The organism is Pseudomonas sp. NEEL19 (assembly GCF_028751975.1).
In the GTDB taxonomy this organism is placed as follows: Bacteria; Pseudomonadota; Gammaproteobacteria; order Pseudomonadales; family Pseudomonadaceae; genus Aquipseudomonas; species Aquipseudomonas juntendi.
Genome location: NZ_CP081491.1, coordinates 1,497,467 through 2,415,754 on the forward strand (window position 1 = coordinate 1,497,467; position 918,288 = coordinate 2,415,754).

General features: G+C 63.2%; 799 protein-coding genes, 12 tRNA genes, 1 other RNA gene, 10 pseudogenes and 2 riboswitches (2 of these 824 only partly in view). Of the genes and pseudogenes, 453 read left to right on the forward strand and 369 right to left on the reverse strand.

Going from position 1 to position 918,288, the window contains the following annotated elements; all coding sequences use genetic code 11:
- From K4A76_RS06770 to K4A76_RS06780, 3 genes are all read left to right on the forward strand, one after another.
- A protein-coding gene (locus tag K4A76_RS06770) for an LTA synthase family protein (RefSeq protein WP_110677948.1) crosses the window boundary here: on the forward strand, window positions 1-1,988 show its 3' portion. Its footprint begins 70 nt before the window's first position; 1,988 of the gene's 2,058 nt are visible here — the last part of the coding sequence; its start codon lies off the left edge, out of view; its stop codon occupies window positions 1,986-1,988.
- A gap of 202 nt (window positions 1,989-2,190) precedes the next feature.
- Window positions 2,191-2,427: a hypothetical protein gene (locus tag K4A76_RS06775; RefSeq protein WP_009682021.1), complete on the forward strand. Its 237-nt coding sequence runs from the start codon at window positions 2,191-2,193 to the stop codon at window positions 2,425-2,427.
- A 177-nt stretch (window positions 2,428-2,604) separates the two neighbouring features.
- Window positions 2,605-2,934: a ribonuclease E inhibitor RraB gene (locus K4A76_RS06780; RefSeq protein WP_054881731.1), complete on the forward strand. Its 330-nt coding sequence runs from the start codon at window positions 2,605-2,607 to the stop codon at window positions 2,932-2,934.
- Window positions 2,935-3,002: 68 nt separating this feature from the next.
- Here K4A76_RS06780 and K4A76_RS06785 read toward each other — a convergent pair whose 3' ends face one another.
- Both K4A76_RS06785 and K4A76_RS06790 read right to left on the reverse strand, forming a co-directional pair.
- Window positions 3,003-3,803 (reverse strand): cytochrome c, encoded by an 801-nt coding sequence (locus K4A76_RS06785; protein WP_274411781.1) that lies wholly within the window; start codon window positions 3,801-3,803, stop codon window positions 3,003-3,005.
- 66 nt (window positions 3,804-3,869) lie between these two features.
- On the reverse strand, window positions 3,870-4,112 hold the full coding sequence (locus K4A76_RS06790; RefSeq protein WP_125920340.1) for a hypothetical protein: 243 nt from the start codon (window positions 4,110-4,112) through the stop codon (window positions 3,870-3,872).
- 218 nt (window positions 4,113-4,330) lie between these two features.
- Between K4A76_RS06790 and K4A76_RS06795 the strand changes: the two genes are divergently transcribed.
- Complete coding sequence (locus K4A76_RS06795; RefSeq protein WP_029887109.1) at window positions 4,331-5,062, forward strand: amidotransferase; 732 nt, start codon at window positions 4,331-4,333, stop codon at window positions 5,060-5,062.
- A 54-nt stretch (window positions 5,063-5,116) separates the two neighbouring features.
- On the opposite strand, the gene K4A76_RS06800 is transcribed toward K4A76_RS06795, so the two are convergent.
- On the reverse strand, window positions 5,117-6,553 hold the full coding sequence (locus K4A76_RS06800; protein WP_029887110.1) for a M48 family metalloprotease: 1,437 nt from the start codon (window positions 6,551-6,553) through the stop codon (window positions 5,117-5,119).
- A gap of 123 nt (window positions 6,554-6,676) precedes the next feature.
- On the opposite strand from K4A76_RS06800, the gene K4A76_RS06805 reads away from it, so the two are divergent.
- Together K4A76_RS06805 and K4A76_RS06810 are read left to right on the forward strand one after the other, a co-directional pair.
- Window positions 6,677-6,916, forward strand: a complete 240-nt coding sequence (locus K4A76_RS06805) for a sulfurtransferase TusA family protein (RefSeq protein WP_009682015.1) — start codon at window positions 6,677-6,679, stop codon at window positions 6,914-6,916.
- Between the two features lie 20 nt (window positions 6,917-6,936).
- Window positions 6,937-8,007 (forward strand): AI-2E family transporter, encoded by a 1,071-nt coding sequence (locus K4A76_RS06810; RefSeq protein ID WP_274411782.1) that lies wholly within the window; start codon window positions 6,937-6,939, stop codon window positions 8,005-8,007.
- A 160-nt stretch (window positions 8,008-8,167) separates the two neighbouring features.
- Here K4A76_RS06810 and K4A76_RS06815 read toward each other — a convergent pair whose 3' ends face one another.
- Together K4A76_RS06815 and K4A76_RS06820 are read right to left on the reverse strand one after the other, a co-directional pair.
- Window positions 8,168-8,641 (reverse strand): peroxiredoxin, encoded by a 474-nt coding sequence (locus K4A76_RS06815; protein ID WP_274411783.1) that lies wholly within the window; start codon window positions 8,639-8,641, stop codon window positions 8,168-8,170.
- A 10-nt stretch (window positions 8,642-8,651) separates the two neighbouring features.
- Window positions 8,652-9,212, reverse strand: a complete 561-nt coding sequence (locus K4A76_RS06820) for a glycine cleavage system protein R (RefSeq protein ID WP_009682012.1) — start codon at window positions 9,210-9,212, stop codon at window positions 8,652-8,654.
- 259 nt (window positions 9,213-9,471) lie between these two features.
- Here K4A76_RS06820 and dapA (K4A76_RS06825) point away from each other — a divergent pair, with 259 nt between their 5' ends.
- The 6 genes from dapA (K4A76_RS06825) (at window position 9,472) to K4A76_RS06850 (ending at window position 14,264) form a co-directional block, all read left to right on the forward strand.
- Window positions 9,472-10,359, forward strand: coding sequence for a 4-hydroxy-tetrahydrodipicolinate synthase (gene dapA / locus K4A76_RS06825; RefSeq protein ID WP_009682011.1), 888 nt, complete (start codon window positions 9,472-9,474; stop codon window positions 10,357-10,359).
- 15 nt (window positions 10,360-10,374) lie between these two features.
- Window positions 10,375-11,496, forward strand: a complete 1,122-nt coding sequence (gene bamC / locus K4A76_RS06830) for an outer membrane protein assembly factor BamC (RefSeq protein ID WP_274411784.1) — start codon at window positions 10,375-10,377, stop codon at window positions 11,494-11,496.
- The gene (locus K4A76_RS06835) at window positions 11,497-12,255 is read left to right on the forward strand and encodes an MBL fold metallo-hydrolase (protein WP_274411785.1); all 759 of its coding nucleotides are present in this window, start codon (window positions 11,497-11,499) and stop codon (window positions 12,253-12,255) included.
- Between the two features lie 30 nt (window positions 12,256-12,285).
- Window positions 12,286-12,996: a phosphoribosylaminoimidazolesuccinocarboxamide synthase gene (purC, locus tag K4A76_RS06840; protein WP_004375217.1), complete on the forward strand. Its 711-nt coding sequence runs from the start codon at window positions 12,286-12,288 to the stop codon at window positions 12,994-12,996.
- A 91-nt stretch (window positions 12,997-13,087) separates the two neighbouring features.
- A tRNA-Ser gene (locus K4A76_RS06845) sits at window positions 13,088-13,177 on the forward strand.
- A gap of 109 nt (window positions 13,178-13,286) precedes the next feature.
- Window positions 13,287-14,264: an integrase gene (locus K4A76_RS06850; RefSeq protein ID WP_274411786.1), complete on the forward strand. Its 978-nt coding sequence runs from the start codon at window positions 13,287-13,289 to the stop codon at window positions 14,262-14,264.
- Here K4A76_RS06850 and K4A76_RS06855 read toward each other — a convergent pair whose 3' ends face one another.
- The 4 genes from K4A76_RS06855 to K4A76_RS06870 form a co-directional block, all read right to left on the reverse strand.
- Entirely contained in the window at window positions 14,265-14,642 is a 378-nt protein-coding gene (locus K4A76_RS06855) for a hypothetical protein (protein WP_274411787.1), read from the reverse strand.
- A 120-nt stretch (window positions 14,643-14,762) separates the two neighbouring features.
- Window positions 14,763-15,011, reverse strand: a complete 249-nt coding sequence (locus tag K4A76_RS06860) for a hypothetical protein (protein WP_274411788.1) — start codon at window positions 15,009-15,011, stop codon at window positions 14,763-14,765.
- Between the two features lie 54 nt (window positions 15,012-15,065).
- Complete coding sequence (locus tag K4A76_RS06865; protein ID WP_274411789.1) at window positions 15,066-15,308, reverse strand: hypothetical protein; 243 nt, start codon at window positions 15,306-15,308, stop codon at window positions 15,066-15,068.
- On the reverse strand, window positions 15,298-15,489 hold the full coding sequence (locus K4A76_RS06870) for an HNH endonuclease (protein ID WP_274411790.1): 192 nt from the start codon (window positions 15,487-15,489) through the stop codon (window positions 15,298-15,300). Before K4A76_RS06870 ends, K4A76_RS06865 begins: the two co-directional genes overlap by 11 nt.
- 651 nt (window positions 15,490-16,140) lie before the next feature.
- On the opposite strand from K4A76_RS06870, the gene K4A76_RS06875 reads away from it, so the two are divergent.
- Both K4A76_RS06875 and K4A76_RS06880 read left to right on the forward strand, forming a co-directional pair.
- Window positions 16,141-16,356, forward strand: coding sequence for a hypothetical protein (locus tag K4A76_RS06875; protein WP_274412327.1), 216 nt, complete (start codon window positions 16,141-16,143; stop codon window positions 16,354-16,356).
- Window positions 16,353-16,728: pseudogene (locus K4A76_RS06880) on the forward strand (antiterminator Q family protein). The gene K4A76_RS06875 and the pseudogene K4A76_RS06880 overlap by 4 nt, the downstream one beginning before the upstream one ends.
- A 59-nt stretch (window positions 16,729-16,787) precedes the next feature.
- Here K4A76_RS06880 and K4A76_RS06885 read toward each other — a convergent pair.
- Window positions 16,788-17,675 carry a hypothetical protein gene (locus K4A76_RS06885; protein ID WP_274411791.1) on the reverse strand — a complete coding sequence of 296 codons (888 nt, stop codon included), beginning with the start codon at window positions 17,673-17,675 and terminating at the stop codon, window positions 16,788-16,790.
- Between the two features lie 202 nt (window positions 17,676-17,877).
- Between K4A76_RS06885 and K4A76_RS06890 the strand changes: the two genes are divergently transcribed.
- Window positions 17,878-18,177 carry a DUF2513 domain-containing protein gene (locus K4A76_RS06890; protein WP_274411792.1) on the forward strand — a complete coding sequence of 100 codons (300 nt, stop codon included), beginning with the start codon at window positions 17,878-17,880 and terminating at the stop codon, window positions 18,175-18,177.
- Between the two features lie 213 nt (window positions 18,178-18,390).
- Here K4A76_RS06890 and K4A76_RS06895 read toward each other — a convergent pair whose 3' ends face one another.
- Window positions 18,391-18,846, reverse strand: a complete 456-nt coding sequence (locus tag K4A76_RS06895; RefSeq protein ID WP_274411793.1) for a hypothetical protein — start codon at window positions 18,844-18,846, stop codon at window positions 18,391-18,393.
- A 115-nt stretch (window positions 18,847-18,961) separates the two neighbouring features.
- On the opposite strand from K4A76_RS06895, the gene K4A76_RS06900 reads away from it, so the two are divergent.
- Complete coding sequence (locus K4A76_RS06900; RefSeq protein WP_274411794.1) at window positions 18,962-19,276, forward strand: phage holin, lambda family; 315 nt, start codon at window positions 18,962-18,964, stop codon at window positions 19,274-19,276.
- A gap of 268 nt (window positions 19,277-19,544) precedes the next feature.
- Window positions 19,545-21,710, forward strand: coding sequence for a phage tail tape measure protein (locus tag K4A76_RS06905; RefSeq protein ID WP_274411795.1), 2,166 nt, complete (start codon window positions 19,545-19,547; stop codon window positions 21,708-21,710).
- A 57-nt stretch (window positions 21,711-21,767) separates the two neighbouring features.
- Here the strand turns inward: K4A76_RS06905 and K4A76_RS06910 are convergent, their stop codons facing one another.
- Complete coding sequence (locus K4A76_RS06910; RefSeq protein WP_274411796.1) at window positions 21,768-24,056, reverse strand: restriction endonuclease; 2,289 nt, start codon at window positions 24,054-24,056, stop codon at window positions 21,768-21,770.
- Between the two features lie 208 nt (window positions 24,057-24,264).
- On the opposite strand from K4A76_RS06910, the pseudogene K4A76_RS06915 reads away from it, so the two are divergent.
- Window positions 24,265-24,918 (forward strand): annotated as a pseudogene (locus K4A76_RS06915) (terminase large subunit domain-containing protein); the annotation flags it as partial.
- Window positions 24,906-25,274 (forward strand): annotated as a pseudogene (locus K4A76_RS06920) (DUF2514 domain-containing protein); the annotation flags it as partial. The pseudogenes K4A76_RS06915 and K4A76_RS06920, both read left to right, overlap by 13 nt.
- Here the strand turns inward: K4A76_RS06920 and K4A76_RS06925 are convergent.
- Window positions 25,275-25,961, reverse strand: coding sequence for a hypothetical protein (locus K4A76_RS06925; RefSeq protein WP_274411797.1), 687 nt, complete (start codon window positions 25,959-25,961; stop codon window positions 25,275-25,277).
- Window positions 25,962-26,060: 99 nt separating this feature from the next.
- Between K4A76_RS06925 and K4A76_RS06930 the strand changes: the two are divergent.
- Window positions 26,061-26,302: pseudogene (locus K4A76_RS06930) on the forward strand (hypothetical protein).
- 233 nt (window positions 26,303-26,535) lie between these two features.
- Here K4A76_RS06930 and K4A76_RS06935 read toward each other — a convergent pair.
- The 3 genes from K4A76_RS06935 to K4A76_RS06945 all read right to left on the reverse strand — a co-directional run bounded on the left by K4A76_RS06935 (window position 26,536) and on the right by K4A76_RS06945 (window position 28,261).
- Entirely contained in the window at window positions 26,536-27,267 is a 732-nt protein-coding gene (locus K4A76_RS06935; RefSeq protein ID WP_274411799.1) for a hypothetical protein, read from the reverse strand.
- Window positions 27,268-27,588: 321 nt separating this feature from the next.
- Window positions 27,589-27,861, reverse strand: a complete 273-nt coding sequence (locus K4A76_RS06940; RefSeq protein ID WP_274411800.1) for a DUF3077 domain-containing protein — start codon at window positions 27,859-27,861, stop codon at window positions 27,589-27,591.
- Between the two features lie 136 nt (window positions 27,862-27,997).
- Window positions 27,998-28,261, reverse strand: coding sequence for a hypothetical protein (locus tag K4A76_RS06945; protein WP_274411801.1), 264 nt, complete (start codon window positions 28,259-28,261; stop codon window positions 27,998-28,000).
- Between the two features lie 639 nt (window positions 28,262-28,900).
- Between K4A76_RS06945 and K4A76_RS06950 the strand changes: the two genes are divergently transcribed.
- The 4 genes from K4A76_RS06950 (at window position 28,901) to K4A76_RS06965 (ending at window position 33,125) form a co-directional block, all read left to right on the forward strand.
- Window positions 28,901-29,761: an SH3 domain-containing protein gene (locus tag K4A76_RS06950; RefSeq protein WP_009681801.1), complete on the forward strand. Its 861-nt coding sequence runs from the start codon at window positions 28,901-28,903 to the stop codon at window positions 29,759-29,761.
- 7 nt (window positions 29,762-29,768) lie between these two features.
- Window positions 29,769-31,601 (forward strand): hypothetical protein, encoded by a 1,833-nt coding sequence (locus K4A76_RS06955; protein ID WP_274411802.1) that lies wholly within the window; start codon window positions 29,769-29,771, stop codon window positions 31,599-31,601.
- A gap of 10 nt (window positions 31,602-31,611) precedes the next feature.
- Window positions 31,612-32,820 (forward strand): hypothetical protein, encoded by a 1,209-nt coding sequence (locus K4A76_RS06960; protein ID WP_274411803.1) that lies wholly within the window; start codon window positions 31,612-31,614, stop codon window positions 32,818-32,820.
- A 113-nt stretch (window positions 32,821-32,933) separates the two neighbouring features.
- Complete coding sequence (locus tag K4A76_RS06965) at window positions 32,934-33,125, forward strand: YhfL family protein (RefSeq protein WP_003254720.1); 192 nt, start codon at window positions 32,934-32,936, stop codon at window positions 33,123-33,125.
- Window positions 33,126-33,216: 91 nt separating this feature from the next.
- Here the strand turns inward: K4A76_RS06965 and K4A76_RS06970 are convergent, their stop codons facing one another.
- From K4A76_RS06970 to K4A76_RS06980, 3 genes are all read right to left on the reverse strand, one after another.
- On the reverse strand, window positions 33,217-35,652 hold the full coding sequence (locus K4A76_RS06970; protein WP_274411804.1) for a TonB-dependent siderophore receptor: 2,436 nt from the start codon (window positions 35,650-35,652) through the stop codon (window positions 33,217-33,219).
- A gap of 247 nt (window positions 35,653-35,899) precedes the next feature.
- Entirely contained in the window at window positions 35,900-36,865 is a 966-nt protein-coding gene (locus K4A76_RS06975) for a FecR domain-containing protein (protein ID WP_274411805.1), read from the reverse strand.
- A gap of 4 nt (window positions 36,866-36,869) precedes the next feature.
- The gene (locus K4A76_RS06980; protein ID WP_110677863.1) at window positions 36,870-37,400 is read right to left on the reverse strand and encodes a sigma-70 family RNA polymerase sigma factor; all 531 of its coding nucleotides are present in this window, start codon (window positions 37,398-37,400) and stop codon (window positions 36,870-36,872) included.
- A 333-nt stretch (window positions 37,401-37,733) separates the two neighbouring features.
- Here K4A76_RS06980 and mqo point away from each other — a divergent pair, with 333 nt between their 5' ends.
- Complete coding sequence (gene mqo, locus K4A76_RS06985; protein WP_110677862.1) at window positions 37,734-39,371, forward strand: malate dehydrogenase (quinone); 1,638 nt, start codon at window positions 37,734-37,736, stop codon at window positions 39,369-39,371.
- Window positions 39,372-39,461: 90 nt separating this feature from the next.
- Here mqo and K4A76_RS06990 read toward each other — a convergent pair whose 3' ends face one another.
- Complete coding sequence (locus K4A76_RS06990) at window positions 39,462-39,797, reverse strand: ArsR/SmtB family transcription factor (RefSeq protein WP_029886571.1); 336 nt, start codon at window positions 39,795-39,797, stop codon at window positions 39,462-39,464.
- A 50-nt stretch (window positions 39,798-39,847) separates the two neighbouring features.
- On the opposite strand from K4A76_RS06990, the gene xenA reads away from it, so the two are divergent.
- Window positions 39,848-40,939, forward strand: coding sequence for a xenobiotic reductase XenA (xenA, locus tag K4A76_RS06995; RefSeq protein ID WP_029886570.1), 1,092 nt, complete (start codon window positions 39,848-39,850; stop codon window positions 40,937-40,939).
- A gap of 54 nt (window positions 40,940-40,993) precedes the next feature.
- On the opposite strand, the gene K4A76_RS07000 is transcribed toward xenA, so the two are convergent.
- The 5 genes from K4A76_RS07000 to K4A76_RS07020 all read right to left on the reverse strand — a co-directional run bounded on the left by K4A76_RS07000 (window position 40,994) and on the right by K4A76_RS07020 (window position 47,676).
- A complete protein-coding gene (locus K4A76_RS07000) occupies window positions 40,994-42,241 on the reverse strand; it encodes an NAD(P)/FAD-dependent oxidoreductase (protein WP_054913212.1) in 1,248 nt (415 codons plus the stop codon).
- 2 nt (window positions 42,242-42,243) lie between these two features.
- Complete coding sequence (locus K4A76_RS07005) at window positions 42,244-43,821, reverse strand: aldehyde dehydrogenase (NADP(+)) (RefSeq protein WP_274411807.1); 1,578 nt, start codon at window positions 43,819-43,821, stop codon at window positions 42,244-42,246.
- Between the two features lie 145 nt (window positions 43,822-43,966).
- Window positions 43,967-44,914, reverse strand: a complete 948-nt coding sequence (locus tag K4A76_RS07010; protein WP_009683314.1) for a dihydrodipicolinate synthase family protein — start codon at window positions 44,912-44,914, stop codon at window positions 43,967-43,969.
- Window positions 44,915-44,958: 44 nt separating this feature from the next.
- Window positions 44,959-45,885, reverse strand: coding sequence for a 4-hydroxyproline epimerase (locus tag K4A76_RS07015; protein WP_235767965.1), 927 nt, complete (start codon window positions 45,883-45,885; stop codon window positions 44,959-44,961).
- A 174-nt stretch (window positions 45,886-46,059) separates the two neighbouring features.
- Entirely contained in the window at window positions 46,060-47,676 is a 1,617-nt protein-coding gene (locus tag K4A76_RS07020; RefSeq protein WP_274411808.1) for an APC family permease, read from the reverse strand.
- Between the two features lie 376 nt (window positions 47,677-48,052).
- On the opposite strand from K4A76_RS07020, the gene K4A76_RS07025 reads away from it, so the two are divergent.
- Window positions 48,053-48,835: an AraC family transcriptional regulator gene (locus tag K4A76_RS07025; RefSeq protein WP_274411809.1), complete on the forward strand. Its 783-nt coding sequence runs from the start codon at window positions 48,053-48,055 to the stop codon at window positions 48,833-48,835.
- On the opposite strand, the gene K4A76_RS07030 is transcribed toward K4A76_RS07025, so the two are convergent.
- The gene (locus K4A76_RS07030; protein WP_054881742.1) at window positions 48,823-49,710 is read right to left on the reverse strand and encodes a LysR family transcriptional regulator; all 888 of its coding nucleotides are present in this window, start codon (window positions 49,708-49,710) and stop codon (window positions 48,823-48,825) included. The two genes, K4A76_RS07025 and K4A76_RS07030, sit on opposite strands and share 13 nt — an antisense overlap.
- Before the next feature lie 517 nt (window positions 49,711-50,227).
- Between K4A76_RS07030 and moaB the strand changes: the two genes are divergently transcribed.
- Window positions 50,228-50,767 (forward strand): molybdenum cofactor biosynthesis protein B, encoded by a 540-nt coding sequence (gene moaB, locus K4A76_RS07035; protein WP_274411810.1) that lies wholly within the window; start codon window positions 50,228-50,230, stop codon window positions 50,765-50,767.
- 108 nt (window positions 50,768-50,875) lie between these two features.
- Here the strand turns inward: moaB and K4A76_RS07040 are convergent, their stop codons facing one another.
- Together K4A76_RS07040 and moaA are read right to left on the reverse strand one after the other, a co-directional pair.
- Complete coding sequence (locus K4A76_RS07040) at window positions 50,876-51,775, reverse strand: bestrophin family protein (RefSeq protein WP_274411811.1); 900 nt, start codon at window positions 51,773-51,775, stop codon at window positions 50,876-50,878.
- Window positions 51,776-51,795: 20 nt separating this feature from the next.
- The gene (gene moaA, locus K4A76_RS07045; RefSeq protein WP_009686815.1) at window positions 51,796-52,800 is read right to left on the reverse strand and encodes a GTP 3',8-cyclase MoaA; all 1,005 of its coding nucleotides are present in this window, start codon (window positions 52,798-52,800) and stop codon (window positions 51,796-51,798) included.
- A gap of 236 nt (window positions 52,801-53,036) precedes the next feature.
- On the opposite strand from moaA, the gene K4A76_RS07050 reads away from it, so the two are divergent.
- The gene (locus tag K4A76_RS07050) at window positions 53,037-55,367 is read left to right on the forward strand and encodes an FdhF/YdeP family oxidoreductase (protein ID WP_274411813.1); all 2,331 of its coding nucleotides are present in this window, start codon (window positions 53,037-53,039) and stop codon (window positions 55,365-55,367) included.
- A gap of 368 nt (window positions 55,368-55,735) precedes the next feature.
- Here K4A76_RS07050 and K4A76_RS07055 read toward each other — a convergent pair whose 3' ends face one another.
- On the reverse strand, window positions 55,736-56,197 hold the full coding sequence (locus K4A76_RS07055; RefSeq protein WP_173891660.1) for an Lrp/AsnC family transcriptional regulator: 462 nt from the start codon (window positions 56,195-56,197) through the stop codon (window positions 55,736-55,738).
- Window positions 56,198-56,289: 92 nt separating this feature from the next.
- On the opposite strand from K4A76_RS07055, the gene K4A76_RS07060 reads away from it, so the two are divergent.
- Window positions 56,290-57,471 (forward strand): trans-sulfuration enzyme family protein, encoded by a 1,182-nt coding sequence (locus K4A76_RS07060; RefSeq protein ID WP_274412273.1) that lies wholly within the window; start codon window positions 56,290-56,292, stop codon window positions 57,469-57,471.
- Window positions 57,472-57,575: 104 nt separating this feature from the next.
- Here K4A76_RS07060 and K4A76_RS07065 read toward each other — a convergent pair whose 3' ends face one another.
- Entirely contained in the window at window positions 57,576-57,812 is a 237-nt protein-coding gene (locus K4A76_RS07065; RefSeq protein ID WP_029886178.1) for a YdcH family protein, read from the reverse strand.
- A 252-nt stretch (window positions 57,813-58,064) separates the two neighbouring features.
- On the opposite strand from K4A76_RS07065, the gene K4A76_RS07070 reads away from it, so the two are divergent.
- The 4 genes from K4A76_RS07070 (at window position 58,065) to K4A76_RS07085 (ending at window position 62,173) form a co-directional block, all read left to right on the forward strand.
- Entirely contained in the window at window positions 58,065-59,702 is a 1,638-nt protein-coding gene (locus tag K4A76_RS07070) for a phosphoethanolamine transferase (RefSeq protein WP_274411814.1), read from the forward strand.
- Between the two features lie 112 nt (window positions 59,703-59,814).
- Complete coding sequence (gene rnd, locus K4A76_RS07075) at window positions 59,815-60,948, forward strand: ribonuclease D (protein ID WP_054913777.1); 1,134 nt, start codon at window positions 59,815-59,817, stop codon at window positions 60,946-60,948.
- The gene (locus K4A76_RS07080; protein ID WP_009686808.1) at window positions 60,945-61,238 is read left to right on the forward strand and encodes a YcgL domain-containing protein; all 294 of its coding nucleotides are present in this window, start codon (window positions 60,945-60,947) and stop codon (window positions 61,236-61,238) included. The genes rnd and K4A76_RS07080 overlap by 4 nt, the downstream gene beginning before the upstream one ends.
- A gap of 2 nt (window positions 61,239-61,240) precedes the next feature.
- A complete protein-coding gene (locus tag K4A76_RS07085; RefSeq protein ID WP_029886175.1) occupies window positions 61,241-62,173 on the forward strand; it encodes a D-2-hydroxyacid dehydrogenase in 933 nt (310 codons plus the stop codon).
- Window positions 62,174-62,277: 104 nt separating this feature from the next.
- Here the strand turns inward: K4A76_RS07085 and K4A76_RS07090 are convergent, their stop codons facing one another.
- Window positions 62,278-62,871 carry a nitroreductase family protein gene (locus K4A76_RS07090; RefSeq protein ID WP_009686805.1) on the reverse strand — a complete coding sequence of 198 codons (594 nt, stop codon included), beginning with the start codon at window positions 62,869-62,871 and terminating at the stop codon, window positions 62,278-62,280.
- A gap of 143 nt (window positions 62,872-63,014) precedes the next feature.
- Between K4A76_RS07090 and K4A76_RS07095 the strand changes: the two genes are divergently transcribed.
- Both K4A76_RS07095 and K4A76_RS07100 read left to right on the forward strand, forming a co-directional pair.
- Window positions 63,015-63,464, forward strand: a complete 450-nt coding sequence (locus K4A76_RS07095; RefSeq protein WP_274411816.1) for a YcgN family cysteine cluster protein — start codon at window positions 63,015-63,017, stop codon at window positions 63,462-63,464.
- Between the two features lie 40 nt (window positions 63,465-63,504).
- Window positions 63,505-64,713: a hypothetical protein gene (locus K4A76_RS07100; protein ID WP_274411817.1), complete on the forward strand. Its 1,209-nt coding sequence runs from the start codon at window positions 63,505-63,507 to the stop codon at window positions 64,711-64,713.
- A 120-nt stretch (window positions 64,714-64,833) separates the two neighbouring features.
- Here the strand turns inward: K4A76_RS07100 and K4A76_RS07105 are convergent, their stop codons facing one another.
- Window positions 64,834-65,172 carry a YgaP-like transmembrane domain gene (locus K4A76_RS07105; RefSeq protein ID WP_274411818.1) on the reverse strand — a complete coding sequence of 113 codons (339 nt, stop codon included), beginning with the start codon at window positions 65,170-65,172 and terminating at the stop codon, window positions 64,834-64,836.
- A 325-nt stretch (window positions 65,173-65,497) separates the two neighbouring features.
- On the opposite strand from K4A76_RS07105, the gene K4A76_RS07110 reads away from it, so the two are divergent.
- The 5 genes from K4A76_RS07110 to K4A76_RS07130 all read left to right on the forward strand — a co-directional run bounded on the left by K4A76_RS07110 (window position 65,498) and on the right by K4A76_RS07130 (window position 71,577).
- Window positions 65,498-66,214, forward strand: coding sequence for a GntR family transcriptional regulator (locus tag K4A76_RS07110; protein ID WP_054913774.1), 717 nt, complete (start codon window positions 65,498-65,500; stop codon window positions 66,212-66,214).
- Between the two features lie 61 nt (window positions 66,215-66,275).
- Window positions 66,276-67,595, forward strand: a complete 1,320-nt coding sequence (locus K4A76_RS07115) for an NAD(P)/FAD-dependent oxidoreductase (protein ID WP_274411819.1) — start codon at window positions 66,276-66,278, stop codon at window positions 67,593-67,595.
- Window positions 67,596-67,777: 182 nt separating this feature from the next.
- Window positions 67,778-69,106, forward strand: a complete 1,329-nt coding sequence (locus K4A76_RS07120; protein ID WP_274411820.1) for an MFS transporter — start codon at window positions 67,778-67,780, stop codon at window positions 69,104-69,106.
- A gap of 72 nt (window positions 69,107-69,178) precedes the next feature.
- Complete coding sequence (locus tag K4A76_RS07125) at window positions 69,179-70,072, forward strand: dihydrodipicolinate synthase family protein (protein WP_274411821.1); 894 nt, start codon at window positions 69,179-69,181, stop codon at window positions 70,070-70,072.
- Window positions 70,073-70,086: 14 nt separating this feature from the next.
- Window positions 70,087-71,577: an aldehyde dehydrogenase gene (locus tag K4A76_RS07130; RefSeq protein WP_110677831.1), complete on the forward strand. Its 1,491-nt coding sequence runs from the start codon at window positions 70,087-70,089 to the stop codon at window positions 71,575-71,577.
- A 102-nt stretch (window positions 71,578-71,679) separates the two neighbouring features.
- On the opposite strand, the gene K4A76_RS07135 is transcribed toward K4A76_RS07130, so the two are convergent.
- Both K4A76_RS07135 and K4A76_RS07140 read right to left on the reverse strand, forming a co-directional pair.
- Window positions 71,680-72,150 carry an RNA methyltransferase gene (locus K4A76_RS07135; protein ID WP_009686799.1) on the reverse strand — a complete coding sequence of 157 codons (471 nt, stop codon included), beginning with the start codon at window positions 72,148-72,150 and terminating at the stop codon, window positions 71,680-71,682.
- Window positions 72,151-72,222: 72 nt separating this feature from the next.
- On the reverse strand, window positions 72,223-72,594 hold the full coding sequence (locus K4A76_RS07140; RefSeq protein WP_009686798.1) for a YajD family HNH nuclease: 372 nt from the start codon (window positions 72,592-72,594) through the stop codon (window positions 72,223-72,225).
- A 132-nt stretch (window positions 72,595-72,726) separates the two neighbouring features.
- Here K4A76_RS07140 and K4A76_RS07145 point away from each other — a divergent pair, with 132 nt between their 5' ends.
- Window positions 72,727-73,005 carry a hypothetical protein gene (locus K4A76_RS07145; protein ID WP_274411822.1) on the forward strand — a complete coding sequence of 93 codons (279 nt, stop codon included), beginning with the start codon at window positions 72,727-72,729 and terminating at the stop codon, window positions 73,003-73,005.
- Window positions 73,006-73,215: 210 nt separating this feature from the next.
- Here the strand turns inward: K4A76_RS07145 and K4A76_RS07150 are convergent, their stop codons facing one another.
- Window positions 73,216-75,258, reverse strand: coding sequence for a S9 family peptidase (locus K4A76_RS07150; protein ID WP_182366218.1), 2,043 nt, complete (start codon window positions 75,256-75,258; stop codon window positions 73,216-73,218).
- Between the two features lie 122 nt (window positions 75,259-75,380).
- On the opposite strand from K4A76_RS07150, the gene K4A76_RS07155 reads away from it, so the two are divergent.
- Genes K4A76_RS07155 through K4A76_RS07165 form a run of 3 tightly spaced genes read left to right on the forward strand, consistent with a single transcriptional unit; the run spans window position 75,381 to window position 77,197 of the window.
- Window positions 75,381-75,878 (forward strand): MFS transporter, encoded by a 498-nt coding sequence (locus K4A76_RS07155; protein WP_274411823.1) that lies wholly within the window; start codon window positions 75,381-75,383, stop codon window positions 75,876-75,878.
- A 14-nt stretch (window positions 75,879-75,892) separates the two neighbouring features.
- Window positions 75,893-76,666, forward strand: a complete 774-nt coding sequence (locus K4A76_RS07160) for a class II glutamine amidotransferase (protein WP_054881632.1) — start codon at window positions 75,893-75,895, stop codon at window positions 76,664-76,666.
- A 9-nt stretch (window positions 76,667-76,675) separates the two neighbouring features.
- The gene (locus K4A76_RS07165) at window positions 76,676-77,197 is read left to right on the forward strand and encodes a DUF2937 family protein (RefSeq protein ID WP_110677827.1); all 522 of its coding nucleotides are present in this window, start codon (window positions 76,676-76,678) and stop codon (window positions 77,195-77,197) included.
- A 345-nt stretch (window positions 77,198-77,542) separates the two neighbouring features.
- Here K4A76_RS07165 and K4A76_RS07170 read toward each other — a convergent pair whose 3' ends face one another.
- Window positions 77,543-78,151, reverse strand: coding sequence for a DUF4225 domain-containing protein (locus K4A76_RS07170; RefSeq protein WP_158622672.1), 609 nt, complete (start codon window positions 78,149-78,151; stop codon window positions 77,543-77,545).
- A 104-nt stretch (window positions 78,152-78,255) separates the two neighbouring features.
- Entirely contained in the window at window positions 78,256-78,741 is a 486-nt protein-coding gene (locus tag K4A76_RS07175; protein ID WP_274411824.1) for an Hcp family type VI secretion system effector, read from the reverse strand.
- Window positions 78,742-79,001: 260 nt separating this feature from the next.
- Here K4A76_RS07175 and K4A76_RS07180 point away from each other — a divergent pair, with 260 nt between their 5' ends.
- Genes K4A76_RS07180 through K4A76_RS07190 form a run of 3 tightly spaced genes read left to right on the forward strand, consistent with a single transcriptional unit; the run spans window position 79,002 to window position 81,378 of the window.
- A complete protein-coding gene (locus tag K4A76_RS07180; RefSeq protein ID WP_110677825.1) occupies window positions 79,002-79,778 on the forward strand; it encodes a 5-oxoprolinase subunit PxpA in 777 nt (258 codons plus the stop codon).
- Window positions 79,778-80,464 carry a 5-oxoprolinase subunit PxpB gene (gene pxpB, locus K4A76_RS07185; RefSeq protein ID WP_274411825.1) on the forward strand — a complete coding sequence of 229 codons (687 nt, stop codon included), beginning with the start codon at window positions 79,778-79,780 and terminating at the stop codon, window positions 80,462-80,464. Before K4A76_RS07180 ends, pxpB begins: the two co-directional genes overlap by 1 nt.
- Window positions 80,461-81,378: a biotin-dependent carboxyltransferase family protein gene (locus K4A76_RS07190; protein ID WP_274411826.1), complete on the forward strand. Its 918-nt coding sequence runs from the start codon at window positions 80,461-80,463 to the stop codon at window positions 81,376-81,378. The genes pxpB and K4A76_RS07190 overlap by 4 nt, the downstream gene beginning before the upstream one ends.
- A gap of 115 nt (window positions 81,379-81,493) precedes the next feature.
- Here the strand turns inward: K4A76_RS07190 and K4A76_RS07195 are convergent, their stop codons facing one another.
- The 3 genes from K4A76_RS07195 to K4A76_RS07205 all read right to left on the reverse strand — a co-directional run bounded on the left by K4A76_RS07195 (window position 81,494) and on the right by K4A76_RS07205 (window position 84,888).
- A complete protein-coding gene (locus tag K4A76_RS07195) occupies window positions 81,494-82,672 on the reverse strand; it encodes a vWA domain-containing protein (RefSeq protein WP_274411827.1) in 1,179 nt (392 codons plus the stop codon).
- A gap of 13 nt (window positions 82,673-82,685) precedes the next feature.
- Complete coding sequence (locus tag K4A76_RS07200) at window positions 82,686-83,531, reverse strand: AAA family ATPase (protein WP_009686786.1); 846 nt, start codon at window positions 83,529-83,531, stop codon at window positions 82,686-82,688.
- A 283-nt stretch (window positions 83,532-83,814) separates the two neighbouring features.
- Window positions 83,815-84,888, reverse strand: coding sequence for a DUF748 domain-containing protein (locus tag K4A76_RS07205; RefSeq protein WP_274411828.1), 1,074 nt, complete (start codon window positions 84,886-84,888; stop codon window positions 83,815-83,817).
- Window positions 84,889-85,021: 133 nt separating this feature from the next.
- Between K4A76_RS07205 and cysK the strand changes: the two genes are divergently transcribed.
- The 4 genes from cysK (at window position 85,022) to K4A76_RS07225 (ending at window position 88,390) form a co-directional block, all read left to right on the forward strand.
- A complete protein-coding gene (gene cysK / locus K4A76_RS07210; RefSeq protein ID WP_009686784.1) occupies window positions 85,022-85,996 on the forward strand; it encodes a cysteine synthase A in 975 nt (324 codons plus the stop codon).
- 172 nt (window positions 85,997-86,168) lie between these two features.
- Window positions 86,169-87,104: an aspartyl/asparaginyl beta-hydroxylase domain-containing protein gene (locus K4A76_RS07215; RefSeq protein WP_274411829.1), complete on the forward strand. Its 936-nt coding sequence runs from the start codon at window positions 86,169-86,171 to the stop codon at window positions 87,102-87,104.
- A 127-nt stretch (window positions 87,105-87,231) separates the two neighbouring features.
- The gene (locus K4A76_RS07220) at window positions 87,232-87,393 is read left to right on the forward strand and encodes a hypothetical protein (RefSeq protein ID WP_009686782.1); all 162 of its coding nucleotides are present in this window, start codon (window positions 87,232-87,234) and stop codon (window positions 87,391-87,393) included.
- A 115-nt stretch (window positions 87,394-87,508) separates the two neighbouring features.
- The gene (locus K4A76_RS07225; protein WP_054913884.1) at window positions 87,509-88,390 is read left to right on the forward strand and encodes a DMT family transporter; all 882 of its coding nucleotides are present in this window, start codon (window positions 87,509-87,511) and stop codon (window positions 88,388-88,390) included.
- 3 nt (window positions 88,391-88,393) lie between these two features.
- Here K4A76_RS07225 and K4A76_RS07230 read toward each other — a convergent pair whose 3' ends face one another.
- Window positions 88,394-88,852, reverse strand: a complete 459-nt coding sequence (locus K4A76_RS07230) for a DUF4265 domain-containing protein (RefSeq protein WP_054913883.1) — start codon at window positions 88,850-88,852, stop codon at window positions 88,394-88,396.
- Between the two features lie 13 nt (window positions 88,853-88,865).
- On the reverse strand, window positions 88,866-89,741 hold the full coding sequence (locus tag K4A76_RS07235; protein ID WP_274411830.1) for a DMT family transporter: 876 nt from the start codon (window positions 89,739-89,741) through the stop codon (window positions 88,866-88,868).
- A gap of 144 nt (window positions 89,742-89,885) precedes the next feature.
- On the opposite strand from K4A76_RS07235, the gene aceK reads away from it, so the two are divergent.
- Window positions 89,886-91,601: a bifunctional isocitrate dehydrogenase kinase/phosphatase gene (gene aceK, locus K4A76_RS07240; protein ID WP_274411832.1), complete on the forward strand. Its 1,716-nt coding sequence runs from the start codon at window positions 89,886-89,888 to the stop codon at window positions 91,599-91,601.
- A gap of 32 nt (window positions 91,602-91,633) precedes the next feature.
- Here aceK and K4A76_RS07245 read toward each other — a convergent pair whose 3' ends face one another.
- Window positions 91,634-92,497 (reverse strand): DUF6279 family lipoprotein, encoded by an 864-nt coding sequence (locus tag K4A76_RS07245; protein ID WP_274411834.1) that lies wholly within the window; start codon window positions 92,495-92,497, stop codon window positions 91,634-91,636.
- A 130-nt stretch (window positions 92,498-92,627) separates the two neighbouring features.
- Between K4A76_RS07245 and K4A76_RS07250 the strand changes: the two genes are divergently transcribed.
- Complete coding sequence (locus K4A76_RS07250) at window positions 92,628-93,464, forward strand: CvfB family protein (RefSeq protein ID WP_009686776.1); 837 nt, start codon at window positions 92,628-92,630, stop codon at window positions 93,462-93,464.
- Here K4A76_RS07250 and K4A76_RS07255 read toward each other — a convergent pair whose 3' ends face one another.
- Complete coding sequence (locus K4A76_RS07255) at window positions 93,465-93,845, reverse strand: hypothetical protein (RefSeq protein ID WP_009686775.1); 381 nt, start codon at window positions 93,843-93,845, stop codon at window positions 93,465-93,467.
- 164 nt (window positions 93,846-94,009) lie between these two features.
- Window positions 94,010-95,482, reverse strand: coding sequence for a right-handed parallel beta-helix repeat-containing protein (locus tag K4A76_RS07260; protein WP_274411836.1), 1,473 nt, complete (start codon window positions 95,480-95,482; stop codon window positions 94,010-94,012).
- Window positions 95,483-95,725: 243 nt separating this feature from the next.
- On the opposite strand from K4A76_RS07260, the gene K4A76_RS07265 reads away from it, so the two are divergent.
- From K4A76_RS07265 to def, 3 genes are all read left to right on the forward strand, one after another.
- The gene (locus K4A76_RS07265; protein ID WP_173887966.1) at window positions 95,726-95,905 is read left to right on the forward strand and encodes a CsbD family protein; all 180 of its coding nucleotides are present in this window, start codon (window positions 95,726-95,728) and stop codon (window positions 95,903-95,905) included.
- Window positions 95,906-96,057: 152 nt separating this feature from the next.
- Entirely contained in the window at window positions 96,058-97,017 is a 960-nt protein-coding gene (locus K4A76_RS07270; protein ID WP_009686772.1) for a YihY/virulence factor BrkB family protein, read from the forward strand.
- Window positions 97,014-97,550 (forward strand): peptide deformylase, encoded by a 537-nt coding sequence (def, locus tag K4A76_RS07275; protein WP_054881623.1) that lies wholly within the window; start codon window positions 97,014-97,016, stop codon window positions 97,548-97,550. The genes K4A76_RS07270 and def overlap by 4 nt, the downstream gene beginning before the upstream one ends.
- Here def and K4A76_RS07280 read toward each other — a convergent pair.
- Window positions 97,505-97,873, reverse strand: coding sequence for a GNAT family N-acetyltransferase (locus K4A76_RS07280; RefSeq protein WP_274411837.1), 369 nt, complete (start codon window positions 97,871-97,873; stop codon window positions 97,505-97,507). The two genes, def and K4A76_RS07280, sit on opposite strands and share 46 nt — an antisense overlap.
- Before the next feature lie 352 nt (window positions 97,874-98,225).
- Here K4A76_RS07280 and K4A76_RS07285 point away from each other — a divergent pair, with 352 nt between their 5' ends.
- Window positions 98,226-98,483: a DUF2790 domain-containing protein gene (locus tag K4A76_RS07285; RefSeq protein WP_274411838.1), complete on the forward strand. Its 258-nt coding sequence runs from the start codon at window positions 98,226-98,228 to the stop codon at window positions 98,481-98,483.
- Between the two features lie 187 nt (window positions 98,484-98,670).
- On the forward strand, window positions 98,671-99,156 hold the full coding sequence (locus K4A76_RS07290) for an SRPBCC family protein (RefSeq protein WP_009686768.1): 486 nt from the start codon (window positions 98,671-98,673) through the stop codon (window positions 99,154-99,156).
- A 57-nt stretch (window positions 99,157-99,213) separates the two neighbouring features.
- Here the strand turns inward: K4A76_RS07290 and K4A76_RS07295 are convergent, their stop codons facing one another.
- Both K4A76_RS07295 and K4A76_RS07300 read right to left on the reverse strand, forming a co-directional pair.
- On the reverse strand, window positions 99,214-99,684 hold the full coding sequence (locus tag K4A76_RS07295) for a MaoC family dehydratase (protein WP_009686767.1): 471 nt from the start codon (window positions 99,682-99,684) through the stop codon (window positions 99,214-99,216).
- A gap of 34 nt (window positions 99,685-99,718) precedes the next feature.
- Window positions 99,719-100,663: an alpha/beta hydrolase gene (locus tag K4A76_RS07300; RefSeq protein WP_274411841.1), complete on the reverse strand. Its 945-nt coding sequence runs from the start codon at window positions 100,661-100,663 to the stop codon at window positions 99,719-99,721.
- A gap of 219 nt (window positions 100,664-100,882) precedes the next feature.
- Here K4A76_RS07300 and fadD2 point away from each other — a divergent pair, with 219 nt between their 5' ends.
- Together fadD2 and fadD1 are read left to right on the forward strand one after the other, a co-directional pair.
- A complete protein-coding gene (gene fadD2, locus K4A76_RS07305) occupies window positions 100,883-102,571 on the forward strand; it encodes a long-chain-fatty-acid--CoA ligase FadD2 (RefSeq protein WP_274411842.1) in 1,689 nt (562 codons plus the stop codon).
- A gap of 299 nt (window positions 102,572-102,870) precedes the next feature.
- Window positions 102,871-104,568, forward strand: a complete 1,698-nt coding sequence (gene fadD1, locus K4A76_RS07310; RefSeq protein WP_274411843.1) for a long-chain-fatty-acid--CoA ligase FadD1 — start codon at window positions 102,871-102,873, stop codon at window positions 104,566-104,568.
- Between the two features lie 150 nt (window positions 104,569-104,718).
- On the opposite strand, the gene K4A76_RS07315 is transcribed toward fadD1, so the two are convergent.
- The 3 genes from K4A76_RS07315 to K4A76_RS07325 form a co-directional block, all read right to left on the reverse strand.
- Window positions 104,719-106,026 (reverse strand): NAD(P)/FAD-dependent oxidoreductase, encoded by a 1,308-nt coding sequence (locus K4A76_RS07315; RefSeq protein WP_029885384.1) that lies wholly within the window; start codon window positions 106,024-106,026, stop codon window positions 104,719-104,721.
- Window positions 106,027-106,051: 25 nt separating this feature from the next.
- Window positions 106,052-107,416, reverse strand: a complete 1,365-nt coding sequence (locus K4A76_RS07320) for a glutamine synthetase family protein (protein WP_115293581.1) — start codon at window positions 107,414-107,416, stop codon at window positions 106,052-106,054.
- A gap of 85 nt (window positions 107,417-107,501) precedes the next feature.
- Window positions 107,502-107,666 carry a hypothetical protein gene (locus tag K4A76_RS07325; RefSeq protein WP_009686760.1) on the reverse strand — a complete coding sequence of 55 codons (165 nt, stop codon included), beginning with the start codon at window positions 107,664-107,666 and terminating at the stop codon, window positions 107,502-107,504.
- A gap of 320 nt (window positions 107,667-107,986) precedes the next feature.
- Here K4A76_RS07325 and hrpA point away from each other — a divergent pair, with 320 nt between their 5' ends.
- Together hrpA and K4A76_RS07335 are read left to right on the forward strand one after the other, a co-directional pair.
- Window positions 107,987-111,892 (forward strand): ATP-dependent RNA helicase HrpA, encoded by a 3,906-nt coding sequence (gene hrpA / locus K4A76_RS07330; RefSeq protein WP_274411844.1) that lies wholly within the window; start codon window positions 107,987-107,989, stop codon window positions 111,890-111,892.
- Between the two features lie 156 nt (window positions 111,893-112,048).
- Window positions 112,049-113,170, forward strand: coding sequence for a beta-ketoacyl-ACP synthase III (locus tag K4A76_RS07335; protein ID WP_274411845.1), 1,122 nt, complete (start codon window positions 112,049-112,051; stop codon window positions 113,168-113,170).
- Window positions 113,171-113,385: 215 nt separating this feature from the next.
- On the opposite strand, the gene K4A76_RS07340 is transcribed toward K4A76_RS07335, so the two are convergent.
- On the reverse strand, window positions 113,386-114,630 hold the full coding sequence (locus tag K4A76_RS07340; protein WP_274411846.1) for a putative porin: 1,245 nt from the start codon (window positions 114,628-114,630) through the stop codon (window positions 113,386-113,388).
- Window positions 114,631-114,891: 261 nt separating this feature from the next.
- Here K4A76_RS07340 and K4A76_RS07345 point away from each other — a divergent pair, with 261 nt between their 5' ends.
- Window positions 114,892-116,019 (forward strand): GNAT family N-acetyltransferase, encoded by a 1,128-nt coding sequence (locus K4A76_RS07345; RefSeq protein WP_110677789.1) that lies wholly within the window; start codon window positions 114,892-114,894, stop codon window positions 116,017-116,019.
- A 63-nt stretch (window positions 116,020-116,082) separates the two neighbouring features.
- Here the strand turns inward: K4A76_RS07345 and K4A76_RS07350 are convergent, their stop codons facing one another.
- The 4 genes from K4A76_RS07350 to K4A76_RS07365 all read right to left on the reverse strand — a co-directional run bounded on the left by K4A76_RS07350 (window position 116,083) and on the right by K4A76_RS07365 (window position 120,279).
- Entirely contained in the window at window positions 116,083-117,915 is a 1,833-nt protein-coding gene (locus K4A76_RS07350; RefSeq protein ID WP_274411847.1) for an ABC transporter ATP-binding protein, read from the reverse strand.
- A gap of 63 nt (window positions 117,916-117,978) precedes the next feature.
- The gene (locus K4A76_RS07355) at window positions 117,979-118,536 is read right to left on the reverse strand and encodes a peptidylprolyl isomerase A (protein ID WP_009683102.1); all 558 of its coding nucleotides are present in this window, start codon (window positions 118,534-118,536) and stop codon (window positions 117,979-117,981) included.
- Window positions 118,530-119,342, reverse strand: a complete 813-nt coding sequence (locus tag K4A76_RS07360) for an alpha/beta fold hydrolase (RefSeq protein WP_274411848.1) — start codon at window positions 119,340-119,342, stop codon at window positions 118,530-118,532. The genes K4A76_RS07355 and K4A76_RS07360 overlap by 7 nt, the downstream gene beginning before the upstream one ends.
- Before the next feature lie 13 nt (window positions 119,343-119,355).
- On the reverse strand, window positions 119,356-120,279 hold the full coding sequence (locus K4A76_RS07365) for a LysR family transcriptional regulator (RefSeq protein WP_009683100.1): 924 nt from the start codon (window positions 120,277-120,279) through the stop codon (window positions 119,356-119,358).
- Window positions 120,280-120,327: 48 nt separating this feature from the next.
- Here K4A76_RS07365 and K4A76_RS07370 point away from each other — a divergent pair, with 48 nt between their 5' ends.
- The 4 genes from K4A76_RS07370 (at window position 120,328) to arfB (ending at window position 122,928) form a co-directional block, all read left to right on the forward strand.
- Complete coding sequence (locus tag K4A76_RS07370) at window positions 120,328-120,642, forward strand: hypothetical protein (protein WP_054890628.1); 315 nt, start codon at window positions 120,328-120,330, stop codon at window positions 120,640-120,642.
- A gap of 110 nt (window positions 120,643-120,752) precedes the next feature.
- Window positions 120,753-121,352 carry an FMN-dependent NADH-azoreductase gene (locus K4A76_RS07375; protein WP_054882185.1) on the forward strand — a complete coding sequence of 200 codons (600 nt, stop codon included), beginning with the start codon at window positions 120,753-120,755 and terminating at the stop codon, window positions 121,350-121,352.
- 285 nt (window positions 121,353-121,637) lie between these two features.
- On the forward strand, window positions 121,638-122,513 hold the full coding sequence (locus tag K4A76_RS07380; protein ID WP_274411849.1) for a carboxylate/amino acid/amine transporter: 876 nt from the start codon (window positions 121,638-121,640) through the stop codon (window positions 122,511-122,513).
- A gap of 1 nt (window position 122,514) precedes the next feature.
- A complete protein-coding gene (gene arfB, locus K4A76_RS07385; RefSeq protein WP_009683095.1) occupies window positions 122,515-122,928 on the forward strand; it encodes an alternative ribosome rescue aminoacyl-tRNA hydrolase ArfB in 414 nt (137 codons plus the stop codon).
- Window positions 122,929-124,070: 1,142 nt separating this feature from the next.
- Here arfB and K4A76_RS07390 read toward each other — a convergent pair.
- Window positions 124,071-125,372: a mechanosensitive ion channel family protein gene (locus tag K4A76_RS07390; protein ID WP_274411850.1), complete on the reverse strand. Its 1,302-nt coding sequence runs from the start codon at window positions 125,370-125,372 to the stop codon at window positions 124,071-124,073.
- Between the two features lie 103 nt (window positions 125,373-125,475).
- On the opposite strand from K4A76_RS07390, the gene K4A76_RS07395 reads away from it, so the two are divergent.
- Window positions 125,476-126,837, forward strand: a complete 1,362-nt coding sequence (locus K4A76_RS07395; protein ID WP_054905580.1) for a DEAD/DEAH box helicase — start codon at window positions 125,476-125,478, stop codon at window positions 126,835-126,837.
- A gap of 119 nt (window positions 126,838-126,956) precedes the next feature.
- Here the strand turns inward: K4A76_RS07395 and K4A76_RS07400 are convergent, their stop codons facing one another.
- On the reverse strand, window positions 126,957-127,229 hold the full coding sequence (locus K4A76_RS07400; protein WP_274411851.1) for a hypothetical protein: 273 nt from the start codon (window positions 127,227-127,229) through the stop codon (window positions 126,957-126,959).
- 215 nt (window positions 127,230-127,444) lie between these two features.
- Between K4A76_RS07400 and K4A76_RS07405 the strand changes: the two genes are divergently transcribed.
- The 5 genes from K4A76_RS07405 (at window position 127,445) to K4A76_RS07425 (ending at window position 129,775) form a co-directional block, all read left to right on the forward strand.
- Window positions 127,445-127,723: a BrnT family toxin gene (locus K4A76_RS07405; RefSeq protein WP_274411852.1), complete on the forward strand. Its 279-nt coding sequence runs from the start codon at window positions 127,445-127,447 to the stop codon at window positions 127,721-127,723.
- On the forward strand, window positions 127,701-127,955 hold the full coding sequence (locus K4A76_RS07410) for a BrnA antitoxin family protein (protein ID WP_274411853.1): 255 nt from the start codon (window positions 127,701-127,703) through the stop codon (window positions 127,953-127,955). Before K4A76_RS07405 ends, K4A76_RS07410 begins: the two co-directional genes overlap by 23 nt.
- A 75-nt stretch (window positions 127,956-128,030) precedes the next feature.
- On the forward strand, window positions 128,031-128,426 hold the full coding sequence (locus K4A76_RS07415) for a transcriptional regulator (protein ID WP_274411854.1): 396 nt from the start codon (window positions 128,031-128,033) through the stop codon (window positions 128,424-128,426).
- A 106-nt stretch (window positions 128,427-128,532) separates the two neighbouring features.
- Entirely contained in the window at window positions 128,533-129,459 is a 927-nt protein-coding gene (locus K4A76_RS07420) for a DMT family transporter (protein WP_274411855.1), read from the forward strand.
- Window positions 129,460-129,646: 187 nt separating this feature from the next.
- On the forward strand, window positions 129,647-129,775 hold the full coding sequence (locus tag K4A76_RS07425; RefSeq protein WP_009683677.1) for a PA1414 family protein: 129 nt from the start codon (window positions 129,647-129,649) through the stop codon (window positions 129,773-129,775).
- 129 nt (window positions 129,776-129,904) lie between these two features.
- Here the strand turns inward: K4A76_RS07425 and K4A76_RS07430 are convergent, their stop codons facing one another.
- Both K4A76_RS07430 and speB read right to left on the reverse strand, forming a co-directional pair.
- Window positions 129,905-131,284: a sodium:solute symporter gene (locus K4A76_RS07430; protein ID WP_054914019.1), complete on the reverse strand. Its 1,380-nt coding sequence runs from the start codon at window positions 131,282-131,284 to the stop codon at window positions 129,905-129,907.
- A gap of 105 nt (window positions 131,285-131,389) precedes the next feature.
- Window positions 131,390-132,340, reverse strand: a complete 951-nt coding sequence (speB, locus tag K4A76_RS07435) for an agmatinase (RefSeq protein WP_009683675.1) — start codon at window positions 132,338-132,340, stop codon at window positions 131,390-131,392.
- 223 nt (window positions 132,341-132,563) lie between these two features.
- Here speB and K4A76_RS07440 point away from each other — a divergent pair, with 223 nt between their 5' ends.
- The 3 genes from K4A76_RS07440 to K4A76_RS07450 all read left to right on the forward strand — a co-directional run bounded on the left by K4A76_RS07440 (window position 132,564) and on the right by K4A76_RS07450 (window position 135,856).
- Complete coding sequence (locus K4A76_RS07440; RefSeq protein ID WP_009683674.1) at window positions 132,564-133,457, forward strand: LysR family transcriptional regulator; 894 nt, start codon at window positions 132,564-132,566, stop codon at window positions 133,455-133,457.
- Between the two features lie 138 nt (window positions 133,458-133,595).
- Complete coding sequence (locus K4A76_RS07445; protein ID WP_274411856.1) at window positions 133,596-135,161, forward strand: methyl-accepting chemotaxis protein; 1,566 nt, start codon at window positions 133,596-133,598, stop codon at window positions 135,159-135,161.
- Window positions 135,162-135,256: 95 nt separating this feature from the next.
- Complete coding sequence (locus K4A76_RS07450; protein ID WP_274411857.1) at window positions 135,257-135,856, forward strand: tRNA-uridine aminocarboxypropyltransferase; 600 nt, start codon at window positions 135,257-135,259, stop codon at window positions 135,854-135,856.
- Window positions 135,857-135,999: 143 nt separating this feature from the next.
- Here the strand turns inward: K4A76_RS07450 and K4A76_RS07455 are convergent, their stop codons facing one another.
- The 3 genes from K4A76_RS07455 to K4A76_RS07465 form a co-directional block, all read right to left on the reverse strand.
- The gene (locus K4A76_RS07455; protein WP_009683671.1) at window positions 136,000-137,358 is read right to left on the reverse strand and encodes a TolC family outer membrane protein; all 1,359 of its coding nucleotides are present in this window, start codon (window positions 137,356-137,358) and stop codon (window positions 136,000-136,002) included.
- Window positions 137,359-137,668: 310 nt separating this feature from the next.
- Complete coding sequence (locus K4A76_RS07460; protein WP_009683670.1) at window positions 137,669-138,034, reverse strand: YbaN family protein; 366 nt, start codon at window positions 138,032-138,034, stop codon at window positions 137,669-137,671.
- Window positions 138,035-138,041: 7 nt separating this feature from the next.
- The gene (locus K4A76_RS07465) at window positions 138,042-138,629 is read right to left on the reverse strand and encodes a YecA/YgfB family protein (protein WP_009683669.1); all 588 of its coding nucleotides are present in this window, start codon (window positions 138,627-138,629) and stop codon (window positions 138,042-138,044) included.
- A gap of 241 nt (window positions 138,630-138,870) precedes the next feature.
- Here K4A76_RS07465 and recQ point away from each other — a divergent pair, with 241 nt between their 5' ends.
- Both recQ and K4A76_RS07475 read left to right on the forward strand, forming a co-directional pair.
- The gene (gene recQ, locus K4A76_RS07470) at window positions 138,871-141,018 is read left to right on the forward strand and encodes a DNA helicase RecQ (protein WP_029887626.1); all 2,148 of its coding nucleotides are present in this window, start codon (window positions 138,871-138,873) and stop codon (window positions 141,016-141,018) included.
- A 150-nt stretch (window positions 141,019-141,168) separates the two neighbouring features.
- Window positions 141,169-141,606, forward strand: a complete 438-nt coding sequence (locus tag K4A76_RS07475) for a MarR family transcriptional regulator (RefSeq protein WP_009683666.1) — start codon at window positions 141,169-141,171, stop codon at window positions 141,604-141,606.
- A gap of 86 nt (window positions 141,607-141,692) precedes the next feature.
- On the opposite strand, the gene K4A76_RS07480 is transcribed toward K4A76_RS07475, so the two are convergent.
- Window positions 141,693-143,879, reverse strand: coding sequence for a patatin-like phospholipase family protein (locus K4A76_RS07480; protein WP_274411858.1), 2,187 nt, complete (start codon window positions 143,877-143,879; stop codon window positions 141,693-141,695).
- Between the two features lie 67 nt (window positions 143,880-143,946).
- Here K4A76_RS07480 and K4A76_RS07485 point away from each other — a divergent pair, with 67 nt between their 5' ends.
- The gene (locus tag K4A76_RS07485; RefSeq protein WP_009683663.1) at window positions 143,947-144,228 is read left to right on the forward strand and encodes a SelT/SelW/SelH family protein; all 282 of its coding nucleotides are present in this window, start codon (window positions 143,947-143,949) and stop codon (window positions 144,226-144,228) included.
- 1 nt (window position 144,229) lies between these two features.
- On the opposite strand, the gene K4A76_RS07490 is transcribed toward K4A76_RS07485, so the two are convergent.
- Both K4A76_RS07490 and K4A76_RS07495 read right to left on the reverse strand, forming a co-directional pair.
- A complete protein-coding gene (locus K4A76_RS07490) occupies window positions 144,230-145,114 on the reverse strand; it encodes a DMT family transporter (protein WP_274411859.1) in 885 nt (294 codons plus the stop codon).
- A gap of 91 nt (window positions 145,115-145,205) precedes the next feature.
- On the reverse strand, window positions 145,206-145,517 hold the full coding sequence (locus K4A76_RS07495; protein ID WP_009683661.1) for a DUF962 domain-containing protein: 312 nt from the start codon (window positions 145,515-145,517) through the stop codon (window positions 145,206-145,208).
- Window positions 145,518-145,669: 152 nt separating this feature from the next.
- Between K4A76_RS07495 and K4A76_RS07500 the strand changes: the two genes are divergently transcribed.
- On the forward strand, window positions 145,670-146,731 hold the full coding sequence (locus K4A76_RS07500) for an AraC family transcriptional regulator (RefSeq protein WP_173888003.1): 1,062 nt from the start codon (window positions 145,670-145,672) through the stop codon (window positions 146,729-146,731).
- Here the strand turns inward: K4A76_RS07500 and K4A76_RS07505 are convergent.
- Complete coding sequence (locus K4A76_RS07505; RefSeq protein WP_274411860.1) at window positions 146,688-148,142, reverse strand: TrkH family potassium uptake protein; 1,455 nt, start codon at window positions 148,140-148,142, stop codon at window positions 146,688-146,690. The genes K4A76_RS07500 and K4A76_RS07505 overlap by 44 nt on opposite strands.
- Before the next feature lie 171 nt (window positions 148,143-148,313).
- Here K4A76_RS07505 and K4A76_RS07510 point away from each other — a divergent pair, with 171 nt between their 5' ends.
- The gene (locus K4A76_RS07510) at window positions 148,314-148,871 is read left to right on the forward strand and encodes an NAD(P)H nitroreductase (RefSeq protein ID WP_274411861.1); all 558 of its coding nucleotides are present in this window, start codon (window positions 148,314-148,316) and stop codon (window positions 148,869-148,871) included.
- 56 nt (window positions 148,872-148,927) lie between these two features.
- Here the strand turns inward: K4A76_RS07510 and K4A76_RS07515 are convergent, their stop codons facing one another.
- The 5 genes from K4A76_RS07515 to K4A76_RS07535 all read right to left on the reverse strand — a co-directional run bounded on the left by K4A76_RS07515 (window position 148,928) and on the right by K4A76_RS07535 (window position 152,681).
- The gene (locus K4A76_RS07515) at window positions 148,928-150,265 is read right to left on the reverse strand and encodes a sensor histidine kinase (protein WP_110678668.1); all 1,338 of its coding nucleotides are present in this window, start codon (window positions 150,263-150,265) and stop codon (window positions 148,928-148,930) included.
- Between the two features lie 59 nt (window positions 150,266-150,324).
- Window positions 150,325-150,741, reverse strand: coding sequence for a Spy/CpxP family protein refolding chaperone (locus K4A76_RS07520; RefSeq protein ID WP_274411862.1), 417 nt, complete (start codon window positions 150,739-150,741; stop codon window positions 150,325-150,327).
- Between the two features lie 160 nt (window positions 150,742-150,901).
- Window positions 150,902-151,579: a response regulator transcription factor gene (locus tag K4A76_RS07525; RefSeq protein ID WP_029887817.1), complete on the reverse strand. Its 678-nt coding sequence runs from the start codon at window positions 151,577-151,579 to the stop codon at window positions 150,902-150,904.
- A gap of 207 nt (window positions 151,580-151,786) precedes the next feature.
- A complete protein-coding gene (locus K4A76_RS07530) occupies window positions 151,787-152,086 on the reverse strand; it encodes a YciI family protein (RefSeq protein WP_274411863.1) in 300 nt (99 codons plus the stop codon).
- Window position 152,087: 1 nt separating this feature from the next.
- Window positions 152,088-152,681 carry a septation protein A gene (locus tag K4A76_RS07535; protein WP_029887818.1) on the reverse strand — a complete coding sequence of 198 codons (594 nt, stop codon included), beginning with the start codon at window positions 152,679-152,681 and terminating at the stop codon, window positions 152,088-152,090.
- Window positions 152,682-152,748: 67 nt separating this feature from the next.
- Here K4A76_RS07535 and K4A76_RS07540 point away from each other — a divergent pair, with 67 nt between their 5' ends.
- The 6 genes from K4A76_RS07540 to K4A76_RS07565 all read left to right on the forward strand — a co-directional run bounded on the left by K4A76_RS07540 (window position 152,749) and on the right by K4A76_RS07565 (window position 159,205).
- Window positions 152,749-153,609: a PHP domain-containing protein gene (locus K4A76_RS07540; protein WP_274411864.1), complete on the forward strand. Its 861-nt coding sequence runs from the start codon at window positions 152,749-152,751 to the stop codon at window positions 153,607-153,609.
- Window positions 153,610-153,622: 13 nt separating this feature from the next.
- Window positions 153,623-154,252 carry an L-threonylcarbamoyladenylate synthase gene (locus tag K4A76_RS07545; protein WP_054881895.1) on the forward strand — a complete coding sequence of 210 codons (630 nt, stop codon included), beginning with the start codon at window positions 153,623-153,625 and terminating at the stop codon, window positions 154,250-154,252.
- Window positions 154,253-154,377: 125 nt separating this feature from the next.
- Window positions 154,378-155,103, forward strand: a complete 726-nt coding sequence (locus K4A76_RS07550) for a segregation and condensation protein A (RefSeq protein ID WP_161893131.1) — start codon at window positions 154,378-154,380, stop codon at window positions 155,101-155,103.
- Window positions 155,090-155,860, forward strand: a complete 771-nt coding sequence (gene scpB, locus K4A76_RS07555; protein WP_274411865.1) for an SMC-Scp complex subunit ScpB — start codon at window positions 155,090-155,092, stop codon at window positions 155,858-155,860. Before K4A76_RS07550 ends, scpB begins: the two co-directional genes overlap by 14 nt.
- Before the next feature lie 185 nt (window positions 155,861-156,045).
- Window positions 156,046-157,113, forward strand: coding sequence for a 23S rRNA pseudouridine(2605) synthase RluB (gene rluB, locus K4A76_RS07560; RefSeq protein ID WP_009683647.1), 1,068 nt, complete (start codon window positions 156,046-156,048; stop codon window positions 157,111-157,113).
- A 673-nt stretch (window positions 157,114-157,786) separates the two neighbouring features.
- Window positions 157,787-159,205, forward strand: coding sequence for an amino acid permease (locus K4A76_RS07565; protein ID WP_197886268.1), 1,419 nt, complete (start codon window positions 157,787-157,789; stop codon window positions 159,203-159,205).
- Window positions 159,206-159,658: 453 nt separating this feature from the next.
- Here the strand turns inward: K4A76_RS07565 and K4A76_RS07570 are convergent, their stop codons facing one another.
- Window positions 159,659-160,543 carry a LysR substrate-binding domain-containing protein gene (locus K4A76_RS07570; protein ID WP_054912719.1) on the reverse strand — a complete coding sequence of 295 codons (885 nt, stop codon included), beginning with the start codon at window positions 160,541-160,543 and terminating at the stop codon, window positions 159,659-159,661.
- 151 nt (window positions 160,544-160,694) lie between these two features.
- Here K4A76_RS07570 and ydiJ point away from each other — a divergent pair, with 151 nt between their 5' ends.
- Entirely contained in the window at window positions 160,695-163,715 is a 3,021-nt protein-coding gene (gene ydiJ / locus K4A76_RS07575) for a D-2-hydroxyglutarate dehydrogenase YdiJ (RefSeq protein ID WP_274411866.1), read from the forward strand.
- 44 nt (window positions 163,716-163,759) lie between these two features.
- Here the strand turns inward: ydiJ and K4A76_RS07580 are convergent, their stop codons facing one another.
- The 4 genes from K4A76_RS07580 to phhA all read right to left on the reverse strand — a co-directional run bounded on the left by K4A76_RS07580 (window position 163,760) and on the right by phhA (window position 166,596).
- Window positions 163,760-164,947 (reverse strand): MFS transporter, encoded by a 1,188-nt coding sequence (locus K4A76_RS07580; RefSeq protein WP_274411867.1) that lies wholly within the window; start codon window positions 164,945-164,947, stop codon window positions 163,760-163,762.
- Between the two features lie 90 nt (window positions 164,948-165,037).
- Entirely contained in the window at window positions 165,038-165,166 is a 129-nt protein-coding gene (locus tag K4A76_RS07585; protein WP_256222019.1) for a hypothetical protein, read from the reverse strand.
- Window positions 165,167-165,411: 245 nt separating this feature from the next.
- On the reverse strand, window positions 165,412-165,768 hold the full coding sequence (locus tag K4A76_RS07590) for a 4a-hydroxytetrahydrobiopterin dehydratase (RefSeq protein ID WP_009681493.1): 357 nt from the start codon (window positions 165,766-165,768) through the stop codon (window positions 165,412-165,414).
- Between the two features lie 39 nt (window positions 165,769-165,807).
- Window positions 165,808-166,596 (reverse strand): phenylalanine 4-monooxygenase, encoded by a 789-nt coding sequence (gene phhA / locus K4A76_RS07595; protein ID WP_009681492.1) that lies wholly within the window; start codon window positions 166,594-166,596, stop codon window positions 165,808-165,810.
- Between the two features lie 254 nt (window positions 166,597-166,850).
- Here phhA and K4A76_RS07600 point away from each other — a divergent pair, with 254 nt between their 5' ends.
- Window positions 166,851-168,410, forward strand: a complete 1,560-nt coding sequence (locus tag K4A76_RS07600; RefSeq protein WP_274411868.1) for a sigma-54-dependent transcriptional regulator — start codon at window positions 166,851-166,853, stop codon at window positions 168,408-168,410.
- An 85-nt stretch (window positions 168,411-168,495) separates the two neighbouring features.
- Here K4A76_RS07600 and K4A76_RS07605 read toward each other — a convergent pair whose 3' ends face one another.
- Window positions 168,496-168,750: a DUF2790 domain-containing protein gene (locus tag K4A76_RS07605; protein ID WP_009681490.1), complete on the reverse strand. Its 255-nt coding sequence runs from the start codon at window positions 168,748-168,750 to the stop codon at window positions 168,496-168,498.
- A 397-nt stretch (window positions 168,751-169,147) separates the two neighbouring features.
- Between K4A76_RS07605 and acs the strand changes: the two genes are divergently transcribed.
- The 13 genes from acs (at window position 169,148) to astE (ending at window position 183,782) form a co-directional block, all read left to right on the forward strand.
- A complete protein-coding gene (acs, locus tag K4A76_RS07610; RefSeq protein WP_009681489.1) occupies window positions 169,148-171,109 on the forward strand; it encodes an acetate--CoA ligase in 1,962 nt (653 codons plus the stop codon).
- Window positions 171,110-171,645: 536 nt separating this feature from the next.
- Complete coding sequence (locus K4A76_RS07615; RefSeq protein ID WP_009681488.1) at window positions 171,646-172,431, forward strand: ABC transporter substrate-binding protein; 786 nt, start codon at window positions 171,646-171,648, stop codon at window positions 172,429-172,431.
- Window positions 172,432-172,518: 87 nt separating this feature from the next.
- On the forward strand, window positions 172,519-173,208 hold the full coding sequence (locus K4A76_RS07620; RefSeq protein WP_173888015.1) for an ABC transporter permease: 690 nt from the start codon (window positions 172,519-172,521) through the stop codon (window positions 173,206-173,208).
- On the forward strand, window positions 173,205-173,903 hold the full coding sequence (locus K4A76_RS07625) for an ABC transporter permease (protein WP_029887202.1): 699 nt from the start codon (window positions 173,205-173,207) through the stop codon (window positions 173,901-173,903). Before K4A76_RS07620 ends, K4A76_RS07625 begins: the two co-directional genes overlap by 4 nt.
- A gap of 22 nt (window positions 173,904-173,925) precedes the next feature.
- A complete protein-coding gene (locus K4A76_RS07630; RefSeq protein WP_009681485.1) occupies window positions 173,926-174,690 on the forward strand; it encodes an ABC transporter ATP-binding protein in 765 nt (254 codons plus the stop codon).
- 98 nt (window positions 174,691-174,788) lie between these two features.
- Complete coding sequence (gene argR, locus K4A76_RS07635) at window positions 174,789-175,769, forward strand: transcriptional regulator ArgR (protein ID WP_009681484.1); 981 nt, start codon at window positions 174,789-174,791, stop codon at window positions 175,767-175,769.
- A 371-nt stretch (window positions 175,770-176,140) separates the two neighbouring features.
- Window positions 176,141-177,361 carry an aspartate aminotransferase family protein gene (locus tag K4A76_RS07640; RefSeq protein WP_161892610.1) on the forward strand — a complete coding sequence of 407 codons (1,221 nt, stop codon included), beginning with the start codon at window positions 176,141-176,143 and terminating at the stop codon, window positions 177,359-177,361.
- Window positions 177,362-177,496: 135 nt separating this feature from the next.
- Window positions 177,497-178,516 (forward strand): arginine/ornithine succinyltransferase subunit alpha, encoded by a 1,020-nt coding sequence (gene aruF / locus K4A76_RS07645; RefSeq protein ID WP_054912723.1) that lies wholly within the window; start codon window positions 177,497-177,499, stop codon window positions 178,514-178,516.
- A 78-nt stretch (window positions 178,517-178,594) separates the two neighbouring features.
- Entirely contained in the window at window positions 178,595-179,623 is a 1,029-nt protein-coding gene (astA, locus tag K4A76_RS07650; protein ID WP_054912724.1) for an arginine N-succinyltransferase, read from the forward strand.
- Complete coding sequence (gene astD / locus K4A76_RS07655; RefSeq protein WP_274411869.1) at window positions 179,624-181,087, forward strand: succinylglutamate-semialdehyde dehydrogenase; 1,464 nt, start codon at window positions 179,624-179,626, stop codon at window positions 181,085-181,087.
- A 23-nt stretch (window positions 181,088-181,110) separates the two neighbouring features.
- The gene (astB, locus tag K4A76_RS07660) at window positions 181,111-182,460 is read left to right on the forward strand and encodes an N-succinylarginine dihydrolase (RefSeq protein ID WP_009681478.1); all 1,350 of its coding nucleotides are present in this window, start codon (window positions 181,111-181,113) and stop codon (window positions 182,458-182,460) included.
- A gap of 13 nt (window positions 182,461-182,473) precedes the next feature.
- Window positions 182,474-182,764, forward strand: a complete 291-nt coding sequence (locus K4A76_RS07665) for a hypothetical protein (protein WP_009681477.1) — start codon at window positions 182,474-182,476, stop codon at window positions 182,762-182,764.
- Between the two features lie 10 nt (window positions 182,765-182,774).
- Complete coding sequence (gene astE, locus K4A76_RS07670) at window positions 182,775-183,782, forward strand: succinylglutamate desuccinylase (protein ID WP_274411870.1); 1,008 nt, start codon at window positions 182,775-182,777, stop codon at window positions 183,780-183,782.
- A gap of 8 nt (window positions 183,783-183,790) precedes the next feature.
- On the opposite strand, the gene K4A76_RS07675 is transcribed toward astE, so the two are convergent.
- Complete coding sequence (locus tag K4A76_RS07675) at window positions 183,791-185,068, reverse strand: M91 family zinc metallopeptidase (protein ID WP_054912729.1); 1,278 nt, start codon at window positions 185,066-185,068, stop codon at window positions 183,791-183,793.
- A 265-nt stretch (window positions 185,069-185,333) separates the two neighbouring features.
- Here K4A76_RS07675 and alaS point away from each other — a divergent pair, with 265 nt between their 5' ends.
- The 9 genes from alaS (at window position 185,334) to mgtE (ending at window position 192,348) form a co-directional block, all read left to right on the forward strand.
- Window positions 185,334-187,958, forward strand: coding sequence for an alanine--tRNA ligase (gene alaS, locus K4A76_RS07680; protein WP_274411871.1), 2,625 nt, complete (start codon window positions 185,334-185,336; stop codon window positions 187,956-187,958).
- Window positions 187,959-188,103: 145 nt separating this feature from the next.
- Window positions 188,104-189,339, forward strand: coding sequence for an aspartate kinase (locus tag K4A76_RS07685; protein ID WP_274411872.1), 1,236 nt, complete (start codon window positions 188,104-188,106; stop codon window positions 189,337-189,339).
- A 165-nt stretch (window positions 189,340-189,504) separates the two neighbouring features.
- On the forward strand, window positions 189,505-189,693 hold the full coding sequence (gene csrA / locus K4A76_RS07690; RefSeq protein WP_003254503.1) for a carbon storage regulator CsrA: 189 nt from the start codon (window positions 189,505-189,507) through the stop codon (window positions 189,691-189,693).
- Window positions 189,694-189,765: 72 nt separating this feature from the next.
- Window positions 189,766-189,856: transfer RNA gene (locus K4A76_RS07695), tRNA-Ser, on the forward strand.
- 106 nt (window positions 189,857-189,962) lie between these two features.
- A tRNA-Arg gene (locus tag K4A76_RS07700) sits at window positions 189,963-190,039 on the forward strand.
- 71 nt (window positions 190,040-190,110) lie between these two features.
- Window positions 190,111-190,187, forward strand: a tRNA-Arg gene (locus tag K4A76_RS07705).
- Window positions 190,188-190,259: 72 nt separating this feature from the next.
- Window positions 190,260-190,336, forward strand: a tRNA-Arg gene (locus K4A76_RS07710).
- Between the two features lie 72 nt (window positions 190,337-190,408).
- Window positions 190,409-190,485 (forward strand) — tRNA-Arg (locus K4A76_RS07715).
- Between the two features lie 420 nt (window positions 190,486-190,905).
- Window positions 190,906-192,348, forward strand: a complete 1,443-nt coding sequence (gene mgtE, locus K4A76_RS07720) for a magnesium transporter (RefSeq protein WP_009681472.1) — start codon at window positions 190,906-190,908, stop codon at window positions 192,346-192,348.
- A gap of 212 nt (window positions 192,349-192,560) precedes the next feature.
- On the opposite strand, the gene K4A76_RS07725 is transcribed toward mgtE, so the two are convergent.
- Window positions 192,561-192,887 (reverse strand): Arc family DNA-binding protein, encoded by a 327-nt coding sequence (locus K4A76_RS07725; RefSeq protein ID WP_009681471.1) that lies wholly within the window; start codon window positions 192,885-192,887, stop codon window positions 192,561-192,563.
- 347 nt (window positions 192,888-193,234) lie between these two features.
- Between K4A76_RS07725 and phnN the strand changes: the two genes are divergently transcribed.
- The 3 genes from phnN (at window position 193,235) to K4A76_RS07740 (ending at window position 195,231) form a co-directional block, all read left to right on the forward strand.
- Window positions 193,235-193,831: a phosphonate metabolism protein/1,5-bisphosphokinase (PRPP-forming) PhnN gene (gene phnN / locus K4A76_RS07730; protein ID WP_274411873.1), complete on the forward strand. Its 597-nt coding sequence runs from the start codon at window positions 193,235-193,237 to the stop codon at window positions 193,829-193,831.
- 108 nt (window positions 193,832-193,939) lie between these two features.
- Window positions 193,940-194,016: transfer RNA gene (locus tag K4A76_RS07735), tRNA-Arg, on the forward strand.
- A gap of 216 nt (window positions 194,017-194,232) precedes the next feature.
- Window positions 194,233-195,231, forward strand: coding sequence for a sensor domain-containing diguanylate cyclase (locus K4A76_RS07740; RefSeq protein ID WP_274411874.1), 999 nt, complete (start codon window positions 194,233-194,235; stop codon window positions 195,229-195,231).
- Window positions 195,232-195,312: 81 nt separating this feature from the next.
- On the opposite strand, the gene lpdA (K4A76_RS07745) is transcribed toward K4A76_RS07740, so the two are convergent.
- From lpdA (K4A76_RS07745) to K4A76_RS07760, 4 genes are read right to left on the reverse strand one after another with little or no spacing between them, the layout of a single operon-like run.
- The gene (lpdA, locus tag K4A76_RS07745) at window positions 195,313-196,692 is read right to left on the reverse strand and encodes a dihydrolipoyl dehydrogenase (protein WP_274411875.1); all 1,380 of its coding nucleotides are present in this window, start codon (window positions 196,690-196,692) and stop codon (window positions 195,313-195,315) included.
- A 2-nt stretch (window positions 196,693-196,694) separates the two neighbouring features.
- Complete coding sequence (locus K4A76_RS07750; RefSeq protein WP_161891726.1) at window positions 196,695-197,954, reverse strand: dihydrolipoamide acetyltransferase family protein; 1,260 nt, start codon at window positions 197,952-197,954, stop codon at window positions 196,695-196,697.
- On the reverse strand, window positions 197,955-199,013 hold the full coding sequence (locus tag K4A76_RS07755) for an alpha-ketoacid dehydrogenase subunit beta (protein WP_274411876.1): 1,059 nt from the start codon (window positions 199,011-199,013) through the stop codon (window positions 197,955-197,957).
- Window position 199,014: 1 nt separating this feature from the next.
- Window positions 199,015-200,247 (reverse strand): 3-methyl-2-oxobutanoate dehydrogenase (2-methylpropanoyl-transferring) subunit alpha, encoded by a 1,233-nt coding sequence (locus K4A76_RS07760; RefSeq protein WP_029887003.1) that lies wholly within the window; start codon window positions 200,245-200,247, stop codon window positions 199,015-199,017.
- 198 nt (window positions 200,248-200,445) lie between these two features.
- On the opposite strand from K4A76_RS07760, the gene bkdR reads away from it, so the two are divergent.
- Together bkdR and K4A76_RS07770 are read left to right on the forward strand one after the other, a co-directional pair.
- Window positions 200,446-200,931 carry a Bkd operon transcriptional regulator BkdR gene (gene bkdR, locus K4A76_RS07765; protein ID WP_003254485.1) on the forward strand — a complete coding sequence of 162 codons (486 nt, stop codon included), beginning with the start codon at window positions 200,446-200,448 and terminating at the stop codon, window positions 200,929-200,931.
- A 231-nt stretch (window positions 200,932-201,162) separates the two neighbouring features.
- The gene (locus K4A76_RS07770; protein WP_054913962.1) at window positions 201,163-202,503 is read left to right on the forward strand and encodes an MFS transporter; all 1,341 of its coding nucleotides are present in this window, start codon (window positions 201,163-201,165) and stop codon (window positions 202,501-202,503) included.
- Between the two features lie 392 nt (window positions 202,504-202,895).
- On the opposite strand, the gene K4A76_RS07775 is transcribed toward K4A76_RS07770, so the two are convergent.
- From K4A76_RS07775 to flgA, 4 genes are all read right to left on the reverse strand, one after another.
- The gene (locus K4A76_RS07775) at window positions 202,896-203,639 is read right to left on the reverse strand and encodes a flagellar brake protein (RefSeq protein WP_173888038.1); all 744 of its coding nucleotides are present in this window, start codon (window positions 203,637-203,639) and stop codon (window positions 202,896-202,898) included.
- A gap of 79 nt (window positions 203,640-203,718) precedes the next feature.
- On the reverse strand, window positions 203,719-204,186 hold the full coding sequence (locus K4A76_RS07780; protein ID WP_274411877.1) for a flagella synthesis protein FlgN: 468 nt from the start codon (window positions 204,184-204,186) through the stop codon (window positions 203,719-203,721).
- Between the two features lie 49 nt (window positions 204,187-204,235).
- The gene (gene flgM / locus K4A76_RS07785; protein ID WP_009684251.1) at window positions 204,236-204,550 is read right to left on the reverse strand and encodes a flagellar biosynthesis anti-sigma factor FlgM; all 315 of its coding nucleotides are present in this window, start codon (window positions 204,548-204,550) and stop codon (window positions 204,236-204,238) included.
- Between the two features lie 163 nt (window positions 204,551-204,713).
- Window positions 204,714-205,466 carry a flagellar basal body P-ring formation chaperone FlgA gene (gene flgA / locus K4A76_RS07790; protein WP_125855125.1) on the reverse strand — a complete coding sequence of 251 codons (753 nt, stop codon included), beginning with the start codon at window positions 205,464-205,466 and terminating at the stop codon, window positions 204,714-204,716.
- 77 nt (window positions 205,467-205,543) lie between these two features.
- Here flgA and K4A76_RS07795 point away from each other — a divergent pair, with 77 nt between their 5' ends.
- The 61 genes and pseudogenes from K4A76_RS07795 (at window position 205,544) to K4A76_RS08100 (ending at window position 271,374) form a co-directional block, all read left to right on the forward strand.
- Complete coding sequence (locus K4A76_RS07795) at window positions 205,544-206,473, forward strand: chemotaxis protein CheV (protein WP_009684249.1); 930 nt, start codon at window positions 205,544-205,546, stop codon at window positions 206,471-206,473.
- Between the two features lie 49 nt (window positions 206,474-206,522).
- Window positions 206,523-207,350: a protein-glutamate O-methyltransferase CheR gene (gene cheR, locus K4A76_RS07800; RefSeq protein ID WP_009684248.1), complete on the forward strand. Its 828-nt coding sequence runs from the start codon at window positions 206,523-206,525 to the stop codon at window positions 207,348-207,350.
- Window positions 207,351-207,674: 324 nt separating this feature from the next.
- A complete protein-coding gene (flgB, locus tag K4A76_RS07805) occupies window positions 207,675-208,085 on the forward strand; it encodes a flagellar basal body rod protein FlgB (protein WP_009684247.1) in 411 nt (136 codons plus the stop codon).
- A 2-nt stretch (window positions 208,086-208,087) separates the two neighbouring features.
- Complete coding sequence (flgC, locus tag K4A76_RS07810) at window positions 208,088-208,531, forward strand: flagellar basal body rod protein FlgC (protein WP_025340101.1); 444 nt, start codon at window positions 208,088-208,090, stop codon at window positions 208,529-208,531.
- A gap of 15 nt (window positions 208,532-208,546) precedes the next feature.
- On the forward strand, window positions 208,547-209,251 hold the full coding sequence (flgD, locus tag K4A76_RS07815; RefSeq protein WP_054913399.1) for a flagellar hook assembly protein FlgD: 705 nt from the start codon (window positions 208,547-208,549) through the stop codon (window positions 209,249-209,251).
- 31 nt (window positions 209,252-209,282) lie between these two features.
- Entirely contained in the window at window positions 209,283-210,638 is a 1,356-nt protein-coding gene (flgE, locus tag K4A76_RS07820; protein ID WP_274411878.1) for a flagellar hook protein FlgE, read from the forward strand.
- Between the two features lie 346 nt (window positions 210,639-210,984).
- Window positions 210,985-211,173 (forward strand): hypothetical protein, encoded by a 189-nt coding sequence (locus K4A76_RS07830; protein ID WP_274411880.1) that lies wholly within the window; start codon window positions 210,985-210,987, stop codon window positions 211,171-211,173.
- A 406-nt stretch (window positions 211,174-211,579) separates the two neighbouring features.
- Window positions 211,580-212,320, forward strand: a complete 741-nt coding sequence (locus tag K4A76_RS07835) for a flagellar basal body rod protein FlgF (RefSeq protein WP_054913402.1) — start codon at window positions 211,580-211,582, stop codon at window positions 212,318-212,320.
- Window positions 212,321-212,367: 47 nt separating this feature from the next.
- Window positions 212,368-213,153, forward strand: a complete 786-nt coding sequence (gene flgG, locus K4A76_RS07840; protein WP_015271239.1) for a flagellar basal-body rod protein FlgG — start codon at window positions 212,368-212,370, stop codon at window positions 213,151-213,153.
- 50 nt (window positions 213,154-213,203) lie between these two features.
- The gene (gene flgH, locus K4A76_RS07845; RefSeq protein WP_054913397.1) at window positions 213,204-213,899 is read left to right on the forward strand and encodes a flagellar basal body L-ring protein FlgH; all 696 of its coding nucleotides are present in this window, start codon (window positions 213,204-213,206) and stop codon (window positions 213,897-213,899) included.
- A 12-nt stretch (window positions 213,900-213,911) separates the two neighbouring features.
- A complete protein-coding gene (locus K4A76_RS07850; RefSeq protein WP_009684238.1) occupies window positions 213,912-215,021 on the forward strand; it encodes a flagellar basal body P-ring protein FlgI in 1,110 nt (369 codons plus the stop codon).
- Window positions 215,022-215,031: 10 nt separating this feature from the next.
- Window positions 215,032-216,186, forward strand: coding sequence for a flagellar assembly peptidoglycan hydrolase FlgJ (gene flgJ / locus K4A76_RS07855; protein WP_054913396.1), 1,155 nt, complete (start codon window positions 215,032-215,034; stop codon window positions 216,184-216,186).
- A gap of 12 nt (window positions 216,187-216,198) precedes the next feature.
- Complete coding sequence (gene flgK / locus K4A76_RS07860) at window positions 216,199-218,229, forward strand: flagellar hook-associated protein FlgK (RefSeq protein WP_274411881.1); 2,031 nt, start codon at window positions 216,199-216,201, stop codon at window positions 218,227-218,229.
- A gap of 13 nt (window positions 218,230-218,242) precedes the next feature.
- On the forward strand, window positions 218,243-219,826 hold the full coding sequence (locus tag K4A76_RS07865) for a flagellar hook-associated protein 3 (RefSeq protein ID WP_110680020.1): 1,584 nt from the start codon (window positions 218,243-218,245) through the stop codon (window positions 219,824-219,826).
- 72 nt (window positions 219,827-219,898) lie between these two features.
- Window positions 219,899-223,477 carry a glycosyltransferase gene (locus K4A76_RS07870; RefSeq protein ID WP_274411882.1) on the forward strand — a complete coding sequence of 1,193 codons (3,579 nt, stop codon included), beginning with the start codon at window positions 219,899-219,901 and terminating at the stop codon, window positions 223,475-223,477.
- 206 nt (window positions 223,478-223,683) lie between these two features.
- On the forward strand, window positions 223,684-224,475 hold the full coding sequence (locus tag K4A76_RS07875) for a class I SAM-dependent methyltransferase (protein ID WP_274411883.1): 792 nt from the start codon (window positions 223,684-223,686) through the stop codon (window positions 224,473-224,475).
- The gene (locus tag K4A76_RS07880) at window positions 224,472-225,077 is read left to right on the forward strand and encodes an HAD-IB family phosphatase (RefSeq protein WP_054911395.1); all 606 of its coding nucleotides are present in this window, start codon (window positions 224,472-224,474) and stop codon (window positions 225,075-225,077) included. Before K4A76_RS07875 ends, K4A76_RS07880 begins: the two co-directional genes overlap by 4 nt.
- Complete coding sequence (locus K4A76_RS07885) at window positions 225,053-225,715, forward strand: NTP transferase domain-containing protein (protein WP_161891732.1); 663 nt, start codon at window positions 225,053-225,055, stop codon at window positions 225,713-225,715. Before K4A76_RS07880 ends, K4A76_RS07885 begins: the two co-directional genes overlap by 25 nt.
- A pseudogene (locus K4A76_RS23865) lies at window positions 225,708-226,079 on the forward strand (class I SAM-dependent methyltransferase); the annotation flags it as partial. The gene K4A76_RS07885 and the pseudogene K4A76_RS23865, both read left to right, overlap by 8 nt.
- 342 nt (window positions 226,080-226,421) lie before the next feature.
- Complete coding sequence (locus tag K4A76_RS07895) at window positions 226,422-231,707, forward strand: glycosyltransferase (RefSeq protein ID WP_274411885.1); 5,286 nt, start codon at window positions 226,422-226,424, stop codon at window positions 231,705-231,707.
- Between the two features lie 232 nt (window positions 231,708-231,939).
- Entirely contained in the window at window positions 231,940-232,875 is a 936-nt protein-coding gene (locus K4A76_RS07900) for a ketoacyl-ACP synthase III (protein WP_054911393.1), read from the forward strand.
- A 308-nt stretch (window positions 232,876-233,183) separates the two neighbouring features.
- Window positions 233,184-234,032 (forward strand): flagellin domain-containing protein, encoded by an 849-nt coding sequence (locus tag K4A76_RS07905; RefSeq protein WP_054911392.1) that lies wholly within the window; start codon window positions 233,184-233,186, stop codon window positions 234,030-234,032.
- Window positions 234,033-234,104: 72 nt separating this feature from the next.
- Window positions 234,105-234,470, forward strand: a complete 366-nt coding sequence (locus K4A76_RS07910) for a flagellar protein FlaG (protein ID WP_274411886.1) — start codon at window positions 234,105-234,107, stop codon at window positions 234,468-234,470.
- Between the two features lie 74 nt (window positions 234,471-234,544).
- On the forward strand, window positions 234,545-235,942 hold the full coding sequence (fliD, locus tag K4A76_RS07915; protein WP_274411887.1) for a flagellar filament capping protein FliD: 1,398 nt from the start codon (window positions 234,545-234,547) through the stop codon (window positions 235,940-235,942).
- Window positions 235,943-236,074: 132 nt separating this feature from the next.
- Entirely contained in the window at window positions 236,075-236,470 is a 396-nt protein-coding gene (fliS, locus tag K4A76_RS07920; RefSeq protein ID WP_054911389.1) for a flagellar export chaperone FliS, read from the forward strand.
- 14 nt (window positions 236,471-236,484) lie between these two features.
- Window positions 236,485-236,781, forward strand: a complete 297-nt coding sequence (gene fliT / locus K4A76_RS07925) for a flagellar protein FliT (RefSeq protein WP_054911388.1) — start codon at window positions 236,485-236,487, stop codon at window positions 236,779-236,781.
- A gap of 169 nt (window positions 236,782-236,950) precedes the next feature.
- The gene (gene fleQ / locus K4A76_RS07930) at window positions 236,951-238,426 is read left to right on the forward strand and encodes a transcriptional regulator FleQ (protein ID WP_054911387.1); all 1,476 of its coding nucleotides are present in this window, start codon (window positions 236,951-236,953) and stop codon (window positions 238,424-238,426) included.
- A 212-nt stretch (window positions 238,427-238,638) separates the two neighbouring features.
- On the forward strand, window positions 238,639-239,856 hold the full coding sequence (locus K4A76_RS07935; protein ID WP_274411888.1) for a sensor histidine kinase: 1,218 nt from the start codon (window positions 238,639-238,641) through the stop codon (window positions 239,854-239,856).
- Window positions 239,856-241,211, forward strand: coding sequence for a sigma-54-dependent transcriptional regulator (locus tag K4A76_RS07940; protein WP_274411889.1), 1,356 nt, complete (start codon window positions 239,856-239,858; stop codon window positions 241,209-241,211). Before K4A76_RS07935 ends, K4A76_RS07940 begins: the two co-directional genes overlap by 1 nt.
- Window positions 241,212-241,434: 223 nt before the next feature.
- Window positions 241,435-241,767 carry a flagellar hook-basal body complex protein FliE gene (gene fliE, locus K4A76_RS07945; protein ID WP_003254438.1) on the forward strand — a complete coding sequence of 111 codons (333 nt, stop codon included), beginning with the start codon at window positions 241,435-241,437 and terminating at the stop codon, window positions 241,765-241,767.
- 15 nt (window positions 241,768-241,782) lie between these two features.
- Entirely contained in the window at window positions 241,783-243,561 is a 1,779-nt protein-coding gene (gene fliF / locus K4A76_RS07950; protein WP_274411890.1) for a flagellar basal-body MS-ring/collar protein FliF, read from the forward strand.
- Entirely contained in the window at window positions 243,554-244,573 is a 1,020-nt protein-coding gene (gene fliG, locus K4A76_RS07955) for a flagellar motor switch protein FliG (protein ID WP_003254434.1), read from the forward strand. The genes fliF and fliG overlap by 8 nt, the downstream gene beginning before the upstream one ends.
- Before the next feature lie 161 nt (window positions 244,574-244,734).
- A complete protein-coding gene (gene fliH / locus K4A76_RS07960; protein WP_274411891.1) occupies window positions 244,735-245,523 on the forward strand; it encodes a flagellar assembly protein FliH in 789 nt (262 codons plus the stop codon).
- On the forward strand, window positions 245,513-246,868 hold the full coding sequence (gene fliI, locus K4A76_RS07965; protein ID WP_182336548.1) for a flagellar protein export ATPase FliI: 1,356 nt from the start codon (window positions 245,513-245,515) through the stop codon (window positions 246,866-246,868). Before fliH ends, fliI begins: the two co-directional genes overlap by 11 nt.
- Before the next feature lie 6 nt (window positions 246,869-246,874).
- Window positions 246,875-247,327 carry a flagellar export protein FliJ gene (gene fliJ, locus K4A76_RS07970; RefSeq protein WP_274411892.1) on the forward strand — a complete coding sequence of 151 codons (453 nt, stop codon included), beginning with the start codon at window positions 246,875-246,877 and terminating at the stop codon, window positions 247,325-247,327.
- Window positions 247,328-247,440: 113 nt separating this feature from the next.
- Entirely contained in the window at window positions 247,441-247,743 is a 303-nt protein-coding gene (locus K4A76_RS07975; protein WP_054911382.1) for an STAS domain-containing protein, read from the forward strand.
- Window positions 247,744-247,751: 8 nt separating this feature from the next.
- Window positions 247,752-249,443 carry an ATP-binding SpoIIE family protein phosphatase gene (locus K4A76_RS07980; protein WP_274411893.1) on the forward strand — a complete coding sequence of 564 codons (1,692 nt, stop codon included), beginning with the start codon at window positions 247,752-247,754 and terminating at the stop codon, window positions 249,441-249,443.
- A gap of 47 nt (window positions 249,444-249,490) precedes the next feature.
- Window positions 249,491-249,838: an Hpt domain-containing protein gene (locus tag K4A76_RS07985; protein WP_274411894.1), complete on the forward strand. Its 348-nt coding sequence runs from the start codon at window positions 249,491-249,493 to the stop codon at window positions 249,836-249,838.
- Between the two features lie 70 nt (window positions 249,839-249,908).
- A complete protein-coding gene (locus K4A76_RS07990; RefSeq protein ID WP_274411895.1) occupies window positions 249,909-251,168 on the forward strand; it encodes a flagellar hook-length control protein FliK in 1,260 nt (419 codons plus the stop codon).
- Between the two features lie 208 nt (window positions 251,169-251,376).
- Entirely contained in the window at window positions 251,377-251,874 is a 498-nt protein-coding gene (fliL, locus tag K4A76_RS07995; protein ID WP_054911378.1) for a flagellar basal body-associated protein FliL, read from the forward strand.
- A 9-nt stretch (window positions 251,875-251,883) separates the two neighbouring features.
- A complete protein-coding gene (gene fliM, locus K4A76_RS08000; protein ID WP_009683214.1) occupies window positions 251,884-252,852 on the forward strand; it encodes a flagellar motor switch protein FliM in 969 nt (322 codons plus the stop codon).
- Window positions 252,853-252,899: 47 nt separating this feature from the next.
- Window positions 252,900-253,367 (forward strand): flagellar motor switch protein FliN, encoded by a 468-nt coding sequence (gene fliN / locus K4A76_RS08005; RefSeq protein WP_029885654.1) that lies wholly within the window; start codon window positions 252,900-252,902, stop codon window positions 253,365-253,367.
- Entirely contained in the window at window positions 253,368-253,814 is a 447-nt protein-coding gene (gene fliO / locus K4A76_RS08010; RefSeq protein ID WP_212623514.1) for a flagellar biosynthetic protein FliO, read from the forward strand.
- Window positions 253,814-254,581, forward strand: a complete 768-nt coding sequence (fliP, locus tag K4A76_RS08015; protein WP_054881279.1) for a flagellar type III secretion system pore protein FliP — start codon at window positions 253,814-253,816, stop codon at window positions 254,579-254,581. The genes fliO and fliP overlap by 1 nt, the downstream gene beginning before the upstream one ends.
- 21 nt (window positions 254,582-254,602) lie before the next feature.
- Window positions 254,603-254,872 (forward strand): flagellar biosynthesis protein FliQ, encoded by a 270-nt coding sequence (fliQ, locus tag K4A76_RS08020; protein WP_274411896.1) that lies wholly within the window; start codon window positions 254,603-254,605, stop codon window positions 254,870-254,872.
- Window positions 254,873-254,879: 7 nt separating this feature from the next.
- A complete protein-coding gene (fliR, locus tag K4A76_RS08025; RefSeq protein ID WP_274411897.1) occupies window positions 254,880-255,656 on the forward strand; it encodes a flagellar biosynthetic protein FliR in 777 nt (258 codons plus the stop codon).
- Between the two features lie 2 nt (window positions 255,657-255,658).
- On the forward strand, window positions 255,659-256,801 hold the full coding sequence (gene flhB, locus K4A76_RS08030) for a flagellar biosynthesis protein FlhB (RefSeq protein ID WP_274411898.1): 1,143 nt from the start codon (window positions 255,659-255,661) through the stop codon (window positions 256,799-256,801).
- A 328-nt stretch (window positions 256,802-257,129) separates the two neighbouring features.
- Window positions 257,130-259,259, forward strand: coding sequence for a flagellar biosynthesis protein FlhA (flhA, locus tag K4A76_RS08035; RefSeq protein ID WP_054881281.1), 2,130 nt, complete (start codon window positions 257,130-257,132; stop codon window positions 259,257-259,259).
- An 11-nt stretch (window positions 259,260-259,270) separates the two neighbouring features.
- Complete coding sequence (gene flhF / locus K4A76_RS08040) at window positions 259,271-260,578, forward strand: flagellar biosynthesis protein FlhF (RefSeq protein ID WP_054911375.1); 1,308 nt, start codon at window positions 259,271-259,273, stop codon at window positions 260,576-260,578.
- A gap of 84 nt (window positions 260,579-260,662) precedes the next feature.
- The gene (fleN, locus tag K4A76_RS08045) at window positions 260,663-261,505 is read left to right on the forward strand and encodes a flagellar synthesis regulator FleN (protein WP_172828404.1); all 843 of its coding nucleotides are present in this window, start codon (window positions 260,663-260,665) and stop codon (window positions 261,503-261,505) included.
- Entirely contained in the window at window positions 261,502-262,242 is a 741-nt protein-coding gene (fliA, locus tag K4A76_RS08050) for an RNA polymerase sigma factor FliA (RefSeq protein WP_009683227.1), read from the forward strand. The genes fleN and fliA overlap by 4 nt, the downstream gene beginning before the upstream one ends.
- A gap of 116 nt (window positions 262,243-262,358) precedes the next feature.
- The gene (locus tag K4A76_RS08055) at window positions 262,359-262,733 is read left to right on the forward strand and encodes a chemotaxis response regulator CheY (RefSeq protein WP_166524971.1); all 375 of its coding nucleotides are present in this window, start codon (window positions 262,359-262,361) and stop codon (window positions 262,731-262,733) included.
- A gap of 20 nt (window positions 262,734-262,753) precedes the next feature.
- Window positions 262,754-263,542: a protein phosphatase CheZ gene (locus K4A76_RS08060; RefSeq protein ID WP_009683229.1), complete on the forward strand. Its 789-nt coding sequence runs from the start codon at window positions 262,754-262,756 to the stop codon at window positions 263,540-263,542.
- Window positions 263,543-263,554: 12 nt separating this feature from the next.
- A complete protein-coding gene (locus K4A76_RS08065; RefSeq protein ID WP_125855050.1) occupies window positions 263,555-265,816 on the forward strand; it encodes a chemotaxis protein CheA in 2,262 nt (753 codons plus the stop codon).
- A 46-nt stretch (window positions 265,817-265,862) separates the two neighbouring features.
- The gene (locus K4A76_RS08070; RefSeq protein WP_110677391.1) at window positions 265,863-266,987 is read left to right on the forward strand and encodes a protein-glutamate methylesterase/protein-glutamine glutaminase; all 1,125 of its coding nucleotides are present in this window, start codon (window positions 265,863-265,865) and stop codon (window positions 266,985-266,987) included.
- Complete coding sequence (locus K4A76_RS08075; protein WP_009681920.1) at window positions 266,987-267,727, forward strand: flagellar motor protein; 741 nt, start codon at window positions 266,987-266,989, stop codon at window positions 267,725-267,727. Before K4A76_RS08070 ends, K4A76_RS08075 begins: the two co-directional genes overlap by 1 nt.
- Window positions 267,728-267,730: 3 nt before the next feature.
- Window positions 267,731-268,588 (forward strand): flagellar motor protein MotD, encoded by an 858-nt coding sequence (gene motD, locus K4A76_RS08080; RefSeq protein ID WP_009681921.1) that lies wholly within the window; start codon window positions 267,731-267,733, stop codon window positions 268,586-268,588.
- Between the two features lie 182 nt (window positions 268,589-268,770).
- On the forward strand, window positions 268,771-269,559 hold the full coding sequence (locus K4A76_RS08085) for a ParA family protein (RefSeq protein ID WP_009681922.1): 789 nt from the start codon (window positions 268,771-268,773) through the stop codon (window positions 269,557-269,559).
- On the forward strand, window positions 269,559-270,485 hold the full coding sequence (locus tag K4A76_RS08090; protein ID WP_274411899.1) for a CheW domain-containing protein: 927 nt from the start codon (window positions 269,559-269,561) through the stop codon (window positions 270,483-270,485). Before K4A76_RS08085 ends, K4A76_RS08090 begins: the two co-directional genes overlap by 1 nt.
- Before the next feature lie 12 nt (window positions 270,486-270,497).
- Window positions 270,498-270,977 (forward strand): chemotaxis protein CheW, encoded by a 480-nt coding sequence (locus K4A76_RS08095; RefSeq protein WP_003254393.1) that lies wholly within the window; start codon window positions 270,498-270,500, stop codon window positions 270,975-270,977.
- A 1-nt stretch (window position 270,978) separates the two neighbouring features.
- On the forward strand, window positions 270,979-271,374 hold the full coding sequence (locus tag K4A76_RS08100; RefSeq protein WP_009681924.1) for a DUF2802 domain-containing protein: 396 nt from the start codon (window positions 270,979-270,981) through the stop codon (window positions 271,372-271,374).
- Between the two features lie 44 nt (window positions 271,375-271,418).
- Here K4A76_RS08100 and K4A76_RS08105 read toward each other — a convergent pair whose 3' ends face one another.
- The 4 genes from K4A76_RS08105 to fliK all read right to left on the reverse strand — a co-directional run bounded on the left by K4A76_RS08105 (window position 271,419) and on the right by fliK (window position 278,970).
- On the reverse strand, window positions 271,419-274,178 hold the full coding sequence (locus K4A76_RS08105; RefSeq protein ID WP_274411900.1) for a dermonecrotic toxin domain-containing protein: 2,760 nt from the start codon (window positions 274,176-274,178) through the stop codon (window positions 271,419-271,421).
- 90 nt (window positions 274,179-274,268) lie between these two features.
- Window positions 274,269-277,004 (reverse strand): dermonecrotic toxin domain-containing protein, encoded by a 2,736-nt coding sequence (locus tag K4A76_RS08110; protein ID WP_274411901.1) that lies wholly within the window; start codon window positions 277,002-277,004, stop codon window positions 274,269-274,271.
- A 59-nt stretch (window positions 277,005-277,063) separates the two neighbouring features.
- Window positions 277,064-277,417 (reverse strand): EscU/YscU/HrcU family type III secretion system export apparatus switch protein, encoded by a 354-nt coding sequence (locus tag K4A76_RS08115; RefSeq protein ID WP_182368870.1) that lies wholly within the window; start codon window positions 277,415-277,417, stop codon window positions 277,064-277,066.
- A complete protein-coding gene (gene fliK, locus K4A76_RS08120; protein ID WP_274411902.1) occupies window positions 277,414-278,970 on the reverse strand; it encodes a flagellar hook-length control protein FliK in 1,557 nt (518 codons plus the stop codon). The genes K4A76_RS08115 and fliK overlap by 4 nt, the downstream gene beginning before the upstream one ends.
- A gap of 183 nt (window positions 278,971-279,153) precedes the next feature.
- Between fliK and ccmA the strand changes: the two genes are divergently transcribed.
- From ccmA to K4A76_RS08195, 15 genes and pseudogenes are all read left to right on the forward strand, one after another.
- The gene (gene ccmA, locus K4A76_RS08125; protein ID WP_054904662.1) at window positions 279,154-279,786 is read left to right on the forward strand and encodes a cytochrome c biogenesis heme-transporting ATPase CcmA; all 633 of its coding nucleotides are present in this window, start codon (window positions 279,154-279,156) and stop codon (window positions 279,784-279,786) included.
- Window positions 279,774-280,451 (forward strand): heme exporter protein CcmB, encoded by a 678-nt coding sequence (ccmB, locus tag K4A76_RS08130; protein ID WP_371928192.1) that lies wholly within the window; start codon window positions 279,774-279,776, stop codon window positions 280,449-280,451. The genes ccmA and ccmB overlap by 13 nt, the downstream gene beginning before the upstream one ends.
- A gap of 46 nt (window positions 280,452-280,497) precedes the next feature.
- On the forward strand, window positions 280,498-281,265 hold the full coding sequence (locus K4A76_RS08135) for a heme ABC transporter permease (protein WP_054890110.1): 768 nt from the start codon (window positions 280,498-280,500) through the stop codon (window positions 281,263-281,265).
- Window positions 281,262-281,438: a heme exporter protein CcmD gene (gene ccmD / locus K4A76_RS08140; RefSeq protein WP_009681933.1), complete on the forward strand. Its 177-nt coding sequence runs from the start codon at window positions 281,262-281,264 to the stop codon at window positions 281,436-281,438. The genes K4A76_RS08135 and ccmD overlap by 4 nt, the downstream gene beginning before the upstream one ends.
- Window positions 281,435-281,890 (forward strand): cytochrome c maturation protein CcmE, encoded by a 456-nt coding sequence (gene ccmE / locus K4A76_RS08145; RefSeq protein ID WP_009681934.1) that lies wholly within the window; start codon window positions 281,435-281,437, stop codon window positions 281,888-281,890. Before ccmD ends, ccmE begins: the two co-directional genes overlap by 4 nt.
- A gap of 11 nt (window positions 281,891-281,901) precedes the next feature.
- Complete coding sequence (locus K4A76_RS08150; RefSeq protein ID WP_274412274.1) at window positions 281,902-283,875, forward strand: heme lyase CcmF/NrfE family subunit; 1,974 nt, start codon at window positions 281,902-281,904, stop codon at window positions 283,873-283,875.
- On the forward strand, window positions 283,872-284,408 hold the full coding sequence (locus K4A76_RS08155) for a DsbE family thiol:disulfide interchange protein (protein ID WP_009681936.1): 537 nt from the start codon (window positions 283,872-283,874) through the stop codon (window positions 284,406-284,408). Before K4A76_RS08150 ends, K4A76_RS08155 begins: the two co-directional genes overlap by 4 nt.
- Window positions 284,405-284,881, forward strand: coding sequence for a cytochrome c-type biogenesis protein (locus K4A76_RS08160; protein WP_274411903.1), 477 nt, complete (start codon window positions 284,405-284,407; stop codon window positions 284,879-284,881). Before K4A76_RS08155 ends, K4A76_RS08160 begins: the two co-directional genes overlap by 4 nt.
- Entirely contained in the window at window positions 284,874-286,070 is a 1,197-nt protein-coding gene (gene ccmI, locus K4A76_RS08165; protein WP_274411904.1) for a c-type cytochrome biogenesis protein CcmI, read from the forward strand. Before K4A76_RS08160 ends, ccmI begins: the two co-directional genes overlap by 8 nt.
- A 12-nt stretch (window positions 286,071-286,082) precedes the next feature.
- Window positions 286,083-286,499 (forward strand): hypothetical protein, encoded by a 417-nt coding sequence (locus K4A76_RS08170; RefSeq protein ID WP_274411905.1) that lies wholly within the window; start codon window positions 286,083-286,085, stop codon window positions 286,497-286,499.
- 121 nt (window positions 286,500-286,620) lie between these two features.
- Window positions 286,621-286,776 (forward strand): annotated as a pseudogene (locus tag K4A76_RS08175) (2-hydroxyacid dehydrogenase); the annotation flags it as partial.
- A 104-nt stretch (window positions 286,777-286,880) separates the two neighbouring features.
- On the forward strand, window positions 286,881-287,669 hold the full coding sequence (locus tag K4A76_RS08180) for a PhzF family phenazine biosynthesis protein (RefSeq protein ID WP_274411906.1): 789 nt from the start codon (window positions 286,881-286,883) through the stop codon (window positions 287,667-287,669).
- 164 nt (window positions 287,670-287,833) lie between these two features.
- Complete coding sequence (locus tag K4A76_RS08185; RefSeq protein ID WP_274412275.1) at window positions 287,834-288,241, forward strand: GFA family protein; 408 nt, start codon at window positions 287,834-287,836, stop codon at window positions 288,239-288,241.
- A 145-nt stretch (window positions 288,242-288,386) separates the two neighbouring features.
- On the forward strand, window positions 288,387-288,725 hold the full coding sequence (locus tag K4A76_RS08190) for an FKBP-type peptidyl-prolyl cis-trans isomerase (protein WP_274411907.1): 339 nt from the start codon (window positions 288,387-288,389) through the stop codon (window positions 288,723-288,725).
- Window positions 288,726-288,958: 233 nt separating this feature from the next.
- Window positions 288,959-289,621: a histidine phosphatase family protein gene (locus K4A76_RS08195; protein ID WP_274411908.1), complete on the forward strand. Its 663-nt coding sequence runs from the start codon at window positions 288,959-288,961 to the stop codon at window positions 289,619-289,621.
- Window positions 289,622-289,794: 173 nt separating this feature from the next.
- Here the strand turns inward: K4A76_RS08195 and K4A76_RS08200 are convergent, their stop codons facing one another.
- The 3 genes from K4A76_RS08200 to K4A76_RS08210 all read right to left on the reverse strand — a co-directional run bounded on the left by K4A76_RS08200 (window position 289,795) and on the right by K4A76_RS08210 (window position 292,991).
- Window positions 289,795-290,523, reverse strand: coding sequence for an aspartate/glutamate racemase family protein (locus K4A76_RS08200; protein ID WP_161891739.1), 729 nt, complete (start codon window positions 290,521-290,523; stop codon window positions 289,795-289,797).
- A gap of 16 nt (window positions 290,524-290,539) precedes the next feature.
- Window positions 290,540-292,072 carry an NCS1 family nucleobase:cation symporter-1 gene (locus K4A76_RS08205; protein WP_009681948.1) on the reverse strand — a complete coding sequence of 511 codons (1,533 nt, stop codon included), beginning with the start codon at window positions 292,070-292,072 and terminating at the stop codon, window positions 290,540-290,542.
- Window positions 292,073-292,541: 469 nt separating this feature from the next.
- Window positions 292,542-292,991 carry an Lrp/AsnC family transcriptional regulator gene (locus tag K4A76_RS08210; protein WP_274411909.1) on the reverse strand — a complete coding sequence of 150 codons (450 nt, stop codon included), beginning with the start codon at window positions 292,989-292,991 and terminating at the stop codon, window positions 292,542-292,544.
- 133 nt (window positions 292,992-293,124) lie between these two features.
- Between K4A76_RS08210 and K4A76_RS08215 the strand changes: the two genes are divergently transcribed.
- Window positions 293,125-294,024, forward strand: coding sequence for a DMT family transporter (locus tag K4A76_RS08215; protein WP_274411910.1), 900 nt, complete (start codon window positions 293,125-293,127; stop codon window positions 294,022-294,024).
- 136 nt (window positions 294,025-294,160) lie between these two features.
- Window positions 294,161-295,087 carry a class I SAM-dependent methyltransferase gene (locus K4A76_RS08220; protein WP_274411911.1) on the forward strand — a complete coding sequence of 309 codons (927 nt, stop codon included), beginning with the start codon at window positions 294,161-294,163 and terminating at the stop codon, window positions 295,085-295,087.
- A 119-nt stretch (window positions 295,088-295,206) separates the two neighbouring features.
- Here K4A76_RS08220 and K4A76_RS08225 read toward each other — a convergent pair whose 3' ends face one another.
- The 3 genes from K4A76_RS08225 to K4A76_RS08235 form a co-directional block, all read right to left on the reverse strand.
- A complete protein-coding gene (locus K4A76_RS08225) occupies window positions 295,207-297,231 on the reverse strand; it encodes a mechanosensitive ion channel family protein (protein ID WP_274411912.1) in 2,025 nt (674 codons plus the stop codon).
- Between the two features lie 145 nt (window positions 297,232-297,376).
- On the reverse strand, window positions 297,377-298,378 hold the full coding sequence (locus K4A76_RS08230; RefSeq protein ID WP_274411913.1) for a sulfate ABC transporter substrate-binding protein: 1,002 nt from the start codon (window positions 298,376-298,378) through the stop codon (window positions 297,377-297,379).
- 208 nt (window positions 298,379-298,586) lie between these two features.
- On the reverse strand, window positions 298,587-299,408 hold the full coding sequence (locus K4A76_RS08235; RefSeq protein WP_274411914.1) for an ion transporter: 822 nt from the start codon (window positions 299,406-299,408) through the stop codon (window positions 298,587-298,589).
- Between the two features lie 154 nt (window positions 299,409-299,562).
- Between K4A76_RS08235 and K4A76_RS08240 the strand changes: the two genes are divergently transcribed.
- Complete coding sequence (locus tag K4A76_RS08240; RefSeq protein ID WP_110677364.1) at window positions 299,563-300,261, forward strand: RHS repeat-associated core domain-containing protein; 699 nt, start codon at window positions 299,563-299,565, stop codon at window positions 300,259-300,261.
- Here the strand turns inward: K4A76_RS08240 and K4A76_RS08245 are convergent.
- The 6 genes from K4A76_RS08245 to gcl all read right to left on the reverse strand — a co-directional run bounded on the left by K4A76_RS08245 (window position 300,237) and on the right by gcl (window position 307,871).
- A complete protein-coding gene (locus tag K4A76_RS08245) occupies window positions 300,237-301,103 on the reverse strand; it encodes an urea transporter (RefSeq protein ID WP_110677362.1) in 867 nt (288 codons plus the stop codon). The two genes, K4A76_RS08240 and K4A76_RS08245, sit on opposite strands and share 25 nt — an antisense overlap.
- A gap of 185 nt (window positions 301,104-301,288) precedes the next feature.
- Window positions 301,289-302,704, reverse strand: a complete 1,416-nt coding sequence (gene pyk / locus K4A76_RS08250) for a pyruvate kinase (protein ID WP_054881312.1) — start codon at window positions 302,702-302,704, stop codon at window positions 301,289-301,291.
- Complete coding sequence (locus tag K4A76_RS08255; protein ID WP_274411915.1) at window positions 302,701-303,975, reverse strand: glycerate kinase type-2 family protein; 1,275 nt, start codon at window positions 303,973-303,975, stop codon at window positions 302,701-302,703. The genes pyk and K4A76_RS08255 overlap by 4 nt, the downstream gene beginning before the upstream one ends.
- Window positions 303,976-304,207: 232 nt before the next feature.
- A complete protein-coding gene (locus tag K4A76_RS08260) occupies window positions 304,208-305,101 on the reverse strand; it encodes a 2-hydroxy-3-oxopropionate reductase (protein WP_274411916.1) in 894 nt (297 codons plus the stop codon).
- A 158-nt stretch (window positions 305,102-305,259) separates the two neighbouring features.
- Entirely contained in the window at window positions 305,260-306,042 is a 783-nt protein-coding gene (hyi, locus tag K4A76_RS08265) for a hydroxypyruvate isomerase (RefSeq protein ID WP_054911350.1), read from the reverse strand.
- A gap of 53 nt (window positions 306,043-306,095) precedes the next feature.
- Window positions 306,096-307,871 carry a glyoxylate carboligase gene (gene gcl / locus K4A76_RS08270; protein ID WP_054881315.1) on the reverse strand — a complete coding sequence of 592 codons (1,776 nt, stop codon included), beginning with the start codon at window positions 307,869-307,871 and terminating at the stop codon, window positions 306,096-306,098.
- A gap of 256 nt (window positions 307,872-308,127) precedes the next feature.
- On the opposite strand from gcl, the gene K4A76_RS08275 reads away from it, so the two are divergent.
- Window positions 308,128-308,568: a GlcG/HbpS family heme-binding protein gene (locus K4A76_RS08275; RefSeq protein ID WP_274411917.1), complete on the forward strand. Its 441-nt coding sequence runs from the start codon at window positions 308,128-308,130 to the stop codon at window positions 308,566-308,568.
- 128 nt (window positions 308,569-308,696) lie between these two features.
- On the opposite strand, the gene K4A76_RS08280 is transcribed toward K4A76_RS08275, so the two are convergent.
- The gene (locus K4A76_RS08280; RefSeq protein WP_054911348.1) at window positions 308,697-309,308 is read right to left on the reverse strand and encodes a TetR/AcrR family transcriptional regulator; all 612 of its coding nucleotides are present in this window, start codon (window positions 309,306-309,308) and stop codon (window positions 308,697-308,699) included.
- A 132-nt stretch (window positions 309,309-309,440) separates the two neighbouring features.
- On the opposite strand from K4A76_RS08280, the gene K4A76_RS08285 reads away from it, so the two are divergent.
- Window positions 309,441-310,355 carry a DUF808 domain-containing protein gene (locus K4A76_RS08285; protein ID WP_274411918.1) on the forward strand — a complete coding sequence of 305 codons (915 nt, stop codon included), beginning with the start codon at window positions 309,441-309,443 and terminating at the stop codon, window positions 310,353-310,355.
- Window positions 310,356-310,493: 138 nt separating this feature from the next.
- Here the strand turns inward: K4A76_RS08285 and K4A76_RS08290 are convergent, their stop codons facing one another.
- The 7 genes from K4A76_RS08290 to puuE form a co-directional block, all read right to left on the reverse strand.
- Window positions 310,494-311,276: an outer membrane protein OmpK gene (locus K4A76_RS08290; RefSeq protein ID WP_009683938.1), complete on the reverse strand. Its 783-nt coding sequence runs from the start codon at window positions 311,274-311,276 to the stop codon at window positions 310,494-310,496.
- A gap of 351 nt (window positions 311,277-311,627) precedes the next feature.
- Window positions 311,628-312,413, reverse strand: a complete 786-nt coding sequence (locus K4A76_RS08295; RefSeq protein WP_009683937.1) for an outer membrane protein OmpK — start codon at window positions 312,411-312,413, stop codon at window positions 311,628-311,630.
- Between the two features lie 153 nt (window positions 312,414-312,566).
- Window positions 312,567-313,922, reverse strand: a complete 1,356-nt coding sequence (locus K4A76_RS08300) for a nucleobase:cation symporter-2 family protein (RefSeq protein WP_274411919.1) — start codon at window positions 313,920-313,922, stop codon at window positions 312,567-312,569.
- A 159-nt stretch (window positions 313,923-314,081) separates the two neighbouring features.
- Window positions 314,082-315,413, reverse strand: coding sequence for a urate hydroxylase PuuD (locus K4A76_RS08305; RefSeq protein WP_274411920.1), 1,332 nt, complete (start codon window positions 315,411-315,413; stop codon window positions 314,082-314,084).
- A 45-nt stretch (window positions 315,414-315,458) separates the two neighbouring features.
- On the reverse strand, window positions 315,459-315,962 hold the full coding sequence (locus tag K4A76_RS08310; protein ID WP_274411921.1) for an ureidoglycolate lyase: 504 nt from the start codon (window positions 315,960-315,962) through the stop codon (window positions 315,459-315,461).
- 49 nt (window positions 315,963-316,011) lie between these two features.
- A complete protein-coding gene (gene uraD / locus K4A76_RS08315) occupies window positions 316,012-316,527 on the reverse strand; it encodes a 2-oxo-4-hydroxy-4-carboxy-5-ureidoimidazoline decarboxylase (RefSeq protein ID WP_274411922.1) in 516 nt (171 codons plus the stop codon).
- Window positions 316,527-317,453 (reverse strand): allantoinase PuuE, encoded by a 927-nt coding sequence (puuE, locus tag K4A76_RS08320; protein WP_009683931.1) that lies wholly within the window; start codon window positions 317,451-317,453, stop codon window positions 316,527-316,529. The genes uraD and puuE overlap by 1 nt, the downstream gene beginning before the upstream one ends.
- 400 nt (window positions 317,454-317,853) lie before the next feature.
- Between puuE and uraH the strand changes: the two genes are divergently transcribed.
- On the forward strand, window positions 317,854-318,207 hold the full coding sequence (uraH, locus tag K4A76_RS08325) for a hydroxyisourate hydrolase (RefSeq protein WP_003259496.1): 354 nt from the start codon (window positions 317,854-317,856) through the stop codon (window positions 318,205-318,207).
- A 172-nt stretch (window positions 318,208-318,379) separates the two neighbouring features.
- Here uraH and K4A76_RS08330 read toward each other — a convergent pair whose 3' ends face one another.
- Window positions 318,380-319,729: an NCS2 family permease gene (locus K4A76_RS08330; RefSeq protein ID WP_009683929.1), complete on the reverse strand. Its 1,350-nt coding sequence runs from the start codon at window positions 319,727-319,729 to the stop codon at window positions 318,380-318,382.
- 283 nt (window positions 319,730-320,012) lie between these two features.
- Between K4A76_RS08330 and K4A76_RS08335 the strand changes: the two genes are divergently transcribed.
- Window positions 320,013-320,768, forward strand: a complete 756-nt coding sequence (locus tag K4A76_RS08335; RefSeq protein ID WP_054890194.1) for a GntR family transcriptional regulator — start codon at window positions 320,013-320,015, stop codon at window positions 320,766-320,768.
- A 102-nt stretch (window positions 320,769-320,870) separates the two neighbouring features.
- Here K4A76_RS08335 and guaD read toward each other — a convergent pair whose 3' ends face one another.
- The 4 genes from guaD to xdhA form a co-directional block, all read right to left on the reverse strand.
- Window positions 320,871-322,175 carry a guanine deaminase gene (guaD, locus tag K4A76_RS08340; protein WP_009683927.1) on the reverse strand — a complete coding sequence of 435 codons (1,305 nt, stop codon included), beginning with the start codon at window positions 322,173-322,175 and terminating at the stop codon, window positions 320,871-320,873.
- 10 nt (window positions 322,176-322,185) lie between these two features.
- Window positions 322,186-323,031: a xanthine dehydrogenase accessory protein XdhC gene (xdhC, locus tag K4A76_RS08345; protein ID WP_009683926.1), complete on the reverse strand. Its 846-nt coding sequence runs from the start codon at window positions 323,029-323,031 to the stop codon at window positions 322,186-322,188.
- Window positions 323,032-323,193: 162 nt separating this feature from the next.
- Window positions 323,194-325,593 carry a xanthine dehydrogenase molybdopterin binding subunit gene (gene xdhB, locus K4A76_RS08350; RefSeq protein ID WP_212623527.1) on the reverse strand — a complete coding sequence of 800 codons (2,400 nt, stop codon included), beginning with the start codon at window positions 325,591-325,593 and terminating at the stop codon, window positions 323,194-323,196.
- Window positions 325,586-327,040, reverse strand: a complete 1,455-nt coding sequence (gene xdhA, locus K4A76_RS08355; RefSeq protein WP_009683924.1) for a xanthine dehydrogenase small subunit — start codon at window positions 327,038-327,040, stop codon at window positions 325,586-325,588. The genes xdhB and xdhA overlap by 8 nt, the downstream gene beginning before the upstream one ends.
- Window positions 327,041-327,308: 268 nt before the next feature.
- Between xdhA and K4A76_RS08360 the strand changes: the two genes are divergently transcribed.
- The 5 genes from K4A76_RS08360 to ffs all read left to right on the forward strand — a co-directional run bounded on the left by K4A76_RS08360 (window position 327,309) and on the right by ffs (window position 335,475).
- A complete protein-coding gene (locus tag K4A76_RS08360) occupies window positions 327,309-327,968 on the forward strand; it encodes a GntR family transcriptional regulator (protein WP_009683923.1) in 660 nt (219 codons plus the stop codon).
- Between the two features lie 3 nt (window positions 327,969-327,971).
- The gene (gene smc / locus K4A76_RS08365; protein WP_274411923.1) at window positions 327,972-331,460 is read left to right on the forward strand and encodes a chromosome segregation protein SMC; all 3,489 of its coding nucleotides are present in this window, start codon (window positions 327,972-327,974) and stop codon (window positions 331,458-331,460) included.
- A gap of 205 nt (window positions 331,461-331,665) precedes the next feature.
- Window positions 331,666-332,559, forward strand: coding sequence for a cell division protein ZipA (zipA, locus tag K4A76_RS08370; RefSeq protein ID WP_054911338.1), 894 nt, complete (start codon window positions 331,666-331,668; stop codon window positions 332,557-332,559).
- A gap of 235 nt (window positions 332,560-332,794) precedes the next feature.
- Complete coding sequence (gene ligA / locus K4A76_RS08375; protein WP_274411924.1) at window positions 332,795-335,125, forward strand: NAD-dependent DNA ligase LigA; 2,331 nt, start codon at window positions 332,795-332,797, stop codon at window positions 335,123-335,125.
- Between the two features lie 253 nt (window positions 335,126-335,378).
- Window positions 335,379-335,475, forward strand: an RNA gene (gene ffs, locus K4A76_RS08380) — signal recognition particle sRNA small type.
- Between the two features lie 28 nt (window positions 335,476-335,503).
- On the opposite strand, the pseudogene K4A76_RS23780 reads toward ffs, so the two are convergent.
- Window positions 335,504-335,661: pseudogene (locus K4A76_RS23780) on the reverse strand (MerR family transcriptional regulator); the annotation flags it as partial.
- Window positions 335,662-335,838: 177 nt separating this feature from the next.
- Complete coding sequence (locus K4A76_RS08385) at window positions 335,839-336,612, reverse strand: substrate-binding periplasmic protein (RefSeq protein ID WP_274411925.1); 774 nt, start codon at window positions 336,610-336,612, stop codon at window positions 335,839-335,841.
- A gap of 120 nt (window positions 336,613-336,732) precedes the next feature.
- Here K4A76_RS08385 and dnaX point away from each other — a divergent pair, with 120 nt between their 5' ends.
- From dnaX to recR, 3 genes are all read left to right on the forward strand, one after another.
- Complete coding sequence (gene dnaX, locus K4A76_RS08390; RefSeq protein WP_274411926.1) at window positions 336,733-338,793, forward strand: DNA polymerase III subunit gamma/tau; 2,061 nt, start codon at window positions 336,733-336,735, stop codon at window positions 338,791-338,793.
- Window positions 338,794-338,857: 64 nt separating this feature from the next.
- Window positions 338,858-339,193 (forward strand): YbaB/EbfC family nucleoid-associated protein, encoded by a 336-nt coding sequence (locus K4A76_RS08395; RefSeq protein ID WP_003254305.1) that lies wholly within the window; start codon window positions 338,858-338,860, stop codon window positions 339,191-339,193.
- 171 nt (window positions 339,194-339,364) lie between these two features.
- On the forward strand, window positions 339,365-339,967 hold the full coding sequence (gene recR, locus K4A76_RS08400; protein ID WP_009683911.1) for a recombination mediator RecR: 603 nt from the start codon (window positions 339,365-339,367) through the stop codon (window positions 339,965-339,967).
- 74 nt (window positions 339,968-340,041) lie between these two features.
- Here the strand turns inward: recR and K4A76_RS08405 are convergent, their stop codons facing one another.
- From K4A76_RS08405 to ccoN (K4A76_RS08480), 16 genes are all read right to left on the reverse strand, one after another.
- Entirely contained in the window at window positions 340,042-340,590 is a 549-nt protein-coding gene (locus K4A76_RS08405; RefSeq protein WP_009683910.1) for an adenine phosphoribosyltransferase, read from the reverse strand.
- 55 nt (window positions 340,591-340,645) lie between these two features.
- The gene (fnrA, locus tag K4A76_RS08410; RefSeq protein ID WP_009683909.1) at window positions 340,646-341,380 is read right to left on the reverse strand and encodes a Crp/Fnr family transcriptional regulator FnrA; all 735 of its coding nucleotides are present in this window, start codon (window positions 341,378-341,380) and stop codon (window positions 340,646-340,648) included.
- Window positions 341,381-341,566: 186 nt separating this feature from the next.
- Window positions 341,567-342,949: an oxygen-independent coproporphyrinogen III oxidase gene (gene hemN, locus K4A76_RS08415; protein ID WP_054905804.1), complete on the reverse strand. Its 1,383-nt coding sequence runs from the start codon at window positions 342,947-342,949 to the stop codon at window positions 341,567-341,569.
- Between the two features lie 168 nt (window positions 342,950-343,117).
- A complete protein-coding gene (locus K4A76_RS08420; RefSeq protein ID WP_054881972.1) occupies window positions 343,118-343,801 on the reverse strand; it encodes a sulfite exporter TauE/SafE family protein in 684 nt (227 codons plus the stop codon).
- Window positions 343,794-344,009, reverse strand: a complete 216-nt coding sequence (ccoS, locus tag K4A76_RS08425; RefSeq protein ID WP_054881973.1) for a cbb3-type cytochrome oxidase assembly protein CcoS — start codon at window positions 344,007-344,009, stop codon at window positions 343,794-343,796. The genes K4A76_RS08420 and ccoS overlap by 8 nt, the downstream gene beginning before the upstream one ends.
- On the reverse strand, window positions 343,988-346,462 hold the full coding sequence (locus tag K4A76_RS08430) for a heavy metal translocating P-type ATPase (RefSeq protein WP_274411927.1): 2,475 nt from the start codon (window positions 346,460-346,462) through the stop codon (window positions 343,988-343,990). Before K4A76_RS08430 ends, ccoS begins: the two co-directional genes overlap by 22 nt.
- Before the next feature lie 155 nt (window positions 346,463-346,617).
- Window positions 346,618-347,142, reverse strand: a complete 525-nt coding sequence (locus K4A76_RS08435) for a FixH family protein (RefSeq protein ID WP_009683903.1) — start codon at window positions 347,140-347,142, stop codon at window positions 346,618-346,620.
- A gap of 15 nt (window positions 347,143-347,157) precedes the next feature.
- Window positions 347,158-348,573 (reverse strand): cytochrome c oxidase accessory protein CcoG, encoded by a 1,416-nt coding sequence (ccoG, locus tag K4A76_RS08440; protein WP_274411928.1) that lies wholly within the window; start codon window positions 348,571-348,573, stop codon window positions 347,158-347,160.
- Window positions 348,574-348,856: 283 nt separating this feature from the next.
- Window positions 348,857-349,834, reverse strand: a complete 978-nt coding sequence (gene ccoP / locus K4A76_RS08445) for a cytochrome-c oxidase, cbb3-type subunit III (protein ID WP_029885690.1) — start codon at window positions 349,832-349,834, stop codon at window positions 348,857-348,859.
- Entirely contained in the window at window positions 349,831-350,022 is a 192-nt protein-coding gene (locus K4A76_RS08450) for a CcoQ/FixQ family Cbb3-type cytochrome c oxidase assembly chaperone (RefSeq protein WP_009683899.1), read from the reverse strand. The genes ccoP (K4A76_RS08445) and K4A76_RS08450 overlap by 4 nt, the downstream gene beginning before the upstream one ends.
- A gap of 5 nt (window positions 350,023-350,027) precedes the next feature.
- Window positions 350,028-350,636, reverse strand: coding sequence for a cytochrome-c oxidase, cbb3-type subunit II (gene ccoO, locus K4A76_RS08455; protein ID WP_274411929.1), 609 nt, complete (start codon window positions 350,634-350,636; stop codon window positions 350,028-350,030).
- On the reverse strand, window positions 350,636-352,078 hold the full coding sequence (ccoN, locus tag K4A76_RS08460; protein WP_182390415.1) for a cytochrome-c oxidase, cbb3-type subunit I: 1,443 nt from the start codon (window positions 352,076-352,078) through the stop codon (window positions 350,636-350,638). The genes ccoO (K4A76_RS08455) and ccoN (K4A76_RS08460) overlap by 1 nt, the downstream gene beginning before the upstream one ends.
- Before the next feature lie 451 nt (window positions 352,079-352,529).
- Window positions 352,530-353,471, reverse strand: a complete 942-nt coding sequence (gene ccoP, locus K4A76_RS08465; RefSeq protein ID WP_274411930.1) for a cytochrome-c oxidase, cbb3-type subunit III — start codon at window positions 353,469-353,471, stop codon at window positions 352,530-352,532.
- A complete protein-coding gene (locus K4A76_RS08470; protein ID WP_009683895.1) occupies window positions 353,468-353,662 on the reverse strand; it encodes a cbb3-type cytochrome oxidase subunit 3 in 195 nt (64 codons plus the stop codon). Before K4A76_RS08470 ends, ccoP (K4A76_RS08465) begins: the two co-directional genes overlap by 4 nt.
- Before the next feature lie 5 nt (window positions 353,663-353,667).
- Window positions 353,668-354,276: a cytochrome-c oxidase, cbb3-type subunit II gene (gene ccoO / locus K4A76_RS08475; RefSeq protein WP_009683894.1), complete on the reverse strand. Its 609-nt coding sequence runs from the start codon at window positions 354,274-354,276 to the stop codon at window positions 353,668-353,670.
- Window positions 354,277-354,289: 13 nt separating this feature from the next.
- Entirely contained in the window at window positions 354,290-355,714 is a 1,425-nt protein-coding gene (ccoN, locus tag K4A76_RS08480) for a cytochrome-c oxidase, cbb3-type subunit I (protein WP_029885688.1), read from the reverse strand.
- A gap of 50 nt (window positions 355,715-355,764) precedes the next feature.
- Here ccoN (K4A76_RS08480) and K4A76_RS08485 point away from each other — a divergent pair, with 50 nt between their 5' ends.
- On the forward strand, window positions 355,765-356,466 hold the full coding sequence (locus tag K4A76_RS08485; RefSeq protein ID WP_054890392.1) for an alpha/beta family hydrolase: 702 nt from the start codon (window positions 355,765-355,767) through the stop codon (window positions 356,464-356,466).
- 134 nt (window positions 356,467-356,600) lie between these two features.
- Here K4A76_RS08485 and ppnP read toward each other — a convergent pair whose 3' ends face one another.
- Together ppnP and K4A76_RS08495 are read right to left on the reverse strand one after the other, a co-directional pair.
- Complete coding sequence (gene ppnP, locus K4A76_RS08490) at window positions 356,601-356,885, reverse strand: pyrimidine/purine nucleoside phosphorylase (RefSeq protein WP_009684816.1); 285 nt, start codon at window positions 356,883-356,885, stop codon at window positions 356,601-356,603.
- A 73-nt stretch (window positions 356,886-356,958) separates the two neighbouring features.
- Window positions 356,959-357,510: an exonuclease domain-containing protein gene (locus K4A76_RS08495; RefSeq protein ID WP_054882195.1), complete on the reverse strand. Its 552-nt coding sequence runs from the start codon at window positions 357,508-357,510 to the stop codon at window positions 356,959-356,961.
- A 185-nt stretch (window positions 357,511-357,695) separates the two neighbouring features.
- Between K4A76_RS08495 and K4A76_RS08500 the strand changes: the two genes are divergently transcribed.
- Both K4A76_RS08500 and K4A76_RS08505 read left to right on the forward strand, forming a co-directional pair.
- A complete protein-coding gene (locus tag K4A76_RS08500) occupies window positions 357,696-358,505 on the forward strand; it encodes a substrate-binding periplasmic protein (protein WP_274411931.1) in 810 nt (269 codons plus the stop codon).
- Between the two features lie 62 nt (window positions 358,506-358,567).
- Window positions 358,568-359,581 carry a GNAT family N-acetyltransferase gene (locus K4A76_RS08505; RefSeq protein WP_274411932.1) on the forward strand — a complete coding sequence of 338 codons (1,014 nt, stop codon included), beginning with the start codon at window positions 358,568-358,570 and terminating at the stop codon, window positions 359,579-359,581.
- 110 nt (window positions 359,582-359,691) lie between these two features.
- Here K4A76_RS08505 and K4A76_RS08510 read toward each other — a convergent pair whose 3' ends face one another.
- On the reverse strand, window positions 359,692-360,222 hold the full coding sequence (locus K4A76_RS08510; protein WP_009684812.1) for an RNA polymerase factor sigma-70: 531 nt from the start codon (window positions 360,220-360,222) through the stop codon (window positions 359,692-359,694).
- A 313-nt stretch (window positions 360,223-360,535) separates the two neighbouring features.
- Here K4A76_RS08510 and K4A76_RS08515 point away from each other — a divergent pair, with 313 nt between their 5' ends.
- Entirely contained in the window at window positions 360,536-373,489 is a 12,954-nt protein-coding gene (locus K4A76_RS08515) for a non-ribosomal peptide synthetase (protein ID WP_274411933.1), read from the forward strand.
- A 292-nt stretch (window positions 373,490-373,781) separates the two neighbouring features.
- On the opposite strand, the gene K4A76_RS08520 is transcribed toward K4A76_RS08515, so the two are convergent.
- The 6 genes from K4A76_RS08520 to K4A76_RS08545 all read right to left on the reverse strand — a co-directional run bounded on the left by K4A76_RS08520 (window position 373,782) and on the right by K4A76_RS08545 (window position 378,375).
- Window positions 373,782-374,483, reverse strand: a complete 702-nt coding sequence (locus K4A76_RS08520) for an ATP-binding cassette domain-containing protein (protein WP_029886910.1) — start codon at window positions 374,481-374,483, stop codon at window positions 373,782-373,784.
- The gene (locus K4A76_RS08525) at window positions 374,484-375,242 is read right to left on the reverse strand and encodes an ABC transporter permease (RefSeq protein ID WP_274411934.1); all 759 of its coding nucleotides are present in this window, start codon (window positions 375,240-375,242) and stop codon (window positions 374,484-374,486) included.
- Window positions 375,239-376,444, reverse strand: coding sequence for a YcaO-like family protein (locus K4A76_RS08530; protein WP_274411935.1), 1,206 nt, complete (start codon window positions 376,442-376,444; stop codon window positions 375,239-375,241). Before K4A76_RS08530 ends, K4A76_RS08525 begins: the two co-directional genes overlap by 4 nt.
- Window positions 376,445-376,447: 3 nt before the next feature.
- Complete coding sequence (locus tag K4A76_RS08535) at window positions 376,448-377,239, reverse strand: SagB/ThcOx family dehydrogenase (RefSeq protein WP_274411936.1); 792 nt, start codon at window positions 377,237-377,239, stop codon at window positions 376,448-376,450.
- Complete coding sequence (locus K4A76_RS08540) at window positions 377,236-378,102, reverse strand: McbB family protein (protein ID WP_080709243.1); 867 nt, start codon at window positions 378,100-378,102, stop codon at window positions 377,236-377,238. The genes K4A76_RS08535 and K4A76_RS08540 overlap by 4 nt, the downstream gene beginning before the upstream one ends.
- A 66-nt stretch (window positions 378,103-378,168) precedes the next feature.
- Window positions 378,169-378,375 (reverse strand): hypothetical protein, encoded by a 207-nt coding sequence (locus K4A76_RS08545; RefSeq protein ID WP_029886908.1) that lies wholly within the window; start codon window positions 378,373-378,375, stop codon window positions 378,169-378,171.
- A gap of 361 nt (window positions 378,376-378,736) precedes the next feature.
- Here K4A76_RS08545 and K4A76_RS08550 point away from each other — a divergent pair.
- Window positions 378,737-379,069 (forward strand): annotated as a pseudogene (locus K4A76_RS08550) (phosphopantetheine-binding protein); the annotation flags it as partial.
- Between the two features lie 421 nt (window positions 379,070-379,490).
- On the opposite strand, the gene dsbG reads toward K4A76_RS08550, so the two are convergent.
- Genes dsbG through dsbD form a run of 3 tightly spaced genes read right to left on the reverse strand, consistent with a single transcriptional unit; the run spans window position 379,491 to window position 382,802 of the window.
- Window positions 379,491-380,249: a thiol:disulfide interchange protein DsbG gene (gene dsbG / locus K4A76_RS08555; RefSeq protein ID WP_009684803.1), complete on the reverse strand. Its 759-nt coding sequence runs from the start codon at window positions 380,247-380,249 to the stop codon at window positions 379,491-379,493.
- A gap of 1 nt (window position 380,250) precedes the next feature.
- Window positions 380,251-381,087 carry a TlpA disulfide reductase family protein gene (locus K4A76_RS08560; protein ID WP_009684802.1) on the reverse strand — a complete coding sequence of 279 codons (837 nt, stop codon included), beginning with the start codon at window positions 381,085-381,087 and terminating at the stop codon, window positions 380,251-380,253.
- Window positions 381,087-382,802 (reverse strand): protein-disulfide reductase DsbD, encoded by a 1,716-nt coding sequence (dsbD, locus tag K4A76_RS08565; RefSeq protein ID WP_274411938.1) that lies wholly within the window; start codon window positions 382,800-382,802, stop codon window positions 381,087-381,089. Before dsbD ends, K4A76_RS08560 begins: the two co-directional genes overlap by 1 nt.
- Before the next feature lie 557 nt (window positions 382,803-383,359).
- Between dsbD and K4A76_RS08570 the strand changes: the two genes are divergently transcribed.
- The 8 genes from K4A76_RS08570 to K4A76_RS08605 all read left to right on the forward strand — a co-directional run bounded on the left by K4A76_RS08570 (window position 383,360) and on the right by K4A76_RS08605 (window position 393,154).
- Window positions 383,360-386,191: a xanthine dehydrogenase family protein molybdopterin-binding subunit gene (locus K4A76_RS08570; RefSeq protein ID WP_274411939.1), complete on the forward strand. Its 2,832-nt coding sequence runs from the start codon at window positions 383,360-383,362 to the stop codon at window positions 386,189-386,191.
- Window positions 386,184-386,720, forward strand: coding sequence for a (2Fe-2S)-binding protein (locus K4A76_RS08575; RefSeq protein WP_274411940.1), 537 nt, complete (start codon window positions 386,184-386,186; stop codon window positions 386,718-386,720). Before K4A76_RS08570 ends, K4A76_RS08575 begins: the two co-directional genes overlap by 8 nt.
- Before the next feature lie 2 nt (window positions 386,721-386,722).
- Window positions 386,723-387,934, forward strand: a complete 1,212-nt coding sequence (locus K4A76_RS08580) for a cytochrome c (protein ID WP_197885776.1) — start codon at window positions 386,723-386,725, stop codon at window positions 387,932-387,934.
- Window positions 387,935-387,937: 3 nt separating this feature from the next.
- Window positions 387,938-388,909 (forward strand): XdhC family protein, encoded by a 972-nt coding sequence (locus K4A76_RS08585; protein WP_274411941.1) that lies wholly within the window; start codon window positions 387,938-387,940, stop codon window positions 388,907-388,909.
- Window positions 388,906-389,496, forward strand: a complete 591-nt coding sequence (locus K4A76_RS08590; RefSeq protein ID WP_274411942.1) for a nucleotidyltransferase family protein — start codon at window positions 388,906-388,908, stop codon at window positions 389,494-389,496. Before K4A76_RS08585 ends, K4A76_RS08590 begins: the two co-directional genes overlap by 4 nt.
- A 58-nt stretch (window positions 389,497-389,554) precedes the next feature.
- Window positions 389,555-390,238 carry a response regulator gene (locus tag K4A76_RS08595; RefSeq protein WP_009684795.1) on the forward strand — a complete coding sequence of 228 codons (684 nt, stop codon included), beginning with the start codon at window positions 389,555-389,557 and terminating at the stop codon, window positions 390,236-390,238.
- Window positions 390,235-391,557 (forward strand): ATP-binding protein, encoded by a 1,323-nt coding sequence (locus K4A76_RS08600; protein WP_009684794.1) that lies wholly within the window; start codon window positions 390,235-390,237, stop codon window positions 391,555-391,557. Before K4A76_RS08595 ends, K4A76_RS08600 begins: the two co-directional genes overlap by 4 nt.
- A 205-nt stretch (window positions 391,558-391,762) precedes the next feature.
- Entirely contained in the window at window positions 391,763-393,154 is a 1,392-nt protein-coding gene (locus tag K4A76_RS08605) for an aspartate aminotransferase family protein (RefSeq protein WP_274411943.1), read from the forward strand.
- A 39-nt stretch (window positions 393,155-393,193) separates the two neighbouring features.
- Here the strand turns inward: K4A76_RS08605 and K4A76_RS08610 are convergent, their stop codons facing one another.
- A complete protein-coding gene (locus K4A76_RS08610; protein ID WP_274411944.1) occupies window positions 393,194-394,162 on the reverse strand; it encodes a siderophore-interacting protein in 969 nt (322 codons plus the stop codon).
- Between the two features lie 218 nt (window positions 394,163-394,380).
- Here K4A76_RS08610 and K4A76_RS08615 point away from each other — a divergent pair, with 218 nt between their 5' ends.
- The 4 genes from K4A76_RS08615 to K4A76_RS08630 are packed head-to-tail and all read left to right on the forward strand — an operon-like array spanning window position 394,381 to window position 434,085.
- Entirely contained in the window at window positions 394,381-412,992 is an 18,612-nt protein-coding gene (locus K4A76_RS08615) for a non-ribosomal peptide synthase/polyketide synthase (protein ID WP_274411945.1), read from the forward strand.
- Window positions 412,993-413,004: 12 nt separating this feature from the next.
- Window positions 413,005-423,996, forward strand: a complete 10,992-nt coding sequence (locus tag K4A76_RS08620; RefSeq protein WP_274411946.1) for a non-ribosomal peptide synthetase — start codon at window positions 413,005-413,007, stop codon at window positions 423,994-423,996.
- Window positions 423,993-433,076 (forward strand): amino acid adenylation domain-containing protein, encoded by a 9,084-nt coding sequence (locus K4A76_RS08625; protein ID WP_443218415.1) that lies wholly within the window; start codon window positions 423,993-423,995, stop codon window positions 433,074-433,076. The genes K4A76_RS08620 and K4A76_RS08625 overlap by 4 nt, the downstream gene beginning before the upstream one ends.
- A 55-nt stretch (window positions 433,077-433,131) precedes the next feature.
- Window positions 433,132-434,085, forward strand: coding sequence for an alpha/beta hydrolase (locus K4A76_RS08630; RefSeq protein ID WP_274411948.1), 954 nt, complete (start codon window positions 433,132-433,134; stop codon window positions 434,083-434,085).
- Between the two features lie 87 nt (window positions 434,086-434,172).
- Here K4A76_RS08630 and K4A76_RS08635 read toward each other — a convergent pair whose 3' ends face one another.
- The 6 genes from K4A76_RS08635 to pvdM all read right to left on the reverse strand — a co-directional run bounded on the left by K4A76_RS08635 (window position 434,173) and on the right by pvdM (window position 443,467).
- Window positions 434,173-436,599 (reverse strand): TonB-dependent siderophore receptor, encoded by a 2,427-nt coding sequence (locus K4A76_RS08635; RefSeq protein WP_274411949.1) that lies wholly within the window; start codon window positions 436,597-436,599, stop codon window positions 434,173-434,175.
- A gap of 242 nt (window positions 436,600-436,841) precedes the next feature.
- The gene (locus tag K4A76_RS08640) at window positions 436,842-438,491 is read right to left on the reverse strand and encodes a cyclic peptide export ABC transporter (protein WP_274411950.1); all 1,650 of its coding nucleotides are present in this window, start codon (window positions 438,489-438,491) and stop codon (window positions 436,842-436,844) included.
- Window positions 438,492-438,507: 16 nt separating this feature from the next.
- On the reverse strand, window positions 438,508-439,842 hold the full coding sequence (locus tag K4A76_RS08645) for a lysine N(6)-hydroxylase/L-ornithine N(5)-oxygenase family protein (RefSeq protein ID WP_054913100.1): 1,335 nt from the start codon (window positions 439,840-439,842) through the stop codon (window positions 438,508-438,510).
- 116 nt (window positions 439,843-439,958) lie between these two features.
- Entirely contained in the window at window positions 439,959-440,819 is an 861-nt protein-coding gene (pvdO, locus tag K4A76_RS08650; protein WP_274411951.1) for a dihydropyoverdine dehydrogenase, read from the reverse strand.
- Between the two features lie 14 nt (window positions 440,820-440,833).
- Window positions 440,834-442,105, reverse strand: a complete 1,272-nt coding sequence (gene pvdN, locus K4A76_RS08655) for a pyoverdine-tailoring periplasmic protein PvdN (RefSeq protein ID WP_274411952.1) — start codon at window positions 442,103-442,105, stop codon at window positions 440,834-440,836.
- 15 nt (window positions 442,106-442,120) lie between these two features.
- The gene (gene pvdM, locus K4A76_RS08660; RefSeq protein ID WP_274411953.1) at window positions 442,121-443,467 is read right to left on the reverse strand and encodes a pyoverdine-tailoring dipeptidase-like protein PvdM; all 1,347 of its coding nucleotides are present in this window, start codon (window positions 443,465-443,467) and stop codon (window positions 442,121-442,123) included.
- 220 nt (window positions 443,468-443,687) lie between these two features.
- On the opposite strand from pvdM, the gene pvdP reads away from it, so the two are divergent.
- Window positions 443,688-445,316 carry a pyoverdine maturation tyrosinase PvdP gene (pvdP, locus tag K4A76_RS08665; protein WP_274411954.1) on the forward strand — a complete coding sequence of 543 codons (1,629 nt, stop codon included), beginning with the start codon at window positions 443,688-443,690 and terminating at the stop codon, window positions 445,314-445,316.
- Between the two features lie 23 nt (window positions 445,317-445,339).
- Here the strand turns inward: pvdP and K4A76_RS08670 are convergent, their stop codons facing one another.
- Genes K4A76_RS08670 through K4A76_RS08680 form a run of 3 tightly spaced genes read right to left on the reverse strand, consistent with a single transcriptional unit; the run spans window position 445,340 to window position 449,893 of the window.
- Window positions 445,340-446,746 (reverse strand): efflux transporter outer membrane subunit, encoded by a 1,407-nt coding sequence (locus K4A76_RS08670; RefSeq protein WP_274411955.1) that lies wholly within the window; start codon window positions 446,744-446,746, stop codon window positions 445,340-445,342.
- A 3-nt stretch (window positions 446,747-446,749) separates the two neighbouring features.
- Complete coding sequence (locus K4A76_RS08675) at window positions 446,750-448,714, reverse strand: MacB family efflux pump subunit (RefSeq protein WP_274411956.1); 1,965 nt, start codon at window positions 448,712-448,714, stop codon at window positions 446,750-446,752.
- Window positions 448,715-449,893 carry an efflux RND transporter periplasmic adaptor subunit gene (locus K4A76_RS08680; protein ID WP_274411957.1) on the reverse strand — a complete coding sequence of 393 codons (1,179 nt, stop codon included), beginning with the start codon at window positions 449,891-449,893 and terminating at the stop codon, window positions 448,715-448,717.
- A 228-nt stretch (window positions 449,894-450,121) separates the two neighbouring features.
- On the opposite strand from K4A76_RS08680, the gene K4A76_RS08685 reads away from it, so the two are divergent.
- The 3 genes from K4A76_RS08685 to K4A76_RS08695 all read left to right on the forward strand — a co-directional run bounded on the left by K4A76_RS08685 (window position 450,122) and on the right by K4A76_RS08695 (window position 452,643).
- Window positions 450,122-450,598, forward strand: a complete 477-nt coding sequence (locus K4A76_RS08685) for a sigma-70 family RNA polymerase sigma factor (protein WP_274411958.1) — start codon at window positions 450,122-450,124, stop codon at window positions 450,596-450,598.
- 167 nt (window positions 450,599-450,765) lie between these two features.
- Window positions 450,766-451,245 (forward strand): response regulator, encoded by a 480-nt coding sequence (locus K4A76_RS08690; RefSeq protein ID WP_054904870.1) that lies wholly within the window; start codon window positions 450,766-450,768, stop codon window positions 451,243-451,245.
- A 72-nt stretch (window positions 451,246-451,317) separates the two neighbouring features.
- Window positions 451,318-452,643 carry an MFS transporter gene (locus K4A76_RS08695; RefSeq protein ID WP_274411959.1) on the forward strand — a complete coding sequence of 442 codons (1,326 nt, stop codon included), beginning with the start codon at window positions 451,318-451,320 and terminating at the stop codon, window positions 452,641-452,643.
- Window positions 452,644-452,700: 57 nt separating this feature from the next.
- On the opposite strand, the gene K4A76_RS08700 is transcribed toward K4A76_RS08695, so the two are convergent.
- On the reverse strand, window positions 452,701-454,365 hold the full coding sequence (locus K4A76_RS08700; RefSeq protein ID WP_274411960.1) for an electron transfer flavoprotein-ubiquinone oxidoreductase: 1,665 nt from the start codon (window positions 454,363-454,365) through the stop codon (window positions 452,701-452,703).
- Between the two features lie 550 nt (window positions 454,366-454,915).
- Between K4A76_RS08700 and K4A76_RS08705 the strand changes: the two genes are divergently transcribed.
- The 13 genes from K4A76_RS08705 (at window position 454,916) to K4A76_RS08765 (ending at window position 468,236) form a co-directional block, all read left to right on the forward strand.
- Window positions 454,916-455,665, forward strand: coding sequence for an electron transfer flavoprotein subunit beta/FixA family protein (locus tag K4A76_RS08705; RefSeq protein WP_029886526.1), 750 nt, complete (start codon window positions 454,916-454,918; stop codon window positions 455,663-455,665).
- Window positions 455,666-456,595, forward strand: a complete 930-nt coding sequence (locus K4A76_RS08710) for an electron transfer flavoprotein subunit alpha/FixB family protein (protein ID WP_274411961.1) — start codon at window positions 455,666-455,668, stop codon at window positions 456,593-456,595.
- 95 nt (window positions 456,596-456,690) lie between these two features.
- On the forward strand, window positions 456,691-457,512 hold the full coding sequence (locus K4A76_RS08715; protein WP_054913109.1) for a substrate-binding periplasmic protein: 822 nt from the start codon (window positions 456,691-456,693) through the stop codon (window positions 457,510-457,512).
- 9 nt (window positions 457,513-457,521) lie between these two features.
- Window positions 457,522-457,875 (forward strand): DUF4398 domain-containing protein, encoded by a 354-nt coding sequence (locus K4A76_RS08720; protein WP_274411962.1) that lies wholly within the window; start codon window positions 457,522-457,524, stop codon window positions 457,873-457,875.
- A complete protein-coding gene (locus tag K4A76_RS08725) occupies window positions 457,872-458,684 on the forward strand; it encodes an OmpA family protein (protein ID WP_009684721.1) in 813 nt (270 codons plus the stop codon). Before K4A76_RS08720 ends, K4A76_RS08725 begins: the two co-directional genes overlap by 4 nt.
- Before the next feature lie 196 nt (window positions 458,685-458,880).
- Window positions 458,881-460,323, forward strand: a complete 1,443-nt coding sequence (locus K4A76_RS08730; protein ID WP_173888256.1) for an aminotransferase-like domain-containing protein — start codon at window positions 458,881-458,883, stop codon at window positions 460,321-460,323.
- Between the two features lie 64 nt (window positions 460,324-460,387).
- Window positions 460,388-460,843, forward strand: a complete 456-nt coding sequence (locus tag K4A76_RS08735; protein WP_274411963.1) for a hypothetical protein — start codon at window positions 460,388-460,390, stop codon at window positions 460,841-460,843.
- Between the two features lie 132 nt (window positions 460,844-460,975).
- On the forward strand, window positions 460,976-461,230 hold the full coding sequence (locus tag K4A76_RS08740; RefSeq protein WP_009684718.1) for a YkgJ family cysteine cluster protein: 255 nt from the start codon (window positions 460,976-460,978) through the stop codon (window positions 461,228-461,230).
- Window positions 461,231-461,263: 33 nt separating this feature from the next.
- Complete coding sequence (locus K4A76_RS08745; RefSeq protein ID WP_274412276.1) at window positions 461,264-461,869, forward strand: START domain-containing protein; 606 nt, start codon at window positions 461,264-461,266, stop codon at window positions 461,867-461,869.
- A gap of 389 nt (window positions 461,870-462,258) precedes the next feature.
- A complete protein-coding gene (locus tag K4A76_RS08750) occupies window positions 462,259-463,392 on the forward strand; it encodes an HlyD family efflux transporter periplasmic adaptor subunit (protein ID WP_009684716.1) in 1,134 nt (377 codons plus the stop codon).
- Window positions 463,389-464,630, forward strand: a complete 1,242-nt coding sequence (locus K4A76_RS08755; protein ID WP_274411964.1) for a hypothetical protein — start codon at window positions 463,389-463,391, stop codon at window positions 464,628-464,630. Before K4A76_RS08750 ends, K4A76_RS08755 begins: the two co-directional genes overlap by 4 nt.
- A 1-nt stretch (window position 464,631) precedes the next feature.
- Window positions 464,632-466,764, forward strand: coding sequence for a glycosyltransferase family 2 protein (locus K4A76_RS08760; RefSeq protein ID WP_274411965.1), 2,133 nt, complete (start codon window positions 464,632-464,634; stop codon window positions 466,762-466,764).
- An 11-nt stretch (window positions 466,765-466,775) separates the two neighbouring features.
- On the forward strand, window positions 466,776-468,236 hold the full coding sequence (locus K4A76_RS08765) for an efflux transporter outer membrane subunit (RefSeq protein ID WP_274411966.1): 1,461 nt from the start codon (window positions 466,776-466,778) through the stop codon (window positions 468,234-468,236).
- 125 nt (window positions 468,237-468,361) lie between these two features.
- Here K4A76_RS08765 and gltA read toward each other — a convergent pair whose 3' ends face one another.
- Window positions 468,362-469,651: a citrate synthase gene (gltA, locus tag K4A76_RS08770; RefSeq protein ID WP_029886714.1), complete on the reverse strand. Its 1,290-nt coding sequence runs from the start codon at window positions 469,649-469,651 to the stop codon at window positions 468,362-468,364.
- Window positions 469,652-470,003: 352 nt separating this feature from the next.
- Here gltA and sdhC point away from each other — a divergent pair, with 352 nt between their 5' ends.
- From sdhC to K4A76_RS08825, 11 genes are all read left to right on the forward strand, one after another.
- Window positions 470,004-470,390 (forward strand): succinate dehydrogenase, cytochrome b556 subunit, encoded by a 387-nt coding sequence (gene sdhC / locus K4A76_RS08775; protein ID WP_008091902.1) that lies wholly within the window; start codon window positions 470,004-470,006, stop codon window positions 470,388-470,390.
- The gene (sdhD, locus tag K4A76_RS08780) at window positions 470,384-470,752 is read left to right on the forward strand and encodes a succinate dehydrogenase, hydrophobic membrane anchor protein (RefSeq protein ID WP_008091903.1); all 369 of its coding nucleotides are present in this window, start codon (window positions 470,384-470,386) and stop codon (window positions 470,750-470,752) included. Before sdhC ends, sdhD begins: the two co-directional genes overlap by 7 nt.
- Before the next feature lie 3 nt (window positions 470,753-470,755).
- Window positions 470,756-472,528, forward strand: a complete 1,773-nt coding sequence (gene sdhA, locus K4A76_RS08785) for a succinate dehydrogenase flavoprotein subunit (RefSeq protein WP_009684709.1) — start codon at window positions 470,756-470,758, stop codon at window positions 472,526-472,528.
- 11 nt (window positions 472,529-472,539) lie between these two features.
- Complete coding sequence (locus tag K4A76_RS08790; protein WP_009684708.1) at window positions 472,540-473,244, forward strand: succinate dehydrogenase iron-sulfur subunit; 705 nt, start codon at window positions 472,540-472,542, stop codon at window positions 473,242-473,244.
- A 246-nt stretch (window positions 473,245-473,490) separates the two neighbouring features.
- Window positions 473,491-476,322, forward strand: coding sequence for a 2-oxoglutarate dehydrogenase E1 component (locus tag K4A76_RS08795; protein WP_029886713.1), 2,832 nt, complete (start codon window positions 473,491-473,493; stop codon window positions 476,320-476,322).
- A gap of 42 nt (window positions 476,323-476,364) precedes the next feature.
- Window positions 476,365-477,588 carry a 2-oxoglutarate dehydrogenase complex dihydrolipoyllysine-residue succinyltransferase gene (gene odhB, locus K4A76_RS08800; protein ID WP_054881175.1) on the forward strand — a complete coding sequence of 408 codons (1,224 nt, stop codon included), beginning with the start codon at window positions 476,365-476,367 and terminating at the stop codon, window positions 477,586-477,588.
- A gap of 96 nt (window positions 477,589-477,684) precedes the next feature.
- Entirely contained in the window at window positions 477,685-479,121 is a 1,437-nt protein-coding gene (gene lpdA / locus K4A76_RS08805) for a dihydrolipoyl dehydrogenase (RefSeq protein ID WP_009684703.1), read from the forward strand.
- A 172-nt stretch (window positions 479,122-479,293) separates the two neighbouring features.
- Complete coding sequence (sucC, locus tag K4A76_RS08810; protein ID WP_003254205.1) at window positions 479,294-480,460, forward strand: ADP-forming succinate--CoA ligase subunit beta; 1,167 nt, start codon at window positions 479,294-479,296, stop codon at window positions 480,458-480,460.
- The gene (gene sucD, locus K4A76_RS08815; protein ID WP_274411967.1) at window positions 480,460-481,344 is read left to right on the forward strand and encodes a succinate--CoA ligase subunit alpha; all 885 of its coding nucleotides are present in this window, start codon (window positions 480,460-480,462) and stop codon (window positions 481,342-481,344) included. The genes sucC and sucD overlap by 1 nt, the downstream gene beginning before the upstream one ends.
- A 482-nt stretch (window positions 481,345-481,826) precedes the next feature.
- Window positions 481,827-483,140: a branched-chain amino acid transport system II carrier protein gene (gene brnQ / locus K4A76_RS08820; RefSeq protein WP_054911494.1), complete on the forward strand. Its 1,314-nt coding sequence runs from the start codon at window positions 481,827-481,829 to the stop codon at window positions 483,138-483,140.
- A 217-nt stretch (window positions 483,141-483,357) separates the two neighbouring features.
- On the forward strand, window positions 483,358-484,107 hold the full coding sequence (locus K4A76_RS08825; RefSeq protein ID WP_274411968.1) for a DUF599 domain-containing protein: 750 nt from the start codon (window positions 483,358-483,360) through the stop codon (window positions 484,105-484,107).
- Window positions 484,108-484,173: 66 nt separating this feature from the next.
- Here K4A76_RS08825 and K4A76_RS08830 read toward each other — a convergent pair whose 3' ends face one another.
- Window positions 484,174-484,437, reverse strand: coding sequence for a hypothetical protein (locus K4A76_RS08830; protein ID WP_009684700.1), 264 nt, complete (start codon window positions 484,435-484,437; stop codon window positions 484,174-484,176).
- Between the two features lie 152 nt (window positions 484,438-484,589).
- Here K4A76_RS08830 and K4A76_RS08835 point away from each other — a divergent pair, with 152 nt between their 5' ends.
- The 4 genes from K4A76_RS08835 (at window position 484,590) to K4A76_RS08850 (ending at window position 488,308) form a co-directional block, all read left to right on the forward strand.
- Window positions 484,590-485,066 (forward strand): PaaI family thioesterase, encoded by a 477-nt coding sequence (locus K4A76_RS08835; protein WP_029887684.1) that lies wholly within the window; start codon window positions 484,590-484,592, stop codon window positions 485,064-485,066.
- Window positions 485,063-485,545 carry a PaaI family thioesterase gene (locus K4A76_RS08840; protein WP_274411969.1) on the forward strand — a complete coding sequence of 161 codons (483 nt, stop codon included), beginning with the start codon at window positions 485,063-485,065 and terminating at the stop codon, window positions 485,543-485,545. Before K4A76_RS08835 ends, K4A76_RS08840 begins: the two co-directional genes overlap by 4 nt.
- A 69-nt stretch (window positions 485,546-485,614) precedes the next feature.
- Window positions 485,615-487,519, forward strand: coding sequence for a molecular chaperone HtpG (gene htpG, locus K4A76_RS08845; protein ID WP_029887686.1), 1,905 nt, complete (start codon window positions 485,615-485,617; stop codon window positions 487,517-487,519).
- A 63-nt stretch (window positions 487,520-487,582) separates the two neighbouring features.
- Window positions 487,583-488,308, forward strand: a complete 726-nt coding sequence (locus tag K4A76_RS08850; protein WP_009684696.1) for a dienelactone hydrolase family protein — start codon at window positions 487,583-487,585, stop codon at window positions 488,306-488,308.
- A 103-nt stretch (window positions 488,309-488,411) separates the two neighbouring features.
- Here the strand turns inward: K4A76_RS08850 and K4A76_RS08855 are convergent, their stop codons facing one another.
- On the reverse strand, window positions 488,412-489,275 hold the full coding sequence (locus tag K4A76_RS08855) for a pirin family protein (protein WP_274411970.1): 864 nt from the start codon (window positions 489,273-489,275) through the stop codon (window positions 488,412-488,414).
- A gap of 117 nt (window positions 489,276-489,392) precedes the next feature.
- Here K4A76_RS08855 and K4A76_RS08860 point away from each other — a divergent pair, with 117 nt between their 5' ends.
- Window positions 489,393-490,397: an amidohydrolase family protein gene (locus K4A76_RS08860; protein WP_274411971.1), complete on the forward strand. Its 1,005-nt coding sequence runs from the start codon at window positions 489,393-489,395 to the stop codon at window positions 490,395-490,397.
- A gap of 174 nt (window positions 490,398-490,571) precedes the next feature.
- Here the strand turns inward: K4A76_RS08860 and fabB are convergent, their stop codons facing one another.
- The 5 genes from fabB to K4A76_RS08885 all read right to left on the reverse strand — a co-directional run bounded on the left by fabB (window position 490,572) and on the right by K4A76_RS08885 (window position 497,496).
- Window positions 490,572-491,792: a beta-ketoacyl-ACP synthase I gene (gene fabB, locus K4A76_RS08865; protein WP_029887743.1), complete on the reverse strand. Its 1,221-nt coding sequence runs from the start codon at window positions 491,790-491,792 to the stop codon at window positions 490,572-490,574.
- Between the two features lie 11 nt (window positions 491,793-491,803).
- The gene (fabA, locus tag K4A76_RS08870) at window positions 491,804-492,319 is read right to left on the reverse strand and encodes a 3-hydroxyacyl-[acyl-carrier-protein] dehydratase FabA (protein ID WP_008089108.1); all 516 of its coding nucleotides are present in this window, start codon (window positions 492,317-492,319) and stop codon (window positions 491,804-491,806) included.
- A gap of 208 nt (window positions 492,320-492,527) precedes the next feature.
- Window positions 492,528-494,462 carry an ATP-binding protein gene (locus K4A76_RS08875; protein WP_029887742.1) on the reverse strand — a complete coding sequence of 645 codons (1,935 nt, stop codon included), beginning with the start codon at window positions 494,460-494,462 and terminating at the stop codon, window positions 492,528-492,530.
- On the reverse strand, window positions 494,459-495,349 hold the full coding sequence (locus K4A76_RS08880; RefSeq protein ID WP_274411972.1) for an ABC transporter substrate-binding protein: 891 nt from the start codon (window positions 495,347-495,349) through the stop codon (window positions 494,459-494,461). The genes K4A76_RS08875 and K4A76_RS08880 overlap by 4 nt, the downstream gene beginning before the upstream one ends.
- Window positions 495,349-497,496, reverse strand: coding sequence for a TonB-dependent receptor plug domain-containing protein (locus tag K4A76_RS08885; protein ID WP_274411973.1), 2,148 nt, complete (start codon window positions 497,494-497,496; stop codon window positions 495,349-495,351). Before K4A76_RS08885 ends, K4A76_RS08880 begins: the two co-directional genes overlap by 1 nt.
- A 157-nt stretch (window positions 497,497-497,653) precedes the next feature.
- On the opposite strand from K4A76_RS08885, the gene K4A76_RS08890 reads away from it, so the two are divergent.
- From K4A76_RS08890 to K4A76_RS08955, 14 genes are all read left to right on the forward strand, one after another.
- On the forward strand, window positions 497,654-498,679 hold the full coding sequence (locus K4A76_RS08890; RefSeq protein WP_274411974.1) for an NAD(P)H-dependent glycerol-3-phosphate dehydrogenase: 1,026 nt from the start codon (window positions 497,654-497,656) through the stop codon (window positions 498,677-498,679).
- 24 nt (window positions 498,680-498,703) lie between these two features.
- The gene (locus K4A76_RS08895) at window positions 498,704-499,051 is read left to right on the forward strand and encodes a DUF4389 domain-containing protein (RefSeq protein ID WP_274411975.1); all 348 of its coding nucleotides are present in this window, start codon (window positions 498,704-498,706) and stop codon (window positions 499,049-499,051) included.
- A complete protein-coding gene (gene sixA / locus K4A76_RS08900; protein ID WP_274411976.1) occupies window positions 499,048-499,506 on the forward strand; it encodes a phosphohistidine phosphatase SixA in 459 nt (152 codons plus the stop codon). Before K4A76_RS08895 ends, sixA begins: the two co-directional genes overlap by 4 nt.
- Window positions 499,507-499,625: 119 nt before the next feature.
- Window positions 499,626-500,033, forward strand: a complete 408-nt coding sequence (locus tag K4A76_RS08905; RefSeq protein ID WP_374982007.1) for a hypothetical protein — start codon at window positions 499,626-499,628, stop codon at window positions 500,031-500,033.
- A gap of 71 nt (window positions 500,034-500,104) precedes the next feature.
- Window positions 500,105-500,893, forward strand: coding sequence for an alpha/beta fold hydrolase (locus K4A76_RS08910; RefSeq protein ID WP_274411977.1), 789 nt, complete (start codon window positions 500,105-500,107; stop codon window positions 500,891-500,893).
- Window positions 500,890-501,744 carry an alpha/beta hydrolase gene (locus K4A76_RS08915; protein WP_274411978.1) on the forward strand — a complete coding sequence of 285 codons (855 nt, stop codon included), beginning with the start codon at window positions 500,890-500,892 and terminating at the stop codon, window positions 501,742-501,744. Before K4A76_RS08910 ends, K4A76_RS08915 begins: the two co-directional genes overlap by 4 nt.
- Window positions 501,745-501,852: 108 nt before the next feature.
- Window positions 501,853-502,647 (forward strand): DUF4892 domain-containing protein, encoded by a 795-nt coding sequence (locus tag K4A76_RS08920; protein ID WP_047149932.1) that lies wholly within the window; start codon window positions 501,853-501,855, stop codon window positions 502,645-502,647.
- Between the two features lie 12 nt (window positions 502,648-502,659).
- Window positions 502,660-503,712, forward strand: a complete 1,053-nt coding sequence (locus tag K4A76_RS08925; protein ID WP_054904242.1) for an AI-2E family transporter — start codon at window positions 502,660-502,662, stop codon at window positions 503,710-503,712.
- Between the two features lie 175 nt (window positions 503,713-503,887).
- The gene (gene kdpF / locus K4A76_RS08930; protein WP_033690477.1) at window positions 503,888-503,977 is read left to right on the forward strand and encodes a K(+)-transporting ATPase subunit F; all 90 of its coding nucleotides are present in this window, start codon (window positions 503,888-503,890) and stop codon (window positions 503,975-503,977) included.
- Window positions 503,978-503,986: 9 nt separating this feature from the next.
- Window positions 503,987-505,681, forward strand: a complete 1,695-nt coding sequence (kdpA, locus tag K4A76_RS08935) for a potassium-transporting ATPase subunit KdpA (RefSeq protein WP_274411979.1) — start codon at window positions 503,987-503,989, stop codon at window positions 505,679-505,681.
- Window positions 505,682-505,690: 9 nt separating this feature from the next.
- Window positions 505,691-507,745: a potassium-transporting ATPase subunit KdpB gene (gene kdpB, locus K4A76_RS08940; RefSeq protein WP_274411980.1), complete on the forward strand. Its 2,055-nt coding sequence runs from the start codon at window positions 505,691-505,693 to the stop codon at window positions 507,743-507,745.
- Window positions 507,746-507,755: 10 nt separating this feature from the next.
- Window positions 507,756-508,319: a potassium-transporting ATPase subunit KdpC gene (gene kdpC, locus K4A76_RS08945; protein ID WP_274411981.1), complete on the forward strand. Its 564-nt coding sequence runs from the start codon at window positions 507,756-507,758 to the stop codon at window positions 508,317-508,319.
- Between the two features lie 3 nt (window positions 508,320-508,322).
- Entirely contained in the window at window positions 508,323-510,977 is a 2,655-nt protein-coding gene (locus K4A76_RS08950; RefSeq protein WP_274411982.1) for a sensor histidine kinase, read from the forward strand.
- Window positions 510,974-511,669, forward strand: coding sequence for a response regulator (locus K4A76_RS08955; protein ID WP_009683157.1), 696 nt, complete (start codon window positions 510,974-510,976; stop codon window positions 511,667-511,669). Before K4A76_RS08950 ends, K4A76_RS08955 begins: the two co-directional genes overlap by 4 nt.
- A gap of 101 nt (window positions 511,670-511,770) precedes the next feature.
- On the opposite strand, the gene K4A76_RS23785 is transcribed toward K4A76_RS08955, so the two are convergent.
- The 9 genes from K4A76_RS23785 to K4A76_RS08995 all read right to left on the reverse strand — a co-directional run bounded on the left by K4A76_RS23785 (window position 511,771) and on the right by K4A76_RS08995 (window position 522,864).
- Window positions 511,771-512,541 carry a DUF6708 domain-containing protein gene (locus K4A76_RS23785; protein ID WP_338000123.1) on the reverse strand — a complete coding sequence of 257 codons (771 nt, stop codon included), beginning with the start codon at window positions 512,539-512,541 and terminating at the stop codon, window positions 511,771-511,773.
- On the reverse strand, window positions 512,541-515,720 hold the full coding sequence (locus K4A76_RS08960; RefSeq protein ID WP_274411983.1) for a T6SS effector BTH_I2691 family protein: 3,180 nt from the start codon (window positions 515,718-515,720) through the stop codon (window positions 512,541-512,543). Before K4A76_RS08960 ends, K4A76_RS23785 begins: the two co-directional genes overlap by 1 nt.
- On the reverse strand, window positions 515,717-516,676 hold the full coding sequence (locus K4A76_RS08965) for a hypothetical protein (RefSeq protein WP_274411984.1): 960 nt from the start codon (window positions 516,674-516,676) through the stop codon (window positions 515,717-515,719). Before K4A76_RS08965 ends, K4A76_RS08960 begins: the two co-directional genes overlap by 4 nt.
- A 165-nt stretch (window positions 516,677-516,841) precedes the next feature.
- A complete protein-coding gene (locus K4A76_RS08970) occupies window positions 516,842-517,747 on the reverse strand; it encodes a LysR family transcriptional regulator (protein ID WP_029887476.1) in 906 nt (301 codons plus the stop codon).
- Between the two features lie 144 nt (window positions 517,748-517,891).
- The gene (locus K4A76_RS08975; protein ID WP_274411985.1) at window positions 517,892-518,725 is read right to left on the reverse strand and encodes an alpha/beta hydrolase; all 834 of its coding nucleotides are present in this window, start codon (window positions 518,723-518,725) and stop codon (window positions 517,892-517,894) included.
- Window positions 518,726-518,736: 11 nt separating this feature from the next.
- Complete coding sequence (locus tag K4A76_RS08980) at window positions 518,737-521,064, reverse strand: TonB-dependent siderophore receptor (RefSeq protein WP_274411986.1); 2,328 nt, start codon at window positions 521,062-521,064, stop codon at window positions 518,737-518,739.
- 65 nt (window positions 521,065-521,129) lie between these two features.
- Window positions 521,130-522,059, reverse strand: coding sequence for a DUF4880 domain-containing protein (locus K4A76_RS08985; RefSeq protein WP_274411987.1), 930 nt, complete (start codon window positions 522,057-522,059; stop codon window positions 521,130-521,132).
- Window positions 522,056-522,565, reverse strand: a complete 510-nt coding sequence (locus K4A76_RS08990) for a sigma-70 family RNA polymerase sigma factor (RefSeq protein WP_082416093.1) — start codon at window positions 522,563-522,565, stop codon at window positions 522,056-522,058. The genes K4A76_RS08985 and K4A76_RS08990 overlap by 4 nt, the downstream gene beginning before the upstream one ends.
- Before the next feature lie 131 nt (window positions 522,566-522,696).
- Entirely contained in the window at window positions 522,697-522,864 is a 168-nt protein-coding gene (locus K4A76_RS08995; RefSeq protein WP_009683150.1) for a DUF6026 family protein, read from the reverse strand.
- Between the two features lie 201 nt (window positions 522,865-523,065).
- Between K4A76_RS08995 and gnd the strand changes: the two genes are divergently transcribed.
- From gnd to K4A76_RS09020, 5 genes are all read left to right on the forward strand, one after another.
- Window positions 523,066-524,049: a phosphogluconate dehydrogenase (NAD(+)-dependent, decarboxylating) gene (gene gnd / locus K4A76_RS09000; RefSeq protein WP_029887475.1), complete on the forward strand. Its 984-nt coding sequence runs from the start codon at window positions 523,066-523,068 to the stop codon at window positions 524,047-524,049.
- A complete protein-coding gene (gene zwf / locus K4A76_RS09005) occupies window positions 524,046-525,551 on the forward strand; it encodes a glucose-6-phosphate dehydrogenase (protein ID WP_009683147.1) in 1,506 nt (501 codons plus the stop codon). Before gnd ends, zwf begins: the two co-directional genes overlap by 4 nt.
- 140 nt (window positions 525,552-525,691) lie before the next feature.
- Complete coding sequence (locus K4A76_RS09010) at window positions 525,692-527,488, forward strand: glycoside hydrolase family 15 protein (RefSeq protein ID WP_274411988.1); 1,797 nt, start codon at window positions 525,692-525,694, stop codon at window positions 527,486-527,488.
- 80 nt (window positions 527,489-527,568) lie between these two features.
- Window positions 527,569-527,925, forward strand: coding sequence for a VOC family protein (locus tag K4A76_RS09015; RefSeq protein ID WP_029887473.1), 357 nt, complete (start codon window positions 527,569-527,571; stop codon window positions 527,923-527,925).
- Window positions 527,925-528,545: a TetR/AcrR family transcriptional regulator gene (locus tag K4A76_RS09020; RefSeq protein ID WP_274411989.1), complete on the forward strand. Its 621-nt coding sequence runs from the start codon at window positions 527,925-527,927 to the stop codon at window positions 528,543-528,545. The genes K4A76_RS09015 and K4A76_RS09020 overlap by 1 nt, the downstream gene beginning before the upstream one ends.
- Window positions 528,546-528,621: 76 nt before the next feature.
- On the opposite strand, the gene preA is transcribed toward K4A76_RS09020, so the two are convergent.
- From preA to hydA, 3 genes are all read right to left on the reverse strand, one after another.
- Complete coding sequence (gene preA / locus K4A76_RS09025; RefSeq protein ID WP_054911519.1) at window positions 528,622-529,896, reverse strand: NAD-dependent dihydropyrimidine dehydrogenase subunit PreA; 1,275 nt, start codon at window positions 529,894-529,896, stop codon at window positions 528,622-528,624.
- A complete protein-coding gene (locus K4A76_RS09030; protein WP_274411990.1) occupies window positions 529,896-531,263 on the reverse strand; it encodes an NAD(P)-dependent oxidoreductase in 1,368 nt (455 codons plus the stop codon). The genes preA and K4A76_RS09030 overlap by 1 nt, the downstream gene beginning before the upstream one ends.
- A gap of 163 nt (window positions 531,264-531,426) precedes the next feature.
- A complete protein-coding gene (gene hydA, locus K4A76_RS09035) occupies window positions 531,427-532,866 on the reverse strand; it encodes a dihydropyrimidinase (protein WP_009683141.1) in 1,440 nt (479 codons plus the stop codon).
- Window positions 532,867-533,204: 338 nt separating this feature from the next.
- Here hydA and K4A76_RS09040 point away from each other — a divergent pair, with 338 nt between their 5' ends.
- Window positions 533,205-534,695 carry an NCS1 family nucleobase:cation symporter-1 gene (locus tag K4A76_RS09040; RefSeq protein ID WP_009683140.1) on the forward strand — a complete coding sequence of 497 codons (1,491 nt, stop codon included), beginning with the start codon at window positions 533,205-533,207 and terminating at the stop codon, window positions 534,693-534,695.
- Between the two features lie 139 nt (window positions 534,696-534,834).
- Complete coding sequence (locus tag K4A76_RS09045; protein WP_274411991.1) at window positions 534,835-536,118, forward strand: Zn-dependent hydrolase; 1,284 nt, start codon at window positions 534,835-534,837, stop codon at window positions 536,116-536,118.
- A 221-nt stretch (window positions 536,119-536,339) separates the two neighbouring features.
- Here K4A76_RS09045 and K4A76_RS09050 read toward each other — a convergent pair whose 3' ends face one another.
- A complete protein-coding gene (locus K4A76_RS09050) occupies window positions 536,340-537,299 on the reverse strand; it encodes a ribonuclease Z (RefSeq protein ID WP_054904229.1) in 960 nt (319 codons plus the stop codon).
- Window positions 537,300-537,418: 119 nt separating this feature from the next.
- Window positions 537,419-537,964, reverse strand: coding sequence for a lipocalin family protein (locus K4A76_RS09055; protein ID WP_274411992.1), 546 nt, complete (start codon window positions 537,962-537,964; stop codon window positions 537,419-537,421).
- A 141-nt stretch (window positions 537,965-538,105) separates the two neighbouring features.
- Between K4A76_RS09055 and K4A76_RS09060 the strand changes: the two genes are divergently transcribed.
- Together K4A76_RS09060 and nudC are read left to right on the forward strand one after the other, a co-directional pair.
- Window positions 538,106-538,918 carry a crotonase/enoyl-CoA hydratase family protein gene (locus K4A76_RS09060; protein WP_047149924.1) on the forward strand — a complete coding sequence of 271 codons (813 nt, stop codon included), beginning with the start codon at window positions 538,106-538,108 and terminating at the stop codon, window positions 538,916-538,918.
- 35 nt (window positions 538,919-538,953) lie between these two features.
- Window positions 538,954-539,784: an NAD(+) diphosphatase gene (gene nudC / locus K4A76_RS09065; protein WP_029887467.1), complete on the forward strand. Its 831-nt coding sequence runs from the start codon at window positions 538,954-538,956 to the stop codon at window positions 539,782-539,784.
- Here the strand turns inward: nudC and K4A76_RS09070 are convergent.
- The 3 genes from K4A76_RS09070 to K4A76_RS09080 form a co-directional block, all read right to left on the reverse strand.
- Complete coding sequence (locus tag K4A76_RS09070) at window positions 539,752-540,531, reverse strand: TSUP family transporter (RefSeq protein ID WP_110676070.1); 780 nt, start codon at window positions 540,529-540,531, stop codon at window positions 539,752-539,754. The two genes, nudC and K4A76_RS09070, sit on opposite strands and share 33 nt — an antisense overlap.
- A 112-nt stretch (window positions 540,532-540,643) precedes the next feature.
- Window positions 540,644-541,483, reverse strand: coding sequence for an RHS repeat-associated core domain-containing protein (locus K4A76_RS09075; protein WP_274411993.1), 840 nt, complete (start codon window positions 541,481-541,483; stop codon window positions 540,644-540,646).
- 240 nt (window positions 541,484-541,723) lie between these two features.
- Window positions 541,724-543,013: an NAD(P)/FAD-dependent oxidoreductase gene (locus K4A76_RS09080; RefSeq protein ID WP_274411994.1), complete on the reverse strand. Its 1,290-nt coding sequence runs from the start codon at window positions 543,011-543,013 to the stop codon at window positions 541,724-541,726.
- Window positions 543,014-543,170: 157 nt separating this feature from the next.
- Here K4A76_RS09080 and K4A76_RS09085 point away from each other — a divergent pair, with 157 nt between their 5' ends.
- The 3 genes from K4A76_RS09085 to K4A76_RS09095 all read left to right on the forward strand — a co-directional run bounded on the left by K4A76_RS09085 (window position 543,171) and on the right by K4A76_RS09095 (window position 546,358).
- Window positions 543,171-544,058, forward strand: a complete 888-nt coding sequence (locus tag K4A76_RS09085; protein WP_009683131.1) for a LysR substrate-binding domain-containing protein — start codon at window positions 543,171-543,173, stop codon at window positions 544,056-544,058.
- 93 nt (window positions 544,059-544,151) lie between these two features.
- A complete protein-coding gene (gene aguA, locus K4A76_RS09090; RefSeq protein WP_274411995.1) occupies window positions 544,152-545,261 on the forward strand; it encodes an agmatine deiminase in 1,110 nt (369 codons plus the stop codon).
- Window positions 545,261-546,358: an extracellular solute-binding protein gene (locus tag K4A76_RS09095; RefSeq protein ID WP_274411996.1), complete on the forward strand. Its 1,098-nt coding sequence runs from the start codon at window positions 545,261-545,263 to the stop codon at window positions 546,356-546,358. The genes aguA and K4A76_RS09095 overlap by 1 nt, the downstream gene beginning before the upstream one ends.
- 105 nt (window positions 546,359-546,463) lie before the next feature.
- Here the strand turns inward: K4A76_RS09095 and K4A76_RS09100 are convergent, their stop codons facing one another.
- The 8 genes from K4A76_RS09100 to K4A76_RS09135 all read right to left on the reverse strand — a co-directional run bounded on the left by K4A76_RS09100 (window position 546,464) and on the right by K4A76_RS09135 (window position 556,604).
- Window positions 546,464-548,425, reverse strand: coding sequence for a DNA topoisomerase III (locus K4A76_RS09100; protein ID WP_274411997.1), 1,962 nt, complete (start codon window positions 548,423-548,425; stop codon window positions 546,464-546,466).
- Between the two features lie 281 nt (window positions 548,426-548,706).
- Window positions 548,707-549,135 carry a GNAT family N-acetyltransferase gene (locus tag K4A76_RS09105; protein WP_009683126.1) on the reverse strand — a complete coding sequence of 143 codons (429 nt, stop codon included), beginning with the start codon at window positions 549,133-549,135 and terminating at the stop codon, window positions 548,707-548,709.
- The gene (locus K4A76_RS09110; RefSeq protein WP_029887823.1) at window positions 549,128-550,294 is read right to left on the reverse strand and encodes a ribosomal protein uL16 3-hydroxylase; all 1,167 of its coding nucleotides are present in this window, start codon (window positions 550,292-550,294) and stop codon (window positions 549,128-549,130) included. The genes K4A76_RS09105 and K4A76_RS09110 overlap by 8 nt, the downstream gene beginning before the upstream one ends.
- Window positions 550,295-550,375: 81 nt before the next feature.
- Window positions 550,376-551,746: an adenylosuccinate lyase gene (gene purB, locus K4A76_RS09115; protein WP_009683124.1), complete on the reverse strand. Its 1,371-nt coding sequence runs from the start codon at window positions 551,744-551,746 to the stop codon at window positions 550,376-550,378.
- A 214-nt stretch (window positions 551,747-551,960) separates the two neighbouring features.
- Window positions 551,961-552,587, reverse strand: a complete 627-nt coding sequence (hflD, locus tag K4A76_RS09120; protein ID WP_144188000.1) for a high frequency lysogenization protein HflD — start codon at window positions 552,585-552,587, stop codon at window positions 551,961-551,963.
- The gene (gene mnmA, locus K4A76_RS09125) at window positions 552,584-553,708 is read right to left on the reverse strand and encodes a tRNA 2-thiouridine(34) synthase MnmA (RefSeq protein WP_274411998.1); all 1,125 of its coding nucleotides are present in this window, start codon (window positions 553,706-553,708) and stop codon (window positions 552,584-552,586) included. Before mnmA ends, hflD begins: the two co-directional genes overlap by 4 nt.
- Before the next feature lie 59 nt (window positions 553,709-553,767).
- Window positions 553,768-554,208 carry an NUDIX hydrolase gene (locus K4A76_RS09130; RefSeq protein ID WP_182365079.1) on the reverse strand — a complete coding sequence of 147 codons (441 nt, stop codon included), beginning with the start codon at window positions 554,206-554,208 and terminating at the stop codon, window positions 553,768-553,770.
- 170 nt (window positions 554,209-554,378) lie between these two features.
- Window positions 554,379-556,604 (reverse strand): NADP-dependent isocitrate dehydrogenase, encoded by a 2,226-nt coding sequence (locus tag K4A76_RS09135; protein ID WP_274411999.1) that lies wholly within the window; start codon window positions 556,602-556,604, stop codon window positions 554,379-554,381.
- Window positions 556,605-557,090: 486 nt separating this feature from the next.
- Here K4A76_RS09135 and icd point away from each other — a divergent pair, with 486 nt between their 5' ends.
- The gene (icd, locus tag K4A76_RS09140; protein WP_054912648.1) at window positions 557,091-558,347 is read left to right on the forward strand and encodes an NADP-dependent isocitrate dehydrogenase; all 1,257 of its coding nucleotides are present in this window, start codon (window positions 557,091-557,093) and stop codon (window positions 558,345-558,347) included.
- A 72-nt stretch (window positions 558,348-558,419) separates the two neighbouring features.
- Here icd and cspD read toward each other — a convergent pair whose 3' ends face one another.
- A complete protein-coding gene (gene cspD, locus K4A76_RS09145; RefSeq protein ID WP_054912649.1) occupies window positions 558,420-558,680 on the reverse strand; it encodes a cold shock domain-containing protein CspD in 261 nt (86 codons plus the stop codon).
- A 230-nt stretch (window positions 558,681-558,910) separates the two neighbouring features.
- Between cspD and clpS the strand changes: the two genes are divergently transcribed.
- Together clpS and clpA are read left to right on the forward strand one after the other, a co-directional pair.
- Window positions 558,911-559,273 (forward strand): ATP-dependent Clp protease adapter ClpS, encoded by a 363-nt coding sequence (gene clpS / locus K4A76_RS09150; protein WP_009683116.1) that lies wholly within the window; start codon window positions 558,911-558,913, stop codon window positions 559,271-559,273.
- A gap of 30 nt (window positions 559,274-559,303) precedes the next feature.
- Complete coding sequence (gene clpA, locus K4A76_RS09155; protein WP_054912650.1) at window positions 559,304-561,574, forward strand: ATP-dependent Clp protease ATP-binding subunit ClpA; 2,271 nt, start codon at window positions 559,304-559,306, stop codon at window positions 561,572-561,574.
- An 84-nt stretch (window positions 561,575-561,658) separates the two neighbouring features.
- Here clpA and infA read toward each other — a convergent pair whose 3' ends face one another.
- The 3 genes from infA to aat form a co-directional block, all read right to left on the reverse strand.
- Entirely contained in the window at window positions 561,659-561,877 is a 219-nt protein-coding gene (gene infA / locus K4A76_RS09160; RefSeq protein ID WP_002553999.1) for a translation initiation factor IF-1, read from the reverse strand.
- Window positions 561,878-561,979: 102 nt separating this feature from the next.
- The gene (locus tag K4A76_RS09165; RefSeq protein ID WP_274412000.1) at window positions 561,980-562,687 is read right to left on the reverse strand and encodes an arginyltransferase; all 708 of its coding nucleotides are present in this window, start codon (window positions 562,685-562,687) and stop codon (window positions 561,980-561,982) included.
- A gap of 55 nt (window positions 562,688-562,742) precedes the next feature.
- Complete coding sequence (aat, locus tag K4A76_RS09170) at window positions 562,743-563,426, reverse strand: leucyl/phenylalanyl-tRNA--protein transferase (RefSeq protein WP_054881605.1); 684 nt, start codon at window positions 563,424-563,426, stop codon at window positions 562,743-562,745.
- A gap of 323 nt (window positions 563,427-563,749) precedes the next feature.
- On the opposite strand from aat, the gene K4A76_RS09175 reads away from it, so the two are divergent.
- The 6 genes from K4A76_RS09175 to cysG all read left to right on the forward strand — a co-directional run bounded on the left by K4A76_RS09175 (window position 563,750) and on the right by cysG (window position 571,409).
- The gene (locus K4A76_RS09175) at window positions 563,750-566,311 is read left to right on the forward strand and encodes a DNA translocase FtsK (RefSeq protein ID WP_370593809.1); all 2,562 of its coding nucleotides are present in this window, start codon (window positions 563,750-563,752) and stop codon (window positions 566,309-566,311) included.
- 62 nt (window positions 566,312-566,373) lie between these two features.
- Window positions 566,374-566,997, forward strand: a complete 624-nt coding sequence (gene lolA, locus K4A76_RS09180) for an outer membrane lipoprotein chaperone LolA (protein ID WP_009683108.1) — start codon at window positions 566,374-566,376, stop codon at window positions 566,995-566,997.
- Between the two features lie 12 nt (window positions 566,998-567,009).
- Window positions 567,010-568,335: a replication-associated recombination protein A gene (locus K4A76_RS09185; protein WP_274412001.1), complete on the forward strand. Its 1,326-nt coding sequence runs from the start codon at window positions 567,010-567,012 to the stop codon at window positions 568,333-568,335.
- The gene (gene crcB, locus K4A76_RS09190; RefSeq protein WP_009683106.1) at window positions 568,332-568,706 is read left to right on the forward strand and encodes a fluoride efflux transporter CrcB; all 375 of its coding nucleotides are present in this window, start codon (window positions 568,332-568,334) and stop codon (window positions 568,704-568,706) included. The genes K4A76_RS09185 and crcB overlap by 4 nt, the downstream gene beginning before the upstream one ends.
- Window positions 568,707-568,736: 30 nt before the next feature.
- Window positions 568,737-570,017, forward strand: coding sequence for a serine--tRNA ligase (serS, locus tag K4A76_RS09195; RefSeq protein WP_274412002.1), 1,281 nt, complete (start codon window positions 568,737-568,739; stop codon window positions 570,015-570,017).
- A complete protein-coding gene (cysG, locus tag K4A76_RS09200) occupies window positions 570,018-571,409 on the forward strand; it encodes a siroheme synthase CysG (protein WP_054912653.1) in 1,392 nt (463 codons plus the stop codon).
- A 105-nt stretch (window positions 571,410-571,514) separates the two neighbouring features.
- Here cysG and K4A76_RS09205 read toward each other — a convergent pair whose 3' ends face one another.
- The 8 genes from K4A76_RS09205 to K4A76_RS09240 all read right to left on the reverse strand — a co-directional run bounded on the left by K4A76_RS09205 (window position 571,515) and on the right by K4A76_RS09240 (window position 577,494).
- Complete coding sequence (locus tag K4A76_RS09205) at window positions 571,515-572,474, reverse strand: glutathione S-transferase family protein (protein ID WP_274412003.1); 960 nt, start codon at window positions 572,472-572,474, stop codon at window positions 571,515-571,517.
- 93 nt (window positions 572,475-572,567) lie between these two features.
- Window positions 572,568-573,584, reverse strand: coding sequence for a glycosyl transferase family protein (locus K4A76_RS09210; protein ID WP_054881909.1), 1,017 nt, complete (start codon window positions 573,582-573,584; stop codon window positions 572,568-572,570).
- Window positions 573,581-573,916 (reverse strand): TusE/DsrC/DsvC family sulfur relay protein, encoded by a 336-nt coding sequence (locus K4A76_RS09215; protein ID WP_009682093.1) that lies wholly within the window; start codon window positions 573,914-573,916, stop codon window positions 573,581-573,583. Before K4A76_RS09215 ends, K4A76_RS09210 begins: the two co-directional genes overlap by 4 nt.
- On the reverse strand, window positions 573,913-574,209 hold the full coding sequence (gene tusB / locus K4A76_RS09220; protein WP_009682094.1) for a sulfurtransferase complex subunit TusB: 297 nt from the start codon (window positions 574,207-574,209) through the stop codon (window positions 573,913-573,915). The genes K4A76_RS09215 and tusB overlap by 4 nt, the downstream gene beginning before the upstream one ends.
- Window positions 574,209-574,568, reverse strand: a complete 360-nt coding sequence (gene tusC / locus K4A76_RS09225; protein WP_009682095.1) for a sulfurtransferase complex subunit TusC — start codon at window positions 574,566-574,568, stop codon at window positions 574,209-574,211. Before tusC ends, tusB begins: the two co-directional genes overlap by 1 nt.
- Before the next feature lies 1 nt (window position 574,569).
- Complete coding sequence (tusD, locus tag K4A76_RS09230; protein ID WP_274412004.1) at window positions 574,570-574,962, reverse strand: sulfurtransferase complex subunit TusD; 393 nt, start codon at window positions 574,960-574,962, stop codon at window positions 574,570-574,572.
- A 230-nt stretch (window positions 574,963-575,192) separates the two neighbouring features.
- Window positions 575,193-576,572, reverse strand: a complete 1,380-nt coding sequence (locus tag K4A76_RS09235) for a nucleobase:cation symporter-2 family protein (RefSeq protein WP_274412005.1) — start codon at window positions 576,570-576,572, stop codon at window positions 575,193-575,195.
- A gap of 250 nt (window positions 576,573-576,822) precedes the next feature.
- Window positions 576,823-577,494 carry a Bax inhibitor-1/YccA family protein gene (locus K4A76_RS09240; protein ID WP_003251184.1) on the reverse strand — a complete coding sequence of 224 codons (672 nt, stop codon included), beginning with the start codon at window positions 577,492-577,494 and terminating at the stop codon, window positions 576,823-576,825.
- 132 nt (window positions 577,495-577,626) lie between these two features.
- Here K4A76_RS09240 and K4A76_RS09245 point away from each other — a divergent pair.
- Window positions 577,627-577,714 (forward strand) — tRNA-Ser (locus tag K4A76_RS09245).
- A gap of 177 nt (window positions 577,715-577,891) precedes the next feature.
- Here the strand turns inward: K4A76_RS09245 and nhaA are convergent.
- The 4 genes from nhaA to K4A76_RS09265 all read right to left on the reverse strand — a co-directional run bounded on the left by nhaA (window position 577,892) and on the right by K4A76_RS09265 (window position 581,186).
- On the reverse strand, window positions 577,892-579,253 hold the full coding sequence (gene nhaA, locus K4A76_RS09250; RefSeq protein ID WP_274412006.1) for a Na+/H+ antiporter NhaA: 1,362 nt from the start codon (window positions 579,251-579,253) through the stop codon (window positions 577,892-577,894).
- A 176-nt stretch (window positions 579,254-579,429) separates the two neighbouring features.
- Complete coding sequence (locus K4A76_RS09255) at window positions 579,430-580,071, reverse strand: 3-oxoacid CoA-transferase subunit B (protein WP_054913010.1); 642 nt, start codon at window positions 580,069-580,071, stop codon at window positions 579,430-579,432.
- Window positions 580,072-580,079: 8 nt separating this feature from the next.
- Window positions 580,080-580,775 carry a 3-oxoacid CoA-transferase subunit A gene (locus K4A76_RS09260; RefSeq protein WP_009682100.1) on the reverse strand — a complete coding sequence of 232 codons (696 nt, stop codon included), beginning with the start codon at window positions 580,773-580,775 and terminating at the stop codon, window positions 580,080-580,082.
- Window positions 580,776-580,988: 213 nt separating this feature from the next.
- A complete protein-coding gene (locus K4A76_RS09265) occupies window positions 580,989-581,186 on the reverse strand; it encodes a hypothetical protein (RefSeq protein ID WP_274412328.1) in 198 nt (65 codons plus the stop codon).
- A 1,492-nt stretch (window positions 581,187-582,678) separates the two neighbouring features.
- On the opposite strand from K4A76_RS09265, the gene K4A76_RS23870 reads away from it, so the two are divergent.
- A complete protein-coding gene (locus K4A76_RS23870) occupies window positions 582,679-583,329 on the forward strand; it encodes a methyl-accepting chemotaxis protein (protein ID WP_370593820.1) in 651 nt (216 codons plus the stop codon).
- Between the two features lie 25 nt (window positions 583,330-583,354).
- Here the strand turns inward: K4A76_RS23870 and K4A76_RS09275 are convergent, their stop codons facing one another.
- Both K4A76_RS09275 and K4A76_RS09280 read right to left on the reverse strand, forming a co-directional pair.
- Entirely contained in the window at window positions 583,355-584,572 is a 1,218-nt protein-coding gene (locus tag K4A76_RS09275; protein WP_274412008.1) for an amidohydrolase family protein, read from the reverse strand.
- A gap of 206 nt (window positions 584,573-584,778) precedes the next feature.
- Window positions 584,779-584,964 (reverse strand): hypothetical protein, encoded by a 186-nt coding sequence (locus tag K4A76_RS09280; RefSeq protein ID WP_029885004.1) that lies wholly within the window; start codon window positions 584,962-584,964, stop codon window positions 584,779-584,781.
- A gap of 495 nt (window positions 584,965-585,459) precedes the next feature.
- On the opposite strand from K4A76_RS09280, the gene K4A76_RS09285 reads away from it, so the two are divergent.
- Together K4A76_RS09285 and K4A76_RS09290 are read left to right on the forward strand one after the other, a co-directional pair.
- Window positions 585,460-585,813 carry an SH3 domain-containing protein gene (locus K4A76_RS09285; protein WP_274412009.1) on the forward strand — a complete coding sequence of 118 codons (354 nt, stop codon included), beginning with the start codon at window positions 585,460-585,462 and terminating at the stop codon, window positions 585,811-585,813.
- Between the two features lie 410 nt (window positions 585,814-586,223).
- Window positions 586,224-586,418, forward strand: coding sequence for a hypothetical protein (locus K4A76_RS09290; protein WP_029885002.1), 195 nt, complete (start codon window positions 586,224-586,226; stop codon window positions 586,416-586,418).
- A 130-nt stretch (window positions 586,419-586,548) separates the two neighbouring features.
- On the opposite strand, the gene K4A76_RS09295 is transcribed toward K4A76_RS09290, so the two are convergent.
- The gene (locus K4A76_RS09295; RefSeq protein ID WP_274412010.1) at window positions 586,549-587,454 is read right to left on the reverse strand and encodes a LysR family transcriptional regulator; all 906 of its coding nucleotides are present in this window, start codon (window positions 587,452-587,454) and stop codon (window positions 586,549-586,551) included.
- 98 nt (window positions 587,455-587,552) lie between these two features.
- Between K4A76_RS09295 and K4A76_RS09300 the strand changes: the two genes are divergently transcribed.
- A complete protein-coding gene (locus K4A76_RS09300; protein ID WP_009682109.1) occupies window positions 587,553-588,314 on the forward strand; it encodes a sulfite exporter TauE/SafE family protein in 762 nt (253 codons plus the stop codon).
- Window position 588,315: 1 nt separating this feature from the next.
- On the opposite strand, the gene K4A76_RS09305 is transcribed toward K4A76_RS09300, so the two are convergent.
- The 4 genes from K4A76_RS09305 to K4A76_RS09320 all read right to left on the reverse strand — a co-directional run bounded on the left by K4A76_RS09305 (window position 588,316) and on the right by K4A76_RS09320 (window position 592,492).
- On the reverse strand, window positions 588,316-589,737 hold the full coding sequence (locus tag K4A76_RS09305) for a GGDEF domain-containing protein (RefSeq protein ID WP_274412011.1): 1,422 nt from the start codon (window positions 589,735-589,737) through the stop codon (window positions 588,316-588,318).
- 134 nt (window positions 589,738-589,871) lie between these two features.
- Window positions 589,872-591,704, reverse strand: a complete 1,833-nt coding sequence (locus K4A76_RS09310; RefSeq protein WP_274412012.1) for an SLC13 family permease — start codon at window positions 591,702-591,704, stop codon at window positions 589,872-589,874.
- Between the two features lie 144 nt (window positions 591,705-591,848).
- Window positions 591,849-592,241, reverse strand: a complete 393-nt coding sequence (locus K4A76_RS09315) for a glycine zipper domain-containing protein (protein WP_009682112.1) — start codon at window positions 592,239-592,241, stop codon at window positions 591,849-591,851.
- A gap of 77 nt (window positions 592,242-592,318) precedes the next feature.
- Window positions 592,319-592,492 carry a hypothetical protein gene (locus K4A76_RS09320; RefSeq protein ID WP_165944143.1) on the reverse strand — a complete coding sequence of 58 codons (174 nt, stop codon included), beginning with the start codon at window positions 592,490-592,492 and terminating at the stop codon, window positions 592,319-592,321.
- Between the two features lie 221 nt (window positions 592,493-592,713).
- On the opposite strand from K4A76_RS09320, the gene K4A76_RS09325 reads away from it, so the two are divergent.
- On the forward strand, window positions 592,714-593,874 hold the full coding sequence (locus K4A76_RS09325) for a GGDEF domain-containing protein (protein WP_033690198.1): 1,161 nt from the start codon (window positions 592,714-592,716) through the stop codon (window positions 593,872-593,874).
- Window position 593,875: 1 nt separating this feature from the next.
- Here the strand turns inward: K4A76_RS09325 and K4A76_RS09330 are convergent, their stop codons facing one another.
- Complete coding sequence (locus tag K4A76_RS09330) at window positions 593,876-594,166, reverse strand: RcnB family protein (protein ID WP_009682115.1); 291 nt, start codon at window positions 594,164-594,166, stop codon at window positions 593,876-593,878.
- A 115-nt stretch (window positions 594,167-594,281) separates the two neighbouring features.
- Between K4A76_RS09330 and K4A76_RS09335 the strand changes: the two genes are divergently transcribed.
- Both K4A76_RS09335 and K4A76_RS09340 read left to right on the forward strand, forming a co-directional pair.
- A complete protein-coding gene (locus tag K4A76_RS09335) occupies window positions 594,282-594,632 on the forward strand; it encodes a hypothetical protein (RefSeq protein ID WP_182389093.1) in 351 nt (116 codons plus the stop codon).
- Window positions 594,633-594,752: 120 nt separating this feature from the next.
- Complete coding sequence (locus K4A76_RS09340) at window positions 594,753-595,574, forward strand: class I SAM-dependent methyltransferase (RefSeq protein WP_274412013.1); 822 nt, start codon at window positions 594,753-594,755, stop codon at window positions 595,572-595,574.
- On the opposite strand, the gene K4A76_RS09345 is transcribed toward K4A76_RS09340, so the two are convergent.
- The 4 genes from K4A76_RS09345 to K4A76_RS09360 form a co-directional block, all read right to left on the reverse strand.
- The gene (locus K4A76_RS09345; RefSeq protein ID WP_054913018.1) at window positions 595,575-596,342 is read right to left on the reverse strand and encodes an SDR family oxidoreductase; all 768 of its coding nucleotides are present in this window, start codon (window positions 596,340-596,342) and stop codon (window positions 595,575-595,577) included.
- Between the two features lie 33 nt (window positions 596,343-596,375).
- A complete protein-coding gene (locus K4A76_RS09350; protein WP_274412014.1) occupies window positions 596,376-597,443 on the reverse strand; it encodes a phosphotransferase family protein in 1,068 nt (355 codons plus the stop codon).
- 202 nt (window positions 597,444-597,645) lie between these two features.
- Entirely contained in the window at window positions 597,646-597,963 is a 318-nt protein-coding gene (locus K4A76_RS09355; protein WP_009682121.1) for an SCP2 sterol-binding domain-containing protein, read from the reverse strand.
- Between the two features lie 56 nt (window positions 597,964-598,019).
- A complete protein-coding gene (locus tag K4A76_RS09360) occupies window positions 598,020-598,730 on the reverse strand; it encodes a histidine phosphatase family protein (RefSeq protein ID WP_161892264.1) in 711 nt (236 codons plus the stop codon).
- 196 nt (window positions 598,731-598,926) lie between these two features.
- Between K4A76_RS09360 and sohB the strand changes: the two genes are divergently transcribed.
- From sohB to K4A76_RS09375, 3 genes are all read left to right on the forward strand, one after another.
- Window positions 598,927-599,952, forward strand: coding sequence for a protease SohB (gene sohB, locus K4A76_RS09365; RefSeq protein ID WP_009682123.1), 1,026 nt, complete (start codon window positions 598,927-598,929; stop codon window positions 599,950-599,952).
- Between the two features lie 153 nt (window positions 599,953-600,105).
- Window positions 600,106-600,179: transfer RNA gene (locus K4A76_RS09370), tRNA-Cys, on the forward strand.
- A gap of 405 nt (window positions 600,180-600,584) precedes the next feature.
- Window positions 600,585-601,085 (forward strand): GNAT family N-acetyltransferase, encoded by a 501-nt coding sequence (locus K4A76_RS09375; protein WP_161893080.1) that lies wholly within the window; start codon window positions 600,585-600,587, stop codon window positions 601,083-601,085.
- Window positions 601,086-601,121: 36 nt separating this feature from the next.
- Here the strand turns inward: K4A76_RS09375 and K4A76_RS09380 are convergent, their stop codons facing one another.
- Complete coding sequence (locus tag K4A76_RS09380; RefSeq protein ID WP_274412015.1) at window positions 601,122-601,841, reverse strand: SOS response-associated peptidase family protein; 720 nt, start codon at window positions 601,839-601,841, stop codon at window positions 601,122-601,124.
- Window positions 601,842-601,943: 102 nt separating this feature from the next.
- Between K4A76_RS09380 and K4A76_RS09385 the strand changes: the two genes are divergently transcribed.
- Window positions 601,944-602,372 carry a LexA family protein gene (locus K4A76_RS09385; protein ID WP_274412016.1) on the forward strand — a complete coding sequence of 143 codons (429 nt, stop codon included), beginning with the start codon at window positions 601,944-601,946 and terminating at the stop codon, window positions 602,370-602,372.
- Window positions 602,362-603,636 carry a Y-family DNA polymerase gene (locus K4A76_RS09390; protein ID WP_274412017.1) on the forward strand — a complete coding sequence of 425 codons (1,275 nt, stop codon included), beginning with the start codon at window positions 602,362-602,364 and terminating at the stop codon, window positions 603,634-603,636. Before K4A76_RS09385 ends, K4A76_RS09390 begins: the two co-directional genes overlap by 11 nt.
- 60 nt (window positions 603,637-603,696) lie before the next feature.
- Here the strand turns inward: K4A76_RS09390 and K4A76_RS09395 are convergent, their stop codons facing one another.
- On the reverse strand, window positions 603,697-604,038 hold the full coding sequence (locus K4A76_RS09395) for a hypothetical protein (protein ID WP_110676984.1): 342 nt from the start codon (window positions 604,036-604,038) through the stop codon (window positions 603,697-603,699).
- Between the two features lie 107 nt (window positions 604,039-604,145).
- A complete protein-coding gene (locus tag K4A76_RS09400; protein ID WP_082416178.1) occupies window positions 604,146-604,382 on the reverse strand; it encodes a hypothetical protein in 237 nt (78 codons plus the stop codon).
- Window positions 604,383-604,589: 207 nt separating this feature from the next.
- Between K4A76_RS09400 and K4A76_RS09405 the strand changes: the two genes are divergently transcribed.
- Window positions 604,590-604,820, forward strand: a complete 231-nt coding sequence (locus tag K4A76_RS09405; RefSeq protein WP_146226818.1) for a hypothetical protein — start codon at window positions 604,590-604,592, stop codon at window positions 604,818-604,820.
- A 73-nt stretch (window positions 604,821-604,893) separates the two neighbouring features.
- On the opposite strand, the gene adhP is transcribed toward K4A76_RS09405, so the two are convergent.
- Entirely contained in the window at window positions 604,894-605,904 is a 1,011-nt protein-coding gene (adhP, locus tag K4A76_RS09410) for an alcohol dehydrogenase AdhP (RefSeq protein WP_110676982.1), read from the reverse strand.
- Window positions 605,905-606,304: 400 nt separating this feature from the next.
- On the opposite strand from adhP, the gene K4A76_RS09415 reads away from it, so the two are divergent.
- The gene (locus K4A76_RS09415) at window positions 606,305-606,508 is read left to right on the forward strand and encodes a hypothetical protein (RefSeq protein WP_029886325.1); all 204 of its coding nucleotides are present in this window, start codon (window positions 606,305-606,307) and stop codon (window positions 606,506-606,508) included.
- 1 nt (window position 606,509) lies between these two features.
- Here the strand turns inward: K4A76_RS09415 and K4A76_RS09420 are convergent, their stop codons facing one another.
- Window positions 606,510-606,923 (reverse strand): DoxX family protein, encoded by a 414-nt coding sequence (locus tag K4A76_RS09420; protein ID WP_009681230.1) that lies wholly within the window; start codon window positions 606,921-606,923, stop codon window positions 606,510-606,512.
- Between the two features lie 104 nt (window positions 606,924-607,027).
- Window positions 607,028-607,112 (reverse strand) — tRNA-Leu (locus K4A76_RS09425).
- 269 nt (window positions 607,113-607,381) lie between these two features.
- Between K4A76_RS09425 and K4A76_RS09430 the strand changes: the two genes are divergently transcribed.
- From K4A76_RS09430 to K4A76_RS09440, 3 genes are read left to right on the forward strand one after another with little or no spacing between them, the layout of a single operon-like run.
- Window positions 607,382-608,542 (forward strand): two-component system sensor histidine kinase NtrB, encoded by a 1,161-nt coding sequence (locus K4A76_RS09430; RefSeq protein ID WP_054913455.1) that lies wholly within the window; start codon window positions 607,382-607,384, stop codon window positions 608,540-608,542.
- Window positions 608,543-608,547: 5 nt separating this feature from the next.
- Window positions 608,548-609,993, forward strand: coding sequence for an ATPase domain-containing protein (locus K4A76_RS09435; RefSeq protein WP_274412018.1), 1,446 nt, complete (start codon window positions 608,548-608,550; stop codon window positions 609,991-609,993).
- 11 nt (window positions 609,994-610,004) lie between these two features.
- A complete protein-coding gene (locus tag K4A76_RS09440; RefSeq protein ID WP_274412019.1) occupies window positions 610,005-610,358 on the forward strand; it encodes a response regulator in 354 nt (117 codons plus the stop codon).
- Window positions 610,359-610,400: 42 nt separating this feature from the next.
- Here the strand turns inward: K4A76_RS09440 and csrA (K4A76_RS09445) are convergent, their stop codons facing one another.
- From csrA (K4A76_RS09445) to K4A76_RS09480, 8 genes are all read right to left on the reverse strand, one after another.
- Window positions 610,401-610,598, reverse strand: coding sequence for a carbon storage regulator CsrA (csrA, locus tag K4A76_RS09445; protein WP_009683195.1), 198 nt, complete (start codon window positions 610,596-610,598; stop codon window positions 610,401-610,403).
- A gap of 253 nt (window positions 610,599-610,851) precedes the next feature.
- On the reverse strand, window positions 610,852-611,874 hold the full coding sequence (locus K4A76_RS09450) for a DNA topoisomerase IB (protein WP_054913452.1): 1,023 nt from the start codon (window positions 611,872-611,874) through the stop codon (window positions 610,852-610,854).
- 56 nt (window positions 611,875-611,930) lie between these two features.
- On the reverse strand, window positions 611,931-613,022 hold the full coding sequence (gene modC / locus K4A76_RS09455; protein WP_274412020.1) for a molybdenum ABC transporter ATP-binding protein: 1,092 nt from the start codon (window positions 613,020-613,022) through the stop codon (window positions 611,931-611,933).
- A gap of 1 nt (window position 613,023) precedes the next feature.
- Window positions 613,024-613,704, reverse strand: coding sequence for a molybdate ABC transporter permease subunit (modB, locus tag K4A76_RS09460; RefSeq protein ID WP_054905758.1), 681 nt, complete (start codon window positions 613,702-613,704; stop codon window positions 613,024-613,026).
- Window positions 613,704-614,426 carry a molybdate ABC transporter substrate-binding protein gene (modA, locus tag K4A76_RS09465; RefSeq protein WP_238706637.1) on the reverse strand — a complete coding sequence of 241 codons (723 nt, stop codon included), beginning with the start codon at window positions 614,424-614,426 and terminating at the stop codon, window positions 613,704-613,706. Before modA ends, modB begins: the two co-directional genes overlap by 1 nt.
- Window positions 614,427-614,602: 176 nt before the next feature.
- Window positions 614,603-615,679, reverse strand: a complete 1,077-nt coding sequence (locus tag K4A76_RS09470) for an NAD(P)H-dependent flavin oxidoreductase (RefSeq protein ID WP_274412021.1) — start codon at window positions 615,677-615,679, stop codon at window positions 614,603-614,605.
- A gap of 42 nt (window positions 615,680-615,721) precedes the next feature.
- Window positions 615,722-615,892: a hypothetical protein gene (locus K4A76_RS09475; RefSeq protein WP_165944137.1), complete on the reverse strand. Its 171-nt coding sequence runs from the start codon at window positions 615,890-615,892 to the stop codon at window positions 615,722-615,724.
- 7 nt (window positions 615,893-615,899) lie between these two features.
- Window positions 615,900-616,202 (reverse strand): DUF1883 domain-containing protein, encoded by a 303-nt coding sequence (locus tag K4A76_RS09480; protein ID WP_003250918.1) that lies wholly within the window; start codon window positions 616,200-616,202, stop codon window positions 615,900-615,902.
- 159 nt (window positions 616,203-616,361) lie between these two features.
- On the opposite strand from K4A76_RS09480, the gene K4A76_RS09485 reads away from it, so the two are divergent.
- The 8 genes from K4A76_RS09485 to K4A76_RS09520 all read left to right on the forward strand — a co-directional run bounded on the left by K4A76_RS09485 (window position 616,362) and on the right by K4A76_RS09520 (window position 624,668).
- A complete protein-coding gene (locus K4A76_RS09485; protein WP_161893070.1) occupies window positions 616,362-616,721 on the forward strand; it encodes a hypothetical protein in 360 nt (119 codons plus the stop codon).
- A gap of 145 nt (window positions 616,722-616,866) precedes the next feature.
- Entirely contained in the window at window positions 616,867-617,517 is a 651-nt protein-coding gene (locus K4A76_RS09490) for a c-type cytochrome (RefSeq protein WP_274412022.1), read from the forward strand.
- Window positions 617,514-618,428, forward strand: coding sequence for a c-type cytochrome (locus K4A76_RS09495; protein ID WP_274412023.1), 915 nt, complete (start codon window positions 617,514-617,516; stop codon window positions 618,426-618,428). The genes K4A76_RS09490 and K4A76_RS09495 overlap by 4 nt, the downstream gene beginning before the upstream one ends.
- A gap of 272 nt (window positions 618,429-618,700) precedes the next feature.
- Window positions 618,701-619,540 (forward strand): UTP--glucose-1-phosphate uridylyltransferase GalU, encoded by an 840-nt coding sequence (gene galU / locus K4A76_RS09500; protein WP_173888454.1) that lies wholly within the window; start codon window positions 618,701-618,703, stop codon window positions 619,538-619,540.
- Window positions 619,541-619,727: 187 nt separating this feature from the next.
- Window positions 619,728-621,083 (forward strand): glutathione-disulfide reductase, encoded by a 1,356-nt coding sequence (gorA, locus tag K4A76_RS09505; protein WP_274412024.1) that lies wholly within the window; start codon window positions 619,728-619,730, stop codon window positions 621,081-621,083.
- Window positions 621,084-621,263: 180 nt separating this feature from the next.
- Window positions 621,264-621,827 carry an alkyl hydroperoxide reductase subunit C gene (ahpC, locus tag K4A76_RS09510; RefSeq protein WP_004375926.1) on the forward strand — a complete coding sequence of 188 codons (564 nt, stop codon included), beginning with the start codon at window positions 621,264-621,266 and terminating at the stop codon, window positions 621,825-621,827.
- A gap of 127 nt (window positions 621,828-621,954) precedes the next feature.
- On the forward strand, window positions 621,955-623,532 hold the full coding sequence (gene ahpF / locus K4A76_RS09515; RefSeq protein WP_274412025.1) for an alkyl hydroperoxide reductase subunit F: 1,578 nt from the start codon (window positions 621,955-621,957) through the stop codon (window positions 623,530-623,532).
- 947 nt (window positions 623,533-624,479) lie between these two features.
- On the forward strand, window positions 624,480-624,668 hold the full coding sequence (locus tag K4A76_RS09520) for a hypothetical protein (protein WP_029886312.1): 189 nt from the start codon (window positions 624,480-624,482) through the stop codon (window positions 624,666-624,668).
- A gap of 4 nt (window positions 624,669-624,672) precedes the next feature.
- Here K4A76_RS09520 and K4A76_RS09525 read toward each other — a convergent pair whose 3' ends face one another.
- The 3 genes from K4A76_RS09525 to nhaR all read right to left on the reverse strand — a co-directional run bounded on the left by K4A76_RS09525 (window position 624,673) and on the right by nhaR (window position 627,670).
- Window positions 624,673-625,320 carry a YceH family protein gene (locus tag K4A76_RS09525; RefSeq protein WP_274412026.1) on the reverse strand — a complete coding sequence of 216 codons (648 nt, stop codon included), beginning with the start codon at window positions 625,318-625,320 and terminating at the stop codon, window positions 624,673-624,675.
- Between the two features lie 115 nt (window positions 625,321-625,435).
- Window positions 625,436-626,647, reverse strand: coding sequence for a serine/threonine transporter SstT (gene sstT / locus K4A76_RS09530; protein WP_009682770.1), 1,212 nt, complete (start codon window positions 626,645-626,647; stop codon window positions 625,436-625,438).
- Window positions 626,648-626,776: 129 nt separating this feature from the next.
- The gene (gene nhaR / locus K4A76_RS09535) at window positions 626,777-627,670 is read right to left on the reverse strand and encodes a transcriptional activator NhaR (RefSeq protein WP_009682771.1); all 894 of its coding nucleotides are present in this window, start codon (window positions 627,668-627,670) and stop codon (window positions 626,777-626,779) included.
- A 133-nt stretch (window positions 627,671-627,803) separates the two neighbouring features.
- Here nhaR and K4A76_RS09540 point away from each other — a divergent pair, with 133 nt between their 5' ends.
- Window positions 627,804-628,043, forward strand: a complete 240-nt coding sequence (locus K4A76_RS09540) for a hypothetical protein (protein WP_274412027.1) — start codon at window positions 627,804-627,806, stop codon at window positions 628,041-628,043.
- Window positions 628,044-628,071: 28 nt separating this feature from the next.
- Entirely contained in the window at window positions 628,072-628,824 is a 753-nt protein-coding gene (locus K4A76_RS09545; protein WP_009682773.1) for a TerC family protein, read from the forward strand.
- A gap of 52 nt (window positions 628,825-628,876) precedes the next feature.
- Here the strand turns inward: K4A76_RS09545 and K4A76_RS09550 are convergent, their stop codons facing one another.
- A complete protein-coding gene (locus tag K4A76_RS09550; protein WP_009682774.1) occupies window positions 628,877-629,056 on the reverse strand; it encodes a hypothetical protein in 180 nt (59 codons plus the stop codon).
- Window positions 629,057-629,222: 166 nt separating this feature from the next.
- On the opposite strand from K4A76_RS09550, the gene K4A76_RS09555 reads away from it, so the two are divergent.
- On the forward strand, window positions 629,223-629,954 hold the full coding sequence (locus K4A76_RS09555; protein ID WP_274412028.1) for a peptidase C39 family protein: 732 nt from the start codon (window positions 629,223-629,225) through the stop codon (window positions 629,952-629,954).
- A 108-nt stretch (window positions 629,955-630,062) separates the two neighbouring features.
- Here the strand turns inward: K4A76_RS09555 and K4A76_RS09560 are convergent, their stop codons facing one another.
- Window positions 630,063-631,346: an NAD(P)/FAD-dependent oxidoreductase gene (locus K4A76_RS09560; protein ID WP_003250557.1), complete on the reverse strand. Its 1,284-nt coding sequence runs from the start codon at window positions 631,344-631,346 to the stop codon at window positions 630,063-630,065.
- 201 nt (window positions 631,347-631,547) lie between these two features.
- On the opposite strand from K4A76_RS09560, the gene K4A76_RS09565 reads away from it, so the two are divergent.
- The 4 genes from K4A76_RS09565 (at window position 631,548) to K4A76_RS09580 (ending at window position 633,083) form a co-directional block, all read left to right on the forward strand.
- Window positions 631,548-631,624, forward strand: a tRNA-Val gene (locus tag K4A76_RS09565).
- Window positions 631,625-631,779: 155 nt separating this feature from the next.
- A tRNA-Val gene (locus K4A76_RS09570) sits at window positions 631,780-631,856 on the forward strand.
- A 132-nt stretch (window positions 631,857-631,988) separates the two neighbouring features.
- Window positions 631,989-632,558: an SPOR domain-containing protein gene (locus K4A76_RS09575; protein ID WP_029884966.1), complete on the forward strand. Its 570-nt coding sequence runs from the start codon at window positions 631,989-631,991 to the stop codon at window positions 632,556-632,558.
- A 99-nt stretch (window positions 632,559-632,657) separates the two neighbouring features.
- On the forward strand, window positions 632,658-633,083 hold the full coding sequence (locus K4A76_RS09580) for a hypothetical protein (RefSeq protein ID WP_009682779.1): 426 nt from the start codon (window positions 632,658-632,660) through the stop codon (window positions 633,081-633,083).
- 1 nt (window position 633,084) lies between these two features.
- On the opposite strand, the gene K4A76_RS09585 is transcribed toward K4A76_RS09580, so the two are convergent.
- Window positions 633,085-633,783 (reverse strand): endonuclease I family protein, encoded by a 699-nt coding sequence (locus K4A76_RS09585; protein ID WP_274412029.1) that lies wholly within the window; start codon window positions 633,781-633,783, stop codon window positions 633,085-633,087.
- Window positions 633,784-633,789: 6 nt separating this feature from the next.
- Window positions 633,790-634,032, reverse strand: coding sequence for a DUF1654 domain-containing protein (locus K4A76_RS09590; protein WP_054905228.1), 243 nt, complete (start codon window positions 634,030-634,032; stop codon window positions 633,790-633,792).
- Between the two features lie 152 nt (window positions 634,033-634,184).
- Here K4A76_RS09590 and K4A76_RS09595 point away from each other — a divergent pair, with 152 nt between their 5' ends.
- The 4 genes from K4A76_RS09595 to K4A76_RS09610 all read left to right on the forward strand — a co-directional run bounded on the left by K4A76_RS09595 (window position 634,185) and on the right by K4A76_RS09610 (window position 644,024).
- Window positions 634,185-636,293 carry a TonB-dependent receptor family protein gene (locus K4A76_RS09595; protein WP_274412030.1) on the forward strand — a complete coding sequence of 703 codons (2,109 nt, stop codon included), beginning with the start codon at window positions 634,185-634,187 and terminating at the stop codon, window positions 636,291-636,293.
- 106 nt (window positions 636,294-636,399) lie between these two features.
- A complete protein-coding gene (locus K4A76_RS09600) occupies window positions 636,400-638,760 on the forward strand; it encodes a DNA polymerase II (protein ID WP_274412031.1) in 2,361 nt (786 codons plus the stop codon).
- 78 nt (window positions 638,761-638,838) lie between these two features.
- Window positions 638,839-643,266, forward strand: a complete 4,428-nt coding sequence (locus K4A76_RS09605; protein ID WP_274412032.1) for an NEL-type E3 ubiquitin ligase domain-containing protein — start codon at window positions 638,839-638,841, stop codon at window positions 643,264-643,266.
- Window positions 643,267-643,472: 206 nt separating this feature from the next.
- On the forward strand, window positions 643,473-644,024 hold the full coding sequence (locus K4A76_RS09610) for a DUF4174 domain-containing protein (RefSeq protein ID WP_009682785.1): 552 nt from the start codon (window positions 643,473-643,475) through the stop codon (window positions 644,022-644,024).
- 54 nt (window positions 644,025-644,078) lie between these two features.
- Here the strand turns inward: K4A76_RS09610 and K4A76_RS09615 are convergent, their stop codons facing one another.
- Both K4A76_RS09615 and aroQ read right to left on the reverse strand, forming a co-directional pair.
- The gene (locus K4A76_RS09615; RefSeq protein ID WP_274412033.1) at window positions 644,079-644,927 is read right to left on the reverse strand and encodes a shikimate dehydrogenase; all 849 of its coding nucleotides are present in this window, start codon (window positions 644,925-644,927) and stop codon (window positions 644,079-644,081) included.
- The gene (gene aroQ / locus K4A76_RS09620) at window positions 644,924-645,373 is read right to left on the reverse strand and encodes a type II 3-dehydroquinate dehydratase (protein WP_029884970.1); all 450 of its coding nucleotides are present in this window, start codon (window positions 645,371-645,373) and stop codon (window positions 644,924-644,926) included. The genes K4A76_RS09615 and aroQ overlap by 4 nt, the downstream gene beginning before the upstream one ends.
- A gap of 237 nt (window positions 645,374-645,610) precedes the next feature.
- On the opposite strand from aroQ, the gene K4A76_RS09625 reads away from it, so the two are divergent.
- The 3 genes from K4A76_RS09625 to K4A76_RS09635 are packed head-to-tail and all read left to right on the forward strand — an operon-like array spanning window position 645,611 to window position 651,219.
- The gene (locus K4A76_RS09625) at window positions 645,611-646,864 is read left to right on the forward strand and encodes a TolC family protein (RefSeq protein WP_212623627.1); all 1,254 of its coding nucleotides are present in this window, start codon (window positions 645,611-645,613) and stop codon (window positions 646,862-646,864) included.
- The gene (locus K4A76_RS09630) at window positions 646,857-648,056 is read left to right on the forward strand and encodes an efflux RND transporter periplasmic adaptor subunit (RefSeq protein ID WP_054911915.1); all 1,200 of its coding nucleotides are present in this window, start codon (window positions 646,857-646,859) and stop codon (window positions 648,054-648,056) included. Before K4A76_RS09625 ends, K4A76_RS09630 begins: the two co-directional genes overlap by 8 nt.
- A gap of 16 nt (window positions 648,057-648,072) precedes the next feature.
- Window positions 648,073-651,219: an efflux RND transporter permease subunit gene (locus K4A76_RS09635; protein ID WP_054911914.1), complete on the forward strand. Its 3,147-nt coding sequence runs from the start codon at window positions 648,073-648,075 to the stop codon at window positions 651,217-651,219.
- Between the two features lie 870 nt (window positions 651,220-652,089).
- Here K4A76_RS09635 and K4A76_RS09640 read toward each other — a convergent pair.
- From K4A76_RS09640 to K4A76_RS09650, 3 genes are all read right to left on the reverse strand, one after another.
- Window positions 652,090-653,427 carry an MFS transporter gene (locus K4A76_RS09640; RefSeq protein ID WP_274412034.1) on the reverse strand — a complete coding sequence of 446 codons (1,338 nt, stop codon included), beginning with the start codon at window positions 653,425-653,427 and terminating at the stop codon, window positions 652,090-652,092.
- Window positions 653,428-653,613: 186 nt separating this feature from the next.
- The gene (locus K4A76_RS09645; protein ID WP_274412035.1) at window positions 653,614-655,185 is read right to left on the reverse strand and encodes a sensor domain-containing diguanylate cyclase; all 1,572 of its coding nucleotides are present in this window, start codon (window positions 655,183-655,185) and stop codon (window positions 653,614-653,616) included.
- Window positions 655,186-655,243: 58 nt separating this feature from the next.
- Window positions 655,244-655,723 carry a hypothetical protein gene (locus tag K4A76_RS09650; RefSeq protein ID WP_274412036.1) on the reverse strand — a complete coding sequence of 160 codons (480 nt, stop codon included), beginning with the start codon at window positions 655,721-655,723 and terminating at the stop codon, window positions 655,244-655,246.
- A 130-nt stretch (window positions 655,724-655,853) separates the two neighbouring features.
- Here K4A76_RS09650 and K4A76_RS09655 point away from each other — a divergent pair, with 130 nt between their 5' ends.
- Window positions 655,854-656,351 carry a GNAT family N-acetyltransferase gene (locus K4A76_RS09655; RefSeq protein ID WP_009683983.1) on the forward strand — a complete coding sequence of 166 codons (498 nt, stop codon included), beginning with the start codon at window positions 655,854-655,856 and terminating at the stop codon, window positions 656,349-656,351.
- A gap of 41 nt (window positions 656,352-656,392) precedes the next feature.
- On the opposite strand, the gene K4A76_RS09660 is transcribed toward K4A76_RS09655, so the two are convergent.
- The 8 genes from K4A76_RS09660 to lpxO form a co-directional block, all read right to left on the reverse strand.
- Window positions 656,393-657,181, reverse strand: a complete 789-nt coding sequence (locus K4A76_RS09660; RefSeq protein WP_274412037.1) for an ABC transporter ATP-binding protein — start codon at window positions 657,179-657,181, stop codon at window positions 656,393-656,395.
- Window positions 657,178-658,194 (reverse strand): FecCD family ABC transporter permease, encoded by a 1,017-nt coding sequence (locus K4A76_RS09665; RefSeq protein WP_029884977.1) that lies wholly within the window; start codon window positions 658,192-658,194, stop codon window positions 657,178-657,180. Before K4A76_RS09665 ends, K4A76_RS09660 begins: the two co-directional genes overlap by 4 nt.
- Window positions 658,194-659,204: an ABC transporter substrate-binding protein gene (locus tag K4A76_RS09670; protein WP_274412038.1), complete on the reverse strand. Its 1,011-nt coding sequence runs from the start codon at window positions 659,202-659,204 to the stop codon at window positions 658,194-658,196. The genes K4A76_RS09665 and K4A76_RS09670 overlap by 1 nt, the downstream gene beginning before the upstream one ends.
- 110 nt (window positions 659,205-659,314) lie before the next feature.
- Window positions 659,315-659,512, reverse strand: a riboswitch (cobalamin riboswitch).
- A 28-nt stretch (window positions 659,513-659,540) separates the two neighbouring features.
- On the reverse strand, window positions 659,541-660,737 hold the full coding sequence (locus tag K4A76_RS09675; RefSeq protein ID WP_443218419.1) for a DUF1624 domain-containing protein: 1,197 nt from the start codon (window positions 660,735-660,737) through the stop codon (window positions 659,541-659,543).
- Between the two features lie 107 nt (window positions 660,738-660,844).
- A complete protein-coding gene (locus K4A76_RS09680; protein ID WP_274412039.1) occupies window positions 660,845-662,971 on the reverse strand; it encodes a TonB-dependent receptor in 2,127 nt (708 codons plus the stop codon).
- Window positions 662,972-663,081: 110 nt separating this feature from the next.
- Window positions 663,082-663,289: riboswitch (cobalamin riboswitch) on the reverse strand.
- Between the two features lie 44 nt (window positions 663,290-663,333).
- A complete protein-coding gene (locus tag K4A76_RS09685) occupies window positions 663,334-663,903 on the reverse strand; it encodes a GNAT family N-acetyltransferase (protein ID WP_054911908.1) in 570 nt (189 codons plus the stop codon).
- A 75-nt stretch (window positions 663,904-663,978) separates the two neighbouring features.
- Window positions 663,979-664,323: a carboxymuconolactone decarboxylase family protein gene (locus tag K4A76_RS09690; RefSeq protein WP_029884982.1), complete on the reverse strand. Its 345-nt coding sequence runs from the start codon at window positions 664,321-664,323 to the stop codon at window positions 663,979-663,981.
- 145 nt (window positions 664,324-664,468) lie between these two features.
- Window positions 664,469-665,368 carry a lipid A hydroxylase LpxO gene (gene lpxO / locus K4A76_RS09695; RefSeq protein ID WP_274412040.1) on the reverse strand — a complete coding sequence of 300 codons (900 nt, stop codon included), beginning with the start codon at window positions 665,366-665,368 and terminating at the stop codon, window positions 664,469-664,471.
- A 159-nt stretch (window positions 665,369-665,527) separates the two neighbouring features.
- Here lpxO and thpR point away from each other — a divergent pair, with 159 nt between their 5' ends.
- Window positions 665,528-666,094, forward strand: coding sequence for an RNA 2',3'-cyclic phosphodiesterase (gene thpR / locus K4A76_RS09700; RefSeq protein WP_274412041.1), 567 nt, complete (start codon window positions 665,528-665,530; stop codon window positions 666,092-666,094).
- A gap of 25 nt (window positions 666,095-666,119) precedes the next feature.
- Here the strand turns inward: thpR and K4A76_RS09705 are convergent, their stop codons facing one another.
- Window positions 666,120-667,025, reverse strand: a complete 906-nt coding sequence (locus K4A76_RS09705; protein WP_029884985.1) for an AraC family transcriptional regulator — start codon at window positions 667,023-667,025, stop codon at window positions 666,120-666,122.
- A 180-nt stretch (window positions 667,026-667,205) separates the two neighbouring features.
- Here K4A76_RS09705 and calA point away from each other — a divergent pair, with 180 nt between their 5' ends.
- Window positions 667,206-668,258: a vanillin reductase gene (gene calA / locus K4A76_RS09710; RefSeq protein WP_009683969.1), complete on the forward strand. Its 1,053-nt coding sequence runs from the start codon at window positions 667,206-667,208 to the stop codon at window positions 668,256-668,258.
- 70 nt (window positions 668,259-668,328) lie between these two features.
- Here calA and K4A76_RS09715 read toward each other — a convergent pair whose 3' ends face one another.
- Window positions 668,329-669,645: a hypothetical protein gene (locus K4A76_RS09715; RefSeq protein ID WP_274412042.1), complete on the reverse strand. Its 1,317-nt coding sequence runs from the start codon at window positions 669,643-669,645 to the stop codon at window positions 668,329-668,331.
- 202 nt (window positions 669,646-669,847) lie between these two features.
- Between K4A76_RS09715 and K4A76_RS09720 the strand changes: the two genes are divergently transcribed.
- A complete protein-coding gene (locus K4A76_RS09720; RefSeq protein WP_236184991.1) occupies window positions 669,848-671,047 on the forward strand; it encodes a sugar transporter in 1,200 nt (399 codons plus the stop codon).
- A 54-nt stretch (window positions 671,048-671,101) separates the two neighbouring features.
- On the opposite strand, the gene K4A76_RS09725 is transcribed toward K4A76_RS09720, so the two are convergent.
- From K4A76_RS09725 to K4A76_RS09735, 3 genes are read right to left on the reverse strand one after another with little or no spacing between them, the layout of a single operon-like run.
- Entirely contained in the window at window positions 671,102-671,686 is a 585-nt protein-coding gene (locus K4A76_RS09725) for a LysE family translocator (RefSeq protein ID WP_009683966.1), read from the reverse strand.
- A 49-nt stretch (window positions 671,687-671,735) separates the two neighbouring features.
- Window positions 671,736-672,566, reverse strand: a complete 831-nt coding sequence (locus K4A76_RS09730) for an AraC family transcriptional regulator (protein WP_197885999.1) — start codon at window positions 672,564-672,566, stop codon at window positions 671,736-671,738.
- A gap of 48 nt (window positions 672,567-672,614) precedes the next feature.
- Entirely contained in the window at window positions 672,615-673,538 is a 924-nt protein-coding gene (locus K4A76_RS09735; protein ID WP_009683964.1) for a LysR family transcriptional regulator, read from the reverse strand.
- A 104-nt stretch (window positions 673,539-673,642) separates the two neighbouring features.
- Between K4A76_RS09735 and nfsB the strand changes: the two genes are divergently transcribed.
- Window positions 673,643-674,296 (forward strand): oxygen-insensitive NAD(P)H nitroreductase, encoded by a 654-nt coding sequence (nfsB, locus tag K4A76_RS09740; protein ID WP_110679505.1) that lies wholly within the window; start codon window positions 673,643-673,645, stop codon window positions 674,294-674,296.
- 441 nt (window positions 674,297-674,737) lie between these two features.
- Here the strand turns inward: nfsB and K4A76_RS09745 are convergent, their stop codons facing one another.
- Both K4A76_RS09745 and K4A76_RS09750 read right to left on the reverse strand, forming a co-directional pair.
- Window positions 674,738-675,892: a cysteine desulfurase family protein gene (locus tag K4A76_RS09745; RefSeq protein WP_274412043.1), complete on the reverse strand. Its 1,155-nt coding sequence runs from the start codon at window positions 675,890-675,892 to the stop codon at window positions 674,738-674,740.
- A gap of 210 nt (window positions 675,893-676,102) precedes the next feature.
- Window positions 676,103-677,029, reverse strand: coding sequence for a LysR family transcriptional regulator (locus K4A76_RS09750; protein ID WP_054914004.1), 927 nt, complete (start codon window positions 677,027-677,029; stop codon window positions 676,103-676,105).
- A gap of 139 nt (window positions 677,030-677,168) precedes the next feature.
- On the opposite strand from K4A76_RS09750, the gene K4A76_RS09755 reads away from it, so the two are divergent.
- Window positions 677,169-678,398, forward strand: coding sequence for an acyl-CoA dehydrogenase (locus K4A76_RS09755; protein WP_054914005.1), 1,230 nt, complete (start codon window positions 677,169-677,171; stop codon window positions 678,396-678,398).
- A 22-nt stretch (window positions 678,399-678,420) separates the two neighbouring features.
- Here K4A76_RS09755 and K4A76_RS09760 read toward each other — a convergent pair whose 3' ends face one another.
- The 7 genes from K4A76_RS09760 to ribBA all read right to left on the reverse strand — a co-directional run bounded on the left by K4A76_RS09760 (window position 678,421) and on the right by ribBA (window position 686,945).
- Entirely contained in the window at window positions 678,421-679,461 is a 1,041-nt protein-coding gene (locus K4A76_RS09760) for a TerC family protein (protein ID WP_274412044.1), read from the reverse strand.
- Between the two features lie 178 nt (window positions 679,462-679,639).
- A complete protein-coding gene (locus K4A76_RS09765; protein WP_274412045.1) occupies window positions 679,640-680,947 on the reverse strand; it encodes a substrate-binding domain-containing protein in 1,308 nt (435 codons plus the stop codon).
- Window positions 680,948-681,551: 604 nt separating this feature from the next.
- Window positions 681,552-682,700, reverse strand: a complete 1,149-nt coding sequence (locus K4A76_RS09770) for an ABC transporter ATP-binding protein (protein WP_274412046.1) — start codon at window positions 682,698-682,700, stop codon at window positions 681,552-681,554.
- Between the two features lie 17 nt (window positions 682,701-682,717).
- The gene (locus K4A76_RS09775) at window positions 682,718-683,524 is read right to left on the reverse strand and encodes an ABC transporter permease (protein ID WP_009686434.1); all 807 of its coding nucleotides are present in this window, start codon (window positions 683,522-683,524) and stop codon (window positions 682,718-682,720) included.
- Window positions 683,525-683,530: 6 nt separating this feature from the next.
- Window positions 683,531-684,448 carry an ABC transporter permease gene (locus K4A76_RS09780; protein WP_009686435.1) on the reverse strand — a complete coding sequence of 306 codons (918 nt, stop codon included), beginning with the start codon at window positions 684,446-684,448 and terminating at the stop codon, window positions 683,531-683,533.
- On the reverse strand, window positions 684,445-685,470 hold the full coding sequence (locus tag K4A76_RS09785; protein ID WP_009686436.1) for an ABC transporter substrate-binding protein: 1,026 nt from the start codon (window positions 685,468-685,470) through the stop codon (window positions 684,445-684,447). Before K4A76_RS09785 ends, K4A76_RS09780 begins: the two co-directional genes overlap by 4 nt.
- A gap of 353 nt (window positions 685,471-685,823) precedes the next feature.
- Window positions 685,824-686,945, reverse strand: a complete 1,122-nt coding sequence (gene ribBA / locus K4A76_RS09790; RefSeq protein ID WP_029887298.1) for a bifunctional 3,4-dihydroxy-2-butanone-4-phosphate synthase/GTP cyclohydrolase II — start codon at window positions 686,943-686,945, stop codon at window positions 685,824-685,826.
- Window positions 686,946-687,022: 77 nt separating this feature from the next.
- On the opposite strand from ribBA, the gene K4A76_RS09795 reads away from it, so the two are divergent.
- A complete protein-coding gene (locus K4A76_RS09795) occupies window positions 687,023-687,316 on the forward strand; it encodes a DUF1330 domain-containing protein (RefSeq protein ID WP_110678535.1) in 294 nt (97 codons plus the stop codon).
- Between the two features lie 64 nt (window positions 687,317-687,380).
- On the opposite strand, the gene K4A76_RS09800 is transcribed toward K4A76_RS09795, so the two are convergent.
- Together K4A76_RS09800 and K4A76_RS09805 are read right to left on the reverse strand one after the other, a co-directional pair.
- Window positions 687,381-688,616, reverse strand: a complete 1,236-nt coding sequence (locus K4A76_RS09800; RefSeq protein WP_274412047.1) for a hypothetical protein — start codon at window positions 688,614-688,616, stop codon at window positions 687,381-687,383.
- 321 nt (window positions 688,617-688,937) lie between these two features.
- Window positions 688,938-689,957, reverse strand: coding sequence for an alpha/beta hydrolase (locus K4A76_RS09805; RefSeq protein ID WP_274412048.1), 1,020 nt, complete (start codon window positions 689,955-689,957; stop codon window positions 688,938-688,940).
- A gap of 146 nt (window positions 689,958-690,103) precedes the next feature.
- On the opposite strand from K4A76_RS09805, the gene K4A76_RS09810 reads away from it, so the two are divergent.
- The 6 genes from K4A76_RS09810 (at window position 690,104) to K4A76_RS09835 (ending at window position 694,174) form a co-directional block, all read left to right on the forward strand.
- Complete coding sequence (locus K4A76_RS09810) at window positions 690,104-690,988, forward strand: LysR family transcriptional regulator (protein WP_047149663.1); 885 nt, start codon at window positions 690,104-690,106, stop codon at window positions 690,986-690,988.
- 66 nt (window positions 690,989-691,054) lie between these two features.
- On the forward strand, window positions 691,055-691,456 hold the full coding sequence (locus tag K4A76_RS09815) for a hypothetical protein (protein ID WP_236184974.1): 402 nt from the start codon (window positions 691,055-691,057) through the stop codon (window positions 691,454-691,456).
- Window positions 691,457-691,548: 92 nt separating this feature from the next.
- The gene (locus K4A76_RS09820) at window positions 691,549-691,770 is read left to right on the forward strand and encodes an MbtH family protein (RefSeq protein ID WP_009686443.1); all 222 of its coding nucleotides are present in this window, start codon (window positions 691,549-691,551) and stop codon (window positions 691,768-691,770) included.
- Window positions 691,767-692,486, forward strand: coding sequence for a thioesterase II family protein (locus K4A76_RS09825; protein ID WP_274412049.1), 720 nt, complete (start codon window positions 691,767-691,769; stop codon window positions 692,484-692,486). Before K4A76_RS09820 ends, K4A76_RS09825 begins: the two co-directional genes overlap by 4 nt.
- A gap of 57 nt (window positions 692,487-692,543) precedes the next feature.
- On the forward strand, window positions 692,544-693,095 hold the full coding sequence (locus K4A76_RS09830) for a hydrolase (RefSeq protein ID WP_054911720.1): 552 nt from the start codon (window positions 692,544-692,546) through the stop codon (window positions 693,093-693,095).
- A gap of 23 nt (window positions 693,096-693,118) precedes the next feature.
- On the forward strand, window positions 693,119-694,174 hold the full coding sequence (locus K4A76_RS09835; RefSeq protein WP_338000124.1) for a DUF1615 domain-containing protein: 1,056 nt from the start codon (window positions 693,119-693,121) through the stop codon (window positions 694,172-694,174).
- A 100-nt stretch (window positions 694,175-694,274) separates the two neighbouring features.
- On the opposite strand, the gene K4A76_RS09840 is transcribed toward K4A76_RS09835, so the two are convergent.
- From K4A76_RS09840 to K4A76_RS09875, 8 genes are read right to left on the reverse strand one after another with little or no spacing between them, the layout of a single operon-like run.
- Entirely contained in the window at window positions 694,275-695,138 is an 864-nt protein-coding gene (locus K4A76_RS09840) for a metal ABC transporter solute-binding protein, Zn/Mn family (RefSeq protein ID WP_274412050.1), read from the reverse strand.
- A complete protein-coding gene (locus tag K4A76_RS09845; RefSeq protein ID WP_054905049.1) occupies window positions 695,135-696,034 on the reverse strand; it encodes a metal ABC transporter permease in 900 nt (299 codons plus the stop codon). The genes K4A76_RS09840 and K4A76_RS09845 overlap by 4 nt, the downstream gene beginning before the upstream one ends.
- On the reverse strand, window positions 696,034-696,780 hold the full coding sequence (locus K4A76_RS09850) for a metal ABC transporter ATP-binding protein (protein WP_274412051.1): 747 nt from the start codon (window positions 696,778-696,780) through the stop codon (window positions 696,034-696,036). The genes K4A76_RS09845 and K4A76_RS09850 overlap by 1 nt, the downstream gene beginning before the upstream one ends.
- The gene (locus tag K4A76_RS09855; RefSeq protein WP_274412052.1) at window positions 696,777-697,685 is read right to left on the reverse strand and encodes a metal ABC transporter substrate-binding protein; all 909 of its coding nucleotides are present in this window, start codon (window positions 697,683-697,685) and stop codon (window positions 696,777-696,779) included. Before K4A76_RS09855 ends, K4A76_RS09850 begins: the two co-directional genes overlap by 4 nt.
- Before the next feature lie 16 nt (window positions 697,686-697,701).
- Window positions 697,702-698,271: a DUF6162 family protein gene (locus tag K4A76_RS09860; RefSeq protein WP_274412053.1), complete on the reverse strand. Its 570-nt coding sequence runs from the start codon at window positions 698,269-698,271 to the stop codon at window positions 697,702-697,704.
- Entirely contained in the window at window positions 698,268-698,588 is a 321-nt protein-coding gene (locus tag K4A76_RS09865) for a hypothetical protein (RefSeq protein ID WP_009686454.1), read from the reverse strand. The genes K4A76_RS09860 and K4A76_RS09865 overlap by 4 nt, the downstream gene beginning before the upstream one ends.
- Window positions 698,585-699,124 (reverse strand): hypothetical protein, encoded by a 540-nt coding sequence (locus K4A76_RS09870; RefSeq protein ID WP_054911726.1) that lies wholly within the window; start codon window positions 699,122-699,124, stop codon window positions 698,585-698,587. Before K4A76_RS09870 ends, K4A76_RS09865 begins: the two co-directional genes overlap by 4 nt.
- The gene (locus K4A76_RS09875) at window positions 699,121-700,314 is read right to left on the reverse strand and encodes a PepSY-associated TM helix domain-containing protein (protein ID WP_274412054.1); all 1,194 of its coding nucleotides are present in this window, start codon (window positions 700,312-700,314) and stop codon (window positions 699,121-699,123) included. The genes K4A76_RS09870 and K4A76_RS09875 overlap by 4 nt, the downstream gene beginning before the upstream one ends.
- A gap of 279 nt (window positions 700,315-700,593) precedes the next feature.
- On the opposite strand from K4A76_RS09875, the gene K4A76_RS09880 reads away from it, so the two are divergent.
- Window positions 700,594-701,040 carry a hypothetical protein gene (locus K4A76_RS09880; protein ID WP_274412055.1) on the forward strand — a complete coding sequence of 149 codons (447 nt, stop codon included), beginning with the start codon at window positions 700,594-700,596 and terminating at the stop codon, window positions 701,038-701,040.
- 30 nt (window positions 701,041-701,070) lie between these two features.
- Here K4A76_RS09880 and pbpG read toward each other — a convergent pair whose 3' ends face one another.
- Window positions 701,071-701,997: a D-alanyl-D-alanine endopeptidase gene (gene pbpG, locus K4A76_RS09885; RefSeq protein WP_029887028.1), complete on the reverse strand. Its 927-nt coding sequence runs from the start codon at window positions 701,995-701,997 to the stop codon at window positions 701,071-701,073.
- A 281-nt stretch (window positions 701,998-702,278) separates the two neighbouring features.
- Window positions 702,279-702,953, reverse strand: coding sequence for a polysaccharide lyase family 7 protein (locus K4A76_RS09890; protein ID WP_274412056.1), 675 nt, complete (start codon window positions 702,951-702,953; stop codon window positions 702,279-702,281).
- Between the two features lie 226 nt (window positions 702,954-703,179).
- Between K4A76_RS09890 and K4A76_RS09895 the strand changes: the two genes are divergently transcribed.
- Window positions 703,180-703,500, forward strand: a complete 321-nt coding sequence (locus K4A76_RS09895; RefSeq protein WP_029887030.1) for a DUF1654 domain-containing protein — start codon at window positions 703,180-703,182, stop codon at window positions 703,498-703,500.
- A gap of 38 nt (window positions 703,501-703,538) precedes the next feature.
- Here the strand turns inward: K4A76_RS09895 and K4A76_RS09900 are convergent, their stop codons facing one another.
- Window positions 703,539-704,363, reverse strand: coding sequence for a S24 family peptidase (locus K4A76_RS09900; RefSeq protein ID WP_054905059.1), 825 nt, complete (start codon window positions 704,361-704,363; stop codon window positions 703,539-703,541).
- Window positions 704,364-704,522: 159 nt separating this feature from the next.
- On the opposite strand from K4A76_RS09900, the gene K4A76_RS09905 reads away from it, so the two are divergent.
- Window positions 704,523-704,834 (forward strand): chemotaxis protein, encoded by a 312-nt coding sequence (locus tag K4A76_RS09905; RefSeq protein ID WP_274412057.1) that lies wholly within the window; start codon window positions 704,523-704,525, stop codon window positions 704,832-704,834.
- Window positions 704,835-704,930: 96 nt separating this feature from the next.
- Here K4A76_RS09905 and K4A76_RS09910 read toward each other — a convergent pair whose 3' ends face one another.
- Together K4A76_RS09910 and K4A76_RS09915 are read right to left on the reverse strand one after the other, a co-directional pair.
- The gene (locus tag K4A76_RS09910) at window positions 704,931-705,113 is read right to left on the reverse strand and encodes a hypothetical protein (RefSeq protein ID WP_054905061.1); all 183 of its coding nucleotides are present in this window, start codon (window positions 705,111-705,113) and stop codon (window positions 704,931-704,933) included.
- A 94-nt stretch (window positions 705,114-705,207) separates the two neighbouring features.
- Window positions 705,208-705,555, reverse strand: a complete 348-nt coding sequence (locus tag K4A76_RS09915; protein ID WP_009686467.1) for a hypothetical protein — start codon at window positions 705,553-705,555, stop codon at window positions 705,208-705,210.
- A gap of 159 nt (window positions 705,556-705,714) precedes the next feature.
- Here K4A76_RS09915 and K4A76_RS09920 point away from each other — a divergent pair, with 159 nt between their 5' ends.
- Entirely contained in the window at window positions 705,715-706,536 is an 822-nt protein-coding gene (locus tag K4A76_RS09920; RefSeq protein WP_274412058.1) for a shikimate 5-dehydrogenase, read from the forward strand.
- Between the two features lie 73 nt (window positions 706,537-706,609).
- On the opposite strand, the gene K4A76_RS09925 is transcribed toward K4A76_RS09920, so the two are convergent.
- The 3 genes from K4A76_RS09925 to K4A76_RS09935 all read right to left on the reverse strand — a co-directional run bounded on the left by K4A76_RS09925 (window position 706,610) and on the right by K4A76_RS09935 (window position 708,050).
- Window positions 706,610-706,852 carry a hypothetical protein gene (locus K4A76_RS09925; protein WP_009686469.1) on the reverse strand — a complete coding sequence of 81 codons (243 nt, stop codon included), beginning with the start codon at window positions 706,850-706,852 and terminating at the stop codon, window positions 706,610-706,612.
- Between the two features lie 84 nt (window positions 706,853-706,936).
- A complete protein-coding gene (gene gloA, locus K4A76_RS09930) occupies window positions 706,937-707,464 on the reverse strand; it encodes a lactoylglutathione lyase (protein ID WP_009686470.1) in 528 nt (175 codons plus the stop codon).
- 226 nt (window positions 707,465-707,690) lie between these two features.
- Entirely contained in the window at window positions 707,691-708,050 is a 360-nt protein-coding gene (locus K4A76_RS09935; RefSeq protein WP_054905064.1) for a histone-like nucleoid-structuring protein, MvaT/MvaU family, read from the reverse strand.
- Between the two features lie 360 nt (window positions 708,051-708,410).
- Between K4A76_RS09935 and K4A76_RS09940 the strand changes: the two genes are divergently transcribed.
- Both K4A76_RS09940 and cobF read left to right on the forward strand, forming a co-directional pair.
- A complete protein-coding gene (locus tag K4A76_RS09940; RefSeq protein WP_274412059.1) occupies window positions 708,411-709,700 on the forward strand; it encodes an OprD family porin in 1,290 nt (429 codons plus the stop codon).
- Between the two features lie 68 nt (window positions 709,701-709,768).
- A complete protein-coding gene (cobF, locus tag K4A76_RS09945) occupies window positions 709,769-710,518 on the forward strand; it encodes a precorrin-6A synthase (deacetylating) (RefSeq protein WP_054911734.1) in 750 nt (249 codons plus the stop codon).
- A gap of 61 nt (window positions 710,519-710,579) precedes the next feature.
- Here the strand turns inward: cobF and K4A76_RS09950 are convergent, their stop codons facing one another.
- Complete coding sequence (locus K4A76_RS09950; protein WP_054911735.1) at window positions 710,580-710,930, reverse strand: response regulator; 351 nt, start codon at window positions 710,928-710,930, stop codon at window positions 710,580-710,582.
- Between the two features lie 248 nt (window positions 710,931-711,178).
- On the opposite strand from K4A76_RS09950, the gene K4A76_RS09955 reads away from it, so the two are divergent.
- From K4A76_RS09955 to K4A76_RS09975, 5 genes are read left to right on the forward strand one after another with little or no spacing between them, the layout of a single operon-like run.
- Window positions 711,179-714,646, forward strand: coding sequence for a response regulator (locus K4A76_RS09955; protein ID WP_047149658.1), 3,468 nt, complete (start codon window positions 711,179-711,181; stop codon window positions 714,644-714,646).
- Window positions 714,643-715,464, forward strand: coding sequence for a CheR family methyltransferase (locus K4A76_RS09960; RefSeq protein ID WP_009686478.1), 822 nt, complete (start codon window positions 714,643-714,645; stop codon window positions 715,462-715,464). Before K4A76_RS09955 ends, K4A76_RS09960 begins: the two co-directional genes overlap by 4 nt.
- Window positions 715,461-716,036 carry a chemotaxis protein CheB gene (locus K4A76_RS09965; protein ID WP_029887038.1) on the forward strand — a complete coding sequence of 192 codons (576 nt, stop codon included), beginning with the start codon at window positions 715,461-715,463 and terminating at the stop codon, window positions 716,034-716,036. Before K4A76_RS09960 ends, K4A76_RS09965 begins: the two co-directional genes overlap by 4 nt.
- Window positions 716,030-717,256 carry a hybrid sensor histidine kinase/response regulator gene (locus K4A76_RS09970; RefSeq protein WP_274412060.1) on the forward strand — a complete coding sequence of 409 codons (1,227 nt, stop codon included), beginning with the start codon at window positions 716,030-716,032 and terminating at the stop codon, window positions 717,254-717,256. Before K4A76_RS09965 ends, K4A76_RS09970 begins: the two co-directional genes overlap by 7 nt.
- A gap of 45 nt (window positions 717,257-717,301) precedes the next feature.
- Complete coding sequence (locus tag K4A76_RS09975; RefSeq protein ID WP_009686481.1) at window positions 717,302-717,679, forward strand: response regulator; 378 nt, start codon at window positions 717,302-717,304, stop codon at window positions 717,677-717,679.
- A 48-nt stretch (window positions 717,680-717,727) separates the two neighbouring features.
- Here the strand turns inward: K4A76_RS09975 and K4A76_RS09980 are convergent, their stop codons facing one another.
- The 3 genes from K4A76_RS09980 to K4A76_RS09990 are packed head-to-tail and all read right to left on the reverse strand — an operon-like array spanning window position 717,728 to window position 720,367.
- On the reverse strand, window positions 717,728-718,309 hold the full coding sequence (locus K4A76_RS09980) for a TetR/AcrR family transcriptional regulator (RefSeq protein WP_110678489.1): 582 nt from the start codon (window positions 718,307-718,309) through the stop codon (window positions 717,728-717,730).
- Window positions 718,310-718,321: 12 nt separating this feature from the next.
- Window positions 718,322-719,170, reverse strand: a complete 849-nt coding sequence (locus K4A76_RS09985; protein WP_274412061.1) for a 3-hydroxybutyryl-CoA dehydrogenase — start codon at window positions 719,168-719,170, stop codon at window positions 718,322-718,324.
- A 12-nt stretch (window positions 719,171-719,182) separates the two neighbouring features.
- Complete coding sequence (locus tag K4A76_RS09990; protein WP_274412062.1) at window positions 719,183-720,367, reverse strand: acetyl-CoA C-acyltransferase family protein; 1,185 nt, start codon at window positions 720,365-720,367, stop codon at window positions 719,183-719,185.
- 170 nt (window positions 720,368-720,537) lie between these two features.
- Between K4A76_RS09990 and K4A76_RS09995 the strand changes: the two genes are divergently transcribed.
- Window positions 720,538-721,548, forward strand: coding sequence for an AraC family transcriptional regulator (locus K4A76_RS09995; protein ID WP_274412063.1), 1,011 nt, complete (start codon window positions 720,538-720,540; stop codon window positions 721,546-721,548).
- Between the two features lie 45 nt (window positions 721,549-721,593).
- Here the strand turns inward: K4A76_RS09995 and K4A76_RS10000 are convergent, their stop codons facing one another.
- Complete coding sequence (locus K4A76_RS10000) at window positions 721,594-722,034, reverse strand: carboxymuconolactone decarboxylase family protein (RefSeq protein WP_029887041.1); 441 nt, start codon at window positions 722,032-722,034, stop codon at window positions 721,594-721,596.
- Window positions 722,035-722,234: 200 nt separating this feature from the next.
- On the opposite strand from K4A76_RS10000, the gene K4A76_RS10005 reads away from it, so the two are divergent.
- Complete coding sequence (locus tag K4A76_RS10005) at window positions 722,235-723,428, forward strand: CynX/NimT family MFS transporter (protein ID WP_274412064.1); 1,194 nt, start codon at window positions 722,235-722,237, stop codon at window positions 723,426-723,428.
- Here the strand turns inward: K4A76_RS10005 and pdxR (K4A76_RS10010) are convergent.
- The 6 genes from pdxR (K4A76_RS10010) to glcD form a co-directional block, all read right to left on the reverse strand.
- Entirely contained in the window at window positions 723,421-724,854 is a 1,434-nt protein-coding gene (gene pdxR, locus K4A76_RS10010; RefSeq protein WP_274412065.1) for a MocR-like pyridoxine biosynthesis transcription factor PdxR, read from the reverse strand. The two genes, K4A76_RS10005 and pdxR (K4A76_RS10010), sit on opposite strands and share 8 nt — an antisense overlap.
- Window positions 724,855-724,938: 84 nt before the next feature.
- Entirely contained in the window at window positions 724,939-725,277 is a 339-nt protein-coding gene (locus K4A76_RS10015) for a hypothetical protein (RefSeq protein ID WP_274412066.1), read from the reverse strand.
- Between the two features lie 131 nt (window positions 725,278-725,408).
- Entirely contained in the window at window positions 725,409-725,807 is a 399-nt protein-coding gene (locus K4A76_RS10020; RefSeq protein WP_029887045.1) for a GlcG/HbpS family heme-binding protein, read from the reverse strand.
- On the reverse strand, window positions 725,800-727,035 hold the full coding sequence (gene glcF, locus K4A76_RS10025; RefSeq protein WP_173888616.1) for a glycolate oxidase subunit GlcF: 1,236 nt from the start codon (window positions 727,033-727,035) through the stop codon (window positions 725,800-725,802). The genes K4A76_RS10020 and glcF overlap by 8 nt, the downstream gene beginning before the upstream one ends.
- Window positions 727,036-727,044: 9 nt before the next feature.
- The gene (glcE, locus tag K4A76_RS10030; protein WP_274412067.1) at window positions 727,045-728,097 is read right to left on the reverse strand and encodes a glycolate oxidase subunit GlcE; all 1,053 of its coding nucleotides are present in this window, start codon (window positions 728,095-728,097) and stop codon (window positions 727,045-727,047) included.
- On the reverse strand, window positions 728,097-729,596 hold the full coding sequence (glcD, locus tag K4A76_RS10035; protein WP_274412068.1) for a glycolate oxidase subunit GlcD: 1,500 nt from the start codon (window positions 729,594-729,596) through the stop codon (window positions 728,097-728,099). The genes glcE and glcD overlap by 1 nt, the downstream gene beginning before the upstream one ends.
- Window positions 729,597-729,791: 195 nt before the next feature.
- Between glcD and glcC the strand changes: the two genes are divergently transcribed.
- Complete coding sequence (glcC, locus tag K4A76_RS10040; protein WP_054911744.1) at window positions 729,792-730,556, forward strand: transcriptional regulator GlcC; 765 nt, start codon at window positions 729,792-729,794, stop codon at window positions 730,554-730,556.
- A gap of 60 nt (window positions 730,557-730,616) precedes the next feature.
- Here glcC and K4A76_RS10045 read toward each other — a convergent pair whose 3' ends face one another.
- Window positions 730,617-730,934: a DUF2388 domain-containing protein gene (locus K4A76_RS10045; RefSeq protein WP_274412069.1), complete on the reverse strand. Its 318-nt coding sequence runs from the start codon at window positions 730,932-730,934 to the stop codon at window positions 730,617-730,619.
- 189 nt (window positions 730,935-731,123) lie between these two features.
- On the opposite strand from K4A76_RS10045, the gene K4A76_RS10050 reads away from it, so the two are divergent.
- Complete coding sequence (locus tag K4A76_RS10050) at window positions 731,124-731,756, forward strand: glutathione S-transferase family protein (protein WP_009686498.1); 633 nt, start codon at window positions 731,124-731,126, stop codon at window positions 731,754-731,756.
- Between the two features lie 61 nt (window positions 731,757-731,817).
- On the opposite strand, the gene mrdA is transcribed toward K4A76_RS10050, so the two are convergent.
- Complete coding sequence (gene mrdA / locus K4A76_RS10055; RefSeq protein WP_274412070.1) at window positions 731,818-733,713, reverse strand: penicillin-binding protein 2; 1,896 nt, start codon at window positions 733,711-733,713, stop codon at window positions 731,818-731,820.
- Window positions 733,714-734,274: 561 nt separating this feature from the next.
- On the opposite strand from mrdA, the gene K4A76_RS10060 reads away from it, so the two are divergent.
- Entirely contained in the window at window positions 734,275-735,612 is a 1,338-nt protein-coding gene (locus K4A76_RS10060) for an MFS transporter (protein WP_173888623.1), read from the forward strand.
- Between the two features lie 56 nt (window positions 735,613-735,668).
- On the forward strand, window positions 735,669-736,409 hold the full coding sequence (locus K4A76_RS10065; RefSeq protein WP_009686503.1) for a GntR family transcriptional regulator: 741 nt from the start codon (window positions 735,669-735,671) through the stop codon (window positions 736,407-736,409).
- Here the strand turns inward: K4A76_RS10065 and K4A76_RS10070 are convergent.
- Window positions 736,389-737,339, reverse strand: coding sequence for a PDR/VanB family oxidoreductase (locus tag K4A76_RS10070; RefSeq protein ID WP_274412071.1), 951 nt, complete (start codon window positions 737,337-737,339; stop codon window positions 736,389-736,391). The two genes, K4A76_RS10065 and K4A76_RS10070, sit on opposite strands and share 21 nt — an antisense overlap.
- A 12-nt stretch (window positions 737,340-737,351) precedes the next feature.
- Entirely contained in the window at window positions 737,352-738,419 is a 1,068-nt protein-coding gene (locus K4A76_RS10075) for an aromatic ring-hydroxylating dioxygenase subunit alpha (RefSeq protein ID WP_054905548.1), read from the reverse strand.
- A 200-nt stretch (window positions 738,420-738,619) separates the two neighbouring features.
- Here K4A76_RS10075 and K4A76_RS10080 point away from each other — a divergent pair, with 200 nt between their 5' ends.
- The 5 genes from K4A76_RS10080 (at window position 738,620) to K4A76_RS10100 (ending at window position 745,121) form a co-directional block, all read left to right on the forward strand.
- A complete protein-coding gene (locus K4A76_RS10080) occupies window positions 738,620-739,288 on the forward strand; it encodes an ABC transporter ATP-binding protein (RefSeq protein WP_274412072.1) in 669 nt (222 codons plus the stop codon).
- Window positions 739,285-741,747 carry an FtsX-like permease family protein gene (locus K4A76_RS10085; RefSeq protein WP_274412073.1) on the forward strand — a complete coding sequence of 821 codons (2,463 nt, stop codon included), beginning with the start codon at window positions 739,285-739,287 and terminating at the stop codon, window positions 741,745-741,747. Before K4A76_RS10080 ends, K4A76_RS10085 begins: the two co-directional genes overlap by 4 nt.
- Entirely contained in the window at window positions 741,737-742,792 is a 1,056-nt protein-coding gene (locus K4A76_RS10090; protein ID WP_274412074.1) for a lipocalin-like domain-containing protein, read from the forward strand. The genes K4A76_RS10085 and K4A76_RS10090 overlap by 11 nt, the downstream gene beginning before the upstream one ends.
- 184 nt (window positions 742,793-742,976) lie before the next feature.
- The gene (gene eutH / locus K4A76_RS10095) at window positions 742,977-744,209 is read left to right on the forward strand and encodes an ethanolamine utilization protein EutH (RefSeq protein ID WP_029887056.1); all 1,233 of its coding nucleotides are present in this window, start codon (window positions 742,977-742,979) and stop codon (window positions 744,207-744,209) included.
- A 114-nt stretch (window positions 744,210-744,323) separates the two neighbouring features.
- Entirely contained in the window at window positions 744,324-745,121 is a 798-nt protein-coding gene (locus K4A76_RS10100; RefSeq protein ID WP_274412075.1) for a helix-turn-helix domain-containing protein, read from the forward strand.
- A gap of 90 nt (window positions 745,122-745,211) precedes the next feature.
- Here K4A76_RS10100 and K4A76_RS10105 read toward each other — a convergent pair whose 3' ends face one another.
- From K4A76_RS10105 to K4A76_RS10115, 3 genes are all read right to left on the reverse strand, one after another.
- Complete coding sequence (locus K4A76_RS10105) at window positions 745,212-746,483, reverse strand: D-arabinono-1,4-lactone oxidase (RefSeq protein WP_274412076.1); 1,272 nt, start codon at window positions 746,481-746,483, stop codon at window positions 745,212-745,214.
- A 28-nt stretch (window positions 746,484-746,511) separates the two neighbouring features.
- Window positions 746,512-747,279, reverse strand: a complete 768-nt coding sequence (locus K4A76_RS10110) for an SDR family NAD(P)-dependent oxidoreductase (RefSeq protein ID WP_054912732.1) — start codon at window positions 747,277-747,279, stop codon at window positions 746,512-746,514.
- A 135-nt stretch (window positions 747,280-747,414) separates the two neighbouring features.
- Window positions 747,415-748,287 carry a LysR family transcriptional regulator gene (locus K4A76_RS10115; protein ID WP_009686514.1) on the reverse strand — a complete coding sequence of 291 codons (873 nt, stop codon included), beginning with the start codon at window positions 748,285-748,287 and terminating at the stop codon, window positions 747,415-747,417.
- Between the two features lie 135 nt (window positions 748,288-748,422).
- Between K4A76_RS10115 and K4A76_RS10120 the strand changes: the two genes are divergently transcribed.
- From K4A76_RS10120 to K4A76_RS10135, 4 genes are all read left to right on the forward strand, one after another.
- Entirely contained in the window at window positions 748,423-749,544 is a 1,122-nt protein-coding gene (locus K4A76_RS10120) for a muconate cycloisomerase family protein (protein ID WP_274412077.1), read from the forward strand.
- Between the two features lie 98 nt (window positions 749,545-749,642).
- Window positions 749,643-749,933 carry a muconolactone Delta-isomerase gene (gene catC / locus K4A76_RS10125; protein ID WP_182389033.1) on the forward strand — a complete coding sequence of 97 codons (291 nt, stop codon included), beginning with the start codon at window positions 749,643-749,645 and terminating at the stop codon, window positions 749,931-749,933.
- A gap of 35 nt (window positions 749,934-749,968) precedes the next feature.
- Window positions 749,969-750,901 carry a catechol 1,2-dioxygenase gene (gene catA / locus K4A76_RS10130; RefSeq protein WP_274412078.1) on the forward strand — a complete coding sequence of 311 codons (933 nt, stop codon included), beginning with the start codon at window positions 749,969-749,971 and terminating at the stop codon, window positions 750,899-750,901.
- A gap of 173 nt (window positions 750,902-751,074) precedes the next feature.
- Window positions 751,075-753,165 carry a putative bifunctional diguanylate cyclase/phosphodiesterase gene (locus K4A76_RS10135; RefSeq protein ID WP_274412079.1) on the forward strand — a complete coding sequence of 697 codons (2,091 nt, stop codon included), beginning with the start codon at window positions 751,075-751,077 and terminating at the stop codon, window positions 753,163-753,165.
- On the opposite strand, the gene K4A76_RS10140 is transcribed toward K4A76_RS10135, so the two are convergent.
- Window positions 753,162-753,422, reverse strand: coding sequence for a DUF1652 domain-containing protein (locus K4A76_RS10140; RefSeq protein ID WP_009686520.1), 261 nt, complete (start codon window positions 753,420-753,422; stop codon window positions 753,162-753,164). The two genes, K4A76_RS10135 and K4A76_RS10140, sit on opposite strands and share 4 nt — an antisense overlap.
- A 274-nt stretch (window positions 753,423-753,696) precedes the next feature.
- Complete coding sequence (locus tag K4A76_RS10145; protein ID WP_009686521.1) at window positions 753,697-754,344, reverse strand: DUF1345 domain-containing protein; 648 nt, start codon at window positions 754,342-754,344, stop codon at window positions 753,697-753,699.
- A gap of 204 nt (window positions 754,345-754,548) precedes the next feature.
- Between K4A76_RS10145 and pgm the strand changes: the two genes are divergently transcribed.
- The 4 genes from pgm (at window position 754,549) to K4A76_RS10165 (ending at window position 760,189) form a co-directional block, all read left to right on the forward strand.
- A complete protein-coding gene (gene pgm, locus K4A76_RS10150) occupies window positions 754,549-756,186 on the forward strand; it encodes a phosphoglucomutase (alpha-D-glucose-1,6-bisphosphate-dependent) (protein ID WP_054912736.1) in 1,638 nt (545 codons plus the stop codon).
- Between the two features lie 77 nt (window positions 756,187-756,263).
- Window positions 756,264-756,776 (forward strand): sigma-70 family RNA polymerase sigma factor, encoded by a 513-nt coding sequence (locus K4A76_RS10155; protein ID WP_274412080.1) that lies wholly within the window; start codon window positions 756,264-756,266, stop codon window positions 756,774-756,776.
- Window positions 756,773-757,717 (forward strand): FecR domain-containing protein, encoded by a 945-nt coding sequence (locus tag K4A76_RS10160; RefSeq protein ID WP_212623399.1) that lies wholly within the window; start codon window positions 756,773-756,775, stop codon window positions 757,715-757,717. Before K4A76_RS10155 ends, K4A76_RS10160 begins: the two co-directional genes overlap by 4 nt.
- 66 nt (window positions 757,718-757,783) lie before the next feature.
- The gene (locus K4A76_RS10165) at window positions 757,784-760,189 is read left to right on the forward strand and encodes a TonB-dependent receptor (protein ID WP_274412081.1); all 2,406 of its coding nucleotides are present in this window, start codon (window positions 757,784-757,786) and stop codon (window positions 760,187-760,189) included.
- A 171-nt stretch (window positions 760,190-760,360) separates the two neighbouring features.
- Here K4A76_RS10165 and K4A76_RS10170 read toward each other — a convergent pair whose 3' ends face one another.
- Both K4A76_RS10170 and K4A76_RS10175 read right to left on the reverse strand, forming a co-directional pair.
- The gene (locus tag K4A76_RS10170; RefSeq protein ID WP_029887064.1) at window positions 760,361-760,777 is read right to left on the reverse strand and encodes a RidA family protein; all 417 of its coding nucleotides are present in this window, start codon (window positions 760,775-760,777) and stop codon (window positions 760,361-760,363) included.
- A complete protein-coding gene (locus K4A76_RS10175) occupies window positions 760,777-762,096 on the reverse strand; it encodes a flavin-containing monooxygenase (RefSeq protein WP_274412082.1) in 1,320 nt (439 codons plus the stop codon). Before K4A76_RS10175 ends, K4A76_RS10170 begins: the two co-directional genes overlap by 1 nt.
- Before the next feature lie 385 nt (window positions 762,097-762,481).
- Here K4A76_RS10175 and K4A76_RS10180 point away from each other — a divergent pair, with 385 nt between their 5' ends.
- Both K4A76_RS10180 and argE read left to right on the forward strand, forming a co-directional pair.
- Window positions 762,482-763,159, forward strand: coding sequence for a DUF1028 domain-containing protein (locus K4A76_RS10180; protein ID WP_029887066.1), 678 nt, complete (start codon window positions 762,482-762,484; stop codon window positions 763,157-763,159).
- A complete protein-coding gene (argE, locus tag K4A76_RS10185; RefSeq protein WP_274412083.1) occupies window positions 763,152-764,312 on the forward strand; it encodes an acetylornithine deacetylase in 1,161 nt (386 codons plus the stop codon). The genes K4A76_RS10180 and argE overlap by 8 nt, the downstream gene beginning before the upstream one ends.
- Before the next feature lie 70 nt (window positions 764,313-764,382).
- Here argE and K4A76_RS10190 read toward each other — a convergent pair whose 3' ends face one another.
- Together K4A76_RS10190 and K4A76_RS10195 are read right to left on the reverse strand one after the other, a co-directional pair.
- A complete protein-coding gene (locus tag K4A76_RS10190) occupies window positions 764,383-765,651 on the reverse strand; it encodes a carbohydrate porin (RefSeq protein ID WP_009686532.1) in 1,269 nt (422 codons plus the stop codon).
- 128 nt (window positions 765,652-765,779) lie between these two features.
- Window positions 765,780-768,197, reverse strand: coding sequence for a glucose/quinate/shikimate family membrane-bound PQQ-dependent dehydrogenase (locus tag K4A76_RS10195; protein WP_161893143.1), 2,418 nt, complete (start codon window positions 768,195-768,197; stop codon window positions 765,780-765,782).
- A 317-nt stretch (window positions 768,198-768,514) separates the two neighbouring features.
- Here K4A76_RS10195 and K4A76_RS10200 point away from each other — a divergent pair, with 317 nt between their 5' ends.
- Both K4A76_RS10200 and K4A76_RS10205 read left to right on the forward strand, forming a co-directional pair.
- A complete protein-coding gene (locus K4A76_RS10200) occupies window positions 768,515-769,420 on the forward strand; it encodes a LysR family transcriptional regulator (RefSeq protein WP_274412084.1) in 906 nt (301 codons plus the stop codon).
- A gap of 104 nt (window positions 769,421-769,524) precedes the next feature.
- Window positions 769,525-770,727 carry an MFS transporter gene (locus K4A76_RS10205; protein ID WP_274412085.1) on the forward strand — a complete coding sequence of 401 codons (1,203 nt, stop codon included), beginning with the start codon at window positions 769,525-769,527 and terminating at the stop codon, window positions 770,725-770,727.
- A gap of 41 nt (window positions 770,728-770,768) precedes the next feature.
- Here the strand turns inward: K4A76_RS10205 and K4A76_RS10210 are convergent, their stop codons facing one another.
- The gene (locus tag K4A76_RS10210) at window positions 770,769-771,380 is read right to left on the reverse strand and encodes a LysE family translocator (RefSeq protein WP_054912745.1); all 612 of its coding nucleotides are present in this window, start codon (window positions 771,378-771,380) and stop codon (window positions 770,769-770,771) included.
- Between the two features lie 105 nt (window positions 771,381-771,485).
- Between K4A76_RS10210 and K4A76_RS10215 the strand changes: the two genes are divergently transcribed.
- The gene (locus tag K4A76_RS10215) at window positions 771,486-772,460 is read left to right on the forward strand and encodes a GlxA family transcriptional regulator (protein WP_274412279.1); all 975 of its coding nucleotides are present in this window, start codon (window positions 771,486-771,488) and stop codon (window positions 772,458-772,460) included.
- 34 nt (window positions 772,461-772,494) lie between these two features.
- Here K4A76_RS10215 and K4A76_RS10220 read toward each other — a convergent pair whose 3' ends face one another.
- The 4 genes from K4A76_RS10220 to K4A76_RS10235 form a co-directional block, all read right to left on the reverse strand.
- Window positions 772,495-773,346 (reverse strand): CAP domain-containing protein, encoded by an 852-nt coding sequence (locus K4A76_RS10220; protein WP_047149650.1) that lies wholly within the window; start codon window positions 773,344-773,346, stop codon window positions 772,495-772,497.
- Window positions 773,347-773,577: 231 nt separating this feature from the next.
- Window positions 773,578-774,189, reverse strand: a complete 612-nt coding sequence (locus K4A76_RS10225) for a cell wall hydrolase (RefSeq protein WP_274412086.1) — start codon at window positions 774,187-774,189, stop codon at window positions 773,578-773,580.
- 32 nt (window positions 774,190-774,221) lie between these two features.
- Window positions 774,222-775,139: an AEC family transporter gene (locus K4A76_RS10230; protein ID WP_054882236.1), complete on the reverse strand. Its 918-nt coding sequence runs from the start codon at window positions 775,137-775,139 to the stop codon at window positions 774,222-774,224.
- Between the two features lie 124 nt (window positions 775,140-775,263).
- Window positions 775,264-775,962: a pirin family protein gene (locus K4A76_RS10235; protein ID WP_054903943.1), complete on the reverse strand. Its 699-nt coding sequence runs from the start codon at window positions 775,960-775,962 to the stop codon at window positions 775,264-775,266.
- 184 nt (window positions 775,963-776,146) lie between these two features.
- Here K4A76_RS10235 and K4A76_RS10240 point away from each other — a divergent pair, with 184 nt between their 5' ends.
- The 3 genes from K4A76_RS10240 to K4A76_RS10250 all read left to right on the forward strand — a co-directional run bounded on the left by K4A76_RS10240 (window position 776,147) and on the right by K4A76_RS10250 (window position 780,238).
- On the forward strand, window positions 776,147-778,651 hold the full coding sequence (locus K4A76_RS10240) for a UvrD-helicase domain-containing protein (protein WP_274412087.1): 2,505 nt from the start codon (window positions 776,147-776,149) through the stop codon (window positions 778,649-778,651).
- A 152-nt stretch (window positions 778,652-778,803) separates the two neighbouring features.
- Window positions 778,804-779,730: an alpha/beta fold hydrolase gene (locus K4A76_RS10245; RefSeq protein ID WP_274412088.1), complete on the forward strand. Its 927-nt coding sequence runs from the start codon at window positions 778,804-778,806 to the stop codon at window positions 779,728-779,730.
- Between the two features lie 67 nt (window positions 779,731-779,797).
- Window positions 779,798-780,238, forward strand: a complete 441-nt coding sequence (locus K4A76_RS10250) for a VOC family protein (RefSeq protein ID WP_182389017.1) — start codon at window positions 779,798-779,800, stop codon at window positions 780,236-780,238.
- Window positions 780,239-780,272: 34 nt separating this feature from the next.
- Here K4A76_RS10250 and K4A76_RS10255 read toward each other — a convergent pair whose 3' ends face one another.
- Together K4A76_RS10255 and K4A76_RS10260 are read right to left on the reverse strand one after the other, a co-directional pair.
- On the reverse strand, window positions 780,273-780,842 hold the full coding sequence (locus K4A76_RS10255) for a hypothetical protein (protein WP_212623389.1): 570 nt from the start codon (window positions 780,840-780,842) through the stop codon (window positions 780,273-780,275).
- A gap of 41 nt (window positions 780,843-780,883) precedes the next feature.
- Entirely contained in the window at window positions 780,884-781,270 is a 387-nt protein-coding gene (locus K4A76_RS10260) for a VOC family protein (RefSeq protein WP_110679633.1), read from the reverse strand.
- 208 nt (window positions 781,271-781,478) lie between these two features.
- Between K4A76_RS10260 and K4A76_RS10265 the strand changes: the two genes are divergently transcribed.
- Window positions 781,479-782,411: a LysR family transcriptional regulator gene (locus K4A76_RS10265; protein WP_029887319.1), complete on the forward strand. Its 933-nt coding sequence runs from the start codon at window positions 781,479-781,481 to the stop codon at window positions 782,409-782,411.
- A 6-nt stretch (window positions 782,412-782,417) separates the two neighbouring features.
- Here K4A76_RS10265 and K4A76_RS10270 read toward each other — a convergent pair whose 3' ends face one another.
- Entirely contained in the window at window positions 782,418-783,068 is a 651-nt protein-coding gene (locus K4A76_RS10270; protein ID WP_110679632.1) for a TIGR04211 family SH3 domain-containing protein, read from the reverse strand.
- Between the two features lie 268 nt (window positions 783,069-783,336).
- Between K4A76_RS10270 and K4A76_RS10275 the strand changes: the two genes are divergently transcribed.
- Window positions 783,337-784,680: an OprD family porin gene (locus tag K4A76_RS10275; RefSeq protein WP_274412089.1), complete on the forward strand. Its 1,344-nt coding sequence runs from the start codon at window positions 783,337-783,339 to the stop codon at window positions 784,678-784,680.
- A gap of 261 nt (window positions 784,681-784,941) precedes the next feature.
- Here K4A76_RS10275 and K4A76_RS10280 read toward each other — a convergent pair whose 3' ends face one another.
- Window positions 784,942-786,690: a BCCT family transporter gene (locus K4A76_RS10280; RefSeq protein WP_029887316.1), complete on the reverse strand. Its 1,749-nt coding sequence runs from the start codon at window positions 786,688-786,690 to the stop codon at window positions 784,942-784,944.
- A gap of 314 nt (window positions 786,691-787,004) precedes the next feature.
- On the opposite strand from K4A76_RS10280, the gene K4A76_RS10285 reads away from it, so the two are divergent.
- The 3 genes from K4A76_RS10285 (at window position 787,005) to K4A76_RS10295 (ending at window position 788,557) form a co-directional block, all read left to right on the forward strand.
- Complete coding sequence (locus tag K4A76_RS10285; protein ID WP_009686556.1) at window positions 787,005-787,322, forward strand: hypothetical protein; 318 nt, start codon at window positions 787,005-787,007, stop codon at window positions 787,320-787,322.
- A gap of 7 nt (window positions 787,323-787,329) precedes the next feature.
- A complete protein-coding gene (locus tag K4A76_RS10290) occupies window positions 787,330-787,527 on the forward strand; it encodes a DUF1289 domain-containing protein (RefSeq protein ID WP_274412090.1) in 198 nt (65 codons plus the stop codon).
- 241 nt (window positions 787,528-787,768) lie between these two features.
- Window positions 787,769-788,557, forward strand: coding sequence for a substrate-binding periplasmic protein (locus K4A76_RS10295; RefSeq protein ID WP_274412091.1), 789 nt, complete (start codon window positions 787,769-787,771; stop codon window positions 788,555-788,557).
- Between the two features lie 21 nt (window positions 788,558-788,578).
- Here K4A76_RS10295 and K4A76_RS10300 read toward each other — a convergent pair whose 3' ends face one another.
- From K4A76_RS10300 to K4A76_RS10315, 4 genes are read right to left on the reverse strand one after another with little or no spacing between them, the layout of a single operon-like run.
- Window positions 788,579-789,598 carry an XdhC family protein gene (locus tag K4A76_RS10300; protein ID WP_047149645.1) on the reverse strand — a complete coding sequence of 340 codons (1,020 nt, stop codon included), beginning with the start codon at window positions 789,596-789,598 and terminating at the stop codon, window positions 788,579-788,581.
- Between the two features lie 50 nt (window positions 789,599-789,648).
- Entirely contained in the window at window positions 789,649-790,992 is a 1,344-nt protein-coding gene (locus tag K4A76_RS10305) for a c-type cytochrome (RefSeq protein ID WP_274412092.1), read from the reverse strand.
- Window positions 790,993-791,009: 17 nt separating this feature from the next.
- Window positions 791,010-793,259 carry a xanthine dehydrogenase family protein molybdopterin-binding subunit gene (locus K4A76_RS10310; protein WP_274412093.1) on the reverse strand — a complete coding sequence of 750 codons (2,250 nt, stop codon included), beginning with the start codon at window positions 793,257-793,259 and terminating at the stop codon, window positions 791,010-791,012.
- Window positions 793,259-793,714 (reverse strand): (2Fe-2S)-binding protein, encoded by a 456-nt coding sequence (locus tag K4A76_RS10315; protein WP_009686563.1) that lies wholly within the window; start codon window positions 793,712-793,714, stop codon window positions 793,259-793,261. The genes K4A76_RS10310 and K4A76_RS10315 overlap by 1 nt, the downstream gene beginning before the upstream one ends.
- Before the next feature lie 244 nt (window positions 793,715-793,958).
- On the opposite strand from K4A76_RS10315, the gene K4A76_RS10320 reads away from it, so the two are divergent.
- The 21 genes from K4A76_RS10320 (at window position 793,959) to K4A76_RS10420 (ending at window position 823,292) form a co-directional block, all read left to right on the forward strand.
- A complete protein-coding gene (locus K4A76_RS10320; protein ID WP_274412094.1) occupies window positions 793,959-796,145 on the forward strand; it encodes an OsmC domain/YcaO domain-containing protein in 2,187 nt (728 codons plus the stop codon).
- 494 nt (window positions 796,146-796,639) lie between these two features.
- Window positions 796,640-797,143, forward strand: coding sequence for a type VI secretion system contractile sheath small subunit (gene tssB, locus K4A76_RS10325; RefSeq protein ID WP_182389010.1), 504 nt, complete (start codon window positions 796,640-796,642; stop codon window positions 797,141-797,143).
- Between the two features lie 34 nt (window positions 797,144-797,177).
- Window positions 797,178-798,716, forward strand: coding sequence for a type VI secretion system contractile sheath large subunit (gene tssC, locus K4A76_RS10330; RefSeq protein ID WP_182389009.1), 1,539 nt, complete (start codon window positions 797,178-797,180; stop codon window positions 798,714-798,716).
- A 24-nt stretch (window positions 798,717-798,740) separates the two neighbouring features.
- On the forward strand, window positions 798,741-800,096 hold the full coding sequence (gene tssK, locus K4A76_RS10335; RefSeq protein ID WP_274412095.1) for a type VI secretion system baseplate subunit TssK: 1,356 nt from the start codon (window positions 798,741-798,743) through the stop codon (window positions 800,094-800,096).
- Complete coding sequence (gene tssL, locus K4A76_RS10340; RefSeq protein WP_182389008.1) at window positions 800,093-800,773, forward strand: type VI secretion system protein TssL, short form; 681 nt, start codon at window positions 800,093-800,095, stop codon at window positions 800,771-800,773. The genes tssK and tssL overlap by 4 nt, the downstream gene beginning before the upstream one ends.
- Window positions 800,774-800,778: 5 nt before the next feature.
- Complete coding sequence (locus K4A76_RS10345; protein WP_274412096.1) at window positions 800,779-802,509, forward strand: OmpA family protein; 1,731 nt, start codon at window positions 800,779-800,781, stop codon at window positions 802,507-802,509.
- Window positions 802,510-802,524: 15 nt separating this feature from the next.
- A complete protein-coding gene (locus tag K4A76_RS10350; RefSeq protein ID WP_110679618.1) occupies window positions 802,525-803,016 on the forward strand; it encodes an Hcp family type VI secretion system effector in 492 nt (163 codons plus the stop codon).
- Window positions 803,017-803,163: 147 nt separating this feature from the next.
- Window positions 803,164-805,818: a type VI secretion system ATPase TssH gene (gene tssH / locus K4A76_RS10355; protein WP_274412280.1), complete on the forward strand. Its 2,655-nt coding sequence runs from the start codon at window positions 803,164-803,166 to the stop codon at window positions 805,816-805,818.
- A gap of 2 nt (window positions 805,819-805,820) precedes the next feature.
- On the forward strand, window positions 805,821-808,205 hold the full coding sequence (locus K4A76_RS10360) for a type VI secretion system Vgr family protein (RefSeq protein WP_274412097.1): 2,385 nt from the start codon (window positions 805,821-805,823) through the stop codon (window positions 808,203-808,205).
- Entirely contained in the window at window positions 808,202-809,005 is an 804-nt protein-coding gene (locus K4A76_RS10365; RefSeq protein WP_274412098.1) for a DUF4123 domain-containing protein, read from the forward strand. Before K4A76_RS10360 ends, K4A76_RS10365 begins: the two co-directional genes overlap by 4 nt.
- A gap of 119 nt (window positions 809,006-809,124) precedes the next feature.
- Entirely contained in the window at window positions 809,125-811,473 is a 2,349-nt protein-coding gene (locus K4A76_RS10370) for a T6SS phospholipase effector Tle1-like catalytic domain-containing protein (protein ID WP_274412099.1), read from the forward strand.
- An 85-nt stretch (window positions 811,474-811,558) separates the two neighbouring features.
- Window positions 811,559-812,053, forward strand: coding sequence for a DUF3304 domain-containing protein (locus K4A76_RS10375; RefSeq protein ID WP_443218420.1), 495 nt, complete (start codon window positions 811,559-811,561; stop codon window positions 812,051-812,053).
- Entirely contained in the window at window positions 812,053-812,310 is a 258-nt protein-coding gene (locus K4A76_RS10380; protein WP_274412100.1) for a PAAR domain-containing protein, read from the forward strand. The genes K4A76_RS10375 and K4A76_RS10380 overlap by 1 nt, the downstream gene beginning before the upstream one ends.
- An 11-nt stretch (window positions 812,311-812,321) precedes the next feature.
- Window positions 812,322-813,440, forward strand: coding sequence for a hypothetical protein (locus K4A76_RS10385; protein ID WP_274412101.1), 1,119 nt, complete (start codon window positions 812,322-812,324; stop codon window positions 813,438-813,440).
- 49 nt (window positions 813,441-813,489) lie between these two features.
- A complete protein-coding gene (locus K4A76_RS10390) occupies window positions 813,490-816,741 on the forward strand; it encodes an ImcF-related family protein (RefSeq protein WP_443218421.1) in 3,252 nt (1,083 codons plus the stop codon).
- Window positions 816,738-818,324 (forward strand): type VI secretion system protein TssA, encoded by a 1,587-nt coding sequence (gene tssA / locus K4A76_RS10395; RefSeq protein ID WP_274412103.1) that lies wholly within the window; start codon window positions 816,738-816,740, stop codon window positions 818,322-818,324. Before K4A76_RS10390 ends, tssA begins: the two co-directional genes overlap by 4 nt.
- Before the next feature lie 23 nt (window positions 818,325-818,347).
- Window positions 818,348-820,117 (forward strand): type VI secretion system baseplate subunit TssF, encoded by a 1,770-nt coding sequence (gene tssF, locus K4A76_RS10400; protein WP_274412104.1) that lies wholly within the window; start codon window positions 818,348-818,350, stop codon window positions 820,115-820,117.
- Complete coding sequence (tssG, locus tag K4A76_RS10405; protein ID WP_274412105.1) at window positions 820,081-821,172, forward strand: type VI secretion system baseplate subunit TssG; 1,092 nt, start codon at window positions 820,081-820,083, stop codon at window positions 821,170-821,172. The genes tssF and tssG overlap by 37 nt, the downstream gene beginning before the upstream one ends.
- Window positions 821,153-821,689: a type VI secretion system lipoprotein TssJ gene (gene tssJ / locus K4A76_RS10410; protein WP_274412106.1), complete on the forward strand. Its 537-nt coding sequence runs from the start codon at window positions 821,153-821,155 to the stop codon at window positions 821,687-821,689. Before tssG ends, tssJ begins: the two co-directional genes overlap by 20 nt.
- Window positions 821,690-821,693: 4 nt before the next feature.
- Window positions 821,694-822,134, forward strand: coding sequence for a type VI secretion system baseplate subunit TssE (gene tssE / locus K4A76_RS10415; protein WP_274412107.1), 441 nt, complete (start codon window positions 821,694-821,696; stop codon window positions 822,132-822,134).
- 21 nt (window positions 822,135-822,155) lie between these two features.
- Entirely contained in the window at window positions 822,156-823,292 is a 1,137-nt protein-coding gene (locus tag K4A76_RS10420; protein WP_274412108.1) for an OmpA family protein, read from the forward strand.
- Window positions 823,293-823,362: 70 nt separating this feature from the next.
- Here K4A76_RS10420 and K4A76_RS10425 read toward each other — a convergent pair whose 3' ends face one another.
- Genes K4A76_RS10425 through K4A76_RS10440 form a run of 4 tightly spaced genes read right to left on the reverse strand, consistent with a single transcriptional unit; the run spans window position 823,363 to window position 827,930 of the window.
- Window positions 823,363-825,036, reverse strand: coding sequence for an FAD-dependent oxidoreductase (locus K4A76_RS10425; protein WP_274412109.1), 1,674 nt, complete (start codon window positions 825,034-825,036; stop codon window positions 823,363-823,365).
- 41 nt (window positions 825,037-825,077) lie between these two features.
- Complete coding sequence (locus tag K4A76_RS10430; RefSeq protein ID WP_274412110.1) at window positions 825,078-825,398, reverse strand: NIPSNAP family protein; 321 nt, start codon at window positions 825,396-825,398, stop codon at window positions 825,078-825,080.
- The gene (locus K4A76_RS10435; protein WP_274412111.1) at window positions 825,383-827,116 is read right to left on the reverse strand and encodes an FAD-dependent oxidoreductase; all 1,734 of its coding nucleotides are present in this window, start codon (window positions 827,114-827,116) and stop codon (window positions 825,383-825,385) included. The genes K4A76_RS10430 and K4A76_RS10435 overlap by 16 nt, the downstream gene beginning before the upstream one ends.
- 4 nt (window positions 827,117-827,120) lie before the next feature.
- The gene (locus K4A76_RS10440; RefSeq protein WP_274412112.1) at window positions 827,121-827,930 is read right to left on the reverse strand and encodes a shikimate dehydrogenase family protein; all 810 of its coding nucleotides are present in this window, start codon (window positions 827,928-827,930) and stop codon (window positions 827,121-827,123) included.
- Window positions 827,931-828,083: 153 nt separating this feature from the next.
- On the opposite strand from K4A76_RS10440, the gene K4A76_RS10445 reads away from it, so the two are divergent.
- On the forward strand, window positions 828,084-828,854 hold the full coding sequence (locus tag K4A76_RS10445) for an IclR family transcriptional regulator domain-containing protein (RefSeq protein ID WP_064314589.1): 771 nt from the start codon (window positions 828,084-828,086) through the stop codon (window positions 828,852-828,854).
- Between the two features lie 24 nt (window positions 828,855-828,878).
- Here K4A76_RS10445 and K4A76_RS10450 read toward each other — a convergent pair whose 3' ends face one another.
- Window positions 828,879-830,729 carry an ABC transporter ATP-binding protein gene (locus K4A76_RS10450; RefSeq protein ID WP_274412113.1) on the reverse strand — a complete coding sequence of 617 codons (1,851 nt, stop codon included), beginning with the start codon at window positions 830,727-830,729 and terminating at the stop codon, window positions 828,879-828,881.
- 391 nt (window positions 830,730-831,120) lie between these two features.
- Between K4A76_RS10450 and dapA (K4A76_RS10455) the strand changes: the two genes are divergently transcribed.
- Window positions 831,121-831,987 carry a 4-hydroxy-tetrahydrodipicolinate synthase gene (gene dapA / locus K4A76_RS10455; protein WP_009686573.1) on the forward strand — a complete coding sequence of 289 codons (867 nt, stop codon included), beginning with the start codon at window positions 831,121-831,123 and terminating at the stop codon, window positions 831,985-831,987.
- A 130-nt stretch (window positions 831,988-832,117) separates the two neighbouring features.
- Entirely contained in the window at window positions 832,118-833,011 is an 894-nt protein-coding gene (locus K4A76_RS10460) for a LysR substrate-binding domain-containing protein (protein ID WP_274412282.1), read from the forward strand.
- 10 nt (window positions 833,012-833,021) lie between these two features.
- Here the strand turns inward: K4A76_RS10460 and K4A76_RS10465 are convergent.
- Window positions 833,022-833,889, reverse strand: a pseudogene (locus tag K4A76_RS10465) (DMT family transporter).
- A 122-nt stretch (window positions 833,890-834,011) separates the two neighbouring features.
- Here K4A76_RS10465 and K4A76_RS10470 point away from each other — a divergent pair.
- The 4 genes from K4A76_RS10470 (at window position 834,012) to K4A76_RS10485 (ending at window position 837,996) form a co-directional block, all read left to right on the forward strand.
- A complete protein-coding gene (locus K4A76_RS10470) occupies window positions 834,012-835,394 on the forward strand; it encodes an aminotransferase-like domain-containing protein (RefSeq protein WP_274412114.1) in 1,383 nt (460 codons plus the stop codon).
- A 159-nt stretch (window positions 835,395-835,553) separates the two neighbouring features.
- A complete protein-coding gene (chrA, locus tag K4A76_RS10475; RefSeq protein WP_161892606.1) occupies window positions 835,554-836,765 on the forward strand; it encodes a chromate efflux transporter in 1,212 nt (403 codons plus the stop codon).
- 124 nt (window positions 836,766-836,889) lie between these two features.
- Window positions 836,890-837,459 (forward strand): TetR/AcrR family transcriptional regulator, encoded by a 570-nt coding sequence (locus tag K4A76_RS10480; RefSeq protein WP_274412115.1) that lies wholly within the window; start codon window positions 836,890-836,892, stop codon window positions 837,457-837,459.
- A 60-nt stretch (window positions 837,460-837,519) separates the two neighbouring features.
- On the forward strand, window positions 837,520-837,996 hold the full coding sequence (locus tag K4A76_RS10485) for a nuclear transport factor 2 family protein (RefSeq protein ID WP_110678303.1): 477 nt from the start codon (window positions 837,520-837,522) through the stop codon (window positions 837,994-837,996).
- 99 nt (window positions 837,997-838,095) lie between these two features.
- Here the strand turns inward: K4A76_RS10485 and cynR are convergent, their stop codons facing one another.
- The gene (gene cynR / locus K4A76_RS10490; RefSeq protein WP_274412116.1) at window positions 838,096-838,983 is read right to left on the reverse strand and encodes a transcriptional regulator CynR; all 888 of its coding nucleotides are present in this window, start codon (window positions 838,981-838,983) and stop codon (window positions 838,096-838,098) included.
- Between the two features lie 108 nt (window positions 838,984-839,091).
- Here cynR and K4A76_RS10495 point away from each other — a divergent pair, with 108 nt between their 5' ends.
- From K4A76_RS10495 to K4A76_RS10505, 3 genes are all read left to right on the forward strand, one after another.
- Window positions 839,092-839,751, forward strand: coding sequence for a carbonic anhydrase (locus tag K4A76_RS10495; protein ID WP_173888719.1), 660 nt, complete (start codon window positions 839,092-839,094; stop codon window positions 839,749-839,751).
- A 35-nt stretch (window positions 839,752-839,786) separates the two neighbouring features.
- On the forward strand, window positions 839,787-840,257 hold the full coding sequence (gene cynS / locus K4A76_RS10500) for a cyanase (RefSeq protein ID WP_274412117.1): 471 nt from the start codon (window positions 839,787-839,789) through the stop codon (window positions 840,255-840,257).
- Window positions 840,258-840,391: 134 nt separating this feature from the next.
- Window positions 840,392-840,649 carry a DUF2790 domain-containing protein gene (locus K4A76_RS10505; RefSeq protein ID WP_274412118.1) on the forward strand — a complete coding sequence of 86 codons (258 nt, stop codon included), beginning with the start codon at window positions 840,392-840,394 and terminating at the stop codon, window positions 840,647-840,649.
- A 10-nt stretch (window positions 840,650-840,659) separates the two neighbouring features.
- On the opposite strand, the gene pdxR (K4A76_RS10510) is transcribed toward K4A76_RS10505, so the two are convergent.
- Window positions 840,660-842,090, reverse strand: a complete 1,431-nt coding sequence (gene pdxR, locus K4A76_RS10510; RefSeq protein WP_443218422.1) for a MocR-like pyridoxine biosynthesis transcription factor PdxR — start codon at window positions 842,088-842,090, stop codon at window positions 840,660-840,662.
- Between the two features lie 94 nt (window positions 842,091-842,184).
- Between pdxR (K4A76_RS10510) and K4A76_RS10515 the strand changes: the two genes are divergently transcribed.
- Genes K4A76_RS10515 through K4A76_RS10525 form a run of 3 tightly spaced genes read left to right on the forward strand, consistent with a single transcriptional unit; the run spans window position 842,185 to window position 843,819 of the window.
- A complete protein-coding gene (locus K4A76_RS10515) occupies window positions 842,185-842,667 on the forward strand; it encodes a GNAT family N-acetyltransferase (RefSeq protein WP_161892595.1) in 483 nt (160 codons plus the stop codon).
- A 31-nt stretch (window positions 842,668-842,698) separates the two neighbouring features.
- Window positions 842,699-843,373 carry an FMN-dependent NADH-azoreductase gene (locus K4A76_RS10520; protein ID WP_274412120.1) on the forward strand — a complete coding sequence of 225 codons (675 nt, stop codon included), beginning with the start codon at window positions 842,699-842,701 and terminating at the stop codon, window positions 843,371-843,373.
- Window positions 843,370-843,819, forward strand: a complete 450-nt coding sequence (locus tag K4A76_RS10525) for a carboxymuconolactone decarboxylase family protein (RefSeq protein ID WP_110678311.1) — start codon at window positions 843,370-843,372, stop codon at window positions 843,817-843,819. Before K4A76_RS10520 ends, K4A76_RS10525 begins: the two co-directional genes overlap by 4 nt.
- Before the next feature lie 36 nt (window positions 843,820-843,855).
- On the opposite strand, the gene arsH is transcribed toward K4A76_RS10525, so the two are convergent.
- The 4 genes from arsH to K4A76_RS10545 are packed head-to-tail and all read right to left on the reverse strand — an operon-like array spanning window position 843,856 to window position 846,721.
- Window positions 843,856-844,557 (reverse strand): arsenical resistance protein ArsH, encoded by a 702-nt coding sequence (gene arsH, locus K4A76_RS10530; RefSeq protein WP_125854409.1) that lies wholly within the window; start codon window positions 844,555-844,557, stop codon window positions 843,856-843,858.
- Between the two features lie 12 nt (window positions 844,558-844,569).
- The gene (locus tag K4A76_RS10535; protein ID WP_274412121.1) at window positions 844,570-845,040 is read right to left on the reverse strand and encodes an arsenate reductase ArsC; all 471 of its coding nucleotides are present in this window, start codon (window positions 845,038-845,040) and stop codon (window positions 844,570-844,572) included.
- Between the two features lie 28 nt (window positions 845,041-845,068).
- Entirely contained in the window at window positions 845,069-846,352 is a 1,284-nt protein-coding gene (locus K4A76_RS10540) for an arsenic transporter (protein ID WP_274412122.1), read from the reverse strand.
- Between the two features lie 21 nt (window positions 846,353-846,373).
- Window positions 846,374-846,721 carry a metalloregulator ArsR/SmtB family transcription factor gene (locus K4A76_RS10545; RefSeq protein WP_009686587.1) on the reverse strand — a complete coding sequence of 116 codons (348 nt, stop codon included), beginning with the start codon at window positions 846,719-846,721 and terminating at the stop codon, window positions 846,374-846,376.
- 154 nt (window positions 846,722-846,875) lie between these two features.
- Here K4A76_RS10545 and K4A76_RS10550 point away from each other — a divergent pair, with 154 nt between their 5' ends.
- Window positions 846,876-848,009 (forward strand): alanine--glyoxylate aminotransferase family protein, encoded by a 1,134-nt coding sequence (locus K4A76_RS10550; protein WP_274412123.1) that lies wholly within the window; start codon window positions 846,876-846,878, stop codon window positions 848,007-848,009.
- Between the two features lie 35 nt (window positions 848,010-848,044).
- Here the strand turns inward: K4A76_RS10550 and K4A76_RS10555 are convergent, their stop codons facing one another.
- Window positions 848,045-849,289: a DUF1835 domain-containing protein gene (locus K4A76_RS10555; RefSeq protein ID WP_274412124.1), complete on the reverse strand. Its 1,245-nt coding sequence runs from the start codon at window positions 849,287-849,289 to the stop codon at window positions 848,045-848,047.
- 359 nt (window positions 849,290-849,648) lie between these two features.
- Between K4A76_RS10555 and K4A76_RS10560 the strand changes: the two genes are divergently transcribed.
- From K4A76_RS10560 to K4A76_RS10585, 6 genes are all read left to right on the forward strand, one after another.
- Window positions 849,649-851,274, forward strand: coding sequence for a methyl-accepting chemotaxis protein (locus K4A76_RS10560; RefSeq protein ID WP_274412125.1), 1,626 nt, complete (start codon window positions 849,649-849,651; stop codon window positions 851,272-851,274).
- Window positions 851,275-851,597: 323 nt separating this feature from the next.
- Window positions 851,598-853,670: a type VI secretion system Vgr family protein gene (locus K4A76_RS10565; RefSeq protein WP_274412126.1), complete on the forward strand. Its 2,073-nt coding sequence runs from the start codon at window positions 851,598-851,600 to the stop codon at window positions 853,668-853,670.
- Complete coding sequence (locus K4A76_RS10570) at window positions 853,670-854,593, forward strand: hypothetical protein (protein ID WP_274412127.1); 924 nt, start codon at window positions 853,670-853,672, stop codon at window positions 854,591-854,593. The genes K4A76_RS10565 and K4A76_RS10570 overlap by 1 nt, the downstream gene beginning before the upstream one ends.
- Entirely contained in the window at window positions 854,590-857,808 is a 3,219-nt protein-coding gene (locus K4A76_RS10575) for a T6SS effector BTH_I2691 family protein (protein WP_274412128.1), read from the forward strand. The genes K4A76_RS10570 and K4A76_RS10575 overlap by 4 nt, the downstream gene beginning before the upstream one ends.
- A complete protein-coding gene (locus tag K4A76_RS10580) occupies window positions 857,805-858,617 on the forward strand; it encodes a DUF6708 domain-containing protein (RefSeq protein WP_338000125.1) in 813 nt (270 codons plus the stop codon). The genes K4A76_RS10575 and K4A76_RS10580 overlap by 4 nt, the downstream gene beginning before the upstream one ends.
- The gene (locus K4A76_RS10585; RefSeq protein ID WP_009686597.1) at window positions 858,614-858,871 is read left to right on the forward strand and encodes a PAAR domain-containing protein; all 258 of its coding nucleotides are present in this window, start codon (window positions 858,614-858,616) and stop codon (window positions 858,869-858,871) included. Before K4A76_RS10580 ends, K4A76_RS10585 begins: the two co-directional genes overlap by 4 nt.
- Window positions 858,872-858,904: 33 nt before the next feature.
- Here K4A76_RS10585 and K4A76_RS10590 read toward each other — a convergent pair whose 3' ends face one another.
- From K4A76_RS10590 to K4A76_RS10600, 3 genes are all read right to left on the reverse strand, one after another.
- Entirely contained in the window at window positions 858,905-859,747 is an 843-nt protein-coding gene (locus tag K4A76_RS10590; RefSeq protein ID WP_274412129.1) for a TIGR03915 family putative DNA repair protein, read from the reverse strand.
- The gene (locus tag K4A76_RS10595; protein WP_009686599.1) at window positions 859,738-860,958 is read right to left on the reverse strand and encodes a putative DNA modification/repair radical SAM protein; all 1,221 of its coding nucleotides are present in this window, start codon (window positions 860,956-860,958) and stop codon (window positions 859,738-859,740) included. Before K4A76_RS10595 ends, K4A76_RS10590 begins: the two co-directional genes overlap by 10 nt.
- 100 nt (window positions 860,959-861,058) lie before the next feature.
- Window positions 861,059-861,967, reverse strand: a complete 909-nt coding sequence (locus tag K4A76_RS10600; RefSeq protein ID WP_274412130.1) for a LysR family transcriptional regulator — start codon at window positions 861,965-861,967, stop codon at window positions 861,059-861,061.
- Between the two features lie 152 nt (window positions 861,968-862,119).
- On the opposite strand from K4A76_RS10600, the gene K4A76_RS10605 reads away from it, so the two are divergent.
- A complete protein-coding gene (locus tag K4A76_RS10605; RefSeq protein WP_274412131.1) occupies window positions 862,120-862,983 on the forward strand; it encodes a type 1 glutamine amidotransferase domain-containing protein in 864 nt (287 codons plus the stop codon).
- A 61-nt stretch (window positions 862,984-863,044) separates the two neighbouring features.
- Here K4A76_RS10605 and K4A76_RS10610 read toward each other — a convergent pair whose 3' ends face one another.
- The 6 genes from K4A76_RS10610 to yghU all read right to left on the reverse strand — a co-directional run bounded on the left by K4A76_RS10610 (window position 863,045) and on the right by yghU (window position 870,005).
- Entirely contained in the window at window positions 863,045-864,289 is a 1,245-nt protein-coding gene (locus K4A76_RS10610) for a saccharopine dehydrogenase family protein (protein WP_054903974.1), read from the reverse strand.
- Window positions 864,290-864,322: 33 nt separating this feature from the next.
- Window positions 864,323-865,420 carry a carboxynorspermidine decarboxylase gene (locus tag K4A76_RS10615; RefSeq protein WP_009686603.1) on the reverse strand — a complete coding sequence of 366 codons (1,098 nt, stop codon included), beginning with the start codon at window positions 865,418-865,420 and terminating at the stop codon, window positions 864,323-864,325.
- A 177-nt stretch (window positions 865,421-865,597) separates the two neighbouring features.
- A complete protein-coding gene (locus K4A76_RS10620; RefSeq protein WP_125854399.1) occupies window positions 865,598-866,515 on the reverse strand; it encodes a pyridoxal-phosphate dependent enzyme in 918 nt (305 codons plus the stop codon).
- On the reverse strand, window positions 866,512-867,180 hold the full coding sequence (locus K4A76_RS10625) for a PAS domain-containing protein (RefSeq protein ID WP_167524224.1): 669 nt from the start codon (window positions 867,178-867,180) through the stop codon (window positions 866,512-866,514). The genes K4A76_RS10620 and K4A76_RS10625 overlap by 4 nt, the downstream gene beginning before the upstream one ends.
- Window positions 867,181-867,273: 93 nt before the next feature.
- Window positions 867,274-868,977, reverse strand: a complete 1,704-nt coding sequence (locus K4A76_RS10630; RefSeq protein WP_274412132.1) for an amidase — start codon at window positions 868,975-868,977, stop codon at window positions 867,274-867,276.
- Between the two features lie 185 nt (window positions 868,978-869,162).
- Entirely contained in the window at window positions 869,163-870,005 is an 843-nt protein-coding gene (gene yghU, locus K4A76_RS10635; protein ID WP_274412133.1) for a glutathione-dependent disulfide-bond oxidoreductase, read from the reverse strand.
- A 201-nt stretch (window positions 870,006-870,206) separates the two neighbouring features.
- On the opposite strand from yghU, the gene K4A76_RS10640 reads away from it, so the two are divergent.
- Window positions 870,207-871,244 carry an alpha/beta hydrolase family protein gene (locus K4A76_RS10640; protein ID WP_274412134.1) on the forward strand — a complete coding sequence of 346 codons (1,038 nt, stop codon included), beginning with the start codon at window positions 870,207-870,209 and terminating at the stop codon, window positions 871,242-871,244.
- Here the strand turns inward: K4A76_RS10640 and K4A76_RS10645 are convergent.
- The 3 genes and pseudogenes from K4A76_RS10645 to K4A76_RS10655 all read right to left on the reverse strand — a co-directional run.
- Window positions 871,215-872,408 (reverse strand): MFS transporter, encoded by a 1,194-nt coding sequence (locus K4A76_RS10645; protein WP_110678340.1) that lies wholly within the window; start codon window positions 872,406-872,408, stop codon window positions 871,215-871,217. The genes K4A76_RS10640 and K4A76_RS10645 overlap by 30 nt on opposite strands.
- Before the next feature lie 148 nt (window positions 872,409-872,556).
- Window positions 872,557-874,143, reverse strand: a complete 1,587-nt coding sequence (locus K4A76_RS10650; protein ID WP_009686613.1) for an ABC-F family ATPase — start codon at window positions 874,141-874,143, stop codon at window positions 872,557-872,559.
- A 20-nt stretch (window positions 874,144-874,163) separates the two neighbouring features.
- A pseudogene (locus tag K4A76_RS10655) lies at window positions 874,164-874,430 on the reverse strand (site-specific integrase); the annotation flags it as partial.
- 30 nt (window positions 874,431-874,460) lie between these two features.
- On the opposite strand from K4A76_RS10655, the gene K4A76_RS10660 reads away from it, so the two are divergent.
- The 8 genes from K4A76_RS10660 to K4A76_RS10695 all read left to right on the forward strand — a co-directional run bounded on the left by K4A76_RS10660 (window position 874,461) and on the right by K4A76_RS10695 (window position 882,541).
- The gene (locus K4A76_RS10660) at window positions 874,461-874,919 is read left to right on the forward strand and encodes a VOC family protein (protein ID WP_274412135.1); all 459 of its coding nucleotides are present in this window, start codon (window positions 874,461-874,463) and stop codon (window positions 874,917-874,919) included.
- A 161-nt stretch (window positions 874,920-875,080) separates the two neighbouring features.
- Window positions 875,081-875,830 carry an alpha/beta fold hydrolase gene (locus tag K4A76_RS10665; RefSeq protein ID WP_274412136.1) on the forward strand — a complete coding sequence of 250 codons (750 nt, stop codon included), beginning with the start codon at window positions 875,081-875,083 and terminating at the stop codon, window positions 875,828-875,830.
- 257 nt (window positions 875,831-876,087) lie between these two features.
- Entirely contained in the window at window positions 876,088-876,600 is a 513-nt protein-coding gene (locus tag K4A76_RS10670) for a GrpB family protein (protein ID WP_110678344.1), read from the forward strand.
- Between the two features lie 568 nt (window positions 876,601-877,168).
- Window positions 877,169-877,525: a hypothetical protein gene (locus K4A76_RS10675; RefSeq protein WP_110678346.1), complete on the forward strand. Its 357-nt coding sequence runs from the start codon at window positions 877,169-877,171 to the stop codon at window positions 877,523-877,525.
- Window positions 877,526-877,859: 334 nt separating this feature from the next.
- Window positions 877,860-878,066, forward strand: a complete 207-nt coding sequence (gene trbK, locus K4A76_RS10680; RefSeq protein ID WP_232108409.1) for an entry exclusion lipoprotein TrbK — start codon at window positions 877,860-877,862, stop codon at window positions 878,064-878,066.
- 374 nt (window positions 878,067-878,440) lie between these two features.
- On the forward strand, window positions 878,441-879,988 hold the full coding sequence (locus K4A76_RS10685) for an AMP-binding protein (RefSeq protein WP_274412137.1): 1,548 nt from the start codon (window positions 878,441-878,443) through the stop codon (window positions 879,986-879,988).
- A gap of 14 nt (window positions 879,989-880,002) precedes the next feature.
- A complete protein-coding gene (locus K4A76_RS10690) occupies window positions 880,003-881,166 on the forward strand; it encodes an acyl-CoA dehydrogenase family protein (RefSeq protein WP_274412138.1) in 1,164 nt (387 codons plus the stop codon).
- 64 nt (window positions 881,167-881,230) lie between these two features.
- Entirely contained in the window at window positions 881,231-882,541 is a 1,311-nt protein-coding gene (locus tag K4A76_RS10695; protein ID WP_161892558.1) for an MFS transporter, read from the forward strand.
- Here K4A76_RS10695 and K4A76_RS10700 read toward each other — a convergent pair.
- Window positions 882,526-883,488: a LysR family transcriptional regulator gene (locus K4A76_RS10700; RefSeq protein ID WP_110678356.1), complete on the reverse strand. Its 963-nt coding sequence runs from the start codon at window positions 883,486-883,488 to the stop codon at window positions 882,526-882,528. The genes K4A76_RS10695 and K4A76_RS10700 overlap by 16 nt on opposite strands.
- Window positions 883,489-883,637: 149 nt before the next feature.
- On the opposite strand from K4A76_RS10700, the gene K4A76_RS10705 reads away from it, so the two are divergent.
- Window positions 883,638-884,975: a DUF1329 domain-containing protein gene (locus tag K4A76_RS10705; protein WP_274412139.1), complete on the forward strand. Its 1,338-nt coding sequence runs from the start codon at window positions 883,638-883,640 to the stop codon at window positions 884,973-884,975.
- A 90-nt stretch (window positions 884,976-885,065) separates the two neighbouring features.
- On the opposite strand, the gene K4A76_RS10710 is transcribed toward K4A76_RS10705, so the two are convergent.
- The gene (locus K4A76_RS10710; RefSeq protein ID WP_212624061.1) at window positions 885,066-887,024 is read right to left on the reverse strand and encodes an alkyl/aryl-sulfatase; all 1,959 of its coding nucleotides are present in this window, start codon (window positions 887,022-887,024) and stop codon (window positions 885,066-885,068) included.
- Window positions 887,025-887,130: 106 nt separating this feature from the next.
- On the reverse strand, window positions 887,131-888,030 hold the full coding sequence (locus K4A76_RS10715; RefSeq protein ID WP_110678362.1) for a LysR family transcriptional regulator: 900 nt from the start codon (window positions 888,028-888,030) through the stop codon (window positions 887,131-887,133).
- Between the two features lie 67 nt (window positions 888,031-888,097).
- Here K4A76_RS10715 and K4A76_RS10720 point away from each other — a divergent pair, with 67 nt between their 5' ends.
- From K4A76_RS10720 to K4A76_RS10740, 5 genes are all read left to right on the forward strand, one after another.
- Window positions 888,098-889,369 (forward strand): 3-hydroxyacyl-CoA dehydrogenase NAD-binding domain-containing protein, encoded by a 1,272-nt coding sequence (locus K4A76_RS10720; protein WP_443218416.1) that lies wholly within the window; start codon window positions 888,098-888,100, stop codon window positions 889,367-889,369.
- A complete protein-coding gene (locus tag K4A76_RS10725) occupies window positions 889,366-891,153 on the forward strand; it encodes an acyl-CoA dehydrogenase C-terminal domain-containing protein (RefSeq protein WP_274412141.1) in 1,788 nt (595 codons plus the stop codon). Before K4A76_RS10720 ends, K4A76_RS10725 begins: the two co-directional genes overlap by 4 nt.
- A gap of 41 nt (window positions 891,154-891,194) precedes the next feature.
- Window positions 891,195-892,358 (forward strand): iron-containing alcohol dehydrogenase, encoded by a 1,164-nt coding sequence (locus K4A76_RS10730; RefSeq protein ID WP_274412142.1) that lies wholly within the window; start codon window positions 891,195-891,197, stop codon window positions 892,356-892,358.
- Window positions 892,359-892,360: 2 nt separating this feature from the next.
- A complete protein-coding gene (locus K4A76_RS10735) occupies window positions 892,361-892,795 on the forward strand; it encodes an acyl-CoA thioesterase (RefSeq protein WP_161892553.1) in 435 nt (144 codons plus the stop codon).
- A gap of 180 nt (window positions 892,796-892,975) precedes the next feature.
- Window positions 892,976-894,829 (forward strand): DUF1302 domain-containing protein, encoded by a 1,854-nt coding sequence (locus tag K4A76_RS10740; RefSeq protein ID WP_110678372.1) that lies wholly within the window; start codon window positions 892,976-892,978, stop codon window positions 894,827-894,829.
- Between the two features lie 34 nt (window positions 894,830-894,863).
- Here the strand turns inward: K4A76_RS10740 and K4A76_RS10745 are convergent, their stop codons facing one another.
- Window positions 894,864-895,541 (reverse strand): DsbA family protein, encoded by a 678-nt coding sequence (locus tag K4A76_RS10745; protein WP_274412143.1) that lies wholly within the window; start codon window positions 895,539-895,541, stop codon window positions 894,864-894,866.
- Between the two features lie 582 nt (window positions 895,542-896,123).
- On the opposite strand from K4A76_RS10745, the gene K4A76_RS10750 reads away from it, so the two are divergent.
- The 3 genes from K4A76_RS10750 to K4A76_RS10760 all read left to right on the forward strand — a co-directional run bounded on the left by K4A76_RS10750 (window position 896,124) and on the right by K4A76_RS10760 (window position 898,978).
- Window positions 896,124-896,936, forward strand: a complete 813-nt coding sequence (locus tag K4A76_RS10750; RefSeq protein ID WP_110678376.1) for an alpha/beta fold hydrolase — start codon at window positions 896,124-896,126, stop codon at window positions 896,934-896,936.
- Window positions 896,937-896,946: 10 nt separating this feature from the next.
- Complete coding sequence (locus K4A76_RS10755; RefSeq protein ID WP_274412284.1) at window positions 896,947-898,110, forward strand: PAS domain-containing sensor histidine kinase; 1,164 nt, start codon at window positions 896,947-896,949, stop codon at window positions 898,108-898,110.
- 559 nt (window positions 898,111-898,669) lie between these two features.
- Complete coding sequence (locus K4A76_RS10760; protein ID WP_009686623.1) at window positions 898,670-898,978, forward strand: hypothetical protein; 309 nt, start codon at window positions 898,670-898,672, stop codon at window positions 898,976-898,978.
- Here K4A76_RS10760 and K4A76_RS10765 read toward each other — a convergent pair.
- Together K4A76_RS10765 and K4A76_RS10770 are read right to left on the reverse strand one after the other, a co-directional pair.
- On the reverse strand, window positions 898,965-899,216 hold the full coding sequence (locus K4A76_RS10765) for a hypothetical protein (RefSeq protein WP_110678380.1): 252 nt from the start codon (window positions 899,214-899,216) through the stop codon (window positions 898,965-898,967). The two genes, K4A76_RS10760 and K4A76_RS10765, sit on opposite strands and share 14 nt — an antisense overlap.
- A gap of 62 nt (window positions 899,217-899,278) precedes the next feature.
- Complete coding sequence (locus tag K4A76_RS10770; protein ID WP_110678382.1) at window positions 899,279-899,593, reverse strand: hypothetical protein; 315 nt, start codon at window positions 899,591-899,593, stop codon at window positions 899,279-899,281.
- Window positions 899,594-899,803: 210 nt separating this feature from the next.
- Between K4A76_RS10770 and K4A76_RS10775 the strand changes: the two genes are divergently transcribed.
- Window positions 899,804-900,163 (forward strand): hypothetical protein, encoded by a 360-nt coding sequence (locus tag K4A76_RS10775; RefSeq protein ID WP_033691203.1) that lies wholly within the window; start codon window positions 899,804-899,806, stop codon window positions 900,161-900,163.
- Window positions 900,164-900,217: 54 nt separating this feature from the next.
- Here the strand turns inward: K4A76_RS10775 and K4A76_RS10780 are convergent, their stop codons facing one another.
- Window positions 900,218-900,388, reverse strand: a complete 171-nt coding sequence (locus K4A76_RS10780; RefSeq protein ID WP_177333718.1) for a hypothetical protein — start codon at window positions 900,386-900,388, stop codon at window positions 900,218-900,220.
- 222 nt (window positions 900,389-900,610) lie between these two features.
- Between K4A76_RS10780 and K4A76_RS10785 the strand changes: the two genes are divergently transcribed.
- Entirely contained in the window at window positions 900,611-901,111 is a 501-nt protein-coding gene (locus K4A76_RS10785) for a methylated-DNA--[protein]-cysteine S-methyltransferase (protein WP_110678384.1), read from the forward strand.
- A gap of 4 nt (window positions 901,112-901,115) precedes the next feature.
- Here K4A76_RS10785 and K4A76_RS10790 read toward each other — a convergent pair whose 3' ends face one another.
- Together K4A76_RS10790 and K4A76_RS10795 are read right to left on the reverse strand one after the other, a co-directional pair.
- Window positions 901,116-901,358: a hypothetical protein gene (locus K4A76_RS10790; protein WP_009686629.1), complete on the reverse strand. Its 243-nt coding sequence runs from the start codon at window positions 901,356-901,358 to the stop codon at window positions 901,116-901,118.
- A complete protein-coding gene (locus K4A76_RS10795) occupies window positions 901,355-902,092 on the reverse strand; it encodes a carbon-nitrogen hydrolase family protein (protein ID WP_110678388.1) in 738 nt (245 codons plus the stop codon). Before K4A76_RS10795 ends, K4A76_RS10790 begins: the two co-directional genes overlap by 4 nt.
- Before the next feature lie 229 nt (window positions 902,093-902,321).
- Between K4A76_RS10795 and K4A76_RS10800 the strand changes: the two genes are divergently transcribed.
- Window positions 902,322-903,047 carry a metallophosphoesterase gene (locus tag K4A76_RS10800; protein WP_274412144.1) on the forward strand — a complete coding sequence of 242 codons (726 nt, stop codon included), beginning with the start codon at window positions 902,322-902,324 and terminating at the stop codon, window positions 903,045-903,047.
- On the opposite strand, the gene K4A76_RS10805 is transcribed toward K4A76_RS10800, so the two are convergent.
- Window positions 902,995-903,609 carry a LysE family translocator gene (locus K4A76_RS10805; protein ID WP_110678390.1) on the reverse strand — a complete coding sequence of 205 codons (615 nt, stop codon included), beginning with the start codon at window positions 903,607-903,609 and terminating at the stop codon, window positions 902,995-902,997. The two genes, K4A76_RS10800 and K4A76_RS10805, sit on opposite strands and share 53 nt — an antisense overlap.
- 106 nt (window positions 903,610-903,715) lie before the next feature.
- Complete coding sequence (locus K4A76_RS10810) at window positions 903,716-904,525, reverse strand: AraC family transcriptional regulator (protein WP_054912364.1); 810 nt, start codon at window positions 904,523-904,525, stop codon at window positions 903,716-903,718.
- 131 nt (window positions 904,526-904,656) lie between these two features.
- Between K4A76_RS10810 and K4A76_RS10815 the strand changes: the two genes are divergently transcribed.
- Window positions 904,657-905,280: a LysE family translocator gene (locus K4A76_RS10815; RefSeq protein WP_009686636.1), complete on the forward strand. Its 624-nt coding sequence runs from the start codon at window positions 904,657-904,659 to the stop codon at window positions 905,278-905,280.
- Window positions 905,281-905,326: 46 nt separating this feature from the next.
- On the opposite strand, the gene K4A76_RS10820 is transcribed toward K4A76_RS10815, so the two are convergent.
- The 11 genes from K4A76_RS10820 to K4A76_RS10870 form a co-directional block, all read right to left on the reverse strand.
- Window positions 905,327-907,804, reverse strand: coding sequence for an autotransporter family protein (locus K4A76_RS10820; protein WP_274412145.1), 2,478 nt, complete (start codon window positions 907,802-907,804; stop codon window positions 905,327-905,329).
- A 112-nt stretch (window positions 907,805-907,916) separates the two neighbouring features.
- The gene (locus K4A76_RS10825; protein ID WP_009686637.1) at window positions 907,917-908,192 is read right to left on the reverse strand and encodes a peptidylprolyl isomerase; all 276 of its coding nucleotides are present in this window, start codon (window positions 908,190-908,192) and stop codon (window positions 907,917-907,919) included.
- 182 nt (window positions 908,193-908,374) lie between these two features.
- Window positions 908,375-909,145: a 3-hydroxybutyrate dehydrogenase gene (gene hbdH, locus K4A76_RS10830; RefSeq protein WP_009686638.1), complete on the reverse strand. Its 771-nt coding sequence runs from the start codon at window positions 909,143-909,145 to the stop codon at window positions 908,375-908,377.
- 10 nt (window positions 909,146-909,155) lie between these two features.
- The gene (locus K4A76_RS10835) at window positions 909,156-910,547 is read right to left on the reverse strand and encodes a GntP family permease (protein ID WP_009686639.1); all 1,392 of its coding nucleotides are present in this window, start codon (window positions 910,545-910,547) and stop codon (window positions 909,156-909,158) included.
- 232 nt (window positions 910,548-910,779) lie between these two features.
- Window positions 910,780-912,162 (reverse strand): sigma-54 interaction domain-containing protein, encoded by a 1,383-nt coding sequence (locus K4A76_RS10840; protein WP_274412146.1) that lies wholly within the window; start codon window positions 912,160-912,162, stop codon window positions 910,780-910,782.
- A 52-nt stretch (window positions 912,163-912,214) separates the two neighbouring features.
- Entirely contained in the window at window positions 912,215-913,231 is a 1,017-nt protein-coding gene (locus K4A76_RS10845; protein ID WP_009686642.1) for an ABC transporter permease, read from the reverse strand.
- Window positions 913,231-914,289 carry a microcin C ABC transporter permease YejB gene (locus K4A76_RS10850; RefSeq protein WP_054912368.1) on the reverse strand — a complete coding sequence of 353 codons (1,059 nt, stop codon included), beginning with the start codon at window positions 914,287-914,289 and terminating at the stop codon, window positions 913,231-913,233. Before K4A76_RS10850 ends, K4A76_RS10845 begins: the two co-directional genes overlap by 1 nt.
- Entirely contained in the window at window positions 914,286-916,214 is a 1,929-nt protein-coding gene (locus K4A76_RS10855; protein ID WP_443218423.1) for an extracellular solute-binding protein, read from the reverse strand. The genes K4A76_RS10850 and K4A76_RS10855 overlap by 4 nt, the downstream gene beginning before the upstream one ends.
- Before the next feature lie 11 nt (window positions 916,215-916,225).
- Window positions 916,226-916,507 carry a peptidylprolyl isomerase gene (locus tag K4A76_RS10860; protein ID WP_009686645.1) on the reverse strand — a complete coding sequence of 94 codons (282 nt, stop codon included), beginning with the start codon at window positions 916,505-916,507 and terminating at the stop codon, window positions 916,226-916,228.
- 80 nt (window positions 916,508-916,587) lie between these two features.
- The gene (locus tag K4A76_RS10865; protein ID WP_274412148.1) at window positions 916,588-917,649 is read right to left on the reverse strand and encodes a 3-deoxy-7-phosphoheptulonate synthase; all 1,062 of its coding nucleotides are present in this window, start codon (window positions 917,647-917,649) and stop codon (window positions 916,588-916,590) included.
- 568 nt (window positions 917,650-918,217) lie between these two features.
- Window positions 918,218-918,288: the end of a hypothetical protein gene (locus K4A76_RS10870; protein ID WP_029884859.1), read on the reverse strand. 238 nt of this gene lie beyond the right edge of the window; 71 of the gene's 309 nt are visible here — the last part of the coding sequence; its start codon lies off the right edge, out of view — the gene reads right to left on this strand; the stop codon is at window positions 918,218-918,220.

Consider the following 918,288-nt stretch of genomic DNA (forward strand, 5'->3'; position numbering starts at 1 on the left):
TGGCCTACACGCTGCTCAGCGGCCTGGTGATCATGCTGATGCTCAGCCTCGTGCGCCTGGCGCTGTTGGTCTACAACAGCGATATGATCGGCGATACCCCTTACTCGACCGTCGCCGAAGGCTTCATCAATGGCTTGCGCTTTGACCTGCGGGTGGTGGTGTACCTCAGCATTCCGCTGTTGCTGGCCATGCTCAGCCCGTGGGCCATGGCCCGGCGAGGTGTGTTCCGTTTCTGGCTGACACTCACCTCCAGCGTGGTGATGTTCCTTGGCCTGATGGAAATGGACTTCTACCGCGAGTTCCACCAGCGCCTCAACGGCCTGGTCTTCCAGTACATCAAGGAAGACCCGAAAACCGTACTGAGCATGCTCTGGTACGGCTTCCCGGTGGTGCGCTACCTGTTGGCCTGGGCTTTCGGCACCTGGCTGCTGAGCCTGCTGTTCAAGGGCATCGACCGCATCACCCGGGGCCAGGGCGCACAACGCGTGGCGCCGTGGTACAACCGTCTGGCCGTGTTCATGGTGGTCTTGCTGGTGGCCGTGGTCGCCGCCCGTGGCACGCTGCGCCAAGGCCCGCCGATGCGCTGGGGCGATGCGTTCACCACCGACTCTAACTTCGTCAACCAGCTGGGCCTGAACGGCACCCTGACCCTGATCGACGCCGCCAAGAGCCGCTTCGGCGAAGACCGCGCCAACATCTGGAAGCCGGTACTGGAGCAGGGCCTGGCCACCGAAACCGTGCGCAAGCAATTGCTGACCCCGAACGACACCCTGGTCGATGCCGACGAAGCTGCCGTGCGCCGCGACTTCCTGCCGCCGGCCGAGCGCACCCTGGCGGTCAAGAACGTGGTGGTGATCCTGATGGAAAGCTTTGCCGGCCACTCGGTCGGTGCGCTGGGTAGCCCGAACAACATCACCCCGTACTTCGACAAGCTGGCCAAAGAGGGCCTGCTGTTCGACCGCTTCTTCTCCAACGGCACGCACACCCACCAGGGCATGTTCGCCACCATGGCGTGCTTCCCCAACCTGCCGGGCTTCGAGTACCTGATGCAAACCCCGGAAGGCGGCCACAAGCTGTCGGGCCTGCCAGCCCTGCTCAGCGCCCGTGACTACGACGACGTCTACGTCTACAACGGCGACTTCGCCTGGGACAACCAGTCCGGGTTCTTCGGCAACCAGGGCATGACCACCTTCATTGGCCGCAACGACTTCGTCAACCCGGTGTTCTCCGACCCCACCTGGGGCGTGTCCGACCAGGACATGTTCGACCGCGGCAACGAGGAGCTGGCCAAGCACGATGGCAAGAAGCCGATCTATGCGTTGCTGCAGACCCTGTCCAACCACACCCCGTATGCGCTGCCCAAAGACCTGCCCGTCGAGAAAGTGACCGGCCAGGGCCGCCTGGACGAGCACCTGACCGCCATGCGTTATTCGGACTGGGCGCTGGGCCAGTTCTTCGAGAAGGCGCGCAAAGAGCCGTACTTCAAGGACACCCTGTTCGTGATCGTTGGCGACCACGGTTTCGGCAACCACCAGCAGGTCACCGAGCTGGACCTGGGCCGCTTCAACGTGCCGCTGCTGCTGATTGCCCCGGGCATTCAGGAGAAGTTCGGTGCGGTCAACCACACCGTGGGCACCCAGGTCGACATCGTGCCGACCATCATGGGCCGCCTGGGTGGCAAGGCCCGCCACCAGTGCTGGGGGCGCGACCTGCTCAACCTGCCTGAGGGCGACCAGGGCGTGGGCATGATCAAGCCGTCGGGCAGCGAACAGATCGTCGGCCTGGTACAGGGCGACCGGATTCTGATCGAGTCCAAGGACATGACCCCGCGCATGTACCGCTACCAGTTGGGCAGCGAGTTCAAGGCCGAGCTGATCGAAAGCCCCGACCAGCCGCAATTGCTCAAGCAGCTTGAAGCGTACATCCAGACCGCCACCAAGAGCCTGCTGGACAACACCGCCGGTGTGGTGCACGGCACGCCGAAGTAAAAGCTGGCGGGGTCAACCCGCTGCCACAGTGGCTGCGCCAGCCTCGAGTTGGCGCTACCCCTGTGGGCGGCTCTGGGTCGCGATGGGGGCCCCACGTTTCGGCGCCTGCCGCTTTCATCCTACTGAACATTCTCCCTGCTCCAAGGTCAGTTATTCAGGCGCAACACACACCCTGTGTTCCTTGACTCAGAGGGTCCGTTAGATGAAAGAGTGGGAAGTCATTTTTGCCGACCAGAAGGGCGAACCGTCCACTCTGGTGTTGAAAGCCGAGCATCGTCCTAGCGAGGAAGAGGCGGCGAGGGCCATTCGTTCTCACCTGTTTCCGGTAATGGCCGAGCTGGACCTCAACGACTTCCAGGACCGCAGCATTTCCCCCACTGCACGCTGGCTGCGTGAGCACAGCGGCGTAATGATCAAAAGCATTGAGGAACAGCCCTAACCCACACGTTTGCGTGGTGCCTTGGCAGGCGCTACGCTGTCAGCAGGTGCTCGCCTATTATGCGGGCTGGCACCGCATACATTCGCGTCTTGCATCAGCTCGTACTGCCCGGCCGCTGCCGGCAGGTGCGCAGTAGCACGGAAAGTCTATCCATTGCATTATTCAGGAGGACGTTTCATGAGCAGCCAGAACGACGATATCAGCAGCAACGTCCTGCGCCAGATGAAAGCAGGCGGTTTCGACTTCACCCAGATCCACCCCATCGAGTTCTATGCCGTATTCCCCGACGAAGCCGGGGCGCGCCGTGCTGCCAGGCAGTTTCGCGGCGAATCGCTCAATGCCCAGGTGAAGGAGGGCGACGGTGGCTGGCATCTGGAACTGAGCAAGGTCATGTATGCCACCTATTGTGGGATTGGCGACTTTGAAGAGGCCTTCGAGCAGTTGGTGACGCCCTATGGCGGCGAGGTGGAGGGTTGGGGGGTCAAGCACGAGCGGCTCACGGCCTAGCAGCCCTGCGTGGCCATCATCTCAGGCACACCCGCGCCAGGCAGGGGCGGGTTTACCCTAAGCAGCCACTAACGCTTGCGCTTGGCCATATGCTGCAAATAGCCCAGCAGCGCATCCAGCTCCTTGTTGCTCAGCACGCTTTCGGCAAAGCCCGGCATCTTCGCCTGTGGCCACTGCCGCAGGCTTTGCGGGTCGCGGATCAACATGCGCAAATAACCCGGCTGAAAGTACTCGGTGGGGTTGTGCGGCACATTCAAGTCCGGCCCAACCTGCGCATCCCCCGCACCGTTCAGGCGGTGGCAGGCCATGCAGCTTTGCTGGAACAGGGCAAAGCCCTGGCGTACCGGGCTGTCGGCGGGTAGCGCCGGGTCGGGCAGCAGTGCAGGGTACCGCTGGGCTACCGGGGCGAGCTGGCGCAAGGTTACGATCTGGAACGGCCATTGCTCCGGGCGTATACCGCCGGCCTGCGCTGCTGTCCACACCAGGTAGAATGGCCCAGCGCCAGGTTTGCCTGCACCCAGCGGTGGCCAAGGCTGGTTGGGGTCTTCCACGGCCAGCCAGGCCTGCGCCGGGCCTTTCTGCAACAGCGGCGCAGCGGGCATTTCTGCGGCAAAACCGTCCAGCGCCACCGCCTGCAGGTGGTCGCTGGCGGTAACGCCAGGCAACAGCGCAGCCAACGGCACCGCCCGGTACTGCATGGGGCGTTTGTAGGCTACGTCGTGCTCGATGCGGATGGTCTGCGCTTGCGGGTGGCTGAGCAGTTCTTCGCTGCTCCACCGGCGCTGGGTAGCGCCGAGTTCAAGGTGCAGTTGTGCCGCCGACAGTGGCAGGCTCAGCAGCAGCGCAAACAGGGCAAGGCAATGGCGCATGGGTACACTCCGACCAGAGAGGCCAGCAGGTTACCTGCGCACTGCCCGTAGACGCCACTGCTGCAGTCAGCCGAACAACCGTGTCAGGTTCGGCACGATCAGCAGCAATGTGGTGGCGAATAAAATAAGCCCGGCTTGGCGTATTTTCGAATGTCTGAACATGGCGGACCGCCTTCTTGTTGTTATTCCTGAGTACCCGTTGGCTTCCTTGTCGCGCTTCGGGTCGATCGCAGTAGCGTGGTGTGGCGCCTTTACTGCCTGCCTTTTGTTAGTGGATATACAACCAACAGTAGGGTGTGCGTTATCCATGTTCGAGAACTCTTTGTTCTAATTGTCGAGATTTTGAGGCCTCATGGCTATGAGGCCATGTGCCATCTCGCTAGCATGCTCTCGCTAGACGGTGGCGCAGCCATCCACGGCGCGCCGACAAAATGTGACCGTTCGTCAGTGCCGCCTACTTGCTTGTACGTGCCTTTCGCGTCAGGCTCTACAGCAGATTCCCACCCATGTCGTTCAGGACTAATCCTATGTCGTTACGCATCTGCATCCTTGAGACCGATGTTCTGCGGCCGGAATTGACGGCGCAATACCAGGGCTACGGCAGGATGTTCGAGCAGCTGTTCTCGCGGCAGCCGATTGCCGCAGAGTTTCGTGTGTACAACGTGATGAACGGCGATTACCCCGCCGACAGCGAAGTGTTCGATGCCTACCTGGTCACGGGCAGCAAGGCAGACTCGTTTGGTACCGATGCCTGGATCCAGACGCTCAAGGCCTACCTGTTGAAGCTTTACGCCCGTGGCGAGAAATTGCTGGGTGTGTGTTTTGGCCACCAGCTGCTGGCGTTGACCCTGGGTGGCAAGGCCGAGCGTGCCGACAAGGGCTGGGGCGTGGGCATTCACCGCTACTCGCTGGCGGCGCACGCACCGTGGATGGACCCTGAGGTGTCGGAGCTGACCTTGCTGATCAGCCACCAGGACCAGGTGACCGAACTGCCGGAAGGCGCCACGGTTATTGCCTCCAGCGATTTCTGCCCGAATGCGGCGTATCACATCCGTGACCAGGTGCTGTGCTTCCAGGGCCACCCGGAGTTTGTCCACGACTACTCCCGCGCGCTGCTCGATGCGCGCCAGGAATACCTGGGCGACGAGGTGTACCAGAAGGCGGTGGCCAGCCTGGCCAGCGAGCACCAGGGCGACCTGGTGGGCGAGTGGATGTTGCGGTTCATCCAGCAACCGGTCAGCAAACACGACGCGGCGTAATGGCCGGGGGCTGCTGCACAGCAGCCCGATCGTGCCCCACGGCCGCCCCGCGGCTCAGCGCCCCATCATGTCCCGGACCATGCGCTGCTGCTCCATGATCTCGCGTTGGCGCTGGTCAATCTGCGAAGCCAGCGGGAAATTCCCGCCGGCCCGGCGCTTGGCGTAATCCAGCTGCTGGATCGCCTGGTCAAAGTCCCCCACCAAGGTGAAGTACTCTGCCCGCGCTCGGTGCAAGCCGATGGTATTGCCCGACAAACCGCGCACCTCGGCCATGTCGTACCACACGTCCGGATCATCCGGCCGGCTTTTCACCAGCTCGTCCAGCACTTTCTCGGCTTCGGCAGGCTTGTTCAGCTTCACCAGCAAATCGGCGCGCACCTGTTTCAGCGGGTAGTTGCCGGGGTATAGCTGCTGCATGCGCTCGGCGCGCTGCTGGGCATCGGCCAGGCGGTTGTTGGTGATGTCCAGGTCAATCTGCGCCAGGTTGTAGGTGATGTCGTTGGGCGCCTTGGCCAGTAGCGGCTTGAGCATTTCCCGCGCTTCGTTCAGCTGGCCGCCCTTGATCTGCGCCAGGGCCAGGCCATAGCGTGCAGCATCGAGTTTGGGGTCTTCGTCGAGCTGGGCACGGAAGCGCTTGGCCGCCAGCCCCGGGGTGCCTTCGTAGATAAGCGCCACGCGGGCGCGAATCAGCTGGTAGCGTGCGCTGTCTTCGATGCCGCCCGGTGGCGCCTGGTCGGCGCGGTTGCGGGTGTCGGCGATCCGCGACTCGGTCACCGGGTGCGTCAGCAGAAATTCCGGTGGCTTGGCGTCATAGCGATACTGGCGGGCCAGGCGCTCGAACATGGTTGGCATGTTGCGTGGGTCGTAGCCGGCCTTTTCCAGGTTCAGGATGCCGATGCGGTCCGCTTCCTGCTCATTTTGCCGCGAGAACCGGCGCTGCTCCTGAATGGCCGCCGCCTGGGTGCCGGCGATCATGCCGATGCCGGCGTCGCCAGCGCCCCCCGCCGCCAGTACGATCCCGGCCAGCAGCGCTGCCATCATCGGCAGTTGCATGCGTTGCTGGGCCTCTACGCCGCGGGCGAAGTGGCGTTGCGACAAGTGCGCCAGTTCGTGCGCCAGCACCGAGGCATATTCGCCTTCCGTCTGTGCGTTGAGGAACAGTCCGCCGTTGACCCCCACAATGCCCCCGGGCGCAGCGAAGGCGTTGAGCTCGCGGCTGTCGATGAGGATGAACTCCAGGCGCCGGTCCTGCAGCTGGCTGGTCTCGGCCAGCTTGTACACGCTGGTTTCGACATAGTCCTTGAGTTGCGGGTCGTTGAGCTGGTTGACCTGGCCGCGCAACAGGCTCAGCCAGGCGCGGCCGAGCTGGTGTTCCTGCTGCGGCGAAACGATCGCGGAGCTGGCGTCACCCAGTGATGGCAGGTCGTCAGCATGGCCGGGGAGGGCCAACAGGCAGGCCAGCGTCAGCAGGGTAGGGCGCAGTAGTTTCATGCACGAAGCTCGCGTCGGTGTCAAAGATAGCTACTGTAGCGGGCTCACACGTTGGCGACCAGTGGCGCTATCCTAGGCAGCCCTGCCAAGAAGCAGTCTGGCAATGCCTTTGGAGACCCTGCAATGAGTGACACCCTGACCTGCGACGCCGTACTCGACGCCAGCGGGCTGAATTGCCCTTTGCCGCTGCTCAAGGCCAAGATGGAGCTCAACCGCCTGGCCAGCGGCGCGGTGCTCAAGGTGATCGCCACCGACACCGGCTCGCAGCGCGACTTCCGCACTTTCGCCACGTTGGCCGGTCATACCCTGCTGCAGGAAACGGCCGAGGCCGGCACCTACACCTACTGGCTGCGCAAGGCCTGAGTCTTTACCAAGGATCGTCAATGTTCAAAGTGCTTCGCGACTGGGTGCAGCGCTACTTCTCCGATGAAGAGGCGGTGGTGCTGGCGGTCTTGCTGTTCCTGGCGTTCACGGCCGTGCTAACCCTGGGTGGCATGCTCGCGCCGGTGCTGGCGGGCATGGTGCTGGCGTTCCTCATGCAAGGCCTGGTCAATGCCCTGGAGCGCTTGCGGGTGCCTACGCGGTTGGCAGTGATGCTGGTATTTGCCCTGTTCATGGGGGCGCTGGCGCTGTTCATGCTGGTGTTGGTGCCGCTGTTGTGGCACCAGCTGATCACCCTGTTCAACGAGCTACCGGGCATGCTCGGCAAGTGGCAGTCGTTGTTGCTGTTGTTGCCCGAGCGTTACCCACACCTGGTGTCGGACGAGCAGGTGCTGCATGCCATCGAATCGGTGCGCGGTGAAATCGGCAAGTTTGGCCAATGGGCGCTGACTTTTTCGCTGTCCAGCTTGCCGTTGCTGGTCAATGCCATGATCTACCTGGTGCTGGTGCCGATCCTGGTGTTCTTCTTCCTCAAGGACCGCGAACTCATCGGCCGCTGGGTCAGTGGCTACCTGCCACGCCAGCGCACCCTGTTGAACCGGGTGGGTAGCGAGATGAACCGGCAGATCGCCAACTACATCCGTGGCAAGGGCATCGAGATTCTGATCTGCGGCATTGCCACCTACATCGCGTTCATCAGCCTCGGGCTCAACTATGCTGCGCTGCTGGCGTTGCTGGTGGGGCTGTCGGTGGTGGTGCCCTATGTGGGCGCGGTAGTGGTAACGGTGCCGGTCACGCTGATTGCACTGTTCCAGTGGGGCTGGGGCGATCAGTTCATCTACCTGATGACGGTGTACGCGATCATCCAGGCGCTGGATGGCAACGTGCTGGTGCCGCTGCTGTTTTCCGATGCCGTGAGCCTGCACCCGGTGGCGATCATTTGCGCGGTGTTGTTGTTTGGCGGGCTGTGGGGGTTCTGGGGGATCTTTTTCGCCATCCCGCTGGCGACCCTGATCAAGGCTGTGCTGGATGCCTGGCCGCGGCAGGAGCCTATTGTGTCACCGATGCTGTAAATTTGGGGCTGCTTTGCAGCCCATCGCGACACAAGGCCGCTCCTACAGGCATCGCGATTTCCGATGATGCCGGCCCGGCCCCGCAGTACTGCCGGCCGCCCCCGCCCGGCGTAGGAGCGGCCTCGTGTCGCGAAAGGGGCGCAAAGCGCCCCCAACCATCTCAAGCCTTGTTCAGTGCCTGAGCTGCTGCCAACACGGCATCCACATGCCCGGGCACCTTCACCCCACGCCATTCCTGGCGCAGCACACCGTCCTTGTCGACCAGGAAGGTGCTGCGATCCACGCCCATGTACTCCTTGCCATACAGCTTCTTCAGCTTGATCACGTCGAACAGCTGGCACAGGGCCTCGTCCTTGTCGCTGATCAGCTCGAACGGGAAGCCTTGCTTGGCCTTGAAGTTCTCGTGCGACTTGATGCCGTCACGCGACACGCCGAACACCACGGTGTTGGCCGCGGCAAAGGCTTCATGCTGGTCGCGGAAGCCCTGGCCTTCGGTGGTGCAGCCCGGGGTGCTGTCCTTCGGGTAGAAGTACAGCACCACCTGCCGGCCCTTGAGGTCGGCCAGGCTCACGGTTTGCCCGCCGGTGGCCTGGGCCTGGAAGTGCGCTACAGGTTGGTCGAGTGCTACAGCCATGATCGCTTCCTTACATTGGGTTCTGTGGGCGCCATGGCTCGATCAGCGCATCGAGGTTCAGGGCGTCGGCAAAGTCCAGGAACTGGTCACGCAGCCAGCTGATTTGCGTGCCGGCCGGCAAAATGACGGTGAACTGGGCATTGAGCATGCTGCTGCCGGTCTGCGGCGCCAGGTAGGTATCGCACGTCATGGCTTCCAGCTCGACTCGGTGGTCGAGGAAGAACTGGCACAGCTCGTTGATGATGTCCGGGCGGTAGGCGGCGCTGACGTAGGCTACATAAGGCAGGGCCTGCGGGCGTACCTCCTGGTCGGCGCTGCGCACCACGTCCAGGGTCAGGCCGTGCTTCTTGCCCAGGCTTGGCAACATGGCTTCAAGGCGGGCCAGGGCGTCCCAGCTGCCGCCTACCTGCAGCACCAGGGCGCTGGTTTCGCCGTGGCGGCTCAGGCGCGAGGTAACCACCGCGCAACGGTTTTCGAAAGCAGCGCGGCTGAGGACGTTGGCCAGTTCCATGGGGTTGGGCCCCAAGGCACTGATGACGAGGAATTGTTCGCGGACGGTGGGGGTGGACATGCAGCATTCCTAAAGCGATGAGCGGTCGGTACAGGACGGGAGAAAGCCTCCAGTCGGCAGGGCCCGGGGCTCGCATGCGAGGTCTTGGACGCTGGCCGGGAGCAAGGTCGACGGCCCGGCGGGCCGCGCTGCACCGATCAAAGCATCAAGGGTAGCGAAATAAGGCGCCGAGGGGAATGCTCCGCCCGCCTGCTTCGCTTGTGCAAGGCCGATGCCCCCAGTACCATTACCGCTCTCTTTTTCCGGCAGGAGCAGTTACATGATTGCGGGCAGTATGGTGGCATTGGTCACACCCATGGATGCACAAGGGCGTGTTGACTGGGGCAGCCTCGACAAACTTGTAGACTTCCACCTGGAAAACGGCACCCATGCGATCGTCGCTGTCGGCACCACCGGTGAGTCGGCCACGCTCGATGTCGAAGAGCACATCCTGGTCATCAAGCATGTTGTCGAGCGCGTCAAGCGCAGCAACAAGCCCATCCCGGTCATCGCCGGTACCGGTGCCAACTCCACTGCCGAAGCCGTGCACCTGACCCAGAACGCCAAGAATGCCGGCGCCGATGCCTGCCTGCTGGTGGTGCCGTACTACAACAAGCCAACGCAAGAAGGCCTGTACCAGCACTTCAAGCACATTGCCGAAGCCGTCGACATCCCGCAGATCCTCTACAACGTGCCGGGCCGTACCTCCTGCGACATGCAGGCCGAGACCGTGATCCGCCTGTCGACTGTGCCGAACATCATCGGTATCAAGGAAGCCACCGGCGACCTGGCCCGTGCCAAGGCCATCTTGGAAGGCGTTGCCAGCGACTTCATCGTCATGTCTGGCGATGACCCGACCGCTGTCGAGTTGATCCTGATGGGCGGCAAGGGCAACATCTCCGTCACCGCCAACGTCGCCCCGCGCGAAATGGCCGATATGTGCGAGGCCGCCCTTGCGGGCGATGCCGAGAAGGCCCGCGCTATCAACGAAAAACTCATGCCACTGCACAAAGAGCTGTTCTGCGAAGCCAACCCCATCCCGGTGAAGTGGGCGCTCGTTGAAATGGGCCTGATGAAAAAGGGTATTCGCCTGCCGCTGACCTGGCTCAGCGAAGGTTGCCACGACAAAGTCCGTACTGCCTTGCGCCAGTCCGGCGTACTGGTTTAAGAGGAAGTACACCGCATGAAGCGACTGGCTGGTCTTTCTGCCCTTGCCCTGATTATCTCCAGCACCAGTGGGTGTGGCTGGCTGTGGGGCGAGGATGGCTATTTCCGCGACCGCGGCAGCGACTACCTGCAGGCGCACCCTACCGCGCCCATGCAGCTGCCGCCGGACGCCAGCAACGTCAAGCGGCTCGACCCGCTGTTGCCAATTCCGCGTAACGTCGCCGATGACAACGTCACGGGCGAGTACGAAGTGCCGCGGCCGCAACCGTTGACCGGTGGCGCTGGCCAGGTCACCGACTACAGCCTGCAGCGCAGCGGCAGCAGCCGTTGGGTGCTGGCCCAGCACTCGCCGGCCGAGGTGTGGCCGGTGGCCCACCAGTTCTTCGAGGACAACGGCTTCCGTATCGACGAAGAGCGCCCGCAGACCGGTGAATTCAACACCAGTTGGCAGCGCTTCGACGAGCTGTCGGCATCGCTCGGCCAGCGCCTCGCCAGCACTGCCAGCAGCGCTGACAGCGAAGTGCGCGTACGTGTGCGCATGGAGCCTGGCGTGCAACGCAACACCTCCGAGGTGTATGTGGTCAGCGTCGAGCGCCCGGCCGGCAGCACCGCCGAGCCTGCGTTCCCGTCCACCTCCGCCAATGCCGGCGCCGATGCCCTGCTGGTCGACGAAATGCTGGCCAGCATGAACCGCAGCGCCGAGAAGGGCGGTTCGGTATCGCTGCTGGCTGAGCGTGATTTCGACGCGCCAAGCCGCGTCAGCCTGAGCGAGGACGGCAGCGGTAACCCGGTACTCTACCTGGGCTCCGACCTGGACCGCGCCTGGTCGGGTGTAGGCCGCGCCCTGGAGCAGGGTGGCCAGTGGCGTGTCGAGGACATCAACCGCAGCCTGGGCTTGTACTACATCAACCTGTCGGAAAAGCCTGAAGACAAGCAGAACCAGCCGGGCTTCTTCGGCCGCCTGTTCGGCAGCGAGCCCACCAAGGAAGAGCGTGAAGCCCGTGCCGAGCGCTACCAGGTCCGCCTGAGCAAGGTGGGTGAAAGCGTGCAGGTCACCGTCGAGAAAAACATCAACACCGTGGCGCCGCCCGATGTCGCTCGCCGTGTGCTGAGCGCCATTCAGGACCACTTGGGCTAAGTGCGCTTCGCGGTACTCGGAAGCGGCAGCCAAGGGAACGGCACGCTGATCGCCAGTGGTGACACGTTCATCCTGGTCGATTGCGGGTTTTCCCTGCGCGAAACCGAGCGGCGCCTGGCGCTGCTCGGGGTTTCGCCGGCGCAACTCAGTGCTGTGCTGGTCACCCACGAACATGCCGACCACGTGCATGGGGTCGGCTTGCTGTCACGGCGCTACAATGTACCGGTCTACCTCAGCCAAGGCACCTTGCGCGGCATGCGCAAGCCGGTGGAGGTGGCCGGTTTTCTCGCCTGTGGCCAACGCCTGCATATCGGCAGCCTGCAAGTGAACGCCGCGCGGGTAGAGCACGACGCCTACGAGCCCTTGCAATATGTGGTCAGTGACGGCAAGCGCCGTTTTGGCATGCTCACCGACCTGGGGTCGTACGACGCGCTGTTGCTGGAACGCTACCAAGGCCTGGATGCACTGCTGATCGAGGCCAACCACTGCCGCGACCTGCTGGCGCGCGGTCACTACCCGGCGTTCTTGAAGCGGCGGGTAGGGGGCATGCAAGGGCATTTGAACAATCACCAGGCCGCGCGCCTGGTGCACGAGTTGGGCTGGAACAACCTGCAGCACTTGGTGCTGGCCCACCTCAGCAGCAAGAACAACCTGCCACATCTGGCGCGCCAGTGCTTTGTCGACACCCTCGGGTGCGACCCGGACTGGCTCCAGGTGGCGAATCAGGAACACGGGCTCGACTGGCGCGAAATCGCCTAGCCCAACACCTCAAGCAAGCGGAGCCCAATCATGGAAAAACGCGACGAACTCTACCGCGGCAAGGCCAAATCGGTTTACAAGACCGATGACGCCGACCGCTTGATCCTGCTGTTCCGTAACGACACGTCGGCGTTCGACGGCAAGCGCATCGAACAGCTCGACCGTAAAGGCATGGTGAACAACAAGTTCAACGCCTTCATCATGCAAAAGCTGGAAGAAGCCGGCGTGCCGACCCAGTTCGACAAGCTGCTGGGCGACAACGAATGCCTGGTCAAGAAGCTGGACATGATCCCGGTCGAATGCGTAGTGCGTAACTACGCGGCCGGCAGCCTGGTCAAGCGCCTGGGCGTTGAAGAAGGCATCAAGCTGGAGCCGTCCACCTTCGAGCTGTTCCTGAAAAACGACGAGAAAGGCGACCCGTTCATCAACGAGTCCCACGTTGTCGCGTTCGGCTGGGGCACCGCCGAGCAGTTGGCGGAAATGAAAAAGCTGTCGTTGAAGGTCAACGAGGTGCTGAGCAAGCTGTTCGATGACGCCGGCCTGCTGCTGGTCGACTTCAAGCTGGAGTTCGGCGTATTCCACGGCCAGATCGTGCTGGGTGACGAGTTCAGCCCAGACGGTTGCCGCCTGTGGGACAAAGAAACCCGCAAGAAGATGGACAAGGACCGCTTCCGCCAGGGCCTGGGCGACGTGATCGAAGCCTACGAAGAAGTTGCCAAGCGCCTGGGCGTGCCGCTGTAAGCGGTGCGTTCACGCAAGCGCCTGATACCACGCGATTTTTTTTAAAAAAAGGTTTGCGTTTTAAAAGAACGCTGGTATGATGCGCGGCATTGGAGAGATGCCGGAGTGGTCGAACGGGACGGATTCGAAATCCGTTGTACTGGCAACAGTACCTAGGGTTCAAATCCCTATCTCTCCGCCATATTAAAGGCCCCGAGCGCTTACAGCCCTCGGGGCCTTTTTCATTTGGGGGAATTTTGGGGGAATGGGGGAGCGTGTATTTCCCCCAAGCGTTCGCTACCATTTCCCCCATGGCCTACTACGAGAAGCGCGGGGACGCCTGGCGCGCCCAGATCCGCCGCAAAGGATATCCAACCCTTTCCGCCACCTTTGACACTAAGGCAGAAGCCCAGCGATGGGCCGCCGAGATCGAGGGTGGCATGTCGCGTGCGCGTTTTGTCGACATGCGCGAGGCCGAGAGCACCGCGCTTGCCGAGGCCCTGGACCGATACCTGTCGGAGGTCACTTCCACCAAGAAGGGCGCCAAGCAGGAGCAGGTCCGCATCAAGAAGTGGAAAGAGCACAAGCTGGCCAGCAAAGGCCTAGCAGCCATTCGCTCGAGCGACATGGCCGCATATCGCGATGCTGAGCTCAAGGAAGGCAAGTCGACGGCAACTGTCCGCCTCAACCTGGCGGTGATCAGCCATCTCTACACGGTGGCCACCAAGGAATGGGGTATCGAAGGACTGACCAACCCGTGCCGAGCTATCCGGATGCCCAAAGGCAGCAAGAAAAGGGATCGGCGCCCCACGCCGGCGGAGCTCACCGCGCTGTACAAGGCAGCCGGCCAGATGAATGCCCAGCTTCCGGTGTTCATTGAGCTGGCGGTGGAGACGGCGATGCGCCGGTCTGAGCTGTTGATGCTGCGTCGCGACCAGGTGCGCGGCAAAGTGGCCTACCTGGAAGACACCAAGAACGGCGAGCGGCGCGCCGTGCCATTGTCCTCCCGGGCGATCGCACTGCTGGAGGGGCTGCCCACGCCGATCGGTGGTGGCCGGTACTTCAACCTGGCGCTCAACACGATCAGCAACTACTTCCCCCGCGCCTGTGCAGCTGTAGGAGTCGAAGGCCTACGCCTTCACGACCTACGCCATGAGGCAACCAGTCGTTTCTTCGAGCGCGGTTTCAGCATGATGGAAGTCGCGAGCATCACCGGCCACAAAACGCTGGCGATGCTCAAGCGATATACTCACCCTAGTCCTCAGGACTTAGCTGAGAAGTTGGGTTGACTATGTTGATTTGCAGCGTTTGCGCATTTTGAGATAAAGCGCGTTTAAGGCGATCATCGCTACGGCTCCACCGAACGGCGTCAATCCTGCGCAGAATACTTTGGCAGCTGCTGCGAAAACATCCCAAGATACTTCGCAGACATTCGTGCTTTTGTTGGATTGGATGAAGTCGCGGATTGCGTTTAGCACATCATTCTTTGTGCTCATTATTGAAGCGTTGCCTGCTCCTGGCGAGCCTGCAGTTACTGGCGTCGGCGAGACGAATGCTGGATCTTTAAAAAGCTCTTCTAGCGTCCCAATTAACTCGCCTATGGACTGTAGATCTTCGCCAGTTATTTCTTCTGGTTTTACTTCTTCAAGCAGAACTTGGTCCGTCATTTTGCCACCTCTATGAAATTGAAATATTGGTGGAGGGGCACTACTTGAGCCCGCCATCGCTGGCTTATTTGGTATAGCTGATGCGCTAAACTCTTGCGCGCATGCCGACGAGCGGATAGCTCAAGCCGCCCGGAGCCTTGGTGGATCTTTCCGTTTCCGTCCTGGTTTCGCCTTCTGGTGCTCGCCGTCCCGAAACTCGCGGAGGAACTTGCGCACGTCCTCTTTCAGCCAGCAGTGCCGGTTGCCCATCTTGAAACTCTTGGGCAGCCACGGCACGCCTCGGTGAATCCCCTCCCTGATTGACGCCTCGGTGCGGCCAAGCAGCTTGGCCAAGCCATCGACCGTCAGCACCTCAGTCTCTTCGCTCATATCTTCCTCCCGGCCTGGCGCGTCAGGTTTTGATTGTCACGCTGAACTGTCACGTCAGGTTCGTTTCGCTGGCGGTAGGGATGGCTTCGACTCAATGAAGGAGCTGGCCGGGTTGTCGCCGCCGATGTGGCGGAAGTAGTCGATCTCAACCTTTGCGCTTTCAATCAGCACACGACTGATATCCGATACTGACTGGGCCCGCTGGACCTCCTTGGCCAATTTGTCGTCATCGGCCTCACGCACCGCTTGGAGCTGGGCGAACAGGTGGTCTCGAAGGTCGCTGAGCTTAATTTTCATTCCTAGTCTTCCTCTTGATCTCTTTTTTCAGTTCGTTCTGCAGGTGGAGGATGTCAACGATCTCCTCCGGCAGTCCTCGGTAGCGGTGGTTGTTGCGCAATTGGTGCTCGGCTCGCGTTCGCAGGCAAAGGTTATCGAGGTTGACGTTCTGGGCGTTCCCATCCTTTGCCGCGACGATCATTCCTTCGGGGACTGGGCCGTTTACCTACTCCCAGGTATGGACATGCAGCGGCTTCCACACATCTGGCTGAGCGATCTTGATTAGGGTGTAGCGGCCTTTACGATGGGTAGCGCCTATCGGTCTAGGATCTTGGCCCGGCGATTCTCCCCGGGCTTCACATGCAGCCAGAAAGATCCGTCGATGTGTTTCTGATCGATGTGCCTCGGTCTTACTCGGGCCGAACAGGTTGGCCCGCAGTGTGATCGCGGTCTTCGTGCGTTCTGGCAACAACACGAGCATTTCCTTGTTCGTTCGGGTCGGATAGAACTGGCGAAGTACAGCGTCTTCCGCCTCACTCCAGCGCTTGACTGGCCCGCGCCTAGTCATGGCTTGCTCCGGCCTGTAGTTCTCCGATAACCGATTGGATGCCGGCCTGAGGCAGTGCCGGGCCAGAAAATTTCCGGGCCGGCTCTGCAACCTGCATAGACGGGATCTTTGCGGCCGATCTCGATACTACCGAGTTGACCCGGCCGCGACCCCGCTTGAGCCCCATCGATTCGATGATCTCCATCGCTGCCTGGCTGACATCGCGATTGCTCATGAGCACCCCCGGAAGTGGTCGGCCAGCACTCGGCGCCCATCCAGGCCACAAGCGGCAGACAGGTCGAGCACTTGGCCAAAGGTGGTTTGGCGCTGCTGCAGAGCATCCCGCAGCAGGAGCAGCAGGCCATCGTGGCGGACTGGCACGGCTCGCGGGCCATTCAAGGGTTCGAGCAATACGCCAAGGCCTGGATCATCCAGGGCGGCGCCAAGAACAAGCACGCCCATAAGCTCCTGTGCGAGCTGTTTGGCCTGGATACCGACCCAACGCCCCGGAGGGCTGCATGAAAAAACGGACCTACGTGGATAAGCCGCTGGGCGACACCGAGTACATGCTTGAGCAGTGGGGGAGGTGGCGGATGGATGGGATGGGGGGCGCGTTACACCTCGCAGATCTATGCCCTCATGCGTGACAACACGCCGTCGCAGGGCGGGGTCAAGGAGTACGTGATCACGGACGAGCTGGCCCTGGCGGTTGATGGTGCCGTAGCCAGGCTGACAAAGCGCGATGCTCAGATGGGCGGTTTTATCTGGCTGTACTTCGGCGCGAAGTGGCCTGCCCTGCGAGTAGGCCGGGGGAACGGCCTTAGCGAGGCTAAGGCTCGGGAGTTGATCAAGGCAGGTGTTGCATGGATCGATTGCGCGCCAGGTAGCCTTTAATAGCGCCACACGTAAGATAATCGGGAATCGCTTTTGCGGCAGATCCGGCCGCAAAAGCATTAACCAAGAGGTGGCAACACTTTATAGTGAATGACCAATAAGTCGTCACATCCGTTGCTCATCCTGTGCCAGCTGCGTTTCGTTGTGATTCTGCACTGAATGTCAAATTTCACTCCGACATGGACGTTCTCTATAGTGAGCGCGAGACGAGGGGTGTCCTTCCTGGTATTAAGTGGCTTTGTGGATGTCCACAGTATTTCGTAAGAGGCTGGATCGTAAGTTGGGTCGATTTCAAGTTCTACTGTTAAAGTGTCGCCTGGGCGCAGGTAAGTAGAGGGCGAGGATGTGAAGTTTTTGTATATGCCTCCGCTTTGGCTGTTACCTAATTCTGATCGAGTGAAAGTTTTTCCAAAGGAGTCTGTGATTCGGAGGATTAAAGGGACATCATATTCCTGTTGCATGCCGATCAGCCTATAGTGGTCTTTCAGTGAGTCCATTACATCATTGCTGTAGCAAATAACCTGTTCTGCTGCTCTCAAGCTAATTGGGTTAGCATGGGCCAGATTGTTGCGAGGTGTGAGAATTCTCGACAGAAATGTCTTTGCTTCTTCACGTCCATCAGGAAAGGCTTTAGCGAGGGGAGTTTTGAAATGAGTCTTGAAGAGCTCTGGTTTACATATAATTTCAATCGCTTCCTCTAAAAGCACGGCATCAATTTTTCTAGGATATCTTGAAGGCTCTTTACGTTGGCGGGTTTCAGCGATTCTTGCAGTCTCTTTTTTTATCAGACGGTTGCCATTGGTATCCTCATAACTGAAGTAGTCACCATAAATGCCATTAAGAGAATCATCAATCAGTCGGCGTAACCAGTGTTCCAATGACTCGATTTTATTCTTGCAGATCGCACGCAGTTCCGATTCCGACAGGTGGGAAAATAGGCTAGTCATAAGGCTTGCTTCTTGTTTGACGACAGACGAAAAAATCCTTTCCGCGCGGATAAATACCTGTTTTCATAGCAGCGTGTCCAGCTTGCAAGAGACGCGACACAGAGAAACCCCGGCCATTGAGTCGGGGTTTTTGTTGTGCTGCCGTCCGGCTAGAATCCTCTCCTCATCTACGGAATGACTCGAGGCTGGCATGAAGCGCGACATGAAACTGGTGTTCGATTTGTTGGTTTTCATTGAGACCACGGTCACCCTGGAAGGGCCGACTCATTTTGAGCTCATGCAAGAGCTCTGCACTGCCCGAGGCGTCTGGGAGAGCGATGAGGCTGAGGAAGCGCTGGTTGAGGAAATCTTGTACCAACTGCAAATCCTTGAAACAGGCGGCCTTGTAGTGAAGACGGAAGTAGATCCAATTGGAGACAGTCCGGATGTGATCTACTACCAGCTGACTTGGCGTGGTCATGATCAGCTCGACTCCATGCGCAAGGTGTTTAAATTCGGCTGACGCAACACTTCTCTGATTTCTGAGGCCCCGCCACCGTGCGGGGCTTTTTCTTTTGTGCGGATGACATGCCCAGGTAGCTGGGCTAAGTCGGTAGTGGCGTCGATCAAAGCCGTGCGCTCCCTGATCGTCTACGCGATGAGAGTCTGGGTACGTGACCCAGCGATCCAGATCAATAAGTCGGGAAGCGCCGGACCTCCGCAACTAATTACCTGGCTAGGGAATCCCGGCAGTTCTGGCCAGAAGTCGTATCCCGATGGAGATGGCTTGGTTCATGGCCTCTTTCGCTGCTCCGGTAGCACCATTTTTCGCGGCGGTTGAAAGCCGATCTCCCAATGTTTCGCTTCCCAGGGAAGGCGTCGGTACGTGCTTAAGTGCCTGCAGGCCGTATGAAGTGAGCACATACGTGGACTGGAAGTGCCCACCATCCTTTTTTAGGATGAAACCAGAGTGAGCCAGCCAGGCCAAACTCGCCTCGAAAAATTCGGTCTCCGGGTCTCGTTCCCCCTGCGTAACTGAGTCCTCGCTCACTGGATCGTAACTCAGGACTTCAAGCTCTGTGAGCCTAGCGACCTTAGGGGTCACAGCCGTGGGTATCGGGAACGCCTGGTATAGGTGCGCCAGTATGTCCGCGCTGATTTCATCGAAACGCTCAATGTTTGTTTTCGCCATGTTTTCGTCCTGATGGTGTCGCTGAAGCCTTGACGATAGCACCCAGCCACTGCCGCCATGTGCGAGCTTTTTTTGTTCATAGCTCCCCGCAACGGGAGGAATCGAGACGGTCCATATGCCAGAGAAAGTTCCCGGCCTGTGGGCCGGCCTGATTGCCTGGGTGCTTGCCCACCAGCCCCAACTTGGCGCCGCCAGCCTGTCCGTTGCCATCGCCGTTCTGCGGGGAGTGTATGGCGTTGGCACCCGCCGGCAGATGTTCTTGGAGGGCGCCTTGTGCGGCCTCATCACCCTGGCCCTGGTGCCGTTGCTCGAATGGATGGGCCTGCCACAGGGCATGGCCACCTTTGCCGGCGGCATGGTCGGATTCATGGGTGTGGAGAAGCTTCGCGGCTACTCCGACCTGTTTCTGTCTCGCAAGGCTCAAGGCTGATGGCCTGCGACGGATGTTACGAAGCCTTCAGGCCAGGCGAAGCAATGCGGGTGCTGGTGGACGATGGCGTGCAGTTGGTTATCTGCAAGAGGCCTGGCCCTTGGCGATTTGAGTACAGGTACTACTTCTATGCCGAGGGCGGTGGCGTCACCCAGATCCCAACTGAAGGTACGTGGCTTCTGGATCCTGGCAAAAGGGTAGTGACTGATGGCCTGTAGTGGATGCGCCGCCCGGCGCGAATGGATCAACAAGTGGACGAAGGTGGCGTATGAGCGAGCCAGATCACTCTTCGATGGTAACCCTGGCCGAAGTCAAGGTGACACCGGAACAGATGGCGATGATCCAGCAGAACCAGGAGGCGTTCCTGTCGATCTTCAAGCAGATGCTGGCCGAGCATGCCAAGACCAATGAACTGCTGGCCTGCTTCCTCCAAGCGCTGGCCGAAGATCAGGGCGCTGAGCCTGATCCCGACCAGGCGCCTCAAACCTACTTGAGCGGCGATTGGCTGGATGGGCTGAACAAGCGTTTCAAGATCCCGCAAGAGGCCATGCCGAGCATGCGGGAGGCGGCGGGCGGTTACTCCTCTCTTGCAGATAATGCGAAGAAAGCCGGTGAGCGCGTCTCGGCATACACCAAGGAGCTGAACAGCGCGAGGGAGACAACCAACGCGGCCGGGGATGCTGACGCCAAGGCCACCTCGGCCGGTCAGACGTACCTGGACACGCTGGACAAGCAGTTGGCCACCCTCAAGGACAAGACCGCCGTCGAAGCCGCCGAGCGCTTTATCACAGACAACAAGATCAAGACCGAGAGCGACCTGGCCAAGCAGATCCGGGAGCGGGCAAAGGCCGTCGACGCGCAAAAAGAGGCCGACAAGGCGGCGACTCAGGAAACCAAGGACGGTACGAAGGCGGCTTCGCAACTTGCTCAGATGCTGGACAAGGCCGCGAAGTCGCACCTGCAGTTGAAAAAGACCTACGATCCGGTGGGCGCTGCGGCAGATGAGTTCAAGTTGCAGGTGCAAGACCTGGATCTGTTGCTCTCCAAAAACAAGATCACCACAGAGGAATACGGCCTCGGTATCGCTGCACTGGCCGACCAGTTCAATTCTGCCGTCCAGGCTTCCACAGGACTGTCACAGGCCATGAAGTACCAGGCCGATCTTGAGCGCCAGTTGGCGATCGCTCGGCAGCAAGGTGACGCGGCCGCCGCTGCGATTGGGATGGGTGACAAGCAGTCCAGTCGTGCCCAGTCTCGCCTAGCGCTCGAGCAGGAGAACAACAACAAGATTCTGGCTCTCCGGGACGAGCTGGCCGCCGCCTCGACCGAAAAGCAGCGGCAGGAGCTGGAGAAGCAAATCGCCTTGAGGCAGGAGTACGGCGCGAAGCTGGTGCAGGCGCAGGAAGACAGCTTCGCGAAGATCGATGCCGCCCAGGCCGACTGGAGCAATGGCGCGTCAGCTGCGCTTGAAAACTACCTCGACAGCGCCGCCGACGTAGCCGGCCAGACGCAGGAGTTATTCTCCAATGCTTTCAGCAACCTTGAGGACGGGGTCACCCAGTTCGTGAAAACGGGCAAATTCGAGTTCAAGGACTTCGCAGATTCGATCATCGAGGACCTGATTCGCATCCAGATACGCCAGGCGGCAGCGGGCTTTTTGGGGACCGCATTCAGCTTCCTTGGAGGCGGCGGCTCAGCTCTCGGCCAGGGCATCATGACCGGGTTCAGCGAGGTCATTCCCAACGCCAAAGGTGGCGTTTACGACTCACCCAGCTTGTCCTCATTCTCCAACCATGTGCATGACAGCCCACAGATGTTCGCCTTCGCCAAGGGCGCGGGAATCTTTGCCGAGGCCGGGCCCGAGGCGATCTTGCCGCTTCATCGCGGCCCTGATGGCTCGCTAGGCGTAATGGCCGCTGGTGCAGGAGGTGGTGGTAATGAATCCCCGTTCTCCTTTGGCGGCATCACGCAGAATTTCCACTTCCATGGTGGGGCCGGCGCATCCAAGGAAGACCTAGAGAAGGCGGCGTTCAAAGGGGCCAATGGCGGATACGAATTGATCCTCCGCGACTTCAAAACCAATGGCGCCGCCGCCAAATGCTGTCCAGGCGATAGGAGAGACGATGAAAATTACCGATCTGGATCTAGAAGAAATGATCGTGCAGATAGCCGGGGCAGTGTCGCCTTTTGTGTTTGGTGGTCTAGGCCCAGGAACCTCGGCAAAGACCTACATCGAGCGCGCCAGCCTGCAGGGAGAGGTGATGGGAAGGATTCTGGCCGTGCTGATGGTGGAGGAGGTTTGCGGCGATGCGGTGGCCAACAAGCTCGAGTCGTGCATCGGCCACATGCAGGAGCAAATCTTGAAGCAGCTTCGCTCGAAAATGGTCGGAGCGGTCAAGTCTGCCTGAGACTGGCGACATGCCACAAGCGTTGATCCTGGTCAGAAAAATATGGGGGGCATCATTTGTGAGGATACCCCGATTAACTTTATTTAGTTTATTGAACCACCCAAGGTGTTAAACAGCTCGTCAATAGAGGGGGTTGAGTCAATGTGCGGCTGTCTATTGTCTTTCCATCTTTCATATTCGTGTGAAGCTTGCTCGTCTTGATAGGCTTCTAGCTCGCCTATTTTTTCTGAAATCCACATTCGCTCTAGCGATACGTCCACTTCAATGGCTTCTCCCAAAGTAGTTAAGTTTTCCTCAAAAGACTCACAGTCCGATACGGATTCTATCTCGGACAGCTCATCTTTGAAGTTTTCGTCAAGGTATCGCTCTATTATTTCGCCTAATTGCTTAGTCCGAGAATGGCACGAACGTTGGGGGAGGATTTCGAGGAGTGTGCATAGCTCGCTTGACTGCGGGTTGATCTGTGCGTGTTCTAATAATAGGTCGATAATTTTGTCGAGGAAATGGTCTCTATCGTTTGCGAGTAGAGACTTGTTCGTGTGGAGCTTTTTAAATACTTCCGCTCCACGAATGATATTCGGTTCTGATCCTGTGGACCAATCATTTACCAAGGTTTGGAGCGCTTCGAGCGCAATTTCCTGCATGCGGTCGGTGCATATTGTAGCGGCTATTTGCAATATTAGATCGGCTCGCCCTTCACGAGAATTGGAAAAGTAGTAGTAGATGTCGGGCTGATGTTCAATCACGCTCTTGGATTTTGTGAGTCTTTCAAGGGTCGCTTCTAAAATGTTCGACTCACGCAATAGGAATTCAGAAATGGTGGTGTTTCCGGAAGCTTGGGACAATGCCCATATGCGGTGGAGTTGAGGGAATCGGTCAATAGCCTGCATCAAGTCCCTCAGGTTAGATGTGTCCTGTCGAATCACTTCGTTCAACATATCTAAAACTGACGGGTTAATGAATTCTAATTTTGTGTCCAGGCGAACAAAGGAACCGCTGACTTCAACTAGCGATTTTCTCCAATCGCTGGGCTGGCTACGGAATCCATAATGTTTTGAACGGATGCGGTGAAGGGTGCTGTAACACCTCTCCAAATTCTTCAGATCTGTTTTTCCGCCACATAGATAGAGAGATAACAGTGTGGTTCTGGCGGCGTCGCTAATCTGATTTTCGTAAGCGTAAGACCAAATCTCTGCTGGGTTGTCCAGTAAGTTTTCTATAAAGTTCTGATATTGGTCTGCAGGAGTTGATCTAATTCGATGGTACGAGGATAGCCACTCTATGAGTCGAGGATTGAATTTTGCGTGTTTTACTATGGTTGAATAATAGCGGTCTTTTATAAGGGCTGCGATATATTCGCGGGGGAGGTCGCTGAAATATATATGGTTGTAGAGGATCAAGGCTCGTTGGATCTGGCTGTAATCTGATATTTCAAGAATGCAATGCTTGTCTATTATTGTTGAGTGTTTGAGCTTCTCTGAAATCGCTATTGCTTGCCTAAGGATATGCTCGCGGGTGGTCATGATCAGAGCCGCATTTGTTGAGCGTTGCACTAACTCAATGAAATCGAGAATTTCTCTATCTTCGTTGCGAGTGAATGATGATCCGCTCTCCCCGAGGAACGTAGCCCCTATGAAATCATCATAATAGAATATCTGTTTTTTCCCTTTCTGAAAGCGCTCTCGACCACTCCGAAAGCCGTCCACAATAGAAATTACTTCATAACCCTTTTCTAGGTAGTAGAATAGCAACATCTTGGCCAGGCTGGTTTTACCTACCCCGGGCGCACCAGAGATGATGGCGACGTGCTCTGTTTCCAACATGCGTAGCGCTCTGGGAAAAGCCTCGCTACTGACATAACGTTGTATATCTCTGTGTACACGCTGGACGTCGAATTCACTTTGAGTTACTGATGCATTATGAATTACGCGATCGAGAACTACTTTGCTAGCGAGCCATAGTTTGTAGTGCGTCATCTCTACGCTCGGGAATAGAGTGAGGAGATTATTTATATCGTTTTGGCTGATTATGTCTTCGGTGGTGAGGTATGGGTCAAATATTTCGACTATGTCATCTTTATTGCCGGGTGTAAGTCCGACAGAGGTTACCAGGATATATCTGGTGGGACTAAGCGCCTGGACTTTTTTGGCTTCTTTGCTAAGGCTGCTGAGTAGGCCGGGAAATCCTGTTCCGTTGTAATGCTTGCATTGGACAATCGTATTTTGAGAGCCGCGTGAAATACGGAAATCAATCCCCCCGTCTTTTCCAGACTTGAAAGATTCTAAAATTATCTTGTCACGCGCTTGGATGAGGTCTCGGGCAAGCTCCTCGAAATCGTATGGGGAAAGCTGCTTGAAATCGTAGGTAGGCATGTTTTGGCGTCCGTCCAGCTGGGCTCTTCCTCGTTGCGCAGGTAGACATTCGATCTTTAGCGCAACCGTTATAGACTAGAAAAATCTGCGTTGGTCCTTCGTGCTTGGAGCTTATCACCATCAGTACATTGGGGGTATCTCAGGGGGTAAGCACCTTTAACTTCTCCCTAAGTCCCTTGTCATACCAGGGCTAGCCAAATGATTTGACATCCCGAAGAAGAACACGAAATCGACAATTGCCGCCGGCATCATGCTGACGGCATTGATCTTGAACTGGCGGCACGACGAGGAGTTGCTGATCATCGCGCCGACGATCGAGGTCGCGGCCAACAGCTACAAGCCAGCCGCCGGCATGGTGCGAGCCGATCTAGAGCTCAGCGAGTTGCTTCATGTCCAGCACCTCATTCGCACCATTACCCACCGCGTGAACAACGCGGCGCTCAAGGTGGTGGGGGCCGACACCGACACGGTCTCGGGCAAGAAGTCCGGCAAGATTTTGATTGATGAGGTTTGGGTGTTCGGCAAGCGGCCGAATGCCGATGCCATGCTGATGGAAGCCACGGGTGGTCAGATATCCCGGGACGAAAGTTTCGTCATCCTACTGTCGACCCAAAGCGACGAGCCGCCGGCCGGTGTCTTCGAGGAAAAGCTGAGCTATTACCGGGATGTTCGCGATGGCGTGGTCGATGACCGCAAGTCGCTGGGGATCTTGTACGAGTTCCCCGAGGCGATGCTCAAGAGCAAAGCCTGCCTTCAGCCTGAAAACTTCTATGTCACCAATCCCAACATGGGACGCTCCGTCAGCCGTGAGTGGCTTGAAGACAGCATGGCGAAAGAGCTCCGCAAGGACGAAGGGCAGAAGTGATCGGCGAGCGCGCTGCGCGCCGGGAAGAACATTGGAGCGCAGATGCGCAGCAAGAGCCGAGGGTAAGAGCGCATGAAGAGAGACCGATTGCTGATGCTGGTGCTGCTGACGCCGATGCTGCTGGCCAGCGGCTGCGCAGTGAGTCCGCCCAGTTCGCTGCCGCCGTCAGTTGCTCCGGCAAGGATACCGCCGCTGTCGCCAGAGGCGAGGCAGCCACCCGCACCGCCATGGTGCTCTACGACCTGCTCAGCCGGTCTGTCGAAACGAATCGATAACTGGCGCAGGCTTATGACGAAGCCAGGATTGCCGGCCAGCAGTGCGAGCGTGAATACGACGCCCTAAAAGCGGGATAGCTATTTTATTATTCTCATGAATCGAGGAAGTCTTTTTTTGTCCGGTCCATATGTTTGTGCCGCTTGTCCGATGAAAATATTTGGGCAGTCATCGATAAGCACTTTTAGCTTATGGAGATATTCCTCTCCCAAATCTACTACATCCCTAGAATCAATCGCTTCTCTATAATTTTCAGGTACAGACAGGAAATAGCTTTTTACGTCAGCTAGATCTTTTGGCAAGTCTACATAAAACTTCTCTATGCTTCCGTCAGACATCGGGATGTACCAGCCGCTCCCACCGTAGACGTCACCGACGAACATTCCCTTTGCACCGGGAGGCTTCGTGGCCGACTTGAGAAGGTCTTCTGTACTCCCGTTTAATGTTGCTTCGACCATGGTTCTTAGTTCGCCGACCTTAAGTATAGTATTACGTAACTCAAGGAAATATCTCATGACTTTGTCCTGAGACATTGCTTCTTGATGTGGAGCGTACCACTCATCGAAGCCTTCAACCTTCCCACGAAGATTCTGAAGTACAAATGTCACAGATCGTCCGAAAACTACCAAATTGCGAATTCCCGATAGCTTTCTTGGTCCGTCCTTGGCTTTCACATCGTCCAAGCCGTATGAGGCGGCCTGAAGCGTGTCTTCGGCATTTTTAAGAATAGAAATAACGATTGCATTATCCCATTGCTGATCTCTCATTCGGATGTAGATAGATCGTCTGTTTTCGTTTGGGAGCTATTGTGGGTTGCGGTAGAAACTGGGGGGGGGGGCTGTGTTTTTGTACAGTGTTGGTGTCCCATGTACTTCCTCCTCGTTCGCCGCCGCGTGAATGGCGTGGCCATACCAACAAGCCAGTTCGGGAAGGTTCAGCCCCTGCGGGCGGACATCCACATGGGCAATCACCACAGCGAGCCGCTGGGCCGGGTTTCGACCCAGGCCTGGGTTTTAAACCCGCCGCCGGGTCCGGTCATCATCCCGCGGCTGCATGATGCCAAGGTCAACGGCATGGCCAGCTCGGCATCAACATCAACGGGGTGTAGGGGGGCGACGGCGTGCTCTACGCGCAGTCCTAGTGGTGCAGGGCAGAATGATGGCCAGGATACCGGAGGAGTAGTTTTGTGATGCTATCGGAATGCCAGGCTGCAACGCGGCATCCGTGTTCCCAGGAAGCCGACCATTGACTAATGCGGCCGCTTGTATTTGATAAGAATGGACGAACTAGCCAATCAGCAACTGCTTCCACTTTCGTCTTCCGTAGGTAAGTAATTGGTGATTAGCTGCTTTGTCCAATAAGTCCGTTAAGAGTACTTCCAAGTTCTTTCCACATGGTAGCTGGCGCTCCGGTGGCTATGGCTATGGAGTCCGCTATGGCTCCGATAACTGAAAAGATTTTATTTCCGAAGTCGGTGCTCATAGAGTTCTTAAAATGAGAGTCAGTGAACATATGGCCGGCAACTAATTCAATGGATTCAATCACTGGGACTACTCCTGTGATTTGGTAGTCTTCGAGCGCCGCAAGTATTCTTCTCAACGCTTTTACTAGGTAGTTCTTAGCCTTTGGCTCCAGCTGGCTTGCAAGCGTCTCATCAATTAAGTTGGATATGCTATTCCTGAATTCGCCAATCAGACTAGTGTCTATTTCTGCTGGCGCAGAAATACCGATCATTTGTTCCATGACCCTTAAGAAATCGCTATGCTTTCGGCTGTATCCATTTATAAATGTTTGAATATTACTATTTAGCTGTTGGCTCGTAAGTGCAGTGACAAAATTTATGTGCCATTGAGACGTTTGGTCCTTTAATGCTGGGAATCTTTCATTCATTAGAAGGACTGCATCAAGGGAAATGCCCATCAACTGGCTCAGCTTCATCACCAATTTCGCATCATCCCCAGCCTCAATACCTAATGCAGAACACCATGCGTTTTTGCAAGGAGTGTTGGCTTGGGTGCCATGAATGGATCCCAGGATGGCGAGAATCCTAGACGCTGGGTTGTCATATGTCATTGGTGTTCCTTGCTCGTTGATTCCGTTCTGGCCGAGGCGAGGAATCCTGCCTGGCGGTGATGTTGCAATGCTATCAAGGATCTTGGGGGAATTTTGGGGGAATGTGTCCCCCTAATGATGTGGTGCGCTGCTGCGTTTATTTTTGTTTAAGTATCTGATTTTATTTGGTTTACAGATTTTTTTTCCAGAAAAAATGAAACAAAAAACGGATTCAAAATCCGTTGTACTGGCAACAGTACCTAGGGTTCAAATCCCTATCTTTCCGCCATTCAAGATCAAGCCCCTGGAAGCGAAAGCTTTCGGGGGCTTTTTCGTTGAGGCTTACTTTTTCATCATCCCCAACTCAGCATCATCCAACAGCGCCTTGGCCATTGCGCTCAGGTAATGCGAGGCCCAGATCAGTTGCTGGTCGCCGTCCATCAGGCCGGTGATGATCAGGTCGCGCACGTAACCCATCAGTTCGGAGGCCTGTTCGCGGGCGTCCTGGCAGGGGATGCCGGGTTCGATACGGAACAGCGGGTGGGTGTTGTTTTCGCCTTGGTAGAAGCAGGTTTTGCCGACTGTGGTGGGCTCTTTTGTGTTGTCGGTGGGCATTGTTTTGTTTCCCTGGATTCTGGGTTGCCTGGGCTGGCCTCTTCGCGGGCACGCCCGCTCCCACAGGTACTGTGCAGTGCGTGACGGCTGTGGTGACCCTGTGGAAGCGGGCGTGCCCGCGAAGAGGCCTGACCTGCTAATGCAAGGTGTGAGGCTCTGGGGGTAAATGCGGCCGCATCTGCAACTGCATCAACGCCGACTCGACCAGCCCCTGTACCGCTTCCATTTCATGGATCACGGCCTGCATCACGATCGAGCTGTGGGCGGTGGGTTTGAGTTGCACGGATTGGCGGGCCACGGACAGGGCGCAGAGTACGTACTCTGAGGACTGGACCAGGGTGTCTTGCAGGATCTGGGTGGAATGGGGGGAGTAGGGTGGATCGGGGACTGTCTTGCGCATGTAAGCTCCTTGGGTAGTGGAGCCGCCTGGCAACGCTGTCAAACGAATGGAGGCAGCTATACATGGGTTGACAGACCGGTACCCAAGGACCCGGCGCACACGAATGTGCCCCATGCACAGCTGCCATCAAGCGCTGCAACGGAAACTTGAGTAGTCGGCCTGTCAAAGCCGGTCGCTGATTTCACAACGACGAGCCGAGACTAGAGCGCGACCGAATCCGTCGCAACCGTTTGAGCGGGTTGGCAGTATGTTTGGGAAACGCCCTACAAGGAAGGGGATAATTCTGAGTAGAAGTTGTAGGACGGATTTCTACTAAGCAATCAGACAGGCTTCCTGCAACATTTTGTCTTGAACTGCCGATAGCACCTTGGGCTACAATGCGGCCCTCTACTACACCACTCACGCCCAGGCCAAACGCCGTAATGATTACGCGCGCTGGGCGATGACTTTATCTGACATGGATTCGTTGGATGCTTCGCGCCGTACTGGTCTTCTTTTTTGCCCCGCGCCGGGCGGCTGAATTGCCGCTCGCGACCAGTGCCGCGCCCCCTCTCAAATTCCCGCACACCTTCGCCTGCCGCCGCCTGCCATTGGCTGCGGTACGCGGCTGTGCGCCCCATCGACAATGGAGTGCTCCACTTGCGTAAGAAATTCGTCGCGTCCCTTCTGGCGGTCGCCATCGCTTCTACCACGGCCTGTGCACAGCTCGGGATCAGCAAAGAGCAAGCGGGCACGGTGATCGGTGGCCTGGCTGGCGTTGCCATCGGTTCGACCTTGGGCAGTGGCAACGGCAAGATTGCCGCCGCGCTGATCGCGGGCGGGATTGGCGCCTACGTCGGCAACCGCATCGGCAACATGCTCGATGAGAAGGACCAGCAGGCCCTGGCGCTGCGCACCCAGGAAGTACTGAGCCAGCAGCAGGCTACGGCCAGCGCCCAGCCCGTGACCTGGAAGTCCGACCACTCTGGCGCCAGCGCGCAGATCGTGCCGGGCAAGGAATACACCAAGACCAAGCAGGTCGAGGTCAAGCGCGCGCCCAAGATCCAGGCCGTGCCGTCGATGAAGCTGATCAACGAACCGTACGTGACCACCAGCGACAACCTGAACGTACGCGCCGCGCCGAACGCCTCTGGCGAGAAGGTCGGCAGCCTGAAGAACCACACCGAGTTCACCGCAGTGGGCGCCACCGGCGACTGGATCCTGGTCGGGCGCAAGGGGGTGACCGTGGGCTACGTGCACAAGGACTACGTGGAGCCCAAGGCGCAGGCCGTGGCCAAGCGCGTGACCCCGGCGGTAAACCTGGACGAGCTGGACGTCGCCGCCAGCAAGGAAACCCAAGCCTTCGACCTGGACTCGCTGCAGTCGCTGCCCACCCAGACCGTTGCCGCCGAAGCGGCCTGCCGCCCGGTCACCGTCAGCCTGAAGGCGCAAAACGGCAAGACCGAACAAGAGCAGAACACCTTCTGCAAACAAGCCAACGGCACCTGGGAACTGATCTGAGGACTCCATGAAAAAGCACGCGCTCGCGCTGGCTGTGATCGGCGCTTGTGGTCTGGTACCGCAAGCGTTCGCCCATGAGCTGGCCTATTCCAAGAAAGACAACATCAAGGTCGAAGTGCCTGGCGATGCCAGCACCTGGTGCAAACCCCAGGTCGACCTGACCATCAGCCGCCCAGCCTGGGATAACCAGGAACTGCTGACGGGCCTGCTGAGCAAGCTGCCGTTCGTGTTTGCCAAGGACTGCTCGACCGCCAAGGTGAGTTGGAAGGCAGTCGATGGCAACGGCAAGCTTTACGCCAGCGGCTCGGGCAATGCCAGCAACCTGGGGCTGGTGACACTGGCTGCTGCACCTGCCGTTGCCGCCCCGGCGCCTGCTGCACCGGAACCGGTACCGGAACCGGCAGCGGAGCAGGCACCTGCACCTGCCACGGCAGAGGCCCCGGCAGTTGCCGAACCCGCCCCCGCGCCGGCACAACCGGCACCGGCGCCCGCCGTAGCGGCAGAACCAGCGCCTGCTGCGCCCGCCCAAGCCCCTGCTGCACCACCCGCGGCGGCCCCAGCCCCAGCAGTGGCCGCAGCCCCCAGCTCGGACTTTGGCCGCCCGGTGGTCCTGGCAAACCCCAACCTGATGCAGGTAACCGACGGCGCCGGCTGCAAATGGGTGCTGAGCAAATCGATCATCGGCGCAGGCGACACCCTGTCGTTCGGCACCACCCCGGCCATGCCGTGCCCGGCCTCCGGCTTTGGCCAAGGCAGCTTCGACAGAATCAGCTGGAAAGCGGTGGGTACCTATCGCGGCGATAACTGGGACAAGGTCTATGCCCACCCCAGTGGCCTGATCTTCACCAAGCGCCTGGAGGCCGCAGTGAAGGACAAGGCGGTTTCCTACCTGACTGCCGACGCAGACCAGGCCGCATTCCTGGTGGGTGAGATCCCCGGCCGGCAGATGAAGGTGTACCTGACCTTCAGCCGTTCCAGCTACGGCGTATTGCGCCCGTTCGGCAGCGACCCGTACTACGTGGCGGTCACCCCGGACGAATCATTTGCCCTGGACCCGGCCAAGTACAAGGAGGCCGCGCTGGAGATCTTCGACCTGGTCAAGACCGCCTCGCCGTCCACCACCGATGTGGCCACCCTGTTGATCGTCAAGAACATCTCGGCCATCACCAACAGCCTTTGGGGCAATGACGCGCAGAAGATCACCCGCAACCGCATCGGCCTCAACCGCCAAGGCCTGTTCTTCGATGTGCGCGACGGTGCCAACTGGGCGGTACAGCGTGAGCAGCAACGCCAGCGCGAGCTACGCCAGCGCCAGCAGGAACTGGCGCGCGTGCACACCCGAGTGCTGGAGCGCTACCAACAGTTGCAGGACGGCATGAGCGAGTTCAAGGGGCGTGAAACCGAGGCACTGGCGCAGATGGCCGGCATCAAGGTGCGCTTCGCGTCGCCACTGGAGCAGCAGAACCCGGCGACCTCGGCCACTGTGGCGACGATGATGGTGCATGTGACCGGCAAGCAGGGCGACTTCTACAGCATCGACTTCCCGAGCAAAGGCCGCCTGGTCGCGGACGAGGAATACGGCGAGGGCTGGTACGTAACCCAAGTGGCCAACGCCACGCCGTACTACCCGCTGGACGACGGCCGCGCGGTGCCCACCTACCGCGCCTACAGCGCCGGCGAGCCTGCGGCCTGCAAGCAGGAACACTGTGCCGACCGCGTATCGTTCGGTGCCGTGCTGGCCAAGGAATTCCCCAACGCCGGCATCGATTTCAGCTGGACCCCCGAGGTCTCTCAACAGTACGTGAACGACTGGAACAACGCTTCCGCCATGGTCCAGTGAGGCAAACACCATGATCAAACAGATGAACAAGAAGCAGCTGCTGATGGGCGGTGTGGCCGCAGCGGTGTTGGTGCTTGGCGGTGGCTATGCCCTGCTTTCCAGCTCGGGCAAGAAGGCTGCGATGGCCTACTACGACGACTTCAAGGAGCGCTACTTCCTGGAAGACGTCTTGTCCGAGGGCGACATTTCCTACTCGGCGTTTTCCGGCAACCTGACCGTGGCCGACCCGGAGATCCGCGTGGCCGCTGCACAGACCAACGGGGCTCAGCAGTTCATGCGCGGCCTGTCAGGCCTGATGGAGTCGGTACAGGGCAGTGCCGCCGAGGAAGGCCTGGCCGGTTGGGCCAAGTACCAGCTCAGTGCCAGCCGTGATGTGGCCGGCGTGTACCTGAAGGCCGATGCGCTGAAGCTGGCGCACGACGGGGACAGCAAGGACGGCAGCATCCATGTGCAGTTGCTGGGCATGCAGATGGGCAACCCGTTCGTGGCCACCAAGGGCGCCGAGGTGGTATTGGTGGCCGATGTCAGCGACGAGATCCAGCCACGGGCCGAGCTGCTCGCCAACGGGCGCGCCGCCCCGTCGAGTTTCAACTGGGGCGGCAACATGGCCGTGCGCCAGCCGGTGACCGGTGCCTTCCTGGTCAGCAGTACCGGCGACTTTGGTACCACGGTCGACCTGGACTTCACCATCAAGCGCTCCAGCGACGGTGAAGGCTCGATGACGTTCGTAGTCACCCACCGCAACGACGGCTCCAAGGTCGGTGAGATCGTGCGCAAGGCCGAGTTCCAGTCGCTGCCGGAGCTGGACGATGTTGAAACCCAGCTCAAGAGCGCCCTGAGTGCCATGGTGATCGGCGCCTACAGCGCGTATTCCGGCCAGGCGGTGCTGGCGGAGGCGGTGAGCGGCTTTGCCCGCAAGGCCAAGGTCGAGAACTACACCTTGAGCTACAGCGGCTTCAAGCCGCTCAAGCAGGCGTTCAACGATTACCAGCAGCGGGTTCCCAAGGCCAAGTTCGCGGCATTCTGCCAGGATGTGGGGCTGTCATCGTGGAGCAGTGATTTCGGCGCGAAGGCGAAGAACCACAGCGACTCCGAATGTGCCATCGGGCAGAAGCTGGTCGAAGACGGCAAGTTCGAGGAAACCTATACCTTCAAGGAAGGCAAGAGCCTGTTCGCGGCAGTGTTCGTGAGCAAGGCGTACCAGCTGGAAACCGATTGATGGGGATGGGCTGAGCATTTAAGACCCTGCGACTTGGATCCAATGCTCAGTTTCTGTATCATCCCGCCGCCATCAGATGATGGCCGCAAATGTTTCATTTAAAGGACTTAGTAATGAAAAAGCTGTTCAAGGCCACTGTAGCCGTTGCTGTCGTTTCGGGTGTTGCCCTGCTGTCGGGTTGCACTGGCCAGGTTTACAACCAACCGAAAAACTGCACCTACGACTACCTGTTCCACCCTTCGGTTTCCATCTCCAAGATCATCGGTGGCTGCGGCCCGATCGATAAACTGCCTCAGCAGCAGTAATCTTGGCGGTACCCTGATCGCGCCCCTTGCGGCGTGATCCAATGCCCCCGGTCATGCAAATGACCGGGGGTTTTTGTTTTCCCGGCAAGGGTTACCAGCGCAGCGAGACGGTGCCGAGCAAGGTGCGCTCTTCACCCCAGTAGCAGCGCCCGGCGTTATTGCAGCCTGCCACGTATTCTTTGTCGAACAGGTTGCGCGCGTTCACCTCTACCGACCAGTTGTAGTCTATCTCGTAGCCTACCTTGGCGTCCACCAAGGTTACGTCACCCGTATCCAGCGTGCCGTACAGGCTGGCGGGGGTGTAGGCGAAGGTGCTGTCGAAGTGGCGCACACCGCCGCCAAGCTGCAGGCCCTTGAGCAGCCCGTCACGCCAGCGGTAGGTGCCCCATACCGATGCCTGGTTGCGCGGCACGCCGGTCATCTGGTGGTCTTCGTACAACGACCCAGCCACGTCCTTGGTAATGCGCGAATCGGTGTAGGTATAGGCGGCCGTCAGGTTGACGTGCTCGCTGAGGTCGCTGTTCAGTTCAAGCTCCACACCCTTGGCGCGGCTGGCGCCGATCTGACGGTAGTCACCCACGGCCGCGTCGTAGAGCACATCGTCCTTTTTGCGCAGGTCGAACACCGATGCGGTAACGGCGGTGTTCCAGCCCTTGGGTTCGTACTTGATGCCGAGTTCGTACTGCTCGCTGGTGGTGGGGTCGAGTGGGCCGCTTCTGCTTTCGGTCTGCTGGGTCGGGGCGAAGGCGGTGGCATAGCTGGCGTACGGTGACAGGCCATTGTCGAACTGGTACATCACGCCGGTTTGCCAGGTGAACTTGCTGTCCCAGCTGTTCATGTCGGCCGCGGCGTTGAGGGTGCCTGCCTTGTTGCGGTACTGGCTGTTGACCCGGTCCAGGCGCCCGCCCAGCAGCAGCACCCACCGGTCGACCTTGGTTTGCAGCTGGCTGTAGAGGCCGTACATGGTCTGTTCCAGCAGGGCGTTCTGCACAGGCGTCGGCGTACTCGGCTTGCCGTTCCAGACCGGCGCGAATACGTTGATAGTGCCGCCGTTGCCGGCATCCCAGTCCTGGTTGAATGAGGTGCGGTCCAGGCTCAGCCCTGCCAGCACGGTGTGGTCGAAGGCGCCGGGGGTGAAGTGGCCTTCGAACTGGTTGTCCAGCGAGTAGGCGATGGACTTGTTATAGCGGTCGTAGGCCGTGTTGCCGAGGGTACTGCCGAAGCCGTTGTCGTTCAGGTTGCCTGGCCACATTTCCTGGCGGTCGATGCGCGACTGCAGGTAGCGCGAGTTCTGGCGGAACTGCCAGGTGTCGTTGAAGCGGTGGCTGAACGCGTAACCCAGGCTCCAGGTTTCCCGCTCGAAGTTGTCCCAGTCCGGGTTGCCGGACAACTGGTCCTTGTCGATCTTGCCGTTGGGGTTGTGCAGCAGGGTACCGGCGGCGGGGAAGCCCAGCTCCATCAGGGTGCGGTCGCGCTGATAGGTGGCCAGCACGGTCAGGCTGTTGTCATCATCGAAATTCAGCGTCAGCGAGGGGGCAAGGTACAGGCGGTCGTCGGGCTGGTGGTCGACCTGGGTGTCGGCGTTGCGGCCCAGCATCACCAGGCGGCCCAGTACATTGCCCGCATCGGTCAATGGCCCGGAAATGTCCACGCCCAGCTGGCGGCGGTTGTGCGAGCCGTAGCTCAGTTGCACTTCCCCGCGGGGCTCGGCGGTGGGCTGCTTGCTGACCAGGTTGACCACGCCGCCGGGGGCGTTTTCACCGTACAGGATCGAAGTCGGCCCGCGGAACACTTCCACCCGCTCCAGGCCATAGGGTTCGCTGCTGGTGTCGTAGCGGTTGCCCTGTACCCGCAGGCCGTCGCGCAGCAGGCCATAACCGTAATCGGTAGCGTTGAAGCCGCGGATGAAGAACAGGTCGCCGGCCTGGCCATCGCCGCCGGCGAAGGGCGGCGAGAAAATGCCCGGCACATAGCCCAGCACTTCGGTGAGGGTTTGTGACTGCTGGTCGTCCAGGCGCTGGCGGGTCACCACCGAGACAGAGCGTGGGGTATCGGCCAGGGCGCTGCTGGTCTTACTGGCCGTGCTGCTGGCGACCGCACGGTAACCCGTGTCGCTCTGGCCGTTGCTGACCAGCAGGGTGGCTGCATTGATCGCGGTAGCGTCCAGTTGCAGGGCGTTGCCCTCGGCCAGCGGTTGCAGCACATAGCCGGCGTTGCCTTGTGCAACCGCTTGCAAGCCACTGCCCTGTAGCAGGCGGGCCAGGCCTTGGGCCACGCTGTAGCGGCCTTGCAGGCCCTGGCTGAGCTTGCCGGCGGCCAGCTCGTTGCTGCCGGCCAGGTAGATGCCGGCCTGGCTGCTGAACTGGTTGAGGGCGCTGGCCAGCGAGCCGGGGGCGATATCGAAGCGGGTTTCGGCGGGCTGTTCGGCATGGGCCAGGTTGGCCGGCAACATCAGCGGTGCGGCGGCACACAGCGAAAGGGGCGCGGCAAGCGCCAGGCGAAGCATGGGTTGGAAGGGCGTCGGCATGCGGGTCTCTGGAGTCGGTAAGGTGAGTTGGACGGGCTATGCCGGGTTAACCGAACGCGATTGGAAAAAGGGAACTGGCTTGGCATTATTTTTCATGACTGATGAACACCGCGTCGCCTGCTTCGCGGGCTCGCCCGCTCCCACAGGTACTGCGCCGGCTTCGAGTTCACGCTGTCTCTGTGCGAGCGGGCATGCCCGCGAAGAATCCAGCGCGATGCAAGGCGCTGGGTTCAAAGGTGTTCAGGTATCAAGCCGGCTCGACTGTGACCCACCACGGCGTCAGCCGCTGCACCCGCACCGGCAGTGCCGCTTGCAGCAATTCCAGCGCCCGGTCGGTATCGTTGAGCGGAAACGCCCCCATCACCGACAACGTCGCCACCTCCGGGTGCCAGCCCAGGTGCCCATGGCGGTAGCGCCCAAGGGTTTGCAGCAAATGCGCCAAGGGCATGCCTTCGGCGTTCAGCCTGTGCTGAACCCACGACTCGCCTGCGCTTTGCGCCGCGCGGGTAGCGCCCACGGCCCGCGCATTGAACGCCACCTGCTGCCCGGCCTGCACAGTGCGGCGTTCGCCGCCAAGCGCGGTGCACACCTCCACAGCGCCGGCGTACACGGCCAACCGGGTGTTTTCGCCCTGCTGGCACACGGCAAAGCGCGTACCCAGGGCTTGCATGCGCCCTTGCGCGGTGTCGACGAAGAACGGCCGGCGCGGGTCGTGGGCCGTTTCCACCAGCAGTTCGCCGAAGCGCAGCGCCAACACCCGGCTGCGCGGGGTGAACTGCAGGTCCACGGCACTTTGTGCGGCCAGCCACAGTTGGCTGCCATCGGCCAGGCGGGTTTCGCGGATTTCACCGATGCCAGTGGCCAGGTCTGCCCCCCAACCCGCCAGTGGTGCGCCTTGCCAGGCCCGCCAGCCCAGCAGCGAGCCCGCGCCCAGCACCAGCAGCGACTTGAGCCCGCTGCGCCGGCTGAAGCGGCGCGCGTCCTGCTGGCGCAATGCCTGGCTGGCCGCCACCCCTTCGCCCTGTAGTGGGGCAAAGCGCTGGCCCACCCGCTGCACATAGTGCCAGGCCGCCTGATGGTCGCTGTGCTGCTGCAGCCAGTGCAGCCATTGCTGGTGCAACTGAGGGGTGGCATGTTCGTCCTGCAATTGCACGTACCAGTGGGCGGCCTGCTGCAGGCTGGTGTGGCTGAGCGTGTGCGCGGGTGCGGTCATGGCGTTACTCCACCAGCAAGCCGTCAAGTTCGGCTTCCAGAATGGCGCAGTGCAGAAACGCCTGGGCCAGGTACTTCTTGATCATGCGTTCGCTCACGCCCAGGTGGGCGGCAATGTCGCGGTAGGCCAGGCCGTCTATCTGCGCCAGCAGGAACGCCTGGCGCACCTTGCCCGGCAAGCGCAGCAGCATGGCATCTACCTCGTGCAGGGTTTCGACGATGATCGCGCGTTGTTCGGGGGAGGGCTGCACGGCCTCGGGCTGCAGGGCCAGGTACTGTAACCAGGCGTGCTCCAGCTTCTGCCGGCGCCAGTGGTCCACGCACAGGCCGCGGGCGATGGTCGCCAGGTACGAGCGCTGGCCACGCTCGCCACCCTGCGGCAGCGGGCGTTTGAGCATCCGCACGAAGGTGTCCTGAACCAGGTCGGCGGCATCGCAGCGGCAACCCAGCCGGCGGTACAAAAAGCCGAGCAGCCAGCGCGAATGGCTGTGGTACAGGCGATGAAGCGGGTGATTCAACTCGGGTATCGAAACCACGGCGGCATCCGGCGCGAGCGCGAAAGGGTGCGAATGAGAAATGATCGCAATAGTAGGGCTGTCGGCGCAATACTGCAATCGGCAAGATGTTTTGCCTGCGCGCCATGGGACAACCTGCCGCCTTGACGTAAAGGGCTGCAATTTGTTTGTGCAGGCATTTCAAGTACAATCGGCAAAACGATTCAGCCAAGTCAGTCAATTCGACAAAAGGCAGGGTCGTTTTCTCGTTCTCTAGCTGCTGAACAATGATCAATAACAAGCCTGCGCTGAAGAACACGCTTTACTTGGGCCAGCCACAGGCCCTCCCTCTGTTCTTATGACTGGAATTGATCAATGTTCAAGAAAGCTGGCAAGACCTTGCTGGGTCTGGCTGTCGCTGCAAGCTGCATGCAAGCGCACGCCGCAGAAACCAAGAAAGTCGACGTACTGCTGGTCGGCGGCGGCATCATGAGCTCCACCCTGGCCGTGTGGCTGCACGAGCTGGAGCCAAGCTGGTCGATGGAAATGGTCGAGCGCCTGGACGGCGTGGCCGAAGAAAGCTCCAACGGCTGGAACAACGCCGGTACCGGCCACTCGGCGCTGGCCGAGCTGAACTACACCCCGGAAGACAAAGACGGCAACATCAATATCTCCAAGGCCATCGAAATCAACGAGGCCTTCCAGATTTCCCGTCAGTTCTGGTCGTGGCAGGTCCGCCAGGGCGTGCTGAAGAACCCGCATTCGTTCATCAACACCACCCCGCACATGAGCTTCGTCTGGGGCGATGACAACATCAAGTTCCTGAAGAAGCGTTACGACGCGCTGCAGGCCAGCCCGCTGTTCCGCCCGATGCAGTACTCCGAGGACCACGCGCAGATCGCCAAGTGGGTCCCGCTGATGATGGAAGGCCGCGACCCTAGCCAGAAGCTGGCCGTGACCTGGACGCCAATCGGCACCGACGTGAACTTCGGCGAGATCACCCGCCAGTTCGTTGGCCACCTGCAAACCCAGAAAGGCTTCGACCTGAAGCTGTCCAGCGAAGTGCAGGACATCACCCGCAACAAGGATGGCTCCTGGCACGTCGAGTACAAGAACCTGAAGGACGGTACCGAGTCGGCCACCGACGCCAAGTTCCTGTTCATCGGTGCCGGCGGTGGTGCCCTGAAGCTGCTGCAGAAGTCGGGCATTCCAGAAGCCAAGGAATACGCAGGCTTCCCGGTGGGTGGCTCGTTCCTGGTCACCGAGAACCCGACCGTGGCCATGCAGCACATGGCCAAGGCCTACGGTATTGCTTCGACCGGCGCGCCACCCATGTCGGTACCGCACCTGGACACCCGCGTGCTGGACGGCAAGCGCGTGGTCCTGTTTGGCCCGTTCGCCACCTTCTCGACCAAGTTCCTGAAGAACGGTTCGTACCTGGACCTGCTGAGCACCACCACCCCCCACAACGTGTGGCCGATGACCAAGGTCGGTATCGAGCAGTACCCGCTGGTGGAGTACCTCGCTGGCCAGCTGATGCTGTCTGACGACGACCGCTTCGAAGCCCTGCGCACCTACTTCCCGAACGCCAAGAAGGAAGACTGGAAACTGTGGCAGGCCGGCCAGCGCGTGCAGATCATCAAGCGTGATGCCGAGAAGGGTGGCGTGCTGAAGCTGGGTACCGAAGTGGTGGCCTCCGAAGACCGCACCATCGCGGGCCTGCTGGGCGCCTCGCCAGGTGCTTCGACCGCAGCGCCGATCATGCTCAACGTGCTGGAAACCGTGTTCAAGGAGAAGGTCGCTACCCCAGAGTGGCAGGCCAAGATCAAGCAGATCGTTCCGAGCTATGGCACCAAGCTCAATGATTCGGCAGCGGCCACCCAGAAAGAGTGGAACTACACCGCTGAAGTACTGCAACTGGAGAAGCCACCGGTGATCGACGCCAGCGTCGGTACCACCGTTGCGCCAAGCCAACCGGTTGAAAGCAAGCCAGAGAACGACATGGCGCTGTAATTGGCCGCCAGGTTGTGACCGAAAGCCACGGGGGTGACCTCGTGGCTTTTTTGTTGCCTGTTCGGGGCTGTTTGCGGCGCAGGGCAGGTATTACTGCTGGCGCAGAATGCACGCCAGCAACCCCGGGAAGCGGGCCTCCAGCATTTCGCTGCGCAGCGAATTCATATGGGTTGTGCCCACATTGCGGGTATGCACCAACCCTGCATCACGCAAGACGCGAAAGTGGTGGGACATGCTCGACTTGGGCCGGCCGCCGTCCAGTTCGCCGCACGTGGCTTCGGCCACACCGGCCAGCTGGCGCACGATGCCCATGCGCACGGGGTCGCTCAGGGCGTACAGCAGGCGCTCCAGCACCAGGTCTTCAGGGTTGGGATGTTTATAGGCTCGCATGCTGCACATGATACCGGGGGTTTCCATTATTGCCATAGTTCGATTATGATCGAACAATCGTATCCATATAGCCCGGGAGTTTTCTCATGTCCGCATTGTTCCAACCTTACACCCTCAAGGACGTCACCCTGCGCAACCGCATCGCCATTCCGCCGATGTGCCAGTACATGGCCGAGGACGGCATGATCAACGACTGGCACCATGTGCACCTGGCCGGCATGGCCCGTGGCGGTGCCGGCTTGCTGGTGGTCGAAGCCACGGCGGTGGCACCGGAGGGGCGCATTACCCCCGGCTGCGCCGGCATCTGGAGCGACGCCCATGCCCAGGCGTTCGTACCGGTGGTACAGGCGATCAAGGCAGCAGGTTCGGTACCGGGCATCCAGATCGCCCACGCCGGGCGCAAGGCCAGCGCCAACCGGCCCTGGGAAGGTGACGACCATATTGCCGCCGACGATGCCCGCGGCTGGGAAACCATTGCCCCGTCGGCCATTGCCTTTGGTGCACACCTGCCAAAAGTGCCGCGTGCCATGACTCTGGACGACATCGCCCGGGTCAAGCAGGACTTCGTCGATGCCGCCCGCCGTGCACGCGATGCCGGCTTCGAGTGGATCGAGCTGCACTTTGCCCACGGCTACCTGGGGCAGAGCTTCTTCTCCGAGCATTCCAACAAGCGTACCGATGCCTACGGTGGCAGTTTCGACAACCGCAGCCGCTTCCTGCTGGAAACCCTGGCGGCAGTACGTGAAGTGTGGCCAGAAAACCTGCCGCTGACGGCGCGTTTTGGCGTGCTGGAATACGACGGCCGTGATGAGCAGACCCTGGAAGAGTCGATCGAGTTGGCGCGCCGATTCAAGGCTGGCGGCCTGGACCTGCTGAGCGTGAGTGTCGGCTTTACCATCCCTGATACCAACATCCCATGGGGCCCGGCGTTCATGGGGCCGATTGCCGAGCGTGTGCGCCGTGAAGCCAAGCTGCCGGTGACGTCGGCGTGGGGTTTCGGTACCCCGCAGCTGGCCGAAGCGGCATTGCAGGCCAACCAGCTGGACCTGGTGTCGGTAGGCCGCGCGCACCTGGCCGACCCGCACTGGGCCTACTTTGCGGCCAAGGAGCTGGGGGTGGAAAAAGCCTCCTGGACCTTGCCAGCGCCTTATGCGCACTGGCTTGAGCGTTATCGCTGAGACACGCTCTGTGCGGGCTGCGTGGCGGCTGGGCCGCCCAGCGGCCCCCCGGGCCTAAAAACGGCCCAGCCGGTAAGCCGCCAGCTCGGCCCCGCCAGCCCGCTCAGCCAAACGCCCCACCCATTGCGCCGTGACCGCCGCCTGGGTCAACCCCAGGTGTTGGTGCCCGAACGCCAACAGCACCCGCCCGTCACACACACGGTCGATCACCGGCAGTGAATCGGGCAGCGAAGGCCGAAAGCCCATCCACGGCGTGGCGCCTTCAACACTCAGGTCCTGCTGAAACAAACCTTTGCTCAAGCGGTGCAACTGCCACGCCCGCTGCATGCTCGGCGGCGCCTCCAGCCCGGCGAACTCCACGGTGCCGGCCAGGCGCAGGCCTTCGGCCATGGGGGTCATGATGAACTTGCGCTCCAGCGAAGTGACCGCAAAGGGCAGGCGCTGGTGTTCGCCAGGCAGCATCAGGTGGTAGCCACGCTCGGTGTCCAGCGGCACCCGTTTGCCGGTCAGGGCCGCGGTGAGCCGTGCCGAATGCGCACCGCAACTGAGCAGCACCTGGCGGGCGTTGAACGTGCCCTGGGCGCTGGCCAGGCTGACCCCGCCGCTGTGCAGGTGGCCACCCTCTACCTGCGCTTGCACGAAGCGCACGCCGCTGGCCTTGGCCGCCTCGAACAACGCGCAGACCACCCGGTAGGGGTCGATGAAATGCCCGGTGTTGGGGAAAAACAACCCGCCAAGCAACGACTCGCTCAACTGGGGCGCGGCTGCGCGTACGGCGTGTGCCGACCAGTAATCCACGGGCACGGCCTGCTGTTGCAGGCGCGCCTGCAACGCCGCCAGCGCCTGCCGTGATTCGGGGCGCTCGAACACCAGCAGCGAGCCCGCTGCGTGAAACAGCTCGCTGCGCCCGATCGAGCCCAGCAGCTGTTGCCAGGCACCCAGGCTGGCTTCGTTCAATCGGCGAATGCCGGCCACGCTGCGCTGGAACGGCGCCGGGCGCAGGTTAAGCAGCAGCCGGGTGAACCACGGCATGGCCTTGGGCAGGTACTTCCAGTCCAGCCGCAGCGGGCCCATGGGGTCGAGCAGCATGCGTGGCAGGCGCTTGAGGATCGACAGGTCGGCAATCGGGAACACTTGCTCGGTCGCCAGGTGCCCGGCATTGCCGAACGAGGCGCCATGGCCGGGCGCCTGGCGGTCGAGTAGGGTGACCCGGCGGCCCTGACGGGCCAGTTGCAGGGCGCAGGCGACGCCGACGATGCCGGCGCCCACCACGGCGATATCGGTTTCAGCGGTTTGGTGCATGCTCAGCCTTCCCGTTTACCGTCCAGCAGGCGCCGCAGTTGCAGCGGGTTGGCCTGTTGCAGGGCCTGTGGCAGCAGCGCATCGGGGAAGTCCTGGTAGCACACCGGGCGCAGGAAACGCAGGATCGCCGCTGTACCCACCGAAGTGGTGCGCGCATCGGTGGTGGCCGGGAACGGGCCGCCATGCACCATTGCGTCACACACCTCGACCCCGGTCGGCCAGCCGTTGACCAACAGCCGCCCGGCCTTGCGTTCCAAGGTGGGCAGCAGGGCGCGGGCGCTGTCGATGTCGGCTTCGTCCAGGTGCAGGGTGGCGGTCAATTGGCCCTCCAGGTGTTCGGCAACCTGGCGCATTTGCTCATCGCTGCTGCAGGCGACCAGCAACGAGGCCGCGCCGAACACCTCGCCTTGCAACGCCGGGTCGGCAAGGAAGGCCTCGGCCTGGGTGACGAACAGCTGCGCCTGGCACTGGTTAGGGCCGGTGCCGCCCTGGCCGCTGGCGACGGGCTGGGCATTGGCGTTTTCCGCCAGGGCCGCGACGCCGGCCTGGTACGCACTGAAAATGCCCGGGGTGAGCATGGTTTGCGCGGCCGCCTGTTGCAGGTGGTGGCTGGCCGCACTGATGAAACGCTGCAAGGCCGGGCCTTGGCGGGCGATCACCAGGCCCGGGTTGGTGCAGAACTGGCCGGCGCCCTGGGTCAGCGACGCGACAAAGCTTTGCGCCAGTGCTTCGCCGCGGGCTTGCAGGGCCGCGTTGCACAGGAACACCGGGTTGATCGAACTCATTTCGGCATACACCGGGATCGGCTGCGGGCGTGCCTGGGCAGCCTGGCGCAGCGCCATGCCACCGCTGCGCGAGCCGGTGAAGCCAACCGCCTGGATGCGCGGGTCGCTGACCAGCGCGATGCCGACTTCATGGCCGGCGCCGTACAGCAGCGAGAACACGCCTTCTGGCAAGCCGCACTGTTGCGCCGCCTGCGCCAGGGCCCGGCCGACCAGTTCGCTGGTGCCGGGGTGCGCGCTGTGGGCCTTGACCACGACCGGGCAGCCTGCAGCCAATGCCGAGGCGGTGTCACCGCCGGCCACCGAGAAGGCCAAGGGGAAGTTGCTGGCGCCGAACACGGCCACCGGTCCCAAGGCCACCTGGCGCTGGCGCAGGTCGCTGCGCGGCAGCGGCTGGCGTTCGGGCAGGGCTTCGTCGATGCGCACATCCAGCCATTCACCGGCGCGCACCACACGGGCGAAGGTGCGCAGCTGGGTGCAGGTACGGCCGCGTTCGCCCTGGATGCGCGCCTTGGGCAGGCCGGTTTCGGCCACGGCCCGGTCGATCAGGGCATCGCCCAGCGCTTCGATCTGCGCGGCGATGGTTTCGAGAAAGTGGGCCCGTTGTTCGAGCGAGGTTTCGCGGTAGGCATCGAACGCCGCCCAGGCCAGGGCGCACGCTTGGGCCACCTGTTCGCCGCTACCGCCGAAGTAGGGTGGTTCCAGCGCCTGGCCGTTTGCCGGGTTGACGGCGTGGATCGCCGCGCGGCTGCCGGTTACCGGGGTGTGGCCGATCAGCAGGTTGCCTGTAAGGGTCATGGAGCCTCCTTGGGGATTTGAAAAGCCTGCGCGATTCATTGTGGGAGCGGGCTTGCCCGCGAAGCAGGCGACGCGGTGTCTGGCACCGGCTGCGCCGGTGTTCGCGGGCACGCCCGCTCCTACAAGAGACCGCGCAGGCTACACGTCAGGCCAGGTTCTGCTCGGCAGACCAGCTGGCGTACCAGGTGCGGAACAGGGCGTACTGCTGCTCGGCATAGTTGCGCTGGGCGTCGGTCAGGGCGTCGGTCTCGTTGAAATGCAGGCTGTACTCGCGATCGCCGTTGAGCACCATCAAATGCTTGTAGTACAGCACCAGGTCGCAGCCTTCATCGAACGACGACAGCACCGCCAACGCCGCTTCCAGCTCACGCGCCAGGCGGCGGGCGCGGGCGTCGCCCTTGGCCGCCTGCTTGCTCAGGCTTACCAGTTGCAGCACTTCACGCGGCAGGGCGTTGCCGATGCCGGTGATGGCACCGGTGGCGTTGCAGTTGACGAAGCCATGCACCACCTGGGTATCGACGCCGACCATCAGGGTCACGTCGTCGTCCTTGGAGGTGATGTGTTCGGCGGCGTAGCGCAGGTCGGCGCCACCGCCGAACTCCTTGAAACCGATCAGGTTGGGGTATGCGCTGCGCAGTTCGAAGAACAGGTCGGCGCGGGTGGCAAAGCCGTAGTAGGGGCTGTTGTAGATCACGGCCGGCAGCTTCGGTGCCGCGGCGAGAATGGCCGAGAAGTGGTGTTTTTGCGCGATCAGCGAGGCGCCGCGGCTAAGCACGCGGGGGATGACCATCAGCCCGGCGGCGCCAACCTTGGCGGCGTGGGCGGCATGCGCCACCGCCTCGCGGGTGTTCACCGCGCCAGTGCCGACGATGGTCGGGATGCCGGCGCCCACCAGGCGTGCCACGCCTTCCTGGCGCTGGGCCTCGGTCAGCAGCGGCCAGTCGCCCATCGAGCCGCAGTACACCACGGCGCTCATGCCGGCATCGATCAGTTCACGGCCTTTGCGCACCAGCGCGTCGAAGTCCGGCTTGCGCTCGGCGGTGCACGGGGTCATCAGGGCGGGCATGGTGCCGGTGAAGATGTTGTTGTTCATGCAAGTTACTCCTGGCGAAATTCGGATGGGTCAAAAGGCGGGGCTCAGATGCCCCAGGCGAATGGGTCCTGTTCGTCGATCAGCAGGGTGCTGTCGGCGGTCATGTAGGCGCGGCCGGTGATGAACGGGCGAATCCGCTCGCCGTCGCGCTGGTAGTGGCCCTGGAACTGGCTGCCGGTGATGCTGGCCTGCACCCAGGTCTGGCCCTCGGCCAGCTTGCCGTCGGCCGCCAGGCAGGCCAGCTTGGCGCTGGTGCCGGTGCCGCAGGGCGAGCGGTCGTAGGCCTTGCCGGGGCACATCACGAAGTTGCGGCTGTCGGCGTTGGCGTCGTCGGCAAACAGCTCGACGTGGTCGATGGGCGCGCCGTGCTCGCCGGTAATGCCTTGCGCTTGCAGGGCGTTGAGCATGGCCCAGGTGTACGCGGTCAGGGCCTCGCGGTTATCCAGTTCAATGCGCTGGCCGTGTTCGGCAACCAGGAAGAACCAGTTGCCACCCCAGGCGATGTCGCCATGCACCACGCCATGCCCGGGCACGTCCACCGCCACGTGGTGGCGGTAGCGGTAGGCGGGCACGTTGGCGACAGTGACGGCGCCGTCTTCATGCAAGGTGGCGCTGACCTGGCCGACCGGGGTGTCGATCTTGTGCACGCCAGGTGCGATCAGGCCCAGGTGCTGCAGCGAAGCGACCAGGCCGATGGTGCCGTGGCCGCACATGTTCAGGTAACCGGCGTTGTTGAAGAAGATCACCCCGCAGGTGGCGTCGGCAGACACTGGCGGGCAGTACAGCGCGCCCACCAGCACATCGTTGCCGCGTGGCTCCAGCAGGCAGGCGCGGCGCCACGGGTCGTGCAGCTCGCGCAGTTCGTCGCGCTGCTCGGCCATGCTGCGGCCATGCAGTTGCGGGAAGCCCTGCATCACCAGGCGGGTAGGCTCGCCGCCAGTGTGGGAGTCGATGACGTGAATCTGTTTCATGGGCCTGTCCCTTGTTTGATCTGTATGGTCATGTGCTGCTGGTGCGGGCCTCATCGCTGGCAAGCCAGCTCCCACAGGTATTGCATTGGCCTCTGGGGTATTGCTATTGCATGCGCCTCAGGGGCAGCGCAGCCCCTGTGGGAGCTGGCTTGCCGGCGATAGGGCCAGTAGCCTTCACCGAGCCAGTGCGGCCGAGCGCTGGTCTGCCAGGGGCTCATGGCTGGCTTCACTTTCGTCCTCGCCTTCCAGGCGTACCAGGTGGGCAGGCACACCGGTAGCGGCACCCCAGTAGTAGATGCCCAGCGCACTGACAGCCACCGCCACCGTGTCGAATGGGTGGCCAAGCACGCCCAGGCCGCCGAAGCTGCCCAGCCAGGACAGCAGGATGGTCACCGCGTAGAAGCCGATCAGCCACGCCGAGCTGCGCACTTGCTGGGCCAGCGACAGGTGCTGGGTCGGTACGAAGCGTTTGCACACCAGGTACAGCACGAACATCACGATTTGCAGGGCCAGCAGCCAGGACACGGTATTCCAGCCCGACCAGTACACGATCAGTGCGGCGATGATGAACGACAGGGGGCCCAGCACCGCCATGCCCTTGACCCGGAACGGGCGCGGCATCTCGGGGGCGTTGCGGCGCAGCGCGGCGACACTGACCGGGGCCACGGCATAGCTCAGCACCAGGGCTGCGGACACCACGTTGATCAGCGCCTCCCACGACGGGAAGGGCAGGGTCCAGAACACCGACAGCGCGAAGGTCAGCCACAGCGCCGGGCGCGGGATGCCGGACTCGGCGTCGATACGGGTGAAGTAGCGGAAGAAGGTGCCGGTTTGCGCCCAGCCATAGATCACCCGTGGGGTGGCGTTCATGTAGATGTTGCCGCAGCCACTGGGCGAGATCACGGCGTCGGCCACCACCAGGTAGGCCAGCCAACCCACCCCCAATGCCAGGGCGATATCACGGTAGGGCAGGGCCAGTTCCTTGGTTACGCTGGCCCAGCCGTTGGCCAGCATTTCGGTGGGTACGCTGCCGAGGAAGGCCAGTTGCAGCAGGGCGTAGATGGCGGTGGACAGCAGCACCGACAGGATCAGCGCAATCGGGATGGTGCGCTGTGGGTTCTTCACTTCGCTGGCCACCGAAATGATCGGTGTCAGGCCCAGGTAGGCGAAGATGATGCCACCGGCCGATACGGCCATCTCCACGCCAGACAAACCGAAGGGGGCAAAGCCTTGCACGGTGAAGTTCTGCGGCTTGAAGAAGGTGAACAGCACGCCGATCACCAGCAGCGGCACGATGAACTTGAACACGCTGATCAGGTTGTTGGCCTTGGCAAAGGTTTTCACGCTGCGGTAGTTGAGGAAGAAGAACAGCCCCAGCAAGGCGAACTGCACCAGCCAGCCAAGCACGGTGGGGTCACTGGAGCCGGCCTTGGTCAGTTCGGGAAACCAGGCGGCAGCATATTGGCGTGAAGCGACCACCTCGATGGCGATCAGGCTGGAGAAGGCGATCAGGGTGATGAAGCCCATCAGGTAGCCCAGCAGCGGGCCGTGCGAGTACACCGGGTAGCGCACCACGCCACCGGCGCGGGGCAGGGCGGCGCCCAGTTCGCAGTACACGATGCCCAGCAGCAGCACGGCGAAGCCGCCGAGGAACCAGGAGAGGATGCCGGCCGGGCCGGCGATGGCCGAAACGTGGCTGGCGGCGAACAGCCAACCGGAGCCGAAAATGGCGCCGAGGCCGATGAAGGTGAGGTCCAGCAGCGATAACTGTTTCTTGAATTTGCCTGACATGGGTTCGCCTTTTTGTTGGTTATTGGATAGGCAGGTCTGATGTCACCAGGTGCGGCTTTCGGGCCGCGTTCTTGTAGGGCTTGGGCGGCTTGCGTGGGGCATAGAGTGGACCGATCGGGGCGACGGTTCTTGATGGTTTTCTGCAAGGGGCATGACGAAATCGGCACAGTTGGGAAAAAGCAGTGGTCAGCCACAAGGGTGGGGAATAGGCTGTAGGCCATACCGTATAAGGGCTGTAGGTATGTGTGAGTAGTGCCGGCCTCTTCGCGGGCTCGCCCGCTCCCACAGGTACAGCACAGGATTCGGGAATTGTGAGGTACCTGTGGGAGCGGGCATGCCCGCGAAAGGGCCAACAAAGCCAACAGAGATCGAGCAGATGACCGACACCCCCCTGGCACCCCTCTACCATTCCCTGGACCAGCACCGTCCCGCCTCCCTCGAGGCCCTGCTGGCCGGTGTCTCGCTGTTGCTGCCGATCCTCGACGCCATCCCCAACGCTGCGATCTTCATCAAGGACCCGGCCGCCCGCTACGTGCTGGCCAACAACACCTTGGTCCAGCGCTGTGGCCTGAAGCGCCTGCAACCGTTGCTGGGCAAGACCAGCGCCGAAGTGTTTCCGGCGCAGTTCGGCCCCGGCTACACCGAACAGGACCGCCGTGTGCTCAAGCAGGGCCTGGTGCTGGAAGACCAGCTGGAGCTGCACCTGTACGGCAGCCGTGAGCCAGGCTGGTGCTTGACCCACAAGCGCCCGTTGTACAGCCAGGCGGGCGAGATCATTGGCCTGGTCGGCATCTCGGTCGACCTGCAGTCAGCGGCCGACAGCCACCCTGCGTACCAGCGCCTGGCCGCGGTGGACGAACATATCCGCCAGCATTTTCACCAGCCGATAAGCATGCGCGAGCTGACCCGCATCGCGGGCATTTCGGTGGCCCAGCTGGAGCGCTATTGCAAACGGGTATTCCACCTCACGCCACGGCAGATGATCCACAAGGCGCGCCTGGAGCACGCGCATCGCCTACTGCATTCAGAATTGCCGATCACTGAGGTTGCCATGTGCTGCGGCTACACCGACCACAGCGCCTTCAGCCGCCAGTTCAAGCAACTGACCGGCTTTACGCCGCGCCAATACCGCCAGGCGACCAGCGATCAGCCCGCCTGAAACAGTGCCTGCGCCTCGGCAAAGCACTGCTCGGCAATCGCCGAACGTGGCTCGCTGCGGCGCAGCAGCAGGCCGACCGGGCTGTGGATGGCGGCGTCGGCCACCGGCAGGATGCGCAAGTGCTCGCTGAGGTCTTCCAGGCCGCAGTCCAGGGGCATGATCGCGCAGCACATGCCGGTGTTGATGGCCTGGATCAGTTGGAAGCTCGAGTCGCTTTCCAACACTGCGTTGGGCTCCAGGCCACGGCTGCGAAAACTCAGGTCCAGTGACTGGCGGTAGTGCATGCCTTTGCTCAGCAGCCCCAGGGGGATGTCGCCCAGTTCGGCCCAGCGCAAGGTGTCGCTGGCGAAGCGGAAGTGCCGGGTGTCGTGCAAAAGGCCCATGGTGGTGGTGCCCAGTTCGATCACTTCGAAGAAGCTGGTGTTGACCTGGTCTAGGTAACAGATACCCAGGTCGAGCTGGTTCCGGCTAAGGCCGTCGATGACCTGTTCCGAGCTCAGCGAACTGAGCTGGAAGTGCAGCTCCGGGTATTTTTCCCGCAGCGGCAGCAGCAGGTGCATGGGGTTGAAGCTGGCCAGCGGCACCGTGCCCAGGCGCAGGCTGCCGACCACCTGGCCCCGGCAACTGGCGGCTTCGGCCTGCAGGCCGTCGTGCGCGGCGAGCAGGGTGCGGGCCCAGGCCAGAATGCGCTCGCCGGCCTCGGTGAAGCCCTCGAAGCGCTGGCCACGCTTGACCAGTACCAGGTCCAGTTCGTCTTCCAGGTTGCGCAGGCGCATGGACAGCGTCGGCTGGGTGATGTGGCACAGCGCCGCCGCCTGGCCGAAGTGGCGGGTCTGGTCGAGGGCGATGAGGAACTTGAGCTGCTTGATGTCCATGGAAGTGCCTGGCATGCGGGGTGTGTTGACCTTAACCAACTCTGCGGTGGCTGGCCATTGTTTGATGGTGCCTGTGCGGGCCCTGTCGCTGGCAAGCCAGCTTCCGCTGGGATCGCGTCAGGGCTGACAGGTGTTTGTCACAAGAAATGCAGGGCCTGTGAGATCGAGCGCCGCCCGCGCGGCGCTTCGCGGGTAAACCCGCTCCTACATTTGTTTCGGGCCAATTATGCCTGTGGGATTTGCGCGCGAACCCTTTGGCGCATGCCTCAATGTCGCGTCGTATGAACCAGGCGGTCGCGCGCGCCTGTTACAGGCGTAACTGGCCCGAAACAAATGTAGGAGCGGGTTTACCCGCGAAGCGCCGCGCGGGCGGCGCTCGATCTCGCAGGCGCTGAAGATGCTGCGGCTACCTCCAGGCAGCGATAGAACCTGTCGATGGAACGGTTCGCCATATCGATTGGACGCCCTCGGAGCATCCCCTTAGCGTGGCGAAAAGGCCATTCAAGGAGTTCCTGTTGTGCGCGTCCAACCCGATGCGGTCTTCGTACCGCTGAACATCGCAGTGCTGACTGTCAGCGATACCCGCACCTTCGACAACGACACCTCCGGCGAACTGCTGGCCAGCCGTTCGGTGGAGATCGGCCACCGCCTGGTGGCGCGGGCGCTGCTCAAGGACGACCTGTACAAGATCCGCGCCCAGGTGGCCACCTGGATTGCCGATGACCAGGTGCAGGTGGTGCTGATCACCGGCGGTACCGGTTTTACCGGCCGCGACAGCACGCCAGAGGCGGTCGGGTGCCTGCTGGACAAACGCATCGATGGCTTTGGCGAACTGTTCCGCGCGTTGTCGATTCTGGATATCGGCAGCTCGACCGTGCAGAGCCGGGCGCTGGCCGGGCTGGCCAACCGCACGCTGGTGTGCTGCCTGCCGGGGTCTACCGGGGCTTGCCGTACAGCGTGGGAGGGGATCCTGGCCGAGCAGCTGGATGCCCGGCACCGGCCGTGCAACTTCGTCAAGCACCTGCTGCCCATCAAGGCCTGTGCAAGCCGGGGCTGATCGTTCGCCTGTACCGGCCCTATCGCCGGCAAGCCGGCTCCCAGGTATTGCACAGGTTCTGAAATCTGTGTGGTCCCTGTGGGAGCTGGCTTGCCGGCGATAGGGCCCTTAGCTCAACACATGCCCCACCGGCAACAACGCCGGCGGCAACTGCTGGTCCCCCAACCCCGCCAGTACATCCCGCTCCACGGTCCGCACCATGGCATCGGTAGGCAGGTCATTCTCATCCCGCCCGAACGGGTCTTCCAGTTCGTTGCCAATCGCATCCAGGCCAAAGAACGTGTACCCCACGATGGTGGTGAACAGCGGCGCCAGCCAGCCCAGCGGCTCGGCCAGGGCAAACGGCAACAACAGGCAGAAGATGTAGATGGTGCGGTGCAACAACAGCGTGTAGGGAAACGGCAGTGGCGTGCCCTTGATGCGCTCGCAGGTGGCCTGCACCTCGGTCAGCCCCACCAGCCGCTGCTCCAGCAGGCTGTAACGCCAGTCACTGATCTGTTGTCGCTCGGCCAGCCGCGAGCATTGGCTGCCCACCTCACGCAGTATGCTGTCGCACACATTGTGCGGGCTGAGCGCCTCGGGCCGGGGCAACCATGGGCGGGCGGCAGCCAGGTCGTCTTCATTGCGCAACCGCGCATTCAGCGCATGGGCAAACCCGCACAGGCTGCGCAGCAGCTCTTGGCGTAGTGCTTCATCGCCGATCACCACGCTCTCACGCACGAACGAGCGGGTCTCGATGATCAGCTTGCCCCAGGCCTTGCGCCCTTCCCACCAACGGTCATAGCAGGCGTTGTTGCGAAAGCTCATGAAGATCGACAGCGACAGGCCCAGCAAGGTGAAAGGCGTGGCGCTGACCGGGTAGAAAAACGCCGGGTAATGGCGCTCGACCAGCACGATCAGTGCGGCCAGCAGGGTGACCATCAGGCAGCGCAGGGCAATGCGCTTGATGATCGAACCCTTGAGGGTGAACAACACGCGCAACACATCGGGTGCGGGGTGGACGATCATGGCAATCCAGAGGCAGCTGCTCAGCCGCCGGTCATGTTCATGAAGCGCAGGATCTGCACGTCGCCACCGACTTCGAAGTGATGGCGGTAGGGCTTCAGGTGCAGCGAGTCGCGGATGGCCTTTTCCAGGCGGTCGGGGTCGCCCGGGTGGGCCCGCAGCACGTGCTTGAGGTCTACCGAATGCTCGTTGCCCAGGCACAGCAGCAAGCGGCCCTCGACGGTCAGGCGCACGCGGTTGCAGGTGGCGCAGAAGTTGTGGCTGTGCGGCGAAATGAAGCCGACCCGGGTGTTGGCCGCTTCGGCCAGGCGCCAGTAACGGGCCGGCCCCTGCGACGTTTCGGTGGACTCCACCAGGGTGAACTGTTCAGCCAGCAGCGCCCGTACTTCATCGCTGGAGCAGAACGACTCGCCACGTTCATGCTCGCTGATCACCCCCAGGGGCATTTCTTCGATGAAGGTGATGTCCAGCTCGCGGTCGATGGCAAAGCGCACCAGGTCGACCAGTTCATGGTCGTTGCGGCCCTTGAGCACCACGCAGTTGAGCTTGGTGCGCTTGAAACCGGCCTGCCGGGCTGCGTCGATGCCGGCAATGACCTGGTGCAGGTCGCCGGTACGGGTCAGTTGCTTGAAGCGGTCGGCGTCCAGGCTGTCGAGGCTGATGTTCAGGCGTGTAACGCCCGCGTCGAACAGCGGCTGGGCCAGGCGGCCAAGCTGCGAGCCGTTGCTGGTCAGGCACAGTTCGCGCAGGCCGGGCAGGGCGGCGATGCGCCCGCACAAGTCGACGATGCCCTGGCGCACCAGGGGTTCGCCGCCGGTCAGGCGGATTTTGCGGGTGCCGAGGGCGACGAAGCGCTCGGCCACCTGGAACAGTTCCTCCAGGCTGAGAATCTGCTGGCGCGGCAGGAACTGCATGTCTTCGGCCATGCAGTACACGCAACGGAAGTCGCAGCGGTCGGTGACCGACATCCGCAGGTAGTCGATTTTCCGGTTGAAGCCGTCGATCAGGGCCCGGCTGTTCTGTTCCACGTTCGCGCTCGCGTCTGGGAAGGGGGGCATTTCTGTCCAAGCTATAACCTGGGCGCAGGGCCGTCAAATTGCTTTGTCCGACTGCATGATCGACGGTCTCTATCATGCGGCCTGGCAGCTCGTCGCCTGCCTGCCGTCATCGAAAGCGCTTATCACGCCGTAAGATCTTTCGATTGGACGCCCCGCCCCACGCTCCATAGGCTGAAACAAAGCACCGAAGCGTGAGGATTCACCGCATGAGCCAGGACGAACACATCAGGGACTACAAAGGCGCCGCCGCCGGCTGGGGGGCGCTGAAAAGCGTGACCAAGAGCTGGCTGGGCAGTGACAACGCCTTCAAGAACCTGCGGGCCATGCTCAAGACCAACCAGAACGGCGGCTTCGACTGCCCTGGCTGTGCCTGGGGCGAGTCGCCGGAAAGCGACATGGTCAAGTTCTGTGAAAACGGCGCCAAGGCGGTCAACTGGGAAGCCACCGGGCGCTCGGTGGACCCGGCCTTCTTTGCCAAGTACAGCGTCAGCGCGTTGAAGCAACAGACCGACTACTGGCTTGAGTACCAAGGCCGCCTGACGCACCCGATGCGCTATGACGCAGCCACCGACCATTACGTGGAAACCACCTGGGCAGAAGCGTTCGAGCTGGTTGCCCGGCACCTGCGCGCACTGCAATCGCCGGACGAAGCCGAGTTCTACACCTCGGGCCGGGCCAGCAATGAAGCGGCGTTTCTCTACCAGCTGTTCGTGCGTGCCTATGGCACCAACAATTTCCCGGACTGCTCCAACATGTGCCACGAAGCCAGCGGCTCGGGCATGTCGGAAACCCTGGGGGTGGGCAAAGGCACCGTGGTGTTTCACGACCTGGAACTGGCCGATGCCATTTTCGTGATTGGCCAGAACCCCGGCACCAACCACCCGCGCATGCTCGAACCGCTGCGTGAAGCGGTCAAGCGCGGTGCCCAGGTGGTGTGCTTCAACCCGCTCAAAGAGCGTGGCCTGGAGCGCTTCCAGCACCCGCAGCACCCGTTCGAAATGCTCAGCAATGGCTCCGAGCCGACTTCCAGCGCGTACTTCCGTCCAGCCCTGGGTGGCGACATGGCGGCCATGCGCGGTATTGCCAAGTTCCTGTTGCAGTGGGAACGCGAGGCCCAGGCCAAGGGCGAACCGCCGGTGTTCGACCACGCCTTCATCGCCGAGCACACCAGCGGTATCGATGGCTACCTGGCGGCGGTCGACGCCACGGCGTGGGAACACATCGTTCAGCAGTCTGGCCTGACCCTGGCCGAGATCGAACTGGCCGCGCGTATGTACCGCAAGGCCGAGCGGGTCATCATGTGCTGGGCCATGGGCGTGACGCAGCACCGCCATTCGGTGGCAACCGTGCAGGAAATCGTCAACCTGCAGCTTCTGCGCGGCAACGTCGGCAAGCCCGGCGCTGGCCTGTCGCCGGTGCGCGGCCACAGCAACGTGCAGGGCGACCGCACCATGGGCATCGACGAGAAGCCCCGGGCAGCACTGCTCGACGCCCTGGAAAAACGCTTCCGCTTCCGTGTGCCGCGTGCCCATGGGCACAACGCGGTGCTGGCGATCAAGGCCATGGAGGAGGGGCGGGCCAAGGTGTTCGTCGCCCTGGGCGGCAACTTTGCCCAAGCCACCCCGGATACACCGCGTACCCATGCCGCGCTGCAGAAGTGTGCGCTGACCGTGCAGATTTCCACCAAGCTCAACCGCTCGCACCTGGTCACCGGCCGCGACGCGCTGATCCTGCCATGCCTGGGCCGTACCGAAATCGACCTGCAGGCCGCAGGGCCCCAGGGCGTGACCGTGGAAGACACCTTCAGCATGGTGCACCTCTCCCATGGCCAGTTGCGCCCGCGCTCGCCGCACATGCGTTCGGAGCCATGGATCATCGCCGGCATGGCCAAGGCCACGCTGGGCAACCAGCCGATCGACTGGGCCTATGCGGTGGCCGACTACAACCGCATCCGCGACATGATTGCCGACGTCATCCCCGGCTTCGCGCGTTTCAATGAACGCCTGAACAGCCCTGGCGGGTTCCACCTGGGTAACCACGCTGCCGAGCGCAACTTCCGCACGGCCACCGGCAAGGCGCGCTTCATGCCCCACACGCTGCCCGAGGGATTGGTCAACGCCAAGGTGCTGGCCCGCGGGGACAAGCCCGACCTGATCTTGCAGACCCTGCGTTCGCACGACCAGTACAACACCACCCTGTATGGCCTGGACGACCGCTACCGTGGGGTGTTCGGCCTGCGCGAAGTGGTGTTCGTCAACGAGGCCGATATCCGCCGCCTGGGCTTTGAACCGGGTGAGCACGTGGACCTGGTGTCGCTGTGGGAGGATGGTGTGGAGCGGCGGGTGTCGGGGTTCCGCCTGGTGGCGTATGACGTGCCGCAAGGGCAGGCGGCGGCTTACTACCCCGAGACCAACCCGCTGGTGCCGCTGGAGAGTTATGGCGAGGGGACGTACACCCCGACCTCGAAGTTTGTGGCGATCAAGCTGGAGAAGGCCGAGGCCGGGAACCGGATTGCGGCGGTGCTGGCTTCGGATTGACGGGCGCCTGCAAGGGCCCTGTCGCGGGCGGGGGTAGGCGCAGGATCTTCAGCGCCTGTGAGATCGAGCGCCGCCCGCGCGGCGCTTCGCGGGTAAACCCGCTCCTACGCTTGTTTCGGGCCAATTATTCCCGTGGGATTTGCGCGCGAACGCCTTGGCGCCCACCTCAATATCGCGCCGTACAAACAAGGCGGTCGCGCGCGCCTGGCACAGGATGGACTGGCCCGAAACAAACGTAGGAGCGGGTTTACCCGCGAAGCGCCGCGCGGGCGGCGCTCGATCTCACAGGCGCTGCATATCTTCTGGCAACCACCTGTCAGCCCTGATGCAATCCCTGTGCGCCTTGCCGGCAATATGCCCCACAGCCATCAGCCACGGTTCACCGGTAAAGCCGTGGTGTACTTCATCTGTTCCATGGCAAAACTGGAGGTAATGTTCGACAACCCCTCGGTGCTGGTAATCAGCTTTTTGTAAAACCGGTCATACGCCGCAATATCCCCCACCACCACCCGCAACATGTAGTCCCAGTCGCCAGACATGCGGTAGCACTCCATCACCTCCTCGAACCCGGTCACGGTCGCGGCAAACTGCGCCAGCCAGGCGCTGTCGTGGCGCTGGGTCTTGAGCTGGACGAACACCGTCAGCCCCAGCCCTAGCCGTTCAGGGGCCAGCAGGGCGACACGGCCGAGTATGTACCCTTCTTCTTCCAGGCGCTTGACCCGCTTCCAGCACGGGGTGGTGGACAGGTTGACGGCTTCGGCCAGGTCCTTGAGCGACATCGAGGCGTCGCGCTGAAGCAGGGTAAGAATGTGCTGGTCGAAGCTGTCCATATCGCGCGCTGGCCGTGCCGGAAAATATTTCACAGGTTACCCCAAGGCCAGGCGATTTGGCTTGTGCCATAGTGGCAGCTTTCATTCTGCCAATGGGCCTGACCATGTCCGACAAGCCGCGCAATTTCGCCACCCGTGCCATTCACGCTGGCGAGCAGTTCAGTGTTGCCGACAATGCCATTTTCCCGGCCATCGTCACCGCCAGCTCGTTCACCAAACGCAGCCTCGACGACAAGCCGGAGTACTCCTACAGCCGCGTGGGCAACCCCACCCGGCATGCTTACGAAACCTGCGTAGCGGCGCTGGAAGAAGGCGTGGGTGCCGTGGCCTGCGCCTCGGGGGTTAATGCCACCGCCACGGTACTGGAGCTGCTGCCCAAGGATGCCCACGTGGTCGTGATGAACGGCGTGTACGGGGGCACTTTCCGCATCCTGGAAGACTACCGCAGCCGTACTTCAGGCCTGACCACCACCTATGTCGACCTCAACGACCTGGGCGCGGTGGCCGCGGCGATCAAGCCCGAAACCCAGTTGATCTGGATCGAGTCGCCGACCAACCCGTTGTTGCACCTGGTCGACATCAAGGCGGTGTGCGACCTGGCGCGGGCCAAGGGCATCCTCACCTGCATCGACAACACCTTCTGCTCGCCGTGGAACCAGCGCCCGATCAACCTGGGGGTGGACCTGGTGATGCACTCGGCCAGCAAATACATTGGCGGCCACTCTGACCTGACTGGCGGTGTGGTGGTCGCGGCCAATGACGCGCTGTTGGCGCGCCTGCGCCGCATCAGCATGGCCATCGGCGCGGTGCAGGGGCCGTTCGACTGCTACCTGGCCCTGCGCGGCCTGAAGACCCTGGATGTGCGCATGGAGCGCCAGTGCGCCAATGCCCTGCAGGTGGCACGCTTTCTGGAACACCACGCGCAGGTGGAGCAGGTGTATTACCCTGGGCTGGAAAGCCACCCGCAGCATGAACTGTGCAAGCGCCAGATGCGCAGTGGCGGGGCGGTGGTGGCGATGAAGGTCAAGGGCGACCGCGCCGCGCTCAACCGCCTGGTCGAGGCGCTGCAGATCTTTGTATTGGCCGACTCGCTGGGCGGGGTGGAGAGCATGATCAACCACTCGTGGAGCATGTCGCACTGCTCGCTAAGCCCGGAGCAGAAGGGTGTGATGGGCATCAGCGAGAACCTGCTGCGGCTGTCGGTGGGGATCGAGGATTACCGCGACCTGATCGAAGACCTGGATGGGGCGTTGAAAGCGCTGGTTGCTGCGTAGGGGTTGCTGGCCTCTTCGCGGGTGAACCCGCTCCTACAAGGTACGAGGTCCAATGTAGGAGCGGGTTCACCCGCGAAGAGGCCAGCAACCTCAATGAATGCCTGTCAGGATTTGGGCGGATGAATGATCCGTTCGATCTTGTCCTTGATCAGCAACCGCTCCTTGCGCAGGCGGTTGACGGCGTCGTCGTTGGTGCCGTTGCCTTCGGCGGCCACCACCTCCTTGTCCTTGGCGTTGTATTCCTTGTGCAGTGCATGCAGCGCCTGGTCGTTGTCCATCAGTGCCTGGAACTTCTCAGCGGTAATGTGCAGGTCAGCGAGCAGATCATGCGGAACTGGCATTTCTTCACCTCTGTCAGGTTTGTCGATTAGGTCCTGACCACTGAGGATAGCCGTCTTTGCGCAAGCCGTTCACGGGCTGCAGGCTGAACGGCAGCTGAAGAAAACGGCATTAACGGGCAAAAGCCTCGCCATCACTAAATTGTTACCGACTTTTTCACAAAAAATTGATGGTGCGCTTTCTAGAGTTCGCCCAACTTTCCCACGGTGCCGTCGGGCCGCGGGGTTGATAACCACTCTTGATTGCGAACACTGATGCTCAATTTCAAATCCCTGCGGACTGAATGGGTCACGCTGCTGGCCAGCCTGTACCTGCTGATCGGCTTCAACATGTTCCTTTGGGAGCATCTGCAAGCGGTCGTGCCCCCCGGCCTGTCGGGGTTGTGGCTGATTCTGGCGTTCGCCGTGCTGATGCTGTTCGCGTTCAACCTGGTACTCACTTTATTTGCCTTCCGTTATGTGTTGAAGCCGTTACTTGTGGTCTTGTTCATCAGTGGCGCCGGCGTGGCTTACTTCATGAACCAGTACGGCGTACTTATCGATGCGGGCATGTTCCGCAACATGGCCGAAACCAATGTGGCGGAAGTGCGCGACCTGATGTCGTTCAAGTTTGCCGCTTACATCCTGCTGCTGGGGGTGTTGCCTTCGGTGCTGGTGTGCAAGGCGCAGATCGCCTACCGCCGCTGGCACCGCGAACTGCTTGGCAAGCTGCTGGTGAGTGGTGCCTGCGTGGTGGCGCTGGGTTCGGTGGCGCTGGTCAACTACCAAGGGCTGTCGTCGCTGTTTCGCAACCACCACGAACTGCGCCTGATGCTGACCCCAAGCAATATCGTGGGCGCCTCCATTGGTTATGTCGGCGAACGGGTTGGTACCGCAGCGCGGCCGTTCCAGCCTTACGGCGAAGATGCCAAGCGTGATGTGGCCTGGCAGAAACATGAGCGCAAATCGCTGACCGTGCTGGTGGTCGGGGAAAGTGCCCGGGCAGACCACTTCGGTGTCTTGGGCTATGGCCGCGATACCACGCCGAACCTGGCCAAGGAACAGGGCCTGCTGGCGTTCTCCGACGTGCATTCGTGCGGCACGGAAACGGCGGTTTCGGTACCGTGCATGTTCTCTGGCATGCAGCGCAAGGACTACGACGCCAGTGTCGCCAAGAACCGCGAAGGGTTGCTGGACATCCTCCAGCGTGCCGGCCTTGCCGTGCAGTGGCGGGACAACCAGTCGGGTTGCAAGGGCACTTGCGATCGCGTGCAGTTCATCGATGTCAGCAACCTCAAGGACCCGCAACTGTGCGCAGGCGGTGAATGCCATGATCAGGTCCTGCTGCAAGGCCTGGACGCGCTGATCGACAACCTCGACAAGGACACCGTGCTGGTGCTGCACCAGATGGGCAGCCATGGCCCCGAGTACTTCAAGCGCTACCCCGAAGGCGGCGAGCGTTTCAGCCCGGTGTGCCAGAGCAACGCCCTGAACCAGTGCAGCGAACAGCAAATCATCAACGGCTACGACAACACCCTGGCCTACACCGACAAGGTCCTGGCCTCGTTGATCGACACCCTGCGCAGCAAGCAGGACAAGGTGGACACGGCGATGATCTACCTGTCCGACCATGGCGAGTCGCTGGGTGAGTACAACCTGTTCCTGCACGGCACACCGTACGCCATCGCCCCCGAGCAGCAGAAGCACGTTCCGCTGCTGACGTGGTTCTCCGACAGTTACAAGGAGGACTTCGGCCTCGATACCGACTGCCTGGCCAAGCTCAGCGACGCCCCGCTGTCGCAAGACAACCTGTTCCACTCGATGCTTGGCCTGCTGCAGGTACACACCGAGGTCTACCAACGGTCGCTGGACATGTTCGCCAGTTGCCGCCCGTGGCTGACGGCCAAGCGCTGACGCCTACACCCTGCGTGCAAACGCACCATTGATCGATATCAAGGATGGCCCGGGTTTCACCAGCAGTGCCCGCGCCGTATATACTGCGCGCCAATGTTAGTGGGAGAGCCTTGTGGCCATCGAAATTCACTGGATATGTGACGACCAGAGCCTGGCTGAACACTGCCGCGACTGGCAGCAACTGCCGTTTGTCGCCGTCGATACCGAGTTCATGCGGGTCGACACCTTTTACCCGAAGGCCGGGCTGATCCAGATTGGCGACGGCCAACGGGCCTTCCTGATCGACCCGCTGCTGATCGGCAACTGGCAACCCCTGGCCGACCTGCTGGAAAACAGCGGTGTGGTCAAGGTGCTGCATGCCTGCAGCGAAGACCTCGAAGTGCTGTTGCGCCTGACCGGCAAGTTGCCACAACCGTTGTTCGACACCCAGCTGGCCGCCGGTTACCTGAACCTTGGCTTTTCCATGGGTTACTCGCGCCTGGTGCAGGAAGTGCTGGGCATCGACCTGCCCAAGGGCGAAACCCGCTCCGACTGGCTGCAGCGCCCATTGTCGGACACCCAGGTCAGCTACGCGGCCGAAGATGCCGTGCACCTGGCCGAGCTGTTCGCCGTGCTGCGCCCGCGCCTGAGCGACGACAAGTATGCCTGGGTGCTGGAGGATGGCGCCGAGCTGGTCGCCGCCTTGCGTCGCGAAGTCGAGCCAGCCACCTTGTACCGCGACGTCAAGCTGGCCTGGAAGCTGGCGCCCCAGCAGTTGGCCGTGCTGCGTGAGCTGTGCGCCTGGCGCGAGCGTACTGCCCGCAGCCGCGATGTACCCCGCAACCGCGTGCTCAAGGAACACTCGCTGTGGCCCATTGCCAAGAACCAGCCGAGCAACCTGTCGGCACTGGCCAAGGTTGAAGAGATGCACCCGCGCACCATTCGTCAAGACGGTGAGTTTCTCATCCAGCTGATCAAGCGCGCCGCCAGCCTGCCTGCCGAGCAGTGGCCAGCGCCCTTGCCCGAGCCGCTGCCGATCGAAGCCAGCGGCATCCTCAAGCAGCTGCGCGCCATCGGCCAGGCCGAAGGCGAGCGCCTGGGCATTGCCCCTGAGCTGATGCTGCGTAAAAAAGCCCTGGAGGCACTGCTCAAGAGCGGTTACCCCAATGGCCCTTATCAATTGCCCGATTCGCTGCGCGGCTGGCGCCGTGAGCGTATGGGCCAGGCCCTGCTGGACAGCCTTGCAGGCGCCGGAGAGACCCGATGAAACGCATTTGCTCCATCTACAAGAGCCCCCGCAAGAACGAAATGTACCTGTACGTGCTCAAGGCTGACGGCCTTGAGCGGGTGCCAGAAGGCCTGCTGCCGTTCTTCGGCACCCCCGTGCATGCCTTCGACCTGGTGCTCAGCCCGGAACGCAAGCTGGCCCGCGAAGACATCACCAAGGTGTTGGAGAACCTCGACAACCAAGGCTACCACCTGCAGATGCCACCGCCGGATGACGAGTACATCGAGCACCTGCCCGAAGAGCTGCTGCGCCGCAACGACCCGGCCTGAACATGCGCGTACTGATTGCCGAGCATGACCATGCCCGCTACGCCGAGCTTTTGCGCGCAGCCGCGCCTGAACTGGAAATCCTGACCAGTGGCGACTCGGCCGAACTGGCCCGCCAGGCGCCGCGTTGCCCGGTGTGGCTGGGCCAGCCCGACCTGCTGGCGAGCTTGCTGCGCCAGGGCCACCAACCGCGCTGGCTGCAGTCGACCTGGGCCGGCATCACACCGTTGCTGGCCGATGGTTTGCCGCGTGACTATCGCCTGACCCGAGCGGTGGGCATTTTCGGCCAGGTAATGGCCGAGTACATGCTCACCTACATGCTTGGCCATGAGCGCGAGGTGCTGTCGCGCCTGGTCAGCCAGGTCGAGCGGCGCTGGGACGACCGCCCGGGGCGCACGCTGGAAGGGCGCAGGGTGCTGATCGTGGGCACCGGCGACATCGGCCAGCGCGTGGCCGAGTTCCTGCAGCCGTTTGGCGTGGTGCTGTACGGCGTTGCCAGCAGCGCCCGCGAGCAGGCACCGTTCGTCGAAGTGGCGGCGCTGGCCGACCTGCCGCGCATGGTTGGCCAGGTCGACTACGTGCTCAACCTGCTGCCGGATACCCCGGCTACCCACGACTTGTACAACGCTGCACTGTTCAAGTGCTTCCAGCCCACGGCGCTGTTCATCAATGCCGGGCGGGGTGCGGCGGTGGTCGATGCCGACCTGGTAGCTGCGTTGAAGGAGGGGCATCTGGCCGGGGCGGTGATCGATGTGTGCCGCCAGGAGCCGTTGCCCAGGCAGCACCCGTTCTGGACGGCCTGGGGCTTGTTGTTGACCGGGCACAGCTCGGCGCCCACCTCGCCGGCGGCGATGGTGCGGTTGTTTGTCGAGAATATGCGGGCGTATGAAGCCGGGCAGGGGTTGCGCGGTGAAGTGGACTTCGCCAGGGGCTATTGACTGCTTTGGCCTGTGCCGGCCTGTTCGCGGGTGAACCCGCTCCTACAATGGGTGGCGTAGGAGCGGGTTTACCCGCGAATAGGCCAGTACTGCCAACCCAAAACTTACAGGCTGAAATCCCCCTCAGCCGCCAGCTCGCTCAGCGGCTTGCGCGGGCTGGGCACTTCACGCGCCTGCAGCGCTTCGTCCAGGCTGGCCTTGTCGCCGAGCTTGCCGATCGCCACCATGGCATGCAGCTCGTAGCCTTCAGGGATCTTCAGCTCCTGACGCGCCAGCGCCTGGTCGAAACCGGCCATGCCGTGGGTATGCCAACCACTGATGCTGGCCTGCAGGGCCAGGTGGCCCCAGGCGGAGCCGGTGTCGAAGGTGTGCCACAGTGCCGGTTTTTCTTCGGTGGCACCCGGGGCGGCGAAAGTGGTTTTGGACATCACCAGCACCAGCGCCGACGCCTGTTGCGCCCAGCTACGGTTGAACGGTACCAGCAGGCTCAGGTAGCGCTCCCAGTTCGGGGTGTCACGGCGGGCATACAAGAAGCGCCAAGGCTGCGAGTTGTACGCCGACGGTGCCCAGCGGGCAGCTTCGAGGAAACTCAGCAGGGTCTCTTCGCTGATCGGTTCGGCGGTGAAGGCGCGGGGCGACCAGCGGTTGATGAACTGCTCGTTGATGGCGTAATCGGCAACGCGGGGGTTGGCGCTCATGGCGGCTCCTGCAAACGGACGGAAAACGCGCACGCTACTGCTTCGCGTAGCGACTGACAAGCGGCCTGGCTTTGCTCAAGGCCAGGCTCTAGACTGGCGCCGCTGCGCGCCGCGACCACAAGATGAATGCAGGTAACCGTGTAATGATCGCTGACAACGCGCCGTTCTGGCGGCGCAAGACCCTCGAACAACTCAATGCCCAGGAGTGGGAGTCGCTGTGCGACGGGTGCGGCCTGTGCTGCCTGCAGAAGCTCGAGGACGAGGACGACAACAGCGTCTATTACACGCGTATCGCGTGCAAGCTGCTGGACCTGCAAACCTGCCAGTGCAGCGACTACCCCAACCGCTTCGCCCAGGTGCCGGATTGCATCCAGCTCACCCCAGGCAAGGCCGACCAGTTCACCTGGCTGCCCGGTACCTGTGGTTACCGCTTGGTCAGCGAGGGCAAGGACTTGCCCGCCTGGCACCACCTGGTCTGTGGCGACCGCCAACAGGTCCATGAACAGCGCATTTCCCAGGCGGGGCGTATGCTCAGGGAGCAGGATGTGCACGAAGACGACTGGGAAGACCACCTGATTTTCCGCGCCAGCTGAGCAGCGCGGCCCGCTGCCACGGGGAACAAGGAGTTTCTGTATGCGTTGCCAGCTGTTGTTGCTGTTGGGCCTGATGGCCAGTGCGCCCGCCTGGGCGAAAAAGGTCAATCTCGATTACGAAGTGCGCCTGTTGCCCGCCAGCGGCCAGGCAGAAGTTCGCCTGACCCTGGCGGACGGCAGCGCGGTGCGCAGCCTTGACTTCGACCTGGGCAAGGCCGCGGCCTACAGCGGCTTCCAGGCCGATGGCCAATGGCAACTGAACGGGCAGCGGGGGGTATGGCAGCCTGCGGCCGGCAAGACTAGCCTCAGCTACCGCGTGCTGCTGGACCAGAAGCTTGCCAGCGGCGCGTTTTCGTCACGTATAACCCCGCACTGGGCGCTGTTCCTGGGCGACCAGTTGGTGCCGCCAGCGCGCCTCGACCAGCAGGATGGAACAGAGCTGGTGGCGCGCCTGGCCTTCGACCTGCCAGCGGGCTGGAAGAGCATCGAAACGCCCTGGCCGCGCGTCGGCCAGGACAAGTTCCGCATCGACAATGTATCGCGCCTGTTCGACCGCCCTACTGGCTGGATGCTCGCCGGTGACCTGGGCAGCCGCCGCGCCCGTCTGGGCGATACCGACGTGACCGTGGCCGCGCCGGTGGGGCAGGGCATGCGGCGTATGGACAGCCTGACCTTGCTCACCTTCGTCTGGCCGCAACTGCAGGCAGTGTTCCCGCGCAACCCGCCGAAGCTGTTGCTGGTGGGCGCGCGTGACGGGATGTGGCGTGGGGCGATGGCGGCGCAGGGGTCGGTGTACCTGCACAGTGGCAGGCCGATGGTCAGCGAGAACGGCAGCAGCCCGTTATTGCGTGAGGTGGTGCAGTTGTTTGCCCAGATCCGCGCCCGTGATGGCAATGACTGGTTGGTGGAAAGCCTGACCGATTACTACGCCAGCGAGTTGCTGCGCCGCTCTGGCGGGGTGAGCGACGACCGCTACCAGGCCTGGCAGGCGCGCCTGAGCAAGCAGGGCGCGAAGGTGACCCGGCTGCGTGGCGAACAGGCCACCCCGGCGCAGGTCGCCCGTGGGGTAATGCTGCTGCAGGCGCTGGACAAGGAAATCCGCATCCATACCCAGGCCAAGCGTTCGCTGGATGATGTGGTGCGCGGGTTGATGCGCTTGCCGAGCGTGAGTACCGAAGAGTTCGTGCAGATCAGCGAGAATGTGCTGGGGCGGCGGTCTGAGGTGTTGCAGAGCAAGGCTTTGCGCTAGAAATTCCTATTGCCTGTGCCGGCCTCTTCGCGGGCTTGCCCGCTCCCACAAGATTAGGCATGCGCAACACCTGTGTGAGCGGGCAAGCCCGCGAAGAGGCCGACACAGGCAATGCAGGAATCAACCGCCAGCCAACGGATCCTTCCCGGTCACCGTCACCCCGCGCGTCGCCGCCTCGGCGCTGGCCTTCAACGCCTCCAGGTCCGCCGCGCTACGCTCGATATCCGACCGCAAGCGCTGATACTCCTGCCGGTGCCGCTGCCACCAGGCCTTGGTGGCGCAGTGCCCGCTGACCCCACGCGCCACGGCCAGGCCACCCACTGCCATCTGCAGCAAGCCAACCAGGCCGCCACGGCGCAGCCCTTTGCTGAACATCAGCGCACCACCGGCCAGCGAGCTGGCACGTTCCAGGCCATGAACATTGTGCTGCGACGACGCAGCGAAATGGCTATCGAGCATGGCAAACCCTCCTTGTGGAATGTAAGCAGCTGACCTGCACGGCAACGCCAGCGTTCAGTTGCATCGCTCGGCGGCGAGCCCTGGGTGGGGTTGAAACGGTGAAAAGCAGCTGGCTGTGTCGTATATGGCGAATACCCTGTCCGGTTTGGCAATGCAGCTTCAAGGGTGTTTAATTACCGCTGTCGAAACCGCTGGAGGCCTTGAAAACAAAGGCTCAGACAGATTCAGCCGTTTATCTGAAATGCTGTAGACACATTGTCTAACAGTGCCCTATAGTCGTTATACAAATAGTAGACACAGCGCCATGACCACAAAGAAGGCCGCCATGAAAGCCACCGTTCAACCCCTCGAAGCGCAAGTGCCACCCGACCGCAAGGCGGTGTTGGCCGAGGCGCTGCGCCGCCGGATCCTGAGCATGGAACTGGCCCCGGGGGCGGTAGTGGACGAACTGGCCCTGTGCGACGAATTCGGCCTGTCGCGCCCACCCGTGCGTGAACTGCTGCGCCAGATCGCCGCCGAGGGCTACATCGAACTGGAAGCCAACCGCGCACCGCGGGTGGCGGCCATGAACCACGAGTCGCTGCACAGTTTTTTCGTTGCCGCACCGCTGATCTACATCGCCACCACGCAGTTGGCCGCCACCTATGCCAGTGCCGATGAAATCGACGCGCTCAAGGCCATCCAGGCCCAGTTCCGCCAGGCGATCGAAGACCGTGATGTGGAAAACCGCGTGCTCTACAACGACGCCTTCCACCTGGAAATCGGCAAGATGGCGCACAACGACTACCTGCTGCCGAGCCTGCGTCGCTTGCTGATCGACCACACCCGGCTGGGCAAGATCTTCTATCGCCACCCGACCACCGATGACATGCAACGTGACCTGGAAACCGCTTGCGCGCAGCACGACCAGATGATCGATGCGATCGAGCGCCGTGACCCGCAAACGGCTGGGCAACTGGTGCGTGAGCACTTCGAGCTGTCGCGCCGGCGCATGGCTGAATACGCCGCACCACAAGGGCTGGATGTACCCATACAGATATGAATGACCCGGTCAGGCCGGCACTGGCTGACCGCTCGACGACAACAAGCACCAGGTTAGTCCAATGACAAGAATAAGTTCGTTACCTGCCGATGATGCCACCTGTGGCTGGTATCACCTGAGCCAGCCCCGCACGCCAAGGCCGGCCCACAGCGGCAACACCCAGGCCCGCTGGGTGATCGTCGGCGCCGGTTTCACCGGCCTGGCTGCTGCGCGTCAACTGGCAACGAACTTTCCGCATGACGAAGTGGTGTTGGTCGAAGCCCAGGAGGTCGGCTTCGGCACCTCCGGGCGTAACGCCGGTTTTGCCATCGACCTGCCGCACGACATCGGGGCCGAGGACTACATTGGCGACATCGATATCGCCAAAACCGTGCTCAAGCTCAACCTGGGCGGGCAGTCGTACCTCAAGGAGCTGATCGAGCGCTATGCCATCGAGTGCCAGTTCCGCCACTGCGGCAAGTACCAGGCGGCCGTCGAGGACCGCGGTATTGCCGTGCTGGACGCCTACCGCCGCGGCCTGGACAAGCTGGGCCAGCCTTACGAGGTGATCGAGGGCCGTGACCTGCCCGGGCACATTGGCACGCATTTCTACCGCAAGGGCCTGTTCACCCCGGGCACTGCCTTGCTGCAACCCTCGGCCCTGGTCAAGGGCTTGGCCGACAGCTTGCCGAGCAATGTTTCGCTGTACGAGCACACGCCCATCACCGATGTGGAGTATGGCGACAAGGTGGTGCTGCGCCACGCCAAGGGCTCGATCACAGCCGACAAGCTGGTGCTGACCACCAATGCCTTCGGCATGAGTTTCGGCTTCCTCAAGGGCCGGATGCTGCCGGTGTTCACCTACGGCAGCATCACCCGCCCACTGACCGCTGAAGAGCAGGCGCGGCTGGGGGGCAACCCCTACTGGGGCGTGATCCCTGCCGACCCGTTCGGCACCACCATGCGCCGTACCGTCGACAACCGCCTGCTGATCCGCAACAGCTTCAGTTACAACCCCGACGGGCGCAGCAACCGCAAGTATCTGCAGCGCTTTGCCGAGCGCCACCGTGAATCGTTCTCCCGGCGCTTTCCAATGTTGCCCGGGGTGGACTTCGAGTACACCTGGGGCGGTGCCCTGGCGCTGTCGCGCAACCACATGGGGTTCTTCGGCAAGTTGGCGCCCAATGTGGTCGGCGCACTGTGCTGCAACGGCCTCGGTGTTACCCGTGGCACGGTCACCGGCAAGTTGCTGGCTGACTGGCTGGCGGGCGACAAGAACGAACTTATCGAGTTTTTGCTAAATGCCCCCGGGCCTTCCGCGAACCCGCCGCAGCCCCTGGTTTCGCTGGGTTTGAACGCCAACTTGATGTGGGGGCAGTTCCGCGCTGGCAAAGAAAGCTGATCGCTGACAGGCATCAGGCATAGCACAGACAGGTCGGCACCCAGTTAGCCGGCACGGGCTCACTCGGCCCGAAATTGACCACCGGTGGTTATTACCGGGTCCCCGGGGCTGAACAGTCTTTTCAGTTTCGCGGGCGCGTTCGCCTTGAAAACACGTAGTAAGCAGAAATGGTAGGAACAATAATGACAAGTCCGAATGTTTCGATTGAAGAAGTACCGATCAACAACTTTCACCAGTTGCTGACTTTGCGTTCCGGCGGCGGCTCGTTCGTTGACGGCTATGTACTGAGCATCATTGGCGTGGCCATGGTGCAGATGTCCGCAGGCTTGAGCCTGAGCAGTTTCTGGCAAGGCATGATTGCCGCATCGGCGCTGATCGGCATTTTCTTCGGTGGCTTCTTCGGCGGCTGGCTCACCGACCACTTTGGCCGCAAAAGGGTGTTCTTCGTCGGCCCGACCTTGTTCATCGTGGCCTCGCTGGCGCAGTTCTGGGTGGAGTCGGCCTTGGCGTTGTTCCTGCTACGGTTTGCCATCGGCATTGCCGTGGGCATCGAATACCCGGTGGCCACCTCGTTGCTGGTGGAGTTCCTGCCAAAGAAAAACCGCGGTCCGCGCCTGGCCACCCTGACCGTGCTGTGGTTCGCCGGTGCGGCCACCGCCTACATGGTCGGTGAGGCCATTCTGCGCCACGGCGGTGAAGACGCCTGGCGGCTGGTGCTGGCCAGTGCCGCGGTGATCGGTGCACTGCTGTTTGCCCTGCGCCTGGGTACCCCGGAATCGCCACGCTGGCTGATCAGCAAGGACCGCTCGGCCGAAGCCGAGCAGGTGATCAAGCGTGTGTACGGCCCTGGCTTCTCGCTGAACAACCTGCCGGAAGAGCCCAAGACCCGCAAGCTGTCGTTCCTCAGCCTGCTGCACTCCGGTTACGGCAAGCGCATGTTGTTCGTCAGCCTGTTCTGGACGTGCTCGGTGATCCCGGTGTTCGCCGTGTATGCCTTCGCGCCCAAGGTGCTGGGCGCACTGAACCTGAAAGGGGACTGGGCCGCCATTGGTTCGGTGGCGATCACCTGCCTGTTCGTGGTCGGCTGCATTATCGGTACCCGCCTGCTGAATACCATTGGCCGGCGCACCACGCTGCTGCACAGCTTCTTCTGGTCGGGGCTGGCGCTGCTCGGGCTCGGCGCCTTCAGCAACGCCAGCGAGATGCTCATCCTGGCGCTGTTCGGTGCCTATGCGCTGTTCATCGGCGGCGCCCAGGTGCTGCAACTGGTCTACCCCAACGAACTGTTCCCCACCGAGATCCGCGCAGGCGCGGTGGGCGTGGGCACCTCGCTGTCGCGCGTTGGCGCCGCGATCGGCACCTGGCTGGTGCCCATCGCCCTGGACAGCTATGGCATCGGCGCGACCATGTACGCCGCTGCAGCGGTGACATTCATCGGCCTGGCGATTTCCGTCGCGCTGGCCCCGGAAACCCGCTCGCTGAACCTGCAACAAGCGGCTTCGCTGAGCTGAATGCGCATGACCCGCCGCAGCCACGTGTGCTGCGGCCTTCAAAACACTGAGCAACGCACTGGAGAATCTACCGTGAAATTCGAAGGCATCTACACCCCGGCAATCACCCCGCTGGCTGCGGACGGCTCGATCGACAAGGCGGCGTTCGCCGAGGTCCTCGAATACCTGGTCGAAGCGAAGATCCACGGCGTCATCATTGGTGGCTCCACCGGTGAGTACTACGCCCACACCGCCCAGGAGCGTGTCGAGTTGGCCGCCCAGGCCAAGGACGTGCTCAACGGCCGCCTGCCGCTGATCGTTGGCACCGGTGGCATCCGCACCGAAGACGCCGTGGCCTTCGCCCAGCATGCCAGGGAAATCAAGGCCGATGCGCTGCTGGTCGGTACCCCGCCGTACGCGCTGCCGACCCAGCAGGAAATCGCCCTGCACGTCAAAGCCGTGGACGCTGCCGCCGGCCTGCCGATCATGCTCTACAACTACCCAGGCCGCATGAGCGTGAGCATGGGCGAGGCGTTTTTCGACGCCGTGGCCGACGTGAAGAACATCGTCGCCATCAAGGAAAGCTCCGGCGACATGGCCCAGCTGCACCGCCTGGCCATCCAGCGCCCGAACATCCAGTTGTCCTGCGGCTGGGACGATCAGGCCCTGGAGTTCTTCGCCTGGGGCGCTCAGAGCTGGGTCTGCGCCGGCTCCAACTTCATCCCGCGCGAGCACGTTGCCCTGTACGAGGCCTGCGTGATCGAAAAGAACTTCGACAAAGGCCGCAAGATCATGGCCGCCATGATGCCGCTGATGGACTTCCTCGAAGGTGGCAAGTTCGTTCAGGCGATCAAGCACGGCGTTGCCCTCAACGGCCTGAAGACCGGTGGTGTGCGCAAGCCGCTGTATGACCTGGATGACGCCGAGAAGGCCGAACTTCAGCGTGTGGTCACCGAACTCAAGGCCACCATCGCCCAGATCAAATAAGGAGGCTGGAAAAAATGGCTGAATTGCTGAGCAAGGAACAATACGCGGCCATCGCCGCCGACCTGCAACTGCGCACCCAGGCGTTCATCGACGGTGAGTTCCGCGATGCAATCTCTGGCCGCACCTTCGTCACCACCAACCCGGCCACCGGCAAGCAGCTGGCCGAAGTCGCCGCCTGCGACGTCAACGACGTGAACGTCGCCGTGGCGGCGGCCAAGCGGGTGTTCGAGGCAGGCACCTGGTCGAAGATGCAGCCGAACGACCGCAAGCACGTGCTGCAGAAATTCGCCCAGTTGCTGGAAGACAACGCCCACGAACTGGCAGTGCTGGAAGCGCTGGACAGCGGCAAGCCGGTCAGTGAATGCCAGACCGTCGACGTGCCGGAGACCATCCACACTATCCGCTGGCACGCCGAGCTGATCGACAAGATCTACGACGCCACCGCCCCGACCGGCAACGCTGCCGTGACCATGGTGGTGCGTGAAGCCATTGGCGTGGTCGGCCTGGTGCTGCCGTGGAACTTCCCGCTGCTGATGCTGGCCTGGAAGATCGCCCCGTCGCTGGCCGCCGGTTGCTCGATCGTGGTCAAGCCGGCCAAGGAAACCACCCTCAGCGCCCTGCGTGTGGCCGAGCTGGCCCATGAAGCCGGTATCCCGGCCGGTGTGTTCAACCTGGTGCCCGGTGGTGGCCGTGAAGTGGGCGAGGCCATTGGCCGCCACATGGACATCCCGATGGTCAGCTTCACTGGCTCCACCGACACCGGCCGCCTGTTCCTGAAATATGCTGCCGAGTCCAACCTCAAGCGCATCGTTCTGGAGCTGGGTGGCAAGAACCCGGCTGTGGTCATGAACGACTGCGAAGACCTCGACGAAGTGGCGCAGTTCGTCACCGCCGGTGCGTTCTGGAATATGGGTGAGAACTGTTCGGCCTCCTCGCGCCTGATCGTGCACAAGGACGTGAAAGACGAACTGCTGGGCCTGATCGCCAAGCACTTGAAGGACTGGAAGCTGGGCGACCCGCTGGACCCGGACAACCGCCTGGGCGCGATGGTCAGCAAGTCGCATTTCGAGAAGGTCAAGTCGTACCTGGAATACGCTGCCGGGCAAAAACTCAGCATCGTTCAGGGCGGCGAAACCGAGAACGGCGTGTATGTGCAGCCCACCATCGTTGACAACGTTGGCCGTGACAGCAAGCTGTTCGTCGAGGAAATCTTCGGCCCGGTGCTGAGCGTGACCAGCTTCGCAACGATTGATGAAGCCATCGAGCTGGCCAACGACACCGTCTACGGCCTGGCCGCCTCGGCCTACACCGGCAGCCTGCGCAATGCGCTGCGCCTGTCGCGTGAAATCCGCGCCGGGGTGGTCACGGTCAACTGCTTCGGCGAAGGTGACGTGACCACGCCGTTCGGTGGCTACAAGGAGTCTGGCTTTGGTGGGCGCGACAAGTCCATCTGGGCCCATGACCAATACACGGAGCTGAAGACCATCTGGATCAACGCTTCGTGAGCTGAGCAAGACCGGTGCTGCTCTGACGGAGTTCGGCACCTGGCCGCTTTTGTGGTGGCTGTACCGGCGGTGAGCCGGTACAGCCACTGCAAGGGCGGCTTTTTACTTGAATTTGGGCCCCGAACGGGTATTCAGCCCCTTGGCCATACGGTCGTACAGCACCACATTCACCGTCGCCGCCAGGTTCATGCAGCCCTCGGTCGGGATGTAGATGGTCTCTTCACACCAACCGCGCACTTCTTCGCTCAGCGACCCGTCTTCTGGGCCGAAGATGTAGATGGCGCGGTCCGGGTGGGTGTATTCCGGCAGGGGCCGGGCGCCGTCCACCAGCTCTACCGCCACCGGGGTGCAGCCCAGCGGAATGATGCGTTGCAGGTCATCGATGCCGATCAGCGGGATGTCGTAGTGCACGCGCTTGGTGTCGGTGACGAAGTCACGGGCGCGCTCATACCGTTTGCCGGTGTAGAACACCGAGTTGACGCCATAGCAGCCCGCGGCGCGCATCACCGAGCCGACGTTTTCCGGCGACTTGGGGTTGAACAGGCCGATGCAGCTGTATCGTTTGTTTGCCACGTACCGGGGCCCTTCGCGAAAAAAAGCGCGATTATACGGGCTGCCCGGTAGCAGCGGGGGGCGAATCGATGGTCAGTCTTTCTTCAGCAAGCCAGCCAGGCCGGCAAACGGGTTGTGCGTGGCCTTGGCGATGCTCGGGGTGCTGGTGGAGCCTTCGCTGAAGTACTGCTGGTCGGTGTAGCGCGAATGCTCGTTGTCGTGGCAGTACAGGCACAGCAGCTCCCAGTTCGAGCCGTCCTGGGGGTTGTTGTCGTGGTTGTGGTCGCGGTGGTGCACGGTCAGCTCGCTCAGGCGCTTGCCGGCGAACTCGCGGGCGCAGCGGCCGCACACGTGCGGGTACATTCTCAGGGCCTTGTCGCGGTAGCCCATTTCCTTGTCACGCTTGGCGTCGGCGAGAATGCGGTCCAGGCGCGCGGTGGCGGCAGCGGAAGAGGAGGCGCTCATGGTGTTTCCTTTGTTCTGATCAGGCAGGTGACGGTTATGCCATTGAGTCTAGCGCGCTTGCAGGGCGGGCGGACAGGCGAAAGCGTTGATTTAGGCGTAGCCTGTAGGAAGGTTCCCGACAGGAGGTTACTGATGTTGCGCGCGATCCTAGCCGTGCTGTGGCTGGCGGGCCTGCCCATGGCCGATGCCGCCAGTACGCCGCCCCGGCTGGCGACCCCGGTGCCCGGTGCGCCGGGTACGCCCACGCCCACGCCTTACCCGCAGATCACCCCGAGCACGCCGCCCAAGGCTTATGACAGCCAGCCGGGTGCGCCTTTGCTGCCACCGATGCCGGTGCCCGGGCCGCCGAAGGATGAGCCCTTGCCGGGGTTGCGGCCGGAGCCGGCGAAGCCGGCGCAAGATGATGATTGACTGCGGCGGTGCGTTGGCGGTGGGATTTTAGGGGGGCAGTGCCCTGTGGGAGATAACACAGCCCTACGGGCTGCGCTGTCGCGCAGAGAACTCAATTCATAACCGCGACGCGGCCCGCTCCCACAAAGACCCCGCTAAATCAATAAGTTATGTACTGTTCTATGAGAGCGGCCTTGTGTCGTGAAAGGGGCGCAAAGCGCCCCGGCCATCTCAAGCAATACCCAATTCGCCAAACACGAACGCATACTCCAGCGCCACATCCTTGAGCCCCTGATACCGCCCGCTCATCCCGCCGTGCCCGGCGCCCATCTCGGTCTTGAGCAACAGCAGGTTGTCATCGGTCTTGCGCGTGCGCAGCCGCGCCACCCACTTGGCCGCCTCCCAGTACTGTACGCGGCTGTCGTTGTAGCCCGCCACCACCAGCATCGCCGGGTAGGCCTGGGCCTTCACGTTCTCGTAGGGCGCATAAGCCTTGATCCGCGCATACACTTCCGGCTCCTCAGGGTTGCCCCACTCGTCGTACTCGGTCACGGTCAACGGCAGGTCGGGGTCGAGCATGGTGTTGAGCACGTCGACGAACGGCACCTCGGCGACCGCACAGCGGAACAGTTCGGGGCGCAGGTTGAGCACCGCGCCGATCAACAGGCCACCGGCACTGCCACCACTGATGGCCAGCCGGTCGGGCGCCGTCACGCCCTGGGCGACCAGGTGTTCGGCACAGGCGATGAAGTCGCTGAAGGTGTTGTGCTTGTGCGCCTGCTTGCCGGCACGGTACCAGGCTTCGCCCAGCTCGCCACCACCGCGTACATGGGCGATGGCGAAGGCCACGCCGCGCTGCAGCAGGCTCAGGCGTGCATGCGAGAACCATGGGTCGAGGCTTTCGCCATAGGCGCCGTAGCCGTACAGGTACAGCGGCACGGTCTGGCCCAGGTCCTGGCGGCGCCGCACCAGGCTGATCGGCACCTGGGTGCCGTCGGCGGCAGTCGCCCACAAGCGTTCGCTGACATAGTCGTCGGCATCGAAGGCGCCCAGTACCGGTGTTTGCTTGAGCACCACCTGGGCGCCGCTGGCCAGCTCCAGCTGGCGCACCTGGGCCGGGCGGTTGAGTGCTTCGTAGCGCAGGCGCAGGCGGGGGCTGGCGAACTCCAGGCTGTCTTGCACGTACAGGCTGTAGGCGGCATCCGGCAGCTCGACACGGTAGGCCGCCAGACCTTGCGGGCGCACTTCGATGATCGGCAGGCCGCCTTCGCGCAGGCTCAGGGTCAGGGCGCCGGCATTCAGGCTCAGCCCTTCAAGCATGACTGCCTCGCGGTGCGGCACCAGTGCCTGCCATTGCTCGCGGCCCGGTACCTCGGTAGCCGGGGCGTAATACAGGGCGAAGTTGATACCGTCCTGGTTAGTGCGGATAAACCAGCACCACGCGCCGTCGAGCTGGCCGTGGTCGGGGAAGTATTCATGGCCCTCGACACGTGGCGCCAGGCAAATGAATGGCGCCTGTGGGGTTTCGGCGTTCAGCACCCAGGCTTCGCTGGTGGTCTTGCTGTTCAGCAGCAGCACCAGCTGGCGCTCGGAGCTGGTGCGGTAGCAATGCAGGAAGAAGCGCCCGTCGGGCTCCTCGAACACGCGCTCGGCACCGCGGCTGCCCAGCGTGTGGCGGCACAGGCGCCATGGCCGGTGGGTGTCGTCCAGCTCGGCGAAGAACAGTGTCTGGCTGTCGTTGGCCCAGGTCATGCTGCCGTCGCAGTCTTCGAAGGGCAGGGCGGTGATCGCGCCGCTGGCGAGGTCTTTCACGTACAGGCTGTAGACCTCGTCGCCACTGGTATCCAGGCTGTAGGCCAGCAGGCGGTGGTCGGGGCTGACACTGAACGCGCCCAGCGAGAGGAAGCCGCCGTTGGCCAGTGCGTTGGGGTCGAGCAACAGCTGTTCCTGGCTTTCATCGACGGTGTTGCTGTCGTCGGCCGGGCGTGGGCAGCGGTAGTGGCGCGGGTACTCGTCGCCAGCGGTGGTGCGGGTGTAGTACAGGTACGGCCCCCAGGGTGAAGGCAGCGACAGGTCGGTCTCCTGGATGCGGCCCTTGATCTCTTCGAACAATTGCTCGCGCAGGGGCTCTTGGTCGGCCAGGCAGGCTTGCTGGTAGGCGTTTTCGGCCTGCAGGTAGGCGAGCACCTCGGGGGTGTCGCGCTGTTGCAGCCAGGCATACGGGTCGGCGGCCTGGTCGGCATGGGCAATCGGCGGTTGGGGCTTGGTCGGCATCGAGGATCTCTTGGTTGGGGTGGCCTGGGCCCGGCTGCGAAGCGGCCGGCGCAGGCAAACACTGTGTGCGCCCGGAAAAGTGTTTATCATAGGCACCTCTTTGCCTGGCTTGCACGAACACCATGATCGAGAACGACTACACCTTGGCCTGGGGCCTGTACGCGGTTGCCGCTTTGGGCTGCCTGCTGGTGGGCTTCAAACTGACCGGCTGGATGTGGCGCTGGTTGCGCGAGCCCCTGCGCGTGGTGCTGGCGGTGCTGTTGCTGACGCCGACCGTGGTTGACCCGGTCAAGGACAGCTTCGCCCCGGCCATCGCCATCACCACCCTGGATGTGGCGTTCAAGGTTGGCAACAATGCCTGGCGCGCAGTTTCCGATTTTGCCATGTACGGCATGATCGCCTTTGCCTTGTATGCCCTCTTCGTATTGCTGCGCTGGCCGCTGGAAAAGCGCGCCTGCGAGCGGCGGGCCCAGGCTGAGGCCGCGGCCCAGCGCGAGCAGGCCGAAGATGACCGGCTCGGCGCCCAGGCCCCTTTGGCCGCCGAGCGCAGCGACCGTTACCGTGACCTTCCGCCACCTGCGGCACCCGGGGGAAATGGCCGGGTCGAGCCCCGTCTGTAAGCGGAGACACAGCCATGTGCGAACTGTTGGGCATGAGTGCCAACGTCCCTACCGACATTGTCTTCAGCTTTACCGGCCTGATGCAGCGCGGTGGCCGCACCGGCCCGCACCGCGATGGCTGGGGCATCGGCTTCTATGAAGGGCGCGGCCTGCGCCTGTTCCAGGACCCGGCTGCCAGCAGCGAGTCGGAGGTAGCCAGCCTGGTGCAGCGCTACCCGATCAAGAGCGAAGTGGTCATTGGCCATATCCGCCAGGCCAACGTCGGCAAGGTCTGCCTGGCCAACACCCATCCGTTCATGCGCGAAATGTGGGGCCGTAACTGGTGCTTTGCGCACAACGGCCAGTTGGGCGCCTTCAAGGGCCTGGGCAGTTTCTATCGGCCGGTAGGCGATACCGACAGCGAGGCGGCCTTTTGCGACCTGCTCAACCGCATTCGCAGCGCCTTCCCCGAGCCGGTGCCGGTGGAACAGCTGTTGCCGGTGCTGGTCGAAGCCTGTGCCGGTTACCGCGGGCAGGGCGTGTTCAACTGCATGCTCAGCGACGGTGACTGGCTGTTCTGCTTCTGTTCGACCAAGCTGGTGCACATTACCCGGCGTGCGCCGTTTGGTGCGGCACGCTTGAAGGATGTCGACCTGATCGTCGACTTCCATACGCAAACCACCCCCAACGACGTGGTCACGGTGATTGCCACCGAGGCCCTGACCGAGAACGAGACCTGGCAGCGCTACGCGCCGGGTCAATGGGCCCTGTGGCGGCACGGTGAATGTGTGGCGCACGGCCAGAGCTAAGGACGCTGCATGTTCAGAAGTTACCTGCGGTTGCTGCTGTTCACCTTCGGCCTGTTGGCCGGTATTCAGGTGCCGGGGCTGGTGAAAGACTACAGCCAGCGGGTGGAGGCGCACCTGTACGAGTCGCGCGAGGCGCTGGACGGCTTCAAGCAGACGGCCGAGCGCTTTTTCAATGGCGACCTGCAGGCCTTGCTACGGCACTACCGCAGCAGTGATGACCCAGTGTTCAACAGTGACGCCAACAGCATCGAAAGCCTGATCATCCGCAACCAGTTGCTGGAGAACGAGTGGCAGGCCCTGCAAGGGCCTTGGGCCGCACGCACCTGGCATGTGCTGGTGCAGGCCGACCCGCAGCTGCGTGAAGAAACCCTCAACGGCTACAGCTACCAGATTCTGCTGGTGCCCGAGGCCATCGGCTGGGGTGTTGGCGCAGGGTTTGTGCTGGCGTTCTTGGTCGAAAGCCTATTGCTGGGGCTTGGCTGGGTGATCCTCGGGGGGCGGCGTCGGGTGGTGAAAGAGAGCTGGCGCTGAGTGCTGGCGCGCAGGTGCCGCTGTTCACGCCAGTTTTGCGCTTATAGGATTAACGGCATTTTCTTCCAGGCACTCGCTTGCTAGGCATCGCACCGCAATGCAGGAAAATTCCAAACAGAGTCATCCACCCTAACGCTGGATTTGACGTCAGTAAGAGTGGTTGGTAGCCGACAAACAAGAAGTAGGATTGTTCGATTGCTCTCATATAATACGTTATGAAGAACACGTTGTAGGCAAAGCAGATAAAGAGCAGCGAATAACCTAGATGTCGTCCGGAGCACAGGTGCCGTAATGTGAATGCAATGACTACGCTGCCTATGATCATTATTGAAAAAGACAGGGTATTCATTGTTTTTCCCACTCAACCAGAATTTGCTCTCCCGTCATCATGTCTATTCCAACTTCAAACATGATCGAACCTTTTCCCATCTCCCTGTAAGCCCGAATTTTGTCGGCTTCAATGTAACGGAAAAGTCGCCATGTGCCGGTTTTTAGGATCATGTGACTCATGCCGAATGCTGACAGACCTATATCCACAGCGCCGTACCCAATGTTGCCTTGCGATGCGCGTCCACCTGCTATTTCAGCTATTCTCTGGTAGCCTTTACGTACTGGGCCAATGGTGTCATTTCGGCCGGTAGCAATATTACGCCCGTTTTCGTAAATGTTGTTGGCACCATGGAGTATCAGCGGTAACCCCCCAAGCGTGCAGCCCAACCCAAGCGACAATTTACACACCGCAACCCCGGTACCTATCTGAAGTACTCCGGCTGCAACCCCCGCAACCAGCTTGCTATATTCTAGTGCTTGTTCGAAAAGGAGTGAATATTCCTTGGTTAGTGCCTTTTGCGCTTCTTCAGGCGATAGCCGGCCATCTTGAGTCGCAGTAACGATTGCCTGCCCCGCACGTGATATTTCCTGGGTAAACTTGGCCCGAAGCCGTTCGTCACTCAAGCATTGCACCCCAACGTGGCGTGCATATAGCGTCAAGCGATTTGCCATGTCATTGACTTCGGATGTTTCGGGGGAGTTGGCGAGTGTGCTGCTGTCAAGCGGCTTCACACCCCCTCGCCCCAATTTGCGTAGCCACTGGTATTCGCTCCCAGATGATGCCAGCCGACGAATCCATAGCGAATGGCAAGGTACTCCTGTGGGTCCTGGTCGTTGAGCAAGATGGAGTGCGGCATCTCGATGCGGTGGTCCACAAGTAACCCATCGGACAGAGTTATTTGAAAGTAGTGCTCATACTCGCTATTGTTGTTTCTGCGAAAAAAATTGATCTTGCATTCTACTATCTCGCGATTTGTCAATGCTTGGGCGAGTAGAGGCGTCGATTTGTCAACATGCTTTGTAATCAGAACAGGTCGATGAGTTGCAGCCTTGGTATTGTCCAAGCTGGCAAGGCTATGACTGAACGAAAGCACCATGATTTCATCACGGTGGGCACTCTGGCATCGGTTACCGATGGATTCAGTTGTGGAGCAGCCCGCTGAGATCAGCCCTTGTTGCCTGCCCGTCATAGTCATATATCCATGGAAAGCCATATCTACAACTCCCTGTCAGTGAGGGTTCAAAAGCTAGAGTGCGCAGAGGGCAAATGTATGTAGGACGCTTCTGATCTTTATGGTGACAATTGATAACAAATATTTCCGCTCGTTGTGGAGCGCGTCAGTTCGCTGCGTATCAACGCGTGCTTGTAGGATTGCTATGCCCAATCACTCGACCGAGTTTGACTACAGGATCTGCGTTAGAGATCTTGGCGCAAGCTTGCAGCAAGCATCTGCAAACGCGGTAAGGTATGCACATGCACGACAACAACGGAGGCCGCGTGGTGGAACGCCTGCTACTCAATTGCGACATGGGTGAAAGTTTTGGCAGCTGGCGCATGGGCCTGGATGCCGAGGTCATGCCCTACATCGACTGCGCCAACATCGCCTGCGGTTACCATGCCGGTGACCCTGGCATCATGCGCCGCACCGTGGCCCTGGCACTGGAGCACGGGGTGGCGATCGGTGCCCACCCGGCCTACCCGGACCTGGTCGGCTTCGGGCGCCGGTCCATGGCCTGCAGCCCCGAGGAAATTCGCGATTTGCTGCACTACCAGATCGGCGCACTGGAGGGCATCTGCAAGGTGCTCGGCGGCCGTGTGGCCTATGTCAAGCCGCATGGCGCGCTGTACAACGACATGATGGCCGACCCGCTCAAGCTGCGCACCGTGCTGGAAGCTGTGGCGGCTTACGGCAGCGACCTGCCGCTGATGCTGATGGCCACCGCCGACAACCGTACTGCCCAGGCGCTGGGCGATGAAATCGGCGTGCCGCTGTGGTTCGAGGCATTCGCCGACCGGGCCTATACCGCCAGCGGCCACCTGGTCTCGCGGCGCCTGCCCGGCGCCGTGCATCACGACCCGGCGCGTGTGGTGGAGCAGGCCGAGCGCCTGGCCCGTGGCGATACGCTGGTGGCGAACGATGGCAGTGCCTTGAAGCTGGCGGCCAGCACACTGTGTGTGCATGGCGACAACGACAGTTCGGTAGCAGCGGTGCGGCAGATTCGCCAAGCCCTCGATGCCATGGAGCGATGATGAAGCTGCGTATCGAAGTGGTCGCAGTCGACAGCCTGATGGTGCGCCTGTTCGAGCGTATCGACGAGGCCAACATGCCGTGGATGCTTGCTGCCAGCCAGTGCTTGCGCGCAGCGTTCGGCCAGCACCTGCTGGACTTGGTGCCGTCGTACACCACGCTGATGGTGCACTTCGACCTGCCGCCGGCCGAAGCGAGGGCGCTGATCGCCCAGGCACTGGACGGTTTGCAGCCAGACGCCGGCAGTGGTGGCCGGCGCCACGAGATCCCGGTGTGGTACCACGCCAGCGTCGGCCCGGAGCTGCCTGTACTGGCTGCCCGCACCGGCTTGACCGAGGGTGAAGTGGCCCGCTTGCACAGCGAGCGCGAGTACCCGGTTTTTGCCTTGGGCTTCGCCCCCGGGTTCGGCTTCATGGGCCTGGTCGATGAACGCCTGGCCAGCCCCCGCCTGAGCACCCCGCGCAAGCGCGTGGCGGCGGGCAGCGTGGGTATTGCCGAGCGCCAGACAGCAGCGTACCCGGCGGTGTCGCCGGGGGGCTGGAACCTGATCGGGCGTACCCCGGTGCGCCTGTTCGACCGTGAACGTGAAGGCTATAGCCTGTTGCAACCCGGGGACTGGGTGCGCTTCGTGGCGGTTACGCGTGATGAATTTCTGGCCCTGGGCGGCGATGTGGAGGCGCAAGGATGAAGCAGTTGTCGATCGAGGCCAGCAACGCCTTGTGCCAGTTGCAGGACGCCGGGCGCTTCGGCGTACGGCACCTGGGCGTGACCCAGGGCGGGGCGCTGGACTGGGTGGCGATGTACTGGGCCAACTGGCTGTTGGGCAATTCGCTGGCCGCACCTGTGGTGGAGGTCGCGCTGGGTGGCTTCTGTGTGGTGGCGCAGCAGGATTGTGTGCTGGCGCTGGCCGGTGCCGACCTGGATGCGCGAGTTGATGATCAGCCGGTAGCGCCCTGGCGCAGCTTTGCTTTGGGCAAAGGGCAGCGCTTGGCCCTGAAGCAGCCCAAGCAGGGCGTTCGGGCGTACCTGGCGGCGCCTGGCGGGTTTCGCGGCGAGGCGGTGCTGGGCAGCTGTGCCACCGTGGTGCGCGAAGCGCTGGGCGGTACAGGCGGCCAGGGCGCTGCGCTTGGTAAAGGCCAGCTGCTGGCTTTTGCGGGTACGCCGGCAACCCTTCGTGAAGTGCCGGATGCCTTGCGCCCGCGCTATCACCACAAGCCTGTGCTCGACCTAGTGATGGGCGCGCAGATCGGTGATTTCAGTGGTACCAGCCTGTTTGAGGCGTTCAACAGTGACTGGACGCTGGACAGCCGGGCTGACCGCATGGGCATCCGTCTACTGGGGCCGAAGTTGGTCTACCAGGGCGCGCCGATGATTTCCGAGGGCATTCCCCTGGGAGCGGTGCAGGTGCCGCCGGACGGGCAACCGATCGTGTTGCTCAATGACCGGCAGACCATTGGCGGTTACCCGCGGCTGGGGGCGTTGACGCCGCTGGCGCTGGCGCAACTGGCGCAGTGCATGCCGGGGGCGCAGGTGAAGTTCAGGGCGGTGGTGCAGGATGAGGCGTGGCGGGAGCAGCAGCAATACTTGGGCCGGTGGTTGTAAGGCTGCGGGCCCTTTCGCGGGCACGCCCGCTCCCACACAGGCCTGCGCCATACCTGTAGGAGCGGGCGCGCCCGCGAAGAGGCCAGACCGCTGGCAAGTGGCAGCCCGTTCTATCTCACTTTGAGAGATACCGCATCCCTTCCTCCAACCCCTGCAAGGTCAGCGGATACATCTTGTCCTCGATCAACTCCCGCACCAGGTGGGTCGAGGCGGTGTAGTCCCAAGCCTGCCGGGGATAGGGGTTGATCCAGATGATCTTCCTGAATTTCTCCATGAAACGCTGCAGCCACACATACCCGGCTTCTTCGTTCCAGTGCTCCACGCTGCCACCGGGCTGGGTGATTTCGTAAGGCGCCATGGCCGCATCGCCAACGAAGATCACTTTGTAGTCGTCGCCATACTTGTGCAGAAGATCGAACGTGGAAAACCGCTCCGAGGTGCGGCGCAGGTTGTTCTTCCAAACCGACTCGTACACGCAGTTGTGGAAGTAGTAATACTCCAGGTGCTTGAACTCGGTCTTGCAGGCCGAGAACAGTTCTTCGCACACCTTGACGTGGGCGTCCATGGAACCACCGATGTCGAACAGCAACAGCAGCTTCACGGTGTTGCGCCGCTCCGGGCGCATCTGGATGTTCAACAACCCGGCATCGCGCGCGGTGTGGTCGATGGTGCCGTCGATGTCGAGCTCTTCGGCGGCGCCTTCACGGGCGAACTTGCGCAGCCGGCGCAGGGCCAGCTTGATGTTGCGCGTGCCCAGTTCCACCTGGTCGTCGAGGTTCTTGTACTCGCGCTGGTCCCAGACCTTCACCGCCTTGCCCTGGCGTTTGCCAGCCTCGCCCACGCGGATGCCCTCGGGGTTGTAGCCGCCCGAGCCGAACGGGCTGGTGCCGCCGGTGCCAATCCACTTGTTGCCGCCGGCGTGGCGCTCCTTCTGCTCTTCCAGGCGCTGCTTGAAGGCCTCGATGAGCTTGTCCAGGCCACCCAGCGACTGGATTTGCGCGCGTTCTTCGTCGCTGAGCGAGCGCTCGAACTCCTTGCGCAGCCAGTCTTCCGGGATCAGCGCCTCGATGTGCTGGTCGAGGTTTTCCAGGCCTTTGAAGTAAGCGGCGAAGGCGCGGTCGAACTTGTCGAAGTGGCGTTCGTCTTTCACCAGAATGGCACGGGCGAGGTAATAGAATTCGTCCATGTCGGCGAACACCACGTGCTTTTGCAAGGCCTGGTGCAGGTCGAGCAGTTCACGCACCGACACCGGCACCTTGGTCGCACGCATTTCATTGAACAGGTTGAGCAGCATGGCCCGGCTCCTGTCAGCGGTTGCCGCGCCGGCTCATGAAGGCCAGGCGCTCGAGCAGTTGCACGTCCTGCTCGTTCTTCACCAGCGCACCGGCCAGCGGCGGGATCGCCTTGGTCGGGTCGCGTTCGCGCAGCACCGCTTCACCGATGTTGTCGGCCATCAGCAGCTTGAGCCAGTCTACCAGCTCGGAGGTGGAGGGCTTTTTCTTCAGCCCAGGCACCTTGCGTACGTCGAAGAACACGTCCAGCGCCTCGCTGACCAGCGCCTGGCTGATGTTCGGGTAGTGCACGTCGACGATCTGCTGCAGGGTGCTGCGGTCGGGGAAGGCGATGTAGTGGAAGAAGCAGCGGCGCAGGAAGGCGTCGGGCAGTTCCTTTTCGTTGTTCGAGGTAATGATGATGATCGGGCGCTGCCGGGCCTTGATGGTCTCGTCGATTTCGTAAACGTAGAACTCCATCTTGTCCAGTTCCTGCAACAGGTCGTTGGGGAACTCGATGTCGGCCTTGTCGATTTCGTCGATCAGCAGGATGACCCGCTCCTCGGCCTCGAAGGCCTCCCACAGCTTGCCCTTCTTCAGGTAGTTGCGCACGTCATGGACCTTGTCCACGCCCAGCTGCGAGTCGCGCAGGCGGCTGACCGCGTCGTACTCGTAGAGGCCCTGGTGGGCCTTGGTGGTGGACTTGATGTGCCAGGTGATCAGGCGCGCGCCGAACGAAGCTGCCAATTGCTCGGCGAGCATGGTCTTGCCGGTGCCGGGTTCGCCCTTGACCAACAGCGGGCGTTCGAGGGTGATGGCCGCGTTTACTGCCAGTTTCAGGTCGTCTGTGGCGACGTAGTCGCGGGTGCCTTCGAACTTCATGGGGCTGTCCTCTGTTGTAAGCCTGTGCCGGCCTCTTCGCGGGCACGCCCGCTCCCACAGGAATTGCACAAACTTCTGAATCTGCGGGGTACCCGTGGGAGCGGGCACGCCCGCTCCTACAGGAATTGCACAAACTTCTGAATCTGCGTAAGTACCTGTGGGAGCGGGCGCGCCCGCGAATGACCCAACACCTGTTTTCGATTTGTTACCGACTATAACGCGGGCCCGGGCAGCTGCAAACGCAGACCGGGTATTCAGTCCCTGAATGCCCCGTCACGCTGTTTCAGTCGGACTTCGGCGCCGGTTGCTCATAGCGTGCATTGAACGCCTGGATGAAGCCGTTGCGCAGGATCTGCAGGAAGGCCTCGAAGGCGCTGATGTTCTGCTTGTGCACGCTGCCGCTGAGCTCCACCCGGGTGGCGAACTGGTTTTTCGGCTGGTTCTTCAGCACCGTCTCGGAGGCGCCCACCAAGGCCTCCCACACCGAGCGGAAGAAGCCTTTGTCCTTGTCCTCGACATCCTGCTGCCAGTCGAACACGTCCACGTCACGCAGCAGCGGTTTGATGTAGCCATTGAGGCGGCCGTTTTCTGCCTGCGCCTCGATGACCACGTCACCATGCCCTGCGCTGAAGTCGAACTTGCCGTAGGCACTGGCGAAATCATTCAGGTTGCGCAGTTCTATGCCGGTGGCACGCAGGCGGAACTCGAAGTCATCGAAGTCACTGAACGGGTCGAAGGTGGCGCGGCTTTCGACCTTGGCATTGCCGGCGATCAGCGCCGTGCCCTCGAAGCTGGCGTCGCGCCGGCCTTGCTTGTCGCGCACGTTGGTCAGGTTGCTGATGGTGGCGTCCAGCCGGGTTGCCTTGAGATTGACCGGGGGGTTGGAATTGAAATTGCGAAAGGTCAGGGTGCCATTGTCGATATGCACTTCATCGAGGGTGATCGGCAGCAGCTTTTCCAGTTGTTGCCGCCAATCGGTGCCCTGGCCGGTCTGCGAGGCCTGCTTGTTGCCGCCGTCGACGAAGTTCAGTTCGGGCTGCTCGAAGATTACTTTCGCCACCACGGCCTTGTCGTAGATCAGCGAGTGCCAGCTGACCGACAGGTCGATAACCGGTGCATCCAACAGCGGCACTGGCACCTTGCCGCTGGTCTTGACGATCCGCAGGCCGTTGATCCGGTAGGCCCCGCGCCACCAGGCCAGGTCCACGTCGGCCACGTGCCCACGGTAGTCGCCCATGTCGGCCAGCTTGTCGTTGAGGTAGTCGCGTACCAGGTAGGGCAGCGCCAGGTGCAACGCCACCAGCAGCGCCACCAGGCTGGCCAGGCCGATCAGCGGCCAGCGATAACGGGCTTTCATCGGGGTGTCTCCCAGGAGGATGTGCGGTGGACCGCAATGCGCCCGGTTGAGTTCGAACAGGCTTTACGGGCCTACGGCCGGGGCTTACCCTTGAGGTCTTTTCCTGCTCGCTTTCATGCCAAGGACCCCTGCCATGAGCCGTATCTTTGCAGACAACGCCCATTCCATCGGCAACACGCCGCTGGTGCAGATCAACCGGATCGCCCCGCGTGGCGTGACCATCCTGGCCAAGATCGAGGGGCGCAACCCGGGCTACTCGGTCAAGTGCCGCATTGGCGCGAACATGGTCTGGGATGCCGAAAGCAGCGGCCGGCTCAAGCCGGGCATGACCATAGTCGAGCCCACCTCGGGCAACACCGGTATCGGCCTGGCCTTCGTTGCCGCCGCGCGTGGCTACAAGCTGATGCTGACCATGCCCGCGTCGATGAGCCTCGAACGGCGCAAGGTGCTGAAGGCGCTAGGCGCCGAACTGGTGCTGACCGAGCCGGCCAAAGGCATGAAGGGCGCCATCGACAAGGCCAACGAAATCGTGGCCTCAGACCCGGCGCAGTACTTCCTGCCAGGCCAGTTCGAGAACCCGGCCAACCCCGCCATTCACGAAAAAACCACGGGCCCGGAAATCTGGAACGACACCGACGGCGCGGTGGACGTGCTGGTGGCGGGGGTGGGCACGGGCGGCACCATCACCGGTGTGTCGCGCTACATCAAGCATACCCAGGGCAAGGCGATCCTGTCGGTGGCCGTGGAGCCAGAGGCTTCGCCACTGATCACCCAGACCCTGGCCGGCGAAGAGCTCAAGCCCAGCCCACACAAGATCCAGGGCATCGGGGCTGGCTTCGTACCGAAAAACCTCGACCTGTCGATCGTCGACCAGGTGCTGACGGTGGCCGACGAAGAGGCCAAGGCCATGGCCATTCGCCTGATGCAGGAAGAGGGCATTCTCTGCGGCATTTCTTGCGGCGCAGCCATGGCGGCGGCCGTGCGCCTGGCGGAAAAACCGGAAATGCAAGGCAAGACCATCGTCGTGGTGCTGCCCGATTCTGGCGAGCGTTATTTGTCGAGCATGCTGTTCAGCGACATGTTCAGCGACCAGGAAAACCAGCAGTAACCGGCCATGCCGCTGACCGGGCTCAATGTTCGGCGGCCTGGTTGACTGCACAATCTTCATCGACACGATCCCGCCCGGGTGGTTTGTACCGCGGCGGGATCGGTTTATGATGGCAGGATGATTTTCAGGAGAGCAGGCCGCGCAGCCCTGTTTCTTCCCCTAGGAGTGATGCATGACCTTATCCTTTGCAGCCAAGGCGGGTGTCTTGCTGGTGTTCTTCGGCAGCGTGCTGTTCGTGCACCTGCGCGGCAAGGCCCGCCTGCCGGTGTTGCGCCAGTTCGTCAACCATTCGGCGCTGTTCGCCCCCTACAACGCCTTGATGTACCTGTTTTCCGGGGTGCCGTCCAAACCCTACCTGGACCGCCAGCGCTTCCCGGAACTGGATGTGCTCAAAGACAACTGGCAGGAAATCCGCGAAGAGGCCATGCGCCTGTTCGACGAGGGCTATATCCGCGCCGCCGAGAAGGACAACGACGCCGGCTTCGGTTCGTTCTTCAAGAAGGGCTGGAAGCGGTTTTACCTGAAGTGGTATGACAAGCCGCTGCCATCGGCCGAGGCGCTGTGCCCGAAAACCGTAGAACTGGTCAGCAGCATTCCCAACGTCAAGGGCGCAATGTTCGCCCTGCTGCCTGGCGGTAGCCACCTGAACCCGCACCGCGACCCATTCGCCGGTTCGTTGCGTTACCACCTGGGCCTGTCCACGCCGAACTCCGACGCCTGCCGCATCTACGTCGATGGGCAGGAATACGCCTGGCGGGACGGCGAAGACGTGATGTTCGATGAAACCTACGTGCACTGGGTGAAAAACGAGACCGACGTGACCCGGGTGATCCTGTTCTGCGACATCGAGCGGCCGTTGAGCAGCCCGCTGATGACCCGCATCAACCGCAAGGTCAGTGCCTTCCTGGGCCGCGCCACCGCGCCACAGAACACCGACGACGAGCGGGTGGGCGGTATCAACCAGGCGTATGCCTGGAGCAAGCGTTTCTCCAATAAGCTCAGCACTCGCGTGAAGCAGTTCAAGCGGGCCAACCCCAAGGCCTACCGGGTCCTGCGCCCGGTGCTGGCGGTGGTCGTGGCTTATCTGCTTTACCGCTGGTTGTTCTGAGCGCAGGCTGGCCTGTGCGCGGGTTCACCCGCGCACAGGCCAGCTCACCTCGCACTGGCGCCCGCTATTGCCCAATCGTGGGTTCACCGCTATTCTCCACAACACTTCCTTCCCTGAAGCCTGAATCATGCCCGCCAAGCCCTCCACCACCAGCTTTGCCATCGCGCCAGTCGCGGGCATGGTCGTGCGTGGCAGCCAGCAGCCGGCCATGGTCAGTCATTACCCACCACCTGTCAGTGGCGCCGTAGGCGGCGTAGCTCCGCCATGCTGCGTGGTCGTGTTGGGCTGATCGGCTTCGGCCGAGTCCCTTCGCACACGCAACCCACTGAACCCGGCCGGCTACTTAGTGCGCTTTAGCGCAGGCCGTCCGCTTGGCTTATCTGCCTATCATCAGGTGGCAATACATGTCCTTTTTCAACAAAGCATCCGTGGCCTCGGCGGCCACTACCAGCCTGTTCGTCCTGCTGTGGAGCAGCGGGGCGATCGTTTCCAAACTTGGCCTGGCGCATGCCAGCCCGTTCGCCTTCCTGCTGCTGCGCTCTGCCTTGGCCCTGGCGGGCCTGTTGCTGATCGGGCCGTTGCTGGGGCTGCGCTGGCCACGCCGGAAGGGCGCCATGCTGCGTGCCCTGGGCACTGGCTGCGTGTTGCTCGGGGCTTACCAGATCTTCTATCTGCTGGCCCTCGACACCCACGTCACGCCAGGCATCATGGCCACGGTCATGGGCGTGCAACCGATCCTCACCGTCGTGCTGATGGAGCGCCAGCGTTCGATCAGCCGCCTGTTCGGCCTGGGGCTGGGCTTGAGCGGCTTGATCATGGTGGTGTACCAGGGGCTCAACCTGGGTGGGGTGTCGCTGGCGGGCATGCTGTTCGCCCTGCTGGCGCTGGCCAGCATGACCTGCGGTTCGATCCTGCAAAAACGCATCACCGACAACCCCATGGGCACGCTGCCGCTGCAGTACCTGGCCGGCTTTGCCCTGTGCGCGCTGTTCGCACCCTTGCAACCCTTACAGGTGCAGTGGACCGGGGGTTTCGTGGCTGCCTTGCTGTGGATGGGCCTGGTGGTTTCGCTGCTGGCCACCTTGCTGCTGTATCGGCTGATCGCCAAGGGTAACCTGGTCAACGTCACCAGCCTGTTCTACCTGGTGCCGGCGGTGACCGCGGTGATGGACTTGCTGATCTTCGGCAACCGCCTGGCGCCGCTCAGCCTGCTGGGCATGGGGTTGATCGTGGTCGGCCTGCTGTTCGTGTTCCGCAAGCCTGCCAAGCGCCTGGCCGAGGCCTGAGCCCTAGCGGAACTCGGCGGGGATGGCGTGCCGGAGTACGCCTTCCTCGAAGTCCAGCAGCCCGGCTTCGCGCTGGGTGAGCAGGTAGTAGAGCAGGGTGTCGATTGAGCGCTGTTGCGGTACTGCCACGGCCAGCAGTCTTACCGACTGCTCGGTTTCACAGGCGCAGCCGAAATCCTGCAAGGCAGCGCGAACCTGATCGAGGGTTTCCGGGGGCTTGACCAGCACCCGGAACACCGAGGTGCCGCTGCTTTGGCGCAGTTCGGCGAACCAGGTCTGGCCGTCTTCTTCATAGGTGCCGATAAGGTCACCCGGCGCGATGCCGTACACATGAAAGGGGATGTTGTCCACGGCATGGCCGCCTTCCACAGCCTTGGCCCAAAGGCCTTCGACCGAGGCCGGTGGGTAGCCGTTGGCGTCCTGTTCCAGGCGGAACAGCACCTTCTTGCAGGTCGGGTTCATGCCGTTCTCCCGGTCAATTGCGCGCCGGGCGCAGTACCAGCCACAAGGCCACAGCAATCAGCAGGCCGCCATACAGGTGCGCCAGCGACAGCGGCTCGTCCAGCAGCCATGCGCCCCACAGCACGCCGAACACCGGGATCAGGAAGGTCACGGTGCTGGCCTTTACCGGGCCTATTTCTGCCAGCAGACGGAAGTACAGGATATAGGCGTATGCCGTGCACAGCAGGCCCAGGCCGAGCAGCGACAGCCAGACCTGCCAGCCGCCCCAGCTGGCGGGCGGCTGGCTGAGGGCGCTCCAGGCGAACAGCGGGCTGAGCATCAGCGTAGCGCCGAGCATGCTGCCCAGCGCCGACAGGCGGCTGTCCAGGCCGCTGACCCAGCGCCGCGCGAGGAACCCGGCAAAGCCGTAGCAGGTGGTAGCTGCCAGGCACGCCAGGGCGCCTTGCAGCAGGGCCATGTCCAGGGCCACCGGCCCGGCCCCGCTGAGGATGCCGACACCGAGCAGGCCGAGGAAAATGCCGCAGAGCTTGGCCAACGTCATGGGTTCACGGAAGCACAGCACGCCGATCAGCACGCCCATCAGTGGCGTGGTGGCGTTGAAGATCGCCGAGTAACCGGCTGGCAGCACCTGGGCAGCTACTGAATAGAAGGTTGCCGGGATGCCGGAGTTGATCATGCCCAGTACCAGGCAGGCCCCGAGCTTGCCCTGAAAGTCCCAGCGCACGCGGCTGGCGGCGACGATGGCGACCAGGCCCAGGCAGGCGATCGAGACGCGAAAGAACGCGGTCGGCACCGTGCCCAGCTCGGGGGCGATAATGCGCATGAACAGGAAACTCGCCCCCCAGACGGCAGCAAGGGTCAGCAGGCGGGTTAGGGCAATCGGGCTCACAACGGTCTCCGGAGGGCAGGGCAGGGGCGCGAGTGTACGCGAGGGGGCGGGGCGATACTTGTGCTTTCTTGCGCAGTGAACCTGGCCCGCATTTGCATCAGGCCGACTAAGCTGTGTAACTCATTCACCCATGAGGTGCCCGGCATGCCCCAACCCTGGCCCGCTGTCGAAATCGCCCGCACCATCCTGGCGGGCTTCGACGATTACCGTGACCACTTCCAGCGCATCACCCTCGGCGCCCGCCAGCGCTTCGAACAGGCGCGCTGGCAGGAAATCCAGCAGGCCGCGGCTGCGCGCATCAGCCTGTATGAAGAAAAAGTCGCCGAGGTCAACGGCTGGCTGCGCCAGGCCTTCCCCGCGTCGGTGTTGCTGGACGTGGCGCAGTGGCCGCTGGCCAAACACGCCTACATCCAGCAGATCGACCCCCGGCTGGACGATGAGTTGGCCGAGACCTGGTACAACTCGCTGTTCTGCAGCCTGTTCAGCCACGACCAGATCAGTGATGGCTGCATGTTCATCCACACCACCCGGCCGTCGCTGCGCGGGCGCGAGCGCGCCGCGCAAACCCGTACCTATGCGCTGGGCGGTAGCCTGAAGGGAATGCTGCAGGCGATCTTCGCCGACTACCCGTTCGATGTCGCCTACGGTGACCTGGAGGGTGACCTGGCACGGCTGGAAGCGCAGGTGCGCGAATGCCTGCCCGACTGGGTTTGCAAGGACCCGGAGCTTGCGGTGGAGCTGTTCGTGCCCGTGCTGTACCGCAACAAAGGTGCCTACCTGGTGGGCCGCCTGTACAACCGCGATGAGCAATGGCCCTTGGTGATTCCCTTGCTGCACCGCGAGGGCCATGGCATCGAGGTGGACGGGTTGATCACCGACGAAGCCGAGGTGTCGATCATCTTCTCGTTCACCCGCTCCTACTTCATGGCCGATGTGCCGGTGCCGGCCGAGTTCGTGCATTTTCTCAAGCGCATTCTGCCGGGCAAGCATATTGCCGAGCTGTACACGTCGATCGGTTTCTACAAGCAAGGCAAGTCGGAGTTCTACCGGGCCTTGATCAACCACCTGGCCAACAGCGATGACCGCTTCGTCATGGCGCCGGGGGTGCGCGGCATGGTCATGAGCGTGTTCACCCTGCCGGGTTTCAACACCGTGTTCAAGGTCATCAAAGACCGCTTTTCACCGTCGAAAACCGTTGACCGCGCCACGGTGATCGACAAGTACCGGCTGGTGAAAAGCGTGGATCGGGTAGGGCGCATGGCCGATACCCAGGAGTTCGCCGATTTTCGTTTCCCACGCAGCAAGTTCGAGCCTGATTGCCTGGCCGAGTTGCTCGAAGTGGCGCCCTCGACCGTGGCCCTGGAGGGCGACACGGTGCTGGTGCGCCACTGCTGGACCGAGCGGCGCATGACCCCGCTGAACCTGTACCTGGAGCGCGCGGGCGAAGGCCAGGTGCTGGCGGCGCTGGAAGACTACGGCCTGGCCATCAAGCAACTGGCGGCAGCGAACATTTTTCCTGGTGACATGCTGTTGAAGAACTTTGGCGTCACCCGGCATGGGCGGGTCGTGTTCTATGACTATGACGAAATCTGCTTTCTGACCGAGGTGAATTTCCGCCACATACCGCCACCGCGGTATCCGGAAGACGAGCTGTCGGGCGAGCCGTGGTATTCGATCGGGCCGCACGATGTGTTCCCCGAAGAGTTCCCGCCGTTTCTGTTTGCCGACATGGGCCAGCGACGCTTGTTCAGCCGCTTGCACGGCGAGCTGTATGACGCGGATTACTGGAAGGGCCTGCAGGCGGCCATTGGCGAGGGGAAGGTGATCGACGTGTTCCCGTATCGGCGCAAGGGGCGCTGATGGCGGTGTTGCAGGCCAGGCCCATCACGCCTTCAGGCACTCTTCAGGCACTTCAGCTCACTGAAGTGGTCGCGCACCTTGGCCAACCGCGCTTGCAGCAACTGCCGCTGCTGCACGCTACTTTGCTGCACCAGGTCTACCAACAGGCTGCGCGCCTGTTGTTCGGTGTTCTGGAAGGCCGCGCGGTATTCCGGCGTCCACAGGCTTTCCTTGTGTTGCAACAAGGTCGCCAGGCGCGGCTCGAAGCTGGCGTCGTTGCGTTGGTTCATCGCCAGCAGCAGCTGTTGCTGCCAGTGGGCGCGGTTGGCGATCCACTCGCGGTTCTGGTCGCCCAGCGCTGCTGACCAGGCTTGTACGCGTTGCTTCTGCACCGCGGACAGTGGGCCAAACCAGGCGGTCAGGCGTTTTTCCATACGCGCGCTGCGCTCGCTGACCTGCTCGGCCAGCGGGGTATCGACGTACTCTTTTTGCCGCTCGGCGATGTCGTCGCGGAACGCTTCACGCATTTCGGCCACCTGGCTGTCGCTCATGCCGCGCAACAACTCGGTCGCCGAAGGGGTGATTTCCTCGGCCACACGGCCAATCGCCTGGCGCGCTTCGCGGGTGCGTTGCTGCAGCGCCTGGTCGGTCACCTGGTTGTCGGCGACCATAGCGCGGACCCGCTCCAGCCAGTCGAGGTAGCCCGGTAGCTGGGTCTTGCAGTGCCAGGCCAGGTGTTGCTTGAGGCGGTCGTCGAGCAAGGCCTTTTGCGTGCCGTTCATGTCCAGGTAGTCGCCCAGCGACCACGGCACCAGGCGATCGAGGTTGCGGTAGGCCAGGTCCATGCGGCTGCAGGCGCCTAGGGCCAGGGCGAATCCAAGGGCGATGAGCAGGGCTTTGGACAGGCGTGAAGGCATGTGCTGTTCCTTGCAGTGGCTGGCCAGACGGTAGACGCGAGGGGGGCACGGCGGTTCCACTGCATCAGCGGTCGGGCGGCGCGCTGGCTTCAGGTGTAGAATAGCCGCCTTGTTATGAGGATCATCGGAAATGGCTCTGCTTGGGCGTTACAACAGTTTGCAAATCGTGAAACACGTGGACTTCGGTCTGTACCTGGACGGCGGCGCCGATGGCGAGATCCTGCTGCCCGGGCGCTATATCCCGAAAAACGCCGAAACCGAAGTCGATGACTGGTTGAACGTGTTCATCTACCTGGACAGCGAAGACCAGCTGATTGCGACCACCGAGAAGCCCAAGGTGCAGGTCGGTGAGTTTGCCAGCCTCAAGGTCAAGGACATCAACGGTGCCGGCATCTTCCTCGACTGGGGCTTGTCCAAGGACCTGTTGATGCCGTACTCGGAAGAGGCGCGGCCGTTGAAGATCGGCGACTACTGCGTGGTGCACGTGTACCTCGACAAGCGCACCCGCCGCATCACCGCCACTTCCCGCCTGGACCGCTACCTCGACGTGGCCCCGGCCGATTACAAGGTCGGGCAGCCGGTCGAGCTGTTGGTGGCTGGCGAAACGCCGATGGGCTTCAAGGCCATCATCAACAACCGCCACTGGGGCCTGATCCACAAGAACGAAGTGTTCAAGTTCCTGCGCTCGGGCATGCACGAGAAGGGTTTCATCAAGGAACTGCGCCACGACGGCAAGATCGCCCTAAGTCTGCAGCCGGTGGGCGCCGCCCTGGCCGACAGCCTGCAGGAGCAGATCATGGCGCGCCTGGAGGCCGAAGGCGGGGTGCTGGGGGTGTGTGACAAGAGCGACCCGGCGTTGATCAGCAAGCTGTTCAATGTCAGCAAGGGCAACTTCAAGAAAGCCATTGGCGGCTTGTTCAAGCAGGGCTTGATCGTCATCCATGACGACCGGATCGAAAAGGCCTGATCAGGCCTGAACGAAGTTGCGGAAGTCCAGCTGCTCGCCACCTGGGCGGGTGTCGCGCAGCAGCGAGTCGCGGTCGGCGCTCAGCGCCAGGCTGATGGTCGAGCGGCGCTTGCCAGGCTTGCGCACTTCCATCTGCTCCAGGTGGGCCTTGAGGAAGTTGGTCGGCACTTTCAGGTGCTGCAGCTCGTCGGTTTGCGGGGTGTGCAGCAGCAGGTTGACCCAGTCGGCCTGGCCCTTGCCCAGCAGCGCCACCGGCACTTCGAACCACCACAGGTTGCGTTTGTTGTCCAGAATGGCGAACAGGGTGTTGCTGCTGTTCAGCACCGGGCGGGCCAGTGCTTGGTTGCGCCGGGCGATGGCGGCGGGTTTGTCGAGTTTCATGCAGGTTCCTGCGGGTTGACGCTATGAAGGCCTGCATTGTGAGGGGTGCCACGGGGCGGGGCAAGGTTTGATGCTTGTGCCTGCTGCGGGCGCGCCAGGTGGGCGGCGCGGGCGCTGCCTTGGGTTGCGCCCCACCCCCGCCATCAGCCGGCCCTGGCGGTGCGTCAGCGACGAAGCGGCAGGCTCAGCTCGGAGGTTGCCCCGTCAGCGGTAGTCACGGTCGCGGTGAAGCTGCGCAACCCAGCGATGTCGTCCAGCGCCTGGGCAAACCGTGCCTGCCCTTGTGCGTCACTGTTCACCTGCACCTCGCCAAGGTAGTGCTCGGCCTCGGTGGCGTCGGCCTGGGCATTGCCGAAGAACTCAACGCGCAGCAGGCTCGATGCCGGCCCCTGTACTTCACCGCGCAGCACATTGCCTTCCAGCGCCAGCAGCCGTGGTGCCGGCTGATTGTGGTTGGGCAGCGGCTGGCACGGCTTGGGCTCGCCCTTGGCGTTGCAGATAAGTGCCTGGTCCTGCTTCGGCAGGTCGGCGCCAACCCCGCGTGAGCCCACGTACAAGGCGTGTGCCTGGGCTGGCACGCCAAACACGATGGCCCCGGTGCGCTGCCCGGGTACGCATGAGCCGCCCGCCTGGCAGCGGCGGATATCCTGGCTGTTGGCCCAGATGCGGTTCCCGCTGAGGCGTGTGGTAGTCACCTCAGGCTCCGGGCGCAGGGCCACGCCGATGCGGTTGCCGTGGATCAGGTTGCCGTCGAGGATGTTGCCCTCACCGGTGACGCTGACCCCGATCGAGTTGCCGCTGAAGGTGTTGGCCGCCAGGTAGTTGCGTTTGCCCCAGTTGATCTGCAGGCCGTCGGAGTAGTTCTCGAAGCGGTTGCGCACCACGCTGTTGTCGTTGCCCAGCAGAATCTCGATACCCTGTGAGGGCTCGGGGTTGGCTGCTGTGGAGCGGAACAGGTTGTCGGCTATCAGGTTGAATGCTGCGCCACGGGTCAGCTCCAGCCCATCCCCGTTGTCGATCAGCTGGTTGCGCAGCACCTTGTTGTTGTTGGTGGTGGTAGCAGTAGGGTTACCTGCACCGTCGTCGCCAGTCAGCATGATGCCGGCGCCGCCTTTGTTGGCGACGATGCGGTTGTCTTCGATGACGTTGTGGCTGGCGCGGTTGACCAGGATGCCGATGCAGAAATTGCGCACTTCCAGGCCGCGCAGTTGCACGCCCTGAGTGTCACGCAGCACCAGCCCAGGGTTGGTGGTGGTGCGCACGTTGGTGCCGAACTGGCCGGGCAGGGCGCCGGGGCAGGTGCGAACACCCTGGTCCTTGATGTAGGCGGAGCCGTCGATGGCAATGTACTGACCCTCGCGTGCCCAGGCCAGCCCGGTGATGCTGACCGGGCCTTTGATTTCCGGCAGCGCGTGGCTGGGGCGGATCACATAAGGTGGCTTGCCCACGGCGGCGATGTCGATACGGTAATGGCCGGGGTTCCGGTTACTGGTTTCAATGGCCCAGCGCAGGGTGCCGGGGTTGCCGTCGTCGGTGTAACGCTCGACATGCAGGGTTTCAGGGCTGGCGGCAGCGGTGGCCAGGGTGGACAGGGGCAGCAGTGGCAGCAAGGCCAGCAGTGCAGGCATCAGACGCATGGGGCGGGTATCCGAAAACATTGTTCTTGTCGTGTGCTCGCCTGGCTTGAGGCGCACATGTGCACCGCATTCTAGGGGAGCCGTGGCGTCAACGCAGGGCTGCCTGTGTGATTTGGTGCGGTATTCGCCCTTAGATTGACCGCTTGGCTTGCGGGGTGAAAACTCGTTGAAACTCTTGCGCTGGGTGCTGGGTCCACCTTTTGTCGACACTGTACACGTGTCTCCATTTGCAGGAGTTTTGCCATGAGCGGTACTAAAGACAAAGTCAAAGGCCTGGCCAATGAGGCGGTGGGCAACGTGAAACAAGGTGTCGGCAAGATGACCGACAACGAAAAGCTGCGTGCCGAGGGCAAGGCGCAAGAGCTCAAAGGCGAGGCGCAGCAAGTGAAGGGCGATGTGAAGGACGCGGTAAAAAAACCGTGATCTGAGCAAGCCTGTGCCGGCCTCTTCGCATACGTGCGAAGAGGCCGTTACTTTTGCCGCCAATTTCTTCAATCGCGACTGGGAGCAGCACAGCTTCGGCACGGTCTATTAGACTTGTGTGTTGATTCGATCAAGCGGCGAAAGGAGACGCTATGATTTTTTCCGCCCTGCAGGGCCTGCCTTTGCACCGCGTGCTGGCGCGCACCGTCAAGGAATTTCTCGATGACGAGATGTCCACCTATGCGTCGGCGCTGGCCTACCAGGCGCTGTTCTCGCTATTCCCATTTTTGCTGTTCCTGATTGCCCTGATCGGCTTTTTGCACCTGCCCGACTTTTTCTCCTGGTTGCGCCTGCAATCGGAGCTGGTATTGCCACCCCAGGCCCTGGAGCAGGTGAACCCGGTAATCGACCAGCTACAGCAATCCAAGGGCGGGCTGTTGTCGGTGGGTATCGTGATTGCCTTGTGGACCGCATCGGCCGGTGTGCGCCTGATGATGAGCGCCATGAACGCCGCCTATGATGTGCCCGAGGGCCGGCCGGTTTGGAAGCGCATCCCGTTATCCATTTTCTACACCGTGGGCCTGGCCGGCATGCTGTTGGCAGCCGCCGCGCTGATGGTGCTTGGCCCGCAGGTCATGGAGTGGATCGCCGCCCAGATCGGCATGCAGGAGTTCATCGTCACCTTGTGGACGGTGTTGCGCTGGCCGGTGATCGTCTTTCTGCTGATGGTGGCGGTCGCGTTGATCTACTACGTAATGCCTGATGTGAAACAGAAGTTCCGCTTCATCACGCCGGGCTCGGTGCTGGCGGTGGTGGTGTGGATCATCGCGTCGCTGGGCTTTGCCTACTACGTGAAAACCTTCGCGGACTACAACGCCATGTACGGCAGCATTGGTGCAATCATCGTGCTGTTGCTGTATTTCTACATCTCGGCTGCCGTGCTGTTGCTGGGCGCCGAAATGAATGCGGTGATCGAGCACATGTCGGCCGAGGGCAAAAACCCCGGTGAAAAGGATTTCGACGAGCACGCGCCCGCGCAGACCATCAGTGTTCTGGGCCATGAGCACCCCACTTCGGGCCAGGCGCAGACTTCCGAGCCTAACCCCCGATGATCCGTGACATTCTCAAGATGGGCGACGAGCGCCTGCTGCGCGTCGCCGCGCCAGTGCCCGCGCAGCTGCTGGGCAGCGGCGAGCTGCAGCAACTGATCGACGACATGTTTGAAACCATGCGCCATGTCGGCGGCGTGGGCCTGGCCGCGCCGCAGGTAGGCATCGACCTGCAGCTGGTGATTTTCGGTTTTGAACGCAGCGAGCGGTACCCGGACGCCGAAGCGGTGCCGCAGACCATCCTGCTGAACCCGGTCATCACCCCGACTTCCACTGAACTGGAAGACGGTTGGGAAGGCTGCCTGTCTGTGCCCGGCTTGCGCGGCGTGGTACCACGCTTCAAGCACATTTGCTATGAGGGCATCGACCCACAGGGCAACGCGATCCGCCGCTTTGCCGAAGGCTTCCACGCGCGGGTGGTGCAGCATGAGTGCGACCACCTGATCGGGCGTTTGTACCCATCGCGGATCCAGGACTTTACCAAGTTCGGCTACACCGACGTGCTGTTCCCAGGGCTGGAAGCAGGCGACGACTGACCATGCTGCAGAGCCACCAGGCGTTTGCTGCGCTGGTAACGTTGCAAGCGGCCATGCAGGGTGTCGGGCAGGCACTGCGCCAGTTCGAAACCCAGGCGTTGATAGAACGCCAGCAGGTCGGGGTGGCAAAACAGCCAGGTTGGCCCGTCAGCCTGGGCCAGCGCCGCCTTCACCAGTTTGCCGGCTATCCCTTGCTGGCGCCGTTGCGGGTCGACGAACAGGCCGGTCAGCCAGAAACCCCCGGTTACCCTGGCCAGGCTCAGCCCGGCAATGATCCCCGGCCCCCTGGCTACCCACAACTGCGCATCGCTTGCCGCGCGCATGCGCGAGCCTTGTTGCCGGTAAAAGTGGTCCAGCAGCCGGCGTTCTGTATCCGCAAGTGTCGAGCAGGTTAATTGTTCAGAAATGGCGAATTTCCCCTGAGTACAGAGCAGAGGCTCTGGCGTAATGCTTTGCGGCTATCTTGTCGCAGATTGTTGCAAATTCGGCAAGAGTGAATATCCGAGTTCGGGGTTCAACTATTAACGGCCAGGCGTAGAATTTCAGGCATCCCCCCTGCAGTACGAAGCGGGATCGGTACTTCGTGCCATCTTCACCGTAGATGGCAACTTCTCCGCGCCGGAAACGGCATTAGAAGTCAATCGATCAGCTTGAATGCTCAAAAGGCAAAACACCATGAAACCATTACTGATTCTTGCATTGGTCGGTATGTCCTCGTTCGCCCTCGCCGATGAGGTCAAGCCCGTCTCCACCCAGCCAGTGGCCCAGCAGTACGACTACTCGATGAACCTGGATATCAAGCGGGTAATCGACCTGTCGACCATTCCCAATGTCTGCGAAGTGGTGCCTGCCACCATGACCTATGAAGACCACCACGGCCAGGTGCATACCATCCAGTACCGTGCCATGGGCGGGGGCTGCCAGCAGGGTTGACCGGCTACAGGAGGTTCGAGCGCCCCCGCGCGGCGCTCGAACGCCGTGGGCCGTTATCGCCAAACGCACTGAGCCGCTGCTCGGCGGGCCACCCTCGTGGGGCGGGCCTGGTCTATCGTGGACGTGGGGAATTCGCACAGCCTTGCTGTGTGAACTGCCAGCCTGACTGCCACGGAGACAACACCCGATGAGCCTTGCCCCTGCTGCGCAAGCGCAACATGAGTTGTTGATCAGTCGCCTGATCGACGCCCCACCGGCCAAAGTGTTCCGCGCCTGGACCGAGCCCGAGTGGCTAAGGCAATGGTGGGGGCCGCATGGCATGAGCACCCCGGAATGCGAGATGCAATTGTGGCCCGGCGGCCTGTTCCGCACCTTGATGCGGGCGCCGGATGGCAGCGAGTACCCCACCCAGGGCGTGTTCCTGGAGATCGCGGCGCCGCGGCGCCTGGTGTTCACCGATGCTTTTGGCCCCGGCTGGGTACCGTCGAACAAGGCGTTCATGACCGCCGTGATCAGCCTGGACGAGGAACGGGGCAAAACCCGTTATACCGCCCGGGCCTGGCACTGGAATGCTGCCGATTGCAAGGCCCACGAGGACATGGGGTTCTACCAGGGCTGGGGTGAAAGCCTGGACCGCCTGGTGGAGTTGGTCACCCAGCGGATGCCAGACTGATGGTTGCCTGGGGGCGGGCATTCGCCCGCCGCAGGGCCGGTAGTGCCAGCGCTATGCTCAGCTGGCAACGAAATTCGGTGGCGACACCAGTTCCACGGTCTGCTGCTTGCGTGGCGCCAGGATTTCCGCTTCGCCCTGCACCACCAGCTCATCGTTCTGGTTGTACACATTGGTCGCGATGCGCACTTTGAACTTGGGCAGTTTTTCCAGAATTTCCAGGCGTACGGTGAGCGTGTCGCCAATCTTCACCGGCTTCTGGAAGCTCATCTGCTGGCCCAGGTAGATGGTGCCAGGGCCTGGCAGGGTGCAGGCCACTGCCGCACTGATCAACGCGCCGCTGAACATGCCGTGGGCAATGCGTTCGCGGAACATGCTCTTGGCCGCAAACTCGGCGTCCAGGTGCACCGGGTTGTGGTCACCGGACATCGCCGCGAACAGCTGGATGTCGCGCTCTTCGACGGACTTCTGGTATTGCGCCTTCTGGCCTACTTCGAGGGCTTCGTAAGGCGTGTTGGTGACCTGGGACATCGGGGTTTCCTTGAGCGGTAGGCGAGGGTGGCTGTCATTCACTGCGCACGGGCCGATCAATGGCCAGTGCCTGTTCAAGCCAGCCGACAATGTCGGCAGTGACCTCGTTACGGTTGGTTTCGTTGAGTACTTCATGCCGCGCTTCAGGATAGACGCGTAGCTGTACATGTCGATTGCCGGTGGCGCGCAGGGCGTCGGCCAGATGGGTAAGACGCTTGCCGGCACTGACCGGATCACAATCCCCACCCATTATCAGTATCGGCAGGTTCGGATCGATCTGTGCGAGGTTACCCGGCTGGCTGATCTGCGCCAAGCCTTGCAGCAGGTCCAGCCACAGCTGGTTGCTGCACCGAAAGCCGCACAGCGGGTCGTTGACGTAGCGGTCGACCTCGGCCGGGTCGCGGCTGAGCCAGTCGAATGCCGTGCGGTTGGGCTTGAAGGCCTTGTTGAACGCGCCGAAGGACAGCCATTCGATCACCGCACTTTTTCCCAGCGGCCCCTGGCGCCAGGCCTCCAGCCGCGCCACCAGCCGGGCCATGCGGTACAGCGCGGCAGGCTGGTAGTTGGAACCGCTCAGGATCGCCCCGTGCAGGCTGGCACTGTGGTGCAGCAGGTAAGCCTGGGCGATATAGCTGCCCATGCTGTGGCCGAACAGGAACAGCGGTGTGCCCGGGTAGTGTTGGCCAATGTACTGGGCCAGCCGGCCGAGGTCGTCGACCACGGCATTCCAGCCATGATGGCGGCTGAACAGACCCAGGCTGCCGTGCTCGGCGCTACGCCCGTGGCCACGCTGGTCAGCGGCGAACACGGCGAAGCCAGCCGCGGCCAGGGCCAGGCCCAGGCGCTGGTAGCGCCCGGCATGCTCGGCCATGCCATGGGCCAGCAAGACTACGGCTTTCACTGGCGTGGCTGGCAGCCATTGGTGCACGTACAGGCGGCAGTGCCCGCTGACGGGCAGCCAGAAAGCGTCGTGGGGCATGGCGGCTCCTTGTGCGCATGGGGTACCGGATCAGTGTATGCACAACCGGCCCGATTGCAGGAAGGGCACAAATAAGATTCACAATGTTAATGGCGGCACTTGGCGTATAGGCCACCCCGGGCTTACCTGCTAACGTCGAAGCAACGCCTGTTTGCCGGTTGGCGACCAGGTCAAGGATCCAAGGACGCAGTGCAGGTCCAGGCAGAGGAACAATAATAAATGCAAGCCGACTTCTGGAATGACAAGCGCCCGGCGGGCGTGCCTTCCACCATCGACATCAATGCCTATGCCTCGGTGGTCGAGGTGTTCGAGCGCTCTTGCAAGCGCTTTGCCGACCGCCCGGCATTCAGCAACCTGGGCGTGACCCTGACCTATGCGCAACTGGAGCGACATTCAGCCGCCTTTGCCGCCTGGTTGCAGCAGCACACCGACCTGCAGCCGGGCGACCGTATCGCGGTGCAGATGCCCAACGTGCTGCAGTACCCGATCGCCGTGTTCGGTGCCATGCGTGCCGGGCTGATCGTGGTCAATACCAACCCGCTGTACACCGAGCGCGAGATGCGCCACCAGTTCAATGACAGCGGCGCGCGGGCGTTGGTCTACCTGAACATGTTCGGCAAGCGGGTGCAGGCCGTGTTGCCCGACACCGGCATCGAGTACCTGATCGAAGCGAAAATGGGCGACCTGCTGCCCACTGCCAAGGGCTGGTTGATCAACACGGTGGTCGACAAGCTGAAAAAGATGGTGCCGGCCTACCACTTGCCCCAGGCACTCCCGTTCAAGCAGGTGCTGCGCCAGGGGCGCGGCCTGTCGCCGCAACCGGTGCCGCAGAGCCTGGACGACATCGCCGTGCTGCAGTACACCGGCGGCACCACCGGGCTGGCCAAAGGCGCCATGCTTACTCACGGCAACCTGGTGGCCAACATGCTGCAGGTGCTGGCGTGCTTTTCGCAGCACGGCCCGGACGGGCAGAAGCTGCTCAAGGATGGCCAGGAGGTGATGATCGCGCCGCTGCCGCTGTACCACATCTACGCGTTCACCGCGAACTGCATGTGCATGATGGTCACCGGCAACCACAACGTGCTGATCACCAACCCGCGGGATATTCCCGGCTTCATCAAGGAGCTGGGCAAGTGGCGTTTCTCTGCATTGCTCGGGCTCAACACCCTGTTCGTGGCGCTGATGGATCACCCGGGCTTTCGCCGGCTGGACTTCTCGGCACTGAAAGTCACCAACTCCGGTGGCACGGCGCTGGTCAAGGCCACTGCCGAACGCTGGGAGGCGCTTACCGGCTGCCGCATTGTCGAAGGCTATGGCCTGACCGAAACCTCGCCGGTGGCCAGTACCAACCCCTACGGTCAGTTGGCCCGGCTGGGTACGGTGGGCATCCCGGTGGCCGGTACCGCCTTCAAGGTCATCGATGATGACGGCAACGAGCTGCCGTTGGGCGAGCGTGGCGAGTTGTGCATCAAGGGGCCGCAGGTGATGAAGGGCTACTGGCAGCAGCCTGAGGCCACCGCCCAGGCCCTGGATGCGGACGGTTGGTTCAAAACCGGTGATATCGCCGTGATCGACGCGGACGGCTTCACGCGGATCGTCGACCGCAAGAAGGACATGATCATCGTCTCGGGTTTCAACGTGTACCCCAATGAGATCGAAGACGTGGTGATGGGCCACCCGCAGGTCGCCAACTGCGCGGCCATCGGCGTGCCCGACGAGCGTTCCGGCGAGGCGGTGAAGCTGTTCGTGGTGCCGCGCGAGGGGGGGCTGAGCGTGGATGAGCTCAAGGCCTACTGCAAGGCCAACTTCACCGGCTACAAGGTGCCCAAGCACATCGTGCTGCGCGAGTCACTGCCGATGACCCCGGTGGGCAAGATTCTGCGCAGGGAGCTGCGGGATATCGCTTGAGTCAGCTGCAAGCTACAAGCTACAAGCGGTGAATCAGAGCCTTTGGCGCGCTCTATCTTGCCGCTTGAAGCTTGTAGCTTGCCACTTTAAGCTAAATACTCTAAAAATGACCTAAATTGTTCATTGAGTCATTTTTGTGACCGTAAGGCCCGTTTTGGCCTCTAGGCGACCCCAGGCAAAGCTGTTACTCTCGGCCCGCTTTCAGATGATCCGGTTTGCAACGAACCGTCATCTCATATCAATAATAAGCGCATCGACGCGTGAATCGAACTTCGCTGTTGCTGAAGGAGTGGGCTTCCATGATCGAACATTTTTGGAAGGATAAGTACCCAGCCGGGATTACGGCGGAAATCAATCCTGACGAATTCCCCAATATCCAGGCAGTACTCAAGCAATCCTGCCAACGCTTTGCCGACAAACCGGCCTTTAGCAACCTGGGCAAGACTATCACTTATGGCGAGTTGTATGCGCTGTCGGGGGCATTTGCCGCCTGGTTGCAGCAGCATACCGACCTCAAACCGGGTGATCGCATTGCCGTGCAACTGCCCAATGTCCTGCAGTACCCGGTCGCGGTGTTCGGTGCCATACGCGCCGGGCTGATTGTGGTCAACACCAACCCGCTGTACACCGCGCGGGAAATGGAACACCAGTTCAACGACTCTGGCGCCAAGGCCTTGGTGTGCCTGGCCAACATGGCCCACCTGGCTGAGAAAGTGGTGCCCAAGACCCAGGTCCGGCACGTCATCGTCACCGAGGTGGCCGACCTGTTGCCGCCGGTCAAGCGCTTGCTGATCAACAGCGTGATCAAGTACGTGAAGAAGATGGTGCCGGCCTACCACCTGCCGCAGGCCGTGCGTTTCAACGCTGCGCTGGCACTGGGCAAGGGCCAGCCGGTAACCGAGGCCAACCCGCAGGCCAACGATGTGGCGGTGCTGCAGTACACCGGCGGCACCACTGGCGTGGCCAAGGGTGCCATGCTGACCCACCGCAACCTGGTGGCCAACATGCTGCAGTGCCGGGCGCTGATGGGCTCGAACCTGCACGAAGGCTGTGAAATTCTCATCACCCCGCTGCCGCTGTACCACATCTACGCGTTCACCTTCCATTGCATGGCTATGATGCTGATCGGCAACCACAACGTGTTGATCAGCAACCCGCGTGACCTGCCGGCGATGGTCAAGGAACTGGGTAAGTGGAAGTTCACCGGCTTTGTCGGCCTGAACACCCTGTTCGTTGCCCTGTGCAACAACGATGGGTTCCGTGCCCTGGACTTCTCGGCGCTGAAAATCACCTTGTCGGGCGGCATGGCCCTGCAGTTGAGCGTGGCCGAGCGCTGGAAGGCGGTGACCGGTTGCGCCATCTGCGAAGGCTACGGCATGACGGAAACCAGCCCGGTGGCCACGGTCAACCCTTCCGAAGCGAACCAGGTCGGCACCATTGGTATTCCGGTGCCGTCGACCCTGTGCAAGGTAATCGACGAGGCTGGTAACGAGTTGCCGTTGGGCGAAGTCGGCGAACTGTGCATCAAGGGCCCGCAGGTCATGAAGGGCTATTGGCAGCGCGAAGAGGCCACTGCCGAGATCCTCGACAACCAGGGTTGGCTGAAGACCGGCGACATCGCCTTGATCCAGCCTGACGGCTACATGCGTATCGTCGACCGCAAGAAGGACATGATCCTGGTCTCCGGCTTCAATGTGTACCCCAACGAGCTGGAAGATGTGCTCGCCGGTTTGCCTGGCGTGTTGCAGTGCGCGGCCATCGGGGTGCCGGACGAGAAGTCGGGCGAAGTGATCAAGGTGTTCATCGTGGTCAAGCCGGGCATGACCGTGACCAAGGAGCAGGTGATGGAGCACATGCGTGCCAACGTGACCGGCTACAAGGTGCCGCGCCATGTCGAGTTCCGCGATGCGTTGCCGACCACCAACGTGGGCAAGATCCTGCGCCGCGAGCTGCGTGATGAAGAGCTGAAGAAGCAGGGCTTGAAGAAGATCGCCTGACCCTGCGCTGCCCCTGTAGGAGCGGCCTTGTGTCGCGATGGGCCGCAAAGCGGCCCCGTCCATTTCAGCGCCCATGCCAAGATCCAGGGGCCGCTTTGCGGCCCATCGCGACACAAAGCCGCTCCTACAGCAAGGGCATGGGTTTTGGGCTCAGCGCAGTTTTTCCAGCATTTGGTAATACCACATGCCGGCCGCCAGCAGCGGGTTGCCCAGCAAGTCCCCCATCGGCACCCGCACATGCTTGCACTGGGCGAAGGTGTCGAACTGCTCGAGCGTACCGGTCAACGCCTCGGCCATGATCTCGCCCATGATGTGGCTGGTGGCAATGCCGTGCCCGGAATACCCCTGGCAATACCACACGTTGTCCGACAGCTTGCCCAGCTGTGGAATGCGGTTGACCACGATGCCCATGGCGCAGCTCCACTGGAACTCGATCGGCACGCCCTTCAATGCCGGGAACGTGCGCTCGATGCATGGCCGCAGTTCGCCTTCGATGTCCCGCGAGTCACGGCCGGAGTAGTTGGCGCCGCCACCGAACAGCAGGCGCTTGTCGGCTGTCAGGCGGTAATAGTCGAGCACGAAGCGGCAGTCGTACACCGCCAGGTCGTGGGGGTTGATCTGCTCGGCCAGTTCGCCCAGTGGCGCGGTGGTGACGATCCCGCCCATGGCCGGGAATATCTTGCCCTTGAGTTGGCGCTTTTCCAGCTTGTGGTACACATCCCCGGCCAGCATCACCTGGCGTGCCTCGACCCGGCCGTGGGCGGTAACCACCGCCGGGCGCGGGCCATGCACGATGTCCAGCACTTCGGAATTCTCGAACACCAGTGCGCCCAGGCCATGTGCGGCGCGGGCCTCACCCAGGCACAGGTTGAGCGGGTGCAGGTGCAGGTTGCGCAGGTTCTTCAAGGCGCCCATGTACAGTGGGCTCTGCAGGTGCTCAGCCACTGCCGCGCGGTCGAGCATTTGAACCTGCTCGCCCATGCCCCGGCGTTGCGCTTCGGCCTCGAACGCGCGCAGCTCGTTCATGTGCGAGGGTTTCATGGCGGCATGCAGGTGGCCACGCTTTAAATCGCAGTCGATGCCGTAGCGCGCTACGCGCTGCTCGATTACCTGGTGGCCACGCCAGCGCAGGTGCCAGATGAAGTCATCGACCTCGGCGCCCAGGTGGTTACGCATCTGTGAGCGCATGGCTTCGTCGCCCGACAGGCTGCCAGTGACTTGGCCACCGTTACGGCCGCTGGCACCCCAGCCTATACGGTTGGTTTCGACGATGGCCACCTTGAGGCCGCGCTCGGCCAGCTCGACTGCCGTGGCCACGCCGGTAAAACCGCCGCCGATGATTGCCACATCCACCTGCACCGTGCCCTTGAGTTGCGGGTACTCGGTAGGGTCGTTGAGGGTGGCGCTGTAGTAGGACGGCGCGCGCTGCGCCGGGCCTTTGTGCAATGCTGCGTTCATGGGTGTTCCTTGAGTGTTGAGGGGCTCAGGCCTGGTGCAGGTACCAGCGCCAGTCCTGTTCGCTGACTTCGGCCATGAACTGGCGGTACTCGGCGCGCTTGACCTTCAGGTACACGCCGAGGAAGTCCTCGCCCAATGCTTCGCGGGCCCAAGCCGATTGCTGCAAGGCGTCGAGCGCCGTCAGCCAGTCGGTGGGCAGGTGTTCGGTGGCCTGGGCATAACCGTTGCCTTGCACCGGTGCCCCTGGGTCTAGCTGTTCGCGAATGCCACGGTGGCTGGCTGCCAGGATCGCCGCCGCCGCCAGGTAGGGGTTGGCATCGGCGCCGCAGATGCGGTGCTCCACATGCCGGCTGTTGGCCGGGCCACCGGGTACGCGCAGGCTCACGGTGCGGTTGTCCACGCCCCAGGTGGGTGCCAGTGGTGCATAACTGTTGGCCTGGAAGCGGCGGAACGAATTGGCGTTGGGGCAGAACAGCAGCAGTGATTCGCGCAGGTGGCGCAGCATGCCGGCGACTGCCTGGCGCAGCAGCGGCGTGCCAGCCTTGTCGTCGCTGGCGAACAGATTGGTGCCGGCGTGGTCAGCCAGGCTCAGGTGCATGTGCATGCCAGTACCCGCCAGGTGCGCGAATGGCTTGGCCATGAAGCAGGCCTGCATGCCGTGGGCATGGGCCACGCCCTTGACCAGGCGCTTGTAGCGTACCGCCTGGTCCATGGCCTGCAGTGCGTCACCGTGCTCCAGGGTGATTTCCACCTGGCCGGGGGCGTATTCGGAAATGGCCGTACGGGCCGGGATGCCCTGGGCTTTGCAGGCGGCATACAGATCGGCGAGAAACGGCTCGATCTGTTCCAGTTCGCGCAGGCCGTATACCTGGGTGCTGCGCGGGCGCCCGCCGTCGTTGTCCAGTGCGGGCTGTGGGCGGCCCTGGGCGTCGCGCTGCTGGTCGAGCAGGTAGAACTCCAGTTCGCAGGCCATCACCGGGTGGTAGCCGTCGGCTTGCAGCGCCTCGATGGTGCGCAGCAGCACGTGGCGCGGGTCGGCGATGCTGGCAGGCAAACCCTCGCTCGGGTGCATGCTCACCTGCACCGCGGCGGTCGGCACCCGGCGCCAGGGCAACCTTGCCAGGCTGCCCTCGAGCGGGTAGGCGCGGCAGTCGATATCACCCACATCCCAGACCAGCCCAGAGTTTTCCACATCGTCGCCGTTCAGGGTCAGGCCGAGAATGGTACTGGGTAGTGGCCGGCCGCTCTGGTACACGGCCAGCAACTCGTCGCGGTGCAGCAGCTTGCCGCGGGGTACGCCGTTGGCGTCGAGAATGAACAGCTCGAACAACTCGATATCAGGGTTGTCGGCCAGAAAACGGGCGGCGTGCTCTACGGGGGCAAAATGCATGTTGGGTTCGCTCACGGCTGCGCAGGGCCACCGCACTGGCGGGCGGCCCGGCTGGGGCAAACGGCCAGAGGCTGGCCGGGTTTGGTCACAACGGCGTGAGGGCGGTATCCGGTGGGCGGGCGTGGCGGCAGTGCCACAAGGCCCAGAAGGCGAGGATGATGTGCACCAGCGGGTTTTCCCCGGCACGGCTGCGGGCCTTCGGTAGCGAAGGGCGGGGCAACGGTGGGGCGATGGGCTGGGCGGGCGTCATGGTTTTGATACTCACATGCGGCGTAAGGGTGATTAAAGCAGTGAATGGCAACCTTCACATAAGGACTTGCTAAACTTTCAGCCACTGTGCGATCCCTTGTAGGAGCGGCCTTGCGTCGCGATGGGCTGCGGTAGCAGCCCCCAAATCTGCGCCCCGGCACAAAACCACGAGGCTGCTGCGCAGCCCATCGCGACGCAAGGCCGCTCCTACACGGTGCGCGCCAGCCTGGACAGCAAAACAGGCGCAAATCTGCGACAATCGCGCATCCTCAGAATGCCGATCATGAAAAAGCAGGCTCACCTGCATCATTAAAAAGCCCCATGACTGACCACGCCATCGACAAATTGCTGCACAACCTCGACCACGCCATGATTGCCGACCGCCACCGCTTGCGGCGGCAATTGCATGAGCTGCGCAAGCGCCCAGACGAGGCCAAGCTGGCGCAGTGGGTGGACAAGGTCCAGGCCTCTTGTGCCCAGGTTACCGCGCGCCAGCAGAGCGTGCCGGTCGTGCGTTACGACGATAACCTGCCGATCGCTGCCAAACGCGACGAAATCAAGAAGGCCCTCGCCGAACACCAGGTGCTGGTGATCGCCGGTGAAACCGGTTCGGGCAAGACCACGCAGTTGCCGAAGATCTGCCTGGAACTGGGCCGTGGCAGCCATGGCCTGATTGCCCACACCCAGCCACGGCGCATTGCCGCGCGCAGCGTGGCGGCGCGGGTGGCCGAAGAGCTGGGTACGCCGCTGGGTGGGTTGGTCGGCTACCAGGTCCGTTTCGAAGACCAGAGCGACGCCAACACCCTGGTCAAGCTGATGACCGACGGCATCCTGCTGGCCGAAACCCAGCATGACCGCTTTCTCGAACGCTACGACACGATCATCGTCGACGAAGCCCACGAGCGCAGCCTGAACATCGACTTCCTGCTCGGCTACCTGAAGACCTTGCTGCACCGCCGGCCCGAACTGAAGCTGATCATCACCTCGGCGACCATCGACCTGGAGCGCTTCTCCAAACACTTCGACAATGCGCCGATCATCGAGGTGTCAGGCCGCACCTTCTCGGTGGAAACCTGGTACCGCCCGCTGACCAGCGAGCAGGACGAAGAGGGCAACCAGATCGAGGACGACCTGACGGTCGACCAGGCGATTCTCGCCACCCTCGACGAGCTGGCCCAGCATGAGCGCAGCCAAGGCAAAGGCCCTGGCGACGTGTTGATCTTCCTGCCGGGCGAGCGGGAAATCCGCGATGCCGCCGAGATCCTGCGCAAGGCGCAACTGCGCCATACCGAGATTCTGCCGCTTTACGCGCGCCTGTCGCCGGCCGAGCAGCAGCGCATCTTCCAGCCGCACACCGGGCGCCGGGTGGTGCTGGCCACCAACGTCGCCGAAACCTCGCTGACCGTGCCGGGCATTCGCTATGTGATCGACACCGGTACTGCGCGCATCAGCCGCTACAGCTACCGCGCCAAGGTTCAGCGCCTGCCCATCGAGGCGGTGTCGCAGGCCAGTGCCAACCAGCGTAAAGGCCGTTGCGGCCGGGTTGAGCCGGGCATTTGCGTGCGCTTGTACAGCGAAGAGGATTTCAACAGCCGGCCGGCGTTCACCGACCCGGAAATCCTGCGTACCAACCTGGCGGCGGTGATTCTGCAAATGCTGCACCTGCGCCTGGGTGCCATTGATGCGTTCCCGTTCATCGAGCCGCCAGATGGCAAGGCCATCAGCGACGGCTTCAACCTGTTGCAGGAACTGTCGGCGGTCAACCGCGAGAACCAGCTGACGCCTATCGGCCGCCAGTTGGCGCGCCTGCCCATCGACCCGCGGCTGGGCCGCATGCTGCTGGAGGGCGCACGCCAGGGTAGCTTGCAGGAAGTGTTGATCGTCACCAGTGCGTTGTCGGTGCAGGACCCGCGCGAACGCCCGCCCGAGCGCCAGCAGGCGGCGGACCAGGCGCACGCGCAATGGAAGGATGTGGACTCCGACTTCGCTGCGTTGGTGAATTTGTGGCGCGGCTTTGAAGAACAGCGCCAGGCGCTGACCGCCAACCCGTTGCGCAACTGGTGCCGCAAGCACTTTCTCAATTACCTGCGCCTGCGCGAATGGCGCGATGCCCATCGCCAGCTGGCATTGATTTGCCGTGACCTGCAACTGACGGTGAACAAGGAACCGTCCGACTACCAGAAGTTTCACAAGGCCATCCTCAGCGGCCTGCTCAGCCAGATCGGCCATAAAACCGAAGAGGGCGACTACCAGGGGGCTCGCCAACGGCGCTTCTGGGTACACCCGTCGTCGGGCCTGGGGCGTAAGCGCCCGCAGTGGGTGATGGCCGCCGAGTTGGTCGAAACCACCAAGTTGTATGCGCGGGTGGTGGCCCGGATCGAACCGGACTGGATCGAGCCGCTGGCCGGCCACCTGGTCAAGAAGAACCACTTCGAGCCGCACTGGGAGAAAAAGCGCGGGCAGGTCGTGGCCTATGAGCAGATCACCTTGTACGGCCTGATTCTGGTCGGGCGGCGCCCGGTGCATTTTGGCCCGATCGACCCGGCCACCTCGCGTGAGCTGTTCATCCGCGAGGGCCTGGTAGGCGGCGAGATCCAGTCCCGGGCCAAATGCCTGGCGGCCAACAAGCGCCTGCTGGAGCAGCTTGATGAACTGGAGGCCAAAGCGCGTCGGCGCGATATTCTCGCCGATGAAGAAACGCTGTATGCGTTCTACGAGGCGCGCCTGCCCGAAGAAATTCACCAGACCGCCACCTTCGATGCCTGGTACCGCATGGGCAGCCAGAAGGACGCCAACCTGCTGATCATGCGCGAAGAGGACGTGCTGGCGCGTGAGGCCAGCGAGGTCACGGCGGCCCAGTACCCCGACAGCCTGCAGGTGGGCGAACTGCGCCTGCCGCTGACCTATCACTTTGAACCGGGGCACCCGCGCGATGGCGTGACCGTGCGCGTGCCTGCGCCGTTGTTGCCGAACCTGCCGGGTGAACGCCTCGAGTGGCTGGTGCCGGGCCTGCTCGAAGCCAAGTGCGTGGCGCTGGTACGCAACCTGCCCAAGGCCCTGCGCAAGAACTTCGTGCCGGTGCCCGACTTCGTCAAGGCGTCGCTGGCACGCATGCCGTTCGCCCAGGGGGCCTTGCCCCAGGCCCTGGGCCAGGAATTGCTGCGCATGACCGGTGTGCGTGTAGCCGACGAGGCCTGGGCCGAGTCGGTGAGCCTGGTCGAGGGCCACCTGCGCATGAATATCGAGGTGGTCGACGGCCAGGGCAAGTTCCTGGGCGAGGGCCGCGACCTGGCCGAGCTGACTGCCCGTTTTGCCGCCGCCAGCCAGGCCGCGTTGGCCGTACCGCGCACGGCTGACGCCGAAAAGCCGGTGCAGGCCAAGGCCTTCAGCCCCGTGGCGCAGACCACCCAGCAAAAGATCGCCGGCTTGTCGATGACGGTCTACCCGGCATTGGTGGACGAAAACGGCACGGTGCGCGAAGGCCGCTTCTCGACCCAGGCCGAAGCCGAGTTCCAGCACCGCCGTGCCTTGCAGCGGCTGCTGCTGCAGCAACTGGCCGAGCCGGCCAAGTTCCTGCGGGGCAAGCTGCCGGGGCTGACCGAACTGGGCCTGCTGTACCGCGAGCTGGGGCGTGTCGAAGCGCTGGTCGAGGACATTTTGCTGGCCAGCCTGGACAGCTGCATCCTCGAGGGTGAACAGCCCTTGCCACGCGAGGGTGCGGCCTTGGCGGGGCTGGCCGAACGCAAGCGCGGCAGTTGGGCCGAGCACGCCGAGCGCCTGGCCCGGCAGACGCTGGAAGTGTTGAAGCTGTGGCACGGCCTGCAGAAGCGCTTCAAGGGCAAGATCGACCTCAGCCAGGCCGTGGCGCTGAATGACATCAAGCAGCAGTTGGGCAACCTGGTGTACCCAGGGTTCGTGCGCGAAACCCCGGCCACCTGGTTCAAGGAACTGCCGCGTTACCTCAAGGCAGTGGAACTGCGCCTGGAGAAACTCGGTGCGCAGGTGCAGAAGGACCGGGTATGGAGCGGCGAGCTGGCCAACCTGTGGGCGCAGTACAAGGCCCGCGCCGACAAGCATGCCCAGGAGGGCAAGCGCGATGAGCAACTGACCCTGTACCGTTGGTGGCTGGAGGAATATCGGGTGTCACTGTTCGCTCAGCAACTGGGCACCAAAGTGCCGATTTCTGACAAAAGATTGAGCAAGCAGTGGGGCCAGGTGGAAGGCTAAACTTCCACAGTTGTGGCAGTATTGATGCAATTTGGGGCCGCCTGGCGGCCCTTCGCGGGTGAGCCCCTCGCCCCTAACTTGGCACTAAAGTGCCACTAGGCTGTCCTATTCCCGCCAGCGCCCCCGTGGCGATGGCCTTCGAACAGAGGAACGACCGTGCATAACGTCGTGATCAGCGGCACCGGCCTGTACACCCCGGCCCAGAGTATTTCCAACGAAGAACTGGTGGCCTCCTTCAACGCCTGGTCCCAGCAGTTCAACCAGGACAACGCCGCCGCCATCGAGCGTTGCGAAGTCGAAGCGGCGCCCTTGTCGGATGCTGCGTTCATCGAAAAGGCTTCGGGCATCAAGAGCCGCTTCGTCATGGACAAGGCCGGCATCCTCGACCCGCAGCGCATGAAGCCGCGCCTGCCGGAGCGTTCCAACGACGAACCCTCGGTGCTTTGCGAAATGGCCGTGGCCGCTGCCCACCAGGCCTTGCAGCGTGCGGGCCGCACGGCTGCTGACATCGACGGCGTGATCGTCGCCTGCTCCAACCTGCAGCGCCCGTACCCGGCCATCGCCATCGAAGTGCAGCAGGCCCTGGGCATTCAGGGCTTTGCCTTCGACATGAACGTAGCCTGTTCCTCGGCCACCTTCGGCATCCAGACCGCAGCCAACAGCGTGGCCCTGGGCCAGGCGCGTGCAGTACTGATGGTCAACCCCGAGGTGTGCACCGGGCACTTGAACTTCCGTGACCGCGACAGCCACTTCATCTTCGGTGATGCGGCCACCGCAGTGGTGCTCGAGCGCGCCGACAAGGCCAGCTCGGCGCACCAGTTCGATATCGTCAGCAGCAAGCTGTGGACCGAATTCTCCAACAATATCCGCAACAATTTCGGCTTCCTCAACCGTGCCGCGGAAGAGGGGCAGGGCGCTGCGGACAAGCTGTTCATTCAGGAAGGCCGCAAGGTGTTCCGCGAGGTGTGCCCGAAAGTGGCCGAACTGATCGGTGAGCACCTGCAGGAAAACGGCCTGAACCCAAGCGATGTGAAGCGCTTCTGGTTGCACCAGGCCAACCTCAGCATGAACCACCTGATCGTCAAGAAGCTGCTGGGGCGAGAAGTGGCCGAGGAAGACGCCCCGGTGATTCTGGACCGTTACGCCAATACCAGCTCGGCAGGCTCGGTCATTGCCTTCCACCTGTACCAGGATGACTTGGCCAAGGGCGCTTTGGGGGTGTTGAGCTCGTTCGGTGCGGGGTATTCGATTGGCAGTGTGATCCTGCGCAAGCGCTGATTACCTGGTCTGATCCGAGATAGCCGGGGCCGCTTTGCGGCCCATCGCGACACAAGGCCGCTCCTACAGCAAATCGCGTACCTGCAAAGGGCGCATTCCCCTGTAGGAGCGGCCTTGTGTCGCGATGGGCTGCAAAGCAGCCCCAGCTATTTCTTTCACAGGCAAAAAAGAGCGGGAAACGCCGGATGGGGTCGGCATTCCCCGCTGTTGCGTGTTTAGAACTTGGCTTCCAGGTCTAGCTGCAGGGTATCCACGTCCGCATTGCTGTTGGGCAGGTTGGAGTAGTCGGTCTTGGCCATCAGGTAGGTTGCACCTACGCCGAAGTTCTTGTCGATTTCATAACCGACCTTGAACTTGTGGCCACGCGAACCTGTGAAGCCGGCACCGAAGTCAGAGTCGGTGAACAGGCTGACCACACCGTTACGCTGCACGTCGCGGTAGTTGTAGTCCAGGCTCCAGGCGCCGATCTTGCTCTTCAGACCGGCCAGCCAGGCTTTGTCCTTGCCGTCGGTGCTTTCGGTATTCTTGACGAACTGGCCGTAGGCAGACAGCGGTATGGCAAAGCCGGTGAAGTCGACCTGACCGAAGCCTTCCACCAGGTTGAACTCGTTGGTGGTGTTGCCCAGCGAGGCCAGGGCGGCCGAAGCCTTGTCGTTGTCGTAGCCGTAGATGCTGCCGCCCAAGGTCACCTTGACGGTGTCGGCTGCGTTGAACCTGGTGCCCAGCTGGCCTGCGTACAGCTGCGCGTCATGCTTGAACTGCACGCCGTCGCCATCGACGTTGTCTTTCAGGTTGTAGTGACCAAGGCTGCCGAAGACTTCAGCCGGGCCAACGTTCATCTTGTAGGTAGCTGCCACACCTTCCGGGTTGATGTCGCTGTCCCAGATGATGTCGCCCATGCTGACCCACGGCTGGTTCATCTTGCCGCCGATCAGGTGCAGGTTGGGCACGGCAGTCGGGTGCCAGTCGAGGTAGGCCAGGTCGACCCACAGCGATTTCTTCTCGAAGTAGTTGTCCAGGCTCTGGTTGGTCGAGCGGGCATCGGCGCTGCTGCCGGTGGCCACACGCACGCCGGCGTCGACTTGCGGGTTGATCTCGCTGTAGAAGCCGACACGGGCACGTACGCGCTCACGGTCCTGGTTGCCACTGCGGGAGATCGGGTTGTCGACGTTGACGTCTTCGTAACGCAGGCGCACATCGCCCTTGATCTGGGTCTTGGCGGCCCATGCCACTTTTTGTTCAAAGGCGCTCATACGTTCGGACTGAGCTTTCTGGTCGGCCTTTTCCTTGGTTTCTTTTGCCAGATCGCCTTGCAGTTCATTGTACTGCGCCTGGTTGATCGAGCCGTTGGCGCGCAGCATTTCGAGCAGCTTGGCGTCGACAGCAGCACTGGCCGGGGCACTCAGGGCCAGCATCATGCCGGTGAGGCTCATTCCGGTAAGTGTAGAAACAAGACGCATAAGGTTCTCCCTACTGAAAAAATGGGGGAGGCTCAAGCGCCTGCCCCTGTGTTGGCATGTCTTCGGAAAGGGCCTGAATAGACAGGTTCTGGTGTTCCGGAAAACAGGCGCAAGTATTGCGAGGGGCGGTGACAGATTAATGTCTGATTAGTGGCACTGTTGTTAAGTAAGTGAGAAGAAAAGGGGCAGCCTGGCGTTCATCATTTGAGTGACGCGCCTGGGTTGGGGATACTGAACGCCTCCCGACTGCGAGCCAAAACCGTGACCAGCCTGTACAGCCTTGCCCATTTGCGTGATCTTCCGGCGGCCACCTGGGATGCCTTGGTGCCTGCCGGCCAACCCTTCCTGCGCCACGGCTTTCTCAGCGCCATGGAGGACAGCGCCAGCGTTGCTCCCCAGACGGGGTGGGCTGCCGAGCACCTGGTGCTGGAGCGTGACGGGCAGGTGCGGGCGCTGTTGCCGGCCTACCGCAAGTGGCATTCGTTTGGCGAGTACGTGTTCGACCACGGTTGGGCCGATGCCTGTGAGCGGGCCGGCATTGCCTATTACCCCAAGTTGCTGGGGGCGGTTCCGTTCAGCCCGGTCAGCGGCCCGCGTTTGCTGGCCGACGACCCGGCCGATGGGCTGCTGTTGCTGCAGGCGTTACCTGAGTACCTGGGCAAGGGCGGGCTGTCGGGTGCCCACATCAATTTCACCGATGCGGCGCTGGACCAGCAGTTGGCCGGCCTGCCGGGCTGGCTGGAGCGCCTGGGCTGCCAGTTTCACTGGCAAAACCGCGGCTACCGCGACTTTCAGGACTTTCTCGACAGCCTCAGCTCGCGCAAGCGTAAGCAGATGCGCAAGGAGCGCGAGCAGGTGGCGGGGCAGGGCATCGATTTTCGGTGGTACCGGGGCAATGAACTGGACGAGGCGCAATGGGACTTCGTGTTCCGCTGCTACGCCAACACCTATGCCGTACGGCGCCGTGCGCCCTACCTGACCCGTGCGTTCTTTAGCCTGCTTGCCGAGCGCATGCCCGAGGCGCTTCGGGTAGTGATGGCCCGCCAGGGCGGGCGGGATGTGGCCATGGCCTTGAGTCTGGTGGGGGGGGACAGCTTGTTTGGCCGCTATTGGGGTTGCCTGGACGAATTCGACCGGCTGCATTTCGAAACCTGTTTCTACCAGGGCATGGACTTCGCCATTGCCGAAGGTTTGCAGCGCTTCGATGCCGGTGCGCAAGGTGAACACAAGCTGATTCGCGGGTTTGAGCCGGTGCTGACGCGGTCGTGGCATTACCTGTTGCACCCTGGGTTGCGGCGGGCGGTGGAGGATTTTCTGGTGCAGGAGCGGGAAGGGGTGAAGGGTTATGCCGAGGAGGCGCGGGGGATGTTGCCTTACCGCCGGGACTGAGAGACTTGAATTGCTTGTAATGGCCCTTTCGCTGGCAAGCCAGCGATAGGGCCATTACAGGCGTCAGTCAACCCCGACAAAGCCCCCGGTCTGGTGGTGCCACAACCGGGCATACAGCCCCTGCTGTTGCAGCAGTTCACTGTGGCTGCCAAGCTCGACAATGCGGCCTTTGTCCAGCACCACCAGCCGGTCCATCCGGGCAATGGTGGAAAGCCGGTGGGCAATGGCGATCACCGTCTTGCCCTGCATCAGCGTCTCCAGGCTTTCCTGGATTGCTGCCTCGACCTCTGAGTCCAGCGCCGACGTGGCTTCGTCCATGATCAGGATCGGCGCATTCTTCAGCAGTACCCGGGCAATCGCGATACGCTGGCGCTGGCCGCCCGACAACTTGACCCCGCGTTCGCCCACATGGGCATCGAAACCGCTGCGGCCTTGGGCATCCGAGAGCTGTGGGATGAACTCGTCGGCGCGGGCACGGTGCACGGCTTCCTGAAGTTCGGCATCGCTGGCGCCGGGGCGGCCGTACAGCAGGTTGTCGCGGATGGAACGGTGCAGCAACGAGGTGTCCTGGGTGATCATGCCGATCTGCGCGCGCAGGCTGGCCTGGCTGACTTCGGCAATGTCCTGGCCGTCGATCAGGATGCGCCCGCCCTGCACGTCGTACAGCCGTAGCAGCAGGTTGACCAGGGTCGACTTGCCAGCCCCGGAAGGGCCGATCAAGCCGATTTTCTCGCCGGGGCGGATGTCCAGGTTCAGGCCTTCGATCACGTTGCTGGCCTTGCCGTAATGAAAGTCGACATTGTCGAAACGTACAGCGCCACGGCTGACTTTCAGGGCCGGGGCGTTGGGCCGGTCGGTGACGGTGACAGGCTGGGCGATGGTCTGCAGGCCATCCTGGACCATGCCGATGTTTTCGAAGATGCCGTTGACCACCCACATGATCCAGCCGGACATGTTGACGATGCGGATCACCAGGCCCGTGGCCAGGGCAATGGCGCCGACGGTTATCAGCGATTGGCTCCACAGCCACAGCGCCAGGCCGGTGGTGCTGACCACCAGCAGGCCGTTGAGGGTGGTGATGACCACGTCCATGCTGGTAACCACCCGCGAGGCCAGTTGGGTTTTCTCGGTCTGTTCGCGGATCGCTTCGCGCGCGTACTGCTGCTCGTGATCGGTGTGGGCGAACAGCTTCAACGTAGCGATGTTGGTATAGCCGTCCACGATACGCCCCATCAGTTTGGAGCGGGCGTCGGATGAGATCACAGAGCGCTCTTTCACCCGGGGTACGAAGTAGCACAGCGCGCCGATGTAGCCGACGATCCACAGCAGCAGTGGCAGCATCAGGCGCCAGTCGGCCTCGGCGAACAGCACCAGCGAGGTAACGGCGTAGATCAGCACATGCCACAGCGCGTCCACCGCCTGCACGGCGGAGTCACGCAGCGAGTTGCCGGTTTGCATGATGCGTTGGGCAATGCGCCCGGCAAAGTCGCTCTGGAAGAAGTTCAGGCTCTGCTTGAGCACGTAGCTGTGGTTTTGCCAGCGGATCAGGCTGGTCATGCCGGGGTTGATGGTCTGGTGCACCAGCAGGTCGTGCAGGCCGAAGAACAGCGGCCGCAACAGCAGGATCACAACCAGCATCCAGGCCAGCTCGCCTTTGTGCTCACTGAAGAAGTTGACGTTGGGTGTGCCCTGGGCCAGGTCGATGATGCGGCTGAGGTAGCTGAACATCGCTACCTCGATCAGCGAGGCGAACAGGCCGACTACCAACAGCGCCAGGAAGCTGGGCCAGACCTGGCGCAGGTAATACAGGTAGAACGCCCACACGGTGCTCGGCGGCGATTCGCTGGGTGCTTCGCGGAAGATGTCGATCAGTTGCTCGAAACGACGGTACAGCATGGGTAGCGACACTCCTGTTCCAGCCTGCCTTCAGGCGGTTGCACGTCCCTGTGCAGCCTGCGGTCAGTCGATACGTTTGGCCGACTTGATGAACACCGGGTCAGCCGGCACATCGCGCATGCCTTTCTTCACGGTAGTGGGCGAGTTGACGATCTGGTCGACCACCTCCATGCCTTTGGTTACCTTGCCGAACACGGCGTAACCGGCATCGCGGCCCGGGTTGAGGAAATCGTTGTCGGCGACATTGATGAAGAACTGGCTGGTAGCCGAGTTGGGGTTGGAGGTGCGTGCCATCGACAGGGTGCCGCGGGTGTTCTGCAAGCCATTGCTGGCTTCGTTCTTGATCGGGTCCTTGGTGTCTTTCTGCACCATCTGCTCGGTAAAGCCGCCACCCTGGACCATGAAGCCGGGGATTACCCGGTGGAAAATGGTGTTGTTGTAGAAGCCGCTGTCGACGTACTGCAGGAAGTTCTTCGTGCTGACCGGTGCCTTCTCGGCGTTCAGCTCGATTTCGACCTGGCCGAAGCTGGTGTCCAGCAGCACGTGCGGGGTCTTGTCGGAGGCCATGACGCTGGTGGCGAAGGCGAGTGAGCAGGCGGTGAGCAGGAGTTTTTTCAGCATGGGCTCAAAGATCCTTGAGGGGTGGAAGCGGCTGCGAGGAACTGCAGCAGGGTCTGGTTGAAGACCTCGGGTTGATCGAGGGGGGTAGCGTGCCGGGAATCGTCGACGACGACCAGCCTGGCGCTGGGGATCAGGGCGACATAGCGTTGTTTCAGTTGTATCGGCGTGTAATCGTGGTCGGCGGCAATCACCAGGGTAGGACACTGGATCTGGCCGATGCGTTCCTGCACGCCCCAGTCGACGATGGCATCGAAGCTTTTGAGGTAGGCGCGCTTGTCGTTGCGCGCCCAGCGCTGGGCCATTTTCTGCCGCAGCGCGGCCTGCTCGGGTTTGGGGAACAGCCGTTCGGCCAGGCCTTTGCCCACGGTTTCGACACTCAGGACGCGTGCCAGGCCCCAGCGCTTGAGCCACCACAACCAGTCGCTGCGGCTGCGGCGCTTGACCTCGGGGGCACTGTTGACGATGCACAGGCTGCGCAGCCACTGAGGGTGGTCGACGGCAAACTGGAAGCCGACCATGCCGCCCATCGACAGGCCAACGAAGTGCACCGGGCCGGTGTGCAGGTGTTCGAGCAGGGCCAGCAGGTCGGCACTGAAGGTTGCAATGTGGTAGCCGTCCTGTGGCTTGTCGGAGCGGCCGTGGCCACGGATGTCCATGAGGATCACCCGGTAGTGCTGGCTGAGCACGGGCACCTGAAGCTCCCAGTCCTGGCTGCTGGAGCCCAGCCCATGCAACAACACCAGGGGTTGGCCTTGGCCATATTCCTGGTAATGCAGCGTGCATCCTTCGTGTTCGAAGTAGGCCATGGGCGCGGTCCTTTCAAGCTTGCGGGGGGGCTGCGAAGGGCACGTCCAGCGGCGCAGTGTCGAAGTTGCGCAGCAAATCGATGAGAATCTGCGTGGCCGGGCCCAGGGTCTTTTCCTTGCTCGAATAAAGGTAGAACAGTGGGTGGCGGCTGCCACCCTGGTCCAGCGGCAATGGCTTGAGTACGCCTTCGCGCAGCTCGCGCTCGATCATGTGCCGGGGCAGCCAGGCAAAGCCCAGGCCGCTGCTGACGAAGGTGGCGGCGGTGCCCAGGCTACCGACGGTCCAGCGCTGTTCGGCACCCAGCCAGCCAACGTCGCGTGGCTGGGCCCGGCCAGAGTCGCGGATCACCACTTGCAGCTGGCTTTCCAGGTCCTGGAAGGTCAGTTCACGGCCCAGGCGGTGCAAGCTGTGTTCGGGGTGGGCAACGGCAACGAACTCCACGGCACTCAGCTCGGCGCCCAGGTAGCCGCCGATGCTGTAGCTGCTGATGGCCAGGTCGGCGATGCCTTCGTGCATCACTTCTTCCACGCCCGACAGCACTTCTTCACGCAGGCGCACGCGGCAGCCACGGCTTTGCGGCATGAAGGCGGCTAGCGCGCGCACCAGCCGGGCGCTGGGGTAGGCGGCGTCGACCACCAGGCGTACTTCGGCTTCCCAGCCCTGCTCCATGTGGTGGGCCAGATCCTCGAGCTGGCTGGCCTGCTTGACCAGGTGGCGCGAGCGGCGCAGCAGCACACTGCCGGCTTCGGTCAGCACCGCCTTGCGGCCGTCGATGCGCAACAAGGGCACGCCCAGTTGTTCCTGCATGCGGGCCACGGTGTAGCTGACCGAAGATTGCGAGCGGTGCAGGGCCTCCGCAGCCTGGGCAAACCCGCCATGGTCGACCACTGCTTGCAGGGTCCGCCACTGGTCAAGGGTTACGCGCGGCGCTTTCATCTTTCGCTCCTGTTGTCCTAAGCTGCGCTCTTTGCAAGGAGAGCGGCCATGAAGAAATGTTGTGCGGCAATATTGATGTGCCTGCCCCTCGGGGCCATGGCTTATCCCATCGATGTGGACAAGGACCTGGACGGGGTCAAGCTCGACTACACCGCCTACGACACCGCCTACGACATTGGCGCCATTACCCTGAACAACTATGGGCAGGTCGCCGCAGCCTGCAAGGTGACCTTCCGTAATGGCCCGGAGGCGCCACGGGTGCGCCGGGTGAACGTAGCGGCCGGGAAGAGCGCCGACGTTACGGCCAAATTCAACCGGCAGATCATCAAGCTGCGCATCACCTTGCAATGCCGTGCGGAATAAACTGATTAATCGATAGGTTGAACCCACTTTTTACGCTTTTTTATCGATAGGTCAAGCCTTAATCTCACCTCCATCGAATCGCAACCCTTTTGCCGATGGAGGCACCGCCCATGGCCCACGTACTGATCATCGAAAGCAGCGCCCGCCAGCAGGATTCCGTTTCCCGCCAGCTGACCCAGGACTTCATTGCGCAATGGCAAGCTGCCCACCCGGCCGATCAGATCACGCTGCGCGACCTGGCGCTGAACCCGGTGCCGCACCTGGATGCCAACCTGCTGGGCGGCTGGATGAAACCCGAAGCGCAGCGCAGCGCTGCCGAGCTGGAGGCCCTGGCCCGCTCCAACGAACTGACCGACGAATTGCTGGCGGCCGATGTGCTGGTAATGGCTGCCCCCATGTACAACTTCACCATCCCCAGCACCCTGAAGGCCTGGCTGGACCATGTGCTGCGTGCCGGCATCACCTTCAAGTACACCCCGACTGGCCCGCAAGGCCTGCTGACCGGCAAGCGCGCCATCGTCCTGACCGCCCGTGGCGGCATCCATGCCGGTGCCAGCAGCGACCACCAGGAACCGTATCTGCGGCAGGTGATGGCCTTCATCGGTATTCACGATGTCGACTTCATCCATGCCGAGGGCCTGAACATGAGCGGCGAGTTCCACGAAAAGGGCCTCAACCAGGCCAAGGCCAAACTGGCGGCGGTGGCCTGAACGTTATCGAATTCCCAACCCTGACACCTGTTTTTGCTCCTTTGGGTGTACCTGCCCGGCCTTGGTGGCCGGGCTTTTTTATGCCTGGTGTTTTGTGGATGGCTGTGCCGGCCTGTTCGCGGGCTTGCCCGCTCCCACAGGTAAATCACAGGGCTCAGGTGCGTTGATATACCTGTGGGAGCGGGCAAGCCCGCGAACAGGCCGGCACAGCCCCCACATTCCTCATGGTTGATCACAAAGCCTGCAACCCGCTAAGGTCGCCGCCTTGATTCACGAGAGACAACCATGGGCTACCTGATAATCGTCGCGCTGATCCAGGCGTTTTCCTTCAGCCTGATCGGCGAGTACCTGGCCGGGCACGTCGACAGCTACTTCGCCGTGCTCGCGCGGGTGCTGCTGGCCGGCCTGGTCTTCCTGCCGCTGACCCGCTGGCGCCAGGTCGAGCCGCGCTTCATGCGCTCGATGCTGCTGATCGGTGCGTTGCAGTACGGCATCACCTACGTCTGCCTGTACCTGAGCTTTCGCGTGCTTACGGTGCCGGAAGTGCTGCTGTTCACCATCCTCACGCCATTGCATGTAACCCTGATCGAAGACGCCATGAACCGGCGTTTCAATCCGTGGGCACTGTTGGCCGCACTGGTGGCCGTGGCTGGCGCGGCGGTGATCCGCTTCGACAGCATCAGCGGTGAGTTCTTCACCGGTTTCCTGTTGCTGCAGTTGGCCAACTTCACCTATGCCGCCGGCCAGGTGCTATACCGCCACCTGGTCGCACGCAACCCCAGCGACCTGCCGCACTACACCCGTTTTGGCTATTTCTACCTCGGCGCCCTGCTGGTGGTGCTGCCGGCCTTCCTGCTGTTCGGTAATGCCCAGCACTTGCCGAGTACCGACGTGCAATGGCTGGTGTTGTTGTTTCTCGGGTTGTGCCCGACGGCGCTGGGCCTGTACTGGTGGAACAAGGGTGCGTGCCTGGTATCCGGCGGTACCCTGGCGGTGATGAACAACCTGCATGTGCCTGTGGGGCTGCTGCTCAACCTGCTGATCTGGAACCAGCACGAGCCACTGGGGCGGCTGTTCATTGGCGGTGCGATCATCATCGCGTCGGTATGGCTGAGCCGCCTGGGTGGCCGTGGGCGAGCGCCGCTGTCTGGCAAGGCCTGACATGCTGACCCTCTCCAACGGTGTGCAACTGCCGGATACGGACATCGAGCTGAGCTACATCCGTGCCCAAGGCGCGGGTGGGCAGAACGTCAACAAAGTGTCCAGCGCGGTGCACCTGCGCTTCGACATACGCGCCTCATCGCTGCCCGCGTTTTACAAGGAGCGGCTGCTGGCGCTACGGGACAGCCGCATTACCGGCGATGGCGTATTGATCATCAAGGCCCAGCAGTTCCGTACCCAGGAGCAGAACCGCGCGGATGCCTTGGCACGCCTTGCCGAGTTGATCATCGCTGCCGGCAAGACCGAAAAGAAACGCCGCCCCACCAAGCCCACCCTCGGCTCGAAGACCCGCCGGCTTGAAGGGAAGGCCAGGCGCAGTACGGTCAAGGCGGGGCGGGGCAAGGTGGACTTCTAAGGCCGTAGGCGGAACGGGCTATTGCGCAGGCTTGCATGGCTGCGCGCCCAGTGTAGGAGCGGGTTTACCCGCGAATGCGGTGGTGGCTGTAATGGGGAATGCCGGAAGATACTGGCCAGCAGGCCCTACCTCTTCGCGGGTGAACCCGCTCCTGCAACGGGCAGCGTAGAGCCACCAATTTGTGACCATCACCGCCAGTGTAGGAGCGGGTTTACCCGCGAATGCGGTGGTGGCTGTAACGGGGAATGCCGGAAGATACTGGTCAGCAGGCTCGGCCTCTTCGCGGGTGAACCCGCTCCTACAACGGGCAGGGTAGAGCCACCGATATGTGACCATCACCGCCAGTGTAGGAGCGGGTTTACCCGCGAATGCGGTGGTGGCTGTAACGGGGAATGCCGGAAGATACTGGCCAGCAGACCCGGCCTCTTCGCGGGTGAACCCGCTCCTACAACGGGCAGCGTAGAGCCACCAATTTGTGACCATCACCGCCAGTGTAGGAGCGGGTTTACCCGCGAATGCGGTGGTGGCTGTAACGGGGAATGCCGGAAGATACTGGTCAGCAGGCCCGGCCTCTTCGCGGGTGAACCCGCTCCTACAACGGGCAGGGTAGAGCCACCGATATGTGACCATCACCGCCAGTGTCGGAGCGGGTTTACCCGCGAATGCGGTGGTGGCTGTAATGGGGAATGCCGGAAGATACTGGCCAGCAGGCCCGGCCTCTTCGCGGGTGAACCCGCTCCTACAACGTGCGGCGTAGAGCCACCGATATGTGACCATCACCGCCAGTGTAGGAGCGGGTTTACCCGCGAATGCGGTGGTGGCTGTAACGCGGAATGCCGGAAGATACTGGTCAGCAGGCCCGGCCTCTTCGCGGGTGAACCCGCTCCTACAACGAGCAGGGTAGAGCCACCGATATGTGACCATCACCGCCAGTGTAGGAGCGGGTTTACTCGCGAATGCGGTGGTGGCTGTAATGGGGAATGCCGGAAGATACTGGCCAGCAGGCCCGGCCTCTTCGCGGGCATGCCCGCTCCCACAGGGACCGCGAATGCTTGAGGTCTTCACTGTTCCTGGGGAAGTCCGGCTTGCAGGGGATTGGCTTTATTCTCCAGCCGCTCTCTTGAACAGCAGCCCTCGCAATCTCAAGCCTCGCTCATCTCTTCCAGCCGACGCGGCACAGGCTCTTGCATCACACGCCCGCTCAGCCCCACGCGCATGTCGTTACCACTCGGCTGCTGGTACAGGCTCAAGCCGAACTCCGGCAACACCGCCAGCAGGTAATCGAAGATATCCCCCTGGATGCGCTCGTAGTCCGCCCACACCGTGGTGGTGGTAAAGCAGTAGATTTCCAGCGGCACGCCTTCGGCGGTGGTCTGCATCTGCCGCACCATGCAGGTCATGTTCGGGTGCACATTGGGGTGGTTTTTCAGGTAGGCCAGGGCAAACGCGCGGAAGGTGCCGATATTGGTCAGCTTGCGCCGGTTGGCCGCCAGTTCGGCCACCGGGCCCAGCGCTTCGTTCCAGCTTTGCAGCTCCTGGCGTTTGCCGGCCAGGTAGTCGCCCAGCAGGCTGACCTGGGACAGGCGCTGTTCCTCCTCGCGGGTGAGGAAGCGTACACCTGCGGCGTCGATGAACAGGCTGCGCTTGATCCGCCGGCCGCCGGATTGCTGCATGCCGCGGTAGTTGCGGAACGACTCGCTCATCAGGCGCCAGGTGGGCACGGAGACAATGGTCTTGTCGAAGTTCTGCACCTTCACCGTATGCAGGGTAATGTCCACCACGTCGCCATCGGCGCCAACCTGGGGCATTTCGATCCAGTCACCGACATGCAGCATGTCGTTGCTGGTCAACTGCACGCTGGCGACGAACGACAGCAGGGTGTCCTTGTAGACCAACAGCAGCACCGCCGACATGGCGCCCAGGCCCGACAGCAGCAGCAGGGGCGAGCGGTCGATCAGGGTGGCGACGATGACGATCGAGGCGAAGATCCACAGCATCATCTTGGCCAGCTGCACATAACCCTTGATCGAGCGGGTGCGGGCGTGTTCGGTGCGCGCATAGATATCGAGCAGGGCATCCAGCAGGCACGACAGCGCCATGGTCATGAACAGCAGGGTGAACGCCAGGGCGACGTTGCCCAGGAAGTGCTGGGCGGTATCGGACAGCTCCGGTACCAGTTTCAGGCCAAACTGCACCACCAGTGACGGGGTAGTCTGCGCCAGGCGGTGGAAAACTTTGTTGTGACGCAGGTCGTCCAGCCACTTGAGTGCCGGCTGGCGTGCCAGCAGACGCGCGCCGTGCAGCATCAGAAAGCGTGCCAGGCGGCCGATGACCAGGGAGATGAGCAGTAGCACCGCCAGGCCGATGGCCGCGTGCAGCATGGGGTGTTGGTCGAGGGTGCCCCACAGGTCGAGGGAGTCACGCCAGATTTGTTGGATATCCATGGGCTTGCATACAGTCTTGTTGCGAAACGAGGTGCCATTAGAGCGCGGATGGCGACAAAGTTGCCAAAAGAAATTCGGCTAAGGCGGCAGAAAACGTTACCCTATGCAACTGAATTTCCCGCACTTGCCTGAGGTTACCTCCGTGTTCTCCCAATTCGCCCTGCATGAACGCCTGCTTAAAGCCGTGGCCGAGCTTAAATTTGTCGAGCCAACCCCGGTGCAGGCCGCGGCCATACCCTTGGCCCTGCAAGGGCGTGACCTGCGCGTGACCGCGCAGACCGGCAGCGGCAAGACGGCAGCTTTCGTGCTGCCGCTGCTCAACCGCCTGGTCGACCTGAAAGGCGGGCGCGTCGAAATCCGTTCGCTGATCCTGCTGCCTACCCGCGAACTGGCTCAGCAAACCCTGAAGCAGGTGCAGCTGTTCTCGCAGTTCACCTACATCAAGGCGGGCCTGGTCACCGGCGGTGAAGACTTCAAGGAACAGGCCGCCATGCTGCGCAAGGTGCCGGACGTGCTGATCGGCACCCCGGGCCGTTTGCTCGAGCAACTCAACGCCGGCAACCTCGACCTGTCCCACGTGCAGGTGCTGATCCTCGATGAAGCCGACCGAATGCTCGACATGGGCTTCGCCGAAGACATGGAGCGCCTGTGCAAGGAGTGCGAGAACCGTGAGCAGACCCTGCTGTTCTCGGCCACCACCGGCGGTGCGGCCCTGCGCGACATCATCGGCAAGGTGCTGAAAGACCCGGAGCACCTGATGCTCAACAGTGTCTCGCAGTTGGCCGAAGGCACTCGCCAGCAGATCATCACGGCCGACCACGATCAGCACAAAGAGCAGATCGTTCAGTGGCTGCTGGCCAATGAAACCTTCGACAAGGCAATCATCTTCACCAATACCCGCGCCCTGGCCGACCGTATCTACGGCCACCTGGTGGCCAAGGATGTGAAGGCCTTCGTACTGCACGGCGAGAAGGATCAGAAGGACCGCAAGCTGGCCATCGAACGTTTCAAGCAGGGCAGCTCCAAGGTGCTGGTGGCCACCGACGTGGCGGCCCGTGGCCTGGACATCGACGGTCTCGATCTGGTGATCAACTTCGACATGCCGCGCAGCGGCGACGAGTACGTGCACCGCGTGGGCCGTACCGGGCGTGCCGGTGGTGAAGGGTTGGCAATCTCGCTTATCACCCACAATGACTGGAACCTGATGTCCAGCATCGAGCGCTACCTCAAGCAGCAGTTCGAGCGCCGCGTCATCAAGGAAGTGAAGGGCACCTACACCGGGCCGAAGAAGGTCAAGGCCTCGGGCAAGGCGGCCGGGAGCAAGAAGAAAAAGATCGAGAAAAAAACCGGCGACAAGAAGGCGGCCGCCAAGCGCAAGCCTACCGCCAAGCCGAAGGCCAACGCGCCACTGGCCAGCGCCGATGGCCTGGCGCCGCTGAAGAAGCGTAAGCCTGCTGCCGAATAACTAGCGCTCAATGGCCTAACCCCGGCAAGCCAGCGCCCACAGGGCTCACACAGTATTCAGCATGTGTGAAAACCTGTGGGCGCCGGCTTGCCAGCGATAGGGCCATTGGAAACACCCCATTACTCAGCCTTCTGCTCCGCTACCTTCAACTCCTTGATCCGCTGGTCAATCAGCTGACACTTGTCGGGCAAGTCCTTGCTCGCCGTCCCCAGGTCCATCCCCTGCAGCTCTTCATTGATTTCCTTGGCTTTTTGCGGGTTTTGCTCGGTCAGTTGGGTAACCAGCCCAGCCAGCTCTTCACGTTTCTGCGTCGCTTCTTCCGGTGTGCAGGCCCAGGTGGGCAGGGCGCAGGTCAGGGCGGTGGCGCAAACAATGGGTAGCAGCGGTTTCATCCTTTCTACCTCCAGCGGTGGCTATGCGCGGTGGAGACCTTGGCGTCCTTGGAAGTTCATGGCTTGCGACCGGTGGATCGTTTCCATGATGGCGTAGTCCGCTTCTGAAATGCCCTTAAACCGCCCGTGCGGCGTTGAACAGCGTGCTACACCGCTCTAGTCTCAGAGGAAAAGAGGGGGGTATTGTATGTACAGCTGTAAATACAGGTCGGCCTATGTTCTTTGAATGGGACGAAGCCAAGAACCAGATCAATATCCGCAAGCACCGCATCGACTTCGTCGACGATCCTGAAATGTTCAACCACCCCATGCTGATCCGGCGCGATAAGCATGGGGTGTGCGATGAAGAGCGTTGGGTAAGCATCGGATGGCTGAAAGCACTGATAGGCGTGGTCGTGTACACAGAGAGGCGGGGTGAGGTGATACGCATCATTTCCGCGAGAAAAGCCACCAAATGGGAGGCCAGACATTATGACCGAATCATCGAAAACTGACTGGGGCCGGCTGGCCCGACAGGACGATAAGGACATCGACACAACCGATATCCCGGAACTGGACCAGGCGTTTTTCCGCCAGGCCGAGTTGCACGTACCCGCCAAACAGGCGGTGACCATTCGGCTGGACGCTGATGTTCTTGCCTGGTTCAAAGAGCAGGGTAGCGGCTACCAGACTCGCATAAACCAGTTACTGCGCCAGTACATGCAAGCGCAACGACGACAGCGCTGAGCTTTCTCGGAACGCACGGCAACCTGTTGAGTCCCACTGTTGTACCCCTTTCGTCCACAGCAGGAGCCCGTAGCCATGAGCACCACCTACGACTGGGACCTGATCGAACGCTTGCTGCACGAGGTGCAGAACGGCGCCGGTCACAGCTTCACGCCACGCCCCTACGCCGAGCAGCACGCTGCCGCGCTGGCCGCCAAAGGTGAGCCGGTGGGTGACCTGGATCGCTTGAAAACTCGTGCTTGTGAATATGAAAAGCTGTTGTTCGAGCGTGGCTTTATCGAAAGCCGGCCTGAGGAAGACGGCGGCAACGGCGAGAACTTCGTGCTGACCGAGCGCGGCTCGCGGCTGATGAGCCTGATCGACAGCAGCATCCCTGGCTTCGAGCACCCGCGCCAGGTGTTGGACGAGCAGGTAGATGCGCTGGACCAGACCACCTTCGAACAGGTGTCGGCAAAAGCGCAAATCGCTTGAGGTCGTTTTGAGGCTGGCATGGGTGGCCATGAAAACCCGATAATCGGTAGCTTCTGAACGCTGCCGAGTTGCTGCCCATGCCTACGTTCACCTCAAAGGCCCGCCCATGAATGCGGCCCGCAAGAACCCAGACGCCTTTGCCTTCCAGGTCATGCTGGGCCTGTGCCTGATCTGGGGCTGCCAGCAGGTGCTGATCAAGACCGCCGCCGTGGACATCGCCCCGGTGATGCAGGCGGCATTGCGTAACGGTATCGCCGCGGTGTTGGTGGGCCTGATGCTGTGCTGGCGGGGCACCTGGGAGCAGGTCGGTAGCACCTGGCGCCCTGGGTTGGTCGCGGGTGCTTTGTTCGGTATCGAGTTCCTGTTCATTGCCGAGGGCCTGAAACTGACCTCGGCGGCGCACATGTCGGTGTTCCTATATACGGCGCCAGTCTTCACCGCGTTGGGGTTGCACCTGCGCCTGGCCAGTGAACGCCTGCGCCTGTTGCAATGGCTTGGCATCCTGCTGGCCTTCGGCGGCATTGCCATGGCCTTTGCCGGAGGCATGTCGTTCGAGCACATGGATGCCCGAACCTTGCTGGGCGATGCGTTTGGCGTGATCGCCGGGCTGGCCTGGGGCGCCACCACGGTGGTGGTGCGCTGCTCACGCCTGTCGGAAGCCCCGGCGACCCTGACCTTGTTCTATCAACTGGCGGTGGGGTTTGCCGGATTGTTGCTGATTGCCCTGCTCAGCGGGCAGATCGGCGAGGTGTCGCTCACGCCTTTGGCCATGGGTAGCGTGCTGTTCCAGGGGGTTGTAGTGTCGTTCGTCAGCTACCTGACCTGGTTCTGGCTACTGCGCAAATACCTGGCATCGAACCTGGCGGTGTTTTCCTTCATCACCCCTTTGTTCGGCGTAACCTTTGGGGTCTTGCTGCTGAACGAGCCACTGACCGCGCATTTTGTGGGCGGTGCGGTGATGGTGCTGCTGGGGGTGATTCTGGTGAGTGCCGAACCTTGGGTTAAGCAGCAACTGCGCAAGTGGGTGGGGTAGTGGACCGACTTGCAACAAAGCGAAACGATTAACCAGTCGTCGGAATGCGCCGCTATGGCTTGATCCGGGTCAGAATGGCCCCTATCTGTAAGAGCAGAGGCATGCGTAATACAGGACATCGGGCTATGATCTGTATGAAACATTGCAGGATTGATTCGCCGTGAGGCTGACCCGTCAAGGGGGCATTATGAATAAACCACTGTCCAACTGGCTCCACGACCTGGCGGTCGCCTTGGGGCTGATTCCACCACCCTTGCAGCCGGTGCCGATCCCGACTGATGAAGAGCAGCGCAAGCGCCAACCGCGTCGTCGCTGATACAAGCAAAGGCCGCAGCACCTGGGTGGGGGCTGCGGCCTTTTTGTGTCTGGGCAACTGGCTTGCCTGCTCTGGGCCCACCGCTGGCCCTGGAGGCTCGCCAGCGATAGGGCCAGTACAGGCCGAAGGTCAGGCCAGCTTGACCGCTGCCACGGGTTTACGCGACAGCAGGCTCACCACCACAAAGCTCACCAGGCCAATCGCGAGGCTGTAGTAGATCGGCGTATTCGCCTCCAGCCCGTCCTTGAACATGAACAACAGGGCAGTCGCAAAGCCCAGCGACATGCTGGCGATGGCGCCGGCAGTGGTGGCGCGTTTCCAGAAAATGGCGCCAATCAGCGGAATCAGCATGCCGCCCACCAACAGGTTGTAAGCCAGGGTCAGGGCGCTGATCACGTCGTTCACCATCAACGCGATACCCAGTACCACCAAACCGGTCAGCAAAGTGAACAGGCGGCTGATACCCAGGCTGGACTGCTTGCCGCCACGCAGCTTGGGCAGCAGGTCTTCGGTGATGGTGGTCGAGGCCGCCAGCAGGCCTGCGCTGGCAGTCGACATCATGGCCGCCAGCGCCGCTGCCATCAGCAGGCCGCGGATGCCATCAGGCAGCGTGGTCTTGATCATTTCGGCGAAGGCATTGTTCGGGTTGGCCAGGTCGGGCATCAATACATGAGCGGCCATGCCGATCACGGCACAGGCCAGGCCATACAGCACGCAATACACCCCGGCGGTGGTGCCGGCACGCTGGCAGACCTTTTCGTCACGGGCGGTGAACACCCGCTGCCAGATATCCTGGCCAATCAGGATGCCGAAGAAGTAGATCAGGAAGTAGGTGATGATGGTATCCCAGCCGATGGTGGTCAGCTGGAAGCTGGCCGCCGGCAACTTGGCCACCAGGGTGTCCCAGCCGCCGGCCTTGTACAGGCACACCGGCAACAGGATGAACATCAGGCCCACGGTCTTGATCACGAACTGCACGATATCGGTCAGGGTCAGCGACCACATGCCGCCAATGGTCGAGTACACCACCACCACACCCCCGCCCAGCAACAGCGCGGCCCAGAAGGGCAGGTCCAGCAGCACTTGCAGCACGGTGGCCATGGCCAGGGTGGATGTCACGCCGATCATCAGCGCGTACGCCAGCATGATCACCGCGCTGGCCTGGCGTGCGGTCGGGTTGTAACGCTGTTCCAGCACCTGGGTCACGGTGAAGATGCGCAGGCGTAGCAGCGGCTTGGCCAGAAACAAGTTGATGGCGATGATGCCCAGGCCCAGCGCGGCGCACAGCCAGAAGCCGGAAATGCCGTGAACGTAGCCCAGGCGCACGGTACCCACGGTGGAGGCGCCACCCAGCACGGTGGTGGCCATGGTGCCCATGTACAACATCGGGCCCAGGTTGCGCCCGGCGACCAGGTAGTCTTCATGGGTTTTCGCGCGTCGCATGCCATACCAGCCAAGCCCGAGCATGCCTGCGGTGTAAAGCATTACAACTATGATGTCCAAGGCCATTGGGGGTCTCCCGATTATCTTTATTATGGCGAGATCGGCCACGCGGGCGTTCGCACGGCGCCCGGTGGTCTTCTGGTGTTGGCGGGCCTCGGTGGCCCGACCACATTAGCGGCGGACTACACCCGGCAGTACGCAGAGCATTTCGAACAGCAGGTTGGCGCCGAGCAACGAGGTATTGCCGGTGGTGTCATAAGGCGGGGAGACTTCGACAAGGTCACAACCGATCAGGTCCAGGCCATGGCAGCCGCGAATGATCTCCATTGCCTGGATGGTGGTCAAGCCGCCGATTTCCGGGGTGCCGGTACCAGGTGCCCAGGCCGGATCGATGCCGTCGATGTCGAACGATAGGTAAACCGGGCCGCCGCCGACTTTTTCCCGCACCTCGGCCATCAAGGGCTCCAGCGACTTGTGCCAGCACTCTTCGGCCTGAACCACGCGGAAGCCCTGGCGGCGGCTCCAGTTGAAGTCGTCGGCGGTATAGCCTTGGGCGCGCAGGCCGATCTGCACCACGCGCTCGCAGTCGAGCAGGCCTTCTTCCACCGCCCGGCGGAAGGTGGTGCCGTGGGCGATCTTCTCGCCGAACATGTGGTCGTTGACGTCGGCGTGGGCGTCGATGTGCACCAGGCCGATCTTGCCGTGCTTCTTGTGCAGCGCCCGCAGGATCGGCAAGGTGATGGTGTGGTCACCGCCCAGGGTCAGGGGAATGACATTGTGCTCGACGACCTGGTCGTAGGCCTCTTCGATGATGCGCACGGCGTCCAGCAGGTTGAAGGTGTTGATGGCCACATCGCCTATGTCGGCGACCGACAGCGAGTCGAACGGGGCGGCGCCGGTGGCCATGTTGTACGGGCGGATCATCACCGATTCGGCGCGGATTTGCCGGGGGCCGAAGCGTGTACCGGAGCGCAGCGAGGTGCCGATGTCCAGCGGCACACCAATGAAGGCTGCGTCCAGGCCTTCGGCGCTTTGCAGGTGGGGGAGGCGGAGCATGGTGGCGATGCCGCCGAAACGCGGCATTTCGTTGCCGCCCAGTGGTTGGTGGAGAGTCTTGTCCACGGTGGGCCTCATCAGTCGGTCGATTGTTCTGTTTGTTCGAACCTGTGCCGCTGCTCGCTTTCCAGTTCGGTTTTTGCCAGCGGGCAGGGACATTTCGGCCAGTCTGCGCAAGGTAGTGCCATGGAAGAATCGCTACCGACAAATACTTAGTTCAGGAATTTCTGAACTAAAGCCCGGCGCAGCGGTTAGACTGCGCGCAAACACCCTGTGGAACCGTTGCCCCATGGCCTCGACTTTGCCCGACCTGAAACTGCTGCGTATCTTCATCAGCGTGGTGCGCCACCAGGGTTTCGCCAACGCCCAGCGTGAGCTGAACCTTTCGACTTCGGCCATCAGTACCTACATGAGCCAGCTGGAGGGTGCCCTGGGTATCGTGCTGTGCCACCGTGGCCGGGGCGGTTTCAGCCTGACCAGCAAGGGTGAGCTGTTCCACCAGGAAACCCTGCGCCTGTTGGCCGAACTGGACGGGTTCGAGCAATACGCGGCGGCCCTTAAGGGCGAGCTGCGCGGCACCCTCAACCTGGGGGTGATCGACTCCACGGTGGGCGATCGCGCCCTGCCGCTGGCTGAAGCCATTGGTGCCTACAGCCAGGAGCACCCGGCCGTGCACCTGCACCTGTCGGTGTCCAGCCCTTACGAGCTGCAGCTGGGGGTGCAGGACAACCGCCTGGACCTGGCAATTGGCGCGTTTTCTTCACGCATGAGTGGCCTGCTGTACCAGCCGCTGTACCGCGAGCAGCACTGGCTGTACTGCAGCAGCCGCCACCCGTTGTACGGCGAGCGGCGCATTCCCGAGCAGGTGGTGACCCAGCAGCGTATGGTCGGGCGCGGCTACTGGAGCCAGGCCGAGCTGGCCCGGCATGGTTTCAAGCACAGCGCGGCGACGGTTGAGAGCATGGAGGCGCAGCTGATCCTGATTCTGTCGGGCGCCTACATCGGCTACCTGCCCGAGCACTACGCCCAGGCCTGGGTCGACAAAGGCGACTTGCGCGTGTTGTCTCCGGCGACGTTCGGTTACCAGGCACCGTTCTCGTTGATCATCCGGCGTGGGCGCAGCCGCGAACCGCTGATCCAGACCTTCCGCGACCTGCTGAAAAGCCAGCTCAACGTAGGCTGATAAACAGAATGTTCATACATTCTGTCGGCAGGCCGCTAAATTCCTGCACACGTGTGCCGCTAACCTCATAGCGCTCTGCTACATATCAACTTGCGCTGATGATTTCCCTTCTTTTCATCCTGCAAGGATCGCCCGACGATGCGCATGAATTTGCCAGTCACTGAACACGAAAGAACATTCCCCAGTGAACAACGGCTGATTTCCACCACCGACTTGAACAGCCGCATCACGTATTGCAACGACGCCTTCGTGGCGATCAGCGGGTTCACCTACGACGAGCTGGTGGGCCAGCCGCACAACCTGGTGCGTCACCCAGACATGCCGCCGGCGGTGTTCGGCCATATGTGGGACACGATCAAGCAAGGCAAGCCGTGGATGGGCGTGGTCAAGAACCGGGCAAAAAACGGCGATTACTACTGGGTCAGTGCCTACGTGACGGCAGTCTACGAACAGGGCCGCATCAGCGGCTACGAGTCGGTGCGTTCGGTACCGACCCGTGAGCAGATCCGCCGTGCCGAGGCGTTGTACGCACGCCTGCGTGCCGGCCGCCGGCCGGTATCGTGGGCGGCGCGCCTGGGCCATGGCCTGCGCCAGGGCTGGCCATTGCTCGGCGCCGGCCTGGTGTCGGCGGCGGGCTACCTGTGGTTGCCACCCTATGCCGCGCTCGGGGTGTTGATGGTTGTACTGCTGGTAGCCTGGTGCCTGGTCGAGCACCGTCAGAACCAGGCCATCCGCCGCACGCTGGTCGAGCACCCCAAGGCGTTCACCAGCCCGCTGGTGGCGCTCACCTACAGCGACAACCCGGGGCTGCGGGGCCAGCTGGACCTTGCCATCATCAGTGAAGAAGCCCGCCTGCAGACCGCGCTGACGCGCCTGGTAGACGCCGGGGTCGGGGTAAAATCACGCGCTGCGCAATCTTCCGACCTGTCGGGCGCGCAGGCGCAGATGCTCGACCGCCAGCGCAGCGAGACCGACCAATCGGCCACCGCCATCGCGCAGATGGCGGCGACCATCCAGGAGGTTACGCATAACGTGCAGAGCACAGCGCATGCCGCAGGCGATGCCGACCAGCTGGCGCAGCAGGGCAGCGAGCTGGCGCTGCAGAGCCTGAAGGCCATGGGCAGCATGAGCGATGCAGTCAATGACATTGGCCAGGCGGTGAACGCCCTGGCGGAACAGACCCAGTCGATCGGCAGCGTGGTGGATGTGATCACCTCGATCGCCGAACAAACCAACCTGCTGGCGCTCAACGCCGCCATTGAAGCGGCGCGGGCCGGCGAGCAGGGCCGCGGGTTTGCCGTGGTGGCCGATGAAGTACGCTCATTGGCCCAGCGTACCCGCACCTCCACCCAGGAAATTCACCAGATCATCGCCTCGTTGCGGGCCGGGGCAGAGCGCGCAGTGAGTACTGCCAGCCGTGGCGAGCAGATCTCGCGTGACAGCGTGCACAGTGTCGAGGCAGTGCAGGCGGCGTTGAGCGGCATAGCCCAGGCGGTGAGCCGCATCACCGGCATGAGCCAGCAGATGGCTACGGCATCGGAGCAGCAAAGCCACGTGGCTGAAGACATCAACCAGCAGATCGTGCGCATTGCCCAGCTGTGCGATCAAAGTGCCGGGCAGGCGCGCCAGGGGGCAGAAATCAGCCAGGACCTCGAGCGCATGGCGGAGTACCTGCACAGCCTGGCGGAGCGCTTCAACCGTTGAGGTTGCCGTGGTCGCCTTGCGGCCAGGGCATAGGGCAAGGCCCGCCAGCCGGGCCAGGGTTCTGTGGCAAAATACCCCCGGCCAAGGAGACCCTCATGCCCAGACCCCGTTGCGAGCGCTGCCAGCGCCCGCTTGATCATTGCCTTTGCTCGCTGATCCCTGCGCTAGGCAGCCGAACCCGTGTGATCGTGCTGCAGCACCCCAGTGAAAGCGCCCACGCGCTGAATACCGCACGGTTGGCTGCCCTAGGCCTGAGCAATGCCGAGCTGCGGGTTGGGGAGGTATTCGACGATCTGCCAGCGCTGCTGGCAACCCCCGGGTACCGCCCGGCGCTGTTGTTCCCGGGCGCTGAAGCGCAGCCCCTGGCTGCCTATGGCCCAATGGACGAGCAACCCTTGCTGCTGATCGTGCCCGACGGCACCTGGCGCAAGGCGCGCAAGCTGCTGTACCTGAATCCGCTGCTGGAGGCGTTGCCGAGGGTGACCTTGGGGCAGGTGGCCGCTTCGCGCTATCGCTTGCGCAAGGCGCCGGAGGCGGGAGCGTTGTCGACCATCGAGGCCGTGGTGGGGGCGCTGAATGCACTGGAGCAACCGGCCTGCTTCGATGCGCTGCTGGCACCGTTCGAGGCCTTGATAGAGGGGCAGATCAGGGCCATGGGCGTGGAGACGTTCCAGCGTAACCATGGCACCGAGTGAGGGCAGGGGGCCGCTGCGCAGCCCATCGCGACACCAGGCCGCTCCTACAGGCCATCGCACCCGCCATTGGCATACACGATCTGTGTAGGAGCGGCCTTGTGTCGCGATGGGCCGCACAGCGGCCCCAGCAATCTCAAGCCTGATCAACGCATCTCGGGCAAGCGTGCCTCGGTACGAACTTCGGTCGCGGCCAGCGCCTCTGGCGGCAGCGAAATACGCTGCTTGCTGAGCAATTCACCCATGGTCGCCAGCACCCGGTAGCGCGAGTACTCTTCGGTGTAGCGCACTTCGGTGTAGCGACGGTCGGCGTTGTACAGTTCGTTTTCACTGTCGAGCACGTCCAGCAGGGTGCGTTGGCCCAGGCCGAACTGGTCCTGGTAGGCGGCGCGCACGCGCTTGGTGGTTTCGGCGTATTCACGCGCGGTCGGCAGCTGCTTGCTGGCGTTGTTCATGGCGTTCCACGCCAGGCTCAGGTTTTCGGTCAACTCGCGCAGGGCGTTGTTGCGGATGTCCAGGGCCTGGTTGATCTTGTGCGCGTCGGATTGCAGGCGAGCCTTGTCACTGCCGCCGCGGAACAGGTTGTAGTTCATCTCCACGCCGGCTTGCCAGTCGTTGTTGTTGTGGCCTTTCTCGCCGCCGGTGTTGTTGTTGGCACCGGTGGCCAGAATGGCGTCGAAGCGTGGGTAGAAGGTCGACTTGCCAACCTCGTACTGCTGCTCGGCCGCATTTACATCAGCCTGGGCCGACTTGATGTAGGGGTTGTTCTGGCGCATGCCATCACGGGCCTCTTCAAGCGTGGCAGGCACCTCGGCCTTGATGGTGGGCGGGCTTTCCAGCTCGTCTGGCATGCGCCCGATCACGCTGAAGAAGTTGGCCTCGGCGTCGGCCAGGTCCACTTCGGCGGTGTCCAGGTTGTTTTCTGCCAGGGCGCGGCGGGCGCGGGACTGGTCAAGGTCGGCCGTGCTGCCAACGCCACGCTCGTTACGCAGGCCGATCTGGTCGTTGACCCGCAGGTGGGCTTGCAGGTTGTTCCTGGCCAGGGCCACCAGTTCACGGCGCTTGAGTACCTCCAGGTACACCTCGATCGCACGCAGGGCGACATCCTGCGCAACCGCCTGGGTGTAGTAGGCACGCGAGGTGGAAACCGCTTCGGTCCGGCCCACTTCGTTCGCGGTGTTGAAGCCGTCGAAGATCATCTGCCGCAGGCGCAGCTCGGACTGGGTGTAGTTCAGGGTTTCTTTGTTGTGGTTACCCGCGGCACGGGTTGTGGTGTTGTCCGAACGCTGGCGGCCGTAGCCCGCGACCAGGTCAACGGTAGGGAAGTAGCCACCACGCGCGAATTTCACGTCCTCATCGGCCGACAGCTTGCTGTTACGGTTGGAGCTGACCTGTGGGTGATAGTCCACGGCGCTTTGGACGGCTTCGGTGATCGACATCGCCTGCACGTTGGCACTCGCCAGGGCCAACAGTAATGCGGTGGTGATGGGGTTCAAAACGCGCATGGTACATCTCCCTGATCTTGAATTTGGTCCTGCTGCTCGCCAAAAAAATGACGATTATTTATCGCGTATAGTGTTGCAGGTTTTTAACGTGACAGCTAAGTACATTCATCGCGATAGATAAGAAGATTTATTCATATCAAAATGAAATTAAATACCTGAAATGTCTAAAAGGGACTTTTTATGCAGCCCCCAGGTTGTGTGTCAAATATCGGTAAAGCCAATATTCTCAAGGCCTTCAGGCGGTTCCAGAACGAATTTGGCTAAATACTGGGCGGGTTAGGCGAAAGTGATATTTGGCGACAAATTATTGTCACTTTGGCCTGTGCAGGGTTTTTTGCTTGAGGATGTACAGGCTTACCAGCACGGCGCTGGTCAACATGAAGGCGCGGGCCCAGAACAACGGCACCAGGTAGCAGGACAGCCCGATGCTGGCCCACATCAGGCCAATGGCATAGACCTTGCCTTTGAGGGGGATGCCTTCACCACTGAGGTAGTCGCGAATCCACGGCCCCAGTTTGGGGTGGTGGACCAGCCAGTGGTGAAAGCGTGGCGAGCTGCGAGCGAAGCAGGCGGCCGCCAACAGAAGAAACGGGGTGGTAGGCAATACCGGCAGGAAGATCCCCAACACCCCCAGTGCGACGCTGAGCCAGCCGATGGCCAGCAGCAGGTAGCGCACAGCTGGCTTAGTGGTGGCGTGGCTTGAGCAGCGCCGGCTTTTCGTCAGGTGCGTGCAGCAGCAGGAACAGTGCCGTCAGCGCTTCGGGAATTTGCACGATCATGTCGTCCTGCAGGTTGGCGTTGCTGGCGATGTCGGCGAACTCCGGCTGCTCGTCGAACAGGCCCGAACCCACCATGATTGGCAGCAACATTTCGCTGACTTCCTCTTCTGCGTTCTCGAACCAGGCCTCTTCGCGCAGGAAAACGCCTTCCATGAAGCCGATGCACCAGCCGCGCAGGTCGGAATCGTCCGGCTCGTCAGTCAGGTCGAGGTCGCAGGGCAGTTCGAATTCATCGTCGCTGGCCAGCTGACGGGCAATGTGAGCCTTGAGTGCCACCAGGGTCGCCTCGATTTCGGTGCGCTGGGCTTCGCTGCTGTAGTGCGGCTCTTCGGCGAACAGGGCGTCGATCCACTCGCGCTCGGGCACGTCTTCGGCGTTGATCGACAGCGCGGTGAGGTAGCCGTGGGCGGCGACATAGTCCAGCGCTTCTTCGTGCAGCTCGTCGGCGTCGAGGAAGGCTTGCAGGCGGGTCAGTTGCTCGGCGAAGGACATTACAGGGCTACCTTGGGGAATAAACGATAACGAATTCTAGCATCTTGCGGCGGCAGCGGGGCAAAGGAACGTCTATCGCGGTGGTGCCCTGCGCGGGGCGGTGCTGCGGTATACTCCGCGATTTTCATCCAGGCGCGGTTTTACTGGCGGCCTGGCAAAAACCGCTTACGCATTTGGCGTGTGCGGGGCGGGTTTTTCGTCCAGCCTGTGTGCAGGGTGGTACGGCGATTTGGAGTTGCACATGCTCGAACAGGCTCAGCGCGTTCTCAAGGACATCTTTGGCTACGACAGTTTCCGAGGGCGCCAGGCAGCGATCATCGAATGCGTGGCCAATGGTGGCGACGCCCTGGTGCTGATGCCGACCGGCGGCGGCAAGTCGTTGTGTTTCCAGGTGCCGGGCCTGCTGCGCCCAGGCCTGACTGTGGTGGTCTCGCCGCTGATCGCGCTGATGGACGACCAGGTCGCCACGCTTGACGAGCTGGGCGTAGCCGCAGCCGCCCTGAACTCCACGCTCACGGCCGAGCAGCAGCGCGACCTGGCCGGGCGCCTGCGCCGTGGCGAAGTGAAAATGCTGTACCTGGCACCCGAACGCCTGGTGCAACCGCGCATGCTCGATTTCCTGCGCGACCTGGATATCTCGCTGTTCGCCATCGACGAAGCCCACTGCGTTTCGCAATGGGGCCATGACTTCCGCCCCGAATACCTGCAACTGGGCCAGTTGGCCGAACTGTTCCCGCATGTTCCGCGCATTGCCCTTACCGCCACCGCCGACATGCGTACCCGCGAAGAAATCGTTCAGCGCCTGCACTTGCAGGGCGCAGAGCGCTTCCTGTCGAGCTTCGACCGGCCGAACATCTTCTACCGCATCGTGCCCAAGGAAGCGCCGCGCAAGCAATTGATGGCGTTCCTTGCCGAGCGCCGTGGCAACGCCGGCATCGTTTATTGCCTGTCGCGCAAGAAGGTCGACGAAACCGCCGCCTTCCTTTGCCAGCAGGGCTTCCCGGCGCTGCCATACCATGCCGGCCTGGCGGCCGAAACCCGCGCCGCCAACCAGCACCGTTTCCTCAACGAAGAGGGGCTGATCATGGTCGCCACCATCGCGTTCGGCATGGGTATCGACAAACCCAACGTACGCTTCGTGGCCCACCTCGACCTGCCCAAGTCCCTTGAGGCCTACTACCAGGAAACCGGCCGTGCCGGCCGAGACGGCCTGCCGTCCGATGCCTGGATGGCTTATGGCCTGCAGGACATGGTCATGCTCAAGCAGATGCTGCAGAACTCCGAAGGGGACGAACGCCACAAACGCATCGAGCAGCACAAGCTCGATGCCATGCTGGCGCTGTGCGAAGAAACCCGCTGCCGCCGCCAGTCGCTGCTGGCCTACTTCGATGAAATTCTCGAGCAGCCGTGCGGGCACTGTGACAACTGCGTCGACAACGTCCAGACCTGGGATGCTACCGAGCCGGCGCGCCAGGCCCTGTCGGCAGTGTTTCGCACCGGCCAGCGCTATGGTGTGGGCCACCTGGTCGACGTGTTGCTGGGCAAGGACACCGAAAAGGTGCGCAATTTCGGCCATGAAAAGCTGTCGGTTTTCGGCGTGGGCAAAGGCCTGGCCGAAGCCGAATGGCGTTCGCTGTTCCGCCAGTTGGTGGCGCGCGGGCTGGTCGACATCGACCTGGAGGGCTACGGCGGCCTGCGCTTGTCCGACAGCTGCCGGCCACTGTTGCGTGGCGAGGTCACCTTGCAACTGCGCCGTGACCTCAAACCGCAGATCACTGCCAAAAGCGCGTCGTCCAGTGGCGGCAGCCCGGCCAGCCAACTGGTGCGGGCCGAAGAGCGGGAATTGTGGGAGGCATTGCGCACCTTGCGGCGCAAGCTGGCCGAAGAACACAGCGTACCGCCGTACGTCATCTTCCCCGACTCCACGTTGCTGGAAATGTTGCGCAGCCAGCCGGTCAGCCTCAGCGACATGGCTCAGGTCAGCGGCGTGGGCGCGCGCAAGCTGGAACGCTATGGCCAGGCGTTCCTTGAGGTACTGAACGACAACGGCGGCACCCGCGAGGCGCCGAAGGTGGTGCTCGACCTGCGCCATGAGCTGGTCAGCCTGGCCCGCGCCGGCATGACCCCAGCGCAAATCGCCGGGCAGCTCAACTGCAGCGAAAAGAATGTGTACAGCTTGCTGGCCGAGGCCTTGGGGCGCCAGGAGCTGAGCCTGGACCAGGCGCTGGACTTGCCAGAAGACCTGCTGATGGAGGTGCAGGACGCCTTCCTCGATGGCGAGGGCGAGCTGCCGCCGGTTGCGACCATCGCCCCGCTGTTTACCGGGCGAGTGCCGGAAGGGGTGCTGTATTGCGTACGCGCGGCACTGGCAGCCGAGTTCGAGCTGTAGGCCTGCGCATGTTCGCAGGCACAAGCGCCATCTGCTGACCTTTGTCATGCTTTTTGACGATTTTCGCCCAAGCCACCTTGGCCGAGCCTTGCCTCATGGGGCAGGGCATGGTTAGCTGCCTAATAATTAGATCTACTCGATGAGTTACCTATGCCTCTAACCGACAACCAACACCGCTTCGGCATGCAGCTGGCCCAGATGTCCCGGGGTTGGCGTGCCGAACTGGATCGCCGCCTGGCCGGGCTCAATCTGTCGCAGGCGCGCTGGCTGGTGTTGCTGCACCTGGCCCGTTTCCAAGACGCCCCGACCCAGCGTGAGCTAGCCCAGAGTGTGGGTGTCGAAGGCCCGACCCTGGCGCGTCTGCTCGATAGTCTGGAGGCCCAGGGGCTTGTACGGCGCCAGGCGGTGCTGGAAGACCGGCGGGCGAAGAAGATCGTGTTGTGCCCGCCGGCCAAGCCGTTGATCGAACAGATCGAGACCATCGCCAACCAGTTGCGCATCGAACTGTTCAGCGGGGTGGATGAAGCCGACCTGCAGGTGTGCATGCGGGTGCATGCCAAGATTCTGGGCAACCTGGAAAAATCCTGAGGCAGGGGCTGCCCTGCAGCCTTTCGCCGGCCCGCCCGCTCGGCGTGGCGGGCCCGACGCCCGGGCCCGGGCCCTGTATGCGCTGCCTAGAAGGTATGCCCCAGGTTCAGGTACACCGCCTGCTCATGCGCACTGTTGGTGCCATAGGTGAAATTCAATGGGCCCAGCGGCGTTTCCAGCCCGAGGAAAATACTCGCCGCATTGATGTAGCCACTGTCGAACGCATTGTCGTTGTTCCACGCCCGCCCGCGCTCCAGCGAACCGCCGATGTACAACGGGAAGTCCAGCGGCACATACGCCCGTGGCGTCAGCCGGCGGTAGTAGACCACCCGCATCAGGCTCATGTTCTGGCCCGACACCGAGTCCTGGCGGAAGCCCGACAGCTCCCGCGCCCCGCCCAGCACGAAGCTGGAGGTCACCACTTCGGTGGCATCCAGCGTGCGCCCGTAGCGGCCGCCCAGCACGAAGGTATTCGGGCCGCTGCTGATGGCCTTGTCGAGGTTGAACAGCCATTGCCGGTAATCCTGGTCGGAATCCAGCGACTTGTCGTACTTGCGCAAGGTCAGGCCGATGTCTTCGCCATGGTGTGGGAAATACACGTTGTCGAGGGTGTCGAACGAGTACTTCAGCTCGTAGAAACCTTCGTTGAAACTGACCTTGGGCAAGTCCTGGTCGCCAATGCGCACCTCGGCCTCGCCCCAGGCCTTGCCAACCCCCAGGCGCACTTCGCCGCTGTTGCCGATCTGCCGGCCCACGTTCAGGCCAAAGCCATAGCGCTCCAGGCGGTACTCGGCGACCGGGTCGTTGTCGAGGGTGGCCTCGATGTTCTGTGAGCCGAAGTCCAGGTAGGGCGCGACGAAGTAGCGTGAGCCGACATCCAGCGGTTGGTAGAACTCGCTGTACAGCGCTTGCTGGTCGCCGATCTGGCCGCGGGTCAGCCACTCGGCACCCAGGCTGTTGATGCCGTTGACCCGGTAGCTGGCGCCCAGGTTGAAGGCGCTGTCGCCGCGCAGGTCGTCCGACAGGTTCAGCCCCAGGCGCAAGTAGTCGGTGCCGCCGCGGCGGCCGCGGGCGTTGATCACCAGGGTGTTTTCATCGCCCTTGTGTACCACGCGGTACTGCACCCGGTCGAAGTAGTCCAGGCCGTACAGCGTGCCCATGTCGGTCTCCAGGCGGCCAAGCTCCAGCGGGGCATTGATGGGCTGGCGAATGTACGAACGGATCACATCGTCACTGACCTTGGCGTCGTTCTCGATTTTGATGGCGGTGATGATGGGCGTGCGTTGGCGCGGTGAACGGGCCACGGCCAGGCTGGTGCTGGCGTCTGGTTGGCGCAGCGCGGCCAGGCGCGCGTCGAGCAGGCGGGTAGCGCGGTAGCCGGCGTCGATCATGTCCCGCGCGCGGCCGAAGTCGGTCACGCCGTAGGCTGCCAGCGGCGGTTGGATGAGGATATCGTCGCGGCGCAGGCTGGCCAGTTGCTCTTCCGAGTTGCGCCGGGTTGTCAGCGTGATGGACTGGTTCAGCACATCGACCACGGTCAGCAACTGCTTGCGGTCGCGCAGCGGCGTACCGATATCCACCACGATGGCCAGGTCCACCCCCATATCGCGTGCCACGTCGAGCGGAATATTGTCGACCATGCCGCCGTCCGCCAGCAGGCGGCCGTCCAGTTCGACCGGGGCGAACACTGCCGGGATCGACATGCTGGCGCGGATCACCTGCGGCAGGTGGCCGCGGCGAAACACCACTTTTTCGCCACTGGCGATGTCGGTGGCCACGGCGCGGAAGGGGATGGGCAGCTTGTCGAAATCGCGCGTGTGGGCGGTGTGCGCCAACTTGCTTTCCAGCAGCAACGACAGGTTCTGGCCTTGAATCACCCCCAGCGGCAGGCCCAGGCTGCCGTCGTCACGAAAACTGAGCTTTTGCTTGACCAGAAAATCGCGGTCATCCTGCTTGCGCCGGAATGGCACGTCCTCGCGGGGTGGGCTGTCGGACAGCGCCTGCTGCCAGTCGAGGGTGGTGGCGAGGTGTTCCAGCTCTTCGACACTGTAGCCCGAGGCGTACAGCCCGCCGACTACAGCCCCCATGCTGGTGCCGGCAATGGCGTCGATGCGTACGCCCTGTTCCTCCAGCGCCTTGAGCACGCCGATGTGCGCCAGGCCCCGGGCCGCGCCGCCCGACAGCACCAGGCCGACCTTGGGCCGTGCCGGTTCGGCGGCGGTTGCTGTAAGCGAGGTGAGGGTGAACAGCAAGCAGAACAGCAAACGGCGCATCGTGGGTCTCAAACCGAGGGTCAAAGACCGCTAGTATAAGCCGCCCCTCAGCTGGAGTTATCTCAACATGGCCGACCACAAGCCGGAAATCGTCATCAATTATTGCACCCAGTGCCAGTGGCTGCTGCGGGCCGCGTGGCTGGCCCAGGAGTTGCTCAGCACGTTTGCCGACGACCTCGGCCGGGTGGCGCTGGAACCAGGTACCGGCGGTATTTTCCGCATTACCTGCAACGGCGTGCAGATTTGGGAGCGCAAGGCCGACGGCGGCTTCCCCGAGGCCAAGGTGCTGAAGCAGCGGGTGCGTGACCAGATCGACCCCCAGCGCGACCTGGGCCACAACGACCGCTGAGTCACCCGCCCTCGGCCAGCGGCCGCTGCGCGGGCTCGGCGGCCAGGCGGCTGGACAGCACGATGGCGAGGATGATCAGTGCGCCGCCCAGCAGCATGCGCACCGTGGGGGTCTCGGCAAACACCAGCCAGGCTACGGCAATGCCGTAGACCGGCTCCATGCCGAACACCACGGCGGCACTCCGGGCCTTGATGACCGCCAGGCTGGCGACGAACAGGCTGTGCGCCACGCCGGTGCAGAAAATGCCGAGCAGGCCGATCCACAGCCAGTCCACCGGCGCGACCTCGCCCAGCCCAGGGGCAGCGAACGCCAGCAGGCTCAGGCTTACCACCAGGTTTTGCCACAGTGCTGCCTGCACCGCAGGCAAGCGACCAGAGCCTGCGCGGTTGGTCAGGGACAGCAGTGAAAACAGCAGGCCCGAGAACAGGGCCCACAGCAGGCCGCCGGTCGCTTCGCTGGCCAGATCGAAGGCTGGCGTGACCAGTATCAGGCCGAGGCTGACCAGCAGCACCAGCAGCGCTTCGTTGCGGCGGATGCGCTCGCGGAACAGCAGCCCTTCGAGCAGCACGGTAAAGGCCGGGAAACTGGCGAAGCCGAGGGTGGCGATGGCCACGCCGCCGACCTTGACGGCGATGAAGAAGCTGACCCAGTGGCCGGCCAGCAGCACCCCGCCGAGCAACAGGCGGCGCGCATCCTGACCGTTCAGGCGTTGCCAGCCAGGGCCGGTGACACTGGCGAACAGCGCCAGGGCGAGCACGGCGAAAGCGGCGCGGCCGAACACGATGATCACCGGGCTGGCGCTGGCTGCCAGCTTGCCGAATACGCCGGTCAGGCCAAAGAACAGCGCGCCGATATGCAGGGCGCCGAGGGCGGTGCGGTGGTTCATGACAGGGGGGCATTCCTCGCAAGGCAATCGGCCATTGTGCCTGAAGCCGTGCATGGCGAGGACCGGGTGGCCGCGGGCGCAGGCGCGCTGCTTACAGCCTGAGCTTGCCGAGCAGAATGTCGCGGAACATCACGAAGTCGCCGGCAAGGCTGTAGAACGGGTAGGTGAATGTCGCCGGCCGGTTCTTTTCAAAAAAGAAATGCCCCACCCAGGCAAAGCCGTAGCCGAACAGCGGCACGGCCAGCAGCAACAGCCATTTGCCGCTGCCGATGGTATAGGCCAGCAGGGCGATCACCAGGCTGGTGCCGACAAAATGCAGGCGGCGGCAGGTGGGGTTGCTGTGCTCACCCAAGTAATACGGGTAGAACTCGGCAAAACTGCGAAACTGCGCTGTGCGGTTCATGGCAGTGCTCCGGGATTAATACTTCTGGACAAGATGCACGGCGTGGAGCCTTATTCGAGTCTAGAGTGATTGGCAGTGCCTACCAGTGACAATAGGCGCCAATTGAGTATCCTTGGGGTTCACCGCAGGAGCGGTCAGGAAAGTAACCTGTCATGAGCGAAAGAACCACGTCAGCCAGTTGGGCATCAGGGATTGTCAAAGCACTCGAGCTGGAAGGACTGGACTGTCGGGCCATGTTCAAGCAACTGGGGCTGGATTTCGCCGCCCTCGACGATCCCGATGCGCGCTTTCCCCAGGACTCCATGACCCGACTGTGGCAATTGGCAGTGGAACTGTCCGGCAACGAGGCCATTGGCCTGAACATGGCGCGTGTGGTGCGCCCGGCATCGTTTCACGTGGTGGGCTATGCGCTGATGTCCAGCCGCACGTTGGCCGAGGGTTTCGAGCGGCTGGTGCGGTACCAGCGCATTATCGCCGAAAGCTCAGATCTCAGTTTCGTGCTCGGCGCCGAGGGCTATTCGTTGATCCTCACCGTGCATGGCGACCATCTGCCGCCTACCCGGCACAGTGCCGAAGCGTCGTTGGCCTGTGCGCTGGCGCTGTGCAAATGGTTGAGCGGCCGCCCGGTGCAGCCACGCCGGGTTTTGGTGCAGGGGCCGCAACCCAGGAATATCGAGCCGTACAAGGTGGCGTTCCATTCGCCGCTGATCTTCGACGCGCCGTATGACGCGCTGGTGTTCGAGCGGGCCGACATGGAGGCACCCTTGCCCACGGCCAATGAAGCCATGGCAGTGCTGCACGACCGGTTTGCCGGGGAGTACCTGGCGCGGTTTTCCGAAAGCCGCGTGACCCACCGGGTGCGCCAGGTGCTGTGCCGCATCTTGCCGCAGGGGGAGCCCAAGCGTGAGACCCTGGCGCAGGCCTTGCACTTGTCGCAGCGCACCCTGCAGCGGCGGCTGCAGGAAGAGGGCACCAGCTTCCAGGCGTTGCTCGACGACACCCGGCGTGAACTGGCCGAACAGTACTTGGCCCAGCCGGGCATGACCCTGCTGGAAACCGCCTACCTGCTGGGCTTCGCCGACCCCAGCAACTTCTACCGCGCGTTCCGCCGGTGGTTCGATACCACGCCCAGCGAGTACCGTGCCCGGCTCGGCGCCGTGGGCGAAGGGCTCAGTGACGCCAGAACGCCGGCATGCACAACACTAGCACGGTGATGATTTCCAGCCGGCCAAGCAGCATGCCGGCAGCCAGGATCCACTTGGCGGCGTCTGGCAGCGTGGCGTAGTTGCCTGACGGCCCGATCACTTCACCCAGGCCAGGCCCCACCCCGGAGACCGTACCGGCAGCCCCGGTCAGGGCGGTCATCCAGTCCACCCCCAGCAGCGACAGCAGCAGCGCCATGACGCAGATGGTGATGGCGAAGAAGAACGAGAACGTGAGAATCGAACGCACGATATCTTCATCGAGGCGGTGGCCGTTGTACTTCTGCTTGATCACCGCGCGAGGGTGGATCAGCTGGTTGAGGCTGGCCTTGAGCAGGATGTAGGCGACCTGGAAGCGGAAGATCTTGATCCCGCCCGCGGTCGAGCCGGAACAGCCACCGACGAAACCCAGGTAGAAGAACAGCATCAGCGAAAAATTGCCCCACAGGCTGTAGTCACCCAGGGCGAAACCGGTGGTGGTGACGACCGAGGTTACGTTCAGCGCCACGTGACGCAGCGCGTCCAGCCAGTGCAGGTTGGTGCTGTACCAGTACCAGGTGCCCAGAACCAGCCAGGTGACCAGCAGCATGCCCAGCAAGCCCTGCACCTGCTGGTCGCGGAGCAGCGCCCTGCGGTTGCCGCGCAGGGTGGCCACGTACAGGGTGAACGGCAGGCTGCCCATGATCATTACTATCACTGCCACCCAGTGCACGGCGGGAATGTCCCATTTCGCCAGGGACTGGTCGGAGGTGGAAAAACCACCGGTGGAAATCGCCGACATGGCGTGGTTGATGGCATCGAACGGGCTCATGCCGGCCCACCAGAAAGCCAGCGCGCCAAGAATCGAGAAGCCGACGTACACCCCCACGATCGACTTGGCGACCATGTGCGAGCGCGGCATGACCTTTTCGGAGCGGTCGGAAGACTCGGTCTGGAACAGGCGCATGCCACCAATGCGCAGCAGCGGCAGGATGGCCACCGCCATGGCGATGAAGCCGATACCGCCCAGCCAGTGCAGCATCGAGCGCCACATCAGGATGCCTGGCGACATGCTGTCGAGCCCGCTGAGCACGGTGGCGCCGGTGGCGGTGATGCCCGACATGCTTTCGAAGAAGGCGTCGGTGTAGCTGATGTGCTGGGTCAGCAGGAAGGGCAGGGCGGCGAACACGCAGACCACCAGCCAGCTGCAGACCGTCAGCAGGTACATGTCGCGTGGCCGCAGGTGCACATGCTCCGGCCGCCCTTGCAGCACCATGGCCAGCCCGGCAATGAAGGTGATCAGGCTGGACCACAGGAACGACGGCATGTCGCCGGTGCGTTCGAATATCACCAAGGTCGCCATGGGCACGGCCATGCCCACAGCCAGGGTGATCAGGAAGATGCCGATGATGAAACCAATGATCCTTAAGGTCGGCAACGCCATGTGATCTGCTCTGACTCGAAACGGAAGGGCGCCATTCTACCTATGGGCCGGGCCGCTGCAAGCCAGGCGCGGCACGCTGCACGAAAAGCCCGCGTGCTGCCGCTTGCAGCTTGCAGCTTAGGGCGTGCAGCTTGAGAATGGCCGCACATTCCACTGCCAGGAGGGTAGCCGATGGAGGCTCTCGACGCATTGCTCAACCGTGTTTCCGTGCCACGCCTGACCGACCCTGCCCCCAATGCCGCCCAGCGCGAGGCGCTGTTCCAGGCTGCCCTGCGGGCGCCGGACCACGGCCAACTGCGGCCTTGGCGGTTCCTGACCATCGAAGGGCAGGGCCGCGAGAAGCTGGGCGAGCTGTTCGCCGAAGCGGTGCAGCACAAAGGTGAAGCCACCCAGGCTGCGCTGGACAAAGCCCGCGCCATGCCGCTGCGCGCACCGTTGCTGATCGTGGTGGTGGCCAGCTTGCAGGACCACTTCAAGGTGCCCAAGTCCGAGCAGCGCCTGGCGGCGGGCTGTGCGGCACATGGCATCCTGATCGCTGCCCATGCGCAGGGCATCGGCGCCGTGTGGCGCACCGGGGACATGGCCTTCGACGCGCATGTGCACAAGGGGCTGGGGCTGGCGGAGAACGAGGAACTGATCGGCTACCTGTACGTCGGCACGCCAATGACCGAGCCACGGACCGCGCCGGTGCTGGCCACCGCTGATTTCGTCACGGCCTGGGGCGAGTGACGCGGGCGCGAGCAAGGGCTGCGCTGCAGCCCTGAACGTACACGGCCCTGGCAGCCTTACGCTGAAGCGGCTTGCAAGGGTAGTTCAAGCCGGGCGACAAAGCCGCCCTGCGGGTGGTTGTCCAGTACCAGGCTGCCGCCATGCCGCTCCGCCGCCTTGCGCGCAATCGCCAACCCCAGGCCGTGCCCTGGGGCTTCCTGCCCCGGTGCGCGGAAGAACGGCTCACCCAGCTGGGCGAGGTGCTCCGGGGCTGCACCCGGGCCATGGTCGCGCACACAGATCACCACCCGCGCCTGATCGCGCACGGCACTGACTTCGATGGGCTGGCCTGCCGGGTTGAAGCGCAGGGCGTTGCGCAGCAGGTTGTCCACGGCCCGCTCGATCAGTGTCGGCCAACCTTGCAAGACCAGCCCCGGTTGCGCCTCCAGGCGCACGTCCTGGTCGGGCGCGCCGAGCAGGGCGTCCTTGCGCACACTGCCCAGCAAGGCATTGAGGTCCACCGCTTCGGCGTGGGCCTGTTCGGCATCCACGCGGGCCAGGGTGAGTATTTCGCTGATCAGGTCTTCCAGCCTGTCGCACTCGCGGGTCAGGCGCGGCCACAGGGCCTGGCGCTGTTCGGGCTCGGCGCGTTCGGCCAGGGCCAGGGCAATGCGCAGCCTGGCCAGCGGTGATCGCAGCTCGTGGGACACGTCGCGCAGCAATTGGCGCTGGCTGGCGAGGGTGCTTTGCAGGCGCGCACCCATTTTGTTGAAGTCGTTGGCCAGCACGCCGAATTCGTCACGCCGGGCTGCCAGGCGCGCCAGGCTGTTCTGCTGATAGGTGCTCTGGCCCAGGTCGTGCACAGCGCTGCGCAGGCGGCTCAACGGGCGCGTGATGGACAGCGTGACCAGCAGGCTGAACAGGGTCAACACCACCAGGGCGATGCCCAGTGCGCTGAGTGGCCACATCAGGCTGTCCCGGTGCCACTCATCCAGCGCCGGGTGGGGGATGCGGTAGATCAGCAGGTAGGTCTGGCCGGTGTCGGGGCTGGTGTATTCCTCGGTCAGCCGGCGCCATGGCAAGCGGCGCTGGTCGTTGTGCTGGCGTGCCTCGAAGGCTGCCGCCCGGCGCGGGAACGTGCCGGGCACCACCGCGTCACCACTGTCATCGAGCACCTGCACGTCGATCTTGTAGCGGTCCTTGCGTTGTTCCAGGAACTGCTGCGCGGCATTCACGCCCTCCTGCTCGTAGTGCCTGGCCCACTGGCTGGCCAGCGTGTTCAGGCCGGGGTGGCGGCTGAGGATCCAGGCGTCCTGGTTGAGCATGTGCCCAAGCAAGATCGACAGGCCTGCAACCAGGGTGATGGCCAACCAGAAGCTGGCCAGGATGCGCCAGAACAGTGAACGCAAGAGCACCTCCTAAAACAGAAAAAGCCCGGCTCGCGCTGGGGCGAGCCGGGCATCGGGCTGACAGCTTACTGGGCCTTTTTGGCTTTTTCAGCTTTCCAGGCCTGGAACTCCTGCCACTCGGCTTTCTTGGCAGCGCGTTCCTTTTGCAGTTCGTCGAACTTCTTCTGCTGGTCTGGCTTGAGCAGGTTGCGCACGGCGGTGTCGGTCTTGGCGCGGCTGGCTTGCAGTTCGTCCTTCATGGCTTTCTGGTCGGCAGCCGGCAGTTTGGCCAGGTAACGCTCGGTAATGTCGCGGCGCTGCTGCATTTGCTCGCCCATCAGCTTGCCGATCTGCTGGCGCTGGTCACGGCTCAGGTCCAGTTGCTGGAAGGCCGCGTCACCGCGGTGATGCGGGCCGTCGTGACGTGGGCCGCCGTCAGGCATGGCCATGGCTACGGTCGGCAGGGCGGCGGCGAACATCAGGGCGATAAGGGTCTTGCGCATGGTGTCTCTCCTTTCATAGGCCGGTGGTTACCGGATGAGCACAGTTTAGGGAGATCACCGTCAAGCGCAGTCAGTGGATGGTAAAGGCTGGGTAAAGAACAGCTGGAAGCTGCAAGTGAAGCCGATCGCGATTCTGCTCTTTCTTGCAGCTTGCAGCTGCTCACAGGCAGTAGTAATAGCCGCGGCTGCGCAGGGCGACGATGCGTGGCCGGCCATCGGCATGCGGGCCGATCTTCTTGCGCAGGTTGCTGACGTGCATGTCCAGGCTGCGGTCGTAGAGGGTGAGCTTGCGGCCCAGGCCGATCTGCGCCAGTTCCTGTTTGTCCAGCGGCTCGCCAGGCTGGCGCAGCAGCGCTTCAAGTATGCGGCTTTCGGACAAGGTCAGGGTCATTTCCCGGCCATCGATGCTGGCCACGCCGCGGGCCGGGCTGTAGACCAGGTCGCCCAGCTCCAACTGGCTGGTGGCGGCAACGGGGTGGCTGCGGCGCAGTACGGCACGCAGGCGCGCGGTAAGCTCGCGTGGGTCGCACGGTTTGGCCAGGTAATCGTCGGCACCCAGTTCCAGGCCAAGAATACGGTCAAGCGGCTCGCCACGGGCCGACAGCATCAGCACCGGCAGTTCGGCGTGCTCGCTGCGCAGTTGTTTGAGCAACTCCAGGCCGCTGCCGTCGGGCAACATGACATCCAGCACCACGGCCGCAGGTGCATGCTCGGCCAAGGCCTGGCGTGCACTCTGGCCATCGTGGCAGGCACGTACGGAAAACCCTTCCTGGGTCAGCCAGCTGCACAGCAGCTCGCACAGTTCCTGGTCATCATCAATCAGTAACAGCTCGCTCATGACTCACTCAATTCCACCATTGACGGCGGTCAAGTCGGCCCGCCAATGGCAAAGATACCGCAGACTGATGGCAACCGTATAACTGCTGATCCCGCATCGCCTGCTTCGCGGGTAAACCCGCTCCTACAACGACCGTGCAGTTCCGAAGGTCTGTGCGGGCCACTGTGGGAGCGGGCAAGCCCGCGAAGAAAGCGATGCGGTCTCGGATCACGGCAATACTTGCTTGAATGGCTTGACCACGACCTTGTCGTACACGCCTGCGGCAATGTACGGGTCGGCATCGGCCCAGGCCTGGGCTTCGGCCAGCGAGGCAAACTCGGCGACGATCAGGCTGCCGCTGAAGCCGGCTTCGCCCGGGTCATTGCTGTCGATGGCCGGGTGTGGGCCGGCCAGCACCACGCGGCCTTCGACCTTGAGCTGCTGCAGGCGTTCGATGTGCGCCGGGCGGGCAGCCAGGCGCTTTTCCAGGGAGTTCGCGACGTCGCTGGCAATGATGGCGTAGAGCATGTCAATCCTTGGGTTTGGAGGTAGAAGGGTCGTCGTGCAGGTGGCGCGACAGGTACACGCCTTGCGCCACCAGGAAGATCACGGTCATGCCCAGGCTGCCGAACACCTTGAAGTCTACCCAGAAGTCCTGGAAGGTGAAGGCGACGAACAGGTTGGCCGCACCACAGAACAGGAAGAACGCGATCCAGGCCAGGTTCAAGCGCGTCCAGATGGCATCCGGGAGGGTGAGGGCGTGGCCCATGATGCGTTTGATCAGCACCCGGTCACCGATGAAGTGGCTGCCGGCAAAGCCCAGGGCGAACAGCCAGTTGACCACCGGCGCCTTCCACTTGAGGAAGGTTTCGCTGTGGAAGGTCAGGGTCAGGCCGCCGAACACCAGGCAGGCCACCAGGGTCAGCCACTGGCCCTTTTCCAGCTTGCGCTGGCGCAGGAATAGCGCGCCGTACACCACCAGCGAGCTGACGATCAGCATGGCCGTGGCGCTGTAGATACCGCCGAATTCGAAGCTGTGGCCAGCGACTTCAAGCGGGCGTGGGTCCAGCTTGTACACGATGAAGAACAGCAACAGCGGGATGAAATCGATGAATTGTTTCACAATGGCAGCCAGAATCGGGATGTGACGGCATAATAACAAACATCGATTCCAGCGAAAGCGCTCCTCCATGAATGTTGATCTGCACTGTCACAGCACGGCCTCCGACGGCGCCCTGTCGCCCACGGCGCTGGTCGCCCGGGCCCATGAGCACGGGGTGCAAACGCTGGCCCTGACCGACCATGACACCCTCGAAGGCCTGCCCGAAGCGCGCCTGGCCTGCGTTGAGCGGGGCATGCGCTGGGTCAGCGGGGTCGAGCTTTCGTGCACCTGGGGGGGCGCCACCATTCACGTGCTGGGCTACGACTTCCCGCTCGATGCGCCGCCATTGCTGGCGGCGATCGAAGCATTGCACCGCGGCCGCTGGCTGCGCGCCGAAGAAATCGACAAGCGGTTGGCCGCCAAGGGCATGCCAGGCACCCTCGACGGCGCCCGCGCCGTGCAGCACGAGCTGGGCGACAGCGGCAACGCACCGGCGCGCCCGCACTTTGCCGAGTACCTGGTGCGTGCCGGGTACGTCAAGGACCGCGGCGAGGCGTTTCGCAAGTGGCTGGGGGCGGGCAAGCTGGGCGACGTCAAGCAGCATTGGCCCACCCTTGATGAAACCGTTGCCACGCTGCGCCAGTCCAAAGCCTGGGTGAGCCTGGCCCATCCCATGCACTACGACCTGACCCGCAGCAAGCGCAGGCGGCTGATTGCCGACTATATTCAGGCAGGTGGGCAGGCGCTTGAAGTGGTCAACGGGATGATGCCTGCCGAGCAGGTGGGCACCCTGTCCATCCTTACCCGTGAGTTCGGCCTGCTGGCAAGCGCTGGCAGTGACTTCCACGGCCCCGGCACCTGGGGCGAGATCGGTGCCTACCGGCCTTTGCCCGAGGACCTGCCGCCTTTGTGGCGCCGATTCAGCCATGAACAGCCTATTACGGTATGAACAGGACGACTACGTGAGCCAATTTTTCCAGATTCATCCGGAGAACCCCCAGCCGCGGCTGATCCGCCAGGCGGTAGAGATCATCCGCAAGGGGGGCGTGGTGGTGTACCCCACCGATTCGGCCTATGCGTTGGGTTGCCAGATCGGCGACAAAGCGGCGATCGAGCGTGTTCGGCGCCTGCGTGGCCTGGACAAGACCCACAACTTCACCCTGATGTGCTGCGACATGTCGCAGCTGGGGTTGTATGCCAAGGTCGATACCGGCACCTTCCGCCTGCTCAAGGCGCACGTGCCTGGGCCGTACACCTTCATCCTCAACGGCACCCGCGAAGTGCCCCGCCTGCTGCTGCACGAAAAACGCCGCACCATCGGCCTGCGGGTACCAGACCACGCCATTACCCTGGCGTTGCTGGCTGAGCTGGGCGAGCCGCTGATGAGCGTGAGCCTGATCCTGCCTGGCGATAACGAGCCGATGACCGACCCTTACGAAATTCGTGAGCGCCTGGAGCACCATGTCGACCTAGTGATCGATGGCGGCTACGGTGACCTCAAGGCGTCGACCATCATCGACCTTTCCGGCGACGAACCTGAGCTGATTCGAGAAGGCTGCGGCGACCCTGCGCCGTTCATGGCCAGCGCGTGAGCCAGCTGCAAGCGCCCGAGGCGCCGGCCACGCAGGTCGACGAGCCGCGGCAGTTGCAACTGGCCTTGGTCTACGGCGAAGCCCTGACCGAGATGCCGCTGGACCTGTACATCCCGCCAGACGCCCTGGAAGTCATCCTGGAAGCCTTCGAAGGGCCGCTGGACCTGTTGCTGTACCTGATCCGCAAGCAGAACATCGACATCCTCGACATCCCCGTGGCTGAAATCACCCGCCAGTACATGGGCTATGTGGAGCTAATGAAAAGCGTGCGCCTGGAACTGGCCGCCGAATACCTGGTAATGGCGGCCATGCTTGCCGAGATCAAGTCGCGCATGCTGCTGCCGCGCTCGGCTGAGGCCGAGGAAGAGGAGGGTGACCCGCGCGCCGAGTTGATCCGCCGGCTGCAAGAGTACGAGCGTTTCAAGGCCGCAGCCGAAGGCATCGACGCGTTGCCACGGGTTGGCCGTGAGGTGCGGGTGCCGCGCCTGGAGGCACCGCAGGCCAAGGTGCGCAAGCTGTTGCCGCAGGTCAGCCTGGAAGAGCTGCTGGTGTCCATGGCCGAGGTGATGCGGCGCAACGACCTGTTCGAGAGCCACCAGATCAGCCGTGAAACGCTGTCCACCCGCGAGCGCATGAGCCAGGTGCTGGAGCGCCTCAAGGGCGGTGCTTTCGTGCCGTTCGTCGAGCTGTTCGGGCACGACGAGGGCAAGCTGGGGGTAGTGGTCACCTTCATGGCGATTCTCGAACTGGTGAAGGAAGCGCTGATCGAACTGGTGCAGAATGAACCCTTCGCCGCCATCCACGTGCGGCTTCGCCCGGCGCTTGTTGAAGAACCCGATGAACCTGAATGAACCCCGCGACCTGGCGTCGCTGATCGAAGCCTTCCTGCTGGCGTCGGGCAAACCGCAATCACTGGAGCGTCTGTTCGAGTTGTTCGAGGAAGCCGAGCGCCCCGAGCCCAAGGTTTTCAGGCAGGCGCTGGAGGTGCTGGGCAAATCGTGCAACGGCCGCGCTTTCGAGCTCAAGGAGGTGGCCAGCGGCTACCGCCTGCAAATTCGCGAAGCCTACGCCCCCTGGGTCGGCCGCTTGTGGGAAGAGCGCCCGCAGCGCTATTCGCGTGCCTTGCTGGAAACCCTGGCGTTGATCGCCTATCGCCAGCCGATCACCCGTGGCGAGATCGAGGATGTGCGCGGGGTGGCGGTGAACAGCAATATCATCAAGACCCTGATGGAGCGCGAGTGGATACGCGTGGTGGGCTACCGCGAGGTGCCCGGCCGGCCGGCGATGTTCGCCACCACCAAGGCGTTTCTGGACCACTTCAACCTCAAGAGCCTGGAGCAGTTGCCAGCGTTGGCCGAGCTGCGCGAGCTGCAGCCTGAGCCGCTGCTCGACCCGGATGATGCACCGGTACCGGCCCACCTGCAGGCCCTGGCCGATGCCAGCCTGGGCGAGCAGGAAGCGGTTGAGGAGCCGAAGGAGGAAACCAGCTTCCGCAGCTTGCTGGTGGAGCTGGATGCCATGGAAGAAGGGCTGAAGACCGACTTTGACGATTTGCGTGGGCAAGCACCTGAGGCCGCGGTGGAAGAAGAGGGCAAGCTGCAGTCCTGATCGTGCGGTCGCCTGCAGCGGCCCCGCCCGGCAAGCACCTCACCGTTAGGCAGAAACCTCTCGCTGCCCCCGCAAAACCTTCTAACCTGCAGTGCGTTCCCCCGCCGAACCGCGTATGATGCGCGGCCTTTTGGCGCATTCGTCGCCAGAAACCCTTTGTCATTCCTACACCGGGAGGTGCCCAGATGAGTGAGCAAGACCTGCAAGACACCGCAATTACCCCGCCGTCCGGCGAAAAACTGCAGAAAGTGCTGGCCCGCATCGGCGTGGGCTCGCGCCGTGACGTCGAGGCCTGGATCAGCCAGGGCCGGATCAAGGTCAACGGCGTCGCGGCTACCCTCGGCCAACGCGTCGACCTGCACGATGCCATTGCCGTTGACGGCAAGCTGATCAAGCGCGAGGAGGCCGCCGAGGCCACCCGCCGGGTGATCATGTACAACAAACCCGATGGCGAGATCTGCACCCGTGACGACCCGGAAGGCCGCCCGACCGTGTTCGATCGCCTGCCGCGGCCAAAAGAAGGCCGTTGGATCAACATTGGCCGACTCGACATCAACACCACCGGCCTGCTGCTGTTCACCACCGACGGTGAACTGGCCAACCGCCTGATGCACCCGTCCTACGAGATGGACCGCGAATACGCGGTGCGTGTGCGTGGTGAAGTCGATGACGAGATGATCGAGCGCCTGAAGGCCGGTGTAATGCTCGAAGACGGCCCGGCCAAGTTCACCGACATCCAGAAGGCACCCGGTGGCGAAGGTTTCAACCACTGGTACCACTGCGTGGTGATGGAAGGCCGTAACCGCGAGGTGCGTCGCCTGTGGGAATCCCAGGGCATGGTGGTCAGCCGCCTGAAGCGCGTGCGCTTTGGCCCGGTGTTCCTCAACTCCGACCTGCCGATGGGCCGCTGGCGGGAAATGTCCCAGGGCGAAATCGACATCCTGGCCGCTGAAGTCGGCTTGCAGCCGGTTGCGCTGCCTGCCTTGAACCTCAAGGCCAAGGACAAGATGGAGCGCCTGCAGCGCAAATCGTCCCGCCCGCTGGGCCGTGGCGAGCGCGTGCGCAACCTGCGTCCGGCCCACGAAGGTGCTGCCGCTGGCGAGCGCCCGGCACGCCAGCCGCGTGAAGAAGCCCCACGCAAAGGCAACCGCGGCAGCGCCGTGGCCGAGCGCCCAAGCGAAATGCGCAAGCGCCCCGCCAAGCCTGAGGGCGACAAGCCTGCCGGCCGTGGCCGCGGCAAACCGCGTGGCTGATTGGCCCAGTTAAGTCATTTGGGGCCGCTTTGCGGCCCTTCGCGGGCACGCCCGCTCCCACATCTTGAGTGGGAGCGGGCGTGCCCGCGAAGGGCTGCAAAGCAGCCCCAAGACACTGAAGCAAAAGAATTTTTCGGACGACTGGCAAGTCCTCGCACCACCCTGTAAAGAAATGTGTACAAAATCAGCCGATTCCCGTTCGCCTTTCGGAATACGCCCCAGCCTGTCAAAAAAACTTGCCGCTGCCAACGCTGCAAGCCCCCCGCGCCAATCCCCACCACCCTTGCCCAAACCCCCTTGCCCACGGTGTTATAGCCGCTATTGCCGTGTGCAACAGCCGGTCCACAGCGACTGGCTGACAAAACAACAAATGGAGGCGCCATGTACGCCGATCACTCCGCCTTTGAAGGCCCATACCACAGGATCGCTGCGTTTTTTCCCGGGGAAAGGATGCAACGCGTTGACGCCTGCGCATTTGCAGGGGTATACAGTGCGCCGCGTTTTACCTGTGACCCCCTTGCGTACCGCGCACTCTTGATCACGCCTGGTTGACCCGCCCCGGCGGCACCTGAGGTCGAGAAACCCAAGGTAACCACCTTGCCCATTCCGCTGCGCCACGAGCGCGGTGGGTCCGATTCCGTCACAGATAAAAACAATGCAGGTGACTTCGTTCATGAGTGGACAAAACATGCATTCAGGCGAGCTCAAGCGGGGCCTGAAGAACCGTCACATCCAGTTGATCGCCCTTGGCGGCGCAATTGGTACCGGCCTGTTCCTCGGCTCGGCAGGCGTGATGAAATCCGCCGGCCCGTCGATGATCCTCGGTTACGCCATCTGCGGCTTCATCGCCTTCATGATCATGCGCCAGCTTGGCGAGATGATCGTCGAGGAGCCGGTGGCCGGCTCATTCAGCCATTTTGCCCACACCTACTGGGGCGGCTTCGCCGGTTTCCTGTCTGGCTGGAACTGCTGGGTGCTGTACATCCTGGTGGGCATGTCGGAGCTGTCGGCGGTTGGCAAGTATGTCCACTACTGGTGGCCGGAAATCCCGACCTGGGTTACCGCAGCCGCCTTCTTCGTGCTGATCAACGCCATCAACTTGATGAACGTGAAGTTCTTCGGTGAAGCCGAATTCTGGTTCGCCATCATCAAGGTGGTCGCCATCGTCAGCATGATCGGCCTGGGCGCCTACCTGCTGACCAGCGGCAGCGGCGGCCCGGAGGCCACCGTCGCCAACCTGTGGTCGCACGGCGGGTTCTTCCCCAATGGCGTCAGCGGCCTGGTCATGGCCCTGGCCTTCATCATGTTCTCGTTCGGTGGCCTGGAAATGCTCGGGTTCACCGCTGCCGAGGCCGACAAGCCCAAGACCGTGATCCCCAAGGCGATCAACCAGGTCATCTACCGTATCCTGATCTTCTACGTGGGTGCGTTGGTGGTGCTGCTGTCGCTGACCCCGTGGGACAACCTGGTGGCCAGCATCGACGCCTCGGGCGGCAGTTATGGCAGCAGCCCATTCGTGCAGGTGTTCTCGCTGCTGGGCAGTGACGTGGCCGCCAACCTGCTGAATTTCGTGGTGCTGACGGCCGCGCTGTCGGTGTACAACAGCGGCACCTACTGCAATGCCCGCATGCTGCTGGGCATGGCCGAGCAGGGCGATGCCCCGGCAGCGCTGGCCAAGGTCGACAAACGCGGCGTGCCGGTGCGCTCGATTCTGGTGTCGGCAGCGGTGACCTTCGTGGCCGTGCTGCTCAACTACCTGATGCCGCAAAATGCCCTGGAACTGCTGATGTCGCTGGTGGTGGCTACCCTGGTGATCAACTGGGCGATGATCAGTTATTCGCACCTGAAATTCCGTCAGCACCTCGACCGTAGCGGCCAGAAGCCGCTGTTCAAGGCGCTGTGGTACCCCTATGGCAACTATGTGGTGCTGGCCTTCGTAGTGCTGATTCTCGGCATCATGCTGATGATTCCAGGCATTCAGGTGTCGGTGTACGCGATCCCGATCTGGCTGTTTGCGATGTTCGTGGTGTACATGGTCAAGCCACGTCGGCGGCAGAATACCGGTGGGGTTGCTGGAACCGTAGCCAAGTAAGGCTCTGCAGGATATTGAGAAACCCGAAGCCGGGGACTGGCTTCGGGTTTTTTATTGCCTGTTTGGGCCCTATCGCCGGCAAGCCACACACAGGGATCGCATCAGGGCTGATAGGTGTTTGTCAGAAGATATGCAGCGCCTGTGAGATCGAGCGCCGCCCGCGCGGCGCTTCGCGGGTAAACCCGCTCCTACGTTTGTTTCGGGCCAGTATTGCCTGTGCCGGACGCGCGCGACCGCCTTGTTTTTACGACGCGATATCGTGGTGGGCGCCAAGGCGTTCGCGCGCAAATCCCACAGGCATAATTGGCCCAAACAAACGTAGGAGCGGGTTTACCCGCGAAGCGCCGCGCGGGCGGCGCTCGATCTCACAGGCGCTGAAGATGCTGCGGCTATCCTTGCCAGAAACCATAGAATCTCCCACAGGGCTTGGAGCCTATACGGTCGAGGCAGGACTCAGATCTGCTCCAGCAACCACCCCCTGAACGCCCGCAACGACGGTAATGCCTCATTCCTCGGCGGGTAGATCAGGTAGTAACTGCGCTGGCTGGCAAAAGCTGCCCCGGGGCTGTGCAGTTCACCCTTGGCCAGTTCTTCTTCCACGAGAATGCGCGGCACCAGCCCGATGCCGATCCCGGCGCGCACGGCCTGGATCAGGTGGGAGGTGAGCTCGAAACTAGGCCCCAGGCGCATCGCCCGGTGCGGCAGGCCATGGTGGGAAAACCACTCGCCCCAGGCGTGCGGGTTGTTGGCCACGTTCAGCAGCACCTCTTCGCTGATGCTGGCGGGGCTCCAGCCCTGGCGGTCAGCGCTGGCCTGCGGCGGTACGATCACCACCAGTTCCTCGGCATGCAGGCGATGGCACACCAGCCCGGGCAGGTCGTGGCTGGCCACGCCAATGGCGGCATCGATCTCGCTGGTTTCGAAATTGATGGCTTCGATGCGTGAATGAATGTGCACCAGCATGCCAGGGTGCGCGCTGTAGAACGCATGCAAGCGCGGCAACAGCCACTTGGAGCCGAAGGTGGGCAGGGTGGCCAGGCGCAAGGTGCCGACCCCTGACTGGTAAGCCAGCGCTTGCAGGGTGGCGCTGCGGATGCGCCCCAGCGCCTCGCTGAGCTCGCCCTGGTACAGCCGGCCGACATCGGTCAGCTGCACCTGGCGCCCTTCACGGCGGAACAGGGTCAGGCCCAATTGTTGTTCCAGTGCCTGCACCTGCCGGCTGACCGCGCTCTGGGTCAGTGACAGTTCGGCAGCGGCGCGGGTGTAGCTTTCATGCCGGGCGGCGGCCTCGAATGCCAGCAGCAGCGACATGGACGGAGTCAGGTGGCGGTAATTCATTCATAAAAGTCATTGATAGCGGCAGGATTATCCGTTTGCCCCTGAGCGCAAACTACAGGAACATTGGCTTATACGTCACCCCCGCCTGGTTTGACCCATGCCGGGGCGACAGGAATCCCGTGAATAGCCAATATCAAGAGGCCATCCTTCGATGATCGCCCAGCTGCCAACCGTTGCACCCAGCGCCAACTACCCCGAATTCCTCGAAGCCCTGCGCAACAGCGGCTTCCGTGGCCAGATCAGCGCCGACTACGCGACCCGCACGGTGTTGGCCACCGACAACTCGATCTATCAGCGCCTGCCGCAGGCTGCGGTGTTCCCGCTGGATGCCGACGATGTGGCGCGCGTGGCCACGCTGATGGCCGAAGCACGCTTTCGGCACGTCAAGCTCACCCCGCGCGGCGGGGGCACCGGCACCAACGGCCAGTCGCTGACCGATGGCATTGTCGTCGACCTGTCGCGGCACATGAACAACATCCTCGAAATCAACGTCGAGGAGCGCTGGGTGCGGGTGCAGGCTGGCACCGTCAAGGACCAGCTCAATGCTGCGCTGAAGCCGTACGGGCTGTTCTTCGCACCTGAGCTGTCCACGTCCAACCGCGCCACCGTCGGCGGCATGATCAACACCGACGCCAGCGGCCAGGGCAGCTGCACCTATGGCAAAACCCGCGACCACGTACTGGAGTTGCACAGCGTGCTGCTCGGTGGCGAGCGCCTGCACAGCCTGCCGATCGATGAGGCCGCGCTGGAGCAGGCCTGTGCCGCGCCTGGCCGGGTGGGCGAGGTGTACCGCATGGCGCGGGACATCCAGCAAACCCAGGGCGACCTGATCGAGCGCACCTTCCCCAAGCTCAACCGCTGCCTGACCGGCTACGACCTGGCGCACCTGCGCGACGAACAGGGCCGTTTCAACCTCAATAGCGTGCTGTGCGGTGCCGAGGGCTCGCTTGGGTATGTGGTCGAAGCCAAGCTCAATGTGCTGCCGATCCCCAAGTACGCGGTACTGGTCAATGTGCGCTACACCAGCTTCATGGATGCCCTGCGGGACGCTAATGCGCTGATGGCGCACAAGCCGCTGTCCATCGAAACCGTGGACTCCAAGGTGCTCATGCTGGCGATGAAGGATATCGTCTGGCACAGCGTTGCCGAATACTTCCCGGCCGACCCCGAGCGGCCGACCCTGGGCATCAACCTGGTGGAGTTCTGCGGGGACGAGCCGGCGCAGGTCAATGCCAAGGTGCAGGCGTTCATCCAGCACCTGCAGAACGACACCAGTGTTGAGCGCCTGGGCCACACGCTGGCCGAGGGTTCCGAGGCCGTCACCCGTGTCTACACCATGCGCAAGCGCTCGGTGGGCCTGCTGGGTAACGTCGAGGGCGAGGTGCGCCCGCAACCTTTCGTCGAGGACACCGCGGTGCCGCCGGAGCAACTGGCCGACTACATCGCCGACTTCCGGGCCTTGCTCGATGGTTATGGCCTGGCCTACGGCATGTTCGGCCACGTGGATGCCGGCGTGCTGCACGTGCGCCCCGCGCTGGACATGAAAGACCCGGCCCAGGCCGCGCTGGTCAAGCCGATTTCCGATGCGGTGGCGGCACTGACCAAACGTTATGGCGGCCTGTTGTGGGGCGAGCATGGCAAGGGCCTGCGTTCGGAGTACGTGCCGGAGTATTTCGGCGAACTGTACCCAGCACTGCAGCGCCTGAAGGGTGCCTTCGACCCGCATAACCAGCTGAACCCGGGCAAGATCTGCACGCCGCCCGACAGCGCCGAAGGCCTGACCAAGGTCGATGGCGTGACCCTGCGCGGCGACCTGGACCGCAGCATCGACGAACGGGTCTGGCAAGACTTCGGCAGCGCCGTGCACTGCAACGGCAACGGTGCCTGCTACAACTACGACCCCAACGACGCCATGTGCCCCTCATGGAAAGCCACCCGTGAGCGCCAGCACTCGCCCAAGGGCCGTGCCTCGCTGATGCGCGAATGGTTGCGCCTGCAGGGCGAAGCGAACATCGACGTGCTGGCTGCGGCGCGTAACAAGGTCTCGTGGCTCAAGGGCCTGCCGGCGCGCCTGCGCAACAGCCGCGCACGCAATCAGGGCCAGGCCGACTTCTCCCATGAGGTGTATGACGCCATGGCCGGCTGCCTGGCGTGCAAGTCCTGCGCTGGGCAGTGCCCGATCAAGGTCAACGTGCCGGACTTCCGCTCGCGCTTTCTCGAGCTGTACCACGGCCGTTATCAGCGCCCGCTGCGCGACTACCTGATCGGCTCGCTGGAGTTCACCATCCCCTACCTGGCACACGCACCGGGGCTGTACAACGCGGTGATGGGGTCGAAATGGGTGAGCAGGCTGCTGGCCGAAAAGGTCGGCATGGTCGACAGCCCATTGATCAGCCGCTTCAACTTCCAGGCCACCCTGACCCGCTGCCGGGTTGGCATGGCCACGGTGCCGGCGCTGCGCGAACTGACCCCGGCCCAGCGCGAGCGCAGCATCGTGCTGGTGCAGGATGCCTTCACCCGTTACTTCGAAACGCCGTTGCTTTCGGCGTTCATCGACCTGGCCAGTCGCCTCGGCCACCGGGTATTCCTGGCGCCGTATAGCGCCAACGGCAAGCCGCTGCATGTGCAGGGGTTCCTCGGTGCATTCGCCAAGGCGGCGATCCGCAATGCCAGCCAGCTCAAGGCCCTGGCCGATTGCGGCGTGCCGCTTGTGGGCCTGGACCCGGCCATGACCCTGGTGTATCGCCAGGAGTACCAGAAGGTTCCGGGCATGGACGGTTGCCCGCAGGTGCTGCTGCCGCAGGAATGGCTGATGAATGTGCTGCCCGAACAGGCACCGACCGCGCCGGGCAACTTCCGCCTGATGGCGCACTGCACCGAGAAGACCAATGTGCCGGCCAGTACCCGCCAATGGGAGCAGGTGTTTGCCCGTTTGGGGCTGAAGCTGGTGACCGAGGCCACTGGCTGCTGCGGTATGTCCGGTACCTATGGGCATGAGGCGCGCAACCAGGAAACCTCGCGGACCATCTTCGAGCAAAGCTGGGCCACCAAGCTGGACAAGGAGGGCGAACCTTTGGCTACCGGGTATTCGTGCCGCAGCCAAGTCAAGCGCATGACCGAACGCCAGATGCGCCACCCGCTGGAAGTGGTGTTGCAGTACGCTCAGCGCTGACCTTCAGCGGCGCGGGCTGCCTTGCAGCCCAGCGCGGCGTCGTTTTACCGCGCCCGGGCCTGTTGAGCCTGCCGATACAGATACAGGCTCAGCAGCAACCCACAGGCCGCAGCGGCGGCGGCAAACAGAAACATCGAGGCAAACCCGAACCCGGCCGCCACTGCGCCCACCAGAGGCCCGGTTACCCCCAGCGACAAGTCGATGAACAGCGAATACGCCCCCACCGCCGCCCCGCGGTTGGCCGCCGAGACCTGGTTCACTGCCTCAACGCCCAGCGCCGGGAATACCAGCGAAAAGCCAAACCCGCTCAGTGCTGCCCCAGCCAGCGCCAGCTCCGCGCTGGGCGCCAGCCACAGCATCAGCAGCCCCAGCGTTTCTACCGCAAGGCAGGCAATGGCCACGCGAAACCCGCCAATCCGGTTGATCAGGTTGCCGAACAGCAGGCGAGCACTGATGAAACTGGCACCGAACAGGCTCAAGGTGAGTGCTGCGTTGGCCCAGCCCTGGCTGGCGTAATACAGGGTGATGAAGGTGGCGATGGTGCCAAAGCCGATCGAGCCCAGGGCCAGCCCCGAGCCATGCGGGAAGACTTTGCCCAGCACGCTCAGGAACGGCAGGCGTACGCCATGGACGATGGGCGCAGCCTGTTTGGGCCAGGCCAGCAGCAGGCCTACCGCGCACAGCAGGATGATGCTCAGGCCCATGCTCCACAGCCCAAGGCCCTTGACCATCAGTACGCCCAGCGGCGCGCCGATGGCCAGGGCGCCGTAGCTGGCAATGCCGTTCCAGGAAATCACTTTGGCCGTGTTGGCAGCCCCGACCCGGCCGATGCCCCAGCCTATCGAGCCCGAACCCACCAGGCTTTCGGCGCTGCCCAGCACCAGTCGGCCAGCCAGCAGGCAGGCCAGGCTCCACCCGGGCAGGTGGGTCAGGAAGGCGCAGGCCAGCATGAACACGCCGCTGATGCCACAGCCGGCAAGGCCGTAGATCACGGCTTTCTTGCTGCCATGGTTGTCGATGATGCGGCTGGCGGTGGGGCGGCTGAGCAGGGTCGCGAGGTACTGCACGCTGATCACCAGGCCGGCGACGACGGTACTGAAACCCAGGTCGTTGTGTACGTAGCCAGGCAGTACGGCCAGCGGAATGCCGATGTTCAGGTAGCCAATGAAGGTGAACAGAACGATGGAGACGACTTGCAGGGTGACCGCAAGGGGGCGGGGTGAGTCGGGCATGAGGGCCTACATGGGTTCTGGACGGTGTGAAAACGTGCTGACGGGGGTGGCCCGCAGGTCAGCCGTTTTCACACAGTCGGGGATGCGCAGTTAGTCCTGGTCAGCGCTGGATTGATCGTCACCATCCTGCTCGACGGCAGTTGCCGGTTCGGCGTGGGCGGTCACGGTTGGCTCTTCTGGGTTCAGGCTTGGGAAGGGAAGATTCGGGATCTCATGCATCTCGTCGTTCCTCGCAAGTGTGAGTGAAAAGTCTGCGCCAGGCGCGTTTGAAGCTTTACAAAGCTGGGGCAGGATACACAAGTCTGGATGACAGTTTGGTTTTTTTCCCGCTCGCCGGTCGGGTTTGCGGGCGAACAGCGCACAACGTCTGGCCGAAAAACGGCGGCTATGTGGCGCATTCGCCCGCCAGGCAGGGGTGGGCGCAGGGCAGCGGCCTTGCCGGTGCCAGTGGGGCAGCCGCGGCTTTATTTGCGGCCTTCAGCCGATTCCGCCACCTTGTCGGTACGCGCGCACATGATGAAGTCGTTGCGGTGCAGGCCCTTGATCGAGTGGCTCCACCAGGTCACGGTCACCTTGCCCCACTCGGTCAGCAGCCCAGGGTGGTGGCCTTCGGCTTCGGCGATTTCGCCAACGGCATTGGTGAACGCCAAGGCGTGCTTGAAGTTCTTGAACAGGAAGACGCGCTCCAGCTCCATATGGCCGTCACGTACTTCGATGTTCCAGTCCGGGATCTCGCGAATCAGTTCTGCCAGCTCTTCGTCGGTGACTTTCGGCGCGTCGGCGCGGCAGGCTTCGCAGTGGGCTTGGTTCAAGGCATTCATGGAATAGTTTCCGCTTCGAGTTGTTATCGGCAAGGTCGCTCAGGCAGCAACCTTAGGTGGAAATTTAGGCGCATGCAGGCCCAGCTGCATGGCGGTGTGGACCATACCCATGATGTCCTCGTGGGCCAGGTCGAACAGGCGTTTCATGTTCGGCAGCACGAAGTACAGGGGCTGCAGGATGTCGATGCGGTACGGTGTACGCATGGCTTCGACGGGGTCGAAGGCCTGGTGCTCGGGTTCACCAGACAAGCAATATACGGTCTCTTTGGGCGATGAAAGAATGCCGCCACCGTAGATTTTGCAGCCTTGGGCGGTTTCCATCAGGCCGAATTCGATGGTCATCCAGTACAGGCGGGCCAGGTACACCCGTTGTTCCTTGGTCGCGGCCAGGCCCAGCTTGCCATAGGTGTGGGTGAATTCAGCGAACCAGGGGTTGGTCAGCAGCGGGCAGTGGCCAAAGATCTCGTGGAAGATGTCTGGTTCCTGCAGGTAGTCCAACTCCTGCGGGGTGCGAATGAAGGTCGCGACCGGGAAGCGCTTGCTGGCCAGCAGCTCGAAAAAGGTCTGGAAAGGGATCAGGGCAGGTACCCGAGCCACCTGCCAACCGGTGGTGGCGCCCAGCACCTTGTTGATTTCACCCAGCTGCGGAATGCGCTCATGGGGTAGGTTGAGTTGCTCGATACCGTCGAGGTATTCCTGGCACGCGCGGCCTTCGATCACCTTCAGCTGGCGAGTGATCAGGGTATTCCACACAGCGTGCTCTTGCTGGGGATAATCGATAAAACCATGCGCATCGGGCTCGCGGGCCACGTAGTGCGTCTGTTTCATAGGGCTCTCCTGGTGAGGGCTTTCTTGTTATGTACGGCACATACCCAAGCATTAGGCTTTTGCTCACCGCTTTGCACGGGGGTCTGGCTGCGTTGAAATGCCTCACGGGGTGAATATCGTAACGAAAATTTTACAAATTTCGCGAGAGCGCGGAAAATACGCCGTATTCGGCTGGCGTTTGTTCGGCTTTTGTCAGCTTATCTTTACGAATTTTCTGCGCTGTGTTGAAAAACATCGGCGTTGCGAGAGCCCTCATGCGTATCAAAGTGCACTGCCAGAATCGCATTGGCATCCTGCGGGACATCCTCAACCTGCTGGTCGAGTACGGCATCAATGTGCTGCGCGGCGAAGTGGGGGGTGACCATGGCAACGCCATCTACCTGCACTGCCCGAACCTGGTCAATTTGCAGTTCCATGCCCTGCGCCCGAAGTTCGAGGCCATTGCCGGGGTGTTCGGCGTAAAGCGCGTGGGGCTGATGCCCAGCGAGCGCCGGCACATGGAACTGAACGCGCTACTGGGGGCCTTGGACTTCCCGGTGCTGTCAGTAGACATGGCCGGCAGCATCGTTGCGGCCAACCGTGCCGCAGCGCAGCTGTTGGGGGTACGCGTGGACGAGGTGCCGGGCATGCCATTGGCCCGCTACGTCGAAGATTTCGACCTGCCCGAGCTGGTGCGGGCCAACAAGTCGCGTATCAACGGCCTGCGCATCCAGGTCAAGGGTGATGTGTTCCTGGCCGATATCGCGCCGCTGCAGTCCGAGCATGACGAGAGCGAGGCGCTGGCTGGTGCCGTGCTTACCCTGCACCGTGCCGACCGTATTGGCGAGCGCATCTACAACGTGCGCAAGCAGGAGTTGCGGGGGTTCGACAGCATCTTCCAGAGTTCGCGGGTGATGGCAGCCGTGGTGCGTGAAGCGCGGCGCATGGCGCCGCTGGATGCGCCGTTGCTGATCGAGGGCGAGACCGGCACCGGCAAGGAGCTGCTGGCGCGGGCGTGCCACCTGGCCAGCCCGCGCGGGCAGTCGCCATTGATGGCGCTGAACTGTGCCGGGTTGCCAGAGTCGATGGCCGAGACCGAGCTGTTCGGCTATGGCCCGGGGGCATTCGAAGGGGCGCGGGCCGAGGGCAAGCTTGGGTTACTGGAACTGACTGCGGGGGGCACCTTGTTCCTTGACGGGGTGGGGGAGATGAGCCCGCGCCTGCAGGTCAAGCTGCTGCGCTTCCTGCAGGACGGGTGCTTCCGCCGGGTCGGCAGCGATGAAGAGGTCTACCTGGATGTACGGGTGATCTGCGCCACGCAGGTGGACTTGTCCGAATTGTGTGCCCGTGGTGAGTTCCGCCAGGACTTGTATCACCGCCTCAACGTATTGTCGCTGCACATTCCGCCCTTGCGCGAGTGCATGGATGGCCTGGAAGGGCTGGTGCAGCATTTTCTTGATCAGGCCAGCCGGCAGATCGGCTGCGCCTTGCCACGTTTGGCGCCGGCAGCCATGGACAAACTTGGGCAGTATCATTGGCCGGGTAATGTAAGGCAGTTGGAGAACGTCCTGTTCCAGGCGGTTTCATTATGCGAAGGCGGCGTAGTCAAGAGCGAGCATATTCGTTTGCCGGATTATGGCGTGCGCCAGCCGCTGGGTGATTTTTCGCTGGAAGGGGATCTTTCGCAGATCGTCGGGCGCTTTGAAAAAGCGGTGCTGGAAAGTTTGATGGGCGAGTTTTCCAGTAGCCGGGCACTGGGAAAAAGATTGGGTGTTTCACATACCACCATTGCCAACAAGTTGAGAGATTATTCACTTAACAAGTCGGGCGATTAGGGGGGCGGGCAACAACTTTGGCACTGCTTTCAAGTTACAGGTATTGTGTCGCGAAGGGGCCCCGCAGGGCCCCGATTCAAGGTCTTCACCCGTTAGAGCAGCCGTTCCCCATCACGCGGTATTCGAGGATATGCTTCTGCCCCTGAGAGTCCTCGTAAGTCATGCGCGCTGGCACGACTTCGCACACATTGGGCACTTCGCTCATGGAAATGACGCGGGCAATGTCCAGGTGCTGAGAGTAACTGTATTGTTCAACCGGAATCTGCTCGGCATCTTTGGCTTCATCGGCCAGTGCCGCGCCGCAAAGACTACCCAGTACCAATACCAGTAAAGCTTTCATTTCAAATATACCTGTCTAAGGTCGTGAGGGGGCGCGCGGCGCTTGTGGCGCCGCGTGTACATCAAGTTTCAACTAACCAGATAAAGGGAGATCAACGTGTGCCTTCGTGGGGGCTGTTACCAGTTGTTAATCGCCTTGCCGTTGCTGGCGAAGTGAATTTTATGGCCGCCACCCAGGCCGAAACAGGGGGTGTTTTGATAAAGTCTTTTAACAGAATCTGTAACAATCCATCGGTCCGTGCGTTCAGCGGCATGCCAGGCAAGCTGTAAGGCTTGCGCCAGAGCCTTCTGCCGGTACGGCCGTACCAAATTACTACCAACGTCGAATGGCTTTTGTTGCTCTGGTACAGTTACAAACGGTCCCATACAAAAACAACTATTACACCGAGGTAACACAGATGAGTGCGGCTCCACTGTATCCCGTTCGTCCCGAGGTTGCGGCCACTACGCTGACCGACGAGGCCACTTACAAGGCCATGTACCAGCAATCGGTGATCAACCCGGACGGCTTCTGGCGCGAGCAGGCCCAGCGTATCGACTGGATCAAGCCGTTCACCAAGGTCAAGCAGACCTCGTTCGACGACCACCACGTCGATATCAAATGGTTCGCCGACGGCACTCTGAACGTTTCCTCCAACTGCCTGGACCGTCACCTCGAAGAGCGCGGTGACCAGCTGGCGATCATCTGGGAAGGTGACGACCCTTCCGAGCACCGCAACATTACCTACCGCGAACTGCACGAGCAGGTCTGCAAGTTTGCCAACGCCCTGCGTGGCCAGGACGTGCACCGTGGTGACGTGGTCACCATCTACATGCCGATGATCCCCGAAGCCGTGGTCGCCATGCTGGCCTGTGCACGCATCGGGGCGATCCATTCGGTGGTGTTCGGCGGCTTCTCGCCCGAGGCGCTGGCCGGCCGGATCATCGACTGCAAGTCCAAGGTGGTGATCACTGCCGACGAGGGCCTGCGCGGTGGTCGTCGTACCCCACTCAAGGCCAACGTCGACCTGGCGTTGACCAACCCTGAAACCAACAGCGTGCAGAAAATCATCGTGTGCAAGCGCACCGGTGGTGACATCGCCTGGCACCAGCACCGCGACATCTGGTACGAAGACCTGATGAAGGTGGCTTCCAGCCATTGCGCGCCGAAAGAAATGGGCGCCGAAGAGGCGCTGTTCATCCTGTACACCTCGGGTTCCACCGGCAAGCCAAAAGGGGTGCTGCACACCACGGGCGGTTACCTGGTGTATGCCGCGCTGACCCATGAGCGCGTGTTCGACTACCGCCCCGGTGAGGTGTACTGGTGTACCGCGGACGTGGGCTGGGTCACCGGCCACAGCTATATCGTCTACGGCCCGCTGGCCAACGGCGCCACCACCTTGCTGTTCGAGGGCGTGCCGAACTACCCGGACATCACCCGAGTGTCGAAGATCATCGACAAGCACAAGGTCAACATCCTCTACACCGCACCAACCGCCATCCGCGCCATGATGGCCGAAGGGCAGGCCGCTGTAGCCGGGGCTGATGGCTCCAGCCTGCGCCTGCTGGGGTCGGTGGGCGAGCCGATCAACCCGGAAGCGTGGAGCTGGTACTACAAGGCCGTGGGCAAGGAGCGCTGCCCGATCGTCGACACCTGGTGGCAGACCGAAACCGGCGGCATCCTGATCAGCCCGCTGCCGGGTGCCACCGGCCTGAAACCAGGGTCTGCGACCCGGCCGTTCTTCGGCGTGGTGCCGGCACTGGTGGACAACCTGGGCAACCTGATCGACGGTGCGGCCGAGGGCAACCTGGTGATCCTCGATTCCTGGCCTGGCCAGTCGCGTTCGCTGTATGGCGACCACGACCGTTTCGTGGATACCTATTTCAAGACCTTCCGCGGCATGTACTTCACCGGCGACGGCGCGCGCCGGGACGAGGACGGTTACTACTGGATCACCGGTCGCGTGGATGACGTGCTCAACGTGTCGGGCCACCGCATGGGCACGGCCGAGATCGAGAGTGCCATGGTAGCGCACGCCAAGGTGGCCGAAGCTGCAGTGGTAGGTGTGCCGCACGACATCAAGGGGCAGGGCATTTACGTGTATGTCACCCTCAATGCGGGTGTCGAGGCCAGCGAGCAGTTGCGCCTGGAATTGAAGAACTGGGTGCGCAAGGAGATCGGCCCTATTGCTTCCCCGGATGTGATCCAGTGGGCGCCTGGGTTGCCCAAGACCCGCTCCGGCAAGATCATGCGCCGCATCCTGCGCAAGATTGCTACCGGTGAGTACGATGCGTTGGGCGATATCTCGACCCTGGCCGACCCTGGGGTGGTGCAGCACCTGATCGATACCCACAAGGCGATGAGCCTGGCATCGGCGTGATGGCGGGCCGGCGTGTGCGCTGAATGACAGGGGCCGCTTTGCGGCCCATCGCGACGCAAGGCCGCTCCTACAGAAACCCTGCCCGGGCAACCGGCGGGGTTTTTGCTTTACTGTTACCCGACAATCATCGGTAACCGTTGTGTCACCGGTGCCGCACAATGGCGGGGCGCGGGGAAACAAAACCGGCCCATTCCAGTGCAGCTTCATGGCATTTACAGCCGTGCCGCTCGTCCCACTTGCCGTAATTCAAGGCTTTGCCAATAATAGGCCCAGGAATTGCTAGTTCTATAGGTTCTATTTCTTGCGCTTTTGCATATTTTGCAATGGCTGTCAACATCGCCCGCGGCGGTTTCAGGCGCTTCTATAAGTAGTTGTCGCTTTGAAGAAATATCGACTACCGGGCTGTCGTTAGAATGCCACACACTCGCTCGTGGTATGCGGCCTTGGTCGAACCCTGCGCGGCTCGCGTTGTACTCATTCGCATATCGGGCAGCCGTGATCTGCCTTGTATTGCCCCGTACCGATGGAGTTACCTGATGAAGAAGCTTGCACTGCTTGGCGCCCTGGCGCTGTCCGTGTTTTCCCTGGTGTCGCAGGCCGATGAAAAGCCGTTGAAAATCGGCATCGAGGCCGCCTACCCACCTTTCGCCTTCAAACAGCCCGACGGCAGCATTGCTGGCTTCGACTACGACATCGGCAACGCCTTGTGCGAAGAGATGAAGGCCAAGTGCACCTGGGTCGAGCAAGAATTCGATGGCCTGATTCCGGCGCTGAAGGTGCGCAAGATCGACGCCATCCTGTCGTCGATGTCGATCACCGAAGACCGCAAGAAGTCGGTCGACTTCACCAAGCGCTACTACCTGACGCCGGCGCGCCTGGTCATGAAGGAAGGCACCACCGTCAGCGACAGCCTGGACGAACTCAAGGGCAAGAAGATCGGCGTACAGCGCGGCTCGATCCACGACCGCTTCGCCAAGGAAGTGCTGGGCGCCAAAGGTGCCACCGTCGTGCCTTACGGCACCCAGAACGAAATCTACCTGGACGTGGCAGCCGGTCGCCTCGATGGCACCGTGGCTGACGCCACCCTGCTGGAAGACGGTTTCCTGAAAACCGACGCCGGCAAGGGCTTTGCCTTCGTAGGCCCGGCCTTCACCGACGCCAAGTACTTCGGTGACGGTATCGGCATTGCCGTACGCAAGGGCGACGACGCCAACCGCGAGCGCATCAACAAGGCCATCGACGCCATCCGCGCCAACGGCAAGTACCAGGAAATCGAGAAGAAGTACTTCAACTTCGACATCTACGGTCCAGACTCGAACTAAGACGTCGGGTTTACCTGTGCAATGGTGCAAACAGCAGAGGCTCTGAGGTTTGCACCATTTTTCATTCTCTAGGTCGAGGACCTCATCATGTTGAAAGGCTACGGGGCAGTCATCCTCGACGGGGCGTGGCTGACGCTGCAGCTTGCCCTGTCGTCGATGGCCCTGGCCATCGTGCTCGGCCTGATCGGTGTGGCGCTGCGCTTGTCGCCGGTGCGCTGGCTGGCCTGGCTTGGCGACCTGTATTCCACGGTCATCCGTGGCATTCCGGACCTGGTCCTGATCCTGCTGATCTTCTACGGCGGACAAGACATCATCAACCGGGTGGCGCCGCTGCTCGGCTACGAAGACTACATCGACCTCAACCCGCTGATCGCGGGCATCGGTACCCTGGGCTTCATCTTCGGTGCCTACCTGTCGGAAACCTTCCGCGGCGCCTTCCTCGGCATTCCCAAGGGGCAGGCCGAGGCGGGGTTCGCCTATGGCATGAACGCGCGCCAGGTGTTCTTCCGTATCCAGGTTCCGCAAATGATCCGCCTGGCGATTCCTGGTTTCACCAACAACTGGCTGGTGCTGACCAAAGCCACCGCGCTGATTTCGGTGGTCGGCCTGCAGGACATGATGTTCAAGGCCAAACAGGCGGCCGACGCCACGCGCGAGCCGTTCACCTTCTTCCTGGCGGTGGCCGCGTTGTACCTGGTGCTGACCAGTGTTTCGCTGCTGGCCCTGAAGTTTCTGGAGCGCCGCTACTCGGTGGGCGTCAAGGTGGCTGAACTATGATCTTCGACTACAACGTCATCTGGGAGGCGTTGCCGATGTACTTCGGCGGCCTGCTGACCACCCTCAAGCTGCTGGCCATTTCGTTGTTCTTCGGCTTGCTGGGGGCTATTCCGTTGGGCCTGATGCGGGTGTCGCGGCAGCCGGTGGTCAACTTCACCGCCTGGCTCTATACCTATGTGATCCGCGGGACGCCGATGCTGGTGCAGCTGTTTCTGATCTACTACGGCCTGGCCCAGTTCGAAGCGGTACGCGACAGTGTCTTCTGGCCGCTGTTGTCCAGCGCCACCTTCTGTGCGTGCCTGGCGTTCGGCATCAACACCAGTGCCTACACCGCAGAAATCATCGCCGGCAGCCTCAAGGCCACGCCGCATGGCGAGATCGAGGCGGCCAAGGCCATGGGCATGTCGCGCATGAAGATGTACCGCCGCATCCTGCTGCCTTCGGCCCTGCGCCGGGCGCTGCCGCAGTACAGCAACGAAGTGATCATGATGCTGCAGACCACCAGCCTGGCGTCGATCGTCACCCTGATCGACATAACCGGCGCCGCACGCACGGTCAATGCGCAGTACTACCTGCCTTTCGAGGCCTATATCACGGCGGGCGTGTTCTACCTGTGCCTGACCTTCATCCTGGTGCGCCTGTTCAAGATGGCCGAACGCCGCTGGCTCGGCTACCTGGCGCCACGAAAGCACTGACCGCTTTGTGAGAATCGACAGCATGTACAAACTCGAAGTCCAAGACCTGCACAAGCGCTACGGCAGCCATGAAGTACTCAAGGGCGTGTCGCTGGCGGCCAAGGCCGGCGACGTCATCAGCATCATCGGCTCCAGCGGTTCGGGCAAGTCGACCTTCCTGCGTTGCATCAACCTGCTGGAGCAGCCGCACGCCGGCAAGATCCTGCTCAACAACGAAGAGCTCAGGCTGGTCGCTGGCAAGGACGGCGCGCTGAAGGCCGCAGACCCGCGTCAGTTGCAGCGCATGCGCTCGCGGCTGTCGATGGTGTTTCAGCATTTCAACCTGTGGTCGCACATGACCGCGCTGGAGAACATCATCGAGGCGCCGGTGCATGTGTTGGGCGTGAACCGCAAGGAAGCCCTGGAAAAGGCCGAGCACTACCTGGCCAAGGTGGGTGTCGCCCACCGCAAGGACGCCTTCCCGGGGCACATGTCTGGCGGGGAGCAACAACGTGTGGCAATTGCCCGGGCCCTGGCGGTGGAGCCGGAGGTTATGCTGTTCGACGAGCCGACTTCGGCACTCGACCCCGAGCTGGTCGGCGATGTGCTGAAGGTAATGCAGGCGCTGGCCCAGGAAGGCCGGACCATGGTCGTGGTCACCCACGAAATGGGCTTTGCCCGCGAGGTGTCCAACCAGTTGGTGTTCTTGCACAAGGGGCTGGTGGAAGAGACCGGCTGCCCGCGTGAAGTGCTGGCCAACCCGCAGTCGGAACGCCTGAAGCAGTTCCTCTCCGGCAGCCTGAAGTAAAAGCTGCATTTTTGCACCAGAATAGGGCATGCTGCGCGGCGAGCGCGGCCTGACCCGGCGCACAGACTCGAACGACCTCAGGTTTCGGACCGTACCTTATGACCACCCAGCGAATCGGTTTTCTCATCTGGCCCAGCACCAGGCCCTTGACCCTGGCGCTGGCCGAGGAAGTGTTGCAGGTGGCGCAGCGGGTGCATCCGGACGTGGTCTACGAACTGTCGTTCCTGCAGGCCGAGCCTGCGCCGGAAGGTGCCTGGCGCCTGCCAGGCGAGCCCTGGAACGGTGGCCTGGAAGGTTGTCACAAGCTGTTCCTGCTGGCAGACGAGCCACCCGTGGCGGTAGGGGCTGCGTTGTCGGCCGCGCTCAAGCAGCTGGCGCGCAGCGGCTGCATGATCGGGGGGCTTGCAGCCGGTGTGTACCCGCTGGCGATGCTGGGTTTGCTCGATGGTTACCGGGCTGCCGTGCACTGGCGTTGGCAGGATGATTTTGCCGAGCGCTTCCCCAGGGTCATCGCCACCAGCCACCTGTTTGACTGGGATCGTGACCGCCTCACGGCGTGCGGCGGCATGGCCGTTACCGACCTGCTGCTGGCGGTGCTGGCCCGCGATCACGGCGCCGAGCTTGCCGGTGCGGTGTCGGAGGAACTGGTGGTCGAGCGTATCCGCGAGGGGGGCGAGCGCCAACGCATTCCGCTGCAGAATCGTCTTGGCTCCAGCCACCCCAAGCTGACCCAGGCGGTATTGCTGATGGAAGCCAATATCGAAGAACCGCTGACCACCGACGAAATTGCCCAGCACGTATGCGTCTCGCGCCGGCAGTTGGAGCGCATTTTCAAGCAGTACCTGAACCGCGTGCCGAGCCAGTACTACCTGGAGCTGCGGCTGAACAAGGCGCGGCAGATGCTGATGCAGACCAGCAAATCGATCATCCAGATCGGGCTTTCCTGTGGTTTCTCGTCGGGGCCGCATTTTTCCAGTGCGTACCGCAATTTCTTTGGTGCCACGCCGCGGGAAGACCGTAACCAGCGGCGTAGCAGCAGCCCGTTCGAGTTGAGTTCGGCGCCGGCTGAAAAGGGTTGATAGCTCGGTTGGGGTCGGGGTGTATGCCTTGAAGGTGATGGTGGGGCGGATATCGTGCGCCGCGCTACTAGAACAACGTCATGCACCCGCCACGGCGCGATACCAACGCCTCACACCCGCCCCGGCATAAAAATATCGGCTTGCACCTTCTACTCCTTCATCTCCAGGTGAACACCCGTTCACCCCGCCCCCTCTCTCCCGTACACTGCGCGATTGCGACAGTGTTTGTCGCATTGCCGAAAACCTTGCTAAAACTGGGTTTTGCGCTGTAACAAGTTGTCGCTTGGCCGCAAGGACAGGCGCAGATCAGTCCTTACAATCCCCCCATCGCTCGCCACTTCCAGGCCAGCGTTCCTCTTCAGGAGACTCAGATGTCCGTTGAGCAAGCCCCGGTGCAACGTGCCGATTTCGACCAGGTCATGGTCCCCAACTATTCTCCGGCGGCCTTCATTCCTGTGCGAGGCGAGGGTTCCCGTGTCTGGGACCAGTCCGGTCGCGAGTTGATCGACTTTGCCGGCGGCATCGCGGTAAACGCCCTGGGCCACTGCCACCCGGCGCTGGTCAAGGCCTTGACCGAGCAGGCCAACACCCTCTGGCACGTCTCCAACGTATTCACCAACGAACCGGCTTTGCGCCTGGCCCACAAGCTGGTAAGCGCCACCTTTGCCGACCGTGCGTTCTTCTGCAACTCCGGCGCCGAGGCCAACGAGGCTGCCTTCAAGCTGGCCCGCCGGGTTGCCCATGACCGCTTCGGCCCTGAAAAGCACGAAATCATCGCCACCGTGAACAGTTTCCACGGTCGTACCCTGTTTACCGTCAGCGTCGGCGGCCAGCCGAAGTACTCCGATGGCTTCGGCCCGAAGATCACCGGCATCAGCCACGTGCCGTACAACGACCTGGAAGCGTTGAAGGCACAGATTTCCGACAAGACGTGCGCCGTGGTGATCGAGCCGATCCAGGGTGAGAGCGGCGTGGTGCCGGCCGACAAGGCTTACCTTGAAGGCGCTCGCAAGCTGTGTGACGAGCACAATGCCCTGCTGATCTTCGACGAAGTGCAGACGGGTGTGGGCCGTACCGGCTCGCTGTATGCCTACCAGCACTACGGCGTGACCCCGGATATCCTCACCAGCGCCAAGAGCTTGGGCGGTGGCTTCCCGATCGGCGCCATGCTGACCACCACCGAGCTGGCCAAGCACCTGGCTGTGGGCACCCACGGCACCACCTACGGCGGCAACCCGCTGGGCTGCGCGGTTGCCTGCGCGGTGCTGGACGTGGTCAACACCCCGGAAACCCTGGCCGGCATCAATGCCAAGCACGCGCGGTTCAAGGCCCGCCTGGAGCAGATCGGGCAGAAGTACAGCCTGTTCAGCCAGGTGCGTGGTGTTGGCCTGCTGCTGGGTTGCGTCTTGGCCGAGGCCTGGCAAGGCAAGGCCAAGGACGTACTCAATGCCGCCGAGAAAGAAGGCGTGATGGTGCTGCAGGCCGGTCCGGACGTGGTCCGCTTCGCGCCAAGCCTGGTGGTTGAAGACGCCGATATCGATGCAGGCCTGGACCGCTTCGAGCGCGCCGTTGCCACGCTGACCCAAGGCTGATCCGCCTGCGGTCCCTTCGCCGGCCGCAGCCAAGGTTGTACCAGGCCGGCGATTTGCGATTCCACAGCAGGTGCCCATGCGCCTGCCGTTTTTCCGTGCCGCCATGAGCGGCCCGTATTCCAAAGGAGTGACACCATGCTGGTGATGCGCCCCGCGCAAATGGCTGATCTGAACGAAGTGCAGCGCATGGCTGCCGACAGCCCCATTGGTGTCACCTCGCTGCCGGACGACTCTGCTCGCCTGGGCGACAAGATTGCCGCCTCCGAGACGTCCTTCGCCGCGGAGGTCAGCTTCAATGGCGAGGAAAGCTACTTCTTCGTGCTCGAAGACAGCGAAACCGGCAAGCTCGCCGGCTGCTCGGCCATCGTGGCCTCGGCTGGCTACTCCGAGCCGTTCTACAGTTTTCGCAACGAGACCTTCGTGCACGCCTCGCGCGAGCTGAAGATCCACAACAAGATCCACGTGCTCTCGCTGTGCCATGACCTGACCGGCAACAGCCTGCTGACCAGTTTCTACGTGTTGCCAGAGCTGGTGAACAGCGGCTGGGCCGAACTCAATTCCCGCGGCCGCCTGCTGTTCATGGCTGCGCACCCGGAACGCTTCGCTGACTCGGTGGTGACCGAGATCGTCGGTTACAGCGACGAAAAGGGCGAATCGCCGTTTTGGGACGCCATTGGGCGCAATTTCTTCGACCTCAACTATGCCGATGCCGAGCGCCTGTGCGGCCTGAAGAGCCGCACCTTTCTCGCCGAACTCATGCCGCACTACCCGATCTACGTGCCGCTGCTGCCAGACCTGGCGCAGGAAGCCATGGGTCAGGTGCACCCGCGGGCGCAGATCACCTTCGACATCCTCATGCGTGAGGGCTTCGAGACCGAGCACTACATCGACATATTCGACGGCGGCCCAACCTTGCATGCGCGTACCTCGGGCATCCGCTCGATCGCCCAGAGCCGGGTGGCCCCGGTGAAAATCGACGACGCGCCAACCAAGGGCGGGCGCCCGTACCTGGTGTGCAACGGCCTGTTGCAGGACTACCGGGCAGTGCTGCTGGAGCTGGATTGGGTGCCCGGCAAGCCGGTCAGCCTGAGCGTTGCAGCAGCCGAGGCGCTGGGCGTGGGTGAGGGCGCCAGCGTGCGCCTGGTGGCGGCCTGAGGTCTGGCAACAGGCGTTTCGGGATTGATGCGTTAGCAGAGTTTCGCGCCGGCCCATGCCGCCGCACAAGGAGATAGCATGATCGTTCGTCCTGTACGCAGCAGCGATTTGCCTGCGTTGATCGAATTGGCACGCAGCACCGGCACCACCGGGCTGACCACGCTGCCGGCCAACGAAGAGCGCCTGGAGCATCGCGTAGGTTGGGCGGAAAAGAGCTTTCGGGGCGAGGCCGAGCGCGGCGACACCGACTACCTGTTCGTGCTGGAAAACGACGAAGGCCTGGTGGTAGGCATCAGTGCCATCGCCGGTGCCGTAGGCTTGCGCGAGCCTTGGTACAACTACCGGGTCGGCCTGACCGTCAGTGCCTCGCAGGAGCTGAAGATCTACCGCGAAATCCCTACGCTGTTTCTGGCCAACGACCTGACCGGCAACTCCGAGCTGTGCTCGCTGTTCCTGCGCAGCGACTACCGCGCCGGGCTCAACGGCCGCTTGCTGTCGCGGGCGCGCATGCTGTTCATTGCCGAGTTCCCCGAGTTGTTCGGCAAGAAGATCATCGCCGAAATGCGCGGCATGTCGGATGAGCAGGGGCGTTCGCCGTTCTGGGAAAGCCTGGGCCGGCACTTCTTCAAGATGGAGTTCAGCCAGGCGGACTACCTGACCGGCGTGGGCAACAAGTCGTTCATCGCCGAGCTGATGCCGAAGTTCCCGCTGTACACCTGCTTCCTGTCCGACGCGGCGCGCAACGTGATCGGCCGTGTGCACAAGGACACCGAGCCGGCACTGGCCATGCTCAAGCAGGAAGGTTTCACTTACCAGGGCTACGTCGACATTTTCGACGCCGGCCCGGCCATCGAGTGTGACACCGCCAGGATCCGCGCCGTGCGCGACAGCCAGACGCTGGTGCTGGCGGTCGGCACGCCGGGCGATGACGCCACCCCCTACATCATCCACAACCGCAAGCGCGACGACTGCCGTATCACCGCTGCACCTGCGCGGCTGGCCGCCGGAACCCTGGTGGTCGACCCGCTGACCGCCAAACGCCTGCGCATGGGCGCCGGCGACAATGTGCGCGCGGTACCTATGTCGGCGAGCCGGGAGGGCCAGTAAATGACCACGCACTACATCGCCGGCAATTGGCAGGCCGGCCAGGGCGAGCCCCTGCAATCGCTGAACCCGGTCACCCAGGCCGTGATCTGGCAGGGGCAGGGCGCCGACGCCAGCCAGGTCGGCGCCGCCGTAAAGGCTGCGCGCCAGGCGTTCCCAGCCTGGGCGCAACTGAGCCTGGACGCGCGCATCGGTGTGCTGGAGCAATTTGCCGCACAGTTGAAGGCGCATGCCGAAGCCATGGCCCAGTGCATTGGCGAGGAAACCGGCAAACCGCTGTGGGAGTCGGCCACCGAAGTGACCAGCATGATCAACAAGGTGGCCATTTCCGTACAAAGTTACCGCGAGCGTACCGGTGAAAAGAGCGGCCCGCTGGCCGATGCCACGGCAGTGCTGCGGCACAAGCCCCATGGTGTGGTCGCGGTGTTCGGCCCTTACAACTTCCCAGGCCACCTGCCGAACGGGCATATCGTTCCGGCGCTGCTGGCGGGCAACTGCGTGGTGTTCAAACCGAGTGAGCTGACCCCCAAGGTGGCCGAACTGACGGTGCACTGCTGGATCGCCGCCGGCCTGCCGGCGGGTGTGCTGAACCTGGTTCAGGGCGGGCGTGAAACCGGCGTGGCACTGACTGGCGACCCAGGTATCGATGGCGTGTTCTTTACCGGTTCCAGCCGCACTGGCAACCTGTTGCACCAGCAGTTTGCCGGGCGCCCAGACAAGATCCTGGCGCTGGAAATGGGCGGCAACAACCCATTGCTGGTAGACGAGGTCAAGGACCTCGACGCTGCGGTTTACACCATCATTCAGTCGGCGTTCATTTCCGCCGGCCAGCGCTGCACCTGCGCACGTCGCCTGCTGGTGCCCCAGGGTGCCTGGGGCGATGCGCTGCTCGCGCGCTTGGTCGAGGTGTGCAGAACCATCACGGTGGGGGCGTTCGATGAGCAGCCGGCACCGTTCATGGGCTCGGTGATTTCGCTGCAGGCCGCGCAGGCGCTGCTGGCTGCCCAGGCCGAACTGGCCGCCAAGGGCGGGGTGAAACTCCTGGAAATGACGCAGCCGCAAGCCGATGCCGCATTGCTTACCCCTGGCATCGTCGATGTCAGCGCCGTGGCGCAGCGCCCGGATGAAGAGTTCTTCGGCCCGCTGCTGCAAGTGGTCCGCTATGCCGATTTCGATGCGGCCATCGATGAAGCCAACAACACCCAGTACGGCCTGGCTGCCGGCTTGCTGTCCGATTCGCGCGCCCGCTACCAGCATTTCTGGCTGCGCAGCCGCGCCGGCATCGTCAACTGGAACAAGCAACTGACCGGTGCAGCCAGCAGCGCACCCTTCGGTGGCGTCGGTGCCAGTGGCAACCATCGCGCCAGTGCTTATTACGCGGCCGACTACTGCGCTTACCCCGTGGCTTCGCTGGAGACTGCCAGCCTTGCCTTGCCGGCCACCCTTACGCCGGGCGTCACCCTATAACAACAGGTCACGGAGCCTTGCCGATGAAATCCTATGAAGTGAATTTTGATGGCCTGGTGGGGCCTACCCACAACTACGGCGGCCTGTCCTACGGTAACGTGGCTTCGCAAAGCAACAGCCAGCAAGGCTCCAGCCCGCGCGAAGCTGCACGCCAGGGCCTGGCGAAGATGAAGGCATTGGCCGACATGGGCTTCAAGCAGGGCGTGCTGGCGCCGCAGGAGCGCCCGGATGTGGCCGCGCTCCGCCGTCTGGGCTTCAGCGGCAGCGATGCCGACGTGATCCAGCGCGCTGCCAAAGAGGCCATGCCGTTGCTGGTGGCCACCTGTTCGGCTTCGAGCATGTGGGTGGCCAACGCTGCCACGGTCAGCCCCAGTGCCGACACCGCCGATGGCCGCGTGCACTTCACTGCCGCCAACCTCAATTGCAAATACCACCGCAGCATCGAGCACCCGACCACCAGTCGCGTGCTGGCCGCGATGTTCAACGACGAGCAACGCTTCGCCCACCACCCGGCGTTGCCTGCCGTGGCGCAGTTCGGTGACGAGGGCGCTGCCAACCATACGCGCTTCTGCCGCGCCTATGGGGAGGCTGGCGTGGAGTTCTTCGTCTACGGCCGCAGTGCATTCGACAGCCGTTACCCGGCACCGCAGAAATACCCCGCCCGGCAGACCCTGGAGGCTTCGCAGGCGGTGGCCCGTTTGCATGGCCTGCATGAGGACGGGGTGGTCTACGCTCAACAGAACCCGGCGGTGATCGACCAGGGCGTGTTCCACAATGACGTGATTGCGGTGGGCAATGGCGAGGTGCTGTTCTACCACGAGGACGCTTTCCTCGAGACTGACACGGTACTGGGCCAGTTGCGCGCTAAACTGGCCAGCAAGGGCGGCCGTTTCCAGGCCATCTGCGTGCCGCGCTCGGCAGTGGCGGTAGAGGATGCAGTGCGTTCCTACCTGTTCAACAGCCAGTTGCTCAGCCGTGACGACGGCTCCATGCTGCTGGTGGTGCCGGAAGAGTGCCGCAACAATGAACGCGTCTGGGCGTACCTTGGGCAGTTGACCCGCCAGGGCGGCCCGGTGAAGGAGGTCAAGGTGTTCGACCTCAAGCAGAGCATGCAGAACGGCGGGGGCCCGGCTTGCCTGCGTTTGCGCGTGGCCTTGAATGAAACGGAACTGGCGGCGGTCAACCAAGGCGTTATCATGACCGCCCCGCTGTACGACACCCTGCTGCAATGGGTCGACAAGCACTACCGTGATCGCCTGGTCGAGGCGGACCTGGCCGACCCGCAACTGCTGGTGGAGTGCCGTACCGCACTGGATGAATTGACCCAGATTCTGAAGTTGGGCTCGGTGTACCCGTTCCAACGCCAACCTTGAAGAGAGAATTGTAATGACCGACGCCCTGCGCCTGATCCTCGAAGATGAAGACGGCACCCAGCTCGAAACCTCCTGCACCCGTTTTGCCGTGGTTTGGCAAGGCAAGGAAGTGTGGATCCAGCAGGATGGCCGCGGCCAGTTGCTGATCGGTGTGGATGTCGAGGAAGGCGACGCCGAGTACGCCAACCTGCTGCTGCGGCCCATGGCCACCAACCTGGTCAGCCTGCAGCTGGAAATGGAACCTGCAGAGCTTGGCGAAGACGACGATCACGTCCATGGCCCCGACTGCGGCCACACCCACTAAGGAAGTTCCTATGCTCGCCCTTGGTAAATTGCTTGAGCTGACCCTCACCGATCACGAACCGGCCGAGAAGACCCAAGTGACCACCAAGGGCACGCGTTTGCGCTGGCTAGGGGAGGGGGCGCTCGAAGTGCGCCCACCCGACAGCGAGGATTGCGGCCTGGACTTGCTGTTGTCTGCCGGTATTCATGGTAACGAGACAGCGCCGATCGAGTTGCTCGAACGGTTGCTGCATGGCGTGGCCGACGGGTCGATCAAGCCCAAGGCGCGGGTGTTGTTCCTGTTCGGCAACCCGGTGGCGATGCGCAAGGGTGAGCGTTTCATCGAACAGGACATCAACCGCCTGTTCAACGGGCGCCACGAGCTGTCCAGCGGTTTCGAGGCGTTGCGTGCGGCCGAGCTCGAGCAGTTCGCCCGGGTGTTCTTCAGCAAGACGGGGCGCAGCCGCCTGCATTACGACCTGCATACTGCCATCCGCGGTTCGAAGATCGAGCAGTTTGCCTTGTACCCCTATAAAGAGGGGCGCCAGCACTCCCGTCGCCAACTGGTACGCCTGGCAGCGGCGGGCATGCAGGCGGTATTGCTGCAAAGCAAGCCTTCCATCACCTTCAGCGCCTTTACCTACGAACAGCTGGAGGCTGAAGCGTTCACCCTGGAGCTGGGCAAGGCCCGCCCGTTCGGCCAGAACGAGCAAGTCAACCTCGACAAGCTCCAAGACCGCCTGATCAGGATCATCACGGCTGAAGAACCCGAAGACGAAGACTCGCTGGGTGGCCTGCAGCTGTTCAGTGTCTCCCGCGAAATCATCAAGCACAGCGACAGCTTTCACCTGCACCTGCCGGCGGATATCGAGAATTTTTCCGAACTGAGTAAAGGTTACCTGCTGGCTGAAGACCTGGCCGAGATGCGCTGGGTGGTCGAGGAAGAGGGCACGCGCATCATCTTCCCCAACCCCAAGGTCAAGAATGGCCTCAGGGCAGGGCTTCTGATCGTGCCCGATGCGGGGCAGCGGTTGAGCTGAGGGGTTGCTTACAGTTGCGTGCGCAGTTCCAGTTGCAGTGCCTGGCGCAATCCGTTCTCAGTGAAAGCGGCGGGGTTGGTGTTCAGCGCAGTAGCGCCTCCAAAGTTGAATTTGCAGTCGGTGGGCAAGCCGATGCTTTGCAGTAACAGGTTGTCTACCGGGTAGGCGCCGTAAGTGCCCTGAACCTCTGTCTGGCCTGGGAACACGGTGCCGGTCATGGAATTCCAGCCCTGGCACAGGCAGCGGTACAGGTCCAGCAGCGGCAATTGGGTTGCCGTCGACCAGTTCGGGTTGTAGGCCAGCATGCCACCGCTGTAGCCCCAGCTGCTCTGGTTTTCGTTGATGATGAAGTGGCCTTCGTCTTCGTCCTGCTCGTCATCGCTGGGGGTGTAGCAAGTGAATTGTTGCCTGGCCGCTTCGCTCACCCTGATCGGTTTTCCGGTATGCCCGGCCTTGTTGTCCAGGCCTGCCAGCAGTGCTTGGCCGCACGGCAATTTGCGCATCAGCACCAGCGCATCTTCTACCGCCTGGCGGAACGCCTCATCACCCGTCACTTGCACGCCGACGCGGCCTAGCGCCTGATGCTCGGCCGCTACAGGCTGGGCCAGGTGCGCATCGTACGCCGTGTTGCGGTAGAGCACGGTGCTGGAATTGGCCTGGCCAAGCAGGCAGTGGCCGGTGACATTGACCACCGCATCGCCTTTGTCGATCAGGACAGGGCCGCTACCGACGACTACCTGGTGCGTGCCGGTGTGCGCATCAATGTGCACCATGCCGGCCCCTGTCTCGATGCTGTTGCCGCTGCCGATCATGTCGATCAGTACCGGCTTGCGGACCTGCCCGGTAATGACCACCTGGTGCCCGCCGTCGGTCAGGCGAATGGCAATGGCTTCAGCGGTATGCTGGGCGACCATGAATACCGCGCCGTTGACCGTGACTTCCAGCAAGCAGTCGTGGGTCGTGATCTGCACACGTTTTTGCCGTGCATCCGAACCTGTGGCGCGCGGGGCGACATTGAACACCAGCAGCTCGGTGCTGGGCGCCAGGCGACGGTAGCGTCGCCCCAGCGCATAGGCGCGTTCCAGGGTGATACGCACATTGCCATCAGCCTGGATGTACTTCACCTCTGTCTGCTGCTGGGGGTGGTCCTTGTTGATGAATGCGGTGTGGTGGCTGCCAGCCTGTCGATCGTCGAGGTAATAGACGGGGCTGGCATTGATCAATGGCGTAGGGTGGGGGAGCGGGTGTGGGTCCGAGTGCAGTTTGGACAGGTTCAGCTCAGGCATGGCGCATTCCGGTATCGAGAAGAAAGGCGCAGCATCCCCTTTGGACTAGGTGCCCAGGTGTTGCTTATGTACCGCCAGCGTGGCTGTGCAGCGCTGCCAGGCGACCTTGACAGTGTCGATGAACGGCATTTCATCCGCGCAATGCCGTTCTGGTGTACAAACACACTGTATCTCCTGTTCAGGCTGGCTATAATGGCGCCCTTTGCCGTCGTTTCGTCGATTCGACGTATTAGCCCAAACGGCCGCCGTTTCCGTGGAAGAACCTATGAAAAGCGCAGAAATCCGTGAAGCCTTCCTTCGCTTCTTCGAAGAGCAGGGCCATACCCGAGTTGCCTCCAGTTCGCTGATCCCGAACAACGACCCGACCCTGCTGTTCACCAACGCAGGCATGAACCAGTTCAAGGACTGCTTCCTCGGTGCCGAGAAGCGTGCCTATACCCGTGCGGTCAGCAGCCAGAAGTGCGTGCGCGCGGGCGGCAAGCACAACGACCTGGAAAACGTCGGTTACACCGCGCGTCACCACACGTTCTTCGAAATGCTGGGCAACTTCAGCTTCGGCGACTACTTCAAGCGCGACGCCATCACCTTCGCCTGGACCTTCCTGACCTCGGAAAAATGGCTGAACCTGCCCAAGGAAAAGCTCTGGGTCACGGTCTACGCCACCGACGACGAAGCCTACGACATCTGGACCAAGGAAGTAGGCGTGCCTGCCGAGCGCATGGTGCGCATCGGTGACAACAAGGGCGCCCCCTACGCTTCCGACAACTTCTGGACCATGGGCGATACTGGCCCGTGCGGCCCATGCACCGAGATCTTCTACGACCACGGCCCGGACATCTGGGGTGGCCCGCCCGGTTCGCCGGAAGAAGACGGTGACCGCTACATCGAGATCTGGAACAACGTCTTCATGCAGTTCAACCGCACTGCCGATGGCGTGCTGCACCCACTGCCAGCGCCGTCGGTGGACACCGGCATGGGCCTGGAGCGTGTCAGCGCCGTGCTGCAGCACGTGCACTCCAACTACGAGATCGACCTGTTCCAGAACCTGCTGGCAGCGGCGGCCAAGGCCATCGGTTGTAGCAATGACGGCCAGGCTTCGCTGAAAGTGGTGGCCGACCACATCCGCTCCTGCGGCTTCCTGATTGCCGACGGCGTGCTGCCATCCAACGAAGGCCGTGGCTATGTACTGCGCCGCATCATCCGCCGCGCTTGCCGCCACGGTAACAAGCTGGGCGCCAAGGGCAGCTTCTTCTACCAGATCGTTGCTGCCCTGGTGGCCGAAATGGGCGAAGCCTTCCCCGAGCTGACCAGCCAGCAAGCGCACATCGAGCGCGTGCTCAAGGCCGAAGAAGAGCAGTTTGCCAAGACCCTGGAGCAGGGCCTGCGCATCCTCGAGCAAGATCTGGCCCAGTTGCAAGGCGCCGTGGTACCCGGCGATGTGGTGTTCAAGCTGTATGACACCTACGGTTTCCCGATGGACCTGACGGCCGACATTGCCCGTGAGCGCGAGTTGACCATCGACGAAGCCGGCTTCGAACGCGAAATGGACGCCCAGCGGGAGCGCGCCCGTTCTGCGAGCGCCTTCGGCATGGACTACAACAGCCTGGTCAAGGTCGACAGCGCCACCGAGTTCCTCGGCTACGACGCAACCGAAGGCCAGGGCAAGATCATCGCCCTGTACAAGGACGGCCAATCGGTCGACCAGCTGGGGGTGGGCGAGCAGGGCGTAGTGGTGCTCGACCGCACGCCGTTCTACGCCGAGTCCGGCGGCCAGGTGGGTGACAGCGGGTACCTGCAGGCGGGTGCTGCACGCTTTGACGTACGTGATACCACCAAGACCGGCGGGGCCTTCCTGCACCACGGTGTGGTCACCAGCGGTGCGCTGCTGATCGGTGCGCCGGTGGAGGCCAAGGTCGATGCAGACGTTCAGCACGCCACCTCGCTGAACCACTCGGCTACCCACCTGCTGCACGAAGCGTTGCGTCAGGTGCTGGGTGAGCACGTGCAACAGAAGGGCTCGCTGGTCGACAGCCAGCGCCTGCGTTTCGACTTCAGCCACTTCGAAGCAGTGAAGCCGGAGCAGCTCAAGCAGCTGGAAGACATCGTCAACCGCGAAGTGCGCAAGAACACGCCGGTCGAGACCGAACTGACCGACATCGAAACCGCCAAGGCCAAAGGTGCCATGGCGCTGTTCGGTGAGAAATACGGCGATACCGTGCGCGTGTTGACCATGGGTGGCGATTTCTCGGTTGAGCTGTGTGGCGGTATCCACGCCAAGCGTACCGGTGACATCAGCCTGTTCAAGATCATCAGCGAAGGCGGCGTGGCCTCTGGCGTACGCCGTATCGAAGCAGTCACCGGCGCCGCTGCGCTGGCCTACCTGAACGCTGCCGAAGAGCAGGTCAAGGAAGCCGCGCAACTGGTCAAGGGTAACCGTGACAACCTGATCGACAAGTTGTCGGCTGTGCTTGAGCGCAACCGTCAGCTGGAGAAGCAGCTGGAACAGCTGCAGGCCAAGGCCGCCAGCGCCGCAGGGGACGATCTCTCCAACGCGGCTGTTGAGGTCAAGGGTGCCAAGGTCCTCGCCGCCCGCCTGGATGGGCAGGATGGCAAGGCCCTGCTGGCCCTGGTCGATCAGTTGAAGAACAAGCTCGGCCACGCAGTGATCCTGCTGGGCAGCGAGCATGAGGGCAAGGTCGTGTTGGTGGCCGGCGTGACCAAGGACCTCTCCAGCCAACTCAAGGCTGGCGATCTGATGAAGCAAGCCGCTGCGGCGGTGGGTGGCAAGGGCGGTGGCCGTCCGGACATGGCCCAGGGCGGTGGCGTCGACGTCGCTGCGCTGGACAAGGCCCTGGCGCTGGTCGTGCCATTCGCAGAGCAGGGACTTTGAGATGAAGGGGTAGGCGGTTCAGTGGCGGGTGCGAAGCCCCCGGGTGCCGCACCCGGTGGCAGGCAGCAGCGTCACCGGCCACTTCCGCCACCCCTTCATGTTGGATTGTTTTTTGGGGCCCTGTATGGGCTGAGGCACCATTGAAATGGCGTTGATCGTACAGAAATTTGGCGGCACCTCTGTCGGTTCCATCGAGCGGATCGAGCAGGTAGCCGATAAGGTCAAGAAACACCGTGAAGCGGGCGACGACCTGGTCGTCGTGCTGTCGGCCATGAGCGGTGAGACCAATCGCCTGATCGACCTGGCCAAGCAGATCACCGATCAGCCGGTTCCGCGTGAACTGGACGTGATCGTGTCGACCGGTGAGCAGGTGACCATTGCCTTGCTGACCATGGCTTTGATCAAGCGTGGTGTGCCAGCGGTGTCCTACACCGGCAACCAGGTGCGCATTCTCACTGACAGCGCGCACAACAAGGCGCGCATCCTGCAAATCGACGACCACAAGATTCGTGCCGACCTCAAGGAAGGCCGCGTGGTCGTGGTTGCGGGCTTCCAGGGGGTCGACGAGCACGGCAGCATCACCACCCTCGGTCGCGGCGGCTCCGACACCACCGGCGTGGCCCTGGCGGCGGCGCTGAAAGCTGACGAGTGCCAGATCTACACCGATGTGGATGGCGTCTACACCACCGACCCGCGCGTAGTGCCGCAGGCCCGTCGCCTGGAGAAGATCACCTTCGAAGAGATGCTGGAAATGGCCAGCCTCGGTTCCAAGGTGCTGCAGATCCGTTCGGTGGAGTTCGCCGGCAAGTACAACGTTCCGCTGCGCGTGCTGCACAGCTTCAAGGAGGGTCCGGGTACCCTCATTACCATTGATGAAGAGGAATCCATGGAACAGCCGATCATTTCCGGTATCGCCTTCAACCGTGATGAAGCCAAGCTGACCATTCGCGGCGTGCCGGACACCCCGGGCGTGGCCTTCAAGATCCTCGGCCCGATCAGTGCTTCGAACATCGAAGTGGACATGATCGTGCAGAACGTTGCCCACGATAACACCACCGACTTCACCTTCACCGTGCACCGCAACGAGTACGAGAAGGCGCAGAGCGTGCTGGAAAACACCGCCCGCGAAATCGGTGCCCGCGAAGTGATCGGCGACACCAAGATCGCCAAGGTCTCCATCGTTGGCGTCGGCATGCGCTCGCACGCCGGGGTTGCCAGCCGCATGTTCGAGGCGCTGGCCAAGGAGAGCATCAACATCCAGATGATCTCCACCTCCGAGATCAAGGTTTCGGTCGTGATCGAAGAAAAATACCTGGAGCTGGCCGTACGCGCGCTGCACACCGCGTTCGAGCTTGACGCCCCAGCCCGACAGAGCGAGTAAGGCGCTGCACTGCAAGGGCGCGGCACCAGCCGCGCCCTTCGTGTTTCTGCTCGCTGCGCAGGCCCTGTCCTGCCCTGTGCAGCGTGCGACCGGGCTGGTCGTCGTCCGCGGCCGGCCCTGACCCCAAGACTGTTACCCCTGAATGTTTTGCGTAAGGAGAAAGCTATGTTGATTCTGACTCGTCGGTGCGCCGAGAGCCTGATCATTGGAGACGGCGAGATTACCGTGACGGTGCTCGGCGTGAAGGGCAACCAGGTACGTATAGGCGTTAGCGCGCCGAAGGAAGTGGCTGTTCACCGCGAGGAAATCTACCTGCGGATCAAGAAAGAGAAGGATGAAGAGCCAAGCCTTTAATTTTTTTGAAGTTTTTTTCAAAAAAAGGGTTGCAAAGGTGAAAGAGGTTCTTTAATATTCGCCTCGTGTTGCGGTGAGGTGGCCGAGTGGCCGAAGGCGCTCCCCTGCTAAGGGAGTATACCTCATAAGGGTATCGGGGGTTCGAATCCCCCCTTCACCGCCATTATTTGCGTAGGGTGCTGTAACGGGTAGGAACGCTAAGTAGTTGATTTTAAACGAAAACGTTCTTGCAAAAATGTTTCAGCGACCTATAATGCGCGGCAAGACACGGACTCATAGCTCAGCTGGATAGAGTACTCGGCTACGAACCGAGCGGTCGCAGGTTCGAATCCTGCTGAGTCCGCCACTTTTGAAGTGGCTTTGTTTTCAAGGCTGCTTCAATCAACCAGCGGTATCTGGTCTAAAACTGCCAATCGCGGACTCATAGCTCAGCTGGATAGAGTACTCGGCTACGAACCGAGCGGTCGCAGGTTCGAATCCTGCTGAGTCCGCCACTTTTTGAAGTGGTTTTGCTTGCAAGGCTGCTTCAGTCAACCAGCGGTATCTGGTCTAAAACTGCCAATCGCGGACTCATAGCTCAGCTGGATAGAGTACTCGGCTACGAACCGAGCGGTCGCAGGTTCGAATCCTGCTGAGTCCGCCACTTTTTGAAGTGGTTTTGCTTGCAAGGCTACTTCAGTCAACCAGTGGTAATCTGGTCTAAAACTACCATCACGGACTCATAGCTCAGCTGGATAGAGTACTCGGCTACGAACCGAGCGGTCGCAGGTTCGAATCCTGCTGAGTCCGCCATACCCCATCAAAAAGCCCGCTCAACAGAGCGGGCTTTTTGTTTCTGCGTGTCACAGAATTGTCGACCATGGCCATCTAAGCTTTCCTGTAAAGGTTGTGCCGTGGCCGTGGCGCTTCGCAGCCCCAAGGCCGCACTGCCGCGACATATGCGAAATTCAATGTGCTTTCGTACCCATGACAACCGTCGCACTGTTGGCTTCGTGCGTTGTCCCAGCTTTATCGCGCAAACGATTGTTCTAGCCAAAAATTTAAGCGATCTGACAGCTTTAGCAGTGTATGATTGCGCCCGTCAGCCCCGCCGGGGCTTGTGGAAAACCACCATGGACTTACCCAGTAGTTACTCGCTAACACGATTCATACCGAAAGATCTGACCGATTGATTCTCCCGGCGTGCTCCGCTGCTGGGAGTGGAGTTCGCCTATGACCGAAGTAGAAGTAAAAAAAGCACAGGACAGCCTGCAGGATCGCCTGGCCCAGGTGATCGAGTTGCTGCAGCGCCAGCGTGTGGTCGAAGACCTGACCCACCGCCAGGAAGGTGCGCACAACGACCTGGTCGAGAACCTGGTCCACCGCCAGAACCTCGTCGAGTTGCAGCGCAAGCTCGATGACCTTCACCCCGCCGACGTCGCCTACATCCTCGAAGCCTTGCCCCTGGAAGACCGCCTGACGGTCTGGCAGCTGGTGCGCTCGGATCGCGACGGCGACATCCTGCTCGAAGTCTCCGACTCCGTACGTCAGTCGCTGATTGCCGACATGGACGACCACGAGCTGCTGGCGGCGGCCAAGGAAATGGACGCCGACGAACTGGCTGACCTGGCGCCTGAGTTGCCGCGTGACGTTGTCCACGAGCTGATGGAAACGCTGGATGCCCAGCAACGCGAGCGGGTGCGTTCCGCGCTGAGCTACGACGAGGAGCAGGTCGGTGCGCTGATGGACTTCGAGATGGTCACCATCCGCGAAGATGTCAGCCTGGAAGTGGTGCTGCGCTACCTGCGCCGCCTCAAGGAACTGCCCAACCATACCGACAAACTGTTCGTGGTCGATTACGACGGCATCCTCAAAGGGGTGTTGCCGATCAAGCGCCTGTTGGTCAACGACCCGGAGAAGAAAGTCGCGGAGGTCATGGCGACCGACCCCGTGTCTTTCCAGCCCGAGGAAGATGCCTACGATGCCGCGCAGGCCTTTGAGCGTTACGACCTGGTATCGGCGCCGGTGGTCGACAAGAGCGAGCGCCTGATCGGCCGTTTGACCATCGACGAAATGGTCGACCTGATTCGTGAGGAAAGCGAGAGCGAAGTCCTCAACATGGCCGGTCTGCGCGAAGAAGAGGACATCTTCGCCTCGGTCTGGCGTTCGTTCCGCAACCGCTGGGCCTGGCTGGCGATCAACCTGATCACCGCGTTTCTGGCTTCGCGGGTGATCGGCGTGTTCGAGGGTTCGATTGAAAAACTGGTGGCCTTGGCCGCGTTGATGCCGATCGTTGCCGGTATTGGTGGCAACTCCGGTAACCAGACCATCACCATGATCGTCCGTGCCATGGCGCTGGATCAGGTGTCGCCGGGCAATACCAGCCGTTTGATGCGTAAAGAGCTGGCGGTATCGCTGATCAACGGCCTGGTGTGGGGCGGGGTGATCGGTGCGGTGGCTTTCTGGCTGTATGGCAGCTGGTCATTGGGGGTGGTGATGACCGCAGCGATGACCCTCAACCTGTTGCTGGCCGCGCTGATGGGCGTGCTTATCCCGATGACCCTGGCGCGACTGGGGCGGGACCCGGCGATGGGCGCGAGTGTGATGATCACGGCTGTTACCGACAGTGGCGGGTTCTTCATCTTCCTGGGGCTGGCGACGCTATTCTTGCTGTAACCCCTTTCTTGCCTTACGCGATCCCGGTAGGAGCGGCCTTGTGTCGCGATGGGGCGCGCAGCGGCCCCGGGTTCTGGCGTTACAGCCGACATTGCCGGGGCCGCGCTGCGGCCCTTTCGCGACACAAGGCCGCTCCTACCGGGGGCGAATTCCCTGTAGTGACCCACAAAAAAGCCAGCTGACGCTGGCTTTTTTGTATCCGCTGGCAACCTTCAGGAAGCGTCGGCTGCCATCTCTGCATCGTGCGCGATCAGCGCAACCAAGGCGTTTTGCTGGCGGTGGGAGAGCTGACGGAAACGTTGCAGCAACTCGCGTTCATGCAGGGACAGCTCCGGGCTGTCCAGGCGCATGCTCAGCTCGTCACCCAACGCGCCTTCCTGGATAAGGCTCTGCTCCAGGCGTGCGATGATTTCGGAGTTCATGCTGCGGTGATGGTTGCGCGCTACCTCGGCAATGCGCTCACGCATTCCGTCTGGCAGGCGGACGACGAACTTGTCAGCGGTGCGGCTCGAATAAATAGCCTGTTTCATTGGGCGCATATAAATTGACCGGATTTTGGTTCAGGGGAAGCGGTTCTCAAATTGGCCGCACGGGGGGTGAAAATACGACCGTCGTGGCGACAAAATGTTCAACCGTCAGTGAAAATTGGATGCTCATCTTGCCTCAAGGTCGCCGTTTCCTTGGCGTCAATTCTGTGACAAATAGTGAGCCGGGTAAAGGCTTTGTGCCAGTACCAATTATCAGAAATGAGTACTGGTTTGAAAAGTTTTACATGCTCCGGCTCGCCTGACCGTCAGCCTTTTGCCGTCAAAAACTGGTAAAAAACAGCAAAAGACCAGGAAAACCCCTAGAATGCGCCGGGTTCCCTCCATAGAGCATAGTGGCTATGCAACATGACGCAAGTGACCGCCGATCAGGGGCAGGGCGGCTGATATTTTTGATGGGCCCGTCAGGGTCCGGGAAGGATTCCATCCTGGAAGCTTCCCGTGAGCAACTGGCTGCCGCCGGCGTGGAAATCGCCCGCAGGGTCATTACCCGCTCGGCAGAAGCGCGGGGCGAAGCGGCCCATGGCGTAACCCCGCAGCAATTTGCGGCCCTGCTCGCGCAGGGCGCGTTCGCCATGCATTGGCAGGCCAATGGCCTGGACTATGGGATTGCGGTGCAGGTGGACCACTGGCTGCAAGCGGGCAGGCCGGTGCTGGTCAATGGCTCGCGCGCCTATTTGGCCGAAGCCCGTGCGCGTTACCCGGACCTGTTGGCGGTGCTGGTCGAAGTCAGCCCCGAAGTGCTGCGCGAGCGCTTGTTGGCCCGCGGGCGGGAAACGGCGGCGCAAGTCGAGCAGCGCCTTGCCCGTAATGCACGTTTACAGCACACCAGCGACCCCACCGTGCATGTGCTGGACAATTCCAAGCGCCTGGAAACAGCCGTCGCCGGCCTGTTCACACTGCTGCGCGAAACGGGCGTGCTGCCCGGGGCGACGTAGTGCCAGAAAAGGATTACGCGAAAAAGCCCGGTACAGGCATGACAAACGCTGGCATGCTGGTTAACATGCTCGCCGTCCCGCTGTGCAGCGCTCGCTGCCGGTGTTTGCGTCTCAGTAGCTCAATTGGATAGAGCATCCCCCTCCTAAGGGGAAGGTTGCAGGTTCAATTCCTGCCTGGGACGCCATTTCCCCCTCTGTTTGCCTACATCTCCAAAGCCCTGAGGCTTGCCGCCGATCATGCCGTCATGGCCGGTAAAAATAGACGCCGTTGGATCTCTTCCGGTCTCCCAGCGCCAGGCTTATGCTTGCCACTGACAGACATGATCTTGCCGCCTGCGGCAAACACATAATGTCGGCAGCCCCTTGATGGGCACGCAGTTGCTGGGCATCAGGGAGAGCGCATGAATCAGGAAACCAGGCCGGCGCCCGCCGGCTTCAGTGAGCAGCAGTTGCACACCTTGTTCGAGTTGGTCAGCGATGGCATCTGGGATTGGAACGCCAACACCGGCTACGTTTATCGCAACCCCGGTTGGTACGCCATGCTGGGCTATGCCAACCATTCCAAGGCCAACTCGGTATTCACCTGGGAAAGTGTGATCCATCCCGAAGACTACCCCCGGGTGATGGCGCATTTCGAGGCCTACATCGAGCAGCGCACCGAGCGTTACCTTATCGAGTACCGTTGCCGCTGCCAGGATGGCAGTTACCTGTGGATCGAGGACACTGGCTATATCATCGACCGCAACGCCGATGGCTCGGTGGCACGCATGCTCGGTGCGCACCGCAACATTGACGCTGGCAAGCGCCTGGTTGCGCAGCTGCAACAGAAGAACCAATCGCTGGAGAGCCTGGTTGCCGAACGCACCCGCGAACTGTCCTGGGTCAACCAGCAGTTGCAGCGCCAGCTGGATGAAAACCGCGAGCTGGCCGAACGCGATGCCCTGACCCGCGTCGCCAGTCGCTACCGGCTGGAAAAGGAGCTGGAACTGGAGTGTCAGCGCGCTCAGCGCTTTCGCCAGCCGTTGTCGCTGATTGCCATGGACATGGATGATTTCAAGCCGATCAACGACCGCTATGGCCACGCGCAGGGGGACAGGGCATTGGTGCAGGTGGCGGAAAACCTGCGCAGCTGCCTGCGTGATTTTGACCTGTTGGCGCGTTGGGGGGGTGACGAGTTCATCATCGTGCTGCCGCAGACCGCCCTGAGCGAGGCGTTGGACGTGGCAACGCGCCTGCGCCAGGCCGTACAGCAGCTGGAGCCGGTAGGCGACTGCCGGTTGACCATGTGCTACGGCGTGGTACAGCGGCGCGGCGGGGAAGACCAGGTCGAGCTGCTGGCGCGGGCGGACCAGGCGCTGTACCGGGCCAAGGGTAATGGCAAGAACGTCATAGCCGAGTAGCCTGTGCCGGCCCCGTGAGTAAAAAAAGACCCGCGGCGCCTCACGGCGCCGCGGGCCAAATCGGCCTTGGCCGCTTCAGTGTCAGATATGCAGGGCGTGCCCCAAGGCGCGCAGTGCCGCTTCCTGTACCGCCTCACCCAGCGTCGGGTGGGCATGGATGGTGCCGGCCACATCCTCCAGGCATGCGCCCATCTCCAGCGACTGGGCAAACGCCGTGGACAGCTCGGAAACGGCCACGCCAACCGCCTGCCAACCCACGATCAGATGGTTGTCACGGCGCGCCACCACGCGCACGAAACCGCTTTTCGACTCCAGGCTCATGGCCCGGCCATTGGCAGCAAACGGGAACTGCGCGACGATGCAGTCCAGGCCCTGCTGGCTGGCCTGCTCCGGGGTTTTGCCGACCACCACCACTTCCGGGTCGGTGAAGCAGACGGCGGCAATGGCTGCCGGCTCGAAACGGCGGGTTTTGCCGGCGATGATCTCGGCCACCATCTCGCCCTGGGCCATGGCCCGGTGCGCCAGCATCGGCTCGCCAGCCACGTCACCGATGGCCCAGACATTGTGCATGCTGGTCTGGCAGCGCTCGTCGATGGCGATGCCGGCGCCGTTCATCTTCAGGTCCAGGCATTCCAGGTTGAAGCCGCGGGTGCGTGGTCGGCGGCCGACCGCCACCAGTACCTGGTCAGCCTCCAGGCGCAACTGCCCACCCTGGCCATCATTGGCCAGCAGGCAGCCATCTCGGTAACCCTCGACGGTATGGCCCAGGTGCAAGGCGATGCCCAGCTTTTTCAGCGACTCCGCCACCGGTGCCGTCAGTTCAGTGTCGTAAGTCGGCAGAATGCGCTCGCGCGCTTCCACTACGCTGACCCGCGCGCCCAGTTTGCGATAGGCGATACCCAGCTCCAGGCCGATGTAACCACCGCCCACCACCACCAGGTGTTGGGGCAGGGCTTTGGGTGCCAGCGCTTCGGTGGAGGAAATGACCGCGCCACCCAGCGGCAGCATCGGCAGTTCAACGCTGCTGGAGCCGGTGGCCAGTAGCAGGTGTTCGCACCGGATACGTTGGCCATCGACCTCGACCTGCTTGCCGTCGAGCAGCTTGGCCCAGCCATGCACAACCTTGACTCCGTGTTTTTTCAGCAAGGCGGCGACCCCGGTTGTCAGGCGGTCGACGATCCCGTCCTTCCAGGCCACGCTCTGGCCGATGTCCAGGCGCGGCGAAGCCACGCTGATGCCCAGCCGTGAGGCTTCGGTGTAGCGGGTTGCCTGGTGGAACTGCTCGGCCACGTGGATCAGTGCCTTGGACGGGATGCAGCCGATGTTCAGGCAAGTGCCGCCCAGCGCCTGGCCCTCGACCAGCACCGTGGGTATGCCCAGTTGCCCGGCGCGGATGGCCGCGACATAACCGCCAGGGCCGCCGCCGATGATCAGCAAGGTGGTTTGTAGGGTTTGTTGCATGATCACTCCACGAACAGACAGGCAGGTTGTTCGAGCAGGCCACGCACGGCCTGGATGAACAGGGCGGCGTCCATGCCATCGACCACCCGGTGGTCGAACGAGCTGGACAGGTTCATCATCTTGCGCACGACGATCTGGCCGTCGATCACCACCGGCCGCTCGACCATGCGGTTGACGCCGACGATCGCCACCTCCGGCGTGTTCACCACGGGCGTGCTGACGATACCGCCCAGCGCTCCGAGGCTGGTCAGGGTGATGGTCGAACCGGACAGTTCTTCGCGGTTGGCCTTGTTGTTGCGCGCGGCATGGGCCAGGCGCGTGATCTCGCTGGCGTTGGCCCACAGGCTGCCTGCTTCGGCGTGGCGCAGCACCGGCACCATCAGCCCGTTGTCCCCTTGCGTGGCGATGCCGACATGCACCGCACCATGGCGGGTGATGACCTGCGCTTCGTCGTCGTAGGTCGCGTTGATCTGCGGGAAATCACGCAGCGCCACCACCAGCGCACGCACCAGGAACGGCAGCAGGGTGAGTTTGCCGCGGCTGTCGCCGTGCTTGCTGTTGAGCTGCTGGCGCAGGGCTTCGAGGGCCGTGACGTCGATTTCTTCCACGTAGCTGAAGTGCGCGACCCGGCGCTTGGCGTCCTGCATGCGCTGGGCAATCTTGCGGCGCAGGCCGATCACCGGCACCTGCTGGCTGTCGCTGCGCTTGGCATAGCCATTCGGCGCCTGCCCAGTGCTGCTTTGCGGCTTGCTCATGAAGGCGTCGAGGTCTTCGTGCAGAATGCGCCCGGCCGGGCCGCTGCCATGCACGTAGCGCAGTTCGATACCCGCATCCAGGGCGCGCTTGCGCACGGCGGGCGAAGCCAGCGGCTTGTCGCCCGGCTGACGCGGCACGATGGGCGCGGTTTCATGGTTGGCCGGTGCCTGGCAGGCGACCGGTTTCACGGGTTCCTGCGGCGCTGCCGGCGCAGCTGCAGTTTCCACCTGTTTGGCCTGCGGCACATCCACATGGTTACCGCTGCCTTCCACCTCGATGCGGATCAGCTCGCTGCCGACCGCCATCACTTCCCCGGGTTGGCCGCCCAAGGCCAATACTTTGCCACTGACCGGCGAAGGGATTTCCACAGTTGCCTTGTCGGTCATGACATCGGCCACCACCTGGTCTTCGGCGATGGTGTCGCCGACCTTGACGAACCATTCCACCAACTCGACCTGCGCAATGCCTTCGCCAATGTCCGGCATCTTGATGACGTGCGTGCCCATTCAGACCTCCATGACCTTTTTCAATGCCGCACCTACCCGCGAAGGCCCAGGGAAGTAAGCCCATTCCTGTGCATGAGGGTAGGGGGTGTCCCAGCCGGTGACGCGCTCGATTGGCGCCTCCAGGTGGTGGAAGCAGTGCTCCTGCACCAGCGACACCAGTTCGGCACCAAAGCCACAGGTGCGGGTGGCCTCGTGCACTACCACGCAGCGGCCGGTTTTTTTTACCGACGCGACAATGGCCTCGAGGTCCAGCGGCCAGAGGCTGCGCAGGTCGATCACTTCGGCATCGACGCCGCTCTCTTCGGCTGCCACCTGGGCGACGTACACGGTGGTGCCGTACGTCAACACGGTCACGTCATTGCCTGGCCGGGCAATGGCGGCCTTGTCCAGCGGTACGCTGTAGTAGCCGTCGGGCACGGCACTGTGCGGGTGTTTCGACCAGGGTGTCACGGGGCGGTCGTGGTGGCCGTCGAACGGGCCGTTGTACAGGCGCTTGGGCTCCAGGAAAATCACCGGGTCGTCGCATTCGATCGAGGCGATCAGCAGGCCCTTGGCGTCGTACGGGTTCGATGGCATGACCGTACGCAGGCCGCACACCTGGGTGAACATGGCTTCCGGGCTCTGGCTGTGGGTCTGGCCACCGTAAATGCCGCCGCCGCAGGGCATGCGCAGGGTCAGCGGGGCGATGAATTCACCGGCCGAGCGGTAACGCAGGCGGGCCATTTCGGAAACGATCTGGTCGGAGGCAGGGTAGAAGTAGTCGGCAAACTGGATTTCCACCACCGGGCGCAAACCGTAGGCGCCCATGCCAACCGCGGTGCCGACGATACCACTCTCGGAGATCGGCGCGTCGAATACGCGCGACTTGCCGTACTTGGCCTGCAGGCCCTCGGTGCAGCGGAACACGCCGCCAAAGTAGCCGACGTCCTGGCCGTACACCACTACATTGTCGTCGCGGTCAAGCATGACATCCATGGCCGAGCGCAGGGCCTGGATCATGGTCATGGTGGTGGTGGCCATGGCGGTTTCCGGGTTGATGCTGTTGTTGTGGTCGTTCATCTCAAACCCCCAGTTCCTGGCGTTGGCGGCGCAGGTGGTCGGGCATTTCCTTGTACACGTCCTCGAACATCGAGGCAGCGCTCGGGATGTGACCGTTGGCCAGGGTGCCGTATTGCTCGGCCTCTTTCTGCGCGGCGATCACCGCCGCTTCGAATTCGGCGGTGGTGGCCTGATGTTCTTCTTCGGACCAGTGGCCGATCTTGATCAGGTGCTGCTTAAGCCGGGCGATCGGGTCACCCAGCGGGAAGTGGCTCCAGTCATCGGCGGGGCGGTACTTGGACGGGTCGTCAGAGGTCGAGTGCGGGCCGGCGCGGTAGGTGACCCACTCGATCAGGCTGGGGCCCATGCCACGGCGCGCGCGTTCGGCGGCCCAGCGCGAGGCGGCATACACCGCGACGAAGTCGTTGCCATCGACCCTCAGCGAGGCGATGCCGCAGCCTACGCCACGGCCGGCGAAGGTGGTCGATTCGCCACCGGCAATGGCCTGGAAGGTCGAGATGGCCCACTGGTTGTTGACCACGTTGAGAATGACCGGCGCCCGGTACACGTGAGCGAAGGTCAGGGCAGTGTGGAAGTCCGACTCGGCGGTGGCGCCGTCGCCGATCCATGCCGAGGCGATCTTAGTATCGCCCTTGATCGCCGAGGCCATCGCCCAGCCGACGGCTTGCACGAACTGGGTGGCCAGGTTGCCGCTGATGGTGAAGAAGCCGGCCTCGCGTACCGAGTACATGATCGGCAGCTGACGGCCCTTGAGCGGATCGCGCTCGTTGGACAGCAACTGGCAGATCATGTCCACCAGTGACACGTCGCGGGCCATCAGGATGCTTTGCTGGCGGTAGGTGGGGAAGCACATGTCGGTGCGGTTCAATGCCAGTGCCTGGCCGCTGCCAATGGCTTCCTCGCCCAGGCTCTGCATGTAGAAAGACATCTTCTTCTGGCGCTGGGCAACCACCATGCGGCTGTCGAACACCCGGGTCTTGAGCATGGCGCGCATGCCCTGGCGCAGGACCTGCGGGTCGATGTCTGCTGCCCACGGGCCTTGAGCGTTGCCTTGCTCGTCAAGGACGCGGACCAAGCTGTAGGAAAGGTCGGCGGTGTCGGCAGCATCGACATCCACAGGGGGCTTGCGGGCTTGACCTGCGTCGTTCAGGCGCAGGTAGGAAAAATCGGTCTGGCAGCCTGGCCGGCCGGTGGGCTCGGGCACATGCAAACGCAGGGGGGCGTACTCGTTCATGCTTTTTACGCTCGCTCGGGTATTTGTTTTTGTGAGCTTTGAAGCGGCCGCCGCTGAGTGCCGGCTTGTGACTGGCAGGTCAGCGTCACCTACATCTTAGTGGCCCGGCAGGAGAATTTTTCTCTCAAGTTGATTGCCTTTGCCGTGCGCGGCAGATAAACATTCCGCATAACCAAAAAAAACCGGTGATTTTGTCTCATGCGCAAACTCGATCGTACCGATATCGGCATTCTCAACAGCCTGCAGGAGAATGCCCGCATCACCAACGCCGAGCTGGCACGCTCGGTGAACCTGTCGCCCACGCCCTGTTTCAATCGGGTGCGGGCCATGGAAGAGCTTGGCGTGATCCGGCAGCAGGTGACGTTGTTGTCCCCCGAAGTGCTGGGGCTGGACGTGAACGTGTTCATTCATGTCAGCCTGGAGAAACAGGTGGAGCAGTCGCTGCATCGCTTCGAGGAAGAAATAGCCGAGCGGCCCGAGGTGATGGAGTGCTACCTGATGACCGGTGACCCGGACTACCTGCTGCGGGTACTGCTGCCCAGCATCCAGGCGCTGGAGCGGTTTCTCGATTACCTGACCCGGTTGCCGGGTGTGGCCAATATTCGCTCGAGTTTTGCCCTGAAGCAGGTGCGCTATAAAACCGCCCTGCCGCTGCCAGCCAATGGCATGACCTTGCGCGAGTGAGCCATGCAGCGCCGTTGGCGTGGGAACTGTTGAACTGCGAATTCATCGAAGGCTAGGTCGCCAGCAGCCGTGCCAAGCAGCGCGTGCTGGCAGTACCAGCCTGATCGCGACACCACCTGCACCGGACACGCCGCCATGGCGGCAAATCGCTCAAAGGGGGCCTGCGCCGAGCGGGTTTTGCCCTTATGCTGCTAGCAGCCCGCCACCTGACCAGGGAGCTCCTCGGTACCTATGCGAAATGTATGGAAGCCGTTTCAGTCGTTGTATTTCGCCGCGCTGATGATGTTGATCGGCTCGGGTCTGCTCAGTACCTACCTCGCCCTGCGCCTGGCTGCCGACCACGTCGACAGCTTGTGGGTAGGTGCCTTGATGGCGGCCAACTACTTTGGCCTGGCAGTGGGCGGCAAGGTCGGCCACCGGCTGATCGGTCGGGTCGGGCACATACGCGCTTATGCCACCTGCGCCGGCATCGTTGGCGCGGCGGTGCTCGGCCATGGCCTGACCAACTGGCTGCCGGCGTGGGTCGGCCTGCGCATGATTGTTGGCCTGGGCATGATGTGCCAGTACATGGTCATCGAGAGTTGGCTCAACGAGCAGGCGGATGTGAAGCACCGCGGCGCGGTGTTCAGCGGATACATGATTGCCTCGTACCTGGGCCTGGTGCTCGGCCAGCTGATTTTGGTGGTGCACCCGGCGCTTGGCCCGGAACTGCTGATGCTGGTGGCTATGTGCTTTGCCCTGTGCCTGGTGCCGGTGGCCATGACCCGGCGTATTCACCCGGCACCCTTGCGCCCGGCCCCGATGGAGCCGAAGTTCTTCATCAAGCGCGTGCCGCAGTCGCTCAGCACCGTGCTCGGCTCGGGGCTGATCGTGGGTTCGTTCTACGGCCTGGCGCCGTTGTATGCCTCCAGCCAGGGCATGAGCACGGAGCAGATCGGTCTGTTCATGGGTAGCTGCATCTTTGCCGGCCTGCTGGTGCAGTGGCCGCTGGGTTGGTTGTCCGACCGTTACGACCGGGCGGTACTGATCCGCAGCGTGGCGGTGGGCCTGGCGCTGGCGGCAGCGCCGTTGGCGGTACTGCCCAGCGTGCCGCTGGAGTTGCTGTTCGGCATCGGCTTCGTGATTTCGCTGTTGCAGTTCTGCCTGTATCCGCTGGCGGTGGCGTTTTCCAACGACCACGTGGAAAGTGAGCGGCGGGTGTCGTTGACCGCGATGCTGCTGGTGACTTACGGCGTTGGCGCCTGTATCGGGCCATTGGCGGCTGGCGTGCTGATGAAGGTGCTAGGCGCGCAGATGCTGTATGCCTTCTTCGTGTTCTTTGCGCTGGTGCTGGTGTGGCGCATCCGGCCGAAGGCGGTTACCGGCTTGCACCAGGTGCAGGACGCACCGCTTGGTCACGTGGCGATGCCGGCGGCCGGTTCGCCATTGTCGGCGGCCCTGGACCCGCGCGTGGATGAGCAGACCGTGCAGGATGTAATGCAGGCGCCGGTGGCGGCAGAGGATACCGAGGCGGAAGAGAAGGGGGCTGAGCAACAGGCGCCCGAGACTGAAGACGCGAGCAAGTCAGTGTAAGCCTGTGCTGGCCTCTTCGCGGGCTCGCCCGCTCCTACAGGTACTGCACAGCCCTCGAGGCTGGCGGTGAACCCTGTGGGAGCGGGCGAGCCCGCGAAGGGGCCAGCACAGGAGAAACACAAACGAAAACGCCACCTCGAACGGTGGCGTTACGCTGACGCTGGGCTGGTTGTCCGACCAACAGGCGCCCGAGGCTGAAGACGCGAGCAAGTCAGTGTAAGCCTGTGCTGGCCTCTTCGCGGGCTCGCCCGCTCCTACAGGTACTGCACAGCCCTCGAGGCTGGCGGTGAACCCTGTGGGAGCGGGCAAGCCCGCGAAGGGGCCAGCACAGGAGAAACACAAACGAAAACGCCACCTCGAAAGGTGGCGTTTCTGCTTCAACCAGCCGACGGTCAATAGTCGTCTTTGTCGAACCGCCGCGCCTCACGCTGCAGCTGGTACACAAAACTCTCGACCTTGCGCTGTGCCGGGCCGCTGAGGTTGTGGAAGCGTACGCCGGCAAAGGTGGTGTTGATGCGCTCTTCATAATGCAGGTGGCGCAGCTCGACCATGGTGTCGACCAGGCCCAGCGGGTTACCCGCCTTGAAGCGCTCATACACCTGGCCCAGTTGCAGGCGGCTTTCGACATCGCCCTCGAAGCGCAGTTTGCAGCCGGTGGCGGAGATGTCCAGCAGCTTGCCGCGCAGGGCACCGTTGCCTTTGAGGTGGGTACCGTCAAGGATCACGTCGACCAGTTGCGACAGCTTTAGCGCGGCGCGGAAGGCGTTGCGGCGCTGGTGGTAGGTCATCTCGAGTGGCAAGGGGCCGCTGTAGCAGCGGTGGCCGTTGACTTCGCTGATCTTCAGTGCGTGGTTGCATTCCCAGGCAATACGCACGCCGTCGTGGAAGCCTTCGACACGGAAGTGTTCACCGCTCTCGATGAACTTCTCGCCGTCACGGGGGATCATTTCATCCAGCGCCAGGGTGTTGCTTTCACGGTCCACGTGCGTCACGTAGCTCTGGAAGCGGTGGCTGCGGTCATGGAAGGTGATGATCAGTGGGTCGTGGCTTTCTTGCAGTTGCCGCAAGTTGGCCGCAATCTCCAAAGGGGTGCTCAGCACCTTTGGCGGTTGCGGGGCATCGGATTCATTGAACACGGCTTATCGTTCTCCAGGCAAAAGCGACTCACGCAAGTAACGGCATTTTGCCAGTATGTTCCGTGCCTTGATAGAAAAATCAGACTTGGCTGAGGGCGCGTGGCTTGCTCAGCAGCGATGTGCCGCCACGGCTATTGTACAGCGACGGTGAATCACCGCCTTGAAGGATGCGGATCTGGTTATTGGTGACGTGTTGCTGCACCTGGATGATACGGCCATTGGTCTCATTGACTTGCTGGCAGGCTTGCATCAGCTGGCTAATGACGTCGAGTTGCTGCAGTAGCAATGCACCATTTGGCGATTGAGCGGCAACGGCCTCGACCCCTGCGCGATCGGCGCTAAGGCCTAGGCTGGTGAGCAGGTTGCCGCGACGGATCCCTTGCTGCTCGAGCAGCACGATCAAAGACTGCTTGCGCGCCAAGATGCTCTCCAGTGGCGACATGTCGCGACCATGCAAAGCAACGGCTTCATTCTGCAGGAGCTCAAGCAGCTCCTGCAGCGGGGCAATGTCATCTTCGATCAGTTGCAGCAATGTGGTGTCGTGCATGGCTAACTCTTGGCTTTTCTAGCGTCCGTGAAGTCAGCGCGCCGCTCGGTCAGCGCTGGGCTTCGAAATCAAGCAGTTTGCTGGCGACCCGGCCGGCATCGACCTGGTAGCTGCCGTCGGCGATAGCCTGTTTCAACTGGGCCACACGGGCGCTGTTGACCACCGGTTCGTCGCGCAGCTTGTCGCTGATCTTCTGCAACTGCTGGGCCTCTTGGCTGAGGTGTACCGCTTCTCCGCTGGCGCCGGTGTCTTTCACCGCTTCCTGGCTGGCTGCCGGTTTTTCGGCGCTGCCGGTGGCGCTGTTACCGCGCACGCCGCCCGTGACGGACGGAGAGTTATTCAAACGACTGAAGTCGATGACCATGATCAGAAACCTCTGGGTATTTGGACGCTTGCCTTGTTTTCGGCCAACCCGATAGAAACTTTAGGCACAAATGCGTTGCCGCCTGTCAGCAAGCTCGCCACCCGTTTTCTGACACAGTTTAGGAAATGCGGTTCCGCACCGCCAGCGCCTTCTGGCGATTGGTCTACATGCTGACCTCGACCTGGCCTGGGCCGGTGACCCTGGCCTTGACCACCCGTTTCGAATTGAGGTTGCGTACCCTTATCTGCTCGCTGAGGCCGCCCTTGCTCAGGGCTTCGCCTGGCATGCGCACGCTCAGGCTGCCGGTGCGCGCCACGATGACCACCTGATCACCCTTGCGCACCACCTCGGCCTGCTCCAGGTGCTGCGGGGTGAGCACCTGGTCGATCACCGTGGGGCGCAGCATCTTCATGCCCACGGCTTGGTCCAGCTCGCTAAGAAAGCCTTGGCCCAGGGTGCCGACATCCCGTTCGCGCAGGGCTACGTCGCCTTCACCAACGACGTTGTCACGCTTGAGCGGGCGGGTTACCACCACCACGTCGCGGAACAGCCGCACCGTGGCGGGAACGAATACCGTCCACGGCGCGGCGCCGTTGCAGCGCACCCGTACGGTCACCCGGCCCAGTGGCTGCGCGGGGCTTTCCAGCGAGGCGTCCAGTTGCTGGCTGCACAACGGCATGCGCAGGCGCGGGTCCAGCGAGCTGACCTCGATTTCATAGCGGCCGGCGGTCTGGGTACTGGCCAGATAATCTTCGACGGTAAATTCAAGAAACCCTTGGGTGACACCGATAAGCTGTTCAGGCAAGGTGAACGCGTCCGCTACCGTGCGAACGCCGGGCATCAGCAGGCACAGCGTGGCCAGCGAGCCAGTCAGCAGGCGCGTCAATCGTCGGAAAAATGTCGTTTTCGTGTACATGACGCTCAAAAAAGCAAAGCCCGTGCCGACTCACTGTTCGAGTTGCAACGTAAGGCTGAAATGTTAAGGAGTCTGGCATGGCGGGTGTGATGGATTCGGTCAACCAGCGCACGCAGCTGGTGGGGCAGAATCGCCTGGAGTTGCTGCTGTTCCGCCTCAATGGCGAACAGCTTTACGGCATCAACGTATTCAAGGTCAGGGAAGTGCTGCAATGCCCTGCGCTGACCCTGCTGCCCAAGGCGCACCCGGTGGTGCGCGGGGTGGCCAACATTCGTGGGGCGACCATCCCGATCCTCGACTTGTCGATGGCGACCGGGCTGCGACCGCTGCAGGAAGACACGCGCAAGAGTTTCGTGATCATCACCGAGTACAACACCAAGACCCAGGGCTTTCTGGTGCATTCGGTCGAACGCATCGTCAACATGAACTGGGAAGAGATCCACCCACCACCCAAGGGCACCGGCCGGGACCACTACCTGACCGCCGTCACCCGGGTGGATAACCGCATGGTCGAGATCATCGACGTGGAGAAAGTGCTGGCCGAGGTGGCACCTTCTTCCGAATCGGTATCGGCCGGGGTGGTCGATGCCGAGGTGCAGGACAAGGCCGTGCTGCTGCGGGTGCTGACCGTTGACGATTCGTCGGTGGCACGCAAGCAGGTCAGCCGCTGCCTGCAGACCGTCGGGGTGGAAGTGGTGGCGCTCAATGACGGCCGCCAGGCCTTGAACTACCTGCGCCAGCTGGTGGAGGAGGGCAAGAAGCCGGAAGAGGAGTTTCTGATGATGATCTCCGACATTGAAATGCCGGAAATGGACGGCTATACGCTTACCGCGGAAATTCGCAGTGACCCGCGCATGCAAAAACTGCACATCTGCCTGCATACTTCGCTTTCCGGGGTGTTCAACCAGGCGATGGTCAAGAAGGTCGGCGCTGATGACTTCCTGGCCAAGTTCAAGCCGGACGACCTGGCCCAGCGGGTGGTCGACCGGATCAAGGCAGCGCATTGAAGCAGCCGGGGCTAGCCCTGGCACCAGTGATTGAAAAGAGGCGGCAGTAGTGTCTACGGGTAATTTGGATTTCGAACAGTTCCGGGTCTTCCTGGAGAAAGCCTGTGGCATCCTGCTGGGGGAAAATAAGCAGTACCTGGTTTCCAGCCGTCTCAACAAGCTGATGGAGCAACAGGGCATCAAGAGCCTGGGTGAGCTGGTGCAGCGCATCCAGACCCAGCCGCGCGGCGGCCTGCGCGAGCAGGTGGTCGATGCCATGACCACCAACGAGACCTTGTGGTTTCGCGACACCTATCCGTTCGAAGTGCTGAAGAACAAGGTCATTCCCGAGTTCATTCGCAACAACCCTGGGCAGCGGCTGCGCATGTGGTCCGCTGCCTGCTCGTCGGGCCAGGAGCCGTATTCCATCTCGATGGCCATCGACGAGTTCGAGCGCAGCAACCTCGGCCAGCTGAAGATGGGTGCGCAAATCGTGGCTACCGACCTCTCCGGTACCATGCTGACCAACTGCAAGACCGGTGAGTACGACAGCCTGGCGATTGCCCGCGGTTTGTCCCAGGAGCGCCTGCAGCGTTATTTCGACCCCAAGGGGCCTGGGCGCTGGGCGGTCAAGCCGGCGATCCGCAGCCGCGTCGAGTTTCGTGCCTTCAACCTGCTCGACAGCTATGCCAGCCTGGGCAAGTTCGACATCGTGTTCTGCCGCAACGTGTTGATCTACTTCTCGGCGCAGGTGAAGCGCGACATCCTGCTGCGTATTCACAGCACGCTGAAGCCGGGTGGCTACTTGTTCCTCGGCGCCTCGGAGGCGTTGAACGGGTTGCCGGACCATTACCAGATGGTGCAGTGCAGCCCGGGGATCATCTACCAGGCCAAGTAAGCAGAAGGCCGGCGGCGAAAGTTGCCGGCCTTTTTGTTTGCCTGTACCGCCTTCAGGCCTGCATGGCCCCTGTGGGAGCGGGCATGCCCGCGAAGAGGCCGGCTCAGGAAAACTCTGACGTCAAATTTTTGTTTTGCCGCTTTTGCCAACCGGCAATTGCCGCTTTCACTGCCAAAGGCGGAAGGCCTTTGCCGCTTTTCTGGCATCACCCTGACAGCATGCCGCGCGCATACCCCGTAATTTCGGGGGTACACGGGGGTTGGCACAGCCCTTGCTATAGCTTGCTCAACAAAACTCCGGTCAACCTCTGAAGGTTTCCCCGATATGAGCATCAGTTTCGACAAGGCGCTTGGCATTCACGAAAAGGCCCTGGGCTTCCGCGCCCAGCGCGCCGAAGTGTTGGCCAACAACATTGCCAACGCCGACACGCCCAACTACAAGGCGCGTGACATGGACTTCTCTTCGGTACTCGCCGCCGAAACCAGCAAGCAGCAAAGTGGCCGCTTTGCCATGGAGCGGACCAACAGCCGGCACATCGAAGCCGAAGGCCTGGCTGTCGCTGCTGACGACACGCTCAAATACCGCACGCCGCTGCAGCCTTCGATCGACCAGAACACCGTCGACGCGCAGATCGAGCAGTCGAACTACACCGAAAACGCCATTGGCTTCCAGGCCAGCTTCACCTTGCTCAACAGTAAATTCAAAGGGCTGGTTTCCGCCCTGCGGGGAGAATGACCATGTCCCTTTCCAGTGTCTTCAATATTGCCGGTAGCGGCATGAGCGCGCAGAACACGCGCCTGAACACCGTCGCTTCCAACATCGCCAACGCCGAGACAGTCTCGTCGAGCATCGACCAGACCTACCGCGCTCGCCATCCGGTGTTCGCCACGACCTTCCAGGATGCACAGGCTGGCGGCAGCCAGTCGCTGTTCGAGGACCAGGGTGAAGCCGGGCAGGGCGTGCAGGTAAAGGGCATCGTCGAAGACCAGAGCAACCTTGAAGCCCGCTACGAGCCGAACCACCCGGCGGCGAACAAGGACGGCTATGTCTACTACCCGAACGTCAATGTGGTCGAGGAGATGGCTGACATGATCTCGGCCAGCCGCGCGTTCCAGACCAACGCCGAGCTGATGAACACGGCCAAGAGCATGATGCAGAAAGTGCTGACCCTCGGGCAGTGATAAGGAATCCAGACCATGGCAATCGAGACTACCGGCGTCAACCTCAATGATGTGCTCACGGCGTCCGGTGTGGGTAGCAGTACGAAGAAAACCACGGATACCGCTTCCAAGACCGGCACTGATTCGTTGGGTAAGGATGCTTTCCTGCAGCTGCTTGTAACGCAGATGCAGCATCAGAACCCGCTGGACCCACAGGACAACGGTGAATTCGTTGCTCAGTTGGCGCAGTTCAGCAGCTTGGAAGGTATTACCTCCCTGAATGAGTCGGTTAGCAGTATCACGAATGCCATGGCGTCGTCGCAGGCGCTGCAGGCTTCATCGTTGGTAGGCCGATCGGTGGTGGTGCAGAACGATAAAGCTGTGGTTGATACCACTGAAAGCTTCAATGCCCAGTTCGTTGTGCCTCAGGCTATCAGCGAAGCGAAGATCACCATCAAGGACAAGGACGGCAACACCGTCAAGACCATCGAGTTGGGTGAGCAGAAGGCGGGTTACGCTGACTTCATCTGGGATGGCACCAACAGCAGCGGGGAGAAAGTCGACCCGGGCACCTACACGTTCACTGCCACCACCACAGTAGATGGACAGTCGGTGCAGATGAACACCCTCTTGCCGGCCAAGGTGACCAGCGTCAGCTTCAGCGCAACGGGTGAAATGGTGCTCAACCTCGCCGGTGTCGGCAAGGTGTCTCTTTCCGACGTACAAACCATTGGTATCTAAGGCCCGTTAGCGCGGCACAAGGAGCGAATTCATGTCTTTCAATATCGGCCTTAGCGGTCTGTCTGCGGCGAACAAGCAGTTGGACGTCACTGGTAACAACATCGCCAACGTCAATACAACTGGCTTCAAGTCTTCGCGTGCCGAGTTCGCGGATGTCTACGCGGGTGCCAACCGCTTGGGTGTCGGCAAGAACCAAGTGGGCAACGGGGTGCGCCTGGCTGCCATTTCCCAACAGTTCACCCAGGGCGATGTAAACACCACAGGCAACGTGCTGGACATGGGAATTCAAGGGCAGGGCTTCTTCGTGTTGTCCGATAATGGCTCGCGTGTTTACACCCGTGCAGGTGCTTTCCAGGCCAGCAAGGACAACTTCGTGGTGACTTCCGACGGCTTGCGCCTGCAGGGCTATACCGCTGATGCGGCTGGCAACATTCAGAAGGGTGTACTGAAGGACTTGCAGATTGATACCTCGGCGCTGCAGCCAAAGGCGACCTCCCTGATCGATCAGGGTATCAACCTGAATTCTTCGGCCGCCGATATCCCTCTCGAGGTCGATGACGGCAGTGGCGCGATGGTGCCTAACCTGCCGTTCGATCCTGCCAGCGCGTCGACGTATACCAAGTCGTTCCCGACCAAGGTGTATGACAGCCAGGGCAACGAGCACACCATGGAGCAGTTCTACCGCAAGACCGGCACCAATGAGTGGACCATGTACACCCTGGTCGATGGGCGCAACCCGTTCGACCCTTCTTCGACTACGCCACTGACGGGCACCATCAGCTTCAACAGCGATGGCTCGGTCAAGAGCATGGCGGCTGATAACACCGGTCACCCGGCGGGCTCGTCGTTCACCGTCACCAATAACACCTTCACCATGACCGGTTGGGTGCCTGCGGTGGAGGATTCGGCAGGTAACTGGGCTTCCAACGGCGCGGTGGGTAATGCCGATGGCATGCGCCTGTCGATGAACAGCACCACCTCGTACAACACCGAGACCGCGCGCATGTCGCAGTCCCAGGATGGTTACGCGACCGGTATTCTGTCGAGCCTGAGCATCGACTCGACGGGCGTGCTGTTCGCCAGCTTCAGTAACCAGCAATCCCGTGCCATCGGCCAGGTGGCCCTGGCCAGCTTCGCCAACGAGCAGGGCCTGCAGCAGATTGGTGGTACCCGCTGGACCGAAACCTACACTTCCGGCATTCCTGGTATCGATGCGCCGAAGACCGGTACGCTGGGTAGCGTCGAGTCCAATGCATTGGAGGGCTCGAACGTCAACCTGACCCAGGAGTTGGTCGAGCTGATCAAGGCGCAAAGCAACTACCAGGCGAACGCCAAGACGATTTCGACTGAAAGTACCATCATGCAAACCATCATTCAGATGGCTTGAATCCGTCGGCGATGGATCGCTGAGGGAGCATTCACTCAATGGAAAAGGAACTTCTCAATGAAAAGAATTTTACTGGCGGCATTGATTGCATCGCTTTGCTGGAGTGTTTCCGCTCAGGCTGGCCCTGCTCCTTGGTATTACTGGGAGAGCCTAATGGATGGGCGGCTCATATGCGCCAACGTTAATCCAGGTTCAGGCTGGAGAAAGCATTCGGGCCCCTATGATAATGGAGGCTGTCGCGCGTTTTAAGCAGCCTGAATGTGTATCGGTGGCTGAGTTGTAGTTGTTGGTCGCGTCGGCAAACCCCTTTTTCATAAAGGGGTTTGTCGTTTCTGCTGGAGGTATCATGCGTAAGCTGTTCGCTGCTTTACTGGCCCTGCTTTGCCTGTGTCAGGCACACGCGGGTCCTGCGCCCTATTGGCGTTGGGAGAGCAAGGTCGATGGGCGCCTGATATGTGCGCAGGTGTCGCCGGGTGAGGGGTGGCGGCGCTTCAATGGGCCTTTCAACAATGCCCGGTGTCGCGATCACCTGTAGGATTGCTCATCCTCGGCTGCGCTGTTGTATAGAGGGTGAAGCCTTACCAAGCGCCGCTTTAACTTGTGTGGGCGGGTGTGTCTGTGTGGGGTGACTTGCCGGCGATGGGTCGAAAAGCAGGCCCGCCCGATTACCTGACCGGGCTTAGCCTAACGCTCGCGTTTTTCCTAACTGACTGGCATTAGGTCAAGCCCGCTGCTGTACGTGCGTGCCAGCTTCAGCCGTTCCCTTGCCGCTACCGGCAATCCAGCGCCGGATAACCGACGTCCAGTCCCCGAATGCCCTCCCTCAGCCCCCTGTATTCATGGGCTTTTAGCCGTTTTTCACAAGTTGGTTCGGAACTTGCTTGCTAGCCCGTATAGCGACGGCGAGCGGCAAGTGCCCGCCAGTGCAGCGGAGGATGACTGTGGACAAGATGCTTTACGTGGCCATGACCGGCGCCAGCCAGAACGCGCTGGCGCAGAAGGCCCACGCCAACAACCTGGCGAACATTTCCACCAACGGTTTTCAGCGTGACCTGGAGCAGGCGCGTTCGATGCCGGTGTTTGGCGACAGCTTTCCGGCGCGCGCCTTTGCCATGACCGAGCGTCCGGCCACCGACTTCAGCGAAGGGCCGATGGTCGAAACTGGTCGAGATCTGGACGTGACAGTAACCGGCAAAGGTTTCATCGCTGTTCAAGCGCCGGACGGTAGCGAGGCCTATGTTCGTACAGGCAGCCTGAATATCGATGCTTTGGGGGTGCTGCGTGCCGGCAACGGCATGCCCGTGATCGGCAACGGCGGCCCGATTGCCATCCCGCCAGAACAGAAGGTGGAGGTGGGCGCCGATGGCACCATCAGCATTCGTTCCATGGGTGAAGACCCGCGAGTGATGGCCGAGGTCGACCGTATAAAGCTGGTCAACCCGGACACCAAGGGTCTTACCAAAGGCCTCGATGGCATGATCCATACCACCTCTGGCCAGCCAGCCGACGCCGACGTCAACGTGCGGGTGGTATCTGGTTTTCTCGAGGGCAGCAACGTCAACGCCGTCGAAGAGATGACCTCGGTCCTGGCGCTGTCGCGTCAATTTGAACTGCACGTGAAGATGATGAATGCGGCCAAGGAAGGCGACGAAGCCATGGCGCGTGTTTTGCAAATCGGCTAATCACTTTTGAACGGGTGCCGTAAAACAGGCGCACGAGGAGAACACTAATGCTTCCGGCTCTTTGGGTCGCTAAAACCGGCCTGTCCGCCCAGGACACTAACCTCACGGTCATCTCCAACAACCTGGCCAACGTCTCGACCACCGGTTTCAAGCGTGATCGTGCCGAATTCCAGGACCTGCTTTACCAGATCAAACGCCAGCCTGGCGCACAGTCCACCCAGGACAGCGAACTGCCCTCGGGCCTGCAGGTCGGTACCGGCGTGCGCATTGTCGGTACGCAGAAAAACTTCCAGACGGGTAGCCTGCAAACGACCGAGAACCCGTTGGACATGGCGGTCAACGGCCGTGGTTTCTTCCAGGTGCTGCAGCCTGACGGCACCGTTTCGTATACACGTGACGGGACCTTCCACCTGAACTCTGACGGCCAGATCGTCACTGCCAACGGTTTTGCCCTGGAACCCGCCATCGTTGTGCCTAACGACGCGCAGACCTTTACCGTCGGCCAGGACGGCACCGTGTCTATCACGACCGCCGGCAACCCTGCAGCGCAGGTGATCGGCAACATCCAGACCGCCGATTTCATCAACCCGGCCGGCCTGCAGGCAATCGGCGACAACCTGTTCCTGGAAACCGCGGCCAGTGGCGCGCCGCAAGTCGGCACCCCGGGCCTGAACGGTTTCGGCACCACCCTGCAGCAGACCCTGGAAAACTCCAACGTCAGCACCGTAGAAGAGCTGGTGAACATGATCACCACTCAGCGCGCCTACGAGATGAACTCCAAGGTCATCTCCACCGCCGACCAGATGCTGTCGTTCGTTACTCAACAGCTCTGAGGCCGGCAGCTCTGAGCCTGGTAGTTTTTTGCACTCGTGAGGTAAGCGTCATGAATCGTCTGTTGTCCGTTTTCGCCCTGGGGGGGGCGGTGTTGCTGGCAGGTTGCGTCGCGCCGACGCCCAAGCCCAACGACCCGTACTACGCGCCGGTTCTGCCGCGTACCCCACTGCCGGCAGCGGCCAACAACGGTTCGATCTACCAGGCCGGTTTCGAGCAGAACCTGTACAGCGACCGTAAAGCGTTCCGGGTGGGTGACATCATTACCATTACCCTCAACGAGCGTACATCGGCTAGCAAGAACGCCGGCTCGCAGATCGCCAAGACCAGCAAGACCGATATTGGCCTGACCTCGCTGTTTGGAGGCTCGCCGAACACCAATAATCCATTCGGCGGGGGTGATCTGTCGCTGGAGGCCGGTTACAGCGGTGACCGCGCCACCAAAGGCGACAGCAAGGCGACCCAGGGCAATACCCTGACGGGTTCGATCACCGTTACCGTGGCCGAGGTGTTGCCCAACGGCATCATCGCCGTGCGCGGCGAGAAGTGGATGACCTTGAATACCGGCGAGGAGCTGGTCCGCATTGCCGGCATGGTCCGTGCCGACGACATCGCCACCGATAACACCGTACCGTCCACCCGTGTGGCCGACGCGCGCATTACCTACTCCGGTACCGGCTCGTTCGCCGATGCCAGCCAGCCTGGTTGGTTGGACCGCTTCTTCCTCAGCCCGCTTTGGCCTTTCTGAGTACGGATGACCATGTTCAACGTGAGGCAGCTGATTGCCGCAACCCTGCTCCTGTCCTGTGCCTGTGTGGCCCAGGCCGAGCGCCTGAAGGACATCGCCAGTATTTCTGGCGTGCGCTCCAACCAGTTGATTGGCTATGGCCTGGTGGTTGGTCTGAACGGTACGGGTGACCAGACCACCCAGACCCCGTTTACCCTGCAAACCTTCAACAACATGCTGTCGCAGTTCGGCATCAAGGTGCCGCCAGGCTCCGGTAACGTGCAGTTGAAAAACGTCGCTGCCGTGTCGGTGCATGCCGACTTGCCGCCGTTCGCCAAGCCGGGCCAGGTGGTCGACATAACCGTATCCTCGATCGGTAACTCGAAGAGCCTACGCGGCGGCAGCCTGCTGATGACCCCGCTCAAGGGGATTGACGGTAACGTCTACGCTATCGCCCAGGGCAACCTGGTGGTCGGCGGCTTCGACGCCGAGGGCCGTGACGGCTCGAAGATCACCGTCAACGTTCCGTCGGCGGGTAGGATTCCAGGTGGTGCCAGCGTGGAGCGGGCCGTGCCAAGCGGCTTCAACCAAGGCAATACCCTGACCTTGAACCTGAACCGCCCCGATTTCACCACTGCCAAACGTATCGTCGACAAAGTCAACGACCTGCTGGGCCCGGGTGTGGCCCAGGCGGTGGACGGTGGCTCGGTGCGGGTCAGTGCGCCGATGGACCCAAGCCAGCGCGTGGACTACCTGTCGGTCCTGGAAAACCTGGAAATCGATCCCGGCCAGGCGGTGGCCAAAGTCATCATCAATTCGCGTACCGGTACCATCGTCATTGGCCAGAACGTGAAGGTTTCGCCAGCGGCGGTGACCCACGGCAGCCTGACCGTGACCATTACCGAAGACCCGATCGTCAGCCAGCCGGGCCCGCTCTCCAACGGCCAGACTGCTGTGGTGCCACGCTCGCGGGTCAATGCGGAGCAGGAGGCCAAGCCGATGTTCAAGTTCGGCCCAGGCACCACACTGGATGAAATCGTCCGCGCGGTGAACCAGGTGGGCGCGGCACCTGGCGACCTCATGGCCATCCTCGAAGCCCTGAAACAGGCCGGCGCCTTGCAAGCCGACCTGATCGTGATCTGAGACGGCACCGATGAACAGCAAAAGCCTGGTTTCTGGCAGCGGCGACAGCGGTGCTTACACCGACCTCAATCGCCTCAGTTCGCTCAAGCATGGTGACCGCGACAGCGATGCCAACGTACGCAAGGTGGCCCAGGAGTTCGAGTCGCTATTCATCAGCGAAATGCTCAAGGCCTCGCGCAAGGCCAGCGACGTGCTGGCCGACGACAACCCGATGAACACCGAAACGGTCAAGCAGTACCGCGACATGTATGACCAGCAATTGGCCGTGAGCATGTCCCGCGAGGGGGGCGGTATCGGCCTGCAGGACGTGCTGGTGCGCCAGTTGTCGAAAAAGAAGAGTGCATCGGTCAATACCAGCCCGTTCCCGCACGTTGAAGGCCGCGCCCCGGCGCTGTGGGGCAACAAGGTGGCTGAGCCCGTGCAAGCCACCCTGGCGAGCGCTAACCGCAATGATGTAGCGGCGCTCAATTCGCGGCGCCTGGCCTTGCCGAGCAAACTCACCGACCGCCTATTGGCTGGTATCGTGCCGTCGGCGGCCAGCCCGAACAACGCCGCCGTACCTGCCCGTGACGGCCAGCAACCGGCCAAGGTCTTTGCCGTGCCGGACAACGGCCTGCGTATTGTCGGTCGCGCCGTGGCCCAGCCGCCGCTGGCGCCGAAAAAGGCGTTCGCCGACAGCGATGAATTTGTCGCCACCATGCTGCCGATGGCCGAGCAGGCCGCCAAGCGCATTGGTATCGACCCTCGCTATCTGGTAGCCCAGGCCGCGCTGGAAACCGGTTGGGGCAAGTCGGTGATGCGCAACAGCGACGGCAGTAGCAGCCACAACCTGTTTGGCATCAAGGCAACTGGCAACTGGGAGGGCGGCGAGGCGAGGGCGATTACCAGCGAGTTCCGCGATGGCCAGTTCGTCAAGGAGACGGCAGCGTTCCGTTCGTACGATTCCTATCAGGACAGCTTCCATGACCTGGTAAACCTGTTGCAGAACAATTCGCGCTATCAAGATGCGGTGAAAGCCGCCGATAAACCTGAACAGTTCGTGCAAGAGTTGCAAAAGGCCGGGTACGCCACCGACCCGAATTACGCCAGCAAGATCTCGCAGATAGCAAAACAGATGAAGTCGTACGAGCACTACGCGCTGCTCGGTACCGCAACGAAAATTTAAAGGTAGGAAACCATGGCGAGTCTGATCAACATTGGTATGTCGGGGCTGGGTGCCGCGCAGTCGGGGATGTATACCCTCGGTAACAACATTGCCAATGCCGACGTCGAGAGCTACTCGCGCCAGCAGAACGTACAGAAGAGCAAGGGCGGTCAGCAGGTCGGCCAGGTCTTTATTGGCAGTGGCACTACTTTAGCCGATGTGCGTCGAGTGTATAACGCGTTCCTCGAGAACCAGCTGCGTACTACAACGTCGCTCAGTAGTGAGGCGAGCACGTACCTTAACCAGATCACCCCGCTGGATACTGCCCTGTCGAGCAGCGATACCGGTATCACCGCAGCGTTGCAAAGTTTCTTCACTGCCATGCAGGACTCTGCGGCCAAGCCCACCGAGGACGCCTCGCGCCAGTTGCTGTTAACCAGCGCGCAGTCCTTGGCCAAGCGCTTCAACACGCTGTCGGCGCAGCTCAACCAGCAAAACAGCAACATCAACGCCAACATGGCGTCGCTCACCGATCAGGTTAACAACCTGACCAAGACCATCGCTGATCTGAATGAGCAGATATCTCGCGTCAGCGCAATCTCCGGCCAGCCCAATGACCTGCTCGACCAGCGTGATGGTGCGGTACGTGAGCTGAACAAATTGATTGGCGCCGATGTGGTCGAGCGCGACGGTAACTACGATATTTACCTGAAGAATGGCCAGGCGCTGGTGCTGGGCAAGACCACCCAGACCTTGGGGGTGGCGCCAAGCGCCACGGACCCGACCCGTATGAGTCTGATCCTCAATCGCGGTTCGACCAAGATGGATATCACCAGCACCACCAGCGGTGGCGAACTTGGCGGTTTGATCCGCTATCGCTCGGAAACGCTCGACCCTGCGCTCAACGAGCTGGGGCGTGTTGCCTTGGTAGTGGCGGATGCCATCAATAGCCAGTTGGCGCAGGGCATCGACAAAAATGGTGATTTCGGGGCGACCTTGTTTGGTGATATCAACAGCGCTGCGGCTATCAGCCAGCGCAGTATCGCCAAGCAGAACAACAGCCCAGGCTCAGGCAACCTCGATGTGACCATCAAGGATACCGGTAAGCTGACCACCAGCGATTACCAAGTGACCTTCACCGGCGACAAGCAGTACACGGTCCGCAAGTTGCCCGATGGCACCGACATGGGTAGCTACAGCCTCGATGATGACCCGGCCCCGGTGATCGACGGTTTCACCCTTGCCCTCAATGGCGGAGGCCTGAGCGCGGGTGACAGTTTCAAGATCACACCCACCCGCAACGCCGCAGCCAATATCGAGACGGTTCTGACCGACCCCAAACGCTTGGCGCTGGCCGCGCCGCTGAGCGCCACCAGCGGTTCTGGCAATAAGGGGACTGGCGTCATAACCCAGCCGACCCTGACATCCGAGCTGGACATCTCCGATGCAGCCCAGCGTTCGTTGTTGCAGACCGGCCTGAAGTATTCCACCCCGGTCAAGCTCGTTTTCGGTGACAACAGTACCTCGCCCCAGGCCTACAAAATGTATGACGCCAAGGGCACCGAGATTGGCAGCGGCACCATCGTGCCGGGCCAAGACAACAAACTGCAGCTATCGGTACCAATGGTCGATGGCAACGGCAACTCGCTGGGTAGCAGCTTCACTTTCGAGATGAACGTTTCCGGCGCCCCGCAAAATGGCGACAGCTACACCGTGGCGTTGACCGGCGCAGGTTCTGCGGACAACCGCAACAGCCAGTCGGTGATCGATTTGCAGACCAAGCCTACGGTCGAAGTGGGGGCCAATGGCAAGGGTATCAGCTTCACTGATGCCTACGCCAAGCTGGCATCCGGCGTTGGTGGCAAGGCCGGGCAGGCGCAGATGGACGGCGATGCTACCAGCGCTCTCCACACTTCTGCGCAGGACAGCCGCGACGGTGTGTCGGGTGTGTCTATCGATGAAGAGACCGGTAACCTGATCAAGTTCCAGCAGTACTACACCGCGTCGTCGCAGATCATCAAGGCGGCCCAGGAAACCTTCGCCACCCTGATCAACAGCCTTTAAGGAGCCTTGGATCGTGAGCGTACGCATCTCGACTTCCCAGTTCTACAACACCAATAGTGCCAACTATCAGAGCAACTTCGCCAAGACGGTGAAGACTCAGCAGGAGGCCAGCGATGGCATTCGCGTGCGCTCGGCCAAGGATGATCCGGTGGGCGCGGCGCGGTTGTTGCAGTTGGAGCAGCAGCAGAACATGTTGAAGCAGTACGGCAGCAACATTACCAACGTGCGCAATGCGCTGGGCACGGCCGAGAGCACCCTGAATTCGATCGGGAACATTTTGCAGCGGGTCAACGAGTTGGCGGTGAGCTCGGGTAACGGCGCCTTTACCGATGCCGATCGCAAGGCCAATGCTGATGAACTGGCTTCGCTGGAGGATCAACTGTTCAACCTTATGAACAGCAGGGACGAGAGCGGCAAATACATTTTCTCCGGCTCCCGGGGCGATACGCCACCGTATGTGCGTAATGCAGACGGTACCTACAGTTACCAGGGTGATCAGGGCAAGCTCAATCTTCAGGTTGGTGACATGCTTAGCCTAGCGGCCAACGAAACCGGTTACGATGCTTTCGAACAAGCACTGAATACCAGCCGCAGCGAGACTACGCTGACCGCCCCGGCCACTGATGATGGCCGCATCAGCCTGTCCAATGGCCAGGTTTCCGGGAACTCTGCCTTCAATGATCAGTTCCGCAGCGGCGAACCTTACACCATCGAATTCACCAGCAGCACCGAATACAAGATCACCGATGCCAATGGCAATGACGTGACGCTGGAAGCCAGTCAGGGCGGCAAATTCGATCCTGATAGCGACAACGCCACCATCAGTTTCCGAGGTGTCGATCTACGCCTGGACGTCAACTTCAAAGAGGGTGACAAAGGCAACGAGGATGCGGTCATTGCAGGACATTCGTTCAGTTTGAGCTCCAAGGCCGATGAAGTGTCCGGTACACGGAGCCCTGGCAATAGCTCCTCGGCACAGGTCACTGGCGCTACCATCACGGATCAAGATGTTTACAAAGCGGCGTTTCCTGCCGGCGGCGCAGTGTTGAAGTTTACCGGTGCCAACGCTTTTGAGTTGTACGCGTCACCTGTGACTGAAGACAGCCGCCCGGTTGCCTCCGGAACACTGGGTGGGCCCAATGGCACCACCGCGAGCGCCCTGGGGGTCAGCTTCGAGCTGTCTGCCGCGCCTGGCGCCGGAGACTCGTTCGGGGTCAAGGTTGATACCCATCAAACCCAGAATGTGCTCGATACCATCAGCAAACTGCGCGCTGCACTGAGTACCCCGCAGGACGGCGACGCGACAGCTCGGCAGAACTTCCTGGCGTCGTTGGATTCGGCCGTTGGCAACGTCAGCAGCGCGATCAACCAAGTGTCTTCGTCGGTCAGTTCTATTGGCGGGCGCGGCCAGGCGCTGGATGTCCAGGCTGAAACCAACGAAGCATTGGGTACCGAAAACGCCAAGACTCAAAGCTCGATCCGTGAGAGCGACCCAGCCGAGGTCATGTTGCGCCTGCAGATGCAGACCAACATGTTACAGGCCTCTTTGCAGGCCTATGCCAAGGTGGCCGGGCTTTCGCTGGTTAATTACATCTGATAACGCGGCCTGCGTTATCAAGCATGCGTCGTCACCCTCAGGTGCGGCGCATTTTTTTTAAAGGTCATCAACGTGAACCAACAGCCCCTTGTCAGTATCGTCATTCCTGCGTTTAACCCACGTTATTTCAACGAGGCGCTGAAGAGTGCGCTGGACCAGACTTACCCGAATCTTGAAATACTGATTGGGGACGATAGCGAAGGCTCTGCAATCGAAGCTATGGTCGAGGTCGCCAGTGGACGACTGCCTGGGCGTGTGCACTATCGGCGCAACCCGAGGCGTTTGGGTTTGGCAGCCAACGTGCTGGCCTTGCTCGAAGCTGCTCAGGGCGAACTGGTCAAAGTGCTGTGTGACGACGACCGCTTGCTGGCGCGCTGCGTGGAGCAGCAGGCTGCCGCTTTCCAGCATGCCGAAGTCAAAGTGTCGCTCGCTCAGCGGGTGTTCTGCGATGCGGGTGACTTCGTCTTGCCTCAGCGCCTGCAGAACGTGGCGTTCGCCAACACCGACAGCATGTTCAAGGGGTCCGATGTGCTGGCGATCCTGGCGGGCAGCCCGGTCAACTTCCTTGGCAATTTTTCGTCGGCGCTGTTCTATAGACGCGAAGCCGCGGAGATCCTCAAGGTTCTTATCAATCAGGAACAACAGTTCGAGGCACTGCTTGATCTGGTGCTGTTCGTTTGTCTGATGCGTCACGGTGAAGTCGCCGTCATGCGCAGCGCTGCTATTATCGAGCGCCTGCACCCGGAGCGACTCAGCCTGGATGACTCGGTCAAGGCATCCACGCAGCAGGAGTGGGGGTGGCTCACGCAGATGCTCAAGGCCCGCGGTGGAGATGCACCAGTTGCTTCCGGCTGGGTGCGCTTTGTTGAAATGGCGCGAGTGTCTGAAGTGCCTCGGCAGTGGCAGGAACTGTGCCTGTTGCGCACCTTGTCGACTTGGCAGTGTCGCCTCAATGGCAGGGTTGGTAGCAACAGCGATAGTTATGAAGCTTTTTACCGCCAATGGCTGCAGGACCGGCAGTTAAGTAGTGCGCAACTGCGGATGACCTCAGATGTGGTTGCCGCGTGGCCCGTGCGGCCGCGTATCGCGGTGATCGTGCGCGACCTCGATGGCGATTCGAAGGGGCTTGAGGTGACGTTGGCGAGTATTGCAGCTCAGCACTATGGCGCCACCACTACCATAGTGGTCAGCGAGCTGGATTTGGCGGCACAAGCTGGTCGCGTCAGCCTAGCGCCGGCTACGGACTGGACGCGCCAACTGAATGAAATCATAGGCGGGCTGGATGCTGCCGATTGGATCTACCTGCTGCAGTCGGGAGACAAGCTTGCGCCGACCGCTCTGCTGGTCATGGCCGAGCGCGCGGCGCTGCAATCTTCCGTGGGCTGCCTGTACAGTGATGAGGGCGGCCTCAAGGAAGACGGGCCGTGTGAACCGGTGTTCAAGCCGGATTTCAACCTCGATCTGTATCGTTCCTATCCGTATCTAGGGCGTACCCTGGCGTTACGGCGTGAATGGGTGTTGGCCCTTGGCGGGCTCGATGGTCGATATCGTGCGCTGGCCACCCATGATCTGGTCTGGCGCCTGGTCGAGAATGTTGGTCCCCAGGCGGTAGAACATATTCCAGAAATTCAGGTCCAGTCTGGCGCTGATTACGCGCAGTGGTTGTCTTCGCGCGATGTGGCGGAAGAAAGCGAGCTGGTTGTTGCCGCGCATTTGAGCCGACTGGGCGTTGCCCACCAGATCCGTCATGATGAGATGGCACTGCTCAATCGTATCGATTACCTGCATGAGCAACAGCCACTCGTGTCCGTGCTGGTGTGCGTCGATGAGCGGCAGGCAGGTTTGCAGGCGACTCTCGAAAGCGTATTGCAGCATACCGCCTATGAGCGCTACGAGATCATCGTCGTGCACGATGATCGGGTAACGCCGGCAACATCGGACTGGTTGCGGCGGATGCAAGGGTTTTCCTCAATGTTGCGAATCCTGCCAGTGGCGGGGGAATGCTCGGTCGCGCATATGCTCAACCATGCGGTTCAAGCCAGTCTGGGCGACTATCTGGTTACGCTGGGGTGCAGCTATTGTGTGCTGAACGACACTTGGCTTGATGAGTTGCTCAACCATGCCGGCCGCCCGGAAGTCGCCGCGGTGGGCGGCAAGCTGTTCGACAGCCAGGGCAACATTGCCAGCGCGGGCATGGTGCTGGGGGTGGGTCGGGGTGCGCAGGCGGCATTCGGTGGCGAGTCGGGTCAGGCGCGTGGCTACTTGCAGCGATTGCAGGTAGTACAGAACTGGTCGGCTCTGAGCCAGGATTGCATGATGCTTCGGCGAGAGGTAATCGACAGTCTGCAGGGTTTCGACGAGAAGAATCATTCGCAGGGGCTGGGGGATGTAGACCTGTGCCTGCGCGCTGCTGCCCAGGGTTACCTGATGGTCTGGACCCCTTACGCGCAATTGCAGCAAGCTGCCGTCAGCCTAATGGCGCAAGCGAATGATGATGGTCGGCGCAGCGTGCGCGAAGATGAGCAGTATCGCTTCTGTGAACGTTGGCTGTCGGCACTGGTGCGCGACCCTGCGTATAACGTCAACCTCAGCCTGTTGTCTGCGGACTTCAGCCTTACACCCACCTTGCGGGGCTCATGGAACCCGCTGATTTCACGGGTGGTTCCGAGCGTGTTAGGGTTGCCGATCAACGACTCGGCGATTGGTCATTATCGCGTTACCGAACCTTTGTTGCAGCTTGAGCAGGCTGGGCTGATTACGGGCTTTTCCAGCTACGAATCGATGAGTACGGCGCAGTTGGCGCGAATGGCCCCCGATGTTGTCGTGGTGCAGTTACGTCACAATCGTGAGTCGGTTCAGGAAATCGAACGGATTGCGCGTTTCAGCAATGCCCGGCGGGTATTCGAAATCGACGATTATGTGATCAGTACCCCGGTCAAGAATACCCACGGCAGGAACAAGCCAGCGGATATCGAGCAGCACTTGCGAGAAGCCATCGGGCTGTGTGATCGGCTGGTGGTCACGACCGAGGCCCTGGGTAATGCGCTCAGCGGCATGCACCGAGACATCCGGGTGGTACCGAACATGCTTGCACCGCACCTGTGGTCGAACCTGCCCAGGAGCCGCCGCGGGGTATCTTCCAAACCTCGTGTGGGTTGGGGGGGCGGGACCAGCCACAGTGGTGACCTGGAGATCATCGCCGAGGTAGTACGTGAACTTGCCGACGAAGTGGAGTGGGTATTCTTCGGTATGTGTCCGCAGGCATTGCGCCCCTTCATTCATGAATACCACCCGGGCGTATCGCTCCAGGCGTATCCGGCCAAGCTTGCCAGCCTCAACCTCGACTTGGCCCTGGCGCCGCTGGAATTCCATATCTTCAACGACTGCAAGAGCAATCTACGCCTGCTCGAATACGGCGCTTGTGGCTACCCGACCGTATGTTCGGATACCGCTGCATACCGCGGTAACCTGTCATGCAGCCGCGTTTACAGCAACAGCACTCAGGAGTGGCTCGAAGTAATCCGAACCCACCTCAATGACCCGGCTGCCAGCTATCGAATGGGTGACGCGCTGCGAGAGCAGGTCATGCGTGATTTCATTCTGCAGGGCGAGAACCTGCGGCACTGGCAGCGGGGTTGGCTTGCGGACTGACTAACGTGGTGTTACGCAATCGGGCTGCTTATGCAGCCCGATTGCGTTATGTCAGCTGTAAGGCAACCGCACAGTTGACTTGGCTCAATCATGGGCGTGGCACTTGCCGCCGGGTGGCATTGTCGGCTGCTCGTTGGCAGATATCTTGCTTTGTCCCCCGCAACGCCAAGCCAAGGTGGTGATTTTTTGACTGCGGCGCATCGGCATTGCAGGAACTAGGAGAAATCTTGAACGACTCTCGACGTATCAAGGGTAGGAACGTCGTCATCGATTACGACGCCACCCGCGCATTTTTCGAATCACGCGGGCAGCGTGAGTATTCCAATGTGCTCAGTGCGACCATGTACCAGGATCATGACGCCAAGCTGGTCGAACAACGCGATCTGGCCGAAAAAGCCGCGGTCGTGGGCATCCTGGACCTAGGCAATACCCATCGGGTGCTCGACGTGGGTTGCGGTGTCGGTCGCTGGGCCTGGTTGCTTGCGCAGCGGTGTGAAGGCTTGCAGTACCTTGGTCTGGACTTCTCCGCGAGTCTGATCGAAAAAGCCCGAGCCGAAAGCGCCATCCGGCAATTAGAAAATGTGCACTTCCAAGTCATGTCGGCAACCGATATCCAGCCGCAGGCAATGCTGTTGCAAGGGGCTTTCGACCTGGCGCTGATCTCTGGCCTGTTGATTTACCTCAACGACAACGATTGCGTGAAGGTCCTGCGCGACACCGCACAACTGTGCAAGCCGGGGGGCGCGCTGTACCTGCGTGAACCTGTGGGCGTGGCCGAGCGCTTCACGCTTGACCGCTTCTACTCCGAAGAGCTGTCTGACGAGTATTCGGCGATCTACCGCACGGTGGACGAATTGCATGCCTTGATGGCAACGGCTTTCGCAGGTATCGGAATGACGGTCGAGCGCGAACAGTTACTTTTCCCGCAAGATCTGGAAAAGCGGACCGAGACGCGCCAGTACTTTTTCGTATTGCGACGTGACGAGGGGGCGGTATGAACACGGCTTATTGTTTTGACCTCGATGGCACGCTCACGCGCCAGGAGCTATTGCCGCTGATCGCGTCCTCGGTCGGCCTGGAGGACGAAATCAGTGCGCTGACGCAAGCCACCATCGAAGGCCTGTTACCGTTCGACAAGTCGTTCAAGCTGCGCGTCAGGCTGCTACGCGATGCACGACTGGACTGGATTCACGAGGCCTTGGAGCGTGATGTTGAATTTGACGAGGCCATCCTGGAGTTCATTGCCGCCCATCCTGATCAATCCTTCGTGGTTACGGGCAACCTCGATCTTTGGGTGCGGCCCGTGCTGGACAAGCTCGGCATCCGCAGTTTCACCTCGCTGGCTCGGCTGGATGAACAAGGGCAGTTGGATGGCGTGGAGCGCATCCTGCACAAGGGTGACGCCGTAAACAGCCTACGCTCTCGCTTCGAGCGCATCGTCGCCGTGGGCGAGGGGATGAACGATGTCGCCATGTTCGAGGCAGCCGACTGGCGTATCGCATTTGGCGGCGTGCATGCGCCAAACAAGGAGCTGGTGAAACTGAGTGATTTCGTTACTTACAATGGGAAGGCACTATGTCGCTTGTTAAGCACGTTGTAATCAGCGCTGCCGGCATCGGCTCGCGCCTGGGTCTCAACAAGCCGAAGTGCCTTGTCGAGGTAGCGGGTCGTTCGCTGTTGGATTGGCATCTTTCACGCTTGCAGTGGGCCGAAACGGTCTGGCTGGTAGTCGGCTTTCATGAAGAGGACGTGATCGAGCACGCCATTGCGCTGCGCCCTGACCTGATCGTGGTACGCAATCCAGATTACGCACGCACCAATACCTTGCAAAGCATCTATCGGGTTTCTCGCCACCTGCGGGAGCGTATGCTGGTGCTCGATGCAGACACGGTTATGGAGCCTGAAAGCTTCAAAGCTTTCCTGCAAGCTTCTCAACATCACGAGCAACTGATTGGGGTTTCTCCCTATACCACCAGTGACGGCGTGCGTGTACTGATGGATGAAAAAAACGCGAATGTTTCAGGGTTCACCCGCGAAACTCAGCACTCGATGGAATGGACAGGCATTGCCGTGATCAAGCCGGAAGTCATCTTCGACAGGCCCATGTACGTCTACGAAGCGCTGGAACCCTGGTTACCATTGCCTGCATTCGAACTCAAAGCGTTCGACATCGATACGGTCGAGGATCTGGATATGGCGCGTAAAGTCTTTGCGGCGGAATGGGGCAACCATGATTGAGCAATCCTTCAACCGCTCCGCTCCTGGCACAGACGAGCAGACTTGCGCCACCCCGACTGTGACGGATCTGCTGCAATGCCTTGAGTCACAGGTATTGCCAGCTTTGCCAGTTGCCGGGCATCTGTTGCAGATCGGCTGCGCGGACCCAGAGCTGACGTTGCTGCTGGCACAGCATGCCGCACAGGTGGTGGTATGCGAATGGCGAGATGAAGTGCTCGCAAAGGCGCGTGCCCTTGTCAGCCAGGCCGGTATCGAGCATGTGCGGTTTCATCAGGCGGACGCCCTGGCATTTACATCGGCAGAGCGCTTCGATGCGATCTGCCTGATGGGCGTGCTGGCTACGATCGATGATGACAATGACGTGGCTCGCCTGGTGTTGCATGCGCTGTCCATGCTCAAACCCGACGGCCGGATCATCCTGCAGCATGATCCGGCGGGCGTGAAGGCTGTGGGCGATGCTGCCGAGCGCTCTGCGCCCCGCTGTGTTGCGCTCGTACGGTCACTTGGGTTGCGAGAGGTGTTCTGCCATCCCTTGCAGGGGGCTGTGCTGTATGGGTTCGCGCCGATCCTTGGGAAGCTGCAGGCACTCCCCATTGCAGGCCTGCGGGTGGCGTGCTACGGCAGCATGCCTTTCCACTTCCGCTCTTTGCGACCACTGGCAGCCTGCTTTGAAACCAGTTTACTGAGCCTTTCTATCGATGACGTCATGGCTTGGAAGCCTCAAGTCATCGTGGTTGCCGATGGTTGGTCGGTGGAATTCTGGCGTGATTACTGCGATGCGCACGGGGTGTTGTTGGTTGGCATGCGCCATGGCTCGGTTACCCGCTACGGTTTTGCCGAACCGCAGTATCGCTGTGCCGACTACATGTGTGGCAGCGTCTGGGATATCGAAGACACGCTGCTGTCCAATGTTCGCCCCCGTCATGGTTTCCTGCTGACGGGCAACGCCTGGGTCGACCAGGTCTTCCGCCTGGCCCCAAGGGCGCATGCCCAAGGTGAGCCCACCATCCTTTTCGCACCGACTTATAACCCGGAGATCAGCGCTGCGGTCTACTTTGGCGACCGCGTGGTGCCTTTGATCCGTTCGGTGTACCCGCGCGCGAAGATCATTATCAAGCCTCACCCCGCTATTGTTCAGCACGAGCACAGCTTTGTCGTCGACAAGGCGCTGTTCCGCAACCTCATGGGTACCTGGCGTGAACAGGCCGCAGCCGACCCCTTGGTGAGCCTGGTAGATGATCCCGAAGCCAGTATCGCTGACAGCTTTGCCGAGGCCGACATTCTTGTCGCCGACAGGTCGTCCCTGCTGTTCGAATTCATGGTGTTGGACCGCCCGATCCTGTTGTATTCCAGCGAAAAGCGAGTGGGCCATTGGCAGTACAACCCTGACGCGCCTGGCAACGCCTGGCGTGATATCGGCATGGAGTTCGCAGACGATACAGCGTTTCTCGAGCTGCTCAGCGATGCCCATCATTGCCATGCAGAGAATTGCCGCGCCGCTCAGCGCGAGCGGGTCCGGCATTTGTACGGCGACTTCCAGGACGGCCGCTCGGTAGAGCGGGTTGCGGCTGCCATTGCCACGGTCCCGCGGTTGCATGTGATTGTGGACGGTCGGCTCGGCCTACGTCCCGAGGTGGTAGAAGCGCTGGATGACCGCTTGGCGTTCAAACGCATCTCCGTGCTCCAGGGGGACGACAAGGGGGCTGCAACTGCATGGTTGGCGCAGCGCTGGGCGGATGCCCAGCAGGATCTGGGCTTCATGCTCGTGGACGGGGAGGCCGCTTACATTCCTGGTAGCGCCCATCAGGTCAGTGATGGCCTTGCGGCATTGGCCAGTGGTGAATGCGAGGCGCTGGTGTTGAGCGAACCGCAGGCTTTGCCGGCGCCGATGGCCAGTGCAGATAAGCAACAATGGATCAAGCAGCGCTTGCAAGCGGCGTTGGCACAGCGCCAAGGTCGTCAGGCATGGCAGTTGCTGCCGGCGCATGTCATGCACAGAGCGCTTGGGCAATTGCCCGATTGCGTGGATGACGAGGTGTTCTCGGTCCTCTGGCAGACATTGGGGGCACATGGTGTCCACCGTGCGTGGCAAAGTGAACTGCTCAATGTGGTGCTGGGGCCTTCGCTTATTCGCGTGGTGGGTGCGCGGCAAGCGCAGTATTTGGCAGGCCCGCAGGCTTCGCTGCAGCTTCAGCCTGCCGTGCTCGGGCACGCACGTCAGCCAACCGGCGTGGAGGTGCTCCTGTGTTGTGCGGCCGGGCAACAGTACGATGTCTTCCCTTTTACCACCGAGCTTTGGATCAACGGCCACCTGCAGTGTGAACTGCATTTCAGCGATACGCGTGCCCAGCGAGTGCTCTTGCCATACCGGCCAGACGAGCAGGGTACCACCACGGTTGAGCTGCGCAGCGCTGGTTCATTCCCGGGCATGCCCGGGCTTGCTGGCCCTTTGTCATTGTATCTGGCATTCGTCGATCCGCAGCCTGTCACAGGCCCATCGCAAGCCCATATCCATCAGATTTTCTATTCCGAAGAAACTCGAGCGATGCTCGAGCCTGGGTTTACTCCTTTCGACAATACCGGGCAGCGTCCCGATTGGGCCGAATACTGGCCGATGCGTACACTGCTGCTCGATAAGCAGCTGGACGAGAACGCGTTCTACGGCGTGTTGTCGCCAAGGTTCAAGCAGAAAACCGGCCTGAATGCCCAGCAGGTGCTTGAGTTTTGTAGCTCGGCACCTGCAGAAGCCGATGTGCTGCTGTTTCCGATGTTCTTCGATGAAAGTGCCCTGTACGAGAATGTCTTCATTCAGGGGCTTATCTATCACCCGAATATCTGGCCAGCATTTGTCGAGATGGCCCGTAGGCTTGCACCAGGCGTCGATATCGAAACTCTGGTAATGGATGCCCGGCACTCCCAGTTCTGCAACTATTTCATTGCTAAGCCGCGCTTCTGGCGCCACTGGCTAAGCCAGGCCGAAAGCATTTTCCAGGCCGCCGAGCAGGCACGCGATGCCCGGTCGCCGTCGCCCTACGGCGCTGCCTTGAATGCGCCAACCTATCATCGCGGCACTGCTGGCTACGAGAGCAAGGTCTTCGTAATGGAGCGCTTGTTGCCGTTGATTCTGGCCACGCAGGGCCAGTGGAAGGTACACGCCTATGATCATTTGAAATTGCCGGTGATGCGCCACCCAATCAATGCCGACTTCATTGAACTCAACGAGCTGAAAGTGCGGATGCGCAGCGCTGACAGCCCAGAGCTGCGTGCGGCCTATGTACAAATGCGCGACCAGATCCTGCGGCAGAAGGCTCTTGAGAAGAACCCGGAGGGTGCAGGCCTGGTAAGGCCAGTTGCAGAGACGATTCGCATCGCCATGGCGCAATACCCGCGTCTGCCAGTGCCGACCGATGTCAGCACATGGCTAGCCGAGCGTGTTCCCAGTTCCGCCCAACAACGCCTGATAAAGGCGCGCCTTGAGGATAAAGTCGCCCCCCTTATCGGTGTAGTGGTGATCGATCGTGCCGGAGATGCTGATGCACTGGCGGCAACGTTGGAGAGCTTCACGCCCGATCGTCATCTTTATGCTGATGTGAAGATCGTCGTGTTACGCCCGGGTGAGCCCCAGGAGCCGACTGCGGCCGAGGGAAAACTGCGCTTCATGCAGCTTGAGGATGATCAATTGCCTGTCATCCAGCGGGCAGTAGCCGAGGCCGGCTGCAACTGGTTCATGCTGGTTGAGGCCGGTACCACCTTTACTGCCAGTGGCTTGTTGATCGCTGCCCTCGATCTGCTCGACACACAAGGGCTTCGCGCTGTATATGGCGATGAGGTGGTGCAAGGGGACGGCGACGAGCTTGGTCTCGCGCTGCGCCCGGACCTAAATTTGGACATGCTCTTGAGCCTGCCGGCGGTGTTTGCGAGCCACTGGCTGTACAACAGCGACGCATGGCTGGCAGCCGGTGGTTTCCGCAGCGATGCAGGCCAGGCTTATGAGCTGGATTACATCCTGCGACTGATCGAAGACAAAGGTTTGGAGGGCTTGGGGCATATCAGCGAGCCTCTGCTGGTGCGTCGGCCACCTTTGCTGCAGAACTGTGCGGATACCCAGCGGGCTGTCGGCCGGCATCTGCAGGCGCGGGGTTATACGCAAGCGCGGGTTGACTCGCGGCTGCCTGGCCAACTGGATGTGCATTACGGCGCCGAGCAAGCGCTGGTCAGTATTCTACTGTCCACCCAGGGTGGTTTTGCCCGGGCGCGACGCTGCATGGAAAGCATACTCGAAAAAACGCTTTACCCGGCCTTCGAAGTGCTGTTACTGGATCACGGTAACGACGAGCCAAGTTTGCAGACCTGGCTGGCGGGTGTCGAAGGCCTTGGAACGCAGACCGTTCGGGTGCTGCGGCTGCCCCATGGGCTGTCGTTGGCCCAGGCGCGCAACCAGGCTGCATTGAGCGCGCGTGGCGAATATTTGCTCTGGCTGGATGCCGGGGTCGCGGTGCTGGAAGACGATTGGCTGCGTCGGTTGGTCAACCACGCGTTCCGCCAAGAAGTGGGGGCTGTGGGGGCCAAGCTGGTCGGTGCAGACTTCACCGTTCGCCAAGGCGGGCTGATTCTTGGTCTCAACGGCCCGGTGGGCCAGATTTTCATGGGTCAGCCGTTGCATGCCGGTGGCTATATGCAGCGGTTGCAGGTGGACCAGAACGCCGCTGCGGTCAGTGGTAAATGCCTGATGATCCGCAAAAGCAGATTCCTCGACGAAGGTGGGTTCGATGCGCGCGCCGAGTTGGCTCCTTGGGCCGATGTCGACCTGTGCCTGCGCCTCCAGGCCTCGGGATACCTCAATGTGTGGGCGCCCAGCGTTGCTTTGCTCATCAGCGATGCAGATGAGCCGATGGCCACTGCAGAGCAGGAGGAGGCCATGTACGACCGCTGGCTGCCAGTGCTGGCCCGCGACCCGGGGTACAACACCAATTTCTCCCTGAGCGCTGGCGAGGACTTTTCCATCGCCCCGGCCAACCTGAACTGGAACCCGCTGTCGTCCTGGTCGCCCATTCCGACCGTCCTGGCCGAAGTGCACCATGATCAGCACGCTGCTCAGCCTCGCTGCGCGGAGTCTCTGGCGGTGCTAGGCCGTGCTGGGCTTATCCGGAGCGTCCCAGTGGACACGCCGTTGTCACTCGCAGAACTGGAACGCTTGGCGCCGGACAGTATCGTGCTTCAGGCTCCGGTCAATCAGGAGCAGGCAGACCGCATGCGTCGCCTCCGGCTGTTGTCGAGAGCATTCAAGGTCATCGACCTGGATGACTGTCTGCGTCCAAGCGAGACCAACTGGCAGTGCGCACTGTCTCACGCCGACCGCCTGGTGGTTTCCAGCGAAGCTCTGGCGCAGGCATTTGGGTCGCTGCATGAGCGTATCGTCATGCTGCCTAACCGGCTCGACCCATTGGCCTGGGGGGGGGTGGCCAGCCATCGCGGTGCCGCTGAAAAGCCAAGGGTCGGCTGGTCTGTTGTTGGCAGCACTGTCGAAGACCTGCAATTGATAGCCCCAATGGTTCAGGCATTGGCGGGTGATTTGCACTGGATCTTCATCGGTGCATGCCCGCAAGCACTCCGCCCCTACGTGCATGAATACCATGCCGTCTCGCCGGGGGCGGACTACCCTGCGCAGTTGGCCGGGTTGAGCCTGGATCTTGCGTTGTTGCCGCTGCTGGATAACCGTGTCAACGCCTGTAAGAGCAATTTGCTGCTGCTGCAGTATGGCGCTTGTGGTATCCCAGTCGTCTGCAGCGATGTGCTGCTCGACAGCGCTGGGCTACCCGTGACGCGGGTGAAGAACAGTGAAGCGGCCTGGCGTGAGGCTGTCGGCGCGTACTTGGCCGACCCTGTAGCCTCTGCGCAAGTGGGGGATTTGCTGCGAGCCACTGTTCAGCGCGACTGGATGCTGGACGGCGAGAGCCTGCAGCGCTGGCGTGAGGCCTGGTTGCCCGATTGATCCACGGGCTTTAGCGCGCTGGAGAATGAGTTGGCCCGCCCTGCAAGGGGGTGGGCCTGACCAGCCGCTGGGCGGTGTCGCGTTGACTCATTTATTCCAACGGTGACTTGGCAGTCGAAACGTGCATCTCTAATCTATTGAGCCAGCGAGAAGCTGCAACAGCGTCCAGTGCTTGTCCCTGGGCGGTAGCTTCTATGCCGCACATTTTTGCCATTTCCATCGGGAAGCCACAATGATTGGCATTAAAAGCATCGCCAGTTACGTACCTGTCGAAGGTGTCGACAACTACGCTCAGGGCGCGAAATTCGGCAAAGACCAGGATTTCATCTTCGGTAAGATTGGTTCGACCTTCTTGCCGCGCAAGGCCGACGGCCAGGAAACTTCAGACCTGTGCGTCGAGGCTGCAAAAAATTTGTTCGCCATCAACCCAGCGCTTGACCCAGCTTCGATCGATGCCGTGATCGTGGTGACCCAGAACGGTGACGCTGAGGGCTTGCCGCACACCGCTGCAATCGTCCAGCACAAGCTTGGCTTGCCGACACATGTTGCGGCCTTCGATATCTCTCTCGGATGCTCGGGTTACGTCTATGGCATCTATGCACTGAAAGGCTTCATGGAGGCTGCTGGTCTGAAGAACGGCTTGCTCATTACTGCCGATCCGTACTCCAAAATCGTCGATCCCGAGGATCGCAATACCACCATGCTGTTCGGTGATGCCGCCACGGCAACCTGGATGGGCGAAGATGCCTACTGGCAACTGGGCAAAGCGCTGTTCGGCAGTGATGGCGCGGGTGCCGAGCACCTGCGTACCACTGATGGCAAGTTTTTCATGAACGGCCGACAAGTCTACAACTTTGCACTGATCAAGGTGCCTGCCCACCTGCACCAATTGCTCGAGGCCAATCACCTGCAGGCCGGCGATATCGATCTGTATTGCTTGCATCAGGGTAGTGCGGCGATTGTCGACGCCGTGTCGCACCGGTTCAACGAGGGTGCGCAGCGCGAATGTTTCGTCAAGGACATGGTCGAGACGGGCAATACGGTATCGTCGAGTATCCCACTTCTACTTGAAAAGCATGTGATCGGCTCACAGCACAAACGTGTGGCGTTGAGCGGTTTTGGTGTGGGGTTGTCCTGGGGTTCGGCCATTCTTGAACGTCGTGGCTGAGCCTATGTGCTTAAGGAAACGCCGCCGCATTCCGGCGGCGTTTTTGTGTGCGCCAGGCGAGACGGGGTGCGTCCAGTGCGACTCAGTTGCCCTCGGCGTGGCCTGAATTCAGGCCTGCCTGGCGGCGCTTGAATAATGGCGCCAAATCATTGATTTCAATGGGCTGGCAGGATGCCAGCAATTTTTTTTGAAAAACCGCTAAAGAAACGCGCTCTGACGAAGATAACTATTACGAAGGTTCTCTGTGCCACACCCGGCGAATTGCCAAGGCCGGAAGCCGTAGTACCCAATCCAACGAGGAATTCGTCATGGCTTTGACTGTTAACACCAACACCACCTCTCTGGGCATTCAGAAAAACCTGAATCGTGCTTCCGACGCGCTGAGCACCTCGATGACCCGTCTGTCCTCCGGTCTGAAAATCAACAGTGCCAAAGACGACGCCGCCGGCCTGCAGATCGCTACCCGCATGACCTCGCAGATCCGTGGCCAGACCATGGCGATCAAAAATGCCAACGACGGTATCTCCATCGCCCAGACCGCTGAAGGCGCGATGCAAGAGCAGACCAACATCCTGCAGCGTATGCGTGAACTGGCCGTTCAGTCTCGAAACGACTCGAACAGCGAGGAAGACCGTAATGCGCTGAACAAAGAGTTCGCGGCCATGTCCGACGAACTGACCCGTATCGCCAACAGCACCCAGCTCAACGGCAAAAACCTGCTGGACGGTACCGCTGGCACCATGACCTTCCAGGTAGGCTCCAACACTGGTACTTCGAACCAGATCACCATCACTCTGGCTTCGGGCTTCGATGCTGCCACCCTGAGCGTAGGTTCGGGTACCATCGCCATCAGCGGTACTTCGGCTAACATCGAAGCTAACTTCAGCGCTGCGGTGACCGCCATTGACGCCGCCCTGCAGAGCATCAACAGCTCGCGTGCCGACCTGGGTGCCGCTCAGAACCGTCTGACCAGCACCATCAACAACCTGCAGAACATCAACGAAAACGCCGAAGCTGCTCGTGGCCGTGTACAGGATACCGACTTCGCCGCAGAAACCGCCCAGTTGACCAAGCAGCAAACTCTGCAGCAGGCCTCCACTTCGGTTCTGGCCCAGGCCAACCAGCTGCCATCGGCAGTACTGAAACTGCTGGGTTAATCTTTCCGGTAGTGTTCGGCGGAGCGGCGCGATTCACGTGCTTCTCCGCTTTTTCATTACGAGGTGCTGGCAATGGATATGAGCGTCAAGTTGAATCTGTCGTACCCGGCCGTTCGCCCGGTGGAGCAGGTTGCAGATCGGTCGGCGTTCCGGTCCGTCGAAGCGACTCTGAAGGGCGACGATATCGAACCTAACGGAATCAAGCCTGCGACTGATGTCGAAAAGGTCAAAAGCGCAGTTTCTGAAATTGAAAAATTCATGACGTCGACCCGACGTAATCTGGAGTTCTCCATGGATGAAGAATCCGGCAAAATCGTGGTCAAGGTCATTGCAAGTGAAACAGGTGAAGTCATTCGTCAATTGCCTTCCGAGGAGGCCTTGCGAATTGCCAGCAGCCTGAGTGATGTCAATAGTCTTCTGTTCGATGCCAAGGTCTGACTGGCCACTGGCGTCGAAGTGGTGAGGGTCGGATCCGCAGGAGTGGCTCTGACGTAAAGTAGAGGGAAAAGAGCATGGCAACGATTACGCCTAGTACGGGCCTGGGTTCTGGTCTGAACATCACCGAGATCGTAACCGCCCTTGTGCAGGCAGACACGGCCGCCAAGCAGGCGCAGATTACTCGGCAGACGAGCAACAACACTGCTTACATCTCTGGGGTTGGCGCGCTGCGTAGTGCCCTCACTGCCTTCACCACGGCCATGAGCAAGCTCAATGACAAGACCGCGCCGTCCTTTAACGCTTACGCGGCTACCTCAGCCAGTGAAACCGTGGTCAAGGCTACCGCCAGCAACACAGCAGTAGCCGGTACTTATAACGTAGAGGTGAAGAACCTCGCCACCAGTTCAAAGGTGGCAAGCCAGTCATTTAGCGGAGGAGCGAGCACCGCCATTCCCGCTGGTGAATTGAGCATCAGCCAGAACGGCAAGACCTACAAGCTTACAGTAGGTGATGGTGCGACACTGCAGACGGTGCGTGACCAGATCAACAAAGAGTTGGGGGGCGACGGCCTGTCGGCGAACATTGTCTCTGGCAAGGATGGTGCGCGTCTGGTACTTGGCTCGACAACAACCGGGGCGGGGAGTGATATTTCTGTCAGCGGTATTGCTGAGTTGGAAATTGATGGCACCCAATCGATGGCGGACAATGGCGCGGGTTACATCGACTCGGTCGCCAAAGACGCGTTGATCAAGATTGATGGCCTGGAGGTTTCCAGTGCATCGAATACAGTCAAGGATGCCGTCAGTGGCCTTACGCTCGAGCTGACCGGCAAAAGTGCTGAGAACGTGACCACTCGCGTGACGGTTGCCGGCAACAATGACGGCCTGAAGACCTCTGTTCAAAGCTTCGTTGACGCTTATAACACCCTGCAGAAAGCCATCACTTCGCTCACCAGCACCAGTCAAGATGAGGATGGCAATACCATTCTGGGGTCTTTGACCAATGACCCGACCACTCGCTCCCTGCTGGCGGACATCCGGGGCGTGCTGTCTGAGGTTGGTAGCGGCGACCGTTTGACCACGCTGGGGCAGTTGGGTATCAACACTCAAAAAGACGGTACCCTGGAGTTCAACAGCACCAAGTTTACTGCTGCTCTGAACGATAAGAAGCTTGGCCCTGAGATCCAGGAGTTGTTCACCGGTACCGATGGTGTCTTCGAGCGGATGAAGAAAGCTATCGATCCCTATAATGCCACGGATGGTAGCCTAGCCAGTCGTAAATCCAGCCTGGACAAGATTGCCAAAAACCTAGGCGACCAACAAGCCGCCTTGGACCGTCGCACAGAGTCCTTGACTGAATCGCTGACCAAGAAATACGTCGCCCTCGACACCGCCCTGGGCAAGATGAAAGCCCAGGCCGACCAGATCACCTCGATCTTCGAGGCGATCAACGCCCAGGCCAAGAAGTCCTGACCGCCTGAGTCTGCCAAAAGCCCGGCGGCGTCCTGTGGATGCCCGGGCTTTTCGCTTTTCCGCTAAAGTTTTTTGACGGCCCGGCGATACACAGGATACAAGCAATCTTTTTCGCTGCAACGAGGTAGATCCATGAACCCGATGTTGGCCCTTCGGCAATACCAGAAAGTCAATGGCGTGGCGCAGACTTCCGTCGCCAGCCCACATCGATTGGTACAAATGCTGATGCAAGGTGGGCTCGATCGCCTAGCGCAAGCCAAGGGCGCCATAGCGCGCAAGGATGTAGCCCAAAAAGGCATCCTCATTGGCAAGGCTATCGACATCATCGGCGGCCTGCGTGAAGGGCTGGATCTTGAAAACCATGCTGACACCCTGGCTGACCTGGATAACCTCTACACCTACATGAGCCGTCGCTTGATCGAGGCGAACGTGAAAAGTGATCCGGCGATCATCGATGAAGTGGCGCGTCTGCTGATTACCGTCAAGGAAGGCTGGGACGCGATCGGCGACGAGTCGACAGCTTCCTGAATCAGGAGAGAGACATGAGCGAGGTGATCGAACGTATCGAACACACCCGAGACGCCTTGCTGGCGGCGTTGGCGGATCGGGACTGGAGTGCGGTCGGCGAACTGGACCTCGAGTGCCGGTTGTGTGTTGATGATGTGCTTGCCGAGGCTCGTGAAAACGAGGCTCAGATACGGGGAAGCCTGGAGCAGCTACTGGCCGTTTACCGGCAGCTAATCGAGGTTGCAAGTGGCGAACGTCAATCCTTGGTTGAAGAAATGACGAAAATCCGTCAGGCGAAAAACGCCGCGAAGGTATACCATCTCTTCTCGTAACCACGGACGTTGCAAACAAACCGAGCGCCATTAATTTGACTGGCACAGGTTTTTTGACTTAACTAGTGGCTGTTTTCGAATTCCAGACGTCCGAACACTGACCATTCAGTCGGAATGATGTCGAGCACGCCCTGCAGGGCGCCGATATGACTAGGGAAGTTGCTATTGCATGTGGCGTGAAACCAAGATCCTGCTGATCGATGACGACAGCGCGCGCCGCCGCGACCTCGCGGTGGTGCTGAACTTTCTCGGCGAAGAAAACCTCGCGTGCGCCAGCCACGACTGGCAGCAGGCGGTGGAGCCTTTGGCCTCGAGCCGTGAAGTGCTGTGCGTGCTTATCGGCGCTGTAAACGCCCCCGGCAATGTGCTTGGGTTGCTTAAGACAGTGGCTGCATGGGATGAGTTCCTTCCAGTTTTGCTTTTAGGTGAAATTTCTTCCGCAGAGTTCCCGGAAGACCTTCGCCGCCGCGTGCTTTCCAACCTGGAAATGCCGCCCAGCTACAGCCAGTTGCTGGATTCGCTGCACCGTGCCCAGGTCTACCGCGAGATGTATGACCAAGCGCGTGAGCGCGGCCGCCAGCGTGAGCCCAACCTGTTCCGCAGCCTGGTGGGCACCAGCCGGGCCATCCAGCATGTGCGGCAGATGATGCAGCAGGTGGCCGATACCGACGCCAGTGTGCTGATCCTGGGTGAGTCGGGTACCGGCAAAGAGGTGGTCGCACGCAACCTGCACTACCACTCCAAGCGCCGCGAAGCGCCGTTCGTACCGGTCAACTGCGGCGCGATCCCCGCCGAGTTGCTGGAAAGCGAACTGTTCGGCCACGAGAAGGGCGCCTTCACCGGGGCGATCACCAGCCGTGCCGGGCGTTTCGAGCTGGCCAACGGCGGCACCCTGTTCCTCGACGAAATCGGCGACATGCCGTTGCCGATGCAGGTCAAGCTGCTGCGCGTGCTGCAGGAGCGCACCTTCGAGCGCGTGGGCAGCAACAAGACCCAGAGCATTGATGTGCGCATCATTGCCGCTACGCACAAGAACCTCGAGAACATGATCGAGGACGGCACCTTCCGCGAAGACCTGTACTACCGGCTGAACGTGTTCCCCATCGAGATGGCGCCGCTGCGCGAGCGGGTGGAAGACATTCCGCTGCTGATGAACGAGCTGATCTCGCGCATGGAGCACGAGAAACGCGGTTCCATCCGCTTCAATTCCGCCTCGATCATGTCGTTGTGCCGCCATGGCTGGCCGGGCAACGTTCGGGAGCTGGCCAACCTCGTTGAGCGCATGGCCATCATGCACCCTTACGGGGTGATCGGCGTTTCCGAGCTGCCGAAGAAATTCCGCTATGTCGATGATGAAGACGAGCAGATGGTCGATAGCCTGCGCACCGACCTGGAAGAGCGTGTGGCGATCAATGGCCATACGCCTAACTTCAGCAACCCGGCGATGCTCCCCCCTGAAGGCCTGGACCTCAAGGATTACCTGGGGAGCCTGGAGCAGGGGTTGATCCAGCAGGCACTGGACGATGCCAACGGGATAGTGGCACGCGCGGCTGAACGGCTGCGTATTCGCCGGACCACCTTGGTCGAGAAAATGCGCAAGTACGGCATGAGCCGCCAGGGCGGTGAGGAGCAGGCAGAGGATTGAAGCCTGGCGGTCGCCTGCAATGGCCTCTTCGCGGGCTTGCCCGCTCCCACAGGCCCAGCGCTGGATTCGAGCCATGCACTGAACCTGTGGGAGCGGGCAAGCCCGCGAAGAGGCCGGTACAGGTTGCAGCAAAACCCTATCCCCGGCACGGCTATTGCTACACCGCTGGCACCACACCGTTTTTATGACGGTCAGCCACGCGAGAGAGCACGATGCCCCAGGCCGCCAAACTATCCCGAGCCCCCGGTCAGCAGGGGCATACCCCGGTCGAGCAGGACAGCCGCCAGGGTATCGAGCACACCTTCGCCCTGTTCAATCAGGTGTCCAGCCAGCTGAGCCAGTCCTACAGCCTGCTCGAAGCCCGGGTCAGCGAGCTGAAGGGCGAACTGGCGGTAGTCAGCGCCCAGCGCATCGACGAACTGAGTGAAAAGGAACGCCTGGCCAACCGCCTGCAGAACCTGCTGGACCTGCTGCCTGGCGGGGTGATCGTGATCGATGGCCAAGGCCTTGTGCGTGAAGCCAACCCGGCCGCCTGCCAACTGCTCGGCGAACCGTTGCTCGGCCAGCTGTGGCGCCAGGTGATTGCCCGCAGCTTTGCACCGCGCAAGGACGACGGCCATGAAGTCTCGCTACGCGATGGCCGGCGCCTGTCCATCGCCACCCGTTCCCTGGACGCCGAGCCTGGCCAGTTGGTGCTGCTCAACGACCTGACTGAAACCCGACGTCTGCAGGACCAGTTGGCGCGCCATGAGCGCCTGTCGGCGCTGGGGCGCATGGTCGCCTCGCTGGCACATCAGATCCGTACCCCCTTGTCGGCAGCCATGCTCTACGCCAGCCATCTGGCCGACAGCGCGCACGCACTGGATGCCGAAACCCGCCAGCGCTTTGCCGCAACCCTGAAAGAGCGCCTGCACGAACTGGAACACCAGGTGCGCGACATGCTGGTATTCGCCCGTGGCGAGCTGCCGCTGGGCGATCGGCTCACCCCCAAGGCCCTGTTCCAGGCCTTGCAGCAGGCCGCCCAGGCCCATGTGCAGGGGCACGCCGTGCGCTGGCAGTGCGACAGCCATCTGGGTGAGCTGCTCTGCAATCGGGACACCCTGGTGGGGGCGTTGCTCAACCTGATCGAGAATGCCTTGCAGGCCAGCGAAGGCCCGGCGCAGTTGAAAGTGCACCTGTACCGCCGCCAGCGCACCCTGCACCTGTGCGTGAGTGATGCCGGCAGCGGCATCGACGCCAGCTTGTTGGCGCGCCTGGGTGAGCCGTTTCTGACCACCAAGGCCACCGGCACCGGCCTGGGGCTGGCGGTGGTCAAGGCGGTGGTGCGGGCGCACCAGGGCAGCCTGAGCCTGCGCTCCAAGGTCGGTCGCGGCACCTGTGTGCGGGTCGAGCTGCCGTTGATCGACGGGCAGTCGGCGGAGGGTGTGTAATGGCGATCAAGGTGCTGCTGGTCGAGGACGACCGCGTATTGCGCCAGGCCCTGGGTGACACGCTGGCAATCGGCGGCTTTGCCTACCAGGCAGTCGGAAGTGCCGAGGAAGCCCTGGAGGCCGTGCACGATGGCGCCTTCAGCCTGGTGGTGAGCGATGTGAACATGCCCGGCATGGATGGCCACCAGTTGCTCGCGCAGTTGCGCCGCCAGCAACCACAGTTGCCGGTGTTGTTGATGACCGCGCATGCAGCGGTCGAGCGTGCGGTGGAGGCCATGCGCCAAGGGGCTGCCGATTACCTGGTCAAACCGTTCGAGCCCAAGGCGCTGCTCAGCCTGGTCGAGCGGCATGCGGCCGGCCGGGTCACGGGCGAAGAGGGGCCGGTGGCCTGCGAGCCGGCTAGCCGCCAGCTTCTGGAACTGGCGGCGCGCGTGGCGCGCAGCGATTCCACCGTGCTGATTTCCGGTGAGTCTGGTACCGGCAAGGAAGTGCTGGCGCGCTACATTCACCAGCAATCCCCACGGGCGGCCCAGCCCTTTGTGGCGATCAACTGCGCGGCGATCCCCGACAACATGCTCGAAGCCACCTTGTTCGGGCACGAAAAGGGCGCCTTTACCGGTGCCATTGCCTCCCAGCCCGGCAAGTTCGAGCAGGCCGAGGGCGGCACCTTGCTGCTCGACGAAATTTCGGAAATGCCCATGGCACTGCAGGCCAAGCTGTTGCGGGTGCTGCAGGAGCGCGAGGTAGAGCGGGTAGGCGGGCGCAAGCCGGTCAGTCTCGATATTCGGGTATTGGCCACCACCAACCGCGACCTGGCTGGCGAGGTGGCCGCGGGGCGTTTCCGTGAAGACCTGTATTACCGGCTTTCGGTCTTCCCCCTGGCCTGGCGCCCGCTGCGCGAGCGCCCTGGCGACATTTTGCAACTGGCCGAGCGCCTGCTGGCGCGGCATGTGGCGAAGATGAAGCATGCCCCGGTGCGCTTGTCGGCGCAGGCACAGGCCTGTTTGCAAGGTTACGCCTGGCCGGGCAACGTCCGTGAACTGGACAACGCCCTGCAGCGGGCGCTGATTCTGCAGCAGGGCGGGGTGATCGAAGTGGCGGATTTCTGTCTGGCAGGCGCCATTCCCTTGTCAGATGGCAATGAGCCATTACCCGCGGTCGCCGCTGAAGCCAGCGGCCTGGGGGATGACATGCGCCGCCACGAGTACCAGATGATCATCGATACCCTGCGCGCCGAGCGTGGCCGCCGCAAGGAAGCCGCCGAACGGCTCGGCATCAGCCCGCGCACCCTGCGCTACAAACTGGCGCAGATGCGCGATGCCGGGTTTGACGTCGAGGCCAGCTTGTTCGGCTGACAGGCCCAGTTCGCACGCGCGACGCGGCCTGTGTGGGAGCGGGCGCGCCCGCGAAGAATCCAACGCGCTGCATGGCACCGGCTGCGCCGGTGTTCGCGGGCAAGCCCGCTCCCACAGGGGTGTGATGTTGCCTGAACGATAGAGGCTGGCACCTTTGTTGCTTTACGTAGGCTATTCGCTGCATGGGTGTCAAAAAAATGCGGCCGCAGGAGAGAGAAGGGTCATGAGCCAAGGTGTTGAATTCAATCGTCTGATGCTGGATATGCGCGCCATGCAGGCCGACGCCATGTCGCTGCCCAAGGTCACCGCTGCCCCCGAGCTGGCGCCAGGTCAAAGCACCTTTGCCGACATGCTCGGCCAGGCCATTGGCAAGGTGCATGAAACCCAGCAAGCCTCGACCCAGTTGGCCAACGCCTTCGAAATCGGCAAGAGCGGCGTCGACCTCACCGACGTGATGATCGCTTCGCAGAAGGCCAGCGTGTCGATGCAGGCCATGACCCAGGTACGCAACAAGCTAGTCCAGGCGTACCAGGACATCATGCAGATGCCGGTTTGAGGACGGATGTAACCCATGGCTGAAGCAGTCGTCGATAACGCCCCCGCCAAGGCTGGTTCGCCAGCGACCAAGCCGCCGCTGTTCGGCATGGCGTTTCTGGAAAACATCGCGCAGATGCCCATGCTGCGGCAGGTCGGCCTCATGGTCGGCCTGGCGGCCAGCGTGGCGATCGGCTTTGCCGTGGTGCTGTGGTCGCAGCAACCCGATTACCGTCCGCTGTACGGCAGCTTGTCGGGCATGGACACCAAGCAGGTCATGGACACCCTGGCTGCGGCCGACATTCCGTACAACGTCGAACCCAATTCTGGCGCCTTGCTGGTCAAGTCCGATGACCTCGCCCGTGCACGCCTGAAACTGGCCGCGGCGGGCGTGGCACCAAGCGACGGCAACGTGGGCTTCGAACTGCTCGACAAGGAGCAGGGCCTGGGCACCAGCCAGTTCATGGAGGCTACCCGCTACCGCCGCAGCCTGGAAGGCGAGCTGGCGCGCACCGTGTCGAGCCTGAACAACGTCAAGGCCGCCCGCGTTCACCTGGCCATTCCGAAAAGCTCGGTGTTCGTGCGCGACGAACGCAAGCCCAGCGCTTCGGTACTGGTCGAGTTGTACCCAGGCCGCGCCTTGGAACCCGGGCAGGTGATGGCTATCGTCAACCTGGTCGCCACCAGCGTGCCGGAGCTGGACAAGTCACAGGTCACCGTGGTGGACCAGAAGGGCAACCTGCTGTCCGAGCAGATCCAGGATTCTGCGCTGACCCAGGCTGGCAAGCAGTTCGACTACAGCCGCCGGGTGGAAAGCATGCTCACCCAGCGTGTGCACAACATTTTGCAGCCGGTGCTGGGCAACGACCGCTACAAGGCCGAAGTGTCCGCCGACCTGGACTTCAGCGCGGTCGAGTCCACTTCCGAGCAGTTCAACCCCGACCAACCAGCGCTGCGCAGTGAGCAGTCGGTTGATGAGCAACGTGCCAGCAGCCAAGGCCCGCAGGGCGTGCCTGGGGCGCTGAGCAACCAGCCGCCCGGTGCGGCCACGGCACCGCAGACCACCGGTGGCGCCGCCACCCCGGCAGCGGCCATTCAGCCTGGGCAACCGCTGGTCGATGCCAATGGCCAGCAGATCATGGACCCGGCCACCGGCCAGCCGATGCTCGCGCCGTACCCGTCGGACAAGCGTCAGCAAAGCACGAAGAACTTCGAGCTGGACCGCTCGATCAGCCACACCCGCCAGCAGCAAGGGCGCATGACCCGTCTGTCGGTGGCCGTGGTGGTCGACGACCAGGTCAAGATCGACCCGGCGACTGGTGACACCACCCGTGCCCCGTGGGGTAGCGAAGACCTGGCGCGCTTTACCCGCCTGGTGCAGGACGCCGTTGGTTTCGATGCCAGCCGTGGCGACAGCGTGACGGTGATCAACGTGCCGTTCGCGGCCGACCGTGGCGAGGAAATTGCCGACATCGCCTTTTACCAGCAGCCGTGGTTCTGGGATATCGTCAAGCAGGTGTTGGGCGTAGTGTTCATCCTGGTGCTGGTATTCGGTGTACTGCGGCCGGTGTTGAACAACATTACAGGGGGCGGCAAGCAAGCTGCCCCGGATAGCGACATGGAGCTGGGCGGCATGATGGGTCTGGATGGCGAACTGGCCAACGACCGCGTCAGCTTGGGTGGCCCGACAAGCATTCTGCTGCCTAGCCCAAGCGAGGGTTACGAGGCACAGCTCAACGCAATCAAAGGCCTGGTGGCCGAAGACCCGGGCCGTGTTGCCCAGGTCGTGAAAGAGTGGATCAACGCCGATGAGTGATAACCGAGCCGTTACCGCCAAGCTGAGCCGCGTGGACAAGGCGGCGATCCTGTTGCTCTCGCTGGGTGAAACCGATGCGGCGCAGGTGCTCCGGCACATGGGCCCCAAGGAGGTACAGCGGGTAGGTGTGGCCATGGCGCAGATGGGCAATGTGCACCGTGACCAGGTCGAGCAGGTGATGAGCGAGTTCGTCGACATTGTCGGCGACCAGACCAGCCTGGGCGTGGGCTCCGATGCCTATATCCGCAAGATGCTCAACCAGGCGCTGGGCGAGGACAAGGCCAACGGCCTGGTCGACCGCATCCTGCTGGGTGGCAACACCAGTGGCCTGGACAGCCTGAAGTGGATGGAGCCGCGCGCCGTGGCCGATGTGATCCGCTACGAGCACCCGCAGATCCAGGCCATCGTGGTCGCCTACCTCGACCCCGACCAGGCCGGCGAGGTACTGAGCAACTTCGACCACAAGGTGCGCCTGGACATCGTGCTGCGCGTGTCGTCGCTCAACACTGTGCAGCCAGCGGCCTTGAAGGAATTGAACCAGATTCTGGAGAAGCAGTTCTCGGGCAACTCCAACGCCGCGCGCACCACCCTGGGTGGCATCAAGCGCGCCGCCGACATCATGAACTTCCTCGACAGCTCCGTGGAAGGCGCGTTGATGGACGCGATCCGCGAAATCGACAGCGACCTGTCGGAGCAGATCGAAGACCTGATGTTCGTCTTCAACAACCTGGCCGATGTCGACGACCGCGGTATCCAGGCGCTGCTGCGCGAGGTGTCGTCTGACGTGCTGGTGGTATCGCTCAAGGGTGCCGACGAGCGCGTCAAGGACAAGATCTTCAAGAACATGTCCAAGCGTGCCTCGGAGTTGCTGCGCGACGACCTGGAGGCCAAGGGCCCGGTGCGGGTCAGCGATGTGGAAACGGCGCAAAAGGAAATCCTCACCATTGCCCGGCGCATGGCCGAAGCCGGCGAGATCGTGCTTGGCGGCAAAGGCGCCGAGGAAATGATCTGATTCGTACGCGACCCAGTGGCCGACGCTTTCCTTTGTAGGAGCGGGTTTACCCGCGAAGACGTCGGCCTTGGAGATCGAGGTTGTCGCTGCCGACGCATTCGCGGGTAAACCCGCTCCTACAAGGGGTGTGTCGGCTGAACATGGTTTGAGAACATGACAGCATGCCCACCAAAGAACACCACCCCAGCGACCTGATCCGTGCCCGCGACCTCGAGGGTGTGGATGTATGGGCGTTGCCCAGTTTTGACCCGCAACCCGAGCCCCAGCCTGAGCCAGAACCCGAGGTGGTCGAGGACGAAATCGAGGAAGTGCCGCTGGAAGAAGTCCAGCCACTGACCCTGGAAGAGCTCGAAGCCATACGCCAGGAAGCCTACAACGAGGGCTTCGCCACCGGTGAGCGCGAGGGCTTCCATAGCACCCAGCTGAAGGTGCGTCAGGAGGCCGAAGAGGCGCTCAAGGCCAAGCTCGACAGCCTTGAGCGGCTGATGAGCAACCTGATGGCGCCGATTGCCGAGCAAGACACACAGATCGAAAAGCAGCTGGTGCATCTGGTCGCGCACATGACCCGCCAGGTGATCGGCCGTGAGCTGCGCACCGACTCCAGCCAGATCACCCAGGTGTTGCGCGAGGCACTCAAGCTGCTGCCCATGGGCGCGGACAACATTCGTATTCACCTCAACCCGCAGGATTTCGAGCTGGCCAAGGCCCTGCGCGAACGGCACGAGGAAAACTGGCGGCTATTGGAAGACAGCGCCTTGTTACCGGGTGGTTGCCGCATCGAAACCGCGCACAGCCGCATCGACGCGAGCATGGAAACGCGTACCGAAAAGGCCGTGGCGCAGTTGTTCGACCAGTTGCACGACCATTCCCTGCACCCGGCTCAACCCGATCTGGCGATAGACCTGGATGCGCCGGTCGAGCCTGCCGTGGACAACCCTGATGCGCCTTGAACGCACCAGTTTCAGCAAGCGCCTGGGCAGTTACGCCGAGGCCATTGCGCTGCCCGCCCAGCCCATCGTCGAAGGCCGCCTGCTGCGCATGGTCGGCCTTACCCTGGAGGCCGAAGGTCTGCGTGCCGCCGTTGGTAGCCGCTGCCTGGTGATCAACGACGACAGTTATCACCCGGTGCAGGTCGAGGCCGAGGTCATGGGCTTTGCCGGGTCCAAGGTGTTCCTCATGCCGGTGGGCAGCATTGTCGGCATTGCCCCGGGCGCACGCGTGGTGCCGCTGGATGACGGCGGCCGCCTGCCCATGGGCATGAGCATGCTCGGCCGGGTACTGGACGGTGCGGGCCGCGCGCTGGATGGCAAGGGCGGAATGAAAGCCGAGGATTGGGTGCCGATGGACGGCCCGGTGATCAACCCGCTCAACCGCGACCCGATCAGCAAACCGCTGGATGTGGGTATTCGCAGCATCAACGGCCTGCTGACCGTCGGCCGGGGTCAGCGCCTGGGCCTGTTTGCCGGTACTGGCGTGGGTAAATCGGTATTGCTGGGCATGATGACCCGCTTCACCGAAGCGGAAATCATCGTGGTCGGCCTGATTGGCGAGCGGGGCCGCGAGGTCAAGGAATTCATCGAGCACATTCTCGGTGAGGAGGGGCTCAAGCGCTCCGTGGTGGTCGCCTCGCCGGCCGACGATGCCCCCCTGATGCGCCTGCGCGCCGCCATGTACTGCACGCGCATTGCCGAGTACTTCCGCGATAAAGGCAAGAATGTGCTGTTGCTGATGGATTCGCTGACCCGTTTTGCCCAGGCCCAGCGGGAAATTGCCCTGGCCATTGGCGAGCCGCCGGCCACGCGGGGTTATCCGCCGTCGGTGTTTGCCAAGCTGCCCAAGCTGGTGGAGCGGGCGGGTAATGGCTTGCCGGGCGGTGGCTCGATCACCGCGTTCTATACCGTGCTGTCCGAAGGTGACGATCAGCAAGACCCCATCGCGGATTCGGCGCGTGGTGTGCTTGACGGGCACTTCGTGCTGTCGCGGCGCCTCGCGGAGGAAGGCCATTACCCGGCCATCGATATCGAAGCCTCGATCAGCCGGGTGATGCCGCAGGTGGTGGATGCCGACCACTTGCGCCAGGCGCAGAAATTCAAGCAGCTGTGGTCGCGCTTGTCGCAAAGCCGCGACCTGATCAGCGTGGGTGCTTATGTGGCGGGCGGCGATCCGGAGACTGACCTGGCGATTGCCCTGCAGTCGAAGCTGGTGGGCTTCTTGCGCCAGGGCCTGCGTGAAAACGTGAGTATGGCGCAGAGCCGTGAAGAGCTGGGGGCGATCTTCACGCCCCCGGCCGGCTGATAGGCCATGGCCCTCCCTGGGCGCGCCGCGCGCCTGGCGCCGGTGGTGGACATGGCCGAAGAGGCCGAGCGCAAGGCCGCCCAGCGGCTGGGCCATTTCCAGCAGCAAGTTGCCGTCGCCCAGGCCAAGCTGGCCGAACTGGAGCGGTTTCGCGAAGACTACCAGCAGCAGTGGATCAACCGCGGTGGGCAGGGGGTCAATGGCAACTGGCTGGTGAACTACCAGCGCTTCCTTGGCCAGTTGGAAACGGCGATGACTCAGCAGCGGCAGAGCCTGGTCTGGCACCAGAACAACCTCGACAATGCCCGTGGCGCGTGGCAGCAGGCCTACGCCCGGGTGGAGGGGCTGCGCAAGCTGGTGCAGCGTTACCTGGACGAGGCCCGCCGCGCCGAGGACAAGCGTGAGCAGCGCCTGCTGGACGAGTTGTCCCAGCGCCTGCCGCGGCAAGATCAGTTCTGAATCCGTAGCGTCGCGTTGTGGAGCGGCCTGTGGGCGCCGTGTTCTTGCCGCCCGTGCCATCGCCTGCTAAACCTTCAACAAGCTGTACCCGCCATCATCGAAGGAACGCTCGCATGGCAGTAGAAACTGATTTCACGCAGGCCGGGAAAACGCTGACGATCAAGATCAAAGGACGCTTCGATTTCAGCATGCTTCAGGCATTTCGCGGCGCTTATGAGCGCCAACCAGGTGGGCACGATCGCGTGGTTGTTGATCTGAAAGACACGACCCACCTCGACAGTTCGGCCCTGGGCATGCTGTTGCTGCTGCGCGACCATGCGGGCGAAACGGTCGAGGTGGAAGTGATGAATCCCAGCTCCGATGTGCGCAAGATTCTCGCCATCTCCAATTTCGAAAAACTCTTCAAGATCAGCTGAGCGCCGACATGCCGGCCGAACAGGCATTGACCGTACTGGTTGCCGAGGACGGTGCCGCCGACCGTCTGTTGCTGGCGCAGATCGTGCGCCGCCAGGGGCACGAGGTTGTCACTGCGGAAAATGGTGAGCAGGCCGTGGCGCTGTTCGTCGAGCGGCGCCCGCAGTTGGTGCTGCTGGATGCGCTGATGCCGGTCATGGACGGCTTCGAGGCGGCGCGGCAGATCAAGGCCCTGGCCGGCGAGGCGCTGGTGCCGATCATTTTCCTCACCTCGCTGAACGAGGAGGAGGCCCTGGTGCGTTGCCTGGAAGCGGGCGGCGATGACTTCATGGCCAAGCCCTACAGCGCGGTAATACTGGCAGCCAAGATCCGCGCCATGGACCGCCTGCGTCGGTTGCAGGGTACCGTGCTGGCGCAGCGCGACCAAATCGCCCGGCACCACCACCACTTGCTCAACGAACAGCGGGTGGCCAAGGCCGTGTTCGACAAGGTGGCGCATGCCGGCTGCCTGGCGGCGCCGAACATCCGCTACCTGCAATCACCCTACGCCTTGTTCAATGGTGACCTGATGCTGGCGGCCTTCACGCCGGCCGGCGACATGCGTGTACTGCTGGGTGATTTTACCGGCCACGGCTTGCCGGCTGCGGTGGGTGCCATGCCGCTGGCGGAGGTGTTCTACGGCATGACCGCCAAGGGCTACGGCATGGCCGAGGTCCTGCGCGAGATGAACGCCAAGCTCAAGCGTATTCTGCCGGTCGACATGTTCTGCTGCGCGGTGCTGCTGAATCTGAGCATGCAGTGTGGCGCAGTAGAGGTATGGAATGGCGGCATGCCTGACGTCTACCACCTCTCGCTGGATGGCCAGGTGTTGTCGGTGCTGCAGTCTCGGCACCTGCCGCTGGGTATTCTGGCGGCCGAACGCTTCGATGCCAGCACAGAGATGTTGCCGCTGGTGCCAGGGGAGCGCCTGTTCCTGCTGTCGGACGGGGTGCTGGAAACTGCCGACGAGCAGGAGCGCCTGTTCGGCGAGCGGCGCCTGCGCGAGGTGCTGAACGCCAATCGTGACCCGGCCTGCTTGTTCGACGAGCTGCTGTTGGCCCTGGAGCGTTTTGGAGGGCACCCGCGCGACGATATCAGCCTGTGCGATATCCGCATGTTCGGTGCCAAAGAGCGGCCACCGATGCCGGTGGTCTACGCTGACAGCGGCCGGTCAAGCCCGCAGGACTGGTCGTTGGCGTTCGAGGTGCGGGGTGCCAGCCTCAAAAGTTTCAACCCGGTGCCCTACATGGTGCAGTTGTTGCAGGAAATACCCGGCTTGCGAGCGCGCACTGGCCACCTGCACAGCGTGCTCAGCGAGTTGTATTCCAATGCGCTGGAGCATGGCGTGCTCGGTCTGGATTCGCAGCTCAAATGCGATGTGCAGGGCTTTGCCGACTATTATCAAGAACGGGCGCGGCGCCTGGCATCGCTGGCTGAAGGTTGTGTAAGCATCCGTTTCAGGGTTGAACCGCGTGGCCAGGGTGGGCGTCTGAGTATCGAAGTCAGCGACAGCGGCGCTGGTTTCGATGTGCCGAGCGTACTGGCACGGGCTGTGCCGGACCACGGCCTGAGTGGGCGTGGCCTGAACCTGGTGCGGCAGCTGGCCGGTAATGCGCGCTGGGCAGAGGGTGGGCGGTGTGCGCAGGTGGAATTCGAATGGTGAGCCCCGGGCGGGCTTGGGCATAATCTGCTTGATCAGGGAGTGAGCAAGTGACGGACATGCATATCGATCACCGGGTCCTCAACGACCTGCGTGAGGTCATGGAGGATGGCTATCTCAAGTTGGTGGAGACATTTCTCGAGGACTCGGAGCGCCGCGTGGGGCAACTGCAAGCGGCCAAAAGTGCCCCCGAACTCAGGGCGGCTGCGCATAGCTTCAAAGGCAGCAGCAGCAATATGGGCGCGATGGTTTTGGCCAGCCTGTGCCAGCAGCTTGAAGAGCGAGCGCAGCGGCCGCCGCTGTACGGCATCGAGGACCTGATCAGCCGCATTGACCTGGAGTACAAGGAGGTAGAGCGCTTTTATCGCGCAGAGAAAGCTCGCATTTCTGCAGGCTGACGGCTAGTTGGCGCGAGTCTTGCTTTTCCCTGCCAGGAAGATACTCACGTTCTGGCGCGGAGACCGCTCGATGCCTGTCGCACCCAACCCTTTGTTGCAAGCCAATGCCCCCGCCAGTAGCGCGCGTTCAACTGCCCTGCAGGCAGACAAACCCGTGCAGGCGTTGGGCGACAAGGGCGACGGCTTCGACCAGGTCATGGCCCGGCAGCGGCGCAACCCGCCGGCTGGGACCGATGACAAGGTTGCCCAGGCCAGGCCCAAGGACAAGCCGGAAGCGGCTGTTGGCGGCAAGAAAGACCCGGGCAGCAAGGCAGCGGTTGCCGATGACGGCAACAAATTGCCAGATGACGATACCGCCCAGGCCGATACCGGGCTAACGGACGCCAGCCTGGTGGCCGGGCAGGTCACCGATGGCCAGCCCGGCGGGCAGTTGATCCAGGCCCAGGCCGAGGCGGTGACGCCCGTGTTGCAAGCCGCCACGGCGCAAGCCCAACTGGCCACCGCAGTGCCGGCAGAACCCACCGAAGAAGCCTTCGACCCTGACGCCGACCCCTTGGCCAACCTGCCAACCCTGCGCCTGGCGCTGGAGCACAGCGCCCAGGCCAAAGGCAGTGCTTCCGCACATGCCCTTGATCCGGCTCAGGCCCAGGGCGATGACGGCCGCGCTGCCGTCAATAGCTTGACGACTCTGGTCGAGCAAAGCGAGGGCGACGCTACCGAGTCCGGTGACGGGGCGTTCGGTGCCTTGCTCGAAGATGGCCTGAAAGACACCAAGAGCGCTGCCAGCGACACCCGTATCGACGACTTCGCCAATCGCCTGGCCAGCCTGACCCAGGCAGCCACGGCCAAGACCGCCAACGCGGTGCCGGCCAGTGCCAGCCCGCTGCACCAGCCCTTGCCGATGAACCAGAATGCGTGGGCCGAGGGCCTGGTCAACCGGGTCATGTACTTGTCCAGCCAGAATCTCAAGTCGGCGGATATCCAGCTGGAGCCGGCCGAGCTGGGCCGCCTGGACATTCGCGTCAATGTGGCGGCGGACCAGGCTACCCAGATCACGTTCATCAGCGGCCACGCGGGCGTGCGTGATGCCCTGGACAGCCAGGTGCACCGCCTGCGCGAGCTGTTCGCCCAGCAGGGGCTGGCGCAGCCCGACGTCAACGTCGCCGATCAGTCGCGGGGGCAGCAGCAACAGGGCCAGGCACAGGACAGCAACCTGTCCGGCGTGGCAGCGCGGCGGGCCGGGCAGGGTGGGGGCGAGGTTGTCGAGAGCGCCCGGCCTGTGGAGCAGCAGGTGGTTGTCGGCGACAGTGCGGTCGATTACTACGCCTGATGCCGGGTTGCCTGTTCCGGCCTGTTCGTGGGCTCGCCCGCTCCCACAGGGGTTTGCAACCTGTGCAGTACCTGTGGGAGCGGGCATGCCCGCGAATAAGACAGCACCGCAGATCCTGCTGAAACCGAACTTCTGAATAAGCTGGCATAACACTTGCTCAGGCCAAGCCATCCTCCTTTGAACCCCCGATGGACGACGGATTATTGGCATGGCGAAGAGCGAAGCAGTCAAAGACCCCGCCACAAAAGGCAAACTCAAGCTGATCATCATGGCTGTCGTCGGCTTGTTGCTGGCGATCGGCCTTTCGGTGGGCGCTACCTGGTTCATCATGCACAAGAGCGAACCGGCGCCGGCCGCCGAGGCGGCAGCCAGCAACGTCAAGCCAGCAGCGATCTACCAGGCGCTGACCCCGGCCTTCGTGGTCAACTTCAACCAGAACGGGCGCCAGCGCTACATGCAGGTGAGCATCACCATGCAGGCGCGCAACCAGGCAGACCTGGATGCGCTCAAGGTGCACATGCCGGTCATCCGCAACAACCTGGTGATGATGTTCTCCGGGCAGGGCTTCGACGCCCTCGCCGGCAGCCCGGTCGGCCAGGAAATGCTGCGCCAGAAAGCGACTGCCGTGGTCCAGGAAGTGGCGCAGAAGGAACTTGGCAAGCCGGTCATCGACCAGCTGCTGTTCACCAATTTCGTATTGCAGTAGGAGTCCGCCATGGCCGTACAGGACCTGCTGTCCCAGGATGAAATCGATGCCCTGTTGCACGGCGTCGACGACGGGCTGGTGCAGACCGAGACCGCCGCGGAGCCCGGCAGTATCAAAAGCTACGACCTGACCAGTCAGGACCGTATCGTGCGCGGTCGCATGCCGACCCTGGAAATGATCAACGAGCGTTTCGCCCGTTACACCCGCATCAGCATGTTCAACCTGCTGCGCCGCTCGGCCGACGTGGCCGTGGGTGGCGTGCAGGTGATGAAGTTCGGCGAGTACGTGCACTCGCTGTATGTGCCGACCAGCCTGAACCTGGTCAAGATCAAGCCATTGCGCGGCACTTCGCTGTTCATTCTCGACGCCAAGCTGGTGTTCAAGCTGGTGGACAATTTCTTCGGCGGCGATGGCCGCCACGCCAAGATCGAGGGCCGTGAGTTCACCCCCACCGAGCTGCGCGTGGTACGCATGGTGCTGGACCAGTGCTTCGTCGACCTGAAGGAAGCCTGGCAGGCCATCATGCCGGTGTCTTTCGAGTACATGAACTCCGAGGTCAACCCGGCCATGGCCAACATCGTCGGCCCGAGCGAGGCAGTGGTGGTGTCCACCTTCCATATCGAGCTGGACGGTGGTGGCGGTGACCTGCACGTGACCATGCCGTATTCTATGATCGAGCCGGTGCGCGAAATGCTCGATGCCGGTTTCCAGTCCGACCTGGACGACCAGGACGAGCGTTGGGTCAAGGCCCTGCGCGAAGACGTGCTGGATGTTGCCGTGCCGATGACTGCCACCGTGGCCCGGCGCCAGTTGAAGCTGCGCGACATCCTGCATATGCAGCCTGGCGATGTGATACCGGTGGAATTGCCCGAGCACCTGGTGTTGCGCGCCAATGGCGTGCCGGCATTCAAGGCGCGGCTGGGCTCGCACAAGGGCAACCTGGCGCTGCAGATCATCGACCCGATCGAACGCCGCTGACGGCGTGCCGGTCGCCCCTAACGAATTGAATGCCTGTCGAGGAAACCATGGCTAACGAAAACGAGATCACCTCCCCAGAAGATCAGGCCTTGGCCGATGAGTGGGCCGCCGCGCTGGAAGAGACCGGTGCTGCCGGCCAGGCGGACATCGATGCGCTGCTGGGCGGTGACACCGGCAGCCACAGCGGCCCGGGCCGCCTGCCAATGGAAGAGTTCGCCAGCTCGCCCAAGCCGAACGAAAATGTCAGCCTCGAAGGCCCGAACCTGGATGTGATCCTGGATATCCCGGTGAACATCTCCATGGAAGTGGGCAGCACCGAGATCAACATCCGCAACCTGCTGCAGCTCAACCAGGGTTCGGTCATCGAGCTTGACCGCCTGGCCGGCGAGCCACTGGACGTGCTGGTCAACGGTACGCTGATCGCCCATGGCGAAGTGGTGGTGGTCAACGAGAAGTTCGGCATTCGCCTGACCGACGTGATCAGCCCCAGCGAACGCATCAAGAAGCTGCGCTGAGTGAAGGCCACGATACGCACCATCGCGGCACTTGCGGCGTTGTTGGGCAGCCACGCCTGCCTGGCAGCGGCCACCCCCACGGCCACGCCGGCAGCGGCGCCTGGCAGCCTGGGCGGACAACTGGCGCAAATGGTCTTCGGCCTGCTGCTGGTGGTCGGCCTGATTTTCTTCCTGGCCTGGCTGCTGCGGCGTTTGCAGAGCACGGCGGTGAAGGGTGGGCAGGTGATCGAGATCGTCGGCAGCCGCGCCATCGGCCCGCGCGACCGCCTGTTGCTGGTGCAGGTGGGCAAGGAGCAGATTTTGATAGGCCATACCCCGGGCAGCATCGAGGCATTGCATGTGCTGGCAGAGCCGGTGCAGGTGCCGGAAAACGCTCGCCAGGCGACGCCGGAGTTTGCCCAGCGGTTGATGGAGTTGATGGGCAAGAACCCTAAGGACAACAGGTGATGAGCGGCGCGCTGCGTAGGTTGTTGGGGCCGTTGTTGACAGTGGCGCTGTTGCTGGCCGCGCCGTTGGCGTTGGCCGCCGACCCGTTGTCGATTCCGGCCATTACCCTGTCCAATACCGCGGACGGGCAGCAGGAATATTCGGTCAGCCTGCAAATCCTGCTGATCATGACGGCGCTGAGCTTCATTCCGGCGTTCGTCATCCTCATGACCAGCTTCACCCGTATCATCATCGTGTTCTCGATCCTGCGCCAGGCCCTGGGCTTGCAGCAGACACCGTCGAACCAGCTGCTGACCGGCATGGCGCTGTTCCTGACGATGTTCATCATGGCCCCGGTGTTCGACCGGGTGAACCAGGATGCCTTGCAGCCTTACCTGAAAGAACAGATGACCGCTCAGCAGGCCATCGACAAGGCCCAGGGCCCGCTCAAGGACTTCATGCTCGCGCAAACCCGGCAAAGCGACCTGGACCTGTTCATGCGCTTGTCCAAGCGCACCGACATTGCCGGGCCCGATCAAGTGCCGCTGACCATCCTGGTGCCTGCGTTCGTCACCTCCGAGCTGAAAACGGCGTTCCAGATCGGCTTCATGATTTTCATCCCGTTCCTGATCATCGACATGGTGGTGGCCAGTGTGCTGATGGCGATGGGTATGATGATGCTGTCGCCGCTGATCATTTCGCTGCCGTTCAAGATCATGCTGTTCGTGCTGGTCGATGGCTGGGCGCTGATCATGGGCACCCTGGCCAGCAGTTTCGGCGGCGTCTGACGCCGTCAAGGAGAGCCGCCGATGACACCTGAAGTCGCTGTCGACCTGTTCCGTGATGCCCTGTGGCTGACCACCCTGATGGTGGCCGTGCTGGTGGTGCCAAGCCTGTTGGTCGGCCTGGTGGTGGCGATGTTCCAGGCCGCCACGCAGATCAACGAACAGACCCTGAGCTTTCTGCCGCGCCTGCTGGTGATGCTGATCACGCTGATCGTTGCCGGGCCGTGGCTGGCGCAGAAGTTCATGGAGTACATCACCACGCTCTACACCAACATTCCGCAGCTCATAGGTTGATGCGCGGATGCTGGAGCTGACCGATACGCAGATCGGCACCTGGGTCGCCACCTTCATCCTGCCGTTGTTCAGGGTGACGGCGGTGTTGATGACCATGCCGATCTTCGGTACCCGCATGCTGCCGGCGCGGGTGCGCCTGTACGTGGCCGTGGCCATTACCGTGGTCATCGTGCCGGCATTGCCACCGCTGCCTGAATTCGACCCGCTGAGCCTGCGCGGCCTGCTGTTGTGCGCCGAACAGATCATCGTCGGGACGTTGTTCGGCCTGGCGTTGCAGTTGCTGTTCCAGGCGTTCGTGATTGCCGGGCAGATCGTTGCGGTGCAGATGGGCATGGCCTTCGCCTCCATGGTCGACCCCGCCAACGGCGTCAACGTGACGGTGATCAGCCAGTTCATGACCATGTTGGTGAGCGTGCTTTTTCTGCTGATGAACGGCCATTTGGTGGTGTTCGAGGTATTGACGGAAAGCTTTACCACGTTGCCGGTGGGCAATGCGTTGGTGGTCAACCACTTCTGGGCGCTGGCTGGGCGCATGGGTTGGGTGTTCGGTGCCGGCTTGCTGTTGATTTTGCCGGTGATCGCGGCGTTGCTGGTGGTGAACATTGCCTTTGGGGTGATGACCCGTGCCGCGCCGCAGCTGAACATTTTCTCCATCGGTTTTCCGCTGACCCTGGTCATGGGCATGGTGGTTTTCTGGATTGGCCTGGCCGATATCCTCTCCCACTATCAGGCATTGGCTAGCGAAGCGCTGCAATGGCTGCGTGAACTGGCAAGGGCGCGTTGAGCATGGCAGAAAGCGAAAGCGGCCAGGACAAGACAGAAGAGCCCACGGACAAGCGCAAGCGCACTGCTCGCGAGAAGGGCGAGATCGCGCGCTCCAAAGAGCTCAATACGGTGGCGGTGACGCTGGCGGGTGCCGGGGGCTTGCTGGCATTTGGCGGCTACTTGGCTGAAACCTTGTTGGCCATCATGCACATGAACTTCAGCCTGACCCGCGACATGATCGTCGACGAGCGGTCCATGGCGGCTTTTTTGCTGGCGTCGGGCAAGATGGCTATCTGGGCGGTGCAGCCAATCCTAGTGCTGTTATTCGTGGTTGCCTTCGTCGGGCCTATCGCGTTGGGTGGTTTCCTGTTTTCCGGAAGCTTGCTGCAGCCGAAGTTCAGCCGCATGAATCCCTTGTCTGGCATCAAGCGCATGTTCTCGGTCAATGCCTTGACCGAGCTGCTCAAGGCGTTGGCCAAGTTCTTCGTGATTCTGGTGGTCGCAGTGGTGGTACTGTCCAATGATCGCCAGGCGCTGCTGGCCATCGCCAACGAGCCGCTGGAGCAGGCGATCATTCACAGCCTGCAAGTGGTGGGCTGGAGTGCCTTGTGGATGTCGGCTGGGTTGCTGCTGATTGCTGCGGCGGACGTTCCGTTTCAGCTGTACCAGGCGCACCAGAAGCTGAAAATGACCAAACAGGAAGTCAAGGACGAATACAAGGACAGCGAAGGCAAGCCTGAGGTCAAGCAGCGCATTCGTCAGCTGCAGCGAGAGGCCTCCCAGCGGCGCATGATGGCCGCGGTACCCGATGCCGACGTGATCATCACCAACCCGACCCACTATGCGGTGGCCTTGCAGTATGACCCGGAGAAGGGTGGGGTGGCGCCGTTGCTGTTGGCCAAGGGCACGGATTTCATTGCCTTGAAGATTCGCGAAATTGGCGTGGAGCATAAGGTTCAGATCCTGGAATCGCCGGCGCTTGCGCGGGCGATCTATTACTCGACCGAGATCGAGCAGGAAATCCCCGCCGGCCTGTACCTGGCTGTGGCGCAGGTGCTGGCCTATGTGTTCCAGATCCGCCAGTACCGTGCGGGCAAGGGCAAGCGCCCTGAGCCGTTGAAGGATGACCTGCCGATCCCGCCAGACCTGCGCCGCGACAGTTGACCTTTTGTCTTGAGAGGGGATTAGAAGCTGTCATTCACCGTTCCACCTGTGGGAGCGGGCGTGCCCGCGAACACTGGCGTAGCCGGTGCCAGACGCCGCGTCGCCTGCTTCGCGGGCACGCCCGCTCCCACAATGAATCGCGCAGGCTTTTCAAATTTTGAGAAAGACAGTTGCTTGTGCGAGGGCTTTTGGCCCTTTCGCGGGCAAGCCCGCTCCCGCAGGCCGACCCACAACATAAATCTCCTGTCGCGCAAAGTTGGAAGGCTTCTTGCAATGCCAGCCGCAGATGCCCCTTGGGCGTCAAAGTTTTGCATCAAGAGGACTCGCGGTGGATCGCACTCAGTTAATCAGCAACGCCCGTCATAACCTGGCCGGGCTCGGCCGGGGCAACCTGGGTGTACCGCTGCTGTTGCTGGTGATGTTGGCAATGATGATGTTGCCGATACCACCGTTCCTGCTCGACGTGTTCTTCACCTTCAACATCGCCTTGTCGATCGTGGTGCTGCTGGTCTGCGTCTACGCCCTGCGCCCGCTCGACTTCGCTGCATTCCCCACCATCCTGCTGGTGGCCACGCTGCTGCGCCTGGCGCTGAACGTGGCCTCCACCCGGGTGGTCATGCTGCACGGCCAGGAAGGCCACGGCGCCGCCGGCAAGGTGATCCAGGCCTTCGGCGAGGTGGTGATCGGCGGTAACTACGTGGTCGGTGCGGTGGTCTTCGCCATCCTCATGATCATCAACTTCGTGGTGGTGACCAAGGGCGCCGGGCGTATCTCGGAAGTGAGCGCGCGCTTCACCCTCGACGCCATGCCCGGCAAGCAGATGGCGATTGACGCCGACCTCAATGCTGGCCTCATCGACCAGGCCCAGGCCAAGCACCGTCGTGCCGAGGTGGCCCAGGAGGCCGAGTTCTACGGTTCGATGGACGGTGCCAGCAAGTTCGTGCGCGGTGACGCCATCGCCGGCTTGCTGATCCTGTTCATCAACCTGATCGGTGGCATGCTGATCGGCATGCTGCAGCATGGCATGAGCTTCGGCGATGCCGGCAAGGTGTACGCCCTGCTGACCATCGGTGACGGTTTGGTGGCGCAATTGCCATCACTGCTGTTGTCGACCGCTGCGGCGATCATGGTCACCCGCGCCTCGGGCTCGGAGGACATGGGCAAACTGATCAACCGGCAGATGTTCGACTCGCCCAAGGCGTTGGCGGTGTCGGCGGGGTTGATGATTGTCATGGGGCTGGTGCCGGGCATGCCGCACGTCGCCTTCATCGGCCTGGGTCTGCTGGCCGGTGGCGGGGCTTATCTCGTATGGAAGAAACAACAGAAGGCCAAGGCCCAGGCCTTGCAGGAGGCGCAGCGCCAGCAAGACCTGCTGCCTTCGCCGCAGCGGGCGCTGGAAACCAAGGAGCTGGGCTGGGACGATGTGACACCGATCGATATGATCGGCCTGGAAGTCGGCTACCGGCTGATCCCCCTGGTGGACCGCAACCAGGGTGGTCAGTTGCTGGCGCGAATCAAGGGCGTGCGCAAGAAGCTCTCGCAGGACCTGGGCTTCCTCATGCCCACGGTGCATATCCGCGACAACCTCGACCTGCAACCCAGCGCCTATCGCCTGACGCTGATGGGGGTGATCCTGGCGGAGGCCGAGATCTACCCGGACCGCGAGCTGGCGATCAACCCGGGGCAGGTGTTCGGCACCCTCAACGGCATTGCCGCACGTGACCCGGCGTTTGGCCTGGAGGCGGTGTGGATCGACGTGGGCCAGCGCTCGCAGGCGCAGTCGCTGGGCTACACCGTGGTCGATGCCAGTACGGTAGTGGCCACCCACCTCAACCAGATCCTGCAGAAGCACTGCCATGAACTGATTGGCCACGAAGAGGTCCAGCAACTGTTGCAGGTGTTGGCCAAGGCTTCGCCTAAACTTGCAGAAGAACTGGTGCCGGGTGTCATTTCCTTGTCGGGGCTGCTCAAGGTCTTGCAGGCCCTGTTGTCGGAACAGGTACCCGTGCGCGATATTCGCAGTATTGCCGAAGCAATCGCGAACAACGCTGGCAAGAGTCAAGATACCGCCGCGCTGGTTGCGGCGGTGCGCGTCGGATTGTGTCGCGCCATCGTGCAAAGCATTGTCGGCGTTGAGTCGGAGCTCCCGGTGATCACCCTGGAGCCAAGGTTGGAACAGATTTTGCTCAATAGTCTGCAACGCGCCGGGCAAGGCCAGGAAGACGGTGTTCTTCTGGAACCGAGCATGGCCGAAAAGCTGCAACGTTCGCTGATCGAAGCGGCCCAGCGCCAGGAAATGCAGGGCCAGCCGGCCATTCTGCTGGTCGCCGGCCCGATCCGCGCCATGCTGTCGCGTTTCGGTCGCCTGGCTGTACCGAATTTGCATGTGCTGGCGTATCAGGAAATACCGGACAACAAGCAAGTCACCATCGTTGCCACCGTGGGCCCTAACGGCTGAGGTAGTGGATAATGCAAGTTAAGCGATTTTTCGCCGCCGATATGCGTCAGGCCATGAAACTGGTCCGTGATGAGCTGGGCGCCGATGCCGCGATCATTGGCAACCGTCGCATTGCCGGTGGTGTCGAGCTGACGGCCGCGCTGGACTACAAGCTGTCCGCCCTGGCCCCGCGTGTGCCCAATGCCGAGCTGGAAGAAGAGCTGCGCAAGACCCACACGCGCATTGCCACGGCCCAGGCCGAGCTGGGCCACCGCCAGGACAGCAGCGATAACAACCGCCAATTGTTCGCCGGGCAGTCGCTGACCGCTGCCGAGCCGCTGGTCGAGCCCCATGTCGAGGCCCCACAGGCGGCGGCCGCCACGGCGCCGGCGCCCGTTGACCCGCGCCTGTTCGATGCCATGCGCTCCGAACTGTCGGGCCTGCGCGAACTGCTGGAAGTGCAGCTCGGCTCGCTGGCCTGGACCCAGCTGCAGGGCAGCAAGCCACAACAGGCCAACATCTGGCGGCGCCTGCAGCGCATTGGCCTGTCCGGGCCGATTGCCCGCGAGTTGCTGGAGCTGACCGCCGAAATCGAAGAGCCACGCCATGCCTGGCGCATGTTGCTGGCGCACTTGGCGCGCATGATCGAAATTCCCGAGGTAGAGCCGATCGAAGAAGGCGGTGTGATCGCCATGGTCGGCCCGGCCGGCATGGGCAAGACCACCACCCTGGCCAAGCTGGCGGCGCGCTACGTGCTCAAGTACGGCGCGCAGAACATGGCGCTGGTGAGCATGGACAGCTTCCGCATCGGTGCCCAGGAGCAGCTCAAGACCCTTGGGCGCATCCTCAATGTCCCAGTCACCTATGTCGACCCAGGCCAGTCGCTGGCGGCAGCGCTGGAGCCGCTGCTGCGCAAGCGTGTGGTGCTGATCGACACCGCCGGCCTGCAGGCCAGCGACCCGGCCCTGCGCATGCAGCTGGAAACCCTGGCCGGCCGTGGCATCGCCGCCAAGAATTACCTGGTACTGGCCACCACCAGCCAGAAGCAGGTGCTGACCGCCGCCTACCACAGCTACAAGCGCTGTGGCTTGGCCGGCTGCATCCTGACCAAGCTCGATGAAACGGCAAGCCTTGGCGATGTGCTGAGCCTTGCCATCAGTCATGATTTGCCTGTGGCCTATCTTACCGACGGCCCGCGCATTCCTGACGACCTGCACCTGCCGCGGGGGCACCAGCTGGTGTCCCGCGCGGTCAATGTGCAGCAGCAGGAGGAGCCCAGCGAAGAGGCAATGGCCGACATGTTCGCTGATCTCTACCACAACCCACGGCGAGCGGGTTGAGTATGAAACGTGTGCAAAGTAGCTATGCCAAGGGGTACGCAGAATTGCCCTACGTGTGGCCTGGGTCCCAGCGATACAAGGTAAATTACAAACATGGGTAGCATGCATCCCGTACAGGTGATCGCCGTGACCGGTGGCAAAGGTGGCGTCGGCAAGACTAACGTTTCAGTGAACCTGTCCCTGGCGTTGGCCGAACTCGGCCGCAGGGTCATGTTGCTGGATGCCGACCTGGGCCTGGCCAATGTCGACGTGTTGCTGGGCCTGACGCCCAAACGGACCCTTGCCGATGTCATCGAAGGGCGCTGCGAGCTGCGTGACGTGATATTGCAGGGCCCTGGTGGTGTGCGCATCGTACCGGCTGCCTCCGGTACGCAGAGCATGGTCCACCTGGCGCCGGCCCAGCATGCCGGGCTGATCCAGGCGTTCAGCGAAGTCGGCGACAACCTCGATGTACTGGTCATCGATACCGCTGCGGGTATCGGTGAGTCGGTCGTCAGCTTTGTCCGTGCCGCCCAGGAAGTGCTGCTGGTGGTGTGCGACGAGCCGACCTCGATCACCGATGCCTACGCGCTGATCAAGCTGCTCAACCGTGACTACGGCATGAACCGCTTCCGCGTGCTGGCCAACATGGCCCAGAGCCCTCAGGAAGGGCGCAACCTGTTTGCCAAGCTGACCAAGGTTACCGACCGTTTCCTGGATGTCGCCCTGCAGTACGTAGGCGCCGTGCCCTACGACGAGTGCGTGCGCAAGGCGGTGCAGAAGCAGCGTGCCGTTTACGAAGCCTTCCCACGCTCCAAGTGCGCGCTGGCCTTCAAGGCGATTGCCCAGAAGGTCGACAGCTGGCCGCTGCCGGCCAACCCACGTGGCCACCTGGAGTTCTTCGTCGAGCGCCTGGTGCAGCCGACCAGCGCGGGACCGGTGCTATGAACGCCAGCGGGTTCAAGATGTACAGCCGGGCGGCGAAAGACGCCCAGTACGAGTTGATCGAACGCTACGCCCCCCTGGTCAAGCGCATCGCCTACCACCTGTTGGCGCGCTTGCCGGCCAACGTGCAGGTCGAGGACCTGATCCAGGCCGGCATGATCGGCTTGCTGGAAGTGGCCAACAAGTACGACGCCAGCAAGGGCGCCAGCTTCGAAACCTATGCCGGCATTCGTATCCGCGGCGCCATGCTCGACGAAGTGCGCAAAGGCGACTGGGCACCCCGTTCGGTGCACCGCAACACCCGTATGGTCAGCGACGCGATGCGCGCCGTGGAGGCCAGAACCGGCCGTGACGCTAAAGATCATGAAGTTGCTGCCGAACTCCAATTGAGCCTCGACGATTACTACGCGATCCTCAACGATACCTTGGGCAGCCGTTTGTTCAGCTTCGATGACCTGCTGCAGGACGGTGAGCACGAAGGGCTGCATGAAGACGGCGCCAGCGGCCAGGTCGAACCTGCCCGGGGCCTCGAGGAGGAGCGCTTCCAGCTAGCCCTGACCGAGGCCATCGCCAACTTGCCCGAGCGTGAACGCCTGGTGCTGGCGCTGTACTACGACGAAGAGCTCAACCTCAAGGAGATCGGTGAGGTGCTGGGGGTCAGCGAGTCGCGGGTCAGCCAGTTGCACAGCCAGTGTGCCGCGCGTCTGCGTAGCCGCCTGGGGGAATGGCGGGCGCGCTGAGCCTGCCGGGGTTGCGGCTGTTTCCACGCGGTTTTCCACGTTGTACCGAATTGATTGAATGCGCGCTCGGGGCCGAGCGCGTTTGAGACTGCTTGGAGGTCTACTTGAACAAAGACATGAAAATCCTCATCGTTGACGACTTTTCGACGATGCGGCGGATCATCAAGAACCTGTTGCGTGACCTGGGCTTCACCAACACCGATGAGGCCGACGACGGCACCACGGCGCTGCCGATGCTGGAAAACGGCCATTACGACTTCCTGGTGACCGACTGGAACATGCCTGGCATGTCCGGCATCGACCTGCTGCGCAAGGTGCGTGCCCACGACCGGCTGAAAACCATGCCCGTGCTGATGGTGACTGCCGAAGCCAAGCGCGACCAGATCATTGAAGCGGCCCAGGCCGGCGTCAATGGTTACGTGGTCAAGCCGTTCACGGCACAGGTGCTCAAAGAAAAGATCGAGAAGATCTTCGAACGCGTCAACGGCTGAGTCACGTCAGGGGGCGCGCCATGGATTCATCACATAACTCTTTGGGCGAGTTCGAATCGACCCTGAAGAAACATGCCCAGGAGTTGGTCGAAAGCCTGGAGCGGGGCCGTTTCGGCGAGGCGGTGCAGCTGATTCACGAGCTGAACCAGACCCGCGACCGCGGCCTGTACCAGGAAGTCGGCAAGCTGACCCGCGAGCTGCACAGTGCCATCGTCAGTTTCCAGATCGACCCGACCATACCGCAGGCCGAAGAGGTGTCGCAGATTACCGATGCCACCGAGCGCCTGTCCTATGTGGTCAAGCTCACGGAAGGCGCGGCCAACCGCACCATGGACCTGGTCGAGGCAAGCACACCGGTGCTCAACGACCTGGCCAGCGAGGCGAAGGCCCTGAGCACCGACTGGCAGCGCTTCATGCGCCGCGAAGTGGCGGCGGAAGAATTTCGCGACCTGGTCAAGCGGGTCGACAGTTTCCTCACGCACAGCGCCGAAGGCAACCGCAAGGTCGCCGGCCACCTCAATGACATTCTGCTGGCCCAGGACTATCAGGACCTGACCGGGCAGGTGATCAAGCGCGTCACCAACCTGGTGACCGAAGTGGAAAGCAACCTGCTCAAGTTGGTGCTGATGGCCAGTCAGGTCGACCGCTTTGCGGGCATTCAGCATGACCACGATCAATTGCGCGCAGAAAAAGATCGAGAAAAACATCCGACTCGGGGTGAAGGTCCGCAGATTCATGCCGATAAGCGTGAAGACGTCGTGTCCGGCCAGGACGACGTCGATGATCTGCTGTCCAGCCTGGGTTTTTAAGGAGCACCTTTGATGAGCTTCGGCGCCGATGAAGAAATCCTCCAGGATTTCCTGGTAGAAGCCGGCGAAATTCTTGAGCAACTGTCCGAGCAATTGGTCGAGCTGGAAAGCCGGCCCGACGATGCTGACCTGCTCAATGCGATCTTTCGCGGTTTCCACACTGTAAAAGGGGGCGCCGGCTTCCTCCAGCTGAACGAGCTGGTGGAGTGCTGCCATATCGCCGAGAACGTGTTCGACGTGCTGCGCAAAGGTGAGCGTCGGGTTGACGCGGAGCTGATGGACGTAGTGCTCGAGGCGTTGGACACGGTCAACAGCATGTTTGGCCAGGTGCGCGAGCGCGCTGAAGTCACGCCGGCAACCCCCGAGCTGCTGGCGGCCTTGGCGCGCCTTGCCGAGCCGGGCGCAGCGCAGCCGCAGGGTGGCGAAGAAGCGGTAGTGCCGGTGGCTGCCGCGCAGGCGCCTGCCGCGGCACCGGTGGTGGACCAGGAGCAGCACCAGGACATCACCGACAGCGAGTTCGAGCAGTTGCTCGATTCGCTCGATGCGGTCAAGGCACAAGCTGCGGCCGAGGAGCAGCTGCAAGGCGAGAGCGTGAGTGGTGGCGGTGATGAAATCACCGATGCCGAGTTCGAATCGCTGCTCGACCAGTTGCATGGCAAAGGCCAGTTCACTGCTGAAGTTGCAGCGCCGGCTGCTGCCGTCAGCCACGAAGCGGCCAGTGACGAAATCACCGATGCCGAATTCGAGTCGCTGCTCGACCAGCTGCATGGCAAAGGCACCTTCCAGGCCGACGCCTTGCCTGCCGCCAAGGCGGCACCTGCCGAGGTGGCGCCTGACAGCACCGCCAGCGCCACCAGCGACGAAATCAGCGAGCATGAATTCGAAGCGCTGTTGGACCAGTTGCATGGCAAGGGCAAATTCGGCGGTGACGTCGCTGCAGTCCAGGCCCCCCCTGCGGCCAAGGCGCCGGCAGCGGCCAAGCCGCAAAGCCCGGCGGCTGCCAAGCCAGCTGCGGCTCCTGCGCCAGCGCCCGCGGCTGCGAGCAAACCTGCTGCAGCTGCGCGCACGCCGGCCCCGGTCGCCGACAAGCATGCGGTCAGCGAAGCGGAAACCACCGTACGCGTCGACACGGCGCGCCTGGACGAGATCATGAACATGGTCGGCGAGCTGGTGCTGGTGCGTAACCGCCTGGTGCGCCTGGGCCTGAACAGCGGCGACGAGGCCATGTCCAAGGCCGTGTCCAACCTCGACGTGGTCACCGCCGACCTGCAGACCGCGGTGATGAAAACCCGCATGCAGCCGATCAAGAAAGTCTTCGGCCGCTTCCCGCGCCTGGTTCGCGACCTGGCGCGCCAGTTGAAGAAAGAGATCAACCTTGAGCTGGTCGGTGAAGAAACCGACCTCGACAAGAACCTGGTCGAGGCCCTGGCCGACCCGTTGGTGCACTTGGTGCGCAACGCCGTCGACCATGGTATCGAGATGCCCGATGAGCGCGATGCCGCAGGCAAGCCGCGCACGGGCCGCGTGGTGCTGTCGGCGGAGCAGGAGGGCGACCACATCCTGTTGTCGATTTCCGACGACGGCAAGGGCATGGACCCGAACATCCTGCGGGCCAAGGCGGTGGAGAAGGGCCTGATGGACAAGGACGCCGCCGAGCGTCTGAGCGAGTCGGACTGCTACAACCTGATCTTCGCCCCGGGGTTCTCGACCAAGACCGAGATTTCCGACGTGTCCGGGCGTGGCGTGGGCATGGACGTGGTGAAGACCAAGATCTCCCAGCTCAACGGTTCGATCAACATCTTCTCGGCCAAGGGCCAGGGCTCGAAGATCGTCATCAAGGTGCCGCTGACCCTGGCGATCATGCCCACCCTGATGGTGATGCTGGGCAACCAGGCATTCGCCTTCCCGCTGGTCAACGTCAACGAGATCTTCCACCTCGACCTGTCGCGTACCAATGTGGTCGATGGCCAGGAAGTGGTGATCGTGCGCGACAAGGCACTGCCGTTGTTCTACCTCAAGCGCTGGCTGGTGCAAGGCCAGGTGCATGAAGAGCAGCACGAGGGCCACGTGGTAATCCTGTCGGTCGGCACCCAGCGCATTGGCTTTGTCGTCGATCAACTGGTAGGCCAGGAAGAAGTGGTAATCAAGCCGCTGGGCAAGATGCTGCAAGGTACCCCGGGCATGTCCGGGGCCACCATTACCGGTGACGGTCGTATTGCGTTGATTCTCGACGTCCCGAGCATGCTCAAGCGTTACGCCGCGCGGCGTATTTGATTTCGGTGGCGCACCTTGGCAGGTCGCGCCGCCTAATGGAGTGTTTATGGCAGTCAAGGTCCTGGTGGTGGATGATTCCGGTTTCTTCCGCCGCCGCGTCTCGGAGATCCTCTCGGCGGATCCGACGATCCAGGTAGTAGGTACCGCGACCAACGGCAAGGAAGCGATTGACCAGGCGCTGGCGCTCAAGCCCGATGTCATCACCATGGACTATGAAATGCCCATGATGGATGGCATCACTGCGGTGCGGCACATCATGCAGCGCTGCCCGACGCCGGTGTTGATGTTTTCCTCGCTGACCCATGAGGGCGCCCGGGTCACCCTCGATGCGCTGGACGCGGGGGCGGTGGACTACCTGCCGAAGAACTTCGAGGACATTTCGCGCAACCCCGACAAGGTCAAGCAACTGCTGTGCGAGAAAGTGCATACGCTGGCGCGCAGCAACCGCCGGTTTGGCAGTTACGCCAGCCCTGCGCCGGCCGCAACGCCGGCACCTGCCAGCAGCCATGTGCCGGCGGCGGGCGTGGGCAGCCCGGCAGCGGCGCGCAGTGCGCTGCCGGCCCGGGCCCCGGCAGCCGCGCCCGCTGCGGCTGCGGCGCCTAAACGCAAGCCGTACAAACTGGTGGCCATCGGTACCTCCACCGGCGGCCCGGTAGCCCTGCAGCGGGTGTTGACCCAACTGCCGGCCAACTTCCCTGCACCGATCGTGCTGATCCAGCACATGCCGGCTGCGTTCACCAAGGCGTTCGCCGAACGCCTGGACAAACTGTGCCGCATCAGCGTCAAGGAAGCCGAAGACGGTGACATGCTGCGCCCAGGCCTGGCCCTGCTGGCCCCGGGTGGCAAGCAGATGATGGTCGATGGCCGTGGCACGGTGAAGATCCTGCCGGGCGATGAGCGCCTGAACTACAAGCCGTGCGTGGACATCACCTTTGGCTCGGCGGCCAAGTCATATGGCGACAAGGTGCTGTCGGTGGTGCTGACCGGCATGGGTGCCGATGGCCGTGAAGGTGCGCGCCTGCTCAAGCAGGGCGGCAGTACGGTGTGGGCCCAGGATGAAGCCAGCTGTGTGATCTATGGCATGCCCATGGCCATCGTCAAGGCCAACCTGGCCGACGCGGTGTATAGCCTGGACGAGATCGGCAAGCACCTGGTAGAGGCTTGCGTCTGATGGACGTGCTGAGCCTGATCGGCCTGATCCTCGCCTTTGTTGCCATTGTCGGTGGCAACTTCCTCGAGGGTGGCCATGTCGGTGCCCTGGTCAATGGGCCGGCGGCATTGATCGTGCTGGGCGGCACCTTGGCGGCAGCACTGCTGCAGTCACCGCTGGCCTCGTTCAAGCGGGCCCTGCAGATTCTGCGCTGGATCCTGTTCCCGCCCAGGGTCGACCTGGCGGGTGGCATCGACCGGGTGGTGAACTGGAGCCTGACCGCGCGCAAGGAAGGCTTGCTGGGCCTGGAAGGGGTGGCCGACAGCGAGCCCGACCCGTATGCGCGCAAAGGCTTGCAGCTGCTGGTCGATGGCGCCGAGCCAGAAGCCATTCGCAGTATCCTCGAAGTCGATTTCCTGACCCAGGAAAGCCGCGATATCCAGGCGGCCAAGGTGTTCGAGAGCATGGGCGGTTACGCGCCTACCATCGGCATCATCGGTGCGGTCATGGGCCTGATCCACGTGATGGGCAACCTGGCCGACCCGTCGCAACTGGGCAATGGCATCGCCGTGGCCTTCGTCGCCACCATCTACGGTGTGGCCAGCGCCAACCTGGTGCTGCTGCCGATCGCCAACAAGCTCAAGGCCGTGGTCATGCGCCAGTCGCGCTACCGCGAAATGCTGCTCGAAGGTCTGCTGTCGATTGCCGAGGGTGAAAACCCGCGCTCCATCGAGCTGAAGCTGCAAGGCTTCATGGAGTAACCCATGCGCCGCCGCCGTCATACCGAGGAACACGAAAACCACGAACGCTGGCTGGTGTCATACGCCGACTTCATTACCTTGCTGTTCGCATTTTTTGTGGTGATGTACTCGATTTCGTCGATCAACGAGGGCAAGTACAAGGTCATTTCCCAGGCGCTGCTCGGGGTGTTCAACGACCCTGAGCGCAGCATGAAACCCATCCCCGTGGGCGAGGAAAAGCCATTGACCGTGCGCCCGGCCGAGCCGCTGGTCAACGACAGCGAGCAGACCGAAGCGGGCCTTGCGGCAACCAATACCGACCCGCTGAAGACCATCAGCGATGACGTGCGCGATGCCTTTGGCGACCTGATCAAAAGCAACCAGATGACCGTGCGCGGCAACGAACTGTGGATCGAGATCGAGCTCAATTCATCGCTGTTGTTCGGCAGTGGCGATGCCATGCCCAGCGACAAGGCGTTCGCCATCATCGAGAAGGTGGCCGATATTCTCAAGCCGTTCGCCAACCCGGTGCATGTCGAGGGTTTCACCGACAACCTGCCGATCCGCACCGCGCAGTACCCGACCAACTGGGAGCTGTCGTCGGCGCGGGCGGCGAGCATTGTGCGCCTGCTGGCCATGGAGGGGGTAAACCCGGCCCGCATGGCTTCGGTCGGCTATGGCGAGTACCAGCCGGTGGCCAGCAATGACACCGCCGATGGCCGCGCGCGCAACCGGCGGGTGGTGTTGGTGATTTCCCGTAACCTGGAAGTGCGCCGCAGCCTGACGGGCTCGGGTAGCGCCAATGCAACACCGGATGCTGCCCTGCGCCGGGCTGGCACACAAAGTGCACCGGCTACGCCAGCAACGGTGGCGGGGCAGTGATTCGTCAATTCTCTGGCACTGCTACAAGCACAATGTTGACTGTGACGCCGTTCCCTGTGGGAGCGGGCGAGCCCGCGAAGCAGGCGACGCGGTGATTGGCACCGGCTTCGCCGGTGTTCGCGGGCTCGCCCGCTGCCACATCGATCGCACGCGCTTTCAAATCAATACATAGAGTTTGCTTGATGAGAGTCTGGGCAGTAGCCAATCAAAAAGGTGGCGTCGGCAAGACCACCACGACCATCGCTTTGGCCGGCCTGCTGGCCGAGGCCGGCAAGCGCGTGGTCGTCGTCGACCTGGACCCGCACGGTTCGATGACCAGTTACTTCGGCCACAACCCTGATGCCCTCGAGCACAGTTGCTACGACCTGTTTCTGCACAAAGGCAGCGTGCCTGAGGGCTTGCCGGGGCAACTGCTGCTGCCCACCAGCGACGAGCGGATTTCGCTGTTGCCGTCGAGCACCGCGCTGGCCGTGCTGGAGCGCCAGTCGCCGGGGCAGAATGGCCTGGGCCTGGTGATCGCCAAGAGTCTGGCGCAGTTGTGGCAGGATTTCGACTTTGCCTTGATCGACAGCCCACCCTTGCTCGGCGTGCTGATGGTCAATGCCCTGGCCGCCAGCCAGCAGTTGGTGATCCCGGTGCAAACCGAGTTTCTTGCGGTGAAGGGGCTTGAGCGCATGGTCGCGACCCTGGCCATGGTCAACCGGTCACGCAAGCAGGCGCTGCCGTACCAGATCGTGCCGACGCTGTTCGACCGCCGCACCCAGGCCTCGCTGGGCACCCTGAAGCTGCTGCGTGACACCTACGGCCAGCATGTATGGCAGGGCTACATCCCGGTCGATACGCGCCTGCGCGACGCCAGTCGCAAGGGCGTGACGCCCTCGCAGTTCGACGCCAAGAGCCGTGGGCTGGTCGCCTACCGGGCACTGCTCAAGCACTTGTTGACCTACAAACCCGCAGCGCAGGTGGCCTGATGACCCAGACCCGGTACACCGGCACCCGGCCACAGATGGCCTTGCAATCGTATCTGGATGGCCTGCTGCAGGAGGCCACCGAAGACGAGGCGCTGTTGCAGCCCCCCGTAGAGCCCGCTGCAGCCGATGAGTTCGCTGAAGCCCTGCGCGAGGAACAGGCCCGCGATGCCCGCCAGCCGCAACCTGCCGAACCGCTCGTGGCCGTTGCCCGCCCTGCGCCTCGGCCTTTCGCCGAACCCCGCCTGGCGGTGTTGCCCAGCGTGATGCCGGTAGACCCGCCGGTGGTGACGGTGGTGGAGCAGGAGGTGGTGGCCGAGGCGGCCATTCCAGTGCTGGTCGAAGCGCCTGCGCTGGAACCGGCGCTGCCACTGGTCGACGTGTACCTGCCAGCGCCGCCCGTGCCACCGGCCACTGTCGACGGCCGCCCGGCCTGGGCCGCCGAACCCTTCGAATGCCTGTTGTTCGATGTCGCCGGCCTGACCCTGGCCGTACCACTGGTGTGCCTGGGCTCGATCTACACCCTGGCCGGCCAGGAGCTGACCCCGCTGTTCGGTCAGCCCGAATGGTTCCTTGGCATCCTCACCTGCCAGGCGGGCAACCTCAAGGTCCTGGATACGGCGCGCTGGGTGATGCCCGACCGCTACCGCGACGATTTCCGCCAGGGCCTGCAGTACGTGATTTCGGTGCAGGGCTACGAATGGGGACTGGCCGTGCATCAGGTCAGCCGTTCGTTGCGCCTGGACCCGTCGGAAATCAAGTGGCGCAGCCAGCGTGGCCAGCGCCCGTGGTTGGCCGGCACGGTAATTGAACACATGTGTGCATTGCTCGATGTTGCCGCACTGGCCGAGCTGATCGCCAGCGGCGCAGTCAAGCAGCTGCACGACAAACAAATGACACCGAACACAACCGCCAGTAAGCGGATTTAGAGGGCTAGGGGAATGAAAAAGTCGTCTGCACAAGGTTCTGAAGATCCAATCCTGCAGTGGGTAACGTTCCGGCTGGACAACGAGTCCTACGGCATCAACGTGATGCAGGTGCAGGAAGTGCTGCGTTACACCGAGATCGCGCCGGTACCGGGTGCGCCCAGCTATGTGCTGGGCATCATCAACCTGCGTGGCAACGTGGTAACGGTGATCGATACCCGCCAGCGCTTTGGCCTGATGCCGACCGAAGTCACCGACAACACCCGTATCGTCATCATCGAGGCCGACAAGCAAGTGGTCGGTATCCTGGTCGACAGCGTGGCCGAGGTGGTCTACCTGCGCCAGTCGGAAATCGAAACCGCGCCGAACGTGGGTAACGAGGAGTCGGCCAAGTTCATCCAGGGTGTGTGCAACAAGAACGGCGAGCTGCTGATCCTGGTCGAACTGGACAAGATGATGACTGAGGAAGAGTGGTCCGAGCTGGAGAACATCTGAGTTGATCTTCGAGGTTGCGGTAATCTTTCTGGCGTTGCTGTGGGCCTTGAGCCTCTGGTTCTTCCTCAACTACAGCAAACGCCAGCGCGAAGTGGCCGCGCAGCAGGCCGTGGGCGATGCCTTGCGCGACCAGCGCATCAAGGACCTCGCCAAACGCCTGGATGACTACCAGAACGTCACGGTGCGCATGGGGGACGCGCTGCACGAGCTGAACGTGGCGGTTGCCCCCTTGCCGGACCGGATCCAGCAACTGGAGCAACGCGACCCTCATAATGTGACGTTCTCCCAGGCAGCCAAGCTGGTCGGCATGGGCGCCAGCATCGCCGAGCTGACCGAGAGCTGCGGCCTGACCCAGGCCGAGGCAGAGCTGATGAGCAAGCTGCACCGTAGCGACTGAGCCTGGCGGGCCGCTTCAAGGCCCGCTCAGGCCTGCGCCCAGGCTCAGGTCTGGACCCAGGAGTGATTGCCGCCGACCGTGGCGATGCGGTTGAGCGGCAATTGCTGGTGCACGGCCTCCCTCAACGCGCTGCCGTTGATGAAGGTGGCGGTATTGATACGCGGGATGTTGTACAGGTTGACCATCTGGCGCAAGGTCGCCAGGTTGGGCAATTGCTGGTCGATCACGTCGCTGAGCAGGCGGGGGCCGGTCAGGTAGCTCAGGCGGCTGGCATACCGGTAGAAGTTCAGTGGGTCTTCGGCCAGGCTAGGTCTGTGGTCATAGAAGTCCGAATGGATGCGGAAGCGTGCGTGCATTTCCTCGCTGATCGCCTCCAGGGTCGGGTTGCCAGGGTGGCTACCGATCTGGCTGGTGTTGTACAGGCAGTTCATGCTCAGTTTCTCGTTGGCCATCGGCGGCGCCAGCAGCAAGCCGTTGGGCGGGATGCACAGGTCCACCTCATTGATCGCTTCGGTGGGCGTTGCAGGTGGTTCGCCGTGCTCTGGTTGCCTGGCCTTGCCTGGCACCCGTAGCGTGTCGTCGACGTCCATGTACAACCCCCCTTCATGGTGCAGCAGCGGGTAGCGCAGCACATCGCTCGCCGACGCATAGTTGGTGGCCACGCCACCATTGCCGTCCAGCGCCGCGTCGTACTGGGCATAGTACTTGGTCTGCTGGAATGCCCTGAAGAACGCCTGTTCTTCCAGGGGTAGCACCTGCAGCCCCGGCGCCTGTTCGGCCAGCAGACGCAGGTTTTCTTCGTAAGCGCCAGGGTTGGCCGTGGACAGGAACAGGCGCAGGCTGTAATCACTGTTTTCCAGCGCCGCGACATTGTGGGCAAGGTTGCTCAGCAAGGCCGGGCGCAAGGTCTTGTCACCTACCCAGAGGCAGGAAATCCGCTTGGGGATGGGCAAGCTGTTGGCAGGGGCGTGTGGGATTTCACCCGGCAGCACCAGATCGATACCCAGCGCGCGCAGGGTGGCGGTGCGCATCGCGTCGGTGACTACGCGCTCGCGGGGCTCGGGTACCAGGCCGCGAGCATCAGGGCTTGCCACGTAGCCAACGGGCTCAACGTCGTTGATGTCCTCGTCCAGGATGAAGGCATCCCGTTCAAGGTCATACACCACCTCCTTGATGTAGTCGTCGATCACCGATTCCAGGGTGTCCGGCATGCCGTTGTACCTCGGCCTGCGGATCACGGCCTCGGCGGTGAGCGGGTCTGCTTGCGGCAGCGGCGGGATCGGTTCGCAGATATGGAAGTAGGGCGCACCTTCGGGCGCCGGGGCCAGCAGTATGGGGGCGCGCACCGGGCTCATTGGGTAACCGATCTGGTCGTTGAGCCGAATCGGCGGCACGAAGCCATCACTCTTGAACTGGAACAGTGCCGAGGCTTTGGACGCCCCTGTCAACAGCAATGGCACTGCATTGAACAGCCCCCAGGTGATGTTGGCTACCCCGTCCTGCCGTGCCTGCAGGGTCTTGCCGTTGATCGCTTCATCCAGGCCAAGGCCTAACTGCGCAATGCCACCGAGCGCCAGCACCGGCGCCAAGCCGGGTACCACCAGGCACAGCGGTGCCAGTAAATTGAGGGTGGTAAGCAGGTAGCCCCGCCACTTGGCTTTGCTGACCTGGCTGTCGCTGGTGATGATGAAGTCGGCGTCGTCGAAGCTGCGTTGGCGTTGGCGCTCGGCCAGCGCCTGGAACAAGTCGCCGGTGATCCTCGGGTTGTAGCGGCTTGGCCGGTAGTTGACGTAGGTGCGCGGCGGCCAGATGCCATCATCGTTGAACATGCCGTGTTCTGGCGGCAACACGTGGCGCCGGGGGTACTCGGCCAGCCCGTCGAGTGCGGTATCCAGCCCGCTGAAATCCACGCCCTGTGGCCTGTCGGCCAGCCGGAAATGCTGTTTCAGGGCTTCACGCTTGAGTGGGTCTTTGCACTGCTCGCCGACCCAGTCCTTCAGCGCATTTTCGCTGGCGAACTCCAGCAAGGGTGAGCTGTTGCCGGGTATGTAGAGCACTGTCAGGTCCGTGCTTGAGTTGCACAGGTAAAGCAGGTCGGTGGCGGCGTAGCCATAGATGCTCAGGGTGCTCATGCGCAGCTTGTCGACCCGCGGCATCAACTCGGCGGCTTGCCACAGCAATTTCCGTGCGGCTTCGCTGAGGCTGCCTTCGCTGACCTGCTTGTTGCAGGCGGCAATGAAATTGAGCTTGCACGCCAGGCGGTGTGCGCTCATGTGCTCGCGCCAGTAGGTGTGCAGGGTGTTCTTGAAGGGTGCCTGGAAGTCCAGGTTCTCGATGAATTGCTGGAAACTTTCGGCGGCTACCGGCACATGGGTAGTGGCGTCATAGCGCGGTGGTTCGGTGCGCCGGAACAGCCCATTGAAGACCGAAAATTCGGCGCCATAGTGGTTGAAACCCCGGGCGGGCAGGGCATTGACGATCCGCACCGGGCCTTCTGGCAAAGTGCCGGCCCAGGGCGCACGGAACAAGGCGCCGAACAGGTCGTTATTGCTTTCGCCCTGCCAGTTGCTGAGCACGGCCTGGCTTAGGCTGATGCATTGCCTGACCTCTGCCAGGCTGCCGCCTTTGCGGTCGGAACGGTAGTGCAGGGTCACCACATCGACCCGGTCGGGGTCGAGGTCATGGCCCTGCTCGGCGAACCATTGCTTCACGGCCTGGCTGGCCTGGCGATCGGGCCGAGGGACATGGTTCAAATGATCGCGGACATAGTGCACGCCAGTGGCGTTGATCCCGGTAGTGCGCATCGTGGTTACCTTGCGTGAGTGGGAGCTGCAAGGTTGCAGGATGCTGCTGCACGCCAGTGGTAGATAACTACATACGCCTGCTATGGCCCTTCAGTTGTGTTCCCAGCTATGCGCCCGACCTGCCTCGAAGAACCGGTCCAGCGGCACATGCTCACGAATCAGTTGGGTCAACTGGCTCGTGTCGAGGGTGCCGTGAAGGTCGTAGAGAGGCGAAATCAGCAGTCTGCACATGCCGCGTAACTGCCTAAGCCAGGGCAGCTGCGCGTCGATCACATCATTGAGCACCCCAGGCCCGGTCAGGCGGCAGAGGCGGCGAGCATAAGCGTTGAAGCCTACAGGGTTGAATACCCGATCGGGCCGTTCAGTGTAAAACGTGGGGTCTAGCTGGAACCGTTGCAGGATTGCTTCGGAAATGGCGTCCAGTGTGGGGTTGCCGGGGTGGCTGCCGATCATGCTGTTGTTGTACTTGACGTAGAAACCCAGTTGATCATTGGAAACCGGGGGGTACAGGAGCAAGCCATTGGTGGTCGTTCGCAAGGTCTGGTTGGCCAGCGGCGAGGTGCCTGGCCCCGAAGCGGCGTTGAGCACGCGGTCGTCGGCATCCAGATAGAAACCACCGATGTGCTTGAGCATGCGGTAGCGCAGAATGTCGCTGGCCGAGCTGTAATTGGTGATGCCTGGGTTGGTAATTCCAAGTGCTGCCTGGTACTGGGCGAAATAGGGCGACCGCGTGAACTCTTGGTAGAACGGTTGATCCTCGAGCGTCAGGACGCTCATGTGAAGTGTCCTGCTCCTGAGCAGCGTAAGGTTGGCGTCATAGGCCCTGGGGCTTTGCCGCGAGAGGAACAGTTGGTACTGGTAATCACTGTTTTCCAGCGCTTGGGCATTGTGTACGAGCGCCTCCAGGAAAACAGGGGAAATGGCCTTGTCACCCACCCAAATGCTGGAAACGATGCGCGGAATCGGCGTACGTTCCAGGGTGTTGAAGTACGTGTAGTCGATGGGTAGATCCAGTTCGATGCCCAACTGCCGGAGGGTGAACATGCGCTGTGCGTCGGTGACGACCCGCTGGGCATTGGCAACGCGCACTAGCCCCGCTGGTTCGCCGGTGTCAATCTTCCAGCGCTCAGGCGTTGCCTGCTTGTATTCAGAGAGCTTGATAAAACTATCGGTGTGCAAGTCGTACACCACAGGTTGCATTTTGAACCCTTGTGACGACTGGAATGCACCTTCGAAATAGTGGCCCATATCATCCCCAACGTGCGTCACTACCACCCTTTGTGAGCCTGTCGGAATCTGTACCGTCTCACGAAACGCTGCTTGTGCCGGTATCAACTGCAATGCATCCGTCGGCACGCTTACATTGGCCGCTTCGCCCAGCACATCCGCCAACTGGGACGGCCGTAGCAAACCTGGCAAACGGTAGTGAAACGCCTGGCTGGCGCGGGCGATGCCGATAGGCAAGGGCAAGGCATTGAACAGGCCGAAGACCTGGTTCTCGACCCCTTCGACTTTCTCGTCCAGCGAGTGGCCGTTGATCACCTGGTCCATGCCCAGGCTGAACTGTGCCACGCCGCCCAGCACCATCACCGCAAGGAGCTCGGGCACCACCACGCATAAAGGTGCCAGCAAGCACTGGGCAACGTTCAGGTAGCTGCCCCAATGCGCCTTGACGACCTGGCGGTTGGTGATGACGCGGTAATCCAGGTCGTCGTAGCTGCGCTGCTTCTGGCGATTGGCCAAGTGATCGAACAGGTTACCAGTGATAGGTAAGCTGGTGGTTGGCGAGCCAAACTCGATGGTATCTTCAGGGTCCCATGTACCACTGGTGGCAAAGCCGGGATGATCGTCGGGCAGGGTATGCGCGGCGGGATAGCAGCCCAGCCCTTTCAAGGCCGTGATGAGGCCGCTGAATTCCAGCCCGTCCTCCCAGTCCGCGGGTGAGAAACATTGTTGTAGCCACTCGCGGCGTTCTGGGTCTTTGCATTGCTCGGCAAACCAGTGCTTGAGCGCAGACAGGTCCGGGAATTCGTGCAGGGGCGACGCGTTGCCCGGCATATAAAGGACGACGGTGCTGCTGTCGTCGGCCTTGATGTAGATGATCGATGTACTGTGATAACCGTACACATTCAGCAGGCGGGTGGTTATCGCCCGCGTATCCAGGGGCAACAGGCCGGCGGCCTGCCAGGCAAGGCGCCAGGCAGGGACACTGAGGCTGCCCTCGTTGACTTGCTTGTTGCAGGCGGTGATGAAGGCCATTTCCAGTGCGCGTGCGTATTCTTTCCTACTTTGCTGCCAGTAGCTGTCCAGTTGGGCCTTCAGCCGTTCGTGCAGGTGCAAGCCCCACACATAGTCCTGAAAAACTTCGGCACGGATGGGCAGCAGTGTCGCCGGGCTGAGCTCCTGATTCGCGGTACGTCGGTACAGGCCGTTGAAGACCAGGTAGGACATCGCGTTAGAAAGCAGGGGGGGTGGCCGCATACGGTCGACAAATGTCACCGCATGCAGCGGGGCGATACCCGCCCAATCGCCAATGTGAAGCCCTCCGCTGCCTGTACTCGGTTCACCTTGCCAGTTGGCCAGCAGGGCATCGGTCAGGCTGGTGCGTTGAATCACCTTGGCCTGCGGAGGTAGCCAAGGTTGGCCCTCTTCGCGCTCTGCGTCCTGGTAGTGGAAGGTGACGACGTCGATGTCAGCGGGGGACAGGAGCACACCGCGTTGCGCAAGCCAGTCGCGCAATAGTTTGTCGGCCAATGTATCGGGGCGCGGCATCTGGGCCAGCGCACTGTGCAACAGGCGCTGCTTCATGGGTTGTGGAAGGTTCATCGTTGGGTGTCCGTGGCTATCGGCGTTGCAGGGTAGCCAGCGGGCACACCGCTCAAGTGCTAATTAAAGCTGTCATCCGCTGGCAGAACGCTCATCAGCGGGGGCGCTGGGGTAATGTCGCGCTCGCCCGGCGGCTCGTCGTCGAAGCCCACGGGCACCTTGCCACGCAGTTGCCAGGCAAAGGCGATGATTTCGGCGATGGTCAGGTACAGCGCCTCGGGGATCTGCTCGCCCAGTTCCAGGCGCGCCAGCAAGCGTACGAGCTCGGCGTTTTCATAGATCGGAACGTCGTGCTCGCGGGCCAGGGCCAGTATGGCCTCGGCTACGCTGTCGTCACCTTTGGCCGTCAGGCTCGGCGCCTGCTGGCCATCGTAGCTCAAGGCAATGGCCTGGCGGGGTTGTCGGTCGTTCATGCGTTTTCGTCCACCCAGCGTTGTTCTACTCGGGTACGGGGCCCTTGCGGTGGGATGCCCGCGCGGCATTCCAGGTCGCCGACCTCCAGGCCGCGGGCAAGCAAGCGTTCGCGCAGGCTGCCCAGCTGGCTGTCGATCAGGCGCGCGGTCTGCTCGCGCTCGGCCCACAGTTGGCCCGACAGCTGCCCTTGATTCAACTGGGCCTGGACCTGCATGGGGCCCAGCGGGGGCAGGTCGAAAGCCAGGTCGATACGCCAAAGGGCTCGCAGCGAGTCTGCTGCTTCATGTTCACGATCGGCCTGCTGGCGTGGCGTTTCTTCGCGCTGCAGTTTGACCTGCAGGGGAATGAACTCCTGGCCGTGGCGAATCGGCACTTCGGTTTGCCACGTGGTCTGCAGGTTGCCGTTTTCCAGTGTGCCGCTTTGTTGCAGGCTGCTCATGGCGTGGCTCTGCAGGCGGGAAATGGCCGCTGCGGCCAGGCGCAGCAGCTGTTGCAGGTCGCCTTCGTCTTCCAGCGCGTTCAGCAACCGCGACGGCAGCGGGAATGCCCCAGGCTGTGGCTTGGGGCTGACCCGTTCGAGTAGGCCCAGGGCTCCGCGTGCCACGGCGGGCATGGTCACGGCCAGGCTGTCCGGAGCCAGGCTTGGCGTGCCGGGCGGCAGGTTCGGTGCCTGCGCCACCAGCCGCAGCAGGTGGGCCTTGAGGTCGGTGGCGACAGCGGCTGGGTAGCCCCCCAGCAATTTTGCTTCAAGGAAGGCGCCGCTGTTGCTCAGGGCTTGTGCCACGCCTTTGGCGTCCCCCAGTTGCCGTACGTCCGGCAGGCCGGCCAGCAGGCGTTCGGCGCTGGCGCGCAGGTCGCCAGGGGCATCGGCGCTGCGGGTGAGCTGCTGCAGCGCGTCGAGCAGGCTGGGCAGCGAGGCCTGGCGGTTCTGTTGGGTCATTAGCTGCTGAGCGATGCTCAGTTGGTCCTGCCTGCCACTCAGAGGCACGAAGCGCAGTGACTGATCACCTTGCACCAGCGCGCTGAGCAGGCTGCCAACGGCCAGCGGGCGCGGGCTGTCGACGCTCAGGGTGGCGCCGGCCTGGGCGCTGTTGAGCAAACTGATCAGTGCCCGATAGACCGGCGCCTGCCCAGGCGCCTGGGCCAATGCCTGGTTGGTCAGGACCTTGCCTTGCAGGAGCGTGCCGACAGGTACCTCGCGGGTATCCAGGCGGGTCAGGGTGGCGACCTGGCTGGCAGTGGCCTGCTGCAATAAAATGGCCAGGCGATTGCCTTCGGTCTGGCTGACGGTAACCTGGCTACCTGGGGCCAGGGGTTGGCCGGCGCTGGCCTGCAGCTGGGTCTGTGCGCCGTTGGCCTGGACCAGCCGCAGGAGCAGCTGGAACTCCTGGCCGCTCTGACGCAACGCCAGCACTTGGGCTTGCGCGGTTTCGCCGGGCGCCAGCAAACCGGGCTGGGGCTGGACCAGGCGTAGGACCTCGCCGGTCATGGCCGCCTTGGTGGCTTGGTTGCCAAGCGCAGTTTGTGCGCCGAGACTATTGATTTCAGTCATGATTGTATACAACCTGTCGGACCCGGCCTCTTGGCAGCGCAGCGGCGCGTGCAATAATGCCGACCGCCCGTGGTTGCCAGTATAACGGCAGCGCACCGGGCGACTTGAGACACGGGCTTCAGGTTGGCTCGCCTGCCAAACAGGCAACACCGACCGGAGGCCCTCTACACATAAGGCGAAACCGTGACCTTCCACCTCCAAGCCGCAGGCCTGGCCTGCGAGCGCGACTGGCGCCTGCTGTTCGAGCAACTCGATTTCGAGCTGGGCGCGGGCGACATGCTGCAGATCAGTGGGCCCAACGGCAGTGGCAAGACCAGCCTGCTGCGCCTGTTGGCCGGGCTGATGCAGCCAACCGCCGGGCAGATCCTGCTGGGGGGCAAGCCGTTGGCTGAGCAGCGTCATGCCATGGCCAGCCTCCTGCTATGGATTGGCCATGCCGCCGGCATCAAGGACCTGCTGACCGCCGAGGAAAACCTCACCTGGCTGTGCGCCCTGCATCAACCGGCCAGCCGCGACGCTATCTGGGCAGCGCTGGCGGCGGTGGGCCTGCGCGGGTTCGAAGATGTGCCTTGCCACACCCTGTCGGCCGGCCAGCAGCGCCGCGTGGCCCTGGCCCGCTTGCACTTGGCCGGCCCGCCGCTGTGGATTCTCGATGAGCCGTTCACCGCCCTCGACAAGCAAGGCGTGGCGCAACTGGAAGCACACCTGGCGGCGCACTGCGAGCAGGGCGGCACCGTCGTGCTGACCACCCACCATACGCTGACGCGCAAGCCAGGCGGTTACCGTGAACTGAACCTGGGGCAATGGGCGGCATGAGCGTATTCATCCTGTTGCTGCGCCGTGAAGCGCGCCTGTTGTTCCGGCGCCCGGCCGAATTGGCCAACCCGCTGGTGTTCTTCGCCATCGTCGTGGCCCTGTTCCCGCTGGCGGTTGGCCCCGAGAGCCAATTGTTGCAAACCTTGTCGCCGGGCCTGGTGTGGGTGGCCGCGTTGCTGGCGGTGCTGCTGTCCCTGGACGGCCTGTTCCGCAGTGATTTCGAGGACGGCTCGCTGGAGCAGTGGGTGCTGTCGCCGCAGCCGCTGGCGCTGCTGGTGCTGGCCAAGGTGCTGGCGCACTGGATCTTTTCCGGGCTGGCGCTGGTATTGTTGGCGCCGCTGCTGGCCTTGATGCTGGGCTTGCCCGGCCACTGCCTGCCGGTGCTGCTTGCTTCACTGCTGCTGGGTACGCCAGTGCTGAGCTTGCTGGGTGCAGTAGGCGCGGCGCTGACCGTTGGCCTCAAGCGCGGTGGTTTGTTACTGGCGTTGCTGATTTTGCCGTTGTATATCCCTGTATTGATCCTGGGCAGTGGTGCGTTGCAAGCGGCGTTGCAGAATATGCCGGCAACCGGCCATTTGCTCTGGCTCGCCAGCCTCACCGCCCTGGCCGTGACCCTGGCACCCTTTGCGATAGCGGCCGGGCTGAAGATCAGCGTCGGCGAATAACGAGTCCCGGGCTCTCAAGCCCGGCAAATACCCTGGATGTACCCTGATGAAAATAAGCTGGACGTGGTTCCACAAGCTGGGCTCCCCGAAATGGTTCTATGCCATCAGCGGCCGCATGCTGCCATGGCTGGCCACTGCCGCCGTGCTTCTGCTGCTGGTCGGCATCACCTGGGGCCTGGCCTTCGCCCCCCAGGACTACCAGCAAGGCAACAGCTTCCGCATCATCTATATCCACGTGCCGGCGGCGATGCTGGCGCAGTCCTGCTATGTGCTGCTGGCCGTGGCCGGGGTGGTGGGGCTGGTGTGGAAGATGAAGCTGGCCGATGTCGCCCTGCAATGTGCCGCCCCGATCGGCGCCTGGATGACCGCGGTGGCGCTGGTCACCGGTGCCATCTGGGGCAAGCCGACCTGGGGCAGTTGGTGGGTGTGGGATGCCCGACTTACGTCCATGCTTATCCTGCTGTTCCTGTACTTCGGCATTATTGCGCTGGGCCAGGCGATCAGTAATCGTGACAGCGCAGCCAAAGCCTGTGCGGTGCTGGCGATCGTCGGCGTGGTGAACATCCCGATCATCAAGTACTCGGTGGAGTGGTGGAACACGCTGCACCAGGGCGCCACCTTCACCCTCACCGAAAAACCGGCGATGCCGGCAGAAATGTGGCTGCCGCTGCTGTGCACGGCGCTGGGTTTCTACTGCTTCTTCGGCGCTGTGCTGCTGCTGCGCATGCGCCTGGAAGTGCTAAAGCGCGAGGCGCGCGCCAGTTGGGTCAAGGACGAAGTCTTGAACAGCCTTGGGCGGAGGGCCGCACCATGAGCTTTGCCACCTTCGGCGAATTCCTTGCCATGGGCCACCACGGCCTGTACGTGTGGTCGGCCTATGGCATCTGCCTGGTGGTGCTGGCGCTGAATGTCGCCGCGCCGCTGCTGGCTCGCCGTCGCTACCTGCAAGAAGAGGCGCGCCGTTTGCGCCGGGAGAACAACCAGTGAATCCGCAGCGCAAGAAACGCCTGTTGCTCATCGCCGGCCTGTTGGTCGGCGTCGGGGTTGCCGTCGGCTTTGCCTTGAGCGCACTGCAGCAGAACATCAACCTGTTCTATACCCCCACTCAAATTGCCAATGGCGAAGCGCCGCTGGACACCCGTATCCGCGCGGGCGGCATGGTCGAGAAAGGCTCGGTGCAACGCTCGTCCGACTCGCTGGACGTACGCTTCGTGGTCACCGACTTCAACAAATCGGTGCCGATCACCTACCGCGGCATCCTGCCCGACCTGTTCCGCGAAGGGCAGGGCATCGTCGCCCTGGGCAAGCTCAATGACCAGGGCGTGGTGGTAGCCGATGAAGTGCTGGCCAAGCATGACGAGAAATACATGCCGCCCGAGGTTACCAAGGCCCTCAAGGAAAGCGGCCAGGCAGCCGCTGGCGGGGGGAGCAAGCCATGAACGCCGCACTGGTGATACCTGAACTGGGCCAGCTGGCGATGATCCTGGCCATCTGCTTTGCAGCTGTGCAGGCCAGCGTGCCGCTGCTTGGCGCCTGGCGCGGCGACAGCCTGTGGATGAGCCTGGCACGGCCTGCGGCCTGGGGGCAGTTCGCGTTCCTGGCGTTCGCCTTCGCCTGCCTGACCCACGCCTTCATGACCGACAACTTTTCGGTGGCCTACGTGGCCAGCAACTCCAACAGCGCCTTGCCGTGGTACTACAAGTTCAGCGCCGTGTGGGGCGCCCACGAAGGCTCTTTGCTGTTGTGGGCGCTGATTCTCGGTGGCTGGACCTTTGCCGTGTCGGTGTTCTCGCGGCAGTTGCCGCAGGTGATGCTGGCCCGCGTGCTGGCAGTGATGGGCATGATCAGCGTAGGTTTCCTGAGCTTCCTGATCATCACCTCCAACCCGTTCCAGCGCATGCTGCCGCAGGTGCCGACCGACGGCCGCGACCTCAACCCGCTGCTGCAGGACTTCGGCCTGATCGTGCACCCGCCCATGCTGTACATGGGTTACGTGGGCTTCTCGGTGGCCTTTGCCTTCGCCATCGCCGCCTTGCTCGGTGGCCGCCTGGATGCCGCCTGGGCGCGCTGGTCGCGGCCATGGACCATCGTCGCCTGGGCGTTTCTGGGGGTGGGCATTACCCTGGGCTCATGGTGGGCCTACTATGAACTGGGCTGGGGTGGCTGGTGGTTCTGGGACCCGGTGGAAAACGCCTCGTTCATGCCCTGGCTGGTGGGCACTGCGCTGATCCACTCGCTGGCGGTGACCGAAAAGCGCGGGGTGTTCAAGAGCTGGACCGTGCTCCTGGCGATTGCCGCGTTCTCGCTGAGTCTGCTGGGCACCTTCCTGGTGCGTTCCGGCGTGCTGACCTCGGTGCACGCGTTTGCCGCAGACCCGTCGCGGGGCATTTTCATCCTGATCTTCCTGCTGTTCGTGGTCGGGGGGTCGCTGACCTTGTTCGCCCTGCGCGCGCCGGTGGTCAAAAGCCAGGTGGGCTTTGCCCTGTGGTCGCGGGAAACACTGCTGCTGGCCAATAACCTGGTGCTGGTGGTGGCGGCATCCATGATCTTGCTCGGCACCCTTTACCCCCTGGTTCTCGATGCCCTTACCGGGGCCAAGTTGTCGGTGGGCCCACCGTATTTCAATGCGTTGTTCCTGCCGTTGATGGCGCTGCTGATGGTGGTGTTGAGCATTGGCGTGGTGGTGCGCTGGAAGGACACCCCGGGCAAATGGCTGGTGAGCATGATGAGCCCGGTGCTGGTGGGCAGCGCCATCCTTGCACCGCTGGCCGGCCTGATCGTCGATGACTTCGACTGGCCGACGCTGACTGCCTTCGCCCTGGCTGCCTGGGTGGTGCTCGGCGGGCTGCGTGACATCCTCGACAAGACGCGCCACAAGGGGCTGGTCAAGGGCCTGCCGGGGCTGGGCCGCAGTTACTGGGGCATGCAGCTGGCGCACCTGGGCCTGGCGGTGTGCGCGCTGGGCGTGGTGTTGTCGAGCAACAACAGCGCCGAACGCGACCTGCGCATGGCGCCGGGCGAGAGCGTCGAGTTGGGCGGCTACCACTTCCTGTTCGAAGGTGCCAAGCACTTCGAAGGGCCCAACTTCATCTCCGACAAAGGCACGATCGTGGTCAGCCGCGATGGCCGGGCTGTGACAACCCTGTACCCGGAAAAACGCCTGTACACCGTGCAGCAGTCGATGATGACCGAAGCCGGCATTGATGCCGGCTTCACCCGCGACCTGTACGTGGCCCTCGGCGAGCCGCTGGAGAACGGCGCCTGGGCGGTGCGCGTGCATATCAAGCCTTATGTCCGCTGGATCTGGCTGGGCGGTCTGTTGACTGGCCTGGGCGGGTTGCTGGCGGCCCTCGACCGGCGCTACCGCGTCAAGGTCAAGACCCGGGTGCGTGAAGCCCTGGGCGTGTCTGGAGCAGCTGCATGAAGCGTTGGATCATGGTAGTGCCCCTGGCAGTGTTCCTGCTGGTGGCGGTGTTTCTCTACAAGGGCCTGTTCCTCAAGCCCGACGAGCTGCCCTCGGCAATGATCGGCAAAGCGTTCCCGGCGTTTTCCCTGGCCTCGACCCAGGGCGACCGTACCCTGACCGAGGCTGACCTGCACGGCCGCCCGGCACTGGTCAACGTGTGGGCCACCTGGTGCCCGTCGTGCAAGGTGGAGCACCCGTACCTGAACCAGCTGGCGCAGCAGGGCGTGGTGATTCACGGGGTCAACTACAAGGACGACAACGCCGCAGCGCGCAAATGGCTGGCCGATTTCCACAACCCCTACCAGCTGGACATCCGTGACGAGCAGGGCAGCCTGGGCCTGGACCTGGGGGTGTACGGCGCGCCGGAAACATTCCTGATCGATGCCAAGGGCATCATCCGCTACAAGCATGTGGGCATCGTCGATGCCACGGTGTGGCGTGAGCAGCTGGCGCCGCTGTACCAGGGCCTGGTCGACGAGGCCAAACCATGAGGCGTTGGCTGGCAGCGGTGCTGCTGGGCATGAACCTGGCCAGCGTGGCCAAGGCGGCCATCGATACCTACCAGTTCCGTGACGAGGCAGAGCGCCAGCGTTACCAGGCGTTGACCAAGGAACTGCGCTGCCCCAAGTGCCAGAACCAGGACATTGCCGACTCCAACGCCCCCATCGCTGCCGACCTGCGCCGGGAGATCTTCCGCATGCTGGGCGAGGGCAAGAGCAACCAGCAGATCGTGGACTTCATGGTCGACCGCTATGGCGATTTCGTGCGCTACAAGCCGGCGCTCAGTGGCCGCACCTGGCTGCTGTGGTTCGGCCCAGGGCTGCTGCTGGCGGGCGGGTTCGTGGTGTTGGCGCTGATCGTGCGCCGGCGCCGTGGCAGTGCCACGCCAGGCACCGATGCATTGTCTGCTGAAGAACGCGAGCGTCTCGCCAAACTGCTGGAAAAAGAACCGACCCATGATTGAATTCTGGCTTAGCGCGGGCCTGTTGTTGCTCGCTGCCCTCAGCTTCCTGCTGATTCCGATCCTGCGTGGCCGTCGTCGCCAACAGGAAGAAGACCGTACCGCCCTGAACGTGGCCCTGTATCAGGAGCGGGTCGCCGAACTGGCTGCGCAGCAGGCTGCCGGGGTACTGGACGCAGCGCAGTTGGCCCAGGGCCGCGACGAAGCCGCCCGTGAGCTGCTGGCCGACACCGAGGGCGCTGACGCCCCGCGCCAAGGCCACCTGGGCAAGGCATTCCCCCTGCTGGCCGCGGTGTTGGTGCCGGTGCTGGCGTTGGGGTTGTACCTGCATTTCGGCGCAGCCGACAAGGTGGCCCTGACCCAAGAGTTTGCCCAGGCGCCGAAGTCGATGGAGGAAATGACCACGCGCTTGGAGCGTGTGGTAAAAGCCCAGCCAGACTCGGCCGAAGCCGTGTACTTCCTCGGCCGTGCCTACATGGCCGAGCAGCGCCCGGCAGATGCTGCGCGTACCTTTGAACGTGCCGTGGCCCTGGCCGGGCGTCAGCCAGAGCTGCTGGGGCAGTGGGCGCAAGCCCTGTATTTTGCTGCTGACAAACAGTGGAGCCCACAGCTGCAGGCCCTCACCGACGAAGCCTTGAAGGGCGACCCCAACGAAGTTACCAGCCTGGGGCTGCGCGGTATCGCCGCTTTCGAAGGCGAGCGTTACCAGCAAGCCATCGATTACTGGCAGCGTTTGCTGGCGCAGTTGCCCGAGGGCGATGCATCGCGCGCGGCATTGCAAGGCGGCATCGACCGCGCTGCCGAGCGCCTGGGCAGCTCGCCGGCGCGTGCGAACGAACCCGCGCCGGCCGCGGCGCGCCTGAAGGTGCGGGTGGAACTGGCGGCGGCGTTGCGGGACAAGGTCAAGCCGGACGACACGGTGTTCATCTTCGCCCGCGCCAGCAATGGCCCACCGATGCCGTTGGCGGCCAAGCGGGTGACAGTGGCGCAGCTGCCGATCGAGGTAGAGTTGTCTGATGCGGACGCGATGATGCCGCAGATGAAACTGTCCGACTTTGCCGAAGTCCAACTGATGGCACGTGTGTCGCGTGCTGGCCAGCCGACCCAAGGTGAGTGGATCGGTCAAGGTGCACCCCTGTCCAGCGCGACCCAGGCCACCCAACACCTGACCATCGACAGCCCCGATCCGTAAGAGAGCAATGCCATGCACAGCGCCGTCCGCCTGACCCTGATTACCCTGGCCCTGGGTTTGTCTGCGTGTACGACGCAGCAGCCCTACGAGCACCCCGAGCCGCCGATAGAGCGGGTGCCGCCCCAGGGGCCGGTGGTCAAGCCGTTGCCCGGCGGCCAGCCTTCTACCCAGCCGGGCAGGCCGGCGGCCATTCCCAAGCCGATGCCGCGCACCTCGGCCAGCTTCGCGCCACCGCCGGGTGGTGCCAGCCATTGGGATCCGAAACTGGGCGTCTATGTGCTGGATAAACAACCCAACACGTTCTACCGGCAGCGGACCTACTACCGCTTCGACAATGGTTGGAGCTGGTCGCTGAGCCCGAATGGCCCTTGGCAGGAAACCGACAGCAGCGGGGTGCCAGGTGGATTGGGGCGTGCATTCGCGCAGTAGCGCTTTTGCCAAGACCCACGCTCCGCCGAGGGTACCCGTACAGTACAGTTCAATCCGCAAATAGCGATTGACTGTACTGTAGTGTGAGTCCGCATAATGCCCCTTCGCGAACGGAGGTGGCATGCACAAGACAGTCCTGGTACTGGCGGAAACCGTCGATGATTGCCTGCCTTTGCTGGAGCAGGCCGGTTACCGCCTGATCCGTGCCCCATCACCCCAAGAGCGGGCTGATGCCATTCGGCGCCACGCCAAACACACCCAGGCCCTGGTGCTGCGCAACCTGCAGGCGTTCTTTGCCGGTGAGCCGGTATTGACGCCGGTACGCCCGTAACCCTATTCAGACATCTGCCTGGCAGCGCCCAGGCAACAAGGAGCGTGTGCATGCAACTCGAAATCTTCCAGGTCGATGCCTTTTCCGCTGAGCCGTTCGGCGGCAACCCGGCAGCTGTGATTCCCCTGCAAAGCTGGCTGCCGGACGATGTACTGCAACGCATTGCCGAAGAGAACAACCTGTCGGAAACCGCCTACTTCGTGCGCAATGGCGAAACCTACGACCTGCGTTGGTTCACCCCGGCCGTGGAAGTCGACCTGTGCGGCCACGCCACCTTGGCCTCGGCCTACGTACTGTTCGAGCAACTGGGCGAGCAGGCGCAGGTGCTGCGTTTCAATACCCGCAGTGGCGAACTGCGCGTCAGCCGCGGTGCGGACGGCCTGTTGGCCATGGACTTCCCGGCCAAGCAACCGCTCGCCGAAGAGATGCCGCAGGGCCTGCTGCAAGCGCTGGGCCTGAGCCAGGCGCAGGCGCTGTACCGCAGTGACGACTATGTGGTGGTGATCGATGACGCATTGCTGCTCGATACCCTGAAGCCAGACTTCGTTGCACTGTCGGCCTTCGATGTGCGCGGCATTGCCGTGACTGCAGCAGGGCGTGGTTTTGATTTCGTCACCCGCTGGTTCGGCCCCAACGTGGGTGTGAACGAAGACCCGGTGACGGGTTCGGCGCATACCTCGCTCGCGCCAGTGTGGGCCGAGCGGCTGGGCAAGCAGGTGCTGGCGTGCGAGCAGGGCGGGGCGCGCAAAGGGCAGTTGCTGTGTGAAGTGCCGGGTAATGGCCGGGTGATCATCAGCGGGCGGGCGGCGTTGTACCTGCGCGGAACTGTCTATATTTAACAGGCTGACACCGTCTGCCTGTAGGAGCGGCCTTGTGTCGCGATCGGGCCGCAACGCGGCCCCTCGATTTTCGCGTTGATGCGTCAATCCGGGGGCTGCTTTGCAGCCCGATCGCGACACAAGGCCGCTCCTACATGGCCCAACCCCTGTTCAAGGAGCCAGCCATGGCCCTGGAAAAACACGGCACCTGCCTGTGCGGCGCCACCCGGCTTACTGTCACTGTCGACAATACCCACATCAGCGCCTGCCATTGCAGCATGTGCCGCAAGTGGGCCGGTGGCCCGATGCTGGTGGTTGATTGCAGCAAGCCCCCGCTGATCGAGGGGCGTGCACCCAGCGTTTATGACTCGTCGGACTGGGCACAGCGTGCTTTTTGCGGCCAGTGCGGCACGCACTTGTACTACCGGCTCAAGGCCAACGACTTCCATGCCATACCGGTCGGCCTGCTCGAGGGCGACCAGGACTGGGATTTCAACATGCAGATTTTCGTCGAAGAGAAACCCGCCTGGTACTGCTTCGCCAACCAGACCAAGGAACTGACCGGCGAGGAAGTCTTCGAGCAGAACAGCTGATTCAGGCCTGCGCCAGCAGCCACTCGGCAAACATTTGGGCGGTGTGCTGTGGTCGAAGCGCCAGCACGAAACACCACGCGCGCTTGCCAAACCGATGCATTCCTGAGAAAAGGGCGGCTTTGTTTTCAAGCGTTGGAGTATGCCCGTGAGCCAAGAACTGCAGATCATCGAACTGGTCGAGGGGGACGGCAAAGCCGCCGTCAAAGGCGCCCTGATCACTACCCAGTACACCGGCTGGCTGGCCGATGGCAGTGAGTTCGATTCGTCCTGGTCGCGCGGCAAGCCGTTCCAGTGCGTGATCGGCACCGGCCGGGTGATCAAAGGCTGGGACCAGGGCCTGATGGGCATGCGCGTGGGCGGCAAACGCAAGCTGCTGGTTCCGGCGCACCTGGGCTATGGCGAGCGCAGTGTTGGGGCGATTGCGCCGAATTCGGCCCTGACCTTCGAGATCGAGTTGCTGGAAGTGCTGACGCGGGATGATTGAGCGGCCGTTTTGCAACGCGAGTTTCTTGAGCCTTACACAATTCGGCAACACCCATCCCCTAGTCTAGGCCTTGCCTAGGGAACGGCATCCACCTCCAGGGAGGAACCAAACGGGTTCAGGGCACTCTGACCCTCACTCGTTGCCAAGGATGGCATTCACTACTGATGGCGTCCCGCAATTGCCGGGGCGATGTGGCGGGTAACCCGATTTCTCTGCCACACGAGCCTGCCTTGATGAAGTTGCCAACATTCTTCCGCCGTCGCCGTCACCTGCTGCTGAGCCTGGTGCTTACAGCTGTCGCCGTGCCGCTGGCGCTGGAGGCTGTCGAAAGCCGCGCGCAACCGGTGGATGGCACCCAGACGCTGGTGTTCCTGCGCCATGCCGAGAAACCGGGCGAGGGCTTGGGCCAGTTGAACTGCCAGGGCCTCAACCGGGCGCTGGACCTGGCCACGCTGCTGCCCGAGCGCTTCGGCAAGGCGGACTTCGTGTTTGCCGCCAACCCTTCGCGGCATGTCGAGGAAGGCAGCATGGACGAAAGCTATAGCTATATCCGCCCGCTGATGACCATTACCCCCAGCGCCATCCGCCTCGGTCTGCCGGTGAACATCGACTACGGCGCCAACGACACCGATGAGCTGGCCGATGAGTTGCTGAGCGACAAATACCGCAACGCGACAGTGTACACCGCCTGGTCCCACGGCTACCTGCCGGAACTGCTCAACACCGTGGCCGGCAAGGCCCTGGGTGATGACCGGGTGATTACCGAGGACTGGAGTGGCGATGACTTTGACACCCTTTACGTACTGACCCTCACCTGGCATGACGGCAAGGCCACCCTGCTCAGCCGTAACGTGCGCCAGGGTTTGAATGACGGAGCGCATAGCTGCCCGACATGAGGGTTTAGTCCTTGGCTGTGGCAGTGCAGCGGTTGGCCCGGGTGATGTGTTGGCCTGTGCCGGCCTCTTCGCGGGCACGCCCGCTCCCACAAGATAACCACAAGCCTGAAGGCTGTGGGGGCCCTGTGGGAGCGGGCGTGCCCGCGAAGAGGCCGGTACTGGCAACTAAAGGACTAGCGGCCGAACCGCATCGGCCAACCCACCACCTTCTTCACCCGCGGCGTGGCATAGGTGCGCACCTTGGAGGTACTCAACCCCATGCGCACCAGCGACTCGGCAATGGTCACCGCCGCACTCACCCCATCCACCACCGGCACCCCGGTGCGCTGGCGGATCTGCTCGTCCAGCCCGGCCATGCCGCCGCAACCCAGGCAAATCACCTCGGCCTTGTCTTCGCGTACGGCGCGTTCGGCCTGCTCCACAATCGCCTCTACGGCACGCTGTGGGTCGGCTTCCAGCTCCAGTACCGCCAGCCCGCTGGCCCGCACTGAGGCGCAGCGGTCATACAGGCCAGAAAGCTTCAGGCGGTCTTCGATCAGCGGTACGGTACGGTCCAGGGTCGTTACCACCGAATAGGCATGGCCCAGGTACATTGCCGTGCTGGCAGCGGCATCGGTGATGTCTACCACCGGCACATTCAGCAGCTCCTGCAGGCCTTCGCGGCCGTGTTCGCCATAACCGGCCTGGATCACGGCGTCGTAGGGGCCCTCGTAGGCCAATACCCGGTCCATCACCGCAATGGCTGCCAGGTAGCTTTCAAAATTGCCTTCCACCGATTCGGCGCCGAACCAGGGGGTGAGGCCGACGATCTCGGTGCCGGGCGCGGCTACCGTACGGGCCTGTTCGGCAATGGCCTCGGTGATGGCTGCGGTGGTGTTGACGTTGGCGATCAGAATACGCATGGGCAGTCTTCCCTGATTAATGGCTGCTGTGGTCGACGGCGATGCACTCGCCGCTGACATCGTGGTACTGGCGGTTGCGCGGCGCGATCAGCAGGTAGAGTGCGGCGGCGATGCCGGCCCCTATCAGCCAGGAAAACGGCGCCACACTGTGGAAGTTGGGCACCAGGGCCAGCACGATGGCCAGCAGTGCGGCCGGCAGGAACGCGGCCACGGCGCGCAGGTTGATGCCTTTGCTGTAGTGGTAAGCGCCGGCCGGGTCTTCGCTGTACAGCTGCGGCACGTTGATGCAGCCTTTGCGCAGCAGCCAGTAGTCGGACATGATCACCCCGTACAGCGGGCCGAGCAGGGCGCCCAGCCCCGACAGGAAGTACACGATCACCAGCGGGCTGTTGTACAGGTTCCACGGCAGGATCAGTACCGCCACGGTGGCGCTGATCAGCCCGGCACGGCGGAAGTTCAGGTGGCGCGGCGCCAGGTTGCTGAGGACGAAGGCCGGGGCGACGAAGTTGGCCATGATATTGACCGCCACAGTGACGATCAGGAACGCCAGGCAGCCCAGTACCAGGAAGGGGGTGCTGGGAATGGCGGCGACGATTTGCGTGGGGCTGTCGATGACCTGCCCGTTGATCTGGAATTGCGCACCGCAAAGCACCACGGTGATCACCGCGAACACCAGGATGTTCACCGGCAGCCCCCAGAAATTGCCGACGCGGATGGTCTTGCGGCATGGCGAGGAGCGGGCGAAGTCGCAGAAGTTCAGCACCAGGGTGCCGTAGATCGCCAGCCACAGGGCGCCGCCGGCGAAGATGTTGCGCCACATCTCGTAGCCGGTCAGGGGCTCGGCCACCGACCAGGCGATACGCGCGTCAGCCTGGGCGTACATGAACACCGCCAGCGCTGCCACGGTCAGCAAAATCACCGGGCCAGCGAAGCCTTCGTAGCGGCGTACCATTTCCATGCCGTAGGCAAGAATCACCAGCTGCACCAGCCAGATCGCCACGAAACACACCCAGCCCAGGCTCGACAGGCCAAGAATGCTGTCGTGGTCGTAGGCGGCCATGTGCGGCCATACGGCGGTAAGGAGTACCCGCAGCACGACCGAGGCCAGGTAAGTCTGAATGCCGAACCAGGCGATGGCGATGATCGCCCGGATCAGCGCCGGAAGCTGTGCACCATGGATACCGAAGGCGATGCGGCTGATGACCGGGAACGGCACCCCGGTTTTTTGCCCCATGTAACCGGACAAGTTCATGAAGAAGTACACCAGCGCGGCGCCAATGGCCAACGACAACAGAATTTGCCAGCCACCGAGGCCGAGGGCGAACAAGCCCATGGCGAATGAATAGTTGGCAATGTTGTGCACATCGTTGGTCCACAACGCGAAGATGCTATAGCCACCCCAACGCCGGCCTTCGCTTCGCGTGGGGGCAAGGTCGCGGTTATGCAGGCGTGGGCTCAGGGCCAGTTCGGGATGCTGGCCGGCAAGGGTGGAATTGGGGTGGGTGCTGACGACGGATTGTTCAGGGGCAAGATCGAGGCTGCTACTCATTCCGGCGGGCTCCTGATGCACATGGACTGCGATGAGCGGGCATGCGCACGGGCTCGCCATCTCGTCTATGCAGCGTTGGCATCACAGGGTTGTAGGCGCGGCGGCCGGTATTGGGTCGGCGCCGCAGGTTATTGTGTATTTATGTTTTGTTTAAGTTGTATACAAAACATAAGCACACAAAAGCCATTTCTGTGCCAGATAGAATCCAGTTCTTGGTAGTGGATTTTTCAGGATTGAGTTAGGTGTGGGATAACTAGCTGAAATACAGGCGTTATAAATTGACCATTTGAACAAGTTTATTTTTTGGTTTGCACGATAACTTGATCAAATGGTCAAAATTAGTTGTCATGGGGGTGTAACGTATTGGGGCGCCGCCTGTAGAACTGCACACAAAAATGGCACTTAAGGTGACATTCTTGTGTACAAAAAATAGTCAGCTTTCACCTTTCCCTGCGCGCCGGCCCCTCAGTCAGGGTTGTGCTGGCGCCATCGGCGGCAACCGCCGTTTGACCGGGCTCTTCTTGATGATTGCGGTGTTGGTCTCGGCCAACACATTGATGCGGTCCAGCAGGGTGTCCAGCTGCTCCATCGAGCGCACATGCAGCCTGGCGATGAAGCAGTCCTCGCCGGTGACCTTGTCGCACTCGGTGAATTCGGGGATGGCAATGATCTGCCGCTCGACTTCCTGCAATTGCCCGGGCAGTGGGCGGATACGCACGATGGCTTGCAACTGGTAGCCGAAGGCACGTGGGTCGACATTGACCGTGTACCCGCGCAACACCCCACGTTCCTCCAGCCTGCGCAAACGCTCGCCGACGCTGGGGGCAGACAGCCCACTTACCTGCGCCAGGGCCTTGAGCGAGCGGCGCGAGTCCTCCATCAGCGCGTTGATCAACAGTTGGTCGATGGCGTCGGTCATGTGCACCTCAAAGGGTAGGTGGCGTAATTTGCCTTGATAGTAAAGGCAAAATTATGAGTTTGCCTTGCTAATCGGCTGGAAGGTCGCGCGCGGCCCTCTGCATACTGTTGCCATCGACGAGAGGAGGTGTGGGATGGACAATTCATTGCGCCGGGGGTCGCTGGAAATGGTAGCGGCCATGCTGATTTCCGGGACCATCGGCTGGTTCGTGCTGGCGTCCGGCCTGCCGGTACTGGAGGTGGTGTTCTGGCGCTGCGTGTTCGGTGCCGTGGCCTTGCTGGTCATCTGTGCCGCGTTCGGCTTTCTGCGCCCCGGCGTGATCAGCCGCCCGGCGCTGCTGCTGGCGATAGCCAGCGGCGTGGCCATCGTCGGCAACTGGTTGCTGTTGTTTGCCTCGTATTCGCGGGCGTCGATTGCCATCGGTACCGCGGTGTACAACGTGCAGCCGTTCATGCTGGTGGGCTTGGCGGCGTTGTTTCTGGGTGAAAAAATCACCTTGGCCAAGCTGAGCTGGCTGAGCGTGGCGTTCCTCGGCATGCTGGCCATCGTCAGTGCCCATGGCGCCGCGCAGGGGGGTGGCGAGGACTACCTGCTGGGCATTGCCCTGGCGTTGGGCGCGGCGCTGTTGTACGCCATCGCGGCATTGATCATCAAGCGGCTTAGCGGTACGCCGCCGCATCTTATCGCGTTGATCCAGGTGAGCACCGGCGTGGTGTTGCTGGTACCCTGGGCCAAGCTGGGCGGCCTGCCGGGTGAAATGCCGGCGCTGGCCAGTTTGCTGACGTTGGGGGTTGTGCACACCGGCCTGATGTATGTATTGCTGTATAGCGCCATCCAGCGCTTGCCCACGGCATTGACTGGGGCGTTGTCATTCATCTACCCCATTGCAGCGATCCTGGTCGACTGGGTGGCCTTCGACCACCGCCTGACGCCGCTGCAATGGCTGGGGGTGGCGTTGATCCTGCTGGCGGCGGCAGGGATGCAGCAGGGGTGGTGGTTCAGACCCAAGTCGTTGGTCATCAAGGGCCATTGAGGCCGCGAAGCTCCCTTTCGCAGGCAAGCCAGCTCCTACAGGTACTGCACAGGGCTTGAAATTTGTGCGCTAGCTGGTTTGCCTGCGAAGCGGCCTCAGCGGGTAGAATGCCGCTTTTGCCAGCCTGCGACCTGTCATGACATCCCCAATCGCCACCCTCGAGCAACACCTGCTCGCCGCCCTCGACCCTGCACCGCAGGAAACCCGCCGCCTGTTCCACGGCCGCGGCCGCTGCTGGGCGGGCCTGGAGCAGATCACGGTCGATTGGCTGCAGGGGGTGCTGTCGGTCGCCCTGTTCCGCGAACCGCCCGAAGGCCAGCTGGCCGAGCTGGAGACGATGTTGCGCAACCTGGCCGAGCGCCCACAGTGGACCGGCCAGGCCATCATCATCCAGCACCGCTACCTGCCTGACAGCCCGGGCCAGTGGTTGCTGGGCGAACCCTCCCAGCAACGCGAAGTGGTCGAGGACGGCCTGACCTACCTGCTGGACCTGGGCGTGCGGCAGAACAACGGTCTGTTCCTCGATATGCGCTATGGCCGCCGCTGGGTGCGTGAGCAGGCGGCGGGCAAGCGGGTACTGAACCTGTTCGCCTACACCTGCGGCTTTTCGGTGGCAGCGGTGGCCGGTGGGGCCGAGCAGGTGGTGAACCTGGACATGGCCAAGTCGGCCCTGGGGCGCGGCCGGGACAACCACCGCCTCAATGGTCACGACGCCTCGCGGGTGGCCTACCTGGGGCATGAGCTGTTCAAGTCCTGGGGCAAGGTACGCAAGTACGGCCCTTATGACCTGATCATCATCGACCCGCCGACTTTCCAGCGCGGCAGCTTCGTGCTGACCCAGGATTACGCGAAGATCCTGCGGCGTTTGCCGGAGTTGTTGAGCGCGGGTGGGACGGTGCTGGCGTGCGTGAACGACCCGGGGATCGGGCCGGAATTTTTGATCGAGGGGATGGCCGAGCAGGCGCCTTCGCTGGGCTTTGTCGAGCGGCTGGAGAACCCGCCGGAGTTTCCGGATGTGGACCCGGCGGGCGGGCTCAAGGCTCTGGTATTCCGCCAGGTGTGATGTTGCTCGTGGCGGCCCATTCGCGGGCTTGCCCGCTCCCACAGGTACTCCACAGCATTAGGACGTGTGGTGATCCTGTGGGAGCGGGCAAGCCCGCGAAGAGGCCGGTACAGGTAACGTCAAGCCCCCAGAGCCTGTACCGGCAGCGGATACACTTGGGCAAAACTCACATTCTCAGTCTGGTCCACCCGCTTCTTCAGCCGCTCGTTGAACGCACGGCTCACCGCATACTGCCCACCGGAAATGGTGCGGAACTGCGCTGTCAGGACAAACCCGTTCAAGTCCATGCGGTCCACACCGAAGACCTGCAGCGGCCCCTGCAAGTTGATGCGCAGCAGGGGGTCTTCGCTGATCGACTGGCCTACCTCATGAATCAGCGCCAGTGACGCGTCCACATCACTGTCATAGGTGAACTGCACCGAAAAGAACGCATAGGCGAACTGCCGTGACTGGTTGGTAACCGCCTTGATCTGGCCGAACGGCACCGAATGCACGAAGCCCTTGCCATCGCGCAGGCGCAGGGTGCGGATGGTCAGGCTTTCTACGGTTCCGGCATGGCCGGAGTCCAGCACCACCCAGTCGCCGATGGAGATGGTGTCTTCGATCAGGATGAATAACCCGGTAATCACATCCTGGACCAGTTGCTGCGAGCCGAAGCCAATGGCCAGGCCGATCACCCCGGCACCGGCCAGCAGCGGCGCTACGTTGATGCCCAGGTTGGCCATGGTGGTGATGGTGCAGATCACGATCAGGATCACTTTGATGGCGTTGCGCAGCATCGGCAAAATGGTCCGCACCCGCGTGCTAGGCTGGCGTGCGTTGCGGCGCCCGGCAGCTGGCTTTAGCGCTTCCTGGATTGCCGTATCGAGCACCACCCACAGCAGCCAGGTGACCAACAGGATCAGGCCGATGCTCGACAGCGAGTTGCTGATCGCCTGGCCCAGGCGGTTGCTGAGGGCGAAGTCGATCACCGAGAACCCCCAGATGCGCCCCAGCAGCTCGATGAAGGCCACTGCCATGGCAATGCGCAGCAGGGCGTGGGCGAGGCTGCGCAGCAGTTCCTTGTAGGGCCGCACCCGCTGCGCTGGGTCGCTTTCGCGGGGGGCCAGCAAGTGTTGCAGCAAGGTGCTGAGGAACAGCGTCGAGACCAATAGCACGGTGGTCAGCAGCGCGTTCTGCAGGGCTTTCTGGCTTTCGGCACCGGCACCTACCAGGTTGACTGCCGAGACCAGGATCATCAGCAGGATTGGCAGGTACCACAGTGTCGAGAAAATGCGCAGGGTTTCCTGCACGGCGCGGTGTTGTACCCGGTCTTTGTACGCGCGGTTGCGGATCAAGTGGGCGACCGGGCGCCGCAGGCGGATCACCAGGCTGGCGAAGATGAAGGTGGCAGTCAGGCCGGTGACCACCGCGACGCTGGCGGTGATGTTGCCGCCAAGCTGGCGGGCGATCTGCGGGCTGGTCAGGGCGTCGCTCCAGGCGGCAAGGAAGCCGATGAGGAACAGCGGCCGTGGCGCCAGGCGCTTGATCACCGCCACGGCGGGGCGTTTACGGCCAGCGTCGAACAGGGTGATCAGGCAGAGGATGATCGACGTCGAGAACAGCCCGCTGCTGGTCGCATAAGCCAGGCTCAGGCCAAGCGCGCGTGCCACGGAGGGGTCGAGGAAGCGGCTCACATAGAGCGTCACGGGCAGGCTGGCCAGGGCTGGCAAGGTGTAGGGCAACAGGTACCCCAGCAGGCCACTGACGCGTTTGTGCTCGCGCAGCCAAGGGCGGCGCGACACCCGTTTGGCGACCCAGCGCCCACCACCGCCAAGCAGGCCGAACGCGGCCCCCCAGGTGAGGGTCAGGAGCAGGAAGTTGCCTGCCAGGTGCAGTGAGTCACTGGCCGAATGGCGGTCGACCAGGCGCTCCACTTCCTGGGCGGCGCGGTCGGTGCGCAGGCGCCAGGCGTCAACCAGGTGGGCGTCGAGGTCCATCTGCCGGGCAGCGCTGTCCAGGCCATCGGCCAGGGCGCCCAGCAGGCCGCCTTGCAAGACTGGCTCGGGTTCGGCGGGTGGGTCTTCGCTGGGGACGGGGTCGGCAGCCAGCAGGTGAGTGCTCAACAGGCAGCCGAGCAGCAGGGTCGAGAGGAAACGCAGCACTGGAGTACTCCTTGGGCCGGGGTGAGCGGGGCAGGGTTACTCAGGGAACTGAGGCTGCAGGGGTGGGAAAGTTCGATTGGGTGGGTTGTCTGGGCTGGCCTATTCGCGGCTTCAGTCGCGAATAGGCCAAGCCTGCCTGAATCAATTACTGCTTGTCGGTATAGATCTGGTCAAACACGCCACCATCGTTGAAGTGGGTCTTCTGCACGGTGCGCCAGTCACCGAAGGTCTTTTCCACCGACAGGAAGTCGACTTTCGGGAAGCGGTCGGTGTACTTGGCCAGCACGGTTGCATCGCGTGGGCGCAGGTAGTTGTTGGCGGCGATCTCCTGGGCCTCTGGCGACCACAGGTACTTGAGGTATTCCTCGGCCACGGCCTGGGTGCCTTTCCTGGCCACCACCTTGTCGACCACAGTCACCGGTGGCTCGGCCTCGGCCGACACGCTCGGGTAGACCACCTCGAACTGGTCGCGGCCAAACTCGCGGGCGATCATTTCGGCTTCGTTTTCGAAGGTCACCAGCACGTCGCCGATCTGGTTGGTCATGAACGTGGTGGTAGCGGCCCGGCCGCCGGTATCCAGCACCGGGGCCTGTCTGAACAGCTTGCCAACGAAATCCTTGGCCTTGGCTTCGTCACCGCCCTGCTTGAGCACGTAACCCCAGGCCGAGAGGTACGTGTAGCGGCCATTGCCCGAGGTTTTCGGGTTGGGCACGATCACCTGCACGCCGTCCTTCAGCAGGTCGGGCCAGTCTTTCAGCGCTTTAGGGTTGCCCTTGCGCACGATGAACACGGTGGCCGAGGTGAACGGCGCGCTGTTGTTCGGCAGGCGGGTGACCCAGTTGTCCGGCACCAGCTTGCCATTGTCGACCAGGGCGTTGATGTCGGTGGCCATGTTCATGGTGATGACGTCGGCCGGCAGGCCATCGATCACCGCACGCGCCTGCTTGCTGGAGCCGCCGAAGGACATTTGCACGTTGACCTTCTCGTTGTGCTCGGCGTGCCAGTGTTTCTGGAAGGCTGGGTTGTAGTCCTTGTAGAAGTCGCGCATCACGTCGTAGGAGACGTTGAGCAGGGTAGGGGCGGCCTGGGCGATGTTGCCCAAGGCCAGGCCTGCGGCGAGCAGCGAGGCGGTGAAGAGTCTTTTCACGTTGCTTCCTTGTACTTGGCGGTGATCGAGGCAGATTGCCAGCGACTATAGCGGGTGGATTTGTGCGGGTTAAAGAACAAAAAATGCTTTGGTTATGCTTCTGCCTGTGCCGGCCTCTTCGCGGGTAAACCCGCTCCTACGGGACCGCGCACGGTCCGGGCCTGTTGTAGGAGCGGGTTTACCCGCGAAGAGGCCGGCGCAGGCGCTTTCACGCTTTGGGGAATAGCCCATTCCCGCACCGCGAGCAGAACGCCGCGCTTTGTTCATGGGTCTTTTTCTTGCAGACCGGGCAATCATGCTGCAGCTGCTCACCCCGCATGGCGTTGGCCAGCTCTGCGGTAAAGATCCCGGTCGGCACGGCAATGATCGAATAACCGATGATCATCACCATCGACGAAATTACCTGCCCCAAAGGCGTCTTCGGCACGATGTCGCCAAAGCCCACGGTGGTCAGGGTGACGATCGCCCAGTAGATGCCCTTGGGAATGCTGGTGAAACCGTGCTCCGGCCCTTCGATCACATACATCAGCGTGCCGAAGACCGTGACCAAGGTCGATACCGTGACCAGAAACACGATGATCTTCTGCTTGCTACCGCGCAGCGCGTCGATCAGGTAATGGGCCTGCTTGAGGTAGGGGCTGAGCTTGAGCACGCGGAAGATCCGCAGCATGCGGATGACGCGGACGATCAGCAGGTATTGGGCGTCGCTGTAGTAGAGCGCGATGATCCCCGGCACGATCGCCAGTAAATCGACCAGCCCATAGAAACTGAAGGCGTAGCGCAGCGGCTTGGGCGAGCAGTACAGGCGGGTGAGGTACTCGGCCAGGAAGATCGCGGTAAAGCCCCATTCGATACCGGCCAGCAGGCCGGCGTAGCCCTGGTGCACTTCGTCGATGCTGTCGAGGATCACCGTGACCAGGCTGGCGAGGATGATCAGTAGGAGGATCTTGTCGAAGCGCCTTCCAGCCACGGTGTCGGTCTGGAAGACCATGATGTAGAGGCGTTCCCTTAGGGATTGCGATACAGGCATGTTTATTGGCTCGTAGTACTGAAGTGGGAAGCCTAGAAGGATTGATTGCCCATCTGCAATTGGTTACCTGCGAATGCAACTGATATTTCTGTCAGTTTCCCGACCTTGTGCTTTGGGGAGAGCATGGGGGGCAGAGGTGGCAACTGGAGCGGTCATGATCTCTTTGAAAATAAAACCCAATCAGGCTAACGCCTATTCGCCATTTGGCTACCTGGCAGGTTCGTCACCTTTGAACATATTGGCTTACGCAGGCCAAGTGTTCGATCAATATCTTTCAGGCTATCTGCTGGGACAGGGTTATCGGTGTTACGCGCCATCGCTGATGCGCTTCACGAGTCCCGACAGCATCAGTCCATTTGGTGAGGGGGGTATCAATGCGTATTCCTACTGCACTGGTGACCCTGTGAACAAAGTCGACCCATCAGGGCAGATGGGACAGAGGACGGGCTTGACGGGACATCTTTCGCGGTTCGGCTTGACTAAGAGGGATTTGAAAGCCCATTTGAAGCCGCTTGCCAAAGCAGAATACAAAGGCAAGTCTTTGCAGGTTATCAAGGTTCACAGTGAAACTTTTACAACTTTCGAATTCACCGGTAACTCACCGAGAATCGATGCACAGGTCGTGGCTCAGTCGCCACTTGCCGAGCTATCGGGTGTTTACTTCAAAAAGGACGATACTCATATCCCTGCAACGTCCAGAGCCAGGGGGGGGCACTTACTGTTAAAAGGTTTCGAGAGGGTCGAGATTGTGCCACCCACCCATGCTTTCATCAACCCAGCCAGGCGGGGGGCAGTTTCAACTGCAGGAGAGAGGGCAGTGCCAAATGATTATGTCGAAGACATACGGCGTTGATACTGCTCTGCAATGTGCGCACATGTGTGCATCAGCCAGCATGCGGCGACAAAAGGCGCGGTCAGGCCGGCTACAGGCAGCAGCATGAACAGCGGTTGCAGCAGCAAGGCCAGAGCGATGGCCAGCAACGTCACCCAGGGTTTTTCGCCTTGCCTGCTGAAGGCCAGCGCCGCCAGCGCGGCGTTGAAGCCAGCCAGGCCCATCCACGCTGCTTGCGCCTGGTCTGTGAGCAGCGCCATGCCGCCCCCGATGGCCGAGCCAATTACCGCCCACATCGCCGCATAGGGTAGGGCGATGAACATGCCGACGATGATCAGCAACCCGGCCAACGGCTGGTCGAGCAGGAAGATCTGCCCTATGCCGCGGGCCAGGGCGTACACCGGTTCGGCTTCGACGAAACCGGTCATCGAGGGTTCGGCGAGCAACAGCGTGCCCCAGCCCAACAGCACGAACGGTGCGGTATAGGCAACCAGCAGCTTGCCACCGCGCTTGCGCCACTGGTGGGTGATGATGCTGGACAGGCCGCCGGCGGCGATGACCAGTGGCGGCAGGATGGCCGACCAGGGCAGCACGGCGCTGATCAGGATGCCGATCAGGACGCCGTTGTAGCAGTACAGCCCGGCCTGGCGGTCGGCACGGTCGTAGCCGCGGCGCTGGGCTGTGAGCAGGCCGGCGAGGGCGCCGAGCAGGGCGCCGCCGACCAGGTCGGGCGCAGTCAGCAGGATGGCCAGCAGGCAGCACAGGCCGCACAGGGGGTTGCGCAGCAGCAGCACCTGGCTGAAGCCGTTGAGTAACGCCGTGGCCCAGTCAGGGCACGGGTTGGCGAAATGTTTGCTGTACATGGGGCAGTCAGTGAAGTGGATGGGGAGCGGTGGGCCTCTTTGGGCCTCGTTTTTCCGCGATTCTTTGCTTCACCACCGACCCTGTGGGAGCGGGCGTGCCCGCGAAAGGGCCAGCAGGGTCAACGAAGTTGCCTGGACTGACGCATTCGCGGGCACGCCCGCTCCCACAGGGTCTATGCAGTGGCTTAGATCAGTGTTTCGATCCGCAGCGTGTTGGTCGACCCTGGCTTGCCGAACGGCACCCCGGCAGTGATCAGCAGTGTGTCGCCCCGGCTGGCCATGCCTTGTGCCTGGGCAATTTCCAGGGCCGTGGAGACCACCTCATCCACCTGGCGCAGGCGGTCATTGACCACCGAGTGCACACCCCAGGCCACGCTCAGGCGCCGCGCGGTGTTCAGGTTGGGCGTAAGGTTCAGGATCGGCGCCCGTGGCCGTTCACGCGAAGCGCGCAGGGTGGAGGCGCCCGACTCGCTGTAGTTGACCAGCACCGCCACCGGGAGGATGCCGCTGATACGGCGGATCGCGCAGCTGATGGCGTCCGACACGGTGGCTTCGGCCTTGGGCCGGCCGACGTCGAGCTGCGCCTGGTAGTCCGGGCCGTTCTCGACCTGGCGGATGATCTTGCTCATCATCTGCACAGCCTCCAGCGGGTAATCCCCCGAGGCGGTTTCGGCCGACAGCATCACCGCGTCGGCACCCTCGGCCACGGCGTTGGCCACGTCGGTGACTTCTGCACGGGTCGGTGCCGGCGAGAAACGCATCGATTCGAGCATCTGCGTGGCCACCACCACCGGCTTGCCCAGCTGGCGACAGGTGCCAATGATGCGCTTCTGAATCTGCGGCACGCTTTCGGCCGGCACTTCCACGCCCAGGTCCCCGCGGGCCACCATGATGGCGTCGGCCAGTTCGGCGATGGCTTGCAGGTGCTCGACTGCCGACGGTTTTTCGATTTTGGCCATCAGGTAGGCGCGGCCGCCAATCAGCTGGCGCGCTTCAACGATGTCCTCAGGGCGCTGCACGAACGACAGGGCGACCCAGTCCACGCCCAGCTCCAGGCCAAAGGCCAGGTCGCGGCGGTCTTTTTCGGTGAGCGGCGAGAGGTCGAGCACCGCTTGCGGTACGTTGACGCCCTTGCGGTCCGACAGCTCGCCACCGTTCAGCACTTCGGTGTCGATTGCGTCGCTGTGCTTGGCGGTTACCCGCAGGCGCAGCTTGCCGTCGTCCAGCAGCAGGTCCATTCCTGGCTCCAGGGCGGCGATGATCTCGGGGTGCGGCAGGTTGACCCGGCGGTTATCGCCCGGGGTGTTGTCCAGGTCCAGGCGCAGGGCCTGGCCGCGTTGCAGCTGGACCTTGCCTTCGGCAAAGCGGCCGACCCGTAGCTTGGGCCCTTGCAGGTCCATGAGAATACCCAGGGGGTAGTTCAACTGCTGCTCGACTTCGCGGATCCACTGGTAGCGCAGGGCGTGGTCGGCGTGTTCGCCGTGGCTGAAATTGAGGCGGAAGATGTTCACCCCCGCTTCGACCAGTTGGCGGATGTCGTCGATGCCTTCGATCGCCGGGCCGAGGGTGGCGAGGATCTTCACTTTTTTATCAGGCGTCATGATTGGGCAGTCTCGAGGATCAGGATGGCGCGGAAGTCGTTGACGTTGGTGCGGGTCGGCTCGGTGACGATCAGCGCGTCCAGCGCGGCGAAGTAGCCATAGCCGTTGTTGTTGTCCAGCTCATCACTGGCCGACAGGCCCAGGGCTTGGGCGCTGGCGTAGCTGCCTGGGGTCATCAGCGCGCCGGCATTCTCTTCCGAACCGTCGATACCGTCGGTGTCTCCGGCCAAGGCGTACACGCCCGGCAGCCCTTTCAGGCTTTCGGTGAGGCTGAGCAGGAACTCGGCATTGCGCCCGCCACGGCCATTGCCGCGCACGGTCACGGTGGTTTCGCCACCGGACAGGATCACGCAGGGCGCCTTCAGCGGCTGGCCGTGCAGCACGATCTGCCGGGCGATGCCGGCATGCACCTTGGCCACTTCCCGCGATTCGCCTTCCAGGTCGCCGAGGATCAGCGGGCTGAAGCCTGCCTGGCGAGCTTTGACTGCGGCGGCTTCCAGCGACTGCTGGGGCTTGGCAATCAGCTGGAAGTGGCTGCGGGCCAGGGCCGGGTCGTCGGCCTTGACGGTTTCCGAGGCCGGGTTGTTGAGCCAGTCGATCACCGCTTTTGGCGCTTCGATGTTGTAGCGCTTGAGAATGGCCAGGGCATCGGCCGAGGTACTCGGGTCGGCCACGGTGGGGCCGGAAGCGATCACCGTGGCGAGGTCGCCGGGTACATCGGAGATGGCATAGGTGTAGACCATGGCCGGCCAGCAAGCCTTGGCCAGGCGCCCGCCCTTGATCGCCGAGAGGTGCTTGCGCACGCAGTTCATCTCGCCGATGGTGGCGCCGGATTTCAGCAGTGCCTTGTTGATCTGCTGCTTGTCGGCCAGGGTCAGGCCCTCGGCGGGCAGGGCCAGCAGGGCAGAGCCACCGCCGGAGAGCAGGAATATGACGCGGTCTTCTTCATTGAGGTTGCTGACCAGCTCCAGCACGCGCTTGGCCACGGCCAGGCCGGCGGCGTCGGGGACCGGGTGGGCGGCTTCGACCACCTCGATTTTCTGGCAGTTGGCGCCGTGGCCGTAACGGGTGACGACCAGGCCGGAGACTTCGCCCTGCCAGCTTTTCTCGACCACTTCGGCCATGGCGGCTGCGGCCTTGCCGGCGCCGATGACGATGACCCGGCCGCTACGGTCGGCGGGCAGGTAGGGTTCGAGAACTTGACGGGGGTGGGCGGCGGCGATGGCTGTGTCGAACAGGTCGCGGAGAATTTTTTGCGGATCGACCGACATGGCAGGCTCCCAATTGTTGTTGTTCTGCACAATCAAAAACGCCCCTGGAACTGCCTCCGTGCAGGCCGAACCAGGGGCGGGTGTTGCTCGGTGCCACCTTTGGGCCTGTGGTCGCAGGCTCAGCGGTGTTGGCTTCTTCGCGGGCTTGCCCGCTCCCACAGGAATATCGTGGCCCGCAGGCCTGCGCAGTACCTGTGGGAGCGGGCATGCCCGCGAAGAGGCCAGTGATGACTTACTTGTCGTCGCGGATCGAGAAGTTGGCCATGTGCTCCAGGCCCTTGATCAGCGCCGAGTGGTCCCAGTTGCCGCCACCCAGGGCCTGGCACGTGTTGAACACTTGCTGGGCATTGGAGGTGTTGGGCAGGTTGATGCCCAGCTCCTTGGCGCCTTGCAGGGCCAGGTTCAGGTCTTTCTGGTGCAGGTTGATGCGGAAGCCCGGGTCGAAGGTGCCCTTGATCATGCGCTCGGCATGCACCTCGAGGATTTTCGACGAGGCAAAGCCACCCATCAGTGCTTCGCGCACCTTGGCCGGGTCGGCGCCGTTCTTGGCGGCGAACAGCAGCGCTTCGCTGACAGCCTGGATATTCAGGGCAACGATGATCTGGTTGGCCACCTTGGCGGTCTGGCCGTCACCGTTGCCACCCACGCGGGTGATGTTCTTGCCCATGGCCTGGAACAGTGGCAGGGCGCGCTCGAAGGCGTTCGGGCAGCCGCCAACCATGATGCTCAGGGTGGCGGCCTTGGCACCTACTTCGCCACCGGACACCGGGGCGTCCAGGTAGGCGGCGCCGGTGGCCTTGATTTTTTCGGCGAAGGCTTTGGTGGCGGTAGGGGAGATCGAGCTCATGTCGATCACCACCTTGTTCGGGCCCACGCCTTCGGACACGCCGTTGTCACCGAACAGCACGCTTTCCACTTGTGGGGTGTCCGGCACCATGACGATGATGAACTCGGCTTCCTGGGCCACTTCTTTCGGGTTGGCCAGGGCCACTGCACCGGCGGCGATCAGGTCGGCTGGCGCGGCGTCGTGGTGGGTGGAAACGAAAATGCTGTGCCCTGCTTTTTGCAGGTTCTGGGCCATGGGCTTGCCCATGATGCCGGTGCCGATGAAACCGATTTTAGCCATGAGAATATGCCTCTTTGTATTTGTGGTGTCTCAAGCTGTGGGAGCGGGCATGCCCGCGAAACAGGCGACTCGGTGGATGGCACCGGCTATGCCGGTGTTCGCGGGCATGCCCGCTCCCACAGGGTTTCGTGTTTCACAGGGCGCTAGCGGTCAGCCGTTCAGATTGCGTTATGGGTCTTCAGCCAGCCCAGGCCTGCTTCGGTGGTGGTCAGCGGCTTGTATTCCGCGCCCACCCAGCCCTGGTAGCCGATGCGATCCAGGTGTTCGAACAGGAAGCGGTAGTTGATCTCCCCGGTGCCTGGCTCGTTGCGGCCGGGGTTGTCGGCCAACTGGATGTGGTTGATCAACTTCAGGTTGGCTTCCATGGTCCGGGCCAGGTCACCTTCCATGATCTGCATGTGGTAGATGTCGTACTGCAGGAACAGGTTGTCGCTGCCCACCTCGGCCTGGATTTCCAGGGCTTGTTGGGTGGTATTGAGGTAGAAGCCAGGGATGTCGCGGGTGTTGATCATTTCCATGACCAGGCGGATGCCGGCGGCCTGGAGTTTTTCGGCGGCATACTTGAGGTTGGCGACGAAGGTCTTGCGCACGTCGGCACACTGCAGGCCTTGTGGGCGAATACCGGCCAGGGCGTTGACCTGGGTATTGCCCAGCACCTTGGCGTACTCGATGGCCTTGTCGACCCCCGCGCGGAATTCTTCGACGCGGTCGGGGTGGCAGGTGATCCCGCGCTCGCCTTTGGCCCAGTCACCCGCCGGCAGGTTGAACAGCACCTGGGTCAGGCCGTTGGCGTCCAGCTGCTGCTTGATTTCAGCCGCGCTGTAGTCGTACGGGAAGAGGTATTCGACGCCGCTGAAGCCAGCATCGGCGGCAGCCTTGAAGCGGGCCAGGAAGTCCTGTTCGGTGAACAGCATGGACAGGTTGGCAGCGAAGCGAGGCATAGGTGTCTCCTTGCGGTGAAGGCCCCCAGGGCATGCCTGGGGGCGTCAGGCGATCAGTCCAGCATCGAGATGGCGGTTGGCGCGTCGTTGCCGACCAGCGCCAGGTCTTCGAACTCGTTGACCGCGTTGATCTCGGTGCCCATGGAAATGTTGGTGACGCGCTCGAGAATGACCTCGACCACTACCGGTACGCGGAACTCTTCGGCCATCTTCTGCGCCTTGATCAGGGCAGGGGCGATCTCGGCCGGTTCGAACACGCGCAGGGCCTTGCAGCCCAGGCCTTCGACCACGGCCACGTGGTCAACGCCGTAGGTGGCAGCGTCGGTCGAGTTGATGTTCTCGAACGCCAGTTGTACACAGTAATCCATGTCGAAGCCACGCTGCGCCTGGCGGATCAGGCCCAGGTAGGCGTTGTTCACCAGCACATGAACGTACGGCAGGTTGAACTGTGCGCCCACCGCCAGCTCTTCGATCATGAACTGGAAGTCGTAGTCACCCGACAGCGCCACGACCTTGCGCTGCGGATCGGCCTTGACCACGCCCAGTGCCGCAGGGATGGTCCAGCCCAGCGGGCCGGCCTGGCCGCAGTTGATCCAGTGGCGTGGCTTGTACACGTGCAGGAACTGCGCGCCCGCAATCTGCGACAGGCCAATGGTGCTGACGTAGCAGGTGTCCTTGCCGAACACCTGGTTCATTTCTTCGTACACGCGCTGCGGCTTGACCGGCACATTGTCGAAGTGGGTCTTGCGCTGCAGGCTGGCCTTGCGCTGCTGGCAGTCTTCCAGCCACGCCTTGCGGCATTTCAGCTTGCCAGCGGCTTGCCATTCGCGGGCGACTTCCAGGAGTACGTCCAGCGCCTTGCCAGCGTCGGAAACGATCCCCAGGTCCGGGGTGAACACGCGGCCGATCTGGGTCGGTTCGATGTCCACGTGGACGAATTTGCGGCCCTCGGTGTAGACGTCCACGGAGCCGGTGTGGCGGTTGGCCCAGCGGTTACCGATACCGAACACCAGGTCCGACTTGAGCAGGGTGGCGTTGCCGTAGCGGTGCGACGTCTGCAGGCCGACCATGCCGACCATCTGCGCGTGGTCGTCCGGGATAGTGCCCCAGCCCATCAGGGTCGGGATTACCGGTACGCCGGTCAGTTCAGCGAACGCCACCAGCTTGTCGCTGGCGTCGGCGTTGATGATGCCGCCGCCGGCGACCAGCAGCGGGCGCTCGGCGTCATTGAGCATGGCCAGGGCTTTTTCGGCCTGCACGCGGGTGGCGGCAGGCTTGTTGATGGCCAGCGGCTCGTAGGCGTCGATGTCGAATTCGATTTCGGCCATCTGCACGTCGAACGGCAGGTCGATCAGCACCGGGCCTGGGCGGCCGGTGCGCATTTCGTAGAAGGCTTTCTGGAAGGCGTAAGGCACCTGGCCTGGCTCCAGCACCGTGGTCGCCCACTTGGTCACCGGCTTGACGATGCTGGTGATATCGACAGCTTGGAAGTCTTCCTTGTGCAGGCGCGCACGCGGGGCCTGGCCAGTGATGCAGAGAATAGGAATGGAGTCGGCCGAGGCACTGTACAAGCCGGTGACCATGTCGGTGCCGGCAGGGCCGGAGGTGCCGATGCACACACCGATGTTGCCCGGGTTGGCGCGGGTGTAGCCCTCAGCCATGTGCGAGGCACCTTCGACGTGGCGAGCGAGGACGTGATCGATGCCACCGACTTTCTTCAGGGCCGAGTACAGCGGATTGATGGCAGCCCCCGGGATGCCGAACGCGGTATCTACACCTTCACGGCGCATGACCAGAACGGCTGCATCGATTGCTCTCATTTTGCTCATGGTTTGTGCCTCATTGATTTTGTAATTGTATACAACTTGCTTTGCGATAGAGTGTATTCACGCCTGGCGCTGTAGGTCAATGGGTTTTCATCGGTTGACTTGGCTTTCCTCAGAGCGCCCATGAAAACGGGAGTTTGCGTGATCGCATACGATCGCTTCAAAATATTGTATACAAAAATAATCTTCGTTGTGTTCTATTTGTTCATCGGTTTTCAACTGCCCTCAGGGCTTCTCACAACAAGAAGAGGACCTTTTCATGAACGCTTTGAATCTGAAAGTCGCCGTTGGGCTGGTAAATGCCGCGCTGGCGGCGGGCCGCGAGATCAACGCGGCGCCGCTGACCGTGGCGGTGCTGGATGCTGGCGGCCACCTGCTGGCGCTGCAGCGCGAAGATGGCGCCAGCCTGATCCGCCCGGAAGTGGCCACCGGCAAAGCCTGGGGTGCGATAGCCCTGGGCAAGGGCTCGCGCTTGCTGGCGCTGGATGCGCAGCAGCGGCCGGCGTTTTTTGCCGCGCTGAATGGAATGGGTGAACGGCCGGTAGTGCCGGCGCCGGGGGGCGTGCTGATTCGTGATCAGGACGGCAAGGTACTGGGTGCTGTCGGGATCAGCGGCGATACGTCGGATATCGACGAACAGTGCGCGATCAGTGCGATCGAGGAGGTGGGGTTGCTGGCGGATGCCGGAGTAGCGGCGTAAAGCTCAAGATAGCCGGGGCCGCGTTGCGGCCCTTTCGCGACACAAGGCCGCTCCTACGGGGAATCGCGTAACCCTGTAGGAGCGGCCTTGTGTCGCGAAAGGGCTGCAAAGCAGCCCCACTGGCCCTGTCAGGCCACCTCGGGCTCACAGCCCTTGAGCACCATGCGGATGATGGTCTCGGCTGCTGCGTCATAATCGCTGTCGGCCAGCTTGGCCTTGCCGGTCACTGCAGAAATCTGCCAGTCGAAATCGGCATAGGTCTGCGTGGCCGCCCAGATGCTGAACATCAGGTGGTGCGCATCTACATGGGCGATCTGCCCGTTGTCGATCCAGCGCTGGATACACTCGATGTTGTGCCGGGCCTGCTCGTTCAACTGCGCCACCTGGTTCGGTGACAGGTGCGGGGCACCGTGCATGATCTCGCTGGCAAATACCTTGGAGGCATGGGGCAAGTCGCGGGAAATGCGGATTTTCGAGCGAATGTAGGCGCTCAGCACTTCTTTCGGGTCACCGTCGGCATTGAACGGCGTGGACGCTTGCATGATCGGCGCGATGATGCTTTCCAGCACCTCGCGGTAGAGGTTGTCCTTGGACTTGAAATAGTAATACACGTTCGGCTTGGGCAAGCCGGCCTTGGCCGCAATATCGCTGGTCTTGGTGGCCGCGAAGCCCTTGTCGGCGAATTCCTCGCTGGCTGCGCGCAGGATCAATTCCTTGTTGCGCTCGCGAATGGTGCTCATGGTCAGGGATCTTCCTCGTGTCTGGCCACCTCTAAGAGGGATCGGGCATGGTAGCACCGGGCCCGACGGGCGCTCAAGGCAGCGGCTTTGGGCTAGAATTCTGGGCATTTACTCATTCGGATGCAGGCAAACATGGCAGGAAGCAGTCTACTGGTACTGATCGACGATATCGCCACGTTGCTGGACGATGTTTCGCTGATGACCAAAGTGGCAGCAAAAAAAACCGCAGGCGTGCTGGGCGATGACCTGGCGCTCAATGCCCAGCAGGTGACGGGTGTGCGGGCCGATCGTGAACTGCCGGTGGTGTGGGCGGTGGCCAAGGGTTCGTTGATGAACAAGGCCATTCTGGTACCGGCGGCCCTGCTGATCAGCGCTTTCATCCCTTGGGCGGTCACGCCCTTGCTGATGCTGGGCGGCGCGTATCTGTGCTTCGAGGGCTTCGAGAAGCTGGCGCACAAGTTCTTGCACAGCAAAGAAGACGACGAGGCGCAAAAGGCTGCGCGCAAACAGGCTGTGGCCGATGCCAATGTCGACCTAGTGGCGTATGAGAAAGCCAAGATCAAAGGGGCCGTGCGTACCGACTTCATTCTGTCGGCGGAAATCATCGCCATTACCCTGGGCATCGTCGCCGACTCGCCGCTGCCACAGCAGGTCATCGTGCTGTCGGGAATCGCAGTGGTAATGACCTTGGGTGTTTACGGGGTGGTGGGCGGCATCGTCAAACTGGACGACCTTGGGCTGTGGATGACCAAGCGGGCGTCGGGCGTGGCTCAGGCGGTAGGCAATGGCATATTGCGCGCGGCACCCTACATGATGAAAGGCCTGTCGGTGGTCGGCACGGCGGCGATGTTCCTGGTGGGTGGCGGGATTCTGGTGCATGGCATCGCGCCGCTGCATCATGCGGTCGAAGCGTTCAGCGAGGGGCGCGGTGGTGGGCTTACCGTGGCGTTGCTCAATGGCGTGGCCGGGGTGGTGGCCGGGGCCGTGGTGCTGGCGATAGTGACGGTGGCCGAGAAGCTGTGGCGCCGGGTGCGGCCGGCCAACTGAGCGGCCTGGCCGGGGCGCTGCCCCGGTTCGCGGGCACGCCCGCTCCTACAGGTACAGTGTCTGCCTTGGGCCGAGCGCGGACCCTGTGGGAGCGGGCGTGCCCGCGAATGGGCCGCAGCGCGGCCCCGAGGGCTCAGGTCAGAAGTGCACCTTGACCAGGAAGCTCATGGTGTTCTGGTCGGTGGTGAAGGCATCGCTGTCCTTGATGCCGTACTTGTTCTTCCAGTAGTCATACTCCACACCCACGTACAACTGCTTCTCGCCAAAGTGCAGCGCCTTGCCCAGGTCGTACTTGATCTGCGGGTTGAAGTGCAGGTTGGCGTGGTAGGTACCACGGCGGTTCTGGTCGTTGTCGACCACCCAGTCCATGAAGCCGTCGATCAGTACGTCGGAATCCCCCACCGGGATGGTATACGACCACACCGGCGTGATCTGCCACACATTGTCGCCGGCACGGCTGCCGTCGGTGGTGCGGTTGTAGAAGTTCAGCTGGAAGTAGTCGAAACCGGGGATGGCCAGGTCGAAGCCCGGGCCGATCAGGTACGACTCGGTATCACCCTCGCCAAACTCGTAGGTCATGGCCAGCAGCACGTCCTTGACCGGGCCGAACTCCAGCTTCTGGTCGAAGATCTTGCCAAACGACAGGCGTGGGCTGATCTCGCCATAGTAGGTGTTCGGGCCGTTGCCCTCGTCCTTCTGGCCCTGGTAGAAGATCTTGTCGACAAAGATGAAGTTGTCGCCGTACTTCCAGCCATCGGCATGTTCGAAGGTCACGGTTTGCTGGGTTGGCGGGTTGACCTTGAAGTTCTTGCCCCACAGGTAGGTCAGGCTGTTGTTCTGCCATTGCAGCAAGTCACCGCCGAAGGTGGTGCCGCAGGCCAGCAGGCCGCCAGCAAGGATCAGGCTGTTGATGGTACGCATTGCGAGTGTCGCTCCCTTGTTTGATCTGTTGTCTGCGCTCGTTGTTGGCGCTTTTTGTCTTTTGAGTCAGCTTTTTTCGATAGGCCACAGCTGTTTGGCAAGGGTTGGGCCAACTTTTCCGGGTTGGCAAAACCTTCCTGCTCGACTTCGTTCTGAACGGATGAAAAGGGTCTTTCAGGCTGGCAACACGTTCGCCAACCGCCCGTATTCATTGACTGAGCGGTCAGTAAACGCAGGCAGAATCCGTTCTGCCCTGATCGAGGGGGCGCGCAGATTACTGGCTTGCGCGCCGCGCCTCAAGTGCTCCGTCCTGGAGCGCTGTGAATCAAACTTGTGCGTTTGGTCAACTTCTTAGAAGTGTACCTTGATCAGCGCGCTCGCCACGCTCTGGTTGCTGTCCAGGTTGCCGCGGCTGTCGATGCCGTACTTGTCCTTCCAGTAGCTGTACTCGAAGCCCACATAAAGCTGCTTTGCCCCCAGGTTCAGGGCCTTGCCCAGGTCATATTTGACCTGCGGGTTGAAGTGCAGGTTGGCGTGGTAGGTGCCACGGCGGGTCTGGTCGTTGTCGGTCACCCAGTCCATGTAACCATCGATCAGGATGTCGGACTTGCCCACCGGCAGGGTGTACGACCAGGCGGGGGTGATCTGCCACACATTGTCCCCGGGGCGGCTGCCCTCGGTGTTGCGCACATAGAAGTTGAGGGTGAAGTAGTTGAAGCCCGGGATGGCCAGGTCGAAGCCGGGGCCGATCAGGTAGGCCTCGTTGTCGCCTTCGCCTCGTTCGTAGGTCATGGCCAGCAACACATCCTTGACCGGGCCGAACGCCAGTTTCCGGTCGAAGATCTTGCCGAATGACAGGCGCGGGCTGAACTCACCGTAGTAGGTGGTCACGCCCTTGCTGGCGTCTGCTTTGCCGTTGTAGAAAATCTTGTCGACGAACATGAAAGTGTCGCCGTACTTCCATTTGTTGGCGTGCTCGAAGGTAACCGTTTGCTGGATGCTGGGGTTGACCTTGAAGTCCTTGCCGTACAGGTAGGTCAGGCTTTCGCCGTGCCATTGCAGCCATTCGCCCGCGTGGGCGGGAACGGTGGCCAGCAGGCTGCTGCCCAGCAAGAGGGACGTGGTGATGCGTTTCATGTTGTGCTTCCCGGACTTATTGTTTTTTTTGGGTTTTTTTGGCGTGCAGGTGCCCCGGGCGGCCCATTCCGGCGGGCCGACGGTGTAGCGTCTACGGCGGTTCGAGACCGGAGCGGCAACAGGCCGCTCCCGTTCACTCGAAGGGGTTTTGCCTCAGTGCTGGTGACAGGCGTCGTTGTGCACCGCGCGGTCGGCACCGCCCAGAATGTTGAACAGCACGTTCAACACCAGGGCGCTGACCGTGGCCATGGCGATGCCACTGTGGGTGATGGGCTCCATCCACTGCGGCATCTGCGCGAAGAACTCCGGGCGCACCACGGGGATCAAGCCGAAGCCCACGCTCACCGCAACCAGCAACTGGTTGCGGCGGTCGCCGATGTCGGCTTCCTGCAGGATCTTGATCCCGGTAGCGGTCACCATGCCGAACATGGCGATCGACGCCCCACCCAGTACCGCGGGCGGGATCGAGGCGATCAGAAACGCTGCCTTGGGCAGCAGGCTGAGCAGAATCAGCAGTGCGCCGGCCACGATGGTGACAAAGCGGCAGCGGACCCCGGTCATCTGCACCAGGCCGATGTTCTGGGCGAACGACGAGTGGGTGAAGGTGTTGAAAAAGCCGGCGATGAACGACGCCCCGGCATCGCACAGCAGGCCGCGGCGGAGCATGCCTGGGGTGACTTCGCGTCCGGTCACCTTGCCCAGGGCCAGGAACATGCCCGTGGACTCGACGAAGATGATCACCACCACCAGGCACATGGACAGGATCGGTGCCAGGCTGAAGGTCGGCATGCCGAAGTGCAGGGGCGTCACCACCTGCAACCACGGCGCTTCACTCAGGCCTGACAGGTCGACCATGCCGATCGCGCCGGCCAGCACGTAGCCCAGGCCCATGCCAACCAGCACCGACACATTGACCCAGAAGCCGCGCATGAAGCGGTTGATCAGCAGGATCACGGCCAGCACCAGGCCGGCCACCAGCAGGTAGATCGGCGAGCCGAACGTACTGGCATCCTGGCCACCGCCGGCCCAGTTGACCGCTACCGGGAACAGCGACAGGCCAATCGAGGTGATCACCGTACCGGTGACCAGCGGTGGGAAGAAGCGCACGACCTTGGACATGAACGGTGCGATCAGCATGCCGAAGAAGCCGGCGGCGATGGTCGCGCCGAAGATCCCCTGCAGGCCTACACCGGGCATGCCGGCCATGGCCACCATGCTGCCCACGGCTGCGAAACTGGCACCCATCATCACCGGCATGCGGATGCCCACCGGGCCGATACCGAACGACTGGATGATGGTGGCGACGCCAGCGACCAGCAGGTCGGCGTTGATCAGGAAAGCGACTTCTTCACGGGACAGCCCGGCGGCCTGGCCAATGATCAGCGGCACAGCGATGGCGCCACCGTACATCAGCAAAACGTGTTGCAGGCCAACCAGGAACAGTTGGAACAGGGGCAAGGGTTCGCGCGGTGGCGCAACGGGTATGTACGCCTTGCGGGACTCGGACATGCAGCACCTCGAGTTTTGTTTTTATTCTCGGATCCAAGTGCCAAGCTCCAAGGGGCAAGCTTCAAGAAAAAGCTTGGTATCCGCACTGGAGCCTGGCACTCGATGCTTGCTTCCTACTACGTACAGCTTGAGGCTTGCAGCTTGACGCTTGTGGCTCGATCAGTTGACCTGGGCGCCCTTGGCGATCCAGTCACCGACCAGCTTGCGCTCCTCGGTGGTCATCTGGGTGATGTTGCCCAGCGGCATGATCTGGCTGGCCACTGCCTGCGCCTGAATGCGCGCGGCCTGGGCCTTGATCTGCTGCGGGGTGTCGAACATCACGCCGGCAGGTGCGGCGCTGAACAGTGGGCTGGTCGGCTTGGCCGAATGGCACACGGTGCAGCGTTCCTGGATGACATTGTGGATCTTGTCGAAGTCGCCACCACCGGCCTGGGCCGTAGCCGGGGCCTGGGCCTGGGCCGGGGCTTCAGCAGGCGCTGCGGCGGCCTTGGCGGCCTCTTCGGCGCGTTGCTCGGCAGCGGTCTTGCCACCCACAGCCGTAGCCGGCAGAGGCTGGTACTCGATCTTCGCGGCGGCCTGCTCAGGGCTCACTGCCATCGGTTTGGGGCCGGTGACGTAGGCCAGGCAAATCATTGCCAGGGCACCGACAGGCAAGGTCCAGGCGTACTTGTTGCTGTCGTGGCGGGTGTTGAAGTAGTGGCGGATCAGCACCGCAGCTACCGCGATACCGGCCAGGATCAGCCAGTTGTACTGACTACCGTAGGTGCTCGGGAAGTGGTTGCTGATCATGATGAACAGCACCGGCAGGGTGAAGTAGTTGTTGTGACGCGAGCGCAACAGGCCTTTGGCCGGCAGTACCGGGTCGGGCGTCTGGTTGTTCTCGATCGCGGCCACCAGCTGGCGCTGGGCCGGCATGATGATGCGGAACACGTTGCCGACCATGATGGTGCCGATGATCGCGCCGGTGTGCAGGTAGGCACCGCGGCCGCTGAACACCAGGCTGAAGCCCCAGCAGGCGGCGATGATCAGCACGAACAGCACGGCACCGAGCAACGCCGGCTTCTTGCCCAGCGGCGAGTCGCACAGGAAGTCGTAGATGAACCAGCCGGCGACCAGCGAGCCGATACCGATGGCCACGCCTTCGGCACCGCTGAGGGTACTGCCAGGGGCCAGCAGGTACAGCGTCGGGTTCCAGTAGAACACCACGCACAGCAGGGCGATACCGGACATCCAGGTGAAGTAGGCTTCCCATTTGAACCAGTGCAGGTTCTCGGGCATTTTCGGGGGGGCGAGCTTGTATTTCTCCAGGTGGTAGATACCACCGCCGTGAATCGCCCAGAGATCACCCGACAACCCATCGCGCGGGTTGCTTCGGTTCAGGTGGTTCTCCAGCCAGACGAAGTAGAACGATGCACCGATCCAGGCTACGCCGGTGATCATGTGAACCCAGCGAATGCTCAGGTTCAGCCATTCGTGAAGGTGTGCTTCCACAGTATGTACCTCTGCCGATCACCGAGAACGATGACCGACCTTTTCTTATTGGTGGGGATTGAGGATCAGCATCTGTTCCTCGGTGAAGTAATGCTCATCGCAGTTGTTGCCAGAACCGCTGCGATCAACCACCAGGAAGTCATCCCGCTTTTCGATCGTCAGCACCGGGTGGTGCCAGACGCCGCGATGGTAATTAACGCCCTGCCTGCCATTACTGCGGAAGGCACGGACCAAGCCTGATACAGGTGCATCGCCAATGGGCGCGACCACGATCAGAAAGGGGTTGCCGAGCAGCGGGATGAAAGCCTGGCTGCCCAGCGGGTGGCGTTCCAGCATGCGTACGGTCAGCGGCATGTCCAGCGCATCGGCGCGGAAGATGCTGATGATCGCCTTGTCTTCAGGCTCGGCGGTCTCGACCGTGGCGAGCTTGTGAAAGCGCATGGTCGAGCCATTGTTGATCATGAAGTGGTCGCTGCCTTCGGTTTCGATCACGTCGCCGAAGGGAGCGAAGGCTTCTTTGGTCAGGGGCTCAATCATCAGGGTGCGCATGCGGGTCTCTCTTTTATGTTCGTTGTACTGAATGGGGGTCGGCTGCCGCTTACAGCTGCAGCAGGCGGAACAGGGCGATCAGGTTGATCTGCGCCAAGGCTTCCTTGAATTCGGCCTCGCTGTCGTTGTGGATGCGCTTTTCGAACGCGGCGAGTATCTGGTGCCGGTTGCTGCCTTTTACCGCCATGATGAACGGGAACTGGAACTTGGCCTTGTAGGCATCGTTCAGCTCGGTGAAACGGGCGAACTCTTCGGCGGTGCACTGGTGGATACCGGCGCCGGCCTGTTCGTTGGTGCTCGATGCGGTGAGCTCGCCCTGGATGGCGGCCTTGCCGGCCAGGTCCGGGTGAGCATTGATCAGTGCCAGCTGGTCAGTGTGAGTGGCGCTGAGCAGGATATCGCTCATGCGCTGGTGCAGCGCCTCGACTTCGTCCAGTTCACCCAGTTGGCCCAGGTCATAGGCTTTTTCGGCGACCCACGGCGAGTGCTCGTAGATGTCGGCGAATACCTCGACGAAGGCGTCGCGGTCCAGGGCGGAGGGCTTGAGGGTCTTGAAGGCGGTCATCAGGCGTTCTCTTTCTTGTACGGGTGGGTGGTGTGCCAGTGGCGGGCGATGTCCACGCGACGGGCGAACCAGACCTGCTCGTGGCTCTTGGCGTAGTCGATGAAGCGCTTGAGCGCAGCCAGGCGCGCCGGGCGGCCGACCAGGCGGCAGTGCAGGCCGATGGAGAGCATCTTCGGCGCTTCGGCGCCTTCGGCATAAAGCACGTCGAACGCGTCTTTCAGGTACTGGAAGAACTGCTCGCCACAGTTGAAACCCTGCACCTGGGTGAAGCGCATGTCATTGGTGTCCAGGGTGTAGGGGATCACCAGGTGCGGCTTGCCGGTCGGGTTGTTCGGCTCCCAGTAGGGCAGGTCGTCGTCGTAGGTGTCGCTGTCGTAGAGGAAGCCACCTTCCTCCATCACCAGGCGGCGGGTGTTCGGGCCGGTGCGGCCGGTGTACCAGCCCACAGGGCGTTCACCGGTGATTTCGGTGAGGATGCGGATGGCTTCGAGCATGTGCTCGCGCTCCTGGGCCTCATCCATGTACTGGTAGTCGATCCAGCGGTAGCCGTGGCTGCAGATCTCGTGGCCAGCTTCGGCCATGGCGCGGATCACGTCGGGGTGGCGCTGAGCGGCCATGGCCACGGCAAAGATGGTGAGCGGGACGCCGCTGTCCTTGAACAGCTTGAGCAGGCGCCATACACCGGCACGGCTGCCGTACTCATACAGCGACTCCATGCTCATGTTGCGCTGGCCTTGCAGCGGCTGGGCAGCAACCATTTCGGAGAGGAACGCTTCGGACTCCTTGTCGCCGTGCAGGATGTTGCGTTCGCCACCTTCCTCGTAATTAAGCACGAAAGACAGCGCGATGCGAGCGTTGCCCGGCCATTGCGGGTGAGGAGGGTTGTTGCCGTAACCGATCAGGTCGCGAGGATAGTCAGCGCTCACTGCAGTCTTCCTTCTTGTGCGTTGGTGCGGGGGGTGGGCGGGCCGAGTCGGGATGTCGCACCACCGGATGGGCTGATTGTATACAACTTATGAAATCTTTTGTAAGCCTGTTTTTCCGCATTTCTGCCCTTTTGTCGCTTCACTGCCAGCAAGAAATACAGTGCAAGAAACCTGCCTGATTGGTCAGATAATGAAGTGGGCGTCGTTATCCCGCCTGTATTCGCGACTGCTGGATCGTTTGTGGGCAAAGTGCGGTGGGGGGGCGACGGCTGGGTCCAAAAAATTGTGTACAATTTTGCGGTGGAATGTCTTAATAGCGTCATTCGCGCCTGCCGCAGGCCCTGTTTGGGTGCGCTGGCGAGTATTTCTTGCCCACAGATTGAACAAGAGGCGACACGCAATGGGACGTTTGACCACACACGTACTGGATGCCGCGCATGGCTGCCCGGGCAGCTCGATCAAGGTCGAGCTGTACCGTGTCGAAGGCCAGCAACTGGAGCTGGTGAACACCGCCCTGACCAACAGCGATGGCCGCGTCGACGCGCCGCTGTTGCAAGGCGACGACTACCGCACTGGCGTCTACCAGCTGCAGTTCAGCGCAGGCGACTATTACCGCGCCCGCGGTGTGCAACTGCCGGCCCAGGCGTTCCTGGATGTTGTGGTGCTGCGCTTTGGCATCGACGAGCAGCAGGAGCACTACCACGTGCCGCTGTTGATCTCGCCGTACAGCTATTCGACCTACCGTGGAAGCTAGTTGGTCGCTAGAAGAATCTTCGTAGGTCCTTTGGCCCGCTCTCACACTGGCGGGCTTTTTTTCGTCTGGTGTTTTTGTACTGGCTGTGCCGACCTTTATCGGCGCAAAGGCCGGCACAGCCTGCAGCAACGAAGAAAGGGCGCCGAGGCGCCCTTGGTGGGTACGGCGAGGTTCAGAGGAACACGAACTTGGCAATGAAGATCGCGCACAGCACCCACAGGCTGGCGGAGATTTCCTTGTACTTGCCGGTACCTGCCTTCAATGCCACATAGCTGATGAAGCCCAGGGCGATGCCATCGGCGACCGAGAAGGTCAACGGCATCATGATCACCGTGACGATCGCCGGAATGCTGTCGGTAGCCTCATCCCAATGGATGTGCGCCATGCTGCCCATCATCAGCATGGCCACGTAGATCAGCGCACCTGCAGTTGCGTAAGCCGGAATCATCCCGGCCAGCGGGGCGAAGAACATTGCCGCGACGAACAGCAAGCCGACCACCACCGCCGTCAGGCCGGTCCGGCCACCTGCCGCAACCCCGGCAGCGCTTTCCACATAGCTGGTCACCGGTGGCACACCCACCACCGCGCCGAACACGCTCGATGCACTGTCGGCCTTCAACGCCCGCGACAGGTTCTCGATACGGCCGTCCGGTGCTACCAGATTCGCCCGCTGGGCCACACCCATCAGCGTGCCGGCCGTATCGAACATGTGCACGAACAGGAACGCCAGCACCACGCTGATCATGCTGACGTTGAACACGCCCGCCACGTCCATCGCCATCCAGGTCGGTGCCAGGCTCGGCGGCATCGACATCACCCCGCCAAATTTCACCAGGCCCAGCCCCCAGCCGGCCAGGGTCACGCCGATGATGCTGATCAGGATCGCGCCGAACACGCGCTTGTAGCTGAGGATGGCGATCAGCAGGAAGCACACCGCCGCCAGCAGTGGCCCTGGCTCATGCAGCGAGCCCAGCTTGATCAGGGTGGCGGGGCTGTCGACGATGATGCCGGCGGTTTTCAGGCCGATCAGCCCGAGAAACAATCCGACGCCGGCCCCCATGGCATGGCGCAGGCTGACCGGGATGCTGTTGAGCAACCATTCGCGCACTTTCGACAAGGTCAGGAACATGAACAGCACGCCCGAAACGAAAACGGCCCCCAGCGCGGTTTCCCAGTTGTAGCCCATGGTGCCGACCACGGTGTAGGTGAAGAAGGCGTTGAGGCCCATGCCCGGCGCCAGGCCCACCGGCCAGTTGGCGTACAGGCCCATCAGCAGGCAACCCAGCGCCGCGGCGATGCAGGTGGCGACGAAGGCGGCGCCATGGTCGATGCCGGCGTCGGCCATGATGTTGGGGTTGACGAAGATGATGTAGGCCATGGTGATGAAGGTGGTCACCCCGGCGATCAGTTCGGTTTTGACGGTGCTGCCGTGTTGCTTGAGTTTGAAAATCCGCTCCAGCCAACTCGTTTCGAGCGGCGGGGCAAGATCCAGCGTAGGGGCTTCGGATTTGCGGCTTTCCACAGCGTGTACTCCTCAAGTCTTTCTTGTTGTTGTGGGGGCCAGTTCCTGCGCCATGCACTTGGTGACCCCGCGAGGTGAGGCAGACGTCCGACCGTTTTGTTGACTTATGGGTCAAGAAGTTGCTCGATGGATTATGCTTTTGTGTACAAAGAATGCAAATAATGTTTTATGTTTTGTGTGCGCAATGCGTCGTACAACGGCTATATAGCGAAAACGCCCCCTGCGGAATCGCCTCAGCCTGTGTACAATGGCGCCATACTTTCTCTTCGTGCCTCGAGAGCCCATGAACGAACAGCTGCAACCTCTGAAGAAACCTGCACGGGTCGGCAAGGCCGGCCGCAGCGGTACCCAGGACGACATCGTCTACGCGCATATTTTCGAGGCGATTCTTGAACAGCGGCTGGCCCCGGGCACCAAGTTGAGCGAGGAAGCGCTGGGCGAAATCTTCGGCGTCAGCCGCACCATCATCCGCCGCGCCCTGTCGCGGCTGGCTCACGAGAGCGTGGTCTTGCTGCGGCCCAACCGCGGTGCCGTTGTGGCCAGCCCGACCGTTGAAGAGGCGCGCCAGGTGTTCTTCTCGCGGCGCATGGTAGAACGGGCCATTACCGAACTGGCCGTGCAGCATGCCACCGCCGAGCAACTGAACGAGCTGCGGCAAATGGTGCGTGAAGAGCGTGACAGCTTCTCGCGCGGCGACCGTGGTGCGGGTATCCGCCTGTCCGGCGAGTTCCATCTCAAGTTGGCCGAGGCAGCGGGCAATGCGCCGCTGGTCAGCTTCCAGCGCAGCCTGGTGTCGCAGACCTCGCTGATCATTGCCCAGTACGAAAGCGGCACGCGTTCGCACTGCTCGTATGACGAACACATGCAGCTGATCGACGCCATCGAGGCGCGCGATGCCCAGCAGGCGGTGAGCCTGATGATGCACCACATGGACCACATCGACAGCAAGCTGAACCTGGACGAGGAAAGCGCCTCGGACGACCTGCATGCGGTGTTCTCGCATTTGCTGAAAAAGCCCAAGGTTTCCGTCAAGGGCTGATCGTTTGCCTGGTTAGCCTCAGGGGTGTGCATTTGCGCTCACCCCTGGGGCTGCTTTGCAGCCCATCGCGACACAAGGCCGCTCCTACCAGGGCTGCGGTGGCTAGCGCTGGTGCACGCAACGCCCGGCAGCGTAGGTTTCACGCACGGTGCGGTCGTCACCCAGGGTGGTCAGCACGAACAGGGTCTCTTCAATGCTGTTGGACTGCTGAATGCGGTAGTCCAGCAGCGGCGTGGCCTTGTAGTCCAGCACCACGAAGTCGGCATCGTTGCCGGGGCGCAGGCTGCCGATGCGGTCGTCCAGGCGCAGCGCACGGGCGCCGCCGAGGGTGGCCAGGTACAGTGACTTGAACGGGTGCAGGCGCGCGCCTTGCAGTTGCATCACCTTGTACGCCTCGTTCAGGGTGTTGAGCAGCGAGAAGCTGGTCCCGGCGCCGACGTCGGTGCCCAGGCCCACATTGACCTTGAAGCGCTCGGCCTGCGGCAGGTTGAACAGGCCGCTGCCGAGGAACAGGTTGGAGGTGGGGCAGAAGGCCACGGCCGAGCCAGTTTCGGCCAAGCGCTGGCACTCGTCGTCGCACAGGTGCACGCCGTGGGCGAATACCGAGCGCTCGCCCAGCAGCTCGAAGTGGTCATAGACGTCCAGGTAACCCTTCTGCTCAGGGAACAGCGACTTGACCCAGTCGATTTCCTTGAGGTTTTCCGACAGGTGCGTGTGCATGTACACGCCCGGGTGTTCCTTGAGCAACTGGCCGGCCAGGGTCAACTGTTCAGGCGTGCTGGTCGGTGCGAACCGCGGGGTGACGGCGTAGTGCAGGCGGCCCTTGCCGTGCCAGCGTTCGATCAGCGCCTTGCTTTCGGCATAGCCGGACTCGGCAGTGTCGGTCAGGTAGTCAGGGGCGTTGCGGTCCATCATCACCTTGCCGGCGATCAGCCGCAGGTCCAGGCGCTCGGCCTCTTCGAACAGGGCATTCACCGATTCCGGGTGCACGCTGCCGAATACCAATGCGGTGGTGGTGCCGTTGCGCAGCAGTTCCTTGAGGAAGATCTTCGCCACCTGGTCGGCGTGGGCCTTGTCGGCAAACTGCTTTTCGCACGGGAAGGTGTAGGTGTTCAGCCAGTCCAGCAACTGCTCGCCGTAGGAGCCGATCATGCCGGTTTGCGGGAAGTGGATGTGGGTATCGATGAAGCCCGGGGTGATCAGTGCGTCCTGGTAGTGCTCGACCGGAAAGTCGGCGGCCAGGGTCGGCAGCAGCTCGCTGGCGTGGCCAACGGCGCTGATGCGGCCATCGTCGACGACCAGCAGGCCGTCTTCGTAGTATTCATGGGATGCCTCCAGGCCCACCTCGGCCGGGTCAGCGATGCTGTGCAGGATGGCGGCACGGTAGGCTTTGCGGGTAACGGTCATAACTCACTCGTCAAAGGGCTTGGCTGCGCCGGGAGGGCGGCAGCAACTGGGCAATGGGGCCGGCATTGGCGGCAGCGTCGTGCTGGCCAAAGCAGGCGTTGTAGGTGGCGATGATTTCACCGGCGATGGACACGGCGATCTCGATGGGCAGCTTGCCCTTGACCTCGGCCAGGCCCATCGGGCAGCGCATGCGCGCCATCAGCGCGTCGTCGTAGCCCCGCTCGCGCAGGCGGTGCTCGAACTTGACCCGTTTGGTCTTCGAGCCAATCAGGCCGAACCAGGTGAAGTCGTTGCGCTTGAGAATGGCGGCGGTCAGTTCCAGGTCGAGCTGATGGTTGTGGGTCATGACGATGCAGTAGCAACCTGGTGGCAGCTGTGCCACTTCGTCGACCGGCTCTTCACTGACCACCTTGGTCACCCCGTTGGGGATGAATTCGGGGAATTCCTGTTCACGCGAGTCGACCCAGCGCACCCGGCAGGGCAGGGCGGCGAGCAAGGGTACCAGAGCGCGGCCGACATGGCCCGCGCCGAACACGGCGATGTGCGCCTGCACGGCAGCCATGGGTTCGAACAGCAGCACGGTGACGCCGCCGCAGCACTGGCCCAGGCTGGCGCCGAGGCTGAAGCGTTCCAGGTGCGGCGTGGTGCGTTGTGCTTCAAGCATTTGCCGGGCGATGTGCAGGGCCTTGTATTCCAGGTGGCCACCGCCGATGGTGTCGAACAGGCCGCTGGCGCTGACCACCATCTTCGAGCCGGCATTACGCGGGGTCGAGCCGCGTTCCTCGATGATGGTCACCAGTACGCAGGCTTCGCCACGGGCCTGGTGGTCGGCGAGGGCGTTGATCCATTGGTGCATGATGCAACCTCTCTAAAGATCGACACGGCCCCCTTGTAGGAGCGGCCTCGTGTCGCGAAAGGGCTGCACCGCAGCCCCGACAATCTATGCAGTAGCCAAGATCTTGGGGCCGCTTCGCGACCCTTTCGCGACACAAGGCCGCTCCTACAGGGCCTTGCGTTGTCAGTGGGTGACGGTTTCCAATTCATGTTCAGACGGTTGCTGCTGGGCCACCGCCTTTCGCATCTGCTCACACCCCCACAACACCCGCTCCGGCGTTGCCGGCGCGTCGATGTTCGGCTGCACGCGGTAATCGGCAAGGCTCGCCACGGCATCCTTGATCGCGCACCAGGCGGCAATGCCGAGCATGAACGGCGGCTCGCCCACGGCCTTGGAGTGGAACACGGTGTCTTCCGGGTTCTTGCGGTTTTCCACCAGCTTCACGCGCAGGTCCAGTGGCATGTCGGCCACTGCCGGAATCTTGTAGCTGGCCGGGCCGTTGGTCATCAGCTTGCCCTTGGCGTTCCACACCAGTTCCTCGGTGGTCAGCCAGCCCATGCCCTGGATGAAACCGCCCTCTACCTGGCCAATGTCGATGGCCGGGTTCAGCGAGTCACCGACATCGTGCAGGATATCGGCGCGCAACATCTTGTATTCACCCGTCAGGGTGTCGACGATCACCTCCACACAGGCAGCGCCGAAGGCGAAGTAGTAGAACGGCCGGCCACGGGCCTGGCTGCGGTCGTAGTAGATCTTCGGCGTGCGATAGAAGCCCGTGCTGGACAGCGACACCTGGGCAAAGTAGGCCTGCTGCACCAACTGCTCGAAACTGACGATCTGATCGCGCACCCGCACGTGGCCGTTGCGGAACTCGACGTCTTCCTCGGTCACCTGGTAGTGCCGTGCGGCAAACTCGGTCAGGCGCTTCTTGAGGATCTCGGCCGCGTTCTGCGCCGCCTTGCCGTTCAGGTCGGCACCGCTCGAGGCGGCCGTGGGCGAGGTGTTGGGCACTTTGTCGGTATTGGTGGCGGTGATCTGGATACGGCTGAAATCCACCTGGAAGATCTGTGCCACCACCTGCGCCACCTTGGTGTTCAGGCCCTGGCCCATTTCGGTGCCGCCATGGTTCAGGTGGATGCTGCCATCGGTGTAGATGTGGATCAGCGCACCGGCCTGGTTGAGGAAGGTGGCGGTGAACGAAATGCCGAATTTGACCGGGGTCAGGGCCAGGCCTTTCTTCAGCACCGGGCTGTTGGCGTTGAAGCGGCGGATCGACTCGCGGCGCTCGGCGTAGTCGCTGCTGGCCTCCAGCTCGGCGGTCATCTCTTCGAGCATGTTGTGCTCGACGGTCTGGTAGTAATGGGTGACGTTGCGTTCGGTCTTGCCGTAGTAGTTGGCCTTACGCACCGCCAGGGGGTCACGGCCCAAGTGGCGGGCGATATGGTCCATCACCTGTTCGATGGCAACCATGCCCTGCGGGCCGCCAAAGCCGCGGTACGCCGTGTTGGAGGCAGTGTTGGTCTTGCAGCGGTGACCATGCACGGTGGCATCGCCCAGGTAGTAGGCATTGTCGGAGTGGAACATGGCGCGGTCGACGATCGAGCCAGACAGGTCGGGCGAGTAGCCACAGTTGCCGGCCAGGTCCAGATTGATGCCATGCAGGCGCCCATCTTCATCGAAGCCCACGTCGTACTCGACGTAGAACGGGTGGCGCTTGCCGGTCATGGTCATGTCTTCGACCCGCGGCAGGCGCATCTTGGTCGGCTGGCCGGTCAGGCGCGCCACCACCGCGCACAGGCAGGCCGGGCTGGCGGCCTGGGTTTCCTTGCCGCCAAAGCCGCCGCCCATGCGGCGCATGTCCAGTACCACCTTGTTCATCGGCACGTCGAGTACTTCGGCGACCAGCTTCTGCACTTCGGTGGGGTTCTGCGTGGAGCAGTAGACGATCATGCCGCCATCTTCGGTAGGCATCACCGAGGAAATCTGCGTTTCCAGGTAGAAGTGCTCCTGGCCACCGATGTGCAGGGTGCCCTGGAGGCGGTGCGGGGCGCTGGCCAGGGCGCTGGCGGAATCGCCGCGCTGGTGGGTGTGGCTGTCGAGCACGAAGTGCCGCTTGCGCAGCGCGTCGACCACGTCCAGCACCGGTTCCAGGTCCTCGTACTCGACGATTGCGGCCATGGCCGCCTTGCGTGCGGTGTCCAGGTCGCGTGCAGCCACGGCCAGCACCGGCTGCCCGAAGAACTCGACCTTGTCGATAGCCAGCAGCGGGTCACCCGCCACCACCGGGCCAATGTCCTTCAGGCCAGGGATGTCTTCGTGAGTGATGGCGATGCGCACGCCCTCGAAGGCATAGCACGGCGCGGTGTCGATGCGCAGGATGCGCGCATGGGCACGGTCGGCGGTGCGGGCATAGACGTGCAGCTGGTTGGGGAATTCCAGACGGTCGTCGATGTACAGCGCCTCGCCGGAAACATGTTTGTCGGCGCTGTCGTGCTTGACGCTGCGGCCAACCCCGGTGGTCAGGTGCTGGCTGAACAGTTCGGCCATCTCGGCCTGGCTCTTGGCTACATGGTGGTTAGACATAAGCGGTCACCCGGGTTTCGATGTGCGGCGATTGCTGTTCGATGAAGTACTTGCGCAGCAGGTTCTGCGCAGTCAGCAGGCGGTATTCCTTGCTGGCGCGGAAGTCGCTGAGCGGGGTGAAGTCTTCGGCCAAGGCCTGGCAGGCACGCTCGATGGCCGCCGCGTTCCAGGGTTTGCCGCGCAGCGCGGCTTCGCAGGCGCGCGCGCGCTTGGGTATCGCTGCCATGCCGCCGAAGGCGATGCGCACACCGCTGACCACCCCGTCCTCGATGCTCAGGTTGAAAGCGCCGCATACGGCGGAGATGTCGTCGTCCAGGCGCTTGGATACCTTGTAGGCACGGAACGCCCAGTCGCGGCTGGCGCGTGGCACGATGATCTTCTCGATGAACTCGCTGTCCTGGCGGGCAGTGATGCGGTAGTCGATGAAGTAGTCCTCCAGCGGCATCACCCGTTGACGCTCACCCTGGCGCAGCACCACCTGCGCATCCAGGGCGATCAGCAGGGGTGGCGAGTCGCCAATCGGTGAGGCATTGCCAATGTTGCCACCGAGGGTGCCCTGGTTGCGGATCTGCAGTGAGGCGAAGCGGTGCAGCAGGGCGCCGAAGTCGGGGTACTCGTCGTTCAGGGCGCCGTAGCAGTCGGTGAGCGGGGTTGCAGCGCCGATTTCCAGGTGGCTGGCGGTTTTCTCGATGCGTTTGAGTTCGGCGACGTGGCCCACGTAGATCATCACCGGCAGGGTCTTGTGGAACTGGGTGACTTCCAGGGCGAGGTCGGTACCGCCGGCCAGCAGCCGCGCCTCTGGGTGCGAGCTGTACAATTCGGCAAGATCCGCCACGGTCAGTGGCACCAGGCAGCGCTTGTCGCCGCTGTTCAGTTCACCGGTCTGGGTGGGGGCAATGGCCTTCAGGCGGCTGATGGTATGCGCCTGCTGGGCATCGAACTGGTCGCGGCAAGGCTGGCGGCAGCTCTGCTCGGCGGCGTCGAGGATTGGCCGGTAGCCGGTGCAGCGGCACAGGTTGCCGGCCAGGGCCTCCTGGGCCTGGTGCAGGTCGGCGCCGTCGCTGTTCTTTTGCAGGGCAAACAGCGACATCACGAAGCCGGGTGTGCAGAACCCGCATTGCGACCCATGGCAGTCGGCCATGGCTTGCTGCACGCTGTGCAGCTGGCCCTGGTGCTTGAGGCCCTCTACGCTGATCAGCTGCTTGCCATGCAGCGACGAGACGAAGGTCAGGCACGAGTTGAGGCTGCGGTAGCGCAGGTTGTCGTTGCCCTGTGCGTCCTGGGTCAGTTCACCGACCACCACGGTGCAGGCGCCGCAGTCACCGCTGGCGCAGCCTTCCTTGGTGCCGGGTTTGCCCAGGTGCTCGCGCAGGTACTGCAGCACCGTCATGTTAGGGTCCAGGGCGTGCTCACTACGCAGCTCCTGATTGACGAGAAACTGGATCACGGGGATGGCCTCGCAATGGTTTTATTGTTGTTGGGCGGACTCTAAGCAACACCTGTCCAGCAGGTCAATATTTTTCTGACCCAAGGGTCAAGAAATTGCGCATGGTCTCGCCCAACCCTGTTCATTGCCCATATTGCAAGCATAGATCGCGCCGGGCCCGCGGTTGTCTGCTGGGTCAAATAAACCGCCTGCCCCCTCTGCGCGACCAATGGTCAAGTGCGCTACACTTCGCCCCTTGTGCCCAGTTCAATGATTTTGAAGGAAAACCATGACGTTCAAGGCCCCGGACAGCCTCTCCGAGCAGATTGCCGATTACCTGGCCGAACGCATCATCCGCGGCGAGCTGGCGCCCGGCGAGCGCATTCAGGAGCAAAAGGTAACGCAGGCACTCAATGTCAGCCGCGGTTCGGTGCGCGAGGCGTTGCTGATTCTCGAACGTCGCCACCTGGTGGCGATCTTGCCGCGCCGCGGTGCCCATGTCACCGAGCTGGACGAACGCAGCGTGCGCAGCCTGTGCGCGCTGATGGGCGAGTTCTATATCCTGCTGGGCAATGCGGTTGCACAAAAATGGCGCACCGAAGCCGACCTGCGCCCGTTTCTGGAGATTCAGCAGCGGCTGCAGCGCGCCCACGACCGGCTGGACATCAAGGCTTTCGTCGGTGACAGCTTCGCGGTGATGCGCGCCGCCTATCCGTTTGCCGATAACCCTTTCTTGCAGGAAACCGTGGAAAACCTGCAGCCGGCCATGAGCCGTGCCTATTACCTGGCGCTGGACCAACGCCAGGCCAACATGATCGATTACCTCGACCTGTTCGCCCGCCTGCTCGAAGCGGTGGTCGCCCGTGACCTGCCGCACATTCGCGAGGTGCTTACCGCTTACTGCCAGCGCAGCTGCGAACTGGTGCTGGCGGCACTGGCCCGAGGCTGACCGATGCGCCTCAAATGCATTCGCCTGGCTGGCTTCAAGTCGTTCGTCGACCCGACCACGGTCAATTTCCCCAGCAACATGGCGGCCGTGGTCGGCCCCAACGGCTGCGGCAAATCCAACATCATCGACGCGGTGCGCTGGGTGATGGGCGAGAGCTCGGCGAAGAACCTGCGCGGCGAATCGATGACCGACGTCATCTTCAACGGCTCCAGTGGGCGCAAACCGGTCAGCCAGGCCAGCATCGAGCTGGTCTTCGACAACAGCGAAACCACCCTGGTCGGCGAGTATGCCGCGTACGCCGAAATTTCCATTCGCCGCAAGGTCACCCGCGACGGGCAGAACAGCTACTACCTGAACGGCACCAAGTGCCGCCGGCGCGACATCACCGACATTTTCCTCGGCACCGGCCTGGGGCCGCGCAGCTACTCGATCATCGAACAGGGCATGATCTCCAAGCTGATCGAGGCCAAGCCCGAAGAGTTGCGCAATTTCATCGAGGAAGCCGCCGGCATCTCCAAATACAAGGAGCGCCGCCGCGAAACCGAGAACCGTATCCGCCGCACCCAGGAAAACCTGGCGCGCCTGACCGACCTGCGTGAAGAACTGGAACGCCAGCTCGAGCGCCTGCACCGCCAGGCCCAGGCCGCGGAAAAGTACCGTGAGTACAAGGCGCAGGAACGGCAGTTGAAAGCGCGGCTGTCGGCCCTGCGCTGGCGCGACCTGGACGAGCGGGTACGCCAGCGCGAGTCGGTGATCGGTGACCAGGGCGTGGCCCACGAGGCTTTGGTGGCCGAGCAGCGCAACGCCGATGCCAGCATCGAGCGCCTGCGTGACGGCCATCACGAGTTGTCCGAGCGGTTCAACCAGGTGCAGGGCCGTTTCTATTCGGTGGCCGGTGACATTGCCCGGGTCGAGCAGAGTATCCAGCACGGCCAGCAGCGCCTGCGCCAGTTGCAGGACGACTTCAAGGAGGCCGAGCGCACCCGTTTGGAAACCGAGTCGCACCTGGGGCATGACCGCACCTTGCTGGCGACCCTGGGCGAAGAGTTGGCCATGCTCGAACCCGAGCAGGAAATGACCCTGGGCGCCGCCGAAGAAGCTGCGGCGGCGCTGGAAGAGGCCGAGCTGGCCATGCACGGCTGGCAAGAGCAATGGGACAGCTTCAACAGCCGCTCTGCCGAACCGCGCCGCCAGGCCGAAGTGCAGCAGGCGCGCCTGCAGCAGCTGGAAGCCAGCCTGGAGCGCCAGGCCGAGCGCCAGCGCAAGCTGGGCGAAGAGCGCGAGCAACTGGGGAGCGATCCGCAGGACGCCACCCTGCTGGATCTGGCCGAGCAGCTGGCCAGCAGCGAAATGTTGCTGGAAGAACTGCAGCTCTCCGAAGAACAGGTGGTCGAGGGTCTGGAAAGCGCGCGCGGGCAGTTGCAGCAGGCTACCCAGGCCCAGCAGCAGGCGCAGGGCGACCTGCAGCGCCTGGGCGGCCGCTTGGCATCCTTGGAAGCGTTACAGCAGGCAGCCCTGGAGCCGGGGGCGGGCGCCGCAGACTGGCTGCAGGGCCAGGGCCTGCAGCAACAGCCACGCTTGGCCGAAGGCTTGCGGGTTGAACCGGGCTGGGAGCTTGCCGTAGAAACCGTGCTCGGCGCTGACCTGCAGGCCGTGCTGGTGGACGATTTCAACGGCCTCGATTTTGCCGGTTTGGAACAAGGCGAGCTGCGCTTGCTGCAGGCCAGCGATGCCAGCGCGTCGTTGCCCGGCAGCCTGCTGGAAAAGGTCGAAGGCCGTGTTGATCTGGCACCCTGGCTGGGTCAGGTCAAGCCTGTCGAAGACTTGGCCCAGGCGCTGGCGCAGCGCACAGCGCTTGGCGACGGCCAGAGCCTGGTCAGCCGCGATGGCTACTGGGTTGGCCGGCACTTCCTGCGGGTGCGCCGTGGCGGTGAGGCCGAAGGCGGTGTGCTGGCGCGTGGCCAGGAAATCGACCGCCTGGGCCAGGAACAACTGCAGCAGGAAGCGGCGTTGGAACAGCTTGAGCAACAGTTGCAAACCCTGCGCGAGCAGCAGCTGGACCTGGAAGAACAGCGCGAGCAACTGCGGCGCCGCAGCCAGGAAGAAAACCGCCTGCACGGTGAACTGAAAGCCAGCCTCTCGGCCAGCCGTGCGCGCGCCGAACAGGTCGAGCTGCGCCGCCGGCGCTTGCAGGAAGAACTGGCCGAACTGGAAGAACAGCGCGCCCTTGAGCACGAACAACTGGGCGAAGCCCGCTTGTTGCTGCAAGAGGCGGTGGAGCTGATGGCCCAGGACACCGAGCAGCGCGAGCAATTGATGGCCCGCCGCGACGCCCTGCGCGAAAGCCTCGACCGGGTGCGCCAGGAGGCCCGCCAGCACAAGGATCACGCCCACCAGTTGGCCGTGCGGCTGGGCTCGCTGCGTGCGCAGCATGACTCCACCCGCCAGGCCCTGGAGCGCCTGGAGCAGCAAGCAGCAAGGCTGACCGAGCGCCAGGAGCAACTGAGCCTGAACCTGGAGGAGGGCGAGGCGCCACAGGAGGAGTTGCGCCTGAAGCTCGAAGCGCTGCTGGAACTGCGCATGAGTGTTGACGAGGAAATGCGCCTGGCGCGCCTGCACATGGACGAAGCCGACCGCGAATTGCGCGAGGCCGAGAAGCGCCGCACGCAGGCCGAGCAGCAGGCGCTGTTGTTGCGCGGCCAGCTGGAGCAGTTGCGGCTGGAGTGCCAGGGCCTGGATGTGCGGCGCAAGACCCTGCAGGAGCAGCTGCTGGCCGACGGTTACGACCTGCAAGGGGTGCTCGCCACCCTGGAGGCCGATGCCAGCGAGCAGGGCACCGAACAGGCGCTGGAGCAACTCGAGGCGCGTATCCAGCGCCTGGGGGCGATCAACCTCGCCGCCATTGAGGAGTACGAGCAACAATCCGAGCGCAAGCGCTACCTGGATGCCCAGGACGCCGACCTGGTGGAGGCGCTGGAGACCCTGGAAAACGTCATTCGCAAGATCGACAAGGAAACCCGCAACCGCTTCAAGGATACCTTTGATCAGATAAATGCCGGATTACAGGCACTTTTCCCAAAAGTTTTCGGTGGTGGCAGCGCTTATCTGGAACTGACGGGCGAAGATCTACTCGATACAGGGGTGACGATCATGGCGAGACCGCCGGGCAAGAAGAACAGCACCATCCATCTGCTGTCCGGCGGCGAAAAGGCACTGACCGCATTGGCGCTGGTGTTTGCCATCTTCAAGTTGAACCCCGCACCGTTCTGCATGCTCGACGAAGTCGATGCGCCGCTGGACGATGCCAACGTCGGGCGCTACGCGCGCCTGGTCAAGGAAATGAGTGAGAGCGTGCAGTTCATCTACATCACCCACAACAAAATTGCGATGGAGATGGCCGATCAACTGATGGGGGTAACCATGCATGAACCCGGTTGTTCACGTCTTGTTGCAGTTGATGTGGAGGCCGCCATGGCCATGGTCGATGCGTGATGTGCGACGATGCGGGCGCTTTCTCCAACGAAATCCCCCCGTCATGTGCGACAGACGGTGTAAAGTTGTCTTTGGTCGTGCTAGCTTAATGTCACTCGTTTATTGCGTGGGTAAAACGCCTGTCAGAACATAGAGTTGGCGCCACGTGTTAAAGGGCTTTGAACCCTTTGTTTTCAAGCATATTTTTATAGAGGCACGGGATTACATGGAAATCGGTCTGCGCGAGTGGCTGATCCTCATCGGCATCATTGTCATTGCCGGTATTCTTTTCGACGGCTGGCGCCGCATGCGCGGCGGCAAAGGCAAGTTGAAATTCCGTCTGGACCGCAGTTATTCCAACCTGCCGGACGAAGAGGGCGGCAGTGCCGAGGTACTCGGCCCGTCGCGGGTACTGGATACCCATAAAGAACCGGAACTGGACGAAAGCGACCTGCCTTCGCTCAGCGCCTCGGCGCGTGACCGCGAACGCGAGCCAAAGCCGGCCAAGGCCAGCAAGCGTGGCAAGCGCGCCACAACCGCGGCCGATGTGCAGCAGGGCGACCTGGGCCTGAGCGCCGAGCCGCGCGAGCCCGACCTGTTCACCGACAGCGACGACGACTTCGCCGCCGAAAATACCCGTGGCAACCCTGCGCCCGCTGCCAGCAGCAGCGTCAAGGAGCTGCCACCGGCCGAAGAGGTGCTGGTCATCAGCGTCATTTCCCGCGACGAGGGTGGCTTCAAGGGCCCGGCATTGTTGCAGAACATTCTTGAAAGCGGCCTGCGCTTCGGCGAAATGGACATCTTCCACCGCCACGAAAGCATGGCCGGCCACGGCGAAGTGCTGTTCTCCATGGCCAATGCGGTCAAGCCTGGGGTGTTCGACCTGGACGACATCGACCATTTCAGCACCCGTGCGGTGAGCTTCTTCCTCGGCCTGCCTGGCCCACGTCATCCGAAGCAGGCCTTTGACGTGATGGTGGCGGCCGCGCGCAAGCTGGCCCATGAACTGAACGGTGAGCTCAAGGACGACCAGCGCAGCGTGCTGACTGCCCAGACCATCGAGCACTATCGCCAGCGCATCGTCGAGTTCGAGCGCCGTGCGCTGACCCAGAAGCGCTGACAGATCCAACGAAAGAGCAGCCTGAGGGCGTGCGGGTCGGTTCGGGTACCGTCGTTGCCTGTGCCGGCCTCTTCGCGGGTAAACCCGCTCCTACAGGTACACCACCGCCCTTGGGCGTGTGATGCCCATGTAGGAGCGGGTTTACCCGCGAAGAGGCCGGCACAGGCAATAGACACCTGGAACCCCGCGCACCACCCCAGGCTGCTCTTTTGCTTTGCAAGAGAAGACAAACCTCATGACCGCCGAAACCCGTATCCACGAACTGCGTGCCGAACTCGACCAGCACAACTACCGCTACTACGTGCTCGACGAGCCCAGTGTGCCCGACGCCGAATACGACCGCCTGTTCAACGAGCTCAAGGCGTTGGAAGCCGAACACCCGCACCTGGTTACCCCCGACTCGCCCACCCAGCGCGTCGGCGGTGCAGCCCTGTCGGCCTTTAGCCAGGTGCGCCATGAAGTGCCCATGCTCAGCCTGGGCAACGCTTTCGAGGAGGCCGACCTGCGTGAGTTCGGCCGCCGCGTGGTGGACGGCCTCGATCAGCCGGGCGCTGTTGACTACAGTTGCGAACCCAAGCTCGATGGCCTGGCCGTTAGCCTGCTGTACCGCGACGGCCTGCTGGTGCAGGGTGCCACGCGCGGCGACGGCACCACTGGCGAAGATATCAGCGCCAACGTACGCACCGTGCGCAACATTCCGCTGAAATTGCACGGCGAGGGCTGGCCCGCGGTGCTGGAAGTGCGTGGCGAGGTCTACATGAGCAAGGCCGGCTTCGACCGCCTCAATGCAGCCCAGGCCGAAGCCGGCGGCAAGACCTTCGCCAACCCCCGCAACGCGGCTGCCGGTAGCCTGCGCCAGCTCGATTCGAAAATCACGGCCAGCCGCCCGCTGGAGTTCTGCTGCTACGGCGTCGGTCAGCTGTCTGCCAGCATCGGCGACAGCCATATCGCCATCCTTGAACAGCTCAAGGCTTGGGGCCTGCCGATCAGCCGCGAGCTCAAGCATGCGGCAGGGATCGAAGAGTGCCTGGAGTACTACCGCGACATCGGCGAGCGGCGCAACAGCCTGCCGTATGAAATCGATGGTGTGGTATTCAAGGTCAACAGCCTGGCCGCCCAGCGTGAACTGGGCTTCCGCGCCCGTGAACCGCGCTGGGCAATCGCCCACAAGTTCCCGGCCATGGAAGAGCTGACCGAGGTGCTGGACGTCGAGTTCCAGGTCGGCCGTACCGGCGCGGTCACCCCGGTGGCGCGCCTGAAACCGGTCAAGGTGGCGGGCGTGACCGTGTCCAACGCCACCCTGCACAACATGGACGAAATCGCCCGCCTGGGCCTGCGCATTGGCGACACGGTGATCATCCGCCGGGCCGGCGACGTGATCCCGCAGGTGATGCAGGTGGTGCTGGAGCGTCGCCCGGACGATGCCCGCCCGGTTGCCGTGCCAAGCGAGTGCCCGGTGTGTGGCTCGCAAGTCGAGCGCACCCAGCTGGTCAAGCGCAGCAAGGGCAAGGAGACCACCAGCGAAGGGGCGGTGTACCGCTGTGTCGGCCGCCTGGCCTGTGGTGCGCAGCTCAAGCAGGCGATCATTCACTATGTGTCGCGTCGCGCCATGGACATCGACGGGCTTGGCGAAAAAAGCGTCGAGCAGTTGGTGGACGAAGGCCTGATCGGCTCGCCGGCTGACCTGTACAAGCTGCAGTTCGAGCAGGTGGTCGGCCTGGAAGGCTTCGCCGAGGTGTCCACCCGCAAACTGCTGGATGCCATCGAAGCCAGCAAGCGGCCGAGCCTGGCGCGTTTCATCTATGCGCTGGGCATACCGGATGTGGGTGAGGAGACGGCCAAGGTGCTGGCCCGTTCGCTGGGCAGCCTGGCGCGCGTGCAGCAGGCCTTGCCGCAGGTGCTGACGTATCTGCCGGACATTGGCCTTGAGGTCGCCTACGAGATTCATAACTTCTTCGAAGACGAACACAACCAGAAGGTTATCCAGCAGCTGCTCGATAGCGGCATGCACCTGCAGGACGAAGGCGAGTTGGCCGCCGAATTCGCGGCCAGCACCAGCTTGGCCGGCATGATCGCCAAGCTCGACATCGCTTCGGTAGGCCCAACCGGTGCCGAGAAACTGGTAGCCAAGCTCGACAGCCTGGACAAGATCATCGCTGCCGACGGCATTGACCTGCGCCAGGCACTGGCGGCCAAGCAGGCGGATGCGGTGCGTGAATTCTTCAAGGATGAGGCCAACCAGAAACTGGCGCGCGCGATCGAGGCGCAGTTGCTGGCGTTCGGCATGCACTGGACCAGCGAGAAGAAAGTCGCCGAAGGTTTGCCGCTGGCCGGCCAGACCTGGGTACTGACCGGTACCCTGGAGCGCATGAGCCGGGATGTGGCCAAGGACAAGCTGGAAAGCCTTGGCGCCAAGGTGGCCGGTTCGGTGTCGGGCAAGACCCAGTGCGTGGTCGCAGGGCCGGGGGCTGGATCGAAGCTGGCCAAGGCCAGCGAGCTGGGCGTGAAGGTGCTGGACGAAGAGGCCTTCGTCGCGTTCCTGGCCGAGCAGGGCATCACTATTTAAGTCCCTGCGCGCGCCCCTTGTGGGAGCGGGCATGCCCGCGAACACCGGCAAAGCCGGTGCCATCCATCGCGTAGCTTGCTTCGCGGGCACGCCTGCTCCCACAGGCCTCGCACCAGTCTCGCCTGCAACATCACCCCAACCCAGACAAGTCATTGAGAAATGATGACTTTTTCTGCTCCCAGAGGTTGTATCTGCCCCCAAGACCGGTACAATGGCGCCACTCGCTGCTCAGCGAGGCATGTAGTGGTGGCCCCATCGGTCCCCCCGCATTGATTACCCGTTAACCTGGTCAGGCCCGGAAGGGAGCAGCCATAGCGGGAACATCGAGTGCCGGGGTGTGGCTGGTGGGGCCGCCTCCATTTCCGGGGTCGGAAAACCTCAATCTGCTGCGAACGCCTTCTTTCTGTCCTGCTTCTCGCCCAATGCTCCCATCGCCGACAGCTTCATCAGTCGCTGGAATTTAGGCAGGCCAGGTGATCTCCCTAAGGGCGCTGCGCCGCATGTCGCCAGCCCTTGCTCTCCGCCTCTAGGCGCCTACCCAGGTCACAGGCAGCACGCGAGCTCGAATCGGCCGCAATATCCTGTGGGAGCGGGCGTGCCCGCGAAACAGGCGACGCGGTATAGGCACCAGCTTCACCGTAGATCGCCTGCAAGCCAGCGACCACAGGGAGCGTGCTGGCTTGCAGCCTCTGTACATCACCAGCGCTTCTGTTTCACGGGCGAGCGACAGACGGGTTGTCGCTACGGCCCATCCCCGCATACCGCTGGAGGATCCGCTCGATTTCCCCCGTCTGTTTCAGCCGCACCAAGGCCCGCAGCAACCCTTGTGTGGGTATCGCCGGGTCGTTGCGCACCATGCACCCCAGGTCCTGCTCCTCCAGCACTGCCAGCACTTGCAGTTGCCGAGCTGCCGGCTGCCCCTGGTTGAACCACTGCAGCGACAACTCGTTGCTCACTGCATGGCGATAGCGGTGGGCTTGCAGTTTCTGCAGGACCAGCAGCTGGCTGCGGCTGTCTTCGCGGCTCAGCCGGCCTTGGTCCAGCAGGGGTTGCAAGGTTGGATAGGTGTACCCCAGCACTGTACCGATGGCCTGGGGCGGCAGTTGCTCTGCTGCGACCGGGTTGCTGTCGCCAAGGCGCCCCACCAGCACGTCGCGCTGGTGGAGCAGCGGGATGCTCCAGACAAAGTCCCCCGGGCGGTCATTGAACCATTGCGTGCTGACGTAGCAGCGCACATCAATGTCACCGCTGTTCATGGCCTCCTGCAAGCGCAGCCTGGCCATCACGTGATACTGCGGGCGGACCCCTGCTTCCCTGGCCAGCGCCTGTACAAGGTCATAGACCAGGCCCTCAACCGGCTGGTCATCTTCAATCCGCACCAGCGGCATGCTCCAGCTTTCAGCCACGGAAAAACGCAGCACCGGCTGTTCTGCCACGCTCTGGGTAGCCCAGACCAACAGCAAGGCCAGCAGTTTTCGCAAAAGCATCTCCTCCCTGGACAACAGGCGCCCGATTCATAGCTTAGACGAGCTGCGCAGGGTGCAATTTTGCCCCCGCTCCGCTAGCATTAGCGATCTTCCGCTCGATCAGGCTACGATGGTTTTTCGATGAGTTATCAGGTTCTTGCACGTAAATGGCGTCCGCGCTCGTTCCGCGAAATGGTCGGCCAGACCCATGTGCTCAAGGCCTTGATCAATGCCTTGGACAACCAGCGCCTGCACCATGCCTACCTGTTCACGGGTACTCGTGGCGTGGGCAAGACTACCATTGCCCGTATCATCGCCAAATGCCTGAACTGCGAGACGGGCATCACCTCCACGCCCTGCGGCACCTGTTCGGTGTGCCGGGAGATCGACGAGGGCCGCTTCGTCGACCTGATCGAAATCGACGCCGCCAGCCGTACCAAGGTCGAAGACACCCGCGAACTGCTCGATAACGTGCAGTACGCGCCCAGCCGCGGGCGCTTCAAGGTCTACCTGATCGACGAAGTGCACATGCTCTCGACGCACTCGTTCAATGCCTTGCTCAAGACCCTGGAAGAGCCGCCGCCGTACGTCAAGTTCATCCTGGCCACCACCGATCCGCAGAAGCTGCCGGCCACCATCCTGTCGCGTTGCCTGCAGTTCTCGCTGAAGAACATGAGCCCGGAGCGGGTGGTCGAGCACCTCAGCCATGTGCTGGCTGCGGAGAACGTCCCGTTCGAGGCAGATGCCCTGTGGCTGTTGGGCCGCGCCGCCGACGGTTCCATGCGTGACGCCATGAGCCTGACCGACCAGGCCATCGCATTCGGCGAAGGCAAGGTGCTGGCCGCCGATGTGCGGGCCATGCTCGGTAGCCTCGACCACGGGCAGGTCTATGGGGTGCTGCAGGCGCTGCTCGAGGGCGATGCCCGGGCCCTGCTGGAGGCCGTGCGCAACCTGGCCGAGCAAGGGCCGGACTGGGCTGGCGTGCTGGCGGAAATGCTCAACGTGCTGCACCGTGTAGCTATCGCCCAGGCGCTGCCCGAGGCAGTGGACAACGGCCAGGGCGACCGTGACCGGGTGCTGGCGCTGGCCCAGGCATTACCGGCCGAGGATGTGCAGTTCTATTACCAGATGGGCCTGATCGGTCGGCGTGACCTGCCGCTGGCGCCGGACCCGCGTGGTGGCTTCGAGATGGTCTTGTTGCGGATGCTCGCCTTCCGCCCGGCCGACACCGACGATGCGCCGAAACCGGTGCTAAAGCCAGTGGGGATCAGCCAGGCCACAGCTGATCCTGCCAACCCGGTGGCAGCCCCTGCGCCTGCCGTGCCGCCACCCGCCGCCGAGCCTGCGCCCGCTGCACCCGCGCCGCTGGTAGTGCCGCCGCCAGCCACGGTGGACCATGAGCCCGAGCTGCCCGCAGACGCCGAGCTGAGGGCCGAAGTCGAGGCCATTTCGGTGCCTGAGCCCGTCGCCGAGGTGGTCGACCTGCCGTGGGAGGACCCAGCCCCGACCAGCGCGCCTGTCGCAGAGCCTGCTGCCGAGCCCGTGTCAGCCCCGCGGCCGACCCCGCAGGCGGCGCCTATGGCCGCGCCTGCCGTGCATGACGAGCCGCCTTTCGACCCGTCTGCCTACGCCGCCGTTGGCATGGACCGGGACGACGAGCCGCCGCTGGACGAAGACTACTACGGCGGCGAAAGCGATCCGGTTGGCTTCAGCTACCTCGACGAGTTAGCCGAACACGTTCAGGAAGAAGCCCCTGCGCCCGCGCCTGCTCCGTTGCCAGCCGCCAAGCCGGCCACCGGTCTGGCCCTGCAATGGCTGGAATTATTCCCACAGTTGCCTGTCTCCGGTATGACAGGCAACATCGCAGCAAACTGTACGCTGATTGCCGCCGATGGCGACGACTGGCTGCTGCACCTGGACCCAGGCCAAGGTGCGCTGTTCAACACGACCCAGCAGCGGCGCCTGAACGAGGCGCTCAACCAGCATCTGGGGCGCACGCTGAACCTGCGCATCGAACTGGTCCTGCCCGAGCAGGAAACCCCGGCCCAGGCCGCCGCGCGCAAGCGGGCCGAGCGTCAGCAGGGCGCCGTCGCCTCGATCGAGCAGGATCCATTGATCCAGCAGATGATCAAGTTGTTCGGTGCCAAGGTGCGGCAGGATACTATTGAGCCTGTAGAAGCCCTGGCCAACCAGGGCCAGTAACGGATAACCCTGCGGCCGGCCCGGCGCCGGGCCGCATCAAATGACCCAATCGAGGTATACCCCCATGATGAAAGGTGGCATGGCCGGCCTGATGAAGCAGGCCCAGCAGATGCAGGAAAAAATGCAGAAAATGCAGGAAGAGCTGGCCAACGCCGAAGTCACCGGCCAGTCTGGTGGCGGCCTGGTGAGCGTGGTGATGACCGGTCGTCACGACGTCAAGCGCGTCAGCATCGACCAGAGCCTGATGTCGACCGATGAAGATGACAAGGAAGTACTGGAAGACCTGATCGCCGCTGCGTTGAACGATGCAGTGCGCAAGGTGGAGCAGAGCAGCCAGGAAAAAATGGGCGGCATGACCGCCGGCATGCAGCTGCCGCCGGGCTTCAAGATGCCGTTCTAAGGCATGCGCCCTCGAAAACCGCCGCTGACACCAGCGGCGGTTTTTTTGTGCGTACTCGCAGCCGCCGCGGTCATTATTCTTGACCCGGCGCGCTCCCACCCGGAGGCTGATTTGACGCCACTGCCCCCGCTGGGTATAAACCGCCCCTTATTGAATTGTCAGGCCTTCCCCATGAGCTTCAGCCCCCTTATCCGCCAATTGATCGACGGCCTGCGCATCTTGCCAGGTGTAGGCCAGAAAACCGCCCAGCGCATGGCCCTGCAACTGCTCGAGCGTGACCGTAGCGGGGGGCTGCGCCTGGCCCAGGCTTTGACCCAGGCCATGGAAGGGGTAGGGCATTGCCGGCAGTGCCGCACCTTGACCGAGCAGGACCTGTGCCCACAGTGTGCTGACCCGCGGCGTGACGACACCCAGCTGTGTGTGGTCGAGGGGCCGACCGATGTGTATGCGGTCGAGCAGGCCGGCTACCGCGGCCGTTACTTCGTGCTCAAAGGCCACCTGTCGCCACTGGACGGCCTGGGGCCGGAGGCCATCGGCATTCCGCAACTGATGGCGCGGATCGAAGAGCAGGGTACCTTCACCGAGGTGATCCTGGCGACCAACCCGACCGTGGAAGGCGAGGCGACGGCGCATTACATCGCGCAACTGCTCAATGAAAAAGGCCTGGTGGCCTCGCGCATCGCCCATGGTGTACCCCTGGGCGGGGAGCTCGAACTGGTGGATGGCGGAACACTGGCCCATGCCTTTGCCGGGCGGCGGCCGATTTCGCTCTGAAGCTGCAAGCTACAAGCTACAAGCAAAAGTAGATCGGCTTTTGCTTGCGACTTGCGACTTGCGCGGCTTGCAACTCAATACTCGCTGAGGGAAAACTCGGTCAGGCAGAAGGTCGGCACCCCGGCCGCCTGCAGCCGGCGCGAACCGTCCAGTTCGGGTAGGTCGATGATCGCGGCGGCCTCGAACACCTGCGCACCGGTGCGGCGCACCAGGTTGGCCGCTGCCAGCAAGGTCCCGCCCGTGGCGATCAAGTCATCGAAAATCAACACCGAATCGCCTTCGCACAGGCTGTCGGCGTGCACCTCCAGGAAGGCCTCGCCGTACTCGGTCTGGTAACCCTCGCTCAGCACGTCGGCTGGCAGCTTGCCTTGCTTGCGGAACAGGATCAGTGGCTTGTTCAACTGGTGGGCGATGATCGAACCAATCAGGAAACCCCGCGCGTCCATGGCGCCAATGTGGCTGAACTCAGCCTCGACATAGCGCTCGATGAACTGGTCGGCCACATAGCGCAGCCCGCGCGGCGACTGGAACAGCGGGGTGATGTCACGGAAGATCACGCCGGGCTTGGGGAAGTCCACCACCGGGCGGATCAGGGCTTTGAGGTCGAAGGCGTCGCTGTGCATTGTTGCGGGTATCCTGGGAAAACGAATGCCCAAGTATACCCGCTAAATACCGGCATCAGGCCTCCATTGCACCACCGGCCAGCGCACACAGCTGGATCGGGTCGAGGATGTGCACTTCCTTGCCTTCGGCGCGCAGCAGGCCGTTCTGCTGGAAGCGGGTGAACACCCGTGACACGGTTTCCACTGCCAGGCCCAGGTAGTTGCCGATTTCGTTGCGCGACATGCTCAGGCGGAACTGGTTGGCCGAATAGCCGCGGGCGCGGAAGCGCGCCGACAGGTTCACCAGGAACGTGGCAATGCGCTCGTCGGCGGTTTTTTTCGACAGCAGCAGCATCATTTGCTGGTCATCGCGGATTTCACGGCTCATTACCCGCATCAGCTGGCGGCGCAACTGCGGGAGCTGGACCGACAGTTCGTCGAGGCGCTCGAAGGGGATTTCGCACACCGAGGTGGTTTCCTGAGCTTGCGCCGACACCGGGTAGGCTTCGGTGTCCATGCCCGACAGGCCGACCAGTTCGCTGGGCAGGTGGAAACCGGTGATCTGTTCTTCGCCGCTGTCGCTGAGGCTGAAGGTTTTCAGAGCGCCGGAACGTACCGCGTAGACCGAGCCAAAATTGTCACCCTGGCGGAACAGAAACTCGCCTTTTTTCAGCGGACGCCCGCGTTTGACGATTTCATCCAGTGCATCCATGTCTTCCAGGTTGAGTGAAAGAGGCAGGCACAGGGGGGCCAGGCTGCAATCCTTGCAATGGGCCTGGTTGTGAGGGCGCAGTTTGACTGGCTCGGACATTTGGATCGATCCTTGTGGGAAAGCACACATAAGTCGTAAGGGTAACCTACGACACAGGGTGTAGGCCAGTGTGCGCATCGATGCTGCGCGCTGGCAAAACCCCGGCAGATGCCCTGCCGGGAGTCCTCGTTCGCCCATAGTGTGCCCGGCAAGGTGGCGTGTCCATGCGGTTGAACGTCTCGCTTTTCAGATAACCCGGGAGAAACGCTGGCGGTTCTGCATCGCCAGGTAGGCATCGAACACCATGCATACCGAACGCGCCAGCAGGCGCCCGGCCGGAAGAATGCGGATGCCCTTGTCGTCCAGGCTGATCAGGCCATCGCGCTGCAGGGTCAGCAGTTCTGGCCAGAGGTGGTCGAAGTAACCGCGGAAATCGATGGTGAACGCTTGCTCGATGGGTTCGTAATCCAGCTGGAAATGGCAGATCAGTTGCTGGATGACCGCCCGGCGTATGCGGTCGTCATGGTTGCACAGCAGGCCGCGCTGGGTCGCCAGCTGGGCGTTGGTCAGGCTGTCCTGGTAGGTGTTGAGGTCACTGCTGTTCTGGCAGTACAAGTCGCCGATCTGGCTGATGGCCGACACGCCAAGGCCGATGAGGTCGCAGTGCCCGTGGGTGGTATAGCCCTGGAAATTGCGCTGCAGGGTGCCTTCTTCCTGGGCGATGGCCAGCTCGTCGTCGGGCAGGGCGAAATGGTCCATGCCGATATAGCGGTAGCCAGCGGCGGTCAACTGCTCGATGGTGGCGTGCAGCATCTCCAGTTTGGCGGCCGCGCTGGGCAGGTCGCTGCTGTCGATACGCCGTTGCGGCATGAAGCGTTCGGGCAGGTGGGCGTAGTTGAACACCGACAAGCGGTCGGGCTGCAGGCGGATCACCTCTTCGACGGTGCGGGCGAAGCCTTGCGGGGTTTGCTTGGGCAGGCCGTAGATCAGGTCGAGGTTGATCGAGCGGAATTGCAACGTGCGCGCCGCCTCGATCAGGGTGCGGGTCTGCTCCAGGCTTTGCAGGCGGTTGATCGCGCGCTGCACGGCGGGGTCGAGGTCTTGCACGCCGAGGCTGACGCGGTTGAAACCCAGTTCACGCAGCAGGCCCATGGTCGACCAGTCGGCTTCGCGCGGGTCGATCTCGATGCCGTAGTCGCCGGAGTCATCGTCCAGCAAGTGGAAGTGCTGGCGCAGGGTAGTCATCAGCTGGCGCAGTTCCACATGGCTGAGGAAGGTCGGGGTGCCGCCGCCGAAATGTAGCTGTTCCACCCGCTGTTTCGGTCCCAGGTGGCAGGCGATCAGCTGAATCTCCTGCTCCAGGCGCTGCAGATACGGCGCGGCGCGGGCGCGGTCCTTGGTGATGACTTTGTTGCAGGCGCAGTAGTAGCAGATGTTGGCGCAGAACGGCACATGCACATACAGCGACAGCGGGCGTACCGCCCGGCGGCTTTCGCGCAGGGCGTGGAGCAGGTCGAAGGAACCCACCTCGCTGTGCAGTTGCACGGCGGTCGGGTAGGAGGTGTAGCGTGGCCCGGCAAGATCGTAGCGGCGGATCAGGTCGGTATCCCAACGAATGTCGTCGAGCATGTGGGCGGTCCCCGGAAAGAGCAGCAGTGAACCGGAGTCTATGGGCGTCTGTAGGAATCTGTGTTGATTTGTATCAAGGGCATCGGGGGCTGCTTTGCAGCCCTTCGCGGGCTTGCCCGCTCCCACAGGGGTACGCGCGAGCCCGCGAAGGGCCGCAAAGCGGCCCCATCAATGCCCCATCAGCCAATGCTGGTGCGGCCCGGGCATGGTCCAGATACCAAACAGCATCACCAGCACCCCGCCGGCCACCCGCACACTGCGCCGTTTCAACAAAGTGTTTACCCGCTCTGCCGCCAATCCGGTCGCCAGCAGCACCGGCCAGGTGCCCACCCCGAACGCCAGCATCAACGCCGCGCTGTAGCCGGCATGGCCCTGGCTGGCCGCCCATAACAACGTGCTGTACACCAACCCGCATGGCAACCACCCCCACAAGGCCCCCAGCAGCAACGCACGGGGCAGGCTGGACACCGGCAGCAAGCGTGACGCCAGCGGCTGGATATGCCGCCACACGCCGCGGCCTAGCACCTCGATACGCGTCAGCCCGCTCCACCAGCCGGCCAGGTACAAGCCCATGGCAATCAACAGCAAGGCGGCCAGGACCCGCAGGGCCAGGGCGGCCGGGCTGCTGGCCACGGCCCAGCCGGCCAGGCCCAGCAACAACCCGGCGCAGGCATAGCTGAAGATGCGCCCCAGGTTGTACGCCAGCAGCAGGCGCAGGCGCCTGCCGCGTTGTTCAGGGGGGATGGCCAAGGTCAGCGCACCCATCAGGCCGCCGCACATGCCCAGGCAGTGGCCGCCGCCGAGCAAGCCGAGCACCAGCGCCGAGCCCAGCAGGGGAAGCAGGTCAGGCACGGGGTGGCAAGTCCTTGTCGGCGTTGCCCGGCGTGTCGTCGGGTTTGACCGCCGCCTGGTGACGAGGGTCCTGGTCGTCGAACAGAATGCTGTGCGCTGGGCCGTCGAGGTCGTCGTACTGGCCGCTGTCCACGGCCCAGAAGAAGATGTACACGGCCACGCCGACCAGCAGCAGGGCTGCGGGGATCATGACATAGAGGGCGGGCATGGCGTACTCCTGGCGGGTTGCGCGGCATCCATCGCGGGCAGCCCGGCGCTGGCTGGCAAGCGGGTCAGGCGCAGGGCATTGAGCACCACGATCAGTGAGCTCACAGACATGCCGACAGCAGCCCACACCGGGGTGACCCAGCCGAGGGCGGCGAACGGCAACATCAGGCCATTATACAGGGTTGCCCACAGCAGGTTCTCGAGGATGTTGCGGCGGGTGCGGCGCGCCAGTTCCAGCGCCTGCACCAGCGCGCTCAGGCGGTTGGACAGCAGCACCGCGTCGGCGCAGGTCTTGGCCAGGTCGGTGGCGCTGCCCATGGCGATGCTGATGTCGGCGGCGGCCAGCACCGGCACATCGTTGACCCCGTCGCCCAGCATCAGCACCTTGCGCCCTTCGGCCTGCAAGGCTTTGAGGCGCTCCAGTTTGTCGTCCGGGCGCAGGCCGCCAATGGCGTGGTCGATGCCCAGTTGCGCGGCGACTTCCGCGACCATCGGCGAACTGTCGCCAGACAGCAGCAGGGTGCGCCAGCCCCGCGCTTTGCAGGCAGCCAGCAGGGCCGGTGCATCATCGCGCAAGCGGTCGTCCAGGCCGAACCAGGCCAATGGCCCCTGGCGGTCGCCCAGCAGCAGCCACTGGCCGCGAGGCTCGGGCACCGCAGGTACTTGCGCGCCGCTAAAGGCGCAGACGAAGCTGGCCTGGCCAATGCGCAGGCGCTGGCCATCGACCAGCCCTTCCAGGCCCAGGCCGGGCACACTCTGCACCTCTTCAGCAGCTGTGGCCGCGCGCCCGAACGCGCGGGCGATGGGGTGCTCCGAGCGGTTCTCCAATGCCGCCGCCAGCGCCAGGCAACGGTCCGCGGGGTGGCTGCCGAGTGGGCGAATGCTGCGCAAGGTCAGCCTGCCTTCGGTCAGCGTGCCGGTCTTGTCAAAAATCACCGTATCGATCTGGTTCAGGCCTTCCAGCACATGGCCACGGGTCACCAGCAGGCCAAGTTTATGCAGGGTGCCGGTGGCTGCAGTGAGTGCGGTGGGAGTGGCCAGCGACAGCGCACAAGGGCACGTCGCCACCAGCATGGCCAGCACGATCCAGAACGCCCGCGCCGGCTCCAGGTACCACCACCACAGGCCGATGGCCACTGCGGCCAGCAGCGAGAACAGCAGGAACCCCTGAGAGGCGCGGTCGGCAATTTCTGCCAGGCGTGGTTTTTCCGTCTGCGCGCGCTCCAGCAGGCGGACGATAGCCGACAGCCGCGAGTCGTGGCCCAAGGCCTGGACTTCTATGTTCAGCGTGCTTTCCACGTTCAAGGTGCCGCCGGTGACCCGGTCCCCCACCCGCCGCGGCTGTGGCAAGTACTCACCGGTGAGCAGCGATTCGTCGACGCTGGAGCGGCCTTCGACGACGCGCCCGTCGGCGGGAATCACCGCGCCGGGCAGCACCTGTACGGTGTCGCCGCATTGCAGTTCACTGAGCAGAATGCGCCCGCTGCGGCCTTGGCTGTCCAGGCGCAGGCACGACGCCGGCAGCAAGTTCACCAGTTGCGCCGTGGCCGCTGCGGTGCGCTCGCGGGCGCGGCGTTCCAGGTAGCGGCCGGTCAACAGGAACAGGGCGAACATGCCCACGGTGTCGAAATACAGCTCGCCGCTGCCGGTGATGGCTGTCCAGATACCCGCGCCGAACGCCAGGCCAATGGCCAGTGACACCGAAACATCCATGGTCAGGTGGCGGGTGCGCAGGTCGCGTGCGGCGCCCTTGAAGAACGGTGCGCAGCTGTAGAACACGATGGGGATCGTCAGGAACAGCGCCACCCAACGCAGGATGGTGTGCAGCTCGGGCGACAGGTCGATGTTGAATTCCGGCCAGGTGGCCATGGTCGCCATCATTGCCTGGAACCACAACAACCCGGCAACGCCCAGGCGCCGCAGGGCACTGCGGTTTTCCCGGGCCAACTGCTCGGCGGCCTGGTCGGGTTGGTAGGGGTGGGCGGCGTAACCGATCTGGCGCAGTTCGGCCAGCAGGCGCGACAGTGGCAGCTGCGAGGCATCCCAGGCAACCAGCAGGCGGTGGTTGGACAAGTTAAGGCGCGCCTCGGCGGCGCCGGGCAGGTTGCGCAGGTGTTTTTCGATCAGCCAGCCACACGCCGCACAGCTGATACCTTCGATCAGCAAGGTGGCCTCGGCCAGGTCGCCCAAGTGGTGGACGAAGGTTTGCTGCACGTCACTGCGGTCGTAAAGGGCCAGTTCGTCCTGTAACTGCCTGGGCAACGCTTCGGGGTTGGCACTGTTGTCGCTGCGGTGCTGGTAGTAGTGTTCCAGGCCGCCGGCCACGATCGCCTCGGCCACTGCCTGGCAGCCGGGGCAGCAGAACTGCCGGGGCTCGCCGAGCACCACAGCGGTGAAGCGGCTGCCGGCAGGAACGGGCAGGGCGCAGTGGTAGCAGGGAATGGGTTGGGTCATCACATCATTGCCTTACACATAGCGGCCGGTTGGCGCGCTTCCCTGTAGGAGCGCCCTTGTGTCGCGAAAGGGGCGCGAAGCGGCCCCACGATCTTAGCTTCGCAGCATAGGTTGCAGGGGCTGCTGCGCAGCCCTTTCGCGACACAAGGCCGCTCCTACAGGTGCTCGGCGCCTTGGATGGCTTCATCACCCAGCTGCAAGGTCACGCCATGCTCGACCTTCTCCTCCTCGAACAGCCGCCACACCTGGCCACCTTCACTGCCCAGCAGCTCAACGAAACGCCGCCCATCAACCTTGTCTTGCAGTTGCCCCACGTAACGCCCGGCCTCGACCTGGCTCAGCAGCACCTTGCGGTCCTTTTCCGGCTGGGTGGGCGATATCAGGTTCAGTTCCAGGTTCTGCGGGTTGCTGTTGCCGGCCAGGCGCAGGTCCACTTCGCCGGTCAGTTCATCCAGGTGCACACTGGCCTGGAGGCGCAGCTTCTGTGCCAACAGTTCGCGGTCCAGTGAGCGGTTGATGCCCTTGCCCGCCTCGTAGTAATTGTCGTTCACCAAGTTGTCCGGGTTGTTCACGGCGATGCTGACCATGCTCAGGCTCAGGCACACCGAGGTGGTGAGGATCGCAATGATGATCCAGGGCCAGAGGTGCTTGTACCAAGGGTCGGCGGCGGTGGCAGGCATTGTGGGTTATCTCTCTTAGCGGATCTGTGGGCCGATGAAGCGGCTCTTGGCTTCAACCTGTGCGCTGCTGTCGTCGGCGCTGTTGAGGATGAAGGTGATTTCGTTGGTGGTCGATGGCAGTTTTTCCGGCGCCACCGACAGCAGCACCGGCAGGCTGACGATATCCCCGGCGGCCACGCGGATCTCGCGTTGGCCTTCGAGCGTGAGATCTGGCAGGCCAGTGGCGTCCAGCACATACACATGGTCACGCTGGTCCTTGTTCATGACCTTCAGGCTGTACACGTTCTCGATCCGGCCCTGGGCATTTTCGCGGTACAGCACACGGTCCTTGCTGACGTCGAAACCGACCAGCGAGCGGGTGGCGAAGGCCGTGGCCAGGCCGATGATCATCACCAGCAACACCAGCGCGTAGCCGATCAGGCGTGGCCGCAGCAGGTGGGTTTTCTGCCCGGAGAGGTTGTGCTCGGTGGTGTAGCTGATCAGCCCTTTGGGGTAGTTCATCTTGTCCATGATGCCGTCGCAGGCATCGATGCAGGCGGCGCAGCCGATGCATTCGATCTGCAGGCCGTCGCGGATGTCGATGCCGGTCGGGCAGACCTGCACGCACAAGGTGCAGTCAATGCAGTCGCCCAGGCCTTGGGCCTTGTAATCCGCGCCTTTCTTGCGCGGGCCCCGGGTTTCGCCGCGGCGCGGGTCATAGGAGACGATCAGTGTGTCCTTGTCGAACATCACGCTCTGGAAGCGGGCGTAGGGGCACATGTACACACACACCTGCTCGCGCAGCCAACCGGCGTTGCCGTAGGTGGCGAGGGTGAAGAAGCCAACCCAGAAATAGGCCCAGCCATCGGCCTGGCCGGTGAAGAACTCGATCACCAGTTCACGGATCGGCGAGAAGTAGCCGACGAAAGTCATGCCGGTGACGAAGCCGATCAGCAGCCACAGGCTGTGCTTGCTGAACTTGCGCAGGAACTTGTTGGCGCTCATGGGCGCCTTGTCCAGTTTGATGCGCTGGTTGCGGTCGCCCTCGGTGACCTTTTCGCACCACATGAAGATCCACGTCCATACACTTTGCGGGCAGGTGTAGCCACACCAGACCCGGCCTGCGAACACAGTGATGAAGAACAGGCCGAAGGCGGCGACGATGAGGATGCCTGACAGCAGGATGAAGTCCTGCGGCCAGATGGTGGCACCGAAGATATAGAACTTGCGCTCGGGCAGGTTCCACCACACCGCCTGGTGGCCACCCCAGTTCAGCCATACCGTGCCGAAGTACAGCAGGAACAGCGCGGCACCGCCAACCATGCGCAAACGCCGGAACAGGCCGGTGAAGGCGCGGGTATAGATTTTTTCGCGGGACGCGTAGAGGTCGACGGAGTCCTTCCCTTTCGTGGCAGGCGGGGTTACATCATGTACCGGAATTTGCTTGCTCATCATCAAGTCCCACGGCAGTGGAAAAATGCCGCGGCCAGTGCGTGCCGGCCGCAGTCTCGCGCAATCTGCTAGCGCTCTGCGGTTCATGATACGCCGCTGTGGGCGGCCCGGGGTCGCACTGCGACCTTTAGTCGCGTTGGGTTCGCGGTGTGAATCGTGTTATGGCGGGTGTCAATTGATCCAGGTCATCAGCCTGCGAGAAATGCGGTGCCGGTACCGGCCTCTTCGCGGGTAAACCCGCTCCTACAAGGGTCTGGTTTACCCGCGAAGAGGCCAGGCCTGCCTACTCGGCCTTGGCCGGTTCAGCCTGGTGCGACAGGCTGTACACATAAGCCGCCAGCAAGTGCACCTTGTCGTTGCCCTGCAGCTGTTCCTGGGCCGGCATCTGCCCTTGGCGGCCATAGCGGATGGTCTGCTGCAACTGGGCAAAGCTGGAGCCGTAGATGAACGCCTGCGGGTGGGTCAGGTTCGGTGCCCCCATGGCCGGCGTGCCTTTGCCTTCCGGCCCGTGGCAGGCCACGCAGTTGGCGGCGAAGATCTTCTGCCCATTCTGCACATCGGCCTTGACCCCTTGCGGCAGGGTACGGCCATCGAGCTTGCTGACCACGAATGCCGCGACGTCGGCCACACCTTGGTCACCGATCACTTCGGCCCATGCCGGCATCACACCGTGGCGGCCGCCCATGATGGTGGCCTTGATGGTTTCCGGCTCGCCGCCCCAGCGCCAGTCATTGTCGGTCAGGTTGGGGAAACCGAAGGCGCCCTTGGCGTCGGAGCCATGGCATACCGAGCAATTGGAGGCGAACAGGCGTGCGCCCATTTTCAGCGCCTGCGGGTCTTTGGCCACTTCCTCGATAGGCATGGCGGCGAACTTGGCGTAGATCGGGCCGAAGCGTGCCTGGGCCTTGGCCATTTCCTTTTCCCACTCGTGCACGCCGGTCCAGCCCTGCTGGCCGTTGGAAAACTCGGTCTGTTTGTCGTTGTCCAGGTAGGCATAACCCGGCAGCATGCCTTTCCAGTTGCCCAGCCCTGGGTACAGCACCAGGTAGCCGAGGGCGAAGACGATGGTGCCGACGAACAGCCAGAACCACCATTTCGGCAGTGGGTTGTCGTACTCCTCGATGCCATCGAAGGCGTGCCCGACGGTCTCGTCGGTCACCTCTTCGCGCTGGCCCTTGCGGGTCGACAGCAGCAGCCAGGTCAACGAGAAGATGGTGCCCAGGGTCAGGACGGTAACGTACAGACTCCAGAAGGTTGTCATTGTTGTTTGCTCCCAGAAGCTTTTGCTTGCTCGACGTGCCGTTTGGCCTCGGGGTCATCGGCGAAGGGCAGTTGGGTGGCTTCGTCGAAGTCCTTCTTGCGCCGTGGGTTGAACACCCACAGCGCCAGGCCCACGAACGCCACCATCACCACGACGGTACCCAGGCCGCGAATCATCCCGATATCCATCAGCGTCACCGTTTGCTCTTGATGATGGTGCCAAGACCCTGCAGGTACGCCACGAGGGCGTCCATTTCGGTCTTGCCCTTGACCGCGTCACGGGCGCCGGCAATGTCGGCGTCGGTGTACGGTGTGCCGAGTGTGCGCAGCACCTCCATCTTCTTCGCGGTCTCCTTGCCGTCGAGCGTGTTCTCGACCAGCCAGGGGTAGGCCGGCATCTTCGATTCCGGCACCACGTTGCGCGGGTTGTACAGGTGCGCGCGGTGCCAGTCATCGGAGTAGCGGCCACCGACCCGTGCCAGATCCGGCCCGGTGCGTTTGGAGCCCCACAGGAACGGGTGGTCCCACACGCTCTCGCCGGCGACCGAGTAGTGGCCGTAGCGCTCGGTTTCGGCGCGGAACGGGCGGATCATCTGCGAGTGGCAGCCCACGCAACCTTCGCGGATATAGATGTCGCGGCCTTCCAGCTCCAGGGCGGTACGCGGCTTCATGCCCTCGACCGGCTTGTTGGTCACGTCCTGGAAAAACAGCGGGACGATCTGGGTCAGGCCACCGACGCTTACCGCGATGACCATGAAGAAGGCCAGCAGGCCAATGTTCTTCTCGACGGCTTCATGCTTCATCAGTGCGCTCCCACAACGACGATCTTGGCGGCTTCTTCAGCCTGTGCCGGGTTGGCGGCACGCACGGTACGCAACACGTTGTAGGCCATCAGCAGCATGCCGCTGGCGAAGAACGCACCGCCCAGGGCACGCACGATATAGCCCGGGTGGCTGGCTTGCAGTGCCTCGACGAACGAGTAGGTGAGGGTGCCGTCATCGTTGATGGCACGCCACATCAGGCCCTGGGTGATGCCGTTGACCCACATCGAGGCGATGTACAGCACGGTGCCGATGGTGGCCAGCCAGAAGTGCGCGTTGATCAGGCCAACGCTGTGCATCTGCACGCGGCCATACAGGCGCGGGATCATGTGGTACACGGCGCCGATCGAAATCATGGCGACCCAGCCGAGGGCGCCGGCGTGCACGTGGCCGATGGTCCAGTCGGTGTAGTGCGACAGCGAGTTGACGGTCTTGATGGCCATCATCGGGCCTTCGAAGGTGGACATGCCGTAGAACGCCAGCGACACCACCAGAAAGCGCAGGATCGGGTCGGTACGCAGTTTGTGCCAGGCGCCCGACAGGGTCATCATGCCGTTGATCATGCCGCCCCAGCTTGGCGCCAGAAGGATGATCGACATCACCATACCCAGCGACTGCGCCCAGTCGGGCAGGGCGGTGTAGTGCAGGTGGTGCGGGCCGGCCCAGATGTACAGGGTGATCAGCGCCCAGAAGTGCACGATCGACAGGCGGTACGAGTAGATCGGCCGCTCGGCCTGCTTGGGCACGAAGTAGTACATCATGCCCAGGAAGCCGGTGGTCAGGAAAAAGCCCACGGCGTTGTGCCCGTACCACCACTGGATCATCGCATCGGTGGCACCGGAGTAGGCCGAGTATGACTTGAACAGGCTGACCGGCAGGGAGATGTGGTTGACGATGTGCAGCATCGCGGTGACCACGATGAAGGCACCGTAGAACCAGTTGCCGACATAGATATGCTTGGTCTTGCGCTTGACGATGGTGCCGAAGAACACCACCCCGTAGGTGACCCAGACAATGGCCAGCAGGATCGCCAGTGGCCACTCAAGCTCGGCGTATTCCTTGGTGGTGGTGTAGCCCATCGGCAGGGTGACCAGCGCCCCGACGATCACCGCCTGCCAGCCCCAGAAGGTGAAGGCGGCCAGGCTGTCGGAAATCAGCCGCGTCTGGCAGGTGCGCTGCACCACGTAGTAGCTGGTGCCGAACAGCGCGCAGCCGCCGAAGGCGAAGATCACCAGGTTGGTGTGCAGCGGACGCAGGCGGCCGAAGCTGGTCCAGGGCAGGTCCAGGTTCAGTTGTGGCCACACCAGCTGCGAGGCGATGAAGACGCCGAGGCCCATGCCAAGGATCCCCCAGACCACCGTCATGATGGCGAACTGGCGGACGACCTTATAGTTATAAGCAGTCGGACTGATTGCTGTGCTCATTCTAAGGTTCCACGGTTTTGATGTTCTTGTTGGTTGAAAAATCGGCGCCAGTATTGATAACCATCCGGGTTACCGCAACGCAACTTTGGTACGCCGACCCGTGTCCGGGCCCGTTCACTGATGTCCCGCAGCGCTCGGGTCAGGTGGATTGTACACAAATAAATATTTGTAATGTGTACCGTTTTTCACCTTTTTCTGATCGATCGGTCAAGCTTTTTTTGGGGCGGCCACTGACCAGGCGCGGCGTCTGCGCCGGTGCTTTCGTAGGATGCCCACTGTGGCAACAAGCTTAGTTCTGTTCGGAGGGGGTGCAAGGGAGGGAGTAGGGCGGGGGAGCGCTGGGGCTGCTCTGCAGCCCTTTCGCGACACAAGGCCGCGCCTACAGAAAAAATGCGATCTCCTGTAGGAGCGGCCTTGCGTCGCGATGGGCCGCAAAGCGGCCCCGGGGGTATTACTTGGTGGTCACGGTTTCAGCCGCGCCATCCTGCGACAGGCTGTACACATACGCCGCCAACAGGTGCACTTTGTCATTACCCTGAATCTCGGCCTGCGCCGGCATCTGCCCTTGGCGACCGTAGCGGATGGTCTGTTGCAGCTGGGCAAAGCTCGACCCATAGATGAACGCCTGTGGGTGGGTCAGGTCGGGCGCGCCCATGGCCGGGGTGCCTTTGCCTTCCGGCCCGTGGCAGGCCACGCAGTTGCCGACGAAGATCTCCTTGCCCTTGGCCGGGTCGGCCTTGGCGCCTTCCGGCAGTTTACGGCCGTCCATGCTGGTCAGCACGAACGCGGCGACGTCGGCCACGCCCTGCTCGCCAATCACCTCGGCCCAGGCCGGCATCACACCATGGCGGCCGTTCATGATCGACGCCTTGATGGTCTGCGCATCACCGCCCCAGCGCCAGTCCTTGTCGGTGAGGTTGGGGAAGCCGAACGCGCCCTTGGCGTCCGAGCCATGGCAGACCGAACAGTTGGAGGCGAACAGCCGCCCGCCCATTTTCAACGCCTGCGGGTCCTTGGCCACTTCCTCCACCGGCATGGCGGCGTACTTGGCGAAGATCGGCCCGAAGCGGGCATCGGCCTTGTCCATTTCCTTTTGCCATTCGTTGGCGCCGGTCCAGCCATTTTCATAACCCGGCAGAATGCCTTTCCAGTTGCCCAGGCCCGGGTAAAGGATCAGGTAACCGACCGCGAACACCAGGGTGCCGACGAACAGCCAGAACCACCACTTGGGCAAGGGGTTGTCGTACTCCTCGATGCCGTCGAAGCTGTGGCCCATGGTCTGGTCGGTGGGGTTGTGGCTCTGGCCCTTGCGGGTGGCGAGCAACAGCCAGGTCAGGCCAATCAGGCTCCCGATGGTCAGTACGCTGATATACGTACTCCAGAAGGTGGTCATTGCCCGTTACTCCTTTTTGCAGCAGGTTCCTGCCCGGCAGCGGGCAGGCGGTCGTCGACGAAGGGCAGCAAGCGCGCCTCGGCGAAATCACGGTCGCGACGGCGGTTGAATACCCACAGGGAGAGGCCGATGAAGGCGACCATCACCACCAGGGTGCCGAGGCCGCGAATCATGCCGGTGTCCATTTCCATCGCAATCACCTCTTGTTCTTGATCGCGGTGCCAAGCACCTGCAGGTAGGCCACCAGCGCGTCCATCTCGGTCTTGCCCTTGACCGCGTCGCGGGCACCGGCGATGTCGTCGTCGGTGTAGGGCACGCCGAGGGTACGCAGGGTGCGCATCTTCACGTCGGTGTGGCTGTTGTCCACCTGTTGGGCGACCAGCCAGGGGTACGCCGGCATCTTCGACTCCGGTACCACGTTGCGCGGGTTGTACAGGTGCGCGCGGTGCCAGTCGTCCGAGTAGCGGCCGCCGACCCGGGCCAGGTCCGGGCCGGTCCGCTTGGAGCCCCACAGGAACGGGTGGTCCCACACGCTCTCGCCGGCGACCGAGTAGTGGCCGTAGCGTTCGGTTTCGGCGCGGAATGGGCGAATCATCTGCGAATGGCAGCCCACGCAGCCTTCGCGGATGTAGATGTCGCGGCCTTCGAGCTGCAGCGCGGTGTAAGGCTTCATGCCTTCGACCGGCTTGTTGGTGACGTCCTGGAAGAACAGCGGCACGATCTGGGTCAGGCCGCCGATACTGACGGCCAACACCATCAGCAGGGCCAGCAGGCCAACGTTTTTCTCGATGACTTCATGTTTCATCAGGCAGGTCTCCTCAAGCCAGCTGGGCGTTCGCAGGGGCAGCATCAAGCGCCGGCGAACGCACGGTGCGCCAGGTATTCCAGGCCATCAGGAACATGCCGCTGAGGAAGATCGCACCGCCGACGAAGCGCACGATGAAGCCTGGGTGGCTGGCCACCAGGGTTTCCACGAACGAGTAGGTGAGGGTGCCGTCGCTGTTCACTGCGCGCCACATCAGGCCCTGGGCAATGCCGTTGACCCACATCGAGGCGATGTACAGTACGGTGCCGATGGTGGCCAGCCAGAAATGCGCGTTGATCAGGCCGATGCTGTACATGCGTTCCTTGCCGAACACTTTCGGGATGGTGTGGTACAGCGCGCCGATCGAGATCATCGCGACCCAGCCCAGGGCGCCAGCGTGCACGTGGCCGATGGTCCAGTCGGTGTAGTGGGAAAGGGCGTTGACCGTCTTGATGGCCATCATCGGGCCCTCGAAGGTGGACATGCCGTAGAACGCCAGCGACACCACCAAAAAGCGCAGGATCGGGTCGCTGCGCAGTTTGTGCCAGGCCCCCGACAGGGTCATCATGCCGTTGATCATGCCACCCCAGCTCGGTGCCAGCAGGATCAGCGACATCACCATGCCCAGCGATTGCGCCCAGTCAGGCAGGGCGGTGTAGTGCAGGTGGTGCGGGCCGGCCCAGATGTACAGGGTAATCAGCGCCCAGAAGTGCACGATCGACAGGCGGTAGGAATACACCGGGCGTTCGGCCTGCTTGGGCACGTAGTAGTACATCATCCCCAGGAAGCCCGCGGTCAGGAAGAAGCCCACCGCGTTGTGGCCATACCACCACTGCACCATGGCGTCGGTGGCACCGGCATAGACCGAGTACGACTTGGTCAGGCTGACCGGCAGTTCCAGGTTGTTGACGATGTGCAGCATGGCCACCGTCAGGATGAACGCGCCGAAGAACCAGTTGCCCACGTAGATGTGCTTGGTGTTGCGCTTGATCAGCGTGCCGAAGAACACGATGGCGTAGCAGACCCAGACGATGGTGATCAGGATGTCGATCGGCCATTCCAGCTCGGCGTATTCCTTGGAGCTGGTGTAGCCCAATGGCAGGCTGATGGCCGCCAGCAGGATCACCAGCTGCCAGCCCCAGAAGGTGAACGCGGCCAGGCCGGGTGCGAACAGGGTGGTCTGGCAGGTGCGTTGCACCGAATAATAGGAGGTGGCGAACAGCGCGCAGCCGCCGAAGGCGAAGATCACCGCATTGGTGTGCAGTGGGCGCAGGCGGCCGAAGCTGGTCCAGGGGAGGTCGAAGTTGAGGGCAGGCCAGGCAAGCTGGGCGGCGATGAAAACGCCGAGCCCCATCCCGACGATTCCCCACACCACCGTCATGATGGCGAATTGGCGGACCACCTTGTAGTTATAGGCGGTACTGCTGGTTGTGTTCATGTATGGGTTCCCATCCACGGTTATTTGGCAGGCTTTACAGCGAGGCAAGCATGATTAATGGGCAAAGTGCCGGTATTGACGGGGATCAATGGGCGAAGGTCGGAAATGTCCCAGGCTTGCGCTGCGATCTTGCGCAGGTCGAGGGCGGGGAGGGTTACAAGGGCTGCCTGATCCTGGCCCATGGTGCCGGTGCGCCGATGGACAGCGGGTTCATGGACGAAATGGCGCAAAGGCTTGCGGCACTTGGGGTAGCGGTGCTGCGCTTCGAGTTCCCGTACATGGCCGAGCGCCGGGTTGGCGGTGGCAAGCGGCCGCCGAACCCGCAGAAGGTATTGCTGGAAAGCTGGCGCGAGGTGTACCGGCAGGTGCGACCTTTGGTCGCGGGCAAGCTGGCGGTGGGTGGCAAGTCGATGGGTGGGCGCATGGCCAGCCTGCTGGCCGACGAACTGGGCGCCGATGCGCTGGTGTGCCTGGGCTACCCGTTCTACGCGGTGGGCAAACCCGAGAAGCCGCGCGTGGAGCACCTGGCCGGGTTGAAAACACCGACGTTGATCGTGCAGGGCGAGCGCGATGCGCTGGGCAACCGGGAGGCGGTGGCAGGGTATGCGTTGTCGCCGGCGATCGAGGTAAGCTGGCTAGTGGCGGCGGACCATGACCTGAAGCCGTTGAAGGCTTCGGGGTTCAGCCATGAGCAGCATTTGCAGGCGGCTGCGCAGCGAGTTGCCAGCTTTTTGGCAGGCATACGCTTGTAGGAGCGGCCTTGTGTCGCGAAAGGGCCGCGCAGCGGCCCCGGCAATTCACGCGGCGAAGCAAAAAACTGGGGCTGCTTCGCAGCCCTTTCGCGACACAAGGCCGCTCCTACAACGAGCGTGCCAATAGCGAACAATTAATCGCGGTACTCGCACAGGTAAGCGGTGTCTACCTTCACCTGCAGCTGGAACTTGCTGTCAGCCGGTACATTGAACGTGTCGCCCGCCTTGAAGGTTTCCCAGTTGTCGCTGCCTGGCAGCTTGACGATCAACGCACCCGACACCACGTGCATGATTTCACGCTTGGCAGTGCCGAACTCGTATTCGCCCGGGGCCATCACGCCGACAGTGGCCGGGCCTTCTTCGCCCGTGAAGGCGATCGACTTGACGGTGCCGTTGAAGTACTCGTTGACCTGGAACATGGGCGTCTCCTGAAAAAAGGGAGGAAAAAGGGCTGGCCAGTATGCCCAAGCCCAATGGCCTCGTCATCTGCTTTCAGGGCCCGTCGGCGGGCAGGCTCAAGGGCAGCAGCCGCGCTGTGTTGCGCGCATCTTCCAGGGCCCGGTGCTGCTGCCCGCAAAAGTGCATGCCAGCCAGTTGCAGGGCGCCGTTCAGGCCGGCAGGGCGCTGCAGGTGGCGGGCCTTGGCAAAGCGTTGCTTGAGGTTGATGTGCGCCAGCGTGCGCAGCAGGCTGTCCAGGCCGTGCAGGTGCCATTCCTGGTGCAGTTGCTGGCGGTCGTAGTCGCCCCAACTGACCCAGGCCTGCAACTGTTCACGATGCTGCCCGAGCCAGTGCTCGAAGCTGGCCCATACCTCGCGAAACGGCGCGGCCGCATCGACGTCGGCCTGGCTGATGTGGGTCAGCTCGCGACAGAACGGGGTCAGCTGCGGGCGCCGCCGCGGGCGCACGAAACGCTGGAAGTGGTCGACCTCACGGCCTTCGCGGGTGACCAGGCTCGCGCCGATTTCAATGACTTCCATCTCCGTGACCGGCCACCCACCCTCATCGGTGGTGGCCTCCAGGTCGATCACCAACCAATGGCCCATACCAGGCTCCCTTGCAGATCCTGCTAGAGCGTAGCCAAACTCGGCGCATCCGGCACCTCGTGGCATTTTGCCGCCCGTTTTGTCACCGCCAATGGCGTATCGAGGGGCACGAAAGCCGGAGGCAGCAGTTGTGCCGCCCCGGTAAAACGCCTAGCTTAAGCGAACCCAGGCATGAACCGTGATGAATGTCCGCCTTTACCCTTGCGCCCGGCCTGAAGGCCTTGTCCACCCTCATGTTGCTGGCTGTTTACTGGTTGGCCGTACCGGCATGCGCGGCAGGTGCCATCGAGGTGAAAGTCGGTGCCGCGCATTTCCCGCCGTATACGGTGCGCCCCGAGCAGGGCGCCGACAACGGCTTGTTGCCGCAGTTGGTCGCTGCGCTCAACCGTGCCCAGCAGCGCTACCGCTTCGTATTGGTGCCCACTTCCATCCAGCGGCGTTTCAGTGACTTGCAGCAGGGCCGTACCGATATGGCCATTTTCGAGAACCCGCAGTGGGGCTGGGAGCAGATCCCCCATCAACAGGTGGACATGGGCCTGGAAGATGCCGAAGTGTTCGTGGCCCGCCAGGTGGACGGGCGCGCCCCGCATTACTTCGATGACCTGAAGGGCAAGCGCCTGGCCCTGTTCAACGGCTATCACTATGCGTTCGCCGGTTTCAACGCCGACCCGCGCTACCTGCGCAAGGCCTACAATGCGACGTTGACCTATTCGCACGACAGCAACCTGCTGATGGTGCAGGCGGGCCGCGCCGACATTGCCCTGGTCACGCGCTCCTACCTCAGTGATTTCCTGGCACGTAACCCGTCCAGCCGTGTGCAACTGGTTGCATCGCAGCGCATCGATCAGGTTTACCACCACTACGCGCTGCTGCGGCCCGCCGCGCCCATTGGCGAGCGGTCGTTCGCTGAACTGTTGAGAGGCTTGCGTGATAGCGGTGAACTGGCGCGCATTTTCCAGCCTTACCGCATCGCCGTCAGTGCGCCCGAGGACTAAATTGCCGCCGCGTGGCATCGTTCTCGACAGTGAGCCCTTTGTTCATTTCGCGAGACCCACCCATGCCCTTCGATGCCGCTTCGCAGCCACAGTCACCGCCACGTTGGCGCAGCCTCAGTGCCGAGGAGGGGGCCAACAGGCTGAGCCTGACCCTGGAGGGCCGCCCGCTGGCGCAGGTGCGGCTGCAGGCGGGTCCAACCTTGCAGGTACACCTTGAGCAGCTGTGCCCCGAGCGCCCTTATCAAGCCTTGTGGGCGGCCTGCTATTGGCTGTTGTCCCGTGACAGTGCCTGCCAGCGCCTGGCCTGGCACCTGCCCGAGGTGGTGCCGCAGGCATTGGCCAGCGGCCTGCTGCTGGTGGGCGATGTGCCTGGGCAGTACCTGTGCGAGCGCGCGCTGTTCTGGCAATTGCCGCAGCCCTGGCTGGGTGAGGCGCTGGCTGCCCCCTACCCGCAGCAGATGCAGATCAGCAACGGCAAGCGCCACCCGCGTCGGGCGCCCAAGCCCCGTGGCGAGGTCTATCGGCGCTTCGATGCGCGGCTGGGTAGCTGGGTGTCGCTGCGCACCCTGGACATCGAGCATGACCTGGAGCGCTTCAACCGCTGGCAGAACGACCCGCGCGTGGAGGCGTTCTGGCAGGAAAGCGGCACGCTAGCCCAGCACCGCGAGTACCTGGCCAAGCTGGAGGCCGACCCGCATACCCTGACGTTGATTGGCTGCTTCGACGATCAGCCATTTGCCTATTTCGAGGCTTACTGGGCCAAGGAGGATCGCATTGCGCCGTTCTACCCGGCCGATGACTACGACCGCGGCATCCACATGCTGGTCGGGGAGCAGAGCCATCGTGGCCCGCACAAGGTCGCCAGCTGGCTATCGGCGCTGGTGCATTACCTGTTCCTGGATGACCCGCGTACCCAGCGGGTGGTCGCCGAGCCGCGTGCCGACAATGGCAAGATGATCGGCTACATGCACGACCAGTGCTTCCATTGCGAGAAGGAGTTCGACTTCCCGCACAAGCGCGCGGCGCTGATGATTCTGGGGCGGGAGCGGTTCTTCGATCGTTGCAGGCTCGCCTGATGGCGAGAGCTGCAAGCTACAAGCTACAAGCTACAAGCAAAAGCCGATCGCGTTCTGCTTTGGCTTTTTCTTTTAACTTGCAGCTTGCAGCTTGCAGCTTGCAGCTTCGGTCAGCCCTGCCGGTTGGCGGTCTTGCGGCAATGCACCAGGGCATCGCGGATCATGAAGTTGACCAAGGTCGGCGACACGCCCAGTTCCTTGGCGATGTCCTTCTGCGGTACGCCATGCAGGCGGTACATCTCGAACGCATAGCGGGTGCGCTGGGGCAACTGGTTCAGCGCTTCGGCAATGTCGTCCAGCGCGGCCAGGTTGATGTGGGTGGCTTCGGGCGAGGCGTTCTGGATGACCACATTCAGGCCTTCCTCTTCGCTGCCGGAGTATCTCAGCTCCATCGCCTGCTTGCGGTAATGGTCGATCGCCAGGTTGCGCACGATCTGGAACAGGTAGCTCAGCTGCGCCTTGAACGACGAGGTTATCTGCGGGGCGGCGCTGAGCCGGAAGAAGGCGTCCTGCACCACATCTTCGGCACGCGAGCGGCAGCCGGTAATGCGCGCTGCGATCTTGACCAGGATGCTGCGGTTGTCTACGAAGGCCTGCAGTAATGGTGAATCGCACTTACTTGTGGATAGTTGTTCCGCCATGGAAATCACCTTGTCACAAAGGGGGAGGAGGCACCCGGGCAGGGACGCTTCCTACGACGTGCGACACGCTATTAGTAATGATAATGATTGTCAAATGCGAAATGTAATTGGTATCGGGGATTTTCGATTTTTGAGATGTCGGTCATGACAGGGGTGTCGCTGGCATGCCCGTCAATCCGCCGACCCCGCCAGCTCCGCTAATTTCTCCCGCCGCCCATCCGTTCCCCTGTGTACATCCCCGGCCGCCAACCGCTGCCCGCCCATGTCCGCGGCGCAGTCGGCACGCCCCAACAGATACTGGCAGGAACACCCCATGACGGACGCCTTCGAACTCCCGCTCTCGCTGGTCCAGGCCCTGGCGCAACGCGCCGCGCAGACCCCGGACAGGATTGCCCTGCGCTTTCTCGCCGACGCCCCGCACGAGCAGGCTGTGCTCAGTTATCGGGAGCTCGACCAGCGCGCGCGCACCATCGCCGCCGCCCTGCAGGCACGCGCCAGCTTCGGTGACCGCGCGGTGTTGCTGTTTCCCAGTGGCCCGGATTACGTAGCGGCGTTCTTCGGCTGCCTGTACGCCGGCGTGATCGCAGTGCCGGCCTACCCGCCAGAGTCTGCCCGCCAGCACCACCAGCAACGCCTGCTGTCGATCATCGCCGACGCCGAGCCGCGCCTGTTGCTGACCGTGGCGGCGCTGCACGACAGCCTGCAGGGCCTGGAAGCACTTGCCGCCGAGGCGGCGCCCGCGTTGCTGGCAGTGGATGGCCTGGACCCCGCCCTGGCCGACACCTGGCAGGAACCTGCGCTCAGCAGCCAGGACATCGCCTTCCTGCAGTACACCTCCGGCTCCACCGCACTGCCCAAAGGCGTGCAGGTCAGCCATGGCAACCTGGTGGCCAACGAACAACTCATCCGCAGCGGCTTTGGCATCGACCTCAACCCCGACGACGTGATCGTCAGCTGGTTGCCGCTGTACCACGACATGGGCCTGATCGGCGGCCTGTTGCAGCCGATCTTCAGCGGTGTGCCTTGCGTACTGATGTCGCCCGGCTACTTCCTCGCCCGGCCAGTGCGCTGGTTGCAGGCCATCAGCGACTACGGCGGCACCATCAGCGGCGGCCCCGACTTTGCCTACCGCCTGTGCAGCGAGCGGGTCAGCGAGGCCTCGCTGGCCGGGCTCGACCTGAGCCGCTGGCGCGTGGCCTATTCGGGTTCCGAACCGATCCGCCAGGACAGCCTGGCGAGCTTCGCCGACACCTTCAAGGCCTGCGGCTTCGACCCCCAGAGCTTCTTCGCCAGCTACGGCCTGGCCGAAGCAACCTTGTTCGTCAGCGGCAGCCGCCGTGGCCAGGGTATCCCCGCGCTTGCGCTGGATGCCGACGCCTTGGCCGCCAACCGCGCCGAGCCCGGTACCGGCAGCGTGCTGATGAGTTGCGGCTTCCCGCAGCCGGGGCACGCGGTACGCATTGTCGAGCCGCAACAGCTGCAACGGCTGGGCGACAACCAGGTGGGGGAAATCTGGGCCGGTGGGCCGAGTATCGCCTCGGGCTACTGGCGTAACCCAGAAGCCAGCGCGCGCACCTTCGTCGAAATGGACGGGCAGACCTGGCTGCGAACCGGCGACCTGGGTTTCATGCGTGAAGGCGAGGTGTTCGTCACCGGGCGCCTGAAAGACATGCTGATCGTGCGTGGGCAGAACCTGTACCCGCAAGACCTGGAAAAAACCCTCGAGCGTGAAGTGCAGGCACTGCGCAAAGGCCGGGTGGCGGTGTTCGCCGTCGAGCATCAGGGCGAGGAGGGCATCGGCGTGGCGGTGGAGATCAGCCGCAGCGTGCAAAAGGCCACCCAACCCCAGGCGCTGATCAACACCCTGCGCCAGGTCATCGCCGATGCCTGCCGCCAGGCGCCGGCGGTGGTACTGCTGCTCAACCCGGGCGCGCTGCCGAAAACCTCCAGCGGCAAGCTGCAGCGTTCGGCCTGCCGCGTACGCATGGCCGAGGGCAGCCTGGACTGCTATGCCCAATTCCCCGAGCCGGGCGCCGCTGCTGCCACCCAGGCATCAGGCGATGCCTTGCAGGCGCGCATCGCGGCGGTGTGGCGCGACACGCTCAAGGTGCAGGCAGTAGCGGCAGATGACCATTTCCTGTTGTTGGGCGGCAACTCCATCGCCGCTACCCAGGCCACGGCGCGGCTGGCCGACGAACTGGGCATCGACCTGGGCCTGCGCACCTTGTTCGAGGCGCCGGTGCTGGCTGACTACAGCAACGCGGTGGCTGCGCTCATCGGTGCAGGCGCTGCCCAGCCCGCAGCTATCGCGCCCCTGGCACGCGCCCAGGCGCTGCCCCAGTCGCTGGCGCAGAACCGCCTGTGGCTGTTGTGGCAACTGCAACCCCAATCGGCGGCCTACAACATTCCCGCCGGCCTGCACCTGCGTGGCGAACTGGACGCTAGCGCCCTGCAGGCCGCATTCCAGGCACTGGTGGCGCGCCACGAGTCGCTGCGTACCGTGTTCGCTGAAGAAAACGGCCAGGCGCTGCAGCGTATTCTGCCGCAGCAGCCGTTCAGCCTGGCCCGCCTGGACCTCGCAGGCCAGCCCCCCGAGCAGGTCGCCGCCCAGCGTGAGGCCGAGGCCTGCCAGCCGTTCGACCTGACCCAAGGCCCGTTGCTGCGTGTGACCCTGGCCCGGCTCGACGATGAAGACCATCAGCTCTGGGTGACCCTGCACCACATCGTGGCCGACGGCTGGTCGCTGAACATCCTGCTCGATGAATTCGCCAAGTTGTATGCCGCTCAGTGCCAGGGCCTGGAGGCAGCGTTGGCGCCGCTGCCCCTGGGCTACGCGGACTACGGCAACTGGCAGCGGCAGTGGCTGGCCGACGGCGAAGCCGAACGCCAACTGCAGTACTGGAAGGCCCAGCTCGGTGATGAACTGCCCGTGCTTGACCTGTGCACCGACCAACCCCGGGCCAACCAGCGCACATTCAGTGCTGCGCGTTTCAGCGTGAAGGTCCCCGCCACGCTCAGCCAAGCCCTCAAGGGCCTGGCGCAGGCGCAGCAGGCCAGCCTGTTCATGGTCCTGCTGGCCGGCTGGCAGGCACTGTTGCAGCGCTACAGCGGCCAGGCCGAGATCCGCGTCGGCGTGCCGAATGCCAACCGCCCGCGCCTGGAAACCCAGGGCATGGTCGGCTTCTTCATCAACACGCAGGTGCTGCGCGCGCAACTCGATGGCCGCATGCCGTTCAGCCAACTGCTGGCACAGGTGCGCCAGGCCACGCTCCAGGCCCAGGCCCACCAGGACCTGCCGTTCGAGCAGTTGCTCGAGGCCTTGCCGCAAGCCCGCGAGCAGGGCCTGTTCCAGGTCATGTTCAACCACCAGCAACGCGACCTGTCGGCACTGCGCCGCCTGCCAGGCCTGCTGGCCGAAGAGTTGCCGTGGCACAGCCGCGAAGCCAAGTTCGACCTGCAACTGCACAGTGAAGAGGACCACCAGGGCCGGTTGAGCCTGGCGTTCGACTATGCCGACGAACTGTTCGAGGCCAGCACCATCCAGCGCCTGGCCGGGCAGCTGCTGGCACTGCTGGAGCAAGTGTGCGCCGCGCCCGACCTGGCCCTGGCCGAGGTGCAACTGCTCGACGAGGCGGGCCGGCGCCAGTTGTTGGGCTGGGGCCAGGCCGAAGCCGCCGCGCCGCAGCAACTGCTGATCGAGCAACTCAACGAGCAGGCCCGCCTGACCCCGCAGCGTACCGCCCTGGTATGGGCGGGTGGCAGCCTGGACTACGCCGAACTGCACCAGCAGGCCAACCGCCTGGCCCACTACCTGCGCGACAAAGGTGTCGGTCCTGACACGTGCGTCGCCATCGCCCTCGAGCGCTCGCCGCAACTGCTGGTCGGCTTGCTGGCCATTCTCAAGGCCGGCGGCGCCTACGTGCCGCTCGACGTGGATTACCCCGCCGAGCGCCTGGCGTACATGCTGGCCGATTGTGGTACTGGCCTGTTGCTCAGCCACAGCAGCCTGGTGGGCAAGCTGCCACAGGTCGATGGCGTCAGCACCATCGCCCTCGACCAGCTGCACCTGGACAGCTGGCCCAGCCAGGCCCCCGGCTTGCACCTGCAAGGTGACAACCTGGCCTACGTTATCTACACATCCGGCTCCACCGGCCAGCCCAAAGGCGTGGGCAATACTCACGCGGCGCTGGCCGAGCGTTTGCACTGGATGCAGGCCAGCTATGGGTTGGGCGACGAGGATGTGCTGCTGCAGAAAGCGCCGATCAGTTTCGACGTGTCGGTGTGGGAGTGCTTCTGGCCGTTGATCACCGGCAGCAAGCTGGTGCTCGCCGGCCCTGGCGAGCACCGCGACCCGCAGCGCATTGCGGCCCTGGTCCAGGCGCATGGCGTGACCACCCTGCATTTTGTGCCGCCACTGCTACAGGTGTTTGTCCAGGAACCACAGGCCGCGGGCTGCGCGAGCCTGCGCCGGGTGTTTTCCGGGGGCGAGGCCTTGTCGGCGGCGCTGCGCGACCGGGTGCTGCAACTGCTGCCGCACGTGCAGCTGCACAACCGCTACGGCCCGACCGAAACCGCCATCAACGTCACCCACTGGCATTGCCAGGCCAGGGACGGCGAGCGTTCGCCCATCGGCCGGCCGCTGGCCAACGTGCTGTGCCGGGTAATGGATGACGAACTCGAACTCACCGCACCCGGCGTGCCGGGTGAGTTGTACCTCGGCGGTGCGGGCCTGGCCCGTGGGTACCTGGGGCGCCCAGGGCTTACCGCCGAGCGTTTCGTACCCCAGGCCGATGGCAATGGCCAGCGCCTGTACCGCAGTGGTGACCGCGCCCGTTGGCAGGTTCAGCTGCAAGCGCTGGAATACCTCGGGCGCCTGGATCAGCAGGTGAAAGTACGGGGGTTGCGCGTTGAACCTGAAGAAGTCCAGGCCTGCCTGTTGGCGCAAGCGGGTGTCGAGCAGGCGCTGGTGCTGGTCCACAACGATGCGGTCGGCGCGCAACTGGTTGGCTACTACAGCGGCAGCGCCCAGGCCGAAGCCTTGTTGACGGTACTGGCCGAGCACCTGCCGGCATACATGGTGCCGGCGCAGCTGATTGCCCTTGCGCACATGCCCCTGGGCCCCAGCGGCAAGGTCGACCGCAAGGCGCTGCCGGCCCCGGTGTGGCAGCAGCGTGAGCACGTCGAGCCGCAAACAGCACTGCAACAGCAGGTCGCTGGCATCTGGCGCGATGTACTGAGCCTGCCCCGTGTGGGGCTGCGCGATGATTTCTTCGCCCTGGGCGGCCACTCGCTGCTGGCCACACAGATCGTTTCCCGCACGCGCCAGGCGTGCGATGTGGAGCTGCCGCTCAAGGCCCTGTTCGAGGCCAGCGAGCTGGGCGCATTCTGTGCCGAGGTTGCCCGCATCCAGGGCAATGGCCAGCGCAACCTCCAAGGGCAGATCGCCCGCGTCGACCGTCGTCAGGCGGTGCCGCTGTCTTATTCGCAACAGCGCATGTGGTTCCTCTGGCAAATGCAGCCCGACAGCCCGGCCTATAACGTGGGCGGCATGGCGCGCTTGCGCGGCACCTTGCACGTCGAGGCGTTCGAGCGGGCGCTGCATGCGCTGATCGTGCGTCACGAAGCCCTGCGTACAACGTTCCCCAGCATCGACGGGGTGCCCTACCAGTGCGTGGCCGAAGACAGCGGCCTGCACCTGCACTGGCAGGACTTCAGCGCCTTGCCCGGCGCTGCCCGTGCGCAACGCCTGCAACAGCTGGCTGACGACCAGGCGCACCAGCCCTTCGACCTTGAACGCGGCCCGCTGCTGCGCGCCTGCCTGGTCAAGGCCGCAGAGCGCGAGCACTTCTTCGTGCTGACCCTGCACCATATCGTGACCGAAGGCTGGGCCATGGACATCTTCGCCCGCGAGCTGGGTGAACTGTACGAGGCCTTTGTCGACGACCGCGAGTCGCCATTGGCGCCACTGCCGGTGCAGTACCTGGACTACAGCGTGTGGCAACGGCAATGGCTGGAAAGCGGCGAGGGCGCTCGCCAACTGGCCTATTGGCAAACGCGCCTGGGCACCGAGCACCCGGTGCTGGCGTTACCCGCCGATCGCCCACGCCCGGCGGTGCAAAGCCACCGGGGCGGGCTGTACCGCTTCGAGCTCGACCCGGCCCTGGTCGAGCGCGTGCATGCCTTCAACAGCCAGCGTGGCCTGACCCTGTTCATGACCATGGCAGCCACCCTGGCTGCCTTGCTGCACCGCTACAGTGGCCAGCGCGACCTGCGCATCGGTGCGCCGGTGGCCAACCGTATCCGCCCGGAAAGCGAAGGGTTGATCGGCGCCTTCCTCAATACCCAGGTGCTGCGCTGCGAACTGGATGGGCAGATGAGCGCCAGCGCCTTGCTGGAGCAGGTGCGCCAGGCTGCCATCGAAGGCCAGTCACACCAGGACCTGCCGTTCGATCAACTGGTCGAGGCCCTGCAACCGCCACGCAGCAGTGCCTACAACCCGTTGTTCCAGGTGATGTGCAACGTGCAGCGCTGGGCCTTCCAGCAAAGCCGCAGCCTGGCCGGCATGCAGGTGGACTACCTGGTCAACGACGCCAGCGCCACCAAGTTCGACCTGTACCTGGAAGTGACCGACCTGGATGGCCGCCTGGGCTGCTGCCTGACCTACAGCCGTGACCTGTTCGATGAGCCGCGTATCGCGCGCATGGCCGAACACTGGCAACAGCTGCTGGTCGGGCTGCTCGACAACCCGCAACAGCGCCTGTGCGAGCTGCCGATGCTGAGCAGCAGCGAGCAGCAGCAACTGCTGGGCCAGTTGCAGGGCGACCCGCACTTGGGCCTCGGGCAGACCCTGCACGGGTTGTTCGCGGCCCAGGCCGCACGCACGCCGCAGGCCGGGGCATTGACCTTCGCCGGCCAGCACCTGAGCTATGCCGAGCTCGAGCAGCGCGCCAACCGCCTGGCCCGGGCCCTGCGCGAACGGGGTGTCGGGCCGCAGGTGCGGGTAGGCCTGGCGCTGCAGCGCTCGCTGGAAATGGTGGTTGGCCTGCTGGCCATCCTCAAGGCTGGCGGCGCCTATGTGCCACTGGACCCTGAATACCCGCTCGACCGCCTGCGCTACATGATTGAGGACAGCCGTATCGGCCTGCTGCTGAGCCAGCGCGAGCTGCTGCAAAGCCTGGGCGAATTGCCCGAAGGCGTGGCGCGCTGGAGCCTGGAAGACGACGCAGCCAGCCTGGCGACCTACAGCGCTGCGCCGCTGGACAACCTCAGCCTGCCGCAGCACCAGGCTTACCTGATCTACACCTCCGGCTCCACCGGCAAACCCAAGGGCGTGGTCGTCAGCCATGGCGAATTCGCCATGCACTGCCAAGCCGTGAGCGCCGCGTTCGGCATGCGCAGCGACGATTGCGAGCTGCATTTCTATTCGATCAACTTCGACGCCGCCAGCGAGCGCCTGTGGGTGCCACTGTTGTGCGGTGCGCGGGTGGTGTTGCGTGCCCAGGGGCAGTGGGGCGCGGAGGACATCTGCCAACTGGTGCGCGAGCAGCAGGTGAGCATCCTTGGCTTTACCCCAAGCTACGGGAGCCAACTGGCGCAATACCTGGGCGGCCAGGGCGAGCAACTGCCGGTTCGCCTGGTGATCACCGGTGGCGAGGCGCTGACCGGTGAGCACCTGCAGCGTATTCGCCAGGCATTCGCGCCCCAGCAGTTCTTCAATGCCTATGGGCCGACCGAGACCGTGGTCATGCCGCTGGCCTGCCTGGCCCCAGAGGTACTGCCCGCAGCGCTGGGCAGTGTGCCGATCGGCCAGGTCATCGGCAGCCGCACGGCCTACATCCTCGACGAAGACCTGGCGCTGTTGCCGCAGGGGGGGATCGGTGAGCTGTACGTCGGCGGCGCCGGCCTGGCCCAGGGCTACCACGATCGCCCGGGCCTGAGCGCCGAGCGCTTCGTTGCCGACCCGTTCGGCAGCGCAGGTGGGCGCCTGTACCGCACCGGTGACCTGGTACGCCTGGGCGCCGATGGCCTGGTCGAGTATGTTGGCCGCGCCGACCAGCAAGTGAAAATTCGCGGTTTCCGCATCGAACTGGGCGAGATCGAAAGCCGTCTGCAGGCACACGCCGATGTCGACGAGGCAGTGGTACTGGCCCTCGACCTGCCAGGCGGCAAGCAGCTGGTGGGCTACCTGGTGTGCCAGCAGGCCGCAGCCGACAACGAGGTGCAGCACCGCCTGCGCGAAGCCGTGAAGGCCGAGGCCCGCCAGCACTTGCCAGACTACATGGTGCCTGCGCACCTGGTGCTGCTCGACAGCCTGCCGCTGATGGGCAACGGCAAGCTCGACCGCCGCGCCCTGCCGCTGCCGGACCTTGAGCAAGCCCGCCAGCACTACCAGGCCCCTGGCGATGACGTGCAAGCTCGGCTGGCGCAGATCTGGGGCGAGGTGCTCAACGTCGCCCAGGTGGGTGTGCAGGACAACTTCTTCGAACTCGGCGGCGATTCGATCCTGTCGATCCAGGTGGTCAGCCGGGCGCGGCAGGCCGGTCTGCAGTTCACGCCACGCGACCTGTTCCAGCACCAGACCATCCAGGCGCTGGCCGCTGTGGCAAGGCAGAGCGAAGCGCACAGCAGCATCGACCAGGGGCTGCGCGAGGGCCAGGTTGGCCTGACGCCGATCCAGCACTGGTTCTTCGACAGCGAGGTGCCGCAGCCACAGCATTGGAACCAGGCGCTGCTGCTGGCGCTGCGCCAGCCGCTGGATAAAGCCACGCTGGAGCAGGCGCTGGCCGCCCTGGTGCAGCACCACGACAGCCTGCGCCTGCGTTTCAGTGCCGCCGCGGGCCGTTGGCAGGCTGCCTACACCCAGCCGGCTGAGGATCAGCTGTTGTGGGCTGCCACCGTCGCCGATTTTGCCGATTGCCAGGCGCTGTACAGCGATGTGCAGCGCAGCCTCGACCTGCAGCAGGGCCCGCTGCTGCGCGGCCTGCTGGTGACGGACGGCCAGGGCCACCAGCGCCTGCTGCTGGCGATTCACCACCTGCTGGTCGATGGTGTGTCCTGGCGTGTGCTGCTGGAAGACTTGCAGGCGCTGTACCGTGGCCAGCCACTGCCCGCCAAGACCCATGCCATGGGCGACTGGGCCGCGCGCCTGGCCAGCTATGCCGGCAGCGATTCGTTGCGTGACGAGCTGGGCTGGTGGCAAAGCCAACTGGGGGGTGCCCGCCGTGAGCTGCCCTGCGATCACCCGCAGGGCGGTAATCTGCACCGCCACGCGCTAACCCTGACGACCGGCCTGAATGCCGAGCAGACCCGGCAGTTGCTGCAACAGGCCCCGGCTGCCTACCACACGCAGGTCAACGACCTGCTGCTGACCGCGCTGGCGCGGGCCATGTGCCGCTGGAGTGGGGACGACAGCGTGCTGGTGCAGCTGGAAGGCCATGGCCGCGATGGGCTGTTCGAGGATATGGACCTGACCCGCAGCGTGGGCTGGTTCACCAATGCCTACCCGTTGAGCCTGCGCCCGGTGCCCGGTGAGGATGACGCCGCGCGGGCAGGCTCGATCAAACGCATCAAGGAGCAGCTGCGCCAGGTGCCGCACAAAGGCCTGGGTTACGGCGTGCTGCGCTACCTGGCAGACGACGCCGGGCGCGAGCAGATGGCGGCGTTGCCGCAGGCACGCATTACCTTCAATTACCTGGGCCAGTTCGACCAGCAGTTCGACAGCGCGGCGCTGTTCCAGCCGCTGGATGCCCCGGCCGGCCTGGCCCACGACCCCGACGCGCCGCTGCCCAACTGGCTGAGTGTCGATGGCCAGGTGTATGGCGGCGCCCTGCAGCTGCGCTGGACCTTCAGCGCCGAACGCTACGACAGGCAGACCATTGCCGCGCTGGCCGAAGCCTACCGCCTGGAACTGCTGGCATTGGTGGAGCATTGCCTGGCCGAGGGCAATGGTAGTTTCACCCCTTCGGATTTCCCGCTGGCGCACCTGACGCAAGCGCAGATCGATGCACTGCCGGTGCCGGCAGCGCAGATCGAGGACGTGTACCCGCTGAGCCCGATGCAGGAGGGCATGCTGCTGCATACCCTGCTGGAGCCGGGCACCGGCCTGTACTACATGCAGGACCGCTACCGCATCAACAGTGCGCTGGACCCCGATCGCTTCGCCCAGGCCTGGCAGGTCGTGGTGGCGCGCCACGAAGCACTGCGCGCCTCGTTCAGCTGGAACAGCGGTGAGGCGATGTTGCAGATCATTCACAAGCCGGGCGGCCTGGCCGTCGACTACCAGGACTGGCGCGGGCTTGCCGAGGCTGCGCAGGAGCAACGCCTGCAAGCCTTGCACAAGCAGGAGCGCGAAGCGGGCTTCGCCTTGCTCAGCGAGGCACCGTTCCACCTGCGCCTGGTGCGCGTGGCAGACGAGCGCTACTGGTTCATGATGAGCAACCACCACATCCTGATCGATGCCTGGTGCCGCTCGCTGTTGATGAACGACTTCTTCGAGGTTTACCAGGCACTTGGCGAGGGCCGCCAGGCGCAGTTGCCGGTGCCGCCGCGTTACCGCGATTACATTGGCTGGCTGCAACGCCAGGGGCTGGACGATGCGCGGGCCTGGTGGCAGGCCAACCTGGCCGGGTTCGAGCGCGCCACGGCGCTGCCCAGTGACCGCCCATTGCGCCATGACCATGCCGGCAGCGGCATGGTCGTGGGCGACTGCCATACCCGCTTGCAGGTGAGCGAGGGCGTGCGCCTGCGCGAACTGGCGCAGGCGCACCAGCTGACCGTCAACACCTTTGCCCAGGCGGCCTGGGCGCTGCTGCTGGCGCGTTACAGTGGCGAGCGTGACGTGGCCTTTGGCGTGACCGTGGCCGGCCGCCCGGTCAGCATGCCGCAGATGCAGCGCACCGTGGGCCTGTTCATCAACAGCGTCGCTTTGCGCGTGCGCCTGCCGCTGGCAGGGGAGCGTTGCAGCGTGCGCCAGTGGTTGCACAGCCTGCTGCAAAGCAACATGGAGCTGCGCGAGTACGAGTACCTGCCCTTGGTGGCGATCCAGGAGTGCAGCCAACTGCCCAAGGGCCAGCCGCTGTTCGACAGCTTGTTCGTGTTCGAGAACGCCCCGGTGGAAACCGCCGTGCTCGACCATGCGCAGCACCTGAACGCCAGCTCCGACTCGGGCCGTACCCACACCAACTTCCCGCTCACGGCGGTGTGCTACCCCGGCGATGACCTGGGCCTGCACCTGTCGTTCGACCAGCGCTACTTCGACTACCCGACCGTCGAGCGCCTGCTGGCCGAGTTCAAGCGGCTGTTGCTGGCGCTGGTAGAGGGCTTTGCCGGGGAGGTGAGCGAACTGCCGTTGCTGGGCGCCGAAGAGCAGCGCTTCCTGCTGGAAGACTGCAACAGCACCGGGCGGGCTTATCCGCTGGAGCAAAGCTATGTTGCCCAGTTCGAAGCGCAAGTGGCCGCGCACCCGCAGCGTGTCGTTGCCCGCTGCCTGGAAGCCGCCTACGACTATGCCGGTCTGAACCTGGCCGCCAACCGCCTGGGCCACGCACTGATCCTGGCCGGCGTGAAGGTCGACCAGCCGGTGGCGCTGCTGGCCGAGCGCGGCTTGCCGCTGCTGGGCATGATCGTCGGCAGCTTCAAGGCCGGCGCCGGCTACCTGCCGCTGGACCCTGGCCTGCCGGCGGCGCGCCTGCAAAGCATCATCGAGCTCAGCAGCACGCCGGTGCTGGTGTGCAGCGCCGCCTGTGCCGAGCAAGGGCGGCAACTGTTGAGTGCGCTGCCCACGCAGGCGCGCCCGCAACTGCTGGTGTGGGAGGAAATCCAGGCCAGCCAGGTCGCCAGCCACAACCCTGGGATTCACAGCGGGCCGGACAACCTGGCCTACGTGATCTACACCTCAGGTTCCACCGGCCTGCCCAAAGGCGTGATGGTCGAGCAGCGCGGCATGCTCAACAACCAGCTGAGCAAGGTGCCTTACCTGGGCCTCAGCGAGCAGGATGTGATAGCCCAGACGGCGTCGCAGAGTTTCGACATTTCCGTGTGGCAGTTCCTGGCTGCGCCGTTGTTCGGGGCTACCGTGCAGATCGTGCCGAACGCCATCGCCCATGATCCGCAGGGCCTGCTGGCGCATGTGCAGGCCAGTGGCATCACCGTGCTGGAAAGCGTGCCATCGCTGATCCAGGGCATGCTGGCCAGCGACCATCAGGCGCTCGATAGCTTGCGCTGGATGCTGCCAACCGGCGAGGCCATGCCACCGGAGCTGGCCGCGCAGTGGCTGCAGCGCTACCCGCAGGTGGGGCTGGTGAACGCCTATGGCCCGGCCGAGTGCTCGGATGACGTGGCGTTCTTCCGGGTCGATGCTGCCTCGACTCAAGGCGCCTATTTGCCGATCGGCACGCCGACCGACAACAACCGCCTGTACCTGTGCGGGGACGATCAGGCACTGGTGCCGCTGGGCGCGGTGGGTGAACTGTGCGTGGCTGGCACCGGCGTTGGCCGTGGCTACGTTGGCGACCCGGTGCGCACGGCGCTGGCCTTCATCCCGCACCCGTACGGTGCGCCGGGCGAGCGCCTGTACCGTACTGGCGACCTGGCGCGGCAGCGCCCGGACGGTGTGCTGGAGTACGTTGGGCGCATCGACCACCAGGTGAAGATTCGCGGTTATCGCATCGAGTTGGGCGAGATCGAGGCGCGCCTGCACGAACAGGCACAAATCCGCGATGCTGCCGTGGGGGTGCAGGAGGGTGCCAATGGCAAGCACTTGGTCGGTTACCTGGTTGCGCACCAGGGCATTGCCGGGGACGCTGAATTGCTGGAGCGGATCAAGCAACGCCTGCGCGCCGAGTTGCCGGAGTACATGGTGCCGTTGCACTGGGGCTGGTTCGACAGCCTGCCGCACAATGCCAACGGCAAGCTGGACCGCAAGGCCCTGCCCGCCATCGACATCGGCGGCCAGCACAGCCAGGCCTACCAGGCACCGCGCAATGAGCTGGAAGACCTACTGGCGGTTATCTGGGCCGATGTGCTCAAGGCTGAGCGGGTCGGGGTGCACGACAACTTCTTCGAGTTGGGCGGGCACTCGTTGCTGGCCACGCAGATAGCCTCGCGGGTGCAGAAGCAGTTGCAGTTGAACGTGCCGCTGAGGGCGATGTTCGAGTGCAGCACCGTGGCGGAGCTGGCGGAGTATGTGCAGGGACTGCAGGGCAGTGCACTGGATGACGACAAGGTCGATCGGCTAAGTGACCTGATGGCGGAGCTGGAGGGGTTGTAGGGGATAGGGTCCGCCTTGAGGCTTGCTGCGCGGCAGAAGTCGAGCGCCGCCCGCGCGGCGCTTCGCGGGGCAAGCCCGCTCCCACTGTCTGTTTCGGGCCTGTCTCTTCTGTGAGGTCATCGCTGGCCGCCTTGTTTGTACGACTTAGTATCAAGTCATACGCCAAGGGGCGCTCGATCTCACCCGCGCTGCATATCTTGTGGCCGGCACAGACCTGATGCGATCCCTACGGGCTTGTCCCGCGAAGAGGCTTGAACTCATCTGCATTGCGATGCAACTCGTTTCTGCCCAGCTACATCGAGGCATTGATGAACGCTTCATCCAAAGATCCCGCCCGATACCGAGTCAGGAATTGGTCTGAGCTATGGAACGCTTCGAGTTGACGATGGGCAAGCATGTAAAAGCGATCGCAATGGGCCGTGATTTCCTGCGTATAGTGGGATGAAACCAAAACACTGGCCCCGTCGTTGCACGCGTGTTTGATCCCAAGCCAGATAAAGTGTCGGAATTCCGGATCCACTCCAGCCGTGGGTTCGTCAAGTATGATCAGATCGCTGCCCATGAGTAGCAGTGTCAAGGTGAAAAAGCTCCGAATTTCGCCATAGCTGCAAGTAGAGGATTTTTTCTTGGAAATATCCGAATACCTTTTAGAAAGCGCAGGCGACCACGCACCAAGCCGAGACAGTGCTTCAGAAAGGCAAAGCTTCGACGGGGCATTCAAATGGGTGATTAGATCGTAAACTTCAATCATCCGCAACTGGGGTGGCGGCGTCAGAATTTGCGTCAGATAAGCCAGATGTTGGGCGCGGTTGATGATTTCTCCACGGCCAGGTTTTCTAAGTTTACAAATCAGGTCGAAGAGTGTCGTTTTTCCAGCGCCATTGCTCCCTAATAGACCCACTACTTCACCTGGTGAGATATGTAGGTTGAGATTGTGCAGCAAGGCTTTTTCTTTGTGCGAGAAAGTCAGATCATTAATGGTTAGTATGCTCATTTAATAACGACTCCAGATAGGCTGGACTCTAAAGTGATTCGCTGTTAAATAAAGGCCAAGCAGGGGAAGGAACAATGCCACTGGGAAAACTGACAGTAATGGAAGTTCGCCGCGAAAAACTCGGGTGCTCAAGTACAGAGGGTTGATGAGAGCGCTCAGTTGATCATGCTCTTTACCTGTGACGGCGCCCAGATAGCTGGACATCAGCATGAGAAATGACAGCAATGAGAAAAGTGTACTAGCTGTTCCAAATTTGATAGGCAGGGCGGCCATGACCAAACCCACACAGGAAAAGCCCAGGTAGCTGGTAAAAAAGCAGGCAATTGTGTATAGGTATTCTTGGGCTGAATAATCTCCATGTATAGGTTTGGTGATCAGGTAGAATAAAGATGCATATGTGACGCTTAGAATCGAGTAGCTGATCATGTGAGACATCAGAAAAAGGCGAATTGAGTCCTTTTGGTAGATGAACGAACGGATAAAGCCGCTTTCCCGTCTGCCGATAAGGTAAAAGCTGAATCCAAAAAAAGCGACGTTCGCTGAAATGTAAGCGTAAAACCAACCGGCGTAGGATAAATAGGGTTGAGCGGTCTTGTCTGGATTCAGATCGCTTGGGCTCATGATAAAAAACAGCATGCAGGGTGCGAAGGCTGTCCACAACAGACTGGAAGGCTCTCTGAGGTGCTCCTTTATCAAAATTTTTGAGATGTTATAGAGCTTTATCGTTCTTGGGAGGGGGCGTAGACTGCTGCTGGTCATGGAAAAGGTACCATTCTGTTAAGTTGTTGTGGAATGATCTGCTTTTGAAATTGATTCGAATAGGTGTTTTGGATGTTGAGGTGTGAGGCGTTGTTCATGTGAAGAAACAAGTGGGGGGAGATATACTTGCAGTAGTGTAAGTTCCTCTTGGGTGAGTGTGTGGAGGAAAGATATAGGTAGCCATCAAGCTTTAATTGTCTCAGGCGTGCTATTAGTGCTGCGCTGGTGAGCGGGAGAGGGTTGGTAGCGTTGTTTTGAGTTGGGCTGCTTTCGATGCAGGTGGTGACGTTGGTATAAGTTTCATAAAGATTATTCGTTAAGAAATTTTTTAGGTAGGGGTCCTCAATGTCGCTAAGTGTTTTATTTGTCAAGTAAAAGGAGTGCATGAATCGGAAGGTTTGCCACAGTTCAATCACTGATTTTTCCAGTGCGCTACTTAGGTTGTCGGAGTAGGCCATGCCCGCACAGTATCTGACATACTGGTGTTTTCCGCCCCGGTTGCCATAGCAAAGCAGGACGCAGCAGCCAGGAAAACGTTCATCTGTAAGGTTTAAAATGCAGAGATCTCCTGTTTTTCCCATTTCTTTGAAAAGCGAAAGACTGGGACGGTTCCAAAGCGCTGAACAAGCGTCTCTGTACTTGATTTTGGCTGTGCAAGTTTTAGTTAGCCAAAATCTGAGTAAAAACTGTCGCTCCATAGCTTCTTTGAGCGCGCCGAGCACTGCTTTATCAACAGTCACGTGCACGCTACACCCACAGGTGTCCCGCATGGGGTAGAACTCGTTGTCAATTGGGCTTCTGCAGGGGGTGATGGAAATTAGTGCTGTTGGAATTGCACATTTAGTTAAATCAGTGATCCTGTAGACATTCGTGCGCTCGAAATTGTGTGAGTGAAGGGTTTTCCTTCTATCAATCGTTGTTGTTTGCGAAAAAGCATTGGCAAACGCTTCGAATTCATCATGTGTCAGCCCTGCGCCCAGCTTGTTCCTGCCGTGTATCGGTACATCCAAGTAGAAGTGCTTTCGCTCAAAATGCTCACCTATAGCGCTGGAGGTTACTGAGGATGACCACCCACTACTTGATCCATAAGTTTTCCAGCGGCTGCCACATTCCACGCTATGTGGAAAATGAGACACTGCGCTCGGTCGATGAAATTCAAAGTCGGCAAATTCAAGTGTATGTATTTCGTTGAATATGTTCATGCGTTAGCCCACAAATTGAACACATAGGGGGGTGAAAAGCGCAGGGTTAAGTTTTAGGCATTTGGTTATCTCGTAATCAGTGAAGCCTGACCATGGCCTGCTCTGCAAGTTCAGCTCTTTGCAGCGTAAATCTATTAACATATACATGGAACCTGCTTCCATGAGTGCTAAGCGATAGCCTCTATAGCGATATTTGAATAATGCTTTCGGAAGATAGGCTATGTAAAGCAAAGCTAGGGCGGGGCGTCCAATATTGGATGCTTTAGGTATAATTGCTTGCGTAAGCTTGGTGGCGTCAATTTGAGGGCTGTTGGTTTCAAATGTTTTCGAGGAGGGTAAAAGGTGTAGAACGTTGCTCTCAGATGGCCAACGACTAATTCTATTATCTAGATTTACAAAAAATACTTCGATTGGGTAGATCGCGCCACCGCTCGGATAGCCTCTTTTGTAGGAATGTCCTTCTTGTGTCAATAGAGGAGCTGTTAAAGATTGAATCGTTTCAAAATCCAGTGGTCGTTCTACAAACCAGTCACATGACTCATTTCTTTTTAAGTAATGCTCTGGTTTGAGTGGCGACAATGTGAAGTATTGGTCTGGGGCTTCTTTCTCTAAAATGTTTAAGGGTAATTCGTTGCCAGTCAGCGCCTCGAGCTCTTTTGATGGAATGTGATGTAAAGTGCTAGCGTGTTGGCATATGGTGTGGATTGTGTAATTCCCTTTGGCGTGGAACGCTAGCGTTTCGTCAAGTACTTCTGAGGATACGAATTTTAGATAATAGTCATGAGGAAGGGTCATAACATTTCTCCACTACACTGGCAGAGAGACCAATGGATGCTGCAGTCCTCTGTAAATGAGCCGTCAGTCAGATTCAATGTTCTAGAGCGCAAAATTTGATCCTGAGTTACTTTCGATTTTTGAAAGTGCGTGAGTTTGTTAGTGAAAGAGGCGATGGTCCCCAGAATGATTGTGCTCTGCCACTCATCAAGGGTGGTCTTTGGAAGATCAATATTATTTGACTGGCAGAAGCTCCATATTCTGCTCCAGTGATGCTGGCTTGCTCGTACGCTTTCATAGTGTGCTATGCGGTCCAGGGTACAAAAAGCACAGGGGTTTCCGATCGAGGGTATATGTGTTTCTGTTAAATGGAAAAAGTGGTTGCTTATAAAGCCTACGCTGATCCCACAATCTGGATTGTTTTTTAATAAATTGGTGTAATTTGTTCTTAGTTCATCTGGTTTTAATTTTGAGCATGCAAGAACAAATAGCGTTGGGTTCGGGTGTTTATTGGTATTGAGTTGCGGTGTTTTTATGATTTTGATTTTGTTGTTTGGTCTTTGTTCTATGTGTTCTTTTAATGTGTCTGGGATTTCCCAGTCAATGCATACGGTAACATTTTTGAAATGAGGTGGTTGACGGGGTTCTCCGATTATTGATATGGCTTTCAAGAAACTGATAGCCTTTTGGGGCTGAAGTGATTCGCTTTCGAGGATCTTGGTAAGTTCATGCTGTGTTATTTCTGTTGACTGTCTTTCAATCATGTGATGAAGAGTATTTACGAGTTTGGGGTCGTCTATTCTTGTAAATCCTTTTGATGAGAAAACTGTAGGTTGTGCATCAAAGTTTAGGATTTCGTAATTGTATATTCTCAAAGTTTTCATTTTGTCCCCTTCGATTGAGACGGGCACCGACGATAGTTAACGCAGGTGCCCGTGTATATTTGTGAGTCAGTCCTCCTGCGCTATTTGAGTGATGGCGTTGCCAGCGCTACCGCCGGAGCCGCCGCTTCCGCCGCTGCATCCACCCCCGCCGCCACAGCCGCCGCTACCGCCACATCCACCTGCCCCTCCTGATCCGCCAAAAAATTCGGCTTCCATATCGCAGTTGTTGTCGAAGGTCAGATCCATCAAATTGATGCCAAATTGAGTGTCCATTGAAGTCTCCTTGGTTGCCCCGTGGTCCGGGGTCCTGTGGGTTTAGTTTGATATTTCATATGCGTCAAATTTGCCGAAGATGATTGGCCACTAAGGATCGTATTTCATGTTTGAGTTCTGGTTGGAGTTGTAGGATTTTTCTGAACTGTATTTCTGACGAAAAACCAAGGACTGATTGCAAGTGTGAGAAATTTCCTATTGTGATGCAGGGCTAGCCCGTATCTCTAGTAGGAATGATATGTGTTTGAGTTGGGGATGTTCTGTTTGGGATGAATGGCGTTTATTACTTGAGACGCAAAATTCAGTGTTTCAAAATGTAAAATTTAATTATTATTTCCGAAATACACGACCTAGTTACTTGCGGATGGCCCTGCCGGCGATCACCATCGGCGGCCAGGCCTACCAGGCACCGCGCAATGAGCTGGAAGACCTACTGGCGGGTATCTGGGCCGAGGTGCTCAAGGCTGAGCGGGTCGGGGTGCACGACAACTTCTTCGAGCTGGGCGGGCACTCGTTGCTGGCCACGCAGATAGCCTCGCGGGTGCAGAAGCAGTTGCAGTTGAACGTGCCGCTGAGGGCGATGTTCGAGTGCAGCACCGTGGCGGAGTATGTGCAGGGGCTGCAGGGCAGTGCACTGGATGACGACAAGGTTGATCGGCTAAGTGACCTGATGGCGGAGCTGGAGGGGTTGTAAACCGCAGGCTATGCCCCTGCCGCCGATGTCTGGCGGCGGGGGCAGGCCATGCAAACAAGATGACTGCATTTACATCGCAGCGTTGATGAAAGCTTCATCATAGGACTTTGCGCTGTAGCGGGTCAGAAACGCTTCACCATTCCCGAACGGCTCGATGCGCTGGTGTGCAAGCATGTAGAACCGGTGGCAGTTCGTTACGATTTCTTCGGTGTGGTGAGACGATACCAGCGACGCGGCCTGTGGAAGCGGGCTTGTCGAGGCGTCGAACCGCCGCGAACACCGGCAAAGCCGGTGCCATCTATCGCGTCGCCTGTTTCGCGGGCACGCCCGCTCCCACAGATATCGCGCCGCTCTCAAGGCTTATGCAGTACCTGTAGGAGCGGGTTCACCCGCGAACGGGCCAGTACTGGCAACCAATATCTCAGCGCTTGCCAAGAATCTTCCCAAGCATCTCCGGCCGTGGTGCGCCTTGCTGGCTCTGCAGCTGACCCTGGTCATCCTGATAGAAAATCGCTGGGGTGGCCTGCAACCCCATCTCTTCCATCAACGCCATGTTTGCCGCCAACTTTTGCTGAACCGCCGGCGGCACCTGCTTCAGCGCTGTCAGGGTGCTGGCCTTGCCGGCCTTCTCATGCGCGTGCAAAGCCTTGGCCGGGTCTTGTGCCGCCAGCAGGGCGGCCGACTTGCCTGGGCTGTCTTCGCGGATGATGCCGACCATGATGTGGCGCAACTGCACCTTGCCCGACTCGACCCAAGGCCGTGCCTGTTCCCAGAACATGTTGCAGTACGGGCAGTTGGGGTCGCTGAACAGGTACACCTTGCGCGGTGCATCGTCCCTGCCATCGGCGATCCAGGCGGTTTTTTCCATCTTCGCCCAGATTTCCTTGCTCATCGGCGCATACACCAGCTTTTCCAGCGGCTCTGCGCTCAGGTCCTTGCCCTGCTCGTCGAACAGGTTGCCGACCAGTACGTGCTTGCCGTCGGGCGTCAGGTACAGGGCCAGGGCGTTGTTCTGGTACTCGGCGGCGTAACCGCGCAGGCCGTTGGGGGCGTCGAAGCTGCCTTTGATCACGGCACCCTTGGCTTGCAGTTGCTGAACCGCCTTGGGCAGCTCTTCGGCCTGCAAGGCGGGGGCGGCCAGCAGGGCCAGGGACAGGGGCAGCAGTGCAGTCAATCGCATTTCAGTTTCCTTGTGCGGCAGGGGCGGGCGCTGCGGCCCGCTCGAAAGGTTCCAGGGCATGGCGCAGGCTGGCCCGGGACAACTCGCCCAGGTGGCTACCGACCAGCCGCCCCTGGGCGTCATAGAACAGCGTGGTGGGCAGGGCCATCGAACCGACGCGTTGGGCCAGCAGGCCGGTGCCGTCGAACAGCACGTGGGTCAGGCTCAGGCCGGTGGTGGCGAGGAAGGTGCTGACGTTTTCCGGGGTCTCGCCCTGGTTGACGAACAGGAAGGTCACGTTCGGGTATTCGCTCTGCGCCTGCTGCAGCACCGGCATTTCGCGCCGGCAGGGTGGGCACCAGGTGGCCCAGAGGTTGATCACCAGCGGTGTACCGCGGTAGCTGTGCAGCGCCACGGGCTGGCCGCCGGCATTGCGCAGGTTCAGTTCGGGGAGTTCGGTGCCCTTGCTGTACAAGTGCCCGCCAAAGCTGGCCAGGCCCCAGAACAGCGCGCCGCTGAACAGCGCCCAGCCCAGCGGGCGGCGCAGGCCTGGGTGGCGCCAGCCCTGCCACAGGGCACCGCCCACGATACCCGCCAGGCCCGACCAGAACAGAAAGCCGCCATCACGGATGTCGATGATTTGCAGCGGATCGTCCCGGTACATCGGCCAGTACGCCAGCACGAACCCCGCCCGCGCGCTGAGCAAACCAAGCAGAAACAGGTTGAACAGCGCCGACTCCGGGCTTTCACCGCCGCGCCGTGCGACCCACCAGCCGACCACGCTGGCGATCACCAGCGCGGTGAGCATGAGCAGGTGGTTCAGGGCCATGGTCAGCGGCCCCAGGGTCACGGTGAGCATCAGCCTTGGCTCCTGGTCTGGGCCCAGTGTTGCTGGAACGCGGCGGCGTCCACTTCACCGGTGATGCGCCGCGCGCGGCGCTCTTCGCCTTCTGGGCCGATCCAGATGATGCTGGGCGGGCCCGGTACCTGGTAGCGTTGTAGCAGCGCTTTGCTGGCGGGGCTGTTGGCGGTCACGTCCAGCCGCAGCAGGTGCACGCCGGCCAGCCCGGCCTGCACGTCGCTGCGGCTGAACACTTGTTTTTCCATCACTTTGCACGACACGCACCAGTCGGCGTAGTAGTCGAGCATGACCCATTGCCCGCGAGACTTGGCGGCATCGAGTTCGCGTTGCAGGTCTTCTGGGCGGCTGACGGTGACGAAGCTATCCTCGGCGTGCGCAGCAGTGGCTGGCGCGGCTGCCCCCCCGGCGAATGGGCGCAGGGGTTGCCAGAGGTCGTCGCCGCCGGCTGCCGCGCCAACCAACAGCAAGCCCCCCCACAGCGCCCCCAGCAGCGGCACTGCGCGCAGTGCCGGCAGCCGCTGCAGGGCCGGCCAGGCTGCCCAGGCCAGGGCGACCAGCCAGGCTCCGGCGAGGGCCAGCAGCAGGCTGGCCGGCAGCAGGCTGCGCACGGTGTACAGCGCCATGGCCAGGAACACGAAGCCGAATACCGCCTTTACCCGGTCCATCCAGGCGCCCGGGCGTGGCAGGTAGCGGTTGCCCAGGGTGACCAGCAACAGCAGCGGCACGCCCATGCCCAGGCCAAGGGCAAACAGCACCAGCGCGCCTTGCAGCACATCGCCGCTTTGCGCGATGTACAGCAGCGCCCCGGCCAGAGGCGCGGTCATGCAGGGGCCCAGCAGCAACCCGGACAACGCGCCCAGCAAGGCCGCACCATACAGGTTGCCGCCGCGGGTGCCTCGCCCGGCCCGGTCGAGACGATCGCGCAGGGCGGCGGGCAACTGCAGTTCGAAGGCGCCGAACATCGGCAGGGCAAGGATGATGAACAGCCCCGCCAGGCTGCCCAGCAGCCAGGGTTGTTGCAGCCAGGCTTGCAGGCTGGCGCCCAGCAGCGCGGCGACCACGCCCAGGGCGGCATAGACCAGGGCCATGCTCAGTACGTAGACCCCGGCCAGCAGCCAACCGCGGCGGGCGCTGGCACCGTTGCCCAACACCAGCCCGGCGAGAATCGGCAGCATCGGCAGCGAGCAGGGGGTAAAGGCCAGCAACAGGCCCAGGCCGAAGAAGGCCAGCAGGCTCCAGGCCAGGTGCCCCTGTTGCAGGCCGCTGGCCAGGGCCTGGTCGCTGGCTTGTTCGGCGGCCGGCGCTACGCTGCCGCCCAGGTCGATGGTGGTGGTTTGTGGCGGGTAGCACAGGCCGGCGTCGGCGCAGCCCTGCCAGCCCAGGCGCAACTGGCCCTGGGCGTTGGCCGGCAGCAGCAGTTCAAGCTGGTCACGGTACACCGCGCTGTCGCCGAAGAACTCGTCGTGGTGGTTGAGTGCCGGCGGCAATTGCGGCTGTTGATCGCTCGGCAGGCCATCGAATTTGAGGCGCTTCTGATACAGGTAGTAGCCCGGCTTGATCTGGAAGTAGAGGCGCATCTGGCCGTCGGCCTGGCGGTCGTGGGTCAGTACGAAGGCCTGCTCGACCGGCAGGAAATCGGGTTTTACGTCGAACGGGTTGGCTTGCAGGGGGCCAGCCAGTAGCAGTGTCAGGAAGAGCAGGAGAACGCGCATGTCTTCGCCTTGGCAGATCGGGGAATGGGGCCATGCTGGCTGGGGTTGATTAAATGAAGGTTAACGGCGGTTTTGAAGGGGGTGTGAGGGTTTTTCGGTGCTTGACGGGGGATTTGCAGCGCCTGTGAGATCGAGCGCCGCCCGCGCGGCGCTGCGCGGGTAAACCCGCTCCTACATTTGTTTCGGGCCAATTATGCCTGGGGGATTTGCGCGCGAACGCCTTGGCGCCCACCACGATATCGCGTCGTACAAACAAGGCGCTCGCGCGCGTCCGGCACAGGCAATACTGGCCCGAAACAAGCGTAGGAGCGGGTTTACCCGCGAAGCGCCGCGCGGGCGGCGCTCGATCTCCCAAGCGCCGAATCTCCAAAGACGAACACCTATCAGCCCAAGCAAGGATCCCCCCGCTTAAAACCCGACACACCGCGACATATTGTCGGCTTGACTTTGCCTGTCCTCGCTAAATTGCTGTAAAGTTGACGTTCAGGTCAGCTTTCTGCAAGCCAGGCCCAGAATCAGAAGAAAGGGCAGACCCTCGACTGCCCAGAGGATCAAGCATGTCCAACCGTGATATTTCCAGGCGCGCCTTCCTGCAAGGCGGCCTGGTCGCTGGTGTCGGTGTGACCATGGCGCCACTTGGCAGCCAGGCGTTCGCCGCGCTGATGGAGGAACGCGTCACCGCTTCGCCGCAGAAGTGGATGAACCACGACGGCAAGGCGCGTTTCCGTAACGATGCGTTGTCCAAGGTCTGCGGCGACAAGGTGTTCGCCCGCGACATCCGTGCCAAGGACATGCCGGGCTGGCCGGTGCAACAGGGCCATGCCTTGCTGCTCAAGGCCACCAAGGCTGACCGCATCTATGCCGGGCATGACCTGAGCCTGCTGGGGGCAGACCTGCAACCAGACCGTGTCGTCACCGCCGCCGACCTGGAACAGGACAGCATCGCCTGGCCCGAAGCACACTCGCCCGACCCGCTGCTGCCGCCTGGCAAAGTACCGATGTTCATCGGCCACCCCGTGGCAATCCTGATCTGGCACGATTTCGAGCGTTTCCGCCAGGCCAAGCGTAAGCTGCAGTTCAACGACCAGGCGATCCGCTACGGCGCCCAGGCGCCGCTGTACCAGCGTGACCCCTATGGCAGCTTCCGCTTCGTGCGGGTGGGCGGCGCCACGCCGTTCGACGACGATGAGTTCTCCAGCCTGAAGAATTCCATGCTGTTCCCCACCATCCTCAACCGCAAGCCGGTGTGGTCGAAACAGCCCAACCAGCATGGTGACCTGACCGAGCAGGGGCTGTTCTACGCCAACCGTATGGCCGAACAGCTGGACAACCCGCCCGAGGACTGGCTGGTGTTCGACGAGCGCTACAAGACGCCGTCCATCGAACCTGCCGCGCTGGAGCCGGACAACGGCAATGGCTGGTACGACCGGGCCAGCGGCACGCTGCACTTCGTGGTGGCCACCCAGTGCCCGTTCGAAGTGGCGCAGGAATGCGTGCACATGATCAAGCCGTCGCGGTTTGCCCTGAACACCCTGAACATGCACCCCGGCTACACCGTGGGCTACGGCTCCAAGGACAACAACATCTTCGTTTTCTACGCTGCCGTGGCTGCGTTGTACGGCGACGGGGTACCGGTCCGCCTGGCCAATGACCGCTACGAGCAGTTCCAGAGCGGCATCAAGCGCCATGCCTTCGATATCCGCTACCAACTGGCAGTGGACAAGAAAGACAACAGCTTCAAGATTTTCCGCGCCGACATGAGCTGCGACGGTGGCGGGCGCATCAACTACAGCCCGTCGGTGGCCGCAGTGGGTGCGACCGCAGCGCAGTCGATCTATTACATGCCGCAGAACGACCTGTCGGTGACTGCCTATTACTCGCGTGGCGTGGAGGCGGGCTCCATGCGCGGCTATGGCACCCTGCAGAGCATGGCGGCGACTGAAATGATGGTCGATGAAATCGCCGGCGGCCTGGGCGTGGATGCCATCGACCTGCGCCGTGCCAACGCGCTGAAGTCGGGCATGAAGAACACCCAGGGCGCGGTGCCGGCCGGCGCCCTGCGCCTGTACGAAATTCTCGACAAGGCCGCCGTGCACGACTGGTGGCGCAACCGTGACGCACGCAAGCAGCAGATCGATGCCAAGGACCAGGATCACTGGTACGGCGTGGGTTTCGCCATCTGCCAGAAAGACTTCGGAACTGGCGCGGAAGCGCCGATGGCCAGCGTCGAGTTCAGCCGCGACGGGCGCATCAGCCTGCGGCACATCGGTACCGAACTGGGCACTGGCATGTCCACTTCGCAGGCCCTGGTGGTCAGCGACTTCCTTGGCCGTTCGGCCGATGAGGTGCGCACTGCCGTTACCGAGTGGCCAGAGCTGCAGCTGACCACCAGCGGCAACCCGTACCTGATCAGCCAGCCCGAACAGGACGCTGCCCTGCGTAATCCGCGCTGGGTGGGCAAGCTGGCGTCGCCATCGTCGGCGACCAACTCGGCGTTCTATTTCAGCCACGCTACCCGCGAAGCTGCACGGGTACTGTTCAACCACGGCCTGTGGCCGGCGGCCATGGCCATCTGGCGCCAGGGGCCTTACGGCGGGCAGGCCAACCCGCTGGTGGTGCGCCGCGAGAACGCTGTGTGGGTCAACGGTGAGCTGACCGGCAACGGCCTGGCACCGATCCCGTTCGCCCAGCTGGCGCAAAAGGCCCATGACATGGGCCTGGTCACCGGTGTGAGCGTCCACGGCTTCAACCGCTGGAGCTGGGCCGAAGCCGACTTCGTCATCGACGGTGTGCGCGAGCGCTTCCCGCTCGACGCCGTGGCCGTGAAATACGGCGACGGCGCGGTCAACGCCAAGAAAGCGCAGATGAGCAGCCACGGTTATCACCTGCTCGACCGGCAGAACGCGGCGTACCCCGATACCCAGCTGAACAACGCCATGGTCACCTACTACAGCCCGGTGGCGACCATTGTCGAAGTCAAGGTCAACAAGGGCACCCACGAAGTGCAAGTGCTCAACCACCACAGCTGGGTCGAGTGCGGCCGGGCGCTGGTGCCGGAGCTGGTCAAAGGCCAGCTCGAAGGTGGCATCGCCATGGGTATCGGGCACGCCCTGACCGAAGAAATGCCAATGTACGAGGGCGGGCCCGGGGAGGGCGACTGGAACTTCAACCGCTACCGCCTGCCGCATGCGCGCGATGTGGCGGTGTGGCAGCAGACCAGCGAAATTCTGCCGCCGCTGTCACCCACCGACCCGTCCAAGGGCATTGCCGAAGTGGTGATGATCCCGGTCGTCGGTGCCATCGGCAATGCCGTCGCGCATGCCATTGGCAAGCGCGTGCGCGATCTGCCCATTACCCCAGCCCGTATCAAGGAGGCCCTCAATGGCTAACCGCCCACTGCAACTGACCCTCAACGGTCAACCGGTCGGCCCGGTCGAGATCCCCGACGACCTGGCGATGCTCGACTACCTGCACGAATACCAGAACCTCACCGGTTCGCGCCTGGGCTGCGGCCAGGGCATCTGCCACGCCTGCGTGGTGATCGTGGACAACCCGGACGGCACCTGCGAAGAAGTGCGCACCTGCATCACCGGTGCCCACTACTTTGCAGGCAAGAAAGTGCGCACCATCGAAGGCCATGCCAGCAAGGACGAGGCCGGCAACCTGACGCTGAACCCGATCCAGCAGAAGTTCGTCGACCTGTTCGCCTTCCAGTGCAGTTACTGCGCGCCAGGCTTCGTCAACGCCGCTACCGTGCTGGTGGAAACCGCCCAGCGCCAGCCGCTGAACAAGAGCGAAGTGCAAGACCGCATCGAGGCCAGCCTCGGGCACCACATCTGCCGGTGCACAGGCTACGTGCGTTACTACGACGCCACCCGCCAGGTGCTCAACGACCTCGGCCTGGTCAAGGAGGGTTGAACATGGGCTTCGTACGTAGCGCATTGGCGCTGGCGTTGGGTGTTGCCGTCAGTTCGGCGGCCCTGGCTGCCGATGAAGCACAGGTCAAGCGCGGTGAATACCTGGCCCGCGCCGCCGACTGCATGGCCTGCCACACCGCCGAAGGCGGCGCACCGTATGCCGGCGGCCTGCCGATCCATTCGCCGTTCGGCACCATCTACGGCAGCAACATCACCCCGGACAAGCAGTACGGCATCGGCAACTACAGCGCCGACGAGTTCTTCGCAGCAGTCACGCAGGGCAAGCGCAAGGATGGTGCCAACCTTTATCCCGCGATGCCTTACACCTCGTACCACCTGATCAAGCGCGAAGACTCGGACGCGATTCTTGCCTACCTGAAAACCGTACCGCCGATCAACCGCCCGGCCCCGCAGACGGCGCTGCGCTTCCCGTTCAACGTGCGCATGGGCCTGAGCGGCTGGAACCTGTTGTATGGCAAGAGCGTGCAGCTGCAGCCAACCGAGGGCAAAAGCCCGGCCTGGCAGCGTGGCCAGTACCTGGTCGAAGTCATGGGCCACTGTGGCGAGTGCCATACCCCACGCAATGCGATCGGCGCACTGCAGCAAGACCAGCGCCTGAGCGGCGGCCTGCTGGCGGGTTACCTGGCGCCCAGCCTGCTGGCGCAGGACCTGGCTGAGCGGGGCTGGACCCAGCCAGACTTGACCACCTTCCTCAAGCACGGCATCAGCGCCCAGGGCAGCATGTTCAACGAGATGTTCCCGGTGGTGCACCACAGCACCCAGCACCTGGAGGACGCCGACCTGGCGGCCATGGCCACCTACCTGCTGGGCGACCAGCCACCCGCGGCCAAGGTCATCCAGCCGGTTGCCCTGGCGCAGATGAGCGACAGTGCCCAGCGCGGCCACCAGCAGTACCTGAACGTTTGCGCCGGCTGCCATGGGGTCGACGGCGAGGGCAAGCCACACGTCGCCGTGGCCATGCAGGGCAATACCGTGCTGCGCCAGGCCGACTCGCGCAACCTGGTCAAGGTCATCCTCGAAGGCATCCGCGAACAACAGTTCACCGGCTTCGAGCGCATGCAGCCGATGCCTGGCTTCGCCGGTAAGCTGGATGACCAGCAGGTGACGGACATGGTCAACTACCTGCGCCAGGCCTGGGGTGGATTGCCCGGTGACCTGAAGGTACAGCAGCTCGCCGAGCTGCAGGCGGAGTAACCGGTGCAGCATCTCGATCTTCAGGTGATTCGCCAGGCCTTGCAGTGGTCGTGCAGCGGTCAGCAGGTGTGGTTGTGCACGGTACTCGCCACCTACGGTTCGGCGCCGCGTGCACCGGGGTCGCTGCTGGCGGTCAACGCCAGCGGCCAGTGGCTGGGTTCGTTGTCTGGCGGCTGCGTAGAGGACGACTTCCTGCACCGTGTGGCCTTGGGCGAGTTCGCCGAGCCGGTCACCCTCGTGCGTTACGGCGATGGCAGTGACCCCCGTTCGGGCATTCGCCTGCCGTGCGGCGGGGTGCTGGAAGTGCTGGTGGAAAACCTGGCGGCCGAGTGCGACGTGCAGGCTCACCTGCGCGAGTTGCAAAGTGCATTGCTGGGGCAGCGCCGGTTGTTGCGCGAAGTGCGCCTGCCCGACGGCAACCGCCAGCTGGTGCCTGACACCAGCCAGGGGCCGCGGGTGCAGCGTGAGCCCACCCATGTACGCCTGCGCGTCGGCGCCGCCCAGCGCCTGCTGCTGGCGGGCTATTCCAGCGTGGCGCACTGTTGCGCCGAGTTCGGCAAAGGCCTGGGCTTCGAAGTGATTCTCTGCGAGCCACGTGATGAAGTGCTCGACGGCGTGCACCTGGACGGCATCGAGCTACGCCGCGAGCTGCCGTCGGAATTTATCGCCAATGGCGGTTGCCATGCCGACACGGCGGTGGTTGCATTGACCCATGATCCGAAAATCGATGACCTGGCCATGCTTGAAGCGGTGCGTACCGAAGCGTTCTACATCGGCGTGATGGGCTCGAAGGCCACCTCTGACAAGCGTCGCGAGCGCTTGCAGCGCATCGGCGGCCTGAGTGGCGACCAGTTGGCGCGTATCCACGCGCCGATCGGTCTCAACCTGGGTAGCAAGACACCGGCCGAAATCGCCCTGGCGGTACTGGCCGATATCTTGCGCCTGCGCAACGGCATTGGGCGGGCGGCGCTGTGAGTGTGGTGGCGTTGGTGTTGGCGGCTGGCAGCAGCGTGCGCTTCGGCGGCGACAAGCGCCGGGCGCTGATGGCGGACGGTCGCAGCCTGCTGGTGCACAGTGTCGAACGTGCCTGCGCGGTGTTCGATGAGGTGCGGGTGGTGTTGCGCGACGGCGAACGGGCAGAGGCGCTGGGTTTGCCATCGGCGTGCCGGGTCATTTCCAGTGTCGATTGCGCACAGGGCATGGGCCATAGCCTGGCAGCCGGCGCCGCCTCGCTGGCAGATTGCGAGGCGCGGGCGGTAGCGGTGGTGTTGGGCGACATGCCCTGGGTGGCGCCCGCCACGCTTGGCTTGCTTGCACGCCAGGCCGGTGCGTCAACGATAGTCCTGCCTTGGCATGCCGGGCGGCAGGGCCATCCGGTGTTGTTCGGCCGTGATTTCTGGCCGGCGCTTGCCCGGTTGCAGGGTGATGAAGGGGCGCGGTCGGTAGTGAAGGCTCATCCAGAAAGTTGCGTCAGGGTGCACGTGCAGGACGTCGGTGTGCTGCAGGATGTCGACAGGCCAGAGGCGCTGAGCTCGCCCAGCCCACCTGCAGAGGGTTCATAATCCCCCCTTAATCCCTTCATAGTGCAATGCCAGCCACACCAATGCGGGAGCCCACACCATGCACGTTCTGCTCTGCGAGGACGACGACTTGATCGCCGCCGGCATCTGCGCCGGCCTTACCGCCCAGGGCCTGACCGTCGACCGGGTGGGCAACGCCGCCGCTGCGCGGGCCATGCTGCAGGCGGCGCAGTTCGACGTGATGGTCCTCGACCTGGGCCTGCCCGACGAAGACGGCCTCAAGCTGCTGCGCCGCCTGCGCGAAAAAGGCGAGACCTTGCCGGTGCTGGTGCTTACCGCGCGCGACGCCGTCACCGATCGCGTCGATGGCCTGCAGGCCGGTGCCGACGATTACCTGCTCAAACCCTTCGACCTGCGCGAGCTGGCTGCACGCCTGCACACCCTGCTGCGGCGGGTGGCCGGGCGGGCGGTCAATGTGATCGAGCACGGCCCGCTGCGTTATGATCCCAGCAGTTGCGAGGCGACCCTGGCCGGCCAGCAGGTCGACCTTTCCCGCCGTGAACAGGCGCTGTTGCAGGCCCTGTTGCAAAACCCCGGGCGCGTGTTGTCCAGCGAGCAGTTGAAGGACTGCGTGTATGGCTTCAGTGACGAAGTGGAAAGCAACGCCCTGAACGTGCATATCCACCACCTGCGGCGCAAGCTCGGCAACGGTATCGTCGAGACCGTGCGCGGCCTGGGCTACCGCCTGGGCCCGGCGCAGGCACCGGAAGAGGCTGCACCATGAGCCTGCGGGTACGCTTGAGCCTGATCCTGGGCAGTGCCTTCATCATCATCTGGGTGCTGGCTGCGGCATGGATGCTGCGCGACCTGCGCCAGCAGATGATGTTTTCCCTCGACCAACGGCTGGTCGCCTCGGCGCGCATGGTCGCCGGGCTGATCGACCAGTTGCCGCAACCATTGACGGCCAAGGGCGGCGAGGCGCATTTCTCGGCCGACCAGTTCAGCGTGCCGGACGGCATGGCTTGCCAGGTCAGCTCGCTGCGCGGCGAAATCCTCGCCAGCAACCACAAGCACGACGGGACCATGGATGACGAGCGCAGCGGCTTCCGCGACCAGACCATCGACGGCGCTTCGTGGCGCACCTTCACCTACAACCATGGGGATGTGCGCATCACCACCGCCGACCGGCATATGGAGCGTGAAGCGCTGAACCAGTCGATCCTGCTGGCGGCTTCGGCGCCGGTGCTGATGGCCCTGCTCGGTAGCCTGGGGTTGTTGTGGATCGGCCTGGGCAAGGGCCTGGAACCGCTCAACCGCATGCGCGATGCCTTGCGCCGCAGGCGTGCCGACAGCGTCGAGCCGTTGCAGGTGGCGGGCCTGCCCAGCGAGTTGCAACCGTTGCTGGACACCCAGAACCAGTTGTTCCTGCGCATTGCCCAGACCATCGAACGCGAGCGGCGCCTGACCGACGATGCCGCGCACGAGTTGCGCAGCCCGTTGACCGCAATCAAGACCCACCTGCAGGTGGCGCGCATGACCGATGGCGCCGTGCGCGAGCAGGCACTGGAGCATGCCGAGCAGGGCGCCGACCGCATGCACCGTACCCTTGAGCAGTTGCTGATGCTGGCACGGGTGGAGGGCAGCCTTTCGTTCGAAGATGGCGTGCAGTGCAGCGCCGAGCAGGTGGCCCGCCAGGCCGTACAGGACGCGGGCGGGGGTGACAACCGGCGCATTGTGCTGCGATTGCCTGAAGAAGCCACGCAGATCTACCTGGGCATGCCGGCGCCGCTGGCAGTGGCCGCGCTGCGCAATCTGCTGGACAACGCCCTGCGCCATGGCGGCGAACAGGCAGTGGAGTTGGAGGTGCAGATGGCTGACGGGCAGGTGGGCTTCATGGTGCGGGACCATGGGCCGGGGATTGCCGAGGCGGATCTGGAACACCTTACCGAGCGTTTCTGGCGCAGCGGGCAGAGCGGTGGTTGCGGGCTGGGGTTGGCGATCGTGCAGGCGATCGTGCAGCGGTGTGCCGGTAGCCTCAGGTTCGACAGCAGTAGCGATGGCTTGCGGGTGTGGTTGCAAGTGCCGGCGCGTTCGAGCAGTTGATTTTCCTTGCCTGTGCCGGCCCTTTCGCGGGCTTGCCCGCTCCCACAGGTACTGCACAGGGCCTGACCCTGTGGGAGCGGGCAAGCCCGCGAAAGGGCCGGCACAGGGGAATAAAATACAGTAACAACCGCTAAATCCTCCCAGCACCCAAGCGTTTTCCAAGCGACGAACACCCGCACTTTCGCTCGCTTGCGAGGATTTACCCATGTCCACCGCTTCCAGCCTTGCCCAGGTCCCGCCGGCCAGCGTGCCGCAGGTCCTGTACGAATTCACCGACTCACCGTTGCTGCAACGCCAGCAACAGCAGGAGTCCAACGCCCGCAGCTACCCACGGCGCATCCCGCTGGCGCTCAAGCGCGCCAGGGGTATCCACGTCGAAGACGTCGAAGGCCGACAGTTCATCGACTGCCTGGCGGGCGCCGGCACCTTGGCGCTGGGCCATAACCACCCGGTGGTGATCGAGGCGATCCAGCGTGTGCTGGCCGATGAGATCCCCTTGCACACACTCGACCTGACCACACCGGTCAAGGACCGCTTCGTTCAGGACCTGTACAGCATCCTGCCCGAGGCCCTGCGCCGCGAGGCCAAGGTGCAGTTCTGCGGCCCGACCGGGACCGACGCCGTGGAGGCGGCACTCAAGCTGGTGCGCAGCGCCACCGGGCGCAGCACCGTGTTGGCCTTCCAGGGTGCCTACCATGGCATGAGTCAGGGGGCGCTGAGCCTGATGGGCAGCCATGGTCCCAAGCAACCGCTGGGTGCCTTGTTGAGCAGCGGCGTGCAGTTCATGCCATACCCGTACGACTACCGCTGCCCGTTCGGCCTGGGCGGTGAGGCTGGGGTCAAGGCCAACCTGCATTACCTGCAAAACCTGCTGCTCGATCCGGAAAGCGGGGTGCCACTGCCGGCAGCAGTCATCCTGGAGGTGGTGCAGGGCGAGGGCGGGGTGATCCCGGCCGATATCGAATGGCTCAAGGGCGTGCGCCGGATCACCGAGCAGGCGGGTGTGGCCTTGATCGTCGATGAGATTCAGAGCGGCTTTGCCCGTACCGGGCGGATGTTCGCCTTCGAGCATGCCGGCATCGTGCCGGACGTGGTCACGCTGTCCAAGGCCATTGGTGGCAGCCTGCCGTTGGCGGTGGTGGTGTACCGCGACTGGCTGGACACGTGGAAACCGGGGGCGCACGCCGGCACTTTCCGCGGTAACCAGATGGCCATGGCGGCGGGTTCGGCGGTAATCGATTACCTGGTCGAGCATCGCCTGGCCGAGCATGCCGAGGCCATGGGGTTGCGGTTGCGTGGGCACCTGCAGCGCCTGCAGCGGGACTACCCGCAGTTGGGTGATATCCGTGGCCGTGGCTTGATGCTGGGTGTGGAGCTGGTCGACCCGCAAGGCCAGCCCGATGCGCTGGGCCACCCACCGGCTAACCGCGACCTGGCGCCGAAGGTGCAGCGCGAGTGCCTCAGGCGTGGGCTGATCCTGGAGCTGGGTGGGCGGCGTGGCGCGGTGGTGCGCTTCCTGCCGCCGTTGATCATCAGCGGCGAGCAGATCGATGACGTTGCACAGCGTTTTGCCGAGGCGTTGAGCGCGGCAGTCTGAGCCTTTGCCGGGGCCGCAAAGTGCCCCGGCTATCTCACGTCAATCAAAGGTCCGCCCGGCCCGCCAATAGCCCATCAGGGTCAGGCACGCGCGTTGCAACCCGCGCTCCTTGATCAGATACCGGCGAATATCCATCACTGTCGCCGATTCCCCCGCGACCCATGCATGGAATGTGCTCCTGGCACTACTGGCCTGCTCCCACAGTATTCGTGTGTCGATATCCACCTCTTCCAGCTTTACCCGCGACGCGGCCTGCTCTTGAGGCAGGCTGGCCAGTTCGCGCACCGCATGCTGCATGGCCTGGCCATGCGCGCAGCCCAGCAGATCGCGCGGCAGCCAATGCAGTTCGGTGGCATCGCCATGGCGCAGATCCAGGCAGTCAGCTTGCAACGGCACCTCGATGAACGCCTGCACCGCAAGCTCGGGCTGGGTCCCTGCCAGTTGCTCAAGAATGCCGGCAATCGCCGGCAGTGCCGTTTCGTCACCTACCAGCAGTACGTTGCGCACGCCCTGGGGTGGCTTCCATTCATAACCGCCGGGGTCGCCGGCATAGTCCAGGTTGGGCGCAAGCATCTGCAGGCGGTCACCTACCTGGGCATGGGTGGCCCAAGCCGAAGCAGGGCCGTTGACGCCATGCAGCACGAAATCTACATCGACCTCCAGTGCTTCCCGACGCAGCGCGCGGATGGTGTAGGTCCGCATGGGTGGGCGTTGCGCGGGCGGCAAGGCGCTGTGCGCCGTTTTCCAGTGGGCATCGGCGGGAACTACAGGCAGCGAACCATCTGGGGCGGGAAAGAACAGCTTGACCCGTTGATCGGGGGCCATGGTGGCCATCCGCGCCACATCGGGAGCGGTGAACACCAGGCGTGCAAGTGATGGGGAAAGGGTGATGCGTTGCTTGAGCTGCAGATCGAACAGGCGGTAGGCGCTGGCAGCCGGGCTGGGGCTGCCGGCCAGGCGGCGCAGGCCTTGCTGGAGTGCCTGGGTGATGCGGGAGGGGGTAGGCATGCGAAGGTCCTCTTGCAGGGCGGCTTTCTTGGTAAACGAGCCGTCGCAACGGCAAATTAACGCCTCGCTGTGGGCCGGTCGGCCACGCCCGGGGTTGCCCCGGGGTGTGTCTGCAGCTGCCGTGGGGGGCGCTATGGCGTTAATTTTTTTCAGGTTGCATCCGTTTCGTAGGGATAGCCGGGCCCCGCCCGATACCTCACTCGTACGGAAGCAATCTGATGAATGCAGAAAAGTCCCTGCTACTGGCCCGCCGTTTCATTGAACTGCCGCAGGACAAACGCGGCGTGTTCCTCGAGACCCTGGCCAGGGAGGGCATCGACTTTTCCCAGTTCCCCATTCCGGCCGGGGTCCAGGCGCCGGACCGCCAAGGGTTGTCCTATGCCCAGCAGCGCATGTGGGTACTTTGGCAGATGGACCCCCAGAGCGGCGCCTACAACCTGCCAGGCGCGGTGCGTCTGACCGGGCAACTGGATGAGTCCGCGCTGGAGCAGGCGTTCGCCAGCCTGCTGGCGCGTCACCAGAGCCTGACCACCGTATTCGAGGTCCAGCCTGACGACAGTCTGCTCCAGGTCCATCGCCCGGTGGGCGAGGCCTTGATCGAGCGGGTCGACCTGCGTCAGTGGGATGAGGCCGAGTGCGAAGCGCAGGTGCGTGCCCAAGCCGAGGCCGAGTCCTTGCGTCCATTCGACCTGGCGCAAGGGCCGCTGCTGCGGTTGCGTCTGTTGCGCCTGGCCGAGCAGGAACATGTACTGCTGTTGACCCTGCATCATATTGTTTCCGACGGTTGGTCGATGAACGTGCTGATCGACGAGTTCAGCCGCTGCTACGACGCCTTCGCCGCTGGCCATGCGCCGCAACTGCCGGATCTGCCGATCCAGTACGTCGACTATGCCCTGTGGCAGCGCCGCTGGCTGGAAGCCGGCGAACTGGCGCGGCAGCTGGCGTACTGGCAGGCGCAGTTGGGCGATGAGCAGCCCGTGCTCGAACTGCCCTTGGATAATGCCCGGCCGGCGACCCCGAGCTTCAGTGGCGAGCGCCGCTCGTTCGCGGTCGATGCGGCCTTGGCCGAGCGGCTGCGCGGCTTCGCCCGGCAGCATAACCTTACGCCGTTCATGGTCATGCTTGGCGCGTTCGGCTTGCTCCTGCAGCGCTATACCGGCCAGGCCGACCTGCGTATCGGCAGCCCGGTGGCCAACCGCAACCGCGCCGAAGTCGAAGGGCTGATCGGGTTGTTCGTCAACACCCAGGTGTTGCGTGTGCGGCCGGACGCGCACCTCGAGGTGCTGGCCTACCTGCAAGGCATCAAGCAGGTCGTACACGGTGCCCAGGCGCACCAGGACCTGCCGTTTGAACGCCTGGTCGAGGCGCTGAAGGTCGAGCGCAGCCTGAGCCATGCGCCGCTGTTCCAGGTGATGTACAACCACCAGCCGCAGGTCGCCGACCTGGCCACCGTGACCCTGGCCTCGGGGCTGCAACTGTCGCCCCTGGCATGGCGCAGCCGCACCACCCAGTTCGACCTGAGCCTGGACACCTACGAGCAGGGTGGCACCCTGCACGCCGCCTTCACCTATGCCAGCGACCTGTTCGAGGCCGCCACCATCGAACGCATGGCGACACACTGGCAGGCCCTGCTGCAAGCCCTGGTCAGCCAGCCGCACAGCCCGCTGTGGCAGTTGCCGATGCTCGATGACGCCAGCCGTCGCACAGTGCTGGAGGATTGGAACGCCACCGCTCGCGGTTATCCGCTCGAACGCGGCGTGCACCAGCTGTTCGAGGATCAGGTGCGCCGTGCGCCAGACGCCCCGGCGCTGGTCTGTGGTGATACCGCGCTCAGCTATGCGCAGCTCGATGCCCGCGCCAACCGCCTGGCTCACTTCCTCCGCGCGCAAGGCGCCGGAGCCGACAGCCTCGTAGGTATCAGCCTGCTGCGCAGCGTAGAAATGGTCGTCGGGCTGCTGGCGATCCTCAAGGCCGGCGCGGCCTACGTGCCGCTGGATCCGGAATATCCCGAGGAGCGCCTGGCCTACATGATCGAGGACAGCGGCATTCGCCTGCTGCTGACCCATCAGGCGCTGCAGGGCAGCCTGCCGGTGCCCGCTGACGTGCAGTGCATCGCCCTGGACCAACTGACGCTGGACGACCAGCCCGCCAGCCCGCCCCAGGTGGTCACCGACCCACGGCAGTTGGCCTATGTCATCTATACCTCCGGCTCCACCGGCCGGCCGAAAGGCGCCGGCAACAGCCATGAAGCCCTGGCCAACCGCCTGCACTGGATGCAGGAAGCCTATGGCCTGTGTGCCGGTGACACGGTGCTGCAGAAGACCCCGTTCAGCTTCGACGTGTCGGTCTGGGAGTTCTTCTGGCCGCTGATGACGGGTGCCCGGCTGGCCGTGGCCGCACCCGGTGACCACCGGGACCCGGCACGCCTGATCGAGACCATTCGTCGCCATCAGGTCAGCACGCTGCATTTCGTACCCTCGATGCTCCAGGCCTTCATCCACGAGTCTGGTGTCGAGACCTGCGACAGCCTGCGCCGCATCCTCTGCAGCGGCGAGGCATTGCCGGTGGACGCGCAGCTGCAGGTGTTCGGCAAGCTGCCGGCGGCGGCGCTGTACAACCTCTACGGCCCCACCGAGGCGGCCATCGACGTCACGCACTGGACCTGCATCGACGAAGGCCGCGACAGCGTGCCCATCGGCCAGCCCATCGCCAACATCCGTACCTATGTGCTCGATGCTGGCCTCGAGCCGGTGGCGCCGGGCGTTGCCGGCGAACTCTACCTGGGTGGCATTGGCCTGGCCCGTGGTTACCACCGGCGTCCGGGGTTGACCGCCGAGCGCTTCGTTGCCGACCCCTTCGTGGCCGGACAGCGCCTGTACCGTACCGGCGACCGGGTTCGCCAGCGTGTGGATGGCGTGATCGAGTACCTGGGGCGTTTCGATCATCAAGTGAAAATCCGTGGCCTGCGCATCGAGCTGGGCGAGATCGAGGCGCGCCTGGCCCAGCATGCCTGGGTGCGCGAGGCCGTGGTGTTGGCGCTGGACGGCAAGCAACTGGTGGCCTACCTGGTGCTCGACGAAATGCCAGACGGCTGGCAGCAAGGGCTCAAGGCCTGGCTGCTGCAGGCGCTGCCGGAATTCATGGTGCCCAGCCACCTGATGCCGCTGGAGCAGTTTCCGCTGACCCCCAACGGCAAGCTTGACCGCAAGGCCTTGCCGCAACCGGATGCCGCTTCGCGCAGCGCTTACGTGGCGCCGCAAACCGATGTACAGCGTACCCTGGCGCAAGTCTGGAGCGAGGTGCTGGGCGTGGCCGAGGTTGGCCTGGAAGACAACTTCTTCGAGCTGGGCGGCGATTCGATCATCGCCATCCAGGTGGTTGGCCGCGCTCGTCGTCAGGGCCTGCAGTTCAGCCCGCGCGACCTGTTCCAGTTCCAGACCGTGCGCGGCCTGGCCGGCGCGGTCGGGCGCCAGCCATCGTTGGCGGTTGAGCAGGCGCCGGCCACCGGCGAGGTGGCGCTCAGCCCTGTGCAGCGGCAGTTCTTCGAACAGGCCATTGCGGTCCGCGAGCACTGGAACCAATCATTGCTGCTCGGTGCCCGGCAACCGTTGCAGGCCCAGGCGCTGGTCGCTGCCTTGGGCGATGTGGTCAACCACCATGACGCCCTGCGGCTGCGCTTCGAGCCCGCCGCCGAAGGCTGGCGGCAGCACTATGGCGCGCCGGTCGCGCAGGTCGAGCTGTGGCAGCGCCAGGCTGCGGATGCCCAGGCGCTGACGGCGCTCTGCGACGCTGCCCAGCGCAGCCTCGACCTGCGCAGTGGGCCGCTATTGCGCGCCATGCTGGTCGACTTGCCGCAAGGCGAGCAGCGCCTGTTGCTGGTTATTCACCACCTGGTGGTCGACGGCGTGTCCTGGCGTATCCTCCTGGAGGACCTGGAGCAGGCTTATGCCCAGCGCCTGGCCGGGCAGCCGCTGTCGCTGGCGCCGCGCACCAGCAGCTACCAGGCCTGGTCTGCGCAGCTGCACGAGCAGGTGCCGGCGTTCGTCGGGCAATTGCCCTACTGGCAAGCGCAACGCGGCGATGGCGCACTGCCGTGCGACAGGCCGGACGCGCCGGTAAGCAACCGTCATGGGGCCAAACTGGCGTCGCGCCTGTCCCGCGAGCGCACCCGGCAGTTGCTGCAGGTCGCGCCCGCAGCCTATCGCACCCAGGTCAACGACCTGCTGCTGACGGCCCTGGCACGTGTCATCTGCCAATGGAGCGGCAGCCAGGCGGCGTTGGTGCAGCTGGAGGGGCATGGCCGCGAAGAGCTGTTCGACGGCATCGACCTGACCCGCACCGTCGGCTGGTTCACCAGCCTCTATCCGCTGCGCCTGGCCTCGCGCGCCGGTCATGGCGACTCGATCAAGGCCATCAAGGAACAGCTGCGCGCGGTACCGGATAAAGGCATGGGTTACGGCGTGCTACGTTACCTGGGTGACGCCTCGGTGCGCGAGGCCCTGGCGACGCTTGACCCGCCGCGCATCACCTTCAACTATCTGGGCCAGTTCGACAGCCAGTTCGATGCCCAGGCCTTGCTGGCGCCGGCCACCGAGCGCGGCGGCGACGGCCAGGACCCGGACGCGCCGCTGGCCAACTGGCTGACCCTGGAAGGGCAGGTGTACAACGGCGAGCTGTCGCTGCAATGGGGCTTCAGCCTGGCGATGTTCGACACCGACACAGTCCAGGCATTGGCCACGGCCTACGACCAGGAACTGGAGGCGCTCATCGAGCACTGCCTGGGCGTGCCCGCCGGGCAACCGTCGCCGTCGGACTTCCCGCTGGCGCGCATCACTCAGGCGCAACTGGATGCATTGCCGGTGCCCGGCCACAACATCGAAGACCTCTACCCACTGTCGCCCATGCAGCAGGGCATGTTCTTCCACTCGCTGTATGAAACCCAGGGCGGCGCTTACATCAACCAGTTGCGCCTGGATATCGGCGGCCTGGACCTGGAACGCTTCGGCGAGGCCTGGCAGGCGGCGCTGGCGCGTCACGATATCCTGCGCAGCAGCATCCACTGGCAGGGCCTGGACAGTGCCCACCAGATCGTCCAGCGACAGTTGCCACTGCCACTGCGCATCGTCGATGAACCTGCGGCAGACCTCGATGCACTGGCCCGGGCCGAGCACGAGGCGGGTTTCGACTTGGCCCGCGCACCCTTGTTCAGGCTGCTGCTGGTGCGTACCGGGGCCGACGACTGGCACCTGGTCTTCACCTGCCACCACATCCTCCTGGATGGCTGGAGCAATGCCCAGCTACTGGCCGAGGTGGTCCAGCACTACGCCGGCGAGCGCATGTCGGCGCCGGCCGGCCGTTTCCATGATTACCTGGCGTGGCTGCAACGCCAGGACGCCAGTGCCGGCGAGCGTTTCTGGAAAGCCCGTCTCGGCGCCTTGCAGGCGCCGACGCTGCTCGCCCAGGCCCTGCGTCGCCCCGCCGACGCGCAAGGCGAGGGTGAGTACCTGGCCCGCCTCGACGCCGCGCAGGCCGCCGAGCTGGAGCGTTTTGCCCGTCACCACAAGGTGACCTTGAACACGCTGTTCCAGGCGGCCTGGGGCCTGGTGCTACAGCGCCTGACCGGGCAAGCCTGCGTGGCCTTCGGCGCCACGGTGTCCGGGCGTTCGGCGCCACTGCCGGGCATCGACGGCCAGCTCGGGTTGTTCATCAATACCTTGCCGGTGCTGATCGATGTCGCGCCCGATCGTCAGGTGGCCGGTTACCTGGCCGACGTGCAGGACTTCAACCTGAGCCTGCGTGAATTCGAGCATGTGCCGCTGTATGCCATTCAAGGGTGGGCTGGCCAGCAGGGCGCGGCGCTGTTCGACAGCCTGCTGGTGTTCGAGAACTTCCCGGTGGCCGAGGCGCTGCGCCAGGGCGCGCCTGCCGGCCTGCGTTTCGGCGCGGTGAGCAATCACGAGCGCACCCACTACCCGCTGACCATCGGCATCGAGCTCGGCGATGGGGTCAGCCTGGCGTTCGGCTACGACCCTGCGCTGTTCGCGGCAGAGCAGGTGGCTCAGCTGTGCGCCGGGCTCCGCCAGGTGCTGGCGCAGATGGTCGCCACCCCGGCCGCGCCGTTAGGCGCGCTGGGCCTGCTTGACGATAAAGGGCAGGCCGAGGTGCTTGGCTTCAGCCAAGGCCGCGCACTGGCGTTGCCGAGCCAGGAACTGGTTCACCAGCGTATTGCGGCACAGGCCGCGCGCCAGCCCCAGGCCTTGGCCTTGCAATGTGGCGAGCTGCGCGTGAGCTATGGTCAGCTCGATGGCCAGGCCAATCGCCTGGCGCATGCACTGATCGCCAAGGGCGTACGCCCCGGCCAGCGTGTCGGCCTGGCCTTGCGCCGTGGCCCGCAGCTGATCGTCAGCCTGCTTGCCGTGCTCAAGAGCGGCGCGACCTATGTGCCGCTGGACCCGCAGTATCCACATGAACGGCTGGCCTACATGATCGAGGACAGCCGCTTGGACCTGTTGTTGTGCGACGACGGCCTGCTGGTCGAGTTGGCGCTGCCGGCGGGGCTGCGTCGCCTGGAACTGGGGGTGTTGGGCGAGCAGGCCGCGCACTGTGGCGACCACGACCCGGATGTGCAGGTCGCCGCCGAGCAGCTCGCCTATGTCATCTACACCTCCGGTTCCACCGGCCGCCCGAAGGGGGTGGCGATCAGCCATGCGGCCCTGCGCGAGTTCAGCTACAGCGCCACCGGCTACTCCCGCCTTGAGCGCGACGACCGGGTGCTGCAGTTCGCCACTTTCAGTTTCGACGGCTTCGTCGAGCAATGCTATCCGCCGCTGTGCGTCGGCGCCGCGTTGATCATGCGTGGCGAGGAACTGTGGGACGCCGATCAGTTGGCGCGGTTGATTGTCGAGCAGGGCGTGACCCTGGCCGACCTGCCGGCCGCCTACTGGCACATGCTGGCCAAGACTTGCGCGGCGCGGCCGGGCCAGGGCCTGGGCAAGCTGCGTCAGGTGCACGTGGGCGGCGAGGCCATGTCGGTGGAAGGGCTGCGCCTGTGGCATGCGGCGGGGCTGGGCGGGCTCAGCCTGGTCAACACCTATGGCCCGACCGAGGCGACAGTAGTCTCCAGCGTGCATGACTGCCGCCTCGAAGATGCGCAGGACGCGTATGGCGTGCCCATCGGCCACGCCATCGCAGGCCGCTCGCTGTATGTGCTGGATTGTGCCGGCCAGCTGTTGCCCAGCGACGGCGTCGGCGAGCTGTGCATCGGTGCGCCGAGCTGCCTGGCGCAGCAATACTTCGACCGCCCGGCGTTGACCGCCGAGCGTTTCCTGCCGGATCCCTTCGCCGAACAGCCTGGCGCACGCCTGTACCGCAGCGGCGACCTGGCGCGCTATACCCAGGCTGGGGTCCTGGAATACGTAGGGCGTATCGATCATCAGGTGAAGATTCGCGGCATGCGCATCGAGATGGGCGAGATCGAGGCCTGCCTGCAAGGGTTGGCGTCGGTGCGCGAGGCGGCGGTGCTAGCCCTCGCCGGGCCGACCGGGCCGCAACTGGTGGCCTACCTGGTCGCTGCTCAGGCCACGCCGTCGGCTGACTGGCTACAGGGCGTACGGGCTGCCTTGGGCCAGGCGCTGCCTGACTACATGATCCCCGCCCACCTGCTGGTGCTGGAACGGCTGCCGTTGAACAACAACGGCAAGCTGAACCGCGCGGCTTTGCCGGCGCCGGACTTCAGTGCCGCCCAGCAGGTCTACGAAGCGCCGCGCACGCCGTTGCAAGCACAACTGGCGACGATCTGGGCGCAAGCCCTGCAGGTCGAGCGCGTCGGCCTTGCCGACAGTTTCTTCAGCCTCGGTGGCCACTCGTTGCTGGCGACCGAGGTCATCGCGCGCATTCGCCAAGGGCTCGGGCTCGAAGTGCCCCTGCGGCAGCTGTTCGAGCAGCCGACCCTGGGGGCCTTCGCCGACCGTTGCGCCGAACTGGGCCAGGGGGCGGCCGCGGCGATTGCGGTATTGCCGCGCACGCCTGCGATGGCCGTGTCCTATGCCCAGGAGCGCCAGTGGTTCCTCTGGCGGCTGGACCCACAGAGCGCCGCCTACAACGTTCCGGCGGCGTTGCGTGTGCGGGGGCCGCTCGAGTTGCCGGCGTTGCAGTCGGCATTCGACCAGGTCATCGCCCGCCACGAGCCATTGCGCACCACCTTCGATGACGCCACGGGGGAGCTGCGGCAGCATATTCATCCGCACCTGGCGCTGCCTATCGTGATCGAGCACCCAGGCGAGCTGGACGATGCGGCGCTGGCGGCCTGGGTCGATGCCCAGGTGCGGGCGCCGTTCGACCTGGTACGAGGGCCGTTGCTGCGGGTCAAGTTGCTGGCCATGGGCGAGCAGGATCATGTGCTGGTCATCGTCCAGCACCATATCGTTTCCGACGGCGCCTCCCTGGAGGTGCTGGTCGAAGAGCTGCTGCACGGCTACCACGGCGAGCACTGTGCACCGTTGCCTGTGCAGTACGCCGACTACGCGGCCTGGCAGCGTCAGTGGCTGGACGGTGGCGAGCGTGCCCGCCAGCTCGATTACTGGCTGGCGCAACTGGGCGGCGAGCAGGTCGTGCTCGAGCTGCCGTTCGACCGGCCACGCCCGGCCCAACGGCGCTTGCGTGGTGCGCGCCTGGACTTCCCGCTCGAGGCTGAACTGAGCCACGGCCTGCAACAGCTGGCCAAGACTCAGGATGCTTCCTTGTTCATGTTGCTGCTGGCAGCGTTCCAGGCCTTGCTGCACCGCTACAGCGGCCAGGCCGACATCCGCGTCGGCGTACCGGTGGCCAACCGCACCCGGGCTGAAACCGAGCGGCTGATCGGTTTCTTCGTCAATACCCAGGTGCTGCGTGCCGAAGTCGATGGCGGGCAGGGCTTTGACGTCCTGTTGCGCCAGACCCGGCAGGCGGCGCTGCAGGCCCAGGCCCACCAGGACCTGCCGTTCGAGCAACTGGTCGATGCCCTGGCACCGGAACGCAACCTTAGCCACAGCCCCGTGTTCCAGGTGCTGTTCAACCACCAGCACGCTGCGCGCGCCGAGCGGAACTGGGGTGAACTGCGTGTCGAGCCGCTGCATTGGGACAGTGCCACGGCGCAGTTCGACCTGGTGCTGGATACCAGCGAGACCGCGCAGGGGCTGATGGTTTCCCTGGCATACGACACCGACCTGTTCGAGCGCTCGACCATCGAGCGGCTGTCGACCCACTTCATCAACCTGTTGCAAGGCATCGTCGAGCAACCGCACCAACCGGTGGCCGAACTGCCGTTGCTGGCGGCCGCCGAGCGCGAGCGCACCCTGGTCACGTGGAACGCCACCGCTGAACAGTACCCGCTGCAGCAGAGCATCCAGCAACTGATCGAGGCCCAGGTGCAGCGCACCCCGGATGCCCCGGCGCTGGCCTTCGGCGAGGTGCGCCTGAGCTACGCCCAGCTCAACGCCCGCGCCAACCGCCTGGCCCATCGCCTGATCGCCCTGGGGGTCGGCGCGGATGGGCTGGTGGGCATCGCGGTGGAGCGCTCGGTGGAGATGGTGGTCGGCCTGCTGGCCATCCTCAAGGCCGGTGGCGCCTACGTGCCGCTGGACCCGGAATACCCCGAAGACCGCCTGCGCTACATGCTCGAGGACAGCGGCGTGCAGCTGCTGCTGACCCAGAGCCACCTGCAACTGCCGCTGGCCGAAGGCGTGCAGACCCTGGCGCTGGACCTGGAGCCGGGCGCCGATGACGTGCGCAACCCGAACGTGGCGGTGGCCCCTGAAAACCTGGCGTATGTGATCTACACCTCCGGCTCCACAGGCCGGCCGAAAGGCGCGGGCAACCGCCATTCGGCCCTGGTCAACCGACTGTGCTGGATGCAACAGGCCTACCGGCTGGATGCCCGTGACAGCGTGTTGCAGAAAACGCCGTTCAGCTTCGACGTGTCGGTATGGGAGTTCTTCTGGCCCTTGATGACCGGTGCGCGGCTGGTGGTTGCCGCGCCGGGTGATCATCGCGACCCGGCCCGCCTGGTCGAGCTGATCACCAGCGAAAACATCACCACGCTGCACTTCGTGCCGTCGATGCTCCAGGCGTTCCTGCAAGACAGCGGCGTGCCGCGCTGCACGAGCCTTGCGCGCATCGTCTGCAGTGGCGAAGCGCTGCCGGCCGATGCCCAGCAGCAGGTGTTCGCCAAGCTGCCGAAGGCGGGCCTGTACAACCTGTACGGCCCGACCGAGGCGGCCATCGACGTGACCCACTGGACCTGCCGCGAGGAAGGGCGGGACAGCGTGCCGATCGGCGAGCCGATCGCCAACCTGGCCTGCTACATCCTCGATGCCGAGCTGCAACCGGTGCCGGTGGGGGTGCTGGGCGAGCTGTACCTGGCCGGCGCAGGCCTGGCGCGCGGTTACCACCGCCGCCCGGGGCTGACTGCCGAGCGTTTCGCCGTGAGCCCATACGGCAATGGCGAGCGCATGTACCGCACCGGTGACCTGGCGCGCTACCGCGCGGACGGGGTGATCGAGTACGCCGGGCGTATCGACCACCAGGTCAAGCTGCGTGGCCTGCGCATCGAGCTGGGTGAGATCGAGGCGCGTCTGCTGGAGCACGACCTGGTGCGTGAAGCCGTGGTGACGGTGCCGGACGGCAAGCAGCTGGTCGGTTATGTGGTGCTGGCCGGCGAGGCCGCCGATTGGCAGGCACAAATGGCCGAGCACCTGCGCCGTGGCCTGCCGGACTACATGGTGCCGAACCAGTGGCTGGCACTGGACAGCCTGCCGCTGTCGCCCAACGGCAAGCTCGACCGCAAGGCCTTGCCTGCCGTGGATGCTGCGCAATCGCAGCGTGCCTACGTGGCGCCGCAGAGTGAACTGGAACAACAGGTCGCGGCGATCTGGGCGCAGGTGCTCGGGCTTGAGCGGGTCGGCCTGACGGACAACTTCTTCGAACTGGGCGGGCATTCGCTGTTGGCTACCCAGGTGTTCTCGCGCCTGCGCGCGCTAGGCATAGACGCACCGCTCAAGGTGCTGTTCGAGCATGCCAGCCTGCAGAGCTTCGTCGCCAGCCTGCCAGCACCGTCGTTGGCGGCGCGGGCCCCGGCCATCCGGCCGACGCCGCGCGATGCGGCGCTGCCGGTGTCCTATGCCCAGCAACGCCAATGGTTCCTCTGGCAGCTGGAGCCACACAGCAGCGCCTACCACATCCCCATGGTCCTGCGCCTGAACGGCAGCCTCGATCGCGCGGCGCTGCAACACAGCTTCGATGCGCTGGTCGAGCGTCATGAGACCCTGCGTACCCGCTTCGTCGAAAGCGACCAGGGCATCGTCCAGGTGATCGAGCGCTCGGCTGCGCGGGTCATCGCCCATGAACGACTGGCGGACGAGGCCACCCTTGGGGCGCGTGTCGCCGAGGAAATCCGCCAGCCGTTCGACCTGGCGCGCGGCCCGCTGCTGCGAGCCCGTCTGCTGGAGCTGGCGGCCGACGACCAGGTGCTGGTGCTGACTCAGCACCATATCGTCTCGGATGCCGCATCCATGCAGCTGATGGTTGGCGAGCTGATCGATGGCTATACCCGCCACCGCGAAGGCGATGCCGCCCCACTGCCTGCCCTGGCGCTGCAATATGCCGACTACGCCCGTTGGCAGCGTGAGTGGATGGAGGCTGGTGAGCGTGAGCGGCAACTGGCCTACTGGGTCGGGCAACTGGGCAGCGAGCAGGATGTGCTCGCCTTGCCGCTGGACCGCCCGCGTCCTGCCGAGCAGAGCTATCGCGGGGCCCAGCTCGACCTGGCCGTGCCGTCTGCGTTGAAGGACGGCCTCGAGGCATTGGCCCGCCGCCAGGGCGCGACCCTGTTCATGGTGCTGCTGGCGTCGTTCCAGGCCTTGCTGCATCGCTACAGTGGGCAGCGCGACATCCGCGTCGGCGTGCCGGTGGCCAACCGCAACCGGGTCGAGACCGAGGGGCTGATCGGCTTCTTCGTCAACACCCTGGTACTGCGGGCCGATATCGATCCACGCCAGCCGTTCGGCGTGCTGCTGCAACAGGTGCGGCAGGCTGCGTTGGGCGCCCAGGCGCACCAGGACCTGCCATTCGAGCAACTGGTGGATGCGCTGGCGCCCACCCGCAGCCTCAGCCACAGCCCGTTGTTCCAGGTGATGTTCAACCACCAGGCCGCCGCGCTTGCGCCGGTACGCGCCGTACCAGGCTTGGCGGTCCAGGCCATGGCCTGGGACAACGACACCACCCAGTTCGACCTGAGCCTGGACACCTGCGAGACCGCTGAAGGGCTGAGCGCTTCGCTGATCTACGCCACTGACCTGTTCGACCACGCCACCATCGTGCGCCTGGGTGAGCATTGGCTGAACCTGCTGCAAGCCATTGTCGAGCAACCGCACCAACCGGTGGCCGAACTGCCATTGCTGGCGGCCGCCGAGCGCGAGCGCACCCTGGTCACGTGGAACGCCACCGCTGAACAGTACCCGCTGCAGCAGAGCATCCAGCAACTGATCGAAGCCCAGGTGCAGCGCACCCCGGATGCCCCGGCGCTGGCCTTCGGCGAGGTGCGCCTGAGCTACGCCCAGCTCAACGCCCGCGCCAACCGCCTGGCCCATCGCCTGATCGCCCTGGGGGTCGGCGCGGATGGGCTGGTGGGCATCGCGGTGGAGCGCTCGGTGGAGATGGTGGTCGGCCTGCTGGCCATCCTCAAGGCCGGTGGCGCCTACGTGCCGCTGGACCCGGAATACCCCGAAGACCGCCTGCGCTACATGCTCGAGGACAGCGGCGTGCAGCTGCTGCTGACCCAGAGCCACCTGCAACTGCCGCTGGCCGAAGGCGTGCAGACCCTGGCGCTGGACCTGGAGCCGGGCGCCGATGACGTGCGCAACCCGAACGTGGCGGTGGCCCCTGAAAACCTGGCGTATGTGATCTACACCTCCGGCTCCACAGGCCGGCCGAAAGGCGCGGGCAACCGCCATTCGGCCCTGGTCAACCGACTGTGCTGGATGCAACAGGCCTACCGGCTGGATGCCCGTGACAGCGTGTTGCAGAAAACGCCGTTCAGCTTCGACGTGTCGGTATGGGAGTTCTTCTGGCCCTTGATGACCGGTGCGCGGCTGGTGGTTGCCGCGCCGGGTGATCATCGCGACCCGGCCCGCCTGGTCGAGCTGATCACCAGCGAAAACATCACCACGCTGCACTTCGTGCCGTCGATGCTCCAGGCGTTCCTGCAAGACAGCGGCGTGCCGCGCTGCACGAGCCTTGCGCGCATCGTCTGCAGTGGCGAAGCGCTGCCGGCCGATGCCCAGCAGCAGGTGTTCGCCAAGCTGCCGAAGGCGGGCCTGTACAACCTGTACGGCCCGACCGAGGCGGCCATCGACGTGACCCACTGGACCTGCCGCGAGGAAGGGCGGGACAGCGTGCCGATCGGCGAGCCGATCGCCAACCTGGCCTGCTACATCCTCGATGCCGAGCTGCAACCGGTGCCGGTGGGGGTGCTGGGCGAGCTGTACCTGGCCGGCGCAGGCCTGGCGCGCGGTTACCACCGCCGCCCGGGGCTGACTGCCGAGCGTTTCGCCGTGAGCCCATACGGCAATGGCGAGCGCATGTACCGCACCGGTGACCTGGCGCGCTACCGCGCGGATGGGGTGATCGAGTACGCCGGGCGTATCGACCACCAGGTCAAGCTGCGTGGCCTGCGCATCGAGCTGGGTGAGATCGAGGCGCGTCTGCTGGAGCACGACCTGGTGCGTGAAGCCGTGGTGACGGTGCCGGACGGCAAGCAGCTGGTCGGTTATGTGGTGCTGGCCGGTGAGGCCGCCGATTGGCAGGCACAACTGGCCGAGCACCTGCGCTGCGGCCTGCCGGACTACATGGTGCCGAACCAGTGGCTGGCACTGGACAGCCTGCCGCTGTCGCCCAACGGCAAGCTCGACCGCAAGGCCTTGCCTGCCGTGGATGCTTCCCTTGTGCAAAAGGTCTACGAGGCCCCGGCCAATGCGCGTGAGCACCGCCTGGCCGCAGTCTGGGCTGATGTGTTGCGCCTTGAACGGGTCGGGGTGAACGACAACTTCTTCGAGCTTGGAGGCGATTCCATTGTCTCGATTCAGGTCGTCGGACGTGCGCGCCAGCAGGGCCTGCACTTCACGCCCAAGGAGCTGTTCCAGCACCAGACCGTGCGCGGCCTGGCAGCGGTGCTGCGCGAAGGCGAGGGCGCGGCGAAGGCCGAGCAGGGGCCGCAGGTTGGGAGCATGCCGTTGCTGCCGTTCCAGCAGTGGTTCTTCGCCCAGCGCATGAGCGAGCCGCAGCACTGGAACCAGTCGCTGTTGTTGCGCGGCACCGAAACGGTGGATGCCGCCGCATTGGAGCAGGCGCTGCTGGCACTGTACGCCCAGCACGACGCCCTGCGCCTGCGCTTTGCCGACGGCAGCGCCGAGCACGGTCCGCTGCAACCGGCCCAGCCGTTGCTGTGGCGTGCCTCACTGCGCAGCGCCGAGGAAATCGAGGCGACCTGCGAAGAGGCCCAGCGTAGTCTGGACCTGGCCCAGGGCCCGCTGTTGCGTGCGGTGCTGATCGAGGTGGCCGACGGTGGCCAGCGCCTGCTGCTGGTGATCCACCACTTGGTGGTCGATGGCGTGTCCTGGCGCGTGCTGCTGGAAGACCTGCACGATGCCTACCGCCAGGCCCTGGCGGGCAGCACGCCGAAACTGCCGGCCAAGACCAGCGCCTTCAAGGCCTGGGGCGAACGCCTGCAGCAGCATGCCGCAAGCCTGGACAACGAGCTGGCCTACTGGCAAGGGCAACTGGCCGGTGCGCCGCAGGGCCTGCCCGAGGCCGAGCCGGGCGCCAGCGTGCAGAACCGTCACCGCCAGAGCGTGCAGGCACGCCTGGGTGCCGAGCTGACCCGGCGCTTGCTGCAACAGGCCCCGGCGGCCTACCGCACCCAGGTCAACGACTTGCTGCTGACTGCCTTGGCCCGGGTGGTGTGCCGCTGGAGCGGCGCCGATTCGGCGCTGGTGGAGCTGGAAGGGCATGGCCGCGAAGACCTGTTCGACGACATCGACCTGAGCCGTACGGTGGGCTGGTTCACCAGCGCCTACCCGGTGCGGCTGACCCCGGCCGCCGAGCTTGGTGCCTCGATCAAGCAGGTCAAGGAACAGCTGCGCGGCGTGCCGCACAAAGGCATCGGTTTCGGTGTTTTGCGCTACCTGGGCGACGAGGCTGCGCGCACGTGCCTGGCCGAGCTGCCGGTGCCGCGCATCACTTTCAACTACCTGGGCCAGCTCGATGGCCAGTTCGATGAGCGGGCGCTGTTCGTGCCGGCCGCCGAAAGCGCAGGTGAGGAGCAGAGCCCGCTGGCGCCGCTGGGCAACTGGCTGGTGCTCAATGGCCAGGTGTATGGCGGCGAGCTGAGCCTGGCGTTCAGCTTCAGCGGGCAGATGTTCGCCCGCGCGACCATCGAGCGGCTGGCGCGGGCCTACGAGGCGGAGCTGGCGGCGCTGGTCGAGCACTGCCAGGCACCGCAAGGGCTGACGCCGTCGGACTTCCCGCTGGCGGGCCTGAGCCAGGCGCAACTCGACGCACTGCCGGTGGCGGTGGCCGAAATCGAAGACATCTACCCACTGTCGCCGATGCAGCAGGGCATGCTGTTCCATTCCACGTTCGGCGAGAGCGACGGCGACTACATCAACCAGATGCAGGTCGAGGTCGCAGGCCTGGATGTGGCACGCTTCGAGGCGGCCTGGAACGCAGTGCTCCAGGCTCATGACAGTCTGCGTTGTGTCTTCGTCTGGTCCGCCGACCAGGCCCAACCGGTGCAGGTAGTGCTGCGCGAGGCCCGTGTGCCGTTCAGCGAGCTGGACTGGCGCGGCCGTGATGACCTGGCGCATGCGCTCCCGACACTGGCCGCCGAAGAACGTGGGCGCGGCTTCGATGTACTGCAGGCGCCATTGCTGCGCCTGGTGCTGGTGCGCCTGGAAGATGACCGCCATGCACTGGTCTACACCAGCCATCACATCCTCATGGACGGCTGGAGCAATGCGCAACTGCTGGGTGAAGTGCTGCAACGCTACTGTGGCGAGCGGCCCACGCAGGCGGCGGGCCGCTTTGGCGACTACATTGGCTGGTTGCAGCGCCAGGACCGAGCACAGAGCGAAGCTTTCTGGCGCGGGCAACTGGCTGCACTGCAAGCGCCCACCCGCCTGGCCAGCACCTGTCAGCATGTCGGTGTCGAAGGCTACGCCGAGCACAGCCTGTCGATCGATGCGCAGACCACCGCACGCCTGGGCCGCTTCGCCCGTGAGCGCAAGGTCACCGTCAACACCTTGGTGCAGGGTGCCTGGGCCTTGTTGCTGCAGCGTCGTGTCGGCCAGGACTGCGTGTCGTTCGGCGCCACCATGGCCGGTCGACCGGCCGAGCTGGCCGGTATCGAGCAGCAGATCGGCCTGTTCATCAACACCTTGCCGGTGATCGTGCCATGCACCGCCGGGCAGGCGCTTGGCGACTGGCTGGACGATTTGCAGGCGCTCAACCTGCGCATCCGCGAACACGAGCACACGCCACTGTTCGACATCCAGCGCTGGGCCGGGCAGGGCGGTGACGCGCTGTTCGACAGTCTGCTGGTGTTCGAAAACTACCCGGTGGCCGAGGCCCTGGAGCGTGGTTCGCCCTCGGGGCTGCGCTTTGGCCCGGTGCGCACACAGGAGCAGAGCAACTATCCGCTGACCCTGGTGGTCGGCCTGGAAAACAACCTGTCGCTGCGCTGCAGCTATGACCGGCAGGCGTTCAGCGCGGCGATCATCGAGCAGATCGGCCAGCAACTGCGTCACTTGCTGCTGCAGATGCTCGAACACGGCGCGCAGGTGCCTGTCGAAGCCTTGCAATTGCTCGATGACCAGCAACGCCAGGTTGCGGTACAGGCCTGGAATAGTGCCCCGGCCACCTTCATGCCGAGCCAGCCGCTGCATCGCCTGATCGAAGCCCAGGCGGCCCGCGCGCCGCAAGCGCCGGCGCTGGTCTGCGAAGGCGAACAGTTGAGCTATGCCGAGCTGAACCGCCGGGCCAACCAGGTCGCCCATGCGCTGATCGCCCGAGGCGTCGGCCCGGACGTGCTGGTGGGCCTGGCCGCACCGCGCTCGCTGGAGATGGTGGTCGGCCTGCTGGCCATCCTCAAGGCCGGTGGCGCCTACGTGCCGCTGGACCCGGCCTACCCGCTGGAGCGCCTGCACTACATGATCGAGGACAGCGGCCTGCAGTTGCTGCTCGGCCAGGGCGACCTCGGGCTGAGCCTGGCGCCGAACGTGCAAGTGCTGGACCTGGCCGCCGACTACACCGACTACGCAGGCTTGGCCGAGGTCAACCCGAACGTCGCGGTGGGCCTGGATAACCTGGCCTATGTCATCTATACCTCCGGCTCCACCGGCAAGCCGAAGGGCACCTTGCTGCCGCACCGCAACGTGCTGCGCCTGTTCGAGGCCACAAACGGCTGGTTCGGCTTCGGCCCGCAGGACTGCTGGACGCTGTTCCACTCCTACGCCTTCGACTTCTCGGTATGGGAGCTGTTCGGCGCCTTGCTGCATGGTGGCCGCCTGGTGATCGTGCCGCAGGATGTCAGCCGTTCGCCGGAGGCCTTCTACCAACTGCTGTGCGAGCAGCGGGTGACCGTGCTCAACCAGACGCCGTCGGCGTTCCGCCAGCTGATGCAGGAGGCCTGCGCCGAAGGCCAGCGCAGCGACCAGCAGCTGCGCTACGTGGTATTTGGCGGCGAGGCGCTGGAGGTCGGCAGCCTGCGCCCGTGGTTCGAGCGCTTCGGCGATCGTGCGCCGCAACTGGTCAACATGTACGGCATCACCGAAACCACGGTGCACGTGACCTACCGTCCATTGTCGCTGGCTGACCTGGCGCAGGGCGCGTCGAGCCCGATTGGCGTGCCGATCCCGGACCAGAGCCTGTACGTGCTCGACAGCGACCTCAACCCGGTGGCTGCCGGCTGTGTCGGCGAGCTGTACGTCGGCCGCCAGGGCCTGGCGCGTGGCTACCTCAAGCGCGCCGGGCTCAGCGCCACGCGCTTCATTCCCGACCCGTTCGGCGACAGCGGGGCGCGGCTGTACCGCAGTGGCGACCTGGCCCGCTGGCGCGCCGATGGGGTGATCGAGTACGTCGGGCGGATGGACCATCAGGTGAAGATCCGTGGCTTCCGCATCGAGCTGGGCGAGATCCAGGCGCGGCTGCAGGCGCTGCCCCAGGTGCGTGAGGCCGTGGTGCTGGCCCAGGAGGGGCCGAGCGGCACCCAGCTGGTCGGCTACCTGGTGGCCGGGCAAGCGGTGGCCGACCAGGCGGTCTGGCGCGAGGCGGTCAAGGCCGCGCTGCGCGAGGACCTGCCGGAGTACATGGTGCCGGCGCACCTGCTGCTGCTCGAGCGCATGCCGCTGACCGCCAACGGCAAGCTCGACCGCCGTGCCTTGCCGGCGGCGGACGCCAGCCTGCTGCAACAGGCGTATGTGGCGCCAGTCACTGAACTTGAACAGCAGGTGGCAGGCATCTGGGCTCAGGTGCTGGAGCTGGAGCAAGTAGGCTTGAGCGACAACTTCTTCGAGCTTGGCGGCCATTCGTTGCTGGCCACCCAGGTCGTGCTGCGCCTGCGCGACGCGCTGGGCCATGAAGTGCCGGTCAAGACGCTGTTCCTGGCCCGCGACCTGGCAGACTTCTGCGTGGCTTTGCAGGCCCTGCAGCCTGCCCTCGAGCCACTGCACGATGTTTTGGCTAAATCCTTGGAGGACCTCAATCGTCTAACTGCCGATGATCTTGAAAAACTGATTTCCTAGTGAGGACACGGCATGCAGCAACTAATCGAATCGGTAAGCGCGCTTTCTTCCGAGAAGCGCAAAGCCTTGGCGATTCTGCTGAGTCAGAAGGGGGTCAATCTTTATGGCATCGCGCCTATTTTCCGGCGTGATGCCAACGAGCCCCTTCGGCTGTCCTATGCCCAGGAACGTCAGTGGTTCCTATGGAACCTGGAGCCGCACAGCGCGGCGTATCACATCCCCACGGCGCTGCGCTTGCGCGGCACCCTGGACATGGCCGCGCTGCAGCGCAGCTTCGCGACGCTGATCGAGCGTCACGAAGTACTGCGCAGCGTGTTCGTCGAGGTCGACGGGCAGTTGCTGCAGCAGGTTCGTGCGCCGTTCGCGCTGCCGCTGCCGGTGCAGGTACTGCCCGATGCCGGGCAACTGGAACAGGCAGTGGCGGCGGAGATCGCCGAGCTCTTCGACCTGGGCGAAGGGCCGTTGCTGCGCGCACGTTTGCTGCAGGTGAGCGAAGAAGACCATGTGCTGGTATTGACCCAGCACCACATCATTTCCGACGGCGCCTCGATGCAGTTGATGGTCGAGGAGCTGATCGACTGCTATGCCGCGTTCAGTCGTGGCCAGCAGCCCGAGCTGCCGGCGCTGCCGATCCAGTACGCCGACTATGCATTGTGGCAGCGCCAATGGATGGAGGCTGGCGAGCGCGAGCGCCAATTGGCCTACTGGACCACCCGCCTGGGCGGCGAGCAGCCGGTGCTGGAGCTGCCGCTGGATCGTCCGCGGCCAGCGCTGCAGAGCTGGCGTGGTGCACGCCTGGATATCGAACTGTCGGCCGAGCTGGGCAAGGGTTTGCAAGAGGTGGCGCGGCAGCAAGGGGCGACCCTGTACATGGTCCTGCTGGCGTCGTTCCAGGTGCTGTTGCACCGCTACAGCCGACAGCGCGATATCCGTGTCGGCGTGCCGATCGGCAACCGCAACCGCGCCGAGACCGAGCGCCTGATCGGCTTCTTCGTCAATACCCAGGTACTCAGCGCCGAAGTCGATGGTCAGGCGCCGTTCACCACATTGCTGCAACAGACCAAGGAGGCGGCGCTGGGGGCCCAGGAGCATCAGGACCTGCCGTTCGAGCAACTGGTCGAAGCCTTGGCGCCGGAGCGCAACCTCAGTCACAGTCCGTTGTTCCAGGTGCTGTTCAATCACCAGGCGCACCGTGGCGAGGGCCGGCAGGCCCATGAGCTGCCGGGGCTGCGAGTGGAATCGCTGAACTGGGAGAGCCAGACCGCGCAATTCGACCTGATGCTCGATACCCATGAAGAGCAGGGGCAGTTGTGGGCGTCGCTGACCTACGCGACCGACCTGTTTGACTGCACCACCATCGAGCGCCTGGCGGGCCACTGGCAGGCGTTGCTCGAAGGTATCGTCAGCGCCCCCGGCACGCGCGTCAGCGAGTTGCCGATGCTGAGCGCGGCGGAACGTGCCGCCACGCTGGCTGCCTGGAATACCGCCCCGGCCACCTTCACGCCGAGCCAGCCGCTGCATCGCCTGATCGAAGCCCAGGCGGCCCGCGCGCCGCAAGCGCCGGCGCTGGTCTGCGAAGGCGAACAGTTGAGCTATGCCGAGCTGAACCGCCGGGCCAACCAGGTCGCCCATGCGCTGATTGCCCGAGGCGTCGGCCCGGACGTGCTGGTGGGCCTGGCCGCACCGCGCTCGCTGGAGATGGTGGTCGGCCTGCTGGCCATCCTCAAGGCCGGTGGCGCCTACGTGCCGCTGGACCCGGCCTACCCGCTGGAGCGCCTGCACTACATGATCGAGGACAGCGGCCTGCAGTTGCTGCTCGGCCAGGGCGACCTCGGGCTGAGCCTGGCGCCGAACGTGCAAGTGCTGGACCTGGCCGCCGACTACACCGACTACGCAGGCTTGGCCGAGGTCAACCCGAACGTCGCGGTGGGCCTGGATAACCTGGCCTATGTCATCTACACCTCCGGCTCCACCGGCAAGCCGAAGGGCACCTTGCTGCCGCACCGCAACGTGCTGCGCCTGTTCGAGGCCACAAACGGCTGGTTCGGCTTCGGCCCGCAGGACTGCTGGACGCTGTTCCACTCCTACGCCTTCGACTTCTCGGTATGGGAGCTGTTCGGCGCCTTGCTGCATGGTGGCCGCCTGGTGATCGTGCCGCAGGATGTCAGCCGTTCGCCGGAGGCCTTCTACCAACTGCTGTGCGAGCAGCGGGTGACCGTGCTCAACCAGACGCCGTCGGCGTTCCGCCAGCTGATGCAGGTGGCCTGTGCCGAAGGCCAGCGCAGCGACCAGCAGCTGCGCTACGTGGTATTTGGCGGCGAGGCGCTGGAGGTCGGCAGCCTGCGCCCGTGGTTCGAGCGCTTCGGCGATCGTGCGCCGCAACTGGTCAACATGTACGGCATCACCGAAACCACGGTGCACGTGACCTACCGTCCATTGTCGCTGGCTGACCTGGCGCAGGGCGCGTCGAGCCCGATTGGCGTGCCGATCCCGGACCAGAGCCTGTACGTGCTCGACAGCGACCTCAACCCGGTGGCTGCCGGCTGTGTCGGCGAGCTGTACGTCGGCCGCCAGGGCCTGGCGCGTGGCTACCTCAAGCGCGCCGGGCTCAGCGCCACGCGCTTCATTCCCGACCCGTTCGGCGACAGCGGGGCGCGGCTGTACCGCAGTGGCGACCTGGCCCGCTGGCGCGCCGATGGGGTGATCGAGTACGTCGGGCGGATGGACCATCAGGTGAAGATCCGTGGCTTCCGCATCGAGCTGGGCGAGATCCAGGCGCGGCTGCAGGCGCTGCCCCAGGTGCGTGAGGCCGTGGTGCTGGCCCAGGAGGGGCCGAGCGGCACCCAGCTGGTCGGCTACCTGGTGGCCGGGCAAGCGGTGGCCGACCAGGCGGTCTGGCGCGAGGCGGTCAAGGCCGCGCTGCGCGAGGACCTGCCGGAGTACATGGTGCCGGCGCACCTGCTGTTGCTCGAGCGCATGCCGTTGACCGCCAACGGCAAGCTCGACCGCCGCGCCTTGCCGGCGGCGGATGCCAGCCTGCTGCAACAGGCCTATGTAGCCCCGCAAAGCGAAATGGAACAGCGCATTGCTGCTGTCTGGGCCGAGGTGCTGCGTCTGGAGCGGGTCGGCTTGAGCGACAACTTCTTCGAGTTGGGTGGCGACTCGATCATTTCCATCCAGGTGGTCAGCCGTGCCCGTCAGGCCGGTATTCATTTCACCCCCAAGCAGCTGTTCCAGCACCAGACCGTGCAGGGCCTGGCCCGTGTGGCGCGCGAGGGCGGCGCGGCGCCGCGTATCGACCAGGGCGCGGTGCAGGGCGGCATGCCGCTGCTGCCGGTACAGCAGTGGTTCTTCGGCGAAGTGACCGACCAGGCGCACCACTGGAACCAGTCAGTGCTGCTGCGTCCCACTCGGGTCTTGCAGGCGGCCACCGTCGAGGCGGCCTTGCAGGCTCTGCTGGTGCAGCACGATGCGTTGCGCCTGCGCTTTACCCGCGAGCAGGGGCAGTGGCAGGCCAGTCACGGTCAGCCTGGCCAGGCCAAGGACCTGCTCTGGCAGCGGCAGGCCGCCGACCAGGACGCGCTGCTGGCACTGTGTGAAGCGGCGCAACGCAGCCTGAGCCTGGAAGGGCCGCTGCTGCGTGCTGTGCTGGTCGGCATGGGTGACGGCAGCCAACGCTTGCTGCTGGTGATCCACCACCTGGTCATCGACGGCGTGTCCTGGCGCGTGCTGTTCGAGGACCTGCAACAGGCCTGCGCGCAACTGGATGCGCAGCAGCCTGTGCGGCTGCCGGCAAAAACCAGTGCCTACAAGGCCTGGGCCGAGCGGTTGGGGGAGCACGCCCATAGTGACGCCATGGCGCGCGAGCTGGCCTGGTGGCAAGGCCAGCTGGCCGATGCTCCGCAGGACCTGCCGTGCGCCAATCCGGCCGGCGGCCAGCAGAACCGCCATGCCCGCAGCCTGCATACGCGGCTGGACAGCGAGCTCACCCGGCAGTTGCTGCAGCAGGCCCCGGCGGCTTACCGCACCCAGGTCAACGACCTGCTGCTGACCGCGCTGGCCCGGGTGGTGTGCCGCTGGAGCGCGCAGCACACCGCGCTGATCCAACTTGAAGGGCATGGCCGCGAAGACCTGTTCGACGACATCGACCTGACTCGCACCGTCGGCTGGTTCACTACCTTGTTCCCGCTGGCCCTCACGCCTGCGCAGGACCTGGCGGGCTCGATCAAGGCGGTCAAGGAGCAACTGCGCGCCGTCCCCGCCAAGGGCATCGGCTACGGCATGCTCCGCCACCTGGGCGATGCGGCGGTGCAGGCCGGTCTTGCCGCGTTGCCGGTGCCGCGTATCACCTTCAACTATCTGGGGCAGTTCGATGGCAGTTTCGACGCCGAGCAGGGTGCACTGTTCGTCCCGGTCGGCGAGCCGCGCGGCGAGGAGCAGAGCCCGGCGGCGCCGCTGGGCAACTGGCTGATGCTCAATGGGCAGGTCTACGGTGGTGAACTGACCATCGCCTGGACCTACAGCCACGAGATGTTCTCTGCGGCCACGGTCCAGGCCTTGGCCGATGACTACGCTGCCGAGCTGAAGGCGCTCATTGCCCATTGCTGCGACCCGCACCATGCCGGTGTCACGCCCTCGGACTTCCCGCTGGCACGCCTGGATCAGGCGCACCTCGACCAGTTGCTGGACGATCCGCGCGCGGTCGAGGATGTCTATCCGTTGTCGCCGATGCAACAGGGCATGCTGTTCCATAGCCTGTATGGCCAGGGCAACGGCGACTATATCAACCAGATGCGGGTGACCGTGGAAGGCTTGCAGGTCGAGCGTTTCCGTGCAGCCTGGCAGGCGTCGGCCGATGCCCAGCCGATCCTGCGCAGTCGCTTCGCCTGGGAAGGTGACATCGGCCAGCCGCTGCAGATCGTCCAGCGCCAGGTCCAGGTGCCGTTCGACTACCTCGACTGGCATGCCGAGGCCGAGCCTGGCGCACGCCTGGACGCCCTGGCCGAGGCCGAGCGCGCACGTGGTTTCGACCTGCGTGAGGCGCCGTTGCTGCGTATGACCGTGGTGCGCACCGGCGAGCAATGCTTCGAGCTGATCTACACCAACCATCACATTCTCATGGACGGCTGGAGCAACTCCCAGTTGATGGGGGAAGTGCTGCAGCGTTATGCCGGCCAGGCGCCGGCCCAGGCCGGGCGTTACCGCGACTACATCGACTGGTTGCAGCGCCAGGATCCGGCGCTCAGCGAAGCGTTCTGGCGCGAGCGCCTGGCCGAGCTGGAGGCGCCCACACGTTTGGCCCAGGGCCTGCAAGCCGAGCCTGGCAGCGGGTACGCCAGCCATGTGCGGCTGGTCGACGCCGAGCGCACGCAGCGCCTGGAAGCCTTCGCCCGCCAGCAGAAGGTCACTGTCAACACCCTGCTGCAAGCAGCCTGGCTACTGCTGTTGCAGCGCTACAGCGGGCAGGCCACGGTGGCCTTCGGCGCCACTGTGGCGGGCCGGCCGCTGGAGCTGCCGGGTATCGAGCAGCAGATCGGTCTGTTCATCAATACCCTGCCGGTGATCGCCACCCCACAGCCGGCCCAGTCCGTGGCCGACTGGCTGCAGGCAGTGCAGGCGCTCAACCTTGGCTTGCGTGAGCATGAGCACACGCCCTTGTTCGATATCCAGCGCTGGGCCGGGCAGGGCGGTGACGCGCTGTTCGACAGCCTGCTGGTGTTCGAGAACTACCCGGTGGCCGAGGCCCTGGAGCGTGGCGCGCCACAGGAGTTGCGCTTCGGCAGCGTCGACAGTCGCGAGCAGACCAACTACCCGCTGACCCTGGGCGTGAACCTGGGCGGTACCCTGGAGCTGCACTACAGCTTCATGCGTGCCCATTTCGATGAGGCGGCCATTGTCCGCCTGGACCAGCAACTGGTCGGCCTGATGGAGCAGTTCAGCCAGGCGCCCGCTGCGGCGTTGGGCAACCTGAGCCTGCTCGATAGCCAGGCCCGGCAGGCTTTGGCCGTGGCCAACGCGCCGCAGCCATGGCAGGACGGCTTGCTGGTGCACCAACGCATCGCGGCCCAGGCCGCGCGCCGGCCTCAGGCTCCAGCGGTACTGTTCGGTGACCAGGTGCTGGACTTCGCCAGCCTGGAGCGTCAGGCCAACCAACTGGCCCATCGCCTGGTCGCCGAAGGCGTAGGCGCCGAGATCCGTGTCGGCGTGGCCTTGCCCCGTGGGCCGCAGGTGATCGTGGCCTTGCTCGCCGTGCTCAAGGCCGGTGGCGCCTATGTGCCGCTGGACGCCAGCTATCCGGCCGAGCGCCTGGCCTACCTGATGCAGGACTCTGGTATCGCCCTGTTGCTCAGCGACTCGACGTTGCGCGGGCAACTGCCGCTGCCGGCGGCGTTGGCTGCCCTCTATCTCGACCAGCTCGACCTGGCCGCACAGCCGACCCATGCGCCGCGAACAGTCGTGCAGCCGCAGAGCCTGGCCTATGTGATCTACACCTCCGGTTCCACCGGCAAGCCCAAGGGTGTGTGCGTCGAGCACGGCCCGCTGGCGATGCACTGCGAAGCCATCGGCCGGCGCTATGCCATGGTCGAGGACGATTGCGAGCTGCACTTCATGTCGTTTGCCTTCGACGGCGCTCATGAGCGCTGGCTCACCGCGTTGACCCATGGCAGCCGCCTGCTGTTGCGGGATGACAGCCTCTGGGAGCCAGGCCAGACCTGCGCGCGCATGCGTGAGCACGGCGTGACCGTGGCGGCGTTCCCGCCAGCGTACCTGTTGCAGATAGCCGAGCACGTCGAGCTGCATGGCCAGGCGCCGAAGGCGCGCATTTACTGCTTCGGCGGCGACGCGGTGCCGCGTGACAGCTATCAGCGCGTGCATGCCGCCCTGGCGCCGGAGCACATCATCAATGGCTACGGCCCGACCGAGACGGTGGTGACCCCGCTGATCTGGAAAGCCGACCGCGCGACCGACTGCGGCGCTGCCTACGCACCGATCGGCACGCGTATCGGCGACCGTCGCACCTACGTGCTGGCCGCCGACCTGAGCCTGCTGCCAGCCGGCCTGCAGGGTGAGCTGTACCTTGGTGGCCATGGGCTGGCCCGTGGCTACCTGGACCGGCCGGGCATGACCGCCGAGCGCTTCGTGCCCGACCCGCATGGCGAGCCGGGCGCGCGCCTGTACCGCAGTGGCGACCTGGTACGCGAGCGCCGCGATGGCGTGTTCGACTACCAGGGGCGCGTGGACAACCAGGTGAAAATTCGCGGTTTCCGCGTTGAACTGGGCGAAGTCGAGGCCCGCCTGCTGGCCCAGGCGGGTGTGCGCGATGCCGCCGTGGTCGCCCGGCCAGGCCCGAGCGGCCAGCAGTTGGTCGGTTATGTGGTGGCGTCGCAGCCAGGTCAGGCTGATGCCGCGTGGTGCGACGCGCTCAGGGCGAGCCTGCGCGACGTGCTGCCGGACTATATGGTTCCGGCGCATGTCCTGGCGCTTGCCAGCATGCCGCTGACCCCCAACGGCAAGCTTGACCGCAAGGCGCTGCCCCAACCTGAGGCCGGTCAGTCCCGACAGGATCACCAGCCACCGCGTACCGCGCTGGAGCAGACGGTGGCGGCGATCTGGGCCGATGTGCTCAAGCTGCCGCAGGTGGGCTTGCACGATCACTTCTTCGAGCTGGGTGGTCATTCGTTGCTGGCCACCCAGGTCGTCGCCCGGGTGCGTCACGCTTTGCAGGTCGAGGTGGCGCTGCGCACCTTGTTCGAGCATGGCACCCTGCAAGCGTTCTGCGCCCAGCTGTCTGAGTCTGCCAACGCAGCGGTTCCCGCCATCGGCCTGGCCGATCGCTCGCGGGCGCTGGCCTTGTCCTATGCCCAGGAGCGTCAGTGGTTCCTCTGGCAGCTGGCCCCGGACAGCGCCGCCTACCATATTCCGGTGGCCCTGCGCCTGCGCGGGGCATTGCGTGTCGAAGCCCTGCGCCGGGCGTTCGAACACCTGGTGGCGCGGCACGAGAGCCTGCGCACGGTGTTCGTGCATGCACAGGGGCGTACCGAGCAGGTGATACAGGCGCCGTATGCCTTCGAGCTGCCGCTAGAGGTGCTGGCCGATGCCAGCGATGCCGCGCTGCTGCCGCGGGTGGAACAGGAGGTCGCACGGCCGTTCGACCTCGCGCAGGGCCCGCTGCTGCGCGCCTGCCTGTTGCGCCAGGGCCGCGATGAACATGTGCTGGTGCTGGTGATGCATCACATCGTCAGCGATGGTGTGTCGATGCAGGTCATGGTCGACGAACTGGTGGCCCTGTACGACGCCTTTGACCAGGGGCAGGCACCGCGCCTTGCGCCGCTGCCGATCCAGTACGCTGACTATGCCGCCTGGCAGCGCCAGTGGATGGACGCTGGTGAGCGTGAGCGGCAGCTGACCTATTGGGTCGAACGCCTGGGTGGCACCCAGCCTGTGCTCGAACTGCCGCTGGATCACCCGCGCCCGGCGATGCGCAGCCAAGCCGGTGCCAGTTTGACGCTGGCCCTGCCCGGTGAGCTGCAGCAGGCGTTGCGTGCACTGGCCAGGCAACAGGGGGTGACGCTGTTCATGCTGTTGCTGGCGGCTTACCAGACGTTGCTGCACCGCTACAGCGGCCAGTCCGACATCCGTGTCGGTGTGCCGATCGCCAACCGCAACCATGCCCGCACCGAAGGCATGATCGGCTTCTTCGTCAACACCCAGGTGCTCAAGGCCGAGTTCGCGCCGCAGGCGACCTTTGCCGCGCTGCTGGGCCAGGTGCGCCAGGCGGCGCTGGAGGCCCAGGCCTACCAGGACCTGCCGTTCGAGCAACTGGTCGAGGCCCTGGCGCCGGAGCGCAACCTCAGCCACAGCCCGCTGTTCCAGGCACTGTTCAACTACCAGAGCGGCGCACGCCGTGGCCAGGGCGCGCAACAAGCGCATGCCTTGAGCGTCGAAGGGCTGCAATGGGATACCGGTGTCGCTCAGTTCGACCTGACCTTGGATGTGTTCGACAGCGAAGAGGGCATGCTGGCCTCGTTGGTGTATGCCACCGACCTGTTCGAGCGCTCGACCATCGAGCGGCTGTCCACCCACTTCATCAACCTGTTGCAAGGCATCGTCGAGCAACCGCACCAACCGGTGGCCGAACTGCCGTTGCTGGCGGCCGCCGAGCGCGAGCGCACCCTGCTCACGTGGAACGCCACCGCTGAACAGTACCCGCTGCAGCAGAGCATCCAGCAACTGATCGAAGCCCAGGTGCAGCGCACCCCGGATGCCCCGGCGCTGGCCTTCGGCGAGGTGCGCCTGAGCTACGCCCAGCTCAACGCCCGCGCCAACCGCCTGGCCCATCGCCTGATCGCCCTGGGTGTCGGCGCGGATGTGCTGGTGGGCATCGCGGTGGAGCGTTCGGTGGAGATGGTGGTCGGTTTGCTGGCCATCCTCAAGGCCGGTGGCGCCTATGTGCCGCTGGACCCGGACTACCCCGAAGACCGCCTGCGCTACATGCTCGAGGACAGCGGCGTGCAGTTGCTGCTGACCCAGAGCCACCTGCAACTGCCGCTGGCCGAAGGCGTGCAGACCCTGGCGCTGGACCTGGAGCCGGGCGCCGATGACGTGCGCAACCCGAACGTGGCGGTGGCCCCTGAAAACCTGGCGTATGTGATCTACACCTCCGGCTCCACAGGCCGGCCGAAAGGCGCGGGCAACCGCCATTCGGCCCTGGTCAACCGACTGTGCTGGATGCAACAGGCCTACCGGCTGGATGCCCGCGACAGCGTGTTGCAGAAAACGCCGTTCAGCTTCGACGTGTCGGTATGGGAGTTCTTCTGGCCCTTGATGACCGGTGCGCGGCTGGTGGTTGCCGCGCCAGGTGATCACCGCGACCCGGCCCGCCTGGTCGAGCTAATCACCAGCGAAAACATCACCACGCTGCACTTCGTGCCGTCGATGCTCCAGGCGTTCCTGCAAGACAGCGGCGTGCCGCGCTGCACGAGCCTTGCGCGCATCGTCTGCAGTGGCGAAGCACTGCCGGCCGATGCCCAGCAGCAGGTGTTCGCCAAGCTGCCGAAGGCGGGCCTGTACAACCTGTATGGCCCGACCGAGGCGGCCATCGACGTGACCCACTGGACCTGCCGCGAGGAAGGGCGGGACAGCGTGCCGATCGGCGAGCCGATCGCCAACCTGGCCTGCTACATCCTCGATGCCGAGCTGCAACCGGTGCCGGTGGGGGTGCTGGGCGAGCTGTACCTGGCCGGCGCAGGCCTGGCGCGCGGTTACCACCGCCGCCCGGGGCTGACTGCCGAGCGTTTCGCCGTGAGCCCATACGGCAATGGCGAGCGCATGTACCGCACCGGTGACCTGGCGCGCTACCGCGCGGATGGGGTGATCGAGTACGCCGGGCGTATCGACCACCAGGTCAAGCTGCGTGGCCTGCGCATCGAACTGGGTGAGATCGAGGCGCGTCTGCTGGAGCACGACCTGGTGCGTGAAGCCGTGGTGACGGTGCCGGACGGCAAGCAGTTGGTCGGTTATGTGGTGCTGGCCGGCGAGGCCGCCGATTGGCAGGCACAACTGGCCGAGCACCTGCGCCGTGGCCTGCCGGACTACATGGTGCCGAACCAGTGGCTGGCACTGGACAGCCTGCCGCTGTCGCCCAATGGCAAGCTCGACCGCAAGGCCTTGCCTGCCGTGGATGCTGCGCAATCGCAGCGTGCCTACGTGGCGCCGCAGAGTGAACTGGAACAACAGGTCGCGGCGATCTGGGCGCAGGTGCTCGGGCTTGAGCGGGTCGGCCTGGCGGACAACTTCTTCGAACTGGGCGGGCATTCCCTGCTGGTGATCAATATCGTGTCGCGTATTCAACTCGAACTGGGGCTGAAACTGGTCCCGCAGCTGCTGTTCCAATACCCGGTGCTCGGTGCACTGGTGGCGCAACTGCAAGCCACCGGCGCACAGGTGCAGGATGCGACCCTGAGCCGTCTGGAAGGCCTGCTCGACGACATGGAGGGGCTGTGATGGACAGTACCGTTGCCGCGCGGATCGCTCGCCGCTTCATCACCTTGCCCCTGGACAAGCGTGCGCTGTACCTGGAGAAGATGCTGGCCGAGGGCGTGTCCCCGGCCAACCTGCCGATCCCCGAGGTGCAGTCGGCCTTCGAGCAACTGCCGCTGTCCTTCGCCCAGGAGCGCCAGTGGTTCCTCTGGCAGCTGGAGCCGCACAGCAGTGCCTATCACATCCCCATGGCCCTGCGGCTGCGCGGCCGGCTGGATCGCCAAGCGCTGCAAGGTGCCTTCGAGCGGTTGGTGGAACGGCATCAGACGCTGCGCACCCGCTTCGTCTTCGACCAGACGCGCCCATTGCAGGTGATCGACCCCGGGGCCGGGTTGGCTATCGCCCATGAGGTGGTCGGGCCGCTGGACTTGGCACAACTGGAGGCCCGGGTGGCCGAGGAAACCCGCCACCCGTTCGACCTCGAGGCGGGGCCGCTGCTGCGGGTCCGCCTGCTGGAGCTGGCGCCCGACGACCATGTGCTGGTACTGACTCAGCACCATATCGTTTCCGATGGCGTGTCGATGCAGGTGATGGTCGGCGAGCTGATCGCCCTGTATGCCGGCTTGAGCCTCGGCCAGGCGCCGACGCTGGCGCCGCTGCCGATCCAGTACGCCGACTATGCCCTGTGGCAGCGCCACTGGATGGAGGCGGGCGAGCGTGATCGCCAGCTGGCCTACTGGACCGAGCGCCTGGGCGCGCAGCAACCGGTGCTGGAACTGCCGCTGGATCACGCGCGGCCGGCGCAGCCCAGCTACCGTGGCGCGCGCTGCAACCTGCAACTGCCGGCGGCCTTGAGTCATGCCCTGCACGCCTTGGCCCGGGCCGAGGGTGGCACCTTGTTCATGCTGCTGCTGGCGGCATTGCATGCGTTGTTGCACCGCTACAGCGGCCAGCACGATATCCGCATCGGGGTGCCCAGCGCCAACCGCAACCGGGTCGAGACCGAAGGGCTGATCGGTTACTTCGTCAACACTCAGGTGATTCGTGCCCAGGTCGCCGGCGAGCAGCCCTTCGTCGAATTGTTACGCCAGGTGCGCCAGCACGCGTTGGATGCCCAGGCCTATCAGGAGCTGCCGTTCGAGCAACTGGTCGAGGCCCTGGCGCCGGAGCGCACCCTGGGGCTCAACCCGCTGTTTCAGGTGATGTTCAACCACCAAGCGGCCGGCCGTGGCGGGGCGACCAGCGCGCGCCTGGGCGACCTGCAGATCGAAGGCGTGGACAGTGTCACCGAAGTGGCCCAACTGGACCTGACCCTGGAGACCCGCGAATCGCCAGAGGGATTGGAGGCGTCGTTCATCTATGCCACCGACCTGTTCGAGCGCTCGACCATCGAGCGGCTGTCCACCCACTTCATCAACCTGTTGCAAGGCATCGTCGAGCAACCGCACCAACCGGTGGCCGAACTGCCATTGCTGGCGGCCGCCGAGCGCGAGCGCACCCTGGTCACGTGGAACGCCACCGCTGAACAGTACCCGCTGCAGCAGAGCATCCAGCAACTGATCGAAGCCCAGGTGCAGCGCACCCCGGATGCCCCGGCGCTGGCCTTCGGCGAGGTGCGCCTGAGCTACGCCCAGCTCAACGCCCGCGCCAACCGCCTGGCCCATCGCCTGATCGCCCTGGGTGTCGGCGCGGATGGGCTGGTGGGCATCGCGGTGGAGCGTTCGGTGGAGATGGTGGTCGGCCTGCTGGCCATCCTCAAGGCCGGTGGCGCCTACGTGCCGCTGGACCCGGAATACCCCGAAGACCGCCTGCGCTACATGCTCGAGGACAGCGGCGTGCAGCTGCTGCTGACCCAGAGCCACCTGCAACTGCCGCTGGCCGAAGGCGTGCAGACCCTGGCGCTGGACCTGGAGCCGGGCGCCGATGACGTGCGCAACCCGAACGTGGCGGTGGCCCCTGAAAACCTGGCGTATGTGATCTACACCTCCGGCTCCACAGGCCGGCCGAAAGGCGCGGGCAACCGCCATTCGGCCCTGGTCAACCGACTGTGCTGGATGCAACAGGCCTACCGGCTGGATGCCCGCGACAGCGTGTTGCAGAAAACGCCGTTCAGCTTCGACGTGTCGGTATGGGAGTTCTTCTGGCCCTTGATGACCGGTGCGCGGCTGGTGGTTGCCGCGCCGGGTGATCATCGCGACCCGGCCCGCCTGGTCGAGCTGATCACCAGCGAAAACATCACCACGCTGCACTTCGTGCCGTCGATGCTGCAGGCGTTCCTGCAAGACAGCGGCGTGCCGCGCTGCACGAGCCTTGCGCGCATCGTCTGCAGTGGCGAAGCGCTGCCGGTCGATGCCCAGCAGCAGGTGTTCGCCAAGCTGCCGAAGGCGGGCCTGTACAACCTGTACGGCCCGACCGAGGCGGCCATCGACGTGACCCACTGGACCTGCCGTGAGGAAGGGCGGGACAGCGTGCCGATCGGCGAGCCGATCGCCAACCTGGCCTGCTACATCCTCGATGCCGAGCTGCAACCGGTGCCGGTGGGCGTGCTGGGCGAGCTGTACCTGGCCGGCGCAGGCCTGGCGCGCGGTTACCACCGCCGCCCAGGGCTGACCGCCGAGCGTTTCGCCGTGAGCCCATACGGCAATGGCGAGCGCATGTACCGCACCGGTGACCTGGCGCGCTACCGCGCGGACGGGGTGATCGAGTACGCCGGGCGTATCGACCACCAGGTCAAGCTGCGTGGCCTGCGCATCGAGCTGGGTGAGATCGAGGCGCGTCTGCTGGAGCACGACCTGGTGCGTGAAGCCGTGGTGACGGTGCCGGACGGCAAGCAGCTGGTCGGTTATGTGGTGCTGGCCGGCGAGGCCGCCGATTGGCAGGCACAACTGGCCGAGCACCTGCGCCGCGGCCTGCCGGACTACATGGTGCCGAACCAGTGGCTGGCACTGGACGGCCTGCCGCTGTCGCCCAACGGCAAGCTCGACCGCAAGGCCTTGCCTGCCGTGGATGCTTCCCTTGTGCAAAAGGTCTACGAGGCCCCGGCCAATGCGCGTGAGCACCGCCTGGCCGCAGTCTGGGCTGATGTGTTGCGCCTTGAACGGGTCGGGGTGAACGACAACTTCTTCGAGCTTGGAGGCGATTCCATTGTCTCGATTCAGGTCGTCGGACGTGCGCGCCAGCAGGGCCTGCACTTCACGCCCAAGGAGCTGTTCCAGCACCAGACCGTGCGCGGCCTGGCAGCGGTGCTGCGCGAAGGCGAGGGCGCGGTGAAGGCCGAGCAGGGGCCGCAGGTCGGGAGTATGCCGTTGCTGCCGTTCCAGCAGTGGTTCTTCGCCCAGCGCATGAGCGAGCCGCAGCACTGGAACCAGTCGCTGTTGTTGCGCGGCACCGAAACGGTGGATGCCGCCGCATTGGAGCAGGCGCTGCTGGCACTGTACGCCCAGCACGACGCCCTGCGCCTGCGCTTTGCCGACGGCAGCGCCGAGCACGGTCCGCTGCAACCGGCCCAGCCGTTGCTGTGGCGTGCCTCACTGCGCAGCGCCGAGGAAATCGAGGCGACCTGCGAAGAGGCCCAGCGTAGCCTGGACCTGGCCCAGGGCCCGCTGTTGCGTGCAGTGCTGATCGAGCTGGCCGACGGTGGTCAGCGCCTGCTGCTGGTGATCCACCACCTGGTGGTCGATGGCGTGTCCTGGCGCGTGCTGCTGGAAGACCTGCACGATGCCTACCGCCAGGCCCTGGCGGGCAGCACGCCGAAACTGCCGGCCAAGACCAGCGCCTTCAAGGCCTGGGGCGAACGCCTGCAGCAGCATGCCGCAAGCCTGGACAACGAGCTGGCCTACTGGCAAGGGCAACTGGCCGGTGCGCCGCAGGGCCTGCCCGAGGCCGAGCCGGGCGCCAGCGTGCAGAACCGTCACCGCCAGAGCGTGCAGGCACGCCTGGGTGCCGAGCTGACCCGGCGCTTGCTGCAACAGGCCCCGGCGGCCTACCGCACCCAGGTCAACGACCTGCTGCTGACTGCCTTGGCCCGGGTGGTGTGCCGCTGGAGCGGCGCCGATTCGGCGCTGGTGGAGCTGGAAGGGCATGGCCGCGAAGACCTGTTCGACGACATCGACCTGAGCCGTACGGTGGGCTGGTTCACCAGCGCCTACCCGGTGCGGCTGACCCCGGCCGCCGAGCTTGGCGCCTCGATCAAGCAGGTCAAGGAACAGCTGCGCGGCGTGCCGCACAAAGGCATCGGTTTCGGTGTTTTGCGCTACCTGGGCGACGAGGCTGCGCGCACGTGCCTGGCCGAGCTGCCGGTGCCGCGCATCACTTTCAACTACCTGGGCCAGCTCGATGGCCAGTTCGATGAGCGGGCGCTGTTCGTGCCGGCCGCCGAAAGCGCAGGTGAGGAGCAGAGCCCGCTGGCGCCGCTGGGCAACTGGCTGGTGCTCAATGGCCAGGTGTATGGCGGCGAGCTGAGCCTGGCGTTCAGCTTCAGCGGGCAGATGTTCGCCCGCGCGACCATCGAGCGGCTGGCGCGGGCCTACGAGGCGGAGCTGGCGGCGCTGGTCGAGCACTGCCAGGCACCGCAAGGGCTGACGCCGTCGGACTTCCCGCTGGCGGGCCTGAGCCAGGCGCAACTCGACGCACTGCCGGTGGCGGTGGCCGAAATCGAAGACATCTACCCACTGTCGCCAATGCAGCAGGGCATGCTGTTCCACAGCCTGTCCGACGCAGGCGACGACCTGTACGTCAACCAGCTCAGCCTGCCGGTCGCGGGGCTCGAGCAAGAGCGCTTCCGCGCCGCCTGGCAGCATGTGATCGGCCGTCACGAGATCCTGCGTACGTCCTTCCACTGGGAAGGCGGCCAGAGCGCGCCGTTGCAGGTGGTGCACCGTCACGTCGACGTGGCGATGACCGTGCTCGACTGGCGGGCACGAACCTTTACCGCCGCCGACCTTGAGGCGGTCGCCCGCGCGCAGCGTGGCTTCGACCTCGGCCAGGTGCCGCTGCAACGCCTGTTGCTGGTGCGCACGGGCGACGCCGAGCACCAGTTGGTGTGGACCAGCCACCATATCCTCATGGACGGCTGGAGCAGCTCGCAGTTGTTCGGCGAGGTGCTGCAGCACTACGCCAGCGGTGAAGTGACCGGCGACAGCGGCCGCTACCGTGACTTCATCGCCTGGTTGCAGGCGCAGGATCAGGGGCGCCTGCAGGACTACTGGCAGGGCCGTCTGCGCCTGCTCGACGCGCCGACCCAACTGAGCCAGTCGATTCACCCGCGGCACACTGCCGACCTGCCGGGGCACGAGGCGTTGTACACCCGTTGGGACGCCCAGCGCACCGCCGCCTTGCAGCAGCACTGCCGGGCCCAGGGCATTACCGCCAACACCCTGATCCAGGGCGCCTGGCTGTTGCTGCTGCAGCGTTACACCGGCCAGCGCAGCGTGGCCTTCGGCGCTACGGTGGCCGGTCGCCCCGAGAGCCTGGCCAACGCGCAGCACATGCTTGGCCTGTTCATCAACACCTTGCCGGTGATCCAGACCCTCGAGCCGACACAACGCCTGGATCAGTGGCTGCAGCAGCTGCAGGCCGACAACCTGGACCTGCGCGAGCACGCCCATGCGCCGCTGGCTGACATCCAGCGTTGGTCGGGGCAGGGTGGCCAGGCCCTGTTCGACAGTATCATCGTGTTCGAGAACTACCCCATCGACCAACGCCTGGAGCAGGCCCAGGGCGGCCTGCGCTTCGGCGCCTCGAGCAGCCACGACGTCACCAACTTCCCCATGGACCTGGCGGTAACCCTCGGCGAGACCCTGGCCATCGAGTACCTGTCCCTGCGTAGCCACTTCACGGCCGAGGCCGTACAGGGCATTCGCGCACTGATGGAGACCCTGCTGCAGTCGATGATCGACAGCCCTGCCGAATGCATCGGCAACCTGCAACGGCTCAGCCCGGCGCAGTCTCAGGCGCTCGACGCCTGGGGCGCGGTGCCGGCGCAGACCGGCGAGCCGGTGATGCTGGCCCAGCTGATCGCTCGCCAGGCGGCTGCGCGGCCCGAGGCCATCGCCGCCGAGTGTGCCGGCCAGAGCCTCAGCTACGCGGCGCTGGAGGCCCGTTCCGACGTGCTGGCGCGGCAACTGCTCGCCCGTGGTGCCGGCCCGGAGGTACTGGTGGGCGTAGCCCTGGAACGCTCGGTGGACATGCTGGTGGCCCTGTTGGCGGTGTTCAAGAGCGGTGCGGCTTATGTGCCGCTGGACCTGGACTACCCGGCCGAACGCCTGGCCTTCATGATCCAGGACTCCGGCATGCGCCAGCTGATCGGTCGTGCCGACCTGGGGCAGCGCCTGCCCCTGCCCGTGGGCCTGGAACCGCTCGACCCGGCGACCCTGGCGTGCGAAGCCGGTACGCCGGCCAGCGTGTTCCCGGTGCCGGGCGAGCACAGCCTGGCCTACTTGATCTACACCTCTGGCTCGACCGGTGTGCCCAAGGGCGTGGCGGTCAGCCACGGACCTTTGAGCATGCATTGCCAGGCCATCGCCGAACTCTACGAGATGCAGGCCGGCACCCGAGAGCTGCACTTCATGTCGTTCGCCTTCGACGGTGCCCACGAGCGCTGGCTAACCACGCTGGCGGTGGGCGGTACGCTGATCTTGCGCGACAACGAACTGTGGACGCCCCAGCAGACTTGCGAGGCGCTGAGCCGGGGCCGGGTCGACATCGCCTGCTTCCCGCCCGCCTACCTGAAGCAGGTGGCCGAATATGTGCAGCGCAGCGGTGTCGAGCCGCCCCCGGTGCGTATCTACTGCCTGGGCGGCGACGCCGTGCCGGAGCAGACCTTGGCCGAGGTGCGCGAGGTGCTGCGGCCACGCTACATCACCAATGGCTATGGGCCGACTGAAACGGTGGTCACGCCGATGCTCTGGAAGGCCTCGGCCGAAGAGCCCTGCGGCGCGGCCTACGCACCCATCGGCCGAGTCGTGGGGCAGCGCTCGCTACGGGTGCTGGACGATGACCTCAACCCATTGCCGGTCGGTTTTGCCGGGCAGCTGTTCATCGGTGGCCATGGCGTGGCTCGCGGCTATCACCAGCGGCCATCGATCACTGCCGAGCGGTTCGTGCCCGACCCGTTCGGTGAGCCCGGGGCGCGTTTCTACCGTTCCGGTGACCTGGTGCGCCTGCGTCAAAGCGGAATACTGGACTACGTCGGGCGTCTGGATCACCAGGTGAAGGTGCGGGGCTTCCGCATCGAGCTGGGCGAGATCGAAGCCAGCCTGCGCCAGCAACCGGGTGTCGGCGATGCCGTGGTGATCGCTCGCGACGGTGTTTCCGGCAAGCAGTTGATCGGCTACGTGGCGGCCAGCGCCGAGGTTCGCGGCGATCAGCTCAAGGCCGCCCTGGCCGAAACGCTGCCGGCCTACATGGTGCCGTTGCAGGTGATCTGCCTGGAGCGCCTGCCGGTCTCGCCCAATGGCAAGCTCGACCGCAAGGCCCTGCCGGAGCCCACCTTCGACCTGGCCAGCCATGTGCCCCCGCGCTGCGAGGAGGAACAATGGATGGCGCAGATCTGGGCCGAGGTGCTGCAGGTGGAGCAGGTGGGGATCACCGATAACTTCTTCGAGCTGGGCGGCGATTCGATTCTCAGCCTGCAGGTGATTTCGCGGGTGCGCAACCATGCGCAACTGAAACTGGAGCTCAAGCTGCGCGACCTGATGCGTTGCCAGACCATCGCCAACCTGTTCGACCAGCAGGGCGTGTCGCGGGTCAGCGGCGAGCAGCAGGCCGTGGTGGTGGAGGGCGCCTTCCCGCTGATCCCGATCCAGGAGTGGTTCTTCACCGCGCAAACCCATGCGCCGGAACACTTCAACCAGGCCTTGATCCTGCGTGCCAACCAGCCACTGGATGCGCAGGCGCTGGAGCGCACGCTGACCTGCATGCTCGGCCAGCACGATGCCCTGCGCCTGCGTTTCAGCCACGAGCAGGGGCGCTGGATCCAGCGTTACCAGCCGTTGCAGGAGTGCCTGCAGCGCCTTGGCGATGACCCGCTGCTGTGGGTGCGCGAGGTGGCCGACGAAGAAGCGCTGGAGGACCTGGCCAATGAACTGCAACGCAGCCTGGACCTGGCCCAGGGGCCACTGATGCGCGGCTTGCTGGCGACCCTGGGTAATGGCCAGGTACGCCTGCTGCTGGTGATCCACCACCTGGTGATCGACGGTGTGTCCTGGCGTGTGCTGCTGCAGGACTTGCAGGAGGCCTACCAGGCCTTGCTCGCCGACCGGGAGCCGCGGTTGCCGCAGCGCACCAGCAGCTTCGGTGAATGGGCCGCTGGCCTGGCCGGCCATGCGGTGACCCTGCGCGAACGTGAGCTCGACTACTGGGTGGCGCAGCTCGACCGCCAGGACGGGCCGCTGCGCTGTGACAACCCACGTGGCGGCAACCTCATGTGCCACCGCGAAGAGGCCGCGTTCAGCCTGGATGCGCAACGGACGGCACAGTTGCTCAAGGAGGCGCCCGCAGCCTACCAGACGCAGATCAACGACCTGCTGCTGACTGCGCTGAGCCGGGCCCTGTGCCAATGGGACGACAGTGCGTCGGCGCTGGTGCTGCTGGAAGGCCATGGCCGCGAGGATCTTTTCGAGCAACTGGACCTGAGCCGTACCCTGGGCTGGTTCACCAGCATGTATCCGGTACGCCTGAGCCCGCTGGCCGACCCCGGGGCGTCGATCGTGGCGGTTCGCGAGCAGTTGGCCCAGGTGCCCGACAAGGGCATCGGCTACGGGGTGCTGCGCCACATGGACGAACCGTGGGTGCGCGCGCGCCTGGCCGAGCTGCCGCAGGCGCAGGTCACCTTCAACTACCTGGGGCAGCTCGACCAGAGCTTCGATGCCGAGCAGGCGCTGTTCCTGCCCGCGCCGGAGAGCGTGGGCGACAGCTTCTCGCAGCAGGCGAGCCTGGCCAACTGGCTCGAAGTGGTGGGCCAGGTGTTCGACGGCAAGCTGTCGTTCCGCTGCATCTACAGCAACCGACGCTTCCGCCAGGGCACCATCACGGCCTTCATGGACCAGTTCCAGGCCGAGTTGACGCTGGTGATCGAGCACTGCCTGCAGGTCCAGGCCAACTGAATTTTCCTTCTTCTGACAGGCCGGATGCGGGTGCGTCCGGCCCAGGAACCGAGTCATGCCACTGAACCCTGAAATTGCCGAATTCCTCGACCTGGTCGACGCCAGCCCTGGCGATGGCCAGTCCATGGCCTTCCACCGCTCGACCCCCGCCCAGGCGCGCGACGCCTTCGAGCAGGCCTCCGTGCGCATGCGTTGGGAAGCGCCGCAGGTCCATAGCGAGGACCTGCATTGCCAGGCTCGTGATGGCGCCACCCTGGCGCTGCGTCTTTACCGGCCCTGCGCGCCTGCCGAGCAACCACTGCCGGTGCTGCTGTACCTGCACGGTGGTGGATTCGTGGTGGGCAGCATCGCCTCGCACGATGGCGTCTGTCGCGAGTTCTGCGCGCGCACCCCCTGCGCGGTGCTGACCGTCGATTACCGACGCGCGCCCGAGCAACGCTTTCCGGTGGCGCTCAACGACTGCGCCGATGCCTTGGCGTGGCTGGCACACAACGGGCGCGAGTGGGGGCTGGATGCCAGCCGGGTCGCCGTGGGCGGCGACAGTGTCGGCGCGACCCTGGCCAGCGTGCTGGCGATCGACGCCGCACACCTGGGTGGGCCTGTACAGCCACGGCTGCAATTGCTTTGCTATCCAGTGGCCGATGCCTCGAAGCGCTGGGAGTCGCGTACGCTGTTCGCCGAGGGCTACCTGCTGGAGAGCGCCACCCTGGAGTGGTTCTACGACCATTATGCGCGCCAGGCCGAGGACCGCTCGAACTGGCGTTTCTCGCCGCTGCTGGCCACCGGCTTGCAGGGCGTGGCGCCGGCCTACATCGGCCTGGCAGGTTTCGATCCATTGCTGGATGAAGGCCAGGCCTATGCACGTCACCTGCGCGAGCAGGGGGTAGCGGTCAGCTGCGAGGTGTTCGAGGGGTTGGTGCACGACTTTCTGCGCATGCGCTTGGTCACGGCTGAGATCGACACGGTGTATGAGAGGTTGGCGCAGGTACTGCGTGACGCCTTGAACTGATGGTTTGCACTGGATAGGGAGGGCCGCCATGCGGCCCTTTTGCGTTGCATACTACCCAGGGCCTTGCGCCCTGGGTCGTGGTTGCGGTCAGAACTTGTACTGCACGCTGGTCATGAAGTTGCGGGGCGCGCCGTACACGCCCCAGCTGTCGACGTAGGAGAAGTACTTGCGGTCGAAGACGTTGTTGAGGTTGAGCGTTGCGCTCAGGTTCCGGGTGATGTCGTAGCGCGCCATGAGGTTGGTCACGGCATAGCTGCCCTGGGTGAAGGTGTGCAGGTCCTGGCCGGTCTTGCTCTGCCAGTTCACGCCACCGCCGATGGTCAGCTTGTTGTCCAGAATGCCGGGCAGGCGATAGGTAGTGAAGGTCTTGGCGCTGTGACGGGGGGTGTTGGTAACGATGCGGTTGTCGTCGGAGTCGGTGCTGACGCTGTAGGCGTAGCCGGCGAACGCCTGCCAGCCCTCGGCCAGCTCGCCGTTGAGCTCCATCTCCACGCCCTTGGTGGTGGTGCCCTGCTCGGCGCGGTAGATGTCCGGCGCACGCTCATAGACGGCCAGGTTGTCTTGGTCGATGCGGAACAGCGCCAGGCTGGCGTTGAGTTTTTCCTCGTTGAAGCTGCCTTTCACGCCCAGCTCGTAACCGGTGCCTTCCTGTGGGTCGAGGGCCTTGTAATTCTCATCGTGCACGCCATAGGGCTGCGGGTTGAAGATCTTGGTGTAGCTGCCGTAGACCGACCAGGTGTCGTTGAGGTCGTAGACCACGCCGGCATAGGGCAGGAACACGCCGTGGCGGTTCTCGTCACTCTTGTTGTCGAGCGTCGGATCAGTCCAGTTCTGGTAGTCGCTGGTGCGTCGCCAGTCGGTGACGCGACCGCCGAGAATCACGGCCAGGTCGTCGGTCACGTGGAAGCGACCGGTCATGTAGGCGGCGTACTGGTTTTCCTGGATGTAGGTTTTGCCGATGGTGGTGGTGTCCGGGCGCGGGCCCTGGCCTTTCCAGTCCCAGACATTGTCGATGGTGCCGTCATAGCCGGTCCAGGGACCGAACCAGCCACCGTGATCCGGGGTGTTTTCGGTGTAGCGGGACAGGGTGACCCCGGTGATCAGTTCATGCTCGCGACCGAACAGGGTGAACGGGCCGGTCAGGTAGGCGTCGAGGTTGTTCTGGCGAGGCTTGCCCGACCAGCGGTTGGGGTACATGTAGGCGCCCGAGCCGTCCACCGGACTGATCTCGCCGTTCATGTAGTTGATCAGCTCGTCGAAGTCCATGACGCTGTGGCTGAGCTCGACCTTGCCGCTCCAGCCGTTGTCGAACTGATGCTCGAGGGAGGTGAAGACATTGGTCTGTTTGCGGTCGTTGTACGACCAGGTTGGCGAACTGTTCTTCGAGCGGCTGAAGTCGGTCTTGCTGCCGTCGGCGTAGCGGACCTGGAAGCCGGTGCGCAGCGGGTCGTCGACCTGGGTATTGAGGTAACTGAAACCGACGGTCAGCATGGTTGCATCGCTGAGGTCGAACTCGGAGATACCGTAGATCAGCTGCGTATCCTGCTCGAGGCGGTCGACGAAGGAGTTCTGGGTCTTGTAGTCGACCACCAGACGCCCGCGGACGTTGCCGCTGTCGGTCAGTGGGCCGGAAACGTCGAATCCGGTGCCGTAACGGTCCCAGCTGCCAGCTTCGGCGGTCACGCTGCCCTGGAAGGTCGCGGTCGGGCGCTTGCGGATCATGTTGATGGTCGCCGACGGGGTGCCGGTGCCGCTGATCAGGCCGGTGGCGCCACGCACGATTTCGACACGGTCGTACATCGCCGTGCTCTGGGTGGTGTTGTCCAGGCGCGGGGAGGTGGGAACACCGTCGATCTCGAAGTTGTTGATCTGGAAGCCGCGCGACCAGTAGGTGTCGTTCTCGGCGCCGATGCCGGTGCGCAGCACGGTGATGCCCGGGGTGGCCTCGAGCACTTCGGTCAGGTTGGTCAGCTTCTGGTCGTCCAGGCGCTGGCGGGTGACCACGGTGACCGATTGCGGCGTTTCCTTCTGGGTCAGGTTCAGGCGCGTCGAACTACTGGACATGTAGGTGGTGTACAGGCCGGAGCCTTCGGTGACCGAACCTGGCGCCATGCCCGAAATCGAGGTTGGGCTCAGCTCCAGTGCGGCCTCGCCGGCACTGGGTGGCGGTACCAGCAGGATGGTGTGGCCGTCCACGCGGTAGGACAGGCCGCTGCCCTGGAGCATGCGCTGCAGCACCTCGTCGGTCGACAGCGAGCCGGATACCGGGCTGGACTTCAGACCTTGCACCAATTCCGGGCTGTAGAGGATCTGCATCTGCGTCTGCTGACCCAATTGCTGCAGGGCGCTGGACAGCGGCTGGGCGGCGATGTTGACGGAGACCTGCTCGGCGTGGGCTGCGCTGCTCCCCAGCAGCATCAGGGCCAGCAGGGCACCCGGCAGTACCCTACGGTTCGACTGCGATGGACGTATGGCGCGTGCCAGAAGGGTCGGGGACAGGTTCGGGCGGTGCATGGGTGAAAGGAACTCCTGAGGGATGTGGGCAGTTTTTCTTTTGGAATGTTCAGTAACTGATAATTAGACGCATCACGGATTGGAAACCGGAAAAAAGAATCAGCAATCTGTGCTTGGCGATTTATCTGATGAAAACCCCGCACGGGGAATGCCATGGCGTCGGCTATTCCCCCTTCCTTGCGGGCGGATCGCGGCGCCGTGCTCCGGACTGGCCAGGCCGTGCGCCACGCGCGTCGCAAGCGTCAGGCCGCGACGTGCTGGGTGACCACGCGACCGGCCTCCATGCGTACCAGCTGGTCGGCGATATCGAAGTAGCGATCATCGTGGGAGATCACGATGATGGTCTTGCCCAGGCGCTTGAGGTCGGGCAGCAGCTCGGTGTAGAAGATCCGGCGGAAGGTCGGGTCCTGGTCGGCCGCCCACTCGTCGAACACCAGCACCGGGCGATGCTCCAGCCAGGCATTGATCAGCGCCAGGCGCTTGCGTTGCCCGGTGGACAGGTCGGTAGTGGTGAACTTGCCGTCCTGGATGCTCACCTTGTGTGAGATTTCCAGGCGTTCCAGATACTGGTTGGCATCTTCGGGAATGCTCTGTTCACCCTGGATCACATCGTCGAACAGGTAGTAGTCGGCGAAGATCGTGGTGAACAGCTGGCGATACTGGTCCCTGTCGCTGGCATCGATGATCTTGTCATCCAGCGCGATATGCCCCTGTTGTGGTGCGTAGAGTCCCAGCAACAGCTTGATCAGCGTGGTCTTGCCACAGCCGTTCTCGCCGACAATGAAGACGATTTCGCCCTGTTCGATCCGCAGGTTGACCGGCCCCAGCCGGAAGGGCGCGGCATCGCCCACCGCAGGGAAGGCGTAGCTCACCTCGACCAGTTCCAGGCTGCGCACCTTGGCCTTGGCAGCCGGTGCGTCGGTCAGCAGCAGGTGCGGCTCGGGTGAGGAAAACTGCCGGGAAAGATCGGCGATGCGCTGGAAGGCGATGCCGGCGCGGCCGACGATGGGCAGCGTACCGATCAGGTGCTCCAGCGGGCCTTTCATGTACAGCAGCACCAGGACGAAGCCACTGATGACCGCTTTGTCCTGCCCTGGGCCGGCACCGTGCATCAGCAGTGCGATGCCAATGACCACGAAGAACAGCATGGAGCCGAAGGTCTTGGCGATCACGAAGGTGTTGATTGCGCGGATCTGGGTCTTGCAGATGAAATCCGCGGTGGCCTGGATGCCATGCACGAACATGCGGTGGCGACGTGGGCGGTGGATGCGCAGTTCCTTGGCGCCACCGGCCACGGCGTTGTACTGGCGTTGCAGGTCGTCCTCGGCGTCGCGGGCGGCCATGAAGCCACGCACGCCTACCGATTGCGCGAGGTACTGGGCGCTCGTGCCCACGGCGATGGCCGCCAGCATCAGCAGGAACATCGGCCACGACAGCATGGCCAGGTAGCCCAGGCAGCCCAAGGTCACCGTCAGCGAGATCGCCAGCGGCGCGAAGGCGAAGGCGAAGTCGCTGATGGTGTCGACATCATGGGTCAGTACCGGAATCAGACGGTGGCTGCGAAAGCGCTCGATCTGCTCGATCGGCGCGGCGAGCACCTTCTCCCCCAGGCTCTTACGCAGGCGGGCGATGATGTGCTGGCCGACGTAGTTGGTACCGATATCCGACAGGATCGTGCTCACCAGTGCCAGCAGGCACAACCCGGCAAAGCCCAGGATCAGGCTGTGCCCCAGGTCGCCCTCGGCGTGCAGCGCGCCGTTGATGGTGGCCAACAGCGTGGTCACGCTCAGGCCCCCGATCATGCCGAGGAAGATGGACAGGGTGACGATCGGCCAGAATGGCTTGAGCAGGGCCAGCAATTCACGCAGGGCTCCGCGGTTGGAAGTGCTCATCGGCTGGTTCCCGTCCTCAGGCGCAGGTCTGGCGCAGGCTGGCTGGCGCGTTGCTGGCCTGCTTGCCCAGATGCTGGTAGAGCGACTGGCCGATCTCCGCCGCACGTGCCGGCAATACCGACAGCAGCGTGTCGCTGAGGCCGTGGGAGGCTTCGCAGAACCCTTGCAGGTAGACGTTGGCGCCGAACTCGGAGTGGGCCAGCGCGCGGTAGTCGCGGTCTACCTCGAAGTCCTTCAGGTGCTGCTGCAGGGGTGCCAGCAATTCGCGGTGCGAGCGGCGTTCGTAGCCGGTGGCGAGGATCACCGCGTCGTAGCGGTGGGTCTGGCGCACATCGGTGGCCAGGTCGCGCAAGGTCAGCTCGATGCCTGCGGCGGTTTCCACCACATCTTCGATGGTGCGGCGGCACAGCACGGCGTGGCGGTGCAGGTGCGCGACCTTCTGGCGGTAAAGGATGCCGTAGATGCGCTCGAGCAGGTCAACGTCGACTACCGAGTAGTTGGTGTTGTGGTATTCGCTGACCAGCTTCTCGCGCTCGGCGTGGGGCTGGTTGAACACCAGGTCGGTGTACTCGGGGGCGAAGATCTCGTTGACGAACGGGCTGTCGTCGGCCGGCTTGAGGGCCGAGGCGCGCAGGATCATGTCGACCTTGACCGATGGATAGCTGTCATTGAGATCGATGAAGGCCTCGGCGGCGCTCTGCCCGGAGCCGACCACGGCGATGCGCATCGGCTTGCCTTCGTTGCAAGGCAGCTGCTGCAGTGCGCTCAGGTACTGGGAGTGGTGGAATACCCGCGGGTCGTTCCTGAAGGCGCGGAAGGCGTCGGGGATCTTCGGCGTGCCGCCGCTGCCGACCACCACCGAGCGGGCACGGCGTTGGGTTTCACGGCCCTGCAGGTCGCGGGAGACGATGCGCAGGTGGTCGACCTTGCCCTCGCGCAGCTCAGGTTCGATGCGCAACACTTCCTCGCCGTACACCGCCTGGGTGGCAAAGTGCTCGGCGGCCCAGCGCAGGTAGTCGTTGTACTCCAGGCGGCAGGGGTAAAAGGTGCCCAGGTTGATGAAATCGGCCAGGCGCTGCTTCTGGTGCAGGTAGTTCACGAAGCTGTAGGGGCTGGTAGGGTTACGCAGCGAAACCAGGTCCTTGAGGAAGGAGATCTGCAACTCACTCTGGGTGGCCAGGGTGTTGCCGTGCCAGCGGTAGTCGGTCTGCTTGTCGATGAACAGGGCGTCGAGAGCATGGCCGTTGGTCTCGGCGAGCTCTTCCAGGGCGATGGCCAGGGCCAGGTTGGAAGGGCCGAAGCCGACGCCGATCAGGTCGTGGATTTTTTCGGGGGAAGAGGTCTGGCTCATGGTTGCGGTTCCTTGGATGGTCGAGTGGGGGCGCCGCTGAAGGGCGCCCCGTGTCCTGCGCAAGTACACCGATAGGAACGAGCCTGCTGGCGGAGAATTTACCGCCGCCTGGCGCTTTACAGCTCGCGGACCACGCGGAATCCGATCCAGTCGCCACGGTCGTCGCGCACGGTGGTGTTGCGGTTGCCCGAACGCGAGAAGATCGGTGCCTCGCCCCAGTCGTTGCCGCGGATCGAGATCTGCCGGCAGCCGGCTTCCTTCCAGGCGCTGCCGTCGGCCGGCGCGCCGACATAGCTGTCGTGGTAACAGTCGGCGACCCACTCGTAGACGTTGCCGTGCATGTCGTACACCCCGAAGGCATTGGCCGGGAAACTGCCCACCGGTGAGCTGTAGCTGAAGCCGTCCTTGGGGCCGTAGACGTTGGCGTTCTTGCTGATCTCGAGATTGGCGTCCGGCTCGAACGGGAACATGCCGGTACTGCCGCCGCGTGCGGCGTATTCGCGCTGGGCTTCGCTGACCATGGCGTAGTGCTTGCCGGTTTTCTTCGACAGCCAGGCCACATAGTGCTCGATGTCTTGGTAGCTCATGCACACCGCCGGCTGGCGAGGGCCTTGCTGGTAGCTGGGCTTGCTATTGGTGCAGCGCCGCCCGGGGCGATCGTCGCCGTCGGCGATGACGATGCCGGTGGCCTTCTGGTAGGCGGCCCATTCAGCGGCAGTGATCTGGAAGCGGCTGATGGCGAACGGCTTGGCGAAGGTGACCGGGTGCTGCGGACCTTCGTCGTCCTGGCGGCCCATCTCGTCGGGCGGGGTGCCCATGGTAAAGGTACCGGCGGGCAGCACGACCATTTCCGGGCAGGCCTTGTCGCAGTCGCGGAACACTGTGCCGGGCTTGTCCGACGGCTGCGCGGCCAGGGCCGGCAGGCTGCAGGCGGCCAGCACGGCGGCCAGGGTGAGGCGGTGCAGGGGTGCGCTCATGGAAGATGCCTTGTTCAAAGTTGCTGGGTAATGAGGGACATGACCCGGTCTATCTGCTGCTCGTCGTTGAGCAGGCTTGGGGCCAGGCGGATCACCGGGCCGACGTCGCGGTCTACGGCGTCGCACATCACCTTGTTGGTGGTGAGGTGCGCGGCCACGGCGTCGGCGTCACGATCCTTGATGCGCAAGAAGGTGAAACCGGCGGAGAACTGTTCGCTGCGCGGGGTCACCAGCTGGATCTGGCGGTGCTCGAGCAGGCGCTGTTTGAGCAGGCTGTTGAGCTGGTGTATGCGCTGCTGCACCTCGGCCTTGCCCAGTTGCAGGTGCAGCTTGAAGGCCTCGCTTGTGGCCCAGCGGTGCTCGAAGGCGTGGTAGCCGCCCGGGGTCATGATGGTGGCGAAGTCCTCATCGCGGGAGAAGGTGGCGACGCTGGGCACCAGGTGCTGCATGCCGGTGGAGGCAGCGCAGATGATCCCGGTGCCGCGCGGGCCGAACATCCACTTGTGCGTACCGGCGATGAAGTAGTCGCAGTTGAAGTCGGCGAAGCGGGCGTTCTCCACGCCGAAGCCATGCACGCCGTCGACCACGTACAGGATGCGCTCGGCTTCGCTGCGCTCGCGGTTGTGCCGGCGCACCAGTTCACCGATCTCGCCCACCGGCAGCTTGACGCCGCTGCCAGAGTGCACCCAGGTCATGCCCAGCACCCGGGTGTTGGGCTTGATGGCCTTGTCGAGGGTGCTCAGTACCTGGTCGGTGGAGACCGTCCATGGGTCGTCGAATAGGCGGATCTGGCGCACCGCGGTGCCCTGGCGCTGGTTGCGGAACTCCAGCGCCTTCTGCGCGCAATAGTGTTCGTGCTCGGTAATCAGGACCTCCTGCCCGGCGCCGACTTTGAGGCCGCCATAGATCATCGCCAGGCCTTCGGTGGTGCTGCCGGTCAGGGCGATCTGGCGCGGGCCGACCTCCAGGTAGCGCGCGGCCCACTCGCGTACTTCATCTTCGCGCTGCCATTCGTACTGGCTTTCCCAATCCATCAGCGCAGCTGGGTTGCGATCCAGGTCGGCGCGGTGGCGGTCGATGGCTTCCTGTACCGGGCGCGGATGGGCGGTGACCAGGAAGTTGGCGAAATGCGCAATCTGCGGGTCGAGTGGAAACAGCTCGCGCAGGTTGCGCCACTTCTCGGGGCCGGCCAACGGCTTGGCGGGCTGGGCCAGGGCCTGGGGTAACAGTGGCAGGCTTGCGGCCAGCAGCCCGGCCTGTTTGAGGAAAGTACGGCGGTTACTCATGTATGTCGGCCTTGTTCAGCGATTGGCGACGGGGCGGGCAGCTTTCTGCACCTGTTCCCAGACGCGCAGGAAGTTGCCTGCCCAGAGCTTCGCGATGTCCGTTTCGCTGTAGCCTCGGGTCAGCAGTTCGGCGGTGACGTTGCGGATTTCGCTGACGTCATTCCAGCCGTCCAGGCCGCCGCCATCGTTGAAGTCAGAGCTGATGCCGACATGGTCGATGCCGACTTTCTTCACCGTATAGTCGATGGCGTCGACGTACTGCGCGAGGGTAGCCTTGGGTTCTTCTTCCAGCGTGCTGTACAGCGCGCTGGCGTATTCGCCGAAACGCGCTTCCGGCCAGATGGCGATCACCGCATCGCCCGGCATCAGCGCGTTGGCCAGGCCCTGCAGGGGTTGCAGGTCGAAGCGCGCGCGCAGGGCGTCGAGTTTTTCAATCACCGGCTTGCTCAGGGGCTTGAGGTACTGGCCGAAGCCGACCACCTGGATGACACCGCCGCTGTCCTTGATCAACTGCATCTCCTTGTCGGAGAGGTTGCGCGGGATGTCTACCAGCGCCCGGGGCGCGGAGTGCGAGGCCACCATGGGCGCGCGGGTAAGGCGGGCGACATCTTCAAGCGCCAGGGTGGACATCTGCGATACGTCGATGATCACGCCCAGATCGTTGAGGCGCTTGACCGCCTGCTCACCCAGCGGCGACAGGCCCCCGAGGGCGTCGGCGGTGTCGTTGAAGAACGGCAGTGGGCGCGAGGAGTCGGCCCAGTCGTTGTTGCCCGTGTAGCTGAAGCCGAACATGCGCACGCCGCGCGCAGCCCACAAGTCCAGCTGCGACAGGTCGTGGCCCAGTGGGTAGGCGTTGAGCATGCTGATGAAGATGGCGAACTTGCCTTCGCCATTGAGCCGGCGGAAGTCGTCGGGGGTGTAGGCGATGCCGACCTGGTTGGGGAAGTCACGGACCATCCCGCTGATGATCTTGTAGCGGGCTTCCTGTTCCTGCCGGGCGGCATCGACGAAACCGGGGGTAGGGCGGTGCGGGGCGTTTGGGCCGTTCCAGATTTCCGGCCAGCCGAAGATGGTCAGCGCCGCACCGGACAGGCGGCCCCGGTTGGCCTTGACCAGGTCGAACTGGCCCGGGCCGTCCTTGTCGATTTCCTGGCCGGCGCTGCCCAGTTCGAGGGGCACGGTGACATGGCTGTCGAACGACAGCATGTGCTCGTGCAGGTCGTTGGCCTGTTGCACGATTTTCAGCGGATAGCCGGCGTGCTGCTGTTGCCAGAAGAAATAGCCGGCGACACCCCCCAGGGCGGCCACCAGGGCCAGGGGTAGGCCAATGTAAAGGGCCTTGCGGGAACGGGTCTTGGTCATTGCCATCTCGTTGCACGGTTGATCGGGGCGGCCTGCCGACGCACAACGTGCTGCTTGGACAGGGCTTGGGTATCAGGTGAACGAGCGACCGCCGGGCAAATTTATCGCCGGCTTCGAACCAGGCCGAGCCAGGCCTGGCATTAAATTTCGCCGAAGAAGCAACGTTTTAGCCTTGGACGGGCCGTGCTCCACGGCCGCAATGAATGCTCAGGTAGTTGCAATGACGATTTCTCGACGCGGGTTCATCGCCGGTGTGGCATTGGCAGGCGTGGCGGTGCCCGGCGCGATGTATGCGCAGCATGTGCAGCGCCAGCGGTTCGACGAGCAGTTTCCGGAAACCCCCGGTGAGGCGGTGGTGGAACTGGCCGATGCGGCGCTGCAGCAATTGGGCGACACCTTGCGCGGGATCTGGCGTTTTACACTGCAAGGGAAAGATGCCGGGCTGCCCGGCCTGCCTGAGGGTGAACTGGAAATGTTTCTCGATGTCGCCCCAAGTGGCCGCGGCCTGCGTGGTTACCTGGACACGCCCGAGCGCCTGCGGGCTGCCGAGGCGCCGCGTTATCGGGTAGTCGGTGACCTGCTGACCGATGCGAACAGGACCTTGCGTTGGCGGCTGTTTTCTACCGCGCCGGGGGAAGGGCAGGCTGACTACCAATGCACGGTGGTACTCGACGAAGTCTGGGGTGAGTTCGGCAATGCCGGGCAGGCCACCCTGAACGGGCGCATCGCTGCGCTGGGGCGTTCGTTGACCCTACCCGTGCAGGACAACACTTTTGTTGCGCTCAAGCGCAGTTTCCCCGAGGCTCGCGAGCGCACGCCTCTGTCCCCGGCCTTGCTGGCCTGGCTGATTGCGCCGGAGCACCGCCTGTTCCACCAATTGTGGCATGCCTCGCGTGACAAGTGGCACAACCTCGACAAGGACAAGCAGGCGGCCCTGCGTGGCTTGGGCTGGCAGCCCGGGCCGCGCGACCGTGAGCGTGACGCCCGTGGCCGGCACAAGGATCGCAATGGCTCGGGCGAGGACTTTTTCTTCATGCACCGGCACATGCTGCGTGCTGCCCGGGTCATTCAGGACCTGCCGTCGTGGGCGCGTTTCCCGCTGCCGCAGCCAGAGCTCGAGCGCGACCGGGTCGGCTTTGCCAGCTATTTCGACAACCATGACGGTACGGCCTTGCCACCCACCTGGCTGGCTGCGGACGATGCGGCGTATACCCAGTGGGTGCGCGATATCAAGACGCCGGATACTTTCCACGGTAACTTCCAGGTCTGGGAGTCGAGGTACACCGACCCGCATTACCTGAGTACGCTCACCCTTGCGCAGTTCGGTTCGGAGATGGAACTGGGCCTGCACGATTGGTTGCACATGCGCTGGGCCTCGGTGCCGCGCGACCCGTCCAGCGGCTTGCCGGTGCCGTTCGCGCGCCAGCCGGAGGACTTTGCCGCACGCTGGTTCGAGGCGGAAAACGACTTCCTTGGCGACCCGTTCTCATCCCATGTAAACCCGGTGTTCTGGCACTTCCATGGCTGGATCGATGACCGCATCGAGGACTGGTTCCGCGCCCACGAGCGTGTGCATCCCGGCCAGGTGCGGCGCGCCGAGGTCAACGGTGTGCCGTGGTTCGCGCCTGGGCGCTGGGTAGAGGTATCCGACCCATGGCTGGGGCCGGATACCCATGGCTGTTCGACTGTGCCGGGGCTGCGGCCGGGGCGCAGTGTGGAGATGGACCCAGAGACCATGAAGCTGGCGCTGCGTATCATCTTCGCCGATGACGACCTGTTTGCCAGCTTGCGGCCGAAGGTGCCGCAGCGGCCCTGGTACGCACGCAACCTGAAACTGGCGAACCGCTGACACCGCGCCCCACAGGGAATGCATCAGCGCTCGACCTGCCAGCCACCTCCCAGGGCCTTGTACAACGCCACGCTGCCCTGCAGCCGAGCCAGGTGCAGTTGCGCCTGCTGGTCCTGGGCAACATACAGCGTGCGCTGGGTTTCCAGCACCGTCAGCAGCGTTTCGGCGCCGGCGCTGTAGCGCTGCTGTGCCAGGGCGAAGGCGGTGCGTGCTTCCTGTACCTCCTGGTCCTGCCATTGCCGCTGGCGGTCTACGCCATGGATCGCATTGAGCGCTTTTTCCACGTCGGCGAAACCTGCCAGGATTGCGGCGCGGTAATCGTGCAGCAGCTCTTCCTGTTCGGCACTGGCCAGTTCGCGCTTGGCGCGCAGGCGGCCGTTGTTGAAGATGGGTGTGGCAATGCCGGCAGTGAGGGTATAGAAGGGGCTGTCGAGGATATCGGCGAAGGTCCGTGCCCCGCTACCCAGGTCTGCTCCCAGGGTCAGCTTGGGCAGCATGGCGGCCCTGGCCACTTGTACGTTGGCGCTGGCGGCGGCCAGCCGGGCCTCGGCGGCGGCAATGTCGGGGCGTCGGCCGAGCAGGTCGCTGGGCACCCCGCTGCCGATCGCCGGCCAGCGCAGGGTAGCGATCGATTCGTTGGTGTTCGGTAATGCCTGCACCGGATCACCGAGCAAGGTGGCAAGGGTTATCCGGTTGTTCTGCCATTGCTGCTCCAGCAGGGGTACCTGGCGCTCCTGGGCCGCCACCAGGCTGCGTTGCTGCGCCAGCTCCAGTCGCGTGGTCGAGCCAGAACGCTGGCGTGCCTCGACCAGGCCCAGCACGTCCCGGGCGTTTTTGAGGTTCAGCCGGGCGATGCGCAGCTGTTCCTGCAGCGCCAGGCCCTGCAGGTAGCTATCGGCGACGGCGCTGGTCAGCGTCAGCTCCACCGTCTGGCGATCGAAGCGGCTGGCGTCCAGGCCATGCAGGGCGCTGTCGCGGGCGGCGCGGATGCCGCCCCAGAAATCAACCTCGTAGCTGGCGCTCAAGCGCGTGCCGAATGAGGTGCTGGTGCGCTCGCTGCTGCTGGCGTCGAGTTGGTCGTTGCCGTCGCCGCGCAACAGGCGCTGGCGGCTGCCGTCCACTCCGAGCGTCAGCTCCGGCAGCCGCGCAGCGCCGGCGATCACAGCCAGCGCCTGGGCCTGGCGCACCCGAGCCGCGGCGGCGGCCAGGTCGTGGCTGTTGTGCCGGGCGCGTTCGACCAGGCGGTCCAGTTCGCCGCTGGAGAAGGCTTGCCACCAGTGAGCATCCGGCAGGGTCTGGCTGGAGGCGTCGGCTCGGGATTGCCAGGTTGGCGGCTCGGTAATGCCGGCCTCGGGGGCGGGCGGTGTGCTGCTGCAGGCGGCCAGGGCCAGGCTGAGGGTCAACAGGCTGATGCGGCTTGGCAATGTCATGGGCTATACGCTGGTAAGGGCTTTGACTGGATCAAGGCGCGCAGCCTTGCGGGCCGGCATGAAACCGAACACCACGCCGGTGATGACGGCGCAGGTGAAGGCGCCGAGAATGGCGGGCAGGGCGAATGCCACGGCGATGTCGGCGAGCATCAGGCCGCCACCGATGCACAGTGCCAGCACGATACCCGTCACCCCGCCGACCATCGACAGCATCACCGCCTCGCTGAGGAACTGACGCAGGATATCGCGCTGGCGGGCGCCGGTGGCCATGCGGATACCAATCTCGCGGGTACGTTCGCGCACGGTCATGAGCATGATGTTCATCACGCCGATACCGCCGACCAGCAGGGAAATGGCGGCGATGGCACCGAGCATCAGCGACAGGCTGTTCTGCGTGCGCGCCTCGGCCTGGATCAGCGCGGCGTCGTTGGTCAGCTCGAAGTCCTGCTTGTCCTGGTGGCGCTGGCGCATCAGGTGGGCGATTGCCCGCTCGGTTTCGCTCACCCGGCTCGAATCGGCTGCGGCGATGATCACGTATTCCGGGTCTTGCTTGCCGAACAGGCGTACGGACGCGGCGGAGTAGGGCACCACGATGCGCTCGTCGCTGTCCTGGTCGCCGGAGCTGGCACCTTTGCCGGCGAGCAGGCCGACCACCTGGAAGGGCACGTTGCCGATCAGCAGGTACTGGCCCAGCGGATCGCTGCCAGGTTCCATGAGCTTGTCCCGGACCTTCTGGCCGATCACCGCCACGGCGGCGGCAGCCCGTTCGTCAGCTTCGGTGAAGAAGTTGCCTTCGACCACTGGCCAGTTGAGGATCTCGGAGAACTGGGTGTTATTGCCGCCGACATAGAACTGCTGGTTGTTGTTGCCGTGGCGCACGGTCAACTGGTCGCCGATCACCGGCATGATGCGCTGGACCTGGGGTAACTGGGCGATGGCGGCGACATCGTCCAGCGTGACGATGCCGGCCGGTTCGCGCAGCGTGGCGTGGCGGCCACTGAGGTAGAGGATGTTCGAGCCGAACGCAGCCATCTGGGCCATGACCTGGCGCTTGCTGCCTTCGCCGACAGCCAGCATCACTACCACCGAGGCCACGCCGATGACGATGCCGAGCAGGGTCAGGGCGGTGCGGAAGCGGTTGATCCACATGACCCGCCAGGCCGCTTGCAGGGCCTCGAGCAACTCGCCCTTCCAGGCCCCGCGCAAGGTGGCGCCGCGGTCCAGGCGCTGGCGCAGGTCGTCGGCCTGCAGGCCTGGGTGCGTCGCGTCGAGGGGCCGGTCGGCCGCCGAGTCGCTGATCACCAGGCCGTCGCGAATTTCGATCACCCGTCGCGCCCGGGCCGCCACTTCACGGTCGTGGGTGATGAGGATGATCACATGGCCCTGGCTGGCCAGTTCGTCTAGCAGGGCCATGACTTCGGCGCCGCTGTGGCTGTCCAGGGCGCCGGTGGGTTCGTCGGCGAGGATGATGTGGCCGCCGTTCATCAAGGCGCGGGCGATCGATACCCGCTGCTGCTGGCCGCCAGACAACTGGTGCGGGCGGTTGCCCGTGCGGCTGGCCAGGCCGAGGCGTTCGAGCAGGGCCGAAGCGCGGGCATGGCGCTCGGCGGCCGGGGTGCCGGCATAGATGGCCGGCATCTCGACGTTTTCCTGGGCCGAGCCGGAGGGGATCAGGTGGTAGCCCTGGAATACGAAGCCGAAGGCTTCGCGCCGCAGCCAGGCCAGTTCGTCACTGTCCAGCTCGGCAACATCCTTGCCGGCGAAGCGGAAGCTGCCGGTGGTCGGGCGATCGAGGCAGCCAAGTATGTTCATCAGGGTCGACTTGCCCGAGCCGGAGGCACCGACGATGGCGACGAACTCGCCGGGGTGGATGCTCAGGCTGATGCCGCGTAGCACTTCCACCTTCGGCGAGTCGATGCCGCCGTAGTGCTTGCGGATGTCAGTGAGTTCGATCAAGGGCGCTGTCATTCAACCTCCGCTGGCGGCTGGGGCGCCGATGACCAGTTGCTCGCCTTCGGCAAGGCCGTCGAGGATCTGCACGCGCAAGCGATCGCTCAGGCCGGTGCGCACCTTGCGCTGTTCGATCTTGCCGTCGCGGGTGACCACCTGGGCCAGGCGCACGCCTTCGTCGCCGGCACCATCCAGGGCTGCCAGTGGCGCCGTGAGCACTTGGCTGGCCTGGCCGGCGACGAAGAACACCTGGGTGGTCATCTCGGCCATCAGGGCGCCATCGGGGTTTTCCACATCGAGCAGCACGGTGTATTGCACCACTTGGGCGCCGGTGGTGCCGGCGATGGCACTGGCGGGGCTGCCACCGCCCTGGCTGGCCTGGTCCAGCGGTTTGGGCGGGATCGGCAGGATCTGCCGCACGGTGCTGGTCCAGCGGCGCTTGCCGCCGGCCAGGGTGGTGAAGTAGGCGGTCATGCCGGGCTTGACCTTGCCGATGTCGGCTTCGGACACCTGCGCCCACACGGTCATTGGCGAGAGCTTGGCTATGCGCAGGATCAACGGGGTTTGTTGCTGGGCATTGAGGGTTTGCCCTTCGCGGGCATCGACTGCCACCACCGTGCCGTCCATCGGTGCGTAGATTCGGGTGTAGCCCAGCTCGGCTTCATCGCTGCGCAGGTTGGCCTGGGCCTGGCGGATTTGCGCCTGAAACATGTCGATGCGGGCCTGGGTGACCTTCAGCTGGGCGTCAGCCGTTTGCACGTCTTCGTCACGGGTGGCGCCGGCGGCGGCCAGCTCGCGCTGGCGCTTGAGCTGTTGCTGGGCCAGTTGGTACTGCGCGCGCTGCTCTGCCAGCTGAGCCTTGAGGTTGTCGATCGAATAGCGCCCGGCATCCAGCCGGGCCTGCTGGGTTGAGGGGTCGATTTCGACCAGCAGCTGGCCTTTGCGCACAGTGTCGCCGACCTCGACGTGCAGCTTGTGGATCTGCCCGGACGCCTGTGCGCCAACATCCACATAACGCCGTGGTTGAAGGGTACCCAGTGCTGTGACGCTGCTTTCGATATCGGCACGGGTGACCGCGACCGTGCTGACTGGCTGAGCCCCGAAGGGCAGGGCTTTCCAGGCCACCAGGCTGCCCAGGCCCAGCAGGCCCAGGCCTACGAGCAGGGCGCGACGGCGGGTGTTGGTTGAACGTGTCATGCAGGCTTCCAGCCAGGAGTGATGGCCACGCGCAGCCCGATTGCGGCGCGCACTGAGGTCCCAGATAGACGAAGGTCAGCCGGGCGGATTTAGCCTTTGTCTCGGGCAGGATCCTTTGTTGCTGAGAATAATTATAATTTGTAAGATCGCAACTTGATATCACTCGGTCCCGCGTTGGTGTCTGGAGGGGTTCCGGCAAAAACTGGCAGGGCGGTCTCAGGTAACGTCGTGGAACATTACTATCGCGAACTGGTGGGTTTCCTTTCCGCGCGCCTGGGCAATCGTCAGGCCGCCGAGGACGTGGCGCACGATGCTTATCTGCGGGTGCTGGAGCGCACCCACGCCGAGCGCATCGAGCACCCGCGTGCCTTCCTCTATCGTACCGCGCTCAACCTGGTGGTCGACCGCCACCGCCGCCGCCGGGTGCGCCAGGCGGAGCCGCTGGAGGTGCTCGACAGCGACGAGCGCTGGCATACCCCGGCACCGGCGCACGACATGCAGTACGACCAGCGCCTGGCGCTGATGCAACGTGCGCTGGATGAGTTGAGCAAGGTCTGCCGCGAGTGCTTCCTGCTGCGCAAGCTCGATGGCTTGTCTCATCAGCAAATCGCCGAGCACCTGGGCATCTCGCGCAGCCTGGTGGAAAAGCACATCGTCAACGCCATGAAGCATTGCCGGCTGCGCATGCGCGAGTGGGAGTGCTGATTGCCGGGCTCAAGGAAAATGCAAATTCTGTCAGCCAGTCACTTGATTTATGCGGTTTTCCCGACTTCTCTCAAATAAGACCACTGCCAGGCAGGGCCCTGGCAATAGCCGTTAGCGGCGCAGTATGGTCGTGGAACGCTCCCATTACCTACTGCCCAGGTCCGACCATGGCAAACAAGACCCTGCGCATCCTCATCGCCGACGCCCACCCGTGCCAGCGCTTGCAGTTGGAGCGGTTGCTCAACGGCCTGGGCTATTACCGGATTGCCCCGGTGGAGAGCTTTGAAGAGCTGCAGCGCCTGGTGCAGTGCGCCTTGCAGCCCTTCAACCTCCTGCTGGGCAATATCGAGCTGGCCAGCCACGCTGGGGTCGACCTGGCGCGGTTCTGTCGCGTCAGCACGCAGATCCAGCACGCGCTGCTTTACCACTCCAGCCAGTTGAAAGTGCCCGCAGTGCCGCCGGCCGAGCGCCAGGCGGTAAGCTTGAGCCTGCCCCAGGCCCCCGATATCGAGGCACTGGAAACATTCATGGCGATCATCGACACCCCGGTGCTGGTCGGCCAGTTGCCGCTGCCGGATACCCTGGCCGGCAACAGAGCCAGGCCACGGCTGCGGGCCAATTTTGCGCACACGGTGTTCAACCGCTGACGGCGCATAGCGCAGGGCAACCGGGCAGGCATTTGTTATGCTCTTGCCCTTTGCCGATCTGCGGACCCTGCCATGACTGCCATCGATACCGCTCGCCCGCCCCGGTTCAGCCGCGGCGACCACCGGACCCTGGGCCTGGCGGCGCTGGGCGGCGCGCTGGAAATCTACGATTTCATCATTTTCGTGTTCTTCGCGCTGACCCTCAGCCAGCTGTTCTTCCCGCCGGAAATGCCGGAGTGGTTGCGCCTGCTGCAAAGCTTCGGGATTTTCGTCACCGGTTACCTGGCGCGGCCGCTGGGCGGCATCGTCATGGCTCACTTCGCCGACCACCTGGGCCGCAAGCGGGTGTTCAGCCTGAGCATTTTGATGATGGCGCTGCCGTGCCTGCTGATCGGGGTAATGCCGACCTATGCCGAGATTGGTTACGCCGCGCCGCTGATCTTGCTGGCGTTGCGCATATTGCAGGGGGCTGCGGTCGGCGGCGAGGTACCCAGTGCCTGGACATTCGTTGCCGAACACGCACCGCCGGGGCGGCGGGGGTATGCCCTGGGTTTCCTGCAGGCCGGGTTGACCTTTGGCTATTTGCTGGGGGCACTGACCGCGACGCTGTTGGCTCAGGCTTTCAGCCCCGAGGAAATTCTCGACTACGCCTGGCGTTACCCGTTCCTGCTCGGGGGCGTGTTTGGCGTGATCGGGGTGTGGTTGCGCCGTTGGCTGAGTGAAACGCCGGTATTTCTGGCCCTGCGCGAGCGCAAGGAGCAGCCGGTGAAATTCCCTTTGCGCCAGGTGCTGGGCGCGCATCGTGGGGCGTTGATTCCGGCTGCGCTACTGACCTGCGTGCTGACCTCGGCGGTGGTGGTGCTGGTGGTGATTACGCCGACGGTCATGCAGCAGCGCTTCGGCATGTCTGCCGCGCACACGTTCGCGCTGAGCAGCGTAGGCATCGTCTTTCTCAACATCGGTTGTGTGCTTGCCGGCCTGCTGGTCGACCGCCTGGGCGCCTGGCGGGCGTTGATGATCTACAGCGCGCTGCTGCCGCTGGGCATCGCTGCGTTGTATGCGAGCCTGGTGGGGCAGTGGGGCATGACGTGGCTGGCTTACGCGTTGGCCGGGCTCTGCTGTGGGGTGGTGGGTGTGGTGCCGTCGGTCATGGTCGGGCTGTTCCCGGCGCAGATCCGGGTATCGGGTATTTCCTTCACCTACAACGTGGCCTACGCCTTGTGGGCCAGCACTACGCCGCTGGCGTTGATAGCCTTGATGCCGTGGAGCCCATGGGTGTGCGTTGGCTTCTGTCTGGTCATGGGCGCGGTGGGGCTGCTCACTGCCCGCTACTTTGGCCGCCGGCAACCTTCCGCGTTCGCGGTGGAGCCGATGCCGATCATGTGCGTCGACAAATGAACGAAAAAAGCCCCCGGGCCGCGAGGCCAGGGGGCTTTTTCTAGCTGCAGGGGGGGCTTACATGTTCGGGTAGTTCGGCCCGCCAGCGCCTTCAGGGGTGACCCAGGTGATGTTCTGGGCCGGGTCCTTGATGTCGCAGGTCTTGCAGTGCACGCAGTTCTGCGCGTTGATCTGGAAGCGCTTGTTGCCGTCTTCCTGGGTGACCACTTCGTACACGCCGGCCGGGCAATAACGCTGGGCGGGCTCGTCGTACAGCGGCAGGTTGCTGGCGATCGGGATGCTCGGGTCGGTCAGCTTCAGGTGGCAGGGTTGTTCCTCTTCATGGTTGGTGCTGGAGAGGAATACCGAGCTGAGCTTGTCGAAGCTGAGCTTGCCGTCCGGTTTCGGGTAGTCGATCTTTTGCGAGTCGGCCGCCAGCTTCAGGCAGGCGTAGTCCGGCTTGGTGTCGTGCAGGGTAAACGGCAGCTTGCCGCCGAACCAGTTCTGGTCGACATAGTTGAAAGCCCCCCCCAGCAGCGGGCCGAACTTGTGCAGTGCCGGGCCGAAGTTGCGGCTGGCGAACAGCTCTTCGTACAGCCAGCTGGCCTTGAACGCGCTGACGTAGCCGTCGAGCAGGTCGCCACCTTCACGCCCGGCAGCCAGGGCGTCCGCCACTGCTTCGGCGGCCAGCATGCCGGACTTCATCGCGGTATGGCTGCCCTTGATCTTCGAGAAGTTCAGGGTGCCGAGGTCGCAACCGATCAGCGCGCCGCCGTTGAAGACCATCTTCGGCAGGGAGTTCAGGCCGCCCTTGCAGATGGCGCGGGCGCCGTAGCTGATACGCTTGCCACCTTCGAGGTATTGGCTCATCACCGGGTGGTGCTTCAGGCGCTGGAATTCGTCGAAGGGCGACAGGTACGGGTTGGCATAGGACAGGTCGACGATCAGGCCGACCACCACCTGGTTGTTTTCCAGGTGATAAAGGAAAGAGCCACCGGTGTTGTCCTTGGCCATCACATCCAGCGGCCAGCCAGCGGTATGCACCACCAGGCCTTGCTCGTGCTTGGCCGGGTCGATTTCCCAGATTTCCTTCAGGCCGATGCCATAGTGCTGCACGTCGGCTTCGCTGTCGAGGTTGAAGCGCTTGATCAGCTGCTTGCCGATATGGCCACGGCAGCCTTCGGCGAACAGGGTGTACTTGGCGCGCAGTTCCATGCCGGGGGTATACAGGCCGTCCTTTGGCTTGCCTTCGCGGTCGACACCCAGGTCGCCGGTGACAACGCCGCGGACCACGCCGTTTTCATCGAACAGGGCTTCCTGGGCGGCGAAGCCGGGGTAGATTTCCACGCCCAGGTTCTCGGCCTGCTGGGCCAGCCAGCGGCACAGGTTGCCCAGCGAAATGATGTAGTTGCCCTGGTTGTGCATGGTCTTGGGCACGAACAGGTCGGGCACTTTGGTCGAGCTGCCGGCGTCTTTGAGCACGTAGATATCGTCGCGCTTCACTTCGGTGTTCAGTGGCGCGCCCAGTGCCTTCCAGTCGGGGAACAGCTCGTTCAGCGCGCGGGGCTCGAACACCGCACCGGAGAGGATGTGAGCACCGACTTCGGAGCCTTTTTCCACCACGCAGACGCTGATTTCGCTACCGGTTTCGGCGGCCTTCTGCTTCAGGCGGCAGGCGGCGGACAGGCCCGCCGGGCCGGCGCCGACGATGACCACGTCGAATTCCATGTATTCGCGTTCCACAGGTTCTCTCCTACTCATCAAGGCTCGTGCTGTTGCTGGGTCTTATGGGTGCATGCGCGCAGTGGCTCGTCACGGGAGCGAAACTGTAGCTGCGCAACTGACGGACTACACCGTTTTGTCTTGGCCGCGCATTATATCTACACCACTTGGCGGGTCCAATACAAACGTTTGTTTGAATTTGCCGCAGGCCAGTAAAATCACAGGAGTGCGGCTGGAGGGTGACCGATTTGCCGTATTGACCGGATTGGGTGTTACGGTCAAGATACGAGCGGTTTTACGTTCGCCGTAGGCTTGCAGCCGGGCGCAGGTACACCTCTAAAGACCAGGTGTGGAGCAGGGTTTTGCGGGCTTAGGCCGGTTTGTAGTGGAGTTTACACGCCACGACAGGAAATGACCCGTGAGTATTTGTCGCAATGGTCCGAACAAGACTGTTCGGTCACTGTGAAGATGCCGCTTCCCGGTACGTTTTTAGAGGTGCCCTTGTACCCACGCGCATCGCAGGGCTTTGCCCCAGGCGACTATCTATTCACCGGAGAGTAACGAGGAATCCATGAAGGTTCTTGTAGCTGTCAAACGAGTGGTCGACTACAACGTCAAGGTTCGCGTCAAAGCGGACAACTCCGGCGTCGACCTTGCTAACGTCAAGATGTCCATGAACCCCTTCTGCGAAATCGCCGTGGAAGAAGCCGTACGCCTGAAAGAGAAGGGCGTTGCCAGCGAGATCGTGGTCGTTTCGGTCGGCCCGACCACTGCCCAGGAACAACTGCGCACCGCCCTGGCCCTAGGCGCCGACCGCGCCATCCTGGTCGAAGCCGCTGATGAACTGAACTCCCTGGCCGTGGCCAAGGCGCTCAAGGCCGTTGTCGACAAGGAGCAGCCACAGCTGATCATCCTCGGCAAACAAGCCATCGACAGCGACAACAACCAGACCGGCCAGATGCTGGCTGCGCTGACCGGCTACGCCCAGGGCACCTTCGCCTCCAAGGTGGAAGTGGCCGGCGACAAGCTGAATGTCACCCGTGAAATCGACGGTGGCCTGCAGACGGTTGCCCTGAACCTGCCTGCGATCGTCACCACCGACCTGCGCCTGAACGAGCCACGCTACGCGTCGCTGCCGAACATCATGAAGGCCAAGAAAAAGCCGCTGGAAACCCTTGCGCCAGACGCGCTGGGCGTTTCCCTCGCCTCCACCAACAAAACCGTGAAAGTTGAAGCCCCGGCTGCCCGCAGCGCGGGTATCAAGGTCAAGTCGGTGGCCGAACTGGTCGAGAAGCTGAAGAACGAAGCGAAGGTAATCTAAATGACTATCCTGGTTGTCGCTGAATACGAAAACGGTGCCGTAGCCCCGGCCACCCTGAACACCGTTGCCGCTGCCGCCCAGATCGGTGGCGATGTGCATGTGCTGGTCGCTGGCCAGAACATTGGCGGCGTTGCCGAGGCCGCTGCCAAGATCGCTGGCGTGGCCAAGGTCCTGGTTGCCGATAACGCAGCTTATGCCCACGTGCTGCCTGAGAACGTGGCGCCGCTGATCGTCGAGCTGGCCAAGGGTTACAGCCACGTGCTGGCCCCGGCCACCACCAATGGCAAGAACGTCCTGCCGCGGGTTGCTGCGCTGCTGGACGTCGACCAGATCTCCGAGATCATCTCGGTCGAGTCCGCCGACACCTTCAAGCGCCCGATCTACGCCGGTAACGCCATTGCCACCGTGCAATCGAGCGCGGCCATCAAGGTGATCACCGTGCGTACCACCGGCTTTGACGCCGTGGCCGCCGAAGGCGGTTCGGCTGCCATCGAGGCGGTCGGTGCCGCGCACGATGCCGGTATCTCGGCGTTCGTTGGCGAAGAGTTGGCCAAGTCCGACCGCCCAGAGTTGACTGCCGCCAAAATCGTCGTTTCCGGCGGCCGTGGCATGGGTAACGGTGACAACTTCAGCCACCTGTACAGCCTGGCCGACAAGCTCGGTGCTGCTGTGGGTGCCTCGCGCGCCGCCGTCGACGCCGGCTTCGTGCCCAACGACATGCAGGTCGGCCAGACCGGCAAGATCGTCGCGCCGCAGCTGTACATCGCCGTGGGCATTTCCGGTGCGATCCAGCACCTGGCCGGCATGAAGGACTCCAAGGTGATCGTTGCGATCAACAAGGACGAAGAAGCGCCGATCTTCCAGGTGGCTGACTACGGGCTGGTAGCGGACCTGTTCGAAGCGGTGCCAGAGCTGGAAAAGCTGGTCTGATCCGCCTGCTTCACTTATAAAGAACCCGGCCCCGTTACAGGGGCCGGGTTTTTTTATGGCCGGTTACGAGTCAATCGCGATACAAGGAGTGAGCAATGGTGCTGCGTAAAGCAGGCAGGGTGCTGGCATGCATGGCGGTCTTGGTTGCGCCACCGGCCATGGCGGCAGGCAAGTGCGAACGCCTGGTAGCAACCGGCAGCCCTGATGCGCCGCCCTATTCGTGGCAGGACCCGAAAGACCCGCAGCACCTGATCGGTGCCAACGTCGACCTGCTGCGTCAGGTGGCTGGCGAGCTGGGGGTGAAGGTGGAGGTGCTCAGTGCCGGGCGTCGCGAACAGGCACTGCAAGAGGTTCGCAGCGGCCGCATGGACCTGCTGATCGACACGCCGATGCAGGTGGAGCAACTGACTGCGCTGGACTATATCCACCCCCCGTTGCAGCTGAACGAGTACCTGGTGTGGACGCGGCACGATGCGCAACTGACCTTCGATGGCCCGGCCGACCTGGCGCGCTACCAGGGTAGTTTGTCCGAGCGTGCGCGCCTGACGCCGGCCTTTACTGCGTTCGCCAAGGCGCAGCTCAAGCTGGTGCCCGCGCAGAACCTTACTCAAGCTTTCCAGAAGCTGGTGCTCGGCCAGGTGGACTACGTGCTTGCCGGCCGCTATGCCGGTATGGCCATGGCCCAGAGCCTGGGCATGAGCAATGACCTGATTGCGCGGGGTTTGCCGGTCGACCGCCCAGGCTTGTACTTGGCGCTGTCGCACAATTCCGCGTGCAATGACAGTTGGTTGCGTGGGCAATTGGCGAAAAAACTGACAGAATTGCCGATCTCCGGTGCATCCGAAGCGGTACTGCAACGTAATGTCGAGCGCTGGAAAGCGCAGTTGCAGGTGCCGGCGGACGCCCCCAAACACTAGGAAGATTGCGTGAGAACCCAACCACTGATCCTTGCCCTGGCCGTGCTTGGCCTGGCGGGCTGCGCCAATGACCCGGCCCCTAACGAGCAGATGCGTATTTCCGAACAGGCGCTGGAGCAGGCCAGGGCCGTCGGTGCAACCGACCAGGTCGAATCGCTGAAACTGGCCGAAGACAAGCTGGCGCGGGCCAGGACCAACATGCTGACCGAAGACTACCGCGATGCGCGCATGCGCGCCGAGCAGGCGGAACTGGACGCGCGTTTTGCCGAGGCCCAGGTGCTGAACGAGAAGAGTGAAGAGCAGTTGCAGTTGTTGCAGTCGCGGGTGCAGCGCCTGCGCAAGCAGCTGGAGGTGCAGCCATGAACCGTCACGCACCCTTCGCCGTACTGGCAGTGCTGGCCCTGGCGGCAGGCCTGCAGGGTTGCGCCAGCCAGCGTAGCAGCGCGGCGCTTGAGCAAGCCAGCGCCGCCTTCCAGAAGGTCAAGGACGATTCCGACGTGTTGCGCAGCGCGCCGCGTGACGTGATTCGCGCAGGCGAGTCGCTGGCGCGCGCCGAGCGCTTGTCCAGCTACATCGGCACCGGCTCCGATGTGCGCCATTACGCTTACCTCAGCCAGCGTTACAGCGAGATTGCCGGTGAGCATGCCAAGCTGGCGCTGAACCAGGAGCGCCAGGCCAAGCTGGACCTGGAGCGCCAGCGTTTGCAGCTGGCTTTGCGCGAGGCCAAACTGGCCAGCGTGCAGCAGCAAGGCAAATGGGTCGAGGCGCAAATTGCCGCGCTGGCCTCGGAGCAAGCCGACCGCGGCCTGGTAATGACCTTGGGTGACGTGCTGTTCGACACCGGCAGTGCCAACCTGAAAAACACCGCCAGCCGAACCGTGCTCAAGCTGGTGCAGTTCCTGCAGCTCAACCCACACCGGGTGGTACGCATCGAGGGCTATACCGACAGCACGGGTACACCTGAAGAAAACCTCAAGCTGTCGCACGACCGGGCTCAGTCCGTTGCCGACATGCTGGTGGACCTTGGTGTCGACGAAAAGCGCCTGCAGGTCGAAGGCTACGGCGACCAGTACCCGATCGAGGCCAATGCCTCGGAGCGGGGTAGGGCGCAGAACCGCCGGGTCGAGATTGTGTTTTCCGACGACAAGGGCAGGCTCGCGCCGGCGCGTTGAGCGTGAGTGTTCGGCTCGGTGCGGTCGGCGCCGATCAGATCGCGCGCCGCCCGCGCGGCGCTGGATCTCACAGGCGCTGAAGATGCAGTGGCGGCCCAGCCATCTGTCCCGGTACACTTCTTGACTGTTACGGTATCCTCTACTGTCAGTGAGTCGCACAAGAACAACGAGCCCGTCCGCGCGTCGAGATCCCGCCATGACCAACCTGCTGCTGTACCAGCGTATCGCCCAGCAACTGGCCGATGACATTCGTCGCGGCGTCTACCAGCCAGGCGAGCGGGTACCCTCCGTACGCAAGATGAGCGCGCAGCTCAACGTCAGCCATGCCACGGTGCTGCAGGCCTACGCCAACCTCGAAGACCAGGGCCTGATCCGTGCGCGGCCGCAGTCCGGCTACTATGTGCACCAGACCCCGGCCCTGACCGCCCCGACCCCGGATATCGCCAGGGTCGAACGCCCAGGCCTGGTCACACGTGCCAGCATCATCCAGCAGGTACTGACCGAGGCCCGCCGCGACGGTGTGTTCCCGTTCGGTGCTGCCGTGCCGCATGTGGATTATCTGCCTGTGCGCGCACTGCACCAGCAAATCGCCAAAGTGACACGCTTCCACAGCCCGCGCGCCTTCAGCTATATGTTCAGCCCAGGGTTCGAGCCGCTGCGCCGGCAAATTGCCATTCGCATGCGCGATGCCGGTGTGATCGTCGACCCGCGTGAGGTGATCGTGACCCACGGCTGTGTCGATGCCCTGCAGATGTCGTTACGCGTGCTGACTCGCCCCGGGGACCTGATCGCCGCCGAGTCGCCGACCTATTACGGTTTGCTGCAGCTGGCGGACCTGCTGGGTTTGAAAGTGATCGAGATCCCCAGCGACCCGTCCACGGGGATCAGCCTCGAAGCCTTGCAACTGGCGGCAAATCAGTGGTCGATCAAGGCCTTGGTGCTGACTGCGCGGCTGAGCAACCCGCTGGGCGGTACGGTGCCGGAAGAGCGGCAAAAGCAACTGCTGCGCCTGGCTTCGGACTTCGACATCCAGATCGTCGAGGACGACATCTATGGCGAATTGATGTTCGAGCAGGGCAAGAGCAAGGCACTGAAAGCCTTCGATCGGCTGGACCGGGTGATCTACTGTTCGAGCTTCTCCAAAACCTTGTCTCCCGGGGTGAGGGTTGGCTGGATGATCGCCGGGCGTTACCAGGACGAGATACAGCGCCTGCAAACTTTCACCACCCATTCAGCCTGCAGCGTGACCCAGATGGGTGTGGCAGCGTACTTGGAAAATGGCGGCTACGACCGGCAGCTGCGCTATATCCGCCAGGAGTACCGCAAGAACCTCAGTGCCTACCAGCTGGCGGTGCAGCAGCACTTCCCCGAAGGTACGCAGATGACCCGGCCTACCGGGGGGTTCATCCTCTGGGTGAGCCTGCCTGGGCGGGTGAATACGCAAGAGCTGCATGTGCGTGCGTTGGAGCAGGGCATCAGTATTGCTCCGGGGTTGATATTCAGTAACACGGAACAGTTCAACCACTGCATCCGCCTCAACTGCGGTATTCCGTGGAACAAGGAGGCAGAGCGGGCGGTCATGACCTTGGGCTTGCTGGCACAGCAGCTGTGCCGCGAGCCTGCGCTCACACTTTTGTGAGGGTTGCCAGCAGCCCGCGGAACAGGGAGCATACGAGCCTTTACAGCGGGTCTGTCCATTTGCCATGAATGCATTACGTCGTTTTGTTCTGATTCTGTGCCTTGCGGCCCCGTGCTGCGCCGCCGCGGGCCTGGCCTTCGCTGCGCAGCCGGCGCAGGCCCAGCAGGCACAGACAAAAAACGCCGCCAAGCCTGCGCAGAAGCCGGTGACCCGCAAAGCCCCTGTCAAGAAAGCGCAACCGCCAAGCAAGGCAGTTGCCAAGCCCTTGCCCAAGGCAAAGCTGGACCTGAGCCTGCCCACCGACCTGGTCGACAACCTTGAGCCGGACGTAGGTTCGCCTTCGCCGATCCAGCGCCGCAAACCGCTGCTGCCCCCTATGTTCCGGGACAAGCCGGAAGCCGACGACAGCCCGTTCCAGCTCAATGGCCGCTTGATCAACAATGAAATGCAGCTGCAACTGCGCAATGACAGCCGCCGTGAAGTGGAAGGTGCGGCCATCGATTTCGAGTACCGGCAGTAAGGGGCAAACTGACTGCCGGGTCATGTCATTTTTCATCGTGCCAGCAATTTCAAACACCTGTTTGGGCGGGTACTATCCAGGGGCGTTCGTCCCGTTACTTGTTTCAGGGAGTCCTGAGTTTGGTGAATCGCCATGAACTGCCGTGAGGGCTGCGGTGCCTGCTGCATTGCCCCGTCCATCACCTCTGCCATGCCGCGCATGCCCAATGGCAAGCCAGCTGGCGAGCGCTGCCTGCACCTGACGGCGGCCAACCTCTGCGACCTGTTCGGCAAGCCTGAGCGGCCAGCAGTGTGTGGCGGGTTCAAGGCAGATGTCGAGGTGTGTGGCAGTGACCGTGACGAAGCGATCAGGATTCTTGGCTGGTGGGAGCAGATGACGGCGGCGTGAAAGGCTGGATCTTCGACAACAAGGATAAACATGATGAGATCGTTCAAGCGTATTGCACTGCTGTGTGGCGTGGGTGTTCTGCTTTCGCCGGCGGCCTGGGCCGAAAACTGGCAAGTGGCCAAGGACGAGGAGGGCATCAAGGTGTCCCTCAGCGAAGTCGCTGGCTCCAAGTACAAGGCCTATCGCGGGGTGACCGTGATCAAGGCGCCGCTGGCCAAGGTCGAGGCACTGCAGGAAGACGCGGCCGGGGCATGTGCATGGATCCACGAATGCAAATCGCAGAAGCTGCTCAAGCATGAAGGTAACCAGAGCTGGACCTACACCCAGTTCAATACGCCATGGCCGGTGACGCCACGCGATTCGGTGCTGCATATCACCACTGTCAAGGAGGCTGATGGCAGCGTCACCCGCAACCTGAAAGAAGAGCCGACCTACCTGCCGGAAGAGAAGGGCTTCGTGCGGGTGGCTAAAGTCGAAGGGTTCTGGAAGCTGGTGCCCAAGGGCGACACCACCGAAGTGACCTACCAGGTGCATACCGAGCCGGGTGGCAGCGTGCCGGCGATGGTCGCCAACAAGTTCGTGGTGGATTCGCCGTTCAATACCCTCAAACAGCTGCGTGAACGGGCTGAGAAGAACTGAGGCCTCGCACTGCCTGTAGCGCCTTCAGGTGATGGCGCTACAGCAGGCACCGGCGTCAATAAAAGAACGCCATTATTTGAGCGTTGCTGGAAGTTTGACAGCATAAATTTTTGGGCTTAGATTCAAACTCAGTGAGTCATTTCCTGCCCCCTCTCGTGCTCACGCCAACTATAAAAAACGTGCTGCGTTTTTCTTCTGCTTTATAACTTCAAGACCTACGCCTTACCCACTTGTACCTCTGCGCTTGCGGGCCGTTTTGTCCTCGGTCTGTGCAAGGGCGAGCACTTGCCTATTGATTTTCATCCGCCGCGTGTGTGGGAGATATCATCGTGCATGCTAATCGACTTTCGTTATTGCCCCGGATCGCCGGGTACGGTGTATTGGCTTTCATGGGTTGGTTGCTGTTTTCGACATTGTTCATGCCGTTATTGTCGTCATCGGCAACCCGGGCCATTCTCAATGCACCGGTCATTCTGCTGACCACGCCCATCGATGGCGTGGTGCGTACCTTGAATATTCAGCCAGGCACCACGTTCACCACGGGCCAGGATATCGCAACCATCGAGAACCCCCGGGCGGAACAGGAAACGCTGCTGGGCTTGCAGACACGCCGGCTCACCTTGCAGCAGCAATTGGCGGCCATGGCCAGCCAGGCCGAACACGACCGTAAGTACTACAACGCACTGGAGATCACCAGCCAGCAGTACCAGGATGCCTATGAGGTGCGCAAGCGCTACGCGCAGAAGGCCCTGAAGGCTGAGAGCGGGGCGGCTGGCGCACGCCTGGCCGATGCCCGGGAAACACTGGCACGTAACCTTGAGCTGTTTCGCCAGGGCGCGGTGAGCGAGGCCGTCGTAGCCAGTTCCCGGGCGCAACTTGCCTCGTTGCAGGCCGATGCCGAGACCATTCGCTCGCGGGTACACATCAACGATGGTGATCTTAACGCGGCCAAGGACCAGGTGTACCTGGACCCCGAGCAATTGCGCATGTTCGACCTCAAGTCGCAGATGACCACGCTGAAACTTAGCCTGGATAATCTGGAGCGCAACCGAGTAACCCTCGAAGAGGAACTTTCCCATCTCGACCAGTTGATAGAAAGTGAGCAAAATCGGGTGCAGATGATGGCGGCTTATAATGTGGTGGCGTATGCATCCGGCACCGTGCAAGAGTTGATCGCCCCGCAAGGCACGCAAGTACGGGCGGGTGCAACGCTATTGCGCGCTACCAATTGCAGTCAAAGTTATGTTATTGCGGTATTTCCGGAGCGAATGGCCAGCCGGATCGATCGGGATAGCGAACTGCAAGTATCTATCCGCGGTGTCGCGCAACCGCTGAAAGCCAAAGTCGTGCAGTTGCTGTCAAGCCCGACCGATGTACAAAGCAGCAATTACAGTGTGCCGTTTCCTTATGCCGAGCAGAACTCGGTCTATGTGGTAGGTACGTTCGACAACAACTTGCCGGCCGATGAGCGCCTGTTGACCTGCAACCCTGGCAACTGGGTGACCGCGACGGTATCGCGATGAACGGCTGGGTGCTTTTTGCGGGGGTGCTCGGGTTGGTGCTGGGCAACCAGGCCATGGCCCTGGAGCCTCGGGCCCGCCTGCAGCACATGACCTGCGCAGGCATCGGGCAGGCGGTGGCGGCTCAAGGCCAAGGGCCGTTGCTGCTGGCCAGCTATCCGCAGCAACCGGGGCAGCCTGCCGTGCCTGGCGTGCTGCAAGGCGTGGCATTCACCTACGACAACGCGTTGGCCAGCATCGCCTTGTTTGCCTGCGGCAATGCGCCAGCTGCCCGACAAATTGCCGACGCTTTGGCGTATGCCATCAATCACGACCCTGAGTACCGCGATGGCCGGGTGCGCAATGCCTACGCCGCTGGCCCGCTGCAGGCCGCACCTGTGCGGCTGCCGGGCTACTGGAGCGATGAGCGTGCTGCATGGAGCCAGGATGCGTACCAGGTGGGCAGTGCGACCGGTAATCAGGCGTGGGCAGCGCTGGCATTGCTGGAAGCTTATCGGCACAGCGGTGAAGCGCGTTATTTGCAGGCGAGCAGAAAGGTGCTCGACTGGGCCCGGCGCACCACCTTCGACAAGGGGCCACCGGCAGGCTTCAACGGAGGCATTTACGGGTTCGCCGCTGCCCCGCAGGTGCAGACCTGGAAGTCCACTGAGCATAACGTCGATCTGGCGGCAGCCTGGGCCTCGTTGGCGCGGCTGGACAACGATAGCGAAGCTGGCCGGCAGGCGCGCATCGCCCGCGGCTTCGTCGAGGCCCACTGGGATGCCGGCCAAGGCCGGTTCCTGATCGGTACCTTGCCCGATGGCCGAGCACCGCAGACGCAGCAGTCGGGCCTGGATGCGCAGATCTGGCCGCTGATTGCCATTGCCGACGCACCGCAGCAGTGGCTGCAGGCACTGACGTTCGTGGAGCGGGCCCATGGTTTCGCTCAGGGCTATGGCTTCAAGCAGGACCCTGACGGTATCTGGACCGAAGGCACGGCGCAGGTGGCGGCCGTTGCCAGCCTTCGCGGCCTGGCGCCCCTGGCGCAGCCATTGTGGCCGTTGTTGCTGGCGCAACAGGCTGGCAATGGCTGGCTGTACGCCACCCCGGAGGCACAGGTCAGTACGGGGCTGAGCGTGGGGCCGGACTCGACCCATGACGATTTCCTGTACTTTCACCTGCCCCATTTGGGCGCCACGGCATGGGCGGCGATCGCTGCCACCGGCGTCAACCCTTTCACTGGCGATTACAAGGCCCACTGACATGCAAGCACTGGACTCGACACAACTGCTGCAAATCAACCTGTGGACGCTGGCCATCGTGGTCCTGCTGAGTTGCATGGCCCACCGCGAGCAATGGCTGGCGCGCCTGCTGTTTGGCGCGCTGACCGCGGCACTGCTGGTCAGGTACGTGGCCTGGCGCTTCGCCGACACCTTGCCTGACAGCCGCGCGGGGTTCGCCACGGTATGGGCTTATGGCTTCCTGTTCTTCGAGTTGTTGGGCATTGCCTATACCTTGTTTTCGATCGTGGTGATGTGCCGGCGCAGCGATCACCGCCACGCCGCGGACGCTGGCGAGCAGCGCTTGCGCGCGATGGGGGCCGAGGCGCCGGCGGTCGATGTGTTCATCTGCACCTACAACGAAGGGCTCGAGGTTCTGGAGAAGACCATCATTGCCGCGCAGGCCATGGACTACCCCAACTTCACCCTCTGGGTGCTGGATGACACGCGGCGGGACTGGCTGCGCGACTACTGCGCGAGCATGGGGGTGCGTTACACGCGGCGCGATGACAACCTGCACGCCAAGGCGGGCAACCTGAACAACGGCCTGCGCCAGTCGGCAGCCAGTACCAACGCGCCGTACATACTGGTGCTGGATGCAGACTTCGCCCCGCAGCGGCCGATTCTGCTGCGGACCTTGGGGCTGTTCCAGGACCCTGAGGTCGGGTTGGTGCAGACCCCGCAGTTCTACTACAACCCGGACCCTATCCAGCATAACCTGGGGTCGGCAAACAGCTGGGTGGATGAGCAACGGGTATTCTTCGATGTGTTCCAGCCTGCCAAGGATGCCTGGAATGCAGCGTTCTGCGTGGGCACATCGTTCGTGGTGCGGCGTGATCTGGTCGAGCGCATGGGTGGTTTTCCCACGGGGTCGGTCTGTGAGGACATCTACACGTCCTACCGCCTGATGCAGATGGGCTACATCACCCGCTGGCTGAACGAGCGTTTGTCCATCGGGCTGTCTGCCGAGGGCCTGACCGAGTACATCAACCAGCGCGGCCGCTGGTGCCTGGGGACGATCCAGGTGGCCTTGCTGCGCCAGGGGCCGCTGTTCGGTCGTGGCTATGGCCTGAACGATCGCCTGCATTACCTGCACGGCCTGCTGCATTGGTGCTCCAAGCCTTTCATCCTGATGATGCTGGTGTCGCCGGTGCTGTATTGGTATTTCGGCATTGCCGGTTTCTATGCAACGCCGGCAGCGTTTCTGGCCTTCGGCATGCCGGCGCTGATCGCCTATTGGGGTTACAGCACCTGGGTGACCGGGCGGCGCTCACTGCCGATCTTCACCGAGGTGACGCAGATCGTTTGCGCATTGGCGGTGACCGCGACCCTGATCAGTGCTGCGATTCGCCCGTTCGGGCGGCCTTTCAAGGTGACGGCCAAAGGCCTGGACCGCTCCCAGACCCAAGTGCACTGGAAGCTGTTCGGGTTTTTCCTGGCCTTGAGTGTGTTGGCACAGGTCGGCGCAATCACGGCGATCAGCACTGCCAGCCGACTGGACGGCAATATGGTGTTCAACCTGAGCTGGACGGTGCTGGTGCTGCTGTACAACCTGGCGACACTGGTGGCCTGCGTTGATCGGCCACGGCTACACGGCGAGGAGCGCTTTCCGTTTGCTCGGCCCACCCAGCTGCGCCTGGGCACCGGTACGCTGGGTGGGCAACTGGTCGATATCTCGATCAGCGGGGCGGCGTTCGAAGGCGCCATGGCCGGCGAGGTGCCGTGCGGCAGGCGTGGCCAGGTATGGGTGGACAAAGTGGGCTGGCTGGGGGCAGAGGTGGTACGCCGGGATGGCAGCCAACGGCTGGGGCTGCGCTTCGTGGCGGTGCATGAGGCGCAGCGGCGCGCGCTGATCACCAGGCTGTTCAGCCAGGCCAATCCCAATGTGGCCAGCACGGCGCAACCCGCCACTGCGTTCTTCACCCTGCTGCGCCGGGCGCTGCTGGGCGAAGGCGACTGGCGCCTGCGGCTGGTGCGCCGGCCGCGGCAGGCGCCCATCGCCAGCGCGCGGGTGGCTGTGAAGCGCCGCAGCGCCCAGCCGGCTGCCCTGCAGGCTTCCAGCGGCCTTCTCGGCGTGCTGGCTCAACTGCGTGCCTTGATGAACAGCGTTTGGTGAGGGAAGGGCCCATGACTAGACCCCTGCAGTGTGTGATGTTGGCCGCTCAACTGTCTTTGGCCGGCTGTTCGCTCGAGCCTGCCTACGAGACACCGGCGTCCCCCATGGACACCGGCTGGCCGGATAGCGTCGAGGCGGGCTGCTGTGATCCGCGAAACGCTTTCGACCCGGATTGGCGAGCGTTCGTCAGTGACAGCCGCTTGCGCCGGTTGATCGAGTTGGCCCTGGTCGACAACCGTGACTTGCAGCAAGCCGCAGCCAGCGTGGCGCAGGCCAGGGCAGGCTATCAGGGCGCCGCGGCAGCGCTGTACCCCAGCCTGGGCGTCGACACCTATGCCGGGCGCGCAAAGTTGCCGGCGCTGGAGCAAACCCCCGGGGGCGGCTCCAGCGCCGGCAGTGTGGCCAACACCTTCCAGGCCACCGTGGGGTTCACGGCCTATGAGCTGGACTTCTTCGGCCGGGCGCGAAGCCAGGCCCATGCGGCCGAGGCGCGCTTTCATGCCACGCTGGCCGACTACCAGGCTGCACGCATGGCCTTGATCGGCGAAGTGGCCGGGACCTGGCTGACGCTCAAGGCCAATCAGAGCTTGCTTGGGCTGGCAGAGCGCACATTCGAATCCCAGCAGCATTACGGGCAATTGCTGCGTTCCAGTTTCAACCTGGGTTCGACCGCACGCATCGATGTCCACCAAGCCGATGCCATCACCAACACTGCTGCCGTGCAAGTCAGTACCTACCGGATGCAAGTGGCGCAGAACCTCAATGCGTTGCGGGTGCTGGTAGGGCAAACGGTACCGGCCGGGCTGTTGCCGGAGGGTCAGCTTGGGGCGCAGATGGCGACAGCCGATGTACCCGCCGGGGTGCCTTCAAGCCTGCTTGAGCGGCGGCCCGACATTCGGGCGGCGCAGGCTCAGCTGCGCGCTGCCAATGCAGAAATCGGCAGTGCGCGGGCCGCCTATTTCCCCAGCTTTTCGTTGACAGGCGCGCTGGGTAGCCTGAGTGGGGACTTTTCGCGGCTGCTGACAAGCCCGGCACAGTTCTGGAACCTGGCGGCGCTCGGTTCGCTGACATTGCTCGATGCCGGCCAGCGCAGGGCAGGGGTGGATGCCACTTGGGCCCAATACGACCAGCGTGTGGCTGCTTACGAGCAGACCGTGCTCAACGCCTTCCGTGAAGCGGCCAATGCGTTGAATGCGCGGCAGGAGATGCTGCCGCAGGTCGCGGCCCAGCGGCAGCTGGTCGAGGACTATGAGCAAGCCTACCGGCAGTCGCGGCTGCGTTTCGAGGCGGGCCTGGACAGCTACTTCTCGACCATGGATGCCCAGCGCTCGCTGTTCGGTGCGCAGCAGCGTTGGCTGGAGCTGGAGCTGGCGCGCGAGATCAACCAGGTGAACCTGTTCAAGGCGCTCGGGGGTGGCTGGTCACCAGGGCCGACGGCAATCGTGGGCAGTGCTGCGCAAGTCGCACGCTAGTTGGCCTGGGTGGCTGATGCGTATCGCCGGGGGAGGGCATGAGCCAGCCCTTGGGCCGCGCGACGCCAGGCGTGCGTGCGGCCCAAGGGCTGGCCGGGGGGGCTGAAGCGTTACCCGATCAAGCCTTACTTGCGGTCGCCGAGGGCAACGATGTCGCGCTTCTGCTCGCCGGTGTACAGCTGGCGCGGACGGCCGATCTTGTACGGGCTGGAGAGCATTTCCTTCCAGTGCGAAATCCAGCCCACGGTACGTGCCAGGGCGAAGATCACGGTGAACATGCTGGTTGGAATGCCGATCGCCTTGAGGATGATCCCCGAGTAGAAGTCGACGTTCGGGTACAGCGAGCGCTCGATGAAGTACGGATCGGTCAGTGCGATCTCTTCCAGGCGCATGGCCAGTTCCAGCTGCGGGTCGTTTTTGATGCCCAGCTCGCGCAGTACTTCATCGCAGGTCTGTTTCATCACGGTGGCGCGCGGGTCACGGTTCTTGTAGACGCGGTGACCGAAGCCCATCAGCTTGAACGGGTCGTTCTTGTCCTTGGCCTTGGCGATGAAGGTGTCGATGTTCGAGACATCGCCGATTTCATCGAGCATGGTCAGTACGGCTTCGTTCGCACCGCCGTGCGCCGGGCCCCACAGGGCAGCGATGCCCGCGGCGATACAGGCGAACGGGTTGGCACCCGACGAGCCGGCCAGGCGCACGGTGGAGGTGGAGGCGTTCTGCTCATGGTCGGCATGGAGGATGAAGATCCGGTCCATTGCCTTGGCCAGTACCGGGCTGATCGGTTTGATCTCGCACGGGGTGTTGAACATCATGTGCAGGAAGTTTTCCGCGTACGACAGGTCGTTGCGCGGGTACATCATCGGCTGGCCCATGGAGTACTTGTAAACCATCGCCGCCAGGGTCGGCATCTTCGCGACCAGGCGCACCGCGGAGATTTCGCGGTGTTGCGGGTTATTGATGTCCAGGGAGTCGTGGTAGAACGCCGACAGGGCGCCGACCACACCGCACATGACCGCCATCGGGTGGGCATCGCGGCGGAAACCGTTGAAGAACGACTTCAGCTGCTCGTGAACCATGGTGTGGTTTTTCACGGTGCTGACGAACTGCGCCTTCTGCTCGGCATTCGGCAGTTCGCCGTTGAGCAGCAGGTAGCAGGTTTCGAGGTAGTCGGATTGCTCGGCGAGCTGTTCGATCGGGTAGCCGCGGTGCAGCAGGATCCCTTTGTCGCCGTCAATGTAGGTGATCTTCGACTCGCACGAGGCGGTCGCCATGAAACCAGGGTCGAAGGTGAAGTGACCAGTGGCCCCTAACCCGCGGACGTCGATTACATCAGGACCAACGGTGCCGGTTAAAATGGGCAGCTCGACGGGGGCAGCGCCCTCGATGACCAACTGCGCTTTTTTGTCAGCCATGTGGCCTCCTATTAATGCTTGAAATCATCAGACAGACCCCCCACGCAGGGCCCGCACCACTATAGAGGGATAAATTCAGATGTCAATTTGCCTAAAGGCTTGTTGAATCAGGCATTCAAGCCTGATTTTTCCCGAAATTCTCGCCCATTTACGCCTTTTGTTCATTAAAGGCAATGCGCTATTTGGGCTACCCCGTCACGTTGTCATAAGCAGCCTAACTGTCTATACTCGGCACCCGACCGCCAGGGGCTTGCAAGCCCGAACTGCTGGGGGTCGCCGTTCCCTGGGTGGTGGGTACCTGACCAGTACACTTACCAACAACTTTGCCCTGATTCGCTAGGGGCTCTTCAGTGTGAAAAAAGCCGTGAAAAGCCAACGACCTGTAAACCTAGACCTAAGGACCATCAAGCTCCCTGTCACTGCGTACACGTCCATCCTGCACCGTATCTCCGGCGTCATCCTGTTCATCGGCCTTGCCATCATGCTTTATGCACTGGGCAAATCGCTGGGTTCCGAGGAAGGCTTCGGCGAGGTGAAGGCGTGTCTGACCAGCCCGCTGGCCAAGTTCGTGACCTGGGGGCTGTTGTCTGCCCTGCTTTATCACCTCGTGGCAGGTGTTCGTCACCTGATCATGGACATGGGCATCGGCGAGACGCTGGAAGGCGGCAAGCTGGGCTCGAAAATCGTGATCGTCATCTCCGTGGTGCTGATCGTTCTGGTGGGAGTTTGGGTATGGTAACCAATGTCACGAACCTGTCGCGTTCGGGCCTCTATGACTGGATGGCGCAGCGCGTATCTGCGGTCGTTCTCGCGGCTTATTTCATCTTCCTGATCGGCTACGTGGTCGCCCACCCAGGCATCGACTACACCCAGTGGCATGGTCTGTTCTCCAACAACGCGATGCGAATCTTCAGCTTGCTGGCCCTCGTTGCCCTCGGCGCTCACGCCTGGGTCGGCATGTGGACCATTGCTACCGACTACCTGACGCCTATGTCGTTCGGCAAGTCGGCAACTGCGATTCGTTTCCTGTTCCAGGCGGTATGCGGCGTTGCGATGTTCGCGTACTTCGTCTGGGGTGTGCAGATTCTCTGGGGTATCTGATTCATGGCTAGCATTCCAACCATTTCTTTCGACGCCATCATCATCGGTGGCGGCGGCGCCGGCATGCGCGCTGCGCTGCAACTGGCTCAAGGCGGCCACAAGACTGCCGTAGTCACCAAGGTCTTCCCGACCCGTTCGCACACTGTATCCGCCCAAGGTGGCATCACCTGCGCCATCGCTTCGGCCGACCCGAACGACGACTGGCGCTGGCACATGTACGATACCGTCAAGGGTTCCGACTACATCGGTGACCAGGACGCTATCGAATACATGTGTCAGGAAGGCCCGGCTGCCGTGTTCGAGCTGGACCACATGGGCCTGCCGTTCTCGCGTACCGAAACCGGCCGTATCTACCAGCGCCCGTTCGGTGGCCAGTCCAAGGACTTCGGTAAAGGTGGCCAGGCCGCCCGTACCTGCGCGGCGTCCGACCGTACCGGTCATGCGCTGCTGCACACCCTGTACCAGGGTAACCTGAAGGCCGGCACCACCTTCCTCAACGAGTACTACGCCGTTGACCTGGTGAAAAACAAGGAAGGCGCTTTCGTTGGTGTGATCGCGATCTGCATCGAAACCGGCGAAACCATGTACATCAAGTCCAAGGCTACCGTGTTGGCCACTGGCGGTGCCGGTCGTATCTACGCCTCCACCACCAACGCCCTGATCAACACCGGTGACGGTATCGGCATGGCCCTGCGTGCAGGCGTTCCGGTGCAGGACATCGAAATGTGGCAGTTCCACCCGACCGGCATCGCCGGCGCCGGTGTACTGGTCACCGAAGGTTGCCGTGGTGAGGGTGGCTACCTGATCAACGCCCACGGCGAGCGCTTCATGGAGCGTTACGCGCCGAACGCCAAAGACCTGGCCGGCCGCGACGTGGTCGCCCGTTCCATGGTCAAGGAAATCATCGCCGGCAACGGCGTGGGCCCGAACAAGGACCACGTGCTGCTGAAGCTGGACCACCTGGGCGAAGAAGTGCTGCACAGCCGCCTGCCAGGTATCTGCGAGCTGTCCAAGACCTTCGCCCACGTCGACCCGGTTGTCGCGCCGGTGCCGGTGGTTCCGACCTGCCACTACATGATGGGTGGTGTTGCCACCAACATTCATGGCCAGGCCATCACCATGGACGAAGAAGGCAAGGATCACATCATCCCTGGCCTGTTCGCCGTAGGTGAAGTTGCGTGCGTATCGGTACACGGTGCCAACCGCCTGGGCGGCAACTCGCTGCTCGACCTGGTGGTATTCGGCCGTGCTGCCGGCCTGCACCTGGAGAAGGCACTGAGCGACGGTATCGAGCACCTCGACGCCAGCGACACCGATATCGATGTTGCCCTGAACCGCCTGAACAAGCTCAACGAGCGTACTTCCGGTGAAGACGTAGCCAGCCTGAAGCGCGAGCTGCAGAGCTGCATGCAGAACTACTTCGGTGTGTTCCGTACCGGCGAATACATGCAGAAGGGTATCGAGCAACTGGCCGGCCTGCGTGAGCGCATCGCCAACGTCAAGATCAACGACAAGTCCCAGGCCTTCAACACCGCGCGTATCGAAGCGCTGGAGCTGCAGAACCTGCTGGAAGTCGCCGAAGCTACCGCCATCGCGGCCGAAGCCCGTAAAGAGTCCCGTGGCGCTCACGCCCGTGAAGACTTCGAAGACCGTGACGACGAAAACTGGCTGTGCCACACCCTGTACTACCCGGGTGAGAAGCGCGTTGCCAAGCGTGGCGTCAACTTTGCGCCGAAGACTGTTCCAGCCTTCGAACCAAAAGTCCGGACTTACTAAGGGTGGCTGCTATGTTGAAAGTCGAAGTTTATCGTTACAACCCGGATACCGATTCGGCGCCAAAAATGGAGTCGTTCGACGTCGATACCGGCGGCAAGGACTTGATGGTGCTGGACGTACTGGCCCTGATCAAGGAAAAGGACGAAGGTTTCTCGTACCGTCGTTCCTGCCGTGAAGGCGTGTGCGGTTCCGACGGCATGAACATGAACGGCAAGAACGGCCTGGCCTGCATCACCCCGCTGTCGGCGGTGGTCAAGGGCAACAAGCTGGTTCTGCGCCCTCTGCCAGGCCTGCCGGTCATTCGTGACCTGGTGGTCGACATGAGCATCTTCTACAAGCAGTACGAGAAGGTGAAGCCGTTCCTGCAGAACGACACGCCGGCCCCGGCCATCGAGCGCCTGCAGTCGCCGGAAGACCGCGAAAAGCTGGACGGCCTGTACGAGTGCATCCTGTGCGCTTGCTGCTCGACTTCCTGCCCGTCGTTCTGGTGGAACCCGGACAAGTTCCTGGGCCCGGCCGCGCTGCTGCAGGCCTACCGTTTCCTGGCCGACAGCCGCGACACCAAGACTCAGGAGCGCCTGGCGTCCCTGGATGACCCGTTCAGCGTATTCCGCTGCCGCGGGATCATGAACTGCGTGAACGTTTGCCCGAAAGGTCTCAACCCGACCAAGGCAATCGGCCACGTACGTAACATGCTGCTGCAAAGCGGCACCTGATACACCGTGTTGTACCTGCAGTAAGCCGAGGTGCGGGCGGTGAGCCCGCACTGAGGTAAAACCCGAGCAAGGGCCCAAAAAGCCCGCGCTCATTACCTATGAAGATATGAGACCAGCAGGGGCTTTCCGGGCTGGTACCCGGAAAATCAGCAGGATCCAGGTGGCGTGGTTCAGTCGCTGTTTTCGGACTTTTCCAGGTTTGCTTCGGCTCTCGCCGATCAGTCCCCTAATCGAGGGTGACCAAGCATGCAAGAAAGCGTGATGCAGCGCATGTGGGATAGCGCCCACCTTTCAGGTGGTAACGCTGCATATGTGGAAGAGCTCTACGAGCTCTACCTGCACGACCCTAACGCTGTGCCAGAAGAGTGGCGCACTTACTTCCAGAAGTTGCCAGCCGACGGCAGCACCGCTACTGATGTATCGCACTCGACAATCCGCGACCATTTCGTACTGCTGGCAAAGAACCAGCGCCGCGCCCAACCGGTATCTGCCGGGAGCGTGAGCAGTGAACACGAGAAGAAGCAGGTTGAAGTTCTGCGACTGATCCAGGCCTATCGTATGCGCGGCCATCAGGCTGCCAAGCTCGACCCGTTGGGGTTGTGGCAGCGCCCTGCGCCCGTAGACCTGTCGATCAATCACTACGGCTTGACCAATGCCGATCTTGATACGACCTTCCGTGCCGGCGACCTGTTCATCGGCAAAGAGGAGGCGAGCCTACGCGACATCCTGGATGCACTCCAGAAGACATATTGTCGCACCATTGGCGCCGAGTTCACCCACATCGTCGATTCCGAGCAGCGCAGCTGGTTCCAGCAGCGCCTGGAAAGCGTGCGCGGCCGTCCGGAATACTCCGCTGACGTGCAGGCCCACCTGCTCGAGCGCGTTACCGCCGGTGAAGGCCTGGAAAAATACCTGGGCACCAAGTACCCAGGCACCAAGCGCTTCGGCCTTGAAGGTGGCGAGAGCCTGATCCCGATGCTGGACGAAATGATCCAGCGTTCCGGCTCCTACGGCACCAAGGAAGTGGTCATCGGCATGGCCCACCGTGGCCGTCTGAACGTGCTGGTGAACACCTTCGGCAAGAGCCCGCGCGAGCTGTTCGACGAGTTCGAAGGCAAGAAGATGAACGAGCTGGGCTCCGGTGACGTGAAGTATCACCAGGGCTTCTCCTCGAACGTGATGACCTCCGGTGGCGAAGTGCACCTGGCCATGGCGTTCAACCCGTCCCACCTGGAAATCGTTTCGCCGGTGGTCGAGGGTTCGGTGCGCGCCCGTCAGGACCGCCGCAACGATACCGTTGGCGACAAGGTGCTGCCGATCTCGATCCACGGCGACGCTGCATTCGCCGGCCAGGGTGTGGTCATGGAAACCTTCCAGATGTCGCAGACCCGCGGTTTCAAGACCGGCGGCACCGTGCACATCGTGATCAACAACCAGGTTGGTTTCACCATCAGCAACCCGCTGGACGCGCGCTCCACCGAGTACGCCACCGACGTGGCCAAGATGATCCAGGCGCCGATCCTGCACGTGAACGGCGATGACCCGGAAGCAGTGCTGTTCGTCACCCAGCTGGCCATCGACTACCGCATGCAGTTCAAGCGTGACGTGGTCATCGACCTGGTCTGCTACCGCCGTCGCGGCCACAACGAGGCCGACGAGCCGAGCGGCACCCAGCCGCTGATGTACCAGCAGATCACCAAGCAGCGTACCACCCGCGAGCTGTACGCCGAGTCGCTGATCCAGGCTGGCCGTATCGATGCCGAGCGTGCCCAGGCGAAGATCGACGAGTACCGCAACGCGCTGGACAACGGCCTGCACGTGGTGAAAAGCCTGGTCAAGGAGCCGAACCGCGAGCTGTTCGTCGACTGGCGCCCCTACCTGGGCCATGCCTGGACTGCGCGTCACGACACCCGCTTCGACCTCAAGACCTTGCAGGACCTGTCGGCCAAGCTGCTGGAAATCCCGGAAGGCTTCGTCGTCCAGCGCCAGGTGGCGAAAATCTACGAAGACCGCCAGAAGATGCAGGCCGGTGGCTTGCCGATCAACTGGGGCTATGCAGAAACCATGGCCTACGCCACCCTGCAGTTCGAAGGTCACCCGATCCGCATGACCGGCCAGGACATCGGCCGTGGCACCTTCTCGCACCGCCATGCAGTGCTGCACAACCAGAAGGATGCCGGCACCTACGTACCGCTGAAGAACCTGTTCCCGGGCCAGCCGATGTTCGAGCTGTACGACTCCTTCCTGTCGGAAGAAGCCGTGCTGGCCTTCGAATATGGCTACTCGACCACCACGCCGAACGCGCTGGTGATCTGGGAAGCCCAGTTCGGCGACTTCGCCAACGGTGCGCAAGTGGTCATCGACCAGTTCATCACCAGCGGCGAGCACAAGTGGGGTCGCCTGTGCGGCCTGACCATGCTGCTGCCGCACGGCTATGAAGGGCAGGGCCCGGAGCACTCCTCCGCGCGCCTGGAGCGTTACCTGCAGCTGTGTGCCGAGCACAACATCCAGGTCTGCGTGCCAACCACGCCGGCGCAGATCTACCACCTGCTGCGTCGTCAGGTCATTCGCCCGCTGCGCAAGCCGCTGATCGTGCTGACACCGAAGTCGCTGCTGCGTCACAAACTGGCCGTTTCGACCCTGGAAGACCTGGCAGAAGGCTCGTTCCAGACCGTGATCCCGGAAATCGACAACCTCGATCCGGCCAAGGTCGAACGCCTGGTCCTGTGCGGCGGCAAGGTCTACTACGACCTGCTGGAGAAACGCCGTGCCGAGGGCCGCGAAGACATCGCCATCGTGCGTATCGAGCAGCTGTATCCGTTCCCGGAGGACGACCTGGTCGAAATCCTGGCGCCGTACACCAACCTCAAGCATGCCGTGTGGTGTCAGGAAGAGCCGATGAACCAGGGTGCTTGGTACAGCAGCCAGCACCACATGCGCCGTATCCTGGGCCGCCACAACAAGGCGCTGGTCCTGGAATACGCCGGCCGCGACGCTTCCGCCGCGCCAGCTTGTGGTTACGCTTCGAAGCACGCCGAACAGCAGGAAAAACTGCTGCAAGACGCCTTCACTGTCTAACGCCTTCGCGCACCTGAAACCGAATTTAAGGAAATACACATAATGGCTATCGAGATCAAAGCCCCAACCTTCCCGGAATCGGTTGCCGATGGCACCGTTGCCACCTGGCACAAGAAGCCGGGCGAAGCCGTCAAGCGTGACGAGCTGATCGTCGACATCGAGACCGACAAGGTCGTCCTGGAAGTGCTGGCTACTGCTGACGGCGTGCTGGGCGACATCGTCAAGGGCGAGGGCGACACCGTCCTGTCCGACGAGGTGCTGGGTTCGATCGTTGAAGGCGGCGCTGCTGCCGCACCTGCCGCCGCCGCTGCACCTGCCGCTGCACCCGCTGCGGCAGCTGCCGATGCTGGTGAAGATGACCCGGTCGCCGCCCCGGCCGCGCGCAAGCTGGCCGAAGAAAACGGCATCGACCTGGCCAGCGTTGCCGGTACCGGCAAAGGTGGTCGCGTCACCAAGGAAGACGTGGTTGCAGCGGTTGCCAACAAGAAGTCGGCACCTGCCGCTGCGCCGGCTGCCAAGCCTGCTGCCGCTGCTGCTGCCCCGGTGGTCACCGCTGCTGGCGACCGCACCGAGAAGCGCGTACCGATGACCCGCCTGCGTGCCAAGATCGCCGAGCGCCTGGTAGAAGCCCAGTCGAGCATGGCCATGCTGACCACCTTCAACGAAGTGGACATGACCGAAGTCATGGCCCTGCGTTCGAAGTACAAGGACCTGTTCGAGAAGACCCACAACGGCGTGCGCCTGGGCTTCATGTCGTTCTTCGTCAAGGCTGCCACCGAGGCGCTGAAGCGCTTCCCGGCGGTCAACGCCTCGATCGACGGCAACGACATCGTCTACCACGGCTATGCCGACGTCGGCGTCGCGGTGTCCAGCGACCGTGGCCTGGTGGTACCGGTACTGCGTAACGCCGAATCGATGAGCCTGGCCGAAATCGAAAACGGCATCGCCACTTTCGGCAAGAAGGCCCGTGACGGCAAGCTGTCGATCGAAGAGATGACCGGTGGCACCTTCACCATCACCAACGGCGGTACTTTCGGTTCGATGATGTCGACCCCGATCGTCAACCCGCCGCAGGCCGCGATCCTCGGCATGCACAACATCATCCAGCGCCCGATGGCCGTTAACGGCCAAGTGGTGATTCGCCCGATGATGTATCTGGCGCTGTCCTACGATCACCGCCTGATCGATGGCAAGGAAGCGGTAACCTTCCTGGTCACCATCAAGAACCTGCTGGAAGATCCGTCTCGCCTACTGCTGGACATCTAATCGCGCAGCTGTAAGCTGCGAGCGGCAAGCTTCAAGTCGAAGCCTGTCTGTCTCGCAGCTTGCAGCTTGCTGCTTGAAGCTCAAAAGGAATCTTTTATGACCCAGAAATTCGACGTAGTGGTAATCGGTGCAGGTCCTGGCGGTTATGTCGCTGCCATCAAGGCCGCACAACTCGGTCTGAAGACTGCCTGCATCGAGAAGTACACCGACGCCGAGGGCAAGCTGGCCCTGGGCGGCACCTGCCTGAACGTCGGTTGCATTCCTTCCAAGGCCCTGCTGGACAGCTCCTGGAAGTACAAGGAAGCCAAAGAAAGCTTCAACGTGCATGGCATCTCCACCGGTGAAGTGAAGATGGACGTTGCCGCGATGGTTGGCCGCAAGGCTGGCATCGTCAAGAACCTGACCGGTGGCGTGGCCACCCTGTTCAAGGCCAACGGTGTTACTTCGATCCAGGGCCACGGCAAGCTGCTGGCGGGCAAGAAGGTCGAAGTCACCAAGGCTGACGGCACCACCGAAGTGATCGAAGCCGAGAACGTGATCCTGGCCTCCGGCTCGCGTCCGATCGACATTCCGCCAGCGCCTGTCGACCAGAACGTCATCGTCGACTCCACCGGCGCCCTGGAATTCCAAGCCGTACCCAAGCGCCTGGGCGTGATCGGGGCTGGCGTCATCGGCCTGGAGCTGGGCTCGGTATGGGCTCGCCTGGGTGCTGAAGTCACCGTGCTGGAAGCCCTGGACACCTTCCTGATGGCTGCCGACACTGCCGTGTCGAAAGAAGCCCAGAAGACCCTGACCAAACAAGGCCTGGACATCAAGCTGGGCGCGCGCGTGACCGGCTCGAAAGTCAACGGCGACGAAGTCGAAGTCACCTACACCAACGCCGAAGGCGAGCAGAAGATCACCTTCGACAAGCTGATCGTTGCGGTCGGCCGCCGTCCGGTGACCACCGACCTGCTGGCTTCCGACAGCGGCGTGACCATCGACGAGCGTGGCTACATCTACGTCGACGACCACTGCGCGACCAGCGTGCCGGGCGTCTATGCCATCGGTGACGTGGTGCGTGGCCTGATGCTGGCGCACAAGGCCTCGGAAGAGGGCATCATGGTGGTTGAGCGCATCAAGGGCCACAAGGCCCAGATGAACTACGACCTGATCCCTTCGGTGATCTACACCCACCCGGAAATCGCGTGGGTCGGCAAGACCGAACAATCCTTGAAGGCCGAGGGTGTTGAGGTTAACGTAGGCACCTTCCCGTTCGCGGCCAGCGGCCGTGCGATGGCGGCCAACGACACCGGTGGTTTCGTCAAGGTCATCGCCGACGCCAAGACCGACCGCGTGCTGGGTGTACACGTGATTGGCCCATCGGCTGCCGAACTGGTGCAGCAGGGCGCAATCGCAATGGAATTCGGCACCAGTGCCGAGGACCTGGGCATGATGGTCTTCAGCCATCCAACCCTGTCCGAAGCGCTGCATGAAGCAGCGCTGGCTGTGAATGGCGGCGCCATTCACGTGGCCAACCGTAAGAAGCGTTAATCATAAGAAACCACGGCGGGCAGCCCGTCGTGAGTCTTGCGTGCATGACTCACCGCGGAACGTCCGCCGGACCGGATCACATGGGATAACCCGGGGTCAACGGTCACAGGTGGCGCGGCGCCAGTAATGGCGCAGCGCCGAAGCGCAGTACCTAACGAAGACGGTAAAAAGCATGAATCTTCACGAGTATCAGGGTAAGCAGCTGTTCGCTGAGTACGGCCTGCCAGTTTCCAAGGGTTTCGCAGTCGATACCCCTGAGCAAGCTGCAGAAGCCTGCGACAAGATCGGCGGGAACGAGTGGGTAGTAAAAGCCCAGGTTCACGCGGGTGGTCGCGGTAAAGCGGGCGGCGTCAAGCTGGTTCGCAGCAAGGAAGACGCCAAGGCGTTCGCTGCACAGTGGTTGGGCAAGAATCTGGTTACCTACCAGACCGATGCCAACGGTCAACCCGTCTCCAAGATTCTGGTCGAATCCTGCACTGACATCGCCAAAGAGCTGTACCTGGGCGCTGTAGTCGATCGTTCGAGCCGCCGCATCGTGTTCATGGCCTCCACCGAAGGTGGCGTGGACATCGAGAAAGTCGCTCACGAAACGCCTGAGAAAATCCTCAAGGCCACCATCGACCCACTGGTCGGCGCACAGCCGTTCCAGGGTCGCGAGCTGGCATTCCAGCTGGGCCTGGAAGGCAAGCAAGTTCAACAGTTCGCCAAGATCTTCGTAGGCCTGGCCAAGCTGTTCAAGGATCACGACCTGGCGCTGCTGGAAGTGAACCCGCTGGTGATCAAGGCCGATGGCGACCTGCACTGCCTCGATGCCAAGATCAATATCGACGCCAACGCCATGTACCGTCAGCCTAAGCTGAAAACCTTCCACGACCCGTCGCAGGACGACGCCCGTGAAGCCCACGCTGCCAAGTTCGAACTGAACTACGTTGCCCTCGAAGGCAACATCGGCTGCATGGTCAACGGTGCCGGCCTGGCCATGGGTACCATGGACATCGTCAACCTGCACGGCGGCAAGCCGGCCAACTTCCTCGACGTTGGCGGCGGTGCTACCAAAGAGCGCGTTACCGAAGCGTTCAAGATCATTCTGTCCGACAGCAATGTCGCGGCCGTTCTGGTCAACATCTTCGGCGGCATCGTTCGCTGCGACATGATTGCCGAAGGCATCATCGGTGCAGTGAAAGAAGTCGGTGTCAAGGTTCCGGTCGTCGTTCGCCTTGAAGGCAACAACGCCGAACTGGGCGCTAAAGTACTGGCAGAAAGCGGTTTGAACATCATTGCGGCAACCAGCCTGACCGACGCTGCTCAACAAGTTGTCAAAGCTGCGGAGGGCAAGTAATGAGCGTCCTGATCAATAAAGACACCAAAGTCATCTGCCAGGGCTTCACCGGCTCGCAGGGTACTTTCCACTCCGAACAGGCCATCGCCTACGGCACCAAGATGGTCGGCGGCGTAACCCCAGGCAAGGGTGGCACCACCCACCTGGGCCTGCCGGTGTTCAACACCGTGAAGGAAGCCGTGGAAGCTACCGGCGCTGATGCTTCGGTCATCTACGTACCGGCTCCTTTCTGCAAGGACTCGATCCTGGAAGCAGCCTTCGGCGGCATCAAGCTGATCGTCTGCATCACCGAAGGCATTCCAACCCTGGACATGCTGGATGCCAAGGTCAAGTGCGACGAGCTGGGCGTGACCCTGATCGGCCCTAACTGCCCAGGTGTCATCACCCCGGGCGAGTGCAAGATCGGCATCATGCCAGGCCACATCCACCTGCCAGGCAAGGTCGGTATCGTGTCGCGCTCCGGCACCCTGACCTACGAAGCTGTGAAGCAGACCACCGACGCCGGCTTCGGCCAGTCGACCTGTGTCGGTATCGGCGGTGACCCGATCCCGGGCTCCAACTTCATCGATATCCTGAAGCTGTTCCAGGAAGACCCGAAGACCGAAGCGATCGTCATGATCGGCGAGATCGGCGGTTCGGCTGAAGAAGAAGCAGCGGCCTACATCAAGGCCCACGTGACCAAGCCTGTCGTTTCCTACATCGCTGGTGTTACCGCACCTGCAGGCAAGCGCATGGGCCACGCTGGCGCCATCATTTCTGGCGGCCAAGGCACTGCAGACGAGAAGTTTGCAGCCCTGCAGGACGCGGGTGTGAAAACCGTGCGTTCCCTGGCCGACATCGGCAAGGCCCTGGCCGAGCTGACCGGTTGGGAAGCCAAGAAGTAATACTGCTACACCCCCCACGCGCACAGAGGCCACCTTCGGGTGGCCTTTGTCGTTTGTGGGGTTCTGTATTCCTGTTCTGGCCTCTTCGCGGGCTTGCCCGCTCCCACAGGGCTCACCACATTCAGAACCTGTGGTGAGCCCTGTGGGAGCGGGCAAGCCCGCGAAGAGGCCAGAACAGGCACTGTAGATTTTTCGATGGGTTTGATAGGAATTTTCACACAGACACGGCGTTTAAACCGAGGATAATTCCCTCTGTCTTCGGTCGCACAGACGACAAACATGTACGCACATCGGACAAGCAGCACTGTTCCAGTGCGTTTGACTGACAAAACGGTTACATTACGCGCTCACTCTGTGCCCGTACCCCAAAAGGGAACGACACGCTAAACGGGTCTGGCCTATCAAGCCGGGCAGCATTTCCCCTCATCCAAAGGGAAATCCCCTCTCGAATCCCGATTTCAGCAGTGTGGTACTACCTTAAAATGAAAGTTCTCAAAGGCCAGGATATCCTGGCGCTTGGCTTTATGACGTTTGCGCTTTTTGTGGGTGCAGGCAACATCATCTTCCCGCCTATCGTCGGCCTGCAGTCCGGCCCCCATGTGTGGATGGCGGCGCTGGGCTTCCTGGTCACGGCCGTAGGCCTGCCGGTCATCACCGTGGTCGCCCTGGCCAAGGTCGGTGGTGGCATGGATGCCCTGAGCAGCCCGATCGGCAAATTCTTCGGCGGCTTGCTGGCGGCTGTCTGCTACCTGTCGGTCGGCCCACTGTTCGCTACCCCGCGTACGGCGACCGTTTCGTTCGAAGTGGGTGTTGCTCCGCTGACCGGCGAAAGCCCGCTGGCGCTGTTCATCTACAGCCTGGTGTATTTCGCTGTGGTGCTGGCCGTGTCGATGTACCCCGGCAAGTTGCTCGATACCGTGGGCCGCTTCCTGGCGCCGCTGAAGATCATCGCCCTGGCCGTACTGGGCATTGCCGCCTTTGCCCTGCCGGCAGGGGGCATGGGTGACGCGCAGCCGGCTTATGCGGCCGCGGCCTTCTCCAAAGGCTTCTCCGATGGCTACCTGACCATGGATACCCTGGGGGCCCTGGTGTTCGGTATCGTCATCGTCAACGCCATCCGCTCGCGCGGTGTCGAGTCGCCGAAGCTGATTACCCGTTATGCCATCATCGCGGGCCTGATCGCCGGTGTCGGCCTGGCCCTGGTCTACATCAGCCTGTTCCGTCTGGGCGCCACCAGCCACGATATCGCGGCGGATGCCACCAATGGCGCGGCCGTTCTGCATGCCTACGTGCAGCACACCTTCGGTTCGTTGGGCAGCGGCTTCCTTGCGGTGCTGATCGCGCTGGCCTGCCTGGTGACTGCGGTGGGCCTGACCTGCGCATGCGCCGAGTACTTCAGCCAGATCCTGCCGCTGTCGTACCGCGCCCTGGTGGTGATCCTGGCCGGCTTCTCGCTGTTGATTTCCAACCTTGGCCTGACCAAGTTGATCATGTTCTCGATCCCGGTACTTACCGCCATCTACCCGCCCTGCATCGTGGTAGTCGGCCTGAGTTTCGTGAAAGACCTGTGGCATTCGCCGACCCGTATCCTGGCGCCGGTCATGCTGGTGTCGCTGGTGTTCGGCATGGTCGATGCGATCAAGGGCAGCAGCCTTGCCCACATGCTCCCGGACTTCATGGCGCACCTGCCGTTGAGCGATGCCGGCATGGCCTGGCTGGTGCCATCGGTGGTGACCCTGATGGGCGCCGTCGCCTGCGACCGCATGCTGGGCAAGCCGCGCGAAGCGCTGGCCTGACGCGCCGGGCCAAGCCCTGGGGGCGGCACCGGCCACAAGCCGAAGGGTGCCCGCCCAAGGTGCAAGCTGCAGAGCCCCGTATCGGCAACGATGCGGGGTTTTTTTCTGGCCCACACCGGCAGTACGAATTTCAGCAGGAATGTGTGCCTTTTGCCGCTTGCCAGCGTCGAAACCCGGTCCCTATCCTTCAGGCACCTGGCCTTTTCGGGAATCCTGCATGAATTTCATCCAAAGCAACCTCAACAACCTGCTGGCCGTCGCCTGGTTCGCCCTGTGCTGGGGTGGCTATACCCGGTATGCGATCTGGAAAGGGCGCGACACCGCGTGCCTGGCCAGCGTGCTGCACCTTTACCGTGAAGACTGGATGCGGCGCATGTTGCTGCGCGATAACCGTATTGCCGATGCCAGCGTGATCGGCAACCTGGAGCGCAACGCGTCGTTCTTCGCCTCCAGCACCTTGATCATCCTGGCCGGCATCCTCACCGTGCTGGGGGCCTCCGACAGGGCGCTGTCGCTGCTGGCCGACCTGCCGCTGGTGCAGCAGGCTTCGCAGGGCATGTCGGAGATCAAGTTGTTGTGCCTGGCCATGGTCTTCGTGTACGCCTTCTTCACTTTCAGCTGGTGCATGCGCCAATACAACTTTGCTGCCGTACTGGTTGGCTCGGCACCGATGATTGGCGAACGGCAGGTCAACGAACTGGAGCGCAAGGCGTTCGCCTCGCGGGCAGCACGGGTGTTGTCGCTGGCGGCCAACCAGTTCAACCTTGGTTTACGTTCCTATTACTTCGGCATGGCCATGTTGAGCTGGTTCATCAGCCCGTGGTTGTTCATGGGCATGAGTGTGGGTGTTGTATTGATCTTGTACCGTCGGGAGTTCCATTCCGATGTGCTGGAGGTGATGGTCTTTACCCCCACGGATAGTGTCAGCAGCGAGCCATTGAAAGAGGGTGGTGTAGCAGTGAACTGAAACGATTAACCGTGAATTCAACTCAAAAAAAAACCCGACAACGTCGGGTTTTTTTTATCGGGCTGATTACTGCTTGGCAGGTTCTGCCGGCGCCGGAGTAGCCGGGGCGGCTTCTTCGGCAGCCTTTTGCTCGGCTTCAGCCTGATCTTTGGCAGCTTCGGCGTTTTCCTTGGCGGCGTCGTTCATTTTATCCTGAGCTTCACCCATCTTTTCCTGGGCTTGCTCGGCATGTTCCTGCGCATCTTGGGCTTTGTCTTCGCTCGCTTTATCGCAAGCAGCCAGGCCCATGGCAGCAGCCAGCATCAGAGCAAAAGCAAATGGTTTACGCATGGGGGTGTTTCTCCTTGGTGTGATAAGTGACTTGTTCCTTCGAGTGCAGCCACTTGGAATAAGTTCAACGAAGGTTTCAGATATATAACGCCCCGTTCTACATGGACTTTTGAACCCACCTATGCCGTTTGGAAGGGACGTGGTAACAGCCTATGAGTGATGCGACCTTGATGTCCATGGCCGAGCGTTTTCTTTCGGCATTGAAACACTGCCAGTTGTTGCAGATGCGTGTGGCACAGGCTGATGAAACTGGCATGACGCTGGTCCTGCCCTGGTCGCCGGCCATTGTCGGCAACCCGCAAACCGGTGCCGTACACGGTGGGGCGCTGACAACGCTGATGGATACCACCTGCGGCATGGCCACGCTATGCGTACTGCCGCACTTCGAGGTATGCCCGACCCTGGATCTGCGCATCGACTACATGCACCCGTCGGTACCGGGCAAGGACATCCATGGGCATGCCCAGTGTTACCGGGTGACCCGCGACGTGATCTTCACCCGTGGCAGCGCCTACCAGGATGACCCCGAGCGGCCGATCTGCCAGGTGGTGGGTACGTTCATGCGGTTGGGCCCGCAGGTCAAGGGCGGCATCCGCTTCGGCAGCAGCCTGAAGGAGGGCGGGTCATGATTCCGCCGGCCATTCGCCAGCAACTCAACGCAGCACACGCGCAAGGTGACTACCGCCCCTTGCTGGCATTGATTCCCTACGCGGGGTTGATCGGCATCGAATGCGAGCGCGAGGGGGATGACCTGCTGTTCCGCCTGCCGGCCAATCCGGACACTATCGGCAACCCCCTCTTGCCCGCTATCCATGGCGGGGTGATTGCCGGCTTCATGGAGCTGTCGGCAGCGCTGTACCTGTTGATCTACAGCGACAGCGTCAGCATTCCGAAGATCATCGATTTCTCCATCGACTACCTGCGCGCCGGGCTGTTGCGCGATACCTACGCCCAGTGCCAATTGTGGCGCCAGGGGCGACGGGTGACCAACGTGGCCATTACCGCCTGGCAGGGCGACCGCCAGTCGCCGATTGCCACGGCCCGCGCGCATTTCAAGATCGAACCGCAAAAGCCCTTGAAATCATCCGGGCAGCCCCCATCTGCATGACATCCGCCGTTAAAGCAGGCTGTACCGCCCGCCAGGCGCCATTGCAATCAGATCGGAGTTTTGAAGACCATGAGTGTGGAGACTCAAAAAGAAACGCTTGGCTTCCAGACCGAGGTAAAGCAACTGCTGCACCTCATGATCCATTCCTTGTATTCGAACAAGGAGATCTTCCTGCGTGAACTGATCTCCAACGCCTCCGACGCCGCCGACAAGCTGCGCTTCGAGGCGCTGGCCAAGCCAGAGTTGCTGGAAGGCGACGCCGACCTGAAGATTCGCCTGAGCTTCGACAAGGAGGCGGGTACCGTGACCCTCGAGGACAACGGTATCGGCATGAGCCGCGAAGACGTCATCACCCACCTGGGCACCATCGCCAAGTCCGGCACTGCCGACTTCATGAAGAACCTCACCGGTGACCAGAAGAAGGACTCGCACCTGATCGGCCAGTTCGGCGTGGGCTTCTATTCCGCGTTCATCGTTGCCGACAAGGTTGACGTGTACAGCCGTCGCGCCGGCCAGCCGGCTGCCGAAGGCGTGCATTGGTCGTCCCGTGGCGAGGGTGAGTTCGAAGTCGCCACTGTCGACAAGCCCCAGCGCGGCACCCGCATCGTCCTGCACCTGAAGAAGGACGAGCAGGAGTTCGCCGATGGCTGGCGCCTGCGCAACGTGGTCAAGAAGTACTCCGATCATATCGCCTTGCCTATCCAGTTGCCGAAAGAGCAGGCGGCTGCCGAAGGTGAAGAGCAGCCGGCCGAAGAGTGGGAAACCGTCAACCGTGCCAGCGCCCTGTGGACCCGTTCGCGCAGCGACGTGAAGGACGAGGAATACCAGGAGTTCTACAAGCACATCGGCCACGACTTCGAGAACCCGCTGGCCTGGAGCCACAACAAGGTCGAAGGCAAGCTTGAATACAACTCGCTGCTGTATGTACCGGCCCGCGCGCCGTTCGACCTGTACCAGCGCGAAGCGCCACGCGGCCTGAAGCTGTATGTACAGCGCGTGTTCATCATGGACCAGGCCGAGTCGTTCCTGCCGCTGTACCTGCGCTTCATCAAAGGTGTGGTCGACTCCAACGACCTGTCGCTGAACGTGTCGCGTGAAATCCTGCAGAAAGACCCGATCATCGACTCGATGAAGACCGCGCTGACCAAGCGCGTGCTGGACATGCTGGAGAAGTTGGCGAAGAACGAGCCTGAGCAGTACAAGGGCTTCTGGAAAAACTTCGGCCAGGTGCTGAAGGAAGGCCCGGCCGAAGACTTCGCCAACAAAGAGAAGATCGCCAGCCTGCTGCGTTTTGCCTCCACCCACGACGACAGCGGCGAGCAGAGCGTTGCCCTGGCCGACTATCTGGCGCGTGCCAAGGAAGGCCAGGACAAGATCTACTACCTCACCGGTGAGTCCTACGCGCAGGTCAAGAACAGCCCGCACCTGGAGGTCTTCCGCAAGAAAGGCATCGAAGTGTTGCTGCTGACCGACCGCATCGACGAGTGGCTGATGAGCTACCTCAACGAATTCGACGGCAAGGCCTTCGTCGATGTCGCCCGCGGCGACCTGGACCTGGGCAAGCTGGACTCCGAAGAGGACAAGAAAGCCCAGGAAGAAGTCGCCAAGGACAAGGAAGGGCTGGTCGAGCGCCTGAAAGGTGCATTGGGTGACAGCGTGGCCGAAGTCCGTGTGTCACACCGCCTGACAGACTCGCCAGCGATCCTGGCCATTGGTGAGCAGGACCTTGGCCTGCAGATGCGCCAGATCCTCGAGGCCAGTGGGCAGAAAGTGCCGGAGTCCAAGCCGATCTTCGAGTTCAACCCAAGCCACCCGCTGATCGACAAGCTGGATAACGAGCAGAGCGAAGACCGTTTCGCCGAGCTGTCGCATATCCTCTTCGATCAGGCGGCCCTGGCGGCCGGGGACAGCCTGAAAGACCCGGCAGCGTACGTTCGTCGCCTGAACAAGCTGCTGGTCGAGCTGTCTGCTTGAGTTGATGCAGAGGAAAGCCCGCTTCGGCGGGCTTTTTTATGACGAGTGCCAATGGAGTGCCTGATGAGCAAAGTAATCGTCGAATCGCTGGTGTATCACCTGTCCGGCCGAACCTACGAAAGCCGCCTGGTCTACGAGCCCGGGGCGCTGGGGCGCCCGGGCCTGGTCATGGCACCGAACTGGATGGGGATTGGCGAAGGTGCCGAACGCATCGCCAAGGAAGTGGCGGAAAAGGGCTATGTGGTGTTGCTCGCCGACCTGTATGGGCAGTCGGTGCGCCCGTCCAATGCGGACGAAGCGGGCGCAGCGATGATGCCGCTCAAGAACGACCGCGGCGAACTTCGCAAGCGCATGCAGGAGGCCCTGGCCCAGTTGCTGGGGCAGTCCAAGGCGCTGCTGGAGCCTGGCAAAGTTGCCACCTTCGGCTTCTGCTTTGGGGGTTGCTGTGCGCTGGAGCTGGCGCGCAGCGGCGCCGACTTGCGTGCGGCAGTGTCGTTCCACGGCACATTGGACACGCCGAACCCCGAGGATGCCAAGCGCATCAAGGGCTCGGTGCTGGTGCTGCACGGTGCATCGGACCCATTGGTGCCGAAAGAGCAGCTACCGGCATTCGAGGACGAGATGAATGCGGCCAAGGTCGACTGGCAGTTGCTCAGCTATGGCGGGGCCGTGCATTCGTTCACCGACCCTGGCGCCAATGTGCCGGGCAAGATGCAGTATGACCGGCGCACCTCGGAGCGGGCGTTCCGTTCGATGCATAACCTGCTGACTGAAGTGTTCCAGCGCTGATCGCATAGTGGGGCTGCTGTGCAGCCCTTCGCGGGCTTGCCCGCTCCCAACTCTCACCCTGTGGGAGCGGGCAAGCCCGCGAAGGGGCGCAAAGCGGCCCCAATCAGCGAGGCAACTCGATCCTCGAGCTCTCCCCCGGCACGACCGGCCAATCCCCCGCAGCCCATCTGGCCCTGGCCTGCTCGATCAGCGCCGGGTCACTGGCGACAAAGTTCCAGTTCATCCGCCGCGGCCCATCCAGCGGCGCGCCGCCAATCAGTACCAGTTGGCATTCACCTTGCGCACACAGCGTCACCTCTTCGCCCTCCGGCAGCACCACCAGGCTGCACGGCGCCACAACCTCGTCGTTCATCTGCAGTTCGCCCTCAAACAGGTACAGCGCCCGCTCCACGTGCTCGTTCGGCACCTGCAAGGTAGTCGCCGGTTGCATCTGGACCTGGGCATAGAGGGTAGGGGACAGCACCGGCACCGGTGACGCCAGGCAGAACCCGGTGCCGGCAATCATGCAGATGCGCACCCCCAGGCTGTCGCTGACCGGCAGGCTGGCCGCAGGATGATGGCTGTAGCTGGGCGCGCCTTGTTCATGCTCACGTGGCGAGGCCAGCCAAACCTGCAAGCCGTGCAGGCTAGACCCTTTGGCCAAGGCGTCAGCAGGGGTGCGCTCGACGTGCGCCACGCCGCGACCGGCGGTCATCCAGCTGACGTCGCCGGGCAGCACCAACTGGTCCGAGCCCAGGCTGTCCTTGTGCTGAATTGCCCCTTCGAACAGGTAAGTCAGGGTTGAAAGGCCGATGTGCGGGTGTTGGCGGATGTCCATGCCGCGCCCGGGGGCGTAGGCGGTTTTCAGCATGTGATCGAAGAATACGAACGGGCCGACACTGCGGCGTTGCGCCGCTGGCAGCGGGCGCAGAATCGGTTGGCCCTCGACCGACTCTGCACGGGGGTGAATGATCAGCGTGCTGCTCATGAGAAGGGCTCCAGGCAAGGGGGCAATGCCCAAGCATAACGGTTTGCCTGCTGTGCCTGAACCGTCTTCTGCACCGGCCGGTCTACCTTGTCTGATACCAGGAGAAGGGAGCTGCCCATGAATGCCAAAGCGCTGGCCTGCGCGTTACTGTCCGCTTGCTTGTGCCAAGCGGTACAGGCGCGTGACTACCGCTACAGTGACGCCCACCTGCACTATGTGGATTTCTTCCAGGAAAGCGAAGGGATGCCGGCATTGCTCAAGGCGATGGATGCGGCAGGCGTTGACCAGTCGATGATTTCCGGCATTCCGGTGGCCAAGAAGTGGCACGAAGACGAGCCCAAGCGCCCGCGTTACTACGCCGGTGATGATGCCGATGCTTACTGGTACAGTGCCACCGACACCTATGTGGCGGCCGCGCTCCAGCAGTTGCCACCGCAGCAGCGTAAACGCTTCCACCCGTTCCTGAGCGGGTTCAACCCGGTGGACAAGAACGCCGTCAGCCATATCGAGCGTATGCTCGATCTGTACCCGGGGCTATGGCAGGGCATCGGGGAGGTGTTTACCCGCCATGATGACCTGACTGCGTTGACCAGTGGCGAAACGCCGCGCGCCAACAACGAAGCCATGACCCGGATCTATCACCTGGCCGCTGAGCGCGACCTGCCAGTGCTGCTGCACTCCAACATCACCTCCAAGCGCGAGCGCAACCCGCTGTACCTGGCAGAAATCGAAGAGCCGCTACGCAATCACCCGCACACCCGGTTCATCTGGGCCCATGCTGGCAGCAGCATGGAGATACACCGGCATCAGACGCAGATGGGCTTTTTGCTGCCAGTGCTGACGCGGTTGCTGGAGGATTACCCGAACCTGTATGTCGATCTGTCGTGGAGTGTGCTGCAGCCGTATCTGCTGGATGACAAGGGTGTGCCGCGCAAGGAATGGCTGGCGTTGGTCGAGAAGTACCCGGAGCGGTTCATGCTGGGGTCGGATGTGGTGGGGCAGTTTGGCAGCCTGGGCGAGCAGATGCACGGGTTCAACCCGTTTCTGAATGCGTTGCCGGAGGGGGTGGCGAACAAGGTAGCCAAGGAGAACTTCCTGGCTGTGTTACCCAAGCAGAAGTAAGGGTTTACCAGTACTGACCTATCGCAGGCAAGCCAGCTCCCACAGGGTTGCGCAGGTTCCGAACCTTGCGCAGTACCTGTGGGAGCTGGCTTGCCTGCGACAGGGCCAGTACACGCGACACAAAAGAAAACGCCCCGAACCAGTCGGGGCGTTTTTGATTACTGCCAGGGCGCGTTACTTGCCTTCCCAGCGCTTGAGCACCAGGGTGGCGTTGGTGCCGCCGAAGCCGAAGCTGTTGCTCATGACCGTGTCGATCTTGGCGTTTTCTTCGGTTTTGCGCAGGATCGGCAGGTCGGCCACTTCCGGGTCCAGCTCGTCGATGTTGGCAGAGCCGGCGATGAAGTTGTTTTCCATCATCAGCAGGCAGTAGATCGCCTCGTGCACGCCCGCGGCGCCCAGCGAGTGGCCCGACAGGCTCTTGGTCGAGCTGATCTTCGGCGCCTTGTCCTTGAATACCTCGCGAACGCCTTTCATCTCGGCAACGTCACCGACCGGGGTCGAGGTGCCGTGGGTGTTCAGGTAATCGATCGGGGTGTCGACGGTGGACAGCGCCTGCTGCATGCAGCGGATAGCGCCTTCGCCACTCGGGGCAACCATGTCGTAACCGTCGGAGGTCGCACCGTAGCCGACGATTTCGGCGTAGATCTTGGCGCCACGGGCCAGGGCATGTTCCAGCTCCTCGACCACCACCATGCCGCCGCCGCCAGCGATGACGAAGCCATCACGATCTGCGTCGTAGGCGCGCGAGGCCAGTTCCGGGGTTTCGTTGCGCTTGGTCGACAAGGCGCCCATGGCATCGAACAGGAACGACTGGCTCCAGTGCTCTTCTTCACCGCCGCCGGCAAAGACGATGTCCTGCTTGCCCCACTGGATCTGCTCCAGTGCGGTACCGATGCAGTGAGCCGAAGTGGCGCAGGCCGACGAGATCGAGTAGTTGATGCCCTTGATCTTGAACGGCGTAGCCAGGCACGCCGAAACGGTGCTGCCCATGGTGCGCGTAACGCGGTAAGGGCCGACACGCTTGACGCCTTTCTCGCGCAGGGTGTCCAGCGCTTCCATCTGGTTCAGGGTCGAAGCGCCGCCGGAGCCAGCCACCAGGCCGGTACGCGGGTTGGACACCTGCTCTTCGGTCAGGCCGGAATCCTTGATCGCGTCCTGCATGGCCAGGTAGGCGTAGGCAGCCGCGTGGCCCACGAAGCGGTAGACCTTGCGGTCGATCAGTTCTTCGAGGTTGAGGTCGATGGACCCGGAAACCTGGCTACGCAGCCCCATTTCCTTGTATTCCGGGTTGTAACGGATACCCGGACGGCTGTTGCGCAGGTTTTCGGTGACGGTAGCTTTGTCATTGCCCAGGCACGAAACGATGCCCAGACCAGTGATAACGACGCGGCGCATGCGAATAACCCTTAGAAATTGTCAGTGGAGGTGAACACGCCGACCCGCAGGCCTTCGGCGGTGTAGATCTCGCGGCCGTCAACGCTGACCGAGCCATCGGCGATGGCCATGTTCAGCTTGCCCTTCAGGACGCGTTTGATGTGGATGTTGTAGGTGACTTTCTTGGCGGTAGGCAAAACCTGGCCGAAGAACTTCACTTCGCCCGAACCCAGGGCGCGGCCGCGGCCTGGCAGGCCCTGCCAGCCGAGGAAGAAACCGACCAGCTGCCACATGGCGTCGAGGCCCAGGCAGCCCGGCATGACCGGGTCGCCTTCGAAATGGCAGGCGAAGAACCACAGGTCCGGGGTGATATCCAGCTCGGCGACCAACTCACCTTTGCCGTACTTGCCGCCTTCTTCGCTGATGTGGGTGATGCGATCGACCATCAGCATGTTCGGCGCGGGCAGTTGCGCATTACCTGGGCCGAACAGCTCACCGCGACTGCAGCGCAGCAGGTCTTCCCGAGTAAAGGCGTGTTGTTTGGTCATGCGAGCTCCTCAATAACCCCCTGTGGCAGGGGATGAATCTTCCCGACCGACCCGAATAACCAACGGCTTCGGGTCGGTAGCCTACAGGTAGACTATTGCGTTGTGGTGAAAGTCACAGCGCACCTGGTGAAAGAAGTACAGGTGTGCACTGAAACGTCTATTTTCAGGGCCGATGAAGGTCCTGTCCAGTGTTTAAGACTGCCGCACTTTAGCATTTATCGCCAGTCGCGGTTGTCTGGCCGGGTAACCAGCGTTGCAGCACGCGCTGCAGTTCGCTGCGGCGCAAGGGTTTGCTCAGGTAGTCATCCATGCCGGCGGCCATGCATCGCTCGCGGTCGCCGTCGAGCGCGTTGGCGGTCAGGGCGATGATCGGCAGGCCTGTGCCGTTGTCCAGTTGGCGAATTCGGCGGGTGGCTTCATAGCCGTCCATGTGCGGCAACCGGCAGTCCATCAGCACCGCGGCAAAGCGCTGGCGGCCCACCAGGTCGACCGCCTCGAGGCCGTCTGCAGCGGTGCACACCGCCAGCCCCAGGCTGCGCAGCATGGCTTCTATGACACTCTGGTTGACCGGATTATCCTCGACCAACAGCACCTTTTTCTGCTCTGCAGCCGCCGCTGGCGGGTCGAGTGGGTGCGGCAGTGGCGCTGGCGCCTGGCTGGCAAGGGCCAACGGCATCTCCAGGGTGAACGTTGAACCCTGGCCCACATGGCTCTCACCGCGCAGCTTGCCACCCATGCGCTCGGCCAGGGTGCGGGCGATCGACAACCCCAGCCCGGTGCCGCCATAGCGGCGGGAAATCGAGCTGTCCGCTTGCTGGAATGCGACGAACATCATTTCCAGGCGGTCGCTGTCGATACCGATGCCGGTATCACGCACGCTGCAGGTCAGCCAGATCAACTGCCGATCGACCACCTGCCAGCGGGCCTCGACCTGCACCTGGCCGCGTTCGGTGAACTTCAGCGCGTTGCCCACCAGGTTCAGCAGGATCTGGCGGATGCGCGTAGGGTCGCCGTTCACCTGCAACTGGCCGATGTCGGCCGGCAGTTGCAGGTGCAGCCCAAGGCCGCGTTGCTGGGCGCTGTGCTGGAAGGACTGGACGCTGCTGGTGATCAGCTCGCCGAGGTTGAAGTCGATGTGCTCCAGCTGTAGCGCGGCGCGTTCGATGCGCGAGAAGTCCAGAATATCGTTGATGACTTTCAGCAGGTGCCCGGTGGACTCGCTGGCCACGGCGGTGTAATCGGCCTGTTCGTTGCTGAGCGGGGTGGTTTCCAGCAATTGCAGCATGCCCATCACGCCGTTCATCGGGGTGCGCAGCTCGTGGCTCATCATCGCCAGGAAATCGGACTTGGCACGGTTGGCCTGTTCCGCCTCTTCGCGGGCCTGGATCAGCTCGGCAATGGTTTGTTGCTGTTCAGCGCTGGCCTGCTCCAGGGCGCTGGCCAGGTTGTTGATGTGGCGCGCCAGGTGGCCCAGCTCGCTGTCGTCTACCACCGGCAAGGGCGTGTTGTACTTGCCTTGCTGGATGGCCTTGACCGCGTGGCCCATGTCGCTGATCGGCTTGGCCAGGCTCAGGGCCAGACGGCGAGCCAGCAAGAAGGTGAACAGCAGGGCGAACAGCGCGAGGATGCCCGCCTTGATCACGATTTCCTGCTGGCGCTGGCTGAACGCATCATCGGACATGCCGACGATCACCCGGCCCAGGTAGTCGTCCCCGATGGCCGGGGTGTTGGCTTTGCCCTGTTGCAGGAAATCGTTGTCCAGGCGTATCTGCTGCAGGCGGATGGGCGCCTGGAACACTTCGACCTGCTGCGCGCGGTTGGCGCTTTCGTCGGACTGCTCCACGTAGACCAGGATGTGGTTGCGGCTGTCCTGTACCTCCAGGAAGCGGACGTGCGGGATGCTGAGGGTGGCCCGCATGAGCCCCTCGAGCACTTCGTTGTTACCGGAAATCACCCCATACTCCGACGCGGGTGCCAGCTGGTTGGCGATCAATTGCCCGGTGTGGTTGAGTTCCTGGCGCAGGTCCTGGATACGAACGAAGGTAAAGAAGCTGATCAGCAGCAAGGTCAGCAGCAGCGCGGGGCCAAGGCTGATGATCTGGGTGCGGGTGTGAATGTCCCAACTCAGGCGTTTGCTGCTCATGGGGTGGGTTCTCCTTCGGCCAGTACCTGGGCGGCGGCGTTCGGATCGATCGGTTCAAGGCCCAGGGCCCGGGCCACTTGCTGGTTGCCGCTGACGCTGTAGCGCTTGGGGTAGAGGCTGCGCGGCCAGCGCGCCGGGGGCTGGTCGAGCAATTGGTCGAGTTCCGCCAGCCAGTCGTCCTGGTCGCTGTAGGTGCTGGCCAGTGCGCCGGCGCGGACAAAACCGGCGTTGGGGCCGATCAGCGCCATCTGCCGGCCATAGCTGCTCAGCAGCAGGTTCTTCGCCGTCTTGGAGTTGTACAGGTCAGGGTCGTCCAGCCCCAGCAGGACATCGCTGTTGCCCAGCAGGTGCTGCAATGGCCGGTTGTCGCGCGGGTCGGACCAGTCCTGGGCCACGATTTCCAGGCCCAGCGGCCCTGCCGCATGGCGCAGTTCCTCGAGCAGAAACCCGCTGTGCTGGCCGTACAGCACGCCGATACGCCGTGCCTGGGGCAGCAAGTAACGCGCCAGGCGCAACTGGCGGCCTGGTGGCGCGTCATTCCACAGGAAGGTGAGAAACGCCGGGCGCGACTTTCCCAGGCGCTGCTCAGCCTGAACCCGGCTGACGCGCATGACCAGGGCCGGTGGCCCGGCGGTTTCGCTCAGGCGCCAATCGAGGGCAGCGTTGTCGAGCAGGATCAGGCGCTGGTCGGCCTTGAGTTTGCCTGGTGATGGCAAGTCGGCGGTGGTCTGGAAGTGCACATGGTCGTGCGGCCTGCGGTTTTCCAGCGCCGCCACGAAGCTGCGGATGCCGGGCTGGTCCTCGGCGCCGATCAGCAGGATCTCGCTGGCCGACAATGGGCCCAGCGGCCACAGGCACAGTACCAGCAGGCGCAACAGCAGGCTCATCAGAACTCCAGCTCCGCGCTGACGCTCAGGCGGTGGCGGCTGTCGTAGCGGTTCTGGGCTGCCGTGGTCGGTTCATCGTCCAGGCGCTGTTGCCACAACGCCGCCAGCTCCAGGTTGCTGCCATATACCCGGAAACGCTTGGCCAGGCGCAGGTCCAGGCGCTCGTAGCGGTACGCGTTGAGGGCATCGTCGCCGTAGTAGAACAGCGCGCTCGACCAGCCGGCACCCCAGTCGCGCATCCACCCGGCCGAGCCGCTGTTGCGGGCGCTGAGGCGGCGATCGTCGGGGTTGCTGGCCCAGGCATCGACATAGGCGTAGGTCAGGCGCAGACGGTCGCGCAGGGTAGGGCGCCAGTCCAGTTGTGCCTCGCTGCCGCTGAAGCGGGCCTTGTTGGCGTTGCTGGCGATGTACTGGTTGTTGCGCAGCGGCTCGCTGATCATGCCGGTGATCTCGTCGTAGAACAGCTTCACGTCCATGCTCAGGTCGATGTCGCTGAAATAGCCGTTGTAGCCCAGTTCGCGCGAGCGCATGCGCTCTTGCTCGAGGTCGCCGGGGCCGCGGGTCTTGACGAAGTATTCGCCGTTTTGCAGGCCGAATGCATTGGGCGTGAGGTTCTTGACCGTGTAGCTCCAGTTGACGTTGTTCTCGAACATGTCGGGCGAGCGCACGGCCTCGGAATACACCGCACGCAGGCCATGGCGCGGGGTGATCAGGTAGTTGACCGCCACACGCGGGGTCAGCGAATTGCCGGACAGCTGCGAGTCCTCGAACATGGCGCCGCCCTGCAGGATCCAGTGCTCGTCGGCGCGCCATTCCAGTTGCCCGAACAGGCGCCAGGTCTGGTCGTCGACGCTGCCGTTGAAGTAGGTCTGCGAATCGGCACGGTCATAGCGGTAGTTCATGCCGCTGAGCAGGCGCAGGCTGTCGGTCAGGCTCAGGGTGTCCTGGATTTCCAGGTCGTAGCGGGTTTCGCGGGTACTCTGGTCAACATCGCCGCATACCTGTTGCTTGCCGCCGTTCTGCCATTGCTCCTGCACTTTCTGCAAAAGCCCTTGCAGGGCCGGGTCGTTGGTGGCCAGGGGGGCACCTGTGGCAATGCCGCGCGCCACGCTTTCGGCGAAGTCCGGGTTCAGTTGCCAGAGCTGGGTCAGCTCGGGGCTGAACGACTGCACGGCATCACAGGCGCGCCACACTTGCTGGCGGTCAAAATGTTGCGCCGAGCCCTGAACATAAAGGCTGTGTTCAGCGCTGAATTCCTTGGTCCAGCGCAGCGAGCCGGCGTAGTCCTTGGCGTTGACGTCGGCGTTGTTGCCGGCTTCGTACTGCTGGAAAACCGGCTGGTAGGTGTAGGGCCGTTGATTGCTGCCTTCTTTGGCCGCAAGTTGCCATTCCAGGGTCTGGTCGATGGCCAGGGTATGACTGGCGCTGAGGTTGAAGCGGTTCAAGCGGCGGCTGTCGCGGTAGTCCTGGCCAAACTGGTTCTCGTCGAAGCCGTCGTCGCGCTGGCCCGATACCGACAGGCGCATGTCGCCGCCCTCCCAGCCGAAGCCGTGGCTGAGGTAATAGTCGTTGATGCCATCCTGGCCGCGGGTCAGTTTCATCCGCGTGCCATGGCTGTCGGCCGGATTGCGGGTCAGGATGTTGACCACGGCCATCAGCGCGTTGGCGCCATAGCTGACCGTGTTCGGGCCACGGAACACCTCGATACGCTCGATATCCTCCATGGCCAGGGGAATGTCGCTCCAGTCCACCGTGGCCAGGCCGGCGCGGTACACCGAGCGGCCATCGATCAGCACCTGCATGCGCCGCGCGTCGTTGGCGTTGCTGCCATGGTAGTTGACCGTGGGCTGGTTGCCGGCGCCGTAGCCGATCATCATGCCCGGTACCAGGCGCAGCAGCTCGGGGATGTCACGGGCACCGCTGGCGCGGATCAGTTCGCTGTCGATGACGGTCATGCTGCCCGGCACCGCTGCCGGCGACTGTTTCAGGCGCGTGGCGGTCAGAACCTGGGGCAGGTCGGTGTTGTCGATGAACAGATCCTCGGCCACGGCCGGGCTACCGAGCAGGGCGGTCAATATGAGCAGACGCGGGAAAGGGGGCGTGCCAGGGAACACAGAGCAGCCTTGTCTCAGGATGGAAACAGGCATGGTAACCGACCTTGGCGCAATTGCCAGTGACCCGCCTCAAGCTTCTGGCTGCAGGCATGCCGTGCCAGGCTTTTCTCGCTGCCGGTAGCTCGAAGCTTGCAGCTTGGCTTTATAATGCGCCGGTCGCCACTTAATTTATGGCTTTAACGGATTGAATATGACTGAACAGCAACCTGTTGCAGTTCTGGGCGGCGGCAGCTTCGGCACCGCCGTGGCGAACCTGCTGGCGGAAAACGGTGTGCCGGTGCGCCAATGGATGCGCGACCCGGCCCAGGCCGAGGCCATGCGTGTCAATCGTGAAAACCCGCGCTACCTCAAGGGCATTCGCCTGCACGACGGGGTAGAACCGGTCAATGACCTGCTGGCCACCTTGCAAGCCAGCGAGCTGGTGTTCGTGGCTCTGCCATCCAGCGCATTGCGCAGCGTGCTGGCGCCGCATGCCGAGCTGTTGCGCGGCAAGGGCCTGGTCAGCCTGACCAAGGGCATCGAGCCGCAGAGCTTCAAGCTGATGAGCCAGATCCTCGAAGAGATCGCCCCCCAGGCACGCATCGGCGTGTTGTCCGGGCCCAACCTGGCCCGCGAAATTGCCGAGCACGCGTTGACTGCCACGGTAGTGGCCAGCGAACACGAAGCGCTGTGCCAGCAGGTGCAAACGGTGTTGCACGGGCGTACCTTCCGCGTTTACGCCAGTGCCGACCGATTTGGCGTGGAGCTGGGCGGGGCGCTGAAGAACGTTTACGCGATCATCGCCGGCATGGCCGTGGCCCTGGGCATGGGCGAAAACACCAAGAGCATGCTGATTACCCGTGCCCTGGCCGAAATGACCCGCTTTGCCGTCAGCCTGGGCGCCAACCCCATGACCTTCCTGGGCCTGGCCGGGGTCGGTGACCTGATCGTCACCTGTTCGTCCCCCAAAAGCCGCAACTACCAGGTGGGTTTCGCACTGGGGCAGGGCCAGAGCCTGGAGGAGGCCGTTACCCGCCTGGGCGAAGTGGCCGAAGGCGTCAACACGCTCAAGGTGCTCAAGGCCAAGGCCCAGGAGGTGCAGGTGTACATGCCGCTGGTGGCGGGCCTGCATGCCATTCTGTTCGAGGGCCGCACGCTGAACCAGGTCATCGAGCACCTGATGCGTGCCGAGCCCAAGACCGACGTCGATTTCATTTCCATCAGCGGCTTCAACTGAGCCGAACAGAGCAAGGAGCGGTACATGAACGATACCCCGGAGCGCGCCCAGCGCGAGTCGATCATCCTGCGGGTGCTGTGGATGCTGGTGTTCCTGGTGGTTTGGCAACTGGCTGAATTGCTGTTGGGCGGCCTGGTGCTGGTGCAACTGGTCTACCGCCTGGTGTATGGCGCACCCAGCGCCAGCCTGATGAATTTCGGCGACAGCCTGAGCCAGTACCTGGCGCAGATCGGCCGTTTCGGCACCTTCCATACCGACCAGAAACCCTGGCCGTTCGCCGATTGGCCAGCAGCGCGTGCGCCGGAAGGCGAGGCGCCGCACGCCGTAGCCCCGTCCCCGCACCCTGTGCGTGACGAGGAGCCCAAGCTGTGAAACTGTGGGTACTGCGCCACGGTGAGGCCGAACTGCGGGCCAACACCGATGCCGAACGGCGCCTGACTGCGCATGGTCGCGAGCAGGTGGTGCGCAGCGCTGCCCACCTGCTGGGGCAGCCATTGCAGGCGATTATCGCCAGCCCTTATGTGCGGGCCCAGCAGACTGCGGCGCTGGTGCATGAGACCATGGGGTTTGCCGAGCCGCTGCGCACCGTGCCTTGGCTCACACCAGAGGCCGATGTGCAGCAGGTCATCGGCGAAATCGAGCGGCTGGGGCTGCAGCATGTGCTGCTGGTCAGCCATCAGCCGCTGGTGGGCAACCTGGTCGGGCTGTTGCAACATGGCCATCTGCAACAGCCAGCGGCCATGAGCACGGCCAGCCTGGCCGAGCTGGAAGGGGAATGGCCCCTGGCCGGGCTGATGACCCTGAAGGCGCTCAACGCCCCTGCCTGAGTTTGTGGGGGCCTGGGGCCCCCGCACATTCCGAGATGGCAACTGACATTTTTGCCAGTTGTCGCGCGCCTCGACTGCTTGATAGCGTTGCCCGAAAACCAGCAGTCAGGGAGCGATGCATGAGCGGTGCGATGTGGGAGCTGCTGTGCTCCCTGGACCTGCAACCCACCATAGACCAGGTTGAGCAAGGCGTTTCGCTGGACTTCGCCCAGTACAGCCTGCTGCGCGAGGCTGCCGACGCCAAGTTCTACCAGCTGATGCGCAAGGTCGAGGGTTATACGGTGCCGGGACCGATCGCCCGGCAACAGAGCGAGCACGACCTGCAGACCCTGCAGGATGCCTGCCTGCGGGTATCCCATCTGCTGCAGTCCAGCTGCCTGGCCCTGCGCCGGCTGCAGCTGGATTACCAGGACCAGCGCCTGGCCCGTGAGGCGCTGCAGAGCCAACTGGCCTACATGCAGGCCTGCCTTCGCCGTTCACTCGAGAGTTTCGACCACGCTTCATGGCCTGATAGCCGCCGCCGATGACCTTTCCGGGCATTGCCGAACCGGCTCGCCATGCCGACAATGGGCCATCATTCCTGTCCGGATCAGGCGCCATGTCGCAGCAGATCTTTTTCGCCCATGCCAACGGTTTTCCCTCGGCCACCTACGGCAAGCTGTTCGCCGCGTTGGCGCCGGACTATCAGGTCCAGCACCTGGCTCAGCACGGCCATGACCCGCGCTTTCCGGTGGATGACAATTGGCAGAGCCTGGTCGATGAATTGCTGCACCACCTGGCGCAGCAGGAGCAGCCAGTGTGGGGCGTAGGCCATTCGCTGGGTGGGGTTTTGCACCTGCACGCGGCGTTGCGCTGCCCCGAGTATTACCGTGGGGTAGTCATGCTCGACTCGCCGGTGCTGACCCGTGCAGATCAATGGCTGCTGCGCACCGCCAAGCGCTTCGGCTTCATCGACCGCATTACCCCGGCCGGGCGCACCTTGGGGCGCCGTCATCTGTTCACGGACCGCGACAGTGCCCGTGAGTACTTCGCCGGCAAGTCCCTGTTTCGCCAGTTCGACCCCGACTGCCTAGACGCTTACTTAGAGCATGGCCTGCAGGCGATGGAGCAGGGCCTGCAACTGCGCTTTGACCCGGCCACCGAGATCAGCATCTACCGCAGTATCCCGCATACCAGCCCCGCCCCGGCGCGACAGTTGCAGGTGCCGCTGGCCATGGTGCGCGGTGACCGCAGCAAGGTCATCCGGCGCCACCATGCCCTGGCGGTGCGTGGCATGCCGCAAGGGGAGTACCACAGTGTGCCAGGGGGGCATATGTTCCCGTTGGAGCGGCCTGCCGATACCGCCAGCCTGCTCAAGGGCCTGTTCGATCGCTGGGGCCAGGCATGAGCACGCAGGTCGAGGAAGTTCGCCTGAGTTTGGGCCACATCGAACTGGCCGCGCATCTGTTCGGGCCTGTGGACGGTCTGCCGGTGATCGCCCTGCATGGCTGGCTGGACAACGCCAACAGCTTCGCCCGCCTGGCGCCGCTGTTGCGCGGCTTGCGCATCGTTGCCCTGGACCTGGCCGGGCATGGCTATTCGGAGCACCGCCCGCCAGGGGCCAGCTATGCCCTGGCCGACTACGCCCACGATGTACTGCGGGTTGCCGAGCAACTGGGCTGGCAGCGTTTCGCCCTGCTGGGCCATTCGCTCGGCGCCATCATTGCGGTGCAAGTGGCCGGTGCGTTGCCGGAGCGGGTCAGCCACCTGGCCTTGATCGACGGCGTTATCCCACCCACCGGCGCCGAGCAGGATGCCGGTGAGCGCCTGGGCATGGCGTTGCTGGCGCAGCTGCGCCTGGATGGCAAGCGCAAATCGGTGTACACCACCCTCGAGCAAGGTGTGCAGGCGCGCATGAAGGGCATGGTCGCGGTAAGCCGGGAAGCGGCCGAACTGCTGGCGCAGCGCGGGCTGATGCCGGTGCCCGGGGGCTACAGCTGGCGCAGCGACAGCCGCCTGACCCTGCCTTCGCCGTTGCGCCTGAGCGAAGCCCAGGCCATGGCCTACGTGCGCCGGGTGAATTGCCCGGCGCAACTGGTGATTGCCGCCGACGGGATGCTGGTGCGCCATACCGCATTGCTGGAGCAGCTACCCTTTGAGCAAATGACACTGCCGGGTGGCCACCACCTGCACTTGAACGATGAGCAGGGCGCGGCCCTTGTCGCAGACTGTTTCAATCGCTTCTTTGGCTTTGCTTGACTTGCACCGGACAAGTGTCGAGGCTTGGCGGGTTGAAAGGGAGACAACCATGCAATTGCCAGACAACCTGGAGCTTCACCTCGGCGCACGGCGCCGCCAGGGTCGCCGATGAGCGCGCCCCTGTCCATCCGCACCGTTGCAGCTGCCTGCCTGGCATTGGCCAGCCCGCTGCTGTGGGCTGGCAGCCTGCCGGTGCCTGCAGACGCCAACGTGGTCGACCAGCGCCCGGCCGTGGAGCAGGAGCGCGTCTACCCGCTGGGCCCATTGCGCAAGATCAGCGGCCGCCTGCGGGTTGACGACAAGGTCGAAAGCCGTGGCCAGGTCAGCTCGGTCACCTACGAGCTGCCGGTCGAACGCACCGCCCGCGAAGCCTTCACCAGCGCCCGCGAGGCGCTGCAGCGCGACGGCGGCTACCCGCTGTTCTGGTGCCAGGGCCGCGATTGCGGCGAGGCCAGCCTGTGGGCCAACGAGGTGTTTGCCAATGCCCGCCTCAACGGGGGGGACGAACAACAGGCGTTCATTCTGCTGCGCCGTTCGGCAGAACAGGCCGACACTCTGGTTGCGTTGTACAGCGTTACCCGCGGCAACCGCCGTGCGTATTTGCATGTGGAAGAGTTCGTCGCCGACAGCCCGTTGGGCGACTTGCTGCCCACGGCGGCCACGGTGCTCCGTGAAATGCGCGATACCGGCAAGCTCGACTACCCGGACCTGGCGGCACCCCAGCCTGCCTGGGCCAACCTGCTGGCACGCAGCCTGAACCTCGACAGTACCCTGCGTGCCAGCCTCAGCGGCGTTCAGGCCGAAGCCTGGCGTGAGGCGCTGATCAAGGCCGGGGTGCGCAACGGTCGCCTTGAAGTGGGCACTGCGCCTACCACTGGCTTGCACCTTGAACTGATTCGTTGAGCGGGTGCTGCGATGGTCAACAATGATCGCCTGCTGGTCCAGATTCTGTTGCTGGCGTTGCTGGGGGCCGGCCTTTGGGTGATGGCGCCGTTCATATCGGCATTGCTGTGGGGCGCTATCCTGGCCTTTGCCAGCTGGCCGTTGATGCGCCTGCTCACACGGGTACTGGGGGGGCGCGAGACCCTGGCGGCCAGCCTGCTGACCATGGCCTGGATCCTGATCGTGGCGCTACCGCTGGTGTGGCTGGGTTTCAACCTGGCCGACCACATTCGTGATGCCACCGCGTTCGTCCGTGACGTGCAGGTCGACGGCCTGCCAGATGCCCCGGCCTGGCTGGGGGGCCTGCCGTTCGTGGGCGAGCGCCTGGTCAGCTGGTGGCAGTCGCTGGACCAGCAGGGGGCAGCCTTGCTGGCCTCGGTCAAACCGCACCTGGGGCAGGTTGGCAACTGGTTGCTGGCGCGCAGCGCGCAAATCGGCAGCGGCGTGCTGGAACTCACACTCAGCCTGGTGTTCGTGTTCTTTTTCTACCGTGACGGGCCGCGTTTGTCGGCGTTCGTGCTGCGCCTGCTGCACCGCTTGATGGGCGAGCGTGCCGCGTACTACCTGGAGCTGGTGGCCGCCACCGTGCAGCGTGTGGTCAACGGGGTGATTGGTACCGCCGCGGCGCAAGCGCTGTTGGCGTTGATCGGTTTTCTGATCGCCGGCGTGCCGGGGGCCATTGTGCTCGGCCTGGTGACCTTCATGCTCAGCCTGATTCCCATGGGGCCGCCACTGGCCTGGATCCCGGCCACCGCCTGGCTGGTGTGGAAGGGCGAGTACGGCATGGCGGTGTTCCTCGGTATCTGGGGCACGTTCGTCATCAGTGGCGTGGACAACGTGCTCAAGCCCTACCTGATCAGCCGGGGCGGCAACCTGCCGCTGGTGATCGTATTGCTGGGCGTGTTCGGCGGCCTGCTGGCGTTCGGCTTCATTGGCCTGTTCATCGGGCCTACCTTGCTGGCGGTCGGCTACAGCCTGTTGCTGGACTGGAGCCGTAACGCCGTAGAGCAACCGCCCCAGCATTAGCCTGTACGGGCCCGCTTCGCGCAGGCGAGCGCGAAGCGGGCCGCGCCGCGGCCTCGACACCCTGATCTTTACGCATTCTTTATACCCCTCGCTGCCCCTCCATCTCGTTCCTTTACACCCCTTCCTCGGACAATTCCCCAAAGCGGCCCAAGCCGCATCTCGGGGAGAACCACACATGAACATGCTCGACGGGCTGTCACTGCTACTGGCAGTGGCCTTGGCGTTTTATCTGCTGGTGGCGCTTTTGCGCGCCGATCGCGGCTAAGGAGCGGCCATGCACAGTTACGACTACGCCTTGCTCCTGGCATTCTTCGCCCTGGTGCTACTGCCGGCACCCTGGCTAGGGCGTTTCTATTTCAAGGTCATGGAAGGCCAGCGTACCTGGCTGTCACCCGTACTCTGCCCGGTCGAGCAGGCTTGCTATGGGCTGGCGGGGGTGGATGCCCGCCAAGAGCAGAACTGGCGCCAGTACACCCTGGCGTTGCTGAGCTTCAACCTGGCCGGCTTCCTGCTTTTGTTCACGGTATTACTGTTGCAGGGCTACCTGCCCCTCAACCCGCAGCACCTGCCTGGCCAGGAATGGTCGCTGGCATTCAATACCGCCGTCAGCTTCGTCACCAATACCAACTGGCAGGCTTACAGCGGCGAGGCGTCGGTCAGCTACCTGAGCCAGATGCTTGGCCTGACGGTGCAGAACTTCGTCAGCGCCGCCACGGGCCTGGCCGTGCTGGTCGCGCTGTGCCGCGGTATTGCCCGGCGTAGCAGCGCAACGCTGGGCAACTTCTGGGCCGACATGACCCGCGCTACCCTTTACGGCTTGCTGCCGCTGTGCCTGTTGCTGGCGCTGCTGCTGGTATGGCAGGGCGTGCCGCAGACCTTTGCCGACTATGCCCACGCGTTGACCCTGCAAGGTGCCGACCAGAGCATCCCGTTGGGCCCGGCCGCCAGCCAGATCGCCATCAAGCAGCTGGGGACCAACGGCGGCGGTTTTTTCGGCGTCAACTCGGCGCACCCGTTCGAGAACCCCACGGCCTGGAGCAACCTGTTCGAGGTGGCATCGATCATCCTCATTCCGGCGGCCCTGGTGTTCACCTTCGGCCACTACGTCAAGGACCTGCGCCAGAGCCGCGCAATCCTTGCCTGCATGCTCGCATTGTTCCTGATTGGCGGCAGCACGGCGCTGTGGGCCGAGCACCAGCCCAACCCGGCGCTTGCAGGCGAACAGGTCCAGCAGAGCGGCCCCATGGAAGGCAAGGAAAGCCGCTTCGGGACTACCGCTTCGGTACTGTGGACCGTGACCACCACTGCCGCATCCAATGGCTCGGTCAATGCCATGCACGACAGCCTCAACCCGCTGACTGGCATGGTGGCGATGGTCAACATGATGGTCGGTGAGGTGATTTTTGGCGGTGTCGGCGCAGGGCTGTACGGCATGTTGCTGTTCGTGTTGATCGCCGTGTTCCTGGCCGGGCTGATGATTGGTCGTACGCCGGAGTACCTGGGCAAGAAGCTGCAGGCCCGTGAGGTGCAGTTGCTGGTGGCCACGCTGCTGGTGATGCCGCTGGGTGTGCTGGTGCTTGGCGCCATCGCTGCCAGCCTGCCGGGCCCGGCAGGGGCGGTCAGCAACCCGGGGGCGCATGGTTTCAGCCAACTGCTGTACGCCTACACCTCGGGTGCCGCCAACAACGGCTCGGCGTTCGCCGGGTTCGGTGCCAACACTGTGTACCACAACCTGATGATCGGCTTGGCCATGCTGATCGGCCGCTTCGGCTACATCCTGCCGGTACTGGCCTTGGCCGGCAGCCTGGCGGCCAAGAAGACCGCGCCCCTTGGAGTCAACAGCTTCCCCACCCACGGCCCGCTGTTCACCGGCCTGCTGCTGGTGACCATCCTGCTGGTCGGTGGCCTGACATTTTTGCCGACCTTGGCCCTTGGGCCGATCGCCGAACATTTGAGCCTGGGTTTTTGAGGATCGACCATGAATATGCCCATTCCTGAAATGAAAGCCCGGCACAGTGCCAAAGACCAGACCCGGTTTGCGGCGCTGTGGCGCCCAGCGCTGGTACAGGCCTTGGTCAAGCTCGACCCACGCCAGTTGCAGCGCTCGCCGGTCATGCTGGTGGTGGCGGTGACGGCGCTGCTGACCACGGTACTGTGTTTTGCCCCTGGCAGTGGCGTCAGCCGCGGCGTGGCCGTGCAGATTGCCCTGTGGCTGTGGTTCACCGTGTTGTTCGCCAACTTTGCCGAAGCCCTTGCCGAAGGGCGCGGTAAAGCCCGCGCCGACAGCCTCAAGGCTGGCAGCCAAGGCTTGACCGCCCAGCGCCGTCAGCGTGACGGCCACTATGAAACGGTAGCTGCCGGCGCCTTGCGCAAAGACGATGTGGTGCGTGTGGTGGCCGGTGAAATGATCCCCGCCGATGGTGAGGTGCTCGAAGGGATCGCAGCGGTCAACGAGGCAGCGATCACGGGTGAGTCGGCGCCGGTCATTCGTGAATCCGGTGGCGACCGCTCGGCCGTCACCGGTAACACCCGGCTGGTTTCCGACTGGCTGCTGATCCGCATCACCAGCAACCCGGGCGAGTCCACCTTGGACCGCATGATTGCCCTGGTCGAAGGTGCCAAGCGGCAGAAAACCCCCAATGAAGTCGCCCTCGACATCCTGCTGATCGGGCTGACGCTGATCTTCCTGATCGTGGTGGTGACCTTGCAGCCATTCGCCCACTTCGTCGGCGGCAGCCTGCCGCTGATCTTTCTCGCTGCCTTGCTGGTGACGTTGATCCCCACCACCATCGGTGGCCTGTTGTCGGCCATCGGCATTGCCGGTATGGACCGGCTGGTACGGTTGAACGTGATCGCCCGCTCGGGCCGTGCCGTGGAAGCGGCCGGGGACGTGCATACCCTGATGCTCGACAAGACCGGCACCATTACCTTCGGCAACCGCCGTTGCAGCGCGCTGTACGCTGCACCGGGGGTAACCGCGCGGGAACTGGGGGAGGGCGCCCTGCTGGCCTCGCTGGCCGACGACACCGCAGAAGGCAAGTCGATCGTCGAGTACCTGCGTCAGTTGCATGACGTTGTCGAGCCCCCTGCCGGGCACTACGAAGCCGTGGCATTCAGTGCCGAAACGCGCCTGTCGGGCATCGACTTCCAGCAGCGCCGCTACCGCAAGGGGGCCGTCGATGCGGTGCTGGCATTCGTCGGCATGCAGCGCCTGGACATGCCGCCAGCGCTGGCCCGTGAGGTTGAACGCATCGCCCAGAGCGGTGGCACGCCCTTGCTGGTGTGCCTGGACAAGCGCCTGCTTGGGGTGATCCACCTCAAGGACGTGGTCAAGCCTGGCATCCGCGAACGCTTCGCCGAATTGCGCAAGCTGGGTATCCGCACCGTGATGGTGACCGGTGACAACCCGTTGACGGCTGCTGCCATCGCAGCCGAGGCCGGGGTGGATGATGTGCTGGCCGAGGCCACGCCGGAGAAAAAGCTGGCGCGCATTCGCCAGGAGCAGAACGACGGCCGCCTGGTGGCCATGTGCGGCGACGGTGCCAACGACGCCCCGGCGCTGGCCCAGGCCGACGTGGGCATGGCCATGAATGACGGCACCCAGGCGGCGCGCGAGGCGGCCAACATGGTCGACCTGGACAGCGACCCGACCAAGCTGCTGGACGTGGTGCAGGTCGGCAAGCAGTTGCTGGTGACCCGGGGGGCGCTGACCACCTTTTCCATCGCCAATGACGTGGCCAAGTACTTCGCCATCCTGCCGGCGCTGTTCGCTGCCATCTACCCGCAGTTGGGGGTGCTCAACCTGATGCACCTGGCCAGCCCGCAAAGCGCGATCCTCTCGGCCATCGTGTTCAATGCCCTGATCATCGTCGTGCTGATTCCTTTGGCGCTACGGGGTGTGCGGGTCCAGGCGGCCAGCGCTGCCCACTTGTTGCGGCGCAACCTGTTGATCTACGGGCTGGGCGGCATCGTGGTGCCGTTTGCCGGCATCAAGCTGATCGATCTGTTGCTCAACGCCCTGCACCTGGTCTGAGGAGGCCACCATGAACGCTTATCTACGCCCTGCCTTGAGCCTGGCCTTGACGATGACCTTGATCACTGGCGCGCTATACCCGCTGGTGGTGACCGGCGTCGCCCAGGTGGCTTTCCCGGTACAGGCCAACGGCAGCCTGGTGCGCGATGACCACGGCCAGGTGCGGGGTTCGGCCCTGATTGCCCAGAACTTCCAGGGCGATGGCTGGTTCCATTCACGGCCTTCGGCAGGCGCCTACGCCACCGTGGCCAGCAGCGCCAGCAACCTTGCGCCGAGCAACCCGGCGCTGGTGGAGCGGGTCCAGAGCGATGCGGCGCTGCTGTACCAGGCCCAGCAAGGGCCGGTACCGCAGGCGCTGCTGACCACCTCGGGCAGCGGCCTGGACCCGCACCTGCCACCGGCGGCGGTGGCCTACCAAATTCCCCGGGTCGCAGCGGCGCGGCAGTTGCCCGTGGCGCGCTTGCAAGCCTTGCAGGAAGAGGCCACCCTCAGACCATTGATCGGCCCGCCGGTGGTCAATGTGCTGGCGTTGAACCGGGCCCTGGAAAAACTCGCCAGCAAGAGCAAAGGATGAAACATGAGTGATTCCGCGCGTGCAGACGCGTTGTTGGCTACCCTGCCGCGCACCGGCCGTGGCCGGCTGAAGGTGTTCCTCGGTGCTGCGCCGGGGGTGGGCAAGACCTTCGCCATGCTGCAGGCCGCGCATGCCCAGCAACGCCAGGGCGTGCAGGTAGTGGCCGGGGTGGTCGAAACCCACGGCCGTGGCGAAACCGAGGCGCTGCTTGCCGGCTTGTTGCAGCAGCCCATGCTGCGTCGCCAGTACCGTGGGGTCACCCTTGAGGAAATGGACCTCGACGGCCTGCTCGCGTGTGCGCCAGCCTTGGCACTGGTCGATGAGCTGGCGCACACCAACGCCCCCGGCAGCCGCCACGCCAAGCGCTGGCAGGACGTGCAGGAGCTGCTGGCCGCGGGCATAGACGTGTACACCACGGTCAATGTGCAGCACCTGGAAAGCCTCAACGACAAGGTGCGCGACATCACCGGCGTGCACGTGCGCGAAACCTTGCCTGACTGGGTGCTGCAGGAAGCCTTCGAGCTGGTGCTGATCGACCTGCCACCGCGTGAGCTGCTGGAGCGCTTGCGTGAAGGCAAGGTATACGTGCCCGAGCAGGCGCGGGCCGCCATCGATGCGTTTTTCTCGCAAACCAACCTCACCGCTCTGCGCGAACTGGCCATGCAGACGGCCGCCGCCCAGGTCGATGCCGACCTGGCCCATGGCTACCGCCAGCGCGGGCAGGCAGCCCCCGCGTTGCGCGGCCGGCTGCTGGTCGGTGTGGATGGCGATGACCAGGCCGAGCGCCTGGTGCGTCACGCCAGCCGCGTGGCCCAGCGCCGCCACTTGCCGTGGAGCCTGGTGCACGTGGACAACGGCCGTTTGCGTGACGAGGCAGCCCGCCAGCGCCTGCAGGCGGCCCAGCAACTGGCCGAGCGCCTGGGAGGCGAAGTGGTGTTGCTGCGTGCCGGTGAAGTGGCGCGCACGCTGATCCAGCATGCGGCCGAGCGGCGCGCCAGCCTGGTACTGGTCGGCCAGTCGCGCGACCGTGTGCACCGGCGCTGGTTCGGTGCAGGGGTGGCTGCCCGGCTGTTGCGTGAAAGCCATGGGCTGGAAATCAACGTGCTGGACCGCGATGTACAGCCCTCGGCGCCGCGTTCGGCGGTGCGCCGGGTGTGGGTCTGGCGGCACTACCTGCTGGCGTTGCTGGCCACCGGGATGGCCGCAGGCCTGGCTTGGGCCGTGTCGAGCGTGCTGGCACTGCCGAACATCTCGCTGGTGTTTCTGGCCGCGGTGCTGCTGGTGGCGGTACGCAGCAGCCTGGGGCCGGCCCTGGCCTGCGCGGCACTGTCGTTCCTGGCGTATGACTTTCTGTTCATTCCGCCCAATTTCTCGTTCAGCATCCAGCGCGAAGAAGATGTGCTGACGCTGGTGTTCTTCCTGCTGATGGCCGCCCTTACCGGCAACCTGGCCGCCCGCCAGCGCCGCCAGTTGCAGGCGCTGCGCGAAACCCAGGCGCAGACCAGCCAATTGCTCGACCTGTCACGCAGGCTGACGGTGGCCACTGACCGCCAGGCTGTGTTCACCGCCGCCGGGCAGCACCTGGGCGGCTGGCGCGACCTGCAAGTGTGTCTGCTGCAGCGCACTGCCGATGGCCAGCTGCAGGTGGCCAGCGGCGAGCACCAGGGTTTCAGCGCCACCGAGCGGGCCGCCGCCGATTGGGCCTGGCAACACGGGCAGGCCGCCGGGCACGGCAGCGACACCCTGCCGGAGGGGCGCTGGTGGTGGTGGCCACTGGCGGTGGATGAGCAACCGCTGGCGCTGTTGGGCGTGCGCCCACGTTCAGGCCAGCCGCTGAGCGACCCGCGTCGGCGCCTGCTGATCGCCCTTGGCCAGCCGCTGGCCCAGGCCCTGGCCCGAGCCCGCCTTGCCGAACAACTGGAAGCTGCGCGCTTGCACGGCGAGACCGAGCAGCTGCGCAGTGCCTTGCTGGCTTCGGTGTCCCACGACCTGCGCACCCCATTGACGGCCATGCGCGGCAGCATCGACAGCTTGCTGGCGCTGGGCGAAGCGATTCCGCTCGACGACCGCCGCGAGCTGTTGGAGGGCACCCGCGACGAGGCCGAGCGCCTGGACCGCTACATCCAGAACCTGTTGGACATGACACGCCTGGGGCACGGTGGCCTCAAGCTGGCCCGCGACTGGGTGGCGCCAGCCGATATCATTGGCAGTGCGCTCAACCGCCTGCGCGTGGTGTTGGCGCCGCTTAGCGTGCACACCGACGTGCCCGGCGATCTGCCGCTGCTGTTCGTGCATGCGGCATTGATCGAGCAGGCATTGGTCAATGTGCTGGAGAACGCTGCGCGCTTCTCGCCGGCCAATGGTCGGCTGGAATTGCGGGTGGCGGTGCAGGACGAGCGGCTGTGCCTGACCGTGAGCGACCAGGGGCCGGGCATTCCCGTGGCCGAGCGCGAAAAGATCTTCGACATGTTCTACACCGCCGCCCGTGGCGATCGCGGCGGGCAGGGGACCGGCCTGGGCCTGGCCATCTGCCAGGGCATGATCGGTGCCCATGGCGGGCAGATTCTGGTGGGCGAAGGCATTGATGGCCAGGGCACCGGCATCACTTTATGCTTGCCGCTGCCCCCGCAACCTGCAGCCGAAAGTGAAAGCCCATGAGCCAGCCCGCCACCCTGTTGGTTATCGACGATGAACCGCAGATCCGCAAATTCCTGCGTATCAGCCTCGCCTCGCAAGGCTACAAGGTGCTCGAGGCGGCTACCGGTGCCGAAGGCTTGGCCCAGGCGGCCCTGGGCAAGCCGGACCTGGTCGTGCTGGACCTGGGCCTGCCTGACATGGACGGCCAGCAGGTGTTGCGGGAGCTGCGGGAATGGAGCTCGGTCCCGGTGTTGGTGCTGTCAGTGCGTGCCAGTGAGCTGCAGAAGGTCGATGCGCTGGATGGTGGGGCCAACGACTATGTGACCAAGCCGTTCGGTATCCAGGAATTTCTCGCCCGGGTCCGTGCGTTATTGCGCCAGGTGCCGCAAGCCGGGGGCTCGGAAGTGAAGGCCAGCTTCGGGCCGTTGACGGTGGACTTCGCCTTTCGCCGGGTAACCCTGGAGGGCGTGGAGGTGGCGCTGACACGCAAGGAGTACGCGCTGCTGGCGTTATTGGCCGGGCACCCGGGGCGAGTGATGACCCAGCAGCAACTGCTCAAGGATATCTGGGGGCCCAGCCATGTGGAGGATACCCATTACCTGCGCATCGTGGTCGGGCACCTGCGCCAGAAACTAGGCGATGACCCTACGGCGCCACGCTTCATCATCACCGAGGCGGGGGTGGGTTACAGGCTGGTGGCGCCTGTTGCCTAGCGGAAAGTCGCGCTGGTTGCGGCTGGACCACGCAGCGCCGACCACGCGGCTGCCTGGGGTGGAACAGGTTCTTCGCCCGGTGAATTGAGCATCGGGTGACTTCAAGGGGCTGTTCTTGACTCCAGGTCCATTTCGGCTGGCCATTCCACTTTAGGGGCCAGGCGCAAGGCGAACTCACACCAGAGTACGTCGTTGTGATCCTTCGGCTCCCCAGGTGGGGGCAAGGCGCGGGGGCCTTGCTGCATGTAAGTGCAGATGTAAGCCCATGCATGCTGATCCGCCCCCATGGTACTTAGGGGAAACCGGTCGATGACGTTGTTCGTTCCGGGTGCGACGATGGACAGCACCACCCCACATTTGAAACTGGGCGCACCGTTTCCCGGAACGCCACGGTAAAGCCAGCGCTCGGCGCGCACTTGCGACCAGTCGTAGCAGACTGGCTCGACTTTCCAGGTTCCAAAGGGGTTCCACCAACAGTATTTAAAGTTGTAGGCGTAGATTTTTTTTCGTTTCCGATTGAAACGAATGGGTTCGTCGCGGGGGGGGGAAAGACTGATTCGAATGAAAAAAACGGATCCCCATATTCCGCTGACTAATGAAAAAATGCTAACAATCATGAGCTCAAAATCAAAATGATCGAGGACTTCTAATATGTTGATGGGTAGGTATGCGGTGAAAATAATCGGGGGTAGTGAGATTATTACCATTAGTTCCCTGGCTCCAATTGTAGCTCTAGCTATTTCGAGATAGATAGGATCTTGGTGATTTGGGGATTGATAACCTAAGCCTGGCTCACTTGTGCAGGGGGCATCGGGCAGGGGAAGGTCTTCCGTCCAACCAGTGCAGGGAGGGTTTAGTAGCGGGCGGGGCATTAGAAGATACTCCAGGCAGAATTAATTTTATTCTCCATTGTTATCACTTTTGCATAGTTTGATTTGTCGTGTCTGTTGGGCCAATAGGTCAGCGTCAGCTCTACCCCCTCTATGTTGTGGTTGTCCAACAGTGGGAGTGAACCAGTGATGCTAATGGTTCTGTCGAGGGGGCTGAATGTAAAGTGCTGATCGAGCCTTACAGGCTCAGCGAGGACACCTTCTAAAGCTCTTGGATTGTATTCGATTATCCCATTGCCTGAGCTATAAGCAGCGATGCGGCATGGTCCGCCAGCGCGTGCTGGGATTATTACAAGATACCATTCGTACTCCGTCAAGTCGGAGGTCGGCTTCGGCAGACTGAGATCTACGTCTAGATAGAAACCTGCCGCCACAGCATTTCCGTCGTTGAGCATCGTTTCTGCTACATATGGCGTTTTTGCGGTGTGAGAGGATTGAAATCTCGTTTCGATAGAAACGTGAGCGTATAGACCAATGACTGCTGCATTGAATGCGCTAACTGCGTTGTCGATGTCTCGTTCGTCGATCCAGCGTCGATGGCCTTCTGGCTTTCCCCATCTACTGTGTCGTGCCCATAGCTCTAACAATGAAGACTCAAGGCTTTTGGCCTTTGTCGCTAGTGTGTAGGCAGCCAGTCCAAGTAAAACACTAATGCCTATTACGATGAGAGGTGAGCTTGCCGATAAGGCGCTAAAAATACCGGCGCTAGCAGAGAATCCTGCTGCTGCGGCTGCGCGATTGTAGAAGAAGTTCGCTGACTCATCACCCTCACGGCCAGTTCGAAGGCCGGCATTCCAGTACTGCACGGCATCCATAACACCAGCCATCGCCGCGATGCCGCCGCCGTACCGCGCAATACTGATGCCCAAACCCGCCGTTAGTATCTGCCCAGGGTGCTGTGTACGTGCGAATACCTGCGCAACAACCAGTCCTGCTGCTTCAACACTGGCACCCAGCAACCCCAGCGATGAAGACCAGACCGCCGCCTGCGCCTCGGGGTTGTGCTGATGTGTTTGCTGTAACGCCCGGTAGTTTCTGCGCAGGCTGTCCTGCTGAAACCACAGTCCGCCCAGTGCAAGCAGCAGGCCGACGCTACCCGTACCGGCCGCCGCATCCCGCAGGCTGCGCATTGCATCGCTGGCCACGCTTTGCGCCGCCATCGAACTGATCTGCAGCCCGGCAGACACCTGTGCCTTTACCGACGCCGCACCGATCGCCACATTGCGCACCAGCGCGCCGAAACCTTGGGCTGTCGACGTTTTCAGCTGGACCAACCGTGCCTGTAATTGCTCGGCGCTTTCGAAGGTCCAGAGCACCACGTCGATCATCTGGTTGCGGTTACCGACCGCGGCGATATTGATTGCGCCGCTCAGCACCATGGCGCGGACCTTGCGCCCTACGGGGTCGCGGAACTGCTGGTCGACTTGCTGCAAAAATGCATCGGTGCGGATTTGCAGGGCCTCGTCGAGCACGCTCAGGTACTCGCCGACGGTCAATGAAACCCGCAGCGGGGTTACGTGCTGCCCGGCATACAGCGCGAAAGCCGCACGGTGCACATGGCCGACCAGGGTGCGGCTGCGTTCGCTGAGGTGCTGGGCGAGCGTATTCCCTGCGCTGGTGGTCGCGGCCAGCAGTTGACCGATGGCATCCTGCAGCGGCTTGACCATCAGCAACTGGCCCTCGGGGGTGCCTGCGATGCCTTTGATGATGTCGTAGACCTTGCCGAAATCGTCGCCTGCCAAGCCGCCGATCACGCGCTGCAGCAGCGTCTGGTTCCTGGCCATCAGCGCCTGGTACAACAAGCTGTGCTCGTCTTCCAGCAGGTGCTGCCAGACGAGCTGCGTCATACCCAGCGGCTGACCTTCCTCGGGCATCAGTTCGCTAGGGCCCCCGGCCAGGCAGTCGGCCATCATCTGGATGAAGTACTCGACCGAGACCGGGTCGGCAGCGTCGTAGTCGAAGCGACCGATCTGGTGAAACGCCGGCTGGGCGTAGTGCAGCGCGTACAGCTGGCCAACCTGGTCGATCATCGACTGCCAGTGGTTCAGTTCACGGTCGTAGCCAGCCTGGAAAGCCGCGCGGGCGCTTTCGTCGTAGCGCGCTTGCAAGCGGTCCCGGGCCTGCTCCTGGTTGCGGGCGGTGTTGCGGCGGGTCTGCCTTGCGATATCCACTGGCGGCAGGTGCGCCTTGATGCCGACGGGGCTGTCGTTCCACTGTTCGACCTGGCGTGCCTCATGCTCAGCTGCCTCGGCGCCCTGTGCGGCGGCCGTGGCAGCGTGCAGTTGCTGGATGCCCAGCAACGCCTGGGAGGTGAAGTACTCGAAGTGCCGCTGCGGCTGCGCGCGCCATGCCTGCATGGCCTGGACCCAACCTGTGCGCTGGGCGTTCAGTTCCACCACCATGCCGACGGGGTCGGGCAAGGCCAGCGCCAGCACACCGTTTGGCAATTGTTCCCGGGCAATGACGGTACGCAGATAGTTGTGGGTTTCGGACCACCGACCCAAACGGCTGTAGAAGCCGTGAGCACTCGTGAACCGGGCCGATGAAAAGGTGGAGAACTCGAGCACGCCCTCCATGCCGAAGCGGAAACTGTCGGCCATGGCGATGCCGAGGCTGGCGGGGTCGTTGCGTGCACGGTGCAGGTCGACTTCGACGAAGCGGGCGAGGGTAGCCGGGTCTGACTGGGCGATGCCTTTGCGGTAGCGGTCGAGCACGGTGCGCGGCCACGGATCGTTGGCGAAGGCAACCCAAGCGGTGCGGTACAGCGACGTGTCGATGTTGATGAACGAGGCGATGACGTCATGGCCTGCGGTGGCACACCATTTGGGCAATGGCCTGGGTGGCCCCAGCGGCATCTGCGATACCGGAAACCGCTGCAAGGTGGCATCGGCCGCCACTGCGTAGGCCTGCCAGGTGGCCTGGTCGAGCAGAACGTAAACGTAGCCCTGGCGTAACAGGCGGAGCTGGTCGGTATGCATCGGGTGGTAGGTGATTTCGCTGTCACTGGCCCAGCGAAACAGGTGCCCGGCATCGGGGCGCGGGGCATAGGCCTCGCGCAGCAGCAGGATGGGCAGGCCAATACGCCCGCAGGCGTTGCAGCCGCCGTGGCTGTTGGGGATTTCTTCCTGCATGGCGGCATGGATGTTTGCACTGATGCTCATGAGTAGCCTCCTGCCTGCGGCAGGTCGGCAACGATGCGTGCCCAGGCACTGTCGCCGTAGCGGGCGAAGCAAGCGGCCAGGCGTTGCCGGCCAGCCACCGCCTGTGCCACATCGCGCTGGATGGTCGGGTGCTGCAGCAGCAACGGGTGGACCATGAGCAGGTGCAGGCACATGCACTGGATATCGCCACGGTCGCGCAGGCCCTGCCTGAAGGCCCTGATCATCAGGTTCATGACATGGACGGGCGCGTTGGCCGGCAAGCCGGATGAGCCTGGGCATTGGCCACGGGTGGCGCCAGTTTGCGCGGTCGCCAGGCGATGCCAGGCACTGAGCAGTTGAATGATCTGTGGCGCGACGTTCTGGGTTGCGCGGACTTCCCGGGTGATGCGTAGCTCGCCAGCCGGCGATGGCCGTTCGAGCACCGTGCAACTGCCGCAACCATCGGGATGCAGCCAGCTGCGAATCGGCCCGAGTACTGCGCCAGCATTGTTCAGGGTGACGCGCAGCAACGCCAGCCTCACGGGTTCGTACCAGGCCGTGATGCCATGCGGGGCGGGCTGATGCAGCACATGGCACTGCTGGCTGATATGCCGGGCAATGGCTTCGGCGGGTTGATCGCTGAGCAGCCAGGCACACACGTAGTGCCAGGTGGCCGTAGCCTCACGGGCGGCGTAGGTTGCGCTCAATGCGGCCAGAGCGCCGCATGCCTGGCCGGGGCGGGCCAGCCGCACCAGCGCAGGCCAGCGTTCAGGGGCCTGCACCAGGCCGCTGCTGTCGATGCGCGTTACGGCGTCACTGCCCAGCGCCTCGGCCAGCATGGCGATGTCCAGCGGGTGCCCGCTCTGGCAGCCAGCGAAGGGGGCCAGCAGCAGGTAAAAGGCTTCATCGGGGTGGCGGTGCCGGTGCGCGAAATCATCCACCGACTGCTGGTAGCCGCGTGCGGCTTGGCTCGACATGAGAAGTTCCTTTTCTTCTGGATGGCGAGCGCGAATCTAGCGAGGAATCGCTTCAGTGGGCAGTTACTGGAGTCTTAGCGGGCTGTAAGAATTTTCTTTTTTTTGAATCAGGCCGCACCGTGCCGCCGGCACCCCTTGGCCTGCCCGGCGCTGGGCGACCGCCGTTCAGGCCCTGGGCGGCTCTGCCTCGAAGCACTGGCGCATGACGTCCAGATAACGGCGAGCGCCCAGGCCCAAGGGGCGTGCCTTGAGCCAGATGATGTCCACCCACAAGCGCAGGCGGCTGGCCATGTTGTCGAAGCGCACTTCGGCCAGCGCGCCGGATGCAATAAGCGGTTCCACCAGGGGTTGTGGCAGGTATGCCCAACCCAGCCCGGACTGCACCAGATCCAGGGTGGCCAGGTAGCTGTCGGTCAGCCAGATGCGCCGCGACAGCACCATGCGCGGGTCTGAGCCGGTGGGCTTGCCCGAAGCCACGATGATTTGCCGTTGCTCGGCGAAGGCTTCTTCGGGCAGCGGCGTGCCGCTGTTCTGCCCGGCCGGATGGCGCGGCGAGGCCACCGCAACCAGCAGCTGGCTACCGGCTTCGAGGAATGACTCGCGCTCATCGATGCCTGGCCGCTCGAACACCAGTGCCAGTTGCACGCTGCCTTCGTGCAGCAGGCGAATGGCCTCGGTCTGGGTGGCCGAGCGCACTTCCACTTCCAGGCTGGGAAACGCCTGGGCGAGGGTTTCCAGTGGCTGGCTCCAGCGCCCGGTCTGCAGTTCGGGCGCCATGGCGATGGTCAGGCGTTTCTCCAGGCCCTTGTGCAATTGCAAGGCCTGGGCGTCGAGCAGATTGAGCTGGCAGATCACTTGCCTGGCTTGAGGCTCCAGGGCCAGGGCGGCGCTGGTGGGCAGGGCTTTGCGCGTTGCCCGGTCGAACAGCGGCAGGTCCAGTTCGGCCTCGAGTTGAGCGATTGCCATGCTCACCGCGGACGGCACCCGCCCCAGCTTGCGGGCGGCGGCGGAGAACGAGCCGGCATCCAGCACTGCGAGGAAGATTGCCAGGGAGTCGCTGGAGAAGGCCATGTTCGCTGAACCTGATGTGGGGGCGTTGGTAGCCAATGGTAATGGATGGGGTGGTCCAGTGGAGCATTCGGGTTTTGCGGTGCCTGCGGGATGGAGCGCCGCCGCCGTGCTGCGGCGATCCACCTCACAGGTTCGCAAAGGCGCTCAGAACCTGCGCGTGCTCATCAGCTCATCCAGCACACGGGCAGCGACGCGGAACGGCATCGACATGTGGTCCTCGCCGGCTTCGAGCTGGAAGTCACTGCGCAGCCCATATTGCGACAACGCCTCAAGCCTGGTTTGCAAGGCCCGGGCATCCTGAATCTCCTGTGCCATTTCGCGGTCACCCATCAGCAAGGTCAGGCTGCTATGGGTCAGCACCAGCTGCCCGGCATGCGCCTTTTGGCTGAATGCCCGTTCATGCGCCAACAGGTAGCGGTCCCGCCACCACAAGCTGGGGCTGATGGCGACCACATGCTGGAACAGCTGTGGGCGGGTGAACAAGGTATAGACGCCGAACATGCCGGCAAACGAATGCCCGACCAGGCTGCGTTGGTCCTGATCGACCTTGAAGCGCGCGTTCACCTTGGGCATCAGACGCTGTTCGATGAAGTCGAGAAACAGGTCCTGACCGCCTTGTGGCGGGGTGTTCCGTTCCGGCGGCTGTGGCGGTGACAAGTCGAACGCGCGCCGTTCGAAATCCAGCGGCGTCGCGCTTGGGTAGCCGATTGCGACCAGGACCGACCCGCGCAGGCGCTCCTGCGCGCGCTTGGCCGCGTGAAACGCCGGGAAGTAGGCGTTGCCGTCCAGCAGGTAGATCACCGGGTAGCCGCCGGTCCACGGCACATCGCCCTCCGGCAGGCTGATCATGATCCGGTATTCCCGCCCTGCGGCGCTTTTCATCGTCCATTGCTCGGTGCCATCCAGGGCCACCGGCTGCGCATGGGCAACCTGGGCGAGCAGCAGCGCCGCCAGCCCGGCAAACAGTGTGCGTAGCATGCGTAGCCCCCTTACCAGCGGTAGCTCAGGCTGGTGACCACGCTGCGCGCTTCACCCCGGTAGCAATAGCCTTGTTGGCAGTTGATGTAACGCTTGTCGAACAGATTGCGGGCATTCAAGGCCAGGCGCACGCCGTCCAGGCCACCGCCGAAGTCGTAGTGCACGCCGGCATCGACCAGGGTGTAGCCCTCGTTCTTCACGGTGTTCTGGGCGTCGCCGTAGTTGCTGGCGGTGTAACGTGCGCCACCTGACACCCCGAGGCCCAGCGGCAGGCGGTAGTCGAGCCACAGCGAGGCCAGGTGGCGCGGAACGTCGAGCGGCTGCTTGCCTTCGTTGCCATCGTTGCTTCGGGTGACTTTGGCATTGTTGTAGCTGTAACTGGCAGTCATCTTCAGCCGCTCTCCCAGGTCCGCCACTGCCTCCAGTTCCAGGCCCCTGGACACTTGCTCACCGGTGGCAATGCTGTTGATCGGGTTGGCCAAGTCGCGGGTCAGCACGTTCTTCTGGGTCAGGTGGTAAAGCGAGGCGGTCATCAGGGTCGTGCTGCCGGGCGGTTGGTACTTCAAGCCCGCTTCGTACTGTTCACCCTCGGTCGGCTTGTACGCACCACTGCCGCTTTGCGGCTGGAACGAGGTGGCGTAGCTGGCATAAGGTGCGATGCCGTTGTCGAACAGGTAAAGCACGCCGACCGAGCCCGTGGTGGCCGAATCGCTGGTCTTGCGGTTGATGCCGCTGAGGTTGTCACTGCGGCGCACGTGCACCACGTCGCGGCGCAGGCCGGCCGACAGGCGCCATTGGCCCAGGTCCACCTGGTCCTGCAGGTACAGGCCGGTGCGTTGTTCCAGGCCGTCTTCGTCTGCCAACGGCGTGCCGGGCCTGGCCACAGGCTGGTGGTAGTCGGGGGCGAAGCGGTCGATCGAAGGTGCCGGGCCACTGGCATACAGCAGCGAGGTGTCGATCCAGCCATAGTCCAGGCCGGTCAGCAGGGTGTGGTGCAGCGCACCGGTATCGAAACGGCTGACCAGGCGGGTGTCCGCCGACAGTGTCGACATGTCTTCGTATACCCCCACCGCATAGCGGTCGAGGATGTGCCCTTCACGCTCCTGGTAGGGTTGCAGGTACTGGTTGGTGGTGTCGACCTGGCCGTAGCGCAGGTTCTGCTGCACGCTGAACGTGTCGTTGAAGGCATGCTCGAATTCGTAGCCGAAAGTCCATTGGCGTTGCTGCAGCTTGTCGAAGTATTCGTCGCCTTGCCAGAAGTTGGTCAGGTGCTTGCCTTGTTGGTACAGCATTGGCGAAGCGGCGGTTTCGCGTTCCTGGTAGCGCGCCAGCAAGGTCAGGCTGGTGTCCGGGTCGAGCTGCCAGGTGAGCGAAGGGGCGATCATGCGCACATCGTTGTTCAACTGCTCGATGTAGTTCTCGGCATCGCGGTAAACCCCGACCACCCGGTACAGCACATCGCCTGCCGGGTCCAGCTTGCCGCCCAGGTCGAACTGGCCTTGCTGGTGGTTGTAGTTGCCTGCCTGCACCTGCACTTCGTTGCGAGCCTGCAGGCTCGGGCGCTTGCTCACGCGGTTGATCATGCCACCCGGGCTGATTTGCCCGTACATCACCGACGACGGGCCCTTGAGTACCTCGATGCGTTCCAGGCCATAGGCCTCTGTCTGGTACAGCGATAGCCAGCCGCTGCCGGGCTGGCGCAGGCCGTCGAGGAAGTCGGCAGCCATGGTGGTGTCGAAACCGCGGACGCTGATGGTGTCGAAGCGTGGGTCCAGCCCCGAGGCCCCCACCCGCACGCCAGCCGTATAGGCGACGGCATCCTCGACGCGATCAACCTTGCGGTCGGCCATCTGTTCGGCGGTTACCACACTGATGCTTTGCGCGGTCTCCAGGATCGGGCGGTCCGTCTTGGTCGCGCTGCTGGCATTGCTGGCGAAATAACCGGGTACGGGGGCGAAAGCGCTTTGCGAGGCGCTGGCATCGATGCTGATCGGCTCCAGTTGCAGGCCGGTATCCTCGTGCGCGGGCAGCACCACATAGCCCGAGCTGGTCTTTTGCGGCACCAGGCCGCTGCCCTCGAGCAGTTGCGCCAGGCCGTCATCCAGGGAACCTCCGCCGGCAAGGCCTGGGCTGTTCAAGCCCTGTACGGCTGCCGGCGAGAACGACAGGGTGATACCCGAGCGCTCGGCAAAGCGGCTCAAGGCCTGCCCCAAGGGGCCTGCCGGTACGCTCGGCGCGGTGGCCGGCGCGGCATGGCTGCTGGCAGCCAGCAGCGACAGCGCCAGGCACACGGCGCGGGACAAGGGGCGAGAGGGGAAGGGCAGGCGGACAGGTAACATGCGAGGGTCCATTCAGGGAGTGATCTGCCCTAACCGGATCAAACGGCAAAGTCCGCCATTTTTTTTCAAGCCTGCGCCACCACGCGCACCCACCAGCGGGTACGTTGCTCAACGCGCACCGGCAGCAGGTGGGTGAGGTTGCCGAGCAGAACGTCTGGCTGGTCCAGGCGAAAGACGCCGGACAGGCGCAGGTCGGCGAGGCGCGGTTGGCAGTGCAGCCAACCGCGGCGGTAACGCCCGGCTTCAAAAAGAAAATCGGCCAGGCGGATGTCGTCGACCACCAGCAAGCCGCGCGCCCATGCGAATGGGTCCAGGGGGCCGGGGCCCAGGCGGGTGAGCTTGCCAGGGTAGAGTGCCAGGCCTTGGCCGGCAGCCACGTGCTGCTCACCGGTGGCGGTTGTCACCCGCACTTCGCCGTGCTCGACATGCAGTTCACTGTAACCTTCACGCTCGCGCAGCGCCGCCCGTGCCTGCCTGGCGCGGCACAGCCCATGGGCGCATTGCACGCGCCAGTCATGGCCATCGACTAGCAACTCGCCGCTGCGCAAGCGGGCCTCGCGCTGGCTCACGTCCACGGCACTGTCGGTATTGAGCTGCAGTTGCAGGTCAGTCGCCAGCTGCCACTGTCGGCGTTGCCCAACCTGGGTGGCAAAGTCACTGCGCCAGGCCTGTGGCGTGTTGGCAAGCAGCAGCGTGGCGCTGCCTGCGGCAAGCCCCAGGCCGAGCAGCTTCATGGCACGCCGGCGGCTCAGGTCGACTTCGGCCTGGCGCAGCACGGCAGCCGTGTGAGTGGCGCCGGGCAACGGCTCGGCATGAAAGTGCCCGCAGACTTGCTGCATGCGCCGCCAGGCCAGTTCGTGGCGGGCATCGCGCAAGCGCCAGGCCTGGCACTGCTTGAGCAGTTCGATATCACCCGGCTGGCGGCGCAGGCGCAGCTGCCATTCGATGGCCATGCGCACGATGTTTTCCGGCAGGCGCTCTGCGCTGGCCGTCACTCGAAGCACACCCGGTAGCAGTGCAGCAGCGCCTGGGCGACATGGCGCTCCACCGTACGCCCGGATACCCCAAGCTGCTCGGCAACCTGCGCGTGCGTCAGGCCGGCCAGCTGGTAAAGCAGAAAGGCTTCGCGCACAGCCGGCTTGAGCCCATCGAGCAACTGCGCGATACGCTCCAGGCATTGCAGTGCTTCGTGGCGTACAGCCGGTGAGGGGTAGCTGGCATCGGGCAGTTGTGCCAAGGCTTGCAGGTAGGCACGCTGCAGGGCATCGCGCCGCCAGTGGTCCACCACCAGGCCACGGGCGATGCGCGCCAACAATGCACGAGGGGCTCGGGCGCTGATCGGTTGGTTGCGCACCAGCAGGCGTACGAAGGTGTCCTGGGCCAGGTCTGCCGCCTGCTGCGAACAGCCCAGCGAACGCCTCAGCCAGGCGTGCAGCCAACCGCGTTCGTTGTGGTACAGCGCTTCGAGCGGAATGATCGCATCCGTTTCATGCATAGCCATGCAGCGCCCCTGAAGCGAAAGGATGGAAGAAAAGCGCGCACCTTAAACGCGAATCGTTCCCAATTCAACTTTTTCTGAGGGTTGGGGCTGCAGCGTGGGAGCGCAGGACTCCCACCGAGGGCGGGGGAAAATCAGAGGTCGATGGCTTTAGCGGCGATGCGTGCCTGGTCCAGCAACACGTTCAGCTCGGCGACCTGTTGGCGCAGTTGGTCACGTTCGTCTTTGAGTTTACGCAGCTCATCACGGCGCACGGAGACATAGAGGGTCTGGGTTGGGGTTGCAGGCATCAAGGTACCCATGAGCACACCTCGCGGTTTTGGCTGGTGACAATTCAAAGCGTAGACGCTTCTGGCGGCCGCATTTTGAATTCTTTCACAAGCCTTGGGAACTTTTTTGTTTATCGTGGTCTTGCCGTTCGTCGCTGAACCCTCGGGCGGCATGCTGGACTAACCTGAACAGCTGGACTGTTGTCATCTATTTCGAAAGGGGAGCATCGGCTCATGCAACTGGGAATCGTCGGGCTGGGCCGCATGGGCGGCAATATCGCAAGGCGCCTGATGCGCGCTGGCCACCGCACCGTGGTGCACGACCGCAACCGCGAGGCGGTTACCGGCCTTGAAGGCGAGGGCGCCCAGGGCGCACACGACCTTGGCGCGCTGGTGCAAAAACTGAAAGCGCCACGCGCGGTGTGGGTCATGCTGCCGGCTGGCGAGCCGACCGAGCAGACCATCGCGCAACTGGCCGAGCTGCTGGAGCCGGGCGATGCCATCATCGACGGCGGCAACACCTTCTACAAGGACGACATGCGCCGCGCCGCCGAGCTGGCCAAGCGTGGCCTGCATTACCTGGACGTAGGTACCTCTGGCGGGGTATGGGGCCTGGACCGCGGCTACTGCATGATGATCGGTGGCGAGAAGGACGTGTTCGAGCGCCTGGAGCCGCTGTTCAAGGCGTTGGCACCGGGTGTAGGCGACATTCCGCGCACCCATGGCCGCAGCGGCGAACACCAGCGCGCCGAGCACGGTTATATCCACGCTGGCCCACCGGGCGCCGGCCACTACGTGAAAATGGTGCACAACGGCATCGAATACGGCCTGATGCAGGCCTATGCCGAAGGTTTCGACCTGCTGCGCAGCAAAGGCGGCAACGAACTGCCGGAAGACCAGCGCTTCGACCTCGATGTGGCCGAAATCGCCGAGGTATGGCGCCGGGGCAGTGTGGTCACCTCGTGGCTGCTCGACCTCACCGCCGATGCGCTGGTGGCCGACCCGCAGCTGTCGCAGTTCAGTGGCTCTGTATCCGACAGTGGCGAGGGCCGCTGGACCATCGATGCCGCCGTGGAGCAGGCAGTGCCGGTACCGGTCCTGTCCAGCGCATTGTTTGCCCGTTTCCGCTCGCGTCAGCAGCAGGGCACCTACGGTGACAAAGTGCTCTCGGCCATGCGCCTGGGCTTCGGTGGCCATGTCGAGAAAAAAGACGAATGACTAAAAAGAGCACTCCGGCCGCACCCCCCTGCACGCTGTTTCTGTTCGGCGCCAATGGCGACCTGGTCAAGCGCTTGCTCATGCCTGCGCTGTACAACCTCAGCCGCGACGGTTTGCTCGACCGCAACCTGCGCATCGTTGGCGTTGACCACAACCCTGCCACGGCCGAGGAATTTGCCGCACGCCTGCATGCGTTCATGGCCGAGCGTGACAAGGGCGGCGAAGGCGCCGCCCAGTGCCTGGACGAAAAACTCTGGGCGCGGCTGGCCAAGCGCCTGGACTACCAGACGGGCGATTTCCTCGACCCGGCCACTTACCAGGCGCTGGGCAAGCGCATTGACAAGACCAGCCACGGCAACGCCATCTTTTACCTGGCCACCTCGCCGCGTTTCTTCCCTGAAGTGGCCCAGCGCCTTGGCGAGGCCGGCTTGCTCGACGAGTCTGCCGGCGGCTTTCGCCGGGTAGTGGTGGAGAAGCCGTTCGGCACCGACCTGGCCAGTGCCGAGGCGTTGAACGCCTGCCTGCTGAAGGTGATGGGCGAGCGGCAGATCTACCGTATCGACCACTACTTGGGCAAAGAAACGGTGCAGAACATTCTGGTCAGCCGGTTCTCCAATGGGTTGTTCGAGTCGTTCTGGAACAACCACTACATCGACCATGTGCAGATCACCGCCGCGGAAACCGTCGGTGTCGAGACGCGGGGTGGCTTCTACGACGCCACCGGCGCCTTGCGCGACATGGTGCCCAACCACCTGTTCCAGCTGCTGGCCATGGTTGCCATGGAGCCGCCGGCAGCGTTCGGCGCCGACGCCGTGCGCGGCGAAAAGGCCAAGGTGATCGGCGCCATCCGCCCGTGGTCGGCGAAGATGGCGCTGAAGCATTCCGTGCGGGGCCAGTACAGCGCCGGCAAGCAGGGGCGCAAGCACCTGCCCGGCTACCGCGAGGAGGCCAATGTCGCGCCCGACAGCCAGACCGAAACCTACGTGGCGCTGAAGGTGATGATCGACAACTGGCGCTGGGCGGGGGTGCCGTTCTACTTGCGTACCGGCAAGCGCATGAGCGTGCGTGACACCGAGATTGCCATCTGTTTCAAGCCGGCACCGTACGCGCAGTTCCGCGAGTCGGAGCTGGAGCGCCCCAAACCCAACTACCTGAAAATCCAGATTCAGCCCAACGAAGGCATGTGGTTCGACCTGCAGGCCAAGCGCCCCGGGCCGGAGTTGGTGATGGAGAATGTCGAGCTGGGCTTTGCCTACAAGGACTTCTTCAAGATGACCCCGGCGACCGGCTACGAGACCTTGATCTATGACTGCCTGACCGGTGACCAGACCCTGTTTCAGCGGGCCGACAACATCGAGAACGGCTGGCGTGCCGTGCAGCCGTTCCTCGACGCCTGGGCCCAGGGGGGCGAGGTGCACGAGTACCCGGCGGGTGAAGATGGCCCCGAGGCGGGCAATGACCTGCTGAGCCGGGACAAGCGGGAATGGCACCGTTTGGGGTAACAGGTTTTTCGGCGTGTGCCGGCTGCTTCGCGAGTGAACCCCTTTTGACAGGGGCTGCACAACCCCTTGGGCGGCGCGGCCCTGTGGGGCGGGTTGACAAGCGAAAGGGCCTGCACAGGCAACCACTTTAAGGAAACGCGATGCCCGCCCACATAGAAGATTACGCCCTGTTGGGCAATTGCCGCAGCGCCGCCCTGGTCAGCCGGGATGGCTCGCTCGACTGGCTATGCCTGCCACGCTTCGACGCCCCGGCGGTGTTCGCCGCCTTGCTGGGCAACGAAGAAAACGGCCGCTGGCGCCTGGCCCCTTGCGACCCGGTCGAGCACTGCAGCCGGCAGTACCTGAACGACACGCTGGTGCTGGAAACCACGTGGGTCACTGCCACTGGCCGGGCCCGCGTACTCGATTTCATGCCGCTGGGTGACGTCAACGCCGTGGTGCGCATCGTCGAAGGCCTCTCGGGCGAAACCAATTTCGAAATGGACCTGGTCATGCGCTTCGATTACGGGCGCAGCGTGCCATGGGTCGAACGCTTGGACCCGCTCACCCTCAGCGCGGTGGCCGGCCCCGACCGCCTGATCCTGTGCAGCACCGTACCGCCCCATGCCCGCGACCACCACACCGGCGCGCGCTTTCGCGTGGCGGCCGGCCAGCGCCAGGTGTTCAGCCTGCGCCACCAGCCCTCGCACCTGCCGGTGCAGCCCGGCTGCGATGCCGACGCGGCCCTGGCCCATACCTGCGAGCACTGGCAGGCGTTCGCCGACCGCTGCCCTCAGGTAGGCCCCTACAGCGCACTGGTCCGTCGCGCGTTACTCACCCTGAAAGCCATGACGTATGCCCCCACTGGCGGCATCGTTGCGGCCGTCACCACGTCGTTGCCGGAACAACTCGGCGGCGACCGCAACTGGGATTACCGTTTCTGCTGGCTGCGCGACGCCACCATGACCTTGCTGGCATTCATGAACCTGGGCTATTTCGACGAGGCCCAGGCCTGGCGCGAATGGCTGCTGCGCTCGGTGGCCGGCAACCCCGAACAGATGCAGATCATGTACGGCCTGGGTGGCGAGCGCGACCTGCAGGAATACACCTTGCCCTGGTTGCCGGGGTACGAGCACTCGCAACCGGTGCGGGTGGGCAATGCCGCGTCGGCCCAGGCGCAGCTGGATATCTATGGCGAACTGGCCGATGCCATGAGCCAGGCAATCAAGGGCGGCTTGCCGCGCCATCCGCGTAGCGCCGCCATCTCTCGGCTGATCCTGCCCTATGTGGAGCGTATCTGGCGCCAGCCGGACGAGGGTATCTGGGAGGTGCGCGGCGGCCGCCAGCAGTTCGTGCATTCCAAGGTGATGGCCTGGGTGGCGTTCGACCGCGCTGCCGGCTTGGCAGACACCACCGAAGAAGGCCGTGAGCATGGCCAGCATTACCGCCAGGTGGCCGACCAGATCCGCCGTGAAGTGTGTGAGCAAGGGCTCGACAGCAGCGGCAGTTTCTTCGTTCAGGCCTATGGTTCGGACGAGATGGACGCCAGCCTGCTGCAGATCGCCCTGACCGGCTTCCTGCCTGCCGATGACCCGCGCTTTCTGCGCACGCTGGAACAGATCGAGCAACGCTTGCTGAAAAACGGGTTGCTGATGCGCTACGACAGTGACAGTGCCGGGGATGGCCTGGCCCCGGGCGAAGGTACGTTCCTGGTCTGCTCGTTCTGGCTGGCCGACGTCTACATCCTGCTGGGCCGGATGGCGCAAGCGCAAGCGTTGTACGAGCGTTTGACCGGCCTGTGCAACGACGTGGGCCTGCTGGCCGAGCAATACGACCCGGCCTGCCAGCGCATGCTTGGCAACTACCCGCAGGCGTTCAGCCATATCGGCATCATCAACACCGCCCTGAACCTCCAGCAGGCCCGCTGCCCGGCCCGCGACCGGGCCAGTTGCGGTTGAGCCGGCTGCACCGAATTTGTGCACGCTCCGGCAAGCGAGCGGGGTAGACTAGGTCAAATCTCATTCGGCAAGGAGCGTCCATGGGTATCCGCGGTTCGGATCGGCAGATCGACAACATCGAGTTCAATGTCAGCGATATCGCACGCAGCAAGGCGTTCTATGGGCATGTTTTCGGCTGGCGCTTTACCGACTACGGGCCAACCTACAGCGAATTCAGCGACGGCCGCCTCACGGGCGGCTTTACCACGGGGGAGCCGGTGCGCCCGGGGGGGCCGTTGATCATCCTTTACGCCGATGACCTGCAAGCCACGCAGCAGCGCGTGACCGCGGCGGGGGGCAGTATCAGCCGCGCGACCTTTGCCTTCCCCGGTGGGCGGCGTTTCCATTTCATTGACCCGGACGGTTATGAACTGGCGGTGTGGACGGCTCAAGCCTGATGGCCAATCACAAGATCGAAATTCGCCGGCGCAACGTTGGCAAGATCCTGCACGCGGCGGAAAAGGTGTTCGCCGAAAAAGGCTACGGCGCGACCTCCATGGGCGATATCGCCGAGCAGGCCGAACTGCCGCGTTCCAACCTGCATTACTACTTCAGCACCAAGGACGAGTTGTTCCGTGCGGTGCTGCAGGACCTGCTGGATGTGTGGAAGCAGGACGCGCTGTGTTTCGAGAATTTCGACGACCCACGGGTGGTGCTGACCAGCTATATCCGCGCGAAAATGGGGCATTCGCGGTCACGGCCGCTAGGCTCGAAGATCTGGGCCGAGGAAATGCTGCATGGGGCACCGGTGCTGGGGGGCAACCTGGATGACAGCCTGGTGCCGTGGGCCAAGCTGAAGGAGGCGAAGATCCGCCGCTGGGTGGAGGAGGGGCGCATTCTGCCGGTCGAGCCCTCGGCGCTGCTGTACATGATCTGGGCCTCGACCCAGCATTACGCCGACTTCGGTTACCAGGTGCAGTTGCTTAACGGCGGCGATGAACTGTCGGACCTGGCGTTCGAAAGTGCGGTGCAAACGGTGACCAGTGTGATCCTGCGGGGGATTGGCCTGGAGCCGTGACCGGCCATGCCTGCCGCGCACGGTCTTTTTGCTGTCCACAAAAAGGCCGTGCCAGTGCGGCAGGTGCCGGTCTACATCAGCTCGCTTCGCGGTAGGGGTTGCGCGGGTCCTGGGTCCAGTTCAGGTAAGGCTTGCCAGTGTCCTGCGCCTGCATGTCGATGCAGTTCTCCACCGGGCAGGTGATCTGGCACAGGTTGCAGCCCACACATTCTTCCTCGATCACGCTGTAGGCATGCGTACCGTCTGCCTTCAGCGTACTGGCGATGGCCTGGTGCGAGGTGTCCTCGCAGGCGATGTGGCAGCGACCGCAACCGATGCACGCTTGCTGGTCGATATGCGCCACCGACTTGTAGTTGATGTCCAGATACTTCCAGTCGGTGGTATGCCCTACCGCCTGGCCACGGAACGCCTCGATGTTGGCGTGGCCGTGCTGGTCCATCCAGCGGGCCAGGCCGTCTTTCATGTCTTCGACGATGCGAAAGCCATGCAGCATGGCCGCCGTGCACACCTGCACCGCGCCGCTGCCCAGCGCCATGAATTCGGCCGCGTCGCGCCAGTTGCCGATGCCGCCGATGCCGCAAATCGGCAGGCCATGGGTGGCCGGGTCACGGGCAATCTCCGCCACCATGTTCAGGGCGATCGGCTTCACCGCCGAGCCGCAGTAACCGCCATGGGTGCTCTGGTCACCGACGATGGGGTGGGCGACCATGCGGTCAAGGTCGACGCTGGTGATCGAGTTGATGGTGTTGATCAGCGACACTGCATCGGCCCCGCCGCGATGCGCAGCCCGTGCCGATTGGCGGATGTCGGTGATGTTCGGCGTCAGCTTGACGATCACCGGCAGCGAGCAGTGCTGCTTGCACCAGCGGGTGACCATTTCCACGTACTCCGGCACCTGGCCGACCGCCGCGCCCATGCCGCGCTCGGGCATGCCGTGCGGGCAGCCGAAGTTCAGCTCGATGCCATCGGCGCCGGTGGCTTCCACCAGCGGCAGGATGAACTTCCACGACGCTTCCTCGCACGGCACCATCAGCGACACGATCAACGCGCGGTCGGGCCAGTCCTTCTTCACCTGGGTGATTTCGCGCAGGTTGATTTCCAGTGAACGGTCGGTGATCAGTTCGATGTTGTTGATGCCCTGCACCTGGCGGTTGGCGCCGTAATGGGCCGAGTAGCGCGACGAGACGTTGACCGCGGCCGGGTCTTCGCCAAGGGTCTTCCACACCACGCCACCCCAGCCGGCTTCAAAGGCGCGGACCACGTTGTAGGCTTTGTCGGTGGGCGGCGCGGACGCCAGCCAGAACGGGTTGGGGGCCTTGATCCCGGCGAACACGATAGACAAGTCGGCCATTACGCTGCCTCCACGTTGAGCATGAGTTGGGCATGGATGGCTTCGGCGGCCACTTTGCCGTGTTGTACGGCCTGAACGGTGAGGTCCTGGCCCAGCGCGGTGCAGTCGCCACCGGCGTATACCCCTGGCAGGCTGGTCTGCATGTTCACGTCAACGCGAATGCGCTCACCGTCGCGGGCCAGTTGTGCGGCCACAGGGTCGGCGAGGCTGCTGTCGTCGAAACGCTGGCCGATGGCCTTGAAGATGGCGTCGGCGGCCAGTTCGAAGGTTTCGCCGGTGTCGCGCAGGCGGCCGTCGGCCAATTCGGTACGGGCAAAGCGCATGCCGCGCACGTTGCCGGTGTCATCCAGCAGCACGCTGTCGGGGCGGGCCCAGGTGTGCAAGCGTACCTGGTTGGCCTTGGCGATGTCCTGCTCGTGCCCGGTGGCCCCCATGTCGGCGTGGCCACGGCGGTACACCAGGTTGACGTCGCGGGCACCCAGGCGGCTCATTTGCACCGCCATGTCGATGGCGGTGTTGCCAGCACCGATCACCAGGCAGCGCTCGGCCAGCGGCAATTGGCTGAGGTCGTCTGCCTGGCGCAGCTCGCGGATGTAAGCGGTGGCGGCAAGCAGGCCGGGGGCCTCTTCATCGGCCAGCCCTAGCTGGCGCACGGCATTCAGGCCCAGGCCAAGGAACACCGCATCGTATTGTTCGCGCAGTTCGCCCAGGCCGAGGTTGCCCCCCAGGCGCTGGCCATGGCGCAGCTCGATACCGCCGATGCCCAGCAGGAATGCCACTTCCCGCTGGGCGTAATCGTCAACCAGCTTGTAGCGGGCGATGCCGTATTCATTGAGGCCACCTGGCTTGTCACAGGCTTCGAACACCACCACGTCATGGCCATGCATGGCCAGCCGATGCGCGCAGGCCAGCCCCGCAGGGCCAGCGCCGACCACCGCAATGCGCTTGCCCGTGGCCGGTGAACGCTGGAACGGGTGGTCGCTGAACTGGGCATTGTCCAGGGCGTAGCGTTGCAACTGGCCGATCAGTACCGGGGCGCATTCCTGCGCGTTGTTGCGCACACACGCTTGCTGGCACAGGATTTCGGTCGGGCAGACGCGGGCACAGCTGCCGCCGAGAATGTTGGCCGACAGAATCCGTTCGGCAGCGCCTTGCAGGTTCTCGTCGCTGATGCGGTGGATGAATGACGGGATGTCGATTTCGCTGGGGCACGCGTTGACGCAGGGCGCGTCGTAGCAATACAGGCAGCGGGCGCTTTCCACGGCGGCCTGGCGTGCGGTGAGGGGTGGGGCCAGGTCGCTGAAGCACTCGGCCAATTGGTCGGCGCCGGCCCGGGGGCGCGGCAAATGGTTCAGGGCGTCGATCACGGTTGTAGCCTCTCTATTTTTTTGGTTCAGGCGACAGCTGTTGTGGTGGGATCGGGGGCCGCTGTGCGGCCCACCGCGACGCAAGGCCACTCCTACAAGGGACCGCGCATTCCTGTAGGAGCGGCCTTGTGTCGCGATGGGCTGCGCAGCAGCCCCAATGGCTTCAGCGCTGAACGGGCGTCGGCCGCTGCTGGTCGGCCCGACGCTCCAGCACCTCATACACCGACGGATACGCCGGCCGCTCCACATAGCGCCCCGCGCCCGCCTCGGCGCGCAGGTCGCCATCAGCCCAGACCACTTTGCCCTGGCTGATGGTGTGGCTGGGGACGCCACGTACAGTGCGGCCTTCGAAGATGTTGAAGTCCACCCGTTGGTGGTGGGTCTGGGCCGAGATGGTGCGCGTGCCTTGCGGGTCCCATAGCACCAGATCGGCATCGGCCCCTACGCGGATGGCGCCCTTGCGTGGGAACAGGTTGAAGATCTTCGCCGTGTTGGTAGAGGTCAGTGCCACGAACTCGTGCATCGACAGGCGCCCGCTGTTGACCCCGGCATCCCACAGCACCGCCATGCGGTCTTCGATGCCGGCGGTGCCATTGGGGATGCGGCTGAAGTCATCCCGGCCCATGGCTTTCTGTTCGGCGCAGAAGCAGCAGTGGTCGGTGGCTGTGGTGTGCAGGTTGCCCGCCTGCAGGCCGCGCCACAGCGCCTCCTGGTGCTCGCGCGGGCGGAACGGTGGGCTCATGACGTAGCCGGCGGCTGTGGCCCAGTCCGGGTCACGGTAGACGCTGTCGTCCAGCAGCAAGTGGCCAGGCAGCACTTCGCCGTAAACCGGTTGGCCCTTGGCCCGCGCATAGGCGATTTCATCCAGCGCCTCGCGGCTGGAAATGTGCACCAGGTACAGCGGTGTACCGAGGGTTTCGGCAATGCGGATGGCGCGGCTGGCCGCCTCGCCTTCAACCTGCGAAGGGCGTGACAGGGGGTGTGCTTCCGGCCCGGTCAGGCCCTGTGCCAGCAGCTTTTTCTGCAGGTGGAAGACCAGCTCGCCATTTTCGGCATGCACGGTGGGCACTGCACCTAGCTGCAGGCAGCGCTCGAAGCTGGCCACCAAGGTGTCATCGGCCGCCATGATGGCGTTCTTGTAGGCCATGAAGTGCTTGAAGCTGTTCACCCCATGCTTGGCCACCAGTTCGCCCATCTCTTCGGCCACCTGCTCGCTCCACCAGGTGACGGCGACGTGGAAGCCATAGTCGCTGGCACTTTTCTGGGCCCAGCCGCGCCAGGTGTGAAAGGCCTCCAGCAGTGACTGCTGCGGGTTGGGAATGACGAAGTCGATGATCGATGTGGTGCCGCCCGCCAGGCCGGCCGCGGTACCGCTGAAGAAGTCTTCACTGGCCACGGTGCCCATGAACGGCAATTGCATATGGGTGTGCGGGTCGATGCCGCCTGGCATCAGATATTGCCCGCTGCCGTCGAGGATCTCGCAATCGGTCGGCGCTTCCAGGCCAGGCCCGACTGCACGGATCAGGCCATCGGCACACAGCACATCGGCGGGGTAACTCTCTTCGTGGGTAACAACGGTGGCGCCACGGATCAACAGGGACATGCCGTTTTCCTCGCAGGCTGACCGGTCTTGGCCGGTTCTTGGAATTTTCGGAAGCAGGGCGGGCAGGGGTTAATCCTGTCATGCCTGACAAGATTCGAGGCTAGATGCTGATCCTGAATTCGGCAAGAAAATTTCCTATTTATTTTGTGGTTTTTAAGTCATTGATTTAAATGAATTAAATATTTAGAGCCCGCTGAATTCGGGGCCTCCAGGGTTTTTGACTAACTTGACAAGATAGAAAATTGGTCGAGATTTCTAAGGCACTCATACGCGTGTGTACTCCGGCCATCGAATTAGCCCGATGAGCAGACAACTCGAAAAAGTCTGGAGAAAGGCCCATGCAACAGAGCAGATCGCAAGTGGTCGAGCAGGATGGCCTGTTCGAGCTGGCCGAGGGCAGTGATGTTCTCGACAGCCCGCGCTACAACCACGACATCGCCCCGACCAAGGTGCACCAGCGCACCTGGAACAAATGGCACATCACGGCCCTGTGGGTAGGCATGTCCATCTGCGTGCCAACCTACACCCTCGGCGGCGTGCTCACAGCCTACTTTGGCCTGAGCGTTGGCGAGGCGTTGCTGGCGATCCTGCTGGCCAACATCATCGTGCTGATCCCACTGACCCTCAACGCGTTCCCCGGCACCAAGTACGGTATCCCGTTTCCGGTGCTGCTGCGCTCGTCGTTCGGCATTCTGGGCTCCAACGTGCCGTGCCTGATTCGCGCCGTGGTGGCCTGCGGCTGGTTCGGGATCCAGACCCTGTTCGGCGGGCTGGCCATCCACCTGTTCCTGGGGTCGGTGTTCGACGGCTGGAAGGCCCTGGGCGGTGTCGGCGAGGTGATCGGGTTCATGATCTTCTGGTGCCTGAACCTGTGGGTGGTACTGCGGGGCGCCGAGTCGATCAAGTGGCTGGAGACGCTCTCGGCGCCGCTGCTGGTGGCCGTTGGGCTGGGCCTGCTGGTGTGGGCCTTGCCACACATGTCGATGACCGAACTGCTGGCGCAACCGCCCAAACGCCCTGAAGGCGCCAGCGTGGTCAGCTACTTCTGCGCTGGGCTCACGGCCATGGTCGGCTTCTGGGCCACGCTGTCGCTGAACATTCCCGATTTCAGCCGCTATGCCCGCAGCCAGAAGGACCAGATCCTCGGGCAAATCTTTGGCCTGCCGCTGACCATGTTCCTGTTCGCGGCCTTGGGCGTGGTGCTGACTGCGGCCTCGGCGTCGCTGGTGGGCGAAACGGTGTCCGACCCGGTCAGTCTGATCGGCAAGATCCACAGCCCGTTCTGGGTCGCCCTGGCCATGGCGCTGATCGTGATCGCCACCCTGTCGACCAACACTGCGGCGAACATCGTGTCGCCGACCAACGACTTCCAGAACATCGCCCCGCGCCTGATCGGGCGCAGCCGTGCGGTGTGGCTGACCGGCTTCATCGGCCTGGCGCTGATGGGCCACGAGTTGCTGAAGAAACTGGGCTGGATCGTGTCCGACCTGAGCCTGGAAAGCGTGTACTCCAATTGGTTGCTGGGCTACTCCAGCCTGCTCGGGCCGATAGCCGGGATCATGGTGGTGGATTACTTCCTGATCCGCCGGCAAAAGCTGGACCTCGCCGGGCTGTACCGCGACGACGTGTACCCGGCGTGGAACTGGGCCGGCTTCGCCGCCTTCGTGCTGCCCGTGGGGTTGACGGTGCTGGCGATCGGCAACAGCAGCTTCAGCTGGTTCTACGACTATGGCTGGTTCACCGGCTCGCTGCTGGGGGCGGCGTTGTACTACGTGTTCGCTGGCTTGGCGGCGCGCAGCCCGGCGCGGCTGGTCAAACCCTTGCCCTGAGACCGTGTCTGCTTCTTCGCGGGCATGCCCGCTCCTACAGGTATTACGCAGTACTGGAAAACCTGTGGCGATCTGGTGGGAGCGGGCATGCCCGCGAAGAGGCCCGAACAGACAACAAAAAAGCCTGAAGGAGAAACCCGTGACCCCTTTCCAAGACATCCTCAAGACCACCGCCCACCACATCGACAGTGCCCGCCTCTGGCAATCGCTGATGGACCTGGCCCGCCTCGGCGCCACGCCCAAGGGGGGTGTCTGCCGCCTGGCCCTGACCGACCTCGACCGCCAGGCCCGCGACTTGTTCGTGCAATGGTGCGAGGCGGCCGGTTGCACGGTCAGCGTCGATGCCGTGGGCAATATCTTCGCCCGTCGCCCTGGGCGTAACCCCAAGCTGCCACCGGTGATGACCGGCAGCCATATCGATACCCAGCCCACTGGCGGCAAGTTCGACGGCTGTTTCGGCGTGATGGCCGGGCTGGAAGTGCTCCGTACCCTCAACGACCTGGGCGTGGAAACCGAAGCACCGCTGGAGGTGGTGGTGTGGACCAACGAAGAAGGTTCGCGCTTTGCCCCCTGCATGATGGGGTCGGGTGTGTTCGCCGGCAAGTTCACCCTGGAAGAAACCCTGGCCAAGCGCGATGCCCAGGGCACCAGTGTGGGCGAGGCGTTGAACGCCATTGGCTACGCCGGCCCACGTGCGGTGCTCGGGCACCCGGTGGGGGCATATTTCGAAGCGCATATTGAGCAAGGGCCGATACTCGAGGACCAGGCCAAGACCATTGGGGTGGTCCTCGGTGCCCTTGGCCAGAAGTGGTTCGACCTGACCCTGCGCGGCGTCGAAGCCCATGCCGGCCCCACCCCCATGCACCTGCGCAAGGATGCCCTGGTGGGTGCCGCCGCGGTGGTCGAAGCGGTCAACCGCACAGCCCTCGGCCACCAGCCGCATGCCTGCGGCACGGTGGGTTGCTTGCAGGCCTACCCGGGCTCACGCAACGTAATCCCTGGCGAAGTGCGCATGACCCTGGACTTCCGCCACCTTGAGCGCGAGCAACTGGATGCGATGATCGCCGAGGTACGAGGGGTCATCGAGGCGACCTGCGCCAAGCATGGCCTGAGCCACGAACTGGTGCCCACCGCGGACTTCCCGGCATTGTACTTTGACAAGGGCTGTGTCGATGCCGTGCGTGATTCGGCCAAGGCCCTGGGGTTGCCGCACATGGACATCGTCAGCGGGGCAGGGCATGACGCGATCTTCCTTGCGGAGCTGGGGCCGGCGGGGATGATTTTCGTTCCGTGCGAGAACGGCATCAGCCACAACGAAATCGAAAACGCCGCACCCGATGACCTGGCGGCGGGTTGCGCGGTGTTGTTGCGGGCGATGCTGGCTGCTTCGCAGGCGATTGCCAGCGGCCGCCTGGCAGCTTGATCAGGCGTAAGGGCCGCTCCTTCACTGGTCGTGTTTGGCCGTAGATCGGCGGAGCCACACCGTCCGTTTGTAGGAGCGGGCTCACCCGCGAACACCGGCGTAGCCGGTGCCAGCCACCGCGCTGGATTCTTCGCGGGCGCGCCCGCTCCCACACAGGCCGCGTCGCGCTTACGAATTCAGTTCTCTGCGCGACAGCGCAGCCCTTAGTGCTGTGTTATCTCCTACAGGGCTGGTTCCAGGTAGCCGTCACGGCCGATGTGATAGCGCTGCAGGTCCTGCGCCAGCACCAGCCGGCCGCGGTAGTGGGCCAGTGCCTCATCACGCACGTCGTTGATGCTCGGGCTGCGCCTTGGGTCGCTCTGATAGCGGGCACTGAAGTGCGTCAGCACCAGGTTGCGCACGCCTGCCGCCTCGGCAAAGCGCGCCACTGCTGCCGCAGTGCTGTGCCCAAAGGTGACCCCGGTCCGCTCCACCACCGCCTGCGTGAAGGTTGCCTCATGCACCAGCACATCCGCGCCTCGGGCGGCGTCGGCGAGCAATTGCGGGTTGTCATTGTCGCCACACACGATAATCCGCCGGGGCGGGCGCGAGCCACGCAGGTATTCATTGCCATGCAGCAGTTGCTCGCCGAATTGCACGGTACGCCCCTTGGCCAGCTCGCCCCACATCGGGCCACGCGGTATGCCCTCAGCCTCCAGGCGCAGGGTGTCCAGGCGGGGTTCGGGGTTGAGTTCGGTAAACACGAAACCTACGCTCGGCACCCGGTGCGACAAGCGCACCGCTGTTACCTGCAGGGTCTGGTTGCGCCAGCCCTGCCAATCTTCCACGGCCAGCAGGCGCAGCTCGAACGGCAGGAAGGTATCACTGGCGGCCAGGCCTTGGCGTAGCCAGCCATGCAGCGCGGCAGGCAAGACAATATCCAGCGGTTGGTTACGGCCACTCATGCCGGCACTGGCGAGCAGCCCGGGCAGGCCAAAACAATGGTCACCATGAACGTGGGTAATGAAGACCGCCTGCAGGTCGCGAACCGACAGCGGCGTGTGCAACAGTTGGTGCTGGGTGCCCTCGCCGCAGTCGACCAGGTACCAGTGGCTACCACTGGCTTCGACTACGGCGGTGGCGCTGACGTTGCGGGCTTTGGTCGGCACCCCGGCGGAGGTACCGAGAAACAGCAGGTCCATGTTGCGGCTCCTTGTGCCAGTCCAGTCGCGCAAAATCGCGCAATACGCAGGGCCTCGTTCCTTCGAGACGAACAACGCCGCACACCTTAGCCGGATTGTCGCAGGCCGTCGATTGCCCGCTAGTCAGCCTGCCGCCAGACTAGCTTGGTGGTGTCGTAGCCTTGCTCGCGGGCAATGTTCAGCAACTGTTCACGCTGCTGGTCGGTGACCGCAGGGGTGCGCGACAGCAGCCACAGGTACTCACGGTTGGGGTGGCCGACCAGTGCCACGCGGTAATCCTTGTCGTGGTACAGCACCCAGTACTCACCCTTGGTCAGGCCAGGGGCCAGGCGGCTGAACCAGTTGTCGAAGCGTACCCACAATTTGTCAGTCCTGCCCGGCTGCTGGGCTTCAGCAATGCCTTTGGCTTCGTTCACCTCACCGTCCTTTTCCTTGCAGCGGTTGGTCACGTCGATACGGCCATCGGCGCGTAGCCCATAATGAGCCTCGGACTGTACGCAATTACGCTGGAAGAACATCGGCAGCCGCGCCAGTTCGTACCAGGTGCCCTGATAGCGTTGCAGGTCCACCTGCTGGGTGCGCGGCGGTGCGGGGTGGTCGTTGCCGGCGCAGCCGAGCAAGGCAAGGGTCATGCAAGAAAGCAGCAGCGTGGTGCGTAGCGCCATGGTTGATCTCCTTGAAACGGATGAGGGCTTACCTGGGGTTCGATCCCGCGGCGGGGCAAAAGTTGTATGCGCAAACCATTGTCTGCTCCAGCTGGGTTACCATCCACGATGGTGAACCATCCAACCCTAGGAGTTCCGTTCGTGACCGAATACACCGCATTCAAGGTCGAGCTGACCGATAGCATCGCCCACGTTCAGATCAACCGCCCGGAGAAGGTCAACGCGATGAACGCGGCCTTCTGGGAAGAGATCGTCGATATCTTCCAGTGGATCGACGACACCGACGCCGTGCGTGCGGTGGTCATCAGCGGTGCCGGCAAGCACTTCTCGGCCGGTATCGACCTGATGATGCTGGCCTCGCTGGCCGGGGAGATGGGCAAGGACGTGGGCCGCAATGCGCGCTTCCTGCGCAAGACCATACAGCGCCTGCAAGCCTCGTTCACCGCCGTGGACAGCTGCCGCAAACCGGTGCTGGCCGCGGTGCAGGGCTATTGCATCGGTGGCGCCATCGACCTGATCTCGGCCTGTGACATGCGTTACTGCAGCAGTGACGCGCAATTCTCGATCAAGGAAATCGACATGGGCATGGCCGCCGATGTCGGCACGCTGCAACGTTTGCCACGCATCATCGGCGACGGCATGATGCGTGAGCTGGCGTTCACCGGGCGCAATGTCGCGGCGGACGAGGCGCTGCGCATCGGCCTGGTGAACCGGGTCTATGATGACCACGCCGCGCTGCTGGACGGGGTTTTTGCCATCGCCCGCCAGATTGCTGCAAAATCGCCGATCGCGGTGGCAGGCACCAAGGAAATGCTCAGCTACATGCGCGACCACCGCATCGACGATGGGCTGGACTACATCGCCACGTGGAACGCCGCGATGCTGCAGTCCGAAGACCTGCGCGTGGCTGTGGCCGCGCACATGAGCAAACAGAAACCGACGTTCGCCGACTGATCGGGCCGGCGCACGCGCAGTAAAGGAAACCCGAGATGTCAGCACGCTGGACTACCGCAGTACTCGACCCTCAGATCACCGGCGGGCTGGCCGTGGCGCGCAGCCCGGAAGGGTTTCTGCACGACGCCAACGGCGCGCTGTTCCCTCGTGACTGGCTCAAGCGCCAGGGCCTGGATGTGCTGTGCGAACACGGCATTGGCCACTTCGACGGCCAGCCTGTGTTCCTGCTGGAACTGCGCGCTGCCAGCGACGTGCCCGGTTGCAACTGGCGCGGCCTGCGCGCGTTCATGCTGGAGGGTGACTTCGACACCTACAAGGTTCTGGGTTATGCCGCGCAGATCGGCACCTGGGCTCGCGAGCACCGTTTCTGCGGCAGTTGCGGGCAGGCGATGACACAAATCCGCTGGGAGCGCGCGATGTACTGCCAGCCTTGCGACCTGCGCAGCTACCCGCGTATTTCGCCGAGCATGATCGTGCTGGTGACCCGTGGCGACGAAATCCTGCTGGCACGCTCGCCGCGCTTCGTCACGGGGGTGTACAGCACCCTGGCAGGCTTTGCCGAGCCGGGCGAGTCGGCCGAGGACTGCCTGGTGCGCGAAGTGCGTGAAGAGGTGGCGGTAGAGGTGCAGAACATCCAGTACGTCGGCAGCCAGTGCTGGCCGTTCCCGCACTCGATGATGCTGGGCTTCCATGCCGAATACGCGGGTGGCGAGATCGTCATGCAGCCGGACGAGATCGAGGACGCCCAGTGGTTCAGCGTGCACGACCTGCCGCCGCTGCCGGCTGGGCGCTCTATTGCGCGCTACCTGATCGACCTCTATGTCGCTCGCCGCTTAGGCCTGCCCGAACCAGTGCTGCCACGCTAGGCGCACGGTCAACGCCAGCACCACGGTGATGAACACCGGGCGGATGAACTTGCTGCCGCCGCTGATCGCCGTGCGTGCGCCAAAGAAGGCGCCGACCATCACCGACAAGCCCATGCACAGGCCGACGATATAGTCGACCTGCCCGGAAATGATGAACACCGTCAGCGCCGCGATGTTGCTGACGAAGTTCATGCTGCGCGCCACGCCGCTGGCGCGAACCAGGTCGATGGGGTACAGCAGCAGGGTGCTGACCGTCCAGAACGCCCCGGTGCCGGGGCCGGCCACGCCGTCATAGAAACCCAGGGTAAAGCCCTGCGGGGCCTGCCATTTTTTTCTGATCGGGGCATCGACGTCCAGCGGTGCCTTGGGCGTGCCGCCGAACAGCAGGTACACGCCACAGGCGAAGACGATGACCGGCAGCATCTTGTTCAGCCATTCGGCTGGCATGTAGTGGGCCACTACGGCGCCGATCAATGCCCCGACCAGGGTGGCCAACAGCGCCGGCCGCCACTGCGCCGGGTGGAACAGCTTGCGCTTGTAGTAGGTGAAGCTGGCGGTGGCCGAGCCGAAGGTGGAGCTGAGCTTGTTGGTGCCCAGCACCAGGTGTGGCGGCATGCCGGCGGTGAGCAGTGCCGGGGTGGTGAGCAGGCCACCGCCGCCGGCGATGGCATCGATGAAACCGGCGACGAAGGCGACCAGGGCCAGAATCAGCAGGGTGAGGGGTTCTACGGTGAGTTCGAAGGGCATGGGTTATTGGCAGGTGCAGGAAAGAAGGCCGGAGCGGGATGGTAATCCTCGCAGGCCAAGGTTGTCAGCACCAGTTTTTATAGACGCTCACCGACGTTTGAAGACGGGCTGTTCACTTGGCGGCCCCCCTAATCTTTGAATTTTCTGAGCATAATGTAGCGAGCGAAGGTATTTCTATTTTGGATTCGATAGGGGTATAAACTTTTTTGATCGTTTTCTCTGTTTTGATGAGTGCTTTATTATATGCGTCGAATGCCAGGTTCCATTGGTCCTGATTCGTCAATAAATAATGCAGGTCAGGGTTGGGGCTCCATGCTTCTAGGCTTTCTGCTTTGGTGGCTAGTTTTGCGGCTTGTTTCAAATGTTTTTTCTGAGTATGTGGGCTATCAAACCATTTCGGATATTTGGCCAGCGGTGGAGTGTCCTGGGTGACAGCTACAGCTTGGCTATAATATTTGCTTTTTCGGGGCAGGGATGGAGTCAAGGCGTCGGGCCCACTATTGAAAAACTGCCTCACTTTTTTAAGCATATGCCCTGATGGGTCAACGTTGTTCGTCGGGTTACCCTCGCAGTAGGCATATGCGTTACGCCCCCCTTCATCGAATGGGCTTAGGGTATCAGGTGCCAGAAAGCGCATCAGCAGGGGGCTATATGCGCGGTAGCCATTGCCAAGGAGGTAGTGGTTCGTGAATCGGTCATAGCGTTGCCCGGTGTATCCCAGAATACTCTCAATAAGGCTGTACCCATAGGCACTGTAGCTCAGACATTGAATGCGGTGACCATGTGAACTGTTAACTATGGAGTTCTGTGAGTTTACTGCCGTTAGCTGTGTTTCTGCAGAGATCTGCGCCAAGGGAATGTCTAAGGTTGCAAATAGCGTGGCAGGTTGGGAACCAATCTCGCAGGACAACTGACCTTTTTTGTAAAATAAATTCTGTTTTTTCTGTTGCATGGTCAGTCTGCTGAGTTTTGAAGTGGTTGGTAAGGACTAACTTCGGGTAGAACGGGCAGGCGCGCAACTGGTAGATTTACCAGTTGCGTAAAGTGGGGAAGTAGTTGCTTCGTCAGTGCCGGCCCTTTCGCGGGCTCGCCCGCTCCCACAGGTTAGAATGCACATGTCAATACCTGTGCAGTGCCTGTTGGAGCGGGCAAGCCCGCGAAGAGGCCAGCACAGACAACACAAATGCTCTCTTCAGACGCGGTCCCGCATCCGGTACCAGGCCTTGGCGGCGGCCTCCAGCGGTGCCGCCAGCAGGTTACCGCCGGGGAAGTGGCCATTGTCGATGCCTTGGTACAGCGTCAGCAGGTCGTCATCGCCAAGGATGGCGTCGCTGACTGCCCGTGCCGCTGCCAGGGTCGGCAGCACGCCGTGGCCGGAGAAACCCTGCAGCCAGTAGCGCTGGTCCGCGCGGCCGACGTCCGGGGTGCGCTGGATGCTGCAGTCGATGTGGCCGCCCCAGGCATAATCGATGGCCACCCCGGCCAGTTGCGGGAACACCCGCTCCAGGTGTGGGCGGGTGGCGCTGGCGACATCCTTGGGAATACCGCCCAGGTAGGTGCAGCCGCCGCCGAACAGCAGGCGGTGGTCCGGGGTCAGGCGGAAGTAGTCGGGGACGAACTGGTTGTCGATCACGCAGCTGTTGCGCGGCAGCAGCGAGCGGGCGAGGTCGGCGTCCAGCGGTGCCGTGGCTACCTGATAGGAACCAACCGGCAACAGGCGGCGCGCCAGGCCGCGGTCGAGGCGGTCGATATAGGCGTTGCAGGCCAGCACCAGCACGTCGCAGCGTACTTCGCCTTGCTCGGTACGGGCGACGTAGCCGCTGCCGGCCTGCTGGTAGTCGAGCACCTGGCTCTGCTCGTAGATGCCCCCGCCAGCGGCCTCGATGGTGCTGGCCAGGCCCTGGGCCAGCTTCAGCGGGTTGAGGTGAGCACCTTTGGCGTCGTACAGCGCGGCTTGGTAGCGTGAGCTGTGGATCCATTGCGGCAGCTCGTCGCGACCGATCAGGCGCAGGGCGTCGTAGCCCCATTTGTGCTCGGCGTCGTGCAGGGCTTCTGCGAGTACCTTCACACGGCGCGGCAGCACGGCGGTCCACAGGCTGCCCTGCCGGTAATCGATGTCGAAGCCATGGCGCTCGGGCAGTTCGCGCATTTCGTCGGCGGCCCAGCACATGCTGGTCCACAGCCGCCGGGTGCGTTCGACGCCCAGGGCATTTTCCAGCGGCGCCATATCGCAGGACCAGCCCAGTAGCGCCTGGCCACCGTTGCGACCGGACGCGGCCCAGGCCACGCGGCTGGCTTCCAGCAGCGTCACGCGCTTGCCGGCCTGGGTCAGGCGCAGGGCGGTGTGCAGGCCGCTGAAACCGGCGCCGATGATCAGCACCTCGGTGTCGTGGCGACCTTGCAGGGTAGGGCGCAGAGGGATGCTGGCGGGGTAGGTCTGGGCGTAGTAGCTGGCGACGTGCTGAGCGGATTGCTTGAACATGCGTGGGCCTTATGAAATTTATTATGATTATTTTCATGAAAAACTAGCATGGTATTTTCATGAAGCCAACCTGTTCGTTTTTCCACCGTGGTTGGATATATGATCGGATGCCGCTTTGCGGCCCTTGCGCGACACAAGGCCCTATCAGGAAAACACCATGCGCCGCCTGCCTTCATTGACTGCCTTGCGCACCTTCGAATGTGCTGCCCGCCACGGCCACTTCGGCCGCGCCGCCGCCGAATTGTGTGTCACCGACAGCGCTGTCAGTCACCAGATTCGCCAACTCGAGGAGCAACTCGGTGTTGCCCTGTTCGAGCGTGTCGGCCGCCAGGTACGCCCCAGTGCCGAAGCCGGGCGCCTGCTGCATCACCTGCAACAAGCCTTCGAACTGATCGGCAAGGCCTGCGACGAACTGCGTGACCCTGGCTCCCAGGCGGTGTTGCGGGTGGCGGTGACCGCTGAATTGGCACAAAAATGGCTGGTGACGCGCCTGGCTGACTTCAGCAGCCGTTACCCGCACATCACTTTGCACCTGCACGATCAGCCGATCGATGCCGGCGCTCCGGCACTGGATGTCGACCTGGCCATCACCTACGGTACCAGCGCCCTGGACGCCAGCACGCACTTCGTCCGGCCCTTGCCGCTGCTGCAGTTCTTCCCGGTGTGCAGCCCGGGGCTGTTCAACCAGGGCGGCCTCAAGCGCCCGCGCGATCTGGTGCGCCACTGCCTGCTGCATGATGACCAGGACGGCCGCACCTGGACCACCTGGTTGGCCACCCACGCCGAAGACGCCTTGCCCACCCGCCAGTTGTATTTCCCCCATGCCGCCCTGGCCCTGGAGGCCGCATTGCTGGGGCAAGGCATTGCGATGGGGGACAACCTGACCTGTCAGGCTGATTTGCAGAGCGGCCGGCTGGTACGTCCGTTCAGTGCCAGTGTGACGGCACAGGGGCAGTACGCGCTGGTGTGCGAGCGGCTGCGCCTGGAACGGGCGCCGGTGGCCGAATTCATCGACTGGTTCATTGAACAGCTGGGTGACAGTTGAATTGAATTCAGCTATCGCTGAGTTTTCATCGTTGGATGCCCAGCGCGGGGCGGCGTAGCGTGCAGTCATCGCTCACCGACACGAGGTTGATCCATGGCATGTTCGCTCACCACCACCCCCAAAGCCGATGGTTTTCGCTTGCCTGGCGAATTCGAGCGCAAGGCGCGATGCTGGCTCGGTTGGCCCGAGCGCCCGGACGTATGGCGCAATGGTGCCAAGCCTGCGCAGAAAGTCTGGGTCGATATCGTCAGCGCAATCGCGTCCAGTGAGCCCGTCACGGTCTGCGCCTCTGCTGCCCAATACGCCAACGCCCGGCGCATGCTGCCGCCGCAGGTGCGGGTGGTGGAAATGACCTGCAACGACACCTGGTTTCGCGACAGCGGTGCTTGCTTCGTGGTCAACGACAGCAGCGGCGAAGTGCGCGGCGTCGACTTCGAGTTCAACGCCTACGGTGGGCTCGACGGTGGCCTCTACTATCCGTGGGACAAGGACGACCAGATCGCCCAGAAAATGCTCGAAATCGAGGGCCTGGACCGTTACCGCGCTCCATTGATCGCCGAGCTTGGCGGTATTCAGAGTGACGGCCAGGGCAGCCTGTTGACCACCGAGCAGTGCCTGCTCAACCGTAATCGCAACGCGCACCTGGGCAAAGCCGAGGTCACCCGCCGCCTGGAGGATTACCTGGGCGCGGACCAGGTGATCTGGTTGCCCCGTGGCTGCAAGTTCGACGAGACCGATGGCCATGTCGACGACCTGGCGTGCTTCGTGCGCCCAGGCGAAGTGGTGCTGCAGTGGACCGATAACCGCGATGACCCGCAGTGGGAGATCTATCAGGAGGCCTACGACATCCTGCGCAGCACCCGCGATGCCCGCGGTCGAGAGCTGAAGGTACACAAGCTGCCCCAGCCCGACGTATTGCAGTGGACTGCCGAGGAGGCGGCAGGCTTGGACCAGGTCGAAGGGACTCACCTGCGCGAGGCCGGGACCCGCATCTGCGCGTCGTACATCAACTACTACGCCGGCAACTCGGCTATCGTCGTGCCGTTGTTCGGTGACCGCAACGACAGCCTCGCCCAGGCGACCCTTGCCGAACTGTTCCCCGAGCACCGCATCATCGGCATCGACAACTCCCGCGAAATCCTGCTCGGTGGCGGCAACGTCGCCTGCATCACCATGCCGCAATACGCCGGAGGCCGCCGCTGATGAAACTGACCACGCTGGCGGCTGCGGCCGCCCTGGGCTGCACGGCATCGGTGGCCCTGGCGGCCGACGCACAAAAGCCCAGCGTCAATCTGTATATCTGGGGCGAATACCTCGCCCCGGATACCCTGCGCAATTTCGAGAAGGAAACCGGCATCCGGGTGGTCGCCGACCATTTCGACTCGCTGGAAACCGCTGAGACCAAGCTGCTGACCGGGGGTAGCGGGTACGATGTTGTGCTAAGTGCCGGCCAGCACCTGAGCCGCGCGATCGCCAGCGGCGCCTTGCAGCCGCTGGACAAAGCCAAGGTGCCGCATCTGGCGGGCATCGGCGAGGAGTTTCGCCAGCACATGGCTGTGTTCGACCCAGGCAACCGCTACGCCGGGACCTATGCCTGGGGCACCACCGGCGTGGGTTACCAGCAGCAGGCCGTGACCATGCGCATGGCTGACGCACCGCTGGGCAGTTGGGCTATGCTGTTCGACCCGCAAGTGGTGGCGAAATTCGCCGACTGCGGGGTCAGCCTGCTCAACGACCCCAATGAAGTGTTCGCCGCGGTGATGCGCTACATGGGCCTGGACATCAACCAGCAGCGCCTTGAAGACCTGAAGGCGGCTGAAGCACAGTTGCGCAAGGTCCGCCCGTACATTCGTTACTTCGACAACGATCGCAACATCAACGACCTGGCGAATGGCGAAACCTGCGTGGCGATGTCGTGGAACGGCAATGTGGCTATCGCCCAAGGGCAGGCGCAGCAGGCGGGCAAGGCGTTCGTGCTGGATTACAGCATTCCGCAGGAAGGCACGTTGATCTGGCTCGATGCGCTGGTGGTGCCCAAGGATGCGCCGCACCCCGAGGCGGCCTGGAAGCTGATGGACTACCTGATGCGCCCGGAAGTGATCGCGCCGATTACCGATACCATTCACTACGCCAATGCGATCACCGCGGCTGATGGCCTGGTGGATGCAGATATTCGCAATGCCCCGGGAACCTACCCACCGGCTGAGGTGAGGGCGCGGTTGTATAGCAAGAATGACAATGGCAAGGCATTCAACCGCGAGCTCACCCGGGCGTTCAGCCGGTTGAAAAGCGGTACCTGATGGGTGATTTGCAGTGACCGTACTCGCCTCTTCGCGATTGAACCCGCTTCCACAGGTGGGAGCGGCTTTAGCCGCGAAGTGGCCGGTACTGGCAATGCATAAGTGTCAGGTTGCTGCCTTCCTCCGAGGCTGACGCGGCTTGCCAGCCGCCGGCTTGCTCCCAGTCGGTTTGCTTTTTCCAGCACCGCTACGCCGCTTCTTCTTCCACGGCGGCGCCGCCCCGGCTGCCGGCCCGCTGATGGTCATGCGCATACCCTGGCAACGCTCCACCAGCTTGCCCATCCATGCCGACTGCCGGGCGACGAAATCTTCCAGGCTCATCTCGCCGCTCTGCACCATGTCCAGCGCCTGCTCCCAGATGGCCGTGGTGCCTGGATCAGCGATGGCGCGCGGTACGGCGTCGATCAGGCTGAACGCGGCAGGCGTGGCCGACAGTGCCTTGCCGTTCTTCACCAGGTAGCCGCGGTCTAGCAGCCCCTGGATGATGCTCGCCCGAGTGGCCTCGGTGCCGATGCCGGTGGTTTCCTTGAGCTTTTGTTTCAGCCGCGGGTCGTCCACCAGTTTGGCGACGTTCTTCATCGCCTTGATCAGGTCGCCTTCGGTAAACGGCTTGGGCGGCTGGGTCCATAGGTCTTTCAGCTGCAGGCCCTGCACGTCGCAGTCCTGGCCTTCGCGCAGCACCGGCAGTACCTGGGCGGGTGGTGCCTCACGGCCCTTGGTTGGGGTCAGCGCCTCGGGTAGCGCGCGGCGCCAGCCCGGTTCGACGATCTGCTTGCCCACCGCGCGCAGGGCATGGCCCGCGCAGTCGAAGTCGGCCTGGGTGCGGTCGTACTCGTGGTTGGGCAGGAACTGCGCCAGGTAGCGGGCGCGGATCAGGGTGTACACCGCCTTGTACTTGGCTGGCAGGCGCGCCGGGTCGCTGGCAGCGGCGGTGGGGATGATGCCGTGGTGGGCACTGACTTTGGCGTCGTTCCAGGCCCGTGAGCGGCGTTGTGGCTCCAGGTAGGGCTGCAGGGGCGCCAGGCTGGCATCGGCCCGTTGCAGGGCGGCGAGGATGCCTGCCGCCTCGGCGTGCTGGCTTTGCGGCAAATAGCCACAGTCGCTGCGCGGGTAGGTGATCAGCTTGTGGGTTTCATACAGCGCCTGGGCGATGTCGAGGGTTTCCTGGGCGCCGAGGCCGAATTTTTTCGAGCACAGCTCTTGCAGGGTACCGAGGTCAAAGGGCAATGGCGCTGCTTCGCGCACGCGCTCGGTGGCCACCTTGACGGCCCGGGCCGTGCCGGCACTGCTCATGTTGGCGGCGGCCTGTTGCGCCAGTGCCTGGTTCAGGCAGCGCCCCTGGTCGTCACAGGCGTCTTCCGGCGCCCGCCATTGCGCGTTGAACCCCTGGCCGGCGTGTTCCAGCTGCACGTCGATGGCCCAGAACGGCACCGGCACGAAGTTCGCGATGCTGCGGTCGCGGTCAACCACCAGGCGCAAGGTGGGCGTTTGCACCCGGCCCACGGGCAGCACGCCCTGGTAGCCGGATTGCCGGCCCAGCAGGGTGAACAGCCGGCTCATGTTCATGCCGATCAGCCAGTCGGCGCGGGAGCGGCCCAGCGCCGAGTGGTACAGGTTGAAGGTTTCGTGGCCCGGCAGCAGGCGCGCCAAGGCCTTGCGGATGGAGGCGTCGTCCAGCGCCGACAGCCACAGGCGCTGCACCGGGCCACGGTAGCGGCAATGTTCGACCAGTTCGCGGGCGATCATTTCGCCTTCACGATCGGCGTCGGTGGCGATCACCAGTTCCCGCGCTTCGCCCAGCAGGCGCTTGACTGCCTTGAACTGGCTGGCGGTCTTGGGTTTGACCAGCATCTTCCATTTGTCCGGAATGATCGGCAGGTCGGCCAGGTTCCAGCGCTTGTAGCGTTCGTCGTAGCTGTCGGGCGGGGCGGTTTCCAGCAGGTGGCCGATGCACCAGGTGACGCAGACGTCGGTGCCTTGCCAGCAGCCGTCGCCCTTGCGGGTGGCGCCGAGCACTTTGGCGATGTCTTTTGCCTGGGAGGGTTTTTCGCAGAGGAACAGGCGCATGGCCGGGAACGCTTCATCGGGGAATGATGAGCACTAGGATGCGCAAGCAGGGGCGCGGAGGCAAGTTTTATCTGGATGGATGTACAGGTTTCTTGGTGCTTGAAATTTTTTACGATCCCTGTGGGAGGGGCCTTGTCGGGGCGCCGCCGGGGGAAGGGCTGCATAGCAGCCCCAGTAATATCAGCCACGGAGTAGAACCGTGGGGCCGCTTTGCGGCCCTTTCGCGACACAAGGTCGCTCCCACTAAGCCGCTCCCACAAGGCCGCCCCCACAACTGGGAGTCAGGGGCGCGAGTCGCGCACCATGTCCACGTGCGGGATGCCGGCTTCGAGGAACTCTTCGCTGACTACGCGGAAGCCCAGCCGCTCGTAGAACGGCGTGGCGTGGACCTGGGCGCTGAGCATCTGCTGCTTCAGGTCACGGTTCTGCGCTTCGACGATCACCGCATTCATCAGTGCGTCACCCACCTTCAGCCCGCGCCAGTCCTTCAATACCGAAACCCGGCCGATGGTGCCATCGGGCAGCAGGCGGGCGGTGCCGATCGGATAGTCCCCTTCCAGGGCCAGGAAGTGTACAGCGGTCGGATCTTCCGAGTCCCATTCCAGCTCCGGCGGCACGTGCTGTTCGGCGATGAACACCGCTTCACGGATACGGCGGATGTCGGCGTTGTCCTTGTGCCAGTCGGCGAGGCGCACACGAATCTTATTCATTGGCGAATCCCAGGCTTCCTTGTTTGACCAGCTGCTGTACCAGCATAAGGCCATCTTCATCCTGCAGCCATTCGCCGAGGTTGTCGATGTGCAGGGCGTCGGCCGCGCACACCAGTTTCAGCAGCTCGCGCAGCTTGCCAGGCAGTGGGCAGCTGCGGCCGCTGGCGAACAACAGCAGGTCGTCTTCGAATTCCGACCAGGCCAGGCGGGCACTCGGGTTGCGGATCAGGATGGCGCCTTGCTCCAGCGCATCGACCAGCTCCTCTTCGCTCAGCTCTTCACCGACGATCTGTTCCGGGTAGCGCGGCTCGGTCATGAACTGGCCAAACCAGGTCAGCAGCAGGTCCTTATCGTTCATGTGCTTGTCGAGCAGCGCCTTGAGGCGGTCGAGGGCGTCATGCTGGATCTGATGCGGGTCGCTGGCAGGCTGGGCGTCGGCGTCGCTGTAGCGTTCTTCGTCGGGCAGGAACTGGCCGAGGAAGTCGGTGAAGTGGGTGAGTACTTCGGCGGCGCTAGGGGCACGGAAGCCAACCGAGTAGGTCAGGCACTCGTCCACGGCAACACCGTAGTGAGCCAGGCGTGGTGGCAGGTACAGCATGTCACCTGGCTCCAGGGTCCATTCTTCGCCCTGCTCGAACTCGGCCAGGATACGCAGGTCGGCATGCTCCAGCAGCGCGCTGTCGCTGCTGCACATCTGGCCGACCTTCCAGTTGCGCTGGCCGTGGCCCTGCAACAGGAACACGTCATAGTTGTCGAAGTGCGGGCCAACGCTGCCACCGGGGGCAGCGAAGCTGATCATCACATCATCGATGCGCCAGCTGGGCAGGAAGCGGAAGTTCTCCAGCAGCTCGGCGACTTCCGGAACGAACTGGTCTACGGCCTGTACCAGCAGGGTCCAGTCTTTTTCCGGCAGCTCGGCGAATGTGTCTTCGGTGAACGGGCCACGGCGCAGTTCCCACGGGTGGGCGCCATGTTCCAGCACGATACGCGACTCGACTTCTTCCTCCAGTGCCAGGCCAGCCAGCTCGTCGGGGTCGATTGGGCTGATGAAGTCCGGGAAGGCCTGGCGCACCAGCAGCGGCTTTTTCTGCCAGTAGTCGCGCATGAATTCGCGGGCCGAGATGCCGCCGAGCAGCTGCAGTGGAGTATCAGGATTCATGTTCAACCTATTGAAAAAACGTAATTTTCGTACGGGAATAAAAACGCCCGGCCAGGCCGGGCGTTGTATGCGGCGGTCCGCTTAGACGCGTTTGGCCTGGGCTGCCGCGTTACCGATGTAGGTAGCAGGGGTCAGCAGCTTGAGCTCGGCCTTGGCTTCGGCTGGCATGTCCAGGCCGTCGATGAAGGTCAGCAGCGCTTGTGGGGTGATGCCCTTGCCACGGGTCAGCTCTTTGAGCTTTTCGTAGGGGTTTTCGATGTTGAAGCGGCGCATCACGGTCTGGATCGGTTCGGCCAGCACTTCCCAGCAGGCGTCCAGGTCGGCGGCGATGCGGGCTTCGTTCACTTCCAGCTTGCCGATGCCTTTCAGGCTGGCTTCGTAGGCAATGACGCTGTGGGCGAAGCCCACGCCCAGGTTGCGCAGCACGGTGGAGTCGGTCAGGTCACGCTGCCAGCGCGAGATTGGCAGTTTGCTGGCCAGGTGCTGGAACAGGGCGTTGGCGATACCCAGGTTGCCTTCGGAGTTTTCGAAGTCGATCGGGTTGACCTTGTGCGGCATGGTCGAAGAGCCGATTTCGCCGGCGACGGTCTTCTGCTTGAAGTAGCCCAGCGAAATGTAACCCCATACGTCACGGTCGAAGTCGATCAGGATGGTGTTGAAGCGGGCGATGGCGTCAAACAGTTCTGCGATGTAGTCGTGCGGTTCGATCTGGGTGGTGTACGGGTTGAACTGCAGGCCCAGCTCGTCTTCGATGAAGGCACGGGCGTTGGCTTCCCAGTCGATCTGCGAGTAGGCCGACAGGTGGGCGTTGTAGTTGCCCACGGCGCCGTTGATCTTGCCCAGCAGCGGTACGGCGGCAACCTGGGCGATCTGGCGCTCCAGGCGGTACACGACGTTGGCCAGTTCCTTGCCCAGGGTGGTCGGCGAAGCCGGCTGGCCGTGGGTGCGCGACAGCATCGGCACGTCGGCGTGAGCGTGGGCCAGGGCACGAATGGCCTCGGCGATCTGGCGCATCAGCGGCAGCAGCACGTCGTCACGGCCAGCACGCAGCATCAGGGCGTGAGACAGGTTGTTGATGTCCTCGCTGGTGCAGGCGAAGTGGATGAACTCGCTGACCTTGGCCAACTCAGGCAACTGGGCGGCCTGCTCCTTGAGCAGGTATTCGATCGCCTTGACGTCGTGGTTGGTGGTGCGCTCGATTTCCTTGACGCGCTCGGCGTGCTCAAGCTTGAAATCGCTGGCCAGGGTGTCCAGCAGGGCGTTGGCCTCGGCGGAGAACGCCGGCACTTCGCCGATTTGCGGGTGGGCGGCCAGGCGCTGCAACCAGCGCACTTCGACCAGGGCGCGGAAACGGATCAGGCCGAATTCGCTGAAGATGGGGCGCAAGGCCTGGGTTTTGCCGGCGTAACGGCCGTCTACAGGGGAAACCGCAGTGAGCGAAGAAAGCTGCATGGGGTGTTCTCGGACAGTCAGGCTTTTGAAGGGCGCATATCATACATGAAAAATGCGCCTGGGTCGGGTGGCTGACCAAAGGTCGGCCCAATTCGGATCTGGTGGGGGGCCCTGTGGGAGCGGGCATGCCCGCGAACACCGGCGTAGCCGGTGCCATACACCGCGTCGCCTGCTTCGCGGGCATGCCCGCTCCCACAAGGGGCTGCCCAGCCCGTCAGTTGGGGCTGCGCATCATGTCGTACAGCTCGTTCAGCAGTTTGCGCCGGCTGAACACCAGTTGCCAGCGGTGCCCGCCCAGCTGGCGCCACAGGCGCGCAGCGCGGATGCCGGCGAGCAGCAGGGCGCGGATTTTCGAGGCGTTGCTGGCCTGCTGCAGGAAACGCATGTCGCCGTGTACCTGGATGCGCTGGCGCAGGGTGCTCAGGGTGTCCTGGTACAAGGCTCCGCTGGAAGCGATGACATTTTCGTGGACCAGGCCGAAGTGATCGGCCTGCGACTGGATTTGTGGCAAGCGGTTGCCGATGGTGTCGAGCAGGTCGCCGCGCTTGTTCAGCTGGCGCTCCAGGCCCAGCATAGACAGGGCGTAGCGCAGGGGCTCGCGCTGCAGGCTGCTGGGGTCGCGCTCCAGGGCGCCGACCAGCGCGCGATAGCCATCGCGCAGGTTCAAGTCGTCGCCGCCGAACACTTCCAGGGTGTCCTTGGGGTCGCGTACCAGCAAGCTGCCTAGCATGCAGCCGATGTTGGCCTCGCTGGCCTGGCCGGTGCGGGCGATGCGGTCAACCAGTACGGCTGCCTGGAATACGCCGCCCAGGGCAATCAATTGCTCGCGCAGTGTGCTCATGCCCGCGGGCTCCACGGCTCGGCCGCCTCGATCACGCCGCCACCCAGGCACACCTCGCCATCATAGAACACCACCGACTGGCCCGGCGTCACGGCGCGCTGGGGCTCGTCGAACACGGCGCGGTAGCCGCCGTCGGTCAGCGCCAGGGTGCAGCGCTGGTCGCTCTGCCGGTAGCGGACCTTGGCGGTGAGCTGGCGCGGGCGGCTCAGGTCCACCGGGTTGACCCAGAAGATTTCCGACGCCAGCAGGGCGCGGGAGAACAACCAGGGGTGTTCGTTGCCCTGGCCGACCACCAGCACGTTGCGGGTCAGGTCTTTGTGCAGCACGTACCAGGGCTCGTCACCGGCGTCCTTCAGGCCGCCGATACCCAGGCCCTGGCGCTGGCCGATGGTGTGGTACATCAGGCCATGGTGGCGGCCGATCACCTCGCCTTCGGTGGTTTCGATGTTGCCTGGCTGGGCGGGCAGGTACTGCTTGAGGAAGTCGCTGAAGCGGCGTTCACCAATGAAGCAGATGCCGGTGGAGTCCTTTTTCTTGGCGGTGGCCAGGCCGTGTTTTTCGGCAATGGCGCGGACCTCGGGTTTTTCCAGTTCGCCCACCGGGAACAGCGTGCGGGCGATTTCCTTGCCGCCAACGGCGTGCAGGAAGTAGCTCTGGTCCTTGTTCGGGTCCAGGCCTTTGAGCAGTTCGGTAACGGCGCCGGTGTCGCGGCGGCGTACATAGTGGCCGGTGGCAATCAGGTCTGCACCCAGCGACAGGGCGTAGTCGAGGAACGCCTTGAACTTGATTTCGCGGTTGCAGAGGATGTCCGGGTTGGGCGTGCGGCCGGCCTTGTACTCTTCGAGGAAGTGCTCGAACACGTTGTCCCAGTACTCGGCGGCGAAGTTGGCGGTGTGCAGCTTGATACCGATGCGGTCGCACACGGCCTGGGCGTCGGCCAGGTCTTCACGGGCGGTGCAGTATTCGGTGCCGTCGTCTTCTTCCCAGTTCTTCATGAACAGCCCTTCCACCTGGTAGCCCTGCTCGATGAGCAGAAGGGCGGAGACGGAAGAGTCCACGCCGCCGGACATGCCGACGATGACGCGGGTCTTGGCGGGGTCTTTGAGTGCTGGGCTGGTCATGGGTACCGGTGTGTATCAAGGGGGAAAAACGCCGATTCTATCAAAACCGCGGCGCTACGTCAGTCGCGCAGCAGCGCAAGGCTGTGCAGCGGGCCTGCAAGGTAGTCGTCCAGGCAGCGCGGCACCAGCTCGCTGCGCCAGCGGGTGGGGTCGGCCAGCAACTCTTCGCGGGTCAGCCAGACGGCGCGGACGATGTCGCTGTCCAGGGCCAGGTCGGCATGGTGGCGCACGGGGCGGGCGGCAAAGCAGATGCGCTGGTAGGTCACGCCATTGCTGGGCGCAGTGTACAGGTAGATGCCGACCACGCCGGTGAGCTCGACTTCCCAGGCGGTTTCTTCCAGGGTTTCGCGCAGGGCGGCCTGGGGCAGGGTCTCGTTGGCTTCCAGGTGCCCGGCGGGCTGGTTGAAGACGTGCCGGTTGGCTTTGAATTCCTCGACGAACAGGAATTTGCCGTCCTGCTCGATGATGGTGGCGACGGTGATGTGGGGTTGCCAGGTCATTCGCGGTTTCCTTTCAGGTTGTGTCGGGACCGCTTTGCGGTCCTTCGCGGGCTTGCCCGCTCCCACAGGTGCACTGCAGGCCTTGCAGGCAGCCGCAAAGCAGTCCCATTTTCCAGAAAGCACAAACCCCGGTGCGTGGCCGGGGTTTGTGCTGTTACGTCAAGCGGACCTTACAGGGCGGCGATGGCGCTGTTCAGGGTTTGGCTTGGGCGCATCACCTTGGCGGTCAGCTCGGCATCCGGGGCGTAGTAGCCACCGATGTCGGCTGGCTTGCCCTGAACGGCGTTGAGCTCGGCGACGATGGTCTCCTCGTTCTCGGACAGGGTCTTGGCCAGTGGGGCGAAGCGTGCCTGCAGGGCGGCGTCGTCGCTCTGTGCAGCCAGGGCCTGGGCCCAGTACAGGGTCAGGTAGAAGTGGCTGCCGCGGTTGTCGATACCGCCAACTTTGCGCGATGGCGACTTGTTGGTGTCGAGGAACTTGCCGGTTGCCTGGTCCAGGGTGCTGGCCAGAACCTTGGCGCGCGGGTTGTCGTAGGTGTTGCCCAGGTGCTCCAGGGAAGCGGCCAGGGCCAGGAATTCACCCAGCGAGTCCCAACGCAGGAAGTTCTCTTCGACCAGCTGCTGCACGTGCTTGGGTGCCGAGCCGCCGGCGCCGGTTTCGAACAGGCCGCCGCCGCTCATCAGCGGCACGATCGACAGCATCTTGGCGCTGGTGCCCAGTTCCATGATCGGGAACAGGTCGGTCAGGTAGTCGCGCAGTACGTTACCGGTAACCGAGATGGTGTCCTTGCCTTCGCGAATGCGGGCCAGGGAGAACTTGATGGCGTCGACCGGGGCCATGACACGAATGTCCAGGCCGGTGGTGTCGTGATCTTTCAGGTACTTTTGCACCTTCTCGATCATCACGCCGTCGTGGGCGCGGGCCGGGTCCAGCCAGAACACCGCTGGGGTGTCGCTGAGGCGGGCACGGTTGACGGCCAGCTTGACCCAGTCCTGGATCGGCGCGTCCTTGGTCTGGCACATGCGGAAGATGTCACCGGCCTCGACGTTCTGCTCCAGAACCACGTTGCCCTTGCTGTCGACCACGCGAACCACGCCGTCGGCCTTGACCTGGAAGGTCTTGTCGTGGGAGCCGTACTCTTCGGCTTTCTGCGCCATCAGGCCAACGTTCGGCACGCTGCCCATGGTGGTCGGGTCGAAGGCGCCGTTGGCCTTGCAGTCTTCGATGGTGGCCTGGTAGATGCCGGCGTAGCAACGGTCCGGGATCACTGCCTTGGCGTCTTGCAGTTCGCCAGCGGTGTTCCACATCTTGCCCGAGTCACGGATCATGGCCGGCATCGAGGCGTCGACGATCACGTCGCTCGGTACGTGCAGGTTGGTGATGCCCTTGTCGGAGTTGACCATGGCCAGGGCCGGGCGCTGGGTGTACAGGGCCTGGATATCGGCTTCGATCTCGGCCTGCTTGTCAGCTGGCAGGTCCTTGATGCGGGCGTACAGGTCGCCGATGCCGTTGTTGGCGTTGAAGCCGACTTCGGCCAGGGCGGCGGCGTGCTTGGCCAGCACGTCGTTGTAGAACTCTTCGACGATGACGCCGAACATGATCGGGTCGGAGACCTTCATCATGGTGGCTTTCAGGTGTACCGACAGCAGCACGCCGGTGGCCTTGGCATCGGCGATCTGCTCGGCGATGAAGGCCTTCAGGGCCTTGCGGCTCATGGTTGCGCAGTCGATGACTTCGGCAGCCTTTACCGCGGTCTTTTCCTTCAGCACGGTGGTGCTGCCGTCTTTGCCGACCAGTTCGATACGTACGCTGTCGTCAGCTTCGATCAGTGCAGCTTTTTCGCTGCCGTAGAAGTCGCCTTGGGTCATGTGCGCGACGTGCGACTTGGAGTCGGCGGCCCAGGCGCCCATCTTGTGCGGGTGCTTGCGCGCGTAGTTCTTGACCGACAGCGGTGCGCGGCGGTCGGAGTTGCCTTCACGCAGGACCGGGTTCACGGCCGAACCTTTGATGCGGTCGTAGCGGGCGCGGGATTCTTTCTCTTGCTCGGTGGCCGGCTCGTCGGCGTAGTCAGGGATGTTGTAGCCCTTGCCTTGCAGCTCCTTGATCGCAGCTTTGAGCTGCGGTACCGAGGCGCTGATGTTCGGCAGCTTGATGATGTTGGCTTCAGGGGTGGTAGCCAGCTGGCCCAGTTCCGCCAGGTGATCGCCTACTTGCTTCTCTGCGCCCAGTTGCTCCGGGAAGGCGGCAAGGATACGGCCAGCCAGGGAGATGTCGCGAGTTTCGACAGCGATGTCAGCCGAAGCGGTGAACGCTTCGATGATCGGCAGCAGCGAGTAGGTGGCGAGGGCAGGGGCTTCGTCGGTGAAGGTATAGATGATCTTGGAACGGGTGGGCATGCGGGTTAACTCTCTGTGTGCTGAGCGTGCTCGAGTCTCGTGGTGCGCAGGGTAAGGCGCATCGCCCTGGCAAGCCATGAGCGGAAAGTCGAGAAGCTGCGAGCGGTGATGGTGGATGCATCAGTCGAGCGTCAAGTGCTGAACTGCGGTAACAGCCCAGGCTTTGGCAGCCAGGCGGAAAAGGCCTGGCTTTTCGGCCGATCACGGCCCAGGGCGGTCCGCATTTCCTGGGATTCGCCCCGATGACCCAACGGTCGCGGCGGAGTATACCAAACCATTTGGCCTAATCAGCAAGGCCAAGTGATATCGGCCCATTTATAAGACCAAAGACTGAGGGGCAATGTGGCGTAATGCCGCAGCGCTGGCGGGGTGTTCTGCGCAGGCGCGCCCGCGTCCACGCCGTCAGCTTGCAGGTCGGCAGATGTGGTTTAGGCTCATTGCTACGCTTGATGTCCAACCCACACCCGATAGCGGAGTAGTGCAAGCATGGCATACCAGAAAATCAAGGTTCCGACCGACGGCGCCAAGATCACCGTCAATGCAGACCATTCGCTCAACGTGCCTGACCAGCCGATCATTCCCTACATCGAAGGCGACGGGATCGGCGTTGACGTCTCACCGGTGATGATCAAGGTGGTCGATGCCGCTGTGCAGAAAGCCTATGGCGGCAAGCGCAAGATCGCCTGGATGGAGGTGTACGCCGGCGAAAAGGCCACCCACGTCTACGACCAGGACACCTGGCTGCCGCAGGAAACCCTCGACGCCGTGCGTGACTATGTGGTGTCGATCAAGGGCCCGCTGACCACCCCGGTGGGTGGCGGCATCCGTTCGCTGAACGTGGCTTTGCGCCAGCAGTTGGACCTGTATGTGTGCCTGCGCCCTGTGCTGTGGTTCCAGGGTGTGCCAAGCCCGGTCAAAAAACCGGGGGATGTCGACATGGTGATCTTCCGGGAGAACTCCGAAGACATCTATGCCGGCATCGAATGGAAAGCCGGTTCGCCGGAAGCAGACAAGGTGATCAAGTTCCTCAAGGAGGAAATGGGCGTTACCAAGATCCGTTTCGACCAGGACTGCGGCATTGGTATCAAGCCGGTTTCCCGCGAAGGGACCAAGCGTCTGGTACGCAAAGCCCTGCAATATGTGGTGGATAACGACCGCGAGTCGCTGACGCTGGTGCACAAGGGCAACATCATGAAGTTCACCGAAGGTGCCTTCAAGGACTGGGGCTACGAAGTGGCGCGTGACGAGTTCGGTGCCGAGTTGCTCGACGGCGGGCCGTGGATGAAGTTCAACAACCCCAAGACCGGCCGCGAAGTCATCGTCAAGGACGCCATTGCCGACGCCATGCTCCAGCAGATCCTGCTACGCCCGGCCGAGTACGATGTGATCGCCACGCTCAATCTCAACGGCGACTATTTGTCTGACGCCCTGGCGGCCGAGGTGGGCGGCATCGGTATCGCCCCGGGGGCCAACCTGTCCGACACCGTGGCCATGTTCGAGGCTACCCACGGCACGGCACCCAAGTATGCCGGGCAGGACAAGGTCAACCCGGGTTCGGTGATTCTTTCGGCAGAAATGATGCTGCGCCACATGGGATGGACCGAGGCCGCCGACCTGATCATCAAAGGCACCAATGGCGCGATTGCGGCCAAGACCGTGACTTACGACTTCGAGCGCCTGATGGACGGTGCCACGCTGGTGGGAAGTTCGGGCTTCGGCGATGCCATGATCAAACATATGTAAGCGAATGTGAAACGGCCGCTTCTGGTAAAGAAGCGGCCTTTCATTTCGTTTACCCGCTGGCAGGGCAGTCGGTCAGGCGTCGGCCGTGCTGCCCACGGGCTGTGCACTGGCCGGCGCGGGCGCAGCCGTGGATGCACTTCTGATGTTGACGGCATGAAAACCTTTCGGGCCTTGGATGACATCGAAGGTCACGGCCTGGCCGGCCTTGAGCGTCTTGTACCCGTCCATCTGGATGGCTGAATAATGAGCGAACAAGTCGTCGTTCTTGCCCTCTTCATTGACGAATCCATAGCCCTTGGCATTGTTGAACCACTTGACTTTACCGCTTGCCATCCCTATGTCCCTCTGCAAAGGACTCCATCACTGGAGTATCATCCACTTCATCCGCATACGAACCTTGCGAAAAAATCTGGTTGACTGCGCGGATCTTTATCGACCACGGTGGGTTCCTATTGGTTGTAACACCGTTTTGCCGATAGTCAAGGTCATGCAGCGGCTGCACCAATGGCCGTTCGCAGGGTCAACCCACAACCTTAACCTGTCGATGTGATGAAATTCTTTCCATGCATGCACACAGCCAGATTCGACTAACATTCAATCAGGATCGTCCTCAATCGAATGAGGACGATGGCTCCGGTCTGGCGGTTCAGGAAGCCAAGCCGATCCTGCAGGCGCCACCGATGTACAAGGTGGTTTTGTTCAACGATGACTACACACCGATGGATTTCGTCGTCGAAGTGCTCGAGACGTTCTTCAGTCTGAACCGCGAGCTGGCGACCAAGATCATGCTGACCGTCCATACCGAGGGGCGGGCAGTGTGCGGATTGTTTACCCGTGACATCGCCGAAACGAAGGCTATGCAGGTCAACCAATACGCCAGGGAAAGCCAGCATCCGCTACTCTGTGAAATCGAGAAGGACGGTTAATCGCCGACCACTTGGGTATGAGGTGAAGCTATGTTAAACCGCGAGCTCGAAGTCACCCTCAATCTTGCCTTCAAGGAGGCCCGTTCGAAGCGTCATGAATTCATGACCGTCGAACATCTGCTGCTGGCACTCCTGGACAATGAGGCTGCCGCGACCGTTCTGCGCGCCTGTGGCGCCAATCTCGACAAGCTCAAGCACGACCTGCAAGAGTTCATCGATTCGACCACGCCGCTGATTCCTGTCAACGATGAAGACAGGGAAACCCAGCCAACCCTGGGCTTCCAGCGTGTGCTGCAACGCGCCGTGTTCCACGTACAAAGCTCTGGCAAGCGTGAAGTGACCGGCGCCAACGTACTGGTGGCGATTTTCAGCGAACAGGAAAGCCAGGCCGTGTTCCTGCTCAAGCAGCAGAGCGTGGCCCGCATCGATGTGGTCAACTACATCGCCCATGGCATCTCCAAGGTGCCGGGGCATGGCTCGCAATCCGAGAGCGACCAGGACATGCAGGACGAAGAGGGCGGTGAAACCTCTTCTTCCAGCAACCCGCTGGACGCCTATGCCAGCAACCTCAACGAGCTGGCACGTGCTGGCCGTATCGACCCGCTGGTAGGCCGCGAGCAGGAAGTGGAGCGCGTTGCGCAGATCCTTGCCCGCCGCCGCAAGAACAACCCGCTGCTGGTGGGTGAGGCCGGGGTGGGCAAAACGGCGATTGCCGAAGGGCTGGCCAAGCGTATTGTCGATGGCCAGGTGCCTGACCTGCTGGCACAGAGCGTGGTGTACTCGCTCGACCTGGGCGCGCTGCTGGCCGGTACCAAGTACCGCGGCGACTTCGAGAAGCGCTTCAAGGCGCTGCTTGGCGAGCTGCGCAAGCGCCCGCAGGCCATTCTGTTCATCGATGAGATCCACACCATCATCGGTGCCGGTGCGGCGTCGGGTGGGGTAATGGATGCGTCCAACCTGCTCAAGCCGCTGTTGTCTTCGGGTGAAATCCGCTGCATCGGCTCCACGACCTTCCAGGAATTCCGTGGCATCTTCGAGAAGGACCGTGCCTTGGCGCGGCGCTTCCAGAAGGTAGACGTCAGCGAACCCTCGGTTGAAGACACCGTGGGCATCCTGCGCGGCCTGAAAGGGCGGTTCGAAAGCCACCACAATATCGAGTACAGCGACGAAGCCCTGCGCGCCGCCGCCGAGCTGGCCTCGCGCTACATCAATGACCGGCACATGCCGGACAAGGCCATCGACGTGATCGACGAGGCTGGCGCCTACCAGCGCCTGCAGCCGGAGGCCAGCCGCGTCAAGCGCATCGACGTACCGCAGGTGGAGGATATCGTCGCCAAGATTGCGCGAATTCCGCCGAAGCATGTCAGCAGCTCCGACAAGGAACTGCTGCGTAACCTGGAGCGCGACCTGAAGCTGACCGTTTTCGGTCAGGACCAGGCCATCGATTCGCTGTCCACGGCCATCAAGCTGTCGCGTGCCGGCCTCAAGGCACCTGACAAGCCAGTGGGTTCGTTCCTCTTTGCCGGCCCTACCGGCGTCGGCAAGACCGAAGCGGCCCGGCAATTGGCCAAGGCGCTAGGTGTGGAGCTGGTGCGCTTCGATATGTCCGAGTACATGGAGCGCCATACCGTTTCGCGCTTGATCGGTGCACCGCCTGGCTATGTCGGGTTCGACCAGGGTGGTCTGCTGACCGAGGCGATTACCAAGCAGCCGCATTGCGTGTTGCTGCTCGACGAAATCGAGAAGGCGCACCCGGAGGTCTTCAACCTGCTGCTGCAGGTGATGGACCACGGTACCCTTACCGACAACAACGGGCGCAAGGCCGACTTCCGTAACGTGATCCTGATCATGACCACCAACGCCGGCGCGGAAACCGCGTCGCGGGCCTCGATCGGCTTCACCCATCAGGACCATGCGTCCGATGCGATGGAAGTGATCCGCAAGAGCTTTACGCCAGAGTTCCGCAACCGCCTGGATACCATCATTCAGTTTGGCCGCCTGAGCACCGAAACCATCAAGAGCATCGTCGACAAGTTCCTTATCGAACTGCAGGCGCAGCTCGAAGACAAGCGCGTGCTGCTTGAGGTCAGCGACGAGGCCCGCGGCTGGCTGGCGGCCTCGGGGTATGACGTGCAGATGGGCGCGCGGCCGATGGCGCGGTTGATTCAGGACAAGATCAAGCGGCCGCTGGCCGAGGAGATCCTGTTTGGTGAGTTGGCCGAGCATGGCGGTGTGGTGCACGTCGACTTGCGCGATGGCGAGTTGGTGTTCGACTTCGAGACCACGGCTGAAGTAGCGTGATAAATGGGGCTGCAACGCAGCCCCTTACAAACTTGAAGCCATGAAAAAGCCCGGCACTTGGCCGGGCTTTTTCATGGCTGGAGCTTAGCGCGCACGGTAGGTGATGCGGCCCTTGCTCAGGTCATAAGGCGTCAGCTCGACGCGGACCTTGTCGCCAGTGAGAATACGAATGTAGTTTTTGCGCATCTTTCCGGAGATGTGCGCGGTTACGACGTGCCCGTTTTCCAACTCCACGCGGAACATGGTGTTGGGCAGGGTGTCGACGACAGTACCTTCCATTTCGAAGCTGTCTTCTTTCGACATGCAGTTGAGCCCTCGGTGTCCAGTGTTGGCCCGACGCATATCCGCACCGGGCAAAAAAGTGGCGTGGATTATGCCGGAAAACTGTGTGTCAAGCCAATGCTTTCAGTTGAGGGTGACCCAGCGCTGGTTTATCAACAATTCGATGGGCCGATACTGTGTCTTGTAGTTCATCTTCTTGCAGTTCTTGATCCAGTAGCCCAGGTACACCGCCTCCAGATCCTTGCGCAGGGCTTCGCCGATCTGCCAGAGAATGGCGAAACGGCCCAGGCTGCGGCGCTCTTCGTTGGGCTCGTAGAAGGTGTAGACCGCTGACAGGCCATTGGGCAGCACGTCGCACACGGCCACTGCCATCAGCCGGCCGGCCAGGCGAAATTCGTAGAACCAGCAGAAGGGCAGGTCCCGCACCAGGAAGGTGGAAAACTGGTCGCGGCTGGGTGGGTACATGTCACCGTCGGCATGGCGGGTTTCGATATAACGCCGGTACAGCTCGAAATACTCTTCCTTGAACGCCGGCCGCGCTGCGCTCACGGTGAGGTCGGCATTGCGCTTGAGGATGCGCCGCTGCTGGCGGTTGGGAATGAAGCGGGCCGCGGGAATGCGCGCTGGTACGCAGGCGTTGCAGTTCTGGCAGTGGGGGCGATACAAGTGGTCGCCACTGCGGCGAAAACCCATGTCCGACAAGTCGGCATAGACGTTCACGTCCATCGGCTGGCTGGGGTCGAGGAACAGCGTGGTTGCCTGCTCGTCGGGCAGGTAACTGCAGGAGTGGGGTTGAGTGGCATAGAACTTCAACCGCGCCAACTCTGTCATGATCAACCCCTCGGTGAGACTTTGTTCTAAGTGTAAGCCAGCCAGGGAAAACCGCCTAGGCAACCACCCAGGTCGCGCTGTTGGGCTGGTCGAGGTGGCGGGCCAGGTAGCGGGCGAACTCGGCGCGGCTGATGGCATGGGCGCCGAGGCTGTGCAGGTGGTTGGTGGGCATCTGGCAGTCGATCAGTACGAAGCCGGCCTGGCGCAGGTGCTCGACCAGGGTCACGAAACCGACCTTGGAGGCGTTGTCGGCGCGGCTGAACATCGATTCGCCGAAGAACAACTGGCCCATGGCCAGGCCGTACAGGCCGCCGACCAGTTCGCCGTGCTGGCGTACTTCGACCGAGTGGGCAATGCCGCGACGGTGCAGTTCGCAGTAGGCGTTGCGCATGGTGTCGGTGATCCAGGTGCCGTCGGCGTAATCGCGGGGGGCGGCGCAGGCGTCGATGACCGCCGGGAAGTCGCTGTCGAAACTGACCTGGTAGCGCCCCTGGCGCATCAGCTTGGCCAGCGAGCGCGATACGTGAAGCTGGTCGGGCAGCAACACCGTGCGCGGGTCGGGTGACCACCACAGGATCGGCTGGCCGTCCTGGTACCAGGGGAAGCAGCCATGGCGGTAGGCCTGCACCAGCCGTTCGGGGCTCAGGTCGCCGCCGGCGGCGAGCAGGCCGTTGGGTTCGTGCAGGGCCTTTTCCAGGGGCGGGAAGGTCAGCGAGTCGCGGGTCAGCCAGGTGAGCATGGTCTATCGTGCGGTGGGGGAGGGGAGCGGGCAGCATGGCGTGCGCGCCCGGCAGGGTCAATGGCTGAGCGCCCGCAGCGCCGGCCAGGGCCGGCACGGCCGCGGAATTCGGGCAATTTCCTGCGCATTGATGAAACCACAGGCACCATCCGCTACATTTGCTGTCATACCTGTGCAAAAACACAGCATAAGCCTTTGTCACGAAAGAAAATGCGTGCTCAAATTGCAGGTATGTGAAAGTCGCCCCCGCTTGAGCGCCTTATGGCGCGCCGTCATGGCAGTGGGCGGGCAGTAATGTTAAAAGTAGTGGTTCATTGGCCGCACTGCCGGCCGAGCACTATTGGACGCGCAACACGCGCAGGAATAGACGTGTTTTGAAGAAATCCACCGCAACCCCAGCTCCCTTGCCCGTGCCCCTGTGGCGGCAGCAGCTGCATTATCGCCTCAAGGAAGGTGCGTTGATCGCCGTTGGCGCTCTGTGCCTGTACCTGTGGATGGCGCTGCTGACCTACGACACTTCGGATCCGGGCTTCAGCCACACCGCCACCGTCGACCAGGTGCAGAACGCCGCCGGGCGTGCCGGTGCCTACTTTGCCGACATCCTGTTCATGGTGTTGGGTTACTTCGCCTATATCTTCCCGCTGCTGCTGGCGGTGAAAACCTGGCAGATCTTCCGCCAGCGCCATCAGCCCTGGGACTGGAGCGGCTGGCTGTTTTCCTGGCGGCTGATCGGCCTGGTGTTCCTGGTGCTGTCGGGGGCGGCGCTGGCGCATATCCACTTCCATTCGCCTGCGAGCTTGCCGTTTTCTGCCGGCGGCGCCCTGGGCGAAAGCCTTGGCGACCTGGCGCGCAACCTGCTGAACGTGCAGGGCAGTACGCTGATGTTCATCGCCCTGTTCCTGTTCGGCCTGACCGTGTTCACCGACCTGTCGTGGTTCAAGGTGATGGACCTGACGGGCAAGATCACCCTCGACCTGTTCGAACTGGTACAGGGCGCCGCCAATCGCTGGTGGGAAGCCCGCAACGAACGCAAGCGCCTTGAAGCGCAGTTGCGTGAGGATGAGCCTGTAGTGAAGGCCGCGCCAACGGTCGCCGAGAAACGCGAACCCGCCAAACCGGCGCTGCGTGAGCGCATCTTCAAGCGTGAAGAGGCGCCGGCAGCGGTGGTCGAGCCCCGCGAGCCGACCCTCGGGCGCGAGCCCGTTGCCCCGGTCCGCGAACCGGCCCTGGCCCGCGAGCCGGTGGTGCCGCCCCGCGAGCCAAGCCTTGCCCGTGTGCCGTCGTCCACGCCAACCATCGTGCCCCCGGCCGCAGACAAGGCGCCAGAGCCGAGCAAGCGGGTGATGAAAGAGAAGCAGACGCCGCTGTTCATCGACAGCGCCGTGGAGGGCACGCTGCCGTCGATATCCATCCTCGACCCGGCCGAACAGAAGAAGATCGAGTACTCGCCAGAATCCCTGGCCGGTGTCGGTCAGTTGCTGGAAATCAAGCTCAAGGAGTTCGGCGTTGAGGTCTCGGTGGACTCCATCCACCCAGGCCCGGTGATCACCCGTTACGAAATCCAGCCTGCCGCAGGCGTCAAGGTCAGCCGTATCGCCAACCTGGCCAAGGACCTGGCGCGGTCGCTGGCGGTGACCAGCGTGCGTGTGGTCGAGGTCATCCCCGGCAAGACCACCGTGGGTATCGAGATCCCCAACGAAAACCGCCAGATGGTGCGTTTCTCCGAAGTGCTGGCCACGCCGCAGTACGACGAGCAGAAGTCCCCTGTCACCCTGGCCCTGGGCCACGACATTGGCGGCAAGCCGGTGATTACCGACCTGGCCAAGATGCCCCACCTGTTGGTGGCCGGTACCACGGGTTCCGGTAAGTCGGTGGGGGTCAACGCGATGATCCTGTCGATCCTGTTCAAGTCCAGTCCGGAAGACGCGCGGCTGATCATGATCGACCCGAAAATGCTCGAGCTGTCGATCTACGAAGGCATTCCGCACCTGTTGTGCCCGGTGGTCACCGACATGAAGGACGCCGCCAACGCCCTGCGCTGGAGCGTGGCCGAGATGGAGCGCCGCTACAAACTGATGGCGGCCATGGGTGTGCGTAACCTGGCCGGCTTCAACCGCAAGATCAAGGACGCCCAGGAAGCCGGGGAAATCATCCACGACCCGCTGTACCGCCGCGAAAGCATGGACGACGAGCCGCCGGCGTTGAAAACCCTGCCGACCATCGTGGTGGTGGTCGACGAATTCGCCGACATGATGATGATTGTCGGCAAGAAGGTCGAAGAACTGATCGCCCGTATCGCGCAGAAAGCGCGTGCGGCGGGCATTCACCTTATCCTCGCCACCCAGCGCCCGTCGGTCGACGTGATCACCGGTCTGATCAAGGCCAACATCCCGACCCGCATGGCCTTCCAGGTGTCGAGCAAGATCGACTCGCGGACCATTATCGACCAGGGCGGTGCCGAACAACTGCTGGGCCACGGTGACATGCTGTACATGCCGCCGGGCACCAGCCTGCCGATCCGGGTGCATGGCGCGTTCGTTTCCGACGACGAGGTGCACCGCACGGTCGAGGCGTGGAAGCTGCGCGGCGCCCCAGACTACAACGACGACATTCTCAATGGCGTGGAAGAAGCCGGCAGCGGCTTCGACGGCGGCGGCGGTGGTGGTGATGGCGACGATGCCGAAACCGATGCGCTGTATGATGAAGCGGTGCAGTTCGTGCTCGAGAGCCGTCGTGCTTCCATTTCTGCGGTACAGCGCAAACTGAAGATCGGCTACAACCGTGCCGCCCGCATGATCGAGTCGATGGAAATGGCCGGCGTCGTTACCCCGATGAACAGCAACGGCTCGCGGGAAGTAATTGCCCCAGGCGGCCCGCGCGACTGATGAACACCCTGCCGGGCGCCAGCGTTGGCGCCTGGCCCTTTCAATGCTCAATGAGGATTCCCATGCGCGCGATTCGCATGCTGTTGGTTTCTGCCCTGACCCTGGGCTCGGTTACCGCTTATGCCGGTGAGCAGGATGTGCAACGCCTGACCCAGTTGCTGGAAAAGTCACAGACCATCGAGGCCAATTTCTCCCAGCTGACCTTGGGCGCCGATGGCACCAGCCTGCAGGAAACCTCGGGCAAGATGACCGTCAAGCGTCCGGGCCTGTTCTACTGGCATACCGACGCACCGCAGGAGCAAGTGGTGGTGTCGGACGGCAAGAACGTCACCCTGTGGGACCCGGACCTGGAACAGGCCACCATCAAGAAGCTCGATGTGCGCCTGAACCAGACCCCGGCGCTGCTGCTGTCGGGTGATGTGTCGAAAATCAGCCAGAGCTTCGACATCACCTCGAAGGAGCAGGGCGAAGTGATGGACTTCACCCTCAAGCCGAAAACCAAGGACACCTTGTTCGACTCGCTGCGCGTGTCGTTCCGCAAGGGCCTGATCAATGACATGCAGCTGATCGACAGCGTCGGCCAGCGCACCAACATCCTGTTCAATGGCGTCAAGGCCAACCAGGCGGTGCCGGACAGCAGGTTCAAGTTCGACATTCCCAAAGGTGCGGACGTGATCAAGGAGTAACCAGAGCTCGCCATGGACCTGTTTCGAAGCGAACCTGTCGCCCAGCCTCTGGCGGCCCGCCTGCGCCCGTCCAACCTGGACGAGTACGTAGGCCAGGAGCACCTGCTGGCGCGCGGCAAACCGCTGCGCGAGGCATTGGAGCAAGGCGCGCTGCACTCGATGATCTTCTGGGGGCCGCCAGGGGTAGGCAAGACCACCCTGGCGCGGCTGCTGGCGCAGTTCTGTGATGCGCATTTCGAAACCGTGTCGGCGGTACTGGCCGGGGTGAAGGAAATTCGCCAGGCGGTGGAGGTTGCCAAGCAGCAGGCAGGGCAATACGGCCGCCGCACCATTCTGTTCGTCGACGAGGTGCACCGCTTCAACAAGTCGCAGCAGGATGCCTTCTTGCCCTACGTGGAAGACGGCACCCTGCTGTTCATTGGCGCCACCACCGAAAACCCCTCGTTCGAGCTCAACAACGCACTGTTGTCGCGGGCGCGGGTGTATGTGCTCAAAAGCCTGGACGAGGCGGCGTTGCGCAAGCTGGTCGCCCGCGCCCTCACCGAGGAGCGTGGCCTGGGCAAGCGCAACCTGCGGGTGGGCGAGGATGCCTTCAAGATGCTGATGGCCGCCGCAGACGGCGATGGCCGGCGCATGCTCAATTTTCTCGAAAATGCCTCGGACCTGGCCGAAGACGGCAGTGAAATCGACGTCGAGATGCTGCAGAGCCTGTTGGGCGACAGCCGTCGCCGTTTCGACAAGGGCGGCGAAGCGTTCTACGACCAGATTTCCGCGCTGCACAAATCGGTACGCGGTTCCAACCCGGACGGCGCCCTGTACTGGTTCGCGCGCATGCTCGACGGCGGCTGCGACCCGCTGTACATCGCCCGCCGTGTGGTGCGCATGGCCAGCGAAGACATTGGCAACGCCGACCCGCGGGCGCTCGGCTTGTGCCTGGCGGCCTGGGATGTACAAGAGCGCCTGGGTAGCCCCGAAGGCGAGCTGGCGGTGGCCCAGGCCATCACCTACCTCGCCTGTGCGCCGAAGAGCAACGCGGTGTACATGGGCTTCAAGACCGCCCTGCGCGAAGCCGCCGAGCATGGCTCGCTGGAAGTGCCACTGCACTTGCGCAATGCGCCCACCAAGCTCATGAAGCAACTGGGTTATGGCGACGAGTACCGCTACGCCCATGACGAGCCCGACGCCTATGCGGCCGGTGAGGACTACTTCCCCGATGCACTCGAGCCGCGCCAGTATTACCAGCCGGTGCCGCGCGGCCTGGAACTGAAAATCGGCGAGAAGCTGCGCCACCTGGCCGACCTGGACCGCAACAGCCCCCGTCAGCGGAGAAAACCATGATTGCCTTGATCGCTGCTGTGAGTGCCGGGGGCGTGGCCGGTACGTTGCTGCGCTTCGCCACCGCCAATTGGGTCACCGCCCACTGGCCACGGCACTTCTATGCCGGTACGCTGGCGGTCAACCTGGTCGGCTGCCTGCTGATCGGCCTGCTCTACGGCTTGTTCCTGCACAAGCCACTGGCGCCGGTCGAGTTGCGCGCCGGCTTGATCGTCGGCTTCCTTGGTGGCCTAACAACTTTTTCCTCTTTTTCGCTCGATACCGTGCGCCTCATGGAAAGCGGGCAAGTGCCGCTGGCCTTGGGCTATACCAGTATCAGCGTAGTGGGCGGGCTGCTCGCGACCTGGGCCGGCCTGTCCCTGACCCGTTTCTGAACCAACACCTACCTATAACGAGAGAACGATATGCTCGATTCCAAACTGTTACGCGGCCAACTTCAGGAAGTGGCGGATCGCCTGGCCTCCCGTGGCTTCAGCCTGGATGTCGCGCGCATCGAATCACTGGAAGAACGCCGCAAGGCGGTGCAGACCCGTACCGAGCAACTGCAGGCCGAGCGTAACGCCCGTTCCAAGTCCATCGGCCAGGCCAAAGCCAAAGGCGAGGACATCGCCCCACTGATGGCCGATGTCGAGCGCATGGCCAATGAGCTGGCGGCCGGCAAGGCCGAGCTGGACCAGATCCAGGCCGAGCTGGACGGCATCCTGCTGACCATCCCCAACTTGCCGGATGCCAGCGTACCGGTCGGTGCCAGCGAAGACGACAACGTTGAAGTGCGCCGTTGGGGCACCCCGCAAACCTTCGATTTCGACATCAAGGACCACGTTGCCCTGGGTGAACTCAGCGGTGGCCTGGACTTCGAAGCCGCCGCCAAGCTGTCCGGCGCACGCTTTGCCGTGCTGCGCGGGCCGATTGCCCGCCTGCACCGCGCCCTGGCGCAGTTCATGATCAACCTGCACACCGGCGAGCACGGTTACGAGGAACACTACACCCCGTACCTGGTGCAGGCCCCAGCGCTGCAGGGCACTGGCCAGTTGCCGAAGTTCGAAGAAGACCTGTTCAAGATTACCCGCGAAGGCGAGGCTGACTTCTACCTGATCCCGACTGCCGAGGTGTCGCTGACCAACCTGGTGGCAGGCGCGATTCTGGACGCCAAGCAACTGCCGCTGAAGCTGGTTGCCCACACCCCGTGCTTCCGCAGTGAAGCGGGCGCTTCCGGCCGCGACACCCGCGGCATGATCCGCCAGCACCAGTTCGACAAGGTCGAGATGGTGCAGGTGGTGGAGCCGGCGAAATCGATGGAAGCCCTGGAGGGGCTGACGGCCAACGCCGAGCGCGTGCTGCAGCTGCTGGAGCTGCCGTACCGCGTGCTGGCCCTGTGCACCGGCGACATGGGCTTCGGCGCGGTGAAAACCTATGACCTGGAAGTGTGGGTGCCGAGCCAGGACAAGTACCGTGAAATCAGCTCGTGCTCCAACTGCGGCGACTTCCAGGCGCGCCGCATGCAGGCCCGCTGGCGCAACCCGGAAACCGGCAAGCCAGAACTGGTACACACCCTCAACGGGTCCGGCCTGGCGGTTGGCCGTACCTTGGTTGCGGTGCTGGAAAACTACCAGCAGGCCGACGGCTCGATCCGCGTGCCAGAGGTGCTGAAGCCTTACATGGGCGGCGTCGAGGTCATCCGCTAAATGGATTATCTGCCGCTGTTCCACAAGCTGCAGGGCGGCCGTGTACTGGTCGTCGGCGGCGGTGAGATCGCCTTGCGCAAGGCGCGCTTGCTGGCGGATGCCGGGAGTGTGCTGCGCGTGGTGGCGCCGGACGTCGACGGCCAGTTGGCTGCGTTGGCCCGGGAAGGTGGCGGTGAGGTGCTGGTGCGTGGCTACCAGGCCGCCGACCTGGTCGGGTGCCGGCTGGTGATCGCCGCCACTGACGACCCTGGGCTGAACGCGCAGGTGTCGGCCGATGCGCAGGCCGTCAGCCTGCCAGTCAACGTGGTGGACGCGCCGGCCTTGTGCACGGTGATCTTCCCGGCGATTGTCGACCGTTCACCGTTGGTGATTGCGGTCTCCAGTGGCGGGGACGCTCCGGTGCTGGCGCGTCTGATTCGCGCCAAGCTGGAAGCCTGGATCCCGGCTGCCTACGGTGAGCTGGCCGGGCTGGCGGCGCGGTTCCGGCACAAGGTCAAGTCCTTGTATCCGGACGTGAACCAGCGCCGCGGCTTCTGGGAGACCGTGTTCCAGGGCCCGATCGCCGAGCGCCAGCTGGCCGGGCAGGGCGCCGAAGCCGAACGCCTGTTGCAGGCGATGGTGGAGGGCGCACCGGTGCAGCAGGGGGGCGAGGTGTACCTGGTAGGTGCGGGCCCGGGCGACCCGGACCTGCTCACCTTCCGCGCCTTGCGCCTCATGCAGCAGGCCGATGTGGTGCTGTATGACCGCCTGGTGGCCCCGGCGATCATCGATATGTGCCGGCGTGATGCCGAGCGTATCTACGTTGGCAAGCGCCGCGCTGACCACGCCGTCCCGCAGGACCAGATCAACCGCCTGTTGGTTGACCTGGCCCAGCAAGGCAAACGCGTGCTGCGCCTGAAGGGCGGCGACCCGTTCATTTTTGGGCGCGGTGGCGAAGAGATCGAAGAGCTGGCCGAGCATGGCATCCCCTTCCAGGTGGTGCCGGGTATTACGGCGGCCAGTGGCTGTTCCGCCTATGGCGGCATTCCACTGACCCATCGTGACCATGCCCAGTCGGTGCGCTTCGTGACCGGGCACCTCAAGGATGGCACCAGCAACCTGCCATGGAATGACCTGGTGGCGCCGGCCCAGACCCTGGTGTTCTACATGGGTTTGGTGGGCTTGCCTACGATCTGCGCAGAGCTGATTCGCCATGGGCGTGCGGCCAGTACCCCGGCGGCCTTGGTGCAGCAAGGTACTACGCGTAACCAGCGGGTGTTCACCGGTACCTTGGCGGACTTGCCGGAGCTGGTGGCCCAGCATGAAGTGCATGCGCCGACCCTGGTGATTGTTGGGGAAGTGGTGCAGTTGCGCGACAAGCTGGCCTGGTTTGAAGGTTCGCAGAACAGCTGAAACCGCCGGGGCCGCTTTGCGGCCCATCGCGACACAAGGCCGCTCCTACACACCCTGTAGGAGCGGCCTTGTGTCGCGATGGGCTGCAAAGCAGCCCCCAGTGCCTCAACCCTGCCAAATCCCTTTACCCACCAACCGCTCCCGATCATGCAGCTGGTTGAAATCCTGCAACGGCCCCTTAGGCACGATCCCGTTCGGGTTGATGGTCTTGTGGCTCATGTAATAGTGCTTCTGGATATGCTCCATATCTACAGTCCCCGCCACCCCCGGCCACTGGTACAGCTCACGCAGCCAGTTCGACAGGTTGTGATAATCGCTGAGGCGCCGCAGGTTGCACTTGAAGTGCCCGTGATACACAGCGTCGAAGCGCACCAGCGTGGTGAACAGGCGCACATCGGCTTCAGTCAGGTATTCGCCCGCCAGGTAGCGATTGCGGCCTAAAAGCTCTTCCAGGTAATCCAGCTCGTTGAACACGTCATCGAACGCCGCCTCGTAGGCCTCCTGCGTAGTCGCGAAGCCGGCGCGATAGACGCCGTTGTTCACCGCCGGATAGATACGTTCATTCAGCGCCTCGATAGCCGGGCGCAGCGGCGCTGGGTACAGGTCGAGGGTGTTGCCGGTCAACGCGTTGAACGCGCTGTTGAAAATGCGAATGATCTCAGCCGACTCATTGTTGACGATGCGTTGCTCTTTCTTGTCCCACAGCACGGGTACTGTCACCCGGCCGGTGTAGTACGGGTCGTCCTGGGTATAACGCTGATGCAGGTACTGCAGTGCATCGAGGTGATCGCCGCTGGAGCCTTGTTGCTGGTCGAAGGTCCAGCCATGGTCTTGCATCAGCCAGCTCACTACCGAAACGTCGATCAACGGCGCCAGGCCTTTGATGGCGCGGAAGATCAACGTGCGGTGGGCCCAAGGGCAGGCCAGCGACACGTACAGGTGGTAACGGCCGGCTTCGGGGGCAGGCAACGAATGGCGGCGCTGGGCGTTTTCGCGTTTGAAGGTGCCGTCCTTGCCGTTTTCATACCACTGATCATGCCAGCGGCCGTCGATCAAAAGGCCCATGGTGAGCTCCTGGAACAAAGGGTTTGTCGTTGGAGCCCAGTCTAGGCCAGATCGTTCGAAGAAATAGCGCAAAGATCGGGGTGGTGTTATCGACTAAATCGATCTATCACGGTTGTCCCAATAGGCCTGCGCATTGGTGAAGGCCTGTTCCCGGGTCTGCTCCAGGCCACGCAGTGCCAAGGCCATGGTCGCGATCAGCGCTTTCTCGCCGTAGCTGTCTTGCACTTCACCACGCCAGAAGGCGAGCAAATGCTCCGGTTGCAGCGTGGCGGGTTTGACGTGACGGCGCTCGCTGAGCGCCGGCCATTCTTCATCCCAGGCTACGCCGGCAGTGGTGCCGTAGAGGTGGCTGATGACGTCCGGGTTGACCTCGATCTCGCCGCCATCGCCCTTGATCACCACGGCATGGTCGCCCAGCAGGCGGCTGGCCTCCCGGTGTACCGCCTGGTAACCGGGGTGGAAGATGCTTTGCAGGCCGCAACGCGCGCCCAGCGGGTTGAGCACCCGCGCCAGGGAGTGGATGGGTGAGCGCAGGCCCAGGGTGTTGCGCAGGTCGATCATGCGCTGCAGTTGCGGCGCCCAGTCGTGCAAAGGGAAAAACGCCAGCTGATGCTGGCCCAGCGCGGTGTCGACCGCTGCCCAGTCGCGGCACAGGGGGATATGCAACAGGCCGAGCAGCTGCTCGGTATACAGGCGCCCGGCTGTGTGTGCACCGCCGCCATGCATCAGGATGCGAATACCATTGCCGGCCAGGCATTTGGCGGCCAGCAGGTACCAGGGTAAGTGGCGCTTCTTGCCAGCGTAGGTTGGCCAGTCCAGGTCAACGGCAATGCGCGGGGCTTGCAGGTGGCCGCGTAGCGCTTCGGTGAAGCCGGCCAGCTCTTCGGCGCTTTCTTCCTTGTGCCGCAGCAGCATCAGGAAGGCGCCCAGCTGGGTGTCCTCGACCTTGCCTTCCAGCAGCAGGGTCATGGCAGCCCTGGCTTCCTCGCGGGTAAGGCCGCGCGCGCCGCGCTTGCCTTTGCCAAGAATGCGCACGAATTCAGCGAACGGGTGTTCGGCCGGAGTTTCCAGGGTCAGCGGGCGGGCTTGATTGAAGGGTGGCAGGGTCATATGCAATTGGTCGGCTTGGGCAGGCCCGCCAGCTTGGCGGCAAGTTTGGCGGGGGTGCCATTGAACAGGCGGTTCAGGTGCGGGCTATTGCCCTTGTCCGCGCCCAGCTTCAGGGCGGTGTACTTGATCAGTGGGCGGGTGGCCGGGGACAGCTGGTACTCCTGGTAGAACTGTCGCAGCAGTTCGAGGATTTCCCAGTGGTCCGCGGTCAGGGCAATGCCCTCGCGCTCGGCAAGGGCCTCGGCGGCTGCATGGGACCAGTCTTGCAGGTCGACCAGGAAGCCGTCCTTGTCCAGGGCGATCGCCTGATCGGCAACGGTGAGGGTATTCATAACCAGCTGTTGACCTTGTCGTAGTGCAGCGACAGTTCGACGAACCCGGCGTAGTCCACGGCCTTGGCCAGGTCGTTGCCGACCGCGCGGGCTTGCAGGTCTTCGTCCAGGGCGAACAGGCGCTGGGCCAGGCTGGCGGCTTGCAACTGGCGGTACGCTTCGCTGCCGCTGCGCAGGGCGTACACCGCATCGCCGCACAGCAGCAGGGCGTCGTTGGCGCCCAGCAGGCGCAGGCAACTGGCCAGGCGCTCGTCGCCGAACGGGGAGTGGGCAATTACGTGCAGGGTCGTCATCAGAGCGTTACCACCTGGTCGAAACGGGCGATCAGTGCGGTCAGTGCCGCGTCATCCAGCACTTGCACTGGCAGTGCCAGGCTGTCGGCGGCCAGGCCACGGCGGGTGAGGCTGTGGTTGCAGGCGAACAGTTCTTCGACGCCGAACATCGGCAACGCCTGCAGGTTGGCGGCCAGGTTCTTATGTTGCACGGCGGCAGGTTGCTGGTTTGGCGCCAGCTGGAACACGCCATCGTCGAGGAACAGCATGCCTAGCGGCAGGTCGAACGCGCCACCGGCCAGGGCGATGTCCAGCGCCTCGCGGGCAGATGGGCCGTTCCACGGCGCCTGGCGGCTGATGATCAACAAGGATTTGGCCATTTCAGTCGCCTCCAAAACAGACAAGGCGGTCGGCGACTTGCGCGGCCTCGTGCAGTTGCCCCAGGCCGGACAACTCCCATGGCTTGGGCAGGTTCACGGCCGGGCGTTGATAGCGGTTGGCCTCGGCCTCGTCGAGCACGCCACGGCGCAAGGCGGCGGCGATGCACACCACGGCATCCAGCTGGTGGGTCTCGATAAAGGCACGCCACTGCGCGGCCACGTCCACTTCATCCTGGGGCGCGACCACGTTGGCCGAGGCACTGTGTACCCCGTCCTGATAGAAGAACAGCCGGGCAATATCATGCCCGCCGGCCAGCACCGCCTCGGCATAGCGCAAGGCGCGCCGCGAGGAGGGCGCATGGGCCGGGGAGAACACCGCGATAGCGAATTTCATGGGTAACTCATGCAAAGGAATACCGCCATGATAAAGCAAAAAAGCCCGCGCCCGCTTGTGCGTGCGGGCGCGGGCTTTGGTAGGAGCGGCCTTGTGTCGCGAATGGGCTGCAAAGCAGCCCCGGGGCTTCAGCGTAAATGCAAAAATTGCTGGGCTGCTTCGCAGCCCATTCGCGACACAAGGCCGCTCCTACAGGGCTTGCGCAAGGCCCTGTCAGAAGGGAACAGGCCTCAAGCCTGTTCCTTGCTCTCCGGCAGGAACCAGTTCAGCACCAGGGCACAGATGCCACCGGTCGCCACCCCCGACTCCAGCACATTGCGCACCGCCGCCGGCATATGCGCCAGGAACTCCGGCACCTGCGCCACACCCAGGCCCAGCGCCAACGACACGGCGATGATCAGCAGCGCACGGCGGTCCAGGCGGGTGCTGGCCAGAATATTGATGCCCGAGGCTGCAACCGCGCCAAACATGACCATTGCCGCACCCCCCAGCACCGGTTCTGGCACCGCCTGAATCACCCCGGCAACACTGGGGAACAGCCCCAATATCACCAGCATTACGGCAATCCACATGCCGATATGGCGGCTGGCAATACCGGTTAGCTGAATCACGCCGTTATTCTGCGCAAAGATCGAACTCGGGAACGTGTTGAACAAGCCCGCCAACAACGAGTTGGCGCCGTTGACCAGCACACCACCCTTGATCCGCTGCATCCACACCGGGCCTTCGACTGGCTGGCGCGACACCTTGCTGGTGGCGGTCACGTCACCAATGGCTTCCAGCGACGTCACCAGGTAGATCACCAGCATCGGAATGAACAGCGCCCACGAGAAGCTCAGGCCGAAGTGCAGCGGCGTCGGCACCTGAAACAGCGCGGCCTCATGCATACCGGTGAAGTCCAGGCGGCCCATATAGCCCGCCAGCGCATAGCCGACCGTCAGGGCAATAACGATGGCACAGCTGCGCATCCACACCACCGGAATACGGTTGAGGATCACGATAATGGCCAGCACCACACCCGACAACAGCAGGTTCTCGCCATTGGCGAAGGTGCCATTGGCCATGGCGCCGAAGCCGCCACCCATGCTGATCAGGCCGACCTTGATCAGCGTCAGGCCGATCATCAGCACGACAATGCCGGTGACCAGCGGGGTGATCAGGCGTTTGACGAAGGGCAGGATGCGCGAAACGCCCATTTCGACGAACGAGCCAGCGATGACCACGCCAAAGATGGCGGCCATCACACCTTCGACCGGCGTGCCTTGCTTGACCATCAGCGCACCCCCGGCAATCAGCGGGCCCACGAAGTTGAAGCTGGTGCCCTGCACGATTAGCAACCCGGCGCCAAACGGCCCGAAGCGCTTGCACTGCACGAATGTGGCGATACCGGAGATTACCAGCGACATGGAGACGATCAGGTTGGTGTCCCGCGCGGACACCCCCAGCGCCTGGCAGATCAACAGCCCGGGCGTCACGATCGGCACGATGATCGCCAGCAGGTGTTGCAGCGCCGCCAGCAGCCCGATCAGCAGCCGAGGCTTGTCCTCGAGGCCAAGCACCAGCTCATTGGCGGGGGCCGATGCTGCTGGGCTGTGTTCATGTGTGCTCATGGCTGAAAGCTGCCCCTGAAGAAAAAAGGAGCGCATTCTACGGGGTGAAGGCAGATTGCGGTAGAGCAAAGCACGATGCCGACATGATCGGCGACCCTATGCCCAATTACCTGACTTTTCAGTCAAAAACCGCCCGCCGCGAATGTGCACTGCCGCGCCGGTTAACTCATGCTCAAGACGGCCACCGGCATGCCTTTCCCACACCCACAAAAAAGCCCGCCGAAGCGGGCTTTCTCACAATCTACAACAATCAGTCATCACGCCCCATGATGCCAAACAGCTGGAGCAGGCTGACGAACAGGTTGTAGATGGACACATACAGGCTGATGGTGGCCATGATGTAGTTCCGCTCACCACCGTGAATGATCGCGCTGGTCTGGAACAGGATGCACACCGACGAGAACAGCACGAAGCCGGCGCTGATCGCCAGTTGCAGGCCGCTGATCTGGAAGAAGAAGCTGGCCACGACCGCACCCAGCAGCACGAAGAAGCCGGCAGTGATGAAGCCACTGAGGAAGCTCATGTCCTTGCGGGTAATCAGTACGTAAGCCGACAGACCACCGAACACCAGGGCAGTCATGGCAAATGCCGAGCTGACAACCTCGGCACCACCGGCCATGCCCAGGTAGCGGTTGAGGATTGGGCCGAGAATGAAGCCCATGAAGCCGGTAAGGGCGAAGGTGGAGACCAGGCCCCAGGCCGAATCACGCAGCTTGTTGGTCAGGAAGAACAGCCCGTAGAAGCCGATCAGCACCACGAACACGTTCGGGTAGCCGACACGCATTTGCTGGGCAACGAAGGCCATGACGCCGCTGAAGGCGAGGGTGAGCGCCAGCAGACTGTACGTGTTGCGCAGGACCTTGCTGATCTCCTGCTGCTCGACCTGCTGGCCGTGATGTACGGCATAATCCTGTTCGCGCATGGCGACACTCCTTGGTAAACCTGTGGTTTCGAACGTTCAGATGCTGGGAGTCTACCAGAGCCATTGCAACCCGCGACACAGAGAGTTTGACAGCTTGTTTCATTACGGTATTATGGCGGCCGCAAACGAGCTGGAAGCGTGGCCGAGTGGTTTAAGGCAACGGTCTTGAAAACCGTCGATGGGCAACTATCCTAGAGTTCGAATCTCTACGCTTCCGCCATATTCTTCATCAAAGCCCCTGAAAATGGGGCTTTTTTGTGGGCGATGGTTTTTCGCCTCATGCTCATGCCAGCATCAGCGGCGCCGGTTGCTCCTGTAGATTGCAAAGGGCCGCCGGGCTGGCCAGGGCATTTTTCAGCCCCGGCCAGCCCGGCAAAGCGGCCCGGTGCAGGCGCTGCTAGGTTGACGAACCCAGGTTGCCTGCAGGGGCTGCACGGCGCACGCTACATACGCCCCAGGTCAGCCCCAACACCGCCGCGATCACCGAGGCCGATAGCACGCCAAGTTTGGCTGCCCCCAGTGAGCCGGGGTCGACGAACGCCAGGTTGGCGATGAAGATCGACATGGTGAAACCGATACCGGCCAACAGGCCCACCAGCGTGATGCTGCGCCAGTTCACCCCGGCGGGGAGCGCGCACCAGCCCAGGCGTACCATCAACCAGCTGACGCTGATGATGCCCAAGGGCTTGCCTGCGACCAAGGCGATTACCACGGCGATCATGACCCATTGTGGGCCCGCTGCGGACAGGTCGACCCCAGCCAGGCTGACCCCGGCATTGGCCAGGGCAAACACTGGCATGATGCCGTAGGCTACCCAAGGGTGCAGCGTGCCTTGCATCCGCACCACCGGGGGCAGTAGTTCGCGCTGGGCCAGGCGCAGGCGTTTCAGTGGGTCGATGAGTTCGCTGGCATCGCGCTCTGGCGCCTTGGCGCGGCCCAGCAACTCGTTGGTGAAGCGGCTAATGGCATCCAGAGGGCGCTCACGCATCGGCATGGCGGCTACCGGGGTCATCAGCCCGAGCACAACGCCGGCGAGGGTCGGGTGGGCACCGGTCAACAGGATGCCCAGCCAAACGATCGCACCGGGCACGATATAGGCGTAGGCCGACCCCACACCAATCTTCTGCAGCGCGATTACCATCAGCAGGCCGATCGCCGCGACGCCGAAACCGCTGTAGTCGAGGCCGCCCGAGTAGAAGACCGCGATGATCAGCACAGCGATAATGTCATCGATGATCGCCAGGGCAAGCAGAAACACACGTACGTTGGACGGAATCGACTTGCCCAGCAGGGCCAAGACGCCTACCGCAAAAGCGATATCGGTGGCCGTTGGCACTGCCCAACCCTGTTGGTCGGCTGGCGAATGAACGATACCGAGGTAGAGAAGCGCCGGTGCGGCTACGCCGCCGACCGCAGCGGCCATGGGCAGCATGGCCTGGCGCAGGCTGGCCAGGGCACCCTCGTGGATTTCGCGGCGGATCTCCATGCCCACCACCAGGAAAAAGATGGTCATCAGCCCATCATTGACCCAGAAATGCAGCGACTGCGCATACACGTGCGAGCCCACGCCGAACGTTATCGGGGCGTGCCAGAGGGCTTCATAACTGTCGGCGGCAGGGGAATTTGCCCAGACAAGGGCGGCGATAGCGGCAACCAACAGCACGATGCCACTGACTGCTTCGATGTGCAAAAAGCGTTGAAGGCTGGCGAAGGCGCGCTCGGCTAGTTTCTGGGCGCGAGGCAAATCTGTTTTAGGCATAGGCGCAAGTACTCCCGCATGGCGGCCCGACCTGCGCTGTTCTTTAACCTGCCTCACTGCACCATGCAGCAGACACCCGGGCGCTAGTCTACCCAATAACCGCGTTCAGATGAACCCGAATGCGGTTATCGATCATTTGCCGCGGGGCTGCCTGTACAGCGGGCGCCTGCGCTCGATCACTGGATCAGTGGCACACCGCTGAGTTTCTGCAGTTCATCGAAGTCGATGTCTGCGCATATTTCGATCACTTTCAACCCATCAGGCGTAACTTCCAGCACTGCCAGGTCGGTGTAGATACGGCTGACGCAACCAATACCAGTCAGCGGGTAGGTGCATTCAGGCACCAGCTTGCTTTCGCCTGTCTTGGTCAGGTGGTCCATCATCACGAACACCTGGCGCGCGCCGGTGGCCAGGTCCATCGCGCCGCCTACCGCCGGGATCGAACCCTCGGCGCCGGTGTGCCAGTTGGCCAGGTCGCCCTTGACCGAAACCTGGAAGGCACCCAGTACCGCGATGTCCAGGTGGCCACCGCGCATCATCGAGAACGAGTCGGCATGGTGGAAGAAAGCGCCACCGGTCAACAGCGTCACGTGCTGCTTGCCGGCATTGATCAGGTCATCGTCTTCTTCGCCCGGGGCCGGGCTAGGGCCCATGCCCAGCAGACCGTTTTCGCTGTGCAGGAATACTTCCTTGTCACCCAGGTAATTGGCCACCAGGGTCGGTGCGCCGATGCCGAGGTTTACGTAGGCACCTTCCTGAATGTCTGCGGCCACGCGCTGGGCCATCTCGGTGCGGGAGAGCTTTTTGGTGATGGTCATGGCAGGCCTCATTCAGCGGTGGCAAGCGAAGCAGCGCTGGTGCCGGTGACGGCTACAACGCGCTGGACGAAGATACCCGGGGTGATGATGTGTTCCGGGTCCAGTTCACCCAGTTCGACAACCTGGTCGACCTGGGCGATGGCCGTCTTGGCGGCCATGGCCATGATCGGGCCGAAGTTGCGCGCCGCCTTGCGGTAGACCAGGTTGCCCCAACGGTCGCCTTTGTGCGCCTTGATCAGCGCAAAGTCGGCGTGCAGCGGCATTTCCAGCACGTACATGCGGCCGTCGATTTCACGGGTTTCCTTGCCTTCGGCCAGCAGCGTGCCGTAGCCGGTCGGCGAGAAGAACGCACCAATGCCCGAGCCCGCTGCGCGGATACGCTCGGCCAGGTTGCCCTGGGGTACCACCTCCAGTTCGATCTTGCCGGCGCGGTACAGTTCGTCGAACACGTACGAGTCGGACTGGCGCGGGAACGAGCAGATCACCTTGCGCACGCAGCCGGCCATCAGCAAGGCTGCCAGGCCGATCTCGCCGTTACCGGCGTTGTTGCTGATGATGGTGAGGTCGCGGGCGCCGGTGGCGATCAGGCCATCGATCAGCTCGGACGGCATGCCGGCAGTGCCGAAGCCACCGACCATGATGGTCGATCCGTCGGTGATCCCTTCCACCGCGCTGGCGATGGACTCGTACGTTTTATTGATCAAGGCGAGCTCCTGGTTGTTCCTGGAGTTGGAGTTGTCGGGCTGGCCGGCGCCTGTAAAGCGATGGGCCTGTCAGCATGTGCAATTGCTTGCTGACTTTGGCCATAGCGTGCCGCAAGACAGGGCTACAGTAGAGGGGGTTTGGCGGAATTCGTGCGATTATCGAACTGTTGTGCGATCTGCGAGCACCCCGAACGGCGGTGCAGTCGCGTGCGCTCAGGGGCTTGGCGCCTCCCTTTGCCCCTGCATGGTGCAACCCGCCACCTGACTGGTGTGTTTTTGCACCCTTAGCGGGCGGCGTGCTGCGGTAAACCGTGATTCTACCCCGATGCCTCTATTGGCCTGCGACTTGCTATCAAATTGCCATTCGATGTCGCTTATGGTGAAGATAATGTCGCTTTCCAGTGCTTCCATGCAGTTGTCATCCCAAGAGAAGGGCTGGCTGCCCTGGTTTGGCAGAACCGGCAAGTTCAGCATGGGCTGGGCATGCCACTTGAACCGGGCAAATTATCCGCAAATCGAGCAAACCTTCGAGGCCATTGCCCAGACCCGCGTCCGTTTGCTGCAGGACTGGGCGCACGAACAATGGGAGCACCTGGCCGAGCTGGCCGAGCAACTGGCCCCCGGCTTTGACCGGCTGGGCAGCGCGCAATTGCAGGACAAGCTGGCCCAGGCCGAGGACTTCTCCGAGCTGTTCGTCGTCGACCCCACTGGCAAGGTGCTTGCCTCGACCTGGCGGCAACGGGCAACAGCGCCCATCGAGCACACCCGTGCGCTGGCGCAGGGGCTGAAGGCGCCATTTCTGCACGGCCCCTATTGCGACCCGCTGACCTTGAGCATCGGCCCGTCCTCTTCGCGCTTTCACGATGAGGTAACCCTGATGTTCTACCAGCCTGTGAAGGTTACCGGCAACGTCGTGGGTTGCCTCTGTGGTCGCGTACCCAACGATGTGCTGGGCGATCTGATCCAGCGCGAGGCCGGGCATATTTACGCCGAATCGGGTGACAACTACCTGTTCATGGCGCAGTCGCGCTTCGACCCGACGATCCAGCCGGGTACGGCGTTGTCGCGCTCGCGTTTCGAAGATGCCACCTTCACCCACGGCGAGAACCTGAAAAACGGCGTTCACACGGCGTGGGGCACCGTGCAGGTGCAGCGCCATACCGAGCTGGAGCTGCGTTTCACCGACCCATCCACCCGCGAGCTGCACCCGGGGGTGCGCGAAACCATCCGTTGCGGCGCCAACGTGTTCGTTACCTACCCCGGGTATTCCGACTACCGTCATGTGCCAGTGGTGGGCAAGGGCGTGACCTTCCAGCTGCCGGGCTCGCCGGACCGCTGGGGAATGATGTGCGAGGCAGACCTCGAGGAGGTGTACCGGCGCCGCTCGCTCAGTTATGGCTTGATGAAGCCCTACCTTGCGACGATGGTCGGCCTGTTCGGTTGCAACTACCTGGTGCAGCACTACGCTGGCCTGCCGCAGGGCCTGAACGAGGTGGTCGAAGCCTTGGCCATGCTCGCCGCCGCGGTGCTGTTCGGCATGCTCGGGCCGCGCCGTGTGGCGGCGCGCCTCAATGGCATGAGCAATGTGCTGCGGACCATCGCCGAGGGTGAGGGCAACCTGCGCCAGCGGCTGGATACCCACACGGTGGGTAACGATGAAAGCGGCGACATGGCCCGCTGGATCAACAGCTTCATCGACCGCCTGGATGCAGTGGTAGGGCAGGTGGTCAAAGCCAGCCACACGGTGGGCGTCACCAACCAGATGATGCTGGGCCGTAGCCAGGATGCCAGCGTCACTTCGGCTGACGTGGCCGAGGCCGTGCATCAGATGATGATCATCATGGAAGAGCAGTTGGGCGAATTGCAGCAGGCCTCGGTCAGCGCCGAGCAGATGAAGCAGGCCATGGACGAAGTGGTCACCCGCGCCCGCGAGCAGTTCCAGGCGGTGCAGGCCGGTACGCAGTCGATCCGCGACGTGGTGGCGCGCTCGTCGTCCAGTGTGCAACGCCTTGACAGCCGCATGGTCGAGATCGACAACATCACCGGGTTGATCAGTGACATTACCAACCAGACCAACCTGTTGGCGCTCAATGCTGCGATCGAGGCGGCGCGCGCTGGCGAGCACGGCCGTGGCTTTGCCGTGGTGGCCGACGAAGTGCGCAGCCTGGCGGCGCGAACGGCGCGGGCTGCCGATGACATACGCACCATGGTCGAGAGCCTGCAGGGTGAGACCCGTCAGGCCGTGAGTTTCATGGAGCGGGGCGTGCAGGACGTGGACAGCAGCCTGCGCCTGGCCGAGGACGCCTCGTCCGAAAACGTGCAACTGCACCAGGCGGTGGAGGGTATGTTCGCGATCATCCAGCAGCTCAACCGGCGCAGCCTGGAATATGGCAAGACCATCGAGCAGGTCAACCAGTCTTCCCACGAGATGCGCCAGACCGCGGTGGTGTTGCAGAGCAGTGCGCAGAAGGTGCGGGTGGATGCCGGCAAGTTGCAGAAGCTGGTCGGGCAGTTCGAGACCAGCGAAGAGGGCAAACGGGCGGCTGCCGCTTGAGTGCCGACGCCGGCCAGGGCTGTTGTCAGCGCCGCAGTTCGGCAGCGAACTGGCCAGCCTGCAGGTGCACCTGTGCAGGCCCGCCCCAGAACGCGCCGTGGCGGACGATCACCCGTTCATGAATGGCAGCCGCCACCGCGGCCGCCGCATTGGGCGCCCTCAACAACACGAAGCTGGCCTCGTTACCCAGGTGCAGGCCGTAATCCTGCTTGCCCATGACCGCGGCACTGGCCTCGGTCGCCATCTGCAGCGCCACCCGCAGCTCTTCGTCGGTGTTGAACCCCGAGCGGTAACCGACCAGCATCGCCCGCTGCAGCATGTCGCCATTGCCATACGGCCACCAGGCATCCTGGATGTTGTCGTTGCCGGTGAACACCTGCACACCCCCGGCGCGCAAGCGTAGCACCGGCGGAAAGGCGCGGTCGCCCGGGGCATTGGTCATGATCGAGATACCTGCGCCCGCCAACGCCTCGGCGGTGTGGTCGACCACCGCGTCGGTGACGTCGCCCAGGCCGTAGGCGTGGCTGACCGCAACCAGGCCTTGCATGCCCAGGGCCTGGGTGCGCGCGGCAATGCGCTGAAGTTGGGCGATGCAGATATCGCCGGGTTCATGCAGGTGGATATCGACTTTAACGCCGTGCCGCTCAGCGATGCCGAAGATGATATCCAGCTGGGCGTCAGCGTCGCCGTCCAAGGTGGTGGGGTCGATGCCGCCAACCACCTGAGCCCCTTCGCCGATAGCGGCCTCCATGACTTGGGCGGTGCCAGGGCAGGTGACCACGCCGGCCTGGGGGAAGGCCACCAGCTCGATGTCGAGCAGGTGTTTCCAGTTGTCCCGGGCTTCGAGCATGGCGTGCAGGTGACTCAGGCCGGTGGTGGCGTCCACGTCCACATGGCAACGCATGGCCAAGGTGCCGTACGCAGCTGCCTGACGCATCAGCGCGTCGGCGCGCTCGATGATGGGCGGTGCGCTCGCCAGCTCACGTTTTTCCACGGCCAGGCGCTCGCGCAGGCTGGCGACAGGTTGGTGCGGGCGCCAGCGATCACCCACGAAGCTCTTGTCCAGGTGAATGTGGCCATCAACGAAACCCGGCAATACCAGCAAGCCTTCCAGGTCGATCGTTTCGCGGGCCGGGGTGCCGGCGCGCTGCGCGCCAATATGGCTGATGCGGCCGTTGCTGACAGCAATGTGCAGGGGCAGGCCATCGGCATCGATGGCATTGATGAACTCACGGTCGTTCATGGAACTGGCCTTTTCTACTGGGGCTTGGTGGCTTGCCACGGTAAGGCGGATGAGCGCTTGCCTCCAATTAATTATCAGGATCAAGGCCAGTGGAATTGTGGATGCGGGGCAGCGTCAGCCGGCCGCAGGGGATCGTTGTGCGGGCCCCCAGGCGGCGCTTTTCAGCCCGGCAGGCTTCACCGGCTGGGGGCACCGCGTGGGTATTCTTACTGCAAGGTGTTTGGTTTGAGGTCATCTGGCAACTGCTGCAGAGCCGCCTCCAGTTGCGCGACAGACTGGGCAAGTTGATCAGCTTCCTGGTGCTTGCCCGCACTTCTCAGGCGGTCCCGCTCAATGCGCAGGTTCAGCAGGTTTTTCTGCAGTTTCAGGGCCGAAGCGTTGAAAGGGTCCATGGGCTTCTCACACTGTGGGCTTCCGTGCCGTTGTAGGAAACATGGACCGTAGCAGCTCGAATTACCTCTAGAAACTGATGTTTCATACAGGAAAATCTGGTGTTCGCGGTATTTCCTACATTGAGCGGTAAAGTTTCCTACAAGATGCATTTCTGTATATGTCGCCACGTGCCGTCTGGCATCCGGTATCCGCTGGGTTGGGCCGGTTCTCCCTCGGCAGGCCCGCTGCGCAGGGCTCGATCAGCTTTGGAAATGTTATGTTGCACTTACCTTGCACAGCCAGCAGGTGCCGGGCCTTCAGCGACCTGCGCGGGACCTACCCCGGACCGGTGCAACTTCTGCAAAACAGGAACTGTCACAATGCTCTGCATGCCGCAGGAAACACCGTGGCATTTGGTATGTATCATTGCCGTTGTCGCCCCATACATGCGCCGATGACGGGCGGTATCTGCCGCCTGAGCCTGGCGCGAAGGTTTCCCGGCCAAGGAGAGGCCCATGCACTACGTTGTGATCGAACCCCACCGCAGTGAGTACCCGCGGCCTATCCGCTTTGCCAAAGGCACTTTGCTGGAGATTGGCCCGCGCTATGAAGGCGAGCCTGGCTGGCAGGACTGGTATTTGTGCAGTTGCACCGGCCAGGAGCCCGGCTGGGTGCCCGCGCAGCTGATTGAACGGCTCAGCGTTTGCCAGGGGCGGGCGCTCGATCATTACTGTGCGCACGAACTGGACGCCGACCCGGGGCAACTGGTGCAGATGGTGCGGCCGCTCAATGGGTGGCTCTGGTGTCGGCGCCATGGCAACGGCGAGCTGGGCTGGTTACCGGCAGAGAAGCTTCAGCAATTGGGCTGAGGGGCGCCCCAGCGCTGCCACGTGCCATGCGCTGCATCTGATACGCTTTTTTTGCGCCAACCTGAATCTGTAACCGTATCAGCCCAGGCCCGACAATACGCCCATTCCCGCTTCACAACTGTCGAGGTTCCAATGGGCAAGCTGGCGCTGTTCCTAGGGGGTTTTCTGCTACTCACTATTCTGATCGGTCTGCTTGGCACCATTCCGCCAAGCTGAGGGTGATCGGTTTTTTCTGCGCGGCCCGTCTACTTCAAGCTCGGGCCCAATTTCCTGGCAAATGGCCACTATTCCCTTCGTCAGCATCGCTGGACCAGCGGTCGCTGCATGGCATTTTCAAGCATTAATACCTCGTGTAGTCTCCCGCCGCCGCTCATTCGGGTCGGCCTTTTCCGCTGGGAGTCGACACATTAATGGAATGCAAGAAAGGCGCCTGCGCCGCCCTGGAGTGGCGTAGCCGTTTCCTCGCCGAGGGCACGTTGGATGAGCAGGGTTACGAGCAGGCGCTGCGCAATGCACAAGCGCTGGAGCAGGCTGGGGATATCAGCACGTCAGAGTGGATCGAGCTGGTAAAGCTGGCCAATGCGGCATTGCTGGGTGTGGGATAAGTCATTCTTTGCGTTGGGAAATCTGTCCACAAAAAACGTGGGTAGGTCTGTGGATAAAGTGCTGTAAGCCATGCCGGTGGCGGGCTCTGTTAAATTGAGCAGAAATTGAACAGCCTTTTCGAAGGGCTGTTCATGGCGCCCGGCCGGCCTGGCGCAGCGCTATCAGCAAGTCGCGCACCCGGGCGGGCAGCTCGCCAGCCGGGTATACCGCGTGCATCTGCGGGTCCTGGCCAGTGCTGGAGGTCAGGCGGTATGGCGCGCATACCCGCACCAGGCGCCCGGCCTTGACCTGCGCCTCGCCTACCCAGGCTGCCAGGCGTGCGATACCGGCACCCGCCAGGGCGCCGTGGTACACCGCAGTGCCCGAGGCCAGGCGCAACCGCGGCCTGGGCCGCACGCTGGTGATCTGGCCATCGCGGCAAAAGTGCCAGGCTTTGAGGATGCGCGGTGCGGTATGCAGGATCAGCGAGTGGCCTTCCAGCTGTTCGGGATGCGCCGGCGTTCCGGCCATGGCCAGGTACGCCGGGCTCGCATACAAGTGCCGCTGGTAGGGCCAAAGCGGGTAGCCGATCAGTTCGCTGGACTGCGGGAAGGCGCCGCGTACTGCAAAATCCAACTTGCCCAGCAGTGGGTCGAGCGCTTCGTCGCTGTACTGCACATCCAGCGTGACTTGGGGGTGGCGACGGGAAAAATCCGCGAGCACCTGGGGCAACAGGTGTTCGGCCAGCAGTTGCGGCACGGCGAAGCGGATCCAGCCTTGTGCGTTCCCGCTGAGCGCAGCCAGTTCGTCGGCTGCATCGCGTTGCACATCCAGCAAGCGCTCGGCGTGCGGCAGCAAGCGTTCGCCCGCTGCGGTCAGGGTGACCGCATTGGCGTTGCGGTTCAGCAACTTGCTCCCGGCGTTGTCTTCCAGGGTTTGTACCGCGCGTGTAACCGCGCTGGGCGAACGCCCTAACGCCCGGGCCGCGGCGACAAAGCTGCGCTTGTGCGCGACGCTGACGAACGCCTGAATTTCCCGCAGCATGTCCAATGCCATGCGCTGCTCCTTGTTGCAGTTTTCGCAATATGGCATTTCAACACAGCCACGCCCTTTTGGTTAGCCTTGCACCTGTACCCACTGCCTGGAACCGCGTCATGATGGATATCGCTGTACTTTCTGTATTCGCCTTTGCCGCCGGCCTGATCGATGCGGCCGTGGGCGGCGGCGGCTTGATCCAGATCCCCGCGTTGTTCAACGTGCTACCCACCGCGCAACCGGCGGCATTGCTAGGCAGCAACAAGCTGGCTTCGGTGTGTGGCACGGCCTTCGCAGCGCGTTCGTTCATCCGCAAGGTCACGTTGGACTGGGGCTTGATCGTGCCAGCGGCGGTCAGCGCCTTTGTCATGTCGTTCGCCGGTGCCGCCACGGTGTCGCTGCTGCCGCCGGGGGTAATGCGCCCGGCGGTGTTGGTGCTGATCGTGCTGATGGCGGTGTACACGTTCTGCAAAAAAGACTTCGGCACCCTGCACAAACCGGCCCGGATCGGCCGCAAGGAGCAATGCCTGGCAGTGCTGATCGGTGGGGCGATCGGTTTCTACGATGGCCTGTTCGGCCCTGGCACCGGCAGCTTCCTGATCTTCCTGTTCATCCGCTTCTTCGCCCTGGATTTCCTGCACGCATCGGCCTCGGCCAAGGTCGTGAACATTGCCACCAACCTGGCGGCGCTGGTGTTTTTCGTGCCGTCGGGCAACGTGCTGTACGCCATTGCCCTGCCCATGGCCCTGTGCAATATCCTTGGCGCGTTGACCGGCACCTGGCTGGCCGTGCGCAAGGGCGCGGGCTTCGTTCGCGGGCTGTTCCTGGTGCTGTTGTGCGTGCTGATCGCCAAGCTGTCGTGGGATGTGTTCGTCGGCTGACTCACACCACCTGGCGCTGCGGTTCTGCATGCACCACACAGTTGCGGCCGTGGGCCTTGGCCCGGTACAGCGCCTGGTCGGCGCTGGCCAGCAGCAGGTCCAGGCTGGGTGACGGCATGTGCGCTTCGCAGCCGGCCACGCCAATGCTGACCGTAATTTGCAGGCATTTGTCGCCCTGGACCACGTGCAGATCCTGCACCGCACGGCGCAGCCGTTCGGCGGTGAACGTGGCCCGCTCGGGCGCAAGGCCTGGCATCACCACGACGAACTCCTCGCCGCCCAGGCGGGCAAACAGTTCATTGTTGTGCAACTGGTCTTGCAGGGCGCCGGCGAACTGGCGCAACACCTGGTCGCCCACGGCATGGCCATGGGCGTCGTTGATCGACTTGAAATGGTCGATGTCCAGCATCATCAGGGTCAGTGGCAGTGCCTGGGCCTGCTGCCGGCTGTCCAGCAGCGCGTTGGCGCGGCGGGTGAAGGCGCTGCGGGAGAGCGCGCCGGTGAGGTGGTCGATGGTAGCCTGGTGGGCCAGGCGGGCCATGAGGCTGCGGTTGGCCTGGCTGACGCAGGCCACCACCAGCGGCCCGAGCACCAGCATGGCAATGCCCAGGCGAGCGGACAACAGTGTCGTCACCCCCGGCGCACTTTGCGGCACGCTGAAATGCATGAGGTTTTGTGCCACGGCCACGATCAGCGTACTCCCGGCGGTAAGCGCCAGCAGCGACACCAGAAACGGCGAGTAGGTCCAGGCACACCACAGCAGTGCGGCGATGGGGAAGGCGATGGCGCCAGGGCCGCCGAAGGCAATGCTGAACGCCAGTGAGGCCAGCAGCCCCAGCAGCGGTGCCAGCCGTACAGGCTGCGTGCCACCGCGTATAAGGGCTCGCATCGAGGGTGCAGTGAGCAGCACGGGCAGGATCAGCACGCTGGTCGAGAACTGTTCGCTGAACCACGCCCGCCAGGTGGCGCCAAGGGACTGTTCAAACCAGGGCGCGGCCATGGCTGCTGCCATGCTGGCCGCGACCACGGCGCCGGCGGCACAGGCGGCGAACACGCTGAGTACACCCTGGGGGGTGCGCAAGCGCCGGTGCACACGGGGCAGGCGCGACAGTAGCAGCCAGAGAGTGACCACGACACCCAGGTTGCACAGGTTGAACCACAGTGCGGGCAGCCAGGCGCTGCCGCACAGCATGTCGGCGCCGACCATGGCCAGCCACACCAGGCTGAAGCCGGCCAGCGTGGCTTGGCGCGGGTGCCGCAGCAACACGCCGGCCAGTACCGCATTCACAGGCCAGAACAATGACAGGGACTCGATCGGGCGCGCAAGAATGCCGCCCAAGGTAAGGCCGAAGGTCAGGCATAGCAGAGCAACGTAGGGCAACAGGCGCGATGGGGCTGGGAAAACCATGGGCTCGACCGGCAAGCGGAGACGAAATCCAGGACAACGCCTTGTAGCACCTGGGACTTTGCTCGGCAGTGTGTTTCGTCATGGCAGTTGATGTCAATCTGCCGCGGCCGGTCGTAATAATGCCAAATTGCCGCTACTGCTTGGCGTTTTTACTGCAGGCCGAAGAACCACGGCACCATCAGCACGGTGACCAGCATCACCAGTACGGTGAACGGCACACCGATCTTGACGAAATCGGCGAAGCGGTATTGGCCCGGGCCCAGCACCAAGGTGTTGACCGGCGAAGACACAGGCGTCATGAACGCCGCCGATGCAGCCAGCGCCACGGTCATGGCAAACGGGTAGGGCGACATGCCCAGCTGCGCCGCCGTGCTGACCGCAACGGGTGCCATCAGCACGGCCGTGGCGGTGTTGGAGATGAACAGGCCGATCACCGCGGTAACCGCAAACAGGCAGGCCAGAATGGCACTGGGGCCGGCTCCGCCCAGCACGCTGACCAGGCCGCCCACGGCCAGGTCGATGCCGCCGGTTTTCTGCAGTGCCTGGGCAAATGGCAGCATGCCCACGATCAGCACCAGGCTCTGCCAGTGGATGGCGCGGTAGGCGCTGTTCATGTCGATGCAACGGCCTGCGCCCATCAGCAGGCAGCCGATCAGCGCGGCGATGACATTGGGTACCACGCCGCTGACCATCAGCCCCACCATGACTGCCAGGCTCAGCAACGCCTGCGGTGCGCGAGTGCGGGCTGGTGCTACCTGGTCGATCTCTGCAGGCAGGCTCAGTACCAGGAAGTCCTTGGGTTTGCCCTGCAGCAGGCGCACAGCCTTCCACGGGCCGACCACCAGCAGGGTGTCGCCAAGGCGCAGCTTTTCTTCTACCAACTGGTCTTCAATCGCCGCTTGCTCGCGGCGCAGGCCGACCACGTTGAGGTCATAGCGGGTACGAAACGCCAGTTCAAGGATGCTTTTACCGATCAGCTGCGAGCCAGGCGGCAGCGACACCTCGGCCATGCCCAGTTCCTGGGATTGGTCGATGAAATAAGCCGCCTTGAAGTGCAGGGGCTCCAGTTGCATGGTCTGGCACAGGCTACGCAGGTTGTCATGGTTGGCGAACAGGTCGAGCAGCAGCACGTCGCCCTGGTGCAGCACCGTGTTGGAATCGGCGGTGATGACCCGGGTGGTGAACTTGTGCTGGCGCTCGATACCGATCACGTTGGCGCCATGCCGCGTACGCAGTTTCAGTTCGCCAAGGGTATGGCCGATCAGCGGCGAGTGTGGGCGAATACGCAGGCGCCGCTCGCGCCCGTTGAGCTTGTAGTCCAGTACCAGGTCCAGCAGGGTGCGGCGGCTTTCCACGCGGCCGTCCTTGCGCACTTCGCCATTGAGCCAGTTGCGGGTCAGTAGCATGTAGCCGACACCCAGCACCAGCACCACCAGGCCGAAGGGGGTGAAACTGAAGAAGCTGAAGCCGGCGTGGCCATGGCGTACCAGCTCGCTGTGCACCACTACGTTGGGTGGCGTGGCGACCAGGCTGAGCATGCCGCTGATCAGGCCGGCGAAGGCCAGCGGCATCATCAGGCGGCTGGGCGAGAGCTGCAGGCGCGCGGCAATGCTCAGCACCACCGGGATGAAAATGGCGACCACGCCTGTGGAACTCATGATAGAGCCCAGGCCGGCTACCGCCACCATCAGCAGCACCAGCAGGCGCGTCTCGCTGTTGCCGGCCCGCTCGCTCATCCACTCGCCAATGCGGTAGGCAATGCCGGTGCGGACCAAGCCCTCGCCGATCACGAACAAGGCGGCGATCAGCACCACATTGGGGTCGCTGAAGCCGGCCAGTGCCTGCTCCACGCTGAGGATGCCCAGCAGCGGCAGGGCAAGGATCACCATCAGCGCAACCACGTCCATGCGTGGGCGGTTGATGACGAACAGGACAATGACGATGGCCAGCAGGCCAAGCACCCAAAGCAACTCTTGGTTCATGGGGAGGGGGTGTTCCTTCACACAGGGGCACGTTAGACAGTAGCAGCCAGTGTGCCACCTTGCGGTGAAGGGGGTGTTGATGTACTGCAGGGTTCAAGGCCGCTGCTGCCGATCGGCGTCAGCGGCCCCGTCCAGCTCGGCTTGTCAGTGACGGTGCCGGCGGTGCTTCTTGCCGCCACGGTCGTCGTCGCCCAGATGGTTGCCCAAGGCGCCCCCGGCGGCGCCACCCAGGCCTGCGCCTACAGTCGAGCCGGTCTGCCCGCCAACTGCACCGCCCAGCAATGAGCCGCCCGCCGAGCCCAGGCCGCCGCCCAGCGCCGCTTCGGTACGGTTGCCCTTGCGAGCCCCTACCGCACTGCCTGCTGCGCCGCCAACGCCAGCACCAATGGCTGCGCCGGTCTTGCCGCCCAGTTGCTGACCAACCACATTACCCAGTACGCCACCCAGGCCACCGCCGATGGCGGCAGTACCATCACCGGCGAAAGCGCCTTGGCACAGCAGCAGGCCAAGGGCAACGGAAGGCAGAGTCAGACGCATGATATGAACCTCGAAAATTTCACCAGGTTAAGGTGCCGCCTGAACGGCGGCGAGCTGGGGCTGTAGCCGCTTCAGCGTTAGTAGCGGTCGCCGCGGTATTGACGGTCGTCATCGTCGCGGTCATGCCGGTGGTGGCGATGGTCACGGTCGCGATCACGCCAGCCATCGTCGTCATGGTAGCGATGGCTGTGGCAACCTGCAGTCAGCAGTACAACAGCAACCAGCGAAAGGCTTGCAAGACGGTTTGTCACGAGATAGGTCCTTGATCCACAAAGGTTTACCGCACACTTTCTGAGACCCGGATCGATCCATTTGGTTTCCTGGGCGGACAAAAATTTGTGCTATCCACGATCTTCCACGTGCTTCTCGGTTGCTGTTCTGTCCCGTAGGGTCATGGCCGGGCGCCCGTGGCGGCTCTAGACTGCACGGTAAGCCGCAGCCAAGACGGCATTCTGCCATTCAGTGAATCATGATGATCGCGCATACCCCTACCTTGTTCGCCGCTGTTGCTCTGGTTGCCACCATCCTGGCGTTCTGCCTATTGCTGGTCGGGCACGGCAACCGCCGTGACAACCTGATGCTCACCGGTTGCGGGTTGCTGGTGCACGCGCTGGCTTACGTCTGCTACACCCTTTACGCCCAGGCCCCCCTGTGGCTCAGCTACGGGCTGGGCAACAGCCTGCTTTCGCTGGCGCTGGCCTTCTATACGGCCAGCTTGTTCCGTGTGCGCGAGCGGGTAGTGCCCTGGCGGGTCATTTTCATCATCCCGGCGTTCATGCTGGTGGGGTTGATGCTGCTGCTCGATACCCTGGAGCCGCGCATGTTGCTGGCGACCCTGGTGCTGATGTTGCAATGTGCGCTGATCCTTTATTGGGCATGGCGCCATGGCGAGCGACCGGGCAAAGCGCACCTGCTGCTGGAGATCGGTGCGCTGATCAGCCTGGTGGGCCTGGGCATGCGGGTGGTTGCGGTGGCCAATGGCACGGCTGTGGAAATGCGCTATGACACCAGCAACCTGAAACAGAGCATCTCGGTAGCCATTGGCACCGTGACGGTAATGATGTATTCGATCGGGCTGGTGCTGATGGCCAAGGAGCGCAGTGAATCGCGCCTACAGCACCTGGCCTTGCATGATGTGCTCACCGGTACCCTCAACCGTCGGGCGATTCTCGAGCGCTTTGCCAGCGAACTGGACCGCGCACGCGGGCAGCAGGCGAGCCTTGCGGTGGCGATGATCGATATCGACCATTTCAAGCGCATCAACGACTTGTATGGGCACTTGGCCGGTGACGAAGTGTTGTGCCATTGCGTACGCCAGTTGCAGCAACGCCTGCGCCAGGGCGATAGCCTCGGGCGTTACGGTGGAGAGGAGTTTCTGTTGCTGCTGCCTGCTACCGACCGCGCCGGGGCGCTGACTGCTGTGCAAGGGCTGCGCGAGGCCATTGCGCGCAGCCCGGCCCGGTTTGCCGGTGACCACATCGAGCTACGTTTCAGCGTTGGCCTGTGGTGCGGTGTGCCGGGGAGCAAAGACAGCACCGCCAGCCTGTTGGCGCAGGCCGATGCGGCGCTTTACCAGGCCAAGGCCGCCGGGCGCGACACCGTGCACATGGTGGCGCTGGACGCAGCGGGTTGAATCAGGACGCAGGCTGAATGGCCAGCACCACGCCGTTGGTAATCTGTATCAGCACATAGTGATCGCCCATGCGCACCCAGTGGCTTTCCTTCTCAGGTTGTGGCAGGCCCTTGGCTTTCCAGTTCTTGATCGCTTCCTCGTCACGCTTGTACTGGTCTGGCGCTTTGTCACCGACCTTCAGCTCGCGGTTGTGGGTTTCCGGGGCGGTGACGCTTTCTTCGCTCGAGGGGGCAGCGGTGGCGGCCAATGGCAGGCAGGGCAGGGCGGCGAACAGTAGATAGTGGAGTTTCATGGCAATGTCCTTATGACGGCTTGTATTGTCTGCGACAGCGGAATACGCGTGACAATTCACTCGCGCTGCGTGCCAATGCTAGAGTCGCTTCTTTTCAAACCCCCGAGGATGGAACATGCGTGCGATTCTGCCGATGGCTGCGGCGCTGATGCTGGTTGGTTGTGCAGCTGCGACCATGGACACTGCCCGCGGCGGCAAGCCGACGGCGCAGCTCGACTCGCAGAAGGCGCCAGAGCTGGTGGCCCAGTGCATTCAGTACAGCTGGCAGGAAGAGAGGGTGTTCGGTGACGATGCCAGTGGCTACCTGCAACCGCGCAAGCAGGGCGGGTTGACGGTGTATACCCGTGAAGCCGAAGCGTTCGTGGACGTGTACCCGCAGGCCGGTGGCACGCGGGTCGACTACTACGCTCAGAAGCGCGACGGCGTGGCGCTGCAGCGCCGGGCAGCGGCAGCGACCTGCTTGTAAGGGTATTTGGCTACCCCTTTGGCGGACTGAGACAGCTGGTTTACATTTTTTTGCAAGGTAGTTCTGTCAGCCAGTGAGTGCGGCGTCTAGCATCAATTGCTCGCATTCAAGGAAGACACCATGGACCATTCCCTGCAACTCAACCGTGCCAGTTGGGACGAACGCGCTCCGCTGCATGCTGCCTCGAAGGACTACGCAATCGAACAGCTCGTTCGCGACCGCGACCGGCTGTCCGACACCGTGCGTTTTGATTTGCCATTGTTGGGCGATATCGACGGCCTTGATGTGATCCACCTGCAGTGCCACATCGGCACCGACACCCTCTCCCTGGCCCGCCTTGGCGCCCAGGTGTGCGGGTTGGACTATTCTGCCGCTTCGCTGGCCGAGGCCAGGGTGTTGGCAGCACGCTGCAGAACGTCTATCGAGTATGTCGAGTCTGATGTTTACGCGGCTGACAAGGCGCTGCCAGGGCGCACCTTCGATCTGGTCTACACCGGGATTGGCGCGCTCTGCTGGCTGCCTCGCATCGAGCCCTGGGCCCGTACCGTCGCGGCCTTGCTGAAACCGGGCGGGCGGCTGTTCCTGCGCGATGGCCACCCCATGCTGATGGCTGTCAACGAGGACCACCAGGACCGCTTGCAGCTCGAATACCCCTATTTCGAGCAGCAGGAGCCAACGGTGTGGCATAGCGACCAGACTTACGTCGAAACCGATCAGCGGCTGGCTCACAGCGAAACCCACGAATGGAACCACGGTCTTGGCGAGGTGATCAGTGCCTTGCTGAGCCACGGCCTGCACCTGACCAGGCTGGTCGAGCACCAGAGCATTCCCTGGGAGGCGCTGCCAGGGCAGATGATCAAGGGCGACGACGGCGAGTATCGCCTTCGCCAACAGCCCGCACGCCTGCCCCTGAGCTATACCCTGGTGGCGGTCAAAGCCTGATCAGGACAGAAAACCACCGTCGACGTTCAGCGCGGTGCCGGTGGTATAGCTGGAGGCATCGCTGGCCAGGTAGAGCACCGCGCCGGCCATCTCCTTAGGGTCGGCCACGCGTTTGAGGGGGATCTGCTGCAAGGCCGCGTTGAGAATGGCATCGTTCTTCACCAGCGCCGAGGCGAATTTGGTGTCCGTGAGGCCCGGCAGCAGGGCGTTGCAGCGGATACCGAACTGGGCGCACTCCTTGGCGAACACTTTGGTCATGTTGATGACCGCTGCCTTGGTTACCGAGTAGATACCCTGGAACAGGCCTGGCGAAACCCCGTTGATCGAGGCCACGTTGATGATGCTGCCGCCGCCATGTTCGCGCATCAGCTTGCCGGCCTCGACCGACATGAAGAAGTAACCGCGGATGTTGACGTCCACGGTTTTCTGAAAGGCGCCCGGGTCGGTGTCCAGCACGTTGCAGAATTGCGGGTTGGTGGCGGCGTTGTTGACCAGCACGTCCAGGCGCCCGAACTGTTCGCGGATGCCGGCAAACACGTGCTGGATCTGCTCCAGTTCACCGATGTGGCAGGCCACCGCCGTAGCCTTGCCACCTGCAGCGGTGATGGCGTCCGCCACTTGCTGGCAGCCCTCCAGCTTGCGGCTGGAAACGATCACGTGGGCACCTTGCTGCGCCAGCAAGTGCGCAATGGCCTCGCCAATGCCACGGCTAGCGCCGGAAACGAAGGCAATCTTGCCATCGAGGTCGAACAGGTGGGTCTTGGGCATGCTGTTTTCCTTGTGATCCGTGGTGGGCGGGGCTCAAAGGCTGGACTTGGCGATGACCTGCAGGGTCATCTGTTCCAGCAAGCGGTTCATGTGGATGAACTGGGCGAAGCGCTTGTCCTGGGTCTGGCCGTGGTAGTAGCGGTAGTAGATCTGCTGGACGATGCCGGCCAGGCGGAACAGGCCGTAGCAGTAGTAGAAATCGAAGTTTTCCAGGCGAATTCCGGCCCGCTCGGCGTAGTAGTCAACGAACTGCCGACGGCTGAGCATCCCTGGTGCATTGCTGGGTTGGCGGCGCATGAGTTGCACTGGGGCCGGGTCACCGGCTTCGATCCAGTAGGCGAGGCTGTTGCCCAGGTCCATCAAAGGGTCACCCAGGGTGGCCATTTCCCAATCCAGTACGCCGATGATGCGCATAGGGTTGTCCGCGTCGAGGATCACGTTGTCGAAGCGGTAATCGTTGTGCACGATGCCGGGCCGCGGGTGGTCGGCGGGCATTTTCTCGTGCAGCCAGGCGGTCACGTGTTGCCAGTGCGGCGCATCCGGTGTCAGGGCCTTCTCGTAACGGTTGGTCCAGCCTTCTACCTGGCGCTGCACGTAGCCTTCCGGCTTGCCCAGGTCGGCCAGGCCGCAGGCGCTGTAGTCCACCTGGTGCAGTTCGACCAGCCGATCGATGAAGCTTTTGCACAAGGTTTCGGTGCGCTCGGCATCCAGCTTGAGTTCAGCCGGAATGTCCGAGCGCAGGATGACGCCCTTGACCCGTTCCATCACATAGAATTCGCTGCCGATCAGGCTGGTGTCGGTGCAGTGTACGTAGGCCTTTGGGCAGTACGGGAAGCCGCTGTTCAGTTGGTTGAGGATGCGGAACTCGCGGCCCATGTCGTGGGCGGACTTGGCCTTCTGGCCGAACGGCGGGCGGCGCAGCACCAGGTCGCGACCAGAGTAGCTGACCAGGTAGGTGAGGTTGGAAGCACCGCCCGGAAACTGGCTGATGCTGGGCTGGCCATCAAGGCCGGCGATGTTGGCCTTCAGATAAGGATCGATGACGCCCGCGTCGAGCTCTTCGCCGGGGCGTGCCTGGGTGGACTGGTCGGTGAGCGTCATGCGTTTTCCTTATTCTCGATCGCAGGAACTATTGGCTAATCTAATGGCCTGCCCGTTATGGAACAAGCGTCCCAGGTGCGTAATAGGTGGGGGTGTTGCTGTACGATCAGCTGCCTTGATGCAGCCATTGATGGGTTGGGCAGGCAAAAAAAAACCGAAGCCGGTCAGGCTTCGGTTTTCGATCATGCGCTGTTCCCGGCCTTCAGGATGGGAACAGTTCGCTCAACTTCATCGACAACATCATGTCGCCTTCTACGCGCAGCTTGCCGCCCATGAAGGCCTGCATGCCGTCGGTTTCGCCACTGACGATGCCTTTCAGGGTTTCGCTGTCCATCACCAGGGTGCAGTTGGCATCCGGGTTTTCACCTTCCTGCAGTTCGCAGGTGCCGTCCTTGACGATCAGTGCGTAGTGCTTGTCTTCATCGGTGATGTTGAAGCCGAACACCAGGTCCAGGCCGGCGGCAGCGGATGGGTTGAACTTCTCTTGCATCTTTTTGACGGCATCAGCTACGGAGGTCATGGCGCATTCCTTATTGAGTGATTTACACGTCCCCGCAGGGACATAACTAGCCGGATTTATCGGTAAGTGACAAGCTCCGGCGCCCTCAACAGCTGCACATGGGCCTGGCTGTTGAAGGAAGCCAACGCCACGTCGCGGCCGCGAAACTTCAGCTGGCTGAGCGACGTGTTGATGATCTGCCAGTTCAGCGCGAACGCCTGGCTGGGGGTGATACGGGTCACCAGGTGGAGCAGGGCAGCAATGGTGCCCCCCGAGGTGAAGATAGCGATGTTGTCGCCGCTGCCGGCTGCATCCAGCACGCGTTGCAGGCCGGCGTGCACACGGCCGGTGAAGGCCTGCCAGGTTTCCAGGTCATCGTCGCCGTGCTCGCCATCGTGCCAGCGCTGCACCATCAGTGCGAACAGGCGCTGGAACTCACTGCGGTGCTCGGCACCGTTGCGCAGCACCTGCAGCGCATCGGGCTCTGCCGGCAGCAGCCCAGGCAGCATGGCCCGGATAACACCGTCGGCATCGAACTCGTTGAACGCCACGTCGGTCTCTACAGCGGGTACCGGGCAACCCGTGGCGTGCAAGGCCTGCAGCGCCAGGCGCGCGGTGTCCTGCTGGCGGCGCAGGTCCCCAGCTACGCAGCGGTCCAGCCGCACGCCGAGTTGGGCCAGGTGTTCGCCCAGCGCCAGGCTCTGACGTTCGCCCACTGGCGAAAGTACGTCGTAGTCAGCGGCACCGAAAGAGGCTTGGCCGTGTCGGATCAGGTAGAGGTTGCCCACGGAAGGTTCCGGCCTGTAGGAGGTTGCTGCGAGGTTAGGACGCGGCACAGAGGCTGTCAACGAAAAACATACAAGCGTTTGAAAAGGTTGTTTGAAAGATGTTGCCAGCGTTTGCGTACGCTGGCAGCACGCCAGATGCACCGGTATGCTTGCAACAGTTACGCGCCGTGATGGCGCTGGTATTTAAGGAGTCAACGTGGAGTTTCTTGCCGAATACGCAAGCTTTCTCGCCAAAACCGCCACCCTGGTCATCGCCATTCTGGTGGTGTTATCGGCCATCGCCGGGCTGCGTGGCAAAGGGCGGCGCAAATCGGGTGGGCAGTTGCAGGTCACCCGTCTGAACGAGTTCTACAAGGACCTGCGCGAGCGCCTGGAATCCGGCTTGCTCGACAAGGCCCAGCTAAAGGCGCTGCGCAAGCAGCAGGCCAAGGCGGAGAAACAACAGAAGAAGGGCAAAGGCAAGGCCGACGAGCAGGGCCGCGTGTTCGTCTTGGACTTCGATGGCGACATCAAGGCCTCGGCCACTGAAAGCCTGCGCAATGAAATCACTGCGCTGCTGACCCTCGCTACCGCACGCGATGAAGTGGTACTGCGCCTGGAAAGCGGCGGTGGCCTGGTGCACAGCTACGGCCTGGCCGCCTCCCAGCTGGCGCGCATTCGCCAAGCAGGCATCCCGCTGACCGTGTGCATCGACAAGGTGGCTGCCAGCGGTGGTTACATGATGGCCTGTATCGGCGACAAGATCGTCAGTGCGCCATTCGCCGTACTGGGTTCGATCGGCGTGGTAGCGCAACTGCCCAACGTCAATCGCTTGCTGAAGAAACACGACATCGATTTCGAGGTGCTGACCGCCGGCGAATACAAGCGCACCTTGACCGTATTTGGCGAAAACACCGAGAAAGGCCGGGAGAAGTTCCAGGAAGACCTCGACATCACCCACCAGTTGTTCAAGGACTTCGTTGCCCGCTATCGCCCGCAATTGCACATTGACGAAGTGGCTACCGGTGAAGTGTGGCTAGGTGTGGCGGCCCTCAACCGCCAGTTGGTGGATACCCTGCAGACCAGCGACGAGTACCTGAGCGAACGTGCCCGCAACGCCAACCTGTTCCACCTGCACTATGCCGAGCGTAAAAGCCTGCAGGAGCGAATCGGCGTGGCAGCCAGTGGCGCGGTGGAGAACACCTTGGTGGGTTTGTGGAGTAAACTCGGCCGCCTGCGCTAACACCTTGAACCCGTTGAAATTTTTTTTCGTCGAGGGGGTTGCAAGGTTAAAAGAATGAAGACATAATGGCGCCCATCGAAACGCAGCGAACTTTGAAAAAGGTTCAGTGTTTCAAGGGGATAGCAAAGCGCAAGCTGCTATGTCCGACTTTGAGGCCGAGTAGCAAAGTGGTTATGCTCCGGATTGCAAATCCGTCTACGCCGGTTCGATTCCGACCTCGGCCTCCACCATTCGAAAGCCCCGCAGATTAACGTCTGCGGGGTTTTTATTTGCGCGTCAAAAAATGCCAAACGTTCCTAAACTAATGGCAGCCCTACGGCTAATGCCTGTCAGTTAAGCGTTACTGGGGCTGCTTTGCAGCCCTTCGCGGGCACGCCCGCTCCCACACGTTTCAAGCGCTGAACTCAAGAAATGCGCGCCCCCCTGTGGAAGCGGGCGTGCCCGCGAAGGGCCGCAAAGCGGCCCCAAATTACGTAACTGACAGGCATTAGCCCTACGCCTGATTGCGTACTGCTGAGCCCCGGCCAAGACGCTGTCTTGGGCCCCTTACGAGGCGCACGTGCGGGCTGGCCGAAATCAAGCTGTTGCTGGCATGCTTGTCTGCGCACGAAAGGGAGCAAAGGGTGCCCGTAATGAATCGTTCTTGCACTACCTACTACTTGGAAATGACTTCGGCTTCAGACCTGCAGGCGAAGCCCCAGCGGCATGACTTACAGATTATCGAGTGCGAAGTGCCTCAGGCGCTATTCAACAAATTCCTCTACCAGCTCGTAGGCGCGTCCTGGGAATGGGGCGATCTTGATACCTGGCGTGACGCCGATTGGCAGGCACTCGTTGAGCAGGATTGCCATCGAACGTGGGTTGCCTACCACCGAGGTGCAATTGCCGGCTACTACGAGCTTTATCGTCCCGATGGCCGTAACAGTGAGATCCGATATTTCGGGCTGGCGCCGCAGTTCATAGGGAGCGGGTTCGGCGGGGCGCTGTTGAGCCACGCCGCCCTATCTGCATGGGAGTGGCCTGGCACAGAGCGGGTATGGGTGCACACGTGCACACTTGACCATCCTGCTGCCCTTCAAAATTATCAGGCACGGGGATTCCGCATTTACAAGCAGGTGGAGGAAGCAGGCTAATGAGCGCCTGCGAAGCGGGAAGCCCGGCTACCCGCTTCAAAACCCCAGGTCCCCCTGACGGTCCCGATCATTGGCAGGTTCTATCAACTCCGCCCCCTCGTTGCGAACATTGCCCACTGCTTTTCCAACCGGAAACCAGCGGAAATCCTGTGCGGGGCGGCAGCCTTTTTCGATGATCGTCGCCGCACGTTGCGCCGATGTGGCGGGGTCCAGCCATTCCCTTGCCAATTGCGGCGTCAGCACCAGAGGCTTTCGGTCGTGGATGTCGATAAGCCCCTGGTCTGCGGCTGCAGTGATGATCACGAAGCCATCGCGCTCATCCGGAGCCACGCCGTGGTGCACCTCTGCCAGCGCCGCAAAGAAAAGCGGGCCGCCGTCGGCACTGGTGATGTAGCAGGGCTGCTTGCGCTTTGGGTCCGCTGGGTCCGCGAGCCACTCAAACCAACCATTGGCAGGCGCCAGGACTCTGCCGTTCGGCCAAAGCGCCTTGAAGAACTTACCTGTCACTGCCGTCTCGGCTCGAGCATTGATCGGATCCGGGCGCTTGCCTTTGGCCCAGGCAGGCGACCAACCCCACTTGACCCGGTCCACGTACAAACCGTCACCACGCTGGCGAACGAGTTCCACGCGCGTGGACGGCGCAACGTTGTAGCGGTTGATCGGCTCGTGGTCGTAGCCATTGATCACCACCAGGTCCAGCGCGAGCTGGCGCAGGTAGTGATCCATCGACTCGTAGATTGAATAGCGCCCGCACATAATCCACCTCTCGTCCGTCAGAATTTTCGCCGTGCGTGATTGACCGCATGCCCAATGCCGGATTTACTGTATATGCATACAGTTTGCATTGGACCTTCCGTCATGACCATCACCTATCTCGGTCCGCCGATTGGCGGCACCGAATCCTTCCCGCAGTACTCGTTCCACGTTCCGGCCGGTTTCCCTTCGCCTGCCGCAGACCACCTGGAAGGCCATATTTCCCTGGATGAGCTGTTCGACATCCGCGCACCCCATGTGTATCTGGTGAAAGTTGAAGGCGACAGCATGCAAGGCGCTGGCATCTACTCAGGTGATCTGGTCATCGTAGACCGTGGCCGTGAGGCGGAGCACGGCGACATCGTCATTGCCGCGGTCAACTGCGAGCCGGTGTGCAAGCGCCTGCACCGCCGCGACGGGGTGGTGATCCTCAAGTCTGAAAACCCCGCTTACCCGGCGCGGTACATCATGGAAGGGGATGACTTCGTGGTATGGGGCGTTGTGCGTTACAGCGTTCGTGACCATGCGCAGTGACCCGGTTTTCGCGCTCATCGACTGCAATGCGTTCTACGCGAGCTGCGAGCGTGTGTTCAGGCCCGACCTGGCCAAGACCCCGATCGTGGTGCTGAGCAACAATGACGGCTGCGTGATTGCCAGGTCATACGACGCAAAACCCTTCGTGAAGATGGGCGAACCGTATTTCCAGGCCAAGGACAAATTACGCCGCCACGGCATCAAGGCCTTCAGCAGCAATTACGCGCTGTATGGCGACATGAGTGAGCGCGTCATGTCGCTGATCGAGTCGATGGTGCCTGCCGCCGAGGTCTACAGTATCGACGAGTGCTTCGCTGACCTGTCCGGAATTCAGGGCGACCTGACCCTGTTTGGGCGAAATGTGCGTTCAAGAGTCTTTCAATGCACGGGCATCCCGGTTGGCGTTGGCATCGCCGGTACGAAGACGCTCGCCAAGCTGGCCAACCATACGGCCAAGCGCATACAGGCCCAGACGGGTGGGGTTGTGGACATTACCGATGCGTTCAAGCGCGACTGGGTGCTCCGCAATACCAAGGTGAAGGAGGTGTGGGGTGTTGGCCGGCGGATGGCCGCCCACTTCGAGGCAATGGGCATTCATACGGCGATGGACCTGGCCAGGGCCGATGCCTGGACGCTGCGACGCAAGTTCAGCGTGGTCGTGGAGAAAACGGCCCGGGAGCTGGCCGGTACGCCCTGCCTTGAGCTGGATGAGGTCGAGCCGCCGAAGCAGGAAATATGCTGCAGCCGCATGTTCGGCAGGCGGCTTGCTGACCTGGCGCCGATCAAGCAGGCAGTGGCCACCTACGTTGGCCGTGCGGCGGAAAAGTTGCGTGCCCAGGGTTCGCTGTGCAAGCGCATGCGCGTCAGTATCCGCACCGGCATGTTCAACCCGCAGGAGCCACACCACGCCCAGGGAGCATTGGTGGAGCTGCCCTATCCGACCTGCGACACACTGCTCATGACCGGGCTGGCTACGGCAGCGGTCGAGCAAATCTTCCGCCCTGGGTTTCGCTACAGCAAGGCCGAGGTGCTGTTGATGGACCTTCGACAACCGGGCGAATTTTCAGAAGATCTTTTTGCCCTGAAGCAGTCGGTGGCGTGCGACCGATTGATGGCGGTCATGGACGACATCAATGAGCGCTGGGGGAGGGGTACAGTGCGCACTGCCAGTGTGCCCGCGGTGCCGGATTGGGGCATGAAGAGGGAGATGATGAGCCAATCCTACACGACGCGAATTGACCAGTTGTGGAAGGTAAAATGCTGAGTCGCGCCTCGGCTTGAGTTCTCCGCAGGCTAAAAGCCTGCGGAGGGTACGTCGGTTAGCTCAAAACCCTGTTTGACCGTTGTTGTACAGGATGGTGTAAGAGTCATCGGTTCTTGGCTCTATCATGATGGGCATGCCGAACAGCTCGCCTCGGCATTGGCATTCACTGATCTTGCAGCGAGGCACATCACCTCGCCTGAACGCCCTCCATAAGGCCTCATCGTGTATCAGGATGCGCTTGACCAAGTTCCCTGGCGCCTCGCTGACCTGCGCAACGTAGTGGTCAAGATCACAACCGAAATACGGTATGGTAACTTCTTGTACAAAGCCGATATTCACGCCATGCTTCTCGAGATCCTTCCTGATACGCTCGATCACCTCTTCTGCTTCACTTTTTATCATGATGGGTATCTCACGTTGCGTGTGTTCATCAAGAACTTTAGCTCACGCGGCGGTGATGCCCTGGTCACTCTGTCGGATTTTTGTGCGCAGCAGCGAGTAACGTAGCGCTAGCCTTCTGGCAGGCTCGTTCCACAGATGAATTCCTTCGACCCCAGCCGGTGTGACCCATGCTCGACCACATAGCCCGCGCCGCGCCGCCGCGCCTCTGCCTGTGCTGTTTGCTGGTCGGCATAGACATCGACAAAATGCCAGGGGTAGCGGTCTCTTAGTACACCCCATCCAAGCACCCAGCCTGGACGGTTGGGGTCTTGTGGAAGAATTCTGGCCAGGCTGCGAATGGTCATTGCTGTCTCCTGCAAGTACAAGCCGTACAGACCATTCAAAACCCTCACGTCGAACAGTGCGAGATTTTTCTTTGAACCTGGTATGCCGGTGATCGGTCAGCTTCACTGAAGGGAGTGGTCTGTATCAGGGTATTTCCCAGCGTACTGTTGAAATGTTTCTCAGCTATGGTTGAACGTAAGCGATGTTCACCAACGACGGAGTCAGGAATGGATTATTCCAGCATGGTTGAATCGTTGGACAAGATTCTCAAGGAAGCGGCTGCCGATTGCCTGCATGAGGGTGGGCCAGCCAGCCAAGTGTTTGCCGGTACTGGCAATCATCAATGTATTCGTAGCCATGCGTGCGCAACGTCGCCACTCGTGGACGGGGTGACCCCTTTGCTACAGGGCATGAACGCGCGGTCGAACTTGAGCGTTGCCCCAATGGGCAGAAACTGACCGGTGGAAGCGAAGCCCGCAACGGATTGTCTGCGGGCTGTGCAGTGGTAATCTTCGTCGCGTAGTCAGCAGGTCAACCTTCGAACTGGATCACCATGCGGCCTTTGATCTTGCCTTCCAGCATCTCGTCGAAGATCTGGTTGATGTCTTCGATCGGCCGGAGTGTCACCTTGGGCACGACTTTGCCTTCTGCGGCAAACTGGAAAGCCTCCTGCAAGTCTTGGCGGGTGCCCACCAGCGAGCCGACTACTTCGATGCCGTCCAGTACCAGGCGGGGGATGTTCAGGTTCATGGCTTCGGAGGGCAGGCCGACCGCAACCAGGCGGCCACCGGCACGCAGGGCGTCTACCGCCGAGTCGAATGCGGCTTTGGCTACTGCCGTAACCACGGCTGCATGGGCACCACCGGTCTTGGCCTGAATGACTTTCGCTGCATCCTCTGTGCGGGGGTTGACCACCATGTCGGCGCCCATCTCACTGGCGAAGCGCAGTTGCTCGTCGTTGACGTCGATGGCAATCACTTTGGCGTTGAACACATTCTTCGCATATTGCAGGGCCAAATTGCCCAAGCCACCGAGGCCATAGATGGCTATCCACTGGCCGGGGCGAATGTTGGAGCTTTTCACGGCCTTGTAGGTGGTGACGCCGGCGCAGGTGACGCTGCTGGCCGCTGCAGAGTCGAGGCCATCAGGCACCTTGACCGAGTAGTCGGCCTTGACGATACAGGCCTCGGCCATGCCGCCGTCGACGGTGTAGCCGGAATTCTTCACTTCGCGGCACAGTGTTTCGTTGCCACTGGTGCAGTATTCGCAATGCCCACAGCCCTGGTAAAACCAGGCAACGCTGGCGCGGTCGCCGGGCTTGAGCGAAGTGACACCGGGGCCTACCTCCTGAACCACTCCAATGCCTTCGTGACCCAGCACGACACCGGTCTTGTCACCGAAGTCGCCATTTTTGACATGCAGGTCGGTATGGCATACCCCGCAGCATTGCATCTTCAGCAGCGCTTCGCCGTGTTCCAGTGGGCGCAGGGTTTTCTCGACAACGTCCACGCGACGGCCTGGCGCAACAACAGCAGCTTTCATAGGAGCCTCCGTGTCTATCCGAATGAGCTTGGGTGATGGCCGGATCAGCATAGACCTTGCGCGCGAGGGGAAAACTGCTCCAGATCATGAGGGTGAGCAGCCACAGGCTGTCGAACAAAGAAAAGCCCGCGGCAAATGTGCGGCGGGCTGCAAGAACGTACGGAGCGGAGTCAGTGTGCGCAAGCAGATGTCGGTATTTCGTGAAGCGCAGGTGATCAGCCTGTCATTTGGGGCGGAGTCATTGGCGGGGCGAAAAAAAGCCCGCCATGAAGGCGGGCAAGCAACGTTTGAAGGGAGAGCCTGCAGATTGGGCCGGTGGCATTAACGGTGCATTAATAGCCCCCATTGACCCGGCACCTCGATCGGCCTATACAGGCCTGCCAACACTTCAGGAGCCAGCATGCGCGACCAAGACGACCTTCACGAGCCGGAGCACGATCATCTGCTCGATCACGAATTCCTCTATGGCGACGACGTGGAACACGAGGCGGACGCCCAGGGCGCCGAAGATGAGCTGGAGGAAGACGAAACGCCGGGTGACTTCGATGACCTTGATGAAGAGCGGCTCGAGCACCCGGCGTGGTTCGATGACTGCGACGACTGACTCAGCGCCCGTCTACGGAGAAGCGCCCAGGGCCGCTCACGGCCAATAGCAGCAGGCCACCCATAATGGCCATGTTCTTCAGGAACTGGGTCATGTTGGCACTGCGTTCGGGGTCGACCATGTTCCAGAAAGGGTGGCCGATCAGCGCGGTGCCCAGCACGAACAGCGCGAACAGCGCTGCCAGTGGCCGGGTATAGAAGCCAACGATCAGCAGGATGGCGACCACGAACTCCATCAGTACCGCAATTGCCGCCGCCAGCATCGGGGCGGGGGCACCCAGGGAGGTCATGTAGGCGACGGTCCCGTCGAAACCGGTCAGTTTGGCCCAGCCTGACAAGACGAACAGGATCATCAACAGCACGCGGGCAAGCAGGATGATGATGTCGCGTTGACCATCGAATAGGGAGTAGCGCATGGCGGCGTTCCAGTGGACGAATGTATGCTCCACTTTAGCAGCTGCGCAAAACATTGCTGCCAGACGCTAAAAAGGCGCCATGCAGGCGCCTTTTCAGGGGAATTTGGTGCGAGTGGCGGGACTCGAACCCGCAAGGCTCACGCCGACAGATTTTAAGTCTGCTGTGTATACCAATTCCACCACACTCGCACGCTTGAAGGGGTCGTGAACGACCGGCTCGCTTCTAAGCAGAAGGGCTTTGCAATCAAGCGCGCTTTATAACCCATTGTTATAGTTGAGTCAACCGCAGCACCTATGATCTACAGATGAGAGGGCAGTTGTAAGGGGCAATTGACACGTTGCAGTCATTAAGCCACTGTTACCGATTGGTTGGATTCAAGAGTGTCAAGGGATGGCTCAAGGCTGGGCACACCGGGTTACGTTCATTTTGTCCTTCCTGCTGTGCCAGTGGAGTATGCATGGTTTCAGCTGATAGCATCGACCACCCCGACATGCCCGCCCACCGTTATGAACAGCTGGTTCAATCGGTGGTGGACTATGCCATCTACATGCTCGACCCTTCTGGGCATGTGGTGTCGTGGAATGCAGGCGCGCAACGGATCAAGGGTTACCGCGCCGACGAAGTGGTCGGCCGGCACTTTTCGCTGTTTTTTACCCCGCAGGACTGCGCTGACGGCCGCCCTGAGTGCCTGCTGCGCCAGGCGCTCGAGCAGGGTGTGGCACAGGATGAAGGCTGGCGGGTACGCAAGGATGGCACGCAGTTCTGGGCGTTGGCCGCACTGGATGTGATTCGCGACGAAGACGGCCAGATCGTCGGCCTTGCCAAGGTCACTCGTGACATTACCGACCGTCGTGAGTCTGCCATGCAACTGGATGCCATGCGCGCCCAGCTGTTCCAGGCGCAGAAGCTTGAGGCGCTTGGCCAGTTGACTGGTGGCCTGGCGCACGACTTCAACAACATGCTGACCATCATTCTCAGCTCGGCACGCCTGGCGCAGACTACCCAGGACCCGGTGCGGGCGCAGCGCATGCTGCAGCACATCATCGATGCCGGACAGCGCGGCACCGAGCTGACTCAGCAATTGCTCAGCTTCGCCCGCCACCGCCAGCTCGATGTGGCCAGTGTTGCACCGGCTGCCCTGGTTGCCGCCACCCGTGGCCTGCTGGAGCATGCGTTACCCAGTGCGATCACGCTGGCGGTGGTGCTGCAACCGGACCTGCCGCTGATCGAAGTCGATGCCGGGCAGCTGCAAATGGTCTTGCTCAACCTGTTGTTCAATGCCCGCGACGCCATCACCGGCAATGGCCATATCGACCTGAGGGTGGAGTTGGTCGAGTTGGCCGGCGAGGTAGAAGGACTGCACGGCCGCTTTGTGTGCTTTGGGGTGGAGGACAGTGGCGAGGGTATCGCGCCCGAAGTGCTGCCACGCATCTTCGAGCCATTTTTCACCACCAAGCCCTTTGGCAAGGGTACTGGCCTGGGCCTTAGCCAGGTGTACGGCTTCGCCAGGCAGAGCGGTGGCGCTATTTGTGTCGATAGCGCGCCGGGTCGTGGAACTTGCATGCAACTTTATCTGCCAATGTATCAGAATCAGGCACTCAGCCCACTCGACAGGTAGACAACATGGCACAGGCACTCAGGCGGCTGATAACGGGCATCGACGGGCTCGATGCGTTGCTCAGGGGTGGCCTGGTGGCTGGCGCCTCCTACATCGTTCAAGGGCCACCGGGTGCGGGCAAGACCATTCTTGCCAACCAGCTGGCCCATAACCACGTGCGTGACGGTGGTCGGGTGCTGGTGGCTACCTTGCTCAGCGAGTCACATGAACGCTTGTTCCAGTACCTGTCGACGCTCGCGTTCTTCGACCCGGGGTTGATTGGTGACCAGATCCAGTTCGTCAGCGCTTTCGACACACTGGAACAGGAAGGGCTGGAGGCTGTGGTGCGCTTGCTGCGCCAGGAAATCACCCGGCAAAAGGCCAGCCTGCTGATCGTCGACGGCGTGCTCAATGCCCGCGCCCGTGCACACACCACGCTCGACACCAAGAAGTTCGTCTCCGAACTGCAAGGCCACGCGGCGTTCGCGGGTTGTACCGTGTTGCTGCTGACCAGCGCCCGGCTGGAGGAGGGGAGCCCTGAGCACACCATGGTCGATGGGGTCATCGAGCTGGGTGAGCAGTTACTGGGCAGCCGTGCCGTGCGCCATGTCCAGTTACGCAAAACCCGCGGCAGTGGGGCGTTGTCGGGGCGCCACGAGTGCCTGATCGACGAAGCCGGCATGCACGTGTTTCCGCGCCTGGAAGCGCTGTTCAGCCAACCCAGCCAGGTCGCCGGCGGCAATGTGGGGCGCGTCACCAGCGGGGTACCCACGTTCGATGAAATGCTCGGCGGCGGGCTGGCGAACGGTTCGGTCAGCTTGTTGATCGGCCCGTCCGGTATTGGCAAGAGCTCGTTGTGCCTGGCGTTTCTTGGCGTCAGTACCGCGCAAGCGCCAGGCTTGCATTTCGGCTTCTATGAAACGCCCGAGCGCCTGCGCAGCAAGGCCGCATCGCTGGGGTACGACTTTGCCGCGATGGAGCAAAGCGGCAGTTTGCAATTGTGTTGGCAACCCACCACAGAGGGGTTGCTCGACCAAGTGGGCGCGCGGCTGCTGGAGCGGGTCGCCGCACTGGGCAGCAAGCGCGTGGTGATCGACAGCCTGGGGGCATTCAGCCGCCTGGCCACCGACCCGGCCCGCCTCAATGCGTTCTTTCGCGCGTTGACCGGTGAGCTGCGCGCGCGCGGCGTCAGCGTGATGCTGACCTGGGAAATGCGCGATATTTTCGGCGCCGAGATCAGCGCACCGGCGCCGGACCTGTCGAGCATCGTCGACAACCTGATGCTGATGCGCTTTGTGGAACTGGACTCGCAGCTGCGGCGTATGCTGTCGATCCTCAAGGTGCGTGACAGCCACCATGACCCGGCCTTGCACGAGCTGCTGATCGGGCCCCAGGGCATAACGCTACACAAGGCATTCGCCGGCAACAGCGGGGTGCTTTCGGGTACGCCGGTGCCGCAGGACGGCGGGTGACAGGCGGGGCAATGAACACCATTCTGATCGTCGATGACGAATACCTGATCGCCGATATCCTGGCCTTCGCCCTGGAGGATGAAGGTTACGAGGTGAAAAAGGCCATCAACGGCAAGAAGGCGCTGGAAATGCTTGTGGCCGAGAGCGTGCAGTTGGTGATCACCGACTACATGATGCCGGTGCTCAATGGCGAGGAGCTGGTGCGCGCCATGCGTGACTGCTCGGCGCTGCGCGAGGTGCCAGTCATTCTCATGAGTGGCGCACAGGCCAACCAGGTCTGTCCTACCCTGGTCGACGCCATTTTCGACAAGCCATTCGACATGGACAAGATGATTGCGAAGGTGCGTCAGCTACTGGCAACGTGAAGCCTGCGGCCGAGCGCATCCATGCGCTTGGTCGGCCGGGATTCACTGTGAATCGTCGTGCTTTTCCGGGGCTGGGCTGCCTGCCTGGATGCGCTTGAAGATCTCTTCCCGATGGACCTGTACATCTTTCGGTGCATCGATACCGATCCTCACCTGCATCCCTTTGACGCCCAGAATGGTGACTTTGATGTCATCGTTGATGACGATACTTTCGCCAACCTTACGGGTGAGTATCAGCATGTAGTTCTCCTTGGTGATAATAAAGTCCGCATGGCTAACTGCCGCGGCGGCGGGAGCGGGTCCCTGTTCCTTCTCATTAAAGACGCTTTCGGCGGATAGTAATTCCCCGACAGAAAAATTCTGTTGCGTACCTTCACTTGCAGGTGCCAAAGCAAACCGTCAGCGATTTGTCGGCCAAGGTGCTCGGTGGCAAGAATAGGGCCGTTGGCGGCCAATGGGAAATTTCTTCGCATCATGGATTAAATAGACAGGCTTAATGACCGTCCTGTTCCTCTAGGGCTTGAAGAAATACCAGCAAAGCCACCTCTTCAGGGTCCAGGCCTTTGCGTATGCGGTGCTTTGGCAAATCCGCCAGGCGGCCCAGGGCGTAGTGTTCGAGTACGGCGGGGTGGATGTAGCAGCGGCGGCAGACCGCCGGGGTATTGCCCAGGCGCGTGGCCACCTGGCGAACGATGGCGGCCACCTGGCGTTTGGCCTCGGCCTCCGGTTCCCAGGCCAATGGCCTGAGCAGGTCCAGCGCCAGGCTGCTGCCAGCCCAGGTGCGGTAGTCCTTGGCGGTGAAGTCGGCACCTGTGAGTTGCTGCAGGAACTGGTTGACCTCGGCCGAGCCGACGCTATGGCGCTGGCCGTCGGCATCCAGGTACTGGAACAGTGCCTGCCCGGGCAGTTCCATGCAGCGCTTGAGCAGGTTGGCCAGGCGCCGGTCATTGAGGGTGACGTTGTGCTCGACACCGCGCTTGCCGCGGAACTGGAAGCGAATGCTGCTGCCCTTGACCTCTACGTGGCGGTTGCGCAGGGTGGTCAGGCCGTACGACTGGTTGTCGCGCAGGTAGCGCTGGTTGCCAATGCGGATCAGCGTGTGGTCCAGCAGGCTCACCACCAGTGCCATGACCTTTTCCCGGTCCAGCCCTGGGCGTGCCAGGTAGGTTTCCAGTTGTGCGCGCAGTTTCGGCAAAACCTGGGCGAAGGCCAGCATGCGGCCGTACTTGTGCTGGTCGCGCAGTTCGCGCCATTGCACATGGTAGCGGTATTGCTTGCGGCCACGCGCATCACGGCCGGTGGCCTGCAGGTGGCCCTGGGGGTCGGCACAGATCCACACGTCGGTGTAGGCCGGTGGGATCACCAGGGCGGCAATGCGCGCCAGGGTGTCCTTGTCGCGGACCCGTTCGCCATCGGCGTCCAGGTAGATGAAGCGGTCGCGCCAACGGCGCCGGGTCAGGCCTGGCTGGCTGTCTTCGACATAGTGCAAACTGCGCGGCAGAGGGCAGTCGAGCATGGTGTTTGGCCTCGATCAGATCACTGATCAATGGACAACACGCGTGTCAGGTATGCTCAGCCCAGTAGCGCCACCGATTTGATCTGGGCGTACACGACCTGCCCTGCGTGCAGGGCGAGCTGCTCTGCCGAAAACCGGGTAATGCGCGCGAGCAGCAGGTTGCCGCCAGCGTCCAGGCTGACCAGTACATGCGCCGGGTTGGCCGCGGGGCGGGTTTCGCGCACCTGTACCGGCAAACGGTTGAGGATGCTCGAGGTGCTGTCAGCTGTCAGTGCCAGGCTTACGTCACGCGCCTGCACCTTGACCCGCAAGGTGTCGCCCATGGCCCGGGGAGCATGGGCGATGCGTAGCAAGGGCCCATGTTCGCCGGGCAGGCGCAGGTCGAGCAGGTCGTAGTGCGGGTCGTGCCCCACCACCCGGCCTTCGCACACCACCCCGGCGTCATCGTCCTGGGCCAGCGGCAGATCGAGGCGGGCAAGGGTTTCGCCAATGGGGCCGCTGGCCACTGCGCGGCCGTGTTCCAGCAGCACCAGGTGGTCAGCCAGGCGTGCCACCTCGTCTTGTGCGTGGCTGACATACACCAACGGGATGTCCAGCTCACCGTGCAGGCGTTCCAGGTAGGGCAGTATCTCGCGCTTGCGTGGGCCGTCGAGGGCGGCCAGCGGCTCATCCATCAATAGCAGCTGCGGGCTGCTGAGCAGGGCGCGAGCGATGCCAACCCGCTGCGCCTCACCACCCGACAGGGTCGCGGGGCGGCGATCCAGCAAATGGCCGATACCCAACAGCTCGCTGGCCTGGCTCAGGCTGACTTTGCGTTCGGCGGCCGCCAGGCGGCGCCAGCCGAATTCCAGGTTGGCGCGCACCGACAGGTGCGGGAACAGGCTGGCCTCCTGGAATACGTAGCCCACCGGGCGTAGGTGGGGAGGGCGGAAATAACCACGGCCGCTGTCCTGCCAGACCTCGCCGTTGACCTCGACATAGGCGTTGGCAGCCCGCTCCAGCCCCGCCAGGCAGCGCAGGCAAGTGGTCTTGCCAGAGCCGGACTGGCCGAACAGGGCGCTGATGCCGCGGCCGGGCAGGTGCAGGTCTACGTCCAGGGTAAAGTCGTCACGTGCCAGGTTCAGGCGCGCCACTATCGATGCAGTCATCTCAGCTCCAGCCGGCTTTACCGCGGCGCCCGGTGTACAGCAACAGCAGCACCAGGAACGAGAACACCAGCATGGCGCCGGCCAGCCAGTGTGCTTGTGAATATTCCATGGCCTCTACGTGATCGAAGATCTGTACCGAAACCACACGCGTCTTGTCGGGGATGTTGCCACCGATCATCAGCACCACACCGAATTCACCCACGGTGTGGGCGAAACCGAGAATGCTGGCGGTGACGAAACCGGGGCGCGCCAGCGGCAGCACGACATGGAGGAAACAGTCCCACGGGCTGGCGCGCAGGGTGGCCGCGACTTCCAGCGGGCGCTGGCCGATGGCGGCAAAGGCGTTCTGCAACGGCTGGACCACGAAGGGCATGGAGTAGACGGTCGAACCAATGACCAGGCCAGTGAAGCTGAACACCACGGTGCCCAGGCCCATGGCCTGGGTGGCCTGGCCGAGCCAGCCGTGGGGGCCCAGGGCGATCAGCAGGTAGAAGCCGATGACGGTCGGTGGCAGCACCAGCGGCAGCGCCACCACCGCGCCCACCGGCCCGCGTAGCCAGGAGCGCGTGCGCGCCAGCCACCAGGCGACCGGCGTGCCGATGATCAGCAGGATCACCGTGGTCAGGCTGGCCAGTTTGACGGTCAGCCAGATGGCACCCAGGTCACTGGCATCCAGCGGCATCAGATTTCATAACCGTAGGACTTGATCAGGGCGGCGGCCTTTGGCCCCTTCAGGTATTCGATCAGGGCCTTGGCGGCAGCGTTGTCCTTGCCTTTGTCGAGCAGTACGGCGTCCTGGCGGATCGGGTCGTGCAGGTTGGCCGGTACGATCCAGGCCGAGCCTTGGGTCACTTTACCGTCCTTGAAGATTTGGGACAGCGCGACAAAACCCAGTTCGGCATTGCCGGTGGAGACGAACTGGAAAGCCTGGGTGATGTTCTGGCCTTCGACGATCTTGCCTTTGGTGGCCGCGGTAAGCTGCAGTTTGTCCAGTACCTGGGTGGCGGCCAGGCCGTATGGCGCGGCCTTGGGGTTGGCGATGGCCAGGTGGCTGAATGCGTTTTGTTTCAGCACCTCGCCCTTGGCGTCGACGTAGCCTTCTTTCGCCGACCACAGCGCCAGGGTGCCGATGGCGTAGGTGAAGCGCGAACCGGGGACGATCTGCTTTTCTTCCTCGAGCTTTTTCGGGGTTGTGTCATCGGCGGCAAGGAACACCTCGAAGGGCGCGCCGTTCTTTATCTGGGCGTAAAACTGCCCCGTGGCGCCGTAAGCCGCGACCAGTGTATGGCCGGTGTCGTGTTCGAAGTCCTTGGCAATGGCCTGGATGGGCGCCGTGAAGTTCGCCGCGACGGCCACTTGAACCTCGTCGGCCCAGGCGGTGTTGAAGGCAAACAGACTGGCCATGGCAGTGAAGGCCAGGTAAGACGGGCGGATACGCATGCAGGCAGCTCCTTGAGGTATCGTTATATTCACAACTATATAGCGATAGGCCAGTTGCCGGGAAGGGCTGCTGGGTGCATTCGCAAGGATGGTTTGATTACGGGCTAACGAAAGGTTGCCGCAGGCCGCACAGGCGCGGTCTACCCGGCAACCCTGGCCAGTGCCTTGGCCGCGATCTCTCGGGTCAGCGCCTCGGCCGGCATACGCCGCCCCAACCGCAACGCCTGCCCTGACCACAAGTTGCTGAAGTCGCTGTTGCCCTGCGGCTCGGTGATTGCCCTTAACGGCATCAATGCCCCGCCCGCCAGCGGAAACGCTGGTGCCAGCGCGCTCATCGGCCCCAGCTCGCGCATGATACGGTTGTTGATGCCGCGGGCGGGGCGGCCGGTAAACAGGTTGGTCAGCGCCGTGTCACTGGCAGGCGCACTGTCCAGCGCCTGCCGATGTGCTGGCGAAACCTTGGCCTCGGGGCAGAACAGGTACGCCGTGCCGATCTGCACGGCAGATGCGCCCAGGGCCAGGGCCGCCACCAGGCCGCGATGGTCAGCGATGCCACCGGCGGCGATGACCGGCAGGCGGACCGCGTCGGCCACCTGCGGTACCAGGGCAAAGGTGCCGATCTGGCTGGTGATGGCGTCGCTGAGAAACATGCCGCGATGGCCGCCGGCTTCATAACCCATGGCGATGATGGCGTCACAGCCGTTGCGCTCCAGCCAGACGGCCTCCTGCACGGTAGTGGCGGTGCAGAGCACCTTGGCACCGCTGGCCTGTACCCGTTGCAGCAGGTCGGCCTGGGGCAAGCCGAAGTGGAAGCTCACCACTTCCGGCCGCAGTTGTTCGACCAGTTGGCAACTCGCCTCATCGAAAGGCGCACGGTTCGAGACCGGGGTGGGCGCCGCGAAATCCGCCCCCACTTCGCTGTAGTAGGGGGCGAGCGCCTGCTTCCAGCGCGCGTCGCGCTCGGCGTTGGGCGCGGGTGGCTGATGGCAGAAAAAGTTCAGGTTCAATGGGCGCCCCGGGCAGCCGGCGCGGAATGCAGCAATTTCGGCGCGCACCTGCTCACCGTTGAGCATGGCGCAGGGCAGGGCGCCCAGGCCGCCGGCCGAGCCCACCGCAATGGCCATGGCCGAGCCGGTTGCCCCCGCCATGGGGGCCTGCAGAATGGGCAACTCGATGCCCAGCAGGTCGAGGATGCGGCGGTCGGGCCAGTGGCGCATGCGAGGTCTCCTTGCGCTGGGCGAACGGTGCGGCGGCTACTACTACAGGGCCTTGCTGACCTGAATGTCGCTGATCTTGTCGGCGTCTTCACCATGGATTTTGCGCAAGGCTTCGAGGGCTTGCGCTTGCGAGGCGTCGGGCATCAGCGCGAAGTCCCAGCGACGCTGGCCGTCGAGTTTGTATTTGATCACGTACTTGATGGTCTGGGTCATGGTGGCCTTATCTGAGTTTCGACGACGAGCGACGGATGATTTTGATCTTGTGGGTCAGGGTGGGCTTGCGGGTAACCGAGATCGGGCGGGTGGTCACGGTATCGATGGTGATATTCCAGAACCCGGTGCTGGGCACGGTGATCTTCGCAGGAAACTTCTCGAAGTGGCCGCCGTGGTAGGTATGACGGCCGCCGTTCTTGAAGCTGCGGAAGTTGGCGTCGTTCATCAGGCGGATATTGCAGCGCTGGGAACACTCGATGACGACGATGTCGTCCTCATTGAGGTGCTCGCGCTGGTGTACGAATTTCATGTGATGCTCCGCAAGGTTTGGTTCAGCAAAGGCAAAAGATACCACGATGTGCCGTTATACTGCCGCGCTGTTCGCCGGGCTTGGATAATTCTGCCAAAGCACGGAGCAAAACTGCCTGACGGTGGTCGAACGGGGTTCGTACAAGTTGAGGTATGACAGATGAAGTGGATGGTGGCCGCGTTGACACTGGCACTGGGTGGCTGTGTCAGTGTTTCCGAACTGGAGCAATCGCATGCGACCCTGGATGTGATTTCTGGCAAGACGCCCCGCGAGTATGCCGATTGCGTCAAGGCGCAGCTTGCCGACAGCCGTGACCCACTGGTGGAAGAGCGGCGCGGTGACGGCCTGCGCCTGACGGTGCCGCAGAAGCTGACAGCAGGTGCTGGCCCGGCCGCCCTGCTGGATATCGATGAGCGTGGCGGCGGCAGCAGCATCAAGCTGCATGAGCGGCTGAGCAACTTCCCGCTGCGCCTGGGCGATGTGCGCACGGCAGCTACCCGCTGCATCTCGGGGAGTTGATCTGAGGCAAGTAAAGGGCGGTTAATGGGCTATTGGCCATCAGATCGGCCGGCCTGACGTTGTTGCGATTTCCCCGACGGGGCTAGTATCCATTTGCTTATGTTTTTTAAGCCTAAGCTTATAACAAAAGAAATGGAGATTCGTGATGACACCGTTGAGTCGCGTCGTGATCGGCAGCCTGCTGATCCTGGCCTGGCCCGGGGCGCATGCCGCCGATGGCCAGAAAATTTTCACCCAAGGCGGGGCCAATCCCGCCGCCCTGGCCTGTCTGGGTTGCCATGGCCCGGACGCCAAGGGTATCGCTGCGGCGGGCTTTCCGCGGCTGGCCGGCCTGCCGGCTGCTTACCTCAGCAAGCAATTGCATGATTGGCGCAGTGGCAGCCGCAAGCAGGCGGTGATGGAGCCGTTGGCCAAGGCCCTGAGCGAAGAGGAAATCACCGCCGTCAGCAACTACCTGGCCAGCCTGCCGGCAGTCAAGGTCGTCGATGGGCGCCGCCAGCAGATTGCCGGCGACCCTACCACCCGCCTGGCCCTGTACGGCGACTGGAACCGGCATATCCCTGGTTGCGTGCAATGCCACGGTCCGGGTGGCGGTGGCGTTGGCGAGCACTTCCCGCCTTTGGCCGGGCAACCTGCCAGTTACCTGGTGGCGCAGCTCAATGCCTGGCGCGACGGCAGCCGCAGCAATGACCCGAACCAGCTGATGGTCGGCGTGGCCAAGGCCATGACCGATGACGAGATCAAGGCAGTTGCCGAGTTCTTCGCCCGCCCCGCCGGCCAGGAGGTCAAACCATGAAACCGCTGATCCCCGCTCTGTTGCTGCTGGTTGTGGGCAGTGCCCAGGCCGCGCCTATCGCCATGGAAGACCAGTCGCAACTGAAGGTCCCCGGCAAGCAGGCCGCCCCGCAGTTCACGCCCCCGGCGGAAGACGAGCTGCCCGCCAATGCCTTCGGCAAGATGGTACGTGAAGGCCATGCCTTGTTCGTCGATACCCGCCGGCTGATGCCCGAGGCGGTGGGCAACGGCATGAACTGCAGCAACTGCCACCTCGACCAGGGGCGTATGGCCCATTCGGCGCCATTGTGGGGCGCGTACCCCATGTACCCCGCCTATCGCAAGAAAAACGACAAGGTCAATACCTTTGCCGAGCGCATCCAGGGCTGCTTCCAGTTCAGCATGAACGGCAAGCCGCCGGCCGCGGACAGCCCGCAGATGACGGCTCTGTCGGTGTACGCGTACTGGCTGTCGACCAAGGCGCCGACCGGCGTCGAAATTGCCGGGCGCGGTTACCCGGAAGTCGCGCAGCCTGCAGGCGGGTACGACTTCACACGTGGCCAGCAGGTGTACCGCGAGCAATGCGCGATTTGCCATGGTGACAACGGTGAAGGGCAGAAAGTGGCGGGCGAATATGTGATGCCGCCGCTGTGGGGCAAGGACAGCTACAACTGGGGCGCCGGTATGCACCGTATCAACACGGCGGCATCCTTCATCAAGTACAACATGCCACTGGGCAAGCCGGGCAGCCTCAGCGACCAGCAGGCCTGGGATGTTGCGGCATGGATCAACCGGCATGAACGGCCGCAGGATCCCCGCCTGGTAGAAGGCTCTGTCGAGAAGACGCGGGTGAAATTCCATGCCAATGACGGCGTGAACCTGTATGGGCAGAAGGTCGATGGCGTGCTGGTCGGGCAGGGGACCGGTAGCTGACGGGTGCCTGTAGCGAACGCTTGGCGGGTAAACCTGGCCTGCAACGGTGGTTGTGGAAGCAGGTTTGCTCGCCATGAGGCCACCACAGGCATGCGTGAGCTGTGGCATTTCACTTGCATGTCTGCTGACGATATTTGCGATCCCTCGGAACTATCTACACTTGCTTATCTCTATCTACCCAGCGGTCGGCCGCAGGTCAGGCATTGTAAGGTTTCTGCCGCCTGATTAGACTGCGCCGAATTCCACAGGCCTAGCCTTTTGTAAGGACGTATATGATCAAGAAATGCTTGTTCCCGGCAGCCGGCTACGGTACGCGCTTCCTGCCTGCTACCAAAGCCATGCCCAAGGAAATGCTGCCGGTGGTCAACAAGCCACTGATCCAGTATGGCGTTGAAGAGGCATTGGATGCCGGCCTGAGCGAAATCTCCATCGTGACCGGCCGCGGCAAGCGCGCCCTGGAAGACCACTTCGACATCAGCTACGAGCTGGAAAACCAGATCAAGGGCACCGACAAGGAGAAATACCTGGTCGGGATCCGCCGTCTGCTGGACGAGTGCTCGTTCTCGTACACCCGCCAGACCGAAATGAAAGGCCTGGGCCATGCCATTCTCACCGGGCGCCCGCTGATCGGCGACGAGCCGTTTGCAGTGGTGCTGGCGGACGACCTATGCGTCAACCCGGAAGGTGACGGCGTGCTGACCCAGATGGTCAAGCTGTACAACCAGTTCCGCTGCTCGATCATCGCCATCCAGGAAGTCGACCCTCAGGAAACCAACAAGTACGGTGTCATCGCCGGTGACATGATCCGTGACGACATCTTCCGCGTTACCAACATGGTCGAGAAGCCTGCACCGGAAGATGCGCCGTCGAACCTGGCGATCATTGGCCGTTACATCCTGACGCCGGATATCTTCGACATCATCAAGAACACCAAGCCAGGCAAGGGCGGCGAAATCCAGATCACCGACGCGCTGATGCAACAGGCGCAGAACGGCTGCGTGATCGCCTACAAGTTCAAGGGCAAGCGCTTCGACTGCGGTGGTGCCGAGGGCTACATCGACGCGACCAACTTCTGCTTCGAGAACTACTACAAGACTGGCAAGGCTTACTGATACAGCCGCTGCTTGTAGCAACATTGCGATGACTGGGGCCGCCGCGCGGCCCTTCGCGGGCAGGCCCGCTCCTACAGATACCGCGCATGCCTTTGGCGTGCGCCCAGCTGATGGGGCGGGTTTGCCACGAAGGGCTGCAAAGCGGCCTCAGTGCGTTATGCTGGGCGCCTGCTAGGAGAGAGAACACATGGCCTACGATTTTGATCTGTTCGTGATTGGCGCCGGCTCCGGCGGGGTGCGCGCTGCGCGCTTTGCCGCTGGTTTTGGTGCAAAAGTGGCAGTGGCTGAAAGCCGTTACCTGGGCGGCACCTGTGTCAACGTCGGCTGCGTGCCGAAAAAGCTGCTGGTCTACGGTGCGCATGTGGCCGATGAACTGGAGCAGGCTGCGGGTTACGGCTGGTCCCTGGAAGAAGGGCACTTCGACTGGGGTACCCTGATTGCCAACAAGAACCGTGAGATCGAGCGCCTGAACGGCATCTACCGTAACCTGCTGGTGAACAGTGGGGTGACCCTGGTGCAGGGGCATGCGCGCCTGACCGGGGCCAATGAAGTGGAAGTGGAGGGCCAACGCTACAGTGCCAGGCACATCCTGATCGCCACCGGCGGCTGGCCGCAGGTGCCGGACATTCCAGGCAAGGAACTGGCAATCACCTCCAACGAAGCCTTCTACCTCAAGAGCCTGCCACGCCGGGTGCTGGTGGTCGGCGGTGGCTACATCGCGGTCGAGTTCGCCGGTATCTTCCAGGGCCTGGGGGCGGCTACTTCGCTGCTGTACCGTGGCGACCTGTTCCTGCGCGGTTTCGATGGTTCGGTACGTACCCACCTGAAGGAAGAGCTGGAAAAACGCGGCCTCGACCTGCAGTTCAATGCCGATATCCAGCGCATCGACAAGCTTGAAGACGGTAGCCTGAAGGCCACGCTCAAGGATGGCCGCCAGTTGCAGGCCGACTGCGTGTTCTATGCCACCGGCCGACGCCCGATGCTGGACAACCTGGGCCTGGAAAACACCGGCGTCGAGCTGGACGAGCGTGGCTATATCCGGGTCGACGAACAATACCAGACGACCGCGCCGTCGATCCTGGCCATTGGTGACGTGATTGGCCGGGTGCAACTGACCCCGGTGGCCCTGGCCGAAGGCATGGCGGTGGCACGGCGCCTGTTCAAGCCCGAGCAGTACCGCCCGGTGGACTACCAGAACATCCCCACAGCCGTGTTCAGCCAGCCGCCAATCGGTACCGTGGGGCTGACGGAAGAACAGGCGCTGGCGGCAGGGCACAAGGTGCAGGTATTCGAAAGCCGCTTCCGCGCTATGAAACTGACCCTGACCGACATCCAGGAAAAGACCCTGATGAAGCTGGTGGTCGATGCCGACACCGACAAGGTGCTGGGCTGCCATATGGTCGGCCCTGATGCCGGTGAGATCATCCAGGGCCTGGGTATTGCCCTGAAGGCCGGTGCCACCAAGCAGCAATTCGACGAAACCATCGGCGTGCACCCGACGGCCGCCGAAGAGTTCGTCACCCTGCGTACGGCTAGCCGTTGATCTATGCGTTACGTTGAAGGGGCGGGGCAGCCCGCTCCTACAACCGAGTCTTCTATCAAGTACCTCTGGCTATAGCCAAAACCAATCACGAGCATGAGCTTTGCCAATGAGCCTTCAGCGGGATGATTAGTTAGGATTCTATCCATCAACTGATTCCAACCCCATGAAGGAGCGTCTCTCATGCCAATCATCAACAGCCAGGTCAAACCGTTCAACGCTACCGCCTACCACAAAGGCGAGTTCGTGCAGGTCAGCGAAGCCGACCTGAAAGGCAAGTGGTCCGTCGTGTTCTTCTACCCGGCCGACTTCACCTTCGTTTGCCCGACCGAGCTGGGTGACCTCGCCGACAACTACGCCGAGTTCCAGAAGCTGGGCGTGGAAATCTACGGCGTGTCCACCGACACCCACTTCACCCACAAAGCCTGGCACGACACGTCGGACACCATCGGCAAGATCCAGTACCCGCTGATCGGTGATCCAACCCACGTCATCTCGCGCAACTTCGACGTGCTGATCGAAGAAGCTGGCCTGGCTGATCGCGGTACCTTCGTGATCAACCCGGAAGGCCAGATCAAGATCGTGGAACTGAACGACGGTGGTGTAGGCCGCGATGCAGCTGAGCTGCTGCGCAAAGTGAAAGCTGCCCAGTACGTTGCTGCCCACCCAGGCGAAGTTTGCCCGGCCAAGTGGAAAGAAGGCGAAGCCACCCTGGCGCCATCGCTGGACCTGGTCGGCAAGATCTAAGGCCATGCGCGCAACAACGCGGGCGGTAGGCAGCCGCCAAAGCTGAATAAGCTACCGCCCCGTCAAACGCCCGGGCGACCTCGCCTGGGCGTTTTTGTATCCGAGTATTGAAGAAGGAATCGCCCGTATGTTGGACGCCACGCTTAAATCGCAACTGAAAACCTACCTGGAGCGGGTCACCCAGCCGATCGAGATCGTTGCCTCCCTCGACGACGGCGCGAAGTCCCGTGAATTGCATGACCTGCTGGTGGAGATCGCCAGCTTGTCCACACTCATTACCCTCAGCGCGGACGGCACCGATGCCCGTCGCCCATCGTTCTCGTTGAGCCGCCCGGGTGCTGGCGCCGATGGCAAAGGTATCAGCCTGCGCTTCGCCGGCATCCCCATGGGCCACGAATTCACCTCGCTGGTGCTGGCACTGCTGCAAGTCGGCGGCCACCCTTCCAAGGCCAGTGCCGAAGTGATCGAACAGATCCAGGCATTGGAAGGCGAATTCACCTTCGAAACCTATTTCTCGCTGTCGTGCCAGAACTGCCCGGACGTGGTCCAGGCCTTGAACCTGATGGCCGTGCTCAACCCCAACGTGCGCCACGTGGCCATCGACGGCGCGCTGTTCCAGGCTGAAGTGGAAGCGCGCAAGATCATGGCGGTACCGAGCATCTACCTGAACGGTGAGTTGTTTGGCCAGGGGCGCATGGGCCTGGAGGAAATCCTCGGCAAGATCGACACCAGCGCCGGTGCGCGCCAGGCCGAGAAGATCAACGCCAAGGACGCTTTCGATGTGCTGGTTGTGGGCGGTGGCCCGGCGGGCGCGGCGGCTGCCATTTACGCAGCGCGCAAGGGCATTCGTACCGGCGTGGCTGCCGAGCGCTTCGGTGGCCAGGTACTCGACACCCTGGCCATCGAGAACTTCATCTCGGTGCAGGAAACCGAAGGGCCAAAACTGGCGACTGCACTCGAAGAGCACGTCAAGCAGTACGACGTCGACATCATGAACCTGCAGCGCGGCGAAGCATTGGTTCCGGCCACCGACGGCGGCTTGCATGAAGTGCGCCTGGCGGGCGGCGCATCGCTCAAGGCCAAGACTGTGATCCTGGCCACCGGTGCCCGCTGGCGTGAAATGAACGTGCCGGGTGAGCAGGAATACCGCGCGCGTGGCGTGGCTTACTGCCCGCACTGCGACGGCCCGTTGTTCAAAGGCAAGCGCGTGGCGGTGATTGGTGGTGGCAACTCGGGTGTTGAGGCCGCCATTGACCTGGCCGGTATCGTTGCCCAGGTGACGCTGATCGAATTCGACAGCCAACTGCGCGCCGACGCGGTGTTGCAGCGCAAGCTGCACAGTTTGCCTAACGTGAAAGTGATCACCAGTGCGCTGACTACCGAGGTGCTTGGCAACGGCGAGAAAGTCACTGGCCTGCGCTACAAGGATCGCGCCACGGACGAGCAGCATGAAGTCGCGCTGGAAGGCATCTTCGTGCAGATTGGCCTGTTGCCGAACACCGACTGGCTCAAAGGTACCGTCGAGCTGTCACCGCGCGGCGAGATCATTGTCGATGCCAAGGGCCAGACCAGCATTCCAGGGGTGTTCGCTGCGGGGGACGTGACCACCGTGCCGTACAAGCAGATCGTGATTGCGGTGGGTGAGGGGGCCAAGGCTTCGCTGGCGGCCTTCGACCACCTGATCCGGACCTCGGTACCGGCGTAAGCCTGGGCTGGCCCTGCCTTCAAAGGCTGAGCAACTGTCTTTCTCAAAATTTGAAAAAGCCTGCGCGATTCACCTGTGGGAGCGGGCAAGCCCGCGAAGCAGGCGACGCGGTGTCTGGCACCGGCTTTGCCGGTGTTCGCGGGCATGCCCGCTCCCACAGGGCCTGCGTTGGCTTGGAGTTGCCGCCGTACTTGCAGGAGCAACTGTCTTTCTCAAAATTTGAAAAGCCTGCGCGATTCACCTGTGGGAGCGGGCAAGCCCGCGAAGCAGGCGACGCGGTGGAGGGCACCGGCTGCGCCGGTGTTCGCGGGCATGCCCCGCGTTGGCTTGGAGTTGCCGCCGTACTTGCAGGAGCAACTGTCTTTCTCAAAATTTGAAAAGCCTGCGCGATTCACCTGTGGGAGCGGGCAAGCCCGCGAAGCAGGCGACGCGGTGTCTGGCACCGGCTGCGCCGGTGTTCGCGGGCATGCCCGCTCCCACAGGGCCTGCGTTGGCTTGGAGTTGCCGCCGTACTTGCAGGAGCAACTGTCTTTCTCAAAATTTGAAAAGCCTGCGCGATTCATCTGTGGGAGCGGGCAAGCCCGCGAAGCAGGCGACGCGGTGTCTGGCACCGGCTGCGCCGGTGTTCGCGGGCATGCCCGCTCCCACAGGGGGTCTGCGTTGGCTTGGAGTTGCCGCCGTACTTGCAGGAGCAGCTGTCTTTCTCAAAATTTGAAAAGCCTGCGCGATTCACCTGTGGGAGCGGGCAAGCCCGCGAAGCAGGCGACGCGGTGTCTGGCACCGGCTTTGCCGGTGTTCGCGGGCACGCCCGCTCCCACAGGGGCTGCGTTGGCTTGGAGTTGCCGCCGTACTTGCAGGAGCGGCTCTAGCCGCGAAAGGGCCAGCGCTCGCAAGGCATCAACCCAGGCTGTCTATGCTTACGGCATCCACCCTCAGGAAGCCGTATCATGACGCTGATCAGCCGCGAACCCTGGTGGCTAGTCCCGCCCAAGCCCGGTCAGACGGAGCAGGACCTGCATTGGGGTTACCTGGAAATCTACGCCGACGGTCGCACCGTATTCGTCGACCAGCGCCCCAGCGACCGGGAGCTGGCCGAGCGCAAAAGCTGCCGCAACTTCCCCGACCCCGAGCCGTGACCGCCTAGCCTTCCAGGTCTGCCAGGCGCGCTTCCAGTGCTGCGATGCGGGCTTCAAGCGCTTCGATACGCTCCTCCGACACGCTGCTGCCACTGCTGCGCTGGCCGCCTTCCTGCTGACGTGCAGCAAGAATCGCCTCAATCTCCGCCGGGTCGCCCAACGCATGGGTATAACGGTCTTCGCGCTGGCCCGCCTGGCGTGGCAGGTGCAAGGCCAGGTCGCGCGAGATCAGGCGCTCCAGCTGGTGCTGGATCTGCTCGGTGTCGTCGAAATCATGCAGGCGGTTGCTGCGGGTCAGTAGTTCGTTGAGGGTCTGCGGGCCGCGCAGGAACATCAGGCCCATCAGAACCAGTTGCGCCGGTACCACCTCCAGGGCCTTGTCCACCCGCTGCTCCCAGCGATCGGCGCGGCTGCCCATCTGCAGGCGGGTCATGCCCTGCGCTTCAAGGTTGCGCAAGGCCTGGCCGACCTGGCCCGGGGTAAGGTTCATGACGGGCTCGCGGCTGGTCTTCTGGTTGCAGGCCAGGACCAAGGCGTTGAGGGTCAGCGGGTAGCTCTCCGGGCTGGTGGCCTGCTTTTCGATCAACGCGCCGAGGACACGGATCTCGGTGCTGCTCAAGCGGCCTTCACCGGCGGTTTCGTATTCTGACATGGCCCTGTCTCATTACTGGGGAAAGGCCACTAGGGTAGGTAATGCCATCGTGTAAGGCAATTGCGGCTGCTGGTGAGAGCGGGTGAGCCCGCTCCGGCCAGCAGCCCGATTAGGATCAGACGCTACGCCGCTCTTCAGCCAGGCACGCCGCGGCCGTGAACAGCACATCGGTGGAGGAGTTCAGCGCGGTCTCCGCCGAATCCTGCAACACCCCGATGATGAAGCCCACCGCAACCACCTGCATGGCAATTTCGCTGGGGATGCCGAACAGGCTGCACGCCAGCGGAATCAGCAGCAGCGACCCCCCTGCCACGCCGGAGGCACCGCAGGCACAGACGGCTGCCACCACGCTGAGCAGCAACGCTGTCGGCAGGTCGACCGGGATACCCAGGGTATGCACTGCGGCCAGCGTCAGCACGGTGATGGTGATCGCCGCACCGGCCATGTTGATGGTGGCACCCAGCGGGATCGACACCGAATAGGTGTCTTCATGCAAGCCAAGGCGCTCTGACAGTGCCAGGTTGACCGGGATATTGGCCGCCGAACTACGGGTGAAGAACGCGGTGATGCCGCTTTCGCGCAGGCACAGCAAGGTCAGCGGGAACGGGTTGCGGCGGATTTTCCAGTACACGATCAGCGGGTTCATCACCAGCGCTACGAACAGCATGCTGCCGATCAGCACTGCCAGCAGGTGCAGGTAGCCGAGCAAGGCGTTCAGGCCGGATTGAGCCAAGGTCGCGCTGACTAGGCCGAAGATGCCCAGCGGGGCAAAGCGGATGACTACACGCACGATCAGGGTGACACCGTTGGACAGGTCCTCGACCACGGTGCGCGTGGTGTCGCCCGCATGGCGCAAGGCCACGCCCAGGCCCACGGCCCAGGTCAGCACGCCAATGAAATTGGCGTTGAGCAGGGCGTTGATCGGGTTGTCGACCGCGCTCAGCAACAGGTTCTGCAGTACCTCGGTAATGCCGCCCGGTGCGCTGAGCGTGGCTTCGCCGGTGCTGAGCACCAATGACGAGGGGAACAGCGTGCTGGCGATCACGGCCACCAATGCCGCGGCGAAAGTGCCCAGCAGGTAAAGCCACAGGATCGGGCGAATGTGGGTTTCCTGGCCATGCCGGTGGTTGGCGATCGAAGCCATGACCAGAATGAATACCAGTACAGGCGCCACTGCCTTGAGGGCACTGACAAAGACCTTGCCGAGGAAGGCCAGGTCGCCGGCCACGCTGGGGGCCAGCAGGGCCAGGGCGATACCGGCGAGCAAGCCGATGACGATCTGCGTCACCAGGCTGGTACGGTTGAGGAGGCGGAAAACAGAGGTCATGTGCAGCGTTATCTCGGATTCTGTAAAGGGCGGGACTTTAGCACAGAGCCTTGCCGGGCGGCCCGGCGCGTTTCGCGGCCAGTGCCGCCCCGCAAGCGAATGCAGGCGAGGCCGTGCGAACCAGCCCGGTCACCAGTGGAACAGCTCTCGCCGTGCCCCCTCGGTGATTGCCACGATCCCCGGGTGCTTGACCTTGCGCTCCACCGAAATGGCATAGAACGACTCATGCACCGCCTCGGTTTGCCCGATCAGTTGCACGCCGTACTGTCGGCACACTTCCTCGGCAATCACGCTGGGTGCAACGAAGATGCCGCTGCCCGACTGGCCGAAGGCCTGCATCAATGCGCTGTCATCGAACTCGCCGACAATGCGGGGCTGTACCTGCTGCTCGCCCAGCCACCGCAGCAATCGGCTGCGCACCACGGTTTCCTGGCCGGGAATCAGCAGGGGGGCGTCCTGCAAGCAGGCAGGAAAGGCACCCGGGTAGCGCTTGGCCAATGCAGGGGTGGCAAAAAAACTCAGGCCGCATTCGCCAAGCTTCTGGCTGTAGCCCTTGATATCCAGGTTGTTCGGCATGGGGCTGTCGGAAATCACCAGGTCCAGGCGCTGGATGGCCAGGTCGCCGAGCAGCCGTTCGAGCTTGTCTTCGCGGCAATTGATGCGCAGCACGTCGTCCAGCTCCATGGTCGGGGCCAGCAGGCGATAGACGATGGACTTGGGTACCACATCGGCTACGCCCACGCGGAACAGGATCTGCTCCTGTGGCCCGGCGCGCAGCATGGCCTCCAGTTCGCCACCAAGCTGGAACATCTGTTCGGCATAAGCCAGCGTCTGGCGGCCGGTTTCGGTCAGCTCCAGCTGCCGCCCCACACGCTGGAACAACTCCAGGCCGTAGGTGTGTTCGAACAGGCTGATTTGCCCGCTGATGGTTTGCGGGGTCAGGTTCAGCTGTTCGCTGGCGCGGGCGATGCTGCCGGTCCTGGCCACTGCCCAGAAGTAGTGCAACTGGCGGTAGTTGAGCACGCTGTTTTCCCGATTCGTAAAACCCGAAGTATAACCGTTGAAAATACGAATTTTCCTGATGTATCGGCGTGTCTAGAATCCTTCGTTATCAGGCGCCTCGTGCGCTGCTGAAGTCATCACAAGCGAGGAACCCATGCTGCACTTGAAATCCATCGGCACGCCGCTGGTACTGGCCCTGGCACTGTTTGCCCTGGCTGGTTGCGACCAGGCCGAGAAGTCCGCCCAGCAGATGCTCGACCAAGCTGCTCAATCGGCCAAGCAGGCCATCGACGACACCAACAAGGCCGCCCAGCAGGCGCTGAGCGAAGCCATTGGCCGTGAAGGGCAGAAGCCCGTGCAAGCTGAAAAGAACGAAAAAAGCCAGGAAATCTGACCCCAACCGCCGTTGCAGGATGTGAACAATGGAATATCTGCTGGAACTCGCCGCTAGCCCTACCGCCTGGATTGCCCTGGCTACGCTGGTGGCCATGGAAATCGTACTGGGCATCGACAACCTGATCTTCATCTCGATCCTGACCAACAAGTTGCCGGTGGCGTACCGTTCCAAGGCGCGGCGCATTGGCATCAGCATGGCCCTGATCATGCGCCTGGCGTTGCTCAGCACGGTGGCCTGGATCGTCCAGCTGACCGACCCTGTATTCGAAGTGTTCGGCAATGCGTTCTCGTGGAAAGACATGATCCTGATTGCGGGTGGCCTGTTCCTGTTGTGGAAGGCTACCAAGGAAATTCACGAAAACGTCGACCCGCACGGTGCCAAGGAAGAGGCCAAGGTGGGCTCCACGGTGACCTTGGGCTTCGCTGCGGCGATCTTCCAGATCCTGCTGCTGGATATCGTGTTCTCGGTAGACAGCATCATCACCGCCGTGGGCATGACCGAGCACCTGCCGATCATGATCATCGCCGTGATCACTGCCGTGATCGTGATGATGGTCGCGGCCGACCCACTGGCCAACTTCATCAACGACAACCCGACAGTCGTGATGCTGGCCCTGGGCTTCCTGATCATGATCGGTATGACGCTGATTGCCGAAGGGTTTGGTGCCCATGTGCCCAAAGGCTACGTGTACGCTGCGATGGCGTTCTCCACCGCAATCGAGATCCTCAACATTCTCGCACGCAGGGCGCGGCTCAAGCGTGAGGCGGCTGAGCATTGACGGTGGGCAGCGGGGCGCTTTGCGCCCCGTTTGGCTGCTGAATGCTGCTCGGTCAGTGCACGCCCGCAGGCCGCCGTGCTCGCTGTACGTGCCGGGTTTTTGCCGGCACCTGCGGCGGTTGTTGATTGGGCTGCGCGTGACGCCGCACGATACGTAGTACACCCCATAGCATGGCGGCTGCGACGCTCAGCCACATGCCGACCAGCATGAGGATTGCCAAGGTCAGGCTCATCTGTGCCTCCATCGCTGCGGCAAACGCCAGAGTGACCGGCGTTTGCGTTCCAGACACTGCTTTAGTCTAGCCTTTCGCCTGGGACGTTCCATCGAACAAAGGTCTATCTCTGAGTCCGATTCGCTCCAAGCCGTTGTCGGACTATACCCGCGCCGTCGTCGGACCTATGATCAGTGGCCAGAGCTGGGCGCTGCCTGCCCGGCGTTGGATCAAGCGAGTGTCCATGCAGCAATCTTCCTTCAAGAGCGCCCGGCGGCTGCTGTCGGCCTTCATCGTGGCAGCCAGCCTGGCGGGCTGTGCCAGTGCGCCGCCCGCCAATCTCAAAGGCCTGCCGCAACGGGTCGAAATCAGCAGCGTGCCGTTCTACCGGGGCAACGCCAACCATAGCGGCGCCATGGCCCTGGCAGCAGTGTTGTCGCAACAGGGGGCACCGATTACCCCGGGGCTGCTGGACAAGCCCCTGAACCTGCCACAGGGTGCCGACGCACTGGGTACCGCCATCCCTAGCGTGGCGCGGGATTACGGCATGGTGGTGTACCGCCTGGACAAGCAACTGGATGCGCTGTTGACCCAAGTGGCGGCGGGCAACCCGGTACTCTTGCGCTACGAAGACGGTTCCGCCTGGTGGGGCGAGCCGCGCTATGCGGTGCTGATCGGTTATGACCGCTACAAGCAGCGGGTACTGCTGCGCTCGGGCATGCACCGCCGGCACATGATGGCATTCGACGCGTTCGCTTCGGCGTGGGCCGAGCAGGGCAGTTGGGCAGTGCTGGTGCAGCCGCCACGGCAATTGCCGGCTGAAGTGGATAGGCAACGCTGGTTGCAGGCGGCGGAAGAGTTGTCGCGGGCGGGGCAGGAAATCGCGGCGAAGCAGGCGGTGAACAGCCTGAACAAATGATCGTTCCCATCATGGCCTTTTCGCAGGCAGACCTGACCCTCCACGGAGCGTGTGCGCACCGCACAGCGCCATGGAGGAGCGGGTCCCGCCCCGAGGAGGCCCGCTACATCAGAAGCCCAGGCGGTCGCGCAGGCTGTAGTACCAGGCACCGATAGCGCTGAACGGCACGCGCAGCATCTGGCCGCCTGGGAACGGGTAGTGCGGCAGGCCGGCGAAGGCGTCGAAACGCTCGGCCTGGCCGCGCAGGGCTTCGGCCAGCACCTTGCCCGCCAGGTGGGTATAGGTCACGCCGTGGCCCGAGCACCCCTGGGAGTAATAGATGTTGTCGCCGATGCGACCTACTTGTGGCAGGCGCGACAGGGTCAGCAGGAAGTTGCCGGTCCAGGCGTAGTCGATTTTCACGTTCTTCAGTTGCGGGAAGGCCTTGAGCATCTTCGGGCGGATGATCGCTTCGATGTTGGCCGGGTCACGTGCGCCGTACACCACACCACCGCCGAAGATCAGGCGCTTGTCGCTGGTCAGGCGGTAATAGTCGAGCAGGTAGTTGCAATCTTCCACGCAGTAGTCCTGCGGCAGCAGGGTGCGCGCCAGCTCTTCGCCCAGGGGTTCGGTGGTGATGACCTGGGTGCCGCATGGCATGGATTTGGCGGCCAGCTCTGGCACCAGGTTGCCCAGGTAGGCGTTGCCAGCGACGATGATGAACTTGGCGCGGACCTTGCCCTGTGGGGTATGCACCACAGGGTTGGCGCCGCGCTCGATGCGCACGGCCGGGGTTTGCTCATAGATGATGCCGCCCAGCGACTCGACCGCTGCAGCTTCGCCCAGCGCCAGGTTCAGCGGGTGGATGTGACCGCCGCTCATGTCGAGCATGCCGCCGATGTAGCTGTCGCAGGCCACCACCTCGCGGATGCGCTTCTGGTCCATCAGCTCCAGCTGGTTGTGGCCGAAACGCTCCCACAGGCGCTTTTGCGATTCCAGGTGGCCCATCTGCTTGCTGGTGAGCGCGGCGAAAACGCCGCCGTCCTTCAGGTCGCACTGAATGTTGTACTTGGCCACGCGCTCGCGAATGATACGCCCGCCTTCGAAGGCCATGTGGCCCAGCAGTTGGGCCTGTTTAGGGCCCACAGTGCGTTCGATCACGTCGATGTCGCGGCTGTAGCTGTTGACGATCTGGCCACCGTTGCGGCCCGAGGCACCGAAGCCGACCTTGGCGGCTTCGACGATGCTCACCTTGAAGCCGTTCTCCAGCAGGAACAGGGCGCTGGACAGGCCGGTGTAGCCGGCGCCGATGATGCATACATCGGTTTCCACCTCACCCTGCAGCGCCGGACGTGGCGGCACCGGGTTGGCCGAGGCGGCGTAGTAGGACTGGGGGTAGGGGGTGTTAGCCATGCTGCAGGAACCTCGTGTTTTATATTTTTAACGAATGTAGCGATGCTATCAATAATAATAAACACCCGCTAGTCGTCTGTTGAAAATCCCTCACACAGTCGCACGCGACCCTTCTCTATAAAGAGGTTTAGATTCAGTAGCTTAGCGCGAAAAAAAGTGTTGACAGGCTTTTCCAATTGCGTAGAATGCGCACCACACGACAGGCACATAGCTCAGTTGGTTAGAGCACCACCTTGACATGGTGGGGGTCGTTGGTTCGAGTCCAATTGTGCCTACCAAATCGAAGAAGGGGTGATCCGCAAGGGTCACCCCTTTTTTCATTGGTTTTTCCGGCGGTTGGCTGCAACACCGGGAAACTGCGAAAGTTTTTGATTTTTCTGAAAAAAACGCTTTACAGGTGCGCACTTGATCACTAAGATGCGCACCACACGACAGGCACATAGCTCAGTTGGTTAGAGCACCACCTTGACATGGTGGGGGTCGTTGGTTCGAGTCCAATTGTGCCTACCAAACTCCAGAAAGGGCGATCAGCAATGATCGCCCTTTTTGCATGTGCGCGTGAAGCAGCCTGTAACCTTTGGTCACGCTTCGGCCAGCGCGCAGCATGCTAGAATCCGCCCCTTCGAAACTGGAGGTACACGCGTGCGTAAACTGGCTGTGGTAATGGCAGTGCTCGCCCTGGCGGGCTGTGAGAACGAGGTCGAGGGCGTGCACAAGCAGGTGGCTGAACACTTGCACAACCCCAAGACGGCCAAGTTCGGCAACGTGCGGATCGACACCCAGGGCACCATCTGCGGCCAGGTCCGTGGCAAGGACGATGCCGGGCAGTACGAGGCCTACCGCAGCTACGTGGCGTTCAAGCGCGATGGCCAGTACGACATCATCGTGGACGAAACCGGCAACAACCTGCGTATCCGCGAACTGTGCGGCGGTGCCGACCTGCAGCGTCGCGCCGAAGCGCTGGCCGACCAGCCGGCACCCGAAGGCTGGGATGTGGAGGTGGTGCAGGGCGCCAACATGGGCGCGCTCAGCGACATGACGGCCCGCCTGATCGAAAAGGGCATCCCGTCGTCGGTGGAATACCGCGATGGCAAGCCGGTGGTGCTGATGGGGCCGTTCCCTACTCGCGAAGAGGCGCAGGCCCGTCGCGACGAAGTCATGGCCAAATTGGGCACCGACTCGGTGGTCATCCAGCACGGCGCAGCGCGCTGACCTGCGCGGCCAACCCGCTCCCAAGGCGCATGATAGGCACCTTGCGCCCAGCATTGGCTATGCTTGGGTAGGGAGAGGCTGAAATGGGGGGGGCGCCTGATGTCGACACTGGAGCGGGCCATAGCCGTGGCCGCCAGGGCGCATGAAGGGCAATACGACAAGGGTGGGGCGGCGTATATCCTTCACCCTTTACGTGTGATGCTGCGGGTTGCCACACCGGAACAGCGCATTGTTGCGGTGCTTCACGATGTGATCGAGGATACCCCGCTGACCCTCTCCGACCTGGCGCGGGAGGGCTTCGCGCTGAAGATTCTCGCAGCCCTGCTGGCGCTCAGCCGGCGTGAAGGCGAAGCTTATCAGGACTTTGTCGTGCGCCTGGGCGACGACCCGCTGGCGCGCACGGTCAAACTGGCTGACCTGGCCGACAACAGTGACCTTTCGCGTATTCCCTGCCCAGGCCCTGCCGACCTGGCGCGGCTGGCGCGCTATCGCGAGGCCAGCGCTTACCTGCAGGCACTTCGTTAGCTCAGCCGCAAGCCTTGAGGTTGACCGGCCCGACAAACTCGTTACCGCGCCCCATTACACAAGCTACCCGCTGGTTGCGTTGCAGCTCCCAGGGTTGTGGCGGGTAGGTTTTGTTCCAGGCTTCGAACAACTGCCGGTCCTGGCGCGACAAGCGCAGGTTGTACTGTTTGCTCATGTAGAAGTAGGTGCGCGCGATCATGCCGCGGATGGACGGGCGTGGCATCACCTTTCTGGTCTTGAAGTCGACCTGGGTCAGGCAACTGCCGTACTGACCACGCTGCTCGGGCAGCCAGCCGAAGCTGAAGTTGCTGCGATCACCGTTGACCTCGCCAATGCTTGGCACCAGGTTGTGCAGGTCGGCCTCCGCACGTTTGTAGACCTCATCATGCTGCGAGCACTGCTTGCGCCCGCCGCTTTGCCAGCACTGGCGCTGATGGCCGATCTGCCAGGCCGGTACGATGTGCTCCCATTCGATGAGCGCAGCGCGCCGGGCACTCTTGCGCGGGGTATAACCGCAGGAGGCCAGATCCACCTTGTTGCCTTTGTATTTGCACCCGCAGTAGAACTCTGTGGACTGCGGTGCATACAGCTTCCAGGCGACCTTCTTGGCCTCCTGGAAAGTGCGCGGGGCCTCGGCCTGGACAACAGGGGCGGCACACAGCAGGAGCAGGCCGGTAGCAGCGAAAAGCGGAATGCTCATGCCTGGTCAGTCTTCCTTCGGCACCGTCCAGAAAATCTGCACGCCGCCATCGTCACGGTGGGCGAGGGTGACGTTGTCGTTCTCGGCAATTTCCTCGAGCAGGGTTTCCCAGTCGTCCGGGCTTTCCTGTTCCAGGCGGAAGATCAGCGCCGCGCGGCTGCGTTGGGCGGTGGGACTGTTGATGATCTTCTGGATGCGAACACCCAGCTGAACGTAGCTGCTTGGGGTGGCGGAGGCGGTGCTGGACACAGGAATATCCTTGTTGTGCTGTATGTGCGTACAGTATTTCAGCGTAAGCAATTTCGCAACAGCTTGTCAGGGAAAATCCGGCGAGGCTGGCCAGAGGGTTCGCACTGTCGGTGCGGGTCTGGTGTAATGGCGGCCATTTTCGGAAGCTGCGCATGTATCGATTTCTTTCTCGTTTTCCTACCTCTACAGGCCTGGTCCTGCTGATTGCAGGCGACTTTGGTGCGCTTGACGATGCCTGGGCCGATGCCTCCACTGCCGTGGTGATCGAGCCGCTGGTGGTGAGCGGTGCCTACCTGCCCACGCGTACGTTCGACCTGCCGTTCTCGGTCGATACCATCGACTTGTCTCGTGGCACTGACGGCCAGTTGGGCGTCAACCTGTCGGAAGTGCTGGGCAAGGTGCCAGGGCTGGTGGTGCAGAACCGCCAGAACTACGCCCAGGACCTGCAGGTTTCTTCGCGAGGCTACGGCGCCCGCTCGGCCTTCGGGGTGCGGGGCATCAAGCTGATCAGCGATGGGATCCCGGCCAGTACTCCCGACGGTCAAGGGCAAGCGGCCACGCTCAACCTGGATGTGGCCGAGCGCATCGAGGTGTTGCGCGGCCCGGCCGCCACCCTGTACGGCAGCAACGCCGGTGGGGTTATCCAGATGTTCAGCCGCGACGGCCAGGGCTCTGCCCAGGTAGGTGCCGAAACCACCTTCGGCAGCGACGGTTTCAACAAGAACCACGTGAGCGCCGAGGGCGGTAACGACACGGCCGGTTTCCTGCTGGATGCGTCGCGCATGGACACCGACGGCTACCGTGACCACAGCGCGGCGCGCCGTGACCAGACCTTCGCCAAGGTCCATTTCAAGCCCGATAGCGAATCGCGCCTGGCGCTGATCTACAGCAGCCTGGAACAGAACGGCACCCAGGACCCTCTGGGGCAGACCTGGGAAGCCTACAAGCACGACCCGCGCTCCAGCGCGGCAGTGGCGCAAACCTATGACACGCGCAAGAGCATCGACCACCAGCAGTTGGGCATGAACTATGAGCGCTACATAGGTGACGCCACGTTGCAGCTGAACCTGTACGCCGGGCAGCGCCGGGTGGTGCAGTACCTGTCCATTCCCAAGACGGTGGTCTCGAACAGCCAGCGCGGGGGTGGCGTGGTCGACTTCGATCGGCATTTCCAGGGCGGTACGCTGCGCTGGATCCAGCCGGTTGCCCAGGTGCCCGGCAATCTCACCCTGACCCTTGGCGCCGATTACGACCAGAGCAAGGATGACCGCCGTGGCTACCAGAACTTCAGCGCTGACCAGCTGGGTGTGAAGGGCGAGTTGCGACGTGACGAGCAGGACACCGCCACCAGCCTGGACCCTTACCTGCAGGCGCACTGGGAAATCGGTAACTGGACCAGCGAGCTGGGCTTGCGCTACAGCAGCATGAACATGCGCGTCGATGACCATTACCTGGCCAACGGTGACGCCAGCGGCTCCAAACGGTATCAGCAAGCTACCCCTTCGCTGTCTGTGATGTACGCCTTCACCCCTGATTTGCGTGGTTACGTGAGTGTCGGCAAAGGCTTCGAAACCCCCACGCAGGCCGAGATGGCCTATGCACCGGGAGCGGACGAACGCTTCAACTTCGGGCTCGAGCCTGCCACCAGCATGCAGTATGAAACGGGCCTGAAGTACCGGCTGAGCGAGCGCACGCGGCTGGACGCCGCCGTTTACGAGATCCAGACCGAAGACGAAATTGTCGTGGACCGTGCGACGGACGGCCGAACCAGCTATCGCAATGCCGGGCGTACCCTTCGGCGTGGCTTCGAGGCCCGCCTGCAGCAGGATTGGAACGACCAGTGGCAGGCCACTGTGGTGTACACCCGCACCGACGCGCGCTATGCCGAAAACGTCAGCCAGGCCATCGCACGTGGCAACCGCCTGCCAGGTGTGCCTCAGGACAACCTGTATGGCGAGGTGCTGTGGAAGCCGGTGGCGGCGGTCAGCATGGGCCTGGAAGGGCAGTACCGCAGCAAGGTGTATGTCGACGACAGCAACGCTGCCAAGGCGGCGCCGGCCTATGCCGTGTTCAATTGGCGTACGCGCTTCGAGCAGCATGTCGGCCCGTGGACATTCCACCAACTGGTGCGCCTGGACAACCTGTTCGACCGGCAATATGTAGGGTCGGTGATCGTCGGCGACAGCAACGGGCGTTACTACGAGGCCGCGCCTGGGCGCTCATGGTATGCGGGGGCGGGTTTGGCGTACCGGTTCCAGTGACGGGCTACCGGGGCCGGGTGGCGCCTGCAGGGGCTGCCCAGCCACCGCTTGCAGTGCCGGTAGCGGTAGAATCAGCACCTGATCATACGCTTCAGAGGTAGATGCGGTGGAATTGCAGCAGGGCTTCGTCCTGACCCGGCATTGGCATGACACGCCCGAAGGGACCTGCGTGGAATTCTGGCTGGCTACCGATCAGGGGCCCCGGCAATTGCGGCTTGCCCCTCAGGGCTCGGTGGCTTTCATCCCGCTGGCGCAGGCTGAACATGCCCGGGTGTTGTTGGCCAAAGAGCCAGGTGTACAGCTCAAGCCCTTGCAGTTGAAGGACTTCGAGCAGCGCCCGGTCATGGGGCTGTATTGCCGCCAGCACCGGCAGCTGATGCAACTGGAGCAACGCCTGCGCAACGCCGGCATCGACATTTTCGAAGCCGACATCCGCCCGCCCGAACGCTACCTGATGGAGCGCTTCATCACCGCCCCCGTGCAGTTCACCGGCAAGCCTGATGCACAGGGCGTGCTCTGCGAAGCTCAGCTCAGGCCGCTGGCAGGTTACCGCCCACCGCTGCGCCTGGTGTCGCTGGACATCGAAACCAGCGAACGTGGGGAGTTGTACAGCATTGCCCTGGAGGGCTGTGGCCAGCGTCAGGTGTACATGCTTGGCAAACCCAACGGCGACCCGGCGGGGGTGGACTTCGATCTGCACTACTGCGCCGACCGCGCCGAGCTGCTGGTGTGCCTGAACCAGTGGATGGCGCTGCACGACCCCGACGCGATCATTGGCTGGAACCTGATCCAGTTCGACCTGCGCGTGCTGCATGAGCACGCCAAGGCGTTGCAGGTAGCGCTGGCCTTGGGGCGCAGAGGCGCAGCCATGACCTTGCGAAGCCAGGGCGGCGGTGGCCACGTATTCGCCGACGCCCCGGGGCGCTTGTTGATCGATGGCATCGAGGCGCTGCGCTCGGCCACCTGGAGTTTCCCATCGTTCAGCCTCGAAAACGTCGCCCAGACGCTGCTCGGCGAAGGCAAAGCCATCGACACACCCTATCAGCGCATGGACGAAATCAACCGACGCTTCGCCGAAGACAAACCGGCCCTGGCGCGGTACAACCTGAAGGACTGTGAGCTGGTGACGCGGATCTTCGCCCACACCCGCCTGCTCGAGTTCCTGCTGGAACGCTCATCGGTTACCGGCCTGGCGGTGGACCGCAGCGGCGGGTCGGTCGCCGCGTTTTGCCACTTGTACATTCCGCATATGCACCGCCTGGGGTACGTGGCGCCCAACCTGGGCAGCCGGCCGGACGAAGCCAGCCCTGGCGGCTTCGTCATGGACTCGCGCCCAGGTTTGTACGACTCGGTACTGGTCCTGGATTACAAAAGCCTGTATCCCTCGATCATTCGCACCTTCCTGATCGACCCGGTGGGCCTGGTGGAAGGTTTGCACCGTCCTGACGATGAGCACTCGGTGGAGGGTTTCCGTGGCGGGCGGTTTTCCCGCAGCCAGCATTGCCTGCCGGCCATCGTCGAGCGTGTGTGGCAGGGCAGGGAGGCGGCCAAACGCGAGGGTAACTCGCCGTTGTCCCAGGCACTGAAGATCATCATGAACGCGTTCTACGGTGTGCTGGGTTCCAGCGGTTGCCGCTTCTTCGACCCCCGGCTGGCCTCGTCCATCACCTTGCGTGGGCACCAGATCATGCACCAGACCCGGGCGCTGATCGAGGCCCGGGGTTTCGACGTGATCTATGGCGATACCGACTCCACCTTCGTCTGGCTCAAGGGTGCCCATGCCGAGGAAGACGCGGTGCGCATCGGTCGCGAGCTGGTGGCCGAGGTCAACCAGTGGTGGCAAACGCACCTGCGCGAAAGCATGAACCTTGACTGCGCCCTCGAGCTTCAGTTCGAGGTGCATTACCGGCGTTTCCTGATGCCCACCATCCGTGGTACCGACGAGGGCAGCAAGAAACGCTATGCCGGGCTCAGGCAGCGGGCTGATGGCACAGAAGAAATGGTGTTCAAGGGCCTGGAATCGGTGCGCACCGACTGGTCACCGCTGGCCCGGCAGTTTCAGCAGGAACTCTACGCACGCGTGTTTCGTGGTGAGCCGTACCGTGATTACCTGTGTGACTATGTACAGCGCACGCTGGCGGGTGAAAACGACGAGCTGCTGGTCTATCGCAAGCGCTTGCGGCGGCCACTGGCCGACTATCAGCGCAATGTCCCGCCCCATGTGCGTGCCGCACGCCTGGCCGACGACTACAACAAGCGCCTGGGCCGCCCGCTGCAATACCAGCGCGGCGGCTGGATCAGCTATGTGATCACCACCGCAGGCCCAGAGCCGCTGGAAAACCTGCAAGCCCCCATCGACCATGATCATTACATCAGCCGGCAGTTGCAGCCGGTGGCTGATGCCATCCTGCCTTTTGTCGGCGACGACTTCGCGCGGCTGATCGACCATCAACTGCTGCTGTTCTGAACGGGTAGTAGATAGCTAGCCGTCGGCGTGCCCTGAACCTGCACAAACTCTAGCCTCAACGCCATCGCGGAGGCACCGATGCAGGGCAAATCCACTTCACCTTCGAATGCGGTCGACGCACTTGCCATCGCGCAAGCCTGCCAGGACCATTACATTGCACAGCGGCTGCCGGCCTGGATGGCGAAGCTGACGGTGGCCGACTACCGGCTGCTGAGCCAGGCACTGTCGCAGTTGCTGGCTTGCCGGGAAGGGCTGACGCAAGCCTTGGCACAGGTGCGCAACCTGGATGATTTCAGCCGGCCTTTGCTGCAGCAGGCGCTGGCCCGGTTTGGCACCCTGGATGCCGACCGCGTGAGCCTGCGGCAATGGTATTACATCACGTCGCCGACCATCAGTTATGTGACCGGTCGGCTTCCGGTGGCCGACAGCGATTACTACGATACGCCGCTGCTGGAGGCAGCGCTGGGCAACTTCACCGAGGCCGAGCAGCATGATCAGCCCCGCAAGAATTGCCTGGTGGATGCGCTGGGCGCCACGCATGCCGAGCTATCGGCAGCGGCTTTCGTCAGGCTGTGCCGCACGCTGGACCTTGGCCAGCAGTACCAGGCGCACCTGGCGGGTGTTTTTCAGCCAGGCGTGCGCGAGCTGCTGGTTCGCCGCCAACGCTATGGCATGCTGGCCGATGCGCTTGCAGCCAGTGCACAGGGCGTGTTGAGCGCGGCCCAGCTGCACTGGGTGGTGCAACTGTGCATGCATGACACGCTTGGCACCCTAGCGGGATCGCCGGTCAGCGTCCGCCGGCTGGAACTGTTTGGTTGCCGCATGCAGCAGATCGTGGTGCTGGATGTCATTGCCGAGGGGACGTTCTACAACACCAGCAAGTACGTCCTGGTGTATGTACCTGGCGACCCCGCAGGCCCCTGGAGCGTGTGCAACGACCTGGAACACTACGCCCGCCGGGTGCTTGGCAAGCGTTTGCGCAAGAACGACTACCGGCGTTTCTTCAGCCGCTTCGTGCGCCGTCGCGACAGCCAGCGGTTTTTCTCTGCTGTGGGTGAGCGGCTCGACGATGTCACCCGCTGGGCGACCCGCAGCCTTGATGAACAGACGCATGCCTATGGTTTACCGCTGTTCGATGCCCTGGCTGATGACTGGATTGGCCAGGTCAAGGATGACGCGGCGATCATCGCCCCGCCAGTGGCGATGCTCGATCGCCAGGCTCAGGCCGAGCATGCCCGCCGTTTACAGGCTGAAGGGCAAACCCTGCTCGGCATCGCAGGGCTTTTCGTGCCCGCAATTGGCGCGGTGATGCTGGGTGTGATGGCCTGGGAACTGCTTGAGCAAAGCTTTCAGGCGGTCAGTGACTGGCAACAGAACGAACGCAATGCTGCGCTGGCCCACCTGCTGGATGTGGGCAAAGAGTTGTTGACCGTCGGTGCAACCGTTGCTGTTGTCGCGGCGGCGCGACGTGCCTGGAGCGTGGTAGACCCACTGGTGCCGGCGCAGCTGCCAGGTGGCGAGGAAAAACTGTGGAACACCGACCTGGAACCCTACCGTTGTGGCACCCCGCCGGCTACCGCGGTGCGGGACGAGCAGGGGGTGTATCGCCTGGCCGAGCGCTGCTGGATCAGCATGGACGGTCACTGGTATGAAGTGGCGTGGCGCAAGAACGATGAACAATGGCAGTTGCTCCCTTACCAGGGCTATGCCCCCTTGCTCCGCCACAATGGCGCCGGTGCGTGGCGGCTGTGGTGCGAGCAGCCCGCCGAATGGGCAGACGCGCGCCAGCTGTTCCGCCGCCTGGGCAAGCCCTACAGCGACCTCGATGACCTGCAGATCGACCAGGCGCTGGCCATCCACGGGCTGGACGACCAGCACTTGCGGGCATGGCATGTGTATGGCCGAGCACCTGAGGCAGCGCTGGCTGACACGGTGCAGCGGCTGCTGTTCGCCGGGCGGATCCACACGTTGGTCGGTCAACTGCGCGAAGGTGCCGCCACCGCCGATCAGCAATTGCTGGCGCGGGTGTTGAGCCTTCCCCAGGCGGCAGGCCTGCACGGGCGCGCGCTGGCCGAAGTGGCCTGGGCCGGGCGCCGGGAGCTGCTGCAAGCCATGTACGAGGAGCACAACACCGGCCCGCAAACCCCTTGCCCTTTGCAACGGGCCTTCGCCAGCCTGCACCGCCTGGCGGCCAGGGAAGTGATGCGCAATGCCAGCGAGGACGACCTGCAGCACCTGCAAGAGACCGGGCGCGTGCCGCTGTTCATGGCCGAGGCGGCCAGGCTGCAGGTTACGCGGATTCGAACCGCGCGGGTCTTTGAGGCGCTGCGCATCGATACCCCACAGAATCTCGACCTGGCGCGGGTTGTGCTGAACCTGCTGGGGCAGGTGCCGGGGGCCGGAGGGCCAGGCTGGCGATTGTTCGACGGTGAGGCCAGCGAGCCGCTGCTGACAATCGAAGGCGCGGGCCCAACCTTCGATCTGCTGCACCAGCATGGGGTGTTTCGCTTGCACGACCGTGCCCAGGCCAACGCCGGTGCTGCCGGGGAGCTGTTCGAAACACTGGCGGCGGCGTATGACGCCGAGGCACGAGCGGCCAGCCGGCAGCCTGCTGTGTCCGCACCCGCCCTGCGCCAGGCGTTGGCAGACCTTGCCTTCAACCAGCGGCCAGCCGTGCTGGGCGCCCTTGGCATGGGCCAGCGCCGCGGCGCCTTCGTGGCACCGCTGCGGCTCGCTGACGGCCGCATTGGCTACCCCATGGCCGGCGGCAGGTTATGGGCTGCGTTCGGGCGGCTCAGGCCGCGGGCGCTGCAGGCACGCCTGCGCGACCTGTACCCGGCCTTCAGCGACGAGCAGGTTGGCCAATGGTTGGCGTCAGCCGATGCCCGGGCCAGGTTGAACGGCCTGGAGGCGCAATACCGACAGCTCAATAGCCACCTCGACAGGTGGGTATTCAATGCGGTTGCCACACCTGAACTGACTGCCCGACGTGAATTCAGAAAAGGCTTGATCGACTGCTGGCGCTTGCTCGTCCCCGAGTTGCAGGACCAGGCATCTGTGCAGGGCGGGCGCTTCATGCTGACCCAGACCCGCAGCCGTTTGCGCCAACTGCCTGGCCTGCCGGCCCAAGTGAGTTTCGCGCACGTGTCCATACTGGCCTTGCGCGCCATGCGGCTGGAGCAGGTGCCCGACGATTTCCTGCAGGCGTTTCCCAACTTGCGCAACCTGGAAATCACCAATTGCCGGCTCAGGCGCCTGCCGCTGCCTCAGATGCTGGCACAAAGGCTGGAGGTGCTCGACCTGTCAGGCAATCAGATCGCGCTCGACGAAAGCCAGGCGCTGGTCCTGGCCGGTTGCCGCTCCCTGGTGTACCTGAACCTTTCGGACAACCCGTTGCGCCGGGCATTTTCCGTGTTCGCCATGACCGAGCTCAACGCCTTGCACCTGTCACGCACGCAACTGCCGGAGTTTCCCTACGGCACGCTGGACGCGCCGCAACTGCACACGCTGGACCTCAGTGGCAACAGTATTTCAGTGCTGCCTGACGACCTGCATCAGTCACACCTGTGGCGCGCGGGCCGGGTCGAACTGTCGGGCAACCTGCTGGCGGCTGCATCGCAGGCGTCTTCCAGCTGGCATTGGCTCGAGGCGAGTCGCGTGCCGTATCGGTTCCGTTATCTGGACCTGGTGGCGGCAGAACGTCGCGATGAAATGGCCGCGTTGTGGGTTCATCTGGAAGCCGATGAGGTATCGGACGACTTCTTCAAGACGTTGTCCGTACTGACCACCTCCGGCGCATTCAAGTTTTCCTCCACCGCCTGCGCGCTGGCAGCCCGGATACTGGAAATGTTCGAAGCAATGAGTGAAGACACTGCGCTGCGGCTGGAGCTGTTCAGGCACGCCGCGGCGACGGATTGCCAGGACAACGCCACTGCCCGTTTCGCTGACCTGGAAGTGCGCTTGATGATATGGCGTACGCGCCGCCAGCAGGGTGGGCGCCCCCCGGAGCAGGGCTTGTTGTGGCTCGGCGGGCAGTTATGGCGCTTGGCGTTGCTCGATCAGTTCGCGGCAGAACATGCCCGCCGGTTGGGGGCCGGCAGTGAGTCACTCGAATTCGCCCTGGCTTACCGTGTTGCCTTGCGCACGGCCCTGGATTTGCCCGCCCAGCCCGGGGAGATGTTGTATACCGATATTGCCCGGCTGCAGGACACCGACCTTCGTTCGGCGCGTGCCTTCGTGCTGGCAGCGCAGACCCGCGACGGCATGGCTGAATACCTTTCCAGGCAACGCTTCTGGCAGGACTACCTGCGGGGCAGTTTCCCCGATCGACTGCAAGTGCCGCAGGACATGCATGATGAACTGGAGCGGCTGATGGCGCTGGGCAACCAGGAAGCGCAGGTCGAGCGGCTGCAGATTCGGAATCAGCAGCGTGAGCATGCCCTGCTGTTGCAACTGACCCTCGAAGCCCTGGACAGAAACGCGCCCGGCGACAGCACGACGGGGTAAAACGGCCAGCGCAGCGCTGCCGGCCGGTGGCTATGCGCTATGCTCAGAGCAGGCGGCGATGTTTGCACAGGCCTCGCCGCCCGGTCACGGAAATCGGAAGTTACCTTTGTGGCAAGCACGCCATGGGCTGTTGGTTTAGGCTCCCGCGTCGGATCTTTCTCCATGATCTGTAGTCTTTGGTTTATCGAGAGAATAAGGAGATATGCATGCTCGTCCGCTCACTGACCCTCGCCACCCTGCTCGCGCTTGCCGGCCCTTTGCATGCCGCTGACAGTGACGCACCGTTGGCCAAGGAACTGGGCAAGGCGCGGCCATTGGTGGTCATTGCGCCGAGCAGCGCCGACCCCACCCTGCGTGGGCTCAACAAAGCGCTCGAAGACCCGGCTACCCAGGCAAAATTCAAGGAGCGCAGCCTGGTGCTGTACAGCGTGGCGCAAATGATGGGCAAACGGGAGGACAAGAACCTCGAGCAGCAAACCACCATGGCGCTGATCCGCGAGCTGAAGCTGGGGGCGAGCAAAGGCACCAAGGTGATTCTGGTAGGCAAGGATGGTGAGCGGCATGTTCTCAAGGATGACGAAGACAACACCGCCCTCGATCCCCAGGTGATCTTCGAGGCAGTCGATGCGCTGCCCGCGAGCGAGAAGGCGGTAACCGCACCAGAGCCGGTGGCGGCCGCACCGCAAACCAAGGCCAAGGACAGCAAACCTGCCAAACCGGCCAAGCCTGCCGCCCCGCCCAAGCCGCTGGAAGACTGAACGCGTGGCGGCCCTGAGCTTGCTCAGGGCCGTTGCCACGCAGGCCTGGCTCAGTCAGGAGAAGCTGGCGAAATGTGCCTGCATCCGCGCGGCGTCAGCCTGCCGGCCGCTGAACAGTTCGAATGCTTTCACAGCCTGGAACACCGCCATGTTGCTACCGTCCAGTGTGCGGCAGCCCAGCGCCCGTGCAGCGCGCAGCAGTTCGGTTTCCAGCGGGAAGTAGATGATCTCCGCCACCCACAGCCGTGCATGCAGCAGCGCCACTGGCAGCGGCGTGCCGGGTAGCTTGGCCATGCCGACCGGGGTGGTGTTGACCAGCCCGTCCGCATCGGCCAGTGCCGTGGCCAAGTCACCGCCAAGCATTGCCCGCCCCGCACCGAAATGCGCATTCAGGTTGTCGACCAGTGCCTGAGCGCGGGCGGTATCCACTTCGAACAACACCAGCTGTTCAACCCCTTCGCCCAGCAAGGCATGCGCCACCGCCGAGCCCGCGCCGCCAGCCCCCATCTGCACCACCTTGCGGCGGGCCACATCGGGCAGGCCGCGGCGCAAACCTTCGGCAAAGCCCAGGCAATCGGTGTTGTGGCCAACCCGCTTGCCGTCCTTGAGTACCACGGTGTTGACCGCGCCGATGCCGCGCGCTTCATCCGACAGCTCGTCGAGCAACGGCAGGATCGCCTGCTTGAACGGGTAGGTGATGTTCAGGCCGGTAAAACCCGTGTGCTGCGCAGCGTCGAGCAGGCCGGGCAGGGCGCTGTCGTCCAGTTGCAACTGGTCTGCGTCGATCAGCCGGTACAGATAGCGCAGGGCCTGGGCATCGCCTTCGTGCTCGTGCAGGGCCGGGGTGCGCGACAGTTGGATACCCCGGCCGATCAGGCCGGCAAGAATGGCAGGCTGGTTCATGCTGCACGCTCCTTGAGCAGTTCGGCGAAGTGGCTGATGGCCATGCGGTAGCCGTGGCTTCCCAGGCCGCAGATGACGCCGACCGCGATCGACGAAACGAACGACACGTGGCGGAACGGTTCACGTTTGTGCACGTTGGACAGGTGCACTTCGATGACCGGTACTTCGCTGGCCACCAGCGCATCGCGAATGGCTACCGAGGTGTGGGTCCAGGCACCTGGATTGATCACGATACCGGCGCAGCGATTGCGCGCGGCGTGGATCCAGTCGATCAGTTCACCTTCATGGTTGGTTTGCCGGAATTCGACTTCCAGGCCGTGGGCATTGGCAGTGTCGGCGCAGTGTTGACCAAGGTCGGCAAGGGTTTCGTAACCATACTGGGCCGGCTCTCGGGTGCCCAGCATGTTCAGGTTGGGGCCGTTGAGCACGAGAATGAGGGGCGTCATGACGGGCTTCGCTTTGTTGTTGTTGGATGTGCCTAGTTTTGTACTGACTGGTTAGTTCCGTCAATTGAGGGGAGCCGCCGTGTTGGGAAAGTGGGCGATTATCGAACCGCGTTCGCCGCCAAGGCGCGCTGGCTCACAGGCTGCACGCCTTACAGAATTGTAATTTTCATGCCACCACCCCGATAACCAGCCCTCTCTACAGTCCCTCGCCACCCTTCGTCGACGAGGACCTGTTCCGTGCTCATCCCCCGCAAGTTCGCCTTGCTCTGCCTGCTGCTGGTTGGCGCCACGAGCGCCCACGCCAGCCAGCGCCTGAGCTTGCCCCAGGCGCTGGCCGCCGCTTTTGCCCAGAACCCGGAACTGGCTGCCACCAGCCGCGAAATCGGCATTGCCGACGGCGAGCGGCGCCAGGCCGGGTTACTGCCCAACCCCGAGCTGGCGTGGGAGGTGGAGGACACGCGCCGGGACACCAGCACCACCACCATCACCCTCAGCCAGCCGCTGGAACTGGGCGGCAAGCGCGCTGCACGCATCGCCGCGGCCGGCGTCGGTCAGGCGATCGCCCTGCTTGACCTGGAACGCCAGCGCAATGCCCTGCGTGCCGATGTGGTCCAGGCGTTCCATGCCGCCTTGCGGGCACAGGCCGCGCTGGAGCTGGCGCAGCAATCCCAGGCCTTGACCGCCCGCGGCTTGCGGGTGGTGCAGGGGCGGGTCACTGCCGGCCAGTCATCGCCCGTGGAGGCCACCCGCGCCCAGGTGCAACTGGCCCAGGCCGAGGCCCAACTGCGCCGCGCGCAAACCCAGCGTAGCGTGGCCTACCAGGCCCTGGCGCGTTTGACCGGCAGCCCGCTGGCCAGCTTCGACAGCTTGCAGGCGGCCAACCTTTCGCCTGGGGTCGCGCCCAGTACTGACACCTTGCTCGCCCGCGTCGAGCAAACGGTCGAGTGGCGCCTGGCCGCCGCCCAGGTCGAGCGTGGCGATGCGGCGTTGGGCACGGAAAAGGCTCAGCGCATTCCCAACCTCACCGTCAGCCTTGGCAGCCAGTACAGCCGCGAAGAGCGCGAGCGGGTGAACGTGGTTGGCCTGTCCATGCCGCTGCCGTTGTTCGACCGTAACCAGGGCAACGTGCTGGCGGCTGCGCGCCGTGCCGACCAGGCGCGTGACTTGCGCAATGCCGTGGCCCTGCGCTTGCGCAGCGAAACCCGCAGCGCCGTCGACCAATGGGCCACGGCCATGCAGGAGGTGGCGGCCTACGACCGCACCATCCTGCCGGCTGCACAGCAAGCCGTGGACACCGCCACCCGTGGTTTCGAAATGGGCAAGTTCGCTTTTCTCGATGTACTCGATGCCCAGCGCACGTTGATCGAGGCCCGTGGCCTGTACCTCGAGGCCCTGGCCACGGCGGCCGATGCACGCGCGCGGGTCGAGCGTATCTACGGCGACCTCGATGACCTGGGCAACCCAATGATCAGCAGGAGCAGCAATGACTAACCCACGCAAGTTGGCCCTTCTGGCAGCCACCCTGGCCGCGTTAGGCCTCGGTGGCCTGGCCTGGACCGGTACGCTCGGCCAGGCAGCCACTGCCCAGCCAGCTGAAGACAGCCATGAGCATGGCGAGGCGGACGCCGCCGAAGGGCATGCAGAAACAGAGCACGACGATGAACAAGGGCAGGTGCACCTGTCCATCGCCCAGATCGAAGCTGCCGGGGTGCAGCTGGTTGCTGCCGGGCCGCGCGCGCTGGGTACAGCCATAAACTTCCCCGGTGAAATCCGTTTTGACGAGGACCGCACCGCCCACGTGGTACCGCGGGTGCCGGGTGTGGTCGAGGCAGTCCAGGCCGAATTGGGCCAGGCGGTCAAGCGCGGGCAGGTGCTGGCGGTAATCGCCAGCCAGCAGATCTCTGACCTGCGCAGCGAGCAGCAGGCTGCCCAACGCCGCCTTGAGCTGGCGCGCCTGACCTTGCGCCGCGAACAACAGCTGTGGCAGGAGCGCATCAGCGCCGAGCAGGATTACCTGCAGGCGCGCCAGGCGCTGCAGGAGGCCGAAATCGCCTTGGCCAATGCCCGGCAGAAGGTCGCCGCGGTAGGGCCGGCAGGTGCCGGCAACCGCTATGAACTGCGCGCACCGTTCGACGCCGTGGTCGTGGAGAAACACCTGAGCGTGGGTGAGGTGGTCGACGCGACCAGCAACGCCTTCACCCTGTCTGACCTGAGCCGGGTGTGGGCGACTTTCGCCGTGGCACCGCGTGAGTTGGACAAGGTACGCACCGGCCGTACGGTCATGGTCAGCGCGCCAGACCTGGGGGCCCAGGTCGAAGGCAAGGTCAATTATGTTGGCAGCCTGCTCGGCGAGCAGAACCGTGCCGCCACCGTCCGTGCCAGCCTGGCCAACCCTGACGGCGCCTGGCGCCCCGGTTTGTTCGTCAATGTTGCGGTCAGCATCGAACGTTTCGAGGCTGCGGTAGTGGTGCCTGAAATCGCCCTGCAAAGCCTGGACGCGCAGACCGTGGTATTTGCCCGTACCGAGCAGGGCTTCGAGGCCCGACCCGTAACCACTGGCCGTCGCGATGCCGGGCAGGTGGAAATCACCAGCGGCCTGGCCGCCGGAACCCAGGTGGCTGCCGCCGGCAGCTTCGTTCTCAAGTCGGAGCTGGGCAAAGGCTCGGCCGAGCACAGCCATTGACCAGGGGTACGCCTGCATGTTCGAACGCCTGATCCAATTTGCCATCGAGCAGCGCCTGGTGGTGATGCTGGCTGTGGTCCTGATGGCCGCGGTGGGCATTCACAGCTACCGGCAGTTGCCGATCGACGCCGTACCGGATATCACCAACGTCCAGGTGCAAATCAACACGGCCGCACCCGGTTACTCGCCCCTGGAGACCGAGCAGCGCATCACCTTCGCCATCGAAACCGCCATGGCCGGCCTGCCCGGGCTCAAGCAGACGCGCTCGCTGTCGCGCTCGGGGTTGTCACAGGTCACGGTGATCTTCGAGGACGGCACCGACCTGTTCTTCGCCCGCCAGTTGGTCAACGAGCGCCTGCAAGTGGCGCGCGAGCAACTGCCCGAGGGCATCGAGGCTGGCATGGGGCCGATCTCCACCGGGCTGGGGGAGATTTTTCTGTGGACGGTGGAAGCCGAAGAGGGGGCCCTGAAGGAAGACGGCACCCCCTACAGCGCAACCGACCTGCGCGTGATCCAGGACTGGATCATCAAGCCGCAGTTGCGCAACGTGCCCGGGGTGGCAGAGGTCAACAGCATTGGCGGGCACGCCAAGCAGTACCTGATTGCGCCGGACCCCAAGCGCCTGGCGGCCTACAAGCTCACCCTCAACGACCTGGTCGCGGCGCTGGAGCGTAACAACGCCAACGTCGGCGCGGGTTACATCGAACGTAACGGCGAGCAGTTGCTGATCCGCGCGCCTGGCCAGGTGGCCTCGGCCGATGATATCGCCAACATCGTCATCTCCAGCGTGGACGGCACCCCGATCCGCGTCAGCCACGTTGCCCAGGTAGGCCTTGGCGAAGCGTTACGCTCGGGGGCGGCGACCGAAAACGGCCGCGAGGTGGTGCTGGGCACGGTATTCATGTTGATCGGCGAAAACAGCCGCACGGTATCCCAGGCAGTGGCTGCCAAGTTGGTGGAGATCAACCGCAGCCTGCCCGAAGGGGTGTCGGCGGTGACCGTGTACGACCGCACCAACCTGGTGGAAAAGGCCATCGCCACGGTGAAGAAGAACCTGATCGAGGGGGCCATTCTGGTGATCGCCGTGCTGTTCCTGTTCCTGGGGAACATTCGCGCGGCACTGATCACCGCCATGGTCATTCCGTTGTCGATGCTGTTCACCTTCACGGGCATGTTCGCCAACAAGGTCAGCGCCAACCTGATGAGCCTGGGCGCGCTGGATTTCGGCATCATTGTCGACGGCGCGGTGGTGATCGTGGAAAACGCCATCCGCCGACTGGCGCATGCCCAGCAACGGCATGGCCGCATGCTGACGCGCAGCGAGCGCTTGCATGAGGTGTTTGCCGCCGCCCGCGAAGCACGGCGGCCACTGATCTACGGGCAGTTGATCATCATGGTGGTGTACCTGCCGATCTTTGCCCTGACCGGGGTCGAAGGCAAGATGTTCCACCCTATGGCCTTCACCGTGGTCATCGCCCTGCTTGGCGCGATGCTCCTTTCGGTGACCTTCGTACCCGCTGCGATCGCCCTGTTCGTCACCGGCAAGGTCAAGGAAGAAGAGGGCCTGGTAATGCGCACGGCGCGGCAGCGTTATGCGCCGGTGCTGGCCTGGGTGCTGGGCCGGCGCCGGCGTGCATTTGCCGGGGCAGCGGCCTTGGTGCTGTTGTCCGGGGTAATGGCCAGCCGCATGGGCAGTGAATTCATCCCCAGCCTCAGCGAGGGTGATTTTGCCCTGCAGGCCCTGCGTGTGCCGGGCACCAGCCTGTCGCAATCGGTGGACATGCAGCAGCGCCTGGAGCAGGCCATCATCGCCCAGGTGCCCGAGGTGGAGCGGGTGTTTGCCCGTACCGGTACCGCCGAGATCGCTGCCGACCCGATGCCGCCGAATATTTCCGATGCCTATGTGATGCTGCGCCCGCGCGAGCAATGGGTCGACCCCGGTAAGTCACGCGAGGCGCTGATCGCCGATGTGCAACGTGCCGCCGCCAGTGTTCCCGGCAGCAATTATGAGTTGTCGCAGCCGATCCAGTTGCGTTTCAACGAGCTGATTTCCGGTGTGCGCAGTGACGTGGCGGTGAAGCTGTTCGGTGACGACATGCAGGTGCTCAACCGTACTGCCGCACAGATCGCCGGCAGCCTGCAGGGCGTACCCGGTGCGTCCGAGGTGAAGGTCGAGCAGACCACGGGCCTGCCGGTGCTGACCATCGACATCGACCGCGACAAGGCCGCCCGCCATGGCCTGAACGTGGGTGATGTGCAGGATGCCATCGCCACCGCGGTGGGCGGCCGCAAGGCGGGCACCTTGTATGAAGGTGACCGGCGGTTCGATATGGTGGTGCGCCTGTCGGAAACCTTGCGTACCGACGTCGATGGGCTGGCTAGCCTGCTGATCCCGGTGCCGGCCAGTGGGGCTGCGGGCACCGGGCAGATTGGCTTCATCCCGCTGTCGCAGGTGGCCACCCTTGACCTGCAACTGGGGCCGAACCAGGTCAGCCGCGAAGACGGCAAGCGGGTGGTGGTGGTCAGCGCCAACGTGCGGGGGCGCGACCTGGGCTCGTTTGTGCAGGAGGCCGAGCAGGTATTGCGCGGCCAGGTGCCGATACCGCCTGGGTACTGGACACGCTGGGGTGGCCAGTTCGAACAGCTGCAATCGGCGGCCGAGCGCCTGCAAGTGGTGGTGCCAGTGGCCTTGCTGCTGGTCATGGCGTTGCTGTTGATGATGTTCAACAACCTCAGGGATGGCCTGCTGGTGTTCACTGGAATTCCGTTCGCCCTCACAGGGGGCGTCCTGGCCCTGTGGTTGCGCGACATTCCCTTGTCGATTTCCGCTGGCGTGGGCTTCATTGCCCTGTCGGGGGTGGCCGTGCTCAATGGCCTGGTGATGATTGCCTTCATCCGCGGCTTGCGTGAGCAGGGGCGAACGCTGCGTGCGGCGGTCGAGGAGGGCGCGCTGACCCGTTTGCGGCCGGTACTGATGACCGCGCTGGTGGCGTCACTGGGCTTCATTCCCATGGCCTTGGCGACGGGCACCGGGGCTGAGGTGCAGCGGCCATTGGCGACCGTGGTGATTGGCGGAATTCTGTCTTCGACCGCCTTGACCTTGCTGGTATTGCCGGCGTTGTACCAATGGGCTTATCGGCGCGAAGAGGCGCAGGAGGGGTAAAGCCCTGGGGCCGCTGGGGCGGCCCATCGCGGCACACCTCCACCCTGCAGGGTGTGCCTGGTGGGAGCAACTGTCTTTCTCAAAATTTGAAAAGCCTGCGCGATTCATTGTGGCAGCGGGCAAGCCCGCGAAGCAGGCAACGCGGTGTCTGGCACCGGCTTTGCCGGTGTTCGCGGGCATGCCCGCTCCCACAGGGCCTGCGCTGGCTTGGAGTTGCCGCCGTACTTGCAGGAGCAGCTGTCTTTCTCAAATTTTGAAAAGCCTGCGCGATTCGTTGTAGGAGCGGGCTTGCCCGCGAAGCAGGCAACGCGGTATCTGGCACCGGCTTTGCCGGTGTTCGCGGGCATGCCCGCTCCCACAGGGGGGCTGCGCTGGCTTGGAGTGGCCGCCGTACTTGCAGCAGCAACTGTCTTTCTCAAAATTTGAAGCCTGCGCGATTCACCTGTGGGAGCGGGCAAGCCCGCGAAGCAGGCGACGCGGTGTCTGGCACCGGCTGCGCCGTTGTTCGCGGGCACGCCCGCTCCCACAGGGCCTGCGCTGGCTCGGAGTTGCCGCCGTACTTGCAGGAGCAGCTGTCTTTCTCAAATTTTGAAAAGCCTGCGCGATTCGTTGTAGGAGCGGGCTTGCCCGCGAAGCAGGCAACGCGGTACCTGGCACCGGCTGCGCCGGTGTTCGCGGGCATGCCCGCTCCCACAGGTACTGCACTGGGTTTGAAGCTTGCGCGACAGCCTGCGCGATTCGTTGTGGGAGCGGGCTCTAGGCACCTGCGGCATTCAGCTTGTCATTCGCCGCTCTCACTCCAGACTCTAATCCCCTCTCAAGACACACGCGGCTTTGTGTCGCGATGGGCTGCACGGCAGCCCCGGGATCTCAAACCGAGCCTTGAACGCCTTGGCCTACACCCTCGGCGTTGGGTTCATCATGCAGCGATATCCGGGACGTTTCCGGCAACGCCAGCCCGCCGAGCAAAGCCACCAACGCAATCACCACCAGGTAGAACGCCGGCGCCAGGCTGCTGCCGGTCTGCCCGATCAGCCAGGTCGCGACCAGCGGCGCGGTGCCACCGAACAGCGTATAGGCCACGTTGTAGGTGATGGCCGAAGCGGTGTAGCGGGTCCGGGTCGGGAAGCTCTCCGACAGCAATGCCGCTGTCACCACCCCGCTGCACAGTGCCCCGACCGCCAGCAGAATCACCCCCAGCAGGGCCCCCGGCATCGAACCGGAGCTGGCCAGCCAGTAGGCCGGGAACACGCACAGCATCACCCACAGGCAGGTGAAGCCGATGGTCTTGCGCCGCCCGAACCGGTCCGACAGCGCCCCCGCCAGCGGGCAGCCGATGGCGGCGAACAGCAGGGCCACGGTGGTGACCAGCAGCGACTGCGCCCGGGTCAGGTTGCCGACCAGTTGCAGGTAGGTGGCGAAGTAGGTGGTGAACATGTAGAACGACAACGCCGTCAGCGAAATGAACGCCCCCAGGTTGCGAATGGCCTGGCCGTGGTGGCGCAGGGTTTCCTTGAGTGGCGAATGCTCGTGCTCCTTGCCCTGGGCCACGGCTTCCCGGAATGCCGGGGTTTCTTCCATGCGCCAGCGCAGGTACAGGCCGACCAGGCCCAGTGGCGCGGCGATCAGGAACGGAATGCGCCAGCCCCAGGCAGCCATGGCTTCGCTGGACAGGCTGGCTTCCAGGCTATAGGCGATCACCGCCGCACAGGCGAACGCGGAAAAGGTCGAAACCGGTACGAAGCTGCCGTAGAAAGCCCGCTTGTCGTTGGGCGCGTGTTCCATCAGGTAGGCGCAGGCCCCGGCGTATTCGCCACCGGCAGAAAACCCTTGCAGGCAGCGCGCCAAGGTCAGCAATACCGGCGCGGCCAGGCCGATGCTGGCGTAGGTCGGCAGCAGGCCGATCAGGGTGGTGGAGCCGGCCATCAGCAAGATGGTCAGCGAGAGGATGCGCTTGCGCCCCAGCCGATCGCCGAGGGCGCCGAACACGATACCGCCCAGGGGGCGCAAGGCGAAGGCCACCGCGAACACGGCAAAGGTCTTGAGCAAGGCGACGCTGGAATCTTCGCTGGCAAAGAACTGGCTGGCGATCAGCGTGGCGAGAAAGCCGTATACGGCAAAGTCGAACCACTCGACGAAATTGCCGATGGCCGAGGCGGCGATCACCCTGCGCAGGGTGGCGGGGGATACCTCATGAGGTGCGGACATGCGGGTGCTCTCCGATTCCATTGGCAGGCATGATGAACGTGGTGCGGTCTGGCCGCGCCATCATTGTTATGCCTGCCAGTAGATAACCGGGCAGCGCAAAGCGCTTTGTCGAGGACGACCTCGGGATACCTGAATCAACCGCCATCGACACGGCGTGTGCCCGCCAGCGCAGCGGGCGCCAGGCAATCAGGCGACAGCGACGCGATTGCGCCCATCCTGCTTGGCCCGGTACAGCGCCAGGTCAGCCTCGCTCAGCACGGTTTCCGGCTCGCGCCCCGGCTCGCCGTTCCAGTGGGCCACCCCCAGTGACAGGGTCACCGAGCCCACCGGCTGGATCGGCGTTTCCTGCACCGTCACCCGCAGGCGCTCAGCGACCGCGGCGGCCACCTCCAGGCTGGCCCCAGGCAGCAGCATGAGAAACTCTTCACCGCCGGTGCGGCAAAGCAGGTCACCCTCGCGGCAACAGCGGCGCATCAGCTCGGCCAGCCGCTGCAGCACCTGGTCACCGACCACATGCCCATGCTTGTCGTTGACCTGCTTGAAGTGGTCGATATCCAGCACGATGGCTGCAAATGCCCGGCCTTCGGCTTCCAGCAGCGACAGGTTGAGCTCCAGGCTGCGGCGGTTGCCCAGGCCCGTCAGCGGGTCGGTCTGGGCATCGCGGTTGAGCCTGCCGATGCGCGCCTGCAGCAAGTTCAAGCCGAACAGCAAGGCGCGCTTGAGCTCTGCGGCCTCGAAGTACCAGGCCCGCACGCGATGCAAGCGCTCAGCGGTGCCGGGGCGGTCCATCGAGCGGGCGCCTGCAGCCAGTTGCCACAGGGGGCGGGCGATGGTCAGGGCCAGCCACCACAGCAGCAAGCAGCCTATCAGGGCCAGCGGCGCGGAAGTACCGACCACGTTCAGCACCAGGCGGCTGAGCGGCATCATGGTTTGTGCCAGTGGCTGCTGTGCCACCACGCCCCAGCCGGCGCTGGGCACGGTGGCGAAGCCGGCGACCATCTCCACACCTTGGCTGTTGGTCAGCTGGCGGGTGCCGTTGCCCAAGGTGGTCAGTTGGTCGATCAGCTCATTGCCCTGCACGACGGTACCCACCCGCTGGCTGTCGGGGTGGTAGAGCAACCGGCGATTGCGGTCGACCACATACAGGTACGAACCGTCCTTGTAGAAGTGCTCGCCGAGCAGGCGGTTGAGGATGTTGCGTTCCCGCAGGTAAAGGCTGCCACCGACATACCCCAGGTAGCGGCCGTTGGCGTCGACGACCGGTTGCGTCAGCGCCACCACCAGGTTGTTGGCCGCCGACAGGTAGGGTGTCGACACCAGCGCGCGGCGTTCCTGCAATGCCTCCTGCACACCGGGCGATTCCATCCGGGTGCCGACCATATGGCGTAGCGGGGCGGGGGATATCGCCAGCAGCACGCCATTGGCATCGATCACGAACGTGGAATTGAACGCCATGCTCTGGCCCAGCACCCGGTCGGTCTCGCGCTGCAAGGCGGCGGGATCGTCCAGTTGCCGGCCTTGCACGCTGGCGCTGAACGCCAGTTGCTGCAAGGCACTACCGATGAATGCATCGGTGATGCTGGCCAGCTTGGCCGCATACACCCGGTTGGCTTCCAGCGCGTGGTCGATCAGCAATTGGCGCTGCACCCGGTAGCTGGCGAAATAGCTGGCGCACAGCATGACCACGGCAGTAAGGGCGCACAGCACCAGAATGAGTGTGCGTAGATCCAGGCGCAGTCCGTGCTTGGCGTGTGGCAATCCTGACCTCGAGTGTTTGAATAGGGCTACGAAACGGAAGCGACCGTGCCGGTCGCGCTCATGAACCTGCCTTGTCCAAGGCGTTCAGTTCGTCTTGCACCTGCTGCATGCGCTGCTCGGCCAATGCTTGCACCTTGGGGTCGCGGGCGGTTTCACGCATCAGGCCGGTGAGTTTGTCGCTCAGTTGCCGGCCAGCATCGGTGTCTTCCAGGGCACGGGCCTTGGCCGGGTCCTGGGTGGCCGCGACAATGGTGGCGAACTCGGCGTCACTGAAATGCTCTTTGCTGTAGAGGCGGAACAGGTCCTGGCGCTGGTCTTCTACCGTCAGGTGCTTGCGCAGCACATCTTCGATGGTGGCACGCGCCAGCCGTGGGTGCTGGCGGGCCAGCAGCCCGGCCATGCGTTCGATGTTGTGGTTGTAGGCATCCTGCAGCGGCAGCTGGGCAAGAATCTGCTCTTCACGGGAGGGCTTCTGGTCGCAGGCGGTAACGGCAGCAATCAGCAACAGCGGCAACAGCAACTTCTGGATGCGAGGCATGGCGTGGCCTGGTCGGGCAGTGAAGGCTGCCGATTATAGCGAGGTCAGCCCTGCCGCGACGAGCCCTGCGATTTGCCTTGTACGGCCGGCTGGGTTAGAACCGTGCACCCAACACTCAGGCTTGAACCTTATGCCGAACTGGACGTTGCAACCTGTGACCCGCGATGCCATTGGCCAAGTGCTGGCGTTTGTCGACAGCGCGCGCCGCGAGCTGTTTCCGGCGCTGGCCAATGCACCGTTGCCCCGGGACCTGGCGCATTTCAGCGAAACCTACCTTGAAGGCGAGGGCTGCTTCCTGGAAGCCCGGGTTGACGAGCGCCTGGTCGGGGTGATCGGCTACCTGCCCTACGACCACCGTTTCAGCCAGCTTGATTATGCTGGCGAGCGGGTAGTTGAAGTGGTGCGCCTGTTCGTGCTGCCGGCGTACCGCAGGCGCGGGCTTGCCGCCGCGTTGTTCGGCGCCTTGCGCCAGCAGGCGCTGCAGGCTGGCATCGGTTGCCTCTACCTGCATACCCACCCATTCCTGCCGGGGGCCATCACGTTCTGGGAGCGGCAAGGCTTCGCTGTCGTGGACGTGGAGCCAGACCCGGTCTGGCAAACCACGCACATGCAACTGCGCTTGGGCTGAGCAGGCCAGGCGCCTGGGCTACCCAGGCTTCTGCCGGTAGCTCAGGGGGCGCGAAAGCGCAGGATGCGTGTGCCGTCCCAGGGGTCGGTGAGGTAATGGCCATGAACACCAAAGGTGTGCAGCAGGCACTCGGGGGTCAGTACCTCGAACGGCGTGCCGAGGGCGACCAGCCGGCCTTTGTCGAGCACTGCAACGCGGTCGCAGGTCAGCGCCTGGTTGAGGTCGTGCAGGGCCACCAGGGTGGTCACCTGCAGGGCTTGTACCTGTTGCAGCAGGCTCAGCTGGTGCTGGATGTCCAGGTGGTTGGTCGGTTCGTCGAGCAGCAGCACCTGCGGCCGTTGGGCCAGGGCGCGGGCGATATGCACGCGCTGGCGCTCGCCACCGGACAACGACCCCCAAAGGCGAGCGCGCAGGTGCAAGGCGTCGAGGTCGGCCAGTGCCTGCTCGACAATCGCCCGGTCCGCGCTGGAGAACGGCGCAATGGCTGACAGCCACGGCGTGCGGCCCAAGGCGACCGCGTCGAATACATTGATTGCATCGAGGGTGTCGGCCTGCTGTTCAACCAGTGCCAGGCACTGGGCCACACGCCGGCGAGGCATGCCTGCCAGTGGCTCGCCCATCAACTGCACGCTGCCGCAGGCCGGCGGGCGCAGGCCGGCCAGCACCTTCAGCAGCGAAGACTTGCCTGAGCCGTTGGGGCCGACGATCGCGAGTGTTTCACCCGCCACCAGGTTGAGGTGGATGTCGTGCAGCACCCGTTTGCCGGCCAGTTGCAGGCTGAGATCCTGGCAGCTCAGCGGCGCCAGTTGGAATGCAGCCATGACCGTCATGGGCGCCCCCGGCGGCTGACCAGTATCAGCGCGAAGACAGGCGCGCCAAGCAGCGCGGTGACCACGCCCACCGGTATGACCTGGCCGCTGATCAGCGTGCGCGAGAGGATGTCGGCGGCAATCAGAAACAGTGCCCCGCCCAATGCACTGGCAGGCAGCAGGCGGCTGTGTCCGGGGCCGAGCAGCAGGCGCAGGGCGTGTGGAATGACCAGCCCGACGAAACCGATGGCGCCGACGATGGACACCATCACGGCCGTTACCAGCGCCGCGCAACTGATCAGCAGTAACTGGGTGCGCCGCACCGGTATGCCCAGCGAAGCTGCCGAGTCGGCGCCGAAGGTGAAGGCATCCAGCGCGCGGCGATGCCACAGGCACACCAGCAAGCCGAACAGTGCCACTGGCACGGCTAGCCATACTGCGGGCCAGCGCACGCCACTGAGGTTGCCCAGTAGCCAGAACAGGATGCCCCGTGCCTGCTCGGCGGTGGCCGACTTGGTGATCAGGAATGCCGTCAGGGCATTGAACAGTTGCGACCCGGCGATACCGGCCAGAATCACCTGGGCGTTATTGCTGCCAGGGCCTGCCGCGCGGGCCAGCACCAGCACCAGAGCAAAGGCCGCCAGGGCACCGATGAAGGCGCCGGCCGACATGCTCAAAGCCAGGCTGCCCAGGCCCAGCAGGCCAACCAGTACGGCACCGGTCGAAGCGCCGGCGGACAGCCCCAGCAGGTAGGGCTCGGCCAGGGGGTTGCGCAGCAGCGCCTGGAGGATCACGCCGCAGGTGGCCAGGCCGGCACCGCAGGCCGCCGCAACCAGTGTGCGGGTCAGGCGATAGTTCCAGATGATCCCGGCATCGATCGGGTCGACCGGATAACCGGCTTGCCACAGCTGGTTGGCCAGCACCTGGCCGACCACGCGCGGTGCCAGGCCGGTTTCGCCAATGGCTGTGCCGGCGAGCAGGGCCGCCAGTAGTGCGGCCACGGCCAGTCCGATACAGGCTGACAGTCGACTGATCACTGGCTGGCTTTACCGCTGGCAAAAGCGGCCGCCAACGTTTGCACGCCACGGAACAGGCGGATACCCGCCTGCATGGCGTCGGCGTCGAGGATGATGATGCGGTCGTGTTTCACCGCGTCCATGTTGCGGGTTACCGGGTCGCTGCGCAGGAATGCCAGCTTCTTCTGGTAGTCGTCGGCGGGGAAACGCCGGCGGTCCATGCGGGCAATGATCAGCCAGGTGGGGTTGGCCCTGGCCAGGGTTTCCCAACCAACGGTGGGCCACTCCTCGCTGGACTCGACCACATTGCGCACCCCCAGGGTGCGCAGCATGAAGTCGGCGACGCCTTGGCGGCCCGCGACGTAAGGGTCGATGACCAGGTTGGCGCTGGAGAACCAGAACAGTGCCGAGGTGCCCGACAGGTCCTTGCCGGCCAATTGCGCGCGGGCGCTGTCCAGGCGGCCTTTGAGTTCGGCGTTCAGGGCCACGCCGCGCGCCTGTACATCGAAGATCTCCGCCAGCTGGCTGATGCTCTTGTAGATACTGTCGACCTGGAACGCCTGCAGGCGGGTGCCGTCGGCACCGATCAGGTTGTCCTTGCCTTCACAGTCCGAGGGCAACAGGTAGGTGGGGATGTTCAGTTCGGCGAACTGTTCGCGCGTACCGACCACACCCTGCGGCCCGACCATCCACTCGAACTGCACGGCCACCAGTTGCGGGCGTTGGCCAACCACCGCCTCGAAACTGGGTTCGTTGTCGGCCAGGCGCGGTACCGTGGCGTTCACGGCCTGGTATTCGGGCAACACATTGTTGAACCACAGCGAGCTCGCCGCGAGCTTGTCACCCAGGCCCAGGGCATAGAGCATCTCGGTGCCGGCCTGGCCGATGGTCACGGCGCGCTGTGGCGCCTGGGCAAAGGTCTGCGGCTTACCGCAGTTGTCCACCGTCAGCGGGTACTGGGTGGCGGCGGCCTGGGCCAGGCCGCTGAGGCTGAGGCCGGCAAGCAGGGTGGCGAAGCGGGGCAGCATGCTGGGCGATCTCCTATCGGACAGTTCACGGAATGAACGCACGGACAGACATCGCCGCGCCCTTGCCAGCGGCAAAGGCAACACAATGGCCAATCCCGGGCACCCCGCCGGTTGGTGAATGTTGGCCGGCAGGTCTCCTGACTGGTGCGTCACGGCCCGGCTCCGGCCTTCCCGGGTAGTACACCCAGTGGCGTCGATGGAGCAGGCTCGGCACTTACAGTTGCGGGGGCAGTTCCGTTTGGCCCGTGTTGGCGGGCCGGGGATTCCCTATTGATTCCGTGATGGAAACCGGCGGCCCGCATGGTAGACCATCGCGCCGCCGGGTGAAAACGCTTTTCAGAAGTACTTCAGCCAGCGGATGTCGCGCCGCCGCTGTTTCAGCCGGGCGAACCAGTGCACCGGCCGGTACAGCGAAGCCGCCAGCAACAGCGCCACGCACCATACCGCCGCGACGCCGTCGAAGCCGAAATAGCTGCCGTGGTTGTTGCCGAACAGCGCCACGCAGGCCAGGTACAGCAGCTTCAGCACATACAGGTGCAGCAGGTAGAGGAACATCGGCGCTGCACCGAACACCGCCAGGGCGCTGATCCAGCGGGCCTGGCCGGCCCGCTCGAATGCGCGCAGCAACAGCAGGCCGCAGCCCAGGGTCAGTGCCAGGAACAACAGCGAAGGCGGGTACTTGGTGAGGTTGAAGAAGCTCATCAGGGTGTGTGTGAGCGTGGGGTAGCTGCTCCACGCGGCTTCGCCATAGCCGTTGAACACGCGCAGCACGAAAAAGCCCAGCAGCGCCAGCAGCCCGCCAAGCAGCAGGCAGCGCTGACGTGGCCCGGCCTGGCTGCCGCGGGCAAACCATGGCCCAAGGCAGTAGCCCAGGGCGATCACCCCGATCCACGGCAGTACCGGGTAGGACGTGCGAAGCCGCAGCGTGTCGGACAACGTCAGCCAGCCGCGGTCATGCAGAATCGCCCAGGGCACGTGCAGGGCAGACCCCGGGGCAAAGTGCAGGCTGTCGAGCAGGTTATGCCCGGCAATGATGACGGCACTCAGGCCGAGCAGCGCCGGGCGTGGCAGCCACACCAGCAACGACAGGGCGAGCATGCTGATGCCGATGGCCCAGATCACCTGCAGGTAGATCACCGTGGGCGGCAGCTGGAACGTCCAGGCAAAGTTGACCAGGGTGAACTCCAGCGCTACCAGAAACAGCCCGCGCTTGAACAGGAACGCCGCGACATCGCCACGGCCCTGGTGCTTTTCGCCATACAGCCAGGCCGAGAGCCCGGTCAGCAGCACGAACACCGGCGCGCACAGGTGCGCCAGGGTACGGCTGGCGAACAGTGCCGGCTCGGTGGTATCGATGGCCATCGGGTCGCTGACCTGGCGGTGCAGGAAGAAGGTTTCGCGCACGTGGTCCAGGAGCATGAACAGGATTACCAGACCGCGCAGGGCGTCGATGCTCTGCAGGCGCTGGTTGAGTTGGGTGGGGCTGGGGCTGGCGCTTGTCCTGGAGGGTCGCTGGTGAAAGAAAGCCTGAATGAAATGTTATGTTATATCCATATAGCCATGAACGGGTAGGTTTTTTGCTCAACGCCGGGTTGGCTTGTCGCGGTGAAGCTGCGCTACGCCAACCCGTGCTGCTCACTTCAGAAGCTGTAGTCCAGCGTTGCAAAGTAGGAGCGTGGCGTTCCCATCAGCCATTGCTGGCCGCTGAACGCCGCCTGCACATATTCGCGGTCGAACAGGTTGTTCACCTGCAACCCCAGTTTCACCTGCGGCAGAACCTGCCAGCCGATCGTGGCGTCGACCACGGTATAGCCTGGGGCGCTCTGGGTATTGGCGTTATCGGCGTAACGTTCATCCACATAGCGCGCGCCCACCCCCACCTCGATCTGCTGGCCAATACCTTTGCTCAGCCACAGGTTGGCGGTGCGCCGAGGCACGTTGGCCGGGCGGTTGCCGGCACGGTCCTGCACCGCTGCGCCCACCTGTTCGTCAAACGCGTCATACCGGGCGCGCAGCAGCGCTGCGTTGGCAGACACCCGCCACTGGTGGGCCAGCGCCAGTTCCACGGTTGCCTCCAGCCCATCCGACGTCTGCTGGCCAGCCTGTTGGGGCTGGTGCGTGAGGGGGTCGTCTACCAGCAGCTTCTGCTTGACGATGTGGTAGGCCGCCAAGGTCCATTCGCCATCCCCGTCCCAGAAACGTTGCTTGAGGCCCACCTCGGTCTGTTTCGCCTGGGTGAGGTCGTAGTGCATCTGGTTGGGGCTGAGGCTTATCAGGTTGTTGACTCCATCCTCGCTGGTGGAGTACTGGCCATACAGCGACAGCGCGTCACTGAGTGCATACACCAGCCCCGCACGCCAGTTGCCACCTTGCAGGCTGCGGTCGCTGCGGCTGGCATTGGTCAGGTTGTCGCGGTCGATGTGGTGCTGGTCGCGGCGCACCCCGGTCACCAGCGACAGGCGCTCAGTGAGTTGCAGGCGGTTTTCGCCGAACAGGGCAAAGGTATGGGTGGTGGACAGGCTTTGCGGGCGCAGCGGCGACCCGCTGTGGAATACGCCCGGCTGCGGCTGCCACGGGTCGATGTAGTCACCGCCTACGTCGTTGTAGGGGCTGTTGCTGTCGACGTTGAAGCGCACCTTGTTGTACTCGGCGCCGAGCACGGTTCTGCTGGCCAGGCCGAACAGCGAATGGTCGAGGGTGAAGGTCTGGCGGTCGCCGAACTGCTCCTGGTCGTGCTTGATTTCCAGGTAGCTGCCGCGCAGCAACTGCTGGCGCCCGGCGTCCCATTCATACTGCTCGGCGTTGCGCCAATGGCGGCGGCTACTGATGTAATACAGCTGGTTGCTGGCGCTGAGGTGGTCGTTGAGTGCCCAGTCGGTGGTCAGGCGGGTCCACTGGTCGTCGTAGCGCTGCACGTCGTTCTGCAGGTTGTAGTTTTTCTTGCGCAGGCTGCTGCGGTAATGGCCGTCGATCAGCGGCGTGCCGTAGTAGTTGGCAGGCTGCGCCGCACCGCGCTCATGGGCCAGGGTAAAACTGAGGTCGTCACTGGCATCGAAGCGCAGGGCCGCGCTGAGCGCCAGGCTGCGTGAGGGGGTGCGGTCCACCCAGCCATTGCCGGCTTGCTGGTTCAGCGTCAGGCGATAGCTCAGGCGCTCGCTGAGGCTGCCACCGCTGTCCAGGCCGAGTTGCTGGCGGTCCCAGCTGCCATACCCAAGCCGCAGCTGGTTGCGCACCGTACCGGCAACCGGTTTTTTCGGGATGACGTTGACCACCGCGCCGGTGGCGCCTTCGCCGTAGAGCACCGATGCCGGGCCGCGAAGCACATCGATACGTTCGACCATCCACGGGTCGACCGGGAAGGTCTGGGTGCCGGCTCCGGTGAACAGGCGGGCCCCATCGAACAAGGTCATGACCGAGCCGTGCCCGGCAAAGCCGCGGGCGGACAGGCCGGTGCCACCATCGCCGGGGGAGCCGATGAAGGTAATGCCCGGCGAGCGGGTTACGGCATCCTGCACGGTCAGGTTGTTGCGCTGCTGGATCTGCTCGGCGCTGATGCTGCTGGTACTGGCTGGCGTTTCCAGGGCGCTGAGCCCCAGGCGCGAGCCGGCCTGGGTCGGCGTGGCCAAGTCGCTGGCATGGCTGTCGAGGGTGTCGGTGATGGCCGTGGAGGGCAATGCCAGGGGCTGCGGGCCGCGGTCATCGGCCAGGGCCGGGAGCGTGACGGCCAGGCAGGCCGCCAGGGGGTGAAGCTTGAACATACGGGACATGTCGTTCCACTGCTGCAGGAATGAATGGATCCCGGTGGAAACACGCAAAGGAGGGCTCCGTACAGGCAGGCGCGCGCACGGATACCGGCCTGCGCCCGCCCACCGCGGGGTGCCAAGTGAAGCCTCAGGCCGGTCTCCGGGCTTGCGAGGGGCATGAAACCTTCACCTTCCCATGCCTGAGCACAGTGGTATCTCGAAGGGTTCGCTCACTTACCGTTGCGGGGGCAGCGCCGGACTTGTCGTGATCAACACGACGCACCGGCTTCCCGTTTCACCCTGCGCGCGGCGGCGTAGGGCACCTGAAACTGGCGCGCATCTGAGCACCTGGCGGTGCCTTCGTCAAGGCAGATCGTGAAGAACGATCAGCGCCCACGCCGCCGCGAAACCCGGGCTTCGATATTCTTGCGCCCGATCAGCAGCGGCGGCTTCTCTGCCACTGGCTCATCGGCCAGCCATTTGTACATCACCAGGCAGTCCACCAGCCCCAGCCGGGCATGGCGATAGGCCTTGGGCAGCCGGCCAACCGTTTCGAACCCCAGCTTGTGCCACAGGGCGACTGCCACTTCATTGGTGGCCACCACCGAGTTGAACTGCAGGGCCAGAAAGCCTTCCTGGCGCGCCAGTTTCTGCGAGTGCTCGCACATCAACCTGGCCACGCCGCGCCCGCGCGCTTGGGCGCAGACCATGTAGCCGCAATTGCCGACATGCGCACCGGGCCCTGCCGCATTGGGCTTGAGGTAGTACGAGCCCAGCAGTTGACCCTCTTCTTCGGCCAGCATGGTGCGCAAAGGCAGCTCCAGCCACAGGTGGCGGGCCTGTTCGAAGCTCAGGGCCGGGTCGTAGGCATAGGTTTCGCAGGCCTGGACAGTGGCCTGGAAAGTGGGCCAGAAGCGCTCGAAATCTTCGGCCGTCATGGGGCGGATGTGGATCATGCGGGTTCCTGCGCGGGTTGAGCCGCCCAGTCTGCGGGGCACGGCGCCGTCGCGCAAGGGCGGCGCCGTTCGGGTTCAACCGTTGGCCTTGCCCACTGCATCCAGGGCCCTGGCCGAGTAGACCAGCGCGGCACCCGCGTTCATCGCCACCGCCACACCCAACGCCTCGGCAATCTCCTCACGGGTGGCGCCATGCTTCACCGCTTGCTGCGAATGCACGGCGATACAGCCGTCGCAACGGGTGGTTACCGCCACGGCCAGGGAGATCAGTTCGCGGGTCTTGGCGTCCAGATGACCGGTTTTGGCCCCGGCGCCGCTGGCGGTCATGTAGCCGGCCACGGTGTCGGGGGAAAGTTGCTTCAGATCGCCGATGCCGGCCATCAACTGCTTTCGGTAGGCATCCCAGTCCATCATGCTCATCGTCGTCACCTTGGGGTGGTTGCGAATGGAGCTTTCAGGCTAGTCGACGCGCGGGGAACGTGCGGCTTGTACTTTGGTGCATGCCCAGTCATGCCTTCGGCTGCACCTTCGCACAACCTGCACAGGGCGCTGGCAGCGCCCGGGCTCAGATGTAGATGAACACCAGCAGCAACGCTGCCACCACCGCCCACTTCTCCAGGTAGTAGCGCGTGCGATTGCGCTTTTTCAGCGCCTTGCCGCGTTCCCGGATCTTGTAGATCCGGGTGAACAGCCGGTTGATGCCGCCGGTCTTGTCTCCGGCGGTGTTGGGGGCTGCGGCAGCCGCCATGACATTGCGGCTGAACCAGCGGTTGAACGCGCTGGCCCAGCGGTACTTGAGCGGGCGTTCGACATCGCAGAACAGGATGATGCGGTTGTGCTCGGTATTGTTGGCCGCGTAGTGGATGTAGGTTTCATCGAAAACCACCCCTTCACCGTCGCGCCATGAGTATTTCTCGCCGTCTACATCGATGTAGCAGGCGTCGTCGTTCGGTGTGTCCAGGCCCAGGTGGTAGCGGTAGGAGCCGGCATACGGGTCACGGTGGCGCACCAGCTTGGCCCCCGGTGGCAGGGTGGCGAACATGGCCGCCTTGACCGTGCCGATGCCTTGCAGCAGTTCGGTGGTGCGTGGGCACAGGGCCATTGCCGACGGGTGGCTTTCGCCGTACCACTTCAGGTAAAAGCGCTTCCAGCCGGTTTTGAAGAACGAGTTGAAGCCCACGTCGTCGTAGTTGTCGGACTTCTTGATTTCGCCTACCTGCAGCAGTTGCCGGCCTTCTTCGCGAATTTCCTGCCAGTGCTCCTGCAGCGGTTTCAGTTCGGGAAAGGCCTCGACGGGCAGGTACGGTTTGGCCGGGTGTTTGGAAAACAGGTACAGAAAACTGTTGATCGGGGCCAGGAAGCTGGAGTGGTCGCCCAGTTGGCGGGTCAGCTTGTGGCGGACCCGACCGCGCAGGTGAACGTACGCGATCGAGAGAACGAAGATGAGGACGAGTGCAATTTTCATGGACGGTTACTTGTCGAAAATAAGGCCATGCGCCATGGCATAAGCCCGCCAGCATAAACAATCATGTGGGCAGTTTGTACTTATTGTTACGAAACCGTGGGCCGACATTGGTGTAATGCCCTACAGTCGTGCGCAAACGTTTCATGCCCAGGAGTCACCATGGTTCATGATGTACGCCCCAGCGGCAGCCCGTTCAAGCGGCTGTTTTTCGCCTTGCCGGTCAGCGATGTCCAGCGCCGCGCTCTGGCCCAGTTCCGTCGCGGCCTGAACCTGCGCAGCGGCAAACCGGTGCCGGCCGCCAACTTTCATGTCACGTTGCTGTTCCTGGGCGATGTGGATGCCGCCCTGGTGCCGGCGATCTGTGCGACGGTCGATCAACTGGCGCTGCCGGGCAGGGTACCCCGGTTGACACTTGACCGCTTGCAGGTGTGGCAGCGCTCCAGTGCCCTGGTACTGGAGGCGCAGCAGGTGCCAGCAGCGCTGATGCGGCTGGTGTACGGCCTGCAGCAGGCGCTGCTGCCTTTTGCCGGGCAAGCTGACAAGCGCGACTACCGCCCGCACCTGACGCTTGCCAGGGATTATCGCGGCGATTTGCCAGAGGCCGGCAGTGCGTCGGCGTTTTTCATCGGCGCCCCGCACTTCACGTTGTATGAGTCGCGCAAAGGCGCCTACTGGCCGTTGGCGCAATGGCCACTGGCGCCCTCAAGTGCCACGCCTGGTGACTGACGGGTGATTGCCCGCCGCCCTTCAGTCAAACCGGCAAGCTCTGGTAAGGCAGTTCATCCCCTGGGCTGCGTTCGAACTGGCGCTTGTATTCGCGGCTGAACTGCGACGTGCTCTGGTAGCCCACCCGGTGCGCCGTCTGGGCTACACCCAGGCCTTCGCCGATCAGCATTTGCTGGGCCTTGAGCAACCGCAGGCGTTTGAGGTATTGCATGGGCGCCATGTCGGTGCAGCGCTTGAAGTGTTCGTGAAAGGTCGAAACACTCATGTTGGCCCGCGCCGCGAGCGCCTCCACGCTCAGGGGCTCGCTATAGTGCTCGCGCAAGTGGGCGAGGGCGGCGCCGATACGGGCAAAGTGCCCTTGTTGTTCCACCAGCGCCCGCAACACCCCAGCCTGCGGGCCGCGCAGCGCGGTGTAGAGTACTTCACGCACCCTCGCCGGGCCCAGAACCTTGGCATCCAGTGGGTCCTGCAGGCACTGCAGCAGGCGCTCCACACTGTCGCGCATGGGCGCATCCAGTGCTGCGGAAGTCATCGATTGCGGTGTTTGCGCCTGCACGGCAGGGTCTGGCGCCAGGTCCATGCTTTGTACCAGTTCACCCAGCACGCCACGGTCGATGTCCACCGCCACGCCCAACAACGGCGCCTCGCGGGTGGCGAAGGTTTCACACATGAAGGGCACCGACAACGCCTGCACCAGGTAGTGGCCGGCACCGTACTCAAGGGTGCGTGGCCCCAGGCGCGCCAGCTTGCTGCCCTGGGCCAGGATCATCAGGCTGGGCTCGTAGATTTGCGGGCTGCTGGCGACATAGTGGTCCCAGCTCAGTACTTGCACCTGTGGCAGGTGCGTAGGCACGAAGCCCGGGCGCGTGGCCAGGCAGCGGATCAGGGCGCAGAGGGGCGCGTTGGCATCGACGTGGCGGGTCAGTTGCATGATGAACCAGGGCAGAGGATCAGACAGCCTAATGATCGCAGATTGACGGCATAGCGCCAGTGGCACAAAGGCAGGTTCGGAGAATCAGGCATGCATGCCGGAGAATCAGCCGTGGGCTCGAGGGCGAATGGTGGGCACAATTGCCCCACTGAATCGTTTCATTCTACAGCGAGGTCCAGCATGTATACCGCCATCGGTTACGCCGCCCAAACCCCTACCAGCCCCCTGGCGCCCATGACCTTCGAGCGCCGCAGCCCGCGCCCGGACGATGTCGCCATCGAGATCCTGTACTGTGGCGTGTGCCACTCCGACATCCACCAGGCGCGCAACGAATGGGGCATTGCCGTATACCCCCTGATGCCTGGCCACGAAATCATCGGCCGCGTCACCGCCACGGGCGAACAGGTCACCGCCTACAAGGTAGGTGACCTGGTAGGCGTGGGTTGCATGGTCGACTCCTGCCGCCACTGCGAGGCGTGCGCCAAGGACCTGGAGCAATACTGCCAGCAAGGCCCGACCATGACCTACGCCACCCCGGACCGGGTCGACGGCAGCAACACCATGGGCGGCTACTCCAGCAGCATCGTGGTCAGCGAGCACTTCGTGCTGCGCATTCCGGCCGGCATGGACCTGCCCAGCGCCGCGCCGATCCTGTGCGCCGGTATCACCACCTATTCGCCGCTCAAGCACCACGGTGTCGGCCCAGGGCACAAGGTCGGCATCCTGGGCATGGGCGGGCTGGGCCACATGGGCATCAAGCTGGCCAAGGCGCTGGGCGCAGAAGTGACCTTGTTCACCCGCTCCCAGGCCAAGGCCGAAGAAGCGCGGCGCCAGGGCGCCGACCATGTGATCGTGTCCACCGATGCCGAGCAGATGCGCGCTGCGGCCGACCGTTTCGATTTCCTGCTCGATACCATTCCGGTGCAGCACGACCTGAACCCGTACCTGGAAACGCTGAAGTTCGACGGGGTGCACATTCTGGTCGGCCTGATCGAGCCGATCGACCCGGCCGTGCATGCGGCCAACCTGGTCATGAAGCGTCGGGTGCTGGCGGGGTCGTTGATTGGTGGAATCGCCGAGACCCAGGAAGTGCTTGATTTTTGTGCCGAACACGATATCCGCTGCGATATCGAGATGCTGGACATCCGCAATATCAACCAGGCGTACGAGCGCATGATCGCCGGTGATGTGAAATACCGGTTCGTGATCGACATGGCCACGCTGCAGGCCTGATCGAGGCCAGCGCCGGCCGCTATGCGGGCAAGCCGCGAAGCGGCCGGCTGGCAGGCCGGGGCAGGCTTGGCTACCAGGCCAGTGGTTTGTCCCAGCCCTTCCAGAACAGCCACCGGCGCACCTCCCCATGCGCGCCGGTACCGATCTGCCACGCCGGCCGGCCGCTGTCGAGGGCAATCTCCGCCACAATCCCGGCATGGCTGGCGGCCACCAGGGTACGCCCGTCGGCGCTGATGTCCATGGCGCTGATGGTCGAGCCCAGGTAGTGCTGCCAATGCTCCTGGCCATCTTCGCCAAAGGCCCGCAGGTAGCCGTAGGCATCACCGATGATGTATTCGCCAGCGCGCGCCACCCCGGCATAGACACGCGCGCCATCCTGCACCAGTGGGGTGCGCGGGTCCTGGCTGTAGTAATCGGTGCGCAGCCCCGGCAGGTCGGCTACCCGTACCGCCAGCGTGGCACCGCTGTAGAAGTGGCAGGCGTTGAGGAGCAACTGGTCACCCCGCTGGTTGAACAGCGCGAAATGCGGGTATTCGCTGCCGGGACCAATCTCGGCCACCAACCTGAGCCGGTCGTCCAGCACCAGGTGCCGGCTGCCTTGCTCACCCACCACGACCCAGCGGCCATCGGCCGACACTGCGCCGTGCTCCATGCTAAGCCCGAGGCTGATGTCCTCCGGCTCGGTACCTTCGGCCAGGGCGTCGAGTACCCGCGCCTGGTGCGGCAGCAGGCGGGTTGCGCCGTCGCTGGCCAACACGAAGGTGCCATCGGCACTGACCAGCAGCACGCGTTGGCCGTCCGGGAAAGGGATCAATGCGGTGGGCGCGGGTGGCAGGTCGAACGGCTCGAACGGGTAGCCGGCCGGCAACCCTTCCAGGCCGGTCGGCCAGGCCAGGCGCTGTACCTGCGGGCCGCCCCAGCCAGCGGTCACCCGGACGCCTTCGGCATTGCCCAGGGCAAAGTAGCGGCGGGCCGGGCAGCGGCCGAAGTACTCGACGCCGATCACCGGGGTGACCCCATGGCGATCGATACGCAGCACCTGGCCTTTTTCGTGCGGCATGCCGATGCGCGCCAGCAGGCTACCGTCGCCCAGCAGCAGGACATTGCTGATGCCCTGGCCATGCTCATCGAGCAACGGTACCAGCGGTTGGTGGGCAGGCGGCCAGGCTTGGCGGAAGGCTTGGCGTTGCTGCTCACTGCAGCCCGGGCGGTTGGCTGCCTGCAAGGCTGCCAGCCAGGCGTCGAGCAGGTGGTCGGTCGCGGGCACTTGTGGCTCTTGAAGATTGTCCCAGCCTTGGGCGCGGCCTTGTGCGACGTAGTCGTTGACGGCCTGGGCATAGGCGATGACCGCTTGCTGCCATTGCTGCTGGGGGTACTGCTTGTCCATGAGTGGATCGGGCTCCTTGCTGCAACGTGTTTCACTTCAAGTGGGCATGGTACTCCTTATGCCCGACTTGCGGTTGTTGGCCCCGGGTGTGACGCGTACCATGCCGGCATTCCTATTCATGACAATGCGTACGTCGGCAACCCCATAGACCGGGGCCCTGGCGCGCGACCTGTTGCTTTTTCACGGAGACTCTCTTTCTACAATGAACGGACCTGTACCCAGCCACCTGCCACCCGGCACGGGCAGCGGCAGTTGGCTTAGCGTCATCGCCTTGGCCCTGGCGGCCTTCATTTTCAATACCACCGAATTCGTTCCGGTGGCGCTGCTCAGTGACATTGGCGGCAGCTTCGACATGAGCACTGCACAGGTCGGCCTGATGCTGACCATCTATGCCTGGGTGGTGGCGCTGGCGTCTCTGCCGATGATGCTGCTGACCCGCAACATCGAACGGCGGCGCTTGCTGTTGTTGGTGTTCATGGTGTTCATCGTCAGCCACTTGTTGTCTTGGCTGTCGCAAAGCTTCGCCATGCTGCTGGTCAGTCGCATCGGCATTGCCCTGGCGCATGCGGTGTTCTGGGCCATTACCGCTTCGCTGGCGGTGCGCGTGGCGCCGCCTGGGCAGCAGGCCAAGGCGTTGGGCCTGCTGGCCACCGGCACCACCCTGGCCATGGTGCTTGGCATCCCGCTCGGGCGTGTGGTGGGCGAGGCACTGGGCTGGCGCATCACCTTCCTGAGCATTGCCGGTGTGGCGCTGGCGACCATGGTGTGCCTGATGAAGTCATTGCCGCTGCTGCCCAGCCAGAACTCCGGGTCGTTACGCAGCCTGCCGGTCCTGTTCAGGCGCCCGGCGCTGGTCATCACCTATCTGCTGGTGACCCTGGTGATTACTGCGCAATTCACCGCGTACAGCTATATCGAGCCATTCGCTCTGCACGTGGCGCAGATCGGCGGCGAGCGCACCACGCTGTTGCTGTTGCTGTTCGGGGGGGCAGGGGTACTGGGTTCAGTGTTGTTCAGCCGCTACAGCGAGCGCTTCCCGCAGGGTTTCCTGCTGGGCTCGATGGGGGTGTTGGCGGCGTGCCTGCTGTTGCTGTTGCCACTGTCAGGCAACTTTTACGTGTTCGCGGTGCTGAGCATGTTGTGGGGGGTAGCGATCCTCAGCTTCAGCCTGGCGTTGCAGTCCAGGACCTTGAAGCTGGCGTCTGATGCGACCGACGTGGCCATGGCGCTGTTCTCGGGTATCTACAACATCGGCATCGGGGGCGGGGCCCTGCTGGGCAGCATTGTCAGCAGCCGGCTGGATGTGGCGTACATTGGCCTGGTGGGTGGTAGTGTGGCGGTGGTCGGGTTGTTGCTGGCCGTGGCCAGCGCCCGGCGCTTGCGGGAGGCGCTACCGCACTGACCGGTCAGGCCCTCCGATGGGCTGCGCGGCAGCCCAAAAACCGGTGGCAGGGCGTCAGGCCAGCACAGCTGCCCATGCTGAAATCAGCAAAAGCCCCGCCAACAGTTGGTTGAACACCCGTAACCGCTGCGGCGCCTGCAACCAGCGGGCGCTGCCTGCCCCCAGTACCGCCCATGCCCCCATGCACGGCAGGGCAACCAGGCAGAACACCAACGCCAACTGCCACACCGGTAACCTGGGTGCGGCAAATACCCCCACCACCGCCACGGCCATCAACCATACCTTGGGGTTGACCGCCTGCAGCAAGGCGGCGCTGAGGGCGCTGAAGCCTTGCGCCGTACCCGCGTGCAGCGGTGCCCCGGCACTGCGCAGCATTTTCCACGCCAGCCCGCTCAACCACAGCGCTCCGGCCCAGCTCATCAGTTGTTGTGCCAGTGGGTGGCGCAGCAACAGCTCGCCCAGCCCCAGGCCCACCAGCAGCACAATCGTCGCTGCCGTGCAGCAGGCCGCCAGGATCGGCAACAGGCTGGCCCGTACGCCCAGGCGGGCGCCGTGCGCCAGGATCAACAGGTTGGTTGGCCCCGGGCTGAGGCTGGCGACCAAAGCAAACAGGATGAAGGGCAGCATCGACTGAGACATGGGAACGCTCCAGAGCATCAAAGCCCCATGCTCGCTGTTGCCAAGCGGTTCAGTCTGGAAGGTTTGAGCAGCGCCTGCGGTAGTCGGCCGGCGTCAGCTGGTAGGCACGGCGAAACCAGCGGCCCAGGTGGCTCTGGTCGGCAAAGCCCAAGGCCACGGCCACTTGCGCCGAGCTCTGGCCTTGGGCGAGCAACCGCCGCGCCCGGGTCAGGCGCAGCTGGATGAGGTAGGCATGCGGGGCAATGCCGAAGGCGGCCTTGAACGCCCGGGTGAGGCGAAAACGGTCGATGCCGCAGGCCCGGGCCAGGTCGTCGAGGCCAATGTCACGTTCCAGGTTGGCATGCAGGTAGTCCCGCGCGCGCTGCGCGCTCAGCGGCAGGCGCGGGTCGGGGTTGATGCGCCGGCGCCAGTGCAGGTGGCAGGTCAGGCGGGCAAGCAGTTCGTCGGTGGCGGTTTGCCGGACGATGCGCAAGTCCTGGTCGTGAACCGCGCGGAAGGCGAGGGCGGTGGCGCTTGCCAAACGTTGGTCATGGCAAAGGGTGTCGGCAAAGCTCGGCAGGCTGCCGCCCGGCGCGTGCTCGAACAGCGACCGCAATTGCTGGTCGAGCCAGAGCGGGTCCAGGTACAACGTGGAGTAGGTGAAGCCTTCCTCGGTGGGGGCCAGGCCATCGTGGATATCGCCAGGCTCGAGCAAGAACACCTGCCCGGGTGTGCTGCGGTGGCGCACCCGACGGCAATTGAACTGCTGCACCCCCTGTTCGGTGACGCCCACCAGAAAGCTGTCGTGCCAGTGCGGGTCGTAGGCATGCCCGACAAAATGCGCCCGCACCGACTCGATGCCGGTGTCGGCGTCCTGCTTGAAGTCTATCCAGTTGCTCATGGGGGCATGCCGCCGATTCAAAACGCCAACCTAGCGTAACGGTTGAGTTCAGTCTGGAACAATTGTGCAGCCGCTGGCCAGTGCCGGTTCACGCAGCGCCTCGAAGCGCTCGCGTAGCCACAGGTGCAGTTGGGTTACCGCCGGGGTGAGCTGTTTGCGATGCGGGCAAACCAGCGTGACCGGGGTCGATTCGCCGAGCAGTCCGGGGAGAACGACCTCCAGTTCGCCGGTGGCAATGTTGGCGCTGACGTCCAGCCACGACTTGTACACGATGCCTTCACCCTGTACGGCCAAACGGCGGATGACGTCGGCGTCGTCGCTGACCAGCGGCCCGCGCACCTGCACGGTGCGGTTGCCCAGTTGCCATTTGTCGTACACCCGGTTGTGCTGCATGTACAACAGGCATGCATGCTGCTGCAGCGCATCGGGGGTGAGTGGGCGGCCGTGCCGGGCCAGGTAGTCGGGCGAGGCGACCAGCACCCGGCGGTTCCAGGCAGCCAGCGGCAGGGCGATGTAGTTGGCGTCCTGGTTGTGGCCATAGCGGATGGCCACGTCTACCGGGTCACGGTTGAGGTCGGCGATCTGGTCAGAGAGAAAGAAGCGCACCTGCAACGCCGGGTGCTCGCGGCGGAAGGCGCTGAGCCATGGCAACAGCATGTTGCGGCCCATGTCGGAGGGCGCCGACACCTGCAGCGTACCGCGCAGGGTGTCAGGGTTGCCATGCAGGTCTTCGTGGCCCTGGCGCAGGCTCTCCAGCACATTCAGTGCGGTCGGCAGGTAGCGCTCGCCCTCTGCGGTCAGGCGCAGGCTGCGGGTAGTGCGGGCGAACAGACGCACGTCCAGGTCGCGCTCCAGGCGCTTGATGGCCGCAGCCACCTGGCCAGGCAGCAAGCCCGCTTCGTGGGCAGCGGCGGTGAAGCTGCCCAGCACGCTGCTACGGGCGAACAGCTCAAGGTCTGCGATGCGCAGCATTTTCACTCCAGGGCCGAAAGTGTTGCTGCATTGTGCCGGTTTTTCTTTTCTGCAGGAAAGATAAGATGAGCGGCAAATTCACTGCTCATACCTGGAGTCGTTGCATGGATACCGTCTCGCTGGCCAAGCGCCGTTACACCACCAAAGCCTACGATGCCTCACGCCGTATTCCCCAGGCCACGGTCGATGCCTTGCTCGAGCAACTGCGCCACAGCCCGTCCTCGGTCAATTCCCAGCCCTGGCACTTCATCGTCGCCGACGGCGCCGAAGGCAAGGCCCGCCTGGCCAAGAGCACCTCGCAGGGCTACGCCTACAACACGCCGAAGCTGCTCGATGCTTCGCACGTGATCGTGTTCTGCACCCGTACCGAAATGACGGAAGCGCACCTGGACAGCGTGCTGGACCAAGAGGCCGCCGACGGGCGCTTCCGGGACGACCAGGCGCGCGCGGCGCAAAACCAGAGCCGCCGTCACTACGTTGACCTGCACCGCTTCGATCTGAAGGACGTGCAGCACTGGATGGAGAAACAGACTTACCTGGCCCTGGGCACAGCGTTGCTGGGGGCTGCGGCGCTGGGGCTGGATGCCACGCCCATTGAAGGTTTCGACAGCAAGCTGCTGGATGCCGAACTGGGCTTGCGCGAGCGGGGGTTCACCAGCGTGGTAATGCTCTGCCTGGGCTATCGCAGTGAGGCCGACTTCAATGCCGGCCTGGGCAAGTCGCGCTTGCCGGCAGCGCAGGTATTCACCTTCCTGTAAGCGCGGCGCCAGGGTAAAGCCCGCCAGTCAAGCCCTGGTGGCAGCCATTGGGCTGCTGTGCAGCCCATCGCCGGCAAGCCAGCTCCCACAGGGATCGCATCAGGGCTGACAGGTGTTTGTCAGAAGATATGCAGCGCCTGTTAGATCGAGCGCCGCCCGCGCGGCGCTTCGCGGGTAAACCCGCTCCTACATTTGTTTCGGGCCAGTATTGCCTGTGCCGGACGCGCGCGACCGCCTTGTTTTTACGACGCGATATCGTGGTGGGCGCCAAGGCGTTCGCGCGCAAATCCCACAGGCATAATTGGCCCGAAAGAAATGTAGGAGCGGGTTTACCCGCGAAGCGCCGCGCGGGCGGCGCTCGATCTCACAGACGCTGAAGATGCTGCGGCTACCCTTGCCAGAAACCATAGAATCTCCCACAGGGCCCGCGCAAGAGGCGGGTTACCACAAGGCTGCCGACGCCGTAGCCAGTACCCTGGCAAACACCTCCAGCGCCTTGTCGACTTCGGCGTCGGTGCTGAAACGGCCTATGCTCAGTCGCACGCTGTTGCGCGCCTGGTGCTCATTCAGCCCCAGCGCCAGTAGCACGTGGGACGCCGTGTTGCTGGCCGAGTTGCACGCCGAGGTGGTGGACAACGCCAGTTCGCTGGCCAGCGCCGCACTGTTGAAGCCCGGGCTGTCGATGCACAGGTTCAGGGTGTGCGGGATGCGTTGCGTGGCGCAGCCATTGAGGCTGACCCCGGGCAACTTCAGCAAGCCTTCCTGCAGCCGCGTGGCCAGCTGCGCAAGGCGCAGGTACTCGCTGTCGCCGGGCTGCCCGGCCAGGGCGAACGCACTGCCCATGCCGGCAATCTGGTGAGTGGCCAAGGTCCCGGAACGCAGGCCCTGTTCATGGCCACCGCCGTGGATCTGTGCGCGCAGTACCGGGCGCGCGCGAGGCCCGACGTACAGGGCGCCGATGCCTTTGGGCCCATAGACCTTGTGCGCCGAGAACGACATCAGGTCGACAGCCATCGCGCGCAGGTCGATCGCCAGTTTGCCCACTGCCTGTGCGGCGTCCACGTGCAACAGGGCACCCTGCGCGCGAACGCACTCGCCAATGGCGGCAACGTCGGTGACCGTGCCCAGTTCATTGTTGACGGCCATCAGCGATACCAGGCGGGTATCGGCGCGCAACGCGGCTTGTACCGCCGCGGGCTGGATCAGGCCACGGGCATCAGGTGCCAGGCGCGTGACCGCCCAGCCTTGGCGCTCCAGTTCGGCCACGGTGTCGAGTACGGCTTTGTGTTCCAGCAGGCTGGTGACCAGGTGCCCGCGGTGGTCGATGCCGTTGGCAACGCCTTTGAGTGCCAGGTTGTTCGACTCGGTGGCGCCAGAGGTCCATACCAGCGCTTCGGCCGGGGCGCCAATGCGCTCGGCCACTTGCTGTCGCGCCTGGTCCACCACACTGCGGGCGGCCTGGCCGTAGGCATGGCCACTGGAGGCCGGGTTGCCGAAGTTGGCCTGGCGGCCAAGGCAGGCGAGTATGGTTTCGACCACCCGGTCATCGACCGGGGTAGTGGCGGCGTAATCGAAGTACAGCGGGGCGTTAGGCATCGGGGCATGTCCATGTTTGTCGCCGTGGGGTCGGCGATCGTTGGCATCAGCCTATCGTGCGGTCGAAAGATGCTTTTCGCTTCCCGCTGGGCTATTTGTGGCGTATTTGCATGCTTGTTCTATTTGATTTCCTTTCTGGAGAATATTTTTCTCGATTCATTCTTTCGCACAGCACACCGTGATACGCATCGACCGGTTTCAGCGCGCATTTTAGGCAGGTTCAAGCGCTTTTTCTTCGTCGGCTACCACACGTTGGCACAGTTCGGTGATCTGCTCGCGCATCCAGCGATTGGCCGGGTCCTGGTCGGTGCTTTCGTGCCAGTACAGGTGCGTTTCCAGGGCCGGGACCTCCACCGGCAGCGGGTGGTAGCGCAGCTGATGACGGCGAGCGAAACGCTCCGGGACGGTCATTGCCATGTCGGTCTGCTGCAACACTTGCGAGGCCATCAGGTAGTGCTGCGAGCGCAGGGCGACCTTGCGTTGCACGCCCATCTTGCCCAAGGCCAGGTCGACATACCCCAGGCCGTTGCGGCGGCTGGAAATGTGGATATGGGTCATGCCCAGGTAGCTATCGAGGGTCAGTTTGCTGTCCGCCAGCGGGTGGCCCTGGCGCAGGGCACAGACGTAGCGGTCTTGCATCAATTTCACGTGGCGGACCTGGGGGTCGGTGTTCAACGGCGCGTCGATGGCGAAATCCAGGCGGCCGGCGGCCAGCTCCTTGGTGGTTTCACGGCGCTTGCACAGGAAACTCTCGATCAGCACCGCCGGCGCCAGGCGGCGCAGCCGCTGGAACAGGGGCGGCAGAATGACCGCTTCGGTCAGGTCGGTCATGCTGATACGGAAGGTTTTGTTGGCCTGTTGCGGGTTGAAAATGCGGCTTTCCTGTACTGAGGTGCGCAGCAGCGCCAGGGCGTTGCGCACCGGGCCGATGATGTTCTGCGCCATGGGCGTGGGCACCATGCCTTGCGCAGTGCGCACGAACAGCGGGTCGTTGAAGGTTTCGCGCAGGCGCGACAGGGCGTTGGAGACCGCCGGCTGGGTGATACCGACGATCTGCCCGGCGCGGGTGAGGTTGGCTTCGGTGTAGATCGCATCGAACACGATGAACAGGTTGAGGTCGACCTTGCTGAGGTTCATGGGCGCCGCTCTTTGTTGGAGTTATCTGCCGATCATATATCGGTTATGAATGTTCATACACGCGGAAAATAGACTAGGTGGATCGGGTTGCGCTGCTCTAGGCTCTGGCCATGTTCTTCGAACCGTGAAGGTAACCCCGATGGATTTCGCCTATTCGCCCAAGGTCCAGGCACTGCGCGAACGTGTCACCGCGTTCATGGATGCTTATGTCTACCCCGCCGAGGCGGTGTTTGACCGCCAGGTCGCCGAGGGTGACCGCTGGCAGCCCACCGCGATCATGGAAGAGCTCAAGGCCAAGGCCCGCGCCGAGGGGCTATGGAACCTGTTCCTGCCCGAGTCGGAGTACGGCGCTGGCCTGAGCAACCTGGAGTACGCGCCGCTGGCCGAAATCATGGGCCGCTCACTGCTCGGCCCGGAGCCGTTCAACTGTTCGGCCCCGGATACCGGCAACATGGAGGTGCTGGTGCGCTACGGCAGCCAGGCGCAGAAACGCCAGTGGCTGGAGCCGCTACTGCGGGGTGAGATTCGTTCCTCCTTCGCCATGACCGAGCCGGATGTGGCTTCCTCGGACGCGACCAACATGGTCGCGACCGCGGTGCGTGACGGTGACGAGTGGGTGATCAATGGGCGCAAATGGTGGACGTCTGGTGCGTGCGACCCGCGCTGCAAGGTGATGATCTTCATGGGCCTGTCCAATCCGGAAGGCCCGCGTCACCAGCAGCACTCGATGGTATTGGTGCCAACCGATACGCCTGGTGTGAAGATTGTTCGCCCGCTGCCGGTATTCGGCTACGACGATGCCCCGCATGGCCACGCCGAGGTGCTGTTCGAGAACGTGAGGGTGCCGTATGAAAACGTGATTCTCGGCGAGGGCCGCGGCTTCGAGATCGCCCAGGGGCGCCTGGGCCCTGGGCGTATCCACCACTGCATGCGTTCTGTCGGCATGGCCGAACGGGCGCTGGAGCTGATGTGCAAGCGCTCGGTTGCGCGCACCGCCTTCGGCAAGCCTCTGGCACGCCTGGGGGGCAACGTCGACAAGATTGCCGATTCGCGCATGGAAATCGACATGGCCCGGCTACTCACGCTCAAAGCGGCGTACATGATGGACACGGTCGGCAACAAGGTCGCGCGCAGCGAGATCGCGCAGATCAAGGTGGTGGCGCCGAACGTGGCGCTGAAGGTGATCGACCGGGCGATCCAGCTGCATGGCGGGGCAGGGGTGAGCGGCGATTTCCCGCTGGCGTACATGTACGCCATGCAACGCACCCTGCGCCTGGCCGACGGGCCCGATGAAGTGCACCGGGCGGCGATCGGCAAGTATGAGATTGGCAAGTATGTGCCGGCAGAGATGTTGCGCAGCGGGCGGTGAGGCAGGCTGATTCTCGTCAGGCCTACTCTTTGTGGCCGGCATTGGCTTGGGGGGTACCGTGTGCCGGCGGCTGATCCACCACAGCCGGCTTCTGCCCCCGCGTCTTGAGCAGCGAAACCACCACCCCACCCAGCAACAGCCCGAATGTCACACCCAACGACAGCAACGCCGGCACCTTGCCGACCATGCCATGGTAGAAGATCTTGCAGCCGATGAAGATCAACACCAGCGCCAATGCGTACTTGAGGTATACGAACCGGTGCATCAGCGCCGACAACGCAAAGTACAGCGAGCGCAGGCCAAGAATGGCAAAGATGTTCGAGGTGTAGACAATGAACGGGTCTTGGGTGATGGCGAAGATCGCGGGTACGCTGTCCACTGCGAACACCAGGTCGGCCAGCTCGATCAGCACCAGTGCCAGGAACAGCGGCGTTGCATGGCGCAGGGCCTTGTTCTGCCCCGGGGGTGTCTGGCGGACAAAGAAGTGCGAGCCATGGATCTCGTCGGTCACCCGCAGGTGCCGGCGCACGAACTTGAGGATTGGGTTGTTGGCCAGGTCTGGATGGCTGTCTTCTTTGGACAGCGCCATCTTCACCCCGGTGAACAGCAGGAAGGCCCCGAAGAGGTACAGCACCCAGGCGAAGTTCTGCACCAGTGCTGCGCCCACCCCGATCATGATCGCGCGCAGGATCACCACCCCGAGGATGCCCCAGAACAGCACGCGGTGCTGGTAACGGCGGGGGATGGCGAAATAGCTGAAAATCATGGCCATGACGAACACGTTGTCCATCGACAGCGATTGCTCGACCAGGAAGCCGGTGTAGAACTCCAGCGCCGATTGCGCGCCTAGCTGAAACCAGACCCAACCGCCGAACAGCACGCCGATGCTGAAGTAGCCGGAGTACAACAGCAGGCTCTCGCGCATGCCGATTTCACGTTCGTGACGGTGCAGTATGCCGAGGTCGAGTACCAGCAGGCCGATGACGATGGCCATGAACACCAGCCACAACCAGGTGCTGGTACCGAGGAACGGGGTGGTGAGAAACGCCTGTAGAGCTGTCATGAGCCCCTCCTTGAATGTCGACGTTGCGTGGCAACAGTGATCCGACATCACGGCGTGGCAGCCGTCAGAGGGGCCCGGTATCACATAGGCCTGAGGCTAGACCTGTTTGCCTGCGCTGCCGAATCCGGAGCTGTTACATTTGTTTGCCAGGCGGCCGTGAACAGCATCACCCTGTTGCTCAGTACACCCACACCTCCACACGCTGGTTGTGCAGCCGCCCTTGTTCACGTTCGTTGCCGGCCACAGGCAATTCAGCGCCCATGCCGGTCACCTGCAGCACTGCGACGCCGTTACGTGCCAACTGGCGGCGCACCGCCTGCGCCCGCAAGCGCGACAGCAGCGCAGCGCGGCCTGGGGTCAGCTTGGGGTCGCCGAAGCCAACCAGCACTGTCTTGCCTTGTAGCTTGCCGGCTTGGTGGAGGTAATCGGCCACCCGTTGCACATCACGCAGGGCCTTGTTGTCGAGGTTGGCGCTGCCTGCCTGAAAGCGAAAGTTCACGCTCAGCCGTTGTGCCTGCTTGGCCAGGTTGCGGTAGCGCGGCGGCATGCCTGCCTGTGGTGGCACTGGCAGGGCCTGTATCTGCTGCGAAACGAACCCCTGCTGGGCGACGATGGCCTGGCCTGCCGGGCTTTGGGCGAAGTCCGCGAGGGCTTTGGCGGGTGGTTTGGGGTTGGCCGGCAGATAGAAGTACAAGCGCCGTGACAGGGGGTAGTCCTCGCTGGCCACCAGGGCGCGCGCTGGCAGCATGGCCGGGGCGTCCCCTTCAGCCACCGCCAGCACCTTGGCCCCATGAATGGCGGCCAGGCTACTGAAGCCAATGGCCTGGCGGTCGGTGCTCACCCGTGCAGCCAGTTCGTCACTGGATTCGAAGCGCTGGGCCTGGGCTGACAGTGCCGCGTGCTGTGGCGCCAGTACCAGTGCCTTGAAGGTTTCAAAGGTGCCGGAGCGGTCGTCACGGGCGTACAGGTGAATGGCCCCGCCGGAAATGCCCAATTCTTCCCAACGCTGGATCTGACCAGAGAAAACTTGCGCCAGTTGCCCTGTGCTGAGCTGCGGCAGCGGGTTGTCGGGGTGGACAATGACCGCCACGCCGTCCAGGGCAATGACTTGCTCGGAAGCGGCAGCACGCAGGTCGCCCAACGCTTGCAACTGGAGTACTTCGTTGTCGTTGATCGGCCGTGAGGCGGCGGCCAGGTCGGCCTCGCCCTCAACCAGGGCGGTGAAGCCGGTGCTGGAACCGTGGGCAGCGATGTCGATGCGTACCGCTTGGCCCTGCGGGTCGCGGGCCGTGATCACGGTTTCGTTGGGCAGCTTGCCGGCCTGGCGTTCGATCGCGCTGGCTTGCTGCGCACGGAGCTGGCCCTCGACCAGCGCCGGCAGCAGGGCTGCGCCGATGGTATTGGAGCCTTGCACACGCAAATGAACCGGTTCGGCCACGGTGGCCAGTGGTAGCACGGTGAGCAGTAGCACAAGCAGGCGCGGCATGCCGGGTGGCCCTGTGGCATAGAGTTGGCCGGCAGATTACGACAGGGGCGTGATGATAATGTGACAGTCAATGGGCTTGAGGCCGTCGAGGCTGGTGTGCAGCCCATCGCCGGCAAGCCGGCTCCCACACCGATAGCAATGTTCTCAAGACCTGTGCTGTATGTTGTGGAGCGGGTTCACACACGAATACGGTGGTACCTGCACCGCACCATGCTGGCAGAAACTGGCCAGCAGGCCCGGCCCTTTCGCGGGTTCACCCGCGAATACGGTGGTACCGGCAACGCACAATGCCTGGCAGAAATCGGCCCGCAGGCCCGGCCCTGTCGCGGGTGAACCCGCTCCTACGACGGGCGAGGGCGGCCGGCGGTCCTGCGGGGCCGGGCCGGCATCATCGATCGATGTAGGAGCGGGTTCACCCGCGAATACGGTGGTACCGGCAACGCACAATGCCTGGCAGAAATCGGCCCGCAGGTCCGGCCCTTTCGCGGGTGAACCCGCTCCTACGACGGGCGGGGGTGGCCGGTAGTCCTGCGGGGCTGGGCGGGCATCATTGATCGAGGGAGCCGGCTTGCCGGCGATGGGCCGCAAGGCGGCCCTGGCGGTCTCAATGCGCGCCGGCCGATTTGCTCAGGTCGCTCTCGGCCCATTCGGTGTAGATGCAGGCATCTGCCACTGCCCAGCGCACCTTCACGCTGTCCCCTGGCTGCATCGGCATACCCGCTGCAGACAGTGCCTTGACCGTCAGTTCGGTACCACCAGCAGTTACCACATGGCAGGTTTGGCTTTCCCCCAGGAACAGTACCTCGCCAACCTTGGCGCTGACCTCGTTCCAGCCTGCCGGCAGCGGCTGGCGCGCGGCTTGTTCGGCAGTCAGGGCCAGGGCTTTTTCCGGGCGGACCATGATCAGCGCATCCTGCGAGGCTGCCAGCCCCGGGGTCAGGCGGATGGCCACCGGCTGGCCTTCGAAGCTGGCTGCGCCGTTGCTGCTGGCCTTGATCCGCAGGAAGTTGGAGTTGCCCAGGAACGATGCCACAAACGCATTCGGCGGGTTCTGGTACAGGTCGTAGCCGGTGCCCAGGCCAACGACCTTGCCGTGGCTGAAAATGGCAATGCGCTGCGACAGGCGCATGGCCTCTTCCTGGTCGTGGGTCACGTAGACAATGGTGATGCCGAGGCGGCGGTGCAGCTGACGCAGCTCGTCCTGCAGGTCTTCACGCAGCTTCTTGTCCAAGGCCCCGAGCGGCTCGTCCATCAGCAGAATGCGTGGCTCGTACACCAGCGCGCGGGCAATCGCCACACGTTGCTGCTGGCCGCCGGACATCTGCGACGGCTTGCGGTGGGCGAACTGTTCCAGTTGCACCAGCTTGAGCATGGCATCGACGCGCTTGCTGGTTTCGCCCGCATTGAGTTTGCGAATGGCCAGCGGAAAGGCGATGTTGTCGCGCACGTTCAGGTGCGGGAACAACGAGTAACGCTGGAACACCATGCCGATATCACGCTTGTGCGGCGGCACGTTGACCAGCGACTGGCCGTCGACCAGGATCTCGCCGCTGCTCGGCGTTTCGAAACCGGCCAGCATCGACAGGGTGGTGGACTTGCCCGAGCCGCTGGAGCCGAGAAAGGTCAGAAACTCGCCTTCCTGGATCTCCAGGTCGAGGTTGTCCACGGCGGTGAAGTCGCCGTAGCGCTTGTTCAGGCCACGCAGGCTGACCAGGGTCTTGCCGTGCGCGTTGTCTTTGATCACTGCACTCATTGTTGTTATCTCCGCGCTCAGGCGTTTTCGGTGCGCCGGCGCAAGGCGGCGGCAATGAACATGACCAGCAGCGAAAGGCCGATCAGCAAGGTCGAGGCCACGGCGATCACCGGGCTCAGGTCCTGGCGCAGGGTGGTCCACATCTTCACTGGCAAGGTCTGCAGGTCGGGGCTGGCCATCATCACGCTCAGTACCACTTCATCCCAGGACACCAGGAAGGCGAACAGGCCCCCGGCAATCATCCCCGGGCGAATGGCCGGGAAGGTGACCTTGAAGATCGCCTGCAGGCGCGACGCGCCGCAGATCACGGCGGCGTCCTCGATCGACTGGTCGAACAGCTTCAGCGAGTTGATGATCGAAATGATGGTAAAGGGCAGGGCGACGATCACATGGCTGACCACGAATGCGAACAGCGTGCCGGTATAGCCCAGCTTGAGGAACAGCGCGTACACCGCCACCGCAATGATCACCAGCGGCACGATCATTGGCATGGTGAACAGCCCGTACAGCAGTTCACGGCCCGGGAAGCGGCCACGCACCAGGGCGAACGCGCTGGGTAACCCCAGCAGCACCGCTGCAACGGTGGTCAGCACGGCCACCTTGAAGCTGGCCAGTGCAGCCTCCATCCACTCGGGGTTGGAAAAGAACTGGCCGTACCACTTGAGGGTCCAGCCGGGCGGCGGGAAGACCAGCCACTGCGACGACCCGAACGACAGCAACACGATGAACACTACCGGCAGCAGCAGGAAGGCTGCGATCACCCCGGTGGTCAGGTACAGGCCTGTGCGCAGCGGGCGGCCCATGGCATTGGGGGAAAGGAGCATGGCGGTTTACCTCGGGTTGCCAACCGGGGACTCCGGCTGCAGCTTCAGGTACAGGTAGAAGAGCACCAGGGTGATCAACACCAGCAGTGCGGCGGCGGCGCTGGCCAGGCCCCAGTTGAGGAACGACTGCACCTGCTGGATGATGAATTCCGGCAGCATCATGTTCTGCGCCCCGCCCAGCAGTGCCGGGGTGACGTAGTAACCGAGCGACATCACGAACACCATCAGCGCCCCGGAAAACAGCCCCGAGCGGCACAGTGGCAGGAACACCTTCCAGAAGTTGGTCCACGGGCTGGCGCCACAGATCGAGCCTGCCTGCAGCACCATCGGGTCGATGGCGTGCATGGTCGCCTGCAGCGGCAGCACGATGAACGGGATCATGATGTAGCTCATGCCGATCACTACACCGGTCAGGTTATGCACCATCTCCAGCGGGGCATCGATGATGCCCATGGCCATCAACGCCTTGTTGATTACCCCCGAACTCTGCAGTAGCACCAGCCACGAGTAGGTGCGTGCCAGCAGGCTGGTCCACATCGACAGCAGCACGATGTTCAGCAGCCAGCGGCCCCAGCCTTTGGGCACCAAGGTGATCGCCCACGCCAGCGGGAACCCCAGCAGCACGCTGATCAGGGTGACCACACCGGCCACCGAGAAGGTGTTGAACAGCACCCGTGCGTAAGCCGAGTTGGCGAACAGCTGCTCGTAGTTGCCCAGCCCGGGCGTTGGCTCCAGTACCCCGCGCAGCAACAGGCCGATCAGCGGGGCGAAGAAGAACAGACCCAGGAACAGCAAGGCCGGCAGCAGGTTGCGGCTGCCTTTCCAGCGCTGGCTCAGGCCCACGCGGCGCGGTACGGTGCCCGGAGCGCCAGCCCCCGTGGGGGCACCTTGCGCGTTATGCAGGGCGTTGATGGCGACTTTCATTTGACCAACCACTCATTCCAGCGCGCGGCGATGGCCTGGCCGTTCTTGGCCCAGTAGGCGAAGTCGAGGGTGACCTGGTCCTGGGCATGGGCGGTAGGCAGGTTGGGTGCAAGGTCCTTGTCCAGCTTGGCCACGCTGTCGACGTTGACCGGCGCGTAGGCGGTCTTGTTGGCGAACTCGGCCTGGCCTTCGGCGCTGCTGGCGTTGGCCAGGAACTTCATGGCCGCGTCCTTGTTCTTGGCGCCCTTGGGGATGACCAGAAAATCGGCCATGACCAGGTTCTGCTTCCAGCTCACACCCACCGGGGCACCGTCTTGCTGCAGGGCGTAGACGCGGCCGTTCCAGAACTGGCCCAGCGCAGCTTCACCAGAGGCCAGCAATTGCTGCGACTGAGCGCCACCGCCCCACCAGACGATGTCTTTCTTGATGGTGTCGAGCTTCTTGAAGGCGCGGTCCAGGTCCAGCGGGTAGAGCTTGTCGGGGGCTACACCGTCGGCCAGCAGGGCCAGTTCCAGCACGCCTGGGCTGGGCCATTTGTACAAGGCGCGTTTGCCAGGGTAGGTCTTGGTGTCGAACAGCGCGGCCCAGTCGACTGGCTTGTTGGCACCGAGCTTGCCTTCGTTGTAACCGAGCACGAAGGAGAAGAAGAACGAGCCGACACCGTGGTCGGACACAAAGCGTGGGTCGATCTTGTCGCGCTTGATCTGGGTGAAATCGAGGGGTTCGAGCAAGCCTTCGCTGGCGGCGCGCAGGGCAAAGTCGGCTTCCACGTCGACCACGTCCCATTGCACGTTACCGCTCTCGACCATGGCCTTGAGCTTGCCATAGTCGGTCGGGCCGTCCTGGACTACCTTGATGTCGGTCGCTTTGGTGAAGGGAACGGCCCACGCTTCTTTCTGGGCGTCCTGGGTGGTCCCGCCCCAGCTGACGAAGTTGAGGCTGTCGGCGGCTTGGGCGGCCTGACATGCCAGGGTCAGCAGGCTGGCAGACAGCACTGCGGTTACACGTTTGCTCAACAGCATGGTTACGCCCTCGTTGCTTTTGTTATTCGAGGCTGGGCTTGTGGTGCGCCCGCCAATAGTGTTCGGGGAGCAGCTAAAACAAAGTGTCGATGGCCATCTGGCGTTGTGGATGCCGGCCAGCAGATTCAAGGTCTACGGGATATCATATTATGGTATTCCAAACTTTTGGCAAGAGGTATGAGGCGACCGGCCATCACTCTGTCCTCTGCATGCTTGCGCGAACCCCTGTAGGAGCGGCCTTGCGTCGCGAAAGGGCCGCAAAGCGGCCCCAACAATTCATGTGTCGACGCTGAGAACCTGGGGCCGCTATGCGGCCCTTTCGCGACGCACGGCCGCGCCTACAAGGCACTGCGTCAGCCCACCAGGCCTGGCTCAAAGGGAATGCTCTGCACCACCTCCAGCTCATAACCCGCCAGCCCCGCATATTTCAGCGGCGGCCCCAGGTGGCGCAGCTTGCCCACCCCCAGGTCCTGCAGAATCTGTGCTCCGGTGCCCACTTCCGAGTACACCTTGGACTGCCCGCGCTGGTAAGGCCGCACCGGTTGGGTCAGCTGTGGTACCCGCTCCAGCAATGCCTGCGAGGATTCATGGTTGGCCAGGACCACCACTACGCCGCTGCCTTCCTCGGCCACCTTCTGCAGTGCCGCCCACAGGGTCCAGTTGGCGGGGCCGGCGTACTCGGCACCAACCAGGTCGCGCAGGGGGTCGATCACATGCACCCTGACCAGGGTTGGCTGCTCGCGGCGGATGTCGCCCATTACCATGGCCATGTGCACGCCACCTTCGATGCGGTCTTCATAGGTGACCAGGCGGAAGGTGCCATGCACGGTCGGCAGTTCACGTTCGCCGATGCGCTTGATGGTCTGCTCGGTGCTCAGTCGGTAGTGGATCAGGTCGGCGATGGTGCCGATCTTGATGCCATGCCGTGCAGCGAACACCTCAAGGTCCGGGCGACGCGCCATGGTGCCGTCGTCGTTGAGCACTTCGACGATCACCGAGGCCGGGCTGAAGCCGGCCAGGCGCGCAAGGTCGCAACCCGCTTCGGTGTGGCCGGCGCGGGTCAGTACGCCGCCTTCGCGGGCACGCAGGGGGAATATATGGCCGGGTTGGACCAGGTCTTCGGGGCGGGCCGTGGGGGCCATGGCGGCGGCCACGGTACGTGCCCGGTCGGCGGCAGAGATGCCCGTAGTGACGCCCGTGGCAGCTTCGATCGACACGGTGAACGCGGTGCTGAACACACTGCCGTTGGCCGGTACCATCTGCTCCAGCCCCAGGCGTTGGCAGTGATCGTCGGTCAGGGTCAGGCAGATCAGGCCCCGTGCTTCGCGGGCCATGAAGTTGATGGCCTGGGCGTCGCAACGCTCGGCGGCGATCAGCAGGTCGCCTTCGTTTTCGCGATCCTCGTCATCCACCAGCAGGACCATCTTGCCTTGCCGGTAGTCCTCGAGAAGTTCCTCTATGGTGTTGAAAGCCATGTTGCACGCTCGCTGTGGTGGTGTCATTTTTATGGTATACCATCATACACAAGTATCGGCTAATCAGGAGAAGGCGCATGAAGGCCTATTGGATCGCCCATGTGGACGTGACCGACCCGGAGCAGTACCAGCAATACACCCAACGCGCCCCGGCTGCCTTCCAGGCGTTCGGTGGCCGCTTTCTGGCCCGTGGCGGGCGCAGCGAGGCGCTGGAAGGGCGGCCCACACCTCAGCGTAGCGTGGTGATCGAATTCGATTCCTACGCGCAGGCGGTGGCGTGTTACCGGTCTGAGCTGTACCAGGAGGCGTGCAGCCATCGCCAAGGGGTAGCGAAGGCCGACGTGATCATCGTTGAAGGGGTGGGGCCGTGAGTGTTGGTTGATGCCCCTGACGCCGGCGAGCCGGCGATAGGGCTAATACTGGCAAAACAGAAGCTCAAGGCGCTTGCGTAACGTGCACGTTGTCGATGACCATGCGCGGATTTTCGCCGTCTTCAACCATGTGAAGGTGCAGTATTTCAGGGCCGTTCACCGTTAGCTCATCGGACCCATAATGCATACCTTCACGGTCACTCAGCCGTTTGTGGTTGTCCGTGAAGGTGAGATCTCTGGTACATAGATCACTGCACCCCCAGTCGTAACTTACGCGGCGGGTACCTGTGCCAGGCAGCAGAATTTCGGTTGAACCGTCGAACGTAAGATGTTTTGCCTTTATGGCGCTTCCATCGCCGCTGTGCGAATCGTCGCTGATCCCACCCGTGCCATGTAGTTTGAATGTCGTCTGGTCAACCTTGAATTCCTTGCGGTCACCGACCTGCTCGGACTCGAAATCGACCTCCGAAGTCACGATGGGGCGACCTACCGCTTGGTCTTGCTCATCGTAGGTGAGCTGCATAACCTGATCCTTGGCCGTGGGCAGCTTGATTCGGATTACAGGCACCGCCTGGCCATACGCTGCGTGATACCGGAACTGGTCGAACTGCGCCAGCAAGCCAGCCTGCGTCTGACCCTCGACATAGAAAAATGCGAAAACAGGCAAGTCGGCGCCCACGCCGACTTGCCAGGCAGGGAGCAAAATCTCGTTGTAGCCCATCCACGCATCTGCGCTCAAACCTGCCCTGACTTTTATCGGCATCTCGAACCATCGGGCCTTCATGTTCGCGGGTGCTTCGCGAAGGTCCCACCCGCAGACTCTTGATTTTCTGATGTCATCTTCGCTGTACGTTGCCAACCACGCTTCGGCATCCTTCACGCCGACCTTCTGGCACGCATCCGTGGTGCTCTCAAACCCATCATGCGGGCCGCACCCCTGCGCGGTTTCGCGGTTGTCCGTGCCACCATCGATGGGGAAGGTGCACAGTACTTCGAGCTCGCGCAGCTTGCCGTGCTGGATGGCCTGCAGAGGCGGGAACAAATAACCATTGAAGCGTTCCGCCGCCCTGCCGAAGTTGGTATCGCGGCGCACCCAGGAAAACGCTATGGCGCCTTTATCCAAGTGCTTGCGGCTCGGGTCCCAAGGTAGCGATTCTGGGCTGAAACCGGTGGCACGCATTTCAAAACCGCTGCACAGGTAGCTGGGTTTGTCAGGCCCACCACAGTCTTCGGTGACCGAGTCGTACCAGACTTTCAGTTGCGTAACCGCCTGTTCACCCCGCTTGTTCAATTCGATCAACTGCTGTGACTTGGCTGTTGCGCTTGTGAGTGCCTGAGTCTGCGCGGGCGGACGGGCAGGCAGCACAGAGGACGTGTGCGACACGCAACCGATCAAACTTGCCAGGGTTAGAAGCGACAGGGCTATTCGTGTCCACATTGGCGAGCACCTTTTTCTGAGTGGAGTAGCACAGCCGCACGCATAGCTATCGTGGGCTTTGGTGCAATTTGCGCACAGGAAAAAAGTGGCGGCTACTGGCAGTTCTATCAGCATTCGGGCCAAGCCCAGGTGACCGAGCGCCAACATCTCGATTGGGCCTGGGCAGGTCTTCCGGTCATGGGCTCAGTTCAGGTGCGCTTTGAGTTCGGCGCCAGCCTGGCGCATTGCCGCCTTGACCGCCGGTACCTGGCTCAGCGGGTTGAGCAGCCCATAGTCATGGATCATGCCGTTGTAGCGCACCGAGGTCACCGGCACGCCGGCGGCATTCAGCTTGCGGGCATAGGCCTCACCTTCATCACGCAGCACGTCGAACTCGGCTGTTTGCACCAGCGCTGGCGGCAAGCCTTGCAACTGTTCGGTGGTGGCCCGCAGAGGCGCGGCGTAGATCTGTTCCCGCGCCTTGGCATCCGTGGTGTAGTTGTCCCAGAACCACTTCATCATGCCGGTGGTCAGGAAGTGCCCTTCGGCAAACTGTTTGTACGAAGCGGTTTCGAAGCTGGCGTCCGTCACCGGCCACAGCAACAGCTGGAAGCGCAGGGCCGGGGTGCCAGCTTCTTTGGCCTTCAGCGCCACGACCGCCGCCATGTTGCCACCGACGCTGTTGCCAGCCACGCCCAGGCGCTTGCCATCCACGCCGATCTGCTGGCCGTGCTCGGCCACCCAGCGGGTCGCGGCATAGGCTTGGTTGATCGCGGTTGGGTAGTGCGCCTCCGGCGACGGGGTGTAGTCGACATAGACCGCCACTGCCCCAGAGCCAACCACCAGGTCACGGATCAGCCGCTGGTGGGTCGGGAAGTCGCCGAGCACCCAGCCACCGCCATGGAAGAACATGAATACCGGCAACGCCCCTTTGACATTGGCCGGGCGAACCACCTGCAGCTTGATCGACTGGCCGTCGGCCTCGATGGTGCGTTCCTTCACCTCGATCCCGGAGAGGTCAACCTTGACCGAGGCCTGGGCGCCGGTCAGCACCGCGCGGGCATCTTTCGGGCTGAGTTGCTCCAGTGGCTTGCCGCCGCCTTGCTCCAGGGCTTCGAGGAAGGCCTGGGTGCGTTGCTCCACGCCGGGGCTTCCCGCAGCGAACGCGCTGGAAAGGGACAGCGCCAGAAGCGAGGCGGTGAGTGTTTTGTGGACAATGTTCATGGGCGAATCCTTTTCTGTGCAAGTGTCGGGGGTGGGCGTCTTGCCTGGCCTGCTGGGCCATCGCTGCGACCTGTGCGTAGATTAGGCAGGTGCGCTCGTGGGAAAAAGCCGCTATAAAGCGTTTTACTGTCACCAAGAGCGAGACAATGAACCCCTACGAAGACATGCGAATCTTTGCCCAGGTGATGGAGGCCGGCAGTTTCACCGCCGCCGCCGACCGCCTGGGGATGTCCAAGCAATCGGTGAGCCGGCGCCTGATGCAACTCGAAGCGCGCCTGGGCGTGCGCCTGCTCAACCGCTCCACCCGGCGCCTGGACGCCACGCCGCTGGGCCAGCAGTACTACCAGTCGGCCATGCGCCTGCTCGGTGAAGTGCAGCAGGTGGAGCACGACATCAGCGGCCAGGCCCAGGCCTTGCGCGGCACCTTGCGCCTGAGCGCGCCATTGTCGTTCGCCATGGCGCACCTGGGCTGTTTGCTGACCGAGTTTCTGCAGTTGCATGCGCAGGTGGATGTGGAGGTGGACCTCAGTGACCGGGCGGTGGACCTGATCGGCGAAGGCTATGACCTGGCGTTGCGGATTGGCGCGCTGGAGGACTCCAGCCTGATCGCCCGGCGCATCGCCGATGTGCAGCGGGTGTACTGCGCGAGCCCGGCCTACCTGGCGGCGCGCGGTGTGCCGGCCAGGCCGGAAGACCTGGCCGGGCATGACTGCCTGCCGTATGGGCATTCGCGGCAGGTGCAGTGGCAGTTTCGGCAGGCTGGCAAGGCCCAGGCGATTCAGGTGGCCGGGCGCATGCGCGCGAACAATGGTGAAATCCTAAGGGACGCGGCGATTGCCGGCATGGGGGTGACTTACCTGCCGACCTTCATCGTAGGGCAAGCGCTGGCCGATGGGCGCCTGGTCACGGTGCTGGATGACTGGCGGCCGCCGGCATTGCAGCTGTCGGCGGTGTACCCGCAGCACCGGCAGGTGGCGCGGCCGGTGCAAGGGTTCGTGAACTTCCTGCGTGAGCGCTTGCTGCAGTTGTAAAGCCAGGGCACGGGCGACAAAAGATCGCTTCTACAAGCACCCGCAAAAACTGGCTATGCTTGGCCCATGACCAGCTCTCCACCGTTGCGCCAGCCTTGCCCCCCTGGCGCCTGCATTTGTGGCCGCGAACAACTGCCCGACCACCCGCAGACCGCCCAGCGCATCCTCCTGCTGACCCGCCAGGAAGAAAAGCGCCTGCTCGAGCGCCTGGAAAACCTGAAAGACCTTGAAGACCTGCAGCGCCTGCAACAACGCCTGTTCGACAATCTCGGCATTCGCGTGCACATCGCCCCGGGCTTCAATGAGGTGCGGACCATGCGCGGCATCGTCATCGAACTGGATAATCAGCCCGGGCTGTGCCGCAAGACCCGGCAGGCGATCCCGGCGGCGATCCGCCGCGGGCTGGAACGCAATCCCGAGGTTGCGTTCCGCCTGCTCGATACCCACGACCTGCTGCGCGATGCATGAGATGAAGTTAATTTTCCGCCGGCTTGCTACGTCTACTTGAAAGCCTCCTGCGCCAAGCGCGCAGCGGTACTCATCATTCAAGGAGACAGGCAATGACTTCTGTATTCGACCGCGAAGATATCCAGTTCCAGGTAGTGGTCAACCACGAAGAGCAATACTCGATCTGGCCCGACTACAAAGCCATCCCCAACGGCTGGCGTGCAGTGGGCAAAAGTGGCCTGAAAAAGGAATGCCTGGCGTACATCGACGAGGTGTGGACCGACATGCGCCCCCTCAGCCTGCGCCAGAAAATGGCCGAAGCCGCCCCCCAGTGACTGCACTGAACCTGCTGTGCCTGCCGTACTCGGGGGCCAGCGCCATGGTCTACAGCCGCTGGCGGCGCAAGCTGCCGTCGTGGGTGCAGGTACGCCCGGTGGAGCTGCCCGGGCGCGGCGCACGCATGGCCGAGCCGCTGCACACCGACATGCAGGCGCTGGCCCGGCAACTGGCCAGCGAGCAGCACCTGGCCGCCAATGCACCCTATGCGTTGCTGGGCCACAGCCTGGGTGCCTTGCTGGCCTTCGAGCTGGCGCATGAGCTGCAAGCGCTGGGCTGCCCGGCGCCGCTGGCGTTGTTCGCCTGCGGCACGGCGGCCCCGACCCGGCGCGAAGATTACGATGGCAGGCGCTGGCGCGAGCCCAAAACCGACGCCGAGCTGATCAGCGAGCTGCGTGAGCTGCAAGGCACGCCCGAGGAAGTGCTGGCCAATGCCGAGTTGATGAGCCTGACCTTGCCGACACTGCGCGCCGATTTCCTGCTGTGCGGCACCTACGCCTACCGTCAGCGGCCGGCCCTGAGCTGCCCGCTGCATGTGCTGGCCGGCACTGATGACCGGGCCAATGACGAGCAACTGCGGGCCTGGGGCAAAGAAACCCACGGCGAGTTTTCGCTGCAGATGTTCCCCGGCGGGCACTTCTTCATCCACGAGCATGAAGACCGTGTACTCGACGCCCTCACTGCCTTGCTGCAACCGTTGCGCCTGTCCGCCTGATTGACGTCACCGCTTGCCTGGGGGAGGCTAGGCCTTTTCCCAGGCAAGGGGCAGAGCATGCTGATCGATCCACACAAGGCCACGCTGCTGGTCGTCGACATCCAGGAAAAGCTCATCGGCGCCATGAGCGACGCCGAAGGCACCCGGGCGCGGGCCCGCTGGCTGCTGGCGGCGACCGCCGAGCTGGAGCTGCCGGTGGTGATTTCCGAACAGTACCCCAAGGGTCTGGGCCACACCCTGGCCGAGTTGCTGGCGGCGGCACCGGCCGCCCAGGTGGTCGAGAAAAGCCATTTTTCCTGCGTTGCCGCCCAATGTTTGCCCGACAGCCTGATGGCCCGTGAACAGGTGATCGTGTGTGGCATGGAAACCCATGTCTGCGTGCTGCAGACCGTGCTCGGCCTGCTGGCGCTGGGCAAGCAGGTGTTCGTGGTCGAAGATGCCTGTGACAGCCGCACGGCGGCCAGCAAGGCAGCGGGCCTGGCGCGCATGCGCGAAGCCGGTGCGCAGGTAGTGACCCGGGAAATGGTGCTGTTCGAGCTGATGGGGAGTGCGGCGCATCCGTTGTTCCGCCACATCAGCAAGACCTACCTGGTCGGTGAACAGCCCTGAACGGCCGGTTATGGGCGGCAGGCATGTTGGCCCTTGCACTGCTGCAAGGTTGCGCCGGGCGCCGCGAAGAAGTGCCCGCAGCGGACCCGGCCGAGGTTCGCGCCCAACTGCTGCGGTTGCTGCCCACGCAAGCCCGCGACCGCGAGGGCTGGGCCAAGGACATCCAGGTGGCCTTCGAAACCCAGCGCATCCCCCCCAGCAAGAGCAACCTGTGTACCGTGTTGGCGGTCACCGAGCAGGAGTCGACCTTCACCGCCGACCCACAGGTGCCCAACCTGGGGCGTATCGCCCGTGAAGAAATCGACCGCCGCGCCGCGCGCCTGCACATCCCCAGGTTGCTGATCGATGGTGCGTTGAAAACGCCGTCTGGCAACGGCCAAAGCTACCAGCAGCGGCTACAGGCAGTGCGCAGCGAGAAACAGTTGAGCGAATTGTACGACGAGGTCATTGCCCGGCTCCCGTTGGGCAGGACCTTGCTTGGCGGGCTGAACCCGGTGCATACCGGCGGGCCGATGCAGGTCAGCATCGATTTTGCCGAACAGCATGCGCAGGGGTACCCCTACAGCCATGACGGCAGCATTCGCCAGGAGGTGTTCACCCGGCGCGGTGGCATGTACTTCGGTATCGCCCACTTGTTGGGTTACCCAGCCAGCTACGAACGCCCGCTCTACCGCTTCGCCGATTTCAATGCGGGCTGGTACGCCAGCCGCAATGCGGCGTTTCAAGCGGCGCTGAGCAAGGTCACGGGTGTACGCCTGGCGCTGGACGGCGACCTGATCGCACCGGGGGCGATCATGCCGGGCGCGACCGAAACGGCGGCGCGCAAACTGGGCGGGAAGCTGGGGCTGCGCAACCCGCAGATTCGCCGCCAACTGGAGGACGGCGACAGCCTGGCGTTCGAGGACAGCAAGCTGTACGCCGGGGTATTTGCCCTGGCCGACGCGGCCGCTGGCAAGCCGCTCCCGCGAGCGGTGCTGCCGGGGATCGAACTGAAGAGCCCGAAGATTACCCGCAAGCTGACCACGGCGTGGTTTGCAGGGCGGGTAGACGAGCGTTACCAACGGTGCATGAAGCGCTAGCGCCCAGGTGCACTGTCAATGTCGCCACTGCCGAGGCAGGCGCGGCCTTGCAGCGCGAAAGGGCCGCATAGCGGCCCCAGGATTTGCGACGGACTGTTGATCAGCTTTCGCCAAGTGCCCCGACGACTTGTTCGACACTGGCCTTCAACCCGGCAAACGCATCATCCGGGTCGCTGTCCACCACCACCAGTTTCGCGCCGGCCGCCTGGATCGCTGCGGCCAGCGCCGGCTCCGGTTGGCGATGGTCCAGCACCAACGCCACATCCTGTGCCTTCAGGTTGGCCTCCAGCGCCTTCAGCGCGGCCGCATCCCACGCCGTTGGCAGCGGCTGCTGCACCACATCCAGGTTCAGGCCGCTGGCCAGGTAACCCAACCGCGGCGACAGGCTGACCACTGTGAGGTTGTCGACCTTGGCCAACTGCGTCTGGCTGCTGGCGGCAAGTTCCAACAGCTGGCGCTTGAGCGCGGCCAGGTTGCCCTGGATTTTCGTTTTTTCGCTCGGCGCAAGGCGTTCCAGGTCGTTGGCCACGACGTCGGCCATGCGCCCCAGATTGGTCGGGTTCAGCCACGGGTAGGCGCTGTAGGCATCGTCGCCACTCACCGCAATACCTGGCAAGGCGCCGTCCACCGGTCGTGCGGCATCGATCTCGACAATGCGGATATTGCTGCGCCGGGCCATCGGGTACAACGGGTCGTCGCGCCAGATCGAACGTACGCCGATCACCGCATCGGCCTGTTGCGCAGCCTTGTCCAGGCTGGCGCCACCACGGCCGCTGAAGTACGACGGCTGGCGACTGGCCGGCAGGTTGGCCGGGGCTGCGCGCTTGAGTTGTACGCCGGTCCCTTCGAGCAGGGCGCTGGCCAGGCTGTGGGTGATCGGCAAGGTGGTCAGCACCTGCGTGGCGAAAGACAGCGACGGCAGGCTGGCCAGGGCCAGTGCCAGGGTCAGGTGTTTCAGGTTCATGCCGGGTTTCCTTGCAGGCGGGGAACGAGGGCGCGGGCGAGCGCAGCGAGGGCGAAGCAGAGACCGGCAACCAGGATGATCGCGGCACCCGACGGCACCGGCAGGTCGAACACGATCGGTAGCAGGATGCCGAACAACGTGCTGATGGTGGCGATGAGCACCGAGAGGAAGAAAAAGCCCTTCAGTGACTGGCTGACCAGGCGCGCGGCGGCAGCCGGGATCACCAGCAACGCACCGACCAGAATGGCCCCGATCACCTTCACTGCAGCCACGGTGACCAGGGTCACCAGCACCACGAACAGGTAGTCCAGTGTTTTCACCGCCACGCCGCGTACAGCAGCCAACTGCGGGTTGAAGCTGGCCAGCATGATGCGGTTGTACAGCGGCAGCGCCAAGGCCAGCACCAGCATGGCGACGATGCCCAGTACCACCAGGTCCTGCCCGCTCACGGTCAGCACCGAACCGAACAGCACGTTCTCGAGGATGTGCACATTGATCTTGCCCGCCAGCATCAGCAGCAGGCTGGCGCCCAGCGCCAGCGACACCGAGAGGAATACGCCGATCAGTGTGTCCGGTGACAACCCGGTGCGGTTACGCAGGAAGTTCAGCAGGATGCCGAACAGCAGGCAGTAACCGAACAGGCTGCCATAAGGCCCGGTATAGGGCTCGCCCAGCAGGATGCCGATAGCCACGCCGGTCAGTGCGGCATGGCCGACCGCTTCGGAAAAGAACGCAAAGCGCTTGACCACCACCAGGGTGCCCAGGCCACCCAGCACCGGGCCAATCATCAGGCCGGCGAGCAAGGCATTGACCACGAAGCCATAGGCCAGCGCCTCGGGCAGGTAGCCGGCAGTGGCCCAGTCCTGGACCGTTTGGCGAAAGGTTTCGAAACTCATCAGGCAATGCTCTCGCTACGCGGGTGGACGGAAAACAGGCCCAGCAGGCGCTCCGGCGTCAGGGCCTGGGCTGGCGGGGCGTCGAACAGTACCTGGCGGCTCAGCCCGGTAACCCGGTCGGCCAGGCGCAGCACCGCTTCCAGGTCGTGTTCGATCCACAACACAGTGGTCCCCGCCTGGCGCCAGGCCAGCAGCAGTTGTTCGAACACCTGAATGCCGGCTTCGTCGAGGGCCGACATCGGCTCGTCCAGCACCAGCAGTTGTGGTTCGGGGATGAGCCCCTGGGCCAGCAGCACCCGCTGGCGCTCACCGCCCGACAAGGCCCCCATGCGCCGCTTGCGCTTTTCCAGCATGCCAACCCGCGCCAACGCAGCATCGATGGCAGGCTGGACCCTGCGCGACAAACCCAGGAAGGCCGGGCGCCGCTGGCACATGGCGGCCATGAAATCATCCACGGTCATTGGCAGCCCGCGGTCGAACTCCAGGGCCTGCGGGACGTAGCCGATCACCTCGCCTTGCCCTGGCCAGTGCAGGGTCAGTACACCGTGGTGGGGCATTTGCCCGAGCAGGGTCTTGATCAGCGAACTCTTGCCGCCGCCGTTGGGGCCGACGATGGCGTGCACGCTGCCCGGGGCGACGGTGAAGCTGACCTGTTCGAGGATACGGGTGCGGCCCAGGCTCAGGTCGATGCCGGCAAAGGTGATGCGCGGCCCGCAGGCGGTTGCCAGGTTGGCAGCGGCGGTCATGCGCGGTTCTCCTGAATGGCGCGGACCACGGTGTCGAGGTTGCGCTTCATTTCCACTTCGTACTTGTCCTTGGTGTATTCGCCATAGGAAATGTGGGTAAGGGGGTAAAGGCGCACACCAGATTCACGCTGGATGGTCTCGACATAGGCTGAGGGGAAGTCCATTTCCGAGAAGATGACCCTCACGTCCAGTGCCTTGAGCTGGTCGATGGTCTTCTTCAGCTGCGCCGGGCTTGGCTCGATGCCATGGGCGGGTTCGACCACGGCGGTCACTTCCAGGCCGAAGTCGCGGACCAGGTAGTCGTAGGCAGCATGGATGGTGGCCACGCGGAAGGTAGCGCTGGGGGCCTCGGTGACCTTGGCCAGTGCCTGGGCACGCAAGGCACGCAGGCGTTTGGCGTAGGCCCTGGCATTCTGCGTGTAGAACCGGGCATTGTCCGGGTCGAGCTTGCCCAGCTCGCGGGCAATGTTGTTGACCTGGGCAATGGTCGTGCTGATCGACAGGAAAGTGTGCGGGTTGACCACCTTGCCGGCACCGCGCGCGGCAATACCGGTAGCCGCCAGCAGCGGTACGTTCTGGTTGGCCTCGATCGTGGCGATATCAGGTTTTTCACTGGCGGCGATCATGCGGTCGGCAAAGTCGTCATGGCCAACGCCATTGAGCACCACCACGTCCAGCGTGCCGATGCGCTTGATGTCTTCGGCCCGGGGCTCGTAGGCGTGCGGGTTGAAGCCCGCCGGAATCAGCGGCACCACCTCGGCCTTGTCGCCAACGATGTTGCTCACGTAGCTGTAGTAGGGGTGCAAGGTGATGCCGATACGCAGCGGCTTGCCGTTATCGGCCAGGGCCATTGCCGGCAGGGCCAGGGCCAGGGCCAGGAGCAGGGCGAGGGCGGAGCGAAACATGGGCGAGTCCTTCGGTTCAGTGGCGGTGTTCGCGGGTAACCCCGGCGTCGTAGTGGCTGACCACCTGTTGCCAGCCAGCGGCGATCAGTGCCGCCTGGCCGAGGTCATCCGGGATGATTGCGGCGCTGTCGCGGCGCAACCAGATATCGGCCTGGCCGGTGCTGTCGGGTGGCAGGATCAGCAGCAGGCTGCCGGCAATTTCGGGTGCCTGGCTGCGGCCCAGGTAGGCGCCGGGCGCCAGCCAGGTCCATTGGTGGCTGCCCCGGCTCTGGCTGCCGGCGTCGACCACGAATGGTGGCAGGCCTTCATCGGCCAGGGCCTGTACCCCAGGTGCAGCGGCGTTTTCTTCACGCAGCAACTGGATCTCGTCGAATGCCACCCGCAGGTCGGTGTAGAGGCCTTGCTCGGCCGCAGTGAGGTCGCGGCGGGCGTCGATCTGGTGGCTGGCGATGGCCTGTTCGTCCTCGCGCTCGCCGCGCAGCCACACCACGCCAGCCGCCAACGCCACTATCAGCAAGCTGGCCAACAGCACGTACAGGGTTTCGTGCCCGGCCCCGGCCGGGCGAATCACGTGAGCGCGGCTCATGGCTGGGCGATGTCGGCGTAGTCGACTTCCACCACGTGCCCGGGGCCGGCGTCGAACAGTACGTAGAATTCGCCGTCTGGGCGCTTGAAGGTCAGGGTCGAATCGTCGCCAAGCTTGCCGCCGACCAGCACTTGCTCGTCATAGCCGATCACATCCAGGGTTACCCCGGGGGCGCCACTGCCGTCCGAGAAACCACCGGTGCACTTGACTTGGCCGCTGGCCAGTTCTTCGCATTCGCACATGGGGTTGTGGGCCAGTGCCGGGCTTGCGGCCAGTGCCAGCAAGGGCAGGGCGAGGGTGCGCAGCAGGTATTTCATTTCTTGCCTCCTTTGTTCTCGAGCCAGGCCACGGTGGCTGGCGATGCCTTGGCCAGCGGGACAGACGCCTGGTGCATGCTGCCGTCCCAGCCTTCCACGGTGATCCAGATCTGGGCGTCGGGTTTGGTGCGCGGAGGGACCGGCAGGTTGGTGGCCATGGCGTAGGGCGCGCCGAAGAAAATCGTGCCCGCCGCCCGCAGGCTGCGCGGTTTGCCGATGCGCAGGTAAACGGCCTTCACGTCGTTGAGGCACGCCTTGCACAGCGCTGCCCTGAATACTTTGAAGTCGCCTGCCGGGCCGTCTCTGCGGGGCGCTTCGTCACGCAGTTCCGCCAGGTCCAGGGTGTAGGGGCCGGCCTGGATGCCGGTGATCACATTCGCCCCCAGCCCTGCCTCGCCGCGGAACAGCTTGGCGTCGCTGAAATACTTGGGCATGAAACCCAGGGGGATCAGGATCAGCAGGATGTTCAAGTGGAAGCGCCACTTCAACCACCACTGTTTAAGCGGGCTGACGGGCACGGCCTGGGTGGGGCTCATCGTTGCATCTCCAGCGAGGTCCGGGTGGGCGCAGTGCGGGGGGCGCGTTCGCTGCGCTTCAGCGCGGCAGCGGTGGCTTGTGCGGTACGTTTGGTCCAGATCAGCAAGCCGCTGAACACCATCAGGGTGAGCAGCAGGCCGAAGAAGAACCAGATCAGCTTGATCGGCAGGCCGCCGAAGTCACCGGTGTGCAGGGGGCGCATGGACTCGGTGACGAACTCCAGGGCGGAGCGGTCGCCCAGCAGGAACTGGCTGTCCACCTTGCGCGTGTAGGGGTTGACCTCGGCGCTTTGGAACATCAGCGGATACCAACCCCGCCCGCCCATGGAAATATGGCTGTAAGCGGTGGCAGGCAACGCAATGAAGTTGATTTCCAGCCCTGGAATCGCCAGGCCAGCGATGCGTGCCGCTTCATCGAGGTCGATCCGTGGGGCTGGGCTGCCATCGGCGGTCTGGGGCACTTCGTCGCGAGCGATAACCGGCACGATCGGCTCGCTGGAAATGCTGATGTGGTTGTCGAACAGAATTGCCTGGATCAGGAACCAGGTACCGGTGATGGAAATGACCGCGATGAACCAGATCGACCAGACACCGGCCAGGCGGTGCAGGTCGCCCCAGAAGATGCGCGAACCGTGCCCTGTACGTACCGGTTTGAAGAAGCCTTTCCAGAACTTCTTGTACACCACCAGCCCGGTTACCAGTGAAGCGAGCATGGGCAGACCGAGAATCGACACCATGTACCAGCCCCAGCTGAACCCGTTGGTGAAGGGCACCAGCCACCAGCCGTGCAGGGCGCGGGTGAAGGCTTCGAAGTTGAAGTCAGGGGATTTGCCCTGAATCGCACCGGTGTAGGGATTGACGTAAAGGGTCGGGGTGGTGCCGTCCGGGAAGGTCACATTGGCCGTGAGGGCGAAGTGTGAGCCGTCGGGCTGGATGATGGACTGCACGACCATATCCGGCTCTGCTTTGTGCAGGGCGTTCAGCACCTGCTGGAAGCTGAGGCGTTCGGCGTCGGTGTCCGGCTTGCTGGCACGTACATCCGGGTTGGCCAGCCAGACGATTTCCTGGCTGACCACCGCGAGCATGCCCGTGAAGCAGACGATCAATACAAAGAACCAGATCGGCAAGGCAAGCCAGCTGTGCACCAGGAACCACAGCCTGGATTTGGATTTTTTCAAGGGTTTGGCCATCAGACGGTCTTCTGCAATGGGTGGTCGAGCGTGCGCCCAACCAAAGAGGGCTGTACTGATAAGGACGAATGAGAATCGAAATCCTGCCGATTAAAATGAAAGCAAATGTTTCAAGCGATGAAGCCGACCTGCGCAGGGGGCGGCAGGTCGGCCGAGGGGGGGGGCTCATGATGAGGTGTAACGAACCAGCCGGCAGGGAATTTAATTGGGCTAAAGCGCGGCGCGAAGTGGCCGATAGGATGGTTAGCGCAAAGACCGATCTTTCAGAAAGGGACCGACATGGCCGTCATCACAGCTGGCAACCTCATGATCAATGGCGTATCGGCGCAGGCGCGCAGCGCCAATGCCGCCGCTGAGCGCGACCAGGCCAAGCAGCCCGGCGAAGCGGTGGGCCCGCTGCAAATCAGCAGCGACAGCCTGAAGGTATCCGCGGGTAGCCAGGCACAGGCAACGGATACAGCGGGCAGTGGCGGGTCGGACGCGGTAAGCGCCCTGCAACAGTTGATCAAGGACTTGCAGAAGCAACTGGCCGAGCAGCAGAAGCAGCTTGCCGCGTTGCAGAACAGCAAGATGGATGAGACATCCAAAGCGGCTGCGGTCGGGGCCAAACAGGCAAGCATCGCCACCCTCAACGGTCAGATCATGGCCGCTACCGCGCAATTGCTGGCGCTGCTGCAGCAAGAGGGTGGCAGCAGCTCCGGCTCAATGGTCAGCGCCACGGCCTGACGGCGCCGTGGCCTGTGAGTTCGGGCCAGCTTACTCGGCCGCTACGCGCCCTTTGCCCTGGCGATCTGCCTTGTACTGCATGGCCACCGCCGGCGCTGGCTTGGCTGCACCGGTTTCCAGCCATTGGCGCAGGCGGCTGGCATCGGCGAAATGGGTGTACTTGCCGAAGGCATCCAGGATGACCATCGCCACAGGGCGGTTATCCATTCGGGTCAACAGCACCAGGCAATGCCCGGCTTCGTTGGTAAAACCGGTCTTGGTCAGCTTGATGTCCCAGTTGCTCTTGTTCACCAGGTGGTCGGTGTTTCGGAAGCCCAGGGTGTAATTGGGCTTGCGGAAGGCCACGGTCTTCTCGCGGGTGGTCGACAGCTCGCTCAGCATCGGGTACTTGCGCGAGGCCATCAGCAGCTTGGACAGGTCGCGCGCAGTCGACACGTTCTGCGTCGAAAGCCCGGTAGGTTCTACGTAGCGGGTATGGGCCATGCCCAGGCTGCGGGCTTTGGCGTTCATCGCCTTGATGAATGCCGGGTAGCCACCGGGGTAGGCATTGGCCAAGCTATTGGCTGCACGGTTTTCCGAAGACATCAAGGTAATCAGCAGGGTCTCGCGGCGATTGAGCTGGCTGCCGGGGCGTACCCGTGAATACACGCCCTTCATCTCCGGGTTGTTGGCGATGGTCATGGTGAGCATCTCATCCATGGGCAGCTTGGCGTCCAGCACCACCATCGCGGTCATCAGTTTGGTCACCGAAGCGATCGGTACCACGCGGTCGGCGTGGTTCGAGTACAGCTCCTGGTTGGTATTGAGGTCGATCAGCAGCGCGCTGCCCGAAGCCAGGTGCAGTTTGGAGGGGTCGCGTTGCACCTTGGCCGGGGGTTGTGCAGCAGCGGTCGACGGCAGCGTCGCGGTACCTGTGAGCAACAGCAGCAGGCTGAGAATGGACAGGGATGTTTTCACGTTGAGGCTCACTAAAGGTTGGTATGTCGTTGGCTGTGCAAGGGTTTTCCCCCTAAAAACCGCTGCATTCTGGAGTATGGCCGAACGGCTGTCGAATGCCTTATACCTAAAGGGCGCAACGTGAACGAAATTTAATCCCGGACCCATTGTGTAACCTTCATGTGCTGTTCAGAAAGGGCGCCGAGCGGTGATAGGGGCGGGGCAAATTGTACGCTCAGTTCTGATCAGGTCCGGTACCGACCCGTGAACAGGAGGGCCGGCACGCAAAGGGCGTTGTCGCCTCAGCCATGTATCAACGTCAGGTCGCTGATAATGCAGATCGAGCCATCGTCGACCGGCGTTTGGTCGTTGTAGTCGACCTGGTTGTAAACGCCGCCGTGGAATTCGAACAGGCGCGAAGCCCAACTGCCGTCGAGTTGCAAACCACCTGAAGTACCGGTTGCTCCCTTGCAGGTTGCGGTGACCATGACCAGGCCCTGTGCCGTGACGTGCAGGCTGATGCCGAACCGCGCGCCCAGCGGTACGCCCTTGAGCACCGTCGAATTCACCGGGTCAGCCTGGTCATAGGTTTGGCGAAAGCCCAGGGTGATATCGCCTTTCTTCCAGAACACCTTGACGGGCGGGCCGTCGTCGCCGCGCACATGCATCTGGGCAATGACCACCTTCTGCGCTGCGTTGACCTTGGTCAACGTCATGCTTTGACGGCTCCAATGGTCCGCAGCACTGGCCAGCGTCCAGGAACGGATCTCGGTCCATTCACAGCGGGTGCGGTGGGTACTCTTGCTCGACGCCCCTTTGGTCGGCGCAGAAAACTGGATCGAGCCGTCACTGAGTAGCGTGACCACCTCTGGGAGGCGGGCAATGGCTTCGTCACCGTCAAGTTCCAGGGCAACGGGGTTGGTTGCGGATACTGCCACCGGGGTGGCGATCAACAGGTTGCTGATGTCTACGGCCATGGTAACTCCTCATGAACAGCCAGTTTTGAAGGGCAGACTGAATGCTGCCTGGTTGAGAAGTTAGCCAATGGCTAAATTAAATGTCAATAGCTTAAAGCTAAAATTGCGCTGGGGGTGAAATTACCTGTTGGCGAAAATTTTCAGGGCAAGGCCTTTACGCTGGATTTGGCTATGCGATAAGCTTTTGCCAGGTACTGTACAAATATACATATATCAGGATGACAATATGCCTATGCAAACAGCGTCGACCACCCTTCAGCCCCCGGGAATGTCGGGTGTAGAGCGCCTGAGCCTGCGGGTATCGTCGATGATCAACCACCCTGTGGCCCAGACCCAGCGCTGGGTGCTGGTGCATCGCCTGCACAGCGATGGCGACGCGGAATGGGAAGAGGTGATGGGGCTGCTGCTGGAAACACCCGAGTTGGACCTGACCTTCAACCCTGATGGCAGCGTGCTGGTGCGCTGGCAGCGCCACGCCGGCCAGCAGTTTGACGAAGTGAGCGTCGAGCAGGGCTGTGGGTCACTGATGCCTGCTGCGCCGTTCTGAAATACCGGCGCCAGGCCGCTGTCGGGGCAGGTGGCGCCTTACACGAGGTGGGCATTCCACACCAGCAGGACCCTGGCCTGGATATAGGTTTCTTCGCGGCGAATCAGGCGGTCCTTGTGCCGTGAGTTGTCGGAAATCATCTCGAAATGATCGTCATCGGCAATCTGCAGGCGCTTGATGTAGATATGGTCACCCCACGCGAAAAAGTAGATCCCGTCGCCCACGAACTCGCGAATGCTCACATCGACGATCAGCGGGTCACGGTGCCTGATGGTGGGCTCCATCGACTGGCCCCAGCCAGTGACCATCTTCAGGTGGTGGTGCTCGCTGAATTCAACACCCAGTTCACGCAGGTGGCTGGGGCTGACCCGCACATCCTTGAACATTTCCGGGTAGTCATGGGGGATCTGGCCGCCGCCCATTGCTGCGCGCACATCATAGTGGGCAATCCATACCTCATCGCCCACCAGGCCGGGCCGGCCGTGGTCGGCCTGCAGCAATACCGTTTCCGCGGGCTCGGCAGCCGCGGCCAGCAGCCTCTGGCGGGTTTCTTCGGGGATGCCTTTGCCACTTTTTGCCAGCATCTGCTTGACCAAGTCGGCGGCGCACAGCGCGCCGTCGGCAGGCCCGCCCGAGGCCTGCGGGTGATCGCCGGGCGCCAGCGCGTCGAACCAGCCGCGTGGCAAGCCTTCGATACCCTCGATCCGCCGCGCCACGTCGTCGCCCAGGTTCTTGGCGGTCCTGTTGGAGAGAATCTGGCTCAGGTGCGCAGGCGCCATGCCCCAGCGCTCGGCGCAGGCGCCCTTTTTCTGGTCGGCGATCAGCTTGACCAGGTTCTGCTTGCGGATTTCATAGATGTCCATAAGGCGAAGCATGCCAGTGTTTAGCTTACTGCTAAATGTGCGCATGGCTAAATTTCCCTTGAGGTAAATTTACCTCTAGGCTAAATTAAGCCTTCAAATAATAAAAGCCACGGCGATGCAATGCCGTGGATTGCCCATCTCGTCAGTAAAGAGGTTTACATGGATCCCACCGACCTCGGCTCAGGCACCCTTACGTGGCTGGGTGGTACAGGCACCGTGTTGCTCGGGGCCTTTCTATGGCTGCGCAAATGGCTGTCCAGAGATGCGGCAGACCGCGCGCTGGACAATGCAGACATCGCCGTGATTCGCCGCCTGACCGAGCTGCTGGATAGCGAGCGCGATGCCCGCCGTGAGGCGGAGGCCAAGGCTGACCAGTTCGCCAAGGAGCGCAATGAACTGGTGGTCACCGTCGGCCGCTTGCAAGGCAGGGTTGTGGCCCTGACCAGTCAACTGGCCCGGGCCAAGGCGTGAAACGACCGACGACCCGCACCCACCATGGCGAGACAAAAAAAGCCCGCCATTTCGGCGGGCACAAGGGCGTAGGGAGCAACGCACAACAAATTCGGGTCAGGCTGCCAAGGTGCCTGGTTGCAACAGTTCAGCCAATGCGCGGGCTTGGGCGAGGGTCGGCACCGGCCCACTCACAGCCTCGCCGTTGCGCACCAGGTACCAGCAGGCCAATAAGCCTTGTTCACGCAGTGAAACCGGTACAGCGCTGCCGACAACGGACATGATCTGGATAGTGGCCATGGGGACCTCCTGTGAAACATGGGCCTACCATACCCAGCCGCTACCAGGGTTTGAAATCAACGTTGTCGATAGTGGTCATTACTTCTATCAACCCTTACCAGCGTGGCGGGCCGTAATACACCCGTGGCGGGCCGTAGTAGGCCCGGTAGCCTGGCGGTGGCGGGGCCGGCGCATAATAAGGCTGGTAATAGACGGGCTGCGGCGGCGGCTGCACGTACACCGGTTGCGGCGGGTAGTACACCGGCTGGCGTTCCACGTACACCGTACGGTCGTGCCCGCCAGACACCGTAGCGCCAACCACCGCGCCAACCACGGCAGCGCCCAGTAGCGGGCCCGGTCCGTACCAACCGCCGCCATGGCCGTAACCACCGTGGGCAGCTGCAGGCCCGCTGATGGCCAAAGCGCCGACCAGCAGGGCGATTCCGGGAATGAGACGGTTCATGTCAACCTCGCGAGTAAACCCCCGAAGTGGGGTGTCACTAATATGACTCCAGTATTTGTCAATTGCGCGCAGGGCAATGGTAAAGGTTGTGTAAGGGACGACCAGCGGTTGCCTCTGGTACGCTGCACAAACGTTTCAGTCATGACTCAGGAGCAGGCTATGTCGACAACTCCCAGCAGGGATACCGTGCTGTGCATTTCCCTGGCAGGCCGCCCCGGTACATTCGGCGTGCGCTTTCACAACCACCTGTACCAACAGTTGGGCTTGGACTTTTACTACAAGGCCATGCGCACCGACGACCTCCCGGCCGCGGTAGCAGGAATTCGAGCCTTGGGCATACGCGGGTGTGGGGTATCGATGCCATACAAGGAAGCGTGCATGGCGCTGGTAGACGAGATCGACCCGTCGGCAGCGGCCATCGAGTCGGTCAACACCTTGGTGAACACCAACGGTCGCCTCACAGCCTACAACACCGACTATCTAGCCGTACGCCAGTTGTTGACCCGGCACCAGGTCGACCCGGCAACCGCTTTCGCCCTGCGCGGCAGCGGCGGTATGGCCAAGGCCGTTGCCAGCGCCTTGCGCGATGCCGGCTTTGCCGAAGGCACCATCGTCGCGCGTAATGCCCAGGCGGGGCAGCAGCTGGCGGATATGTGCGGCTACCGCTGGCTGCCAGAACTCGGCGATATCTGCCCGCCGATGCTGGTGAATGTGACGCCGATCGGCATGGCGGGGGGCGCAGAAGCTGAAGAGCTGGCGTTTTCGGACATCGCCATCACTGCTGCAGAGCGGGTATTCGATGTGGTGGCCATGCCCGCGCAAACACCGTTGATTCGCCGCGCCCAAGCGCTGGGCAAGCCCGTGATTACCGGGCTTGAGGTGATTGCGCTGCAGGCGCTGGAGCAGTTCGTGCTGTACACAGGTGTGAGGCCGACGCCAGCGCAAGTCGATGCCGCCGTGGCGTACGCTCGCGATATCTGATTGCACCTGCAGCGGCCCCGTCGCGTTATGGCGGCGGTGCTGGCGAAGAGGCCGCTACAGGCCAAGGGGGCAATCAGAACACCTTGGTGCCGGCGTCCAGTTGCTGGTCGACCAGCGCTCGACCGTGGGCCAGTGATACATGCTGGGCACGTTCCAGGTCGGAGAAGAACTTCATCGGCATCGACAGGCGCCTGCTGGTATGGCCATCAGGGGCGGTGATCAGGCAACCGGCGGCGTAGGGCAGGGGCGAGTCAGGATGGGGCATCACGCTGGCGGTGATGGTGTGCTTGCGGTATTCACAGTGAAGGGATTGCATGGTTCTTACCTCGCTGTGGCATGGGAAGCAATTACCTTCATATACCACAGCAAGGGGGCGGTGGTTCCCGCCCCCGACGAACGCTTAGCCTGCGAGGTCGGCCGGCTGAATCACTTCGACCCAGTAGCCATCCGGGTCCTTGATGAACGCCAGGTGGTTCATGCGCCCGTCCTGCAGGCGCTTCTGGAACGGTACACCCAGCGCTTCGAAGCGCGCACAGGCGACGCGTACATCGGGTACCGACACGCAGATGTGGCCGAAGCCGCGTGGGTCGGTATTGCCATCGTGATAGGCGAAATCGGCGTCGTTCTCGGTGCCGTGGTTGTGGGTGAGCTCCAGCACGCCAGGGATTGATTTCATCCACTGGTGACGGGCGGCGTCATCGGCGGGGATCTGCGCCGGGTCGACCAGGGCCAGGAAGTACAGGCTGAAAGCGGCTTCGGGGAAATCACGCTTGTCTACTACGCGAAAGCCCAGCACACGGGTGTAGAAGTCCAGCGACTTTTCGATGTCCTTGACCCGCAGCATGGTGTGGTTGAAGACGAATTGGGCGGTGGCGGCGTCAGGTTGTGCGGTGACACCAGGCAAGGTTTGCAGATCGTGCAGGCTCATGGGAACTCCTGAGGCAGGGCCGGGCAAGGGGCGCCGGCAAAACAGACAGGCTGGCCATGATACGTCAGTGCGCCGATTGCGCAAATGAAAGCGCCCTGCACGAGTGCAGGGCGCTGGAATTAGAGGCCCGCATGTGCGGGCGCGTGATGGGGTCGCTAGTCCTTTAGCTGCCTCGATACTGAGCCAGCCCTTGTGAAAAAAGTGTGAAGCACGTGTTGATGTTTCATCAGCGAGCCCAGCTTTCCACCTCGGCGGCGCCATACTGCTCTTTCCAGGCTTTGAGGCCGCGGTGGTTGCCGCCTTTGGTCTCTATCCGCTCGCCGGTCTCGGGGTGTGTGTAAACCTTCACCACCCGCGGGCGACGGTGCTGTTTAGGGGCAGGGCTGGTGGCGCGCGCCCCGGCTTTGGGGTCAAGTATGGCTATGACATCGCGCAGGCTTTTGTCGTAGCTTTTCATCAGGTTGACGAGTTTCTGCTCGAACTCGATTTCGCGTTTTAAGCCGGCATCCTTTTTCAACGCTTCCAGTTGCGCCATCTGTTCCTGGAGCGCTTTTTCCGCAGCACGAAACTCTGCAAGTCTGGACACTGTAATCACTCCTGTACGTCGGCTGTGGCGGGGCGTGACGAACATTGAAACGCATGAATACGCCGGCCACGCAGGTGGGTTTTACTGTTCGTTGATAGCGAGTGTAGTCACACATTGGGGCGGGGTAAACTGCAAACTTATTGCAAATAAGCGGGGAACTTTCCTAGTTGCCCATGGGCGATACAGGTGACTCGCCGAGGCGACCTGGCAAAGCGCTTAGACCATGGTCCAATGGCCCGTGCCAGAGCCGTTACGCGATCATTTCAAAGTATGGCTGGCTGTTGCGCAGTCATGTCCCATTACCGTGGCAAGTCGTTGCCACCGGTTGTTAACCCGCTTTGAATCTGGATGTTTCCCTGCATGTTTTCCCCCTATCCTCTCGCCCCCGGGCGTCGTGTTGCCGGCCTGTTCCTGTTATGTGCCGGTGCCAACGCCCAGGCTGGCGGTTTTCTTGAAGACAGCAGTGCCAAGGTTGAAGCACGCAATGTCTACTTCAACCGGGATTTCCGTGACGGCCACAGCAGTTCCGGCCAAGGGGCGTCCAAGCGAGAAGAGTGGGCCCAAGGCTTTATCCTCAATGTACAGTCGGGTTACACCGAAGGCCCGGTAGGGTTCGGTGTGGATGCGCTGGGCATGTTCGGTGTGAAGTTGGACTCCAGCCCCGCCGACAGTAACAGCGGCTTGCTGCCGTCTTCCGGGCACAACCCTCGGCACTCCGCCGACCAGTATGCAAAGATGGGCCTGGCGGCCAAGGTCAAAGTTTCCAACACGGTGCTCAAGTACGGTTCGATGATGCCGGATGTGCCCCTGCTCAAGTACAACGATGGCCGCCTGCTGCCGACGATGTTCCAGGGCGCCATGCTCACCTCCGAGGAACGCCGGGATCTGAGGTTCACCCTGGCACGCCTGGATCGGTACACCGCAAGGGATTCAACCGACCGCCAAAACATTCGTGTGCATTGCAAGAACAAGCGTTACGCCTGCGATATCGAAGCCGACCACTTCGACCTCGCCGGGGTCGATTACCGGGTCAACGAGCGTTTCGGTGCCCAGTATCAAGTGGCCAGGCTGGAGAACATCTATCGCCAGCAGTATTTCGGCCTGGTGGCCAGCCAACCGCTGCCGGTGGGTAGCCTTGCTGCCGACCTGCGGCTGATCAAAAGCGACGACATCGGCAACGCCCGCGCGGGCGCTATCGACCACCGCGCCGTCAGCGGCATGCTCGGCTACAGCCTGGGTGGTCACAAGCTCAGTGCTGGCTGGCAGCGCATGTATGGCGACAGCGCCATGCCCTACTTGGATGGCAGCAACCCGTACCTGGTCAACTATGCACAGGTCAATGATTTTGCCGCGGCCCAGGAGCGCTCCTGGCAAGTGCGCTATGACTATGACTTCAAGGCGTTGGGTGTGCCTGGCCTTACGTTCTTCACCCGGTACATCAACGGTGACCATATCCAGGTGCCAGGCAGCCATGCCGAAGGCAAGGAGTGGGAGCGCGACAGCGAGCTCAAGTATCAAGTGCAAAGTGGCACGTTCAAGGACGTCAGCGTGCGTTTGCGTAATTCCACCTACCGCAGCAACTATGAGCGGTGGGCGCGGGATATGGACGAAACGCGGGTGATCGTCAGCTACAACTTCTCGCTGCTCTGAACGGGTGCTTTGCCAGCGGCCTGGTGGCGCCCGACAATGGCTGCTGAACAGCACCGGAGGGCAGCACAATGAAACAGCTGTTGTTGATCGGCATCGGCCCGGGTGACCCACGCCAGGTCACGTACGAAGCCGTCGACGGGTTGCGCCAGGCCCACGTGTTCTTCGTGCTCGACAAGGGCAGCGTCAAGAACGAGCTGGTGCAACTGCGCAAGGCCATCCTGCAGCGGTACCGCCCCGAGGGCGGCTATCGGCTGGTTCAGGTCGCAGACCCGCTGCGCGATGGGCAGGCCGACGCGTATGTGCAGGCGGTACAGGACTGGCACGTACAACGTGCAGCGCTGTATGCGCAACTGATCGAACAGGAACTCGGCGACGGCGAAACCGGCGCCTTTCTGCTGTGGGGCGAGCCCACGCTCTATGACAGCACCTTGCGCATCCTCGACCTGGTCTGCGAGCGAGTTGGCGCGCTGCACCTGCAGGTCATTCCGGGCATCAGCAGCGTGCAGGCTCTGGCGGCGCGCCACCGTGTTGCGCTCAACCGCATTGGCGAACCGCTGACCGTGCTGCCTGGTCGGCGTCTGGCCGGGCAGGGGAGTATCGACAATGTGGTGGTGATGCTCGATGGGCAGTGCGCGTTCGCAGCTATCGATGACCCGGCCTTGACGATTTACTGGGGCGCTTACCTGGGCACGGCTGACGAACGGCTGATCGCCGGGCCGCTGCAGGCGGTGAAGGCGCAGATTCTTGAAGTGCGTGCGCGGGAAAGGGCGCGCAAAGGGTGGATCATGGACACCTACCTGTTGCGCAGGGAGCTGTAACGGGCACCGTATTTTCGGCCCCTGCGCTGCCTGCGCGCTGGTCAAGCGGGCGCCGCCGATTTCAGGCAGGGGCGAGAATAGCCGTCACCTTGTCGCGCAGCTGGTCGATGCTGAACGGCTTGCCGATCATGTGCATGCCCTCCGGCACATTAATGTTTTCGGCGTAGCCACTGGCGAACAGCACCGGCAACAGTGGCCGCAGCTCGCGTGCCTTGGCTGCCAGCGCCTCGCCGCGCATGTCCGGCAGGCCCACATCCGTCATCATCAGCGCCAACGGCTGGTTCGGGTCTTCCAACACCTTGAGCGCCGCGGTGGCATGTTCCGCCTCGATCACCGAGTAGCCCAACTCATCGAGCACTTCGACCATCAGCATACGTACGATGTCGTCGTCTTCGACTACCAAAAGGTGCATGGTTCGGGTCCTGTGCAATTGAATGTCTATGATCTGTGCACAAGGCGACAGCAGAAGTTCCCGAGGATACCGATACTTGCAATCAGATGGAACGATTGGCACACAGCACTTTCAAATACTGGCTAAATGCCCTGCCAGAGCCGTCAAAGCTGGTTAGACTTCGCTTGTCGGCACGGCGCAGCGGCACATAACCATAACGATTGTTCCGCCACTCTTTTCCATGGATTTTCTTGCTCGGGCGTTTTCTCATGATTCAAGCAGCCTCGATGGACCAGCGCAGCTTCCGCAAGTTGTTGAGCCGCAACATCGGCCTTCCTCTGGGTGTGGGCCTGCTAGGTGCCGTGGCCTTCGTCGCGGTGATCAACTACCTGCTGTCGGCCATGCAATGGGTCGAGCACACCGACCGGGTCATTGGCAATGCCAACGAAGCGGTGAAGCTGTCGATCGACATGGAAACCGGCATGCGCGGCTTTCTGCTGACGGGTGACGAGCGCTTCCTCGACCCCTATGAGGTGGCCAAGCCGCGCATTCTCAGCAGCTTGCAGGGCCTGAAAGGCATGGTCGAGGACAACCCGCAGCAAGTTGACCGTATCGACCGGCTGATCGCCTTGCAGCAAGCCTGGAATGACTTCGGCAGCGGCATGATCACCCTGCGCCGCAATGACGGCCCCTACCGGGAGCTGATCGGTAACGGCCGCGGCAAGCGCCTGACAGACGAGATTCGCAAGGAATTCGCCGACCTCATTGCCACCGAGCAGCAGTTGCGCATGGCACGCAACGAGAAGGTCAGCACCGTCACCGTCACCTCCATTTCGGCGTTCGTGCTGCTGATCGTTGGCCTCAGCGCCTTGCTGGCGTACCTGGGGCGCCGCGATCTGTTGGCGTTGTCCAGCAGTTACGACGACAACCTCAAGGCCCAGCAACGTTCTGCCGAGCGCCTGGAGCACCAGGCCTGGCTGCGCAACGGCCAGACCCAGCTGGCTCAACAAGTGCTTGGGCAGCTGACCCTGAACATGCTCGGCGACAACATTCTGCGGTTCTTTGCCTCTTATCTGGGCAGTGTGGTCGGGGCGTTGTACGTGCGCGACGAGCATGGCCGCCTGGTACGCGTTGCCTGCTATGGTCTGGATGCCGAAGAGCAGGCGCGCGAGCAGGTACTGGGTGATGGTGAGGGCCTGCTGGCCCAGGCCGTGCGTGAAGGGCGGCTGCTGCGCCTGGACGACCTGCCGCAAGACTACTTCCAGCTCAGCTCCGGCCTGGGCAAGGGCTTGCCCCGCAGTGCACTGTTGATGCCGGCCAGCGACGGCGGGCAGATCAACGGCGTGCTCGAACTGGGCTTCCTGCGGCCGCTGCAGGCGCGTGACGACGAACTGTTGCAGCGCGTGGAGGGCAACCTGGGTATGTCCATCGAAAGCGCCCGTTACCGCCAGCGCTTGCAGGAAGTCCTGGCCGAAACCCAGCAATTGAACGAAGAATTGCAGGTGCAGCAGGAAGAGCTGAAAACCGCCAACGAAGAACTGGAGGAGCAGTCCCGCGTGCTCAAGGAGTCCCAGGCCCACCTGGAAACCCAGCAAGCGGAACTGGAGCAGACCAACGAGCAGTTGTCCGACCGCACCGAAGCGCTGGACCGCAAGAACGAGGAGCTGACCCAGGCCCAGGAAGAGCTGCAGGCGCGCGCCGATGAGCTGCTGCGTTCGAGCAAGTACAAGTCCGAGTTCCTCGCCAACATGTCTCACGAATTGCGCACGCCGCTGAACAGTTCGCTGATTCTGGCCAAGCTGCTGGCCGAGAACGTTGAAGGCAACCTCAGCGGTGAGCAGGTCAAGTTCGCCGAGTCGATCTACTCGGCCGGCAACGACCTGCTCAACCTGATCAACGATATCCTCGACATCGCCAAGGTCGAGGCTGGCAAGCTTGAAGTGCGACCTGAAACCACCCACCTGGACCGCCTGGTCGAAGGCCTGCGCGACATGTTCGAGCCGTTGGCCGGGCAAAAGGGGCTGGCCTTCGAGGTCACCGCCCAGGCTCAGGTGCCTGCCACCCTGTTCACCGACCGCCAGCGACTGGAGCAGATCCTCAAGAACCTGCTGTCCAACGCCATCAAGTTCACCGAGCGCGGCCAGGTCAGCCTGAACATCGGCTACCAGCCAGACAGCGGCATCGTGTTTTCCGTGCGCGATAGCGGCATCGGCATTGCTGCCGACCAGCAGCAGGCAATCTTCGGTGCGTTCCACCAGGTCGATGGCACCAGCAACCGCCGGTATGGCGGGACTGGGCTGGGGCTGTCGATTTCCCGCGACCTTGCCCATCTGCTTGGCGGGCAGATCAGTGTCGAGAGCAGCCCCGGGCAGGGCAGTGTGTTCAGCCTGGTATTACCCGAACGCTACGAGAACCTGGAGCAGGAGGTCGAGCCCCTCAGCCTGCGCCCGGCTGTCGATACCCTGCCGCCAGTACCGCAACTCGCCACTGCCCAGGCGCCGAAGCTGCCGCAACTGGCCTTCACCGATGACCGTGACCGGGCGCCTTTCAGTAACCGCTGCATCCTGGTGATCGAAGACGAGCCGAACTTCGCCCGCATTCTCTTCGACCTGGCCCACGAGCTGGGTTACAGCTGCCTGGTGGCGCATGCGGCCGACGAAGGTTTCGAGCTGGCCGCCCGGTTCATACCCGATGCGATCCTGCTGGACATGCGCCTGCCTGACCATTCCGGCCTGACCGTGCTGCAACGCCTGAAAGAACAGGCTGATACCCGGCACATTCCGGTGCATATCATTTCCGTCGAGGACCGTGTCGAGGCCGCCATGCACATGGGGGCAGTGGGCTACGCCGTCAAACCCACCAGCCGCGAAGAGCTCAAGGAAGTTTTCGCGCGCCTGGAGGCCAAGCTGACGCAGAAGCTCAAGCACATTCTGCTGGTGGAAGATGACGACCTGCAGCGCGAGAGCATCGCCCGCCTGATTGGTGACGACGACGTCGAAATCACCGCCGTAGGTATGGCGCAGGAGGCCTTGGCACTGCTGCGGGAAAACATCTACGACTGCATGATCATCGACCTCAAGCTGCCAGACATGCTCGGTAACGAACTGCTCAAGCGCATGACTGCCGAAGATATCCGCGCCTTCCCGCCGGTGATCGTGTATACCGGCCGCAACCTGACCCGCGAAGAAGAAACCGACCTGCTCAAGTACTCGCGTTCGATCATCATCAAGGGCGCCCGCTCACCCGAGCGGCTGCTCGACGAAGTGACGCTGTTCCTGCACAAGGTCGAATCGCAGTTGTCCAACGAACGCCAGCGTATGCTGAAGACGGCGCGCAGCCGCGACAAAGTGTTCGAGGGGCGCAAGGTGCTGCTGGTTGATGACGATGTGCGTAATATCTTCGCCCTGACCAGTGCACTGGAGCACAAGGGCGCGATCGTCGAAATCGGCCGTAACGGCCGCGAGGCCATCGAGCGCCTGGAGCAGCATGACGACATCGACCTGGTGCTGATGGATGTGATGATGCCGGAAATGGACGGCTTCGAAGCCACCCGGCTGATCCGCCAGCAACCGCGCTGGCGCAAGCTGCCGATCATTGCGGTGACTGCCAAGGCCATGAAAGATGACCAGCACCGTTGCCTGCAGGCCGGCGCCAACGATTACCTGGCCAAACCGATCGACCTGGACCGCCTGTTCTCGCTGATCCGCGTATGGCTGCCGCAACTGGAGCGAATTTGACTAGCGAACGTAACACCGATATCGAGATCCGCTTGCTGATCGAGGCAATCTACCTCAAGTACAGCTATGATTTCCGCAATTATTCCGGCGCTTCGATCAAGCGCCGGATCCTGCATGCGCTGCGCCAGTTCGGTTGCCAGACGGTATCGGCCTTGCAGGAGCGCGTGCTGCACGACCCTGGCATGTTCATGCAGTTGCTGCAGTACCTGACGATTCCGGTCAGCGCGATGTTCCGCGACCCGGGCCATTTCCTGGCGCTGCGCACCGAGGTGGTGCCGCTGTTGCGCACCTGGCCATCGATCAAGGTGTGGATCGCCGGCTGCAGCACGGGCGAGGAAGTGTATTCGATGGCCATCCTGCTGCGCGAAGAAGGCCTGCTCGAGCGCACCATCATCTACGCCACCGACATCAACCCGCACTCGCTGGACAAAGCCAAGCAGGGCATCTACTCGATGCAGAACATGCTCGACTACGCCGAGAACTACCGCATCGCCGGTGGCCGCCGGGATTTCGCCGAGTACTACACGGCAGCCTATGGCAACGCGATCATGGACAGCACCCTGCGTGAAAACGTGACCTTCGCCGACCATAGTCTGGCCACCGACAGCGTGTTCTCCGAGACGCAGTTGGTGTCTTGCCGCAATGTGCTGATCTACTTCAACAAGGAGCTGCAGGACCGCGCCCTGGGCCTGTTCCATGAATCGCTGTGCCATCGCGGTTTTCTGGTGCTGGGCAGCAAGGAGTCGGTCGACTTTTCCGCTTACAGCGACGGTTTCGAGCCGCTGGTCAAGCCTGAACGGATCTATCGCAAATCATGAAAGGCGTACAAGCGGTGGTGATCGGCGCCTCGGCCGGCGGGGTGTCCGCGCTGTTCACCGTGCTGGGCGGGTTGCCGTCGGGGTTCGCCATTCCGGTAGTCTGTGTGTTGCACCTGCCGGATGACCGCCACAGCCAACTGGCCGAGGTGCTGCAACGCCGCCTGCTTCGTCCCGTGTGTGAGGCACGTGACAAGCAACCGCTGCGCCCTGGCCAGATCTACGTGGCCGGGCCGGGCTATCATTTATCGGTAGAACGCGACTTCACCCTGTCGTTGAGCCAGGAACCACCGGTGCATTTTTCCCGGCCGGCCATCGACTACCTGTTCATTTCCGCGGCCGATGCCTACGGTGCCGGCCTGCTTGGCGTGCTGCTCACCGGTGCCAATGAAGACGGTGCCCAGGGGTTGGCTTACATCAAGAACAGCGGCGGCCGGACCATCGTCCAGGACCCTCGCGACGCACAGGTGGCGCTGATGCCCGAGGCCGCCCTGGCCCTCCATCAGCCCGACCATATTCTTACCTTGAGTGGGATCGAGCAGTTGCTCGCCGCCCTGGAACCCAGCGCATGCTAAGCAACACTATCGCCAAACTGCTGATCGTCGACGACCTGCCAGAGAACCTGTTGGCCCTCGATGCCCTGATACAGGGCCAGGACCGTGAGGTGCACCAGGCCCAGTCTGCCGAAGCCGCCTTGTCGCTGTTGCTCGAACACGAGTTCGCGCTGGCCATTCTCGATGTGCAGATGCCGGGCATGAACGGCTTCGAACTGGCCGAACTGATGCGCGGTACGGAAAAAACCCGCCACATCCCTATCGTTTTCGTCACCGCAGCCGGGCGTGAAATGAACTACGCCTTCAAGGGCTACGAAAGTGGCGCCGTGGACTTCCTGCACAAACCGCTGGATACCGCTGCGGTGAAGAGCAAGGTGTCGGTATTCGTCGACCTTTACCGCCAGCGCAAGGTGCTTGACCGCCAGTTGCAGGCGCTGGAGCGCAGCCGCCAGGAGCAGGAAGTGCTGCTGGGCCAGCTGCAGGCGGCGCGCGGTGAGCTGGAGCATGCGGTGCGCATGCGCGATGACTTCATGTCGATCGTGTCCCACGAGGTGCGTACACCGCTCAACGGGCTGATCCTGGAAACCCAACTGCGCAAGCTGCACCTGGCGCGGGGCAACCTGGCGGCGTTCAGCGCCGACAAGCTGCAGGCCATGGTCGAGCGCGACGAGCGCCAGATCAACAGCCTGATCCGCCTGATCGAAGACATGCTCGATGTTTCGCGCATTCGTACCGGCAAGCTGTCGCTGCGGCCCAAAGCGTTCGACCTGAGCGAGCTGGTGCAGCGGTTGGTGGAGAATTTCACCGCCCAGGCCACGGCACTGGATACCTTCATCGAGTTGCAGCATTGCCAGCCACTGCAGGGTGAGTGGGACGAATTTCGGATTGAACAAGTACTGGCCAACCTGTTGTCCAATGCCTTGCGTTATGGTGAACGCAAACCGGTGCAGGTAAGGCTGTACGAGCAGGACGGCCTGGCGTGTGTGCAGGTGCAGGACCATGGCATTGGTATCGACATGGCTAACCAGCAACGTATCTTTCAGCAGTTCGAGCGCGTCGCAACTCAGCAAGCTACGGGTGGCCTGGGCTTGGGCCTGTATATTTCCGACCAGATCGTGCAAGCCCATGGCGGTCGGATTGTGGTGCAAAGCGAGGTGGGCAAAGGTGCGACCTTCACCCTGCAACTGCCCCTGGCTGCAGTGGAACAACTAAACGACCAGGCGTGGGCAACCTCTGCATAAGCCTGGGGTCTGATGGCCAACTGGAAGAATTTTCAAGGCGTTAACATGAGTGAAGATGCACAAGACGTAGTGCTGGTGGTCGAGGACGAACCAGCGATACGCATGATTCTGCGGGACTACCTGGCGGGCGAGGGCTACCACGTGCTGGTCGCCGAGGACGGTGAACAGGCGTTCGCCATTCTGGCCAGCAAGCCGCACCTGGACCTGATGGTGACCGACTTCCGCCTGCCGGGCGGGATCTCCGGGGTGGAAATCGCCGAGCCGGCGGTGAAGTTGCGGCCCGACCTGAAAGTGATCTTCATCAGCGGCTACCCCGCCGAGATCCTCGAGTCCGGAAGCCCGATTACCCGCAAGGCACCGATCCTGGCCAAGCCGTTCGACCTGGACACCTTGCACGAGCAGATTCAGGCACTGCTGCGCTGATACCCGTCAAGGCCCTGTCACCGGCGCGCGCTGACGGGCCGGTGCTGATCAACGCAAGGTCCGCTCCAGCCCACCCAGCAACATGCTCTCCATCAACACCAGCGCTTGCGCTTCAGGCAATGCCTGCAGCGCGCCGGGCAACTGGTTCAGCAGCGTTGCAACCACCTGCGCGGTGGCCACCAAGGCTGGCCCCTGCAGCTTCGCCTGCGGCGCGATCAGCCGCAACAGCCCGGCCTCATAACGCCCGCGCAACTGCGTCAGGCGTGCCTGCTGGGCCTCGCTCAGGCAACAGAAATCACGCTCAGCCAAACGAAACTGCAGCGGCCGTTCGGCATGCAACTGCCAATGCGCCGCGATCAGGCAATTCAAGGCTGAAGCGCCGCGGGCCATGGCCCGCCGCCCCTGGTCCAGCAGGGCCTGCAACTCCTCGTACAGTTCCTCGATCAAGTCGAACAGCAGGTCCTGCTTGCTGGGAAAGTGGTGGTACAGCGAGCCTGCCGTCAGCCCGACATGCGCGGCCAATTCGCGCATGCTGACCTGGCCAAAGCCTTTTTCGGCAAACAGCGCCATGGCCTGTTCACGTCGCTCTTCGAAATTGGCACAACGCATCGCGGCATTGATCGGGGGCATGGCGCCTGGGCCTCAGTAGGTGAAGAAGCCGCGGCCGCTCTTGCGCCCCAGCCAGCCGGCCGCCACCATCTCCTTGAGCAGCGGGGCAGGGCGGTACTTGCTGTCGTTGAAGCCCTCATGGAAGGCCTCCATGATCGCCAGCAAGGTGTCCAGGCCGATCAGGTCGGCCAGCGCCAGTGGGCCGATCGGCTGGTTGCAGCCAAGGCGCATGCCGGTGTCGATGTCCTCGGCGCTGGCCAGGCCTTCCTGGCGTACGAATATCGCTTCGTTGATCATCGGCACCAGGATGCGATTGACCACGAAGCCCGGCCGGTTGCCAGCAGTGATCGGGGTCTTGCCCAGCTTCTCTGTCACCAGCAATGCCTGGGCGTAGGTACCGTCGCTGGTCTGCAGGCCACGAATGATCTCGACCAGCGCCATCATCGGCACCGGGTTGAAGAAGTGCACGCCAATGAAACGCTCGGAGTGCTCGATGCTGGCGGCCAACTGGGTAACCGACAGCGACGAGGTATTGGTCGCGATCAGGCAATCGGCGGCGACGTTGCTTGCCACCTGCTGCAGGATGCGTTGCTTGAGCTGCAGGTTCTCGGTGGCCGCTTCGATCACCATCTGCATCGTGGCCAGCTGGCCGTAGTCGGTGCTGGTGCGGATCCGGGTTTTGGCTGCCGCTGCCTGCTCGGCGGCGAGGGTCCCTTTGCTGACCTGGCGCTCGAGGTTCTTGCCCAGCGTTGCCACCCCGCGCTCCAGGGCGGCGTCGGCCACGTCCACCAGCAGCACCTGGTAGCCTGCCACCGCACACACTTGGGCGATGCCGTTGCCCATGGTGCCGGCGCCGATCACGGCGATCTGTTCAATGTTCATCTTTCAGTTTCCTCAAACCCGCTCGAAGACCACGGCGATGCCTTGGCCGCCACCGATGCACATGGTGGCCAGGGCGTAGCGCCCCTGAATGCGCTGCAATTCATGGATGGCCTTGGTGGCGATGATCGCGCCGGTGGCACCCACCGGGTGGCCCAGGGAAATGCCCGAACCGTTGGGGTTGACCTTTTCCGGGTCGAAGCCCAGTTCGCGGGCCACCGCGCAAGCCTGGGCGGCGAAGGCTTCGTTGGACTCGATCACATCCAGGTCCTGCACCTTCAGGCCGGTCTTCTCCAGCACCTTGCGGGTGGCGGGGATCGGCCCCAGGCCCATCAACTCGGGTTCCACCCCGGCATGTGCGTAGCCCACCAGCCGGGCCAGTGGCTTGAGGCCCAGGCGCCGCACCGCGTCACCGCTGGCCAGCACCAGGCCAGCGGCGCCGTCGTTGATGCCACTGGCGTTACCGGCAGTCACGGTGCCGTCTTTCTTGAACACCGGCTTCATGCCGGCCAGTTGCTCGGCGGTGACCTCACCGCGCACATGTTCATCGACACTGAACTGCACGCTGCCTTTGCGGGTTTTGAGTTCCAACGGCACGATCTGGCTGGTGAAGCGGCCCTCGGCAATGGCGCGAGCGGCCCGGCGCTGGCTGGTCAGGGCCAGCTCGTCCTGCATTTCGCGGGTAATGCCCTGGCTGGCCGAGACGTTCTCGGCGGTGATGCCCATGTGGAAGTGCTGGAAGGGGTCGTGCAGTACCCCGACGGTGTAGTCGATGCCTTGCAGGTCACCCATGCGCGCGCCCCAGCGTGCCTGTGGCAGCAGGTAAGGGCCGCGGCTCATGGACTCGGCGCCAGCGGCAATGGCCACATCGGTGTCGCCCAGCAGCAGCCCTTGGGCTGCCGAAACAATGGCCTGCAGGCCCGAGCCACACAGGCGGTTGACATTGAACGCCGGCGTTTCCTTGGGGATGCCGGCGTTCATGGCCGCAACCCGCGCCAGGTAGGCATCACGCGGTTCGGTAGGGATCACCGTGCCCATTACCATGTGGCCGATCTGTTCGGCGGCCAGCCCCGAGCGCTCGATGGCGGCGCGGGTGATGGCGCTGGCCAGGTCGGCCAGCGGCAGGTCCTTGAGGGAGCCGCCAAAGCCACCGATGGCTGAACGGACGGCACTGACGACGTAGATTTCTGCGCTGCTCATAGAGGCTCCGATTGCATAGGCATGGCGGGACTGGGCCAGGCTCTGCGAGAATGGCCGGCGAGGTCCCGAAGTGGGTCCGAGTCTAGGCAAAGGCTCTGTTGCAGCCTATGCCGGAACTGTTCAAACAACCTGGCACTTTTTGCCACTCAGCATAGACAGCGAACACCGCCATGCGCGATAGCGATTCGGTCGCCGTGTACTTCCTCAACGCCATGCTGCATGCCCTGCGCGATTGCCCCGCCGAGCGTGACGCGCATTTGCGTGCGGTGGGCATCGACCCGCACCTGCTCGACCAGCCGCAGGCGCGGGTGCCGGCCCGGGCCTTCGCCGAGCTGTGGCTGGCAATGATCCGGCGCCTGGACGATGAGTTCTTCCGCCTCGACAGCCATGGCATGCCGTTGGGCAGTTTCGCCCTGATCTGTCGGGGCCTGATCCTGGAACCCAACCTGGAAAAGGCTCTACGCCAGTGCCTGGCAGGCTTCGGCCTGTTCCTGCACGATGTGCGCGGCAGCCTGACCGTGCGCGGTAGTCGGGCGCTGATCAGCGTGCAGTCGAGCATCGCCGACCCGTTGACCCGGGTATACGCCGAGGAAACCTACCTGGTGCTGATGGTCGGCCTGCTGTGCTGGCTGGGCGGGCGCAGGGTGGCGATTGACCGGACCGAACTGGCAGTGGCACGCCCAGCCCAGGAGGATGACCTGCTGTTGTGGGGGCCGGACCTGCGCCTGGGCAGCGGGCGTACCGAGGTGGAGTTCGACAGTGCCTGCCTGCGCCGGCCGGTGGTCCAGGACGTGGCAGCGCTGAAAACCTTCCTGCGCAGCGCGCCGCAGGGGCTGGTCATTCGCTTTCGCAACCAGTACGGCCTGGTGGCCGAGGTGTACCGGCATTTACGGGCGCGTGGCTATGGGCAGTGGCCCACGTTGGCGTCGCTGGCACAGCAGCAGGGTATCAGTGCCAGCACCTTCCGCCGGCAGTTGGAGCGCGAGGGGCGCTCCTACCAGCAGATCAAGGACGAGGTACGCCGGGCGATGGCTTTCGAGCGCTTGCGCGAAGGCGTGCTGAGCATTGCCGAGATCGCCGAGCAGGCAGGCTTTCAGGAGCCCAGCGCGTTCCACCGGGCGTTCAAGAAATGGACCGGGCAGAGCCCCGGTAGCTACCGCGCGCGGTTGGCCGGGCGCTGATCTTGGCCAGTGCCGACCCTTGCGCGGGTGCCACCGCGCCAACACTCAGCCCGCCGGCACCATGGCGAAGCCCACCCCGAAGCGGTTCCAGGCATTGATGGTGGCGATGGCCAAGGTCAGGTTGACCACTTCGGCCGGCTCGAAGTGCTGCAGCAGGGCTTCGTATTCGCCCTGCGGCGCACCCCGTTCAGGCAGGCGGGTAAGGCTCTCGAGCCAGGCCAGTGCTGCCCGTTCACGCGGGGTGAAGTACGCGGTTTCCTGCCACACGCACAGTGTTTGCAGGCGTGCCTCGGTCTCACCGGCCTTGCGGGCATCGTTGGCATGCAGGTTGACGCAATAGGCGCAGCCGTTGATCTGCGAGGCGCGCAGGCGCACCAGTTCCAGCAGCGAGTTTTCCAGGCCGCACCTGGCCAGCGCCTGTTCCAGGCCGACCATGGCTTTGTAGGCTTCGGGCGCGTGCTTGGCCCATTCGATACGGTTGTGCATGGCTGTCTCCAATGCGGATGTGGGGGGTGATGGCGCTACTGTAGCGCCGTTGATTGGCCACCCCGATAGCCAATTGCAAGCTTGCGCAGGAGGCCAATGTCCATTCAGCTGGCCACTGACAGGCATCCAATCTCTTCATTTCTGCGCAGCCAGCCAAGCCGGGATAATGGTCGATCTTGCACGAAGAGAAACGAACGACCATGAGACCTGCGCTGAACCTGTTGCTGGTGATTTTGTTGGCCCTGAACCTGCGGCCGATCCTGACCAGTATCGGCCCCTTGCTCGAGCCCATGCGCGCCACTACCGGGCTGGGCTACCAGCAGGCCGCCCTGCTGACCGCTTTGCCGGTGCTCTGCATGGGCCTGGTGCCGTTGCTGCAGCCGTGGCTGCGACGCTGGCTCAGCGAGCACGGCGGTATGCTGGGCGGCCTGGCGGCGATTGCCATGGCTTGCCTGTGGCGCCTGCAGCTGGACAGTGCCTGGGCACTGATCGCCAGTGCGGTGGTCGCTGGCCTGGGCGTAGCGGTGGTACAGGGCATGATGCCGGGGCTGGTGAACCGCTGGTTCCCCCGCCGCCTGGCGGCGGCCATGGGCCTGTATTCGGCGGCGCTGATGAGTGGCGGTGGCCTGGCGGCAGTGCTGGGCCCGCACATAAGTGCGCACTTCGGCCACTGGCAGGCCGGCCTGGGCCTGTGGGCGGTGCCGGCCGTGCTGGCGTTGCTGGCCTGGGCCGTGCTGCGGCCCCGCCATGGCACAGCGAAGCTGGCAGGGGCATGCGGTGGGCACTGGTTCGGCACGCGCCGGGCCTGGTTGCTGGCCCTGTACTTCGGCTTGATCAATGGCGGTTACACCAGCATGGTTGCGTGGTTGCCGGCCTACCACACCGAGCACGGCGGCAGCGCCCAGGGTGGCGCCGACCTGGTGGGCCTGATGACCATTTTCCAGGTGGCCGGCGCGCTCGGCTTGCCGCTGTTGCTGCGGCGCTATGCTGACCGGCGCCCCGGTTTGTGGCTGGCGCTGGCAATCCAGCTGGTCGGCTTTCTCGGCCTGTTACTGGCCCCCACCGTGGCCCCGGGGCTGTGGGTGGCGCTGATCGGTTTCGGCCTGGGCGCTTGCTTCAGCCAGTGCCTTACGCTGACCCTGGAGCATTTGCAAACCCCAGCCGAGGCGGGCAGCCTGGCGGCATTTGTGCAGGGCATCGGCTTCATCATTACCGGGATCGTGCCCTACATCACCGGTTGGCTGCGGGATGTCAGTGGTGACTTCCAGGCGTCGTGGACACTGTTGACGGTCACCGTGCTGGCCATGCTGTGGGTCACCGCGTTTTTCAACCCGCGCGGTTACTCGGCCGCCATCGCCCGCCCGGCAACCGGCAAGGCGGCACCGGTCAGTTGAGGTGCTGCAGGGTGTCGCGCACACGATCCAGTGCGGGGTCGATATCCAGCAGTTCAATGACACCGAAACCCATCAGCAAGCCCTGCCGCGCAGGCGCTTCGCTGAAGAACGGCGCCAGTGGGTACAGGCCGACCTCGACCTTGCGCGCCAGGTTGGCCAGCAATTCCACGTCGACCCCTGGTCTGGCCAACGCGCTCAGATGAAAGCCGGCGCTGGCCGGAACCGCGCTGAACCAAGGGGCCAGGTCGCCCTGCAGGCGCGCCAGAATGCGTTCGCGGCGCGCGCTGTAGACCTCATGGCAACGGCGAATGTGCTTGTGCAGGTGGCCCTCGGAAAGGAAGCGCGCCAAGGCCCACTGCAGCAAGCTCGGGCTGTGCCAGTCACTGAGGTGCTTGGCCACGCAGGCAGCCTGCAGTACGGCAGGCGGCAGCACGGCGTAGCCCAGGCGCAGCTCAGGCAAAAGGGTCTTGGAAAACGTGCCCACGTAGGCCACCAGCCCCTGTCGGTCCAGGCGCTGCAAGGCATCCGCAGCGGGCCCCTGGTAGCGGAATTCACAGTCGTAGTCGTCTTCGATGATCAGCGCCCCCAGCTGCGCAGCCCGCGCCAGCAGCGCGTGCCGGCGCGCCTCGCTCATCGGCATGCCCAGCGGGAACTGGTGCGATGGCGTGACGTAGATCAGCCGGGTGCCGTCGGCGATGTGCTCGACGCACAGGCCTTGGTCGTCGACCGGTACCGACTGCAGCTGCGCGCCCAGGGCCAGGAACAGCTGCCGTGCCGGTGGGTAACCGGGGTCTTCCATGGCCACCTGGCAACCTGGCTCGACCAGCACGCGGGCGATCAGGTCCAGGGCCTGCTGGGCGCCGTTGCACACCAGCAGGTCGGCTGCGCTGCAGTGCACGCCACGGGTGTAGGCGATGTGGTGGGCGATGGCCTGGCGTAGTTCAGGCAAACCCTGGGCCGTAAAATGCCGTTCGGGGTGGCGCTGGCTGCGCCGCAGGGCGTAGTTCAGGCAACTGCGCCACTGGTCGAAGGGGAATTGGGCCTTGCTCGATACGCCGCCGATGAAATCGTAGCGTGAGGGGGCCTGCGCCTGGCGTTGGCTGAGCACCGTGGCGCGCGCTTGCCAGCGTTCGAGCGATGCACTGGCGGCCAGGGTGATGGCGGCAGGTTCGCTGCTGCGCAGCGGCTGGCGCGGCGTGACGAATGTGCCACGGCCCACCACACCGCTGAGCAGGTTGTCATAGGTCAGGCGTGAGTAGGCTTCGGCTACCGTCTTGCGCGACACACCCAGTTGTTCGGCCAACAGACGGGTGGGTGGCAGCTGGGTGCCAGCTGCCAGGTGGCCACTGTCGATGCCAGCGCGCAATTGCTGGTAAAGCTGATCGGTGAGGCCTTTGCGGCCATCCAGGCGAATGTGCAGTTCCATGGAACGGTCCGGAGCGGGGGTGCCCACAGGATAGCGGATTGGCTGCGCCGTGTGCGCCGGGCCGCGAGCCTTGCGCTACGGCTGTCAGAGCCGGGCGGTGCTGATGGTGATGTAGCCTTTGCCCGCCAGCGCAATGCGTATCTGGGTTTCGTCTGCGGCCGCCTTGCGGTTGCGCTTGATGCATACGCCGTCGATTGCCGCCGCGCGCATGTGCTCGGCAATGGCGCGCCCGTTCGGGTCGAAAAGCACCTCGCTGGCCAGCAGCTCGATGCGCTCGATCAGCAAACGGGTCTGTTCGTCTGTAGCGCAGAAGAACATCACACCCGACAGGTGAGGGTCGTCATCAGGGTTGCTGATGTCATGGGCGAGCATTTCGCGCAGGCTGCTGCGCAGTTCGGCAATGGAGCGTGCGTACGGGTGCATGCGGCGTTTCCCCTGGCTGGTCATGCTGCGCCGATCTTGTTTTCTCAACGCTGAGGCGGCAAGTAAGACGCGTCCGAACATTTTGTAGGGGAATTCTGAGTCTGCCCGAGTGGCAACCCGCTGTGCAGCCTTCACAAGGCTGCTGCGCCCGCCTTGGCCACTTGTGCGTCCTGGTCGGGCTTGACCCCCGACACGCCAATGGCACCCACCACCTGGCCCTGCACCTGCAGCGGTACACCGCCCTCCAGGCAGGTCAGCAGCGGTGCGGTGACGAACGCGGTGCGCCCGCGATTGACCATGTCTTCGTAGTCCCGGGTTTCCTTGCGCCCCAGCGCCGAGGTGCGGGCCTTTTCCATGGCAATGTAGGCACTGGCTGGCGCACAGCCATCCAGACGCTGCAGGGCCAGAGGGTGCCCGCCGTCGTCGACCACCACGATGGTCACAGGCCACTGTTCGGCCAAGGCATGCTGGCGCGCAGCCTCAAGTACACGGGTAACCTCGGCCAGGCCGATCACGGGTTTGCTATGCATGGGCGTTCTCCGGCCGCAAGGCGGCTTCGACGATTTCCACCCAGTGCCTGACGGGGGTGCGCCCTGCACCGGCGAGGTGGGTCTGGCAGCCGATGTTGGCCGTGGCGATGATGTGCGGCTTGCCGCTTTCCAGCGCGTTCAGGCGGTTGTCGCGCAGTTGCAGGGCCAGGTCCGGCTGGGTCAGCGAATAGGTGCCCGCCGACCCGCAACACAGGTGGCCATCGGGCACCGCGGTCAGGGTGAAGCCCAGGCGGGTCAGCAAAGCCTCCACCGCCCCGCCCAGTTTCAGGGCATGTTGCAGGGTGCATGGGCAGTGAAAGGCCAGGCGCTGTTCAGCGCACAGGCCCAACTGCTCGACGGGCTCTGCAGCCAGCACCTCCACCAGGTCGCGGGCCAGCGCGCTGACGCGCGCCGCCTTGGCTGCGTACTGGCGGTCTTGTGCCAGCAGGTGGCCGTAGTCGCGCACGAACGCGCCGCAGCCACTGGCCGTTTGCACGATGGCTTCGGCACCCGCCTCGATGGCGGGCCACCAGGCGTCGATGTTGCGCCTTGCACGCTGCAGGCCCTGCGCCTGGGCGTTGAGGTGGTAGTCCACAGCGCCACAGCAGCCTGCCTGGCGGATCGGCTGCACACTGATCCCTAGCCGGTCGAGCAGGCGCGTGGCAGCGGCGTTGGTATTGGGCGAGAACGCCGCCTGCACGCAGCCTTCGAGCATCAGTAACCGGCGTGCATGGCGCGGCGCCGGGCGCTCGCCGGGCGGTGTCACCGATGCCGGCAGCTTGCCCTTGAGCGTGGCCGGTAGCAGCGCTCGCAGGGCCTGGCCGCTGCGGGTCAGCGCCTTGAACAGTGCCGGGCGTGGTACCACTGCGCGCAGGCCCTGGCGCAGCAGGCGCTGGCCGAGTGGTCGCGGCACCTGCTGCTCGGCCACGGCGCGGCCAATGTCCAGCAGGTCGTGGTAGCGCACCCCGGACGGGCAGGTGGACTCGCAGTTACGGCAGCTCAGGCAACGGTCCAGGTGCAGTTGGGTGCTGGCGCTGACCGGCTCGCCTTCGAGCATCTGCTTGATCAGGTAGATACGGCCGCGCGGGCCATCCAGTTCGTCACCCAGCAACTGGTAGGTGGGGCAGGTGGCGGTGCAGAAACCACAGTGCACACAGGCGCGCAGGATGCTTTCGGCTTCGTCGGCGCGGGGCAGGCGGCGGGCGCTTTCGCTGAGGTTGGTTTGCATGGTCTGGCCTCACAGGTCCGGGTACAGTCGGCCGGGGTTGAATACCCCCTGGGGGTCGAGCTGTTGCTTGAGCGCCTGGTGGTAGCGCATCAGCGCAGCGGGCAGTGGCGGGCTGCTGGCCGCACCGGGGGTGTAGGCGGTCGCGTGGCCGCCCACCCTGGCAACGGCCTCGCGAATGTTGTGCGCCTCCGCGTCAGACTTGAGCCAGCGCTGGGCCCCGCCCCAGTCGATCAATTGCTCGCCGGGCAATGCCAGCTCGCCGCAGGCAATGGGTACCGATAGCCGCCACAGCGGGGCGGGGCCGTTGAAAAAGGCCATGCGCTGTTCGCGCAGGTCGTTCCAGAACCGGCTGTCCAGCGCCTCACCGCCCAGCCGCAGGCGCGCCGATTGCACCGAACCCTCGCCGCCTTCCAGGCGCAGGTACAGGGCATCGCCGTGGTGGCAGGCGGCACTGATCGGCAGCGGCTGCTGGCCCCATTCGGCCAGTTCGGCCAACGCCTCGTAGCGGCCCATCGGCAGCCGCAGGCTGAGGCACTGGCGCGGGCGTGGCAGCACCTTCAGCGAAACCTCGGTCAACAAGCCCAGGCAACCGAAGCTGCCCGCCATCAGGCGCGACACATCGTAGCCAGCGACATTCTTCATGACCTCGCCGCCAAAGCGCAGCAGCTTGCCGTGGCCGGTAACCACGCGTGTACCCAGTACGTAATCGCGCACCGACCCCGCCCAGGGCCGCCTGGGGCCGGACAACCCGGCCGCGACCATGCCGCCTAACGTCGCATCAGGCCCCAGGTGGGGCGGTTCGCACGGCAGCATCTGGCCGGCCTGGTGCAGCGCTGCCTCGATTTCGCGCAGCGGCGTGCCAGCGCGGGCGGTCAGCACCAGTTCGGTCGGGTCATAGCTGACGATGCCCCGGTGGCGGCGGGTGTCCAGCACTTCAGCCACCACCGGGTTGCCGAGCATGGCCTTGCTGCCGCTACCCTGAATGCGCAGTGCCGTCCCTTGGTTCAGCGCCTGGTTTACCTGTTCGAGCAGGGCCTGGCTGTCGTCGTGGTCCATGCTCATCAGAAACGCTCCAGCTCGGGAAAAGGCAGTTGCCCGTGGTGCACGTGCAACGCGCCGAATTCGGCGCAGCGGTGCAAGGTGGGGATGTTCTTGCCGGGGTTGAGCAGGCCTTGTGGGTCGAACGCAGCCTTCACCGCATGGAACAAGGTGATTTCGTCGCTGTTGAATTGTGCGCACATCTGGTTGATCTTTTCCCGGCCGACCCCGTGTTCACCCGTGATGCTGCCGCCCACGGCCACGCACAGTTCGAGAATCTTGCCGCCGATGGCCTCGGCGCGCTCCAGTTCACCCGGCAGGTTGGCATCGAACAGGATCAGCGGGTGCATGTTGCCGTCGCCGGCATGGAACACATTGGCCACGCGCAGGCCGTATTCGCTGGACAAGTCGCTGATGCCTTTCAGCACGCGCGGCAGCTCGCGGCGTGGGATGGTGCCGTCCATGCAGTAGTAGTCGGGTGAAATGCGCCCCACGGCCGGGAAGGCATTCTTGCGCCCGGCCCAGAAACGCACCCGCTCGGCCTCGTCGCAGGCCAGCCGCACGTCGCGGGCGCCGGCTTGCGCCAGCACGGCCGCGACCCGTTCGCAGTCAGCGTGCACATCGGCCTCGACACCGTCCAGCTCGCACAGCAGGATGGCCGCCGCCTCCACCGGGTAGCCCGCGTGGATGAAGTCCTCGGCGGCGCGGATCGCCAGGTTGTCCATCATCTCCAGGCCGCCGGGGATGATCCCGGCAGCAATGATCTGGGCCACGGCGCGGCCGGCATCCTCGACACTGTCGAAGCTCGCCAGCAGTACCCGTGCGACTTGCGGCTTGGGCAGCAGCTTGACGGTCACTTCGGTGACGATGCCGAGCATGCCTTCGGAGCCGGTGAACAACGCCAGCAGGTCGAAGCCAGGGCAGTCGAGGGCATCGCTGCCAAGGGTCAGGCGTTCACCCTCGACGGTGAGTATTTCGACCTTGAGCAGGTTGTGCACGGTCAGGCCGTACTTCAAACAGTGCACGCCGCCGGCGTTTTCAGCCACGTTGCCGCCGATGGAGCAGGCTATTTGCGAAGAGGGGTCAGGTGCGTAGTACAGGCCATGGGGGGCTGCAGCCTGGGAAATGGCCAGGTTGCGTACCCCGGGCTGCACCCGGGCGAAGCGACCCTGCGGGTTGACCTCCAGGATGCGGTTGAAGCGCGCCATGACCAGCAGAATGCCCTTGGCCAGTGGCAGGGCGCCACCGGACAGGCCGGTGCCGGCGCCACGCGCCACTACCGGTACGCCGCGTTGGTGGCACAGTTTGAGCAGCGTCTGCACCTGCTCCAGGCGTTCGGGCAGAACGACCAGCAACGGTACGGTGCGGTAGGCCGACAGGCCGTCGCACTCGTAGGGCTTGAGGTCTTCTTCGCGGTGCAAAACCTGCAGGTCTGGCAGGGCAGCCTGCAATGCCTGCAACAGCGCCTCGCGGTCAATGCTGGGCAGCGCACCATCGACGCGTTCGTTGTAGAGAATGGTCATTGGCTCACTCGGCAACGGTTTTTATTGTTGTTGGCAAAGCGGTCACGCTTGCAGCCTGCGCGCGGTGCTAGTCTGGGTCGAGTGGGTCCGCCACTGGTCCTACCAGTTTTTCGGCTGGGTACTGGCCGTTGGTGGCCTGGCTTGGCTAGATTGCAGGCGGGTGTGCAAGTGGTCCTACCAGCAGGAGGGTGCGCAATGGCGAATGAGGGCAGGGCGAAGGTGGCCGACCAGGTGGCCGAGCGGGTCGAGCGGCTGATTGTCGAAGGCGTGCTCAAGGTGGGCCAGGCATTGCCTTCGGAGCGGCGGCTTGTCGAGAAGCTGGGGTGTTCGCGCTCTGCACTGCGTGAGGGGCTGCGGGTGCTGCGCGGGCGGGGCATCATCGACACCGAGCACGGGCGCGGCTCCTTTGTCGCCGACCTCACCGGGCAGGCGGGCCACACGCCGTTGATGCATCTGTTCAGCTCACAGCCGCGCACATTGTTCGACTTGCTGGAAGTGCGCGCCTTGCTGGAGGCCGAATCTGCCCGGCTGGCAGCTTTGCGCGCCACCGACGTGGACCGCTTGCTGATCCGCCGCCGTTATGAGGACATGCTGGCGGCACACCAGGCCGCCGAGGCCATCGATGCCCGTGAGCATGCCCGCCGCGACCACGCGTTCCATCGGGCGATCAGCGAGGCCTCGCACAACCCGGTGCTGGTACACACCCTGCAATCGCTGAGCGATCTGACTTTGAGCACAGTGTTCGCGTCGGTCAACAACCTGTACTGCCGGCCGGCGCAGAAACGCCAGATCGATCGCCAGCATGCACGCTTGTATCACGCGGTGATGGAGCAGTTGCCGGAACAGGCCCAGCGCGCGGCGCGCGAGCACATCAACGGCATTCGCGACAGTTTGCGGGAGATCGAACAGGAGGACCAGCGCCTGGTCAGGGCGACCATGCGTATGGATGGTTGGGGGTGAGCCGAACCTGCACCGGCCCCTGCGTGGGTAGATTCACGCAGAGGCGGGTGCAAGTCTGATTCAACGATCAGCGATGCGGTCATCCCGCGACAGAATGGCCCTGGCCAGCTCTTCGTCGTCGGCCTGTAGCCCTGGGTGGTCCTTGCGGGCCTGTTCCAGTGCGGCTTCGACATAAGCGCCGCGAATCGCACCCCCACTGGCAACGAACGCCGAAAGCTCGTCGCGGGCAGGAATGATCCGTTTGTCATCTTTGAAGGTGGAATACAGCGAAGCGGAAACACCGGCCGAGGTGGCGACGTCGCCCGCATCGACGCGGGCCAGTGCGGCACCGGCAGGCAGCAGGAGCAGCAGCGCAGGGGCGATGAGTAGGTGGCGCATGTCGTGTTCTCCAGAAGGGTGAAGCCCAAGGAATAAACCACTCAGAGGTTAAGAAAGCATCAGTGTGAAAGTAGTTCCGTTGTTCGTTGGCAGAATGCATGCCCGCAGGTGGTACCGGGCATTGACCGCCTCGCGGTGCGCGTGGTCTGCTCTGCCATTCGCTCATCACAGCCACCGCAAGGTTCGCCCATGCCTGACTACAAGCTGCATTGCTTCGCCGAATCCGGCAACGCCTACAAGGCCGCGCTGATGCTGCAATTGACTGGCCAGAACTGGCAGCCGGTGTTCGTCGATTTCTTCAACGGCCAGACCCGCGAGCAAGCCTGGCGCGATGAGGTCAATGAACAGGGTGAGGTGCCGGTGCTGGAGCACGCTGGCAAGTCCTTGACCCAGTCTGCGCTGATTCTGGAGTACCTTGCGCAGCAGACCGGGCAATTCGGCCCCCGCGACGCGGACGAAAAGCGCGAAATCTGGCGCTGGATGCTGTTCGACAACCATAAGTTCACCAGCTATTACGCGGCGCTGCGTTTCCTGTTCTGCCTGAAGAACACGGGCGAAACCGACGTGACGCAGTTCTTGCGCGAGCGTGCCACCGCCGCGTACCGCATTGTCGATGCCCATCTGGCGAAGGCCCCGTTCATGGTGGGCGGGCGGTTGACCATCGCCGACCTGTCGCTGGCGGGGTATGTGTTCATGCCGGAGGACACCGGTATGGCGTTGGCCGAATTCACCCACATCGAGGCATGGAAGGCACGCATCCAAGCCATGCCAGGGTGGAAGCACCCCTACGAGCTGATGCCTCGTACCGGTGGGCAGCACTGAGGGCACGGGGCTGCTCTGGGCTTGAAGCACGGGCCCGCTCAGCCAGCAGGCCCGCGCAGCATCAGGTATGCGGCGTAGTGCGCGGTGGCACGGCACCCGCATACTCGGGCTTCAGGTGCCCCTGTTCGTCCAGCAGGTAGGCGTCCATCACTTCACGCACCACAGGCCCCGCCACCCGGCCACCGGCTTCGCCGTTCTCGATCATCACCGCCACCACCACGGCCGGGTGGTCAGCCGGGGCAAAGCCGACGAACAGGGCATTGTCGCGGTGCCGTTCCAGTGTCTTGTCACGGTTGTAGCGTTCACCCTGCTTGATCGCCACCACCTGTGCGGTGCCGCTTTTGCCGGCAATCCGGTACTGCGCGCCGGCCGCGGCCGCACGGGCGATACCCCGCGGGTCGTGCATGACCATCTGCATGCCCTGGCTGACCTGGTCCCAGGCGTGCTTGTCATGCAGCACGATGTCGGGCATCGGGTGGGGGTCGACCGGTGCATCGCCGCCTACGGTCATGGCCAGGTGCGGGCGGTGCCACACGCCCTTGCTGGCCAGCAGGCTGGTGGCCTGGGCCAGCTGCAATGGGGTGACCTGCATGTAGCCCTGGCCGATGCCAAGGATCAGTGTTTCGCCAGGGAACCAGGCCTGGCGCCGGGTGGCCCGTTTCCATTGGGCCGAAGGCATCAGGCCGGCGGCCTCTTCGAACATGTCCAGCGACACCTTCTGGCCCAGGCCGAACTCCGCCATGTAGTCGTGCAGGCGATCGATGCCCAGTTTGTGCGCCAGGTCGTAGAAGTAGGTGTCGTTGGAGCGCATGATGGCTGTGTACATGTCTACCCAGCCGTCACCGCTGCGGTTCCAGTTGCGGTATTTGTGGGCGTAGTTGGGCAGCTCGTAGTAGCCCGGGTCGAACACCCGGCTGCCGGGGGTGATCACGCCGCTGTCGAGGCCGGCGATGGCCACTTCCGGCTTCACCGTCGAGCCGGGCGCGTACAGGCCGCGCAGCACGCGGTTGAACAGTGGGCGGTCGATCGAATCGCGCAATTGTGCGTACTGCTTGAAGCTGATGCCCTTGACGAACAGGTTGGGGTCGAAGCTGGGGTTGCTGACCATGGCCAGCACGTCACCATTGGCCGGATCCAGCACCACCACCGAGCCACGGCGGTCGCCCAGGGCCTTTTCTGCAGCGACTTGCAGGCGGGCGTCCAGCGTCAGCACGATGTCCTGCCCGGGTGTCGGGGCCTTGTGGTTAAGCACGCGCATCACTCGGCCCTGGGCGTTGGTCTCGACTTCCTCATAGCCCACATGGCCATGCAGCTGGCTTTCGTAGAAGCGCTCGATGCCGGTCTTGCCAATCGACTGGGTGCCCCGGTATTCGGTGCTGTCGAGTATCTTGGCTTCTTTCTCGTTGATGCGCCCCACATAGCCAACCGAATGGGCGAAATGCGCGCCCAGCGGGTACTCGCGGATGAACTGTGGTTCGACCTCCAGGCCCGGCAGGCGGAACTGGTTGACCGCCACCAGGGCGATCTGCTCTTCGCTCAGCCCCACTATCAGGGTGACCGGCTCGAACGGCTTGCGGCCCCGGCGCAGGTCCTTGTCGAACTGCTTGCGGTCGTCCTCGTTCAGCCCCAGTACCTGGGTCAGGGTATCGAGCACCTTGGCCGAATTGCCGCCGGTCCGCTCGCGGGTGATGGTCAGGTCGAAGCTGGGCTTGTTGTCGGCCAGCACCACGCCGTTGCGGTCGTAGATAAGCCCGCGCTCCGGGGCGATGGGCAGCACATGCACGCGGTTGTTTTCCGACACGGCACTCTGCTGGTCGTGCTGCAGCACCTGCAGCACATAGAGCCGACCCACCAGCACGGCACACAGGCTGAAGACCAGGGCGGCGCAGGCCAGAAGCCGGCGGTTGACCAGGTGCTTTTCCTTTTCGTGGTCCTTGAGGGGGATAGGTTGCGGCATTCGGGGCTCTTTTATGCGGGTTACGCGCCAATGTGCAGGCGCGCGAACGGGCGGGGGATGCTACGCAACCCACCCGGCAGCCTCAAGCCGGGTGGTGGCTGGCGGTAGCCTGGCTTGCGCTGTGCGCCGCATGGTCAGGGCGCTGGGGCGCTATATGAAGATTTGTTCATGGCGCCGGGTGCGATGACAGGCCTATGCGGTAATGCCGTGATCGATATGGATCCATGTACTGAATCTGTTCGATAAACGAACGCGAATTAACGGTAATCATGAATATGTAAAGTATTGATAATTATGATTTAAATTTTTGATTTTTGGCTGATCAGAATGTCATCACCGGCCTGAGCCGTGCTTGGGTTAGCCCCATGGATTGTTTGTGGATCCATTATTTGTTTGATTAGCGCCTGACATCGGCTGGAGGCCTCCAGCCTGATGCGCCGACAACTACAAGAAGGGTTCAGTCATGAATGGCTTTTCCAGGGTATGGAACCGTCAGGGTTCCTTGCGCTTTGCCTGCGCGTGCGTTGCCGTTGTGCCACCTGCAAAGCGGCAGGTGGCGCTATGAATACCGACCTCAAGCAGTGCCTGGACAACGACCCGATGGGGCGCTTTCAGTGCCTGGCCATCGGCATATGCATCCTGCTCAACATGATCGACGGCTTCGACGTGCTGGTCATGGCCTTTACCGCTGCCTCGGTGTCTGCCGAGTGGAACCTCAACGGGGCGCAGGTGGGCTTGCTGCTCAGTGCCGGCCTGTTCGGCATGGCGGCGGGCTCACTGTTCATCGCACCCTGGGCTGACCGCTTCGGGCGGCGCCCGCTGATCCTGCTGTGCTTGGTGCTGTCGGGGGTCGGCATGCTGCTCTCGGCGTTGAGCCAGAGCCCGATGCAACTGGCCCTGTTGCGTGGGCTGACGGGCCTGGGCATTGGCGGCATCCTGGCCAGCAGCAACGTCATTGCCAGCGAATATGCCAGCAAACGCTGGCGCGGCCTGGCGGTCAGCCTGCAGTCCACCGGCTATGCCCTGGGGGCAACCCTGGGCGGTTTGCTGGCGGTGTGGCTGCTGGGGCAGTGGGGGTGGCGGTCGGTGTTTCTGTTCGGCGGTATCGTCACCGTCTGCGTGTTACCGCTGGTCTGGTTGTGGTTGCCGGAGTCGCTGGACTTTCTGCTGGCACGCCGGCCAGCCAACGCCCTGGTGCGGGTCAATCGCTTGGCGGTAAGGCTAGGCCACCCGGCACTGGCGCAACTGCCAGCGCTTGCGGCCAGGGTGCCGGGCAGTGCCAGCGGTTTCCGGCAACTGTTGGCGCCGGCCATGCGCCGGACCACGCTGGTGATCTGGTTGCTGTTCTTCCTGGTCATGTTCGGTTTCTACTTCGTCATGAGCTGGACCCCGAAGCTGCTGGTGGCGGCCGGGCTGTCCGCGCAGCAAGGCATTACGGGCGGTGTTCTGTTGAGCGTGGGCGGCATCCTCGGCGCGGCGCTGATCGGCGGGCTGGCCTCGCGCTGGCCGCTTACCCGCGTGCTGGCGCTTTTCATGCTGACCACTGCGGCGCTGCTGGTGCTGTTCGTGGCCAACGGGGCCTCGGCCAGCGCGGCATTGGCCCTGGGCCTGTTGATCGGGCTGTTCGCCAACGGCTGCGTGGCCGGCTTGTATGCCTTGTCGCCGGTGGTCTACGACGCATCGGTGCGCGCCACCGGCGTGGGGTGGGGCATCGGCATCGGGCGTATGGGCGCCATTGTGTCGCCCACCGTGGCGGGTGTGCTGCTCGATGGCGGCTGGCAGCCGCTGCACTTGTATGGGGTGTTTGCCAGTGTGTTCGTGCTGGCGGCGGGGTGCCTGCTACTGCTCCGCGCACCCAGGCCGGCCCCAGTGGCGGTCAGCGATGCGCTGAGCCACTGACTACTCGAGCCCGGCTTGCGCTAAGATGCCGGCTCGTTTCCCTGGAAGTTGCCTGGATGAGCAAGCCCGGTCAAATGGTGCTGGTCGCGTTGCGCAAGATGATCGCCTCAGGCGAGCTGGCGGCCGGCGAGCGTCTGATGGAAGTTCCCACTGCCGAACTGTTCGGCGTTTCACGCATGCCGGTGCGCATGGCCTTTCGCACGCTCGAACAGGAAGGCCTGCTGGTCCGCTTCGGCGGCCGGGGCTTTCAAGTGCGTTCGGTGAGCGCCGATGACATTGCCGGAGCAGTCGAGGTGCGCGGTGTGCTCGAAGGCCTGGCCGCCCGCCAGGCTGCCGAGCGCGGCTTGGCCGCGCCGGCCCGTGCGGCACTACAGCAGTGCCTGATAGAGGGCGACCAGCTGTTCGACAAGGGCTTCGTGACCGAAGAAGACCTGCAGGCCTACCACGATCTGAACATGCGCTTTCACCAGGTGATCATCGAAGCCAGCCACAACCCGGCCATTACCGTGGCGCTGGCGCGCAACGACCACCTGCCATTCGCCTCGGTCACGGCGCTGGCGGTAGACCGCCACGACCTGGCCCGTGAATACCGGCGCTTCAACTTCGCCCACATGCAGCACCATGCCGTGTTCGATGCCCTGGTCAACCGCCAGGGTGCCCGCGCCGAAGCGATCATGCGCGAGCATGCCAATGCAACCTTGCGCTATGCCGAAACCTTCGGCGCAAACGCCTCGGGCACCGGCATGCAGGTGATCCTTCCCAGCGCGCTGGCCGCTTCAGATATCCAGCACCAGTAACGGTGTTTTCGCGCGCGAGCAGCAAGGCGTGAACTGATCGTTGAGGGCTTGTTCATCTTCGGTCAGGAACAGGTCGCGGTGGTCTGGCGTGCCCTGCAGTACGCGGGTCAGGCACGTGCCGCAAATACCTTGCTCGCACGACATGGCGATCTCGATGCCGTTTTGCTCCAGTACCTGTACCACGGTCTGGTCGGCTGGCACCTCGAACACTTGGCCGGTGCTGTTGACCTGTACCGAGAAGCTGCCGTCGTTGCTGGCGTCCACGGGTGCGGCTGCGAAATACTCGCGGTGCAGGTTGGCCTCCTGCCAGCCCAGCTCCCTGGCGCTGCCCAGCACATGCTGCATGAACCCGCCCGGCCCGCACACATACAGGTGCACGTCAGCTTGCGGGTTGCCCAGCACCTGGCGAGCGTCAAGCGCCGTTTCCGGCTGCTGGTCAAAATGCACGAACAAGCGGTCGGCAAAGGGCGCGTTGCGGATACGCTCGACGAATGCGGCACGCTCACTGGAGCGGGCGCAGTAGTGCAGCTCGAAATCGTGGCCACTGTGGGCCAACTGCTCGGCCATGCACAGGATCGGGGTAATGCCGATGCCGCCGGCAAACAGCAGGCTGCGCCGCGCCCCATCGGCCAGCGGGAACAGGTTGCGCGGCGCACTGATCTGCAGCCGCGCGCCGACCTGCACCTGCTCGTGCAGGCTGCGTGAGCCGCCCCGCGAAGCCGGGTCATGAAGTACGCCGATCAGGTAGCGGTGGCGCTCTTGCGGGTGGTTGCACAGCGAATACTGGCGCACCAGGCCATCGGGCAGGTGCACGTCAATGTGGGCCCCGGCGCTGAATGCCGGCAGCAGGCTGCCATCTGCCGAGGCCAACTCGAAACTGCAGATACCCTGCGCTTCATCGTTACGGGATACCACGATGGCATCGATCATGTCGGTGGCTCCTCAGGCAGGGGTGGCGCTGGTGGCGATCAATTGCGGCTGTGCTGCACGCTCTTTGGCGATGACCCGCTCCAGCACCTTGCGCGATTGCACGCCACCGGCATCGATGTTCAGCTTCAGCAGGTTGCGCCCAGGGTTGGCCAGCAGGTTCTGTTGCTGGCGCTCGAGCATTTCCAGGTCCTCGCTGAAAATCTTGCCCTGGCCCTCGCGGATGTCGGCGGTCAGGTTCTGGTCGTGCGCGGCAAAATTGCGCGCCATGCCCCAGAAGTACCAGATCGAGGTGTCGCTTTCCGGGGTGATGAAGTCGACCACGATGCTCGCGGCCTTGTGCTGCGCTGCAGCGTGGTAGCCACCCTTGCCGGCATGTGCCACACCCACTTCGATCAGGACGTGGCTGGGTGGGGTGAAGCGGCAGATCTGCCAGCGGTCCACCGGCACATCGTCGGCCAGGCCGTTGCCGCGCAGGGCCATGCGCCAGAAGGGCGGGGCCATGATGTTTTCCATGTGCCGGGCGGTGACCACTTCGTCGCCGGTGACGGTGGTGACAGGCGGGGCTTCGTCGATTTCCTTCTGGCCGATGCTGGAGGCATGCACGTAGGTTTCGTGGGTCAGGTCCATGAGGTTGTCGATCATCAGGCGATAGTCGCAGCCAATGTGGAACAGGCCTCCGCCGTAGGCCCACTCTTCATTGTCTGCCCATTCCAGGTGCGGGATAAGCGCCGGGTCGGCCTGCGCCTGGTCGCCAGGCCAGACCCAGATGAAGCCATGGCGCTCCACAACGGCAAACGCCTTGTTGCACGGAAAGCCGCGAACCCGCTGGCCAGGCATCGACACCGTCTTGCCGTCACAGCCCATGACCAGGCCGTGATAGCCGCAGACCAGGTTGCCGTCCTCCACGTAGCCCAGGGATAACGGCGCGCCTCGGTGCGGGCAGAAGTCCTCGACAGCGGCTACACGGTTCTGCTGGCCACGGTAAAAGACGATTTTTTCGCCACAGATCTGTCGGCCCAAGGGCTTGTCGGCAATTTCGTCAGGGGTGCAGGCAACGTACCAGGTGTTTTTCGGGTACATGAAGGCTCTCCAGGTTTTGTTTTTGTTTAATGGATCCATTAGAGCCATATGCGCGTGCGTGGTCAATCTGCATTTACGCAATGAACAACGCTATTTGTGCGATTATCGAATCGTCTGTGGATCCATTGATGGGCGCGTCTCTCCTATGTGTCCGTGACCTGCTATTACTGGATGGTCACCCGATACTCCAAGGCTCCCTGATGCTGGCCATCGAAAACCTGCACAAATCATTTGCCACCCCCCAAGGGCCGTTGCCGGTGTTGCAGGGCGTCGACCTGTGCCTGCCGCGCGGCAGCAGCCTGGCCTTGATGGGCGAGTCTGGCAGTGGCAAGAGCACCTTGCTGCACCTGGTGGCCGGCCTGGACCGTGCCGACAGCGGGCGCATCCTGATTGACGGCAGTGCCCTGGACAGCCGCTCGGAGGCGTCCCTGGCACTGTGGCGGCGACAGGGGATTGGCCTGGTGTTCCAGCAGTACAACCTGATCAGCAGCCTGGACGTGGGCAGCAACCTGGCATTCCAGGCCCGGCTGGCCAACCGGCACGACCCCGAATGGGGCGCCCACCTGGCTCAGCGTCTGGGCCTGGCTGACCTGCTCGGGCGTTACCCTGAACAATTGTCGGGCGGCCAGCAGCAACGCGTGGCCATCGGCCGCGCATTGGCTGGGCGCCCGGCCTGGTTATTGGCTGACGAACCCACCGGCAGCCTTGACGAAGCCACCAGCGACGAAGTGCTGAGCCTGTTGCTGCAACTGGTCAGCGAGGCTGGCAGTGGCCTGCTGATGGTCACCCACAGCCCCCGGCTGGCGGCGCGGCTGCAGCAACGTTGCTACCTGCAGGGTGGCCGTGTGCGCAGCGGGCAGGGCGCATGAGGCTGCTGTCGCTGGCCCTGTTGGCATTGCTCAGCCACTGGCGGCGCCACCGCGTGCAGTTTTTCAGCATCTTCACCGGGCTGTGGCTGGCCACGGCGCTATGGACCGGGGTGCAGGCCTTGAACACCCAGGCACGCAGCGACTACGCCAGGGCCAGTGCGGTACTGGCCGGGCCACTGCAGACGCAACTGCTGCCACGCCACGGCGAACGCTTTGACCAGGCGCTGTACGTGCAACTGCGCAGGCTGGGTTGGGCGGTGTCGCCGGTGCTGGAGGGGCGCCTGCGCCTGCCAGGCGAGCCCGGGCGCAGTGTGCGCCTGATCGGCATCGAGCCATTGAGCCTGCCGGCGGCCAGCAGTATCGCCGGGGTGCAGCCCCAGGCGTTCGACCTGCAGGCGTTCATCGGCGTGCCCGGGCAGGCCTGGGTCGGGCCAGACACCTTGCGCCTGTTGAACATGACCGCAGGGCAGGTGGCCCACGACCGCGATGGGCAACCGCTGCCACGGTTGCTGGTGCAAGCCGAGCTGGCCCCAGGGGTGATCGTGGTCGATATCGGCCACGCGCAGGCCTTGCTGCAGGCACCGCGGCAGTTGTCACGCCTGCTGGTAGCGGCAAGCCCGGGGCCTTTGCCTGCCGACATTGCGGCGGACCTTGTCCTGCAACCCCGGCAGGATGATGGCGGTTTGCAGCGCCTGACCGACAGCTTCCACCTCAACCTCACTGCGCTAGGCCTGTTGGCCTTCGTCGTCGGCCTGTTCATTGCCCATGCCGCGATTGGCCTGGCATTGGAACAGCGGCGCGGGCTGATTCGCAACCTGCGCGCCTGTGGTGTCAGCCTGGCTACCCTGCTGTGTGCCCTGGGGCTGGAGCTGGGGCTGTTCGCAGTGCTCGGCGGGCTGGCCGGGGTTGCCAGTGGCTACGCGGTGGCGGCCTGGTTGCTGCCCGATGTCGCCGCCAGCCTGCGCGGGCTGTATGGCGCGCAGGTCGCAGGCACGCTGAACCTGCCTGCGCAGTGGTGGTTGTGGGGCGTGCTGGTCAGCGTAATCGGTGCACTGCTGGCCGGGCTGGGCAGCATCCTGCGCGCCGCACGCTTGGCCTTGCTGGCGTTGGCGCAGCCGCAAGCATGGCGCCTGGCACAGGGGCCGTGGCTGAGGCGTCAGGCTTGGGTAGCGGGCCTGTTGCTGGTGCTGGCGTCAGCTTGTGGGGTGTTCGGTGACAGCCTGCCCAGCGCCTTCGGTATGCTGGCGGCGCTGTTGCTGGGGGCGGCATTGGCGTTGCCAGCCTGGCTCGACAGGGTGCTGGCCTGGTTGGCGCGCCGTTGTCAGCGGCCGTTGGCCCAGTGGTTCGTTGCCGACAGCCGCCAGCAGTTGCCTGCCTTGAGCCTGGCGCTGATGGCCTTGCTGCTGGCGCTGGCTGCCAGCGTGGGCGTGGGCAGCATGACCGAGGGCTTTCGCAAGACCTTTGTCGGCTGGCTGGACCAGCGCTTGTCCGCCGACCTGTACGTAAGCCCAAGCGATACCGCGCAAGGCGTGCAGATAGCCCAGTGGTTGGAGCAGCAACCTGCCGTGCGGGTGGTTCTGCCTGGCTGGCGCGTCGAAACGCAGTTGCAAGGCTGGCCGGTCCAGGTGCAGGGCATTGTCGACCACCCCGTTTATCACAACCGGTGGCCGTTGCTGGAACAGCAGCCGCATGCCTGGCAGCTATTGGCCGATGGGCAGGCCGTGATGCTCAGTGAGCAGCTGGCGCGGCGGTTGCGTTTGCACCTGGGGGACCACCTGAAACTGCCCACGGACCCGTCTCGCCGCCTGCTCGTCGTTGGCCTGTACGCCGACTATGGCAACCCCAAGGGCCAAATGCTGGTGAATGCCCAATCGCTGCGCGCGCATTGGCCGGATGCTGCGTTGACAGGCTTGAGCGTCGACCTGCTCGACCCCCGGGGGGCCGCCTTGAAAGCCGCGTTGCAACAGCGCTTTCACCTCGACGATAGCCGGGTAGTGGAGCAGGCGCAGTTGAAGCGGTGGTCGACCGAGGTATTCAACCGCACCTTCGCCGCCACCGCCGCGCTCAACAGCCTGACCCTGGGCGTGGCCGGTGTGGCGCTGTTCATCAACCTGCTGACCTTGGGCCAGTCCCGTCTGCGCCAGCTGGCGCCGCTATGGGCCCTGGGGGTACAACGTACCCAGCTGGTGTGGCTGAGCCTTGGCCAGGCACTGCTGCTCAGCAGCCTGACCGTGCTGTTGGCGCTGCCGTTGGGCCTGTTGCTGGCCTGGTGCCTGGTCGCGGTGGTGAATGTTCAGGCATTCGGCTGGCGTTTGCCGCTGCATGTGTTCCCCGCCCAGTTGCTGCAACTGGCCCTGCTGGGCCTGCTCACCAGCCTGTTGGCCAGCGCCTGGCCACTCTGGCAACTGGCCCGGCGTCAGCCGCGCGAACTGTTGAGGCCGTTTGCCGATGAAACGTAAAGCCTGGCTGTTGCTCTGCAGCCTGTTGTGCGGCTGTGATCAGCCGGCACCGCAAAGCTATGCCGGCCTCGGCCAGCCGGCAGGCGGGTTCAGCCAGGTCACCCGGGGCCATCGCCTGGAATTCCCACGGGACCATGCGGCCCACGATGGTTTCCGCATCGAGTGGTGGTACGTCACCACCAACCTCAAAGACACCCAAGGGCGTGACTGGGGCGCGCAGTGGACGCTGTTCCGCTCAGCCCTACGCCCCGGCCCGGAGACCGGCGATTGGCAGAGCCCGAACCTGTGGATGGGCCACGCCGCGTTGACCGGCCCCGGCGGCCATCGGTCAGCTGAAACCCTGGCCCGTGGCGGGATTGGCCAGGCGGGTGTGCAGGCCCAGCCGTTTCGGGCGTGGATCGACGATTGGTCGCTGCAGGGGCCGGGCGGTATCGACAACCTGCGCATGACGGCCGCTGGCAAAGGTTTTCGCTACGACCTGCAGTTGCGCAGCGAGCGGCCTCTGGTGCTGCACGGCCAGCAAGGCTACAGCGAAAAGTCGGGCAAGGGCCAGGCTTCTTACTACTACAGCCAGCCGTTCTACCGGGTGCGCGGCGAGGTCGAGCGCGACGGCCTGTGCATCGCGGTGACTGGCCAGGCCTGGCTGGACCGGGAATGGAGCAGCCAGCCGCTGGCCGCCGGGCAAACGGGCTGGGACTGGTTCTCGCTGCACCTGGACAGCGGCGCCAAGCTGATGCTGTTCCAGGTGCGCGAAGCGCACGGGGAGGCGTATCGCGCCGGCACCTGGATCGACCCGCAGGGCCAGGGGGTAGCGCTGTTGCCGGCACAGATCCGCTTGCAGCCGCTGGCCTGGGCCCCACAGGGCAATGGCAAGCAGCTGCCGACCCGCTGGCGGGTGCAGGTGCCTGAGCACGGGGTGGATGTGCAGGTCGATGCTGTTCAGCCGCAGGCGTGGATGCAGACGCGCTTCCCGTATTGGGAAGGGCCGGTGCGTTTGAGCGGCAGTGCCGGTGGCCGTGGGTACCTGGAAATGACCGGGTATTAAGCATTTCGAACCGGGCACGGCACTCTCTTTTGCAGGGGTATATACCTCCCGGTATATGGACAGCCCACCCCCCGCCGCTTAGCTTGAATGCTCGACGGGGCACGCCTTGCTCAGCATAAAAACAACGATGCCCCTGTGACCTTTCAGACCTGCCAACCCCACAACTCTAAAAATGAGGCGGCAAATGGAAAGCATCGGTACCTATGTCATCTACGTGATCATGGTGTGTGCGGTACTGGGTGCATTGGCATCCATCTATAACCCCGAAGGCGAGCTGGGCCAGGAGTTCATCGCCGGGCTGCACAGCATCGGCCCGATCTTCATCCCGGTCGCTGGCATCATGGCCGCGATCCCGTACATTTCAGCCGGCATCAGCCAGGTAATCGCGCCGCTGTTCCAGTTGATGGGCGCCGACCCTGGCACCGCGGGGCCTATCTTCATCGCCTCGGACATGGGCGGCTACCAGTTGGCCAAGGCCCTGGCGCAAAGCCCGGAAGGCTGGATCCTCGGCCTGATCACCGGGTTCCAGAGTGGTTCGACGATCATTTTCGTCATCCCGGTCGGGTTGGCCATGCTGCGCAAGGTCGATCACAAGTACATGGCACTGGGCATCATGGCTGGGCTGCTGGCCATTCCCTTGAGCATCATGATCATCGCCATGGCCATGCAGGGACTGGACCTGGGGGTGCGCCCGGATATCGCAACCACCGGTGCCGCCACCCAGGCCTTGCATTTTTCCTGGGCGATGCTGCTGCGCAACCTGATGCCCTTGATCCTGTTCTGCATTGCCCTGGCGGCGGCGCTGCGTTACTGCCCGGCACTGATGGTGTACCTGTTCCTCAAGCTCGGGCAGTTCATGTACATCGCCGTGGTGCTGGTACTGGTGGCGTCGATCGTGCAGTACTTCACCGGGCTGTTCAGCCATGTATTCGGCAGTTGGGGCTTCGCGCCGATCATCGCCGATGCCGATGACCAGTTCCGCGCCCTGGAGATTGCCGGCTACGTCGGCCTGATGCTGTGCGGGGCATTCCCCATGGTGCATTTGCTCAAGCGCTTTCTGGCGCGGCCGATCGAGCGCGTGGCATCGCGCTTCGGCATGTCTGGGGTCGGGGCTGCGGGTGTGCTGGCGGCTTCGGCCAATATCCTCGCCATGTTCCGCCTGGTCAGCGAGATGCCGCCCAAGGACAAGGTGTTGGTGATTGCCTTTTCGGTGTGCGCGGCATTCACCTTCGGCGACCACATGGCCTTCTCGGCAAACTTCCAGCCCTCGCTGATCCTGCCGCTGATGATTGGCAAGCTCAGTGGCGGCCTGATTGCCATGCTGCTGGCCAGTTGGCTGGCCGTGCCCAAGGCGCAGGAAATGGGGCGCCAGGACGACGCCGCAGGCGCCTTCGCGGTGGCGCCCGAGCCGTCCTGAGCGTAAAGCGTCGTGCATTTGATCCGGAGCGTCCAGGGCGCCCCGGATTTTGTGCTTTTGGCTGGCCAAGGCGGTAAGGTCATGAGGCTTTGGTGCATGAGAGCGTGGTGAACAATGACAAAAGACGAAGCGAACGGGCTGGCTGCGCTGATCGAAGCGATCGGCAGCGAACACTTCGGGCCGGCGCTGGACAAGGTGGTAGGCGACAAGCTGGCGTTCGACATGAGCTGCGCGTACCTGTTCCAGTTCAACCAGCCGGCCGTGCTGGTGCATAACGGCTACAACCACAGCGTCAGCGAGCGCACCCTGAACGCCTATGTGCGCGGCGGTTACTTGCTGGACCCGTTTTATGTGGCCTGCATCAACGAGCACCCAGCCGGGCTGTGGCGCATGAGTGAACTGGCGCCCGACTGCTTCTTCTCTTCAGGTTTCGCCATCTCCCGTGATATCCACCCTTGCGTGGCCTCCGGCTACGGCACGGCAGTGGAAGAGGTGGGGTTCATCATGCCGTTGCAGCCCCAGGTGGCCATGGTCTATTCGCTGATGCGCCATCAGCGCAGTGGGGACTTCAGCGCGGCGGAAATGGCGCTGCTGGCGGACCTGGCGCCATTGCTGGCCGCGCTGTTCGGCCAGCACTGTCGGCTGCGCTTTGCCGAGTGCCTGCGGGCATCGCCGGAAGGCGCCGTGCTGGAGGATGCCTTCGTGGAAATCCTGCAGGGGCAGTTGACCGAGACCCAGCGTTTGATCGCCAAGCTGTTGCTGCAAGGGCACAGCAACGCCTCGATTGCCCGGCAGTTGAATATCTCGGAGGGGACGGTGAAGGTGCACAAGCACAACATCTACCAGCGGCTGGACATTTCCACCAACGCCGAACTGTTTCGCCTGTTCATCGATTATCTGGCCAAGGCATAGCACCGCGTTGCCGGCAGTGGGACGCTGCGCGGCCCGTACGCGGTGCAAGCCCGCCCCGGCACGTTGCCAGGTGCGCCAGGAGCGGGGTGCTTATTTGAACAGCGGGCTGAGGTGTTCGCTCAGGTAGGTGCCCTGCGGGTCCAACTGCCGGCGCAGCTTGCGGAAGTCCTCGGCACGCGGGTAGATGGCGCTAACATCCTCGCCCGTCAGGAAATGCAACTTGCCCCAATGCGGCCGGGCGCCATACGACCGCAGGATCTGGTCCACCGCGCGCAAGTAGTCCCAGTAATCGGTGCCCGGCTCGCCGGAAACCGAAATGGTCACGCTGTCCTGTTCGAAGAACGGGCTCATCCAGGCGCCGTCACCTGCCGTGAACCGGTACTCGATGGGGTAGATGGCTTGCGGGAAGTCTTCCAGCATCAGCTTGCGCACTGCCCGCAGGGCTTCCTTGCTGTGGCGCAGCGGCACGGCGTACTCCAGTTCATGGAAATTGGGCAGGTACTCGATCGGGTACACATCCGAGCTGTACGCGACCTTCTCGAATGCGCTTTCCCAGGCGGGGCGATCCGTAATGTCCATGACCTTGACTTCGCACACGTCGGTGGTGCGCCCGCTCCTACTGGTGGCCGCGGTGTCGGGCAGGCAATAGCAGTGCCGGCTCTGCTCGGTGGGGCACCAGAAGAAACTGAAATGGCGATGCTTGCGCGCCAGTTCGTCGTGCCTGTCCATCACGCTCTCGAAGTCTTCGCGCCAAATGCGCTCGTGCAGGTTGAAGCTGTCGGTCACCTGCAAGGTCAGTTCGCTGACGATGCCCAGCACACCCAGGGAAACGCGGCCCGCCTGCAGCAGGTCAGGGGTGCTTTCGTCGACGACGAGAATGTCGCCGTTGGGTTGCACCAGCTTCATGCCCACTATCGACGAGGCCAGGTTGCCCAGGGTGAGGCCTGTGCCGTGAGTACCGGTGGTGAGTGCCCCGGCAATCGACTGGCTGTCGATGTCGCCCTGGTTGACCATCGACAGGCCAGCCGCCCGCAGGGCCTTGCCGAAGGCATTGATGGTGGTGCCGGCAGCGGCGGTGACGCGCTTTCTGGCGTGGTCGACATGGCGTACGCCGCTCATGTTGGCCAGCGTCAGGTGCAGGCCATTGGTCAGCGCTACCGGGGTGAACGAATGCCCGGAACCGGCCACCCGAACGTTCATGCCGTTGCGGCTGGCCTGGTTGACCAGCGTGCACAGTTCGTCTTCGCTGCCCGGCGCCCCGCGTGCCGCGCGAATGCAGGACTGGTTACCGGCCCAGTTGCGCCAGTGCGCGTGGTCCAGGCCGAATTCGTTGATGTGCATGTTATTGGAGGAAGTGCTCACGTCATTCTCCTGCTTGGCGTGCTTGAGGTCAGACCGCGGTGTAGCCGTTATCCGCGAACAGGTGCGCGCCGTTGACGAAACTGGCGTCGTCACTGGCCAGGAACAAGGCGGCGCTGGCCACCTCGGCGGGTTGGCACAGGCGCCCCTGGGCGGCCGCGATGGCCTGTTCGCTGACGTCCACACCGTGCTTGCGCAGCATGTCGATTTCCCGCAGGCCGTGGGCTGTGGCAATGAAACCCGGGCAAATGGCATTGGCGCGGATACCGCGGTCACGGAACTCCACGGCAATGGCCCGGGCGAACATATGGGTGGCGCCCTTGCTGGTGCAATACAGGACTTCCATCGGCGTGCCGACCACGGCCGATATGGAGGAGGTACACACGATGCTGCCGCCGCCGGCTGCGAGCATGCCTGGCAGCACCGCACGGGTGACCAGGAACATGCTTTTCACGTTCACGGCCATGATCCGGTCCCATTCTTCTTCGCTGGTGTCGAGGAAGGGGACAGCCGAAAGGATGCCGGCGTGGTTCATCAATACGGTGATGTGGCCGAAGGCTGCCTCCACGGTGGCGACAGCGGCCTTGACTTGCTGTGCGTCCGACACATCGGCTGCGGCGAAAACCGCTTGGTGGCCGGCTTCGCGCAGTTGTCGCGCAACCGCTGCGCCGTCGCTGCCGGGCAGGTCGACAATGCCGACCCGCGCCCCCTCTGCCGCGAACAGTTGCGAGGCGGCCAGCCCGCAGCCACCCGCGCCACCCGTGATCAGCGCTACCTTGCCGTTTAGACGTCCCGCCATGTTCGACTCCCGAAGATCTTTGTTGAAGTGTTTGTTGCCCGGGCGTTTCGCGATTCGCGTGGCCGAGCATGAAACAGATCAACGGGAACATCCATATACCGATGGGTATACGGGGGCGGGCTGCACGCAGTGGGCTCAGCCAGCCTGCCGTGCGAGCAAGGCCAGGCAACGCTGCACCATCGGGCTGATATCCCCCTGGCGGCGGCTGAGAATGATCGGGCTGACCGCGCTGCTGTCCAGCAGGCCCACGTATTCAATGTCGGTGCGGTGCTGCTGCTGCACCGATGCCGGTACCAGGGTGATACCGACACCTACTGCCACCAGGCCGATCGCTGTCTGCAACTCATTGGCCCACTGGCTGACCCGGATGCTCATGCCGTGCTGGGCAAACAGCGCCAGCACATGGTCGGCATAACTGGGCCGGGGGTTGGCCGGGTAAAGGATGAACGCCTCCGCCGCCAGTTGCGCCAGGCTCAATGGGCTGGCAGACAGCGGGTGGCCCTTGGGTAGCACCGCTACCAGCGGGTCCTCGCACAATACCTGCTGCTCAATGGCCGGGTCGTCGATGCGGATGCGGCCAAAGGCAATGTCGATACGCCCGCTTTTCAGGGCTTGCACCTGCTGCAGCGTGGTCATTTCGCTCAGGCCCAGCTCCAGGTCGCTGTCCTGGCGCAGCTCGCGGATCAAGTCGGGCAGCACGGTGTACAGGGTGGAGGGGGCAAAACCGATGCCCAGCCACTGGCGCTGGCCCTGGCCGATACGCCGGGTGTTGTCGTTGATGCTCTGCAACTGCTGCAGCACGGTGCAGGTTTGCTCATAGAAAAAACGGCCTGCATCGGTCAGCCGCAGCGGGCGTTCGCGCGCGACCAACAGGGTGCCGAGCTCGTCTTCGAGCTGGCTGATCTGCCGGCTCAGCGGTGGCTGGGCAATGTGCAGCAGCTCAGCGGCGCGGGTGAAGTTCAAGGTTTCTGCCAGGACCTTGAAGTAGCGCAGGTGGCGTAGCTCCATCAGACCTCCAGGGTATGGTGAGAGATTCATATGATATTGGACGCTGCGCAGGGTCTCGCGCAATCTTCGCACAAGCAAGCACATGCACCATTCGGGCTGGCCTTCGCCCGCCCGACCTGACGAGACCTGGCAACAATGACAAGCGCGCTGATTGAACGTATCGAGGCAGTCATCGTCGACCTGCCCACCATTCGCCCGCACAAGCTGGCAATGCACACCCTGCAGCAGCAGACCCTGGTGGTATTGCGCGTGCGCTGCAGCGATGGCGTGGAAGGCCTGGGCGAGGCCACCACCATTGGCGGCCTGGCCTACGGCTACGAAAGCCCCGAGGGTATCAAGGCCAACATCGACGCGTACCTGGCCCCGGCGCTGCTCGGCCTGCCGGCAGACAACATCAACGCGGCCATGCTCAAGCTGGACAAATTGGCCAAAGGCAACACCTTTGCCAAGTCCGGGCTCGAAAGCGCGTTGCTCGACGCCCAGGGCAAGCGCCTGGGCCTGCCGGTCAGCGAACTGCTGGGCGGCCGTGTACGCGACAGCCTGGAGGTGGCCTGGACCCTGGCCAGCGGCGACACCGCGCGTGATATCGCCGAAGCCCAACACATGCTGGAAATACGCCGCCACCGGGTGTTCAAGCTGAAGATCGGTGCCAACCCGGTGGACCAGGACCTCAGGCATGTGGTGGCGATCAAGCGCGAACTGGGCGACAGCGCCAGCGTGCGGGTCGACGTCAACCAGTACTGGGACGAGTCCCAGGCGCTGCGGGCATGCCAGGTGCTGGGCGACAACGGCATCGACCTGATCGAGCAGCCGATTTCGCGCATCAACCGCGCTGGACAGGTGCGCCTGAACCAGCGCAGCCCGGCACCGATCATGGCCGATGAGTCGATCGAAAGCGTCGAAGACGCCTTCAGCCTGGCTGCCGACGGCGCCGCCAGCATCTTCGCCTTGAAAATCGCCAAGAACGGTGGCCCACGCGCTGTGCTGCGCACCGCGCAGATCGCCGATGCTGCCGGTATCGCCCTGTACGGCGGCACCATGCTGGAAGGCTCGATAGGCACGCTGGCCTCGGCCCATGCCTTCCTCACCCTGCGCCAGCTGACCTGGGGTACCGAATTGTTCGGGCCATTGTTGCTGACCGAGGAAATCGTCAACGAGCCGCCGCAGTATCGCGATTTCCACTTGCACATTGCGCGCACCCCCGGTCTGGGGCTGACCCTGGACGAAACGCGCCTGGCGCGCTTCGCCAGGCGCTGAGCTGCAGGCTGCAGGCGCACGCGCACACCACGGCGGGGAGCCCACTTGGGCAAAGCCCTGCCAGCTTTTGAAGCTGACGCAAGAAAGGAGAAACCTGCATGCTGTTCCACGTGAAGATGACGGTGAAACTGCCGGTCGACATGAACCCGGCCACCGCTGCCCAGCTCAAGGCCGATGAAAAGGCGTTGGCCCAGCGGCTGCAGCGCGAAGGCACCTGGCGCCACTTGTGGCGCATTGCCGGGCACTACGCCAACTACAGCGTGTTCGATGTGCCTAGCGTCGAGGCCCTGCACGACACCCTGATGCAGTTGCCGCTGTTCCCGTACATGGACATCGAGGTTGACGGCCTGTGCCGGCACCCCTCGTCGGTCCACAGCGACGACCGCTGATTGCTGCTGAACAAGAACAATACGAGGTGAGTACGATGACCGTGAACATTTCCCACACTGCTGACATCCAGGCGTTCTTCGACAAGGTCGCCGGGCTGGACCATGCCGAAGGCAACCCGCGCTTCAAGAAGATCATCCGCCGCGTGCTGCAGGACACTGCACGCCTGATCGAAGACCTGGAGGTCAGCGAGGATGAGTTCTGGCACGCCATCGACTACCTCAACCGCCTGGGCGGCCGTAACGAGGCAGGGCTGTTGGCCGCCGGCCTGGGCATCGAGCACTTCCTCGACTTGCTGCAGGATGCCAAGGATGCCGAGGCCGGCCTGGGCGGGGGCACCCCGCGCACCATCGAAGGGCCGCTGTACGTTGCCGGTGCCCCGCTGGCAGAAGGGGAGGCGCGCATGGATGACGGCACCGACCCTGGGGTGGTGATGTTCCTGCACGGCCAGGTCTTTGCTGCCGACGGCCAGCCGTTGGCGGGCGCGACCGTCGACCTGTGGCACGCCAACACCCAAGGCACGTACTCGTACTTCGATTCGAGCCAGTCCGCGTACAACTTGCGCCGCCGCATCGTCACCGATGCCGAGGGCCGCTACCGGGCGCGCTCGATCGTGCCGTCGGGCTACGGCTGCGACCCACAGGGGCCTACCCAGGAGTGCCTGGACCAGCTCGGTCGTCACGGCCAGCGCCCGGCGCACGTGCACTTCTTCATTTCGGCACCTGGGCACCGGCACCTGACCACCCAGATCAATTTTGCTGGCGACCGGTACCTGTGGGATGACTTCGCTTATGCCACCCGCGACGGGTTGATTGGCGAGCTGCGCTTTGTCGAGGATGCCGCGGCAGCCCATGACCGTGGCGTGCAGGGTGGACGCTTTGCCGAGCTGGCCTTCGACTTCCATCTGCAGGCGGCCACGGCGCCGCAAGCCGAGGCACGCAGCCACCGCCCGCGGGCCTTGCAAGGTTAGCCGCACACACCCGCAAAGCCGGTGCGATCCGCCGCGGCACCGGCTCCGTTAGCAAACCCGCCACAGGCTTTTTTGGATCCATTCCCATTCGCAAAAACCCCGTGCGTTTCGCCAAAGCTTGAGTACAATCGTCAGCTTTTTCCGGGACTTCCGTCCCAGTGCTGGAAACCCCCATGCTGACCGGTAGCTACTCCTCTTCGCTGGTGTTGATTTCGCTGTGCGTGGCGATCCTGGCGTCCTATACCGCCCTTGACCTGGCCGGCCGCATCGCCACGGCCAAGGGCCGGGCTGCCCACTTGTGGATGTTCGGTGGCGCACTGGCCATGGGGATGGGCGTCTGGTCCATGCACTTCGTGGGCATGCTCGCCTTCAGCCTGCCCATCGACCTGGGGTATGACCTGGGCCTGACCGCGTTCTCGCTGTTGATCGCCGTGCTTTCATCGGGCTTTGCCTTGTGGCTGGTCAGCCAGCCAAGCCTGCCAGGTCTGCAATTGGCGTTTGGCGCGCTGATCATGGGGGCAGGCATTGCCTGCATGCACTACACCGGCATGGCGGCGATGCGCATGCTGCCAGGCATCGATTATGACCCGACACTGTTCGGCGCCTCGCTGCTGATTGCTGTCGGTGCCTCGGCGGCGGCATTGTGGATCGCCTTCCGCCTGCGTGCGCACACACCCTATGTGCGGCAGATTCGCGGCCTGGCAGCAGTGGTAATGGGCTTGGCCATCGTGGGCATGCACTACACCGGCATGGCAGCGGCGAACTTCCCGGATGGCAGCTTCTGCGGGGCGCTGGCGGGCGGTGGCCTGCAAGGCGATGGCCTGGTCTACCTGGTGCTTATCACCACCTTGTCAGTGTTGGCGGTAGCCTTGTTGACCTCGGTGCTGGACGCGCGCCTGGAGGTGCGCACCGCAGAGCTGGCCCGTTCGCTGACCTTGGCCAACCAGGAACTGACCCAGCTGGCCCTGCACGACACCCTGACAGACCTGCCCAACCGCACCTTGCTGGCCGACCGCATCGAGCAGGCGATTGCCAGGGTGGCGGAGCAGGGCGGCTGTTTTGCCCTGATGTTCATCGACCTGGACGGTTTCAAACCGGTCAACGATGCGTTTGGCCACCACATTGGCGACCTGCTGCTCAAGGCCGTGGCCGCCCGCCTGCGCGGCCACCTGCACAGCCAGGACACCCTGGCACGGATCGGTGGCGATGAGTTCGTGCTGCTGGTGCAGTTGCAGGAACCCGACGATGCCATGGACGTGGCGGTCAAGCAGGTCAACCTGGTGTCACGGCCATTCCGGGTGGCCGAGCACGACCTGCAGTTGTCGGCCAGCCTGGGTATCGTCCTTTACCCGGGCAATGGCCAGGACCAGCACGAGCTGCTGCGCAATGCCGACGCGGCCATGTACCATGCCAAGAGCGCCGGCAAGAATGGCTACAGGTTCTTCGACGTGTCGATGAACAGCAACGCCCGCCAGCAGTTGCAGTTGCTGCAGGACTTGCGCCAGGCCGTGGCGCAGCGCCAGTTCCGCTTGCACTACCAGCCCAAGTTCGACGCCCAGGCTTGCCAGCCCATCGGTGCCGAAGCCTTGTTGCGCTGGGAGCACCCGCAGCAGGGGTTGCTGATGCCTGACCGCTTCATCGCGCTGGCAGAAAAAACCGGCCTGATCATCCCGATTGGCGAATGGGTGCTCAACGAAGCCTGCCGGCAGATGCGTCTCTGGCTGGACCAAGGCCATCATCAGTGGCGCATGGCGGTCAACCTGTCGGCTATCCAGTTCAGCCATTGCGGGTTGGTCGACAGCGTGGCCCAGGCCTTGCAGCACAATGGCCTGCCAGCCAACTGCCTGACCCTGGAAATTACCGAAACCACCGCCATGCATGACGCCGATGCCAGCCTCACAGTGCTGCAGCGCTTGTCCGATATGGGCGTGGACCTGTCCATTGATGATTTCGGTACCGGTTATTCCAGCCTGATGTACCTCAAGCGCCTGCCCGCCAACGAACTGAAGATCGACCGCGGCTTCGTGCGCGAACTGGAACAGGACAGCGATGACGCCGCGATCGTGTCGGCCATTGTCGCGCTAGGCCAGGCACTGGGGCTGCGAATCGTCGCCGAAGGGGTAGAAACTGACCGGCAGCAGGCGTTTCTGACCCGCCTGGGCTGTGACTCGCTGCAGGGCTACCTGTTGGGGCAACCCGTACCGGCCGAGCAATTTCTGAGCAAGCTGCAAGCGATGGGCCCGGGGGCCAAGTCTGCCGGTTAACCGGCGTCGCGCAAGGTAAAGGCGGGGGCGAAGGCATCCATCTCGGCCTCGACGGCCTCGATGATGCGTTCGACATCGGCGGCGGCCATGATTGCCGCACACGGTATGCCGGCAATCGCCAGCACGGTTTCTCCGGTGGCTCGGTCGAATAACCGCGCGACCATGCTGCGTGGCGCATCCATGCTGGCCTCGAAGCCCAGCGGGTGGAAATGCCAGCGCATCACCTGGCAGGCGTTGGGGAACGTCATCTTGTTCATGCCAGCCTCCTGGTCCGTGCCTGGACGTAGTGGGCGGGTGGCCACATCGATGCGGCCGCCGGGTAAGTAAACATAGCACCTGCAATGCGCGATTCTCAGCGGCGAACATGACAAATGTACTGTTGCATGACAACGGTCACATCTGCGGCCCCGCCGGCGCAGTGCCAAAGCCCTCGGGGCAAACGTTTTCGCCTGCTGGATGCACGCCCCGGCGCAGGTTTTCTGCGGGTTGCACTGTCGGCCCTGGCCCCTGGCTTTCAGACGAACGGCGTGCTCAACCCAGCAAACCGGCCGCGATGTTGATGGTGAACCCCAGGATCGCCGTGTTGAACACGAACCCCACCAATGAATGCGCCAGCACTACCCGGCGCAAGCCACGCCCGGCCACCCCTACGTCGGAGGTCTGCACGGCCACGCTGATGGTGAACGAGAAGTAGTGGAAGTCCCAGTAGTCGGGGTTGCGTTCGCCATCGGCAAATCGCAGGGGGGGTTCATGCTGCCGCCCGGTGTAGAACAACCGCGCATAGTGCAGGCTGAAGATGCAACCGATCATCAACCAGGACCCCGCCACCGTCAGGCCGGTGTACAGGTAGTGCAGGGCCTGTGCGCTGCCCTGCAGGCCGCGGCTGGACACCAGTTGCAGCGTCACTGCGGCCAGGCTGGCGATGGCGGCAATGCACACCGTCAGCAGCACCAGGCCGGCATTTTCATCTTCGATGCGGGCCACCTGGCGGACTTTCTCCGGGTTGGCGCTGCAGCTCAGGTACAGCACCAGCAGCAGATACAGCCAGACCCCCAGGTTCCAGCCAGCGAGGATATGCTGCACGCTGTCGCCAGCGGGTATCAGCCAGCCGCCCAGCAGGCCGACCACGGCGGCGATGCTCAGGCGGGGGTGTGTACGGGTCAGGCGGTGGAAAGCCATGGGGCCTCTTTCTCGGTCGATATGGCTATCACTCTAGCCTGTCGTGGCCAACCCGGTGGCAGGTCACCGGGCGCTTCAGGCCGGCAGCGGCAGGGTGGCCTGCGGCAACGCCGGTGTTGTTTGCTGGCGCCCATCGCACACCCTTGCAACTCTCAGTACACTGCACGTTCCAACACCAACATCTGTTGAACTCGAGGTTTTTGCATGAAGCTCAGTCCTTTGGCAGGCAAGCCGGCACCAGCCAGCGTGCTGGTCGATATTCCCCGGCTGCTCACCGCCTACTACACCGGCCGCCCAGACGCCGCCGTGGCGGCCCAGCGGGTGGCCTTCGGCACCTCGGGGCACCGTGGCACTTCGCTTGAATTGAGTTTCAACGAGTACCACGTCCTGGCCATCACCCAGGCGATCTGCCTGTACCGCCAGGAAAAAGGCATCGATGGCCCGCTGTTCATCGGCGCCGACACTCACGCCCTGTCGGCCCCAGCCGCCGCCAGCGCCCTGGAAGTGCTGGCCGCCAACGGCGTGCAGGTCATGCTGTCCAAGGATGACGAATACACGCCAACCCCGGCCGTGTCGCACGCCATCCTCTGCCATAACCGTGGCCGTACCCAGGGCCTGGCCGACGGCATCGTCATCACCCCGTCGCACAACCCGCCGCAAAGCGGTGGCTTCAAGTACAACCCGCCCAATGGCGGCCCGGCCGACAGCGACGTGACCAAGTGGATCGAAGCCAAGGCCAACGACTTACTGGCGGCCAACCTGGCCGGCGTCAAGCGCATGGACCATGCCCAGGCCCTGCAGGCGGCCACCACCCAGCGCCATGACTACGTCAGCCACTATGTGGCCGACCTGGAAAACGTCATCGACTTCGACGTCATCCGTGCTGCCAAGCTGCGCCTGGGCGTAGACCCCCTGGGTGGGGCAGGGGTGCGTTACTGGTCGGCGATCGCCAAGCATTACCAACTCGACCTGGAAGTGGTGAATACCGAGGTCGACCCGACCTTCCGCTTCATGACCGTCGACTGGGATGGCCAGATCCGCATGGACCCATCCTCGCCGTATGCGATGCAGGGCCTGATCGGCCTGCGCGACCGCTTCGACGTGGCGTTCGCCTGCGACCCGGACCACGATCGCCATGGCATCGTCACGGCCGATGGCCTGCTGCAGCCGAACAACTACCTGGCCGTGGCCATCGATTACCTGTACCGCCATCGCCCGCAATGGCGCAGCGATGCCGCCGTGGGCAAGACCGTGGTGTCCAGCGGCCTGATCGATCGGGTTACCCAGCGCCTGGGCCGCGAGCTGTATGAAGTGCCGGTGGGCTTCAAGTTCTTTGCCCAAGGCCTGTTCGACGGCACTCTCGGTTTTGGTGGCGAAGAAAGTGCAGGGGCATCGTTCCTGCGCCGCGATGGCTCGGTGTGGGCCACCGACAAGGACGGCCTGATCCCCGCGCTGCTGGCTGCCGAGATGACCGCCCGTACCGGGCGCAACCCGAGCCAGGCCTATGCCGACCTGACCGAGGCACTGGGCAAACCGTATGCCACCCGCGTCGAGGCCAAGGCCGATGCGCGGCAGAAGGCGCTGCTGAGCAAGCTGGCACCGGAGCAGGTGAAATCCACCGAGCTGGCCGGTGAGCCGATCGTGCAGATCCTCAGCCACGCCCCGGGTAATGGCCAGGCGATTGGCGGGCTGAAGGTGATGACTGCCAACGGTTGGTTCGCCGCACGCCCGTCAGGCACCGAAGACATCTACAAGATCTACGCCGAAAGCTTCATCGACGAGGCCCACCTGCAGCGCCTGGTGCAGGAAGCGCAGGTGCTGGTGGACGCTGCCATCGCCTGACCGGCAACAAAGCACTTGGAACTGCGGCGCGATGTAAATTAGAATTAATCCTATTTACGCCGCCGCAGGGCCTTCCCATGATCGACGCCGCGCCGCCACAAGAGCCTATCCTGCCTGCCCTGTACCGGGAGCATCGCAGCTGGCTGGAAAGCTGGCTGCGCCGGCGCATGGGCAATGCCTGGGATGCCGCCGACCTCAGCCAGGATACGTTCCTGCGGGTGCTGGCCAGTGCTCAGCCGCTGGCAGACATCCGCGAGCCACGCGCCTACCTGCTTACCGTGGGCAAGCGCCTGCTCAGCAACTTCCACCAGCGCCGCAGCCTGGAGCAGGCCTACATGGATGCCTTGGCGCAGTTGCCTGAACAGCATGTACCGTCGCCCGAGCAGCGCTGGATCGTGCTGGAAACCCTGCAAGCACTGGATGAACTGCTCGACGGCCTGAAGCCGCCGGTGCGCAGGGCGTTTCTCTGGAGCCAGCTGGAAGGCCTGGGCTATGCCGAAATCGGCAAGCGGCTGGGTGTGTGCGAGCGCTCGGTCAAACGTTACATGGCGCAGGCTTACGAGCATTGCCTGTTGGCCGATCTGCAATGACCCAACCTAGCGCCGAAACCCGCGAGGCCGTGCGTGCCGCTGCCCGTTGGCTGGCACTGCTGGATTCCGGCGACGCCAGCGACAAGGACCTGCAGCGGCTCGCGCAATGGCGCGCCAGCAGCAGCCTGCATGAGCAGGCGTGGCACAAGGCAGCCTTGTTGCGCGCGCGCTTCTCCGGGCTGCCAGGGGCGTTGGCAATGGCCACGCTGGACCGCCCGGATGCCGGCCGACGGGCGCTGCTCAAGCGCGCCCTGGGCGTGGCGGCGGTGCTGCCGGCGGCGTGGCTGGCAAGCCGTGAGCTGCCCTTGGATGCCTGGGCGGCCGACCTGCGTACCGCGGTGGGGGAGCAGCGCCAGGTACTGTTGAGCGACGGGACGTTCCTGCAGTTGAATACCGACAGCGCGGTCGATCTCGACCTCGGTGCACGGCGCCTGACCTTGCTGCGCGGGGAGGTTGCCGTAAAGGTGCCTGCGCATCTGCAACTGGCCTTGCACGTGCCCGAGGGCCAGGTGCTGCTAGGCGATGCCGAGGTGTGCTTGCGCCTGTTGGGCGACGCCTGCCGGGTGTCGGTGCTCAACGGCAGGGCCCAGCTCCAGCCGGCCCATGGCCCGGCACGCACGCTGCTGGCAGGGCAGCAGGCCAGCTTGCAGGCAACTGGCGTCGGCGCGGTCAGCGGGCTGGACCCTTGGCGGCTGGGCTGGCGCGAAGGGGTGCTGCGGCTGGACGACCGGCCGCTGGGCGAACTGTTGCACGAGCTGCGTCGCTACCGCCCCGGGGTGCTGCGCTGGGCGCCCGCGCTGGAGCGGCTGCGCGTCACCGGCACCTTCCGCCTTGACGACACCGACCGGGTGCTGGCCTTGCTGGCTGCAAGCCTGCCGTTGCAGGTGCAGTCACGCACCCGTTACTGGGTCAGTTTGTCTGCGCGAGAAAATCGTGCATGAGGCTGTCCCCTTTTTTTCACTCGCCGGTCATTACCGGTAGGAGAAAATAAAGGGGAGCCTTGTTCAATGCCAGCAGTAAAGTCCTGCCGCCTGCGCCCACTGGCGCGCGCCGCGCATCCGTTGTTCGCCATGAGCCTGTTGCTGTGTTCACCGGCCTGGGCCGATGAGCCCGTGCGCCGCACATACCAAGTAGCGCCCGCCAGCCTGGGGGCCGCGTTGACCCGCTTCGCCGACCAGGCGGGCGTCAGCCTTTCGCTGGACCCGGCACTGGTGCAAGGCCGGCAGAGCGCTGGCCTGTCTGGCGCCTACAGTGTTGACGAAGGGTTTGCCCAATTGCTGCGGGGCAGCGGCCTGCAATGGCTCCCGGTGGGTGAAGGGGCCTTCACCCTGGTGCCGGCCCCCCAGGCCGGTAGCGCCCTGGAAATCGCCCCTACCAGTATCGTCGGCGGGCTGGTCGCCCCTGGCCAATCGCAGCCCTACGCTGGCGGCCAGGTGGCACGCCAGGGCGCACAAGGCCTGCTCGGCTCGCGGGACTTCATGGAAACCTCCTTCAGCATCACCAGTTACACCAGCGAGGTGGTCAAGAACCAGCAGGCCCGCACCTTGGGCGAGCTCATCGCCAGCGACCCCTCGGTGCGGGCCACCAACCCCGCCGGCGGGCGCTTCGAACAATTCACCATTCGCGGCTTCAGCCTGTTCAACAGTGATGTCGCCTACAACGGCCTGTACGGGATCTTGCCGACCTATTCGATCGACATGGAAATGGCCGAGCGGGTCGACATCATCAAAGGCCCCAGCCAGTTGCTCAACGGCATATCGCCCCGGGGCAGCGTAGGCGGTGGCATCAACGTGCAACCCAAGCGCGCTGGCGACAAGCCGATTACCACGTTCACCGGCAGCTATGCCTCCGACAGCCAGGTGGGGGGTGCCGTGGATATCGGCCGGCGCTTCGGCGAAGGTGACCAGTTCGGTGTGCGCTTCAACGGCGTCAAGCAAGCCGGCGATACTGCATGGGACCACCAGGCTGTCGATCGCCAGATGGCGGTGCTGGGCCTGGATTTTCGCGGCGAGCGCCTGCGCCTGTCGGCCGACCTGGGCCACACCGAGCGCGATACCGATGCGCCGCAGGAGCGTGTGCTGATCGGCGCCAACGCCAAGGTGCCGGATGCCGATGACGTGCGCCACAACTATGCCCAGGCCTGGAGCAAGGCGCGCACCAATGACACCTTTGGCGCACTGAATGCCGAATACGATATCAGTGATTCGCTGCTGGCCTACGGTGCGGTCGGCGCGCGCAAGAGCAACCATGACTTCCTGCGCCACAACGTGTCGATCATCAATGACGCCGGCGATTTCAGTGTGCAGCCCCGCGACTTTACCCGCGATGAATCTGTGCGTACCGCCATGGCTGGCCTGCGCAAGTGGTTGCAGACCGGGCCGGTCAGCCACGAACTGAACCTGGCCGCCAGCTATTACTACATGGACTTCACCAACGGCGGCGCCCGTTATGCCGCCGCACCCAGCAACCTCTACCACCCGGTGGCCACACCCACGCCGGGCACACCCACCCGCTTCGATTCGAAGGTCTACACGGAAAACCGCTTCTCCGGCGTGGCCCTGGCCGACACCCTGGGCTTTTTCGACGACCGCCTTCTGCTGACCCTGGGCGCGCGCTGGCAGCGGGTGCAAGTGGATGACTGGAGTGATGGCGTCAAAGGCGACACCGCCTATGACGAAGAAAAGGTCTCGCCCTCTGGCGGGGTGCTGCTCAAGGTCACCGAGCAGTTGTCGCTGTACGCCAATTACATGGAAGGCCTGAGCCAAGGCAAGATCGCCCCGTCGACCTCGGTCAACGAAGACCAGATATTTCCGCCATTCACCAGCCGCCAGGTCGAGGTCGGGGCCAAGTATGACTTTGGCCAGGTGGCCTTCACCGCCAGCGCGTTCCGCATTCGCCAGCCGGCCTACGAAACCAACCCGACTTCGCGGGTGTTCGGCCCCAATGGCAAGCGTGACAACCGCGGCATCGAGCTGAGTGTGTTCGGTGAGCCTGTGCAGGGTGTGCGGGTACTGGGTGGGGTGATGTACATCGACAGCGAGCTGACCGACACCGTCGATGGCGCCTACGACGGCAACCGCGCCCCGGCCACGCCGGAGTACAACGTGAACCTGGGGGGCGAGTGGGACGTGCCGGGGGTCAAAGGCTTGACCCTGACAGCACGCGGTATCCACTCCAGCTCGCAGTACCTGGACCAGAACAACAGCAAGAAGATCGATGGCTGGGAGCGCTATGACCTGGGGGCGCGCTACGCGTTCAAGGTGGATGAGACCGAGGTCACATTGCGTGCCAGTGTCGAGAACGTGCTGGATGACCGCTACTGGAGCTCGGCAGGGGCCTCGGATGACAGCGAGCCGGGCCTGACCCTGTCGACCCCACGCACCTATCTGCTGTCTGCCACGGTCGGCTTCTAAGCCTTGCACGGTCCCCTGTAGGAGCGGCCTTGTGTCGCGATGGGGCGCGAAGCGGCCCCAAATTTTCAGCTTCGCCGCAACTTCAGCTTCGCCGCAAAAAAACCGGGGCCGCTTCGCGCCCCATCGCGACGCAAGGCCGCTCCTACAGGGCAAGCGCCTGGCAACTGCCGGTCACGCCTGGTCCGGCACCACGGCGATCACGTCGATCTCCATCAGCCATTCGGCCTGGGCCAGGCCGGCCACTACCAGGCCGGTGGAAATCGGGAACACGCCCTTGAGCCATTTGCCCACTTCCTTGTACACCGGCTCGCGGAAACGTGGGTCGGTGATGTAGGTGGTGGTCTTGACGATATGCGACAGGTCCGAGCCGGCTTCTTCGAGCAGTTGCTTGACGTTCTTCATCGCCTGTTCGGCCTGCGCCCGCGGGTCACCCAGGCCCACCAGCCTGCCTTCGAAATCGGTGCCGACCTGGCCACGCACATAGATGGTGTTACCGGCCCGCACCGCCTGGCACAGGTCGTTGTCCAGGGTCTGGTTGGGGTAGGTGGCCTTGGTGTTGAACATGCGGATGCGGGTATGGGTAGGCATCAGTGGGCTCCGAGGGTGCTGACGTTGCTGAATGTGGCGGGTTGCTGCCGGTCGGCCGCGCGCTGGTCGCGGTCGCGGTAGGCGCTGTAGGTGCGTTGCGTGGCAATGTGGCCGGCGACGTGTTTGGCGTCGTGCCATACGCCCCAGATGAACGACGAGCCACGGCGCGACAGCCATGGCAGGCCAAGGAAATACACACCTGGTTCGCGAGCGACACCGCGCTGATGCTGGGGCTTGCCATTGGCGTCGAAGGTGTCCACCTGCAGCCAACTGAAGTCCACGCCGTAGCCGGTGGCCCAGATGATGCTGCGGACACCGGCCTTGGCCAGGTCCAGCTGCTGCAGTGGGTTGAGCATGCAGGCCGGGTCGGCCAGGCGCCGGCGCGCTTCAGGCTCTTGCGGCAGGTCGAGGCCGTTGCGCTCCACATAGGCATCGGCGGCGTCCAGCAAGGCCAGGTAGTTCTCATCGCCCCGCGTGATGTTCTCGACCAGGTTGTCCTGGAAGTGCGCCACGCCGTTTTCGAACGACCGGGTCAGGCCAACCAGGGTCATGCCCTGGTGGGCGAGGGCACGGAAGTCGACCGTATGGCCCCCACGGGCGCCGCTCACGGCAATGGTCACGTGCTCGCGGCCAGGCTTGGCAATCTCTGCGTCCCATTCACCCAATACGCCCAGCCACCAGCAGAAGTCGCGGTTGCGGTAAGCCCGTGGCGGGCGATCATGAGCGCCGACCGACAGGTACACCTGGCGGCCGGCACGCATCAGCTCTTCGGCGATCTGCACGCCGGACGAGCCTGCACCCACCACCAGCACTGCACCTTCGGGCAGTTGTTCGGGGTTGAAGTAGGCGGCCGAGTGGATCTGGTGCAGGTTGGCGTCTTTTGGCGCGATCGTCGGTATCACCGGCTTCTGGAACGGGCCGGTCGCCGCCACCACGCGGTTGGCGCGGATCACGCCTTCATTGGTTTCGATGGTGAAGCCAGGGCGGTCGCTGTTGCGCTGTACTTTCTTCACTTCGATGCCGGTGCGCACCGGCAGGTTGAACTTGCGTACGTACTGCTCGAAGTAGTCGGCCACCTGGTCCTTGCCGGCGAAGGCGTCGGCATCGAGGTTGAATTCCAGCCCCGGGAAGCGGTCGTGCCAGGCCGGCCCATTGGCCACCAGCGAATCCCAGCGGCCGCTGCGCCAGGCCTCGGCAATGCGGTTGCGCTCCAGCACCAGGTGCGGCACGCCCAGCTTGCTCAGGTGTTCGCTCATGGCCACGCCAGCCTGGCCGGCGCCGACCACGAGGGTGTCGATTTCGAAGTTGTTCAGTGTCATGTCCGAGCCCTTGTTCAGGCGGTTTTTGTCAGGTCGGTTCGGGGACCGCCGTTGCCTGGGGCCAGACTAGGGATGCTGCGCAAATGGCGAAAATAGTATTTAGCTGGGGCTTGCCGATAAAACGGCGAAGGCCCGGATCTTATGGCCGCAACTGTTTTGTTGAAACGCTGAAAGCTCGCGCACTCGCTGTGGGAGCGGGCATGCCCGCGAACACCGGCAAAGCCGGTGCCAGCCACTGCGTCGCCTGGTTCGCGGGCTCGCCCGCTCCCACAGGGCCTCAGACCCTAGTTTTTTCCTGCCTAGCCCCTCGGAAAAAGGTGGTTTCGCCTGCCCGAAGGTTCCACCCAGAATGGCCTGCATTGCACAGCACAACAGGAACCATGCCATGACCTTCTCCATCATTGGTCGCTGCCAGGAAACCGGCCAGGTCGGTATCGCCATCAGTTCGTCGAGCATCGCCGTAGGGGCCCGTTGCCCGTGGGTGCGTGCCGGCGTGGGCGCGGTCGCTACCCAGAACATCACCCTGCCGGCGCTGGGCCCGCAGATTCTCGACGCCATGGAGCAGGGCCAGTTGCCACCCGCCGCAGCGCTGGACCGGGTGTTGAGCGCCAATGGCTGGAGCGAGTACCGCCAGGTGACGGTGATCGACAGCACCGGCCAGGTGGCCTTGTTCACGGGGCGCGAGGCGCTTGGCACACACCATGCCGTGGCCGGCGAGCAATGCGCGGCGGCGGGCAATTTGCTGTCCTCCACCGTGGTGATCGAGGCGATGGTGCTGGCCTTCGAACAGGCCGGTGGGCACCTGGCCGACCGCCTGCTGGCGGCCATGCACGCGGCGATGGCTGCGGGCGGTGAGGCGGGGCCGGTGCACTCGGCGGCGCTGAAAATTGCGGGCGAGCTGACCTGGCCACTGGTGGACCTGCGCGTCGACTGGGCCGACAACGACCCGATCGGAGCGCTCGATGGCCTGTGGCAAGCCTACCGCCCACAAATGCAGGACTACGTCACCCGCGCCCTCAACCCGACCTCTGCGCCAAGCTACGGGGTGCCGGGCGATGAGTGAGTTTGCCAGCCGCACGCTGCTGGCCAGGCTGGTCGGCTTTGCCACGGTCAGCCGTGACTCCAACCTGGCGCTGATCGGTTTCATTCGCGATTACCTGGCCGGGTTGGGCGTGGAATGCGAGCTGTTCCACAACCCGGAGAGAACCAAGGCCAACCTGTTTGCCACCATCGGCCCCAAGGATGTTGGCGGCGTGGTGCTGTCCGGGCACACCGACGTGGTGCCGGTAGACGGCCAGGCCTGGTCGGTCGAACCGTTCGCCCTCAGCGAACACGATGGCCGCTTGTATGGCCGTGGCACAGCCGACATGAAGGGCTTCATCGCGTCAGTGCTGGCAGCGGTACCCGCATTTCTCGCCCAGCCGCTGCGCATGCCGGTGCACCTGGCATTTTCATATGACGAAGAGGTCGGCTGCCTGGGTGTACGCTCGATGCTCGCAGCGCTCGAACAGCGCCGGCACAAACCGCGGCTGTGCCTGATCGGTGAGCCCACTGAACTCAAACCCGTGTTGGGGCACAAGGGCAAACTGGCGATGCGCTGCCAGGTGCATGGCGCTGCTTGCCATTCAGCGTATGCACCGTATGGCGTGAATGCCATCGAGTATGCCGCCAGGCTTATCGGCAAGCTGGGTGATATCGGCGACGCGCTGGCCTTGCCGCAGCATCACGACGAGCGTTTCGACCCACCGTTCTCCACGGTGCAGACCGGGGTGATCAACGGGGGCAGGGCGCTGAACATCGTGCCGGCCGAGTGCGAATTCGATTTCGAGGTGCGTGCCTTGCCGGGGTTCGAGGCACAGGCGGTGGCGGACCAACTGCAGGCCTATGCCGAGGCTGAGTTGCTGCCGCGCATGCGCAAGGTCCACGCCGGCAGCGCCATTCGCCTGCAGCCGCTGAGTGCCTATCCGGGGTTGGCTACACCGCAGAACAGTGAAGCTGCGCAGGTGGTGGCGCTGCTCAGTGGTTCGGATAAATTCGGCACCGTGGCGTTTGGTACTGAAGGCGGGCTGTTCGACCAGGCGGGCATCCCGACCGTGGTGTGCGGGCCCGGGAGCATGGAGCAGGGGCACAAGCCGGATGAATTCGTCAGTGTCGAACAGCTGCAGGGCTGTGATGCCATGCTGCTCAGGCTGGTGGATCACCTCAGGCAGGCTTGACGGTTGAGCTGCCGGGGCTCTGTGGGCGCGGGTGCACTCGCGAATGGGCCGCAGTGCGGCCCCCGGCGACTCAGAAGGTTGCTTTTACCTGCAGGCCCACCACCAGCGCGTTGTCGATGTCCTTGCCAGTGAACGCCCCTGGCTCGATGATGTACTGCACATCCGGGCGCAGGTTCAGCCATGGCGTGGCCTGGTAGCCGTAGCTCAGCTCGATCAACTGCTCGGCGCTGTCGATATCGGGGAACGGCTGGCCGGCGTTGAATGCAGCATCTTCCAGCACATCGCGGCTACGCGGGTTGGGTACGGCGCGGCCGTAACCCAGTGCCACGGTATCTCTCGGGCGGCCTTCGAACGGCTTGTACAGCACCACCCCGGCGCCATACCACTTGGTGAACGGCGAAGCGGCCTTGCTCGACGCCGAATACTGGCCGAAGGCGTGCAGGCTGCGGCCTGGCGAGGCCTGATCGTTCCACAGCGCCTGGTCGACCAGCAGGTAGTGCCCACCGCGCCCCGACACTTCGTCGTCGCTGCCGATGCGCTTCACGTCGGAGCTGTCGTAGTAGTAGCCGAGCTTGTACTCGCCCGGCAGCTCGCCCTGCAGCTTGTACACCAGCTCCACCGGGACCACGGTGCCAGTGGTGTGCTTGGGCCCCAGGTGCCAGGCACGGCTGGAATTGCCATTGCTCTCGGGGTCCACATTGAACGCTGCCACACGCAGTTGCCAGGCGGGCGACAGGTCGTACTTCACGCGCACGCCGAGGTGGGCGTTGGGGTAGTTGGTCCAGCCGCTGCCCCCCGACATGTTCAGCGGGTGGCCACAGAAGCCGGCGTTCATGAAATTGCACAGGATGCCGCTGTCCAGGCCGCCGACGTCGTTGCCCATGGCCATGTAGCCCAGCTTGACGTTGAGCGCAGGGGTGAACAGGGTGCGTTCGTAGCTCAGCTCGGTCAGGCGGGTGTACAGACCGCCGTAGTTTTCCTGGATCGGCAGGCGGTTGCCGACCAGATCGTCCGACGCGCTGTTGCCGCGACGGTCGTTGATGGTCAGCTGGACTTTGCCGCCGTTGTCCAGGCCGTACAGCTTCGACAGGTCGAACTGCACGCCCAGCTTGACGTTCTGCGAGTAACGCGCCGAGCGGTGCAGGCCGCCATGCGCGTTGTAGGCGGTTTCACCGCTGTAGTCGCCGGTGATTTTCACCCCATCCTGTTCCAGCTGGTGGCGCAGGCCGCCCCAGTCACCGGTGAGGGTGCTGCGGGTGAGGAGGTCGTCGTTGGCAAGTGCAGTGCTGCTGGCCAGCGCCAGCAGCAGGGTGGGGGTGAAGCGAATTACGGATGGCATTGCTGTGTCTCGGGTTGTCTGTTCGGGCCTCTACGCGGGTGAGCCGGCTGCCACAGGGACTGCACCATTTGCCGGGGCAGTGATCCTCCTGTGGCGGCGGGTTCACCCGCGAACGGGGCGACGCTGTGTTACGGCAAGGCGTAAGCGATCACGTAGTCGCCACGGTCGGTCGACTGGCGCGCACCGCCCGCTGTCACGACCACGTACTGCTTGCCGGTTTTCGGCGAAACGTAGGTCATAGGGCCGCCCTGGCTGCCCACTGGCAGGCGCGCCTTCCAGATTTCGTCACCGTTGCCGCTGTTGTAGGCGCGCAGGTAGAAGTCCTGGGTGCCGGCAATGAACACCAGGCCGCCTTGGGTCGACAAGGTTCCACCCAGGGTGGGCAGGCCGATCTTGATCGGCAGGTGCATGCGGATACCCAGCGGGCCGGTGTCTTCAACGGTGCCCACCGGTACCTGCCAGGCCACCTGGCGGGTCTTCATGTCGATCGCGGTGAGGGTGCCGAACGGCGGCGCCTGGCATGGAATACCGGCTACCGACAGGAAGCGGTTCTTGTTCACCGCATACGGGGTGCCCTTGAGCGGTACTGCACCCATGCCGGTGTTCAGGGCTTCGCCGCCGGACGCTGCATTGCCTTTGTTCTGCGACGGAATCATCTGGATCCACAGGCCCAGGCGCATGTCGTTGACGAAGATGAAACCGTGCACCGGGTCGGTGGAAAGGCTGCCCCAGTTCATGCCGCCCAGCGAACCCGGGAAGCTCAGCGACAGGTCGGTGCCGGGCGCTGTGTACAAGCCGTCATAGCGCATCTTCTTGAAGTCGATGCGGCACAGCAGCTGGTCATACGGGGTAGCACCCCACATGTCCGACTCGGTCAGGGTCTGCGCGCCGATCTGCGGCATGCCCACCGACTTGGGCTGGGTTGGCGAGTACGGCTCGTTTGGAATGTTACTTGGCTTGACCGGAACTTCGTCGACCTGGGTCAGCGGTTTGCCGGTGGCGCGGTCGAGCACATAGATCTGCCCGGCTTTGGTGCCGATCACTACCGCAGGTACGGTCTGGCCGTCGTCCTTGGTGAAGTCGATCAGGCTCGGCTGCATCGGTAGGTCGAAGTCCCAGAGGTCGTTGTGCACGGTCTGGTACACCCACTTCTGGTTGCCGGTGGTGGCGTCCAGGGCCAGCACCGAAGCGCCGTAGGTGTGGTCCAGCTTGCTGCGTTCAACACCGTAGATGTCGGTGGACGACGAGCCCATCGGCAGGAATACGGTGTTCATCGCCGGGTCGTAGGACATCGGTGCCCAGCTGTTCGGGGTGCTGCGCACGTAGGTGTTGTCGCCCTGCGGGGCCTGGCGGTCTTCCGGGTTGCCCGGGTCGAAGGCCCAGCGCATTTCCCCGGTGATCACGTCGAAGCCACGGATCACGCCGCCTGGCATGTCGGTCTGGACGTTGTCGGCAACGCGGCCGCCGACCACCACGGTGGTGCCGGCCATCAGCGGTGCCGAGGACAGCTGGTAGTAAGAGTCTGGCACATCGCCCAGGCCGGCCATCAGGTTGACCTGGCCGTTGTTGCCGAAGCCCTGGCAGAACTCGCCGGTGTCGGCATCGACGGCAATCAGGCGGCCATCGATGGTGTTGGTCAGCAGGCGACGCTGGCAGTTGGCGCCGGCCGGCACGCTACCGCCGGTGACCGGCGAGCTGTTGGGCTGGGTCGGCTGGGCGATGGCCGCAGTGGCATCGAAATAGGCCAGGCCACGGCAACGCTGCCAGACCTTGGACTGGGCATTGATGGCGTTCTTCCACAGCTCTTTGCCGGTGTCGGCATCCAGCGCGATCAGGTTGTTGTGCGGGGTGCAGATGAACACCTTGTTGCCGATCTGCAGGGGTGTCAGCTGGTCTTCGGCACCGTTGCCGTCGCTGATGGCGACGTCGCCGGTGTGGTAGGTCCAGGCCACCTTCAGCTTGTTCACGTTGTCACGGTTGATCTGGTCCAGCGCGGCGAAGCGGCTGCCACCTTCGGTATTACCGTAGTGGGCCCAGTCCTTCTGTTCCTTGCCGGCCTCGACCGCGGTCATGCCCGGGCCTTTGCCAGTAGGGGCTACGCTTGGGTGGGCGACGAACATGTTGCCGGCGGCAACCGCCAGCACCACGGCCATCACCGCGGCAACGCCGTAGGCACCGCGCCCGGCGCTGGCGCCATTGGCGCGGGCCAGCAGTGGGTACACCAGCGCTACCACCATGCCGATGACACCGAACATGAACAGGCGCGAGAACAGCGGCCAGAACACCAGGCCGGCGTCGACCAGCGCCCAGAGGGCAGTACCAACCAGGAACAGCGCGTACAGCCAGGCGCCCGCTTTTTTACGGCGGGCAATGAGCACACCGGCGATGGCCATGGCCAGGCCGCCGATCAGGAAGTACCAGGAACCGCCCAGGCCGGCGAGTTTGACGCCGCCGGCAGCCAGGAGCAGGCCAAGCAGGGCGATGATCACGCCCAGGCCAATCAGGATGATGTTTGAGGCGCCAGAGGCGCGCGGTGTTTCGTTCATGCCAGGGATCTCAGCAGGTGGAATGCGCGCAGTTTAAGCCCTTAGCTTGCTAATTAACAAGTTGGTACATAATTTTGTGAGGCTGATTGTCGCAGGGCTGAACTTAACGCGGTGTGTCTAAAATTCTAGATCGTGTCTGGAAAAATGCATGAAAACACCGGGTATGGCGGGCAAGGTTTTTTATCGCGGCTACGTTCATTTGTAGGCTTTACGCCGGTTGGGCGTGCGCCCGCCATGGCCCTGTTTGCTTGGCGCCATGCTTCTTGACCGGGCTGGCGGTTTGTAAGACCTTTGCGAGTTTTCGAGGACGGCCTGACATGGACAAACTTTTGGCGATGAAAATGTTCGTGGCCACCGTCGATGCCCAGGGTTTTTCAGCGGCTGCACGCCGGCTGGGGGTGGCGACCTCGTCGGTGACGCGCCTGGTCGATGCCCTTGAGTCGGCGCTGGGCGCCACCTTGCTCAATCGTTCGACGCGCCAGGTCAGTCTGACCGAGGCAGGCGCGCGCTACTACCAGCGCGCCCGGGGCATCTTCGAGGCGCTGGACGAGGCCGATGCCAGCATCTCGGACCGCGGTGAGGAACCGGTCGGTGTGCTGCGCCTGTGCTTGCCGGTGGAGTTCGGCAGGCGGGTCATCGCCCCGCACCTGGGGCCTTTTCTGGCGCGCCACCCGGCGCTGGAGCTGGACATCGACCTTAGCGACCGCATCGACGACCTGCTCGACGGGCGTTATGACCTGTCGATCCGCCTGGGTGACCCAGCGCCCAGCGATGAAATGGTGTGCCGCCCACTGGGCCGCTTCCAACGCTGGCTGGTCGCCAGCCCGGGCTACCTGGCCGAGCGCGGGCCGCCCCTGCATCCCCGGCAGCTGCTTGAACACGCCTGCCTGCGTTTTCGCTACGGGCAAAAAGCACGGCCCTGGCGCCTGACCTGTGGCCAGGAAAGCCTGGAGCTGGACGTAAGCGGGCCGCTGCGCAGTGCCAACGCCGACATGTTGCGCGAAACGGCGCTGGCGGGCAGCGGTATTGCATTGCTGGCCGACTGGCTGGTACGCGAAGACGTTGAAGGCGGTCGGCTGCAGCGCCTGTTCCCTGAATGGCAAGCCAACCCTGGCACCGCCAACGACTGTATCAACGCCCTGTACCTGCCCAACCACCGGGGTTCGCGACGGGTCAGCGCTTTCATCGGGTTTTGCGAAAATGTGCTGAATACTGGCCGCTAGCGTTGCGCTATACGCAAAGGCGCGTTGCGTAGCTGCCCAATTCTCGGCGCCGCTGCCCGCAGGTAAGGTGGCCGTCATCCCCATACCTTGTCGAGGAACCTCGCATGAACCCTTCCGTCGCGTCAGCGCAACCGGCCACTGCCGGCCTGAGCCGGGCCCTGGTCGTACTCCTGGCGTTCTGCTGCGGCGCTATCGTCGCCAACATCTACTACGCCCAACCCATCGTGGGGCTGATAGCCCCGGACCTGGGGCTGTCTACCGAACATGCCAGCCTGATCGTTTCCCTCACCCAGCTCGGCTATGCCTTGGGCCTGTTGTTGCTGGTACCGTTGGCCGACTTGCTGGAAAACCGTCGTCTGATGGTGGCCACCGCCGTTCTGGCCTGCATCAGCCTGCTGTTGGCAGGTACCAGTGGCAGTGGCCAGGGGCAGTTGTTCCTGGGTTACGCCCTGCTGATCGGCTTCAGTTCAGTGGCGGTGCAGATGCTGATTCCGCTGGCGGCGCACCTGGCGCCCGAGCACCAGCGCGGTCGGGTAGTGGGCAACATCATGGGTGGGTTGCTGCTGGGCATCCTGCTGGCCCGGCCGTTGTCCAGCCTGGTGGCCGACCACTTCGGCTGGCGTGCGGTATTCATCGGCGCAGCCGGGGTGATGTTGGCGATCATCCTGCTGCTGGCGTCGACCCTGCCGCAGCGTCGGCCCGAGCACAAGGCCAGTTACGCAGGGCTGATGCTGTCGCTGCTCACCTTGCTGCGCCATTACCCGCTGCTGCGCCAGCGCTCGCTGTACCAGGCCTTGATGTTCGCCGCATTCAGCCTTTACTGGACGGCGGTGCCGCTGGCCCTGGCTGCAGGGCATGGCCTGTCGCAAAGCCAGATTGCCTTGTTCGCGTTGGTCGGCGCAGTGGGTGCGGTTGCGGCACCCATTGCCGGCCGCCTGGCCGATGCCGGGCATGCCCAGGCGGGGTCGTTACTGGCGCTGTTACTGGCGCCGGCCGCCTTGCTGCTGGGTTTGACGGTGCCCGGCTACAGCGTGATCGGCCTGGGCCTGACGGGTGTGCTGCTGGATTTTGCGGTGCAGATGAACATGGTGATCGGCCAGCGTGAAGTGTATGCACTGGACCCGGCCAGCCGTGGGCGTTTGAATGCGGTGTACATGACCAGCATCTTCCTTGGCGGGGCGCTGGGTTCGGCAGTGGCCAGTGCGCTGTTCAGCCAGTTTGGTTGGGCAGGGGTGGCATTGGTGGGCGCCGCCTTGCCGGGGGTGGCGCTGCTGGTCTTCGTTTTCCAGGCACGCCAGGCTCGATAGGCGCTGCAACGCCAGTGGCAGTGGCCTGCCTGTGCCAGGGGCTAGCGGCTCAAGGGCAAGGCCACGCCAATCAGGGCGAACAAGCTCCCGCAGCAGCGATTGAAGCCTTTGCCTGCTTTGCTCAGCCAGGGCCGAACCCGGTACGCCAGCCGCGCCAGCAGGTATTCGACCAGAAACTCGACGCTGGCGAAGGTGGCCGCCATGACCACGAACTGCAACAGCAGCCCGCGCTGTGGGTCGATGAACTGTGGCAGGAACGCGCCGTAGAACAGCAGCACCTTGGGGTTGGCCATGGCCGACAGCAGCCCTTGGCGAAACAACCCTGCGTTGTTCAGCCCAGCGTTGCCCGCATTGAGTTCCAACTGCAGGCCTGGGCTGCGCCACAGCTGAACACCTAGCCAGACCAGGTAGGCACCCCCTAGCCATTTCAGTACGCCAAGCACCGACGCCGAGGCCTGCAGCAATGCACCAAGCCCGAACATCGCCAGGGCGATGAGCGCGCTGAAGCCGAACACGCCGCCGACAATGGTGAACAGGGTTCGCCGGGCCCCATATAGGGCGCCGTGGGTCAAGGCCAGCAGGCTGTTAGGGCCTGGGGTGAGCGACAAACCGATGCTCGCCAGCAGGTAGATGAGCCATGTGTCGAGGTTCATGCCGGGTAACGCCATGTGATGAACAGGGCGCCAGTCTAGGGCGCAATGGTGGCGCTGGCAGGGTAATATCCGGACATTCGATGGTACTTTCTGGACGTGAATACCGTGTATCCCGATATTCGCTTGCTGATCTTGCCGCTACCGGATTTTGCCTTGCTGCCGTTTGGCGCCTTCCTCGACAAGTTGCGCTTCAGCGCCGATGACGAGGACTACAGCCAGCAGCGTTATTGCAGCTGGACGGTGGCGGGGCTGGGTGGTGAACCGGTGCCTTCCAGCAGCGGTGCAGTGCTGCAGGTCGAGGCCGTGGCCGGCGACCTCGAGCTGGCCAGTTTCGACTACCTGGTGCTGTTCGGCGGGCGCAATGCCATGGCCACCGCCGCACTTGCACCGCGCTACCAGGCTTTGCTCAAGCGCGCCAGCAAGGCGGGCGTCAAATTGGTCGGGGTCGACAATGGTGTTTTCCTGCTGGCGGCGTGCGGCCTGTTGCGTGGGCACAAGGTGGTGGTGCACTGGCGCCACGAAGCCGAATTCCGGGCGGCGTTCCCGCATGTGCAGCTACTGCCTGAGCAACTGTACTGCATCGATGGCAACCGTATTACCTGCGCCGGTGGCACGGCGGCCATCGACCTGGCTGTCGCGCTGCTGTCATGTGCCTGCGGTCGCACGCGGGCACTCAAGGGCTTGGCCGACATGCTGGTGGATGAAACCCGCGACAGCCGCCATGCCTTGCGCTCCCTGGAGCCGGGCAGCGGGCCGGGGCGACAGGTGCAGAAGGCGCAGGCACTGATGCGCCATCACCTGGGGGCGCCGCTGGCGGTGGAGCAACTGGCGGCAGCGTTGGGCATCAGCCGGCGCCAGCTGGACCGGCAGTTTCATGCCAGTCATGGCCTGAGTGCCAAGGCCTGGTGGCGCGAAATGCGCCTGCAGCAAGCACGCTGGCGCTTGCTCAACTCCACCCACAGCCTGGCGCAGATTGCCGATGAAGTCGGCCTGGGCGATGCCAGTTACCTGGGCAAATGCCTGCGGGCGCGGTTTGGCTGTACCGCGCTCGAGCTGCGCGCAGCTACACACCAGGGCTGAAGCGCGCCTGACAAGGTTGCAAGGGGGCTCGAATTCACTGTGGTGTGCCGAACAGTGCGGTCCAGTAGATGCCCGCATCGCTCTTCGGGTCCACTGCGTAGGCAGCCCCCAGGTCGCGGAACTCGGGGTTCATCAACGTGGCACAGTGCCCGGGGCTGTCCAGCCAGCCTTCGACCACCTTGTGCGCAGTGTCACGCCCAGCAGCAATGTTCTCGCCGATCTGCTGATACAGGTAGCCGGCCAGCTCCGCCCGGTCGCCGGGGGTGCGGCCATCCTTGTCGATGTGGTCGAAGAAATTCTGGTTGGCCATGGCCCGCGTGTGGTTGGCGGCAGCCCCCGCCAGCACCGTGTTCCAGCTTAACGGCGGGGCGGCAGCGAAGGGTTGCCCGCCACACTGCCGGGCCACCTTGCGGGCCGCGTTGATTTCCTCCACCACTTTCTGCCCTTCGGCTTGCCAGTCACCGAGGCGGCCACTGAGCAGTGGCCGGGCCAGCACGATACGCCAATCGCGGCCTTCCTGGCTGACGCCGATGTCGACGAACTGCGGGTCCAGCACCACCTGGCAGAAACTTTCCTCGATGGCATGCATGGCCGCAGGCGCATCGCGCGGCCCCGACAGGCTGATGGCCTGCACATTGACCATAGGGTAGGCCGCCCGGGTCATGGCCTGCTGCAGATCGCGGGTGCCCTCCGGCGACAGCGCCAGGCGGGTATCGCTGTTCAGCGGTGGCAGTTCCAGCGATGCCTCGCCACCACAAGGTTGGGCCTGGCTGCGGTAGGCATTGATCGACGCGATCAGTTGCGCTTCTTCGCCGGTAACGGCCAATGCCCCGGTCGAAATCAACAGGCCAAGCGACAAGGCGGCAACGGATGACAGCACGCGCATGTGTATCTCCCTATGACTGGCAGCGGCGTGGTAGGCGCTGCTCATCCTACACAAGCTCGGGGCTTTTGGCCCAGGCGGGTGCAAGGCAAATAAAACGCCGGCAAACAGTGCCGGCGGTACACGAAGGGAGGTAGACCATTGCCCGCCGCAAAAGTGCGAAGCTTGGGCAAACAAACCTAAAAGCCGGCGACAAGTCGGGTGACAGGGCAGTGTGCACTAACACGTGCCTTGTCAGCGGGCCAACGCCTGGTTGGGTTTGTAGAACAAAAAGTGCGTGGTCTTGGCCGTTCGGCGATAAGCCTTGGCCCAGGCTGGATGCACACTGCGGTCATGGAAGTAGAGCGCGCCACCAGTGGAATCCTGCAACTGCTGGTTGAGGGCTTTGCGCGCAATTTCCTTGGCAACGTCGTAGCGCTGTGGCTCCTCGACCTGGTCGGGGCGCCCGTCGCACCACCAGGAAAACTGGCAGGCTTTGCTTTCAACGCCCTGCTTGACCACACCACAGATGGTATCCGGAAAGCCATCCTGGCCCAGGCGGTTCAGCACCACGCTGGCCACGGCGGCCATGTCTTTGGCATCGGCCCCCTTGGCTTCCCAGTAAAGGGTGCGCGCCAGGCAGGTAAGGCTGTCATCCAGCGGTGCCTTGCCAGCCGGGTCCACGGCCTGCGCTTCGCTCGGGGTCAACTTTTCGGCGGGCTTGGGCGGGGGCGCTGCCTCGACCACTTTTTCTTCAAGGGCCTCGGCCTTGCCCTCGGCCAAGGCGGCTTTGGCGGGGTCGGCAGCGTGCAAGGGGGCGGCAAGCAGGGCGGTGGTCAGGCCGATCAGCATCCACGAAAAGCGCATGGTCGAACTCCGAACGGTGGGCTGATGCCAGTCTAGCCAAGCGTAAGCATTAATACCAAAGGCAGGGTGGCGGCGGCGGCCACGGTTTGCAGGGCGATGATGGTGGCCATCAACGGTGCATTGCCGCCCATTTGCCGCGCCATTACGTAGGAGGACGACGCTGTCGGCAGTGCCTGGAACAGCACCGCCACCACTGCGGCCTGGCCGCCCAGGCCCAGCAGCCGGCACAGGCCCCAGGTGGTCACGGGCATGACCAGGAACTTGAACGCCGAAGCCGCCAGTAATGGCCGCGCCTGCTGGCCGAGGCGGGCGCCGCCCAGCGCTGCCCCCACGCACAGCAGCCCCAGCGGCAGGGCAGCCTGGCCCAGGGCCTTGACCGTGGGCTCGATACCCGGCGGCAGGCCCAGCCCGGTCACGCGCAGCAGCAGGCCACCCGCGCAGCCGACAATCAGCGGGTTGGCGAAGATTGCCTTCAGCACGGTTGCTGGCGAACTGTGGCGGGCGCTGAAGCGGGCGAACACCAGCACGCAGAGCAGGTTGACCAGGGGCACGATGGCCGCGTTGGCAACCGCGGCCAGGGCTATGCCGGCGCTGCCGTAGAGGCCGGCAGCCAGGGTGGCACCAATGTAGTTGTTGAAGCGGATACCGCCCTGGAACACCGAGGTGAAATCGGCACCCTCGTGGTCTGCCATGCCTTGGTAGAGCACCAGCATCACCGCGCCCGCCAAGGTGGAAAGCATCAGCGCGCCGACCATGCCCAGCACCGGCACACCCTCCAGGTTGGCGGTGGCCAGGCCATGCAGGAACAGCGCTGGCAGCAGTACGTAGTAGCTAAGGCGTTCAGCGCCAGGCCAGAAGGTTTCGGCCAGAAACCCCCGCAGGCGCAGGAAAGTACCCAGGGCAATCAGCAGAATGATCGGGAGCAGGGTGGTCAGCAGCAACTGCAGCATGTCAACGTTCCGTGGTCGGGTACCGGCAAAGACTACGGCTACGCAACGATTTGTGAAACGGTATTGACTGCACTCGCTGCTGAAAACGACAGCCCGGCTGACCACCAAGCCTGCCGGGTGAAGGTCAGGCCACGTCCACCAGCACGATCTCGCTGTCTTCGATGGCGGTCACGCGCAGAAGCTGCTCCTGCTCGATGGCCACACCATCACGCGCCTCGACCCGCAGGCCGTTGACTTCCACCCGGCCCTTGGCGGGTACCAGGTAGCCCCGGCGATCGGCGTCGAAACGGTATTCGGCGGTCTCACCCGCTTTCAGGGTGGCAGCCACCAGGCGTGCATCGGTGCGGATCTGCAGGCTGTCTTCATCGCCGGCGCGGCCGCTGGCCAGGGTCACGAAGCCTTCGCCACGTTCACCTTTGGGGAATGGTCGGCTACCCCATTGCGGTGCTTCACCGGTGCGTTCCGGCACGATCCAGATCTGGAAGATACGGGTATCGACGTCTTCCAGGTTGTACTCGCTGTGCACGATGCCGGTACCGGCACTCATCACCTGGACGTCACCGGCCTCGGTCCGGCCTTTATTGCCAAGGCTGTCCTGGTGGGTGATCGCGCCTTCGCGCACATAAGTGATGATTTCCATGTCACGGTGTGGGTGCGGAGGGAAGCCGCTGCCGGCCGCGATCAGGTCATCGTTCCAGACCCGCAGGTTGCCCCAGTGCATGCGCGCTGGGTCGTAGTACTCGGCAAAGGAAAAATGGTGGTGGGCGTCGAGCCAGCCGTGGTTGGCATGGCCGAGGCTATCGAACGAACGAAGTTGCAGCATGGTCGCGCTCCTTGAATCAGTGGATGAGGCCATGATGCGCCAAAGAAACATCGAAAATAAGCGTAAATATCGGCTTAAAACAATCGAATTAGTGGACCTATAACTTGCAGGTACTTATCCGCTTCATCGCCTAATCCCCTGATCTGCAAGCATTCGCTGGCCATTTTGGGTCGATGCGGCGAACATGCCCATTGTTTCTGTTCAGCAAGGAGTGACCGTGGCCCAAGAGCTACCCCAGGCCCCCGCCGACCTTACCCCGCCCGCCCAGTTGCCCTGGTTTCGCCGTGTGGCGGCGCGCCTGCTGGGGCGCTGCCTGACCCGCCTGCAGGCGCAGCATCGGGACTCATGGTTCCTGGGCCATGCCACCGGGCAACGCAGGGGCCATGCCGAGGGTGTGCGCGATGGTTTCGAGCGTGGCCGGGAAGCCGGCTACGAGGCCGGGCGCCAGGTGCTGGTGATCCGCGACAGCCGCCCCGAGGATGCTGCCGTGCCTGGCTGCGACGACAACCTCTTCGACGACTGGCGCCTGCCGCTGACGGCTGAACTGAAAAAACGCTTCAAGGCCGATGTGGCCCTGCGCCTGCCCGCCGAAGCGCAACCCAGCGCTGCGCAATGGAAGCTGATTTTCAGCGACACCCCGTCTACCTGCGTGGTGGCCGGGGCGGGCGCGGGCAAATCGACGTCGCTGGTACTGCGCATCCTGCTGTTGCGCCATTACCTGGGCTACGAGCTGGACGCGATGACCGTGGTCACCTTTACCCGCGAGTCGCGCAAAGACTTCATCAAGCGCCTGTTGCAGGTGTTCGCCCTGTGGCAGATCAACCTGCAACCGGCGCAGGCGCGCGAGCTGGTGCGGACCTTCCATTCACGCATTCTGCCGCTGGTGCGCAGCCTGCCGGGTTTTGACCAGTTGCGTGCTTTCGAAACGCTGGGCAGCGACATGCCAGCCGGGCGCGAGGCCGAGGCCGACAGCAACCCGTTCGACCTGCGTTTGAATGACGCCCAACGCCAGCAACTGAACCAGTGCTACAGCCGCGTGCTGCATGAAAGCCCACGCTTTGCCGAGCTGGTCGGCTTGCTGCGAAGCGAAGCCTTGCAGCTCAAACCCCTGGACCCGAACAACCCCGAGGTGCAAAAACGCGCCCAGGTTACGCAATTGGCTGCGCAGCGCGACGAAGAGCTGTGTGATGTGATCGAGGACCTCTGGTTCGCTGCCGGCGCCTGGCCGATCACAGGTATCGAACCGTGCCGCGATACCGTCGAGATCCGTGGCAGCCGGTTTCATGTGCATGGGCGCCTGGCGGGGGGCGGGCCGTTGGTGGTGCTCGGCTTCGACCCGACGGAAAGCGCGCAGTACCAGCGCCCTGGCGCCAAGCTGGCGGTACGCGGTGAGTGGGCGGTCAAACGCACTTTGTTGCAGGCGTTCTGCGACCGGCCGCTGATCTGGCTCGACAACTACGCCATGGCCCGGCGCCTGGCAGCGTCGCTGGCCGGTGATGCCGTGGCGGGCCCTGGCTTCGAGTACAAGGTCAAGGGCGAGCTGGCGGCGGTGCCACTGCTGGATGCGTTCGTGGGGGCTGCCAATTTCATCGAGAACCTTGGCCTTGAGGTGAACACGGCCGTGGCGTCGATGAGTTTCCCCAGCGGTGACAGCGACGCGCTGTTCTTCGAGGCCCTGGCCTTGTACTGGAAAGCCCTGGAAGCGCACCTGCTGGGCCTGTCGCCACCGGTGATGAGCTACAATCGCATGTTCGCCCTGTTCGGCGAAAACAACCCGGAAAACCTGCGCCTGCTACCCGACCCGCTGTTGCGGCCATTGGCGCACCTGATGATCGACGAGTTTCAGGACGTGTCGCCACAGATCGTCAGCTGGCTGCGTGCGAGTTTGCGCGAAATACGCCGACGCGGCCCGGCCATGCACACCGGGCGGCATGCCCAGCATTCGTCACTGCTGTGCGTGGGCGACGACTGGCAGTCGATCTATGGCTGGCGCGGCAGTTCACCCAAGTACTTCATGGAATTCACCAAGGCCTTTGCTGCGCCGGCCAGCACCCGCGTGATGCTGGTCGATAACTACCGTTGCCAGCAACAGGTGATCGATGCCGCCGAGCACCTGGTCAAGGGCACCCCGGCAATTGCCGGCAAGAAGGCCCGGGCCAGCGGCCCCGCCGCGCAATTGCCGGGCTCGCCGGTCAAGGTCTTCGACCGGGATGAGGCAGCCTTGGGCCAGACACTGATGGAGCACTACCAGCGCGGCGAGACGGTGATGATGCTGTACCGCAAGGGCAGCGACCGGGCACTGATGAGCGAGCACCTGCAAAGCGTGGTGCAAGCCGAAGCGGCGCTGCCGGCCGAGCAACGCCGGCTGCGCCAGCTGACCTACCACAGTGCCAAGGGGCTGCAGGCCGACGCGGTGTTCATGCTCGGCGACTGCCAGTATCTGACCAGCTCCCCCTACAAAAACCAGGTCTACCGCCAGGCCGGGTTGGGCAAGGCCGCAGACGCCCAGCCGTTCGATGCCGCGCAGAAGGAAGAAGTGCAGCGCCTGGCCTACGTGGCAGTGACCCGAGCCGTGCAGCACTGCTATTGGCACGTCGAGGCCGCCAGCGGCGAAGCGGCAGTGGCGCCAAGGGCGTCTGCACGGGTCGATGGCCGGCAGGCATTCTTCGAGGACCTGCGCGGGCAGTGAAGGGCGCTGTGGCCGGCGAGCAAGGGGCGCCGTTCAGCTGAGGGGTGTCGGTCTGGCCTATGCAAGTGTCGGCCCGGCACCAACGCGGCTGCCGGCATCGCGCCAAGGTAGGGGTGTCGCGGCCTTGCCAGGCCTCAGTCAGGAAGCTACCCATGCGTTCATCGTCGACACCCAAGGATTACCTGCTGGACAACAATGGCATCGAAATCGCGGTGCGCTGCTGGGGCCGGGAGGACGGCATGCCGGTCTTGGCCTTGCATGGCTGGCTGGACAATGCAGCCTCGTTCGACCGCTTGGCACCGCTGCTCGAACACTGTTTCGTCGTGGCCCCAGACCTGGTCGGCCATGGGCGTTCCGACCATCGCCGGCACGACAGTGGCTATTACCTGTGGGAGCACGCCGAGGACATGCGGGCGGTTGCCGACAGCCTCGGCCTGAGCCAATTCCATGTACTGGCCCACGGCATGGGCACGGGGGTGGCGTCGCTGCTTGCGGCCATGACCAGCGGCATCGCCAGCATGACGTTCCTCGACGGCATGGGGGCACCGTTCACCGTCGCCGAGGATGACCGCGTGCAGCACCTGGCGCGGGCCTATCGGCTCAAGCGCATGGTGCAGCGCAGCCAGCTACCGGGCTTCGGCGAGCCGGGCGCTGCCTGCTTCGATGACCTCGACACCGCCTTGGCGCAACGCCGCGAGCGGCTGGACACCGAGCTGTCCGAAGGCGCCGCCCGCTTGTTGGCCATGCGCGACCTGTTGCAGCTGGGCGAGGGCTATTGCTGGCGCCACGACCCAAGGCTGGTGCTGCCCGAACCCATGCCGCTGACCGAGCGCGAAGCGTGCGACCTGCTCAGCCAGATCCGCTGCCCGTTGTACCTGATGTTCGGTCGCCAGGGGGCATTTTCCGGCGATGCGTTCAGCCAGCGCCAGGCAGCTTTGCCCGACCATGCGAAGGTGTCCTGGCACCCGGGCGGTCATCATTTCCACCTGGATGCGCCGGACCGGGCGCTGGCCGACCAACTGCTGCGCATCATCGCGCGGCACGAAGGGGGTATGCTGCAACGCCTGGTGAATGAGTAGCGAGTGCTGGTGATGGCCTGGGGCCCTGCGCTATGGTGGTACACCCCCAGGCCAGCAGGAGCCCGCCATGCGACCCTTCGCCATCCAGCACATCGACCACCTGGTACTGCGGGTCAGGGACCTGCCGCGCAGCGTGGCGTTCTATACCGACCTGCTTGGCTGTTCGGTCAGCCGCGTGCGTGAGGACCTGGGCATGGTGCACCTGGCCACGGGCACGGCGATGATCGACCTGGTTACGCTGGACGGGCCGCTGGGGCGAACCGGTGGTGCGGCGCCGGGCGCCGAGGGGCGCAACCTGCATCATTTCTGCCTGCGTATCGAGCCATTCGATGAGCCCGCCTTGCTGGCCTACCTGCAAGCGGCGGGGGTGCAGGTAGAACCTGCCGAGAAACGCTACGGCGCCGAAGGCGAAGGGCCGTCGCTGTACTGCTACGACCCGGATGGCAACCAGGTCGAGCTTAAGGGGCCGATAGCGCCAGTGGCAGCGGTGCACCCCCTCGGGGTTTAACCCTGGCGGCGCCGCACACCGGGGCAGGCAACCATCAGTCGTAATAGCCGCGCAGCCCGAACGCGTAGCCAGTGTCCACGGTGGCCGGCCGGCCCCGGTTCCAGCGCTTTTTCAACACGAACTCGAACGCTGGCTCGTACAAGGCGTCGCGCACCACTGCGCCGGCCAGCACCTCCACGTCATACCAGCCATTGTCCAGCTCGATGATCGGCCGCCCCGGTACCTGGTAACGCGCCAAGAAGTCACCCAGCGTCTTGGGCGTGAAGTGCTGAAGTATCCGCCAGGTATACAGCATCAGCGCCCCGTGCTCGACGCGCAGCACATAGCCGTTGCGCTGGTGCTTCAGGCGGCTGCCAGCTTCGCGCAGCGCTGGTGTGTGATTGTCCAGGGTGAACAGAATGCGGTACGGCAGGTTATCGACCCCGGCCAGTGGCAGCACCACACCTTCACTCACAGCTTGGTCGCCGCTGTCGTCATGGGTGAAGGCGTAGGCCAGGTCATCGGGCAGTTGCTGGTCCTGCTTGAACCGTTCGAGCAACTGGATATCGCCAAGCAGAAAGTAGTCGACCCCGTCATTGAGCACTTCGCTGAATTCGTGGCGCATCTGTTTTCCTTATTGTTGCGCAGTGCCATAGCGGCATGGGGTTAGTGCTTCTGTGCGATCTGGATCAGGTTGCCGCAGGTGTCATCGAACACCGCGACGGTTACCGCCCCCTTGTTGGTAGGGTGCTGGGTGAACTGGACGCCGGCGGCGCAGAGCCGGGCATACTCTGCCTGAATGTCACGCACGGCGAAGGAGGTGGCAGGGGTACCGGCTTTCTTGAGTCTCGCATGGTTGGCCTGGGCCTGTTCGCTGTCGTACGCCTCCAGCAGCAACTCAACGCCGTTGGGGTCGTTGGGCGAGGTGAGGGTCAGCCAGCGGTGGTCGCCCATGGGGATGTCCTGCTTGGGCTCGAAACCGAGTACGTAATGGTAGAAAGCAAGGGCTTTGGCTTGATTGTCGACGAGGATGCTGGTGACGACGATCTTCATGAGTGCACACCGTATGCCTAGGGTCGATAAGCATTAGTAAAGACGCTGAGGGCCATTTGACCAGTGCGCTTGAGCCTACCCAGGGAAAAGCTGCTCAAGCCATAGGCAAATGCTTGATCCGCCAGCCACCGCCCGGGTGCCTGCGGGGGTAAAGTGTCAGCCATGATCCCGATTCCCGTGCGCCCAGGCCGGCGCCAGAGAGGTAAGCGTGGCTGCCTATACCCTGCGACAACTCAAGTACTTCGTCACCACGGTAGAAGCCGGTAGCGTGGCGGAGGCTTCGCGCCAGCTTTACATCGCCCAGCCGTCGATTTCCACGGCCATCAAAGGCCTGGAGGAAAGCTTCGGGGTGCAGTTGTTCATCCGCCACCATGCTCAGGGTGTGTCGTTGACGCCCAGCGGCAAGCGCTTTTACGCCAAGGCCAAGTCGCTGCTGCAAATGGCCCATGAGTTCGAGCAAAACGCCCTGGCCGACAATGACACCGTTGCCGGGCAGATCGATATCGGTTGTTTCGAAACCGTGGCGCCCTTGTACCTGCCACGGCTGATTGCCGGTTTCCGCCAGCGCTACCCTGGCGTGGATATCCGCCTGCGCGACGGCGAGCAGCAGGACCTGATCCAGGGCCTGACCGCAGGGAGCTTCGACCTGGCATTTCTCTATGATCATGACCTCGATGGCACCATCGAGGCCGAGCCGCTGATGCCGCCGCAAAAACCGTACGTATTGCTGCCGGAGAACCACCGTTTTGCCAGCCAGGGCCAGGTCTCACTGCGCGACCTGTGCCCGGAGCCGATGATCTTGCTGGACGTGGCGCCCAGCCGTACCTACTTCGTCAGCCTGTTCAACGAGCTGGGCCTCACGCCGAACATCGTCTTCAGTTCGCCTTCGATCGAGATGGTGCGCGGCATGGTCGGGCAGGGGTTCGGGTTCTCGCTGTTGGTCACCCGGCCGCATTCGCCCTACACCTACGACGGCCAGCGCCTGGTCATGCTGGACATCACCGAGCCGGTGGCGCTGTCGGGGTTGGCCGCGGCTTGGTTGAAGCGTGTACAGCTGACCAAGCCGGCGCAGTTGTTCGTGGCGTTCTGCCGCGAAGAGCTGGCGAAGTTCCAAGATCTGCAGCCGCAGCGCGGTGCCTGACCCAGTTCAGAACCAGCGGTCATTCTTCTTGCGCCCGCGGGTCAGCGCCGGCAGGATCAGCCCCGCCAGCAGGCCCGCGCCGGCGATGCTGCCACCGTAGACCATGTAGCGCATCATCACCTGTTTGTTCTCATCGCCCAGGCGCGCCTGGGTGTCGCGCAGCTCCGACTGGCTCTGGTCGTATTGCTCGTTGAGCGCCTTGTTGCGTGCCTCCAGCTCGTCGATCAGCTTCTTGCGCGAGTCCAGGGTTTCCTGCATGCCTTGCACGCGGTTTTTCCAGCTGTCGTCGATGGTCTTCAGCTGGCCGGTGAGCTCTGCCACCTGCGCATCCAGCAGCGGCAGCCGTTCGTTCTGGCCGGGAACCGCCTGCAGGTCCTCGCTGAGGATCCACACCACGTCGCCATTCTGGCCGCGCACCTGGCTGTACTTGCCCTGGCTGCCAAGCAGGGTCAGCTTTTGACCGGACTTGAGGGTGCCGACAATGCGATGGCCGTCGGTCGGCCCGCTACGCACATAGGTGCTCAGGCTGTCGCTGACCCAGCGTGCGTCGCTGGCGGGCTCTTCGGCATGCACGGGTGCGGCAAGCGCCAGCAGGGCGGCGATCAGGCTGCCGCGCAGGGCAGGGAGGGCGGAGGCGGTTGGGCGGGAATCGGGCATGTTGGTCTTCGCTGCAACGGAGAAAAAGTAGGCCGGTGACTGGGCCGATGAACCGGTCGGTGAGTTGACCGTCAGCGAATGACCTTTTTTTTGTCAGCAGGTTCACTGCCTGGCGTCGGAAATGTCTGCAGGATGTTGCAGCGCCCAAGTTGTGCCGGGGCGCCGTCGATGACGCAATTGTAATGCGGGGATCATCCTGGCGTTATCTGCCGAGGGGCAATCTCGCAACGCCGACATAAAAACAAATGCGACGTTCAAGGAGCATCCGATGACTTGCAGATACCCCCTTAAACTGGCTGCATGCCTGGCCTTGGCCAGCGTCGGTGGCCAGGCACTGGCCGCCGAAAAGAACACCGACGGCTTCATCGAAGGTAGCACCCTCGATGTGCTCAACCGCAACTTCTACTTCAACCGTGACAACCGCGACGCTGCAGCGCCCACGCACAACCCGCGCAAAGCGCCTGACAATGGCTACTCCGAGGCCTGGGCTCACGCCGTGATCGCTCGCTTCGAGTCGGGCTTTACCCAAGGCACGGTCGGTGTCGGCGTGGACGCGTTCGCCATGCTCGGCCTCAAGCTCGATACCGGCGGCGGCCGTAACGGCGGGCGCAGTTCGTTCGATGTATTGCCGGTAGACCATGACGGCCAGGCGCGCGATGAATACACCAAGGTTGGCGGCGCGGCCAAGGTGCGCCTGTTCGATACGGTATTGAAGGTGGGCGATGTGTTTCCGGTTAACCCGGTGGTCGCCGCAGGCGACTCACGGCTGTTGCCCGAGAGCTTTCGGGGCGTGACCCTGGAGAACACCAACATCAAGGACCTGATCCTGCAGGCGGGGCGCCTGCATGCCATGAGCCAGCCCATGTCCAGCGGCATGCGGGAAAACTTCGCCACCTTCTATGGCGGCCCGGTGGACTCGCCCTGGATCGCCTACGGCGGCGGCGACTACACCCTCAACGAATATGCCAGTGTCAGCCTGTTCAGCAGCCGGCTCAAGGATGTCTGGAACCAGTACTACGCCGGCACCAGCCTGAGTTGGCCGCTTGGCGAGCAACTGGCGCTGATTGGCGGTTTCAATTACTACAAGGCCGTGGACGAGGGGCGCCAGCGCCTGGGTGCTTTCGACAACGATATCTGGAGTGCCAAGCTGGGCGTGCGTTTCGGTGCCCACACCCTTGCGCTCACCCACCAGCGCAACAATGGCGACGACGACTTCGATTATTTGCGCCAGGCCGACTCGATCTTCCTCGACAACTCCATCCAGTACAGCGACTTCAACTCGCCCAAGGAGCGTTCGTGGATGCTGCGCTATGACCTGAACATGGCGGCCTATGGCGTGCCTGGGTTGTCGTTCATGACCCGCTACGGCAAAGGTAGCGACGCGGACTACAGCAACGCCAACGCCGTATATATGCGCCGGGGTGCCGATGGCAACCCGCTGACCGATCAGAAACGCTGGGAGCGCGATATCGAGGTCAAGTACGTGGTGCAGAGCGGTGCGGCCAAGGACTTGGCGCTACGGGTACGCCAGGCCACCACCCGCGCCACGGCGTTCGAGTCGGACCTGGACGAAGTGCGGCTGATCGTCGAGTACCCACTGTCGATCCTGTGAATTCACCTTAGTAGCTTTCCAGCTCCTTTGGTTTGGGTGAATGTTTTGCGCCCCTTGGGCAATGCAAGTCAGTTAAGTGATTTGGGGCCGCTTTGCGACCCTTCGCGGGCACGCCCGCTCCCACAGGGGATCGCGCATTTCTTGAGTGTGGGAGCGGGCGTGCCCGCGAAGGGCTGCAAAGCAGCCCCAGTAACGCTCAACTGACAGGCATTACCCTGTGGGGCGCTTTTTTTGGGCAGTAGCCGTTACCGCTGCGCGGGTTCAGGTGTCTGCAGTTTCGCTCGCAGCCTCCGCCGTCTTGACCGATGCCTTTTTCTCCTGCACCACGATATAGAACTCTTCGCCATGCTTCACCGCCCCATACAGCACGGCTTTTTCGATCAGCTCGTTGCCGCGCAGCTGGCGCAGCATCATCGGGTCCTTGCGCAGGTCGCGGTACAGCGCCAGGCAAAGCAGCACCATCACCACCACGAACGGCAGGGCCACCACGATCGTCAGGTTCTGAAGCCCGGTCAGCGCTTCGCCAGGGTCCCGTGGGTCGCCGATCGCCAACATGATGGCCGCGACCGTCCCGGTCAGCGCGCCCCAGAAGATCACCGTGCGCCGCGAAGGTGCGGTGGTGCCGTGCTCCGACAGCGTGCCCATCACCAGCGACGCCGCGTCGGCGCCGGAAACGAAGAAGATACCCACCAGCACCATCACCAGCACTGACGTCGCAGAGGCCAGTGGGTAGCTGTCCAGCAACTGGTACAACGCATGGTTGCTGTTGACTGCCCCGTTGGCCAGCTGGAAAGCACCTTCGCGCAGGGCATCGACGGCCGCGCCGCCGAAGATGGTGAACCACACCAGGCTGACCAGGCTCGGCACCAGCAGCACGCCGGTAACGAACTGGCGGATGGTGCGGCCACGGCTGATGCGGGCAATGAACATGCCCACGAACGGCGTCCAGGAAATCCACCAGGCCCAATAGAACACTGTCCAGCCGGCCAGCCAGCTGTTCATCTGCTCGCCACCGCTGGCGTTGGTACGGGCCATCATTTCCGGCAGCATCTTGATGTAGATGCCGAGCGAGGTCGGCAGCAGGTTCAGCATGAGCAGGGTCGGCCCGACCATGAACACGAACAGCGCCAGCACCAGGGCCAGCACCATGTTGATGTTGGACAACCACTGGATGCCCTTGCCGATGCCCGATACCGCCGACGAGACGAAGGCGATGGTCAGCAGGGTGATGATGGAGATGTAGAACAGCTTGCCAGGGCTTTCGATCCAGCCGTTGTATTCCAACCCGCCGGCGATCTGCAGGGCGCCCAGGCCCAGCGAGGCCGCCGAGCCGAACAGCGTGGCGAAGATTGCCATCATGTCGATCAGCCGGCCAAGCGGGCCGTTGGCGTGCTTGCCGATCAACGGCCGGAAGGCCGCGGAAATCAACTGTGAGCGGCCCCGGCGGAAGGTCCCGTAGGCGATGACCAGGCCGACGATGGCGTACATGGCCCAAGGGTGCAAGGTCCAGTGGAAGAGGGTGGTCGCCATGGCGACCTGCATCGCTTCGCTGGTCTGCCCGCTGGCCGAGCCGGGCGGCGGTGACACGTAGTGCGACAGCGGCTCGGCCACGCCGAAGAACATCAGGCCGATACCCATGCCGGCACTGAACATCATCGCCACCCAGGACACCGTGCGAAACTCTGGCTGTTCGCCATCACGGCCAAGCGGTACCCGCCCGTAGCGGCTGGCGGCCAGCCACAGCACGAACACCACGAACAGGGTGGAGGTCAGTACGAAGAACCAGCCAAAGTTGAGAATGACCCACGATTGAGCGGTGGAGGCACTGCGCGCCAGGCTGGCCTGGTTGATGAAGCCCCAGAGCACGAAAGCGATGGCCAGGATGCTGGTGAAACCGAAGACCACCCAGTCCAGCTTGCCCTCGAAGCGCCGGTCCTGGCGGGCTTCTGCGGTTTTCGAGGGGTCGGTAACGCCAAGGTCGAGTGTTTCGTTGATGTGTTCCTTTACCATGAATCCTGAGGCCCCTGTGTGGCTTGCCTGTTCGTGCAGGCTTGTAGTTGTGTGAGCTACCGAGTGCGTTGGCGCCTCGGCCGGGTGGAGTGCTGGCGGAATTATCCTGCGCGGTCGGCGCCGGCACCTGTCCCGATAGCGTCCTGGGGCTGCCCTTGCGCGACTTGGCAAATACTTTTAGTTCTGGGGGCATTGGCCCTTTCTGTCTCGGCTTCTGGTACGCTGGTGGGCATTACCCGGGGCCGCACATCAAGCACCGTAGAAGCGTTGTCGCGTTCGGGCCCGGCCGTACCAGGAAACGGAGATTCGTAATAATGGCCACTGACCGTGTGAGCCTGATTCATTTCGATAAACTGAGCATGAGCCCTGCCGCAGCCGAGCGGTTCCAGCATGCTCTCGATGCGCTGGAAGCGCTCAAGCTGCAAGACCGTTACGTTTACCTCATCGCGCCTTACCTTGGGGATATCGCTGACGCTTGCGACGCCGACCAATTGCAGACGGCCTTGGAACAAGGCCTACGCGTTGTCGACGAGCTGGTGGCCGCCTACTCGGTCAACAAGGTCAAGGCCGATGAAGTGAGCAAAGTGTTCAAGGATGCTGGCGCGCGCGCGCGGGCTGAATTGCCCGGCTGAACGGCATATGGCCAAATACATCGACAACCCCTGCGTTTCGCTGTGCCAGCTCAACAGTGAGCTGTGCGTGAGCTGCGGCCGTACCCGCGACGAAATCCGCAAATGGCGGGGCATGAAGCGCCCCGAGAAGATGGCGACCGTGCAGCGGGCGGCCACGCGCATGAAGGCCATCGCCAAGAAGGCGGCCAAGCGGCAGGTCAGTTAAGCCCTGCTGGCAGCCCATCAGCCCCCACAGGGGGCGCAAAGCTTGAGGTCTGCACTGCTCCTGTGGGAGCCCGGCTTGCCGGCGATGGGCCGCAATCCTTTTTATGCCCATAAAAGGTCCGCTAGTCGGCCTCTGATGGTCCAGACTGTATGCAGCCCCACACCTGATGCAGCCGACCAGCATTGCTCAAGCCATTGGTCACCCAGCGGGGCGGCGAAGTTACAACTGCCGAGGGTCGTTGATGATCAAGCGTTGCCTGCGCCACGCCTTGCCCTTGTTGTGCCTGATGCTGCTGCCCCTGGCGGCGGTAGCCGATGACACATGCCGGCGGCTGACCGCCACCGGTAACCCGGAATACCCGCCTTACCTGTGGCGCGATCCGCGCAACCCGCAGCAGTTGATGGGTGCCAATGCCGATTTGCTCAAGCACCTGGGGAAACAGCTCGGGCTGGAGATCGACGTGGTTTACGCGGGGCCGTGGTCACGCGCGCAGGAAGAAGTGCGCACTGGTCGGATCGACCTTCTGGCCGGGTACTTTCGCACCGAGGCGCGGCAACAGCACATGAACTTCATCGAGCCACCGTTCCTGGCCACCCCCAGCGTGGTCTGGGTGCGCCAGGTTGACGCCTTTGCCTACCGGCAATGGGCGGACCTGAAGGGCCGCAAGGGCGGTACGTTGGTGAACAACAGCCATGGCCAGCAGTTCGATGAGTACGCGCAGGCTCATCTCACGCTCGAAGCGGTACCCACTGCTCGCCAGGCGTTCGAAAAACTGGTGCACAAGCGCAGTGCCTACGTGGTTTACGAACAGTACCCAGGCATGGCCCTGGCGCGCACGCTGGGTATTGGCGGTGCCGTGCAGGTACTGCAGCCACCGGTCTCCAGTGAAGGGTTGTACCTGGCCATTTCGCATAATTCACCCTGCAACCAGCCACAGCTGCGCGCAGCACTGGCCCGGGAAATGGCCAGGATCGTGGGCGGAGCCCTGCCGCAGCAGTTGTTGAAGCAGAACATGGAGCAATGGCAATGACAGGCCGTGCGCAGGCCGTTGCTACAGCGCGTGGGCCAGCTGCTCGGCTTCCTTGGCGTTGCTGACGTTGACCGCGCCAGGCAAATGCACATCATTTTTTGCCGCCAGCAGCTCGGCCATCACGCTGACGGCGATTTCCGCCGGGGTCTTGCTGCCGATATAGATGCCTATCGGCCCATGCAAACGCTGCAGCGACGCTTCGCTTTCGCCGAAATGCTCGATCAGCCGCTCACGGCGCAGTTGGCTGTTGCGCCGCGAGCCGATGGCGCCAATGTAGAAGGCCGGGCTGTGCAAGGCTTCGAGCAAGGCCAGGTCGTCCAGCTTGGGGTCATGGCTGACGGCAACGATGGCGCTGCGCACATCTGCCTTGAAGGCACGGACCACATCGTCTGGCATGCCTGGCAGCAGGGTAACGCCGGGGATGCTCCAGCCTGCCGTGTATTCCGGGCGCGGGTCGCACAACGAGACACTGAAGCCGTTGAACAGAGCCATGGTTGCGAGGTACTCGGCCAGGGCGCCAGCACCGATCAGCAGCAGGCGGTAACCAGGCCCAAGGGTGCTGCACAGGCGCTGGCCATCAAACCTGAACAGTTGTGGGGTAGCGGTGGCAACCAGGCTGGCAGCACCCGTGTGCAAGTCGAGTTCGCGACACATCAGGTTGCCGCTGTCCAGGCTGGCCAGCAGTTGTTCCAGGTGCGACAACGCGGGCGCGAACTCCAGCACCAGTTCAAGGGTGCCGCCGCAGGGCAGGCCGAAACGGTGGGCTTCGTCGGCGCTGACGCCGTAGCGCACCACCTGTGGCTGGCCGCTGGGCATGCCGGGGCCGCCATAGGCGCTGGTGTAGCGGTGGATGAGGTCGTCCTCAATACAGCCACCGGATACGCTGCCAACCACCCGGCCATCGCTGCGCAGCGCCATCATCGAGCCGACCGGGCGCGGTGAAGAGCCCCATGTACGGGCGACCGTGGCAAGCAGGGCGCGGTGGCCGCCGGCAAGCCAGTCGCGGGTGGTGCGCAGCACCAGCAGGTCGATGCTTTCCATGGAAACTCCGTTACAACACTGTCGAGAAGGTTGGCTCAGGCATGCCCCCTTCAGCGCATATGCAAGATGATGGGGCTACTGCTGGCCGGGTCGGTGTGCCCGCGCAACTTGCTTACCGCCTGCGCGTCCACCGCGCTGCCCTGGTTGCCCCAGGCCGAGCGCACGAACGTCAGCACTTCGGCGATCTCCTTGTCCCCCAGTTGCTCGCGAAAGGCCGGCATACGGTAAGCATCAGGCACTCCAGCAGACACTACCCGCTGTGAACCGTTCAAGGTGATATTGATCGCCGACGCGTCTTCTTTGGCCAAAGCCGATGTAGCCCCGGCCAGTGGTGGCATCGATGGCGCCTGGCCCTTGCCGTCCAGGCCATGGCACGACGCGCAGCGGGTCACGTAGGTGTGCGCCCCGGGGGCGTCCAGCCGCTCGGCAGCCGACACCGCCTGGTACTGCCAGGGCGCGCCATCGCGCTGAGGGTCACCGGGCAGCGACTTCAGGTAATGGGCGATGGCGGCCAGGTCGTCGTCAGTCATGAACTGGGTGGAGTTGTTGAATGCCTCGGTCATCGAACCGAAGACCACGGCATGGCGGTTGCGGCCGGTCTTGAGGAACTGGGCAATTTCAGCTTCGCTCCAGCGCCCCAGCCCGGTGTTGTGGTCCGCACGCAGGCTCGGTGCATACCAACCATCGAGCAATGCCCCGGCCAGGTACGCTGCGCCGCTGTCGTCCAGGGCCTTTTCGTTGAACGCCAAACCACGCGGCGTGTGGCAACTGCCGCAGTGGCCAGGGCCCTGGACGATGTAGGCACCTCGGTTCCACTGCGCGTCCTGCCCCGCCTGGGCGGTGTACGGCGCGGTCGGGGCAAACAGGCCGTTCCACAGCGCAATGGGCCAGCGCAGGTTCAGCGGCCACGGGATATCGCTGGGCAGGTTGGCTTGCTTGGCCGGCTGCACGCCGTGCATGAAAAACGCATACAGGGCCTTTACGTCGTCGTCGCTGAGTTTGGCGTACGAGGGGTAGGGCATGGCCGGGTACAGGCGCCGGCCACCGGGTGCCACGCCGTGGCGCACGGCGCGGTCGAAGTCCGCCAGGCTGTAGGCGCCGATGCCAGTGTCGCGATCGGGGGTGATGTTGGTGGCATGAATGGCCCCCAGCGGGGTGGCCATTTGTAGCCCGCCGGCGAACGGTTGGCCCTCTGGCAGGCTGTGGCAGGCGACGCAGTCGCTGAGCCGGGCCACGTACTCGCCACGGCTGACCAGCGCTGCGGCGGCGGTGTCGGCCTGCGCGTCGGTGAACGGCGAAGCGGGCTCGCGGGTGACATACCAGGCCAGCAGGCCCGCCGCGATCAGGCACGGCAGCGCCAGCCAACCAGCGGTTCTTGCGAAACGATGGGTCATGGGGCAATCCTTGTGCGTCAGCTGAAGGTATGGCGGCTCATTGGCAGGCTGCGTACGCGCTGGCCGGTCAGTTGCGCCACCGCGTTGGCCACTGCCGGCGCGACTGCGGGCAGTGGCGGTTCGCCAATGCCGCCCATTTTCGCCCCGCTTTCGACAATGCGCACATGTACCCGTGCCATGCGCGAAGGCGGCAGGATCGGGTACAGGTCGTAATTGCGCGCGCGCGGCTTGCCATCCACGTAGACCGCTTCTTCCACCAGCGTCTGCGACAGGCCCAACGCCACCGCCCCATTGACCTGGTGCTCGATGATGGCCGGGTTGACGATACTGCCGGGGTCGATGGCCTGCCAGATATCGTGCACCTTGACCTGGCCGTTCTCCATCGACACTTCGGCGATGACGGCAGCGTGCGAGCCGAAGGGCGAGGCCATGGCCACGCCACGGGCCCGCTTGCTGCCATCTTCGGCGGTGAACGGCCCGCGCTTCCAGCCCCCGGACAAGTCGGCGACCGCGTTCAGCAGGGTGGTCAGCCGGGGGTTGTCGCGCAGCAGGTGCAGGCGCAGTTCGAACGGGTCCTTGCCACCTTTGTCGGCCAGTTCGTCTAGAAACGACTCATAGAAGAAATCGTTCAGCGAGTTGCCCACCGAGCGCCAGTAGCCAAGCATGGCCGGGCCTTTGACATAGACTTGGGCAATCCGTTTGTTGGCGATGGCATAGGCCTTGCCCGACAACCCCTCAAGCGCGGTGGGGTCGACCTTGTCGCCCTGCTTGCCCGCCAGGGCCTCGGTCGGGCCTTCGGTGGCGCTGACCGCTTCGATGGCCACCGGCAGGCCGTCGGCATCGAGCCCAGCGCGGAACTTCACCACGGCGACCGGGCGCAGTACATCACGCAGAAACTCTTCTTCGCGGCTCCAGATCAGTTTGACTGGCCGGCCCACCGCCTTGGCCAGGGCAATGGCCTGCGGGTAGGGGTTGGCCGATTCGTACAGGAAGTGGCGGCCGAAGAAGCCGCCCAACAGTGGCGAGTGCAGGTTGATCTGGCTGGTTTGCAGGCCGGTGCGTTGGGCGATGTCGTCGCGGAACATGTCCGGCGCCTGGTTGGGCAGCCAGACATCCAGCGTGCCATCGGCATTGAAGCGGGCAAGGGCCGACGGTGGCTCCAGCTGGGCATGGTTCAGGTACTGGTTGTGGTAGCTGGCCTCGACCCGGGTCTTGGCACTGGCCAAGGCACCCGCTACATCGCCTTCGTTTTCTTCATCGCGCGCCGGGCCATCGACCGTGGCCAGGTGCTCGCGCCAGCCGTCGCTGGAAAAATCAGCCGGCATCGCCCGTAGCGTGCTGTCGGCGGCTGGCTCTTGCCAGTCGACTTGAAGGGCTTCGACGGCGCGCTTGGCGTGCCACCAGCGTTCAGCGACCACCGCTACCGCCCCTGGCAACTGATGCACCGAGTGCACGCCGTTCATGGCCTTGACCTGGCCTTCGTTACGCAGGCTGCCAACGGTCATGCCCAGGCGCGGCGCATGCTGCACGGCGGCGTGGAGCATGCCGTCCACCTTGATGTCGATGCAGTATTGGGCTTTGCCGGTGGATTTGTCGTAGGCATCCAGGCGCCGAACCGGCTTGCCGATCCAGCGGAACTGGCCAGGGTCGCGCAGCTTGACACTGGCCGGGTCGGGTACCGGCAGATCCATGGCCCGCCCGGCCAGTTCGCCGTAAGGCACCGAGCGGCCGCTCGTAGTATGTACCACGTTACCCGGGGTGCTCGACAGTTCGGCCACCGGCACCCCCAGTTTTTCGGCGCCAGCCTGCAGCAACATGGCCCGGGCGAGGGCGCCCAGGCGGCGCATGGTGGGGTAGCTCATGCGTACCGACATGCTGCCGCCGGTAATCCGCATGCCGTTTTCCATCACCACATAGGCTTCGCCGGGTGGCGCGCTTTCGACCACGAAGTGCGCGGGGTCCACGTCCAGCTCTTCACCGACGATCTGGGCCATGGCGGTGAACGGGCCCTGGCCGCCTTCCATGAACGGGCTGAGCAGGCGCACCGTACCGTCTGGACGAATTTCCAGAAACGCCGGCACTTGGGTGCCGCGTTCTGCTGTGGCCGCGGCCGCGGCTTGTACCCGCGGCACGCCCACCGGCAGGCCGAAGCCCAGCACCAGTGCGCCCACGGCAGTGCCGGCGAGGAAGCGACGGCGTGACAGGTTGACCGTTTCGCCGCGCTGCAGGGCGAGCAGTTCGGCAGGGGTATCGACGGGTGTGTTCATCAGGCCTGCTCCCCTTGGGCCAAGTCGTGCATGGCGGCATGGATGGCGTTGTAGGTGCCGCAGCGACACAGGTTGACCATGGCTGCGTCGATCTGCTCGGCGCTGGGTTTGGGCGTGTGCTTGAGCAGCGCGGTGGCCGCCATCACCTGGCCGGACTGGCAGTAGCCGCACTGAGCCACCTGGTGGTCGACCCACGCCGTGACCACCCGTTGGCCGACCGGGTCGGCTTCGATCGCTTCGATGGTGGTGACCTCGCGGCCGACCACGCCGGCCACCGGGGTGACGCAGGCACGGACCACGTTGCCGTCGACCAGTACCGAACACGCGCCGCACTGGGCCAGGCCGCAGCCATACTTGGTGCCGGTCAGCCCCAGGTCATCGCGGATCACCCACAACAGGGGCGTGTCGGCGTCCGCCTCGACCTGGTAGGTCTTCTGGTTGATGCGTAGTTCCATGGTTCACCTGCCAGTCATCGGTTGTTGTCGCGGGGTCATGTCGGGTGGGGAATACATTGTTCCCCGGTGGGGAAACGCTAGCACAGGCCAGCGGCCACCGGTTTGAACCGGGTGGCAGGTTCAGAGAATCAGGCAAGTAATCCGTTGGAATGCGCAACTGGGCAGCCAGGCAGGACGTGCGCGGTAAAAACCCGGATAATGCCGGCCAATTTCGTCTTGCACGCTTAAATCACGGTAATCCCGCATGGAAATCAAGGTTAACTTTCTCGACAATCTGCGCCTCGAAGCGAAGTTCGACGACTTCACGGTGATCGCCGACCAGCCGATCCGCTACAAAGGCGATGGTTCGGCCCCGGGCCCGTTCGACTACTTCCTGGCGTCTTCGGCCTTGTGTGCGGCTTACTTCGTCAAGCTTTACTGCCAGACCCGCGACATACCGACAGAAAACATCCGCCTGTCGCAGAACAACATTGTCGACCCGGAAAACCGCTACAACCAGATCTTCAAGATCCAGGTGGAACTGCCCGAGGACATTTCCGAAAAGGACCGCCAGGGTATCCTGCGTTCCATCGACCGCTGCACGGTGAAGAAAGTGGTGCAGACCGGGCCGGAGTTCGTCATCGAGGTGGTCGACAACCTCGACGCCGATGCGCAGGGCTTGCTGATGCCGGTGTCCGATACCAGCACCTGCATCCCCGGCAAGGACCTGCCGCTGGAGCAGACCATCGCCAACATGTCGGGCATTCTCGCCGGGCTGGGGATGAAGATCGAGATCGCCTCATGGCGCAATATCGTCCCCAATGTGTGGTCGCTCCACGTTCGCGACGCGCAGTCGCCCATGTGCTTCACCAACGGCAAGGGCGCTACCAAGGAGGCCGCACTGGCCTCGGCGCTGGGCGAGTTCATCGAACGCCTGAACTGCAATTTCTTCTACAACGACCAGTTCTGGGGCGAAGACCTGGCCAATGCCGCGTTCGTGCATTACCCCGACGAGCAGTGGTTCAAGCCCGGCCCGCGCGACGCGCTGCCGGCCGAGATTCTCGATGCGCATTGCCTGGAAATCTACAACCCCGATGGCGAGCTGCGCGGCTCTCACCTGTACGACACCAACTCCGGCAACACCGCGCGCGGGATCTGCTCGCTGCCGTTCGTGCGCCAGTCTGACCAGCAAGTGGTCTACTTCCCGTCCAACCTGATCGAAAACCTGTTCCTCAGCAACGGCATGAGCGCTGGCAACACCCTGGCCGAGGCGCAGGTGCAGTGCCTGTCGGAAATCTTCGAGCGGGCGGTGAAGCGTGAAATCCTCGAAGGCGAATTGTGCCTGCCGGATGTGCCGCACGAAGTCCTGGCCAAGTACCCGGCCATCCTTGCGGGTATCCAGGGCCTGGAAGCGCAGGGCTTCCCGGTACTGGTCAAGGATGCCTCGCTGGGGGGTGAGTTCCCGGTCATGTGCGTGACCCTGATGAACCCCCGCACCGGTGGCGTTTTCGCCTCTTTCGGCGCCCACCCAAGCCTGGAAGTGGCGCTGGAACGCAGCCTTACCGAACTGCTGCAGGGGCGCAGCTTCGAGGGCCTGAACGACCTGCCGCAACCGACCTTCGAAAGCCATGCGCTGACCGAACCGAACAACTTCGTCGAACACTTCATCGATTCCAGCGGGGTGGTGTCGTGGCGTTTCTTCAGCGCCAAGGCCGACTTCGAGTTCGTCGAGTGGGACTTCTCTGGCCACGGCGCAGACTCCAACCAGCAGGAGGCCGCCACGCTGTTCGGCATTCTGGAAGACATGGGCAAGGAAGTGTACATGGCGGTGTACGACAACCTGGGCGCCACAGCCTGCCGTATCCTGGTGCCGGGTTATTCCGAGATCTACCCGGTCGAAGACCTGATCTGGGACAACACCAACCGCGCCCTGGCGTTCCGTGCCGACATCCTCAACCTGCACAGCCTCGACAGCCGTTCGCTGAAACTGCTGCTCAAGCGCCTGGACAACTGCGATGTCGATGACTACACCACCATCACCACGCTGATCGGCGTGGAGTTCGACGACAACACCGCCTGGGGCCAGCTGACCATTCTTGAGCTCAAACTGCTGATCTGCCTGGCCGTACAGCGCTTCGAAGATGCCAAGGAGCTGGTCGAGGCGTTCTTGCAGTTCAACGACAACACCGTCGAACGTGGCCTGTTCTACCAGGCGCTGAATGTGGTGCTGGAGGTGCAACTGGATGACGAACTGGAGCTGGGCGACTACGAGGCCAACTTCCGCCGCATGTTCGGCAATGCGCGCATGGACGCGGTGCTGGGCTCGGTTGACGGCAGTGTCCGCTTCCATGGCCTGACCCCGACCAGCATGAAGCTCGAAGGCCTTGACCGGCACCTGCGGTTGATCGAGAGCTACAAGAAGCTGCATGCGGCGCGGGCCCGCTTCGCCTGATAGCGGCTTTACACAGCGTTGAATGGCACCGGCAACCCGGTGCCATTCAACGTGCCGTCTGTGCCCCCCCGGACCAACTCGAACCAGGCGCGCATGGCCTTGGCCAGTATCTGTCGCTTACGCCGCGCTCAAATGAAACGAGTATGTATTTCTGCCACCCTATCCATGTCGGCCATTTAGTCTTGGCCTGTAGGATATTTCTGTAGTTACCCTGCTTTTCATAAAGCTTTTGTTGTTTTTTTGGGTGGGCTCCTGAAGTTAGAGCGGTGCCGCCTGTCCCCAAGAGCCACTTGCTGCTTAAGTTGTAGGAAACTTCCTAATTTCTCGTTTGGGCTAGCGGGCCATTGAAAAAAGAGTCATGGTTAGTCGGGTGATCCAGTCGGATTCTACCTCGCGTTCATGTTCGTCGAAGGGCCTGCAGTATCCTGCTTAAACTGTTCTGGCTTTCAGTCGATGAATTCAGTTCTCGAGGTCACCTGCGTTCAGGAGGAACCATGGCTTCAAACAGTTTTCAGAATGAGGTGCCCAAGGCACGCGTCAATATCAAGCTTGACTTACATACTGGCGGCGCTCAGCGCAAAGTAGAGCTGCCGTTAAAACTCATGCTCATGGGCGACTACAGCAACGGCAAAGAGCAACGTCCGCTGTCTGAGCGGGTAAAAGTCAATATCAACAAGAATAACTTTGACAATGTGCTTTCTGAGTTTTCGCCAAGCCTGCAATTGTTTGTCAAGGACACGCTCGCCAACGATGGGGCTGAAACGCCTGTCGAGTTGAGCTTCCAGCGCATGAAGGATTTCGAGCCCGAACAGGTCGCGCGGCAGATACCGCAGTTACGTGCGCTGCTGGCAATGCGAAACCTGCTGCGTGAGTTGAAAGCCAATCTCCTGGATAACGCCACGTTCCGTGTTGAGCTGGAGCGCATACTCAAAGATGAAGCATTGAGTGACGCGTTGCGTAAGGAGTTGGCTGCGCTTGCCCCTCAAGGCGAACGCTAGGCAACCATCATTTCGACCGACCGGAAGCGAACCCATGTCCGAAGAGCAATCCCCTGCGCAATCGCGCGGTGCCGCTGTGCGAGTGAAAGACAGCCAGAATGTTTATCACGCCCTGTTTGAAAAAATAAATCTCGAACCCCTTGATCACATGGGCGGTATCGACGCCTACCAGAGTGTGGAAGTGCTGTCCGATGCAACGCCCAATGAGCGTGTCACTGCGTCGGTCAGTGTCTTTCTTGAACGGCTCAAGCACGTCTCCCCCAAGCTGGAGCGCCTGGACAGGGCACTGCTGGATGAGCATATTGCCTCCATCGATGCCCAGATCAGCAGCCAGCTGGACGAGGTGATGCATCACCCGGACTTCCAGCGGGTCGAGTCGATCTGGCGAGGGGCGAAGTCGTTGATCGACCAGACGGATTTCCGTCAGAACGTGCGCATCGAGTTGCTGGATGTCAGCAAAGAGCACCTGGCTCAAGACTTTGAAGATGCGCCCGAGATTGCGCAAAGCGGTATGTACCTGCATACCTATACTCAGGAATACGATACGCCGGGTGGGGAGCCTATCGCGGCAGCAGTCTCGAACTACGCGTTTGGCCGTGGCGCGCAAGACATTGCACTGTTGCGCAATATCTCTAAAGTTGCGGCATCTGCCCATATGCCATTCCTGTGCTCAATGGGTCCCGCGTTCTTTGGTAAGGAAACCATGGAGGAAGTGGCCGCGATCAAGGATATCGGCAACTATATGGACCGCGCCGAGTACATCAAGTGGCACGCCTTTGCCGAAAGCGATGATGCCCGTTATGTAGGCAGCACGTTGCCTTGCACCTTGGGCCGCCTGCCTTATGGGCCGGATACGAACCCGGTTCGGCTGTTCAACTATGAAGAGCGCGTGAAGGGGCCGGATCACAGCAAGTATCTTTGGGTCAGTTCGACGTTCGCGTTTGCAGCCAATATGGTCAAAAGCTTCATTGCCAATGGGTGGTGCGTACAAATTCGAGGGCCGCAATCAGGGGGTGCTGTGACCAACCTGCCGATCCACCTGTATGACATGGGTACGGGCAGCCAGGTCAAAATTCCTTCGGAAGTCATGATTCCAGAAACACGGGAGTTCGAGTTTGCCAATCTTGGCCTGATTCCCTTGTCGTATTACAAGAATCGCGACTATGCGTGCTTTTTTTCGGCGAACTCAGCGCACAAGCCCGCGATTTATGACACGCCCGAGGCCACGGCCAACAGCCGCATCAATGCTCGGCTGCCTTATGTATTCCTGCTTTCTCGTATCGCGCACTATTTGAAGGTGATCCAGCGGGAAAGCATCGGTACGACCAAGGACAGGCGCCTGTTGGAGCTGGAACTGAACAGGTGGCTAAGTGGGCTGGTCACTGAAATGACCGATCCCGGCGATGATTTGCAAGCTTCTCATCCGCTAAGGGAGGGGAAAGTAATCGTCGAAGACATTGATGACAACCCAGGGTTCTTCAGGGTCAAGCTGTTTGCCGTGCCGCATTTCCAGGTTGAAGGCATGGACATCAACCTGTCATTGGTTTCGCAAATGCCCAAAGCCAAATCCTGACAGCGAACCGGGGAGTTATTAACCGTGAAGATCGATCGGCCCCTGTGGGCGTCCGGTGTGGTGTTGTCTGCGCAGCAGTTTCAGCAGCAGGCCCGCTTTGAATCGTGGACCAATCAGGCAGTTGCTTCGCTGGCATGGGTCCATCCGTGGGGCATTCGCGCAGTTGCGTTCGATGCAGACGCACTGCAACTAGGTAAACTTCTGGCTACGCGGCTACAGGTGTGCATGCCGGACGGAACGTTGGTTGACACGGATCGACTGGATCGGCTGCCCGGTGCCCTGGAGCTGGCCAGGGCCTTGCCTGACGACAATCAGGCTGCAACGGTGGTGCTCGCCTTGCCGCTTGAACAAGCCAACGGCAGCAACTGTGTGTTCGAAGGCGGCAGCGTTGAGCGCCCCGTCAGATACCGCCAGGTGTGGCGGGATGTTCAGGATCTCTACACCGATGAAGTGCAGCCCATCAGCGTGCTCGAACATGCGCTGAGCTTGCGCCTGCAGGGTGATGACAATGCTGACTACCTCACCTGCCCGGTAGCGCGCTTGCTACGGGATGGGCGCGGTGGTTGGGAGATTGATCAGGCCTATGTTCCGCCGCTGCTGAAGTTTGATGCTCATGCGGGACTGTTGCTTCAGCTGGACAATTTGCTGACTCAGTTGTCCGCCAAGCGTGAGCGGTTGATGGGCATGCGCCGGGAGAGCAACCAGCGCATGGCGGATTTCGCGGTCGCAGATGTGACGTTGTTCTGGTTGCTAAACGCACTGAATACCTACCAGCCGGTGCTGGCTGACCTCAAGGCACACCCTGGCCGGCACCCGGAGCAGGTGTACCAGCAGTTGGTGAAGTGTGCAGGGGCGCTGCTGACGTTTTCGCTGGACCAGAGCGTCGAGGATATCCCGGCTTATCAGCATGCAGACCTGGAGGCTGTGTTTCCACCGCTGATGCGTACGCTCTCCACCCTGCTGGAGGCAAGCCTGCCCTCGCGTGTGATAGCACTGGTGCTGGAGGCGCGTAGTGCCAACCGTTGGCAGGTGACCCTGGGCGATCCTCGGTTGCTGGAGCCGGAAGGCGCTGACTTCTACCTGTCGGTGCGCTGCCGACTGCCAGCTGTGCAAGTGCAAAGCCAGTTCCCCCGACTGTGCAAGATCGGCTGCCCGGATGATGTGGATCATCTGGTCAATGCCGCACTCGATGGCGTTCCCCTGAAACCCCTGAGCCATGTACCTGCGGCGATACCGCTGCGTTTGGAGAACCAGTATTTCGCGCTGGACCTCAGTCATGAAAAAGGCCGTGCCATGTTGGCCGATGGGGTTTGCGCGCTCTACGTACCGAGCGTTTTTCAGGACGCCAAACTTGAACTGTTTGCGGTGCTGCGCTCATGACGTTCGCCCAGCATAACTACGGTGCGGCGAAGCTGGATATCGACGCTTTGCTGCAGGACACCTACTTGCTGGTGGTCGAATTGCGGCACGGTACAGGGGCGCACAGTAGCCCGGAACTCTGGTCGCGTTGCGTAGCCGATGTCGAGCATGTTCGTACCTCGCTTCAGGAAGAGGGCCTGGACCGTCGCAGCATCGAGCTTATCAGTCACGCGCAATGTGCCTTGCTGGATGAGACGGTACTCGCTTGTGCCGAAGCCCAGGCCCATGAGGATTGGGCAATGGAAACCTTGCAGGCCAGGTTTTTCAGTAGCCACCAGGCGGGTGAATCGCTTTATGAGGACATGCGCACGGTGCTGCGTGAAGCCTCTGCCCACCCTTATGTCTTCACGGTTTTTCAGCGGGTGCTGATGCTGGGTTTTCTGGGGCGTTACCGTGATGTCAATCACCCGGAACGGCAGCAGTTGCTGGCTGCAATCAATGCGCAGGTTCCCCCTCTTGATACAAGCCAGTCCCTGGTCACCCACGCAGGGGGCACTTCGCACGTGCTGGTCTGGGGTTGGCTGCAGTCCCCTCTGGTTCATGTGCTGGCCGCATCTGGCCTGCTCATAGGCCTGTGGTGGGGGCTGGACCATACGCTGGGTCAGGCTGTGGCCTCGCTGCTGCCGGTGCAGGGGTGAGCGGGATGTTGCTCAAAGCGAAGCAAGGGCTGTGGTTGTGGGCCGGTGCGCTGTCCTTGTTGCTTGTTGCCATGCTCCCGCTGGCTATCGAATGGCGGGTCACGTCTGCCGTGGTCGTTACGGGCGCAGTATGGGCGGCGTGGCGGCGATGCAAGTGTGTTGCCCGCGAGGCGTATGAACTGCAGTGGGCCAAGGGCGCCAACTTACCTGCAGGGTCTTACCGCCATCCGGTTGTTCTGGTCGTTGGTGATTGCCTGGCTGAGCTGTTTGGTCCGGTGCCCGAAGCGCAATGTGCGCTGCGGGTAACGGGGGAGGGGTGCTACGTGCGAGTGCCTGAAGTGCAGACGCTACCCACGACGGTTGCCAGCCTGCTGCTGCACAGGCCCGAGTGGTACGACCAGCTGAGTGTCATGTGGGTCGTGGACCCTGCCGTCCATACAGATGCCGCGGTGCTGGCGAATGAGCTGCGCAGCGTGCACCGCCAGGTTGTGAGGTTGCGCGAGCGTGGTAGCGCGCTGTCGCTGCTGGTGGTGGGCTATTTCCAGCGTGCTTCTCAAACCAAGGCCTGGTTCAGCTGGGCCGCCGCCAGGTCGGGCGTGCAAGTGCATGAGGCAGGTGTGTGCATCAGCCTGGCTCAATGGCAGGTATCCGCCACGGAACCACATTCCTGCGCTGCCCGGCTGCGAGATGCGGTGCATTTGAACGCTGCTGCTGGCTGGTTGAGCAATGTCTGTATGCCTGAAATGCAGCTGCGGGCTTCTGCCAAGGCGATCGCAGCCGCCACCGTCGTTGCCGTTGCATGGGTTCCGACTTCTGGCAGGCACCCTGAAAACAACCTATGGCACCGCTGGCTGCAAGAGCGAACCGGCCTCTGCTTTGAACAGGGTGGAGCTGATGACGCCTATGGGTCGTTCCCGTTCCCTGACGCTCTGCTCCACTTGCTGCCGCGCAGTGCTCGTAACAGGAGGCCACCCAGAGCTCTGTTGCTAGGGGCCTGGCTGTTTGTGCTGGCAGCCTCCATCGCGCTGGTCAGCGCTGCATGGCAGAACACACTGCTTGTACGCCAGGTTACCGATGACTTGCGGCGCTATGGCACTGCTTCGATGAGTGTCGAGCCGAACAAGATGCTCCAACGCGAGACCGCGCTGGCTGTACTTCATCAGGATGCCCAGCGCTTGGACCACTACTACCGCCAAGGTACGCCCTGGTCGCTGGGCCTTGGTTTGTACCAGGGTGAAAAGTTACGCCCGTCATTGCTGGCTGCCATCAACGGCCACCGTACCCCGACGATGCCTCGGGCTTCGTCCGACAGGCCCCAGATGGTGCGGCTGAACAGCCTTTCGCTTTTCAGCAGTGGCAGTGCGCAGCTGAAACCGCAGTCAACCAAGGTTCTGGTTACAGCGTTGGCGGGCATCAAGGCTCAGCCAGGCTGGCTGATCGTGATCACAGGGCACACGGATGCTACCGGCAACGATGAAAACAACCTGCGTTTGTCCCGTGCCCGTGCGTCTGCGGTTCACGACTGGATCCAACACATGGGCGATATCCCCAGCAACTGCTTAGCGGTGCAAGGCCTGGGGGCCAGCCAGCCCATTGAAAGCAATGACACTGAACAAGGACGTTCGGCCAATCGCCGAGTTGAGATTCGCCTGGTACCGGAGGCGGGGGCTTGTCAGTCCTCGACTGCGGGCTCAGGCCTGCAACCCCTGTCGCATTCCGCGACCTCCAACTCCTGAAAGAGGATTTTCAAAATGGCTATTCCTGTTTACCTGTGGCTGCAAGACGATGGCGGCGCCGATATCAAAGGCTCGGTGGATGTTCAAGATAGAAACGGCAGTATTGAAGTCGTCGCGCAAGATCATAATCTGTACATTCCAACTGATAATAACACTGGCAAATTGACCGGCACGCGTATCCATACCCCATTTCTTTTCACGAAAGAAATTGATGCGTCTTCCCCGTATCTCTACAAGGCTGTAACAACCGGCCAAACGCTGAAGGCGGCGGAGTTCAAGTGGTACAAGATCAATGACGCAGGCCAGGAGGTTGAGTACTTCAACACCAAACTGGAAAACGTGAAAGTCGTCAAAGTTGCACCGAAGATGCACGACATCAAAGATCCAAAGAAGGAAAAACACAATCACCTGGAAGCGGTTGAATTGCGTTACGAAAAGATAACTTGGACATTCAAGGATGGAAATATCATCCATTCGGACTCGTGGAATGAGCGTACCACCGCCTGATGAATTCTGGCCGTTCACCTATAAAGGCTAACGGCTCCAGTGTATTGGGTTGAGCGTCCGCGCGCGGGCGCTCAGCCAAGTACACCTCGGTTACAGATACGTCTCCTCATGACATTACGTTGACCATCGACGACAAGGATGCCCGCTATGGCACATGATCCTACCCGTTTGCTTCGCCGTCTCAACGCCTACTGCACCCAGGCACTTACGGCGGCAGCGTCACTGTGTCAGGCACGTGGGCACAGTCATATCAGTATCGAGCACTGGTTGTTGAAGTTGTTCGAGCAAGGAGAAGGTGATCTGGTCGTCATTGCCCGCCGGCATGGCTGGGATATGGAAGCCATGTGGCAAGGATTGCTTCAGTACTTCGATACCTTGCCGCGCAGCGTGCTCAGCAAGCCCCAACTTAGCACCCAAGTACAGCAACTGATCAGTAGTGCCTGGCTTCTGGCGTCGATGGATCGCGACTGTGACCAATTGCGCTCGGTGCATTTACTGGCCGCCCTGGTTGAAACACCGGACCTGCTCAAGTGCTCGGTGGCTTGGCCTCTATTGAGTCTAGGTGCAACGCAACTGCAACAGGTTGGAGCCTTGCTTGAGCGGGACTCGGAAGAGAGTCAGCCGGTGCAGACTGTAATGTTCAACCCGGCGGTGGGGCGGGCGATTAAGCCCACAACCCACTCGGATGGCGATGTGGCGCAGCCCGCGATCCTCGATCAGTACAGCCACGACATAACCGCCAAGGCCGCGGCAGGGCAGATCGATCCCGTTTTCGGCCGAGACAATGAGATCCGGCAGGTGATCGATGTGCTGAGCCGTCGGCGCAAGAACAATCCTATTCTGGTCGGTGAGCCCGGTGTCGGGAAAACCGCCCTGGTCGAAGGGCTTGCCTTGCGCATCGTCAGCGGGGATGTCCCCGACAGCATGAAGCCGGTGAGGATCCGCACGCTGGACCTTGGGCTGTTGCAGGCAGGGGCTGGCGTCAAGGGCGAGTTCGAGCAGCGGCTCAAGCGCGTGATCGAGGCCGTGCAGCAATCGGAAACACCAATCCTGCTCTTCATTGATGAGGCGCACACCTTGATCGGGGCCGGCAACCAGGCGGGGGGCGCCGACGCCGCTAACCTGTTGAAGCCGGCCTTGGCCCGGGGCGAGTTGCGCACCATCGCGGCCACCACCTGGAGCGAATACAAACAGTATTTCGAACGGGATGCCGCGCTGGAGCGGCGCTTCCAGATGATCAAGGTGGACGAGCCGGACGATGCCAACGCCTGCTTGATGTTGCGGGGGCTCAAAGCGCGTTATGCCACCCATCACGGCGTACATGTGCAGGACGCCGCCGTACAGGCGGCGGTCAGCTTGTCCCGACGCTTTCTGACGGGGCGCCGCCTGCCTGACAAAGCAGTGGACCTGATAGATACCGCCTGCGCACGCGTTCGCATGAGCCTCGATTGTGAGCCGCAGGCGCTGGTTCAGTTGAAATCGCAGCAAACAGCCCTGGCTGCGGAGCGAACTGCGTTGGAACAGGATGCACAGCTTACGGGCAAGGGGGTTGAGCCCCGGCTGGCGAAGATCGATGCCCAGTTGGTCGAACTGGAGAGCCAGCAGGCCGCTCTGGCGTTGCAGTACCAACAGGAGCTCGAACTCACGCGCCAGTTGCTCGATGCCCGCCAGGCCGAACAGGTCGACACGGCGGCCTGCGCGCAGTTGCAACAAGCGCTGAGCTACGTACAGGGGAGCCGGCCGCTTCTGTCGCTCGACGTGTATGGCCGCAGCGTGGCCGAGGTAATTGCCGACTGGACAGGCGTTCCCCTTGGCAGCTTGCTCAAGGACGAACACGCCAGCTTGTTGAATTTGGAAGAGCAACTCGCCGAACGCGTGGTCGGCCAAGACCCGGCTCTGCTTGCACTGGCTCAGCGGCTGCGCGCCGCCCGAACCGGGTTGACGAACGACAATGCGCCGATGGGCGTGTTCCTGCTGGTCGGCACCAGTGGGATCGGCAAGACGGAAACTGCGCATGCCTTGGCTAGCAGTCTGTTCGGCGGAGAAAAGTCGCTCATCACCCTGAACATGTCTGAATACCAGGAGGCGCACACCGTCAGCCAACTGAAAGGGTCACCGCCTGGTTATGTGGGTTACGGCCAGGGCGGCGTACTCACCGAAGCTGTTCGCCAGCGCCCCTACAGCGTGGTCTTGCTGGACGAGGTCGAGAAAGCCCACCGAGATGTCCTCAACCTGTTCTACCAGGTGTTCGATCGCGGCTTCATGCGCGATGGCGAAGGCCGGGAGATCGATTTCCGCAACACGGTCATCCTGATGACTTCCAACCTCGGCAGCGACCTGCTGCACAGTTGCATCGAGCAGCACCCAGCCACAGAAGATGCAGCCCTGCATGAGCTGTTGCGCCCGGTGCTACGCGAGCACTTCCAGCCGGCACTGCTGGCACGCTTCCAGACATTGATCTTCCGCCCATTGGGGGCCGAGGCACTCAAACGCATTGTCGCGATCAAGCTGGACCAGGTTGCCAGGCGTTTGCAGCGTCATTACGGCCTGCAGTGTCAAGTGGAGGACACGCTTTACCAAGCCTTGGTTGCCGCCTGCCTGTTGCCTGATACCGGTGCCCGCAATATCGACAGCTTGCTGAACCAGCAGATTCTGCCGGTACTCAGCCAACAGCTCTTGCAGCGCCAGGCCCTTGGCCAGCCAACTCAAACAGTGACGCTTGGGTACTGCGAGCACAGCGGCATCAACTTGAGCTTTACCGATGAACGCGAAGCAGCGCTGCTGGCTGGCGAGAGGGGTTGATCATGGCGAAGTCATTACGAGGTTCCGCCCATAACCACTACACCCTTGCAGTCGATGAACTGGATGCGGTCGAGCTCGATGTACTGTCGTTCAACGGGGAGGAGTGGCTGAGCCAACCGTTCAAGTACACGGTGGCGTTTACCTCTTCCACGCAGGACATTGATGCCGGCAAAGTGCTCGGGAAGGACGCCAGTTTTCAGATGGCGTCGTCAGGGCAGACGCCGGTCAATGCGATCCCCGGGGCAGCGTCACGCACGTTGCATGGTGTGATCACGGGGTTCAAGCACCTCTCCAGCTCAAGGGATGAAGCCCGATATGAGGTAACCCTGCAGGCTCGCCTGGCGCTGCTTAGCCGTGGCAAGCAATACCGGATCTATCAGCATCAGTCAGTGCCGGAAATCGTCGAGAACATCCTCCGCAGCCGCCACCGGTTCGAGGGGCAGCACTTTCTGTTCGACCTGGTACGCGAATACCCCAAACGCGAACAGGTCATGCAATACGGTGAAAGTGACCTTGCCTTCATCAGTCGCCTGTTGGCAGAGGTCGGCATCTGGTACCGCTTCACCCACAATGACAAGCTGTTTATCGACGTTGTCGAGTTTCACGATCACCAACAGCACTATCAGTTCGACGTCAGCCTGCCGCTGCGTCCACTGTCTGGCCTGACCAGCAACGGCCAGGATGGCGCCTGGGCGCTGCAGGTCAGCCATGAGGTGGTGGAGCAGCACATCAACGTGCGCGCCTATTATCACCGCGACGCTGCGGCCTTTCTGGAAGGGGACGTGGATCACAGTCGGGGGGCGACGACGACCTATGGCGAGGGCTACCACTACGGCGAACCCTACACCGCGCTGGGTGACGCAATCGCCCAGGATGAGGACCTGGAAAGCGAAAGTGGCTACTTCTACGCGCGCCTGAATCATGAACGCTTCCTCAATGGGCAAACCCGCTGCAACGGCGTAAGCAGCAGCGTGACACTCGCCCCAGGGCAAGTGGTCACCATCACTGATGGAGCACCACAGGTCTTCGAGCCTGGGGTCGTCATGACGCATTTGACCGTCGAGGCCGCTCGGGACCGTAGTCTGGAAGTCACCTTCGAAGCGATACCTTACTCGGAGTCGATCTGCTTTCGGCCACCACTGCCGAGCAAGCCGCAGATTGCGGGCACAGTACCGGCGCGGGTTACCAGCACCCAGCAGAACGACCCCTATGGCCATATCGACCTGGAGGGCCGGTACCGGGTGAACTTCCTGTTCGACCGTGACAGTTGGAAAGCCGGAGAGGAGAGTGTCTGGCTCCGATTGGCTCGACCTTACGCCGGCGATACCCACGGCCTGCACCTGCCGTTGATCTGCGGTACGGAAGTGGCAGTGGCGTTTGAGCAAGGCGACCCGGACCGGCCCTATATCGCGCATGCCCTGCACGATAGCCAGCACCCTGACCATGTCACGCTGCGCAACTACAAGCGCAACGTGCTGCGTACACCTGCGAACAACAAGTTGCGCATGGACGATACGCGTGGCCAGGAGCACATCAAGCTCAGTACTGAACACAGTGGGAAGAGCCAGCTCAATTTGGGGCATTTCGTGGATGCTAACCATCAAAAACGTGGTGAGGGTTTTGAGTTGCGCACCGACGGTTGGGGAGCGGTCCGTGGTGGCAAGGGAGTGTTCATCAGCGCTGATGTGCAAGCAGGTGCTGGTGGCGAAGCCCTCAACATGGACCGCGCCGGCGCTCAGTTAGAAAGTGCGAAGCGACAATTGACCCAGTGGCACAAAATCGCACAGAACCATCGTAGCCACCAGCCTGATGTTGAGAGTTTGAGCGGGTTCAAGGCTCAGGCAGATAACCTCAAAGGCTCCGCAATTCTTATTAGCGCACCTGATGGTGTTGGTACCGTGACGCCAGCAAGTCTGCTCCTGAAAAGTGGTAAAGCCCTCTATGTTCAAACTGATGAAGAGCTCAACTTGGCAGCAGATACACGGCTCTTTGCCCACTCTGGCCAAGGCATGTCTCTCTTGGCGCAGCTGCAGGGCATGCGTTTGGTCTCTGGTAAAGGCCCGCTGGAAATCGAGTCGCATGGCGACTTGCTCAATCTGATTGCTCAGCAAGACATCACCATCCAGTCTGTGGAGGGCCATATCCAATTAACGGCCAAGAAGGGCATTACGCTTGGCTGTGGCGGTGGTTACATCCGTATTACTGACCAAGGCGAAATTCAGATTCATAGCCCGGGGCTGATCAGTCTCAAGGGCAAGCACAGATTCAATCCTCCTGCTGGTGAAACCTTCGCGCTGCCTGAGTTGCCGGGAACAGTGTGCAAGGAATGCTTGAAGAGGGCGCAAGCCGCTGCCCAGGGCTTCGTACTCAGGGAGGCCCAAGTATGAGCACACAAGCGTGCACCACGTGGCTCAATCTGCTGCTGTGCGCGTGCGAGCAGGTACAGACCCCCTATCTGCACGTGATCATCGACCAAGCTGGTTGCGAGTCACCAATGCGCCCCAGTGTGCTTAGCGTGGACCCGCCGCTGGATTGCTACTCCCTGTTCACTGGGCTGCCTGAGGAAGGTGCCGAGGATCTGGCCCCCCTCCTGGTGCGGGTTGATTTGAGACAGCCACTGCAGAAGCAATGGTTTCTCGGTTTGCTGAACGCCACCCAAGGCCTGCCAGTGTTATTGATCTTGGCGTCTGATTGGCCCTTTCCAATACTCGCAGAGCACCTTGGTCGCTGCATTGAGGCACTCAACGGAGGGTGCTTGGGGTTACTGCGTTACTACGATCCGCGGCTGTTTCCCCTGCTGTTCAGTCACGTACTGACGCCCAAACAGCAGCAAGCATGGTTACAGCCCGCTTTGTTCTGGAGTTGGGTTGACCGCGATGGCTTGCCCCAGCACCTGCTTGGAGCAGCCCAAAGCCCAGTGTTCGACGACTCGTTCACGCCACTTGAACTCAGTGACAGTCAGATCGATGTGCTCTGTTGTGCCAGCGATGCTACCGCAGCAATGGCTAGCCTTGCTGCGGAACTTCCCGGCGAATGGGGAGCGGAACAGCGTTTCCGCGGTTGCTATAGCGGGATGTTGGCCGCCAGCTCGGCGGGTCTGCTGACAACCAGTCAGCGCGAGGCACTTACCCTAGAGCACCTACACCAGACCTGGGTAAGCGAACCTGCAACTGTGGAGAAACATTAAAGGCAAGGCGTTCGCTGAGGGGTTAAAGGGTGGTAATTCTAGTCAGTCTTCCGCTCGCCCAAGGGGTTGTTCTCGCACGTTCTATCAAGGCCCATTTGCATGGCCAGGAGACTAAGTCATTGTCCGAAACAAGCAAAAAAAACGTCTGGTTGCCGCCCCAGTTCCCGGCGCAAGGCCGCCTGCCCCAGAGTGTCGAGCATGTGCAGCGCAACCAGTGGCTACGGGATAAGCCGGTGCGTGACTATCAGGACAGTCTGTGTCTAGTTGCCGGCTACCGATTGCCGCCGCCGTGCAGTAGGATTTTGCATATCAGTCTGTTCTTCGACGGCACCGGTAACAACCTGAACAACGATCTGTTCGAATCCGCCGTGCCGCACCCTACCAATATTGCCCGCTTGTTCCGCGCCGCAATCGGCGCGGGCCATGTTGGAGGCACGGTCCACCGCAGCGATCGGGCGAACGGCCTGACCGACGAGGCTGGTACTGGCAACGGTGACTACTACAAGTACTACATGCCTGGAGTGGGTACGCCGTTTCCCGAGGTAGGCGACTTGGACTACACCACCGAAGGCCTCGCCTTCGCACGACGTGGTGAAGAGCGGATCAACTGGGGTCTGCTGATGATCATCGATGCGCTGCGTCGGGCGCTCGGGCTGCCGCGTTTGGATAACGCGACGCTCAAGACAGCCGTCGAAGCCATGGGGACGTGGCGCGGAACTGAATGGATTAAAGGCCGGTTCAATCGACGCAAGATATTCCACGAGCAACTCAACACCATACAGCGGACCTTGGAGATTGCCCTGGAGGGTGACACGCCGGCTCAGCTCAAGCTGTTGGAAGTGCGATTGTACATTTATGGCTTTTCGCGGGGCGCGGCTGCGGCGCGGGCGTTCGTCAACTGGCTGAATGAATTGTTGGTGCCAGCCAAATCGACGCCGGGGCTCGTCGTTGGGAAATGGAAGCTGCCTGTCAGCGTGGAATACCTGGGGCTGCTGGATACGGTGGTGTCGGTGGGGTTAGCCGATATTGCGCCGGGGGCGACCGGGCATATGGGCTGGGGCGATGGTAGTCAGGCGTTGCCTTCGGGGGAGCTGCTCAAGAGTTGCCTGCATATCGTCGCCAGCCATGAGCAGCGCTTGAGCTTTCCGTTGGACTCTATTCGCCTGGAGAATGGTAGCTACCCGGAAAACAGTGTAGAGGTGATCTATCCCGGAGTGCATTCGGATCAGGGAGGAGGATATCCACCGGGGGATCAGGGGAAGGCAGTCGGTCCAGATGATCACCACTTACTTTCGCAGATTGCGCTGAACGATTTGTATGCTGACGCGTTTGCTCATGGCGCACCGTTGAAAGTGCCGGAAGAGGTAGTACCTATAGGTCTAAGTAGTCAGCGTTGGAGAGTGATGGATGCTGAAGAGGTGGATGCATTCGGCGTTTCTAGAGATCTGACTGAACGTTTCAATGCTTGGCGGCACGTATCTCTCAATCTAGCCTCCGCAATCGATCCACTTCCGATTGAACAAATAGAACGCTACCAAGTCTCGTCGGCTCCAGTACCCCTGGAAGAGGCATTACGCGCCCAACTCGCTTGGATCACAGCATGGCGCATTGATCGCTACGCCTTCGCCAGCCTCAAGACTACACAGTTCTACCGTAATGCCAGTGATACGCACGGTACGGAGGATGCGCGTAAACGCGCCGAGGCAGAGAGGGAGCAACTGCAGGCGAAGGTCCAGGCCCGTCGCCTGCAGCAAATAGCCCGCGAGCGCAAAGGCGCTCCGAGCATGCCGCTGGAACCTGGCATCCCAGATTTTGACCCAGACAGAGCACAAACCCAATTGCGCGAGGCCGCAGAAGAGTTTAGACAAAGATATCGAAATCTTGATAGCGACCCTTACCTGACGATCTTGCGCATAGCGAAGGAAGTGAGCCCAGCCGCATGGTTGACCTACCGCAATAGTGCCGAAACCCGCGCCGAGCGAGAGCGAGTCAAGGCAGCTGGGCGTGCAAAAGTCAGCCAGCTCTTCCCACCACCACCAGGTGAGAGCAACCATCGTACAGAGCTCTTTCGCGGAAATGTTGACGAGCACCTTAACAGCCATAAACCAGAAGGGCTATTGCGTGCCTTGTTCGATGACCAGGTACATGACTCGCGTGCCTGGTTTCTGCACGCCGTTCTCAACGGCCGTGTTTTGGGTGTGAGATACGCGCCAGGACGTGAACCTTGGGGCAGTTACTTCAACGAACGCATGGTGTTTTTCGGAGAAGCTGACCGAAGAGACCTGGCATTTATGGTCAGTCCTGAGGAGGAGTCATCGTCTGCATCCAGCATTGCCGGGACTTTTGAGCATAGCCAGAAAACTCCAGCGGAGGATCCTCAGCAAAGGTTTGAGCGCCAGCAACGCATCACTGCAGTCTGGGACGCTCATTACGCGACGGCGAAGGAGGTAAGCAATGGGGTGGGCTGACAGGGGCGCGCAGCAGGTCAATGCAAAACGTGCAGGCCAGTTCATGCGGCGCCATGTACTGAACATGGCCCTCGGCAGTGTGGCGATGTGCGTGGGCGTTACGGTAGCCAGTGCGAGCAGCATCTATGGTGTCAACCATACCCACAGGGCCATCAACCGGTTCAGTGTCGATGGCCGTTCGGCGATTGACATTATTGGCCCGTATCAAGGTGGCGGAGGAGGGTGCTGTTACATGGCTCCAGATCAGTGGCGGCCAGAGATGATGGTACGGGTCGATTGGGAAACCGGGGTAGGAGGCTCAAGGGGATTTCCTGGATTTGCTGATGAGGCGAAGTACAAGGCCTGGCGGCAAGAAATCCTGGCGCAAAGGCGCATGCATAGCAAAGTCGTCCCCGTCCCGGATTACACCGACCAGAAAGTCTGCGGCATCACCGTACATTTCCTGCCCTGTGATGAGATTCAGGTCACTACCTCCTGTTACGCCTACGGCAGCCCTGAGTACCCGATCAAGACCCCGCTGCAATTGCCGGAGCCGCAGTCATGTCCTGCCAAAAGCACTGACCAGAAGGAGCACCAGTGATGCACGCGTTCATTAGAAAGGGTGACGGCTTGCGTGAGGCAGGCGGTGAGGTGCTCAAAGGGCACTATCTGTGTGAAGACCAGCCGATTGCCTGCAAGGGGGACGCTGTGCGCTGCAACCTGCATGGGCTGACGGTGATTGCCGAAGGCAGTGATCTGATCGAGATCGATGGTTGCCCGGTGGCACTGCACGCTCACCGCTGTGCTTGCGGATGTAGCCTGGTCAGTTCCTTGCCCGATACCTTGGCTGCTTCATGAAGAGGTTGCCGGTGTTTGCACCCTATCCATTGGCGCGTGAGCCTCGCTATTCGCGCTGGTTTGCAGGGGCAGTCGGGTTGTTGGCATTGCTCGGCGTTGGAAGTGTCCTGCCTCCTTCCAAGGTTGCACCGCACCTTGCCGCCTTTACGATGGGGGGCATGTTGCTCACCGGGTTACTGGCATTCTTGATTCATGTGCTCTATTTCCGCTTCAACCGCCACAACGCCCAGTGCTATGGCGAAGCGGTGGAGCGGGAACAGCAGGCATGGTGGGTACAGCATCGTCAGAAAGCGGCGCTGGTCGAGTCGGTTCTGCTGAGTGCTTCGTGCGGTAGCCCGGAGGATCTGGACGGCTTGCTGGACCATGCGAAACAGCCACCCGTGGCACGGGAGACGGGTGAAGGCTTGGCGCTTCGTTTGCTCCAGGTGTTTGGACGCGACGCGAAGCAGCGCGAGCAAGAACTGGCAACATTGCTCGCACTGAAGTGGGGAGCACAGCGTGGCACCGATCAGGGCTTGACCCCATCAAGCTGCTATTGGCATGGCTCGCAGGCAGCCTGGCGTGCATTCGTCGAACAGATGGCGCAGTGCTGTCCTGACGTGCACCTGCCTGAATATCCTCAGACATGGGATGGGATTCTTAGCCTTGACGCGATCATCGATCAGTTGCAAGGGGTTCCTGATGGTGCGCGTGTTCTCTGTGCCGCTTGTCAGAGTTCCTCGCCTGATCGTGCAAGTTCTTTGCCGGCAGGCGAGGCGGCAGTGCTATGGCTACTCGGCACTGAAGGAGACGTGTCCTTTTCTCGTGGCGAGTGGTTCTCGCAGGCAGACGATGACCTAGCGACCGTTGCCCAACGGGCCGTTGAGCAAAGCCTGCTGGAGGCTCCGGCGCAGATCTGCATGTTGTTCTCTCAGTCTGACGTACCTGGGCTGGCCACAATCGGCTGGAATGCCAAGACCAACGTTCAGGACGCCAATTTTGGTGCGTTGAACCAACTTGAAGCAATGGTCGTGCAGACCCTCGCCGCTTGGTACGTCAAGCAGCATGGCGTGCCCTGCTCATGGCTGGCTTCAGACCCTCATTTCATCTTGACCCTTGGAATTGTGCGGCCCCATGAATCAGGTAGCTGAATCACAAAAAGTATCTGCTTTGCGAACGGTATTTTTACTCGCTGTAATGATGGCTGTATTGGTCACTGCCTGTGGGGCGGCCTGGTGGTTATGGGCAGGGCAGCCGAGCAGTCGGACTTCACTCCTGGACCTGCTCTTCAAGGGGCTGATTTTTTGGGGACTGCTTTTCGTAACATCGGTCCTCGTATGGCGGGGAGTGCTGCACGGGATCCGGGGGCTTGTGCATCATCCTGGGGGGCAGCCTACAGATCTGGAGGTCGAGGCTGGCTTGCCGGATGTGAATGCCCAGATCCAGGCGCATTTACGGCAGCACCATGGTCAGTTCTGGCGGCGACGAGTCCGGTTATATGTCGTCGTTGGTGAGGCAACCGAAGTCGAAGCGGTCGCCCCCGGCTTGACGCGCCAGCTGTGGCTGATGGGAAAGGATGCTGTTCTGCTCTGGGGGGGGAGTGTACAAGCCACCCTTGATAAAGCCTTGATAGAACAATGGTGCACGTTAGTCCGCAGAGGAGGGCTACATGGCACCATCTGGGTGGTGAACAATGCTCAATGCAGCGATAGCGCCTCTATTGGCGGCACTTTCAACTGGTTACAGGGGCTGGCCCGGCTATTGGGCTGGAAGCTATCCCTTCATGTGTGGCAGGTCTGCAACAGCGACTGGGCACAGCCAGCCCGTGACGTGCGGGCGGTGGGCTGCCAATTACCATCGCCGTTCACCGCAGCCCAATTGGTTGAGTGCCTGGATAACTTGCAACAGCCGCTGCGCGAGCAGGGGCTGGCGCAGATTGAGGGCCAGATAGCTCACGACTTTCTTCTGCGGCTTGCTCGTGACCTGCAGGTTGACGGTGGTGGTCGATGGTATCGCTTGATTGAATCCCTCTCAGGAAGTGCCACGCCGGGCATCCAGATTCGTGGTGTGTGGTTCAGCTTGCCCGCTCAAAGGCCAGAACCGGCGTCGGCAATAGAACATCACTGGCCTGGGGATCCAGCCTGGTCAGGAATCCTCAATGATCGTTCTGCCCGTACCCGACGTTTAGGCTGGCACCCAGTCAGAGTCGCATACCTTTCTGTGCTGGGCCTGGCTTCCATTTGGGGCATTGGTTTGTTGGTTTCATTCACCAGCAACCGTGTCGAAGTGGGCCGAGTGGAAGCTGCGTACCGGCCGCTACAGCAGCCCGAAACCGGCAGTGACCCGTCGCACGCCCTGGCCGAGCTGGTTCGTGAACTGTCCCGCCTGAGCTACCGCAGCGAGCACGGAGCTCCCTGGTACCAACGCTTTGGCCTGAACCGCTCCGATGACCTGCGTGAGGCGGTTTGGCCACTGTATGTCGACGCCAATGACCGAATGCTTCGTGACCCGGCCGTGTCCGACCTGGAGAGGCAACTTACCGCGCTGGTCAAGCTCGCACCGGGCAGCCCGGCCCGCGCCAAGCGAGCGCAGCAAGCCTATGCCCAGCTTAAGGCCTACCTGATGTTGGCCCGCCCGGAAAAGGCCGATGCAGACTTCCTGGTCGACACTGTGGGCGCAAACCAGCCAGCCATGTGGCGGTTCTACGCCGAGCACCTACCCAACCACCCGGAGTGGGCGATCAAGGCCAACCCCAGGTTGATCGGCCAAGTCCGTCAGGTACTGCTCGCCGAACTCGGGCAGCGCAACGCCGAAGCCACGCTGTACCAACACGTCCTCGACACCGCCGCTAATCACTATGCCCCAATGGCCTTGCAGCAGATGGTTGGCGACACCGACGCGACCGCGCTGTTCACCAGCACCGGTCACGTGCCCGGCGCGTTCACCCGCGAAGCCTGGGAGGGCCAGGTCCGCATGGCTATTGACGACGCGGCCAATGCAGGGCGTGAAGAAATCGACTGGGTATTGAGCGACAACGTGGGTGATGTCGCGGGCGAACTGAGCCCTGAGCAACTGAAAGCGCGGCTGACCGCACGCTATTTTCGGGATTACAGCAGTGCCTGGCTGGCCTTTCTCAACAGCCTGCGTTGGCAGCAGAGCACAAGCCTGCATGATGTGATCACCCAATTGACGCTGATGAGCGATGCCCGCCAGTCGCCCCTGATCGCCCTGATGAACACCTTAAGTTACCAAGGCCAGGCAGGTATCCATGGTCAGGCGCTGGCCGACTCACTGATCGAGTCGGCGCAGAAGCTGGTCGGGCAGAAAGCACCGCCGATGGTCGACCAACTGGCTCAAGCGCCCAGCGGCCCACTCGACAGTACCTTCGGTCCGCTGATGGCGTTACTGGGCAAAGCCCCCGAAGGCCAAGCCAGCAGTGACCACTTGAGCCTGCAAGCCTTCCTCACCCGCGTCACCAGCGTGCGACTGAAGCTTCAGCAGATCACCAACGCCCCAGACCCGCAAGCCATGACGCAAGTGCTGGCGCAAACCGTATTTCAAGGCAAGGGCGTCGACCTGACCGATGCGCAGGCCTACGGAAGCCTGATTGCCGCGAGCTTGGGCGCCGAGTGGGGCCCTGTAGCCCATGCGCTATTTGTGCAGCCGTTGACGCAGGCCTGGCAGCAGATCCTGCAGCCGTCTTCTGCTGGCCTGAACCGGGATTGGCAGCGCGCCATCGTCGATGAGTGGCATGGCGCCTTTGACAACCGTTACCCCTTTGCCGCCTCCAGCAGTGATGCATCCCTGCCCATGCTCGGGCAGATGATTCGGGCCGACTCCGGGCGCATCGAGCAATTCCTGCACCAGCAACTCAATGGCCTGGTGCGCAAAGAGGGGAGCCGCTGGGTGATCGATCCTCGCCAAAGCCAGGGCCTGCGTTTCAACCCTGCCTTTCTGGAAGCAATCAACCAGCTCAGCTTGCTGGCAGATGTGCTCTATACCGACGGCGGCATGGGCATGAGCTTCGAGCTGCGTGGCAAACCCGTGCAGGACGTGGTGCAAACCCGCTTCGTGCTCAACGGCGAGCAGCATCATTACTTCAACCAGCGTGAGCGCTGGCAGCGCTTTAGCTGGCCAGGGCAGGGTGACCACCCCGGCATCAGCCTGACCTGGACCGGTATCCATGGCGGCGAACGGTTGTATGCGGACTACCAGGGCACCTGGGGTTTGATACGCCTGCTGGAAGAGGCCACCGTCACCCCACTGGATGACGGCGACAGCCGCTTTCGGGTGGTGCTGAGCGCGCCGGACGGCACGGGCCTGACCTGGCACCTGCGCACGGAGCTGGGGGAGGGCCCGCTGGCACTGCTCACGCTGCGCAGTTTCCGGCTGCCCAGGGACATCTTCCTCGTGGACGATACTCGGTTCGCGCAGAACGGGGGCCCGCAATGAACCTGAACAATCTGGTCACCAGCTGCCTGCCGGACAGTGATGCCATCGCTTTGGCGCGGGAGCACAGCCAACGCTGGGAGACTTGGTTGTCCCCCATCAGCGCTGACACGCCCGTCGGTGAAGACCCGGGCTACGACGACGATTTTCAGCGCATGCGCGAAGAGGTCAACCGCCTCTCCGGGGCCGACGTAGGGCTGGTGGCACAGCTTGGGCAAAAGCTGTTGCAAGAGACCTGCAAAGACTTGCGCGTCGCGACGTATTACCTCTGGGCTCGCCTGCACACGGATGGGGAGTCTGGGCTGGCAGACGGTTTGAACCTGCTGGCCGCGTTGCTGGCGCGGTACCCCGCCAACATCCTGCCGGCGCGCCCGAACAGCCGGAAAATGGCGCTGGAGTGGCTCGCCGGCAGCCGAGTGCTGGCCAGCCTGTCGTTGCACCCCCAGGTGGTCAAGGCCGAGGCGCAGCGCACAGTGGCGGCGCTGGTATGGCTGGAGCACGGTTTCAGCACCTGGCCGCAAGACCACCGCCCATGCCTGGAAAGCCTTTACAGTGCGCTGTCCACCCGGCTGGCTGTGGCGGGCGGGGTGGACGCTATTGTTCCGCAAACCAGCAATGACTCCGTGCCGAACGACGCTGCCACCAGCCCGAAGCCGTCGTCGGTGAAATCCGGGCGAGACTTGCTGGACAGCGGGCGGCAGTTGGCGACCTACCTGCGCGAGCAACCCGAAGGCTGGCTGGCGGCCCATCGGCTGATGAAGAGCTTGCGCTGGGACACCGTGCACCAAGTCCCGCCGCAAGACGCACAGGGCATAACCCGCCTGGCGCCCCCACGTGGTGAATACCGTGTCCAGCTCAAGCGCTTGCACGTGCAGCAACGCTGGGGTGAATTGATCGACCAGGCCGAGCGCATGTATGCCGAAGGCGTCAACCACTTCTGGCTGGACCTGCAATGGTATCTGCACCAGGCCTTGAACAAATCTCCGCACCCGCACAGTAGCTGGGCAGCCGTCATCAAACATGACCTGAACACGCTGCTGCAGCGCTTGCCCGGGCTAGACACGCTGTATTGGCGCGATGGATCGGCCTTCGCAGATGAAACCACACGCGAATGGATCAACCAGCACGTCAGCGACAGCCGCGGCGCGCAATGGCTGCCTGCTGCAGCCTCGGCAACCCCCATGGCCAGGTGCGACATCCTTGCACTGGAACCCGAGGCGCTGGCGCAAGCCGATGCTGAGGGCGTCGAGCAGGCGCTGGCCTGGCTGGCAAACCGGCCGGATACGCAGCCCGGGCGCCAACGCTGGTTGCTGCGCCTGCTGATGGCGCGGGTGGCCGAGCAATACGGCAAGGCCGAACTGGCGATTCATTTGTTCACGGAGCTGGATACCACCGCGCACCACCACGCATTGACCGACTGGGAGCCCGAGCTGATCTTCGAGGTAAAGGCGCGTTTGCTCAAACTGCTGCGTTTGAAGGCCCAGCGCAACGATGCCGACCGGCCGGCCCTGGCACGGCAGATGGAGCGGCAGCTGGCGGCGTTGGTCGCCATTGACCCTGTACGTGCTGCGGTGCTGTGCAGCTAACTCACATTGATCAGGACCCTGTTTTGAATAAGGACAACCCAACCCTGCGCTACTTCGATGCCGAGATGCGCTACTTGCGCGAAGCGGGTAAAGAGTTCGCCCAGGCGTTCCCGGACCGTGCCGCGCAGCTGAACCTGGACAAACCCGGCGCGCAAGACCCCTATGTGGAGCGCCTGTTCGAGGGCTTCGCGTTTCTGATGGGGCGCCTGCGTGAAAAACTGGACGACGATTTGCCCGAACTGACCGAGGGGCTGGTCAGCCTGCTGTGGCCGCACTACCTGCGCACCATACCCTCGCTGGCCATCGTTGAACTGATGCCAGATGTGAGCCAGATGAAAAGCAGCGAAACCCTTGCCAGGGGCTTTGAGGTGCTGTCTCAGCCAGTGGGGCCACAACGTACCCGCTGCCGCTATTCCACAACACAGGCTCTGACACTACAACCGCTCCAGCTGGGCGCCGTACGTCTGGATCATGAACCCGACGGGCGCGCAGTGCTGCGCCTGCGTTTTGTCCGTGGGGACCTGGCCGACTGGAATCGGCTGGATCTGTCCCGACTACCGTTGTACTTGAATGCTGATGCAGCGTTGGCCAGCGCACTGCATCAAGCCCTGACCTTGAAGGTAAAGGCACTGTACGTGCGAATACCGGGCGAGGCAGAGCGCCAGCTAATTGAAGGCCATTTCAAGCCCAAGGGCTTCGCCGACGATGACCGTCTTTGGCCCAAAGGCGACAGTGCCTTCAGCGGCTATCAACTGTTGCTTGAGTACTTTACCTTCCGTGAGAAGTTCATGTTCGTCACACTGTGCGGGCTCGAGTCGCTTGCGATACCCGCGCAGGCCCCGTGGTTCGAACTGGAAGTGGTGCTTGATGAAGCGTGGTCGCACGCCTTCATACCCAATCAGGATCACATTCGCTTGCACGCGGTGCCAGTGATCAACCTGTTTCCACTGGAAGCCGACCCACTCAACCTGGACCCGCTGCAAAACGAGTACTTGCTTCGCCCGATGCGGCTGCAGGACGGGCACACGGAAATCTATTCCGTGGACAGGGTGTCCGGTTCGAAGAACAGTGTCCGGCACGACTACGTGCCTTTCAGCAGCTTTCGCCACAAGGGTGGCATGCTCCGCGATGAAGCGCCGGAGCGGTATTTTCATACCCGCCTCAGGCAGGGCGCCAATGGCCTGCATGACACCTGGCTGATCCTGGGCGGGGAAGGCTTTGACAAGGACGTGCTGCTCCAGCGCAACAGCCTGTCACTGCGCCTTACCGGGACTAATGGCCAACTGCCGCGCAAGGCGCTGCGCAGTACGTTGCTCGACGCCACCGCACAGTCCACCCAAGCCGGGCTGCAGGTGCGCAACCTGACCTCACCCACGCTGCCGAGCTACCCGCCGAATCGTGACCGTTTCCACTGGCGAGTGCTGAGCCATCTGGGCTCGAACTTCCTGCCCATGCTCAACAGTGCCGAAGTGCTGCGGGGCACGCTGGCCTTGTACGAGTGGACGGGTAGCGAAACCAATCGCCGTCGCCTGGAGGCCATCGTTGAGGTCAGGCATCACCTTATCCAGCGGTTCGAAAAAGGCTTTCTGCTGCGCGGCGTGGATATTGAAGTGACGCTCGACAGCAATGGCTTTTCGGGGGAGGGGGACATTTGCCTGTTCGGTGAAATGCTCAGCCGCTTCTTCGCCCTGTATGCCGATATTCACTTGTGCACGCAATTGACCTTGATCCTGCAACCTACGGGGAGGTGCCTGCGATGGAGCGAACATCACAGTCAGCGTATTCCCGGCTGAAAGCAGCAGGGCTTTTGCAGGTGCTGCAGGGGCAGGTTGCCTCGGCCAATGTGTATCGCGTGTGCCAGCTACTGGAGCAGGTACTGGTTGATCACCCGCCGTTAGGCAGCACCGCCCATCCAGGTGATGACGGGGTACGCTTTCGGCCTGATCCGGGTATGGGGTTTCCCGCAGGTGAGCTGAAGGCCATTGAGTCTGACGACACCTGCCCCGAACGACCTATCACGATACGAACGCGGCTGCTGGGTTTGTACGGTGTCGATTCCCCGCTGCCAACAGCCTACCTGGACGACATCGCCCAGCGCCGTGAAGGCCACGAAGCCGTTGAGGCGTTTCTCGACATCTTCAACCATCGGGTATTCACCCAGTTCTACCGGATCTGGCGTAAATACTCGTACCCCGCCACATTTCAGGCGGGCGGGGGCGATACCACCTCGCAATGCCTGTTGGGTTTGATCGGGCTCGGCATACCGGGTACGGCCGAGCGTATTGCCACGCCCATGTCACGCTTCCTGGCGCTGCTCAGCGTTATGCGCTTGCCCACCCGCAACGCCGAGGGCATTTCAGCGCTCGTCAAGCTGCTGGCTCCAGGTACCCAGGCACATGTCACCGGCCATTGGCCGCAACGTGTGGTACTTGGGCGGCCAGCCAGCCTGGCAAAGGATAGCCCGGTCAGTCTCTCCCAAGGCTTGCCGCTAGGCACTGTCGGGCTTGATGCGAACAGCCAGTTGCGCCTCTTGCTGCACACCAATGACCCGGATGAGGCGCGCGAGTGGCTGCCTGGTGGCCAGCTGCTGCTGGACATGCAAGTACTGCTGGAGGTGTACCTCGGGTGGCGCTGCACGGCCAGGCTACAGCTTTCCATTGCGCTGCGTCTGTTACCCGTACCGGTGCTTGGCCATACGCAAGTGAGGCTGGGAATGACTGCAGTGCTGGGTTTGCCGGCAGGCGAAGAAGCTGCGGCCCACACCATCACCATCAATCTGGGTCGTTATCAAGGCCTGAAACTGCACCCTTGCAACAGGGAGGTAGCACATGTGGCGTACCACTTCTAAACGCTTCACGGCCGTGGCGTTGGCGATACTGCTGGGCGGCTGCGGCCTCACCCAGAAGGTCGTTGACGGCACAGCCTCCACCGCCCACGCGATCTTCTACAAGCAAGTCAAAACACTGCATCTGGATTTCACGGGGCGGGCAGCAATGAATACTGACCGCACCGAGATGAGCGGGTTGTCCGTTCCGGTGCTGATACGGGTCTATCAACTGCGTGATCACAAGGCACTGGACCGGGCCGCCTACGACGATCTGGTCAGCCACGGCGGGCGTGTGCTGGGTAGTGACTTGTTGAACGAAAAGGCTGTAGTGGTCAAACCTGGTGAAGCGGCTCAGCTCAGTACGCCTTTGCACAGCGAGTCCCGGTACATTGCCGTTGTTGCCTTGTTCCGAAACCCGGACCTGGAGCAAGACGCGTGGCGCCTGACCTTGCAGCGTGATGATCTCGCCCCGGACCAGCCCAGGGTCATTGAACTGGGCGACAACCGCTTGAAGTTGCGGCCGCGCGCCGAGGGCTGAGCACATGACCGAGCCAGGCCCTTCGCTTTACGAAACGCTGCTGCAGCATTACAGCGGCGAGCTGGAACTGCAGCGGGTCAGTGAGGATGACCAACTGACGCTCTCGGTTCTGGACAATCTCCAGCGCATTCTGAACAGCCGCGCCGGAACCCTCGCCCATCTGCCGGAATATGGCTTACCGGATATGGGCACGGTTTTACAAGGGTTGCCTGCCTCGGCCCATGGGTTGATGAATGACATCGTGAGCACCTTGCGCAGATATGAGCCACGGCTTGCAGAAGTCCGCATTCAGCTGCTGGTGCAGCGACGGCCGGGCCACCTGGAATACGCCCTCGAAGTTCGCATCAACGGCGGTGGCCGGGCCGCCTTCGGGGCCACGCTTGCGCCAGATGGAAGGGTGGTCGTGCGTCACCTGAAGCAGGAAGGCTATCTCACCAAGCCGTAAACCTACAGACAAGGGGGCCAGATGACGGCGCTTTTTGAAATGCGGATTCGCCTGGGAGGCGACCCAGGCAGTTTTGATGAGTTCAAGGTGTTGCGCGGCGAGCTGGCCAAGCTTGATCACCCCGCGTGCCCTGACGTCGACTGGGCAAAAGTCGAAGCATTGTGCTTGAGGCTCTTCGAGCGGAACGGGGTGGAGCTGCAGACGGCAGTGTCCTTCATCCTGGCGCGTAGTTACCGTGCAGGGCTCGCGGGTTTGACCGAGGGCGTGGCACTGCTCTGCACACTTACGGACGCGTGGCCGCGCTTGTGGCCGTTGCAAGTTTCATCCCGTATCGATCTCATCGCCTGGTTGTTTGCCCGGTTGCATCCTTTGGTCCGAATGCTGGAGTGGGGCGGAGCGAGCCTGGTGACGCTGGGGGAACTGATTACTGAACTGGGGCGGCTGGAGCGTCGCCTGGAGCAGCTTGGCCACGCCCCCTTGGCCTCGCTGAAGGTGTTTCGACAGCAGGTCAGCAGCGTGATGCAGCGCATGTCGGGAGGCCGCGACGTGCCGATGCCGCTTGCGTTGCAACCATGGGGGTCACCCGCTACGCCAGCGCTTAGCCCACAGATCGCCGCAGTGGTTTCAGCACCACCGGCCTACAGTTTTGTGGTCGAGCCTGTGGTGCAGAAGCGCGCGGTGTTGCCGTGGCTGCTGGTACTGTCGGTCTCCTGCGTTTTTGCGGGATGGTTAGGCTGGCAAGAATGGGCATCCAGGCAAATCAAAAACGCCCCCACGCCTGAGCCGATCCAACTCGATAGCCTGAACCTGTTCGAGCCGGGCAGTGCCGAACTGAAACCAGGTTCTACCAAAGCGCTGATCAATGCACTGGTGGGTATCAAGGCTCAACCGGGTTGGCTGATCGTGATCTCCGGGCACGCGGACGCACGGGGTGATGCGGCCAGAAACCTCGACCTGTCCAGAGCCCGTGCCTTGGCCGTGCGCGACTGGATGCAGCGCATGGGGAACATCCCGGACAGTTGCTTCGCTGTGCAAGGTGTTGCCGCCAGCCAGCCAGTCAGTAGCAATGCTACCCGGCTTGGGCGCGCTGAGAATCGGCGCGTGGATATCCGAATGCTGCCACAGAGCAGCGCGTGCAACGATCTCGCCGACCTTTGACACACGAGGTAGTGCCTAACTGAACATCCAGGCCGTGTGCCAAAAGAAAGCGTAGTTTCGATAGCGGATACTAGAAACTGCTCAACGCCTTGCCAGCGATATAGCCAAAGGTCATGCCCGGCCCCAGGGTAATACCGCCGCTCGGGTAGTGCCCGCCCATCACGCTGTGCATATCGTTGCCCACCGCATACAGCCCGGGAATAGGCTGCGCCTGCTCGTTCAGCACCCGGGCCGCCGCGTCTGTTGCCAGGCCGGCAAAAGTGCCAAGGCTGCCGGGCAACAGCCTGACCGCGTAGAACGGCCCGTTCAGCAGGGGCCGTAGCGAGGGGTTGGGCCCGTGCAACGGTTCCCCTTGGGCGCGGTTATAGGCTGACGCGCCGCGGCCGTAAACGGGGTCCAGGCCCTGGGCCGCATGCTGGTTGAACGCCGCCACCGTGCACTGCAACTGCGCCGCATCGATGCCACAGCGCTGTGCCAGCTGGGCCAGGCTGTCGCCCTTGTGCAAGTAGCCACAGCGTTGGTAGATGCGGGTGGGGAACGGAAAGGGTTTGGCCCAGCCAATGCCATAGCGCCGTTGCGCGGCATGGTCGCAGATCAGCCAGGCCTGCGCCGGCTCGCCCTGCGGCGTGGCGGCGAACAATGCATTCATGAAGTCGTGGTAGCAATCGGCCTCGTTGGCGAAGCGCCGGCCATCGCTGCGTACCGCAATGAAACCGGGTTTGGCGCGGTCGACCAGGTGTGGAAAGTGGCCATGACTGCCATCGCGGCGTGGCACCTGCGACACCGGTGCCCAAGCCCCGGCATGGGCACCGCAGCTATGTACCTGGCCACCGGCCTGTTCGCCCAGGCGCAGGCCGTCCCCGGTGTTTTCCCGGGGCGCGGCAGAATAATGCTGGTGACCTTGCGGCGCATGCGGCACCAGTTGCGCAATACGCTGACGATCATGCGGGAAGCCCCCGCAAGCCAGCACCACGCCACGGCGCGCATGAATCACCTGGCCGTCGGCAAACTGTGCGCCGCCGACCCGGCCTGAGCCCAGCAGGCGCGTGGCCGCTTTGCCGGTCAGCACGGTCACGCCCAGATCGAGCGCACTGCGCAGCAGGCGTGCCACCAGCGCGTTGCCATTGACCAGGTGCTGGCCGCGACGGTGCAGCAGCAGATCGCGGCCATGGCGCAGCAGCCGCCTGCCGACATGCATGGCCGCCTTGGGCGAGCGGGTGGCGTTGAAGAAGGCGGCCATGTCGGCGCCCCCGGCAATGCCCATGCCGGCCAGGCTGACAATGTCCAGCGGCGGGCGCAGCTTGTGCAGCCAAGGCCCCAGCCGGCGCCCGTCGTAGGGCAGTGCGCACAGCGAGCGGCCGCCGTGCGCACTGCCGTCACCTGCGTGCATGTCGGGCATGCGGCTACCGCTTTGAAACTGCACGGCAGTGTGCCGCTGGAAAAACGCCACCATTTCCGGGCCGTGGTGCAGAAACGCCCTTTGGCGTGCATCCAGTTCACTGACATGGGTTTGCGCGCGCAGGTAGCGCTCCGGGGCGTCACCTGCCTCGACGATGCCCTCGGCAACGGCCAGCGGATTGCGGGGTATCCACAGCCAGCCGCCCGACCAGGCGCTGGTGCCACCCAGGTGGGTGGCCTTTTCGGCGATGATTACCTGCTGGCCATGGTGTGCAGCAGTCACGGCGGCCGCCAGGCCCGCGGCACCAGCGCCGATGACCAGTACGTCGCATTGCAGAGGTTGCATGGCGTTGTTCCGTAAGGGCGGTGAGAAGGGGTGTGCAGGGTTTACTGCAAGGGCGAAAAACCGGTCGGCCGCATCAGCCGTGAGTGCAGGCGCACGACTGCCCCCAGCTCCCGGTTGCGCAGCGAGAATTCCGCCCAGCGTGGGTCCGCCGCCATGGCCGCCCGGCGCGCCATGCGCTCGTCCAGGCTGCTATAGCCCCAGATGTGCACCACCTGGTTGACGTCGCCGAACTCGCTGGTGAAAAAGCCCACCAGGTTGCCCAAATGTTCGCTTTGCACCTCCAGCGCGTGGCTCTGGTACAGCGCGAGCCAGTCGGCCATTTTCAGGGGGTCGAGGGTGTAGGTTCTCAGTTCGTAGTACATGCTGGGGTCTCCGTGGGGGTTGTTGGCGCCTGCAGGCGGGCAGCGATGTGGTTGGCAGCGAGCCAGCCGAACGTCAGGGCAGGGCCCAGGGTGATGCCGGGCCCGGGGTAGGTGCCTTTCATCAGTGAGTTCATGTCGTTGCCAACCGCGTACAACCCGGCGATGGGCTGACCGTTGCGGTTCAGTACATTGGCATCGGTGTTGGTGACCAGGCCGCAGGCCGAACCGAGGTCGCCGGTGTGGAGGCGGATGGCATAGAACGGCGCGCGGGTAAGCGGCGCCAGGCAGGGGTTGGGTTGGTGCTGCGGGTCGCCCATGTAGCGGTTGTAGCTGTTGCCGCCTTTGCCGAACGCACGGTCGGTGCCCGTGGCGGCATCACGGTTGAACTGCTCAAGGGTGCGGGCAAGCCCCTCCGGGTCCACGCCGATGGCTTGGGCCAGGGCTTGCGCTGTGGTCGCCCGGTACAGGTAGCCTGCATCGACCAGCGCCTGGTTGTTCACGGGGCTGGGCCGCGCCAGGCCCAGGCCGTAGCGGTGCATCGCCTGGCCATCACAGACCAGCCAGCAACTGCTGATGCCTTTGGCGAACATGGTCTGCACGAAATGGTGGTACGAGTCGGATTCGTTGACGAAGCGCCGGCCGCTGGCGTCTACCGCAATCACGCCCGGTTTGGCGCGGTCGGTCACCAGGTGCGGGAAACGTTCGTGGCGACCGTCGGCATGGCGCAGTTCGGAAACCGGTGCCCAGAAGAAGTTCGCCGCCAGGCCGTCGCCAACCGCGGCGGCCACTGCCTGGCCAAGGCGCAGTGCGGCACCGTCGTTGCTCGGCGGTGACATGCTCAGGTGCGCGCCCGCTTGCGCTGGGCGGTAGCTGGCGGCCAGCGCGCCAGCGGCGAACCCACCCATGGCGCACACCACGCCGCCACGGGCCATTACCCGTTCGCGGCGCCCGTCACGCTGTATCACCACGCCGGTGACCCTGCCGCACTCGGTGATCAGCTCCACGGCGGCGCTCTTCAACCACAGTTGCGTGCCATGGGCGAAGGCGCTGGTGGCGAGCCGGGCGACCAGTGCGTTGCCGGTCGTCAGCCGCGTGCCGCGCGGGTGCTGCAGCCTGTCCCGCCCATAGCGGGCCAACAGCTTCAGGCAGTGCCACAGTGACCGGGGCGAGCGGCGCATGCTGAGAAAGTGCTGGATGTCCACGCGGTTGACCATCATGCCGCCGAACAGCAGCATGCCCGGCGGTGGCATCTGCAGCGCTTTGAAATGTGCACCGAGTCGCCTGCCGTCGTATTCGACCATTTCCAGCGCGCGGCCAAACTCGGTGGCGCCGGGGGCGTGCGGGTAGTAATCCGGCGAGTGCGGGCGCAGGGAATAGCGCAATTCGGTGTGTTGCTCCAGCCAGCGCAGCGCCTGGTGACCTTGCTCGATAAAGGCGTCGGCCAAGGCTGCGTCGTAGCCGTCACCAATCACGTGTTTGAGGTAGGTGCGCATGGCCTCGGGGGAGTCTTCGGCCCCCGCCGCGCGCGCCTGGTCGGTGCCGTACAGCCACACGGCACCGCCAGAAATGGCCGAAGTGCCACCGAAGTGCCCGGCCTTCTCCACCACCAGCACTTTCAGCCCACGGCAGGCGGCCGTAGCGGCTGTGGCAAAGCCGCCGGCGCCACTGCCCAGCACAACCAGGTCGTAGCTGTATGGCGTTGCTTCATGAGTCGGCATGGCTTCAGATCTCCAGCGGCGTCACGCCCATGAAGGCGCCCAAATGGCCGAGTTGGGCAAAGGCCATTTCCGGCCCTGTCTGGATCTTGCAGCCGACCTTGCGGCCGCGGTTGAGCAGCGGGGTGATCTCGGGCGCAGTGACCACGTCGGCTACCAGGGTTTCGGGCAGCAAGGTGGCCAGCAAGGCGGCGGACAATGGCAACTCGGCACGGCTGCCCATTCCAACCGGAGAGGCATTGGCCAGCAGGTCGAAGCCTTCGAGCCCATTGAACGCTGTGTGGACCGTGAGCCCGCGGAAGGCAGTGCCAAGCAGGTCGCACAGTGCGCCCAGGCGCTCGCTGCTGGGGTCGCTGAGGGTAATACTGCCGATGCCGGCCTCGGCCAAGGCATAGGCGATGGCGCTGCCGACGCCACCACAGCCGATCACCAGTGCACGCTTGCCCGTTGGCACGAAGCCATGCTTGCGCGCAGCACCGAGGAAGCCGGCGCCGTCAACGTTGTCACCCAGCAAACGGCCGTCGCGCTCGCGGCGCACCACATTGACCGAGCCCAAGGCCGCAGCGCGTTCGCTCAGGGCATCCAGGCGCTTGGCCAGGGCCTGCTTGTACGGCACGGTGACCACGCAACCGCGCAGGTTTTGCCAACCGCGCAGGGCACCGACAAAGCTGTCCAGCGCTGCCTCGTGCAAGTCGATGGGCAGCATGGCGACATCGCGGTGGTGGTTGGCGAACCAGGTGTTGAAGTTTTCCGGGGACTTCACCTGGGCGATGGGGGCACCGACGATGGCGACCAGTTCAGTGGAACCACGAATCATGCTGACCTCATTATTGGCGTTGTTGTGGCACCAAGGTTGAGGCAGTACAACGCAGACAACAATGCGCTTGGCGGTGACTTGATGCGATAATCGCAACCATGCTCCGTTTATCGCATTGATCGGCCCGATTAGCTTCCAGCCCTGAGGTAAGGCATGCCCACCCCCGTCATTCATCCCCGCGACCTTATCGCCGGCCTGCAAAAGGGCCTGGCCCTGATGCAAGTGTTCAGTGCCGAGCAGCCGCGCCTCAGTGTGCCGCAAGCCGCCCGCCTGTCAGGCCTCACCCCCAGCGCTGCGCGGCGTTTTTTGTTGACCTTGGTGCATGAGGGCTTCGCCCAGACCGACAGCCGTGAGTACTGGCTTACGCCCAAGGCCTTGCGCCTTGGGCAGGCCTATGTGGACTCGGCGCAATTGCCGCGCATGCTGCGGCCAATCATCGAGCAGGTGGCGCGGCAGACCCAGGAGCATGTGTCGGTTGGCACCCGCGATGGGGACGAAATCATCCACCTGGTGCGCAGCCGCTACAGCCATGTGGCGTCGTTATCGATCCGGCCAGGTTCGCGGGTGCCGATGTATTGCACGGCCGGGGGGCGGGTGTGGCTGGCCTGGCTGGGGGAGGGCGCGCAGGCTGAATACTTTGCGCGCAACGCGTTGCAGGCGTTGACGCCGTATACGCAGACTGACCCTGTGCTGCTGCAGGCCGAGCTGCAGCGGGTGAAGGCACAAGGGTTCTGCATTGTCGACCAGGAATATGAAATCGGCATGCGCGTGCTGGGTGTGCCGTTGCTGGATCGCGCCGGCCAGTTGCAGGCGACGCTGACCATTACCACCCATGCCTCACGCTTGAGCATGGATGAAATCCGCTTGCGCTATCTACCGGCATTGTACGAGGCCCAAGCATTGTTGCGGCCGGTGCTGGGTTGAGCCCAGCACCGCAGGCCGCCGGTTCTACAGGGCGTCGGCCATAGCTTGGTCTTCGCCCAGGAAGCCGCCACTCTGGTGCTGCCACAGCCGCGCGTAAGTCCCTTGTTTGGCCAGCAGTTCGGCGTGAGTGCCTTGCTCGATGATGCGCCCCTCGTCCATCACGATCAGCCGGTCCATGGCCGCGATCGTCGACAAGCGGTGGGCAATGGCGATGACCGTCTTGCCCTGCATCATTTCATCCAGGCTCTCCTGAATCGCCACTTCCACTTCCGAGTCCAGCGCACTGGTGGCTTCGTCCAGCAGCAGGATGGGGGCGTTCTTCAACATCACCCGGGCAATGGCAATGCGCTGGCGTTGCCCCCCAGACAGCTTGATACCGCGCTCGCCCACCAACGTGTCGTAACCACTGTTGCCCTGGCGGTCGCTGAGCTGGTCGATGAACCCGTCGGCCTGGGCATTGGCGGCGGCGGCGCGGATCTGCGCGTCGGTCGCATCCGGGCGGCCATAGGCAATGTTGTCGCGAATCGAGCGGTGCAGCAGTGAGGTGTCCTGGGTGACCATGCCGATGGCACTGCGCAGGCTGTCCTGGGTGACCTTGGCGATGTTCTGCCCGTCGATGCGGATTTCACCTTGGTTCACGTCATAGAAGCGCAGCAACAGGTTGATCAAGGTAGACTTACCGGCACCCGAGCGCCCCACCAGGCCGACTTTCTCGCCGGGGCGTATGTGCAGGGTCAAGTCGTTGAGCACCTGGCGCTCGCCGTTGTAGTTGAAACTGACTTGGTCAAAACTGACTGCGCCACCTTTGCTCACCAGCGTGGTCGCATCCGCTGCATCCTGCACCTTGGGGCCGCGGGTCAGGGTCCCCATGCCGTCCTGTACGGTACCGATGTTCTCGAACAGCGAAGTGATCTCCCACATGATCCAGTGCGACATGCCGTTGATCCGCAGGGCCATGGCGGTGATCGCGGCTACCGCACCGGCGCCGACCTGGCCCTGGTGCCACAGCCACAGTGCATAACCGCCAGCGCCCATGATCAAGGCCACGACCAGCGCCTGGTTGACGATTTCGAACAGGCTGACCAGGCGCATCTGGCGAAAGCCGGTCTGCTTGAAATCCTCCATGGCGGCACGCGCGAAATGCGCTTCACGGTTTGAGTGGGAGAACAGTTTCACCGTGGTGATGTTGGTGTAGGCGTCGGAAACCCGCCCGGTCATCGACGAGCGGGCATTGGCCTGTTCCTGCCCGACCTTGCCCAGGCGGGGGACGAAATACAGCATGGCCAGGCCGAACAACAGCACCCAGGCAATGAAGGGCAGCATCAGTTTCAGGGCAAAACCACCGGCCAGGGCGATGATCGCGATGAAGTACACGCCGATTCCGGGCAGGATCTCGATAAGGGTGAACAACACGTCGCGTACTGCCAGTGCTGTCTGCATCACCTTGGTGGTGACCCGGCCAGAAAATTCGTCGGAGAAGAACGACAAGCTCTGGCGCAGCATCAGCCGATGGAAGTCCCAGCGCAACCGTAGCGGCAAATTGATTGCCAGCACCTGGTGCTGAACCATGGTGCGCAAGGCCACCAGCCCGACGCTGACCACCAGTACGATACCGATGCCCCACAGCACGCGGCTTTCCTCGGGGCTGACCGTGCTGCCCGCCTGCCAGGCGGCCAGCAGGTCCACTACCTGGCCTAGGAAGGCGAACAGCCAGGCCTCATAGACCGATACCCCGGCACTGAGCAATGCCAGCACCAGGATGTAACCACGGGCGCCGCGCGTACAGGCCCACATGAAGCGCAACAGCCCCATGGGCGGCGGTGGCACCTCGTCGGGCGGGAAGGGGTCGAGCCTGCGCTCAAAAATACGAAGCATGCTTGTCTCCGGGCATCTGCTTTGGCGTAACCGGTAACCATACAGCTCTGGGCGCAATCCGCCTGCCAATAGACACCTGCGGTGCACATTCGATCAAACCGGCAGGCTTGACAGGTATCTGCTTCCCCTACCATTATCCAACCATCTCCACGCAACGGGCTTGCCAGCATGTCCATGACCAACCACGCCATCTTCGCTCCGGGCTTCAACGCCCAGGCTGGTGCGTGCGTTGCCGTTGCCAAGAAATCCAAGAAACAGCCGCTCATCTGACCGAGGCGCGCTGTCTCGTCAGGTGTGCTGACGAGACAGAAGGCGCCAGGCAACCCCGCCCGACTCCCTCCACTCTTCGCCCTGCTGACGCTGACTTTCGGTCAACATCAGGAGTTTTTGCATGTCGAATTTCCGTGGTATCTGGATCGCCCTCGTCACGCCCATGCGCGCGAATGAAATCGACTTCGCCGGGCTGGAAAAGCTGGTGAAGCATTTGCTCGAAGAGGGCGTGGCCGGTTTTGTGGTGTGCGGTACTACGGGCGAGGCTGCGGCGCTGTCCAAGGCCGAGCAACTGGCGGTGCTGGATGCCGTGCTCGGCTGGGTGGAGCCGGGCAGGGTGGTGATGGGGTTGTCGGGTTACAACCTGGATGAACTGCTGGCCTTCCAGGCGCAGGTCCAGCAGCGGCCGCTGGGCGGGCTGCTGGTTCCCGCACCGTGCTATATCCGCCCTTCGCAAGCGGGTATCGAAGCCTTCTTCCACACCGTCGCCGATGCAGCCCGCGTGCCGGTGATCGTCTACGACATACCTTACCGTACCGGCGTACGCATCGAGCAGGAAACCCTGCGGCGTATCGTGCGCCACCCGCGCATTGCTGCGGTCAAGGACTGCAGTGGCGACCTGGAAACCACCCTGGCGCTGATCCAGGACGGTAACGCCCAAGTGCTGGCCGGTGAAGACCTGCAGATCTTCAACAACCTGTGCCTGGGGGGCGCGGGGGCCATTTCGGCTTCGGCGCATGTGCGGGCGGACCTTTACGTGCGCATGCTGCGCCAGGTGGACGCAGGTGACTGGGCGGCCGCGCGCGGCACTTTCTACCAACTGCTGCCATGGCTGAAAATGGCCTTTGCCGAGCCCAACCCGGCTGTGGTCAAGGCGGCATTGATGTTGCAGAACCTGATTGGCGATGAGGTGCGCGCCCCTATGCAGGCGTGCACAGCGGCGACCCGGGGCAAGCTGCAAGAGGTGCTGGCCGCACTCGGCGCCTGAGCCAGGGTATCTTCACGGGGGCACGGGGAGTAGCATCGGCCCCATGCGCCTTCACAGCGTCCAGGTTTTCGACCTGGAGGCAGTGCCAGAAGGCATCACGCCCCCTCGACCCGGTAGCCTTGCCACAGCCATGCCAGACGGTTTCCCAGCGTTGCCCTCGCTTAACGCGCTACGTGTTTTTGAAGTGGTCGCCCGCCACCTGAACTTTCGGCTGGCGGCCGAGGAGCTGGGCGTGACCCAGGCCGCTGTTGCGCAACAGGTACGCGGGCTGGAAGCGAGCCTTGGCCTGCGCCTGTTCGAGCGCCTGCCCCGCGGCCTGGCGCTGACCGATGCGGGCCTGGGCTACAGCGCCAGCATCCGCAACGCCCTGGCCATGATCGATGAGGCCACGCGCCTGCTCCGGCCACAGGCTGCCCACCTGACGGTCAGCGTCACCCCGACCTTTGCCTCGAAATGGCTGATACCCCGGCTCGGCGCGTTTGCCGAGCGCCACCCAGACATCGATTTGCGGGTGTTGGCGACCGATCGGTTGTCGCACTTCGGCACTGACAGCGTGGATGTTGCCGTGCGCTATGGCAACCCGGACGTCGGCGCGGGGCTGAACAGTGAACGGTTGATGGAGCAGCGGATTGTCGCGGTAGCCAGCCCGGCCCTGTTCAAGGGGGCCCACGCGCCCACTAGCTTCGCGCAATTGCAAGCGTTCGTCATGCTGCACGACGCCCACGATTTCTGGCCCAGGTTCCTGGCCGAATTGTTCCCCCAGCACGGTCAACCCAGCGCCCGGAATCTGCGCTTCAACCAGACCTCGCTGGCTATCGACGCCGCCCTCAGCGGGCAGGGCATTGCCTTGGCCAGCCTGGCCTTTGTCAACGAGGACATCGCCGCTGGCAGGCTGAGCCAGGTGTTCGACCATGAATTGCGGCTCGAGAAGTCGTTCTACCTGGTATGGCCACGCAAGCTGCAGCAACCCAAGGCGCTTGGTACCGTGCTGCAATGGCTCAAGGACCAGGCCGGCCCTCGCTGAGCCGGTTCGGCTAGTGGGCGTACTTCCTTGCCCCGGCCACACACATCACCGCCCCGAGCGTGACCACCAGCATCATCCAGCTGACGTGTTCGTGCAGCAACAAGGCTGCCAGGCCAAGGCCCATGAAGGGTTGCAACAGTTGCAGTTGGCCCACGGCCGCAATGCCACCCTGCACCAGGCCCCGGTACCAGAACACGAAGCCGATCAGCATGCTGAACAGGGACACGTAGCCGAAACTGAACCATGCAGGGGCGCCTGCCCTGGCCAACACATCCGCGGTTGGCAGGTTGGCGATGGTCAGCAGCAGCATCAGCGGCAGCGCCACGATCAAGGCCCAGCTGATCACCTGCCAGCCCCCCAGCCTTCTGGAAAGGCGCGCGCCCTCGGCATAACCCAACCCGCAAACCAGCACGGCCGCCAACATCAGCAGGTCACCGCTTGCCGACGCTTCGGCGCCATTGAGCAATGCGTAGCCTGCGACCAGCCCGGCACCTGCAAACGAGAACAGCCAGAACAACGGCCGCGGCCGCTCCCCGCCACGCAGTACGGCAAACCCGGCGGTGCACAGGGGTAAAAGCCCCACGAACACGATGGAATGGGCAGAACTGATGTGCTGCAGGGCCAATGCCGTCAGTAGCGGAAACCCGATCACCACGCCCAGTGCGGTCACGGCCAACGGCAGCAAGTCAGCGCTTTGCGGGCGAGGCTGCCTCAGCAAGATCAGTACAAGCGCACCCAGCAGGCCGGCGATGGACGCCCTGGCGCAGGTCAGGAAGGTGGGCTCGAGCTGCCACAGCCACCCGCGTTGCCGGTAATGAGCCAGCAAAGATGGCGACGCCGATAAACCCGTTGATCCACCCGCTTGTTGATTTTTCCATGGCCATACCCTTCGTTCATTCAGGCCCCAGTACAGCACCGACAACATGAGGAAGGCCATGTACAATCCAGTACAGTTGAACCGAACTGTTATGCCTATGAAACCAGTACAGTCGAGGGTGTGATGAGCCGGAACGGAACGCGGATTGATGCGGTGATGGGCGAAATAAAATCGCGGATAGCCTCGCGAACCTATACCCCTGGTGCCAGAATCCCCTCGGTGCGGGCCATGGCGCGGGCCCTGCAGGTGTCGGTGTCTACCGTGCTGGAAGCCTATGAACGGTTGATGGCCGAGGGGCTGCTCAATTCTCGCCCGGGCTCCGGCTTTTACGTCGCCGGGCCGGTCGCGCCATTGGTGCTGACCGAACTGGCGCCCAGGCTCGACCGGGAAGTGGACCCGTTATGGATCTCGCGCCAGTCCTTGGAAACTGCCAGCGACGCGATGAAACCGGGGTGTGGCTGGCTGCCTGCCGCCTGGATGTACGAGGCGGGCATGCGCAAAGCGTTGCGCACCCTGGCGCGTTCCGACACCGTGAAGCTGACCGACTACGCCTCACCGCTTGGGCATCCGCCGCTCAGGCAGTTCTTGTCGCGGCGTTTGGCGGGGACCGGGATCGAAGCCCCGGCAGACCACATCATGCTCACCGAGTCCGGCACCCATGCCATTGACCTGATTTGCCGCTTTCTGCTGCAGTCTGGTGACACGGTGCTGGTCGACGACCCGTGCTATTTCAATTTCCACGCCCTGCTCAAGGCGCACAGGGTGAACATCGTCAGTGTGCCCTACACGCCGGCAGGCCCGGACATCGAGGCGTTCGGTGCTGCCTTGCGTGAGCATGCGCCACGGTTGTACATCACCAATGCCGGCATTCACAACCCGACCGGCGCCAGCCTGTCGCCGGTCACGGCACACCGGCTGCTGAAGTTGGCCGACAGCTCCAGCCTGGTGATCGTGGAGGACGAGATTTTCGCGGATTTCGAGGCCACACCGGCGCCTCGCCTGGCGGCCTTCGACGGGCTTTCGCGGGTCATCCAGATCGGCAGCTTTTCCAAGACCATCTCCGCCTCCATTCGCTGCGGCTACATTGCTGCGCGTGGTGAATGGATCGAGAGCTTGGTCGATCTGAAGATTGCCACCACCTTCGGCGGTGGCCGCCTTGGTGCAGACATCATTTACCAGGCCATTACCGACAGTGGCTACCGCAAACACATGGAGGGTGTTCGCCAGCGCCTGGCCCAGGCAATGACCACAACGGTCGCCAGGCTGCGCGCCCTGGGCATCGAGCCTTGGATAACGCCCCAGGCAGGCATGTACGTGTGGTGCCAGTTGCCCCACGGTAAAGATGCCGCCACGCTGGCCAAGGCCTGCTTGAGCGAAGGCGTGGTGCTGGCCCCTGGCAATGCATTCAGCCAAGCCGGTACTGCCGGTGATTTCCTGCGTTTCAACGTGGCCCAATGTGCAGATGACAGAATCTGGGAAGTGTTGGCGCGGGCGTTGCGCGGTTGAGAGGTCTAGGGCCCGGCGCCATCCCCGTTGCCCGGCCGGGCGGTGACCCGTAAGGTTCAGTGGCATCTGCTTCAGCAGGTGGCAATGCCAGGTTCATGCTGTGGCGTTCGGATTTTGGATTATCGTTTGGCGCAATCGCCAGTCATGGATCAAACGAATATGAGCGATACCCCCCAGGCCGGCCGTAGTTACTGGGCAGTTTTCCTGATTTTTTTGCGATTGGGCCTGACTTCGTTTGGCGGCCCCATCGCACACTTGGCTTATTTCCGGGATGAATTCGTTGTGCGTCGACAGTGGCTAAGCGCGCGCAGTTATGCGGATTTGGTCGCCCTTTGCCAGTTTCTGCCCGGGCCTGCAAGCAGTCAGGTCGGCATCGCGCTTGGGCTGAGCCGCTTGGGCTATGGCGGTGCACTGGTTGCCTGGCTGGGCTTCACCCTACCATCGGCGATTGCCTTGATCCTCTTCGCTCAGGGCCTGGCCTGCTATGGCGATGCGGTGCCCACTGGCGTGTTGCACGGTTTGAAGGTGGTGGCGGTGGCGGTAGTCGCACAGGCGGTATGGGGTATGGCGCGTAATGCGTGCACCGATGCACCGCGCATGGCCATCATGGCGGCAGCGACCTGTTTCGTGCTGCTGCTGCCTTCGGCCTTAGGGCAAGTGGGCGTCATTGGCGTTGCCGCACTCATCGGTCTATTGCTGTTCAAGCCCCAGCCGGGGGCATGCCATGATTCACTGCCCATCAGCATTCGCCGTCGCGCAGGCTTATGTTGGCTGGCCTTGTTCTTGACCTTGCTGCTGGGGCTGCCGCTGCTGGCAACGTTATTCCCCGGCCAGACGCTGTCGATGCTGGACGCGTTCTACCGTTCCGGCTCGCTGGTCTTCGGTGGCGGGCATGTGGTGCTGCCGCTATTGGAGGCGCAAGTCGTGCCATCTGGGTGGGTCGACAAAGACGCATTCCTGGCTGGCTATGGCGCGGCTCAAGCCGTCCCAGGGCCGCTTTTCACCTTCGCAGCCTACCTCGGCGCCTCAATGAACCAGGCGCCCAGCGGCTGGCTGGGGGGCCTGATCTGCCTGGTGGCGATTTTCGCGCCTGCGTTCCTGCTGGTTGTGGGTGTTTTGCCGTTCTGGCAGCGGCTGCTGCGTAACAGCCGCACCCAAGCGGCACTGCTGGGCATCAATGCGGCAGTGGTGGGGTTATTGCTTGCCGCCTTGTATCAGCCCGTATGGACGAGTGCGATTCGCGCCCCACATGACGTTGGCCTGGCCCTTCTGGCGCTGGTTGCCTTGATGTTCTGGAAATTGCCGCCGTGGCTGGTTGTACTCTGCAGCGGCGGCCTGGGCTGGCTGTTGGATATCGCCCTGACAGGCTAATTACTGATGTCTGCAATCGCGGGGTGGATTGCCCGGAGCGTTGCGTCACTGCCACCGCAGCCCTGAAAACATAAATTACCGAAAGGTGCTTGACCGGAGAGAACGATCGTTCTACATTCGCCCCATGAGCAGACCAACGATAGATCACAGAGACCAGATCCTGGCCACCGCCGAGAAACTCATCTACGAAAACGGGATTCATGCCACGGGTATGGATTTACTGGTGAAAACTTCAGGCGTGTCGAGAAAGGGCATCTACAACCACTTCGCTACCAAAGATGATATTGCCGCTGCGGCCTTGCGGGCCCGCGACGTACGCTGGATGCAGTGGTTCAGGACTGAATGCGATAAAGCAGCCACGCCATACGCTCGCATACTGAACATGTTCACTGTGTTGAAAGGCTGGTTCGAGTCGGATGGTTTTCGCGGTTGTGCATTCATCAACACGGCAGGCGAGGTCGGGGACCCTGAAGATCCCATTCGCCAGATCGCCAAGTTGCACAAGCAGAAACTCTTGGACTACACGCTTGAACTGGCTGAGCAATTGAATGTTCGGCACCCGCCGGTCTTGGCCCGGCAGTTGTTTGTCCTGATCGAAGGCGCGATCACCATGGCGCGTGTCATGGGGGATTATCACGCTGCTGATGATGCCAAGGAAGTTGCGCAACTTTTGCTGAAAGAGTTTGCGCCCTGACGTTTGAATGCCTGAAGTTGTAATCACACTTTGCTGCCCAACTCGACTGGAGTCATTACCATGTCCAACGCCCAAACTCGCCCGCCACTTCCACCTTTTACCCGTGAAACAGCCATCGAGAAAGTTCGACTTGCTGAAGATGGCTGGAACAGCCGCGACGCGGAAAAAGTCTCGCACGCCTATACGCTGGATACCCAATGGCGTAACCGCGTTGAGTTCGCCACCAACCGCGAAGAAGCGAAAGGTTTCCTGACCCGCAAGTGGAAAAAAGAGCTGGATTACCGCCTGATCAAAGAGCTCTGGGCGTTTACCGATAACCGCATCGCCGTGCGTTACGCTTACGAGTGGCATGATGATTCCGGTAACTGGTTTCGCTCCTACGGTAATGAGAACTGGGAATTCGAAGCGGATGGCCTGATGCACCGTCGCTTCGCCTGCGTTAACGATATGCCTATCAAGGAAAGCGAGCGCAAGTTCCACTGGCCGTTGGGCCGCCGTCCGGATGACCACCCTGGGCTGAGCGAGCTCGGGCTGTAAGTGATCTTCCACCTGATCCTTCCACTTGAAGGGTCAGGTTTTTGTTCAAGTTTTTCCTTCCTGCCATACCGGGCTGCGCGCAGGCGATCAGGCCCGACCTCAATCATCCAGATTGCGTGACACCTCCCTGGCCAGTTCAATGAAAGCGCGCACCGCCGCGCTCAGAAACGCGTCCCTGCGCCGCATCAGCACTGCTCGCCGCTGCAAGCGCTCCGGCTCCAGCGTGATGGCCACCAGGTCGTCGTGGGCTAAAGCTATTCTGGCAGGCAACAACGTCGACAGGTTGGTCCGGCGAACGATCTCGATCACTGCACCCAAAGCATTGGCTTCCATCTGGACCTTAGGGCGAATGCCATAGGTGCGGCAGTAGCGGTCGATTTGCTCGCGCGTGGCGAACGCTGTGCTGAGCAGTATCAACGACTCGGCGCTCAGGCCTTGCGAGGTGATGGAGCGTCGCCCGGCCAAGGGGTGCTTGCTGTTCATCACCAGCGCGAGCGTTTCGTTCAGCAAGGGGATGGCCTCGATATCCGGAGCATGGATTTCATCGAATGCGATCCCGACATCCAGCTCCCCCGCCAACAGCAGTTCCTCGATACGCTCCTGAGAGACCTCTTTGAGGGTGACGAAGATCTTGGGGTGCTTGCAGTGAAATGCTTCGATCAGCGGCCCGACCAGATAAGTGGTGAACGTCGGCGTTACGGCAACACGCAATGAGCCGCGGCTGAGGTCGCTGACATCATGTATCGCCCTCTTGGCCTCCTGCAGCTCCTGATAAGCACGGCGTGCATAAAGAAGATAGACATCCCCCGCATCCGTCAAACGCGTCGTGCGGCCGGACCGGTCAAACAACTGGGCTCCCAGGCTTTCCTCCAGTTGCCTGACTTGCTGGGAAAGGGCCGGCTGAGAGACATGCAGGGCCGCCGCAGCCTTGGTGAAGCTGAGGTGTTCGGCAACGGCCAGGAAGTACTGAATATGGCGAGCGAGCATGCCTGGCCCCATAAGATAATCTGATCCACCGCATAATAAATGAGACTTTTACCTTATGCCATGCGCTGCTTAATCTTTGTCTCACACACAGCGGCATTGAGAGCAGCCATGAAAGCGATCATCGACGGTTTTCTGAAGTTTCAAAAGAACGCATTTCCTGAGCGGGTGAATCTGTTCAAGCACCTTGCCAACCAGCAAGCGCCAAAGGCGCTCTTCATTTCCTGCTCTGATAGCCGACTGGTGCCTGAGCTGGTCACCCAACGTGAGCCGGGCGATCTGTTTGTCATCCGTAACGCTGGCAATATCGTGCCGTCATATGGGCCTGAGCCAGGTGGCGTTTCGGCCTCGGTCGAATACGCGGTGGCCGGGCTTGGCGTCGCAGACATCGTGATCTGCGGCCACTCCGACTGCGGCGCGATGACCGCCATCGCCACCTGCAAATGCCTCGATCACATGCCCGCCGTCGCCGGCTGGTTGCGCTACGCCGACTCGGCCAAGGTGGTTAATGAGGCCCGTCCTCACGCAGACGGGCCCAGCAAAGTCGCTTCCATGGTGCGCGAGAACGTTATCGCGCAGTTGGCCAATATCCAGACCCACCCATCCGTTCGCCTGGCGCTGGAAGAGGGCCGTGTCACCTTGCACGGCTGGGTCTATGACATCGAGACCGGGCGCATCGACGCCTTTGATGGCAATACCGGCACGTTCGTGTCGCTCGCGCAAAACCCTGAAGTCCACGCCATTTCCCACCACGGCAGGCATGTTGCCTGAACCACCAGCACCTTTACCTACCCAGGAGATTCACCATGATCCAGACTCAAGCCACCCGTACCGCTCGCCAGGAGCTGACCGAGGTCATCATCCAGGCCAAGGCCCGCAAGGACCTGTCCTTCGCGCAGATCGTGGACGGTACCGGTCTGTCCGAAGCCTTTGTCACTGCTGCGCTGCTTGGCCAGCATCCGCTACCTGAAAGCGCCGCCAAGGTCGTAGGCGAGAAGCTCGACCTTGATGCTGAACAGGTCGCACTGCTGCAATCGATGCCGATCCGCGGCAGCTTTTTCGCCGGCGTGCCGAGCGACCCTACCATCTACCGCTTCTACGAAATGATGTCGGTGTATGGCACCACCCTCAAAGCGCTGGTGCACGAGAAGTTCGGCGACGGCATCATCAGCGCCATCAACTTCAAGCTGGACATCAAGAAGGTTGAAGATCCGGACGGTGGCCACCGAGCGGTAATCACCCTGGACGGCAAGTACCTGCCTACCAAGCCCTTCTGAACAGCTTGGCCCGGGGCATTCCTGCGCCGGGTCCCCCCCCCCCCCCCCCCCCCCCCCCCCCCCCCGACATTCATGACAACTGAGCGTCGACTGGATGCTCAGGCCTTGTTGCGCCTTCAGTACAGGTGATTACCATGAAACTTTTACACGTTATGTTCCTGAGCAGCCTGGGCGCTGCTGCCATGGCCGATGACCAAGGCATTCGAACTGTACCGGCAACCGTCGAACCCTATCGCTACGCTCAGCACCTGGATATCGCGCACGTTGTGGCTGTTACGCCGGTGCCCAACGTGTGTGAGGTTGTGCCGATGCAGCTGACTTACGACGACTCCAATGGCCAGCGGCATATCATGGAGTACCGCATCATGGGCAATGGCTGTTCGAACAACTGACCCGCAGCATCTAATCGAGGATCTCGCTGATCAATGCGCCGAGTTGCTCGCCCTGGGCAGCGCTGGCGCAATTGGTGAAGCTCAGCAGCAGCCCTGAACGGCGGGGAAGCGCCAGATGCCAGCGCGACAGGGCCTGTACCGCGATCCCCTTGGCCAGCAATTGCTCCGCCAGGAACGTGTCGCTTACCCCCTGCGGCAGGCGCAGCAGCAAATGCATGCCGCCTGGGGACCGCTCGACATGCCAACCTTTGGGCAAGCTCCGCTCCAGTGCGCCGAGGGTCAAGGCCCGGCGTTCGTTGTAGAGCCGGCGCATGCGTTGGATATGACGGGTGAAATGGCCCTCGGCAATGAACTGCGCCACCAAGGCCTGGGTCATCGAGGGTGAACCGCCGGAAAACAGTGCGTGGGCGACCCGCTCGAACGCTGCAACCTGAGCCAGTGGCACCACCAGGTAGGCCAGGCGGATACCGGGGAACAGCATTTTGCTGAAGGTGCCCGCATACAGCACCCGCCCATTGCGATCCAGGCTGGCAAGCGGCGGGAGCGGGCGGCTGACATAGCGGTACTCGCTGTCGTAGTCGTCCTCCACGATCCAGGCCCCGGTGCTGGCGGCCCAGTCCAGCAGTAGTTGCCGTCGCGGCAGCGACAAGGCCATGGACAGGGGGCTCTGATGGCCCGGTGTGACCATGGCGACCTGCGCCGCGCTGGCGTTGGCGATAGCCTGTTCGACGTTCATGCCCTCGGCATCCACTGCCACCCCCTCCAGTTCAAGCCCGAATTGGCGCAGTACCTGGCGCGTGACGGGATAACCCGGGTCTTCAACCCAGGCGCGCTCGCCGTTGCGCAACAACGTCTGCGCCACCAGCGACAGGCTGCTGCGCCAACCGCTGGTGATGAACACCTGCTGGGCCGTGCAAGCGATGCCGCGCGACATCTGCAGGTACGAGGCAATCGCGCTGCGCAGTGCTGGCAGCCCGAGGGGCGGCGGGTAGTCCAGGTCACCCGGCTGCATCCCGCGCAGGTAGCGAGCACCCAGGCGCGCCCAGATCTTGCGCGGGAAGGCATCCATCGCCGGCAAGCCCAGTTGAAATGGCAAAAGCTGTGGCGGGCGCCGCAGGGCGTCCGGGTCTTCGGGACCATCACTGGCCGGGGGCTGCGCTGTCGCCGCGGCTGCGGGCGGGCGCAGCGCAGGGTTGACCACGGTGCCTTTCTGCTTCAGGGCCAGCAGGTAGCCCTCACTGGTGAGCAACGAATAGGCAAGCTCGACGGTGCCACGGGCCACCCCCAGCTCCTTGGCCATGGCCCGCGCAGACGGCAAGCGGTCACCCGGCGCCAAGGTGCCTGCTGCTATCGCGGCGAGCACACGGTTGTAGAGTTGCCGGTAGAGCGGCGCGGCGGAGCGCTCATCGAGCGGTGCGAAGGATCGGGAAGAAAACGTCATCATGGCCTAGTTCATATACCCTTTCTTGGCTCATTCAAATGGGTTGAACGTGGTTCATCATAGCCCCGTCACCCATCGAACGAGCTTTGCCACCATGACGTTCACCCCGACCCCCTCAGTACTGCGCGAGCCTGACCTGGCTGATTCGGACCTGCGCCATCTGGACGGCGAGAGTGACCTGCATCTCGCGTTCCCGGTCATGCAGCAACTGCGCTCGCACCTGGCTGGCGAGGCCGACTTCATCGGCCGCGTCCAGCGTATGCGCGCTGAAGGCTATCGGCTGCTCGGGGGCTTCGGCTCAGGCCAGCTTGTGGCGCTGGCAGGTTACCGCCTTCAGGAAAACCTGGTCTACGGGCGGTTCCTGTATGTGGACGACCTGGTCACCGCCGAAACGCAGCGTGGCCAGCAGTGGGGCGCACGATTGCTGGCTGCCTTGCAGCGGTTGGCCCAGGCCACGGGCTGTGCGCGCCTGGTGCTCGATACTGGGTTGGCCAACACCCGCGCGCAACACTTCTATTCCCGTGAAGGCCTGCACAACAGTGCCACGCGCTTCCAAAAACAGTTCGCTGCGCCTTGAGCGGCAGCACGTCTCTCATCGAGGTAACTTCATGACGTCGTCAGAGCAGCCCAGGGCGCCTTTGCGCATTCTTCGCCTGATCGCCAGCCCGAACGGTCAGGCATCAGAAAGCTTCAAACTGTCCCAGCACATACTGCTCGGCTTGGCCGTGCAGGCTGGCAGGCGTGGTATACAGGTCACCGATTTCGACCTCAATGACCTGGCGCCGGTCGACGCCGGGTATGCTCAGGCCCTGGCCAACCTGGGAGGGTCTGTAGCCGCAGCGCAAGACGGCACATTGAACCGTTCCGACGCATTGATTGACCAGTTACAGGCCTGCGACCTGCTGCTGATTGCCACGCCAATGCATAACTACAGTGTGCCAGCACCGCTCAAGGCCTGGATCGATCACGTGGTCCGGGTCGGCATCACGTTCCTGAGCACCGCGGCAGGCAAGGTGGGCACGGTGGTGGATCGGCCAGTGTATGTGGCCGTAGCCTCCGGGGGCTACATCAGCGGGCCGAATGCCCGCCAACCCGACTTTCTCCGGCCATACCTGTCCGCCGTGCTTGCCACGATTGGTCTCAAGCAGGTGAATTACTTCACCCTCGAGGGCACCGCCAGAGGGGCGGAGTTTCTGCAAGCGGCCAGGGCCACCGCACAGGCTGAAGTGCAGGCGTTCTTCGCCGCGTCTTCCAAGCCGCTACCGGAGGGGCAATACGCATGAGTCGCCTGAACTGGTTTACCGCATCGCCTGGGGCCGCCAAGGCCCTCACCGGGCTGCATCAATTCGTGACAACGCAGACCGATCTACCGGCGCCCTTGATTCATCTGGTTTTTCTGCGGGTGTCTCAACTCAACGGCTGTGCGCACTGCATTGACCTGCATTCGCGTGATCTGCTCAAGACGGGCATGTCGGTGGATAAACTGCTGTTGGTGCCGGTCTGGCATGAAGCGCACTACCTGTTCTCGGCGCAGGAGCGCTCGGCCCTGGCCTGGGCAGAGGAAGTGACCCGGGTCAGTGAGACGCATGTATCGGATGAGGCCTACGCCGCCGCGTCGGCCGCGTTCACAGAAAAAGATTTGGTCGAGCTCACCGCGGCCATTGCCGCGATGAACGCGTTCAACCGCATGGGGGTCAGCTTCCGCTTGCGACCGGCCGCAAAAGCATGAGGGTTGGTGGCAGGGATAGTAGTATTGGCAAGGCGCTCAAAGCGCGCGCTGGTTCACCCGGGCAGCGAGTTGTTCCGCGCTTTCCTTGCGCTGCGAATAGCGGTCCACCAGGAATTCCTGGTGATCGCGCAGCAGCACCGTGAACTTCACCAGCTCCTCCATCACGTCCACCAACCGGTCGTAATAGGGCGAAGGCTTCATGCGCCCAGTGTCGTCGAACTCCAGGTACGCCTTGGGCACGGACGATTGGTTGGGTATGGTGAACATCCTCATCCAGCGGCCCAGCACGCGCAGTTGGTTGACCACGTTGAACGATTGCGAACCGCCACACACTTGCATCACGGCCAACGTCTTGCCTTGGCTGGGACGCAGGGCGCCGAGCGCCAGGGGTATCCAGTCGATCTGTGCCTTGAACACCGCAGACATCGCGCCATGACGCTCTGGTGAGCACCAGACCTGACCTTCCGACCACTGCACCAGATTCCGCAGTTCCTGAACCTTGGGGTGCTCGACGGGGGCATCGTCTGGCAGCGGCAAGCCTGATGGGTCGAACGTGCGGGTTTCGGCACCGAAGTGCTCAAGCAGCCGTGCGGCTTCCTCCACCAGCAAGCGGCTGAAAGAGCGCTCGCGGGTCGACCCGTACAGCAGCAGGATACGCGGCGCATGCTGGCTGGCCGGCTTGGCTGCTGGCGGCGTATCGAACAGCGAAAGGTCAAGATTAGGTAGTTGCTCGTTCATGTAGCCTCCCGCTTAAAGCGCACCAATTCGATCCAGCGCTTGCTGGAGTTGTTCGCGTTGCAGCGTGTCGAAGGGCAGGGCGAAGAATGCCTGGCAACGGGCAGTTATCTGCGCCAGCGTGGCGTTGAAAGCCGCGTCGACGGCCGCTTCATCGCCCTCTACATCGGACGGATCCTCCAGCCCCCAGTGCGCCTTCAGTGCCGGGCCGAAGTACACCGGGCAGGCTTCACCGGCGGCTTTGTCGCACACGGTGACCACGATGTCTGGCGGGCACCCCTCGAATGCCTCGTTACCCTTGCTGCTCAGGCCCTGGGTCGAAATGCCGGCCTGCTGCAGGGTGGTCAGGCTGCGAGGCAACACCTGGCCCTTGGGAAAACTGCCGGAACTGACGGCTTCAAAGCCGTCAGGCGCCAGGTGATTGAACACGGCCTCGGAAAGGATGCTGCGGCAGCTGTTGGCCGTGCACATGAACAGAACTCGCATAGGGGCTCCTCCGCTTGCTGGCGGACTATCAGAGGCTAAGGCGCAGTGCCAAAGCCGAAAGGGTGATCAACAGCACGGGCAGGGTCAGTAAAATGCCGACCTTGAAGTAATAACCCCAGGTTATCCGCACGCCTTTGCGCGCCAGCACATGCAGCCAGAGCAGTGTTGCCAGGCTGCCGATAGGGGTGATTTTCGGGCCCAGGTCGCAGCCAATCACATTGGCGTAGATCATCGCCTCGCGCACCAGGCCTTGCGCTTCGCTGGCCTGGATCGACAACGCGCCGACCAGCACGCTGGGCATGTTGTTCATGACCGAAGACAGCAACGCTGCGATCAATCCAGTGCCCAGGGTGGCACTCCACAGCCCTTGTTCCGCCAGGCGGTCGAGCAGTTGGGTGAGCATGTCGGTCAGGCCGGCATTTTTCAGCCCGTAGACCACCAGGTACATGCCGAGCGAGAAAATCACCACCTGCCAGGGGGCCTCGCGCAGCACGCGGCGGGTCGCAATGCGCTGCCCGCGCGCGGCGACCGCGAACAGTAGGGCGGCACACACGGCTGCCACTGCACTGATCGGAATGCCCAGTGGTTCAAGGGCGAACAGGCCCACCAGCAACGCCAGCAACACCCAACCCCCGACCGTGAAGGTGGCACGGTCGTGGATCGCTTCGCTGGGCGTTTTCAGGGCTGCAACGGTGTAGTGCTGCGGTATTTCACGGCGAAAGTACAGCGACAGTACCACCAGCGTCGCGGCGACGCTGGCCAGGTTCACCGGGACCATCACCGAAGCGTACTCGGCGAAGCCCAACCCGAAGTAATCGGCCGAAACGATGTTCACCAGGTTGGAGACAACCAGCGGCAGGCTGGCGGTATCGGCGATAAAACCGGCGGCCATGACGAAAGCCAGCGTCGCAGCCGGCGAGAAACGCAGTGCCAGCAGCATCGACATGACGATGGGGGTGAGGATCAGCGCCGCACCGTCGTTGGCGAACAGGGCCGACACGGCAGCACCGAGGAGTATGCAGAAGGCGAACAGGCGGTAGCCGCTGCCATTTGCCCAGCGCGCCACATGCAGGGCTGCCCATTCGAAAAACCCGGCTTCATCCAGCAGCAGGCTGATGATGATGACGGCGATGAACGTGAACGTGGCGTTCCAGACGATGCCCCAGACCGCCGGGATGTCGTGCAGCGAAACGGCACCTGTGGCAAGGGCGATGACCGCGCCGAGCGCGGCGCTCCAGCCAACGCCAAGCCCTTTGGGCTGCCAGATGACCAGGGTAAGGGTGAAAACGAAGACTGCAATGGCGACCAGCATAGGGCTCTTTCTCGTTGTTGATCAGCAGCAGGCAGAGCCCCGGACAGGGCGGCCATCCATGTTCTGCAGGCGTTGGGTGTTGTGTGCCAACCATTGCTCGTTGGCCTGTAGCGTCGCCTGCAGAACCGCGTTGACCCAAGTGGGCAGGTCCGGGTTGAGGCGGTAATACACCCATTGCCCCTGGCGTCGGTCCAGCAACAGGCCACTGCTGCGTAGCTGGGCCAGGTGGCGGCTTATCTTCGGCTGGCTGTCGTTCAGCGCGCACATCAACTCGCAGACGCAAAGTTCACCCAGGTTGGCGATCAGCAGGGTGGCGCGGGCACGGGTTTCGTCGGCCAGGCATTTGAACACTTCAGGTGGGGTAATCATGGCAGTGTCTTTACATATGGAAATACGAATATACGTATTTCCATATGTGGTGTCCAAGCGGATTTGTGATCTGCCGCCGCGGCCGCACCTTGTCATTTGCCGGGGCTTGAGGCAGGGTCGAGGGCAATGACGTCCCTGCCAAAGGAGCCAGCCCATGTCAAAGCTTTATCCCAGTGTCGACCCCGAGGGTTTGATCGAGTACTCGGTGGTGTACACCGACCGCTCCCTCAACCATATGTCACAGGCATTTCAGGGCGTGATGAAGAACATCTCCGGCACCTTGAAGCAGGTGTACAACGCCCAGGGCGTGGCCGTGGTGCCGGGCAGTGGCACGTTTGGCATGGAAGCGGTGGCGCGGCAGTTCGCCACTGGCCAGCAGTGCCTGGTGATCCGCAACGGCTGGTTCAGTTATCGCTGGAGCCAGATTCTCGAGATGGGCAACATTCCGGCGGCTACCACGGTGCTGAAAGCCAGGCCGGTGGAAACCGGGCGCCAGGCGGCCTATGCGCCACCGCCGCTGGATGAAGTGCTGGCGGCGATTGCGGCGCACAAACCGCAGGTGGTCTTTGCCCCGCATGTCGAAACGTCATCCGGGATCATGCTGCCCGACGATTACCTGCGCGCGGTGGGTGAGGCCGTGCACGCAGTGGGCGGCTTGTTCGTGCTGGACTGCATCGCCTCCGGCGCGGTGTGGGTCGATATGCACACGTGCGCCGTCGACCTGCTGCTCAGCGCGCCGCAAAAGGGCTGGAGTGCTTCCCCATGCTGCGCCCTGGTGATGTTCAGTGCCCTGGCCCTGCAACGCATCGAGCAGACACAGAGCAGCAGTTTTGCCTGCGACCTGAAAAAGTGGCTGCAGATCATGCAGGCTTATGAGCGGGGCGGGCATGCCTACCACGCGACCATGCCTAGCGATGCACTGGCAAGGTTCAACGGCGTGATGAACGAGATGCGCGCCTACGGCTTCGACACACTGCGCGCCGAGCAACAGGCCCTCGGCAAGCGGATGCGCGCCCTGTTGACCGGCAAAGGCATCAAGAGCGTGGCCGCCAGCGGTTTCCAGGCCCCGGGTGTAGTGGTGAGCTACACCGATGATGATGCCATCAAGAACGGCAGCAAATTTGCCGACCACGGGCTGCAGATCGCCGCTGGGGTGCCGCTGCAGTGCGATGAGCCGGCAGATTTCCAGACTTTCCGCATTGGCCTGTTCGGGCTGGAAAAACTGCAGCATATCGAGCGCACCGTCAGCACGCTGGAGCAGGCGCTGGAGGAGGTGCTGGCGGAATAAGGGTTCCCGCCCACCCTTGCACCCAAGCCGCTTCGCTATTGTCGTCGCCAGACCTCGCCTTGCTCGCTAACCACCCAAGGCTTGTCAGCCGCGTCGATGCACACCCCGCCTACCCAACGCTGAGCAGGGTGCTGGTCGAGCCAGTGGCGCTGACCGGCCAGCACCTGTTCGGCGAGTGCGGTCAGCCGTAATGGCCGATGGGCCCAGGCGTCGCCCGGGCCTTCGCACAGCAGCGGGTAGGGTGTATGGAGCAACGGCTGCAGCAGGGCATGGAACATCATGTCGCCCAGGTAAGGGAGCGGCTCATCCTGCTGCATCAGTTGGCTAAACACGCGTCCGGCTGGCAGCTCCCCATGCGATGCCAGAACGCGCAGCAGCAGGCGTTCGGTCAGGCTCAAGCCGTCGCTGGCGCCCGGCAGCTCTTGCAGCTGGCGCGCCAGTGCTCGGCCCAACAGCGGCAAAGGCCGGTGCTGGCGGCCAGCAAGGGCGGCCCAGGCTTGGGGTTCAGCGGCGGTGTAGGCAGCCCAAGCCTGGCGCGCCAAGGTCAGTGCATCCTCACCCAGTGCGCGACGTTGTGGCCATAGCCAGGCCAGCAGATCCGGGGCCAGTTGGCCGATACCGATGAAGCGCTCTACGCCAGGGACCTGGTCGATTTCGATCAGCTCCAGGCGTCGCGGCAAACAGGGCAGGCTGGCGAGCACGCGGATCAGGAACAACTGGTCGTAAGCGTCGGCTTCGCACCACAGCACCAGCTGACTGTCGCCGTTCAAACCGGCCAATGCGGCCTGTTGTGCAGCCTGGCGCGGGGCGACAGCCTCGGCGCTGAGGTTGAACGCTTGCTGTATGTACGCGCTGCGCACCGGCCAGTACTGATCTTCCGGCAGGGCCGGCACCGGCCCCATCACCATGGGGTCGTCGAACATCTGGAAAGCGCCGGCAAACCCCGCAACCCGCAAGCTGTGGGCAATATCGTTACCGCAGCGCCAATGCTGCACAGCGGCTTCGTCATCGGCAGCGAAGCCAGGCTGGCGTGCGGCGAACGCCACGGCATCGGCATGCGCCTTGAGCTTGGGCCAGCTGGCGAAGCCGGCTTCGCGGGCCACCAGCCATTGGGTATCGGCAAGGCGATAATGGGGGCCAGGCAGGCCAAGGGTGCGCAACTGTTCCCGGGCGTCGTCGGCCTGGTGGTGCTTCAGGGCGTTGAGCAAACGCTTGGCGCGTTTGCGCAAAGCGGCAAGATCGAGCAGGCCATGGTGGCGGGATGCATGGATGGTGGGCATGCCAACTCCTTTGAGGCTCGGTCCGCCGACAAGCCTGGAGCTGGTACGGAAACAGGTTATCGCATGGCTCGGGTAACCCCTTTGCGCGGACCGCAGGCGCAGCCAGCGCCAGGGCCCGACTTTACCCGCATCGCGGCTTGGCTGGCAAACCCAGGCTTTCCCTGCCGACCCCGCCAACGCATGCGCTGCCAGGTACCGCGCGGGTTGCTGGGCGAGGCCCCGCATGCAGGCAACATCTGTTCGGTTACCGCCCACAAGCATGCCTGAGCACCTCAAGCCGGCGCCGCGCCGCTCCGATAGCAGCACACCCACCGTCGAATCATCGACCAGAAGTGGTGCCAACCAGGAGTACTGCCCGCATGCTTGCCAACTTGAAGATCCGCACCGGAATGTTCTGGGTATTGTCGCTGTTCAGCCTGACCCTGCTGTTTTCCACCCTCAGTGCCTGGCGAGCGGCGGTTGGCAGTGACCAGCAGATCACCGAACTGGACCAGACTGCGCACCAGTCGGACCGCTTGAACAATGCCTTGCTGATGGCTATTCGTTCCAGCGCCAACGTGTCGTCGGGCTTCATCGAGCAACTCGGCGGCCACGACGACAGTGCTGCCAAGCGCATGGCACTGTCGCTCGAGTTGAACGAAAAAAGCCAGAAGCTGGTCGACGAATTCGTCGAAAACAGCCGCGAGCCGGCCCTGCGCACTTTGGCGACCGAGTTGCAGGCGACCTTCGCCGAATACGCCGCCGCGGTGGCCGGGCAGCGTGAGGCCACCCGCCAGCGCTCGCTGGAGCAATATTTCAAGGTCAACGTTGACGCCGGTAACGCCATGGGCCGGTTGCAGGCGCTACGCCAGCAACTGGTTGGCGAATTGGGCCAGCGTGGCCAGCAGATCATGCTCGAGTCCGATCGCCGCCTGGCCCGTGCGCAGTTGCTCAGCCTCGGCCTGCTGGCGCTGACCTTGGCCCTGGCAGCCCTGTGCTGGGGCTTCATCGCCCAGCGAGTGCTGCACCCCTTGCGTGAGGCCGGCCAGCACTTCCAGCGTATTGCCGGGGGCGACCTGAGCGTGCCGGTGCAGGCACAAGGTAGTAACGAGATCGGCCAGCTGTTCCACGAGTTGCAGCGCATGCAGCAAAGCCAGCGCGACACCCTGGGCCAGCTCGGGCGCTGTGCCCGGCAACTGGACGAAGCCGCCACTGCGCTGGACGCGGTAACCGAGCAAAGCGCCAGCAACCTGCGCCAACAGGGGCTGGAGCTGGAACAGGCAGCCACTGCCGTGACCGAAATGACCACCGCCGTGGAGGAGGTTGCACGCAATGCGATCAGCACCTCGCAGACCACCAGCGAGTCCAATCAGCTAGCCACGCAAAGCCGCCGCCAGGTCAGCGACAATATCGACGGCACCGAGGCCATGACCCGCGAGATCCAGACCAGCAGTACCCACCTGGAGCAGTTGGTGGGGCAGGTGCGCGATATCGGCAAGGTGCTGGAAGTGATCCGCTCGGTCTCCGAGCAAACCAACCTGCTGGCGCTGAACGCCGCCATCGAAGCGGCGCGTGCCGGGGAGGCGGGCCGCGGCTTTGCCGTGGTGGCCGATGAAGTGCGTACGCTGGCCTACCGCACGCAACAGTCGACCCAGGAAATCGAGCAGATGATCGGCCGCGTGCAGGCCGGCACGGAAGCGGCAGTGGCGTCGATGCAGGCCAGCACCCACCGTGCGCAATCGACCCTGGACGTGACCCTGGCCTCGGGGCAGGTGCTGGAGGGTATCTACAGTGCGATTGGCGAAATCAACGAACGCAACCTGGTCATCGCCAGCGCCGCCGAAGAGCAGGCGCAAGTTGCGCGCGAAGTGGACCGCAACCTGCTGAACATCCGTGAACTGTCCAACCATTCGGCGGCCGGGGCGCAGCAGACCAGCGCTGCGAGCAAGGCACTGTCGGGCCTGGTGGGGGAGATGACGACCTTGGTCGGGCAGTTCAAGCTTTGAACGCCTTCGGCCCAGAACATTTACGAGCCTCGCAGAGATCGAGCGGCCCTCGCGCAGCGCTCGGTCTCTCGGCACGGGCCTGTCATCCAAAACTCAGCCGACATTTCCTACGTTACGCCGGGAAGTCCTGGACTTCTCGCAGAATCGGTTCCTCGCTAGCGTTCATGTCTTCAGTTTGCCGGAAGACAAGGACCTCTTCATGCACCACCCACCTCAAGGTCACAGGGCTTTCTGTCGCTACCGATTTCGCCTGAGCGCTGGGCAGCGCCGGAGTGCTGCAGTCGCTCGACAGCCTTGTCTCAAGGTGGTAGCCGGGGGTCCGCATGCCTAGCCAGTCCGATCTGCGGTTCAGCTTCGAGGCCCTGGCCGGCCGGGTTGAGTTCGAAGTGGTTTCGTTCGAACTCGAAGAGGCCATCAGCGCGCCGTTCCAACTGCACCTGGAACTGATCAGTTTCGACGCAGATGTCGACTTCGGCCTGCTGCTCGACAAGCCCGGGCTGTTCACGGTCTGGCGTGGCGAGCAGCCGCTGCGCCATGTGCACGGCCTGGTCAGCAGTTTCAGCCAAGGCGAGACCGGCAGGTTTCGTACCCACTACCACGCGTTGGTAGAGCCGCAGCTGGCCCGCGCCAGGCTGCGTTCGAACTGGCGCATCTTCCAGCACAAGACTGTGCCGCAGATTATTGAACTGATGTTGCAGCGCCAGGGCATCAACCGCTTCGAAATCAAGAGCCTCGGCGATCATCAGGTCCGCGAATTCTGCGTCCAGGCCGGTGAAACCGACCTCGACTTCATCGCCCGGCTGGCAGCCGAAGAGGGCTTTGTCTACCGCTTCGAGCACACGCCACAACAGCACCGCCTGGTCATTACCGATCGGCTGCTGGCGTTTGGCACTATCAGCCGGGGCGCGGTCCGGGCCGATGATCCACAAGCGGTAGATGAGGGTGATATCGGCCCCGACCACGTGCTGTATCACGCCAACAGCGGTGGTGATCAGGCCGTGCCGTGCCTGCGGCGCCTGCGTTACAGCGAGCAGGTCCGCAGCACCCGGCAGGTGCTGCGGGACTACACCTTCACCCACCCGCGCTACCGCCAGGAGCATCGGGCCGCTGACAGCAGCATCCCCCATCAAACGCTGGCCTACGAGCGTTTCGACTACCCTGGGCGCTACAAGCGGGACGCGGTCGGCGTACCGTTCACGGCCACGCGCCTCGCGGCGCTGCGCCACGACGCGCATGTTGCCGAGGTGCAGGGCGATGATGTGCGCCTGCAACCAGGGTTGAGTTTCACGCTTGTCGGGCACCCGCGCGCAGACCTGAACGTGCATTGGCGGCCGATCCGCGTGCACCATGAAGGCGTGCAGTTCACCAGCCTGCAGGAAGAGGCAGGCAGCGCCGACCAGGGCACCCGCTACGTGCAGCGTGCCATGCTGGTGCCGGGCACCCGCGAATGGCGCCCGGCACCCCTGGCCAAACCCCGTATCGATGGCCCGCACATGGCCACCGTGGTCGGCCCGCCCGGCGAAGAGATCTACTGTGACGAGTGGGGCCGGGTCAAGGTCAGTTTTCCCTGGGATCGGGAGAGCAAGGGCAATGAGTTCAGCTCTTGCTGGGTCCGGGTTTCGCAAAGCTGGGCAGGCGGCAGTTGGGGCTCGATGGCCATCCCGCGCATTGGCCAGGACGTGATCATCCAGTACGTCAATGCCGACCCCGACCAGCCGCTGATCATCGGGCGTACCTACTGCGGTGATCAGCTTCCGCCGTATGACCTGCCGGAGCACAAAACACGCATGACCATCAAGAGCCAGACCCACAAGGGCAATGGCTTCAATGAGCTGCGCTTCGAGGACGAACTGGGCAGGGAGGAGGTGTTCATTCATGCCCAGCGCGACTACAACACGGTGGTCGGCAACGACGAAACCACGCGTGTCGGGCGCAATCGGCTGGAGCAGGTGGGCAATGATCAGCAACTTAGCATCGGTAACCACTATCGCCAGGAAACCGGGGGCAACCACAACCAGTTCATCGGGCAGAACTGCCAGGTCGAGATCAAGCATGACCTGACGCACCGGGTCGGTAACAACCGCAGTGAAGCGACCCTGGGCTGTCAGCAGGTTCTCGTCGGCAAGGACAGCGCCTTGGTGGTCAAAGGTGCTCAACGGGTTGAAGTCGGCAATGGCATGCAGCAGCGCACTACGGTGTATCAGCTGCATGCCAGTGAGCGCATAGAGTTGAAAACCCCAGGTGGCTGCATCGTGCTGGACCGGCGCGGTATCACGCTCAATGGCCAGACGCTGAACCTGTTGGGGCAAACCCAGGCGACTGCGCAGGGGGCAGGCAGCGCTACGTCGCTGACATTGACGCCGAACGCTGCCAGCACCTGTGAGGGAAAGCTCTGATGACGGCTGATGAACTGGCCAACGTGATCGAACAGCAGCATGCGCCCACCCTGTACAGCTATGTGTTGGTCGACCCCCTTGCCCCTGAGGACAAAGGCGATCCAGCCTTGCTCGCCCAGCTTCGCGAGGCCTTGGGGGCGAGCGCTTTGATGCATGTATCCAGGCCCGACCTGGCGCATGTGCCGCACCTGCATCCGGTACTGGTGTGCCTGGCTGTACCCGGGGCGCTGCCCAGCCGCGCAGTATTGGAATTGACCGCCCGGGCAGCCGTGCGTGGGTTGTTTCAGCCAAGGCGCTACGTATGCGGCTGGGTGTTCAGTGGACAGCCAGCGGCCGACATCGCAGTTCACCTCAGTCGCTTGTGCCGGTTACCCGACAGGGCCCAGGCACTGAGCTTCTATCCGGTCTACGAGCCGATACGCCTCGAGCTGCTTGCGGCATCGTTCAAGCAAGGGGAGCGTGCGCCGTGGTGGCCCATCAGCCGCTGGTTGTTCCTCAACAGCAGTGGGCAGTTGCTGAACCTCAAGGGGCAGAGCGGGCAGCGCTGTCTGCTGCCCGCGTCTGCCTGGCGCATGCAAGCGGATGGAGCATTGGTCGAGCGCGTATTGCGGAGCTTGAGCGCTCTGCGAGCAGGCGTGAACAATACCTTTCAGTGTCAGATACCGTCGTTTGCGGCTGTACGAGCCGGCAACCATATCCAGGAAGCACGCGCCTTGGGCTTGACCAACCCGGAAGATATCGTGGTGCTGGCCCTGCACCAGCTGTGCATTCATCCCCAGCTAACCTCCCTTGCCGCCGTGCGCGGCCTGATAGATGTAGCCTGCCAAGAGCAGCGCGCGCTAGCGCCGTTGCTTGCCCGCTACTCCGAGGCGCATTGGCGGCACCTGATCCAATCCCTGCCGGAAGCGGAGCGCCTTGCATGACCATCAGTCAACGAATCGCCCTGGCTGTCGCTGAAGCCGGGCTGCCGCATGACCACTGCATGTCTTGTCAGCGCCAGGGGCTGCCCATTCTGCCCCTGCGCCGTGCGCTGGTCCCGGATACCCGACCGGAGTGCGTCACTACCGTGGCGGGGCATTTGCACATCTGCGCCAAGCCTGGCCTGCGCACGTTACGCATGGGCTACCTGTATGTCTTGCTTGACCAGCAGGTCTGGCAAGCCTACGCCGTCAGCGCACAGGGCCATCTGCGACGCTTTGACCCCTATGCGCCCCCAGCTGGCCCACCTGGGCCACTGCCGGAAAAATGTGCGCAGGAAAACCACGATATTCCCGCGGCCTTCGTCACGATCGACACCGACAAATACAACAGTGCCTGGCTGGCCTTTTCCAGTGATGCCTGGCCGGTGAGCGTGCTGAACGCCTACAAGCAAGGCGTGGCACCAAGGCACCGCTTCGTAGGGATTGATCTGACCCAGGCGCGTACCCATCCGCAATTGCTGGGCCTGGCGATGACGGCCGACCAGTTGCAAGTTGACAACCTGGTGTTCGAATACAGCCAGCAGGCGTGCGCACCGTTCGACAGCGTGCATGGTTTCCACAGTCGTTGGCTGCGCAGGTTTGCCCTGCGTGGTTACGTGGTCAATGCATCGGACCGCCACCAGTTGGCAAACGGTGTGTTGGCGCTGGTGCTGGACGACACCGTAGGTCTCATCCAGGAATATAACCACCAGCGGCTGAGCTGGGTAGTGAAGCGCCAGGTCTGGCGTGAGGACCCACTACGCGCGTACCAGTTGCAGACGTCGCAGATAGTACAGGTGATCCGCGCCACGCACCGGGAGTGGGCGGCACAAGGGGTGCCGTCGCTGCAGCCGGTGACCGGCGACGGGCCACCAATTTTCGTGGACCCGGCAGTCGAGCGACAGCGTTTGGTCGAGCGTGCGCAGCTGGAAAGTGATGCCCGTCTAGAAGAGCGCTACCACGAGCCGCAGCGGGCTGCTTTCCAAGCTGAGCACGAGGCGCAGGATGCCGAGTTCCAGCGCTACATCGACCAGGACGCGCAGGCCTATGTTGCATTATTCGATACCCCGATGTTCAAGGTGGCCGAGCGCCACGACTATGACGGCCGTGATCGCGAGTCCGGTGTGGCCTATACCAAGACCATGGGACTGTGCTTGGGCGGTGGTGTCACAGAGGCCGTGGTGGCCAGCCTTGAACCCCGCCAGCCCCCAGCCGGTACCAGCGAACGGCTGTGGCAGGTATGGCTACAAAACCCCGACAGCCCTCCCTACCGCGCGCTGCTGATGCGTGACAACGCTTTGCTGGCCGCGCTGTTACCCAGTTTTTCAGGCGACCAGGCAATCAACTGGAACGACAGCGACAAGCTCTTTGGCATGTTGAGCAAGGTCATCGCCAGCGACGATGCCGGTTTACGCATGCGAAATAGCTTGAAGCAGGCCATCGCCGAAACGCAGAGCGCGGTGAATGCCGCCAGTCAACGCCTGGCGCCTAGCCTCGGGCCTGGCATCCACAACGCTGTTCGGCACCTGAACAGCGCAACCCAGTTTCTTTACAACGGGGTGCAACTGATCGAGCTTGAAGTGAAGATGAAGCTGGGCGAGTACTACGCCTTGCAGAGTGCGCACTTGCGCCAGCTGCAGCACCGCGCAAATGCCTCCCTCGCTGAGGCGAGAGACCGTATGTATCGCAGTGTCGATGACTTTGAAGTCGGTTCGTTCAAGGCGATGCGCAAGGTCCGGCCGATCCTGCAGCACGGGTTGATGAGCCTTGCGCTGCTCGACCCTCGGCTGACCAACACCGTGATCAGTGTCACGGTCTGGGTCGAGGGCACGGCTGCGCAAGTGCATGGCCGGTTAGTCGAAGCGGCCAGCATCAAGCTGACTCAGGCGAGCAGCGCGGCGCACGCGGCCATGGTGGATATCTCGGTCGCGGCAGGTACCCTCGACAGCAATGCCCGCAAGTTGCTTGACGGGATGAAGATAACTGCGCACCAGGCCAGCCAGCTGGTGCGTGGCGGTTTCTCAGGCCTGCGCGGGGTTGCAGGCAGTTGGGAGGTACTACTCGGGATCGGTGGGTTGTATTTGCAGTATGACAGCCTGAACAGGAATCAAGAAAAGGCCGAGGCAGAGATTGGGCCTAAGGCGTACGAGGCCAAATTGGCGCTGCAGGGTTCGCAACTGGGTATGCTTGGGGGGCAAATCGAATTGGTGGGGCTTGTTCTGCGAACGAGCATTCGTCATTTGCAAGCGCCCTGGGCGAGGGGGGCCGCCGTTGTAGGAGGTTTCCTCATAAGTCTGGGCGCATTGATAAGTTCTGTGGCTGGGGTGTTTGACGTTGCCCAAGCGTTCGCCGCATCAAAACGCGCCGTCAAGTCGGGTAGCATTCTGTCGAGCAAACAATACGCTCTATCAGGCGTGCTTTATCTTGGTGGCTCTGCAGCGTTTGCACTGGCGGTCGCGTCACCTTTGATTGCAGGGCCTTTGGGCGTTGCCATAGTACTGACACTCTCCGCTTACACTTATAGAAGACTGGCGGAAAACAACGAGCTCAACCCTCTTGAGTTATGGCTCAGTCGTAGTTTGTTTGGCAAGGGTGGCGAAATTCCTAGCGTTCGTTGGGATTCGGTGGAGTGGGCAGATATAGCCATGGCGGAGCTTAATGCTGCAACGCTTGGACTTCAAATTGGAGTGAATTTCGACTCGGTTCTGGTCAGCGATATCGCAATGCGCAAAGTCGGTGGGGTGGCCGGCTTGGTTGTTGAGCAAAAGATAAAATTTCAAATTAGCTTGCCCCGGTATGACGAGGTCAATTCAGGGTACGATTGGGCGTTACTAGTACATCGCGCAGGTGATGGTGAGTTTCCTGACTGCCTTAGCGGAGAGTTGGTGGCATCCGGCAGCCATAATTTTGATTGCCCGGAGCTTCTCTCTCAAACAAACAAGTTTTTAAATTTCGCCGCTCCACGTTTTCCTGACTATCGCCCCGATGTTTCATTGATGAAAAGTGTGCATGCGCATCCAGAAAGCGCGCCGTCATTAGAATTGACTGGTGTGATAGCGCTCATGCCGACCGCTGGTGCGCACACCATTAAATCGGCCACGCTGACGGTTGCGTATTGGCCAGATAAAAATATTTCAAGCGCACGCCTCGAAAGTCGGGTGCAGGCGGAGAATGCATGAGCGTCAAGTACAGACCATTAGCATATCGGCAATTGGGTTGGAGTCATGATTTACCCGGTATCGAAGAAAGGCCAACGTTCAAGCATGAACCACAAAAAATTAACCCTCCACCCAATTATTACGATGATGTCTATTTGGAGTTGCCAAGGGCTACTGTTCGTCCGCGGGGGCTAGGTGCGCTGATAGGCTCTGCCGCTCTTATTGCGGGTGGTGGGATGACGTTGTTCACGTATTGGCTGGTTTTCGATAATTGGCAGGGGGACTGGATAACGAATATTGTTATCTTGCTTGCGCCGCTACTCGTGGCGTGGGTGCTATCGCCCTACATCAAGCTTGATTTTGTGCTTCCAAGAGACGAGCCCATTCGTTTCAATAGGCTGCGTCGAAGAATTTATCTTTACCAATACAGGTTCAATCGATTCTTTGTTTTCAGCCGAAAGCATTGGGGCGTGAAACCCGTTGCCTACAACTGGGATGACGTTACCGCCGAGGTTTACCGGATCTACGCCCCCGGCCACGGCGGTCTGATCGAAAACGTCATGCTGTCGGTCCGTAACCCGGAAACCAACGAAGTCATTGACCGCGTGTTTTTCAGCCACGACCTCTACCACGGCGAGGCCTACTGGGCCATCGCCAGACTGTTCATGCAGCAAGGCCCCGAGGCCCTTCCGAAGTTCGTAAACCCCGCGCGAGACTGGAATGATGATGATGGCCTGAGCCACATGCACTGCCTGGCGCCGAAGGTTTACTGGCCAGTGGCGATTGATCGCGAATCACGTACCGCACCGCACGTAGGCGAAGCGCGATGAAACCTGTTGTGCTTGTCGGTCATCGACATCTCTGCCCATTGCATGGCGCTAACCAGGTCGAGAGCGGGAGTGCTGGGTATACATTCAACGGCAGCGCAGTGGCCAGGGTGGGGGACCGGACTACCTGCGGTGCGGTAATCGAAAGCGGGGCCGAGCACTTCCTGATCGAGGGGGCTGCTGTCGCGCGCAAGGGGGACAGGACTGATCATGGCGGCGTGCTGGATGAAGGCGATGCAGGCTGGTTGCTGGAGTGAGGCGATTTGCGCGCACTGCATGGCTGGCGTGCATCACCGCCCAGTCTTGCTGATCTTTTTGCCGGTCTGCGCAGCCACTTCCAGCGCCTGGCCGTCCCGCTGCTTGCCTTGGCGTGCCAGGCCCTCAAGCTGGGGTATCAGCATGCCTTCCGGCAAGTGCCGCCAGAACCGCCCCGGCATGTGCAGGCGCAGGGCATCAGGGTTGAGGCGGGCAGGGTTGAACGTATGGCGGTAATAGGTACGCCATAGCTCGGCCCCCGGGTCCTCGGCACTGCGCGCCCACTGCCGCCATTGCGCCGGGCAGCGTCGTTGATAGTCGAACCCGGCACCGTCGAAGCGAATGCCATCCTGAGGCGTAGCGATCAGCCAGCGCAACTTGCCCAGGCGGTCGGCAAAGTGTGCACTGGCGCTCTGAAGAACGTCATGTGCCGGCTCGTGGTAAGCCACCAGGTCCAGTTGCAACTGCCCGGCCACCGCTTCGGGCAGCGGCACGAAGCGCACAAAAGCATGCAAATGATGGGCTTCGCGCGTTACCTGCTTGATGCGCCGTTGCAACTCACTGCCCAGGCGGTCCCCTGCCAGCATTGCCGTGCGGTCGCCGTGGGCGACACGCCACAGCACTTCGTACAGCAGGTTCCAGCGTTGCTCGCCACGGTAGCGAGAGGCCAGTTCCAACTGCCCCAACAACTGGGCCGGGACTTTGGCCCGGAAGGGGCCAGGGCCGGCAGGCAGCGCTGCGGGTACAGCCAGCAAATCCGCCATGGGGCCCTGGTTCCAGGTGATTTCCGAAGGGTCGATGCCATGCCCCAGCAACACCCGCGCCTGTTGACGCCATGTGGCGAACAGGTCGTCGCAGTCGAGCGCAATCACCCCCACAACCCCATTTGCACCGGCGCCTGCGGTTCGCGCAGGCGTGCACGCAGCAAGCCGCTGCGCAGTTCGGCCTGTGCCGGGCGGTAATCGCTGGTGACGATGAACGGGCGGGCCTTGTCCAGCACGCAGCGCAGCTGAATCAGGTCGTCATAGCGGATACGCCGTTCCCGGCGCAAGGCCACCAGGCGCTGCACGCTGCGCAGGCCAATGCCGGGGATGCGTGCCAGCAGCGCCGGCTCGGCGCGGTTCACGTCCAAGGGGAATACCTCGCGGTTGGCCAGCGCCCAGGCCAGCTTGGGGTCGATGTCCAGTGCCAGGTTACCGTGCTGGCCCAACAGCTCACCCGCCTTGTAGCCATAGCCCCGGAGCAGGAAGTCAGCCTGGTACAGGCGGTGCTCGCGCAACAGTGGGGGGGCGGCCAACGGCACGCTGCCTGGGCTGTCGGGGATCGGGCTGAACGCGGAGTAGTACACCCGCTTGAGGCCGTAACCCTGGTAAAGCGATTCGGCATTGCGCAACAAGGTGCTGTCATCGGTGCTGTCGGCACCGACGATGACCTGGGTACTTTGCCCCGCCGGGGTAAAGCGCGGTGCCCTGGGTTCATTGGCTACGGCTTGCTGCCCCTGGTGAATGACGCCCATGGCCTGGCGAATGGTGTGTGCCTGCTTTTCAGGCGCCAGGCGCTTGAGGCTGTCGTCGGTCGGCAGCTCGATGTTGACGCTGAGCCGGTCAGCCAGGCGCCCGGCTTCTTCGATCAGCAGCGGGTCGGCGTCGGGGATGGTCTTCAGGTGGATGTACCCGCGGAAGTTGTGTTCTTCGCGCAACAGCCGGGCCACGCGGATCAGCTGCTCCATGGTGTAGTCCGCCGAACGGATGATGCCAGAGCTGAGGAACAGGCCGCTGATGCAGTTGCGCCGATAGAAATCCAAGGTCAGGCGCACTACCTCTTCCGGGCTGAAACGTGCCCGAGGCACGTTGCTGGAGCGGCGGTTGACACAGTACTGGCAGTCGTACAGGCAAAAATTGGTCAGCAGCACCTTCAGCAGCGACACGCAGCGGCCGTCGGGCGTATAGCTGTGACAAATACCCATGCCATTGGTAGCACCCAGGCCATCGCCACCGCGCGAATTGCGCTTGGGCGCGCCGCTGCTCGCGCAGGAAGCGTCGTACTTGGCAGCGTCGGCCAGAATACCGAGTTTGGCGATGAGTTGCATGAGGGCGTCTCGCTGTACTGAATATTCATACAGTATTTTGAGATCTTACGGATTGCAAGAGGTTGTGCGCCATACCCGACTACATTCGTCAGAAACATCCCTATTGCTGGGCCACGGCCCACAGCTGCTGGCGAAGCCAGCGCCGCAAGGGGTCGGCATGGGTACGCGCATGCCAGATCTGCATCACCTCCACCGGCGGCAGCTCCAGCGGTAGCGGGAACATGCGCAGGTCCTCGTCACGGTCGGTAGCTTCGAGGGCCAGCGAGCGCAGGCAGGTCAAAAGCAGGTCGGTACCCCGCAGCAAGCGCATGGGTGCGATGAAGCTGGACAGGCCAGCCACCACCCGGCGTTGCTTGCCCTGGCTGTGCAGGGCGCGATCAACCAGCCCATCAAGGTCACCGGTCAGGGTGGTGAGCAGATGGTCACTGGCCAGAAAGGTGTCCAGGTCCAGGCCGCTATCCAGGCCTGGATGGCTGCGCGAGGCAAGCACTACGAACTGCTCCCTGAGCAGCCGCTGCTGGTGGAAGGTGTCGGGCAGGTCGGTGTAGAAGCCGGCGACAGCCAGGTCACAGGTGCCTTTTTCCAGCGCTTCTCGGGGTAACGCGCCCCGGGTGTTGTGTGTAACCAGCGTCAGGTTGGGCGCTTGGCTGCGCAGTACCGGTAACAGCCTGGGCAGCAGTGTCTGCTCCACATAATCGGTGCTGTACAGGTGTATGCGGGCAGGGCGGGCGAGAAAGTCTTGCCCCTCGCAGCGTTCATAGAAGCCTTCCAGGCCCGTTACAAGGCGTTCTACGTCCGGCGCCAACTCATGGGCACGCGGTGTGGGGGTAAGCCCTCTGGGCGCACGCACGAACAGGGGGTCGCCAAGCTGGTCTCGCAATTTGCCGAGCTTGTGGCTGAGTGCGGGCTGGCTGAGCGCCATACGTTGGGCGGCGAGCGTGGCGCTGCGCTCCTGGTAAAGCACATGGAACAGATAGAGCAGGTTCAAGTCCTTGTTGGCGATATTCATATTCCGAATGGCAGCCATGATCACTTTAGAATTATCGAATCATAGCCGTAGCGGTAGGATTCCCCCAGTGATGACTGACCCGGAGCTGCCAATTACACCTTGCGCTCCGCCACTTTGGTATTGCAGGCGCTTGCCTGATCAGGAGTTGACGCATGAAGAAGCTGACCACACTGGCGCTGGCAGTCACCGGCGCTTTGCTTGCCGGTGGTGCCCAATCGGCGCCCAAAGGCGAAGTACTGGTGCTGCTGTCCAGCGAACACCAGCTGCCGTTGCAGAACGGCGAACACTACGCCACCGGCTATTACCTCAATGAGTTCGGTGTGCCCGCCGACCAATTGCTCAAGGCTGGCTACCGCCTGGTGCTGGTGACACCCAAGGGTAATGCCCCGCGCGTGGATCCGCGCTCGGTCGACCCACAGTATTTCGCCGGTGATGCAGCAGAGATGCGCCGGATTGAACAGGTGGTGCAGGGGCTGCCAGACATCGGCGATACCCTGTCGGTGAAAGAAGTGCTGGCTGGCGACCTCGATCGCTATGCCGGGCTGTTCATCCCCGGCGGCCACGCGCCTTTGATCGACTTGGCCAACAACCCGGATGTCGGCGCCTTGTTGCGGCATTTCCACCAGGCAGGCAAACCCACTGCGGCTATCTGCCACGGCCCAATCGCTTTGCTGTCGGCGCAGCAGGACCCGGTTGGCTACCAGGCCGCGCTGGCGCGTGGCGAGCGGGCGGCAGCCAGAGACTGGGTGTATCAGGGCTACAAGATGACTATCTTCTCTGACCCAGAGGAGCAGGTGTTCGAGCGTTCGCTCAACGACCAGCGCTTGTTGTTCTACCCGGCGAACGCGATGGCGGCGGCCGGCGGCGACATGGGTTATGCCAAGGCCTGGCAACCGAATGTGGTGGTGGATCGCGAGTTGATTACCGGGCAGAACCCGTTCTCGGACAAGGCCCTGGCCAAGGCGTTGCTGAAAAAACTCGGTGAGCGCGCGAAGCTCACGGCCGAGGCCAACTGAAGCGCAAGCGGCCAGCCCAAGCAGAAGGGGCGCCACAGTGGCGCCCCTTCTTGTTTACCGCTTAGGCTTCAGCGTCCCAAGGACGATCACCTTTTTCATCCTTGACGCGGGTCGGCAGGCCCATCACGTCCAGCGCCTTGAGGAACGGCTCGGCTGGCAGCTCCTCGACGTTGACCATGCGTTTGGCATCCCACTCGCCACGGGCAACCAGCAGGGCCGCAGCCACTGGCGGTACGCCTGCGGTGTAGGAGATGCCCTGGCTGTCGGTTTCGGCGTAGGCCTCTTCGTGGTCGGCCACGTTGTAGATGAACACTTCGCGCGGTTGACCGTTCTTGGTGCCTTTGACCAGGTCGCCGATGCAGGTCTTGCCGGTGTAGCCCGGGGCCAGCGAGGCCGGGTCTGGCAGCACGGCCTTGACCACTTTCAGCGGCACCACTTCCAGGCCTTCGGCCGTTTTCACCGGCTGCTCGCTGAGCAGGCCAAGGTTTTTCAGCACCGTGAACACATTGATGTAGTGCTCGCCGAAGCTCATCCAGAAGCGTACGTTCGGCACGTTGAGGTTCTTCGAAATCGAGTGAACTTCGTCATGGCCGGTGAGGTACAGGTTTTGCGAGCCGACCACCGGCAGGTCGTCGGTACGCTTGACTTCGAACATGGTGTTGCTGGTCCATTGGCTGTTCTGCCAGCTCCACACTTGCCCGGTGAACTCGCGGAAGTTGATTTCCGGGTCGAAGTTGGTGGCGAAGTACTTGCCATGCGAACCGGCATTGACGTCGAGAATGTCGATCGAATCAATGCTGTCGAAATACTGTTGCTGCGCAAGTTTTGCGTAGCTGTTGACCACACCCGGGTCAAAGCCGACCCCGAGAATGGCGGTAATGTTCTTTTGTTGGCACTCTTCGAGGTGTTTCCACTCGTAGTTGCCGTACCACGGCGGGGTCTCGCAGATCTTGCCCGGCTCTTCGTGGATGGCGGTGTCCAGGTAGGCGACACCGGTATCGATGCAGGCACGCAGCACCGACATGTTGAGGAAGGCGGAACCGACGTTGATCACGATCTGCGACTCGGTCTCGCGGATCAGCGCCTTGGTGGCCTCGACATCGAGGGCATTGAGCGAGAAGGCCTGGATGTCGGCGGGAACCTTGAGGCTACCCTTGGCCTTGACGCTGTCGATGATGGCCTGGCATTTGGAGATGTTCCGTGACGCGATAGCGATACGACCCAGTTCGTCGTTATGCTGCGCGCACTTGTGGGCCACCACCTTGGCGACACCTCCTGCACCAATGATAAGAACGTTCTTCTTCAATTTACCTGTTGCTCCTTACTTGGGAAGCCGGCCTTACGACAGGCTGGAAACGTAGTCTTCAAAACCGAACTCACGGACGACCTCGACGCTGCCGTCGAGTTGCTTGACCGCGATGGACGGCATTTTCAAACCGTTGAACCAGTTTTTCTTGACCATGGTGTAACCGGCCGTATCTACGAACGACAGGCGATCGCCAATGGCCAATGGGCGGTCGAACTGGTACTCACCGAAGATGTCACCGGCCAGGCACGATTTGCCGCAGACCATGTAGGTGTGCTCGCCGTCGTTGGGGGCCATCTTGGCGTTCAGGCGGTAGATCAGCAGGTCGAGCAGGTGCGCTTCGATCGAGCTGTCGACCACGGCCAGGTGCTTGCCGTTGTACAAGGTGTCGAGCACGGTCACTTCCAGCGAGGCGCTGTTGGTGATGGCGGCTTCGCCAGGCTCCAGGTACACCTGCACCCCGTAGGTTTGTGCGAAGGCCTTGAGGCGCGCGCAGAAAGCGTCTACTGCGTAGTCTTCACCGGTGAAGTGGATGCCGCCGCCCAGGCTGACCCACTCGACCTGGTGCAGCAGGTGGCCGAAGCGCTCTTCGATGTGCGTGAGCATCTTGTCGAACAGGCCGAAGTCACCGTTCTCGCAGTTGTTGTGGAACATGAAACCAGAGATCTGGCCGATCACCTGCTCGATCTTGGCCGGGTCCCATTCGCCCAGGCGGCTGAACGGCCGGGCCGGGTCGGCCAGCAGGTAGTCGGAGCTGCTGACCTGCGGGTTGACGCGCAGGCCACGCACCTTGCCTTCGGACTGGTCGGCAAAGCGTTGCAGCTGGCCGATCGAGTTGAAGATGATCTTGTCGCAGTTCTCGAGCATTTCCTCGACCTCGTCGTCGGCCCAGGCCACGCTGTAGGCGTGGGTCTCGCCGGCAAACTTCTGGCGGCCGAGCTTGAGCTCGAACAGGGAAGACGAGGTGGTGCCGTCCATGTACTGCTGCATCAGGTCGAATACCGACCAGGTGGCAAAGCACTTGAGGGCGAGCAGTGCCTTGGCACCGGAGTGTTCGCGCACGTAGGCGATCTTCTCCATGTTGCTGAGCAGCTTGGTTTTATCGATGAGGTAGTACGGCGTCTTGATCATTTAAAGGCCCCCGGCCAGGCCGGCCAAAAAAAGGACACGCATTGTGCCTTCCCTTGCCGCAGATCGAAAGGGCGCAGGGCATTTTTCCTTTGCGTGGCTGCCACTGCCGGGCAGAGTCGCCGGCAGTGTCGGGTTCAGTGATACACGGCAAAGGAAACAGACAGATGACAGCCCGTATCAGTCGACCTGTCGCAACCACGCCTGTATCTGTTCCAAAGTGGCGGTAGCACCCCCGCATACCACCACCAGCACGTTCGGGTAACGCGCCATGGCGCTGGCGTCATAGGCCAGCGCCAACGCGGCGCCACAGGCGGGCTCCACCAGTAGCCGATGGTCTTGCAGAAAGCGCTCGCAAGCCTGCAGCGCGGCACGGTCGCTGACCAGGTGGCTGTGTACCGGTTGCCGACGCGTACAGGCCAGCGCCTGTTCGGCCACCCGCTTGGCACCCAGCGAGCCGGCGATCGAGGCAATGCGCGGCAACGCCACGGTGTGTCCGGCTTGCATGGCCGCGTGCAGCGAGGCAGCGCCGGTCGTCTCCACGGCCAGCACCGGCACGTCCGCCCAGCCATTGCGTTGCAGCCCCTCGACCACGCCGCTGAGCAGCCCGCCACCCCCCACCGACAGCACGACCGCATCGGGCTTGAAGCCGGTCGCAACCACTTCGTCGACCAGGCTGGCATGCCCGGCCCACAGCAGCGGGTCGTCGAAGGGGTGAATGAAGGCATCGCCAGCGCCTACCAGGGTCAGTGCCAGTTCGTTGGCTTCCTGCCACGAGCTGCCGTGTACCAGTACCTTGGCATTTTCCAGGCGCAGCAGCTCCTTGGCCCGTTCGGTGGTGGTCTCGGGCACCACCACGGTCACCGGCACCCCCAGTTTGCGCCCGGCGTAGGCCACCGCCAGGCCGGCATTGCCCCCCGAGGACGACACCAGGTGCCTGGCACCCCGCGCGTAGTGAACCTCGCAGGCGTGGCCCACCCCGCGCAGCTTGAACGAGCCACAAGGCTGCAGGGCGTCAAGCTTGAGCCAGATGTTGCGCCCGGCAGCCAGCGACAGCGGGCGTGATTCGATCAGGGGCGTAGGGATGTGCAAGGTCATAGGCTGGCTCCGCGCAGTTGTTCGAGGTAGTTGTAGATGGTGTAGCGGGTCACGCCGAGTGCGCTGGCGGCCTTCTCGACGCCGCCCTTGACAATGAACAGGCCACGCTCCTGCATCACGCGCACAGCTTCGAGCTTGGCCTGCTTGTTCATTCGCCCTTGGCCGTTGCGCTGCAGTGCGCCCTGGATGATCTCGCTCATCAGCAGCGCCATGTCGGCAGGCTCGTTGGCGGTCGGCGTAGCGCCCAGGGGCTGGAAGTGCTGGAGGAACTGCATGGCCGCATCCAGGCCGGTAACATCGGTGTTCACGCACAGGCTGGCAAACGGGTGCCCGCTGCTGTCGCGGAATATCGCGGTGGCGCTGCGCAGCGTGCGGCCCTTGAGGGTAGTGGGGTAGTCGGGCAGCACCACCGGCTCACAACCCTGCTGGTCGGCCGAGGCCCGCATCAGTGCCTTGAAACCCTGATCCTGTTCCGGGGCGGCAAGGATCGGGCTGCCGATGCTGCGACCGGAAAGGTGGCCATTGACGATAGCCACCACCGAGTGCTCGGGGTGGTCGAGGTCGTGCAGGAGGATTTCCATGTTGCGCGCGGCAACGCTGCCCAAGGCCTGGATGGCGGCCTTGAGCACGGTGAGGGTGAGCTGGCGCTCGGCAGTGGGTGTCATGGGCAACGAGCCGCTAAAATCAACGATTTGTGTATATTTACACGAATCGTTGATTTTAGCGACGGTTGCCTGAAGGGCGTTGCCGTGGGGGGGTCAACCCAGCGCGGGGGTGCGCGGCGGCACAATGCGGCGCGAACCGGTCGCTTCAAAGGCGGCCGCAAAGGTCAGCAGGGCATTGTCGCTGTAGGCCCGCCCGGCGAAGGTCAGGCCCACCGGCATACCGATGTCGGCCATGACGCCCATCGGTACGGTCACGGTCGGTACGCCAAGGTGGCGGATCGCCAGGTTGCCATTGGCCACCCAGACGCCGTTGCTCCAGGCGATGTCTGCCGATACCGGGTTGACGTCGGCATCCGCCGGGCCGACATCGGCCACGGTGGGGAACAGCACGGCGTCCAGGCCTTGGGCGTCCATCCAGTCTTCCAGGTCCAGCTTGCGGGTCCGCTCCAGGCCGCGCAGCCCATCGGGCAGGGTCTCGATCTGGTCCCAGGTCTTCAGGCCACGCTTGGCCATGTTGACGTATTCGTCCATGCCGGCTGCCAGGTCGTCCTCGCGGTTGGGCAGGGTGCCCGGGTCGTGCGGGAAAATCTGAGGGCCATCGACATCCGCCAGGCGGTTGAGCTTGGGGTCGCCATTGGCGCGCAGGAAATCATCGAAGCCCCAGCCCGACAGCTCCCAGAGCTCGTCGTGCAGGAATTCCTTGCTGACGATGCCGCGGTTGTACACCGTGGGTGCACCGGGGCGGTCCCCTTCGCAGTTGGACACCAGCGGGAAATCGACTTCCTCCACTTGCGCGCCGGCCGCTTCCAGGGCCTGACGGGCCTGTTGCCACAGGGCGATAACGCTCGCGCGGGTGTGGATGCGCTGGCCGGTAGGGCCCCCGATACCGGGCTTTTGCGAAGTGCCGGCTGCGTCGTCGGCATTGATGTACATGCGCGGCACGCCGAAGCGCTTGCCCTTGAGGGCGCCGGCATCGGCGGCCAGGTCCAGGTACGACGCCGGGCGCACCGCCGAGGCCGCAGGGATGGGCACCCAGGGCTGCAGGCGCCACAGGTCGCCACGCTTGTCGGGGTCATCGGCGACCACGACGTCGAGTACCTCCAGCAGGTCGGCCATGGTGCGCGCATAGGGCACCACCACATCCATGGTCGGGGTCAGCGGCCAGTTGCCGCGCACCGAAATCACCCCACGCGAGGGCGTGTAGGCGCACAGGCCATTGTTCGAGGCGGGGCCGCGGCCACTGGACCAGGTTTCTTCGGCCAAGCCAAAGGCGCTGAAACTGGCGGCGGTAGCCGTGCCGGCGCCGTTGGACGAGCCCGAGGCGAACGGCGCGGTCAGGTAATGGGCGTTGTACGGGCTTTCGGCGCGGCCATACACACCGCGCTGCATGCCCCCGTTGGCCATGGGCGGCATGTTGGTCTTGCCCAGGCATATGGCCCCGGCGGCGCGCAGGCGCTCGATGGTGAAAGCGTCGCGCTGGGCCACCAGGTCTTTGAAGGCCGGGCTGCCCGATGCCGCAGTCAGGCCTTTGACCAGGTAGCTGTCCTTGGCGGTGTAGGGAATGCCGTCCAGCGGGCTCAGCAGCTGGCCATTGGCGCGGCGGGCATCGGAGGCCTCGGCTTCTTGCAGCGCCTGCGGGTTGCGCACCACTACGGCGTTCAGGGCGGTGGCCGTGTCGGCGCCGTCATAGGCATCAATGCGGGCCAGGTAGGCCTTGACCAGCTCGACCGCCGTCGTGCGGCCCGATTCGAGCGCGTCGCGCAGCTCGGCAATGGAAACCTCGGTTACCTCGATCATGCGTTCACCAAACAATGTACAGGTGGGGGCTATTGCGGGGAGTGTACAAGAAGGGCTACGCCGACGCAGGTTTGCGCAGGGGCAAATGGTTTTGTGCAGGTGGGCATTGTCATGCCCGAGTACGCGGCAGGCATTGGCAGAGGCGGCCCTGTATCACCACAGGGCCACCTTCGGCGCGCGTTGTATCAGTTGTCCAGATCCGCAGCCGAATGCCGTTCAGGCACCTGGCTGGCTTCGTCGCCCCAGGTACGGTTCACCCGGGTGCCGCGTTGCACTGCGTTGCGCTGGGCGATCTCTTGCGCCCAGCGCTGCACATTCGGGTACTCGTGCACCGCCAGGAACTCTGCTGCGCCATACAGGTTGCCCAGTACCAGCTGGCCGTACCAGGGCCACACGGCAATATCGGCGATGCTGTATGCCTCACCGCCCAGGTAGCGGCTTTCGGCCAGGCGCCGGTCAAGCACATCCAGCTGACGCTTGGCTTCCATGGTGAAGCGGTTGATGGCGTACTCGAACTTCTCCGGCGCGTACACATAGAAATGACCAAAGCCGCCACCCAGGTACGGCGCCGCCCCCATCTGCCAGAACAGCCAGTTCAGGCACTCGGTGCGGGCAGCAGGCGCTGTCGGCAGCAGGGCGCCGAACTTTTCTGCCAGGTACAACAGGATCGAGCCGGACTCGAATACACGCACCGGTGGTTCCTGGCTGCAGTCGAGCAGCGCGGGGATCTTGGAGTTGGGGTTGACCTTGACGAAGCCGCTGGAAAACTGGTCGCCTTCGCCGATGCGGATCAGCCAGGCATCGTACTCCGCGCCAGCGTGGCCGAGTTCAAGCAGCTCTTCCAGGGCAATGGTGACCTTCACGCCGTTGGGCGTGGCCAGCGAATACAGCTGCAGCGGTTGCTCGCCCTTGGGCAGGTCCTTGTCGTGGGTAGGGCCGGCGACAGGGCGGTTGATGCTGGCGAACTGGCCCCCGGATGCAGCGTCAGGGCGCCAGACCTTGGGTGGCACGTAGGCGGGTTTGCTCATGCATGAAACTCCTTCAAGGGCGCTGAAGCGGTCAGATAAAACCGTTGACCGTCATCTATGCCACGGGTTCGCCGCCAGGCGCAAATGCAGGGTGCGCGTGCAGGCCTGGCATAACGCCAGTTTCATCCAGTTTTCATGCGGCGCCTGCGGGGCCAGGCCTATGCTGGGTTATCGCATTGCCACGCAAGGAGCCGCTGGCCGATGACTCTCCCCCGTTGCGTGTTGACGCTGGCGCTGTGCGCCTGCCTGCTGGCCCATGCCGAGGCTGCGCAATGGGCAGCAGGCCTGCATCACATGACCCTGACCGACCCGGTCGATAACCGGCCCATGCAGGCGCTGGCGTTCTACCCAGCGCTGGGCCAGGCCCGCAGTAGCCGTATCGATGGCTACCCGCTCGACGTGGCCGAAGAGGCCCCCATCGCCATGGGGCGCTTCCCGCTGTTGGCGCTGTCGCACGGCAATACCGGCAGCCCGCTGGCGTTGCATTACCTGGCTACGGCGTTGGCGCGCGCAGGGTTCGTGGTGGTGGCGGTGGTCCACCCCGGGGACAACACCCGCGACCACAGCCGCCTGGGCACCCTGAGCAATCTGTATGGCCGGCCGTTGCAGCTCAGCGCCGCGATCACCGCGGCCCGCGCAGACAGCGTGGTGGGCCCGTACCTGACGGACGGCAAGGTGGGTGTGATCGGCTACTCGGCGGGTGGTGAAACGGCGTTGATCTTGTCTGGCGCGCACCCGGACCTGGAGCGTTTGCGCCAGTACTGCCTGGAACGCCCCAACGACGCCGACGCCTGCAAGACCCACGGCATATTGATAGCCGACCGCAGTGAGCTTGGCCCCAAGGCCGACCCGCGTGTCGGCGCGGTGATGTTGATGGCGCCGCTCAGCCTGCTGTTCGGGCGGCATGCCCTGGCCGGGGTGCAGGTGCCGGCACTGATCTACAGCGGCGACAGCGACCAGTTGGTGGCCGTGGACCGCAACGCCGCAGCGCTGGCCCGCAAGCTGCCAGTCACACCGGATTACCGGCTGTTGGCCGGTGCCGGGCATTTCGTGTTCATGGCCCGTTGCGATGCCGAGCAATACCAGCGCATGCCGGTGCTGTGCAAGGATGCCGAAGGCGTTGACCGTCGGCATATCCACCACTCACTGCAACGTGAAACCGCAGCGTTCTTCAGCGAGGCGCTGGGGGCGCCGCAATTGGCCGAGCGCTCAGCGGCCACGGCCACGCCGCGCCAGTAGCAGCGTCAGCCCGACGCCGGCCAGTGCCAGCAGGGCGGCCACGCAGAAGATCGAGGCATAGCCCAGGTGCGCGGCAACCGCCCCCATTACCGGCCCGGCGAGAGCCAGGGCCATGTCGAAGAACACCGCGTAGGCGCTCAGCCCGGCACCCCGGCTGCTGCTGGGTACCTGCCTGATGGCTTCGACGCCCAGTGCCGGGTACACCAGCGACAGCCCAAAGCCGGTCAGCCCGGCGCCCAGCAACGCCCACGGTGGTGAGGGCGCCAGCCACAGCAGGCCAAGGCCGAGCACTTCGGTGGCCATGCAGGCGACCGCGACGTTGTAGCCACCAAAGCGGTTGACCGCGTTGACGAACAGCAGCCGGGAGATGATGAAGCACACGCCAAACGCGCTCAGGCACCAGGCTGCTCCGGCCCAGCCACGCTCAAGGTAATACAGGGTGACAAAGGTGGTCAGGGTGCCGTACCCGATGGAAGCGAGGGTCAGGCCAACACCACACGGCGCCACCCGGCCGAACGCCGACCAGAAGGGCAGGCGCTCGCCGCGCGTCACAGCCACGTCGGGGCGTTTGCGCAGCACCAGCAGGGCAATGGCTGCCAACCCCAGCAGCGCCGGGCCCAGCACGCTGAAGCTCAGCCCGTCCACGGCCAGCACCCCCACTGGCGCGCCGATGGCGATGGCACCGTAAGAGGCGATGCCGTTCCATGAAATGACCCGGGCGGTGTGTTCAGGGCCGACCTGGCTGATTCCCCAGCTCAGGGTCGCCACGCCGATCAACCCCTGGGCTATGCCCAGCAGCAGGCGCCCGGCAAGCAGTAGGCCCAGGCTGAGGGTTGGCAGGTTCAGCGCCCAGGCGGACAGCAGGGTCAGCACGCCGCAGCCGGCGATACCCAGCAGGCCATAGCGTATTGCCCGCTTGCCGCCCAGGGTATCGGCCACCCTGCCGGCTAATGGCCGGCTGAGCAGGGTGGCCAGGTATTGCAAGGCGATGGTCACACCCGCGATCACGGCGCCAAAGCCCAGCTGATCGTGCACATGGCTGGGCAGTACCGCGATCGGCAGGCCGATGCAGAGGAAGGCAATGAAGGTGTAGAAGACGATCGACAGGATTTGCAGGGTTATGTGCAAGCTATCGCTGGGGGGAGCAGGTTGTTGCGCGGTCATGGGCTCGTTCGCGGGCGGGCGGTTGGGCGTGAACCCATCATGGCCGTTGCGCGAAGGAAATGAAAGCAGGCTAACGAATTTTTCGTGCAGAGGCCTGCGCTGTGGCGCAAGGCCTGGTCGCCGAAGGCGGCCAGGCCTTACGGCTCAATCAGACCAACACACCCTGGCTACGCAGGTAGTCGTCGTAGGTACCGCTGAAGTCCACCACGCCATCGGCCGAGAGCTCGATGATGCGGGTAGCCAGCGACGAAACGAATTCGCGGTCGTGGCTGACGAACAGCAGGGTGCCTGGGTAGTTTTCCAGCGCCAGGTTGAGTGCTTCGATCGACTCCATGTCCAGGTGGTTGGTCGGTTCGTCCATCACCAGCACGTTGGGCTTTTGCAGGATCAGCTTGCCGAACAGCATGCGGCCTTGTTCACCACCGGAAATCACCTTCACCGACTTGAGGATCTCGTCGTTGGAGAACAGCATGCGCCCCAGGGTGCCGCGGATCACCTGCTCGCCGGATGTCCACTGGCCCATCCAGTCGAACAGGGTCATGTCGTCTTCAAAGTCGTGGGCGTGGTCTTGCGCGTAGTAGCCGACTTCGGCGCTGTCGGTCCACTTCACCGAACCGGCATCCGGGGTCATTTCGCCGACCAGGGTGCGCAGCAGGGTGGTCTTGCCGATACCGTTGGGGCCGATGATCGCCACGCGCTCACCCGCTTCCACGGTAAGGTCGAAGTTCTTGAACAGCACCTTGTCATCGAAGGCTTTGGCCATTTTCTCGACGACCACGGCCTGGCGGTGCAGCTTTTTGGTTTGTTCGAAGCGAATGAACGGGCTGACGCGGCTGGACGGTTTCACCTCGGCCAGCTGGATCTTGTCGATCTGCTTGGCGCGCGAAGTGGCCTGCTTGGCTTTCGAAGCGTTGGCCGAGAAGCGGCTGACGAAGGTCTGCAGTTCGGCGATCTGGGCTTTTTTCTTGGCGTTGTCCGCCAGCAATTGCTCGCGCGACTGGGTGGCCGCCGTCATGTACTCGTCGTAGTTGCCCGGGAACAGGCGCAGCTCGCCGTAGTCCAGGTCAGCCATGTGGGTGCACACGCTGTTGAGGAAGTGGCGGTCGTGGGAAATGATGATCATGGTGCTGTTACGCGCCGTGAGGATCGTTTCGAGCCAGCGGATGGTGTTGATGTCCAGGTGGTTGGTCGGTTCGTCGAGCAGCAGCACGTCCGGGTCCGAGAACAGCGCCTGGGCCAGCAGCACACGCAGCTTCCAGCCAGGGGCCACTTCGCTCATCGGGCCGAAGTGCTGCTCCAGCGGAATACCCAGGCCCAGCAGCAGTTCGCCGGCGCGCGACTCGGCGGTGTAGCCGTCCATTTCGGCGAACTCGGTTTCCAGTTCGGCGACGGCCATGCCGTCTTCCTCGGACATTTCCGGCAGCGAGTAGATACGGTCGCGCTCAGCCTTGACCTTCCACAACTGGCCGTGGCCCATGATCACCGTGTCGATGACGGTGAATTCCTCGTAGGCGAACTGGTCCTGGCGCAGCTTGCCCAGGCGGGTGTTAGGTTCGAGCATGACCTGGCCACCCGAAGGCTCCAGGTCACCGCCGAGGATCTTCATGAAAGTCGACTTGCCGCAGCCGTTGGCGCCGATCAGGCCGTAGCGGTTGCCGTTGTTGAATTTGACAGAAACGTTTTCGAACAGCGGCTTGGAGCCGAACTGCATGGTGATGTTGGCGGTGGAGATCAAGGAGCTTACCTATCAATAACTTACGTGGCTTCTTCGCAGCTGCGGACCAATTTGGGACCAGTCTGGCGCTTTTCCAGTTCTGACCAGTGGTTGGACGAGTCAATCCAGCGCGCATAAGTCGATAAGAGCATCTGCACGCCATGCCCGAGCTGTTGGGCGATAAATGTGGGGTTGAGACCAGACATTGAGCGTATTGTCGCATAGGTGTGGCGGCAGTTATACGGGGGCGGTACCTGATCCCCAAACCTGCGAGGATCGGCCCGCCATGGTTGATGCCGGTCGGACGTGACCGTCCCCCCCCCTTGAAGGATGACTTGATGAATTCCAACCACAGCGTCTATGCCGTCGATCATATTGGCTTCGCCGTCAGCTCACTGGAAGAAGCCATTCGCTTCTGGACAATCGGGCTTGGTTTCACGCTCGAACGCCAGTCGGAAATGGGAGGACAATTCATTCTCGATGTAACCGGCACCGCCGACCCGAAGGTGCGAACGGCGATAGTGAAAGGGCCGGATGGCAGCCGACTGGAATTGCTGGAATATTCGCAGGGTGCCCGCCACGGTGTCACCCCGCCTACGGCATCTGCGATTGGCTCAGCGCATCTGGCATTGGGCGTGCAAGACATGCACGCCGTACTCACTCGCATAGAGCAAGCGGGCTGGAAGGCCAGGGGTACGCCTCAACCGATTCCCGCAGGCCCACGCAAGGGTACGCTGGTGGTGTATGTGACCGGGCCAGACAACATTACGTTGGAGCTGATGCAGGCGGCTGAGTAGTTTTCTGCTCTCGCCTGATGTGTGCTGTCTTCAAGCGGGTGCACGGGCAAGCTCATTGCTTGTTCATCATCAGTACATGCGTCAATGCAATAAGCAGAATCTGGCGAGAGCCCAACTCAAGCGTGCAAGATCGATCATTCTTCATGCCATCGGGTGCACTCATGCTCAAGCAAACGCCCGTCGTGTTCATCAACGGCCTCATCGGCTGCCTTGATCACAGCACCCTGCATAAGCGCCTGTGTCCGCTTCCGGTCATCGTGCCTGACCTGCTCGGATATGGCCGTCTGAGTGGTGTTACGCCATGCAACGTGAATATCCCTTCTCAGATCGAGCACCTGCACCGAGAGATCGGCAAGCACGCCTCAGGTGGGCGAGTACACCTGGTCGGCCACTCCGTGGGTGGGGTTGTAGCCATGCTCTATGCGAGGCGTTATCGAGATCAAGTAGCCAGCATCACAAGCGTAGAGGGCAATTTTTCACTGAAAGATGCGTTCTGGTCTTCTAGTGTGGCAAAAATGTCTGCGCAAGAAACAGAGGCTCTGCTAGCCGGCTATCGTGCAAATCCGAAAGCCTGGATGGAGCGCGCAGGGGTTGCTTCTAGCCAGCAACGCCTTGAGGTTGCTATGGCCTGGTTGGCTCATCAACCCTCCAGCACAGTGCAAGCCATGGCCCGATCAGTGCTGGTCGGGACCGGAGGTGATGATTACCACGATGCCTTGAAGGCGATATTTTCTTCTATACCTGTGCATCTGCTGGCCGGAGAGCGCTCCCGGGCCGAATGGGATGTGCCTGACTGGGCGATAGCGCAGTCGGCCAGTATCACCATCATGCGTGAGGTGGGCCATCTGATGATGCTTGAGCAGCCACAGGCATTTGCGCAGGAGATCGCCCAGATACTCGATCAGGTTTGATCGGAATCACGGAGCAGCGCACGACAACCTAGTTAAGGGTAATGGTGAGCGGCTGCTCTCGACCCATTGCTGCCCTTCGCATGGGGGGCAGTCGGCCAGAAGTACACGGTAGACAGGACAGCTATCCAAACTCGATCAGATTCGAATTTGATCTACTGAATTGTCGCATGGCCGGGGTATCGTTATCAGTGGCTGGCGAATTCACAAGTATTGAGGGAACATTCGGAGTATCAGGTACTAGCCACCAAGGAACGGAAATGGCACTGACCAGCAAAATCACTCCCTATGACCCCACTTGGCCCGCCCGCTTTCTGGCAGACAAGCCACTCATCGCTTCGGCCTTTGGCGATGAACTGATCGCCATACAGCATGTTGGAAGTACCTCCGTTCCAGGGCTCGCGGCGAAGCCTGAGATCGATGTGCTCATCGAGGTTCACGATCATAGCAACGCCTCGGCGCGGGACGAGGTGTTGATGGGCTTGGGATATGTGCGAGGAAGCGACTTGTCGGAAGGGCATCATTTCTATCGGCGTAATGTGGATGGGATTCGCACGCACAAGCTCCACGCTTGTGTCCGTGGCCACCTTGCGATCACCCAGATGGTGGGGTTCAGAGATTTGCTTAGATGCGATGCCTCTATGCGCCAGCAGTATGAAGCACTGAAGCTCCAACTTGAGTCGAGCACTACAGGTGGGATGGCTGAGTATCTGGAGAAAAAGTCTCCGTTTATTATCGCGGCACTAGTGCATGCCGGCATCGTATCTGGATGACCGATGGGTTGCTAAGCGGCGCCGGTATCAAGTGTCTGCATTGGGTCGGTAGCGGTCATCCACGACCGGAAGCTTGCGACCCATTGCAGACACTCACGCAAAGGAGCACTGCAAACCGAGGCCTCCGATCGCCATTACTGCTGGCTCTGGTTTGAGTTTTGCGCCGTTACGGTATCTCTGGTTTGTTCCATGCGGTGTTTGCGACATCCCTTTTCGTACAGAGCCTAGGCCGGTCTTGCGGCGCCCGTTGGATTTCTCTTGCGCATCAGTCTGCGCTTTCAGATCACACACCGATGCTGCCTGGTGATGAAGAACTCGGTGCACCGGGCAGCTTTCGTCATGCTGACGCGGTACTGGTTGTTCAGAATGGGGCAAGGGCCGTATTATCAGGCCGGTGTCTCGGTTTGTGCTGAGACTCACTTCCTTCGAAGGACATGAGCATGGGAAAATATTTCGGTAATTCAGGCCTGTTCAAGGCGGCTTCGTATTCCTGCAACGAACTCTTAGTCAGTGGTATCGCTAGCTGGGAGCGGAAAAATATTGCCCTGAATACGAAGGAGTTTTTGATATGTCCAAAGAATTATTCGGAGTTTCTGCTCTAGGTTTAATGGTGGTCGGTGAGTTCTGTGCAATCTACAGTGAGGTCGTGGTCGCTAAACTCGCGCAGACGGGAAGTGCTTCATGGGGCGCTATCAGCTTTCCCTTGGTGCTGATGTGTTTTGCAGGGATTTGCCTACTGGCGGCATACTGGCTTGGATACGTTGCAGTCGGTGACATCTGGATCGTTACCGTAGTATCGGTCACCTCGTTGTTGCTTCTCGAGCCCGTAATCGTGTGGTCTCTTTTTCATGAATTCCCAGGACGGGGAGCGCTCATTGGCTTTATCCTAGGGGCCTTGGGGATGCTGGCCACTGTATTGCTTTAACTCACTCTTCTGGCCCAGCATCTACTGCTGGGCCAGTTCGCACGCATTGCATTAATTTTCCGTCTGGTACCGTTGCCTGGGCCAGTCAGTGAAATGGGATCCGGCAGCATCGGCCTTTGACTGGATGCGCTCTGGAATCCCTTCCCGATGAACCGAGACATCCTTCGCCCCATCCGCTATGATCCGGGGCCAGCAACCCATGCAAACTGTGCAATGCGCGGGCGATTCAGGACCTCCTGTCACTCGTGCCTAGGTAGATCAGGGTACCGGATTACCCTGAGTCATGAATGAGGACGTTATGAAACACATAGTGGGAATTTCCGCAGCCATCGTTATGGCGTGTAGCCTGTCAGCACAGGCGGATGAGAAAGTACCTGCCCCAAACGAGAAGAATTGTTCGGGTAGCACGTACGATCAGATCCTCGCCAGTCTTTCGAAAGACGCTGATCGCAATGAATTCATTTACAACTGCAAGAGTTTTGAACAAGCTCGAAAACACACAGAGTGGAAGTTCGAGAAGAGCCCACCGGACGATTTCTGACCGCTGATGTGATTCAATGCTCGGCTCTGCACGTCGATACAGGTTTACCTTCGGTCGAACGACGTTATGGAGAAATAACCCCGTTTGGAGCAGAGCTAGTCAGACTGTGTGAAAGCCCACTGATCGGCCTTACACGCCCCGACTTGTGCGGGGCGTTGTTTTTTACTGAAAAAAGCGCTTCATCAGCGCTGACACCTCCTTTGAAGTATTACAGCTGAGCGCCCGCAATCCCCCGGACGATCACCGAGCTGCCGGCGGCCACTCGCGGTACGCCAGCCAATAAAGGCATGGCCCACATCTGAATCTGGTATTTCATCTGCACGCGCACAGCTGATTAGCATCGTCGATGTCTTTCTGTCGACGAGAACAATAACGTGAACCTTGGATCGATCATTACCCGAAGTGCCCGCTACTGGGCGGACCACATCGCCGTGGCGGACAGCCAGACGCGCCTGACCTACGCGCAATTGGAACGGCGCAGCAACCGCCTGGCGTCCGCGTTGGGTACGCTTGGCGTGGGCATTGGCGAGCATGTGGCGATTCTTGCCGCCAACCGTGTGGAACTGGTCGAAGCGGAAGTGGCGTTGTACAAGGCGGCGATGGTCAAGGTGCCGATCAATGCGCGGCTGTCGGTGGATGAAGTGGTGCGGGTACTGGAAGACTCCTGCACTGTCGCACTGATCACCGACGCGCGCTTTGCCGAGGTGCTGGCTGCCCGACGCGCGGAGTTGCCGCTGCTGCGCCAGCTGATCGTGCTGGACGGCCAAGGGGGCGACCTGGGCTATTGCGCGTTGCTGCAGCTTGGCAGCGAGGCACCGCTGGGGCTGGACCCGGCCGACGATGCGCTGGCCGTGCTGCATTACACCTCTGGCAGCTCGGGCGTGCTCAAGGCCGCGATGCTGTCGTTCGGCAACCGCAAGGCGCTGGTGCGCAAGAGCATTGCCAGCCCCATACGCCGCTCCGGGCCGGGCGACGTCATGGCTCACGTGGGGCCTATCACCCATGCCAGCGGCATGCAGATCATGCCGCTACTGGCGGTGGGCGCCTGCAACCTGTTGCTTGATCGGTATGACGAACGCCTGTTGCTGGAAACCATCCAGCGCGAGCGGGTTACGCGGCTGTTCCTAGTACCGGCAATGATCAATCGCCTGGTCAACTACCCCGGCGTCGAACACTTCGACCTGTCCAGCCTGAAGCTGGTCATGTATGGCGCCGCACCCATGGCCCCGGCCCTGGTGAAAAAGGCCATCGAACTGTTCGGGCCAATTCTCGTACAAGGCTACGGCGCCGGGGAAACCTGCTCGCTGGTCACTGTGCTGACCGAGCAGGACCATTTGGTGGAAGACGGCAATTACCAGCGCCTGGCCTCTTGCGGGCGGTGCTACTTCGAGACCGACCTGCGGGTAGTCAACGAAGCCTTCGAGGATGTAGCCCCCGGTGAAGTTGGCGAGATCGTGGTCAAGGGCCCGGACGTGATGCAGGGCTATTGGCGCGCCCCGGCGCTCACCGCCGAAGTGATGCGCGACGGTTATTACCTCACGGGCGACCTGGCCACGGTCGATGCACAGGGGTACCTGTTCATTGTCGACCGCAAGAAGGAAATGATCATCTCCGGCGGGTTCAACGTGTACCCCAGCGAGGTGGAGCAGGTGATCTACGGCTTCCCCGAGGTGTTCGAGGTGGCGGTGGTCGGCGTGCCGGACCCGCAGTGGGGCGAAGCGGTGCGTGCGGTGGTGGTGCTCAAGGCGGGCGCACAGCTGCAGGCCGATGAGCTGATCGAGCGTTGCGGCCGGGCGCTGGCCGGTTTCAAGAAGCCGCGCGGCGTCGATTTTGTCAGCGAACTGCCAAAAAACCCTAATGGCAAGGTGGTGCGCCGCCTGGTCCGGGACACCTACTGGCAACACAGCGAACGTCGCATCTGACCAGGAGCATGACCATGTACCAACCCAGTGCCAAAGCTGCGCAGATTATCGAAGCAATCGAAGGTTTCGTCCGTGACCAGGTACGCCCGCTGGAGCAGCAAGCCCAGCTGGACTGGGCGCGCCCGCATCCGCAACCAGTGCTACGCCAGGTGTGGAAGCTCGCCAGCGAGCAGGGCCTTTACACCGTCATGCTGCCTGAAAGCATGGGCGGTGCCGGCCTGAACGTGGCCGACCTGTGCGCGGTCAAGGAGGCCACGGTGCTGACCGGCTCCATGTTGGCCTCACACGTGTTGGGCGAGCTGTCGGGGCCGCCGCGGGTCGGCCACCTGTTCAAGGTGGCAAGCCCCTACCAGGTCGAGCGCTTTCTCAAGCCGGTGTGCAGTGCTGAAAAGGCCGTGTGCTTCGCCCTGACCGAAGCCGAGGCCGGCTCCGACGCCACCGCCATCAGCACCCAGGCACGTCGCGACGGCGACCACTATGTGCTCAGCGGCAGCAAGCGGTACATCTCCGGAGCCACGTACGCCGACCTGGCCGTGTTGCTGGCGGTGACCGGGCCAGGGAAGGGCGCCCAGGGTATTTCGGCATTCTTCGTCGACCTTGACGCCCCAGGGGTGCGCATCAACAGCGATTATGCGGTGATGTCAGGTGGCGGTGCCCATGGCGACATCCTGCTCGATCAGGTGCGTGTGCCGGCGGCCAACCTGATCGGCGAGGAGGGGCAGGGGTTCAAACTGGCCATGGGGCGTATCACCCTCAACCGCCTGCTGCATTGCCCGACCCTGCTGGGGATGGCCGGCCTGGCCCTGAACCTGTCGATCGAGCATGCGCGCAGCCGCAAGCAGTTCGGCCAGCCCATCGCCATGTTCCAGGCGGTCAACCACATGATCGCCGACATGGCCACCGAGCTGCACGCTGCGCGCAGCATGGTGTACGCCACGGCCCAGGTGAACGATGCCGGGGGCGATATCCGCACCCAGGCGCCGATGTGCAAATTGTTCGTCTCCGAGGCGGCGTTCCGCATCGCCGACAAGGCGGTGCAGGTGCACGGCGGTGCCGGGCTGTTGCAGGGCCACCCAGTGGAGTGGATATTCCGCGCCACGCGGATGATGCGGATCCTCACCGGCACCAGCGAGATCCAGCGCAACACCATCGCCAAAGGGGTGCTGATGCCTGCCTGACCGATGGGCCGCCCTGTCGGCGGCCTTTTTGCATCGCCCCATAACAATAACAAGAGTACTCCCCATGACTGCGGATTCTTCCCTGCCCAACCCCCGTACCGCCTGGCTGGTGGCCGCGCTGCTGGCCCTGCTGATGCTGGTCAACTTTCTCGACAAGGTGGTCATCGGCCTGGTAGCGGTGCCGATGAGCGCCGAACTGGGCCTGACGGCTACCGAGTTCGGCCTGATCGGCGGCGCCTTGCACTGGTTCTTCGCGATCTCCGCCGTGGTCGGTGGCTTCATGGCCAACCGGCGCCCCACCCGCACCTTGCTGCTGGGCATGGGCCTGTTCTGGGCGCTGATCCAGCTGCCCATGCTGTTCGCCACCTCACTGTGGGCCATCGTTGCCTGCCGGGTGCTGCTGGGCATCGGTGAGGGGCCGGCATCGCCGGTGGCCACCCATGCACTGTACAAGTGGTTCCCCAACGACCGGCGCAACCTGCCAGTGGCCCTGCTGCATGCCGGCAGTGCCATGGGGCTGCTGGTGGCAGGGGCGATGATCCCCTGGGTCAGCCTGCATTACGGCTGGCGGACCAATTTCATCATCCTGGCGCTGATCGGCCTGCTGTGGAGCCTGCTGTGGTGGCGGCTGGGCCAGGAGGGCACCCTCGAGCGCCTGCGCGCCAGCCAGCTCAAGGCCGATGAACCGGCTATTCCCTATCGCCGGCTGCTGGGGGACCCCAGCGTGCTGGGCAACTACCTGTGCCACTTTGCCGCCAACTGGTCGTTGGCGCTCACGCTGACCTGGGTGCCCAGCTACCTCCAGGTTGGCCTGGGTATCGACCCGCTGCAGACCGGCCGCCTCTTCGTGATGTTCGTGGTCGTGACCACGCCGCTGAGCTTGCTACTGGCCTGGTTCTCCCAGCGCCTGATGCGTCGCCGCGTGCCGTCACGTGTGGCACGCGGCGTGTTCGTTTCAGTGTGCCTGATACTGGCTGGCCTGTTGTCGGCGTCGCTGATGCTGCCTGGCCTCAGTACAGTAGCAAGGGTTGCCGCGCTGACGCTCAGTGGGGGCCTGGCGCTGGTGATGTATTCCGTGGGCCCGGCGATGCTCGCCGAGTTCACCCCGGCGGCCCAGCGCGGCGGCATCCTCGCCATGGGCAATGGCATTGCCTCGTTGGCCGGGCTGGCAGCACCGCTGGTGACGGGCTTGCTGGTTCAAGGCGCGGGCAGCGCACACCCGGCGGGGTATGCCCAAGGCTTTCTGGTATGTGGCGCGGTGCTGGTAGTGGCCGGGCTTGTGGGGGTGGCCACGCTGAACCCGCAGCTGACCCAGCAGCGCCTGCGCGTGCCGGTTGCCGCTGGCGGGAAGGCGCGCGCTCAGACCGCTAGCTGAGCGCCGGGCATGGCCTCCAGCGGCTGCGCTTCTTTGCCGATCAATTCGCCTCGCCAGCGGCCGCTGTTGACCAGGTCGATCAGCACGCTGCGCACCAGGTCGCGCAGGCAACCGGCGGCGAACGACAGGGGCTTGTGCTGGGAGTGCGCCAGGGCAATGGTGCGGCTGATGGCCGGTTCGACGATACGCCGCGCCGCCGTGGGTTCCAGCAATGTGCTCAGTGGCGGCCAGTTGCTGATGGTCGCAGCCAGGCCCGCGCGCACCAGGCTGGCGATGCCGGGCGCCGATTGCTGTTCGTAGGCGGCGGCCAGGGGCACGGCGGCCTGCATCGCCGCTTGCTCTATGCGCCGGCGCAGGTGCAGCGTTCTGGGCGGCAGCACCAGCCGGGTGGCTGCGGCTTCGGCGAGGCTGATGGTGTCGGGGGTGCCAGGGGCTGATGCACCGACCCAGTACAGCGCCTCGGTGAAGATCGGCTCGGCCTCGACATGCTCGAGTTCTTCGGCATTGGGTACCACGCCGAAGTCCACCTTGCCCAGCTCGATGGCCTGGCCGCCTTCACGGCTGAGGCCATCCCACACGGTCAGCGTCACGCCGGGGAAGCGCTGTTCGGCGCGCCTGAGAATTTCCGGCAACAGCAGGTCGGCGGCCGTGGCCGGAATGGAGATGGCCACATGGCCCTTGGGGTCGCCGCGGCTGGATTTCAGCTCATCCTTCACCGAGTCCAGTTTCTGTACCACTTGCCGGGCCACCTCGTAGAGCTGGCGCCCGGCATCGGTCAGGGCAATGCCATCGTGCTGGCGGTCGAGCAACTGCATTTCCAGTTCACTTTCCAGCAGGCCGATCTGCCTGCTCAGCGCCGGCTGGGCAATGTAGGCGCGACGTGCAGCCGAAGAGAAGCTGCCAGCGTCGACGATGGCGATCAGATAGCGAAGCTGTTTCAAGGTCATCGGAGCGGTTCCAAGGGTATGCCGAACTGATATGGCACGTATCCGAACACGTTATTTGTGGGGGTCGGAGCGCGGCTCCTAGTATCACCCCGAAAGCGCTTGCCAAAGCAAGCCGGCCAGGACCACACAACAACAAGAGGCCAAGCCCGATGAACCCATTTGCCCTGCTGCGCAGCACCCTGTGCATCAACGCCAGCCTGCTGAGCCTGTGCGTGGCGGCCACGCCACTGCCCGTAGACTTGACGCCGGTGGGGGCCGAACGCGGGCCCAGTAGTGACGGCCGCATTCCGGCCTGGAACGGCGGCCTGCACGCGGGGCAAGTGTTGCTGACGGTCAACGGCACGCCACTGGACCCCTATGCCGATGAGCGGCCGCTGTATGTGATCAGCGCCAGCAACTACACCCAGTACCGCGAACAGTTGACCGCGGGGCAGGTGGCCTTGATGCAGCGTTATCCCAAGTCGTTTCGCCTGCCGGTGTACCCCTCGCATCGCAGTGTCGCGGTGCCGCCACGTGTCAGCGAGTGGGCCCGGCACAATGCCGCCAGCGCCCGCCTGGTCAACCACGGCAACGGCGTGGCGGGCTTCGCCGGCGTGGTGGCATTCCCCCGGCCGGGCAATGGCCTGCAGGTGTTGTGGAACCACCTCACGCGGCCGCGCAACGGCAGCTACAGCCTGGCCTCGGACAGCATTACCCCGCGTGGTGATGGCCGCTTCGCAACGATCAGCCTGCAACAGAACTTCGCCCGCCCCGACGGGCTGGAAGGCGGCCAGGCGGGCAACGTGCTGTATTACCTGAGTTACCGCATGACCGCGCCGTCGCGCCTGGCGGGCGATGCCGTGGTGCTGCACGAAACCCTCGACCAGGTGGCCCAACCGCGCCTCTCGTGGCTGTACAGCAGCAGCCAGCGGCGGGTGCGTCGCGCCCCGGCGCTGGCCTATGACAGCATCACCCCGGGCACGGCCGGCCTGCGCACCGCCGACAGCCGCGACATGTTCAACGGCGCCCCGGACCTCTACCAGTGGACCCTCGTCGGCAAGAAGGCCCTGCACGTACCGTATAACAGCTACCGTCTGGCTTCGCCGCTGCTCGGTTATGCCGCGCTGATCGGGCCTGGCCATGTCAACCCGCAACCCACACGCTACGAACTGCACCGGGTGTGGGAAGTGGTGGGCACCCTCAAGCCTGGGGCGAAGCACCTGTACGCCAGCCGCCGCTATTACCTGGACGAAGACAGCTGGGCCATCCTCGAGGCGGATTTCTTCGACCATGACGGCCGGCTGTGGCGCACCGCCCAGGCGCACAGTTACTACCACGTCATGGGCCAGGCGCTGGTCAATGCCATGGAGGCGATCTATGACCTGCGCACTGGCCGCTACCAGCTGTCTGGCCTGACCAACGAGCAGCCCAGGCCATACGTCTTCGACGTACGCACCCATGCGTCCTACTTCTCCCCCGGGGCATTGCGCAGCCAAGGGTTGCGTTGAAACAGGCCCCTCATCGCTTCCGAGCACCGTCATACCCTTTGCAAGCGCCAGGTTTAGCGCCGCTCGTCTCAGGGCGGCGCTGTTGGTTATTCAAGGGGTGACGATATTGAAACGCCCGTCAGGCTCGTCCAGCCCTGCCATGAAACGCATGAACTTGACGCGCTCACCCCTGATGGCGATATCACCCACGGTTGCTTCCTTGAGAAAGCCGGTCTGCTTCAGGGCGATGCGGTCCAGGGTCGCCTTGCTCATGTTCACTTCGACATCTGCCTGTCCATGGCGGGTGTGGTCGCGGTGGGTGAGCACCCCGTTACGCAGGGTCAAGGCGTAGTCGTCGTTCAGGTCGGTGAAGTGCCAGTTGATGGTCAGGTCCTGCTCGGCGGCCTTGGCGGCATCCACGCGCACACCCAGGTAGTCGAAGAACAGCGTCGGGGTCAGGGCGCGTATCAGGTCGTCCGCGCTGCCGCCTTTGCTGGCGGCAGGTGCCACGCCGTTGCGCAGCTCTTGCGCACCGGTCAGGTACGCGTTGCGCCAGGTGGCGTTTTCGCTCTGATAGCCCAGTTGCTCCAGGGCGTCGGCCTGCAGCTCGCGCGCGGCGCGGTTGTCGGGCTGGGCGAACACCAGGTGCCGCGTCAGCTCGGCAACCCAGCGATAATCACCGCTGCTATAGGCCTCACGGGCCAGGGTCAGCACCCGCTCGGCGCCACCCAGGGCCTTTACGTAATGCGTACCGGCTTCGCCAGGCGGCAAAGGGTCCAGGGTTGCCGGGTTGCCGTCGTAAAAGCCCATGTAGCGCTGATACACCGCCCGCACGTTATGGCTGAGCGAGCCGTAGTAGTCGCGGCTGTACCATTTGCTGGCCAGCCGGGGCGGCAAGCTGGTCAGCTCGGCGGCGATTTCGGTAGGGCCCAGGCCGCGGTTGATCAGGCGCAGGGTCTGGCTGTCGATGAAGGCGTACATGTCGCGCTGATCGGCCAGGTAGTCGCGTATCGCCGCGCTGCCCCAGGTTGGCCAGTGGTGCTGGGCAAACACCACGTCGGCCTGCTCGCCATAGCGCACCAGCGACTGGTCGAGGTAGTGCGCCCACACCTTGGCATCGCGCACCTGGGCACCGCGCAGGGTCAGCACGTTGTGCTGCACGTGAGTGGCGTTCTCGGCCATGCACAAGGCCTTGAACTGCGGAAACCACAGGTTCATTTCAGCCGGCGCCTCGGTGCCAGGGGTGAGCTGGAACTCAATGTCGACCCCGTCGATGCGCAGGGTCTCGAAGGACTGTTCGATCAGCCGGGTCGGGGCGATCAGGCTGACCGTGGCATTGGCTGGCACGCCTTTGCCGAGGCCGGCATCCACCTGGCCGCGTGGCCCGCGGGGCAGGGGCGCGCCGTACATGTACTGCGCACGGCGCTTCATTGCCGGGCCGGCCAGCACGTTTTCGCTGACGGCATGTTCGAAGAACCCTTGTGGGGCGATGACCTGTACCTTACCGGCCTTGACGTCCGCCTCGTCGACCACCCCACGTACCCCGCCGAAGTGATCGACGTGCGGGTGGGTGTAGATCACCGCCACCACCGGCCGCTGCGGGCGATGGCGCATGTACATGGCCAGCCCGGCCCGGGCGGTTTCCACCGACAGCAGCGGGTCCATCACGATCAGGCCGTGCTCGCCTTCGATCAGGGTCATGTTGGCCAGGTCCAGGCCGCGCACCTGGTAGATGCCCTCGCGGACCTTGTATAACCCGGCAAGGGTGTTGAGCTGGGCCATGCGCCACAGGCTCGGGTTGACCGTGGCCGGTGCATGGCCTGCCAGGAAGGCGTAGCGCTGCAGGTCCCAGACGGTCTTGCCGGCGGCATTGACCACGGGCTGGTCGACGGCTTCGAGCAGGCCGCGGCGGGCATTGTCGAAGTCGCTGCGGTCGTCGAAGGGCAGGCGCTGCAACCATTGCTGGTTGCTTTGGCGGGTGAACTCGCTGGCTTGCTTGGCCGGCTCGGCGGCCAGCGTTGCGTGGGGCAACGCCAGGGCCAGCAGGCAGGGCAGGGTGCGCAGGTGCATGGGGTGGTCCTTATTGTTCTGTTCTGAGGGCAAACACTCTAAGGACAGAGCTCGCTGGCGAACCAATACCACTCTTGCATGGCTCCCCATGCCCAATTGCGATGGCTTAGCCAGCACCGATGTCCATGATGCGCGCCACCAGCCAGGCCAAAGCCGGGTCGTGCTGACGATGGGCAAGGTACACCAGCTCCAGTTGGAAAGGCTGCAGGGCGAACGGCAGCTCGAACACCTGCAATGGCAGCAGCCTGGCGAAATGGCGGGCCAAGGCGGTAGGCAGCACCACGCACAGGTCGGAGCTGGCGGCCAGGTGCGCGGCCTGCAGGTAATTGGGCGTGGTGTAGACGATGCGCCGGGCCAGACCCTGTTCCCCCAGCCATTGGTCGACCATGCCACGCGTCTGGCCGCCGTGCACCCACAAGTGGCGCAGGGCGAGAAACGCCTCAAGGTCGAGTGTGCCCTGCACGTCGGGGTGGCCCTGGCGCACCGCCACGTGCAGGGTTTCGCTGCGCCAGTGGCGCCGTTCGTAGCGGGCGGGCACGTCATCGAAGCGCCCCAGCACCAGGTCGAGTTCGCCCCGGTCGAGGGCTTCGGCAGGCAGGTTGGGCGCCAGGTGCAGCACATCCACGCGCAAGTGCGGGGCCTGGGTTTGCAAGGTGGCCAGCAACTTTGGCATGCACAGCTGTTCAGCGAAATCGGTCAGAGCGATGCGCAGTTGCCGGTGGCTAAGCCTGGGGTCGAAGCGGTCACCAGCGCCAAGGGTTTGTTCGATCTGCAGCAAGGCCGCGCGAATCGGGCCTTCCAGGGCCAGGGCGCGCGGGGTGGGGCGCATGCGCCGGCCGACGCGCACCAGCAGCGGGTCGCCCAGCAGGTCGCGCAGGCGTGCCAGCGCATTGCTGACCGTCGGCTGGGTCAGTGCCAGGCGCTCGGCGGCCCGCGACACGTTCTGTTCGCGCAGCAGCATGTCCAGCACGCGCAGCAGGTTGAGGTCGAAGTTGGCAATATTCATGCAAAAAATACATGGGATGGAAAATGAGAATTTCAAAAATAGTAGGCGCCTGACTAGGGTGAGGGCAATGCCTTCACAACTCGAACCAGGAGCGTCACCCGTGAGTACCCTCTACAACATTCAGCAGGTGGCGGTGATCGGCGCCGGCACCATGGGCCGTGGCATCGTCATCAGCCTTGCCCGTGCAGGCCTTGCAGTGCAGTGGCTGGACAACGACCCCGGCGCCACCGAAGCAGGCCTGGCCATGATTGCGCAAACCTGGGCACAACAGGTTGCCAAAGGCCGCATCGCTCAGGCCGAAGCTGATGCTTGCCTGGCGCGCGTGCACCCGGTCATGGCCTATGACGACCTCGCCGCAGCCGACCTGGTGATCGAAGCGGTGTACGAGAGCCTGGCGCTCAAGCAGGCCATCTTCCGTACCCTGGACAGCACGCTCAAGGCCGACGCCATCCTGGCCAGCAACACCTCGGCGTTGGACATCGACGCCATCGCGGCGGTGACCCGCCGGCCCGAACAGGTGCTGGGGCTGCATTTCTTCAGCCCGGCCCATGTGATGAGGCTGCTGGAGGTGGTGCGCGGGGCGCGCACGTCGCCGGCGGTGCTCGACGCGGCCCAGGCCATCGGCCAGCGCATGGGCAAGGAAGTGGTGGTGGCCGGCAACTGCCCGGGTTTCATCGGCAACCGCATGCTCGCCAGCTATGTGGCCGAGGCGCGCAAGCTGCTGCTCGAAGGCGCCACGCCGCGGCAGGTGGACGGTGCGCTGCAGGCGTTCGGCATGGCCATGGGCCCGTTTCGCATGTACGACGTGGTCGGCCTCGACCTGGAGTGGCGAGCGCGCCAGCTGGCTGGTAACGGCATGGATGCGCCGCTGGTACAGGTCGACAATGCGCTGTGTGCGCTCGGGCGGTTCGGCCAGAAAAGCGGCCAGGGCTATTACCGGTATACCCCCGGCAGCCGTGAAGCCGGGCACGACCCCGAAGTCGACGCGCTGGTGCTCAAGGTCGCCCAGGACCTTGGCGTGCACCGGCGCCCGATCGACGACGAGGAAATCCGCGAACGCTGCCTGCTGGCACTGGTCAACGAAGGCGCGAAAATTCTTGAGGAAACGGTGGCGGGTTGCAGCGCTGACATCGACCGGGTGTACCTGCATGGCTATGGTTTCCCGCACCAGGCCGGCGGGCCGATGCATTGGGCCGACCAGCAGGGCCTGAGCTTGCTGCTGGCGCGGCTGGAACGCCTGCAGGGGCTGTTCGGCGAGCATTGGCGCCCGGCCGGGTTGTTGATGCGCCTGGTGGCCGAGGGCAAACGACTGGCCGACGTCCGAGGGGGCCGTGCATGAACTACCGAGCCCCCCTGCGTGACATGCACTTCGTGCTGCACGAACTGTTCGATGTGACGGCGCACTGTGCCCGCCTGGGCAATGAACTGGACCGTGAAACCATTGACGGCATACTTGAGCAGGGTGCACGTTTCGCCGGCGAGGTGGTTGCACCGCTCAATCGCCAGGGCGATGAGCAGGGCTGCCACCTGGAGCAAGGCAGCGTGCGCACGCCCGAGGGCTTTCGCCAAGCCTACCTGCACTATGTGGAGCAGGGCTGGGGTGGCATGACCGGCCCGCTGGAGCATGGTGGGCAGGGCCTGCCGCAAATGGTTGCGGCCTGCTTCCATGAGATGCTGATGGGCGCGTCGCTGTCGTTCCGGATCTATTCCGGCCTGACCGAGGGCGCCGTGCTGGCCGTGCACCGGCATGGCAGCGCAGCACTCAAGCGCGACTACCTGGGCAAGCTGGTCAGCGGCGAATGGGCCGGCACCATGTGCCTGACCGAGCCGCAGGCCGGTACCGACCTGGCGCTGCTGCGTACCCGTGCGGAGCCGCAGGGCGATGGCAGCTACCGCATCAGCGGCAGCAAGATCTTCATCAGCGGCGGCGACCAGGACCTTACCGACAACATCGTCCACCTGGTGCTGGCGCGCCTGCCGGATGCGCCGGCCGGTGTGCGTGGCATCAGCCTGTTCCTGGTGCCCAAGTTCGAATGCGCCGCAGGCGGTGGGTTGGGCCCGCGCAATGCGCTCGAATGCGGCGCACTCGAGCACAAGATGGGCATCAAGGGCGCGGCGACCTGCGTAATGAACTTCGATGGCGCGCGCGGCTGGCTGGTGGGGGAGGCCAACCAGGGCCTGGCGTGCATGTTCACCATGATGAACGACGCGCGCTTCCAGGTCGGGCTGCAGGGGCTGGGCATCGCCGAAGCAGCCTTCCAGGGTGGCTTGGCCTATGCGCGCGAGCGCCTGCAGTCGCGCAGCCTGGCAGGGCCGGTGGCGCCCGAGCGCAGTGCCGACCCGATCATCTGCCACCCTGATGTTCGGCGCATGCTGCTGACCCAGAAAACCCTCAGCGAGGGCTGCCGCATGCTGGCGGCGTTTGCCGCCCAAGCGCTGGACCTGGAGCACGGTGCCTTGCAACCCGAGTTGCAGGCGGCCGCCGGGCGCCGGGCGGCATTGCTGATTCCCATCGTCAAGGCCTTCCTCACCGATGTTGGCCAGGAGACTGCCAGCCTGGGCGTGCAGCTGTACGGTGGGCATGGCTACATCCGTGAATGGGGCATGGAGCAGCTGATGCGTGACAGCCGCATCACCCAGTTGTACGAGGGCACCAACGGCATCCAGGCGCTGGACCTGATTCGCCGCAAGCTGCTGGGCGATGGCGGCGAGCAACTGCGCCTGTTGATCGATGAGCTACTTGAAGCGGCACGCAACTGCCGCGTTGAGGCGCTGGCCGGGATGGCCCGGGTGGTCGCCCAGCGCCTGCAGGAGTGGCGCAACCTGAGCGCCGAAGTGCTGGATGCCTGCCGCTGCGACCCCCAGGAAATAGGCGCGGTGGCGGTGGATTTCCTCGCCTATTCAGGCTACGTGCTGCTGGCCGCACTGTGGCTACGGGCGGCCGAGACCGCCAGTGCGGCCTTGGCCACAGGCAGTCAGGACCGCGCCTTCTACCAGGCCAAATTGCACGCGGCTGCCTTCTACTGGCAGCGGGTATTGCCGCGCGCCACTGCCCACTGCGATGCCCTGCGCGGCGGCGCACAGTGCCTGATGAGCCTGGATGAAGCGCACTTTGCCTTTTGACCTGGCCCCGCTGTTCACCCACAAGAACAAGGAACATGAGCATGCAGCCTTTCAGTTTTGCCACCACCCCCCACCTGCTATGCGAAACCGGTGCCGCCGGGCGCCTGGCCCAGCTATGCAAACGCCGTGGCGTGCGCCGCGTGCTGATCGTGACCGACCCCGGCATCGTCAACCTGGGCATGCTAGATGACTTGCTGCCAGGCTTTACCCAAGCGCACCTGAGCGTGGCCATCTTCAGCGAGGTCAGCGCCGACCCCAGCCATGCCTGTGTGCTGTCGGCCGTGGGCCGGGCGCGGCATATCGGCGCCGAGCTGATCGTCGGTTTCGGCGGCGGCAGCTCGATGGATGTCGCCAAGCTGGTTGCGCTGCTGGCACACCCGGGCTGTGACCAGACCCTGGAGGCGGTCTATGGCATCGACCAGGCCAAAGGCCAGCGCCTGCCGCTGATTCAGGCACCGACCACCGCCGGGACCGGCTCGGAGGTCACCCCCGTCGCCGTGATCACCACCGGCGAGGCCGCCAAGCTGGCAGTGATCTCGCCGTTGTTGTTGCCTGACCTGGCGCTGCTCGACGCCGAGCGCACCCTGGGCCTGCCACCGGCGATCACGGCGGCCACGGGGATAGATGCCATGGTCCATGCCATCGAGGCCACCACCAGCCAGTTCAAGCGCAACCCGATGTCCAGCCTGTTGGCCCGGGAGGCGCTGACGCTGCTGGCAGGCAACCTCGACCAGGCAGTTCACAACGGTGGCAACCTGGCGGCGCGCCAGGCCATGCTGCTGGGTGCCTGCCTGGCCGGGCAGGCATTTGCCAACGCGCCGGTGGCAGCGGTGCATGCGCTGGCCTACCCGTTGGGGGCGCGCTACCACGTGCCGCACGGGTTGGCCAATGCACTGGTGCTGCCGCACGTGATGCGCTTCAACCGGCTGGCAGCGTTCGCCGACTATGCTGCGCTGGCCCCGGCACTGTTGGGCGAGCGCCTGGTGCCGGGCGGTCCGCATGAGTTGTGCAACCAGTTCATCGATGAGCTGGAGCAACTGGCGCCACGCTGCGGCCTGCCCAGCCGGCTGCGGGATGTCGGGGTACCGCGGCACAGCCTGCCATTGCTGGCCGAGGATGCCCTGCAACAGCAACGGTTGTTGGTCAACAACCCGCGCAAGGTCACGCTCGACGATGCCTTGGCCCTCTATGAGGCGGCGTTCTGACCATGGCCAGGGAACGCCCGCGGCGTGGCGCCTACCGCCACTTCCAGCCGATCACCACGCGGTGGCACGACAACGACCTGTATGGGCATGTGAACAACGTGGTGTATTACGGCTTTTTCGACAGTGCCGTGAACACCTGGCTGATCGAACACGCCGGCCTGGATGTTCACCACGACCCGGTGGTGGCTTACGTGGCAGGGTCTGCCTGCGACTACTTCGCCGCCGTCGCGTTCCCGCAGCGCATCGAGGTGGGCATTGCCGTCGAGCGGTTGGGCAGCAGTTCGGTGCATTACGCCCTGGCCGTGTTCGCCGAGGGCGAGCCCCAGGCCTGCGCCGCTGGCCGCTTCACCCATGTGTTCGTCGATCGCCGCAACAACCGCCCGGTCGCGATTCCCGCCAGATTACGCAGTGCCTTCGCCCGCCTGCTGCCGGTTTAGTTGCGCGCCGTTGCCCTTGGGCCATAACGAAGCGGCATGGCATTGATCCGAACACGCTATTTGTGAGCGTAATCAGCCCTCCCTGATACTGCCCGTCACCGACACCGCCGGCCTTGGCAGCCGGCGTGTCCGCGCTGAACCCATCATTTTCCTCATTACTAGAACAACAAGAGGTCAAGCGTGAGCGCACTCCTTCCAACCTGCCGGCGCCAGGCGCCGCTGGCGGCCCTGTGCTGCCTGCTCGCAACCCCGGTTGCGGGCGTTCAATTCGACGTTGGGCCGCTGCAAGGGCGTTTCGATTCGGCCCTGTCATTGAGCACCGCCGTCAGCACTGCCAACCCCGACAAGCAGCAGCTGCAGGCCGCCAATGGCAATGACGGGCGACGCAACTACCGGTCGGGTGACGTTTTTTCGGTGCTGTTCAAAGGCACCCATGACCTGGAGGTGCGTCGCGGTAACCTGGGTGTATTCCTGCGGGGCAGCTATTGGTACGACACTGCGCAGCGCGACCACAGCCAGCGGGCCGTCGACATCGACGACCGCAACCGCCTGGTCTCGGCGAAAACCGCAGGGGCGGAGCTGCTTGATGCCTTCGCCTACGGCCTTTATGACATTGCGGGTGAGCCCGGTTCGCTGCGTGTGGGCAAACAGGTGGTCAACTGGGGGGAAAGCTTGTTCATCCAGGGCGGGCTGAACGTGATCAACCCATTCAACCAGGCGGCGCTGCGCCGGCCGGGCGCAGAAGTGAAGGACGCCCTGGCACCGGTCAACCTGCTGTATGTCACGCAGAACCTCAACCAGGCGGTGTCTTTCGACGCCTTTTATCAGTTGGACTGGGAGCAGACCCGGCTGGAAAACTGCGCAACGTTCTTTTCCGGCAACGACTTCATGCCCGAAGGCTGCCAGGGCCTGGATGTCGGCGGGCAGGCGCTGACCAACCCGGCCGTGTCGCAGGCCCTGGCGCCGTTCGGTGTGACGCTGACGGCGGAGGGCGTACGCGTGCCGCGAGGCGCCGACCAGGATGCGCGCGACGGTGGCCAATGGGGGGTGTCGTTGCACTGGTACGTGGAACCTCTGGATACCGAGTTCGGCCTGTTCGCGGCCAATTACCACAGCCGCTCGCCCTACCTGGGCACGGTCAGCAGCCGCTATTACGCCAATACGGGCTTTGCCCGTGAACTGTGCGGCAACATCGGCGTGGCGCTGGCCAGTTGCGGCGCGTTCATGGCGTCCGGCAACGGGCAGACCCTGGCTGGCGCGCTGCGCATGGGTACCTCGCAGTACCAGGCGCAGTACCCCGAGGACATCCGCCTGTACGGTCTGACCTTCGCCACCACCTTGCGCAACGGCGCCGCCGTGCAGGGTGAACTGAGCTACCGCCCGAACATGCCGGTGCAGCTCAACGGCAACGATGTGCTGCAGTCATTGCTCAATGCCCCTGGCCGCAGCCCGCTCAACGCCGACGGCCTGCGCCCGGCGACAGGCTACACCCCGTTCGACGGTTATCGGCGCAAGGAGGTGACCCAGGCTCAGGTATCAGTGGTGCAGGCATTCAGCCAGGTCATGGGCGCGAACCAGTTGCTGCTGATGGGCGAGGTTGGGGCGACCTATGTCGGCGGGCTGGAGGGACGGTTCGGGCCGCGTTATGGCCGTTCCGGTGCCTACGGCAACGGCGAGCTGGCCGACAACAGCCTGTGCCTGGCGATTTCGAAGAGCCCGGGCGACTGCAACAACGAGGGCTTCGTCACCGCCTTTGCCTGGGGTTACCGCCTGCGGGCGACCTGGAGCTACCCCAACCTGGTCCAGGGCCTGGACATTCGCCCAGGCCTGGCCTGGGCCCACGATGTCAGGGGCTTTTCGCCGGCCGACAGTTCGGCTTTCAACGAAGGCTCGCGCTCGATCAGCTTGGGCGTGGACGTCAGCCTGGCTAGCCAGTACTGGGCCGGCCTGGCCTATACCGCTTACCTCGACGGCGATTATGGCACCCGCGGCGACCGCGATTATGTGGCGTTCAGCGTGGGCGCCAACTTCTAGAGCAGCCTGGCGGCAAACACTGTGCTCGACGGCTTCAGACTGCAGCCCGCCTGAACTGCTCGATCGTAGCGATCAGGCGTTCTGGCTGGTTGTAGAGGTCTGGCCCGCTGAAGGCATGCATGCGCTGGTCGAGCTCGACCAGCAACAGCGGCACACCATTTGCGCCCGCTTTGCGCATCAGTGCCTGCGCTTCGGTGAAGCGGGCCGAGGTTTGGCTGGCCAGTTGCTGTTGCCGGGTAAGCGCCGTGAGCAGTGCCTGCGCATCGGCCGTGAAACCCTCCTGGCCCAGGAAGTCGGCAGTGCAGGCCGCCACTACCTCGGGCGACGAGGTATCAAGGCCATCCACGTAGCGCGCTGTTTGCAGGGCCGCGTACAGCTTTGGCTCCAGCGCCTTGCCGTACCCTCGGGCCAGGGTAAGCGCACGGCTGACCGGCAGTGAGTCGAACCGCAGCGAGCGGTCACCGAGAATCTGCTTGAAATACAACTCGCTGAAGGGCTGGCCGGTGAGTGAAGCGATTCGCAAGTCATTGGCCCGGGCGAAGTGGGCAAACTCAGCGTTTATCTGCCGTGCACCTGGCCCTGCGAAAAGCCCTGTCGGGTGCATCTCCAGCTCATCGGCGAAGCGCTCTGCCAGGTGCCTCAGCGTGTCGGCGCTGGCATAGCACCAACCACAGAGCGGGTCGAACAGAAAGTGCAATTTCATAGCGGCCATCATCAGGCTCCTTGAATGTGATGGCGCCAGACTATTCGATTGGTATGCGCGGAAATAGGCGATTACAGCGCACAGATTATTGCGCAAACCGGGCAAATGCGGTTCGAAAACCTGCCTGCCGCAGCCGAGCCTTTTCCCGAAAACGGTGCACGGCTTCGGCCGCCCCAGCCCCCTGCTGAGCAGCGCCGCACCGTGGCTGAACTTTTTCCGGCGTTGATGGCTCTGAGCCATTCCCACAGCGCATCGTGCGCTGCGGCGTCTCAGAGACCCTGTCATGTTTTCCGATGAATTCCTGGTTGCTTATGTCGTGGTCGAGGTGGTGCTGGTCGTGGCGGCTTTTGCTATCGGCGTTCACTTGACCGAGCGCTAGGGCATACAAAAGCTGCGTGATCGATGGTTTTTTCGGAACTATCCATCTGCATCCTGTATGGTGCCGGTTTAAGGCTTCGAAAGTGGGTTGGCTTCGCGCTCAATGTCATTCAGCAAGCACTACAGGCAGCTTGATCTGCAGTCCACTATGCTCTCAGGCAGCATGGACTGGTTGGTTTTATCAGCGCAATGTCGACCGAAATCGGGATATGTATGACTGTACAGCAGCGTAATAATGTACATATCGAGGGTGACGGCCCGGCTACCCTGATTCTGTCTCACGGTTTCGGCTGCGACCAGTCGATGTGGAAGGCGTTGTCGCCGCATTTCATTCCACACATGCGTGTCATCACCTACGACCTGGTCGGTGCTGGGCAGTCCGATCTCGCTGCCTACGACAGAGCGAAATACTCGACCCTGTTGGGCTATGCCGATGACCTGAACGCAATCATCGATGATTTCGGCCAGGGCCCGGTCATTATTGCGGGGCATTCGGTCAGTGCCATGATCGGTGTGCTGGCCGAGCTACGGCAGCCAGGCAGAATCGCGGGGCTGGTGTTGATCGGGGGGTCGCCTTGTTACATCGACTCGGACGGTTACAACGGCGGCTTTAGCCAGGAGGATGTGCTGGGGCTGCTGTCGATGATCGATGAGAATTACCTGGGCTGGTCCAGCACCATGGCGCCTGTGCTGATGGGTGCGTCGGGTGAGCCCGCGATGCAGGAAGAGTTGGTCAGCAGCTTCCGTCGCACCAACGCGGAGATCGCCCGGCATTTCGCCCGCGTGATCTTCTTGTCCGACCACCGCGAGGATGTGAAAGGCTTGAATGTGCCGACGCTGATCCTGCAGAGCAGAGTGGACCCGGTAGTTCCGGTGGCCGTGGGCGAGTACCTGGAAAGGGTGATGCCCAGCAGCCAGCTTGTACTGGTGGACAACATGGGCCATTACCCGCAGCTCAGCGCCTCCAGCGCCTGCGCCGCGGCCATGGACGGGTTTTTCGCCCGCCTGGGGCTGGGCCGTGAATGATCCGACCGTGATGTTCGACGCGTCTTACTTCGAGCATGCGCCTTGCGGCCTGGTCGTCATGGAGGCGGACGGCACACTGCTGCGCTGCAACGCCACCTTTGGCAACTGGCTGGGGTATGACGTAGCGCAGTTGAAACAGCGCAGTTTCGATCAGTTGCTGACCACCGTGGGCCGTACCTTCCAGCTTACCCACTGGGGGCCTTTGCTGAACTTGCAGGGCTCGATTTCCGAGGTGAAGGTCGGCCTGCGTCACCGCGATGGTCACGTGGTGGCCATGCTGCTCAATGCCGTGCGCCGTGAAACCGCTGAAGGGGTTCGCTTTCAGCTGGCCTTGTTCAGTACCAGCGAGCGTGATCGTAACGAGCACACGGTGTTTCAGGCCATGCAGCGGGCCGAGGAACTGCTGGCGCAAAAAATCAGCGCCGAGCATGCCCTGCAGCGCGCGCAGGACGACCTGGCCCTGGCCTACGCCGAGGCCCAGCGGCGTGCGCTACTGGCCGAACAGATGGTGGCGGTTGCCAGCCATGATTTGAAAAACCCCATGACCGCTATCCGGATGGCCACCGAACTGCTGGGGCGTGATGCGCAGGGCGAGCGGGCCCGGCGCCTGTTGGGCAGCATCAACACATCGGCCGAGCGCGCGCAGCGCATGATCGTCGACCTGCTGGATTTCGCCTCGGTCAGGCTAGGCCAGGGCATCAGTATCAAGCGTCAGCGAGTCGACCTGTTGCGGGTGGTGGATCAATGTGTCAGCGAGCTGAGGATCACCTTCTGCCACGCCAGTATTCGCCATCTTTCCCGCGGGCAGGCCATGTTCGAAGTGGATCAGGACAGGCTGCAGCAAATGATCGGCAACCTGGTCGCCAATAGCGTTGCCTACGGTGACTTGCGCCAGCCGATTACGGTGACCACTGACTGTTTCGCGGACAGCGTGCTGATCAGTGTGCACAACCACGGCCCCGCCATCGCCGAAGCAGTGATACCCACCTTGTACGAGCCAATGACGCGGGGCAGCGACCGCCAGGAAGGGCTGCGGTCCATCGGCCTTGGTCTGTTCATTGTCAAGGAAGTTGCCCACGCCCACGGCGGGCAGATCTCCATGACCTCCAATGCCGTGTACGGCACTACCTTCATGGTTCAGTTGTACAAGGAGCGCCCGGCCACCGAGGCGTAGTCACTTCTGACCTGTCAGTTTTTCCGAGTGAGACTCGGTAGTATGATGGCGCAAGGACAATTAAAAAGGCGGCTTACCTGGTAGTACGTTCTCGGTTTCTCGTGGGGGGAACAGGAGCGTGTCGCATGATGAAATTCCAATCGCTGGCAGGCGCTGTGTGGTTGGGGTGAGTACCCTGTTGTTGGCAGGTTGTGCCCATGATGGTGATGTGCGTGACAGTCATGACTGTCGCTCTGCTGTGCTCGAAAGCTTGATTGACCACGCGCTTTGAGCTCAAAGGGTAAGCGCGACGCGGCTTGTGTGGGAGCGGGCGTGCCCGCGAAGAAGCCAACGCGGTGGCTTGCACCGGCTACGCCGGTGTTCGCGGCGGTTTGACGCCTCGACATGCCCGCTGCCCCAAGGACCTCGCTAAATCAATGAGTTATGTGTTCTTCTATGAGGGCGGGCTTACCTGTGATGGGCTGCGCAGCAGCCCCTTAACGGGTGATACAGCATCACGCACTATTAAAGCAGTTTGAATGGAGAGCAGCGGGTGGAAGCAAGAAGCGTTGTCGCCGAAATGTTCATTGGAATCCCGACGCATTTCTGGGTATTGCCCGTGGCCGGCCTGGTAGCCTATTACGGTTTGAAATGGTCGGTCAGGTTCGGTAGCCGGGCCACCCTGTTGCAAGTCTCGACTTACCTGTTGTTGCTGGCACTGGCAGTGCTGCCCAATGGTATTTATGCGCTGTTTCCGCCCACGCCTGATCCTGATGTGCTGCTGAACAACGCGCCGTTACCCAATTACGCAGGCCGCTTTTATCTGGACGCGTTCTACGTTTTCAGCGGCTGGGCACTCAGTAAAGTGGTGAAGCTCAAGTTTCGCTAGGCCGGCGCTGCGGCCAGCTTTCACCTGCGCGCTCGCCGCCATCCATTCTCGCAGCCACGGCGCGCAGTTGCTCCGCAACCCCATCAATAGCGAGCACGTGCGCGGTGACATCGATGTCGCCTGGCGAACTGCCGCGAGCCAGCATGAAGCGCGCATGGCCACTCATGGTCTGGCTAAGCTGGTCCAGGTGATCTGCTGTTCTGACCAGATCTGACTTGATGGTGCGAAGCGTTTCCATAATGCGGGGCCTGATTGTCTGATGCTGTTGCGCCTGGGGTCAGCAAAGGCAGGCCTGAGTGATCAGGCCTCATCCAGCAACAGTTCCGGATCGAAGAAGAACGAGGCCAGCAGCACCGCGGTGATTACGCCCGATGCGTCGGCAATGAACAATAGCAGGGCGCTGGCATCGCCCGGGGTGAGGTGGTTCCTCAGGGCGAAGTCCACGCCGTGCGGGAACGCGGCGATCATCAGCAGCATGGTGGCTAACAAGGCAGAAAGCAACTTCAGATAGGCGCGTCCGAACGCCAGCCCAAAAGCCCAGAACACCAGGATGCAGAGGACAGCCAAGCCAGTGGCGGTTGCATATTGGGTGAGTAGTTCCAGCCACCAGAGCATGGCAATCTCCTGAACGAAGCGAGCACTGAGTCAAGGTAAGTGAACAGGGCCAGCCCGAATCTGCGCTGCCTGTTGCTCATCAGAAGCGGAGCGGATTCAATTCGTTCCGTCGTTATAAGCAAATAGTCGCTGTAACGCGCTGCCGTTGAACAACAGGCTTCTCATGGCCAGACTTTGGTTGATTGGTCAGTCGGTATCTGTCTCGTTAGAATGCAGCATATCCATACGAGTCAATTGCAAATGCATACTTTTCGTATTTTTATCAGTTCATTGTTAATCGCCGGCCTCGCCGGTTGTGCCACGCCTGGCAAGCCGACGGCCAGTAAGCTCAGTTCGAAAACGCCCCAGGAATATGCGGCCTGCGTCTTGCCGAAATGGCAGGCTGTGGCCCCGCAAGCCACGCAGAAATCGATTGCCCATGGCTATCGGCTGACGGCATCCAGTGCCGTGGCCAGTGACGATGTACTGGAGGTGATCGATTCAGGCGAAGGCAGCCGTGCTACGTTCTACAAAGGCAGTTTCTTGTCCGGGGACAAGTTGCGCCAGGCGGCCAAGGATTGCCTGGACTGAAACAGCGCCGAGCGCGGCTGGGTCCTTTCAGACCGCGCCAGGTTTCAACCGGGCTTACGACTGCTTGATCAGTTTGCGCCCGGCCCCTCGGCGTACCACACTGCATATCCAGCGCTTGCCGCAGCGATAGGGCGCACGGATGAAGGTAAGTTCCGCGATGCGCCGCGCCCCCTGAGCCTTGAGTGCCTGGGCGAGCTGGGCGAGCGTTTCTGCCACGATGGTCATGTTGCACCTCATGAATTGACTGCATTCATAATTCTCGACCCATCAGAAGAACCCGTGACTCAGTTCGATTAGGGTTAATCACAAAGTGATAGTGTGGACGCCTCAGTCCGCCCGTCCGGTGCGGATCAGTGCCTGCTGTGCAGTTACCCGAGCAAGAAAGCGGATGCGCCACAGACGGTGGATCTTTACAGTGGCGGCATCGCAATCTGCAGGAGCCCGCTGATGTCCAGCGCATTCACCATCATGCAATCGCCTGTCGGCACGCTTACCCTGGTAGCGCGCGGCGATCGCCTGGCAGCCGTGCTGTGGGAGAACGAGCGCGAAAACCGCGTGCGCCTGGGCGCACTGCACAGTGACGATCAATGCCCGGTGCTGCTGGAAACCGCTCGCCAACTGGGTGAGTACTTCAGCGGCGAGCGCCGACAGTTCGAGCTGCCGCTGGATTTTGCCGGTACCGGGTTCCAGCGCCAGGTTTGGGCCGCGTTGCTGGCCATACCCTTCGGTGAAACCCGCAGCTACGCCGAGATTGCCCGGCAGGTCGGCAACCCCGGTGCGGTGCGTGCAGTGGGCGCGGCCAATGGCCGCAACCCCATCTCGATCATTGCGCCTTGCCACCGGGTCATCGGTTCATCAGGCAACTTGACCGGGTTTGCCGGCGGGCTGGCGGCCAAGCAATACCTGCTGGCGCTGGAAGGGCGGCAGAGCCTGGCGCTGGACCTTTAGCGGTTCAGCCGAACCAGCTGGCGATCAGGCAAGCCAGCACCGCCAGTACCGAACCTGCCATCAGGGTATAGTGCCGGTGGGCCCGCCGCGCAGCCTGTTGCACTTCACGCAGGTAGGCGCCGGGTGTCGGCGCGTCGGGCCGGTGACGCAAATGCTCGGCCACGTCGGCCATTTGCCCCCGGATGATCAGGCCGGTCAGGTAGTAGGCACAGGCATAGCTGAGCAGGGCCAGTACGAAATAGGTCATACCGGGTCCAGTGGCAGTGCAATGGCATTGGCCTGGCGGGTATCAAGCACGATAAGGCCTTCGCTGCGGTCGTCCAGGCTGGCCAGCAAGTGGCCCTTGCTGTCCCACGCAGCCGAGCCGCCGGCGCCAATGAAGGTGTCGGCTGGCCCCACGCAGTTTGCCAGCAGCACCGGCATGGCCAGCTCTCGGGCGACCCGCATGTAGTGCGGGTGACCCTGGCTGATCCCTTTGGCGGTTTTCGCCACGCTGACCATGTACAGGTCGGCGCCATGTTCACGGGCCGCAGCGGCATGCCCCATGAACATCGACTCGTAGCAGATCGCCGGGGCGATGCAGTGTTCACCCAAGGTCAGCAACAAGGCTTGGTCACCGGCGCTGAACCAGGGCAACTCATCGGCATGCAAGCGCCGTTTGGCATAGACCTGGCGCGGTGCATTGGGGCTGAACACAGGCATGCCGATGCGTATGCCGTCAGGGGCTGGCAGCGGCAGGCCGACGGCAACGGTGATGCCCAGGCGGTCACTGGCGGCCTGCAGCGGGTCCAGCTGCCTGGCGCTGACCGGCATGGCCGCCTGGCGTGCCACACTGGGCTCATAGCCGGTCAGCGACAACTCGGGAAACACCACCAGTTCGGCGCCAAGCGCTGCAGCCTGTTCGATGCAGGCCAGATGGCGCTGCAGGTTGGCTGAGACCTCGCCTTTGAGCGATGCCAGTTGTACGGCGCACAGCTTCATGTAAACCCTTCCCTGGTAAAGGTTGAAGCCGCCAGCATACTATCGGCCACGACGCCTGTACCAGTGAAGGGGCGTTCAGCGAGCACAAGTGGCGAAAGTGGCCCGCGACCTGCGCGCTTGGAGCAGGTTGTGCCATGCTGTTCATCAAGGGTGCGATGCGTGCGGGGGGGAGGCCGGGTCCGTCAGCCTTTCATCCCTGCCTGGGCAGCGCCAGCAGAGGAACAGTGAGATGGGACGGTTACGGCGCATGATCGCCAACCTGCGGGGCCGCGACCTGGCAGTGGGCGATATTCACGGCCATTTCCAGCGCCTGCAGCAATGCCTGGATGCGGTGGGTTTCGACCCCGCCGTGGACCGCCTGTTCAGCGTGGGCGACCTGGTCGACCGCGGGCCAGACAACGAGGCGGCCCTGGAGTGGCTGGCCAAGCCTTGGTTTCATGCCGTGCAAGGCAATCATGAGGCCTTGGCCATTAACCGCGTGCGGGGTGGAAAACTGGACCTGGCCATGTATCGCGAAGCCGGCGGCGGTTGGTTCATCGACCTGCCGCGGGCCGAGCAACTGCGTTTCGTCGAACGTTTCGAGCAACTGCCGATTGCGATCGAGGTTGAAAGTGCGGCAGGTCTGGTCGGCCTGCTGCATGCCGACAGCCCGACTGCCGATTGGCTGCAATTGAGAACGTGGCTGGAGCTGCTGGATGACCCCAAAGTCAGGCAAGTATGCCAGTGGTCGCGGCGGCGACTCAGGGCTGGCGATACCGAGCCGGTGCAAGGGCTGCGTGCCTTGCTGGTGGGCCACACGCCGGTGCCGCAGGCCACGCTGCTGGGCAATGTCTGGCACCTGGACACCGGCGGCTGGGCCAGCGGCCACTTCACCTTGGTGGACATGCGCAGCCTGAAGCTGGTCAGCCCCAGGCCAGGTGTAACAGCACCGCCGCGCCCAAGAGCACCAGCATGATCCCGGAGCTGCGTTCCAGCCACGGCAGCCAGCGCGCGAAGCGCCGCAGTACCCGCTGGTTGCCGATGGCCACGGCGATCAGCAGGTCCCACAGCAGCACCACACCGAACATCCACAGCGCGCAAGCGGCTTTCCAGCCGGCACTGGCGCTGCCCACCATACTGGCCAGGCTCGCGTAGAACAGTGCGTTCTTGGGGTTGAGAAGGGCAGACAGCAAACCCATGCCCAGCCCCTGCCACCACCCTGGCCCAGTGTGCTTGCCAACGGCCGCAGTCAGGCGGGTATGCCCTGCATGGCGCAGGAACAGCATACCGATGTACACCAGGTAGACGGCACCGACCAGTTGCAGGCTGGCAAACAATGGGCTGCCTTCCTGGAGCATCGACAAGCCGGTGAAGGCCACGGTGATGAACGCACCATTGCCCAGGGCGATACCCAGGCACACGCCGCTGGCGCTACGCCAGCCGCTGCTGACCGACGTGCGTGCGACCAGGAAGAAGTCCGGGCCTGGCGATAGCAGTGCAAGGAAATGGGCGAGGGCGACGATCAGGAATATTTGCATGGGCCGGGCTGCTCTGCGGGAAAAGCCGCAGTCTGCTGCCGGGCTGGCATGGCGTATTGAAGAATATTGCAGGGGCCCCATGGGTCAGCCTCGCGGCTGTGCACCTTCAAGCGCCGCGATACTGCCCCGGTGTCACCCCCACATGAGCCTTGAACACCCGCTGGAAATGGCTCTGGTCGGCAAACCCCAATCGGTAGGCCACCTCTGCCAGTGCCTGCCCTTTGCCCAGCAGCTGCCGCCCAAGGTTGACCCTGGCGTTGAGCAGGTAAGCATGGGGGGTGAAACCGGTGGCTGCACGAAACGCCCGAATCAACTGATAGCGCCCAAGCCCGGCCTCCCGCGCCAATACTGCCAGGCTCAACTGTGCCGGATCCTGGGCTTCGATCCTTGCGATCAAGCCGCTCAGGGCTGTAGCCGCCAATGCCGGTGCCGGTGCCAGCGGCGGCTGCGCGGCAAAGTCCAGGTCACCGAGAAAGGCAACCAGCGCCGCGTCCTTCTCTGCACTGCTGGCGGTGGAGAACAGCAGGCCGTTCAGCTCGCAGAATTGTTGATACAGCACTGCCTCCCGGCAGATACGCGCAGGGGCGCCAGCCCCGCCGTCATCCAGTTCCGACTCCAGGCGCAGTTGCGACAGCCAGCGGGCATCCACATGCAGCATCTGGTAGCTCCAGGCATACCCGGGTGCGGGGTTGCAGGCATGCACGCGCTGGGGCGGTACCAGCACCAGGGTTCCAGGTGTCAACCGCGCCTGCCCGCCGGCAGCTCCGCTGAACAGGCTGAGGCCAGCATCCACTGCGCCGATGGAGAATGTCGGGTGGCTGTGGGCTCTGTAGCAGGCGCGGCTATGGCAGGCGCGCCGGCTTTCCACATGTGGCAGGTTCGGGTCGCGCCACAGTGCGGCGTGGGTACGGGGCATTGTGCGCTCCTCGGGGTTGTTGGCAGGGTAACAGCTGCAAGGCACCTGTACAGTTTTTATCGCTGGCTGTCACTTGACCGAATGGCCCCGTGCCCGCCGAAATAGGCGCCTGCTGCCAAAGGAAAACAACAATGGACTTATCGAGCCTGCTGCTCTTCATCCCCGCCTGCTTCGCCCTGAACATGGCCCCGGGGCCGAACAATCTGCTGTCGCTGCACAACGCCAGCCGCTACGGGCTGCGCACCGCCTGTGTCGCCGGTGCCGGGCGCATCCTGGCGTTCAGTGGCATGATCGCGCTGGCGGCCATGGGCCTGGCGGTGGTGCTGCATACCAGTGAATACCTGTTTCTGGCCATCAAAGTGGTGGGCGCGGGTTACCTGTTCTACATTGCCTGGCAACTGTGGCGGGCACCGGTGGGCGTGGCTGCGAGCACCGGCGGTGAGCTGCGGGGCATGTGGCACCTGGCGCGGCAGGAATGCTTCGTAGCGGCCGGCAACCCGAAGGCGATCCTGATTTTCACTGCGTTCCTGCCGCAGTTCGTAACCGTCGACAGTCGTATGCCGGTCAGTGAGCAGTTCCTCTGGCTGGGAGCGCTGTTCCTGGTGCTGGAATGGGCCGCGATCGCCCTCTATGCAGGCCTTGGCGCCTACCTGCAGCGCTGGTTCAGCCAGCCAGGCCCGCGGCGCCTGTTCAACCGGGTCAGCGCCTCGCTGTTGGGCTGCGCTGGCCTCGGCCTACTGGTGGCGCGTCGCTAGGGTTCAACCCGGGTAGTAAGCTGTTCACTTTTGCCGGGACAGGGCACTAGAACGCCCAGCGTATGCCCAGGTTCACCCCGCTGGCTTCCTGCTGGCGGCTGTCGAGGTTGGCGGTGTACTGCACGCCACCGTGCACGCTCAGTGCATCGCTGACCTGCGCCACCACGCCGCTTTCCACTTGCACCGAGGTGTAGCGGTAGTCGGTCTTGATCTTGTCGGTGTCGTCGAAGGTCAGGGTGTCGCGGCCACCGTCGCCGTGCCACAGGTTGACCTGCGCGTAGGGCTGCAACAGGCGCCCGCTGCTGCCCTTGAAGGCACCCTCCAGGCGCACGCCCAGGCGGCCGGTCATTTCGACCTGGGCGTCATGGCTGACGCGCGAGACACTGTCACTGGCGCTGTCGAGCTTGACCTTCTGCGCAATCAACTGGGCTTGCGGTTCCACCGTCCAGCGGTCGGACAGGGCGATCGGGTAGCCGGCCTCCAGCGACGCCGTCCAGGCATGGCCATCGATGTTCAGCTTGTCACCCCGCTCGGAGCGGGCGCGCCCGTCCAGGCGGGTGTACTGCAGCACGGCATCCAGGTAGCCACCCTGCGGGCCGACCAGCGTCCAGTAGCCGCCCACGCTGTCGCCATCGAGTTGCAGGTCGCCGGCGCTGCGGTCCTGCACGGCCAGGGCGAAGCCTTTGACGTCGGCGTCCAGGCGGCTGTGGCTGACATAAAAGCCCATGTGCTGGCGAGAGCCACTGTCGTTGACTGTGGCGTACAGGTCCTGGCCAACCTTGAAACCGTACAGGTCCCCGTCCAGGCTTGGGCTGACCGTGCCGGTCCATTGCTGGCGCAGCGTGCCGCCATAGGCCTGGCCCCAACTGGCGGGCAAGCTACCTTCACCCTGAAGCAGCTGCTGGTCACCCTGGCGCTGGTGGAAGCTGCCCAACGCCTGGCGGGCGATGATCGCGGCGCCTCTTGGCGCTGCGGCATACACCGGCACTTCCGGGCGGTACAGGGGCAGGCTTTCGCCTTGCACCGGTGCCGGCAGGTCGACCTGGCCGGGGGCCGGTGCAGCCACCGGCGGGGTTACGGCAGGCGCAGGCGCAGGGGGCTCGCCGGGTTCCGGTTCGGCGACGACCGCGGGTGCTGCCACCAAGGTCGAGCGCAGGTACCAGCTGTTCTCGCTGCCTGCCGTTACCCCGCCCTTGAACAGCCGGTAGTCATAAGCGCCCGCCGAAAGCGTCTGGGTCTGGACGAAGGCCGACGCGGTACTGGTTGCGCCGTCACGTGCCTCTACTACTTGTATGCCGTTCTGCGTGGTGGCGGCGCCGGCGCCATCGAGGTTGTTGATGCTCAATTGGGTAGCGCCACCAATGGCACCGCCGCTGACCACCAGCCGGTCAGACGCAGCACCGTCGCCGGCCAGCACACTGTTCAGGCGCAGGCTACCGTTGCTGCCGGTGTAGTCGCCCTCGATGGTCAGGCGGCCCTTGGCATCGTTACCTGCGCTCAGGTCGAGCGTACCTGCGTTGTTGACCGAGACGCGCTGGCCGGTGGTGAACGGGGTGATCGCCCCTTGGCGCGAGGTGAGGGTACTGCTGGCGTCGATGGCGATGCTGCCTGTGCCGCTGTTGCTGTCACCCAGCACCAGCGTGTCATCCAGTGCCAGTTGGCTGGCATTGTTGAGCGCCAGCTGTTCCCAGTTCACGTAGTGTGCACCGCCCATGGCCTGGCTGGCGTCGAAGGTCAGGCTGTCGTTGCCATCACCGCCGTCGAGGGTGATGTTCAGCACCTCGGGGCTCAGCCCTTTGAGCAGCGCCAGGTCATCACCTGGCCCGGCATCGACCCGCCCGCCAATGCGGCCGCCATCCCAGGTGAAGCGGTCATTGCCGGTGCTGAGCAGCACATCGCCGCCCACCTCGCCACCATGCACCAGTACCTGGTCATCACCCCCACTGACGCTGATGTTGCCGCCGATGCTGCCATTGAAGATCTCGACATAGTCCTTGTCGAAGGCGGTGATCACGTTCCGGTCGACACTACCGCCGCGCATGATGAAGGTGTTTTCGTCCAGGCGCATATTGACGTTGCCGATGCGTCCACCGTCCATTTCGGCGTAGTCGCCGCTGTCGAACGTGCCTTGGATCCAGCCCGCTATCATGTGGAAGGTGTCGAGGCCATCGCCTTGGTTGAGGTTGCCGGCGATAACCCCGCCGCTCATCACGAAATCGTCGATGCCTGCGCCTTGGTTGACATTGCCACCGATGGTGCCGGAGGCCATGTCGATACTGTCCTTGCCAGCGCCGAACGTCACGTCGCCGGTGATCGTGCCACTGCCCGATGCTGGCAGCACCAGGCGGTTGTCGCCGCTGGTATCAACCAGCGAGGGGGCGCTGCCACTGTCGCAGCTGTAACTGTCGTTACCGGCAGTGGGCGTTAAGGTGCACGCAGCATGTGCAGCGGGCAGGGCAATGCTCAATAACGGCAGTGAGCCAAGAGTCAGCAACAGGCGCAGACGCATCAGGGAAGCCTCCATTGACCAGGGGCCCTGCAGGTCACGCATGGCGTGCAGGGTTACCGCGGTTTTTATAGAGGTGTGCGTGCTGGGCACAACTGGCAAAAATGTCAGGTGGCACAGGGCCAGTGTGTTAGTCGCGGTAGAAGGTTTGCACCAGGTGATAGCCGAACTTGCTCTTGATCGGGCCGTGTACCACGCGCAGGGGCTTCTTGAAGATGACCTGGTCGATGGCGCCGACCATTTGCCCTGGGCGGACTTCACCCAGGTCGCCGCCCCGTTTGCCGGACGGGCAAGTCGAGAACTTTTTCGCCAGCACGTCGAACGCCTCGCCATTGGCGATACGCTGCTTGAGCTTTTCGGCTTCGTCAGCGGTCTTGACCAGAATATGGCGGGCTTGAGCTTTCATGGATTACCTGTGCTTCGGGGGGGGGGGCGAAAAGCGCGCATTATGCCTGATTGCTGCGCGTTTGTGGCCTTTCACCCAGGCCCGTGGGCGGTGCTCTCGCACCGCTGATAGCGCATCGGCCAGCAGCCGCTTCGGCGGCAAACACCAGCAAAAACCGGTGCCAACCACCGCGGGAGCCTGCGTCACTGGGCCAACCAGCCCCCGTCAACGTTCCAGGCTGCACCACGCACCTGGCTACCCGCTTCGCTGCACAGGAAAAGCACAAGCTCGCCCAGGTGCTGCGGGGTAACGAAGGCCAGCGAAGGTTGCTTTTCCGCCAGCAGGTCATGTTGCGCCTGCAGCGCATCGCCACCGTTGGCGGCACGGTCATCGATCTGTTGCTGCACCAGCGGGGTCAGCACCCAGCCCGGGCAAATGGCGTTGCAGGTGACAGGGCTGGTGGCGGTTTCCAGGCCCACGACCTTGGTCAGGCCCACCACGCCATGCTTGGCGGCCACATACGCCGCCTTGCCGGTCGAACCGACCAGGCCATGCACGGAGGCAATGTTGATGATGCGCCCCCAGTTGCGCGCGCGCATGCCCGGCAGCGCCAGGCGTGTGCCATGGAAGACCGCCGACAGGTTGAGCGCTATGATCTTGTCCCAGCTTTGCACCGGAAACCGTTCGACCGGGGCCACATGCTGGATACCGGCGTTGTTGACCAGGATGTCGACGCCGCCGAACTCGCGCTCGGCCGCGGCGAACAATGCCTCGATCTGGGCGACCTCGGCCAGGTCGGCCGGGTGATGGATGGCTTTTACCCCGTGCCGGGCAATTTCCGCCAGGGCGGGTGCCGGGTCGCCAAAGCCGTTGAGGACGATGTTGGCACCGGCCCGGGCCAGTACCTGGGCGATACCCAGGCCGATGCCGCTGGTCGAGCCGGTCACGAGTGCAGTCTTGCCGTTGAGGGTCATGCAGTGCTCCTTAGACAATGCCAGTGGCGTAGAACGTGGCAATTACCACGAACACTGCCAGGGTCTTGATCAGGGTAATACCGAAAATATCCTTGTAGGCTTCCCGGTGGGTCAGGCCGGTGACTGCCAGCAGGGTGATCACCGCGCCGTTGTGCGGCAGGGTGTCCATGCCGCCGCTGGCCATGGCCGCTACCCGGTGCAGCACCTCGAGCGGAATGTTGGCGGCATGGGCGGCGGCGATGAAGGTGTCACCCATGGCGGCCAGCGCAATACTCATGCCGCCCGAGGCAGAGCCGGTGATCCCGGCCAACAGGGTGACGGTGATGGCTTCATTGACCAGGGGGTTGGGGATGCCGCGCAGGGCATCGGCCAGCACCAGGAAGCCAGGCAGCGAGGCGATCACTGCGCCAAAGCCATACTCCGAGGCCGTGTTCATGGCTGCCAGCAAGGCGCCGCCGACAGCACTTTTGGTGCCTTCGGCCAAACGGCTGCGGATGGCGCCGAAGGCACATGCCAGCACCATCAGGATGCCGACCAGCAATGCTGCCTGTACCGCCCAGATGGCGGTCAGCTTGGCCACGTCGCTGTTCACTGGGGCACTCATGCCGGGCAGTTGCAAGCTGTGGCTCGCGCCGTACCACTGCGGGATCCAGTGGGTGAACAGCAGGTTCATCACCCCCACCAGCATCAACGGGGATATCGCCAGCCAGGGGTTGGGCAACCTCAGGTCGGCAGCGGTTTCCGGTTCGTTGCGCAAGTCGGTGCCATACCCTTCACCGGCACGCTGGGCTTTGTTGCGCTGGCGCTGCAGGTAGGCCATGCCGGTGCAGAACACGAACAGTGTGCCGATCAGGCCCAGCCAGGGTGCGGCCCAGGCGGTGGTGTTGAAAAAGGTGCTGGGGATGATGTTCTGGATCTGCGGGGTACCGGGCAGGGCGTCCATGGTGAATGAAAACGCCCCCAAGGCAATGGTGGCCGGGATCAGCCGTTTGGGGATGTTGCTCTGGCGGAACATCTCGGCCGCAAACGGGTATACCGCAAACACCACCACGAACAGCGAGACGCCGCCGTAGGTCAGCAACGCACAGACCAGCACGATCACCAGCATGGCCTGGCGGGTGCCGAGCAGGCGGATGGCGGCGGCCACGATCGAGCGGGAAAAGCCGGACAGCTCGATCAGTTTGCCGAACACCGCACCCAGCAGGAACACCGGGAAATACAGCTTGATGAAGCCCACCATTTTTTCCATGAACACCCCGGTGAAGGCGGGGGCAACGGCGGACGGGTCAGTGAGCAGAACGGCGCCGAGGGCGGCGATAGGGGCGAACAGTATGACGCTGTAGCCGCGGTAGGCGGCCAGCATCAGCAGGGCCAGCGCGGCAAGGGCGATGAGCACGGTCATCGGGTGTCTCCTGGGTGAGTCTTGTTGTTATCGGTTTGCAGGAGAAAGCGGATATCGTGCCAATTTTTAACTTATTGATTTACATAATGTTTTTATTTTTTGCAGTGTTTCAGTCTCTGTTTTGAGATTTTGTTGTCCAAGCGCACGCGCCTTCTCCTCCCAGATTGGCAAGCTGCCTGCCTGCACAACGGAACTTATGCGGCTATCTCTAAAAAGAGACAAAAGTCTCTGCTCAGAGACCAAGCGCCACCATCTTCTTGTACAGGGTTGAGCGCCCCAGCCCCAGCGCCTTTGCCGCCTGCGGCACGTTGCCCGCATGGTCCGCCAACGCCCCGGCGATCAGTGAGCGCTCGAATGCCTCGCACGCCTCGCGGTAGGTCTGGCGCACCGGTGCCGCCGACAGCGGACTCAACGGCCCCAACGCCGCACGCAAGTCTGCCACCCCCAGGCCCGGTTGATCGGCCAGCAAGGTCGCCCGCTCCAGCACATTGCGCAGTTCACGGATATTCCCCGGCCAGGCATGGCGTGCCAGCAGTTGCTGCGCTTCGGTTTCCAGCTCGTACTGGCTGCCCAGCTCTGCCAGCACGGCCTCGCATAACGCCGGCAGGTCCTCCAGCCGCTGCCGCAGCGGGGGTACTTCGATCGGTAACACGTTCAGCCGGTAGTACAGGTCGGCGCGGAATGCGCCGCGGGCCATGGCCGCCTGCAGGTCGATGGACGTGGCCGCAATGATGCGCACGTCGCTGCGCAGCATTTGGTTCGACCCCACCGGCTCGTATTCCTTTTCCTGCAGCACCCGCAGCAGCTTGCTTTGCAAGGCCAGCGGCATGTCGCCGATTTCATCGAGGAACAATGTGCCGCCTTCGGCCAGTTGCAGCTTGCCGCTGCGGCCTTTGCGGTCCGCCCCGGTAAAGGCACCGGGCGCTGTGCCGAAGAACTCGGCCTCCAGCAGTGTTTCCGGGATGGCGGCGCTGTTGATGCTGACGAACGCCTTGTGTGCCCGGGCCGAGGCGGCGTGGATGGCGTGCGCCAGCAACTCCTTGCCCGTGCCCGTCTCGCCCAGCAACAGCACCGGCGAGTCGCTGCCTGCACCGCGCCGCGCACGGCGCTTGGCTTCCAGGCTGGCAGCGCTGCTGCCAACGAACTGCGCAAAGCTGTACTTGGCCTGGCGGGCGCGCAGTTGCGAGCGGGTCGAGGCAAGCTCCTGCTGCATGCTCGAATAACGCTTGAGCAGCGGCGACAGGCTGCGCAACTGATCGAACAGGGCAAAACCGATGGCGCCGATCAGCGCGCCCTGGTCGTCGTGGATAGGCAGGCGCATGACCACCAACGGCTCGTTCGGCGTGTCCAGCATGTCCAGCAGGATAGGCCGGCCATTGCTCACCACCTCGCGCATCAGGCTACCGGGGATCACTGCTTCGCAGGGCTGGCCAATCGCACTGGCCGCGTCGGCCAGGCCAAAGCGCCGGGCATAGCGTTCGTTCATCCAGGCGATACGTGCCTGGCGGTCGACGATCACCGTACCTTCGCTGGACTGTTCGATGATCTCGAACAGCGAGCGAATCGCCAGTTGCCGAACGTGGGGATAGTCCTTGAGGCTGTCGCTGTCGTGCATGGAAAAAGTCCTGAATACGTTGTTTGCCCGCGCCGGCACCTTGCCTGAAACGTCAGCCCTTCGGGTCAAACGCCTGCCGCAAGGCATCGCCGATGAACACCAGCAGCGACAAGATTAGCGCCAGGGCAAAGAACGCGGTAAAGCCCAGCCACGGTGCCTCCAGGTGTTGCTTGCCCTGGGTCACCAACTCCCCCAGCGAGGCGCTGCCCGCGGGCATGCCGAAACCGAGGAAGTCCAGCGCGGTCAGCGTGGTGATGGCCCCGGTGAGCATGAACGGCACGTAGGTCAGTGTGGCATTCAAGGCATTGGGCAAGATATGCCGCAGCATGACCTGGCTGTCTGGCAAACCCAGCGCCCGGGCTGCCTTGACGTATTCCAGGTTGCGCCCCCGCAGGAACTCGGCCCGCACCACGTCGACCAGGGTCAGCCATGAAAACAGCGCCATGATCCCCAGCAGCCACCAGAAATCCGGCTCGACGAACCCGCTGAGGATAATCAGCAGGTACAACACCGGCAGCCCGGACCATACCTCCAGCAGGCGCTGGCCGAACAGGTCGACCCAGCCCCCGTGGTAGCCCTGCAGGGCGCCCGCCGTCACCCCGATGACCACGCTGATCACGGTCAGGGCAAAGGCAAACAGCAAAGACACCCGCGTGCCATACAACACCCGGGCCAGCACATCTCGGCCCTGGTCATCGGTACCCAGCCAGTTGCTGCTGCTCGGTGGGCTGGGCGTTGGGACCTGCAAGTCGTAGTTCGGGGTGTCGGCGCTGAACGGGATCGGTGCGAACAGCATCCAGCCGCCCTGGTCCTCGATCAGCTTGCGCACGTAGGCGCTGCGGTAGTCGGGCTGGAACGGCAGCTGGCCGCCAAATTGCTGCTCGGTATAACGCTTGAGCGCCGGTACGTACAGTTCGCCCTGGTAGCCCAGCAGCAACGGCTTGTCGTTGGCCACCAGCTCGGCGCCCAGGCTCAGCGACAGCAGGGCGGCGAATACCCACAGCGAGACCCAGCCCAGGCGGTTGCGGCGAAAACGTTGCAGGCGCCGGCGCGCCACAGGCGACAGCATCAGTGCGCCCTCGTGTCGAAGTCGATGCGTGGGTCCAGCAAGGTGTAGGCCAGGTCGCCGATCAGGCGGATCAGCAGCCCTGCCAAGGTGAAGATGAATAACGTGCCGAAAACGATGGGGTAGTCGCGGGACACGGCGGCGTCGTAGCTCATGCGGCCCAGGCCATCCAGTGAGAAAATCACCTCGATCAGCAGCGAGCCGGCAAAGAACACGCTGATCAGTGCCTGTGGTAGCCCGGCCACCACCAGCAGCATGGCGTTGCGCAATACATGGCCGTAGAGCACCCGCCGCTCACTCAGGCCCTTGGCCCGGGCGGTGACCACGTACTGGCGCGAAATTTCGTCGAGGAAGGCATTTTTGGTCAGCAAGGTGAGGGTGGCGAACCCACCGATTACCAAGGCGCCGACGGGCAGTACCAGGTGCCAGAAGTAGTCGGCCACCTTGCCGAGCAGGCTCAGCTCGTCGAAGTTGTCGGAAACCAGGCCGCGCACCGGAAACCAGTTCAGCGAAGTGCCGCCGGCAAACACCACGATCAGCAACAGGGCGAACAGGAACGAGGGCAGGGCGTAGCCGACCACGATCAGTGCGCTGCTCCAGGCATCGAAGTGGCTGCCGTGGCGCACCGCCTTGCGAATGCCCAGGGGTATGGACACCAGGTAGGTGATCAGCGTGGCCCAGAAGCCCAGCGACAGGGTGACCGGCAGTTTGTCGAGGATCAGGTCGGTGACCTTGGCACCACGGAAAAAACTGTTGCCGAAGTCCAGCCGGGCATACTGGCCCAGCATCAGCCAAAGGCGCTCGGGCGCAGACTTGTCGAAGCCGTACTGGCGCTTGATCTCTTCGATCAGCTTGGGGTCGAGCCCGCGGGTGGCGCGTGATTCACCGTGCACAACCTCCGAGCGCGCACCGGGGGTGCCACCGCCGATGCCTTGCAGGCGCGCCACGGCTTGTTCCACCGGGCCCCCTGGCGCGGCCTGTACGATGACGAAGTTGACCAGCAGGATCGCCAGCAATGTCGGAATGATCAGCAGCAGGCGGCGCAACAGGTAGCGGGTCATGGGGCGGCGTTCCGGCGTATGGCCATCTGTTCATTGGTCAGCGCCGTTGGGCTGACCTCCCACCAGGTGTCCAGGCCTTCATCGTAGGTGGCCTGAACCTTGGGCAAGCCGAAGCGGTTCCACCAGACGGTGGAGCTGCCTGGCGGGTAGTAGTTGGGGATCCAGTAGTAATTCCACTGCAGCACCCGGTCCAGGGCGTGAGCGTGGCGCAGCATGTCGGCCTCGCTGGCAGCGCGTACCAGGCCGTCGATCAGGTGGTCGACGGCCGGGTCCTGCAGCACCATCAGGTTGTTCGAACCGGGGTCGTGGGCAGCGGCCGAGCCGAAGTAGTTGTACAGCTCGGCACCGGGGGACAGCGTCACCGGGTAGCCGGTCACGACCATGTCGTAGTCACGGGCCATCAGCCGGTTGACGTACTGCGCCGAGTCGACGTTACGGATATTCAGGGTAACGCCGATCTGTGCCAGGTTGCGCTTCCAGGGCAACAGCAGGCGCTCCATGCCGGCCTGGCCGTTGAGGAAGGTGAACGTCAGGGGCTGACCTTCGCGGTTGACCAGGCGGTCGCCATCGGCATGCCAGCCGGCCTGCTGCAGCAGGGCCAGGGCTTGCAACTGCTGGGCGCGGATGATTCCCGAGCCGTCAGTGACCGGTGCCGTGAACACGTGGTCGAAGACTTCCTGCGGCACCTGGCCACGCAGCGGTTCGAGCAGTTTCAGCTCGCCGGCATCGGGTAGCTGGCGGGCGGCCAGCGGGGTATTGGAGAACACGCTCTGCTGGCGGATGTACAGGTTGCGCATCATCTGCCGGTTGCTCCACTCGAAGTCCCAGAGCATGCCCAGTGCCTGACGTACACGGCGGTCCTTGAACTGCGGCCGGTCCAGGTTGAACACGAAGCCCTGGGCTACCTGCGGTTTGGCTGGGCCTAGGTGGGCCCGTTGCAGGCGACCGTCGTCCAGTGTGGCGCCGTTGTAACCCAGGGTGTAGGCGGTTGCGGAGAACTCGCGGTTGTAATCGTAGCCCCCGCCCTTGAGCACCTGGCGCGCCACCTCGGTGTCGCCGAAGTACTCGATGCGCAGTTTGGCGAAATTGTAGCGGCCACGGCTGGCCGGCAGGTCACGGGCCCACCAGGTGGGGTCACGCTCGAAGGTGATGCTGCGGCCATTGTCGATCTGGCCGATGCGGTAGGGCCCACTGCCGACCGGTTTGTCGAAGCCGGCCCCGTTGGCGAAATCGCGTTGCTGCCAGTCGTGCTCGGGCAGCACGGGCAAGCTGGCCAGGTCCAGCGCCAGGGTACGGCCGTGCCCGGGCTTGAAGTCGAAGCGGATGCTGCGCGGGCCTTCCACGGTCACCCCGCTGACGTCGGCGAACTGGGTGCGGTAGGTCAGGCTGCCTTTGCTCATCAGCAGGTCGTAGGTGAAGCGCACGTCTTCGGCGCGCACCGGCTTGCCGTCGGCGAAGGTCGCCCGTGGGTCGATATCGAAACGCAGCCAGGCGTCATCCGGGCCACGCTCCATGCGCCGGGCGATCAGCCCATAGACGGTGTAGGGTTCGTCGAATGAGCGCACGGCCAGGGGTGCGAACAACAGGCCATCGACCTGGCTGACACCAATGCCTTTGTCGATGTACGGCAGGATATGGTCGAACTGGCCAATCTCGATGGCCGAGCGGCGCAGCATGCCGCCCTTGGGGGCGCTGGGGTTCACATAGTCGAAATGCTGGAAACTGGCGCCGTAGCGGGGGGCTTCGCCGTACACCGTGAGGGCATGGGTGGGGGCGGCCAGGGTATCGAGGGCGAAACAAAGCAGCAACAGGCACCACAACCCCTGCAGAAGCGGGTTACCCCGCGAATACGCCCGAGCATGCAGCCTCGTTGCCTGAGCTGACGTATTCGCGTGTGAACCCGCGGCCACCGGGGGCATGAACAGCTGTTGGCTGCTTAGTCCTGACGGCTGGTGACTTCCAGCAGGTGGTAGCCGAACTGGGTCTTTACCGGGCCTTGCACGGTATTCACAGGTGCGCTGAACACCACGGTGTCGAATTCCTTGACCATCTGGCCTGGGCCGAACGAACCCAGGTCACCGCCCTGGCGGCTGGACGGGCAGGTGGAGTTGGCTTTGGCGATTTCAGCGAAATCGGCACCGGCTTCGATCTGGGCTTTCAGTTCGTTGCACTTGTCTTCGCTGGCAACGAGGATGTGACGGGCGGTTGCACGGGCCATGGGTACTGCTCCTTGGGGTAAAAAGTGCAAGCCTAGCGCACTTGTCCGGGGTATGTCTCGCCAGGCTTGCAACCATCGGCTCACAGTTGTTGTGCGGCTTCGCGCAACAGCGTTTCGGTCGAGGCCCAACCCAGGCAGCCGTCGGTGATCGACACGCCGTACTTCAGGGCGCCCTTGCCCAGCGCCTGGCAACCGTCGAACAGGTGGCCTTCGATCATCACGCCGACCAGCGAGCGGTCGCCGCTCAGGCGTTGCGCCAGCACCTCGTTGAACACCGCAGGCTGGCGCGCTGGGTCCTTGCCGCTGTTGGCATGGCTGCAATCGACCATGATCCGTGGCTGCAAGCCAGCCTTGGCCAGCGCCTGGCGGGCGAGGGCAATGCTAGGGGCATCGTAGTTGGGCCCTTTGTGGCCGCCGCGCAGTACCAGATGGGTGTCGGGGTTGCCCAGGGTTTCGATGATCGCCGGGTGGCCTTGCGCGTCCAGGCCGAAGTGGCGGTGCGGGTGTGCAGCGCTGCGCATGGCGTCGCTGGCTACGGCAATACCACCGTCGGTGCCGTTCTTGAAGCCCACTGGCAGCGCCAGGCCACTGACCATTTCGCGGTGGATCTGCGATTCGGTGGTACGCGCGCCGACCGCAGCCCATGCCAGCAGGTCGTCGAAGTAGCCCGCGGCCAGCGGTTGCAGCAACTCGCTGGCGATGGGCAGGCCGCGCTCGATCATGCTCAGCATCAGCCCGCGAGACAGGGCGATGCCGGCATGCATGTCGTCGCTGCCATCCAGGTGCGGGTCATACGCCAGGCCTTTCCAGCCCACCGTGGTACGCGGTTTTTCGACGTAGGCGCGCATCACCAACAGCAGCTTGTCGTCGACGTCGCGGCTGAGGGCGGCCAGGCGGTCGGCGTATTCCAGCGCGGCGCGCGGGTCGTGGATCGAGCACGGGCCGACGATCACCAGCAGGCGCTGATCGTGGCCTTCGAGGATGTTGCGTATAGCCTGGCGGTGGGCATGTACTTGCTGGGCCAGGTCTGTGGCGAGCGGCATTTGCTGCTTGAGCAGGTGCGCACTGGGGAGGCGTTTGCTGACTGCGGTGTTGGCCGCTTGCGGCTGGGTCAGGGGCAGGGCGAGGCTGGAGGCGTGCATGGCATTTTTCCCTGGGCGGACGGCGGGGGCTGGCCCGCGCGGTCGGCCCTATCGAGGTGTTCGACAGATCGTTGAATTACTGTTGGCTGCTGCATTGCCACCTGTGCAAGACCGATCGGAGGCGGCTGGCTGGCCCGAGCGGGATTGGCTAAATCGCCAGGTGTAGGTGTCGGCGTAGTAATAGGTGGCGTAGTTCATGAAGCGGTCCTCAATGTGAATCAATGGTTTTTTCAAAGGCCTGAAACGCAAAACCCCCGGTCGGGGAGCCGACCGGGGGTTTGAGTATTCTCATGTTCGGCGGCCCCTCGAAGGTGGGCGCCGTGCAGGTATCGGCGCCTAGTGGCTAAACCAATACCCGAAGTAATAGCTTGCTGGAGCTACGCAGCCGGCAACGGCCAGCACAGGGCGCGGTTGGCGACCGGTGTGGTTGGCGAGGTGGCGGATGTGTGTTGGCATGTTGCGCTCCAGTGAATGAGCCCGAGCTTACTGCAGTTCGGCTGGGCCATTCAATGGATAAATACTATGTGTTCAATCATTTATTTGTGTACTGAATGGTTAAACGGCCCTGTCAACGGCTGTCCTGATCTTCAGCGGTGCCACCGCTGGCGCCGGCACCCGAGCCAGTAGCCTCGCCGGTGC

Coding starts and splice junctions, on each gene's coding strand:
- K4A76_RS06775 (WP_009682021.1), top strand. CDS start 2,191: ATGAAAGAGTGGGAAGTCATTTTTGCCGACCAGAAGGGCGAACCGTCC.
- K4A76_RS06780 (WP_054881731.1), top strand. CDS start 2,605: ATGAGCAGCCAGAACGACGATATCAGCAGCAACGTCCTGCGCCAGATG.
- K4A76_RS06785 (WP_274411781.1), bottom strand. CDS start 3,803: ATGCGCCATTGCCTTGCCCTGTTTGCGCTGCTGCTGAGCCTGCCACTG.
- K4A76_RS06790 (WP_125920340.1), bottom strand. CDS start 4,112: ATGGATAACGCACACCCTACTGTTGGTTGTATATCCACTAACAAAAGG.
- K4A76_RS06795 (WP_029887109.1), top strand. CDS start 4,331: ATGTCGTTACGCATCTGCATCCTTGAGACCGATGTTCTGCGGCCGGAA.
- K4A76_RS06800 (WP_029887110.1), bottom strand. CDS start 6,553: ATGAAACTACTGCGCCCTACCCTGCTGACGCTGGCCTGCCTGTTGGCC.
- K4A76_RS06805 (WP_009682015.1), top strand. CDS start 6,677: ATGAGTGACACCCTGACCTGCGACGCCGTACTCGACGCCAGCGGGCTG.
- K4A76_RS06810 (WP_274411782.1), top strand. CDS start 6,937: ATGTTCAAAGTGCTTCGCGACTGGGTGCAGCGCTACTTCTCCGATGAA.
- K4A76_RS06815 (WP_274411783.1), bottom strand. CDS start 8,641: ATGGCTGTAGCACTCGACCAACCTGTAGCGCACTTCCAGGCCCAGGCC.
- K4A76_RS06820 (WP_009682012.1), bottom strand. CDS start 9,212: ATGTCCACCCCCACCGTCCGCGAACAATTCCTCGTCATCAGTGCCTTG.
- dapA (WP_009682011.1), top strand. CDS start 9,472: ATGATTGCGGGCAGTATGGTGGCATTGGTCACACCCATGGATGCACAA.
- bamC (WP_274411784.1), top strand. CDS start 10,375: ATGAAGCGACTGGCTGGTCTTTCTGCCCTTGCCCTGATTATCTCCAGC.
- purC (WP_004375217.1), top strand. CDS start 12,286: ATGGAAAAACGCGACGAACTCTACCGCGGCAAGGCCAAATCGGTTTAC.
- K4A76_RS06850 (WP_274411786.1), top strand. CDS start 13,287: ATGGCCTACTACGAGAAGCGCGGGGACGCCTGGCGCGCCCAGATCCGC.
- K4A76_RS06855 (WP_274411787.1), bottom strand. CDS start 14,642: ATGACGGACCAAGTTCTGCTTGAAGAAGTAAAACCAGAAGAAATAACT.
- K4A76_RS06860 (WP_274411788.1), bottom strand. CDS start 15,011: ATGAGCGAAGAGACTGAGGTGCTGACGGTCGATGGCTTGGCCAAGCTG.
- K4A76_RS06865 (WP_274411789.1), bottom strand. CDS start 15,308: ATGAAAATTAAGCTCAGCGACCTTCGAGACCACCTGTTCGCCCAGCTC.
- K4A76_RS06870 (WP_274411790.1), bottom strand. CDS start 15,489: ATGATCGTCGCGGCAAAGGATGGGAACGCCCAGAACGTCAACCTCGAT.
- K4A76_RS06885 (WP_274411791.1), bottom strand. CDS start 17,675: ATGACTAGCCTATTTTCCCACCTGTCGGAATCGGAACTGCGTGCGATC.
- K4A76_RS06890 (WP_274411792.1), top strand. CDS start 17,878: ATGAAACTGGTGTTCGATTTGTTGGTTTTCATTGAGACCACGGTCACC.
- K4A76_RS06895 (WP_274411793.1), bottom strand. CDS start 18,846: ATGGCGAAAACAAACATTGAGCGTTTCGATGAAATCAGCGCGGACATA.
- K4A76_RS06900 (WP_274411794.1), top strand. CDS start 18,962: ATGCCAGAGAAAGTTCCCGGCCTGTGGGCCGGCCTGATTGCCTGGGTG.
- K4A76_RS06905 (WP_274411795.1), top strand. CDS start 19,545: ATGAGCGAGCCAGATCACTCTTCGATGGTAACCCTGGCCGAAGTCAAG.
- K4A76_RS06910 (WP_274411796.1), bottom strand. CDS start 24,056: ATGCCTACCTACGATTTCAAGCAGCTTTCCCCATACGATTTCGAGGAG.
- K4A76_RS06925 (WP_274411797.1), bottom strand. CDS start 25,961: ATGAGAGATCAGCAATGGGATAATGCAATCGTTATTTCTATTCTTAAA.
- K4A76_RS06935 (WP_274411799.1), bottom strand. CDS start 27,267: ATGACATATGACAACCCAGCGTCTAGGATTCTCGCCATCCTGGGATCC.
- K4A76_RS06940 (WP_274411800.1), bottom strand. CDS start 27,861: ATGCCCACCGACAACACAAAAGAGCCCACCACAGTCGGCAAAACCTGC.
- K4A76_RS06945 (WP_274411801.1), bottom strand. CDS start 28,261: ATGCGCAAGACAGTCCCCGATCCACCCTACTCCCCCCATTCCACCCAG.
- K4A76_RS06955 (WP_274411802.1), top strand. CDS start 29,769: ATGAAAAAGCACGCGCTCGCGCTGGCTGTGATCGGCGCTTGTGGTCTG.
- K4A76_RS06960 (WP_274411803.1), top strand. CDS start 31,612: ATGATCAAACAGATGAACAAGAAGCAGCTGCTGATGGGCGGTGTGGCC.
- K4A76_RS06965 (WP_003254720.1), top strand. CDS start 32,934: ATGAAAAAGCTGTTCAAGGCCACTGTAGCCGTTGCTGTCGTTTCGGGT.
- K4A76_RS06970 (WP_274411804.1), bottom strand. CDS start 35,652: ATGCCGACGCCCTTCCAACCCATGCTTCGCCTGGCGCTTGCCGCGCCC.
- K4A76_RS06975 (WP_274411805.1), bottom strand. CDS start 36,865: ATGACCGCACCCGCGCACACGCTCAGCCACACCAGCCTGCAGCAGGCC.
- mqo (WP_110677862.1), top strand. CDS start 37,734: ATGTTCAAGAAAGCTGGCAAGACCTTGCTGGGTCTGGCTGTCGCTGCA.
- K4A76_RS06990 (WP_029886571.1), bottom strand. CDS start 39,797: ATGGCAATAATGGAAACCCCCGGTATCATGTGCAGCATGCGAGCCTAT.
- xenA (WP_029886570.1), top strand. CDS start 39,848: ATGTCCGCATTGTTCCAACCTTACACCCTCAAGGACGTCACCCTGCGC.
- K4A76_RS07000 (WP_054913212.1), bottom strand. CDS start 42,241: ATGCACCAAACCGCTGAAACCGATATCGCCGTGGTGGGCGCCGGCATC.
- K4A76_RS07005 (WP_274411807.1), bottom strand. CDS start 43,821: ATGACCCTTACAGGCAACCTGCTGATCGGCCACACCCCGGTAACCGGC.
- K4A76_RS07010 (WP_009683314.1), bottom strand. CDS start 44,914: ATGAACAACAACATCTTCACCGGCACCATGCCCGCCCTGATGACCCCG.
- K4A76_RS07015 (WP_235767965.1), bottom strand. CDS start 45,885: ATGAAACAGATTCACGTCATCGACTCCCACACTGGCGGCGAGCCTACC.
- K4A76_RS07020 (WP_274411808.1), bottom strand. CDS start 47,676: ATGTCAGGCAAATTCAAGAAACAGTTATCGCTGCTGGACCTCACCTTC.
- K4A76_RS07025 (WP_274411809.1), top strand. CDS start 48,053: ATGACCGACACCCCCCTGGCACCCCTCTACCATTCCCTGGACCAGCAC.
- K4A76_RS07030 (WP_054881742.1), bottom strand. CDS start 49,710: ATGGACATCAAGCAGCTCAAGTTCCTCATCGCCCTCGACCAGACCCGC.
- K4A76_RS07040 (WP_274411811.1), bottom strand. CDS start 51,775: ATGATCGTCCACCCCGCACCCGATGTGTTGCGCGTGTTGTTCACCCTC.
- K4A76_RS07050 (WP_274411813.1), top strand. CDS start 53,037: ATGAGCCAGGACGAACACATCAGGGACTACAAAGGCGCCGCCGCCGGC.
- K4A76_RS07055 (WP_173891660.1), bottom strand. CDS start 56,197: ATGGACAGCTTCGACCAGCACATTCTTACCCTGCTTCAGCGCGACGCC.
- K4A76_RS07060 (WP_274412273.1), top strand. CDS start 56,290: ATGGGCCTGACCATGTCCGACAAGCCGCGCAATTTCGCCACCCGTGCC.
- K4A76_RS07065 (WP_029886178.1), bottom strand. CDS start 57,812: ATGCCAGTTCCGCATGATCTGCTCGCTGACCTGCACATTACCGCTGAG.
- K4A76_RS07070 (WP_274411814.1), top strand. CDS start 58,065: ATGCTCAATTTCAAATCCCTGCGGACTGAATGGGTCACGCTGCTGGCC.
- K4A76_RS07080 (WP_009686808.1), top strand. CDS start 60,945: ATGAAACGCATTTGCTCCATCTACAAGAGCCCCCGCAAGAACGAAATG.
- K4A76_RS07085 (WP_029886175.1), top strand. CDS start 61,241: ATGCGCGTACTGATTGCCGAGCATGACCATGCCCGCTACGCCGAGCTT.
- K4A76_RS07090 (WP_009686805.1), bottom strand. CDS start 62,871: ATGAGCGCCAACCCCCGCGTTGCCGATTACGCCATCAACGAGCAGTTC.
- K4A76_RS07095 (WP_274411816.1), top strand. CDS start 63,015: ATGATCGCTGACAACGCGCCGTTCTGGCGGCGCAAGACCCTCGAACAA.
- K4A76_RS07100 (WP_274411817.1), top strand. CDS start 63,505: ATGCGTTGCCAGCTGTTGTTGCTGTTGGGCCTGATGGCCAGTGCGCCC.
- K4A76_RS07105 (WP_274411818.1), bottom strand. CDS start 65,172: ATGCTCGATAGCCATTTCGCTGCGTCGTCGCAGCACAATGTTCATGGC.
- K4A76_RS07110 (WP_054913774.1), top strand. CDS start 65,498: ATGAAAGCCACCGTTCAACCCCTCGAAGCGCAAGTGCCACCCGACCGC.
- K4A76_RS07115 (WP_274411819.1), top strand. CDS start 66,276: ATGACAAGAATAAGTTCGTTACCTGCCGATGATGCCACCTGTGGCTGG.
- K4A76_RS07120 (WP_274411820.1), top strand. CDS start 67,778: ATGACAAGTCCGAATGTTTCGATTGAAGAAGTACCGATCAACAACTTT.
- K4A76_RS07130 (WP_110677831.1), top strand. CDS start 70,087: ATGGCTGAATTGCTGAGCAAGGAACAATACGCGGCCATCGCCGCCGAC.
- K4A76_RS07140 (WP_009686798.1), bottom strand. CDS start 72,594: ATGAGCGCCTCCTCTTCCGCTGCCGCCACCGCGCGCCTGGACCGCATT.
- K4A76_RS07145 (WP_274411822.1), top strand. CDS start 72,727: ATGTTGCGCGCGATCCTAGCCGTGCTGTGGCTGGCGGGCCTGCCCATG.
- K4A76_RS07150 (WP_182366218.1), bottom strand. CDS start 75,258: ATGCCGACCAAGCCCCAACCGCCGATTGCCCATGCCGACCAGGCCGCC.
- K4A76_RS07155 (WP_274411823.1), top strand. CDS start 75,381: ATGATCGAGAACGACTACACCTTGGCCTGGGGCCTGTACGCGGTTGCC.
- K4A76_RS07160 (WP_054881632.1), top strand. CDS start 75,893: ATGTGCGAACTGTTGGGCATGAGTGCCAACGTCCCTACCGACATTGTC.
- K4A76_RS07165 (WP_110677827.1), top strand. CDS start 76,676: ATGTTCAGAAGTTACCTGCGGTTGCTGCTGTTCACCTTCGGCCTGTTG.
- K4A76_RS07175 (WP_274411824.1), bottom strand. CDS start 78,741: ATGGCTTTCCATGGATATATGACTATGACGGGCAGGCAACAAGGGCTG.
- K4A76_RS07180 (WP_110677825.1), top strand. CDS start 79,002: ATGCACGACAACAACGGAGGCCGCGTGGTGGAACGCCTGCTACTCAAT.
- pxpB (WP_274411825.1), top strand. CDS start 79,778: ATGAAGCTGCGTATCGAAGTGGTCGCAGTCGACAGCCTGATGGTGCGC.
- K4A76_RS07190 (WP_274411826.1), top strand. CDS start 80,461: ATGAAGCAGTTGTCGATCGAGGCCAGCAACGCCTTGTGCCAGTTGCAG.
- K4A76_RS07195 (WP_274411827.1), bottom strand. CDS start 82,672: ATGCTGCTCAACCTGTTCAATGAAATGCGTGCGACCAAGGTGCCGGTG.
- K4A76_RS07200 (WP_009686786.1), bottom strand. CDS start 83,531: ATGAAGTTCGAAGGCACCCGCGACTACGTCGCCACAGACGACCTGAAA.
- K4A76_RS07205 (WP_274411828.1), bottom strand. CDS start 84,888: ATGAAAGCCCGTTATCGCTGGCCGCTGATCGGCCTGGCCAGCCTGGTG.
- cysK (WP_009686784.1), top strand. CDS start 85,022: ATGAGCCGTATCTTTGCAGACAACGCCCATTCCATCGGCAACACGCCG.
- K4A76_RS07215 (WP_274411829.1), top strand. CDS start 86,169: ATGACCTTATCCTTTGCAGCCAAGGCGGGTGTCTTGCTGGTGTTCTTC.
- K4A76_RS07220 (WP_009686782.1), top strand. CDS start 87,232: ATGCCCGCCAAGCCCTCCACCACCAGCTTTGCCATCGCGCCAGTCGCG.
- K4A76_RS07225 (WP_054913884.1), top strand. CDS start 87,509: ATGTCCTTTTTCAACAAAGCATCCGTGGCCTCGGCGGCCACTACCAGC.
- K4A76_RS07230 (WP_054913883.1), bottom strand. CDS start 88,852: ATGAACCCGACCTGCAAGAAGGTGCTGTTCCGCCTGGAACAGGACGCC.
- aceK (WP_274411832.1), top strand. CDS start 89,886: ATGCCCCAACCCTGGCCCGCTGTCGAAATCGCCCGCACCATCCTGGCG.
- K4A76_RS07245 (WP_274411834.1), bottom strand. CDS start 92,497: ATGCCTTCACGCCTGTCCAAAGCCCTGCTCATCGCCCTTGGATTCGCC.
- K4A76_RS07250 (WP_009686776.1), top strand. CDS start 92,628: ATGGCTCTGCTTGGGCGTTACAACAGTTTGCAAATCGTGAAACACGTG.
- K4A76_RS07255 (WP_009686775.1), bottom strand. CDS start 93,845: ATGAAACTCGACAAACCCGCCGCCATCGCCCGGCGCAACCAAGCACTG.
- K4A76_RS07260 (WP_274411836.1), bottom strand. CDS start 95,482: ATGCGTCTGATGCCTGCACTGCTGGCCTTGCTGCCACTGCTGCCCCTG.
- K4A76_RS07265 (WP_173887966.1), top strand. CDS start 95,726: ATGAGCGGTACTAAAGACAAAGTCAAAGGCCTGGCCAATGAGGCGGTG.
- K4A76_RS07270 (WP_009686772.1), top strand. CDS start 96,058: ATGATTTTTTCCGCCCTGCAGGGCCTGCCTTTGCACCGCGTGCTGGCG.
- def (WP_054881623.1), top strand. CDS start 97,014: ATGATCCGTGACATTCTCAAGATGGGCGACGAGCGCCTGCTGCGCGTC.
- K4A76_RS07280 (WP_274411837.1), bottom strand. CDS start 97,873: ATGCGCGCGGCAAGCGATGCGCAGTTGTGGGTAGCCAGGGGGCCGGGG.
- K4A76_RS07285 (WP_274411838.1), top strand. CDS start 98,226: ATGAAACCATTACTGATTCTTGCATTGGTCGGTATGTCCTCGTTCGCC.
- K4A76_RS07290 (WP_009686768.1), top strand. CDS start 98,671: ATGAGCCTTGCCCCTGCTGCGCAAGCGCAACATGAGTTGTTGATCAGT.
- K4A76_RS07295 (WP_009686767.1), bottom strand. CDS start 99,684: ATGTCCCAGGTCACCAACACGCCTTACGAAGCCCTCGAAGTAGGCCAG.
- K4A76_RS07300 (WP_274411841.1), bottom strand. CDS start 100,663: ATGCCCCACGACGCTTTCTGGCTGCCCGTCAGCGGGCACTGCCGCCTG.
- fadD2 (WP_274411842.1), top strand. CDS start 100,883: ATGCAAGCCGACTTCTGGAATGACAAGCGCCCGGCGGGCGTGCCTTCC.
- fadD1 (WP_274411843.1), top strand. CDS start 102,871: ATGATCGAACATTTTTGGAAGGATAAGTACCCAGCCGGGATTACGGCG.
- K4A76_RS07315 (WP_029885384.1), bottom strand. CDS start 106,026: ATGAACGCAGCATTGCACAAAGGCCCGGCGCAGCGCGCGCCGTCCTAC.
- K4A76_RS07320 (WP_115293581.1), bottom strand. CDS start 107,416: ATGCATTTTGCCCCCGTAGAGCACGCCGCCCGTTTTCTGGCCGACAAC.
- K4A76_RS07325 (WP_009686760.1), bottom strand. CDS start 107,666: ATGACGCCCGCCCAGCCCATCGCCCCACCGTTGCCCCGCCCTTCGCTA.
- hrpA (WP_274411844.1), top strand. CDS start 107,987: ATGACTGACCACGCCATCGACAAATTGCTGCACAACCTCGACCACGCC.
- K4A76_RS07340 (WP_274411846.1), bottom strand. CDS start 114,630: ATGCGTCTTGTTTCTACACTTACCGGAATGAGCCTCACCGGCATGATG.
- K4A76_RS07350 (WP_274411847.1), bottom strand. CDS start 117,915: ATGCTGTACCGTCGTTTCGAGCAACTGATCGACATCTTCCGCGAAGCA.
- K4A76_RS07355 (WP_009683102.1), bottom strand. CDS start 118,536: ATGCTGAAAAAACTCCTGCTCACCGCCTGCTCACTCGCCTTCGCCACC.
- K4A76_RS07360 (WP_274411848.1), bottom strand. CDS start 119,342: ATGGCCTACTTCGAACACGAAGGATGCACGCTGCATTACCAGGAATAT.
- K4A76_RS07365 (WP_009683100.1), bottom strand. CDS start 120,279: ATGAAAGCGCCGCGCGTAACCCTTGACCAGTGGCGGACCCTGCAAGCA.
- K4A76_RS07370 (WP_054890628.1), top strand. CDS start 120,328: ATGAAGAAATGTTGTGCGGCAATATTGATGTGCCTGCCCCTCGGGGCC.
- K4A76_RS07375 (WP_054882185.1), top strand. CDS start 120,753: ATGGCCCACGTACTGATCATCGAAAGCAGCGCCCGCCAGCAGGATTCC.
- K4A76_RS07380 (WP_274411849.1), top strand. CDS start 121,638: ATGGGCTACCTGATAATCGTCGCGCTGATCCAGGCGTTTTCCTTCAGC.
- arfB (WP_009683095.1), top strand. CDS start 122,515: ATGCTGACCCTCTCCAACGGTGTGCAACTGCCGGATACGGACATCGAG.
- K4A76_RS07390 (WP_274411850.1), bottom strand. CDS start 125,372: ATGGATATCCAACAAATCTGGCGTGACTCCCTCGACCTGTGGGGCACC.
- K4A76_RS07395 (WP_054905580.1), top strand. CDS start 125,476: ATGCAACTGAATTTCCCGCACTTGCCTGAGGTTACCTCCGTGTTCTCC.
- K4A76_RS07400 (WP_274411851.1), bottom strand. CDS start 127,229: ATGAAACCGCTGCTACCCATTGTTTGCGCCACCGCCCTGACCTGCGCC.
- K4A76_RS07405 (WP_274411852.1), top strand. CDS start 127,445: ATGTTCTTTGAATGGGACGAAGCCAAGAACCAGATCAATATCCGCAAG.
- K4A76_RS07410 (WP_274411853.1), top strand. CDS start 127,701: ATGACCGAATCATCGAAAACTGACTGGGGCCGGCTGGCCCGACAGGAC.
- K4A76_RS07415 (WP_274411854.1), top strand. CDS start 128,031: ATGAGCACCACCTACGACTGGGACCTGATCGAACGCTTGCTGCACGAG.
- K4A76_RS07420 (WP_274411855.1), top strand. CDS start 128,533: ATGAATGCGGCCCGCAAGAACCCAGACGCCTTTGCCTTCCAGGTCATG.
- K4A76_RS07425 (WP_009683677.1), top strand. CDS start 129,647: ATGAATAAACCACTGTCCAACTGGCTCCACGACCTGGCGGTCGCCTTG.
- K4A76_RS07430 (WP_054914019.1), bottom strand. CDS start 131,284: ATGGCCTTGGACATCATAGTTGTAATGCTTTACACCGCAGGCATGCTC.
- K4A76_RS07440 (WP_009683674.1), top strand. CDS start 132,564: ATGGCCTCGACTTTGCCCGACCTGAAACTGCTGCGTATCTTCATCAGC.
- K4A76_RS07445 (WP_274411856.1), top strand. CDS start 133,596: ATGCGCATGAATTTGCCAGTCACTGAACACGAAAGAACATTCCCCAGT.
- K4A76_RS07450 (WP_274411857.1), top strand. CDS start 135,257: ATGCCCAGACCCCGTTGCGAGCGCTGCCAGCGCCCGCTTGATCATTGC.
- K4A76_RS07455 (WP_009683671.1), bottom strand. CDS start 137,358: ATGCGCGTTTTGAACCCCATCACCACCGCATTACTGTTGGCCCTGGCG.
- K4A76_RS07465 (WP_009683669.1), bottom strand. CDS start 138,629: ATGTCCTTCGCCGAGCAACTGACCCGCCTGCAAGCCTTCCTCGACGCC.
- recQ (WP_029887626.1), top strand. CDS start 138,871: ATGCTCGAACAGGCTCAGCGCGTTCTCAAGGACATCTTTGGCTACGAC.
- K4A76_RS07475 (WP_009683666.1), top strand. CDS start 141,169: ATGCCTCTAACCGACAACCAACACCGCTTCGGCATGCAGCTGGCCCAG.
- K4A76_RS07480 (WP_274411858.1), bottom strand. CDS start 143,879: ATGCGCCGTTTGCTGTTCTGCTTGCTGTTCACCCTCACCTCGCTTACA.
- K4A76_RS07485 (WP_009683663.1), top strand. CDS start 143,947: ATGGCCGACCACAAGCCGGAAATCGTCATCAATTATTGCACCCAGTGC.
- K4A76_RS07490 (WP_274411859.1), bottom strand. CDS start 145,114: ATGAACCACCGCACCGCCCTCGGCGCCCTGCATATCGGCGCGCTGTTC.
- K4A76_RS07495 (WP_009683661.1), bottom strand. CDS start 145,517: ATGAACCGCACAGCGCAGTTTCGCAGTTTTGCCGAGTTCTACCCGTAT.
- K4A76_RS07500 (WP_173888003.1), top strand. CDS start 145,670: ATGAGCGAAAGAACCACGTCAGCCAGTTGGGCATCAGGGATTGTCAAA.
- K4A76_RS07505 (WP_274411860.1), bottom strand. CDS start 148,142: ATGGCGTTGCCGACCTTAAGGATCATTGGTTTCATCATCGGCATCTTC.
- K4A76_RS07510 (WP_274411861.1), top strand. CDS start 148,314: ATGGAGGCTCTCGACGCATTGCTCAACCGTGTTTCCGTGCCACGCCTG.
- K4A76_RS07520 (WP_274411862.1), bottom strand. CDS start 150,741: ATGCGCAAGACCCTTATCGCCCTGATGTTCGCCGCCGCCCTGCCGACC.
- K4A76_RS07525 (WP_029887817.1), bottom strand. CDS start 151,579: ATGAGCGAGCTGTTACTGATTGATGATGACCAGGAACTGTGCGAGCTG.
- K4A76_RS07530 (WP_274411863.1), bottom strand. CDS start 152,086: ATGCTCTACGCCATCATTGCCAGCGACGTCGCGAACTCCCTGGAAAAG.
- K4A76_RS07540 (WP_274411864.1), top strand. CDS start 152,749: ATGAATGTTGATCTGCACTGTCACAGCACGGCCTCCGACGGCGCCCTG.
- scpB (WP_274411865.1), top strand. CDS start 155,090: ATGAACCTGAATGAACCCCGCGACCTGGCGTCGCTGATCGAAGCCTTC.
- rluB (WP_009683647.1), top strand. CDS start 156,046: ATGAGTGAGCAAGACCTGCAAGACACCGCAATTACCCCGCCGTCCGGC.
- K4A76_RS07565 (WP_197886268.1), top strand. CDS start 157,787: ATGAGTGGACAAAACATGCATTCAGGCGAGCTCAAGCGGGGCCTGAAG.
- K4A76_RS07570 (WP_054912719.1), bottom strand. CDS start 160,543: ATGAATTACCGCCACCTGACTCCGTCCATGTCGCTGCTGCTGGCATTC.
- ydiJ (WP_274411866.1), top strand. CDS start 160,695: ATGATCGCCCAGCTGCCAACCGTTGCACCCAGCGCCAACTACCCCGAA.
- K4A76_RS07580 (WP_274411867.1), bottom strand. CDS start 164,947: ATGCCCGACTCACCCCGCCCCCTTGCGGTCACCCTGCAAGTCGTCTCC.
- K4A76_RS07585 (WP_256222019.1), bottom strand. CDS start 165,166: ATGCATGAGATCCCGAATCTTCCCTTCCCAAGCCTGAACCCAGAAGAG.
- K4A76_RS07590 (WP_009681493.1), bottom strand. CDS start 165,768: ATGAATGCCTTGAACCAAGCCCACTGCGAAGCCTGCCGCGCCGACGCG.
- phhA (WP_009681492.1), bottom strand. CDS start 166,596: ATGAAACAGACGCACTACGTGGCCCGCGAGCCCGATGCGCATGGTTTT.
- K4A76_RS07600 (WP_274411868.1), top strand. CDS start 166,851: ATGCGTATCAAAGTGCACTGCCAGAATCGCATTGGCATCCTGCGGGAC.
- K4A76_RS07605 (WP_009681490.1), bottom strand. CDS start 168,750: ATGAAAGCTTTACTGGTATTGGTACTGGGTAGTCTTTGCGGCGCGGCA.
- acs (WP_009681489.1), top strand. CDS start 169,148: ATGAGTGCGGCTCCACTGTATCCCGTTCGTCCCGAGGTTGCGGCCACT.
- K4A76_RS07615 (WP_009681488.1), top strand. CDS start 171,646: ATGAAGAAGCTTGCACTGCTTGGCGCCCTGGCGCTGTCCGTGTTTTCC.
- K4A76_RS07620 (WP_173888015.1), top strand. CDS start 172,519: ATGTTGAAAGGCTACGGGGCAGTCATCCTCGACGGGGCGTGGCTGACG.
- K4A76_RS07625 (WP_029887202.1), top strand. CDS start 173,205: ATGATCTTCGACTACAACGTCATCTGGGAGGCGTTGCCGATGTACTTC.
- K4A76_RS07630 (WP_009681485.1), top strand. CDS start 173,926: ATGTACAAACTCGAAGTCCAAGACCTGCACAAGCGCTACGGCAGCCAT.
- argR (WP_009681484.1), top strand. CDS start 174,789: ATGACCACCCAGCGAATCGGTTTTCTCATCTGGCCCAGCACCAGGCCC.
- K4A76_RS07640 (WP_161892610.1), top strand. CDS start 176,141: ATGTCCGTTGAGCAAGCCCCGGTGCAACGTGCCGATTTCGACCAGGTC.
- aruF (WP_054912723.1), top strand. CDS start 177,497: ATGCTGGTGATGCGCCCCGCGCAAATGGCTGATCTGAACGAAGTGCAG.
- astA (WP_054912724.1), top strand. CDS start 178,595: ATGATCGTTCGTCCTGTACGCAGCAGCGATTTGCCTGCGTTGATCGAA.
- astD (WP_274411869.1), top strand. CDS start 179,624: ATGACCACGCACTACATCGCCGGCAATTGGCAGGCCGGCCAGGGCGAG.
- astB (WP_009681478.1), top strand. CDS start 181,111: ATGAAATCCTATGAAGTGAATTTTGATGGCCTGGTGGGGCCTACCCAC.
- K4A76_RS07665 (WP_009681477.1), top strand. CDS start 182,474: ATGACCGACGCCCTGCGCCTGATCCTCGAAGATGAAGACGGCACCCAG.
- astE (WP_274411870.1), top strand. CDS start 182,775: ATGCTCGCCCTTGGTAAATTGCTTGAGCTGACCCTCACCGATCACGAA.
- K4A76_RS07675 (WP_054912729.1), bottom strand. CDS start 185,068: ATGCCTGAGCTGAACCTGTCCAAACTGCACTCGGACCCACACCCGCTC.
- alaS (WP_274411871.1), top strand. CDS start 185,334: ATGAAAAGCGCAGAAATCCGTGAAGCCTTCCTTCGCTTCTTCGAAGAG.
- K4A76_RS07685 (WP_274411872.1), top strand. CDS start 188,104: ATGGCGTTGATCGTACAGAAATTTGGCGGCACCTCTGTCGGTTCCATC.
- csrA (WP_003254503.1), top strand. CDS start 189,505: ATGTTGATTCTGACTCGTCGGTGCGCCGAGAGCCTGATCATTGGAGAC.
- mgtE (WP_009681472.1), top strand. CDS start 190,906: ATGACCGAAGTAGAAGTAAAAAAAGCACAGGACAGCCTGCAGGATCGC.
- K4A76_RS07725 (WP_009681471.1), bottom strand. CDS start 192,887: ATGCGCCCAATGAAACAGGCTATTTATTCGAGCCGCACCGCTGACAAG.
- phnN (WP_274411873.1), top strand. CDS start 193,235: ATGCAACATGACGCAAGTGACCGCCGATCAGGGGCAGGGCGGCTGATA.
- K4A76_RS07740 (WP_274411874.1), top strand. CDS start 194,233: ATGAATCAGGAAACCAGGCCGGCGCCCGCCGGCTTCAGTGAGCAGCAG.
- lpdA (WP_274411875.1), bottom strand. CDS start 196,692: ATGCAACAAACCCTACAAACCACCTTGCTGATCATCGGCGGCGGCCCT.
- K4A76_RS07750 (WP_161891726.1), bottom strand. CDS start 197,954: ATGGGCACGCACGTCATCAAGATGCCGGACATTGGCGAAGGCATTGCG.
- K4A76_RS07755 (WP_274411876.1), bottom strand. CDS start 199,013: ATGAACGACCACAACAACAGCATCAACCCGGAAACCGCCATGGCCACC.
- K4A76_RS07760 (WP_029887003.1), bottom strand. CDS start 200,247: ATGAACGAGTACGCCCCCCTGCGTTTGCATGTGCCCGAGCCCACCGGC.
- bkdR (WP_003254485.1), top strand. CDS start 200,446: ATGCGCAAACTCGATCGTACCGATATCGGCATTCTCAACAGCCTGCAG.
- K4A76_RS07770 (WP_054913962.1), top strand. CDS start 201,163: ATGCGAAATGTATGGAAGCCGTTTCAGTCGTTGTATTTCGCCGCGCTG.
- K4A76_RS07780 (WP_274411877.1), bottom strand. CDS start 204,186: ATGCACGACACCACATTGCTGCAACTGATCGAAGATGACATTGCCCCG.
- flgM (WP_009684251.1), bottom strand. CDS start 204,550: ATGGTCATCGACTTCAGTCGTTTGAATAACTCTCCGTCCGTCACGGGC.
- flgA (WP_125855125.1), bottom strand. CDS start 205,466: ATGTACACGAAAACGACATTTTTCCGACGATTGACGCGCCTGCTGACT.
- K4A76_RS07795 (WP_009684249.1), top strand. CDS start 205,544: ATGGCGGGTGTGATGGATTCGGTCAACCAGCGCACGCAGCTGGTGGGG.
- flgB (WP_009684247.1), top strand. CDS start 207,675: ATGAGCATCAGTTTCGACAAGGCGCTTGGCATTCACGAAAAGGCCCTG.
- flgC (WP_025340101.1), top strand. CDS start 208,088: ATGTCCCTTTCCAGTGTCTTCAATATTGCCGGTAGCGGCATGAGCGCG.
- flgD (WP_054913399.1), top strand. CDS start 208,547: ATGGCAATCGAGACTACCGGCGTCAACCTCAATGATGTGCTCACGGCG.
- flgE (WP_274411878.1), top strand. CDS start 209,283: ATGTCTTTCAATATCGGCCTTAGCGGTCTGTCTGCGGCGAACAAGCAG.
- K4A76_RS07830 (WP_274411880.1), top strand. CDS start 210,985: ATGCGTAAGCTGTTCGCTGCTTTACTGGCCCTGCTTTGCCTGTGTCAG.
- flgG (WP_015271239.1), top strand. CDS start 212,368: ATGCTTCCGGCTCTTTGGGTCGCTAAAACCGGCCTGTCCGCCCAGGAC.
- flgH (WP_054913397.1), top strand. CDS start 213,204: ATGAATCGTCTGTTGTCCGTTTTCGCCCTGGGGGGGGCGGTGTTGCTG.
- K4A76_RS07850 (WP_009684238.1), top strand. CDS start 213,912: ATGTTCAACGTGAGGCAGCTGATTGCCGCAACCCTGCTCCTGTCCTGT.
- flgJ (WP_054913396.1), top strand. CDS start 215,032: ATGAACAGCAAAAGCCTGGTTTCTGGCAGCGGCGACAGCGGTGCTTAC.
- flgK (WP_274411881.1), top strand. CDS start 216,199: ATGGCGAGTCTGATCAACATTGGTATGTCGGGGCTGGGTGCCGCGCAG.
- K4A76_RS07880 (WP_054911395.1), top strand. CDS start 224,472: ATGAACACGGCTTATTGTTTTGACCTCGATGGCACGCTCACGCGCCAG.
- K4A76_RS07885 (WP_161891732.1), top strand. CDS start 225,053: ATGTCGCTTGTTAAGCACGTTGTAATCAGCGCTGCCGGCATCGGCTCG.
- K4A76_RS07895 (WP_274411885.1), top strand. CDS start 226,422: ATGGCTTGGAAGCCTCAAGTCATCGTGGTTGCCGATGGTTGGTCGGTG.
- K4A76_RS07900 (WP_054911393.1), top strand. CDS start 231,940: ATGATTGGCATTAAAAGCATCGCCAGTTACGTACCTGTCGAAGGTGTC.
- K4A76_RS07905 (WP_054911392.1), top strand. CDS start 233,184: ATGGCTTTGACTGTTAACACCAACACCACCTCTCTGGGCATTCAGAAA.
- K4A76_RS07910 (WP_274411886.1), top strand. CDS start 234,105: ATGGATATGAGCGTCAAGTTGAATCTGTCGTACCCGGCCGTTCGCCCG.
- fliD (WP_274411887.1), top strand. CDS start 234,545: ATGGCAACGATTACGCCTAGTACGGGCCTGGGTTCTGGTCTGAACATC.
- fliS (WP_054911389.1), top strand. CDS start 236,075: ATGAACCCGATGTTGGCCCTTCGGCAATACCAGAAAGTCAATGGCGTG.
- fliT (WP_054911388.1), top strand. CDS start 236,485: ATGAGCGAGGTGATCGAACGTATCGAACACACCCGAGACGCCTTGCTG.
- fleQ (WP_054911387.1), top strand. CDS start 236,951: ATGTGGCGTGAAACCAAGATCCTGCTGATCGATGACGACAGCGCGCGC.
- K4A76_RS07935 (WP_274411888.1), top strand. CDS start 238,639: ATGCCCCAGGCCGCCAAACTATCCCGAGCCCCCGGTCAGCAGGGGCAT.
- K4A76_RS07940 (WP_274411889.1), top strand. CDS start 239,856: ATGGCGATCAAGGTGCTGCTGGTCGAGGACGACCGCGTATTGCGCCAG.
- fliE (WP_003254438.1), top strand. CDS start 241,435: ATGAGCCAAGGTGTTGAATTCAATCGTCTGATGCTGGATATGCGCGCC.
- fliF (WP_274411890.1), top strand. CDS start 241,783: ATGGCTGAAGCAGTCGTCGATAACGCCCCCGCCAAGGCTGGTTCGCCA.
- fliG (WP_003254434.1), top strand. CDS start 243,554: ATGAGTGATAACCGAGCCGTTACCGCCAAGCTGAGCCGCGTGGACAAG.
- fliH (WP_274411891.1), top strand. CDS start 244,735: ATGCCCACCAAAGAACACCACCCCAGCGACCTGATCCGTGCCCGCGAC.
- fliI (WP_182336548.1), top strand. CDS start 245,513: ATGCGCCTTGAACGCACCAGTTTCAGCAAGCGCCTGGGCAGTTACGCC.
- fliJ (WP_274411892.1), top strand. CDS start 246,875: ATGGCCCTCCCTGGGCGCGCCGCGCGCCTGGCGCCGGTGGTGGACATG.
- K4A76_RS07975 (WP_054911382.1), top strand. CDS start 247,441: ATGGCAGTAGAAACTGATTTCACGCAGGCCGGGAAAACGCTGACGATC.
- K4A76_RS07980 (WP_274411893.1), top strand. CDS start 247,752: ATGCCGGCCGAACAGGCATTGACCGTACTGGTTGCCGAGGACGGTGCC.
- K4A76_RS07990 (WP_274411895.1), top strand. CDS start 249,909: ATGCCTGTCGCACCCAACCCTTTGTTGCAAGCCAATGCCCCCGCCAGT.
- fliL (WP_054911378.1), top strand. CDS start 251,377: ATGGCGAAGAGCGAAGCAGTCAAAGACCCCGCCACAAAAGGCAAACTC.
- fliM (WP_009683214.1), top strand. CDS start 251,884: ATGGCCGTACAGGACCTGCTGTCCCAGGATGAAATCGATGCCCTGTTG.
- fliN (WP_029885654.1), top strand. CDS start 252,900: ATGGCTAACGAAAACGAGATCACCTCCCCAGAAGATCAGGCCTTGGCC.
- fliP (WP_054881279.1), top strand. CDS start 253,814: ATGAGCGGCGCGCTGCGTAGGTTGTTGGGGCCGTTGTTGACAGTGGCG.
- fliQ (WP_274411896.1), top strand. CDS start 254,603: ATGACACCTGAAGTCGCTGTCGACCTGTTCCGTGATGCCCTGTGGCTG.
- fliR (WP_274411897.1), top strand. CDS start 254,880: ATGCTGGAGCTGACCGATACGCAGATCGGCACCTGGGTCGCCACCTTC.
- flhB (WP_274411898.1), top strand. CDS start 255,659: ATGGCAGAAAGCGAAAGCGGCCAGGACAAGACAGAAGAGCCCACGGAC.
- flhF (WP_054911375.1), top strand. CDS start 259,271: ATGCAAGTTAAGCGATTTTTCGCCGCCGATATGCGTCAGGCCATGAAA.
- fliA (WP_009683227.1), top strand. CDS start 261,502: ATGAACGCCAGCGGGTTCAAGATGTACAGCCGGGCGGCGAAAGACGCC.
- K4A76_RS08055 (WP_166524971.1), top strand. CDS start 262,359: ATGAAAATCCTCATCGTTGACGACTTTTCGACGATGCGGCGGATCATC.
- K4A76_RS08060 (WP_009683229.1), top strand. CDS start 262,754: ATGGATTCATCACATAACTCTTTGGGCGAGTTCGAATCGACCCTGAAG.
- K4A76_RS08065 (WP_125855050.1), top strand. CDS start 263,555: ATGAGCTTCGGCGCCGATGAAGAAATCCTCCAGGATTTCCTGGTAGAA.
- K4A76_RS08070 (WP_110677391.1), top strand. CDS start 265,863: ATGGCAGTCAAGGTCCTGGTGGTGGATGATTCCGGTTTCTTCCGCCGC.
- K4A76_RS08075 (WP_009681920.1), top strand. CDS start 266,987: ATGGACGTGCTGAGCCTGATCGGCCTGATCCTCGCCTTTGTTGCCATT.
- motD (WP_009681921.1), top strand. CDS start 267,731: ATGCGCCGCCGCCGTCATACCGAGGAACACGAAAACCACGAACGCTGG.
- K4A76_RS08085 (WP_009681922.1), top strand. CDS start 268,771: ATGAGAGTCTGGGCAGTAGCCAATCAAAAAGGTGGCGTCGGCAAGACC.
- K4A76_RS08090 (WP_274411899.1), top strand. CDS start 269,559: ATGACCCAGACCCGGTACACCGGCACCCGGCCACAGATGGCCTTGCAA.
- K4A76_RS08095 (WP_003254393.1), top strand. CDS start 270,498: ATGAAAAAGTCGTCTGCACAAGGTTCTGAAGATCCAATCCTGCAGTGG.
- K4A76_RS08105 (WP_274411900.1), bottom strand. CDS start 274,178: ATGCGCACTACCGGGATCAACGCCACTGGCGTGCACTATGTCCGCGAT.
- K4A76_RS08110 (WP_274411901.1), bottom strand. CDS start 277,004: ATGAACCTTCCACAACCCATGAAGCAGCGCCTGTTGCACAGTGCGCTG.
- K4A76_RS08115 (WP_182368870.1), bottom strand. CDS start 277,417: ATGAACGACCGACAACCCCGCCAGGCCATTGCCTTGAGCTACGATGGC.
- fliK (WP_274411902.1), bottom strand. CDS start 278,970: ATGACTGAAATCAATAGTCTCGGCGCACAAACTGCGCTTGGCAACCAA.
- ccmB (WP_371928192.1), top strand. CDS start 279,774: ATGGGCGGCATGAGCGTATTCATCCTGTTGCTGCGCCGTGAAGCGCGC.
- K4A76_RS08135 (WP_054890110.1), top strand. CDS start 280,498: ATGAAAATAAGCTGGACGTGGTTCCACAAGCTGGGCTCCCCGAAATGG.
- ccmD (WP_009681933.1), top strand. CDS start 281,262: ATGAGCTTTGCCACCTTCGGCGAATTCCTTGCCATGGGCCACCACGGC.
- K4A76_RS08155 (WP_009681936.1), top strand. CDS start 283,872: ATGAAGCGTTGGATCATGGTAGTGCCCCTGGCAGTGTTCCTGCTGGTG.
- K4A76_RS08160 (WP_274411903.1), top strand. CDS start 284,405: ATGAGGCGTTGGCTGGCAGCGGTGCTGCTGGGCATGAACCTGGCCAGC.
- ccmI (WP_274411904.1), top strand. CDS start 284,874: ATGATTGAATTCTGGCTTAGCGCGGGCCTGTTGTTGCTCGCTGCCCTC.
- K4A76_RS08170 (WP_274411905.1), top strand. CDS start 286,083: ATGCACAGCGCCGTCCGCCTGACCCTGATTACCCTGGCCCTGGGTTTG.
- K4A76_RS08180 (WP_274411906.1), top strand. CDS start 286,881: ATGCAACTCGAAATCTTCCAGGTCGATGCCTTTTCCGCTGAGCCGTTC.
- K4A76_RS08185 (WP_274412275.1), top strand. CDS start 287,834: ATGGCCCTGGAAAAACACGGCACCTGCCTGTGCGGCGCCACCCGGCTT.
- K4A76_RS08195 (WP_274411908.1), top strand. CDS start 288,959: ATGAAGTTGCCAACATTCTTCCGCCGTCGCCGTCACCTGCTGCTGAGC.
- K4A76_RS08200 (WP_161891739.1), bottom strand. CDS start 290,523: ATGCGTATTCTGATCGCCAACGTCAACACCACCGCAGCCATCACCGAG.
- K4A76_RS08205 (WP_009681948.1), bottom strand. CDS start 292,072: ATGAGTAGCAGCCTCGATCTTGCCCCTGAACAATCCGTCGTCAGCACC.
- K4A76_RS08210 (WP_274411909.1), bottom strand. CDS start 292,991: ATGACCGACGCCATCGACCAACTGTTGATCAACGCGCTGATGGAGGAC.
- K4A76_RS08215 (WP_274411910.1), top strand. CDS start 293,125: ATGGACAATTCATTGCGCCGGGGGTCGCTGGAAATGGTAGCGGCCATG.
- K4A76_RS08220 (WP_274411911.1), top strand. CDS start 294,161: ATGACATCCCCAATCGCCACCCTCGAGCAACACCTGCTCGCCGCCCTC.
- K4A76_RS08235 (WP_274411914.1), bottom strand. CDS start 299,408: ATGCCTGTATCGCAATCCCTAAGGGAACGCCTCTACATCATGGTCTTC.
- K4A76_RS08240 (WP_110677364.1), top strand. CDS start 299,563: ATGATCTCTTTGAAAATAAAACCCAATCAGGCTAACGCCTATTCGCCA.
- K4A76_RS08245 (WP_110677362.1), bottom strand. CDS start 301,103: ATGTACAGCAAACATTTCGCCAACCCGTGCCCTGACTGGGCCACGGCG.
- pyk (WP_054881312.1), bottom strand. CDS start 302,704: ATGACGCCTGATAAAAAAGTGAAGATCCTCGCCACCCTCGGCCCGGCG.
- K4A76_RS08255 (WP_274411915.1), bottom strand. CDS start 303,975: ATGTCGGTCGATCCGCAAAAAATTCTCCGCGACCTGTTCGACACAGCC.
- K4A76_RS08260 (WP_274411916.1), bottom strand. CDS start 305,101: ATGGCTAAAATCGGTTTCATCGGCACCGGCATCATGGGCAAGCCCATG.
- hyi (WP_054911350.1), bottom strand. CDS start 306,042: ATGCCTCGCTTCGCTGCCAACCTGTCCATGCTGTTCACCGAACAGGAC.
- gcl (WP_054881315.1), bottom strand. CDS start 307,871: ATGAGCAAAATGAGAGCAATCGATGCAGCCGTTCTGGTCATGCGCCGT.
- K4A76_RS08275 (WP_274411917.1), top strand. CDS start 308,128: ATGAACGCTTTGAATCTGAAAGTCGCCGTTGGGCTGGTAAATGCCGCG.
- K4A76_RS08280 (WP_054911348.1), bottom strand. CDS start 309,308: ATGAGCACCATTCGCGAGCGCAACAAGGAATTGATCCTGCGCGCAGCC.
- K4A76_RS08285 (WP_274411918.1), top strand. CDS start 309,441: ATGGCAGGAAGCAGTCTACTGGTACTGATCGACGATATCGCCACGTTG.
- K4A76_RS08290 (WP_009683938.1), bottom strand. CDS start 311,276: ATGCGTACCATCAACAGCCTGATCCTTGCTGGCGGCCTGCTGGCCTGC.
- K4A76_RS08295 (WP_009683937.1), bottom strand. CDS start 312,413: ATGAAACGCATCACCACGTCCCTCTTGCTGGGCAGCAGCCTGCTGGCC.
- K4A76_RS08300 (WP_274411919.1), bottom strand. CDS start 313,922: ATGTCCGAGTCCCGCAAGGCGTACATACCCGTTGCGCCACCGCGCGAA.
- K4A76_RS08310 (WP_274411921.1), bottom strand. CDS start 315,962: ATGCGCACCCTGATGATTGAGCCCCTGACCAAAGAAGCCTTCGCTCCC.
- uraD (WP_274411922.1), bottom strand. CDS start 316,527: ATGACCGCCTTCAAGACCCTCAAGCCCTCCGCCCTGGACCGCGACGCC.
- uraH (WP_003259496.1), top strand. CDS start 317,854: ATGGGACGTTTGACCACACACGTACTGGATGCCGCGCATGGCTGCCCG.
- K4A76_RS08335 (WP_054890194.1), top strand. CDS start 320,013: ATGAACGAACAGCTGCAACCTCTGAAGAAACCTGCACGGGTCGGCAAG.
- guaD (WP_009683927.1), bottom strand. CDS start 322,175: ATGACCGTTACCCGCAAAGCCTACCGTGCCGCCATCCTGCACAGCATC.
- xdhC (WP_009683926.1), bottom strand. CDS start 323,031: ATGCACCAATGGATCAACGCCCTCGCCGACCACCAGGCCCGTGGCGAA.
- xdhB (WP_212623527.1), bottom strand. CDS start 325,593: ATGTCTAACCACCATGTAGCCAAGAGCCAGGCCGAGATGGCCGAACTG.
- K4A76_RS08360 (WP_009683923.1), top strand. CDS start 327,309: ATGACGTTCAAGGCCCCGGACAGCCTCTCCGAGCAGATTGCCGATTAC.
- smc (WP_274411923.1), top strand. CDS start 327,972: ATGCGCCTCAAATGCATTCGCCTGGCTGGCTTCAAGTCGTTCGTCGAC.
- zipA (WP_054911338.1), top strand. CDS start 331,666: ATGGAAATCGGTCTGCGCGAGTGGCTGATCCTCATCGGCATCATTGTC.
- ligA (WP_274411924.1), top strand. CDS start 332,795: ATGACCGCCGAAACCCGTATCCACGAACTGCGTGCCGAACTCGACCAG.
- K4A76_RS08385 (WP_274411925.1), bottom strand. CDS start 336,612: ATGCTTTTGCGAAAACTGCTGGCCTTGCTGTTGGTCTGGGCTACCCAG.
- dnaX (WP_274411926.1), top strand. CDS start 336,733: ATGAGTTATCAGGTTCTTGCACGTAAATGGCGTCCGCGCTCGTTCCGC.
- K4A76_RS08395 (WP_003254305.1), top strand. CDS start 338,858: ATGATGAAAGGTGGCATGGCCGGCCTGATGAAGCAGGCCCAGCAGATG.
- recR (WP_009683911.1), top strand. CDS start 339,365: ATGAGCTTCAGCCCCCTTATCCGCCAATTGATCGACGGCCTGCGCATC.
- K4A76_RS08405 (WP_009683910.1), bottom strand. CDS start 340,590: ATGCACAGCGACGCCTTCGACCTCAAAGCCCTGATCCGCCCGGTGGTG.
- fnrA (WP_009683909.1), bottom strand. CDS start 341,380: ATGTCCGAGCCAGTCAAACTGCGCCCTCACAACCAGGCCCATTGCAAG.
- hemN (WP_054905804.1), bottom strand. CDS start 342,949: ATGCTCGACGACATTCGTTGGGATACCGACCTGATCCGCCGCTACGAT.
- ccoS (WP_054881973.1), bottom strand. CDS start 344,009: ATGCCCGCCCTCTATGTCATGATCCCCGCAGCCCTGCTGCTGGTCGGC.
- K4A76_RS08430 (WP_274411927.1), bottom strand. CDS start 346,462: ATGACCCAACCCATTCCCTGCTACCACTGCGCCCTGCCCGTTCCTGCC.
- K4A76_RS08435 (WP_009683903.1), bottom strand. CDS start 347,142: ATGCCTGCCACCGCCGCCGACCCTTGGTACAAGCACCTCTGGCCCTGG.
- ccoG (WP_274411928.1), bottom strand. CDS start 348,573: ATGAGCAAGCAAATTCCGGTACATGATGTAACCCCGCCTGCCACGAAA.
- ccoP (WP_029885690.1), bottom strand. CDS start 349,834: ATGACAACCTTCTGGAGTCTGTACGTTACCGTCCTGACCCTGGGCACC.
- K4A76_RS08450 (WP_009683899.1), bottom strand. CDS start 350,022: ATGGATATCGGGATGATTCGCGGCCTGGGTACCGTCGTGGTGATGGTG.
- ccoO (WP_274411929.1), bottom strand. CDS start 350,636: ATGAAGCATGAAGCCGTCGAGAAGAACATTGGCCTGCTGGCCTTCTTC.
- ccoN (WP_182390415.1), bottom strand. CDS start 352,078: ATGAGCACAGCAATCAGTCCGACTGCTTATAACTATAAGGTCGTCCGC.
- ccoP (WP_274411930.1), bottom strand. CDS start 353,471: ATGACCACCTTCTGGAGTACGTATATCAGCGTACTGACCATCGGGAGC.
- K4A76_RS08470 (WP_009683895.1), bottom strand. CDS start 353,662: ATGGAAATGGACACCGGCATGATTCGCGGCCTCGGCACCCTGGTGGTG.
- ccoO (WP_009683894.1), bottom strand. CDS start 354,276: ATGAAACATGAAGTCATCGAGAAAAACGTTGGCCTGCTGGCCCTGCTG.
- ccoN (WP_029885688.1), bottom strand. CDS start 355,714: ATGAACACAACCAGCAGTACCGCCTATAACTACAAGGTGGTCCGCCAA.
- K4A76_RS08485 (WP_054890392.1), top strand. CDS start 355,765: ATGATTAATGGGCAAAGTGCCGGTATTGACGGGGATCAATGGGCGAAG.
- ppnP (WP_009684816.1), bottom strand. CDS start 356,885: ATGTTCCAGGTCAACGAGTACTTCAACGGCACCGTCAAGTCGATCGCC.
- K4A76_RS08495 (WP_054882195.1), bottom strand. CDS start 357,510: ATGGGCCATTGGTTGGTGATCGACCTGGAGGCCACCACCGATGAGGGT.
- K4A76_RS08500 (WP_274411931.1), top strand. CDS start 357,696: ATGTCCGCCTTTACCCTTGCGCCCGGCCTGAAGGCCTTGTCCACCCTC.
- K4A76_RS08505 (WP_274411932.1), top strand. CDS start 358,568: ATGCCCTTCGATGCCGCTTCGCAGCCACAGTCACCGCCACGTTGGCGC.
- K4A76_RS08510 (WP_009684812.1), bottom strand. CDS start 360,222: ATGGCGGAACAACTATCCACAAGTAAGTGCGATTCACCATTACTGCAG.
- K4A76_RS08515 (WP_274411933.1), top strand. CDS start 360,536: ATGACGGACGCCTTCGAACTCCCGCTCTCGCTGGTCCAGGCCCTGGCG.
- K4A76_RS08520 (WP_029886910.1), bottom strand. CDS start 374,483: ATGAGCATACTAACCATTAATGATCTGACTTTCTCGCACAAAGAAAAA.
- K4A76_RS08525 (WP_274411934.1), bottom strand. CDS start 375,242: ATGACCAGCAGCAGTCTACGCCCCCTCCCAAGAACGATAAAGCTCTAT.
- K4A76_RS08530 (WP_274411935.1), bottom strand. CDS start 376,444: ATGAACATATTCAACGAAATACATACACTTGAATTTGCCGACTTTGAA.
- K4A76_RS08535 (WP_274411936.1), bottom strand. CDS start 377,239: ATGACCCTTCCTCATGACTATTATCTAAAATTCGTATCCTCAGAAGTA.
- K4A76_RS08540 (WP_080709243.1), bottom strand. CDS start 378,102: ATGAAAACTTTGAGAATATACAATTACGAAATCCTAAACTTTGATGCA.
- K4A76_RS08545 (WP_029886908.1), bottom strand. CDS start 378,375: ATGGACACTCAATTTGGCATCAATTTGATGGATCTGACCTTCGACAAC.
- dsbG (WP_009684803.1), bottom strand. CDS start 380,249: ATGCGATTGACTGCACTGCTGCCCCTGTCCCTGGCCCTGCTGGCCGCC.
- K4A76_RS08560 (WP_009684802.1), bottom strand. CDS start 381,087: ATGCTCACCGTGACCCTGGGGCCGCTGACCATGGCCCTGAACCACCTG.
- dsbD (WP_274411938.1), bottom strand. CDS start 382,802: ATGCGCGTTCTCCTGCTCTTCCTGACACTGCTACTGGCTGGCCCCCTG.
- K4A76_RS08570 (WP_274411939.1), top strand. CDS start 383,360: ATGTCCAACCGTGATATTTCCAGGCGCGCCTTCCTGCAAGGCGGCCTG.
- K4A76_RS08575 (WP_274411940.1), top strand. CDS start 386,184: ATGGCTAACCGCCCACTGCAACTGACCCTCAACGGTCAACCGGTCGGC.
- K4A76_RS08580 (WP_197885776.1), top strand. CDS start 386,723: ATGGGCTTCGTACGTAGCGCATTGGCGCTGGCGTTGGGTGTTGCCGTC.
- K4A76_RS08595 (WP_009684795.1), top strand. CDS start 389,555: ATGCACGTTCTGCTCTGCGAGGACGACGACTTGATCGCCGCCGGCATC.
- K4A76_RS08600 (WP_009684794.1), top strand. CDS start 390,235: ATGAGCCTGCGGGTACGCTTGAGCCTGATCCTGGGCAGTGCCTTCATC.
- K4A76_RS08605 (WP_274411943.1), top strand. CDS start 391,763: ATGTCCACCGCTTCCAGCCTTGCCCAGGTCCCGCCGGCCAGCGTGCCG.
- K4A76_RS08610 (WP_274411944.1), bottom strand. CDS start 394,162: ATGCCTACCCCCTCCCGCATCACCCAGGCACTCCAGCAAGGCCTGCGC.
- K4A76_RS08615 (WP_274411945.1), top strand. CDS start 394,381: ATGAATGCAGAAAAGTCCCTGCTACTGGCCCGCCGTTTCATTGAACTG.
- K4A76_RS08620 (WP_274411946.1), top strand. CDS start 413,005: ATGCAGCAACTAATCGAATCGGTAAGCGCGCTTTCTTCCGAGAAGCGC.
- K4A76_RS08630 (WP_274411948.1), top strand. CDS start 433,132: ATGCCACTGAACCCTGAAATTGCCGAATTCCTCGACCTGGTCGACGCC.
- K4A76_RS08635 (WP_274411949.1), bottom strand. CDS start 436,599: ATGCACCGCCCGAACCTGTCCCCGACCCTTCTGGCACGCGCCATACGT.
- K4A76_RS08640 (WP_274411950.1), bottom strand. CDS start 438,491: ATGAGCACTTCCAACCGCGGAGCCCTGCGTGAATTGCTGGCCCTGCTC.
- K4A76_RS08645 (WP_054913100.1), bottom strand. CDS start 439,842: ATGAGCCAGACCTCTTCCCCCGAAAAAATCCACGACCTGATCGGCGTC.
- pvdO (WP_274411951.1), bottom strand. CDS start 440,819: ATGAGCGCACCCCTGCACCGCCTCACCCTGGCCGCCGTGCTGGCCGCC.
- pvdN (WP_274411952.1), bottom strand. CDS start 442,105: ATGAGTAACCGCCGTACTTTCCTCAAACAGGCCGGGCTGCTGGCCGCA.
- pvdM (WP_274411953.1), bottom strand. CDS start 443,467: ATGACCAAGACCCGTTCCCGCAAGGCCCTTTACATTGGCCTACCCCTG.
- pvdP (WP_274411954.1), top strand. CDS start 443,688: ATGACGATTTCTCGACGCGGGTTCATCGCCGGTGTGGCATTGGCAGGC.
- K4A76_RS08670 (WP_274411955.1), bottom strand. CDS start 446,746: ATGACATTGCCAAGCCGCATCAGCCTGTTGACCCTCAGCCTGGCCCTG.
- K4A76_RS08675 (WP_274411956.1), bottom strand. CDS start 448,714: ATGACAGCGCCCTTGATCGAACTCACTGACATCCGCAAGCACTACGGC.
- K4A76_RS08680 (WP_274411957.1), bottom strand. CDS start 449,893: ATGACACGTTCAACCAACACCCGCCGTCGCGCCCTGCTCGTAGGCCTG.
- K4A76_RS08690 (WP_054904870.1), top strand. CDS start 450,766: ATGGCAAACAAGACCCTGCGCATCCTCATCGCCGACGCCCACCCGTGC.
- K4A76_RS08695 (WP_274411959.1), top strand. CDS start 451,318: ATGACTGCCATCGATACCGCTCGCCCGCCCCGGTTCAGCCGCGGCGAC.
- K4A76_RS08705 (WP_029886526.1), top strand. CDS start 454,916: ATGAAGGTTCTTGTAGCTGTCAAACGAGTGGTCGACTACAACGTCAAG.
- K4A76_RS08710 (WP_274411961.1), top strand. CDS start 455,666: ATGACTATCCTGGTTGTCGCTGAATACGAAAACGGTGCCGTAGCCCCG.
- K4A76_RS08715 (WP_054913109.1), top strand. CDS start 456,691: ATGGTGCTGCGTAAAGCAGGCAGGGTGCTGGCATGCATGGCGGTCTTG.
- K4A76_RS08725 (WP_009684721.1), top strand. CDS start 457,872: ATGAACCGTCACGCACCCTTCGCCGTACTGGCAGTGCTGGCCCTGGCG.
- K4A76_RS08730 (WP_173888256.1), top strand. CDS start 458,881: ATGACCAACCTGCTGCTGTACCAGCGTATCGCCCAGCAACTGGCCGAT.
- K4A76_RS08735 (WP_274411963.1), top strand. CDS start 460,388: ATGAATGCATTACGTCGTTTTGTTCTGATTCTGTGCCTTGCGGCCCCG.
- K4A76_RS08740 (WP_009684718.1), top strand. CDS start 460,976: ATGAACTGCCGTGAGGGCTGCGGTGCCTGCTGCATTGCCCCGTCCATC.
- K4A76_RS08745 (WP_274412276.1), top strand. CDS start 461,264: ATGAGATCGTTCAAGCGTATTGCACTGCTGTGTGGCGTGGGTGTTCTG.
- K4A76_RS08750 (WP_009684716.1), top strand. CDS start 462,259: ATGGGTTGGTTGCTGTTTTCGACATTGTTCATGCCGTTATTGTCGTCA.
- K4A76_RS08755 (WP_274411964.1), top strand. CDS start 463,389: ATGAACGGCTGGGTGCTTTTTGCGGGGGTGCTCGGGTTGGTGCTGGGC.
- K4A76_RS08760 (WP_274411965.1), top strand. CDS start 464,632: ATGCAAGCACTGGACTCGACACAACTGCTGCAAATCAACCTGTGGACG.
- K4A76_RS08765 (WP_274411966.1), top strand. CDS start 466,776: ATGACTAGACCCCTGCAGTGTGTGATGTTGGCCGCTCAACTGTCTTTG.
- gltA (WP_029886714.1), bottom strand. CDS start 469,651: ATGGCTGACAAAAAAGCGCAGTTGGTCATCGAGGGCGCTGCCCCCGTC.
- sdhD (WP_008091903.1), top strand. CDS start 470,384: ATGGTAACCAATGTCACGAACCTGTCGCGTTCGGGCCTCTATGACTGG.
- sdhA (WP_009684709.1), top strand. CDS start 470,756: ATGGCTAGCATTCCAACCATTTCTTTCGACGCCATCATCATCGGTGGC.
- K4A76_RS08790 (WP_009684708.1), top strand. CDS start 472,540: ATGTTGAAAGTCGAAGTTTATCGTTACAACCCGGATACCGATTCGGCG.
- K4A76_RS08795 (WP_029886713.1), top strand. CDS start 473,491: ATGCAAGAAAGCGTGATGCAGCGCATGTGGGATAGCGCCCACCTTTCA.
- odhB (WP_054881175.1), top strand. CDS start 476,365: ATGGCTATCGAGATCAAAGCCCCAACCTTCCCGGAATCGGTTGCCGAT.
- lpdA (WP_009684703.1), top strand. CDS start 477,685: ATGACCCAGAAATTCGACGTAGTGGTAATCGGTGCAGGTCCTGGCGGT.
- sucC (WP_003254205.1), top strand. CDS start 479,294: ATGAATCTTCACGAGTATCAGGGTAAGCAGCTGTTCGCTGAGTACGGC.
- sucD (WP_274411967.1), top strand. CDS start 480,460: ATGAGCGTCCTGATCAATAAAGACACCAAAGTCATCTGCCAGGGCTTC.
- brnQ (WP_054911494.1), top strand. CDS start 481,827: ATGAAAGTTCTCAAAGGCCAGGATATCCTGGCGCTTGGCTTTATGACG.
- K4A76_RS08825 (WP_274411968.1), top strand. CDS start 483,358: ATGAATTTCATCCAAAGCAACCTCAACAACCTGCTGGCCGTCGCCTGG.
- K4A76_RS08830 (WP_009684700.1), bottom strand. CDS start 484,437: ATGCGTAAACCATTTGCTTTTGCTCTGATGCTGGCTGCTGCCATGGGC.
- K4A76_RS08835 (WP_029887684.1), top strand. CDS start 484,590: ATGAGTGATGCGACCTTGATGTCCATGGCCGAGCGTTTTCTTTCGGCA.
- K4A76_RS08840 (WP_274411969.1), top strand. CDS start 485,063: ATGATTCCGCCGGCCATTCGCCAGCAACTCAACGCAGCACACGCGCAA.
- htpG (WP_029887686.1), top strand. CDS start 485,615: ATGAGTGTGGAGACTCAAAAAGAAACGCTTGGCTTCCAGACCGAGGTA.
- K4A76_RS08850 (WP_009684696.1), top strand. CDS start 487,583: ATGAGCAAAGTAATCGTCGAATCGCTGGTGTATCACCTGTCCGGCCGA.
- K4A76_RS08855 (WP_274411970.1), bottom strand. CDS start 489,275: ATGAGCAGCACGCTGATCATTCACCCCCGTGCAGAGTCGGTCGAGGGC.
- K4A76_RS08860 (WP_274411971.1), top strand. CDS start 489,393: ATGAATGCCAAAGCGCTGGCCTGCGCGTTACTGTCCGCTTGCTTGTGC.
- fabB (WP_029887743.1), bottom strand. CDS start 491,792: ATGCGCCGCGTCGTTATCACTGGTCTGGGCATCGTTTCGTGCCTGGGC.
- fabA (WP_008089108.1), bottom strand. CDS start 492,319: ATGACCAAACAACACGCCTTTACTCGGGAAGACCTGCTGCGCTGCAGT.
- K4A76_RS08875 (WP_029887742.1), bottom strand. CDS start 494,462: ATGAGCAGCAAACGCCTGAGTTGGGACATTCACACCCGCACCCAGATC.
- K4A76_RS08880 (WP_274411972.1), bottom strand. CDS start 495,349: ATGAGCCTGCTGTTGCGCCTGCTGGTACTGTGCCTGTGGCCGCTGGGC.
- K4A76_RS08885 (WP_274411973.1), bottom strand. CDS start 497,496: ATGCCTGTTTCCATCCTGAGACAAGGCTGCTCTGTGTTCCCTGGCACG.
- K4A76_RS08890 (WP_274411974.1), top strand. CDS start 497,654: ATGACTGAACAGCAACCTGTTGCAGTTCTGGGCGGCGGCAGCTTCGGC.
- K4A76_RS08895 (WP_274411975.1), top strand. CDS start 498,704: ATGAACGATACCCCGGAGCGCGCCCAGCGCGAGTCGATCATCCTGCGG.
- K4A76_RS08905 (WP_374982007.1), top strand. CDS start 499,626: ATGAGCGGTGCGATGTGGGAGCTGCTGTGCTCCCTGGACCTGCAACCC.
- K4A76_RS08910 (WP_274411977.1), top strand. CDS start 500,105: ATGTCGCAGCAGATCTTTTTCGCCCATGCCAACGGTTTTCCCTCGGCC.
- K4A76_RS08915 (WP_274411978.1), top strand. CDS start 500,890: ATGAGCACGCAGGTCGAGGAAGTTCGCCTGAGTTTGGGCCACATCGAA.
- K4A76_RS08920 (WP_047149932.1), top strand. CDS start 501,853: ATGAGCGCGCCCCTGTCCATCCGCACCGTTGCAGCTGCCTGCCTGGCA.
- K4A76_RS08925 (WP_054904242.1), top strand. CDS start 502,660: ATGGTCAACAATGATCGCCTGCTGGTCCAGATTCTGTTGCTGGCGTTG.
- kdpF (WP_033690477.1), top strand. CDS start 503,888: ATGAACATGCTCGACGGGCTGTCACTGCTACTGGCAGTGGCCTTGGCG.
- kdpA (WP_274411979.1), top strand. CDS start 503,987: ATGCACAGTTACGACTACGCCTTGCTCCTGGCATTCTTCGCCCTGGTG.
- kdpB (WP_274411980.1), top strand. CDS start 505,691: ATGAATATGCCCATTCCTGAAATGAAAGCCCGGCACAGTGCCAAAGAC.
- kdpC (WP_274411981.1), top strand. CDS start 507,756: ATGAACGCTTATCTACGCCCTGCCTTGAGCCTGGCCTTGACGATGACC.
- K4A76_RS08950 (WP_274411982.1), top strand. CDS start 508,323: ATGAGTGATTCCGCGCGTGCAGACGCGTTGTTGGCTACCCTGCCGCGC.
- K4A76_RS08955 (WP_009683157.1), top strand. CDS start 510,974: ATGAGCCAGCCCGCCACCCTGTTGGTTATCGACGATGAACCGCAGATC.
- K4A76_RS23785 (WP_338000123.1), bottom strand. CDS start 512,541: ATGCCCCGCCCGCTACTAAACCCTCCCTGCACTGGTTGGACGGAAGAC.
- K4A76_RS08960 (WP_274411983.1), bottom strand. CDS start 515,720: ATGAGCATCAGTGCAAACATCCATGCCGCCATGCAGGAAGAAATCCCC.
- K4A76_RS08965 (WP_274411984.1), bottom strand. CDS start 516,676: ATGTCGAGCCAAGCCGCACGCGGCTACCAGCAGTCGGTGGATGATTTC.
- K4A76_RS08970 (WP_029887476.1), bottom strand. CDS start 517,747: ATGGCCTTCTCCAGCGACTCCCTGGCAATCTTCCTCGCAGTGCTGGAT.
- K4A76_RS08975 (WP_274411985.1), bottom strand. CDS start 518,725: ATGCTACGCACACTGTTTGCCGGGCTGGCGGCGCTGCTGCTCGCCCAG.
- K4A76_RS08980 (WP_274411986.1), bottom strand. CDS start 521,064: ATGTTACCTGTCCGCCTGCCCTTCCCCTCTCGCCCCTTGTCCCGCGCC.
- K4A76_RS08990 (WP_082416093.1), bottom strand. CDS start 522,565: ATGGCTATGCATGAAACGGATGCGATCATTCCGCTCGAAGCGCTGTAC.
- K4A76_RS08995 (WP_009683150.1), bottom strand. CDS start 522,864: ATGGGTACCTTGATGCCTGCAACCCCAACCCAGACCCTCTATGTCTCC.
- gnd (WP_029887475.1), top strand. CDS start 523,066: ATGCAACTGGGAATCGTCGGGCTGGGCCGCATGGGCGGCAATATCGCA.
- zwf (WP_009683147.1), top strand. CDS start 524,046: ATGACTAAAAAGAGCACTCCGGCCGCACCCCCCTGCACGCTGTTTCTG.
- K4A76_RS09010 (WP_274411988.1), top strand. CDS start 525,692: ATGCCCGCCCACATAGAAGATTACGCCCTGTTGGGCAATTGCCGCAGC.
- K4A76_RS09015 (WP_029887473.1), top strand. CDS start 527,569: ATGGGTATCCGCGGTTCGGATCGGCAGATCGACAACATCGAGTTCAAT.
- K4A76_RS09020 (WP_274411989.1), top strand. CDS start 527,925: ATGGCCAATCACAAGATCGAAATTCGCCGGCGCAACGTTGGCAAGATC.
- preA (WP_054911519.1), bottom strand. CDS start 529,896: ATGGCCGACTTGTCTATCGTGTTCGCCGGGATCAAGGCCCCCAACCCG.
- hydA (WP_009683141.1), bottom strand. CDS start 532,866: ATGTCCCTGTTGATCCGTGGCGCCACCGTTGTTACCCACGAAGAGAGT.
- K4A76_RS09040 (WP_009683140.1), top strand. CDS start 533,205: ATGCAACAGAGCAGATCGCAAGTGGTCGAGCAGGATGGCCTGTTCGAG.
- K4A76_RS09050 (WP_054904229.1), bottom strand. CDS start 537,299: ATGGACCTGCTGTTTCTCGGTACCTCCGCCGGGGTGCCGACCAAAGCC.
- K4A76_RS09055 (WP_274411992.1), bottom strand. CDS start 537,964: ATGGCGCTACGCACCACGCTGCTGCTTTCTTGCATGACCCTTGCCTTG.
- nudC (WP_029887467.1), top strand. CDS start 538,954: ATGTCAGCACGCTGGACTACCGCAGTACTCGACCCTCAGATCACCGGC.
- K4A76_RS09070 (WP_110676070.1), bottom strand. CDS start 540,531: ATGCCCTTCGAACTCACCGTAGAACCCCTCACCCTGCTGATTCTGGCC.
- K4A76_RS09075 (WP_274411993.1), bottom strand. CDS start 541,483: ATGCAACAGAAAAAACAGAATTTATTTTACAAAAAAGGTCAGTTGTCC.
- K4A76_RS09080 (WP_274411994.1), bottom strand. CDS start 543,013: ATGTTCAAGCAATCCGCTCAGCACGTCGCCAGCTACTACGCCCAGACC.
- K4A76_RS09085 (WP_009683131.1), top strand. CDS start 543,171: ATGCGCCGCCTGCCTTCATTGACTGCCTTGCGCACCTTCGAATGTGCT.
- aguA (WP_274411995.1), top strand. CDS start 544,152: ATGGCATGTTCGCTCACCACCACCCCCAAAGCCGATGGTTTTCGCTTG.
- K4A76_RS09095 (WP_274411996.1), top strand. CDS start 545,261: ATGAAACTGACCACGCTGGCGGCTGCGGCCGCCCTGGGCTGCACGGCA.
- K4A76_RS09100 (WP_274411997.1), bottom strand. CDS start 548,425: ATGCGCCTGTTCCTCTGCGAAAAACCCTCCCAGGCAAAAGACATCGCC.
- K4A76_RS09105 (WP_009683126.1), bottom strand. CDS start 549,135: ATGAATAAGATTCGTGTGCGCCTCGCCGACTGGCACAAGGACAACGCC.
- K4A76_RS09110 (WP_029887823.1), bottom strand. CDS start 550,294: ATGAATCCTGATACTCCACTGCAGCTGCTCGGCGGCATCTCGGCCCGC.
- purB (WP_009683124.1), bottom strand. CDS start 551,746: ATGCAGCTTTCTTCGCTCACTGCGGTTTCCCCTGTAGACGGCCGTTAC.
- hflD (WP_144188000.1), bottom strand. CDS start 552,587: ATGAGCACACTGCGCGAGCAATTGATTGCCCTGGGCGGCGTATTCCAG.
- mnmA (WP_274411998.1), bottom strand. CDS start 553,708: ATGACCAGCCCAGCACTCAAAGACCCCGCCAAGACCCGCGTCATCGTC.
- K4A76_RS09130 (WP_182365079.1), bottom strand. CDS start 554,208: ATGACCTGGCAACCCCACATCACCGTCGCCACCATCATCGAGCAGGAC.
- K4A76_RS09135 (WP_274411999.1), bottom strand. CDS start 556,604: ATGCCCACCCGTTCCAAGATCATCTATACCTTCACCGACGAAGCCCCT.
- icd (WP_054912648.1), top strand. CDS start 557,091: ATGGCATACCAGAAAATCAAGGTTCCGACCGACGGCGCCAAGATCACC.
- cspD (WP_054912649.1), bottom strand. CDS start 558,680: ATGGCAAGCGGTAAAGTCAAGTGGTTCAACAATGCCAAGGGCTATGGA.
- clpS (WP_009683116.1), top strand. CDS start 558,911: ATGCATGCACACAGCCAGATTCGACTAACATTCAATCAGGATCGTCCT.
- clpA (WP_054912650.1), top strand. CDS start 559,304: ATGTTAAACCGCGAGCTCGAAGTCACCCTCAATCTTGCCTTCAAGGAG.
- infA (WP_002553999.1), bottom strand. CDS start 561,877: ATGTCGAAAGAAGACAGCTTCGAAATGGAAGGTACTGTCGTCGACACC.
- K4A76_RS09165 (WP_274412000.1), bottom strand. CDS start 562,687: ATGACAGAGTTGGCGCGGTTGAAGTTCTATGCCACTCAACCCCACTCC.
- aat (WP_054881605.1), bottom strand. CDS start 563,426: ATGCTCACCTGGCTGACCCGCGACTCGCTGACCTTCCCGCCCCTGGAA.
- lolA (WP_009683108.1), top strand. CDS start 566,374: ATGCGCGCGATTCGCATGCTGTTGGTTTCTGCCCTGACCCTGGGCTCG.
- K4A76_RS09185 (WP_274412001.1), top strand. CDS start 567,010: ATGGACCTGTTTCGAAGCGAACCTGTCGCCCAGCCTCTGGCGGCCCGC.
- crcB (WP_009683106.1), top strand. CDS start 568,332: ATGATTGCCTTGATCGCTGCTGTGAGTGCCGGGGGCGTGGCCGGTACG.
- serS (WP_274412002.1), top strand. CDS start 568,737: ATGCTCGATTCCAAACTGTTACGCGGCCAACTTCAGGAAGTGGCGGAT.
- cysG (WP_054912653.1), top strand. CDS start 570,018: ATGGATTATCTGCCGCTGTTCCACAAGCTGCAGGGCGGCCGTGTACTG.
- K4A76_RS09205 (WP_274412003.1), bottom strand. CDS start 572,474: ATGGGCCTTTTGATCGACGGCCGCTGGCATGATCAGTGGTATGAAAAC.
- K4A76_RS09210 (WP_054881909.1), bottom strand. CDS start 573,584: ATGACCCTGCCACCCTTCAATCAAGCCCGCCCGCTGACCCTGGAAACT.
- K4A76_RS09215 (WP_009682093.1), bottom strand. CDS start 573,916: ATGAATACCCTCACCGTTGCCGATCAGGCGATCGCCCTGGACAAGGAC.
- tusB (WP_009682094.1), bottom strand. CDS start 574,209: ATGACGACCCTGCACGTAATTGCCCACTCCCCGTTCGGCGACGAGCGC.
- tusC (WP_009682095.1), bottom strand. CDS start 574,568: ATGGCCAAATCCTTGTTGATCATCAGCCGCCAGGCGCCGTGGAACGGC.
- tusD (WP_274412004.1), bottom strand. CDS start 574,962: ATGAAATTCGCTATCGCGGTGTTCTCCCCGGCCCATGCGCCCTCCTCG.
- K4A76_RS09235 (WP_274412005.1), bottom strand. CDS start 576,572: ATGAGCACACATGAACACAGCCCAGCAGCATCGGCCCCCGCCAATGAG.
- K4A76_RS09240 (WP_003251184.1), bottom strand. CDS start 577,494: ATGCGCGAACAGGATTATGCCGTACATCACGGCCAGCAGGTCGAGCAG.
- nhaA (WP_274412006.1), bottom strand. CDS start 579,253: ATGCCTAAAACAGATTTGCCTCGCGCCCAGAAACTAGCCGAGCGCGCC.
- K4A76_RS09255 (WP_054913010.1), bottom strand. CDS start 580,071: ATGACCATCACCAAAAAGCTCTCCCGCACCGAGATGGCCCAGCGCGTG.
- K4A76_RS09265 (WP_274412328.1), bottom strand. CDS start 581,186: ATGGAAGCACTGGAAAGCGACATTATCTTCACCATAAGCGACATCGAA.
- K4A76_RS23870 (WP_370593820.1), top strand. CDS start 582,679: ATGGACGAAGTGGTCACCCGCGCCCGCGAGCAGTTCCAGGCGGTGCAG.
- K4A76_RS09275 (WP_274412008.1), bottom strand. CDS start 584,572: ATGAACGACCGTGAGTTCATCAATGCCATCGATGCCGATGGCCTGCCC.
- K4A76_RS09280 (WP_029885004.1), bottom strand. CDS start 584,964: ATGGACCCTTTCAACGCTTCGGCCCTGAAACTGCAGAAAAACCTGCTG.
- K4A76_RS09285 (WP_274412009.1), top strand. CDS start 585,460: ATGCACTACGTTGTGATCGAACCCCACCGCAGTGAGTACCCGCGGCCT.
- K4A76_RS09290 (WP_029885002.1), top strand. CDS start 586,224: ATGGAATGCAAGAAAGGCGCCTGCGCCGCCCTGGAGTGGCGTAGCCGT.
- K4A76_RS09295 (WP_274412010.1), bottom strand. CDS start 587,454: ATGGCATTGGACATGCTGCGGGAAATTCAGGCGTTCGTCAGCGTCGCG.
- K4A76_RS09300 (WP_009682109.1), top strand. CDS start 587,553: ATGATGGATATCGCTGTACTTTCTGTATTCGCCTTTGCCGCCGGCCTG.
- K4A76_RS09310 (WP_274412012.1), bottom strand. CDS start 591,704: ATGAACCAAGAGTTGCTTTGGGTGCTTGGCCTGCTGGCCATCGTCATT.
- K4A76_RS09315 (WP_009682112.1), bottom strand. CDS start 592,241: ATGCGTCTGACTCTGCCTTCCGTTGCCCTTGGCCTGCTGCTGTGCCAA.
- K4A76_RS09325 (WP_033690198.1), top strand. CDS start 592,714: ATGATCGCGCATACCCCTACCTTGTTCGCCGCTGTTGCTCTGGTTGCC.
- K4A76_RS09330 (WP_009682115.1), bottom strand. CDS start 594,166: ATGAAACTCCACTATCTACTGTTCGCCGCCCTGCCCTGCCTGCCATTG.
- K4A76_RS09335 (WP_182389093.1), top strand. CDS start 594,282: ATGCGTGCGATTCTGCCGATGGCTGCGGCGCTGATGCTGGTTGGTTGT.
- K4A76_RS09340 (WP_274412013.1), top strand. CDS start 594,753: ATGGACCATTCCCTGCAACTCAACCGTGCCAGTTGGGACGAACGCGCT.
- K4A76_RS09345 (WP_054913018.1), bottom strand. CDS start 596,342: ATGCCCAAGACCCACCTGTTCGACCTCGATGGCAAGATTGCCTTCGTT.
- K4A76_RS09350 (WP_274412014.1), bottom strand. CDS start 597,443: ATGACGCTCACCGACCAGTCCACCCAGGCACGCCCCGGCGAAGAGCTC.
- K4A76_RS09355 (WP_009682121.1), bottom strand. CDS start 597,963: ATGACCTCCGTAGCTGATGCCGTCAAAAAGATGCAAGAGAAGTTCAAC.
- K4A76_RS09375 (WP_161893080.1), top strand. CDS start 600,585: ATGAATCGTTCTTGCACTACCTACTACTTGGAAATGACTTCGGCTTCA.
- K4A76_RS09380 (WP_274412015.1), bottom strand. CDS start 601,841: ATGTGCGGGCGCTATTCAATCTACGAGTCGATGGATCACTACCTGCGC.
- K4A76_RS09385 (WP_274412016.1), top strand. CDS start 601,944: ATGACCATCACCTATCTCGGTCCGCCGATTGGCGGCACCGAATCCTTC.
- K4A76_RS09390 (WP_274412017.1), top strand. CDS start 602,362: ATGCGCAGTGACCCGGTTTTCGCGCTCATCGACTGCAATGCGTTCTAC.
- K4A76_RS09395 (WP_110676984.1), bottom strand. CDS start 604,038: ATGATAAAAAGTGAAGCAGAAGAGGTGATCGAGCGTATCAGGAAGGAT.
- K4A76_RS09400 (WP_082416178.1), bottom strand. CDS start 604,382: ATGACCATTCGCAGCCTGGCCAGAATTCTTCCACAAGACCCCAACCGT.
- K4A76_RS09405 (WP_146226818.1), top strand. CDS start 604,590: ATGGATTATTCCAGCATGGTTGAATCGTTGGACAAGATTCTCAAGGAA.
- adhP (WP_110676982.1), bottom strand. CDS start 605,904: ATGAAAGCTGCTGTTGTTGCGCCAGGCCGTCGCGTGGACGTTGTCGAG.
- K4A76_RS09415 (WP_029886325.1), top strand. CDS start 606,305: ATGCGCGACCAAGACGACCTTCACGAGCCGGAGCACGATCATCTGCTC.
- K4A76_RS09420 (WP_009681230.1), bottom strand. CDS start 606,923: ATGCGCTACTCCCTATTCGATGGTCAACGCGACATCATCATCCTGCTT.
- K4A76_RS09430 (WP_054913455.1), top strand. CDS start 607,382: ATGGTTTCAGCTGATAGCATCGACCACCCCGACATGCCCGCCCACCGT.
- K4A76_RS09435 (WP_274412018.1), top strand. CDS start 608,548: ATGGCACAGGCACTCAGGCGGCTGATAACGGGCATCGACGGGCTCGAT.
- K4A76_RS09440 (WP_274412019.1), top strand. CDS start 610,005: ATGAACACCATTCTGATCGTCGATGACGAATACCTGATCGCCGATATC.
- csrA (WP_009683195.1), bottom strand. CDS start 610,598: ATGCTGATACTCACCCGTAAGGTTGGCGAAAGTATCGTCATCAACGAT.
- K4A76_RS09450 (WP_054913452.1), bottom strand. CDS start 611,874: ATGCTCGACTGCCCTCTGCCGCGCAGTTTGCACTATGTCGAAGACAGC.
- modC (WP_274412020.1), bottom strand. CDS start 613,022: ATGACTGCATCGATAGTGGCGCGCCTGAACCTGGCACGTGACGACTTT.
- modB (WP_054905758.1), bottom strand. CDS start 613,704: ATGCCGCTGGATGCCAGTGACCTGGGTGCCATCTGGCTGACCGTCAAA.
- modA (WP_238706637.1), bottom strand. CDS start 614,426: ATGGCCAGTCTGTTTGCCTTCAACACCGCCTGGGCCGACGAGGTTCAA.
- K4A76_RS09470 (WP_274412021.1), bottom strand. CDS start 615,679: ATGCGCCACTGGCCCGACCGCCGCATCCTCGACCTGCTGGGCATCGAG.
- K4A76_RS09475 (WP_165944137.1), bottom strand. CDS start 615,892: ATGACCCAGACCATCAAGTACGTGATCAAATACAAACTCGACGGCCAG.
- K4A76_RS09480 (WP_003250918.1), bottom strand. CDS start 616,202: ATGAAATTCGTACACCAGCGCGAGCACCTCAATGAGGACGACATCGTC.
- K4A76_RS09485 (WP_161893070.1), top strand. CDS start 616,362: ATGAAGTGGATGGTGGCCGCGTTGACACTGGCACTGGGTGGCTGTGTC.
- K4A76_RS09490 (WP_274412022.1), top strand. CDS start 616,867: ATGACACCGTTGAGTCGCGTCGTGATCGGCAGCCTGCTGATCCTGGCC.
- K4A76_RS09495 (WP_274412023.1), top strand. CDS start 617,514: ATGAAACCGCTGATCCCCGCTCTGTTGCTGCTGGTTGTGGGCAGTGCC.
- galU (WP_173888454.1), top strand. CDS start 618,701: ATGATCAAGAAATGCTTGTTCCCGGCAGCCGGCTACGGTACGCGCTTC.
- gorA (WP_274412024.1), top strand. CDS start 619,728: ATGGCCTACGATTTTGATCTGTTCGTGATTGGCGCCGGCTCCGGCGGG.
- ahpC (WP_004375926.1), top strand. CDS start 621,264: ATGCCAATCATCAACAGCCAGGTCAAACCGTTCAACGCTACCGCCTAC.
- ahpF (WP_274412025.1), top strand. CDS start 621,955: ATGTTGGACGCCACGCTTAAATCGCAACTGAAAACCTACCTGGAGCGG.
- K4A76_RS09520 (WP_029886312.1), top strand. CDS start 624,480: ATGACGCTGATCAGCCGCGAACCCTGGTGGCTAGTCCCGCCCAAGCCC.
- K4A76_RS09525 (WP_274412026.1), bottom strand. CDS start 625,320: ATGTCAGAATACGAAACCGCCGGTGAAGGCCGCTTGAGCAGCACCGAG.
- sstT (WP_009682770.1), bottom strand. CDS start 626,647: ATGACCTCTGTTTTCCGCCTCCTCAACCGTACCAGCCTGGTGACGCAG.
- K4A76_RS09540 (WP_274412027.1), top strand. CDS start 627,804: ATGCTGCACTTGAAATCCATCGGCACGCCGCTGGTACTGGCCCTGGCA.
- K4A76_RS09545 (WP_009682773.1), top strand. CDS start 628,072: ATGGAATATCTGCTGGAACTCGCCGCTAGCCCTACCGCCTGGATTGCC.
- K4A76_RS09550 (WP_009682774.1), bottom strand. CDS start 629,056: ATGAGCCTGACCTTGGCAATCCTCATGCTGGTCGGCATGTGGCTGAGC.
- K4A76_RS09555 (WP_274412028.1), top strand. CDS start 629,223: ATGATCAGTGGCCAGAGCTGGGCGCTGCCTGCCCGGCGTTGGATCAAG.
- K4A76_RS09560 (WP_003250557.1), bottom strand. CDS start 631,346: ATGGCTAACACCCCCTACCCCCAGTCCTACTACGCCGCCTCGGCCAAC.
- K4A76_RS09580 (WP_009682779.1), top strand. CDS start 632,658: ATGTCGACACTGGAGCGGGCCATAGCCGTGGCCGCCAGGGCGCATGAA.
- K4A76_RS09585 (WP_274412029.1), bottom strand. CDS start 633,783: ATGAGCATTCCGCTTTTCGCTGCTACCGGCCTGCTCCTGCTGTGTGCC.
- K4A76_RS09595 (WP_274412030.1), top strand. CDS start 634,185: ATGTATCGATTTCTTTCTCGTTTTCCTACCTCTACAGGCCTGGTCCTG.
- K4A76_RS09605 (WP_274412032.1), top strand. CDS start 638,839: ATGCAGGGCAAATCCACTTCACCTTCGAATGCGGTCGACGCACTTGCC.
- K4A76_RS09610 (WP_009682785.1), top strand. CDS start 643,473: ATGCTCGTCCGCTCACTGACCCTCGCCACCCTGCTCGCGCTTGCCGGC.
- K4A76_RS09615 (WP_274412033.1), bottom strand. CDS start 644,927: ATGAACCAGCCTGCCATTCTTGCCGGCCTGATCGGCCGGGGTATCCAA.
- aroQ (WP_029884970.1), bottom strand. CDS start 645,373: ATGACGCCCCTCATTCTCGTGCTCAACGGCCCCAACCTGAACATGCTG.
- K4A76_RS09630 (WP_054911915.1), top strand. CDS start 646,857: ATGACTAACCCACGCAAGTTGGCCCTTCTGGCAGCCACCCTGGCCGCG.
- K4A76_RS09635 (WP_054911914.1), top strand. CDS start 648,073: ATGTTCGAACGCCTGATCCAATTTGCCATCGAGCAGCGCCTGGTGGTG.
- K4A76_RS09640 (WP_274412034.1), bottom strand. CDS start 653,427: ATGTCCGCACCTCATGAGGTATCCCCCGCCACCCTGCGCAGGGTGATC.
- K4A76_RS09650 (WP_274412036.1), bottom strand. CDS start 655,723: ATGCCTCGCATCCAGAAGTTGCTGTTGCCGCTGTTGCTGATTGCTGCC.
- K4A76_RS09655 (WP_009683983.1), top strand. CDS start 655,854: ATGCCGAACTGGACGTTGCAACCTGTGACCCGCGATGCCATTGGCCAA.
- K4A76_RS09660 (WP_274412037.1), bottom strand. CDS start 657,181: ATGACGGTCATGGCTGCATTCCAACTGGCGCCGCTGAGCTGCCAGGAT.
- K4A76_RS09670 (WP_274412038.1), bottom strand. CDS start 659,204: ATGCTGCCCCGCTTCGCCACCCTGCTTGCCGGCCTCAGCCTCAGCGGC.
- K4A76_RS09680 (WP_274412039.1), bottom strand. CDS start 662,971: ATGTCCCGTATGTTCAAGCTTCACCCCCTGGCGGCCTGCCTGGCCGTC.
- K4A76_RS09685 (WP_054911908.1), bottom strand. CDS start 663,903: ATGATCCACATCCGCCCCATGACGGCCGAAGATTTCGAGCGCTTCTGG.
- K4A76_RS09690 (WP_029884982.1), bottom strand. CDS start 664,323: ATGAGCATGATGGACTGGGATGCCTACCGAAAGCAGTTGATGGCCGGC.
- lpxO (WP_274412040.1), bottom strand. CDS start 665,368: ATGAAAATTGCACTCGTCCTCATCTTCGTTCTCTCGATCGCGTACGTT.
- thpR (WP_274412041.1), top strand. CDS start 665,528: ATGGTTCATGATGTACGCCCCAGCGGCAGCCCGTTCAAGCGGCTGTTT.
- K4A76_RS09705 (WP_029884985.1), bottom strand. CDS start 667,025: ATGCAACTGACCCGCCACGTCGATGCCAACGCGCCCCTCTGCGCCCTG.
- calA (WP_009683969.1), top strand. CDS start 667,206: ATGTATACCGCCATCGGTTACGCCGCCCAAACCCCTACCAGCCCCCTG.
- K4A76_RS09715 (WP_274412042.1), bottom strand. CDS start 669,645: ATGGACAAGCAGTACCCCCAGCAGCAATGGCAGCAAGCGGTCATCGCC.
- K4A76_RS09720 (WP_236184991.1), top strand. CDS start 669,848: ATGAACGGACCTGTACCCAGCCACCTGCCACCCGGCACGGGCAGCGGC.
- K4A76_RS09725 (WP_009683966.1), bottom strand. CDS start 671,686: ATGTCTCAGTCGATGCTGCCCTTCATCCTGTTTGCTTTGGTCGCCAGC.
- K4A76_RS09730 (WP_197885999.1), bottom strand. CDS start 672,566: ATGAGCAACTGGATAGACTTCAAGCAGGACGCCGACACCGGCATCGAG.
- K4A76_RS09735 (WP_009683964.1), bottom strand. CDS start 673,538: ATGCTGCGCATCGCAGACCTTGAGCTGTTCGCCCGTAGCAGCGTGCTG.
- nfsB (WP_110679505.1), top strand. CDS start 673,643: ATGGATACCGTCTCGCTGGCCAAGCGCCGTTACACCACCAAAGCCTAC.
- K4A76_RS09745 (WP_274412043.1), bottom strand. CDS start 675,892: ATGCCTAACGCCCCGCTGTACTTCGATTACGCCGCCACTACCCCGGTC.
- K4A76_RS09750 (WP_054914004.1), bottom strand. CDS start 677,029: ATGAACCTCAGCAAGGTCGACCTCAACCTGTTCATCGTGTTCGATGCG.
- K4A76_RS09755 (WP_054914005.1), top strand. CDS start 677,169: ATGGATTTCGCCTATTCGCCCAAGGTCCAGGCACTGCGCGAACGTGTC.
- K4A76_RS09760 (WP_274412044.1), bottom strand. CDS start 679,461: ATGACAGCTCTACAGGCGTTTCTCACCACCCCGTTCCTCGGTACCAGC.
- K4A76_RS09765 (WP_274412045.1), bottom strand. CDS start 680,947: ATGCCGCGCCTGCTTGTGCTACTGCTCACCGTGCTACCACTGGCCACC.
- K4A76_RS09770 (WP_274412046.1), bottom strand. CDS start 682,700: ATGAGTGCAGTGATCAAAGACAACGCGCACGGCAAGACCCTGGTCAGC.
- K4A76_RS09775 (WP_009686434.1), bottom strand. CDS start 683,524: ATGCTCCTTTCCCCCAATGCCATGGGCCGCCCGCTGCGCACAGGCCTG.
- K4A76_RS09780 (WP_009686435.1), bottom strand. CDS start 684,448: ATGAAAGTCGCCATCAACGCCCTGCATAACGCGCAAGGTGCCCCCACG.
- K4A76_RS09785 (WP_009686436.1), bottom strand. CDS start 685,470: ATGCTGTTGAGCAAACGTGTAACCGCAGTGCTGTCTGCCAGCCTGCTG.
- ribBA (WP_029887298.1), bottom strand. CDS start 686,945: ATGGCTTTCAACACCATAGAGGAACTTCTCGAGGACTACCGGCAAGGC.
- K4A76_RS09795 (WP_110678535.1), top strand. CDS start 687,023: ATGAAGGCCTATTGGATCGCCCATGTGGACGTGACCGACCCGGAGCAG.
- K4A76_RS09805 (WP_274412048.1), bottom strand. CDS start 689,957: ATGAACATTGTCCACAAAACACTCACCGCCTCGCTTCTGGCGCTGTCC.
- K4A76_RS09810 (WP_047149663.1), top strand. CDS start 690,104: ATGAACCCCTACGAAGACATGCGAATCTTTGCCCAGGTGATGGAGGCC.
- K4A76_RS09815 (WP_236184974.1), top strand. CDS start 691,055: ATGACCAGCTCTCCACCGTTGCGCCAGCCTTGCCCCCCTGGCGCCTGC.
- K4A76_RS09820 (WP_009686443.1), top strand. CDS start 691,549: ATGACTTCTGTATTCGACCGCGAAGATATCCAGTTCCAGGTAGTGGTC.
- K4A76_RS09830 (WP_054911720.1), top strand. CDS start 692,544: ATGCTGATCGATCCACACAAGGCCACGCTGCTGGTCGTCGACATCCAG.
- K4A76_RS09835 (WP_338000124.1), top strand. CDS start 693,119: ATGTTGGCCCTTGCACTGCTGCAAGGTTGCGCCGGGCGCCGCGAAGAA.
- K4A76_RS09840 (WP_274412050.1), bottom strand. CDS start 695,138: ATGAACCTGAAACACCTGACCCTGGCACTGGCCCTGGCCAGCCTGCCG.
- K4A76_RS09845 (WP_054905049.1), bottom strand. CDS start 696,034: ATGAGTTTCGAAACCTTTCGCCAAACGGTCCAGGACTGGGCCACTGCC.
- K4A76_RS09850 (WP_274412051.1), bottom strand. CDS start 696,780: ATGACCGCCGCTGCCAACCTGGCAACCGCCTGCGGGCCGCGCATCACC.
- K4A76_RS09855 (WP_274412052.1), bottom strand. CDS start 697,685: ATGTTTCGCTCCGCCCTCGCCCTGCTCCTGGCCCTGGCCCTGGCCCTG.
- K4A76_RS09860 (WP_274412053.1), bottom strand. CDS start 698,271: ATGAGCCGCGCTCACGTGATTCGCCCGGCCGGGGCCGGGCACGAAACC.
- K4A76_RS09865 (WP_009686454.1), bottom strand. CDS start 698,588: ATGAAATACCTGCTGCGCACCCTCGCCCTGCCCTTGCTGGCACTGGCC.
- K4A76_RS09870 (WP_054911726.1), bottom strand. CDS start 699,124: ATGAGCCCCACCCAGGCCGTGCCCGTCAGCCCGCTTAAACAGTGGTGG.
- K4A76_RS09875 (WP_274412054.1), bottom strand. CDS start 700,314: ATGGCCAAACCCTTGAAAAAATCCAAATCCAGGCTGTGGTTCCTGGTG.
- K4A76_RS09880 (WP_274412055.1), top strand. CDS start 700,594: ATGGCCGTCATCACAGCTGGCAACCTCATGATCAATGGCGTATCGGCG.
- K4A76_RS09890 (WP_274412056.1), bottom strand. CDS start 702,953: ATGGCCGTAGACATCAGCAACCTGTTGATCGCCACCCCGGTGGCAGTA.
- K4A76_RS09895 (WP_029887030.1), top strand. CDS start 703,180: ATGCCTATGCAAACAGCGTCGACCACCCTTCAGCCCCCGGGAATGTCG.
- K4A76_RS09900 (WP_054905059.1), bottom strand. CDS start 704,363: ATGGACATCTATGAAATCCGCAAGCAGAACCTGGTCAAGCTGATCGCC.
- K4A76_RS09905 (WP_274412057.1), top strand. CDS start 704,523: ATGGATCCCACCGACCTCGGCTCAGGCACCCTTACGTGGCTGGGTGGT.
- K4A76_RS09910 (WP_054905061.1), bottom strand. CDS start 705,113: ATGGCCACTATCCAGATCATGTCCGTTGTCGGCAGCGCTGTACCGGTT.
- K4A76_RS09915 (WP_009686467.1), bottom strand. CDS start 705,555: ATGAACCGTCTCATTCCCGGAATCGCCCTGCTGGTCGGCGCTTTGGCC.
- K4A76_RS09920 (WP_274412058.1), top strand. CDS start 705,715: ATGTCGACAACTCCCAGCAGGGATACCGTGCTGTGCATTTCCCTGGCA.
- K4A76_RS09925 (WP_009686469.1), bottom strand. CDS start 706,852: ATGCAATCCCTTCACTGTGAATACCGCAAGCACACCATCACCGCCAGC.
- gloA (WP_009686470.1), bottom strand. CDS start 707,464: ATGAGCCTGCACGATCTGCAAACCTTGCCTGGTGTCACCGCACAACCT.
- K4A76_RS09940 (WP_274412059.1), top strand. CDS start 708,411: ATGTTTTCCCCCTATCCTCTCGCCCCCGGGCGTCGTGTTGCCGGCCTG.
- cobF (WP_054911734.1), top strand. CDS start 709,769: ATGAAACAGCTGTTGTTGATCGGCATCGGCCCGGGTGACCCACGCCAG.
- K4A76_RS09950 (WP_054911735.1), bottom strand. CDS start 710,930: ATGCACCTTTTGGTAGTCGAAGACGACGACATCGTACGTATGCTGATG.
- K4A76_RS09955 (WP_047149658.1), top strand. CDS start 711,179: ATGATTCAAGCAGCCTCGATGGACCAGCGCAGCTTCCGCAAGTTGTTG.
- K4A76_RS09965 (WP_029887038.1), top strand. CDS start 715,461: ATGAAAGGCGTACAAGCGGTGGTGATCGGCGCCTCGGCCGGCGGGGTG.
- K4A76_RS09970 (WP_274412060.1), top strand. CDS start 716,030: ATGCTAAGCAACACTATCGCCAAACTGCTGATCGTCGACGACCTGCCA.
- K4A76_RS09975 (WP_009686481.1), top strand. CDS start 717,302: ATGAGTGAAGATGCACAAGACGTAGTGCTGGTGGTCGAGGACGAACCA.
- K4A76_RS09980 (WP_110678489.1), bottom strand. CDS start 718,309: ATGCCCCCGATCAATGCCGCGATGCGTTGTGCCAATTTCGAAGAGCGA.
- K4A76_RS09985 (WP_274412061.1), bottom strand. CDS start 719,170: ATGAACATTGAACAGATCGCCGTGATCGGCGCCGGCACCATGGGCAAC.
- K4A76_RS09990 (WP_274412062.1), bottom strand. CDS start 720,367: ATGAGCAGCGCAGAAATCTACGTCGTCAGTGCCGTCCGTTCAGCCATC.
- K4A76_RS09995 (WP_274412063.1), top strand. CDS start 720,538: ATGCGCGATAGCGATTCGGTCGCCGTGTACTTCCTCAACGCCATGCTG.
- K4A76_RS10000 (WP_029887041.1), bottom strand. CDS start 722,034: ATGCACAACCGTATCGAATGGGCCAAGCACGCGCCCGAAGCCTACAAA.
- K4A76_RS10005 (WP_274412064.1), top strand. CDS start 722,235: ATGAGACCTGCGCTGAACCTGTTGCTGGTGATTTTGTTGGCCCTGAAC.
- pdxR (WP_274412065.1), bottom strand. CDS start 724,854: ATGGAACTGCACATTCGCCTGGATGGCCGCAAAGGCCTCACCGATCAG.
- K4A76_RS10015 (WP_274412066.1), bottom strand. CDS start 725,277: ATGCACCCGTACGCACGCTCCATTGCCGAACTGCGCAGCAGCCTGCGC.
- K4A76_RS10020 (WP_029887045.1), bottom strand. CDS start 725,807: ATGCATAGCAAACCCGTGATCGGCCTGGCCGAGGTTACCCGTGTACTT.
- glcF (WP_173888616.1), bottom strand. CDS start 727,035: ATGCAAACCAACCTCAGCGAAAGCGCCCGCCGCCTGCCCCGCGCCGAC.
- glcE (WP_274412067.1), bottom strand. CDS start 728,097: ATGAGCATGGACCACGACGACAGCCAGGCCCTGCTCGAACAGGTAAAC.
- glcD (WP_274412068.1), bottom strand. CDS start 729,596: ATGACCATTCTCTACAACGAACGCGTCGATGGTGCGCTGCCCAGCATT.
- glcC (WP_054911744.1), top strand. CDS start 729,792: ATGGCGAATGAGGGCAGGGCGAAGGTGGCCGACCAGGTGGCCGAGCGG.
- K4A76_RS10045 (WP_274412069.1), bottom strand. CDS start 730,934: ATGCGCCACCTACTCATCGCCCCTGCGCTGCTGCTCCTGCTGCCTGCC.
- K4A76_RS10050 (WP_009686498.1), top strand. CDS start 731,124: ATGCCTGACTACAAGCTGCATTGCTTCGCCGAATCCGGCAACGCCTAC.
- mrdA (WP_274412070.1), bottom strand. CDS start 733,713: ATGCCGCAACCTATCCCCCTCAAGGACCACGAAAAGGAAAAGCACCTG.
- K4A76_RS10060 (WP_173888623.1), top strand. CDS start 734,275: ATGAATACCGACCTCAAGCAGTGCCTGGACAACGACCCGATGGGGCGC.
- K4A76_RS10065 (WP_009686503.1), top strand. CDS start 735,669: ATGAGCAAGCCCGGTCAAATGGTGCTGGTCGCGTTGCGCAAGATGATC.
- K4A76_RS10070 (WP_274412071.1), bottom strand. CDS start 737,339: ATGATCGATGCCATCGTGGTATCCCGTAACGATGAAGCGCAGGGTATC.
- K4A76_RS10075 (WP_054905548.1), bottom strand. CDS start 738,419: ATGTACCCGAAAAACACCTGGTACGTTGCCTGCACCCCTGACGAAATT.
- K4A76_RS10080 (WP_274412072.1), top strand. CDS start 738,620: ATGCTGGCCATCGAAAACCTGCACAAATCATTTGCCACCCCCCAAGGG.
- K4A76_RS10085 (WP_274412073.1), top strand. CDS start 739,285: ATGAGGCTGCTGTCGCTGGCCCTGTTGGCATTGCTCAGCCACTGGCGG.
- K4A76_RS10090 (WP_274412074.1), top strand. CDS start 741,737: ATGAAACGTAAAGCCTGGCTGTTGCTCTGCAGCCTGTTGTGCGGCTGT.
- eutH (WP_029887056.1), top strand. CDS start 742,977: ATGGAAAGCATCGGTACCTATGTCATCTACGTGATCATGGTGTGTGCG.
- K4A76_RS10100 (WP_274412075.1), top strand. CDS start 744,324: ATGACAAAAGACGAAGCGAACGGGCTGGCTGCGCTGATCGAAGCGATC.
- K4A76_RS10110 (WP_054912732.1), bottom strand. CDS start 747,279: ATGGCGGGACGTCTAAACGGCAAGGTAGCGCTGATCACGGGTGGCGCG.
- K4A76_RS10115 (WP_009686514.1), bottom strand. CDS start 748,287: ATGGAGCTACGCCACCTGCGCTACTTCAAGGTCCTGGCAGAAACCTTG.
- K4A76_RS10120 (WP_274412077.1), top strand. CDS start 748,423: ATGACAAGCGCGCTGATTGAACGTATCGAGGCAGTCATCGTCGACCTG.
- catC (WP_182389033.1), top strand. CDS start 749,643: ATGCTGTTCCACGTGAAGATGACGGTGAAACTGCCGGTCGACATGAAC.
- catA (WP_274412078.1), top strand. CDS start 749,969: ATGACCGTGAACATTTCCCACACTGCTGACATCCAGGCGTTCTTCGAC.
- K4A76_RS10135 (WP_274412079.1), top strand. CDS start 751,075: ATGCTGACCGGTAGCTACTCCTCTTCGCTGGTGTTGATTTCGCTGTGC.
- K4A76_RS10140 (WP_009686520.1), bottom strand. CDS start 753,422: ATGAACAAGATGACGTTCCCCAACGCCTGCCAGGTGATGCGCTGGCAT.
- K4A76_RS10145 (WP_009686521.1), bottom strand. CDS start 754,344: ATGGCTTTCCACCGCCTGACCCGTACACACCCCCGCCTGAGCATCGCC.
- pgm (WP_054912736.1), top strand. CDS start 754,549: ATGAAGCTCAGTCCTTTGGCAGGCAAGCCGGCACCAGCCAGCGTGCTG.
- K4A76_RS10155 (WP_274412080.1), top strand. CDS start 756,264: ATGATCGACGCCGCGCCGCCACAAGAGCCTATCCTGCCTGCCCTGTAC.
- K4A76_RS10160 (WP_212623399.1), top strand. CDS start 756,773: ATGACCCAACCTAGCGCCGAAACCCGCGAGGCCGTGCGTGCCGCTGCC.
- K4A76_RS10165 (WP_274412081.1), top strand. CDS start 757,784: ATGCCAGCAGTAAAGTCCTGCCGCCTGCGCCCACTGGCGCGCGCCGCG.
- K4A76_RS10170 (WP_029887064.1), bottom strand. CDS start 760,777: ATGCCTACCCATACCCGCATCCGCATGTTCAACACCAAGGCCACCTAC.
- K4A76_RS10175 (WP_274412082.1), bottom strand. CDS start 762,096: ATGACACTGAACAACTTCGAAATCGACACCCTCGTGGTCGGCGCCGGC.
- K4A76_RS10180 (WP_029887066.1), top strand. CDS start 762,482: ATGACCTTCTCCATCATTGGTCGCTGCCAGGAAACCGGCCAGGTCGGT.
- argE (WP_274412083.1), top strand. CDS start 763,152: ATGAGTGAGTTTGCCAGCCGCACGCTGCTGGCCAGGCTGGTCGGCTTT.
- K4A76_RS10190 (WP_009686532.1), bottom strand. CDS start 765,651: ATGCCATCCGTAATTCGCTTCACCCCCACCCTGCTGCTGGCGCTGGCC.
- K4A76_RS10195 (WP_161893143.1), bottom strand. CDS start 768,197: ATGAACGAAACACCGCGCGCCTCTGGCGCCTCAAACATCATCCTGATT.
- K4A76_RS10200 (WP_274412084.1), top strand. CDS start 768,515: ATGGACAAACTTTTGGCGATGAAAATGTTCGTGGCCACCGTCGATGCC.
- K4A76_RS10205 (WP_274412085.1), top strand. CDS start 769,525: ATGAACCCTTCCGTCGCGTCAGCGCAACCGGCCACTGCCGGCCTGAGC.
- K4A76_RS10210 (WP_054912745.1), bottom strand. CDS start 771,380: ATGAACCTCGACACATGGCTCATCTACCTGCTGGCGAGCATCGGTTTG.
- K4A76_RS10220 (WP_047149650.1), bottom strand. CDS start 773,346: ATGCGCGTGCTGTCATCCGTTGCCGCCTTGTCGCTTGGCCTGTTGATT.
- K4A76_RS10225 (WP_274412086.1), bottom strand. CDS start 774,189: ATGCGCTTTTCGTGGATGCTGATCGGCCTGACCACCGCCCTGCTTGCC.
- K4A76_RS10230 (WP_054882236.1), bottom strand. CDS start 775,139: ATGCTGCAGTTGCTGCTGACCACCCTGCTCCCGATCATTCTGCTGATT.
- K4A76_RS10235 (WP_054903943.1), bottom strand. CDS start 775,962: ATGCTGCAACTTCGTTCGTTCGATAGCCTCGGCCATGCCAACCACGGC.
- K4A76_RS10240 (WP_274412087.1), top strand. CDS start 776,147: ATGCCCATTGTTTCTGTTCAGCAAGGAGTGACCGTGGCCCAAGAGCTA.
- K4A76_RS10245 (WP_274412088.1), top strand. CDS start 778,804: ATGCGTTCATCGTCGACACCCAAGGATTACCTGCTGGACAACAATGGC.
- K4A76_RS10250 (WP_182389017.1), top strand. CDS start 779,798: ATGCGACCCTTCGCCATCCAGCACATCGACCACCTGGTACTGCGGGTC.
- K4A76_RS10255 (WP_212623389.1), bottom strand. CDS start 780,842: ATGCGCCACGAATTCAGCGAAGTGCTCAATGACGGGGTCGACTACTTT.
- K4A76_RS10260 (WP_110679633.1), bottom strand. CDS start 781,270: ATGAAGATCGTCGTCACCAGCATCCTCGTCGACAATCAAGCCAAAGCC.
- K4A76_RS10270 (WP_110679632.1), bottom strand. CDS start 783,068: ATGCCCGATTCCCGCCCAACCGCCTCCGCCCTCCCTGCCCTGCGCGGC.
- K4A76_RS10275 (WP_274412089.1), top strand. CDS start 783,337: ATGACTTGCAGATACCCCCTTAAACTGGCTGCATGCCTGGCCTTGGCC.
- K4A76_RS10280 (WP_029887316.1), bottom strand. CDS start 786,690: ATGGTAAAGGAACACATCAACGAAACACTCGACCTTGGCGTTACCGAC.
- K4A76_RS10285 (WP_009686556.1), top strand. CDS start 787,005: ATGGCCACTGACCGTGTGAGCCTGATTCATTTCGATAAACTGAGCATG.
- K4A76_RS10290 (WP_274412090.1), top strand. CDS start 787,330: ATGGCCAAATACATCGACAACCCCTGCGTTTCGCTGTGCCAGCTCAAC.
- K4A76_RS10295 (WP_274412091.1), top strand. CDS start 787,769: ATGATCAAGCGTTGCCTGCGCCACGCCTTGCCCTTGTTGTGCCTGATG.
- K4A76_RS10300 (WP_047149645.1), bottom strand. CDS start 789,598: ATGGAAAGCATCGACCTGCTGGTGCTGCGCACCACCCGCGACTGGCTT.
- K4A76_RS10305 (WP_274412092.1), bottom strand. CDS start 790,992: ATGACCCATCGTTTCGCAAGAACCGCTGGTTGGCTGGCGCTGCCGTGC.
- K4A76_RS10310 (WP_274412093.1), bottom strand. CDS start 793,259: ATGAACACACCCGTCGATACCCCTGCCGAACTGCTCGCCCTGCAGCGC.
- K4A76_RS10315 (WP_009686563.1), bottom strand. CDS start 793,714: ATGGAACTACGCATCAACCAGAAGACCTACCAGGTCGAGGCGGACGCC.
- K4A76_RS10320 (WP_274412094.1), top strand. CDS start 793,959: ATGGAAATCAAGGTTAACTTTCTCGACAATCTGCGCCTCGAAGCGAAG.
- tssB (WP_182389010.1), top strand. CDS start 796,640: ATGGCTTCAAACAGTTTTCAGAATGAGGTGCCCAAGGCACGCGTCAAT.
- tssC (WP_182389009.1), top strand. CDS start 797,178: ATGTCCGAAGAGCAATCCCCTGCGCAATCGCGCGGTGCCGCTGTGCGA.
- tssL (WP_182389008.1), top strand. CDS start 800,093: ATGACGTTCGCCCAGCATAACTACGGTGCGGCGAAGCTGGATATCGAC.
- K4A76_RS10345 (WP_274412096.1), top strand. CDS start 800,779: ATGTTGCTCAAAGCGAAGCAAGGGCTGTGGTTGTGGGCCGGTGCGCTG.
- K4A76_RS10350 (WP_110679618.1), top strand. CDS start 802,525: ATGGCTATTCCTGTTTACCTGTGGCTGCAAGACGATGGCGGCGCCGAT.
- tssH (WP_274412280.1), top strand. CDS start 803,164: ATGGCACATGATCCTACCCGTTTGCTTCGCCGTCTCAACGCCTACTGC.
- K4A76_RS10360 (WP_274412097.1), top strand. CDS start 805,821: ATGGCGAAGTCATTACGAGGTTCCGCCCATAACCACTACACCCTTGCA.
- K4A76_RS10365 (WP_274412098.1), top strand. CDS start 808,202: ATGAGCACACAAGCGTGCACCACGTGGCTCAATCTGCTGCTGTGCGCG.
- K4A76_RS10375 (WP_443218420.1), top strand. CDS start 811,559: ATGTGCGTGGGCGTTACGGTAGCCAGTGCGAGCAGCATCTATGGTGTC.
- K4A76_RS10380 (WP_274412100.1), top strand. CDS start 812,053: ATGCACGCGTTCATTAGAAAGGGTGACGGCTTGCGTGAGGCAGGCGGT.
- K4A76_RS10390 (WP_443218421.1), top strand. CDS start 813,490: ATGGCTGTATTGGTCACTGCCTGTGGGGCGGCCTGGTGGTTATGGGCA.
- tssA (WP_274412103.1), top strand. CDS start 816,738: ATGAACCTGAACAATCTGGTCACCAGCTGCCTGCCGGACAGTGATGCC.
- tssG (WP_274412105.1), top strand. CDS start 820,081: ATGGAGCGAACATCACAGTCAGCGTATTCCCGGCTGAAAGCAGCAGGG.
- tssJ (WP_274412106.1), top strand. CDS start 821,153: ATGTGGCGTACCACTTCTAAACGCTTCACGGCCGTGGCGTTGGCGATA.
- tssE (WP_274412107.1), top strand. CDS start 821,694: ATGACCGAGCCAGGCCCTTCGCTTTACGAAACGCTGCTGCAGCATTAC.
- K4A76_RS10420 (WP_274412108.1), top strand. CDS start 822,156: ATGACGGCGCTTTTTGAAATGCGGATTCGCCTGGGAGGCGACCCAGGC.
- K4A76_RS10425 (WP_274412109.1), bottom strand. CDS start 825,036: ATGCAACCTCTGCAATGCGACGTACTGGTCATCGGCGCTGGTGCCGCG.
- K4A76_RS10430 (WP_274412110.1), bottom strand. CDS start 825,398: ATGTACTACGAACTGAGAACCTACACCCTCGACCCCCTGAAAATGGCC.
- K4A76_RS10435 (WP_274412111.1), bottom strand. CDS start 827,116: ATGCCGACTCATGAAGCAACGCCATACAGCTACGACCTGGTTGTGCTG.
- K4A76_RS10440 (WP_274412112.1), bottom strand. CDS start 827,930: ATGATTCGTGGTTCCACTGAACTGGTCGCCATCGTCGGTGCCCCCATC.
- K4A76_RS10445 (WP_064314589.1), top strand. CDS start 828,084: ATGCCCACCCCCGTCATTCATCCCCGCGACCTTATCGCCGGCCTGCAA.
- K4A76_RS10450 (WP_274412113.1), bottom strand. CDS start 830,729: ATGCTTCGTATTTTTGAGCGCAGGCTCGACCCCTTCCCGCCCGACGAG.
- dapA (WP_009686573.1), top strand. CDS start 831,121: ATGTCGAATTTCCGTGGTATCTGGATCGCCCTCGTCACGCCCATGCGC.
- K4A76_RS10460 (WP_274412282.1), top strand. CDS start 832,118: ATGCCAGACGGTTTCCCAGCGTTGCCCTCGCTTAACGCGCTACGTGTT.
- K4A76_RS10470 (WP_274412114.1), top strand. CDS start 834,012: ATGAGCCGGAACGGAACGCGGATTGATGCGGTGATGGGCGAAATAAAA.
- chrA (WP_161892606.1), top strand. CDS start 835,554: ATGAGCGATACCCCCCAGGCCGGCCGTAGTTACTGGGCAGTTTTCCTG.
- K4A76_RS10480 (WP_274412115.1), top strand. CDS start 836,890: ATGAGCAGACCAACGATAGATCACAGAGACCAGATCCTGGCCACCGCC.
- K4A76_RS10485 (WP_110678303.1), top strand. CDS start 837,520: ATGTCCAACGCCCAAACTCGCCCGCCACTTCCACCTTTTACCCGTGAA.
- cynR (WP_274412116.1), bottom strand. CDS start 838,983: ATGCTCGCTCGCCATATTCAGTACTTCCTGGCCGTTGCCGAACACCTC.
- K4A76_RS10495 (WP_173888719.1), top strand. CDS start 839,092: ATGAAAGCGATCATCGACGGTTTTCTGAAGTTTCAAAAGAACGCATTT.
- cynS (WP_274412117.1), top strand. CDS start 839,787: ATGATCCAGACTCAAGCCACCCGTACCGCTCGCCAGGAGCTGACCGAG.
- K4A76_RS10505 (WP_274412118.1), top strand. CDS start 840,392: ATGAAACTTTTACACGTTATGTTCCTGAGCAGCCTGGGCGCTGCTGCC.
- pdxR (WP_443218422.1), bottom strand. CDS start 842,090: ATGACGTTTTCTTCCCGATCCTTCGCACCGCTCGATGAGCGCTCCGCC.
- K4A76_RS10515 (WP_161892595.1), top strand. CDS start 842,185: ATGACGTTCACCCCGACCCCCTCAGTACTGCGCGAGCCTGACCTGGCT.
- K4A76_RS10520 (WP_274412120.1), top strand. CDS start 842,699: ATGACGTCGTCAGAGCAGCCCAGGGCGCCTTTGCGCATTCTTCGCCTG.
- K4A76_RS10525 (WP_110678311.1), top strand. CDS start 843,370: ATGAGTCGCCTGAACTGGTTTACCGCATCGCCTGGGGCCGCCAAGGCC.
- arsH (WP_125854409.1), bottom strand. CDS start 844,557: ATGAACGAGCAACTACCTAATCTTGACCTTTCGCTGTTCGATACGCCG.
- K4A76_RS10535 (WP_274412121.1), bottom strand. CDS start 845,040: ATGCGAGTTCTGTTCATGTGCACGGCCAACAGCTGCCGCAGCATCCTT.
- K4A76_RS10540 (WP_274412122.1), bottom strand. CDS start 846,352: ATGCTGGTCGCCATTGCAGTCTTCGTTTTCACCCTTACCCTGGTCATC.
- K4A76_RS10545 (WP_009686587.1), bottom strand. CDS start 846,721: ATGATTACCCCACCTGAAGTGTTCAAATGCCTGGCCGACGAAACCCGT.
- K4A76_RS10550 (WP_274412123.1), top strand. CDS start 846,876: ATGTCAAAGCTTTATCCCAGTGTCGACCCCGAGGGTTTGATCGAGTAC.
- K4A76_RS10555 (WP_274412124.1), bottom strand. CDS start 849,289: ATGCCCACCATCCATGCATCCCGCCACCATGGCCTGCTCGATCTTGCC.
- K4A76_RS10560 (WP_274412125.1), top strand. CDS start 849,649: ATGCTTGCCAACTTGAAGATCCGCACCGGAATGTTCTGGGTATTGTCG.
- K4A76_RS10565 (WP_274412126.1), top strand. CDS start 851,598: ATGCCTAGCCAGTCCGATCTGCGGTTCAGCTTCGAGGCCCTGGCCGGC.
- K4A76_RS10570 (WP_274412127.1), top strand. CDS start 853,670: ATGACGGCTGATGAACTGGCCAACGTGATCGAACAGCAGCATGCGCCC.
- K4A76_RS10575 (WP_274412128.1), top strand. CDS start 854,590: ATGACCATCAGTCAACGAATCGCCCTGGCTGTCGCTGAAGCCGGGCTG.
- K4A76_RS10580 (WP_338000125.1), top strand. CDS start 857,805: ATGAGCGTCAAGTACAGACCATTAGCATATCGGCAATTGGGTTGGAGT.
- K4A76_RS10585 (WP_009686597.1), top strand. CDS start 858,614: ATGAAACCTGTTGTGCTTGTCGGTCATCGACATCTCTGCCCATTGCAT.
- K4A76_RS10595 (WP_009686599.1), bottom strand. CDS start 860,958: ATGCAACTCATCGCCAAACTCGGTATTCTGGCCGACGCTGCCAAGTAC.
- K4A76_RS10600 (WP_274412130.1), bottom strand. CDS start 861,967: ATGAATATCGCCAACAAGGACTTGAACCTGCTCTATCTGTTCCATGTG.
- K4A76_RS10605 (WP_274412131.1), top strand. CDS start 862,120: ATGAAGAAGCTGACCACACTGGCGCTGGCAGTCACCGGCGCTTTGCTT.
- K4A76_RS10615 (WP_009686603.1), bottom strand. CDS start 865,420: ATGATCAAGACGCCGTACTACCTCATCGATAAAACCAAGCTGCTCAGC.
- K4A76_RS10620 (WP_125854399.1), bottom strand. CDS start 866,515: ATGACCTTGCACATCCCTACGCCCCTGATCGAATCACGCCCGCTGTCG.
- K4A76_RS10625 (WP_167524224.1), bottom strand. CDS start 867,180: ATGACACCCACTGCCGAGCGCCAGCTCACCCTCACCGTGCTCAAGGCC.
- K4A76_RS10630 (WP_274412132.1), bottom strand. CDS start 868,977: ATGATCGAGGTAACCGAGGTTTCCATTGCCGAGCTGCGCGACGCGCTC.
- yghU (WP_274412133.1), bottom strand. CDS start 870,005: ATGAGCAAACCCGCCTACGTGCCACCCAAGGTCTGGCGCCCTGACGCT.
- K4A76_RS10640 (WP_274412134.1), top strand. CDS start 870,207: ATGACTCTCCCCCGTTGCGTGTTGACGCTGGCGCTGTGCGCCTGCCTG.
- K4A76_RS10645 (WP_110678340.1), bottom strand. CDS start 872,408: ATGACCGCGCAACAACCTGCTCCCCCCAGCGATAGCTTGCACATAACC.
- K4A76_RS10660 (WP_274412135.1), top strand. CDS start 874,461: ATGAATTCCAACCACAGCGTCTATGCCGTCGATCATATTGGCTTCGCC.
- K4A76_RS10665 (WP_274412136.1), top strand. CDS start 875,081: ATGCTCAAGCAAACGCCCGTCGTGTTCATCAACGGCCTCATCGGCTGC.
- K4A76_RS10670 (WP_110678344.1), top strand. CDS start 876,088: ATGGCACTGACCAGCAAAATCACTCCCTATGACCCCACTTGGCCCGCC.
- K4A76_RS10675 (WP_110678346.1), top strand. CDS start 877,169: ATGTCCAAAGAATTATTCGGAGTTTCTGCTCTAGGTTTAATGGTGGTC.
- trbK (WP_232108409.1), top strand. CDS start 877,860: ATGGCGTGTAGCCTGTCAGCACAGGCGGATGAGAAAGTACCTGCCCCA.
- K4A76_RS10690 (WP_274412138.1), top strand. CDS start 880,003: ATGTACCAACCCAGTGCCAAAGCTGCGCAGATTATCGAAGCAATCGAA.
- K4A76_RS10695 (WP_161892558.1), top strand. CDS start 881,231: ATGACTGCGGATTCTTCCCTGCCCAACCCCCGTACCGCCTGGCTGGTG.
- K4A76_RS10700 (WP_110678356.1), bottom strand. CDS start 883,488: ATGACCTTGAAACAGCTTCGCTATCTGATCGCCATCGTCGACGCTGGC.
- K4A76_RS10705 (WP_274412139.1), top strand. CDS start 883,638: ATGAACCCATTTGCCCTGCTGCGCAGCACCCTGTGCATCAACGCCAGC.
- K4A76_RS10710 (WP_212624061.1), bottom strand. CDS start 887,024: ATGCACCTGCGCACCCTGCCCTGCCTGCTGGCCCTGGCGTTGCCCCAC.
- K4A76_RS10715 (WP_110678362.1), bottom strand. CDS start 888,030: ATGAATATTGCCAACTTCGACCTCAACCTGCTGCGCGTGCTGGACATG.
- K4A76_RS10720 (WP_443218416.1), top strand. CDS start 888,098: ATGCCTTCACAACTCGAACCAGGAGCGTCACCCGTGAGTACCCTCTAC.
- K4A76_RS10725 (WP_274412141.1), top strand. CDS start 889,366: ATGAACTACCGAGCCCCCCTGCGTGACATGCACTTCGTGCTGCACGAA.
- K4A76_RS10730 (WP_274412142.1), top strand. CDS start 891,195: ATGCAGCCTTTCAGTTTTGCCACCACCCCCCACCTGCTATGCGAAACC.
- K4A76_RS10735 (WP_161892553.1), top strand. CDS start 892,361: ATGGCCAGGGAACGCCCGCGGCGTGGCGCCTACCGCCACTTCCAGCCG.
- K4A76_RS10745 (WP_274412143.1), bottom strand. CDS start 895,541: ATGGCCGCTATGAAATTGCACTTTCTGTTCGACCCGCTCTGTGGTTGG.
- K4A76_RS10750 (WP_110678376.1), top strand. CDS start 896,124: ATGACTGTACAGCAGCGTAATAATGTACATATCGAGGGTGACGGCCCG.
- K4A76_RS10755 (WP_274412284.1), top strand. CDS start 896,947: ATGTTCGACGCGTCTTACTTCGAGCATGCGCCTTGCGGCCTGGTCGTC.
- K4A76_RS10760 (WP_009686623.1), top strand. CDS start 898,670: ATGTTCATTGGAATCCCGACGCATTTCTGGGTATTGCCCGTGGCCGGC.
- K4A76_RS10765 (WP_110678380.1), bottom strand. CDS start 899,216: ATGGAAACGCTTCGCACCATCAAGTCAGATCTGGTCAGAACAGCAGAT.
- K4A76_RS10770 (WP_110678382.1), bottom strand. CDS start 899,593: ATGCTCTGGTGGCTGGAACTACTCACCCAATATGCAACCGCCACTGGC.
- K4A76_RS10775 (WP_033691203.1), top strand. CDS start 899,804: ATGCAGCATATCCATACGAGTCAATTGCAAATGCATACTTTTCGTATT.
- K4A76_RS10780 (WP_177333718.1), bottom strand. CDS start 900,388: ATGACCATCGTGGCAGAAACGCTCGCCCAGCTCGCCCAGGCACTCAAG.
- K4A76_RS10785 (WP_110678384.1), top strand. CDS start 900,611: ATGTCCAGCGCATTCACCATCATGCAATCGCCTGTCGGCACGCTTACC.
- K4A76_RS10790 (WP_009686629.1), bottom strand. CDS start 901,358: ATGACCTATTTCGTACTGGCCCTGCTCAGCTATGCCTGTGCCTACTAC.
- K4A76_RS10795 (WP_110678388.1), bottom strand. CDS start 902,092: ATGAAGCTGTGCGCCGTACAACTGGCATCGCTCAAAGGCGAGGTCTCA.
- K4A76_RS10800 (WP_274412144.1), top strand. CDS start 902,322: ATGGGACGGTTACGGCGCATGATCGCCAACCTGCGGGGCCGCGACCTG.
- K4A76_RS10805 (WP_110678390.1), bottom strand. CDS start 903,609: ATGCAAATATTCCTGATCGTCGCCCTCGCCCATTTCCTTGCACTGCTA.
- K4A76_RS10810 (WP_054912364.1), bottom strand. CDS start 904,525: ATGCCCCGTACCCACGCCGCACTGTGGCGCGACCCGAACCTGCCACAT.
- K4A76_RS10815 (WP_009686636.1), top strand. CDS start 904,657: ATGGACTTATCGAGCCTGCTGCTCTTCATCCCCGCCTGCTTCGCCCTG.
- K4A76_RS10820 (WP_274412145.1), bottom strand. CDS start 907,804: ATGGAGGCTTCCCTGATGCGTCTGCGCCTGTTGCTGACTCTTGGCTCA.
- K4A76_RS10825 (WP_009686637.1), bottom strand. CDS start 908,192: ATGAAAGCTCAAGCCCGCCATATTCTGGTCAAGACCGCTGACGAAGCC.
- hbdH (WP_009686638.1), bottom strand. CDS start 909,145: ATGACCCTCAACGGCAAGACTGCACTCGTGACCGGCTCGACCAGCGGC.
- K4A76_RS10835 (WP_009686639.1), bottom strand. CDS start 910,547: ATGACCGTGCTCATCGCCCTTGCCGCGCTGGCCCTGCTGATGCTGGCC.
- K4A76_RS10840 (WP_274412146.1), bottom strand. CDS start 912,162: ATGCACGACAGCGACAGCCTCAAGGACTATCCCCACGTTCGGCAACTG.
- K4A76_RS10845 (WP_009686642.1), bottom strand. CDS start 913,231: ATGCTGTCGCCTGTGGCGCGCCGGCGCCTGCAACGTTTTCGCCGCAAC.
- K4A76_RS10850 (WP_054912368.1), bottom strand. CDS start 914,289: ATGACCCGCTACCTGTTGCGCCGCCTGCTGCTGATCATTCCGACATTG.
- K4A76_RS10860 (WP_009686645.1), bottom strand. CDS start 916,507: ATGGCCCGTGCAACCGCCCGTCACATCCTCGTTGCCAGCGAAGACAAG.
- K4A76_RS10865 (WP_274412148.1), bottom strand. CDS start 917,649: ATGCACGCCTCCAGCCTCGCCCTGCCCCTGACCCAGCCGCAAGCGGCC.